Origin of the sequence: Neobacillus sp. PS3-12, assembly GCF_030915385.1 — a bacterium.
In the GTDB taxonomy this organism is placed as follows: Bacteria; Bacillota; Bacilli; order Bacillales; family Cytobacillaceae; genus JAEVLT01.
The window spans coordinates 3908770-4831515 of the sequence record NZ_CP133268.1; the positions used below are offsets into that span (position 1 = coordinate 3908770).

851 protein-coding genes, 3 tRNA genes, 49 pseudogenes, 1 riboswitch and 1 other annotated feature (1 of these 905 only partly in view) are annotated in these 922746 nt (G+C 37.6%); of the genes and pseudogenes, 732 read left to right on the forward strand and 171 right to left on the reverse strand.

The genetic code is table 11. The features are described from left to right. Positions 1-682 precede the first annotated feature (682 nt). The 5 genes from RCG17_RS19850 to RCG17_RS19870 all read left to right on the forward strand — a co-directional run bounded on the left by RCG17_RS19850 (position 683) and on the right by RCG17_RS19870 (position 3810). The gene (locus RCG17_RS19850) at positions 683-1015 is read left to right on the forward strand and encodes a hypothetical protein (protein ID WP_308171812.1); all 333 of its coding nucleotides are present in this window, start codon (positions 683-685) and stop codon (positions 1013-1015) included. Positions 1016-1102: 87 nt separating this feature from the next. Then, the gene (locus RCG17_RS19855) at positions 1103-1342 is read left to right on the forward strand and encodes a hypothetical protein (protein WP_308171813.1); all 240 of its coding nucleotides are present in this window, start codon (positions 1103-1105) and stop codon (positions 1340-1342) included. 204 nt (positions 1343-1546) lie between these two features. Next, entirely contained in the window at positions 1547-1915 is a 369-nt protein-coding gene (locus RCG17_RS19860; RefSeq protein ID WP_308171814.1) for a hypothetical protein, read from the forward strand. 495 nt (positions 1916-2410) lie between these two features. Continuing rightward, on the forward strand, positions 2411-2980 hold the full coding sequence (locus tag RCG17_RS19865; RefSeq protein ID WP_308171815.1) for a hypothetical protein: 570 nt from the start codon (positions 2411-2413) through the stop codon (positions 2978-2980). Positions 2981-3438: 458 nt separating this feature from the next. Next, positions 3439-3810, forward strand: a complete 372-nt coding sequence (locus RCG17_RS19870; RefSeq protein WP_308171816.1) for a VOC family protein — start codon at positions 3439-3441, stop codon at positions 3808-3810. A gap of 954 nt (positions 3811-4764) precedes the next feature. Here the strand turns inward: RCG17_RS19870 and RCG17_RS19875 are convergent. Next, on the reverse strand, positions 4765-5538 hold the full coding sequence (locus RCG17_RS19875; RefSeq protein ID WP_308171817.1) for a DUF2935 domain-containing protein: 774 nt from the start codon (positions 5536-5538) through the stop codon (positions 4765-4767). A gap of 575 nt (positions 5539-6113) precedes the next feature. Beyond that, complete coding sequence (locus RCG17_RS19880) at positions 6114-6875, reverse strand: SDR family NAD(P)-dependent oxidoreductase (RefSeq protein ID WP_308171818.1); 762 nt, start codon at positions 6873-6875, stop codon at positions 6114-6116. 794 nt (positions 6876-7669) lie between these two features. Here RCG17_RS19880 and RCG17_RS19885 point away from each other — a divergent pair. Beyond that, entirely contained in the window at positions 7670-8191 is a 522-nt protein-coding gene (locus tag RCG17_RS19885; RefSeq protein WP_308171819.1) for a reverse transcriptase domain-containing protein, read from the forward strand. Positions 8192-8253: 62 nt separating this feature from the next. Here RCG17_RS19885 and xerA read toward each other — a convergent pair whose 3' ends face one another. Both xerA and RCG17_RS19895 read right to left on the reverse strand, forming a co-directional pair. Further along, positions 8254-9216, reverse strand: coding sequence for a site-specific tyrosine recombinase/integron integrase (gene xerA / locus RCG17_RS19890; RefSeq protein WP_308171820.1), 963 nt, complete (start codon positions 9214-9216; stop codon positions 8254-8256). Beyond that, on the reverse strand, positions 9206-11131 hold the full coding sequence (locus RCG17_RS19895; protein ID WP_308171821.1) for a tyrosine-type recombinase/integrase: 1926 nt from the start codon (positions 11129-11131) through the stop codon (positions 9206-9208). The genes xerA and RCG17_RS19895 overlap by 11 nt, the downstream gene beginning before the upstream one ends. A 61-nt stretch (positions 11132-11192) precedes the next feature. Between RCG17_RS19895 and RCG17_RS19900 the strand changes: the two genes are divergently transcribed. The 11 genes from RCG17_RS19900 to RCG17_RS19950 all read left to right on the forward strand — a co-directional run bounded on the left by RCG17_RS19900 (position 11193) and on the right by RCG17_RS19950 (position 20560). Then, complete coding sequence (locus tag RCG17_RS19900; RefSeq protein ID WP_308171822.1) at positions 11193-11387, forward strand: hypothetical protein; 195 nt, start codon at positions 11193-11195, stop codon at positions 11385-11387. Between the two features lie 156 nt (positions 11388-11543). After that, positions 11544-12779: a tyrosine-type recombinase/integrase gene (locus RCG17_RS19905; RefSeq protein WP_308171229.1), complete on the forward strand. Its 1236-nt coding sequence runs from the start codon at positions 11544-11546 to the stop codon at positions 12777-12779. Continuing rightward, positions 12772-13758 carry a tyrosine-type recombinase/integrase gene (locus RCG17_RS19910; protein ID WP_308171228.1) on the forward strand — a complete coding sequence of 329 codons (987 nt, stop codon included), beginning with the start codon at positions 12772-12774 and terminating at the stop codon, positions 13756-13758. The genes RCG17_RS19905 and RCG17_RS19910 overlap by 8 nt, the downstream gene beginning before the upstream one ends. Beyond that, complete coding sequence (locus RCG17_RS19915; RefSeq protein ID WP_308171227.1) at positions 13745-14758, forward strand: site-specific integrase; 1014 nt, start codon at positions 13745-13747, stop codon at positions 14756-14758. The genes RCG17_RS19910 and RCG17_RS19915 overlap by 14 nt, the downstream gene beginning before the upstream one ends. A gap of 98 nt (positions 14759-14856) precedes the next feature. Beyond that, positions 14857-15543, forward strand: coding sequence for a reverse transcriptase domain-containing protein (locus tag RCG17_RS19920; RefSeq protein ID WP_308175893.1), 687 nt, complete (start codon positions 14857-14859; stop codon positions 15541-15543). A gap of 1190 nt (positions 15544-16733) precedes the next feature. After that, the gene (locus RCG17_RS19925) at positions 16734-16934 is read left to right on the forward strand and encodes a cold-shock protein (protein WP_028401851.1); all 201 of its coding nucleotides are present in this window, start codon (positions 16734-16736) and stop codon (positions 16932-16934) included. Positions 16935-17488: 554 nt separating this feature from the next. Beyond that, entirely contained in the window at positions 17489-17761 is a 273-nt protein-coding gene (locus RCG17_RS19930) for a stage V sporulation protein S (RefSeq protein WP_308171823.1), read from the forward strand. A gap of 204 nt (positions 17762-17965) precedes the next feature. Further along, positions 17966-19075 carry a lactonase family protein gene (locus RCG17_RS19935; RefSeq protein WP_308171824.1) on the forward strand — a complete coding sequence of 370 codons (1110 nt, stop codon included), beginning with the start codon at positions 17966-17968 and terminating at the stop codon, positions 19073-19075. A gap of 229 nt (positions 19076-19304) precedes the next feature. Continuing rightward, the gene (locus RCG17_RS19940) at positions 19305-19568 is read left to right on the forward strand and encodes a CPCC family cysteine-rich protein (RefSeq protein WP_308175894.1); all 264 of its coding nucleotides are present in this window, start codon (positions 19305-19307) and stop codon (positions 19566-19568) included. Between the two features lie 154 nt (positions 19569-19722). Further along, on the forward strand, positions 19723-20061 hold the full coding sequence (locus RCG17_RS19945; protein ID WP_308171825.1) for a YolD-like family protein: 339 nt from the start codon (positions 19723-19725) through the stop codon (positions 20059-20061). A gap of 205 nt (positions 20062-20266) precedes the next feature. Beyond that, positions 20267-20560 carry a hypothetical protein gene (locus tag RCG17_RS19950; RefSeq protein WP_308171826.1) on the forward strand — a complete coding sequence of 98 codons (294 nt, stop codon included), beginning with the start codon at positions 20267-20269 and terminating at the stop codon, positions 20558-20560. A gap of 197 nt (positions 20561-20757) precedes the next feature. Here the strand turns inward: RCG17_RS19950 and RCG17_RS19955 are convergent, their stop codons facing one another. From RCG17_RS19955 to RCG17_RS19965, 3 genes are all read right to left on the reverse strand, one after another. After that, on the reverse strand, positions 20758-20904 hold the full coding sequence (locus RCG17_RS19955) for a hypothetical protein (RefSeq protein WP_308171827.1): 147 nt from the start codon (positions 20902-20904) through the stop codon (positions 20758-20760). A 374-nt stretch (positions 20905-21278) separates the two neighbouring features. Then, the gene (locus RCG17_RS19960) at positions 21279-22283 is read right to left on the reverse strand and encodes a DUF3231 family protein (protein WP_308171828.1); all 1005 of its coding nucleotides are present in this window, start codon (positions 22281-22283) and stop codon (positions 21279-21281) included. Positions 22284-22556: 273 nt separating this feature from the next. Continuing rightward, positions 22557-23027: a hypothetical protein gene (locus tag RCG17_RS19965; protein WP_308171829.1), complete on the reverse strand. Its 471-nt coding sequence runs from the start codon at positions 23025-23027 to the stop codon at positions 22557-22559. Between the two features lie 580 nt (positions 23028-23607). On the opposite strand from RCG17_RS19965, the pseudogene RCG17_RS19970 reads away from it, so the two are divergent. From RCG17_RS19970 to RCG17_RS20010, 9 genes and pseudogenes are all read left to right on the forward strand, one after another. Then, positions 23608-23733, forward strand: a pseudogene (locus RCG17_RS19970) (DNA-binding response regulator); the annotation flags it as partial. 154 nt (positions 23734-23887) lie between these two features. After that, positions 23888-24160 carry an HU family DNA-binding protein gene (locus RCG17_RS19975; protein WP_308171830.1) on the forward strand — a complete coding sequence of 91 codons (273 nt, stop codon included), beginning with the start codon at positions 23888-23890 and terminating at the stop codon, positions 24158-24160. A gap of 320 nt (positions 24161-24480) precedes the next feature. After that, on the forward strand, positions 24481-25128 hold the full coding sequence (locus RCG17_RS19980; protein WP_308171831.1) for a hypothetical protein: 648 nt from the start codon (positions 24481-24483) through the stop codon (positions 25126-25128). Between the two features lie 362 nt (positions 25129-25490). Further along, a complete protein-coding gene (locus tag RCG17_RS19985) occupies positions 25491-26162 on the forward strand; it encodes a CPBP family intramembrane glutamic endopeptidase (RefSeq protein ID WP_308171832.1) in 672 nt (223 codons plus the stop codon). Between the two features lie 170 nt (positions 26163-26332). Next, on the forward strand, positions 26333-27109 hold the full coding sequence (locus tag RCG17_RS19990) for a GNAT family N-acetyltransferase (RefSeq protein ID WP_308171833.1): 777 nt from the start codon (positions 26333-26335) through the stop codon (positions 27107-27109). Between the two features lie 537 nt (positions 27110-27646). Continuing rightward, positions 27647-28948, forward strand: coding sequence for a DUF262 domain-containing protein (locus tag RCG17_RS19995; protein WP_308171834.1), 1302 nt, complete (start codon positions 27647-27649; stop codon positions 28946-28948). Between the two features lie 3 nt (positions 28949-28951). Then, entirely contained in the window at positions 28952-30739 is a 1788-nt protein-coding gene (locus RCG17_RS20000; protein ID WP_308171835.1) for a DUF262 domain-containing protein, read from the forward strand. A gap of 191 nt (positions 30740-30930) precedes the next feature. Continuing rightward, entirely contained in the window at positions 30931-31140 is a 210-nt protein-coding gene (locus tag RCG17_RS20005) for a hypothetical protein (RefSeq protein ID WP_308171836.1), read from the forward strand. A gap of 524 nt (positions 31141-31664) precedes the next feature. Further along, positions 31665-32202: pseudogene (locus tag RCG17_RS20010) on the forward strand (methyltransferase). 386 nt (positions 32203-32588) lie between these two features. Here the strand turns inward: RCG17_RS20010 and RCG17_RS20015 are convergent. Together RCG17_RS20015 and RCG17_RS20020 are read right to left on the reverse strand one after the other, a co-directional pair. Next, positions 32589-32984: a type II toxin-antitoxin system RnlB family antitoxin gene (locus RCG17_RS20015; RefSeq protein WP_308171837.1), complete on the reverse strand. Its 396-nt coding sequence runs from the start codon at positions 32982-32984 to the stop codon at positions 32589-32591. Positions 32985-33071: 87 nt separating this feature from the next. Then, positions 33072-34550, reverse strand: coding sequence for a ribonuclease H1 domain-containing protein (locus RCG17_RS20020; RefSeq protein ID WP_308171838.1), 1479 nt, complete (start codon positions 34548-34550; stop codon positions 33072-33074). A 1268-nt stretch (positions 34551-35818) separates the two neighbouring features. On the opposite strand from RCG17_RS20020, the gene RCG17_RS20025 reads away from it, so the two are divergent. Both RCG17_RS20025 and RCG17_RS20030 read left to right on the forward strand, forming a co-directional pair. Further along, positions 35819-36439, forward strand: coding sequence for a hypothetical protein (locus tag RCG17_RS20025; RefSeq protein WP_308171840.1), 621 nt, complete (start codon positions 35819-35821; stop codon positions 36437-36439). A gap of 2121 nt (positions 36440-38560) precedes the next feature. Next, positions 38561-38794: a hypothetical protein gene (locus RCG17_RS20030; protein ID WP_308171841.1), complete on the forward strand. Its 234-nt coding sequence runs from the start codon at positions 38561-38563 to the stop codon at positions 38792-38794. Between the two features lie 537 nt (positions 38795-39331). Here the strand turns inward: RCG17_RS20030 and RCG17_RS20035 are convergent. The 4 genes from RCG17_RS20035 to RCG17_RS20050 form a co-directional block, all read right to left on the reverse strand. Next, a complete protein-coding gene (locus RCG17_RS20035; protein WP_308171842.1) occupies positions 39332-44125 on the reverse strand; it encodes an NACHT domain-containing protein in 4794 nt (1597 codons plus the stop codon). 161 nt (positions 44126-44286) lie between these two features. Continuing rightward, entirely contained in the window at positions 44287-45033 is a 747-nt protein-coding gene (locus RCG17_RS20040; protein ID WP_308171843.1) for a hypothetical protein, read from the reverse strand. Next, on the reverse strand, positions 45026-45220 hold the full coding sequence (locus RCG17_RS20045) for a helix-turn-helix domain-containing protein (RefSeq protein WP_308171844.1): 195 nt from the start codon (positions 45218-45220) through the stop codon (positions 45026-45028). Before RCG17_RS20045 ends, RCG17_RS20040 begins: the two co-directional genes overlap by 8 nt. Continuing rightward, positions 45204-45968 (reverse strand): rolling circle replication-associated protein, encoded by a 765-nt coding sequence (locus RCG17_RS20050; protein ID WP_308171845.1) that lies wholly within the window; start codon positions 45966-45968, stop codon positions 45204-45206. The genes RCG17_RS20045 and RCG17_RS20050 overlap by 17 nt, the downstream gene beginning before the upstream one ends. Positions 45969-46859: 891 nt before the next feature. Here RCG17_RS20050 and RCG17_RS20055 point away from each other — a divergent pair. The 6 genes from RCG17_RS20055 (at position 46860) to RCG17_RS20080 (ending at position 59582) form a co-directional block, all read left to right on the forward strand. Further along, positions 46860-48818, forward strand: a complete 1959-nt coding sequence (locus tag RCG17_RS20055; RefSeq protein WP_308171846.1) for a type I restriction-modification system subunit M — start codon at positions 46860-46862, stop codon at positions 48816-48818. Beyond that, positions 48815-49927: a restriction endonuclease subunit S gene (locus RCG17_RS20060; RefSeq protein WP_308171847.1), complete on the forward strand. Its 1113-nt coding sequence runs from the start codon at positions 48815-48817 to the stop codon at positions 49925-49927. The genes RCG17_RS20055 and RCG17_RS20060 overlap by 4 nt, the downstream gene beginning before the upstream one ends. A 15-nt stretch (positions 49928-49942) precedes the next feature. Beyond that, positions 49943-53071, forward strand: a complete 3129-nt coding sequence (locus RCG17_RS20065; protein WP_308171848.1) for a type I restriction endonuclease subunit R — start codon at positions 49943-49945, stop codon at positions 53069-53071. A gap of 452 nt (positions 53072-53523) precedes the next feature. After that, a complete protein-coding gene (locus RCG17_RS20070; RefSeq protein WP_308171849.1) occupies positions 53524-54531 on the forward strand; it encodes an AAA family ATPase in 1008 nt (335 codons plus the stop codon). Between the two features lie 12 nt (positions 54532-54543). After that, a complete protein-coding gene (locus tag RCG17_RS20075) occupies positions 54544-57114 on the forward strand; it encodes a S8 family peptidase (protein WP_308171850.1) in 2571 nt (856 codons plus the stop codon). A gap of 1316 nt (positions 57115-58430) precedes the next feature. Then, a complete protein-coding gene (locus tag RCG17_RS20080) occupies positions 58431-59582 on the forward strand; it encodes an asparaginase (RefSeq protein WP_308171851.1) in 1152 nt (383 codons plus the stop codon). A gap of 303 nt (positions 59583-59885) precedes the next feature. Here the strand turns inward: RCG17_RS20080 and RCG17_RS20085 are convergent, their stop codons facing one another. Then, positions 59886-60380, reverse strand: coding sequence for a site-specific integrase (locus RCG17_RS20085; protein WP_308171852.1), 495 nt, complete (start codon positions 60378-60380; stop codon positions 59886-59888). A 9-nt stretch (positions 60381-60389) separates the two neighbouring features. Further along, positions 60390-60590 carry an Arm DNA-binding domain-containing protein gene (locus tag RCG17_RS20090; RefSeq protein ID WP_308171853.1) on the reverse strand — a complete coding sequence of 67 codons (201 nt, stop codon included), beginning with the start codon at positions 60588-60590 and terminating at the stop codon, positions 60390-60392. 538 nt (positions 60591-61128) lie between these two features. On the opposite strand from RCG17_RS20090, the pseudogene RCG17_RS20095 reads away from it, so the two are divergent. The 8 genes and pseudogenes from RCG17_RS20095 to RCG17_RS20125 all read left to right on the forward strand — a co-directional run bounded on the left by RCG17_RS20095 (position 61129) and on the right by RCG17_RS20125 (position 68043). Next, positions 61129-62723: pseudogene (locus RCG17_RS20095) on the forward strand (spore germination protein). Continuing rightward, positions 62720-63898 (forward strand): Ger(x)C family spore germination protein, encoded by a 1179-nt coding sequence (locus RCG17_RS20100; RefSeq protein WP_308171854.1) that lies wholly within the window; start codon positions 62720-62722, stop codon positions 63896-63898. Before RCG17_RS20095 ends, RCG17_RS20100 begins: the two are co-directional and overlap by 4 nt. 23 nt (positions 63899-63921) lie before the next feature. Next, positions 63922-64692, forward strand: a complete 771-nt coding sequence (locus RCG17_RS20105) for a GerAB/ArcD/ProY family transporter (protein WP_374120849.1) — start codon at positions 63922-63924, stop codon at positions 64690-64692. Positions 64693-64709: 17 nt separating this feature from the next. Continuing rightward, positions 64710-65030 carry a GerAB/ArcD/ProY family transporter gene (locus RCG17_RS28385; RefSeq protein ID WP_374120850.1) on the forward strand — a complete coding sequence of 107 codons (321 nt, stop codon included), beginning with the start codon at positions 64710-64712 and terminating at the stop codon, positions 65028-65030. 184 nt (positions 65031-65214) lie between these two features. Then, positions 65215-65697 carry an ROK family protein gene (locus RCG17_RS20110; RefSeq protein WP_308175895.1) on the forward strand — a complete coding sequence of 161 codons (483 nt, stop codon included), beginning with the start codon at positions 65215-65217 and terminating at the stop codon, positions 65695-65697. 291 nt (positions 65698-65988) lie between these two features. Continuing rightward, a complete protein-coding gene (locus RCG17_RS20115; protein WP_308171855.1) occupies positions 65989-66180 on the forward strand; it encodes a hypothetical protein in 192 nt (63 codons plus the stop codon). 61 nt (positions 66181-66241) lie between these two features. Then, positions 66242-67102, forward strand: coding sequence for a class II fructose-bisphosphate aldolase (locus RCG17_RS20120; RefSeq protein ID WP_308171856.1), 861 nt, complete (start codon positions 66242-66244; stop codon positions 67100-67102). A 116-nt stretch (positions 67103-67218) separates the two neighbouring features. Continuing rightward, entirely contained in the window at positions 67219-68043 is an 825-nt protein-coding gene (locus RCG17_RS20125; protein ID WP_308171857.1) for a Cof-type HAD-IIB family hydrolase, read from the forward strand. Between the two features lie 369 nt (positions 68044-68412). Here RCG17_RS20125 and RCG17_RS20130 read toward each other — a convergent pair whose 3' ends face one another. After that, the gene (locus RCG17_RS20130) at positions 68413-69303 is read right to left on the reverse strand and encodes a LysR family transcriptional regulator (protein WP_308171858.1); all 891 of its coding nucleotides are present in this window, start codon (positions 69301-69303) and stop codon (positions 68413-68415) included. A gap of 487 nt (positions 69304-69790) precedes the next feature. Between RCG17_RS20130 and RCG17_RS20135 the strand changes: the two genes are divergently transcribed. From RCG17_RS20135 to tcuB, 12 genes and pseudogenes are all read left to right on the forward strand, one after another. Beyond that, positions 69791-71170, forward strand: coding sequence for an MFS transporter (locus RCG17_RS20135; protein ID WP_308171859.1), 1380 nt, complete (start codon positions 69791-69793; stop codon positions 71168-71170). 218 nt (positions 71171-71388) lie between these two features. After that, on the forward strand, positions 71389-71550 hold the full coding sequence (locus RCG17_RS20140) for a hypothetical protein (RefSeq protein ID WP_308171860.1): 162 nt from the start codon (positions 71389-71391) through the stop codon (positions 71548-71550). A 341-nt stretch (positions 71551-71891) separates the two neighbouring features. Next, the gene (gene citC, locus RCG17_RS20145) at positions 71892-72959 is read left to right on the forward strand and encodes a [citrate (pro-3S)-lyase] ligase (RefSeq protein WP_308171861.1); all 1068 of its coding nucleotides are present in this window, start codon (positions 71892-71894) and stop codon (positions 72957-72959) included. Between the two features lie 16 nt (positions 72960-72975). Beyond that, complete coding sequence (gene citD, locus RCG17_RS20150) at positions 72976-73290, forward strand: citrate lyase acyl carrier protein (protein WP_308171862.1); 315 nt, start codon at positions 72976-72978, stop codon at positions 73288-73290. After that, positions 73291-74187 (forward strand): citrate (pro-3S)-lyase subunit beta, encoded by an 897-nt coding sequence (citE, locus tag RCG17_RS20155; RefSeq protein WP_308171863.1) that lies wholly within the window; start codon positions 73291-73293, stop codon positions 74185-74187. It abuts the gene before it with no gap. After that, positions 74187-75737 (forward strand): citrate lyase subunit alpha, encoded by a 1551-nt coding sequence (gene citF, locus RCG17_RS20160; protein ID WP_308171864.1) that lies wholly within the window; start codon positions 74187-74189, stop codon positions 75735-75737. Before citE ends, citF begins: the two co-directional genes overlap by 1 nt. Positions 75738-75739: 2 nt before the next feature. Next, the gene (citX, locus tag RCG17_RS20165) at positions 75740-76270 is read left to right on the forward strand and encodes a citrate lyase holo-[acyl-carrier protein] synthase (RefSeq protein WP_308171865.1); all 531 of its coding nucleotides are present in this window, start codon (positions 75740-75742) and stop codon (positions 76268-76270) included. A gap of 102 nt (positions 76271-76372) precedes the next feature. Next, on the forward strand, positions 76373-77281 hold the full coding sequence (gene citG / locus RCG17_RS20170; protein WP_308171867.1) for a triphosphoribosyl-dephospho-CoA synthase CitG: 909 nt from the start codon (positions 76373-76375) through the stop codon (positions 77279-77281). Between the two features lie 314 nt (positions 77282-77595). Then, a pseudogene (locus tag RCG17_RS20180) lies at positions 77596-78941 on the forward strand (MFS transporter). Between the two features lie 134 nt (positions 78942-79075). Further along, positions 79076-80257 (forward strand): 2-methylaconitate cis-trans isomerase PrpF family protein, encoded by a 1182-nt coding sequence (locus tag RCG17_RS20185; protein ID WP_308171870.1) that lies wholly within the window; start codon positions 79076-79078, stop codon positions 80255-80257. A gap of 158 nt (positions 80258-80415) precedes the next feature. Beyond that, entirely contained in the window at positions 80416-81807 is a 1392-nt protein-coding gene (gene tcuA, locus RCG17_RS20190; protein WP_308171871.1) for an FAD-dependent tricarballylate dehydrogenase TcuA, read from the forward strand. Further along, positions 81782-82939 carry a tricarballylate utilization 4Fe-4S protein TcuB gene (gene tcuB, locus RCG17_RS20195; RefSeq protein WP_308171872.1) on the forward strand — a complete coding sequence of 386 codons (1158 nt, stop codon included), beginning with the start codon at positions 81782-81784 and terminating at the stop codon, positions 82937-82939. The genes tcuA and tcuB overlap by 26 nt, the downstream gene beginning before the upstream one ends. 132 nt (positions 82940-83071) lie before the next feature. Here the strand turns inward: tcuB and RCG17_RS20200 are convergent. After that, positions 83072-83742: pseudogene (locus tag RCG17_RS20200) on the reverse strand (fructose-specific PTS transporter subunit EIIC); the annotation flags it as partial. Between the two features lie 803 nt (positions 83743-84545). Here RCG17_RS20200 and RCG17_RS20205 point away from each other — a divergent pair. The 12 genes and pseudogenes from RCG17_RS20205 (at position 84546) to RCG17_RS20260 (ending at position 100099) form a co-directional block, all read left to right on the forward strand. Next, positions 84546-86000, forward strand: coding sequence for an NADP-dependent glyceraldehyde-3-phosphate dehydrogenase (locus RCG17_RS20205; RefSeq protein ID WP_308171873.1), 1455 nt, complete (start codon positions 84546-84548; stop codon positions 85998-86000). A 549-nt stretch (positions 86001-86549) separates the two neighbouring features. Beyond that, positions 86550-89285, forward strand: a complete 2736-nt coding sequence (locus tag RCG17_RS20210; protein WP_308171874.1) for a response regulator — start codon at positions 86550-86552, stop codon at positions 89283-89285. A 13-nt stretch (positions 89286-89298) separates the two neighbouring features. Then, entirely contained in the window at positions 89299-90147 is an 849-nt protein-coding gene (locus tag RCG17_RS20215) for a CheR family methyltransferase (protein ID WP_308175896.1), read from the forward strand. Beyond that, positions 90101-92185 carry a PAS domain S-box protein gene (locus RCG17_RS20220; protein ID WP_308171875.1) on the forward strand — a complete coding sequence of 695 codons (2085 nt, stop codon included), beginning with the start codon at positions 90101-90103 and terminating at the stop codon, positions 92183-92185. Before RCG17_RS20215 ends, RCG17_RS20220 begins: the two co-directional genes overlap by 47 nt. Then, positions 92182-93129 carry a sugar ABC transporter substrate-binding protein gene (locus tag RCG17_RS20225; RefSeq protein ID WP_308171876.1) on the forward strand — a complete coding sequence of 316 codons (948 nt, stop codon included), beginning with the start codon at positions 92182-92184 and terminating at the stop codon, positions 93127-93129. The genes RCG17_RS20220 and RCG17_RS20225 overlap by 4 nt, the downstream gene beginning before the upstream one ends. 287 nt (positions 93130-93416) lie before the next feature. Further along, the gene (locus tag RCG17_RS20230; RefSeq protein ID WP_308171877.1) at positions 93417-94169 is read left to right on the forward strand and encodes a DeoR/GlpR family DNA-binding transcription regulator; all 753 of its coding nucleotides are present in this window, start codon (positions 93417-93419) and stop codon (positions 94167-94169) included. Positions 94170-94304: 135 nt separating this feature from the next. Beyond that, positions 94305-96195, forward strand: a pseudogene (locus RCG17_RS20235) (fructose-specific PTS transporter subunit EIIC). Positions 96196-96422: 227 nt separating this feature from the next. Next, positions 96423-96845: an NADH-quinone oxidoreductase subunit B family protein gene (locus tag RCG17_RS20240; RefSeq protein ID WP_308171878.1), complete on the forward strand. Its 423-nt coding sequence runs from the start codon at positions 96423-96425 to the stop codon at positions 96843-96845. A 14-nt stretch (positions 96846-96859) separates the two neighbouring features. Continuing rightward, positions 96860-97309: a hypothetical protein gene (locus RCG17_RS20245; protein WP_308171879.1), complete on the forward strand. Its 450-nt coding sequence runs from the start codon at positions 96860-96862 to the stop codon at positions 97307-97309. Between the two features lie 95 nt (positions 97310-97404). After that, positions 97405-99129 (forward strand): nickel-dependent hydrogenase large subunit, encoded by a 1725-nt coding sequence (locus RCG17_RS20250; RefSeq protein ID WP_308171880.1) that lies wholly within the window; start codon positions 97405-97407, stop codon positions 99127-99129. Between the two features lie 12 nt (positions 99130-99141). Next, on the forward strand, positions 99142-99615 hold the full coding sequence (locus tag RCG17_RS20255; RefSeq protein WP_308171881.1) for a HyaD/HybD family hydrogenase maturation endopeptidase: 474 nt from the start codon (positions 99142-99144) through the stop codon (positions 99613-99615). Between the two features lie 109 nt (positions 99616-99724). Beyond that, entirely contained in the window at positions 99725-100099 is a 375-nt protein-coding gene (locus RCG17_RS20260) for a hydrogenase maturation nickel metallochaperone HypA/HybF (protein ID WP_308171882.1), read from the forward strand. Positions 100100-100257: 158 nt separating this feature from the next. On the opposite strand, the gene RCG17_RS20265 is transcribed toward RCG17_RS20260, so the two are convergent. Beyond that, on the reverse strand, positions 100258-101373 hold the full coding sequence (locus RCG17_RS20265; RefSeq protein WP_374120851.1) for an RNA-guided endonuclease InsQ/TnpB family protein: 1116 nt from the start codon (positions 101371-101373) through the stop codon (positions 100258-100260). Positions 101374-101543: 170 nt separating this feature from the next. Between RCG17_RS20265 and hypB (RCG17_RS20270) the strand changes: the two genes are divergently transcribed. The 12 genes and pseudogenes from hypB (RCG17_RS20270) to RCG17_RS20320 form a co-directional block, all read left to right on the forward strand. Next, on the forward strand, positions 101544-102203 hold the full coding sequence (gene hypB / locus RCG17_RS20270; protein ID WP_308175897.1) for a hydrogenase nickel incorporation protein HypB: 660 nt from the start codon (positions 101544-101546) through the stop codon (positions 102201-102203). Then, positions 102188-104518 (forward strand): carbamoyltransferase HypF, encoded by a 2331-nt coding sequence (gene hypF, locus RCG17_RS20275; RefSeq protein ID WP_308171885.1) that lies wholly within the window; start codon positions 102188-102190, stop codon positions 104516-104518. The genes hypB (RCG17_RS20270) and hypF overlap by 16 nt, the downstream gene beginning before the upstream one ends. Beyond that, positions 104472-104705, forward strand: coding sequence for a HypC/HybG/HupF family hydrogenase formation chaperone (locus RCG17_RS20280; protein WP_308171886.1), 234 nt, complete (start codon positions 104472-104474; stop codon positions 104703-104705). The genes hypF and RCG17_RS20280 overlap by 47 nt, the downstream gene beginning before the upstream one ends. Then, on the forward strand, positions 104680-105792 hold the full coding sequence (gene hypD / locus RCG17_RS20285; RefSeq protein ID WP_308175898.1) for a hydrogenase formation protein HypD: 1113 nt from the start codon (positions 104680-104682) through the stop codon (positions 105790-105792). Before RCG17_RS20280 ends, hypD (RCG17_RS20285) begins: the two co-directional genes overlap by 26 nt. Continuing rightward, on the forward strand, positions 105792-106793 hold the full coding sequence (gene hypE, locus RCG17_RS20290) for a hydrogenase expression/formation protein HypE (protein WP_308171887.1): 1002 nt from the start codon (positions 105792-105794) through the stop codon (positions 106791-106793). Before hypD (RCG17_RS20285) ends, hypE (RCG17_RS20290) begins: the two co-directional genes overlap by 1 nt. Before the next feature lie 146 nt (positions 106794-106939). Continuing rightward, on the forward strand, positions 106940-107032 hold the full coding sequence (locus RCG17_RS28390; RefSeq protein WP_374120852.1) for a hypothetical protein: 93 nt from the start codon (positions 106940-106942) through the stop codon (positions 107030-107032). Positions 107033-107148: 116 nt separating this feature from the next. Further along, the gene (locus tag RCG17_RS20295) at positions 107149-107520 is read left to right on the forward strand and encodes a pyridoxamine 5'-phosphate oxidase family protein (protein ID WP_308171888.1); all 372 of its coding nucleotides are present in this window, start codon (positions 107149-107151) and stop codon (positions 107518-107520) included. Between the two features lie 753 nt (positions 107521-108273). Further along, the gene (locus RCG17_RS20300) at positions 108274-108678 is read left to right on the forward strand and encodes a CPBP family intramembrane glutamic endopeptidase (protein ID WP_308171889.1); all 405 of its coding nucleotides are present in this window, start codon (positions 108274-108276) and stop codon (positions 108676-108678) included. Between the two features lie 141 nt (positions 108679-108819). Next, positions 108820-109389: an acetylglutamate kinase gene (locus RCG17_RS20305; RefSeq protein ID WP_308171890.1), complete on the forward strand. Its 570-nt coding sequence runs from the start codon at positions 108820-108822 to the stop codon at positions 109387-109389. Positions 109390-109623: 234 nt separating this feature from the next. Next, positions 109624-110466 (forward strand): patatin-like phospholipase family protein, encoded by an 843-nt coding sequence (locus RCG17_RS20310; protein WP_308171891.1) that lies wholly within the window; start codon positions 109624-109626, stop codon positions 110464-110466. 61 nt (positions 110467-110527) lie between these two features. Then, a pseudogene (locus RCG17_RS20315) lies at positions 110528-110656 on the forward strand (hypothetical protein); the annotation flags it as partial. Continuing rightward, positions 110644-110778: pseudogene (locus tag RCG17_RS20320) on the forward strand (MFS transporter); the annotation flags it as partial. The pseudogenes RCG17_RS20315 and RCG17_RS20320, both read left to right, overlap by 13 nt. A 103-nt stretch (positions 110779-110881) precedes the next feature. On the opposite strand, the gene RCG17_RS20325 reads toward RCG17_RS20320, so the two are convergent. Then, the gene (locus RCG17_RS20325; RefSeq protein WP_308171893.1) at positions 110882-111556 is read right to left on the reverse strand and encodes an Ig-like domain-containing protein; all 675 of its coding nucleotides are present in this window, start codon (positions 111554-111556) and stop codon (positions 110882-110884) included. A gap of 207 nt (positions 111557-111763) precedes the next feature. Between RCG17_RS20325 and RCG17_RS20330 the strand changes: the two genes are divergently transcribed. Further along, entirely contained in the window at positions 111764-113059 is a 1296-nt protein-coding gene (locus RCG17_RS20330) for a uracil/xanthine transporter (protein WP_308171894.1), read from the forward strand. A gap of 59 nt (positions 113060-113118) precedes the next feature. Here the strand turns inward: RCG17_RS20330 and RCG17_RS20335 are convergent, their stop codons facing one another. The 8 genes and pseudogenes from RCG17_RS20335 to RCG17_RS20370 all read right to left on the reverse strand — a co-directional run bounded on the left by RCG17_RS20335 (position 113119) and on the right by RCG17_RS20370 (position 119287). Further along, positions 113119-114618 carry a sodium:solute symporter family protein gene (locus RCG17_RS20335; RefSeq protein WP_308171895.1) on the reverse strand — a complete coding sequence of 500 codons (1500 nt, stop codon included), beginning with the start codon at positions 114616-114618 and terminating at the stop codon, positions 113119-113121. Further along, positions 114615-114815, reverse strand: a complete 201-nt coding sequence (locus RCG17_RS20340) for a DUF3311 domain-containing protein (RefSeq protein WP_374120853.1) — start codon at positions 114813-114815, stop codon at positions 114615-114617. Before RCG17_RS20340 ends, RCG17_RS20335 begins: the two co-directional genes overlap by 4 nt. Before the next feature lie 107 nt (positions 114816-114922). After that, entirely contained in the window at positions 114923-115651 is a 729-nt protein-coding gene (locus tag RCG17_RS20345) for a LytR/AlgR family response regulator transcription factor (RefSeq protein WP_308171896.1), read from the reverse strand. Between the two features lie 30 nt (positions 115652-115681). Beyond that, positions 115682-117295, reverse strand: coding sequence for a LytS/YhcK type 5TM receptor domain-containing protein (locus RCG17_RS20350; RefSeq protein WP_308171897.1), 1614 nt, complete (start codon positions 117293-117295; stop codon positions 115682-115684). Between the two features lie 143 nt (positions 117296-117438). Then, positions 117439-117543 (reverse strand): annotated as a pseudogene (locus tag RCG17_RS20355) (enoyl-CoA hydratase); the annotation flags it as partial. Positions 117544-117608: 65 nt separating this feature from the next. Next, positions 117609-117950, reverse strand: a complete 342-nt coding sequence (locus tag RCG17_RS20360; protein WP_308171898.1) for a hypothetical protein — start codon at positions 117948-117950, stop codon at positions 117609-117611. A 67-nt stretch (positions 117951-118017) separates the two neighbouring features. Beyond that, positions 118018-118122, reverse strand: a riboswitch (guanidine-I (ykkC/yxkD leader). A gap of 49 nt (positions 118123-118171) precedes the next feature. Next, positions 118172-118723 carry a DUF3231 family protein gene (locus RCG17_RS20365; RefSeq protein ID WP_308171899.1) on the reverse strand — a complete coding sequence of 184 codons (552 nt, stop codon included), beginning with the start codon at positions 118721-118723 and terminating at the stop codon, positions 118172-118174. 9 nt (positions 118724-118732) lie between these two features. Further along, entirely contained in the window at positions 118733-119287 is a 555-nt protein-coding gene (locus RCG17_RS20370; protein ID WP_308171900.1) for a DUF3231 family protein, read from the reverse strand. A 191-nt stretch (positions 119288-119478) separates the two neighbouring features. On the opposite strand from RCG17_RS20370, the gene RCG17_RS20375 reads away from it, so the two are divergent. From RCG17_RS20375 to RCG17_RS20395, 5 genes and pseudogenes are all read left to right on the forward strand, one after another. Continuing rightward, positions 119479-120414, forward strand: a complete 936-nt coding sequence (locus RCG17_RS20375; protein WP_308171901.1) for an aldo/keto reductase — start codon at positions 119479-119481, stop codon at positions 120412-120414. A 258-nt stretch (positions 120415-120672) separates the two neighbouring features. Next, a complete protein-coding gene (locus tag RCG17_RS20380) occupies positions 120673-121674 on the forward strand; it encodes a LacI family DNA-binding transcriptional regulator (protein ID WP_308171902.1) in 1002 nt (333 codons plus the stop codon). A 156-nt stretch (positions 121675-121830) separates the two neighbouring features. Next, the gene (locus RCG17_RS20385; protein ID WP_308171903.1) at positions 121831-123021 is read left to right on the forward strand and encodes a galactokinase; all 1191 of its coding nucleotides are present in this window, start codon (positions 121831-121833) and stop codon (positions 123019-123021) included. Between the two features lie 85 nt (positions 123022-123106). Then, positions 123107-124630 (forward strand): annotated as a pseudogene (gene galT, locus RCG17_RS20390) (UDP-glucose--hexose-1-phosphate uridylyltransferase). 71 nt (positions 124631-124701) lie between these two features. Then, complete coding sequence (locus RCG17_RS20395; RefSeq protein WP_308171904.1) at positions 124702-125763, forward strand: aldose epimerase family protein; 1062 nt, start codon at positions 124702-124704, stop codon at positions 125761-125763. 38 nt (positions 125764-125801) lie between these two features. Here RCG17_RS20395 and RCG17_RS20400 read toward each other — a convergent pair whose 3' ends face one another. From RCG17_RS20400 to RCG17_RS20410, 3 genes are read right to left on the reverse strand one after another with little or no spacing between them, the layout of a single operon-like run. Further along, complete coding sequence (locus RCG17_RS20400) at positions 125802-126047, reverse strand: hypothetical protein (RefSeq protein WP_308171905.1); 246 nt, start codon at positions 126045-126047, stop codon at positions 125802-125804. A 27-nt stretch (positions 126048-126074) separates the two neighbouring features. Next, positions 126075-126509 (reverse strand): glycine/sarcosine/betaine reductase selenoprotein B family protein, encoded by a 435-nt coding sequence (locus RCG17_RS20405; protein ID WP_308171906.1) that lies wholly within the window; start codon positions 126507-126509, stop codon positions 126075-126077. Between the two features lie 38 nt (positions 126510-126547). Then, positions 126548-127120 (reverse strand): peroxiredoxin, encoded by a 573-nt coding sequence (locus RCG17_RS20410; RefSeq protein WP_308171907.1) that lies wholly within the window; start codon positions 127118-127120, stop codon positions 126548-126550. Between the two features lie 198 nt (positions 127121-127318). Here RCG17_RS20410 and aroD point away from each other — a divergent pair, with 198 nt between their 5' ends. From aroD to RCG17_RS20435, 5 genes and pseudogenes are all read left to right on the forward strand, one after another. Continuing rightward, complete coding sequence (gene aroD, locus RCG17_RS20415; RefSeq protein WP_308171908.1) at positions 127319-128080, forward strand: type I 3-dehydroquinate dehydratase; 762 nt, start codon at positions 127319-127321, stop codon at positions 128078-128080. A 181-nt stretch (positions 128081-128261) separates the two neighbouring features. Beyond that, positions 128262-129068, forward strand: coding sequence for a molybdate ABC transporter substrate-binding protein (modA, locus tag RCG17_RS20420; RefSeq protein WP_308171909.1), 807 nt, complete (start codon positions 128262-128264; stop codon positions 129066-129068). A 5-nt stretch (positions 129069-129073) separates the two neighbouring features. After that, positions 129074-129729 (forward strand): annotated as a pseudogene (modB, locus tag RCG17_RS20425) (molybdate ABC transporter permease subunit). Positions 129730-129896: 167 nt separating this feature from the next. Continuing rightward, positions 129897-130520 (forward strand): nucleotidyltransferase family protein, encoded by a 624-nt coding sequence (locus RCG17_RS20430; protein WP_308171910.1) that lies wholly within the window; start codon positions 129897-129899, stop codon positions 130518-130520. A gap of 193 nt (positions 130521-130713) precedes the next feature. Beyond that, entirely contained in the window at positions 130714-132285 is a 1572-nt protein-coding gene (locus RCG17_RS20435) for a hypothetical protein (RefSeq protein WP_308171911.1), read from the forward strand. Positions 132286-132374: 89 nt separating this feature from the next. Here RCG17_RS20435 and RCG17_RS20440 read toward each other — a convergent pair. Then, a pseudogene (locus tag RCG17_RS20440) lies at positions 132375-133719 on the reverse strand (aldehyde dehydrogenase family protein). A gap of 547 nt (positions 133720-134266) precedes the next feature. Here RCG17_RS20440 and RCG17_RS20445 point away from each other — a divergent pair. The 7 genes from RCG17_RS20445 to RCG17_RS20475 all read left to right on the forward strand — a co-directional run bounded on the left by RCG17_RS20445 (position 134267) and on the right by RCG17_RS20475 (position 141747). Beyond that, positions 134267-136045 carry a LytS/YhcK type 5TM receptor domain-containing protein gene (locus RCG17_RS20445; RefSeq protein ID WP_308171912.1) on the forward strand — a complete coding sequence of 593 codons (1779 nt, stop codon included), beginning with the start codon at positions 134267-134269 and terminating at the stop codon, positions 136043-136045. Then, entirely contained in the window at positions 136020-136760 is a 741-nt protein-coding gene (locus RCG17_RS20450; protein ID WP_308171913.1) for a LytR/AlgR family response regulator transcription factor, read from the forward strand. Before RCG17_RS20445 ends, RCG17_RS20450 begins: the two co-directional genes overlap by 26 nt. A gap of 177 nt (positions 136761-136937) precedes the next feature. Continuing rightward, positions 136938-138731, forward strand: coding sequence for a carbon starvation CstA family protein (locus RCG17_RS20455; protein WP_308171914.1), 1794 nt, complete (start codon positions 136938-136940; stop codon positions 138729-138731). A gap of 239 nt (positions 138732-138970) precedes the next feature. Next, on the forward strand, positions 138971-139141 hold the full coding sequence (locus RCG17_RS20460; RefSeq protein WP_308171915.1) for an iron-sulfur cluster biosynthesis family protein: 171 nt from the start codon (positions 138971-138973) through the stop codon (positions 139139-139141). Positions 139142-139368: 227 nt separating this feature from the next. Next, positions 139369-140571, forward strand: coding sequence for a C40 family peptidase (locus RCG17_RS20465; RefSeq protein WP_308171916.1), 1203 nt, complete (start codon positions 139369-139371; stop codon positions 140569-140571). Between the two features lie 135 nt (positions 140572-140706). Beyond that, positions 140707-141432 carry an NAD-dependent protein deacylase gene (locus tag RCG17_RS20470; RefSeq protein ID WP_308171917.1) on the forward strand — a complete coding sequence of 242 codons (726 nt, stop codon included), beginning with the start codon at positions 140707-140709 and terminating at the stop codon, positions 141430-141432. A gap of 114 nt (positions 141433-141546) precedes the next feature. Then, positions 141547-141747, forward strand: a complete 201-nt coding sequence (locus RCG17_RS20475) for a CDGSH iron-sulfur domain-containing protein (protein ID WP_308171918.1) — start codon at positions 141547-141549, stop codon at positions 141745-141747. Between the two features lie 88 nt (positions 141748-141835). On the opposite strand, the gene RCG17_RS20480 is transcribed toward RCG17_RS20475, so the two are convergent. After that, entirely contained in the window at positions 141836-142345 is a 510-nt protein-coding gene (locus tag RCG17_RS20480; protein WP_308171919.1) for a DUF1259 domain-containing protein, read from the reverse strand. A gap of 213 nt (positions 142346-142558) precedes the next feature. Between RCG17_RS20480 and RCG17_RS20485 the strand changes: the two genes are divergently transcribed. The 4 genes from RCG17_RS20485 to RCG17_RS20500 all read left to right on the forward strand — a co-directional run bounded on the left by RCG17_RS20485 (position 142559) and on the right by RCG17_RS20500 (position 147593). After that, positions 142559-144616: a BglG family transcription antiterminator gene (locus RCG17_RS20485; protein WP_308171920.1), complete on the forward strand. Its 2058-nt coding sequence runs from the start codon at positions 142559-142561 to the stop codon at positions 144614-144616. 85 nt (positions 144617-144701) lie between these two features. Next, positions 144702-144968: a phosphocarrier protein HPr gene (locus tag RCG17_RS20490; protein WP_308171921.1), complete on the forward strand. Its 267-nt coding sequence runs from the start codon at positions 144702-144704 to the stop codon at positions 144966-144968. Then, positions 144968-146698, forward strand: a complete 1731-nt coding sequence (ptsP, locus tag RCG17_RS20495; RefSeq protein ID WP_308171922.1) for a phosphoenolpyruvate--protein phosphotransferase — start codon at positions 144968-144970, stop codon at positions 146696-146698. Before RCG17_RS20490 ends, ptsP (RCG17_RS20495) begins: the two co-directional genes overlap by 1 nt. A 34-nt stretch (positions 146699-146732) precedes the next feature. Beyond that, positions 146733-147593: a class II fructose-bisphosphate aldolase gene (locus tag RCG17_RS20500; protein ID WP_308171923.1), complete on the forward strand. Its 861-nt coding sequence runs from the start codon at positions 146733-146735 to the stop codon at positions 147591-147593. A 98-nt stretch (positions 147594-147691) separates the two neighbouring features. Here RCG17_RS20500 and RCG17_RS20505 read toward each other — a convergent pair whose 3' ends face one another. Further along, positions 147692-148219: a helix-turn-helix domain-containing protein gene (locus RCG17_RS20505; RefSeq protein WP_308171924.1), complete on the reverse strand. Its 528-nt coding sequence runs from the start codon at positions 148217-148219 to the stop codon at positions 147692-147694. Between the two features lie 190 nt (positions 148220-148409). On the opposite strand from RCG17_RS20505, the gene RCG17_RS20510 reads away from it, so the two are divergent. From RCG17_RS20510 to RCG17_RS20535, 6 genes are all read left to right on the forward strand, one after another. Continuing rightward, complete coding sequence (locus RCG17_RS20510) at positions 148410-149057, forward strand: alpha/beta hydrolase (protein WP_308171925.1); 648 nt, start codon at positions 148410-148412, stop codon at positions 149055-149057. Between the two features lie 2 nt (positions 149058-149059). After that, positions 149060-149839, forward strand: coding sequence for a DODA-type extradiol aromatic ring-opening family dioxygenase (locus tag RCG17_RS20515; RefSeq protein ID WP_308171926.1), 780 nt, complete (start codon positions 149060-149062; stop codon positions 149837-149839). Between the two features lie 134 nt (positions 149840-149973). Beyond that, positions 149974-150321 carry a metal-sensitive transcriptional regulator gene (locus RCG17_RS20520; protein WP_308171927.1) on the forward strand — a complete coding sequence of 116 codons (348 nt, stop codon included), beginning with the start codon at positions 149974-149976 and terminating at the stop codon, positions 150319-150321. A 25-nt stretch (positions 150322-150346) separates the two neighbouring features. After that, positions 150347-150553, forward strand: coding sequence for a copper chaperone CopZ (gene copZ, locus RCG17_RS20525; RefSeq protein ID WP_308171928.1), 207 nt, complete (start codon positions 150347-150349; stop codon positions 150551-150553). 83 nt (positions 150554-150636) lie between these two features. Next, positions 150637-153048 (forward strand): heavy metal translocating P-type ATPase, encoded by a 2412-nt coding sequence (locus RCG17_RS20530; protein WP_308171929.1) that lies wholly within the window; start codon positions 150637-150639, stop codon positions 153046-153048. Positions 153049-153219: 171 nt separating this feature from the next. Further along, positions 153220-154113: an alpha/beta hydrolase gene (locus RCG17_RS20535; RefSeq protein WP_308171930.1), complete on the forward strand. Its 894-nt coding sequence runs from the start codon at positions 153220-153222 to the stop codon at positions 154111-154113. 102 nt (positions 154114-154215) lie between these two features. On the opposite strand, the gene RCG17_RS20540 is transcribed toward RCG17_RS20535, so the two are convergent. Next, positions 154216-154419, reverse strand: a complete 204-nt coding sequence (locus tag RCG17_RS20540; RefSeq protein WP_308171931.1) for a hypothetical protein — start codon at positions 154417-154419, stop codon at positions 154216-154218. 458 nt (positions 154420-154877) lie between these two features. Continuing rightward, positions 154878-155972 (reverse strand): 3-phosphoserine/phosphohydroxythreonine transaminase, encoded by a 1095-nt coding sequence (serC, locus tag RCG17_RS20545; protein WP_308171932.1) that lies wholly within the window; start codon positions 155970-155972, stop codon positions 154878-154880. Positions 155973-156274: 302 nt separating this feature from the next. On the opposite strand from serC, the gene RCG17_RS20550 reads away from it, so the two are divergent. From RCG17_RS20550 to purU, 7 genes are all read left to right on the forward strand, one after another. Then, on the forward strand, positions 156275-157087 hold the full coding sequence (locus RCG17_RS20550; RefSeq protein WP_308171933.1) for a LysR family transcriptional regulator: 813 nt from the start codon (positions 156275-156277) through the stop codon (positions 157085-157087). A 77-nt stretch (positions 157088-157164) separates the two neighbouring features. Next, positions 157165-157752, forward strand: coding sequence for an undecaprenyl phosphate transporter UptA (locus RCG17_RS20555; RefSeq protein WP_308171934.1), 588 nt, complete (start codon positions 157165-157167; stop codon positions 157750-157752). A 93-nt stretch (positions 157753-157845) separates the two neighbouring features. Further along, entirely contained in the window at positions 157846-158220 is a 375-nt protein-coding gene (locus RCG17_RS20560; RefSeq protein WP_308171935.1) for a hypothetical protein, read from the forward strand. Continuing rightward, on the forward strand, positions 158171-158734 hold the full coding sequence (locus tag RCG17_RS20565) for an alkaline phosphatase family protein (RefSeq protein ID WP_308171936.1): 564 nt from the start codon (positions 158171-158173) through the stop codon (positions 158732-158734). The genes RCG17_RS20560 and RCG17_RS20565 overlap by 50 nt, the downstream gene beginning before the upstream one ends. 336 nt (positions 158735-159070) lie before the next feature. Beyond that, positions 159071-160498, forward strand: a complete 1428-nt coding sequence (locus RCG17_RS20570) for a cadherin-like beta sandwich domain-containing protein (RefSeq protein ID WP_308171937.1) — start codon at positions 159071-159073, stop codon at positions 160496-160498. A gap of 176 nt (positions 160499-160674) precedes the next feature. Then, entirely contained in the window at positions 160675-163437 is a 2763-nt protein-coding gene (ppc, locus tag RCG17_RS20575) for a phosphoenolpyruvate carboxylase (RefSeq protein ID WP_308171938.1), read from the forward strand. Between the two features lie 89 nt (positions 163438-163526). After that, positions 163527-164426 carry a formyltetrahydrofolate deformylase gene (gene purU / locus RCG17_RS20580; RefSeq protein WP_308171939.1) on the forward strand — a complete coding sequence of 300 codons (900 nt, stop codon included), beginning with the start codon at positions 163527-163529 and terminating at the stop codon, positions 164424-164426. A 44-nt stretch (positions 164427-164470) separates the two neighbouring features. On the opposite strand, the gene RCG17_RS20585 is transcribed toward purU, so the two are convergent. Beyond that, positions 164471-165238, reverse strand: coding sequence for an IclR family transcriptional regulator (locus RCG17_RS20585; RefSeq protein ID WP_308175900.1), 768 nt, complete (start codon positions 165236-165238; stop codon positions 164471-164473). 223 nt (positions 165239-165461) lie between these two features. Between RCG17_RS20585 and RCG17_RS20590 the strand changes: the two genes are divergently transcribed. Next, positions 165462-166478 (forward strand): PfkB family carbohydrate kinase, encoded by a 1017-nt coding sequence (locus RCG17_RS20590; RefSeq protein WP_308171940.1) that lies wholly within the window; start codon positions 165462-165464, stop codon positions 166476-166478. A 284-nt stretch (positions 166479-166762) separates the two neighbouring features. Continuing rightward, on the forward strand, positions 166763-167935 hold the full coding sequence (locus RCG17_RS20595) for a C40 family peptidase (protein WP_308171941.1): 1173 nt from the start codon (positions 166763-166765) through the stop codon (positions 167933-167935). A 127-nt stretch (positions 167936-168062) separates the two neighbouring features. Here the strand turns inward: RCG17_RS20595 and RCG17_RS20600 are convergent, their stop codons facing one another. Both RCG17_RS20600 and RCG17_RS20605 read right to left on the reverse strand, forming a co-directional pair. After that, complete coding sequence (locus tag RCG17_RS20600; RefSeq protein ID WP_308171942.1) at positions 168063-168482, reverse strand: GtrA family protein; 420 nt, start codon at positions 168480-168482, stop codon at positions 168063-168065. 4 nt (positions 168483-168486) lie between these two features. Continuing rightward, positions 168487-169485, reverse strand: a complete 999-nt coding sequence (locus RCG17_RS20605) for a glycosyltransferase family 2 protein (RefSeq protein WP_308171943.1) — start codon at positions 169483-169485, stop codon at positions 168487-168489. A 248-nt stretch (positions 169486-169733) separates the two neighbouring features. On the opposite strand from RCG17_RS20605, the gene RCG17_RS20610 reads away from it, so the two are divergent. Genes RCG17_RS20610 through RCG17_RS20620 form a run of 3 tightly spaced genes read left to right on the forward strand, consistent with a single transcriptional unit; the run spans position 169734 to position 171697 of the window. Further along, positions 169734-170606, forward strand: coding sequence for an MGDG synthase family glycosyltransferase (locus RCG17_RS20610; RefSeq protein ID WP_308171944.1), 873 nt, complete (start codon positions 169734-169736; stop codon positions 170604-170606). After that, positions 170603-170959 carry a hypothetical protein gene (locus tag RCG17_RS20615; RefSeq protein ID WP_308171945.1) on the forward strand — a complete coding sequence of 119 codons (357 nt, stop codon included), beginning with the start codon at positions 170603-170605 and terminating at the stop codon, positions 170957-170959. The genes RCG17_RS20610 and RCG17_RS20615 overlap by 4 nt, the downstream gene beginning before the upstream one ends. Before the next feature lie 36 nt (positions 170960-170995). Continuing rightward, positions 170996-171697: a polysaccharide deacetylase family protein gene (locus RCG17_RS20620; protein WP_308171946.1), complete on the forward strand. Its 702-nt coding sequence runs from the start codon at positions 170996-170998 to the stop codon at positions 171695-171697. A gap of 54 nt (positions 171698-171751) precedes the next feature. Here the strand turns inward: RCG17_RS20620 and RCG17_RS20625 are convergent, their stop codons facing one another. Next, the gene (locus RCG17_RS20625; RefSeq protein ID WP_308171947.1) at positions 171752-173038 is read right to left on the reverse strand and encodes a VTT domain-containing protein; all 1287 of its coding nucleotides are present in this window, start codon (positions 173036-173038) and stop codon (positions 171752-171754) included. A 204-nt stretch (positions 173039-173242) separates the two neighbouring features. Here RCG17_RS20625 and RCG17_RS20630 point away from each other — a divergent pair, with 204 nt between their 5' ends. The 3 genes from RCG17_RS20630 (at position 173243) to RCG17_RS20640 (ending at position 175097) form a co-directional block, all read left to right on the forward strand. After that, the gene (locus RCG17_RS20630) at positions 173243-174511 is read left to right on the forward strand and encodes an ATP-binding protein (RefSeq protein ID WP_308175901.1); all 1269 of its coding nucleotides are present in this window, start codon (positions 173243-173245) and stop codon (positions 174509-174511) included. A gap of 313 nt (positions 174512-174824) precedes the next feature. Beyond that, the gene (locus tag RCG17_RS20635) at positions 174825-174929 is read left to right on the forward strand and encodes a YjcZ family sporulation protein (RefSeq protein ID WP_308171948.1); all 105 of its coding nucleotides are present in this window, start codon (positions 174825-174827) and stop codon (positions 174927-174929) included. Between the two features lie 27 nt (positions 174930-174956). Continuing rightward, positions 174957-175097 carry a YjcZ family sporulation protein gene (locus tag RCG17_RS20640; RefSeq protein ID WP_308171949.1) on the forward strand — a complete coding sequence of 47 codons (141 nt, stop codon included), beginning with the start codon at positions 174957-174959 and terminating at the stop codon, positions 175095-175097. A gap of 40 nt (positions 175098-175137) precedes the next feature. On the opposite strand, the gene RCG17_RS20645 is transcribed toward RCG17_RS20640, so the two are convergent. Then, positions 175138-176862, reverse strand: coding sequence for an AAA family ATPase (locus RCG17_RS20645; RefSeq protein WP_308171950.1), 1725 nt, complete (start codon positions 176860-176862; stop codon positions 175138-175140). A 322-nt stretch (positions 176863-177184) separates the two neighbouring features. Here RCG17_RS20645 and RCG17_RS20650 point away from each other — a divergent pair, with 322 nt between their 5' ends. From RCG17_RS20650 to RCG17_RS20665, 4 genes are all read left to right on the forward strand, one after another. Then, complete coding sequence (locus tag RCG17_RS20650; RefSeq protein WP_308171951.1) at positions 177185-178765, forward strand: peptide chain release factor 3; 1581 nt, start codon at positions 177185-177187, stop codon at positions 178763-178765. Positions 178766-178890: 125 nt separating this feature from the next. After that, complete coding sequence (locus RCG17_RS20655; RefSeq protein ID WP_308171952.1) at positions 178891-179355, forward strand: hypothetical protein; 465 nt, start codon at positions 178891-178893, stop codon at positions 179353-179355. A 297-nt stretch (positions 179356-179652) separates the two neighbouring features. Further along, the gene (gene sigI, locus RCG17_RS20660) at positions 179653-180408 is read left to right on the forward strand and encodes an RNA polymerase sigma factor SigI (RefSeq protein ID WP_308171953.1); all 756 of its coding nucleotides are present in this window, start codon (positions 179653-179655) and stop codon (positions 180406-180408) included. Beyond that, positions 180405-181385: an anti-sigma factor domain-containing protein gene (locus tag RCG17_RS20665; RefSeq protein ID WP_308171954.1), complete on the forward strand. Its 981-nt coding sequence runs from the start codon at positions 180405-180407 to the stop codon at positions 181383-181385. The genes sigI and RCG17_RS20665 overlap by 4 nt, the downstream gene beginning before the upstream one ends. Positions 181386-181418: 33 nt before the next feature. On the opposite strand, the gene RCG17_RS20670 is transcribed toward RCG17_RS20665, so the two are convergent. The 5 genes from RCG17_RS20670 to RCG17_RS20690 form a co-directional block, all read right to left on the reverse strand. Beyond that, the gene (locus RCG17_RS20670; protein WP_308171955.1) at positions 181419-181616 is read right to left on the reverse strand and encodes an alpha/beta-type small acid-soluble spore protein; all 198 of its coding nucleotides are present in this window, start codon (positions 181614-181616) and stop codon (positions 181419-181421) included. A gap of 165 nt (positions 181617-181781) precedes the next feature. Then, complete coding sequence (locus RCG17_RS20675; RefSeq protein WP_308171956.1) at positions 181782-183107, reverse strand: (Fe-S)-binding protein; 1326 nt, start codon at positions 183105-183107, stop codon at positions 181782-181784. Further along, the gene (glcD, locus tag RCG17_RS20680; protein WP_308171957.1) at positions 183104-184516 is read right to left on the reverse strand and encodes a glycolate oxidase subunit GlcD; all 1413 of its coding nucleotides are present in this window, start codon (positions 184514-184516) and stop codon (positions 183104-183106) included. Before glcD ends, RCG17_RS20675 begins: the two co-directional genes overlap by 4 nt. 97 nt (positions 184517-184613) lie before the next feature. Then, positions 184614-185768, reverse strand: a complete 1155-nt coding sequence (locus RCG17_RS20685; RefSeq protein ID WP_308171958.1) for a CdaR family transcriptional regulator — start codon at positions 185766-185768, stop codon at positions 184614-184616. Positions 185769-185952: 184 nt separating this feature from the next. Continuing rightward, positions 185953-186297, reverse strand: coding sequence for a DUF3905 domain-containing protein (locus RCG17_RS20690; RefSeq protein ID WP_308171959.1), 345 nt, complete (start codon positions 186295-186297; stop codon positions 185953-185955). A 136-nt stretch (positions 186298-186433) separates the two neighbouring features. On the opposite strand from RCG17_RS20690, the gene RCG17_RS20695 reads away from it, so the two are divergent. Then, on the forward strand, positions 186434-186595 hold the full coding sequence (locus RCG17_RS20695) for a hypothetical protein (protein ID WP_308171960.1): 162 nt from the start codon (positions 186434-186436) through the stop codon (positions 186593-186595). A 120-nt stretch (positions 186596-186715) separates the two neighbouring features. Here RCG17_RS20695 and RCG17_RS20700 read toward each other — a convergent pair whose 3' ends face one another. After that, complete coding sequence (locus tag RCG17_RS20700) at positions 186716-188497, reverse strand: B12-binding domain-containing radical SAM protein (protein ID WP_308171961.1); 1782 nt, start codon at positions 188495-188497, stop codon at positions 186716-186718. A 127-nt stretch (positions 188498-188624) separates the two neighbouring features. Then, positions 188625-190322, reverse strand: a complete 1698-nt coding sequence (locus RCG17_RS20705; RefSeq protein WP_308171962.1) for an L-lactate permease — start codon at positions 190320-190322, stop codon at positions 188625-188627. 323 nt (positions 190323-190645) lie between these two features. Between RCG17_RS20705 and RCG17_RS20710 the strand changes: the two genes are divergently transcribed. From RCG17_RS20710 to RCG17_RS20760, 11 genes and pseudogenes are all read left to right on the forward strand, one after another. After that, the gene (locus RCG17_RS20710) at positions 190646-191374 is read left to right on the forward strand and encodes a FadR/GntR family transcriptional regulator (RefSeq protein ID WP_308171963.1); all 729 of its coding nucleotides are present in this window, start codon (positions 190646-190648) and stop codon (positions 191372-191374) included. A gap of 226 nt (positions 191375-191600) precedes the next feature. Then, a complete protein-coding gene (locus tag RCG17_RS20715; protein ID WP_308171964.1) occupies positions 191601-192317 on the forward strand; it encodes a (Fe-S)-binding protein in 717 nt (238 codons plus the stop codon). A gap of 40 nt (positions 192318-192357) precedes the next feature. After that, positions 192358-193784: pseudogene (locus RCG17_RS20720) on the forward strand (LutB/LldF family L-lactate oxidation iron-sulfur protein). Beyond that, on the forward strand, positions 193784-194500 hold the full coding sequence (locus RCG17_RS20725; RefSeq protein WP_308171965.1) for a LutC/YkgG family protein: 717 nt from the start codon (positions 193784-193786) through the stop codon (positions 194498-194500). Before RCG17_RS20720 ends, RCG17_RS20725 begins: the two are co-directional and overlap by 1 nt. A gap of 1071 nt (positions 194501-195571) precedes the next feature. Next, positions 195572-196585, forward strand: a complete 1014-nt coding sequence (locus tag RCG17_RS20730; protein ID WP_308171966.1) for a 2-oxoacid:acceptor oxidoreductase family protein — start codon at positions 195572-195574, stop codon at positions 196583-196585. After that, positions 196585-198882 (forward strand): transketolase C-terminal domain-containing protein, encoded by a 2298-nt coding sequence (locus tag RCG17_RS20735; RefSeq protein WP_308171967.1) that lies wholly within the window; start codon positions 196585-196587, stop codon positions 198880-198882. The genes RCG17_RS20730 and RCG17_RS20735 overlap by 1 nt, the downstream gene beginning before the upstream one ends. Positions 198883-199216: 334 nt before the next feature. Then, entirely contained in the window at positions 199217-199471 is a 255-nt protein-coding gene (locus tag RCG17_RS20740) for a Spo0E family sporulation regulatory protein-aspartic acid phosphatase (RefSeq protein ID WP_308171968.1), read from the forward strand. A gap of 379 nt (positions 199472-199850) precedes the next feature. Then, positions 199851-200660: an electron transfer flavoprotein subunit beta/FixA family protein gene (locus RCG17_RS20745; protein ID WP_308171969.1), complete on the forward strand. Its 810-nt coding sequence runs from the start codon at positions 199851-199853 to the stop codon at positions 200658-200660. Between the two features lie 32 nt (positions 200661-200692). Continuing rightward, positions 200693-201730 carry an electron transfer flavoprotein subunit alpha/FixB family protein gene (locus tag RCG17_RS20750; protein ID WP_308171970.1) on the forward strand — a complete coding sequence of 346 codons (1038 nt, stop codon included), beginning with the start codon at positions 200693-200695 and terminating at the stop codon, positions 201728-201730. Beyond that, entirely contained in the window at positions 201723-203018 is a 1296-nt protein-coding gene (locus RCG17_RS20755; RefSeq protein WP_308171971.1) for an FAD-dependent oxidoreductase, read from the forward strand. The genes RCG17_RS20750 and RCG17_RS20755 overlap by 8 nt, the downstream gene beginning before the upstream one ends. Beyond that, the gene (locus RCG17_RS20760) at positions 203018-203302 is read left to right on the forward strand and encodes a ferredoxin family protein (RefSeq protein WP_308171972.1); all 285 of its coding nucleotides are present in this window, start codon (positions 203018-203020) and stop codon (positions 203300-203302) included. Before RCG17_RS20755 ends, RCG17_RS20760 begins: the two co-directional genes overlap by 1 nt. A gap of 178 nt (positions 203303-203480) precedes the next feature. Here the strand turns inward: RCG17_RS20760 and RCG17_RS20765 are convergent, their stop codons facing one another. Continuing rightward, positions 203481-203834: a hypothetical protein gene (locus RCG17_RS20765; protein WP_308171973.1), complete on the reverse strand. Its 354-nt coding sequence runs from the start codon at positions 203832-203834 to the stop codon at positions 203481-203483. Between the two features lie 216 nt (positions 203835-204050). Here RCG17_RS20765 and RCG17_RS20770 point away from each other — a divergent pair, with 216 nt between their 5' ends. Continuing rightward, a complete protein-coding gene (locus tag RCG17_RS20770; RefSeq protein ID WP_308171974.1) occupies positions 204051-204560 on the forward strand; it encodes a hemerythrin domain-containing protein in 510 nt (169 codons plus the stop codon). Positions 204561-204598: 38 nt separating this feature from the next. On the opposite strand, the gene RCG17_RS20775 is transcribed toward RCG17_RS20770, so the two are convergent. Further along, entirely contained in the window at positions 204599-205834 is a 1236-nt protein-coding gene (locus RCG17_RS20775; RefSeq protein WP_308171975.1) for an MFS transporter, read from the reverse strand. 244 nt (positions 205835-206078) lie between these two features. Between RCG17_RS20775 and RCG17_RS20780 the strand changes: the two genes are divergently transcribed. Both RCG17_RS20780 and RCG17_RS20785 read left to right on the forward strand, forming a co-directional pair. Further along, positions 206079-206519 carry a MarR family winged helix-turn-helix transcriptional regulator gene (locus RCG17_RS20780; protein ID WP_308171976.1) on the forward strand — a complete coding sequence of 147 codons (441 nt, stop codon included), beginning with the start codon at positions 206079-206081 and terminating at the stop codon, positions 206517-206519. Between the two features lie 95 nt (positions 206520-206614). Next, entirely contained in the window at positions 206615-208309 is a 1695-nt protein-coding gene (locus RCG17_RS20785; protein WP_308171977.1) for a M3 family oligoendopeptidase, read from the forward strand. Between the two features lie 37 nt (positions 208310-208346). Here the strand turns inward: RCG17_RS20785 and RCG17_RS20790 are convergent, their stop codons facing one another. Further along, positions 208347-210500: an ATP-dependent Clp protease ATP-binding subunit gene (locus RCG17_RS20790; protein WP_308171978.1), complete on the reverse strand. Its 2154-nt coding sequence runs from the start codon at positions 210498-210500 to the stop codon at positions 208347-208349. A 216-nt stretch (positions 210501-210716) separates the two neighbouring features. Between RCG17_RS20790 and RCG17_RS20795 the strand changes: the two genes are divergently transcribed. Further along, positions 210717-211766 carry a YkvI family membrane protein gene (locus RCG17_RS20795; protein ID WP_308175902.1) on the forward strand — a complete coding sequence of 350 codons (1050 nt, stop codon included), beginning with the start codon at positions 210717-210719 and terminating at the stop codon, positions 211764-211766. Positions 211767-211807: 41 nt separating this feature from the next. On the opposite strand, the pseudogene RCG17_RS20800 reads toward RCG17_RS20795, so the two are convergent. Continuing rightward, a pseudogene (locus RCG17_RS20800) lies at positions 211808-212420 on the reverse strand (lysostaphin resistance A-like protein). Positions 212421-212561: 141 nt separating this feature from the next. Between RCG17_RS20800 and RCG17_RS20805 the strand changes: the two are divergent. Further along, complete coding sequence (locus RCG17_RS20805) at positions 212562-212681, forward strand: DUF6254 family protein (protein WP_308171980.1); 120 nt, start codon at positions 212562-212564, stop codon at positions 212679-212681. 117 nt (positions 212682-212798) lie between these two features. On the opposite strand, the gene RCG17_RS20810 is transcribed toward RCG17_RS20805, so the two are convergent. Next, positions 212799-212987 (reverse strand): YkvS family protein, encoded by a 189-nt coding sequence (locus RCG17_RS20810; RefSeq protein ID WP_308171981.1) that lies wholly within the window; start codon positions 212985-212987, stop codon positions 212799-212801. A gap of 232 nt (positions 212988-213219) precedes the next feature. Between RCG17_RS20810 and RCG17_RS20815 the strand changes: the two genes are divergently transcribed. The 5 genes from RCG17_RS20815 to RCG17_RS20835 all read left to right on the forward strand — a co-directional run bounded on the left by RCG17_RS20815 (position 213220) and on the right by RCG17_RS20835 (position 217051). Further along, the gene (locus tag RCG17_RS20815; protein WP_308171982.1) at positions 213220-213414 is read left to right on the forward strand and encodes a hypothetical protein; all 195 of its coding nucleotides are present in this window, start codon (positions 213220-213222) and stop codon (positions 213412-213414) included. Positions 213415-213776: 362 nt separating this feature from the next. Then, positions 213777-214043 carry a phosphocarrier protein HPr gene (locus RCG17_RS20820; RefSeq protein ID WP_308171983.1) on the forward strand — a complete coding sequence of 89 codons (267 nt, stop codon included), beginning with the start codon at positions 213777-213779 and terminating at the stop codon, positions 214041-214043. Then, complete coding sequence (gene ptsP / locus RCG17_RS20825) at positions 214043-215755, forward strand: phosphoenolpyruvate--protein phosphotransferase (protein ID WP_308171984.1); 1713 nt, start codon at positions 214043-214045, stop codon at positions 215753-215755. The genes RCG17_RS20820 and ptsP (RCG17_RS20825) overlap by 1 nt, the downstream gene beginning before the upstream one ends. Before the next feature lie 152 nt (positions 215756-215907). Continuing rightward, a complete protein-coding gene (locus RCG17_RS20830; protein ID WP_308171985.1) occupies positions 215908-216786 on the forward strand; it encodes an NAD(P)-dependent oxidoreductase in 879 nt (292 codons plus the stop codon). An 82-nt stretch (positions 216787-216868) separates the two neighbouring features. Further along, on the forward strand, positions 216869-217051 hold the full coding sequence (locus RCG17_RS20835) for a hypothetical protein (RefSeq protein WP_308171986.1): 183 nt from the start codon (positions 216869-216871) through the stop codon (positions 217049-217051). 38 nt (positions 217052-217089) lie between these two features. On the opposite strand, the gene RCG17_RS20840 is transcribed toward RCG17_RS20835, so the two are convergent. The 3 genes from RCG17_RS20840 to RCG17_RS20850 all read right to left on the reverse strand — a co-directional run bounded on the left by RCG17_RS20840 (position 217090) and on the right by RCG17_RS20850 (position 219311). Continuing rightward, positions 217090-218244: an aminotransferase A gene (locus RCG17_RS20840; protein WP_308171987.1), complete on the reverse strand. Its 1155-nt coding sequence runs from the start codon at positions 218242-218244 to the stop codon at positions 217090-217092. 185 nt (positions 218245-218429) lie between these two features. After that, positions 218430-218630 (reverse strand): hypothetical protein, encoded by a 201-nt coding sequence (locus tag RCG17_RS20845; protein ID WP_308171988.1) that lies wholly within the window; start codon positions 218628-218630, stop codon positions 218430-218432. A 204-nt stretch (positions 218631-218834) separates the two neighbouring features. Continuing rightward, positions 218835-219311 carry a YkyB family protein gene (locus RCG17_RS20850; RefSeq protein WP_308171989.1) on the reverse strand — a complete coding sequence of 159 codons (477 nt, stop codon included), beginning with the start codon at positions 219309-219311 and terminating at the stop codon, positions 218835-218837. A 243-nt stretch (positions 219312-219554) separates the two neighbouring features. Here RCG17_RS20850 and RCG17_RS20855 point away from each other — a divergent pair, with 243 nt between their 5' ends. The 10 genes from RCG17_RS20855 to RCG17_RS20900 all read left to right on the forward strand — a co-directional run bounded on the left by RCG17_RS20855 (position 219555) and on the right by RCG17_RS20900 (position 227480). Further along, on the forward strand, positions 219555-220766 hold the full coding sequence (locus RCG17_RS20855) for an EAL domain-containing protein (protein WP_308171990.1): 1212 nt from the start codon (positions 219555-219557) through the stop codon (positions 220764-220766). 59 nt (positions 220767-220825) lie between these two features. Further along, positions 220826-221062, forward strand: coding sequence for a hypothetical protein (locus RCG17_RS20860; RefSeq protein WP_308171991.1), 237 nt, complete (start codon positions 220826-220828; stop codon positions 221060-221062). 262 nt (positions 221063-221324) lie between these two features. Continuing rightward, on the forward strand, positions 221325-221561 hold the full coding sequence (locus tag RCG17_RS20865; protein ID WP_308171992.1) for a YkuJ family protein: 237 nt from the start codon (positions 221325-221327) through the stop codon (positions 221559-221561). A 307-nt stretch (positions 221562-221868) separates the two neighbouring features. Further along, positions 221869-222321, forward strand: a complete 453-nt coding sequence (gene cbpB / locus RCG17_RS20870; RefSeq protein WP_308171993.1) for a cyclic-di-AMP-binding protein CbpB — start codon at positions 221869-221871, stop codon at positions 222319-222321. Between the two features lie 136 nt (positions 222322-222457). Continuing rightward, positions 222458-223339 carry a transcriptional regulator CcpC gene (locus RCG17_RS20875; protein WP_308171994.1) on the forward strand — a complete coding sequence of 294 codons (882 nt, stop codon included), beginning with the start codon at positions 222458-222460 and terminating at the stop codon, positions 223337-223339. Between the two features lie 76 nt (positions 223340-223415). Further along, complete coding sequence (dapD, locus tag RCG17_RS20880) at positions 223416-224117, forward strand: 2,3,4,5-tetrahydropyridine-2,6-dicarboxylate N-acetyltransferase (RefSeq protein ID WP_308171995.1); 702 nt, start codon at positions 223416-223418, stop codon at positions 224115-224117. 57 nt (positions 224118-224174) lie between these two features. Further along, positions 224175-225305 (forward strand): N-acetyldiaminopimelate deacetylase, encoded by a 1131-nt coding sequence (locus RCG17_RS20885; protein WP_308175903.1) that lies wholly within the window; start codon positions 224175-224177, stop codon positions 225303-225305. Between the two features lie 329 nt (positions 225306-225634). After that, positions 225635-226183 (forward strand): peroxiredoxin, encoded by a 549-nt coding sequence (locus tag RCG17_RS20890; RefSeq protein ID WP_308171996.1) that lies wholly within the window; start codon positions 225635-225637, stop codon positions 226181-226183. Between the two features lie 69 nt (positions 226184-226252). Then, positions 226253-226708 (forward strand): TlpA family protein disulfide reductase, encoded by a 456-nt coding sequence (locus tag RCG17_RS20895; protein WP_308171997.1) that lies wholly within the window; start codon positions 226253-226255, stop codon positions 226706-226708. Positions 226709-226802: 94 nt separating this feature from the next. Continuing rightward, positions 226803-227480 (forward strand): potassium channel family protein, encoded by a 678-nt coding sequence (locus RCG17_RS20900; RefSeq protein WP_308171998.1) that lies wholly within the window; start codon positions 226803-226805, stop codon positions 227478-227480. A 53-nt stretch (positions 227481-227533) separates the two neighbouring features. On the opposite strand, the gene rnjA is transcribed toward RCG17_RS20900, so the two are convergent. Next, positions 227534-229201, reverse strand: a complete 1668-nt coding sequence (gene rnjA, locus RCG17_RS20905; RefSeq protein WP_308171999.1) for a ribonuclease J1 — start codon at positions 229199-229201, stop codon at positions 227534-227536. Positions 229202-229207: 6 nt separating this feature from the next. Next, entirely contained in the window at positions 229208-229417 is a 210-nt protein-coding gene (locus RCG17_RS20910) for a DNA-dependent RNA polymerase subunit epsilon (RefSeq protein ID WP_308175904.1), read from the reverse strand. 510 nt (positions 229418-229927) lie between these two features. On the opposite strand from RCG17_RS20910, the gene RCG17_RS20915 reads away from it, so the two are divergent. After that, positions 229928-230698, forward strand: coding sequence for a Cof-type HAD-IIB family hydrolase (locus tag RCG17_RS20915; RefSeq protein WP_308172000.1), 771 nt, complete (start codon positions 229928-229930; stop codon positions 230696-230698). A 98-nt stretch (positions 230699-230796) separates the two neighbouring features. On the opposite strand, the gene def (RCG17_RS20920) is transcribed toward RCG17_RS20915, so the two are convergent. Beyond that, the gene (def, locus tag RCG17_RS20920; RefSeq protein ID WP_308172001.1) at positions 230797-231351 is read right to left on the reverse strand and encodes a peptide deformylase; all 555 of its coding nucleotides are present in this window, start codon (positions 231349-231351) and stop codon (positions 230797-230799) included. 271 nt (positions 231352-231622) lie between these two features. Here def (RCG17_RS20920) and RCG17_RS20925 point away from each other — a divergent pair, with 271 nt between their 5' ends. The 5 genes from RCG17_RS20925 to lpdA (RCG17_RS20945) all read left to right on the forward strand — a co-directional run bounded on the left by RCG17_RS20925 (position 231623) and on the right by lpdA (RCG17_RS20945) (position 237663). Next, positions 231623-232282, forward strand: coding sequence for a YkyA family protein (locus RCG17_RS20925; RefSeq protein WP_308172002.1), 660 nt, complete (start codon positions 231623-231625; stop codon positions 232280-232282). 500 nt (positions 232283-232782) lie between these two features. Then, positions 232783-233898, forward strand: a complete 1116-nt coding sequence (gene pdhA / locus RCG17_RS20930) for a pyruvate dehydrogenase (acetyl-transferring) E1 component subunit alpha (protein WP_308172003.1) — start codon at positions 232783-232785, stop codon at positions 233896-233898. 3 nt (positions 233899-233901) lie between these two features. Next, positions 233902-234879 (forward strand): alpha-ketoacid dehydrogenase subunit beta, encoded by a 978-nt coding sequence (locus tag RCG17_RS20935; protein ID WP_308172004.1) that lies wholly within the window; start codon positions 233902-233904, stop codon positions 234877-234879. A gap of 86 nt (positions 234880-234965) precedes the next feature. After that, complete coding sequence (locus RCG17_RS20940; protein WP_308172005.1) at positions 234966-236246, forward strand: dihydrolipoamide acetyltransferase family protein; 1281 nt, start codon at positions 234966-234968, stop codon at positions 236244-236246. 4 nt (positions 236247-236250) lie between these two features. After that, on the forward strand, positions 236251-237663 hold the full coding sequence (gene lpdA, locus RCG17_RS20945) for a dihydrolipoyl dehydrogenase (protein WP_308172006.1): 1413 nt from the start codon (positions 236251-236253) through the stop codon (positions 237661-237663). Between the two features lie 415 nt (positions 237664-238078). Here the strand turns inward: lpdA (RCG17_RS20945) and RCG17_RS20950 are convergent, their stop codons facing one another. Continuing rightward, positions 238079-238513: a DUF1885 family protein gene (locus RCG17_RS20950; RefSeq protein ID WP_308172007.1), complete on the reverse strand. Its 435-nt coding sequence runs from the start codon at positions 238511-238513 to the stop codon at positions 238079-238081. A 150-nt stretch (positions 238514-238663) separates the two neighbouring features. Between RCG17_RS20950 and RCG17_RS20955 the strand changes: the two genes are divergently transcribed. Then, positions 238664-238963 carry a DUF3055 domain-containing protein gene (locus RCG17_RS20955; RefSeq protein WP_308172008.1) on the forward strand — a complete coding sequence of 100 codons (300 nt, stop codon included), beginning with the start codon at positions 238664-238666 and terminating at the stop codon, positions 238961-238963. Between the two features lie 194 nt (positions 238964-239157). Then, positions 239158-239280 carry a GapA-binding peptide SR1P gene (locus tag RCG17_RS20960; protein WP_308175905.1) on the forward strand — a complete coding sequence of 41 codons (123 nt, stop codon included), beginning with the start codon at positions 239158-239160 and terminating at the stop codon, positions 239278-239280. A gap of 64 nt (positions 239281-239344) precedes the next feature. On the opposite strand, the gene RCG17_RS20965 is transcribed toward RCG17_RS20960, so the two are convergent. Beyond that, positions 239345-240817 (reverse strand): aminotransferase class I/II-fold pyridoxal phosphate-dependent enzyme, encoded by a 1473-nt coding sequence (locus RCG17_RS20965; RefSeq protein ID WP_308172009.1) that lies wholly within the window; start codon positions 240815-240817, stop codon positions 239345-239347. Between the two features lie 257 nt (positions 240818-241074). On the opposite strand from RCG17_RS20965, the gene RCG17_RS20970 reads away from it, so the two are divergent. Further along, positions 241075-241347, forward strand: a complete 273-nt coding sequence (locus RCG17_RS20970; RefSeq protein WP_308175906.1) for a UPF0223 family protein — start codon at positions 241075-241077, stop codon at positions 241345-241347. A 69-nt stretch (positions 241348-241416) separates the two neighbouring features. On the opposite strand, the gene RCG17_RS20975 is transcribed toward RCG17_RS20970, so the two are convergent. Further along, complete coding sequence (locus RCG17_RS20975) at positions 241417-242049, reverse strand: YktB family protein (protein WP_308172010.1); 633 nt, start codon at positions 242047-242049, stop codon at positions 241417-241419. A 215-nt stretch (positions 242050-242264) separates the two neighbouring features. Here RCG17_RS20975 and RCG17_RS20980 point away from each other — a divergent pair, with 215 nt between their 5' ends. Together RCG17_RS20980 and RCG17_RS20985 are read left to right on the forward strand one after the other, a co-directional pair. Beyond that, positions 242265-242459, forward strand: a complete 195-nt coding sequence (locus tag RCG17_RS20980; RefSeq protein WP_308172011.1) for a hypothetical protein — start codon at positions 242265-242267, stop codon at positions 242457-242459. 254 nt (positions 242460-242713) lie between these two features. Next, complete coding sequence (locus tag RCG17_RS20985; protein WP_308172012.1) at positions 242714-243511, forward strand: inositol monophosphatase family protein; 798 nt, start codon at positions 242714-242716, stop codon at positions 243509-243511. 152 nt (positions 243512-243663) lie between these two features. Here the strand turns inward: RCG17_RS20985 and RCG17_RS20990 are convergent, their stop codons facing one another. Further along, positions 243664-243849 (reverse strand): YlaF family protein, encoded by a 186-nt coding sequence (locus RCG17_RS20990; RefSeq protein WP_308172013.1) that lies wholly within the window; start codon positions 243847-243849, stop codon positions 243664-243666. Positions 243850-244065: 216 nt separating this feature from the next. Between RCG17_RS20990 and typA the strand changes: the two are divergent. The 3 genes and pseudogenes from typA (at position 244066) to RCG17_RS21005 (ending at position 246643) form a co-directional block, all read left to right on the forward strand. After that, positions 244066-245903 (forward strand): annotated as a pseudogene (typA, locus tag RCG17_RS20995) (translational GTPase TypA). A gap of 114 nt (positions 245904-246017) precedes the next feature. Beyond that, a complete protein-coding gene (locus tag RCG17_RS21000; RefSeq protein ID WP_308172014.1) occupies positions 246018-246332 on the forward strand; it encodes a YlaH-like family protein in 315 nt (104 codons plus the stop codon). A 23-nt stretch (positions 246333-246355) separates the two neighbouring features. Beyond that, positions 246356-246643, forward strand: coding sequence for a hypothetical protein (locus tag RCG17_RS21005; RefSeq protein WP_308172015.1), 288 nt, complete (start codon positions 246356-246358; stop codon positions 246641-246643). Positions 246644-246678: 35 nt separating this feature from the next. On the opposite strand, the gene RCG17_RS21010 is transcribed toward RCG17_RS21005, so the two are convergent. Then, on the reverse strand, positions 246679-246879 hold the full coding sequence (locus tag RCG17_RS21010) for a YlaI family protein (RefSeq protein ID WP_308172016.1): 201 nt from the start codon (positions 246877-246879) through the stop codon (positions 246679-246681). Positions 246880-247137: 258 nt separating this feature from the next. Between RCG17_RS21010 and RCG17_RS21015 the strand changes: the two genes are divergently transcribed. Beyond that, on the forward strand, positions 247138-247593 hold the full coding sequence (locus RCG17_RS21015; RefSeq protein WP_308172017.1) for a pyridoxamine 5'-phosphate oxidase family protein: 456 nt from the start codon (positions 247138-247140) through the stop codon (positions 247591-247593). Positions 247594-247607: 14 nt separating this feature from the next. On the opposite strand, the gene RCG17_RS21020 is transcribed toward RCG17_RS21015, so the two are convergent. Further along, complete coding sequence (locus RCG17_RS21020; RefSeq protein ID WP_308172018.1) at positions 247608-248201, reverse strand: YhcN/YlaJ family sporulation lipoprotein; 594 nt, start codon at positions 248199-248201, stop codon at positions 247608-247610. 163 nt (positions 248202-248364) lie between these two features. Here RCG17_RS21020 and RCG17_RS21025 point away from each other — a divergent pair, with 163 nt between their 5' ends. After that, the gene (locus RCG17_RS21025) at positions 248365-249693 is read left to right on the forward strand and encodes a PhoH family protein (protein WP_374120854.1); all 1329 of its coding nucleotides are present in this window, start codon (positions 248365-248367) and stop codon (positions 249691-249693) included. A 31-nt stretch (positions 249694-249724) separates the two neighbouring features. Here RCG17_RS21025 and RCG17_RS21030 read toward each other — a convergent pair whose 3' ends face one another. Further along, positions 249725-250222, reverse strand: coding sequence for a peptidyl-prolyl cis-trans isomerase (locus tag RCG17_RS21030; RefSeq protein ID WP_308172019.1), 498 nt, complete (start codon positions 250220-250222; stop codon positions 249725-249727). 173 nt (positions 250223-250395) lie between these two features. On the opposite strand from RCG17_RS21030, the gene RCG17_RS21035 reads away from it, so the two are divergent. The 3 genes from RCG17_RS21035 to pyc all read left to right on the forward strand — a co-directional run bounded on the left by RCG17_RS21035 (position 250396) and on the right by pyc (position 255562). Beyond that, positions 250396-250680 (forward strand): Fpa/YlaN family protein, encoded by a 285-nt coding sequence (locus RCG17_RS21035; protein ID WP_374120855.1) that lies wholly within the window; start codon positions 250396-250398, stop codon positions 250678-250680. 179 nt (positions 250681-250859) lie between these two features. Beyond that, the gene (locus RCG17_RS21040; RefSeq protein WP_308172020.1) at positions 250860-252065 is read left to right on the forward strand and encodes an FtsW/RodA/SpoVE family cell cycle protein; all 1206 of its coding nucleotides are present in this window, start codon (positions 250860-250862) and stop codon (positions 252063-252065) included. Between the two features lie 56 nt (positions 252066-252121). Beyond that, positions 252122-255562, forward strand: a complete 3441-nt coding sequence (gene pyc / locus RCG17_RS21045) for a pyruvate carboxylase (protein WP_308172021.1) — start codon at positions 252122-252124, stop codon at positions 255560-255562. 58 nt (positions 255563-255620) lie between these two features. On the opposite strand, the gene RCG17_RS21050 is transcribed toward pyc, so the two are convergent. Next, positions 255621-256526 carry a COX15/CtaA family protein gene (locus RCG17_RS21050; RefSeq protein ID WP_308172022.1) on the reverse strand — a complete coding sequence of 302 codons (906 nt, stop codon included), beginning with the start codon at positions 256524-256526 and terminating at the stop codon, positions 255621-255623. A 658-nt stretch (positions 256527-257184) separates the two neighbouring features. Between RCG17_RS21050 and cyoE the strand changes: the two genes are divergently transcribed. From cyoE to RCG17_RS21085, 7 genes are all read left to right on the forward strand, one after another. After that, entirely contained in the window at positions 257185-258123 is a 939-nt protein-coding gene (cyoE, locus tag RCG17_RS21055; protein WP_308172023.1) for a heme o synthase, read from the forward strand. 101 nt (positions 258124-258224) lie between these two features. After that, positions 258225-259286, forward strand: coding sequence for a cytochrome c oxidase subunit II (coxB, locus tag RCG17_RS21060; RefSeq protein ID WP_308172024.1), 1062 nt, complete (start codon positions 258225-258227; stop codon positions 259284-259286). Between the two features lie 33 nt (positions 259287-259319). Beyond that, complete coding sequence (gene ctaD, locus RCG17_RS21065) at positions 259320-261188, forward strand: cytochrome c oxidase subunit I (protein ID WP_308172025.1); 1869 nt, start codon at positions 259320-259322, stop codon at positions 261186-261188. Then, positions 261188-261817 (forward strand): cytochrome (ubi)quinol oxidase subunit III, encoded by a 630-nt coding sequence (locus tag RCG17_RS21070; RefSeq protein WP_308172026.1) that lies wholly within the window; start codon positions 261188-261190, stop codon positions 261815-261817. The genes ctaD and RCG17_RS21070 overlap by 1 nt, the downstream gene beginning before the upstream one ends. A 4-nt stretch (positions 261818-261821) precedes the next feature. Then, positions 261822-262157: a cytochrome c oxidase subunit IVB gene (ctaF, locus tag RCG17_RS21075; RefSeq protein WP_308172027.1), complete on the forward strand. Its 336-nt coding sequence runs from the start codon at positions 261822-261824 to the stop codon at positions 262155-262157. Between the two features lie 114 nt (positions 262158-262271). Then, on the forward strand, positions 262272-263177 hold the full coding sequence (gene ctaG, locus RCG17_RS21080) for a cytochrome c oxidase assembly factor CtaG (RefSeq protein WP_374120856.1): 906 nt from the start codon (positions 262272-262274) through the stop codon (positions 263175-263177). Between the two features lie 106 nt (positions 263178-263283). Beyond that, positions 263284-263751: a DUF420 domain-containing protein gene (locus RCG17_RS21085; RefSeq protein ID WP_308172029.1), complete on the forward strand. Its 468-nt coding sequence runs from the start codon at positions 263284-263286 to the stop codon at positions 263749-263751. A gap of 34 nt (positions 263752-263785) precedes the next feature. On the opposite strand, the gene RCG17_RS21090 is transcribed toward RCG17_RS21085, so the two are convergent. Next, positions 263786-264145 (reverse strand): YugN family protein, encoded by a 360-nt coding sequence (locus tag RCG17_RS21090; protein ID WP_308172030.1) that lies wholly within the window; start codon positions 264143-264145, stop codon positions 263786-263788. Positions 264146-264367: 222 nt separating this feature from the next. On the opposite strand from RCG17_RS21090, the gene RCG17_RS21095 reads away from it, so the two are divergent. From RCG17_RS21095 to coaD, 9 genes and pseudogenes are all read left to right on the forward strand, one after another. Then, positions 264368-264802, forward strand: coding sequence for a CBS domain-containing protein (locus RCG17_RS21095; RefSeq protein WP_308172031.1), 435 nt, complete (start codon positions 264368-264370; stop codon positions 264800-264802). A gap of 140 nt (positions 264803-264942) precedes the next feature. After that, the gene (locus RCG17_RS21100; protein ID WP_308172032.1) at positions 264943-266043 is read left to right on the forward strand and encodes a CAP domain-containing protein; all 1101 of its coding nucleotides are present in this window, start codon (positions 264943-264945) and stop codon (positions 266041-266043) included. Positions 266044-266179: 136 nt separating this feature from the next. Continuing rightward, positions 266180-266623 (forward strand): YlbD family protein, encoded by a 444-nt coding sequence (locus RCG17_RS21105; protein WP_308172033.1) that lies wholly within the window; start codon positions 266180-266182, stop codon positions 266621-266623. 17 nt (positions 266624-266640) lie between these two features. Then, positions 266641-266883 carry a YlbE-like family protein gene (locus tag RCG17_RS21110; RefSeq protein ID WP_308172034.1) on the forward strand — a complete coding sequence of 81 codons (243 nt, stop codon included), beginning with the start codon at positions 266641-266643 and terminating at the stop codon, positions 266881-266883. A 103-nt stretch (positions 266884-266986) separates the two neighbouring features. Beyond that, the gene (locus RCG17_RS21115; RefSeq protein ID WP_308172035.1) at positions 266987-267412 is read left to right on the forward strand and encodes a hypothetical protein; all 426 of its coding nucleotides are present in this window, start codon (positions 266987-266989) and stop codon (positions 267410-267412) included. Between the two features lie 54 nt (positions 267413-267466). After that, positions 267467-267898 carry a YlbF/YmcA family competence regulator gene (locus RCG17_RS21120; RefSeq protein ID WP_308172036.1) on the forward strand — a complete coding sequence of 144 codons (432 nt, stop codon included), beginning with the start codon at positions 267467-267469 and terminating at the stop codon, positions 267896-267898. Positions 267899-267984: 86 nt separating this feature from the next. Next, positions 267985-268261: pseudogene (locus RCG17_RS21125) on the forward strand (YlbG family protein). 388 nt (positions 268262-268649) lie between these two features. Then, positions 268650-269210: a 16S rRNA (guanine(966)-N(2))-methyltransferase RsmD gene (gene rsmD / locus RCG17_RS21130; protein ID WP_308172037.1), complete on the forward strand. Its 561-nt coding sequence runs from the start codon at positions 268650-268652 to the stop codon at positions 269208-269210. A 12-nt stretch (positions 269211-269222) separates the two neighbouring features. Next, positions 269223-269714, forward strand: a complete 492-nt coding sequence (gene coaD / locus RCG17_RS21135) for a pantetheine-phosphate adenylyltransferase (RefSeq protein ID WP_308172038.1) — start codon at positions 269223-269225, stop codon at positions 269712-269714. A gap of 65 nt (positions 269715-269779) precedes the next feature. Here coaD and ylbJ read toward each other — a convergent pair whose 3' ends face one another. Beyond that, positions 269780-270994 (reverse strand): sporulation integral membrane protein YlbJ, encoded by a 1215-nt coding sequence (ylbJ, locus tag RCG17_RS21140; RefSeq protein WP_308172039.1) that lies wholly within the window; start codon positions 270992-270994, stop codon positions 269780-269782. A gap of 252 nt (positions 270995-271246) precedes the next feature. Between ylbJ and RCG17_RS21145 the strand changes: the two genes are divergently transcribed. Beyond that, positions 271247-272026 (forward strand): patatin-like phospholipase family protein, encoded by a 780-nt coding sequence (locus RCG17_RS21145; protein ID WP_308172040.1) that lies wholly within the window; start codon positions 271247-271249, stop codon positions 272024-272026. A 10-nt stretch (positions 272027-272036) separates the two neighbouring features. Next, positions 272037-273056: a SepM family pheromone-processing serine protease gene (locus RCG17_RS21150; RefSeq protein WP_308172041.1), complete on the forward strand. Its 1020-nt coding sequence runs from the start codon at positions 272037-272039 to the stop codon at positions 273054-273056. A gap of 16 nt (positions 273057-273072) precedes the next feature. Here the strand turns inward: RCG17_RS21150 and RCG17_RS21155 are convergent, their stop codons facing one another. Beyond that, positions 273073-274284, reverse strand: coding sequence for a nucleotidyltransferase (locus tag RCG17_RS21155; protein WP_308172042.1), 1212 nt, complete (start codon positions 274282-274284; stop codon positions 273073-273075). Positions 274285-274343: 59 nt separating this feature from the next. Next, the gene (locus RCG17_RS21160) at positions 274344-274556 is read right to left on the reverse strand and encodes a hypothetical protein (protein WP_308172043.1); all 213 of its coding nucleotides are present in this window, start codon (positions 274554-274556) and stop codon (positions 274344-274346) included. Between the two features lie 302 nt (positions 274557-274858). Between RCG17_RS21160 and RCG17_RS21165 the strand changes: the two genes are divergently transcribed. The 4 genes from RCG17_RS21165 to RCG17_RS21180 all read left to right on the forward strand — a co-directional run bounded on the left by RCG17_RS21165 (position 274859) and on the right by RCG17_RS21180 (position 277234). Next, a complete protein-coding gene (locus RCG17_RS21165) occupies positions 274859-275386 on the forward strand; it encodes a YceD family protein (RefSeq protein ID WP_308172044.1) in 528 nt (175 codons plus the stop codon). 81 nt (positions 275387-275467) lie between these two features. Next, positions 275468-275644, forward strand: a complete 177-nt coding sequence (gene rpmF, locus RCG17_RS21170; RefSeq protein ID WP_308172045.1) for a 50S ribosomal protein L32 — start codon at positions 275468-275470, stop codon at positions 275642-275644. Between the two features lie 124 nt (positions 275645-275768). Further along, the gene (locus tag RCG17_RS21175; protein WP_308172046.1) at positions 275769-276530 is read left to right on the forward strand and encodes an enoyl-CoA hydratase/isomerase family protein; all 762 of its coding nucleotides are present in this window, start codon (positions 275769-275771) and stop codon (positions 276528-276530) included. An 86-nt stretch (positions 276531-276616) separates the two neighbouring features. Beyond that, positions 276617-277234, forward strand: coding sequence for an RsfA family transcriptional regulator (locus RCG17_RS21180; protein ID WP_308172047.1), 618 nt, complete (start codon positions 276617-276619; stop codon positions 277232-277234). 100 nt (positions 277235-277334) lie between these two features. Here RCG17_RS21180 and RCG17_RS21185 read toward each other — a convergent pair whose 3' ends face one another. Continuing rightward, positions 277335-277835, reverse strand: coding sequence for an N-acetyltransferase (locus RCG17_RS21185; protein WP_374120857.1), 501 nt, complete (start codon positions 277833-277835; stop codon positions 277335-277337). A gap of 278 nt (positions 277836-278113) precedes the next feature. On the opposite strand from RCG17_RS21185, the gene RCG17_RS21190 reads away from it, so the two are divergent. From RCG17_RS21190 to pyrE, 43 genes and pseudogenes are all read left to right on the forward strand, one after another. Further along, entirely contained in the window at positions 278114-279004 is an 891-nt protein-coding gene (locus RCG17_RS21190) for a 2-dehydropantoate 2-reductase (RefSeq protein WP_308172049.1), read from the forward strand. Positions 279005-279110: 106 nt separating this feature from the next. Further along, entirely contained in the window at positions 279111-280745 is a 1635-nt protein-coding gene (gene bshC, locus RCG17_RS21195) for a bacillithiol biosynthesis cysteine-adding enzyme BshC (RefSeq protein WP_308172050.1), read from the forward strand. Positions 280746-280879: 134 nt separating this feature from the next. After that, complete coding sequence (gene mraZ, locus RCG17_RS21200) at positions 280880-281311, forward strand: division/cell wall cluster transcriptional repressor MraZ (RefSeq protein WP_308172051.1); 432 nt, start codon at positions 280880-280882, stop codon at positions 281309-281311. Between the two features lie 53 nt (positions 281312-281364). Beyond that, a complete protein-coding gene (gene rsmH / locus RCG17_RS21205) occupies positions 281365-282297 on the forward strand; it encodes a 16S rRNA (cytosine(1402)-N(4))-methyltransferase RsmH (RefSeq protein WP_308172052.1) in 933 nt (310 codons plus the stop codon). 27 nt (positions 282298-282324) lie between these two features. Then, complete coding sequence (ftsL, locus tag RCG17_RS21210; RefSeq protein WP_308172053.1) at positions 282325-282687, forward strand: cell division protein FtsL; 363 nt, start codon at positions 282325-282327, stop codon at positions 282685-282687. Then, positions 282684-284885 carry a penicillin-binding protein gene (locus tag RCG17_RS21215; protein WP_308172054.1) on the forward strand — a complete coding sequence of 734 codons (2202 nt, stop codon included), beginning with the start codon at positions 282684-282686 and terminating at the stop codon, positions 284883-284885. Before ftsL ends, RCG17_RS21215 begins: the two co-directional genes overlap by 4 nt. A gap of 77 nt (positions 284886-284962) precedes the next feature. Next, positions 284963-286882, forward strand: a complete 1920-nt coding sequence (locus tag RCG17_RS21220; protein WP_308172055.1) for a stage V sporulation protein D — start codon at positions 284963-284965, stop codon at positions 286880-286882. A gap of 180 nt (positions 286883-287062) precedes the next feature. After that, a complete protein-coding gene (locus tag RCG17_RS21225; protein ID WP_308172056.1) occupies positions 287063-288526 on the forward strand; it encodes a UDP-N-acetylmuramoyl-L-alanyl-D-glutamate--2,6-diaminopimelate ligase in 1464 nt (487 codons plus the stop codon). 173 nt (positions 288527-288699) lie between these two features. After that, entirely contained in the window at positions 288700-289668 is a 969-nt protein-coding gene (gene mraY, locus RCG17_RS21230; protein ID WP_308172057.1) for a phospho-N-acetylmuramoyl-pentapeptide-transferase, read from the forward strand. Continuing rightward, on the forward strand, positions 289669-291021 hold the full coding sequence (gene murD / locus RCG17_RS21235) for a UDP-N-acetylmuramoyl-L-alanine--D-glutamate ligase (RefSeq protein WP_308172058.1): 1353 nt from the start codon (positions 289669-289671) through the stop codon (positions 291019-291021). A 77-nt stretch (positions 291022-291098) separates the two neighbouring features. Continuing rightward, positions 291099-292199: a stage V sporulation protein E gene (gene spoVE / locus RCG17_RS21240; protein WP_308172059.1), complete on the forward strand. Its 1101-nt coding sequence runs from the start codon at positions 291099-291101 to the stop codon at positions 292197-292199. Positions 292200-292393: 194 nt separating this feature from the next. Further along, complete coding sequence (gene murG, locus RCG17_RS21245) at positions 292394-293485, forward strand: undecaprenyldiphospho-muramoylpentapeptide beta-N-acetylglucosaminyltransferase (protein WP_308172060.1); 1092 nt, start codon at positions 292394-292396, stop codon at positions 293483-293485. A 326-nt stretch (positions 293486-293811) separates the two neighbouring features. Continuing rightward, positions 293812-294720: a UDP-N-acetylmuramate dehydrogenase gene (murB, locus tag RCG17_RS21250; RefSeq protein WP_308172061.1), complete on the forward strand. Its 909-nt coding sequence runs from the start codon at positions 293812-293814 to the stop codon at positions 294718-294720. Between the two features lie 193 nt (positions 294721-294913). After that, on the forward strand, positions 294914-295708 hold the full coding sequence (locus RCG17_RS21255) for a cell division protein FtsQ/DivIB (RefSeq protein ID WP_308172062.1): 795 nt from the start codon (positions 294914-294916) through the stop codon (positions 295706-295708). Beyond that, a complete protein-coding gene (locus RCG17_RS21260) occupies positions 295683-296393 on the forward strand; it encodes a DUF881 domain-containing protein (protein WP_374120858.1) in 711 nt (236 codons plus the stop codon). The genes RCG17_RS21255 and RCG17_RS21260 overlap by 26 nt, the downstream gene beginning before the upstream one ends. 54 nt (positions 296394-296447) lie before the next feature. Further along, the gene (locus RCG17_RS21265) at positions 296448-297185 is read left to right on the forward strand and encodes a DUF881 domain-containing protein (RefSeq protein ID WP_308172064.1); all 738 of its coding nucleotides are present in this window, start codon (positions 296448-296450) and stop codon (positions 297183-297185) included. Further along, on the forward strand, positions 297186-297548 hold the full coding sequence (locus RCG17_RS21270; RefSeq protein WP_308172065.1) for a small basic family protein: 363 nt from the start codon (positions 297186-297188) through the stop codon (positions 297546-297548). It begins immediately after the preceding gene. 122 nt (positions 297549-297670) lie between these two features. Further along, a complete protein-coding gene (ftsA, locus tag RCG17_RS21275) occupies positions 297671-298966 on the forward strand; it encodes a cell division protein FtsA (protein ID WP_308172066.1) in 1296 nt (431 codons plus the stop codon). A gap of 43 nt (positions 298967-299009) precedes the next feature. Next, complete coding sequence (ftsZ, locus tag RCG17_RS21280) at positions 299010-300149, forward strand: cell division protein FtsZ (RefSeq protein ID WP_308172067.1); 1140 nt, start codon at positions 299010-299012, stop codon at positions 300147-300149. Between the two features lie 415 nt (positions 300150-300564). Beyond that, positions 300565-301503 (forward strand): sigma-E processing peptidase SpoIIGA, encoded by a 939-nt coding sequence (gene spoIIGA / locus RCG17_RS21285; RefSeq protein WP_308172068.1) that lies wholly within the window; start codon positions 300565-300567, stop codon positions 301501-301503. A gap of 45 nt (positions 301504-301548) precedes the next feature. After that, complete coding sequence (sigE, locus tag RCG17_RS21290; protein WP_308172069.1) at positions 301549-302268, forward strand: RNA polymerase sporulation sigma factor SigE; 720 nt, start codon at positions 301549-301551, stop codon at positions 302266-302268. 159 nt (positions 302269-302427) lie between these two features. After that, entirely contained in the window at positions 302428-303207 is a 780-nt protein-coding gene (gene sigG / locus RCG17_RS21295) for an RNA polymerase sporulation sigma factor SigG (RefSeq protein WP_308172070.1), read from the forward strand. A 314-nt stretch (positions 303208-303521) separates the two neighbouring features. Beyond that, entirely contained in the window at positions 303522-303791 is a 270-nt protein-coding gene (locus RCG17_RS21300; RefSeq protein ID WP_308172071.1) for a YlmC/YmxH family sporulation protein, read from the forward strand. Between the two features lie 74 nt (positions 303792-303865). Beyond that, positions 303866-304693 (forward strand): peptidoglycan editing factor PgeF, encoded by an 828-nt coding sequence (gene pgeF, locus RCG17_RS21305; protein ID WP_308172072.1) that lies wholly within the window; start codon positions 303866-303868, stop codon positions 304691-304693. Next, the gene (locus RCG17_RS21310; protein ID WP_308172073.1) at positions 304693-305370 is read left to right on the forward strand and encodes a YggS family pyridoxal phosphate-dependent enzyme; all 678 of its coding nucleotides are present in this window, start codon (positions 304693-304695) and stop codon (positions 305368-305370) included. The genes pgeF and RCG17_RS21310 overlap by 1 nt, the downstream gene beginning before the upstream one ends. Positions 305371-305381: 11 nt before the next feature. Continuing rightward, positions 305382-305843, forward strand: coding sequence for a cell division protein SepF (locus RCG17_RS21315; RefSeq protein WP_308172074.1), 462 nt, complete (start codon positions 305382-305384; stop codon positions 305841-305843). 6 nt (positions 305844-305849) lie between these two features. Further along, on the forward strand, positions 305850-306113 hold the full coding sequence (locus RCG17_RS21320) for a YggT family protein (RefSeq protein WP_308172075.1): 264 nt from the start codon (positions 305850-305852) through the stop codon (positions 306111-306113). A 72-nt stretch (positions 306114-306185) separates the two neighbouring features. Next, entirely contained in the window at positions 306186-306959 is a 774-nt protein-coding gene (locus tag RCG17_RS21325) for a YlmH family RNA-binding protein (RefSeq protein ID WP_308172076.1), read from the forward strand. 88 nt (positions 306960-307047) lie between these two features. Then, a complete protein-coding gene (locus RCG17_RS21330) occupies positions 307048-307563 on the forward strand; it encodes a DivIVA domain-containing protein (protein ID WP_308172077.1) in 516 nt (171 codons plus the stop codon). Positions 307564-307612: 49 nt separating this feature from the next. Further along, positions 307613-307849 (forward strand) — a binding site (T-box leader). Positions 307850-307924: 75 nt separating this feature from the next. Then, complete coding sequence (gene ileS, locus RCG17_RS21335; RefSeq protein WP_308172078.1) at positions 307925-310696, forward strand: isoleucine--tRNA ligase; 2772 nt, start codon at positions 307925-307927, stop codon at positions 310694-310696. Between the two features lie 159 nt (positions 310697-310855). Next, positions 310856-311143 carry a hypothetical protein gene (locus tag RCG17_RS21340; protein ID WP_308172079.1) on the forward strand — a complete coding sequence of 96 codons (288 nt, stop codon included), beginning with the start codon at positions 310856-310858 and terminating at the stop codon, positions 311141-311143. Between the two features lie 75 nt (positions 311144-311218). Beyond that, entirely contained in the window at positions 311219-311710 is a 492-nt protein-coding gene (lspA, locus tag RCG17_RS21345) for a signal peptidase II (RefSeq protein WP_308172080.1), read from the forward strand. Continuing rightward, positions 311682-312588 (forward strand): annotated as a pseudogene (locus RCG17_RS21350) (RluA family pseudouridine synthase). Before lspA ends, RCG17_RS21350 begins: the two are co-directional and overlap by 29 nt. A gap of 189 nt (positions 312589-312777) precedes the next feature. After that, entirely contained in the window at positions 312778-313320 is a 543-nt protein-coding gene (gene pyrR, locus RCG17_RS21355; protein ID WP_308172081.1) for a bifunctional pyr operon transcriptional regulator/uracil phosphoribosyltransferase PyrR, read from the forward strand. A gap of 202 nt (positions 313321-313522) precedes the next feature. Then, positions 313523-314845 carry a solute carrier family 23 protein gene (locus RCG17_RS21360; protein ID WP_308172082.1) on the forward strand — a complete coding sequence of 441 codons (1323 nt, stop codon included), beginning with the start codon at positions 313523-313525 and terminating at the stop codon, positions 314843-314845. Between the two features lie 174 nt (positions 314846-315019). Continuing rightward, positions 315020-315960, forward strand: a pseudogene (locus RCG17_RS21365) (aspartate carbamoyltransferase catalytic subunit). Beyond that, positions 315923-317208, forward strand: a pseudogene (locus RCG17_RS21370) (dihydroorotase). The pseudogenes RCG17_RS21365 and RCG17_RS21370 overlap by 38 nt, the downstream one beginning before the upstream one ends. Next, positions 317205-318296: a carbamoyl phosphate synthase small subunit gene (locus RCG17_RS21375; protein WP_308172083.1), complete on the forward strand. Its 1092-nt coding sequence runs from the start codon at positions 317205-317207 to the stop codon at positions 318294-318296. Before RCG17_RS21370 ends, RCG17_RS21375 begins: the two are co-directional and overlap by 4 nt. Next, a pseudogene (gene carB / locus RCG17_RS21380) lies at positions 318289-321495 on the forward strand (carbamoyl-phosphate synthase large subunit). Before RCG17_RS21375 ends, carB begins: the two are co-directional and overlap by 8 nt. Further along, a complete protein-coding gene (locus RCG17_RS21385) occupies positions 321492-322271 on the forward strand; it encodes a dihydroorotate dehydrogenase electron transfer subunit (protein WP_308172084.1) in 780 nt (259 codons plus the stop codon). Before carB ends, RCG17_RS21385 begins: the two are co-directional and overlap by 4 nt. After that, positions 322268-323179 (forward strand): dihydroorotate dehydrogenase, encoded by a 912-nt coding sequence (locus RCG17_RS21390; protein WP_308172085.1) that lies wholly within the window; start codon positions 322268-322270, stop codon positions 323177-323179. The genes RCG17_RS21385 and RCG17_RS21390 overlap by 4 nt, the downstream gene beginning before the upstream one ends. Beyond that, the gene (gene pyrF, locus RCG17_RS21395) at positions 323179-323892 is read left to right on the forward strand and encodes an orotidine-5'-phosphate decarboxylase (RefSeq protein WP_308172086.1); all 714 of its coding nucleotides are present in this window, start codon (positions 323179-323181) and stop codon (positions 323890-323892) included. The genes RCG17_RS21390 and pyrF overlap by 1 nt, the downstream gene beginning before the upstream one ends. After that, a complete protein-coding gene (gene pyrE, locus RCG17_RS21400) occupies positions 323892-324539 on the forward strand; it encodes an orotate phosphoribosyltransferase (protein ID WP_308172087.1) in 648 nt (215 codons plus the stop codon). Before pyrF ends, pyrE begins: the two co-directional genes overlap by 1 nt. A 53-nt stretch (positions 324540-324592) precedes the next feature. Here pyrE and RCG17_RS21405 read toward each other — a convergent pair whose 3' ends face one another. Continuing rightward, the gene (locus tag RCG17_RS21405; protein ID WP_308172088.1) at positions 324593-326308 is read right to left on the reverse strand and encodes an Rqc2 family fibronectin-binding protein; all 1716 of its coding nucleotides are present in this window, start codon (positions 326306-326308) and stop codon (positions 324593-324595) included. 136 nt (positions 326309-326444) lie between these two features. Between RCG17_RS21405 and RCG17_RS21410 the strand changes: the two genes are divergently transcribed. From RCG17_RS21410 to spoVM, 17 genes are all read left to right on the forward strand, one after another. Further along, positions 326445-329123 carry a cation-translocating P-type ATPase gene (locus RCG17_RS21410; protein ID WP_308172089.1) on the forward strand — a complete coding sequence of 893 codons (2679 nt, stop codon included), beginning with the start codon at positions 326445-326447 and terminating at the stop codon, positions 329121-329123. Between the two features lie 85 nt (positions 329124-329208). After that, on the forward strand, positions 329209-330084 hold the full coding sequence (locus tag RCG17_RS21415) for a YicC/YloC family endoribonuclease (RefSeq protein ID WP_308172090.1): 876 nt from the start codon (positions 329209-329211) through the stop codon (positions 330082-330084). 58 nt (positions 330085-330142) lie between these two features. Next, complete coding sequence (gene remA / locus RCG17_RS21420) at positions 330143-330406, forward strand: extracellular matrix/biofilm regulator RemA (RefSeq protein WP_308172091.1); 264 nt, start codon at positions 330143-330145, stop codon at positions 330404-330406. A 9-nt stretch (positions 330407-330415) separates the two neighbouring features. Beyond that, positions 330416-331030 (forward strand): guanylate kinase, encoded by a 615-nt coding sequence (gene gmk / locus RCG17_RS21425; RefSeq protein WP_308172092.1) that lies wholly within the window; start codon positions 330416-330418, stop codon positions 331028-331030. 2 nt (positions 331031-331032) lie between these two features. Continuing rightward, positions 331033-331251 (forward strand): DNA-directed RNA polymerase subunit omega, encoded by a 219-nt coding sequence (gene rpoZ, locus RCG17_RS21430; protein WP_308172093.1) that lies wholly within the window; start codon positions 331033-331035, stop codon positions 331249-331251. 109 nt (positions 331252-331360) lie between these two features. Beyond that, complete coding sequence (gene coaBC / locus RCG17_RS21435) at positions 331361-332569, forward strand: bifunctional phosphopantothenoylcysteine decarboxylase/phosphopantothenate--cysteine ligase CoaBC (protein WP_308172094.1); 1209 nt, start codon at positions 331361-331363, stop codon at positions 332567-332569. Next, positions 332566-334974, forward strand: a complete 2409-nt coding sequence (gene priA, locus RCG17_RS21440; RefSeq protein WP_308172095.1) for a primosomal protein N' — start codon at positions 332566-332568, stop codon at positions 334972-334974. The genes coaBC and priA overlap by 4 nt, the downstream gene beginning before the upstream one ends. Before the next feature lie 101 nt (positions 334975-335075). After that, a complete protein-coding gene (gene def / locus RCG17_RS21445) occupies positions 335076-335558 on the forward strand; it encodes a peptide deformylase (RefSeq protein ID WP_308172096.1) in 483 nt (160 codons plus the stop codon). Beyond that, positions 335555-336499 carry a methionyl-tRNA formyltransferase gene (gene fmt / locus RCG17_RS21450; RefSeq protein WP_308172097.1) on the forward strand — a complete coding sequence of 315 codons (945 nt, stop codon included), beginning with the start codon at positions 335555-335557 and terminating at the stop codon, positions 336497-336499. Before def (RCG17_RS21445) ends, fmt begins: the two co-directional genes overlap by 4 nt. Positions 336500-336501: 2 nt before the next feature. Next, complete coding sequence (gene rsmB, locus RCG17_RS21455) at positions 336502-337851, forward strand: 16S rRNA (cytosine(967)-C(5))-methyltransferase RsmB (RefSeq protein WP_308172098.1); 1350 nt, start codon at positions 336502-336504, stop codon at positions 337849-337851. Positions 337852-337875: 24 nt separating this feature from the next. Continuing rightward, positions 337876-338946, forward strand: coding sequence for a dual-specificity RNA methyltransferase RlmN (gene rlmN, locus RCG17_RS21460; RefSeq protein ID WP_308175909.1), 1071 nt, complete (start codon positions 337876-337878; stop codon positions 338944-338946). Positions 338947-338950: 4 nt separating this feature from the next. Then, on the forward strand, positions 338951-339703 hold the full coding sequence (locus RCG17_RS21465) for a Stp1/IreP family PP2C-type Ser/Thr phosphatase (protein WP_308172099.1): 753 nt from the start codon (positions 338951-338953) through the stop codon (positions 339701-339703). Then, positions 339704-341671, forward strand: a complete 1968-nt coding sequence (gene pknB, locus RCG17_RS21470; protein ID WP_308172100.1) for a Stk1 family PASTA domain-containing Ser/Thr kinase — start codon at positions 339704-339706, stop codon at positions 341669-341671. A gap of 88 nt (positions 341672-341759) precedes the next feature. Continuing rightward, the gene (rsgA, locus tag RCG17_RS21475) at positions 341760-342641 is read left to right on the forward strand and encodes a ribosome small subunit-dependent GTPase A (protein ID WP_308172101.1); all 882 of its coding nucleotides are present in this window, start codon (positions 341760-341762) and stop codon (positions 342639-342641) included. A gap of 4 nt (positions 342642-342645) precedes the next feature. After that, on the forward strand, positions 342646-343290 hold the full coding sequence (rpe, locus tag RCG17_RS21480; RefSeq protein WP_308172102.1) for a ribulose-phosphate 3-epimerase: 645 nt from the start codon (positions 342646-342648) through the stop codon (positions 343288-343290). Positions 343291-343343: 53 nt separating this feature from the next. Further along, positions 343344-343991 (forward strand): thiamine diphosphokinase, encoded by a 648-nt coding sequence (locus tag RCG17_RS21485; RefSeq protein ID WP_308172103.1) that lies wholly within the window; start codon positions 343344-343346, stop codon positions 343989-343991. Positions 343992-344084: 93 nt separating this feature from the next. After that, entirely contained in the window at positions 344085-344168 is an 84-nt protein-coding gene (spoVM, locus tag RCG17_RS21490) for a stage V sporulation protein SpoVM (protein WP_256236150.1), read from the forward strand. 130 nt (positions 344169-344298) lie between these two features. On the opposite strand, the gene rpmB is transcribed toward spoVM, so the two are convergent. Next, positions 344299-344487: a 50S ribosomal protein L28 gene (rpmB, locus tag RCG17_RS21495; protein ID WP_256235977.1), complete on the reverse strand. Its 189-nt coding sequence runs from the start codon at positions 344485-344487 to the stop codon at positions 344299-344301. A gap of 436 nt (positions 344488-344923) precedes the next feature. Between rpmB and RCG17_RS21500 the strand changes: the two are divergent. The 125 genes and pseudogenes from RCG17_RS21500 to RCG17_RS22120 all read left to right on the forward strand — a co-directional run bounded on the left by RCG17_RS21500 (position 344924) and on the right by RCG17_RS22120 (position 475113). After that, a pseudogene (locus tag RCG17_RS21500) lies at positions 344924-346395 on the forward strand (succinate CoA transferase). 279 nt (positions 346396-346674) lie between these two features. Further along, positions 346675-347037: an Asp23/Gls24 family envelope stress response protein gene (locus RCG17_RS21505; protein WP_308172104.1), complete on the forward strand. Its 363-nt coding sequence runs from the start codon at positions 346675-346677 to the stop codon at positions 347035-347037. A 15-nt stretch (positions 347038-347052) separates the two neighbouring features. Continuing rightward, positions 347053-348735: a DAK2 domain-containing protein gene (locus tag RCG17_RS21510; protein WP_308172105.1), complete on the forward strand. Its 1683-nt coding sequence runs from the start codon at positions 347053-347055 to the stop codon at positions 348733-348735. A 129-nt stretch (positions 348736-348864) separates the two neighbouring features. Further along, entirely contained in the window at positions 348865-350913 is a 2049-nt protein-coding gene (gene recG, locus RCG17_RS21515; RefSeq protein WP_308172106.1) for an ATP-dependent DNA helicase RecG, read from the forward strand. A 105-nt stretch (positions 350914-351018) separates the two neighbouring features. Beyond that, positions 351019-351592, forward strand: a pseudogene (gene fapR, locus RCG17_RS21520) (transcription factor FapR). A gap of 5 nt (positions 351593-351597) precedes the next feature. Continuing rightward, complete coding sequence (plsX, locus tag RCG17_RS21525) at positions 351598-352590, forward strand: phosphate acyltransferase PlsX (protein ID WP_308172107.1); 993 nt, start codon at positions 351598-351600, stop codon at positions 352588-352590. Between the two features lie 15 nt (positions 352591-352605). Beyond that, positions 352606-353553: an ACP S-malonyltransferase gene (fabD, locus tag RCG17_RS21530; RefSeq protein ID WP_308172108.1), complete on the forward strand. Its 948-nt coding sequence runs from the start codon at positions 352606-352608 to the stop codon at positions 353551-353553. Further along, positions 353550-354293 carry a 3-oxoacyl-[acyl-carrier-protein] reductase gene (gene fabG / locus RCG17_RS21535; RefSeq protein WP_308172109.1) on the forward strand — a complete coding sequence of 248 codons (744 nt, stop codon included), beginning with the start codon at positions 353550-353552 and terminating at the stop codon, positions 354291-354293. Before fabD ends, fabG begins: the two co-directional genes overlap by 4 nt. A 247-nt stretch (positions 354294-354540) precedes the next feature. After that, positions 354541-354774 carry an acyl carrier protein gene (locus RCG17_RS21540; protein WP_308172110.1) on the forward strand — a complete coding sequence of 78 codons (234 nt, stop codon included), beginning with the start codon at positions 354541-354543 and terminating at the stop codon, positions 354772-354774. 205 nt (positions 354775-354979) lie between these two features. Further along, complete coding sequence (gene rnc, locus RCG17_RS21545) at positions 354980-355699, forward strand: ribonuclease III (RefSeq protein WP_374120975.1); 720 nt, start codon at positions 354980-354982, stop codon at positions 355697-355699. A gap of 21 nt (positions 355700-355720) precedes the next feature. Beyond that, the gene (smc, locus tag RCG17_RS21550) at positions 355721-359287 is read left to right on the forward strand and encodes a chromosome segregation protein SMC (protein WP_308172111.1); all 3567 of its coding nucleotides are present in this window, start codon (positions 355721-355723) and stop codon (positions 359285-359287) included. 120 nt (positions 359288-359407) lie between these two features. Next, positions 359408-360397, forward strand: a complete 990-nt coding sequence (ftsY, locus tag RCG17_RS21555; protein WP_308172112.1) for a signal recognition particle-docking protein FtsY — start codon at positions 359408-359410, stop codon at positions 360395-360397. 200 nt (positions 360398-360597) lie between these two features. Then, a complete protein-coding gene (locus RCG17_RS21560; RefSeq protein WP_308172113.1) occupies positions 360598-360930 on the forward strand; it encodes a putative DNA-binding protein in 333 nt (110 codons plus the stop codon). 12 nt (positions 360931-360942) lie between these two features. Further along, complete coding sequence (gene ffh, locus RCG17_RS21565) at positions 360943-362304, forward strand: signal recognition particle protein (protein WP_308172114.1); 1362 nt, start codon at positions 360943-360945, stop codon at positions 362302-362304. Between the two features lie 90 nt (positions 362305-362394). Continuing rightward, positions 362395-362667, forward strand: coding sequence for a 30S ribosomal protein S16 (gene rpsP / locus RCG17_RS21570; protein WP_308172115.1), 273 nt, complete (start codon positions 362395-362397; stop codon positions 362665-362667). 10 nt (positions 362668-362677) lie between these two features. Then, positions 362678-362908 carry a KH domain-containing protein gene (locus tag RCG17_RS21575; protein WP_308175911.1) on the forward strand — a complete coding sequence of 77 codons (231 nt, stop codon included), beginning with the start codon at positions 362678-362680 and terminating at the stop codon, positions 362906-362908. A 102-nt stretch (positions 362909-363010) separates the two neighbouring features. Beyond that, positions 363011-363397: a YlqD family protein gene (locus RCG17_RS21580; RefSeq protein ID WP_308172116.1), complete on the forward strand. Its 387-nt coding sequence runs from the start codon at positions 363011-363013 to the stop codon at positions 363395-363397. A gap of 13 nt (positions 363398-363410) precedes the next feature. After that, the gene (rimM, locus tag RCG17_RS21585; RefSeq protein WP_308172117.1) at positions 363411-363929 is read left to right on the forward strand and encodes a ribosome maturation factor RimM; all 519 of its coding nucleotides are present in this window, start codon (positions 363411-363413) and stop codon (positions 363927-363929) included. Then, on the forward strand, positions 363929-364669 hold the full coding sequence (gene trmD / locus RCG17_RS21590; RefSeq protein WP_308175912.1) for a tRNA (guanosine(37)-N1)-methyltransferase TrmD: 741 nt from the start codon (positions 363929-363931) through the stop codon (positions 364667-364669). Before rimM ends, trmD begins: the two co-directional genes overlap by 1 nt. A 133-nt stretch (positions 364670-364802) precedes the next feature. Beyond that, a complete protein-coding gene (gene rplS / locus RCG17_RS21595; protein WP_308172118.1) occupies positions 364803-365147 on the forward strand; it encodes a 50S ribosomal protein L19 in 345 nt (114 codons plus the stop codon). Positions 365148-365330: 183 nt separating this feature from the next. Continuing rightward, the gene (gene lepB / locus RCG17_RS21600; RefSeq protein WP_308172119.1) at positions 365331-365891 is read left to right on the forward strand and encodes a signal peptidase I; all 561 of its coding nucleotides are present in this window, start codon (positions 365331-365333) and stop codon (positions 365889-365891) included. A gap of 21 nt (positions 365892-365912) precedes the next feature. After that, a complete protein-coding gene (ylqF, locus tag RCG17_RS21605; RefSeq protein ID WP_308172120.1) occupies positions 365913-366794 on the forward strand; it encodes a ribosome biogenesis GTPase YlqF in 882 nt (293 codons plus the stop codon). 61 nt (positions 366795-366855) lie between these two features. Then, a complete protein-coding gene (locus RCG17_RS21610; protein WP_308172121.1) occupies positions 366856-367632 on the forward strand; it encodes a ribonuclease HII in 777 nt (258 codons plus the stop codon). A gap of 14 nt (positions 367633-367646) precedes the next feature. After that, entirely contained in the window at positions 367647-368375 is a 729-nt protein-coding gene (locus RCG17_RS21615) for a hypothetical protein (protein ID WP_308172122.1), read from the forward strand. Continuing rightward, on the forward strand, positions 368372-368653 hold the full coding sequence (locus RCG17_RS21620; protein WP_308172123.1) for an EscU/YscU/HrcU family type III secretion system export apparatus switch protein: 282 nt from the start codon (positions 368372-368374) through the stop codon (positions 368651-368653). Before RCG17_RS21615 ends, RCG17_RS21620 begins: the two co-directional genes overlap by 4 nt. Before the next feature lie 196 nt (positions 368654-368849). Beyond that, positions 368850-370010, forward strand: coding sequence for an ADP-forming succinate--CoA ligase subunit beta (gene sucC, locus RCG17_RS21625; RefSeq protein WP_308172124.1), 1161 nt, complete (start codon positions 368850-368852; stop codon positions 370008-370010). 19 nt (positions 370011-370029) lie between these two features. After that, complete coding sequence (sucD, locus tag RCG17_RS21630; protein WP_308172125.1) at positions 370030-370932, forward strand: succinate--CoA ligase subunit alpha; 903 nt, start codon at positions 370030-370032, stop codon at positions 370930-370932. Positions 370933-371011: 79 nt separating this feature from the next. Then, entirely contained in the window at positions 371012-371899 is an 888-nt protein-coding gene (gene dprA / locus RCG17_RS21635) for a DNA-processing protein DprA (protein WP_308172126.1), read from the forward strand. A gap of 412 nt (positions 371900-372311) precedes the next feature. Continuing rightward, complete coding sequence (gene topA, locus RCG17_RS21640; protein WP_308172127.1) at positions 372312-374387, forward strand: type I DNA topoisomerase; 2076 nt, start codon at positions 372312-372314, stop codon at positions 374385-374387. 305 nt (positions 374388-374692) lie between these two features. Beyond that, a complete protein-coding gene (gene trmFO, locus RCG17_RS21645) occupies positions 374693-376000 on the forward strand; it encodes an FADH(2)-oxidizing methylenetetrahydrofolate--tRNA-(uracil(54)-C(5))-methyltransferase TrmFO (protein WP_308172128.1) in 1308 nt (435 codons plus the stop codon). Between the two features lie 60 nt (positions 376001-376060). Beyond that, positions 376061-376960, forward strand: a complete 900-nt coding sequence (gene xerC, locus RCG17_RS21650) for a tyrosine recombinase XerC (RefSeq protein WP_374120859.1) — start codon at positions 376061-376063, stop codon at positions 376958-376960. Between the two features lie 115 nt (positions 376961-377075). Continuing rightward, positions 377076-377618 carry an ATP-dependent protease subunit HslV gene (gene hslV / locus RCG17_RS21655; protein ID WP_308172130.1) on the forward strand — a complete coding sequence of 181 codons (543 nt, stop codon included), beginning with the start codon at positions 377076-377078 and terminating at the stop codon, positions 377616-377618. 21 nt (positions 377619-377639) lie between these two features. Further along, on the forward strand, positions 377640-379046 hold the full coding sequence (gene hslU, locus RCG17_RS21660; protein WP_308172131.1) for an ATP-dependent protease ATPase subunit HslU: 1407 nt from the start codon (positions 377640-377642) through the stop codon (positions 379044-379046). Between the two features lie 112 nt (positions 379047-379158). After that, a complete protein-coding gene (gene codY / locus RCG17_RS21665) occupies positions 379159-379938 on the forward strand; it encodes a GTP-sensing pleiotropic transcriptional regulator CodY (protein WP_308172132.1) in 780 nt (259 codons plus the stop codon). Positions 379939-380282: 344 nt separating this feature from the next. Next, positions 380283-380687: a flagellar basal body rod protein FlgB gene (flgB, locus tag RCG17_RS21670; RefSeq protein ID WP_308172133.1), complete on the forward strand. Its 405-nt coding sequence runs from the start codon at positions 380283-380285 to the stop codon at positions 380685-380687. 2 nt (positions 380688-380689) lie between these two features. Then, the gene (gene flgC, locus RCG17_RS21675) at positions 380690-381154 is read left to right on the forward strand and encodes a flagellar basal body rod protein FlgC (protein WP_308172134.1); all 465 of its coding nucleotides are present in this window, start codon (positions 380690-380692) and stop codon (positions 381152-381154) included. Between the two features lie 13 nt (positions 381155-381167). Continuing rightward, positions 381168-381476: a flagellar hook-basal body complex protein FliE gene (fliE, locus tag RCG17_RS21680; RefSeq protein WP_308172135.1), complete on the forward strand. Its 309-nt coding sequence runs from the start codon at positions 381168-381170 to the stop codon at positions 381474-381476. A 64-nt stretch (positions 381477-381540) separates the two neighbouring features. Beyond that, on the forward strand, positions 381541-383136 hold the full coding sequence (gene fliF, locus RCG17_RS21685) for a flagellar basal-body MS-ring/collar protein FliF (RefSeq protein WP_308172136.1): 1596 nt from the start codon (positions 381541-381543) through the stop codon (positions 383134-383136). A gap of 18 nt (positions 383137-383154) precedes the next feature. After that, the gene (gene fliG / locus RCG17_RS21690) at positions 383155-384171 is read left to right on the forward strand and encodes a flagellar motor switch protein FliG (protein WP_308172137.1); all 1017 of its coding nucleotides are present in this window, start codon (positions 383155-383157) and stop codon (positions 384169-384171) included. Continuing rightward, positions 384155-384931, forward strand: a complete 777-nt coding sequence (fliH, locus tag RCG17_RS21695) for a flagellar assembly protein FliH (RefSeq protein WP_308172138.1) — start codon at positions 384155-384157, stop codon at positions 384929-384931. The genes fliG and fliH overlap by 17 nt, the downstream gene beginning before the upstream one ends. Further along, positions 384931-386247 carry a flagellar protein export ATPase FliI gene (fliI, locus tag RCG17_RS21700; protein WP_308172139.1) on the forward strand — a complete coding sequence of 439 codons (1317 nt, stop codon included), beginning with the start codon at positions 384931-384933 and terminating at the stop codon, positions 386245-386247. Before fliH ends, fliI begins: the two co-directional genes overlap by 1 nt. 3 nt (positions 386248-386250) lie before the next feature. After that, positions 386251-386694: a flagellar export protein FliJ gene (gene fliJ / locus RCG17_RS21705; RefSeq protein ID WP_308172140.1), complete on the forward strand. Its 444-nt coding sequence runs from the start codon at positions 386251-386253 to the stop codon at positions 386692-386694. A gap of 2 nt (positions 386695-386696) precedes the next feature. Further along, positions 386697-387323, forward strand: a complete 627-nt coding sequence (locus RCG17_RS21710; protein ID WP_308172141.1) for a MotE family protein — start codon at positions 386697-386699, stop codon at positions 387321-387323. A gap of 29 nt (positions 387324-387352) precedes the next feature. After that, a complete protein-coding gene (locus tag RCG17_RS21715; protein ID WP_308172142.1) occupies positions 387353-388666 on the forward strand; it encodes a flagellar hook-length control protein FliK in 1314 nt (437 codons plus the stop codon). Between the two features lie 9 nt (positions 388667-388675). Then, complete coding sequence (gene flgD, locus RCG17_RS21720; protein WP_308172143.1) at positions 388676-389101, forward strand: flagellar hook assembly protein FlgD; 426 nt, start codon at positions 388676-388678, stop codon at positions 389099-389101. An 18-nt stretch (positions 389102-389119) separates the two neighbouring features. Beyond that, positions 389120-389506 carry a TIGR02530 family flagellar biosynthesis protein gene (locus RCG17_RS21725; protein ID WP_308172144.1) on the forward strand — a complete coding sequence of 129 codons (387 nt, stop codon included), beginning with the start codon at positions 389120-389122 and terminating at the stop codon, positions 389504-389506. Between the two features lie 77 nt (positions 389507-389583). Further along, positions 389584-391182, forward strand: coding sequence for a flagellar basal-body rod protein FlgF (flgF, locus tag RCG17_RS21730; RefSeq protein WP_308172145.1), 1599 nt, complete (start codon positions 389584-389586; stop codon positions 391180-391182). Positions 391183-391234: 52 nt separating this feature from the next. Then, positions 391235-391453: a flagellar FlbD family protein gene (locus RCG17_RS21735; protein WP_308172146.1), complete on the forward strand. Its 219-nt coding sequence runs from the start codon at positions 391235-391237 to the stop codon at positions 391451-391453. Next, the gene (gene fliL, locus RCG17_RS21740) at positions 391446-391868 is read left to right on the forward strand and encodes a flagellar basal body-associated protein FliL (protein WP_308172147.1); all 423 of its coding nucleotides are present in this window, start codon (positions 391446-391448) and stop codon (positions 391866-391868) included. The genes RCG17_RS21735 and fliL overlap by 8 nt, the downstream gene beginning before the upstream one ends. Before the next feature lie 44 nt (positions 391869-391912). After that, positions 391913-392911, forward strand: coding sequence for a flagellar motor switch protein FliM (fliM, locus tag RCG17_RS21745; protein WP_308175913.1), 999 nt, complete (start codon positions 391913-391915; stop codon positions 392909-392911). Continuing rightward, on the forward strand, positions 392904-394157 hold the full coding sequence (gene fliY / locus RCG17_RS21750; RefSeq protein ID WP_308172148.1) for a flagellar motor switch phosphatase FliY: 1254 nt from the start codon (positions 392904-392906) through the stop codon (positions 394155-394157). The genes fliM and fliY overlap by 8 nt, the downstream gene beginning before the upstream one ends. 20 nt (positions 394158-394177) lie before the next feature. After that, the gene (locus RCG17_RS21755; protein WP_308172149.1) at positions 394178-394540 is read left to right on the forward strand and encodes a response regulator; all 363 of its coding nucleotides are present in this window, start codon (positions 394178-394180) and stop codon (positions 394538-394540) included. A gap of 30 nt (positions 394541-394570) precedes the next feature. Then, positions 394571-395230, forward strand: coding sequence for a flagellar biosynthetic protein FliO (locus tag RCG17_RS21760; protein WP_308172150.1), 660 nt, complete (start codon positions 394571-394573; stop codon positions 395228-395230). Then, positions 395227-395892: a flagellar type III secretion system pore protein FliP gene (gene fliP, locus RCG17_RS21765; RefSeq protein ID WP_308172151.1), complete on the forward strand. Its 666-nt coding sequence runs from the start codon at positions 395227-395229 to the stop codon at positions 395890-395892. Before RCG17_RS21760 ends, fliP begins: the two co-directional genes overlap by 4 nt. Before the next feature lie 29 nt (positions 395893-395921). Next, the gene (fliQ, locus tag RCG17_RS21770; protein WP_374120976.1) at positions 395922-396179 is read left to right on the forward strand and encodes a flagellar biosynthesis protein FliQ; all 258 of its coding nucleotides are present in this window, start codon (positions 395922-395924) and stop codon (positions 396177-396179) included. 4 nt (positions 396180-396183) lie between these two features. Then, complete coding sequence (fliR, locus tag RCG17_RS21775; RefSeq protein WP_308172153.1) at positions 396184-396963, forward strand: flagellar biosynthetic protein FliR; 780 nt, start codon at positions 396184-396186, stop codon at positions 396961-396963. Continuing rightward, entirely contained in the window at positions 396960-398042 is a 1083-nt protein-coding gene (gene flhB, locus RCG17_RS21780) for a flagellar biosynthesis protein FlhB (protein WP_308175914.1), read from the forward strand. The genes fliR and flhB overlap by 4 nt, the downstream gene beginning before the upstream one ends. Before the next feature lie 41 nt (positions 398043-398083). Beyond that, positions 398084-400120 carry a flagellar biosynthesis protein FlhA gene (gene flhA, locus RCG17_RS21785; protein WP_308172154.1) on the forward strand — a complete coding sequence of 679 codons (2037 nt, stop codon included), beginning with the start codon at positions 398084-398086 and terminating at the stop codon, positions 400118-400120. Further along, on the forward strand, positions 400117-401289 hold the full coding sequence (flhF, locus tag RCG17_RS21790) for a flagellar biosynthesis GTPase FlhF (RefSeq protein ID WP_308172155.1): 1173 nt from the start codon (positions 400117-400119) through the stop codon (positions 401287-401289). The genes flhA and flhF overlap by 4 nt, the downstream gene beginning before the upstream one ends. A gap of 1 nt (position 401290) precedes the next feature. Next, positions 401291-402151, forward strand: coding sequence for a MinD/ParA family protein (locus RCG17_RS21795; RefSeq protein ID WP_308172156.1), 861 nt, complete (start codon positions 401291-401293; stop codon positions 402149-402151). Positions 402152-402161: 10 nt separating this feature from the next. Beyond that, entirely contained in the window at positions 402162-403256 is a 1095-nt protein-coding gene (locus RCG17_RS21800) for a protein-glutamate methylesterase/protein-glutamine glutaminase (RefSeq protein ID WP_308172157.1), read from the forward strand. Between the two features lie 20 nt (positions 403257-403276). Beyond that, positions 403277-405343 carry a chemotaxis protein CheW gene (locus RCG17_RS21805; protein ID WP_308172158.1) on the forward strand — a complete coding sequence of 689 codons (2067 nt, stop codon included), beginning with the start codon at positions 403277-403279 and terminating at the stop codon, positions 405341-405343. A 42-nt stretch (positions 405344-405385) separates the two neighbouring features. Continuing rightward, entirely contained in the window at positions 405386-405841 is a 456-nt protein-coding gene (locus RCG17_RS21810; RefSeq protein ID WP_308172159.1) for a chemotaxis protein CheW, read from the forward strand. 11 nt (positions 405842-405852) lie between these two features. Continuing rightward, positions 405853-406485: a chemotaxis protein CheC gene (locus tag RCG17_RS21815; RefSeq protein ID WP_308172160.1), complete on the forward strand. Its 633-nt coding sequence runs from the start codon at positions 405853-405855 to the stop codon at positions 406483-406485. 2 nt (positions 406486-406487) lie between these two features. Then, positions 406488-406984, forward strand: a pseudogene (locus tag RCG17_RS21820) (chemotaxis protein CheD). A gap of 49 nt (positions 406985-407033) precedes the next feature. Beyond that, the gene (locus RCG17_RS21825; protein ID WP_308172161.1) at positions 407034-407801 is read left to right on the forward strand and encodes a FliA/WhiG family RNA polymerase sigma factor; all 768 of its coding nucleotides are present in this window, start codon (positions 407034-407036) and stop codon (positions 407799-407801) included. A gap of 15 nt (positions 407802-407816) precedes the next feature. Further along, the gene (locus RCG17_RS21830; protein ID WP_308172162.1) at positions 407817-408422 is read left to right on the forward strand and encodes a hypothetical protein; all 606 of its coding nucleotides are present in this window, start codon (positions 407817-407819) and stop codon (positions 408420-408422) included. A gap of 158 nt (positions 408423-408580) precedes the next feature. Next, positions 408581-409291 carry a 30S ribosomal protein S2 gene (gene rpsB / locus RCG17_RS21835; RefSeq protein ID WP_308172163.1) on the forward strand — a complete coding sequence of 237 codons (711 nt, stop codon included), beginning with the start codon at positions 408581-408583 and terminating at the stop codon, positions 409289-409291. Between the two features lie 204 nt (positions 409292-409495). Then, the gene (tsf, locus tag RCG17_RS21840) at positions 409496-410377 is read left to right on the forward strand and encodes a translation elongation factor Ts (RefSeq protein WP_308172164.1); all 882 of its coding nucleotides are present in this window, start codon (positions 409496-409498) and stop codon (positions 410375-410377) included. A gap of 78 nt (positions 410378-410455) precedes the next feature. Next, the gene (pyrH, locus tag RCG17_RS21845; protein WP_308172165.1) at positions 410456-411181 is read left to right on the forward strand and encodes a UMP kinase; all 726 of its coding nucleotides are present in this window, start codon (positions 410456-410458) and stop codon (positions 411179-411181) included. After that, positions 411181-411738 carry a ribosome recycling factor gene (frr, locus tag RCG17_RS21850; protein ID WP_308172166.1) on the forward strand — a complete coding sequence of 186 codons (558 nt, stop codon included), beginning with the start codon at positions 411181-411183 and terminating at the stop codon, positions 411736-411738. Before pyrH ends, frr begins: the two co-directional genes overlap by 1 nt. A 245-nt stretch (positions 411739-411983) precedes the next feature. Beyond that, a complete protein-coding gene (locus RCG17_RS21855; protein WP_308172167.1) occupies positions 411984-412766 on the forward strand; it encodes an undecaprenyl pyrophosphate synthase in 783 nt (260 codons plus the stop codon). Between the two features lie 97 nt (positions 412767-412863). Next, positions 412864-413652 carry a phosphatidate cytidylyltransferase gene (locus tag RCG17_RS21860; protein WP_308172168.1) on the forward strand — a complete coding sequence of 263 codons (789 nt, stop codon included), beginning with the start codon at positions 412864-412866 and terminating at the stop codon, positions 413650-413652. Between the two features lie 79 nt (positions 413653-413731). Further along, a complete protein-coding gene (gene dxr / locus RCG17_RS21865; protein WP_308172169.1) occupies positions 413732-414874 on the forward strand; it encodes a 1-deoxy-D-xylulose-5-phosphate reductoisomerase in 1143 nt (380 codons plus the stop codon). Positions 414875-414892: 18 nt separating this feature from the next. Then, positions 414893-416154, forward strand: a pseudogene (gene rseP / locus RCG17_RS21870) (RIP metalloprotease RseP). Positions 416155-416271: 117 nt separating this feature from the next. Then, on the forward strand, positions 416272-417972 hold the full coding sequence (locus RCG17_RS21875; RefSeq protein WP_308172170.1) for a proline--tRNA ligase: 1701 nt from the start codon (positions 416272-416274) through the stop codon (positions 417970-417972). Between the two features lie 148 nt (positions 417973-418120). Next, positions 418121-422446: pseudogene (locus tag RCG17_RS21880) on the forward strand (PolC-type DNA polymerase III). A gap of 247 nt (positions 422447-422693) precedes the next feature. Beyond that, entirely contained in the window at positions 422694-423164 is a 471-nt protein-coding gene (rimP, locus tag RCG17_RS21885) for a ribosome maturation factor RimP (RefSeq protein ID WP_308172171.1), read from the forward strand. A gap of 37 nt (positions 423165-423201) precedes the next feature. After that, positions 423202-424326, forward strand: a complete 1125-nt coding sequence (gene nusA / locus RCG17_RS21890) for a transcription termination factor NusA (protein ID WP_308172172.1) — start codon at positions 423202-423204, stop codon at positions 424324-424326. A 17-nt stretch (positions 424327-424343) separates the two neighbouring features. Further along, positions 424344-424616 carry an RNase P modulator RnpM gene (rnpM, locus tag RCG17_RS21895; RefSeq protein WP_308172173.1) on the forward strand — a complete coding sequence of 91 codons (273 nt, stop codon included), beginning with the start codon at positions 424344-424346 and terminating at the stop codon, positions 424614-424616. A gap of 6 nt (positions 424617-424622) precedes the next feature. Next, a complete protein-coding gene (locus RCG17_RS21900) occupies positions 424623-424925 on the forward strand; it encodes a YlxQ family RNA-binding protein (RefSeq protein WP_308172174.1) in 303 nt (100 codons plus the stop codon). Between the two features lie 19 nt (positions 424926-424944). Beyond that, on the forward strand, positions 424945-427218 hold the full coding sequence (gene infB / locus RCG17_RS21905; protein WP_308172175.1) for a translation initiation factor IF-2: 2274 nt from the start codon (positions 424945-424947) through the stop codon (positions 427216-427218). Beyond that, a complete protein-coding gene (locus RCG17_RS21910; RefSeq protein ID WP_308172176.1) occupies positions 427215-427496 on the forward strand; it encodes a DUF503 domain-containing protein in 282 nt (93 codons plus the stop codon). Before infB ends, RCG17_RS21910 begins: the two co-directional genes overlap by 4 nt. 18 nt (positions 427497-427514) lie before the next feature. After that, complete coding sequence (gene rbfA / locus RCG17_RS21915; RefSeq protein WP_308172177.1) at positions 427515-427889, forward strand: 30S ribosome-binding factor RbfA; 375 nt, start codon at positions 427515-427517, stop codon at positions 427887-427889. A 57-nt stretch (positions 427890-427946) separates the two neighbouring features. Next, the gene (gene truB / locus RCG17_RS21920; RefSeq protein WP_308172178.1) at positions 427947-428879 is read left to right on the forward strand and encodes a tRNA pseudouridine(55) synthase TruB; all 933 of its coding nucleotides are present in this window, start codon (positions 427947-427949) and stop codon (positions 428877-428879) included. Positions 428880-428898: 19 nt separating this feature from the next. Next, positions 428899-429882 carry a bifunctional riboflavin kinase/FAD synthetase gene (gene ribF, locus RCG17_RS21925; RefSeq protein ID WP_374120861.1) on the forward strand — a complete coding sequence of 328 codons (984 nt, stop codon included), beginning with the start codon at positions 428899-428901 and terminating at the stop codon, positions 429880-429882. Positions 429883-430046: 164 nt separating this feature from the next. Next, a complete protein-coding gene (rpsO, locus tag RCG17_RS21930; RefSeq protein WP_308172179.1) occupies positions 430047-430316 on the forward strand; it encodes a 30S ribosomal protein S15 in 270 nt (89 codons plus the stop codon). A 222-nt stretch (positions 430317-430538) separates the two neighbouring features. Continuing rightward, the gene (pnp, locus tag RCG17_RS21935) at positions 430539-432656 is read left to right on the forward strand and encodes a polyribonucleotide nucleotidyltransferase (RefSeq protein ID WP_308172180.1); all 2118 of its coding nucleotides are present in this window, start codon (positions 430539-430541) and stop codon (positions 432654-432656) included. 319 nt (positions 432657-432975) lie between these two features. Next, positions 432976-433971, forward strand: a pseudogene (locus tag RCG17_RS21940) (polysaccharide deacetylase family protein). A gap of 47 nt (positions 433972-434018) precedes the next feature. Further along, on the forward strand, positions 434019-435257 hold the full coding sequence (locus tag RCG17_RS21945; RefSeq protein ID WP_308172181.1) for a M16 family metallopeptidase: 1239 nt from the start codon (positions 434019-434021) through the stop codon (positions 435255-435257). Positions 435258-435354: 97 nt separating this feature from the next. Then, positions 435355-435594, forward strand: coding sequence for a YlmC/YmxH family sporulation protein (locus RCG17_RS21950; protein WP_308172182.1), 240 nt, complete (start codon positions 435355-435357; stop codon positions 435592-435594). Between the two features lie 187 nt (positions 435595-435781). After that, entirely contained in the window at positions 435782-436684 is a 903-nt protein-coding gene (gene dpaA / locus RCG17_RS21955) for a dipicolinic acid synthetase subunit A (protein ID WP_308172183.1), read from the forward strand. Next, positions 436681-437274: a dipicolinate synthase subunit B gene (gene dpaB, locus RCG17_RS21960; RefSeq protein WP_308172184.1), complete on the forward strand. Its 594-nt coding sequence runs from the start codon at positions 436681-436683 to the stop codon at positions 437272-437274. Before dpaA ends, dpaB begins: the two co-directional genes overlap by 4 nt. Before the next feature lie 216 nt (positions 437275-437490). Next, positions 437491-438549: an aspartate-semialdehyde dehydrogenase gene (asd, locus tag RCG17_RS21965; protein WP_308172185.1), complete on the forward strand. Its 1059-nt coding sequence runs from the start codon at positions 437491-437493 to the stop codon at positions 438547-438549. A gap of 24 nt (positions 438550-438573) precedes the next feature. After that, entirely contained in the window at positions 438574-439812 is a 1239-nt protein-coding gene (gene dapG, locus RCG17_RS21970) for an aspartate kinase (protein ID WP_308172186.1), read from the forward strand. 64 nt (positions 439813-439876) lie between these two features. Continuing rightward, positions 439877-440749: a 4-hydroxy-tetrahydrodipicolinate synthase gene (dapA, locus tag RCG17_RS21975; RefSeq protein ID WP_308172187.1), complete on the forward strand. Its 873-nt coding sequence runs from the start codon at positions 439877-439879 to the stop codon at positions 440747-440749. 157 nt (positions 440750-440906) lie between these two features. Beyond that, entirely contained in the window at positions 440907-442574 is a 1668-nt protein-coding gene (locus RCG17_RS21980; protein WP_308172188.1) for a ribonuclease J, read from the forward strand. A gap of 284 nt (positions 442575-442858) precedes the next feature. Beyond that, on the forward strand, positions 442859-443617 hold the full coding sequence (locus tag RCG17_RS21985; RefSeq protein ID WP_308172189.1) for a ClpP family protease: 759 nt from the start codon (positions 442859-442861) through the stop codon (positions 443615-443617). Further along, positions 443614-443850 carry a YlzJ-like family protein gene (locus RCG17_RS21990; RefSeq protein ID WP_308172190.1) on the forward strand — a complete coding sequence of 79 codons (237 nt, stop codon included), beginning with the start codon at positions 443614-443616 and terminating at the stop codon, positions 443848-443850. Before RCG17_RS21985 ends, RCG17_RS21990 begins: the two co-directional genes overlap by 4 nt. A 105-nt stretch (positions 443851-443955) precedes the next feature. After that, complete coding sequence (locus RCG17_RS21995) at positions 443956-446313, forward strand: DNA translocase FtsK (protein WP_308172191.1); 2358 nt, start codon at positions 443956-443958, stop codon at positions 446311-446313. A 211-nt stretch (positions 446314-446524) separates the two neighbouring features. After that, positions 446525-447250 (forward strand): GntR family transcriptional regulator, encoded by a 726-nt coding sequence (locus RCG17_RS22000; protein WP_308172192.1) that lies wholly within the window; start codon positions 446525-446527, stop codon positions 447248-447250. A gap of 94 nt (positions 447251-447344) precedes the next feature. Beyond that, a pseudogene (locus RCG17_RS22005) lies at positions 447345-448455 on the forward strand (BMP family protein). Positions 448456-448670: 215 nt separating this feature from the next. After that, positions 448671-450206 carry an ABC transporter ATP-binding protein gene (locus tag RCG17_RS22010; protein WP_308172193.1) on the forward strand — a complete coding sequence of 512 codons (1536 nt, stop codon included), beginning with the start codon at positions 448671-448673 and terminating at the stop codon, positions 450204-450206. Beyond that, a complete protein-coding gene (locus RCG17_RS22015; RefSeq protein ID WP_308172194.1) occupies positions 450199-451245 on the forward strand; it encodes an ABC transporter permease in 1047 nt (348 codons plus the stop codon). Before RCG17_RS22010 ends, RCG17_RS22015 begins: the two co-directional genes overlap by 8 nt. Continuing rightward, positions 451246-452205: an ABC transporter permease gene (locus RCG17_RS22020; RefSeq protein ID WP_308172195.1), complete on the forward strand. Its 960-nt coding sequence runs from the start codon at positions 451246-451248 to the stop codon at positions 452203-452205. A gap of 153 nt (positions 452206-452358) precedes the next feature. Next, positions 452359-453639 (forward strand): EF-P 5-aminopentanol modification-associated protein YfmF, encoded by a 1281-nt coding sequence (yfmF, locus tag RCG17_RS22025; RefSeq protein ID WP_308172196.1) that lies wholly within the window; start codon positions 452359-452361, stop codon positions 453637-453639. Then, positions 453639-454931, forward strand: coding sequence for an EF-P 5-aminopentanol modification-associated protein YfmH (gene yfmH, locus RCG17_RS22030; protein ID WP_308172197.1), 1293 nt, complete (start codon positions 453639-453641; stop codon positions 454929-454931). The genes yfmF and yfmH overlap by 1 nt, the downstream gene beginning before the upstream one ends. 53 nt (positions 454932-454984) lie before the next feature. Further along, positions 454985-455707, forward strand: coding sequence for an elongation factor P 5-aminopentanone reductase (gene ymfI, locus RCG17_RS22035; protein WP_308172198.1), 723 nt, complete (start codon positions 454985-454987; stop codon positions 455705-455707). A gap of 83 nt (positions 455708-455790) precedes the next feature. Continuing rightward, positions 455791-456054 carry a DUF3243 domain-containing protein gene (locus tag RCG17_RS22040; protein ID WP_308172199.1) on the forward strand — a complete coding sequence of 88 codons (264 nt, stop codon included), beginning with the start codon at positions 455791-455793 and terminating at the stop codon, positions 456052-456054. A gap of 201 nt (positions 456055-456255) precedes the next feature. Continuing rightward, complete coding sequence (locus RCG17_RS22045; RefSeq protein WP_308172200.1) at positions 456256-458706, forward strand: Lon protease family protein; 2451 nt, start codon at positions 456256-456258, stop codon at positions 458704-458706. 193 nt (positions 458707-458899) lie between these two features. Further along, positions 458900-459685, forward strand: a complete 786-nt coding sequence (locus RCG17_RS22050) for a DUF3388 domain-containing protein (protein WP_308172201.1) — start codon at positions 458900-458902, stop codon at positions 459683-459685. Between the two features lie 29 nt (positions 459686-459714). Beyond that, a complete protein-coding gene (locus tag RCG17_RS22055; RefSeq protein ID WP_308172202.1) occupies positions 459715-460617 on the forward strand; it encodes a helix-turn-helix domain-containing protein in 903 nt (300 codons plus the stop codon). Between the two features lie 56 nt (positions 460618-460673). After that, the gene (gene pgsA / locus RCG17_RS22060) at positions 460674-461252 is read left to right on the forward strand and encodes a CDP-diacylglycerol--glycerol-3-phosphate 3-phosphatidyltransferase (protein ID WP_308172203.1); all 579 of its coding nucleotides are present in this window, start codon (positions 460674-460676) and stop codon (positions 461250-461252) included. Between the two features lie 18 nt (positions 461253-461270). Then, a pseudogene (locus RCG17_RS22065) lies at positions 461271-462520 on the forward strand (competence/damage-inducible protein A). Positions 462521-462890: 370 nt separating this feature from the next. Next, positions 462891-463928 carry a recombinase RecA gene (gene recA, locus RCG17_RS22070; protein ID WP_308172204.1) on the forward strand — a complete coding sequence of 346 codons (1038 nt, stop codon included), beginning with the start codon at positions 462891-462893 and terminating at the stop codon, positions 463926-463928. A 298-nt stretch (positions 463929-464226) separates the two neighbouring features. Then, positions 464227-465786 (forward strand): ribonuclease Y, encoded by a 1560-nt coding sequence (rny, locus tag RCG17_RS22075; protein WP_308172205.1) that lies wholly within the window; start codon positions 464227-464229, stop codon positions 465784-465786. Between the two features lie 210 nt (positions 465787-465996). Beyond that, entirely contained in the window at positions 465997-466794 is a 798-nt protein-coding gene (locus RCG17_RS22080; RefSeq protein ID WP_308172206.1) for a TIGR00282 family metallophosphoesterase, read from the forward strand. 178 nt (positions 466795-466972) lie between these two features. Further along, a complete protein-coding gene (spoVS, locus tag RCG17_RS22085; protein ID WP_003181955.1) occupies positions 466973-467233 on the forward strand; it encodes a stage V sporulation protein SpoVS in 261 nt (86 codons plus the stop codon). 520 nt (positions 467234-467753) lie between these two features. Beyond that, a complete protein-coding gene (locus RCG17_RS22090; RefSeq protein WP_308172207.1) occupies positions 467754-469493 on the forward strand; it encodes a 2-oxoacid:acceptor oxidoreductase subunit alpha in 1740 nt (579 codons plus the stop codon). After that, complete coding sequence (locus RCG17_RS22095; protein ID WP_308172208.1) at positions 469494-470360, forward strand: 2-oxoacid:ferredoxin oxidoreductase subunit beta; 867 nt, start codon at positions 469494-469496, stop codon at positions 470358-470360. A gap of 216 nt (positions 470361-470576) precedes the next feature. Beyond that, entirely contained in the window at positions 470577-472121 is a 1545-nt protein-coding gene (gene miaB / locus RCG17_RS22100; RefSeq protein WP_308172209.1) for a tRNA (N6-isopentenyl adenosine(37)-C2)-methylthiotransferase MiaB, read from the forward strand. A gap of 1 nt (position 472122) precedes the next feature. Next, positions 472123-472575 carry a YlbF/YmcA family competence regulator gene (locus RCG17_RS22105; RefSeq protein ID WP_308172210.1) on the forward strand — a complete coding sequence of 151 codons (453 nt, stop codon included), beginning with the start codon at positions 472123-472125 and terminating at the stop codon, positions 472573-472575. A 246-nt stretch (positions 472576-472821) separates the two neighbouring features. Beyond that, positions 472822-473366: pseudogene (locus RCG17_RS22110) on the forward strand (outer spore coat protein CotE). Between the two features lie 213 nt (positions 473367-473579). Next, complete coding sequence (locus RCG17_RS22115) at positions 473580-474230, forward strand: serine/threonine protein kinase (protein ID WP_308172211.1); 651 nt, start codon at positions 473580-473582, stop codon at positions 474228-474230. Positions 474231-474360: 130 nt separating this feature from the next. Further along, entirely contained in the window at positions 474361-475113 is a 753-nt protein-coding gene (locus tag RCG17_RS22120; protein ID WP_308172212.1) for an IclR family transcriptional regulator, read from the forward strand. 47 nt (positions 475114-475160) lie between these two features. On the opposite strand, the gene RCG17_RS22125 is transcribed toward RCG17_RS22120, so the two are convergent. Continuing rightward, positions 475161-475246, reverse strand: a tRNA-OTHER gene (locus RCG17_RS22125). A 198-nt stretch (positions 475247-475444) separates the two neighbouring features. Between RCG17_RS22125 and RCG17_RS22130 the strand changes: the two genes are divergently transcribed. Beyond that, a complete protein-coding gene (locus tag RCG17_RS22130; protein WP_308172213.1) occupies positions 475445-476338 on the forward strand; it encodes an SCO family protein in 894 nt (297 codons plus the stop codon). A 156-nt stretch (positions 476339-476494) separates the two neighbouring features. Continuing rightward, the gene (locus RCG17_RS22135) at positions 476495-477286 is read left to right on the forward strand and encodes an ABC transporter ATP-binding protein (RefSeq protein ID WP_308172214.1); all 792 of its coding nucleotides are present in this window, start codon (positions 476495-476497) and stop codon (positions 477284-477286) included. A gap of 71 nt (positions 477287-477357) precedes the next feature. Here RCG17_RS22135 and RCG17_RS22140 read toward each other — a convergent pair whose 3' ends face one another. Next, the gene (locus RCG17_RS22140; protein WP_308172215.1) at positions 477358-477543 is read right to left on the reverse strand and encodes a DUF8096 family protein; all 186 of its coding nucleotides are present in this window, start codon (positions 477541-477543) and stop codon (positions 477358-477360) included. A 381-nt stretch (positions 477544-477924) separates the two neighbouring features. On the opposite strand from RCG17_RS22140, the gene RCG17_RS22145 reads away from it, so the two are divergent. Further along, positions 477925-479256, forward strand: coding sequence for a GH25 family lysozyme (locus tag RCG17_RS22145; protein ID WP_308172216.1), 1332 nt, complete (start codon positions 477925-477927; stop codon positions 479254-479256). 60 nt (positions 479257-479316) lie between these two features. Here RCG17_RS22145 and RCG17_RS22150 read toward each other — a convergent pair whose 3' ends face one another. The 4 genes from RCG17_RS22150 to RCG17_RS22165 all read right to left on the reverse strand — a co-directional run bounded on the left by RCG17_RS22150 (position 479317) and on the right by RCG17_RS22165 (position 482085). Beyond that, on the reverse strand, positions 479317-479994 hold the full coding sequence (locus RCG17_RS22150; RefSeq protein WP_308172217.1) for a FadR/GntR family transcriptional regulator: 678 nt from the start codon (positions 479992-479994) through the stop codon (positions 479317-479319). A gap of 56 nt (positions 479995-480050) precedes the next feature. Continuing rightward, positions 480051-480734 carry a FadR/GntR family transcriptional regulator gene (locus RCG17_RS22155; RefSeq protein WP_308172218.1) on the reverse strand — a complete coding sequence of 228 codons (684 nt, stop codon included), beginning with the start codon at positions 480732-480734 and terminating at the stop codon, positions 480051-480053. A gap of 159 nt (positions 480735-480893) precedes the next feature. Further along, on the reverse strand, positions 480894-481151 hold the full coding sequence (locus tag RCG17_RS22160) for a hypothetical protein (RefSeq protein ID WP_308172219.1): 258 nt from the start codon (positions 481149-481151) through the stop codon (positions 480894-480896). 25 nt (positions 481152-481176) lie between these two features. Then, complete coding sequence (locus tag RCG17_RS22165; protein ID WP_308172220.1) at positions 481177-482085, reverse strand: fumarylacetoacetate hydrolase family protein; 909 nt, start codon at positions 482083-482085, stop codon at positions 481177-481179. A gap of 491 nt (positions 482086-482576) precedes the next feature. Between RCG17_RS22165 and RCG17_RS22170 the strand changes: the two genes are divergently transcribed. The 3 genes from RCG17_RS22170 (at position 482577) to RCG17_RS22180 (ending at position 486431) form a co-directional block, all read left to right on the forward strand. Then, on the forward strand, positions 482577-483383 hold the full coding sequence (locus RCG17_RS22170) for an alpha/beta fold hydrolase (protein WP_308172221.1): 807 nt from the start codon (positions 482577-482579) through the stop codon (positions 483381-483383). A 107-nt stretch (positions 483384-483490) separates the two neighbouring features. After that, on the forward strand, positions 483491-484774 hold the full coding sequence (locus RCG17_RS22175; protein ID WP_308172222.1) for a metal-dependent hydrolase family protein: 1284 nt from the start codon (positions 483491-483493) through the stop codon (positions 484772-484774). A 295-nt stretch (positions 484775-485069) separates the two neighbouring features. Then, positions 485070-486431 (forward strand): arsenic transporter, encoded by a 1362-nt coding sequence (locus RCG17_RS22180; protein WP_308172223.1) that lies wholly within the window; start codon positions 485070-485072, stop codon positions 486429-486431. 186 nt (positions 486432-486617) lie between these two features. Here the strand turns inward: RCG17_RS22180 and RCG17_RS22185 are convergent, their stop codons facing one another. Continuing rightward, positions 486618-486788: an aspartyl-phosphate phosphatase Spo0E family protein gene (locus tag RCG17_RS22185; protein ID WP_308172224.1), complete on the reverse strand. Its 171-nt coding sequence runs from the start codon at positions 486786-486788 to the stop codon at positions 486618-486620. 601 nt (positions 486789-487389) lie between these two features. On the opposite strand from RCG17_RS22185, the gene RCG17_RS22190 reads away from it, so the two are divergent. Then, complete coding sequence (locus RCG17_RS22190; RefSeq protein ID WP_374120977.1) at positions 487390-488757, forward strand: L,D-transpeptidase family protein; 1368 nt, start codon at positions 487390-487392, stop codon at positions 488755-488757. Positions 488758-488870: 113 nt separating this feature from the next. Here RCG17_RS22190 and RCG17_RS22195 read toward each other — a convergent pair whose 3' ends face one another. Continuing rightward, positions 488871-489305 carry a DUF4395 domain-containing protein gene (locus tag RCG17_RS22195; protein ID WP_308172226.1) on the reverse strand — a complete coding sequence of 145 codons (435 nt, stop codon included), beginning with the start codon at positions 489303-489305 and terminating at the stop codon, positions 488871-488873. Positions 489306-489518: 213 nt separating this feature from the next. Here RCG17_RS22195 and RCG17_RS22200 point away from each other — a divergent pair, with 213 nt between their 5' ends. After that, the gene (locus tag RCG17_RS22200) at positions 489519-489761 is read left to right on the forward strand and encodes a hypothetical protein (protein ID WP_308172227.1); all 243 of its coding nucleotides are present in this window, start codon (positions 489519-489521) and stop codon (positions 489759-489761) included. Positions 489762-489854: 93 nt separating this feature from the next. Here RCG17_RS22200 and nspC read toward each other — a convergent pair whose 3' ends face one another. Both nspC and RCG17_RS22210 read right to left on the reverse strand, forming a co-directional pair. Beyond that, a complete protein-coding gene (nspC, locus tag RCG17_RS22205; protein ID WP_308175916.1) occupies positions 489855-490982 on the reverse strand; it encodes a carboxynorspermidine decarboxylase in 1128 nt (375 codons plus the stop codon). Positions 490983-491003: 21 nt separating this feature from the next. Continuing rightward, a pseudogene (locus RCG17_RS22210) lies at positions 491004-492221 on the reverse strand (saccharopine dehydrogenase family protein); the annotation flags it as partial. Positions 492222-493013: 792 nt separating this feature from the next. Here RCG17_RS22210 and RCG17_RS22215 point away from each other — a divergent pair. The 4 genes from RCG17_RS22215 to RCG17_RS22230 all read left to right on the forward strand — a co-directional run bounded on the left by RCG17_RS22215 (position 493014) and on the right by RCG17_RS22230 (position 497339). Next, positions 493014-493745: a YwaF family protein gene (locus tag RCG17_RS22215; RefSeq protein ID WP_308172228.1), complete on the forward strand. Its 732-nt coding sequence runs from the start codon at positions 493014-493016 to the stop codon at positions 493743-493745. A 189-nt stretch (positions 493746-493934) separates the two neighbouring features. Then, entirely contained in the window at positions 493935-495005 is a 1071-nt protein-coding gene (locus tag RCG17_RS22220) for a sugar phosphate nucleotidyltransferase (RefSeq protein ID WP_308175917.1), read from the forward strand. Then, positions 494998-495726 (forward strand): glycosyltransferase family 2 protein, encoded by a 729-nt coding sequence (locus RCG17_RS22225; RefSeq protein ID WP_308172229.1) that lies wholly within the window; start codon positions 494998-495000, stop codon positions 495724-495726. Before RCG17_RS22220 ends, RCG17_RS22225 begins: the two co-directional genes overlap by 8 nt. Before the next feature lie 296 nt (positions 495727-496022). Beyond that, positions 496023-497339, forward strand: coding sequence for a GntP family permease (locus tag RCG17_RS22230; protein WP_308172230.1), 1317 nt, complete (start codon positions 496023-496025; stop codon positions 497337-497339). Positions 497340-497397: 58 nt separating this feature from the next. On the opposite strand, the gene RCG17_RS22235 is transcribed toward RCG17_RS22230, so the two are convergent. Then, positions 497398-498192 (reverse strand): MurR/RpiR family transcriptional regulator, encoded by a 795-nt coding sequence (locus RCG17_RS22235; protein ID WP_308172231.1) that lies wholly within the window; start codon positions 498190-498192, stop codon positions 497398-497400. Between the two features lie 230 nt (positions 498193-498422). On the opposite strand from RCG17_RS22235, the gene gntK reads away from it, so the two are divergent. Further along, on the forward strand, positions 498423-499961 hold the full coding sequence (gntK, locus tag RCG17_RS22240) for a gluconokinase (protein ID WP_374120862.1): 1539 nt from the start codon (positions 498423-498425) through the stop codon (positions 499959-499961). Positions 499962-500017: 56 nt separating this feature from the next. Here gntK and RCG17_RS22245 read toward each other — a convergent pair whose 3' ends face one another. Further along, positions 500018-500785, reverse strand: coding sequence for a sulfite exporter TauE/SafE family protein (locus RCG17_RS22245; RefSeq protein ID WP_308172232.1), 768 nt, complete (start codon positions 500783-500785; stop codon positions 500018-500020). 162 nt (positions 500786-500947) lie between these two features. On the opposite strand from RCG17_RS22245, the gene RCG17_RS22250 reads away from it, so the two are divergent. The 3 genes from RCG17_RS22250 to RCG17_RS22260 all read left to right on the forward strand — a co-directional run bounded on the left by RCG17_RS22250 (position 500948) and on the right by RCG17_RS22260 (position 504044). Next, the gene (locus tag RCG17_RS22250) at positions 500948-501355 is read left to right on the forward strand and encodes a hypothetical protein (RefSeq protein WP_308172233.1); all 408 of its coding nucleotides are present in this window, start codon (positions 500948-500950) and stop codon (positions 501353-501355) included. A gap of 494 nt (positions 501356-501849) precedes the next feature. Further along, positions 501850-503343 carry a tagaturonate epimerase family protein gene (locus RCG17_RS22255; protein WP_308172234.1) on the forward strand — a complete coding sequence of 498 codons (1494 nt, stop codon included), beginning with the start codon at positions 501850-501852 and terminating at the stop codon, positions 503341-503343. Positions 503344-503486: 143 nt separating this feature from the next. After that, the gene (locus RCG17_RS22260; protein ID WP_308172235.1) at positions 503487-504044 is read left to right on the forward strand and encodes a YpiB family protein; all 558 of its coding nucleotides are present in this window, start codon (positions 503487-503489) and stop codon (positions 504042-504044) included. Positions 504045-504134: 90 nt separating this feature from the next. Here RCG17_RS22260 and RCG17_RS22265 read toward each other — a convergent pair whose 3' ends face one another. Further along, positions 504135-504998: a YitT family protein gene (locus tag RCG17_RS22265; RefSeq protein ID WP_308172236.1), complete on the reverse strand. Its 864-nt coding sequence runs from the start codon at positions 504996-504998 to the stop codon at positions 504135-504137. 194 nt (positions 504999-505192) lie between these two features. Further along, a complete protein-coding gene (locus RCG17_RS22270; protein ID WP_308172237.1) occupies positions 505193-506527 on the reverse strand; it encodes a citrate (Si)-synthase in 1335 nt (444 codons plus the stop codon). A gap of 392 nt (positions 506528-506919) precedes the next feature. On the opposite strand from RCG17_RS22270, the gene RCG17_RS22275 reads away from it, so the two are divergent. From RCG17_RS22275 to RCG17_RS22325, 11 genes are all read left to right on the forward strand, one after another. Then, complete coding sequence (locus tag RCG17_RS22275; protein ID WP_308172238.1) at positions 506920-507159, forward strand: hypothetical protein; 240 nt, start codon at positions 506920-506922, stop codon at positions 507157-507159. A 90-nt stretch (positions 507160-507249) separates the two neighbouring features. After that, the gene (locus RCG17_RS22280; RefSeq protein WP_308172239.1) at positions 507250-507384 is read left to right on the forward strand and encodes a hypothetical protein; all 135 of its coding nucleotides are present in this window, start codon (positions 507250-507252) and stop codon (positions 507382-507384) included. A 25-nt stretch (positions 507385-507409) separates the two neighbouring features. Further along, on the forward strand, positions 507410-507586 hold the full coding sequence (locus RCG17_RS22285; RefSeq protein WP_308172240.1) for a Fur-regulated basic protein FbpA: 177 nt from the start codon (positions 507410-507412) through the stop codon (positions 507584-507586). A 316-nt stretch (positions 507587-507902) separates the two neighbouring features. Continuing rightward, positions 507903-508289: a GNAT family N-acetyltransferase gene (locus RCG17_RS22290; RefSeq protein ID WP_308172241.1), complete on the forward strand. Its 387-nt coding sequence runs from the start codon at positions 507903-507905 to the stop codon at positions 508287-508289. Between the two features lie 416 nt (positions 508290-508705). Then, positions 508706-510139, forward strand: a complete 1434-nt coding sequence (locus RCG17_RS22295) for an MDR family MFS transporter (RefSeq protein ID WP_308172242.1) — start codon at positions 508706-508708, stop codon at positions 510137-510139. A 209-nt stretch (positions 510140-510348) separates the two neighbouring features. Beyond that, complete coding sequence (locus RCG17_RS22300; protein ID WP_308172243.1) at positions 510349-511098, forward strand: CPBP family glutamic-type intramembrane protease; 750 nt, start codon at positions 510349-510351, stop codon at positions 511096-511098. A gap of 311 nt (positions 511099-511409) precedes the next feature. After that, positions 511410-511652: a hypothetical protein gene (locus RCG17_RS22305; RefSeq protein ID WP_308172244.1), complete on the forward strand. Its 243-nt coding sequence runs from the start codon at positions 511410-511412 to the stop codon at positions 511650-511652. Between the two features lie 235 nt (positions 511653-511887). Next, positions 511888-513345, forward strand: a complete 1458-nt coding sequence (locus tag RCG17_RS22310) for an IS200/IS605 family accessory protein TnpB-related protein (RefSeq protein ID WP_308172245.1) — start codon at positions 511888-511890, stop codon at positions 513343-513345. A gap of 1036 nt (positions 513346-514381) precedes the next feature. Next, positions 514382-514858, forward strand: coding sequence for a hypothetical protein (locus tag RCG17_RS22315; RefSeq protein ID WP_308172246.1), 477 nt, complete (start codon positions 514382-514384; stop codon positions 514856-514858). A 137-nt stretch (positions 514859-514995) separates the two neighbouring features. Continuing rightward, a complete protein-coding gene (locus RCG17_RS22320; RefSeq protein WP_308172247.1) occupies positions 514996-515409 on the forward strand; it encodes a hypothetical protein in 414 nt (137 codons plus the stop codon). 159 nt (positions 515410-515568) lie between these two features. After that, positions 515569-515841 (forward strand): HU family DNA-binding protein, encoded by a 273-nt coding sequence (locus RCG17_RS22325; RefSeq protein WP_308172248.1) that lies wholly within the window; start codon positions 515569-515571, stop codon positions 515839-515841. A gap of 368 nt (positions 515842-516209) precedes the next feature. Here the strand turns inward: RCG17_RS22325 and RCG17_RS22330 are convergent. Next, positions 516210-516756: pseudogene (locus RCG17_RS22330) on the reverse strand (pyridoxamine 5'-phosphate oxidase family protein). A 110-nt stretch (positions 516757-516866) separates the two neighbouring features. On the opposite strand from RCG17_RS22330, the gene RCG17_RS22335 reads away from it, so the two are divergent. The 4 genes and pseudogenes from RCG17_RS22335 to RCG17_RS22350 all read left to right on the forward strand — a co-directional run bounded on the left by RCG17_RS22335 (position 516867) and on the right by RCG17_RS22350 (position 519613). Further along, positions 516867-518261 (forward strand): MocR-like pyridoxine biosynthesis transcription factor PdxR, encoded by a 1395-nt coding sequence (locus RCG17_RS22335; RefSeq protein WP_308172249.1) that lies wholly within the window; start codon positions 516867-516869, stop codon positions 518259-518261. A gap of 168 nt (positions 518262-518429) precedes the next feature. Beyond that, positions 518430-518690 (forward strand): annotated as a pseudogene (locus tag RCG17_RS22340) (CPCC family cysteine-rich protein). 151 nt (positions 518691-518841) lie between these two features. Continuing rightward, entirely contained in the window at positions 518842-519180 is a 339-nt protein-coding gene (locus RCG17_RS22345; RefSeq protein WP_308172250.1) for a YolD-like family protein, read from the forward strand. Between the two features lie 205 nt (positions 519181-519385). Then, a complete protein-coding gene (locus tag RCG17_RS22350) occupies positions 519386-519613 on the forward strand; it encodes a hypothetical protein (protein ID WP_308172251.1) in 228 nt (75 codons plus the stop codon). 262 nt (positions 519614-519875) lie between these two features. Here the strand turns inward: RCG17_RS22350 and RCG17_RS22355 are convergent, their stop codons facing one another. The 3 genes from RCG17_RS22355 to RCG17_RS22365 form a co-directional block, all read right to left on the reverse strand. Next, positions 519876-520022: a hypothetical protein gene (locus RCG17_RS22355; protein WP_308172252.1), complete on the reverse strand. Its 147-nt coding sequence runs from the start codon at positions 520020-520022 to the stop codon at positions 519876-519878. A 373-nt stretch (positions 520023-520395) separates the two neighbouring features. After that, a complete protein-coding gene (locus RCG17_RS22360) occupies positions 520396-521400 on the reverse strand; it encodes a DUF3231 family protein (RefSeq protein WP_308172253.1) in 1005 nt (334 codons plus the stop codon). 586 nt (positions 521401-521986) lie between these two features. Then, complete coding sequence (locus tag RCG17_RS22365) at positions 521987-522466, reverse strand: hypothetical protein (protein ID WP_308172254.1); 480 nt, start codon at positions 522464-522466, stop codon at positions 521987-521989. Between the two features lie 611 nt (positions 522467-523077). On the opposite strand from RCG17_RS22365, the pseudogene RCG17_RS22370 reads away from it, so the two are divergent. From RCG17_RS22370 to RCG17_RS22440, 15 genes and pseudogenes are all read left to right on the forward strand, one after another. Beyond that, positions 523078-523203, forward strand: a pseudogene (locus RCG17_RS22370) (DNA-binding response regulator); the annotation flags it as partial. Between the two features lie 257 nt (positions 523204-523460). After that, positions 523461-523886 (forward strand): MaoC family dehydratase, encoded by a 426-nt coding sequence (locus RCG17_RS22375; RefSeq protein ID WP_308172255.1) that lies wholly within the window; start codon positions 523461-523463, stop codon positions 523884-523886. Positions 523887-524492: 606 nt separating this feature from the next. Then, the gene (locus RCG17_RS22380) at positions 524493-525632 is read left to right on the forward strand and encodes a sensor histidine kinase (RefSeq protein ID WP_308172256.1); all 1140 of its coding nucleotides are present in this window, start codon (positions 524493-524495) and stop codon (positions 525630-525632) included. A 2-nt stretch (positions 525633-525634) separates the two neighbouring features. Further along, positions 525635-525970: a sensor histidine kinase gene (locus RCG17_RS22385; RefSeq protein ID WP_308172257.1), complete on the forward strand. Its 336-nt coding sequence runs from the start codon at positions 525635-525637 to the stop codon at positions 525968-525970. After that, positions 525954-526142, forward strand: a complete 189-nt coding sequence (locus RCG17_RS22390) for a response regulator (RefSeq protein WP_308172258.1) — start codon at positions 525954-525956, stop codon at positions 526140-526142. The genes RCG17_RS22385 and RCG17_RS22390 overlap by 17 nt, the downstream gene beginning before the upstream one ends. Before the next feature lie 7 nt (positions 526143-526149). Then, positions 526150-526608, forward strand: coding sequence for a LuxR C-terminal-related transcriptional regulator (locus RCG17_RS22395; RefSeq protein ID WP_308175919.1), 459 nt, complete (start codon positions 526150-526152; stop codon positions 526606-526608). A 187-nt stretch (positions 526609-526795) separates the two neighbouring features. Then, on the forward strand, positions 526796-527344 hold the full coding sequence (locus RCG17_RS22400; RefSeq protein WP_308172259.1) for a cupredoxin domain-containing protein: 549 nt from the start codon (positions 526796-526798) through the stop codon (positions 527342-527344). Further along, positions 527341-527700, forward strand: a complete 360-nt coding sequence (locus RCG17_RS22405; RefSeq protein WP_308172260.1) for a cupredoxin domain-containing protein — start codon at positions 527341-527343, stop codon at positions 527698-527700. Before RCG17_RS22400 ends, RCG17_RS22405 begins: the two co-directional genes overlap by 4 nt. Positions 527701-527898: 198 nt before the next feature. After that, positions 527899-528354 (forward strand): QcrA and Rieske domain-containing protein, encoded by a 456-nt coding sequence (locus tag RCG17_RS22410; RefSeq protein WP_308172261.1) that lies wholly within the window; start codon positions 527899-527901, stop codon positions 528352-528354. Further along, a complete protein-coding gene (locus tag RCG17_RS22415) occupies positions 528351-529685 on the forward strand; it encodes a cytochrome b (protein WP_308172262.1) in 1335 nt (444 codons plus the stop codon). Before RCG17_RS22410 ends, RCG17_RS22415 begins: the two co-directional genes overlap by 4 nt. 100 nt (positions 529686-529785) lie before the next feature. Further along, positions 529786-529860: pseudogene (locus RCG17_RS22420) on the forward strand (cold-shock protein); the annotation flags it as partial. Between the two features lie 602 nt (positions 529861-530462). Beyond that, a pseudogene (locus tag RCG17_RS22425) lies at positions 530463-530594 on the forward strand (sialate O-acetylesterase); the annotation flags it as partial. Between the two features lie 442 nt (positions 530595-531036). Continuing rightward, complete coding sequence (locus RCG17_RS22430) at positions 531037-531507, forward strand: hypothetical protein (RefSeq protein ID WP_308172263.1); 471 nt, start codon at positions 531037-531039, stop codon at positions 531505-531507. Positions 531508-531882: 375 nt separating this feature from the next. Next, on the forward strand, positions 531883-532416 hold the full coding sequence (locus tag RCG17_RS22435; protein WP_308172264.1) for a dihydrofolate reductase family protein: 534 nt from the start codon (positions 531883-531885) through the stop codon (positions 532414-532416). A gap of 362 nt (positions 532417-532778) precedes the next feature. Beyond that, positions 532779-533087, forward strand: a complete 309-nt coding sequence (locus tag RCG17_RS22440; RefSeq protein ID WP_308172265.1) for a hypothetical protein — start codon at positions 532779-532781, stop codon at positions 533085-533087. Between the two features lie 163 nt (positions 533088-533250). On the opposite strand, the gene RCG17_RS22445 is transcribed toward RCG17_RS22440, so the two are convergent. After that, positions 533251-533376 (reverse strand): hypothetical protein, encoded by a 126-nt coding sequence (locus RCG17_RS22445; RefSeq protein ID WP_308172266.1) that lies wholly within the window; start codon positions 533374-533376, stop codon positions 533251-533253. 348 nt (positions 533377-533724) lie between these two features. Between RCG17_RS22445 and RCG17_RS22450 the strand changes: the two genes are divergently transcribed. The 8 genes from RCG17_RS22450 (at position 533725) to RCG17_RS22485 (ending at position 541699) form a co-directional block, all read left to right on the forward strand. Further along, positions 533725-534744, forward strand: a complete 1020-nt coding sequence (locus RCG17_RS22450) for a LacI family DNA-binding transcriptional regulator (RefSeq protein WP_308172267.1) — start codon at positions 533725-533727, stop codon at positions 534742-534744. Positions 534745-534994: 250 nt separating this feature from the next. Then, positions 534995-535855 (forward strand): beta-keto acid cleavage family enzyme, encoded by an 861-nt coding sequence (locus tag RCG17_RS22455; protein ID WP_308172268.1) that lies wholly within the window; start codon positions 534995-534997, stop codon positions 535853-535855. 189 nt (positions 535856-536044) lie between these two features. Continuing rightward, positions 536045-537082, forward strand: a complete 1038-nt coding sequence (locus RCG17_RS22460) for a ketopantoate reductase family protein (protein WP_308172269.1) — start codon at positions 536045-536047, stop codon at positions 537080-537082. Between the two features lie 29 nt (positions 537083-537111). Then, on the forward strand, positions 537112-538110 hold the full coding sequence (locus RCG17_RS22465; RefSeq protein WP_308172270.1) for a 3-hydroxyacyl-CoA dehydrogenase family protein: 999 nt from the start codon (positions 537112-537114) through the stop codon (positions 538108-538110). Positions 538111-538279: 169 nt separating this feature from the next. Then, positions 538280-539008, forward strand: a complete 729-nt coding sequence (locus RCG17_RS22470) for a CoA transferase subunit A (RefSeq protein ID WP_308172271.1) — start codon at positions 538280-538282, stop codon at positions 539006-539008. Beyond that, a complete protein-coding gene (locus tag RCG17_RS22475; protein WP_308172272.1) occupies positions 538998-539651 on the forward strand; it encodes a 3-oxoacid CoA-transferase subunit B in 654 nt (217 codons plus the stop codon). The genes RCG17_RS22470 and RCG17_RS22475 overlap by 11 nt, the downstream gene beginning before the upstream one ends. A 161-nt stretch (positions 539652-539812) precedes the next feature. Further along, positions 539813-541135, forward strand: a complete 1323-nt coding sequence (locus RCG17_RS22480; RefSeq protein WP_308172273.1) for a gluconate:H+ symporter — start codon at positions 539813-539815, stop codon at positions 541133-541135. Positions 541136-541303: 168 nt separating this feature from the next. Beyond that, entirely contained in the window at positions 541304-541699 is a 396-nt protein-coding gene (locus RCG17_RS22485) for an acyl-CoA thioesterase (RefSeq protein WP_308172274.1), read from the forward strand. A gap of 139 nt (positions 541700-541838) precedes the next feature. On the opposite strand, the gene RCG17_RS22490 is transcribed toward RCG17_RS22485, so the two are convergent. Together RCG17_RS22490 and RCG17_RS22495 are read right to left on the reverse strand one after the other, a co-directional pair. Continuing rightward, positions 541839-542177 carry a transposase gene (locus tag RCG17_RS22490; RefSeq protein WP_308175920.1) on the reverse strand — a complete coding sequence of 113 codons (339 nt, stop codon included), beginning with the start codon at positions 542175-542177 and terminating at the stop codon, positions 541839-541841. A 195-nt stretch (positions 542178-542372) separates the two neighbouring features. Next, positions 542373-542582, reverse strand: a pseudogene (locus RCG17_RS22495) (carboxymuconolactone decarboxylase family protein); the annotation flags it as partial. Between the two features lie 34 nt (positions 542583-542616). Between RCG17_RS22495 and RCG17_RS22500 the strand changes: the two are divergent. After that, positions 542617-543243, forward strand: a complete 627-nt coding sequence (locus RCG17_RS22500) for an aminotransferase-like domain-containing protein (protein WP_308172275.1) — start codon at positions 542617-542619, stop codon at positions 543241-543243. A 244-nt stretch (positions 543244-543487) separates the two neighbouring features. Continuing rightward, entirely contained in the window at positions 543488-543871 is a 384-nt protein-coding gene (locus tag RCG17_RS22505; protein WP_308172276.1) for an avidin-fold protein, read from the forward strand. Positions 543872-544342: 471 nt separating this feature from the next. Here the strand turns inward: RCG17_RS22505 and RCG17_RS22510 are convergent, their stop codons facing one another. Continuing rightward, a complete protein-coding gene (locus tag RCG17_RS22510) occupies positions 544343-544540 on the reverse strand; it encodes a CDGSH iron-sulfur domain-containing protein (RefSeq protein WP_308172277.1) in 198 nt (65 codons plus the stop codon). Positions 544541-544866: 326 nt separating this feature from the next. On the opposite strand from RCG17_RS22510, the gene RCG17_RS22515 reads away from it, so the two are divergent. The 3 genes from RCG17_RS22515 to RCG17_RS22525 all read left to right on the forward strand — a co-directional run bounded on the left by RCG17_RS22515 (position 544867) and on the right by RCG17_RS22525 (position 547425). Continuing rightward, positions 544867-545400: a dihydrofolate reductase family protein gene (locus RCG17_RS22515; RefSeq protein ID WP_308172264.1), complete on the forward strand. Its 534-nt coding sequence runs from the start codon at positions 544867-544869 to the stop codon at positions 545398-545400. A gap of 481 nt (positions 545401-545881) precedes the next feature. Beyond that, positions 545882-546214, forward strand: a complete 333-nt coding sequence (locus tag RCG17_RS22520) for an ArsR/SmtB family transcription factor (RefSeq protein ID WP_308172278.1) — start codon at positions 545882-545884, stop codon at positions 546212-546214. A gap of 98 nt (positions 546215-546312) precedes the next feature. Continuing rightward, positions 546313-547425, forward strand: a complete 1113-nt coding sequence (locus RCG17_RS22525; protein ID WP_308172279.1) for an NADH:flavin oxidoreductase — start codon at positions 546313-546315, stop codon at positions 547423-547425. A 1157-nt stretch (positions 547426-548582) separates the two neighbouring features. Here the strand turns inward: RCG17_RS22525 and RCG17_RS22530 are convergent. The 4 genes from RCG17_RS22530 to RCG17_RS22545 all read right to left on the reverse strand — a co-directional run bounded on the left by RCG17_RS22530 (position 548583) and on the right by RCG17_RS22545 (position 553676). Next, positions 548583-549284, reverse strand: coding sequence for a lysophospholipid acyltransferase family protein (locus RCG17_RS22530; protein ID WP_308172280.1), 702 nt, complete (start codon positions 549282-549284; stop codon positions 548583-548585). A 1192-nt stretch (positions 549285-550476) separates the two neighbouring features. Next, positions 550477-550779 carry a hypothetical protein gene (locus RCG17_RS22535; protein WP_308172281.1) on the reverse strand — a complete coding sequence of 101 codons (303 nt, stop codon included), beginning with the start codon at positions 550777-550779 and terminating at the stop codon, positions 550477-550479. A gap of 198 nt (positions 550780-550977) precedes the next feature. Next, positions 550978-552213: an IS110 family RNA-guided transposase gene (locus tag RCG17_RS22540; protein ID WP_308172282.1), complete on the reverse strand. Its 1236-nt coding sequence runs from the start codon at positions 552211-552213 to the stop codon at positions 550978-550980. 455 nt (positions 552214-552668) lie between these two features. Then, positions 552669-553676, reverse strand: coding sequence for a DUF3231 family protein (locus RCG17_RS22545; protein WP_308172283.1), 1008 nt, complete (start codon positions 553674-553676; stop codon positions 552669-552671). Between the two features lie 344 nt (positions 553677-554020). On the opposite strand from RCG17_RS22545, the gene RCG17_RS22550 reads away from it, so the two are divergent. From RCG17_RS22550 to RCG17_RS22595, 10 genes are all read left to right on the forward strand, one after another. Next, a complete protein-coding gene (locus RCG17_RS22550) occupies positions 554021-555295 on the forward strand; it encodes an IS110 family RNA-guided transposase (protein WP_308172284.1) in 1275 nt (424 codons plus the stop codon). A gap of 682 nt (positions 555296-555977) precedes the next feature. Further along, the gene (locus RCG17_RS22555) at positions 555978-556127 is read left to right on the forward strand and encodes a hypothetical protein (RefSeq protein ID WP_173068464.1); all 150 of its coding nucleotides are present in this window, start codon (positions 555978-555980) and stop codon (positions 556125-556127) included. Positions 556128-557014: 887 nt separating this feature from the next. Beyond that, positions 557015-557755, forward strand: a complete 741-nt coding sequence (locus RCG17_RS22560) for an SDR family NAD(P)-dependent oxidoreductase (protein ID WP_308172285.1) — start codon at positions 557015-557017, stop codon at positions 557753-557755. 650 nt (positions 557756-558405) lie between these two features. Continuing rightward, on the forward strand, positions 558406-558627 hold the full coding sequence (locus RCG17_RS22565; RefSeq protein ID WP_308172286.1) for a hypothetical protein: 222 nt from the start codon (positions 558406-558408) through the stop codon (positions 558625-558627). Between the two features lie 140 nt (positions 558628-558767). Continuing rightward, positions 558768-559199, forward strand: coding sequence for a hypothetical protein (locus RCG17_RS22570; RefSeq protein ID WP_308172287.1), 432 nt, complete (start codon positions 558768-558770; stop codon positions 559197-559199). A 387-nt stretch (positions 559200-559586) separates the two neighbouring features. Then, positions 559587-561080, forward strand: coding sequence for a UDP-N-acetylmuramoyl-L-alanyl-D-glutamate--2,6-diaminopimelate ligase (locus RCG17_RS22575; RefSeq protein WP_374120863.1), 1494 nt, complete (start codon positions 559587-559589; stop codon positions 561078-561080). A 78-nt stretch (positions 561081-561158) separates the two neighbouring features. Next, positions 561159-562760: a putative polysaccharide biosynthesis protein gene (locus RCG17_RS22580; RefSeq protein WP_308172288.1), complete on the forward strand. Its 1602-nt coding sequence runs from the start codon at positions 561159-561161 to the stop codon at positions 562758-562760. 397 nt (positions 562761-563157) lie between these two features. Next, positions 563158-563238: a hypothetical protein gene (locus tag RCG17_RS22585; RefSeq protein WP_308175922.1), complete on the forward strand. Its 81-nt coding sequence runs from the start codon at positions 563158-563160 to the stop codon at positions 563236-563238. A gap of 73 nt (positions 563239-563311) precedes the next feature. Further along, entirely contained in the window at positions 563312-563689 is a 378-nt protein-coding gene (locus tag RCG17_RS22590; RefSeq protein ID WP_374120864.1) for a C39 family peptidase, read from the forward strand. Positions 563690-564221: 532 nt separating this feature from the next. Further along, positions 564222-564773: a GNAT family N-acetyltransferase gene (locus RCG17_RS22595; protein WP_308172289.1), complete on the forward strand. Its 552-nt coding sequence runs from the start codon at positions 564222-564224 to the stop codon at positions 564771-564773. A gap of 368 nt (positions 564774-565141) precedes the next feature. Here RCG17_RS22595 and RCG17_RS22600 read toward each other — a convergent pair. Together RCG17_RS22600 and RCG17_RS22605 are read right to left on the reverse strand one after the other, a co-directional pair. Further along, positions 565142-565215: transfer RNA gene (locus RCG17_RS22600), tRNA-Arg, on the reverse strand. Positions 565216-565482: 267 nt separating this feature from the next. Beyond that, positions 565483-566826, reverse strand: coding sequence for a glutamine synthetase family protein (locus RCG17_RS22605; RefSeq protein ID WP_308172290.1), 1344 nt, complete (start codon positions 566824-566826; stop codon positions 565483-565485). A gap of 255 nt (positions 566827-567081) precedes the next feature. Between RCG17_RS22605 and mutS the strand changes: the two genes are divergently transcribed. Continuing rightward, complete coding sequence (mutS, locus tag RCG17_RS22610) at positions 567082-569769, forward strand: DNA mismatch repair protein MutS (protein WP_308172291.1); 2688 nt, start codon at positions 567082-567084, stop codon at positions 569767-569769. A 12-nt stretch (positions 569770-569781) separates the two neighbouring features. Next, positions 569782-571707 (forward strand): DNA mismatch repair endonuclease MutL, encoded by a 1926-nt coding sequence (mutL, locus tag RCG17_RS22615; RefSeq protein ID WP_308172292.1) that lies wholly within the window; start codon positions 569782-569784, stop codon positions 571705-571707. A gap of 763 nt (positions 571708-572470) precedes the next feature. Here the strand turns inward: mutL and mreBH are convergent. Further along, positions 572471-573478: a rod-share determining protein MreBH gene (gene mreBH / locus RCG17_RS22620; RefSeq protein ID WP_308172293.1), complete on the reverse strand. Its 1008-nt coding sequence runs from the start codon at positions 573476-573478 to the stop codon at positions 572471-572473. Between the two features lie 231 nt (positions 573479-573709). Here mreBH and miaA point away from each other — a divergent pair, with 231 nt between their 5' ends. From miaA to spoVK, 3 genes are all read left to right on the forward strand, one after another. Further along, positions 573710-574666, forward strand: a complete 957-nt coding sequence (gene miaA, locus RCG17_RS22625; RefSeq protein WP_374120865.1) for a tRNA (adenosine(37)-N6)-dimethylallyltransferase MiaA — start codon at positions 573710-573712, stop codon at positions 574664-574666. A gap of 27 nt (positions 574667-574693) precedes the next feature. Then, on the forward strand, positions 574694-574924 hold the full coding sequence (gene hfq, locus RCG17_RS22630) for an RNA chaperone Hfq (RefSeq protein WP_256236370.1): 231 nt from the start codon (positions 574694-574696) through the stop codon (positions 574922-574924). A gap of 230 nt (positions 574925-575154) precedes the next feature. Then, positions 575155-576099, forward strand: coding sequence for a stage V sporulation protein K (gene spoVK, locus RCG17_RS22635; protein WP_308172295.1), 945 nt, complete (start codon positions 575155-575157; stop codon positions 576097-576099). Positions 576100-576127: 28 nt separating this feature from the next. On the opposite strand, the gene RCG17_RS22640 is transcribed toward spoVK, so the two are convergent. Beyond that, positions 576128-576754, reverse strand: coding sequence for a trimeric intracellular cation channel family protein (locus RCG17_RS22640; RefSeq protein WP_308172296.1), 627 nt, complete (start codon positions 576752-576754; stop codon positions 576128-576130). Positions 576755-576926: 172 nt separating this feature from the next. Between RCG17_RS22640 and hflX the strand changes: the two genes are divergently transcribed. From hflX to RCG17_RS22675, 7 genes are all read left to right on the forward strand, one after another. After that, a complete protein-coding gene (gene hflX / locus RCG17_RS22645) occupies positions 576927-578186 on the forward strand; it encodes a GTPase HflX (RefSeq protein WP_308172297.1) in 1260 nt (419 codons plus the stop codon). Positions 578187-578199: 13 nt separating this feature from the next. Then, a complete protein-coding gene (locus RCG17_RS22650; protein WP_308172298.1) occupies positions 578200-579471 on the forward strand; it encodes a methionine gamma-lyase family protein in 1272 nt (423 codons plus the stop codon). 177 nt (positions 579472-579648) lie between these two features. Beyond that, on the forward strand, positions 579649-580056 hold the full coding sequence (locus RCG17_RS22655) for a MerR family transcriptional regulator (protein WP_308172299.1): 408 nt from the start codon (positions 579649-579651) through the stop codon (positions 580054-580056). Positions 580057-580079: 23 nt separating this feature from the next. Next, the gene (glnA, locus tag RCG17_RS22660; protein WP_308172300.1) at positions 580080-581414 is read left to right on the forward strand and encodes a type I glutamate--ammonia ligase; all 1335 of its coding nucleotides are present in this window, start codon (positions 580080-580082) and stop codon (positions 581412-581414) included. Between the two features lie 225 nt (positions 581415-581639). Further along, on the forward strand, positions 581640-583406 hold the full coding sequence (locus tag RCG17_RS22665) for a thiamine pyrophosphate-binding protein (RefSeq protein WP_308172301.1): 1767 nt from the start codon (positions 581640-581642) through the stop codon (positions 583404-583406). Positions 583407-583660: 254 nt separating this feature from the next. Beyond that, positions 583661-584617, forward strand: a complete 957-nt coding sequence (locus RCG17_RS22670; RefSeq protein WP_308172302.1) for a hydroxymethylglutaryl-CoA lyase — start codon at positions 583661-583663, stop codon at positions 584615-584617. Positions 584618-584803: 186 nt separating this feature from the next. After that, positions 584804-586237, forward strand: a complete 1434-nt coding sequence (locus tag RCG17_RS22675) for an aldehyde dehydrogenase family protein (protein ID WP_308172303.1) — start codon at positions 584804-584806, stop codon at positions 586235-586237. A gap of 281 nt (positions 586238-586518) precedes the next feature. Here the strand turns inward: RCG17_RS22675 and RCG17_RS22680 are convergent, their stop codons facing one another. Further along, on the reverse strand, positions 586519-587253 hold the full coding sequence (locus RCG17_RS22680; RefSeq protein WP_308172304.1) for an IclR family transcriptional regulator: 735 nt from the start codon (positions 587251-587253) through the stop codon (positions 586519-586521). Positions 587254-587601: 348 nt separating this feature from the next. Here RCG17_RS22680 and RCG17_RS22685 point away from each other — a divergent pair, with 348 nt between their 5' ends. The 3 genes from RCG17_RS22685 to RCG17_RS22695 all read left to right on the forward strand — a co-directional run bounded on the left by RCG17_RS22685 (position 587602) and on the right by RCG17_RS22695 (position 591299). After that, positions 587602-588456, forward strand: a complete 855-nt coding sequence (locus RCG17_RS22685; RefSeq protein ID WP_308175924.1) for a sugar phosphate isomerase/epimerase family protein — start codon at positions 587602-587604, stop codon at positions 588454-588456. Between the two features lie 278 nt (positions 588457-588734). Next, the gene (locus RCG17_RS22690) at positions 588735-590078 is read left to right on the forward strand and encodes an RNA-guided endonuclease InsQ/TnpB family protein (protein WP_308172305.1); all 1344 of its coding nucleotides are present in this window, start codon (positions 588735-588737) and stop codon (positions 590076-590078) included. A gap of 345 nt (positions 590079-590423) precedes the next feature. Next, on the forward strand, positions 590424-591299 hold the full coding sequence (locus tag RCG17_RS22695; RefSeq protein ID WP_308172306.1) for a shikimate dehydrogenase: 876 nt from the start codon (positions 590424-590426) through the stop codon (positions 591297-591299). A gap of 474 nt (positions 591300-591773) precedes the next feature. Here RCG17_RS22695 and lexA read toward each other — a convergent pair whose 3' ends face one another. Further along, positions 591774-592397 (reverse strand): transcriptional repressor LexA, encoded by a 624-nt coding sequence (lexA, locus tag RCG17_RS22700; protein WP_308172307.1) that lies wholly within the window; start codon positions 592395-592397, stop codon positions 591774-591776. A 153-nt stretch (positions 592398-592550) separates the two neighbouring features. Here lexA and RCG17_RS22705 point away from each other — a divergent pair, with 153 nt between their 5' ends. From RCG17_RS22705 to RCG17_RS22760, 13 genes and pseudogenes are all read left to right on the forward strand, one after another. Continuing rightward, complete coding sequence (locus RCG17_RS22705; RefSeq protein ID WP_308172308.1) at positions 592551-592877, forward strand: cell division suppressor protein YneA; 327 nt, start codon at positions 592551-592553, stop codon at positions 592875-592877. 23 nt (positions 592878-592900) lie between these two features. Further along, positions 592901-593551: a YneB family resolvase-like protein gene (locus RCG17_RS22710; RefSeq protein ID WP_308172309.1), complete on the forward strand. Its 651-nt coding sequence runs from the start codon at positions 592901-592903 to the stop codon at positions 593549-593551. Positions 593552-593678: 127 nt separating this feature from the next. Then, a complete protein-coding gene (locus RCG17_RS22715) occupies positions 593679-593909 on the forward strand; it encodes a DUF896 domain-containing protein (RefSeq protein WP_308172310.1) in 231 nt (76 codons plus the stop codon). Between the two features lie 167 nt (positions 593910-594076). Beyond that, positions 594077-596083, forward strand: a complete 2007-nt coding sequence (gene tkt, locus RCG17_RS22720; protein WP_308172311.1) for a transketolase — start codon at positions 594077-594079, stop codon at positions 596081-596083. Positions 596084-596237: 154 nt separating this feature from the next. Next, positions 596238-596525, forward strand: a complete 288-nt coding sequence (locus RCG17_RS22725) for a putative quinol monooxygenase (protein WP_308172312.1) — start codon at positions 596238-596240, stop codon at positions 596523-596525. A gap of 135 nt (positions 596526-596660) precedes the next feature. Further along, positions 596661-597100: pseudogene (gene sirA / locus RCG17_RS22730) on the forward strand (sporulation inhibitor of replication protein SirA). Between the two features lie 73 nt (positions 597101-597173). Then, positions 597174-597389: a YneF family protein gene (locus tag RCG17_RS22735; RefSeq protein WP_308172313.1), complete on the forward strand. Its 216-nt coding sequence runs from the start codon at positions 597174-597176 to the stop codon at positions 597387-597389. A 377-nt stretch (positions 597390-597766) separates the two neighbouring features. After that, positions 597767-597895 (forward strand): hypothetical protein, encoded by a 129-nt coding sequence (locus RCG17_RS28395; RefSeq protein ID WP_374120978.1) that lies wholly within the window; start codon positions 597767-597769, stop codon positions 597893-597895. An 18-nt stretch (positions 597896-597913) separates the two neighbouring features. After that, a complete protein-coding gene (locus tag RCG17_RS22740; protein ID WP_308172314.1) occupies positions 597914-598087 on the forward strand; it encodes a hypothetical protein in 174 nt (57 codons plus the stop codon). Then, positions 598084-598215 (forward strand): chemotaxis protein CheB, encoded by a 132-nt coding sequence (locus RCG17_RS22745; RefSeq protein WP_308172315.1) that lies wholly within the window; start codon positions 598084-598086, stop codon positions 598213-598215. The genes RCG17_RS22740 and RCG17_RS22745 overlap by 4 nt, the downstream gene beginning before the upstream one ends. Positions 598216-598246: 31 nt before the next feature. Further along, positions 598247-600169 (forward strand): ATP-binding protein, encoded by a 1923-nt coding sequence (locus RCG17_RS22750; RefSeq protein WP_308172316.1) that lies wholly within the window; start codon positions 598247-598249, stop codon positions 600167-600169. Between the two features lie 77 nt (positions 600170-600246). Then, positions 600247-601998, forward strand: a complete 1752-nt coding sequence (locus tag RCG17_RS22755) for an ABC transporter ATP-binding protein (protein WP_308172317.1) — start codon at positions 600247-600249, stop codon at positions 601996-601998. Between the two features lie 43 nt (positions 601999-602041). After that, positions 602042-603775, forward strand: a complete 1734-nt coding sequence (locus tag RCG17_RS22760) for an ABC transporter ATP-binding protein (RefSeq protein ID WP_374120979.1) — start codon at positions 602042-602044, stop codon at positions 603773-603775. A 42-nt stretch (positions 603776-603817) separates the two neighbouring features. Here the strand turns inward: RCG17_RS22760 and RCG17_RS22765 are convergent, their stop codons facing one another. Beyond that, entirely contained in the window at positions 603818-604015 is a 198-nt protein-coding gene (locus RCG17_RS22765; protein WP_308172319.1) for an aspartyl-phosphate phosphatase Spo0E family protein, read from the reverse strand. Between the two features lie 255 nt (positions 604016-604270). Here RCG17_RS22765 and RCG17_RS22770 point away from each other — a divergent pair, with 255 nt between their 5' ends. From RCG17_RS22770 to RCG17_RS22785, 4 genes are all read left to right on the forward strand, one after another. Continuing rightward, a complete protein-coding gene (locus RCG17_RS22770; protein ID WP_308172320.1) occupies positions 604271-604978 on the forward strand; it encodes a cytochrome c biogenesis CcdA family protein in 708 nt (235 codons plus the stop codon). Positions 604979-605107: 129 nt separating this feature from the next. After that, complete coding sequence (locus tag RCG17_RS22775; protein ID WP_308172321.1) at positions 605108-605470, forward strand: response regulator; 363 nt, start codon at positions 605108-605110, stop codon at positions 605468-605470. Positions 605471-605611: 141 nt separating this feature from the next. After that, a complete protein-coding gene (locus tag RCG17_RS22780) occupies positions 605612-606091 on the forward strand; it encodes a CcdC family protein (protein WP_308172322.1) in 480 nt (159 codons plus the stop codon). Positions 606092-606256: 165 nt separating this feature from the next. Continuing rightward, positions 606257-606904 (forward strand): transglutaminase domain-containing protein, encoded by a 648-nt coding sequence (locus RCG17_RS22785; RefSeq protein WP_308172323.1) that lies wholly within the window; start codon positions 606257-606259, stop codon positions 606902-606904. 194 nt (positions 606905-607098) lie between these two features. Here RCG17_RS22785 and RCG17_RS22790 read toward each other — a convergent pair whose 3' ends face one another. Continuing rightward, positions 607099-607524: a DUF2621 domain-containing protein gene (locus RCG17_RS22790; RefSeq protein ID WP_308172324.1), complete on the reverse strand. Its 426-nt coding sequence runs from the start codon at positions 607522-607524 to the stop codon at positions 607099-607101. Between the two features lie 145 nt (positions 607525-607669). Here RCG17_RS22790 and RCG17_RS22795 point away from each other — a divergent pair. Continuing rightward, positions 607670-607766 (forward strand) — tRNA-Sec (locus RCG17_RS22795). A 108-nt stretch (positions 607767-607874) separates the two neighbouring features. On the opposite strand, the gene RCG17_RS22800 is transcribed toward RCG17_RS22795, so the two are convergent. The 5 genes from RCG17_RS22800 to RCG17_RS22820 all read right to left on the reverse strand — a co-directional run bounded on the left by RCG17_RS22800 (position 607875) and on the right by RCG17_RS22820 (position 610725). Then, entirely contained in the window at positions 607875-608336 is a 462-nt protein-coding gene (locus RCG17_RS22800) for a tyrosine-type recombinase/integrase (RefSeq protein WP_308172325.1), read from the reverse strand. Next, a complete protein-coding gene (locus RCG17_RS22805) occupies positions 608279-608998 on the reverse strand; it encodes a tyrosine-type recombinase/integrase (protein ID WP_308172326.1) in 720 nt (239 codons plus the stop codon). Before RCG17_RS22805 ends, RCG17_RS22800 begins: the two co-directional genes overlap by 58 nt. 177 nt (positions 608999-609175) lie before the next feature. Then, positions 609176-609400 (reverse strand): helix-turn-helix transcriptional regulator, encoded by a 225-nt coding sequence (locus RCG17_RS22810; RefSeq protein WP_308172327.1) that lies wholly within the window; start codon positions 609398-609400, stop codon positions 609176-609178. A 252-nt stretch (positions 609401-609652) separates the two neighbouring features. After that, a complete protein-coding gene (locus RCG17_RS22815; protein ID WP_308172328.1) occupies positions 609653-609778 on the reverse strand; it encodes a hypothetical protein in 126 nt (41 codons plus the stop codon). 89 nt (positions 609779-609867) lie between these two features. Then, entirely contained in the window at positions 609868-610725 is an 858-nt protein-coding gene (locus tag RCG17_RS22820; protein WP_308172329.1) for a hypothetical protein, read from the reverse strand. A 449-nt stretch (positions 610726-611174) separates the two neighbouring features. Between RCG17_RS22820 and RCG17_RS22825 the strand changes: the two genes are divergently transcribed. Genes RCG17_RS22825 through RCG17_RS22835 form a run of 3 tightly spaced genes read left to right on the forward strand, consistent with a single transcriptional unit; the run spans position 611175 to position 614566 of the window. Then, positions 611175-612494, forward strand: a complete 1320-nt coding sequence (locus RCG17_RS22825) for a tyrosine-type recombinase/integrase (protein WP_308172330.1) — start codon at positions 611175-611177, stop codon at positions 612492-612494. Positions 612495-612509: 15 nt separating this feature from the next. Then, on the forward strand, positions 612510-613586 hold the full coding sequence (locus tag RCG17_RS22830; protein WP_308172331.1) for a tyrosine-type recombinase/integrase: 1077 nt from the start codon (positions 612510-612512) through the stop codon (positions 613584-613586). Between the two features lie 11 nt (positions 613587-613597). After that, positions 613598-614566 (forward strand): tyrosine-type recombinase/integrase, encoded by a 969-nt coding sequence (locus RCG17_RS22835; RefSeq protein WP_308172332.1) that lies wholly within the window; start codon positions 613598-613600, stop codon positions 614564-614566. 751 nt (positions 614567-615317) lie between these two features. Here RCG17_RS22835 and RCG17_RS22840 read toward each other — a convergent pair. After that, the gene (locus tag RCG17_RS22840) at positions 615318-616340 is read right to left on the reverse strand and encodes a hypothetical protein (protein WP_308172333.1); all 1023 of its coding nucleotides are present in this window, start codon (positions 616338-616340) and stop codon (positions 615318-615320) included. Further along, positions 616325-617911, reverse strand: a complete 1587-nt coding sequence (locus RCG17_RS22845) for an ATP-dependent nuclease (protein ID WP_308172334.1) — start codon at positions 617909-617911, stop codon at positions 616325-616327. The genes RCG17_RS22840 and RCG17_RS22845 overlap by 16 nt, the downstream gene beginning before the upstream one ends. A 402-nt stretch (positions 617912-618313) precedes the next feature. On the opposite strand from RCG17_RS22845, the gene RCG17_RS22850 reads away from it, so the two are divergent. The 8 genes from RCG17_RS22850 (at position 618314) to RCG17_RS22885 (ending at position 630063) form a co-directional block, all read left to right on the forward strand. Further along, a complete protein-coding gene (locus RCG17_RS22850) occupies positions 618314-619357 on the forward strand; it encodes a hypothetical protein (protein WP_308172335.1) in 1044 nt (347 codons plus the stop codon). A gap of 856 nt (positions 619358-620213) precedes the next feature. Then, positions 620214-621104, forward strand: a complete 891-nt coding sequence (locus RCG17_RS22855) for a DUF2971 domain-containing protein (protein WP_308172336.1) — start codon at positions 620214-620216, stop codon at positions 621102-621104. An 83-nt stretch (positions 621105-621187) separates the two neighbouring features. Beyond that, positions 621188-621688 carry an SEC-C metal-binding domain-containing protein gene (locus tag RCG17_RS22860; RefSeq protein WP_308172337.1) on the forward strand — a complete coding sequence of 167 codons (501 nt, stop codon included), beginning with the start codon at positions 621188-621190 and terminating at the stop codon, positions 621686-621688. Between the two features lie 403 nt (positions 621689-622091). Further along, complete coding sequence (locus RCG17_RS22865; RefSeq protein ID WP_308172338.1) at positions 622092-622412, forward strand: hypothetical protein; 321 nt, start codon at positions 622092-622094, stop codon at positions 622410-622412. A gap of 947 nt (positions 622413-623359) precedes the next feature. Beyond that, positions 623360-625297, forward strand: coding sequence for an AIPR family protein (locus RCG17_RS22870; protein WP_308172339.1), 1938 nt, complete (start codon positions 623360-623362; stop codon positions 625295-625297). Positions 625298-625529: 232 nt separating this feature from the next. Further along, positions 625530-626309, forward strand: a complete 780-nt coding sequence (locus tag RCG17_RS22875; RefSeq protein ID WP_308172340.1) for a hypothetical protein — start codon at positions 625530-625532, stop codon at positions 626307-626309. Positions 626310-627383: 1074 nt separating this feature from the next. Next, positions 627384-628577: a beta-ketoacyl synthase N-terminal-like domain-containing protein gene (locus RCG17_RS22880; protein ID WP_308172341.1), complete on the forward strand. Its 1194-nt coding sequence runs from the start codon at positions 627384-627386 to the stop codon at positions 628575-628577. A 46-nt stretch (positions 628578-628623) separates the two neighbouring features. Beyond that, entirely contained in the window at positions 628624-630063 is a 1440-nt protein-coding gene (locus RCG17_RS22885; protein ID WP_308172342.1) for a sensor histidine kinase, read from the forward strand. A gap of 520 nt (positions 630064-630583) precedes the next feature. Here RCG17_RS22885 and RCG17_RS22890 read toward each other — a convergent pair. The 3 genes from RCG17_RS22890 to RCG17_RS22900 all read right to left on the reverse strand — a co-directional run bounded on the left by RCG17_RS22890 (position 630584) and on the right by RCG17_RS22900 (position 633919). Next, positions 630584-632050: a phytoene desaturase family protein gene (locus RCG17_RS22890; protein WP_308172343.1), complete on the reverse strand. Its 1467-nt coding sequence runs from the start codon at positions 632048-632050 to the stop codon at positions 630584-630586. Continuing rightward, entirely contained in the window at positions 632047-632697 is a 651-nt protein-coding gene (locus RCG17_RS22895) for a TetR/AcrR family transcriptional regulator (protein WP_308172344.1), read from the reverse strand. The genes RCG17_RS22890 and RCG17_RS22895 overlap by 4 nt, the downstream gene beginning before the upstream one ends. A 517-nt stretch (positions 632698-633214) precedes the next feature. Next, positions 633215-633919, reverse strand: coding sequence for a hypothetical protein (locus RCG17_RS22900; RefSeq protein ID WP_308172345.1), 705 nt, complete (start codon positions 633917-633919; stop codon positions 633215-633217). A 359-nt stretch (positions 633920-634278) separates the two neighbouring features. Here RCG17_RS22900 and RCG17_RS22905 point away from each other — a divergent pair, with 359 nt between their 5' ends. From RCG17_RS22905 to RCG17_RS23005, 21 genes are all read left to right on the forward strand, one after another. After that, positions 634279-635094 (forward strand): lipid II flippase Amj family protein, encoded by an 816-nt coding sequence (locus RCG17_RS22905; protein ID WP_308172346.1) that lies wholly within the window; start codon positions 634279-634281, stop codon positions 635092-635094. A gap of 211 nt (positions 635095-635305) precedes the next feature. Beyond that, positions 635306-635716 (forward strand): BlaI/MecI/CopY family transcriptional regulator, encoded by a 411-nt coding sequence (locus tag RCG17_RS22910; RefSeq protein WP_308172347.1) that lies wholly within the window; start codon positions 635306-635308, stop codon positions 635714-635716. Beyond that, positions 635709-637952, forward strand: coding sequence for a M56 family metallopeptidase (locus RCG17_RS22915; protein ID WP_308172348.1), 2244 nt, complete (start codon positions 635709-635711; stop codon positions 637950-637952). The genes RCG17_RS22910 and RCG17_RS22915 overlap by 8 nt, the downstream gene beginning before the upstream one ends. Positions 637953-638183: 231 nt before the next feature. Further along, entirely contained in the window at positions 638184-639110 is a 927-nt protein-coding gene (locus RCG17_RS22920) for a helix-turn-helix domain-containing protein (protein WP_308172349.1), read from the forward strand. Between the two features lie 265 nt (positions 639111-639375). Then, positions 639376-639711, forward strand: a complete 336-nt coding sequence (locus RCG17_RS22925) for a DUF4275 family protein (protein WP_308172350.1) — start codon at positions 639376-639378, stop codon at positions 639709-639711. Continuing rightward, entirely contained in the window at positions 639695-639787 is a 93-nt protein-coding gene (locus RCG17_RS22930; RefSeq protein WP_308172351.1) for a DUF4275 family protein, read from the forward strand. The genes RCG17_RS22925 and RCG17_RS22930 overlap by 17 nt, the downstream gene beginning before the upstream one ends. A gap of 523 nt (positions 639788-640310) precedes the next feature. Beyond that, on the forward strand, positions 640311-640649 hold the full coding sequence (locus RCG17_RS22935) for a hypothetical protein (RefSeq protein ID WP_308175925.1): 339 nt from the start codon (positions 640311-640313) through the stop codon (positions 640647-640649). A gap of 179 nt (positions 640650-640828) precedes the next feature. Further along, positions 640829-641053, forward strand: coding sequence for a hypothetical protein (locus RCG17_RS22940; protein ID WP_308172352.1), 225 nt, complete (start codon positions 640829-640831; stop codon positions 641051-641053). 107 nt (positions 641054-641160) lie between these two features. Next, complete coding sequence (locus RCG17_RS22945) at positions 641161-641526, forward strand: hypothetical protein (protein ID WP_308172353.1); 366 nt, start codon at positions 641161-641163, stop codon at positions 641524-641526. A gap of 556 nt (positions 641527-642082) precedes the next feature. Continuing rightward, the gene (gene arr / locus RCG17_RS22950) at positions 642083-642496 is read left to right on the forward strand and encodes an NAD(+)--rifampin ADP-ribosyltransferase (protein ID WP_308175926.1); all 414 of its coding nucleotides are present in this window, start codon (positions 642083-642085) and stop codon (positions 642494-642496) included. 321 nt (positions 642497-642817) lie between these two features. After that, positions 642818-643249, forward strand: a complete 432-nt coding sequence (locus tag RCG17_RS22955) for a hypothetical protein (RefSeq protein WP_308172354.1) — start codon at positions 642818-642820, stop codon at positions 643247-643249. Between the two features lie 210 nt (positions 643250-643459). Beyond that, complete coding sequence (locus tag RCG17_RS22960; RefSeq protein ID WP_308172355.1) at positions 643460-643813, forward strand: hypothetical protein; 354 nt, start codon at positions 643460-643462, stop codon at positions 643811-643813. 89 nt (positions 643814-643902) lie between these two features. Continuing rightward, entirely contained in the window at positions 643903-644145 is a 243-nt protein-coding gene (locus RCG17_RS22965) for a DUF7336 domain-containing protein (protein ID WP_308172356.1), read from the forward strand. Between the two features lie 128 nt (positions 644146-644273). Further along, a complete protein-coding gene (locus tag RCG17_RS22970) occupies positions 644274-644693 on the forward strand; it encodes a hypothetical protein (RefSeq protein WP_308172357.1) in 420 nt (139 codons plus the stop codon). Positions 644694-644924: 231 nt separating this feature from the next. Beyond that, complete coding sequence (locus tag RCG17_RS22975) at positions 644925-645659, forward strand: hypothetical protein (RefSeq protein ID WP_308172358.1); 735 nt, start codon at positions 644925-644927, stop codon at positions 645657-645659. A 286-nt stretch (positions 645660-645945) separates the two neighbouring features. Further along, on the forward strand, positions 645946-646686 hold the full coding sequence (locus tag RCG17_RS22980; RefSeq protein WP_308172359.1) for a hypothetical protein: 741 nt from the start codon (positions 645946-645948) through the stop codon (positions 646684-646686). Between the two features lie 293 nt (positions 646687-646979). Then, complete coding sequence (locus RCG17_RS22985; protein WP_308172360.1) at positions 646980-647663, forward strand: hypothetical protein; 684 nt, start codon at positions 646980-646982, stop codon at positions 647661-647663. Positions 647664-647885: 222 nt separating this feature from the next. Continuing rightward, positions 647886-648380, forward strand: a complete 495-nt coding sequence (locus RCG17_RS22990) for a hypothetical protein (RefSeq protein ID WP_308172361.1) — start codon at positions 647886-647888, stop codon at positions 648378-648380. Positions 648381-649051: 671 nt separating this feature from the next. After that, entirely contained in the window at positions 649052-650770 is a 1719-nt protein-coding gene (locus RCG17_RS22995; protein WP_308172362.1) for a hypothetical protein, read from the forward strand. Continuing rightward, positions 650745-651086: a 2-thiouracil desulfurase family protein gene (locus RCG17_RS23000; RefSeq protein ID WP_308175927.1), complete on the forward strand. Its 342-nt coding sequence runs from the start codon at positions 650745-650747 to the stop codon at positions 651084-651086. The genes RCG17_RS22995 and RCG17_RS23000 overlap by 26 nt, the downstream gene beginning before the upstream one ends. A 29-nt stretch (positions 651087-651115) precedes the next feature. After that, positions 651116-652279: a DUF6602 domain-containing protein gene (locus RCG17_RS23005; protein WP_308172363.1), complete on the forward strand. Its 1164-nt coding sequence runs from the start codon at positions 651116-651118 to the stop codon at positions 652277-652279. A gap of 629 nt (positions 652280-652908) precedes the next feature. Here RCG17_RS23005 and RCG17_RS23010 read toward each other — a convergent pair. After that, positions 652909-653049 carry a hypothetical protein gene (locus RCG17_RS23010; protein WP_308172364.1) on the reverse strand — a complete coding sequence of 47 codons (141 nt, stop codon included), beginning with the start codon at positions 653047-653049 and terminating at the stop codon, positions 652909-652911. A 402-nt stretch (positions 653050-653451) separates the two neighbouring features. Between RCG17_RS23010 and RCG17_RS23015 the strand changes: the two genes are divergently transcribed. Continuing rightward, positions 653452-654555, forward strand: a complete 1104-nt coding sequence (locus RCG17_RS23015) for an HD-GYP domain-containing protein (protein WP_308172365.1) — start codon at positions 653452-653454, stop codon at positions 654553-654555. A 389-nt stretch (positions 654556-654944) separates the two neighbouring features. On the opposite strand, the gene RCG17_RS23020 is transcribed toward RCG17_RS23015, so the two are convergent. Continuing rightward, positions 654945-656183 (reverse strand): IS110 family RNA-guided transposase, encoded by a 1239-nt coding sequence (locus RCG17_RS23020; protein ID WP_308172366.1) that lies wholly within the window; start codon positions 656181-656183, stop codon positions 654945-654947. A gap of 872 nt (positions 656184-657055) precedes the next feature. Continuing rightward, positions 657056-657880: a helix-turn-helix domain-containing protein gene (locus RCG17_RS23025; protein WP_308172367.1), complete on the reverse strand. Its 825-nt coding sequence runs from the start codon at positions 657878-657880 to the stop codon at positions 657056-657058. Positions 657881-657990: 110 nt separating this feature from the next. Here RCG17_RS23025 and RCG17_RS23030 point away from each other — a divergent pair, with 110 nt between their 5' ends. Both RCG17_RS23030 and RCG17_RS23035 read left to right on the forward strand, forming a co-directional pair. Beyond that, the gene (locus tag RCG17_RS23030) at positions 657991-659205 is read left to right on the forward strand and encodes an MFS transporter (protein WP_308172368.1); all 1215 of its coding nucleotides are present in this window, start codon (positions 657991-657993) and stop codon (positions 659203-659205) included. 84 nt (positions 659206-659289) lie between these two features. After that, positions 659290-660270 (forward strand): NAD(P)H-quinone oxidoreductase, encoded by a 981-nt coding sequence (locus tag RCG17_RS23035; protein ID WP_308172369.1) that lies wholly within the window; start codon positions 659290-659292, stop codon positions 660268-660270. A gap of 272 nt (positions 660271-660542) precedes the next feature. Here the strand turns inward: RCG17_RS23035 and RCG17_RS23040 are convergent. Next, positions 660543-660840, reverse strand: a pseudogene (locus RCG17_RS23040) (reverse transcriptase); the annotation flags it as partial. On the opposite strand from RCG17_RS23040, the pseudogene RCG17_RS23045 reads away from it, so the two are divergent. The 3 genes and pseudogenes from RCG17_RS23045 to RCG17_RS23055 all read left to right on the forward strand — a co-directional run. Continuing rightward, positions 660840-660995, forward strand: a pseudogene (locus RCG17_RS23045) (FAD-dependent oxidoreductase); the annotation flags it as partial. The pseudogenes RCG17_RS23040 and RCG17_RS23045 sit on opposite strands and share 1 nt — an antisense overlap. 488 nt (positions 660996-661483) lie before the next feature. After that, positions 661484-662494 (forward strand): DUF3231 family protein, encoded by a 1011-nt coding sequence (locus RCG17_RS23050; protein ID WP_308172370.1) that lies wholly within the window; start codon positions 661484-661486, stop codon positions 662492-662494. 968 nt (positions 662495-663462) lie between these two features. After that, a pseudogene (locus RCG17_RS23055) lies at positions 663463-664140 on the forward strand (reverse transcriptase domain-containing protein); the annotation flags it as partial. Between the two features lie 112 nt (positions 664141-664252). Here the strand turns inward: RCG17_RS23055 and RCG17_RS23060 are convergent. Genes RCG17_RS23060 through RCG17_RS23075 form a run of 4 tightly spaced genes read right to left on the reverse strand, consistent with a single transcriptional unit; the run spans position 664253 to position 667466 of the window. Then, entirely contained in the window at positions 664253-664876 is a 624-nt protein-coding gene (locus tag RCG17_RS23060) for a tyrosine-type recombinase/integrase (protein WP_308172371.1), read from the reverse strand. Between the two features lie 59 nt (positions 664877-664935). Further along, a complete protein-coding gene (locus tag RCG17_RS23065; RefSeq protein WP_308172372.1) occupies positions 664936-665265 on the reverse strand; it encodes a site-specific integrase in 330 nt (109 codons plus the stop codon). Then, the gene (locus RCG17_RS23070; protein ID WP_308171228.1) at positions 665252-666238 is read right to left on the reverse strand and encodes a tyrosine-type recombinase/integrase; all 987 of its coding nucleotides are present in this window, start codon (positions 666236-666238) and stop codon (positions 665252-665254) included. Before RCG17_RS23070 ends, RCG17_RS23065 begins: the two co-directional genes overlap by 14 nt. Beyond that, on the reverse strand, positions 666231-667466 hold the full coding sequence (locus RCG17_RS23075) for a tyrosine-type recombinase/integrase (protein WP_308171229.1): 1236 nt from the start codon (positions 667464-667466) through the stop codon (positions 666231-666233). The genes RCG17_RS23070 and RCG17_RS23075 overlap by 8 nt, the downstream gene beginning before the upstream one ends. Before the next feature lie 169 nt (positions 667467-667635). On the opposite strand from RCG17_RS23075, the gene RCG17_RS23080 reads away from it, so the two are divergent. The 13 genes from RCG17_RS23080 to RCG17_RS23140 all read left to right on the forward strand — a co-directional run bounded on the left by RCG17_RS23080 (position 667636) and on the right by RCG17_RS23140 (position 678732). After that, entirely contained in the window at positions 667636-667989 is a 354-nt protein-coding gene (locus tag RCG17_RS23080; protein ID WP_308175928.1) for a reverse transcriptase domain-containing protein, read from the forward strand. A gap of 1 nt (position 667990) precedes the next feature. Then, positions 667991-668752 carry an HNH endonuclease signature motif containing protein gene (locus RCG17_RS23085; RefSeq protein ID WP_308172373.1) on the forward strand — a complete coding sequence of 254 codons (762 nt, stop codon included), beginning with the start codon at positions 667991-667993 and terminating at the stop codon, positions 668750-668752. A gap of 292 nt (positions 668753-669044) precedes the next feature. Next, a complete protein-coding gene (locus tag RCG17_RS23090) occupies positions 669045-669623 on the forward strand; it encodes an SMI1/KNR4 family protein (RefSeq protein WP_308172374.1) in 579 nt (192 codons plus the stop codon). A gap of 108 nt (positions 669624-669731) precedes the next feature. Then, positions 669732-669953 carry a DUF2199 domain-containing protein gene (locus RCG17_RS28400; protein WP_374120980.1) on the forward strand — a complete coding sequence of 74 codons (222 nt, stop codon included), beginning with the start codon at positions 669732-669734 and terminating at the stop codon, positions 669951-669953. Continuing rightward, positions 669922-670212: a bacteriocin immunity family protein gene (locus RCG17_RS23100; protein WP_308172375.1), complete on the forward strand. Its 291-nt coding sequence runs from the start codon at positions 669922-669924 to the stop codon at positions 670210-670212. The genes RCG17_RS28400 and RCG17_RS23100 overlap by 32 nt, the downstream gene beginning before the upstream one ends. 115 nt (positions 670213-670327) lie before the next feature. After that, positions 670328-670843 (forward strand): hypothetical protein, encoded by a 516-nt coding sequence (locus tag RCG17_RS23105; protein WP_308172376.1) that lies wholly within the window; start codon positions 670328-670330, stop codon positions 670841-670843. A 166-nt stretch (positions 670844-671009) separates the two neighbouring features. Continuing rightward, positions 671010-671528, forward strand: coding sequence for an NUDIX hydrolase (locus tag RCG17_RS23110; RefSeq protein WP_308172377.1), 519 nt, complete (start codon positions 671010-671012; stop codon positions 671526-671528). 97 nt (positions 671529-671625) lie between these two features. Further along, the gene (locus RCG17_RS23115) at positions 671626-671910 is read left to right on the forward strand and encodes a hypothetical protein (RefSeq protein WP_308172378.1); all 285 of its coding nucleotides are present in this window, start codon (positions 671626-671628) and stop codon (positions 671908-671910) included. Between the two features lie 1314 nt (positions 671911-673224). After that, the gene (locus RCG17_RS23120; protein WP_308172379.1) at positions 673225-674466 is read left to right on the forward strand and encodes a DUF6161 domain-containing protein; all 1242 of its coding nucleotides are present in this window, start codon (positions 673225-673227) and stop codon (positions 674464-674466) included. Positions 674467-674985: 519 nt separating this feature from the next. After that, complete coding sequence (locus RCG17_RS23125; protein WP_308172380.1) at positions 674986-675480, forward strand: DUF5412 domain-containing protein; 495 nt, start codon at positions 674986-674988, stop codon at positions 675478-675480. A 139-nt stretch (positions 675481-675619) separates the two neighbouring features. Then, complete coding sequence (locus RCG17_RS23130) at positions 675620-676123, forward strand: GNAT family N-acetyltransferase (protein WP_308172381.1); 504 nt, start codon at positions 675620-675622, stop codon at positions 676121-676123. 236 nt (positions 676124-676359) lie between these two features. After that, a complete protein-coding gene (locus tag RCG17_RS23135; protein WP_308172284.1) occupies positions 676360-677634 on the forward strand; it encodes an IS110 family RNA-guided transposase in 1275 nt (424 codons plus the stop codon). A 498-nt stretch (positions 677635-678132) separates the two neighbouring features. Then, positions 678133-678732 carry a hypothetical protein gene (locus tag RCG17_RS23140; protein ID WP_308172382.1) on the forward strand — a complete coding sequence of 200 codons (600 nt, stop codon included), beginning with the start codon at positions 678133-678135 and terminating at the stop codon, positions 678730-678732. Between the two features lie 73 nt (positions 678733-678805). On the opposite strand, the pseudogene RCG17_RS23145 reads toward RCG17_RS23140, so the two are convergent. Continuing rightward, positions 678806-679644, reverse strand: a pseudogene (locus RCG17_RS23145) (tyrosine-type recombinase/integrase). Positions 679645-679787: 143 nt separating this feature from the next. Here RCG17_RS23145 and RCG17_RS23150 point away from each other — a divergent pair. From RCG17_RS23150 to RCG17_RS23165, 4 genes are all read left to right on the forward strand, one after another. After that, on the forward strand, positions 679788-680231 hold the full coding sequence (locus RCG17_RS23150; protein WP_308172383.1) for a hypothetical protein: 444 nt from the start codon (positions 679788-679790) through the stop codon (positions 680229-680231). Between the two features lie 54 nt (positions 680232-680285). Then, a complete protein-coding gene (locus tag RCG17_RS23155) occupies positions 680286-680753 on the forward strand; it encodes a UPF0158 family protein (protein ID WP_308172384.1) in 468 nt (155 codons plus the stop codon). 180 nt (positions 680754-680933) lie between these two features. After that, entirely contained in the window at positions 680934-681428 is a 495-nt protein-coding gene (locus tag RCG17_RS23160) for a GNAT family N-acetyltransferase (RefSeq protein WP_308172385.1), read from the forward strand. Positions 681429-681732: 304 nt separating this feature from the next. Further along, entirely contained in the window at positions 681733-682239 is a 507-nt protein-coding gene (locus tag RCG17_RS23165) for a VanZ family protein (protein WP_308172386.1), read from the forward strand. Between the two features lie 1113 nt (positions 682240-683352). On the opposite strand, the gene RCG17_RS23170 is transcribed toward RCG17_RS23165, so the two are convergent. Then, a complete protein-coding gene (locus RCG17_RS23170) occupies positions 683353-684345 on the reverse strand; it encodes a 3-oxoacyl-[acyl-carrier-protein] synthase III C-terminal domain-containing protein (protein ID WP_308172387.1) in 993 nt (330 codons plus the stop codon). A 129-nt stretch (positions 684346-684474) separates the two neighbouring features. Beyond that, positions 684475-684816, reverse strand: coding sequence for a hypothetical protein (locus RCG17_RS23175; protein WP_308172388.1), 342 nt, complete (start codon positions 684814-684816; stop codon positions 684475-684477). Between the two features lie 313 nt (positions 684817-685129). Between RCG17_RS23175 and RCG17_RS23180 the strand changes: the two genes are divergently transcribed. After that, positions 685130-685483, forward strand: coding sequence for a TetR/AcrR family transcriptional regulator C-terminal domain-containing protein (locus RCG17_RS23180; protein ID WP_308175929.1), 354 nt, complete (start codon positions 685130-685132; stop codon positions 685481-685483). Between the two features lie 194 nt (positions 685484-685677). Here RCG17_RS23180 and RCG17_RS23185 read toward each other — a convergent pair whose 3' ends face one another. The 3 genes from RCG17_RS23185 to RCG17_RS23195 form a co-directional block, all read right to left on the reverse strand. Next, positions 685678-686595, reverse strand: coding sequence for a class I SAM-dependent methyltransferase (locus tag RCG17_RS23185; RefSeq protein WP_308172389.1), 918 nt, complete (start codon positions 686593-686595; stop codon positions 685678-685680). Positions 686596-687509: 914 nt separating this feature from the next. Then, positions 687510-688706: an IS110 family RNA-guided transposase gene (locus RCG17_RS23190; RefSeq protein ID WP_308172390.1), complete on the reverse strand. Its 1197-nt coding sequence runs from the start codon at positions 688704-688706 to the stop codon at positions 687510-687512. A gap of 303 nt (positions 688707-689009) precedes the next feature. Continuing rightward, positions 689010-690373 (reverse strand): IS3 family transposase gene (locus RCG17_RS23195; RefSeq protein ID WP_308172391.1). Its coding sequence is split into 2 segments (ribosomal slippage): positions 689010-689914 and positions 689914-690373, totalling 1365 coding nucleotides; the frame shifts between segments, so codons are not numbered across the junction. A gap of 315 nt (positions 690374-690688) precedes the next feature. On the opposite strand from RCG17_RS23195, the gene RCG17_RS23200 reads away from it, so the two are divergent. From RCG17_RS23200 to RCG17_RS23300, 21 genes are all read left to right on the forward strand, one after another. Beyond that, positions 690689-691261 carry a MarR family winged helix-turn-helix transcriptional regulator gene (locus RCG17_RS23200; protein ID WP_308172392.1) on the forward strand — a complete coding sequence of 191 codons (573 nt, stop codon included), beginning with the start codon at positions 690689-690691 and terminating at the stop codon, positions 691259-691261. Between the two features lie 89 nt (positions 691262-691350). Continuing rightward, complete coding sequence (locus RCG17_RS23205; protein WP_308172393.1) at positions 691351-692238, forward strand: serine hydrolase domain-containing protein; 888 nt, start codon at positions 691351-691353, stop codon at positions 692236-692238. 317 nt (positions 692239-692555) lie between these two features. Further along, positions 692556-693083 carry a GNAT family N-acetyltransferase gene (locus RCG17_RS23210; protein ID WP_308172394.1) on the forward strand — a complete coding sequence of 176 codons (528 nt, stop codon included), beginning with the start codon at positions 692556-692558 and terminating at the stop codon, positions 693081-693083. 233 nt (positions 693084-693316) lie between these two features. After that, positions 693317-693832, forward strand: coding sequence for a DinB family protein (locus tag RCG17_RS23215; RefSeq protein WP_308172395.1), 516 nt, complete (start codon positions 693317-693319; stop codon positions 693830-693832). 224 nt (positions 693833-694056) lie between these two features. Next, positions 694057-694575, forward strand: a complete 519-nt coding sequence (locus tag RCG17_RS23220) for a GNAT family N-acetyltransferase (protein WP_308172396.1) — start codon at positions 694057-694059, stop codon at positions 694573-694575. Between the two features lie 452 nt (positions 694576-695027). Next, a complete protein-coding gene (locus RCG17_RS23225; protein ID WP_308172397.1) occupies positions 695028-695675 on the forward strand; it encodes a TetR/AcrR family transcriptional regulator in 648 nt (215 codons plus the stop codon). A gap of 17 nt (positions 695676-695692) precedes the next feature. Then, a complete protein-coding gene (locus tag RCG17_RS23230; protein WP_308172398.1) occupies positions 695693-696886 on the forward strand; it encodes an Acg family FMN-binding oxidoreductase in 1194 nt (397 codons plus the stop codon). Between the two features lie 395 nt (positions 696887-697281). Next, a complete protein-coding gene (locus tag RCG17_RS23235) occupies positions 697282-697485 on the forward strand; it encodes a hypothetical protein (RefSeq protein WP_308172399.1) in 204 nt (67 codons plus the stop codon). 13 nt (positions 697486-697498) lie between these two features. Next, positions 697499-698059 (forward strand): hypothetical protein, encoded by a 561-nt coding sequence (locus RCG17_RS23240; RefSeq protein ID WP_308172400.1) that lies wholly within the window; start codon positions 697499-697501, stop codon positions 698057-698059. Between the two features lie 233 nt (positions 698060-698292). Then, positions 698293-698685, forward strand: a complete 393-nt coding sequence (locus RCG17_RS23245) for a BlaI/MecI/CopY family transcriptional regulator (protein ID WP_308172401.1) — start codon at positions 698293-698295, stop codon at positions 698683-698685. 16 nt (positions 698686-698701) lie between these two features. Further along, the gene (locus RCG17_RS23250) at positions 698702-700480 is read left to right on the forward strand and encodes a M56 family metallopeptidase (RefSeq protein WP_308172402.1); all 1779 of its coding nucleotides are present in this window, start codon (positions 698702-698704) and stop codon (positions 700478-700480) included. 194 nt (positions 700481-700674) lie between these two features. Next, positions 700675-701394, forward strand: coding sequence for a hypothetical protein (locus RCG17_RS23255; RefSeq protein ID WP_308172403.1), 720 nt, complete (start codon positions 700675-700677; stop codon positions 701392-701394). Positions 701395-701788: 394 nt separating this feature from the next. Next, a complete protein-coding gene (locus tag RCG17_RS23260) occupies positions 701789-702232 on the forward strand; it encodes a hypothetical protein (protein WP_308172404.1) in 444 nt (147 codons plus the stop codon). A 365-nt stretch (positions 702233-702597) separates the two neighbouring features. Further along, complete coding sequence (locus RCG17_RS23265; RefSeq protein ID WP_308172405.1) at positions 702598-703389, forward strand: lipid II flippase Amj family protein; 792 nt, start codon at positions 702598-702600, stop codon at positions 703387-703389. Positions 703390-703620: 231 nt separating this feature from the next. Beyond that, positions 703621-704322, forward strand: a complete 702-nt coding sequence (locus RCG17_RS23270) for a YdbC family protein (protein WP_308172406.1) — start codon at positions 703621-703623, stop codon at positions 704320-704322. Between the two features lie 83 nt (positions 704323-704405). Next, positions 704406-704789, forward strand: coding sequence for a DUF4241 domain-containing protein (locus tag RCG17_RS23275; RefSeq protein ID WP_308172407.1), 384 nt, complete (start codon positions 704406-704408; stop codon positions 704787-704789). Continuing rightward, a complete protein-coding gene (locus tag RCG17_RS23280; RefSeq protein ID WP_308172408.1) occupies positions 704782-705051 on the forward strand; it encodes a DUF4241 domain-containing protein in 270 nt (89 codons plus the stop codon). Before RCG17_RS23275 ends, RCG17_RS23280 begins: the two co-directional genes overlap by 8 nt. A gap of 2599 nt (positions 705052-707650) precedes the next feature. Next, positions 707651-709918 (forward strand): TOTE conflict system archaeo-eukaryotic primase domain-containing protein, encoded by a 2268-nt coding sequence (locus RCG17_RS23285; RefSeq protein ID WP_308172409.1) that lies wholly within the window; start codon positions 707651-707653, stop codon positions 709916-709918. A 315-nt stretch (positions 709919-710233) separates the two neighbouring features. Next, positions 710234-710506, forward strand: a complete 273-nt coding sequence (locus RCG17_RS23290) for a hypothetical protein (RefSeq protein ID WP_308172410.1) — start codon at positions 710234-710236, stop codon at positions 710504-710506. Then, positions 710490-710840, forward strand: coding sequence for a type II toxin-antitoxin system RelE/ParE family toxin (locus RCG17_RS23295; RefSeq protein ID WP_308172411.1), 351 nt, complete (start codon positions 710490-710492; stop codon positions 710838-710840). Before RCG17_RS23290 ends, RCG17_RS23295 begins: the two co-directional genes overlap by 17 nt. Before the next feature lie 339 nt (positions 710841-711179). Beyond that, complete coding sequence (locus RCG17_RS23300; RefSeq protein WP_308172412.1) at positions 711180-711569, forward strand: replication protein; 390 nt, start codon at positions 711180-711182, stop codon at positions 711567-711569. Here RCG17_RS23300 and RCG17_RS23305 read toward each other — a convergent pair. After that, positions 711535-711876, reverse strand: coding sequence for a hypothetical protein (locus RCG17_RS23305; RefSeq protein WP_308172413.1), 342 nt, complete (start codon positions 711874-711876; stop codon positions 711535-711537). The genes RCG17_RS23300 and RCG17_RS23305 overlap by 35 nt on opposite strands. Positions 711877-711935: 59 nt before the next feature. Between RCG17_RS23305 and RCG17_RS23310 the strand changes: the two genes are divergently transcribed. From RCG17_RS23310 to RCG17_RS23320, 3 genes are all read left to right on the forward strand, one after another. Beyond that, positions 711936-712268, forward strand: a complete 333-nt coding sequence (locus RCG17_RS23310; RefSeq protein ID WP_308175930.1) for a DnaD domain-containing protein — start codon at positions 711936-711938, stop codon at positions 712266-712268. Beyond that, the gene (locus tag RCG17_RS23315; protein ID WP_308172414.1) at positions 712265-713527 is read left to right on the forward strand and encodes a DnaB-like helicase C-terminal domain-containing protein; all 1263 of its coding nucleotides are present in this window, start codon (positions 712265-712267) and stop codon (positions 713525-713527) included. Before RCG17_RS23310 ends, RCG17_RS23315 begins: the two co-directional genes overlap by 4 nt. Positions 713528-713594: 67 nt before the next feature. Then, on the forward strand, positions 713595-714017 hold the full coding sequence (locus tag RCG17_RS23320; protein ID WP_308172415.1) for a hypothetical protein: 423 nt from the start codon (positions 713595-713597) through the stop codon (positions 714015-714017). A 145-nt stretch (positions 714018-714162) separates the two neighbouring features. Here the strand turns inward: RCG17_RS23320 and RCG17_RS23325 are convergent, their stop codons facing one another. Next, positions 714163-714723, reverse strand: coding sequence for a hypothetical protein (locus tag RCG17_RS23325; RefSeq protein ID WP_308172416.1), 561 nt, complete (start codon positions 714721-714723; stop codon positions 714163-714165). Positions 714724-715191: 468 nt separating this feature from the next. On the opposite strand from RCG17_RS23325, the gene RCG17_RS23330 reads away from it, so the two are divergent. Together RCG17_RS23330 and RCG17_RS23335 are read left to right on the forward strand one after the other, a co-directional pair. Next, entirely contained in the window at positions 715192-715860 is a 669-nt protein-coding gene (locus tag RCG17_RS23330; RefSeq protein WP_308172417.1) for an RraA family protein, read from the forward strand. Between the two features lie 680 nt (positions 715861-716540). Then, positions 716541-717824, forward strand: a complete 1284-nt coding sequence (locus RCG17_RS23335) for an ATP-binding protein (RefSeq protein ID WP_308175931.1) — start codon at positions 716541-716543, stop codon at positions 717822-717824. 125 nt (positions 717825-717949) lie between these two features. On the opposite strand, the gene RCG17_RS23340 is transcribed toward RCG17_RS23335, so the two are convergent. After that, a complete protein-coding gene (locus RCG17_RS23340; protein WP_308172418.1) occupies positions 717950-718828 on the reverse strand; it encodes a LysR family transcriptional regulator in 879 nt (292 codons plus the stop codon). Between the two features lie 271 nt (positions 718829-719099). Here RCG17_RS23340 and RCG17_RS23345 point away from each other — a divergent pair, with 271 nt between their 5' ends. From RCG17_RS23345 to RCG17_RS23455, 24 genes and pseudogenes are all read left to right on the forward strand, one after another. Further along, entirely contained in the window at positions 719100-721181 is a 2082-nt protein-coding gene (locus RCG17_RS23345; RefSeq protein WP_308172419.1) for a (Fe-S)-binding protein, read from the forward strand. A gap of 16 nt (positions 721182-721197) precedes the next feature. After that, positions 721198-722964: a thiamine pyrophosphate-requiring protein gene (locus RCG17_RS23350; protein ID WP_308172420.1), complete on the forward strand. Its 1767-nt coding sequence runs from the start codon at positions 721198-721200 to the stop codon at positions 722962-722964. A gap of 149 nt (positions 722965-723113) precedes the next feature. Further along, positions 723114-723287: an aldehyde dehydrogenase family protein gene (locus RCG17_RS28405; RefSeq protein WP_374120981.1), complete on the forward strand. Its 174-nt coding sequence runs from the start codon at positions 723114-723116 to the stop codon at positions 723285-723287. Between the two features lie 318 nt (positions 723288-723605). Then, positions 723606-724853: pseudogene (locus RCG17_RS23355) on the forward strand (MFS transporter); the annotation flags it as partial. A 146-nt stretch (positions 724854-724999) separates the two neighbouring features. Beyond that, complete coding sequence (locus RCG17_RS23360) at positions 725000-726439, forward strand: aldehyde dehydrogenase family protein (protein WP_308172421.1); 1440 nt, start codon at positions 725000-725002, stop codon at positions 726437-726439. A 91-nt stretch (positions 726440-726530) separates the two neighbouring features. Next, positions 726531-727712: an MFS transporter gene (locus RCG17_RS23365; RefSeq protein WP_308172422.1), complete on the forward strand. Its 1182-nt coding sequence runs from the start codon at positions 726531-726533 to the stop codon at positions 727710-727712. A 161-nt stretch (positions 727713-727873) separates the two neighbouring features. After that, positions 727874-728641, forward strand: a complete 768-nt coding sequence (locus RCG17_RS23370; RefSeq protein WP_308172423.1) for an electron transfer flavoprotein subunit beta/FixA family protein — start codon at positions 727874-727876, stop codon at positions 728639-728641. Positions 728642-728680: 39 nt separating this feature from the next. Next, complete coding sequence (locus RCG17_RS23375; protein WP_308172424.1) at positions 728681-729652, forward strand: electron transfer flavoprotein subunit alpha/FixB family protein; 972 nt, start codon at positions 728681-728683, stop codon at positions 729650-729652. Positions 729653-729677: 25 nt separating this feature from the next. Beyond that, the gene (locus RCG17_RS23380; protein WP_308172425.1) at positions 729678-730904 is read left to right on the forward strand and encodes a CaiB/BaiF CoA transferase family protein; all 1227 of its coding nucleotides are present in this window, start codon (positions 729678-729680) and stop codon (positions 730902-730904) included. Beyond that, on the forward strand, positions 730882-731850 hold the full coding sequence (locus tag RCG17_RS23385) for a hydroxymethylglutaryl-CoA lyase (RefSeq protein WP_308172426.1): 969 nt from the start codon (positions 730882-730884) through the stop codon (positions 731848-731850). Before RCG17_RS23380 ends, RCG17_RS23385 begins: the two co-directional genes overlap by 23 nt. 42 nt (positions 731851-731892) lie before the next feature. Next, complete coding sequence (locus RCG17_RS23390; protein WP_308172427.1) at positions 731893-732384, forward strand: acyl-CoA dehydrogenase family protein; 492 nt, start codon at positions 731893-731895, stop codon at positions 732382-732384. Continuing rightward, positions 732357-733052 carry an acyl-CoA dehydrogenase family protein gene (locus RCG17_RS23395; RefSeq protein ID WP_308175932.1) on the forward strand — a complete coding sequence of 232 codons (696 nt, stop codon included), beginning with the start codon at positions 732357-732359 and terminating at the stop codon, positions 733050-733052. Before RCG17_RS23390 ends, RCG17_RS23395 begins: the two co-directional genes overlap by 28 nt. Before the next feature lie 29 nt (positions 733053-733081). Then, positions 733082-733888 (forward strand): enoyl-CoA hydratase/isomerase family protein, encoded by an 807-nt coding sequence (locus RCG17_RS23400; protein WP_308172428.1) that lies wholly within the window; start codon positions 733082-733084, stop codon positions 733886-733888. Beyond that, complete coding sequence (locus RCG17_RS23405; protein ID WP_308172429.1) at positions 733854-735314, forward strand: MmgE/PrpD family protein; 1461 nt, start codon at positions 733854-733856, stop codon at positions 735312-735314. The genes RCG17_RS23400 and RCG17_RS23405 overlap by 35 nt, the downstream gene beginning before the upstream one ends. A gap of 34 nt (positions 735315-735348) precedes the next feature. Next, complete coding sequence (locus tag RCG17_RS23410; protein WP_308172430.1) at positions 735349-736182, forward strand: fumarylacetoacetate hydrolase family protein; 834 nt, start codon at positions 735349-735351, stop codon at positions 736180-736182. A 64-nt stretch (positions 736183-736246) separates the two neighbouring features. Then, positions 736247-736465, forward strand: coding sequence for an aspartyl-phosphate phosphatase Spo0E family protein (locus RCG17_RS23415; RefSeq protein ID WP_308172431.1), 219 nt, complete (start codon positions 736247-736249; stop codon positions 736463-736465). 43 nt (positions 736466-736508) lie between these two features. Further along, the gene (locus RCG17_RS23420; RefSeq protein WP_308172432.1) at positions 736509-736859 is read left to right on the forward strand and encodes a cupin domain-containing protein; all 351 of its coding nucleotides are present in this window, start codon (positions 736509-736511) and stop codon (positions 736857-736859) included. Positions 736860-736879: 20 nt separating this feature from the next. Continuing rightward, positions 736880-737647 (forward strand): cupin domain-containing protein, encoded by a 768-nt coding sequence (locus RCG17_RS23425; protein ID WP_308172433.1) that lies wholly within the window; start codon positions 736880-736882, stop codon positions 737645-737647. 29 nt (positions 737648-737676) lie between these two features. After that, positions 737677-738861: an FAD-dependent monooxygenase gene (locus RCG17_RS23430; RefSeq protein ID WP_308172434.1), complete on the forward strand. Its 1185-nt coding sequence runs from the start codon at positions 737677-737679 to the stop codon at positions 738859-738861. 140 nt (positions 738862-739001) lie between these two features. Continuing rightward, positions 739002-740213, forward strand: a complete 1212-nt coding sequence (locus RCG17_RS23435) for a CaiB/BaiF CoA transferase family protein (protein WP_308172435.1) — start codon at positions 739002-739004, stop codon at positions 740211-740213. A gap of 14 nt (positions 740214-740227) precedes the next feature. Continuing rightward, the gene (locus tag RCG17_RS23440; RefSeq protein ID WP_308172436.1) at positions 740228-741169 is read left to right on the forward strand and encodes a hydroxymethylglutaryl-CoA lyase; all 942 of its coding nucleotides are present in this window, start codon (positions 740228-740230) and stop codon (positions 741167-741169) included. Positions 741170-741193: 24 nt separating this feature from the next. Further along, positions 741194-743833 (forward strand): aconitate hydratase AcnA, encoded by a 2640-nt coding sequence (gene acnA, locus RCG17_RS23445; protein ID WP_308172437.1) that lies wholly within the window; start codon positions 741194-741196, stop codon positions 743831-743833. A gap of 267 nt (positions 743834-744100) precedes the next feature. Beyond that, positions 744101-744259 carry a transposase gene (locus RCG17_RS23450; protein ID WP_374120982.1) on the forward strand — a complete coding sequence of 53 codons (159 nt, stop codon included), beginning with the start codon at positions 744101-744103 and terminating at the stop codon, positions 744257-744259. 20 nt (positions 744260-744279) lie between these two features. Then, complete coding sequence (locus RCG17_RS23455; RefSeq protein ID WP_308172438.1) at positions 744280-745992, forward strand: hypothetical protein; 1713 nt, start codon at positions 744280-744282, stop codon at positions 745990-745992. 234 nt (positions 745993-746226) lie between these two features. Here the strand turns inward: RCG17_RS23455 and RCG17_RS23460 are convergent, their stop codons facing one another. The 4 genes from RCG17_RS23460 to RCG17_RS23475 form a co-directional block, all read right to left on the reverse strand. Beyond that, the gene (locus tag RCG17_RS23460; protein ID WP_308175933.1) at positions 746227-747276 is read right to left on the reverse strand and encodes an AbrB family transcriptional regulator; all 1050 of its coding nucleotides are present in this window, start codon (positions 747274-747276) and stop codon (positions 746227-746229) included. Positions 747277-747469: 193 nt separating this feature from the next. Next, positions 747470-748432, reverse strand: a complete 963-nt coding sequence (locus RCG17_RS23465; protein ID WP_308172439.1) for a VOC family protein — start codon at positions 748430-748432, stop codon at positions 747470-747472. Positions 748433-748490: 58 nt separating this feature from the next. Further along, positions 748491-749660, reverse strand: coding sequence for an acyl-CoA dehydrogenase family protein (locus RCG17_RS23470; protein WP_308172440.1), 1170 nt, complete (start codon positions 749658-749660; stop codon positions 748491-748493). Positions 749661-749687: 27 nt separating this feature from the next. Next, entirely contained in the window at positions 749688-750581 is an 894-nt protein-coding gene (locus tag RCG17_RS23475) for an alpha/beta fold hydrolase (protein ID WP_308172441.1), read from the reverse strand. 169 nt (positions 750582-750750) lie between these two features. Here RCG17_RS23475 and RCG17_RS23480 point away from each other — a divergent pair, with 169 nt between their 5' ends. Beyond that, entirely contained in the window at positions 750751-752544 is a 1794-nt protein-coding gene (locus RCG17_RS23480) for a V4R domain-containing protein (RefSeq protein ID WP_308172442.1), read from the forward strand. Positions 752545-752603: 59 nt separating this feature from the next. On the opposite strand, the gene RCG17_RS23485 is transcribed toward RCG17_RS23480, so the two are convergent. Next, a complete protein-coding gene (locus RCG17_RS23485; RefSeq protein ID WP_308172443.1) occupies positions 752604-753878 on the reverse strand; it encodes an MFS transporter in 1275 nt (424 codons plus the stop codon). 318 nt (positions 753879-754196) lie between these two features. Between RCG17_RS23485 and RCG17_RS23490 the strand changes: the two genes are divergently transcribed. The 9 genes from RCG17_RS23490 to RCG17_RS23530 all read left to right on the forward strand — a co-directional run bounded on the left by RCG17_RS23490 (position 754197) and on the right by RCG17_RS23530 (position 762976). Next, positions 754197-754967, forward strand: coding sequence for an FAD synthetase family protein (locus RCG17_RS23490; protein WP_308172444.1), 771 nt, complete (start codon positions 754197-754199; stop codon positions 754965-754967). 93 nt (positions 754968-755060) lie between these two features. After that, complete coding sequence (locus RCG17_RS23495) at positions 755061-755528, forward strand: flavin reductase family protein (protein ID WP_308172445.1); 468 nt, start codon at positions 755061-755063, stop codon at positions 755526-755528. A 105-nt stretch (positions 755529-755633) separates the two neighbouring features. Beyond that, a complete protein-coding gene (locus tag RCG17_RS23500) occupies positions 755634-755810 on the forward strand; it encodes an aspartyl-phosphate phosphatase Spo0E family protein (protein ID WP_308172446.1) in 177 nt (58 codons plus the stop codon). Positions 755811-757258: 1448 nt separating this feature from the next. Beyond that, positions 757259-757756 carry a 2-oxo-4-hydroxy-4-carboxy-5-ureidoimidazoline decarboxylase gene (uraD, locus tag RCG17_RS23505; protein ID WP_308172447.1) on the forward strand — a complete coding sequence of 166 codons (498 nt, stop codon included), beginning with the start codon at positions 757259-757261 and terminating at the stop codon, positions 757754-757756. 14 nt (positions 757757-757770) lie between these two features. Further along, positions 757771-758724, forward strand: a complete 954-nt coding sequence (pucL, locus tag RCG17_RS23510) for a factor-independent urate hydroxylase (RefSeq protein ID WP_308172448.1) — start codon at positions 757771-757773, stop codon at positions 758722-758724. Continuing rightward, the gene (uraH, locus tag RCG17_RS23515; protein WP_308172449.1) at positions 758721-759080 is read left to right on the forward strand and encodes a hydroxyisourate hydrolase; all 360 of its coding nucleotides are present in this window, start codon (positions 758721-758723) and stop codon (positions 759078-759080) included. Before pucL ends, uraH begins: the two co-directional genes overlap by 4 nt. Positions 759081-759095: 15 nt before the next feature. Beyond that, entirely contained in the window at positions 759096-760454 is a 1359-nt protein-coding gene (gene allB / locus RCG17_RS23520) for an allantoinase AllB (protein WP_308172450.1), read from the forward strand. A 14-nt stretch (positions 760455-760468) separates the two neighbouring features. Then, complete coding sequence (locus tag RCG17_RS23525; RefSeq protein ID WP_308172451.1) at positions 760469-761698, forward strand: Zn-dependent hydrolase; 1230 nt, start codon at positions 760469-760471, stop codon at positions 761696-761698. A gap of 12 nt (positions 761699-761710) precedes the next feature. Further along, positions 761711-762976, forward strand: coding sequence for an ArgE/DapE family deacylase (locus RCG17_RS23530; RefSeq protein WP_308172452.1), 1266 nt, complete (start codon positions 761711-761713; stop codon positions 762974-762976). 107 nt (positions 762977-763083) lie between these two features. Here the strand turns inward: RCG17_RS23530 and RCG17_RS23535 are convergent, their stop codons facing one another. After that, positions 763084-763434, reverse strand: coding sequence for a hypothetical protein (locus RCG17_RS23535; protein WP_308172453.1), 351 nt, complete (start codon positions 763432-763434; stop codon positions 763084-763086). Positions 763435-764209: 775 nt separating this feature from the next. On the opposite strand from RCG17_RS23535, the gene RCG17_RS23540 reads away from it, so the two are divergent. The 20 genes and pseudogenes from RCG17_RS23540 (at position 764210) to RCG17_RS23635 (ending at position 781581) form a co-directional block, all read left to right on the forward strand. Further along, the gene (locus tag RCG17_RS23540; protein WP_308172454.1) at positions 764210-764710 is read left to right on the forward strand and encodes a DEAD/DEAH box helicase; all 501 of its coding nucleotides are present in this window, start codon (positions 764210-764212) and stop codon (positions 764708-764710) included. A 98-nt stretch (positions 764711-764808) separates the two neighbouring features. Beyond that, the gene (locus RCG17_RS23545; RefSeq protein ID WP_308172410.1) at positions 764809-765081 is read left to right on the forward strand and encodes a hypothetical protein; all 273 of its coding nucleotides are present in this window, start codon (positions 764809-764811) and stop codon (positions 765079-765081) included. Beyond that, on the forward strand, positions 765065-765415 hold the full coding sequence (locus tag RCG17_RS23550; protein WP_308172455.1) for a type II toxin-antitoxin system RelE/ParE family toxin: 351 nt from the start codon (positions 765065-765067) through the stop codon (positions 765413-765415). The genes RCG17_RS23545 and RCG17_RS23550 overlap by 17 nt, the downstream gene beginning before the upstream one ends. A 341-nt stretch (positions 765416-765756) precedes the next feature. Next, positions 765757-765983: pseudogene (locus RCG17_RS23555) on the forward strand (DNA replication protein DnaD); the annotation flags it as partial. A gap of 23 nt (positions 765984-766006) precedes the next feature. After that, positions 766007-766090: a DnaD domain protein gene (locus RCG17_RS23560; protein WP_308175934.1), complete on the forward strand. Its 84-nt coding sequence runs from the start codon at positions 766007-766009 to the stop codon at positions 766088-766090. A gap of 124 nt (positions 766091-766214) precedes the next feature. Next, complete coding sequence (locus RCG17_RS23565) at positions 766215-766934, forward strand: DnaB-like helicase N-terminal domain-containing protein (RefSeq protein ID WP_308172456.1); 720 nt, start codon at positions 766215-766217, stop codon at positions 766932-766934. Between the two features lie 227 nt (positions 766935-767161). Next, complete coding sequence (locus RCG17_RS23570) at positions 767162-767941, forward strand: SDR family NAD(P)-dependent oxidoreductase (RefSeq protein WP_308172457.1); 780 nt, start codon at positions 767162-767164, stop codon at positions 767939-767941. A 37-nt stretch (positions 767942-767978) separates the two neighbouring features. Then, a complete protein-coding gene (gene rpiA, locus RCG17_RS23575) occupies positions 767979-768662 on the forward strand; it encodes a ribose-5-phosphate isomerase RpiA (protein ID WP_308172458.1) in 684 nt (227 codons plus the stop codon). 361 nt (positions 768663-769023) lie between these two features. Continuing rightward, positions 769024-769254 carry a MerR family DNA-binding transcriptional regulator gene (locus tag RCG17_RS23580; RefSeq protein WP_308172459.1) on the forward strand — a complete coding sequence of 77 codons (231 nt, stop codon included), beginning with the start codon at positions 769024-769026 and terminating at the stop codon, positions 769252-769254. Then, entirely contained in the window at positions 769220-769789 is a 570-nt protein-coding gene (locus tag RCG17_RS23585) for an isochorismatase family protein (protein ID WP_308172460.1), read from the forward strand. Before RCG17_RS23580 ends, RCG17_RS23585 begins: the two co-directional genes overlap by 35 nt. Before the next feature lie 252 nt (positions 769790-770041). Then, positions 770042-771547, forward strand: coding sequence for a 4-hydroxyphenylacetate 3-hydroxylase N-terminal domain-containing protein (locus RCG17_RS23590; RefSeq protein ID WP_308172461.1), 1506 nt, complete (start codon positions 770042-770044; stop codon positions 771545-771547). Positions 771548-771597: 50 nt separating this feature from the next. After that, positions 771598-772392 (forward strand): maleate cis-trans isomerase family protein, encoded by a 795-nt coding sequence (locus tag RCG17_RS23595; RefSeq protein WP_308172462.1) that lies wholly within the window; start codon positions 771598-771600, stop codon positions 772390-772392. Beyond that, positions 772385-772873, forward strand: coding sequence for a flavin reductase family protein (locus RCG17_RS23600; RefSeq protein ID WP_308172463.1), 489 nt, complete (start codon positions 772385-772387; stop codon positions 772871-772873). Before RCG17_RS23595 ends, RCG17_RS23600 begins: the two co-directional genes overlap by 8 nt. 154 nt (positions 772874-773027) lie before the next feature. Then, positions 773028-773606: an isochorismatase family protein gene (locus RCG17_RS23605; RefSeq protein WP_308172464.1), complete on the forward strand. Its 579-nt coding sequence runs from the start codon at positions 773028-773030 to the stop codon at positions 773604-773606. Positions 773607-773815: 209 nt separating this feature from the next. Next, on the forward strand, positions 773816-774679 hold the full coding sequence (locus RCG17_RS23610) for an FAD synthetase family protein (protein WP_308175935.1): 864 nt from the start codon (positions 773816-773818) through the stop codon (positions 774677-774679). 425 nt (positions 774680-775104) lie between these two features. Continuing rightward, positions 775105-776616, forward strand: coding sequence for a 4-hydroxyphenylacetate 3-hydroxylase N-terminal domain-containing protein (locus RCG17_RS23615; RefSeq protein ID WP_308172465.1), 1512 nt, complete (start codon positions 775105-775107; stop codon positions 776614-776616). A 75-nt stretch (positions 776617-776691) separates the two neighbouring features. Beyond that, on the forward strand, positions 776692-777513 hold the full coding sequence (locus RCG17_RS23620) for an alpha/beta fold hydrolase (protein ID WP_308172466.1): 822 nt from the start codon (positions 776692-776694) through the stop codon (positions 777511-777513). A 15-nt stretch (positions 777514-777528) separates the two neighbouring features. After that, positions 777529-778569, forward strand: coding sequence for a 2,5-dihydroxypyridine 5,6-dioxygenase NicX family protein (locus RCG17_RS23625; RefSeq protein WP_308172467.1), 1041 nt, complete (start codon positions 777529-777531; stop codon positions 778567-778569). A 151-nt stretch (positions 778570-778720) separates the two neighbouring features. Next, positions 778721-780055: a purine-cytosine permease family protein gene (locus tag RCG17_RS23630; RefSeq protein WP_308172468.1), complete on the forward strand. Its 1335-nt coding sequence runs from the start codon at positions 778721-778723 to the stop codon at positions 780053-780055. Between the two features lie 497 nt (positions 780056-780552). Further along, positions 780553-781581 (forward strand): NADH:flavin oxidoreductase/NADH oxidase, encoded by a 1029-nt coding sequence (locus RCG17_RS23635; RefSeq protein WP_308172469.1) that lies wholly within the window; start codon positions 780553-780555, stop codon positions 781579-781581. 608 nt (positions 781582-782189) lie between these two features. Here RCG17_RS23635 and RCG17_RS23640 read toward each other — a convergent pair. The 6 genes from RCG17_RS23640 to RCG17_RS23665 form a co-directional block, all read right to left on the reverse strand. Next, the gene (locus tag RCG17_RS23640; RefSeq protein ID WP_308172470.1) at positions 782190-783293 is read right to left on the reverse strand and encodes an APC family permease; all 1104 of its coding nucleotides are present in this window, start codon (positions 783291-783293) and stop codon (positions 782190-782192) included. Continuing rightward, positions 783284-783736, reverse strand: a complete 453-nt coding sequence (locus tag RCG17_RS23645; RefSeq protein WP_308172471.1) for an APC family permease — start codon at positions 783734-783736, stop codon at positions 783284-783286. The genes RCG17_RS23640 and RCG17_RS23645 overlap by 10 nt, the downstream gene beginning before the upstream one ends. Positions 783737-784032: 296 nt before the next feature. Beyond that, a complete protein-coding gene (locus RCG17_RS23650) occupies positions 784033-785529 on the reverse strand; it encodes an aldehyde dehydrogenase family protein (RefSeq protein ID WP_308172472.1) in 1497 nt (498 codons plus the stop codon). 77 nt (positions 785530-785606) lie between these two features. Next, on the reverse strand, positions 785607-786572 hold the full coding sequence (locus tag RCG17_RS23655; RefSeq protein ID WP_308172473.1) for a PDR/VanB family oxidoreductase: 966 nt from the start codon (positions 786570-786572) through the stop codon (positions 785607-785609). Positions 786573-786623: 51 nt separating this feature from the next. Beyond that, positions 786624-787142, reverse strand: a complete 519-nt coding sequence (locus RCG17_RS23660; RefSeq protein WP_308172474.1) for a dimethylamine monooxygenase subunit DmmA family protein — start codon at positions 787140-787142, stop codon at positions 786624-786626. A 25-nt stretch (positions 787143-787167) separates the two neighbouring features. Then, the gene (locus tag RCG17_RS23665; RefSeq protein ID WP_308172475.1) at positions 787168-788154 is read right to left on the reverse strand and encodes a heme-dependent oxidative N-demethylase family protein; all 987 of its coding nucleotides are present in this window, start codon (positions 788152-788154) and stop codon (positions 787168-787170) included. A gap of 250 nt (positions 788155-788404) precedes the next feature. Here RCG17_RS23665 and RCG17_RS23670 point away from each other — a divergent pair, with 250 nt between their 5' ends. From RCG17_RS23670 to RCG17_RS23680, 3 genes are all read left to right on the forward strand, one after another. Beyond that, positions 788405-790255: a sigma-54 interaction domain-containing protein gene (locus RCG17_RS23670; protein WP_308172476.1), complete on the forward strand. Its 1851-nt coding sequence runs from the start codon at positions 788405-788407 to the stop codon at positions 790253-790255. A 218-nt stretch (positions 790256-790473) separates the two neighbouring features. Next, positions 790474-791460: a DnaD domain-containing protein gene (locus RCG17_RS23675; protein WP_308172477.1), complete on the forward strand. Its 987-nt coding sequence runs from the start codon at positions 790474-790476 to the stop codon at positions 791458-791460. 28 nt (positions 791461-791488) lie between these two features. Continuing rightward, on the forward strand, positions 791489-791683 hold the full coding sequence (locus RCG17_RS23680; protein WP_308172478.1) for a DnaB-like helicase N-terminal domain-containing protein: 195 nt from the start codon (positions 791489-791491) through the stop codon (positions 791681-791683). Positions 791684-791778: 95 nt separating this feature from the next. Here RCG17_RS23680 and RCG17_RS23685 read toward each other — a convergent pair whose 3' ends face one another. Then, positions 791779-792714 (reverse strand): helix-turn-helix transcriptional regulator, encoded by a 936-nt coding sequence (locus RCG17_RS23685; protein WP_308172479.1) that lies wholly within the window; start codon positions 792712-792714, stop codon positions 791779-791781. 86 nt (positions 792715-792800) lie between these two features. Here RCG17_RS23685 and RCG17_RS23690 point away from each other — a divergent pair, with 86 nt between their 5' ends. The 16 genes and pseudogenes from RCG17_RS23690 (at position 792801) to RCG17_RS23765 (ending at position 805317) form a co-directional block, all read left to right on the forward strand. Then, on the forward strand, positions 792801-793442 hold the full coding sequence (locus RCG17_RS23690; protein ID WP_308172480.1) for an FMN-dependent NADH-azoreductase: 642 nt from the start codon (positions 792801-792803) through the stop codon (positions 793440-793442). Positions 793443-793540: 98 nt separating this feature from the next. After that, the gene (locus tag RCG17_RS23695; RefSeq protein WP_308172481.1) at positions 793541-793804 is read left to right on the forward strand and encodes a DnaD domain protein; all 264 of its coding nucleotides are present in this window, start codon (positions 793541-793543) and stop codon (positions 793802-793804) included. Next, positions 793801-794082 carry a DnaB-like helicase N-terminal domain-containing protein gene (locus RCG17_RS23700; RefSeq protein ID WP_308172482.1) on the forward strand — a complete coding sequence of 94 codons (282 nt, stop codon included), beginning with the start codon at positions 793801-793803 and terminating at the stop codon, positions 794080-794082. The genes RCG17_RS23695 and RCG17_RS23700 overlap by 4 nt, the downstream gene beginning before the upstream one ends. A gap of 39 nt (positions 794083-794121) precedes the next feature. Beyond that, positions 794122-794295, forward strand: a pseudogene (locus RCG17_RS23705) (ATP-dependent DNA ligase); the annotation flags it as partial. 151 nt (positions 794296-794446) lie between these two features. Then, positions 794447-794650, forward strand: coding sequence for a cold-shock protein (locus tag RCG17_RS23710; RefSeq protein WP_308172483.1), 204 nt, complete (start codon positions 794447-794449; stop codon positions 794648-794650). 207 nt (positions 794651-794857) lie between these two features. Continuing rightward, a complete protein-coding gene (locus tag RCG17_RS23715; protein ID WP_308172484.1) occupies positions 794858-796309 on the forward strand; it encodes a degradosome RNA helicase CshA in 1452 nt (483 codons plus the stop codon). Between the two features lie 496 nt (positions 796310-796805). Further along, positions 796806-797060, forward strand: a complete 255-nt coding sequence (locus tag RCG17_RS23720) for a hypothetical protein (protein WP_308172485.1) — start codon at positions 796806-796808, stop codon at positions 797058-797060. 228 nt (positions 797061-797288) lie between these two features. Beyond that, entirely contained in the window at positions 797289-798461 is a 1173-nt protein-coding gene (locus tag RCG17_RS23725) for an ABC transporter substrate-binding protein (protein ID WP_308172486.1), read from the forward strand. Positions 798462-798519: 58 nt separating this feature from the next. Beyond that, positions 798520-798879, forward strand: a complete 360-nt coding sequence (locus RCG17_RS23730; RefSeq protein WP_308172487.1) for a branched-chain amino acid ABC transporter permease — start codon at positions 798520-798522, stop codon at positions 798877-798879. After that, complete coding sequence (locus RCG17_RS23735) at positions 798860-799396, forward strand: branched-chain amino acid ABC transporter permease (protein WP_308172488.1); 537 nt, start codon at positions 798860-798862, stop codon at positions 799394-799396. The genes RCG17_RS23730 and RCG17_RS23735 overlap by 20 nt, the downstream gene beginning before the upstream one ends. After that, the gene (locus RCG17_RS23740) at positions 799393-800397 is read left to right on the forward strand and encodes a branched-chain amino acid ABC transporter permease (RefSeq protein ID WP_308172489.1); all 1005 of its coding nucleotides are present in this window, start codon (positions 799393-799395) and stop codon (positions 800395-800397) included. The genes RCG17_RS23735 and RCG17_RS23740 overlap by 4 nt, the downstream gene beginning before the upstream one ends. After that, positions 800372-801154, forward strand: coding sequence for an ABC transporter ATP-binding protein (locus tag RCG17_RS23745; protein WP_308172490.1), 783 nt, complete (start codon positions 800372-800374; stop codon positions 801152-801154). The genes RCG17_RS23740 and RCG17_RS23745 overlap by 26 nt, the downstream gene beginning before the upstream one ends. Continuing rightward, on the forward strand, positions 801141-801845 hold the full coding sequence (locus RCG17_RS23750) for an ABC transporter ATP-binding protein (RefSeq protein ID WP_308172491.1): 705 nt from the start codon (positions 801141-801143) through the stop codon (positions 801843-801845). The genes RCG17_RS23745 and RCG17_RS23750 overlap by 14 nt, the downstream gene beginning before the upstream one ends. 40 nt (positions 801846-801885) lie before the next feature. Beyond that, entirely contained in the window at positions 801886-802737 is an 852-nt protein-coding gene (locus RCG17_RS23755) for a carbon-nitrogen hydrolase family protein (protein WP_308172492.1), read from the forward strand. A gap of 17 nt (positions 802738-802754) precedes the next feature. After that, positions 802755-803984 (forward strand): Zn-dependent hydrolase, encoded by a 1230-nt coding sequence (locus RCG17_RS23760; protein ID WP_308172493.1) that lies wholly within the window; start codon positions 802755-802757, stop codon positions 803982-803984. A gap of 43 nt (positions 803985-804027) precedes the next feature. Continuing rightward, positions 804028-805317, forward strand: a complete 1290-nt coding sequence (locus RCG17_RS23765; protein WP_308172494.1) for an ArgE/DapE family deacylase — start codon at positions 804028-804030, stop codon at positions 805315-805317. A 103-nt stretch (positions 805318-805420) separates the two neighbouring features. Here RCG17_RS23765 and RCG17_RS23770 read toward each other — a convergent pair whose 3' ends face one another. Beyond that, on the reverse strand, positions 805421-806851 hold the full coding sequence (locus RCG17_RS23770) for a sigma-54 interaction domain-containing protein (protein WP_308172495.1): 1431 nt from the start codon (positions 806849-806851) through the stop codon (positions 805421-805423). A 219-nt stretch (positions 806852-807070) separates the two neighbouring features. Between RCG17_RS23770 and RCG17_RS23775 the strand changes: the two genes are divergently transcribed. From RCG17_RS23775 to RCG17_RS23785, 3 genes are all read left to right on the forward strand, one after another. Then, positions 807071-807679, forward strand: a complete 609-nt coding sequence (locus tag RCG17_RS23775; RefSeq protein WP_308172496.1) for an FMN-binding negative transcriptional regulator — start codon at positions 807071-807073, stop codon at positions 807677-807679. A gap of 280 nt (positions 807680-807959) precedes the next feature. Beyond that, entirely contained in the window at positions 807960-808433 is a 474-nt protein-coding gene (locus tag RCG17_RS23780; protein ID WP_308172497.1) for a hypothetical protein, read from the forward strand. Then, positions 808430-808933, forward strand: a complete 504-nt coding sequence (locus tag RCG17_RS23785; RefSeq protein WP_308172498.1) for a hypothetical protein — start codon at positions 808430-808432, stop codon at positions 808931-808933. Before RCG17_RS23780 ends, RCG17_RS23785 begins: the two co-directional genes overlap by 4 nt. Before the next feature lie 269 nt (positions 808934-809202). On the opposite strand, the gene RCG17_RS23790 is transcribed toward RCG17_RS23785, so the two are convergent. Further along, entirely contained in the window at positions 809203-810741 is a 1539-nt protein-coding gene (locus RCG17_RS23790) for an APC family permease (protein WP_308172499.1), read from the reverse strand. 671 nt (positions 810742-811412) lie between these two features. Here RCG17_RS23790 and RCG17_RS23795 point away from each other — a divergent pair. From RCG17_RS23795 to RCG17_RS23850, 12 genes are all read left to right on the forward strand, one after another. Next, positions 811413-812765 (forward strand): APC family permease, encoded by a 1353-nt coding sequence (locus tag RCG17_RS23795; protein WP_308172500.1) that lies wholly within the window; start codon positions 811413-811415, stop codon positions 812763-812765. Between the two features lie 204 nt (positions 812766-812969). Continuing rightward, positions 812970-814259 carry a Glu/Leu/Phe/Val family dehydrogenase gene (locus tag RCG17_RS23800; protein ID WP_308172501.1) on the forward strand — a complete coding sequence of 430 codons (1290 nt, stop codon included), beginning with the start codon at positions 812970-812972 and terminating at the stop codon, positions 814257-814259. A gap of 21 nt (positions 814260-814280) precedes the next feature. Further along, positions 814281-814574, forward strand: coding sequence for an SAV0927 family protein (locus RCG17_RS23805; protein WP_308172502.1), 294 nt, complete (start codon positions 814281-814283; stop codon positions 814572-814574). 18 nt (positions 814575-814592) lie between these two features. Then, positions 814593-814841, forward strand: coding sequence for a biotin/lipoyl-containing protein (locus RCG17_RS23810; protein ID WP_308172503.1), 249 nt, complete (start codon positions 814593-814595; stop codon positions 814839-814841). Between the two features lie 143 nt (positions 814842-814984). Continuing rightward, positions 814985-817120, forward strand: a complete 2136-nt coding sequence (locus RCG17_RS23815) for a sigma 54-interacting transcriptional regulator (RefSeq protein ID WP_308172504.1) — start codon at positions 814985-814987, stop codon at positions 817118-817120. A 201-nt stretch (positions 817121-817321) separates the two neighbouring features. Further along, entirely contained in the window at positions 817322-818812 is a 1491-nt protein-coding gene (locus RCG17_RS23820; protein ID WP_308172505.1) for an aldehyde dehydrogenase family protein, read from the forward strand. Positions 818813-818842: 30 nt separating this feature from the next. Continuing rightward, positions 818843-820216, forward strand: a complete 1374-nt coding sequence (locus RCG17_RS23825) for a putrescine aminotransferase (RefSeq protein WP_308172506.1) — start codon at positions 818843-818845, stop codon at positions 820214-820216. Between the two features lie 541 nt (positions 820217-820757). Next, complete coding sequence (locus tag RCG17_RS23830) at positions 820758-821081, forward strand: hypothetical protein (RefSeq protein WP_308172507.1); 324 nt, start codon at positions 820758-820760, stop codon at positions 821079-821081. A gap of 451 nt (positions 821082-821532) precedes the next feature. Then, a complete protein-coding gene (locus RCG17_RS23835) occupies positions 821533-822441 on the forward strand; it encodes a hypothetical protein (protein WP_308172508.1) in 909 nt (302 codons plus the stop codon). Between the two features lie 94 nt (positions 822442-822535). Further along, positions 822536-823006: a hypothetical protein gene (locus tag RCG17_RS23840; RefSeq protein ID WP_308172509.1), complete on the forward strand. Its 471-nt coding sequence runs from the start codon at positions 822536-822538 to the stop codon at positions 823004-823006. Positions 823007-823061: 55 nt separating this feature from the next. Then, positions 823062-823421 carry a hypothetical protein gene (locus RCG17_RS23845; protein ID WP_308172510.1) on the forward strand — a complete coding sequence of 120 codons (360 nt, stop codon included), beginning with the start codon at positions 823062-823064 and terminating at the stop codon, positions 823419-823421. A 301-nt stretch (positions 823422-823722) separates the two neighbouring features. Beyond that, positions 823723-824823 (forward strand): endonuclease NucS domain-containing protein, encoded by a 1101-nt coding sequence (locus RCG17_RS23850; protein ID WP_308172511.1) that lies wholly within the window; start codon positions 823723-823725, stop codon positions 824821-824823. A gap of 279 nt (positions 824824-825102) precedes the next feature. On the opposite strand, the gene RCG17_RS23855 is transcribed toward RCG17_RS23850, so the two are convergent. After that, a complete protein-coding gene (locus RCG17_RS23855; protein WP_308172512.1) occupies positions 825103-825762 on the reverse strand; it encodes a hypothetical protein in 660 nt (219 codons plus the stop codon). 422 nt (positions 825763-826184) lie between these two features. Here RCG17_RS23855 and RCG17_RS23860 point away from each other — a divergent pair, with 422 nt between their 5' ends. The 6 genes from RCG17_RS23860 (at position 826185) to RCG17_RS23885 (ending at position 832117) form a co-directional block, all read left to right on the forward strand. Continuing rightward, positions 826185-826979 carry a hypothetical protein gene (locus tag RCG17_RS23860; RefSeq protein WP_308172513.1) on the forward strand — a complete coding sequence of 265 codons (795 nt, stop codon included), beginning with the start codon at positions 826185-826187 and terminating at the stop codon, positions 826977-826979. Between the two features lie 423 nt (positions 826980-827402). Then, positions 827403-827672 (forward strand): hypothetical protein, encoded by a 270-nt coding sequence (locus tag RCG17_RS23865; protein ID WP_308172514.1) that lies wholly within the window; start codon positions 827403-827405, stop codon positions 827670-827672. A gap of 2 nt (positions 827673-827674) precedes the next feature. After that, positions 827675-827968, forward strand: coding sequence for a type II toxin-antitoxin system RelE family toxin (locus RCG17_RS23870; protein WP_308172515.1), 294 nt, complete (start codon positions 827675-827677; stop codon positions 827966-827968). 341 nt (positions 827969-828309) lie between these two features. After that, positions 828310-828417 carry a hypothetical protein gene (locus tag RCG17_RS23875; protein ID WP_308175936.1) on the forward strand — a complete coding sequence of 36 codons (108 nt, stop codon included), beginning with the start codon at positions 828310-828312 and terminating at the stop codon, positions 828415-828417. 187 nt (positions 828418-828604) lie between these two features. Continuing rightward, complete coding sequence (locus RCG17_RS23880) at positions 828605-830536, forward strand: LTA synthase family protein (RefSeq protein ID WP_308172516.1); 1932 nt, start codon at positions 828605-828607, stop codon at positions 830534-830536. A gap of 276 nt (positions 830537-830812) precedes the next feature. Further along, positions 830813-832117, forward strand: coding sequence for a C40 family peptidase (locus tag RCG17_RS23885; RefSeq protein WP_308172517.1), 1305 nt, complete (start codon positions 830813-830815; stop codon positions 832115-832117). 221 nt (positions 832118-832338) lie between these two features. On the opposite strand, the gene RCG17_RS23890 is transcribed toward RCG17_RS23885, so the two are convergent. After that, positions 832339-834351, reverse strand: a complete 2013-nt coding sequence (locus tag RCG17_RS23890; protein ID WP_308172518.1) for a glycosyltransferase family 39 protein — start codon at positions 834349-834351, stop codon at positions 832339-832341. Between the two features lie 197 nt (positions 834352-834548). Then, positions 834549-835562, reverse strand: a complete 1014-nt coding sequence (locus RCG17_RS23895) for an N-acetylmuramoyl-L-alanine amidase family protein (RefSeq protein ID WP_308172519.1) — start codon at positions 835560-835562, stop codon at positions 834549-834551. Between the two features lie 227 nt (positions 835563-835789). On the opposite strand from RCG17_RS23895, the gene RCG17_RS23900 reads away from it, so the two are divergent. Next, positions 835790-837145 (forward strand): hypothetical protein, encoded by a 1356-nt coding sequence (locus tag RCG17_RS23900; protein WP_308172520.1) that lies wholly within the window; start codon positions 835790-835792, stop codon positions 837143-837145. 296 nt (positions 837146-837441) lie between these two features. On the opposite strand, the gene RCG17_RS23905 is transcribed toward RCG17_RS23900, so the two are convergent. Beyond that, entirely contained in the window at positions 837442-838107 is a 666-nt protein-coding gene (locus RCG17_RS23905; RefSeq protein ID WP_308172521.1) for a hypothetical protein, read from the reverse strand. Between the two features lie 634 nt (positions 838108-838741). On the opposite strand from RCG17_RS23905, the gene RCG17_RS23910 reads away from it, so the two are divergent. The 31 genes from RCG17_RS23910 (at position 838742) to RCG17_RS24060 (ending at position 863257) form a co-directional block, all read left to right on the forward strand. Beyond that, positions 838742-839863 carry a ferritin family protein gene (locus tag RCG17_RS23910; RefSeq protein ID WP_308172522.1) on the forward strand — a complete coding sequence of 374 codons (1122 nt, stop codon included), beginning with the start codon at positions 838742-838744 and terminating at the stop codon, positions 839861-839863. An 18-nt stretch (positions 839864-839881) separates the two neighbouring features. Further along, positions 839882-840178, forward strand: coding sequence for an MmoB/DmpM family protein (locus RCG17_RS23915; RefSeq protein ID WP_308172523.1), 297 nt, complete (start codon positions 839882-839884; stop codon positions 840176-840178). A 14-nt stretch (positions 840179-840192) separates the two neighbouring features. After that, entirely contained in the window at positions 840193-841698 is a 1506-nt protein-coding gene (locus tag RCG17_RS23920; protein ID WP_308172524.1) for a ferritin family protein, read from the forward strand. Between the two features lie 28 nt (positions 841699-841726). Continuing rightward, positions 841727-842008, forward strand: a complete 282-nt coding sequence (locus RCG17_RS23925) for a ubiquitin family protein (RefSeq protein WP_308172525.1) — start codon at positions 841727-841729, stop codon at positions 842006-842008. A 111-nt stretch (positions 842009-842119) separates the two neighbouring features. Beyond that, complete coding sequence (locus RCG17_RS23930; RefSeq protein ID WP_308172526.1) at positions 842120-843139, forward strand: NADH:ubiquinone reductase (Na(+)-transporting) subunit F; 1020 nt, start codon at positions 842120-842122, stop codon at positions 843137-843139. Positions 843140-843224: 85 nt separating this feature from the next. Further along, positions 843225-844139 carry a catechol 2,3-dioxygenase gene (locus tag RCG17_RS23935; RefSeq protein ID WP_308172527.1) on the forward strand — a complete coding sequence of 305 codons (915 nt, stop codon included), beginning with the start codon at positions 843225-843227 and terminating at the stop codon, positions 844137-844139. A gap of 44 nt (positions 844140-844183) precedes the next feature. Next, the gene (locus tag RCG17_RS23940) at positions 844184-844522 is read left to right on the forward strand and encodes a 2Fe-2S iron-sulfur cluster-binding protein (protein WP_308172528.1); all 339 of its coding nucleotides are present in this window, start codon (positions 844184-844186) and stop codon (positions 844520-844522) included. Positions 844523-844549: 27 nt separating this feature from the next. After that, positions 844550-844900 carry an alpha/beta fold hydrolase gene (locus tag RCG17_RS23945; protein WP_308172529.1) on the forward strand — a complete coding sequence of 117 codons (351 nt, stop codon included), beginning with the start codon at positions 844550-844552 and terminating at the stop codon, positions 844898-844900. Between the two features lie 44 nt (positions 844901-844944). Beyond that, on the forward strand, positions 844945-845367 hold the full coding sequence (locus tag RCG17_RS23950) for an alpha/beta fold hydrolase (RefSeq protein WP_308172530.1): 423 nt from the start codon (positions 844945-844947) through the stop codon (positions 845365-845367). A gap of 247 nt (positions 845368-845614) precedes the next feature. Beyond that, positions 845615-847468, forward strand: coding sequence for a XylR N-terminal domain-containing protein (locus tag RCG17_RS23955; RefSeq protein ID WP_308172531.1), 1854 nt, complete (start codon positions 845615-845617; stop codon positions 847466-847468). 323 nt (positions 847469-847791) lie between these two features. Beyond that, a complete protein-coding gene (locus tag RCG17_RS23960; protein ID WP_308172532.1) occupies positions 847792-848871 on the forward strand; it encodes a hydrogenase small subunit in 1080 nt (359 codons plus the stop codon). Then, the gene (locus tag RCG17_RS23965) at positions 848864-850588 is read left to right on the forward strand and encodes a nickel-dependent hydrogenase large subunit (RefSeq protein WP_308172533.1); all 1725 of its coding nucleotides are present in this window, start codon (positions 848864-848866) and stop codon (positions 850586-850588) included. Before RCG17_RS23960 ends, RCG17_RS23965 begins: the two co-directional genes overlap by 8 nt. 11 nt (positions 850589-850599) lie before the next feature. After that, positions 850600-851403 carry a Ni/Fe-hydrogenase, b-type cytochrome subunit gene (gene cybH, locus RCG17_RS23970; RefSeq protein WP_308172534.1) on the forward strand — a complete coding sequence of 268 codons (804 nt, stop codon included), beginning with the start codon at positions 850600-850602 and terminating at the stop codon, positions 851401-851403. After that, complete coding sequence (locus RCG17_RS23975; protein WP_308172535.1) at positions 851387-851893, forward strand: HyaD/HybD family hydrogenase maturation endopeptidase; 507 nt, start codon at positions 851387-851389, stop codon at positions 851891-851893. The genes cybH and RCG17_RS23975 overlap by 17 nt, the downstream gene beginning before the upstream one ends. Next, entirely contained in the window at positions 851872-852315 is a 444-nt protein-coding gene (locus tag RCG17_RS23980) for a hypothetical protein (RefSeq protein ID WP_308172536.1), read from the forward strand. Before RCG17_RS23975 ends, RCG17_RS23980 begins: the two co-directional genes overlap by 22 nt. After that, entirely contained in the window at positions 852308-852667 is a 360-nt protein-coding gene (locus RCG17_RS23985; RefSeq protein ID WP_308172537.1) for a hydrogenase maturation nickel metallochaperone HypA/HybF, read from the forward strand. Before RCG17_RS23980 ends, RCG17_RS23985 begins: the two co-directional genes overlap by 8 nt. Continuing rightward, the gene (gene hypB, locus RCG17_RS23990) at positions 852664-853323 is read left to right on the forward strand and encodes a hydrogenase nickel incorporation protein HypB (RefSeq protein ID WP_308172538.1); all 660 of its coding nucleotides are present in this window, start codon (positions 852664-852666) and stop codon (positions 853321-853323) included. Before RCG17_RS23985 ends, hypB (RCG17_RS23990) begins: the two co-directional genes overlap by 4 nt. Then, the gene (locus RCG17_RS23995) at positions 853308-853535 is read left to right on the forward strand and encodes an acylphosphatase (RefSeq protein WP_308172539.1); all 228 of its coding nucleotides are present in this window, start codon (positions 853308-853310) and stop codon (positions 853533-853535) included. The genes hypB (RCG17_RS23990) and RCG17_RS23995 overlap by 16 nt, the downstream gene beginning before the upstream one ends. Beyond that, complete coding sequence (locus tag RCG17_RS24000) at positions 853505-853738, forward strand: HypC/HybG/HupF family hydrogenase formation chaperone (protein WP_308172540.1); 234 nt, start codon at positions 853505-853507, stop codon at positions 853736-853738. The genes RCG17_RS23995 and RCG17_RS24000 overlap by 31 nt, the downstream gene beginning before the upstream one ends. Then, positions 853713-854825 carry a hydrogenase formation protein HypD gene (gene hypD, locus RCG17_RS24005; protein ID WP_308175937.1) on the forward strand — a complete coding sequence of 371 codons (1113 nt, stop codon included), beginning with the start codon at positions 853713-853715 and terminating at the stop codon, positions 854823-854825. Before RCG17_RS24000 ends, hypD (RCG17_RS24005) begins: the two co-directional genes overlap by 26 nt. Then, a complete protein-coding gene (gene hypE / locus RCG17_RS24010) occupies positions 854825-855826 on the forward strand; it encodes a hydrogenase expression/formation protein HypE (protein WP_308172541.1) in 1002 nt (333 codons plus the stop codon). The genes hypD (RCG17_RS24005) and hypE (RCG17_RS24010) overlap by 1 nt, the downstream gene beginning before the upstream one ends. 175 nt (positions 855827-856001) lie before the next feature. Beyond that, positions 856002-856208 carry a twin-arginine translocase TatA/TatE family subunit gene (gene tatA, locus RCG17_RS24015; protein ID WP_308172542.1) on the forward strand — a complete coding sequence of 69 codons (207 nt, stop codon included), beginning with the start codon at positions 856002-856004 and terminating at the stop codon, positions 856206-856208. A gap of 306 nt (positions 856209-856514) precedes the next feature. Next, a complete protein-coding gene (locus tag RCG17_RS24020) occupies positions 856515-857108 on the forward strand; it encodes a TetR/AcrR family transcriptional regulator (protein WP_308172543.1) in 594 nt (197 codons plus the stop codon). 347 nt (positions 857109-857455) lie between these two features. After that, complete coding sequence (locus RCG17_RS24025) at positions 857456-857965, forward strand: GNAT family N-acetyltransferase (protein WP_308172544.1); 510 nt, start codon at positions 857456-857458, stop codon at positions 857963-857965. A gap of 64 nt (positions 857966-858029) precedes the next feature. Then, on the forward strand, positions 858030-858692 hold the full coding sequence (locus tag RCG17_RS24030; protein ID WP_308172545.1) for a VC0807 family protein: 663 nt from the start codon (positions 858030-858032) through the stop codon (positions 858690-858692). 75 nt (positions 858693-858767) lie between these two features. Continuing rightward, a complete protein-coding gene (locus RCG17_RS24035; RefSeq protein WP_308172546.1) occupies positions 858768-859421 on the forward strand; it encodes a DUF2306 domain-containing protein in 654 nt (217 codons plus the stop codon). A 160-nt stretch (positions 859422-859581) separates the two neighbouring features. Next, positions 859582-859848: a hypothetical protein gene (locus tag RCG17_RS24040; RefSeq protein WP_308172547.1), complete on the forward strand. Its 267-nt coding sequence runs from the start codon at positions 859582-859584 to the stop codon at positions 859846-859848. Positions 859849-860556: 708 nt separating this feature from the next. Beyond that, a complete protein-coding gene (locus RCG17_RS24045; RefSeq protein ID WP_308172548.1) occupies positions 860557-860826 on the forward strand; it encodes a hypothetical protein in 270 nt (89 codons plus the stop codon). 145 nt (positions 860827-860971) lie between these two features. After that, positions 860972-861544: a hypothetical protein gene (locus tag RCG17_RS24050; RefSeq protein WP_308172549.1), complete on the forward strand. Its 573-nt coding sequence runs from the start codon at positions 860972-860974 to the stop codon at positions 861542-861544. Positions 861545-861762: 218 nt separating this feature from the next. Further along, on the forward strand, positions 861763-862239 hold the full coding sequence (locus RCG17_RS24055) for a hypothetical protein (protein WP_308172550.1): 477 nt from the start codon (positions 861763-861765) through the stop codon (positions 862237-862239). 163 nt (positions 862240-862402) lie between these two features. Beyond that, complete coding sequence (locus tag RCG17_RS24060; RefSeq protein WP_308172551.1) at positions 862403-863257, forward strand: CPBP family intramembrane glutamic endopeptidase; 855 nt, start codon at positions 862403-862405, stop codon at positions 863255-863257. 172 nt (positions 863258-863429) lie between these two features. Here RCG17_RS24060 and RCG17_RS24065 read toward each other — a convergent pair whose 3' ends face one another. Further along, positions 863430-864569, reverse strand: a complete 1140-nt coding sequence (locus tag RCG17_RS24065; protein ID WP_308172552.1) for a glycosyltransferase family 2 protein — start codon at positions 864567-864569, stop codon at positions 863430-863432. Between the two features lie 289 nt (positions 864570-864858). Here RCG17_RS24065 and RCG17_RS24070 point away from each other — a divergent pair, with 289 nt between their 5' ends. The 3 genes and pseudogenes from RCG17_RS24070 to RCG17_RS24080 all read left to right on the forward strand — a co-directional run bounded on the left by RCG17_RS24070 (position 864859) and on the right by RCG17_RS24080 (position 868140). Next, on the forward strand, positions 864859-866085 hold the full coding sequence (locus RCG17_RS24070; RefSeq protein WP_308172553.1) for a type I restriction endonuclease: 1227 nt from the start codon (positions 864859-864861) through the stop codon (positions 866083-866085). A 550-nt stretch (positions 866086-866635) separates the two neighbouring features. Then, positions 866636-867444, forward strand: a pseudogene (locus tag RCG17_RS24075) (chorismate-binding protein); the annotation flags it as partial. A gap of 63 nt (positions 867445-867507) precedes the next feature. Beyond that, the gene (locus tag RCG17_RS24080; protein WP_308175938.1) at positions 867508-868140 is read left to right on the forward strand and encodes an aminotransferase class IV; all 633 of its coding nucleotides are present in this window, start codon (positions 867508-867510) and stop codon (positions 868138-868140) included. Between the two features lie 120 nt (positions 868141-868260). Here RCG17_RS24080 and RCG17_RS24085 read toward each other — a convergent pair whose 3' ends face one another. Then, positions 868261-868959, reverse strand: coding sequence for an alpha/beta hydrolase (locus RCG17_RS24085; RefSeq protein WP_308172554.1), 699 nt, complete (start codon positions 868957-868959; stop codon positions 868261-868263). 275 nt (positions 868960-869234) lie between these two features. On the opposite strand from RCG17_RS24085, the gene RCG17_RS24090 reads away from it, so the two are divergent. The 3 genes from RCG17_RS24090 (at position 869235) to RCG17_RS24100 (ending at position 871838) form a co-directional block, all read left to right on the forward strand. Further along, positions 869235-870011: an alpha/beta fold hydrolase gene (locus RCG17_RS24090; protein WP_308172555.1), complete on the forward strand. Its 777-nt coding sequence runs from the start codon at positions 869235-869237 to the stop codon at positions 870009-870011. A 455-nt stretch (positions 870012-870466) separates the two neighbouring features. Continuing rightward, the gene (locus tag RCG17_RS24095; RefSeq protein ID WP_308175939.1) at positions 870467-870703 is read left to right on the forward strand and encodes a phosphatase PAP2 family protein; all 237 of its coding nucleotides are present in this window, start codon (positions 870467-870469) and stop codon (positions 870701-870703) included. 424 nt (positions 870704-871127) lie between these two features. Next, positions 871128-871838 carry a DUF421 domain-containing protein gene (locus RCG17_RS24100; RefSeq protein WP_308172556.1) on the forward strand — a complete coding sequence of 237 codons (711 nt, stop codon included), beginning with the start codon at positions 871128-871130 and terminating at the stop codon, positions 871836-871838. A gap of 247 nt (positions 871839-872085) precedes the next feature. Here RCG17_RS24100 and RCG17_RS24105 read toward each other — a convergent pair whose 3' ends face one another. Both RCG17_RS24105 and RCG17_RS24110 read right to left on the reverse strand, forming a co-directional pair. Then, complete coding sequence (locus RCG17_RS24105) at positions 872086-873126, reverse strand: zinc-dependent alcohol dehydrogenase family protein (protein ID WP_308175940.1); 1041 nt, start codon at positions 873124-873126, stop codon at positions 872086-872088. Positions 873127-874306: 1180 nt separating this feature from the next. Then, entirely contained in the window at positions 874307-875632 is a 1326-nt protein-coding gene (locus RCG17_RS24110; RefSeq protein ID WP_308172557.1) for a radical SAM/SPASM domain-containing protein, read from the reverse strand. A gap of 358 nt (positions 875633-875990) precedes the next feature. Between RCG17_RS24110 and RCG17_RS24115 the strand changes: the two genes are divergently transcribed. Beyond that, on the forward strand, positions 875991-876191 hold the full coding sequence (locus RCG17_RS24115) for a cold-shock protein (protein ID WP_057775982.1): 201 nt from the start codon (positions 875991-875993) through the stop codon (positions 876189-876191). A gap of 252 nt (positions 876192-876443) precedes the next feature. Here the strand turns inward: RCG17_RS24115 and RCG17_RS24120 are convergent, their stop codons facing one another. Continuing rightward, positions 876444-876656, reverse strand: coding sequence for a hypothetical protein (locus RCG17_RS24120; protein ID WP_308172558.1), 213 nt, complete (start codon positions 876654-876656; stop codon positions 876444-876446). Between the two features lie 360 nt (positions 876657-877016). Between RCG17_RS24120 and RCG17_RS24125 the strand changes: the two genes are divergently transcribed. Further along, positions 877017-877493 carry a CarD family transcriptional regulator gene (locus RCG17_RS24125; RefSeq protein ID WP_308172559.1) on the forward strand — a complete coding sequence of 159 codons (477 nt, stop codon included), beginning with the start codon at positions 877017-877019 and terminating at the stop codon, positions 877491-877493. A 64-nt stretch (positions 877494-877557) separates the two neighbouring features. Continuing rightward, positions 877558-878196 (forward strand): PAQR family membrane homeostasis protein TrhA, encoded by a 639-nt coding sequence (locus RCG17_RS24130; protein WP_308172560.1) that lies wholly within the window; start codon positions 877558-877560, stop codon positions 878194-878196. Between the two features lie 370 nt (positions 878197-878566). Here the strand turns inward: RCG17_RS24130 and dapB are convergent, their stop codons facing one another. Continuing rightward, positions 878567-879331, reverse strand: coding sequence for a 4-hydroxy-tetrahydrodipicolinate reductase (gene dapB / locus RCG17_RS24135; RefSeq protein ID WP_374120866.1), 765 nt, complete (start codon positions 879329-879331; stop codon positions 878567-878569). 422 nt (positions 879332-879753) lie between these two features. Between dapB and RCG17_RS24140 the strand changes: the two genes are divergently transcribed. Then, the gene (locus tag RCG17_RS24140; protein ID WP_308172562.1) at positions 879754-880443 is read left to right on the forward strand and encodes a M20 metallopeptidase family protein; all 690 of its coding nucleotides are present in this window, start codon (positions 879754-879756) and stop codon (positions 880441-880443) included. A gap of 44 nt (positions 880444-880487) precedes the next feature. Next, positions 880488-880865, forward strand: a complete 378-nt coding sequence (locus RCG17_RS24145) for a M20/M25/M40 family metallo-hydrolase (RefSeq protein ID WP_308172563.1) — start codon at positions 880488-880490, stop codon at positions 880863-880865. Between the two features lie 111 nt (positions 880866-880976). Here the strand turns inward: RCG17_RS24145 and RCG17_RS24150 are convergent, their stop codons facing one another. Continuing rightward, the gene (locus RCG17_RS24150) at positions 880977-881144 is read right to left on the reverse strand and encodes a hypothetical protein (RefSeq protein WP_308172564.1); all 168 of its coding nucleotides are present in this window, start codon (positions 881142-881144) and stop codon (positions 880977-880979) included. A 302-nt stretch (positions 881145-881446) separates the two neighbouring features. Between RCG17_RS24150 and RCG17_RS24155 the strand changes: the two genes are divergently transcribed. Further along, positions 881447-881896: a S1 domain-containing RNA-binding protein gene (locus tag RCG17_RS24155; protein ID WP_308172565.1), complete on the forward strand. Its 450-nt coding sequence runs from the start codon at positions 881447-881449 to the stop codon at positions 881894-881896. Positions 881897-882001: 105 nt separating this feature from the next. Here the strand turns inward: RCG17_RS24155 and RCG17_RS24160 are convergent, their stop codons facing one another. Next, a complete protein-coding gene (locus RCG17_RS24160) occupies positions 882002-882295 on the reverse strand; it encodes a hypothetical protein (RefSeq protein ID WP_308172566.1) in 294 nt (97 codons plus the stop codon). A 715-nt stretch (positions 882296-883010) separates the two neighbouring features. Here RCG17_RS24160 and RCG17_RS24165 point away from each other — a divergent pair. The 7 genes from RCG17_RS24165 to RCG17_RS24195 all read left to right on the forward strand — a co-directional run bounded on the left by RCG17_RS24165 (position 883011) and on the right by RCG17_RS24195 (position 887184). Then, entirely contained in the window at positions 883011-883280 is a 270-nt protein-coding gene (locus RCG17_RS24165; protein ID WP_308172567.1) for an HU family DNA-binding protein, read from the forward strand. Positions 883281-883631: 351 nt separating this feature from the next. After that, on the forward strand, positions 883632-884594 hold the full coding sequence (locus tag RCG17_RS24170; protein WP_308172568.1) for a tRNA dihydrouridine synthase: 963 nt from the start codon (positions 883632-883634) through the stop codon (positions 884592-884594). A 285-nt stretch (positions 884595-884879) separates the two neighbouring features. Beyond that, positions 884880-885005, forward strand: a complete 126-nt coding sequence (locus RCG17_RS24175) for a hypothetical protein (protein WP_308172569.1) — start codon at positions 884880-884882, stop codon at positions 885003-885005. A gap of 145 nt (positions 885006-885150) precedes the next feature. Then, complete coding sequence (locus RCG17_RS24180; protein ID WP_308172570.1) at positions 885151-885750, forward strand: LysR family transcriptional regulator; 600 nt, start codon at positions 885151-885153, stop codon at positions 885748-885750. 53 nt (positions 885751-885803) lie between these two features. Then, positions 885804-886031, forward strand: a complete 228-nt coding sequence (locus tag RCG17_RS24185; RefSeq protein ID WP_308175941.1) for a LysR substrate-binding domain-containing protein — start codon at positions 885804-885806, stop codon at positions 886029-886031. Between the two features lie 110 nt (positions 886032-886141). Further along, on the forward strand, positions 886142-886513 hold the full coding sequence (locus tag RCG17_RS24190; protein WP_308172571.1) for a CidA/LrgA family protein: 372 nt from the start codon (positions 886142-886144) through the stop codon (positions 886511-886513). Beyond that, complete coding sequence (locus RCG17_RS24195) at positions 886513-887184, forward strand: LrgB family protein (protein ID WP_308175942.1); 672 nt, start codon at positions 886513-886515, stop codon at positions 887182-887184. Before RCG17_RS24190 ends, RCG17_RS24195 begins: the two co-directional genes overlap by 1 nt. Before the next feature lie 81 nt (positions 887185-887265). Here RCG17_RS24195 and RCG17_RS24200 read toward each other — a convergent pair whose 3' ends face one another. Beyond that, positions 887266-888099 (reverse strand): NAD(P)-dependent oxidoreductase, encoded by an 834-nt coding sequence (locus tag RCG17_RS24200; protein ID WP_308172572.1) that lies wholly within the window; start codon positions 888097-888099, stop codon positions 887266-887268. Between the two features lie 307 nt (positions 888100-888406). On the opposite strand from RCG17_RS24200, the gene RCG17_RS24205 reads away from it, so the two are divergent. Continuing rightward, positions 888407-888811: a carboxymuconolactone decarboxylase family protein gene (locus RCG17_RS24205; RefSeq protein ID WP_308172573.1), complete on the forward strand. Its 405-nt coding sequence runs from the start codon at positions 888407-888409 to the stop codon at positions 888809-888811. Between the two features lie 124 nt (positions 888812-888935). Here RCG17_RS24205 and RCG17_RS24210 read toward each other — a convergent pair whose 3' ends face one another. Next, the gene (locus RCG17_RS24210; protein WP_308172574.1) at positions 888936-889820 is read right to left on the reverse strand and encodes a LysR family transcriptional regulator; all 885 of its coding nucleotides are present in this window, start codon (positions 889818-889820) and stop codon (positions 888936-888938) included. Positions 889821-889848: 28 nt separating this feature from the next. After that, positions 889849-890739, reverse strand: coding sequence for a LysR family transcriptional regulator (locus RCG17_RS24215; protein ID WP_308172575.1), 891 nt, complete (start codon positions 890737-890739; stop codon positions 889849-889851). Between the two features lie 176 nt (positions 890740-890915). On the opposite strand from RCG17_RS24215, the gene RCG17_RS24220 reads away from it, so the two are divergent. Then, on the forward strand, positions 890916-892124 hold the full coding sequence (locus RCG17_RS24220) for an MFS transporter (RefSeq protein WP_308172576.1): 1209 nt from the start codon (positions 890916-890918) through the stop codon (positions 892122-892124). A 405-nt stretch (positions 892125-892529) separates the two neighbouring features. Then, a pseudogene (locus tag RCG17_RS24225) lies at positions 892530-893719 on the forward strand (pyridoxal phosphate-dependent aminotransferase). Positions 893720-893820: 101 nt separating this feature from the next. On the opposite strand, the gene RCG17_RS24230 reads toward RCG17_RS24225, so the two are convergent. Beyond that, positions 893821-894804 (reverse strand): L-lactate dehydrogenase, encoded by a 984-nt coding sequence (locus RCG17_RS24230; protein ID WP_308172577.1) that lies wholly within the window; start codon positions 894802-894804, stop codon positions 893821-893823. 221 nt (positions 894805-895025) lie between these two features. Here RCG17_RS24230 and RCG17_RS24235 point away from each other — a divergent pair, with 221 nt between their 5' ends. Further along, positions 895026-896024: an ABC transporter substrate-binding protein gene (locus RCG17_RS24235; protein WP_308172578.1), complete on the forward strand. Its 999-nt coding sequence runs from the start codon at positions 895026-895028 to the stop codon at positions 896022-896024. 340 nt (positions 896025-896364) lie between these two features. Then, positions 896365-898695 (forward strand): diguanylate cyclase, encoded by a 2331-nt coding sequence (locus tag RCG17_RS24240; protein WP_308172579.1) that lies wholly within the window; start codon positions 896365-896367, stop codon positions 898693-898695. A 365-nt stretch (positions 898696-899060) separates the two neighbouring features. Here RCG17_RS24240 and RCG17_RS24245 read toward each other — a convergent pair whose 3' ends face one another. Next, entirely contained in the window at positions 899061-900614 is a 1554-nt protein-coding gene (locus tag RCG17_RS24245) for an ABC-F family ATP-binding cassette domain-containing protein (RefSeq protein WP_308172580.1), read from the reverse strand. A gap of 309 nt (positions 900615-900923) precedes the next feature. Here RCG17_RS24245 and RCG17_RS24250 point away from each other — a divergent pair. From RCG17_RS24250 to RCG17_RS24275, 6 genes and pseudogenes are all read left to right on the forward strand, one after another. Further along, positions 900924-901178 (forward strand): annotated as a pseudogene (locus tag RCG17_RS24250) (DUF2935 domain-containing protein); the annotation flags it as partial. A gap of 380 nt (positions 901179-901558) precedes the next feature. Beyond that, positions 901559-903064, forward strand: a complete 1506-nt coding sequence (locus tag RCG17_RS24255; RefSeq protein ID WP_308172581.1) for an FTR1 family iron permease — start codon at positions 901559-901561, stop codon at positions 903062-903064. Then, positions 903061-903435, forward strand: coding sequence for a hypothetical protein (locus tag RCG17_RS24260; RefSeq protein ID WP_308172582.1), 375 nt, complete (start codon positions 903061-903063; stop codon positions 903433-903435). The genes RCG17_RS24255 and RCG17_RS24260 overlap by 4 nt, the downstream gene beginning before the upstream one ends. A gap of 155 nt (positions 903436-903590) precedes the next feature. Then, positions 903591-903902 carry a winged helix-turn-helix transcriptional regulator gene (locus tag RCG17_RS24265; protein WP_308172583.1) on the forward strand — a complete coding sequence of 104 codons (312 nt, stop codon included), beginning with the start codon at positions 903591-903593 and terminating at the stop codon, positions 903900-903902. Positions 903903-904110: 208 nt separating this feature from the next. After that, on the forward strand, positions 904111-904521 hold the full coding sequence (locus RCG17_RS24270; RefSeq protein WP_308172584.1) for a DoxX family protein: 411 nt from the start codon (positions 904111-904113) through the stop codon (positions 904519-904521). 122 nt (positions 904522-904643) lie between these two features. After that, on the forward strand, positions 904644-905174 hold the full coding sequence (locus RCG17_RS24275; RefSeq protein WP_308172585.1) for a YceI family protein: 531 nt from the start codon (positions 904644-904646) through the stop codon (positions 905172-905174). A 67-nt stretch (positions 905175-905241) separates the two neighbouring features. Here RCG17_RS24275 and RCG17_RS24280 read toward each other — a convergent pair. Continuing rightward, a pseudogene (locus RCG17_RS24280) lies at positions 905242-905508 on the reverse strand (GTP cyclohydrolase I); the annotation flags it as partial. Between the two features lie 293 nt (positions 905509-905801). Here RCG17_RS24280 and RCG17_RS24285 point away from each other — a divergent pair. The 9 genes and pseudogenes from RCG17_RS24285 to RCG17_RS24325 all read left to right on the forward strand — a co-directional run bounded on the left by RCG17_RS24285 (position 905802) and on the right by RCG17_RS24325 (position 919542). Further along, complete coding sequence (locus RCG17_RS24285; protein ID WP_308172586.1) at positions 905802-906509, forward strand: hypothetical protein; 708 nt, start codon at positions 905802-905804, stop codon at positions 906507-906509. A gap of 359 nt (positions 906510-906868) precedes the next feature. Continuing rightward, positions 906869-909301 carry a transglycosylase domain-containing protein gene (locus tag RCG17_RS24290; RefSeq protein WP_308172587.1) on the forward strand — a complete coding sequence of 811 codons (2433 nt, stop codon included), beginning with the start codon at positions 906869-906871 and terminating at the stop codon, positions 909299-909301. A gap of 366 nt (positions 909302-909667) precedes the next feature. After that, positions 909668-910660: a thiamine pyrophosphate-dependent dehydrogenase E1 component subunit alpha gene (locus tag RCG17_RS24295; RefSeq protein ID WP_308172588.1), complete on the forward strand. Its 993-nt coding sequence runs from the start codon at positions 909668-909670 to the stop codon at positions 910658-910660. A gap of 107 nt (positions 910661-910767) precedes the next feature. Then, the gene (locus RCG17_RS24300; protein WP_308172589.1) at positions 910768-911796 is read left to right on the forward strand and encodes an alpha-ketoacid dehydrogenase subunit beta; all 1029 of its coding nucleotides are present in this window, start codon (positions 910768-910770) and stop codon (positions 911794-911796) included. A gap of 28 nt (positions 911797-911824) precedes the next feature. Next, positions 911825-913051 (forward strand): dihydrolipoamide acetyltransferase family protein, encoded by a 1227-nt coding sequence (locus tag RCG17_RS24305; protein WP_308172590.1) that lies wholly within the window; start codon positions 911825-911827, stop codon positions 913049-913051. Positions 913052-913066: 15 nt separating this feature from the next. Further along, positions 913067-914446: a dihydrolipoyl dehydrogenase gene (gene lpdA / locus RCG17_RS24310; RefSeq protein WP_308172591.1), complete on the forward strand. Its 1380-nt coding sequence runs from the start codon at positions 913067-913069 to the stop codon at positions 914444-914446. Positions 914447-914462: 16 nt separating this feature from the next. After that, entirely contained in the window at positions 914463-915521 is a 1059-nt protein-coding gene (locus tag RCG17_RS24315; protein WP_308172592.1) for a 2,3-butanediol dehydrogenase, read from the forward strand. A gap of 236 nt (positions 915522-915757) precedes the next feature. Continuing rightward, positions 915758-917634: pseudogene (locus RCG17_RS24320) on the forward strand (sigma-54-dependent Fis family transcriptional regulator). Between the two features lie 315 nt (positions 917635-917949). Further along, complete coding sequence (locus RCG17_RS24325; protein ID WP_308172593.1) at positions 917950-919542, forward strand: glutamate synthase-related protein; 1593 nt, start codon at positions 917950-917952, stop codon at positions 919540-919542. A 165-nt stretch (positions 919543-919707) separates the two neighbouring features. On the opposite strand, the gene RCG17_RS24330 is transcribed toward RCG17_RS24325, so the two are convergent. The 4 genes from RCG17_RS24330 to RCG17_RS24345 form a co-directional block, all read right to left on the reverse strand. Beyond that, positions 919708-920817 carry a GerAB/ArcD/ProY family transporter gene (locus RCG17_RS24330; RefSeq protein WP_308172594.1) on the reverse strand — a complete coding sequence of 370 codons (1110 nt, stop codon included), beginning with the start codon at positions 920815-920817 and terminating at the stop codon, positions 919708-919710. Between the two features lie 229 nt (positions 920818-921046). Continuing rightward, positions 921047-921442 (reverse strand): Ger(x)C family spore germination C-terminal domain-containing protein, encoded by a 396-nt coding sequence (locus RCG17_RS24335; protein WP_374120867.1) that lies wholly within the window; start codon positions 921440-921442, stop codon positions 921047-921049. Between the two features lie 35 nt (positions 921443-921477). Further along, a complete protein-coding gene (locus RCG17_RS24340) occupies positions 921478-922209 on the reverse strand; it encodes a Ger(x)C family spore germination protein (RefSeq protein WP_308172595.1) in 732 nt (243 codons plus the stop codon). Further along, on the reverse strand, positions 922206-922746 hold the 3' portion of the coding sequence (locus tag RCG17_RS24345) for a spore germination protein (protein WP_308172596.1). 1016 nt of this gene lie beyond the right edge of the window; 541 of the gene's 1557 nt are visible here — the last part of the coding sequence; its start codon lies off the right edge, out of view — the gene reads right to left on this strand; its stop codon occupies positions 922206-922208. Before RCG17_RS24345 ends, RCG17_RS24340 begins: the two co-directional genes overlap by 4 nt.

The following is a 922746-nucleotide window of genomic DNA, read 5'->3' on the forward strand; positions in this document are numbered from 1 at the left end:
ACAGGAAGCACCTAAGTTCATTCCATAATAGATATAATTCAACGTTGTAAGCTGATAACGTGGAGGACTTACTTCCTATGAATCGTTGGTAAGGAAAGCAATAGTGAGAATAGCTACTGTATAACTTATCTTTGTATCAGTGAAAGTGGTGGCACAGTACCAATGAAATGTTTAATCAACATGGAGGGATAGCCACTAGACTAATGAAGAATCATTTAATCATGCAAGGCAAATCTTTATCGGTTAATAAGGTTCTCGTAAGACTAAAAGAGGTTTACCTCCCACGGGAGGCACCGACTTATTGAAACGGAAGAATTGAGACACTTGATGATGTTACGATTTCAGAAGTGTTGATGATTAAATCGAATTGGATTAGTTGGAACGCCGTATGCGGTGAAAGTCGCACGTACTGGTGTGGACGGGGGGAAAAGGGAGCGATAACTTCAAACCCTTACCTATCTGTATGAATAACTTACTTTAATGGAAATTGGATATTTATATTTGAAATAAAGACAAGATTGTGAAGGTTGAACTTAAATTAACGGTTCAGTTGAACAAGGTTATTCAATAATTTGACAATTAAACATATAGGAAATATTCATAAGTGTAATAGAATGGGAATAAGGATCAGAAAAAAATAATAGAAGTTCTATCTCTGGAAAAATATCAAAGGGTGAGGGATATGAATAGGGACTTGAAAGACTTTTTGGAAGATGTAACTTGGTTTCTCAGAGACATTAATGATATAAGGGTAATAGATAAAAGGTCATTTACTTGTACAAAAAAATTTGAAGATAAGTTCCCCTTTTTGACATTATTACTTAAAAAAGCAAGGATTACTAAAGTTCAATATAAAAATCAAATCTATGAATTATTTGGTTGGACAAATAGGGTTTCACAGTCATTTGGCTGGCTTTGTTTAGAACCGAGAGAAGAAAATAACATCATAAATAAACCGCTTCATCCTGACCATATACTTTTACTTGAGAATTTTGGTGGAATAACTGAAAGATGAAACGAGCCAGAAGATATTTGGTTAAATAATTTGAACAACACTTTAACTTACAAAGATGCAGTACTTGGTTTTAATGGATGGGAGGATGTGTTTAAAAAGTTCTGCGAGGATGATGGAATTGAAGTAAAAATAAACCCTGATGATTTCATATCCTTTGCTTTTGAAGCGAATGGAAATTTAACAATGTACCATAAGGAATCCGGGAAGTTCTTATGTATGCTCACGACCATCTATTTGATTATGTCTCCACATTGGATAACTATCCAGAATATACCCTTTATAAAATTAACAATTGCCACACATTTCGGGATTGGGTTGAAACTGTAGCGATTCAATGCTTAAAACATATTGAATCATAAGGTAATCCAGTCTTTTTGAACACAGGAATACATAATTTTAAGAAAGATTAATCCATTCACTAATTCAATAAATTTATTAGATTGTCTTTGGTATATTCTGCCGTTTACCTAAAGATTGGAAATTATCAGGAATACGAAGGAGAATTACTAATTAGGATTAGGAAGTGAAAAGATGCTTATTTTAGCACAATTACCTCCCTTGGTAGCTGCATTAATTTGTTCTATAGTAGGTTCTGTAGTTCTTATTTATTCTACAAAATTACCATTCCCACATAAGTGGGGGGCTATTTTATTTGTTACTTGGATGTATGTATGTGCTATTGGAGAGGTTATGATTTATTATCATAATTCTTTTGGAAACAGTATGTTTCTATATGGGGCGATACTATTTTTTTCATTGTTTCCTATCTGTATATTTATTTCATATAGACATGGAGATGAAAGAAGGAAAAATATATGGAAAAAGGCGTTTAAAAGGATGGGAGCCATCTTTTTAGCGTATTTAATATTTGCTATATTTGTAATATTATTTATAAAGTAAAATTTATTCGCAATATTCTGGGAGAAAGATTAAGAAAAGAAGGTAAAATATGTCGGTTTTTAAGTTGCTACCCATTAATATAATAATAATAATTATATATTTATTAACTATTTACGTTCTATTTGAATTAATAAGACATAAAAACATCCTGCATAGAACGTCGTTACTTTCATGTTTTATCTTTTTATTCAGTCTTAGTATTGCTAGTTTTATTAATTTAAAATCATTAGGTACTACAATTATTAAGATTGGTGGGATAATTTCTATCTTAACATTAATAGTCGGTTTTGCTTTGGGATATTTAAAAGGTGACAATATTGACAAACAAAGGGTTCGAGATGTATTAATAGTGTTTTTAAGTTGTTTTCTGATCGCCTCAGTTATAATTGGATTAGCCCTAATTATTCAATGACTTATTGTTCTAGTTTTATTATTTAGAAGTTCCTTTCGGGTAAACAACTTTATTTCATTATGTGTTCCAAGGATTGTGATTGTATGTTTCAAGATGGATTTCCAAACTATATGAGAGATGATGTAACTAAAGCAGTTAGACTTATTCCTCATAAGACTTATAATAATGGGGTGTCGAAGGATAATATTCAATATTATCAAGATAATAACGTGATACGGTTTCCTTATCGTATCTACTACAATGATATTTCAGATGAAGTTATAGACAATTTAAGTGTACGACAAAAAATGATTTTGCATTGCATCTATTCAAGAAGTTGTGACGGGTTTGTTCGCCAAAAGCATTTGTATTCATTGCTTCTGATGGATTATGAAGATTGGGCTATCCCTTATATCGTAAAAATATGTGATGAATATGTCTTAGAAATATTAGAAATGACTTATGATATTTTAAAAGAACAGGATACAAAACGGATAAAGAGATTTTGTCTTGAAAATATTGTTCAGTTTTGTAAAAGCTATAATAGAATGATTAGCTATTGGAACGAATACTATAGATATAGATACAAAAATTTCCATCATTATGTTGGCAGGAAATTATTTAGAGAATGTTTTGGTTACTCTAGATCAATGGAACGGAGGAAAAAAGGGTAATAAATACTTATGGGCAGGTCGCTTATTTCTCATAATCATATTGAATCTCATTGATCCTTCAAAAAAATGTCGGAGAGTTTGTAAAACAACACACTTAAGCTAAAAGGGGCGATGCTTCAACAACGAAGGATCCCTTTTCGTCTATTGAACGGTCAGGATTGTGGAAGAAAAAACGAGAAAATTTTAGTAGTATTATTTATAGATAATCTATTTCGACTATTCCTTATAAGTATAGCTATAACTTTTCCATACGTATTCCACAATAGGGCGCAATTCTTTAATAAGAATTGTGCTCTTTCTTTTGGATGGGTCATTTTATAGAAGAAATAGTTTTTAGACGTTCATAAGATTAACTTATATTAATTTATAATTAATATGATATTTTCTTATTATTTGAATAGACGTAATATTGATAATTGTAAGGAATAACAATTGAAAAATAGAAAGGAAGGATAATAATGCCTTTTATTTTTAAAGCAATTGACCATATTCAACTAGCTGCTCCAATAGGTAGTGAAGAAACTGCAAGGGAATTTTTCAAGGGTATTTTGGGCTTTGATGAAATAGAAAAACCTAAAGATTTAAAGAAACGTGGAGGAGTTTGGTTTAAATTTGGAAATTATCAAATACATATTGGAATTGAAGAACCGTTTTCTCCAGCTAAAAAGGCACATCCTGCATTTGAAGTGGAAAATATAGAGGAATTAAAAACACATCTTATAACAAACGGTGTTAATGTTATTGAAGATGATAAACTCCCAGGAGCTAAAAGGTTCTATATTTCAGATCCTTTTGGGAACCGTATAGAAATATTAGAGTGGGTCAAATAATTAGGAATTTTATATCGTTTGAGAAATTCTAGTTCAATTTGTGTGGCACGATTTCAGCAAACTTTATAAAATTATCGTTCTTCCGCAAACTGGCCCTTATATATAGTATCAGTCCTAAAACGATTGATAGAAAGCACCTTTTATCAATGATTACATGTAACCATAGAAAAGCTTTTAAGGACTTGACTTGGAGCCTCTGTGGGCATGATTGGTCTTGAAAGGCTGAAGCCGTTGTTTCATCAGGCATACAAGCCTATCATACCCACCCCTCCAAATAAAGTCCTATGTTTGTTAACGTTAAAAACTATAATTTCTTACTATATATAATGCTTCTACAAAGATACAAATATGGCATTTTTCGTATCTTTACTTACGTTGAATACGGTGAAAAATCATACTACATATAAGGGCGCGATTGTGGAGCAACACCGGTATAAATGATCAAACTTTTTTATAAAATCTAAACTTAAAACTGCTAGATAAGCATCCATTTTGAACAATCTTTTTTTCAAAATGGATTTTTGTATTTAACGTAAAATATGGGTTTGTGAGGTGTTTTTGATCAAACTTTGTTTCAAAGCAACAACTGGCAGTTTTATGAAGCAACAAAAAAAGCTCAATTACTCAGCAAATGAGAGATTGGGCTTTTTATTTATGGAATTTCAGTAAGGTTGTAAATTTGTGTTTTCCTGACGCTACCCAAGGATGGATTAAAGTTAAAACTGCATCATTCGATAAACCCTATGTTTGCTCTATCCTTATCTTTCTTGCTACTAGCAGGTTGCAATAATGACAATTGAACTGCACCTCAATTGTTAGACACAAGTAACAATTGGAGGTGCAGTTCAATTTGTAGGTGGGGATTATTTGTCGCTTACTCCCCTTTAACACCTACGTTCCCCAAATGCAAATATACCCATCGATATGTTCGGAGAATTTAAACCCAGTTATATATTATGATATAACCCCATCTTCTAGGTTTCTCCATAGGTGATGGGCTTCCCTGGCAATATGTTCTAACAAATCTGGTGGTGAAGTTGTAATGGCGGCACAATGCTTGATTAGATCATCTAATTCTAATTTAAATACTTCTAGATCCTTAGCTTCTTTAATAACCATTTGCTTAAAGGTGTTTAAAACTGGTAACATTTCATTGCGCGGTTTTCGTATTATTGTTCGGAGTGCATTTGCTTGGAGAAATAACCGCTCAAACTTTTGCGTCATTTTTCTTACCCTATCATGAAGTTCATAATTTGATACATCTAAATAATGGTGTATGTAACCAAGATGATCTGCCATTTGCCTCAACCAAAATGTACTTTCATGTATGACTGCATCCGCTGCTAAAACATGACCACCACTTTGTATTAATTTAAAAACCTTCTGGGATTCTTCAGCTTCCCGTATCATGTGATCAAGGAGTGATATTGGCGTTGAAATAATGACTTCACAGTGCAAAGCCTTATCCATAGTATGGATAAGTGAACTTCGAAATTCACTTGTAGCATGTTCAGCTTCATTAATCAAACCACCGAGATCTCCCTGTTTCGACTCAGCCTTATTCCATATCCTTCCCAAGCGCTGAATCATATGCTGATTTGCACGGGCTAATTCCAATTCATGATGGCTTATTTCCCTATCAAAAAATCGACCATGGTCATAATTGTTTCGCAACCAAAAAGCTATTATCCCATAGACATCCCTTTCATAGTTATCTGTATAACTCATAATCCCACTCCTTTCCTGTTAGTAACTACTAATATGGTTCAATTTTTCCAAATAAATCAGAAGATTTCTTAGCTTCTTGGATCAGTTTTTATCATCAAAGCTGAATCCAAATTTTAAAATAATGGATTCTTCCATGTCTCTAGACGTATAACTGATTCCATCCAGTGAATGAAGGGAAAAAGCATTATCTCTGTATTCAGTCCTTATAAGGTTTCATCAATTGGATTATACTCACCTTCTACATCAATTATGTTAAGGGGATGGCAAAATTTTTAATGAGAATCCACGTTAAGAGATCTTTTGGGAAACAAAATAATGATTTGGATGGCGTTTGTAAAACAAGCAAATCCCGATTCTTCCAATAAGAGAATGATCTTCAACAATCGGGCGCAAGAGTTGAAAATGGGGTTGTAGTGGCAATCCCTTTTTAATTGCACTAAAGGTTAGTTTAATGGTTGAAACTGAAAAAATATAATCGTATGATAAAGATTTTTCGTTTTTCTAAATTAAAAAAGAACTGAAGTGTATTCAGTTCCTGATTATATATCTAACAGTCATTTTTTTATGAATCTAAACTAGTTCCTTTTTATTGCAGCATAAGGAAAAATAGGGTCTTTCAGTTCGAACTCGTATGTAATACCACTCACATATCCTAATACTTTTTCACTATCATAGAGTTCAAGCATAAATCCAGCCATTTCTTTTGCGGTATGATACTTTGGTACAACCCCCTCTAAACTAAATTCATCAAGACCTAAAGCGTGTTTTGCAAATTCTGTTTCAGTTGAAGCAGGCGCTAAAACTTTTACTTTCATTTTTGATCCAAGTCCTTTTAGTTCCTGAGCAAGCCCTTCTGTAAATGCACTTACATAAAACTTTGTAGCACAGTACGTAACGGAATCTTCAATAATCCGATATCCCCCTGCTGAAGAAACATTAATCAATTGCGCCCCTTCAATGTTTAAATAATCACGTACGTAAAGAGAGGAAAGGATGGTTAGTGCTTCGATATTTAAATGAAGCATGGTCTCTATCTTATTTAAATTTTGATCTCCAACAGCAGCAAAATTACCAAAGCCTGCATTATTAATCCACGTCTCAATTTTGTAATCTCGAAGACCCTTGTAAAGATCATAAACATTTTTAGTAACGGATAAGTCAGTGTTGGTAATGACTACATCTAAATTTGAGTTTATTTTTGCAATTTCTGATTTTAATCTCTCTAGCTCCTCTTTTCTACGTGCTACAAGGACTAAGTTTTTTCCACGAGTGGCAAAAGCTAATGCGGTTTCATAACCAATTCCTGAACTAGCACCAGTAATAACGGTATATTTCATGTTAATCCCTCCTAAAATTGTTAGAGAATTATCATTAATTTGGTAATTGATGTGATTCGAATTCATTATACTGGTTAGAGTAAACTCTAAGTCAAATCATTTTTATGTTTTATAAAAATTATTACCAATATAAATCTAGATATTCTGTATACAGTGAAATGCCCTACACCTTTTTAAGCTCTGACAGGGGTTTGAGTTAAACAATAAAGTTGCGGTTGCAATCCTCTTTTTTCTTGCACGAAACTAGCTAATAGAAGCTTAGTGATCTTCCACAATCGGGCGCTTGTGCGGCCAAGCTTAGGTCGTATCATATAACGGGTGGGATTCCCGTCGAGTAAGAACTAGCCATTCGCTCGTAGCAAGTCTTGGAGGACTAAAGGTAACTTTAGTCTTTAAGCGTAGACAGTTAGGTGGCGGGCCGAAAGCCAATTGGTTGAAGGGATTGAGCTCCATAATGATTGTAAATCGAGAGGGCTGATGCTTTAAGCGCTGCAGAAAGCTACATTTTATCTTTCGTTAAAGGCAAGAATGGTAAAACCTCTCTGGAGTCATAGACCTTGGCACGTTATACATTGATATGATACGGCAACTTGGGAGACCCTACCGGTCTTTTCTTTTTTTAGAAGAGTATGGTGTACAAGCGATAAAAAGCAAGGAAACCAAATGCCGATGTAGGGAGTCGGATAGCAGCGTAGTACCAATGAAGTTGGGTAACGCCGATGGAGGAAAGGCTAGCTACCAGTTATCACCCTTACTAGGGACACATTTACTACACACAGAGGTAGGAATAATAAATGGAAACAAAACTACTAAGGATAGCAGAAATAGCAAAATCGTATCCTAAAATGAAATTTACATCTCTGGCACATCTATTAAACAAGGAAGCATTGGTTCAATGTCATCATGAACTGCCCAATAAGAAGGCAACTGGAATTAACGGTACCACTAAAGAGCAATACGGTGAAAATCTGGAAGAAAACATAATGGATTTACTAGGTAGGCTTAAAAGCAAAAGTTATCGTCCTGTTCCAGTAAGGAGAATGTATATTCCAAAACTTAAATCAAACAAGAAAAGACCATTGGGAATACCGGAACATGAAGATAAGATTGTTCAAAAGGGCATTACGAAGATACTAAATACCATATATGAGAATGACTTTCTAGACTGTTCTTTTGGATTCCGCCCAAATCGTAATTGCCATGATGCGTTGAAAATACTGAACTATTATATTGAAAAGAAGTCAGTAAATTATGTAGTAGATGTAGATATTGAAAGATTTAGCGACATTAATTTAGGACGGAATAAAGTCGTTTAGATGTTTTAATAGCTAAAATTCTTCTATATACTAGCTTATTCGCAGTTTTACTCTTTATTTCGTTATGTTCCTGTTCGAGCACCGTAAGGTGTCTGAAAAGAACTGATTGAATTTCCCTTTAGCCCCATAAGTGTGCGCATTCTACGCATTGGATGTTGCTTTGAAAGTTCTTTTAAATCCGTAATTGTAATATGTAAATAAATTTGAGTGGTGGATAAACTTTTATGTCCAAGTAACTTCTGAATGGATACCAAATGAGCCCCCTCTTGAAGAAGGTGCGTAGCACAGGTATGCCTCAATTTATGCGGAGTTACGTTTTTCTGAATTTTAGCTGTTTCTGCATATTTTTTGACCATGTATTGGATTGCGCGTGGAGTGAGTGGCCCACCTTTTTTGCTTACAAAGAGTTCTGGTATTTCACTAGTTCTAGATACCAAGTACTCTTCAAGGGCTTCCTCAACGATGGAATCAAGTGGTACGTACCGTTCACGGCCTCCTTTTCCACAGATAAGAATTCGTTTTTCAGTGAAACTGATATCTATTAATCTTAAAGAACAGATTTCACTAACCCGTAAGCCGGCAGAATACATTAACGTAAGAATAACCCGATCACGCCGTCCAAGAATCGTAGTGGTATCTGGTTGTGAAAGAATGTCTTGCATTTCCTTGTTTTCAAGGACGTCCGGAAGGCGCTTTGGTGTATCCAGTAACTTCGGCCACTTTTTACGTTGATCTTGTTTTGATTCCAGTAGTTCCATCAAGATAAGAAAGTCAATAAAAGCAGAAAGAGTAGCCAACTTCCGGCCGATCGCAGCTGAGGCATTCTTTCGTTCAACGCGAAGATAACGAATGTAATCCACAACTAATCTAGATTTTGATGGATTATCCACATGTGGATAATGAACAGCGCAAAAAGTATTAAATACTTTTAGGTCAATGGCATAAGCTTCAGCTGTCTTTGGACGGCAACCTCGTACCATTTGTGAATATTCTAGAAATTCTTGAATCGAAGAATCATTCATCATCTTTATGAGCTCCTGACAAAGGTGGTATGTTTTTTCGTAACAAGCTAACTGCTTTTCTAAGATCTTCAAAATCTGCATGGGCATAGGGAGTTGTTTCCGCTAATGTCTTATGTCCCAAGGCTTTTGCGATTACCTCAATTCGCCCGCCTCGTTGAATAAGGTGAGTAGTAAAAGTGTGTCGAATTGTATGAGGGCTCACAGGTTTTCGAATATTGACGACTTCAGCATAGTGTCGAATACGTCTCGCAACGGTCCAAGGTTTTATTCGCGAACCCTGAAGATTTAATAAGAATGGACCGGATTTTTCTTTTCGGTATAATCCAAGATATTGTTTAAAATCATTCAAAGCAGCCTTTGGAATGGCAACTTGTCTGTCACGTCCTTTGCCTTCACGAACATGAACCCACCCCTTTTTTACGTCTACATCTTCGATGTTCAGATTACTTAGTTCCCCCACACGAAGACCAGTGGAATATAGAACAAGAAGTGTCATATAGTCAGTAAAGCCTTCTGGTGAAGAACGGTCTGGTGCGGATAGTAAAGACATCATTTCATTTTCGGTAAGATAAGCTTGTTCTTTTGTTTTTTTTGGAACTATTTTCAACACCTCCAGTGGATTGTCCGATCTCCAACCTCGATCCATGGCATAGGAAATAAAAGTACGAAGGTGGGACAAGTTTTTATCTATTGTACATTGAGAAATTCCAGCCTGTCTACGTGAGCTCAGCCAGCGAATTACGTCCACACCTCGCAATGCTTCTATGCCGTTTTCAAGACAGTTAGCACAACCAATAGCAAATCGTGTTAGGCTAAAGCGGAATTCCTTAATTGTTCCTTTTGTGTATTTATTCAACCCATTTGCCGTTCGAAGGAACTCCTCAATCTGTTCCTCAAGCTTTCCAAGGAGTGGTTCAACAATAGGCATCGTGACAGTGTATTTTCGTCGTAAGGTAGACATGAGTTTCTTTGAAGTTTTATTCGTTAATTGTAGCTTCGGTCGCTTTGGAACGGTCACTTCATTAATAGGATGAGATTCTAGTGTAGATGAGATCTCGGGATTTTCTATCCTTGCATAATGTAGTGTGGTGGTAATTTTCTTATGACCTAGCCAATCTTTTATCTGAAAAATGTTTCCCCCTTGTTGGAAGAGGTGTGTGGCACAAGTATGCCGTAACTGATGAGGGCGTAATGGTTTGGTCCACATCTTAGAATACGATTTAAAGGTAACTCCAATTAAATTACTGTTCATCGCTTCTTTTCTCCAAGTAAGAAACAGAGGTGCATCCATATCCAGGTTCTTTCGTGATGCCAGATATTCCTGAAGTAATTCCAGAACTTCACCAATAAGAGGAACTCGTCGATCTTTACGTCCCTTACCCGCTCGGATACAGAGTACCTGTTCATCCCAAAGAACATCACGAAGTAGAAGATTAGCAACTTCACCAGCTCTTATGCCGGTGGCATACATAAGAGCGAACAATGCCAAATTTCGTTTTCGTATAGGGTTAAACTGACGCCTACTTAAACAGGAATCGATTTGTCTTCTTAACTCTTTAAGGCAATCTTGGATTTCAGCTAAAGAAGCTATTTCCGGTAGTTCTTGATGAGCATCTAGATTAGTATATGACAAATGGGAACCAGGATTGTCCATGCGGTATTCCTGTTGTTCCAAGTAAGTAAAAAAGGAACGAACTTGACTTATTATAAGATTCCGGTATTGAAGAGATTTTTCTTCTGTCCGTTCTATACAGTAGTTTTCCAGATCTGCAAGAGTGGCAGATTCAATGTTAAGAGAACGATCTTCAAGATATTTAATTAGCTTTTTTAATTCCCTCCATGTACCTAAAACGACTTGAGGAGTATATCCCCGAATGATAGTCTGATATTCACGATATGTTTCAATAATAGAATCCATAATAATTTCTCCTCTAAAATAGATTACAAGATCTTACGATCTTATGGATAAATAATTTATTATGGTTCTATCTTATATCGCTAAAAAAGGATTCTTTGACAACGTTGACCACACATGGATGATGGAGTTCTTAAAACTGCGAATCGCTGACCCTAACCTATTAAGGATTATTGGTAGGTTTCTTAAAGGTGGATACATGGAAGAAGGTAAGAAATATAAAACAGATAATGGCACACCGCAAGGAGGCTTATGCTAAGCTTTGCATAAGCCTCCTTATGCAAAGAAAGTAATTATGCAAAGTAATTAATAAAAAAGCTAATTTATCAACTCTTTTATTCGATTTACTTTGCATAATATCCGAAAATGATATATGAGCCTATGCTCAAAAATTATCATTTTTGGGGGAATACTTATGCAAAACGTCCCACTAGCTCAACTAATTAATGATCTAGACCAGGAAATGATTCGACTAGGTTACACTATAGGCACCATGAATTTTTACAGAAGACGTTGGGAAAACCTTCTTCAATTTGCAAAGGAACGAGGCGAAACATTTTATTCAGAACAATTAGGAATTGATTATGTAGAAAAATACTTTCATATTCTTGAAAAAGATTTGAATGGAACTCTTTCACAATCTGAGACTCAAGAGCTTCGTGTCATTAGAATGATTGGTAATTTTCAACTGCACCGTACCATTTTACGTCGATACTATAAACATAAGGAGATCCTTACGGATCAATATTTTATTCAAATTAGGAACAGATTTAAGCAATACTGTTCAAATAAGGATTACTCCAAGGTCACAATAGACCATTATGTAAAACAATCATCTCGATTCATGGATTATCTCTCTTCTCAAAAAGTTACAGAATGTAAAGAAATCAACATCACGTTGATTAATAACTACATCAAAACCTTGGCCGGTTATACCTATAAAACTGTTGAACAAAATATTTGTTCTATACGTGCTTTTCTTAGATTTCTTTTGGAAACTGGTGAAATACAGACAGATTTAGCTGGAAAAACACCAATGGTTCAAGCAAGAAAACAGACCCGTATTCCATCCGTATGGACAGAAGATGAGTTAAAAAAACTAATCGCAGCTATTGACAGAGGGAGCCCGAAGGGCAAACGTGACTATGCAATTATTTTAATGGCCTGCTGCCTCGGTTTGCGATGTAAGGATATTAAAAATCTTAAAATAGAGCACTTCCATTGGGAAGAAAAGAGACTTGTTTTTACACAATCAAAAACTAGACAGCTCATATCTCTTCCATTGACACCGGAGGTGGGCTGGGCGGTAATTGATTATCTTAAATACGGTCGTCCTAAAGTAGGCTGTCCTTATATATTCGTAAAGCATATGGCACCATTTGGTCCGTTTTCAGAAGAGGACCATTTAAATCAGTTAATCAAAAGGTACATGGAATTTGCGCACATTCCAACACTAAAAAAAAGAAGAGGAATGCATTCTCTCAGGCATACAATAGCCAGTAAGCTTCTAGAAAAGGATACCCCACTTTCTACTATTTCAGATATTCTTGGGCATGTCGATACCAACTCAACATCAGTTTATCTAAAGGTTGATATCAATAAGCTTAGGGAATGTTCCATAGATTTTGAAGAGGGCTCTTATCATGAATGAAATTATTTATGAAGGTCCATTTAAGGACCATCTCAAAAATCATGTGGAACTTAAACAAGCCATCGGATACAAATACATTACTGATTCACATCACCTAAGACGTTTTGACAGATTTACATTAGAAAAATACCCTCATGCCACAGAGCTTACTAAGGAAATCGTTCTAGACTGGTGTAGAAAAAAGTCTTACGAGTCACAGGCAAACCAATGTTCACGCTGCTCAATTATTCGGCAATTTGGAAAATATCTTGATTCTATTGGAGTTAAAGCATATATCATTCCCAAGGGATATTTTCCAACTGAAGAACAATATATACCATATATTTATACAAGCGAGGAATTAACAAGGTTCTTTGCCGAGACGGAAAAATGCAAATATTGTTATGAATGTCCACACAGACATCTGATAATGCCTGTTTTCTTTAGAATGATTTATATGTGTGGGTTGAGGGTATCTGAAGCAAGACTTCTCAAAGTAGCTGACGTTGACATTGAAAACGGAATCCTCTCCATAAATAATTCTAAAAAGGATAATAGTAGGTTAGTACCCATGTCCATGTCCCTTACGGAACGTTGTGGGCTTTATGCAAAAATTGTACATCCATTTCCAAAAGGAGAAGAATATTTTTTTCCTGCACTGGATGGCAACCCGATGACGTTAGGAAATGTATATAAAAACTTCCGTCGGTTTTTATGGAGTGCAAGAATTTCACACGGGGGAAGAGGAATGGGCCCTCGTATTCATGATTTCCGCCATACTTTTGCAGTCCATTGTCTCAAAAAATGGGTGGAACAAGAAAAGGATTTAACGACATATCTTCCAATACTTAAAACGTATATGGGGCACGATTCTTTTGAGGAAACTGCTTATTATTTGCGTCTTACCGCAGATGTTTTCCCAAAAATTACATTAAAACTAGAAATACAATACCCAGATATTATCCCTCTATTAGGAGGTGTCACCGATGAAACCTTCTAATTTTGCGAGGCATCTAACAGAATTCCTTTCGGTATATCTCCCATCACAGAAAAATGTCAGTAAGAATACCGTCCAATCATACCGTGATACTTTTAAACTATTGATAAAGTACTGTCAGGAAGTAAAAAGTATCTCGGCCGAACGAATTACACTAGAATTGCTTTCATGCGAACTGCTTAATGGCTTTTTAGGATGGTTGGAAACAGCTAGGAATTGCAGTATTTCAACTAGAAACCAAAGACTTTCAGCGATACATTCCTTTTTTCGTTATGTACAGTCCGAGGAACCTTCCGGTTTATTCCATTTTCAAAAGGTAATCGCAATTCCTACTAAAAAGGCAAACAAAACTGTAGTAGAGCATCTAACCCCAGAAGCTATGAAATTACTTCTTGAACAGCCCGACAGGAGCTGTCCGAAAGGACGGCGAGATCTAACATTAATGAGTGTTCTATATGATACTGGAGCCAGAGTACAAGAATTAATTGATCTTAGAGTCAGTGATGTAATCCTGGAATCACCGGCAGTGGTTGTATTAACCGGAAAAGGAAACAAAACAAGACGTGTTCCTCTTATGAAGAATACCATATCATTATTGGAGCGCTATATTACTGAGAATAAACTGGATAAACCTTGGAAAAATCAATATCCCCTCTTCTCAAACAACCAAAATAACAAACTAACAAAGGAAGGGGTCGCCTATATTATTTCAAAATATGTTGAGCTATCAAGGAAAATATCAACCATTGTACCTCCAAAAGTAAAACCTCATATGTTTCGGCATTCGAAGGCCATGCATTTATTACAAGCAGGAGTAAATCTCATATACATTCGTGATTTCCTTGGACATGAAGATATAAAAACAACAGAAATATATGCCCGAACCGATACTGAAACGAAGAGAAAAGCAATTGAAAATGCTTATACCGATTTAATTGATGGTAATCTTCCTGACTGGAACCAGGATCAGGCTCTGCTTACTTGGCTGAACGAATTAAAATAGGTCAGAAATTATGCAAAGTAAATGGAAAATAAACTTCTATTTTTAGAGCTTTAGGAAGTTTACTTTGCATAATATTTTACTTCGCATAAGGTGGAGTAATATCTCCGATATTGGCCAATATATACCTTCATTATGTTCTCGACCTATGGTTTGAGAAAAGGGTTAGGAAACAGTGCAAAGGCCAAGCATACATAGTGAGATATGCAGATGATCTTGTTTGTTGTTTTCAATATAAAAGTGAAGCCGAGCAATTCTTTCATTCATTACAGTTGAGATTAAAGAAATTTAATTTAGAAATAGCTGAGGATAAAACCAAAATTATTCCCTTTGGACGGTTTGCGGAGCAAAATGCAAAACAACAGGGAAGGAGTAAGCCAGCAACTTTTGACTTCCTTGGGTTTACACACTATTGTGGGAAAAGTAAACAAGGGAAATTTCGGGTAAAACGGAAATCGAGTAGGAAGAAAGTCCAAGGTAAATTAAAAGATACGAAAGAATGGATGAAGAAGAATAGGAATAAAAATATTCATATAATCATGGACAGATTTAGACGCTCGCTTATTGGTTATTACAACTATTATTGCATCACTGATAATATCTTAAATGTTAGCAACTTCAAGTGCAAAATCGAGGACTTACTGTTTAAATGGCTCAACAGAAGAAGTCAAAGGAAATCATTTACATGGGATAAATTCAGATTGTTTCTTGATAAATATCCACTACCTTCACCAAGAATCAAAGTGAATATATATGATTTAAGAAAAGAGATTAGCTATATTCTGTAAATGATGACTAGGAGGAGCCGTGTGCATTGGAGCAGCCGTCAAGGCTGAAAATCTTATGGAGTGAAAGTCTCCTGTTGTCAATTGACCGATTCAGACAACTAGCATATCCGATGCGTGAGGAGGTAACAAATCACGTTCTGCTCGGACGTAAAAGCCGTAGCTGCCTATATTACTCAGAGAATATAAGGTAGGAACAGTCAGTACGGCAAGCAAACCTAGAGGCCAGAAGGATTTAACGAATACTGCAGTCTCGAAATGGCTCCCCCTTCAGAAGCTGTTGAAGGGAATGTTGCGACTCGCCGACCCAATGGTGCACTGGGGAAGGCCGAAGCCCTGTAGGAAGAAACGGTTACATGCACTATAGGGGATGCCGGGATATGGGCTCTAGCATCTAGGGAATGATTTTCAGAGATAACGACGGGAAGGTCCTACTTCCAGTTGGGGCGACAACAACCAGCAAAGACCCGTCATATAAGGTACCACCGAAATTGACAGGAGGATTTAGGACTGACGGATGAGGTCGTAGTAGCTAAGAGGAAAAGGTAATTCTTTTCTAAATATGTAGAAACATATTTCAACAATGGTAACACCAAAGTTGAGCAAAGGACCTCTGGGCACTTGGATGCCAAGGGATTGTTAGATAGGACACAGAGCCTTATTAATAAAAGTTATTCGTCCCGATTTGGCTAATAATGTAGTAAACCTTGTTATTGATGGGGGAATATGGGTGTCGCCATTTAATCCTAGGATAATAAGGGAAGGCTCATTTAGTAGAAATCCAAGGTCAGAACCGGAACTCGGGAAATCCGACCGTCCGGGATCGCAAGGGGGGCTTCAGGAAACATGGCTTTAATTAGTGCGCGCGCCTGAATTCTATCCAGACAATAGTGCAAGCACGGTTCTGGGAGGGGGGCGGAGTCCAATTTACCGCAAGGTAGAAAGGCTCCCTTCTACTCGACTACTTGAATAAGAACAACAAAAGAATGCAAAACCGGATATGTAAATTCATGAGTGGCAAAAATGATCGCTTGTATGTCTTCTTGCAAATACTTGTGAAAAATGTTAATCTACATAAGAATTATTTTTGTTCGGTGTAAAGGATAGTATTAGGAAAACTTTTCGTCTTGATGATCACTGAGAGCAAGGATAGTAACACAATGTGTGTTTTTACACACTAGGAGGCAACAAAAATGGAAAATGGTAAAGTAAAATGGTTTAACAGCGAAAAAGGCTTCGGATTCATCGAACGTGAAGGTGGAGAAGACGTATTCGTTCATTTCTCAGCTATTCAAGGCGAAGGTTTCAAATCTTTAGAAGAAGGTCAAGCTGTAACTTTCGATGTTGAGCAAGGTCAACGTGGAGCTCAAGCAGCTAACGTGCGTAAAGCTTAATAATAAAACCAAACTCAAGCAGGCTCTTTATAGAGTCTGTTTTTTATTTATCTTAAAAGCAAGGAACCCCACTCACGAATGAGTAGGGAACATGTAAACAGTAAATCAAATGGTAAACAAAGTGTATCACATAATCACGAATTCTCCCAATTACCTTTGAATAAAAATTTTAAAGTGCTTTTGTAGAGATTGCTGAAATTGTCACTCTTTTTTGGTGTAATTCAAACGTTTGCTTATCTTCAAGAAGGGATTGCAATCCCTTTCCTGTTGTGTTATCGAGGGGTCATAGAAACAGTATTGAAGGTTTTAATCTGTTTTCATCCTATGTGGTGCAGCGCAATTTTGCGCTGCATGGTGACTAACGGCGGCATTCCTTTAACCAGGGATACAAAAATTTTTTATTCGAGTAAAGGTGCAAGGATAACATAGAAAGTATCAAAGGAATAAGTCCAATCGTTCTGTTTGATTTGAATTTGAATATTATTAAAGATACGTTAATTACATTCTTTCCAGTGATCATATCAATCGATTAAATAACAGGGGGAAAAATTTATATGGATAATGTATTAAAAGTATCATCAAAATCAAATTCGAATTCAGTTGCAGGTGCAATCGCAGGCGTATTAAGTGAAAGAGGAAATACAGAAATTCAAGCGATTGGAGCTGGTGCTTTAAATCAAGCGATTAAAGCCATTGCGATTGCAAGAGGATTCGTAGCTCCTAGCGATGTTAATCTGGTTTTTGTTCCTGCATTTACAGATGTTTTAATCAATAATGAAAATAGAACAGCAATCAAATTAATTGTAGGTCCTAGAAAAAAACGATAGTACTGCGTTGAGACGATCAATAAAAGAATTATTTTAAAAACATTCACCTAATGCTATAGCTTGTTGTGCTAACGAAGTGCTTTACTTCAATAACGATATTCAGCAATCGGGCGCACTTCTTTAATAAGAAGGGTGCTTTTTTGAATTTTGGGAATTAAAATGTAAAAGCACCATATAAAACTATGAAAGGAGGAAAGTTTTAAAATGCAGATAATGAACAAATATATCCGTGCGAATGCGAGTATGGTTTATATTATGACCAATAATGAAGTAATGAATCAAATCATTGCCTTTTACAGGGATATAAATGGAATGCTCTCCTTTGCGGGCTCCTATCAAACTTATGGTAAAGGTACTGGTACAAAGGAAGTCTCCACTGCAACGGCAAACGATGGTGTCGATCCCCTTGCATCACAAGGAGCCCTAACTTTGTCACACGATCAACGTTTCCTCCTTGCCGTAAACGCAGGCAGCCATAGTATTAGCAGTTTCATCATTACTGAAAACGGTATCCCTGTTCTCGCGGATGTTAAGCCATCAGGAGGTGCCCAGCCCAATAGCGTAGATGTGTTTGGCAATCTTGTCTATGTTGCAAATGTAGGTAATGCTGCTAACAATTTTGCTTCGAATATCACAGGGCTTTTCATTGATAATAATGGTCGCCTTACTTCTATTCCTGGGTCGACTCATTCACTCAGTACCTTCAATGCGCAGCCTGCTCAGGTTCTCTTCACCCGAGATGGTAGTAAAATTCTGGTATCCGAGCTTACTTCAAACCATCTCAGCGTGTTCCATGTAAAACAAAATGGTACAGTTACAGAACCAATCGTTAATGATTCTTATGGGCAAGGACCATTGGGTGCTTATTTTCTATCCTCTGGAATCCTCTTAGTTACTGAAGCAAATTCAAATGCCCTGTCATCCTATTCAATGAGCAACGATGGGAGCCTTAATGTAATCAGTGGTTCTGTACCAAATGGATATAAAACCGCATGCTGGGTTGTAACAACAAGAGATGAACGTTTTGCATACATTACCAACACTTTAAGCGGCATCATCTCAACATATCGAATTGAATCTAATGGAGCACTGTCAGTGGTAAGGCATATTACCAGTACATCGCCAGGTACAGCACCAGGTCTGCCGATGGATGTTGGAGTAAGTAAAGATGGACGACACTTTTACACCCTAAACGGAAATCAGGGTACAGTCTCCGTATTTAGCATTCAAGATGATGGTAGTCTGGTTAGATTGCAGGTTGCAGCTTGGACCGCCATTCCTTATCTTGGTTCGCAAGGATTAGCTATTCTTTGATTTTTTTAAACCAATTATTTTTGGTGGAATATAGATTAAAACAAGGCTGCTGACATAAAATGCGGCTTTAGCTATGAAAAAACATAATAAGCATCGATATTGGAAAGGAATGAACTTAAACTACGGGGGTTTTTAGTAAAATAGACTAAGTTTTATTTTTAAAGCCTATTCTCATTTTTACCACTATTCAACAATCGGGCGCAATTCTTGAGTATAGGAGAGAGTAATGGTGAAATATACTTGTCCTTGCTGTGGGTATAAAACATTAGATGAAGAACCACCAGGCACATATGATATTTGCAGTATTTGCTTTTGGGAAGATGATGGTGTTCAATTTCGAGACCCTGATTACGAAGGAGGGGCAAATGATATTTCATTAAGACAAGCACAGCAGAATTTTATTAAATTTGGAGCTTGTGACGAAGGTAGCATTAGGTTCGTTAGAAAGCCAAATAAAGAAGATATTAAAGACCCAAATTGGAACCTTTTATGAGTATCCATTTGATAACTGAAATATATTTCTTGTTGTACTAAAAGGGGCATTAATTAAAGAAGAAATCTAAAGACCGCTGAATAGTAGGTCTTTAAATTTCTATACATACAGAACGTTAGTTCGTATATAATGGTATAAAGGGAGATGATTCACTATGACAATACATGACCGTGGTAAAATGAAATGGCAGTCTGCCTCTTTTATACCGCTAGTATTCGAAATGACCAGTGAAATGTTCAAAGATCAGGCTCGGACTCCTAAGCCGTTATTAGACGAAAATCAGACGGAAGAGTTCGACCTGCGGATAGCTTATGCCACAGAATATAATAAGGCAGTGAAACTAACCGTATGGGATGAAGGATTTAATCACGACATTACTGGTCGTGTTCATTACGTTGATCCGATAACTCATGAACTTCGGATTGAGGTGAAGCCTGGAGAAATCGAGCGGGTGCCATACGATAGTGTAGTCGGAGTGAAGGTTTTGAAATGATTATACTTGAGTCAACCTTTTCTATAGGTTGGCATTTTTTATTAAACTAAAGATACAGTTTGGTGGAAGAAAGGATAAATTTATTATTAGGCGCATTATTTATTGTTTCATAAATATAAAAAGGGCAAATTACCCCAAATTACAAAAAAAGAGTATTTATATAGAATTATCTTTTTAGAGTTACATTACAAGGAGGAATCTCAATATGTTGGAAGGATTAATTAGTTACGGGATTCTGGCATTAATTATTGGTGGTGCATTATTTTGCTTTTACAAAGCTGGAAAAAAACAGAAGAATAAAAAGCAGTTCTTTTTCTCTAATTCTTTGGGGATTAATTTGTTGGTGTTACCTCTTTCTTTTTTTATTGGTGGAATGGCAACCGACTCAGGCGATGAGTCTCTTTTCTGGAGTGGTTTTTTGTTTGTACAAGCGATTCCATTACTTATTCTGTTGGTTAGTATAGTCATTCTGTTGGTTGGTAGATTTAAAAAGCAGTAGGAGATAACGAACGGGCAGCTTAAACGGAACAGGGAGTTGCAGTGTTAGCAGCTCTTTCTTATTGAAGTAAAGGGTGCATTACTTGAATATCCTGCTGCCAATTTTGGCAGATTGAAAGCAATTCTCTTTAAGGGGAATTGCTTTATTTTGGTATAATCCTATCCAATATTCATTTCATTTTCTCTTCTATAGGATTCTCATCTCAACTCATCCCAATATAAAAAGACATACTCTGGTTCATGCTCTTTTTTCATCTCATCAATACTTGCGATTATATCTGAAGGTTTCTTTTTATTCGTACGTAAAGTATTACTAGCGTTCTGTTTTAAGTCCTTTTCATCCATGATATACACTCTCCTTTTAGCATAGTTTGTGCCCTGCCCCTCTTTTTATTCTTGTTGTTACAAGGAATGTAATCAGGTGAAATATCCAAAATAAAAGAAGAAAAATGAGAATAAATTATAAAAAGGCGATTACCAAGTTTACGCTAATATGTATGTCTTATGCTGCTTTGTTCATTTCACCCGTGCAAATAGAGGCGAAAGGAAAAGAACATAAAAACGATTCGTGTTTGTATAAGAGAAAATATTGTGAAACATTTCACTTAAAGTAACGGTGCAGATTAGCTTAAGAAGGAAATAACTACTTTATGTTGAAATTATCCCTTAAATTAAAAAGTTAATTAAAAGTATACCCCTCACTAATGAGGGGTATACTTTTAATTATCTTGTGCAAGTTCTTTTCTATTGGGAGCAAGTGGTGGCTGTTCTAACCATTTGTTTTCTACCATAATATCGAACCAATTTTTTGTCAATGTTAATGTTTTTAGAATTGTCTTTTCATAAACGACAGCTAGGTCTGTTCTCATGGCTCCTGCTAGACCTGTACCGTAATATACTTGTGCAGTTTGACCCAAGAACCCCATATGATACAACATTAATTTATCTGAAAAAGGAGAGTCCTGTGACGTTGTAACCTCTGATTCCCACGACATTGGAACGGGCAAATTATCCTTGTGTAAAATACTTGCAAGGGCTTGTATGTTTTCATCTGCCTTTTTTCCTATTTCCTCTAAAAATGTTCTTATTTCTTCCGATTCAGCGACTTGACTGAACCCGATTGAAAGAGTTTTTGCCATAATGCTTTTTTTAATATTAAGAGAAATACTGATTATTTCTGTAGCAGATAAAAGTCTCCCTTTTCCGAAGAATCCATCAGTAAAATCTTTGGTGGAAATATATTCAGGGTTCTCTTTAGGATAGAAATAGGGATCTCGTTGGAATTTTCCTTTTTTAAGCAATAACTCAATGGTTAAATCGTACATCCTTTTTGCATCATTATCACATGAATTGTAAAATTCACGTAGGTCCTTTCTAACAGAAACACTTAAAGCAGTGGTATGACCTAACAAACCATGTATCGTCATTATATGTAAATAATTTAAGCAGAATGTGTCAGAAAACAATCTCTTTGCACCCTTATTAAGATCGGACTCAGTAAATCCATTCGGAACTGGAAAACCATCTTTCTCCATGAAGGAAACAAGCTGCTTCTTTTGCTTTTCCCATGTCTCAATGGCAATTTCAAAAACATTTTTCACCTCTTCGTCTTCCAAAATATAAATCATATATTTATTTACTATCTCGATCATCGTTCCGTTTATATACTCCCCCCATAGTGTTCCAATTTCGGAAGACGTAAGTTTTAAATTATCATTTTCCATTTGTTCTCACCTCTTCCGTATTTTTTACTGACTCAGAAATAGTTATGCGTTTCCTTGGACTTAAACCTTTCAGTTGATAATTGAGCAGTTTCTTGTTGAACGAACGGGGGCGTTTCTACAATAAGCGGAAACGCATTTTTCTTATTGAAGTAACGCCCCCAGTTTAGTTCAATAAGAAAATGCAAGTTTCAAAAGAAAAAGCACCTTTCTAAGTTTGCTTTTTTCTTTCATTAAGAAGGGGGTTCAATTTGTAAGGGGAACTTGATTATCTTTTTAGACTTTTAAGATGTATTTCAAAAAACTAGATAGTAAAATACCGATTGCTAAACCAGGAATTACACAAATCATTGGAAGCCAAACAGGGCCGAATAATACTCCGAATATCTGAAAATTGGAGGAAAAAATACATCCAACAGTAACAAAATAAGCTGCAAATACAAACGGTAAAAAGGAGTATCGATCCTTTTCTCCTCCAGCATCTTTCCAAGCATCCCACATTGCAAAAAAATATAAACAAGGATAAAACATCAACCAATGAAAATCTGCTTGTTCAATTGATTTTTTAATGTTTCCTTGGAAACTTAAAAGGATGATCTTGTTAAAATTTGATTTTCCGTTAATAAAAAATTCTAATATTATAAACAGAATTCCTTTAATCAGTTTTCCATTCAGTATTTGACCAAATCCCGGAAATGCAATACTCCAAAGTAATTTTTCCACTTTATTTTGTTTTAAGATATTCATTTTACATTTCCTAAATTCCTTTGCTAATTCTTTTCTTTCTGCTGCAATCGGAGGATATCTATCCATCCATTTTGATTATATTGGCTCCAAAGTTGTGAAACTTCTGAGGATTTTAATTCTACTTTATGTACTTCTTGCATTTATCAATCGTCCAAAATAATTCTTCAGTGATATATTTTCCAAAAATATGGAAATTAGCAAAATGAATTTCAACAAATATCGACATATTCCATCATTGCCATACTGGAGGGTGGTGTAATTACCTAAAAATGTATATATCTGAATTCAACTTGGTAATTTATGAATTGGAAACGTTGTGGATCACTTATCAGGAAAAAACTTGTCTTCTCTGAATGCTGGAATACTTAATCGCGCCTATTTCATGCTTGGACCATTCTTGAATAAATAAAAGAAATAATAGAAAATAAAATACAAGCATTAAATTTTACCATGTTAGTTTAGATACTGCTGATAAAGTATACCCACCAAAAACATCAAATATTTTATGGTTGGCAGCTTTGTAAGCTTTGATGATAAATAAAAAATACACTGAATGTAACTTGATATAGGAGTGGAATAGATGAAACGTATATCGATTTTAATTGCTGATGATGAGGAGGAGATTGCTGATGCGATCCATCTAGAAAAAGAAGAATATAATGTCATTAAAGTACATGATGGGCAAGAAGCCATACAAGTTATCCAGATAAGGAGATTTACTTCAATAACGATATTCAGCAATCGGGCGCATTAATTGAATAAAAAAGATTTAACGCCATCTTAAAGTTAGTGGATAAAAAGGGCTTTTTTGCGCGTATGGAGAATAATTACAAGAACGCCAATTAAAGGGAGACTTGAATATGAATAAAACGGAATTAGTAAATGCTGTTGCAACACAAGCAGAACTAACAAAGAAAGATGCCACAGCAGCTGTGGATGCATTATTTGAAACGATCTCAAATACACTTGCAAAGGAAGAAAAAATCCAGTTAATTGGATTTGGAACATTTGAGGTACGTGAACGTGCAGCTCGAACCGGTCGTAACCCACAAACAGGAGAGGAAATTCAGATCCAAGCTTCTAAAATTCCAGCTTTTAAACCAGGCAAGGAATTAAAGGAAGCTGTTAAATAATAGTTCGCATATCTATAAAACGGCTCTAGAGAACATTCCTTAGGGCCTTTTATTATTGGGCTAAGTAGGAAGGCTATCAACAATATTCTGAACAAGTCTGTTTGAATAAATTTAAACATTGATTTTACTACATTTCTACTTGTTCTGGCAGAGTGTACTCTGATTGAACGTAAAGTCAATTATTTGAGACGGTTGGTAGATCAGAGTAGTACAAGTTAAGTATACTCGTGAAAAGGATGAAGGGTTGAGAAAAATATGGAATTATCCCAATTACTAGAATAAAATTATAAATAAGGTAGATTAAATATTGGGGTGAAATAATGGGAACACCTTTACAGGATACAAAAAATCTTTTTGATTCTATCTTTTCACATAAACAAAAACAGCAAGTTGTGGATATCTTAAAAGAGATAAATGAAAATATTAATGAATATAAGACTGATTTTTTGTGGGGGTTCGACAAAGAAATCGGAGGAATAGGTGGATATTGTTTGCCATGTGATCCTAAACTAAATCCTTATCCAGCAGGAGAGTATAGAAAGTTATTTAGACCTTTGCAATATGCTCGGTCAGAAATAGAGATTATAAATGTTCATTTTCATTCAAGATACACTGTTATATATTCTGGAATGCATCTTGAGGAAGTGGTACGAATTGTATTAAAAAGGAAAAAAATTTTAGGGATTCGGTATTTTAATTCAACCTTAGGAAAGGCAGCACATATTTTAAGCAAGGAACAGAGCATACCAAGGTTTTTAATTGATGGATTGTTTTACTTTGTGAAAAACTATAATCTATCAAAGCATGAGGTAAATATGGATGAAGAAAGAGAAAGACTTTTCATTGCTGATGATGCAATAATTTGTTATTTAGCAGCAAGAATTATTGGCCATGAATTACTAAAACTAATTGAGCATGATTCGACAAAATATATTTACTCGATAGATACAACTGAATTTGTATTTTAAATTTTTCAGATTGATATATTATGGGAAATTTCCTATGTAAAGGAGATTCCATAAAAGTAATACGTTCTTATTTGGTGAAGTATAATCCTTGAAAAAAAACTAAATTTTAACAAATTCTCGTACCTTAACAAAATTTAAGCATTAGCTCTTATTCCACAATAGGGCGCAATTCAGCAGCATGAATTGTGCTCTTTCTTTTTATTTGGGCCATATTGTTGAACAACATGTTTAATTAAAATTTGGTAATGCTGAAGAGAATGTAGGGGTTTTCACTTAAATAAAAATAGATTTAGTTGGACAAAAAATTGTGGTAAAATTAATTTACAATAATTTCAAAATATAATAAATATAGGGAGAGGAAAGTGGAAACAAAGTTAAGCGTTGAAAGTGAAGCCAAAATTTACAGGGTAAGAACTCTTATTTTGTATTTACTTGGTTTTTATTTTGTTTGGGCTTTAAAAGAATTGTGGATAATTAATTACTTTCAGTTATTTGGTGGGACAACCTATGCTTTATTGAATGCGTTGGCTAAGGTTTTGGTTTGGATCGTTCCAATTTGGATTTATGTAAAATATTATCTAAATATCAACCCCATGAATTACTTTAATATGAACATCAATGTAAAAAAAGGATTGATTTGGGGAGTCATTCTTTCTTTACTGGTTGGTTTGTATTATACCATTGTAGTTTACCTTGTTAATCATAGAACATTTCATTTTTTATTGCCGTTAGATGACTATCTTGATGAGTTCCTTGTTGTAGGAATTACCGAGGAGATGGTGTTCAGAGGGCTTATCCTAAAAGAAATAAGTAACAGAATGTCTTTTTGGAAAGCAAATGTTATGACATCCTTATTATTTTTATTAATACACTATCCGATTTGGATTCATCATGGTGAATTTTTTAACTTTTGGAACCATCCTTATATTTTTCTTATTGGCTTAATCTTTGGTTTTATTTATAAAAAAACAGGCTCATTATGGTCGGTCGTATTATTACACTCATTTTACGATTTATTTGTTAATATGATGTAACACATTGAGCTTTATTCAATTAAAGGGCACATTTCCAGAGTATGGATATGCGCCTTTTCGCATGAAAGGGCCATTTTCTGGAAAAAAGTGATTGAGCAAAGTATCGAAATTTGAAATAATTGTTATTAAGATGAAGATGCAATTCGCTTAGGTTGAAGGGTGTAGTTATTATGATAAAACTTAATGAAACTGATTTTGATAAAGTAATAAATGTAATAGAAGGTAAAGCGAAGACCGTTCCAACTTTCTCCTATTCAGTGTTGAATAATTTTATTAGGGGAATTGTTTATACGGATTCTAACACTCCTGAGACGGTACTAATTGGAACAGAATCCGGTATTTATTTTGTTGCTGGAAAAGAAGATAATCAAGAGTTTAATGATTTTCTTTTTGATTTGTATTGTCAAAGAAAAAGTAAGAAATTGCGATTCACTTTATTTTCTTCAACTGAATATTGGAATTGTTTAATTAATGAACAATTTAAAGATAATATAAAACAGATGAGCAGGTATTCTTTTGTATTTGATAATAAGAAACAATTTCATGATAAGAACATATTGGTTAGTGATTATTTTATTAGGAGAATAAACGAAGAATTAATAACAAATAGCCCGGAATTTAATGAGGATTACTATAAAGAATATTGGGGATCTGTTTCTAACTTTATTAAAAATGGTTTCGGTTACTGTATTCTTCATAAAGGAAAAGTGGTTAGTGAATGTACTTCAATTTTTTCTTCACTTCAATTCTCAGAAATTGATATTGCAACTCACGAAGATTATAGAGGACTAGGATTAGCATCTATTATTGCAAAAACCTTTATAGGTCACTGTCTCGAAAATGATATAATACCACGCTGGGATTGCGACATATTAAATAAGTCATCTATAAGATTAGCTGAAAAATTAGGATTTGGAAATCCTGTGAAGTATTCAATTTTTGTATAAAAATATTTATTCTTTTATTCCAGAAAAGGGCGCCTTTCTTGAATAAAAAGGCGCCTTCATTTATTGGGCCAGATTGCGGAGTAACTTTTATTACGCAGTAGACACATACTGTGCAGTAAAGGTCTTCATTTTAGAGGACTTTGTGAAGTGATGAAGTTAATGCAAACGATGGTAGTTTAGGATTGGAATGCAGAGCAGGGAAATGATTAAAGCTTTATTGCTTGTGTGGGTTTAATATGCACTAGTGATAAGGCTTTTAATTGACTAAAGGATTGATCAAAATTTAATAAAATCATAGGAATAGATATGTTTTATAGTATAATTATGGAAATATAAAGTTGCCAGGACATTACATATCATATAGAGGTGAAAGTTCGGATATTAGCGGCAGGGAGTTTTATTAGGGTTTTTTCGTATTATCGATGTTGACTGGTACTCTTTTAAAAACAGATAGATCCCTTTGGTAATTTAGTTTTTAAACTCAGACTTATTTATTCTGGCATAATGGTGTTAATAGAAAATACGAGGAGAAGTATAATGGCATTAGTTCAAGATGAATTGAAAATAACCAAATTAAAAGACTTGCTTACTATAAATTTGGCCTTGCCATCATATCAGCGACCATATAGTTGGAGCGTGAAGTCAACCAATACCCTATTTATTGATACATATGAGGCGTTTAAAGATGGAATCAATGAATATCGTCTTGGATCGGTAATCTTACACAAAGAAAGCTCTGAAAAATATAATATTGTTGATGGGCAACAAAGGCTTACTACATTATCAATTCTGCTTTATTGCTTAGGCGATTACAAACAAAAACTGTTGAAAGAAAAATACACCAAACTATCGAATGATGTTATTGTCACAAATTTTGGCGTTCTTTCTAAAAGGATTAACGAATTAACCGATGATGAATGTAAAAAATATAAAGATTATCTTTTGAATCAATGCACCACGGTTCAAATTGTCACAGATAGTGAGCAAGAAGCATTTCAGTTCTTCGATTCACAAAATTCTCGTGGAAAAGAGTTAGCACCACATGATTTGTTGAAATCATACCATTTGCGAGAAATGAATAGTGAAGATGAAAACCAGAAAGTTAGAATCATAAATAGCTGGGAAAACATGAATCAAGACGATTTAGACGATTTATTTAAAAACTATTTGTACCCACTGACTCAATGGTATAAAGGAAGAGAAGGTTTAGGTTATTCTTCAAGTAAAATTGATTCTTTCAAAGGAATTAAAGGAGCAAATATCTACAATTATGCAATTTACCATAAAGCTAGTAATCTGTTTGTAGAACAATTCAATGATAATGGTAGTAATGAATTGCTTTCCTCAAAATTTTTGAATCAATTCCAATTGACACAACCCTTGATAGCCGGAAAACGATTCTTTAATTACACGCTTCATTACGGAAATTTATTAGAAAAAATACAAAAAAAAATTAACCGCTTTCATGACCATGAGCAAGTTCCAAGCAAGCGTTCTGGCGATATTTACATTATGCAGTTGTATGAATGTTCGTTATTATTTTTTGCCGATAGGTTTGGCCTTGAGAGTTTAACCCAATCTGTGATGCAGCATCTTTATTCATGGAGTTATTCATTGCGATTGACAATGAATGCGGTGTATCCGCAGACCATCAATAAATATGCAAAAGGTCAGCATGAACGAGCAAACTATGGAATCGATATGTTTTCTGCAATCAGCGAAATGACTGATCCAGAAGGGTTGAATTTACTTGTGCTTACACAGCCAGACATTGATGATAATAATAAAGAGAAATATAAAGCAATATATGAATTGCTTTGTAAATGGAATGGGTGGTAGAAGTTGACTGACGATTTAAAAATAATACCGGTATCAGACGTTTTTGCCAACATCAATTACCTAGTGCCGATTTATCAACGTAATTATGCTTGGAGTGAAACGCAAATAGTACAATTGATTGAAGATATTGAGAGCTCTATTGACGATTCTAATAAAAACTACTTTTTAGGTAATTTGATTGTTAATCAAACGGATAACAATGTTTACGAAGTAATTGATGGTCAGCAGCGATTAACGACTTTATATCTTCTTGAGAAGTATTTAGGTGTTGTATTTGCGAAAGAAGCGTTGCGATTTGAGGCTCGTGAAAAATCAAATCGTACCCTTTCATATATTAGCGACAGCAGTAATCCGGAATTAATTGAAGAATTATCATCACCAGAAATCTTGAATGGTTTTCAAATCGTTGATGACTACTTCAAGAATAAAAATATCGACAAAAACAGCTTTATTCAAAAGTTGAAACGAGTTTTTCTTATTCGAGTTCAAGTCCCGCAGAACATAGATTTGAACCATTATTTTGAAATTATGAATACCCGTGGAGAACAATTGGAACTTCATGAAATTGCTAAAGCTAAGTTGTTAGAAGTACTTGAAAGTGATCAAGAAAAAAATATAGCAGCGATGATTTGGGAAAAATGTTCTGATATGAATTCGTATATTCAGATGAATTGTGATGTGAATGTGCGAAGAAGCATCTTTACTGAGAACTGGAGCAGTCTTTGTCAATCAATTAAGGATTTTGATTCGATAAAAATTAAAATATCGACAGGGAATGAATTAGCAGATAAAAAATCTTTGATTGATATCTTGAGAGATAATAGAATGCTTAATGTGTCAACCACACAATCCGAAAATGAGAATGAACGTTTTGAATCAACTATTTCATTTCCAAACTTTTTATTGCAAGTCAATGCTGTCATGAGAAAACTCGGAGAAGAAGATGTAAGTCTTGATGATAAACACTTCCTTAATAATCTATCTTGGGCATGGTCAACACCTGAAAAAGCAAAAGATTTCTTGTTTCATTTATTGAAGTGTCGAGTGCTATTTGACAAGTATGTGTTAAAACGTGAGTTTGCTAGAGATTACAAAGAAACGGGTAAATGGTCCCTACAACGTTTAGAAAAATATCGTGATAACAAGAAAAATAGCGATAAACCCAAATACGTTGGTACATTGGGGGATGAAGCTAATGATAATAAGAAGCTAAGAACACTTCAATCTTGTTTGCGTATTACTTATACATCACCAAAAACTATGCACTGGATTTCGGTTGTTTTATCTAATTTGTTAGAAAACGAGGCAGCTGACATTATTACTTTGTTAGAAAACTATTGTAAGAAGAAGGTTGTTGATTCAGATTATCAAAACAGGAATGGTTTTGGAGTCGAACGAATTGTATTTTCTTATCTTGATTATTTAATTTATCGAGACGGTTATTCATATGATGGAAAAGAAATCATATCACCATTTCAAGATGATTGGCAATTTCAGTTTAGAAGTTCCATCGAACATTTCCAGCCGCAACATCCAGTCGAAGGAGAAGGTTGGGAACAAGCTGACTTGAACGGCTTTGGTAATCTAGCTTTAATAACGGTTTCGGGGAACTCTAAGTTTTCTAACCTGCCTCCTGCTGGAAAAATCAATTCATATCCGAGTATCATCAATCAAAGTCTGAAATTAAAAATCATGGAAAAAATAACAAGACTCGGCGATGGGAAGTGGACAGAAGAAAAGGCAAGTAAACATCAAGATGAAATGTACAGCATTTTGAAAAATAAAGGCTAGAACACTACTCAAGGCATTGTAGTCCAAGGGCGCGTGGGCTCAAGAGTATTTAACTTGACACAAATCCTTGAGACAGAGCAGCTGACTAGAACACAGGGCTTGCTGAATGACTTAGGGCAAAGACATGGGGTTAATTAAGAGTTTATATATTCTTAAGAAACTTAATAGAAAAGAGACAGGAGGAAGAAAATATGTATCTTAACCCGAGAGATGAAGAAATAATTAATGCAATAATAACTGATCAGCGCGTGAGCATTCAAGCGGCAGTTTATGCAGCCTATGTGCAATTAACGCCAAGTAATAAAAAGCCTGTTTCACAAAGAGAATTTCATCAGATCTTCAAAGATAACTGGCAAGCATTCAATTCTTTGGAAATCGAAGACAATGAACAGGGTGTATAATTATTATTTATCGAGTTGTGAATGCTTTAGATCGTAATTATTTCAAAAACTTGTTTCCTAGTGAGGTTGCTATGCCACGAAAAGGTAGCAACTTCTTTTATAGCAATTAAAAACTATCATAAGATAAAGTTCATATTTCGGTAGAAGTAAATTCATTGTATTTTAATGCCCAAATATTTGATTGACTGTGCTTCTTTGTTTAACAACTATTGCACAGTACAACAATACTATTCAATAGAAACTGATATTCCACAATCGGGCGCCATTCTTGAGGATTGGCGCTCATTTTACAATATAAGGGCTATTTCGTTAAAGAGTGATATCTCCAATTTTTTACGAATACAGTGTTATAAATAAGTTTATCAAAAGTGGTGAGATAAATAGGAAAAAAATCCAATTTCTTTTTGGACAATGAGAAGGAAAAATGTATAATTAACAGGCTTCGGAGCGTGGGGTGTGTTTTCGCAGAAGATGAGACCCAGCTACTTATCTCAGAGGCACGAACTCCAGAGGATCACAAGAAAATGGTGGAAATGCGAGCCGAAGGTTTACCTCTTGAATATGTTGTTGGATACGCAGAGTTCTGTGAGTTGCGGATAGAAGTGGAACAAGGCGTTTTCGTGCCTCGCAAACGTACCGAGTTTCTTGTTCACCAGGCAGAAGCCCTGTCATGTTCTGGTGATATCGTAGTTGACCTATGTTGCGGTTCAGGTGCTGTGGGTGCAGCACTGGCGGCAGCTTTAGGACGAGCTGAATTGTATTCTGTTGACATTGACCCTGTCGCAGTCCGTTCCTACTGAGGCAATCAAGCTGCTCCCACACGAGTCTCGCCTATATGAACCGAAGGTGGCCCTTGACGGAGGAGAGGATGGACTTGACATTCAGCGAAGAATAGCAAAAGAAGCATTTCTCTGGCTAGCACCGGGAGGACATCTTTTGATAGAGACCAGCGAAATGCAGGCACCTCAGACCTTTAAAATCTTTTTAGGTGCGGGTCTTACCACAAAAGTGGCTAGAGACGAAGAACTGGACGCTACTGTCGTTATCGGATCAAACCCGTAAATATGTACTTAGTATTAATCACATATGAAATGATAATTTCTTAGCACTATACTAAAATTCTTATTCAATTATCTTCAGGTTACTTTAATAACGATATTCCGCAAAACGGGCGCTTTCCTGTAATAAGGAAAGTGCTTTTTCCATTTTAGGCCCAGATTGTTGAATAGCGTCAGGTTTATATAAAGTGAAAAGTTATAAACGGTGAAAATACAATTGAAATGGTTGTTAACGATACAATGGGAGTGATTCAATCATATTTAAAATAATTAAAATAAACCTTAATGTTAAAATTAAGGTAAAATAATTGACTTTTATTTAAAAAACAAAAAACATAACGTTTGGGAAACGTTATGTTTTTTGAAGGTTTAATTTTAAAAAAAATGGTTTTAAATTGATAAACCATGTAGTAAAAGTTTTTTTTGACTGCTGTTAAGGATAGAATTCGCGACAATTTCGGGATAATTTCTAAAAATCGAATTGCTTAAAATCCTAAGAGGATCTTTACGATCGAGTTTTAGTATTGTTCCTTTATAATCGTTAATAGCTCCGTCAATAACTTTATATATAACAAAACGGTCTTTAGAGTTACCAACATGAAGCATTCTATCAAGAACTACATTACCTGAAAAATCAACATCGAAGACTTTTTCAGTTTTTAACCAATGACTAGGAGCAGTGTGAGATTTTAAAACAAGTAAATATAAAAAATCTGACATTGATTCCAATGGAATTACATCAAAATGTTCTGTTGAAGAAACAGGTTTATCTTGAAGAGCCATCATGTTAATACCCCCTTCTTAGTTTATTATAAATTAAATGAATAGTAAATATTAAATATACACGAATTGATTTGAAAAGTAAAATATTAACTAAAAGATAATGTAGTATTCGTCCAGCAAAGTAAAACCATCTAATATGATATCTCTAGCTTCTTCAATTGAGCTTAAAACTCGAGTATCTTCAGGTTCCTCATCCCAATGGAAGAGTGTATGTCTATTTTTATGATAAAAATTGTAAAGTTTATTTACAAATGCGACTTTTCTCTCATCACCAAATTTTTCTGCATGTGCTGTTTGGAGCAAGTAATTATCATCAGAATCTGCAACGAAAAAGCCGAAGTTATTTTTCCCACTGGAAGTTACTGTAATAAGCCCGATTGATTTGAAAATCCCATGTAAATAGTAATCAATTGCTCTTAAAATGGGCATTGGTAAGTCGGAATAATCATATCTTACACCAGATATAGTTAAATTATACGCTGCTTGCTTTAAAGACATATCAAGTTTATTGGACGTATGTCTATAATTAGGAAGTACTTCATTAAATCTATCCTCTACGATTTGAGGATTAATTGTAACCATATTGAATGCATTTAAGGTTTCAACAACATCATCTTCATTTTCACATAATTGAAGTAATAATGTTAAGGTATATTGCATAAATGGTGAATCTTTCCCTTGAACTACAGTTCTTCCAGTGTCGTAACAGTTAATTACTACCCTATAATCATCAGATGTAAGCGTAAAATTGATACATCCCTGTCTTTCTGTATTGGTATACAATTTGAAATTAGGATTTTCAGATTGGATTAAATCAAAAATTAATTCTAATTCTTCTCGATCAATTCCGTAAATAGTTATACCACCATCTTTATTTGAACGAATTCCTTTTTTTAAGAGGGCGCCTTTAGCTAATTTATCTGCTATTTCATTAAAATTAATGCTAGAATGAGCTTTTACCTTATTAAAAGTTACAGTAATCCCCCTAGAAGCATTGTCAAATAAGGTTACATAATCTTTCGAAATATTTTTTTTGGCAGCCCAGTCTCTCTTAGCCCATTTTTCAATTCCTTCATAATCATAAGAAATAATAACATGTTCGTAACCTGATTCTTTAGCCCAGTTAATAGCATCAATACATGCAAACACTTCTCCCGGAACCTGACGTGATTCAATATATCTTTCATCGTTACCAGAAAATGATTTCTTCTTTAATACGTCGTTTTCTTTAACAGCAACCCAACCTGAACCATAAATTGGAGGGGTGTGTGAATACGATCCATCAACATAGATTTCTATACTATTATGCTGTTCTGTAATGGAAAATTCAGAAGTTTGGGTTGGGGATTTATGTATTTCTTCTTGCTCAACAACTGCCTGTATGTTGCCTGTATGTACTTCGTTTAAAACAGACTTACTGTTATTATCGAAGAATTTTTGAGCTTCTTTGTTAGTTTTAAACGATTTATAAATAGCTCCTGAGAACCCTTTAACTTGTTCTTCTGTTTCAGCCCAAGTCATATAAATACCCGGCCTTCGACCTACTTTAACTGCATAAAATTTACTCAACAATATCAACTCCCTTACTACTCATAATACCACTCAATTTCGACAAATATAAAGAAATCCTTCTAATAATAGTAAATAAAGATAAAAATGTAATTTTGGGTGTATATAAGGTATTTTTGTCTCCATTTGTATCGTCGCTAAATAATAAAATAAGTTATAAATAGAGGGGGTTAAAGAATATTATCAGATTTCTAAATCTATAAATATTCTATTGAGAAAAAGTAAACGATTATATTAGGAAAGGATGTTTCATAAACATGATTCTAGTGGGATTATCAAAAAAGATTTTTGAAACATATTCAAATTTAAACCTAAGTGGTATACAGAAGAGATATAAGCTTGAAATTTTTTTGAATTGTGAAGAATTGTACTTAAAGTAAAGGGTGCTTTTGTTCAATATCCCCCATTATGTAAAAGCCGAGAATATGCAAGTTTTTATTCATTTCTTGCTTATTCTCGGCTTTTTTACATTCAAAAATCATACTGCCAAAAACAACATCTTCAAATGCCAAATACATTCCGTATAGTAGAAAGAATCTTTTTGAAATCTTTATACTTTTACCAATAGTTATAACCTACTAAATGAACCAGTTTATAAGCTTCTAATTTACTTCCACCTTCCTTTAAAATCCTATAAGGGGTAAATTTTTTTTGGAAAAATTGCGGGAGGATGTAGGTTTGATAAAATTTGTTAATCTGAGCGTTTTATGCCCCACCCCCTTTATCAAAAAGGGTTTGACCATTAATTTTGTGCAGTGTTAATACGTATCGACCGAAACCAGTGCAACAGACAGTTTATGATGAACAAGATTTAATATTTATCTTTTGACTCCTACATTTGAAATATAAAGTAATTTAAATCCTACAAGGGTATTGCGACAGACTACCAAAAAAATTAGGGATATCCCCTTCGGGAAGCAGGTAGAAGCATTTTCTAATAGTTCATGTCATTAATAATTCAAAGTGGCTGGTTTATTATTTACTTTAATTTACGAATGAATAAGCATAATTAATACCATGATGAACAACTTGTTCAATGAAATGGCAATGAGCTATGAGCTATGAAATGGCAATGACCAATGACATACCAATGTAAAAGACTGAATTTTTTAAAAATACATTGTTAATAGTTATAAACGGTGGTAATATCCAAAAGGAAGTTAAGTAATATTAGTTTTAATTCATAAAAGAACTGATAAGGATATATAAAGTCGCCTAACGGCTCCAAGTTCTTTAGAATAAGAAAAATAAACATAGGAGGTATTACCATGAAATATCTTAAATGGGGATACAACAAGTTAACAGAAGAACAAGAGAATCAAATATGGAGTAGATTCCAAGATAGAAAATCGGTAAAAGATTTTATTGGGAATTTGGAACTCTTTTTTGATCAAATGCTTATTTTAAATGGTAAAGTCAGACCCAAGGGTCAAATGGAATTAGAGCTACTAATTATAGCCAGAACTGAAATGGAAACAATCATTAATAAAATTAGTGAAAATAACCAATTATCTTTGTTTACTGAAATTGAAATTCAAAAAATTAATAGGTTTCTAGAAATGAGTAATCTGGGGGCAAGAGGAAAATTATTAGCAGCTGGTATGTATCCCAAAGAAATTCCTTTTGGTAGAAGCATGCTAGGTTATGAAAACAAATCTCTAGAAGAAAAAAAGATACAAGAGCTTATAGAACATGGGCAAAGTCTTGGGATTAGTAGTATGGAAAGGTTTAAGAAGATATTGGAAAATAAAGACAGGCAAATAATACGTTACCAACAGGAAAGAGAAAAATTTTTTTATGAGATTGATTATTTGAGGGAAAGAGTACATATTTTAGAACAAATGCTAGCAGAAAAAGAAAATAACAACAATTCTCAGACTGAAAAATAATACTATCAAAATTTAAATACCCCTTATAAGGACGTTTTTAAGCCATCAAGGTCATTTGATTGTCGAGATGTATTAATGATGGTGCCTGACTTTATTTTAGTGTTAAAGGCTTACATTTTTGTCAAATACACCATAACTGAATCGATAATTTAAAAACGTCCTATTCTAATCTGAATTATCCAGAGTTATAAATCGAATATGGATAAACAAATTAATGAACCAGTGGAAAACGCAGCTTAGACGTCCTTGAAGCCTATTATACCCCAGTTAAAGCCAAGTGCTGCCACAAGCTCTCACACAAGGATACTGGCATTGTTGTAACACTTTAGAAGGAGCTGCAAGGGTAGTTTTGAGATGATTGGTGAGAATGAATTCACAACATCTTTGACAGTAAAGATTAATTGTCGACATTGAAGGTCCCAAAATTGCCGTCAAAAAAGTCTTTAGCAACAAAAGCATTGCTTCAACTTGAATAATTTACTTAAATAGTCAATTACCAGGTTTTATATTGGTTCATTAAACATGATTTCATATTCTTGTTTAATGTAATCATCATGGTTTTTAACATAAAACCGTTGTTAATACAAAACTAGATACAAAATTCACTTTAATCTTCTTCCAATGTTGCTGACCATGAACTATCTTTGTGGTTGTAAAATTTGAATGAATTTACGTGGACATTCGTTTCTTCTACCAACCATGAAAAAAGTCTATTGGTATAATTTGAACTAAAAAATACGAATGAATTAACAAAAGTACGAACGTATTGTGACAATTTCATGAACGTTTTTTTGAGTTGTACAAATACCCCAAGTTTTTCTGTTATTTATATATATAGAGGCACTTTTTGATACAAGGCCTTGAACCAACAAGAATCATAAGTAACATGGTAACTAATTCTAGAATTGGAAAAAGAGTATTAGCAAGATAACCTTGAAACAATAAGTCTCACATGAACCACAGGGAATCCTGTTACATGATCATACACATGTAACAGAATACATAGACATGAAAGATTCATGTGCCTAACGGGTCCATAGGGGAGAACTATGCCCAAAAAAGAGTCGTCCATGTAACCGAAGTGGACAAGAATCAAGATTCGGGATACAAGGCGTTGGTACCTTTATTTTAGAAGAACTAAAAGGCGCACGAGAATCAAGATTCAACATAACACAGTATCTATTTCTAAATAAAAAATCATGATACATATTCGTGATTTTTCTTAATGCGCGTTTTTACACATATTTGAATACTTGGTATATTATGGTATTAGAAATAAAGTGTTGATCTATATCCCTTTTTTGGATCTTATTGTCATCAATGAACAAAGTGGAAAAGGATTCATTCCGTCAAGATTTGTAACTCGCCAGTAGAAAGGTAAATGACACCTTTTTACATCTTGTTGAATAGAACAAACTGAGACACAATCAATATTATTATAATTCAATCGTTTAGCAATAAAACAGATTGTTTCTATGAAAAAAATATTTTGCAGATTGCCTTCAGCAAATATAAGTTTTATACTCTTAATATTTTCGATCTTCACCACATTTATTAGTTGTATAGAACTGCCTCGACTAAATTTCCCCTGACAAACTACGATACTTTAGCGTTTTGCCTCTTACAATTGGTATCCAACATACAATGAATTTTTGCGAATTTCCAAAATCATCAACGTAATTATGCCATCAGGCATTGATTAACATTTGTCAGTGTTTAATGGTACTTATTCACTTATCCTTTTCCTTGGTCAATTTTAGTTGTTGGTTTCGTTGTATTATAGCTACATTTTCATTATCCTTATTGAGATGTTCTATACTACTGAGTAATACACGAATTGGGCCCCGAGTGAATAAGGTAATGATCTATGGCATCATACAAGGTCCATTTTGGCTGATTGCGAAGTATGGAAGGGGTCCGTACCTTTTTATCCTTTAACTCTTGAATGATGCTTATATAACGTCTCAAATGATAATGGCTTCATTAGATAAATCTCTTTGTGAATGAGACAGATGAAGTAATCATGATATTCTAAAAATAAATTAAAGTAAATGTGTAGGATGAAGATGAATAGAGAATGTATTGTAGATATAGGATGATACATAAAAGGAGAGTGTTATATTGAATTTTATTTTTGAAGAGTGCCATGAAAATGAGGCTACACACGTTAAAGTTTTAGAAGATGAATCCAAACATTATAAATTTGTTAATGTAAGAGTTGGCAAAGTATATGAATTATTAAAGAACGATGATGAAGGCTTTGAAGGTGAAGAAATGATACGAGCTGATGACGGAAATTTTATTTGTAGTTTTTCATTATTTTTGAATGTAAAATGGTTGAAGATTAGCTCGTAATACAAGAGAAATTTGGAAATGTAGATATGAGAATTGAATTACAAGGAAAGACTTGTGGCATGTCTTCAATAAGATTTTATTCAAATAATAGTTTTTTATAACTTGGGGCAATTCAGCACCATTATTGAATATGAAGAAAAGCAAAGCGCGGAGAATAAAAGTAGCAAATTATAGCTTACATAGGATTCTAAATCCATGATATTAAAATTAAGTCCTGTGGGTAAAGGAGATATGAAACAAAAAGAGTCAAGAATTGCTCACTTTCCTTTGAGATTCTTGGCTCTTTTTTGTTATATTACTAGTGTTAAATTGGAATTAATCGATGTAATTTTATCGTGATAAAGAATATCTATTACTGGTGCGTTCACAGAGCTAAGAACTCAGTTTCTGGTTACTTAATAAGTGTATCCATATAGATAAGTTGGATAGATGTGGTATACCTCTGATTCAAGTATTCAATCTGCTGTTCGTTTTTTTTGCTGCTACTTTAAAAATGGTAAAGGTCTGCTCAATTAAGTTTCAACAAAACTTGTTAAATTACTCGATATCTACTTGTAAACGAATTAGGATTCTTTCAGCTACAGATGATTGAATTGGCTGGCTGGCCAACTTGCTAAGAAGAACGTAGCATTGTTCTCTTTCAGTTCTCGTCAATTCTACTCTTCCTGAAATTTGATGAATAACTTCAGCTGCATAATCTGCTACTTCTCTCCATGAATGATAATCGTGTTTTTGGGGATTTCTTGCATCTAACTCATCTGGGTTAGCAAGGATCCGAAGTATAAATAAATTAATTAATTCAACAGCATCAATTGAATGAATCATTTCAATCTTGTTTCTACTTATTCCAAAGATAACAGTAAAAACTTCTGGACGCTCGCCTTCAATTATTACTCTTTTCACCATTGAATAAATTGATTGCCACCATTTCAAGAGATCGGTGATTTTCATTTCTTTCTCGGGGTTAACTATCCAATGCATGGCAAAAAGTATTAAATCTTTTTCTCGATAACTTTCCTTCTGTTTGAGCTTTTCCCAAATACGAAGTAGCCAATCCCCATATTCATATGCAAGTTGATTATTGCTAACAGAAATACAAGCCACTTCTTTCAAGCCAAATACGATTCCAGTCAAGAAATCTACTTGATTCTTATCATCATCGAGTAATGGAAACTCTGAAGGTTTTGTTATAATGTCATCAACCAAGTTCCTTGCAAATAGTCGTTCATTTTTATGATTGGTCAACAAAGCCCGATAGCCGACAAGTTTTCCTAGTTTAGTTAAAAATTCATCAATAAACGGAATCGACTTTTTGCTCAATAATTTTCTTATCACCTGGTCTAATTGGGTATCAGTAAAACACTCTAAAAGCCGAATACCCCAGCTGAGGGCACTACCAGTTGTAGTATCTCCTAAAATGAGTTCTTCCAATAATTCGACTCTTTTCTTGTCAGTTCGAAACCAGTGCCACTCAGGAATCGCCAATACGCAAAGATATTGTTGATAAGGAAGAGTTTGGCTATAAACTTTTTTTATTTCAGTATAAACAATATCGAATATATCATCCCTATTACGAATAGTATCTTCTCTCATCACCTGTTCAAGTAAAAACAAGCTTTCTGTCCAAGAATCTGTGGGAATCATCATACTATGTCCCTGTGAAAAGTTTTCAGGTGTTTCTGGAAGGCTGCTGTGCTGCAGTAATGCCGTAGCAATTTGTGCAATCATGGTAGAGGTTTCAGCTGGAATAGGCAGTAATTCTGCACGATTAGCAGCAGTCTCAAGTTTCTCATGATAACTTTTTAGCAAATGCTGCAGCTCTCTAATTGGCCACGTATTAATTTTTAACTGATTCAGTGATGCGGCCAATCCTGGTAACACATGTTCAAGTAGAACGATAACATTATTAATTTTGTCCACTGAAGGTGAATTATTTGGATGCACAAGCTCATTCATCCGTTCATAAAACTTAATCATTAACTCTTTATCAATAGGATCGTCCCACTCTCCTACTGCACTTAAGATGTAGCGTTTATTATCACTTGAAGATACATTCTTCCAAACGGTACCATCAATTTCTTCTCTTGGGTCTCTAAGAATGGTGGAATACTCCTGTTCATGAAAATTCTTCAAGATAGATTTTAAATCTTCACTATCACTGATAGATATACTGGACAACAATATCCCTGCAACATACACACCATTTATGTAGTCAGAATGAGAAACATTGATCAAAATGCTATAAATCTGCATTATTTCTTCTTCTTTGACCGAATCCCACATTGTCTGAAACGTCCGAACCAACCAATAATGGCTTCCCCTTACATGATATATTCGTTCATCAAGAATCATTTCTTTTACTACTGAGAAGAGTTTTTCACCATTTTTCTCTTCTAAAAACAGCTGAATTAAAAAGATTCGAATACTAGCCAGAGGTGAATTTAAAATGAATGGAATAATCTGGTCTATGAAAAATTCAGGTTTTGTAGCCAGCCAATTTTTTAAACGCCGATGAACCCCTTTTAGAAGTTTAACCTCCATATCATTCTCATAGATACTATTCCAATAATAATAGCCAGATTGATCGTCAAGTAGCTTTTTGCCTGATTGTACCTCCACCTCTGAGCCTTGACGATAAGAAGCAATATAGTTTTCGTTTAAGTGTATGGCTAAAAGAAGATCAAGCGTAATGGGAAAAAAAGTGCATGGCAATTGGTCGATCAAAGGAGGAGCCTTGATACTATTGGTTCCTAATAATGACCAATCAATGACATAATACTCTAACATATTCTCAGAGGCTATTGTTTTATCCAAAGTAGGAAAATGCCCATCGTGAGATAGTCCTATTAATCTACAATATAATTCTCCCAACAGTTTGGAATAGCCTTTTTTTTCGGTTTGAACTCGATCCGCAAGTAATACTAAATATTCAAGAGCTGTGTGCCTTGTTCGCCCTGTGATTCTAAGAATTTCTTTTGATAGCCAGTCAATTACCAGTTCAAGATTTGCCCATCTGCATATAGTGGGAATGAGGTGCATCATCACCCATGAATCATTTTTTCTCAATTCGGTTTGAAATTTCCTTGCCTTTGTCCATTCTAAAATGGTATTTGCTATTAATTGGATATGGTTCCTTCCTTCATTGGCATGATTTTGTCGATAACCAGCTATAACTTCAAGATAATTAGCAAGCCGTTCTATTGTACCTTCTCCAATCCACGTTTGTTGTTCCACCCAAATTTTTGATGAGGACCAAGTTGAAAATACAGATACCCAGTCACTGTTCAAATGATATTGTGCTGAACGGATTAATGAATCGACGAAGTTGGGTTTAGGTTTTTTATTCCATTCTTTGATATTCATTGCCATATTCGGGAAAAGTCCTCCAAGGATACGAGCAATTTGTTCTTTTTCATGATCACTTGCATGGAAAACGTATTCTTCAATTGTGCACCCGTTTATATGGGACAATTCATTAACATCAGAAATAGCTTCTAATAATGCCCGTTGCGCACCAAACCGAATAATCACAGAAGACTGAACCGCATCTAATCTTGAAGCAATAATATCTGGATCTTCTTCACTTTCTTCTAGTATCCATTGTGCAATGGCAAAGTCTCGTAACAGAGAGTGGCGAAAATCGTAACGTGCCCGAGAGTTTACTCGTGTGATTAACCCCGACGATATTAATGATTCCAAAATTCCATCATCAATTTTCCCGGAGGGCACCCAATAATTTTTATTAGAAATTTGTTCGCAAGCTTCCTTAAGAACCTTCCAAATTTGAAGATGTTGTTCATTTAGAACAACATGTTCCCAATAAGCATTTAATAACCCGTGCCTTGTCTGAACATATTCCCCTGTTATAGAAGAGCCTGCAAATACACGGATAAAAATATCTAGATAAAGAGGGATTCTAATCAGAGTTTTGATACCTTTGCTAACATCTCGACTTATACCGTGCTGTTTTAATACAGACCTTACGACAGTTTCTGGCCATTCAGTCAAAAATAGTTTCTGCCATGTTTGCAAATTTTCCTTTAGCTTTCCTTGCTCGTTCCAATCTACTTTACGACATGTGACTACTCCCAAAAATCCCTCTCGCTGACTAACTGTGTGTAAAAGGGAAGATAGCATAGCTCGTTGTGGTTTCGCAATTTGATCTAATCCATCGACAAGTAGAATCAACCGTTTTTCGCATAATACTGCCAGATCTACTAATAAAAGAAGCGAACCTAAAAGAACAGATTTTTTCTCCTCTGATAGATAACTCACAACATCTTCGCTCATTAGCGAGAATATCTCAAATTTTGAAGAGGATGTATTTTTTAATTGTTTATTAAGCTCATATAAGGATCGTGATTTTCCATAACCAGCATCCGCTAAAAGAGCGATTGACTGTAGTTGTGTGTTCCAATCAATCTTAAAAATATTGTATTGTACTTCTTTTAATGATTTAGGTTGCAGACCTACTTCTTTCGTGAATTTGCCTTTCCAGTTGCTTAAGCAACCATGGTTATATTCATTCTTGAGTAACTGTGCAAGACGGAGGACATCGGAATCTTGTTCTAAAAATTTCTCTAATAATTTTATTTCACGAATCATTTGTGAAACAGTAAATAAATGAATTTTGTCAACCTCACTTGTAGCACAGTGGTTTACCCAGCCTTCAAGCTGATGCCGTAAAACGGAAGGTTCTGTTATAAATGTCAGCCTTTCAATCATCGATTCAACTTTCTGCTCCAATTCTTTACCGGAAACTAGAAAAAGCTTAAAACGAGCCAGTACAGATAAAGCAAATTCTTTGGAAACTTTACTTACTAATTTTCTTTCCCCAGAAGCTTTGGCTGAACAAATCCAATAAAGAGCCTCTTCAATCAATTGTTTTTCTTTTGCAACACGTTTAGGAGGTTCAAGAGGGACCGTCCATTTATTATAATCGTCAAAATTTGCTCGCTCGCTAAGCTGTGATAAAGCTTCAAATGCAGCAGGTAAATTATCTGAATTTATGACCAACCCTGGATATATGCTTTCTTTTTGTTCAACGTGAAAAATTTCTTCACGAATCCGCAGCCAAAAACTTACGCGGTCTTTTTGGCTAACAGCCCCGCTTTTCACCTCTAAAACAGTATGCTTTTCGTCTCCAATGACAAGAATGTCCCAATCTGTTGTCCCAGTAACTGGTGTGCGAGCTTCAACCCCAAATTGCTTTTCCTTATGTACCTTCCCTGCAATTTCATCTCTTTTTTGATTTGCAATATCCATAAAAACCTGGCGCAATAAATACAAATCTTGAAATCTAAACCCAAATCTTGATGTCTGTCCTGACATAATCCCACCTCTCAAATCATATTAGTTTCATTTTGAAGAAACGGTAGCGATAGATAAAGTTGATCAAAGGTCAATTAAATTTTAGCAAAAAAAGAAGCATTGGTTAACTCATGTTCCGAGTTTTTCCAAGCTTCTTTTATGTTATTTTCATGCCGATGTCATCAAGATAAAGAGTATCTATTAAGAATAGTAAATCCTGCTTGTGAATCAAAGAACTCTTCCGAATAATGGTACGGGTAATCTATCAGTTTGTTTTCACGAATGAATTCTTCGGCCTCATGATCCCATAAAATAGTAGGATCAGAAAGTGAACTATTAAACGATATCGGGCCAACATGTGAATTTAACGGATTCAATAGTGAATTCAAGTAGGCGGATGTCAATAATAGAATAAGTTCGCTCTGGGAAGGAAACAAGATTTCTAAATCATTTCTCCATATATCAGATAAATACAACAGATCATCAATTAATATAGGTACTTCTTCATTACTCCACTCATCATCGTTCTCATATAAATATTTTGGATCCAATATCTTTTTATTCAATTTGCACGTTAGCATGTAAATGGGAATATTTATAACCAGCTGAACATAACCGAATTTATGGTACTTATTAGGAAGTTCTAAAACTGCAAAATACACAGGCTTCTTTACACCACTGGATTTTTTCAAAGCATGCACAAATTGGTTAACCTTATGCTCAATACTATCAAAATCTGTAATTTTCATGGTGAATAGAGTATAATCGTCACCATTACCAAAGTTGGTTCTGAGGGTCCATTTTAAACCAAGCAATCCTTCTTCGGACACTTCACGTTCTAATCCTAATTGTTTAATAGGTTCGCAAGATTTATAGTCATATACATAAATATTATTGCCACAGTTAACAAGCTTAGTATATTCAGGCATGATTCAATTCTCCTTCAATCCAATTAAAAAGCACCTTTTTTGATATCTTGATACGTTTTCCAATCGTAATAACATGAAACTTTCCGGAATGAACTAACTCATAAGCTTGTTTTCGGCCAATTCCTAAAATTTGCTGCAAGTCAGATACATTTAACACATCTGGATAATTCTCATAGTCCTTGTACATAATCCATTATCTCCTTTACGTTCTCTACATAGTAATTGTGATACAGTATTTCACCGTACAGTTTGGAGTGGTATGAACCACTTTCAAGTTCTTTGATGTTGCATGAATTTATGTGTTCGTAAAAGTCTTCCAAATTGTTAATAATGATACTTAAAGGCTTTTTTAATCCATGTGATCTTAAATATTTCTTCTTGCCTGTTAATCTTTCATCCATGATACCTTTATTTAGGTAATAGATTATTTTTTTATTAGTGGTTGGATTAGATTTAATGACTTTTCGGTTAATCCATCCAAAGTCCCATAGCATTTCAAGATCATGCAACGGTATTTTTATTAGGTCGCATACAAAATGATAATGGACTGCACCAGAGCCTTGAAATTCAGTTACACCAATATATTTGAATGGTGGTAACTGTTTCTTTTCAAGATAATAATTAAGCCGCTTCTTAAAGTCGCAAAATTGTTTGTAACAAGCTTCTAAATCGGTAATGTCATGCTCCTTTGATGGCCTGAAGGTTAGTGTTAGAAATGCATATTGCTTGGGAAAATTGCATTCTAGTAGTCTCTTTATTTCAGCGCGAGCACGATTAATACTAATCTTTTTATTCGTATCATGAATCATTTTGTCAACTGATCCATAAGGTTTACGCCCACCTAATGATTTTCTTGATACAAGAGGTGGAGTTGATTGTTGCGAAACTTCCATTAATCTCCCACTTAATATTACCTTTGTATAAGATTTATTCATGTATCTTCCTCCTGTTACTTTCGTCAAATTAATCACTAAATATCATGTTATTTTTTTGCCACATGGCTCTTTTGTTACACCGGTGTTTATTGAAGTACTTCCTAGTAATATTATGTATTAGTTTTGGAAATTTCTTAAGTTTACTCTTGAAGCAATATGAATGGATTAGGATTAATATAGGTGTAAATAGTAGATGTATCTTTATATATTGAATTGATGCTATATTTATTAACGAATTGCTCGTATTAGCTATAAATCCTAAATACTAAGCCATTATGAACTAAAAAACCGACCAATCCGACTGAATAAGTGGACAAAGTATATTTAAAATATCGTGGAAGGAATATGCAAGGGATGATAAAGGGAGTTATTAAACCGTTATAAATATAGTGAAAATTGCTTTAACTACATAGACATTATTTTGAATCCTTTTTTAGATTCAATCGGCCGTAAACAGAATTTGTATAACTATTTTGGTTAATGCCTCCATTTACTCCCTCTCTTAATTTATCTTCCTAGCTGAAATACCTAAATTTCCCGTAAGTGGCAGAGGTAAAAGCAGGAAATAGTACCTAATATATCGAATGATAAAAGAAAAAAAGGTAAAGTGGTAAAATAATTTATTTTTAGAAACTATTTGTTTTAAGTATTTTTAATTTAGATGTTACATTACATAAATATTTTGTTAACATTAAAAGGGTAATTGTAAAAAACTTTGGAAATACACCTTTTCATGTTATTCAAATTGAACATAATGATAGAAATTTAATATGTTATTTTGTTGGTTTACGGAAAGGGATAGTGACTTTTGAATACTAGGGCAAAAGCGTCTATATAATCAATTGTGAAGTAAATATACAAAGTTTAAACGCATAAATGGGAGACTCTGTGATGATTAATATTAGAAAACTTGAGACCGAATTATGGGAATCAGCCGATTTGCTACGACAAGGTTCAAAACTAACTTCAAATGAATACTGTATGCCTGTTCTTGGATTAATTTTTCTTCGTTATGCATACAGCAGATTTAAGATGGTAGAAACAGAAATATTAAAAGATCGTCCTGTTCGCGGCGGTCGTGTGCTTCCAGTTGAACCAAAAGACTTTAAAACCAAAAATGCCTTATATTTACCGGAAGAAGCTAGATATAATTACTTGGTCACTCTCTCGGATGATGTAAACATAGGGAAAGCTGTCAATGATGCAATGGAGTTAATAGAGCAGCAAAGTCCTCAACTGGTCGGTATTCTTCCAAAAACATATACTTCTTTTAGAGATGAACTTTTGCGAGAACTATTACGCATCTTTAATAATAAAACGCTAGATGAAGTAGACGGCGATATTATTGGAAGGATTTATGAATATTTCCTCAGCAAATTCGCTCCAGCTGTCGCTTCAGATGATGGTGTGTTCTTTACTCCTAAATCATTGGTACAAATGATTGTAAACGTAATCGAACCAAAACGAGGCATTCTCCTTGATCCTGCTTGCGGAAGTGGCGGTATGTTTGTACAAACTGGTGATTTCGTAAATGCGAACGGAATTAGTGCTAACACTGCTATGACATTTTATGGTCAGGAAAAAGTTGAATACAATTCAAAGTTGTGTCTGATGAACATGGCAGTACATGGACTAAACGGAAACATCAAGTCCGGTGACGAAGCCAATACCTTTTATAGCGATGCGCATAATCTTGAAGGCAAATGTGATTATGTAATGGCAAATCCGCCTTTTAATGTAGACAAAGTTAAATCAGAAAGTGCATACAATGCTGGTAGATTGCCATTCGGTTTACCGAGTGTTAATGACAAGAAGGAAGTGTCCAATGCCAATTATCTTTGGATATCCTATTTTTATGCCTATCTTAATGAAACTGGCAGAGCTGGCTTTGTAATGCCGGCTTCAGCTACCGATAGTGGAGGAAAAGACAGGGAAATTCGCAAACAATTGCTTGAAAATGGCTCGGTAGATGTGATGCTTTCAGTAGGAAATAACTTTTTTTATACGAAATCTTTGCCGTGCACCTTATGGTTCCTTGATAAGGCTAAGAACGACGATATTATTGACAAAATGTTGTTTATCGATGCCAAAAATTATTACACCGTTGTTGATAGAACTTTGAATGAATGGAGTCCATGGCAGCTTAAAAACCTCAATGCAATTGTATGGCTGCATCGTGGAGAAACTGAGAAATATTTAAATTTACTCAAAGAGTATAAGCAAGAAATTTTGGGACGACTCACGGTACTCTTAGTAACTATGGAAAATGACCTTGCACTTTTGGAACGTTTCGCTGATCCTCTTAAAGAATTATATAAGGAAATCCAAACTGTATTAAAAGAAGCTTTCACATTGCAGAATTTATATACTTTGAATGACTTTCTTAAGAAATATATATCGGCCATGAATGAACAGTCAAAGGCTCTTTATTCTTATGGGGATGGTTTGGAAAAAGATGAGGTTAAAACGTATGTGCAAAAAATTAGTCAGGTCTTAACTACATGGACGCAATTTAAAAGGGGTACATCAGCTACTTTTGAATCAACAATTCAAGAAATTAAAACCTGTCGTAAAATAATCAAGGATGCTAAATGGCTTACTGAAAAATTTGGCGACGGGACTTATCAAGATGTGCTCGGTTTGTGTAAAAGTGCTTCACATTCTGAAATTGAAGAGAAAAATTATTCCTTTACTCCCGGTGTGTATGTGGGTGTTGCCCCTGTAGTTGAGACAGAAGATAATTTTGCGGAAAGAATGGTTGAGCTTCACAATGAACTTCTAACTCTTCAGACAGAAGAAAACGAGTTAATGGATAAAATTTTAGCTAACTTCGCGGGGTTGGGTTTATGATTTTTACTGATTTAATTGAGTTAAACCCGACAATTCCGTTTGAAAAGGGGAAGGAATACCCATTTATAGAAATGGCCAATGTAGATACTTACTCAAGAAGTCCAAAAGCTGTTGAAACTAAGAGATATTCTTCTGGGGTCAAGTTTCAAAAGGGAGACACAGTAATAGCAAGGATTGAACCTTGCCTTCAAAACGGAAAAGGATTTTTTGTAAACGAGTTGACATGTGGTTTCGGTTCAACTGAATTTCTCGTTTTTAGACCTAAATCCGAGGATGTGGATAATCGTTTTCTCTACTACTTTTTGCAGACTGACTATATACGAAAAAGTATGATCGCATCAATGACAGGTGCAACGGGTCGACAAAGAGTAAATAATAAAATTTTTGATTCCCTTGACATTACAATTCCAGACATTAGTACCCAGTGCCGTATTGCAGATATTCTCTCATCCTACGATGACTTAATTGAAAACAAGCAAAAACAAATTAAGTTGCTAGAGGAAGCTGCCATGGGGTTATATAAAGAATGGTTTGTAAAATTAAGATTTCCGGGATATGAGACCACCATTATTAAAGATGGAATACCGGATGGATGGAAAAAACTACCTTTGTCTGAAATATCGTCATTTAAATATGGAAAAATGCCTAAAAAAGAAAAAATTAGAGATAAGGGGTTTCCAGTATATTCAGGTTATAGAATCGTTGGATATTATGATGAGTTTATGTTTGAAAATGAAATGCTTATTGTTATCGCTAGAGGTGTAGGGGGAACAGGAGATGTAAAATTATCTCCAAAATACTGTTATTTAACTAATTTATCAATAGCATTTTTATTAAATGAGGAAACATATAAATACTACCTCTTTCAGTGTTTTAATCATAAAAATCTTAGAGAATTAGACACTGGGGCTGCACAATCGCAAATAACCATTGATAATTTGAGTAGATTCAAAGTGTTAATTCCTTCAGATGATTTATTAATAGAATTTAATGGTTTTATTTTCCCAATTCGAAGCAAAATTGACATTCTAGAGCAACAAATAAAAAAATTGACCGAGGCTCGCGACAAACTACTCCCTAGACTTATGAGCGGTGAAATAGAAGTGTAGAAAGAAGGTCTTATAATGAGCTGGGAATACTCCGAGAACATGTTAGTTCAAAATAGTTCTGGTAATCTACTACATGATACTTTGGGTTGGGATGTCGTCTATGCATACAATAAGGAGATATTGGGTGAAGGTGGAACAGTAGGCAGAAAAACATATAAAGAAATTGTCCTGGTGCGTTATCTCAAAAGAGCCCTTTTTGAGAACAACGACTGGCTTACGGACGAATTATGTGAAGAAGCCATTAAAAACCTGATGGCATATTCTTCTTCCAATTCTCTGATACAGATCAACCAAGAGAAATATGCTATGTTAAAAGATGGCATTCCTATTCAATTTAAAAAAACTAACAATGAATTTGAAATTCGGCGTGTTAAGGTATTTAACTTCAAAGAGCCGGAGAAAAATCATTTTCTAGCGGTAAAGGAAATGAAAATTCATGGTGATCTTTATCGTCGAAGAACAGATATTGTCGGGTTTGTTAATGGTATTCCACTTCTCTTTATTGAGCTTAAGAAGCAAAATGTAGATGTAAGAGATGCCTACGACTGTAACTATAGAGATTATCAAGATACAATTCCTCAATTATTTCATTTCAATGCCTTCCTGATGCTTTCAAATGGATTGGAAGCAAAGGTTGGTACGCTCGGAAGTAAGTATGACTTTTTTCACGAATGGAAACGTTTAAATGAGGAAGATGTCGGTTCTGTTGATTTAGAGACCATGCTTCTCGGTATTTGCCAAAAGAAAAATTTTATGGACTTATTTGAAAATTTCATACTCTTCGATAATTCAGGTGGTAGAACAGCAAAGATATTGGCGCGCAACCACCAGTTTCTTGGAGTAAACGATGCCATAGAGTCATATAAAGCACGCAAGATAAGAAAAGGAAAGTTGGGGGTATTTTGGCATACTCAAGGTAGTGGAAAAAGCTATTCTATGGTTTTTCTTTCACAAAAAATTCGCAGGAAATTCACAGGTTCTCCTACTTTCGTTATCTTGACTGACCGAGATGAACTTAATAAGCAGATTAGTGATACGTTTGAGGCTTGTGGATGTCTAGGTAATGTAGAAGCTAAGCAGTTTATTCCTTCAAGTGGTACAAGGTTAGTAGAAATGCTTAAAGGCAATCCAAGTTTTATTTTTACGCTCATTCACAAGTTTAATCAAACTGATGTTGAACCGATTATTCCAGATCATGACATCATTGTTTTGTCTGATGAGGCACACCGGACACAAAATGGTATTTTCGCTGATAATATGTGTGCATTACTCCCAACAGCATCAAGAATAGGATTTACCGGCACACCTCTTTTCGCATATGACAATATTACTGAACGTACTTTTGGAAGCTATATATCAATTTACGATTTCAAAAGAGCAGTCGAAGATGGCGCAACTGTACCACTTTATTACGAGAATCGAGCAGACATGCTAGATATTAAGAATCCTGAAATTAATGATGAGTTATTAAATGCCATTGAAGCAGCAGATTTGGATGTAAACCAGCAGGCAAAATTGGAACGTGAAATGGCCAAAGATATTCATATTCTTACTAGTAAGAAACGTCTAGATGAAATTGCACAAGATTTTGTTAATCACTATACCGAACTATGGACAACCGGCAAGGCAATGTTCGTTTGTGTTAATAAGATAACTGCTGTTCGAATGTACAACCTTGTTCAGGAATACTGGGATCGGAAAATTGCAGAAGTTGAAAAGGAACTTGAAGGGGCCACACAGCAAGAGCACATGGAAATCAGTCGTAAGCTACAATGGATGAAAGAGACAGAAATGGCTGTCATCATTAGCCAAGAACAGAATGAAATTGCCACATTTCAGAAATGGGGATTGGATATAAAACCACACCGCGAGAAGATGGAGAAACGAGAAATGGATAAAGATTTTAAAAATCCTGATCATCCATTCCGTATTGTGTTTGTCTGTGCAATGTGGCTAACTGGTTTTGATGTAAAATCATTATCTACTATCTATATGGACAAACCATTGAAGGCCCATACTCTGATGCAAACCATTGCCCGCGCTAATCGCGTCTACGAAGGCAAGAGTAATGGTTTAATCGTGGATTATGTTGGAGTTGTCAAAGCCCTTAGAAAGGCACTTGCTGATTATACTGCTAAAAAGGGAGGAGATACCTCTGACCCAACGCCTGACAAAGAAAAGTTACTGTTGCGAATTTTTGAATTACTAAAAGAGATTACGGATTACATGGCTGAGAAAGAGTTCAATTTGTCAAATCTTGTCCGTTCATCTGACTTTGTGAAGCTCGCGTTAGTAAGAGAAGGGGCCAATGTGATGTGTGTGTCTGCTGAAGTTAAGAAACGGTTTGAAATCATGGCAAGAGAACTATTCAAGCTATTTAAATATGTTGAGCGCAATGAAGTGTCTGATGACCATAGAGCGTATAAGAATGCAATAAGTGCAGTTTATGACCAGATGCAAGAGAAACGAAAACATTCCGACACTAGTGATCTGATGATTCAACTTCATAATATTGTCAGCGAATATATAATTGTTCTCGACGATTTTAAAGTATCTGAAGAAACTAAGAGGTTTGATATCAGTCGCATTGATTTTGAACGCTTGCAACAAGAATTTGCTAAAGCACGCAACAAGAATCTTTTGCTGAAAGACTTAAAAGACCTAGTTGAAGATCGTCTTGCAGAAATGATGAATCGAAATCCTGCTCGAATCAATTATTACGAACGTTACCAGAAAATCATTGAGGAATTTAATGCCGAACAGGATAAGGCAGTAATTGAAAAGACCTTTATTGATCTCACCAATTTTGTAAATGATCTCAATGATGAAGAAAAACGCTATGCTCGTGAAGGGTTCGATAGTGATGAGGAATTAGCAATTTATGATCTTCTCTTGAAAGATTCATTGACTACGAATGAAATTAAGAGAATAAAGCAGTTATCAAAAATATTACTGGAAAAAATTAAGGTAAAAATTGCTGAACTTGATCACTGGACAGATAAAGAAGAGACACAAGCTGCTGTAGATGTTCTAATAAGGGATACATTATGGAGTGAATTACCTGAAAGTTATGATGACTCGTCACTTACTTATTATCGACAAAAAGTATATGAATTTGTTTATACAGCATACCGAGCATCATGATGAAATAAGAGTGGAGGAGATTTATCTTCTCCTTTTTGTTTACACAAAAATTTTAAATCTAATTTATATTGTGGTTACCAGAAATGTAAAGTAGAACGATAATTAACATTGATGAATTGTATCAAAAATACTCATAATATTGTTACAGTTATAAATTAATGGTTTTTTTCAGCAAACAGGTCAATATCTTTTATCGAGCGTTATGTAATTTTGCTTTTAGTAAAAAATAATTTGGTTTTTAACATTAACAAAAATTTTTAATGCGAATGATATAATTAAAGTATTATTTTCAAGGAAACAGTTATTGCTATTCTTCAAAAATCAAATTCTTATAGGGCACTTTTAAAAACAAAAAAACAAATTTTCTAAAAGACTTTTGATTAATAATAATGGGAGGTTTTTAATGTATATTGAGTAATAAAAAATCCAAAAATTGAAAGGATTAATGGATTATGAATGCTGATTTGTATAAAAGACTTTTTAAAGCAATTTTCTCTGAGGATATAATTGCTTTAAAAAAAATAGCAGATGTCATTATTTCAAGTGAACGGCAGAACAACCATAATGTTTTAGCTAATTCTTTAGAAAAAATCAAGTACAATGAAAAACCCAAGGTGAAAAACGGATTTGCTAAATTCATAAATGAAAAAAACAGTAGTAGTAGTAGTAGTATGGGCGCTTTACCAACTAGTAAACGAAATAATATGCAGTTGGTTTCATATGTTCCACGTAATCAATTAAAGCATCATATGATTCTAAATAATGAAATTGAAAATAAACTTTTGTGTATTGAAAAGGAATATATGGCGAAAGAACGTCTTGCCAAGTTTAACCTAACACCAAAGAAAAAGGTTCTTTTGTATGGAGCACCTGGATGTGGGAAGACTCTTGCAGCGGAGAGATTGGCATGGAATTTAGGGCTACCTTTATTAAAGGTTAGGTTTGATTCATTATTGTCATCGTATTTTGGGGAATCAGCTTCAAATTTACGAGCTGTTTTTGATTTTTGTAAAAACGAACCTGTTGTTTTGTTACTTGATGAATGCGATTTTATTGCAAAGTCTAGAATAACTAGCCAAGATGTTGGAGAGGTGCCTCGAATTGTAAATATGCTGCTCATGCTATTGGATGAATATAATTCACCGGGTTTAGTAGTTGCTACTACAAATTTGAAAGTATCTCTTGATGAAGCACTATTTAGAAGATTTGATGTTGTCATTGAGATACCTAAACCATCTGTTGATGAAATAAAAAAATTACTTTATACTACATTTTCTGCAATGAATGTTAGCAAGGATATAGATTGGGATTCTCTTGCTAAACAACTTAATGGACATTCTGCAGCTAATATCGTTTCAATTGCACAAAATGCTGCTAAAAGTTGTATCTTGGAAGGCTCAAATATCGTGAAAAAAGAGCATATTTTAGGAGTAATTAAAGATATATCTATGAAATATTAGTGAGGTGGAACCATGCCAAATAGAGACGATTTTTCGCATCTTCCTTTACCATTAATTTTAACTGGCAAACCAAAAATAAGAGCCGTTGTACCACCAGATCCAAGAACTTTAGAAAACAGGGCAAATAGAAAAAATCATGGAGGGTATATTAAAGGGCAAACTTCACGGTTATCAAAATTTTGGAAGGAAAAACAAGAAGAGCGAATAAAAGAGCATTTACCAGAAATAAAAACTGGTATTCCTATTCTATTAGAAATTGATCCTAACAGTGATGTAAGTTTTCTAAAGGGCTTGGGTTTTGAAGTTATTTCTGAACTTGAAAATGGCTATGTAATTGTTTCAAATGGAGATACTGATTTTGCAGTTTTAAATCAAAAGACAGATGAGTTTATAAATGAAGTTTCGACAAGGTGTAATACACCTGCTCGTGTGTATGCTTTACACGAAGATGATTCTAGGTTAAAAAAAATCTTTGGAAAAAACTTAATGAAAATCTGGGAAACAATAAAAGATGACTATAAATATGACGTAGATGTCAGTATTAGTTGTTCAGGAAATATATTTAATTTGGAACAGCCACCACAAAAAGAAGAGGGAATGAATGAGCAAGAATATAAAGCTAGTGTAAGATATAGAAATTGGGAAAGAAAGTATTACCAGGCTTACGACGAGTGGGATCAATTAAAATTTGAACGTGAGCATCAATTCGAAAGTTTTATCCACCATTATAATGGTAAATTTATTGGATCTTATGTTGATAATGATCCCATTTTTTTAGAGCTATGTGATAGCTTCTCAGTAAGAGTAAATGTAAATGGAAAATGCTTAAAGGATTTAGTATATAACTTTTCACCCATATTTGAAATTGAATATGTTGGTGATTTATGCATTGGAAAATCAATGGAATCTCCTTTGGGTGAGGTAAATCCTAGTGTTACAATACTTCCTCCTGATGATGATGCTCCTATTGTTGCAGTTATTGATAGTGGAATCGAGGAAGCACATAAATACATAGAACCAGCAGTACTTGTTGCTGATTCAAAATGTTATGTTCAGGGAACAACATCTGTTTCAGATGAAGTGAAAGATGGAGGGCATGGTACAAGAGTAGCGGGGGCGATCCTGTATCCAGCTGGAATACCACAGGAAGGTACATATAAATTACCTTGTTACATTAGAAATGCCCGTGTTTTAAATGAAAACAACGAGCATTCGGTACAGTGCAGTATTTTTCCTCCACTTATTATAAAAAAGGTTGTAGATGAGTTTTCAAAAGTAGCTCAAAGAAAGACTAAGATTTTTAATCATTCTATCGCTGAAATTGGTTCATGCGAAATAAAACATATGTCACCATGGGCTGCAGAAATTGATGTGCAAAGTTATGAAAATGACATTCTATTTATTCAAGCCACTGGTAATATTTATGATAATACAATAAAAGATTTCTACAAAGATGGGTTTACGTATCCAAAGTATTTGTTTGAAGAACAATCTAGAATAGCAAATCCGGCACAGAGTATGCAGGCCTTAACAGTTGGATCTATTTCACATTCCAATTATGAAACAGAAGATGCAATAAGCATTGGATTTGAAAATGAACCTTCTGCATTTTCACGTACAGGTGCAGGGATTTGGAATTCTATTAAGCCTGATGTAGTAGAATATGGTGGAACATGGGTGAAAAACAAAGAAGGTGAAGAAATACAACTCACAACACCTCCAGAAGTTTGTCCTGAGCTGCTAAGAACTTCTCCTGAAGGTCCCGCATTTTCCAAAGATGCAATAGGTACATCTTTTGCTGCACCTAAAGTTGCATATATTGCTGCAGAAATTCAAAAATTATTTCCTACATCTTCAGCATTATTATATAGAGCCTTGATAGCACAATCTGCCAGATGGCCGATCAGTGTAAATAAAAAGTTTGAAAATGCACAGGACATTATTAGACATGTTGGATATGGTCTTCCCAATGTTATCAGAGCAACTCAAAATAATGAATATCGTATTACTTTGGTTACAGAGGAAACTTTATTTTTATCTGAAGGACAGGCTCATATTTTCAAAATACCTATACCAGAAGAATTGTCTGCTGTTGGTGAAGATTTTGATATTCTTATAGAAATTACATTATCTTATGCGGCGAAACCAAGAAATACAAGGAGAACGATAAGTAGATATTTATCTACTTGGCTCGACTGGAGATGTAGTAAAATAGGGGAAAGTATTGATTCTTTTGCAGAAAGAATTTTAATTACTGGTAGCTCAGTTGATGACGATGGAAACTTTAATTGGGTCATTGGTGAGCAAAGTAATCACGGTCAAGCAAAAGATTTTTCACGTTCTTATAGCTCACTCCAAAAAGATTGGACAATTATTAGGTCAAATCAGCTAACTGACGGTTTTTGTGTTGCAGTTCGTGGACATAAAGGTTGGGATGCGAATGAGCCAGCTAAATATTCTTTAGTAGTTAGTTTCGAAGCGATAAATCAAGATATAGAAATATACGAAAAAATACGTAATCTAATTGAAGTTGAAATTGATAACTTGGAACAAGAGATTGAAGTGGAAAATGTTGATAGGTAGGATAAAAAACGGTTGTTAAAATATGTTGAGCCAGGAATAGTCTTAAGAAGAGATTTAAAGTCGACTTCCAGACTCTTTAGGTTTACTTACAAAAAAATGTTAGGCTCATATAATTGAAAAAGATGAATAAATTTACTTTTTAATATGTTTTATGAGGTAAGTAAAACTACATCATTTATTAAAATTCTACTATTAGCAGTCAAAATCTATGAAGTGCGGTAACATTTGGGATGCTACAAAGCATCTGTGGCATCATTTTGGCAACAAACTAAAAATAACTATGGAATATTAACGATTGATTATTTATGAAAAAATGCCCAAGAATCCTTGATTATGAAGATTTTTGGGCATTATCGGTAACAAGAGGTAACAGTAAATAATTTACTACCCGACCTTGACAGGGTGGGGGTCACAGGTTCAAGCCCTGTACAGGTCATTGGGTGCCAAACCCGTAGAACCCTTCGGAACAAAGGGTTCTTTGATAAAAGACTGCTTCTTCGGGAGTGGTCTTTTTTATTGTTTTCTCCTGTATTTTTATACACTGCACAATGACTGCACAGAAATTGCACGAGACCGTCATCCTGTCTTACCGTGTCAATGCCTCCAAACATTCCATTTTGTATTTTTTTTGTCCATTACGTCCAGAATTGGTTATCGAAACAATCGGCTGTTTTCCGCTGCATTTCTTCATTGGGGTTTGGGAGTAAATATCAAGCGTAATCCCGACCCTTGAGTGCCCCAGGCATTGAGTAATTATATAAAAATCTTAATCTATCAATATTAACTTTTTATACTTTTGAAAAAAAACAACACTTTAAGAATATTCCCCCCTTAAGGTTCTATTTTTTGCTTAAGCAAAAGCAGTTTGAAAAAATTTTAGCCCTTCTCAATCGAGCGGGGATTTTTCCATTTCATTTACCAATTCAGTAATATCCAATCATTATTGTAATAACCTCCAAAATGTCCTCTACCTCGTTGAAAGGATTAAAGCAGAAAAAACTCTCTTCCAAATAATACGAGGGGAGATTTTATTTTGACTGCGGTATTGTGAAATATTTGCACTTTAAGCAGGTTTAAAATTAATTGGATTCCTTGAAATTTTTGAACCAAAGCTAACTGATATGAAAAACAGTTATTTTAAAATTTTCAAAATATTTTTTGTAACTTTTGTAGTTATTTGTTAGATTCTGTAGGATTTATTATAAATTAAATACATGTAAGCGCTAACTAAGATTTAACCTGCATTAATGGGCAGTAAGACTCAACTGATGGAAGTTTCACTTTAAATTAATCATACATATTTGGAGGAATGAATAATGAAGAAACTAACTACAAAGAAAAAAGTTGCTCTCACCGCACTAACATTACTGGCTCCAGGGATTATCATCATCTCTTCAAGTTACACCGATGCACCACATCATGTTGAGGCTAAACAGATTACAACATCTAATACAACCAATCCAGTTAAGAAAAAATTACCTAACATTAAAATTCTGGCAACGGGTGGTACCATTGCAGGAACGGGCTCTACTTCGGTTCAAACTACCGGCTATCAGGCAGGTGTCCTAACTCCAGATCAACTAATAGAAGCGGTTCCAGGGCTAAAAGATATTGCTAATATTTCAACTGAGCAGGTGGCACACATTGATTCTGGTATATCTAATACTGATGCTTTAATGGTCAAACTGGCGAAAGAGGTTCAAAAAGCATTGGACGATCCAGAGTGTGACGGAGTTGTTATCACCCACGGAACCGATACAATGGAGGAAACGGCTTACTTTCTCAACCAGACTGTTCATTCTGACAAACCGATCGTCTTGGTTGGCGCAATGCGTCCTTCTACGTCACTCTCTGCTGATGGTCCGTTGAACTTGTATAACGCTGTAACACTGGCTGGTTCCAAGGAAGCTCGCGACAAGGGAGTCTTGATTTCCATGAATGACAAGATCGGAAGCGCTCGAGACACATTTAAAACGAATACCACCGATGTTGATGCCTTCGAAAATCCGGATCTCGGCTCCCTCGGCTATATACAAGGCGGTAAACCTTACTTCTATAATGTGCCAATTAAAAAGCACACTACTGAGTCCGAGTTTGATATTCGCAAGATCGCCGAAGACAATCTGCCTCGTGTTGATATTGTTTATTCTCATGCCAATGATGATCGTGTGATGGTTGACGCTGCAGTTGCTGCTGGTGCGAAGGGAATTATCCATGCTGGTACAGGTAACGGTTCTATCAATGAAAAGACGCTTCCAGGTCTTCAGGATGCTGTGAAGAAGGGGGTTGTCGTCGTTCGTGACACCCGTGTACCAGAAGGAATGGTTACTCACGAACAAATCGACGCAGACAACCACTTCGTCAATTCTGGTAACACCAACCCCCAAAAGGCTCGTATCCTATTGATGTTGGCACTCACCAAAAACGAAGGTCCGAACAAGATCCAAGAGTACTTCAACGAATATTAAGATCGGGTTAGAATAGCCACTCATTTGAAGAGATGGTCAATATAATTTTTTGCAATCTGATTTTGACAGGGTGGGGGTCACAGGTTCAAGCCCTGTACAGGTCATTGGGTGCCAAACCCGCAGAACCCTTCGGAACAGAGGGTTCTTTGATAAAAGACTGCTTCTTCGGAAGTGGTCTTTTTTATTGTTTTTCCTCTGTATTTTTATACACTGCACAATGACTGCACAAAAATTGCACGAGACGGTCATCCTGTCTTACCTAGTCAATACTTCCATCCATTCGTTTTTGTATTTTTTTGTCCATTACGTCCAGAATTGGTTATCGAAGCGATCAGCTGTTTTTCGCTGCATTTCTTCATTGGTATGGGAGTAAATATCAAGGGTAATCCCAACTCTTGAATGCCCTAATCGTTCACTGACCACTTTTGGATTTTCACCCATCCGCATTAACATCCTTGCGTGTGTATGCCTCAAATTGTGAAATGGAATCTCCGGGACATTGGCTTTTTTCATTAATATTTTATATTTGCGCAGTAGATTGCGCGGTTCAAGATAACCACCCGTTTTCGATGGGATCACTAAACCCAGCTTATTTTCCTTTTGCTCTTGCTTGTATTTCTTTAAAACATATAGAGCACTGGGAGAGAGAAAGACATCACGGTTTGAATTAGCAGTTTTGCCATCCTTGATAAACAAACCTTTTGACTTTGTCCGGGTTAACGATTCCTCCACATGGATGACACCTTTTTCTAAGTCAACGTTTTTCCATCTTAGCGCAAGAATTTCTCCACGGCGCATTACTTTTGATTAATCCCCATTTAACTGCCTTCTGCAAAGATTTAGATATGACATCGTGAATTTTGCGAACAGTAGCAGGTGCCATTCCAGTTCTGCTTCTTTTTTCGTGAGAAAGCCGCCACGGTAAACTTGCTTACGTTTCCCTGTGACTGGGTTTTTTCCGATATCGGTACGAAAAGCCCAAGTTTTTCCGGTTTTGATGACTGACATGATGTGTTTTCCCCCTTAAGCTAATTGTTTGTTGGTTTGATTTTAATATTTTTGGAAATCCATTGAAGATATTTAAAGTTTCATATTTTTCCTGTATATACTGATCAATACTTACATTAACAGCTATATTAGTCCCTCGAACCTTCGCCTTTTCCCAATCGTCCTTTGACACTAAATATTCTTCAAAATCCTTTTGTAATCGACTACTATTAACCCAAATATCACCAGAACGGATATAGTTTTTGAGTCCTGTTAAGGCAGCTATTTCATAATATTGAAGGTTAATGTTACTTTCATCATCAAAAACATGTTTTTGCCAACTTTCAGGAACAAAATTTAAAGGTGAACCGTCAGGGATTGGCGTTTGGTAGCAGCCTTTGTGGATACCTGCCGGATTAATAAAAGAACATCCGCAGAAATAATTTCTACTTGTTACTTTTTAGATAACCAAATTTGGGAAACAATCGAATAATTTCCAAAGTAAGGGGGAAACTTTAACCAAATAATTTTATAAAAATTATTTGGTAAGGGGAATAGTATGATGAAAAAAGTTCGTAAGACGAGGCCTTTAAAAAGAGCCATCCAGGAATTAGAGAGTACCAGCATACTACCCCAGAATGCTCAAAATGAGGTACTCGTACCGGATATATCCGTAAATGAACAAGTCTTAAAACAAGTTTTTGAAAATTGTTCTGACATTATCTTTCGTCCGATTCTGATTCATAGGAAAACGAAAATTCTTTTGATTTACATAGATGGATTAGTGGATACAAAAATAATAGAACAGGTGTTTTTGAAACCGATGTTGTTTGAAGACATGGCTAATGGATTAGATAATTTTGGTTCAACAGGGGAAATCATCCAAGATCGGCTTATCGCTTTTGCTCAAGTAAAAGTGGTTTCAAATATGCGTGAGGTGATAAACGGGGTATTGAAAGCGAATATTGCCGTTCTAACAGATGGGAATGATCAGGGGCTAGTTGCTGATTTAAAAGGGTTTGAAAAACGCAGCATTGAAGAACCCAGTGCGGAAGTTTCTGTTCGGGGTCCCGGGAAGGATTTACGGAAACACTCAGGGTCAATACGAGTCTTGTGCGCCGCAGAATTCGGAGCCCGAGACTAAAAATGGAACCCTATACGATTGGGGAATTAACGCAGACGGATATAGCCATTACCTATATTGAGGGGATTGCTCCAAATTCAGTTTTGGAAGAAGTTCGCAAAAGGGTTCAGCGAATTCAAATTGATGGGGTTTTAGATTCAGCTTTCATTGAAGAGTTTATCGAGGATCTTCCTTTTTCTCCCTTTCCTCAAGTTCAGAATACCGAGCGTCCGGATGTTGTGTGTGCAAGCCTATTAGAGGGAAAAGTCGCCATATTAGTGGATAACACCCCTTTTGTTCTGATCGTTCCTATGACGTTCTGGGCAGGAGTACAAGCAGCAGAGGATTATTATGAACGATCCATCTACGCAACCTTTGTTCGATGGATACGTTTTGTATTAATAAATATCTCATTAGTTCTCCCATCTCTTTACGTTGCGATTACAACCTATCATCCGCAATTAATCCCGACAACGTTGCTCATCAGCATTGCGGCAGCACGGGAAGGAGTTCCTTTCCCTGCGCTCGTAGAAGCGTTAATGATGGAATTTTTGTTTGAAGGATTAAGGGAAGCGGGCATTCGTTTGCCAAAACCGATTGGATCTGCGGTCAGTATCGTAGGAGCGCTTGTCATTGGACAAGCTGCCGTGCAGGCCGGAATTATTTCGGCTCCTATGGTCATTATTGTCGCAACCACCGGAATTGCGTCGTTTTCTTTTCCGCGATACAACATGGGAACAGCCTATCGGATGCTGCGATTCCCGATGCTGCTATTGGCTGGCATTGTGGGGTTGTTTGGAATTGCATGTGGAATCCTTACTATGATCATACATCTCAGTAACATACGCTCCTTTGGTATTCCATATCTAAGTCCAGTTGCCCCTCAGATTCCTCGTGAACTGAAGGATGTATTGATTCGGGCACCTCGATGGAACATGACCCATCGTCCCTCGCTAATATCAGGGAAAGAGAAAATACGCACACCAGTCGGTCGACAACCCGGCCCGAAACGAGGGGAGCAGACAGAATGATCCGACACAAGTCGTTTTGTCTTATCCTGGTCTTTTCTTTATTTTTCTTAACAGGCTGCTGGGACCGCATGGAATTAAACGATCTTGCAATTGAATTGGGATGGGGACTTGATCAAGCGAAGAAAAACAAGGTCCAAATCAGTGCTCAATTTATCATCCCTTCGAAAATTGGATTAGGGCAGACCGGAAGAAGTGGATCAGGAAAGACTGTTTTTATAGAATCAGGAACTGGAAAGGATACTCTTTCAGCTGTAGAGAATATGCAGAAAAAATTATCAAGAGAAGTTTTTAGAGGGCATCGGCGTGTTATCGTAATTGGAGAAAAGTTGGCGAGGCGAGGTCTCGCTTCCATTTTAGATACGTATAGCCGCGATCCTGATATTCGATTACGAACAGATATGCTTATCGTAAAGGGGAGCACAGCGAAGGATTTTCTTGAAGCATCCTATCCTTTAGAAGATATCCCGGCGCTCGGGGCACTGAAAGAACACAACCAAGTGGGGGGGCTGGGAGATACATCTTTATTAAATTTTATTATTGCCTCCATGAGTGAAGGAATCACTCCAGTCTTGCCCGTTATTGAACTGATCCCTAGTTCTAAAAAACAAGAACGAAAGAGTATCAAAGGATTTCAAATGGCAGGTCTTGCGATTTTTAACAAAGACCTTAAATTGATTGGGACCTTAAATATAAATGAAAGTAAAAACTATCTTTGGCTGATCAATCGCTTAACCAAACAGTCCATTACGGTAGATGTGCCACAAGGCAATGGAATTGCCAGTTTATCATTATTAAAAATGAACAGCAAAATCAAACCCATTATTCAAGGTAAAACCGTCAAGTGTAACATTGTTCTTTCTGGTGTAGGATCTATCCGGGAGAACAATACAAATTTAGATCTTACACAATCGAAAAGCCTCACTCGTTTACAACATATATTGGAAAAAAAGGCCGAAAAACAAGCTCTTCAAACGATTGGAAAGGTTCAAAAACAATATGGAACCGATATCTTTGGCTTTGGAGAGGTCATTCATCAAAAATATCCATCCCAATGGAAGGGGCTAAAGAAAAACTGGGCCAGCCATTTCCGAAAGGCAGAGGTCTCGGTCCAAGCAAACCTGACCATTCGTCGGGTAGGTCTGACCGGACCATCGTTACAGCTCAAGAAAAATTAAACGAATAAGGAGATATGAGGATTGTGGCAAAATCAATGAAAATCTCTGGGTCACAAATTTTTTGGATGATGTATACATTTGAAGTGGGAAATTCTATTCTTCTTACCCTATCATCTACGATCCGTGCTGCCAAACAAGATGCATGGATCTCGATGATGGTTGCGGGGACGGTTGGAGTTGCCATTACTTTTTTGGCAACCACACTCAGTAAGCTGTACCCGAAACAAACCATGATTGAATTTAGTCAAACGATTCTCGGTAAATGGCTTGGAAAGCTGCTCATGATTCCTTTTCTCCTTTATTGGTACCCATCAATGGGGGTAATCGTTCGTGAATTTGGTGATTTCATTATTACTGCATTGTTTCATAAAACCCCTATATGGATCATTGTATTGATGACCATTTTACTGCTTATTTTTATCATCTACCAAGGCGGGATAGAAGGCATAGGGCGTTTAAGTGAAATCGTTGGTCCAATGGTGCTTTTGATGATCGTAGTCTTAATCAGTTTAAATTTGGGCAATATGAATTGGCATTATATGCTGCCTGTTTATCAAGATACCGGATGGCTGCCAATCCTTAAAGGTTCTTATACCCCCATGGCCTCCTTTTTTGGTGAATCTGTCATGATGACCATGTTTGTCTTTTTTATGGATAAACCGGAACAAGCATCATCACAGGCGATGTGGGGAATAGGGGTGGCCGTTTTCATGGTGACCATCGGAACATTGGCGGTAATTTTCACATTCGGCCGGTTCTGCCTTCAAGACTTTTGTTTCCGTTTTACGATATGAGCCGATTCATCTCCGTCATGGAATTCATTCAAAATGTGGATATTCTGATTGTCATTATTTGGTTTTTTAGTATCTTTATTAAGCTGTCGCTATATATGTTTCTTGCTTGTTATGGAACGGCTCAATGGTTTAACTTAAAGGATTGGCGCAAGGTTGTGTGGTTTCTTTCTCCTATTGTGTTTATTTTGGCAGTGTCGATTAAAAATATCCAAATATTCTCCCAGTATTATGACAAGTTTTTCTTGCTGCCATTTGTATTCCCCGTTAACATGATTGGGATTCCCTTGCTATTGTTGGTTGTTGGCGTGATTCGAAGAAAATATGCCTATACCCAATAAGGGTTCTACCATTCTTTCAAACATTCTGGCTATAGAATTGATGCCTCTTATAGTGTTTATGGAAAGGGTCCGTAACTATTTCAAGGATTGCAGATTGGAATACACTTTATGGAAATACGATGGATTTAAGCGGCACTTTTTTCCGTTCAAATACCAAAGCGCCTATGAAATTATCGGGCCTGTCATGGTTGGGCCATCTAGCTCTCATACCGCGGAGGCTGTCCGCATCGGTAATATTGCACACCAGTTGTTAAACGAAAAACCATTATATGTAAGGTTTTCGTTAATGGGGTCCTTCGCCGAAACCTATCAAGGCCATGGGACAGACCTGGCGCTAATAGCCGGTGTGATGGGGCTTTCGACCATGGATGATTGTTGCCGTAATCTTTTCTCCGATATCAGGGATAGACTGGATCTTAATGTTGTGGATAAATTTTATTTCTATTTGGGATTAGCTTGCGGGAATATTGCAAATATCTTAAACCCCAACACAATTGTTATTGGTGGAGGAGTATCAGCCGCTGGAGAAATGCTGATCAATGGAGTACAGGAATACTTTAATAAGTTTGCATTTCCTCAAGTAAGAACAAGTACGAAAATTAAACTGGTACAGTTAAGAAATGATGCCGGGGTAATTGGAGCGGCATCGTTAGATAAACACTCATGATAATGTATTTTAGATAAATAATAGAATAATAAATAAATTTAGAAATTTTAAAATTGTTATTGAGAAAAAGAATTAGCTTTGCTAGAATTAAAAAAGTATCGGAGAAGTTTTTTGCTCAAGTGGGACATAAAATGTCATATGTGGTCAAAAAAAGTCCATCGGTATGTAATTCGCAAAAGTATCGGATCGATGACAAAGGAAAAAGTGACAGTTTCAAACATTCAAGGGCAATAAAACAAATAGTAAATTACATAGCGAAAAAGATATTTTACTTTAAAAGAGGTGGTGTAATTGAAATCAAAAGAAGAAATCCTTGAGGATTTAAAAAAAGAATTGCTTAGAATTGGTTCAACGAACCAAGTTCAGTATGATTTGTTAAGAAGAAAAGGCCAAGTTTTAAGTACGACTATTTGCCGCAGGTTAAAACTAAGTTGGGTTGAAGCTGTTGAACGGACAGGTTTAAAGCGCAATAAAACAAGTTGATTTTAAGAATATCCACATTTTAATTACTTTATATAAATCAGAATTTAGGAGGATTCATGATATGACGTTAGTTTCAATGAAAGAGATGTTAGACAAAGCTTTAAAGGAAAGTTATGCGGTTGGGCAATTCAATATCAATAACCTTGAATGGACTCAAGCGATTCTAGCAGCTGCTGAGGAAGAAAAAGCACCTGTGATTCTTGGGGTTTCTGAAGGTGCAGCACGTCATATGGGCGGTTTTTCCGTAGTAACTGCAATGGTAAAAGCACTAATTGCAGAAATGAATATTATAGTTCCAGTAGCGATTCATTTGGACCATGGCTCCAGCGTTGAAAAATGTAAAGCAGCCATTGATGCTGGATTTACTTCAGTGATGATCGACGCTTCCCATCATACATTTGAAGAAAACGTGAAAGTAACACAGCAAGTAGTGGAATATGCACATGAACGCGGCATCTCTGTAGAAGCTGAATTGGGAACAGTTGGCGGACAAGAAGACGATGTGATTGCCGATGGTGTTATTTATGCAGACCCGAAAGAATGTAAGGAGCTTGTTAGACGTACAGGTATTGATTGCTTGGCACCAGCATTAGGCTCTGTTCATGGTCCATACAAAGGGGAGCCAAATTTAGGCTTTAAGGAAATGGAAGAGATTTGTAAAACCATTGAACTTCCGTTAGTTTTACATGGAGGTACCGGTATTCCTACTGATCAAATCAAAAAATCCATCTCATTAGGAACAGCAAAGATAAATGTAAATACAGAAAATCAAATCGCCTTTACAAATACTGTTCGAGAGGTATTAAATACAAATTCCGACGTATATGATCCAAGGAAATATATAGGTCCAGGACGTGAAGCGATTAAAGAAACTGTTATTGGGAAAATACGAGAGTTTGGTTCATCGGGTAAAGCGCTCTGAAAAACTGCTTCCTCCTCTTGAGGAAGCTTTTTGTATTCGCCCACTATTTTTTTATAAACTATCATCTTAAATATAGTAAATTAATAAGAAATATTATAGGAAGGAAACAAACTAGAATGACATATAAAATGATTGTCCTGGATTTAGATGATACCTTGCTGCGTGATGATTTGACAATCTCACTGCGGACAAAGCAATCTCTCATGGAAGCGCAGGAAGCGGGTGTAAAAGTAGTGCTGGCTTCTGGACGCCCAACAATCGCGATGCTGCCCATTGCCGAAGAACTGTGTTTAAAAGAATACGGCAGCTTCATTCTTTCATTTAACGGAGGAAAAATTATCAGTTGCCAAACAGGTGATGAATGGTTTAAGTCTACATTGCCAATTGAGACAGTTCATCAATTATACGAAATCAGCCGCCGTGAAAATGTGTGGATTCATACGTATGTCGGCGAGACAATTATTACGGAAGAATCAAATCAGTTTACAGATATTGAAGGAGTAATAACAAAGCTTGAAATAAAGGTGGTCGACAGTTTTATCGATACAGTGACAGTGCCTGTTGTCAAGGTATTAATGCTTCAAGAACCTTCGATTCTCGCAAAAGTGGAAAATAAACTACAAAAGGAATTTGCAGGAAGCCTAAGTATTATGCGATCAAAACCGTTCTTTTTGGAGTTTACTGAGGCGGGTGTAACAAAGGGAACAAGCTTAAACAGCCTCATTCAACGGCTTGGCATTAACCGAGATGAAGTCATTGCGATTGGTGACAGCAATAATGATCTGTCAATGATACAATTTGCAGGTCTTGGGGTTGCAATGGGTAATGCATCTGAAGAGATAAAAGCCCAGGCTGATTTTGTAACAGATACCAATATGAATGACGGCGTTGCTAAAGTAGTTGAGGATTTTATCCTAAAAAACGTGCTAGCAAAGACTTAAATGAATACAGACCACTTGCTCACCATCTTGTTAACACATTTGCTAACGTACTTATTTTTTTGAGCTATATTTATTTAACACAGTTTATTTTGCCACCCCATAAAGCCTAAATAAGTAAGCATTTATTTACTTATTTATTTAAGTTTAATTAGTTTGATTTTGATTCATAAGATTGACAGGGTGGGGGTCACAGGTTCAAGCCCTGTACAGGTCATCAAATAAAAAAAGCGTCAAACCTTTGGAATGAACAAGGGTTTGACGCTTTTTTATTTCGTTCCTTTTTTGGACTCATCCACCTAATCAGGTGAAATTGCACATTTTTTGTACAAATGCTGCACTTTTATTTTTGCATGATTGCGTATATTTTTTTTAGCTTGTTAGGGAGGTATCACCTATTTCATTGTCAAATTGTTTTAAAAAATCGACAAATGCGTTAACTGCAGCCAATGAAAGCGACCTTTCTCTATAAAGGATCCATGTGTTTCTTGTCAAAGGTTTATTATTCTTTTTGGGTAATTTTATTTTGTGAACGTCGTCGTCTTTTTTTAAACAAATTGATGGAAGAATGGCATAACCTAAACCCATGAGAACCATTTCTTTACAAGTATCAATTCTGTCTACCTCCATTCTCACGATAGGTGACTGGTCAAACGTTTCCTGCCACCAATTATCGATTAATGTCTTTTGGGTTTGGTCTGTTTCATAATTAATTCTTGGCAGACTTGGTAATTCCCTTATATTTTGTATTGGTTTTTTCGATACAATTAGCATAGGCTCTTGACGAAATAAATATTTTTCTTCTGGCCAGATATGATTTCCTCTGACTATACCAACGTGAACTTCTTCTTTATGAAGCAAGTGGTTAATTTCAGCGCTCCACCCAGTTTTGACATTAACTTCTACATTAGGATACTGACTTATGAATTCATTTAAAATAGCAGGAAGTTCGTATCTCGCAAAAATGCCGGAAACTCCGATTCTTAATGCTCCTCTAATTTCCTTGCCCATGTTTTGTACGAATTCTTTTGTATTCCGAAGCTGCAAGGTCATGCTTCTAGCATATTGGGCTATATATTCGCCTTGTGCTGTGAATTCTACTCCTCTTTTTCCTCTGGCAACAATCATTGTTCCGAATTCCTTTTCCAATTGCTGTAAACGATAGGTCAACGCAGGTTGAGAAATGTAAAGTTTTTCTGCGGCCTTCGTAATATTTCTCTCCTCAAAGATTGTTTGGAGAATGACCCAATCCTTCTCATCCATTGAACCAGTTCCCCCTTATTATAAGATGTATTTATCTCATTTTAGTAAATAGGCAAATTATTTCTATAATTCATACTATACTAAAATTATTTATTTTCCAATATAAAAATACAATTTATTTGGTCTTTGCTATAAAAAGGTAGTGGTTTATTTTGATGTTTTTCAGAAACAACAAAGTAAATTGTTTCTGAAAGCAAATTGTTAAGTAGTTTCTACTAATTAGAAATACGGAAATTTGTAAAAGGTTCTTTTCCAAAGTAATGAAAGTTCTGATAATCGTTATGCTGATATTGTTTTATCTTGCATATCCAATATAAGAACTTTTTATGTAAACATAAAAAGATTTTATGGAGATTAATAAATATTCAATATTTTTTCTATTCTTTATATTGTGATAACTTTTATATAGCGCTATTGAAAAGACTGCAGTTGACAAATCAGAAGGGGAGGAATGTAACTAGTATGAAAACAAAATGGAGGAATTATCATGAATAATTTGGGCCTTAATATAGCAAATCGTATGGATCGGCTGCCTATTTCTTCACTTCACAAGAAAATTATTTTTGCTTTAGCTGTTGCTTACTTCTTTGAATTCGCAGATTTGAATACGTTTTCATACGCTTCACCCGCCTTGGTGAAACAATGGCATTTACCATTAAATATTATCGCAGCCATTAACTCCAGTGCCTTTTTCGGAATGTTTTTAGGAGCCTCTGTAGGGGGATGGCTTGGTGATAAGGCCGGCAGAAAGAAATCAATCATTATTTCACTTATTCTATTATCTGTATTCTCCGCTTTGAATGCGCTTTCTTGGGATGTTTGGTCGCTAGCTATTTCCCGCTTTGTAACAGGGATGGCTACTTCTGCTTTATTAGTTAATGCGAATACGTATATTATCGAGTTCTTTCCAAAAGCTGTTCGCGGTAAGTATCAAGGCTTGGCTGTTGCGATCGGGATCACGGGTATTCCGATTACCGGTTATGTCTCCAGTTGGGTAATACCAATGGCAGACTATGGATGGCGCCTCGTGTTTGTATGGGGAGCATTCGGGGTCTTTGCATTATTCGGTATTGTTAAAATGTTTGAATTGCCGCGTTGGTATGAAATGAGAGGACAAGTAAATAAAGCAAAAGAAACTTTAGAACAAATTGAAAGAATAGTGGCAAGAGAAAAAGGGCCCCTAGCTAAACCGGAACCAGAAGTAATGGCTGCTCCGATAACAACAGGAAAGATGTCTGATATTTTCAAGGGAATTTACCTTAAACGCACGGTCATTCTTATTAGTGTCTGGATCCTTCAAACTATTGCTTTCTACGGCTTTGGATCCTGGGTTCCAACATTATTAGTAAAACAAGGGATTGGACTTTCCCACTCCTTGCTTTACAGTACATTAATTACTTTAGGTGCACCATTAGGGTCCTTAACCGGTGCAATGATTTCTGACCGTTTTGAGAGGAAAACAAATATTATTGCCTCCTGTTTCTTCATTGCCATTGCAGTATTTTTATTCGGAGCTTCGTTAAATCCTGTGATGATTGTTGTATTCGGCTTCCTTATTAACTATATCGAAAGAACCTTCTCTTCTAACCTTTATACGTATACATCAGAACTTTATGGAACAGAGGTACGTTCCTTTGGACAAGGGTTAACGTACGGGATCGGAAGAGCTTCCAATGTAATCGGGCCTTTTATTATTAGTTTTGTTTACACAGGCTACGGATATTTAAATGTATTTATTTTGATTTCACTTGTTTGGGCTGCAACAGCAGTCGCAATATTCTTTGGACCAAAAACTTCTAAGCGAAGCCTGGAAGAAATCAATGGAACCCAGTCTTCGAATTCCTACTCAGCATCATCTAATCTCTAATATTGATAGTTTACTATTATGGAACCTTTAAAAAGAAGCTAATTCAGTTATTAGCTTCTTTTTTTCTGGAAATTCAAATCAGAAGACACATCATTTATCATAAAAATTTTCAATGAACTTATATAAATTATTGATATTTTTTTTATTATAAAAATTATAATATGCTTATTTTAAAGGATCTTCATCATACAAGGACCAATTAAATGGAGGGGATATCAATGTGGATTATCACTGTTTATTCAAACGATAAAGGCATTACAATATATGAATTTGACACCGAAAAGGAAGCAAGAGAAGCCTTAAAGGATGTTAAGGGTTATAAAATTCTTTCAGAAATTATTTATTTAAATGAACCAACTCCAGCTTTGGTAGCTGTTTAATATTTTTGTGGATGGATAGAGCTTTCAACAAATGGTTTACGGACCAAGCTTTAGGGATCAACCTAAAGCTTTTTTGCGTCGTTTTTAAAGACCTTGTTATCATAAAATTTTTCAATGAACTTATATAAATTTCCAATATTTTTTTTATTGTAAAAACTATAATATGATCATTTTGTAACCAGCAAACGGGACAGCTGCTCTCGATGCCAGCATGCTAGGAGAAAACTGAGAATTCTAGAAGGAGGCACGCATATTGAATCTTAAAGAAAAGGTATTGCAGCTTTATAGGAGTTTAAATCAAAAGTAGTAACGAAAATCTAACAAACAATGGTGAACATGATATGTGGTCTTTCAACTTAACTGAAAAGATTGTAAACCTTCAATCGCATGTAGAAATGGATCAGCTGGAGGAATTTATCGAGAAACAGAATTTATCTCTGGATCGGGATGTTGAATATACAATTGCTATATTTGATGGTCAAAAGATAGTGGCTACAGGTTCCTTTGGTGGAAGAATTCTAAAATGCATTGCTGTCGATGAGGACTATAAGAACATGGGGTTGTCTGCAAAACTTGTCACCCATCTTGTCCACGAGGCCTATTCAAGAGGAAAATCACACCTCTTTATCTATACAATGCCGGAAAACAAGACAATATTCTCTCACTTGGGGTTTTATTCAGTCGCCGAAGTTCCTTCAAAGGTCGTTCTATTGGAAAACCGCCCTGCGGGGATTAAAAACTACTTGAAACAAATCATCCGAGAAAAAGAAGAAGTTATCCCTGATGCAGGGAGCAAGAATCGTGCAGGAGCTGTCATAGTAAATTGCAATCCGTTTACTTTAGGGCATCAGTACCTGATCGAGTATGCAGCGTCCAAATGCGAAACGCTCCATATTTTTATTCTTGACGAGGACAAGTCAAGTTTTCCTTCAGCAGTAAGATACAGGCTTGTAAAAGAAGGAGTTAAACACTTGGATAATGTTGTTCTTCATTCTGGAAAGGATTATATCATATCGGATGCAACTTTCCCATCCTACTTTATCAAAGAGTTCCATGATGTGGTCGAAACCCATGCGTGGCTGGACATAGACATATTTGGACGCTGTATTGCTCCGGCACTTGGAATTAAAAAAAGGTTTGTTGGTGAGGAACCTTACTGCAAGGTTACATCAAGGTATAACTCGATTATGCAAGAAATCCTCCCTGCCCATGATATTGAGGTTCAGGTTATTCCAAGGATGTTATATGAAAAGGAACCGATTAGCGCTTCAAGAGTAAGGGAACTGATCCATGCAGGGAAGCTTGACGAAGTGAAGAAGCTGGTTCCCGAAACAACGTATCAATTTCTTTTATCCCCTGACGCAGAGGAGATTATCAAGCGGATTATGAAAGGCCATAAACGACATTAATGGAGGTTGAAGAAAAATGTTGATGTTGCCAGAAAAAATAAAAGTTTTGGATGTAGGAATTGCAGGGACGCTTGAGTCAAGCGATATCACCATTCATATTGAAAAAAATGAAGGTAAAGGAATCGAACTTGAACTCAAAAGCACTGTCGCTAATCAGTTTGGTAAACAAATTAAAAAGGTGATTCTAGAGACATTATTAGAGTTAGGGGTAGAGAATGCATTAGTCCTGGCGAATGATAAAGGGGCTTTAGATTGCACCATCCGGGCTAGAGTTAGGACGGCAGTAAGCAGGGCCGCCCATCAAAATTGTTTCCCCTGGGGGGTGAAATAAGTGGGCCGACTGAGAAGGAGTATGTTGTATGTACCAGGAAACAATCCAGGGATGATTAGGGACGCTCATATCTATGGATCGGACGCCATCATGTTTGACTTGGAAGATTCAGTTTCCCTTAATGAAAAAGACGCAGCGAGACTTTTAGTCTATGAAGCGCTGAGAACTTGTGATTTTGGACGAACGGAAGTTGTGGTCCGCGTAAATGGTTTACATACACCTTATGGCAGAGCTGATTTTGAAGCTATGGTCAGAGCAATGCCAGATGTGATCCGACTGCCTAAAACCGAGACACCAGAAGATGTAGTGGAAGCTGATCAATTAATTACACAGATTGAAAAGGAAAATGGCATCGAACTGGGGACCATCAAACTTATTGCGGCTGTTGAAAGCGCTTTGGGAGTTATTAATGCTTATAAAATTGCAAAGGCGAGTTCGCGGCTTATTGGAATTGCAATAGGAGCTGAGGATTTTGTAACTGACCTAAAAACCACAAGGTCCCCAGATGGGATTGAATTACTCGCTGCAAGGAGTCAAATCCTCTTTGCGGCACGGGCTGCAGGAATAGATGCCTTGGATACTGTTTTTTCCGATGTGAATGATGAAGAAGGATTTATCCGCGAAGTTAGACTTATCAAACAACTGGGGTTTGATGGGAAATCCCTTATTAATCCACGCCAAATTAATATTTTGCATCATATCTATGCACCAACGGAAGAGGAAATTCAGAAATCCATTCGGGTTATCGAAGCAGCGAAGGAAGCGGAGAAAAGAGGATCGGGTGTTATTAGCATGGACGGTAAAATGGTTGACAAGCCCATCATCGAAAGAGCATATCGTGTCCTTGAACTGGCTGATGCTGTATATAGAGAAAGTATAGAGGAGGTGTGGCAATAATGTTTAATAGAGTTGGACGGAATAAACCGGTAGAGATTTTTGGACTCGGAGCATTGCCACTGTTTGATTCAAATGGATTGGTGAAAAATACACAGCGTTCTAAAGACCGCCTTAAGAATCCTGATCGAAATAAAATCCTTGATTCTATTGAAACAGCGATTCGTGAAACAGGCTTAAAAGATGGGATGACGATTTCCTTCCATCATCATTTTCGAAATGGTGATTATATCATTAATATGGTTCTGAATGCCATTTCACGTATGGGAATTAAGGATCTTGTTTTAGCACCAAGCTCTCTTTCGGGCATCCATGCACCATTGATTCATCATATCAAAAGAGGAGTGATTCGGAGGATTGAGACAAGCGGACTGCGAGGTGAATTGGCTGATGCTATTTCAAACGGCTTGATGGACATACCCATTGTGATCAATTCTCATGGCGGCAGAGCCAGGGCGATCACCTCAGGAGAATTGCCAATTGATGTTGCCTTTTTAGGTGTGCCATCCTGCGACCCTGCCGGCAATGCAAATGGATATGCAAGGGACAATTCAGCGGCAGCAGAGTGCGGTTCATTGGGATATGCCAAGGTGGATGCCCAACATGCTAAAAAAGTAGTTTTAATCACGGATCATTTGGTCGAATATCCTAATACACCTTTCGCTATACCTGAGTCTCAGGTTGATTATATCGTGGTTGTGGATTCAATCGGTGATCCAAAAGGAATTATGTCGGGAGCAACCCGTTTTACCAAGAATCCCAAAGATTTGCTAATCGCTCAGAATGTAGCCGAAGTTATAGCTGCTTCAGGCTATTTCATAGACGGATTTTCACTGCAAACAGGATCAGGCGGAGCTTCTCTGGCTGCAACAAGATTTTTAAGAGAAAAGATGATTGAGAGAAATATTAAAGCGAGCTTTGCGTTGGGCGGGATTACAGGTCAGATTGTTGCTCTCCATGAGGAAGGACTAATTAAAAGATTACTAGATGTACAAGGCTTTGACCTTAAAGCGGACGAATCGCTAAAAAATAATCGCTTCCACCAACAGATTGATGCTGAGTATTATGCAAGTCCTGATAATCCGGGAAGTGCAGTAAATCAATTAGACATAACAGTGTTAAGCGCATTAGAAGTCGATCTTGATTTTAATGTGAACGTCATCACTGGGTCTGACGGTGTCATTCGCGGTGCTTCAGGCGGACACTGTGATTCAGCTGCAGGTGCAGCCTGCTCAATTATTGTCGCTCCACTCATTAGGGGCAGGATGCCAACTATTCTCGATAGGGTGCATACGGTAGTCACCCCGGGCTGCTCTATTGATGTATTGGTTACCGACCAAGGGATTGCTGTGAATCCTCGAAGGCAGGATTTGTATCATAACCTAAAAAAAGCAAATCTGCCGGTTATATCCATTGAAGTACTCAAGGCAAAAGCCAATCAAATAGTCGGAATTCCAGAACCAATCAAGGTTGAAGATAAGATTGTCGGTGTGGTTAAGTATCGGGATGGCTCAGTGATTGATGTGATTCACCAGGTAAAGAAGGAGTATTGAAGATGACTGCAACCCATCAAATAACGCTTGAGCAATTATTAGAGGCTCGTGAGCTTAGGGCAGCCCATCAGAAGGAATTAATTGAGAAATACAGATTGCCATTGGTATCATTCACAGTGAATATGCCAGGTGCGAGCAAGAAAACGCCAGACAGCTCCATTATTTTTCGTGAGGGCTGCAATGCACTGGTGAAAAGACTCAAGGAGACCGACTGCGTATTGGAGTATTACGTTTCTAAAGATCCAGATACTGGATTTGAGGCGTTCTTTGTGGTGAAAACCGATGAACTGTCTTTAAAAGCACTTATGCTTGAGATTGAGAATGACCATTCACTTGGCCGGCTGTTTGATTTAGATGTCATTGGGATTGATGGAATGCCTATTTCCAGGGAAACCTTAGGTAATTTAAAACGTAAATGCCTGCTCTGTAAACAGGATGCCCATATTTGCGGGCGGAACGGAGGACATACAACAGAGGCACTCATTGAGAAGATCCATAGTATGGTTGATTCTTATATAAAAATTATCACTTAAATTAGATATGAAGGCCAAACTCCGATAATCCTCTAGGAAAATTATGGGGTTTGGTCATATTAATAGTATGTTTGCAAGCTTGAAAGGAGAAATAGATTAAACATGGATGAATCTTGGATGCAAACTATTTCGCAAAAAGCGCTGCGTGCTTTACTTTATGAGGTTTCAGCAAGCCCCAAACCCGGGCTTGTAGACAGATTCAACCAAGGGGCACATTCCGATATGGATTTCTTTACGTTTATAGATAGTAGTTCTACACTGAGTAACTATTTCACTTACTGTGTTGCGGAAGGCGTAAAGTACTCGGGGAAAAATCCTGAAGAACTGTTTCAAACCTTAAGAGGCCTTGGGATTAATGCTGAAAAAGAGATGTTTGAGGCAACGGATGGTGTAAATACTCATAAGGGCCTGATTTTTTCTTTAGGTGTCATTTGTGCCGCAGCTTCTTGCACCATCATTGAAAAAGAATCCGAAGGTGTGGAGATCGAGATGATCTGTGAAAAGGTTTCTCTAATGACGCAGGGGTTGTGTTTAAGGGAACTAACTTTTATGAACAAGTCCGAAGGCCTTTCTTACGGGGAAAAACTATTTCTGAAATATGGTCTGAGGGGTATACGTGGAGAAGTAGAAAGCGGTTTTGCTACCGTGCGCAATTACTCTCTTCCTGTACTAAGGAAATTAAAATCTTTAAAATCCTTTCATATCAACGATATTCTGGTGCAGATACTCCTTCATCTAATGGCGGTAAACGAGGATACCAATATCGTTGCAAGACATGATTTAAAAACGTTGGAATATGTTCAATGTTATGCCCAACAGGTACTGGATCTAGGAGGTATGTTAACACCAAAAGGTATGGAGATGGTGTTTGAAATGGACAAGGAATTTATTCGAAGAAACATCAGTCCGGGAGGATCAGCAGATCTTTTGGCAGTAACCGTTATGTTGGACCTTCTGTTACAGGGATTACCTTTTTCTGGTTCGAGTATCCAGCGAAATTGTGTGGTATAAATAAAAAAGTATGATGTTATTACCTACGTTAAATCATACGCATATTTATTAAAAATTTTCAATCTTCCAAATTTAATTTATTCTTTATTTTATTTTAAATTAGTAATTCAAGAATCCTTTTATCTAAACAGTATATAAATTTTTTTCTTTATCATAAAAGGTATTTATGATTGTTAATAAACAATCAATATTTTTTTTATTCTTTATATTATGATAACTTTTAATTATCAAATTTGATAAGAATTAACTGTTGAAGAACATAAAAAGGGGGGGTTTTCATGAATAAATCCAGCGGCCTTAATATAGCAAATCGGATGGATCGGTTGCCTTTTTCTTCGATTCACAAAAAGGTTCTTATTCCTTTATCTATTGCCTATTTTTTTGAGTACGCCGATTTAAATACGTTTTCATATGCATCTCCCGCTTTGGTAAAACAATGGCACTTGCCTTTAAGTGTTATAGCAACTATCAACTCCATTGCCTTCTTTGGAATGTTTTTAGGGGCCTCAGTTGGCGGTTGGCTTGGCGATAAGATAGGAAGAAAGAAAGCTATTATTATTTCTCTTCTATTGTTATCTTTTTTTCGGCGGTGAATGCGCTTTCGTGGGATGCCTGGTCACTGGCCATTTCCAGATTTATTACCGGAATGGCGACCTCGTCATTAATTGTTAATGCAAACACGTATATTATCGAATTCTTTCCGAAAGCAACTCGCGGTAAGTTTCAAGGGCTGGCAATCGCTATTGGTACAACGGGTATTCCAGTTACAGGCTGGGTTTCCAGATATTTGATCCCTCTTGGAGATTGGGGTTGGAGACTCGTATTTGTTTGGGGAGCATTAGGAATTTTCGCCATATTTAGTATAGCAAAATTGTTTGAGTTACCGCGATGGTATGAAATGAAAGGGCAGGCAAATAAGGCAAAAGAAGTAATGGAAAAACTTGAAAAAGTCGCCGCAAGTGAAAAGGGGCCTTTAGCTAAGCCTGCGCTTGAGGTATCCAATCATACCGTAACAAAAGGGAAAATGTCTGATGTTTTTAAGGGAATTTACCTTAAACGTACAATCATTCTTATTAGTGTATGGGTCTTTCAAACAATCGCATTTTACGGATTTGGTTCCTGGGTTCCAACATTGCTGGTAAAACAGGGGATAGGACTTACTGATTCCTTGGTTTACAGTACACTAATTACTCTGGGTGCTCCAATAGGATCGTTAGCCGGTGCACTTATTTCTGATCGCTTTGAGAGAAAAACAAATATCATTTTCACCTGTTTCTTCATTGCAATTGCGGTATTTTTATTCGGGGCAACACTAAGTCCTGTACTAATTGTTGTATTTGGTTTCTTCATAAATTTTATCGAAAGAACTTTCTCTTCCAATCTTTACACGTATACATCAGAACTTTATGGAACGGACGTACGTTCTTTTGGCCAGGGGATAACATACGGCATTGGTAGATTTTCTAATGTTTTGGGACCATTTGTTATTAGTTTTGTTTACACGGGTTTTGGATATTTACATGTATTTATTTTGATTTCACTTGTTTGGGTTGCATCAGGATTAGCCGTATTCTTTGGACCTCGAACCTCTAAAAGGAGCTTGGAGGAAATCAATGGAATGAAGTCAGATAATCCCTATTCGGCAGCACAAAATCTCTAATACTTACAAAACAGTAGACTTGCTGGTCAGATTCAGTTCTTCGTTTGAGTAGTTAGAGATGAATTAGTCGAACTTAAACATAATATTTTTTTAAAATTATAGTTTTTCAAAAGAAAGACAATGGAGGTTAAAGTATGTTTGATTATGGTCAATTACACAAGATTCCAACTGTTATTATGAGAGGGGGGACAAGTAAGGGACTCATCCTAAGAAGATCCGACCTCCCTGCAGATGAAGTATTAAGGGATGGGGTCATCTTAAGGATTTATGGCAGTCCTGACAACAGCCAAATTGATGGTTTGGGTGGCGGAACCTCAACAACTAGTAAATTAGCAATTGTTGGTCCATCCTCCCATCCTGATGCAAATATTGATTATACTTTTGGTCAGGTGAGCCTGGATCGCCAAGTGGTTGACTATAATGTTACCTGTGGAAATTTTGTGACTGCAGTAGGCTTGTATGCTATCGAAGAAGGTTATGTTCCATTAACTGAACCCATTACTTCCGTTAAAATATACAACACAAATACAAAAAAACTCATTGTTGCAGAAATACCTGTAAAAAATGGCCAAATTCAATATGAGGGGGGATTTTCTATTGCCGGCGTTCCTGGTTTATCGTCCAGAATCATGCTTAACTTTTTAGATGCGGGAGGAACCTTTACAGGAAAAACACTCCCTACCAATAGCCCAACAGATATCATCAAGTTAGACAATGGCAAGGAATATGAGGTAAGTATTGTTGATTGTGTTAATACACTTGTGTTCGTGCGGGCAGAAGATGTTGGACAAACAGGAGCCGAGCTTCCCAATGAAGTAAACGGAAATACTGAATTACTTAATACCCTAGAGCAAATTCGTGTTAAAGTCGGGATTAAGATCGGCCTCATTCAAGAAGGTGAAAATGTCACTCCTTCAACCCATGCATTGCCGAAAATCGCCATGGTTTCGAAGCCAAAAGAGTATACAACAGTCAATCAACAGCTTGTAAAACAAGAAGATGTCGATGTTCTTTCGCGCTATATTACGATGGGATCTCTTCATAGGGCACATGCTGTGAGCGGAGCGATGGCTCTTGCGGCAGCAGCCAAAATTAATGGAACGATCCCAAATCATATTGTTTCAAATACCCACGCTGGTATTAATGTGGGACATCCATCGGGAACGTTATATGCTGATGCAACCGTAGAGAAAATCGGAGAAGAGTGGTTGGTGGCACAGGCAGGAAATGGCCGGACTGCAAGGAGATTAATGGAAGGCTACGCATATGTACCTGCCTCCATTTTCGTTGGCAAAAAGGACACGATGATGGCTTGAGCAGTTTTCATATTTCTAGTTCTCGATTTATTGGATTTAAGAAAAGGAGTATTACTTCTTTTCTTTTTTTGACAAGTAAAATTCGTAATCTCTATTTCTCTTGTAATTGCTTAACCAATTAGTTAGCTAAAAGGTTAATTTGAAAGGAGTTTTAAAATATGGAGACTGATGTTTTAGTAGTCGGCGGAGGGAACGCTGCTCTCTCTGCTGCACTGTCAGCCCGCGACCAAGGGGCAAAGGTGCTGGTCATTGAACGGGCTCCTAAATTTTATCGAGGCGGAAATAGCCGACTAACCCGGGATTATAGGGTGATGAATACACGTGAGAACAAGTATATGACAGGCACGTATCCTGAGGAAGAATTCATGGAGGATTTAAGGCGTGTTGCAGGAGGGGAAATAAATGAATCCATTGCAAGATTAGTTGTGCGTAAATCCGAAGAACTTCCGGACTGGCTTAACAAGCAGGGGATTCAATGGCAGCCCGCACTGTCTGGAACCCTTCATTTAGGAAGAACGAATATCTTTCAACTTGGCGGCGGCAAGGCGGTGATGAATTCCTACTATCAAACGGCTAAGGAAAAAGGGGTAGAAGTCTGGTACGATTCAATGCTTGAAGATATAGAAATGAATGGTACTGAGTTCAAGGCTGCAAAAGTTCGCAGGAACAACAGAATCGAGACCATCAATGCAAAAGCTATCATATTTGCTTCAGGTGGTTTTGAAGCAAATATAGAATGGCACAAACGTTACTGGGGAGAGGCTGCTGAGAATTTTATCATTCGTGGTACCCCATATAATCAAGGGAATGTTCTTGAAATGCTTCTTAATAAAGGGGCTGCCCAGGTCGGAGAACCAGATGCGTTTCACGCAGTCGCAGTTGATGGCAGGGCTCCAAAGTTTGACGGAGGAATTGTTACCCGTCTTGACAGTGTTCCATTTGGGATTGTCGTAAATAAAAAGGGTGAGCGGTTCTATGACGAGGGAGAAGATTTCTGGCCAAAACGATATGCTATTTGGGGTGGACTCATTGCCCGGCAGCCCGATCAAGTTGCATACTCAATTATTGACAGTAAGGCACTTGGAAAATTCATGCCTTCGGTTTTCAAACCAATTTCTGCAGGGTCAATCGAGGAATTGGCTGAAAAACTTGGTCTTAATCCTAAAGTGGTGGCTAAGACCGTTAATGACTTTAACAAGGCCGTTCGCCCAGGAACATTTAATCCAGCTGAATTAGACAACTGTAAAACAGAAGGATTAGGACCTGTGAAAAGTCATTGGGCGGTACGGATTGATGAGCCTCCATTTTATGCATATCCACTGAGGACTGGCATTACATTTACCTACCTCGCAGTCGAAGTTAACGAACAGGCAAGGATCAAGTGGAAGGATGGACGCCTATGTGGCAATATGTTTGCAGCAGGAGAAATGGCAGCAGGTAATGTACTGCGCCGTGGATATTTGGCTGGTTTTGGTCTCACTATGGGTGCAGTTTTAGGAAGAATTGCAGGGGAGGAAGCAGCAAATGCAATCAAAAGAGTTACTAGATGATGGAAAACGTCAAATGAAATTGTGCAACGCCTGCCGTTACTGTGAAGGATACTGTGCCGTATGGCAATCGATTGAGTGGCGATTAGATTTTACTGATAATGACATGACTTATTTAGCCAATCTGTGCCATGATTGCAGGGACTGCTATTATGCATGTCCATTTACCACACCGCACGAGTTTGGCATTAATCCGCCAAAATTGTTTGCTCAATTGCGTGAAGAAACGTATCAAAAGTATGCAAGTCCGAGATTATTCGCTAAGGCACTTGGAGAAAAGCCTAGCGGCTTCTGGATCACATTTTTCTTTGGAATCATTTTAATGTTAGCGTTAATTTTGGGAACCACGGGAGCTTCTGGACTTTTGAAAGCACATGTAGGAACCGGGTCATTTTATGAGTCTCTTTCTGAGGTTGTAATGATTGTTGTTTTCTTGGCATTAGGAATTTGGATGGTGGGCGGCTGGATTGTCGGAATGAGCAGATTCTGGCAAGATATTAAGTCACCAAAATCAGAGAAGGTTATCGGTAAAGATTTTGTTACTGGTACAAAATATGCGTTAAGTCTGCGTTACCTTGGCGGAGAAGGATCCGGTTGCACTTATCCAACAGACGAGCCTTCTACTACTCGCCGTAAATTTCACCATTTTGTATCTTATGGATTCATGCTTGATTTAGCTTCAACAGCATTAGGAGCATTCTATGCACACGTATTACACATTCCAGCTCCATATCCTGTGTATCATCCAGTTGTAATTCTAGGGATCCTGGGCGGACTTGGAATCATAATTGGGGTTGTTGGACTTTTAGTTCTTAAAACAAAAAGTGACCCTGAAGTCCATGATGAAGGTGCCAAAAAGTCAGGAACTTCTTTTGCAGTTGTATTATTAACAGTTGCCGTGACAGGGATGATCTTATTACTAGCTCGTGAAACTGCGGCAATGGGTATTTTTTTGGCAATCCACCTAGGAAGTGTGGCGGCTCTATTCTTCACAGCTCCATATACCAAGTTTGCCCACTTCGTTTATCGTTATTTAGCTCTTATCCGTTATGCACAAGAAAAAAGAATAGCAATGGGGGCAATTGAAAAAGTGAAAACACAAAAACAACCTATTGAGCAAGTGCAACATTTATGAGAAGCAATGATAACAAGTTTAAGATATTAAGATGATGTATAAATAATAAAAAAGAACAACGACATTTTCGCTGTTCTTTTTTAAATAAATAGTTACAAATAAATTAAAGTATTTTGCTCTTTCCGTCTAACTCTATGCAGCTTTTTCATTTTCAATATCGTTTTCTTTTTTCATAGGTTTCAAGAATCCAACAATAAGTGCAGTGACAATGGAACCAATCAAAATTGCCAAAGCATAAAGGAATGGATTGCCGATGACGATTGGTATGACAAAGACTCCACCGTGCGAGGCAGGTAAGCCAATTTTAAATAACATGGTTTAGGCACCTGCGAATGGAATTGCACCCTCAGTTATAACCCCATGATATAGCTTGTTTTGCCTGCTTCCCGTTCTTGGACTGTAAATTTGTTACGGAATAATGTAGTCGAAAGGGCAAGACCTAATGGTGCAACCATCCCACCCGCCATTATTGCAGCATGGGGTGCAAATTTTCCTGCATTAATCATCGCTATCCCAAATGTGAGTGCAGCTTTATTAACAGGGCCACCCATATCAATTGACATCATCCCACCAAGAATTAATCCTAATAGCAATAGATTTGTTGTCCCTAATCCTTATCCTTTTAACCAACCTGTTAATCCATCATTAAGAGCCTTTACAGGATTAATAATGATATACATCATGATAAGGCTTGTCAGTAATACACCAAGTAAAGGGTATAATAAAACTGGCTTAATTCCATCTAAGGATTGCGGTAGGCGACTAAGTACTTTCTTTAAACTAACGACAAATTTACTCAACAAACCCTAGAAAAATGTCGAGTTTTATCGAAAAGAAATTCTTTACTGAATCCGTTTTCAATGTATAGAATCGGATTTACCTACTAAATATTATGAAAATTTATTCTTTTTAGGTAATTATTGAATTTCGGAAAGATTCAATTATTAGTAGGGAAAAAGTAAAAAAATGAGAAAACTTCCTTAAGACACACTAATGTAATTTTTGTGGAGGCAGTCAAAATGGTGAAATTATTTACCACTCAATAAAAATTACTTTTTAGTGAAAACAATTTATAAAACTAACTAACAGAAAGGGGAATCATACAAATGGATAATTGTATTTATTGTGGAAATGAATTATCAAAAATGGAGAGAAACAGAAGCGAATGTTGGGATTGCAGAGATAAGACAATCGAATCATATGAGGAAGACAATGTAACCGAATAGTTTAAACCAACTGTAATCCTAGTTGGCAACCTATTTATCGTAAAATATAATAAATACATTTAGTATTTCCAAAGATATGGAAAGGCACCAAGGTCAGTAAATAGATTTGGTTGTAATAAAGGGATGAAGATGGAAAAATTTTTTTATAAAACGATGGGACGTTTTTTGTCCTTTAAGGATAAAAAATGTCCCGATAAACGAGGATTCATTCTGTTTTTTCCATTCATACCCCAAAAGACTCCAATATGATGGTTATTACACCGAAAATTAAAGGGTAAAAAGGATCTCTTTTTACGCAATTGTTTTTTTGAATTGAACTGAAATAGTTAATTATTCAAATTTTTAAATAAATTTATTCCAAAATTCAAGGGGGATTTATTATGACGACAAACGTATTATCCTTAACAGCTTATCCTTTTTATATAAATGGGGAATGGAGAGTAAGTAAGTCTGGTGAAACAATTAAAATCACTTCGCCATATCTTTATGAAGTGATTGGAGAAGTACAAGCCATAACAACGGAAGAGGTTGATGAGGCAATTTATCATGCCCATAATGCACAAAAAAGTTGGGCAGAAGCTTCACTTCAGGAACGGGCGAAGTTTTTGTATCAATGGGCAGATGAATTAGAAAACATGCAGGATGAAATTGCTGAAATTATTATGAAAGAAGTAGGAAAAAGCTACAAGGATGCAAAGAGTGAAGTCGTTCGTACAGCAACTTTTATTCGATACACGGTAGAAGAAGCATTGCATATGAATGGTGAAAGTTTGAAAGGAGACAGCTTTCCAGGCGGTTCAAAGTCAAAGATTGCGATTGTTGATCGTGTTCCGCTAGGTGTAGTCCTGGCCATCCCTCCGTTTAACTATCCTGTTAATTTAGCTGCAGCTAAACTGGCACCGGCTCTTATTTCAGGAAATGCAGTCATCTTTAAACCTGCCACACAAGGAGCAATTAGTGGTATTAAAATGATTGAGGCTCTTCATAAGACAAATCTTCCAAAAGGACTGGTTAATATCGTAACAGGCCGTGGTTCCGTTATTGGTGATTACTTGGTTGAGCATGAAGGAATTAATATGATTTCCTTTACTGGCGGTACAAATACTGGAACTCGCTTAGCGAAAAAAGCAGCCATGATCCCACTGGTCCTGGAGCTTGGCGGGAAAGACCCCGGGATAGTACGTGAAGATGCTGACTTAAACGAAGCGGCCAAACATATTATCAGCGGTGCATTTTCCTATTCCGGTCAGCGCTGCACAGCGATTAAACGTGTATTAGTTCATAACAGCGTGGCAGACGAGCTTGCTTCTATTTTAAAAGAGGAAATTGATAAATTGGCGGTCGGCTCTCCGGAAGAGGGAAGCACGGTCGTTCCGTTAATTGATGAACAATCTGCTGACTTTGTACAAGGGTTAATTGAGGATGCCATCGATAAGGGGGCAACCCTTTTAACAGGAAATAAGCGTGAACGTAATTTAATTTATCCTACTCTTCTCGATCATGTGACAGAAGATATGCGCGTAGCCTGGGAAGAACCATTCGGGCCAGTTCTGCCAATTATCCGTGTATCATCTGATGAAGAAGCGATCAATATTGCGAATGAATCTGAATTTGGCTTACAGGCAAGCGTCTTTACGAAAGACATTAACAAAGCATTTGCGATTGCGAATAAAATGGAAACAGGCTCTGTTCAAATTAATGGCCGTACGGAACGCGGTCCTGATCATTTCCCATTTATTGGAGTAAAGGGATCCGGTATGGGAGCACAAGGAATCCGTAAGAGCATTGAATCAATGACACGTGAAAAAGTCACTGTATTAAATCTTGCTGAGTAATCTAAATTTGTAAAATTGTAACTTGAATTCCTAATAAGGGGGCCTTGTTGGCCCTTCTTTGTTTTTTCTTTTGAAGCTTTAAAAGATATTAGCATTGCATTGGGTGCCAGCAATTCTAGACGTCATTTCCGATAGTAGAACAATCATTATTTTTTTCGATAAAAGCAATAACGGTATATCTTCAGTTACAATTGATAATCTGAATGCCTAAGTATTTTTTATATATAAGAAGGAATATTTAGAAATTTGAAAAATGAATTTAGCTTTGCTAAAATAAAAAAGTATTGAAATGATTTTTTCTGCACAGGCGGGACATTATTTGTCACTTAAGGACAAATAATGTCCCTTGATAATTTTTGCGAAATGAACAGAATATCAATTCTCTTTATAAAAATTACTAGTCATCAATAGATTGAGAAGGAAGCATAGCTGGAAATAAAGATAAAACTTGATCATTTTATAGTTCAGACGACAGGATTTGAATACCAAACCAATAATGTCTTAATTGAAACTCATTAATTTTTCAGAAATCAGGAGAATGGAGGCTATATGAAATTTCGAACAAAGCTTTATGGCGGCTTAGGACTTATATTACTTTTTAACATTATCTTTCTAATAATTTTAATTAAAATGATCGATCAGCAGACAGTTAGTATGAATTCAGTAGTTTCAGATTTAGACCAGAGGAAGTTGATGGCCTCCACGGTTCAGTCTGAAATCAATAACATGGGAAGGGAGCTTAGTGATATTGCATCGACTCCACCTGCTCATGTACTTCCACAAGTGGTGAACGAATGGGAACAATCAAGATTAAATATCAAGGCCTCTCTTGAAACTCTTGAAAAGATGGATTCTCGAAAAGAAACACAGAACCTTATTTCCAAATTTGATACGATTTACAAAACATATGAAGACGTCGGTGAACAAATCATTATTTTGCAAAAAACGGATAAAAACTCTAATGATTACGAAAAGTTGATTTGGGGAGATGTAAAGCGAGATAGGGTAAGGCTGCAACAGATTACTGATTTGTTATATTCCTTACAGGAACAAGAAATGAAGGATCAGCTTTTAAGAACAAAACAAACTTATAATCTTGCGCTAGATATGATTTATATCGTCGTTGTCATTGGTTGTCTATTCGGTCTCGTTATTGCTATTTTGATCATTAGAAGCTTAACAAAAAATTTACAGCGGGTTACTTCTGTTATGAGTAATGTTGCGCTTTATCAGGGAACACAGTTTCCGCGGATTAAGGTGGCTACTAAAGATGAGATTGGAGCAATCTCTATTGCCTATAATCAAATGGCTCAAGCATTGGAAGAAAAAGTGGAACATGAAAAAACTTTAGTCGAAAAAGCAGAGGAGCATAGCTGGCTTAAATCAAAAGTGGCTCAGATTACTTCTATCTATACTTCTGTTGAAGACTTTAAGACATTATCCCGTCTATTTATCCAAAATATTACACCGATGGTAGAAGCACATTATGGGGTTTTTTATATAAACGAAAGAATGAACGGTGAAGAACTGCTGAAAAGTATGGCTTCTTATGCTTATAATCACGACCTGGTTCTATCAAGAAGTTTCCGTCTTGGTGAGGGACTTGTTGGTCAATGTGCTGCTGAAAAGAAGCCAATTATGATTTCAGATATTCCTGATAATTATGTAAAAATTAATTCTGGAATCGGTGAAGCAGCCCCAAGGAATATACTAATTCTCCCTGCAGAACTTGAAGGGGAGGTTTTGGCAGTTCTTGAGGTAGCTTCCTTTAAACCATTTAACGAAGTTCAACAAGCTCTACTCAATGAAGTAATGGCCCATATCGGCATTACCATTAACAGTATCGGAAACCGAATGCAGGTTAAAAAATTATTACAAGAATCACAGGCCTTAACAGAAGAGTTGCAAAGCCAATCGGAAGAGCTTCAACAGCAGCAAGAGGAATTAAGAGTGATTAACGAAGAGCTCGAAAAACAATATAAAAATTCTGAGATGAAGAAAGAGGAATTGGAGAAAATTAGTGCGGCCCTTGAAGAGAAAGCACAAGAACTAGCTCTTACTTCCCAATATAAATCCGAATTTCTTGCTAATATGTCACACGAGCTTCGTACTCCTCTGAACAGTTTATTAATACTTGCTCAAATGCTAATGGAAAAAAAGAATGAAAACTTAACAGAAAAACAGTTACAGTATATCCAAACTATTCATTCATCAGGAAATGATTTACTTCATTTGATTAATGAAATTTTGGACTTGGCAAAGGTTGAGGCTGGAAAAATTGAAATTATTCTTGGAGAAGTTCCACTGGAAAGAATCATTACATTTGTAGACCGGAATTTTTCTCCTTTAGCTCGTCAGAAAAATTTAGAGTTTACTATTTTTGCAGATGGGGATTTACCGGATTCCATTTACACTGATGAACACTATCTTAATCAAATTTTAAGTAATCTTATTTCTAATGCCTATAAATTCACTGAAAATGGATGTATCTCGTTCATTATTGGTCTGAACAAGTCATTTTCAGATAATAAACAGATAATTAGTTTTACGGTAGCGGATACAGGAATTGGCATTTCAAAAGATAAGCAGGAATTAATCTTTCATGCTTTTGTACAAGCTGATGGTACGACCAGCCGAAAATATGGAGGGACAGGTTTAGGATTATCAATTAGCCGCGAATTTGCTCACTTGCTGGGAGGCTTTATTGATTTAAATAGTGAAGAGGGTGCTGGTAGTTCCTTCACTCTTAATCTGCCGATCCATGAACTGAAAGAAAGTCGAAAGAACGATTCTGTATTATTAGAAACGGCCACTGCACTTTTTGAAGAGGAAGGGTCTTTAATCGGCTGGGAAGAGCTTCATTCAGAGCAAAACTTAAATGACGGAGAACTCGATCGCGAATACTCATTAATTAATGGGAAGAAAATTCTTATCGTGGATGACGATATGCGAAATATTTATGCCTTATCCTCTGCCCTGGAGGAATATGAAATAGAAGTTTTGTTCGCAGAAAGCGGTATAGAAGGTATAGAGGTTTTACAAGAAAATCCCGACATTGACCTCATTTTGATGGATATTATGATGCCAGAAATGGATGGATTTGAGGCAATGCGTAAAATTCGAAAAAAACCGCAGTTTCAAGGTTTACCGATTATTGCAATAACAGCCAAGGCGATGAAACATAATCGTGAAGAATGTATTGAGGCCGGCGCATCCGATTACATTAGCAAACCGATTGATTTAGATCAGCTATTCTCACTAATACAGGTTTGGCTGTATAGATAGGGAGGCGAAGATCATAACAAATCATATCGATAAGAAATATTACGATCATCAGCTGCAGAAAATTGAAATTGACTTATTACTTGAAGCCATTTATCGCCAGTATGGATATGATTTTCGCAACTATGCCGCTCCATTTATCCAAAGGAGAATTTTTAATCGGATGGCTGCGGAAAATGTAGAGACTGTATCGGGATTACAGGAACAAGTTTTACACGAACCTCGCGTGATGGAGAGATTATTTAATGATTTTTCTATAAATGTAACTGAGATGTTTCGGGACCCCGCCTTTTTTAGGATTTTGCGAAAAAAGGTAATCCCAGCTCTAAGAGAATATCCGGTGATCAGGATCTGGCATGTTGGCTGTGGTTCAGGAGAAGAAGTTTATTCGATGGCTATTTTGTTGCATGAAGAAGGATTATATGAAAAATCAAAAATTTATGCTACCGATATCAATCAAATCAATTTAGAGAAAGCGAAACAAGGTTCTTTTCCCTTGGAAAAAATGAAACTTTACACAACAAACTACATTCAATCTGGGGGAGAAAAAGCTTTTTCGGAGTATTATACGGTAAAAAACGAAGTAGCGGCGTTTCATTCCTTCCTAAAAAAGAATATTGTCTTTTTTCAACACAATTTGGTTACAGATCAATCATTTAACGAGTTTCATATTATTATTTGCCGAAATGTTATGATTTACTTTAATAAAAAATTGCAAAATTATGTTCATCATTTATTATACGAAAGCCTATTTCATTCAGGTTATATAGGGCTTGGAAATAGAGAGGAGGTACGTTTTACCGATTATGCAGAATACTATGAGGTACTCAATTCAGGAGAAAAACTTTACCGAAAAACCAAATAAAGCAGAATCAGAAATAATTAATATTTTAATGGTGGATGATCTCAAGGAAAATTTAGTAGCATTGGAAGCCGTACTCTCATCATCCGGCTATCGTTTGGTTACTGCGAGGTCCGGTGAAGAAGCGTTAAAATGTATTCTAAAACAAGATTTCGCTGTCATTTTGCTGGATGTTCAAATGCCTGGACTAAATGGCTTTGAAACGGCCAAGCTTATTAAAGCCAGAAAAAGGTCGAAAAATATCCCAATTATATTTATAACCGCCATCAGTCAAGATATGGAACATGTCCTCCATGGATATTCAGTCGGTGCAATTGATTATATTTTCAAACCGTTTAATCCTGAGACATTAAAAAGAAAAGTAGAACAATTTGTTGCAATTCATCAAAGTCACACGGTAAGTTTGAAGCAATTCGAATGGAAAAAGTCAATCGAGCTTGAAGAAATAAATTTAAAATTGAATCGTACAACCGTTGATTTATATAAAACGGAAACCTTATCAAAAGTGATTGGTGAAACATTGCTGGATACGATCGTTACCTTTGATGAATCTGGTGCCATTTTATCGGCAAATCCAATCGTTCGAAAAATGTTTGACTATTACGATGTGGAGTTAATAGGGAAACATTTAGCCACCATTCTTCCTGTGGTTAAGCAAGATGGTGAAAGGATGGGTCCCTTATCCATTCAATCAATTACCAAGTCTTCAATAGGAAAAATATTGGAGGGTGTAGCTTTACGGAAAGATAAAAACCGTTTTCCTGTAGATATTCAAATTGGAGAAGCAAGAATCGAAAATAGTCTTCTTTTTGTTTGTACCATTCGTGATGTTACGGAACGGAAAGAAATGGAGAAAATTAAAAACCAACAATTCAATCTCCTTAAAAAGGTAGTTGAAGAGCGAACCTTAGATTTGTTGTCTACAAATGAGAAGCTTAAAGAAGAAATTCAGGAGCGAAAAAAAGTAGCGGAGGATCTATTCGTTTCACATGAACGATTTAAAAGGATTTTTGAAGCAAGTCCTTGCTTAATGGCTATTCGTTCCATAAAGGATGGAAGATTTATCGATGTTAACAAGGCTTGGTTACATTTTACAGGTTACGAATTCGAAAAAGTAAAGAATCAAGTTTTTGACTGGCCTTTTTTTAAGTGTATGGATGGGAATAAAGTTGATTTAGCTGATCCCCTATTGAAAGAACCGTTAATCAATTTAAAGGTGACTTTCCAGTCAAAAAACGGGGAAGTATGTTGCGGATTGTTATCGACAGAAATTATTGAAGTTGAAAACAAGCCATGCGTTCTCATAGTGGTAAATGATATTACTGAAACAGAACGGTTGGAAAAAGAAGTGTTACGCTTAGATAGGTTAAATTTAATTGGCGAGATGGCTGCCGGGATTGCACACGAAATCCGAAATCCGATGACAACGGTCCATGGATTTTTACAATTAGGAAAAGTTGACAATTCACATCTAACTCCGAAATACATTGATCTTATGCTTGATGAATTAAACAGAGCCAATAGCATCATTAAAGAATTTTTAACTCTGGCCAAAAACAAAGCAAGTGATAAAACAAATCAGTCTTTAAATAGAATTATCGAAACCATTTTGCCTCTAATTAACGCTGAAGCTAATCTTGCAGGGAAAAGTGTTCAGCATCAATTGAAGCAATGTCCTGAACTGTCTTTAGATGAAAAAGAGATTCGGCAGCTTTTCTTAAATCTTGCATTAAATGGACTTGAAGCCATGAAACATGGCGGCACATTGACAGTAAGAACTTACAGTGAAGAAGAGAGAGTTGTTTTAGAGGTGAAGGATAGTGGAGAAGGAATAAAACCTAACATTCTCGACAAAATTGGAACACCTTTTTTTACGACAAAAGAGCATGGGACCGGATTGGGACTGGCAGTTTGTTATAGTATTGCTGATCGGCATAATGCAAAAATCAAAATTCGGACAGGGAATGAAGGAACCTGTTTTTCAATTTACTTTAATCGATATTCAGATGAAAAGCAGTGTTTGAATGGTGATAAACAGTGAAAAGAAGATGGTTGATCTTAATTATTTTTGGATTCTTAGTCTGTAGTGTTTTGGGCTTTTTTTACAAAGTTTATGCATCAGAAAAGCCGACAGTTGCTGTCGTTTTGAAAAATACAAAGTCAGAGTATTGGGCTATCATGGTCTCGGGGATTGAAAAGGGATTAGAAAACTTTGGTATGAAGGGGGAAATTTTTTCCTCTGACCACAACAATGAAAATCAGCTCTCTATTTTGGAAAAGGTACTAAAGGAAAAACCGAACGCACTCATTTTCTCTCCGGAAAATCCTTCAGCCTCTATTCCGATATTAAAGGAATTTCAAAAGGAACATATTCCAGTGCTGCTTGTTGATACTGGAGTCAATTGGTCCGGTCAAACTTCATTTATTGGAACCGATAACGTTTCATTAGGTGAAAAAGCAGGAGAATTATTGTCCTCAATGATGCAGCCCGATGACAAAGTAGCACTTATTGGCAAAATTTCAAGAAATACAGTATATACAGATCGGATTCACGGAGCGGAAACAGCTTTACGTGCAGTTGGAATTAACACGGTCGAAGGCAATATACTGGTTGATGATGCTAATGCCAAAGTTATTCCAGTCATCGCCATATTACTGAGGAATAATCCAGATATCAAAGGTGTTTTTGCACCTAGTGACGAGATGGCTCTAGAAGTATTAAAGTATTTACATCAAAATGGGGTAAACATCCCAGTTGTAGGGGCAGACGGAATTATCGATATGCTGAAATATATCGATAATGGGACGTTGAAAGGCACGGTCGCCCAGAACCCATATGATATGGGCTATATTTGTGTGGAAAATGCCTTAAAGGCTGTAAAAGGACAAAGAGTAGAAAAAAAGATTAACAGTGACGTCGACATTATTACAGGGGAAAATGCTAAAAGCAAAATAGACTTCTTAGAAGGAATATTAAAAAAATAAACTGTTAAGGTTGGATGACATATCATATTACTACCTAGGGATGGGAGTTCCCTTCGGAATTAACGCTATAGAGTGATGGAAGAAAACTGTTTCCTTAAATTAGAGAAAAAGTAGAGGCTAGGATCAAAATCCTGCCTCTTTTTAATCTATTCAAAAATGCTAGTTAGAAATTCTAAAAATCGTTCACAATCTTTCAAAATATGAATGTTTTTGAAAGAAAATGATTGATTTTTGTAAACGATTTCATTATAATCAAAACAAGATAGAAAATTCAAGGTGGTGATGAATTGTTAACGCCAGAACGTCATCAAATCATTCTTCAATTATTGAAAGACCAAAATACCGTTAAGATTCAAGAAATTATGGAATTAACGAACTCATCGGAATCAACAATTCGACGGGACCTATCTCTGTTAGAGGAGCAAAAATTTTTAAAACGGATTCACGGCGGTGCACAAAGATTACAGGGGAAGCTGCAAGAACCAAGCATGATTGAGAAATCTTCCAAAAACCTTCAGGAAAAACGTTTAATTGCTAAATATGCTGCAGGATTAGTGGAAGAAGGGGATTGCATTTACCTAGATGCAGGCTCAACGATTTTTGAAATGATTGAGTTTCTGACTGCAAAAGACATCGTGGTTGTAACGAACGGTCTAATGCATGCTGCACCATTATTAAATAAAGGGATTGCTACTTATTTAATTGGCGGATTTGTAAAAGCGAAAACGAATGCCTTTGTTGGGCGGGGTTCATTAACAAGTCTTGATCTATATCGCTTTGATAAATGCTTTTTAGGAGTGAATGGAATTCACCAAGAATTTGGCTTTACCACTCCTGACCAGGAAGAAGCAATGGTAAAGCAAAAGGCGATTTCCTTATCGAGAGAGAGTTATGTTTTGGCAGACAGTACCAAGTTTTCGGAAATCTCATTTGCGAAAATTGTGGATATCCATCAGGCAGCTATTATAACCAATGAATTAGATGATGATAGTGTGCAAATTTATAAAGATAGAACAAATATAATGGTAGTGACAATGTGATTAACACGGTAACTTTGAACCCTTCGGTCGATTAAATGAAGAAGCATTTTCAATTGGTCTATGTACAACAGAAATGGTAAATAAACTCCTTCTGCAGGTCCAAATAAACGAAATATAAATAAGGGAGAGAAATGAATGAAAATTACTGAATTGCTATCAAAAGACACGATTCTCCTTCATATGGATGGTAGTCAAAAAGAAGAAGCCATCAACCAGCTTGTTGATGTCCTTTACAAGGCTGAAAAAATATCTGATTGCGGTGCATTTAAAGCAGAAATTGTAAAGCGTGAACAACTTAGCACGACCGGCATTGGTGATGGAATTGCGATCCCGCATGCGAAAACAAAAGCGGTAAAGAAAGCTGCCATTGCTTTTGGTAAATCCGTATCTGGTATAAATTATGAAGCATTAGATAATAAACCTTCACATTTATTTTTCATGATCGCTGCGCCTGAAGGAGCAAATAATACTCATTTAGATGCATTGGCACGCCTTTCCAGGAATGCTGATGAAAGCAGAGGTTCGTTATCAGCTTTTAACAGCAACAACAGCTGAAGAAATCATAGAAATTATTAATCAATATGATAAAGAAGAAGTACAAGAAACAACATCTGTTGGCAAGAAAAATTTCATTGTTGCAGTAACAGGCTGTCCAACGGGAATTGCTCACACTTATATGGCAGCGGATTCATTAAAGGCTAAAGCTGCTGAAATGGGTGTAGATATTAAGGTAGAAACAAATGGTTCAGGAGGGGCTAAAAACGTCCTGACGAAAAATGAAATTGAAAACGCTGTAGCTGTTATTATTGCTGCTGACATAAATGTGGAAATGGAGCGCTTTAAAGGTAAACATGTCATTCAGGCAGCAGTTGCAGATGGTATCAGAAAGTCGGAACAATTAATTAACAGAGCAATAAAACAAGATGCCCCAATTTACAGCGGGAATGGCAGCAGCGGACAAACTAAAGAAAAAGACTCTAGAAGAGGCTTTTATAAGCACTTAATGAATGGTGTTTCCAATATGTTACCGTTTGTAGTCGGCGGAGGCATATTGATTGCCTTATGCTTTATGTTTGGGTACAAATCCTTTGATCCAAAAGATCCGTCGTATAACCCAATTGCTGCAACCTTGATGACCATTGGCGGTGGTACAGCATTTAAGCTGCTGGTTCCAGTTCTTGCTGGTTTCATCGCTCTCAGTATAGCAGACCGTCCAGGCTTTGCACCAGGTATGGTTGGCGGTATGATGGCTGCAAATGCCGGAGCAGGTTTCCTTGGTGGGCTGATTGCCGGTTTCCTTGCTGGGTATATTGTGGTAATGCTTAAAAAGTTATTTGCAAACATGCCGAAGTCTTTAGAGGGAATTAAAAGTATTTTAATTTATCCATTACTGGGAATTATGCTTACTGGCTTTATTATGAATTACGTTGTTGACAATCCAGTTGCTTGGCTAAATACGGAAATAAGCACTTTGTTAAAAGGTCTCGGATCTACAAACGCTATTTTTCTTGGTATTCTTTTAGGTTTAATGATGGCATTTGATATGGGAGGTCCAGTAAATAAAGCAGCCTATGTATTTGGTACAGGTTTGTTAGCCAGTGGTGTATACGGGCCAATGGCTGCCATCATGGCCGCAGGTATGGTACCGCCTTTAGCTCTTGCCATTGCAACAACGATCTTTAAAAATAAATTCAACCATGAAGATAGAGATGCTGGAAAAGCGTGTTATGTAATGGGGCTGTCATTTATTACCGAAGGTGCTATTCCATTTGCAGCAGCAGATCCTTTCCGGGTCATTCCGGCAAATATGATTGGTGCTGCTATTACCGGGGCACTAACAATGGCATTTGGAATTGGACTCCGAGCACCGCACGGCGGAATATTTGTTGTACCGCTAGTGCAAGGTGGTGCCCTTAAATATGCTTTAGCAATTTTAATCGGGTCTGTCATATCCGCATTGTTGATCGGATTCCTCAAAAAAACTGTAGAAGTAGAACAAAAACAGGGCACTGAACATGCAGCTTAACCATTCAAAATAAAATAAAGATAAAAGCTGGGGTCAATATTTGCACCTCAGCTTTTTTAATGTGGTTTTATGTTGTAGTTTCAAATGCATTTTTTTTCGGCCAACGATGGACTTAATATTTGAATTTTTTGTGGAAGTTCTGATTAAAGCCTTTAAACTATATCTCCATTAAAACTATAATATAAAATATTGTGAAATGTTGAGCAAATCTAAAAGGAGATCATGATATGTCGTCATACAATTGGTTGGATGCAATTAATGTAACAGAAGAAATGCTAAAACAAACTGACACCCGCTTGCCTGTGATCTGGATCAGCGCATTGGATTGTACAGGGTGCAAAGAAGCTTTTACCCGTTCATCTGAGCCATCATCCCTGGATACCATTCTTAATTTTATTTCTTTAGAGTACAGTGAACTTCTTTCAACTGCCAGCGGATACCAAGCGGAAGAGCATAAAGAAACCATCTTCGAAAAGTATAAGGGTCAATATGTTTTGGTGGTTGAGGGCGGAATCCCGGGAAGTGATGACTTTCTGATGATTGCAGGGAAATCTGTCAGAGAAGAAATTATTCATGCGGCAGCACACGCAAAGACCGTTATTGCTGTTGGAAGCTGCTCTGCCTGGGGGGAATTCCTGGGGCTGGGTTAAACCCAACCAATTCAGTGGACCTAAGAACCGTTGTTCCAGAGGGGATCCCTGTTGCCCTTGTACCAGGATGTCCGCCAATACCAGAAGTGATCATTGGGACATTGCTGCACGTTCACTTTCATGACGAATTGCCAGAACTGGATAAAAAGCTTCGCCCTAAAATGTTTTATCAAATGACTGTACATATGACCTGCCACAGAAAACCATTTTTTGATCAAAAACTGTATGCAGAGTCTTATGATGATGAAAATGCCAAAAAAGGCTACTGCTTGTTTAAATTGGGCTGCAAAGGTCCTACAGCCTTTAATTCCTGTGAAACATTGGGGATTGACCGCTGTATCGCTGCCGGATTTTGCTGTATTGCCTGTTCAGAAAAAGGCGTTTGGGATAAAGGATTTCTCCCTAAAAAGAAACCTGCAAGGGTTAAACCAGAACAGAAGCAGCCTGTGGTTGTAAGAAGATAAGCCATCTCATAGTGCTAGAGCAACTGCCAAAATCGCCGTTTGAGCAACTGGATAAGGAATACAAGAAATGAAAGACGATAAAAGAGGTGGAAATAATGAGTGAAAGGATTGTTGTCGATCCAATAACAAGGATCGAAGGACATCTTCGAGTAGAAGTAGATATTGATGAAAATGGAGTTATTAATGATGCATTTAGTTCCGGCACAGCCGTAAGAGGGCTGGAATTAATTGTTCGCGACCGTGACCCTCGTGAAGTTTGGGCATATGTGCAACGGATTTGCGGTGTGTGCACGACTGTCCATGCCCTTGCATCCATTCGCTCTGTTGAAGATGCGTTACAGATCAAAATTCCTAGAAATGCGCATTTAATCCGTGACATTATGAATGAAGCTTTATTTGTTCACGACCATGTTGTTCATTTCTATCATTTACATGCATTGGATTGGGTGGATGTAGTTAATTCCTTAAAAGCCGACCCAGCTGAAACATCGAGAATTGCCCAATCGATTTCAAACTGGCCTAAATCATCTGTCGGTTATTTCACTGACGTGCAAAACAAAATTAAAAAGCTCGTTGATTCCGGCCAGCTTGGAATTTTTGCAAATGGCTACTGGGGCCATAAAGCATATAAACTTCCTCCGGAAATCAATCTCCTTGCAGTTGCCCATTATCTGGAGGCATTAGATTGGCAAAAGGAAATAGTAAAAATTCATACGATCTTTGGCGGTAAAAACCCGCATCCCAATTATGTGGTGGGGGGAATGGCAACACCGCTGAATATTGATGGAGAAAACGGTGTGAATGCAGAGCGGTTATATCAGGTTTCTGATTTGATTGATCAAGCAAATGAGTTCGTTAACCAAGTATACATTCCGGATTTGCTGGCCATTGGTTCTTTTTATAAAGATTGGACATATGGCGGTGGCTTAAATAACTATTTGTGCTACGGCGATTTTTCAACAACCGATATTTATGATACGAAAAACTATCGGATGCCCCGCGGCATTATCTTAAATGGCAATCTAAATGAAATTCATGATATTGATTTAAAAGATCCCGAACAAATTCAGGAATTTATTGATCGCTCCTGGTACACATATGATGGTAAAAAGTTTGAGGGAGACGGAAAACATCCATTTTACGGTGAAACTGAATTCAATTATACTGGTCCGAAAGCTCCATATAAAACATTGGATACAGACAAGGAATACAGTTGGATCAAAGCACCACGCTGGCGGGAACAGCCGATGGAGACGGGGCCGTTAGCACGATTGATGGTTGGCTATGCTGCTGGAAAACAGGAAATTGTCGATATCGTGGATGACACGTTGAAAAGACTTGCCCTGCCGTTATCAGCACTGCAATCTGCAATCGGTCGGACAATTGCGCGCGGCCTTGAAACCGTGTTAATTACCGACTGGATGAGAAAGGACATGGATGAACTCTTCAAAAATATTAAGCTTGGTGATCAAGGAACGCTAAATCAGACGAATTGGGATCCTGAAAACTGGCCGAGTAAGGCTCAAGGTGTCGGCTGGATGGAAGCGCCGCGTGGGGCACTAGGTCATTGGATTGATATAGAAGACGGTAAAACGAAAAATTATCAAGCTGTCGTTCCTTCAACATGGAATGCTTCGCCAAGGGATTATCAAAAGAAATTGGGTGCGTATGAAGCAGCATTGAAAGGTACGAAGCTGTTAAATAAAGAACAGCCATTGGAAATCATGAGGATTATTCACTCCTTTGATCCATGTTTAGCTTGTGCCGTACACTTAACAGATTTAGAGACAAAAAATTCAACTGAAATCCGTTTGGGATAAGCTGGTGGAAAAATGAATAGGAAAATTACCATATTAGGAATTGGCAACACCCTCTTTACAGATGAGGGTGTTGGCATTCACCTTTTGCCAATTTTAGAGGAAAAATTCAAAAATGATGAGGATATCGAAATCATTGAAGGTTTAACAGATGGAATGAAGCTCTTGGGTCCGGTCGAGGATGCGGAAAATTTAATCATCATTGATGCTATCAATGCCGGAAAAGACCCAGGTACGATCATCTCGTTAAAGGGAGACGAAATTCCTGCTTACTTTGGAGTGAAAATGTCTATACATCAGATGGGATTTCAGGAAGTTTTGTTGGCAGCAAAGCTGCGGGAACGCTATCCAAAACGAATTGCAATGTTCGGCTTGCAGCCTTCTTCCCTTGAACTGGGCCTTGAACTTACAGAAACAATATCTGAAAAATTGTCGAAGCTTGCAGCAGCCGTTATCAATCAAGTCAAGGATTGGAGAAGTACAGACTGATTGAAAAACAATCTGGCAATTGTTTTTTTATTGTCACAACACTATAACGAACTGGGAAATGTTTTAAATTATAATGGTTTTTGAAGGAACAAAAAGCCAGGTGATATTTATGCATGAAATGTCCTTAATGGGAGATATCCTCCAGCTTGTCCAAGAGGATGCTGCCCAACACGGAATAGATAAAATTAAAAAAGTTGAACTCATTGTCGGTGAGATCTCTAACGCATTGCCTGATGCCCTCCAAATGGCATTTGCCATTTTTCGTGAGCAAAATTTGCATTTTTTTTCGGATGATGCACAATTAATCATTCATATCGAACAGGCAAAAGCGGAATGTGTGATTTGCGGGACAGAATACCACCCTACACAAAAAATTGCTTTATGCCCGAATTGCCAAATTCCTTCAGGAAGGATTTTGGCAGGGGAAACATTTCAGGTTTTATCCTATGAAGGGAGTAATCAACCGTCAACAACTCATGACTGAAGTCACGAGCTTGTCTCTGCCTACTTCGTAGGCAGTGCTTGCGCTTCACACCAGCCTTTTAGACTTATTCCGAACCAGTAGTACAAACGCACTTATTGGTGCTCCTACCTTAGTATGTTGGAATATAAGGACGGTTGACTTCGCCCCTACCACAAGAGTCATACTCCTATGGTAACTGTACCGATGTACTCAATTCCTTTGCGGTACAGATTCATTGCACCAATTCGGTCATCATTAGACCGATAGTGACAGTTCTGACATTCAAAGGTGTGCATCTTTTTGTTTCGGTTCACTTTTTCAATGTGTCCACACTTTGGACAGGTTTGAGAGGTGTATTTAGGGTCTACTATAATCACGCGCTGTCCATTTAGTCGAGCTTTATATTCTAATATCTGGCGAAATTGGTAAAAGGCCCAAGAAACGGAAATATAACGATGGCGAACACGAATTCTTTCTGTTGCTGAACGGATACCGCTTAAATCTTCTAAAACAAACACTGTGCCTTTCGGGTACTTGTCAACGAGTGCCTTTGTGACTTGATGGTTTATATCTGTCACATAACGGTTTTCTCTTGAGCCTATTTGTTTTAGCTTTTTGCGGGAAGAAGATGTTTGTTTCATTTGAAGTTGTTTGCGAAGAGCTTTGTATTGACCTCGTTTATGTTTTACGGTACGTCCTTTGTAAAAGAAAGTTTCATGTTGACTGTCGTATGCCGTGGCGAGAAAGTTAATTCCCAAGTCCACACCAACAATATTATTTACATGTACAAACTCTAATGCGGGAAATTCTTTTGTCATTGGAATGTGCAAGAACCATTTTTTGTGTTTGTGAACAAGTTTGGCTGTTCCGAATTTCCAAGTGCCATCAAAATATTGTTTCATTCCCTGTTTTTCAAAGCGAAGTTTTAATCTTCCATTTAGGGTATTAACGGAAAAACAATTATCTGTTAGTGAATAATCCCTATTCCAGACTAAATCATACTCTGGAAGTTTAAAGGTGATTAAACTCCATTCATGCCCATTAGACTTAGCAGACTTGTAGCGAGCGATAACAGTTTTCATTACAGACTGTGCCATTTGGGATTTTAGACCGAATTGTTCTCGCAAATTTCTATAATATAAGTCAATGAGTCTGCCTTGGTTTAAAATTTTGGTTTCATATACCCAAATTGATAGCCAATTACATGCTTGACGATAGGAGTGTGCTGTCACAATCAAGTTATCTTGCTCTGTATCTGAAACGTAAATTTGGATTTTTGCAGTAATAGTAGACACATGCATTCACCTCTTTTCACTAATTATAGTTTATTACATTATTAGTAAAATTGGAAATATACAAAAAAGGAGGGAGCATGGAGATAACGGCTTTCGAGCTGCCAATGGCAGCCCTCATGCCGAGCGCATTTCCTCACACGACTGAAGTCGCGTGTCTCCATGCGCAGTTGATGAAAGTAACGTTAAGAACAGATGTATTAACAAACAATAATATAGCAGCAGATTTTAACAGGAAGCTTTTCGAGAGTACAAAAACCCTTGTGATTAACCTGATGAGCTCACCAGGCGCAGGAAAAACAACGCTGCTCGAAGAAACGGTCAAGGAATTGTCCGGGAAATATCGGATTGCCGTGATTGAAGGGGACCTGGCGACGGAAAGAGATGCTGACAGAATTCGGGCGATGGGGGCAAAAGCTGTTCAAATTAACACCCATGGAGGCTGTCACTTAGATGCGCGAATGATCGCTGCTTGTTTGGGAGAATTTGACCTGGATGAAGTAGATTTGCTCTTCATCGAAAATGTAGGCAACCTAGTGTGTCCTTCTGGCTATGATTTAGGACAGCATCATAAAGTTGCTGTTCTGAGTGTACCGGAAGGGAATGATAAAATTCCAAAATATCCCCAAATGTTTATGCGCACGGAGTTGGTACTTTTAAATAAAATTGATTTGCTCCCATACCTTGATTTTAGTGTGGAAGAGGCGCAAAAGGATCTATCGGAAATCAACCCGCAGTCTAAAGTTATACCGCTTTCCGCTAGAACCTATGAGGGTCTCACGGAATGGTTTTCCTGGATCGAAGGGGCTTATCAACAATGTGTACAGCAGTAAATATCGCTTTAAAAGGGCGGGTTCAGGGTGTTGGCTTTAGGCCGTTTGTTTTTCAATTGGCACAGGAATACCAATTAAATGGGACCGTCCAAAACAATATGGATGGGGTAAAGATCCACATTGAAGGCAAGTCAGAAAGATTGCAGGAGTTTATCCATGATTTGCGTGAAAAAGCACCAAGTCTTTCTAAAATTGTTGAGATTGTGGTCGAAGAAACTGAATTACGAAACATGGAGCGATTTACGATCATTGAAAGTGAACGAACGGGAACATCAGAACTTGTCATTCCGATTGATTCGGCTGTTTGTGATGACTGCTTAAGGGAAATGAACGATCCAACAAATTTTCGCTATCAGTATCCTTTTATCAATTGCACCCAATGCGGACCGCGTTACACGATTATTGAAGAGCTTCCATATGACAGGCCGTATACAACGATGAAAGAGTTTAAGATGTGCCCTGATTGTGAGAAGGAATATCATGATCCCGCCAATCGCCGTCATCATGCGCAGCCAATCGCCTGCCCGAAATGCGGGCCAAAAGTGAGGCTGTTAAATGCTAATGGACAGGAAATGGCCGCAGAAAATCCAATTCAGGAGACGATTGCTCTTTTAAAAGCAGGCAAAGTTATCGCAGTCAAAGGGATTGGCGGCTACCATCTTTGCTGTGATGCTGGAAATGATCAAGCAGTTGCTAATTTAAGAGCAAGAAAAAACCGCCCGAATCGGCCGCTCGCCATTATGGCTGCTGACATTTCTAAGGTTGAAGAAATAGCGGAAGTATCGGAAACGGAACGGGATTTGTTAAAAAGTCCGGAAGCGCCAATCATGATTCTTCGAAAAAATGAATTTTATCATCTTTCAAAAGAAGTAGCGCCAGGTATGGAATCCATCGGTATCATGCTTCCATATTCACCGCTTCACCATCTTCTGCTGGCGGATCATGACCTGCCATTTCTCGTCATGACTAGTGCAAATCCATCGGGGCTGCCGATGCTGTTTCAGGATCGAGATGCTCTGCCCTATCTTAATGGGATCGCAGATTATTATTTAATTCATAATCGGGAGATTCTTCATCCGGTAGATGATTCAGTCATCCAAGTCACTGACGGGAAAATTGATTTTTTGAGACGTGCAAGGGGATTCGTACCTGATCCGTTTGTAACAAATCAAGATGTTTCAGGAATTGTTGCCTTTGGAGGGCAGCAGAAAACCACCTTTACAATAGGAAGGAATAAGCAAATTTTTGTTGGCCCTCATATTGGTGATCTGGGAAATATCGAGACAATCAACCATTATAAAAATGAATTGGAGCATCTATTAAAATGGATTCAAACTCCTAAGTCCATTGCTGTGACAGATGCTCATCCTGGTTATTATACTCATAATCTTGTAAACGAATATGAATTTGAAAAAGTGATAGAGGTTCAACACCATCATGCCCATATGGCTGCATGCCTGGACGAGCATGGTGTCAAAAGCAAGGCCTATGGGATTATCCTGGATGGAACCGGTTTTGGACTCGATGGGAATATTTGGGGATTTGAAATCTTCTATGGGGATACCGAGAATTTTCAGCGGATAGGTCATTTACGATATACACCTCTACCAGGAAATGAAAAGTGCATTCAGGAACCATGGAGAAATGCGGCAGCAATGCTAATGTCACTACTTGGTGATGAAGGACGTGATTCAGCTAAACGAATTTTCGAAGACAAAGTCATGGGAATTGATGTTTTAAAAAGAATGATAGAAAACAATGTGAATACCGTGCAGGCAGGAACTTGCGGAAGATTGTTTGATGCGGTTAGCGCAATCTGCGGAATTACCAGGATTTCCAGCTATGATGGTGAAGCGGCAATCAAGCTGGCTGAGCTTGCTGATGAAAAAAAATCCTTTGAGCCATATCCTTATAGGCTTTTCGATGACGGTGGATTGTTAGCATTTGATTTTTCCAAAATGCTCAAAGTAATTGCGTTGGATGTACTTTCCGGAGTAGAAGCTGCTTATATCAGCAGCAGGTTTCATGAGACGGTTGTTCAAGCTCTTGTTGATGGTATGTCGCAATTATTGAAGAAAGAACCGGAAACTGTAAAAACCGTTGTTTTATCAGGAGGAAGTATGCATAACCGTTTTTTTCGAACTAGACTAGGACAAGGATTATCAGAACTTGGCTTTAAAGTGCTTTTGCCAGAAAGAGTTCCCTGTAATGATGGCGGTTTATCGTACGGCCAGCTGGTTGTTGCGGCAGCAAAAAGGAGGAATAGTAATGTGTGTGGGAGTACCGGCAAAAGTAGTGGAAAAAATGGAATATAGCGCTGTTGTCGATGTGATGGGATCCCAAACAACTGTTGGAACAATTTTTGTGCCGGAAGTTGAGCTTGGGGATTATGTAATTGTTCATGCTGGACAAGCAATGAGTATAGTGGACGAAGATTATGCAAGGGAAAGTGTGGAAGAATGGAGGAAACTTATTGATGCTCGACATTCTGAAACAGTCTAACAACCCGAAAATTTGTAAGCTGCTTGTTGAATCCGTTATCGAGAAAGCCAAAGAGTTTCAGTTGAAATATGGCCGCAAACCCGCCTTCATGGAGGTTTGCGGTTCACACACGATGGCCTTAGCACGAACTGGTGTAAAGCAATCTCTGAGAGAGTATGTGGATTTGATTTCGGGGCCAGGCTGTCCTGTTTGTGTTACAGATCAAAGGTCCATTGATGCGATGATTGCCCTTGCAGAAGGAGAGCATCGAATTATTTGCACATTCGGCGATATGATGAGGGTTCCTGGTTCGAATAAAACACTAATGGATTCGAAAATTGCCGGGAAGGATATTCGTGTTTTGTATTCACCGGTTGATGCGGTGAAGGTGGCAGAGGAAAATCCCGATAAAGAAGTTATTTTTCTTGGTATTGGCTTTGAGACTACAATACCAATATTGGCTCTTATGGTTGGTGAGGCCCAAAAAAGAGCCGTGAAAAACTTCTCGATCTGGATGGCAACAAAGCTTGTTGAGCCTGTTCTCCGCTATTTGCTTGAGAGCGGTGATGTTCATTTAGATGGGTTCTTACTGCCTGGCCATGTTTCGATTGTACTTGGGGAGAAATCATACCATTATCTAGTGGATGAATATCAAATTTCTGGTGTCATAACCGGCTTTGAAACAGCTGAATTACTTTCGGGAATCTACAAATTGATTGATTTGGGATTAAAAGGCCGAGTTTCAATTGAGAATAATCATACTTCTGTTGTTAGCAAAACTGGTAACCTCGTTATTCAGGAGTGGATGAAGAAGTATTTAGTAGAATGCGATGAGGCCTGGCGTGGAATTGGTGTGATCCCTAATAGCGGATTGGATTTGAAGCCGGAATATGATCAATATAATGCCAAAAAAAGATTTACCGTTGAGGTTGGTGAACCGAGAAAAACAAAATGTCGCTGCGGGGAAGTCATTCGCGGACTTATATCCCCCGCTGAATGTCCGTTATTTGCCAAAGCATGCAAGCCAATGAATCCGATCGGACCATGCATGGTTTCAGCAGAGGGCAGCTGTGCGGCTTATTATCAATACTTGAGGGAGAGTTTTTAATGGAGAAGTTTATCAGCTTGGCACATGGTGATGGCGGTGAACTAAGTCACCAGCTTATTTGTGATGTGTTTATTAAAGCGTTTGGTGATAACGAGGCAGCCTTGTTTGATGCAGCAACATTAACAATTCCAACAGGTAAAATAGCTGTTACAACAGATTCGTTTGTGGTTAAACCCATTTTTTTTCCCGGAGGTTCGATTGGGAAATTAGCTGTTGCCGGTACAGTCAATGATCTGACTGTTAGTGGGGCAACGCCTGTTTACTTAACCTGTGGCTTTGTCATAGAAGAAGGGTTTCCTGTTTCTGATTTAGAAAAAATTGTGACCGATATGGCATCGGAAGTAAAGAGGACGGGAGTACGTATTGTCGCAGGGGACACTAAAGTGGTCGAACGTGGGTGTGCAGACGGTGTATTTATCAATACAACAGGAATTGGCGTTTATGATGGTGATCATGGGTGCAGCCTGGCATTTGAAGAAGGAGATGCGATTATTGTTTCCGGTTCAATTGGAGACCACGGGGTCGCAATTCTTACCGCAAGAAATGAATTAGGAATTCAAAGTCCTGTTAAGAGTGACTGTGCTTCATTAAATGGAATGCTGGGTAAAGTATTAAAGAATACAAGCAAGGTACGGATCATGAGAGATCCCACAAGAGGAGGTCTGGCCACAACTCTTGTTGAAATTGCTGAGGATTTTCACTTAACAATAAAAATTATAGAGTCAGATCTTCCAGTTAAAGAGGAAGTACGGGGTGTTTGTGATTTGCTAGGCTTTGATCCGCTTTATCTGGCAAACGAAGGAAAAGCAATTCTCATTGTTGCTTCCGAGGAAAAGAATAAAGTAATCGATATTTTGCGAGAATTTCCTGAGGGCAGGGATGCTGCTTTAATTGGTTCTATTATTGGTAAAGAAAAAGGTCAGCTTTTATTAGAAACTCCGCTTGGATCAAAACGATTGCTTACGAGACTATCTGGTACTATGTTGCCGCGTATATGTTAAGATGTTCAAGTTCAAAACATTAATCGTGGATTGTATTAAAAAAGCTAAAATAGTTTTCTAAATAGTAATACTGAAAAGTTACAAATAAATTAGGCAATAAGGCAGGCAGAAAGTGGGGTCTGTCTTTTCTGTAACTGCCCTTAAAGATGCTTGTGCACCACAGTCGTCGTGGTTTTTTTGCAAGTAACGAGGCCTTTTTGAGTGTTGTTGATTCAATGATCACCCACCACTTTGAGTAGATATTAATATATTGGTTCTAGAAGTTTTTTTCATATACGTGAAATTTATCACAAAAACCAGAATGCATTTTCTAATATAATTGATCTGTTAGTAAAGATTTTGGGAGGGATTTATTATGATACCTGAAAAACTTTTAGAGGTATTAAGGTATGAGGGAGTAGCATCCATTGTAACCCAAGGGGGTGGGGAACCTCATTTGGTTTGTACCTGGAATAGTTATATTCAAGTTTTAGATAACGGAAAATTACTATATCCTGCGGGAGGAATGAATTCAACAGAAGGAAATCTTGAAAAAAATAATAAAATCCAAATGGCAGTTGGAAGCAAAGAAGTAGATGGTTTCCATGGTCCAGGTACTGGGTTTCGAATTGAAGGAACTGCTACTTTTGTAAAATCAGGACCTGAATTCGAAGAAATCAAGCAGAAATTCCCTTGGTCAAGAGCTGCAGTTGAAATTACGGTTGATTCCATTACCCAAACTTTATAATTTTTTAAGAGTGGTTAATGTTTTTGATAAGGGCTCATTAAAAATAGTAAAAGAGATTGAAGGCTTTAATGAAGAATTAACTTAAAAGCGTCAGATCCTTTGGAGAAAAGGGTTTGACGCTTTTCCATATCTTTATTTTTCTCTAACGTCTCAGAAATAAGTAACCGTAAAACATTTAAAGAAAATCGGTAATAGCACGAGGACTTTGTGAGTTTTCAACAAAATGACGATTTAGGTTAATTCAATAAAGGTTCAAATTTTATTTTGGTAAAAACAGGTATTATTAAAGAAGAAAGGAGGAGGAGCTTGTTCCTAGTTTTGGAAACTAAACGATTTCTTATAGAGAATTAATAGAAATTGATCCTAAGGTGATTTTTTCTATATTATCTAATCCCCAAGTTTAAGACACCCCATCTAATAGAAACCACTGGCATCCCATGTACAGTTTTATCTTTTATTATATTTTCTACCTTGTGGGTAGCGAAAGGAATGATTCCTTGTATGAAAGGAAAATTCAAAATAGAAGTGGTACTGTCTACATTTTTTACATTTGCGATAGTTATTATTGCCCCAATGATCCTTGTTCACATTTCAAATGAAATAGTGAAAATGATTACACGACCTTTGGCATATGTTTGACTTTTGGGAATGCCGTTTATCTTATGTAAGGTAATGAAAAATCCTATTGGTACATTAGGATTTAAGAAGAAGAAATTAGCAAAACAGGTATTCATAGGTGTAGGAGTTTTCGTGATGCTTGATTTAGTTATAACTATTGCTGTTTTAGCATTAGGAGATAATAAAGGCATACTATTGCCTGCAAAAGAGAATAGAATTGGAATCATTATATATTCTGTAGTTTTTGATATGATTTGTGCAGGTATGGGAGAGGAAACGCTGTTTCGCGGTTATTTTATGGAACGGTATCGAACTCTAACTAATTCGGATATTGGGGCAGTCGTTATACCTGCTCTTATGTTTGGTATTTGGCATTTTCCAAATAGTCAAGACTTCTTACAAGTGATTCTTACAGCATTAATCGGACTAGTATTTGGATTAGTACGGCTAAAAATTAAAAACGCTTCAACATTATCGGTGGGCATTTCTCATGGCCTCCATGATGTTTATATATTGATATTAAGTTGTGCCTTGTTATAGAAATTGCCCGTAAAACCACATGGGCTTGCCCCGTGGAGTAAGTCAGAGATTAAAATGTTCAATTATGGTAGTTAATAAGTACATGCATCTTTTTAGATTGGGAATAAACTGAATATGATAAGGGAGCAGGGAGGTGAACCCATGAATAAACCATGGTTAAACCAATCTTTAAATAAGGAACAAGAAATTCGATTAAGTAATGCTATGCGTATGGTTTGGGAACAACACGTGTACTGGACAAGAATGACAATCAATAGCATTGCCTTTGATTTACCTGATATAGACGCAGTTACCGCACGGTTACTCCAAAACGCTACGGATATGGGCAATTTACTAAAGCCTTTCTATGGAAATAGAATAGCAGCAAAGTTTAGCAATTTAATCAGAGAACATCTATTAATTGCTGCGGATCTTGTAAAAGCCGCAAAAGCGGGAAATCAAAAAGCTATAGCGGATGCAGAGAGAAGATGGTACGCAAATGGAGAAGAAATTGCTGAATTCTTAAGCAGGATAAATCCGATTATATCCAGAGTTGAATTCCAAGAAATGTTTCTCGAGCATCTGGCACTTACTACAAAGGAAGCATTATTTATACTCCAAAATAAATTTCAATCAAGTATTGCTGTGTTTAATAAGATTGAAGAGGAAGCTTTACAAATGGCGGATACGATAACAAATGCAATTATAAAACAATTCCCCAGGATGTTTTAATGATGAGAGTTACTTATAGCACCATAAGATAATTAAAGGCACTAATATCAGTGCCTTTTTCATGTAGGTAGGTTTGTTATTAAAAAAAGACGGTGAACTAGATTTTAGTCCCATATTCCAATACCCAGGAATTTCTTTGAAAGTTAAAAAATTTACGTATCCAAAGTATCTCTGATAGAATGGGTAATATTTTAGAAAAGACCTTAAATTAAGATTGAATCGAGGGAGTAGACGATGATAAATGCGGGACTAGTGCTTGAAGGTGGCGGCATGCGCGGATTATATACGGCGGGAGTACTTGAATATTTTATGAGTCAAAATTTATATTTCCCCTACATAATTGGGGTATCTGCAGGAGCTTGTATGGGTGCTTCATATCTTTCAAGACAATCAGGACGAAACAAGAGGGTAAACCTTGGCTACATCGAGGATAAGCGTTATTTATCATTAGCGAATTTCATAAAAAAACGGGAACTGTTCGGAATGGACTTTATTTTTGATGAAATTCCAAATAAATTAGTACCCTTTGACATGGATACCTTTATCCAAAGTCCTGAGCAATTTGTAATTGTAGCAACAGATTGTGAAACAGGTGAGCCTGTTTATTTTGAAAAAGAGGATCACAGTGAACATATTGTCAAACTATTGAGAGCATCAAGCTCACTGCCATTTGTTGCCTCGAGTGTTGAATACAATAACCGATACCTTTTAGACGGCGGGATTTCGGACCCGATACCTGTAAAAAAGGCGGAGAATGATGGTTATGAAAAAAATGTGATTATCTTAACGAAACCAAAGGGCTATTTTAAACGGCCAAGTAAAATGTCTTCAATTTTCAAATATAAACGGCATCCTAAAATAAATGACCGGATAAAAGTGCGGTATAAGCACTATAATGAAACCCTGGAATATATTCATAGACAAGAAGAACTTGGAAACTTATTTGTTTTAAGACCAAGCATTGAGATGCCGGTTGGAAGGGTCGAACGGAACAAGGAACGACTAGAAAACCTTTACGAATTGGGTTGGAATGACGCAAAGGAACAGTTTGATGAGTTAAAAAGCTTTCTAGTTTAAGAACTGATAAAATATTTAAAACGTCACAATCATATCATTGTTTGAAAAAAGGATGCGAATCATGCCAATTAATTCTTTTGAAAACTACCCGATGAGCTGGAGGCCATCGATTGATAAAACGAAAAAGCCTATTTATCAAGCACTCGCAAGGCAGTTGGAACAGGATATACTAAACGGAGTTTTGCTGCCGGCGGAGCTTTGTCGGGAATGATTGTGGCAGGCTCAAGTTATTCAACATTATCAATTGTTGGAGGGATTTTGTCCTTATTACTGATTCTAGTGGTGATATGGTCTCACAGAGGTGAAAAATAAGCCGGATTTGTTTTACGAAAACGAGAAATAAAGAATAAAATGAAAGAGCCTAAAATATGCAAGTCTTTATACACTACTTGCGTATTTGGCTCTTTTAACTATTTTAATAGACTGTTACTTTACAGTTTGCCTTAAGGCTTTCATCACCTGGGATTGTAGCTGAGATAGTCGCATCCCCAATTCCTAACGCATTAATTTCACCTTCATCAGTTACAGAAGCAATTGATTGATCACTTGATGACCATGTTACTTCTTTAGTGAAATCTTTCAATTCAATGTTTCCCAGTTTTACGAATGCATTTGTTGACTGCCCTTTTGGAAGTGTTATTTCTGATGGTATGTTGAGGCTGATGGTACTTGAATCGGTATCGGAAAAATTATCATTATCACTGTTAATTTTTCCTTGTACACTTTTTAAAAATGCTCCCCCGCCAAATCCACTTATTAAAGCAACATATAGGAGTTCTAATGGATCATTACTTTTCAAAGGAAGGGCGCCAGCAAGACCAGCAATGGATCCTAGTAAAATATCAGATAGAAAACCTAGCGAAAACCAATTGTTTTGTTCATCGTTACCTTTCCGTGGATAAATGATCTTATTGTCATGAAAATACAAAGCATGTGCAAACCCACCTATGCTTCCTGCTAATAAAATTAAAGGTATTGTGTCGAGTGTAGCTTTATATTGGAATGATATATAGACAACTAACCCAATTAAAGTTATAGCTCCAATTAACCAAAACCAGATTAAATCCTTTTTGAAATTATTATAATTCATTAACACACTCCCCCAAGATTGTTTACATTATATATAGCGTCCAATTAGGGAAATATGTTTAAGCTGTTATGATTTTTTTAGTGAGTTGAGGGCATATAAACACAAGACTAATTACCTAAGTGTCTTTTTGCGGTGTCACTATTTAATAAGATTGGATAAACATTGTATAATTGAACGGCAAAGTGTTTCAAAAGGGGAGAATGCATCTTGTTTAAACTCAAGGGTTACATAACAACCATGATTGCTGGTTTCCAGTGGCTAAGTTTTTTATTTGTGAATACAGTTGTTATTCCGTTATCGGTAGGGGAAGCTTTCCATTTGTCATCTTTACAAATAAGCGGCAATATGGCCCGATCTTTTATTCTCACGGGAATTGCTTGCCTTATCCAAGCTTTAATCGGTCATCGTCTCCCGCTAATGGAGGGGCAAACAGGACAATGGTGGGGGATGATCCTAAGCATTGCTTCCATTGGAATATCTTCAGGTAAGTCAATTGGTGAGGTAGGAGGTAGTCTCTCTGTCGGAATTATGATTGGTGGGGCTGTTGTGATTCTATTCGGGGTATCGGGACTTCATAAAATTCTTAATCGATTATTTACACCAATTGTAATGGCAGTTCTATTACTCTTGTTAGCGTCACAATTAATTGATATTTTCTTTGCGGGAATGATGGGAATTACGAGCACCGGTAAAGTGCAAGGTCCAGTCGCACTGTTGTCTATTGTCCTTGTTATTGTGGTCTCTGTTTTAACGATTGCAGGAAGGGGAATGTTGAGTAACTTTTCGATTCTTATTGGAATTATTGTTGGCTGGATCTTGTATGCATTTTTATTTGGAACCTCAACACGAGTAGTGGTTCCGCATTTTCACGATATCGCTGAAATATTTGTTTGGGGTAAACCATCCTTTGATGTAGGCATTATTATCGCAGGTATATGCACAGCCGTGATCAACACATCCAACGCTATCGCAACATTTAGAGCAGCAGAACCCCTGTTAGGCATTTCAATGAAGGATGGGGCATATCGAAGATCATTTGTTTTGTCAGGAATTTATACGGTGTTATCAGGAATATTTTCGACTGTTCCTTATGCGCCCTATACATCATCCATTGGTTTTCTGCAGACAACAAGATTGTTTAATCGAGCACCCTTTATCATCGGTTCCGTTTTACTCATTGTACTTGGTTGTGTACCACAGCTGGCGAGTTTCTTTTCTACACTGCCAATAAGTGTCGGAGATGCAGTACTATTTGTAGCCTATTTACAGTTATTCGGATCGGCGTTGCGCAATATTGAGGGTATGCAATTTAATTTTAAGAGCATTTTTCGAATAGCCCTGCCAACACTTGTTGGACTAGCTATTCTTGCAACCCCGAGTAGCAGCTTTTCGAGCATTCACGGGTTTATGCACGCGATCCTTTCGAATGGACTGTTAGTAGGTATATTGTTAGCTATCATTCTTGAAAATGCAATTCCTTGGTCTCGACTGGAATCCCGATAGCAACAAAAAAAGCACACGAGATTATTTTAACTCGTGTGCTTTCCTTAATATCATAATTATTAACTGATTTTTTGTTGTGAACTTTGTTTAGACCCTTTTTTGCCAAACAATGTTTCGATAACTGGGTTTGTTCTTTCTTGTGCTTTTTTGGCAAACATAGGATTTAAAACAACAAGAACCGCAATGTTAACTAAAAGCCCCCAGAATCCTTCATATGCACCAAATGATTGATGGGTTGCATAAAGGAAAGCGATTACGGCCATCCCGGCAATAAAACCAGATAGGGCTGCTTCTTTTGAAAGTTTTCTCCAGAAAAGGCTGAAGACAACAGCCGGGAAGATTTGCACGATACCTGATACACCCATTAACTGTAATGAAATAAGTGCGTTAGGGAAAAGCAAACCAAACAATAGTGCAAGTCCGATAACCACAAATACCATATAACGTGTAACCATTGTCATTGTAGCTCCTGATGCTTTTGGATTAATGACATCACGAAAGATATTGTTTGCAAACAGACTTGACGCTCCGATTGCCATGATGGAACATGGTACCAATGATGCTAATGCAATGGTAGCATAAGCAAATCCTTGCGTTGTACCACCATATGACATATGGATTAATTCTAGGAAAGCAAAACGCGGGTCAGTTCCTTTTGGAATAACTAAGAATGCTGTAATTCCTAAGAAAGTAACAAGCATTAAAACAATGTTATAAAAAGGCAAGACAATCGCATTTTTTCTTAAAGAATTCCCGCTTTTTGAACTAAATACACCTGTAGCTGTATGCGGCCACATAAATAGTGCCATCGCAGAGATCAACGCAGCAGTTGAGAACCATAACATCCCTTTCGGACCAGAGGTTGGCAATGTAAGCATATGTGGTGCTTTTGCAACAGTTGTATGCATCATATTGCCCCAGCTGCCAAAGTGAATGATTGGAATGGAAACAACCATGTACAACATGATAATCCAAACTAAAATATCTTTAAAAATAGCAGTATAGGTTGGTGCTTTAATTCCAGCAAAGAATGTATAAAACGCAACAAGTAAGAATGATACAACAACAACAAATGTGATATTAATATAACCTGTTCCGGCTACTCGTAATGTATCCTGGATTCCGCTTAATTGTAAGTCAATATACGGAATCAACATCAGTACACCGTTTATCGCAATTAAGACAGAGAATAATTTACTGTCAAATCGGCCTTTAATATAATCGGCCAATGTTGTAAAATTATGTTCCTTACCGACCTTCCAAATCTTTGGTAAAAAGAAATATGCGAGCGGGTAAGCCAATACAACATATGGCGTTGCAAAAAAGGCAACACTTCCGCCTGTAAAAGCAGAACTGGTCAGGCCTAAAAATGTATAAGCAGTATATACGTCAGCCCCGATCAGAAACCAAACAAACAAGCTTCCTAGTCGCCTACCACCAACAGACCATTCTTCAACAGAACTGCGTGACTCTTTGCTTCGGCCTGCATAGAAACCAATTCCAATAACAATTAGCACAATGATTGAAGTAACAATGAGAGCGGTTAAATTTCCTTTCATTCTTCAATTTCCCCCCTGGACTTCTGAATTTTGTATACAGCCCATGTAAATATTGGTGTAAGGATCATCCAAATGAGCAACCAAAAGTGAAACAATGGAAATCCCAATATAAACGGATTTATTTTATTCACTAATGGCAACGCTACCAATTGTGCAAGAAAAGGAATAAGTACCAATATAAAAATTAATGGCTTCAAGTTAATACCCCCTATGAATGCGTTTTCACTTTACGAATTGATTATATCAAGTACTTTTTGAAATCGGGGTTTCTCATCCTATCATGTTGAAAACGTATACTAAGATGTCATAATTCAATCTTATTGCGTAAGTCTTTGACATAATTTCGACTCACTGGTACTTCAGATTGTTTTGTGTCCTCCATGATCAAATTATAAGAGCCGCTAAACCATGTTCGTAACTCTTTTATATGATCTAGATTGACTAAGTAGCTTTTATGCGTTCGGAAAAACGAAAACACTTCAAGTTTCTCAAAAAGGTCATTAAGGGTAAAGGTGGCCTTTATTTGTTCCGTTCTTGTGTGAATAATGACTTCACGCCCCTGTTTCTCGATAAAATAAATTTCTTTTGGTGATAAATAGGTTATCCCATTTTCGCTTTCAATTGCTAATTTATTTCTTGAGTGATCAGTTTTTAGTTGGTTTTCCTGTAACAAATTTCTAAATGCATCGAGTACCTCGACAAGGTCTTCCAAATCGTAAGGCTTTAATAGGTAATGAAAGGCACGAAGCTTAAATGCTTCAATTGCATATTGGTCATATGCGGTGAGGAAAACAATCTGAATCGAAAAATCAAATTCTTTTAAAAGCTCAGCAACCTGCAATCCAGATAAATCGGGGAGCCCAATATCAAGAAACAGAAGTTCCGGCTTTAGTTCTTTCGCTTTCTTTACAGCTTCCATCCCAGTGGCTACTTCACCAAGCAGCTCAATGCCATTTATTTCACCAAGCATATAGGCCAACTCCTCACGAGCAGGCTTTTCATCGTCAACAATCAATACTCGAATTGTCATCATTATCATCTCTTAACATATTTTTTGTAAAACCTAACGGAGAGCTTCGTCATTAGGACGAATAAATGCTACTAACGTTCCTTTTCCGATTTGGGACTCGATTGTAAAATGAGCTTTATCACCAAAATGATAAAAAAGGCGCTCCTGGATATTTTTTAATGCAAATCCCATATGTTCTTCGCTATCTTCCTTAACAATATTCGTTTCCATTCCTTTTCCATTGTCTAAAACAGAAATTTTGACCCCATTTGTGATGTTCAATACGCTGATTTTAATCGAACCATTACTGCTAAGTTCCTTAATTCCATGTACAATGGCATTTTCGACAAGAGGTTGGATGGTTAAGGAGGGAATTGTATAGTCAAGGCAGTTTTCATCTAACATCCATTCAACTTGTAAACGATCTCCCATTCTTGCCTTTACCAAACTTAAGTAGATCTTTACATGCTCTAATTCCTCTTTGATGGTAATAAGATCTTGATGTACACTCTGCATATTTTTTCGTAAATATTTGGCCAACTGGGTAATCATCTTTCTTGATTCTTCAGGTGAAGTCCTAATCAAGGATTTAATGGTGTTTAGCACATTAAATAAAAAATGAGGATCCATTTGCGCCTGCAGTGCTTTAATTTCCGCATTCGTCACCAAATGTGCCTGCCTCTCTGCTTCTGCCAAAGCATACTGCTGGCTGAACAATTGACCTAATCCATTTAAAATAGCTTTCATTTCAGCGGTTTGAAGATCTTGCTTCCTCTTGTAAAAAAGCTGGAAGGCGCCTATTTTGTATGAACGATACTCGATTGGCAACTGTGCTTTATATGAGGTCAGCTCACCTTGTTGAAAAAGAATGTTATCTTTTTGTTGAAAGATTATGCCAATTGCTCCAGTTTCACGAAGCAATGCCTGCCCAATTTCCGTTACAGCATTTTTAAGTGGCTTTCGCCAATACGATAGGGTGCTTTCAGCAATTTTTAGTGCTTTTTGAGCATAAAAGGCTCCTATTCTCTCCTCTTCAAACGTTACTTGGATGAGAATGACAAAAAAGGAAGCAACGCCTAAGCTATTTGCTAATATTTGTGGAATTCCAATTAGTTGAACAAGGGATAGTGCTCGATCAAAAGGGTGGGCCAGTAGTAAAATGACTGCCATTTGTACAGTTTCAGAGAGAAAGCCTACCAAAAAGGACATAAGTATGGAAGATTTTTGCCGATATCGCTTTTTAAGCGAATTTTTCATCAGTCCAGCTAAAATACCTTCAAGGATAGATGCAATTAAGCAGGGAAATGCAACAAATCCTCCTAAAGAATAACGATGTATTCCGGCAATCAATCCTGTACATATCCCAGCTCGGACCCCGCCGAACAAACCGGCAATGACAATACCAATTGTCCTAGCTGTAGCAATTGCTTCCCAGCCTGAAATTTTGTAAATCAAGGGAGTTTCCCGATACCCGATGCCCGTTACTGGTAAACCAGAATAGGTGCCTAAAATGGCAAAAAAACTAAACAATAATATAAAAAGCCAAATATTTTTATTTTCTTCCTGATAATGCATAAAATGGCGCAGCTTTTGCATCCTGGAAAATAAAAACGCCATCGCAATTAAAAAGCCAACACGCTCAAATTGTTCAACTAAAAGCAAGAGCATGATCCTATCCTCCTGTGAAAAATTAAAACTATGTCCAATTGCCGTTTTAATTTTACAGTTTTTTTTGAAACATAATAAGCAGAAAACATGCATGAAATGAATAAACACATGCATATTTTCTGCTTATTATTAATTGTTAATACTTAACATAATATCACATCTGCGAAGTTTCCTCTCAACACTTGTTTTTCATACTGATTTGTACATAAGAAGGATGCCATAGTGGCCGTTCGATTATTATCTTGCTTTCCTTAAAAGACGAGAGATGATTGCGCCTATTTTTGTTAAAGGGCCTTTTTGCTGAAGAAAAATGTTAAGAAAATTTATCTATATTTCCAGCGTTTTTCCTTTGAAAATTCTTTTGTGCCCATACGTCTAATTTTTTTACTTGTTTTTTACCAATTGTGGCTCCGTAAAGAATTAGCAGGATGATAACCAATGTAAATATATCTAATTCTCTTTTTATAATAAAATTTATGATACCCATTAGCACTTGAGGGATGACGCCGGTAATCGCAAATAAAACCATCCCAACTTTAAACCAAAATTTCGATTGAAGCCTGTATCTAGCATAAAATAAGAAGAATGTGGAAGTCCAAGCCAATACTTCCAAGCCAATTAAAATAAACCATTTATATTCCACTAAAAATGTCATAAGGTGAAACTCCTTATTAAAAGTTTTTATTAACAAAAAAAGCCTGAGAAAGACATCAATGTGATATCTCTCCCAGGCTTTTATCCCTCCGTGTGACACTGCGTTTTACCGTAGTGTGGTTTTCTCTCGGACCAGTCTGATCAATGATCACGGAACCCTAGAAAACATTAATATTATTTTATATCCATTATCTTTCTTGGTCAAATAGGGGGTGATATTCTTTAAGATTTTAACGGTGTTCCTGGAGCATAATAGTATGGAGGCACTTTTAACCATCCCCGTCTTTTCACCAGTTCTTTCATGGTTGCTCCAAATGTCATATATTCCTGTAAATATTCTAGCCAAATCAAGGTAACATCATTGCGATTGGATTGAATGATTGCATTTGCACAAAAGGAAATTAAAACAACTATTTTTATATTAAGGCTGTTTGCAAGTTCATCATCCGTCAGCTTGACACCCAATGGAACATCGCTTGGATTAGACTGTGGTTTGGACTCACTTACGGGTGGAATGGGAACTCCCTCTGATAACATAAAGGTAATCATTCGTTCTTTCTGGGATTTGAACATCTCTACGGCTTCATGAAATGCTTTACTTAATTCAGGCTCCGATGTACTATTAACCCCTGCTTCGGAATGAACTTGTTCATCTGCTAATTCAGAAAGATAGGTCCAGCAGGACATGACTTCACCCACATGTAAGGGTGGTTTGGGTTCATCATCAACAAATGATTGAATTACTTTATTAACAGCCTTTAACACATCCGGCATATGTACACCTCACTTTTCTGTTTGCTGCAAGCCCGGAGGATAATATGGTGGCGGCACTTTGAGCCAGCCCCGTTTTCGCATCAATGATTTAAATGTTGTTAAAAAAGTGATATGTTCTTGTAAAAACTCGGCCCAAATCAGACTAACATCACTGCGGATCGATTGACCTGACGTGTCCGAACATTTTGTAATTGCCATCGTTATTTTTTTCTTAAGGCTATTTGCAAGCTCGTTATCTGTCAGCTTAACACCTAATGGAACACTATTCGGGTCAGAGATTGGCTTCGATTCACTAAGAGGTGGCAATGGAATACCTTCTGAACGCATAAATGCTGAAATTCGCTCTTTTTCCGATTTGAGCATATTCACTGCTTCTTGCAGGGCTTTTCTCAATTCAGGGTCCGTTGTACTGTTAATTCCAACTTCCGTCTGTACTTGTGTCTCACCAACTAATGCTAAAAATATCCAGAATCCCATAGCCTCTCCAATGTGAAGAGGGGTTTCGTTCTCATCCTTAATAAAAGATTGAACCACACTTTTCAAGGCTTGTAAAAGATCAGGCAAAAATTCCACCTTCCTCTCTTTTTGTTAATTTTCCCTGAAGGATATTTTTTAATTCAACAGATGAAGGCAAAATATATTATAATAAAACAAAAATAAATAAATACATATTCAGAAGCAAGCGCACTTAGGATTGTTCTTTTATATTGAGATAGGTAATGAGTTTTAAAATTAAGCTGAAATGAGGATGAGTTATGGGCTATCAGGCAAGACAAAATCGTTATCAAGATATGCATTACAATCGTTGTGGGAATTCGGGATTGAAGCTTCCTGCGATTTCTTTAGGCTTATGGCATAATTTCGGAAGTGTTTATTCCTATGAAAATATGAAAAACCTCATCTTTCATTCTTTTGATTTCGGAATTACACACTTTGACTTAGCCAATAACTATGGCCCTGTCCCAGGTTCAGCCGAGGAGAATTTTGGTAAAATCCTTCAACAAGAAATGAAAAGTTACCGTGATGAAATGATTATTTCTACCAATGCTGGTTATAAAATGTGGGAGGGCCCCTATGGGGATTGGGGGTCAAAAAAATATTTGGTTAGCAGTTTAGATCAAAGCTTAAAACGAATGGGTTTGGACTATGTAGACATTTTTTATCATCATCGTCCAGACCCAGAAACTCCTTTGGAAGAAACAATGGCAGCTTTGGACTTGATTGTTCGGCAAGGGAAAGCGTTGTATGTAGGGATCTCTAATTATTCTGCAGAACAAACGGCGCAAGCGTTAGAAATTTTGAATAAGCTGGGTACGCCTCTTCTAATTCATCAACCTAGATACAGTATGTTTGAGCGATGGATTGAAGATGGATTGCAGGGTGTATTGGAAAAATCAGGCGTAGGTTCGATTGCTTTTTCACCACTGGCACAGGGAATGTTAACCGAACGCTATTTAGATGGAATTCCGACTGATTCTAGAGCAGGTAAGCCAAATACCTTTTTGCCAAAAGATCGGGTAACAGTTGATGTATTAAAAAAAGTGAAGGCATTGAATCGGATTGCAGTTGAACGAGGACAAACTCTTGCACAAATGGCTTTAGCCTGGGTACTACGTGAAGGGAAAGTGACCTCGGCACTGATTGGTGCAAGTCGTGTCAGTCAAATCGAAGAAAATGTAAATGCATTGTAAAACTGTGAATTTACAAAAGATGAATTAAATTTAATTGAAGAGATTCTGCATGGATAAGGTAGAGCTGAAATGATATGTTTTTTCGAAATGAGGGTGCAAAAATTGGCACCTTCATTTTTTTTGGAGGAAGGAACGAACGTCTTTGCTATCCCCATTTTAAATAAGGAATTAAGTAAAATTTTAGTAAAAAATTGACCGTACTTTCATGTTATATTAAGATGTTCTTAACAAGAACAGTTATTAGAATGGGGAATAAAAATGGCTACTATTAAGGACATTGCCGAACGTGCAGGTGTATCGATTGCCACTGTGTCGAGGGTGCTAAACTATGATTCCACCCTTTCGGTAAGTGACGAAACGAAAAAGAAAATTTTTCAGACAGCAGAAGAATTATCCTATCGAAAAAAATCTGAGCGTCGTACATCAACCTATCAAATTGCTTTAGTGAACTGGTATACGGAAGAAGAGGAATTGGATGACCTTTACTATATGTCAATTCGTTTGGGGGTTGAAAAACGATGTGAATTCCACAAGCTAAAAACAAGAAAAGTATCTCTTAATGAAATGGCAGCAATACGGGGAGAAGAGATGAATGGAGTTATTGCGATCGGGAAGTTTAGCCAAAAGCAGGCAGAGGAACTTCGAACTGTAACAGAAAATATTGTGTTTGTGGATTGCTCTCCAGATGAAGATTTTTACGATTCTGTCGTTAGTAATTTTGAAAGGGCAACCATCAATGTGATCGATTACTTTCTTAAACATGGGCACCACAAGATTGGGTTTATCGGAGGAAAGGAAACTTATAAAGATGACCATGTTGATATTGCCGACCCGAGACAGGTCACCTTTGAGAGTTATCTTAAACAAAAGCAGCTGTTAGATCCTTCCTACGTCTATATGGGATCATTCTCGGTAAATGATGGGTACAAATTAATGAAACAAGCGATAAAAGATCATGGAGATAATCTACCAACAGCTTTTTTCGTTGGGAATGATTCAATGGCCATCGGATGTTTACGTGCACTTCACGAGGAAAATATTCCAGTTCCTGAGAAGGTTAGCATTATTGGGGTTAACGATATTAGTGTCTCAAAATATGTTTTTCCTGCTTTAAGTACGGTTAAAGTTTATACAGAATTTATGGGGGAAACAGCAGTGGACCTGCTGCTTGAAAGAATGACCGATCGAAAAATCGCAAAAAAGGTCATTATTTCTACACAATTAGAAATTAGGAATAGCAGTAGGGAAAGAATGGAATAATGATCAATAGGGAGTAATTAACAGTGTGCTTTTTTTTTGTTTTTTTTACTTAAGTTTTTACTAAAATAATTGACTGGATTTTACTTGATCTTTAAAATAAAACTATAGTGGTTTGAAGTAATATTATCATTACTAAAAGAAAGTTGGAGAGGCCCTATGGAAACGAACTTACTGATAACAAAATTTGAAGAAATATTTCCAAGTAACGAAAGTCAAAAAATTCGTTTGTTTTTTTCTCCAGGAAGAATCAATTTAATTGGTGAGCATACCGACTACAACGGAGGCCATGTTTTCCCATGTGCAATCACATATGGAACGTATGGAGTTGTCAGAAAAAGAGAGGATCGAACCATTAGGATGTATTCTTTGAATTTTGAAGACAAGGGAGTCATTGAATTTCACCTTGATCATCTAGAATATGACCCAGTCCATAATTGGGCGAACTATCCGAAGGGGATGATTCGTTATATTCAAGAAAAAGAGGGGTTATTGCCGTACGGTATGGATGTCCTTATTTACGGAAATATTCCAAATGGAGCGGGACTTTCTTCTTCAGCCTCATTGGAAGTGCTTACAGGAGTGATGGTCAATGAACTTCTTGATCTCCGTATTGCGCGGTTGGATTTAGTGAAACTCGGGAAGAAAGTTGAAAATGAATTTATCGGTGTAAACAGTGGGATCATGGATCAATTTGCCGTTGGGATGGGAAAAGAAAACTGCGGGATTCTGCTTGACTGCAATACATTGAAATATGAATATGCACCTTTAAAATTAAGCGGATATAAAATCATAATAATGAACACGAACAAAAGAAGAGAGCTTGCGGATTCGAAATATAATGAAAGAAGAAGTGAGTGTGAAACAGCACTGGAACTGCTTCAACAGGTTAAAGAGATTTCCAGTTTGGGTGATTTAACCGAGGAAGAGTTTGAGTCAATCAAAGGTCACATTCATAATGATGTTTTAACAAAAAGAGCAAAGCATGCAGTCTATGAAAATCAAAGGACATTAAAAGCTTTAGCTGCCTTAAGAAATGGTGATTTGAACGAGTTTGGACTTTTAATGAATAGCTCCCATATTTCTTTGAGGGACGATTATGAAGTAACCGGGGCAGAACTGGATACCCTTGTTGAAGCTGCCTGGAATCAGGAAGGGACTATAGGTGCGCGGATGACAGGCGCTGGATTTGGCGGATGTGCGATTGCGATTGTCAAAGAAGAATCGGTAAATAAATTTATGGCAGAAGTAAGCAAAGAATATCTAACGAAGATTGGCTATGAGGCGTCTTTCTATGTTGCCAGCATTGGGGACGGAGCAAAGGAAATCGAATTGAATGCATGTCATTAAATAAACAAGCGATTAGGTTTTTCAGGATGCGTGGAATTTGCACCAATCAAATGAAGACGTATATTCGAAGCAGGGAGCGAAAACGATGAACGTATACATTGCATTAGAAAGGCTGGTTCAGCATCTTGCTACGTTAGAAATGATTCAAGCGGAAGATAGTATCTATGCAAGAAATCAGGTTATGTCCCTCTTAGGGCTTCTTGATTTTCCTAATAGTTTAGTAATGGAAGAAGGAATTGAGCAGGAAATTCCTGACCTATTAGAAGAATTAGTGCAGTTTGCTGTTGAAGAGGGCATAATCGAAGATTTGCTTGATGAGAAAGAAATTTTAAGCAGTAAAATCATGAATGTTTTTATGCCAAAGCCTTCTGATGTCAATCAGGCATTCTATGAAAAATGGAAAGAAAGCCCTGGTAAGGCGACAGAATATTTTTATAAACTTAGTAGGGATAGCAATTACATTCAGACGAAAAGAATTGGAAAAAACATCAACTATAAATCGGAAACCCCTTATGGAGAATTAGATATTACCATTAATTTGTCAAAGCCGAGAAAGACCCTAAAGAGATTGCCAGGGAAAAGGAAAGAAAAACGGTTTCTTCCGAATATCCGAAATGTTTGCTTTGCATAGAAAATGAGGGGTATGCCAGGCAGAATAGGCCATCCAGCGCGGTCAAATCACAGGATGATCAGGCTGGAGTTAACAGATGAGCCTTGGTTTTTTCAATATTCCCCATATGTATATTATAACGAGCATTGTATTGTATTATCCGCTAAACATCGGGACATGTTGATTGATCGAGGAACGTTTGAAAGATTATTAGAATTTGTCGGGAAATTCCCACATTATTTTGCAGGATCAAATGCAGATTTGCCAATTGTCGGCGGTTCCATTTTGACACATGACCATTATCAAGGCGGAAACTATGAGTTTACAATGGCAAAAGCGGTGGATGAAATCAATTTTAACCTAAATGGCTTTCCGAACCTGAAAGCATCTACTGTAAAATGGCCGATGTCGGTTATTCGTTTACGTGGTAATCATAAGGCTGAGTTAATCAATGCATGTGCGTATATTTTGGAGAAATGGAAGAACTATACTGATAAAAATGCAGAAATTTTAGCATATACAGGAGAAACCAGGCACAACACAATTACACCGATAGCACGAATGCGGAACGACGAATTTGAAGTTGATCTTGTTTTGCGAAATAATCGCACGAGTGATGAACACCCCTTGGGGATTTTCCATCCTCATGCTGATGTACATCATATTAAAAAAGAAAATATTGGCTTGATCGAAGTGATGGGACTTGCAGTTTTACCAGCACGCCTCAAAACAGAGCTCGAAGAGGTACAAAACTATTTATTAGAACAGCCAAATAGAATAGAATCTTACCACATTCCATGGGCAGATGAATTAAAAATAAAATATAACAATCAACTTTCAAGCTCTCATGTAAACGAAATTGTCCATAAAGAAGTAGGCATCAAATTTTTACGCGTACTTGAAGACGCAGGGGTATTTAAGCGGGATGAAAAAGGGCAAAAAGCATTCAAGAAGTTTATTACAGAGTCTCTAAATGCAGAGCTGGAAAGCATAGATTAAATAGGATCTTCCCAGACTTTTTCCCGAGTAGTAAGAAATGATGTATTTATCTGATGAAAGGCTGATTAATAATGAAAATAATCCAGAAAACATTTGGAGAAGTCAATAATCGATTGATAAACCAATATACAATGGTTAATGATAACGGTATTGAAGTGACTTGCATTAATTATGGATGTATTATTACCAAAATCATAACACCAGATAAAGAGGGAAACTTCGAAAATATTGTTCTTGGTTATGACGCGATAAATGATTATATAACTAATCATTATTATTTTGGAGCCATTGTTGGCAGAGTTGCAGGAAGAATTAAAGGGGCAGCTTTTGAGCTTGATGGAGAAACATACGAATTAGTTAAAAACGAAAATAACAATCATCTGCATGGCGGAATGACAGGGTTTGACAAAGTCATTTGGGATGCTGCTGTAATCGAAAATGACCAAGAAGTAGCTGTTAAATTCTCCTACCATAGTCCTGACGGTGAAGAAGGATACCCAGGCAATTTAGATATAAGTGTAATCTATTCTCTTAATCAACAAAATGAGCTATCAATCCAATATACTGGCCATACTGACAAAAAAACATTGTTGAACATGACAAGCCATTCCTATTTTAATTTAAGTGGAAATTTTAAAAGAGATATTTTAAATCACGCTTTAAAAATAAAAAGTGAAAAGTATTTGGAATTAAATGAAGAAAATATTCCAACGGGGGATTTGCTGGATGTGACGGGTACTCCTTTTGACTTTACTTCCGAAAGTATGATTAAAACAGGGGTTGAATCAGAACACCCACATAACATACTTGTTGGTAAAGGATATGATCATCCGTTTCTTTTACAAACAAACCATGATAATGAGATCATTTTAATGGAAAAAGAGAGTGGACGTACTTTAACAGTGGAGACGGATGAGGTTGGGGTTGTTGTTTATTCAGGTAACTTTATAGAAAATGGTGGATACATTCAAGGTGTTCCATCCCGTAAATACTTGGGGATTTGCCTGGAAACACAGGGACTTCCAGATGCGATTCACCATCCTCATTTCCCGTCATGGGTTTTAGAAAAAGGGGAGGAGTATTCATCTGTTACAAAGTATAAGTTTGGAATAATGAATACAAATACTAATTAAATCTAAAGGGAAGGGATGGCAATCTGCCATCCCTTTCTCTAGCTATTAATAAGTTGGAAAATCCACATCATGAATGTGCCCGGCTCCTGATGTTCATTGAGCTCGGCTAGTGCTGCCTTTAATACATTCATTTGTGTTGTTTTATCATGTGGCTTTCCTAATGAATGGCCAAAAACGAACCCTACTGGATGAATAGCCCGTGGAGGCCTCATCAAGCTGGATTGTTCAACGTCCAACGTAATTAAAGTTGTTGGAATTCCTTGTGATTCAATGCCGCGCTGCACTGTAACTACAGTGCGATGACAGAGCGGTCAGCCAGCAGTTAAAATGACTGCGTCCGCTTTGGAACGAACCACTTCTTTTACAAGTGCAGGAATCGTTTCATTATTAATTTTGTTCAATCTCATGGAATAGCCCATCATAGTTAGATGCTTCTCTGCTACTCCCCCGAGGTCTCCATCATCCACCATTTCTCTTAATCGGTCGATGGGGAACACACAGTTAATATCCTCTTTGGGTGCATCTGTATTATAATGCTCCTTTGGGGCTGCATGGGTGACCGTTAAATCTTTTGCATCCACTTCTCCTGGAATGATACGGAAGGTGGCATCACCTTGTGAGGGGTCCGTGTTAAAAGGCTCCTGATCCTTCAAGTGAACGCCAGAGGTAGAAACAATCATGATGGTCATTTCATGCAACGGCTTATTGCTAGGTGTATATGGGATAGCTTTTCTTGAGAGTTCCATACACATCCTCCTTATTTTCTACAACCTAAATTATCTGCTTAAAGTTTTCTCAATACGTCAAACAACTCTTCATTATCAGGTTGCTTACCAATTGGATGAACATCAATCCACTGAACGATTCCTTGTTTATCAATGATAAACAGGGCTCGCTCTGAAGCTCCATATGCCGCTTCCCCTTTGTTTTTGCGAAGGACGCCATATTTTTCCGATACTTCTCCATGCGGATAGAAATCAGAACAAAGCGGATAGGATATTCCTCCGATTGATTTTGCCCATGCATCATGACTTGGAACGCTGTCAACTGAGATACCCAAGACCTGGGTATCGAACTCTTCAAAACGAGAAAGATCATCCTCGTAAGAAGGCATTTGCGCGCCTCAAACTGGGGTCCAATCTAGGGGATAAAAACAAAGAAATACATTTTTTGTGCCGCGGTATTCGCTTAATGTAATTCTGCGATCGCCATGGGCTCCCAAGGTGAAATCAGGTGCCTGATCACCAACTTTTAAGGTGCTTGTTTCAGTAGCTCCTTGTGGCATGTAAAACTCTCCTTTCTTGTGTTTAATCAAACAACAATTTTTATTATTCCCTTGATCAATATGCTTAAACATAAAAAATGTTTGAGAAAAATTTTAATGGCAAGTTGAGAAACTCCTTCAATTGGATGTCTAATAATTAATAGAGTTGTGATAAAATCTAATAGAAAAATGAAAAAATTTTGAAATATAAATTTAGATGTTTAAGGATTTATATAATATTCAACCTTGCAAAAATTTTTTATTAAATGCTTTTGAAAATGGAGGATGTATATGAGTACTTTAAAAATTAAAAACCTGATAGTAGGGGAAGGAACGCCGAAAATTATCGTTCCACTTATCGGAAAAACAAAAGAACAAATTATAGATGAAGCTGAACTTGTAAAGGAGCTTCGGCCTGATGTAGTGGAATGGCGTGTTGATTTTTATGAAGAAGTAGAAAATTTAGCTGCTGTAAAAGAGTTACTCGTAGATTTACGAAATTTATTTGCAGATGAATTGCTTCTGTTTACGTTTCGCACTCATAAAGAAGGCGGAAATAAGGAAATTAGTAATGAAACATATGTTGAGTTGAATCAGACAGCTATTCTCACCAAAAATATCGACCTCGTGGATGTTGAGTTATTTACAGGGGATAATGAGGTTCAGGCAATCGTTTCAAAGGCCAAGGAAAACGGAGTCTTTGTGATCATGTCCAATCATGATTTCTTTAAAACACCGCCAAAAGAGGAAATTGTTTCTCGTCTGCGGAAAATGCAGGAGTATGGTGCTGATATTCCAAAAATCGCCGTAATGCCAACTAATGCTGAGGACGTTCTAACACTGCTCGATGCAACAAATACAATGAAGAAACAATATGCAGATCGTCCAATCATTACCATGTCAATGGGAGGCACAGGTGTGATTAGCCGTTTATCATGCGAGGTCTTTGGATCAGCGTTTACTTTTGGTGCAGGTAAAAGTGCATCCGCACCTGGTCAAATACCTGTTGCTGAATTAAGAAACGTTCTAGAAATATTACATAAAAGTATGTAATTCATATACAAATGGTACATGTTAGGAGAATTTACGATAAGCCTCAAAGAGATTACCTAATCTTTGAGGCTTTATTTGCAAATAAATAATACAGGATGTGGCCTCATTCACATAATTTTTCATTATAAATAAATATAATAAGTTATAATTGACAATATCTGAATTAAAGGGACGTTGGATAATGAATAAATTTACTCATGTATTGCTTTCAATGCTGCTTCTTCTACTAGTAGTATCAGGTTGCTCAGAGAATGTAAAAAATACTAACTCAGAAAAAAAACAAGGTGATCAGGTTAAAAGTGTAGAATTAACAATTTCTGCTGCAGCAAGTTTGCAGGATGCCTTAACTGACATAAAAACAACCTTTGAGAAGGAACATTCAAATGTAAAAATAACCTATAATTTCGGAGCCTCAGGTGCATTGCAGCAGCAAATCTCTCAGGGAGCACCAGTCGATATATTCTTTTCTGCTGCTGAGGATAAATTTCAGAAATTAGAACAAGGAGGATTGATCGAAAAGAAAAACGGAACAGATTTACTTGGAAATGATCTTGTCTTGATCGTTCCAAAAGATTCTAGTAAAGGGATCAAATCCTTTGAAAAACTAACGAAGGCAGACAAAATAGCACTTGGTTCTCCTGAGTCTGTACCAGCGGGACAATATGGGAAAGAAACATTGGGGAATTTAAATATTTTGTCTGCTGTTGAAGGGAAAGTCGTTTATGCAAAGGATGTACGACAAGTGCTTACATATGTTGAAACTGAGAATGTTGATGCAGGAATTGTTTATAAAACAGATGCTTTAACGTCATCAAAAGTAAAGATTGCGGCAACGGCTGCAGAAAATACACACACACCAATTATTTATCCGATTGGTGTAATAAAAAACAGTTCACATCCAAAAGAAGCAGCGCTTTTTTATGAGTACCTTCAAAATCAAAAATCGATGAAGATTTTTAAAAAATACGGATTTAAAGGTCTGAAATAATTCAAATGTCAGCAGATTTTTGGTCACCAGTTAAGTTATCGATAGAAATCGCACTTGTTTCGGGAATATTAGCATCCATTTTCGGCCTGTTTTTTGGCAAGTTAATGGCCAATAAAAAATTTAGCGGAAAAGCGATCATTGAAACCGGGTTTCTTCTGCCATTAGTATTACCTCCTACAGTAATAGGATTCTTGTTAATTATTATTTTTGGAAGGAATAGTCCAATCGGTCAATTGATAGAATGGCTCTTTAAGCAGCCTGTTATCTTTACTTGGTGGGCTGCTGTCATTGCTGCTACTGTCGTAGCTTTTCCTCTCATGTATCAATCTGCTATGACAGGATTTGAAGCAATTGATCCGGATATTGAGGGTGCAGCTCGGATAGATGGAGCGAGTGAATTCAAAGTATTTATTCTTATTTCCATTCCACTCGCACGAGGAGCAATTATGTCCGGGTCCATTTTGAGCTTTGCAAGAGCCCTGGGGGAGTTTGGAGCAACATTGATGTTTGCTGGTAACATACGGGGAAAACTCAAACCATACCAACGGCTATTTACATGGCACTTGATGCGGGCAATATGGAATTGGCTTGGTTATGGGTATTAAGCATTATTGGCATTTCACTCATTATGCTAATGTGTGTACGCAAAATCCAATCCTAATCTAATCGTTTATATGAACGTTCTTTTTAAACTGACGTAGAAAAAAGTAATTTTCTAGGGGCAAAAACAATATCTGTTTTTGCCCCTGTACTTTACTTCTTTGATCAAAGGAAAAGAAGTAAAATTAATGTAGGGGAGAATTCATTCACTCTAGAGGGATGTTCAAAATGAAAAATAAGAAAATTTCTTCTATTATATTGTCTGCTGGTTTTTCCTCAAGAATGGGGAGCTTTAAACCGCTTTTGAAATTCGGTGATTATACAGCAATTGAAACCATTATCAAAGCACATTTAAATTCAGGGATTGATGACATTGTTGTGGTTATTGGGCACCGAGGAGATGAAGTAAGAGAAGCTCTAGAAGACTACAAAGTCAAATTTGTGAAAAATGAAAACTATGCTCAGGGAATGTTTTCTTCAGTAGTAAGCGGTTTACAAGCAATTGAAAGGGAAGCTGGAGCATTTTTGGTGCAACCTGTTGATATCCCGCTAGTAAAAGAAAATACAATAAAGTCTTTAAAAAGTCAGTACATTCATTCTAATAAGGGTATTATCTATCCAACTTTCTGTGGTAGAAAGGGGCATCCTCCACTTATTGACTGTAAATATAAACAGGAAATACTAGACAGCAATGGTGACGGAGGACTAAAGAGAATACTAGAAAAATATAAAGATGATGCTGAATTTTACCCAACCTTTGATGAGGCAGTTTTAAAAGATATGGATACTCCAGAAGCTTATGAAATTTTATTAGCCTATTATTTTTCCGAGGAGCCAACCAGGAATGAATGAGAACGTATTCTAAGCATATATAATTTGTGGATCACATCATAATAATCCTCCTAATTCTGTCCAAAACTAAATAAATCTTAACAAAACGGTACGATAAGTAATGAATGTTACTGCGAAAGAGTAAATAATAGATTATAATTTTATAAAAAAGTAGATTTTGGGATTGATTATAAAAAACGTGGTGAGGAGATTCGTGTCACTTCAAACAGATACTCTATTGCAGGAGCAACAGCAAAAAATATTACATCAATTTTTAAGCATTGCATTAGGTGGAAATTCATTTTTGCATCCTTATATTGAGGATTATTATCGGAAGAATGAGTGGGAATTTCATGAAGCGTACCAAAAGAGTGGGTTGAAAGGAAATCCACTATTTTTAAGGTACTCTACAAATAGTGAAGACAAAATCAGGAAAGTAGCTGGGATGATAGCGTGGTGTAATCAAAACCAACAGTTTGCATTACTTGATCAACTAATTAAAAAAGGGTACAAATTTGCTTACCAATATTTACAGCAAAGTACCCAAATTGATTTTGACCATTTTATGCGCAGCTACGCACAAAGGCAAAAAAGCAAAATCGTTAAAGAAATAGAGTTGCTTTACCAAAATATTGTTCTCTGGTATCTATGCGTTCGCGAAGACAAACCATTTAATACAATGAATATTGCCTGGAAGTCTTTTCAAAATGTATTATACTCATCCATAAACGAAATTCAATTAGAAAAGGAATTTTTCTCAAAAAAGATGTTTAGAAAGCATCAGGAGGAAATTGTTGATCTATATCGGGAATACAACATTCCAAAAAATCCTCGTTTTGATTCGTTAGGCAGTTTTATTGAGTTTATAATCAGTGAAAACTTTAAACAAATCTCTCAAACAAACCTTTATGCTGACACGGAAAGTATTGAACAAAAGGTATTCCAGGAATCACCTTCAAAATATATTGGGGCTTTAGGCGGCTGGCTAAAAATTCTTAAGATTCATGAACTGGATGCAACCGAAAAAGTACCATTTACAAAAACGGATCTTGATACTGTTTTTTTAGAGATCTTGTATGTCCAAAAGTACAATTACATAAGCAAAGCGGACCAAGATTTGTTTTTTATAGCATGCTTGTATCTTAAATGCCTCAGTTCTCTTTATCGGGAATCGAAACAATTGTATTTGGACTCAACGAAGCAAGATTTTTATCTAGAAATGAAATCCAAAGAGACACAAATAAGGAAGCAGGAAGCGGATCTTTTAAGAAGGAAGCAGACATGGGAGTTTACCCATAAAAGACAGCAGAAAGAAATTGAAGGTTTAACAGAAGAACTTCGAGAGGCAAATACAAAAATGCGGCAACTTGAACAGCAAATCAGGAATATGGAGGATTATGCTGAAGAGGTGCATGCACTCAGAAATTATGCCTATAAAGAGGAACGGGATGATCGTAATATTGACAATGCTCCATCTATAAACACGATGGCAGAGTTTATCCAGTCGAAGCGGATTGTCATTTTTGGCGGATCTCCGAATTGGCGGCAAAAATTAAAGGAATGCTTGCCTGCTGTGGAATTTGTTGATGTTGAGGATAAGAATCGGGATATTTCAAAAATCCAAAGAGTCGATGCGGTGTTTATCAATACAACCGTATTTGCCCATGCTTTTTATAAGAAAATTATCAAGGAATTGAGCAATAGTAAAACTCCGCTTTACTATTTAAACGGGCAAAGTAATACCGAAAAGAATATTTCAGAAATCTATGAATGGTTAACTGAATAAGTAGAATCAGTACACTATATACATTACTAAATTAGTGAGGGACGGTACTCCCATTTCCTTAGTGGAAACTGGGTACCGTCCCATTGCTTTTACTGCATCGAAATCCAGACGCTCTTTACTTCAGTATAGTTATTTAGGGCATAGGAACCCATTTCACGTCCCATACCTGATTGTTTAAATCCGCCAAATGGGGAAGCTGCATCGAATGTATTGTAGCAGTTTACCCATACCGTTCCAGCACGAAGCTTACTTGAAATATAATGCGCTTTCGCTACATCACGTGTCCACACACCTGCTGCCAGTCCGTATTCACTATTGTTGGCACGATTAATTAATTCATCCAAATCGTCATATGGCATAGCAGAAATAACAGGCCCAAAGATTTCTTCCTTGGCAATTGTCATTTCATCCCGTACGTCTGCAAAAATAGTCGGAGAAACAAAGTAACCTTGTTCCTGAGGCTTATCGCCGCCTGCAACAAGCTCAGCACCCTCATTTATTCCTTTTTGAATATACCCAAGGACACGCTTTTGCTGCTCAATGGAAACAAGTGGCCCGATTTCCGTGTCTGCAAATATACCTGCTCCTTGTTTAATCTTCTTAGCATGGTCAACCATATCAGCGACAACGTTATCGAATTGCTTCTTTTGAATAAATGCGCAAACCGGCACAGCATACCTGTCCCTGGTTGAACATAACACCGTTCAATGCACCTGGAATCGCTTTTGTTAAATCAGCATCTGGAAGGATGATGTTCGGTGATTTTCCGCCAAGCTCAAGTGTTACGCGCTTCAATGTTTTAGAGGCTTTTGACATGATCATCTTTCCAACCTCAGTGGAACCAGTAAAGGCGATTTTATCAACTAAAGGATGGTCCACAAGGGGCTGACCAGCAGTTTCGCCAAAACCAGGAACAATGTTTACAACACCAGCAGGGAAGCCTGCTTCTTGAATTAACTCGGCTAAGTACAGCGCTGAAAGAGGCGTCTGCTCAGCTGGTTTTAAAACGACAGTACAACCAGTTGCCAGGGCAGCTCCCAGCTTCCACATGGCCATAAGAAGAGGGAAGTTCCAAGGGATAATTTGTCCTACTACTCCTACAGCTTCATGACGAGTATAGTTGAAAAATGGCCCGTTAACAGGAATGGTTTGTCCAACAATCTTCGTAGACCACCCTGCATAATACTGCATATGATCAATTGCTAAAGGAATGTCAGCACTAGTTGTCTCACGAATTGGCTTACCATTATCCAATGTCTCTAACTGTGCTAATTCTTCCTTATTTTTTTCCATTAGGTCAGCAAGTTTGTACATAAGTCGGCTTCGTTCAGAAGCACTCATTTTTGACCATGGCCCTTCATCGAATGCCTTACGAGCCGCTTTAACAGCCAGATCAATATCTTCTTTACCAGCTTCATAGACATGTGCCAACACTTCACCTGTGGCAGGATTGTATGTTTCAAAAGTTTTTTGAGATTTGCTTTCTACAAATTCTCCATTAATAAATAGCTTTTTCTTTCCACTCAAAAACATTTCTACCTTTTCTTTTAAAACGACTGTTAGTTGACTCATACAATTCCTCCTCTATTTTAAGTTGGCTATGTAAGTCCAGGTGTGTTGATAGTCTTGCTGAAAAAAAACTATTAAAACTTACATAGAAAATGTTAACACTTTGAAAAATATAATTTCAATATAAAAATAACTAAATATTCCGATAATAAACTACAAAAAACCTTTCACTTTTACTTTATTCTACTAGTTGCAACAAAACTAAATAAAAATAAACAGAACTTAACATAAATCAACAATATTATAAGTTGGTAACGTGAGAATTAGAAAATTTGTTAGAAAATGTACATTCTAATCCGCAGATTTTTATTATAGTGAAAAGAGGTATGATATCAATCTATTGAATAACCGAAACCTTTCTATCAATCAAGTTCAGGTTGGATAAACTAAAAAACCGAAAGAAGGGAAAATAATGCTTGCTTTATTACCTCTAATGCTTGAACGAGTGGGGCTTCTGATCATTGTGGCATTTCTTCTATCACGGATGAGGTCATTTCGTCTGGTGATTCATAATGAACATGGATTAACAGCGAAAGTGACGATGATCGTCATTTTTGGCCTTTTCGGCATTATAAGCAACTATACGGGTGTGGCAATTGGCCATGGTGTGATTACATCTCAAAACTGGGTAACAGATATTTATCGGACGAATGCGATTGCGAATACGAGGATTATGGGTGTTGCGATTGGCGGGCTTCTTGGCGGTCCAATCGTAGGAATCGGAGTTGGCTTAATTGCCGGTCTTCACCGATTATATTTAGGTGGATTTACCGCAACTGCGTGTGCTTTTTCTACCATTTTGGCCGGAATTGTGACTGGATTTTTAGGAAGAAAGTTTAAAATCCAAGAGGAAAATGCCCATTGGAAAGCCGTTATGATTGGAATTCTGATGGAATGTGCCCAGATGGGGATTATCTTAGTAGTAGCCAAACCATATCAGGAAGCGCTTCACCTTGTTGAACTCATTGCTGTGCCAATGATTGTGATTAACGCATTTGGTACATTAATATTTTTAATGATTATCCAGGGGATTTTTTTAGAAGAAGAGCGGACTCGAGCACTACAAACCCACAAGGCGCTTTATATTGCCCAACAGACGTTGCCGTTTTTTCGTCAAGGTCTAAAGGTAGACTCCTGCACGAAAGCAGCAGAAATCATTTTGAAATGGACGAATGCCGATGCCATTTCGATCACGGACAAGCATAAAGTGCTTGCCCATGTTGGTGCAGGCTCAGACCATCATGTACCGCTGGGAAATATGGCGACTCAATTAACAAAAAATGTTTTGGAACAAGGTAGAGTTGTGATCGCAAAAAATGCTGAAGAAATTAAATGCTGGAAAGATCATTGCCCGCTCCATGCAGCCATTGTTCTGCCGTTAAAGGTACATTCACAAACCGTAGGGGTGTTAAAACTTTATTTTAGGAATGAAAGTAGACTTAATCAGGTGGAGCAGGAGTTGGCAGAAGGACTTGGAAAGCTTTTTTCAGACCAATTGGAAGTGGCAGAAGCTGAGGCTCAAAGGAGATTATTAAAGGATGCTGAAATCAAAGCATTACAAGCTCAAGTCCATCCGCATTTCTTATTTAACGCTATTAATACGATATCAAGTTTGATTCGAACAGATGCCGATAGTGCACGGAAGCTGTTAATCAAATTAAGTACTTTTTTTCGAAGCAATTTGCAGGGAGCCCGTCAGATGCTGATTCCACTGGAAAAAGAATTGGAGCATGTTGAAGCCTATTTGTCGTTAGAACAAGCGCGCTTTCCTGATCGCTATAATGTGGAAATAAACATTTTGCCGCCACTGGAAAAGGTTTTAATACCGCCATTCACCTTGCAGCCGCTCGTCGAAAATGCGATCCGTTATGCTTTTCCAAAAAATAAAAAAGGCACTGTTAAAATCAGTGCATTTGAAAAGGACGGCAAAATGATTCTATTAACGGAGGATAATGGAAATGGAATTCCTCTTGAGCGGCTCGAGATATTAGGAAATCAAACGGTTGAATCGTCTGAAGGGACAGGCACTGCTTTGTGGAATATCAAAACAAGAATCGAAGAAATTTATGGACAAGAGGCTATTTTTCAAATCATTAGCAATCCGAAAAACGGAACCAAAGTATTGATAGAAATGCCATTAAGAGACAGCTATTGGGGGGAAGAGGATGTTAAGAGCGTTTATTGTGGATGATGAACCATTAGCAAGAGATGAATTAGCCTATCTATTAAGACGAAGTAAGCAGGTGGATATTGTTGGTCAGGCAGAGAGTATTGAAACAGCGTTGTATACCTTACAAAGTGTTGATATCGATGCTGTCTTTTTAGATATACAGCTTGGGGACGAATGTGGAATGGAAATTGCTAATAAGCTTAATGGGCTTGAATATCCTCCTCTTATTGTGTTTGCAACTGCTTATGATGAATACGCTTTAAAGGCTTTTGAGTTGAATGCAGCTGATTATTTATTAAAGCCTTTTGAGGAAAGCAGGGTCCAGCATACAGTTGAAAAATTAACAAAATTATGTCATTCACATGAACCAACGATCTCATTAGGTTCAAAAAAATATCTTTCTGACCGTACCGAAAAGCTTGCGATTACAGTTGATGAAAAAATTGTTCTTGTAAAGGTAAATGATATTCTTTATATTGAAGCAAACGAGGGAAAGACGACGATTGCTGCCAAAAAACAAAAGTATGTGGTAACCGAATCATTAGTAGCTTTTGAACGGAAATTACAGGGGTCTTCGATCATTCGGGTCCATCGTTCTTTTTTAGTGAATATGAATGCGATCGAAGAATTGGAGCCATGGTTTAATTCTACTTATAATCTTATAATGCCCAATGGAGAAAAGGTCCCGTTAAGTCGGACCTATATAAAAGAACTCAAACAGCTGCTTGGACTTTAAGTAGCTGTTTTTTATTTACGAATAAAAGCCCTGAGCTGTTTATTAACCTTGAATTTCATTTATACTTTTTTGCATTTCAATTCCCTGTTCTTGCATTTTAGCGTGAAAACCCTATGTTGCCGCTTTCATCTTGTATCATGAAACCATACCAAACATTGATGAGGAGGTTTATCGATCATGAATGCAATGACAATTGTAATAGGAACAATATGTATTTTAATTATTGCGTACCGTCTTTACGGAACATTTATGGCTACAAAGGTCATGAAATTGGATGACTCCAAGATTACGCCGGCACACGAATTAAACGACGGTAAAGATTATATTCCAACAAATAAATGGGTGACCTTTGGGCATCACTTCGCAGCAATTGCTGCAGCTGGTCCACTGGTTGGACCGATTCTGGCAGCACAATTTGGGTATTTACCAGGATTATTATGGCTCTTGATTGGTGCAGTAATTGGAGGAGCTGTTCATGATGCAGTTGTCCTTTATGCTTCGATGCTGAGAAAAGGAAAGTCACTCTCTGAAGTTGCTAAAGAGGAACTAGGCCCGATTGCAGGTTTTTGTACAGGACTAGCCATGCTCTTTATCATCACGATTACGATGGCTGGACTTTGTATCGTTGTAGTCAATGCACTCTCAAATAATCCATGGGGAACATTTGCAGTTGGAATGACAATTCCGATTGCCATGGGAGTAGGAATTGCTTATAAGAAAACAGGTAATTTAAAACTAACATCGACAATCGGTTTTATCCTGATTATGGTTTGCGTTTTTGTCGGACCATTTATTAAAGATTCTGCACTTGGGCATTTGCTGACGCTTGATCCAAAGACATTATCGATTATTTTACCAGCTTACGCTTTTATCGCAGCAGCATTGCCGGTTTGGCTGTTATTAGCTCCACGAGATTATTTAAGTACTTTTATGAAAGTCGGAGTATTTGCTGTATTAATCGTTGGAGTGCTAATCGTAAATCCGCATATTAATATGCCGACGGTTACAAAATTTGTTCATGGCGGCGGCCCAGTTATTGCCGGTCCAGTTTGGCCGTTTATTTCGATTACGATTGCTTGTGGTGCGATCTCTGGTTTCCATGCTTTCATTGGATCTGGAACCACACCAAAAATGCTTGACCGCTGGACAGATATCAAAGCTGTCGGCTTTGGTTCGATGCTAATGGAATGTGTAGTTGGTGTCATGGCACTAATTGCTGCAACCGCACTTCAGCCTGCTGACTATTTTGCGATTAATTCAAATCCTGAGGTGTTTAAAACATTAGGAATGCATATGGATCAATTACCGGCCCTTTCCAAACAAATTGGCCTCAACCTTGCAGGAAGAACAGACGGTGCTGTTACACTTGCAGTAGGTATGACCTATGTATTTAGACATATTGGCTGGTTTGCAAAATTAGCACCATATTTCTTCCAGTTCGTGATTATGTTTGAAGCTGTGTTTATCTTAACAGCAATTGATGCAGGAACTCGTACAGCACGTTATTTAATTCAAGACTTCTTCGGCGATCTTTATAAGCCATTAAAAGATGTAAACTGGATGCCAGGTTCACTATTTGCAGCAGCTCTTTCTAGTGTTATGTGGGGATACCTCTTGTTTACCGGAAATATCAGCTCTGTGTGGGCCCTTTTCGGGGTATCCAACCAGCTTATGGCATCAATTGGTTTGATTATCGGAGCGACTGTTATTCTTCGTGTAGCTGATAAACGTCGCTATATGTTAACTTGCTTAGTTCCACTTTCCTATCTCTATGTGACTGTCAACATGGCAGGATATTGGATGGTTAAAAATGTGTATCTTAACCCACTTTCAAAAGGTTACAATCTATTAAACGGTTCAGTATCGATTATCATGCTTGTACTTGGTGTGGTGATCATGGTTACAGCAATAAGAACTTGGATTAAAATGTGGAACTCCCCAAGGGTTCAACTAGATTCAAAAGCAGCATAATATAGTCTTCGAAAAAAAGTCTTGGTAACATTTGTTATCAAGGCTTTTCCATGTATATAGGGCTTTTTCATTTTCTTAATAGTAAAAACCAAGTAAGATAAAAAGTGAACGATAGGAAGGGAGTAAGGAAAATGAATATCACCGATCAGGCACGTGATGTATTAAAACAATTGTTCCAAGAACAAGCTGCAAAAAACATTCGCGTTTATTTTGCAGGCTATGGCTGAGGCGGTCCAAATATGGGACTGGCTCTGGATGAGCCAGATAAAAATGATGTAGTAGTAACTATCAATGAAATACAGGTTGCAATCGACCCTGATGTAGAACCATACACTGAAGGCCTTACGCTTGATTATGATCAAGAAAACAATGGGCTTATGTTAGTGGGTAACGAAAGCAACTGTTGTTAAGCTATTGAAAAAGGTAGTTAGTCAACTGGACTAACTACCTTTTTCAGTATATATTACGTTTTCGACAGAAAACCGGAGTAGTACTTTTTTCATTCGACTATTTGTTTAATTCTTCTACATAATATTACAAATATATTACATTGGTGCTAGTCGCATTGTATTTAGTAGACTTGGAATTTAAACTAGATAATAGTGATTAATTAAAGGTATGAAAAGGTGATTTTGTAATGAATGGAAAAAAATTCAAATATTCAGTATCGGTTGCAGTATTATCCACTATGATTCTAGCAACCCCTACTTTTGCAAGCCCAGAAAATTCTAAAGTGACACAAACACAAATTAATCAGACACAAGGACAAATCAATGACTTTGAAACAAAGATGCAACAATTAGACAATCAAATATCAGTTGGAATGGATAAAAGTCAAAAACTTAACGATGATATCAAAATACAACAATGGAAAATTGAAGCAGCAAAAGCAGAAATCGAAAAGGCCAAAAAGGATTTAGATGCCCATAAAAAGATTTATTCCGAAAGATTAAGAGGTTATCAATCTCAAGGACAACAGCCGTTTATCACCTACGCCGAAATTTTGCTCTCATCTGATAACATATCTGAGTTTTTAACTCGGTCTACTGCTATTTCACAATTTCTTCAAAGCGATTCTGACCTACTAAACGGGTTAATTAAAAAACAACAAGATTTAGAAAATGCCCAAGCACAACTACATAATGAGTTAGAAAAATTAAAATCGGTTCAGGATGAATTAGCTGCAGAGCAAAAGAAGATTGAAGAAGATAAACAAACAGTTCAAAAAGAACTAGCAGATTCGAAAAACAATTTACACCTACAACAGGATCAATTGGCACAACAACAAGCAGAAGAACTGGCACAACAAAAGGCACTGCAGCAAGCAGCGGAATTAGCACGACAACAAGCAGCACAACAAGCAGCACAACAAGCAGCACAACAAGCTGCACAAAAAGCAGCAACACAGCAACAAGCTCAACAGGCTTCATCTGGCACCAACACTTCAGCACCAACTACATCGACTGACAATAGTAATCTGACAAATTCTGATAAAGCAAGTAAAGTGATTGCCTATGCTGAACAATTTTTGGGTGTTCCATACGTTTGGGGCGGATCCTCACCAAGCGGATTTGATTGTTCAGGATTAATGCAATATGTGTTCCATTCTGTTGGCGTGAGCCTTCCAAGGATTGCCTCAGCTCAGCAAAATGCCGGTGCGAGAATTTCAACTAGTGCAGTACAACCAGGAGACCTAGTATTTCAGGGTGATCCTGCTTACCATGTAGGTATGTACATCGGAGGCGGAAAATGGATACAAGCTCCTGAAACTGGTGATGTTGTCAAAATTTCAATTTACAATCCATCAAAATTCTCAAGTGCTGCCAGGGTATTGAGGTAATAGTTTAAAGCAGTTTTCGATAAAAACGATAGAATTAGATATTCGTAGTTTAATACCTTCCTTCATTCGTCAACAGGTCCTAAATTTTTTCGTGTTATTGGCTTGTTGTATAATAGGCAAAAAGGAGGAAGAAAAGTGGAAACAAATCGAGCCTTAGCGGAAATGATTCAGGCATCCCAAAAACTTGTGTTTTTAACCAGGGCCGGAATCAGTACGGAATCGGGCATTCCTGATTTTCGTTCATCTGGCGGCATTTATGCAAATGGTAATGTTGAACACTATATCTCGCGCTATTTTTATAATAAAAGTCCCAAGGATTTTTGGAAGCATTTCAAAGAAATTTTCCAGTTGAAAATGTTGGGCAATTATGAACCAAATAACGGACACCTATTTATCAAAGAGTTGGAGGATATGGGGAAAGAGGTGACGGTCCTGACACAAAACATTGACGGACTCCACCAAAAAGCAGGAAGTAAACATGTCCTTGAACTCCATGGAACACTTAGGACAGCACATTGTCCTAAGTGCAAACGGGTGTATAATTTGGAATATACGTTAAGAAATGATGTTCCCCGCTGTGAACAAGATGATTTTATTCTGGATACTGATGTTGTCCTATTCGGTGATGCAATCAAACATTTCGAAGAAGCCATAGATGCTATTGAAACTTGTGATTTATTGATTGTGATGGGGTCCTCACTGAATGTAACGCCAGTAAACAGTTTTCCGGAATATGCAAAGCAATCCTGGAATACAAAACTTGCGATTATTAACAAAGAAGAAACAATCAAAGACTGCTATTTTGATGTCGTGATTCATGACAAGATAGGAGATGCGGTCATAAACCTATCCAAGTGGTGAACATTATTCAACCAACCCTCCACAAATTTATTCTTACGATTAATATTAGTCCTTCTGTAAATGGATAAGGGCAAATATAGTGTACAGAGGTAAAAAATGAAATGGAGGGGAAACATGGGTAATCAAATTAAGATTATTAATAATGGCCCGCTTGTAGTTAGTGGAGATTTTCAATTAAGTGATTCTCAAGGTAATGAATTTAGCAAACGAGAAAAGATCTTCCTTTGTCGTTGTGGTCACTCCAATAACAAACCATTTTGCGATGGCTCTCATAAAAAAGCTGGCTTTGAGAGCAGCCCCAAATTTTCAAGTTAATACAGTGTTCTTCTGACGATGGAAGAGAATAAATCTATCAAAAAAATGCACTTCTATTCATATAGAGGTGCATTTCTTTGTGCATGCTTTAAAATAACCCGGCTTCTAGTGCTGCAGCATAACTGTCTTGAGCGAATTTGGTCGGGCTGCTGACTTGTTCCCAGTGCATATACATTAAACGGGGATTGTCAAACAACCAGTGATTGTGGATGGCAGTAACCGTAATTCCTCTTTTTCGAAGTGCAGTCAAAAAACGATTGATTTCACTTTGAAGGATAACCGTTTCTCCAAGATTTAGTGTTCGGCCGTTAATATTATTTTCGAAGGATAAAGCAAATGGAAGTGCTAAAGGAGAACGTGTTTTGCGGCCTAGGATCGTAGCATTAATATCACGCAGACGTTGAACGACACAAACAGGCGATGAGGTGATTACCTCGCCGCCTATGATTTTGGCAAGCTGCTGGCAACTAGTCATTACAGGTCGTCTCGAGCTGGATGTTGTGGGCTTGTACCTGCTAGAACTAGAACATCTGGATCTAGAACTGGAGCTGGAACTGGAACTGGAACTTCTGGAGCTGGAACTTCTGTAGTAAGACATTTAAGATCCCTCCCTTCTATTAACATGTCATAGTATATTCAGAAGGTCGAGGGCTTGTATAGGTATGTATAATAAGTTACTTTTTAAAAGAACAATATTTGTCCAAATTGGAGTTCAGCCCAATTTTGTAACCTAACTTGTACATGATTTGCTCCCAATTACTAATCCTAATGAAACCGGTTTAATATATGATATTTACAGGAGGACTAGCAAATGATGATTGAAAAGCGTCCTGCGCTTTTATTGGATTCCCTTCTTAAAGTAAAAAATGTCACCATGAATCAGCTCATTGATATCATGCAATTAACTAAACGGCAAATATCGTATGATCTGGATAAAGTAAATCAATGGTTGAAGGAAAAAAATCTTCCAGCCATACAATACAAGGGTATTCCGTATATTATAGTCCCGCAAGAAGTTGAAGCATATCTTCGTGACCAGCAAACAAATCAGCAAGAACGAGATTTTGTTTTAACCGAAGGGGAACGCTTGGCAGTTATCTATCTTTATTTGTTTATTCGAAGTGAATCGATTTCCTCCTATCATTTAACACAGCTTTTACAAGTCAGTAAGAACACCGTTATTTCCGATTTGAAAAAAGCAAATGAAGTCAATAGCTCATTCTTGGTAGAGATTCGATATTCCAGGCAGAAGGGCTACCATCTCGAGGGAACTGAGCTGGACAAAAGAGTGCTGGTGATGGACTACCTATCCCGGCTGATTCATGTTCCTTATTTTGAAAAATTAATTGAATATCTATTAAGGGAAAAAAAGGGGGGCATTTACTATAAAGATACCCTTCGTGCGCTTAAAGAAATTGAAAGACAGTTTGCTCTTTATTTTGTAGAGGAACGTTTACATCAATTTGCCTTTTTTCTGATTTTCTATTATTACCGGGAACAAGAAAAAAAGTTTGTCCAATTTCACTCGGATGAAGCGGCATTATTAAGAGAAGACCCCATGAATGAGGCTGCTATAAAGTTACGCCAATTACTTCAGCTTGAGGATGAGGTATCTGAGACATGCTACATAACGATACAATTACTTGGCTTGTCTTTTGGGAAAAGTGTTATTCAAAACAATGACCAGGACCTTCTGTTTAAACTATGTGAACAACTTGTCTTTGATTTCGAGGCTAAGGCTTGCATTGTCTTTGAAAAAAAAGATGAGGTAATCCAACGATTGTACCAGCATTTGAACCCTGCTTATTTTCGGATGAAATATCGGATTCCGATTATCAATCCGCTCCTGCAACAAATTAAGAGTGAGCATAAGGAGCTTTATATGATTGTTAAGGAGTTGCTTCATCCAATCGGCTCATTGTTAAGAATAACGATTCCAGAAGAGGAAATCGGTTTTATCACGATGCATTTTGGGGCCTTGCTAGAAAAACCAAAACAAGTGATGCCTGAAAAGAAGAAAGCCATTGTGGTTTGTCCCAGCGGCATAAGCTCATCCTTAATGGTAAAGCACCAATTGGAATCCCTTTTCTCTGAAATAACTGTCGATCAAACATTGTCGTTACGAGAATTTCAAGAGGGAGAATACGATCACTATGATTTAGTATTTTCGACAGTAAGGCTAAAAACCAGTCTTCCCTGTTTTTATGTAAAGCCAATTATGACGCCAAATGAAAAGCATAATCTTGTGAATGAAGTTTACCCATTTCTTTTTGGTATTCAATATCATGATGTATCTTTAAAAGAATTAGTTCAAACCATTAGCAAGTTTGCAAGCATCCATGATGAAGAAGGGTTAAAGAAGACATTAAGTCAATTTACGTTTCTTCAAAATATAAACGTTCAGAGTGAAAAACATATCGTGTTAAAAGATTTATTAAAAGAAGAGACAATCCAAGTCATGGATGGGTTTAATGATTGGAAGGAAGCTATAAAAATAGCAGCCGAACCTCTTCTAATGAAAGAAATTATTGAACCTTCCTATATTGATGCCATGATTGAAAATGTCGAAACATTAGGTCCGTATGTAGTAATTGGTCCTGAAGTGGCGATTCCCCATGCTCGCCCTGAAAAGGGAGCAAAAAAGGTGGGGATAAGCTTTTTAAAACTGAGGCAGCCTGTGAATTTTTTGAATAATGAAATGTATCCTGTCCGATTGCTGTTTTGCATTGCAGCAATTGATAATACAACCCATCTTAAGGCCCTTTCACAGCTAACTACATTACTGAATGAAAAGCTTGAGTTTTTGAAAGAGATGGAATCAATTGAAGAAATTATGAGGTTATTTAGTCAATATTCCAATGTTGAATAAGTGTATTTATTACTGCGAAAAACCGTTTGTAAGCGGAATTATATATGAACATACTATTTAAGTAAAAATTAGGAGTTGGATTATAATGGTTGAAAAACAATTTAAAGTAATCGAAGAAACAGGAATTCATGCCCGCCCGGCAACAGTAATCGTACAAAAGGCTGGTAAATTTAATTCAGATATTCAAATCGAATATAAAGGAAAAAAAGTCAATTTAAAATCAATCATGGGCGTTATGTCCCTTGGAATCAGCTTTGGGTCAGATATTAAAATTATTGCCGAAGGCAGTGATGAGCAAGAAGCATTGCAAGGAATTGAAGAAACTTTAACGAAGGAAGGTTTAGCAGAGTAATGAGTTTTTTAAGCGGTATTGCAGCATCAAGTGGAATTGCTATTGCAAAAGCCTATCGTTTAGTAGAACCAGATCTTTCATTTAGTAAGACAAATGTTGATAATGCAGATAAAGAAATAGGCCGTTTTCAAACAGCCCTTTCACGGGCAAAACAAGAGCTTGAGGAAATTCGTGATCGGGCAAAAAGTGAATTAGGTGCTGATAAGGCTGCTATTTTTGAGGCACATCTGCTTGTTTTAAGTGACCCTGAATTAGTAAGCCCGATAGAAGATCAAATTAAAACAGAAAAAGTGAATGCAGAATTCGCCCTAAACAATACAGCAGATATGTTTATCACTATGTTTGAACAAATGGATAATGAATATATGAAGGAACGTGCTGCGGATATTCGCGATGTAACGAAACGTGTTCTTTCTCATTTACTTGGTGTCCAGATTGTTAATCTTAGTATGATTTCTGAAGAAACAATCATTGTGGCTGAGGATTTAACTCCATCTGATACAGCCCAATTAAACCGTAAATATGTTAAAGCTTTCACAACTAATATTGGCGGTCGTACTTCACACTCAGCTATAATGGCACGTTCAATGGAGATTCCTGCTGTCGTTGGAACAAAGACAGCTACAGCCGAAATTAAAAATGGTGATGTCATCATTGTTGACGGCTTAAAAGGGGAAGTTCACATCAATCCTTCCCAAGAGGTGATTGAACAGTACTTGCAGGAACAAAAACGTTACGAACAACAAAAAGCTGAATGGGCAAAACTTGTAAATGAAAGGACCGTCTCAGTTGATGGTCTTCATGTTGAACTAGCCGCCAATATTGGAACTCCTAAAGATTTAGAGGGAGTTATCAATAATGGAGGAGAAGCAGTAGGTTTGTATCGAACTGAATTCCTCTACATGGGAAGAAATGAACTTCCTTCAGAAGAAGAACAATTTGAATCCTACAAAGCAGTTCTTGAAGGCATGAATGGAAAACCTGTTGTCGTTAGAACGCTGGATATCGGCGGAGATAAAGAACTTCCTTACTTAGACTTACCGAAGGAAATGAATCCATTTCTTGGATTCCGTGCGATCCGTCTTTGCCTTGAAGAACAGGGGATCTTTAGAACCCAGCTCCGTGCATTATTGCGTGCGAGTTCTTTTGGAAATCTAAAAATTATGTTCCCGATGATTGCTACATTGGATGAATTCCGTGCCGCAAAATCTTTGTTAGAAGAAGAAAAGCAAAAGTTAATGGGTGAAGGAATTGCAGTTTCAGATAAAATTGAACTGGGAATCATGGTTGAAATTCCTTCAACAGCTGTTTTAGCTGACCAATTTGCAAAAGAAGTTGACTTCTTTAGCATTGGAACAAACGATTTAATCCAATACACAATGGCCGCAGATCGTATGAACCAACGTGTGTCCTATTTGTATCAACCATATAGCCCATCTATTTTGAGGTTGGTTAAGATGGTGATTGATGCAGCACATAAAGAGGGGAAATGGGCTGGAATGTGCGGCGAAATGGCCGGAGATGAAACAGCCATTCCATTGCTATTGGGACTAGGTTTAGATGAATTCTCAATGAGTGCGACATCCATCTTAAAAGCACGCTCTCAAATACTAAGACTTTCTAAAAAGGAAATGGAAGACTTAGCTGAAAAAGCATTGCAGATGAGTACAACATCACAAGTCGTCGAGCTAGTTAAGGCAGCTACAGAAAAAAATCTTTTAACGGTGTAAAAAGAATTTCTTATTTTTTAGAGGAGGTAATATCATGGCATTAGTATCAATGAAAGAAATGTTAAATAAGGGATTAAAAGAAGGGTATGCAGTTGGGCAGTTTAACATCAATAACCTTGAATGGACACAAGCAATTTTAGCAGCTGCAGAGGAGGAAAAATCTCCAGTAATCCTTGGAGTTTCTGAAGGGGCAGCACGTCATATGGGTGGCTTTTCCGTGATTACAGCAATGGTAAAAGCGCTGATGGGCGAAATGAATATCACTGTTCCGGTAGCGATTCACTTGGATCATGGTTCAAGTTTCGAAAAATGTAAAGCAGCTATCGATGCTGGATTTACCTCTGTTATGATTGATGCTTCTCATCATCCGTTTGAAGAAAACGTAGATATTACAAAACAAGTAGTTGAATACGCTCATGAACGTGGTATCTCAGTTGAAGCTGAATTAGGAACAGTAGGCGGACAAGAAGACGATGTAATCGCTGATGGTGTCATCTATGCTGATCCAAATGAATGTAAGGAACTAGTTACACGTACAGGTATTGACTGTCTTGCTCCAGCATTAGGCTCAGTTCATGGTCCATACAAAGGAGAGCCAAACTTAGGCTTCAAGGAAATGGAAGAGATTTGCCAAACTATTGAAATGCCATTAGTATTACATGGCGGTACTGGTATCCCAACCGATCAAATCAAAAAATCCATTTCACTGGGAACTGCAAAAATTAATGTAAATACTGAAAACCAAATCGAGTTTACGAAAACGGTACGTGAAGTCTTAAATGCTAATCCGGACGTTTATGATCCACGCAAGTACATGGGTCCAGGCAGAGAAGCTATTAAACAAACGGTAATCGGAAAAATTCGTGAATTTGGTTCTGCTGGTAAAGCAATTTAATAGGGGAAAAGAAATTATTTCACCCGAATCGTAATTATAAAAATGCCCTTGATAATATTGCTTATCAAGGGTTTTTTGTTGTAACGGGAAACGTAACGTTACATTTCTGTATAAACAGCAATCAAAACAACTGCGGTTTCATCCCCGATATTTTTCACAAAATGGGGGACGCTTGCACACCAGCTAAAGGTATCGCCTTCTTCGAGTATAATGGAATCTTCTCCTTGCTCTGCTAAGATTTTTCCTTTCAGTACTAAATGACATTCCTCGCCTTCATGAGCCTTTTTTTCTCCTGTAGAGGCACCCGGCGGGAAATCAACCGTTCTCAAGCTTAATCCTGCTCGGGATGCTAAATGCTCTACTTTTAAATCGGATCCTGTTGAGATTGTATATTCCCTCTCATTTTTTCGAATAACACTCATTTGTTGATCTTTTTCTAATAGTAAATATGGTAAAGGAACTTTTAAAAAATTGGCGATCGTTTGTAATGTACTAATGGAAGGGGAAGTATTGTTGTTTTCAACATTACTGATAAATCCTTTGGAAAGGCCAGTCCCTTCACACATTTGCGCAATGGTTATTTGTTTTCTATTTCTAATTGCACGAATTTTAGAGCCGATATCCATGCTCTTCACCTCAAATGTTTTCTTATATAGAACATATTTACATATTAGCAAAAAAACGATTGACGCGCCAACCCTTTTAGAGATATCATATAAGAAACAAATATTCATATCAAAAAACACATGGTTTGTTTCTAAATATAAAAAAATAATTAGCTAAAAATATAAATTGAATGTTAAGGAGGATTACGATATGGAGACTTCAATGATCTATGAGCTTCGACGTCCGAAGAATATCATACCTGATAAGAAATATCCTGCATTGTTTGTGATGCATGGTATAGGAAGCAATGAGGAAAATATGCTTTCGTTGGTAGAGGGGCTGGAAGAATCTTTTTACATCTTTAGTATCAGGGGACACCTCTCACAAGGACCAGGATTTGCATTTTTTACAATTGAGGGTTATGGCAAACCTCATCGGGAAGTATTCGATGATGGAATTCAACGCTTATCAAACTTTATTGATTATGCATGTGAAAATTATTCGCTGGATTTAAGTAAATTATACTTATTAGGATTTAGTCAGGGTGCGATTCTTTCAATGACATTAGCACTAACGCTTGGGAAAATTAAGGGGATTGTGGCTTTAAGCGGCTATATACCACAGTTTGTAAAAGAAGAATACGAGATAAACCCTGGGGGCGACTTAGCTGTATTTATCTCTCATGGTGAGTTTGATCAAGTTCTCCCATTTGAATGGGGCAAGGAAAATGCAGAGTATTTTACCAAATTAGGTATTCCAGTTACATTTAAAACATATCCAGAAGGTCATACAGTGTCTCTCGATAACTTTCAAGACTTCCGAACTTGGATTTTAAATGATTTAAAAAGGGGGATTTAACAATGCTTCCATCTTTATTTATTGCCCATGGCTCACCGATGCTTGCCATAGAGAATAATGAGTATACACAATTTTTAAATCAGCTCGGCCAAACATTGCCTCGTCCTAAAGCAATTGTCTTATTCACAGCTCATTGGGAGTCGCATACTCAAAAGGTAAGTGAAGTCGATCAATATAGTATGATTTATGATTTTGGTGGATTTGATCAAGCGCTTAACAGCATTCAATATCCAGCCAAGGGCAATCTAGAAATTGCCAGCGAAATAGAGGCTTTATTTTCAAAAAGCGGAATCCCATTTCAAGTGGAAACACGGCGCGGGTTAGACCACGGTGCATGGGTAGTCCTTCGGCTCTTGTATCCAAATGCCGATATTCCGGTCATCGCTATGTCGGTGAATCAGGACCTTCCGCCAGAAGAACATTATAAAATTGGGAAAGCTTTATCAGCATTAAGGGCTAATGATGTACTGGTCATTGGCAGTGGAGGAACCGTTCATAATCTTAGGGTATTGAATTGGCGTGATAATGGGGCCACCGATCAATGGGCACTCGAATTTGATGACTGGTTAGCCCATCATGTGCAAAACTGGGATTTACCATCATTATTTAAATATGAAACACTTGCACCAAATGCTGTCAATGCAGTTCCGCCATATGGGAAAGAACACTTTATTCCACTTTTTTATGCCATGGGTGCAGCGGATGACAACCAAACAGCAACATTACTTCACCGCAGTTTCCGATATGGAAGCCTAAGTCATAGTGTTTGGCAGTTTGGGTGATAATTTAATAATGGGGTCTTCATTTAAAACAACGGCATACCCGTTGTTTTTTTTATACATTTTGTGAACTTTAAGAAATGGGCTTTACATAGGGTAGGGGGGTATGGTTAAATAGAGTTGAAGGAGGGAGATTGATGGAGAATCACGAATCGTCAAATCCTAATCCTCCATGTGAGAATCATTGCGATTCGATCACGTCGGAGCGAAAAAGCCACCATTCGGAAAATACAAAAAAGAATCTTATTACAAGATTAAATCGTGTTGAAGGGCAAATTCGTGGCATAAAAGGTCTGATTGAAAAAGATACGTATTGCGATGATGTCATCACACAAATTGCAGCAACCCAGGCAGCATTAAACAGCGTGGCCAAAATCCTTTTAGAAGGGCATTTGAAAAGCTGTGTGGTTGAACGAATTCAAGAGGGAGACCATGAAGTTGTCGATGAGCTGCTTACTACCATTCAAAGGCTTATGAAAAAATAAGCTACAAATAGGAGGGAATTTTAAGATGGAAAAAGTAACATTAAACGTTCAAGGAATGTCTTGCGGTCACTGTGTTAAAGCTGTTGAAGGCAGTGTTGGTGCTCTTAGTGGTGTTAGCTTAGTAAAAGTTGATTTAAAAGCAGCTAAAGTAGATGTTGAGTTTAATCCGCAAGAAGTTTCATTAGATAAAATTAAAGACACAATCGATGACCAAGGTTACGACGTTCAATAATAGAGACTACAAACGTGCTAGCTCCTAGCACGTTCTTTTCAAAAACAATATATACCTATATAGGGTATAAGGAGACGGTTTTAATGAGTCACACCTTGAAAGAAACCAATTTGCAAATATCCGGGATGACTTGTGCAGCTTGTGCCACCCGTATTGAAAAAGGTCTTAATAAATTAGAAGGTGTCGAGACAGCAAATGTCAACCTGGCCTTAGAAAAATCCGCAATCAAGTTTGATCCTGCAAAGATCAACATCGTTGATATTCAAAAAAAGATACAGGATTTAGGATATGATGTTGTAACAGAAAAATTAGAGCTTGATATTACGGGGATGACCTGTGCAGCTTGTTCGGCGCGAATTGAAAAAGGCTTGAATAAGCTTGATGGGATTATGAAGGCAAATGTCAATTTAGCACTTGAAAAAGCAACAGTTGAATATATCGGAGCAGTGGTCATTCAAAGCGACATTATTAAAAAAGTTGAGAACCTTGGCTATGGTGCAGCTGTAAAAGAAGATGCAAAAGAAGCGGTGGACCATCGCCAAAAAGAAATTGAAAAACAAACGCAGAAATTTATTTTTTCCGGAATTCTTTCCTTGCCATTACTTTGGGCAATGGTTGGCCATTTTTCATTTACTTCTTTTATTTGGGTTCCGAAAATGTTTATGAATCCATGGGTGCAATTTGCTCTGGCAACACCCGTTCAGTTTTTTATAGGCAAGCAATTTTATGTCGGCGCCTATAAAGCCTTAAAAAATAAAAGCGCCAATATGGATGTGCTTGTTGCTTTAGGTACATCTGCAGCCTATTTTTATAGTGTTTATCTTTCATTCATGTCTTTAGCCAGCAATGCAACAGTCGAGCTATATTATGAAACAAGTTCGATCCTCATTACGTTAATTATTCTAGGAAAGCTTTTTGAAGCAAAAGCAAAAGGACGTTCATCCGAAGCAATCAAAAAATTGATGGGACTTCAAGCCAAGACTGCCACAGTTGAAAGGGCAGGGGCCGAACAAGAGATTCCGATCGAAGAAGTGGTGGTTGGGGATATTCTTTCTATCAAACCAGGCGAAAAGATCCCCGTAGATGGAAAAATTATAGAAGGATATTCAGCCATTGATGAGTCAATGCTTACAGGCGAAAGTGTTCCCGTTGATAAAGGGATCGGTGCTGAAGTCATTGGGGCCACTATCAATAAAAATGGGTTTATCAAAATAGAAGCAACTAAGGTTGGCCGCGATACCGCTCTTGCTCAAATTATCAAGGTAGTTGAAGAAGCGCAGGGCTCAAAAGCACCCATTCAACGGCTCGCCGATCAGATTTCTGGTGTATTCGTACCAATTGTTGTTACCCTTGCAGTAATTGCCTTTATTGTTTGGTATTTTTGGGCAGTCCCTGGTGATTTTTCAAGTGCTCTAGGGAAGATGATCGCTGTCCTTGTTATCGCCTGTCCATGTGCGCTGGGTTTGGCAACACCTACTTCAATTATGGCTGGTTCTGGCCGTGCCGCCGAATTTGGAATTTTGTTTAAGGGCGGAGAACATTTGGAAATGACTCATAAGATTTCCGCTGTCGTCTTAGATAAGACTGGAACTGTAACAAATGGGACACCTGTTTTAACAGATATTTTTACTGTAGAAGGAATGAAAGAGAACGAGCTTTTAACCTTAATCGGTTCAGCGGAAAACAGGTCCGAACACCCACTGGCACAAGCCATTGTTCAAGGTGTCAAAGATAAGGGAATTTCATTGGTTGAAGTAACTGAATTTGAAGCCATTCCTGGTTATGGAATTAAAGCCACTGTTTATGAGAAAGAAATTTTGGTGGGTACAAGAAAATTAATGAATCAGTATAACATTGCTGTTTCTGATGCTATTGTACGGATGGAAGAGCTCGAAAAGATGGGGAAAACAGCAATGCTTGCTTCGATAAATGGCGAATTCGCCGGGATTGTGGCTGTTGCCGATACAATGAAAGAAACCTCGAAGAACGCGATTAGCCGTCTAAAAAATATGGGACTTGAGGTTATTATGATTACGGGTGATAACAGGCAAACTGCTGAGGCGATTGCTGCCCAGGCAGGTATAGATCAGGTCATTGCCGAGGTTCTTCCTGAAGGGAAAGCCGATGAAATAAAGAAACTGCAGGAGCAGGGGAAAAAAGTAGCAATGGTCGGAGATGGGATCAATGATGCACCAGCCTTGGCAATTGCTGATATTGGTATGGCAATTGGAACTGGTACAGATGTAGCGATGGAAGCAGCTGATATCACCCTTATTCGCGGGGATTTAAACAGTATTGCCGATGCCATTTTCATGAGTAAAAAAACCATAAGCAATATCAAGCAAAATTTATTCTGGGCCCTTGCTTATAATACGATCGGCATTCCAATTGCAGCCCTTGGATTCCTTGCACCATGGCTTGCAGGGACAGCAATGGCATTTAGTTCTGTATCCGTTGTTCTTAACGCCTTACGACTCCAAAAAGTAAAATTGTAGGATTAAAGGAACATTAATAGTTGTAAAAATAGACATAAAAAAGGCGTGCGCCACAAAATGGTTAGCACGCTTTATTATTCAATTGTAAGCCGTTAATTAAATGTTAAGGAACATATGATATGTTGGAAGAAAAAGTATAATAGCTTAAAATATATTCGGGAGGAAGGGTGTATGGGAGAAATAAAGTCAAAAAAAAGAGTATACATAACGGTATCTTTGATTATTTTTCTGCTTATTGTAGGCGGATTCTATTTCTATCATTCTATTTCAAATCAAGCATTCAAACCTTTTAACCTCAAGCAAAGCGGGAGCGAACAGTTAAATATCAAATATGGCAAGAGTAAAAATCAAGCATTAGACCTATATACACCTAAGCTTCAGAATGGGAAAAAGATGCCGGTTATCATTTATGTACATGGTGGTGGATGGTCCGGTGGGACAAAGAGTAATGTAGATGATAAGCCTGCTTTTTTTGTGAATAAAGGCTATGTGTTTGTTTCTGTTGAACATCGTTTTTCACCACATGTTAAATATCAACAGATGGCAGATGATATTTCATCAGCGGTTAAATGGGTTTATAGCCATGCTGCTGATTATCAAATTGACACTAATAGAATCAATTTGATGGGCCACTCTTCAGGAGGTCACTTGGTTATGTTAATCGCTACCAATCCAAAGTACTTGAATGCAGTAGGGCTTTCACCAAGTTCGATCAGTTCAGTTGTCAGCCTAGAGGGACCTATTAATCTGACGGATTTTCTTCAGAGAATGGGAACCTATAAAAAAGTATTTGGGAATAATAAAAAAGTGTGGGAAGAGGCATCTCCAGAAACATATGCTGAAAATAAAAATTTACCGCCGATGCTGTTGGTAACCCGCAGGAAAAGCTCCATTACTGCTTTTATGGAAAAAGCGAAAAAGGATGGCAATAAAGTTAGTTACTTTGAATGCGGTTCACTCTCACATAGTGATGTAACCAATTTGCTAGGCTCCAATAAGGGCTCGGCTGAAGCAAAAAATATGACTATGGCTATTGAAAAATTTTTAACAAAATATAACTTTTAAAATAAAATCCCCCTTGTTAAGATGTGTTCTCAAAACAAGGGGGATTAGTAATTATGAACTTGGTGTAGAATCATTTCATCAACCTGCCATTAACTAATTTTTTTAAACCAGGACTTCATCTCTTTTTACGTTTAGTATTTCTTTTTCGGGAATCTCTTCCCAGCGATTACCGCGTGAGGTTAGTTGATAGGTAAGTAAATCACTAGAAAGACCGTTTAAATGTGACATGATTAAATCCTCAAATACACTTTCCATCTCCCACTCATTGCAGATCATATAAATATCTTCAAAATCAGCAAGTGACATGACCGTCACCTCCCCTCAGAGGAAGCTTTTAACTACTTCCCTTTGCTTTAATTATATGTCCTTATCCAAAAATTAAAGGTCTTGTTTTTGACAGATTTTTGAATATTTCAACAAAAGGAAGGACAAGGATGGTTTATGTGACCGAACAGGAGCAAAAGCGGAGAGCAAGGTAACATTGAGGATCTATGTGACCGAACAGGAGCAAAAGCAGAGAGCAAGGTAACACAGAGCGGTTCTATGTGACCGAACAGGAGCAAAAGCAGAGAGCAAGGTAACATAGAGCGGTTCTATGTGACCGAACGGAAGAAAAAGCAGAGAGCAAAGTAACATAGAGGATCTATGTGACCGAACGTTAGCAAAAGTAGAGAGCAAAGTAACATAGAGTGTAGATGGAGGGGGTTCTGCCAAAAAAGGTAAGACCGCCAATCACTGATTGGCGGTCTTACTTATTTCTACTATTAGCCATTTACCTTTTGGAATTGAAGCATAAATTCACTGAATGCTTTACAAGCTTCGTATGGAACTGCATTGTAGACCGATGCACGGCAGCCCCCTACAGAACGATGTCCATTCACACCGATGAAGCCTTCTTGTTTAGCTTCTGCAAGGAATTTCTTCTCTAATTCTTCGCCTTTTACGCGGAAAGTGATATTCATAAGGGAACGGCTATCCGTTTCAGCATGTCCAATATAGAAGCCATTGCTTTCATCAATTGCATCATAAATTAATTTAGCTTTTTCTTCGTTCCGTTTTGCAATTTCAGTAACTCCGCCGATGCCTTTTACCCAATTTAATACTTCACCAAGCATATAAATACCAAAGGTTGGCGGTGTATTATATAAGGAATTATTTTTCGCAAAAGTGCTGTATTTTAACATGGTTGGAACATTTTGATTTTCTTTTTCGATTAGATCCTTACGAATAATGACAACCGTCACTCCAGAAGGTCCAAGGTTTTTCTGAGCACCGGCATAGATCAAGTCAAACTTGCTGACATCAACTGGTTTTGAAAGAATATCACTAGACATATCCGCAAATAATGGTACATCAACAGTAGGGAACTCTTTCCATCCTGTTCCAAAAATAGTATTGTTGGAAGTTAAATGTAAATAAGCATCATCTGCATTGTGCTGGATTTCATTAAGCTTTGGAATTCTGCTGTAATTGCTGTCCTTTGTGCTTACCAATTGATAAGGATTTCCGAATAACTTAGCCTCTTTAAAGGCCTTTTCTGACCAAGAACCGGTCATGATATATCCAGCCTTTTGCTCAGGCTGTAAGAAATTCATTGGAATCATCGAAAACTGTAAACTTGCTCCCCCTTGAACAAATAAAACTTCATAATCATCAGGAACAGAAAGCAATTCTTTTAAATTGGCAATTGCTTGATTGTGTACTACTTCATAATCTTTGCTGCGGTGGCTTAATTCCATAACAGACATTCCGGTACCGCGAAAATCTACTAGCTCTTGTTGTGCCTTTTCCAATACTTCTAATGGAAGGGCGGATGGTCCAGCATTAAAATTGTAAGCACGTTTAACTTGTAAATTCATTTCATTCACTCCTATATTTACGCTTTACTCTATTTACATCATATTACATTATAGAGAAAAAGCACATTTTAAATATTTAAAATTTTACTATTTAATAAATATATTCTGAATACAAAGTGTTTACAGGGTTTTCTATTGATAGGTACTCAGAAAAAATATTAATAGGGATTTTTCAGCAATAATATTAATCAGAAAATTTATATTTTTGGGATGTCTCTATTTTTACATGAATTAACGTATAATTCAAATATAACTATTGTTATGTAATCATAACAAATTCATTATATATAGAGGGGAACACTATGAATACAAAGCATTTAGCCTTATTTGAGCAGGTCGTAAAAACAGGGAACATTACACAAGTAGCGAAAAATTTGCATGTTAGTCAGCCTGCCATTTCGATGCAGCTTAAACGTTTGGAACAAGAGGTAGGGGTTCGGTTGTTTACTATTGTTGGCAGAAATATTTCCGTCACAGATGCCGGGCATACCTTTTTAGAATACGTGGAATCCATTCTATCTCTAGAAGGGCAAATCTTTCGATCGATGGAAGAATTTCGTCTTGGAAATCGTGGCAGAATTGTGGTCGGAGCCTCGCCAGTTGCCGGGACTTATTTACTTCCTAAACTATTACTTTCCTTTACGAAGGCTTACCCAGATATTACAGTGGAGATTGAAACAAGCACGGATGTGGAAATTGAAAGATCCGTTCGAATGGGGAGTATTGATGTAGGACTGACTCTAAAAGAACCTGATGATCAACTGGCTTTCCGAGTTACAGGATATTCCCAAGAAAGGCTCATCGGTATCCAGCCATCACCTTCATTTAATAGCAGGACAATCCTCTTGTCGGGTGATGTGTTGATCCCCTTAAATGATGATCTGGATTTGGATATTATGAGACTTGATTCGACCGAGGCTGTGAAACAATTTGTAATGGAAGGTATCGGTTATGGAGTTGTATTGGAATCAGCTGCCAAATTGGAAGTCTCTAATGGAAAGCTTTTTTATTGGAGAGACTATTCCCCATATCCAGTTGTAGCAAATGTAATTACAAGACCTGCGGAACGTTTATCAAAAAGTGTATGGTTTTTCCTAAACCATTTAGGAAAGTAATGAATATAGTCATGAACTTTTCTGTATTGTTATTGGTCTATTCCTAGGTAAGAAAAAATGGGTTAGGAAGGTAGTCTATGTCGCATTTCATTCAATCTGTTTTTACATTATTATCACATCTTGGTTATATGGGAATTGCTTTAGGATTAATGGTAGAGGTAATTCCAAGTGAAATTGTTTTAGCTTATGGAGGTTTTTTAATTTCCAAGGGGGAAATCGCTTGGGTAGGCGCCGTAATTGCTGGAACAATCGGGGGGATCATTGCCCAATGGTTTTTATATTGGCTGGGAAGATATGGGGGCAGGCCGATTTTAGATAAGTATGGAAAATACATTCTTATTCAGCCGCATCATATTGATGTTGCCCAACAATGGTTTAGTCGATATGGTGCAGGTGTTATATTTACAGCAAGGTTTATACCTGTCGTGAGACATGCCATTTCCATCCCTGCAGGTATTGCTAAAATGTCATTTTCTAAATTCACCTTATATACGATTTGTGCCATTATTCCTTGGTCAATTTTATTTCTTTATTTAGGATATACCTTAGGGTCAAATTATGAGATGATCAATCAGGCGGCACAGCCATATGTACGTCCAGCAATTGTTGTTGCTGTCATCTTAACAATCGTTTACCTCCTTTTTAAATGGAAAAAGAAAAAATAACTTATGTAAGATAAGAAGCGCCCATGTTGGTGCTTTTTTCTTTTTTCCTGATAATGGTATTATTTTGTAAAGGTTTAAAGAGGAGGAAGTAGCGTGAAAAAAGTTAAATGGTTATTTTTACTTATCGGAATGATGATCATTTTAGGCTCATGTACACAAACCGAGCCTAAAAAGCAGACTTCTCCCGTTAAAACAGTAACAAGGCAAATAGAAAAGGTAAGTCTTCCGAAAATTGACCATATTATCATTGTTGTTGAAGAGAATCACTCTCAAAGTCAAATTACCAATCATCCTTCTGCTCCATATATGAATTTACTTATGAAAGAAGGAGCAAATTTTACCAATTTTCATGCGATTGAACATCCAAGCCAGCCCAATTATTTAGATTTATTTTCTGGGTCCAATCAGGGTGTAACAAATGACCGCCTGCCACTATCAAAATTTTCTTCAGCTAATTTCAGCCGGTGAATTAATCGAAAAAAATTATTCGTTTACGGGATATTCAGAAGGGCTGCCATCAGTAGATTTTAATGGAGAATCAGCAGGAAAAAGTGGTTATGCACGTAAACATAATCCATGGGTCAATTTTACGAATATACCAAAAGAGGCTAATCAGCCACTAACCAATTTCCCGAAGGATTTTGAGAAACTGCCGACTGTTTCTTTTGTCATTCCTACATTGCAAAATGATATGCATGATGGGACCATTCAGGAAGCAGACCAATGGTTAAAAGCTCATTTAAACCCATATGTCCAATGGGCAAACACACATAATAGTTTGTTAATTGTTACATGGGATGAAGATGAGGGCTCACAAAATAATACCATTCCAACTCTTTTTGTAGGACCAATGGTAAAATCGGGGCAATATAGTGATAACCTAAATCATTTTAACTTATTAAGAACCATTGAAGATATTTACGGATTGTCACATGCAGGTGCAGCTGGGAACAGCTCACCGATCGTTGGGATTTGGAGATAGTTCTGGGAGCAGATGTTTTGACGTTGTTCGGACTCAAATCATGGCCAAAGATCCAACATTTTTGAATTTAAAGCCAGAGTAATGAATGAGTCCAAACAACTTTTAACCCAGCAGCATTTTGCTGATGGAAGGAAAACAACTCTCCAGCGGATTAAAAGGGGAGTGTTTTAACACGATTAACAGTTTAACCTTTTTTAGTAAAAAAACAACGACAAAATTATTAAAAATTTATTAAAAAAATTTCAAATGTTAGATGGTACAAATTTTAAGAAAAAGTTAAGCAAGTTTTGTTATCCTATAACCAATTTCGATTGATATGAAATGGGGTAGGTTGTGATGCTAAAAAAAGTTTCAATTGGCAAGGGCGTCAGCATAGTTTTAGTTATTTCAATGTTTGGAATGGGAGCGCCCTCCTTACCTTCTGTGTATGCCTCTGATAATACCGCTCAAGTGTCAGACCAAAATGAACAGATGGCACCCGTGAATGTGTTATCAAATCTGGAAATAGAGGGAACCACATTAGACCAGACATTTTTGCCAAACCTTTATAACTATACAGCTACAGTTGAAAATAATGTTCAAAGTATAACATTGCTTGCTAGTAGTGTGGATGAAAATGCTAAAATCACAATCACTAATGGACAAACAGTCGAAGATCCTTCGAAACCGATTCCATTGCAAACTGGGGATAATCAAATTGCCATTAAGGTAGATGATTCGGTAAATACAGCTAATACTTATAAAATAACAATAACGAGAAAGAAAAGCAGTAACAACCTTCTCCAAGACCTTCAGTTGTCTAATGGGGAGCTTTCACCTAAATTTGATGCAGCTGTGCCATCGTATTCTGTCCAAGTTGCCAATAATGTGAATGAAATTACAGTATCACCAGTTGCTGCTGAAAATACGGCTAGTATTCTTGTAAATGATACCCCTGCAACGGATAAAGGAGTTTCTGTCCAGCTTTCCGCTGATAAAACAGAAATTACGATTGTTGTAACTGCTGAAAATGGTGATAAGAAAACCTATTCAATGGTGGTTACGAAAGCAAGTGCTGTTTCTGCTGGATCAAGTTCGTCAAACTCATCAACAGGATCTGCTGGTAATAATCGTCCATCTAATTTGAGCACTGCTGGTTTATCTCAAAGTTCTAATCGAACTGCTGGTTTTTCACAAAGTTCTAATCGAAGTGCTGGTTCTTTCAGTTTAAGGAATACCAGCAGTTCACAAATGCAAGGCTCACAGCAGGGAGGAACTGCTGCTCAACAACCTAGTAAGGCAACATTATCAACTCTGTCAGTTACTAAAGGCACATGGAATAAAACATTTTCGAAGGATACCTATACGTACCATATCGCAGTAGATAATGAAACGGATTCAGTCACAATCAGTCCAGCAGCTACCTATAGCGGGGCTACGGTAACCATTCAAGGTGGTTCAACAAATACGATTTCATTAGGAAATCAAAAGAAAACCATTGTTCCTATCGTTGTGACAAATGGTAGTGAGCACAAGACATACATTCTTGTTTTTGATAAGGATGTACCGGATGCTATTGCAACATCGGCGGCTAGTCCAGCAGTTAGCAGCACTGACAATACTGCAACAGATACATCTATTAAAAACACTTCTGTCACTTCAGGTACAAATAATTGGACTAGTAGAAACAATAACAACAATAACAACAATAATAATAATAATGGCTCTACCTCGTTTTGGAGTAGTTTGATCGATAGTATCCGCTCATTTTTTAGTAAGTTGTAATTTAATATTATAGTAAGGAAGCAACCTGCTATTCGCAGGTTTTTTCTATATGACCAGTTTATCTGAGAAGAAATATTGTAATATAATAATTTTTCAGCATTTTCTTTTTAAATTTTATGAATTATGTGTTATATTAATAAGAAATTTTATTATTATTTAGAAGGGAAGGTGTAACAGTGGCAGTAGAGGCAAAAATAAATGACAGCAGTCTTCCTTTGCGCCGAGATGTCAAATTGCTTGGCGAGATTCTTGGTGAAATTCTTATCAACCAAGGTGGAATCGACCTTTTTAACAAAGTAGAAAAGATTCGACTCATGTGTATATCGCTTCGAAATCAGTATACAGATGAAACTTACAAGACTTTAAAAGAAGAAATAGCAAGTATGAGTTCACCAATGAGAAAACAGGTTATTCGTGCATTTTCTACCTACTTTCATCTCATTAATGTGGCAGAGTTAAATCATCGGATCCGCCGCAGACGAGAGTATCAGCTTCAAGAAAACAATTCTCGTCAACCGGGATCTATTGAAAGTGCCGTTCTTTCATTAAAAGAAAACCATGTAACGGAGGACGTAATCCAAAAAGTTTTAAATGCACTTTCACTTGAGCTTATTATTACTGCGCATCCTACAGAAGCAACGAAACGCTCTGTCCTGGAAATTCAAAAACGGATTGCTAACATTTTGAAGGTTCTTGATAATCCAATATTAACGAAAGTAGAACGAAAAAATCTTCAGGAAGATTTATATAACGAAATCACCATTCTATGGCAGACGGATGAATTGCGGCACAATAAACCGACTGTCCTTGATGAAGTTCGAAATGGTTTGTATTACTTTGATCAAACACTTTTTGAGGTTTTGCCAGAAATCCATCAGGAAGTTGTGGATTGTCTTGATTATTATTATCCTGACACTCAATGGAATGTACCAAACTTCCTACGTTTCGGATCATGGATTGGCGGTGACCGGGATGGAAATCCAAATGTGACGCCAGAGGTGACATGGGAAACTCTTGATAAACAACGCAGACTGGTATTGAAAAAATATCGGAATGTTTTAGTTGAATTGATGAGACGCTACAGCCATGCAACGACAAGGGTGGATGTTAGTGAGGAGCTTCTTCAATCATTAGAGCAGGAAGAGTCCAAGTTTTTACCTGAAGACAAAAGATGGCCAGTTGTAACCGAGGTTTATCGTCGTAAATTTGCGATTATCAATGAACGTTTAAAACAAGTTGGAAAATCTGATGTTGGGTACAAAAGTGCTGAAGAATTATTAGAAGATTTATTGATGGTTAACAGAAGTTTAAGTAAACATCATCGAACAGCCCATGAACTAAAAGCGATCAAAAAATTAATCCGCCAAGTTCAGCTTTTTGGCTTCCACTTAGCAACATTAGACATTAGAAACCACAGTGGAGAGCATGAGACGGCGATTGCTGAAATTTTAAGGAAGGTTCGGATTGCTGACAATTATGCACAACTTGCTGAAGACGAGAAAGTGGCAATCTTACAGGAGATTTTACAGGATCCTCGTCCAGTACTTTTATTAAATGAGGATTATTCTGCTGAAACCCAAAAAATCATTAACGTATTTCATATGATTAAAAAAGCACATGATGAGTTCGGCAAACGCTCCATTTCGGTTTATCTAATCAGTATGACGAAATCAGTCAGTGACCTCTTGGAAGTACTAGTTTTAGCAAAAGAAGCAGGGATTAACCGACTTCATGCCGATGGAACAATCGAAAGTAATATCAATATTGCCCCATTACTGGAAACAATTGATGATTTAACTGCAGGCCCAAAAATTATGGAGATTTTGTTTAAAATGCCTGTTTATCGGAACCATTTAAAAAATATGGGCGATCAGCAGGAAATTATGCTTGGTTATTCCGATGGAAGCAAGGATGGCGGTACCCTTACAGCCAACTGGAAGCTTTATAAGGCGCAGCTTGAGATTCATGATATGGCTAAAAAATATCAAATTCGCCTCAAATTTTTCCATGGCCGCGGTGGATCTCTAGGCCGCGGGGGTGGGACACTGCGGCAAAGTATTTTATCCCAACCAGCTGAAACAGTTGGTGATGGTGTAAAAATCACTGAGCAGGGTGAAGTGTTATCTTCCCGTTATTTACTTGAGGATATTGCTTATCGCAGCTTAGAGCAGGCTACTTATACATTGTTAAAAACTTCTACAAAGGTTTCAACAGAATTGGAGCAAGGCAGTTTACTAGATGAATCATGGGAAAAGGCATTGGATGAAATTTCGAATGCCGCATTGAAAAAATATCAGTCACTTGTTTTCGAAGATCCAGACTTTTTGACTTATTTTAATGAAGCCACACCATTAAAAGAACTTGGCGATCTTAACATTGGTTCAAGACCAATGAGCCGGAAAAAACGTGGAAGATTTGAAGATTTAAGGGCCATTCCATGGGTTTTCGCTTGGACACAAAGCCGTCAGCTTATCCCTGCCTGGTATGCTGCGGGAACAGGTCTCTCAAGCTTTGCTGAAAAAGGAGAGCAACAGTTAAAAATCCTGCAGGAAATGTATGCAAAATGGCCGTTCTTCCGTTCAACCGTTGATAACCTGCAGATGGCGTTATTGAAAGCAGATATACCAACTGCTAAAGAATATACATCCCTTGTTGAAGATGAAAAAATAGCTCAGCGGATTTTTGCTAATATTTCCGAGGAGTACCAAAAAACGAAAGAGGTTCTTTTAGTCATATCTGGTGATCAAGAACTCCTCGATCACAAACCAAATATAAAGGAATCTGTATTCCGCAGAAACCCATATGTGGACCCATTAAATTTTCTTCAGGTTGAACTAATGAAAGAACTTAGGGAACTTGAAGAACCAAATGAAGATTTACTGACAGAGGTTTTGTTAACAATAAGCGGTATTGCAGCAGGGCTTAGAAATACAGGTTGATCATGATCTTTTAAGCTAGCTACTCACAGATAGCTAGCTTTTTTTACAAACAGGATGTACCAAAAGAATATAAATAGAGGAGAAATACTATGATCGGTTTTATGGAGGAACAGCTGGAAAAGTTTCAGGAACATTATCAAAATAGGGGCCGGCTGTTGATTAATTGTCCTGATGCACCTGGAATTGTTGCCGCCGTTTCTAAATTTTTATTCGAACAAGGGGCCAATATCATTGAATCAAGTCAATATTCTACCAATCCTCAGGGCGGGAATTTCTTTATTCGTATTGAGTTTGAGTGCCCTAATTTAAAGGCTAAAGCAGTAGAAATGGAGAATAGCTTTTTCGAAATTGCTCACACTTTTTCGATGGAATGGAGATTTACATATGTCTCTAAGATAAAGAAAACTGCTATTTTTGTTTCAAAAGAGCTTCATTGTTTAAGAGAACTATTATGGGCATGGCAAAGTGGTGATTTGCTGACGGATATTGGTCTTATTATTAGTAACCATGAGGATGCAAGGGCAGAAGCCAAAATTTTTAATATTCCTTTTTACCATATTGCAGCTAGCAAAGATAACAGGGCAAGTGCGGAGCAAAAACATTATGCTCTGTTGGAGGAATTTGATATTGATGTAATTGTTTTGGCACGATATATGCAAATTTTAACACCAGATTTTGTAAAAAGGTATCCGAATCGAATTATTAATATTCACCATTCATTCCTTCCAGCGTTTGTGGGGGCAAAACCTTATGAACGCGCCTATCATCGGGGAGTTAAACTGATTGGAGCCACTTCGCATTATGTAACGAATGATCTTGATGAAGGACCGATTATTGAACAAGACATCCATCGGGTCGATCATCGCGACAATGTTGAGGACTTAAAGAAAATTGGCCGTACTGTTGAACGGAATGTTCTGGGCCGTGCAGTTAAATGGCATTTAGAGGACCGTATCATCGTCCATGGCAATAAAACGATTGTATTTTAATAGACAAAAAAAACTATTCGGCAGAAGATACCGAATAGTTTTTTTCATAGATAGAGCAGTTCAGCTAAAATGGCTGCTTTACATTTTTGAACAGCTTTGATGGTGTTGTCTTTCGTTATATCGGTAAGCCTGTATTTTGGGGTGCTGACACTAATAGCACCAAAGTTTTTCCCGTCACTCGTTAAGGAAGCACCAACGCAGAAAACTTCTTCCTCATGTTCTCCATCATCAAACGCATATCCCAGGTTACGAACTTTATTGATTTCTTCCATGAATGCACTTTTAGTGGTAATGGTTTTAGTCGTTTTTTTTATAAGAAGATTTTTAGTCAAATAGTTTTTAATTTCATCATCTGAAGAATCTGCCAAAATCGCTTTACCCATTGCTGAACAATACAGAGGAATCCTTTTTCCTATTTGCGAATAGAGCATAATTGGGTTCGAACTATCAATTTTTGTAACATATACCACACTATCATTATCTAGAATGCCAAGATGAACAGTCTCACCCGTAATTTTTTGCAGTTCTTCCAAATGTGGCTGTGCAATTATTTTTATATCTAATTGGTTTAGTGCACTATTAGCAAATTTAATGAGCCCTGATCCTAATCTGAACTTTTTCGTTTCAAGGTCTTTTTGAACATAGCCAATCATAAGGAGGGTTTCCAATATTTTTAAGGCAGTAGGATTGGTAAGATTAGTAGCTTGTGCAATTTGATTTAATGCTTGTGGATGATTGCAGGAAGCAAGATAATCTAAAATTCGGTCCGCTTTTAATAGGACGGTTCCATATGGCTGCTTTTCCTTCTCCATCAATTAATTACCTCCAAGAATGACGTTTAAACATCTTAATGAATGAGAAAAATTTTATAACAAAGAATAGATAGATAGAAAAAATTTTGGCTATTGTATTCTAATTCCTATCTATATATAATGGAAATATAACTTTCTATATAATAAATATAATTTCTAAATAGGAAATAATCAACTGGAAATTAGAGTGGAATAAACAGAAATTATAGATAGAGGAGCCCAAATGATGAGGAAAATTATTACTTTTGGAGAAATTATGCTGCGATTTTCAACCCATGTTGGTCAAAGACTTTCACAAGCAAGCCTTATAAACATGCATTACGGCGGAGCAGAAGCTAATGTTGGCGTTGCACTTTCTCACTTTGGACATGAAGTGTTTTATGTCAGCAAGGTACCTGAAAACCAACTGGGAACCGCTGTTGAAAGTCATTTGAAATCACATGGTGTTCATACAAATTATCTTTTAAAAGGCGGAGAGCGATTAGGCACCTATTATGTAGAATCTGGTGCTGGACCAAGAAGTTCACAGGTTGTATATGATCGGGCGCATTCTAGCTTTTCACAGGCAGCAATCAAGGATTTCAATTTTGATGAAATTTTTTCTAATGCGAGTTTATTCCATGTATCAGGGATTACCGCTGCACTATCTCCAGCATTAAAAGAGCTGACATTGATTGCTTTAAAAAAGGCAAAAGAATACGGTGTGTTAACAAGCTTTGACTTTAATTATCGTGCAAAGCTATGGAGCCAAAAAGAAGCATCAGAGGCGATAAAGACACTCCTTCCTTACGCTGATATTTGCTCTTGCGGAGAATTAGATGCCATTTATTTACTAGGTATTGATAAGGCGGATGATTACCTAAGTAGAGCAGAAAAGCTTAAATATTATTATGCTAAAATACAAGAAATGTATCCAAATATTCAATATATGAGTTCTACTTTTAGAGAAGTCATTTCAACTTCAAATAATACACTGCAAGGCAATTTTTATACAGATGGTGAGCTTTATCAATCCAGTGTCTATCAAATTGACTCTATCATTGATCGTGTAGGCGGCGGGGATGCATTTGCATCAGGCGTTTTACACGGAATTATGGAAAAAATGCCGCCGCAAGAGCTAATTTCATTTGCAACTGCAGCATCTGTGTTAAAGCATACGGTTGAAGGGGATGCCAATATTTTTTCTGCAGACGAGATTGAAACATTTATGAAAAATGAACCTGGTAAAATTGTCCGATAATGTAAAATATGGAAAAAGACTAAATCAATTGATTTAGTCTTTTTTTATTTCTTTCAGAAAAAATTGAACAAAATGTTAAAAAAACAGGAAATTTGTACGTTGTAATGCAAATGTAATATTCCTATTACTTAAATGACAAATTACGATGTTATACTTCAGAAAACAGAGGAAAATGTCGTAAAATCTAGCTGTTTACCGCTGAGATTACATAAAAATGTCAAAATACGTCGAAAGCGAAACGCATAAGATGTACCAGTTTGGCAACGAGAAGGCAGGGAAATTTTGTGAAGAAAACACTAGCTGTATTAAGCACAACTGTGATGCTTGGATTAGGTAACGTTGTTGCAATCCCAGCAGTTAAAGCGGATACATTACAACAAAATATAGCAAAAGCAAATACAAATATTTCACAAGCAAAAGACGGGTTAGCCGCGGCTATTGAACAAATGAATCGTGTTAACACTGCTATTGCTGATAATAATAATAAAGTCGTAGATACACAGAATAAAATTTCTGAAAAAAATAATGAAATTAATCAGCTTCAAGGACAAATTACAGATCTTAAAGATAAAATGGAGAAACGAAACGAAATCTTAAAAAAGCGGGCTCAATCATTCCAAGAAGCTGGAACAACTGTAAATTATATTGATGTTGTGATGGGTGCTTCCAGTTTTAGAGATTTAGTTGATCGGGTTGGTGCAGTAGCACAATTGGTTGAAGCCGATAACAGCCTATTAACTCAACAACAAGCAGACAAGCAATCATTGGAAGAAAAACAAGCAACTGTACAGAAAACGCTTGATGATTTAAATGCGATGAAAACTGATTTAGACGGAATGCAGGCAGAACTTGCGGACCAAAAAGCCCAGCAAGCAGCGCAACAGGCGGCGTTCCAACAACAACAGCAAGATGGCAATAACCAACTAGCTGCTTTAATGGCACAGCAAGAACAAGCGGCTGCTGCACAAATCAATGCTGGAGTTAGTGAAGTAAAGCAAAATGCAGGATCAAGTAATAAGACTTCAAGTGTCAGTGCTCTTTCCGTCGCTCCGACCACCACAGCAGCAAGCGGCAGTTTAAGTACGGTGATCCAAGCAGGTTATAAATATATTGGTCATTCAGTTTACGTATTTGGCGGCGGCCGAACAGCATCTGATATTGCTAGAGGCTACTTTGATTGTTCTGGATTTGTTCATTGGGCATTTGCACAAGCTGGCATCGGCGTAGGTTCAAGTACCGACTCATTGTTAGGTGCCGGTTCACGAGTCTCTGCAAGTAACATACAGCCTGGTGATCTTGTATTCTTTAATACTTATAAAACCAATGGGCATGTTGGAATTTACATTGGCGGCGGTAACTTCATCGGTTCACAAAGTTCAACAGGAGTAGCAGTTGCTAATATGTCAGGCGGATATTGGGCACAACATTTTGCGGGTGTTGTTGTTCGGGTAAGATAAATATTTAATAGATTCATTAAGAGGGACCGACTAACTTGATCGGTCTCTTTATTTTTTTCCAAACATACATTAAATTAGCTGCACACAAAAGGGGAGCACCGATTATACGAATGCTCCCTTTTGGTACTTAATTTTGTTCTATTGCCTGTCTTTGTTTGAAAACAAATAGTCGTTGTCCTAAATAGTTCGTAATGGTGTAAATGCCTGTTCCAAACAATACTGCTGCATCAGCCGCATACTTTGTCCCCAAAAACGAAATCTTTGCAAATAAAAACAGAGCAATCTTTTCCCCAAGATAGTAGGAAATAAAATAACAAATTAAGATGACAATGGCAAATCGCAGCATGCTCGTACCTACTGCTGCATTACTTTTAAACGTAAAGCTTCTATTAAGAATATAGCTGACGCAAGCACCAATTACATTCCCGAGAAAGGTTGAAACCCAATATGAAAAGGAAAACCCATGAAGAAAAAGATACATGGATGATAATCCAACAATTGTGTTAACAACCCCTACTAATAGAAAGCGTACAAAGGAGTGATTCATTAATTTAACTTCTCCCTATATAATATGGTGTTTTCTTCGTATTGTTTTTTGGAGCTGAGTATAAATCAGTTTCGATTGAATAACGCGGGCGGCTTTTTGTCTCCTCATAGATTTTTCCTATATACTCACCAATTAGGCCGACACTTATTAACAATAATCCTCCAATAAACCAAATCGATATCATAATGGAGGTCCAGCCTGATTCAGTATGACCAAAAAGTTTAACCACTAAGGCATAGACTCCTGCAAAGCTGCTAAGGAAAAATGAAAGAATTCCTATCACTGTAATAAACCTAATTGGTACAACACTAAACGAGGTGATCCCATCAAAAGCAAAGGAAAGCATTTTTTTGAGTGGATATTTTGAAACTCCTGCAAATCTTTCTTTCCGATTATAATAAACCTTTGTTGTCTTTAGGCCTATTAATGGAACGATTCCACGTAAAAATAAGTTCCGCTCTTTGAAACGGCTCAATTCCTCTAAAGCACGCTTGCTTAATAAACGATAATCTGCGTGATTATAAACGGTATTGACACCCATTTTATCCATAAGGCGGTAAAATCCTTGTGCTGTTACACGTTTAAACAAGGTATCTGTATCCCTGCTATTTCTTACCCCATAAACAATATCAAAGCCTTCATTGTATTTTATCATAAAGTCGCGAATGACTGAAATATCATCCTGTAAATCAGCATCAATGGAGATGACACAATCCGATAGTTTTCCTGCGGTTTCCATTCCGGCAAGCAGGGCTTTTTGATGGCCGAAATTTCGGGAAAGCTTTAGGCCCGTAACAAACTTGTTTTTCTCAGTAAGTTCCTCAATCAGGGTCCATGTTTGGTCCTTGCTGCCATCATCGACAAAAAGAATTTTGCTTTCAGGTGAAGCCAGCTTTTCGCCGATTAGCGATGATAGTACATTGGTTAATTGTTGTGTTGTTTCAACAAGTACTTCTTCCTCATTGTAGGACGGTACAACGATTGTGAGTACTGGTAGTTTCATCTTTTTATTCCTCCTGTCAATGTCTTTTAAACATTATAAACCAGTTGGCTTAATTTTTATTTAACTTAAGAAAAGACAGTTAATGTGTGGAAATAGTTCGGTTCTTTTCTTTGGAAAAAGTGGTAATCGATATTTTGATGAACTTTTTCTTTGTTTTTACGTCTATTTACTTGAAGGCATGAGTATGAGTAAGAGGAATATGATTCCTTGATTTTTACAATGAATCGCTCATTGTGAGGGGATTAGAGATGGTAATGAATCGAAGAGAAAAAATTCTCATTTTAACAGGCAGTTTTGGGGAAGGTCATCAGCAGGCCGCAAAAGCCATTCAAGAGGCTGCTAAAATAAAATATCAGAATGTCGAAACCTCAGTAGTGGACTTTATGGCATGGGCATATCCCAATCTGTTTCCTATTAGTCATTTTGTTTATATCCAAGGGGTAAAAGCATTCCCTCAATTGTATGGCTTTTTCTATCAAAAAACCTATCAGCCAACTTATTTTTCAAAGAAGTTAAATAGAATGTTCTCGGTAGGAATCAAAAAGATGCTTAAACTTCTGCAGACCGAAAAGCCAACTGTTGTGGTGAGTACCTACCCGTTTTCATCAAGTATTTTTTCAAAGCTGAAAGAGTCTGGGCTTACGAATGTTCCATTAGTAACTGTGATTACAGATCATACCCATCATAGTTATTGGCTGCATCCTTGTACCGACCAATACATTGTCGGCTCTCTAGAAACGAAGCAAGAACTTATTCGACTTGGGATTCCAGCCGAAAGAATTGCTTCTACCGGAATTCCAATCCGAACTAAATTCTTAAGAAAATCGAACCGCACTGAGCTGATTCATCAATATCAATTGGAATCAAATCTTCCAACCGTATTGATCATGGGAGGTGGAGAAGGTCTAATTGGGAAGGAATTTTTAACAACTAAAGCACTTGAGAAAATTCCCTGTCGCCTCCAATTGATCATCTTATGTGGGAACAATCATAGATTACGCCGCCATTTGGAGAAAAACTTAATTCATTCAAAACATCATATTGTCATAAAGGGTTATACAGACAACGTTGAAGAGTTAATGGCGGTTTCTGACGTGATTGTAACTAAACCGGGGGTGTGACGACATCTGAAGCCATTGCAATGGAATTACCAATGTTGCTGATTAGGGCACTGCCTGGCCAGGAAGAAGATAATGCCAGATATTTAATCGAAGAAGGCATCGCTATTGAAGCTAGTCATCCTTCTGAATTGGCGGAGAAGTTAGTGGAAATGCTAGAAAATCAAGAAATGCTAAAGCAAATGAAAATACGTGCCGAAAACTTACAAACGAAAAGAGCAGCTTTTTCTGTTTTAGATATAATCCAGAGCAGGCTTTTGAAGAATCTTATCTTTATTGAGGATCAGGATACGATCCAAAAATTTAAAAAGTTAAGGTATATTGCTTACACGATTCTTTTTAGTTTATTCCAATAGCTTGATTTCCTAACTGTTGATTGGGGCGAAAAACTTGTGTATTTATTAATGTTTATTATTTTCATCGCAGTGATTTATACGATTATTCCCTTTATTTTATCACGATGGGTAGGATTGGGAGTATTAAAGAAGGCGGGAAAAGCGGCCGCTGGTCAAAACAATGTTGCCTTTACATTTGACGATGGACCAAGTCCCAAATATACCAATGAATTGCTTGATTTATTACAGCAGTATGAAGTAAAAGCAAGTTTTTTTGTAGTAGGGTCGGAGGCGGAAAAGTACCCGGGAATTATTCTCCGTATGCATAGGGAAGGCCATTTGATCGGTATTCATAATTATGTACATCGATCGAATTGGCTGATGACACCTTGGAGGGTACAACAAGATCTAGAAAAATCAGCAAACATTATTAAAGGGGTTACAGGAACGAAGCCAAAATTCTACCGGCCGCCATGGGGAATGTTAAATTTGTTTGATTTTTTTACACATAAGGATTATAAAATTATTCTTTGGTCTTTGATGGTAGGGGACTGGCGCAGCAAAGGAGGCAGTAAAAAAAGAGAGGAGGGCATCCTCAATGGTATAAAGCCCGGTGACATAATCCTTTTACATGACTCTGGAGAAACATGGGGGGCAAACAAGGATGCACCCCAATATACGATTGCGGCATTAAAAACGGTTTTTAGAGAACTATCCAAACGAGGATACATCTACAAACGCATTGATGAATTTTATTGAAAAAAAGGTCTGCTCCCTATCAATGATAGAGAATAGACCTTTTTTTAATGCTCTTTATTTCCTAAGGGATAATTTAATTAAATTTAACAATCTCGAAACTTCAACAATTAAGATAATAAAACTTACCCAGGCCCCTCCAAAAACATACCCTGCTACTACATCACTAGGAGATTGCAAATGAAGATAAACCCTTGCTGCAGCAACGGAAACTAGTAAGAGAATCGTTAAAGTGACGACAATCATGTTGATCCATGCCTTTTTGCAATGACGTACAATTGCATACATGAAAAAAACAAAAATCACAATGGAAATGAACGTTTGCTGGCTCGGAAATGTGTTTCCTAATTTATTACCTGTTATTTGACCAAATAATAAATTAAGTCCCTTTCCAAATAGCAGCGCCCCAATTATTCCAATTAAGTAGTATTGAACCTCTAAGAGTTTATTTTTTCCCATCGTGAAGATCCAGATTAATGTTATACATCCTGTGACAATTAATGATTTCCAAACGGTTAAATAATTTAGCTTGCCCATCAAGATCTTCCATGTATCATCAAACAAATAAAAAATAATCATGGATGTAATCGTATTAAATTGGTTGAATTCATTAGCAATAAAATCTTGAATAAGACCAATCATGAGACTAAATAACCCTATAAAAATAACACCAATGAAAAAGATTAAAATTTTTATCTTGAGAAAGCTATGGAATCTTTTAAATGTGTGTTCAAATAAAAGCAATAAATTATCAACAATTTTCTCCCTGTATGTCTTAATCAGAAAGTAAATCAAATAGACAATCGCGATCAGAATACATGCTATTAGGATGAAATTTTTTGACTCCGTGTGAAATTGCTCCCATTTGGGACCAAATATTTTTCCTAACGTAATGAATGTTCCTACCCATAGATAAACTCCAATGTATGCAAAGAATGCGTATCCTTTAAATGATACTCTTGTGATTCCGGAGAATAAACTTGTTAGGTGACGAACCCCAGGAATGAAGTAGGAAAATAGCAAAAGTCTTTTACCATACTTTTTATTCCATCTTGAAATTTTATCAATTTTGTCAGGTCCCATATGAAATTTGCTGCCATGTTTATAAAAAAATGGCGTTCCTAATTTATAACCAATCCAATACGATATCGTTACTCCAATGATTCCACCTAATCCCCCAAAAATAATAGTAGCGTATAAATTTAATTTTCCTTGAAAAACGAGATACCCAACATAACTCATCAATATTTCGTTGGGGATTGGAATAATGATTAGCTCAAGCATCAAGGAAAAGAATAGAACAATGTATCCATATTGGTCCAACAAATGGATCAAATAGTTCAAAACTCTCCATTCCCTTCTTAATCGATTTACTTTAAAAGACCTTACATAATTTAAAAATGTTCAAATAGTTTATTTATGATAAATAGGTCTATCGGATTAAACTTTTTTTGAAAAATTTGACGAAAATGTGACATTTTTAATAGAAGGTTCTATTGTTTAGATGTAAACTTTAAATATATTTAGAAAGGAGGAGTTGCATTGTTAATGATTCCCCCGTATATTGGTTTATGGTTATTGCAAATATTTTGTATTTTATTTCCAATGGTTATATACCAATCCTTTTTCCAAAAGAAAATAATGAAGAAAGTCCACCAAAAGGTCATTTTAAGTATTTTATGTGGAATTTCGATTATCATTTGCATGACCTTTCCGGTATCCATTAATAGCAATTATATTTTAGACTTTCGCTTTATTCCTTTAATTATCGCATTTATATTTGGAGGATATCGGGTCGGGGTTTTTCTCTCCCTAGTATTGATCACCTATCGCTTTTTCATTGGCGGCACCGGTTTTTATTTGGGAGGTTTATCGATGACAACCTTTTTTGTTGTCGCCTTTGGCTATATTTTACCGCGTTCAGAAAAATGGAATCTAATTTGGAAGAAATTTTATCCATATGTTTTGTTAACTTGTACGCTAATATTCTTTGCCTTAGGAACCCAATTTTTAGACGATTATTCATTTACTCGACAAGAAATCATTCTTTGGGCTTGGTTTTCGATCTTTAACTATATCACCTTTTGGATGATTATGTATCTTCAAAATACATTGAAAGAAATAGAAGATGTTTCGCAAAAAATGATTCAATTTGAGAAAAGCCATACGTTAAACCATTTACTTGTTTTTATCTCTCAACAATTATCTTCTCCATTAAGTAATGCGAAAGAAATGATCAGTCTTGTAAAAGAGGAACCATTAACATCACATCAAATGTTTTCTTTAAGAAAAATCGAATCCGAATTAAACCAAGCTGAACAGGGGTTAGAACAATATTTGTCTATTCTGGATGATAGTAAAGAAAAACAAATTGTATGGAGTTTTGTTGATGAATTAGAAAACATTGTTGAGTTAATGAAGTTGTATGCGAATGTACATCAGGTTGAACTTAAGTATAGTTCAACGTTAGAGGAAGATGTTTCGTTTAAAGGTGATCGGATCATGGTTCGTTTTGCCCTCATAAACCTTATAAAAAATGCTATCGAGGCATGTGATTCTAAAGGTCGGGTAAATATTTGTTTGCACGAGATGCTAAAAGAAATCTACATCGTTATTGAGGATAATGGAGTCGGGCTCCCGAATAGTGTACTGCCTCAGCTGGGAAAGCCACTTCCAACAGCGAAAGAAAATGGAACAGGTTTAGGACTTGTTTCAACCTATAAAATTGCTGAATCAATGGGTGGCAGGGTAGAAGTTGAGTCATCACCAAACGAGGGAACAACCTTTAGCCTGTATTTTCCCAAATGGGCTATTTAATGCAATCTGACGAATTAAAACGTTAACTTTATATTTTATGACTTTATTCAAAACCTGCAAAAAATGTGGGTTTTTTCTTTTTGGACAAAAAAGATGTGGAAGTTTTACATGTGAAAATCTAAGGAGGACTGCAATTTGGACGAGGACACTTTTAAGATGGGTATAGGCATCATAACTAAATTCAAGGTGTTTTTTTAGGATCTTTAATTAGATTTGTCCACACCAAAAAAACAGGAAATAAGATAAATGCCTATTGCACATTTGTACCTAACTGAATAGGATATAGAGAATTCAAGAAAGGGAGGTATTAAATATGTCGGGTGCAGCAGTTGGATACGGCGGCGGATTCGCCCTACTAGTTGTTTTATTTATTTTGTTAATTATCATTGGAGCTTCCTGGTGCGGAGGCTTCTATTAAAAAAATTATTTTAAGGAGGAAAATTGAATGTACGGATATGGTGCTGGAGGATTTGGCGGCGGATGCTGTGGATATGGTTATGGTGGAGTTGGCTGGGGTGGCGGCTTCGCTTTAATCGTCGTATTATTCATCCTGTTAATCATTGTAGGAGCAGCTTGCTTCTATTAATTAAAGGAAAAAAGCGGGGAATTTCCCCGCTTTTTTAATGTCATCCTGTTATGAAAGACGATCCATTGACAATTTGCTCTACTTCAGAGCCTTCAAGCGTTTCTTTGGCTAATAATGCATCAACTAAACGCGTATACTGTGCCTGGTTTGTCTTAATTAGTCTTTCGGCTTTTTCAAGTCCTTTTTGGAATAATTCCTGCATTTTTCTCTCTTTATCTTGTTTATTAAAGGTTAAAGTGAAGCCACTTTCAACCATTCCTGTGTCCACCATCTGTTCAATAATGGTCTTCGCTTGCTGGACATCGCCGCTAACGCCGATGCTGTGCTCGCCAAGGAACAGCCTTTCAGCCACACCCCCGGCAAGTACCATGGCAATTCGATCTAAAAGATCGCTTGTTGTTGAAAGATGAAGCTCCTTCGGTATTGGAGCCACATATCCCAAGGCCTCACCGCGAGGAATAATCGTTGCTTTTCTTACAGAACCTGGTTTGGTAACTGCGGATACAATTGCGTGTCCTGCTTCATGAATTGCAACACGTTGTTTTGTCTCGTTATCTTGAAGTGCCCTTGATGTACTTCCAAGAATCGTTCGATCAAGTGCATAATCAAGATCATGTTTTTTGATTTCATCTTGTCCGTGCCGAATTGCGTATCTGCTCGCTGTTTCAAACAATGATTGAAGATCCGCTCCAGAAAATCCCGATGTACTTTCCGCTAATAGGTCTAAGGAAGAGCGAACATCGGCAGCAAGAACCTTGTCTTTTGTATGAATTTCAATTATTTCTCTTCTCCCTTTAGTATCTGGCAAGGGAACATTAAAGGAAAAGTCAATTCTTCCTGGGCGAAGAAAGGCTTCATCAAGCATATCTTTTCTGTTTGTTGCGGCAATGAACAGGATTCCGTCATTTGCATGCCCGCCATCAAGCTGGACAAGTAGCTCTGTTAACGTTTTTTCTGCTTCCTCACCGCCATGTGCTTTTCTTCTTCCAGCAAGGGCATCAACCTCATCAATAAAAATTACGGCAGGGCTCATTTTTCTTGCACTTTGGAATAACGAGCGGACACGGCTTGCACCTATACCCACAAATAATTCATTAAAAGCAGACCCGCTTGTTGAAAAGAAGGATGCATTGAGCTCACGTGCAATCGCTTGGGCAAGCAAGGTTTTTCCTGTGCCTGGAGGTCCATATAAAAGAATGCCCTTTGGCGGTTTAATGCCAAGTTTAAGTGAACGCTCAGGTTCCTTTAGGATCGAAAGAGTTTGCAAAATCTCTTCTTTCATTTCTTCACCAAGTCCGCCAACATCATCTAAACGTATAGAAGGAAGGGGGCGTGGCTTTGAAACACTGTTTTTCATTGAATTTGAAACGCCAAAGCCTCCTTTTGCTTTCTGGAGTGCAAAGGCTGCTGCAGCTATAACGATGATTACTCCACCCATAATCCATTTTCCATATGGGCTGCTGGTTGAATATGTGTAATCAATGTTGTACTTTTCAACAAGAGTATTAATCATTTGGCTATTAGGCGGAATATGGGAAACATATTTGCCATGATCGGTTACTAAATGAAGACTTCCGTCAACTTCTTCGGTCAAGGAAACCGTTTTACCGTTTTGTGCCTGAATAGTCTTTTCCATTTCCGAAAAAGGAAGGGCTGTTTCTTTGTTCGTTGTTTGAATGACCCAAACAATGGCGGCAATAACTAAAATAAACGCTGTAATAAGCGGGATAAACTTTGAAACTACTTTTTTGCTACTTTTATTCAAATAAATTCATCTCCTTAACAGAGTATACTTTTATTATAAAAGGTATTTTGCTAATTGGATTGTGGGAACGGATGGAAATTAACTGGAATTCTTTACTGCATCATTGAAAAGAAAATAGATTTACCTTATAATCAAGGATTGCAAAGTTGTGAAGAGACATATATGATTGAAGTTATGGGCAAAAAATTTTTCATTAATAAATGAAGTAAATGCAGGAAGAATTAATAAACTAAACAATAATCATTCACGATTAAATTCAACTAACAGTAAATGAAAACAGTACTGTTTGAAGTTTCATTATAGAAAAAGAGAGGATAAAGAAATGAGTAACGATTTTAAAGAAGAAGTTTTGTCACGCCGTACTTTTGCAATCATTTCTCACCCGGATGCAGGTAAAACAACGTTAACAGAAAAATTATTATTATTTGGTGGAGCAATTCGGGATGCCGGGACAGTTAAAGCAAAAAAGACAGGGAAATTTGCCACAAGCGACTGGATGGAGATTGAAAAGCAGCGGGGAATCTCCGTTACATCCAGTGTGATGCAATTCGATTATGACGGGTATCGGGTAAATATCTTGGATACCCCAGGACACCAAGACTTTAGTGAAGATACTTATCGAACATTAATGGCAGTTGATAGTGCTGTCATGATTATCGATTCCGCAAAAGGGATCGAGGAACAGACGTTAAAACTTTTCAAAGTATGTCGTATGCGTGGAATTCCAATTTTTACATTTATAAATAAGCTTGATCGTCAAGGGAAAACACCATTGGAATTATTAGCAGAACTCGAAGAGGTTTTGGGTATTGAATCTTATCCAATGAATTGGCCAATCGGGATGGGTAAAGAATTTTTGGGAATTTATGACCGTTTCTACAACCGAATTGAGCAATTTAGAGTAGACGAGGATCAACGATTTATCCCATTAAATGAAGATGGAGAGATTGAAGGAGACCATCCATTAAAAACTTCAGGACTTTATGATCAAACATTGGAGGAAGTTTTGCTTTTAAATGAAGCAGGAAATACATTTTCTCGAGAAAGGGTTGTAGAAGGTACATTAATACCTGTCTTTTTTGGAAGTGCGTTAACGAATTTTGGGGTTCAAACCTTCTTAGAGACGTATCTGCAATTTGCACCATCTCCAAAGCCGCGTCATTCGTCAATTGGAGAAATTAATCCACTTTCTGAGAACTTTTCTGGTTTTGTGTTTAAAATTCAAGCAAATATGAATCCTGCACATCGTGACCGAATTGCTTTTGTACGTGTCTGTTCTGGAAAATTTGAACGTGGAATGACAGTCAATCTTCCTCGTTTAGGGAAACAGCTTAAGCTTTCACAGTCTACATCATTTATGGCTGAAGAGCGTAATACAGTAGAAGAAGCAGTCAGCGGAGATATCATTGGCCTTTACGACACAGGAACGTACCAAATTGGTGACACTATAACAACTGGCAAGGATGATTTTCATTTTGAAAGACTTCCACAATTTACGCCTGAACTTTTTGTCCGTGTTTCTGCTAAAAACGTAATGAAGCAAAAGTCTTTTTATAAAGGAATTCAGCAGCTTGTTCAAGAAGGTGCCATTCAGTTATATAAAACAGTTAGATCAGATGAGTATCTTTTAGGCGCTGTTGGTCAATTACAATTTGAAGTTTTTGAACATCGGATGAAAAATGAATATAATGCAGAAGTATTAATGGAACGTCTTGGTTCCAAAATGGCCAGATGGATTGAAAATGATGTGGTTGATGAAAACTTATCAAGTTCAAGAAGCCTGCTTGTGAAAGATCGGTTTGACCATTATGTCTTTTTATTTGAAAACGATTTTGCACTACGTTGGTTCCAGGAAAAAAATCCAACTGTTAAACTATATAACCCGATGGATCGACAAGATTAAGAAACGGTATTTCCCACCGTTTCTTTTTTTATACCTAAAGAAAAATATACTTAAATTACGTTACTTTTGTCCTGTACTGGGCAATCTATCTTTATAAAATATATCGAATGAGCGAGAACAAAATAATGAAAAAAATGGGTAGATTGGAAGCAGTTCTTTGGAATATTGCTTTTCCAGGCTTCAGCCAATTATTAAGCGGACAATATATTAAAGGGGTCTTATTTGTTTTTTTGGAGTTTCTAATTAATTCGAAGAGTCAATTTAATCTTGCCATTATGTATAGTTTTATTGGCGAGATGGAGAGGGCATATTCTGTACTGAATTTTCAGTGGATCATGTTTTATCCATGCGTTTATATGTTTGCGATTTGGGATGCTTATCGCTTTGCTATGCCTGAAGACGAAAAATTATCATTTTTGCCATTTGTTTTCAGCGCCTATTTTGTCACTGTAGGCATTATGTATTCAACTAAAATGACTATTTTCAAAATGAACCTTGGGCCTATTTTTCTGCCAATCCTTTTTTTACTACCTGGTTTAATTTGCGGATTTTTAATGAAATATTTACTTTTATACAAAAGTAAAAAATGATGTATAAATGAAATGATTGTCACTGTTTTGTCTTATTAAAAAAATATTTATGATAATCACCCCCATAACGTTGTTCGTAATAACGTAAATCTATAATGAAATTGCAGTCACTATTATAAATGAAGAGTTTGTAACAGAATGGGTCACGAAAAACTTTCGTTAACGTGAAAAGGATTTTAGGCTGTTTTAAACAATAAACAGGAAAAGAACGCCTTTATTGGTGCTTTCTTTTTTCGCTTCATATCTCTCCCTAAAATTTTTAGGTTGCCTCCATATGATATAATTGTGATTCGAGAGGTGAGAATGATGCTAAGTTTATTGTTTATGACTAAAAAGAAAAAAAGGACATTAGAGGAAGCGGTTATCTTAATCCAGCAAGGTGATCAAGCTCTATTAAACGAAACGATTACTTCCTACAAGCCATTTATTGCTAAAACCGTATCTTCTGTATGCAAGCGGTATATACATGAATCTGACGATGAATTTAGCATTGGTCTTATCGCTTTTAATGAAGCAATCGAAAAGTACATGCCTGAACGCGGCAGGTCATTGTTAAGTTTTGCAGAGGTATTAATAAAGCGAAGAGTCATTGACTATATTCGGAAGCAAACGAAAAGTCAACATATTAGCTACGATTTTGATGGTACCGTTAATGACGAAGAATCACCGGGAACAGCAATTGTGAATGAGCTTTCATTTGAAGAATATAAGAAAAAGAAAGAAGAAGATATTCGGAAAGATGAAATTGTTCATTTTAGTGAGCTCTTGAGGACTTTTGAATTAAGCTTTAGTGATTTAGTTGAAAATTCGCCAAAGCATGCAGATGCGAGAAAAAATGCAATTTTAATAGCAAGGATCCTTGTCGAACACACGGATCTTCGAAACCTCTTGCTTGAAAAAAAAAGGCTTCCGATTAAACAGCTTGAAGAAATGGTCGATGTCAGCAGAAAGACTATCGAACGAAATCGAAAGTATATTATTGCGATTTCCCTTATTCTATTAGGCGATTATATGTATTTAAAGGATTATATTAAGGGGGTGCTTGAAACATGAAAAAAGGAATTATAATGGAAATAAATGATACATGTTTAACATTACTAACCCCTGACGGTCAATTTTTACAAGCACGAAAGCCAGAGCATCCATATATACTTGGGGAAGAGATTTTATTTAAACCCATTTCTCCAAAAAGGCTGGCACATCATTTTTTTGGATATAAACAGCTTTCAATAGCTGCAGCCGCAATGTTCGTTATTATTGGAAGCTTGATTCCCGTTTATGAAAATGATAAGGCATATGCATATATGTCGATCGATGTTAATCCTAGTATTGAATTAGGGATCAATAAAAATATGCAAGTGGTTAAGTTAAAGGCTTTTAATTCAGATGGTCAGAAAGTCATCTCTCACATTGGAGAGTGGGAAAAAAAGAGTGTTACGGAATTTACCCAAGATGTCCTTAAAGAAATGAAAAATGAGGGATATTTAAACGACCATCATTCCATGGTGATTTCAACCGTTCGCACGGAAAATCCTGAGGAACAAACTGACAAACAGTTACATAAAAAAATAGATCAAATTAAAGAAATAGCCAAAGAAAACAGTCTAAAGGTAACAGAAATAGACGGAACAGAAAAAGAAATGGAAAAAGCTCATCAATTAGGTCTTACAACGGGAAAATATAAGGAAGCACAAATTCAATCTGTTAAGAAAAAACAGAAACAGCCTCCACAAAGCAAAGTAAGCGGGAATAGTGAGAACGCTGTTCAAAATGGCAGCCCTAATCAAGCTGTTAATCAAGATGAAACGCATGGAGTTAATCCTCCTATTTCTAACCAAAATAGCAGGAGTATTGACCAGAACAAAGCAAATGAGAATAAAATTCCGCCTGGACAATTAAAGAAGACAGAGGAAGCTCCGAAATCGAACCAACCTGTAATAGAACGAGCAAGCAATAATAAAAAGAATCCACCGATCAATAAAGGTCAAGAAAAAAAGCAGCTTCAGGAAAACCAAAATAAAAAGGATTAAAAGTTGGCAGTCAGCCGGACTTTTTTCCATAGATTATTCATTTCTGCCCGATAATTGGGCTTGTGCCTGCTGAACAAGACGCTTCGTGATTTCTCCGCCAACAGAACCGTTTGCACGAGAAACCGTGTCAGAACCTAAATTTACACCAAATTCTTGGGCGATTTCGTATTTTACCTGATCTAAATATTGTTCGATACCAGGTACTAACAATTTATTGCTGCTTCTGGCCATTTTTATTCACTCCTTTTTTTCATCCAGAGGTTTATTTACTCTGTATATGTATTGTTTTTATTTCTTGCAGCTTTTATTAATGGTAATAATTTTCGTATTTGGCTATCCTTATTAGGTGAAAATAAAAAAGAGCCGAAAGCTCGGCTCTTGATTATTTTACTTGTACTATTTTTTTACTGCTTCCAGCAAGAGGTCAACAATATGGATTCCTCTCATTTTTCCTGAAAGACCTTCTCTTTCAATTCCAAGCTTCATTTGCAGCAAGCAGCCAGGATTAGCTGTAACAACGGTTGTCGCATGGGTGTTTTTAGCCTGAATCATTTTGTAATCAAGCATCTTCATGGACATTTCCGATTCAATAATATTATAAATACCAGCAGAACCACAGCAGCGGCCAGCATCTTTCATTTCTTCGTATTGAATGCCCGTAATCGCTTTAAGCAATGTCCTTGGAGCAGATGCTGTTTTCATGACATTTTTTAAGTGACATGAATCTTGATAAGTAATAATCTGCGATGGCAGCTCAAGCTTGACTTTTTCATTAAATTTAACAGCAACAAGGATTTCTGAGATGTCTTTGATTTTCTTCGTAAACTCTTTGGCTCGATCTTTAAAATCTGGATCATCCTTTAATAAATGATCATAGTCAATTAAGAAGGCGCCACAGCCGCCGGCATTGGTAATGATAAAGTCAACATTTAGATCTTCGAAAGCTTTAATATTTCTTCTGGCAAGATCTTTTGACCCAGCTTTTTCACCACTGTGACCATGAAGAGCGCCGCAGCATGTTTGGTCCTTAGGAATAACAATTTCGCAGCCAGCCAGCTGTAGCAGCTTGATGGTAGCATCATTTGTTTTGAGGAACATTGTGTCCATTAAGCATCCTGTAAAGAACGCAACTCGATGTGTTTGTTTTCCGATTGGAGCCACATGTTCAGGCCGATTCTTCATTTCTTTCATCGTTGGCATTTTTGGAAGAACTTTTTCCATCGTTGATAAAGTATCAGGCAGGAGACTCATAAAGCCTATTCCTCTAGCAATTGTTTGCAATCCTGATCTTTGATAAAAACCAATTAAGTTTGTTAGTCCGCGCATCCGATTTGGATGTGGGAATAATCCATCAAAAACTGTTTTTCTGATTGCTCTTACAGGCAAAGAGAACTTTTTATTCTGGTTGATAATATCTCTTGCATCTTCAAGTAAATGTCCATACTTGACGCCGGAAGGACAAACGGTTTCACAGGCTCTGCAGCCTAGGCAAAGCTCAAGGGAACGTTCAAATTCTTCGTCAGGTTCGATTAACCCATCGACAACGGCTTTCATTAAAGCAATACGGCCCCTTGGTGCATGTGATTCTTTGTAACCCGATTCGATATATGTTGGACATGTCGGTAAACAAAATCCGCAGCGCATGCAGTTTAATAATTCATCTTCATTCAAGCGTTCTTTCAATTTCTCTTGGATGATTTTCTTTTCTTGTGTTGTTGTCATCTTGATAGCACCACCCGTTTCCTGCTATCCTTAGCAAAAACTTTACCTGGGTTCATGATGTTATTTGGATCTAAGCCTTGTTTGATGGCTTTCATTGCATCGATGCCTTCTTTTCCAAGTTTCCATTCAAGGTATGGGGCTTTCATCACACCAACGCCATGCTCTCCTGTGATGGTTCCGCCTAATTCAATCGCTCTATCAAAAATTTCCGCAAAAGCTAGTTCGACTCGTTCCATTTCATCATGGTTTCTGGCATCAGTTGGACAGGTTGGATGCAAATTTCCGTCACCGGCATGTCCAAATGTACAAATGTGAAGATTGTACTTTTTAGCGATTTCATTAATTGCTTTTACCATGTTAGCAACTTCTGAACGAGGTACAGTTGCATCCTCAAGGATGGTTGTCGGTTTTAAGCGTGCTAAAGCAGATAATGCTGTACGTCTTGCCATGCTTAGTGCTTCTGCTTCTTCCGGCGTTGCAGCAATTTGTACAGAAACTGCGTTTTCATGTTTGCAAACCTCTTCAATCTTTTTCAAGTCCCGATTAACTACCTCAGCAGGACCATCTTGTTCAATTAACAGAACCGCTTGCACATCGGTTGGCAGACCAATCTTCACATAATCTTCTACAACCCTTAATGTTGGCTGATCAAGAAACTCAAGTGTTGTAGGGATAATTTTATTTGCAATAATTTTTGAAACGGATCTTGCTGCCGCTTCTAGATCTTGATATAGGGCAAGCATTGTTTTCTTTGTATCTGGTATAGGTAAAAGCTTTAATGTAGCTTCGGTAATAACGCCAAGTGTTCCTTCAGAGCCAACAAAAAGGCGGGTAAGGTCATATCCTGCAACATCTTTTGCTAGCTTTCCGCCGGTGCGGATAATATCACCGTTGGCAAGTACAATTTCAAGGGCAATAACATAATCTCTGGTTACACCGTATTTTAATCCACGTAAACCTCCAGAGTTTTCATTAATATTGCCTCCAATCATCGAAATGGACATTGATCCTGGATCTGGCGGATAAAAGAGTCCTTTTGCTTCAACAGCTTTTGCTAACTCAACTGTTACCACTCCAGGCTGGACAGTTGCAGTTAAGTTTTCTTCATCTATTTCAAGAATTTGGTTCATATGTTTAAAAAGGAGAACAATTCCTCCCTCTGTTGGGCATGTGCCGCCGCAAAGGTTTGTTCCTGAACCTCGTGGAACAAGCGGGATTTTGAAGTCATTACAAACTTTTACGACTTCAGAAATTTCTTTTGTGTTTCTAGGACTTACTACTGCATCTGGCATGGATTGCATATTTGGAGTGGAGTCATAAGAATAAGAAAGTAGTTCAGTTTTGGAATCGAAAAAGTTTTCTTTTGTGACAATAGATATGATTTTCTCTTTTACTTGATTAGAAAGCATAGGATGACCTCCATGTCTGGATGCGCTTTCATTTCAAGCACATCACATTTCATATGTTGAACTTATACTTTCATTATAGAGAAATAAAAACGATCTTCTATGGATGAACATACGAATGTGTTCGTGATAAATGGTTGTTTTTTGTGTTTTCATCTAATAGCAGTACAGCAATATACATATTTAATAAATCATGGATATTTTTAGTATCCAAATTCGTGTATTCTTCTATCTTTTTTAATCGGTAGTGAAGGGTATTAATATGGACATGAAGGGCATTTGCCGTGTTTTTTAAAGAATTATTTTGCTGAAAAAAGACTTTAATTGTCTCGAGCAATTCTTTTTCTGAAAGCAATGGAGCGATTGTCCGCTTTATAAACTCCGTTTTAGTCATATGATTTAGCTCATCAAGGATCATTTCCAGGGTTAATTCTTCATCAAAAATAATCATTTTGTGTTTTTGTTTAGCAATTTTCAATGCTCTTTCAGCTTGACGAAAAGAATTTTTTAATTCAGTTGCTGGAACAACTTGCCCAATACCACAATGAGCAGGGATACCTATTTTACTGTTTAAGAACGAAAGGAACTTTGAAATTCTTTTATGGATCTGCTCTCGGCTAAGTCGAAGGGAGCTGTCAAACAAAATGACGATTCTCTCATTTCCCCAGCGGATCACAATATCATTTTGATTGTTCACAAACCAATTAATAATGGACGACCATATATCCCTTGAAATAATGTAATCTTGACCTGAAACCTCAACAACTGCGGCCATTCGGTCAACAGCTACATTAACCGCTAAAATTTTGGCGCGATTAAGAAAATTACGGTTCCACTCTGATAATTGAACCCAATCCATTATAAATGTTTCCATTGCACGGGATTGCTGATCAAACTGTTCCGCGTAATAGTTCTCACTAATAAGCAGCTCAGTCATTTTGCGGATAATCTCACCAAATGGTGTAACCTTTTCGGGGATACCGGTAATCCCGATTACACCGATCACATCATATTGAAAGAAAATCGGAAAGTTAATTCCGGCTTTTACACCCTGCAGACGTTTTTGATCTTCTTCTGTGATAATCAACTTTCTTTTTTCTTGTGAGGCAATTTTGGCGCCCTCATGAAAGGTACCAACTCGTTTTTTATCTGTGCTGGCAATAATAATGCCTTCTGTGTTTACAACGATAATGTCTTCTCCTATGAGCTTTCTTACTTCTTTAACAATATTTTCAGCTAGCTTAGGTGATAGCATAGGAGTCCCTCCGACTGTAAAAACTGTGATAAAAGCTTATTTGCCTCATTATATAAAAGGTTCCATTTTTCAGCTATGAACTTTATCAACATATAGAAGAATGGATATGTTAAAAACAGTAGTAAAAAATGAAAAAAACCAACCCAGTTATTCTGGATTGGTTTTTTAGGAGTTTTAGGTCCTATCAATCGGCACTTTTTGAAACATCTTTTGTAGGATGCATGAATGGAGAGCCTTGAGGTTTTCTTTTGCTTTCTAAAAGTTCGCGGTTTTCATCTGTGTTCCAGCCAATGTCGTTGGTTGGGTGTACCCACTCATCCCCGGCCATAATCTCGGGATTTGTTTCTTTAGACCAATTTTCTAAAGGAGAATTTTTCGAAGCGTATAAGCTGTCTCCAATTTTCACTCCATACTGATTCACAAAGGGAGGTTCCATTTTAATCCCTGTTCCTTTAAAGCTTGGTGCGCTGATCTGATGTGGTAAGGTTTCATTAATGCTTAAGTTATTCTCTGTTTTATTATGCTCCATAAACGTCCTCACTCCTATTTTTTCTTAGTTTTTATCATCAGCCGTTTTTTATGAAAGCAATATTAGGAAAGAATCATTTAAGACTATATGTTAAAAACTAATTACTGCATCACTTTCTAATACGGGAGGAATCAATATGGCAAAGCGAAAAGCAGAATTTAATGCAGTTGAAAAATACTCAAAAACGCCCCGTAAAAATCGACAAGAAGGAGAATTTTCAGCTGAATTTGCGCATGGTGAGGAAGCAATTAAGGGGGCAAATCGAAATTCAAAACTAGGTAGAAAAGGTCGATCCTAATGAAAGAACAAAAAACCAGATCCACTACAAGCGAAGAATTCAGTGTGGAATTTGGGGATATCAATGGGACTAAAGTTTTTGATTTTCCCCTCGCTTCCAAAAAAAAACATAAAAACAAACCTAGTGAAAATAAAAACAAAGCCGTATTAAACCGGCTTTTCTAACATCAAATGAAAAGATTAAGGTCTCATTACCGCTTGGAGCAAAATATGCCAACAAACAAAAAGTGCCTTTTTCAATTGTACCTGTTTGTAAATACTGAGATAAATTAAATGACAATTCTTCGATCATCGTGTGCTTAAATAGTTCCTTTTCATCCAAATTCAGATTTGTAAACTCTTCCCCTAATAAGAGAGGCTTTTCAAGGATCTGCTGATAAAGCTCATTTCGAGTTTTCTTTTCGAAGCTTGCTTCCCACCAAGGCTTTCGTGGCTTAAATTTATGCTTTACTAAATAATCATACTTCATCATGCCATTTATGATATCTAAATCCTTTACTTGGGAATCTTCTAAGAAATGATGAAGCCTTCTGAACAAATCTTCAAGCTGATGCCCTATCCTCGACCAGCCCTCTTGGTCCCAAAAGGTTCCAAAGTCTTGGAAAAAATCAAATGGGGAAGAGAAGGTATTGGTTACAATGTATTCAATCGTCGTATCCATCCGATGGTCGTTCCAATATTTTTCTAATACATCTTCCACCTGCTTGATTTTAATGATATCGGAAAACGGCAATACATTATTTCCTAATATTTCGTATGGAGAATAATCCATAAAGGTATAACCGTATTCTTTAGCTTGAAGCCGAAGTCCTGTTCCGCGCAGCATTTTTAGAAAGCCTAATTGAAGTTCTTCTGGTCTCAGTTCAAAGACATCATTAAAGGTTTTACGGAAAGAATTGTAATCTTCTTCAGGTAATCCAGCAATTAAATCAAGATGCTGATTGATTTTTGCGCCATTTTTAACCATTGTGACTGTTCTGGTTAATTTAACATAATTTTGTTTCCGTTTAACAAGTTCATTCGTATATTCATTCGTCGATTGAACTCCAATTTCAAAACGGAACAGTCCTTTTGGAGCTTCATTGTTAAGGAATTCAATTACTTCTGGCCTCATGATATCAGCAGTGATTTCAAACTGAAAAACAGTACCTGGGATATGCTCGTCAATTAAAAAGCGAAACATTTCCATTGCGTAGCTTCTGCTAATATTAAAGGTTCGATCGACAAACTTGATCGTTTTTGCGCCATTTGCCATTAAAAAGCGGATATCATCTTTAATTTTTTCCCGATCAAAATAACGGACCCCAACTTCTATCGAAGATAAGCAAAATTGGCAGCTAAATGGACAGCCACGGCTTGTTTCAACATAAGTGATTCGCTTGCCTAAATGGGGTACATCCTCAGGAAAACGGTAGGGGGATGGAATATCCTTTAAATCAAGTTTGTTGGTTTGTGGGGTAATGATCACTTGTCCCTCTTGGCGAAGAGCAATTCCAGAGACTTGTGAAACGTCTCCATTTTGTTCGATGGCTGTAAGGAGATCTTTAAACGTTTTCTCTCCTTCTCCCATTACAATAAAATCAACCTCAGGAATCCTTTTCATCCATTCTGCGGTATCATATGTAACCTCTGGGCCGCCCAATACAATAGTGAGAGAAGGGTCGATCTTTTTCAAAAAGCTAATGACTTTTATCGTTTCTTCAATATTCCAAATGTAACAACTAAAGCCGATTACGGAAGGATGCTGCTGATATAAGTCAGATACAATATTCAAGATCGGATCTTTAATTGTATATTCTTTAATTTGGATTGAGAACTCCGGAGAGGCATATGCCTTTAAATATCTGATTGCCAAATTGGTATGTATATACTTTGCATTCAAGGTAGAACAAATAACGTTCATATTCAAATCTCCCTTTTTAAAAAAATTCCACAATAGTTTATTATATCTTATTGTAGGCAAAAAAAGCAGGGTACAAACGAAGAAAAAACCATATCTCGTAATGAGATATGGTCTTTTAACATGTTTATTAAGGCATTGGAATCATAAACGATAATACTGTGTTTTGTAAGAAGGTTATAATACCGAATGCGATTACAAAGAGTATGCTATGTTTAAGGGTGAATCGCAGTAAATCTGATTCTTTTCCAGTAAGTCCTACTGCAGCACATGCTACTGCAATGGATTGTGGGGAAATCATCTTTCCAACCCCGCCACCAGATGCGTTCGCTGCCAAGGCCAATAATGGATTCATATGAATAGAAGTTGCCGTTACCTTTTGCAGATTTCCAAACAATAGGTTCGCTGATGTATCAGAACCGGTAATGAATACGCCAAGCCAGCCAAGGAATGGTGAGAAGAACGGGAATAAAATGGCTCCTGTTTTTGCTAATGTCATTCCCATTGCTGTAACCATACCTGAAGAGTTTGCCACATAAGCAAATGCAACAACAGAAGCAATGGTTAAGATTGGATATGCCAATTCTTTAAGCGTTTCACCAAATGTAACTCCCCAGTTTTTCCATGAAATACCGATAACAAATTTGGAAATAATAGCTGAAATTAAAATCGCTGTTCCAGCAGCACCAAGTATTTGGAGATTGTAGGTTGCAGCAATTGGCTGATGTGCACCATTAAGAATTTTCCCATTAATTAATGGAACGCCAGGAGCAAAAGTTAATGCGTGTCCAAGAGCATTTAATGCTTTTAACATCGGATTTGTTCCAGCATAGGCTCCAACTAAAGCAGTTTTAATTGCGGGTACTCCCCATATAGAAATCATTGCAGTTAAGATAATAAACGGCGACCAAGCTCTAAAAATCTGAGCGCCAGTATAGTGTTCTTCTTGTACAGCAGCTTTAGGTGCGGTCGCAGTTACTGCAGCTTGTGCTTCAGTAGAGAATTTGAAAATGTTTTTTGGCTTCCAAAATTTCAAGAAGACGGCAAGTGCAATTAATGAAACAAGTGATGCAAAAATATCTGGTAGCTCAGGTCCTAAATAATAAGCAGCTACATATTGGGTTATGGCAAAAGAAAGACCAGATACCAAAATCGCTGGTAGAACTTCCATCATTTTTTTGAAGCCTGCCATAATAAAAATTACGTAAAACGGAACGAATACCGCTAAGACCGGAAGTTGACGTGCAATGGCTTTTGAAATCTCACCTGCAGGTAGAGCAGTTGGACCTGACATTCCGATAACCGGGATCCCAATGGCACCAAAAGCAACTGGTGCGGTATTAGCTACAAGGGCAAGGCCGGCAGCCATTAATGGATTAAAGCCCAATCCTACTAACAAAGCAGCGGCAATAGCAACCGGTGCTCCAAATCCAGCAGCACCTTCAAGAAAAGCTCCGAAAGAGAACGCTACCAAAAGTACTTGCAAGCGACGATCCTCTGTGATGGAAAGAACAGAATAACGAATGATATCAAATTGACCTGTTTTAACAGTGAGTTTATATAAAAACACTGATGTGATAATAATCCAGCCAATTGGTAAAACCCCATAAATGGCTCCTTGTGTTGCGGACATTACTGCCATTCCTGCTGGCATCTTGTAGGCAACAACCGCAACGATTAATGCGACAAGAAGTGTAGTTAGGCCGGCGATATGACCTTTCATTCTCTTAATTGCCAGGGCCCAGAAGAAGTAAAGAATTGGAATAAGTGCAACTAGTGCAGTGAGACCTAGGCTACCGCCAACTGCTGTAAAGTTTTGTGTGAACAATGCTGATTCCCCCTTTTAAAATATTTCCTTCTATTTTTTCAAATCCATGTTTATGTATCACCTAATAGTAATCGCTTTCATTAGATGATAGAGTCATCTGATGACTTGATGATATGGTGATAAATTGAATTATAGGTAGCTGAAAAGAAAAATACAAGATTTTTTTTAATTTAATGAATTTTACCTATTAAAATTGTAATTATCTTATTTATCTTTGTTTTTGAAAATATTATTCAAATTTCCAAATGTTATTTTACGAAGATCGAAAAAATATATGTATAATAGTAGTAGTTAATCTTAATTTAGTAATAGTAGGTGCAAATATGGACTATAGAAAAATAAAGCCCAAAAAAATCTATGAAGAGGTAACAGAAGCCATTCAAGAAATGATTCGCAGTGGGCAGCTAAAACCGGGAGAAAGGCTGGATTCAGTCCAGCAATTGGCTGAAAATTTCCAGGTTGGTCGATCCGCAATAAGGGAAGCACTTACCTCATTAAGAGCAATGGGACTTGTAGAAATGCGGCAAGGGGAAGGCACATTTATCAACGAATTTGAAACGGGTCAAATTACTTTGCCACTTTCAACTGCGATTTTAATGAATAAGAAAGATATAGCTAATCTTTTAGAGGTTCGGAAAATACTCGAGCTTGGCACTGCTGCGGCAGCCGCAAAAAGAAGATCAAAAGATCATCTGGTGGCAATGGAGAAGGCCCTTGAAGAAATGGAAGCATCCAACGGGGATGAAGAACTTGGCGAAGTGGCTGATTTACAATTTCATCTTGCTATTTCTGAAGCTTCTCAGAATCCCCTCTTGCTGAGCCTGATGAATCATGTATCCGGCTTAATGGGGGAAACAATGAAAGAAACCCGCAAGGTTTGGTTATATTCAAAGCAAACGACAATGGAAAAATTAGCGTATGAACATTATTCCATTTATAAGGCAATTCAAAAACAAGATGAAGAGGAAGCAAGACATTTTATGAAAATCCATCTGGAAAATATAGAAGCGGTCATCCGAAAATATCATGAAGAAACAAATTATGCAAAATAGCAATGTAGTGCGGTTTCAGAATATTTTTACGGAACCGCATGATTTAAAAAATTAAAAAAATTTTTTGAAACCCCTTTCTAAATTAAATATTTATAGTATTATTAAAAATGCACACTATAAACAACATAAATATATTACTTTTTTTTACACAAGTCATCTGATGACCTGTTAATCATCTTATCGAATGAATAGCTGATGAGTGGTAGTAATTGGAGGAGTGAAGAATATGAAGGTAACTCTTTTTGCAACATGTTTAGTAGACATGTTTCAAAGCAACGTTGGAAAAGCAACGGTTGAATTGTTGGAACGCCTTGGCTGTGAAATTGATTTTCCAGAAAATCAAATCTGCTGTGGTCAGCCATCTTATAATAGTGGTTATGTGAAAGATACAAAAGAAGCAATGAAACGGACAATCGATACTTTTATAGATGCTGAATATGTTGTATGTCCTTCAGGTTCCTGTGCATATATGCTTACAGAATATCCACATATATTCGCCGGTGATCTGGTTTGGGAACCAAAAGCAAAGAAATTAGCTGAAAAAGTATATGAATTAACGCAATTTATTGTTGATGTTCTTAAAGTCGATGATGTTGGCGCAAACTTTAATGCAAAAGTAACCTATCATACATCATGCCACATGACAAGATTACTTGGTGTGGTTGAAGCACCAATGAGATTACTCAAAAATGTAAAAGGTCTTGAGTTTACGGAGCTGCCTGGAAAAGAGCAGTGCTGCGGCTTTGGCGGAACTTTCTCCGTTAAAATGGGGCAAATTTCAGAGCAAATGGTTGATGAAAAGGTTCAACATGTTGAAGAAACAGGGGCAGAATACTTAATCGGTGCAGATGCAGGCTGTTTAATGAATATTGGCGGCCGTATGGAAAGACTCGGCAAGAAAATTAAAGTATTACATATAGCAGAGGTATTAAATAGCCGTTGATTATAACAAAGGAAATCACCACTGAACGGAGGGACAAGATATGGCAATAAAAATTAGCTCCGAAAACCTAAAAGAGCGTCTCGACCATGAACTTCAAAATGATTTTATGCGTGGTGCTGTTGCGGGTGCACAAGATGGAATGGGAGTAAAAAGAAGAAAACAAGTAGATGCACTTGGAAATTGGGAAGAGTGGCGGAAACATGGTGAAGAAATTCGCCAGCATGTTCTCGAGAACCTGGATTATTATTTAGAACAATTAAGTGAGAATGTTGCAAAACGCGGTGGTCATGTCTTTTTTGCAAAAACAGCCGAAGAAGCAAGAGACTATATCGCAGGTGTTGTTAAAAAGAAAAATGCCAAAAAAATAGTAAAATCAAAGTCCATGGTCACAGAGGAAATCAGCTTAAACAAGGCTTTGGAGCAAGAAGGCTGTGATGTTGTCGAAACAGACCTTGGCGAGTATATTCTGCAAATTGATGACCATGATCCACCATCACACATTGTCGTACCTGCATTACATAAAAACAAGGAACAAATTCGCGATGTTTTTGAGAGGAAATTAGGTTATAAAGGAACCTCAAAACCTGAAGAATTGGCAGCATGTGCTCGTGAAGTATTACGGCAAGAATACTTAACGGCAGATGTTGGAATTACCGGCTGTAACTTTGCTGTTGCTGAAGCCGGTTCCTTTAGTCTTGTAACCAACGAAGGAAACGCAGACCTTGTTACAGCACTGCCGAAAACCCAAATTACCGTTATGGGAATGGAAAGGATTGTTCCTTCTTTTGAAGAAATGGAAGTCCTTGTAAGTATGTTGACAAGAAGTGCGGTTGGACAAAAATTAACAAGCTATATCACCGTTCTAACAGGTCCAAGAGAAGAACTTGATGTGGATGGACCTGAGGAGTTTCATCTTGTCATTGTCGATAATGGAAGATCCGATATTTTAGGCGGCGATTTCCAATCCATCCTGCAATGTATTCGCTGCGGAGCATGTATTAATGTCTGTCCGGTGTATCGTCACGTTGGCGGTCATTCATACAATTCGATTTATCCAGGACCAATAGGAGCTGTTCTTACTCCACTACTAGGCGGATATGATGATTTCAAGGAACTCCCATACATGTCAACTCTTTGTGGCGCATGTACAGAGGTTTGTCCGGTAAAAATCCCGCTGCATGAGCTTCTTCTAAAGCATCGCCAAGTCATTGTTGAACAGGAAGGAAAAGCTCCAATTTCAGAAAAATTATTGATGAAGGCATTTGGATTAGGTGCAGCATCGCCTGCATTATATAAGATGGCATCAAAAATGGCACCAGCGGCTATGAGCCCATTCACGGCAGGGGAAAAAATCTCTAAGGGACCTGGACCAATGAAAGCTTGGACAGAAATTCGCAAGTTTCTGGCCCAACTAAAGAAAGATTTAGGGATTGGTTTAAAAACCGTAAAAAAGGAGGGGACAAATAATGGAGGGAACTATTCAAAATCGTGATCAGTTTTTAAATACAATTTCAAAAAGGTTAGGCCGACCACGCCTTACTGCCGTTGAACCTCCGAAGTGGAAATTTCAACCTCAATACGAGGTATTTAAAGATACAACACAAGATGAATTAGTCGATATTTTAGAGGATATGTGTGATGTAATTCATACAAAATTCTATAAAACAGACAAAAATAGTTTACCTGAAATTTTAAATCAAGTAGTAACAGAGTATGGCGGCGGCCCAATCCTGACATGGAAAGACAAGCGCTTTGAAGAGTGGGGGCTTGGTGACCTATTTAATAACGAGTGGCCGAGCAAAAAAATGGATGTCTATGAGTGGGACTACAAAAAAGGTGAAGAAAATGTCAAAATTGCCGAAAAGGCCAATGTTGGTATTACCATAAGTGAAATTACACTTGCTGAATCAGGTACTGTCGTTCTATATAGTAATGAAAATAGAGGTAGATCAATAAACTTTTTACCAGCTACGTATATTGCCTTAATTCCAAAGAGCACCATTGTTCCCCGAATGACGCAAGCAGCTAAGAAAATGAGAGAAATTGAACAAAAGGGCGGAAAGGTCCCATCCTGCATTAACTTTATTACAGGGCCAAGTAACTCAGCCGACATCGAACTAAATCTGGTTGTCGGTGTTCATGGACCAATTAAAGCTTCTTATATTTTAATCAATGATTTATAAAAAAAATCCTGCCGAGCTTCGGCAGGACAGGCTGTCGAACTCGGCAGCCTATCATTTTATTCAATTACTTTAATAATTCACTGCGTTAATATAATACAATTGTATTGCGAATAGGCTGTTGAACAGGTCTGTTGATTGGCGCTCCAGGCACTTCGCTTTCCGCGGGCGTGCCGGGGAGCCTCCTCGGCGCGAAAAGCGCCTGTCGAGTCTCCCCAGCCCCGTACTCCCGCAGGAGTCTTCGTGCCTTCCGCACCAATCAACGAGTGTTTTCAATAAAGTCTTTCAGCTCAACTAATAAATCAAAAAAGTGGTGAAACCTATCTAATGAGTACAATTTGTAAGGAGATATCGGACCGAAATATCTTCAGAGTAATTGCTCATAGACTATATCACTCTACTACTGGTTTATTTCCAAAAAGTAGCCTGACAAAACATAAAGAAGATTTCAACACTTTTAGCAAGGTTTGAAAAAAGGGGTGTGTGAAATACAATTGGTTGATTTGCTCCCTGTTAATTGGAGCGGAGGGCACTCGACTCCTGCGGGATCAAGAGGTCACTGGAGACCCCACAGGCGCCAAAGCGCCGAGGAGGCTCCAGGACCTCCCCGCGGAAAGCGAGTGCCCGAAGCGGAAATTAACAGGCTCATTTTCAGGAACCATCAAAATAATCTAGTATTTAAATTCTGGTAAAATAAAATTGTCGAGAAAATACCCCTTTCTCGACAAGCTGATCCTGCCGAGCTTCGGCAGGATATTTTTTTATCTCTTTGAGGTTTCTGAATGGATCAAAATCTAAATAGGAACTTTTGGTGATTCTACAAAATAATATAAAAGTCTCCAAAAAGTGCTAATTTTCATTCTGTTATAATACAATTGTTTTTCTGTTATATAACTTTGAAAACGCATTAAGTGTTGGTAATACAATGTTTTTTTGAAACTTTTTAAAGTGTTATAGAAAATTTTTTTAAGATGTTTGACTTTTGTCACAGCTAAAATGAAAAAGAAGTCTTAGAATAATTTGTGAGGAAGATAAACATAGAAAAAAGCTTGTTGAAATACAGGGAGGGAGAACATGTCAATCTTACCGCAAAAAAATGACCTTGGATTTTTTGAAATCCGTTTAGAATCAATAGGGGGCCTTGGAGCAAACTTAGCAGGGAAAATGTTAGCTGAAGCTGCAGTCTTAGGACTTGGCTTAAATGGTTCTAACTTTTCTTCTTATGGCTCTGAAAAGAAAGGATCTCCTGTAAAAAGTTTTATTCGTTTTTGCGAACCAGGAACACCGATCCGTGATCACAGTCCAATTGAACAACCACATATTGTAGGTGTTTTCCACGAAGCATTATATAAAACAATTGATGTTGTAGCTGGCTTAAATGCAGATGGAATCGTTCTTGTAAATACAACAAGGGATTTCGATGAAGTAAAAAAAGATTTAAAACTTGAATACGGAACACTTGCTATTGTTGATGCACTAGCGATTGCCGTTGAAGAAAAAACAAAAGTAAACACAGCTATGCTTGGTGCATTATACCGAATTTGTGATTTCTTAAATCCTGATAACATGAGAGCAGTTATTCGGAAAACATTTGAGAAAAAATATCCACATCTTGTTGAACCAAACCTTCGCACATTTAACCGCGGATATAGTGAGGTTCAATTTAAAGAATATAAAGTACCAGAAGGTGCAGAAGGAAAAAGCTTTTCACGCCCGCAGACTCGACTTGGCTACTTAACTCAAGAACTTGGCGGAGTCGTTACTGCTATGGCTAACAGTATTGAAAAAGACTTGAGCGGTTCAAGACAAGGATTCTTGCCTGAATTTAAACAAGAAGCATGTATTAACTGTGCAGCATGCGATAACGTTTGTCCAGATATGTGTTTTGTTTGGGAAGAGGGCGAAGACAAACGCGGCAGAAAACAAATGTTCTTAAAAGGAATTGATTATCAATATTGTAAGGGTTGCTTAAAATGCGTAGAAGCATGTCCAACCGAAGCACTTAGCGATCTTCGTGAAATGATCGGTTATGCAGATGAACACCGCGTGAAGCAAAACTTTCCGTATATGGCAGGAGGGATTTCTTAATGTCTGTAATTGAAGAAAAAATACCAACTAATCAAAAAGCAGAACAAATTTCTGTATTTGAATCAGGAAACGAAATGGCAGCAATGGCTGCAGCTCAAATAAACTATCATATTATGGGATACTTCCCAATCACACCTTCTACTGAAGTTGCACAATACCTGGACATGATGAAAACTCGCGGCGAGCATGATATTAAACTAATCGCTGCAGATGGTGAACATGGATCAGCTGGTATTTGCTACGGTGCTGCTGTTACAGGAGCACGGGTATTTAATGCAACCAGTGCAAATGGTTTCCTTTATATGATTGAACAGCTTCCTGTACAATCAGGAACTCGTTTCCCAATGGTTTTAAACTTAGTTACACGCGCAGTAAGCGGTCCGCTTGATATCCGCGGTGACCATTCTGATTTATATTATGGTTTGAACACTGGCTGGGTTATTTTAACAGCAAGAACACCTCAAGCTGTATATGATATGAATATTATGGCGTTAAAAGTTGCTGAACACTCTAAAGTGCGCCTTCCAGTTATTGTTGCATACGATGGTTTCTGGACTTCACACCAAAAACGCCGTGTAGAATACTTTAAAGATCGTACTGTTGTTCAACAATTTGTTGGAGAGCAAAATACATGGGATTATAACTTTGTCAGAGACCCTAAAAAGCCTGTTACTGTTGGGGCTCATATGGACGGAGATAGTCTTCTCAATAATCACTTCCAACAATCTGAAGCAATGTATGCCGCAGGAGAAGTGTTCCAGGAAATCGCTGCTGAATATGCGAAAATTTCAGGAAGAGAATACCCTGTTCTAGACTTATATGGAATGGAAGATGCAGAAGTTGCTGTCTTCTTGCTAAACTCTGCAGCAGAGCAAGCAAAAGACGTTGTCGATAAACTTCGTGCCCAAGGAATTAAAGCTGGTGTCATCAGCCCTAATATTATTCGTCCATTCCCAGCAAAACAAATCGCTGAAGCGCTTAAAAACGTCAAAGCATTATTAGTTGGCGAACGCGCTGATTCCTTTGGTGCAAATGGTGCAAACTTAACTCATGAAGTAAAAGCTGCCCTTCAAGATGATAAAGACAATCAAACAATTGTATTAAGCAGGGTATTCGGTCTTGGCGGAAAAGACTTCTATCCACAAGATGCTGAAGCCTTCTTCCAAATGGCAATTGATGCAAAAGAAAAAGGTTATGCAGAAAAGCCATTTGATTATTTTGGCATTGTTCCAGGAAACCCAGAAAAAGCTCTTAAACCAGTTATTGAGCCGCAACATGGTGATGTATACAAAACAGGTTTAATTGATGTTCAAATGGATCCTGAAACAAACAAGTTGAAAGTAAAAATTCCACCGCTTCGTGCGTTGACAAATAAACCAAAAAGATTAGCTTCCGGTCATGGTGCATGCCCAGGCTGCGGAATCTTCTCTGGTCTTGAATTATTCTTTAAAGGAATTGAGGGCGATATTGTAACCTTATTCCAAACAGGCTGTGCATATGTTACTACAACTTCATATCCACATAGTTCACACCGACAAACAATGATGCACAACTTATTCCAAAACGGTGCCGCTACCTTATCGGGTACATTAGAGGCATTCTTAGAACTAAAACGCCGTGGTGAAATTCAAGTTTCTGATGATGCAACATTCGTTATGATCACTGGTGATGGCGGTATGGATATTGGTATGGGTTCTGCAATCGGAACTGCACTTCGCGGCCATAAACTAATTATGCTTGAATATGATAACGAAGGTTATATGAATACAGGTTCCCAAATGTCTTACTCTACACCATTTGGTCATATGACAAGTACAACTGGTGTTGGTAAAACGCAACAAGGTAAAGCATTCCACCATAAGGATACTGCACAAATCATGGCATCAACGAATATTCCTTATGTATTTACAGGCTCTGAAGCATTCCCTCAGGATTTGGTTAAAAAGGGTGCTAAAGCGCAATGGTACGCTCAAAATGTCGGTACTGTTTACGGAAAAATTCTTATCACATGTCCATTAAACTGGAAATCAGAAGACCGTTATGGTTCTGTTATTATGGAAAATGCCGTTAACTCTTGCTTCTTCCCACTTTATGAAATTGAGCAAGGTGTGACAACCATTACCTACAACCCAGAAGAGAAAAACAAACGTGTACCACTTTCTGACTGGTTAAAATACATGGGTAAAACAAAACACCTTCTAAAAGAAGACAACAAACCAATGCTTGAAGAATTTGAAGCAGAAGTTGAAAAGAGATGGCTACGTCTAAAAGCAAAACATGAAAGTCCACTATTATAATGAATAAACAGAAAGCAAAGCGGTTTTCCGCTTTGCTTTCTTCTTTAATTTATCCTGCAAAAAACCTGCATCAAGTATAATACCTCAAGTGTTTTTTTTTATCTTTATTTGTAAAAATTCATCTAACAAAGTATCGAGAAAAAGAGGGAAAAATGTCGAAAAAAAGCAAAAAAAATATCAAAAAAATGTCTATTTATGAAAGAAATAGATTGTTTTGACTAATTTTGCGAATGTATTTACTTTTCTTTAAATTATTGCAATAATGCTTCAAGTAGACTATTTATTTTAATTAATGATTTCCTATATATGGGTAATGATTAGGGGGATTATTAGGTTGGAATCCTATAGTATTAGTCGTGCCGAAGAAATGTTGGAAGAGATCAAAGCCAAAAGAGAGAGAATGATAGAATTTGCTGATAAGCATGGTTTTACAGGTGAAGAAACCATTAAAGCGAGTCAGGAGCTTGATGAACTGATTAATGAATATCAACGGACCTTTCACCCTTTATCAAAGCCGAAAGACGACTTTGGAAATGCTTTTATTCGAATATTCATGATTTGGGTGAAATCATTTTTTGTGGAAATTTAACTTGCTTACTTCAATCGGTTGAGATATAGGACCCCTAACATTAGGGGTCCATTTTTTTATTTGTGAAAATGTTAACAATTAGTGTTTTGTTGTGATTTTTATCATTGTTCATTTCTAAATATTTATTATAGTTAAACTATAAGCATTTTTACTCCTCTCAGATCTACTTCGAAGTTAAAAAATGCTTCTTATTTTTTACTGCTATTATCATCCTTGCTTCAAGTAAATCAAGTCAAATTCAAAAAAGAAAGAAAAATGCTTTGTTGGTACTATGCTATTGTTGCGATTTCTTAACGCAAAAATGGCATTTTTAAGAAAAAACAGGAGGCAAACGCTTTCAATACTAATCTTTGACATTACGGAGGAGGGTAAGACCTACATGCACATTGTCGTATGTGTTAAGCAAGTTCCAGACACAAAAATTATCAAGATCAATCCGAAAACAAACACACTTGATCGACGTGGTGTGCCAGCGATCCTTAATCCTTACGATGCCCACGCTGTTCAAGAGGCCGTAAAGATTACCAAATTAGTTGGAGGAACAGTATCAGTAGTTTCGATGGGACCACCGCAGGCCACAGAAGTAATCAAGAAAAGTGTGGAAATAGGAGCTGACAGAGGTTACCTAATCACTGACCGCGCCTTTGCAGGAGCAGATACTCTTGCAACAAGCTATGCGCTTGCATTAGCATTGGAAAAAATCAATAGTGAGCTTCCTATTGATATGATTATTTGTGGAAAACATGCCATTGATGGAGATACAGGACAAGTTGGTCCTGGTATTGCCAGAAGAATGGATATTCCACCTGTAACAAGTGTACTTGAAGTTGTAAAAGTAGATCCACAAGATAAAACAGTTCAAATTAAGAGAAAGTTATCGAATGGATATGAAATAATTAAATCACAGCTGCCTTGCTTATTGACTGTAGAAAAAGAGATTAATGAAATTGAGTATTCTCCGCTGCCAAATATGATTAAAGCATCACGTTATGAATCAGTAATCTGGACAGTCAATGATTTTGCCGATGTGGATCGTTCCTGCCTCGGATTAAAGGGTTCCCCAACTGTAGTTGGAAAAATGTTCAGTCCGCCGCATCCAGAAGGCGGGAAAAAACTTGAGGGCTCATCGAGCGAACAAGTGAATCAGTTAATGGATGTTTTGATGGATATGAAAGAACTCTTTGTATAATATAGGAAAACTTTTCTCGAGGAGGGGCGTAAATGCAAATAGAGGACTACCAAGGTGTCTGGATATTTATTGAACAAAATGACGGAAAAATTGAGGGCGTTTCCCTTGAACTGCTTGGTGCAGGAAGAAAACTTGCCGACAAATTACAAGTGCCGCTGGGAGGATTTTTGCTCGGTGAAGGCGTTAAAGGTCTTGCAGATGAAGTGATTGCCCATGGCGCTGATGAGGTTTACATGATTGACCATCCTGTTTTAAAGGATTATCGGACAGAATCATATATGAAAGGTGTTCACTTGCTTGTAAACAAATATAAGCCGGAAATTATTCTTTATGGGGCAACACCAAATGGCAAAGATTTAGCAAGTGCTGTAGCAACTGACTTAAATACAGGTTTAACTGCTGATACAACCATGCTGGATATTGATTTAGAAAATCGTCTCCTTGAAGCAAGTCGTCCGGCATTTGGTGGAAATATAATGGCTACCATTCTATGTAAAAAACACCGTCCGCAAATGGCAACTGTTCGCGCTAAGGTTATGAAGGCGCTGGAAGCAGATCCGAGCAGAACTGGAAAAGTTATCGAAGAAACCATCGATCTTCGTGAAGAAGAAATGCGTACCAAAGTGATTGAAATTGTGAATGACGTAACAAAAAAGTCTAATCTTGCAGATGCTCACGTCATTATTTGTGGCGGTAAGGGAATGGGAGATGAGCAAAACTTCCAGCTTCTTTATCAACTTGCAGAAGCAATGGGTGGCAATGCAGCTGTTGGCGGAACACGTGACGTAGTTGAAGCAGGATGGTTGCCACATTATTTGCAAATTGGACAAACTGGTGAAACCGTTACACCTAAACTTTATATTGCCGTTGCCCTATCAGGTGCGATTCAGCACACTGAAGGAATGAAGAACTCTGAAACAATTATTGCGATTAATAAAGACCCAAATGCACCGATTTTTAATATCGCAACATATGGGATAGTAGGGGACGCAATGGAGGTTCTCCCTAAACTAATTGAACAATTTAAACAAGTCAAGAGCGAAAAAGGCGGTGTTTTAACGTATGCCTGAAAAATTTGATGTGATTGTCGTTGGGGCAGGCCCAGCGGGTTCAGCATGTGCACTTGTTGCTGCAAGAAATGGTTTGAATGTTTTGCTCATTGAACGAGGAGAATATCCAGGCAGCAAGAACGTTATGGGCGGAGTTTTATTCAGTAAACAATTAAGGGATTTAGTTCCTGAATTTTGGAAAGAAGCCCCGCTTGAGCGGCCTGTAGTCGATCACCGCTATATGGTGCTTGGTGAAAAATCTGCCGTTCAAATCGGTTATAAGGGAATGGAATGGGGAGAAGAACCATATAACAGTTTTACCGTTCAACGTGCCCAATTCGACCAATGGTTTGCGAAAAAAGCTGTGGAAGCAGGAGCGTTGCTTATTAATGAAACGGTTGTCAAAGAATGTATTGTTGAAAATGGCAAGGTCGTTGGCGTTCGTACAGACCGTCCAGATGGAGACGTTTACGCTGATGTTGTTGTGTTAGCCGATGGTGTAAACTCCTTGTTAGCTAAACAATTGGGCTTTCGGAAAGAACATGCACCAGATCATGTTGCTCTGTGTGTTATGGAGGTTATTAACTTACCAAAAGATAAAATTAATGACCGCTTTAACGTAAAAGAAAATCAAGGTGTAGCGATTGAAATTTTTGGTGAATCAACAAAAGGAAACTTTGGTGCCGCTTTCCTTTATACCAATAAAGATAGCATCAATATCGGGGTTGGTACTACAGTTGCTGCTATGGTTAAAGATAAATTAAAACCATATGATTTATTGGATCAATTAAAATCACACCCAAACATTGCACCTTTAATTGAAGGGGGAACATCCGCAGAGTACCTTGCTCACCTTATTCCTGAAGGGGGGTACCGCTCGGTACAAAAAGTTGTTGGAAATGGCGTCGTTGTTATTGGGGACGCTGCATCGATGGTCAATGCCATCCATGGTGAAGGTTCAAACCTTGCTATGCATTCCGGCCAGCTTGCTGCAGAGGCCATTGTTCAAGCGAAAAAACGAGGAGACTTTAGCGAATCGAGCTTAAACGCATATCGCGATGCTCTTAATAGCAGTTTCATCATGAAGGATTTGGAGAAATACAAAGATGCGCCACATACACTTGAGGCAAATCCGCAATATTTCAAAGAATACGTTCCAATGGTAACAAAAGCGGTGGGTAAATTCTTCACAGTAGATGGAACACCAAAACGCGATAAGCAAAAACAAATTATGAAAATTTTTACAGGCGAAAAAGGTACGTTCAAGGTTCTTACAGATATTTATCGTGTTTGGAAGGCGGTGAAATAATGTCTACTACTACATTAGAGGAAAAACAATTTTTAATTCGGTTTCGTTGTGATACAAAATCACATTTAACTATACTCGATCAAGATATTTGTGCAACAAAATGCCCTGATAAACTCTGCACATTATTCTGCCCAGGAGAAGTATATAAATGGGAAGGATCTCGGATGCAAGTAGGTTATGAAGGTTGTCATGAATGCGGCAGCTGCCGGATCGGCTGTCCATATCAGAATATTAAGTGGGAATATCCTAAAGGCGGACACGGTGTCGTCTTCCGCCTCGCATAAAAAAACAGGTGCTGTTCAATTGAACAGCATCTGTTTTTTGGGTTGTGTAAAAAATCATTCTTGATTTTTTACCCCTGTTGAATGGAACGGAAGGATTTTTTTGGTTTGTACTATATGTATGTTTTTTCACAATGAATTTTAAAAAAAGGAAAAGCAAAGGTGGATATTAGAAGAGGATTTAGCTGATTTTCTCTAGAAGGTATGTGGAGAGGACTTCATCGTTTTTACTGCAATTTTCAAATTTCCGAGCCAGTTCAATTGCTTCATCCATGGATTGAACATATGGAGAAGTATAGAAAGCTTGATCCCACTCAAAAGACCCATTTATATTTGAAGGATAAATCGATACTTTCCAATGATAATACTTATTCTGTTTAGGAATTACTTCCCCTTCCAAAGAAATCAGCCAATGGGTTACAGTTTCAGGAAGTGCGATTGAACATAATTTTAACTTAGGCAACAGGGACTGATCATTACGACCAATAGGTATTAATGCTTTAGGATAGAAATCTTCGTATATTGGGCAGGACAATAAGACCCCTCCTTAAATGATACTACTTATATTATATGAAATTATGAAAGTGATATTGTGTTGAAATATGTCTATTACATGAAATAATAAATATTTTCTAAATAAATGGGAAAACTTAGATGGATTGAAAGAAAATCATATTAGTGATAAAACTCACAACATTCATGGTATAGCACTTATATACTAAAGATATGTAATGACGAGAGGTGAATGAAAATGAATGGATTTCCAGGAATGCAGTCCGGTGAAATATCCCCAGGACTTGCCCAATTAAAGAGGGAACATGTTTCATTAAGAGATAAGCTTGCCGATTTATATACTTTGATAGAAAAGATTGAAAATGACATTGATGTTGAACAAACATTTGCTGTTTTAAAAAAGGGAGTTGTTACCTTTAAAGCGGAGCTCGATCCTCATTCAGAACGTGAGGAAAGTGTGTTATTTCCTATGCTGGGCGAATACATTGGAACTACCTCTGGTCCCATTGCCGTGATGGAATATGAACATGAACAAGCCAAATCGTTTATTAAAGCTTTCCTTAAAGGTGCAGAAACAGAGACTATTTCATCTGAAAAAATAAAAAATTTAGCGGAATTGGTGAAAAATGCTCATAATATTTTAACAGAGCATTTTACTAAAGAAGAAAATGTGCTTTTTACAATGGCAGAGCGAATGTTATCTGATGAAGAAAAAGAGGAACTGTTCCGAAGAATACAAGAGATATAAGCTAAAAGAGGATGGATTAGTTTCCATCCTCTTTTAGCTTATTCTTCATTCCACTCACTAATTGTTTTATCTGAAGGAAGCAGGAAGGCTGTTAAACCAATCAGCGGCAAGACTCCAATCGCCGAGATCATTGTTGGCAATCCGATTAGATCGGCAATCGTTCCCAATCCAACTGAACCCACGGCACCCATTCCAAAAGCAAGACCAACCGTTAAACCTGACATTAAGCCTATTTTTCCCGGAACAAGCTCCTGTGCATAAACAACTGTTACTGAAAAACTGGTCATTAAGATAAATCCTGTCAAGAGTAAAAAAATAAAGGCAACTACACTCGGCATAAATGGAAGAAGTAACGAAAATGGAAGGACAGCAAGCATTGAAAAGGAAATAATTCTTTTTTTCCCAAATCTGTCTGAAAGCGGGCCGCCAAAAAAGGTTCCAACAGCACCTGCAACAAGGAAGGCAAACAGGAAAAGCTGCGACTCTTTGATTGTCATTCCATATTGATGAATAGCATAAAAAGCATAGAAATTAGTCATTCCAGAGATATACCAGGATCGGGCAAAAATCAACAAGAGGATCAATATTAATGCAGTCTTAACCCGTTTTCCAATCCCCTTATTATTTGTTTGCCTGGCGGATTTAGCCTTTACTGAATGTGAAGATAATCTTAGTTTTTGATTATACCAATTGGCAATATAGACTAGAAGAATAACCGCCAAGGCAGCGACAATTGAAAACCACGAAGCCCCTTTTTGCCCAAGTGGTACAAGAATTAAGGCTGTGATGAGAGGAGCTAAAGCCTGGCCAGTATTTCCACCTACTTGGTAGATGGATTGGGCCAGTCCTCTCCGCGTTCCAGACGCCATATGGGCCACACGAGAGCCTTCGGGATGAAACACAGCAGAACCAATTCCAATAAAGACAACCGAAAAGACAACCCATGCAAAGCTGGGAGCAAAGGCAATTCCCAGGACTCCAATTAATGTCGCAGTGAGACCAATCGGCAGAGCGAATGGTTTTGGCTTGCGGTCAGTAAAGACTCCGATCAGTGGCTGCATGACGGAAGAAACCATGTTTAAAGAAAACGCAATAACGCCTAACTGGGTATAAGATAGTCCCATTGATTTTTCTAAAATTGGAAACATAGCAGGAACTACTGCTTGAAGTGCATCATTTAATAAATGGCATATGCCGATAATAAAAAGAATTTTGTATATAGTGGCCCCAGATGTACCTGCTTTCTTAGCAGAGATGATCGCCTGTTGACTCATAGCATTCTCCCTTTCTTGTTAACTATAAATATCTTACATAATTTTCATCAAAATGAGAATTAAAAATGTTTCTGATTACGAAATAATTTTAATTGCATTAGAATGTGAAAATGTGATTTATTATGCTATTCACTTAAGGTTCATTGACAGTTGGACAGAAATTTTTTATAATAATTTTGAAATCGAGATATTAAAGAATGAAATATGAGTATAAGAATAGATACTTTCTAAAAGGATGATTAGCATGGAAAATGACTCTGTTTCTCAATCATTAAAATTATTCATTGTCCTTTCAAGAGCATATAAAGCTATCAATGAGCATGTAAATAAAATGATTCAAGCAAATGGATTAAATCCAACTGAGTTTGCCGTTTTAGAGCTTTTGTATCATAAAGGTGACGTTCCGTTGCAGCAAATTGGCGGAAAAATTTTGATTGCCAGCGGAAGTATAACCTATGTTGTTGATAAGTTAGAACAAAAGGGACTTTTAAAAAGAGTCGCTTGTCCAAATGATCGAAGGGTTACGTACGCCCAAATATCTGATGCAGGAAGACAATTTATTGAGGGAATTTTTCCTGATCATGCCAAAAGGATTAATGATTTAATGTCCAGCTTAGATGAAAGTGAAAAAGAAGAAGCAATCAGGTTGTTAAAAAAATTGGGATTACCTGCAGGGAAATTTTAATACGGCGTAAGCCGTATTTTTTTGCTAATAAGAAAGTATATAGTATAGAAGAGAACCGTATATAAACCAATTTAGCATAAAGGAGGAGATATACGATGAGATTTGAGGATTATACATATACAAGACCAAACTTAGATGAAGTAAAGAGACAATTTGAAGCGATGCTTGAGAAATTTAATGGAGCACATTCCATTGAAGAACAAAGTCAGGCGATGAACGAAATTAACAGGATTAAAAACGACCTTGGAACAATGTTTAATCTTTGTTCAATCCGTCATTCCATTAATACCGAAGACGAATTTTATAAAACAGAACAGGATTATATGGATGAGTTAGATCCGGAAATAGAGGGTCTGACAACAAAATATTATCAAGCACTGGTACAATCTAGATTTCGCCAGGAACTGGAGGAAAAATGGGGAACGCAGCTTTTTGACCTGGCGGAAAGTCAATTGAAAACATTCAAACCTGAGGTTATTCCATTACTGCAAAAGGAAAATCGATTATCTACCGAATATACGAAACTGATTGCCTCAGCCAAAATTGCCTTTGAAGGGGAGGAAAGGACACTTGCGCAATTAGAACCTTTTACTCAAGCAAATGATCGAGGAATGCGAAAGCGGGCAAGCGTTGCAAAATTCAACTTTTTAGCCGAACACCAAGGAGAGCTTGATCGAATTTATGATGAGTTAGTTAAAGTTCGAACAGAAATTGCTCAGAAACTTGGGTTTAAAAATTTCGTTGAACTTGGTTATCATCGAATGATGAGGACAGATTATAATGCTGAAATGGTGGCCAAGTACAGAAAACAAATAAAGGACTTTATCGTTCCAATTGCCACAAAACTAAAAGAACGCCAAAAAGTGAGAATTGGTGTTGCACAGTTAAAATATTATGATGAAGGTTTTAATTTTTCAACAGGAAATCCTGCTCCAAAGGGAAGTCCAGAGTGGATTATTGAAAATGGGCAAAGAATGTATGAAGAACTTTCACAAGAAACGGGTGAGTTTTTTCGCTACATGCAGGATCACCATTTAATGGATCTGATTGCTAAAAAAGGAAAAGCTGGCGGCGGGTATTGTACCTATATAGAAAATTATAAATCTCCATTTATCTTTTCAAACTTTAATGGGACATCAGGGGATATTGATGTATTGACCCATGAAGCTGGCCATGCCTTTCAGGTCTATTCCAGTCGTTCTTTTGAAATTCCTGAATATTTATGGCCGACCTATGAGGCGTGTGAAATCCACTCGATGAGTATGGAGTTTTTTACATGGCCCTGGATGGAGTTATTTTATAAGGAAGAGGCAGATAAATACAGGTTTGCCCATTTAAGTGATGCGTTATTATTTTTACCATACGGGGTTTCAGTGGATGAATTCCAGCACTGGGTCTATGAAAATCCGAGCGCAACACCTAAGGAGCGGAATCTTAAGTGGCGGGAAATCGAGAAAAAGTATTTGCCACATCGTGATTATGATGGAAATGAATATTTGGAGAATGGGTGTTTTTGGCAAAAACAAGGTCATATTTTTAACGATCCGTTTTATTATATCGATTATACCCTGGCACAAATATGTGCTTTTCAATTTTGGAAGCGGTCTAGAGAAAACCACCGCGAAGCCTGGAAAGATTACATGGATTTATGTAAGTTAGGCGGCAGTATGTCATTTTTAAAGCTGGTCGAGGCGGCCCATTTGCTTTCTCCCTTTGAAGATGGCTGTGTGGAATCAGTTGTTGGTGAAATTGAAACTTGGTTAAATTCAGTAGAGGATAAGAGCTTATAAAAAAGAAAAGCGAAGCCGAGTGGCTTCGCTTTTCTTATCAAACTGTTATAGTTTCTGTTATTACCTTCAATTCACCATCAGCAACGACAGCTGAAATTTGCTTTACGCCAGGTTCATCAAGAATAAAATCAGCAATTTTATCTTCTAATTGTTCTTGAATCACTCTGCGAAGCGGTCGTGCTCCAAACATTGGATTGTAGCCAAGTGCGGCCAATTGTTCTTTTGCCTCCTGGGTAATTGTTAATTCGATGTTCTGCTCTGTTATTGTTTCTTGCAATTCAGCAATCATCAAATCAACAATTTTTAGGATATGCAATTTCTCAAGAGATTTAAATTCAATGATACTATCAAAACGATTTAAAAATTCAGGCTTAAAGAAACTTCCAAGTGAATCAAGAATGCTTGCTTCAGCAGTATTTTCACTTTGTCCAAAACCGACATGAATTGCTTTTTGTACCACACCGGCATTACTTGTCATGATAATCACGGTGTCTTTAAAGCTTACAGTCCTGCCCTGAGAGTCTGTTAGGCGGCCATCCTCCATTATCTGTAAGAACATATGCTGTACATCTGGATGGGCTTTTTCAATTTCATCCAATAGGATAATGCTATATGGATTGTGACGTACCTTTTCAGTCAATTGGCCTGCTTCCTCGTGACCAACATAGCCAGGAGGTGAACCAATTAATTTAGAGACACTGTGTTTTTCCATATATTCACTCATATCTAAGCGAATCATTGTATCCTTAGAGCCAAATAACTCTTCTGCAAGTGTTTTCGTTAACTCCGTTTTACCTACCCCTGTAGGTCCTACAAATAAGAAGGTACCAATTGGACGATGCTTTGATTTTAACCCTGCGCGACTCCTTCTAATGGCTTTAGCCACTTTTTTAACAGCATCTTCTTGGCCTATAACTTTTTGATTCATGTTTTCTTCTAAATGCTTCATTTTATTTTGCTCTTCATCTTGAAGCTTACCAACGGGTATCCCAGTTTTTTGTTCGATGATTTCTTGAATATGGGAAACTTCTACAACTGGTCTTTCTGATTTAGAGGTTTTATTGAGAGCTTTTTCAAGTTTAGCCTCTTCATCGCGAAGCACTGCTGCTTTTTCATAGTCTTCATTTTTTAAAGCGGCATCTTTATCGTTCTGAATTTCTTTGAGTCGTGCTTCGATTTGGTCTGAATTTTTATATTCGGATGAAAGGTTAAGCTTTGATCCTGCTTCATCAAGTAAATCGATCGCTTTATCAGGTAAGAAACGGTCTTGAATATAGCGGTGTGATAATTGCACACAAGCTTTAACTGCTTCATCAGAATATTTTACTTCATGGAATTCTTCGTACTTTGGTCTAATTCCTTTTAGAATTTCGATCGCAGCTTCTGGTGTCGGTTCTAGCACATGTACAGGCTGGAAGCGGCGTTCCAATGCTGCGTCTTTTTCAATATGACGATATTCTTTTAAAGTTGTAGCACCAATTAACTGTAATTCTCCTCTAGCCAATGCCGGTTTGAGAATGTTACCAGCATCCATTGAGCCTTCAGCAGAACCTGCACCTACAAGTAAGTGAATTTCGTCAATGAATAGAATGATGTTTTTACGCTTTTGTAATTCTGCAATTAACTGTTTCATTCTTTCTTCAAATTGACCTCGTATTCCTGTGTTGGCTACAAGCGATGCAACATCAAGTAAATACACTTCTTTATTTCGTAGTTTTCCAGGAACCTCTCCATTTATAATACGGAGAGCAAGCCCTTCGGCAATCGCTGTTTTACCAACACCAGGTTCTCCGATTAAGACAGGATTGTTTTTATTTCTGCGATTTAAGATTTCGATTATCTGTTTAACTTCTTTTTCTCGGCCGATTACAGGATCAATTAGACCTGTTTTGGCTAAATTAGTTAAATTTCTTCCAAAGTGATCGAGGAATCCGCCGCTATTATTTTTCCCTTGAGTCACTTGGCTTTGTTGAGCAAATCCATCGTGACTGATCGGATCTTGTTTAGCTGCGAATAAATCCTCAAATGGGAATTTTGAAAAGGAACTCATTACTGGTCCAAAACCAGCACCAATTGCTTTCTTTTGTTTTTCATAACATTCATGACAAAGAACTAATTCTTGTTGATTTCCATTTATATTCATTCTAAGGTGAAGATTTGCATGGTTTTGTTTACACATTTGACAGAGCATAAAGAAAACCTCCTCTATTTAAGTAACATAAAATTTAAGGTTAGTTTGACTTTGACTAACTTTGACCTTATGCCATTAGTATACTCTGACCTTTTTTGACTTTCAAGGGTTTTACAAACGAAATTTTTTCCAGATACCAAAATATTAGACATGTTTTTAAATGCTCGTCATTGTTTGTCCTTTGTCTCATATATTGGTAAGGAGGAGGGAAAAATGGTGGACAAGAATTGGGCTGCAGCTTTTCAAATTGCGGCGGTCTACGTTGGTACAGTAGTTGGAGCTGGATTTGCTACTGGAAAAGAGATCGTCGAGTTTTTTTCAAGATTTGGCCTTTTAGGCTTTTTCAGCATCTTAATGAGCGGCTACCTCCTTGTATATATGGGTTCTAAATTAATGAGAATGGCAGCAAGAATAAAGGCAAGATCCTATCAAGAATTTAATGAATATTTATTTGGTAAATGGGCAGGTAAAGGGATCAACATTTTAATGCTTATCATGCTGATAGGAGTGAGCGCCGTTATGCTGGCAGGTGCAGGTGCAGTATTTAAAGAACAACTAGGATTATCGAAAAATATGGGAGTGTTTTTAACCATATTTTTATCTATATTTGTGATGCTTGTCGGAATGAAGGGGCTTTTTGCAGTTAATACATTTGTTGTCCCATTAATGATTTCCTTTAGTCTCATGCTAATGGGGCTTTCCGTTACATCTCCGCATTTTATCGATCAATTATTCATCATTCCTGAAGTTAATCATAGCTGGAAAATGGTATTGTCGCCTTTTTCATATACAGCCTTTAATCTTGCTCTTGCACAGGCAGTCCTCGTTCCTGTGGCAACGGAAATTAACGATGATTGGACAATCAAATGGGGAGGAATTCTTGGGGGTGCGGCCTTAACGGTTATCTTAATTTCAAGCCATTTTACTTTAATCATGCTTCCCGAATTAGAAAAATATGAGATCCCGATGGCTTTTATTATGAAAAATTTGGCCCCTGGGTTTCATTGGCTTTATGTCATGGTGATTTATGGGGAGATTTTTACATCCGTAATTGGAAATGTCTTTGGAATTGAACGGCAGTTAAAACAAATGCTAAACATTCCTACAGCAGCATCGATAACTGCAATTTTTGTTCTTTCCTATTTATTAAGCCTTTTTGATTATGGAAGACTCCTTTCCTATTTATATCCGTTGTTCGGCAATGTTAGTTTATTGTTTATTGTGCTACTTTGGATCAAACCACTCTCAGAAAATAAAAGAAGGTAAGTATACAAAAAAGTACCTGTTCGTTTGAACAGATACTTTTTTTACTTTAATGGAAGAATAATAAATAGCATGATATCAAAAACGATGTGAGAAACAATCACTAACGGCATGCTTTTCTTCCAATAATAAAGGCTTCCCCAAACAATACCGGAAAGGAAGGCTCCTAAAATTAACATAAAACTTTCCGGAATAAACGTGTACAGAGGCATAAAGAATAGCACCGTATATAATTGCAACCTTTGGTTTAAAAAAGCTCAACAAACGTTTTTGAACAAACCCACGCCAAAAAATTTCTTCTCCCGGACCAGCTACTAAAATAAGGGCAAAGAACTCCCAATATAATGAAGGACCATACCACCAATAAAGCTTGTGAATATCGCGCTGAAATCCTAGTTGAAGGAAACCGACACCGTGATATCCAATCCAAAAAAGACCATATAAAAGCAAACCAGATAGGACTCCCCATCCGAGATAAGAAAACAATCCTTTCTGATCATCTACATCTACTTGAAGGATTGCATAAGTGATTAAAAGTAATAAGGAACCCGTGTATATATACCAGAAGATACCCTCATCTGAAAAACTAAAGAAGAGCAGCAGATGAGAAAAAATTATGGCAAGCAACAGTCGAAGATCGACAGTGCGCAACTTCATTTCTTTCGCTCCTTTCAAAGTAAAACCAAAAATAATTTTAACAAAAATATAACAGCTTGGGAAATGTAATTTATCACTTGTAATTAATAAGACTGCTATTAATTGAAAATGCTAATGAAAGAAATGAAAGGAGGAAAGAAAATGAGCAAATCCAAAAGCCAGCAAGAGAGGGAATGGACAGTACGAAAGCAGGATCAAAACCCACATGGCAAAATTAAATCACTTAAAGAGATATCAAAAGAAATGGGAAACGAAAAATAATTACTGCTTAATAAAAACTGTGCCCCCCATCATTCAAGGTGTGGGGCATAATGATACAAAAGAAAAAATTAAACAAATAAAAAGCAGCCATATGGCCGCTAGACAAATTCTCTCTATTTAAAAAGCGCTTTCTTTTACAACCGTATAATTTTTATGATTGATGACAGTACGTTGGTCTAATTCTAGGTCTCGGTAATTATCCATATAAGTCAGGTCCACAATCACAGAATTTTCATTCACTTTTTCAACGATCCCTTGCAATCCCTCACGGAACTCAATGACATTTCCCACTTCTGCCTTTTTCAAATGTTCCCTCTCCTTTACCTTCCAACTAATACCATTATAAAATCTATTTAAATAACAGTTTGCACTAATTTTTCGAATTCGTAAAGACTTAATTTTTAAATTCATAAAATGTTGAAAATAGTACGGGAAAACTTTACTATCATACATTTGTAAGATAACCTTTTAATGGGTTTAAAGAATTATTTCCAGGGGAATTTCGACAAGAATCTGAACTTAAAAGGAGAGTTCTTGCATGCAAAAAGAGTTGATTCAAGAAATATTAGAAAAATTAAAGGATGGATCTTTATCCGAATATTATGTTGAAAAAGAAAATTTTTTAGACTTTCGTGTAGAACTAGTAAAAAGGAACGATTTTAAGCATTTTAGAGGGATTGGTCAAAGAGGCGGTGATGTTATTTATCAATATCTCAATACACCAAGAAGCTAAAGTCTTGAAGAATATATATTATTTTTTAGCAATGAAAGGTGTAGCAAAAAAAGATAGCGCTGCCATTTTCGAGAAAATAGAGAAAATTACATTTTATCATAAATGAATGTTTAAAAGTTGTCTGACGTTGTCAAATCGTGTTATTCTTCGTACTGTGTTATCATGATCCAGTTAAAAACGGATAAAAATTAGTTGTATGCTTTGTACATGATAAAACTTTTTGGGAGAAAAATAAGTATGTTAACAAATGTGTTTTCCTTACGTTTGGTTAATTGCCTTTATTTTAGGCCCAATCATTCATAAATTGGCAACAGCTAATTGGTTTTATTTCAAATTTTTTAAGATGAAGGAGACTGATTTTTATGGCAGAGAAACAATTTAAGGTAATTTCGGATACAGGAATTCATGCAAGACCTGCAACATTACTTGTGCAAACAGCAAGTAGATTTAATTCTGACATAAATCTAGAATATAAAGGTAAGAAAGTAAACTTAAAGTCAATTATGGGTGTGATGTCCTTGGGTATTGGTCAAGGCGCTGAGATTAAAATTAGTGCAGAGGGAAGCGATGCAGATGACGCAATAGCGAGCCTTACAGAAACATTATCTAAAGAAGGTTTAGCTGAATAATGACATCATTAAAAGGCATTGCTGCCTCAAATGGAATTGCAATTGCTAAAGCATATCGCCTAGTTGAGCCTGACCTGTCATTTGATAAGAAAACAATTGATAATCCTGCTGCAGAAATTGAACGTTTTCGTTTAAGTATGGAAAAGTCAAAGTCTGAGCTTGAATTGATTCGGAAAAATGCAGAAGAAAATCTGGGTGCTGACAAAGCAGCAATTTTTGAAGCACATCTGCTCGTTTTAAGCGATCCTGAATTAATTGCACCAATTGAAGAGCAAATTACCAATGAAAAGGTAAATGTGGAGGCTGCCCTAAAAGAAACAGCCGATATGTTTGTGAAGATGTTTGAACAAATGGAAAATGAATATATGAAAGAACGGGCAGCAGACATCCGTGATGTGACAAAACGTGTTCTTTCTCATTTATTAGGTGTTCAAATTGTTAATCCAAGCATGATTTCTGAAGAAGTCATTGTGATTGCTGAAGATCTAACCCCATCTGATACAGCACAGTTGAACAAGCAATTTGTGAAAGGGTTCACGACAGATATAGGCGGTCGGACTTCACACTCTGCGATCATGGCTCGTTCATTAGAAATTCCTGCGGTTGTCGGAACCAAAACAGCAACTGCTGAAATTAAAAATGGGGACTTAGTTATTGTTGATGGCCTGAAAGGTGAAGTACATATTAATCCGACACCTGAGACTGTTCAACAGTATCAACAAGTTCATCTGCAATATGAGGCACAAAAGGCTGAATGGGCTAAGCTTGTTAACGAAAAGTCAGTATCGGCCGATGGGTTTCATGTTGAACTAGCTGCCAATATTGGGACACCAAAGGATTTAAAAGGTGTTAAACTAAATGGCGGTGAAGCTATTGGTCTTTATCGAACTGAATTCCTTTACATGGGAAGAGATCAATTACCAACAGAGGAAGAACAGTTTGAAGCCTACAAAGCAGTTTTAGAAGGAATGGAAGGAAAACCTGTTGTCGTTCGTACTTTGGATATTGGCGGTGACAAAGAGCTTCCATATATGAACCTCCCTAAGGAAATGAATCCATTTCTAGGGTTTAGGGCAATTCGTCTCTGTTTGGAGGAACAGGATATTTTCAGGACACAGCTGCGGGCGCTCCTTCGTGCTAGCCTTTTCGGCAATTTGAAGATTATGTTTCCGATGATTGCTACGCTGGATGAATTCAGGTCAGCCAAGAAAATTCTCGAAGAAGAAAAGCAAAAACTTATTGGCCAAGGGCAAAAAGTATCTGAAAAAATTGAGCTGGGAATCATGGTGGAAATTCCATCTACCGCTGTGTTAGCTGATCAATTTGCCAAAGAAGTTGACTTTTTCAGTATTGGTACAAATGATCTTATTCAATATACAATGGCTGCGGACCGAATGAACCAGCGTGTTTCTTACTTATATCAGCCCTATAGTCCTTCCATTTTACGGTTGGTTAAGATGGTTATTGATGCTGCACACTCCCAGGGAAAATGGGCTGGCATGTGCGGGGAAATGGCTGGAGATGAAATAGCGATTCCGCTGTTACTCGGATTAGGTTTAGATGAATTCTCCATGAGTGCAACATCAATCCTTAAAGCTCGCTCGCAAATTCGTAACTTGAGTAAAGCTGACATGGAAAAACTGACTGGAGAAGTGTTAAATTTGCAAACAACTTCCCAGGTAATCGAAGCGGTAAAAAATGCAACTAAATAATTGATCTGTAAAGGAAAAACCGACTGTCTCTACTTAAAGAGCAGTCGGTTTTCTATTTCATGGATAGTACTTCACTACAAAACTGTCTTTATTTTTGTATAATATATATTGACTAAATTCTGTCATTAAAAAAGCTTGAAAGGAAGATGGATGTGTTAACTCCGGAAAATACAGTTATCGGGTTTATTGGGATCGGTGTTATGGGAAAAAGTATGGCTGGCCACTTACAAAAGGCGGGTTTTCCGTTAGTGGTTTATACTCGAACAAAAGAAAAGGCAGCAGATTTACTTGAGTCTGGAGCAGAGTGGGCAAACTCTCCAAAAGAAGTAGCACAAAAAGCAAATGTCGTTTTTACGATTGTTGGCTATCCTTATGATGTGGAAGAAACCTATTTAGGGGAGAATGGCTTAATCGCTTACGGAAAACAAGGTAGTTATTTTATTGATATGACTACATCATCACCATCCCTTGCAGTTAAAATTTCTACTGAAGCAAAGAAACATCAGATTCACACAATTGATGCACCTGTTTCCGGCGGAGATATCGGGGCAAGAGACGCAAAACTTTCCATTATGGTTGGCGGTGAAGAGGAAGCTTTTACTGATGTTCTCCCGCTCCTTCAAAAACTAGGCACCAATATTGTCTATCAAGGAAAAGCAGGTTCTGGACAACATACAAAAATGGCCAACCAAATTGCCATTGCTTCTAACATGATTGGGGTAACCGAAGCCATCATCTACGCTGAAAAGGCGGGGCTTAATCCTGACACTGTACTAAAAAGTATTACTAGTGGCGCAGCGGGTAGCTGGTCATTAAGTAACCTTGTCCCAAGAATGCTAAAAGGTGATTTTGATCCTGGATTTTACATAAAACATTTTATCAAAGACATGAAGATAGCCTTAGATGAAGCAGAACAAATGGGGATGGAAGCCCCAGGACTCGCTCTCTCCAAATCCATTTACGATCAGATGGCTGAAAAAGGGGAAGAGAATAACGGAACACAAGCAATTTATAAATATTGGAAAGATTAACATCTATAACAGAAAATGGCTGTGATAGTTCCTCCAATATGCAAGAAACTATATATGATCATACTTTTTAGGAGGAGTGTTCATGGCAAAAAGAACAAAAAAGAATGATCCACAGCAAAAAAATAAAAAAGGCTTTGATTCTGCTGTCTTAAATGCTGAGTTTGCGCATGAGATGGGATCGGCTCAAGCGAACAGAATTCATAAAGAGAAAGCTAAAAAAGAAAAAGCCTCAAAAAATCAAGGTCCATGGAAAGGCATGCATTAAAGCTAAAAAACCTCTGCTAAATAGCAGAGGTTTTTTACTTAAATCAGCTTTCGTAAATACTTCTCAATTCGATCTAAGCCTTCTTTTAATGTTTCCATGGAGGCTGCATAGGACAAACGGAAATAGCCTTCGCCATATTCTGAAAATGCACTGCCGGGTACAACGGCAACTTTTGTTTCGCGGACAAGTTCGAGACAAAAGTCAAAGCTGTTTTTTGAAATGGATTCTGGGATCTTCACAAAAAAGTAAAAAGCACCATCTGGTTTGACAACATTTAGCCCCATATTCTGTAAACGTTGATGAACATATTCACGTCTCATTAAGTATTCCTTTTTCATGAATAGAGCATCATCTATACCTGCTGTTAATGCTTCATAGGCAGCCTTCTGGGCAATAGAATTGGCACATGAAACATTATATTGATGCACTTTTAAAATATGTTTTGTTAAATATTCAGATGCAAACAACAAGCCAATTCTCCAGCCGGTCATCGAATGGCTTTTTGACAAACCATTAATGACAATTGTTTTTTCTTTTAAAAATGATGCTATTGATGTATGGGCCCTGTCATAAACAAGTTCACTGTAGATCTCATCTGCCAGAACAAATATTTCGTATTCTGAAAGCAATGAGGCGATATCAGCAAGTTCCGACTCAGATAAACTTACACCGGTAGGATTTGATGGGTATGGCAAAACAATGCATCGCGTTTTTTCAGTAATATAGGGTTTGATTTTGTCTGCTGTTAGACGGAATTGATTGTCCCTGACATCCACGTAAACTGGAACTGCACCGCAAGTTCGAATAAGCGGTTCATATCCGGGGTATACAGGACCAGGTAAGATAACTTCAGAACCCTCTGATAAAATGGTTCTAAAGCTGATATCGATTGCTTCGCTCCCACCGATTGTGACGATGACTTCGTTCTCGGGATTATAGCTGATGCCATATTTTTTCTCAATAAATTGACACGCTGCTTCTCGCAATTCTAAGTATCCTGCGTTATGGGTATAGCTTGTATAATTATCCTGAATTGCTTTGATCCCTGCTTGCTTAACATGTTCCGGCGTTGGAAAGTCAGGCTGTCCAATTGTTAAAGATATCATCCCCTCCGTATTTGCCACCATGTTAAAAAATTTTCTGATTCCTGAAATTTCAAGGTCCTTTACCTTCTGATTGATTAAATGTTCCACTGTATGTTCTTCCTTCCAATCAACTAATATGTAGACAAACGTTGTATCTATTCTACCATTTTTAACTATACTTTTCTAAAATGGTGTACGAATCAAATAGATGGATAAAACATATACAAGAAAAAACGACCAAGGATGTCCAAGGTCGTTTAAAAGGGAAAGAGAGTGTATGGTTAATGGCAGGATTAATAGCCATAATCCCAGTCAATTTCATTTTCATGCCAAAATACTGGAGAAACAAAACCAAAGTCAATGACCTTGTTTTCAAGTTTACAATTGCAATGAGTGCAGCCACATTGCTGTTTCATTTCATCGAAAATTGTTTGATCAATATTTTCAATAAATCGAACCTTCTGATCTTGAAAAAGAATGGCCGTCCCTTTCATAATTAGCACCTCTTAAAAAATTATTGGTGACTGAACATCTGCAAGATCATCTTTTGATTGTAGTTTAATCCATATTGTTTTCTCCGTCTATATTATTGTGAGGAAGTTCACAAAAAATCAATAAATTTACAAAAAGTAAAAAGTCGGGTTTCCCCAACTTTTTTGCCAAAAATAATAAATCAATATCTCAGAATATTAATTTATTTAGTAGCGTTCACCTAATTTTTTAAAAACTGGCTTTTCATAGATACGATGATTGTGTTTGGGTTTTGTTGACGTTTCAGAGAATTCTTTTATTCCAGTATAGGATTGTAGGATTTCTTTAGCAAATTTAAGTGACAGGCAAGCCTTCGGGTTATGGACATTGCTATCTAATTTTCCTAAATGGGGGAGTTCGGTAAAATCCTGTTTTGTCGGAGGAATATGAAATGTATATCGGCCGCACTCAACAAGAACATCTGATTGCTGCCTGCTATTTTTAGGATGTTCAGAAAAGTGAAGACCAACTTTTTTTGCCTTTCCCTCTGCAATTAGTTTCTTTAACGATTCGTGCTTAAGCTTATATAAAAATCCGGGATTAATGGCTGTCTTTGCATGCCGATTAACAATAAAGATGGCCTGAGAGAGGTTTTCTATTGTTATATTAGATTGCATCGAGGGGATATTTTGATCACTGTTCAAAATTGATACTCCTTTCTACCTATTCAAAAATAATATCAACAAGCCTGCTTTTATCTTTATTATACAACCTTTTTCCCGAAAATAGAAATTATGATAGGATAAAAAAATATACAATTTTTCCTAAAAACTATTTGAATTAAATGTAATGGTGGTTTATGTATTATTGGAAATACGTTTGGTGTGAAACGTATTCTAACATTTGATGTGGTATAATAGGGGGAAATCGTTTATGGAGGTACATAAATGGATGCATTGGATATCCTAACGGATCTTGAAAATGTCATTCCTTTTTTTCAACCGATTTTTAGTGCTGATGAACATCGTGTTATTGGGTACGAAGTTTTAGGAAGATATCTTTCAAATAACCAGCCCATTAGCTTAGGTCCTTTTTTTCAAGATGATCAAATACCAGAAGAATACAAATTTGAAGTTGATCAAGTACTGCTGGTCAAAACACTTGAAAAAGCGCTGGACCTTGAGGAAGATGTTAGCCTATTTTTTAATCGAACAGCAGATTTATTAATGTATGGTCATGGTGAACCATTTTTAAATGAACTCCTTGCTTTTGAAAAAAAGGGATTATTTATGGGGCGTATTGTCCTTGAGATATCGGAAAAAAGCTACAAGGGTGATTTGGACCAATTAGATCACTTGCTTCAATATTATCGAACATATGGCATAAAAATTGCGATTACAAAAATCGATAGCGATAGTAACTACTTTGATCGTATTGGCGAGCTTGAACCGAACATTATCAAAATCAACTTACAGGCTTTAAAATCAACTTCAATTGGAACGACGTTTAACGATGTTTTATTTTCTTTATCGATGCTTGCCAGAAAAATTGGTGCCACTCTTCTATTTGAAAATATCGAAATGGAACATCAGTTGCAATTTGCTTGGCGAAATGGAGGAAGATACTATCAAGGCTTTTACCTAAAAAAGCCTGCTGAAGATTTTATCCATGCAGACATGCTTAAAGACCGTTTAAAGGTTAAATTCCATGATTTTATCATGCTTGAAAAACGAAAGCTTGAGTCTATATATACCACAGCAGAAGTTTTTCAATCTAAAGTTCAAGAAATTGTGTTGAAAAGTAAAAAGTCTAATTATGAAGACTTATTCCAATTGCTCGTTAAAGAAATGGATCAAACTGCATTTCGAATGTATGTTTGTGACGAAGACGGCTTTCAGCAATCTCCTAATATTTTCAAAGGAAAATCTGGGTGGAGTATTCAGAAAGAATATATCCATAAAAATTGGAGCTGGCGTCCATACTTTTTAGAAAATATTATCAAGATGCGCAACGAAAGAAAAGGGATATTATCGGATCTTTATTCAGATATTGAAACAGGGGAGACCATTCGTACTTTTTCTTTCCCGATTAATACAAATGAATTTTTGTTTATTGATCTTTCGTATCATTATTTATTTGAACATGCGGACTTACTATAAGAATAATATGATCCTTGGGTGGGAAATTAACAAAAACGATACTCAAGGAGAATTTGCTCATGAATACGTTGATCAATGTTCTCTCCATCCTTATTTTTGGAATCCTGGCTTTTTCACTTGTAGCTACGTGGATGCTTGCTAGAAAGCAAAAGGTAGTTGATGGGGATATTGATACCAAAATGGCAAAACCAATTCAAGAACATGTTTATTTAAAAAACCCAATCTTTTTTTCTTATGGATTATTTTTTGTTTTAGTCCTTTTTATTATTTTATTTGTTGCCATCAACTTTCGATAGGCCTCCTATAAAGAGGTCTATTTTTTTGTGCTGCTGTAAAAAAGGTTGTTTTTTAGCGAATCCCATACTTTTTTGGAGAATTTTTTTAAAAATATTACTGAAATGCTTGGACAAATAGTGGGTCGTGCCTTATTCTGTTAATATTGGCATGTAATTCTTTTTCCGTTAGGAAAATTTTAAATTTAATCAATAAGGATAGAAACATGTCAAAGGTGAAACATAACAGTATAGTTTTGTTTCTGTTTGAAAGGAGAGGGAGCAGTTGTCACAGCTTCAAGGAATAATAACACGGTTAAAAAACCTTCAAGAGCAGGCCAGCGGAGGTGAACCGACACAACGCTTTTTTGAGGTAAATGGTGAAAAAAAATGTCAAGTAACGTTTCATCCAAAAACGGAAACGTTTGAATTAGAGATTTATAACGAAAAAGAAAAACCAAAGCGTTATCAGTTTGACAACATTGATATGATCACAATTGAAATTTTTGATTTGATTCAGTAAGGAACCTTTAAATGGGTTCCTTTCTTTTTTAAGTCATGTTTACCTCACCTATTTCAAACGTACAATATATATTGAGGTGAAAGAACATGATGCCAATTGTTAAATGCCCAAAATGCCAATATGAGTCGGAAATGACTCATGTTCTAACTGCACAATCGAATCAAAATGTTATTTTCCATTGCCCTCGCTGTCACTACACGGTAAGAAACATTGAGACAAGTAAAGGGTAAGTGCTTTCAAAACGGACATTTTTTAAAGGGCTGTGTTAGAATATAGATTAGAAAAAAACATAGGGAGTTTTTCGACGATGATTAGTCTTCATAGTGGGGAATTTTTAGAAAATAACATTCGGGATTTAATGATACCGTCCGAGCGTGTTGCCCATGTACAAATCGGAAATAATCTTGAACATGCTTTGTTAGTTTTAACAAAAAGTGGTTATACCGTGATTCCGGTTTTAGATCCTCATTATATACTCCATGGATTGATTAGTATGCCAATCATCATGGATTCCATTCTTGGACTTGAACGAATTGAATTTGAAAAACTTGAGGAAAAAAAGGTCGAAGAAGTAATGAATCAATCGGTTCCGCGTCTTAAGACAAGCGACTCCATGAATACGGCTCTAGAACTGCTAATCAATCACCCATTTATTTGTATTGAATCAGAGGATGGGGTATTTGAAGGAATTTTACCAAGAAGCACTGTTTTAAATCAATTAAGTAAACATATTAAAACATTAAATAAAAAAATGGATTAGTCTCCCTTTTATCATGGGGGGCTTTTCTTTCATTGCTTTGGTCAAAAACTCCCAATCATCGAAGCTTCATCATATTAAATGACATCATATATAAATCCACTTTATAATATAAGAAAACTTGCAAAGAGGGATGAAATTGTCCTCCTTATCCGAATTTCAATTATTATCTGTTTTGGCTCAAGAAATGAATATGCGAAAGGCCGCTGAAAGGCTGTTTGTTTCACAGCCAGCCCTTTCACAACGATTGCAAACAATTGAAAAAGAATGGGGAACTCGGTTATTTATCCGTTCACAAAAGGGGCTTGCCTTAACTCCTGCCGGGGAACATGTTATTCAATTTGTCGATGAAGTTCTCTCCAAACAGGAGAAAGTAAAAGAAACAATCCAATCACTTCAGGGAGATGTATCGGGAACACTTAAAATAGCGGTAGCTTCCATTGTTGGCCAAAATTGGCTTCCCAAGGTATTAAAAAGGTTTATTGAAAGATACCCGCACGTGAAAATATCTCTTATTACGGGCTGGAGTAGTGAAATTTTAAAATGTTTATACGATGATCAAGTTCATATTGGAATCATTAGGGGAGAACCTGATTGGAAGGGATTAAAAATTCATCTATTCAGTGACCCACTATATTTAGTTGATCGGGACATTACCAAACCAGAACAAGTACTGGAAACTAATCGTCCATTTATTCAATTTAAAAGTGACTCGAATTATTATCAGGAAATCAAGGATTGGTGGATGCGGCATTTTAAAACATCTCCAAAAAAGACGGTTATTGTTGACCAAATTGAAACCTGTAAACAAATGACCTTTAATGGGATTGGCTATTCCATTTTGCCCTTAATCACCTTAGGTTCAGCAGACAAAGACATCTTAAAAGTTCCGCTTTACGATGAAAATGAGCAGCCACTAAAACGTGATACATGGCTTTTGGGATATGACTCTGCCTTTCAATTAAAACAGGTCCAAGCATTTGTAGATTTAGTTAAGGAATACATCACTGAAAATCACTAACGGCTTTTTTCTTGTTTTCACTGCTTTTGTTTGCTAAAGTAATCTCTAGCAATACTATTGAGGAGGATTTATCGAAATGGATGCAAATGAAATTATTTCTTTTATTGCAAATAGTAAAAAGGCAACACCGGTTAAAGTTTATTTAAAAGGTGAACTAAATGATATTGATTTTGGAAAGGATTCAAAGGTATTTATTAATGGCTCAACCGGAGTAGTATTCGGTGATTGGGCTGATATCAATACTGCAATTGAGTCCAATCAAGCAAAAATTGAAGATTACGTCGTTGAAAATGATCGTCGCAATTCTGCTATTCCATTATTAAATACGAAAAACATTAAAGCACGGATTGAGCCAGGTGCCTTTATCCGCGACCAAGTTGAAATCGGTGATAATGCTGTTATCATGATGGGGGCTGTTATCAATATCGGTGCTGTCATTGGCGAAGGTACGATGATTGATATGGGCGCCATCCTTGGCGGAAGAGCAACAGTCGGGAAAAATTGCCACATTGGCGCTGGTACTGTTTTAGCAGGAGTAATTGAGCCGCCTTCTGCAAAACCAGTCGTTGTTGAGGATGATGTTCTCATTGGCGCAAACGCAGTTGTTCTTGAAGGGATTACAATCGGTAAAGGAGCCATTGTTGCTGCCGGAGCTGTTGTCATTGACGATGTTCCGCCTTATACAGTAGTAGGTGGTACACCAGCAAGAAAATTAAAGGAAATTGATGAGAAAACCAAGTCAAAAACAGAAATTAAACAAGAGCTAAGACAATTGTAAGTTTATTATATTATGAACAGCAAAAGCGTGGAGCGATCCACGCTTTTCTTAAAGGAGATAGCTTTTATGAATCCGTTTGTGAAAATCCGCAGAGATCTTCACCAAATTCCAGAACTCGGCTTTCAGGAATTTAAAACACAGGCATATTTATTAAATTATTTAGAAACACTTTCTCAAGAACGGTTAACGATAAGAAAATGGAAAACCGGGCTTTTTGTAAAGATTGCTGGAACAAATCCAAAAAAGACGATTGGCTATCGGACGGATATTGATGGCTTGCCAATTGAAGAAGAAACCCAGTTTTCTTTTTCTTCAACGCATCCTGATAAAATGCATGCCTGTGGACATGATTTACATATGAGTATTGCGCTTGGTGTTCTTACCTATTTTGTGGAAAATCAAATCAATGATAATCTCTTATTTATTTTTCAGCCAGCGGAAGAAGGCCCTGGCGGAGCACAGCCAATGCTGGAATCAGAGATCATGCAAGAGTGGCGCCCTGATATGTTTATCGCCCTACATATTGCTCCAGAGTATCCTGTTGGATCTATTGCCGTTCGCGAGGGTCTTTTATTTGCCAATACCTCTGAATTATTTATTGACCTTAAGGGAAAAGGCGGCCATGCTGCATATCCGCACAATACAAATGATATGGTGATTGCTGCCTGTTCCCTAGTCACTCAATTGCAGACAATTGTTTCCCGAAATGTTGACCCGCTGGACAGTGCTGTTATTACCATTGGAAAAATAACAGGAGGAACGGTTCAAAATATAATTGCTGAAAAAGCCCGTTTGGAGGGAACTATTCGCACTTTATCTCCGAAGTCAATGGAGAAAGTAAAGCATCGTATTAAAAAACTGATCTCGGGTATTGAAACAGGCTTTGAATGTGAAGCATCGATTGATTTTGGCGCAAATTACTATGAAGTCTTTAATCACCCAGAGCTAACGAGAGAGTTTATGGAATATGCAGGCCATGAAACAAATGCAAATGTGATTGAATGTAGAGAAGCTATGACAGGTGAAGACTTTGGATATATGCTAAAAGAAATTCCAGGGTTCATGTTTTGGTTAGGCGTAAATTCACCATTCGGTCTACATCATGCAAAATTAAATCCAAATGAAGGTGCGATCGAATTTGCGATTGAGACCATTACAAAATATATATCATTTAAAGGAAATCAGTAAATTTGTCCCAAAGTTTTCAAGTCCTATATATGATAAAATATTGAATTAATAACTTATCTTGGAAAACATCTTCGGTTAATTCAAGCCAAAATGGGGTAATCTTATTAAGGGAAAAATATTGATTATATTTAAAATAAATATTTATTTATATTAATTATAATTTAATATTGACTCTAAATAAGCTGTCGCTTATAATAAAAAATGTTAAGACGATAGCAAATGAGATTTGCTATAAAAGTTATCTCATTTTTAATAATAGGCTGTGTTAAAGGATATCAACAGACAAATTTAACACAGCCTAATAACAAAGATTATGGAGGGAATTAAACATGGCAGAACGCATGGTAGGTAAACAAGCTCCACGTTTTGAAATGGAAGCTGTATTGCCAAACAAAGAATTTGGAAAAGTAAGTCTTGAAGAGAATATGAAAAACGGAAAATGGACTGTATTATTCTTCTATCCAATGGACTTTACATTTGTATGTCCAACTGAAATTACAGCAATCTCTGATCGCCATGATGAATTCGATGATCTTGATGCAGTCGTGATCGGTGCTTCAACAGATACAATCCATACTCACTTAGCTTGGATTAAAACAGACCGTAAAGAAAATGGCCTTGGTGATTTAAACTATGCATTAGCTGCAGATACCAACCACACAGTAACTCGTGACTATGGTGTTTTAATTGAAGATAACGGAATCGCACTTCGTGGTTTATTTATCATTAACCCAGAAGGTGAATTAATGTACCAAGTGGTTCACCATAACAATATCGGCCGTGATGTAGATGAAGTTCTACGTGTTCTTCAAGCACTGCAAACTGGCGGTCTTTGCCCAGCTAACTGGAAGCCTGGACAAGCTACTCTAAATGTTTAATCACTAAATAAAACACGAAGACCTAACGAGTGTTAGGTCTTTTTTAATCAAGCTAGAGGAGGTCTAATAATGAAACTTCGTGAACCAATGCCGAAACTTACTGGGGCAGTTGAGTGGTTAAATGGTGAGGTATCAAGGGATGAATTAGTAGGTGAAAAACCAACATTAATTCATTTTTGGTCGATTAGCTGCCATTTATGTAAGGAAGCAATGCCGCAGGTTAATCAGTTCCGCGATCAATATAAAGATAAATTAAATGTTGTGGCTGTCCATATGCCAAGATCCGAAAACGACTTGAATATAGAAGAAATCAAGCAGGTTGCTGCCGAACATGGAATTACACAGCCGATCTTTGTAGATAGTGAACATAAGTTAGTCGATAAATTCGAAAATCAATTTGTTCCAGCCTATTACGTCTTTGACCGTGAAGGTAAACTTCGCCACTTCCAAGCAGGCGGAAGCGGCATGAAGATGCTTGAAAAACGTGTAAACAGAGTATTAGATGAAATGGAAAAAACAGAATAAGGAAATTTAAGGGACTGTTCTGATTAGCGAATAGTCCTCTTTCTTTTTTTCATGTGCTAGAATAAAAAGTACAAAAATGAAAAGATGGGGGGATATGATGCGAAGAGACCCTGTTAAAAAGGACTTTGCGGTGATTGGATTAGGCCGCTTTGGTGGAAGTATTTGCAGAACGCTATCTGAACAAGGGAAAGAAGTTCTCGCCATTGATAAAAGTGAAGAAAGAGTCAATGAATTTTCGATGATTGCCTCTCATGCGATTGTCGGCGATGCAACCGATGAAACCGTGTTAAAAGGTATCGGAATACGAAATTTTGACCATGTAGTTGTGGCAATTGGCGAGGATATCCAATCTAGTATTTTGGCAACGCTTATTTTGAAAGAGCTGGGTGTAAGACATTTAACAGTAAAAGCACAAAATGATTATCATGAGAAAGTTCTTAGAAAAATTGGGGCAGATGAAGTGGTACATCCTGAAAGGGATATGGGAATTCGAATCGCTAATAAAATGACATCAAATAATGTCCTGGACTACCTAGAGCTATCGGATCAATATAGCATTATTGAATTTATTGCTAATGAAAACATGGGTAAGCATACGCTTCTAGAATTGGATATCCGCAGAAAATATGGGATTACCATTGTAGCAATCAAAAGGGACAAAGAAATCATAGTTTCTCCACAGGCAAAAGAAAACATCCATAAAGGAGACGTTCTTATAGCCATTGGAGATGTAGACAATCTAGAAAAATTTAAGAGGAAAGTTGTTGAATAAAATAAAAAAGGAAGAAATGCTATCCAGCATTTCTTCCTTTTTATTTTTGATGATTAAACTTCCATAATGATTGGTAAAATCATTGGTCTGCGTTTTGTTTTTTCATAAAGGAACGGAGCAAGCGTATCGGTGATCTCATTTTTGATTTCGGACCATTGGCTTGTTTTTCTTTCCATCACTTTTTGTAGATGCTTTGTAATTAAACTTTGGGCATCGTTAATTAAGTCGCCAGATTCACGCATGTAAACAAAGCCGCGTGAGATAATATCCGGTCCTGCTGCAACCTTAAATTCTTTCATGTTTATACTCACAACAACGACGACTAAACCTTCTTCAGAAAGAATTCTGCGGTCACGAAGAACGATATTACCAATATCTCCGATACCGCTTCCATCTATGTAGACAGAGCCGGAAGTAACTTTACCAGCCACTTGAGCAGAATCACTCGAGAGTGCCAAGACTTCCCCGTTATCCATGAGGAAACAGTTTTCTTCTTTTACACCGCAATCAACGGCAAGTTTCGCATGCATTCTTTGCATCCGATATTCACCATGAATTGGCATAAAAAACTTAGGCTTGATTAAGCGAAGCATCAATTTTTGCTCTTCTTGACCGCCATGCCCAGAGGTATGAATATTATTTAACTTACCATGGATGACTTCAGCTCCGGCACGGAAAAGCATATTAATAGTTCTGCTGACACTGATTGTATTTCCTGGAATAGGTGAAGAGGAAAATACCACTGTATCGCCAGGAATTATTTGAATTTGTCGGTGTGTGCCATTAGCTATTCTCGAAAGGGCAGCCATTGGTTCACCCTGGCTTCCTGTACAGAGAATCGTTACTTTATTTGCTGGCAGCCGATTGATTTGATTGGCCTCAATAAAGGTATCTTTTGGGGCTGTAACATAGCCTAAATCAAGACCAATATTGATCGCAGCTTCCATGCTCCTTCCAAAAACAGCAACTTTTCGGCCGTTAACAACTGCTGCTTCTACCACTTGCTGAAGTCTATGGATATTGGAAGCAAAAGTAGCAAAGATCACACGTCCTTCAACTTTACGGAAAATATCATCAATACTTTCTCCAACCCGACGTTCTGACATGGTAAACTCAGGGACCTCGCTATTGGTGCTATCAGAAAGCAAACATAGTACGCCTTCTTTTCCGATCTCTGCTATTTTTGTCAGGTTTGCAGGTTCACCAACGGGAGTAAAATCGAATTTAAAATCACCTGTATGGACAATTTGACCTGGAGGCGTTTTAACAACAATACCATATGAATCAGGGATACTATGGGTTGTCCGAAAGAAGGTAACGGATGTTTTGCGGAATTTGATGACATCGTCTTCTTTAATTTCAATCAACTTTGCATTTCGAAGAAGGCCATGTTCTTCTAGTTTGTTCTTAATTAATCCAAGTGCAAGTTTTCCTCCATAAATAGGTACATTTACTTGCTTTAAAAGATAGGGAATACCACCAATATGGTCTTCGTGACCATGAGTGACAAATAACCCTTTGATTTTCTCTGCATTTTTAACGATATAGGTATAATCCGGAATGACATAATCTATGCCTAAAAGCTCGTCCTCAGGAAATTTTATACCGGCATCAATTAAAATTATCTCATCCTGGAATTGTACTGCATATGTGTTTTTGCCAATTTCGCCTAATCCCCCCAGGGCAAAAACAGCAGTTTGATCATTCTTAACAAATTTCATAAATTATCAAATCTCCAATACTTTAAAGTGTTCATTTTGTTTTTCATATTCTAAGTATGCTCCTGTAACAGGTTTGACATATTCGATGTTATACGCACGATCTGCTATTTTTTTTCGAACATCTCTTTCAGATTCTCCATTAATAAATAATGTTTTTGTATTTTCTCTGACCGGTACCTGATGCAAACTTTCTTGATAAAATACTTTGAATAACATTTTCATCGCTCCTAACTCCGCAATAACTTTTTCTATTATATAAAAAATTTACATCTTTTTCATATTATTTCATAACAAATCCATCGTTGGACCCGAATGTTTGTGAAAAAAGAGTAAAAAAGATCGCTATTAGACAAATGTACAATAAGGAAGGAGCCCTTCGCAACTTTGAAGGGCTCAAAATTTTTAGGCAATAGATTTTTTTCGTAATAAATCTTTCCACTGTTTTAAAAGCTTGCTTCTTAGCTTCTTCAACATAGTGGATCATCTCCTTATATCTTATTTTATACGATCCTTGTCCAATGTAAAGAAGCCAGGTCCATTTCGTAGATTTTTTTGTGAAAAAACGGCTTCTTTTTGTTATTATTATATGATTAGTTTGCGGATTTTTTCATGGATAAAGATGGAATTGCCGATCTTTAACCAAATTGACAAATTTTAAACAAAAGTTTACTCTTTAATTTTAGAAATTTATTTAATTATTACTGCTTTAGAAAAGGAGTTTAATAAATGAAAAAAATTGTTTTTTTTGATATAGACGGCACTTTACTGGATCATGATAAAAACTTACCTTTAAGTACGATGCGAGCATTAAAGGAGTTGAAAAATAATGGGGTGTTTGTGGCAATTGCGACTGGCAGGGCTCCCTTTATGTTTGAAAGCCTGCGTGAGGAATTAGAGATCGATTCGTTTGTAAGCTTTAACGGGCAGTACGTCGTATTTGAAAATCAGGTCATTTATCAAAATCCACTTGATACAAATGAGCTTAGTATGTTTTTAAAAGAAACTAGAAAAAATAATCACCCGCTTGTTTTTCTGACAGAAAAAACGATGAAAGCTAGTGTCGACTATCATCCGTTTATTGAAGAAAGCCTAGGTACCCTTAAATTTCCACATCCTGAAGAGGATGTGCACTTTTATGAAAGCCGAAACATCTATCAATCATTGGTATTTTGTGAAGAGCAAAAGGAACAATACTACCGAAGTGAATATCCAGGTTTTAGCTTTGTTCGTTGGCACCCCTATTCAGTCGACGTGCTGCCATCCGGGGGTTCAAAAGCAGAGGGAATAAAGAAAATGATCGAACGCTTGGATTTTAAACTTGAAGATGTCTATGCATTTGGTGACGGTTTAAATGATATTGAAATGTTAAAAGCGGTTGGAACAGGTGTTGCCATGGGGAATGGTACCGATGAGGCGAAAAGGCACGCTAATGTCATTACTACTGATGTCGATAATAATGGAATTTGGAATGGTCTTAAAGAGTTAAAGTTAATATAAAAAGCCGGGCCACTTGGTCCGGCTTTTTCTTTGGCTAATAGGAAAGTATAAGTCTTCGCCCTTTAGGGCTCGCCAATCGGCGATTTTTCTTTAGAATCTTACCTCTCAATGGCAATTGCATCAGGAATTGGCTTATGCGGATCTTCCTTATCAATATGATCGTAAAACATGATTCCATTTAAATGATCAATTTCATGCTGGAATACAATAGCAGGCATTCCCTTAAGACGAAGTTTTACTTCATTCCCATCGACATCGTACCCCTTAACGGTTACTCTGGCATGCCGAGGAACATAACCAGGAATCGACTCGTCTACTGAAAGGCACCCCTCACCAGATAGAAGGTACGATTTTTCAACAGAATGGCTTATGATTTTCGGATTAAACAACCCATAACTATACAATTTCCCTTTGTCATCATGGACATGTACAGCAATCATCCGTTTAGAAACATTAATTTGAGGGGCAGCCAGCCCGATTCCACCACGGAGTCCATATTGTGCTGCAATTTCTTCAATTTGGCTGTTGATCACATATTCTAAAAGCTCATTAAGGACTCTTTTATCTTCATCTGATGGCGGCATAGGAACCTCAGCCGCAACTTGCCTTAAGGTAGGATGGCCATCACGAATAATATCCTCCATCGTCAACATGACAATTTCACTCCAGTACTAGCAACATTTTTGCAGTTTTCTTTTTATTTTGGCTGTGTTAAAGGCCTTAATTTAATACTTTAAACGGGCGCTCCCGCTTCTCCTTTTAAGTCTATCAAATAATTCATGAAAAGTTAACAAATGAATAGATAATGAGTAGGTTATTAATTGATTAGACAAAGAAAGTCCATCCCAAATCATCGAAAAATCCTATTGTCACGTAATTAAAGTATGGATATAGTTGAAATAATAATCATGATCGGAGGGAAATATGATTAGTCGGGGGATAATAATTCTGCCTTTTATCATAATTGTATTTAGCACTAGTCTAGCGGGATGCTTTCAACAAGAAAAATCTGCTGAAAAAATGTACTCAGTTCTTGAAAAAGTTGCCGTAAATGAAAAGGACTTTGAACAAGCACAGGACCCGCTTGTACAAAAAGAGAAAAAAGAAAAAACGCTTTATGATAAGATCATTGAACTAAATACGAATCAATATGATGACAAAGTCAAACTTTCTAATGAAGCTTTAACAATGGTAAACGATCGAAAAAAATATATGGAAACAGAAACAAAAAGTTTACAGCAATCAGAAAAAGAATTTAAAAAAGTGGTCACTTTAAAAAATAAAATGGATGATAAAAAATTAAATTACGAAGCAAATCAGCTTTATGATCTAATGATGGACCGCTATAAAGCCCATCAAGTTTTATCCAAAGAATATCTCGCAGGGGTATCAGAGGATCAAAAATTATATCAGATGTTTAAGAACCAGAATGTTACAGTCGAAAACTTGGAAGGGCAAATTAAAGAATTGAATTCCATTTACAAAAAAATATACGCAGCGAATAATCAATTTAATCGACTAACCCAGCAATATAACGAAAAGAAACTTCAATTTTACAAAAATGCAGGCATTATAAAAAAATAACCAAAAAAAGAATCAGCATATGCTCGGTTCTTTTTTTGGTGTTTGTGTCAAGATGACTTTTGACCATTCAGTGAACTTTTCTATAACAATTTGTGAAAACGGAATGTGTTTGTAATACAGATTGAAAAAATTTATTAATACAGGTCGAAATTTGTCTTTTCTTCATAAAGAAGTTTTTTATAGTGTAAACTTGTGTTTATCGGTTGACGTGCAAAAAATGTTGATGTAAACTCAGTAATGAACGAGGGGATTGTATCAATTTATTTGAAAAAATAACTAATACAGAATAAAAGATAATCGATCAGAAAGTCCCTTTTGGAAACTGTTTTATAAAACCTTTATTGTCCTACTGTATCAACAGAATGCACAAATCTCTTTTTAAGAAATGCGAAAAATCGATATCATGCTCGTTTTTAAAAAGAATTTGGGCAATCTATACCAGTAATCATTATTTTTATTAAATATCAAATATCTTTTTGAGAAAGGAAGAGGTGGCAAATATGGCTTCTAATACAAAGAACGCCCAGCTTAATGCCAAAAAAACGCTTGACCTAGTTGCAGAACAATTTCAAACCCTCCAAATTTTAAATGAAGAAGGGCAAGTAGTTAATGAAAGTGCAATGCCTGAAATAAGCGATGAGCAGCTTCAAGAATTAATGCGTCGTATGGTTTATACTCGTATCCTTGACCAACGTTCAATCTCCCTTAACCGTCAAGGAAGATTAGGCTTCTATGCTCCTACAGCAGGTCAAGAAGCATCCCAATTAGCTTCCCAATTCGCACTTGAAAAAGAAGATTTCATCCTGCCAGGATATCGTGATGTTCCACAAATCGTTTGGCATGGCCTTCCATTGTGGCAAGCGTTTTTATGGTCAAGAGGACATTTTCAAGGCGGACAGATTCCAGAAGGAGTCAACGTTGCCATTCCACAAATTATTATCGGTGCTCAGTATGTTCAAACTGCTGGTGTTGCACTTGGTTTGAAAAAACGCGGTGTGAAAGCAGTTGCGATTACGTACACAGGTGACGGCGGAACTTCACAAGGGGATTTCTATGAAGGAATGAACTTTGCCGGTGCACTTAAGGCTCCAGCCATCTTTATTGCACAAAATAACCAATTTGCTATTTCCACACCTCGTGAAAAGCAAACTGCAGCAAAAACATTAGCTCAAAAAGCAATTGCAGCTGGAATTCCAGGAATCCAAGTTGATGGAATGGATCCACTTGCTGTTTATGCTGCTGTAAAAGAAGCGCGTGAACGTGCAATAAACGGTGAAGGCCCTACATTTATTGAAACATTAACATATCGTTATGGTCCACATACAATGGCGGGGGATGACCCAACCAGATATCGTACTGCTGATCTTGATAATGAGTGGGAAAAGAAAGACCCATTAGTTCGTTTCCGTAAGTTCTTAGAGAGCAAAGGATTATGGAATGAAGAAAAAGAAAATCAAGTGATTGAACAGGCAAAAGAAGATATCAAAGAAGCCATTAAAAAGGCTGATGCGGCTCCTAAACAAAAAGTAACTGACTTAATGTCAATTATGTATGAAGAAATGCCGCAAAACCTAAAAGAACAATATGAAATTTATCAAGCAAAGGAGTCGAAGTAAATCATGGCTCAGATGACAATGATACAAGCAATCACTGATGCATTGCGTACAGAATTACGCAATGATCCTAATGTGTTAATCTTTGGGGAAGACGTTGGTCTTAATGGCGGCGTGTTCCGTGCAACTGAAGGTTTACAAAAAGAATTTGGTGAAGATCGGGTATTTGATACACCACTAGCAGAATCAGGAATCGGTGGATTGGCTTCAGGACTAGTTCTACAAGGTTTCCGCCCAGTTCCAGAAATCCAATTCTTCGGTTTTATCTTTGAAGTATTTGACCAAATTGCTGGTCAGATGGCTCGTTTACGTTATCGTACAGGCGGTAAATTTAATGCACCAGTTACCATTCGTGCTCCATTTGGCGGCGGGGTACATACCCCTGATATGCATGCTGACAGTTTAGAAGGATTAATGGCTCAATCACCAGGATTGAAAGTTGTTATTCCGTCTACTCCTTACGATGCAAAGGGATTACTAATTTCATCTATTCGTGACAATGATCCAGTTGTTTTCTTAGAGCACATGAAATTGTACCGTTCTTTCCGTCAAGATGTGCCAGAAGAAGAGTATGCTATTCCATTGGGAAAAGCAGATATTAAGCGTGAAGGAAAAGACATAACAATCGTTGCGTATGGTGCAATGGTACACGAAGCGTTAAAAGCTGCTGAAGAGTTAGAAAAAGAAGGCTATTCTGCAGAAGTAATCGATTTGCGTACGATCAGTCCGTTTGATACTGAAACAATTATTGGTTCAGTTGAAAAAACTGGCCGAGCAATTGTTGTTCAAGAAGCACAAAAACAAGCAGGTATTGCAGCACATATTGTTGCAGAAATTAATGACCGTGCAATTTTAAGTTTAGAGGCTCCAGTATTACGCGTTGCAGCTCCTGACACTGTATTTGCATTCCCGCAGGCTGAAGCTATTTGGCTTCCAAATTATAAAGATGTTTTGGAAACTGCCAAAAAAGTATTATCATTCTAATTATAAGGAGGGGGACTGCATAGTTTGTTTCCCTCTTACGCATGAATAAAATGGTAGAAGAAAGAAATTTTAGGAGGTTGACCCTAGTGGCGTTTCAATTTAAGTTGCCAGACATTGGTGAGGGTATACATGAAGGTGAAATCGTTAAGTGGTTTGTTAAACCAGGCGATAAAGTACAAGAAGATGATGTATTATGCGAAGTACAAAACGATAAAGCAGTTGTAGAGATTCCTTCTCCAGTTGAAGGTACGGTTTTAGAGGTAATGGTAGAAGAAGGAACTGTTGCAACTGTTGGACAAGTTCTTGTTTCATTTGATGCACCTGGATATGAGGATTTAAAATTTAAAGGCGATGAAGAAGAGACTGAAGCTGCTCCAGCACAGGAAGCAGCACCACAAGCTGTAGCAGAAGCGCAAGCTCCGGCAGCTCAGGCTGAAGTAGATCCAAACCGCCGTGTTATTGCTATGCCTTCTGTACGTAAATATGCCCGTGAAAAAGGTGTAGACATTCGTTTAGTTGCTGGTACTGGTGATAACGGACGCGTTCTAAAATCTGATATTGATTCGTTCCTTGGTGGAGCAGCTCCACAGCCAGCAGCTCAAGCAGCAGTGGAAGCACCAGCTGAGGCAGCCGCACCAGCACCAACGCCAATTCCACAAGGTGAATACCCTGAAACACGTGAAAAAATGAGCGGAATTCGTAAAGCTATTGCAAAAGCAATGGTTAACTCGAAGCATACTGCTCCACACGTTACTTTAATGGATGAAGTGGATGTAACAAAATTAGTGAAACACCGTAAAAAATTCAAGGAAGTTGCTGCAGCAAAAGGTATTAAGCTTACTTTCTTACCATACGTTGTAAAAGCATTAACAAGTGCATTACGCGAATTCCCTGTATTAAATACATCTTTGGATGATGCAACAAGTGAAATCGTCCATAAGCATTACTATAACATCGGTATTGCTGCTGATACTGAAAAAGGTCTTTTAGTTCCAGTTGTTAAAGATGCAGACCGTAAATCAGTTTTCAATATTTCTAATGAAATTAATGAGCTTGCAACAAAAGCTCGTGATGGTAAATTGGCTCCAAATGAAATGAAGGGTGCATCATGTACCATTTCAAACATTGGTTCTGCTGGCGGTCAATGGTTCACTCCGGTTATTAACCATCCAGAGGTTGCTATCCTTGGAGTTGGCCGTATCGCTGAGAAACCAATTGTTCGTGATGGAGAAATTGTGGCAGCACCTGTCCTTGCCCTATCATTAAGCTTCGACCACCGAATGATCGATGGAGCTACAGCACAGAATGCAATGAACCACATCAAACGATTATTAAACGACCCAGAACTATTGTTAATGGAGGCGTAAGGAAATGGTAGTTGGAGATTTCCCAATTGAAACAGATACTATAGTGATCGGTGCAGGACCTGGCGGATATGTTGCCGCCATCCGTGCTGCCCAATTAGGACAAAAAGTAACGATTGTTGAAAAAGAATACATGGGCGGCGTTTGTTTAAATGTCGGCTGTATCCCTTCAAAAGCACTTATTGCCGCTGGTCACCGTTATGAGACAGCAAAACATTCTGATGCTTATGGCATTACTGCAGAAAATGTAAAAGTTGATTTTACAAAAGTTCAAGAATGGAAAGCCAGTGTCGTGAATAAATTAACTGGCGGTGTTGAAGGATTACTTAAAGGAAATAAAGTGGAAATTGTTCGCGGTGAAGCTTTCTTTGTTGATAGTAATTCACTTCGTGTCATGGGCGAAAAAAATGCGCAAACTTACAATTTCAAAAATGCCATTATCGCAACAGGTTCACGTCCAATTGAATTACCAACATTTAAATTTTCAAAACGTGTCCTAAGTTCTACTGGTGCATTGAGCCTAAACGAAATTCCTGAAAAACTTGTTGTTATTGGCGGCGGTGTTATTGGAATCGAACTTGGTGGAACATATGCAAACTTTGGTACCCAAGTAACCATTTTAGAGGGTGCTGACGAAATTTTAGGCGTTGGCTTTGAGAAACAAATGTCTGCTATTGTTAAGAAGAGCATGAAGAAAAAAGGCGTGGAATTCTATACTAAAGCAATGGCAAAAGGTGTCGAAGAAACAGAAAATGGTGTTACTGTTACATTTGAAGTAAAAGGCGAAGAGAAGAAAATTGACGCCGATTACGTGTTTGTAATGGTTGGCCGCCGTCCGAATACAGACGAAATGGGTCTGGAACAAGCTGGCGTAAAAATGTCAGACCGTGGCATTATTGAAATTGATAAACAATGCCGTACGAACGTTCCTAACATTTATGCGATCGGTGATGTTGTTCCAGGTCCACAATTAGCGCATAAGGCATCTTATGAAGCAAAAATTGCTGCAGAGGCCATTGCTGGAGAGCCTTCTGAAATTGATTATATTGGGATTCCTGCGGTTGTTTTCTCGGATCCTGAGCTGGCAACAGTCGGTTATACAGAACAGCAGGCAAAGGATGAAGGCATTGAAGTTAAGACAGCGAAGTTCCCTTACGCTGCTAACGGCCGTGCCCTTTCACTTGACAGCACTGACGGATTTGTAAAACTTGTAACTCGCAAAGAAGATGGACTTGTAATCGGTGCCCAAGTTGCAGGTGCCAATGCTTCAGACATTATTTCTGAGTTAGGATTGGCTGTTGAAGCAGGAATGACTGCAGAAGACATTGCCATGACAATCCATGCGCATCCAACCCTTGGAGAAATGACCATGGAAGCAGCAGAAGCTGCCCTTGGAAACCCAATTCATATGCTTAAATAATGATAAAAGCGATTTTCCTGAATAAGGAAAGTCGCTTTTATGCTTTAAATATAGATTTTAGAAAATAACTGATTAAATCGGAACATATATATTTTGTAAGAAGGAAATTCATGGTGGTGGAGGTATGAGAGTCTATGTTGTGATGATCTTGCAATTTATGATCTGGAGTGGATTTACATTTGTTGAGTGGCTATCAGTACACGATCAACTTGTTTATAAGGTTATTATGTTTTTTATTTTTTATTATCTAGCTTTTTCACTAGGCCGTTTGGTAACAAAATCTGGGCCTAAAGCATTTTTCATAACTTGCTTAAGTTTAAGTATATATAGTTCCCTCCATTTTACTCTTGGTTATTACCTTCCTCATTAGCGCCACAAGTAACGAATAAAAAAAGCTCCCAAAAGGGAGCGTCTATTACTTTCTAGGATAATAATACATTACTCGTCCATTAAACAGGTGAAGTTCTCCCTGTAATTTTTTTGCAAGGAATTTACCAAATTCATTTGCCTTATTTTTGTCACCGTAAACAGATTGATCGGGTAACGTGATTTGTATGTATGTTTGTTCTTTTTCCTCACCATTTTCTTCGCTAACAACTTCTTGGTCAACGCCAATTAAAATAACATTATAACGCTCGTGAGAACTGGAAAGATAGAACCATTTCCCTTTTCCCTCTGCTGTTTCTTTTATATCGTAAGGAAATGCAGTATCCTCGTAATCCCATTCTACTTGTTCGCCGGTTTTTTCAGTGATTTGCTGATAGTATAAGAAAAGGTCCTTTACTTCGTCTGTTGTAATTGTTTGTTTTAAGGATGAAGGCACCAGCTTTATATAGGCATTTATCGCCATCCAATATTCCTCCTTGACTCCATTATGTATACGATATATTTTAGCACTGATTAAAATATAATGACAACACTTACAAAAAAATGTCTTGTTTTTGTTAGAAAATCAAGTTATAATAAAATTCTAAATATTCAAAAATAAGGGAGGAACGATATGGAATTATTCTCAAAACTCTATGATGAGCAAGAAAATGTTAAAGTAAGATTCGTTGGATTTACCACGGAACATACCCGCTATGATTTTGGAATCGTGTACACGAATATGTTTTTTGGGAAGCCTCTAGTTGTATGTATGCAAACGGGCCGCTCTACACTCCTCGATCCAAGAGATCTCGAAGATTTAGACCACTTGCAGACGGTATTTAGAATCCCTGATAGACAGCAGGCAGCAGACCTTGCTGACTTTTTCGCTGAAACCCTTCCTCCTATTCCATTTACAACACAATATGAATGATTTGGTGATAATCAGTAATATAGCAGGCTTTATTTGAGCCTGCTATTATTATGTACTTTTTATCATGTAAAAGAAAATAAAATACTAGAAAAAAGTTTAATGTGATATACAAATTAGGCTTGAAATCTTAAATGTGTTATATTATTATAAGTATATGGAAGTTAAAACGTTTTCATGAGAAGGGGATTGAAATGATGGGTACAATTGTATGCCAGGATTGCGAGTCAACTATTACTCATTTTGAAGATGAAAAAGTAACTGTTCTATATGGCAAATGCGATTGCTGCTGTGACGGTCAGCATAAAGAGCAGGAATAAAATTATACTAATGTAAAGTTTTTTATAAACGTAAACAGGGCTCCCAAGTGGAACCCTGTTTTTTTCATTGAATTGCTTTATATTCTTTTATAACACGGATTGTTTTAATCTCATCATCTTCAGGTCCTTGAACGGGCAGACCAACTTCAAGATTTTTATGAATATAATGCAGGTTTTCTTTTGTAATAATTTCGCCTGGAATAAAAATAGGGATTCCAGGTGGGTATACCATAACAAATTCGGCAATGATTCTACCCTCAGATTCCTCAAAAAGAATGGTTTCCGTTTCGGCGTAAAAAGCGTCTCTTGGTGTCAATGCAAGAAGCGGGATATCAGGTAAAAGAACTTGCAATGGTTCTCTTTTTTCAGCTCTGTGTTCACACTCATCTGCGAGTTCCTTCAATGCATTGACGAGAATCATTGCTTCTTTTTTTGTATCCCCAGGTGTCACTATGCAAAGGATGTTATAAAGGTCGGACAATTCAACTTCAATATTATGTCTTTCTCTAAGCCATTTCTCTACCTCAAAACCTGTAATTCCTAAATCTTTCACAGAAATAATCAATTTTGTTGGGTCGTAGTCAAAAGTAGCCTTTGAACCTAAAATTTCCTCCCCGACACAATACAAATGCTCAACTTCATTTATTTGCTTGCGCATCATCTGGGCCAGGTTAATCGTTTGTTCAATTAGTTCCTTACCTTCTGTTGCTAAGCGTTTACGGGCAACATCCAATGAAGCGAGTAACAAATAAGAAGTAGACGTGGTAGTTAGCATGCTTATAATGGATTGGACCCGTTTAGCAGAAACACGGCCTTCCTTAACGTTAAGAATGGAACTCTGGGTCATGGAACCACCCAGCTTATGAACGCTAGTGGCCGCCATATCAGCGCCTGCCTGCATGGCAGATAGGGGGAGCCCGTCATGGAAATGAATATGTGCCCCATGTGCTTCATCAACTAATACAGGAACATTGTGGGAATGAGCGATTTCTACAATCTTCTTCAAATCTGCTGAAATACCAAAATAGGTTGGATTAATAACAAGAACACCTTTGGCATCAGGGTGCTGCTGCAGTGCTTTTTCAACAGCATCGTTTGTAATGCCATGGGAAATTCCAAGTTTCTCATCTATTTCTGGATGAATAAACACAGGCACTGCTCCTGAAAAAACAATGGCTGACATGACTGATTTATGAACATTTCGGGGGACGATAATTTTATCGTCAGGGCCGCAAACTGCCATAACCATCGTCATGATTGCTCCGCTCGTACCTTGTACAGAAAAGAATGTATGGTCAGCACCGAATGCCTCCGCAGCGAGGTCTTGTGCTTGTTTGATAATTCCTTTTGGACTATGAAGATCATCAAGAGGACCAATATTGATTAAATCAATCGATAAAGCATTATCGCCGATAAAACTTCTAAATTCAGGATCGATTCCAGTTCCTTTTTTATGACCTGGAATATGGAATTGTACTGGGTTCTTCTTTGCGTGCGCTAATAAACCGCTAAATAACGGTGTTTCATATTGGGACAATTTATCTATACACCTCTATTTCAAAAGATACTCGTTGAAAACATTTCAAAACAAATGAATTATAGCATTTTAGACTGTCGTTGCATAGAAAAAATCATTGGTTATTATCACTTCATCCTAAGTTTATCTTAGTTTTTCAATTAAAAAGGAAATTAACCTTTGAGAACGAACTAAAAACAAATCACAAGGAGTTAAACTTTCAACTTCACCGCAAATAGGGTAAATTAAATATGATAAAAGCTAAAGCAGGTGACATAATGGAATATCAGTATCCCATCGATTATCATTGGACAACAGATGAAACCATCACTGTTATTCATTTTTTTGAAGCAATTGAAAAAGCATACGAAAAAGGAATTGAACGAGAAGAATTGATGGCTGCCTATCGTCGTTTTAAAGAAATTGTTCCAAGCATTGCCGAAGAAAAAAAGCTCTGTGGCGAATTCGAAGAAATGAGTGGATATTCTTCCTATCGAACAATCAAAAAAGCCAAAGAGGCAGGTTCAGGAGACAAAATCATGATGAAATAAAAGAGGGGGAACCTGCTCTCTTTTCAATTTGGTAGGAAAAAAATAAACGTCTAGGCTGCGCCTAAACGTTTATTTTTGTAAAAGTGAAATTTTGTAAAGTGGCATCAGCGTCTTAAATGTATCTTTGACGACAGATAGAAACTTATCACCGTCGGTTAGGATTGGATCGTTAGCTTGAATTTGCTGACCTACAAGAAATTCTGCTTTCTTTACGTCCCGAAATCTTTTAAGGGCCGCAAGCAAACCTTGTTTACCCATACTATCCATTGCTTTGGCTTCCTTTTTCATATGATCAAGGGAAATATAGAAATCATTTGGGATCGTTTTTGACACGTTTTCAAATTCCTCAAGAAAGTTTTTCGCTATTTCCGTCTTATTCGGTAATTCGTAAATGAAAGCCAGCCAAATAAAAACATGGTCGTCAAATAAGCCAACTTGAAAATGCGGGTGCTGTTTATATCCCCGTTTATTCGCTGCAATTGCTAGCCATGTATCCTGTGGCGGATTAACGGTGCGCCGAGCGTGTTTTGCAATGTGAAGAAACATTTCAGTTTCCGCAGCTTCAGTGAGTTCAGTAGTCAATTCCAGCCCAATGGTTTGAAACTTTGGACGGATGCGCTCTTGAATTGCCCCCATCCGTCTGTCTAGACCCTCTATTTTAAATGTGTCAAAATCTGATTGATCGAAACCTTCGAAGTGCATTTCCAAAATCTCCTTATCCATTTTCTAACAAGAAAACTTTATCCTAAGATTCTTTTTCTAAGTATTTTAACATAGTTATGGATTACCTGAAATTTTTCTGCTTTATAACACAACTAGGTGTTAGCACATATTTGTTGCAACCATTCATTTATCCTCATATTATAATAATAAAAATAATCAGAAAAATCAGTTTATGACTAAGGAGGTTATGATCGATGAGACAAGTGATGAATACTTCCCGTAAAAAAACTGGAGATAAAGAAAGATCTGCTGTATTAAGATTGGAAATGGATTATGAACTAGCCACACTATTTGAGGCAATGACAGAAAAAAATGAAGAAAAAATGAAAATTTGCAAGCAAAAGCTGGAAAGAATCCGCCAAGAATTATTACGTTTAAAAGCTCTGTAAGATTGCAACTAAGGGGAAACATTGAAAAATGGAACTGCTTTTTTCTGTGAATTAGAGCGAACTCCTATGGCTATGAAAATAGGAGTTCGTTTATTTTTTACACTTTGTTGTTTATAAAAAATTAATGAAAGGCACAGTCTTATAGTTGAAGGTGTGAACCTTTTTTAATAAGCTTATACTATTAATGTCGTGTCGCCGTTAACATACATATTAACTATAATGATGGAAAGAAACATCGGATTAGGGGGGTACAAATGAATTGGGAAAGTATTGCAGCAATTGCTAAACAATGGATAATGGAAGCTGGTCAAACAATTCGAACTTCATTTGAAATGAAATTAGATATTCAAACCAAATCAAACGCTAATGATTTGGTAACGAATATGGATCGAGAAGTTGAACAGTTTTTTATTAAAAAGGTTAGGGAGACCTTTCCTGATCATAAAATTTTAGGAGAAGAGGGCTTTGGAGATAACCTCGAAAATTTAGATGGGGTAGTATGGCTGCTTGACCCTATCGACGGTACAATGAATTTTGTTCACCAACAGCGCGATTTTGCCATATCAGTAGGTATTTTTGAGGATGGGGTTGGGAAAGTTGGTATGATTTATGATGTAGTTCGTGACGAACTTTATCATGCTGTTAAGGGCAATGGGGCCTATCTGAATGAGAAGAAATTATCTGAATTACCACAAGTAGATATTCAAAAAGCAATTATTGGCATCAATCCAACATGGCTAATGGAAAATCGTCGAATTGACCATAATTTGCTCATTCCACTTGCAAGGGATGCCAGAGGATTACGTTCATATGGCTCTGCTGCTCTGGAAATGGCTTTTGTGGCAGCAGGGAGAATTGATGCCTACGTCGCATTAAGACTTGCTCCATGGGATTTTGGCGGGGGTTCTATCCTAGTTGAAGAGGCTGGTGGAAGTGTAACCAATTTAAAAGGGGAAAAATTAGACTTTCTGACCAAAGATACGCTGCTCGTAGCAAAGCCAGGACTTCATGAAAAAATCTTAAAAAAATATTTAAATGATGGAAATTGGTAACCATAAAAAAAAGCCCGAAAAAATTTTTTGGGCTTTTTTTTAGCTAATGGGAAAGGATAAATTTTTATCAAAATTTATCCTTTCCCATGTCGCATAAGTGCAACTACGCTTCTGTCTTCGCCCTTTCGGGCTTGCCAATCGGCGAGTTTTCTTTATAGCTCGCCATTTCGGCGCATTTGGGCCTTTCTTTTAAATCCTAGACCCATAATAAGTGTGAGTGCAATCAAGCAGGAAATAGTGCCAATAATGCTTTGCTCCGCAACAGCTACACCAATTCCGATAATACTTGCGGCAGAAAGAATTGCATAGATGAGAAAAACCCATTTGATCTGTTTCATTCAAAAATCCCCTTTTTGTGTTACTCGTTTTGTAATATTTTGTTGATAAATCAACTTGAATCCTGTTAATATACATTGTACAATAAAATGCTTTTAGGTTTCTACAATAAAATGCTTTTAGGTTTCTACAATAAAATGTGGTATAATATTTTAGTTGTGAATGGGAGACTAAGATTAGTTCTATTTTTATATAAATTTAATTAGGAGTGAAATTTTTTGAAATTAAGAGAAGATATACGTAATATTGCCATCATTGCCCACGTTGACCATGGTAAAACCACCTTGGTGGATCAGTTGTTAAAACAATCTGGAACATTCCGTTCAAACGAGCATGTGGAAGAGCGTGCCATGGATTCAAATGATTTGGAAAGAGAACGTGGAATCACGATTTTAGCGAAAAATACCGCAATACAATATAAAAACACCAGGATCAACATTCTCGATACACCAGGACACGCTGATTTTGGCGGTGAAGTAGAACGGATCATGAAAATGGTTGATGGTGTATTATTGATTGTTGATGCTTACGAGGGATGTATGCCACAAACTCGATTTGTGCTTAAAAAAGCATTAGAGCAAGAATTAACACCAATTGTTGTTGTTAATAAAATTGACCGGGATTTTGCTCGTCCTGCAGAAGTGGTTGATGAAGTAATCGATTTATTTATTGAACTTGGAGCAAATGAAGATCAGCTTGAATTTCCAGTTTTCTATGCTTCAGCTATTAATGGAACAGCAAGCACAGACCCTGAAAAACAGGATGAAAATATGAAGTCCTTGTATGAAGGGATTATTGAACATATTCCTGCACCAGTTGATAATCGGGATGAACCGCTGCAATTCCAGGTTGCCCTTTTAGATTATAATGATTATCTTGGCAGAATTGGAATTGGCCGTGTGTTCCGGGAACAATGAAGGTTGGCCAGCAAGTAGCCTTAATGAAATTAGACGGATCTGTTAAACAATTCCGTGTAACAAAACTATTCGGTTTCTTTGGTTTAAAACGTCAGGAAATCGAAGAGGCTTATGCCGGTGATCTTATTGCTGTTTCAGGAATGGAAGACATTAACGTAGGAGAAACTGTTTGTCCAATTGAACATCAGGAAGCATTACCAATTTTAAGAATTGATGAGCCAACATTGCAAATGACCTTCTTAGTAAATAACAGCCCGTTTGCTGGAAAAGAAGGAAAATATTTAACTTCACGCAAAATTGAAGAGAGATTACGTGCACAATTGCATACAGATGTCAGCTTAAGAGTTGACAATACTGATTCTCCTGATGCTTGGATCGTATCTGGCCGTGGCGAGCTTCATTTATCAATTTTAATTGAAAATATGCGCCGAGAAGGATATGAACTTCAGGTTTCTAAACCAGAAGTTATTGTTAGAGAAATTGATGGAGTACGTTGTGAGCCGATTGAAAGGGTTCAAATTGATGTTCCTGAAGAAAATACAGGAGCGATCATGGAATCAATGGGAGCACGTAAAGGTGAACTACTTGATATGATTAATAATGGAAATGGTCAAGTTCGTTTAATCTTTAATGTACCTGCACGTGGACTGATCGGTTATACAACTGAATTCATGACTCTAACACGTGGTTACGGGATTCTTAACCATACATTTGACAGCTATCAACCAATGATTGCTGGGCAAGTTGGCGGCAGACATCAAGGTGTACTTGTGTCAATGGAAACAGGCAAGGCGACAACATATGGAATTATGCAAGTGGAAGACAGGGGAACGATTTTTATTGAACCGGGAACAGAGATTTACGAGGGTATGATTGTTGGCGAAAACACTCGTGAAAGTGATATCACGGTTAATATTACAAAAATGAAACAACAAACAAACGTTCGTTCCGCTACAAAAGATCAAACAAACGTAATTAAAAGACCACGGGTTATGACTTTAGAAGAGTCTTTAGAATACTTAAATGATGATGAGTATTGTGAAGTAACTCCTGAGTCAGTACGTCTTCGTAAAAAGATTCTTGATAAAAATGAACGTGAAAAAATGGCTAAAAAGAAAAAATTTGCAGAGATGAGCTAAATAGCTCATCTCTGGGCTTTAGAGAACCCGTCAGTGATGGATTGTCTGCTATGAGGTCACAAGCCCAACACGAAAAAAGCTGATGGAACTATCAGGAGGAGGCTTTTTGGAGACATGAATATTACGGAACGACTTTCATTCTTCGCTGCTCTTTATAAAGTGAATGAGCAGCCAAAGGTTGGCATGTGGCTTTTGTATCTAACGATTGTTGTTTTATCGATCATTGTCTATAAACTGGGATTTGCAAAGAAACTCCCGTTTTATCAATCGATCATTATTTATATCTTTTTAATTCTGGGCTGCACGATATTAACGTTTTTTGGGATATTTTTACCGGTTGCTGAAGGTCTGGTCGTTGCGGCGCTTATTTTAATTATTTACAAAATCCGCCTCCATCAATCGAAAAAACAACAGGCAGATATGAAATAAGGGGGATGGGGAGTTTGTTCTCATTGCAGGATACACTATATAATTGGCTGACAATCAAGGTAGTATGCGATGATCGCCCTGATGATACAGCAGCAAAAGAAACAATGGATCTGTTTGAAAAGAGCTTATTGGAAGAGCATAAAGTAACCGATATAGAGGTTCAAAAAGAAGAACCATTCTATTTTGTTTCCTATACGGTTAATGAAGAGCGAAAGAAACAGCGCTACCCAATTGAATTAATAGATATCATGCTTAACCAAATAAATGAAAGTCCAGATCGATATGAAAACTTTCCAATTGAAGAAGACTAAAAAGCGGAAGCACTAAAATGTGCCTCCGCTTTTTTTTACCAATTATCATTATTTGGACGAGATCGATACAGACGGAAATTTCCTGAACTGATTCGTTCTTTTGTTTTTTCGCTAATTCTGTTATTACATGCATCACACATATATGTATGAATCGGACGGTTTCTCAACCGTTTTGCCAACAATGATTCATCGTTGATTGACTCGATTTTATCGCAAATTACACACTTAACTCTCATAAAACACCTCGAATCTTTCTTTTTACGAGAACAACTTTATTATAGTATATCATGACCATTACTTTATTTCGAAAGTTTCGTAAAACGTTATGATATAATACTCCCTTTCCTGATCCAACTGTTTTATTTGAACGATTTAGACTATAGTAGTAATATAATGATAGTAATTATCAGTTATGCTCTGTTAGAGGAGTGGGAATCAACAGCTAAATTTAACAGAGTTATCAGTTAATATAAAATGATGGAAGGGGTAAAAGTATGGCAAATCAAGTAGAAGAAAAACTAATTCAGCCGTTATTCGATAAATTGCAAAAGGAGAGATTTGTGACCATTGCAACCGTTGATTTTGAGTCGGGTGGACCTAATGTCAGCGCCATTTCATGGGTGTTGGCAAAAGACGAACACACAATTTATTTTGCAGTTGATAATCGTTCCAGGATTATTCAAAATATTCAAAAGAATAACATGGTTGTTCTTAATTTAATTGCCAATGAATCTACATACTCCATTCAAGGAGCTGCAATGGTAAAACAAGAAAAATTGGCTGAAGTTCCATTAAAGCTTGCATTGGTTGAAATTAAGATCAAAGAAGTACGGGATGTTATGTTTTATGGTTCGAAAATCGTAACAGAACCAACATACGATAAAACCTATGACAAAAATGCAGCCGCTCGTCTGGACAAACAAGTAATGGACGCAATAAAAAAAGCCTAGGAACTGGGCTTTTTTTATTGCTTTGATTTCTGGTGGTTCGATTGTTCTTCTTGCTTTTGGTTTAAATTCTTTCTTTCATTTTCCGTAAGTTTACTCTTTTGATCTTCTGTTCCTGTTTTAGGTGTAGGATTTAATAAATTCCCTGGAATCTCAGGCATAAGCCTTCCGGCAACCTCTGCGAGTTGATTCATGATTCCTTGAATAGGTTTTCCTCTTTGAATTTCGGTAGAAATATCTTTTAACCGTTGGTATGTATCAGGATCTGCTATTACAACTGCATTTGCACCATTGGGATCTTTTCTTAAAGCTTCAGCCACTGAATACTTTATACTTCCGACCTGGGAACGATCAATCTTGGCATTTACATCAATCCCAACAAGTGCATATCTCCCTAAAACCACGGCTGATGCATCATGCACATTAGGAATACTTGTAGCAAGCGTTACTAAATGCTTGGAAATCTCCTGCCCAGTTTTTCGATCTACGTTTTGGATATTACTGTTTTTTACGTTAACCGATTGTTGATTTACGTTATTATGAATATTTTTATTTGTATTGCAGCCGCTTAAAATCAGAAAAACGACCACAGTCAGCAAGATTTTTTTCATTATTTCAGACACCTCCGCAATGAAGCACAACTAATTGACTTTATTGTGTGGATTTTCGTCTATCTTTATTCCAATAAACATATATTTTACCAAAGTCCTATCTAGCAAAAGGATTTGTTCTTCCACTGTAGGATCTATATTAAGAGAAGCGGGAGGCATCGGATTGAGTAAAATTTATGTTTTAGATACAAACGTCTTGTTACAAGACCCGTATTCCATTTTCTCTTTTGAAGACAATGAGGTTGTGATTCCGGCAGTTGTCCTAGAAGAAGTGGACTCCAAAAAAAGATATATGGATGAGATTGGAAGAAATGCAAGGCATGTATCCAGATTAATTGATAATTTAAGGGAAACAGGAAAATTACATGAAAAAATCCCGCTGGAAAATGGTGGTTCTTTAAGAATTGAATTAAACCACCGATCATTTCATGAACTGCAGGACATATTCATCGAAAAAACGAACGATAATCGAATTCTTGCAGTTGCAAAGAATTTATACTTAGAGGAACAGACGAAGGAAGAAGGGAAAAAAGTTATTCTTGTTAGTAAAGATGCTCTCGTTCGGGTAAAAGCTGATGCAATAGGTCTGTATGCGGAGGACTTTTTAAGCGACCGTGTCGTCGAGGTCGATCATATTTATACTGGTTTTATAGAGGTATATCTGCAAGTGGATCTTTTGAACCGTTTTTATGAAAAAGGAGAGCTCTCCCTTTCAGAAATTGCCAATCACCCGTTTTATCCATATCAATATTTAATAATGAAAGATGCGTTGGGGGGATCTGCTTCAGCACTCGGTATGGTGGATAAATCCAGTAAAAAGGTTAAGAAATTATCAATCAATCAAGAGCATGTTTGGGGGATCAATTCAAGAAATGTCCAGCAAACGATGGCAATTGAATTATTATTACGCAGAGATATCCCGCTTGTCACTTTAATTGGAAAAGCTGGTACGGGAAAAACCTTGTTAGCACTTGCTTCGGGGTTATTGCAAACGGAGGATTTTAGGGTATATAAGAAGTTGCTTGTTGCAAGGCCAATCGTTCCGGTAGGGAAGGATTTGGGCTATTTGCCAGGAGAAAAACAAGAAAAGCTGCGACCGTGGATGCAGCCAATCTATGATAATCTCGAGTTTCTATTTAATACAAAAAAACCGGGTGAACTAGATGCTATTTTAGCTGGAATGAGTTCAATCGAGGTTGAAGCTTTAACCTATATCCGCGGCAGAAGCCTCCCTGAGCAGTTTATTATTATTGATGAGGCACAAAACCTAACCAAACATGAAGTAAAAACGATTTTAACACGGGTTGGGGAGGGAAGTAAGATTGTATTAATGGGTGATCCGGAACAAATTGACCATCCTTATTTAGATGCCTATAATAATGGACTAACTTATGTTGTTGAAAAATTTAAGGACCAAACCGTTTCAGGTCACGTAAAGCTGTTAAAAGGGGAAAGATCTGGTTTAGCAAGATTGGCTGCTGATTTATTGTAAAAAACAACGGGTGCAAATTGCACCCGTCTGGTTATTTAACGATTAAAGCTGTTACATTTTTAATTGGATTATTTCGATTCGAGCCATCTTTATATAAAATGTGGATAGGTCCATCCTCTTTCAATGGCTTTCCGTTATCTGAAAACTGGAAGATAAGGTCATAAGCGACCGAAAGCGGTACTTCAATTTCACCATCTATTGTTTGGATGATGAGTAGTTTTGCATCTTCACTAGGTTCCGCATTTTTTAGAAAAGGTTTAAAGGCAATTCCAAAAGTTCCGGTTAATACTTTTTCCTTTTCAAACTTTTTTTCAGCTTTCAATGTTGGAGGATATGTTGCGCCTTCAGTAATCTCTCGATCCCAATGCTTAGAGACTGCTTTCGTATATTCCTCCAATTCATCTATTTCTTGTTGCTCTTCATGAAAATAGGTATTTAAATCAATTCGGCGATCATCGAAAATCCATACTCCTGCGTCCACAGTAATGGGATACTTTACGTTTCCTGTTAATAAAAAAATTTCTGCCATTTCTAATTCCCCCGTTCTTAACACTATTAAAGTATAGCTTTTTTTCTGTTAATTGTCATTTCGCTGTTATTCTTCACCAAATAGGGAATGTACTTTAAATGTTCTTGCAATTTTTATTATTTAAGGGTAAAATTTATAGATAGTTTAACAATCGCTCTCGAATGGGGGGATCAATGTTGGCGTCTGGTACGATTGTGGATCATCAAGAAAAAGCTTTTGCTCTATTACAGGCTGACGCTGAAAAAATTTTAAGGCTTATCAAAGTTCAAATGGATAACCTCACGATGCCTCAATGTCCTCTGTATGAAGAGGTATTGGATACGCAAATGTTCGGATTATCTAGGGAAATTGATTTTGCTGCGCGGCTTGGACTAATTAATATGCTATCCGGGAAAGAAATTTTAGATAAATTAGAAAGAGAGCTTTCTGCTCTTCATGAAGCCTCGATAAAAAAATAATGAAAAAAAACTCAAACAGGTTATTGTTTGAGTTTTTTATTAAACCTTATTTTCATAATCTAATAAAAATTATAAATATGTTTATATTAATAGAAAAGTTCCTTTTCCTCAGGAATTCTAGGCAATAATCTTTTATAATAAAAACTAATGAATAAATCCTAAAAATGAGGAAGAGATTGATGATAAAGAAAATACTAAAATCCTATGATTATTCTTTGATAATCTCTATAATTCTGTTGTCTATTTTTGGTCTGGTAATGGTTTATAGCGCAAGTATGGCTTCAGCTGTCCAAAGATATGGTGTTAGTAGTGATTATTTTTATCAAAAACAAAAGCTATTTTTATTGGGCGCAGCATTTTTCTTTGTACTTTTTTCCGCTTTTCCTTATAAAGCAATGAAAAGTAATAAAATATTAGGACCAATGGTGTTTCTATCATTGATTGGTTTAGTATTTCTTTTTATTTTTGGACATGTTGCCGGTAATGCTCAAAGTTGGTTTAGAATCGGATCATTTAGTCTTCAGCCCTCCGAATTTGTAAAACTTTGTGTCATTATCTACCTAGCTGCCGTTTATGCTAAAAAGCAATCATATATTAATCAGTTCAATAATGGAGTCGTACCTCCATTAGCTTATTTACTCTTAGTCTGTGCTTTAATTGCGATACAGCCGGACTTCGGTACTGCTGGGATTATTGCACTAATAGCAGCAGCTATGATATTATCTTCAGGAATGAATTTTAAAAATTTTGCGAAACTTGTTATTATTGGTATGATAGTGTTATTACCTGTACTTTTGGTTCTTCAGGGACAGATTTTTTCAACGAAACGTGTCGATCGTATCTCTGTTTTAAAGGATCCCTTTGCTGTTGAGCAAACTTCCGGATATCATCTGGCTAATTCATATATTGCGATCGGTTCTGGTGGAGTAAATGGACTGGGATTAGGGCGAGGTATCGAAAAATTGGGTTATTTGCCGGAATCTCATACGGATTTTATTATGGCTGTAATAGCTGAAGAGCTTGGAGTATGGGGTGTCGGTTTTATCATTATAGTATTGGGCTACATAGTGCTAAGAGGAATTTATATTTCCTTGCAATGTAAGGACCCGTTTGGAAGTCTGCTGGCTATTGGTATATCGAGTATGATCGGCATCCAATCATTTGTTAACCTTGCAGGAGTATCAGGTGTGATCCCGCTGACGGGAGTACCACTTCCATTTATAAGCTATGGTGGCTCCTCTTTGATCCAATTGGCAATTGCTACTGGCATTCTAGTTAATGTTTCCATGTTTGTTAATTATGAAAAAAAATATAAAAATAATACACAGGAACAGAAGAAACATTCAAGTAAACACTCAGGGAATGTATTTCAGATTCGTACTTAGCGCGCAGTTACTTTTTCTGTGCGTTTAATAAATGAGGGAGATTGAGGTGCTAAAAATTGACAAGAAAAATTAATAAAGTGCTCGTTGCCAACAGAGGAGAAATTGCAATCCGTGTTTTTCGGGCATGTAGTGAATTGAACATCCGCACTGTGGCAATTTATTCTCGGGAAGATTCTGCTTCATATCATCGATATAAAGCCGACGAGGCTTACCTGGTTGGAGAAGGAAAAAAACCGATTGATGCTTATTTGGATATCGAGAACATTATCGAAATCGCAAAGGAAAGATCAGTTGATGCCATTCATCCAGGATATGGATTCCTCTCTGAAAACATTCACTTTGCAAGACGATGTGAAGAGGAAGGCATTATTTTTATTGGACCTAAAACAGAGCATCTGGATATGTTTGGAGATAAAGTAAAAGCAAGAACGCAAGCTGAACTTGCCCAAATTCCTGTTATTCCAGGAAGTGATGGTCCAGTCAAGAGTTGGCAAGAAGCAAAAGCGTTTGGAGAACATGTTGGGTTTCCAATTATGATTAAAGCAGCACTTGGCGGGGGCGGCCGTGGAATGAGAGCTGTTAAAGAGCCGGAGGAAGTTCAGGAAGCATTTGAACGGGCCAGCTCAGAAGCTAAAGCTGCGTTTGGAAATGATGAAGTATACATTGAAAAACTTATTGAAAATCCAAAGCATATTGAAGTTCAGATTATTGGTGATCAGCATGGGCACATTGTTCATTTATATGAACGGGATTGTTCAGTTCAACGCCGTCATCAAAAAGTGGTTGAGGTTGCTCCATGTGTGTCGATATCGAGTGATTTACGTGCAGAAATTTGTGATGCAGCCGTTAAATTAATGAAAAATGTTAACTATATCAATGCTGGGACAGTAGAATTCCTGGTTTCTGGTGAAGAGTTCTACTTTATCGAGGTAAACCCTCGTGTTCAAGTTGAACATACCATTACCGAAATGATTACAGGTATTGACATTGTCCAAACACAAATTTTAGTTGCTGAAGGTTATGATTTGCATAGTAAAACGGTTGGAGTTCCAGTTCAGGAACAGATTCAATCTACTGGCTTTGCGATTCAGTGCCGAGTAACAACAGAAGATCCGTTAAATAACTTTATGCCGGATACTGGGAAAATAATGGCTTACCGCTCTGGCGGCGGCTTTGGTGTCCGACTCGATGCGGGAAATGCCTTTACTGGAAGTGTCATTACACCTTATTACGATTCCTTACTTGTGAAATTATCTACATTCGCCTTGAATTTTGAGCAAGCTGCTGCCAAGATGATGCGTAATTTACGCGAGTTTAGAATCAGGGGAATTAAAACGAATATTCCGTTTCTTGAGAATGTGGTGAAACATCCAAAGTTTATTAAAGGTGAGTATGATACATCATTTATTGATTCAACACCTGAACTTTTCATGTTTCCAGTTAAAAAAGACCGCGGAACAAAAATGCTTAATTATATTGGAAATGTCACTGTAAATGGATTTCCTGGGGTTGAGAAGAAAAAACGCCCTGTTTTTTCAAAACCAAGAGTACCAAGATTAAAATATGACATTGACTACAAGGATGGTACAAAACAGATCTTGACTGAAAAAGGTGCCGATGGACTTTTAAACTGGATAAAAGATCAGAAGCAAGTTTTATTAACTGATACCACATTCAGGGATGCACATCAGTCACTCTTGGCGACACGAGTACGTACAAAGGACTTTGAACATATTGCGGAGCCTACTGCAAAACTCTTGCCAGATTTATTTTCAGTAGAAATGTGGGGCGGAGCTACTTTCGATGTTGCTTATCGCTTCTTAAAAGAAGATCCATGGGACCGCCTGTTAAGTCTTCGAGAAAAAATGCCGAACGTTTTGTTCCAAATGCTGTTTAGAGGGGCAAATGCAGTAGGTTATAAAAACTATCCAGACAACGTAATTAGAGATTTTATTGAGAAATCTGCTTATAGCGGTATTGACGTGTTTCGTATTTTTGATAGCTTAAACTGGGTAAAAGGAATGGAAACAGCAATTGATGCAGTCCGCGGGACGGGGAAAATTGCTGAGGCTGCCATTTGTTATACCGGGGATATATTGGATCCAACAAGAGTAAAGTATAATTTGAATTATTACAAAACCCTGGCAAGAGAACTGGAGTCCCAGGGTGCTCATATTTTAGCCATTAAAGATATGGCAGGACTTCTAAAACCTGAGGCAGCTTACCAGCTTGTTTCCGAGTTAAAAGATTCCATTGATATCCCAATCCATCTGCATACACATGATACGAGCGGAAATGGTGTCTTCACCTATGCAAGAGCCATTGAGGCGGGAGTAGACATAGTTGATGTTGCGGTAAGTTCGATGGCAGGATTAACCTCGCAGCCAAGCGCAAACTCACTCTATTATGCGCTTGTAGGAAATAAACGCAGACCTGATGTCAGAATTGATGCACTTGAACAACTTTCTCATTATTGGGAGGATGTTCGTGAGTACTACCGTGATTTTGAAAGTGGTATGAAAGCACCACATACAGAAGTTTATCAACATGAAATGCCTGGAGGACAGTATAGCAATCTTCAGCAGCAGGCAAAAGCTGTTGGCCTTGGAGAACGCTGGGATGAAGTGAAAACAATGTACGCTCGGGTTAACCAAATGTTTGGTGATATTGTAAAAGTTACTCCATCCTCAAAAGTTGTCGGAGACATGGCTCTCTTTATGGTGCAAAATGAGTTAACAGAGGAAGAAGTTTTACAACGAGGAAATTCACTCGATTTTCCTGACTCTGTGGTTGAACTATTTCAGGGTTATCTAGGTCAGCCTCATGGAGGATTCCCAGAAGAACTTCAAAAGGTCATTTTAAAAGATCGTAAGCCTTTGGAAGTAAGACCTGGAGAGTTACTTGAGCCAGTTGATTTTAAATCTTTACGAGATGAGCTATTTAATGAATTGGGAAGACCTGTTACCAGTTTCGAGGTAATTGCATATGCGCTATATCCTAAGGTATTTATGGAGTATAGTAAAACAGTTGAGCTGTATGGAAATTTATCAGTACTCGATACACCAACATTTTTATATGGTTTGCGGTTAGGTGAAGAGATTGAAATTGAAATCGAAACAGGGAAAACACTTATGGTTAAGCTGGTTTCTGTTGGACATCCGCAGCCTGATGGTACAAGAGTCGTTTACTTTGAGCTAAATGGACAACCGCGTGAAGTGGTAATCAAAGATGAAAACATAAAATCAACCGTGCAAACAAGAATTAAGGCAGATCCAAAAAATCCACATCATATTGCAGCATCAATGCCGGGAACAGTCCTAAAAGTTCTTGTCGAAAAAGGAGAAAAAGTGGAGCGCGGCGACCATTTAATGATTACTGAGGCTATGAAGATGGAAACAACCGTTCAAGCTACTTTTTCTGGTGTTGTTAAGGATTTATATGTGGCAAATGGTGATGCTATTCAAACAGGAGACTTATTAATAGAACTTTCTGAGTAATAATAGTAAATAGGAATGGAATAAATATAAAATAGCTGCCGAAATTCGGCAGCTATTTTTACGATGATTTTTTTGACCTGGAATAAAGCAGAAGAAAATAGCTCAAAACACCAAATAAGCAGGTGATAAAGAAAGCATGTAAAAGAGCAATATAGAGATTTAACTTAGTAAAGATAATCAGTGCTCCTGCGACAACTTGGAGGCTTACTAGACAAAGAGCAATGATCCATCCCCAGTAGAGAACTTTTTGATGTCGATAATGCTTAATCGTCATACCCGTGATATAGGCAATCCAAATAAAAATTAGCCCTGCAGCTGCACGGTGCCCCATCTGTACCCATTCATAAATATTTTCTGGTAAGACAGGAGAATTGTTAATACACAATGGCCAATCACGGCATACAAGACTTGCCTTCGTATGTCGAACAAGTGCACCTGTATAAATGACGATATAACTATAGATAGAAACGAAAACAATATGACGGCCCATTCTTTTATCGATCACTAACTGATCAGCTTCAAATTTTCTATCGACTTCAAAGATGAGAAGTGTCAATAAGAAGAGAGAGGCAAAAGATATAAGGGAAATTCCAAAATGAAGTGCCAGGACAAAACCTGATTGTCCCCACAAAACAGCTGCAGCTCCAATCAATCCTTGTAATATAAGAAAGAAAAATGATAGAAATGATAGAAACTTGGTCTCCCTAATATAACCAATTTCCTTCCAAGTCCAAATGGATAGAATTAGTACCATTACCCCTTCTGTTCCCGAAACAATTCTGTGTGCAAGTTCAATGATTAACTCTGGAGTAATATGTTGCGGCAGTACTTGGCCATGGCAAAGTGGCCAAGACCTTCCGCATCCCATTCCCGAACCTGTTTTTGATACAAGTGCACCACCAATCAAAACAAAAAACATGCCAATAGTAGTTGCAACTGCAAACCATTTTAAAGAACGCCGCAAAAAATATCACCTTCTTTGTAAATATCAACCATTTTATCTCTTTAAACTAAGATTAGTCAAAGTGCCACAGTAATCTGTTTGATAAACGGCCGTTTCGTATTCCTTTTTTAGTTCAAAAATTTGTCATTGGATAAACTTGTCAGTATAATGAAGTACATCCATATCATATCGAATTATTTTAAAAATGAACAGAATTTTAGAATGATTGCGAAAAAACAATTTCTGTGAATTTTTAACTATTGTTATAGTGAAAAACTTGATAAAGAAATTTCTATTAATTTGGATATAATATTTAAAATGGAATTATTTGTTGATTTATAACGATATAATGAATGAAAAGGTGAGAGTATTAATGTCACATATAATTCACAATTAATAGTTCTAATTTGGAGAAAATAATGGAAGATATCCCAATTTGTCGCAATTTGGAGTATCTTTATTCAAAAAAAATTCACAAAAACATTAAAAAATGTGATTTAATATACAGAGAAAGTGTTTTTGGGCAATATACATTTGGTAGCCTTTTTTTACTAAAAATCATAAGACTATTAATTTTCAATGAACACGAAAAAGACTGTTTACATAGTTAAAAAACTTTTAATTTTCAACTTTTAAATTCTTTAAAAAATATTGTCTTATTGACTCTGGAGGGAAGCAAATGTCTAATTCAAAGATTTATCCCGGCACACAGCTAAATAGTGATACAGCCAGCATACAGGTTGATATAGAAAAAACATCTTTTATTAAAGACTTTTTGGCTTTAATTAAAATTGGAATTGTTAACTCAAATCTGATCACAACATTTACGGGGTTGTGGCTGGCTCTTCATTTTACTGGTCAAAGTTTTCTAAAGAATCTTGATATTGTCTTTTTTACTGTTGCAGGCTCCTCACTAATCATTGCTGGTTCATGCAGTATTAATAATTTTATCGACCGTGATATTGACCCGCTCATGGAAAGAACAAAAGGGCGCCCGACGGTTACTGGTAAATTCCTTCCTACTAAAGTTCTTTTTTTAGGTATTCTCTTAATAGGATTAGGGACATTATTTTTAATGTTTACCAATATAACAGCGGCGATCATTGGAATGATTGGCGTATTTAGCTATATATTTCTATATACAATGTGGTCCAAAAGACAACTTGTTTCTAATACTATTATTGGGAGTATCTCAGGTGCTGTCCCTCCATTAATTGGCTGGGCAGCTGTTGATCCACACCTTGGTTCTGTTGCATGGTCATTGTTTTTGGTCATGTTTATTTGGCAGCCGCCGCATTTTTATGCTCTTGCAATGAGAAGAGCAGAGGAGTACCGTGCAGCTGGTATTCCTATGCTTCCTGTTGTAAAAGGTTTTAAAACGACGAAAAAACATATTCTTGTTTGGGTAGCGGCCTTGCTTCCGCTTCCGTTTTTGCTTACCTCATTAGGAATCCCATTTCTAATTCTTGCTACTGTTTTAAACATAGGCTGGCTTGCGTTAGGAATTTTAGGATATAAGATTAAAGATGATATTAAATGGGCAAAACTGATGTTTGTCTATTCACTGCAATATTTAACTATTATATTTGTTGCTATGGTGATAGTTACTTTAGTTTAATTTGCCGTGGGTTTTATAGAATATTAGCTATAAAATCCTTAATACATTTTTGATCTACAATGGGAAAGAAATTTTTTTGCGAAAGAGGGGTATGTTTAAGCATGAAAAGGCTTGCAAACTGGTGCTTAATTTCGCTAATAGCGATGTTAACGTTTATTCTCTCCGGATGTGGCGGTGAACCGTATTTGTCTGCCCTGAAACCTGCCGGTGAAGTTGCCAAAATGGAATTTGATTTAATGACATTAAGCACATTAATCATGGTAGGCGTTATTGCAGTTGTTTCTATTATTTTTATCATTGTCTTGATTCGGTTTAGACGAAAAGATGACACGATCCCTAAACAAGTGGAAGGAAGCCACAAATTAGAAATAATATGGACTGTCATTCCAATTCTTTTGCTTCTTATTCTAGCAGTGCCAACTATCACCACCACATTTAAGCTTGCTGATGTGTCTGCAATGAATAATAAAAACTCCAAAGCTCTCGTTGTCAATGTGCGCTCACACTTGTATTGGTGGGACTTTGAATATCCTAGTCAGAAAATTGTGACAAGTAATGAATTAGTTGTCCCAACAAATGAAAAGGTTTACTTCTCTTTAAAATCGATGGATGTAAAGCACTCATTCTGGATTCCTGCAGTTGGAGGAAAGATGGACACCAATCCAGAAAACATCAATAAATTCTGGCTGGAGTTTGATAATAAAAAAGCAAATGAGGCTGGGAATTTATTTTATGGAAAGTGTGCAGAACTCTGCGGCCCTTCCCATGCTTTAATGGACTTTAAAGTTAAAGCGATTTCTCGTAGTAAATTTAATAGCTGGGTTGCTTCGATGCAGAATGTTAAAAAGGCAGAACCTGCCACATCTAGCTTAGCCCAGGAAGGTCAAAAAATCTTTAATCAAAGTTGTATTGCCTGTCATGCTGTAACTCCGGCGAATACAACACCTGAAAATGCAAGGCTGGCTCCAAATCTAACAAACTTCGGCGACCGCTCACGTGTTGCTGGTATTTTGCCACATACAAAAGAAGATGTGAAAAAGTGGATTCAAAATCCAGAATCATATAAACCAGGTAATAAAATGACAGGAAAATACCCACAAATGTCTGATGCACAGCTTGATGCGTTAGCAGAATATTTGATGGGATTAAAAGTTCAGCAATAAAAAGGGACTCTTTAAAAAGGGAGGTTAAAATTTGTGAGTACCAATGCTCAAAAGAAGGGGTTTGGCAGAACATTATGGGATTTTTTAACAACCGTTGACCATAAAAAAATTGCCATTTTGTATTTGATTGCAGGAGGATTTTTCTTCCTAATCGGCGGAATTGAAGCAATGATGATTCGGATCCAGCTTGCTGTCCCGAATAATGATTTTGTAAGTGCCGGACTATACAATGAAATAATGACAATGCATGGAACTACGATGATCTTTCTTGCCGCGATGCCACTTGTTTTTGGTTTTATGAATGCCGTTATGCCGTTACAGATTGGGGCTCGCGATGTATCTTTTCCATTCGTAAATTCTTTAGGATTTTGGCTTTTCTTTTTTGGCGGAATATTCTTGAATCTTTCGTGGTTTTTGGGCGGTGCACCTGATGCAGGCTGGACCTCTTATGCTTCGTTAACAATGGCGTCCAAAGGGCATGGCGTTGATTTTTATATTCTGGGATTATCGATTTCAGGGATTGGTACCTTGATTGGTGGAATCAACTTCCTGGCGACGATCATTAACATGCGTGCACCCGGGATGACTTATATGAGAATGCCATTGTTTACTTGGACCACTTTTGTCACATCTGCACTTATCTTATTTGCCTTTCCGCCTTTAACTGTTGGACTGGTTCTAATGATGTTTGACCGTTTGTTTGGGGCCCATTTCTTTGATGTGGCCTTTGGTGGAAACACAATTATTTGGGAACATTTTTTCTGGATTTTTGGGCATCCGGAGGTATATATTTTAATTCTTCCTGCTTTTGGTATTTTTTCGGAAATCTTTCCGATTTTCTCTAGGAAACGGTTATTTGGGTATTCTTCAATGGTATTTGCTACTGTATTAATCGGTTTCTTAGGATTCATGGTTTGGGCACACCACATGTTTACAGATGGATTAGGTCCAGTTGCAAACGCCATTTTCGCTGTTGCCACAATGGCAATAGGAATACCAACTGGGATTAAGATTTTTAACTGGCTTTTAACCATGTGGGGCGGGAGTGTTAAATTTACAACACCGATGCATTATGCTGTTGCTTTTATTCCCTCGTTCGTGGCAGGTGGAGTTACAGGGGTAATGCTTGCATCGGCAGCCGCTGACTATCAATATCATGACACCTATTTCGTAGTAGCCCATTTCCATTATGTTATTGTTGGCGGAGTTGTGTTCGCCGTTTTAGCTGGGACACATTTATATTGGCCAAAAATGTTTGGTACAATGCTTAATGAAGTATTAGGGAAGATTACATTTTGGCTATTCCTAATTGGCTTTCATCTGACTTTCTTTGTTCAGCACTTTTTAGGTTTAATGGGGATGCCTCGACGCGTCTTTACATACCTGCCTGGACAGGGATTTGAAACAGCCAATATGGTAAGTTCAATTGGCGCATTCTTTATGGCAGCTGGTGTGATCATTCTTCTAATAAATGTGGTTATCACATCAGTTAAAAATCAAAAGGTTGGAAATGATCCATGGGGGGATGGACGTACACTTGAATGGTCGATTTCCTCTCCACCTCCATATTACAATTTCAAGCAACTTCCGCTTGTTCGTGGGTTGGATGCCTTTTGGTTGGAAAAAATGGAAGGCAAAAAAGGGATGACGCCGGCAGAACCGCTGGGGGATATTCATATGCCTAACTCATCCTTTATACCGTTTATGATTGCACTCGGACTTTTTATTGCAGCGTTCGGCGCCATGTATCATGCTGACCATAAGCCTTGGGCACTGCCAGTTCTGATCATTGGCCTTGCTGTTACTTTACTATCAATGCTTACCCGCTCTGTTAAAGATGATCATGGGTACCATATTCATAAGGAAGAACTCATGGAGGAAGAAAAGGGGGTTAAGGCATAATGCATGTTGAAGAAAAATTCACATATGAAACTTGGCCTGCTGCACCCGAAAAAGCAACCCTTGAGGCTAAAAATAAATTTTTGGGTTTTTGGTTATTCTTAGGGGGAGAGTCGGTTCTCTTTGCCTCCCTGTTTGCAACATACCTTGCTTTAAAGGATAAAGTGCCAAATGCAAGTATGGCACATGCTAAAGACCTTTTTGAAATGCCGACGACATTTGTCTCAACAATGCTTTTGCTAACAAGTTCTTTAACCAGTGTTTATGCAATTTATCAGATGAAAAACTTTGCCTTCAAGAAAATGATGCTTTGGTTTGTCATAACTGCTTTATTAGGCGCAGGCTTCCTGGGATTGGAAATTTATGAATTTAACAACTATGTTCATGAATTCCATCATACTTTTACTAGTAGCGCATTTGGTTCTGCTTTTTACACATTGGTGGGTTTTCATGGGGGACATGTCGCTTTCGGTCTTTTGTGGATTCTTTCATTGATGTTTAGAAATGCCAAACGAGGGTTAAATCTTTATAATGCTCCTAAATTTTATGTTTTTAGCCTTTATTGGCACTTTATTGACGTCGTGTGGGTATTTATCTTTACGGTTGTGTATTTAATGGGAATGGTGGGATAGGCTGATGGAAAATCAACAAGTAAACTCAGGCAACCCAAGGGTGGACATTGAATATAGACGGAAAAAAAGTACAGAGGAAATGAGATACCATATAATCTCCTTTTCCATGATGATTTTCTTAACTTTTATAGCATTTGCTGCTGTAGGGTTTAAAGGAGTAACAAAATCATTTACGCCTCCGTTTATTCTCCTATTGGCTATTGTTCAAGTAATATTTCAACTGTACTATTTTATGCACATGAAACATAAAGGTCATGAAGCTCCAAGCATGTTTATATTTTCGGGGGCTTTGGTAGGGTTTATTATAATTTTAACTTTTACAACTATTATCTGGTGGTAAGAAAAAAAGTCTTTAGTTTTTCTAAAGCCAACAAAAGAAAATCGGCTTTAGGCCGATTTTCTTTATTCATTCATTGACAGAAAAAATGTTTTTTATAGTATGGAGGTGATGAAAGTGCTTTCGCTCGAAATTTTTGGCTTCGAAGCACTATGGAGTCCGTATTTTTTAGCAGCATTGCTGGCAGTATTAATCGCCTATTTTCTTTTGTTGGTAAAATATCGCACTCATTTTAAGAACAGTGAACCTCTGACACCAAAGCAAGGAATTTTTTTCGTACTCTCTGTATTCCTGTTATATGTCATAAAGGGGTCGCCGCTTGATTTGATGGCTCATCTTTTGTTTTATATTCATATGATTCAAATGGCAGTCTTAACTTTAATCATTCCACCTTTATTTATTTTCAGTATTCCGTCATGGGTGTGGAGAAATTCTTTAAACTGGAAACCTTTTAGACTGATGTTTTTATTGTTCACACAGCCGCTTTTTGCACTGCTAGTGTTTAGTGGAGTTTTTTCGTTCTACCATATTCCATTAATTTTTGATCATGTAATGGAGAATATATGGCTGCATGCAGGCTATTCTATTTTGTTATTTATTGTTTCAACTTTTATGTGGTGGCCGTTGGTGAATGAATTGTCAGAATATCAAACACTAAATGGAATAAAAAAGGTTGGCTATATTTTTGCTGGCGGTATTTTGTTAACTCCGGCTTGTGCATTAATCATTTTTGCCAGTTCACCAATGTATGAAACCTATTCTGATCCCAAAGCATGGGGACAAATGATGAGCCTGTGCGTAGGCTCAACTACCTTTAATAGTTTAAATATTAGTGGACCGGAATTGTTTAGTTCAATGTCCGCACTTCACGATCAACAGCTTGGCGGAGTACTAATGAAGGTTATACAAGAAATAATTTATGGAACTATGTTAGGTCGTGTCTTTTTTGAATGGTACCGGAAGGACCAAGAAGAATCAGAAAGAGAACAAAAATCTAGTTTATATCCAACTCTCAATGAATAACCTCCCGAGCTTGGGAGATTTTTTTTGGCAATGAAGGGTTGTTGGTTGAAAAAGGATGTAGTCTACCTTAAAATTATTGTAGAAATAATCAGGAAAAGAGTGGATTATGATGAATTCCTTACCTGTTTTACCGACAATTAGTACGACATTTATTGTCTTGAGCGCTATTACCGTTGGAATTGGCTGGGTACAAATTAAACAGCGGAAAATAGAGGCTCACAAAAAGACAATGATTACAGCCGCAATCTTTGCCCTTATTTTCTTCATCATTTATGCAACAAGAACGATTTTTCTAGGGAACACTTCGTTTGGCGGTCCTAATAATGTAAAAGTTTATTACACTATTTTTCTTATCTTTCATATCACTTTGGCAACAGTGGGAGCTGTTTTGGGAATTGTCAATTTAGTTACCGGGTTTAAGAAAAAATTCTCTATTCACCGTAAATTGGGACCGATTACGAGTGTAGTATGGTTCTGTACTGGTATTACAGGGGTAGCAGTGTACTTGTTGCTTTATGTGTTTTATAAGGGTGGAGAAACAACATCTGTCATAAAAGCTATTTTAGGTTTTTAAAAAAGAAGCCGCATCCATTGATGCGGCTTCTTTTCTATATCGAGAACTTTTCAATTTCAGTTTTCAATGTATCAAGGATTGTTTGGCATTGGTTGACAAGGGTTTGCGGGTAAAATTCATCGTCTCCATATTCTACACCATGTGGATAGTAGTATTTACCAAGAATTGGTGTCATCAATTGAATAACCGCTTTATGTGCACCCACATCCCCTTCGATCGCATAACCGCGAACACGAAGGTAATAGACGCCTTCCTTCAATTCAAATTTTTTATCATATGTAACTCTCTCATAATCCCATTGCCCTTCACGTATTAAACCCTTTGCTTGCATAACATCATCTAAGCGGTTTAGATCTGCTTTTAGTTGTTCATAGCCTATATTTTCAAACTTCACGATAATCCCTCCTAAAACCATGCATTTAAAGAAACTCAAATACGCTAACAATACATCTTATCATTTTAATAATAGTTGAAATCAGATTAAACTGCAATGATTTATCCAACAACCTTTTTCGAATAATTCTGTTTCTAAAGGAAATATTATTACAAACAGAAGCACTCCCAATTCAGCTGTGCATAAATGAAAAAAATAATATAAAAGGTCTGGTGAAAAAACATGGAAAAGATTCGTGATATTATGACTGATGATATTGAATGTTGTTCACTATTGGATAATGTTTATGAAGTGGCAGTAAAAATGAAAGAACTTAATGTGGGTGCGATCCCAATTGTTGATCAAGGAAAAATAGTAGGAATGATTACTGATAGAGATATCGTGCTAAGGTGTATTGCTGAGAAACATCCAGCATCTTCGAAAGTGGGAGATATTATGAGCAGTGATCTGATTACAATTTCTGCGGATGCAGACAGTAAAGAAGCCGTACAGCTAATGGCGAAGCACCAAATACGCCGTTTGCCTGTCGTAGAAGGCGGGAAGTTAATAGGAATTGTCTCGCTTGGGGATTTTGCAGTTCGTGAATTAACGGACGACCAAGCAAAAACAGCACTAAGTGATATCTCTGAAACAAGTCAAAGTCAAATGAATCATTAAGAGTTACATGAATTTTTTCTAAAAAACAGGTACAATCTTGTATTGCACCTGTCTTTTTATGTTAAATTGAAGTTAACGAACATTTTGAGATGTCAGATATGTTAAAGAGATTTTGGATAAATAGATATGACGAATACATAATGTTTGAAATTGTAAGCACAAGGAGGCCGAATCCTCTGCGAACACTTTTTAGAATCTTAATTATTTCAACGATTTTCTTGATCATCGGGTTTTATTTAAATGTTATGGGGCAGGATGGCAAGGAAGTACTCATTAAGAAAAGCCTGCCTAAACAGTCAAATGAAGCTATAACCAAAAACCAGCAGGGCCAAGGCAGACCTTCCACTGAAAGACCAAAGGAAGGGTTATCAAAACTAATTGGGGAAGATGTAGAAAGTTTAGAGGGGGAATTTGGTAAACCGCAAAGAATTGATCAAACCATTTATGGGTATCAATGGTATATTTATAATCTTCATTCTAACGAGTATTTTCAAGCCGGAGTCGAAGATGGCCATGTGGTCACCGTTTATGCCATTGGTGATCAATTAGATATAGAGCCCTTTGAAATCGGGCAGCCTGTTGAGGAAGTATTTAATACACAATATATCGATACAAATGTTGATATTAACTTAGGCGGAAATACCTACCGATTTGAACTAAATGATACTGATATTAATCTCAGACCACTTATTCAGTTGGGGGATATTTATGTCCAGCTTTATTTTGATAAATTTACCGGTGAGCTTTCAAGTGTTCGTTATTTAAACGCTGAGACACTTATAAAAGAGAGGTCATATGAACTTGTCTATCATGGTGAATTAATTGAACCTCCTGCACCTGATGAATCCCTTTGGGAAATGGTGCAAAATGGAACGGCAAAAGAAATTTTTGATATTACCAATGTATTGCGTTTGAGGAATGGGCAAAAGAAGTTGAGATGGGATGAAAGCGTAGCGAATGTGGCATTCGAACATAGTAAGGACATGTTCGAAACAAATGAATATACCCATACCTCTGCTAAGTATGGGAATCTGTCAAATCGGTTAAAAGCGGCTCAGGTTGAATATCAATCGGCAGGAGAAAATATTGCGGCAAATTATACAGATGGACCTGCTGTAGTAGAGGGATGGCTAAATAGCCAAAGTCATCGCCAAGCGATGCTTAGTAAAAACTTCACACACATCGGTGTAGGTGTTTACCAGAAATATTATACTCAGGATTATGTCCAAAAAATAAAATAACCAAAAAATAAAATAACAGACTTGAAGTCTCGAAGTTCGTGAAGTGATATAACATATAATAGTATTAAATTTTCACCAAACGATTAAATTTTCATATTGTATTATAGGCGAATTCAAATCGTTAGAGGTGAAAAAAGTGAAACAAAAGAGTTTACACCCATCAGTGATCAAATTTAAAGAATTTGTGAAAAACAATCCAAAAATTATTCAAGAGGTCCGACAGGGCAGAGCAACCTGGCAGGAACTTTATGAAGACTGGTATTTATTGGGCGAAGATGATGAACGATGGGAAACGATTGGAATAAGTAAAAAGTCCGAATCGGGATTGGCGCTTACGAATAAGGAAGCCGGGGAATCCAATGATGGAAAGAAGCTGGATTGGATGTCCTCAATTACAGGAATGATGAAAAAGATGGATGCCAATCAATTACAGTCCCATGTAAATAATTTAAGCCAGGCTATTGGGGCCATTCAGGGGTTATTAGCTCAATTCCAAGGAGGTCAAGGGGTGACAAACCAGCCAAATCAACAAAGAGAAATCGAAGGACCAAAGCATCCATTTACATTTAGAAAAGATTAAGAAAGGACTATCAAAACATGCGAAAAGAGGTAATGGATTATCTAGAAGGGCAGCGGGAGTTAAAGCAATTCATAAGGGAGCAACCGCAATGGTATCGAAAGCTATCAAGGAATCCTTTTGACCTGGAAGCACTTGAAATTGCATCATTACATTTTTATAAACGAACGATACCGCATCAAGTAGAAAAGTTTTCAAATGGAGTTCAAATGGCCTCAATGATGTTCCATATGTTTCAGTCAATGAATAATCAAAAAGAATGAACAGGTCCACGTAGAAAAAGATATGTGGATCTTTTTTATTTGGTCCGTAAAGAGTAAAAAAGTTAAAGAAGGTGAACAATACATGCATAAAGGAGTGATTAGATTGAAGATGAATGTATTTTCACCTATTCTGGTGATTGTTATTATAAATTTATTAGCAGGTTGTCAACAGGACCAACTATTTTTTGAACATAAAAATATTTTCTCGGCAAATGCAGCAATGGCAGGCAGCCGAATAAATGATGGAATCCCAGCTCTATTTGTGCAATATGAATCAAAAGGTAATAATGTTTTTGTAGAATGTATTGTTACCGGGGTAACATTTAGAGAAAAGGATCAATCGAATAAGCAAGTAGGAAAAATGATTGTTTGGGTAGATGGGAAGAAAAGTAAAGAGGTTTCTACTGCAGCATTTATTATTAAGGATTTGGCATCGGGCAATCATAAGTTAAAGCTGGAGGTTGTGGATTTGCATAATAAACCATATGGATTATCTAAGGAATTCATGGTAAATATCCCTAAAAACTAGAAAACTTCGCTTTCAACTATTGTTCATGGTAAAATATTTGGTGGAGGTGAGCAAATGCTTGCTACAACTGAAAGAATTCAATTATTGGAGCATGCTGACATATTAGCAGAGATGGTTTTACAATCCGATGTTGCTGAACAATATCGAATTTGTTTATATAAATTAAAGAATAGTGAAACATCACAAGGGAAAATTAATCATTTTGTTAAAATAAAGGACTTATATGAGGAAGTACAAAGATTTGGTAAATATCATCCTGATTACAAAAGAGTAATGAAAGAAGTAAGAGAAAGTAAACGGGAAATGGATATGGACCCCTTTGTTGCAGAGTTTAGAGTTGCCGAAAATGACCTGCAAAGCTTATTAGATGAAATAAGCACCCTTTTAGGGGGGGCAGTTTCGAAGCAAGTTAAAGTTCCAACAGGAAATCCTTTCTTCGATACTGGTTCAAGCTGCGGCGGCAGTTGCGGCGGCTGTTCTGCCTAATTCTAAGTAGCTTATTTTTTATTTGTCTTAAAGTATTTTTATGTGATAGACTTAAACTTAATAATGTTGTTTTGAAGGGGAACGGTATGTTAACTCAAAGACAGGGATTGGTTGTTTGGCTCTATTCATTGAAACAGGCAAAAATGCTAAGACGTTTTGGAAATGTCCATTATATTTCTAAAAAATTAAAGTATGTTGTTATGTATTGTAATCAAGAGGACTTATCCTGGGGTTATGGAAAAGCTGAATTCATATTCCTTTGTGAAAAAAGTAGAACCATCCTATAAACCTTTTTTAAAAATAGAATATGAAAATTCAATCCCTGATAAAGCCAAAGAATATGATTATAAGATGGGAATTTAAGTGAGAAGCAACGGTGCTCTCACTTTTTTTATATCTGTTAATTTTTTTAAAGTAAAATAAAAAACCCTGCAGAAAAATCTGCAGGGTCCTTCTACATCCTTGACTAAGGATAGAAGGCAAAGGGAGAGGAGAAACCTAGGAAGAACTTATGGGGAAACGTAAGTCTTCTCCGCGGTTGGCAACAACATCCTCGAATTGATGTTGTTAATTACATTATTTCCATAAAAAAAGTGCTTATACACATTTTTAAATAAATTTTCTAAATAGGACATTTATCATGATAACCAAAGTTTAAATAAAGATTAATATGTTAAAATTTGTCGCAAAGAATAGGATTATGATAGGATAGGGAGGAAAAAGGAATTTGTTAATATTGTGGTGATGAAAAATGAGAGTTGTTTCAGGTACTTGTAAAGGAAGAGCCCTTAAGGCAGTTCCAGGCAATACAACTAGGCCTACGACAGATAAGGTAAAAGAAGCAATTTTTAATATGATTGGTCCATATTTTGATGGAGGAGTTGCTCTTGACCTTTTTGCTGGAAGTGGCGGGTTAGGCATTGAAGCATTAAGCAGAGGCTTGGAGAAGGCAATTTTTATCGATCGGGACAGTAAAGCTATCCAAATCATCCGTGAAAACATAAATGTTTGTCAGTTTGAGGGGAAATCGGAAGTATACAGAAACGATGCTGACCGTGCATTAAAGGCCCTGATAAAGAGAGAAATATCTTTTGATTATATATTTCTAGATCCGCCGTATAAACTTCAGCAGCTCGTAAGTTTAATGGAAAAAATGGATGAACATGGGCTGGTACATAATGGGAGCATGATTGTATGTGAACATAGCCATGAAGTAGAACTGCCTGCTTCGATCGGGGGATTAACACAAGTGAGACACGAAAGGTACGGAATTATTGCTATCACCATTTTCTTAAAGGAACAAAAAGGGTAGGGGGAGTCTCTTTTGGTTAAGATAGCCGTTTGTCCAGGAAGCTTTGACCCAATAACATATGGTCATTTAGACATCATTAAAAGGGGAGCTAAAGTCTTTGATGAGGTTTATGTAGTAGTTTTAAACAATTCCAGTAAGCATCCACTATTTACAGTTGATGAAAGAATGGAATTAATAAGAAAAGTGACAGAAGATATTCCTAGTGTCAAGGTAGATCAATTTAGGGGTTTGCTTGTAGATTATGCCCGAAGCGTAAATGCAAGTGCGATCATTCGCGGTCTTAGAGCGGTTTCAGATTTTGAGTACGAAATGCAGATTACCTCGATGAACAGAGTGCTGGATGATGATTTAGAGACCTTTTTTATTATGACAAATAATCAATATTCTTTTTTGAGCTCTAGTATTGTAAAAGAGGTAGCTCAATATGACGATGGGAAAATTTCTGAGCTGGTTCCGCCAGTGGTCGAGAAAGCGCTTCACGAAAAATTTGAACAGAAAAAATAGAACCGGGATATCCTATACCCGGTTTTTTCTTTTAGGCATAAATGAACTCCGTATGTGTGTTGCCTCTATCTTTTTAATCTTACGGATAAGATAAGCACATAAAAAATAAGCGTAAAAATCGTTATTAATGGACCCGTGTGAAGCATGCTGGTATATAGTCCATCAAGCCATGAATGATCTCCGAATTGAATGACTGGAATCGTTGGATTGTTGTCAAGATTGGCTGATTTCATTTTTGCGGATAAAGGCTCATAGAGCAAAAAAGCAAACATGCCTGCGAGTGTGCCATGGACGATCCTCGCGAAGAAAAAGGGTTTAAAGCGGATATCAGTCTGGGATAGAATACTCGCGACCTGTGCTTGGACACTAAAGCCACTAAATCCAAGAATAAAACTAGTAATGATTACTTGCTGCATTAGTGTTGCCGCTTCGACCTTACTCGTTAATTGACTTCCAAGTGTGATTTCGAATAATCCAGAAATAAATGGGATACTTAACGAAGTGGGAAAGGATAATAAAGTAAGCAGGAATTGAACTGCTTTGGCCAGGAATGCCGTTATATGTAAAAGATAGAGCATTCGGTTTAAAACAGAAAAAATAATGATAAAACCGCCTATCATTAATAAGGTTTGAATCGATGATGTAACAGCATCTCCTAAAAGCTGGCCAATCGGTCGATTATCCTTTAATCTTGTTTGATGCAAGATTGAAAAGGCACTTTTTAAGTGAAATTTTTTTCCCTTGTCTTTAACTTTTTCATTAATTCCCCTACCATAAAATCTCATCATGATACCAACACAAATATTACCAAGATAATGTGATAAGGCTAAAATCATTCCCAATTTAGGGTTATGAAAAAAACCAACAGAAACCGCACCAAAAATAAAGATTGGATTCGAGGAATTTGTAAAAGATACAAGTCTTTCTGCTTCAATTCTTGTTATTTGTCCCTCTTGACGAAGTCTGGCGGTCAGCTTTGCACCTGCAGGAAATCCCGAAGCCATCCCCATTGCCATAACGAACCCCCCTACACCTGGAACCTTAAATAAAGGACGCATGAGTGGTTCCAAGAGGACACCAATAAACCGAACAACACCGAACCCAATTAACATTTCCGATACAATAAAAAAAGGCAAAAGAGAAGGGAAAACAATTTTCCACCACATATCTAAGCCGCGAATGGAAGCCTGAAATGACTCCTGCGGAAATGTGATCAGCGATGCTGCCATGACGGTAACCGAAAACGACAAGAAGATGGTTTTTAGTTTAGATTGAAGCAAATGAAAATACCTCCTTCCCATCACTAACATAAATAGATACAATCAAAAGTAAACATATGGTTTTGCATGTATACCAAGTGTTAATACCCTTGTCCCATATAACACAATATACTCATAGAAAAAGAAAATAGACCATAGGATTGGAGAGATTTCCTTTAGGAAAAAACAAGTGCAGTTAATGTAAAATACTGCATTTATAAAAGTTTAAACATAGATAAAATAGATACGGTGATTTTGAGGGAGTGGTAAAACGTGAGTCATCCAAAAATCGGATTGGCACTTGGGTCAGGTGGTGCAAGGGGGTTTGCACATTTAGGTGTAATTAAGGTACTGGTTGAAGAAGGTATTCCCATTGATCTGATTGCGGGGAGCAGTATGGGATCTCTTGTTGCTTGTTTTTATGGAGTAGGGATTGAATTAGAACATCTTTATAAATTATCTGGAGCATTTAAGCGTAAGTTTTATCTCGATTTTACGGTACCAAAAATGGGTTTTATAGCGGGGAAAAGATTAAAAGAGTTTATTAAAGTTTTTACACATGGAAAAAATATTGAGGACCTGTTAATACCGATTGGTGTGGTGGCTACAGATTTATTAACAGGGGAGAAAGTTGTCTTTAGAAATGGTCCAATCGCAGAGGCTGTTAGGGCAAGTATTTCTATCCCTGGTATTTTTGTGCCTGAAAAGTATAATGGCCGCCTTTTAGTAGACGGAGGCGTTGCTGATCGTGTTCCTGTTTCAGTTGCTAAGGAAATGGGCGCAGATATTGTCATCGCAGTTGATGTATCACGAGTCAAGCGCAATGCTGAAATTTCCAATATTTATGATGTGATCATGCAAAGTATTGATATTATGCAAACCGAGATTGTAATCAATCGTGAAATTGCCTCTGATTTTATGATCCGTCCACCAGTAGAAAATTTTAGTTCACGTGCCTTTACAAATATCGAGGACATCATTCAAGTTGGTGAAGCAGAAACCAGAAAATACATTAAAGAAATTAAATCTGTTATTACTAATTGGAAGGGGTAGTTTTCTTACGATGCGGAAAAAGCTTTTTATCGGTTCAACCATCGTTGCAGCCATTGTTCTTATTGGCGCAATGTTCTATTCGCTGCCATTTTACATTACGAAGCCTGGGATGGCAAAAGCGCTTAAGCCGATTATTACTGTTAAAAACGGAAAGAAAGATAAAGGAAATTTTATGTTAACAACAGTAAGAATGGGTCAGGCAAATATTTACTCTTATGCTGAAGCAAAAATGAGCAAATTTGAAGAAATATACCCGGAAAGTGAAATCTTAAACCCGACGGAAACAGAAGAAGAATACAATGTCAGGCAGCTTTATCTGATGAAAGATGCCAAACTAAACGCTACAGATGTTGCATACCGTAAAGCAGGTTTACCTGTTAAGTTTAAATATAATGGTATTTATGTTCTTAGTGTATTGCCGAATATGCCTGCCTATGGAAAACTAAAGGCTGGAGATCGTATTTTTAAAGTGGATGGAAATACTTTTTCTTCATCTAACGAGTTTATGGATTATGTCCGCACGAAGAAGGCAGGAGAAGAACTAACCTTCACTTATTTACGAAAAAAGCAAACGAAGGATGTTAAAATTCAAGTAAAGCCTTTTAAACAGGAACCAAAACGTGTGGGAATTGGGATTTCTTTAGTGGATGACAAAGAGGTCATTGTAAGTCCTCCTGTCAAAATTGTTACCGATGAAATTGGCGGACCATCTGCCGGTTTGATGTTTTCACTGGAAATTTATAATCAGTTAACGAAAGATGACCTTACAAAAGGACACCAAATTGCGGGAACTGGAACGATAGATGTTGATGGTACCGTTGGTCCAATTGGCGGAATTGAGCAAAAGATTGTTGCCGCTGACAAAGCAGGAGCAGAAATTTTTTTAGCGCCAAACGAGCATGGGGCTAAAAAATCAAATTATCGGGATGCTTTAAAAGCAGCCCATGAAATTGGCACGAAAATGAAAATTGTCCCTGTCGATACATTTGATGAGGCTGTTACATATTTAAAAAAATCACCTCAAAAGTAAAAAAAGCAGCCCCTGATTATTTTAAATAAATAGGTGGCTGCTTAAATTCTTCTTCAAAGCTTTTCACTTTTAAATGATTTGGCAATACACATGCGTATATCCTGGATGCCTTAATATCTGGCAGAATATCTTCGTTTTTATACGAAGATAGCTTTGAAATAAGCGGCAATCCCAAATGTGCTTTCATTTTGTTTAAATATTCTTTTCCATTTTCAGTCATTCCTAATAATCTTAAATAGGAAGCCTGCTCTAAAGAAGTCATTTGGATTTTCTTAGTGTTGGTCAAAATATGAAGACAAATTCTCTGGAGTCTTGTCCATGTATAACGTTTTGTTTTCACTTTTTCCATAAATTCTCGAAAACTATTGGATTCCATGGCTGTTTTTATCAGCCTGTTTTCGATCCCCTCTTCAACCTCATAAATCTCCCTTAATTCATTTGGATTGGCCTGAAGGAGAAGAAATTGTAAAAATGGATAATAATTTTCCCATTGATGAAAAATTCCAAACTGGCGGTAATAATCGGTCAGTAAAGCGTTTGTTGTCTGCGGAATAAATTGATCAATCCCTATTTCCTGTTCATTTGTTGAAAACAAGGCTTTTCGAATACTTGTTGCACTTGCAATCCGTTCAGATGCAAAATGTTCATCGTGATAATCCGCATTTTTTCGTTTTACTGTTAAAGGTGCCATAGAGCTTTTTAGGCTGTTGATGGCCTTTAGATAATGGTAACCAAGAATATTGTTAGGTTTTGATAAATCTACAAGTCCTTGTGGAGATTTGAGTTCCTCAAAGGACAATGCCTGCGCTTTTGGATAGCTAACCCCTGTTTTAATATGTTTTTTAATATTTTCCTGGTAGGTTTCGTTCCGTTCTTCCATGAATTCCAATGTGTTATAAAAATCATGAATATCTCCATTCTCACTTCCAAAACATAAAAAATCACAACCTGCAGCATCCAAAATGGAAACAGCACCGTTTGCAAAGTTTTCTGCCTTTTGAGTGGCGAATATGTACGGAAGTTCAAAAACAAGGTCAACCCCAGCCTGCAAGGCCATATTTGCCCGATACCATTTAGAAACCAGGGCAGGCTCCCCTCTTTGCAGAAAGTTTCCACTCATTACCGCTATGACGATATCGGCGTTTGATAATTCTTTGGCAGAGTTTAAATGATGGGCATGTCCATTATGGAAGGGGTTATATTCAACGATTAAGCCAACAGCTTTCATTGCGTTACTCCTTTTAACAAAATAGAATTATATACCATTATAACAATGTTTCTAATTTTTTAATCATATAAAAAGCCAGCCCAGTTAAATGGGCCAGCCCCTTTATTTTCATTAATAATGTTGCCCGTACCAGCCATGATGATGGTGGTGGTATGGATAGTAGAGACTTTGATATGGTTGGTGATAGTAAGGGTATCCATGATGATGATGCCAATCATGATGATATCCTCCTCCATAAAAACCACCATGATGATATGGCATACCTGCGCCAAACTGTCCTCCCATCCCGTAACCAGGGATAACATGCGGTTGTGAATAGGACATTTCGTTCACCTCTTTTTTTTCTATTTTCCTTAATAAGCTATGTTAACAAAGATAGGAAAGAGCTTATCTTTTTTATAAATGGGCTATTGATTTAAAATGAAGGTGTTGGCTTTTACAGATATGGATATGCTAGTAAGGGAAATAAACTCTTTGTGCTGTAAAATATACATTCTTTATGGTGTAAAGAAAATACATTGACAAAAATATTATAGGAGGCTATAATTACCTTTGTTGCCTTGAGGTGATTCAATTGAAATGGACATTAAACCAATTACAAAAATATCGAAACAAGGATTTTCCGATTGATGAGACCCTTCGGGTAGATGAGATCAAACAAGATGATCCAACTATTCGTGATGTATCGCCAATTCATATAACGGGACGGGCAGATATTGGTTCAACAAAAGTGACGTTCCATTTAAAAATAGAAGGTCATTTAATCCTTCCTTGTTCTCGTACTTTAGTGGATGTTAAACTTCCAATTAATGTCGAAACAACTGAAACTTTTCTCTTGCAAGCATCAGGCGTTGAACCTGATGAAGAGGCTTATCAAGTTAAGGGTGATGTGATTGATCTAATGCCTGTCATTAGAGAAATACTTTTACTTGAGGTGCCAATGCAAGTGTTTTGTGAGGATGACAACAGCGAAGATGCTGCGCCACAATCTGGAAAAGATTGGGAAGTTGTTCGTGAAGAGGACAAATCAAATAAGATTGATCCTAGGCTTGCGGGCCTTGCAAAATTTTTTGATGAAAATAATTCTTCTTCCGATTCATAGTCGGTAGTAACAAAAGAAGTATGTGAAGAACCAGAATACTTGGTCTTCATCTTTCTTAATACTCTTAAGGAGGTGTTTGACATGGCTGTACCTTTTAGAAGAACTTCTAAAACTGCGAAAAGAAAGCGTCGCACTCATTTCAAATTAAATGTTCCTGGTATGGTAGCATGCCCAAATTGTGGTGAAATGAAACTTGCTCACCGCGTATGTAAAGCTTGTGGAACATACAAAGGTAAAGAAGTAGTAGTGAACGACTAATATTACAGCAGATGATTAAAGCACAAGAGGCGGGAAAGCCCTTGTGCTTTTGTCGTTTATTGGGACATTGTTAACAATTTCTATAATCAAAAATTTGAAAACTTAGTAAACAGGAGTGGCAGATTTGAAAGCGTATACGATTGAAAAGAAGGACAAAGGGTATTTACTTTTTACCATTACAAGAAATGAAAGAAGAAATGCAATTGATTATGAGGTCATGCAAGGATTGCTGGAAGTTATTGAGCAAGCCAAAGAACCAGATATCAAAGCATTGGTCATTACTGGGGAGGGAACACGAGCATTTTGTTCTGGCGGGGATTTAGCCGTTTTCCATGCTTTAAATACACATGAGGAAGCCTACAAAATGTTATCGAAGATGTCTGCTATTCTTTATTCGTTGTTAACTTTACCAAAACCAACGCTGGGATTGATCAATGGACATGCAGTTGGCGGCGGCTGTGAAATTTTAGCTGCCTGTGATTTTCGGGTTGCTCGCGGCGGCGTTAAAGCCGGTTTTGTTCAAGGAAAACAAGCGATTACAACAGGCTGGGGCGGTGGCACCATTTTGACTGAGAAACTTTCAACACCTAAAGCAATGAAACTTCTTATGGATGCAGACTTGAAACCGATAGAGGTATTAAAGGAAGAAGGATTCATAGACGAAATTTATAGTGAGGAGCCTCTTACAGCTTGTGAGAATTTTCTTGATAAAATGTTGTCCATTGAATCCAGTGTTCTGGAGTCTTACAAGAAAATCTTAATCAGAAAATGGGAAGAAGCTAAACTCCATGAGAGAATGGAAGCTGAAGTTCGAAACTGTTCATTTTTGTGGGAAAGTGATGCACACCATGTATATGTTAAAAACTTTCTTAATAAAAAAGAATGAAAGTTAAAAACTTGGTAGTATAATATCAGTCTATCTTTTCTAGTAGATGCATATGTATGAATAAAAACACTAGGAGGGATTTACTGATGTCACCAACACGCCAAGACGCATGGTCCCAAGATGAAGATTTGTTACTCGCAGAGGTAGTTCTCCGTTATATAAGGGAAGGCGGAACCCAGCTCCAAGCATTTGAGGAAGTTGGCAAACGTCTTTCCCGGACAGCGGCGGCTTGCGGGTTTCGGTGGAATTCTTATGTACGAAAACAATATAAATCTGGAATTGAACTCGCAAAGAAGCAGAGGAAAGAATTAAAAAACCAAGCAGCCATTCCAAGTGGTCAGCTACCGCAGCCAGTTTTAAATTCCACAACACATCTGCAAGAAGAGGAAAATGATGAACTAAACTTTCAAGCTGTGATCCACTTTTTGCAACGTCTTTACAAAAAGGCTGAAATCTCCGAGAGTATTCAAGAGGATAAGGAAAAGTCTTATGGGAAAATCAAGGAGTTGGAAAAACAAACGTATTATCTTGCTGCAGAAAATGAAAGACTTGAAAAAAACTTGAAAGCGATTGAAGAGGATTATCGTTCATTAATGGAAATCATGGAAAGGGCAAGAAAAATGGTTGTCCTTCAGGATGGAGATCGGGAACCGCGAGCGAAATATCAGATGGATAAAAACGGAAACCTAGAAAGAGTAGAATGAAAATGGAGAAGCAATTCAAATGGGCCTGTTTTCAAATAAGCTATGTTTTCCTCCAAAATAAAAAGCGGGCAAACTTGCCCGCTTTTTAAGCTGAAATTAATTAATATTCTTGGGCCTTAACCCCTTCTGGATACCATACAAGAGGGTTTTCGCCCCTGTCTCTTTCCATATCATAATCAACGCTGAGAAAGCCCATCTTTTCCCAAAATTCCTTCGATTTAACCCTCGGATTGGTCTTGATTGGAAGTCCCAAACTTTTAGCAAACTCAACTAAGGCACTTCCATACCCTTTTCCTTGATATTCAGGGATAACCTCAAGTTTCCACAACTCCAAATAATTTTGCGGTGGATAAAAATAGCGATCATATTTTTCATTAATTTCATATAAGCTCATGCGGGCAATTAACTTATCCCCAAAATAGATTCCATAAAAAGGAGATTTGCTATTGTCCTCAATAATATTTGCTTCTAAATCCTCATGCATTGATAATTCTTGTATTCCATATTCTTTAAACTTTTTAAATTCTTCAAGTGTCTTGAAGTTAACTCTTAGGTTTTCTACTGATATTGTCAAAGAAATACCTCCTTTAGAAGTTACCATGAAATATTGAATGTAAAACGAATTACCAATAAAAATTTTCTAATATAACAAAATAGCTAAAAAAGCTGATACACATTAGTAAGCGCTTCCTTTAAATGTGAAAGATCTTCTAAAAATATTATACCAATGGTTTATCAGGAAATGAAAGAAAAAAGTTCAAAAGATTCTAAATATCAATATTGCCTGTCTTTAGAAAGCGCTGTTTACAAGCAATTTTATAGGAAAAAAACAAATACATTTGGTAAGATATTGCTATAGTTAAGGAAGAAGGAATAGTCATGAAGATTGGGATAATTGGTGCCGGTTCCATTGGATTGCTTTTTGCGGCATATTTGAGTAAAACTAATCATGTTGTCATCTATACAAAAACATTGGAACAAGCTGAGGATATAAATAAACATGGAATTGTCCTGGTAAAAAAAGATGGTAAAAGTAACTATAACATAAAAGCATGCCCATTTGACCTATGGGAGGGTCGTGAGGATTTGACGATTGTGGCAGTTAAACAATATCAAGTAAAAGACGTCATTGAAAGGGCCGCAAAAATCAACACTAAGCCAAACGATATCTTGTTTTTACAAAATGGTATGAGTCATTTGAAATTGCTTTCGAAACTAGAGGGGAACAATCTATTTGTCGGAACGATTGAGCATGGAGCATATAAAGAAAATCCCTTTACAGTTAGACATAATGGGGAAGGGGTAACAAATCTTGCACTTTTCAGTGGTGATCGTACTAGTTTAACTTCATTTTCTTCCTTGGTACCTGATGGTTTTCCAGTTTCTCTTCATAATAATTATTATGAAATGCTAATTAGTAAATTAATTATTAACGCAGTAGTCAACCCATTAACAGCGATTCTTCAGGTACAAAATGGGATGTTAATAAAAAACGATTATTATTATGAAGTCTTAAAGGATTTATTTTCAGAAATTGTCTTTATATTAAATTTAGCAGATTCAAAAGTTTACTTTCGTAGTGTGATCAAAGTCTGCCAAAATACTGCTTTAAATCGTTCATCGATGTTAAAAGACATTGAAGCGGGTAGAAAAACTGAAATTGATGCGATACTAGGTTTTTTACTTGAGGAAGCGCAAAAACAAGAAAAACAGGCACCTATTATCAAAAATCTGTACCTTTTAGTAAAGGGAAAAGAAAATAATATGTAACAGAATTAGTAAAAAACACTCAAGCCTAAGCAAAGTTTTTTTTATATTTCACTTGTAAATGCTATACTCGTTAAGAATACTCATGTTTAGAAAGGAAGTACAATGAATGGAGATTGTTAATCTCTCTTTACCTGCAACAAACCGATTTGCCTCAAATTATTTGAAACAAACGGAAGAAATACAACCTTTTTTTCATTATCGTTTTGACCAATCTTCCGATGATTTGGAGAGATTAGCGGAATTAAAAAATAGATCTTTTCCACGAAAAGAATTGGCACAGCATATCGAAAACTTTATGGAGCATTTTCCATCCTCTCCTTCTATTAAGGATTCCATTGAAAAACTTAAACAAGACAATAGTGTTGTTGTCATTGGCGGTCAACAAGCGGGAATTCTTACTGGCCCTCTTTATACCTTACATAAAGTGATTTCAATTATTAAATTGGCAGAGGAAAAAGAAAGACTATTAAATGTGCCAGTAGTACCAGTATTTTGGATTGCAGGAGAAGACCATGATTATCAAGAAGTAAATCATGTATATATCCCCGTTGAGAAAAAGGCAGATAAGTGGATTTTTCCTCAAAAAGTTTTACAAAAGAAGATGGTTTCAGATATTCGTGTAAATAAAGAAATCGCTCAAACTTGGATTCGGCACTTCATCGAAACTTTTGGAGAAACAGAACACACAAACAAGCTTTTAAGCTTTCTTGAAAAACAACTTGAACAGTCAACAACGTTTGTAGACTTTTTTGCAAATATTATAATGGAATTATTTAAAGATTCCGGCCTCCTGATCGTTGATTCTGGAGATGAAAATCTAAGGCAATTGGAGAAGGATATTTTCACTAATCAAATAGTGCATCATGATTCCATCACATCTTTGTTACTTGAGCAGCAAAAACAAATTCGTGATCAAGGTTTTCCAAATGCAATTGAAGCGAATGACAGATTAGCAAATCTTTTTTATTATGATCAAAGGCTAAATGAACGTATTTTACTTGAATTCGACCGCCAAAAAGACCTTTTTGTGGGGAAGAATGGTTCGATTGCTTTATCAAAAGCTGAGTTAGTGGAGATAGCGTCGGGTGAACCTTCCAAATTAAGTAATAATGTCGTTACAAGACCATTAGCGCAAGAATGGCTTTTCCCAACGATTGCCTTTATTGCCGGCCCTGGAGAAATAGCTTATTGGGCTGAGTTAAAACTGGTTTTTGAACATTTCGGACTAAAAATGCCTCCTATTGTACCGAGATTAAATATTACATTTTTGGATGGGTCGGTTGAAACCGACATGACAGAATTAAATTTGGATTTACAGAATGTCCTGATTCGGGGGACCGACGAAGAACGAACACAATTTCTTCAATCTATAAGGGATCAAGAGGTAGCTGAATTATTTACAGAGATTAAGCAAGAACTGCAAACCCACTATCGAAAGGTCGAACAAAAAACAGCACAGCTTGATCGTGGGCTTCTTCCGCTTGTTTCAAAAAATGAAAACAATTTGCTTCAGCAAATTGCCTTTATGGAAGGGAAGCTTGAAGAATCCGTTAAATTTAGGCACCAAATAATTTTAAATAAATATGCCCGCATTGATTTGGCATTAAGGCCTGATGGTTCTCCGCAAGAAAGGGTTTGGAATATTTTTTACTATTTAAATCAGTATGGATTAAGTTTTGTGAATGACTTAATGGAGTTGAATTTCGCCTTTGATGGAAACCACAAGGTCATAAAGATATAGAAAACTTCACCCTTTGGTGAAGTTTTTCTTTTTTAAAAGGAATTTCCAGGTGTTAGAAAGAATTAATATAAAAAATAGGTGGAGGAAAGTGGGGGATTGTGGTACATTTTATTTAGAAAGTGGGGGTAGTGGGTATGTTCATGGGTGAATACCATCATAGCATCGATAATAAAGGCCGATTGATCATCCCCTCCAAATTTCGTGAAGACCTTGGAGAAATGTTTATTATTACTCGCGGTCTTGATCAATGTTTATTTGGTTACCCATTATCAGAGTGGAAAATACTTGAAGATAAACTCAAGGGGTTACCACTAACAAAAAAAGATGCCCGCGCTTTTACTCGGTTTTTCTTTTCAGGTGCAACGGAGAGTGAACTGGATAAACAAGGGAGAGTGAATCTTCCTGGACCCTTGCTTCAATATGCAAAATTAGAAAAAGATTGTGTGATTTTAGGAGTTTCCAATCGAATTGAAATTTGGAGCAAACAGATTTGGGAAGACTACTTTATACAGTCGGAAGAGTCATTTGCCGAAATTGCTGAAAATATGATTGGTTTTGATATATAATGGGAAAGTTGTTTTTATCGAAACCAAGTGCGTTCGATTGGAAGGGTGAAAAAATGTTTGAACATAAGACAGTACTATTAGAAGAAACAGTGAACGGATTAAATATTAAACCTAATGGAACATATGTGGATTGTACATTAGGCGGTGCAGGACACAGTTCCCTCATCCTCTCAAAGCTTGGGCAGGATGGCAGATTAATCGCCTTTGATCAGGATGAGATAGCCATTGCCAATGCAAAGGAAAGGTTAGCAGCTTACAGTCAGCAGCTAACTGTCGTAAAAAGTAATTTCTTATATTTAACAGAAGAACTTAATAAGCTGGGAATTGAGCGTGTTGATGGAATTTTGTACGACCTCGGTGTGTCTTCACCACAGTTAGATACACCTGAAAGAGGCTTCAGTTACCATCATGACGCACCACTCGATATGAGAATGGACTCTGATGCAGCATTGTCTGCTTATGATGTAGTAAATGATTGGCCATATGGAGATTTAGTTCGTATCTTTTTTCGTTATGGGGAAGAGAAGTTTTCAAAACAAATTGCCCGAAAAATTGAAGCTGCAAGAGCTGTAAAGCCAATTAAATCAACCGGAGAACTGGTGGAATTGATAAAAGACGCTATTCCAGCTCCAGCGAGAAGAAAAGGCGGGCATCCGGCAAAACGTATTTTTCAAGCGATCCGTATTGCGGTAAATGATGAATTATCCGTATTTGAACAATCCTTACAAGAGGCTATCGAGCTTTTAAACCCAGGTGGGAGGATCAGTGTCATTACGTTCCATTCTTTAGAGGACAGAATCTGCAAGGCAACCTTTAAAAAGGCAAGTGAAACTCCAGATTTGCCCCCAGGCCTTCCGATAATTCCTGAAGAATATAAACCCGTATTAAAACTTATTACGAGAAAACCAATAGGTCCATCTGATGAAGAATTAGAGATCAACAACCGAGCTAGGTCGGCAAAGCTTCGGATTGCCGAAAAACGATAGAAAATTGACATTTCAGGAGGGGAAAGAATGAGTAATCTTGCCAGAGAGCTAGAGCAACAGCAAAAAGAACAACAAATGCAGGACATTCAAAAACAAAAAAGGGCAGTAAAGAAATCTTGGTTAACCCCTGGAGAGAAATTTCTCAGTTTAGCATTTGCTGGGTTAGTTTGTCTTGGTGCGGTTCAGATGATCTCTAATCAAGCTAAGATTTATAAAGTTAATGAAGATATTCAGAAGGTCCAATCTTCCATCAATGATCAACAAAAGGTAAATGGCGATTTGAAGGTCCAGGTAAGCAAATTAAGCAACTATAACCGCATAGCGGATAAAGCTAAGAAAATGGGACTTGAATTAAATGAAAATAACGTTAAGGTAGTGCAGAGTAAATGATAAAGAAGCAAAAAAATATGAATGTCGGAGCAGCGATATTATTTTTAATATTCAGCCTGCTCTTTTTTATATTAATCTACCGTTATTTTTCGATTCAAATCTCAGGAGAAGTGGGCGGTGAGCCCTTAGCGGCAAAAGCCAAACAAAAATACAGCAGGGTGGGGGTTGTCGAAGCCCAAAGAGGAACAATTTTTGATCGAGTGGGTGAGGCTGTGGCTGAGGATAGCTCTGCCTATACCCTTATTGCAATTTTAGATAAAAAAATGACAACCAATCCTAAAAAACCTCAGAATGTTGTAAACCCGCAAGAAACGGCATTGGAGCTGTCCAAATATATTCCGATAAGTGAATCGAAAATATACAGCATTTTAACTCAAAAAAACAGATTTCAGGTGGAATTCGGAAAAGCCGGACGGGATATTGATTTTGAAACCAAACAGAAAATAGAGAAGCTACACTTACCGGGAATTACGTTTACACGCAGTTCAAAGCGTTTTTACCCAAATGGGATTTTCGCTTCACACCTAGTTGGTTATGCAGAGCAGGTTGAGCAAAAAGATGGATCGTCTAAGACAGTAGGAAAAATGGGGATTGAAAAACAATATAATAAAGCTTTAACAGGTACAGATGGGAAGATTGATTATGAAAGTGATATTTGGGGATATATTCTGCCGAACAATAAACCCAAAGTGACAGCTGCGAAAGATGGTAATGATGTTTATTTAACGATCGATAAAAAAATTCAAACTTTCGTTGAAGATGCAATGAATACGGTCGATAAGGAATACAAACCGAAAATGATGGTTGCAATTGTCGCAGATCCAAAAACAGGAAATGTTTTAGCTATGGAGCAGAGACCGACATTCGACTCAAATACTAGAGATGGAATTGATAAAGCTTGGCAAAATGAAGCCATTACTCCTTTTGAACCGGGATCCACAATGAAGATTTATACGCTGTCGGCTGCGGTCCAAGAAAATGTTTTTAACCCGAATGAAACGTATCAATCAGGTTCTTACCAAGTAACCCCTAAAAGTCCAGCCGTTCATGACTGGAACATTTCGGGTTGGGGTGCTATAACGTACTTGGAAGGGGTCCAAAGATCTTCAAACGTTGCCTTTGCTAAATTAGCTAATGAAAAATTAGGATTTGATAAATTCAGGGAGTACTTGACTAAATTTGGTTTAGATAAGCCAACGGGAATTGAACTTCCGAATGAAGCAGGTGGACAGATTCCATTTCAATATCCAATTCAAAAAGCGACAACCGCCTTTGGACAAGGAGCAGCGATTACACCAATGGAACAAATCCAAGCAGCAACAGCGGTTGCAAATGATGGTAAAATGATGAAGCCGAATATAGTGGAAAAAATTGTTGATCATGATACAGGTAAAGTAATAAAAAAGACCAAACCTGAAGTGGCTGGTACACCAATTTCTGCCGAAACGGCGAAAACAGTACGTGACATTCTCGAAACAGTCGTAACCTCACCAAAAGGGACAGGAAGCCGCTATAAAATAGATGGCTATAGTGTTGCTGGTAAAACAGGAACTGCGCAAATTCCTGGGCCAGGTGGAAAATATTTAACCGGACCAAGCAATTATGTATTTTCATTTATGGGTATGGCTCCAAAGGATGACCCAAAGCTTTTGGTCTATGTTGCCGTACAACAGCCAAAAATTGATGATTATTCAAAAGGATCGATTCCGGTTTCAATGATTTTTGACCCTGTTATGAAAAATAGTTTACAGTATTTAAATATTCAGCCATCAAGTGCGGGGAAAGCTACAACCAATAAGCTGACTGATTTAACAGGAGAATCAGTTGATGCTGCAGCCAAAGACCTGCAAGGTAAAGGGTTCGAAACGGTAGTTGTTGGTAAGGGAACGAAGGTGGAAAGTCAATTACCTCTAGAAGGGACAACGATTCTTGAAGGCGAGAAGGTTATCCTTCGCACAGATGGGGACCCCATTGCCCCTGATATGACAGGATGGTCTTTAAGGGATGTCATGAAAGTGGCGAAAATTTCTGATTTAAAGTTAGAAACTGACGGCAGCGGCTATGCTGTAAGCCAAACGATTGCACCAGGAGCAGTCCTTCATCAAGGAGATCAGTTAAAGGTTGCCTTTGCGCTTCCAGATCAGCAAAAAAATGATTCATCAACTAACTCAGATAAAGCAAAACAATCAGGACAATGATTGTTAAATTGTTAAGCTGTTCTAAACAATAAGGGTACAAGCATATACATGAACGTGAAAAGGAGGCTCGTTCATGTATGCGTGTATCTAATGTAACCGTTAGGAAACGGTTAATGATTGCATTATTCATAGGTATTTTGGCCTTTTTTGTGATTGACGTAAGACTAGGCTATGTTCAATTTGTCCTTGGAGATATGTTAACGGGCATGGCAAAAGGTTCGTGGAGCAGAAATATTCCTTTTGAACCAAAACGTGGTGAAATTGTTGATCGTAATGGAGTTCCATTGGCAACTAACGTAAGTGCACCAACAGTATATGTTGTTCCAAGACAAGTAAAAGACCCTGCTGTAACAGCAGAAAAACTAGCATCTGTTTTAAACATGTCGAAGGAAAAAGCGTATCGGGATATCACCAAGAAATCATCAATGGTTACGATTAAAGAAGGAAAGAAAATTTCTAATGCCAAAGCGAAGGAAGTTAATGCTCTTGGGCTTCCTGGTGTCTATATAGGGGAAGATTCTAAACGTCATTATCCATTTGGGACATATTTATCACATGTTCTCGGTTTTGCCGGTGTAGATAACCAAGGGTTAATGGGGCTTGAGCTTTATTATGATAAAGAGCTAAGCGGCAAAAAAGGCGCTGTTAAATTTTACGCTAATGCCAAAGGTGAACGGATGAAAAATATGGCGGATGATTATGAACCGCCAGTAAATGGTCTCAATTTAAAGCTGACGATCGATACAAAGATTCAAACCATCATGGAAAGAGAGATGGAAATTGCTCAGGCAAAATATAATCCTGATGGTATCGTTGCAATTGCGATGAATCCAAATAATGGTGAAATATTGGGGATGTCAAGCAGACCAAGCTTTGACCCTGCTAATTTCCGAAATGTGCCGCAAGAGGTTTATAACCGAAATCTACCAGTCTGGTCAACGTATGAGCCTGGTTCAACATTCAAAATCATCACGCTTGCTGCTGCTTTAAATGAAGGGAAGGTGGACTTAGATAAGGAACATTTCCATGACCCTGGTTTTGTTGAGGTCGGCGGAGCAAGACTGAAGTGCTGGAAAAGAGGAGGACATGGAGATGAAACCTTCCTACAAGTCGTACAAAACTCCTGTAACCCTGGGTTTGTTAATTTAGGTGAAAGATTAGGAAAAGATACTTTATTTAAGTACATTAAAGATTTTGGATTTGGCCAAAAGACAGGGATAGACCTGCAAGGGGAAGGAACGGGGATTTTGTTTCCTTTGAATCGAGTTGGTCCGGTTGAATTGGCAACGACTGCTTTTGGTCAAGGGGTATCGGTAACACCGATTCAACAGGTAACCGCTGTGGCAGCTGCGATAAATGGCGGTATTCTTTACAAGCCCTATATCGCTAAAGAACTGATTGACCCTGTCACAAAAGAAGTTGTAATGAGAAACTCGCCAGTAGAAAAAAGAAGGGTTATTTCCGAGGAAACTTCGAAAAAGGTTCGTTATGCCCTAGAAAGTGTTGTCGCTCAAGGTTCAGGGGGAAAGGCCTTTATTGATGGTTACCGAGTAGGAGGTAAGACAGGTACTGCTCAAAAGGCAGCAAACGGAAGATACTTGGAAAACAACTATGTACTTTCCTTTATTGGTTTTGCTCCAGCAGATGACCCGCAGCTTGTTGTTTATGTTGCCGTTGATAATCCGAAAGGTACTATCCAATTCGGTAGCCAGGTTTCTGCACCAATAGTCGGAAATATTATGAAGGATGCACTGCCAGCACTCGGGGTGAAGCCTAGAACGAATCAAATGGAAAAGAAAATGACGGTATTAGATACTCCAATGGTCCAGGTTCCAGATTTAGTGGGTATGACCAAAGTAGACATAATGGACCAAATGGTGAATTTAAGAATCGATGCCAGCGGTTCCGGTGACGTTGTTGTGCGCCAATCTCCTGAAGCAGGAGCAAAGGTGAAGGCAGGGTCAACGATTCGTTTGTACTTTGATAAAAAAGAGTAAATTCGAAAGTAAACAAAAAGGCGGTCGGAAAAATTTCCGCCGCCTTTTTAACTTTTTAATACCTTTATTTCCAATTTTTAAAGAGGTTAGCGTAAAAAGTAATTTTCATGTAAAATAAGGGAGGACTTCATAGGTTATGGGTAAAAAACCCATATATTGTGACGAGAGGATTTGAGAAAAATGAGGTTACAAGAGCTGCTCAAAAGCTTGCATTCATTAAGCCCTTTAACAGAGGCAAACCCGGAGATTACTTCAATTGAAAATGATAACCGGAAGGTGCAACAAGGGAGCTTGTTTATTTGTATAAAAGGTTATACAGTGGATGGTCATGATTTTGCCCAATTAGCAGTTGAAAACGGCGCTTCAGCAATCTTGGCAGAAAGACCATTAAAACTAGATGTTCCAGTGTTAGTTGTGAATGATACCAAGAGGGCGATGGCTGTTTTAGCTGATACGTTTTATGAGCATCCGACCAAACAGCTTCATCTAATTGGAATTACTGGTACAAACGGGAAAACAACCACAAGCCATTTAATTGAAAAGATTTTTTCAGATGCTGGTAAAAAAACTGGTTTAATTGGAACGATGTATACAAAGATTGGCGATGAGATTCTTGAAACGAAAAATACAACACCTGAAAGCCTGACACTTCAAAAAACGTTTAAAAGTATGGTAGACGCAAGTGTTGAAGCTGCGGTTATGGAAGTATCATCCCACGCACTCGACCTGGGAAGAGTCCATGGTTGTGATTATAATGTGGCAGTATTTACTAATCTGACCCAAGACCATCTTGATTATCACCATACAATGGAAGAATATAAACGAGCTAAAAGCTTATTGTTTTCGCAGCTTGGGAATACCTATGATGTAAAGCATCCTAAGTTTGCTGTTTTAAATGCAGATGACCCTGCATCCGAGACATATAAAAAATCAACTGCAGCCCATGTTGTTACATATGGAATTGATCAAAATGCAGATATAAAAGCAATTGATATTGAAATGACCTCCAGTGGAACAAGGTTTATCCTTCAAACATTCGGTAAGCATCTTCCAATGGAGATCCAGCTTATTGGGAAATTTAGTATCTATAATGTTCTGGCAAGTGTGGCTGCTGGTCTTGTTTCGGGGATACCGATTGAAAGAATTATCGGTTCAATCGAAAATGTTAAAGGCGTTGCCGGCAGAGTCGAATTAGTGAATGCAGGTCAAAACTTTACTGTCATCGTTGATTATGCGCATACCCCAGATAGTTTGGAAAATGTTTTAAAGACCGTTCAACAATTTGCGAAAAGAAAAGTTTTTGTTGTCGTTGGCTGTGGAGGGGATCGGGATCGAACAAAACGTCCATTAATGGCAAAAATTGCTTGTCAGTTTGCTACAGATCCGATTTTCACCTCAGATAACCCTAGAAGTGAAGATCCTCTGGCAATCCTAAAGGATATGGAAGAAGGTGTTCACGGAGAAAATTATTTGGTCATTCCTGATCGAAAACAGGCTATCGACACTGCTATTCAAAATGCCGCTAACGGAGATGTTATTTTGATAGCCGGAAAAGGTCACGAAACCTACCAAATAATCGGCAAGCAAGTACATGATTTTGATGATCGTCTCGTAGCTAAAGAAGCCATAATGGGGAAAAAGTGAAATATTACTTATTAAAAAAAGAAAAATAGATATAAATAAGATGGAGAATAAAGTTAAAATGGAAAATACAAACTTATTGTTTAGAAAAATTCTTAATCAATTGAAGGGTACATATGATAGAGCGGTAATGCCTAACAAAGTATCAAATTCAAGCAATGGAAGGAGGGGGTAAAATGCTAGCACAAGTTATCTTTTTCACAATAATATTAGCATTTTTAATCACCGTTTTACTTTCTCCGGTTTTTATTCCCTTCCTAAGAAGGTTGAAATTTGGACAAAGCATTCGTGAAGAAGGACCGAAGTCGCACCAGAAAAAGTCTGGTACTCCAACAATGGGCGGTGTCATGATTTTATTATCAATTGTGATTTCGACACTCGTTATGACTGGAAAGTTTTCTGAACCAACAGTTAAAACCTTTCTGCTAATTTTTGTTACATTAGGTTTTGGGTTATTGGGATTTTTAGATGATTTTATTAAAGTTGTGCTAAAAAGGAATTTAGGTTTGACTTCCAGACAAAAACTCCTGGGTCAAATCATCATCTCAGCAATCTTTTATTTGATTTATAAACATAATAACTTTTCTACTGATGTTCGCTTTGGGGATTATTCGATTGATTTAGGCTGGCTCTTTGTGTTCTTTATTATTTTCTGGCTTGTAGGATTTTCAAACGCAGTTAATTTAACGGATGGTCTGGATGGCTTGGTCTCTGGAACGGCAGCCATTGCATTTGGGGCATATGCGGTGTTAGCATGGAATCAATCGCAATATGAAGTGGCTATTTTCTCCGTTGCCGTTGTCGGAGCAGTGTTAGGATTTCTCGTTTTTAATGCCCATCCGGCAAAGGTTTTCATGGGAGATACTGGGTCACTGGCTCTTGGCGGAGCAATTGCCACGATTGCCATTTTAACAAAATTAGAAATTTTATTGATCATCATTGGAGGAGTATTTGTCATTGAGACACTCTCTGTTATTTTGCAGGTTGCCTCCTTCAAAACAACAGGAAAGCGAATTTTCCGCATGAGCCCATTGCATCATCATTATGAGTTAAGCGGCTGGTCTGAATGGAGAGTAGTCGTAACCTTCTGGAGTGTTGGATTGTTATTTGCCATTATAGGAATCTATATCGAGGTGTGGTTGTAAGTGAAGCAGATTAAAACGTATCATCATAAAAAAATTCTTGTTCTTGGTTTAGCCAAAAGTGGTGTTGAAGCTGCTGCCCTTTTGCATCAGCTTGGAGCGTTTGTAACGGTCAATGATAAAAAACCTCTATCAGAAAATCCTGAGGCTCAGAGCCTCTTGGAGCAGGGAATCAAAGTGATTTGTGGAGACCATCCCATTGAACTTCTCGAGGAAGGGTTTGAACTAATCGTGAAAAACCCTGGTATTCCTTATACGAATCCAATGATTCAAGGCGCACTTGAAAAAGAGATCCCTGTTATTACCGAAGTGGAGCTGGCCTATCAAATTTCTGAGGCTCCTTTTATCGGTATAACGGGTACAAATGGAAAAACGACAACAACCACTTTAGTCTATGAAATGCTAAATACAGGTAATAAACAGCCATTGATTGCTGGAAACATCGGAAAAGTTGCATCAGGTGTTGCCCAGAAAGCAACAAAAGAGAATACAATTGTGATTGAATTGTCGTCATTCCAACTTATGGGAATTCACACGTTTAATCCACATATTGCGATTATTACCAACCTTTACAGTGCTCATTTAGACTATCATGGTACAAGAGCGGAATACATAGCAGCAAAGGCAAATATCACTAAAAACCAAACTGCTGCTGATTACCTAATTGTGAATGCAGAACAGCCGGATGTTATGAATATTGCAAAGTCATCAAAGGCCAAGATTGTCCCTTTTTCTGCTAAAAATGAATTGGCTGAAGGTGCATATGTTAGCGATGGTTGGCTTTGTTTTAATGGAGAAAAGGTTATGCAAATTGAAGATATAGCGCTTCCGGGTGCACACAATCTTGAAAATATTTTATGTGCGATGGCAGCTGCGAAGCTTTCTGGCGTTGCTAATGAAGCAATTAACGAAGTGCTGCGAACATTTACTGGGGTAAAGCACCGATTGCAATATGTTGCTGAGGTTTCCGACAGAAAGTTTTACAACGATTCAAAAGCTACTAATATACTAGCAACTGTTAATGCCTTAGCAGCTTTTAAACAGCCTATCATTCTTCTTGCTGGGGGCTTAGACCGCGGAAATGAGTTTGACGAGCTTATTCCCTATTTAAAAAATGTGAAAGCTCTTATTACTTTTGGGCAAACTGCACCAAAAATAGAGCGTGTGGGGAAAGAGGCAGGAATAAAACAAATCATCCATGTCGATAATGTTGACAAAGCTGTGCCTGTTGCATACCAGCAATCCGCTGCGGGGGATGTAATTTTATTATCACCTGCTTGTGCAAGCTGGGATCAATATAAAACTTTCGAAGTCAGGGGAGACATTTTTATCGAAGCTGTGCATAAGCTTAAGTAAGGGCTTGTCTTTAACAGATTCTATTGGGTGTAACTGACTTTAAGGCCCTAATATTGCGTCTTCGAGGTGTGGTATCGGTGCCGACAAAGAGAACAACTCCTGATTATATTTTATTAATTGTAACACTTACACTCCTGACAGTGGGACTAATCATGGTATACAGCGCGAGCGCAGTGTGGGCAGAGTATAAGTTTCATGATTCATTCTTCTTTGCGAAAAGACAAATGCTGTTTGCAGGAGTAGGAATTGCGGCAATGTTTCTTATCATGAATGTCAATTACTGGACATGGCGGACACATGCCAAGACAATCTTAATTGTGTGCTTTGTTTTACTGATTCTTGTCCTAATCCCAGGTGTGGGAAATGTCCGAAATGGATCAAGGAGCTGGATTGGTGTTGGAGCTTTCTCGATTCAGCCTTCTGAATTCATGAAATTGGCGATGATCGCATTCTTGGCCAAATACTTATCAGAGCGGCAAAAGCTCATTACCTCCTTTACAAAAGGACTTATTCCATCATTAGGATTAGCTTTTGCCGCCTTTGCAATGATTATGCTTCAACCCGACCTTGGAACGGGTACGGTAATGATGGGAACCTGTGTTGTCATGATATTTATTGCAGGTGCAAGAATTAGTCATTTTGCTGCATTAGGTTTAATGGGGGTTGCTGGGTTTGTTGGATTAATTATTTCAGCTCCATATCGGATGAAAAGAATAACGTCTTTCTTAGATCCTTGGTCAGACCCATTAGGAAGCGGCTTCCAAATCATACAATCATTATATGCAATTGGACCTGGCGGGCTGTTTGGGCTTGGTTTAGGGGAAAGCCGCCAAAAGTTTTTTTACCTGCCAGAGCCACAAACCGATTTTATTTTTGCCATTCTATCTGAAGAGCTGGGTTTTATTGGCGGTTCCTTTGTTTTACTGTTATTTTCCCTCTTGTTATGGAGAGGCATAAGAATTGCTCTTGGAGCTCCTGATTTGTACGGCAGTTTCCTAGCCGTAGGGATCATTGCTATGGTTGCCATCCAGGTCATGATTAATATTGGTGTTGTCACCGGATTAATGCCCGTAACGGGAATTACTTTACCATTCTTAAGCTATGGCGGATCATCGCTAACCCTTATGCTCATGGCTATCGGTGTTCTGCTAAATATTAGCAGATACGCAAGGTATTAATTTTTATAAATTATTCAATACCCTGTTCTAAACAGGGTTCTTTTTGTTTAAAGCTGAAATAAGATGTTCTATAATGGATTACGCATTGTTACATTTCTCTAACATTCTTTTTTCAGACCCGTTTTTTTCTTCTATTTTATAGTAGAATGGGTTGGGTCAAAAAAGTTCTGTAATTTTTTATTGGAGTGGTTGGTATGAAAATAGTGATTAGCGGCGGCGGAACAGGAGGCCATATCTATCCTGCCCTTGCCCTTATCAGAGAAATTCAAAAAGAAACAAAGGATGCTGAATTTTTATATATAGGAACGACAAATGGGCTGGAAAGTAAACTTGTCCCGAGAGAAAATATTCCTTTTAAATCCATACATATAACAGGCTTTAAGCGTAAACTTTCATTTGAAAATGTAAAAACAGTTTACCGATTTTTTAAAGGGGTAAGTGACAGCAAAAAAATATTGAAGGAATTTAAAGCAGACGTTGTCATTGGTACTGGAGGCTATGTCTGCGGGCCTGTTGTTTATGCGGCAGCTAAGCTGAAGATTCCAACAATCGTTCATGAACAAAATAGTGTTCCTGGTTTAACTAATAAATTCTTAAGCCGATATGTAAATAAAATTGCGATTTGTTTTGAAGAAGCAAAGGACTATTTTCCTGCGGATAAAGTGATATTTACAGGTAATCCACGGGCAACAGAGGTGATTGGACAGGATGGTATTCGCGGCCGACTCTCTGTTGGACTGAGCACAACGTTGCCGTCTGTGTTAATTTTTGGAGGAAGCCGCGGGGCAAGGCCGATCAATGAAGCGGTTGTTAAATCTTTATCAGATTTCAGCAAAAAACCATATCAGGTTCTTTATATCACTGGAGATGTCCATTATGAAGCTGTAAAAAAGGAAGTAGAGCTTGTCGGGAGTCCTGAAAATGTGATTATTAAACCATTTGTCCATAATATGCCGGAAGTTCTCGCTGGAATTGACTTAGTTGTATCAAGAGCAGGGGCAACAACACTAGCAGAATTAACTTCACTGGGGATTCCGAGTATATTGGTTCCAAGCCCATATGTAACAAATAATCACCAGGAAAAAAATGCTCGTTCACTTTCTGACCATGGTGCCGCTGAACTTTTGCTGGAAAAAGATTTAAACGCAAAGACCCTTATTAAGCAAATCGACTCGATTTTATTAGATAAAGATAAGTTAAATGCAATGAAAACAAAAGCCAAAAAGATGGGTGTCCCCGATTCAGCTCAAAGACTGTTTCATGTGATCAAACAGTTAAAAAAGTAGGATGTGTTCAAGTCATTGGTGATTTTTTAACCTGTTGATTGGAGCGGAGGGCACTTGACTCCTCGAAAATGCTATCGCATTTCCTTCGTGCGTGGGCGGATTCGAGGATGCTATTCAATGTCCTGCGGGAGTACGGGGCAGGGGAGACCCCACAGGCGCTTATGGCGCCGAGGAGGATCCACTTATACCCAGGCGGAAAGCAAGTGCCTGGAGCGGAAATCAACAGCCAAAGTTACATATCCAATAAATGAAAAACAAAAGTAGCCCAATTGAATCCCGGGCATAAACTAAATTAACCAACAAAAGAAAGAAAGGGAGGTTAATACATGGACGAAATAATCAAAGAACTGCAAGCATTAAACATCGGCATTGTTAAACAAAATGAACCACTATCCCAATATACAACAATGAAAATTGGCGGGCCTGCTGATTTGTTTATTGAACCTTCCTCCGTCGAAAGCTTACAAAAGGTTATGGGAATTATAAAAGCACACAATATAAATTGGAGAGCAATCGGCAGAGGATCCAATCTGCTTGTTTCAGATAAAGGGATTGAAGGAGTCGTTATTCGTTTAGGTGCAGACCTGGCAGAGGTTGAAATAAACGGAGACAAAGTTAAAGTTGGAGGCGGCTACTCACTTGTAAGCCTTGCAACAATGATTAGTAAAAAAGGTTTATCAGGTTTGGAATTTGCCAGCGGAATTCCAGGTTCTGTAGGCGGTGCAGTTTATATGAATGCAGGAGCACATGGATCGGATATCAGTAAAATTTTAACCAAAGCACATATTTTGTTTGAAGATGGAATGATGGAATGGCTATCAAATGAGGAAATGGAATTTTCATACCGAACTTCTATTTTACAAAAAAAACGTCCAGGTATTGTGGTAGAAGCTGTTTTTAAGCTCGCTCATGGAGACCGCACTGAAATTGTAAAGACCATGCAAAAAAACAAAGATTATCGTAAAGAAACACAGCCATGGAATTTTCCGTGTGCAGGAAGTATCTTTCGCAATCCCCTGCCGAGTTTTGCAGGAAGGCTGATTGAGGAAGCCGGGTTAAAGGGCTTCTCAATTGGCGGTGCAAAAATATCGGAAATGCATGGGAATTTTATCGTCAATGCAGGGAACGCTACCGCACAAGATGTACTGGATGTGATTCAACATGTAAAGGATACGATCTTTGATTTGTATCAAATCAAAATGGAGACAGAAGTGGAAATAATCGGCAGAAAATAACAGGAAATAAATCTCACTAATTACCAATAATGTGGTATAATTACTCATTATCAATGGCTAAAAATGCGTAAAAAGTTGAATGACGGCATGAAATATCGTGCCGTTGTTTTCGCATTAAGAAGGGATCCTTCGAATTTGAATAAAATGGTTGGACAAGCTTCCACGGCAAATATGGTGTGCAGGGAGGGGAAATATGGAAAAAGAAAATGTTGTCTCCCTTGAGGAACGAATCCCAAAGTTAAAGCAGCAGAGACGCAGAAAAGCAAATAGAAGGTTGATTTTTCTTTTAGTCTTATTTTTTGCTCTTATCGTTATTGTTGCCTATATTCAATCACCATTAAGTCGGGTTAAGGCTATCACTGTTAAAGGAAATGAATTTTATTCAAGCCAAGAAATTATCCAGAAAACAGGGATATCAAAAAGCACAAATATCTGGACGGTAAAGAAAAGTGAAATTGCCGCGAATCTTGAGCATCTTCCAGAAATCAAAACAGCAGATGTAAAAATGAACTGGCTTAATTCAATTGAGATTAAGATAACTGAACATAAAAAGCTAGCCTACTTGAAAAAGGATTCTTTTTATTACCCTGTTTTAGAAAACGGTGCTATTTTGGAAAATAGAAAAACTGGCAGGGTTCCCATTAATGCTCCTATTTTAATAGGCTTTAAAGAAGGAACGGCTCTTAAAGAAATGTTAAAAGAGATGGGGAAATTACCTAAAGTTGTTCTTAATTCTGTTTCGGAAATTCACTATGAACCTAGTAAAACGGATCTGTTCCATATTACATTATTCATGAATGATGGTTTTGAAGTGAGTGCCTCAATTAAAAGCTTTTCTGGAAAAATGGCTCATTATCCTTCCATTATAAGCCAACTGGACCCTAGTAAAAAAGGCATCATTGATTTAGAAGTGGGCTCCTATTTTAAGGCTTATGCACCAGCAGCAAAAGGGGAGGATCCTGTTGAAAAAGATAAGAGTACAAAATAGGTATTTAGTTTTATCGTTTGTATGTCTTGTCCTTGGATATTTGCTGGCTTATTCCTATCAATTAACCCAAAAGGAAAATGAATCCAAAACAAATAAACTTTCCGACAAACAATGGGAAAAAACAATTGCACTGAGGAATCAACTTAACGATCAAGAAGAAATGAATCGAAAGCTCGAAAAAGAATTAAGTCAGAAACAAGCAAAAGTGTTGAAAAATGAACAGGAGCTATCAAAGGAAACGCAAGGTAACTATAATTTTGCCGAGGATGCAGAAAAATATCGGATGTTTCTAGGTCAAGTTAAGGTTCAAGGTAAAGGTGTAAAAGTTACCTTAGCAGATGGGGCATATAATCCTAAGGACCCAAATGTAAACAATTATCTTGTTCATGAAATGCATGTTTTTAAAGTGGTTAACGAGCTTTATATTTCTGGTGCATCTGCAGTAGCCATAAACGGACAAAGATTGACAAGCCGCTCCTATATAGTTTGTAATGGTCCAGTCATTACGGTGGATGGAAACCAATACCCTGCTCCATTTGTCATTACAGCCATTGGCGACCCCGATATATTATCAGCAGCATTAAACCTTACAGGCGGGGTAAGAGATCAGCTAGTACAGGATAATATTATCTTTAAAATGGAGAAGCAAGATGATATTGTGCTGGACCCAATCCTAGGAGGTTAGTTTAAATGCCTTAAGTGTCCACGTAAGGAAAATAAATGGTGTGGGGAGAAATAAGTGGACAAATCAAAAAAAAAATTTAGTTTTGTTATCATTACATTTATTATCGGTTTTATGATTGCGGTCCAATTTCAAACGGTTCAAAAGCCAATTGAGCGAGATACAAGGGATATATGGCAATTGCGAGAAGCACTTTTAAAAGAAAAAGAATTGGAAACCAATTTATTAAAGGAAATCCGATCGAATGATGAAAAAATAGATTCATATGAGTCGCAAAAAAAGCAAAGTAAAGAACAAACTTTGAAAAATACTTTACAGGAACTAAAGGCTGAAGCCGGGATGACTGAAGTTAATGGTCCGGGAATTATTCTAAAAATAGAACCGGTCATGGAAAATATCAGACTTGGTGAACCAGTAACAAAAGTGATTTCCCCTGACTTATTAAAGAGACTTTTAAATGAATTGAATATGTATGAGGCCAAGTATGTATCCATTGATGATCAAAGGGTAATTAATACCACCGTTATTCGTGATATCAATTCAGATACAAAAATTGATGGTCATACGATCAAAAGCCTTCCGATAGAGGTAAAGGTTATTGCTGAATCAAAGCAAAAAGCAGAAAAACTATATAATCGGATGCAAGGTTCAAAATCAACAGAGGAATTTTTTATCGATAACTTAAAGTTGACCATTTCACCGCCAAGTGAGAATATTACGATTCCTGCCTATGATAATCCTATACATATCCGTTACATGGAACCTGTGAAAGACACTAAAGGAGGCAAATCATAAATGTGGCTGCCAATTTTGGGGTTAATCGTTGGGATTATTCTTGGGCTGATCACCGATATTAGAATACCCGAAGAATATTCCAATTACTTATCGATTGCCGTACTTGCTGCTTTTGATACATTATTTGGGGGAATAAGGGCTTATTTGCAAAATATTTACGATGATAAAGTCTTTGTTTCAGGTTTCTTTTTTAATATTGGACTTGCTGCAAGTTTAGCTTTTCTAGGTGTTCATCTTGGTGTAGACTTGTATCTGGCGGCTGTTTTTGCTTTTGGCGTTAGGTTATTTCAAAATATAGCCGTGATCAGACGAATATTATTGACAAAATGGTCAACAAACCATGAAAAAATAGAAAAAAAGTAATTTTTTTTAAAGGGAATAGTTTAGTTGTGACGAATATTTTTATAAGATAAGCGTAGATACGAAAAATTAAACTTAGAGGATTTGTTGTTCTTTTTAAGGAAGGATAAAGGAGGTGCCAAAGAATGAACAGCAATGAAATTTATGTTAGTCTTGACATCGGTACGTCCAGTGTAAAGGTCATCATTGGAGAAATGGTCAATGATACTCTCAATATTATTGGCGTTGGTAATGTCAAGTCACAGGGATTAAGAAAAGGATCTATTGTTGATATAGATGAAACCGTTCATTCAATAAAAAAAGCAATTGAACAGGCTGAAAGAATGATTGGTATGGAAATCAGGCAGGTTATTGTTGGAATACCTGGTATTCATGTTTCCCTTCAGCCTTGTCATGGTGTGGTAGCTGTTTCAAGCCAAAATCGGGAAATAACGAATGAGGATGTTGTCCGTGTAATCGATGCAGCACAAGTAGTCTCGATCCCGCCAGAACGAGAAATTATTGGGGTTGTGGCAAAACAATATATTGTTGATGGACTTGATGAAATCAATGATCCTCGTGGAATGATCGGTGTCCGCCTGGAAATGGAAGGCACCATTGTAACCAGTTCTAAAACCATATTGCATAATACACTCCGTTGTGTTGAACGTGCTGGCTTGGAGATTTTGGATATTGCTCTTCAACCGCTTGCAGTGGGTTCTTTTGCGTTATCAAAGGATGAGCAGAATTTAGGTGTAACACTACTTGACTTAGGCGGCGGTTCCACAACAATCGCTTATTTTGAGCAGGGCCAGCTTAAGGCTGCAAGCGTTATTCCAGTAGGTGGAGACCACATTACAAAGGATATTTCAATTGGTCTTAGGACCTCTACAGAGGATGCTGAAAAAATTAAAATAAAGCATGGACATGCTTTTTATGATGATGCATCAGAAGAAGAAATATTCAGTGTTCCAATTATTGGAAGTGATCAACATCAACAATTTAACCAGCTTGAGATTTCTGATGTTATTGAAGCAAGAATGGAAGAAATTTTTGAACTAGTTTTTCAAGAAATGAAACGAATAGGTATACGGGATTTACCAGGGGGATATGTTTTAACTGGTGGGGTGGCCAATATGCAAGGGGTGCTTGAACTTGCAGAAGAGATCCTGCAGGCTAGAGTGCGTATAGCGGCTCCCGATTATATTGGTGTTCGAGAACCACAATATACAACGGCAGTTGGATTGATTAAATATGCCTATAAGAATGCTAGATTACCAGGAGGGCACTCCTTGGAACCATCACCTGTTACTGTTGCGGAAACGGTAGAAAAGCGGATTCCTAAACAACAGCAGCAACAACCTAAAGTAAAGCCAGAAAAACATCCGGAAGAAAAAATGTCATCGAAAGTGAAAAAATTCCTTAGTACCTTTTTCGAATAATCAAAAAGTGTAAAGGGCTATCGATGAATTAGGAGGATTTGTCATGTTAGAGTTTGATACAAATTTAGATTCTCTTGCTACCATAAAAGTCATCGGGGTTGGCGGTGGTGGAAATAATGCGGTGAACCGAATGATCGAGCACGGCGTTCAAGGTGTTGAGTTTATCGCTGTCAATACAGATGCTCAAGCATTAAACCTATCTAAAGCAGAAGTAAAGATGCAAATAGGTGCCAAATTGACCAGAGGTCTTGGAGCTGGAGCAAATCCTGAGGTTGGGAAAAAAGCAGCAGAAGAGAGTAAAGAACAAATTGAAGCTGCCTTAAGCGGTGCTGATATGGTATTTGTTACTGCAGGAATGGGAGGCGGAACAGGAACAGGAGCAGCCCCTGTTATCGCTCAAATTGCCCGAGATCTTGGGGCATTAACCGTTGGAGTTGTTACAAGACCATTTACTTTTGAAGGAAAAAAACGTGCTAATCAAGCTTCTGGCGGAATTGGAGCCATGAAAGAAGCAGTTGATACTTTAATTGTCATTCCAAATGACCGACTGTTAGAAATTGTGGATAAAAGTACACCAATGCTTGAAGCTTTCCGTGAAGCGGATAATGTTCTTCGTCAAGGGGTTCAGGGTATTTCTGACTTAATTGCTACCCCTGGTCTTATTAACCTTGACTTTGCTGACGTAAAAACGATTATGTCAAGCAAGGGTTCTGCATTAATGGGTATAGGAGTGGCCGCAGGTGAGAATCGTGCAGTAGAAGCAGCTAAAAAAGCTGTCAGCTCACCATTATTGGAAACTTCAATCGATGGTGCTCAAGGGATCTTAATGAATATTACAGGCGGAATGAATTTAAGCCTATATGAAGTTCAGGAAGCTGCTGATATTGTGGCTTCGGCTTCAGACCAAGAAGTAAATATGATTTTTGGTTCAGTTATCAATGAAAACCTTAAGGACGAAATTATTGTAACTGTTATTGCTACTGGTTTTAGAGAGGATGTAGCACAACCTAAAATCACAAGGCCTTCATTCGGACAACCTAAATCCAATATTGGTGTAGTAAAAAGAGAACCGAAACGAGAAGAACCGCAGCAAGAACCACAACCACAGCGGACATCTTCTTCATCACAGGAAGATGCATTGGATATTCCAACCTTCCTGCGCAATCGTAACCGCAGAAGATAAATATGATCGTAAAAAAGGCATAGCCCATCAGGAGCTATGCCTTTTTATTTGTTAGCTGTGTTAAAGGAAATTGGTGATTTTTTAAACCTGTTGATTGGAACGGAAGGCACTTGACTCCTGCGGGAGTACGGGGCAGGGGAGACCCCACAGGCGCTTTAAGCGCCGAGGAGTCTCCCGGGCACGCCCGCGGGAAGCATGTGCCTGGAGTGGAAATCAACAGCCAAATTTAACACAGCCAATTGTTTATAGAACAAAATATATCAGACAAAATCCGCATAAATTTCTGATTTTTTGTTAACAGAAACTGACAGTATTAGCATGAAAGATACGATATACTTTTCCCTAAACAGAAAATAAAAATGATAGAAAGGTCGATGACAAAAAGCAATTTGGGGGTTACTGCGGGGGATTAAACATGACTGTTTATTTGGATGTTATTTGGTTGTTAAACTTTTTATTTGATAGCCTGCTCCTTTATTTAACAGCCTTATTTCTAAAGCGTAAGATTCGCATTTGGAGGCTGGCAGCCGGTGGTTTCATCGGATCTATGATCATCATCCTTGCGTTCACACCAATCAGCAGTATGACGAACCATCCAATCAGCAAATTCATTTGTTCAATCCTCATGATTCTTACAGTATTCGGCTACAAAAGATGGAGTTACTTCTTCAAAGGATTGATGACACTGTATTTAGCTACTTTTTTACTTGGAGGTGCACTAATTGGAGCACACTATTTTATTCAATATGATTCCAGATTAACAACAAGTGTAATCCTTTCAAGTGCTCAAGGTTTTGGTGATCCAATCAGCTGGCTTTTTGTGTTACTTGGCTTTCCGATTGCATGGCATTTCTCTAAAACCAATATAGAGAGTTTGGAAATGGTAAAAATCCAATATGATCAAATTGTTGACGTTAGCGTTTCAATTAATGGAGATGTTCTAATTTTTAAAGGGTTAGTTGATAGTGGTAATCAGCTTTATGATCCATTGTCGAAAATGCCTGTGATGTTTGTTTCGATAAAACAGCAATTTGAACAGGTCTCTGAGCCGATAAAGATGCTAGCAAATGATGGAGAGGCAGTGATTATGGGCAGCTTAGAAATCCCGACAGAATGGCAAAACAGGCTAAGAGTCGTTCCGTATAGTGTGGTTGGACAAGAGAGACAGCTGATTGCAGCGATTAAACCTGATCAGATCGTAATCAGCAAGGACAATGACCAATACATGTGTGAAAAAGGACTCGTGTCATTTACGATGCAGCAGCTTTCCGCTGACAACGCTTTTGAATGTATTGTACATCCTAAAATGCTGACGGGGTCACGGGGCAGCAAGGATTCAGAGAAGGTAAGCTAATATTACTATACTCAGGAAATACGCAATTTAGAAGGAGGAACATTCATGAAAAAGTGGCGGCTTCACCTATCATATCTTTGGTACAAAATTCTTATTAAGCTTGGAATTAAAACCGATGAAGTCTATTATATTGGCGGAAGTGAAGCATTGCCGCCTCCTTTAAGTAAAGATGAGGAGGAACTATTATTAAAAAAATTGCCTAGCGGAGATAAGGCTGCTCGCTCAATCTTAATTGAAAGAAATTTAAGATTAGTCGTTTATATTGCGAGAAAGTTTGAAAATACAGGGATAAACATTGAAGATTTAATCAGTATTGGAACCATCGGTCTTATCAAAGCGGTAAATACCTTTAACCCTGAAAAGAAAATTAAGCTTGCTACATATGCATCAAGATGTATTGAAAATGAAATTCTAATGTATTTGCGCAGGAATAATAAGATAAGATCAGAAGTATCTTTTGACGAACCATTAAACATTGATTGGGATGGGAATGAACTTTTACTATCCGATGTTCTTGGAACAGATGAGGATATTATAACGAAGGATCTTGAGGCAAATGTTGATCGAAAGCTGCTGACAAAAGCATTACATCAACTCTCTGACCGTGAAAAACAAATAATGGAATTGCGTTTTGGCCTCGCAAATGGCGAAGAAAAGACACAGAAGGATGTTGCCGACATGCTTGGTATCTCGCAATCATATATTTCGAGACTGGAAAAAAGAATCATAAAAAGACTCCGTAAAGAATTTAATAAAATGGTTTAATCAAAAAATATTTTTAAAAGTAAAATGGCATAAACTAGGGAATTTTACTATATTTCTATAATTTTTAGCTGTCTTAGGGCTTAGGACAAGTGCATATTTTTCCTTCTCAAGGAGATACTGTTTTTTGTACAGCAACTCCTGTGAGGAGGGAAAAAGGGTTTGACTCGAAATAAAGTTGAAATTTGCGGTGTCGATACATCAAAACTTCCTGTTTTAAAGAACGAAGAAATGAGATTACTCTTCAAGCAAATGCAAGCGGGCGAGATTAGTGCCCGTGAAAAACTGGTCAACGGAAACCTGAGACTTGTTTTAAGTGTCATCCAACGATTTAATAATCGGGGCGAGTTTGTTGATGACCTGTTCCAGGTTGGCTGTATTGGACTTATGAAATCCATTGATAATTTTGATCTAGGTCAGAATGTAAAGTTTTCTACCTACGCAGTACCAATGATTATTGGGGAGATTAGACGCTACTTGAGGGATAATAATCCGATCCGTGTTTCCCGTTCACTCCGCGATATTGCCTATAAGGCATTACAGGTTAGGGAACGGTTAATGAGTGAAACCTCCCGCGAGCCAACGGCTGAAGAAATTGCTAAGGTTTTGGATGTCCCGCATGAGGAAATCGTTTTTGCCCTTGACGCTATTCAAGATCCTGTTTCTTTATTTGAGCCTATCTATAACGATGGGGGAGACCCGATCTATGTGATGGATCAATTAAGTGATGAAAGAAATAAAGACACACATTGGATTGAAGAATTAGCGTTAAAAGAGGGAATGAGAAGGTTAAATGACCGAGAAAAGCTAATCCTCAGGAAACGTTTCTTTCAAGGAAAGACACAAATGGAAGTCGCTGATGAAATTGGAATCTCGCAAGCACAAGTTTCAAGGCTTGAAAAAGCAGCTATTAGACAAATGAATAAGAATATACAAAGTTAATGACTAAAGCTGTCCAAAAGGGCAGCTTTTTCAGATTGTCGAGAAAGGGCATTTCCCTCGGCAATTTTTTATTTTGTTATCGATTTAAAATACCAAATTGATTGATGGTTCCTGCAAATGGGCCTATTGATTTCCGCTTCGGGCACTCGCTTTCCGCAGGGAGGCACGCCTGCGGAAAGCGAAGTGCCTGGAGCGCCAATCAACAGACATGTTCAATGCGGTGATTTATTGGAAGCTTTATTTTTTTCTAAAGGTTTTATTAAAGCTGAAGAATCATATATTTTCTATAGTACACTTTTCGGGGAGGTCACTTAATGGTTAGAATATCTGAATTTCAAATAAAAGATGTTGTGAATATTTCCGATGGAAAAAAACTAGGTAATATTGGAGATATTGATATTAACTTAACAACTGGAAAAATTGAGGCAATTGTTATTGGAAAAAGCGGAAGGATGCTAGGGCTTTTTAGCAAGGATGAAGATATCGTTATACCGTGGCGCAATATCTTAAAAATTGGAGAAGATGTTATTTTGGTAAGATATTCAACAGCTGATAATACAACTTCAGACCTTGTGAATGATTAACGTATTGTTGGTGACAATAACCATTTCTTTAGCGAATTATGGTAGACTATAGAAAAACATAGAGAGGTACTTTCATGGAACCATTTGTTTTACAGCAAGAATCCCTTTTTCTTATCAAAAATTGGACGGACCAATATAAGAATTTAGTCGCAGGAATGACGACTAAAAATGAAGGCTACAGTAAAGAAGCCTTTAATAGTTTGAATCTTGGTTTTCACGTTGGGGATGTGCTCATAGATGTTTGTACAAACCGTCAAAAAGTGGCAGAAGACGTTGGTTTTCCGTTGGAGCATTGGGTGGGTGCCGAACAAATCCATGAAAAGCAAATTCAGAAAGTAACCAGGGCTGACAGGGGAAGAGGTTCTAATCTTTATGACACCTCTTTTAAGGGAACAGACGGTTTTTACACGGATGAAAAAGGGATATTATTAACATTATGCTATGCTGATTGTGTTCCGCTCTTTTTTATAGCCCCTGAATGGGGAATGATCGGTGCTGCACATGCGGGCTGGAAAGGCACTGTTAAGCAAATTGCAGCAGAAATGGTCGAGCTTTGGGGGATGGAGGGAATTCGTCCCCAACAAATATTTGTCACAATAGGCCCATCAATATGTAAAAAATGTTATATTGTAGATAAACGTGTTATCGATTTAGTTCAAAATATACTAGTAGATGTCGAAGAAAAACCATATAATTTAGTAAAAGAAAATGAATATTGTTTAGATTTACGTGAAGTGAATCGGCTTGTGCTGCAAAAAGCGGGAGTGCCCAATGAAAACATCTCCTCAACTGGATACTGTACCAGCTGCGACCAAGATAAATTTTTCTCACATCGCCGCGACCATGGCCGAACAGGAAGAATGTTAAGTTTCATTGGTTGGAAGGAGGATTCTTGTTTTTGATGAAAGTTGCTGTAAAACTTGAAGTGATAAAACAACAAATAAATGAAGCCTGTCAAAAGGCAAACAGAAATCCAGAGGAAGTAAGACTCATTGCTGTCACTAAATATGTAAGTGTTGAAAGAGCTATGGAAGCCCTTGAAGCAGGTGTTACAAACCTTGGAGAGAATCGTGATGAAGGACTCTTAGCAAAATGGGAAATCTTACAGGACAAGCCTGTGTGGCATTTTATCGGCTCATTGCAAACCAGAAAGGTTAAAAATATTATTAACATAGTAGATTATATCCATTCTCTGGACCGTTTGTCCCTTGCTGAAGAGATTAGTAAACGGGCTGGTAAACCGATAAAATGTTTGATTCAAGTAAATGTTTCTGGTGAAGAGTCCAAGCATGGAATGGAAGCGGATGAAGTGCTTACTTTTGTTAAACAGCTAAGCGGGTTAGAAAATATTCAAATCGAAGGCTTAATGACAATGGCTCCGTTAACAAGTGATGAAGGTGTTCTTCGCAGATGTTTTCGGCAGCTAAAAGAGTTAAGAGATGAAGTGCAGGCGCTTCATTTAGCTTATGCACCATGTAAAGAACTTTCAATGGGAATGTCGAATGATTTTTCGATTGCAGTTGAAGAGGGGGCAACGATGATTAGAATTGGTACAGCCCTTGTCGGTGATGAGAATTAGGAGGTGTCAAAATGGGGATTAAATCAAAATTTAAATCATTTTTCTTTTTAGAAGATGAATATGATGAACCAGAAGAAGAATATCAAGAGGAACTGGAACCTATGATCAAACATCAAAAACAACAACAACCTGTTAAACAGGCTGTAAAACCGCAAGCCCAAAATGTAGTCAGCTTGCAGAGTGTCCAAAAAGCATCGAAGGTTATTTTAGTAGAACCGCGTGTGTATTCCGAAGCGCAGGAAATTTCAGACCATTTAAAGAATCGCCGAGCTGTGATTGTGAACTTGCAGCGCATTGAGCATGATCAAGCAAAACGAATTGTTGATTTTTTAAGCGGGACGGTTTATGCCATTGGGGGAGATATCCAAAAAATAGGCCCAAGTATTTTCCTCTGCACACCTGATAATGTTGAAATTTCTGGGAATATTTCGGACTTAATTCAGGAGCATGATCTTCAAGATACGAGGTGGTAAATTAGAATGAATATCGTTTTTAACTTGTTAGTAGATGTCATTAATGTGTATTACTATGCATTAATTATTTATATCTTAATGTCATGGTTCCCTAATGCGAGAACTTCAAAAGTTGGTCAATTTTTTGCGAGAATTTGCGAACCATACCTTGAACCATTTCGAAAAATCATTCCTCCTCTGGGGATGATCGATATTTCCCCAATTGTGGCAATTTTCGTGTTGAAATTTGCTGTAAGCGGACTTGCACAACTTTTTAATTGGATTGCATAACTTTTTAAAATGAATACAGAGATGAGATTTTATCTCTGTGTTCTGCTATTTTTACGGGGAGTTTTTTAGGTCATGAATATATACCAACACTTCCGTCCCGAAGAAAAGGAATACATCGACCAGGTGTTAAATTGGCAGGACATGGTCGAAAGAACCTTCACACCTAAACTTACGGATTTCCTTGATCCAAGAGAACAGCACATTATGAAAATGTTGATTGGCGAACACTCTGATGTGAAATGTGAATTTTTTGGAGGAGACAAGAACGCAGAAAGAAAAAGAGCCATTATTATGCCTGATTATGAAAACGTAACAAAAGATGATTTTCAAATCAGTTTATTTGAAATTGACTATCCTTCAAAATTTATCACAATTGAGCATCCTCAAGTGTTGGGTACATTAATGTCAGTCGGTTTAAAACGCGGAAAGTTCGGTGATATCCTTCTGAAAGACAAAAGAATCCAATTTTTTGTCTGCGAGGATGTGGGTAGTTATATTGTTGGACAAGTACAGTCCATTGGGAGAGCATCTGTCTCCTTAGTGGAGCTGGATCTTGAAAGTGCAATAGATTCCGGAGAACTATGGGAAGAAGATACAATTACCATCTCGTCGCTGAGATTGGATACGGCTTTATCGGGTATTCATCATTTGTCCCGCCAAAAATCCCAAGTATTGATTGGATCAGGCCTTGTGAAAGTAAACTGGATAATAACGGAAAGTCCTTCATTTGAGTGTCAAATGGGTGATCTTATCTCTGCCAGGGGATTTGGCCGTGTGAAAATCTTGTTAATAGATGGGAAAACAAAAAAGGATAAATGGCGGATCACGATTGGAAAACAAAAATAAATTTTTTGCAGTTGAAGGAAAAAAATGAAATTTGTCGAATGAATGTATATACATAAATTTTTAGACAAAGGATTATGGAGGTGGCATCATGCCATTAACGCCGTTAGATATACACAATAAAGAATTTAATAAGGGCTTTAGAGGATACGATGAAGATGAAGTAAATGAGTTTCTTGACCAAGTAATTAAGGACTATGAATTAGTTCTGCGCGAGAAAAAGGAACTTGAAGAACAACTCTCAGATATGAAAGACCGTTTAGGTCATTTTTCAAGTATAGAAGAAACATTAAATAAATCAATTATTATTGCGCAAGAAGCCGGAGAAGAAGTAAAGCGAAATGCACAAAAAGAAGCAAAACTTATTATTAAAGAAGCCGAAAAAAATTCAGACCGAATTGTAAATGAATCTCTTTCTAAAGCAAGAAAAATTGCGCTGGAAATTGAGGAATTGAAAAAACAGTCAAAAGTATTTAGAACTCGTTTCAAAATGTTGGTTGAGGCTCAGCTTGATCTGTTAAATAATGATGATTGGGATCATTTGCTGGAATATGAATTGGATTCCACTGAATTAAAAGCATCTGAAGCAGAAGATTCATTAGCTTGACGTTTTTGTTTGTTTCGCATATAATTTTTTAAACAGTAAAATAGAATGGGCATTGACGTTGAAGGGGACAGTACAATTTTTCAAATAACTTTTTAACAGCGAATCGGGAATGGTGGGAGCCCGAAAAAAGGTGAAAAATTGGAAAATCACCCTGGAGTTCCAAACTGAAATCAATTGAGAGTAAGTTGCGGCGAGTTATTCACGTTACGAATGGTCATAAGAGGATGGCAGAAAGACTGCCGTCTATCAGGGTGGTACCGCGGGAATAAACCTTCTCGTCCCTATATTGGGATGAGAAGGTTTTTTTATTTGATTTTTAGTCTATTCTGTTGACAAGAGTGAAATACAGGAGGAAGAATAAATGGAGTATAAAGATACGTTATTAATGCCGAAAACCGATTTTCCGATGCGTGGTAATCTTCCACAAAGAGAACCGGAAATTCAAACGAAATGGGAAGAAATGAATATCTATCAAAAAGTACAGGAGCGGACAAAGGGACGTCCAATGTTTGTTTTACATGATGGACCTCCGTATGCGAATGGCGATATTCATATGGGTCATGCTTTAAATAAAATTTTAAAGGACTTTATCGTTCGCTTTAAATCAATGAGCGGCTTTCATGCTCCATATGTACCGGGCTGGGATACACATGGTCTTCCAATTGAGCAAGCCTTAACAAATAAAGGGGTAAAACGCAAAGAAATGACTGTTGCTGAATTCCGAAAGCTTTGTGAGGAATATGCACTGGTGCAAGTTGATAATCAACGTACACAATTTAAGCGTCTTGGTGTCCGAGGTGACTGGGAAAATCCATATATTACTCTTAAACCAGCTTATGAGGCTCAACAAATTAAGGTTTTTGGAGAGATGGCGAAAAAAGGCTATATCTATAAAGGGAAAAAGCCTGTTTATTGGTCACCATCCAGTGAGTCAGCACTTGCTGAAGCAGAAATTGAATATCAAGATAAACGTTCTGCATCTATTTATGTTGGCTTTAAAGTAAAAGATGGCAAGGGTGTTCTTGATACTGATACTGAAATCGTAATTTGGACGACAACTCCATGGACGATTCCGGCAAACCTTGGAATCTCCGTTCATCCGGATTTAACCTATGTCGTTGTGAAGGTAAATGATCAAAAGTATTTAGTGGCTGAAGCTCTATTAGAATCTACAGCGAACGAAATTGGCTGGGAAAATCCAGAAGTCGTTCAAAAAGTAAAAGGATCAAGCCTTGATAGGATCATTGCATTACATCCATTATATGGACGTGATTCACTTGTTATGCTTGGCGAGCATGTAACAACAGATGCCGGAACAGGCTGTGTTCATACTGCTCCAGGACATGGAGAAGACGACTTTTACGTTGGTCAAAAATATGGTTTGGAAGTTCTATGTCCTGTTGATGATAAAGGCTGCATGACAGAAGAAGCGCCTGGTTTTGAAGGCTTATTTTATGATAAGGCCAATAAACCAATTACCGAGGCATTAGAAAAAGCGGGTGCGTTATTAAAGCTTTCGTTTTTTACTCACTCCTACCCACATGACTGGAGAACGAAAAAACCTGTTATCTTTAGAGCAACTGCACAGTGGTTTGCTTCGATTAAAGACTTCCGTGAGCAACTTCTTGATGCTGTTAAAGAAACAAAATGGGTACCTGCATGGGGTGAAACCCGATTATTTAATATGGTTCGTGATCGGGGAGATTGGTGTATCTCCCGTCAGCGTGCATGGGGTGTGCCTATTCCAGTTTTTTATGCTGAAAATGGTGAAGCCATTATTAACGATGAAACCATTAATCATGTTTCATCATTGTTCCGTGAACACGGTTCAAATGTTTGGTTTGAACGTGAGGCAAAGGATCTTCTTCCTGAAGGCTTTACGCATCCTGGAAGTCCAAATGGAATCTTTACAAAAGAAACAGATATCATGGATGTTTGGTTTGATTCAGGTTCTTCGCATCAAGCTGTTTTGGAAGAAAGAGAAGATCTGCAGCGTCCAGCAGACCTTTATCTGGAAGGCTCAGACCAATACCGCGGCTGGTTTAACTCTTCCTTATCAACGGCTGTTGCTGTTACTGGGAATGCACCATATAAAGGTGTGCTAAGCCATGGCTTTGCTCTTGACGGTGAAGGCCGTAAGATGAGTAAATCACTGGGGAACACGGTAGTTCCTGCGAAAGTAATGAACCAGCTTGGTGCCGATATTCTGCGACTCTGGGTTGCATCAGTGGATTATCAGGCAGATGTGCGCGTTTCTGACGCTATTCTTAAACAGGTTGCAGAAGTCTATCGGAAGATTCGTAACACGTTCCGCTTTTTGCTGGGGAACTTAGCAGACTTTTCACCTGAAAAAGATGCAATTGAATATGATCGCTTACGAGAAGTTGATCAGTTTATGCTTGTAAAATTAAATAAATTAATCAAAAATGTTCGGAATGCCTATGAAAATTATGAGTATGCAGTCATCTATCATGAAGTAAATAATTTCTGTACCCTTGACCTGAGTGCCTTTTATTTAGACTTTGCCAAAGATGTTCTCTATATTGAGGCAAAAGATAACCATGAGCGCCGTTCCATTCAAACGGTTCTATATGAGTCACTATTGGCTCTAACTAAATTAACAGCACCAATTCTTGCTCATACGGCAGATGAGGTTTGGAAATTTATCCCTGCTGTTGAAGAAGACAGTGTTCAATTAACCGATATGCCAGAAGTTCAGGCACTAAAAAATGCGGAACAGCTTGAGGAGAAATGGAATGCATTTTTACGACTTCGTGATGATGTCTTAAAGGCACTTGAAGAAGCTCGGAACGAAAAAGTTATTGGTAAATCGTTAAATGCAAAAGTAACGTTATATGTAAGTGAAAAAACAGGAAAACTTCTTGATAGGATTCAAGAAAGTGTAAGACAGCTGTTTATAGTTTCTGATTTTGAAGTGGCCGGAACTTATGAAGATGCACCGGAAAATGCCTTGAAACTTGAAACTGCAGCAATTGTTATTTCAAAAGCAGAAGGCGAAACTTGTGAAAGATGCTGGACCATTACACCTGAAGTTGGTAAGGAGCCAGAACATCCAACACTTTGCCATCGCTGTGCCGAGGTCGTAAAACAGAACTATTCAAATCTTGCTTAATTCCAAAAAGCTTCCATGGGATTTATCCCAATGGGAGCTTTTTTTTGAAAAAAAATCCTTCCTGACTAATTGTTGCAGTCATTGTCAAATGTTTAAACGTGTCTGTTAAGGCTGAACGGAAATAATAAAATAACAATACATCTTGCGGAGGTAGACAACATGGATGCACTGCACGAAATGCTGTACGATGAACTCCGTCAAACTGAACAAGAAGTTTTACAATCACTGCAAAATAAAGATGCGAATCATCGATTAAAATCAATTTTGGAAGAAGAACTCGAAGATATTCAGTCAGCCATTAGAAAAGTAAAAAATGGAAATTATGGATTGTGTGAATTCTCTGGAGATTTAATTCCCGAGGAACTTTTAAAATCTGTCCCTACATTAAAGTCTGTTCATGATTTGGGGAATTTTAAGAGCTTTTATCGAAAACCGCTTTATTTTTAATGTACCATTTTCGTTATGGCCTTGAGTATGCTAAAATGCTAAGGAAGTATCCGAGAAGATGTGGAGGTTTTCTTAGTGTTTTATTACCTAATTGCAATATTGATTATTCTATTGGATCAGTTTACAAAATGGCTTATTGTCAGCAAAATGACCTTTGGTGACAGTATTCCAATCATCAATAATGTTCTTTACATTACCTCGCACCGTAACAGAGGAGCCGCATGGGGGATATTGCAGGGGCAAATGTGGCTTTTTTATGCGATAACACTAGTTGTCATTATTGCAATCATCTATTATATTCAAAAAGCAGCAAAAGGCAAGTGGCTCTTAGGAATCTCACTTGGTCTAATGCTGGGAGGAGCAATCGGTAATTTCCTCGACCGCGTTATCAGAAAAGAAGTTGTTGATTTTATTCACACTTATATTCTTGGCTATAATTTTCCGGTATTTAATATTGCGGATTCATCTCTTTGTATCGGTGTAGTGCTATTAATGATTGTGATGCTTCGGGACGAGAGAGAAACAAAGGAGAAATCTTATGGAGAAAATGGAACACATCATTCTTGAGGAACAAAAAGGAGACAGAATTGATAAAGCTGTTTCCATGCTTGATTCAGAATGGTCAAGAACACAGGTTCAGCAATGGATTAAAGAGGGGCATGTTCTCGTTAATGGAAGCCCCGTTAAGAGTAATTATAAATGTTCAATCAATGATAAGATTGAAATCTTCATACCTAGACCTGGAAGTGCTGGATGTTCTTCCAGAGGAAATGGACTTGGATATTTATTATGAGGACAAAGATGTCCTGGTTGTAAATAAACCGCGCGGGATGGTGGTTCATCCTGCACCAGGTCATTTAACAGGTACACTTGTAAATGGTTTAATGGCCCATTGCAAAGATTTATCAGGTATTAATGGTGTCTTAAGACCTGGAATTGTTCATCGAATTGATAAAGACACCTCTGGACTGTTAATGGTGGCAAAAAATGATATGGCGCATGAAAGCCTTGTGAATCAGCTTGTTGAAAAAACGGTCACAAGAAAATATAAAGCGATTGTTCATGGTGTGATTCCACACGATTTTGGAACAATCGATGCTCCGCTGGGAAGAGACCCAAAGGACCGCCAGAGTATGACGGTAGTAGATGATGGGAAGCATGCTGTCACCCATTTCCACGTCTTGGAACGATTTAATGCTTTTACGTTAGTTGAATGTCAATTGGAAACAGGACGCACACACCAAATACGTGTTCATATGAAGTACATTGGCTACCCGCTTGCAGGAGACCCAAAATATGGTCCGAAAAAAACGCTTGAAATTGACGGACAGGCATTGCATGCGGGAGTACTTGGGTTTACCCATCCAAGAAGCGGGGAGTATTTAGAATTTGAAGCACCACTGCCTGAAGATTTTAAACAGCTTCTCGATCAACTTCGAAAATAATGATTGACACAATAAACAATGTAAAGTAAGATAACAATAGTTAAATAAGCCTTTAAAATCAGTCCCGTGAGGCTGAGAAGGAAACGGATTATAATAGAGCGAGCTATGCTTCTATTTTGCTTTAATCATGTACCTCTCACCGCTCGGAATGGTGAGGGGTTTTTTTATGAAAAGGAGCAGGTGTAGACCATGACAGCTAAAGCACTTGTATTAGATGAGCAGGCGATTCGCAGGGCATTAACGAGGATATCCCACCAAATCATCGAAAAAAATAAAGGGATTGAAAATTGTGTTCTTGTGGGAATTCGCACACGAGGAATTTACTTAGCTAGACGTTTAGCTGAAAGGATAATGGAGATTGAAGGAAACCCAATTGCTGTTGGCGAACTTGATATCACTCTTTATCGTGATGATTTAACAAAGAAAACAGTGGATCAAGAGCCTTTAGTAAAAGGATCAGATATTCCTGTAGGGATAACCGATAAGATTATTATCCTTGTGGACGATGTTCTATATACAGGCAGAACGGTTAGAGCGGGAATGGATGCTCTTATGGATATTGGACGCCCTTCATCGATACAGCTTGCCGTGCTAGTTGATCGCGGACATCGCGAACTGCCAATTCGAGCGGATTATGTTGGAAAAAACATTCCAACTTCAGGCTCAGAAAAAATTGTTGTTGAGTTAGTTGAACTTGATAAAATTGATCAAGTAAGTATACATGACAGATAAATAACCCTTTTAATTGCAGTCCTGTGAGGCTGTCAAAGGGGAATGTTCCCAAAGCTTTTTCTTGGCGGATTCTACCTCTTTGTACATCAGCACACAAAGGGGTTTTTTATTGAAAAAAGGTTATTCTAAAAAGAACAAGCTTAAAAAAGCCCACAATGTAATCAAAATAGAGCTCGTGGGAACGTTATAGGAGGAGAACAAAATGAGTACCAAACCAATTCTTGAGGTTAATGAAATACCAAAACCTGGACAATGGATAACATTGAGCTTACAGCACTTATTTGCCATGTTCGGTTCAACTATACTTGTACCATATCTGGTAGGATTAAGCCCAGCACTGGCCTTAATTTCAAGCGGAATAGGAACGTTAGCATTTATTATCCTGACAAAATGGAAAGTTCCTGCCTATCTTGGCTCTTCCTTTGCATATATTGCACCAATTATTGCCTTAAAAGCACAAGGCGGTGCAGGAAAAGCAATGATTGCGACATTTGTTGTGGGTGTAGTTTACTGGCTGGTTTCGCTTATTATTAAAAAAGCAGGATATGAGTGGTTAATGAGATTGCTTCCACCTGTCGTTGTTGGTCCAGTTATTATTGTAATCGGTTTGGCATTATCGGGTACAGCAGTAGGTATGGCAATGGATAACCCTGCTGGTAAATATAGTCTTCTCTACTTTTCAGCAGCACTTGTAACCTTGGTTGCAACAATTATTTTCTCGGTTTGTTTCAAAGGAATGCTAAGTATCATTCCGATTCTTGCCGGAATTATTATCGGGTATATTTATTCAGTATTTATTGGAATCGTCAATTTTAAACCTGTAATCGAAGCTCATTGGTTTGAAATGCCAAAATTTCTCTTCCCGTTTGTGAGCTATAAAGTGAATTTTTCATGGGATATCGTCCTGATGATTGTCCCTGTTGCAGTGGTTACCTTATCAGAGCACATCGGTCACCAGCTTGTTCTTAGTAAAGTAGTTGGCCAAAACTATATAAAAGATCCGGGCCTTCATCGTTCCATTTGCGGTGATGGAACAGCAAGTATTATCTCAGCTTTAATCGGCGGTCCGCCAAAAACTACTTATGGTGAAAATATTGGTGTCATTGCTATCACTCGTGTATATAGCGTGTACGTCATTGCCGGTGCAGCAGTTGCCGCAATTATCTTTGGATTTATCGGTAAAATTACAGCATTGATTCATTCAATTCCAACACCTGTAATGGGAGGGGTATCCATCCTGTTATTCGGAATTATCGCATCATCAGGATTAAGAATGCTTGTCGACAGTAAAATTGATTTTGGAAATAACCGAAACCTTGCGATTTCATCTGTCATCTTAGTCATTGGTATTGGTGGGGCCTTTATTAAAATATCTGATCAATTTCAAATTCAAGGGATGGCACTAGCAGCCATTATCGGAATCATTTTAAATCTTGTCCTGCCTGGGAAACCGGATGTATCAGCAGATGATATGTTTGAAACTGAAACAGAAACTGAAAAAAAAACGATTAAAAAATTAGCATAGAACGAACCTTTTAAATACGTCCATGAGAGACATATAAGGGTGCAAAATGATATTTAGTTATAATTGTGTAAGGAGTGTTAAAGAACAACACCGGGACACAAAAACTACCGCACCCTAATCACTTGATTTAGGGTGCTTTTTTTAAACATTACGAAACATATGGGGGGATTTGGGATGAAACATTTACTAACTACAACGGATTTAAGAGTTGAAGAGGTGTTAGAAATTCTTTTAGAAGCGCAAGGCTTCGCAAATGGAATGGAATGGAATCCAAGCCGTCCTATGTTTGCTGCAAATTTATTTTTTGAACCAAGTACAAGAACAAAAAGCAGCTTTGAGATGGCGGAAAGAAGGCTTGGTCTAAATGTTATTCCGTTTGAAGTGAAAACATCCAGTGTTCAAAAAGGTGAGACTCTTTACGATACCGTTAGAACACTAGAGTCAATAGGGGTAAATACAGTAGTTATTCGTCACGAGCAAGACCGATACTTTGAAGAATTGAATGGTAAAGTTGGAATTCCAATCATTAATGCAGGGGATGGCTGCGGTCACCACCCGACCCAATCACTTCTTGATCTATTAACAATCAGACAGGAATTTGGCCGATTTGCGGGTTTAAAGGTAGCAATCATTGGAGATATCCGTCATAGCCGTGTTGCCCGTTCGGATGCGAATATTTTAAGAAGACTTGGGGCAGAGGTTGTTTTTTGGGCCCGGATCAGTGGTTTGATAAGGATATTATCGGCGATTGTAAGTACGAAACTGTGGATACAGCTATTGCAAGTTCAGATGTTGTCATGCTTCTACGCATTCAGCATGAACGTCACCATGAAAAAGAAAATATGTCAATAAATGATTATCACCAGCAATATGGTTTAACAGTAGAGCGAGAAAAAAAGATGCAACCAAGAAGTATTATCATGCATCCAGCTCCAGTTAATCGCAATGTTGAGATTGCAGACAGTCTCGTTGAGTGCGAGCGTTCCAGAATCTTTAAACAAATGCAAAATGGTGTTTTTGTGAGAATGGCAGCATTAAAAAGATCGCTTGAAAGCATACAACATGGGGGTATAAAAAATGAAACTACTTATTCAAAATACGCGCTACATAGCTAAAGAAGGAAACATACAACAAGGGGATATTTTTGTTGAGGATGGTGTCATTAAGCAAATTGGTCCTAACTTAGAACAGGATGCAGAACGAAAGATTGATGGTCAGGGACTCTTAGTATCACCAGGATTTATTGATTTGCACATACACCTCCGTGAACCGGGCGGTGAAAAGAAAGAAACAATTGCTACTGGAACGATGGCTGCTGCTCATGGGGGCTTTACAACGGTGGCGGCAATGCCAAACACAAGACCTGTTCCAGATTCAAAAGAACAAATGGAATCAATGCAAGCTCGAATTAAGGAAAATGCTAACGTTCGGGTTTTACCATACGGATCCATTACAATCAGGGAATTAGGCCAAGAGATAACAGATTTTGCAGGATTAAAAGCAGCTGGTGCTTTTGCCTTATCTGATGATGGTGTAGGAGTACAATCGGCTGGAATGATGCTTGAAGCGATGAAAAAGGCAGCAGAAAATGACCTTGCGATTGTTGCCCATTGTGAAGAAAATTCCCTGATAAACAAAGGTTCAGTCCATGAAGGTGCTTTTTCAAAGCAACAAGGTCTAAATGGAATTCCATCTGTTTGTGAATCAGTTCAAATTGCAAGGGATGTTTTACTTGCGGAAGCAGCAGGCTGTCATTATCATGTCTGCCACATCAGTACAAAAGAATCAGTTCGGGCTGTACGAGATGCGAAACGTGCTGGCATCCAGGTAACAGCGGAGGTTACACCGCACCATCTATTATTATGTGATGAAGATATTCCTGGGCTGGATGCAAATTACAAAATGAACCCGCCGCTACGGGGTGCCGAAGATCGTGCTGCATTAATCGAGGGCCTAATGGATGGAACAATTGACTTTATTGCAACCGACCATGCTCCGCACACAATGGAAGAAAAAAGTGAAGGAATGCAATTAGCACCATTTGGAATTGTCGGACTTGAAACTGCATTTCCACTGCTTTATACAAACTTTGTGCTTGAAAATAAAATGACGCTTGAGCAATTAATTGCTTATTTAACAAAAAGCCGGCTGATGCATTTGGCTTACAGTTAGGAACGATTGAAATAAATGCACCTGCTGATCTTGTTCTTTTAGATTTAAATGAAGAAAAATCCATTGATCCAAAGGAATTTTTATCAAAAGGAAAAAACACACCGTTCAATGGCTGGAATTGTAAAGGCTGGCCTGTTATGACGATTGCAGAAGGAAAAATTGCTTGGGAAAAAGGACGTGTCACAGTATGAAGAAACAATTAATTTTAGCGGACGGAACAATATTTATCGGAGAAGGCTTTGGCAGTGATGCAGATACAGTTGGAGAAGTCGTTTTTAATACAGGAATGACAGGATACCAGGAAATTCTTTCTGACCCATCATATTGCGGACAAATTGTTACTTTAACCTACCCTCTTATCGGAAATTATGGAATCAATCGAGATGATTTTGAATCGATTAATCCGGCAGTTCGTGGCTTTATTGTGAAGGAAGCTGCAGATTTTCCTTCAAACTGGCGTAATGAATTCACCATTGACGAATATTTCCGCATGAAAAAGATACCTGGGATTGCAGGAATTGATACACGAAAATTAACAAGAATTATCCGTCAATATGGAACATTGAAAGGGGCAATTTGCAGCATTGAAGAGGATGCCGAAAAGGTGTTGGAAGAACTGCGCAACAAAAGTCTGCCGACGGATCAAGTTCATCAGGTTTCAACGAAGAATCCATATCCTAGCCCTGGTCGCGGAAAAAGAGTTGTGCTTGTGGATTTTGGCATGAAGCATGGGATTCTTAGAGAATTAAATCAACGTGATTGTGATGTCATTGTTGTCCCTTATAATACAACAGCCGAAGAAATTCTGATGCTTCGTCCCGACGGAATTATGTTATCGAACGGACCTGGTGATCCAAAAGATGTTCCAGAAGCAATTGAGATGCTAAAAGGTGTTTTAGGGAAGATACCACTTTTTGGAATTTGTTTAGGACATCAATTATTTGCGCTTGCAAGTGGTGCTGATACAACAAAAATGAAGTTCGGTCATCGCGGCTCAAACCATCCAGTTAAGGATTTAGCGACTGGAAAAGTTGCAATCACATCACAGAACCATGGATATACAGTCGATCTTGACTCGATTGCAGGAACTCGATTAGAAGTTACACACATTGCTTTAAATGATGGAACGGTTGAAGGACTTAAACATCTTGATTATCCTGCCTTTACGGTTCAATACCATCCGGAAGCATCCCCGGGACCAGAAGATGCGAACTACTTATTTGACAAGTTTATGGAAATGATCGAATCAGCAAAACAGGAGGTTGGACAGCATGCCTAAACGTACAGATATTAAAACTATTCTCGTAATTGGTTCAGGACCGATTGTAATCGGGCAGGCCGCAGAATTTGACTATGCAGGAACACAGGCATGTATTGCTTTAAGAGAAGAAGGATACCGTGTTATTCTTATTAACTCAAATCCAGCAACAATCATGACCGATACAGAAATTGCTGATACAGTCTATATTGAGCCATTAACACTTGAGTTTGTCAGCAGGATCATCCGCAAAGAGCGACCTGATGCCTTGCTGGGGACACTTGGCGGGCAGAGCGGATTAAATCTCACGGTAGAATTAGCAAAGTCTGGTGTTCTCGAAGAATGCAGCGTAGAGATTCTTGGCACCAAGCTTACAGCTATTGAAAAAGCAGAAGACCGTGAGCTATTCCGCAACCTAATGAATGAATTAAATGAGCCAGTCCCAGATAGTGATATTATTCATGACCTTGAAGCAGCGAAGAAATTTGTTGAACGAATTGGTTTTCCAGTCATTGTCCGTTAGGCTTATACCCTTGGAGGCACAGGCGGAGGAATTTGCAAAAACCATGAAGAACTTGAGGAAATTGTTACCAGCGGATTGAAGAATAGTCCTGTTCACCAATGTTTACTTGAGAAAAGTATTGCTGGATACAAAGAAATAGAATATGAAGTTATGCGTGATTCCAATGACAATGCGATTGTTGTTTGTAACATGGAAAACATTGATCCAGTGGGAGTTCATACAGGGGATTCAATCGTTGTTGCCCCAAGTCAAACCTTGAGTGACCGAGAATATCAATTATTAAGAAATGTATCTTTGAAAATCATTCGTGCTCTTGGAATCGAAGGCGGCTGTAACGTTCAGCTAGCACTTGATCCATATAGTTTTAAATACTATATCATTGAGGTAAATCCAAGGGTAAGTCGTTCATCAGCGCTTGCTTCAAAAGCAACAGGGTACCCAATTGCGAAGCTTGCCGCGAAAATAGCAGTAGGACTAACGCTAGATGAAATGTTAAACCCTGTGACGGGGAAAACCTATGCAAGCTTTGAGCCAGCTCTTGATTATGTGGTGACAAAAATTCCACGCTGGCCATTTGACAAATTTGAATTAGGTAATCGTTCTCTCGGAACGCAAATGAAAGCAACGGGAGAAGTAATGGCGATCGGCCGCAACTTTGAAGAATCCCTGTTAAAAGCAATTCGTTCGCTTGAATCAGGTGTATTCCATTTTGAATTAAATGGGGCTTCAGATATTGAAAATGAGCTGTTGGAGAAACGGATCAAGAAAGCAGGAGATGAACGATTATTCTACATTGCTGAAGCGCTAAAACGTGGTGTGACCATCGATACGATTCATCAGTGGAGCCAAATCGATTTATTCTTCCTTCATAAAATGGAACGGATCATTAAGCTTGAAGCAGTGTTGGCTGAAAATCCTTTTAATAAAGACATCCTGCATGAAGCAAAGAAAAAAGGCTTCTCAGATAAAACGATTGCCAAGCTGTGGGGCGTAACCGAGCAGGCAATTTACGAATATCGTAAAGAAAATGGTATCATCCCTGTTTATAAAATGGTTGACACATGTGCATCTGAATTTGAATCAGAAACACCATATTATTATGGAACCTACGAAGAAGAAAATGAATCAGTTGTTACTGACAGAAAAAGTGTGATTGTCCTTGGATCTGGGCCAATTCGCATTGGTCAAGGGATCGAATTCGACTATGCAACGGTACACTCAGTAAAAGCCATTAAAGAAGCAGGCTATGAAGCAATTATTATCAATAGTAATCCAGAAACAGTATCGACCGATTTTAGTATTTCAGATAAGCTTTATTTTGAACCGTTAACGATTGAAGATGTCATGCATATCATCGATCTTGAACAGCCAATGGGAGTTGTTGTCCAATTTGGCGGACAGACTGCCATCAATCTTGCTTCCAGATTAGAGGCCAATGGTGTAAAAATTCTTGGAACAGGCCTTGAGGATTTAGACCGTGCCGAGGATCGTGATAAATTTGAACATGCCTTAAGGGAACTGGGCATTCCAATGCCGCTGGGAAGAACAGCCCTTTCCGTTGAAGAAGCACTTGTCATCGGGAAAGAAATTGGTTATCCGGTACTTGTTCGTCCTTCCTACGTACTTGGAGGCCGTGCGATGGAGATTGTTTATCGCGAGGAAGAACTCTTGCATTATATGGAAAATGCGGTAAAAGTAAATCCAGAGCATCCAGTCCTGATTGACCGTTATTTAACTGGTAAAGAAATTGAAGTAGATGCGATCTGCGATGGCAAAGATGTTTTAATTCCTGGAATCATGGAGCATATCGAGCGTGCCGGCGTTCACTCTGGTGACTCGATTGCGGTTTATCCGCCGCAAACACTTTCTGACCAAGTGAAACAGACGCTGGTTGATTATACACAAAGAATGGCAAAAGGCTTAAACATTATTGGACTTCTAAATATTCAATATGTACTCTCGGGCGGGCAGGTCTATGTGCTCGAAGTAAACCCTCGTTCAAGTCGTACAGTGCCATTTTTAAGTAAAATTACAAACGTGCCAATGGCAAAACTTGCAACGAAAGTAATCTTAGGCTTCTCCTTGGAGGACCAAGGTTATCATTCCGGACTTTACCCTGAGAAAGAAGGAGTGTTTGTTAAGGTTCCTGTCTTCTCGTTTGCCAAGCTAAGAAGTGTGGATATCACTCTCGGACCAGAAATGAAGTCAACTGGAGAAGTAATGGGTAAGGACTTTACGCTTGAGAAAGCTCTATATAAAGGGTTAGTTGCCTCAGGAATAAGCATCCAAAAATTTGGAACAGTGTTATTTACGGTTGCTGACAAGGATAAGCAAGAAGCATTAGGCTTAGCAAAACGATTTGTTGCCAATGGCTATCGACTTATGGCCACAAATGGAACGGCGGCCTTCTTAAAAGCCAACGGTCTGCCAGTTGAGGTAGTTGGAAAAATTGGTGCAGAAGGGACAACATTAATTGATGTCATCCATCAAGGCAAAGTCCAATTTATCATCAACACATTGACAAAAGGAAAGCAGCCAGAAAGAGATGGATTTGGAATCCGTCGTGAAGCAGTCGAGAATGGCATTCCATGTTTAACCTCTTTAGATACAGCAGATGCAATCTTAAGAGTAGTTGAGTCAATGAATTTTTCAGCAGAAGCCATGACTCCTGCAGAGAAGGTGGCTGTATTAGCATGAAACGGAAAGAAATATGTGAAGTGATCAGCCAGAAAGAAATCGCTGAAGATATTTATGAGTTGACTGTAAAAGGGGACTTTATTCAAGATATTGAGTCCCCGGGACAGTTTGTTCACATTAAAGTGGCAAACAGTCATGATCCATTATTAAGAAGACCGATCAGTATATCATCTTATAATAAAAATAATAAACAACTTACAATGATTTATCGCAAGGACGGTCGGGGAACGTCCTTGCTTGCTGAGCATGTTGCAGGGATGGACATTGATATATTAGGTCCATTAGGTAACGGTTTTCCAGTTGATGAGACTAAAATGGGCCAAACAGCCTTACTTGTCGGCGGTGGGATTGGTGTACCGCCTCTTTATGAACTTTCGAATCAGTTGAAAGCAAATGATGTGAAAGTAATCCACGTCCTTGGTTTTCAAACAGATTCTGTTGTCTTTTACGAACAGGAATTTGCCGCAAATGGACAAACCTTTATTGCCACGGTTGATGGTTCTCATGGAACAAAAGGTTTTGTTACCGATGTTATTGACCAGCAAGGTATTGAATTTGATGTTTTATATTCATGTGGACCGCTACCGATGTTAAGAGCGCTTGAACAGAAGTTCCCGAATAAAAAAGTATTTTTGTCATTGGAAGAACGAATGGGCTGCGGGGTTGGTGCCTGTTTTGCCTGCGTTTGTAAAACAAAGGACGACCCAGAGGGCACATCCTATAAAAAAGTGTGCAGTGATGGACCGGTATTTCGGGCAGGGGAGGTAGTACTGTGAGTCGTTTAAATATGGAATTACCAGGGTTAAAGTTAAAAAACCCGATTATGCCCGCATCAGGATGTTTTGGCTTTGGCAAAGAATATAGCCAATTTTACGATTTGAGCGTCCTTGGAGCCATTATGATCAAAGCAACAACGGTCGAACCAAGGTTTGGAAATCCGACTCCCCGAGTTGCCGAAACTTCAGCGGGAATGTTAAATGCTATTGGTTTGCAAAACCCAGGCCTGGATAAGGTAATGTCTGAAGAATTACCGCGGCTTGAAAACTATGATGTTCCGATTATCGCCAATGTTGCAGGGACAACGGAAGAAGATTATATTGAAGTTGCCCATAGAATTTCCAAGGCACCGAATGTCCATGCACTTGAATTAAATATTTCCTGTCCTAACGTAAAAAAAGGCGGGATTACCTTTGGAACAGTTCCAGAGATCGCCAAACAACTGACCTATAAGGTAAAACAAGTTTCTGAAGTTCCTGTGTATGTAAAACTGTCTCCAAATGTAACCGATATTGTCGAAATGGCAAAGGCAGTAGAAGCAGGGGGCGCAGATGGTTTAACCATGATTAATACCCTTGTTGGTATGAGACTTGATTTAAAGACTGGGCGGCCTATTTTAGCAAATCGAACGGGAGGACTGTCAGGTCCAGCAATTAAACCTGTGGCGATCCGAATGATTTATGAAGTCAGCCAGGTTGTTAATATTCCAATCATCGGCATGGGCGGTATTGAATCGGCTCAGGATGTGGTGGAATTCTTCTATGCAGGTGCAAGTGCAGTAGCCGTTGGAACAGCAAATTTTGTGGATCCTTTTGTTTGTCCAACGATTATTGATGAATTGCCCAAACTCCTTGAAAAATTGGGTTATGAACACATTTCGGAGTGTCAGGGAAGGAGCTGGAAGTAATGGATAAAGAGCTAATCGTTGCGCTGGATTTTGCAAATGCAGAAGAGGTTGTGCAATTTTTAAAGCCGTTTGAAAACCAAAAGCTTTTTTTAAAGGTTGGGATGGAGCTGTTTTATCAAGAAGGTCCATCCATTGTCCATTCATTGAAAGAAGCGGGCCATCAGATCTTTTTAGATTTAAAGCTTCATGATATTCCTAATACTGTAAAAAGTGCGATGAGGGGGCTTGCAGGCTTAGGGGTTGACCTAGTTAACGTTCATGCTGCAGGGGGCACAGAAATGATGGAAGCAGCAATTGAAGGACTTGAAGCAGGCACTGCGGCTGGTCAAAATCGCCCTGCATGCATTGCCGTGACACAGCTGACTAGCACCTCAGAAGAACAAATGAACAAAGAGCAGTTGATTCCTGTTGCGCTTAAGGAATCTGTTCTCCATTATGCATCATTAGCGATGGGTGCCGGTTTGGATGGCGTCGTCTGTTCAGCACTGGAGGCTGTATCGATTCGAAAACGATTAGGCAGTTCTTTTTACACAGTGACACCTGGAATTCGCATGAAATCAGATCAGGTTCAAGACCAAAAGCGGGTCGCAACTCCGGAATTTGCCAGGGATGCAGGGGTGTCTGCGATTGTGGTGGGACGTTCGATTACAAGAGCAGATGACCCGTTGAAAAGCTATCAACAATGGATTCAAGCATGGAAAGGGGAAGAATAATGAAACACTTTATTGCAGAACAACTACTAGAAATTAATGCGGTTGCCTTAAAACCAACCGATCCTTTTACATGGACATCCGGGATGCGCTCTCCGATTTATTGTGACAATCGCTTAACATTGTCATATCCTGCAGTGAGAAGAGAAATTGCTGCTGGCTTGAAAAAGCTCATTCTTGAGCAATTCCCAGAAGCAGAAGTAATTGCTGGCACTGCCACTGCCGGAATACCACATGCGGCGTGGGTCAGTGAGTTAATGGGCCTGCCAATGTGCTATGTTCGTTCAAAAGCTAAAGAACACGGTAAAGGAAACCAAATTGAAGGTAAAGCGGAAAAAGGACAAAAAGTAGTCGTTGTTGAGGATTTAATTTCGACGGGCGGAAGTGTGATTACTGCTGTTCAAGCATTAAGGGAAGCCGGCTGCGAAGTATTGGGAGCAGTGTCGATTTTTACATATGGACTGGAAAAAGGAAAAGAGCTGCTGCAGCAGGCTAATATCCAAACAGAATCTCTAACAAATTTTGCTGTACTTGTAGAAGCTGCCATAAATAAAGGCTACATCAGCCAGGATGACCAAGAAAGTCTCTTGGCATGGAGCAAAGATCCATCTGCATGGAGTAAAGCACATGGGGAAGTACAAAAAGCATAGGTAGTTTATCAAGTGAACCCCGTTCAAAGGAGAACGGGGTTCACTCGTTTATTTTATATGCTTTTTTTTAATGTCAATACTACTTCCACATCTGGTGTTACATAAACAGTTTGCTGGTTTTCATAGATGACAAATCCAGGTTTAGCGCCGCTTGGCTTTTTGACATAACGGACCTTTGTAAAATCAACTGGGACAGAGCTTGATTGACGCGCTTTACTAAAATAGGCCGCCAGGATTGCTGCTTCACGGATCGTAGCATCAGCCGGCTCTTTACTGCGGATGACCACATGCGACCCAGGGATATCCTTTGTATGCAGCCATATTTCATCTCGGGCAGCAAGTTTATTCGTTAAATAATCATTCTGTTTATTATTTTTCCCAACAATAATTTCAGTTCCGTCACTGGCAAGATAATGATCGAGTATTGGTTTAGCGTTATTGGCCTTTTTCCCATGGCGCTTTTGACGTTCACGAATATATCTACCTTCCACAAGCTCTTCACGAATTTCCTCGATATCCTTTGGAGAAGCGCTTTGAACCTGCTGGAGCAGCGAATCAAAGTACTCGACTTCTCCTTTCGCTTTATCAATTTGCTCGACAACAACCGAGATTGCGTTTTTGGCTTTCTGATATTTTGAAAAGTATTTTTGCGCATTTTCAGATGGCGTTTTCCGTGGGTCAAGAGGGATTATGACTGTTGCCCCGTTTTCATCATAATAATTGATGACTTCGATTTCTTTCATCCCTTTTTTTGCTGCATAAAGATTGGCCGTTAACAATTCCCCGTAGCGCTGAAGTTGATCAGACTGTTCTGCTTCTTTTAGAGTTTCTTCGAGTTTAATAATTTTCTTTTCATTTTTTTCTTTTTCATTAACGATAAACCGTTCTAAATCATGGGAAAATTGTTTAACCCTGTCCTGTTCTGCCTTTCCGAAATAAAAACGGTCGAGCATTTCGCTAAGACTGGAAAAAATCCTTGATTGTCCCTTTAAATGCTCAAGCGGGAAAAGGTAAAAAGATTCTTTGTTCCCTGTCTCAGTAATCGCAGGAGAAAGTTCCCCACGTTTGAGCAAATCGATCATCCCGATAAATGTTTTTGGCAAGGTCGTTCGATTGGCAATTCCGCTTTTAAACAGCGCCTCTTTTGCAAATAGAGGAGAAACACCTGAGAAATACTCAACCAGCTGTTTATCGAGTTTACCGCTATTAAAGTCGAGACTCTTTAAAACATCCTCCTCGGTTGCTGAAAAAGGATCCTGTTTGTGCTGCTCCGGAGGGGCAATATATGGCTGTCCTGGCAAGATGGCACGAACACTATTAACGGCAAATGAAACATGTTTCACGCTGTCTAAAATAAGCTGGCGAGGTTTATCCACTAAAATAATGTTGCTATGTCTGCCCATGATCTCGACAATCAGCTGCTTATGGCTGATATCACCAATTTCATTGCGGCCACGAATTTCAAAGATGATGATACGGTCAGAATCAACCTGATAGACATCCTCTAAAATATAACCTTCTAAATATTTTCTTAACAGCATACAAAACATTGGCGGCTCACTAGGGTTGTCATATGTTTCATGTGTAAGTTGAACCCTGGCATAGCTTGGATGTGCAGATAGCAGGAGTTTATGATTGACCCCGCCGGCACGAATGATTAGGATGACTTCGTTTTTATATGGCTGATGGATCTTATTAATCCTCCCGCCCTTCAACGAGCTAGTGAGCTCAGAAACCATTGCTTTTGTAAATAAACCATCAAATGACATCGGTATACATCCTCTTCTAAGTTCTATTGAACATTTCAACTACGTATATAATAATAGCATTTTTTGGGACGAGGCTGAATAAGCTTTGTTGAGAGATAAACTCTGGATGATTTTTTAAGGGGATGTGGTTGAAGAGATGAAGTTCCATGAAATGGATATTAACGAAGTGGAAAAAGCATTAGATGCTGATTTTTCGTCCGGATTATCGATGGAACAAGCAACAAAACGAATCAAACAGCTGGGCTACAATGAACTGGAAGAAGGGGAAAAGCAATCGGCTTTGCTCTTATTTTTTAGCCAATTCAAAGATTTTATGGTGCTTGTTCTGCTGGCGGCAACATTAATTTCTGGTCTGCTTGGTGAATACATTGATGCGATTGCCATCATTGCAATTGTCATTACAAATGGCTTTTTAGGATTTTTCCAAGAACGAAGGGCAGAGAAATCCCTTCAGGCATTAAAAGAATTATCTGCTCCGCAAGTTCATGTATTAAGGGACGGGGAGTGGGTTCGAATTCCTTCGAAAGAAGTAACAGTCGGTGATATTTTACGTTTTACCAGTGGAGACCGTATTGGGGCTGATGTTAGGATTATCGAGTCAAAAAGTCTGGAAATTGAAGAATCTGCCTTAACGGGTGAATCATTACCAGTGGCCAAACATAATGATCCTCTTCATGCTGATAATCCAGGGATTGGAGATATGGAAAATATCGCTTTCATGGGGACGATGGTGACCAGGGGCAGCGGTACGGGTGTCGTCATTGCCACCGGTATGAAAACGGCAATGGGGCAAATTGCTAATTTATTGCAGACCGCCGAGGCATCTGACACCCCATTACAGCGGCGCTTAGAACAATTAGGGAAAATCTTAATTGTGGCTGCCCTATTTTTAACCGTTCTTGTGGTGGTAATCGGTGTCATTCAAGGGAATGATTTATATACGATGTTTTTAGCAGGAGTATCACTGGCGGTTGCCGCCATACCTGAAGGGCTGCCGGCGATTGTAACAGTGGCTTTGTCACTTGGCGTGCAAAAAATGATTAAGAAAAACGCCATTGTCAGAAAGCTCCCAGCTGTTGAAACTCTTGGCTGTGCCTCGGTGATTTGCTCTGATAAAACAGGAACTTTAACACAAAACAAAATGACCGTTACCCATCTGTGGAGCGGCGGGAAAAATTGGACTGTTGATGGTGTAGGCTATGAACCATCAGGGCAATTTTATCATGGGGAAAATCCCATTCAGGTTCAAGAAGAGAAGTCATTGCAGCAGATGCTTTTGTTTGGAATGCTTTGTAATCACTCAAGATTAATAAATAATGAGGATGATATTGCCCTTGACGGCGATCCAACAGAAGGTGCATTGTTGGTCAGTGCGATGAAGGCAGGATTCGACCGAGACAAGCTCTTGAATGAATTCACGATTATTAATGAATTTCCATTTGATTCAGCAAGGAAAATGATGAGTATTCACGTAAGAGATTCGGGGGGCCGCCATTTTATCATTACAAAAGGAGCACCAGATGTTCTTATTGGTGTGAGTGAATCCATCCTTTGGGAAGGGCGGCTGCAGCATTTTGGAACGGATATGGCTGGCAAGGTTCAGGATGCAATCAACACCCTCGCTTCTAAAGCATTAAGAACGATTGCCATTGCCTTTAAATCTGTCCCAGCAGATACGGTTATTTTAAGTGAGCTCGAAGCTGAAAAAAACTTAACCTTTATTGGTGTTCAGGGAATGATTGATCCGCCAAGACCAGAAGTGAAACAAGCCGTTAAGGAGTGTAAAGAAGCTGGTATTAAAACAATCATGATTACAGGTGACCATGTTATTACGGCAAAAGCAATTGCCGAACAGCTTGGAATCTATACAAATAAAAGTAAAGTACTAGATGGTAAGGCATTAGCGAATATGTCAGTCGATGATCTTGAAGATGAGGTCGAAAATGTTTCCGTGTTTGCCAGGGTTTCTCCCGAACATAAACTTAAAATCGTTAAAGCTCTGCAAAACCGTGGTCATGTGGTTGCGATGACAGGTGACGGGGTAAATGATGCACCTGCCATTAAGGCAGCGGATATTGGAGTTGCGATGGGAATCACCGGGACCGATGTTGCTAAGGAGGCTTCTGCACTTGTATTATTGGATGACAACTTTGCAACCATCAAAGCGGCAATTAAAGAAGGAAGAAACATTTATGAAAATATCCGTAAATTCATTCGCTATTTGCTTGCTTCAAATGTGGGTGAAATTTTAGTGATGTTATTCGCAATGATCCTTGGTCTGCCGCTTCCATTGGTACCCATCCAAATCCTTTGGGTTAATCTCGTAACTGATGGCCTGCCTGCAATGGCACTTGGAGTTGACCTTCCTGAAGAAAACGTAATGAAACGTAAACCACGCAGCCCTAAAGAAGGAGTATTTTCCAGAGGTCTTGGCTGGAAAGTCGTTTCCCGCGGATTTTTAATTGGAGCAATGACTTTGCTTGCTTTTATGATTGTTTATCATAATGATTCATCCAAACTGTCATATGCTCAGACTGTTGCATTTGCAACCCTTGTCATGGCTCAATTAATTCATGTATTTGATTGCCGCAGTGAAAAATCAGTATTGTCAAGAAATCCATTTGGCAATATGTTCTTAGTATGGTCGGTCATTTCGTCGCTTGCTTTGGTCCTTGTTGTCATTTATTATCCGCCTTTGCAGCCAATTTTCCATACGCTACCAATCGCAGGAAAGGATTGGCTTCTCATCATTGGATTATCCTCAATACCAACTTTTTTACTTGCTGGTTCATTTTTGGCAAGAAAAACAAAATAAATTATGATATAATCCAAAAGGTAGTAGAGATGATCTATTACCTTTTATTTACTTTTGGCTTCATAGTAGATTGGATGTGCTGAAGATGGTTATCAGTATGACAGGCTTTGGTAGAAGCAGAGCAGAATCCGGAGCATTTTCGATAACAGTTGAAATAAAAACGGTCAATCACCGCTTTTGTGAATTTAATATCCGCATGCCCCGTCAGCTCTTAAAAATAGAAGAAAAAATTAAAAAAAAGTTAAATCAATATATACGCCGTGGAAGAGTTGAAGTATATGTGACCCTCGAAGGTGAAGGGAATGTGACCCGAACGGTACATGTTGACTGGAAACTGATCGAGGAATATCATCAGTTCATTAGTGAAGCAAAGGAAAAATATAAAATTGAAGGAAACCTAACGTTACAAGACCTCTTGAATCGAGAAGAACTTGTACATATAGAAGAAAGTGAAGGCGGAAACGAAGAACTTGAAAATTTAGTACTGACCGCCATCGAAGAGGCAGCACAGTTACTGAAAAAAATGCGAATTTTAGAAGGCGAAGAATTAAAGAAGGACATTACCGCCAATTTGCATCAAATCGAAAAAGTTGTTCGTGATCTTAGAAACGATGCGCCGTTGGTTGTAAAAGCATATCAAGAACGATTGACCAAAAGAATGCAGGAGTTCTTAAATGGGCAGTTTGATGAATCAAGAATTTTGACAGAAGTAGCCGTGTTTGCTGATAAGGCGGATATTAATGAAGAGTTAACAAGGCTCATTAGTCATGTTCAGCAATTTTACCAGACGCTCGAAGATCAGGAGCCTATCGGCCGCAAACTGGATTTTCTTGTACAGGAAATGAATCGGGAAGCTAACACAATTGGTTCGAAGGCAAATGACTCCAATATTGCAAAAAAAGTAGTGAATATGAAAAGTTTGCTTGAGAAATTAAAAGAACAGATTCAAAATATAGAATAGGTATGGTTTAGAAAATGTTAGACACGTCCAAAATATATGGATAGATTGGGGAATCATCATGTCAATAAAATTGATTAATATTGGATATGGAAATATTGTATCCGCTAATCGGATTATTTCCATTGTCAGCCCTGAATCCGCTCCAATAAAAAGGATCATCCAGGATGCCCGCGATCAGGGATCATTAATCGATGCTACATATGGAAGGCGCACACGCGCTGTTATTATTATGGATAGCGACCATGTGATCCTGTCAGCTGTTCAGCCGGAAACGGTAGCAAATCGGCTTGCGGGCCCAGATGAAATTACTGATGAAGGGTAGGACGAAATAATGCAAGAAAAAGGATTACTTATTGTCCTTTCTGGTCCCTCAGGGGTTGGGAAAGGAACGGTGAGAAAACAAATATTTTCCCAGCCAAATAATGATTTTGTCTATTCAATTTCCATGACGACAAGACTTCCCCGCAAAGGTGAAATAAATGGGGTTGACTATTTTTTTAAAACAAGAGAAGAATTTGAATCGCTCATTGAGCAAGGAAAACTATTAGAATATGCCGAGTTTGTTGGTAATTATTATGGGACTCCTGTTGATTATGTAAGAGAGACTCTTGACTCCGGAAAGGATGTCTTTTTAGAAATTGAAGTAAAAGGGGCTCGCCAAGTTCGGGAAAAGTTTCCTGAGGGCTTATTTATCTTTTTAATGCCGCCAAGTTTATCTGAACTTAAAAATCGGATTGTCACAAGAGGAACAGAAACAGAGGACCTAATCAATAACCGCATGCTTTCTGCCCGCGAAGAAATCGAAATGATGAGTTTATATGATTATGTGATTGAGAATGATTATGTCGAACATGCCTGCGAAAAGGTGAAAGCAATTATTATTGCCGAGCATTGCCGCAGGCAAAGAGTGGAACATCGCTATATAAAAGTACTGGAGGCTGAATAATTATGTTATATCCGTCAATTGACCGATTGTTAGAAAAAATTGATTCAAAATACTCGCTTGTTTCTGTAGCCGCAAAGCGTGCTCGTGTTATGTCGCAAAAAAGGGATGAAAGATTAACAAAGTATGTATCCCATAAATGTGTAGGAAAAGCGTTAGAGGAAATTTACGCAGGCGAACTAACCTACCGAATTGCCAAAAAACCAGAAGTTCAAGGAGAATAGTTTTTAGCGACAACCTAGGCTCGCCAACTGGCGAGTTTTCTTTATTTTAAACATTGCTTATTATCAATCATAATGGAAAAATAGAGATAAATGAGAATAGGGGGATATAATGGTGAAGGACAAAAAAATATTATTGTGTGTAACTGGAGGTATAGCTGTATATAAAGCTGTCGCATTGACAAGTAAGCTTGTTCAAGCAGGGGCGCAGGTTAAGGTGCTGATGAGTGATTCTGCCGCAAAATTTGTCACACCATTATCCTTTCAAGCCCTATCCCGAAACGAAGTATATACCGACACGTTTGACGAGAAAAACCCTCAAAAAATTGCTCACATTGACCTTTCTGATTGGGCCGACCTTGTCATCGTCGCTCCGGCAACCGCAAACACGATTGGTAAAATGGCCAGTGGAATCGCAGATAACATGATTACAACAACTTTATTAGCAACAACAGCTCCAGTATGGATTGCCCCTGCCATGAATGTACATATGTACGAACACCCCGCTGTCAAAAAGAACCTTGCTATTTTAGCAGAAATGGGCTGCCAATTTATCGAGCCTAGTGAAGGTTTTCTTGCCTGCGGGTACATAGGGAAAGGTCGTCTGGAGGAACCGGAGAAAATCGTTGCTTTGATCGAAAAGTTTTTTCATAAGGAACCATTAAGTTTAGAAGGCAAAAAGGTGGTTGTTACCGCTGGCCCAACAAGGGAAAAGATCGATCCTGTCCGCTTTATTTCCAATCATTCTACTGGGAAAATGGGCTATGCCCTTGCAGAAGCTGCAAAAAAAGCTGGTGCAAAAGTCGTCTTAATTTTAGGTCCTGTGTCAATTTCTGCCCCTACTGGTGTGGAAGTCATTAAGGTTGAAAGTGCCCAAGAAATGTATGATGCCTGTGTCAATGTTTTTGATGATGCTGATGTTGTGATTAAAACAGCTGCCGTAGCAGATTATCGGCCAAAAACAAGTTATGACCATAAAATTAAAAAGCAGCCAGGAGATGCGGTCATTGAGCTTGAAAGAACAAAGGATATTCTTAAAGAGCTTGGACTAAGAAAAACAAACCAAATTCTTGTCGGGTTCGCTGCAGAAACAAATCATATCGAAGAGTACGCAATAAAGAAGTTAAGAGAAAAAAATGCAGATATGATCGTGGCTAATAATGTTAAAGAAGCTGGGGCAGGCTTTGGCACTGATACCAACATTGTGACCCTTTTCAAAAAGGATGGAACAGTCGCAAACTTGCCCTTAATGGCAAAACAAGCAGTCGCAGATAAAATTATCGCTGAAATTTTTCAGCTGATAAAGGATCGGGAGCAATGAATGTTGCCAGTGTTATTGTAGATGTCCCGGCAAAACAAACTGATAAAGCGTTTGATTATCTTATTCCAGATAAATGGATGGACATTATTCAGCCTGGGATTAGGGTAATTGTTCCGTTTGGACCCAGAAAAATTCAAGGATTTGTTATTGGTTTAAAATTGCACTCGGACTTTGATAAATTAAAGGAGATTATTGAACCGATCGATTTGGTACCTGTCTTAAATAAGGATTTATTAGAGCTTGGACATTGGTTAACGGAAAGCACATTAAGCTTTAAAATTATCACCTACCAAGCGATGCTTCCCGCTGCGTTAAAAGCAAAGTATGAGAAAAAAGTAAGCTTGGCTCCGGGAATTAATCGTGAAGAACTTCCAGAGGAACTACAACCTCTGTTTCAAAATAATCGGGAATTGGCGTGGGATCTTGTATTGAATTCCAGCCTTGAACGGAAATTGCATAAAGAAGCAGCTGCAGGAAAGTTAGAAGTGATTTATGAAGTAAAAGAACGGCTTCATAAGAAAAAATTAAAATATGTTCTTCCCCTCATGTCAGCAGAAGAATTAACAATGGAACTCGAGCAAATACCGGCACGAGCAGGGAAGCAAAGAGAGCTAGTAAGTTATTTTATTTTAAATTCCGCCCCGATTGAATATAGAAAGCTTCATGATTTAGGATTGTCTGCTTCTGCAGTGAAGCCTTTGGCTGCAAAAGGCTTAATAGCAGAAAAGGATATGGAGGTTTATCGTGACCCATATGAAAATCGGGAATTTAAAAGGACGAGTCCTCTTTCCTTAACAGCAGCACAAAAGGAAGCAATTGAACCAATTCTAGATAGTATTCAAAATAATCTCCATAAAGTATTTTTACTTTATGGGGTAACAGGAAGCGGTAAAACAGAAATTTATTTGCAATCGATTCAAGATGTTATTAACAGAGGGAAAGAGGCCATTGTACTTGTTCCGGAAATTAGTTTAACACCGCAAATGGTTAATCGCTTTAAAGGGCGATTTGGTGATCTTGTTGCTGTTATGCACAGCGGCTTGTCCGCAGGTGAAAAATATGATGAATGGCGAAAGATTCAACGTAAGGAAGTTAAGGTCGTTGTAGGGGCAAGGTCAGCGATTTTCGCACCATTTGAAAATCTAGGCATTATGATCATTGATGAAGAGCATGAAACAAGCTATAAACAGGAAGAAATGCCTCGCTATCACGCAAGAGATGTCGCCATTGAAAGAGCTGTTAGATCGAACTGCCCTGTTGTCTTAGGAAGTGCAACACCAGCTTTAGAATCCTTTGCCAGAGCGAAAAAAGGCGTTTATGAACTCTTAACCCTTCCTAGCCGAATGAATGAACAGGCACTGCCTGCGGTAGAAATCATTGATATGCGTGAGGAACTAAGAGGCGGCAATCGTTCGATGTTTTCAAGAACCTTATTTGAAAAATTGCAGGAGCGCCTTGAAAAAAAACAACAAACGGTCCTGTTTTTAAATAAACGTGGATTTTCATCATTTGTCATGTGCAGGGATTGCGGTTATGTCGTCAATTGCCCAAATTGCGATATTTCCTTAACCTATCATCGCGTAACAGAACAAATGAAATGCCACTATTGCGGTTATGAGGGCAGGGTGCCAGCCGCATGCCCTGAATGCGGCAGTGAGCATATTCGCTATTTTGGAACAGGGACACAGAAAGTTGAGGAAGAGCTGGGGAAAATCCTTCCTGAGGCAAGAGTGATCCGTATGGATGTAGATACAACGAGTCGAAAAGGATCACACGAGCGTCTGTTAACAGACTTTCAAGAAGGAAAAGCTGATATTTTATTAGGTACCCAAATGATTGCTAAGGGTCTTGATTTTCCGAATATCACTCTTGTGGGTGTTCTCTCTGCGGATACGATGTTGCATTTGCCAGATTTTCGCTCGTCCGAAAAGACATTTCAACTGTTAACACAAGTCAGCGGTCGGGCAGGACGCCATGAACTTCCCGGTGAAGTGGTGATTCAAACCTATACGCCGGAGCATTATAGTATTGAATTATCCGGAAAACAAGACTATGACCTTTTTTATAACCAGGAAATGATGGTAAGGAAAATTCATAAATATCCGCCCTTTTATTATCTTTCAATGATCAATATCAGCCACGAGCAATTAATGAAAGCCGTATCGGTAACGGAAAAGATTGTCCAGTATGTTCGGTCCCGTCTTTCAAATGAAACGGTTGTCCTGGGACCAGTGGCTTCGCCAATCCCGCGAATTAACAATCGCTATCGCTATCAGTGTTTGATTAAATACAAGCGGGAACCAAACTTGACCGTAACTCTAAAGAACATCCTTAATCAATATCAGAAGGAAGCTGCAGCAGGCCTCCAAGTTTCAGTAGATACCAATCCATATATATTGATGTAGCGAAAATCAACAGCCAAATTTAACACAGCCAATTTTTAAATAAAGATTTTTTGGGCGAAAATGAATAATAGCAAATTAACGGTTTATTGGAGGAGCTTTTTTTGACGGTAAAAAAAATAGTCATGCACCCAGCAGAAATATTAGAGCAGGAATGCAAGGAAGTAACAAAGTTTGATAAAAAACTTGGCAAGCTGCTGGATGACATGTATCATACAATGATTGAATATGACGGTGTGGGCTTAGCCGCCCCACAAATTGGATTAGACCAACAAATTGCGGTAGTTGATGTTGAGGACGATCACGGGACAATTGAAATGATCAACCCACGGATACTAGAAACTTCTGGTGAGCAAACAGGCCCCGAGGGCTGCTTAAGCTTTCCAGGAATTTATGGGGAAGTAACAAGACCAAATTACGTAAAGATCGAAGCACTTAATCGAAAAGGAAAAAAGTATACTTTGGAAGCGGAAGGATTTTTAGCACGGGCAATCCAACATGAAATCGACCATTTACATGGTGTTTTATTTACTTCGCTCGTTACCAGGTATTTAACGGATGAGGAGCTAGGAGGACAAGAGGAATGACAAAAATTATTTTTATGGGAACCCCGGACTTCGCCGTTCCTGTATTAAGGCAAGTCATTAATGATGGATTTGAGGTGATTGCAGTCGTAACCCAGCCGGACCGTCCTGTCGGAAGAAAGAAAGTAATGACACCACCGCCGGTAAAGGTTGAGGCTGAAAAACAAGGAATTCCTATTTATCAGCCTGAAAAAATTCGTGAAAAGAATGAACTTGAAAAAGTTTTAGCATTGAAACCTGACCTAATCATTACAGCAGCGTTTGGACAAATTTTACCTAACGAGCTTCTAGAAGCACCAGCCCATGGCTGTATTAATGTTCATGCATCCCTTTTACCAGAGCTTCGAGGCGGTGCACCGATTCATTATGCAATCCTACAAGGCAAGAAAAAAACAGGAATTACAATTATGTATATGGCTGAAAAGCTTGATGCGGGTGATATTATCACACAAGTGGAAGTACCAATTACGGAAGAAGACAATGTGGGTACATTACACGACAAACTAAGCATAGCAGGTGCAAAATTATTATCGGAAACATTGCCCCTGTTGCTTGAAGGAAACCTGACTGCTACACCGCAAGATGAGACGTTAGCAACATTTGCTCCTAATATCAAACGCGAACAGGAAAAAATGGATTGGACAAAATCAGGGGAGGAAATCTATAACCATATCCGCGGATTAAATCCATGGCCGGTTGCTTTCACGATCCTGGATGGAAAGATATTAAAAATCTGGAATGCCGAAAAAATTCCAGGTAAAGCTAGTGGTACCTCGGGAACCATTGTCCAAGTTGGACAAGAGGGAATCACGGTAATAACAGGTGATGATACCCTGATAAGGATTAAAGAGCTTCAGCCTTCTGGTAAAACGAAAATGTCTGTAGAGGATTTTTTAAGGGGAGCAGGGTCCAAACTAACGACAGGGGTTAAGCTAGGAGAGTAATAATGAATTCGAAGAAAAAGAATGTTCGTGAAACAGTGCTTGAATTGTTAGAGACAATCGAAAAAAATCAATCGTACAGCAATTTGCTTCTGCATCATGCGATTGAAAAAAATTATTTGCCAACAAAGGATATCGGGTTATTAACGGAACTAACGTACGGTACTTTGCAAAGAAAAATGACGCTGGATTTCTTTTTAAAGCCTTTTTTAAAAAAAGCGAATAAAATAGAAAGCTGGGTCAAAAATTTGCTGCGGCTTACCCTTTATCAGATGGTCTATCTTGATAAAATACCTGATCGGGCAGCGATTTTTGAAGCTGTAGAAATTGCTAAAAAACGCGGTCATAAAGGAATCGCAAGCATGGTAAATGGTGTTTTGAGAAGCATTCAACGCGAGGGTCTTCCTTCCCTTACATCGATTGAAGATGCCGCAGAACGGCTTGCGATCGAGACAAGCCATCCCCAATGGCTGATCAAAAGATGGATTGAGCAATTTGGCTATGAAAGAACAAAGGCAATGGGCGAGATCAATCTTACGGCGCCGCTGCAAACGGCAAGGGTCAACACCACCAGGATTACCAGAGAAGAATGCTCCAAGCGTCTTCTTGAAGAAGGATTTCAATTAGAACTAAGTCCGATCATACCTGAAGCAATTCGAGCATTAAAAGGAAATCTTGCATCATCCGCTGCGTTTAAGGAAGGCTTGCTGACGATTCAGGACGAAAGCTCCATGCTCGTTGCTTATGCGCTTGGTGCAGCAAAAGATGAAATGGTGTTAGATGCATGTGCAGCTCCGGGAGGCAAGAGTACCCATATTGCCGAAAAAATGAAAAATAGGGGACAAGTGATCTCACTTGATCTTCATGAACACAAAGTAAAATTAATCAACGATAATGCAAGAAGACTTGAGCTGCACAATATCCAAACAAGAACAATGGACTCTCGCCAAGCAGCTGAAAATTTTCCTCCAGAGTCCTTTGATCGAGTTCTTCTCGATGCCCCATGCTCAGGGCTTGGTGTGATGAGAAGAAAGCCCGATATGAAATATACAAAAAAAGAACAGGATATATTTCAATTAAGCAATATCCAGCGAGACTTGCTGGAATCTGTCTCATCCCTTGTAAAAAAAGGCGGGGTACTTGTTTATAGTACGTGTACGGTAGACCGTGAAGAAAACGAAAATACGGTTGCGGACTTTTTGAAACACCATCTTGATTTTGAAGGGGACACTAACTTTAAAGATAGGATGCCCGAAGCCGTACGTCCGCTTATTATTGGTTTTGACCTCCAGGTCTTACCGCAAGACTTTGGCTCAGACGGATTTTATATTGCTTGCTTAAGAAAGAAGGTGTAACGGTTGGAACAAATTAATACAACCATGACAAACGAAGCAACAGAAACAATCAAACCCTCCATTTATTCACTACAACTGCCGGCATTAAAAGGGTGGTTAGCTGAAAATGGTGAAAAACCATTCCGTGCAGAACAAGTTTTTGATTGGCTCTATAAAAAAAGAATTTCTTCCTTTGAGGAAATGAGCAATGTATCAAAAGGGTTAAGAGATAAGCTGGAGAGCGCTTTTGTGATTACGACGTTAAAAACAATCATTAAACAAACATCTTCTGATGGGACAATCAAGTTTTTATTTGAGCTTCATGATGGTTATTCCATTGAAACGGTGTTAATGCGCCATGATTACGGAAATTCGGTTTGTGTTACAACCCAAGTGGGTTGCCGCATTGGCTGTACCTTCTGCGCTTCTACTTTAGGAGGACTAAAGCGCCACCTTGAGGCAGGAGAAATTGTTTCTCAGGTAGTTACTGTTCAGCAGGCCTTGGATGAAACCGATGAACGAGTCAGTTCAGTCGTCATTATGGGAATCGGTGAACCATTTGATAATTATGACAATATGTTGTCTTTTCTAAAAATTATCAATCACGAAAAAGGGCTAAATATTGGTGCTCGTCATATTACGGTTTCAACAAGCGGCATTATTCCAAAAATTTATCAGTTTGCCGATGAAAATATGCAAATCAATTTTGCCATCTCCCTACACGCTCCAAATACCGAATTGCGGTCAAAATTAATGCCGATCAATAAAGCTTATAAACTTGATGACTTAATGGATGCAGTGCGGTATTATATCGATAAGACAGGAAGGCGGATTAGTTTTGAATATGGCCTGTTTGGCGGTGTAAACGATTCGGTTGCACATGCCGAAGAATTATCTCTTCTTTTAAAAGGGCTAAAATGTCATGTTAATCTAATACCTGTTAACTATGTTCCAGAGCGGAATTATGTTAGAACGCCAAAAGATCAAATCTTTGCTTTTGAAAAAACATTAAAGAAAAATGGGATTAATGTAACCATCCGCCGAGAGCACGGTCATGATATCGACGCAGCATGTGGACAACTTCGTGCAAAGGAGCGGAAAGAGGAGACGAGGTGATCGAATGAAAGCTGTATTTATGACACACCAAGGTAAAGTTCGCCAGCATAATGAAGATTCTGGCGGGGTTATTTTAAATCCTGAAGGTCATCGCCTAGCCATTGTTGCCGATGGAATGGGCGGTCACCTTGCTGGTGAGGTAGCGAGCGGGATGACATTAACAGAATTAAAAAAACAGTGGGAAATCGCAAAAGGAATTAATACGGCTGACATAGCAGAAAAGTGGTTAAAAGAGCATATTTCAAATGTAAATGAAATTTTGTTTAACCATGCCCGCAATCATTCTGAATGTGATGGAATGGGGACAACCATTGTTGCCGCCATTAGCACAGAGCATTTCGCTACCGTTGCCAATATCGGTGACAGCCGATGCTATTTGCTAAATGAATCAGGGTTTAAACAGGTTACGGAAGACCATTCTCTCGTAAACGAACTTGTTCGATTTGGGCAAATTTCTAAGGAGGATGCAGAGCACCATCCGCGGAAAAATGTATTGCTGCGCGCCTTAGGCACAGAGGAAAAAGTAGAAATGGATATTAAAACGATTATTTTTGAAGCAGGCGACGTTCTATTATTATGCTCTGATGGGTTGTCCAATAAAGTAAGTGAAGAAGAAATGAAAGAAATACTCGCAAACGATGATGAACTGGAGCAAAAAGCAGCAAAGCTTATTTCTCTTGCAAACGACTATGGCGGTGAAGATAATATTTCCCTGGCGATTGTTGAGTTTTCTGAACCTAGTGAGGGTGTTAAATAGATGATGATTGGGAAAAGAATAAGCGGCCGTTATAAAATTTTGGATATGATCGGCGGCGGGGGAATGGCCAATGTTTATCTCGCGCATGATATGATCCTTGATCGAAATGTAGCCGTAAAAATGCTCCGACTTGATCTAACAAATGATGAAGAATTTATTCGCAGGTTTCACAGGGAGGCGCAGTCAGCAACAAGTCTAACGCATCCCAATATTGTGAATATCTTTGATGTTGGTGAAGAAGATGATATTTATTATATCGTCATGGAGCATGTTGACGGTCAAACATTAAAACAATACATACAGCAATATTCTCCCATAAGTGTGGAAGAGGCAATTGGAATTATGCGCCAGTTAACCTCAGCCATTGCACATGCCCATCAAAATAATATTGTCCACCGCGATATTAAGCCGCATAATATTTTGGTAGATCGGGATGGGAAAGTAAAAATAACCGATTTTGGAATTGCGATGGCCTTGAGTGCAACAAGTATTACGCAGACCAATTCTGTTCTGGGTTCTGTTCATTATTTATCGCCTGAACAAGCCCGCGGAGGAATGGCAAATAAAAAATCGGATATCTATTCCCTTGGAATTGTCTTTTTTGAACTTTTAACAGGCAGACTGCCTTTTTCAGGTGAATCAGCAGTCTCGATTGCCCTTAAGCATTTACAATCCGAGACACCATCAGTAAGAAGATGGAATCCGGATATACCGCAAAGTGTAGAGAATATCGTTTTAAAAGCAACGGCAAAGGACCCTTTTCATCGCTACAATAGTGTCGAGGAGATGGAGGAGGACCTTAGAACAGCACTCGACCCTGAGCGTTTAAATGAACCGAAGTTTTATATTCCGATCGATGAAGAAGCAACTAAAGCAATTCCGATCATCACCAGTGATCACCCTATACAAAGTTTGGACGAAACCCTCGTTCATAATACAGATAAACATATAATTAAATCGCCAGATGACACAAAAAAGGGGAATAATAAGAAAAAACGTAAAAAGTGGCCGATTATTTTAATTTCCAGTTTAGCCGCACTAGCCATTATTGTGATTTTAGTTATTTTTACATTACCGAGCTTTTTTCCAAAGGATGTTACGATTCCTGATGTCAGCGGTTTAAACTATGATGATGCGGTTTCTTCACTTAGTACCAAAGGCTTCGTGATTGGTAAAACAAGTACGATGACGGATGATAAGATCGAAAAAGGCAAGGTTATTAAAACGGACCCCGAGGCAGGCACTACAGCTAAAGAGGGGACGAAAATTAATTTATATACATCATCTGGCAAAAAGAAATATGAACTTAGTGATTATACTGGACGCCAATACGATGATGTGGCCAGCCTCTTAAAAGGCCAAGACTTTAAACATATTACCAAAACCGAGGCCTATAGTGATAGTGATCCAGCCGGAACCATCATTGGACAAGATCCTCCTGCTGGGAAAAAGGTTTCACCTGATAGTGCAGTTATAACCTTTAAAGTAAGTAAAGGGCTGAAAAAAATTACGCTAAAAGATCTTACACAATACAGCTCAAAAGCAGCTCAGGATTATGCCCAATCGGAAGGCTTAACATTTGACGGTAGCCAGCAACAATACAGTGACACTGTACCTGCAGGAATGGTAATCTCTCAATCGCCGACTGCTGGAACAGAAATGCAAAAGGGAGATAAGGTTTCGGTTATTATTTCAAAGGGTGTAGAAGAAAAACCGCCAAAAGCGTATAAACAAGAAGTTTCAATCCCATATCAGCCTACAGAACCAGGGAAAACACAAAGTATCCAAATATATATTGATGATATGAACCATACTCTTACAGTCCCGGCTGATACCTTCAATATTTCAGAAGATAGTAAAAGAGAGATTGATTTAAATATCGCAGATGGGAAAACAGCTGAATATAAAGTAGTGCGTGATGGCACCGTAATTACTGATGAATTTGTTAATTATGATAATGTACAGTAAAACAAGTTCTAAAAGCTTGCTGTGAAAAAAGTAACCCAAATTAGTTGAAGTTTACGAAAGAAATGGCAATCTGCCAAGGAGTGTTGCTATGCCTGAAGGAAAGATCATCAAAGCTTTAAGTGGATTTTATTATGTCCTTCAAAATGATGAGATCATTCAATGTCGGGGGAGAGGGGTGTTTCGAAAAAATAAAATTACTCCTCTCGTCGGAGACGAAGTTGTTTTTCAAGCTGAAAATGTACAAGAAGGATATATCCTTGAAGTTAAAGAAAGAAAAAATGAATTGGTTCGGCCTCCGATTGCCAATGTGGACCAGGCCATTCTTGTTTTTTCTGCAGTTGAGCCAGATTTCAGTCCTATTTTATTAGACCGTTTTCTGGTCTTGATTGAATTTAATCATATACAACCGCTAATTTGTATAACCAAATTAGATTTAGCGACACCCGAACAACATTTGAAAATTGAACAATACGTTGAAAGCTATCGGCGTGCAGGTTATGTCGTCATTTTAACTTCGAGTGAAACCGAAGTAGGCATTGAACAGCTTTTCCCGCAGTTAGAAAATAAAATTTCTGTATTTGCGGGACAATCGGGTGTTGGTAAATCGTCTTTATTGAATGCTTTAAAACCCGAACTTGATCTAAAGACAAATGATATTTCTTCGCATCTTGGACGGGGAAAGCATACAACCAGGCATGTAGAATTAATTCATGTTGGTCATGGTCTCGTTGCGGACACCCCTGGATTTAGTTCACTGGAATTTACAAACATTGATGCCGAAGATCTAACCTTTTGTTTTCCTGAACTGCAAAAGGAGAGTGAATATTGTAAGTTCAGAGGCTGCCTCCATTTAAAGGAACCAAAATGTGGTGTGAAGGCAGCTGTTGAATCTGGAGAAATTCCAGCATTTCGCTATGAGCATTACTTAGATTTTTTACAAGAGATAAAAGATAGAAAGCCGAGGTATTAAAGAGATGGTAAAAATTGCACCGTCCATATTATCTGCAGACTTTGCAAAATTGGGGGCAGAGGTTTTAGATGTTGAACAAGGTGGTGCAGATCTCATCCATGTTGATGTAATGGATGGACATTTTGTACCTAATATTACGATTGGGCCCTTGATTGTAGAGGCAATTAGGCCTGTTACAAAGCTTCCGCTTGATGTTCACTTAATGATTGAGGATCCTGACCAATATATTGAGGCATTTGCAAAAGCGGGAGCAGATTATATAACCGTTCATGTGGAGGCCACAAGACATCTTCACCGTACCCTTCACTTGATTAAATCTTTAGGAGTGAAGGCAGGAGTTGTGCTTAATCCAGCAACACCAGTCGAAACGATTCAGCATATTATTGCTGATATTGATATGGTACTGCTAATGTCGGTTAACCCAGGTTTTGGCGGTCAAAAGTTTATTCCCGAGGTATTGCCTAAAATCAAGAAAGTAAAAGAATTAGCTGCCGAAAAAGGAGCTGCCATTGAAATTGAAATTGATGGCGGTGTCAATCCTGAAACAGCCAAGCTTTGCATCGAAGCTGGAGCAACCGTTCTTGTTGCCGGCTTTGCTGTTTACAATCAAGAAGACCGAAAAAAAGCCATTGAATTAATAAGAGGTTAATGGAAAAAGCTAGCGTAGTTGCTGGCTTTTTTCTTTGAAGGGAGTTATAACAGATGATCATCAATATTTTAGGAGGAGGACCTGCAGACCTGCTCCCTGAATTAAATAATTACTATGAAGCGGATAGCATCTGGGTTGGCGTAGATAGAGGAGTGTATACCCTAATAAGCAGTGGTATTCAACCCGACATTGCCTTTGGTGACTTTGACTCCGTATCCACTGAAGAATTAACTGAAATTGAAAAAAAAGTAAAACACCTAGAAAAATTCAAACCTGAAAAAAATGAAACCGATATGGAACTGGCCTTAAATTGGGCAATAAAACAGAAACCAGACCAGATACGAGTTTTTGGTGCAAGCGGCGGAAGGCTTGACCATTTTTTCGCTAACGTTCAACTATTAATCAAACCTGTCTTAGCAGGGACAGAAACTGAAATTTTTCTGATTGACCGCAAAAATATCATTTTTGTGAAAGCAGCAGGAAAATATGAAATAAAAAAAATGTATGAAAAAAAATATATTTCTTTTATCCCCGTTACCTTAAATATTCAGGATCTCACGCTTGAAGGCTTTAAGTACCCTTTAAAAGATTGTCATATTTCAATTGGTTCGACATTATGTATTAGTAATGAGCTTATTAGGGATTGTGGTACTTTTTCTTTTTCAGAAGGCATATTAATAGTGGTAAGAAGCAATGATTAAAAAGCTTATTAAAAGTAAGTACTTATTTCTTTCCTTTGAATAATATGATATGGTGTTACGCTCAAGCAGTGTAAGATTGTGAGGAGGGACAATATGAAATTTTATACAATTAAACTGCCGAGATTCTTAGGCGGACTTGTCCGAGCGATGATTGGGGCTTTTAAGAAAAACGACTAAAATAAATGTATTTTCTAAAAACCTATCAAAAACTGTGCACCCTATTTTAGGGTGCCTTTTACATTAGAGCGCAAAACACAGCCTAAAAATAAAAAGACACCCATAAAGGATGTCTAATTGATGTTGCGTTTTATACGCGCTCTACTTTACCGGATCTTAACGCTCTTGTAGAAACCCAAACACGTTTTGGTTTTCCATCAACAAGAATACGAACTTTTTGAAGGTTTGCACCCCATGTGCGCTTATTAGCGTTCATTGCGTGAGAACGTGCGTTACCAGTAGTTGTTTTTTTACCAGTTATAACACATTTACGTGGCATATTTTTCCCCTCCTTAATAACCAAAAGCAATAATGCTTTAAAAAGACTAATTTAGATGTTTCCATCGGTTAGATAAAGAAAATGGTATAACCATATTTCCTGCCTAAAGATACTTTAATAATTTATCATACAACGTATTAGATTGCAATAGTATAACGCGTAGCTTTCAAGAAAAATACCTTGACATTGAGAAAATAGATGGGGGATAGCGATCTATTTATTGTTATAATACAGAAACAAAAATAATCAAGTTTCTGATTGATTTTAGCAATTTAAACCATAAAAATAAAGCTTTTATCCTAAAATAATATAATTTTATCTCTATTGTTATAATACAGGGTTTTGATTAGTTAAAATAGATTGAAAAAGGGAGAAAAGGAGAAAAAAAGTGGACTATCAAAATCGAATTAAAAATCCTCATTTGCTTGATCGCATAATGAGCGCAGAAGAAGCAATCAATTATATTAAAAACGGTATGAGTATTGGTTTCAGCGGATTTACCTCTTCAGGTGATCCTAAAGTGATTCCTGTAACACTTGCTGAACAGGCTAAAAAAGAGGGGCAGCCATTTAAAATAAATGTCTATACGGGAGCTTCTGTTGGACCTGAAATTGATACCGTTTTAGCTGAAGCTGGCATTGTAGGGCTACGACTGCCTTTTCAGTCTGATAAACATACACGAAATGAAATCAATAAAGGAAATATCGATTATTTAGATCCCCATCTATCAGATACAGCTGATATGATTCGTGATCAGGTCATTTCTATTGATGTGGCTGTTGTGGAAGCGGTTGCCATTACGGAAGAAGGTTATATTGTACCGACTACTTCCGGTGGAATAACTGCATTTTCATCGAAAATGCGAAAGAAGTACTTGTGGAGTTAAACCTTGCACAGGTTCCAGAATTGGAAGGGTTTCATGATGTGTACAACCTTGGGCCGCACGAAGGGCGGCAGCCTATTCCTTTGACTGCCGTCGATCAACGTATTGGAACGCCTTATATTAAAGTGGATCCTGAGAAAATTAAAGGAATTGTTATTACCGATCAGATTGACACACCAAAGTCGCTTGTGGAACCGGATGAAGATACCAAAAAGATTGCAAATCATTTAATCAACTTCCTGCGTGAACAAATAAAGGCTGGAAAACTACCAGAGCCCTTGCCGCCTCTTCAATCGGGTGTAGGTTCTGTTGCCAATGCAGTTTTCTATGGATTCCTGGATTCGGAATTTAAAGATTTGACGTTATACTCTGAAGTGTTGCAAGATGCTGTCATCGACTGTATTGATGCAGATAAAATCAGATTTGCATCCGGCGGTGCATTTACCCTATCAAAAGAAAAAATGGACCATGTATTTGGTAACTTGGAAAACTATCGAGATAAAATTGTCCTGCGCCCACAAGAAATTTCCAATAATCCAGAAGTTGCACGTCGTCTTGGATTAATTACAATGAATACTGCACTTGAATTTGATATTTATGGAAATGTAAATTCAACCCATGTTATTGGTACGAAAATGATGAACGGGATCGGCGGCTCTGGAGACTTTACCCGCAGTGCCCGTATTGCAATATTCGTAACAAAATCTGTTGCAAAAGATGGAAAAATTTCAAGTGTTGTTCCTTTCGTTTCGCACGTTGACCATATTGAGCATGATGTAGATGTATTAATTACAGAGCAAGGTGTCGCTGACTTAAGGGGACTGACTCCAAGGCAGAGGGCACTCGTGATCATTGAAAATTGTGCGCATCCTTCATATCGTCCTCAATTATATGATTATTACTATGAGGCTCTAACACGAGGCGGACACACACCACATGTAATGGAAAAAGCTTTGTCGTGGTATGTGAATTTTGAGAAAAATGGTAGCATGCTTGCAGAAGAAGCTATGAAAGTAAAATTATAATTCTTGCTTTTTGTTTGTGAATGAATAAGGAGCGATCCTTTTCGCAGAAAGGTTGTTTTACATAAAATGTAAAGCAGCCTTTTTGTTTATGCTAATAAGAAAGTATAAATTTTTACCAAAATTTATACTTTCTTATTAGCATAAGTGCAACTACGCCTCTGTCTTCGCCCTTAGGGGCTCGCCAATCGGCGAGTTTTCTTTACTTCTTTGTCTTTTAAAATTGTATATACTATAGTAAAATGACTGTAGCCAGCGTGCATTGTAAAGGGGGAACGATTCATGTCCATTGAATTAAAAACGAAGCTAGGACAAATTGATATATCAAATGAAGTAATCGCCACCATTGCAGGAGGAGCAGCAATCGATTGCTATGGCATCGTCGGAATGGCCTCAAAAAGCCAAATAAAAGATGGCCTAACGGACATATTGCGTAGAGAAAATTTCACCAAAGGTGTTCTTGTACGTCAACAAAATGAAGAAGTACATATTGATATGTACATTATCGTTAGCTATGGAACAAAAATTTCAGAGGTTGCCCATAATGTGCAATCAAAAGTTAAATACACTCTTGATAAGACGGTTGGCCTCTCCGTTGATTCAGTAAATATTTTTGTTCAGGGAGTACGTGTTACCAATCCCTGATGAGGAGGAAGCTTTGTGTCAATTACAGCATTAGATGGAAGGCGCTTTGCCGAGATGGTGATTCAGGGTGCGAATCATCTATCAGCCAATGCCAAAATGGTAGACGCCTTAAACGTTTTTCCCGTTCCAGATGGGGATACGGGAACAAACATGAATTTATCAATAACCTCCGGAGCGAAAGAAGTTAAAACTAATATTCAAGAACATATAGGAAATGTGGGTATATCACTTTCAAAAGGTTTATTAATGGGTGCTCGCGGTAATTCAGGTGTTATTCTTTCTCAATTATTCCGAGGGTTTGCTAAATCCATTGAAGGTAAAGAGTCAATATCAGGCCGTGAATTTGCTCAAGCTCTTGAAGCCGGTGTTCAAACGGCCTATAAAGCTGTAATGAAACCAGTAGAAGGCACGATTTTGACTGTTGCCAAAGATGCAGCGAATAAAGCAATTGAGGCAGCCCAAAAAACGGACGATCTTGTAAAAATCATGGAAGAAGTCTTAGTAGAAGCAAAAGCTTCTCTTAAAAGAACCCCAGACTTGTTACCTGTCTTAAAAGAGGTAGGGGTTGTTGACAGCGGCGGTCAAGGACTTGTTTTGGTGTATGAGGGATTTTTGGCTGAATTAAAAGGAGAGAAACTCCCAACCTCACCTGAAAGTACTCCCTCGATGAATGAATTAGTAAATGCCCAACACCACAAAAGTGTGCAAAGCCATATCAATACAGAAGATATCGTTTTTGGTTATTGTACTGAATTTATGGTCAAGTTTGAACAAGATAAACTCACAAAGAATCCTTTTAAAGAAGAAAGATTTCGGAATGACTTAAGTGCTTTGGGGGATTCCTTGCTTGTTATTGCTGATGATGAGCTTGTTAAAGTGCATGTTCACTCTGAACAGCCAGGAACTGTTTTAAGTTATGGTCAGCGTTACGGAAGCCTCATTAATATTAAGATCGAAAATATGCGTCAGCAGCATACCAATATTGTTGGTGAATCGCATACACCGCTGGTTTCTGACAAACCGCAAACACAAAGCCAAATGCAGGAATATGGAATTGTTACCGTATCAATGGGCTCAGGAGTTGCAGATCTTTTCCGCAGTATTGGGGCACATGTAGTTATTGAAGGCGGCCAAACAATGAATCCAAGTACAGAGGATATTGTTAAAGCTATTAAAGCAGTGAATGCGAAAAAAGTCTTTATTCTGCCAAATAATAAAAATATTATCATGGCTGCAGAGCAGGCAAAGGATGTCAGTGAGGAGGAGGTATACGTCATTCCTTCTAAAACAGTCCCTCAAGGTCTGTCTGCACTCCTTGCTTTTAATCCTGATTCCGATGTAACAGCAAACGAAAAAGCTATGACTCAAGCTATGAGTCATGTAAAATCGGGCCAAATTACCTTCGCTGTCCGTGATACACATATCGATGGTTTAGACATCGAAAAGAATGACTTTATGGGCATTGCTGAAGGGAAAATTGTCGTTAAAGATAAAGAGAAACTTAAAGCAGCCGAAGGCCTGCTTGAGGAAATGCTTGATGACGATTCTGAAATCTTAACGATCATTTATGGAGAAGACGTAAGCGAAGAAGAGGTACAAACTTTAACAGACTATGTAGAAGAACATTACGGAGATGTTGAAGTAGAAGTACACGATGGCAAACAGCCATTATATTCATTTATCTTTTCAATTGAATAAATAAAAAGTTAAAATAGAAGGGGAGAAATTTATTCCCTTCTTTTTTACATGTTTACTAAAAAAAATTTATAGGGAGGGTTGGCGGCAGCACCGATTTAGAAAATCGAATCGGTGGACCGGTCAAATATCGTGAATGATAATCTAACACAAGCGGTTACGATATTAAAAGGGATCGGCGAAGAAACAGCCGAATCCCTTGCAGAAATGAAAATTCACACAGTAAATGATCTTTTAGAATATTTTCCTTATCGTTATGAAGACTACCGGCTTCGCGATTTAGCCGAGGTAAACCATGATGAAAGAGTGACGGTTGAAGGGAAGGTTCATAGTGAGCCTTCTCTTGTCTATTATGCGAAAAAAAAATCTAGATTAACAATTCGTCTCTTAGTTGGGCGCTATTTAATCCAAGTTGTTTTTTTTAATCAACCATATCTAAAACCGAAGTTAGCAATAAACGAAACAGTTACGGTAACGGGAAAATGGGATCAGCATCGGCAAACGATTACAGGCAACGAGCTAAATACAGGTCCGTGTAAAAAGGTAAAAGACTTCGAACCCGTGTACGCTCTAAAAGGTAAGATCACAATGAAAGGAATTCGCAAGTTTATTAATCTTGCATTCCACCAGTATGGACATCTCATTGAAGAAACGCTTCCTGAAGCCTTTGTGAAAAAATACCGTTTATTACATCGTAGAGATGCCTATCGGGCCATGCATTTTCCAATGGATCAAGAAGATGTGAAGCAGGCAAGACGAAGACTTGTTTATGAAGAGTTTCTCTTTTTTCAGTTAAAAATACAAGCGTTAAGAAAATTTGAGAGAGAACATTCTTTAGGCCTTGAGCAACATTATCAGCTGCCACAATTGAAGGGATTTATTGATTCCTTGCCATTTCCGCTTACAAATGCGCAAAAAAGAGTGGTGAATGAAATTTTAAAAGATTTAAAATCACCATATCGAATGAATCGCTTGCTCCAAGGTGATGTCGGCTCGGGGAAAACGGCTGTAGCGGCAATTGCCCTGTATGCCAGTGTAACAGCCGGGTTTCAAGGCGCATTGATGGTACCGACTGAAATATTAGCTGAACAGCATGCTGAGTCATTAAAGGAAATGTTAGATCCTTTTGGGGTAAGATGTGCTCTCTTGACCAGTTCGATAAAAGGAAAACACCGAAAAGAGTTATTATTACAGCTTGCCCAAGGTGAAATAGATGTTTTAATTGGAACGCATGCTTTGATTCAGGATGAGGTAACATTCGATAAACTTGGCTTAGTGATAACGGATGAACAACATCGGTTTGGAGTCGAACAACGCAGGGTTCTCCGTGAAAAGGGGGAAAATCCCGATGTGTTGTTTATGACGGCAACCCCAATCCCAAGGACACTGGCCATCACTGTTTTTGGGGAAATGGATGTATCGATTATTGATGAAATGCCTCAGGGCAGGAAAACCGTTGAAACGTATTGGGCCAAGCAGGATATGCTGGACCGAGTGCTTGGATTTGTAGAAAAAGAATTACGAAAAGGCCGCCAAGGTTATGTCATTTGTCCCTTGATTGAGGAGTCTGAAAAATTAGATGTCCAAAATGCGATTGATGTCCACAACACCTTAACACACTATTTTCAAAATCGCTACAAAGTAGGTCTCATGCATGGGCGCTTAAATGCTGGTGAAAAAGAAGCTGTTATGAATGAATTTAAAGCAAACGATCTGCAGGTGCTTGTGTCAACTACCGTTATTGAAGTTGGCGTAAACGTCCCGAATGCAACGATCATGGTGATTTATGATGCCGAGCGTTTTGGTCTTTCTCAGCTCCATCAGCTACGGGGAAGAGTTGGCCGTGGTGGTGAACAGTCTTACTGTATCCTCTTAGCTGATCCAAAATCAGATGTTGGGAAGGAAAGAATGAAAATAATGACCGAGACGGCGGATGGTTTTGTTCTAAGTGAAAAAGATTTAGAACTTCGCGGCCCTGGGGATTTTTTTGGAAGAAAACAAAGTGGTGTTCCTGAATTTAAAGTAGCTGACATGGTCCATGATTATAGGGCTCTGGAAACAGCAAGAAATGATGCTTCCTATCTAATAGAGTCAGAGGAGTTTTGGAAAGGGGAAGAATATATGCAACTTAGAAGGGAACTTGAAAAATCTGGAGTTTTGGCAGGAGAAAAGCTGGACTAAGAAAAGGGAAGCCCCCTTTTCTTAGAAACTAATAGTTGCAATCCGGCACCTCAAATTTTATACTACTATTAGTACCTAGTCATAAGATCTCGGACGGTGTTGGAAATGAGGATAAATAAGCGGGAACGGCAAAAATTATTAACTGCAACGATTAAAGAAAATCCATTTATTACAGATGAAGAATTAGCCGAAAAGTTCTCGGTTAGTGTGCAGACCATACGTCTTGACCGACTTGAATTGTCCATTCCAGGAATTGCGAGAACGTATTAAAAACGTGGCTGAAAAACGCTTTGAAGATGAAGTTCGTTCGCTTCCTCTTGAGGAAGTCATTGGGGAAATTATTGATATTAATTTAGATTATAATGCCATTTCAATTTTTGATGTCAAACAGGAACATGTTTTTAAAAGAAATTTGATTGCAAGGGGACACCACTTATTTGCTCAGGCAAATTCTTTGGCTGTTGCTGTCATAAACGATGAATTGGCTTTAACAGCGAAAGCGCATATCCAGTTTAAACGTTCTGTTAAAATAAACGAGCGAGTTGTTGCCAAAGCAAAGGTGCTAAAAATCGACCATGAAAGCGGTAGGACCTTTGTTGAAGTAAATAGCTTCGTAAATAATGAACCAGTTTTTACAGGTGAGTTTGAAATGTATCGCCAAAACATTGTAAAAGGATGAGGAACATGAAATTGGCAATCGATGCTATGGGCGGTGACAATGCACCAAAGGAAATAGTCCTTGGGGCAATGAAAGCCGTTGAAGCATTTTCAGATATACATATTACCCTCTACGGGGACAATCGGAAAATTGAGGAAACGTTAAAAGGTCATGAGCGGATTACGGTTGTCCATACTGACGAGGTGATTCTTGGAACAGACGAACCTGTACGTGCCGTTCGCCGTAAAAAAAATGCTTCTATGGTTCTTGCTGCTCAAGCTGTAGCAGACGGGCTAGCAGATGCGTGTATTTCCGCTGGCAATACAGGTGCACTAATGGCAGCAGGACTTTTTGTTATTGGTCGGATTGAAGGAATTGAACGTCCTGCTTTAACCCCCACCCTTCCAACAATAGGTGGAGAAGGATTTTTATTGTTGGATGTTGGAGCAAATGCTGATGCTAGACCTGAGCATTTACAGCAGTACGCCATTATGGGCTCCATCTACGCAGAAAAGGTAAGGGGGATTCGCAACCCGAGGGTTGGACTTTTAAATATTGGTACCGAAGAGAAAAAGGGAAATGATTTAACAAAGCAAGCCTTCTCATTGTTGAAAACGACTAATCTGAATTTTATCGGGAATGTTGAAGCAAGAGATTTGCTTGATGGGGTTGCGGATGTCGTTGTTACTGACGGGTTTACAGGAAACATGGTATTAAAAACGATTGAAGGCACTGCGCTGTCCGTTTTTAAAATGGTTAAGACAGCACTGACCAGCAGTTTAAAAAATAAACTGGCAGCCGCCGTTCTAAAACCTGAATTGACTGGGTTGAAAAATAAGATGGATTACTCCGAATATGGAGGTGCTGGCCTTTTTGGTATAAAAGCTCCTGTTATTAAAGCACATGGTTCATCCGATGCCAAGGCAATTTTTAGTGCTATTCGCCAAGCCAGAGTTATGGTTGAAAGTAATGTAACTGAACTAGTTAAAAGCTCAATTGAAGAGATAAAACAATCATGATAAAGAGGTGTTGAAATGGGTAAAATTGCATTTGTTTTTCCGGGACAGGGCTCCCAAGTAGTTGGAATGGGACAAAGTCTAGCTGAGAAACATCCGAATGTAAAAGCGATCTTCGAAAATGCTGATAAAAAGTTAAATGTAGACTTAAGCAAGCTTATTTTTGCGGGGCCTCAAGAAGAACTAACCTTAACATACAATGCACAACCAGCATTGCTAACCACAAGTATCGCCGTTTTAGAATATTTCCGTGAGTTTGGGATCCAGGCTGATTATGTCGCAGGACACAGTCTCGGCGAGTATACCGCACTTGTAGCAGCGGGTGCTCTTACCTTTGAAGAAGGTGTCTATCTTGTTCGTAAGCGCGGGGAGTTTATGGAAAGCGCCGTTCCAAATGGCGAGGGTACGATGGCTGCTGTCCTTGGGCTTGACAGGGACCGTCTGGCTGAGGTAACAAATTCAGTAACTGAAGAAGGTTTTCCTGTTCAGCTTGCCAACCTAAATTGTCCTGGACAAATTGTCATCTCCGGAACAACAAAGGGTGTTGAATTGGCTGGAGCTAAAGCAAAAGAAGCAGGTGCTAAAAGAGTGCTGCCACTAGTTGTCAGCGGACCATTTCATTCTTCGTTAATGAAGCCCGCTGCAGGCCAGCTAAAAGAAGAACTCGATCAAATGGATATGAAAGACGCAAATATTCCTGTCATTGCTAATGTTACGGCTGAACCGATTTCCGCAGCCAGTGAAATCAAAGAAAAGCTTATTGAGCAGCTTTATTCCCCTGTTTTATGGGAGGATTCCGTTGCCAAAATGCTTGAGCTAGGTGTGGATACGTTTATTGAAATTGGTCCAGGCAAGGTTCTATCCGGATTAGTGAAAAAGATTAGCAAGAATACCAAAACGTATTCTGTTTCCGATGAAGAAAGTGCTTTAGCCGTAATTGAAGCATTAAAGGAGGAGAACCAATGAATTTAGAAGGTAAAGCAGCCCTTGTTACGGGAGCATCTAGAGGGATCGGCAGAGAAATTGCGCTTGAGCTTGCTCGAAATGGGGCAAACGTTGCGGTGAATTTTTCCGGCAGTGAAGCAAAAGCAAATGAAGTAGTCGATGAAATAAAAAAATTAGGTAAAGATGCCTTTGCGATTAAGTGTGATGTTTCAAATTCTGAAGAAGTTGCCACAATGGTAAAAGAAACAATTGACCGCTTTGGTAAGCTTGATATTCTTGTCAATAATGCTGGAATTACCAGAGATAATTTATTAATGAGAATGAAGGAAGACGAGTGGGATGATGTGATCAATATCAACCTTAAAGGAGTTTTCCTCTGTACAAAAGCTGTCTCAAGACAAATGATGAAACAGCGTAATGGACGCATCATCAATATTGCTTCGATTGTAGGCGCCATGGGTAATGCGGGCCAGGCTAATTATGTTGCCGCCAAAGCTGGCATCATCGGCTTAACCAAAACAACAGCTAAAGAGCTTGCATCAAGAAATATTACGGTTAATGCAATTGCACCAGGCTTCATTTCAACCGACATGACCGACAAATTATCAGAAGATGTAAAAGTTGAAATGTTAAAGCAGATTCCATTAGCTCGTTTGGGTGAGCCGAAGGATATTGCCAAAATGACTGTGTTTCTTGCTTCAGATGATAGTTCATATGTCACTGGGCAAACGCTTCATATCAATGGCGGCATGTATATGTAAAGTCTATGTGTTTTTTTAACCCTGTTGATTGGAGCGGAGGGCACTCGACTCCTGCGGGATCAAGAGGCCACTGGAGACCCCACAGGCGCTAAAGCGCCGAGGAGGCTCCAGGACCTCCCTGCGGAAAGCGAGTGCCCGGAGCGGAAATCAACAGAATTTGTAAAAGGGAAATTTATAACTTTTTCACACTAACCATTTTATTTTTTCGTGATATACTCTATAATAGCTTGAGGGGAGGTGAACAAGCATGACAGATGTATTAGAACGTGTAACAAAGATCATTATTGACCGTTTAGGTGTAGAGGAATCAAAGATAACTCTTGAAGCTTCCTTTAAGGATGATCTTGGTGCGGATTCCCTTGATGTTGTTGAACTAGTAATGGAATTGGAAGATGAGTTCGATATGGAAATTTCTGACGATGATGCTGAAAAGATCGCTACAGTGGGTGACGCTGTTAATTACATAAATAGCAAGAAGTAATCGTTGGGTTTCTTGAGTCAAAGCTCCGTTTTCAAACGGGGCTTTCTTCTATATTTGGCGCATTTTAGGATTAAAACCTAAAATTGCACCATTTTTTTAAAACTACCTTTGCGTTTTAAAGGCAGTTTTTTTAAACTAATAATGGTGCGTAAATTAGTTGCTTAATGCGCAAAAACGGAAAGGAAAACGATATAACGATATGAATATGAACCGCGCAAAAGAAAATCCATTTAAAGAAATGCAAAAAAACATTGGCTTCTTTTTCGCTGATGAGAAATTATTAAAACAAGCTTTTACTCATTCATCCTATGTGAATGAGCATCGCAGAAAGCCTTATGAGGATAATGAGAGGCTCGAATTTTTAGGGGATGCTGTACTGGAACTGACTGTTTCAAAATTTCTTTTTAAAAAATACCCTCATATGAGCGAGGGAGAACTAACCAAATTAAGGGCAGCGATCGTTTGTGAACCGTCCCTTGTAGAGTTTGCCAATGAACTAGACTTTGGTAAATTAATCCTATTGGGAAAAGGAGAAGAATTAACAGGCGGCAGGGAACGTCCTGCACTCCTCGCCGATGTCTTTGAAGCCTTCGTTGGAGCTCTTTACTTAGACAAAGGAATTGATACAGTCATTGAATTTCTTGAAAAAGTAGTATTTCCAAAAATAAATGCTGGTGCTTTTTCTCATGTGATGGATTTTAAAAGTCAATTACAGGAGTTAGTACAAAGGGATGGGACAGGCGTGATTGAATATCGGGTTCTTCATGAAAAAGGCCCTGCCCATAACCGTGAATTTGTTTCCCGGGTCTCCCTTAAAGGAGAAGAATTGGGAATTGGAACTGGCAAGTCAAAAAAAGAAGCAGAGCAGCATGCTGCGCAGGAAGCATTAGCAAAGTTAAAGGAAAAAAACCGACCTGTAACGTGACCAGCTTAGGGAGGAACTAGAATGTATTTAAAACGGTTAGATGTTATAGGGTTTAAATCCTTTGCCGAGCGGATTGGAGTCGATTTTGTCCGCGGTGTAACAGCTGTCGTTGGCCCAAATGGAAGTGGAAAAAGTAATATTACGGATGCGATTCGCTGGGTCCTGGGAGAGCAGTCGGCCAAGTCTTTAAGAGGTACAAAGATGGAAGATATTATCTTTGCCGGCAGTGATTCGAGAAAGCCTCTTAATTTCGCAGAAGTTACGCTTACGCTTGATAATGAGGAACAAGGATTAGCGATTGATTATAATGAGGTAAGTGTCACCAGAAGAGTATTCCGATCCGGTGAAAGTGAGTTTTTCATCAATAAACAAGCATGCAGGCTTAAAGATATTATTGAATTATTTATGGATTCAGGCCTTGGCAGGGAAGCATTTTCGATCATTAGCCAAGGAAAAGTGGAAGAAATCTTAAACAGCAAAGCAGAAGACCGCAGAACGATTTTTGAAGAGGCTGCAGGTGTTTTAAAATATAAAAATCGTAAGAAAAAGGCTGAAGTAAAGCTATTTGAAACACAGGAAAATCTAAATCGTGTTTATGACATTTTGCACGAATTAGAAAGTCAGGTAGAACCACTAAAGATTCAGGCATCGATTGCGAAAGACTTTTTAGAGAAAAAAGAAGAACTCGAAAAGATTGAAGTTGCGTTAACTGTTTATGAAATTGAAGATCTTCATCAAAAGTGGGACCAGCTTTCAAAACAATTGGATGAACACAAAACAGATGAAATAAAGCTTTCAGCAGAACTTCAAAAACGTGAAGCAAAAATTGAAGAAGCAAGGGACCATCTTAGTGCCTTGGATGAGTCGATCAATGATTTGCAGAATGTTCTCCTTCATGCGAGTGAAGAGCTTGAAAAACTCGAGGGACGGAAGGAAGTATTAAAAGAGCGCAAGAAAAACGCTTCCCAAAATATAGGCCAGCTTCAAAAAAATATTCAGGAATTAACAGACAAGGTCGCCTTGCTCAGTGAACAGCGGGTGGCCCAAACTGATACAGTAAAAACGTTAAGTGAACAAGCGCATGACCTTCAATCCCGTTTAAAGGAAAAACAAGGAAAACTGCATTTATTCACCGAAAACATTGAGGAAAAAATCGAAGCTTTAAAAAGTGAATATATTGAGCTATTAAATGATCAGGCTGGTGCTAAGAATGAGCGTAAATACATCGATCAGCAGCTGGAGCAACAGGAACGAAGAAATGAAAGATTAGATGAAGAAAATAGTAAATTTATTACTAGCAGACAAACAGCTGAGTCGAAAAAAAGTTCAATTCAATCATCATTAGAACAAGTTCAGCAAAGCTTACAGGATCAAGTTGTTATGTTCCGTGAGATGGAGCATAAACTTGAAAAGTTAAAAAATAATTATCAAAAGCAAGAAAAGACTTTGTACCAGGCCTATCAATTTCTCCAACAATCAAAGTCACGAAAAGAAATGCTTGAGGAAATGGAGGAAGACTACTCTGGATTCTTTCAGGGTGTTAAGGAAATCTTAAAGGCCCGCGACAACAAACTTCAGGGAATTGAGGGAGCGGTTGCTGAGTTAGTACAAGTTCCAAAGGAGTTTGAAACAGCGATTGAGACTGCATTAGGGGCTTCATTGCAGCACATTGTCGTCGATACTGAACAAAACGCCCGCAGTGCAATCCAATATTTAAAACAACATTCTTTCGGGCGAGCAACATTCCTGCCATTAACAGTCATTAAAGGAAGAACACTATCCACATCGCAATTACTTTCTATTCAAGATCATCCTGCGTATGTCGGAACCGCTGTGGGCCTGGTGAAGTTTGACCAAAGATATCAAGAGGTGATGAATAATCTCCTCGGAAACGTTGTCATTACCAAGGACTTAAAAGGCGCAAACGAATTAGCAAAAATTCTTCAATACCGCAGCCGTATCGTGACACTTGATGGTGATGTGGTGAATCCTGGAGGATCGATGACCGGTGGGGCCGTTAAACAAAAATCATCGTCTCTGTTGACAAGGAAAGGCGAGCTTGATGATTTAAAAGCAAAAATTGCTGATATGGAAATAAAAACGGCAAAACAAGAATCATTAGTTAAGGAATTAAAAGCAGATATTCAGACTCAGGAACAACAGCTTGAATCCCTTAGAAAAGGCGGCGAAGAGCTGCGAATTCAGGAACAAGCATTAAAAGGTGATCATAGGGAAGCAGAGCTTGAAGAGAAAAATGTAAATGAACGCCTTGCCATGTACGATCTTGAAAAACAGCAGTTTACTGAAGAACACCAACGATTAACAGAAAGAAAAGCTGAATTGGAAAAAGAACTTGCCAATTTCCAGGTGCAAATTGCCGAACTTGACCGTTTGATTGCCGAAATGACGCAGCAAAAAACAAATGACTTAACGTCGAAAGAAACATTGACAACTGAAATCAATGATTTGAAAGTAGAGTTTGCTGCCAAAAATGAGCAGTTTATGAATACAAAAGAACGGTTATCGAGTTTGGAAGACGATCTTGAGGATAGCAGTCAAAGACTTGCTGTTTTTAAAGAGGACCTTGAACTTCTTACTTCAGAAATGACAAACAGTTCCTCGGGAGAAGAACAGCTTGAAACGGCGGCAAAGCAAAAACAGCAGGATAAGGAAGAAACAATTAAACTGATTTCACAAAGAAGGCAAGAGCGTCTAGAGCTGCAGACGTCACTTGAAGATCTTGAGCTTGAGGCGAAGGAATTAAAACGCCGTCATAAAGGAATGGTCGAGGTCTTAAAGGATGAAGAAGTGAAGATCAATCGCTTAGATGTCGAGCTTGAAAATCGGCTTGCCCACCTAAGAGAGGAATATTTATTAACCTTTGATGGTGCAAAGGAGCAATATCCACTCACGATTCCAGTTGAAGAAGCACGCAAAAAAGTAAAGCTAATAAAATTAGCGATCGAAGAACTTGGGAACGTGAACCTCGGCGCTATTGAGGAATATGAACGTGTCTCGGAAAGATATGAGTTTCTGCATGAACAAAAGGATGACCTCCAGGAAGCAAAGGATACCCTCTTTAAGGTAATCGATGAAATGGATACGGAAATGAAAAAACGCTTTGAGAGTTCCTTCTCCGAAATTCGTTCCCATTTTGAACCGGTTTTCCGTGCCCTTTTTGGCGGCGGCCGTGCAGATTTAAAATTAACGCAGCCAGATGATCTTCTAAACACTGGGGTTGAAATTGTCGCACAGCCTCCTGGGAAAAAACTGCAAAACTTAGGTCTGTTATCAGGCGGTGAGCGTGCTTTAACTGCAATTGCCCTGTTATTTTCAATCTTGAAGGTCCGTCCAGTGCCGTTCTGTATATTAGATGAAGTTGAAGCAGCCCTCGATGAAGCTAATGTATTCCGTTTTAGTCAATATTTGAAGCGGTATAGTGAGGAAACCCAGTTTATCGTTATTACCCATCGTAAAGGTACAATGGAAGAAGCCGACGTCTTATACGGGGTGACAATGCAGGAATCAGGTGTCTCCAAACTCGTATCCGTTCGATTAGAAAATATGAAAGAGTACGTTGAGTCGTAAAAATTTGGCTGTGTTAAAGGTCATTATTGTTTTATTAACATGTTGATTGGAGCGAAGCACCTGGAGCGCAAATCAATCCAAGTTAACACAGTCGCACATATATAAAAAGGATGTGACCGTATGAGCTTTTTTAAAAAATTAAAAGAGAAAATTACCAAACAGACTGATACTGTAACTGAAAAATTTAAAGAAGGCTTAGCAAAAACACGAAATAGTTTTTCAGGAAAAATGAATGACCTTGTAGCTAGATATCGGAAAGTAGATGAGGAATTTTTCGAAGAACTGGAAGAAATCTTAATTTCTGCTGACGTCGGCTTTGAAACCGTAATGAAGCTAATTGATGAACTGAAGCTGGAAGTAAAACGCCAAAATATCCAGGATCCAAAAGAAGTCCAAAGTGTCATATCTGAAAAGCTCGTCGATATTTACAATGGAGCCGAAGAACAATCAGCAGAGATAAATATCCAAGAAAATGGCATGACGGTTATCCTATTTGTTGGAGTTAATGGCGTTGGAAAAACAACAACAATCGGAAAACTTGCTCACAAATATAAGTCTGAAGGTAAATCTGTCCTATTAGCAGCAGGAGATACCTTCCGCGCAGGTGCTATCGAACAGCTTGAGGTTTGGGGCGAACGTGTTGGAGTGGGGGTCATTAAGCAAGGAGAAGGATCTGACCCGGCTGCCGTCATGTATGACGCCATTCAAGCTGCAAAATCAAGAGGGGTAGATATCCTTATCTGTGATACAGCAGGCCGCCTTCAAAACAAGGTTAATTTAATGAAAGAGCTTGAAAAAGTTAAGCGGGTAATTGAAAGGGAAGTTTCTGGCGCTCCTCATGAGGTGCTCCTTGTCCTTGATGCAACCACTGGACAAAATGCCTTAATCCAGGCGAAGACCTTTAAGGAAGCTACAAATGTCACTGGAATTGTCCTCTCCAAACTTGACGGAACAGCAAAAGGCGGGATCGTGCTAGCGATTCGGAATGAACTTAACATTCCCGTAAAATTCGTCGGTCTTGGTGAAAAAATGGATGACCTGCAAGAATTCGATGCGGAAAAATACGTATATGGATTATTTGCTGATCAAGTTGAAAAAGCAGTAGAGTAATCTTGTGTAATGAAGGACAAAACTTCGGATGAAAACGAGGAAACTGTCCTTCATCGTTTTCATAAAGCGTACTTTTATCTCTATTACACTATCAATCTAAAAGGGTCAGATATTCCAAGAATACCCTATCTTGACAGATATACGCCTACTGTGTAGACTTACACTTGTAAAGGTTTTTCACTTAACAAGGAGGGATAGGCATGCTAGAAAAAACAACGAGAATGAACTATCTTTACGATTTTTACAATTCGTTGTTAACCCCAAAGCAGCAAAGCTATATGTCTCTCTATTATTTAGACGATTACTCACTCGGTGAAATTGCAGATGAGTATGATATTAGTCGTCAAGCTGTATATGACAATATCAAGCGGACTGAAGCAATGCTCGAGGAGTATGAGGAAAAACTGGGTTTGCTTCAAAAATTTCAAGAACGTTGTAAGCTTTTTAGACAATTAAAAGAGTTGCTCAATGAAAATTCCCCTTCAAAGCAGGCGATTTTAGAAACTGTTGCCGAGCTTGAGAAATTAGATTAGGAGGCGGCATAGATGGCATTTGAAGGTTTAGCCGACCGTCTGCAAAATACAATCAATAAGATTCGCGGAAAAGGGAAGGTCAACGAAGCGGATGTAAAAGAGATGATGAGGGAAGTCCGCCTTGCTCTTTTAGAAGCCGACGTTAACTTTAAGGTTGTCAAAGACTTCGTTAAAAAGGTAAGTGAACGTGCTGTAGGGCAAGAGGTATTAAAAAGTCTTACCCCCGGTCAGCAGGTCATCAAGGTTGTTCAAGAAGAATTAACCGCATTGATGGGTGGAGAACAAAGCAAAATTGCTGTTTCCAACAGACCTCCAACCGTTATAATGATGGTTGGCTTACAGGGTGCCGGTAAAACAACAACAACTGGTAAGCTTGCCAACCTGCTAAGGAAAAAGTATAATCGGAATCCTATGCTTGTAGCAGCGGATATTTACCGTCCCGCAGCGATTAAACAGCTTGAAACGCTTGGAAAGCAGCTTAGTATGCCAGTATTCTCGTTGGGCGACCAAGTCAGCCCAGTTGAGATTGCCAAGCAAGCTATTGAAAAAGCAAAGGAAGAACATCATGATTATGTCCTTATTGATACAGCAGGACGACTTCATATTGATGAAGCTTTAATGAATGAGCTTAAGGAAATCAAAGAGCTGACAAAGCCTGATGAAATCTTCCTTGTGGTTGATGCCATGACGGGACAAGATGCAGTCAATGTGGCTCAAAGCTTCAACGAATTGCTTGGCTTAACGGGTGTTATTCTTACAAAGCTTGATGGTGATACTCGTGGTGGTGCTGCGCTTTCTGTTCGGGCTGTCACAAATACACCAATCAAATTTGTCGGGCTTGGGGAAAAAATGGATGCGATTGAGCCATTCCACCCTGAGAGGATGGCCTCCAGGATCCTTGGCATGGGTGACGTGCTTACACTGATTGAAAAAGCACAAGCCAATGTCGATGAGGAAAAGGCCAAAGAGCTTGAACAAAAAATGCGGACAATGAGCTTTACATTGGATGATTTTTTGGAACAACTTGGTCAGGTTCGTAAACTTGGACCGCTTGATGAACTTTTAAAAATGATGCCTGGTGCAAATAAAATTAAGGGCTTAAACAATATTCAAGTGGATGAAAAGCAAATCGGACATGTTGAAGCCATTATTCGCTCAATGACAATGGCGGAGAAGGAACATCCTGAAATCATTAATGCAAACCGTAAAAAAAGGATTGCCAAGGGGAGCGGACGTACTGTTCCCGAGGTGAACCGTTTATTAAAACAATTTGAAGATATGAAACGAATGATGAAGCAATTCTCAGGCATGCAGCAAAAGGGCAAGAAAAAAGGCGGCCTTGGCGGGATGAAATTCCCTTTTAAACCGTTCTAAATTTCGATGTAAAGAAAAAACACTTTACAAACATGATACTTTTCTGGTATCATTCTATCTTGTGAGACTATTCGGAGGTGCTTATTTAAAATGGCAGTTAAAATTCGTTTAAAACGTATGGGAGCTAAAAAGACTCCTTTCTATCGTATTGTAGTAGCAGATTCTCGTTCACCACGTGATGGACGTTTCATTGAGACAGTTGGAACATACAATCCAGTTGCACAACCTGCATTATTGGATATCAATGAAGAATTGGCACTTAAATGGTTACAAGATGGTGCAAAACCATCTGATACTGTTCGTAACTTATTCTCTAGCCAAGGCATCATGGAAAAATTCCATAACGCTAAATTAAGCAAGTAAGTTAACGATGATGAAAGAATTAATTGAGACAATTGTAAAGCCGCTTGTCGATTTTCCAGAAGACGTTCATGTCGCTGAGGTCGAAGATGACCAACGTGTAACCTATCGGCTTTCTGTTAACAGAGCTGATATGGGAAAAGTGATTGGCAAGCAAGGGCGCGTTGCAAAGGCGATCAGAACGGTTGTTTATGCAGCAGGATCATCTCAACAGAGGAAGATTTTTTTAGAAATTAGTGAATAACTTTTGCAACTAAGACAAAAGGGAGGGGTTAAACCCTCTCTTTTTGTTATAGTAATAACAAAGTGACGAAGTTCAAAAAAATCGAAATCAGGAGGTATTACAGTGAAAATACTCCAAACAGTTGTGGTGAAGCAAATATTAACAGAAAATAGCAAGCAAAAATTACTATATAAATACATGGAAAGAAAGCTTCAACTCCAAAAAGAAAGTGATCAGCTCCATTTTGAATTGAAGCGTCTGGAAAAAACGAAAAAGTTTCAAATGCATGGCTTGAAAACTCACTTCGAAAAGGAAATCCAAAAACGGGAAGAAAAGCAAAAGCTCCTTGAGTTTCAAATTGAGCAATTACATATGCTACCCTTAGGCAGCGAATTAAAAGAAAAAGAAGTTCAAGCCTTGATTGACATAAATGTGGGTGACAACTGGGAAGAAAGGCTGGGACAGCCAGCCATTATCATAAAGGATGGAATTATAACGGAGATACGCTAGAGGTGATATAGTTATGGAAAAATGGTTCAATGTAGGGAAAATAGTCAATACCCAAGGAATCAAAGGTGAGGTACGAGTCATATCGACTACTGATTTTCCAGAAGAAAGATATAAAAAAGGAAATGTTCTATTTCTCTTTTTGCCAAACAATGAAACACCCGTCCAACTTACGATCAAAAGTCACCGTAAGCATAAGAATTTTGATTTACTCTTGTTTGAAGGGTACGAAAATATTAACGAAGTTGAAAAGTTTCGTGATGGAATTATTAAGGTGCCAGAATCCCAACTTGGAGAGCTTGACGAAGGCGAGTTTTATTTTCATGAAATCATCGGCTGTCTTGTTTTTACCAAACTCGGAGAAGAAGTTGGAAAGGTTACGGAAATCTTAACACCTGGTGCGAACGATGTCTGGGTTGTAAAAGGGAAAAAAGGCAAAGAGGTTTTAATCCCATATATTGATGATGTCGTTAAAAAAGTAGATTTAAAAGAAAAAATTATTTTGATTGATCCAATGGAAGGGTTACTTTCATGATGAGAGTTGACATTCTTACCCTTTTCCCAGAAATGTTTTCGGGTGTATTAGGACATTCGATTTTACAAAGGGCGGAAGAAAAAAAGGCAGTAAGTTACCGTGTTACCAATTTTCGTGAATTTGCCGATAATAAGCACAAAACAGTCGATGACTACCCATATGGGGGCGGGGCTGGAATGGTTTTGAAGCCACAGCCTATTTTTGATGCTGTAGCGAGCCTAACCGAGCAGACAAACGAGGCTAACCCCCGAATCATTTTACTTTGTCCGCAAGGGGAGCGATATACGCAAAAAAAAGCAGAAGAATTGGCCGAAGAAAAGCACCTGATCTTTATTTGCGGCCATTATGAAGGCTACGATGAAAGAATTCGGACCCATCTTGTAACCGATGAAATCTCGATTGGAGACTATGTCCTAACCGGTGGAGAACTGGGGGCAATGGTGGTCATTGACAGCGTTGTCAGACTTCTTCCTGAGGTTTTAGGTAAAGAAGAATCCCACCAGCAGGATTCGTTCAGTACAGGGCTCCTAGAGCATCCACATTATACAAGACCGGCTGATTTTCGAGGAATGAAGGTTCCAGATACACTGATGTCGGGAAACCATAAATTAATCGAAGAATGGCGGACAAAAGAATCATTAAGACGAACACTAGAACGCAGACCGGATTTACTCGAAAGTGTTGAACTAACCAAAGAACAAATGAAATGGCTTGAAGAAATAAAAAAAGAAATAAAGTAATATTGCAGGAAAACAATATTTATGTTATGATACATCTTGTGACTTAAGCCGAAAGCTTATGTTTGATAACGATGTTCCGCTGCACAGGGAATGAATAATCTGCAAGAGCATCTGTTGGAAGGAGTTGAAAACGATGCATAAAATTATCGAAGAAATCACAAAAGAACAACTTCGCACTGATCTTCCTGCTTTCCGTCCTGGAGATACTGTACGTGTACACGTAAAAGTTATCGAGGGAACTCGCGAGCGTATTCAGTTGTTTGAAGGTGTTGTGATTAAGCGTCGTGGTGGTGGTATTAGCGAAACTTTTACAGTTCGTAAAGTTTCCTATGGAGTAGGCGTTGAGCGTACTTTCCCTGTAAACACACCAAAAATTGCGAAGCTTGAAGTTATTCGCCGCGGTAAAGTCCGCCGTGCTAAACTTTACTATCTACGTAATCTACGTGGTAAGAAAGCTCGTATTAAAGAAATCCGATAATCATAAAAGAAAAGAGCTTGCTCTGCAAGCTCTTTTTTCATACATATCTATTTATTTGTAACGTTTTTTTAAACATTTAATTAAAGTTTGATTAAAAAATTAGCCCCATCGTGTTTAATAGGACAATGTTTATGTAAAATAAGGTGATGAATACATTTTTATTTGGGATTGGTGGGAACGTGAATGGCAAAAAAGAAAAATGAACTTTGGGAATGGATAAAGGCGTTATTAATTGCTGTAATTCTCGCAGCAGTAATTCGTTACTTTTTATTTGCACCGATTGTTGTCGATGGGCTGTCAATGATGCCTACGTTGCACGATCAAGATCGAATGATTGTCAATAAACTAAGTTATGAAATTGGTTCACCCCACCGATTTGATATTATTGTTTTCCATGCACCTGAAGGTAAAGATTATATTAAAAGGGTAATTGGACTTCCAGGAGATCGGATTGAGTATAAAAACGATACATTGTATGTTAATGGGAAAGCCTATAAAGAACCATATCTGGATGAATACAAAAAACAGCTGGTGGATGGTCCATTAACAGATCCGTTTACTCTTAAAGAGAAAATTAGCCGAAGCACCGTTCCAAAAGGCGAATTGTTTGTAATGGGTGATAATCGCCGTTTCAGTAAAGACAGCCGTCATATTGGAACCATTCCATTAAGTAAAGTCGTTGGAAAAACAAGCATTGTATATTGGCCATTAAAAGATGCACATATTGTAAAAGAAAGATTTTAAAGGCAGTAAAGAGGTGGTAGTTTGACGATCCAATGGTTTCCGGGCCATATGGCAAAGGCGCGGAGAGAAGTCACGGAAAAGTTAAAACTTATTGATATTATTTTTGAATTGGTGGACGCAAGAATTCCGTATTCTTCCAGAAACCCAATGATTGATGAAATTATTCAGCATAAACCAAGACTGGTGTTATTAAATAAAGCGGATATGGCTGATAAAGAGCGCACGAAAGAATGGATCAAGTATTTTTCGGAAAAGGACGTAAAAGCACTGGCTATTAACGCCCAAGCTGGCGAAGGACTGCGTGAAATCGTCCAAGCCTCACATCAAATCCTTAAAGAGAAGTTTGACAGATTAAAAGCAAAAGGTGTGAAGAATCCAAGAGCCATACGTGCCATGATTGTCGGTATTCCAAACGTCGGGAAGTCAACACTAATCAACAGGCTGGCAAAGAGAAATATTGCCAGAACTGGCAATACACCTGGGGTGACAAAAGCACAGCAATGGATTAAAGTAGGAAAAGAGCTAGAGCTGCTGGATACACCAGGAATTCTTTGGCCAAAATTTGAAGATCAGGATGTCGGTATGAAACTGGCTGTGACTGGGGCGATCAAAGATACCCTTTTGAATCTGCAAGATCTTGCCGTCTTCTCATTACGATTCTTGGAAGAAGCATACCCGCAGCGTTTAAAAGAACGTTTTCAGCTTGAGGAAGTTCCCGATGACCTGGTTGAGCTTTTTGACCATATCGGCAAACTAAGGGGCTGTATCATGAGCGGCGGGCTGATTGATTACGATAAAACGGCGGAATTAATCGTAAGGGAAATTCGCTCTGAAAAATTTGGACCGATTACATTTGATATTCCTGAACACGTATCTTCTATAAGTGAAGCAGAACAACAATAAATAGCTCTCCGAATGGAGAGCTTTATTTTTTTTAGCTAATAGGAAAATAAGGTGATGTATTTTGGGAAAAGAGACTATTGGACAAATTGAAGAACGATTATCTTTCATTAAGGATGAGACAGACCCATATTTAGTGGAGCTTGAAAATGACGAGAGAAAAGGTGTACGTATCCTCATTGATAAGTGGAAAAGACAGACGCAGGCTAAACGGCTTTTAAAAGAAAAGTTTGCTGAAATGTGTACATATGAGAAGAAATACAGAGCCCAAGGCTTTCAATTGATTGCAGGGGTGGATGAAGTAGGCCGCGGACCCTTGGCAGGACCTGTTGTCACAGCAGCAGTCATCCTTCCTGAGGACTTTTACTTAGAAGGAATTGATGATTCCAAAAAGCTTACGGAAAAAAGGCGCGAGGAATACAATGAAATTATTAAAAAAGAAGCACTCTCGATTGGAATATCGATGATTTCCGCAACAATTATTGATGAGATTAATATTTATGAAGCAACCAAAAAGGCAATGAAAGAAGCCATTTCTAAATTAACGCCAAAGCCGGATTTTATTTTAATTGATGCTATGAAATTGGAGCTCCCCTTTGCATCTGATTCAATTATAAAAGGTGATGCCAAAAGTATCTCCATTGCGGCGGCATCGATTGTCGCAAAAGTAGCCAGAGATCATTTGATGAAGGATCTAGCCAAAACTTATCCTCAATATGGCTTTGAGCAAAATATGGGGTATGGGACGAAAGAACATATTAATGCTATCCATACATATGGCATTACCCCATATCACCGAAAAAGCTTTGCACCTATTAAGGATATGCTGACGACGGTTTAAATAGGGGGCCTCACATGGATCCGTTAAGCTTTTTGAAATCGATTATAAAAACTGAACAATCTTCTCAACTTGAGCCATTGAAATTACGGGAGGGTCAAATCATTAATGGAAAAGTGATCCGCTTTCTTCCTAATGACATGTCTGTGGTTCAAATTGGCTCACAAAAATTAATCGCAAAATTAGAAGCATCGCTCGAAGCCAACCAGCAATATTGGTTTGAAGTTCAAACAGACCTAGGGAAGGTCCATTTAAAACTTTTAAAGGGAAACACTAAACAGATACCAAAAGAAGCTGTAGAGGACCCGAGAAGTCTTAATAAAGCTCAGGATGGGGGAATCGAGCAGTTCTATTCCCAGATTCCCATCCAGTTAGAACAAGAGAAAACGGAAATTTCGATTCAATGGAATGGTAGAAAAAAAGAAAATGGAAAAATTGATCCTGACAATTGTCGAATTCTTTTTTTTGTTGAATTAAAGAATATGGGTGAAATATTTGTCGATATACGATTTCAAAATCGGAATGTCAAAATATCTATGCTCAATAAAAAACAAGGATTGGAGCAGATTGCCCAACCACTCATTTTATTATTGCAGGATAATTTAAATAGGCTAAATTTTAACCTGACTTCTTTTTCTGTAGACCTACCCCCATCCGAAAAATCAATGAAATCCTTCTTGAAAAAACCTCCTACGAATGGGGTTTTCGAACATTATCAAGGGACGGGAGTAGATGTACGGATATGAATGGAATAAATGGTAATTCAAGGAAAAAGGCGGTTGCATTATCCTATGATTCTGATGCATCTGATGCCCCTGTTGTTACAGCCAAGGGGATGGGTGAAACAGCTGATAAGATTATTGAAGCAGCAAATAAACATCACATTCCGATTCAGGAAGACTCGACGCTTGTAAATTTATTAGGAAAATTAGACGTTAATGAAAAAATTCCTCAAGAATTGTATCAAGCTGTTGCAGAGGTATTTTCGTTTATTTATAAGTTGGATATAAAAGTAGAAAAATAGGGAAAAATCGCAGTAAAATCACCGTTTTCAGCAGGGGTTTTTTGTTGGAATTTGACGAGAAAAAAGTATGTTAATCTACTATTCTTGATATTTGAATTCATATAAAATTTTGCATATTGGTAGACAAGCTATTGTCATATTATATACAATGAAAGCGCAGTCTATAAATGAATGAGCTTTTTTAGGAGGGTGAGTAATGAATATCCATGAATATCAAGGAAAAGAAATCCTTAGACAATATGGAGTTGTAGTACCAAATGGGAAGGTAGCATTTACTGTCGAAGAAGCGGTAGAAGCTGCAAAAGAGTTAGGAACACAGGTTTGTGTCGTAAAAGCGCAAATTCACGCAGGTGGACGTGGAAAAGCTGGTGGCGTAAAGGTAGCTAAAAATCTGGATGAGGTGCGTACATACGCAAGTGAAATTCTTGGTAAGACATTGGTTACACATCAAACAGGTCCAGAAGGAAAAGAAGTAAAACGGTTATTAATTGAAGAAGGCTGCGACATTAAAAAAGAATATTATGTCGGGTTAGTATTGGACCGCTCAACTTCACGTGTTGTTCTTATGGCTTCTGAAGAAGGCGGAACAGAAATTGAAGAAGTTGCCGCAAATACACCAGAGAAAATTTTCAAAGAGGAAATTGATCCGGTATTAGGTTTAATGCCTTATCAGGCTCGCCGAATTGCGTTTGCAATCAATATTCCTAAAGAATTAATCAATAAAGCAGTCGCATTCATGATGGGTCTTTATCAGGCATACATCGAAAAAGATTGCTCCATCGCTGAAATTAACCCATTAGTGGTGACTGGTGATGGAAATGTAATGGCCTTGGATGCCAAATTAAACTTTGACTCAAATGCACTTTATCGTCAAAAAGACGTTGTGGCATATCGTGATCTTGAAGAAGAGGATCCAAAAGAATTTGAAGCATCTAAATATGATTTAAGCTATATTGCTCTAGATGGAAACATCGGCTGTATGGTAAATGGTGCCGGCCTTGCTATGGCAACGATGGATATCGTTAAGCATTACGGCGGCGATCCCGCTAACTTCCTTGATGTTGGGGGCGGTGCTACTGCTGAAAAGGTTACAGAAGCATTCAAAATTATCCTTTCTGATCCAAACGTAAAAGGTATTTTCGTTAATATCTTCGGTGGAATCATGAAGTGTGATGTTATTGCTGACGGTGTAGTTGAAGCAGCTAAACAAGTTGGACTTTCTATTCCGCTGGTTGTTCGTTTAGAAGGAACGAATGTTGACTTAGGAAAGAAAATTCTTCGTGAATCAGGACTTGATATTACTGCTGCTGAATCCATGGCAGACGGAGCACAAAAAATCGTTTCATTAGTGAAATAGGATAGAAAGGGGAATTAACGTGAGCGTTTTTGTTAATAAAGAAACAAAAGTCATTGTCCAAGGGATTACTGGCGGAACTGCCCGCTTCCATACTAAGCAAATGCTTGAATATGGTACGCAAATTGTTGGGGGAACATCTCCTGGTAAAGCCGGTCAAGAGGTTGAAGGAGTACCTGTGTTCAATACTGTGAAAGAAGCTGTTGATGCGACAGGTGCAAATGCTTCAGTTATCTATGTTCCAGCACCATTTGCAGCAGATTCCATTATTGAAGCTGTCGATGCAGAATTAGATCTTGTCATCTGTATTACAGAACATATTCCAGTATTGGATATGGTAAAGGTTAAGCGTTATATGGAAGGCAAGAAAACTCGCCTTGTCGGACCAAACTGTCCTGGTGTTATCACAGCTGATGAGTGCAAAATAGGTATTATGCCTGGCTATATTCATACAAAAGGCCATGTGGGCGTTGTTTCCCGCTCTGGTACATTAACATACGAAGCAGTACACCAATTAACACAAGCTGGAATTGGCCAAACTACTGCAGTTGGTATCGGTGGAGACCCTGTTAACGGAACAAACTTCATCGATGTTCTAAAAGCATTCAATGAGGATCCAGAAACATACGCAGTGATCATGATTGGTGAAATCGGCGGAACAGCTGAAGAAGAAGCTGCCGAGTGGGTTAAAGCCAACATGACAAAACCTGTTGTCGGCTTCATTGGCGGACGTACAGCACCTCCAGGGAAACGTATGGGACATGCTGGTGCGATTATTTCTGGCGGTAAAGGTACTGCTGATGAAAAAATCCGTGTCATGAATGAATGCGGCATTAAAGTAGCAGATACTCCATCTGTTATGGGTGAAACATTAATCGAAGTATTAAAAGAAAAAGGTCTATACGACCAATGTAAAACTCATTAATTATATACCAGAATAGTCCCTCCCATCACGAGGGGCTATTTCTTCTGCTTAAATAAATTTTTCAAATGGAGGCTTTGGTATGGATGAACTGAAAGAAAGGCTAATTCATTTACTTCATTATCCGAATATTTCGTGGACTGCTGTGTATCAACAATTAAAAAAAGATCCCCACCTATCATCACTCTACCAACAAACTGCAAACGATCTTCAACAATACTTCTCTTCCAAACACAAAAGCTCATTTGAAACCTCGCCGCAATTCATCGAATCCATCCAGTATCAAATTCATCAATACAAGTCAAACGATATTCAAGTAATCTCTATCTTCGATAAGGAATATCCAGAAAGCTTAAAACAAATCTACCAGCCACCATGGGCAATATTTGCCAAGGGAAATCTCTCACTTTTAGGCCGAGAGCCAAAGCTAGCAGTTGTAGGGTCACGTCAAGGATCACAGTATGGAAAAAGTGCTATTCGCTTTATATTCCCCCGCCTAATTGAAAAAGAAGTAGTAATTGTGAGCGGGCTGGCAAAAGGGATAGATACGTTTGCACATGAATCCGCCATCAACCTAAATGGAAGCACGATCGCTGTCATTGCTGGAGGCTTGTATCATATTTATCCTAAAGAGAATACTGATTTGGCATTAGAAATGACGAAAACTCAACTTGTTCTTTCTGAGTATCCGCCAGATACAAAACCTGAAAAATGGCACTTTCCCGCTCGTAATCGAATCATTAGCGGCCTCTCTTTTGGTACATTATTAATAGAAGCCAATATAAAAAGTGGGTCATTAATTACAGCAAACTATGCTGTTAACGAAGGTCGCGAAGTATTTGCTTTACCTGGGAGCATTTTTAATCCTCTTTCTAGCGGTACAAATCATATTATTCAGCAGGGAGCAAAACTTATTACCTCCGCTGAGGGGATATTGGAGGATATGCAGCATTTAATTTCCAAAATTTAGTCTGTTTTCCGATGTTTTTTATGAATTTTTATGGCTTTTAGAAAAAAAGGTTGAAATTCTTGGAGTTATGGTATAAATTTTGCAACAGAAGTTGGAAAAAATGTCCCTTTTCTAATCTTGAAAATTTTGGAAGTGAAAGCGGTTTTATAGCTAATGATTGACAAGCCAGATGAATTATTGAATAATAGTGGATATTTTATTCTTTAAAAAAGTATAATTTTGTTAATTAATGATTTAACGAATTGAAAATAAATTTGAATAAATTGGGGAATAGACATTTGTGCAAAGTATTTTCTTCGGTACAAATTACTAGAATAAGTATTAAAGAAAACTTCTCAAAGGGTATGTCTTCGATTAGTTTATGACTACCCTGCTTGCAAATTTCTTCTATCCCTCTAAGGAGGATGATTGGATGTCAGATTTTCTTGTAATCGTTGAATCTCCGGCAAAAGCAAAAACGATTGAACGATATCTTGGGAACAAATATAAAGTAAAAGCATCCATGGGACACGTACGGGATTTGCCCAGAAGTCAAATGGGCGTAGATGTAGAGAATAATTATGATCCTAAATATATTACAATTCGCGGCAAGGGTCCTGTATTAAAAGAATTGAAAACAGCTGCGAAAAAAGCGAAAAAAATTTATCTCGCAGCTGACCCGGATCGTGAAGGGGAAGCTATTGCTTGGCATTTGGCTCACAGCCTTTCAGTGGATATCCATTCAGATTGCCGTGTTGTTTTTAATGAAATCACCAAGGATGCCATTAAAGAATCGTTTAAACACCCGCGGCCGATCAATATGGACTTAGTTGATGCCCAGCAGGCACGGCGAATTCTTGACCGTCTCGTTGGTTATAACGTCAGTCCGCTTTTATGGAAAAAAATAAAAAAGGGATTAAGCTTTGGCCGTGTGCAAACGGTAGCCGTCCGCCTGATCATTGATAGGGAAAAAGAGATTAAGGATTTTGTTCCAGAAGAATATTGGACAATTGAAGGTGAATTTTTAAAAGGAAAATCGCGATTTAGTGCCTATTTTTACGGGCTTAATCAAGAGAAAAAAGAATTAGGGACAGAAGAAGAGGTAAATAATGTACTAAAGCAGCTAAACGGAAACAAGTTCAAGGTTGTTTCTGTGACAAAAAGGGAACGAAAACGAAATCCAGCACCGCCTTTTACCACTTCATCCTTACAACAGGAAGCAGCAAGAAAGCTTAATTTCCGTGCAAAGAAAACGATGATGCTTGCACAGCACCTTTATGAAGGAATTGAGCTGGGAAAAGAAGGCACAGTCGGTTTAATTACATACATGAGAACTGACTCAACGCGAATTTCTGAAGTAGCACAAACGGAAGCTGCCAATTATATTAAGGAAGAATATGGCGAAAATTATTTAAAAGACGAACAGCGTAAAGAAAAAAAGCAAGCAAATGCACAGGATGCTCACGAAGCGATACGTCCTTCAAGTACGTATCGTGATCCAAACACGATCAAAGATTTTCTTTCAAGAGATCAATTCCGCTTGTATAAATTAATCTGGGACCGCTTCTTGGCGAGTCAAATGGCACCAGCTGTAATGGATACAATGAGTGTAGATTTACAGAATGGAAATGTATTGTTCAGGGCTACAGGATCAAAGGTAAAATTTCCGGGCTTTATGAAGCTTTATGTGGAAGGAACAGATGATCAGGTAGAAGAGAAGGAAAATATGCTTCCAGAATTAAAGGAAGGCGATGAAGTAATCCAAAAAGATTTGGATCAGAAACAGCATTTCACCCAGCCGCCGCCAAGGTATACAGAAGCAAGGCTTGTCAAAACGCTTGAGGAGCTGGGGATAGGCCGCCCGTCTACCTATGCGCCAACATTGGACACGATACAAAAAAGAGGTTATGTATCACTTGATAATAAGCGGTTTATTCCAACAGAGCTTGGTGAAATTATGTTAGAATTAGCGCTTGAATTTTTCCCGGAAGTTCTCGATGTGGAGTTTACTGCGAAGATGGAGCAGGAATTGGACGATGTTGAGGAAGGCAAAGTCCGCTGGGAAAAAATCATCGATGCGTTTTATCAGGAATTTGAAAAGCGCCTGAAAATCGCAGAAGAAGAAATGCAGTCGGTTGAAATTAAGGATGAACCTGCAGGGGAAGATTGCGAACAGTGTGGAAACCCGATGGTGTTTAAAATGGGGCGCTATGGAAAGTTTATGGCCTGCAGTAATTTTCCGGATTGTCGGAACACAAAACCAATTGTGAAAGAAATCGGCGTGACCTGTCCGAAATGTAAGGAAGGTCAAATCATCGAAAGAAGAAGTAAGAAAAAAAGACTCTTTTTCGGATGCAATCGATTTCCAGAGTGTGATTTTCTATCCTGGGATAAACCTTTACCAAGAAGCTGTCCTAAATGTGAAGGCATGCTTGTTGAGAAGAAACTAAAAAAAGGTGTCCAAGTGCAATGTGTGGAATGTGATTACAAAGAAGAACCACAAAGTTAAGGAGTGAGCAGTGCTCACTCCTTTTATTTGGCTAATAAGAAAGCATAAATTTTTTTCCAAAATTTATACTTTCTTATGTCGCACGACGGACAGGATGTCCTAGTCAGGCGAGTGCCACAGGACGTGGCACTCTACGAGCCTGGCAAGTGCAACTACGCCTCTGTCTTCGCCCTTAGGGGCTCGCCAATCGGCGAGTTTTCTTTAAAACTTTGGATCATTTCAATCGTATATAAAATGATCGATGATGGACATGAATAAATTATTAGCGTAAAATAAAGCGGCAATACGATTTACGGAGGTCTGACATGAAAGACGTGACAATAAATGTAATAGGTGCCGGTTTAGCAGGCAGTGAAGCTGCCTGGCAGATCGCCAAAAGAGGGATAAAGGTACGGCTGTATGAGATGCGGCCGATTAAGCAGACTCCCGCGCACCATACCGATAAATTCGCAGAATTAGTTTGCAGCAATTCATTAAGAGCGGATACCTTAACGAATGCTGTTGGTGTATTAAAGGAAGAAATGCGGAAGCTCGACTCCGTCATCATTGCCTCAGCAGACGCTTGTGCTGTTCCAGCTGGTGGGGCTTTAGCTGTTGATCGTCACGAATTTGCTGCCAAGGTAACAGATTCGGTGAAGAATCATGAGAATGTTACCGTGATTAATGAAGAAGTTACTGAAATCCCGGAAGGTCCAACTGTTATAGCATCTGGCCCGTTAACAAGTGAAAGTTTATCCAAAAGCCTAAAAGAGCTTACAGGTGAAGATTATTTATATTTTTATGATGCAGCCGCACCTATTTTAGAAAAAGAAAGCATAAATATGGAAAAGGTGTATCTAAAATCTCGTTATGATAAAGGTGAGGCAGCCTATTTAAATTGCCCAATGACAGAAGAAGAATTTAATCGTTTTTATGACGCACTAATATCAGCGGAAACAGCTGAATTGAAAGAATTTGAAAAAGAAGTTTATTTTGAAGGCTGTATGCCGATTGAGGTAATGGCAAAGCGTGGGATTAAAACAATGCTTTTTGGTCCGATGAAACCAGTTGGTCTTGAAGATCCGCGCACTGGAAAAAGACCATTCGCTGTTGTCCAGCTCAGGCAAGACGATGCTGCAGGTACTCTTTTCAATATTGTTGGTTTTCAAACCCATTTAAAATGGGGTGCCCAAAAAGAGGTAATTCGTTTAATCCCTGGTCTTGAAAATGTTGAAATCGTCCGCTATGGTGTCATGCATCGAAATACGTTTATTAATTCTCCAAAAGTTTTAGAGCCTACCTATCAATTCAAAGGCCATAAGGATTTATTTTTTGCCGGGCAAATGACTGGGGTAGAGGGTTATGTTGAATCGGCTGCCAGCGGTCTGATTGCCGGCATTAATGCTGCAAGGTATGCCATGGGGGAAGAGCCGTTAGAATTTCCAGCGGAAACAGCCATGGGCAGTATGGCAAAATATATTACGACAGCAAATCCTGACCATTTTCAGCCAATGAATGCTAACTTTGGATTATTTCCTGAACTGCCAGTTAAAATAAAAGGCAAGCAGGAAAGAAATCTTGAGCATGCAAACCGAGCATTAGGGACAATTCAGAACTTTGTGAAGGTTTTGTAAATTTTATTGCAAGGGCTTTTGAAGTGTGTTACTATTTAGTAGCCCTTGCAAAGAAAAAGGTTGGCAAATATGGACGTTTTATTAAAGTTATTTATTGAATATTTACAAATGGAGCGGAATTATTCAAAATATACAATTGAACATTATGAACAAATGATAAAGGAATTTTTTTTGTTCATGTCTGAGCAAGCAATAAAAGAGGTAAATGATGTTCAATATTCAGACGCAAGGCTATATTTAACCAAGCTGTATGAAAAAAAACTCGCTAAGAAAACAATGGCTAAAAAGATTTCCTGTTTACGGAGCTTTTATAAATTTTTACTTCGTGAAAAAATTGTTGATGCGAACCCATTCACACTTTTGACCATTCCAAAGGCCGAAAAAAGATTGCCACAGTTTTTTTATGAAAGTGAGATGCAGTTGTTATTTCAGTCTTGCGAAACAGAAACTTCTCTGGGACAGCGCAATAAAGCCTTACTAGAACTTCTTTATGCAACAGGCATTCGTGTCAGTGAATGTTGTCAAATTCGGATTTCTGAAGTGGATTTCTTTCTGTCAACTGTTTTAATCCATGGAAAAGGTCAAAAGGATCGGTATTTGCCATTCGGCAGTATTGCGAGACAATCATTAGAACTTTACATAAACAGTGGAAGAAAAAAGCTGATGTCTGAAAAGAGCGAACATGATGTTTTATTTGTAAATCATCGTGGCGGTCCCTTGACAGCAAGGGGAGTCCGAAATATCCTTAGCAGCATGATTGAAGAATCGTCGTTAAATGGACATATTCATCCCCATATGCTACGCCATTCATTTGCTACTCATTTGTTAAACAATGGTGCGGATTTACGCTCGGTCCAAGAATTATTGGGGCATGCTTTTTTGTCTTCTACACAGGTTTATACCCATGTAACAAAGGAACGATTACGAAAAACGTATATGGAGCACCATCCTAGGGCATAAATGAAAAAAGTTTAAAACATAGACACATATACATTTTTTCTTTATTGTAAATAAGTTTTTCACGTTTTTTATTAGGTATAACTCCGATAAGCCAGATGATAAAGGAGGAAATTCAATGTCTGAATTTCATGCAACAACTATATTTGCCATTCACCATAATGGACAATGTTCAATGGCCGGGGACGGACAGGTAACACTTGGAAATTCAGTTGTGATGAAACACACTGCAAGAAAAGTGAGAAAGATTTTTAATGGAAAGGTATTAGCTGGGTTCGCAGGCTCTGTTGCCGATGCTTTTACGCTTTTTGAAATGTTTGAAGGAAAATTACAAGAATATAATGGAAATTTGCAAAGGGCCTCAGTTGAACTTGCACAGCAGTGGAGAAGTGATAAAGTATTACGAAAGCTTGAAGCCATGCTGATTGTAATGAACAGGGAAGATATATTGTTAGTTTCAGGAACTGGTGAAGTGATCGAGCCTGATGATGGAATCTTAGCCATTGGTTCTGGAGGGAACTATGCACTAGCTGCAGGACGCGCATTAAAACAGTTTTCTGGTGATCAACTTACTGCAAAAGAAATTGCTAAAGCTTCATTGGAAATAGCAGCAGATATTTGCGTATTTACCAATCATAATATCATTGTGGAAGAGCTATAAACGGGAAGGAGTAGATTATTCATGGCAAAAATAACGAATTTAACCCCCCGCCAAATTGTTGAAAGATTGGATCAATATATCATTGGCCAAAAAGATGCAAAAAAGGCGGTAGCTGTTGCACTTAGGAATCGATATCGCAGAGAATTGCTTAATGAGAAGCTTCGAGACGAAGTAATTCCAAAAAATATATTAATGATTGGACCAACCGGTGTTGGAAAAACTGAAATTGCTAGAAGGATGGCCAAAATTGTTGGTGCACCGTTTGTGAAAGTGGAAGCCACCAAGTTTACTGAGGTTGGCTATGTTGGCCGTGATGTTGAATCCATGGTAAGGGACCTGGTTGAGACTTCAATCCGACTAGTAAAAGAGGACAGAATGCTGAGCGTCAAGGAACGAGCTGAGGAAAGTGCGAATCGCCGCTTAGTGGACTTATTAGTACCTGCAGCGAAAAAACAAAATAATTATAAAAATCCGCTTGAAATGTTGTTCGGTGGCGGGAATTCCCAATCAGAACCAGATCAGGATTCTTCCGATGACTACTCCATTAATGAAAAAAGAAAGGTCATCAAAGGGAAACTTGAATTAGGGCAGCTTGAAGATGAAATCGTTACCGTTGAGGTTGAAGAGCAAGCACCTTCCATGTTTGACATGCTTCAGGGTTCTGGTATGGAACAAATGGGCATGAATATGCAGGATATGCTCGGCGGGCTAATGCCGAAAAAACATAAAAAGCGGAAATTAACGGTTCGTGAAGCTCGAAAAGTGTTAACAAATGAGGAAGCCCAAAAATTAATCGATATGGACGAAGTCACGCAAGAGGCGGTATTCAGAGCAGAACAAACTGGAATCATCTTTATTGATGAAATTGATAAGATCGCAAGTAAAAACCAAGGCGGTTCATCTGCAGATGTTTCAAGGGAAGGTGTGCAAAGGGATATTCTACCAGTTGTTGAAGGCTCAACAGTGGTCACGAAATATGGTTCCGTTAAAACTGATCATATTTTATTCATTGCAGCTGGAGCATTTCATATGGCAAAGCCGTCTGATTTAATCCCAGAACTGCAAGGACGTTTCCCGATCCGTGTAGAGCTGACAAAACTTAATGTAGATGATTTCTTTAGAATCTTAATTGAACCTGATAACGCTTTAATTAAACAATATCAGGCTTTATTGGAAACTGAAGGTATAGAAATTGAATTTTCTGACGATGCTATTCGTAGGATTGCAGAAGTAGCATTTGACGTAAATCAAAATACTGACAATATTGGGGCCAGACGACTTCATACGATTTTGGAAAAATTGTTAGAGGACCTTTCCTTTGAAGCACCTGATATCTCAATGGAGAAGGTTACAATTACTCCTCAATATGTTGATGAAAAACTGGGAGCAATCTCTAAAAATAAAGACCTTAGTCAGTTTATCCTTTAGGCGGTGAAAGCCTGTTCTAAAAACTAAATTAATATACCAAGAAATAGTTATATTACTCATATAGAAAAAACATCAAAGTAATTGTTGCAGTTACTGTAGGAGGAAGAAGTAAATGGATTTATTAACAAAAACAAGAAAGATTAATGCATTATTACAAAAAGCAGCTGGTAAGCCGGTTAACTTCAAAGAAATGTCAGAGACATTAAGTGAAATCATTGAAGCAAATATTTTTGTTGTCAGCCGCCGCGGCAAACTTTTAGGTGTTGCTATTCATCAGCATATTGAAAATGAGCGCCTTAAAAAATACTTTGAAGATCGTCAATTCCCAGAAGACTATACAAAAGGTTTGTTTAATATCCAAGAAACATCATCTAACTTAACGGTGGAAAGTGAATATACTGCATTCCCAGTTGAAAATAAAGATTTGTTTGTTGAAGGCTTAACGACAATTGTGCCGATTATCGGCGGCGGGGAACGTCTAGGAACATTGATTCTTGCAAGGGTACAAAATAAATTTGATGATGATGATCTAATTCTTGCTGAATACGGCGCTACCGTTGTAGGTATGGAAATCCTTCGTGAAAAAGCTGAGGAAATTGAGGAAGAAGCAAGAAGCAAAGCAGTTGTCCAAATGGCAATTAGCTCCCTTTCTTATAGTGAGTTAGAAGCGATTGAACATATTTTTGAAGAATTAAACGGTCACGAAGGCCTTTTGGTTGCATCAAAAATTGCTGACCGAGTTGGTATTACGCGTTCCGTTATTGTTAATGCATTAAGAAAACTTGAAAGTGCCGGTGTAATCGAATCCCGATCACTTGGTATGAAGGGAACCTACATTAAAGTATTGAACGATAAATTCCTTGTTGAACTTGATAAGCTAAGAGCAAATTAATAATGAACTTAAAAATCCCTAATTGGAAAATGAAATTTCCGATTAGGGATTTTTCTTTTTTTGTAAAAAAATATAGGTATATGTACCCAATAATATTTTACTGAAATATAATACTATAAGAACAGTGGCATCTAACGAGATCAAGTTTCGACATATTTCTAACTTAATAATACTAAAAAACAAAAAACGGAACTTTTGGTATAGGTAAAATAGGCACAAAAAATTACTTTTACCTACATAGACAGATTATTGCAGATTCTTTACAATAAAATAATAAGATTGTCATATTTCGCGCGAATATTTTCTAACAAAATCCTCCATTTTTCTCAATTTTGTCGAAAGAGGTGTATTTCTTGAAGTTATTTTCGAATACCTTTACTTCATTAGAGCAAGCACTAAACTATTCATCCTTAAAACAGAAGGTTATTTCACAAAATATAGCAAACGCAGACACGCCGAATTACAAGGCACAGGATGTAAGCTTTAAAGCAGTCCTTCAAAATGAATTGGGGCTGAACTTCACGACAAACCGGACGGATGCTCGTCATATTGATTTTTCTGATAGTTCAGCTGCAAATCCTGCAATCATTACCCGTCCAAATGTACAGTATAACAATAACGGAAACAGTGTGGATCTTGACCAAGAAATGTCGGATTTAGCAAAAAATCAAATTTATTATGATGCCCTCGTCGAGCAGGAGAATAACAAGTTTGCTGCACTAAAGAATGTTATTAGTGGAGGTAAATAAGGATGTCAATTTTTCAAAGTATGAATACAACGGCCTCTGCATTAACAGCCCAGCGGCTTAGAATGGATGTTATTTCCTCTAATATGGCTAACGCAGATACAACACATGGAAAGCTTGTCAACGGAAAATGGGTGCCATATACACGGAAAGCAGTCGTTTTGCAACCGAAAGAAAATTCTTTCTCGTCATACTTACAAACGGCGATTAATCAAGATGACGGGACAAATTCAGCTGGAAATGGTGTAATGGTCTCGCAAATAAAGGATGATACGAGTACACCATATAAAACAGTTTATGATCCTGAAAACCCTGATGCTAATCAGGATGGTTATGTTGAGCTTCCGAATGTAGACCCACTAAGGGAGATGACTGACTTAATCAGTGCAACGCGGTCTTATGAAGCCAATGTTACGGTTTTAAATGCTTCTAAAGGAATGATGATGAAGGCACTTGAAATCGGAAAATAAGGAGGATAAGTGGATGGCAAACGTATCATTACCATCTGTACAACAGATTTTTACGACTAATAATACCAATACAACGAAACCTACTACACCATTCGAAACACAAAACAGTTTTGCGTCCGTACTTAAGGATTCCATTGCCCAGCTTAATCAATCACAGGTTGATGCGGATAATATGACCAATAAGTTAATAAATGGTGATAATGTGGACCTTTCCCAAGTGATGATTGCTCAGCAAAAAGCAAATGTTACTTTGCAGGCTGCGGTAGAGGTTCGGAACAAAGTCATTGATGCCTATCAAGAAATGATGAGAATGCAAGTTTAATAGAGTTTACATAAGAATGGGGTTATAGCTGTCAAGAAATCAGACAGACTAACCGGGGAATAACATGAACGAAATCATAAAGAAATATGCAAATCAGATTAAAAATTTTTGGCTAAGCAGGACAAAGAAGCAAAAAGGAATCTATATAGGTTCTTTGCTGCTTCTTATTGCTGTCATTGCGATTTCGTCCTTTTTTATTTTAAAGACGACCTATGTGCCACTATACAGCAATCTTTCTGCCTCGGAAGCGGGGACGATTAAACAAAGCCTTGATACAAAAGGAGTTAAATCAGAACTTGCCGATGGCGGCACTACAATCAAAGTACCTGATAATGTTGTTGATTCTTTGAAGGTTCAGCTTGCTTCTGAAGGTCTTCCGAAAACAGGCAGTATTGATTATTCTTTTTTCAGCCAAAATGCCGGACTCGGAACAACCGACAACGAATTTAACATGATTAAACTTGATGCGATGCAAACAGAACTAGCCAATTTAATTAAAGGAATTGAGGGTGTTCAGGACGCAAAAGTGATGATTAACCTTCCGGAAAAAGGTATTTTTGTAACTGATAAAGGCGAATCAGCTTCTGCCTCAATCGTATTAACGGTGAAGCCGGGGTATCAATTCAGTGAAGCGCAGATTAAAGGACTTTATCAGCTTGTTTCAAAAAGTGTCCCTAACCTTCCTACTGATAATATCGTCATTATGAACCAATACTTTGAGTACTTTGACTTAAATAATAAAAATAATTCCATTGCTTCAACTTATTCAACAGATAATGATGTGAAAAAACAAATAGAAAGAGATATTCAGCAGCAAGTTCAAACAATGCTCGGTACATTGATGGGGCCAGGTAAGGCAGTAGTTTCAGTATCTGCAGATATTGATTTTACTCAGGAAAAACAGCAGCAAGACTTAGTTCAACCAGTTGATAAGGATAATATGAAGGGCATTGCCGTCAGCGCAGAAAATATTAAAGAAGCATTTACCGGAAATGGCAGCCAAGCTGGAGGTACCCCTCAGGCAGAGACAACAACAGATTCCAGCGGATCCAATTACCTCTCTGGAACCGGATCAAATGGAGATTACGAAAAAACGGATGACAAAGTAAATTATGAAGTCAATCGTATTCATAAACAAATTTCTGAAAGTCCATATAAGATCCGTGATTTAGGTATCCAAGTGTTAGTAGAACCGCCAAACCCAAAAAAGACGAGCTCACTTTCAAAATCCACGATTAATGATATCACAAGCATCTTAGGAACGATTGTCAGAACAAGTATTGATAAAAGCAGTATTCCAAAACCATTAACAAATCAAGATATAAAAAATAAAATTGTTGTTTCTGTGCAGCCATTTAATGGAAAAACAGATACCACAATAGCAACAAAAGGATCACTGCCATGGTGGGCCTTTGTGGTCGGAGGAGTTCTTCTTGCGGCAGTATTGGTATTATTATTTTTATTTTTACGATCTAAAAAGGCTGCTAGAATGGTTGAGGGTATCGAGGATGTTCCCCAAGAGGAAACTGTTCATATTCCAGATGTGAATGAGGAACATGAAAATGAGAATACATTACGCAGAAAGCAGTTAGAAAAAATGGCAAAAGATCATCCAGAAGACTTTGCCAAGCTATTAAGGACATGGATTGCAGAAGAATGATCAAGAGGAGGAACGAATATGGCAAAAAGGGAACAAAAAGGGCTATCCGGCAAACAAAAAGCAGCCGTCCTCCTCATCTCGCTTGGACCCGATATTTCAGCTAATGTGTATAAACACTTAAATGAAGAAGAAATTGAAAAATTAACACTAGAGATTTCCGGGGTAAAAAAGGTAGATTCGTTGACGAAAGAAGAGATTTTGGAAGAATTTCATAGCATTGCGCTTGCTCAAGATTACATTACCCAAGGAGGAATCGGATATGCAAAAACGATCCTTGAAAAAGCACTGGGCCATGAACAAGCGACGACAATTATTAATCGTTTAACCTCCTCACTGCAAGTACGTCCATTTGATTTTGCACGAAAAGCGGATCCTGCTCAAATTTTAAATTTTATTCAAAATGAACATCCGCAAACGATTGCTTTAATTTTATCTTATTTGGATGCAGCACAAGCAGGGCAAATCTTGTCAGAATTGCCGCAGGAAATTCAGGCAGATATTGCCAGAAGAATTGCCGTTATGGATAGTACTTCTCCAGAGATTATAAATGAAGTAGAACAAATTCTCGAAAGAAAGCTTTCTGCTACAGTCACACAGGATTACACCAATACAGGCGGCATTGAGACCGTGGTGGAAGTTTTAAATGGAGTAGACCGTTCTACGGAAAGAACAATTTTGGATGCTCTTGAAATTCAAGATCCAGAACTAGCAGAAGAAATTAAAAAGCGCATGTTCGTGTTTGAAGATATCGTTACACTTGATAGCCGTGCAATTCAGCGGGTGATAAGGGATTGTGAGAACGAGGATTTACTGCTTGCCCTTAAGGTATCCAGTGAAGAAGTCAAAGAAATTATCTTTAAGAATATGTCACAGCGGATGGTCGAAACATTTAAAGATGAGATTGAATATATGGGTCCTGTAAGATTACGAGACGTGGAGGAGGCCCAATCGAGGATCGTTGCCGCCATCCGCCGTTTAGAGGAAGCCGGTGAGATCGTGGTAGCCCGTGGTGGAGGGGATGATATTATTGTCTAAAATAATTAAATCGCAATGGGCGCAAGCCATTTATGATGATCAAAAGATCATTTCCATAAAAGTACTGGAATCTGTGAATGAAAGTGATTCATTAGCTGATATGAATTTCCAAGCTGCGGCTAAGCAAAAAGAACTGTTAAACCAGGCCTATTCCCAGGCGGAAGTGATTGTCAACGAAGCTGAATTTCAGGCAAAGTCTATCCGCAATCAAATACTGCAAGAAAAAAGTGCTTGGGAGCAAGAAAAAGCAAGGCTAATAGAAGAGGCCAAGCATGAGGGATTTTCAAAAGGTTTTGATAATGGAAAGATGCAAGGACGTAAGGAATATCACGAAAAGATTCTTTTCGCCCAAGAGGTTATTAAAACAGCGAAAAAGGATTATGAATCGCAGGTTGCTCTAGCAGAAAAGACGATTCTAAAAATTGGAATAAGTGCTGCAGAAAAAATACTTGGGGAGAAGCTGGATGAAAGTGAAGATTGTTTCGGTGCAATTGTGAAAAGAGCCTTAAAAGAAGCACGTGAATCCCGTGAAGTTCAGCTTCATGTTCATCCTTGCCACTACGATTTTCTTCTTTCAAGAAAAGACGAATTGGCCGTTATTTTCCCAATGGAAACTAGTATCTATATATTTCCAAATGATGAATTAACAGAAAACAGCTGTTATGTTGAATCTGCAAACGGTCGAATAGATGCCAGTATTGATAGTCAGCTAGAGGAGCTTAAACGAAAGCTTCTTGAACTGTTGGAGAGTGAATCTTAATGAGCATAGCGAATTTGCTAGAGCGGCTTCCTGAAATTGATACTTTTAAACGATTTGGCCGCGTAAAGCGAGTTGTGGGTTTGATGATCGAATCACAGGGGCCTGAAAGCTCAATTGGCGACGTTTGCTTTATCCACGTGGGGACAACAAAAAAACGCAAAATACAAGCTGAAGTTGTTGGTTTTAAGAATGAGGACGTAATCTTAATGCCCTATACATCAATACAGGATATTTCCCCTGGAAGTTTAGTAGAGGCAACAATGAAGCCTCTTGAAATCAAGGTAGGATCTGGTTTGATCGGTAATGTCGTTGATTCACTTGGTCAGCCCTTAGATGGCACGCTATTACCGAAGGGATTAACAAGTGTTCCAACAGACCAAACTCCGCCCAATCCGATGCAGCGTCCGCCAATAAGAGAATCTATTGAAGTCGGTGTTCGCGTTATTGATAGCATGCTTACAGTTGGGAACGGTCAGCGGGTAGGTATTTTTGCAGGAAGTGGCGTTGGAAAAAGTACACTGCTTGGGATGATTGCCCGAAATACCACGGCAGATTTAAACGTGATTGCCTTAATTGGCGAACGGGGCCGAGAAGTACGCGAGTTTATTGACCGCGATCTTGGCGAAGAGGGGTTAAAACGATCGATTGTTGTTGTCGCTACATCCGATCAGCCGGCGTTAATGAGGATAAAAGGTGCATTTACGGCAACAGCGATAGCCGAATATTTTCGGGATAAAGGGCTAAACGTCATGATGATGATGGATTCCGTTACACGTGTTGCGATGGCACAGCGTGAGGTTGGGCTTGCTGTCGGTGAACCGCCAACAACCAAAGGATATACTCCATCTGTTTTTGCGATTCTGCCAAAATTGCTTGAGCGAACTGGAACAAATAAGCATGGTTCGATTACCGCTTTTTATACGGTTTTGGTGGATGGTGATGATATGAATGAACCGATTGCAGATACAGTTAGGGGCATACTTGACGGCCATTTTATCTTATCTCGCGAACTGGCAAATAAAGGACAATATCCGGCGATCGACGTCTTAAACAGCATTAGTCGGGTCATGAATAATATTGTTACAAAGGATCATGTCAGGTCCGCTGAAAGATTGAGAGATTTGCTTAGCACCTATATAACTTCAGAGGATCTGATTAACATTGGTGCCTATAAAAAAGGTTCTTCCAAGGAAATTGATGAAGCGATTCAAATGTACCCGCAAATTATTTCGTTTTTAAAGCAAGGTACAGAGGAAAAGGTTTCAATGGAGGAAGGGGTCAATCGTTTATTTCAGTTAATAGGAAAAGGTGTGTAGACTGTGGCTTATCAATATAAATTTGACAAGATCCTTCATGTTAAAGAAAAAGAAAAAGGCGATTGCTTAGCAGCATATCAAACTTCAGTTCAAAAGTTTGAAGAGGCTGCAGAGACGCTGTACGAATTTTTAAAGAAAAAAGAGGATTTAGAATCCTACCAATCCTCTAAGCTCTCAAGCGGCTTAGCTGTACAGGAAATCCGTCATCATCAACAATTTATCTCAAATTTACAAAACAGTATTGAATATTATCAAAAAATGGTGATAAATGCTCGGAATCGGATGAATCATTATCAGGAAAAGCTGATTGAAAGCAACGTCGAAGTGCAGAAATACGTAAAAATGAAGGAAAAAGATTTTTTACACTATTTAAACGGAATAAAGTTTCAAGAGGCTAAACAAATGGATGATGTCTCGATTCAAGTATTTATGAATCGGGGGATTTGATTGTGGCGAAGAAAATAGAAAAAGAGATAGAAATCATGGAAGAAACGAAAGTTAAACCCTTTCAGAAATTTTTATTGCTAGTGCTAATTCCACTCTTAATCGTTATAACCCTAGGATTAATCATTGCTACAGCAACAGGTGTAAATGTTTTTGAAAAAGCAAAATCATATACTGCGAAAATTCCAATTGTAGGCAGTTTAGCTCAAAAGGAAAATGCAGCCGGCATTAAAAATATTGAGAAGAATGTAAATGACCTTCAAAATCAGCTTAACGATCGGAATGCGGAAATTACCCAGCTTCAAGAAAAGCTTGATAGCAAAGACACTGAATTGCAAAAGGCAAAATTGGATAACAGTCAGCTTCAGCAGGACATGAAAGACCTCAATGCTGCCCAAAAAGAAAGCAAACGGGCCTTAAAGGATATCGTAAGTACATATGAAACGATGTCTCCTAAAAAATCCGCACCCATTATTGCAAAAATGACAGATACAGAAGCGTTAAAAATATTGTCAAGCGTTAAACCAGAGGCGCTTGCCGCAATTATGGAAAATATGGATTCAACCCAAGCTGCAAGATTTACAGAGTTAATGACAAATACAGATGCCAGCAGCCAACCTAGTAAACCTTAAAATCTTTTTCCTTGAAAGGAGGTGAACGGATGGAGATACAGGGACTAGGAAACAACTATTTTTCACTATCCCAAGAAAAAACAGTCCAAAGTAATGAACTTGGCTTCCAACAAATTCTAAACAAAGTGGTCAATAAAAATGATACAAAACAAACCAGCTATTCAAACGAAGACAACAAGGACATTAAAGATGCCAAAGCAGTTCTTTCATTTTTGAAAAAGTCTGACATCAAAGAAATAACGGATGGACAGCAAGAGGTTGATAATCAATTAGCAAATTCACCAGCTGACCGATTAAATATTGTCAAAAAACTTCTTGGAATCAGCGATCAAAAATGGTCAGAAATCGTGGCAGAATTAGAGGAAAAGACAAAACAAAATTTTAAGGGCGATGATCCAACAGAGATCATGATCGAAGGTTTAACGTTTTTAACGATGAATCCTCCAACCGAAGATTTAAAAATTTTAAAGATGAATCCTACAATCGAAGGCCTTACAGATAACACAATTCTGTTTTTAAAAGCTGCAAAAGTTTATAGTTTGCTCTCAAATCAAGATGGTTCAGTAAAGCAACTTTTAACAGGTTTACTAGAATCTGTACAAAACCAAATCAAGGGTGCAGTTCAAAATGATCAAACACAATCAAGAAATGCCTATCTTCAAAATGATCAAACACAATCAAGAAATGCCTATCTTCAAAATGATCAAACACAATCAAGAAATGCCTATCTTCAAAATACATTTTCGCAGCTAGTTAGCGAGATAAACGAGCAAACAACAGAAACTAGCCAGTCAGATCGACTAAAATCAGCAAATCGATTAACAGATTGGAATGCAAACAATCCATTCTTGCAGCAAATGTCTAAGCCAGAGCAGCTGACGATGATGGTGGACGGAACGGCTAAATCAGTATCAGTAAATGACTTAATACAGCAATTTGAATCCATACTGTCCAAAAGCCAATTTTCAAAAATGGGCGGCATGCAAAAACTGTTTATTAAATTGAATCCAGAGCATTTAGGTTCGATCAGCATTGAATTAATTCAAAAAGGTCAAGGAATCACTGCAAGGATTCTTACCACGACAGAAGCAGCAAAAGAAGCACTCGAATCACATTTACATAACTTAAAACATGCATTTGAAGCCCAAAGCATTAAGGTGGAAAACGTTGAAATCGGACAGCAGTCGTCACAAGGGCAAACGGATGACTTCTTAAACCGAGGTCAAAGTGACCAACATCAGGATGTTCCACAAGATAAGGAATCAGAGACGGATGATCAAGAGGATTCTTCAAGCAGTTTTATTCTCTCTTTAGAGGAAGCGATACTTAACCAGGAAGTATAGGTGTGAAAGATGACAAACTCAATTGATTCTACTTATTTACTAAGTAATTATCAAAACCAGACCAAATCGTCAGGAAGCAGTTCACTTGGTAAGGACGACTTCTTAAAGATTTTAATGACCCAATTGCAAAACCAGGATCCGCTGAATCCGATGCAGGATCAAGATTTTATATCTCAAATGGCAACCTTTTCTTCATTGGAACAAATGACAAATTTAAACAGTTCAATGGATAACTTTGTCAAATCTGCGGAACAGAATCAGTTTATGCAAGCATCTTCAATGATCGGTAAAACCGTAACATATTTGGATGATCAGGATAACCAAATGACAGCGGTTGTTAAATCGGTTTTGTTTAAAGATGGCAGTACAAATTTTCAGCTAAACGATGACAATCAAACAAGCGTTACATCTGGGCAAATAACAAAAATTGAATAATGATGTGGAAGTGATGGAATGGATTATAGCCAATTTCGTCCAGTCGGTACAGGATTTGTCCCATCCGATCCTTACAAACAGCAGAAAGGAAACCAGATTCATAAGGAATCTTTTTCTGTACAATTACAAGCGGCAATCCAATCAACATCAAAATTAGTGGTATCTAAGCACGCACAAGTGCGATTAAAGCAAAGAAATATCCAAATTTCAAATGAAGATTGGAAAAAAATCGAAGAAAAGGTTTCTGAAGCAGGGAAGCTTGGAGTAACAAACTCTTTGGTTCTTTTACCTGATGCTGCATTGATTATTAGTGCGAAAAATAAAACTGTCATTACGGCTTTAAACAGGGAGGAAGCAACTTCCCAAATATTCACCAATATTAATGGAACGATTGTTTTAGAATAGACCAGTGGCTGGACCAAGTTATGGAGGCCATTAGCTGCGGAGTGACGGAAGCAGCTAAATAGAAGGGAGAAAATTACATGCTTCGTTCGATGTATTCGGGTATAAGCGGTATGAAAAATTTCCAAACCAAATTAGATGTGATCGGAAACAATATTGCGAATGTCAATACCTTTGGTTATAAAAAGGGCCGCGTTACGTTTAAAGATACAATGAGCCAGATGATTGCTGGTCCAAGTGCGGCCCAAAATGGCCGCGGGGGAAAAAATGGATTGCAGGTTGGTTTAGGTTCTGCGCTTAGCTCGATTGATACGATTGATACTCAGGCAAGTCTGGAAACGACCGGACGTGCGTTAGATCTCGCTGTATCAGGTGATGGATATTTTATCGTAAAGCAAGGGGATCAGCAGTATTATACCCGTGCCGGGAATTTCTATTTAGATAATAATGGAACATTGGTGAATTCCGACGGTTTAAAAGTCCAAGCCTATCCCATTGAAAATGGAAATATATCCAATAGTTACCGTGATATCAATATTAATGTCAATGGTGTCTTACCGCCAGTTATCACTGGAAAGATTCAGTTTACGGGTAATTTAGCAGCAGATGCAAATGACGGCACAGTCTATTCGCAACAAATAAAAACAATTGATGAAAATGGAGATCCTCAAAATTCTACTATTTATTTTAAAAAACTTAGTTCGAATAATTGGGGAGTCTTTATCAATAACCCGCCGCAAACATCAAAGGTTGTAACGACTAGGGATCCAAGCACAAACATTTCGGATGATGTTTCCGTTACCAACCCGAATAAATACACTGGAACATCGAATCAGAATTGGACAATTATGTATGATGGCACGCAGTCCAGTCCAAACTCTCAATTTAAAATTGATACCACTGGCAGCGGCGTTTTTCAACCCATTCCAAATGCAAATATCGTTGATAACAAATTTACTCAGGATGGTTTAGAGATAAAATTACCAGATACATCTATTTTTTCCACAGCTACTGCATCTTCACCAGTAGGTACATGGACGATTAATGTAACTGCACCGAATGCGGAAGATTATGATGTCAACTTTGATGTAAATGGGAAAGTCCTTTCCGCTTATGCAAATATTACATCTGCAGGCTCAACGGTTCCAACAGCATTGAATGGGGTCATTGCCGACCAGCGGGTTTCCATTCCATCTGGTAAGGTCAATGACACTACTACAGCAAATTTAGATGAAAGCAAGCTGCTAGCTAACTTGGATTTTTCTAAACTGACCCAATTGAGTGATCCATCAACAGCACAGGTGATCCCAGATGGATTTGTAGAAGGTAATCTTGAAAGCTTTAGTGTTGGATCAAATGGAGAAATTAACGGGGTTTACTCAAATGGGTTGATTAAAGAACTGGGACAATTGGCATTAGCTAAATTCAGCAATCCATCCGGACTCAATCGAACAGGAGGAAACCTATTCCAGGAGACCATTAACTCTGGCACCCCTGACATTAATGTTGCTGGTAATGGCCGTGGTACGATTGCAGCTGGGTCACTTGAAATGTCCAATGTAGATTTGTCAGAGGAATTTACGGATATGATAACGGCACAACGTGGCTTCCAAGCTAATACAAAAATTATTACTACCTCCGACGAGATTTTACAGGAATTACTCAACTTAAAAAGATAGCTAAGGGAGGAGACAGGGTCAACAGCCTAAGGAGTTGACCCTGGTATAAAACGTGATAAAACTGACGCGACTTAATGGGAAATCTTTTATCCTAAATGCCATTTATATTGAAACGATTGAATCCTTTCCGGATACGACGATCATGTTAACAAACGGCCGAAAATATGTTGTTAAGGAAACAGAAGCTGAAACGATAAAAATGGTAAATGAGTTTTATAAATTGGTTAATTTGATTGGGACGCAGCCGCTGGAGGAGGAAGACGATGAATAATAAGCAGGTTAGAATACTGTTGATTCTTTTTGTAGTCATCCTGCTTGCGGGGGCAGGCGCCTTCTTTTATCTGCAGCAAAATAAGGCTTCTGGGAGTAATGGACCAAGTATTGATGAAGTAATTAATAACTCTGTCGATATTACCGACTTGACTACCAATCTGGCAACAAACAACTATGTCAAGATGTCATTTAAAATTCAGACTGATAGTAAAGAAGCAAAAAATGAACTGACCAAACGGGATTTCCAGGTTAAGAATATAATGATCGAGGAGCTTTCAGATACGAAAGCGGACGATTTACAAGGAAAAGCAGGAAAAGTCAAACTTGAAGGAACACTCAAAGAAAGACTTAATAAAATTATGCAGGATGGAAAAGTTGTACAGGTTTATATAACCGCTTCTCTCCTTCAGTAATAACGTAAATGAATAAATTTTGATTGATGATGGAGGTGGGGATGTTGGCTGGAGAAGTATTATCACAAAGTGAAATTGATGCCCTGCTGTCTGCCCTATCAACAGGTGAGATGGATGCGGATGAGTTAAAAAAGGAACATAACGAAAAAAAAGTAAGAGTTTATGATTTTAAAAGGGCACTTCGCTTTTCAAAAGATCAGATTAGAAGTCTAACAAGAATTCATGAGAATTTTGCGAGGATGTTAACTACCTTTTTTTCAGCTCAGCTTCGAACATATGTACAAATTACGGTTGCATCTGCGGATCAAATTCCATATGAAGAATTTATTCGTTCAATCCCTAACATGACGATTCTAAATGTATTTGAAGTACCTCCCTTGGATGGAAGAATCATCATGGAGGTCAACCCAAACATTGCCTATACGATGTTAGACCGCCTGCTTGGGGGCAGGGGAAATAGCGTAAATAAAATTCAAAATTTAACTGAAATTGAAACAAAGATCATGTCCAATACGTTTGAAAAGGCAATAGAAAACTTACGTGAGGCGTGGCTAGACTTGGAAGAAATTGACCCAATACTGTCAGCGTTTGAAGTAAATCCACAGTTTTTGCAAATGGTTTCTCCAAATGAAACGGTAGTTGTTATCTCTTTAAATACAATCATTGGGGACACAAGTGGAATGATTAATATTTGCATTCCACATGTAGTTCTTGAACCAATCATGCCAAAGCTTTCTATCCACTATTGGATCCAATCTGAACAAAAGGAAAGACAGCCCAAAGAGATGGCAGTTATTGAAAAAAATATCCAAAAAGCGGACCTTCCAGTATCGGTTGAATTAGGTATTTCTGACATTTCGATTCAGGAATTTTTGACACTTGATATAGGTGATGTGATTGAGCTAAATCAAGCTATTCAACAACCACTAATCATGAAAGTTAGCGGCATTCCAAAGTTTCTTGGCCAGCCAGGAAAGGTCAACAAAAAACTAGCCATCCAGGTATTAAATACTTTGAAGGAGGGAGAAGAAGAAGATGAGTGATGAGATGCTCTCTCAAGATGAAATAGATGCCTTATTAAGGGGAACAGAAGATGACACGAATCTACAAATGGACCCAAATGAAGAAGAAGATTATTTATCACCAATCGAAAAAGATGCGTTAGGTGAAATTGGTAATATTTCCTTCGGAAGTGCGTCAACGGCATTGTCCACCTTACTAAATCAAAAGGTAGAAATTACAACACCTACTGTAACAGTCATTAGAAAAGAGAAAGTAAGTGATGAATTTCCAATACCTTATATAGGAATTCAAGTGGGATATACACAAGGTTTTACAGGCAGCAATCTATTGATTATGCAGCAGCAGGATGCAGCCATTATCGTTGATTTAATGTTAGGGGGGGATGGCTCAAATCCATCAGAATTGATGGATGAGATTCATTTAAGTGCTGTTCAGGAAGCAATGAATCAGATGATGGGCTCCGCTGCTACATCCATGTCAACGATTTTTAATAAGAGAGTTGATATTTCACCTCCTTCTATTGAAATCATTGACATTCAACATGGTCAAGGAATGGAAAAAATTCCAAATGAAGAATTGCTCGTAAAAATTTCTTTCCGATTAAAGGTGGGCAACTTAATCGATTCTTCGATCATGCAGCTGCTCCCGCTTGATTTTTCAATAAAGCTTGTAGAAGAACTGTTAAATCCCGGACAAGGTACCCATGCTCAAACCCCCTCATCAAGGAATGAGCAGACAATTTCAGAATCAACCTATACTACGCATGAAAGAGGTTACAGCCCAATCGACTATCAAGGAGCAAGTGCTTTCAATCAAAATACAGCTGCCACAGCAACTGTTCAATCCTATGCTGCTCAAGCACAGGCAGCATTTGAGCAGCCTGCAGTTCCGTTGCAGAATCAAAGAGCTCAGCATGTGGGTACAAGATTACAAGGATCGGAACAGCCGAATATTCAGCCTGCAATATTTTCAAATTTTGAACAACAGCAGCCACATGTTACAGAAACAAAAAATTTAGATATGCTTCTGGATATTCCGTTACAGGTTACCGTTGAACTGGGAAGCACCAAAAAATCTGTTAAAGAAATTTTAGAACTTTCATCAGGCTCGATTATTGAATTAGATAAACTTGCAGGAGAGCCTGTCGATATCCTTGTTAACAATCGTTTAGTCGCTCAAGGAGAAGTAGTTGTAATTGATGAGAATTTTGGTGTTAGGCTAACAGATATTATTAGTCAATCTGATAGACTTAAAAAATTAAGGTAAAAAATGGGGGCAAGCAATCAATGGCACATCGGATTTTAATCGTAGATGACGCAGCTTTTATGAGAATGATGATTAAGGACATTTTGACTAAAAATGGTTATCAAGTGGTAGGGGAAGCTGCTGATGGAGCTCAAGCAGTTGAAAAGTATAGAGAGACAGCGCCAGATCTTGTAACGATGGATATTACCATGCCTGAAATGGACGGAATCACAGCCTTAAAAGAAATCAAAAAGATCAATCCAAATGTAAAAGTTATCATGTGTTCAGCAATGGGCCAGCAGGCTATGGTCATTGACGCTATTCAAGCAGGTGCAAAAGATTTTATTGTAAAACCTTTCCAAGCTGACCGTGTTCTTGAAGCGATATCAAAAACATTAGGATAAGGAAACGAAAGATAGAGGTGCAGCGCCTTGGTGAATTTTCAAAAATGGTTAATGGCAGCACTTATTGTTTTATTTGCACTTACTAGTACAGAGCAAATGGTATATGCGCAAAGTTTAAATAATAGTGTGAAAGATTGCATTCAGCATCCCGAAAAATGTCAGGATCAAAAACCTGCAGTAAAACATAGTGACAAACAAACGCCTGAGTCCAGTCAAGTGGGGGTTACGATTTGGGATTTTGTCAGGATGATTTTTGCGACTGCTTTTGTTGTGGCACTTCTTTACTTTTTGTTGAAGTTTATTAATAAAAAAAGTAGAAGCTTTAAGTCAACCCAGCTTGTAGAGAATCTTGGGGGAACGGTGCTCGGTGCAAATCGATCCGTGCAAATCGTAAAAATAGCAGACCTTCTTTTGATCGTTGGTGTCGGAGATAATGTTCAATTATTGAAGGAAATTGATGACCCAAATGAACGCATGCAGATTCTTACAGATTATAATAATAAGCTTGAGCAGCAAATAATTCCTAGTGATCTTGTAACAAAAGTAATCGAAAAGACGAAAAAGTGGCAGCCTTCCAACAAGGAAGGATCCACTTTTACATCACTATTTAAAGCCCAGCTGGATGAGCTTTCAAAGGGAAGAAAAAAGATATTTGAAGAGATGGAGCAGAAAGGGTCAGACAAAAAATGAATCAGGTAATGGATTTTTTCAACAGCAATTCACCGGAAAATGTGTCAACATCTGTTAAATTGCTATTACTTCTAACTGTTCTTTCGTTAGCTCCAAGCATTTTAATTTTAATGACGTGCTTTACAAGAATTGTTGTCGTTCTTTCCTTTGTCAGAACGGCGCTTGCAACCCAGCAAATGCCGCCTAACCAGGTGATCGTTGGATTATCGTTATTTTTAACGTTTTTTATCATGGCGCCAACATTTCAACAAGTAAACAAAGACGCACTTACTCCTTTGTTTAACGAAAAGATTACACTTGAACAGGCATATGACAAGGCATCCGTTCCATTTAAAGAGTTTATGAGTGCACATACTAGACAAAAGGATCTTCAATTGTTTCTTGATTATGCTAAGGTGGACAAGCCAAAAACAGTTCAAGATATCCCATTAACTGCACTCGTTCCGGCATATGCCATTAGTGAATTAAAAACAGCGTTTCAAATCGGTTTTATGATTTTTATCCCATTCCTTGTCATTGATATGGTGGTGGCTAGTGTTCTTATGTCAATGGGAATGATGATGCTGCCACCGGTAATGATCTCCCTGCCTTTTAAAATTCTCTTATTTGTCATGGTTGATGGCTGGTATTTAGTTGTAAAATCGCTTTTAGAAAGTTTTTAAGAGAGAGGTGTAGTTCCTTGAGTTCAGAAATGATCATTAGAATTGCAGAGCAAGGAATATATACCGTTTTAATGGTAAGCGGTCCGCTAATTCTGCTTGCGTTAGTAGTTGGTCTTATTATTAGTATTTTTCAAGCAACCACGCAAATTCAAGAACAAACCCTTGCCTTTGTGCCAAAAATTGTTGCCGTTTTAGTTGGCCTTATTATTTTTGGTCCATGGATGCTTAGTCATATGCTTTCCTATGCAAATGAAATATTTTCGAATTTAACTAGATTTGTAGGCTAAAGAAATGAATGATTTACTGCCAAAATTCCCAGCTTTCTTATTAATTTTAGTAAGGGTAACCTCATTTTTTGTGATGATGCCATTGTTTTCATATCGAACAGTACCGACTGCTCATAAAGTTGGTTTAGGATTTTTCCTTTCCTGGTTGATTTTTTATGCAATTCAGCCTCCAGTACTCGAAATAAACGGTCTCTATTTTTTGCTTATTATCAAAGAGGCTTTGGTTGGCTTACTGATTGGATTTACTGCCTATATGATTTTATCGGCCATTCAAATAGCGGGCGGTTTAATTGACTTTCAGATGGGCTTTGCAATCGCGAACGTCATTGATCCGCAGACGGGGGCACAAAGCCCCTTGATGGGACAATATTTATATACATTCGGACTCTTATTCTTACTTTCTTTTAATGGTCATCATTTATTAATTGACGGGATCTATAACAGTTATCGGTTTATCCCAATCGACCAGGCTTGGCTTCCGCTTGGAAGAAGTAATGTCGCACTTTATTTTGTAAGATCATTTAGCTCCATGTTTGTGGTGGCCTTCCAAATGTCTGCTCCCGTTGTCGGCAGTCTCTTTCTTGTCGATGTCGCCTTGGGAATTGTTGCTAGAACTGTTCCACAACTAAATATCTTTGTCGTAGGATTACCAGTTAAACTGATTGTCAGCTTTCTTGTCATTGTGGCGGTTATGGGTGTAATGCTGACACTTGTCTCCCATCTAACGGAGACAATGCTTGTAACGATGCGGGATATGATGCAGCTGCTTGGAGGTTCTAAATAATGCTTTTGTCACTAGATTTGCAAATGTTTGCAGGTGAAAAAACAGAAAGGGCAACGCCCAAGAAAAGACAGGATGTAAGAAAAAAGGGTCAGACTGCCAAGAGTCAGGATATTAATACAGCTGTTGTGTTACTTGCTGTTTTTCTATTCATGATGATATTCGGTAATTATTTAGGAACAGGGATATTAGCTTTATTTAAGAATTCATTTCAAGAATATATGCTGATGGATGTAACACCAGGAAACCTTCGCATTATTCTGTTAGCGATTTTAAAGGAACTTGCGCTTTATCTTGGGCCGATTTTACTGGTTTCGCTTATTGCAGGATTGGTATCAAATCTGGCCCAGGTCGGTTTCATGTTTACAAGTGAGGCGATCATGCCAAAGCTTGAAAAAATCAACCCCATCAGCGGTTTTAAAAGAATTTTCTCGATAAGAGCGGTTGTTGAGCTGGTAAAATCACTACTTAAAATTGGTTTTATTGGGATTGTTACATTTACTGTTTTATGGAAAAGAATGCCGGAAATATTGGTTCTTTCACAAAAGTCAATCGGCACGGCACTTGTTACACTAGGAAGTTTAACCGTCCAAATGGGATTGTATGCTTCAGGGGCATTACTTTTGTTAGCTCTGCTAGATTATCTTTACCAAAAATATGATTTTGAAAAAAGCATTCGGATGTCCAAGCAGGACATTAAGGATGAATATAAAAACACAGAAGGAGATCCACTCATAAAATCGCGGATTAAACAAAGACAGCGGGAAATGGCGATGCAAAGAATGATGCAGGAAGTGCCAAAGGCCGATGTGGTCATCACAAATCCAACGCATTATGCGGTTGCAATCGTGTATGATGAAGCAAAACGTGATGCCCCCTTTGTTGTTGCCAAGGGAGTGGACTTTACCGCACAAAAAATAAAAGCAATCGCAAAAGAGAATGATGTGATGACGGTGGAAAACCGCCCGTTAGCACGGGCATTGTATAGCCAAACAGAAATTGGCGATTCCATCCCAGAAGAATTCTTCAAAGCAATTGCCGAAATTCTTGCGTTTGTTTATCGGGCAAAAAAGAAGATTTAAGGAAATGAATTTCGGAAGCCTGTATTAAGGGAGAGAGACGAATGTCAGCAAGAGATTTATCTGTTTTAATAAGTGTCATATTAATTGTTTCCATGTTAATCATTCCATTTCCTACTTGGCTTCTAAGTATATTAATTATTTTAAATATTACTCTAGCATTATTGGTCTTACTTGTTTCAATGAATATGACAGAGCCTCTCCAATTTTCCGTTTTTCCTTCCCTCTTATTATTACTTACGTTATACCGACTCGGATTAAATGTATCAACGACACGGGCAATCCTCTCGCACGGTGATGCAGGTGGTGTTGTTGAAACATTTGGTACATTTGTTGTCGGAGGAAATATCGTTGTCGGACTTATTTTATTTTTAATTTTGATCATCATTCAATTTATTGTTATTACAAAAGGGGCAGAGCGTGTTTCCGAGGTAGCTGCCCGCTTTACCCTAGATGCGATGCCAGGGAAACAAATGAGCATTGATGCTGATTTAAATGCGGGTATGATTTCTGAACAAGAGGCAAGAGAACGAAGAAAAAAGGTTAGCAGAGAAGCAGATTTTTATGGAGCCATGGATGGTGCCAGCAAGTTTGTAAAAGGTGATGCCATTGCAAGCATTATTATTGTCCTTATTAACTTAATAGCCGGGATCATTATCGGAATGCTGCAGCAAGGTATGGGACTAGCCGATGCAGCTAAGCACTTTTCCTTATTATCCGTTGGTGATGGAATTGTAAGTCAAATCCCTGCTCTCCTTATTTCAACAGCTACTGGTATTGTTGTAACAAGAGCAGCCTCCGAAGGAAACTTGGGACAAGAAATCACTTCACAGCTCTTAGCCTACCCAAAACTGCTGTATGTTGCTGGAGGAACTATTTTTCTCCTTGGATTATTTACTCCGATAAATGATACATTAACGATTCCCATTGCGGGCATGCTTGCGGTTGGGGGATACATGTTTTCTAAAGTACCGGAGCCAAATAAGCTGGACTTAGAACAGATGGAAGAAGCAAGCGGGGCTGATGAAATGAAAAGTCCTGAGAGTGTTATTAGTCTATTAAACGTAGACCCGATTGAGTTTGAATTTGGCTATGGCCTCATTCCTTTGGCCGACACAAACCAGGGAGGAGATCTGCTGGATCGGATTGTTATGATTCGAAGGCAACTCGCAATCGAGCTTGGTTTGGTCATTCCTGTTGTGAGAATTCGCGATAATATTCAACTGCAGCCAAATGAATATCGGATGAAAATCAAAGGGAATGAAATGGCGAGAGGGGAACTTCTCCTTGATCATTATTTAGCGATGAGTCCAGGGATTGAGGATGATTCCATTGAAGGAATTGATACCATTGAGCCTTCCTTTGGACTTGCGGCTAAATGGATTACGGAAGGAATGAAGGAGCGGGCAGAAATATTTGGCTATACCGTTGTTGATCCTCCGTCCGTTGTCTCGACGCATATAACAGAAGTGATAAAAGCAAATGCACATGAATTATTAGGACGTCAAGAAACGAAACAACTTATTGATCATGTGAAGGAAAGCTATCCGATTCTCATAGAAGAAGTAACACCAAATCCACTTTCAGTTGGTGATGTACAAAAGGTGTTATCAAAGCTATTAAAAGAAAATGTTTCAATCAGGAACCTGCCTGTTATTTTTGAAACTTTAGCAGACTTTGGGAAAGTAACGACGGATACAGATATTTTAGCAGAATACGTAAGGCAGGCATTAGCAAGGCAAATTACGAATCAATATGTAGGACAAGGGGAAACATTGAAGGTTGCAACGTTATCAGGAAAGACAGAAAAATCAGTTGCCGATGCCATTCAACAAACGGAGCACGGAAACTATTTAGCATTAGATCCTTCTATTTCCCAGAGAATATTAGAATCGATTGCGGCAAATATCGAGCAATTTTCAATGATGGAACAAACACCAATTGTTCTTTGCTCCCCTGCAGTTCGCATGTACGTAAGGCAGCTGACCGAACGTTATTTTCCGAAGGTACCGATTCTCTCTTATAATGAGCTCGAAGCAAATGTAGAAGTACAAAGTGTTGGGGTGGTGAATGTCGATTGAAAGTAAAAAAATTTACAGCAAAGTCGATGCCGGATGCAATGAAAAGCATCAGAAATGAATTAGGAAATGAAGCAGTCATTTTGAACTCTCGCATTGTTTATACTGGCGGGTTTCTAGGATTTTTTCGTAGGAAGAATTTCGAAATCATTGCGGCAGTCGATACTATGGCTAAACACGAACCAAAACCAATACGCAAAGGCTTGCAAAAAGGATTGGAACCAAAACCAACTATTCAAGTACAGGAACGAACAGATCATAAAAGGTCGGAAAAAAGCGTTTCACAGAATTCAAAACAAACAGAAGATATTTTAAAAGAAATCACTGATTTGAAAAAATTAATTCGATCCCAGTCCATTCAGTCTGGAAAATTACAAGGTATATACCCTGAACCAATTCAAAAATTAATTCAGCTCATGTCCGACCAAGATTTCACTCCTGCTTTGATGGAAAAATTCACTGCTGTCCTTTTGGAAAAATGGTTTGCTGACGGTGTAAATCGAACATTCACTGAATTACAGGGATTTTTAAAACAGGAAATCATCAAGGTTTTAATTGATAAACCCTTTGGCGGGATTTCATTAACAAAAAAATTTATCAATGTGATTGGACCAACAGGTGTTGGGAAAACAACAACACTTGCGAAAATTGCTGCAGATTGTATGTTAAATCATCATAAAAAAGTAGCTTTTATTACAACAGATACGTACCGAATTGCTGCTATCGAACAATTAAAAACATATGCCCAAATATTAAATGTTCCAATTGAAGTATGTTATACGCTTGAGGATTTTCAAACTGCTGTTAAAAAGTTTTCATCTTATGATGTTGTTCTCATTGATACAGCAGGGCGAAATTTTCGAAATAAGCAATATGTAGAAGACCTTGGCAAGGTAATTGATTTTTCTATTGATATAGAAAACTATCTTGTGTTGTCACTTACATCAAAGCAGAAGGATATGGAATCTATTTATCAGCAATTTTCCTCTATCAAAATTGATAAATTCATTTTTACAAAAGCGGATGAAACAGATGTTTATGGCACGATGATGAACATAATTGAAAAGTTTGAAATAGGTGCTGCCTATATTACTACTGGACAAGAGGTTCCAGATGATGTCATGATTGCAAGTCCTGAAGCAATGGCAAATTTAATCATAGGGGCCAAATAACATGAAAGATCAGGCGGAAATTTTACGAAAGAAACTTAGAAGAAGACATGGATTAAAGCCTAAGACAAAGGCAGTTGCTGTTGTAAGTGGCAAAGGCGGGGTTGGCAAATCCAATTTCTCGTTGAATTTTTCCATTTCTCTTTCCAAACGTGGATATAGTGTACTTTTGTTTGATATGGATGTCGGGATGGGCAATTTAGATATATTAATGGGCAGGTCTTCTGAAAAAACGATTGTGGATTATTTAACAGGGGATTCTAAACTAGCTGATATTATTTTGGAGGGTCCGGAAGGGGTTAAGTATATAGGCGGAGGCACTGGTTTAAATCAGCTAGTGAATCTGGAGCGCCTTGGAACACTTACAAATGAACTCGATGCATTTCTGGAAGAATATGATTATCTCATTTTTGATATGGGGGCAGGAATAAATGAATCCTCATTAAAATTTCTTTTATCGGTTCATGAAATTTTTGTGATTACTACACCGGAACCTACTGCGTTGATGGATGCCTATGCGATCATAAAGTATTTACATGTTTTAGATGAAAAACTTCCATTTCAAATTGTCGCAAATCGTACACAATCCCATCAAGATGGTACAGCAACGTTAAAAAGACTGACTGATGTTGTTAAAAAATTCTTAGATTTTGACCCGGTATCTCTAGGAATCCTGCCAGATGATCGCTCCGTTCAACAGGCTGTCTCAAGGCAAATTCCGTTTACTATGTTTAATCCAAAGTCAAAGGCATCGCTTGCGTTGGACGAACTTGTGAACCGTTATCTTGAAGGGGCAAAGCAAATTCCAGTCCAGCAATCCTCTTCTTTTGTATCGCGGTTAAAGAAATTTCTGTTTGAAAGGTAAGGAGATCCTAATGGAGAAAATAAGAGTACTTGTTGCGGATGATTCGGCATTTATGCGCAAGCTGATCCAGGAAATTCTATTAACTTCAGGCAGAATTGAAATTGCTGGGACAGCCAGGAATGGGAAAGATGCCATTGAGAAAACCAAGAGGTTAAAACCAGATGTTGTGACCATGGATATCGAAATGCCAGTTATAAATGGGATTGATGCCTTAAAAAAGATCATGAAGGAATCGCCTGTTCCGATTGTCATGCTTTCAAGTACAACGACTGAAGGGGCAGAAAACACATTTTTAGCGATTCAAAATGGTGCTGTCGATTTTATTGCCAAGCCGTCAGGCACCATTTCATTAGATCTTGAAAAAATCAGTGATGAAATCATTGCGAAAGTCTTGGCTGCAAGTAAAGCAAATCTTTCAAGTCTGACAAGAATTCAACAAGGGAAGAATCTTTTTCCCACTAATAACCAAAAAAGTAGTAAAATAGAACTATATATACCAAGCATAAAACATCAGGATACATTATGGGAAAAATCAGCGAAGAAAATCGTTTGTATTGGAACTTCAACTGGAGGGCCAAGAGCCTTACAAGCTGTTTTAAGCAAGCTTCCAGCCTTAATGCCAGCACCGATTTTAATTGTCCAGCATATGCCTGCTGGTTTTACAAAGTCGCTTGCAAGCAGGCTAAACTCTCTATCAAAGCTTACGGTGAAAGAAGCAGAGGATGGAGAAGTACTTGTAAACGGAACTGCCTATATTGCCCCAGGTGGATACCATCTAAAGGTAAAAAGAATGGGGGACCATTTGGCGGTTAATCTTGACCAGTCAGGAATGAGAAATGGGCTGAGGCCATCTGTGGACCTAATGTTTGAATCTGTCAGCCAAATCCCCGAGTATGCAAAAATTGCCGTGATTATGACGGGAATGGGAACTGATGGAATGGAGGGACTGAACTTTCTGCATCAGTCAGGTAAACTCAAAGCGATTGCAGAGTCTGAGGAAACATCGATTGTCTTTGGAATGCCAAAAGCAGCCATTTCAACACATTTAATTGACGAAGTGCAGAATGTTGAGACAATCGCAGAAACGATTCTCAAATATGTTTAATGTCGAGGGGTGATTGGCGCATGGATATGAGTCAATATTTAGAAGTCTTCATTGAAGAAAGTAAAGAGCATTTGCAGGCTTGTAATGAGCATTTGTTAGAATTGGAAAAAAAACCAGAAGATTTGACGATAGTTAATGAAATTTTCCGTTCAGCCCATACGTTAAAAGGGATGTCTGCCACGATGGGATATGAGGATTTAGCCAGCCTGACACACCAAATGGAAAATATCCTTGATGCTATTCGTCAAAAAAAGCTATCGGTAAAGCCTGAATTATTGGATATTGTTTTTTTGGCAACTGAACACTTAGAGGAAATGATTGTCTCCATTTCAGAAGGTGGAGATGGGAAATGTGATGTTTCTGAAGTGATTCAAAAGTTAAAGCTCATTGAAAAAGGCGAGAGTCCGATTTCTATTGCTGAGAAGAAAGAGGCTGCCTCTGTTGAAACAGTAACTCAACCTGGAGCAGCAAATTTATATGATGAATACGAATACACCATCTTGCTGCAATCAAGCGAACAGGGCTTTCATACATACGAAATTACTGTGACGTTAAGAGAAGATTGTTTATTAAAAGGTGCCAGGGTCTACATGATTTTTGAAGTGCTGGAGTCTCTTGGTGAAGTGATTAAAAGTAACCCGACTGTCGAACAGCTTGAGGAAGAAAAATTTGATCAACAATTTATGGTCACTATAGTTTCAATGGAAGAAGAAGCAAAAGTGGTTCAGAAAATCATGAATGTATCTGAAGTTGAAAAGGTAGAAGCGAAGTTACTTTTACCTGAGGATATTGAGCGGGCTATTCCCAAAAAGGATGAAAAAGTGCCCAAAGAATTAAATGTCGAGCAGCAAGAGACGAATGATGAGCATCTTGAGGAGCATCTGCAGCCTGTTGAAAATTCGGCAGACAAGAAACCTGCTGCCACAAAAGCAAGTGTCGGTAATAAAACGATACGGGTCAATATTGAAAGACTTGATATTTTAATGAATTTATTTGAAGAGCTGGTCATTGACCGTGGAAGGCTCGAGCAAATTTCACAAGATTTAAACAATCAGGAACTGCAGGAAACTGTTGAAAGAATGTCAAGGATCTCTGGAGATTTACAGAATATCATTCTAAACATGAGAATGGTTCCAGTAGAAACAGTGTTTAATCGTTTTCCTCGAATGGTGCGGCAATTGGCAAGGGATCTGAATAAAAAAATTAATCTTGAAATTGTTGGTGCTGAAACTGAATTAGACCGAACTGTTATCGATGAAATTGGTGATCCGCTCGTTCATTTAATCCGCAATGCGCTTGACCATGGAGTCGAAACACCTGATGTTCGCACATCTTGTGGAAAACCAGAAGAGGGGAATGTTCTTCTTAAGGCATATCACAGCGGGAACCATGTCTTTATTGAAATTGAAGATGATGGCGCAGGAATTAACCGTGAAAAAGTTCTTGAAAAAGCGATTAAGAATAAAATCATTTCTGCTCAAGCAGCCGCCGAACTTACGAACAAACAGGTTTATGAATTAATTTTTGCCTCAGGATTTTCAACCGCTGAAAAAATATCAGATATATCTGGCCGTGGTGTCGGACTTGATGTCGTTAAAAATACGATTGAATCCCTTGGGGGGACAGTCACAGTAGATTCTGTATTGGGAAAAGGTTCGATTTTTTCGATACAACTGCCATTAACATTGTCAATTATTTCGGCGATGCTTGTTGGTATCCAGGAGGAAAAATTTGCAATCCCACTTTCTTCTATAATAGAAACAGCGATCGTTAAAAAGGCAGATATTTTGAGTGCCCATAGTCAAAAGGTGATTGACTTCCGTGGAAAAGTGGTTCCGCTTCTTTTCTTAAAGGATATTTTTCAAGTTCCTGTCACTGATGACACTGCAAGTTTTTACTCCGTAGTGATGGTTAGAAAAGGTGACCGTCTCGCAGGGCTTGTTGTTGATTCTTTCATCGGTCAGCAGGAAATTGTGCTTAAATCACTCGGCAACTACTTAACTAATGTATATGCCATTTCTGGAGCAACGATTCTGGGAGACGGCCAAGTTGCGCTAATCATAGACTGCAATGCACTCATAAAATAGCAAAAATATTAGAGGAAAAGTTGTAATCGAGGAGTGAACGGTATGGGGGAACGCTTGAATTCTGAACTTAAAATCATTGTCTTCCAATTAAACGAAAAAGAATATGCAATTCCTGTGGAACAGGTCCGCTCAATTGAAAAAATTCAGCATATTACAAGGGTACCGAGAACTGCACCCTTTATAAAAGGTGTCATTAATCTCCGCGGTGTGGTAACACCAATTGTTGACCTTAGAATTCGCTTTGGCTTGGACCAAATCGACTATCATGACCATACAAGAATCATTATTGCCGTACTAGAGGATATTGAAGTAGGATTAATTGTCGATGCAGCTAACGACGTTATGGATATTAAGGAGGATTCAATTGACCCCCCTCCTGAAATCGTTAGCGGAACGGAGGCAGAATATATAAAAGGTGTAGTTAAAATAGGAAAGCGATTATTGATTTTACTAGATCTGGAAAAAGTGCTTAATGAAATAAAACTGGAAGGATATTAGGGTAAAAGGCGATGGCATTTGAAGATCAAATTTCCTCCTTACATCTTGATTTTTTAAAGGAGATTGGAAATATTGGGGCAGGTCACGCTGCGACCGCTCTTTCCCAGCTGTTAAATAAAAAAATCCAAATGAATGTTCCGAAAGTTGAAATTGTCAGTTTCGATGAAATGGTCGAATTGGCGGGCGGTTCGGAACAGATCGTAGCCAGCGTTTTTTTACGCATTGAAGGTGATATTCCAGGGAGCATGTTTTTCATCCTTCCCCTTGATGATGCGGCACATTTTATTGGGAAAATGATTGGTGACCCTCAGTATTCTTTATCAGAACCACCTTATAATGAGTTGGGCCTTTCAGCCCTGCAAGAGTTAGGAAATATTTTATGTGGTTCTTACTTAACAGCACTCGCAGATTTCACAAACCTTTCGTTACATCCGTCCGTGCCGGCACTCGGAATTGATATGGTTGGGGCCATTATCAGTTTCGGCTTAATTGAACAATCCCAAGTCAGTGATCATGTTATTGTCATCGATACAGCGATAAATGATGAGGATGCATTCACGACAAAAAGCGTTCGGGGTCACTTCTTTTTATTACCGGATCCTGATTCGTTTCAAACCCTATTTACAATATTAGGAGTAAGCTAAAAATGTCGGATGAAATATATGTTGAAAAAGTTGGCATTGCCGATATGCGGTTTGTAAAAGCTCCCGATCGGATTCGGACCTCCGGTTAGGATCCTGTGTTGGTCTTGTTATTTATGATTTTGATAAAAAAATTGCTGGCCTTGCCCATGTGATGCTGCCAGAATCCTCGTTATCAAAAGTAACTGAATTTAATCCTGCAAAATACGCTGATACCGCAGTAGAAGTGCTTGTTTCCAAGTTGCTTACATTTGGAGCAAGAAGATTTACCCTAAAAGCCAAAATGGCCGGGGGAGCACAAATGTTTCAATTTGCGACAAATAATGAAATGATGCGGATCGGGCCAAGAAATGTGGATGCCATAAAAAGAGAATTAGAACGTCTCAAGATTCCATTAATAAGTGAAGACATCGGCGGAAATAGCGGCAGGACCATTGAATTTGATCCAAGCCAGGGGTTATTATTCATAAAAACAATCCATCAAGGAACAAAACAAATATAGGTTTCGGCTTTTACCAGGATGACTTTGATATGCAGGGAGGTAAACTACTATGGCAGTGGCAGCTACATCGGAAGAACAATTAAACTGGCAAAAATGGATGAATTCCCGAGATTCTGATTCAGGAAATTATCTAATGAAAAAATATTTGCCGCTTGTATCCTACCATGTACAACGAATTTCAGTCAGTTTACCAAAAAGTGTTTCCAGAGAAGAATTGCGCAGCTCTGGCATGTTAGGACTATATGATGCACTCGAGAAATTTGACCAATCAAGAGATTTGAAATTCGATACATATGCATCTTTCCGAATAAGAGGGGCAATTTTAGATGGTTTAAGAAAAGAAGATTGGCTGCCTAGGAATACGAGAGATAAAGCGAAAAAAGTTGATGCAGCAATTGAAAAACTCGAACAGCAAAAGATGGGGCAGGTCAGTATTTCAGAAATTGCAGGGGAATTAAACATGACCGAAGATGAAGTATATACAACCATGAATGAACAGTTTTTTGCCAATATCTTATCAATGGATGAACAGCCATTAGAAACGGACGAAAAAGAGAACCATATCTTTACTTTAAGAGATAAAAAGGCAGAAATACCAGAAGAAGCAGTTGTTAAACAAGAGTTGATGAATGAACTTGCTGCTACCATCGAAGACCTATCAGAAAAAGAGCAATTAATTATCAGTCTCTTTTACCAAGAGGAGTTAACATTAACCGAAATTGGAAAAGTGTTAAATCTATCAACTTCAAGAATTTCACAAATTCATTCAAAAGCCCTTTTTAAGCTTCGGCATTCATTAGAAAAAATCATTCATTAAGAAAAGAAGGAAAACATGACCACATTCTTATTAACCATCAGCCTCCTTTTAAATGGAATTTCTATCTATTTTATTTTTATTTTATATTCAAGACAAAACCGCTTACTAGAGGTTGAGAAATCACAAGAAAGCCTTAAAAAAGAAATTGAAAATGAGATATCAGCTTTTCTTTTTGAAATGAAAGAAGAAAACGAAGAATTTATTAAACGATTTCAACAATTACAAAAGACACCGCTTCAGAGTGAAAATCCAACAGGCCATATATTACATTCAGAACAAAAAAAAGATTTACCTGACAGTCCCGTTTCTGCTCCCACTGATGAATTAAATACAAAGGATTGGGAAGTAGCAGCGGCCAGAAGTTTTAAAAAGCAAGCAGTTAAGGTCTATCAAAAGACCATTGCCGACCAAGAAGAGAGTCCGGCAACAGGAAAAGAAACTGCAAAACAGGCGGAAAATCAAACTGAGCAGCATTCTGACATCGATAATGAGGAAATATACAGAAATTTATTAATCAATCAGGTTAAGATCCTCTTGAACCAAGGTTTTACGATTGATGATATTGCCAAAAAGTTAAACAAGGGAAAAACTGAGATCGAGCTATTACTGAAATTTGGTTAGAATGATAAATATTCACTTGAATGTTAATGTTCAATATGCTATATTATTTGATGGTGTTAAAAACACACGCTCATGGATTTGAACAGTAGGTGCTGTTGGTAAACAGTTTCTGTCAAAAGTGAGATGAGCGGAGGAAAACAAACCTAGGAGGAAACAAAATGTCAGTTATTTCTATGAAGCAATTGCTTGAAGCTGGTGTACACTTTGGACACCAAACACGCCGCTGGAACCCTAAGATGAAGAAATATATCTTCACTGAGCGTAACGGCATCTACATCATCGACCTTCAAAAAACTGTTAAAAAGGTTGAAGAAGCATACAATTGGGTAAAAGAACTTTCTGCTAACGGTGGTACAATGCTTTTCGTTGGTACAAAGAAGCAAGCTCAAGACTCAGTTAAAGAAGAAGCTATTCGTTCTGGTATGTACTATGTAAACCACCGCTGGTTAGGTGGAACTTTAACAAACTTTGAAACCATTCAAAAGCGTATCGGCCGTCTTAAAGATATCGAAAGAATGGCTGAAGATGGAACTTTTGAAGTACTTCCTAAAAAAGAAGTTGTTCAATTAAGGAAAGAACAAGAACGTCTTGAGAAATTCCTAGGCGGAATTAAAGATATGAAAAAGCTTCCAGATGCTCTTTTCATTGTTGACCCTCGCAAAGAGCGCATCGCTGTTGCTGAAGCTCATAAATTGAACATTCCAATCGTAGGTATTGTTGATACAAACTGCGATCCAGATGAAATCGATGTTGTTATTCCTGCAAACGACGATGCAATTCGTGCTGTTAAATTATTAACAGGTAAAATGGCAGATGCTATTTTAGAAGCGAAACAAGGCGAAGAAGTTGCAGAAGTAGCTGCTCAATAAGGGATATTCTGCTAGAAACACATAAAAAGGTGATAAGAGGGAACACCCTTTATCACCTTTTTTTAAAGATTGTTTAGATTAGCTTATTTTGGCAAAGATATGGTGTAGAATACATAGGAACTTGGAAAAGTGGAAGCCTGGTTAGCGAAGTCCACTAGTCGCTGGGCCGCTTGCGCTGGACAATTAAAAGGAGGATGTGTAATTATGGCAATTACTGCCCAAATGGTAAAAGAACTACGTGAAAAAACTGGTGCTGGAATGATGGATTGTAAAAAGGCCTTGCAAGAAACTGATGGTGATATGGACAAAGCGATTGATTTCCTTCGTGAAAAAGGTATTGCAAAAGCTGCGAAAAAATCAGACCGTATTGCTGCAGAAGGAATCACTAACATTCAAACAGAAGGTAATGACGCTGTTATTCTTGAAGTAAACTCTGAGACAGACTTCGTTGCTAAAAATGAAGGCTTCCAAACACTTGTTAAAGAATTGGCACAGCATCTATTGAAAAACAAACCAACTGACGTTGATGCAGCATTGGCTCAAACAATGGAAAATGGCACAACTGTTGCAGATCATATCAACGCTGCAATTGCAAAAATCGGTGAGAAACTTTCCCTTCGCCGTTTCACTGTACTATCAAAAACTGATAATGATGCATTTGGTGCATACTTACACATGGGCGGCCGCATCTCTGTCTTAACTGTTCTCGAAGGTACAATAGATGCCGATGCTGCAAAAGATGTATCTATGCATATCGCTGCATTAAATCCTAAATACGTTTCACGTGATCAAGTTTCACAAGAAGAAGTTGAACATGAGCGTCAAGTATTGACTCAACAAGCTCTTAATGAAGGTAAACCTGAAAAGATTGTTGCTAAAATGGTTGAAGGTCGTTTAGGAAAATATTTCGAAGATGTATGTGTGCTTGACCAGGCATTCGTTAAAAACCCTGACCAAAAGGTTCGTCAATTCGTTGAATCTAAAGGTGCTAAGATTCGTGAGTTCGTTCGCTATGAAGTTGGCGAAGGATTAGAAAAGCGTGAAGAAAACTTTGCGGAAGAAGTTATGAATCAAATCAAAAAATAATAAATTGCATTGTAATAAGCAAACATGGGGAACACATCGTGTTCCCTATTTTTAAAGAAATTACATATGGAGGTTCTTATGAGCAGCCCTAAATACAAACGCGTTGTATTAAAATTAAGTGGAGAAGCACTTGCAGGAGAATCAAGCTTTGGGATTAATCCTGCAGTAATTAAATCCATAGCAGGTCAAGTTAAAGAAATAGCCGAGCTAGGTGTAGAAGTTGCTGTTGTTGTTGGAGGCGGAAATATCTGGCGTGGGAAAACTGGCAGCGAAATGGGGATGGACAGAGCCACTGCGGATTATATGGGTATGCTTGCAACTGTAATGAATTCATTAGCCATGCAGGACAGTCTTGAGCAATTAGGGATTGAAACTCGTGTTCAAACCTCTATTGAGATGCGTCAGGTTGCGGAGCCATATATTAGACGAAGAGCGATCCGCCATCTAGAGAAAAAACGTGTTATTATTTTTGCTGCAGGTACCGGAAATCCTTATTTCTCAACGGATACAACTGCTGCATTAAGAGCGGCTGAAATTGAAGCGGACGTTATTTTAATGGCAAAAAATAATGTTGACGGTGTATACTCTGCTGACCCTCGCCTTGACAGTAATGCAACCAAATATGATCAACTTTCATATCTTGATGTTATCAAAGAAGGATTGGCGGTTATGGATTCAACTGCTTCATCACTTTGTATGGATAATGATATTCCGCTTATTGTATTCTCTATTATGGAGCAAGGCAATATTAAGCGGGCCGTTCTTGGTGAAAAAATTGGAACAATTGTAAGGGGGAAAAAGTAATGCCAAAGCAAGTGATTGCCAATACAAAAGAAAAAATGAAAAAAGCGATCCAAGCCTTTACTCGTGAGCTCGCAACGATTCGAGCAGGTAAAGCAAGTGCCTCATTGCTAGACAGAGTTACGCTTGATTATTATGGTGCCCCTACTCCGGTAAACCAACTAGCAGGGATTAGTACTCCGGAAGCTCGCCTGCTCGTGATTCAGCCATACGATAAATCGATTCTTGGTGATATTGAAAAGGCGATTCTAAAATCTGATCTTGGGTTGAATCCATCAAATGATGGTTCCATTATTCGGATTTCGATTCCTCAATTAACAGAGGAACGCCGTAAGGAACTTGTTAAAGTTATCAAAAAAGAATCAGAAGAAGCAAAGGTAGCCATTCGTAACATTCGTCGTGACGGGAATGACGATCTTAAAAAACTCGAAAAAAACGGTGAAATTACAGAGGATGCTTTAAGAGGCTATTCTGATGACATCCAAAAAGTAACAGACGAACATATAGCTAAAATTGATCAAATAACAAAAGATAAAGAAAAAGAACTAATGGAAGTTTAATGCAGACCCTCTTTTTAGGGGGTTTTTTCTCTTTTTACAATTTCCGTCATGAACTTTCCCTGAGGGATTGTCAAACGGCGAGTTTACTAATTCTTTTCTTAATTTGTCATACATAAGTTAATTAATAGAGATATCTTTTTTCTTTTTTGGTATGATAGTCTCATGTGAAAATTATTTACATTCTATAATCGGGCAAGTAATCTTTTTTCGGAGGAAGAAATGAACATTACTGGAGGAGCACTGTTATGTTAAATAGAATAAAGCTTTGGAAGAAACCAAATCCCTCTTCCCCACTCCGAGACAGAATAGAACAAATCAAAAAAGCTGCCATTCCAGAACATGTAGCCATTATTATGGATGGAAATGGCAGATGGGCAAAAAAGAGAGCGTTACCCCGAATTGCCGGGCATCACGAGGGAATGAAAGTAGTCCGCAATACAACAAAGCTGGCAAACCAACTTGGGATTAAAGTTCTGACATTATATGCTTTTTCTACAGAAAACTGGAAAAGGCCAAAAATGGAAGTAGATTATCTCATGAAGCTGCCAGAGGAATTTTTAGGGACCTTTCTTCCAGAATTAGTTGAGGAAAATGTACAAGTCAAAATGATCGGATATAAAGATCAGCTACCTTTACATACACTTCATGCCATTGAAAAAGCGATAGAGGACACGAAAGGCAATGACGGCCTCATTTTAAATTTTGCCCTTAATTATGGAAGTAGAGCGGAGATTATTGACGCAGTCAAGCACGTCTTAAAAGATTGTAAAAGTGGTATAATGAATGAGAGTGAATTAGACGAGAGTCTTTTTTCTTCGTATTTAATGACTTCGAAATTGGCTGACCCAGACCTATTAATCCGCACAAGTGGAGAGATTCGGTTAAGCAACTTTATGTTATGGCAGTTGGCTTATACTGAATTTTGGTTTACAGAAGTATTATGGCCTGATTTTAGTGATGAACACTTAATTGAAGCAGTCGAAGCATTCCAAAAACGACAGAGGCGTTTTGGCGGTGTGAAAGGCTAAACTAAAATCTTGTTTGGTGCTGTGTATTGGGTTCCTTTTGCGATACCACATTTAGGGGTTTTTAGCAAAAGAACGTTTAAAAAGGTGTTGAATAATAGTGAAGACAAGAATTACAACAGCAATCGTAGCAGCAGCTCTATTCTTGCCAATCGTTTTTTATGGAGGCTTTCCAGTCGTTTTACTATCGTATCTGCTTGCAACCATTGGTTTATATGAATTATTAAAAATGCGCAAGTTGAACAATTTTTCAATCTCTGGATTGCTTTCATTTTTATTGCTTTGGGTTATTCTATTACCAAGTCAATATGAAAATATTTTAGCTGAAATTCATTATTCGAAAATGGAAATAAGTATTGCGATTATCTTGTTGCTTTTAACTTATACAGTTATTACGAAAAATCGCTATACATTTGATGATGCTGCGTTTTCCGTATTGGCGGTTGTTTATGTAGGAATAGGTTTTTATTTCTTTGTGGAAACCCGCCAAGCAGGCCTTGTCTATATTTTTTATTCGTTGTTTATGATATGGGCTACTGATTCGGGTGCGTATTTTATTGGAAAATCAATGGGCAAGACAAAACTCTGGCCGGACATTAGTCCAAATAAAACTGTCGAAGGTTCAATTGGCGGGATTATCTGTGCAATGATCATTGCTGCGTTGTTTGTTTTTTTTACAAATATTCATGTAACCCTGTGGTGGCTGCTCGGAACTACCATTATTCTTTCGGCATTTGGTCAACTGGGTGATTTGGTTGAATCAGCATTTAAACGCCATTTTAATGTGAAGGATTCAGGTAAGATATTACCGGGACACGGCGGGATTCTTGACCGTTTTGACAGCTTATTATTTGTTTGGCCTTTATTGCATTTTTTTCATATTATTTAAACAAAACTTTTTCAGTGTCTAGCGGTTAGTGTACTTCGCTAAAAGTGAGCTTACGCTTTTCTTATGGAGATGAAATAGATTGAAATATATTAGTTTATTGGGTGCCACAGGCTCCATTGGCACGCAAACTTTAGATATCATCAAAGAACATTCTGCCGAGTTTAAATTAGTGGCAATGTCAGTTGGAAAAAACATAGAATTAACACGAAAAATTGTTAAAGACTTTCAGCCAGAGCTAGTTTCTGTTCAAGAAAAGAGCATATCTGATACACTAAAAGCAGAATTTCCTGGAACAAGGTTTACTTATGGAGAACAGGGATTGATAGAGGTAGCTGTATACAAGTCAGCAAATGTTCTTGTTAATGCTGTCCTTGGAAGTGTTGGGCTGAACCCAACATTACAAGCAATTGAGGAAGGCAAAACGATTGCGATCGCCAATAAAGAAACGTTGGTAACAGCAGGACATCTTGTGATCGATGCCGCTAAAAGAAATAACGTTCCACTTCTCCCTGTTGATAGCGAGCATTCAGCCATTTTTCAGGCCTTGCAGGGCGAGAAAATGAAAAATATTGAGCGCCTTATTATTACAGCATCGGGAGGAAGTTTTCGGGACCGTACACGTGACCAGCTTGAAAATGTGACGGTTGAGGAAGCATTAAATCATCCGAATTGGTCAATGGGTGCAAAAATAACAATTGATTCGGCGACAATGATGAACAAGGGATTGGAAGTAATCGAAGCACATTGGCTTTTTAATCTACCATATGAAAAAATCGATGTCCTGCTGCATAAAGAAAGTATTATTCATTCAATGGTGGAGTTTCACGATAGCAGTATTATTGCTCAATTAGGATCTCCGGATATGAGGGTGCCAATCCAATTTGCCCTTACCTTTCCCGATCGCTTGCCATTAGCTTCAGCTAAACGGCTGAACTTGGCTGAAGTTGGAATGCTACACTTTAAGGAAATGGATTTTGAAAGGTTTCGCTGTCTAAAACTTGCCTATGAAGCAGGCAGAATAGGCGGAACAATGCCAACTGTTTTAAATGCTGCTAATGAAATAGCATCAGCTGCTTTTTTGCAGGGCAAAATTCGCTTCCTGCAAATTGAAGATCTTGTTGAAAAGGCACTCGAGAAGCATCAAACCATAGAAAATCCCGGCCTTGCTCTCATCCAAGAGGTTGATAAAGAAACGAGACAGTTTGTTTATTCACTTCTATAAAAAAGGTGGTTATATATTTTGAGTACAGTTATTGCCTTTATTGTAATCTTTGGAGCACTCGTTTTCTTTCATGAATGGGGTCATTTCTTTTTTGCAAAAAGAGCGGGCATTCTTTGCCGCGAGTTCGCAATAGGATTTGGACCTAAAGTGTTTTCTCATAAAAAAGGAGAAACCACCTACAATATTCGGTTATTGCCTATTGGCGGTTATGTCCGAATGGCAGGAGAAGACCCGGAAGTTGTTGAGATTAAGCCAGGGTATCGGATTGGACTTTTATTTGACAATGAAGACAAGGTAACCAAAATTATCCTAAATAATAAAGAAAAATATCCCAATTGCCGAATAGTCGAAGTAGAACAGGCCGATATTGAAAAGGATTTGTTCATAAAAGGTTTTCCAGAAGATGATTCGGACGAAATAAAAACCTTTGTCGTTCAGCCGACAGCAGTTATTGTTGAAAATGGAGCTGAAACACAAATAGCGCCGATCGACCGTCAATTTGGTCACAAGACATTGGCACAAAGAACAATGACTATTTTTGCTGGTCCAATGATGAATTTTGTATTAGCCCTTGTTTTATTTATCATCATTGCCCTTTTGCAAGGGGTACCAACCAACGATCCAAAGCTTGGAGAGATTACGCCAGACGGAGCTGCAAAAGCAGCCGGTCTAATGCAAGGTGATATTGTACAAAGTATTAATGGCTCAGAAATTTCTAGCTGGTCAGATGTTGTTGAAGTTATTCGGAAAAACCCAAATAAGAAACTTGATTTTACCATCAGCCGAAATGGCAAGGATATGGACATTGCCGTTACACCAGTCGAGAAAAAAGTTGAGGGTGAAACAATCGGACTAATTGGTGTCTACAGCCCGGTAGCAAAATCGCCTGTTCAGGCTGTAAAAACTGGTTTTCAAGAGACCTATTTTTGGACAGCACAAATTTTTATTTCACTAGAAAAATTAGTCACAGGTAAATTCTCGATTAATATGCTTTCGGTCCGGTTGGAATATATGCTTCTACTGACACAGTAGCAAAATCGGGTATTTATTACCTAATGAAATGGGCTGGGGTTCTAAGTATTAACCTTGGAATTATGAATCTCTTACCAATACCTGCATTGGATGGCGGCAGATTGATGTTTTTCGCCATCGAAGGATTAAGAGGAAAACCAATTGACAAACAAAAGGAAGGCATGGTCCATTTTATTGGTTTCGCTCTTCTCATGCTGTTAATGCTTGTTGTTACATGGAACGACATTCAGAGATATTTCCTAAGATAAAGCACATTGTTGATCGGAGCGTAAATCAACAAACAAATAAAGCCCCTGTTGCGAAAACGGGGGTTTTCCATTATAAATATAAATATAGAAGTATATCCAAATGAGGTGCAATAACGAATGAAACAGTCAATGACGCTGATTCCCACACTAAGGGAAATACCTGCAGATGCCGATACAAGAAGCCATCAGCTTCTTCTTAAAGCAGGGTTTATCCGCCAAAATGCCAGTGGTGTTTATAGCTACATGCCGCTTGGCAAAAGAGTTTTGCAAAAAGTAGAAAACATTGTCCGTGAAGAAATGGACCTTACTGGAGCAGTTGAATTATTAATGCCAGCACTTCAAGCTGCAGAATTATGGCAGGAGTCAGGCCGTTGGTATACATATGGACCAGAGTTAATGCGATTAAAGGACCGACATGATCGCGAGTTTGCACTAGGTGCAACACATGAGGAAGTCATTACCAGCCTTGTTCGTGATGAAGTAAAATCTTATAAAAGATTACCTTTAAGCTTATACCAAATCCAAACCAAATTTAGAGATGAAAAGCGTCCTCGCTTTGGGCTTTTACGTGGCCGTGAATTTGTGATGAAGGATGGTTACTCGTTCCACTCTAGTCAAGAAAGTCTGGATAAAGTTTATCAAGATTTATATGAAGCCTATTCAAATGTCTTTAGAAGATGCGGATTGAACTTCCGTGCGGTTATCGCCGATTCGGGTGCAATGGGCGGTAAGGATACACATGAATTTATGGTCTTATCCGAGATTGGTGAAGATACAATTGCCTATTCGGATACGTCTAATTATGCAGCCAATATTGAGATGGCACCGGTCAATGTAGAATATCAAAAAGCTGACAAGCAAGCATTGAAGCTTGAGAAGGTACTAACGGAAAATCAAAAAACAATTGGAGAAGTTTCATCTTTCCTTCAACTGAACGCAGATCAAATAATTAAATCCTTGCTATTTAAAGTTGATGATAAGTATGTGCTAGTATTAGTTCGCGGTGACCACGAAGTAAATGATATCAAACTTAAAAACTTGTTTGAAGCAGGGGTTGTTGAATTAGCATCTCCAACAGAAACAGCAGAGATCTTGGGCTGCACGATTGGCTCACTTGGTCCAATAGGTGTAAAGAATGTGGACATCGTTGCTGACAATGCTGTGAAAGTAATTGTAAATGGGGTTTGCGGGGCAAATGAAGAGCACTACCATTTTCTAAATGTTAATCCTGAGCGGGACTTTCATGTCAGTCAGTATGCTGACTTGCGTTTTATCCAGGAAGGTGATCAATCACCAGATGGTGAAGGGAAGATCTTGTTTGCTAAAGGGATTGAAGTGGGCCATATCTTTAAACTGGGAACTCGTTATAGTGAAGCGATGAATGCGACCTACCTTGATGAGAATGGGAAAGCCAAGCCAATGATTATGGGCTGCTATGGAATTGGTGTTTCTCGGACAGTAGCTGCCATTGCAGAGCAATTTAATGACGACAAAGGACTTGTCTGGCCAGTAAATATTGCGCCATATCAATTGCATCTAATTGCAGTTAATATGAAGGATGGTGCTCAAGCCGAGTTGGCTGAATCTCTTTATAAAGAATTAACCGGTAAATATGAAGTATTGTTCGATGATCGCCAAGAAAGACCTGGAGTAAAATTTGCTGATTCCGACTTAATCGGATTGCCAATCCGCATCACTGTCGGTAAAAAAGCAGCAGAAGGCATCGTAGAAGTAAAGGTTCGTAAAAACGGTGAAATGTTTGAAGTTAGGAAAGAAGAACTTTTTGAAAAAGTAAATGAATTATTAGCAGTGCTTTAAAACGAATGGAGGATGATCAAAAAGATCATCCTCTATTTACTTAAAATGGAACTGTCGAAAATCCTCGAATAGGTCCTTTCATATGTTATAATTATTTTTTGATGATACTAGAGAAAAAGAATTGTTTAGATAGATGGGAGAGAGAGCGATGAGCGAAAACACCTTTAGCGATAAAGAGCGATTATTCAAGGTTTTGCTCCAGCAAATCCAAATGACGGATGATACTGAAGTCGTTCATTTTCAAAATGCACAAATTGAAAAATTGACAGTTGAAAAGAAAGCACGAAAGTGGCACTTTCAATTTTTATTTGAAAAGATTTTACCCTTCCGTGTATACAATCGCTTTACTTCCTTATTAGAAAGAGCATTTTCAAATATTGCAGTGATATCTTATCAAATCCAAGTTTCGGACCAAAAAATTTCACCGCAAATTTTTATTGATTATTGGAATGCTTCGATCCGACAACTTGATGGAATTGCTCCGCCCTTGCTTAAGCTCCTTAATGAACAGATTCCCGCTATTCATGGGAATAAAGTAACCATTTCTGTTCGGAATGAGACAGAAGGGCTGACAATCAAGCGAAAGTATGCAGGAATGATTGCCGAGATATACCAAGCCTTTGGATTTCCGCTTATTAGCTTTGAGACAGAGGTCAATGTAGAAGAGAATAATGACGAATTAAATCAATTCCTGATGGCTAAGGAAAAAGAAGACCAGGAACGGGCAAGGGCTGCAATGATCGAGATGCAGAAGAAGGAAACCGAAAAAGAACAAGCTCCTGGTGAAAGTGAAGGTCCGCTTACAATTGGACTCACGATCAAAGATGATTCTGACTTCCGCAATTTAATTGATATTGTTGATGAAGAAGAAGAATTGCCATTGAAGGCTATATCTTTGATGCAGAAACAAAAGAGCTAAGAAGCGGTCGGACGTTATTAACCTTTAAGGTAACCGACTATACGAGCTCCATCATGGTCAAAATGTTTTCCCGTGATAAAGAGGATGCCTCACAATTCCAACGAGTTAAAAAAGGTATGTGGGTAAAGGTTAGAGGAAGTATTCAAAATGATACTTTTGTCCGCGACTTAATTATGATTGGTAATGATATTAATGAAATAAAAGCACCTGGTCGTAAAGATACAGCACCTGAAGATGAAAAACGGGTTGAGCTACATCTTCACACGCCAATGAGCCAAATGGATGCTGTTACACCGATGGCTTCACTTGTAGCCCAGGCAGCAAAATGGGGGCATAAAGCGATTGCGGTGACAGACCATGCAGGTGCCCAATCATTCCCTGAAGCATTCAGCGCCGGAAAAGAATAATATCAAGATTCTATATGGAATTGAAGCTAATTTGGTTGATGATGGTGTACCGATTGCCTACAATGAAGACCATCGCCTGTTAACAGAAGAAACATATGTTGTTTTTGACGTAGAGACAACCGGGCTTTCTGCTCACTATGATGTCATTATCGAACTTGCTGCTGTTAAGGTGCGTGGAGGAGAAATAATTGATCGCTTTGAATCATTTGCCAATCCGCATCGCCGCTTGTCCGCAACCATTATCAATTTAACCAGCATCACGGATGATATGCTAAAAGATGCACCAGAAATTGAAGATGTGTTAAAACGGTATTCCGAATGGGTTGGCGATTGTACCTTGGTTGCCCACAATGCATCGTTTGATATGGGCTTCTTAAATGCAGGTTATAAAAAAATGGGTTATGAAAAAGCCAAAAATCCTGTCATTGATACATTGGAATTAGGCCGTTTTCTTTATCCTGAAATGAAAAACCATCGTTTAAATACTTTAGCAAAAAAATTCGATATCGATTTAACTCAGCATCACAGGGCTATTTACGATACAGAAGCAACAGGTTATTTATTGATAAAAATGTTAAAGGATGCCCTTGAAGAAAAAGGAATCCAATACCATGATGAATTAAATAATTATATGGGACAGGGTAATGCCTACCAGCGTGCACGTCCATACCATTGTACGCTGCTTGCCCAAAACGATGTTGGTCTTAAGAATATGTTTAAGCTTGTGTCAATTGCTCATTTAGAATATTTTTATCGGGTTCCCAGAATCCCTAGGTCTGTCCTTCAAAGATACCGTGAAGGAATCCTAGTTGGGTCAGCGTGTGACAAAGGGGAAGTTTTTGAAGGAATGATGCAAAAATCCCCTGAAGAAGTAGAACACGTGGCTGAATTCTATGATTATCTTGAGGTCATGCCAAAGCCTGTTTACGCACCGCTCATTGAGATGGAACTTGTTAAGAGTGAACACGACTTGGAAGAAATTATTGGCAATATTGTAAAGCTGGGTGAGAAGTTTGGGAAACCAGTTGTAGCAACAGGAAATGTTCATTATTTAAATGAAAATGATAAAATTTACCGTAAGATTTTAATAAATTCGCAAGGCGGCGCCAATCCGCTAAATCGTCATAAGCTGCCAGATGTTCATTTCCGGACAACAGATGAAATGCTGAAGGAATTTTCATTTTTAGGCTTTGATAAAGCAAAAGAAATTGTCATCACCAATACAAATAAAATTGCGGATATGGTTGATTCAATCAAACCGGTAAGAGACGATTTGTATACCCCAAAAATCGAAGGCGCAGAGGAAGAGATGCGGGAGCTTAGCTACACGAGGGCCCGAAAAATTTATGGGGAACAGATTCCGGAAATTGTTGAAGCACGACTTGAAAAAGAATTAAACAGTATTATCAGCAATGGATTCTCAGTTATTTACTTAATTGCTCATAAACTGGTAAAAAAATCTCTGGATGATGGTTATCTGGTTGGATCACGTGGTTCCGTCGGATCTTCTTTAGTTGCGACCATGTCAGATATTACGGAAGTTAATCCATTACCGCCGCATTATGTTTGTCCAAATTGTAAGCATTCCGAATTTATTGCCGATGGTTCGGTTGGTTCCGGTTTTGACTTGCCCGATAAAGATTGCCCAAACTGTGGGGCAAAATATAAAAAAGACGGTCATGATATCCCATTTGAAACCTTCCTTGGTTTTAAAGGAGACAAGGTTCCAGATATCGACTTAAACTTCTCTGGTGAGTATCAGCCGCGAGCCCATGATTATACCAAGGTTCTTTTCGGCGGTGATAATGTATTTCGAGCCGGTACAATCGGTACAGTCGCTGATAAAACGGCCTATGGTTATGTGAAAGCCTATCAGCAGGATAACAATCTTCATTACCGCAATGCCGAAATTGACCGATTAGCTTCTGGCTGTACAGGGGTTAAAAGAACAACTGGACAGCACCCGGGAGGAATTATTGTTATCCCGGATTATATGGATATTTATGATTTCTCGCCGATCCAGTTTCCAGCGGATGACCGCACAAGTGAATGGCGAACAACACATTTTGATTTCCACTCGATTCATGATAATGTGTTAAAGCTAGATATACTCGGACACGATGATCCGACCGTGATCAGGATGCTTCAGGACCTTAGTGGAATTGATCCAAAAACGATTCCGACCGATGATCCGGAGGTTATGAAAATTTTCAGCGGTCCGGAATCATTAGGTGTAACCGAAGAACAAATCATGTGTAAAACAGGAACATTAGGGATTCCGGAATTTGGTACCAGATTCGTACGGCAAATGTTAGAAGATACAAAACCAACAACATTTTCCGAATTAGTTCAGATTTCTGGGCTTTCACATGGGACAGATGTATGGCTCGGTAACGCTCAGGAATTAATCCAGCAAAAAATCTGCAACCTCAGTGAAGTAATTGGCTGCCGTGACGATATCATGGTCTACCTTATTTACCAGGGACTTGACCCATCGTTTGCGTTTAAAATTATGGAATCTGTCCGTAAGGGTAAAGGCCTGACCGAGGAAATGGAAGCGGAAATGAGGAGGAATGAAGTACCAGAATGGTATATTGATTCCTGCAAAAAAATCAAGTACATGTTCCCGAAAGCTCACGCCGCTGCCTATGTATTAATGGCGGTTCGGATCGCTTACTTTAAAGTACATCATCCTCTCCTTTATTACACCGCATATTTTACGGTTCGTGCGGAGGATTTCGATGTTGAAGCAATGGCGAATGGCTCAGAAGCAATCCGCGCTAAAATTGTTGAGATCAACGCAAAAGGTCTTGATGCTTCAAACAAAGAGAAAAACTTGTTAACCGTTCTTGAGCTTGCACTTGAAATGACGGAAAGGGGTTATTCTTTCCAAAAAATTAATTTATACAAATCAGCTGCGACTGAATTTATTATTGAAGGAAATACGTTAATTCCACCGTTTAATGCGATTCCAGGTTTAGGAATGAACGTAGCTGTCAATATTGTTAAAGCAAGAGAACAAGGAGAATTTTTATCGAAAGAAGATTTGCAGCAGCGCGGTAAAGTTTCCAAAACGCTGATCGAATACTTGGATAACCAAGGGGCCCTTGCAGATTTGCCAGACCAAAACCAGTTATCACTATTTTAGGTTGATTAACTCCTTGTCAAGGCTTATAGGACATGATTTATTTGCAACTATTATTCGGTTATGGTATAGTTTTATTGGAAATACTAAGAAATACTCTCGTGTGATCAAGAGTGGGGCAACCCGCTCTTTTGTCTTGTTATAAGATACAGTTAAAAATATTTTGCTCAAAAAGCCTCATGGCAAATTGAAAAACCTTCCCGTTACATACGTAAACAAGGGTGAAAAATCTCGTAAAAGGAGGTTAAGCATGAGTAAAGTAATAGAAATAGTAGAAGAACTGGCAGAGCCAATCGTAAGCGGGCTTGGATTAGAACTGGTTGAAGTTGAATATGTAAAAGAAGGAAAAAGTTGGTTTCTTCGTGTTTATATCGATAAAGACACTGGTGTGGATATTGAAGAATGCGGACTTGTAAGTGAACAACTCAGCGAAAAACTGGATGAACTTGATCCGATACCCCATAACTATTTTCTAGAAGTATCCTCTCCTGGGGCCGAAAGACCATTAAAGAGGGAAAAGGACTTTGAAAAAGCGATTGGAAAGAATGTTTTTGTGAAAACATACGAGCCAATCGATGGCGAAAAAACCTTTGAAGGAATTTTAACTGCTTTTGATGGTAATACAGTTTCAATTGAAGTGAAAATTAAAACACGAAAGAAAATGGTAGAAGTCCCATATGAGAAAGTGGCTAGCGCACGTTTGGCGGTTATTTTTTCATAAGTATGACTTGAATAGATGTTAAGGGGGATTTGATTCTATGAGCAGCGAACTCTTAGATGCTCTAAATGTACTGGAAAAAGAAAAAGGAATTTCCAGAGATGTATTAATGGATGCAATTGAAGCAGCACTTATATCAGCTTATCGACGTAATTTTAATCAAGCGCAAAACGTTCGAATAGATTTAAATCTTGAAAAAGGATCGATGAGGGTTTTTGCTCGTAAGGAAGTGGTTGATCAAGTTTTTGACCCTCGCCTTGAAATTTCAATAGAAGATGCAAAACAAATCAATCCAAACTACCAAGTTGAAGATGTTGTTGAGATGGAAGTAACTCCTAAGAATTTCGGACGGATTGCTGCACAAACGGCTAAACAAGTAGTTACTCAGCGTGTACGTGAAGCGGAACGCGGAATTATTTATTCTGAGTTTATTGACCGTGAAGAAGATATTATGACAGGTATTGTTCAACGGCTTGATTCTAAATTTATTTATGTCAGCCTTGGAAAAATCGAGGCCTTGCTACCTGTTAATGAACAAATGCCAAATGAACGCTATAAACCGCATGATCGGATTAAAGTATTTATTACCAAGGTTGAGAAAACTACAAAAGGCCCGCAAATTTTTGTATCAAGAACACATCCTGGCCTTTTAAAACGCTTATTCGAAATCGAAGTTCCTGAGATTTACGATGGCACTGTTGAAATTAAATCAGTATCTCGTGAAGCAGGTGACCGTTCAAAAATCTCCGTTCATTCTGATAATCCTGAGGTAGATCCTGTTGGGGCTTGTGTTGGACCAAAAGGATCTAGGGTACAGGCAGTCGTGAACGAATTAAAGGGCGAAAAAATTGATATTGTCAAGTGGTCGGATGACCCAGTGGTTTTTGTGGCAAATTCTCTAAGTCCATCAAAAGTATTAGATGTTAATGTCAATGAAAATGATAAAGCAACCACTGTCGTTGTCCCAGATTATCAGTTATCATTAGCGATTGGAAAAAGAGGTCAAAATGCGCGATTAGCTGCCAAATTAACTGGCTGGAAGATTGATATTAAATCGGAAACGGATGCCCGTGAATTAGGGATTTTTCCGCGTGAAGAAACCATTAAACTTTTTGAAGATGATGTAGTGTTTGATCATGAGTTAGAGGAAGAAGAAATCGATTAACAAATGGGGTGAATGTTGTGAACAAACCTAAAAAGGTTCCTATGCGCAAATGTGTGGCTACCGGTGTAATGAAGCCGAAAAAAGAACTCGTTCGCATCGTTCGCAGCAAGGAAGGTGACGTATCGATTGATTTAACTGGTAAGAAGTCAGGAAGAGGTGCGTACCTATCCAAAGACAGAGAAGCTGTTCTTTTAGCCAAGAAAAAAAACACCTTATCTAACCATTTAGAAGTAACAATCGATGAAAAGATTTACGATGAGCTCCTAGAGCTTATAGAGAAGGAGAATTGACGGTCCATGAACTCTTCGAAATGGATGTCATTACTTGGCCTGGCCAATCGAGCACGGAAAATTATATCAGGTGAGGAGCTTTCCGTGAAGGAAATTCGGAGCGGAAAAGCAAAACTTATATTATTATCGGCAGACGCATCTGCAAATACAACAAAAAAAATTACGGATAAATGTCATTCGTACCAAGTTCCATTAAAAATTGTGGAAGATCGTTTTTTACTTGGAAAAGCCATTGGGAAAGAAGCCCGCGTTGTTGTAGCTGTATTGGATAATGGGTTTGCGAAGAAGCTGGTTACGTTGCTCGATTAAATCTAGCGGGGGTGAAAGAATGAGTAAAACACGTGTATATGAATATGCCAAAAAATACAACATCTCAAGTAAAGATGTTATTACAAAACTAAAAGAAATGAATGTTGAGGTTTCTAACCATATGGCGACAATTGAAGAAGCAGAGATTGCCAAGCTTGACGCGATCTATAATAAAAAAGAGAGCAAAGAGACGCAAAAGCAGGCAAAGCCTGGAGAACAACGCCAAAACGGGAAACCAACGAATGCAAGTCAGCCACAAAAACAACAAATCCAGCCAAAAGCTACAGCAAAAGCATTTGAAGATGATGACGACGTTAAAGTAGCTGTACCTGCAAAAGCGAAAGTGGCTCCTCCTAAAGTCAAAGAAGGAAAAAAACACGATCAAGAATTTCAATCAAAAGAAAATAAAGCATTCAATAAAGGAAAAGCTAATAATAGACCTGGACAGCAAAACCGCAATCGTAATAATAATAAAAAGCCGCATGCCCAGGTACAGCAGCAGCAACAGCAACAGCCACAAAAGAAAAAAGAGAGGGAACTTCCTTCAAAAATCACCTTTAGTGAATCTTTAACAGTTGCTGAGCTTGGAAAAAAATTACATCGTGAGCCATCAGAAATCATTAAGAAGTTATTCTTACTTGGTGTCATGGCAACGATCAATCAAGATTTAGATAAAGATGCCATTGAATTAATTGCTGGTGAGTATGGAGTTGCGGTTGAGGAAGAAATTAAAATCGATGCAACCGACCTAGAGGTTTATTTTACAGAAGACGCACCAGAAGAACTTGTTGAAAGACCATCTGTTGTGACAATTATGGGTCACGTTGACCATGGTAAAACCACATTGCTCGATTCCATTCGAAATACAAAAGTGACAGAAGGCGAAGCCGGCGGAATCACTCAGCATATCGGGGCCTATCAGGTCGTAGAAAATGGTAAGAAAATTACCTTCTTGGATACTCCTGGACACGCAGCCTTTACGACAATGCGTGCCCGTGGTGCCAAAATCACTGATATCACGATTCTTGTTGTCGCTGCAGATGACGGTGTTATGCCGCAAACAATTGAAGCAATCAATCATGCTAAAGCTGCAGAAGTTCCAATTATCGTAGCCGTTAATAAAATGGATAAAGAAGCAGCAAATGCAGACCGTGTTATGCAGGAGCTAACTGAACATGGATTAGTTGCCGAAGCATGGGGCGGGGATACTATTTTCGTTCCACTTTCCGCAAAAACTGGAGAAGGCATTGATAACCTTCTTGAAATGATTTTACTTGTCGGTGAAGTAGAAGAATGGAAAGCAAATCCAAAGCGAAACGCTATGGGTACTGTCATTGAAGCTCGTTTGGATAAAGGACGTGGGCCAGTAGCCACGTTGCTCATTCAAAACGGAACACTTCGCATTGGAGATCCAATTGTTGTTGGTCATACCCATGGCCGTGTCCGTGCAATGGTCAATGATCTAGGCCGCAGGGTGAAAGAAGCAGGTCCGTCTACACCTGTTGAAATCACAGGTTTAAATGATGTCCCACAAGCAGGCGACCGTTTTGTTGTTTTTGACGATGAAAAGTCGGCTCGCAATGTGGGAGAAGCAAGAGCACAGCAGGCCTTGGTTGCCCATCGCGGCGGACAATCCCGCGTAAGTTTAGAGACATTATTTGAACAAATGAAGCAAGGTGAAATGAAAGACCTTAATGTTATTATTAAAGCCGACGTGCAAGGTTCTGCAGAGGCTGTTGCCGCTTCATTACAAAAAATCGAGGTCGAAGGTGTCAATATCAAAATTATTCACAGTGCTGCAGGAGCGATCAATGAGTCAGATATCACGTTAGCAGCTGCTTCAAATGCAATTGTTATTGGTTTCAACGTTCGCCCTGACGCCAATGCTAAACGGGCTGCAGAGGCTGAAAAGGTTGATGTCCGCCTTCACAGAATTATTTACAAAGTTATTGAAGAAATTGAATCAGCGATGAAAGGTATGCTTGATCCAGAGTTTGAAGAAAAAATTATCGGTCAAGCAGAAGTTCGTCAAACCTTTAAAGTATCGAAAGTTGGAACCATTGCTGGTTCTTATGTAATCGATGGTAAGATTACTCGTGACAGCGGAGTCCGTGTCATTCGTGACGGTGTCGTAATCTACGAAGGGGAAATTGATGATCTAAAACGTTTCAAAGATGATGCAAAAGAAGTAGCCCAAGGTTATGAATGTGGGATTACCATTAAAAACTTCAATGATGTTAAAGAGGGAGATATCATTGAAGCTTATGTAATGCAAGAAATTGAACGTAAATGATCGTTGGTCTAGCTGCTTGTGAATGCATCATTTATGATGCCCATTCTTTGAAAGAGAAACGAGCGGTCCTGCAGCGGATTATCACCCGACTAAAACAAAGGTATAATGTGTCGGTTTCAGAGGTTGATTATCAGGATGTATGGCAGCGAACGAAAATTGCCATTGTGACTGTCGCCTCTGCCCGAGTTTCCGCTGAAGTAGAATTACAGCATGCCCTGCAGCTAATTGACTCGTTTCCGGAAATAGAAAGAACGATCACCGACATTGAATGGCTTTAGAATAAGAGGTGAATGCATATGACCAACCACAGAGCAAACCGGGTTGGGGAGCAAATGAAGAAAGAGTTAAGTGATATCATCGGACGTAAAATAAAGGATCCAAGAATCGGATTCGTTACCGTAACGGACGTACAAGTAACCGGTGACCTTCAACAGGCAAAGGTTTATATCTCTGTTTTAGGCGATGAGGAGCAAAGAGAGAATACTCTTAAAGGGCTTGCGAAAGCGAAAGGATTTATCCGAACTGAAATCGGCCATCGAATCCGTCTTCGCAAAACACCTGAAATTATTTTTGAATTTGATGAATCAATCGATTATGGCAATCGTATTGAAAATCTTCTCCATCAATTGCATACAGAGGACAACGACCAACAGCCTGAAAGAGAAGAGTAAATGGATAGACATTGTCTATCCATTTTTTTTGAAAGAATCTGAGGAGGAGGGATCCATTTGGAAGGAATCTTGCCATTGTTTAAGCCTGCCGGGCTTACATCACATGATTGCATTTTTAAATTGCGAAAAATATTAAAAACTAAAAAAGTCGGCCATACCGGCACACTTGACCCGGATGTTACTGGAGTACTTCCCGTTTGTATCGGCAGAGCAACAAAAGTGGCAGAGTATGTAACAGATGCCGGTAAAGCCTATGAAGGTGAAGTCACGATTGGGTTCTCAACCACAACTGAAGATGCTTCTGGTGATGTTGTAGAAAAGAAAACGATAGACCGAGGTTTCACAAGAGACGAGCTCCAATCAGTTTTAACTTCATTAACAGGTGAAATTGAACAAACTCCGCCCATGTATTCTGCGGTAAAAGTGAACGGTACACGTCTGTATGAATACGCAAGAAAAGGAATTGAAGTGGAGCGACCAACAAGAAAAGTGAAGATCCATTCCATCGAATTACTGGATGATCGCCAGGAGTTCTCAGGTGAAACGGTATCTTTTCGCTTTCAAGTGGACTGCAGTAAAGGCACCTATATTCGTACTTTAGCCGTCATGATTGGTGAAAAGCTTGGGTACCCTGCACATATGTCAAAGCTCGAGCGTACCCGAGCAGCATCGTTTGCACTAGATGATTGCCTGACATTCTCCGAGGTTGAGGAAAAAATGGAGCAGGGGACGATTGAAAATTTCTTATACCCACTCGAAGAGGCTCTTTCTCATTTGCCCAAATATGTTATAAATGATAAAGTAGCAGAGAAAGTGAAAAATGGAGCCGTCTTACCCCTGCCGGAAAATAACGGTAACTGGGATGGCCCAATTGTGGTTGAAAATGAAGCAAAAGTAGCGCTGGCTATTTACGCTAAACACCCGAACAAACCAGGTTTGATGAAACCTGTAAAGGTTTTACGCAACAACCAATTGGAAAAAGAGTTATAGAGAAAAGGTGAGTTTGATTGTGGAAATAAAAATGCTTGATTTTCCCCTTCATCTAAATAATGAGGAGATTCCCCCACTGGCAATGGCGCTTGGCTATTTTGATGGAGTGCATCGAGGTCACAGACAGGTGATCCTAGAGGCAAAAAGAAATGCCAAAAAACTTGGGTTAAAAAGTGCTGTTATGACGTTGGATCCGCATCCGTCTGTCGTTCTTAAAAAAAGTGGCCGCAATATGCAATCTATTACTCCGTTAAGTGAGAAAATTGAGATAATCGCTGACCTGGGTATCGATTATTTGTTTATTGTTCATTTTACAGCAGATTTTGCCAATCTTCTTCCACAGGAATTTGTGGATCAGTTTCTCATTGGCTTAAATGTTAAACATGTTGTGGCTGGCTTTGATTATACATATGGCCGCATGGGTAAAGGAACAATGGAAACATTGACATTTCATTCCAGAGAGCAGTTTACATTTACGACTGTCCCTAAATTTACTTGCGGAGACGAAAAAGTAAGCTCAACTTGGATTAGAAAGCTTCTTAATGAAGGGGAAACAGAACAGCTTTCCCAGTTGCTTGGCCGATATTATACCACCTCAGGCATTGTTGTTCATGGAGATAAACGAGGACGAACAATTGGTTTTCCAACAGCAAATGTAGAGCTAAATGAGGAATATATTGTTCCACCTGTTGGGGTATATGCAGCACGGTTTAAGGTTAAAGGAAAATGGTACAATGGAGTATGTAATCTTGGTTACAAACCTACTTTTAAAAATGAAGCTGCGGCAAAACCATCAATAGAGGTTCACCTCTTTGATTTTAATCGGGATATTTACGGTGAAAAGGTTCAAGTTGAATGGCATCGTTACCTAAGAAAAGAACAAAAGTTTTCAGGGATTGATGAGCTTGTAGCGCAAATAGAAAAAGACAAGCAAAATGCCATAGATTACTTTCAAGAGAACAATTTGCCAAAATCGAGTTTATTTTTAAGAAATGATGGATAATCTTTAACATACTTGATTTTTAGCGTGAAAAAGTGTATTCTTATATTCGTACGAAAATGAACCTTTGCTTGGCAAGTCGAGTCACCGACGCTTGCTCAGTAACAGGCGATTGAAATTAAGCAACCAGCATGGCTGATTGTTGCTATACTAGGAGGTGAATCAGGATGGCAATCACTCAAGAACGTAAGAATGAACTTATTAATGAGTATAAAACTCATGAAAACGACACAGGATCTGCAGAAGTACAAATCGCTGTCCTTACTGAATCGATTAACAATTTGAATGATCATTTACGCACTCACAAAAAAGATCATCATTCACGTCGCGGCCTTTTAAAAATGGTCGGTAAACGCCGTAATTTGTTAACTTACTTACGTAACAAAGATGTTCAACGTTACCGCGTGTTAATCAACAAACTTGGTCTACGTCGATAATCAGCAGAAGCGGGATTTTTCCCGCTTTTTTATTAGCTTAAAAAAGGGTAAGAATCTTCATACATATTTTAAGACTAGACAAAAATGTGCATACTAAATTATATATTATTTTTTTTTTATATTTACCTGTAATGGTTTGATTATAAAGCAAGATGATAATAGCGAAAGCTCTTTTTCGCATCATCCTCTAAAGCAATGTAGATAGAGAGGGGTAATAATTATATGGATCAAAATAAACATTCCTATTCCATAGATTGGGCAGGCCGCCAGTTGACAGTTGAAATTGGCCAATTAGCAAAACAAGCTAATGGTGCGGTTTTAGTCCGCTATGGAGATTCTGCTGTATTAAGTACAGCGACAGCTTCGAAAGAACCAAAGAAACTGGATTTTTTCCCGTTGACGGTCAACTATGAAGAACGATTATATGCAGTTGGTAAAATTCCTGGTGGTTTTATTAAGCGTGAAGGTCGTCCAAGTGAAAAGGCAATTTTAGCAAGCCGCCTGATCGACCGTCCAATCCGTCCATTGTTTGCAGATGGTTTTCGGAATGATGTCCAAGTTGTAAGTATTGTAATGAGTGTGGACCAGGATTGTTCGACAGAAATGGCAGCGATGTTTGGGTCGTCTCTTGCTCTGAGCACTTCTGATATTCCGTTTGAAGGTCCGATTGCTGGTGTGATTGTCGGCCGCGTAGATGGGAATTTTGTGATTAACCCAACCGTAGAACAGGCTGAAAAAAGCGATATCCATTTAACAGTTGCCGGAACAAAAGATGCAATTAACATGGTTGAAGCAGGTGCTAACGAGGTACCGGAAGAAACCATGCTTGAAGCGATCATGTTCGGCCATGAAGAAATCAAGCGGTTAATCGAATTCCAAGAAAAGATTGTTTCAGAAGTTGGTAAAGAAAAAAGAGAAATTACTTTATATGAAATTGATAAAGAGCTTGAAGCTTCTGTAAGAGAAATATGTGAAGCCGACATGTTAAAAGCGATACAAGTTCAAGAAAAGCATGCCAGAGAAGACGCCATTAATGAAGTGAAAAAACAGGTCATTGCCAAATACGAGGAACAAGAAGCAACCGAAGATGACTTAAAACAAGTGAAGCAAATTTTGGACAAGATTGTTAAAGGCGAGGTGCGCCGTTTAATTACCGAGGAAAAGGTCCGTCCGGATGGCCGGAAAATTGATGAAATTCGTCCATTGTCATCACAAGTGGGAATTTTGCCTCGAACACATGGTTCTGGTTTATTCACACGGGGACAAACGCAAGCATTGAGCATTTGTACGTTAGGTGCAATGGGTGATGTTCAAATTCTTGATGGCCTGGGAATTGAGGAAGAAAAACGGTTTATGCATCACTATAATTTCCCGCCATTTAGTGTTGGGGAAACAGGGCCAATGCGCGGACCAGGACGTCGTGAAATCGGTCATGGTGCACTAGGTGAACGTGCATTAGAGCCAATTATCCCGTCTGAAAAGGATTTTCCATATACGATCCGCCTGGTTTCTGAAGTTTTAGAGTCAAACGGTTCTACATCACAAGCAAGCATTTGCGGTAGTACACTTGCCATGATGGATGCAGGGGTGCCAATTAAAGCCCCAGTGGCCGGAATTGCAATGGGACTTGTGAAGTCTGGTGAGCATTATTCTGTATTAACGGACATTCAAGGAATGGAAGACCATCTTGGTGATATGGACTTTAAAGTAGCTGGTACCGCAAAAGGTGTAACCGCATTGCAAATGGATATTAAAATTGCAGGACTTTCCCGTGAGATTTTAGAGGAAGCTTTAACACAAGCTAAAAAAGGCCGTATGCAAATATTAGAGTCTATGCTAAGCACTATATCAGAACCAAGAACAAATCTTTCTGCCTATGCTCCGAAAATCCTGACGATGGCAATTAATCCTGATAAGATTCGTGATGTCATCGGACCAAGCGGAAAGCAAATTAATAAGATTATCGAAGAAACAGGTGTCAAAATTGACATTGAACAAGACGGCACCATTTTCATTGCTTCCACCAATCAAGAAATGAACCAAAAAGCCAAAAAAATCATCGAAGACCTTGTTCGTGAAGTTGAAGTTGGACAGCTTTATCTTGGAAAGGTAAAGCGAATTGAAAAATTCGGTGCATTCGTAGAAATTTTTGCTGGGAAAGACGGTTTAGTCCATATTTCCGAGCTTGCAGAAGAGCGAGTCGGCAAAGTAGAAGACGTTGTTTCTATTGGTGATGAAATCTTAGTCAAGGTTACCGAAATCGATAAACAAGGTCGCGTTAACCTCTCACGTAAGGCAGTCTTAAAAGAACAACGTGAAAAAGAAGAACAAAAACAATAAGTTTTAATAAAAAGTCAGGGGGAACCCTGACTTTTTTAGTGTCGTCCTTTGGTTCTAAGGCTAGCTCCGACGCACAGGATGTGCTAGTGCCGACGTTGCCGCCAGGACGGCGGCGCTTTTAGTCGGCCAGCACCCAGCGACTAGTGTACTTCGCCCACCTCCCTACGATAAGTCAACATCGAATCGCTAACGCTCTTCGTGTTTCCTTTATCTCAGTCGGTGAGCTCCAGTCCGTACGTCGCTAAACGGGTGCTTCCGCTTTTGGTTCTATCTTGTCCTTTCGATACATAATTTGTATTTGAAGGGGGAAGGTTGAAATATGAAGATCATCGCAATAGTTGTTTTTTTCTTATTAGGTTTATTAATTACTTTCAATGAATCAGCCGTAAGTACATATGTGCATTTGATAAAAAATCACTATTCACTCCCAGCCGCCAAACAAACTGATTCTCTGTATCAGAAAATAAGTAAAGAAGCATCAAAATATGAAATAAAGCCACAGGATGCTACAATAGATAGAGTATGGAAAAAGATTCCGGGATATAACGGCCTGAAGGTTGATATTTCTGCCTCCTATAAAAAAATGAAAAAGGCAGGAAAGTTTGATGAAAAGAAATTAGTCTTTAAGCAAATTGAGCCTAGTGTACATCTAAAGGACTTACCCCCATCACCAATCTACAAAGGTAATCCCGATAAACCTATGGTTAGCTTTATCATTAATGTTGCCTGGGGAAATGAATATTTACCTGAAATGCTCAAAACGCTTAAAAGACACCACATTTCTGCCAGCTTTTTTCTAGAGGGAAATTGGGTGAAAAAAAATCCAGACTTGGCCAAGATGATCGTTGATGCTGGACATGAGGTTGGAAACCATTCCTACACACATCCTGACATGAAGCGATTATCAGCGGACCGGGCAAGATCAGAAATGATCAAAACCAATGAGGTTATTGAAGCAACTACCGGTAAAAAGAGTGTTTGGTTTGCTCCGCCCAGCGGCAGTTATCGCGATGAAACCGTTAAAGTCGCTGATGATTTAAAGATGGAAACAGTGATGTGGACCGTCGATACGGTCGATTGGCAAAAACCAACTCCCGATGTTTTAATTAATCGAGTCATAAGTAAAGTTGGAAACGGTTCATTAATTCTTATGCATCCTACTGAATCAACTGCTAAAGCCTTGGATTGATTAATCACGTTAATAGAGAAAAAGAATTTAACCATCGGGACAGTTACTGAATTAATGGATGAAAAAAGAATCATGATAGAAAATGAGAAACTTTTGCAACATAAAGGAAACACTAACACTAACTAACAAACAGAATTGATTGTAACTTGTTGTTGATGAACAGGAGGAATTCGATGATAAAAAAATATACCTGCCAAAATGGAGTTAGAATTGTACTTGAACAGATCCCAACCGTTCGATCTGTCGCAATCGGCGTATGGATCGGAACAGGATCGAGGGACGAAAATCCACAAAATAACGGGATATCTCACTTTTTGGAGCATATGTTTTTCAAAGGTACAAAGACGAGATCAGCAAGGGAAATAGCGGAGTCATTCGATAGTATTGGCGGGCAGGTTAATGCATTTACCTCAAAAGAGTATACATGCTACTACGCTAAAGTGCTGGATACACATGCCGATTATGCTTTAGAGGTTTTAGCTGATATGTTTTTTAATTCTACCTTTGATGATGAAGAACTAAAAAAAGAACGTAATGTTATTGTAGAAGAAATCAAAATGTATGAAGACACCCCAGATGATATTGTTCACGACCTGCTAAGCAAGGCCGTTTATGAAAATCATCCATTAGGATATCCGATCCTAGGGACAGAAGAGACGTTAAATACGTTTAATTCTGAAACCTTAAAAAGTTATATAAAGGAAAGATATACGCCTGAAAATGTTGTTATTTCAATTGCTGGCAATATCCCAGAAACCTTTATTGGCGAAGTCGAAAAATATTTTGGAAAATATGAAGGCGGGAAAAGAACAGAGACGGAGATGAAGTCTTCATTTCACTCCAATCGAATCTCGCGTAAGAAAGATACAGAACAGGCTCATTTGTGTATTGGATATAATGGTCTAAAAGTAGGACATGAGGATATTTACACATTGATCATTCTTAATAATGTTTTGGGTGGAAGTATGAGCAGCCGACTATTTCAGGAAGTTCGTGAACAGCGCGGTTTAGCATATTCGGTGTTTTCTTATCATTCTGCTTATCAAGATAGCGGTATTGTGACCATTTATGGAGGTACAGGAGCTAAGCAGCTTGATGTGTTATATGAAACCATTCAAGAAACCTTAGATAAATTAAAGGCTGAAGGTATAACCGACAAAGAGCTTAAAAATAGTAAGGAACAATTAAAGGGCAGTTTGATGCTAGGCTTGGAGAGCACAAATAGCCGAATGAGCCGTAATGGAAAAAATGAATTGCTATTAAAACGTCACCGTTCTTTAGATGAAATAATCGAGCAAATTGACGGTGTAACAATGCAGGGTGTTAACAGTATGGCTAATTCAATCTTTACCGATAAATACTCACTTTCATTAATAAGCCCTGAAGGAGAATTTCCGAAGGGACTCATTTAAAAAAACAGTTCGGCGTTTAATGCCGAGCTGTTTTTTACTTCTAATTTTAGAGGCAAGCTTATACACTAGTACAAATAGTTGAAAGGAGCATACCTAAATGAGATTGAGTGAGTTAAGTGGCAAGGAAATTGTGGATGTAAAAAAGGCAGAACGTTTAGGAGTATTAGGACAAACCGATCTTGAAATAAATGAAGCAACAGGACAAATTCAAGCATTGTTAATTCCATCTACAAAGTGGTTTGGCCTGCGAAAACAAGGGCAAGAAATTCGCGTCCCATGGCAGCATATCAAAAAAATTGGCACTGATATGATCATTATTGATATCCCCGAGGAGTAATTTTCATTTCATGATACGACCTATGAAAATAAAGATATCTAAAAACCCAAGCAAACCTATCTTGCTTGGGCTTTTTTATTTTATCCAGATTGAATTACTCACCGATTAGCGGGCATCTACATAAGATGGTGAAGTGAAAAGAAGAAAAAATTCATGGTGATTTTAATAAAAGAAGGTGAATGTTTTCATGCTGACAGGGATGCAGATAGCCGTGATTGGTGGAGATGCCAGACAGCTGGAAATTATCCGAAAGCTGACCGAATTAGACGCCAAATTATCTTTAATTGGATTCGAACAGCTCGATCATGCCTTTACAGGTGCGGTCAAGGAGAAAATCGACGAGGTCGATTATACAAATATGGATGCCTTTATTTTACCTGTAGCTGGAACCAATTTGGAAGGATACGTGGAAACCATTTTCTCCAATGAAAAAGTCTTGTTAACAGAAGAAATCCTTTCAAAAACTCCAGAGCATTGCACCGTTTATTCAGGTATCAGTAATGCCTATTTAAATGGGATTACTGAAAAGGCAAATAGAAACTTAGTAAAGCTTTTTGAGCGGGACGATGTGGCAATCTATAATTCGATTCCAACCGTAGAAGGAACGATCATGATGGCCATTCAGCATACGGACTTTACCATTCATGGCTCAAACGTTGTTGTTCTTGGTTTAGGGAGATGTGGAATGAGTGTTGCAAGGACGTTCCATGTTCTTGGAGCAAAGGTAAAGGTTGGAGCAAGAAAGAACGAACATCTCGCTAGAATAACAGAAATGGCATTAACCCCATTTCATTTAAATGACCTAAAAAATAAAGTACACGATACAGATATTTTAATTAACACCATTCCATATCCGATTGTCAGTGCAGCCGTTATTTCAAAAATGCCCGCCCATACACTCATTATAGATATTGCCTCAAAACCAGGGGGTACAGACTTTCGCTACGCCGAAAAACGAGGAATTAAAGCATTACTTGCCCCAAGTCTACCAGGGATTGTTGCACCGAAAACTGCAGGGCAAATCTTAGCTGATATTCTCGCACAACTTTTTCAGGAAGACCTAGCATTACGAAAGGAGAATTCGAAATGAGTTTAAAAGGGAAGAGAATTGGCTTTGGTTTAACAGGTTCCCATTGTACCTATGATGCAGTATTTCCGGAAATTGAAAAATTGGTTCAATCTGGAGCAGAAGTGATGCCAGTTGTAACCTTTACCGTTAAAAGTACAGAAACCAGATTTGGTAAAGGGGAAGATTGGATAACCAGAATAGAAGAATTAACTGGAAATAAGGTTATTGATTCGATTGTAGCAGCCGAACCACTTGGACCAAAACTTCCACTAGATTGCATGGTAATTGCTCCGTTAACCGGCAATTCGATGAGTAAATTTGCCAATGCGATGACAGACAGCCCTGTTCTAATGGCGGCTAAAGCTACACTAAGAAATGGGAAACCAGTGGTCTTAGGGATCTCAACAAACGATGCCTTGGGATTAAATGGAGTAAATTTAATGAGATTGATGGCCACAAAGAATATTTATTTTATTCCATTTGGTCAGGATGACCCCGTTAAAAAACCAAACTCAATGGTCGCAAGAATGACAATGCTGTATGACACAATTGAAAGTGCAATCAATGGAAACCAGCTTCAGCCTGTTCTAGTAGAAAGGTATCGTGACTAATTTTTCCTTCACTCAAACACAGCAAAAAGGTTATTTCTTTTTGGGAATATGGTAAAATGAATTATCACATAATCATCCGCGAGCGGCTCGGCTTGTTTCGCGGATGTGGTGAAGTAACCGACAGATTTTTGTCATCGATTAAGTGAAAATTCCATTTCCTTATTTAGAGAGATGGCCGAAATCGAGAAATGTAGAGAGTGGAAGGGGCACTAGAAAATGAGTCAACAAAATGGACTTCATGTTGCAGTTGTTGGAGCAACAGGAGCAGTAGGACAACAAATGATTGATACCTTAATCAAACGCGACTTTCCTTTCGCGAAATTAACCTTATTGTCATCTGCACGATCTGCAGGCAAAAAAGTAATGGTTAAAGGTCAAGAATATACTGTTGAGGAGGCAAAGCCGGAGAGCTTTGAAGGTGTAGACATTGCATTATTCTCAGCAGGCGGAAGTGTATCAAAACAGTTTGCACCTGAAGCTGTTAAACGCGGTGCAGTGGTTGTTGATAATACCAGTGCATTTCGGATGGATCCAGATATCCCGTTGGTTGTTCCTGAAGTGAATGAGGACGACCTTCATAAACATAATGGCATTATTGCCAATCCAAATTGTTCTACGATTCAAATGGTCGTTGCACTAGAACCAGTTCGCCAAAAATATGGTTTAAAGAAAGTCCTTGTTTCAACCTATCAGGCTGTGTCTGGTGCAGGAGCAGTAGCGATTCAAGAATTAAATGACCAAACAAAAGCAATTATTAACGGGGAAAACTACGAACCTAAAGTTTTACCAGTAAAGAGTGCCGAAAAGCATTATCAAATTGCTTTTAATGCAATCCCACAAATAGATGTGTTCCAGGATAATGGTTTTACTTATGAAGAAATGAAAATGATTAATGAAACGAAAAAAATTATGCATTTACCAGACCTTTCTGTAGCTGCAACGTGTGTTCGCTTACCAGTTGCTGTTGGACACTCTGAATCTGTTTATTTTGAAGTGGAACAAGAAGGTGTACAGCCAAGCGAAATTAAATCATTGTTAAGTGATGCACCAGGTATTGTTCTTCAGGACGACCCAGAAAATCAAATCTATCCAATGCCAGCAAACTGTGTAGGCAGCAATGATGTTTTTGTTGGAAGAATTCGTAAAGACCTAGATGAGGACCTCGGCTTCCATATGTGGGTTGTTTCCGATAACCTTCTTAAAGGTGCTGCTTGGAATTCCGTTCAAATTGCTGAAAGTTTAATCAGATTAGGTCTGGTAAAAGCGAACCAATAGTCATAAAGGCAGGTTTTTAGCTCCATGAAAATTATTGTTCAAAAGTTCGGCGGAACATCTGTAAAGGATGAGGAAAGTAGGAAACATGCACAGCGTCATATAGAAAAAGCTCTTGCTGAGGGCTACAAAGTTGTCGTTGTTGTTTCCGCAATGGGCAGAAAAGGTGATCCATATGCAACAGATACCCTTCTTTCGCTTATTGGTGGAAACTTAAGTAACATTTCCAAGCGGGAACAGGACTTATTATTATCCTGCGGAGAAATCATTTCTAGTATTGTTTTTACCAATATGTTATTAGAGAACGGTATTCATGCCACGTCCTTAACTGGAGCACAGGCAGGGTTCCGAACGAACAATGATCACACCAATGCTAAAATTACTGAGATGAAATGTGAAAGACTTCTTCGTGAATTGGAGCAATCAGATGTAGTCGTTGTTGCTGGTTTTCAGGGTATGGCAAAAAATGGGGACGTTACAACCATTGGACGTGGCGGCAGTGATACATCTGCTGCTGCACTTGGAGCTGCACTTAATGCGGAAATCATTGATATTTTTACCGATGTTGAAGGGATTATGACTGCTGACCCGCGTATCGCTGAAAATGCTCGACCGCTTTCAGTTGTTACGTATACAGAAGTGTGCAATATGGCCTATCAAGGAGCAAAAGTTATTCACCCAAGAGCAGTAGAAATAGCGATGCAGGCGAAAGTGCCAATCAGAATTCGTTCAACGTATTCTGATAAGCTTGGAACACTCGTAACATCTTCTTCAAAGGAAAATCGCGGCAGCGATATAAACGAACGCTTGGTTACCGGAATTGCGCATGTTTCCAATGTGACGCAAATTAAGGTTTTTGCGAAAAAAGAACAGTATAATTTGCAGTCTGAAGTATTTAAAGCAATGGCTAATGAAAATATAAGCGTTGATTTTATCAATATTTCGCCAAATGGTGTTGTCTATACAGTTACAGATGAAATGACAGATCGTGCAATCAAAGTTTTAGCAGAACTTGGTCATGAACCTGCAGTGGAACGCAATTGTGCAAAGGTTTCCGTAGTAGGTGCAGGAATTGCTGGTGTTCCCGGCGTAACATCCAAAATTGTTACGGCCCTGTCTGATCAGGGAATCAGAATATTACAATCAGCCGATAGTCATACAACAATCTGGGTACTCGTTAAGCAAGAAGATTTAATCAAATCGGTAAATGCACTTCATGATGCCTTTCAATTAGAAGAAGAGACATTTGAATATGATCAAGAGTAGGATAATAAATCATATTTAAAAAAAATGATTGGTTTTTTCGTATCAGGAAGGAAGGGGCATTTATATGGTTCATTTTGGGCGTGTAGCAACGGCTATGGTAACACCTTTTGATAATAAAGGGCACGTTGATTTTATTAAAACGACCAAACTTGTAAATTACTTAATTGACAATGGAACAGATTCACTAGTTGTTGCAGGAACAACTGGTGAATCACCAACTTTATCAAAGGAAGAGAAGCTGGCATTATTCGAACATGTCGTAAAAGTAGTGGATAATAGAATTCCGGTGATTGCCGGAACTGGAAGTAATAACACTTATGCATCTGTAGAGCTTACAAAGAAAGCCGAAGAAATTGGTGTAAATGGGATCATGGCTGTTGGTCCTTATTATAATAAGCCAAACCAAGAGGGCCTCTATCAGCATTTTAAAGCGATTGCGGAAAGTACAAAGCTTCCAGTCATGGTTTATAACATTCCTGGAAGATCCGCTGTAAACATCCATCCTGATACAATCATTAGGCTTGCAGCCATACCTAATATCGTTGCTGTAAAAGAGGCAAGCGGTGATTTAAACGCAATGACAAAGATTATCGCCAATACTCCAGAAGATTTTGTTTTGTATAGTGGTGATGATAGCATAGCCTTGCCGGTCCTTGCGATTGGCGGAGCTGGAGTTATATCGGTCGCTTCTCATGTCATTGGAAAAGAAATTCAAAACATGGTTCAGTCTTTTCAAAATGGAAATACTGAAAGAGCAGCTAAAATCCATCAAACGTATTTACCAATTATGCAAGGGTTGTTTGCAGCGCCAAGTCCCGTACCAGTAAAAACAGCTCTCCAGCTAAAAGGGCTGGATGTAGGAACGGTAAGGCTCCCACTTGTTCCACTTACCGAACAAGAACGAATTACGTTAGCGAAACTTTTAGACATTCAATGATCAGAAATGAGCCCAATCGAATGAAATTCGATTGGGCTTTTTTGGCTATTTACCAATGAACGGTTTGAATTTGGTTGTAATAAATTTCAAATATCAAGTATAATAAGCGTAACTGATCTAAGGTCGGCCTAACATCGAAACAGGAGGTTCAACACAATTGATACAGAAACAAAATACATCCATCAAGCTAATTGCTCTAGGTGGCGTGGGGGAAATTGGAAAAAATATGTATCTTGTCGAAGTGGACAAAGATATTTTCATTATTGATGCCGGTTTAATGTTCCCCGAGGATGAAATGCTGGGCATTGATATGGTTATTCCAGATATTTCCTACCTGGTAGAAAATAAGGAAAGGGTAAAAGCAGTTTTCCTGACACATGGTCATGAGGACCACATTGGCGCACTTTCCTATATCTTACGAAAAATCAATGTTCCTGTTTATGGAACACGATTAACATTGGCGCTTGCAAACGCTAAACTTAAGGAACAGGATTATTACGGTCCAGTCAATTTAGTAGAGGTTAATTCCGATACAGTCCTTGATATGGATTCGGTAGACGTAAGTTTTTTCCGAACAAATCATAGTATTCCTGATTCCGTTGGTGTGTGTATTCATACATCTGAAGGGGCAATTGTTTATACTGGTGACTTTAAATTTGATCAATCAGCTACAGATTTGTATAAGCCGGAGATAGGGAAGATGGCTAAAATTGGGGAACAAGGTGTACTTTGCTTACTTTCTGATAGTACTGAAGCAGAAAAACCTGGCTATACAACCTCTGAAGCAATTGTTGCCAGGGAAATGTCCAATTCCTTTTACAATGCATCAGGTAGAATTATTGCTGCTTGTTTTGCATCGGATATTAATCGGATTCAGCATATTTTTGATGCGGCTATAGAAACAGGCCGAAAAGTTGCAGTTGTGGGAAAAAGCTTAGAAAAGATCTTTCATATTGCGCTTGATTTGGGATACCTTCAGGTAGAGGACGAGAGCATTATTCCTATTTCTGAAATAAAAAACTTTGAAGATAATGAAATCGTTATCTTAATGACGGGCAGTCAAGGTGAACCAATTGAAGGTTTACAGAAGATGGCGAAGCAAACCCATAAACAGGTTAATATTCAGCCTGGAGATACTGTCTTGATTGCAGGGTCTCCGTATAGAGGCAGTGAACTTCTTATCACGAAAGCAGTGGACATGTTATTTCGAGCAGGGGCTAATGTTGTTTCTGGCAGACGTACCGTTCATGTTTCCAGCCATGGAAGTCAGGAAGAACTTAAGTTTATGATTAACCTAATGAATCCAAAATTTTTCATACCAGTCCATGGTGAATATCGGATGCTTATTGCACATCGAAAAATTGCGAAAGAATGCGGACTAAAAGATGACCAAATTTATATTCTTGACCGCGGAGAAGTTCTTGAGATAAAAGAAGGCAAAATGGTTCCAAGCGGGAAAGTAACTTCAGGAAACGTCTTGATTGATGGAATTGGCGTCGGTGACGTAGGTAACATTGTTTTGCGTGATCGTAAGCTATTATCACAGGATGGCATTTTAATTGTTGTCGTTACGTTAACGAGGCATGAAAAGAAAATTATTTCCGGACCCGAGATTATCTCGAGGGGATTTGTTTATGTCCGTGAATCAGAGAAATTAATGGATGAATCAACAAAGTTAGTTCATGAAATAGTTGAACGAAACACATTAAAAGACAACTTTGACTGGTCATCATTAAAACAAGACATCCGTGATGATCTAAACCGCTATTTATACGAAAAAACCAAAAGACGCCCGATGATTTTACCAATCATCATGGAAGTATAAAAAAGCATTAATTGTACCTGCAACTGGTCCTGTTGATTTCCGCTCCGAGCACTCGCTTTCCGCGGGGAGCTCCTTGAGCCTCCTCGGCGCCAGGGTGCCTGTGGGGTCTCAAGTGACCTCTCTATCCCGCAGGAGTCGAGTGCCTGCGCCAATCAACAGACTAGTTTAACAACCTTACTGCTACCTGAGCATTGGAGTTTCAATGCTTTTTTCTTTTGCCTTTGGGATGAAATGATTGAATCTGTCAATACTATTGAATATCATGCCTGAAGGGAGAACAAAGGATGGATAAGGACTTAAAACAATATAGTATGGAAAGTGAAGAACAGGAGCCGCAAAAAGATGATAAACCTGCTGCGTCATCATTAGTTGAAAAAATTCAGCAGCTGGGTACTACAAACGTTCCACAGCTTTCAGCTGATTCTAAAATCCATTGTTTAACAATTGTTGGGCAAATTGAAGGACATTTGGCCCTTCCTCCACAAAATAAAACAACAAAATATGAACACCTGATCCCACAATTGGTTGCTATAGAGCAAAATCCAAAAATTGAAGGAGTACTGGTCATACTCAATACAGTTGGAGGAGATGTTGAGGCTGGACTTGCTATTTCAGAAATGCTGGGTACTCTCTCAAAACCTACTGTATCCATTGTACTTGGAGGAGGACACTCGATAGGAGTGCCAATTGCTGTCTCTTGCGATTATTCATTCATTGCCGAAACAGCCACGATGACGATCCATCCGATTCGATTAACAGGACTTGTCATTGGTGTCCCACAAACGTTTGAATACCTTGACAAAATGCAGGAGCGGGTCACCAATTTTGTTACAAAGCATTCCCATATTACTGAGGAAAAATTTAAAGACTTAATGTTTGCTAAAGGGAATTTAACCAGAGATATCGGAACAAATGTGATCGGTGTTGAAGCAGTTGACATGGGGCTTATTGATGCAGTAGGTGGTCTGGGTAAAGCGATGAAAAAGCTAAATGAACTGATTGATTTACAAAAAGCAAATAGTAGCGAGGGGCTGGTTCAATGATACTCTATACAACAGTTCCAATCGAATTAGTTTTTCCATATGAAAATGATACCTACGAAAAACAAAAAACAATTAATTTGAACGGAATCCCGTTATTAGTGGAATATACGGATCCACAAACGATTCAGATTGTAAGAGTATTAAGCAGTGACCCGCAGCACTTTATGGACGACCGTTATTCACCAGGAACAAAAATTTCTATGTTTAATCCGGCAGCTTTGTCCTCCTCTTAATTGGCTTATGGTATAATATACTATATAAAGAAAAAGTTAAGAGCAGCCAAAGTAGGCTGCTTTTTCTTCCTTCGTATCAATATCAATGAATATATAGGTGATTAAATGGCAAAAAAAAAGCGGCGACAGGCAACAAGAAAAAGAGATAATAGTTTAAAAAGTACACTCCAATATGAGGTGACAGCTTTAGTCTTGCTATCATTATCCATGCTTTCAATGGCCAATTTAGGCAAGCTTGGATATTGGACAGATCTATTTTTTAAATTTTTCTTTGGACAGTGGTATATGATCGGACTTGTTGGCCTCGCAATGTTTAGTATTTATCTAATGTGGAAACGATCGATTCCATATTTCTTTCATACTAAATTAGTTGGTATCTATTGTTTGATCTGTTCTCTCCTCTTATATGACCATATTTATTTGTTTCAATTGCGGATAAAGCGAGATTATTTTAGCTCCAAAAGTGTGATTATCGAGACCTTTAATATTTATAAGGATGCGTTATTTCATACGACATCGACGATTGATTTAGGTGGGGGGATGATTGGAGCAGTTTTATATGCTGTTTTCTACTTTTTATTTTCAGAAACTGGCTCCAAAATCATCGCTTTTGTATTTATTATTATTGGATTTATCTTAATTACGGGTAAGTCATTTGGAGACTTTGTCGGAAAAGCTGTAGTTGGAGTTTTAGATTTTTCAAAAAATCAATGGGAAGCTTTTAAAGCAGATATTGTTGAATGGAAACAAAAACAGCAGGAAAGACAAGAAAAAAGACGGAACCAGCAGCAGCAGGATCGTCAAACTAGACGTAGCAGAAGCCAAGCCTCGGAACAACTTTCTCAAGAGCAGCAGGTGCCTGAAGAAGTGGTCATTACCGAACCGATTATTTCAAACTTTGCGGATAGAGCCTATCAGGATGATATCAATGAAGTTCCTCGAGCGCCTCAAGAAGCGCAGATTGAAGCAGTACAACATCATGAGGATGAGGAAGATTTAAATGCACAAATGACCTTTACTGAGGTTGAAAATGATGCATATGAATTACCGCCATTGCGCTTGTTAAAACAACCAAAGAAAACAGACCAAAGCGGAGAGTATGAATTAATTCATGCAAATGCTGCAAAACTGGAACGTACATTCCAAAGCTTTGGTGTAAAAGCACGGGTTACTCAGGTGCATCTAGGCCCGGCTGTAACGAAATATGAAGTTCATCCAGATGTTGGGGTAAAAGTGAGTAAGATTGTCAGCTTGAGTGATGATTTAGCATTGGCCTTGGCTGCAAAAGATATTCGAATGGAAGCTCCAATCCCTGGAAAATCGGCGATTGGAATTGAAGTACCTAATTCCGAAGTCGCAATGGTTTCGCTTCGGGAGGTCCTTGAAGCAACTCAAAATGAGAAGCCAGAATCTAAACTTTTGATCGGCTTAGGAAGGGATATTACCGGGGAAGCCGTACTGGCTGAATTAAATAAGATGCCGCATTTGCTTGTTGCCGGGGCTACCGGAAGCGGTAAAAGTGTTTGTATCAATGGAATTATCACAAGCATATTAATGAGAGCCAAACCACATGAAGTAAAATTAATGATGATTGATCCAAAAATGGTTGAACTAAATGGTTATAATGGGATTCCGCATCTCTTGGCACCGGTTGTAACGAATCCTAAGAAAGCATCCCAGGCCTTGCAAAAAGTGGTTAGTGAGATGGAACGCCGTTATGAACTATTTTCTCACACAGGTACACGGAATATTGAAGGATATAATGAACATGTTAAACGGCATAATTTAGAGGAAAATGATAAGCAGCCATATTTGCCGTTTATTGTCGTCATTGTCGACGAGCTGGCAGATTTGATGATGGTAGCCTCCTCAGATGTTGAGGATTCGATTACAAGACTGGCACAAATGGCGCGGGCAGCGGGTATTCATTTGATTATTGCTACACAGCGTCCGTCAGTGGATGTTATCACAGGGGTCATTAAAGCAAACATTCCTTCAAGGATTGCCTTTGCGGTCTCAAGTTCAACTGATTCAAGAACCATTCTTGATATGGGTGGTGCTGAAAAGCTATTGGGAAGAGGGGACATGCTCTTCCTGCCTGTGGGAGCTTCGAAGCCAATAAGGGTGCAGGGAGCCTTTTTATCAGATGAAGAGGTTGAGGAAACGGTTAATTTTGTTATTGGCCAGCAAAAAGCCCAGTATCAAGAGAATATGATTCCTGACGATGTTCAGGAAATAAAAGGGGCTGTGGATGACGACCTGTATCAGGAAGCAGTTGATTTAATTGTTGATATGCAAACAGCTTCGGTATCGATGCTGCAGCGTCGTTTTAGGATTGGTTATACAAGAGCAGCCCGTTTAATCGATGAAATGGAAGCACGTGGTATTGTAGGACCTTACGAGGGGAGTAAGCCCCGCACAGTCCTTGTGACAAAACCAAAGGATGACGTAAGTTCCTTGTAAGATAAATGAAAAACACACCAAGTACTTGTGCTTTGGTGTGTTTTATGTGCATCATTGAAAACGTTTACAGCTATCAAATAGACATTTTCCGACAATATGGCCTATGTCTATTTATTTATAGAAAGAAAAATGTTATAGTATTTTGGATTAGTAGGAATGATCATACATCTGAGGTCTGATGTTTGAGGAAAAAATGCTGGAGGAAACCTATATGTCGATACGATCAGATAATAGGCATTTGTATTTACAAGTAATCGACCGCTTAAAACAAGATATTGAAGAGGGCATCTATCAAGAAAAAGAAAAGCTGCCATCTGAATTTGACCTTTCCAAAAAACTTGGGGTAAGCCGGGCAACACTCAGGGAGGCGTTACGGATTCTTGAAGAAGAAAATGTCATTATCCGCCGCCATGGTGTTGGAACATTTGTAAACTCAAAGCCATTATTTACATCTGGGATTGAACAACTAAATAGCACAACAAAAATGATTGAACAGGCTGGGATGAAACCAGGAACGATTTTTCTAAGCTCATCAACAAATACTCCAACCGAAGAGGATATTCGTCGCTTTTCATGCACGGCAGAAGAAGATATTGTCATGATCGAAAGGGTTAGAACGGCAAATGGGGAACCTGTCGTATATTGTATTGACAAAGTTCCAGAAAAAATTTTGCCTGAAATTTTTCCTCATCGGGAAGAATCACTCTTAACCATCTTAGAAGAGGAAGCAAACCGAAAAATTACATACGCTGTCGCACAAATTGAACCAATTGGTTATCATGACAAAATCTCTCCCATTCTGGAATGCGAACCCGAGACATCTCTCTTGGTCTTAAAACAATTGCATTATGATGAAACGGATGAACCGATCCTATACTCGGTAAACTATTTTAAAGCGGACAAATTTAGCTTTCGAGTGCTAAGAAAAAGAATATAAATGTTTCTTTTATTGCATAATGAAAACAAACCGTCTTGCTATTTTTTTAGAATTTCCTACTTAATCAAACCAATATATATAGGGGGAATAAACATTGAAAAAGCGTAAACTTGGTGTAGCTTTATCACTAATTCTTGCTGCTGGAACACTTTTAGGTGCTTGTGGAAAAACGAGCGACAATAACAATGCAGGCGGCGGAAAAGATAAAGCAAAGGCATTTTCTGTTGGAATGGTAACAGATGTTGGCGGTATTGATGACAAATCTTTTAACCAATCTGCATGGAAAGGTCTGCAGGATTTCGGTAAAAAGTTCGATATGAAAAAAGGCGTAGGCGGATTTGATTACCTTGCTTCAAAATCAGATGCGGATTATGCAACTAATTTAAATACACTTACACATCAAGGTTTTAACTTAATTTATGGAATTGGTTTTATGATGCAAAACGATGTTGATAAAATTGCAAAACAACAGCCAAAAACGAATTATGCCATTGTTGATGCAGAAGTAAAAGAAAAGAACGTAGCAAGTATTCTTTTTAAAGAAAACGAAGCATCCTTCTTAGCTGGTGTTGTAGCTGGAATGACAACAAAATCAAATAAAATTGGCTTTATCGGCGGACAAACAAGTGCTGTTATTGAACGTTTTGAAGCAGGATTTGTAACAGGCGTAAAAGCTGCTAATCCAAATGCAACAGTTGATATTCAATATGCAGAAAGCTTTACAGACGCCTCTAAAGGTCAAGCGATTGCATCAAGAATGTACTCTTCAGGTGATGATGTAATCTTTGCTGCTGCTGGTGCGACAGGTAACGGAATGTTTAAAGAAGCACATGACCGTTTGGCTAAGAATCCAAGCCAAGCTATTTGGACAATTGGCGTAGATTCAGACCAAAACTTGACTGGTATCGGTGATGTAACAATTAACGGTAAAAAACAAAGCACCATTATTACATCTGCGATGAAACGCGTAGAGCAATTCTGTTGTTGATATTTCAACGAAAGCTAAAAATGGCGATTTCCCTGGCGGAAAAACAACTGTTTATGGTTTAGCTGAAAATGGCGTGGGCTTAGCACCACTTAATCCAGATGTTCCTAACAAAGATGCAATTGAAAAAGCAGTGAATGATTGGACTGCTAAGATTAAATCAGGTGACGTGAAAGTACCTGCAACGAAAGCAGAAGAAGCAGGCTTTAGTGCAAAATAATAAACATAAAGAGGATGCGGGCTTTATTTTGGCTCGCTTCCTTCTTGATAAAGAAAATTGAACATTAAAATCCTAATTGAAGAGCTGAATAAAAATTCTGCTTTTCACTTAAGATTTTAATTGGAACATACATATTTTTTTAAGATCAGTCCTCAGACTTCTTACCACTTAAAATCTATTAAATTCCTTTATCTGATCATAAGGAGTGAATACAGTTGGAATATGTCATTGAAATGCTTAATATTCGTAAGGAATTCTCTGGATTTGTTGCGAATGATAACATTACACTGCAGGTTAAAAAAGGGGAAATTCATGCTCTTCTTGGCGAAAATGGAGCAGGTAAATCAACTCTAATGAATGTCCTCTTTGGTTTATATCAGCCCGAGCAAGGGGAAATCCGAGTAAAAGGCAAACCAGTGAAAATCACAAATCCAAATATTGCAAATGATTTGGGGATTGGAATGGTTCATCAGCACTTTATGCTTGTTGATGTTTTTACCGTTACGGAAAATATTATTCTAGGAAAAGAAACAACAAAAGGCGGCAGGATTGATCTAAAGCGGGCTGAAAAAGAGGTTCGTGATATTTCAGAGCGATACGGTCTCTCTGTTGATCCTAAAGCTAAAATAGCGGATATCTCTGTAGGGATGCAGCAAAGGGTTGAAATTTTAAAAACACTTTATCGCGGAGCTGAAATCCTCATCTTTGATGAACCTACAGCGGTACTTACTCCTCAAGAAATAAAAGAACTGATTCAAATTATGCGAACACTCATTAAAGAAGGAAAATCAATTATTCTGATCACACATAAGCTGAAAGAAATTTTGGAGGTTTGCGATCGCTGTACCGTTATTCGTAAAGGAAAAGGAATCGGAACCGTGAATGTTAGTGAAACAAACCAAAACGAATTAGCGAGTTTAATGGTTGGTCGTGAAGTGGTTTTCAAGACAGAAAAAAAACAGGCGGAACCGAAACAGGAAGTATTAAATATAAATGATTTGGTTGTTAAAGACTCTCGCGGCGTTATGGCGGTCAATGGTCTCGATTTACAAGTACGGGCAGGAGAAATCGTCGGAATTGCTGGGATTGACGGAAATGGACAATCTGAATTAATTGAAGCCATTACAGGATTACGCAAATCGGAAAGCGGCAGTGTAATGGTTAATGGTAAAGAACTTCATAACCTGGCGCCCCGAAAGATTGCAGAATCAGGAGTAGGCCATATCCCGCAGGATCGTCATAAGCATGGTTTAGTTTTAAATTATCCGATTGGAGAAAATATGGTGCTGCAAACATACTACAAACCGCCTTTTTCCAAACGGGGAATCCTTAATTTTACTGAGATTTATAATAAAGCCCGAAAATTAATAACTGAATTTGATGTACGGACTCCAAGTGAATATACCTTAGCACGTGCCCTATCCGGAGGAAATCAGCAAAAAGCAATTATTGGCCGCGAAGTGGATCGTGATCCAGATTTATTAATTGCTGCCCAGCCAACACGGGGGCTTGATGTCGGAGCGATTGAGTTTATTCATAAGCGCTTGATTGAGCAGCGTGATCATGGGAAAGCAGTACTCCTAGTTTCTTTTGAATTAGATGAAATCATGAATGTCAGTGATCGGATTGCGGTTATTTATGAGGGGAAAATTGTTGCAGTTGTTGATCCTAAACAAACAACTGAACAAGAGCTTGGATTATTAATGGCTGGTTCAAGCAGAAAAGAAGCGGGGGAAGGAACAGATGTCTAAACGCTTAACCAATATTTTAACACCTCTAATTGCCTTATTATTGGGGATCATAGTAGGGACAATCATTATGATTTTCTGTGGTTATAATCCTGCTGCTGCTTATGCAGCTTTATGGAATGGAGCCTTTGGAAATCCTTATTATTTTGGAGAAGTGATCAGACAGGTCACTCCCTATATATTAGCTGGTTTGGCAGTCGCTTTTGCGTTTCGGGTAGGCTTATTTAATATCGGTGTCGAGGGTCAGTTTTTGGTAGGATGGTTAGCTTCTGTCTGGGTTGGACTAGCTTTTCACCTTCCTAAATTCATCCATTTGCCGCTGGCGATCCTTGCTTCGATCGTGGCAGGGGCATTATGGGCGTATATTCCTGGATTGTTAAAGGCCCGCTTTCGTGTTCATGAAGTAATCGTGACCATCATGATGAATTACATAGCTCTTTATACAGTCAACTTTTTTATCCAATCTGTTATCACAAATAACAAGGACAGAACACCGACGATCCCTGGTTCAGCATCATTGGCTTCCCCATGGCTTCAGAGCATCACTCAATATTCGCGGATTCATTGGGGGATCCTTTTAGCAATTATTTGCTGTTTTATCATGTGGTTTTTATTAGAAAAAACAACACGAGGATTTGAGCTTCGTGCGGTTGGCTTTAATCAGCATGCTGCCCATTATGCTGGGATGAATGTTAATAAGAATATTATTTTGTCAATGGTTATTTCCGGAGCATTTGCTGGCCTTGCAGGTGCAATGGAAGGGTTGGGAACCTTCGGTTATATCGCCATTAAGAGTTCCTTTACGGGAGTAGGTTTTAACGGAATTGCCGTCGCCTTACTAGGCGGAAATACTGCTTTTGGTGTTTTCTTTGCTGCGTTGTTATTTGGCGCTTTAACCGTTGGAGCATTGAATATGCCATTGACTGCCGGCGTTCCAAATGAGCTTGTAGATATTATTATTGCATTGATTGTTTTCTTTGTTGCATCTAGTTATATTATTCGTTGGTTTCTCGAGCGTATCAGTAAAAAGGAGGCGAAGTAAATGAGCTTTATGCAAGTATTAATGATCATTATTCCGTCTACATTACTTTGGGCCGCTCCGCTTGTCTTTACTGCATTGGGAGGAGTATTTTCAGAACGCTCTGGTGTAGTCAATATCGGGCTTGAAGGTTTAATGTGGGTTGGTGCGTTTACTTCCATCGTTTTCAATTTAACGTTTGTTCACAGCTTAGGTGAGTGGACTCCTTGGGTAGCGTTGCTTGTGGCAATGATTGCAGGGACCTTGTTCTCCCTTCTCCATGCTGTGGCTTCGATTACGTTTCGGGCCGACCATACCGTGTCAGGGGTTGCGATCAATTTATTAGCATCAGGTTTAACTTTGTTTTTAGTAAAATTAATTTACAATAAAGGGGAAACCGATACGATTCAACAAGGGTTTGATAAAATTGATATTCCAATTCTGAAAGACATTCCACTCTTGGGAAAATTATTTTTCCAAAATACATATTGGACATCCTTTTTAGCGATTGTTGTTGCCATTATTGCCTGGTATGTGATATACAAAACGCCCTTTGGCTTACGCCTTCGCTCTGTAGGGGAACATCCAATGGCAGCCGATACAATGGGAATAAATGTAACCAAAATGCGGTACCTGGGAGTCATGATTTCCGGGGCACTAGGTGGCATTGGCGGCGGGATCTATGCAGAATCGATTTCGTCCAATTTTAGTCATGCTACGATTAGTGGACAAGGCTTTATGGCATTAGCTGCGATGATTTTCGGTAAATGGCATCCGCTTGGAGCAATGGGTGCAGCCCTTTTCTTTGGTTTTGCGCAAAGTTTAAGTATTATTGGCTCGAGCCTGCCATTCCTAAAAACAATTCCAAGTGTCTATTTATTAATTGCTCCATATGTACTGACGATTCTGGCATTAACTGGATTCATCGGCCGTGCAGAAGCACCAAAAGCAGACGGCGTACACTACATTAAGGGGAGCAGGTAATTCAATGTATATTACCCTGGCAGTTGTTGCTGGGGTTTTTGCTGTACCAGTGGAACCGTCGAATAGAGACAAATAAGATTGGAAAAGATAGAAAGAAAAGTGGAATTGATACATATTTTATAGATAGGCTTTTATTTTGAAGGAGGATTGCACATGGATTTGCTGACAGAAAAAATCACAGAAATGCAAGGCTTTAAGCTACATGTCATTAAAACGGAAAAATATAAAACAAATACATTTGTTTGGAAAATGAAAGCCCCTTTAAATAAGGAAAATGTGACATTGCGGGCACTTTTGCCGCAAGTTCTGCAAAGCAGCACCAAAAAATATTCCTCGACAACCTTGCTGCGTTCCTATTTAGATGATTTATATGGTGCCACTTTTTTTGTGGATTTAGGTAAAAAAGGTGAGAACCATGTAATGAGTTTCTCGATTGAAATTGCCAACGAAAAATTTTTAAATGATCCTAGTCCTTTGTTACAAAAAGGGTTTGAATTTTTAGCAGAGGTTTTAATGAATCCAAATACAAACGGAAATTCATTTGACTCTCAAACGGTGGATAAGGAAAAGCGCACGTTAAAACAACGGATTCAGTCTGTTTATGATGACAAGATGCGCTATTCAAATTTTCGACTCATCCAAGAAATGTGTAAAGATGAACCCTATTCACTTGACGTAAATGGGGAAAAGAATGACGTTGACGCCATTACAGCTGAGAGCTTATATACGTACTATCAAAAAGTATTTAAAGAAGATGAAATGGATTTATATGTCATTGGCGATGTGAACGAGGAAGAGGTTCAAAAACTGGCAAATCAGCTTCTGAAATTTGAAAATCATCAGCCCCAAAGAGTTAAGCAAGAAGTTGGCAAAAAGGTCGAAAAAGTGAATGAAGTAAAAGAGCAGCAGGATATTAAACAAGGAAAGCTAAATATTGGGTACCGAACAAATATCATCTATGGGGACTCAGAATATTATGCGCTGCAAGTGTTTAACGGAATCTTTGGCGGATTCTCCCATTCGAAACTATTTATCAATGTTCGGGAAAAAGCAAGTCTTGCTTATTATGCTGCCAGCCGAATTGAGAGCCATAAAGGGTTAATGATGGTTATGTCAGGAATTGATTTAAAAAATTACGACCAAGCTGTGGGCATCATCCATGAGCAGATGGATGCCATGAAAAAGGGAGACTTCACTGATCAAGAATTAGAGCAAACAAAAGCCGTTATCAACAATCAAATGCTGGAAACGATTGATACCGCACGTGGTTTGGTTGAAGTCCTTTACCATAATGTCGTGGCAAATGTTGATATACCACTTGAACATTATTTGGATCAGGTCCAAAAAACGACGAAAGAAGAAATTCTCGAAGTCGCTGGCAAGATCGAACTTGATACGATTTATTTTTTAACGGGAATGGAGGCAGGTAAATAATGGAGAAAATTACATTTGACCAGCTTCAAGAAGCGCTTTTTTATGAAAAAATGCCAAATGGTTTAAATGTTTATATCCTGCCGAAAGCAGGTTTTAATAAAACTTTTGCCACATTTACAACGAAATATGGGTCAGTTGATAATCACTTTGTTCCGCTGGGCAAGCAAGAGTTTAAACAAGTTCCAGATGGAATTGCCCACTTTTTAGAGCATAAGCTGTTTGAAAAAGAAGATGGTGATGTTTTTCAGCAATTTAGCCGCCAGGGTGCCTCTGCCAATGCGTTTACTTCCTTTACACGGACTGCCTATCTCTTTTCAAGCACATCCGATGTGGAAAAAAATCTTGAAACGCTGGTTGACTTTGTCCAAGACCCTTATTTTTCTGATAAAACGGTTGAAAAGGAAAAAGGAATTATTGGACAGGAAATAACGATGTACGATGACAACCCTGATTGGCGACTGTATTTTGGGCTGATTAGTAACTTATATAAAAACCATCCTGTTAGAATCGACATTGCCGGAACAGTTGAATCGATTTCCCATATTACAAAGGAATTACTTTACGAATGCTATCATACCTTCTATCACCCGAGTAATATGCTTTTGTTTATCGTTGGGCCAATTGACCCGAAAGCGATTATGGACCAAGTAAGAGAAAATCAAGCCAATAAAGAGTATAAAGAACAACCAGAAATTCAAAGGAAGTTCGAAGCGGAACCAGGGGAAGTAGCCGAAAAGAAACAGGTTCTTGAAATGAATGTCCAAACATCCAAGTGCCTCGTTGGGATTAAAGCTCTACATGCTGATTTATCAGGTGCGGAAATGTTGAAAAATGAACTTACAATGAATGTCTTACTTGATTTATTGTTTGGGAAAAGTTCGGAAAATTATGACCAGCTTTATAATAAGGGTCTTATTGATGAGACTTTCTCATATGATTACACCTTGGAACAGGGATTTGGTTTTGCGATGCTCGGCGGAGATACTCCTGATCCAGACCAACTCGCAGAAACGCTAAAAAACATGCTTTTCGAGGCGGAAAATGGAAAAGCCTTTAGTGAAGAAAGATTAAAAAGGGCAATAAAGAAAAAAATTGGTGCATTCTTGAGAGCGATTAATTCTCCTGAATATATTGCCAATCAATTTACCCGTTACGCTTTTAATGATATGAATTTATTTGACGTCGTTCCAACACTGGAAAAAATCACTTTGAATGATGTGGCTTCATTAGCCTCTGAAATCATTGCAGAGGAACGGTTCTCCGTTTGTCAGGTCATACCAAAAAAGAAATAGACTAAAGAAGGCGTCGGGAAACGGCGCTTTCTTTTTAGGAAGAGGGAAAATCAATGAGGAAATACGTACTGATTACAGGGGCGAGCGGGGGGATCGGACAAGCGGTTGCTGTAAAGCTGGCATCAATTGGCTATAACTTATATTTACATTACAATCAAAATGCCGATTTTATTAACAGGTTAATCGATAAACTGAACAAATTTAATGGTGAATACATTCCGATCCATGCTGATTTGTCAACGTCAGATGGCTACAAAAGGATTGCCTCGGAAATTTTTTCACTGGATGGAATTGTTCACTGCGGCGGGAACAGCCAATACGGGATGTTTGTTGATCTGGAGTTAAAAGAAGTAGAGGATTTAATGCGCATTCATGTGATCAATCCTATCATGTTAACGAAAGAACTTCTTCCGAAAATGACAAGCAAACGCCAAGGATCGATTATTGTCATTACCTCCATTTGGGGACAAACAGGCGGTTCTTGTGAAGTAGCTTATTCTGCGGCAAAAGGGGCCCAAATTTCGTTTGTTAAGGCGTTAAGTAAAGAAGTGGCTTTAAGCGGCATCCGCGTAAATGCCATTGCTCCTGGTGCTGTTAATACAGGGATGATGGCCAGGTTTACGAACGAGGAAACTGATGAAATAAGTGCTGAAATTCCAATGGGAAGAATGGGGCGGCCCGAAGAAATTGCTGATGGGGTATCCTATTTATTATCAGGAGAATCTTCCTATATCACTGGACAGGTTCTGGCAATAAACGGCGGCTGGTATACCTAAAAGCTTTTAAAAAAACAGTGCATATTTTTGGCCTCCTTTCGCAAAATAAAGCTGTACCATTTTATTAAGGAGGTTAAAATAATATGTCTATGTTAGATAACTGGAGTCAATGGGAAGACTTTTTAGCTGACCGTCTTCATCATGCACAAAGTGCGGGAATGGATGAAGACCGCGTTTCAGAACTTGCTTATCACATTGGCGGATACCTGCAAGACCATGTGGATCCAAAAAATGAGCAGCAAAGAGTGCTTGCTGACCTCTGGTCTGTTGCTGATGATAACGAGCAGCGTGCAATTGCCAACATGATGGTTAAGTTGATTCAAAATAACGGATCACAGCAACAATAGTAACGGCAGCTTACAGCTTGTAACATAAAATGTATAGGCAAGAAAGGATGATCATGTCGGTCATCCTTTTTTGTTCGTCTTTTATTAACTTTTTTTGAACATTTAGTCATTTTAAAGGTAGATGTGATGCAGGCAGCAAATTTAATACAGTGTAAAGGAATTAAGTCGTTGGTAATAATGAAGAGAAGTGGAGGGATATCGATGAATACCGAGGAGTTTGAAAATGTTCGCTCTATCCATAAAGTACCATTGTCAAAGCTCCGTCCTGAGTTAGATTCAAACATATTCTCCTTTGAAACGACAGAAGACCTTGAAAGAATGCCTAATGAAATTATTGGGCAGCACCGGGCTGTACGAGCAATGGAATTTGGCCTGTCTGTCGAGCAATCAGGTTATAACTTATTTGTTGTTGGCCCTACTGGTACCGGAAGAATGACCTATACACAAGATAGTATCAATAAAGAAGCCCATAAAAAGGAAACCCCTAATGATTGGTGCTATGTTTATAATTTTGACAATCCTGATCGACCGTTGATTATTTCGCTGCCTGCTGGAGAGGGTGTGATTTTTCAACATAAAATGGAAATATTGCTAATTGAAATTGAAAGGGAAATTCTCACTACTTTTTCTAGTGAAGAATATGAAAAAAATAATAGTTTGATCCTTGAAGATTATCGAGCAAAAGTGGAGGATCTATGGGAAAAGACTGAGAGGTTTGCCTTGGAACATTACTACATGATTGAACGAACACAAGCGGGGATTAACACGATTCCATTGGTGGATGGAAGGCCGATGGAACGACAGGTATATGAACATCTTTCAGATGAACAAAAAGAGAGTATAAAGGAAAAGGAAAAGCAGGTAGATGAAAAAATCCGTGAAACCCTTTACCTGATGCGAAGTCTCGACCAACAGCTTAGAAAAAATCTTGATCAATTTATGAAGCGGACAGCTGCCAATGCCATTGAAGTTCTCTTTCAACCACTTCAAGAAACCTATAAAAAATATCCGAGAGTCCTAGCTTATTTAGAAGCTTATTTACATGATGTTGTCGAGCATTTCAGCCTCTTTTTGGCAAATAATGAAGAGCAAAATGATATTATGAAAACTCTTACTAGCTCTAATGAACAGAAACTTCATCGTTATATGGTGAATTTATTTGTAAACAATAAAATGCTAAAAGGTGCGCCGGTTATTTACGAAACGAACCCAACCTATCATAATTTATTCGGCAAAGTAGAGTATCAAGGTTCGTTTGGCAGTTGGTTCACAGATTTCACGTTTGTGAAACCAGGGGCGCTCCATTTAGCAAATGGTGGTTATTTAATCCTGTCGGCCACTGAATTGCTTCAGCAGCCCTTTGTTTGGCCATTGTTAAAGAGGGCGCTGCAAAATGGAAATATTCAAATCGAAAATCCATATGAAGAGCGAGGTATTTTTCCAACAGGCGGGCTTAAGCCGGAACCGATTCCATTACATTTAAAAATCATTATTATTGGTTCCTATTATTTATATGATTTGCTTTCAAATGTCGATGAGGATTTTCATAAACTATTCAAAGTTAAAGTTGAATTTGATACGGTAATGGAAAAGGATGAAGAAAATAGCTTGAAAATGGTCCGCTTTGTTAAAAATTTTTCCGATCAGGAAGGATTGCTTCCATTCCACCGCAGAGCCATTGCCCATGTAATTGATTACAGTTCGCGCTTGGTGGAAGAACAATCAAAGCTTTCTACCCGTTTTCAGGACATTACCAAGGTTCTTGTCGAATCAAGCTATTGGGCCATAAAGGACAATGCCCTTTATGTGGATGATAAGCATATCCATCAAGCATTATCAGAACAATTTAAACGCTCCAATCATGTTGCGGCACAATATCGGGAAATGATCAGTAAAGGGACAATCATGGTTGATACAGAAGGATTTCGTGTTGGGCAAATTAACGGATTAGCAGTGATGGGGACAAGGGATTCAGTCTTCGGCATCCCAACGAAAATCACTGCCCAAACCTTTGTTGGCAAAAGTGGAATCATGAATATTGAACGTGAAACTGCTTTGAGCGGACAGCTTCATAATAAAGGGCTACTGATTTTGACTGGATTTCTCTCAGGAGAATTTGCAAAAAATTATCCGATCCCCCTATCTGCAAGTATTACCTTTGAGCAAACCTACTCAAATGTTGATGGGGATAGTGCCTCAAGCACCGAGCTTTATGTGCTTTTGTCGTCGCTGGCGGATGTGCCAATAGACCAAGGGATTGCTGTAACAGGCTCGGTTAATCAATGGGGAGAAGTGCAGCCAATTGGCGGGGTAAACGAAAAAATTGAAGGTTTCTATCAGATCTGCCAGGAAAAAGGGTTAACAGGAAAACAGGGAGTTATTATTCCAAAACAAAATGTCAATCATTTAATGCTTGCCGAAGAGGTCATTGAGGCTGTGAAAAACGGGATGTTCCACATTTGGGCGGTTAGTCATATTGCCGAAGGGATCGAAATTTTAACAGGAATCACTGCAGGGAATATCCGTGATGAAGACGGCAAGTACCCTAAAGGCTCAATCTTTGCACTGGTAGAAGAACGGTTTAGTAAAATGTATACCGCTGCCAGAAATTTGAATAATAAACCTTCTGAACAGGTAAAAGTACCACTATGATCTTTTCGAAGGATGGAATAAAAAAGATGGTCGAACCTTTTGACCATCTTTTTTTGCTGGTTTTTAGATAAATCATCTTTCTCTTTGTTTTTCCTTCCATCTTCTTGCAAAATCATTTAATATAAGGGATAGAAAAAAGAACTTAAGAATTTTGTCGTTTCTTGTTGAACACAAAACCGATGGGGGTTTTTTTATGGAAAAGAAAGAATGGTATTTCGAATATGAGATTCAAAAAAACCGTCCTGGTTTATTAGGGGATATCGCTTCACTAATGGGGATGCTTTCTATTAATATCGTAACCATAAATGGAGTGGACGAAGGAAGACGTGGTTTGTTAATTTTAGCAAAAAATGACGATCAAATAAAAAGATTAGAGTCAATTCTGCGTACGATGGATACAATAAAAGTAACCAAGCTTCGGGAGCCAAAACTTTTAGACAGGCTTGCGGTTAGACATGGACGATATATTCACAGGGATGCAGACGATAAGAAAACCTTCCGCTTTGTTCGGAACGAGCTTGGACTTCTGGTTGACTTTATGGCAGAATTGTTTAAGCAGGAAGGACATAAATTAATAGGTATTCGAGGAATGCCTAGGGTTGGGAAAACAGAATCGATTGTTGCAGCAAGTGTTTGTGCAAGTAAACGCTGGTTGTTTCTTTCTTCAACTCTTTTAAAACAAACACTAAGGAATCAATTAATTGAGGACGAGTACAATGCTGATAACTTATTTATTCTAGATGGCATTGTATCAACAAGAAGGACAAATGAACGTCATTTACAATTAGTAAGAGAAATCATGTGTCTTCCGGCAACGAAAATCATTGAACATCCTGACATTTTCGTCCAAAATACAGAATACACGCTTGATGATTTTGATTATATTATTGAACTGCGCAATGATGAAAACGAGGAAATTACATACGAAATGGTTCAAGATAACCATTTGTTTTTCCGGATCGGATTTTGGAGATTTTGATTTTTGAGGATATTGGAAGGTGTTAAAGAGTGACGGAATTAGGTAATCGACTAAAAGAAGCCCGATTAGCCAAAGGAATAAGTTTAGATGACTTACAATCCATCACAAAAATACAAAAGCGGTATTTAGTGGGGATTGAAGAAGGAGATTTTTCTATCATGCCCGGAAATTTCTATGTACGGGCATTTATTAAACAATATGCTGAAGCAGTAGAGCTCGATCCTGAGGAAATCTTTCAAACCTATAAAGATGAAATTCCATCTACACTAAACGAGGATTTACCAGAACAGCTTTCACGCGTGAAAACGAGGAAATTGTTATCGGACCGAAGTCCAAAAGTTTTCGATCTTCTCCCTAAATTATTAATTGGCATCGTTGTGGTTGGTGTTGCTGCTTTGGTTTATTACTTTTTGCAGCATAATGCTGGAAAAAGTGCAAATGAAACGCAAAATAATCAAAATGCGCCTGTCCAATATGCGAAGTCAAAAAACCTTGAACAAGGTAAAGCAAACGAGAATCAAACAAAGACAAAAAGTACCAAAGATAAAAAGGATAATCAGACGAAGCCTGAAACTCAAACTCCTGCTCAAGTCCAGCCGCCACAGCAGGCAATTGCTGTTACCCAAAGTGCTGGAAAGCAAACTACTTATCAAGTAACAAATGCACAAAAATTTGTTGTGAAAGTTGCCTCAAGGGGCAATACGTGGATCAATATAAAAAATAGTAAAGGTGTTTCCCAGTTCCAGGGAATCCTTAAAGCTGGCGAAAGTAAGGAAGTTGATTTATCAACAGATACTCAGGTCGTTGTTACTGCAGGTAATTCAATCGATACGGATATTTTCGTCAATGATCAAAAGATTGATTATGCTGTTGCACCGACACAGCAAGTTCGTCAGGACATTACGATTCAATATGTTCCGAAGTCGCAATAGTCATCTGTCGATGACTATTTTTCGGCGTGGATTAATTTTTGGAGGAAGAAAGAAAAATGAATTTACCTAATAAAATAACATTATCCCGAATCTTTTTGATTCCGTTATTTATGATTGTCATGCTTGTTCCCTTGCATTGGGGTCAAATCCATTTGCTTTGGACCGTTCTCCCAGTCACCCATCTTGTAGGGGCACTTATTTTTATTTTAGCATCTACTACTGATTGGATTGATGGCCATATTGCTCGTAAATATAATCTTGTTACGAATATGGGGAAATTTCTTGACCCTCTTGCAGACAAGCTCCTTGTATCTGCTGCGTTCATTGTTTTAGTTGATCTGAAATATGCTGCTTCATGGATTGTCATTGTCATTATCAGCCGAGAGTTTGCGGTTACAGGACTGCGTTTGCTCTTGGCAGGAGAGGGCGAGGTTGTTGCTGCAAATATGCTTGGTAAAATCAAGACATGGACTCAAATTATTGCGATATCTGCGTTGCTTTTACATAATATTATTTTTGAGGCCATCCATTTTCAATTTGATCAATTAGCACTTTGGGTGGCAATGATCTTTACAATTTGGTCCGGTTGGGATTATTTTGCCAAAAACATGCATGTTTTTAAAAATTCGAAGTAAAGCAAGGATGGGATGGACATGAATGCTGAAATTATTGCGGTAGGATCAGAATTGCTTCTAGGGCAAATTGTAAACACCAATGCCCGCTTTATTTCACAGAACTTGGCGGAAATGGGAATAAACGTTTTTTACCATACTGTTGTAGGGGATAACCCTGATCGTCTAAAATCAGCGATTGAAATTGCCGAAAAACGTTCCAATCTGATTATTTTTACAGGAGGCCTTGGACCGACAAAAGACGACTTAACAAAAGAAACGATTGCCAAGCACTTAGGGAAAAAGCTTGTATTCGATCAGGATGCATTGGATTCGATTACCGTATATTTTGAACGAACCAATCGAACGATGACGGAAAATAATCGGAAGCAAGCACTTGTTTTAGAGGGCTCACATGTTCTCCCCAATGACCACGGAATGGCACCAGGGATGATGCTTGCCGCTAGTGATCATGTATATATGCTTTTACCTGGACCTCCAAAGGAAATGGAACCGATGTTTTATGTTTATGGCCGTGCTGCACTTGCCAGCCAAATGAAAACATCTGAAAAAATTGTTTCTAGAGTTTTGCGCTTTTTTGGCATTGGAGAGGCATTATTAGAGACTGAAATTGAGGATTTAATAGACAATCAGAGTAACCCAACAATAGCACCTCTTGCTGCTGATGGGGAGGTTACCTTAAGGCTCACAGCAAAGCACAAGGATGCTGCTGTAGCTGAGAACATGCTGGATGATACAGAAAAACAGATTAGACAGCGTGTCGGTGAATTTTTGTATGGGTACGGTAATACCTCACTTGTTGCTGAACTGGTCAAGCTGCTGGAAGAGCGAAACTTGACTATTTCTGCTGCAGAAAGCTTGACCGGCGGCCTGTTTCAGGAGGAAATCACGTCCATTCCGGGTACAAGCGACGTAATAAAAGGCGGAGTTGTTTGTTATACTCCTGAGATTAAACACAAGGTTTTACATGTGAAACAGGAAACGATCGATACTTATGGTGTCGTGAGTGAACAATGTGCCAAAGAACTGGCTGAAAATGTGGCAAAGCTTATCAATACGGATATCGGGATTAGTTTTACCGGCGTTGCCAGCAGGCTGAATCTGAAGGGAAGCCCGTCGGGACCGTATTTGTTGGAATGGCTTTAAATGGAGGACCGGCGGTTGTTGAGAAGCTTAATCTTAGTGGAACACGGGAAGCAATTCGGATCAGGACAATCAAAAACGGCTGTTACTTCCTTTTAAAAAAATTGCAGGAATCACAGAATGCTTAAATAGGTTCTGTGATTTTTTTTGTGGTTAGAATAATGATCTGAGGCATATGAGCATGGAAAAAGAGCGATGAAGGTAATCAGAATAGCAATCTGAAGTTCTTGATTGGACAAACGAAAAAATCCTTAAAGTCTATTTATTTTCTGAAATCAAGCTATTATTGATTAATTACTGGAAATTAAGTCGCAAAAAAGAAGAATTCCCTATAGAATCCGCCTTTTTCAGCACAATTTCTGTCTGAAAACAGTCGAATAGATGTTCGATTTTTTGCTCGACAAATCGTTGAAAAGCAGTTATATTATATATAGGATTTTAATTTGATAGATTATCGCAAACATCTTGTGGTTTTTATAAATGAAGGAGGAAAAATACGTGAGTGATCGTCAAGCGGCCTTAGAAATGGCGCTAAAACAAATCGAAAAACAATTTGGTAAAGGCTCAATTATGAAGATGGGAGAGAAAACCGAAACAAGGATCTCCACTGTCCCAAGCGGATCATTAGCCCTTGATGCAGCACTTGGTGTAGGTGGATATCCTAGGGGTAGGATCATTGAAATATACGGTTCGGAAAGCTCTGGTAAAACAACCGTCGCTTTGCACGCAATCGCTGAAGTCCAAGCAAAAGGCGGTCAAGCAGCGTTTATCGATGCCGAACATGCGCTTGATCCAAAGTATGCCCATCAACTTGGTGTTAATATTGATGAATTATTATTATCACAGCCTGACACCGGAGAACAAGCCCTTGAAATTGCTGAAGCCCTTGTTCGAAGCGGTGCAGTAGACATTATAGTTATTGACTCTGTTGCTGCATTGGTTCCAAAGGCTGAGATTGAAGGAGAAATGGGAGATGCCCATGTAGGTTTACAAGCACGTCTAATGTCACAAGCGCTTCGTAAACTATCAGGTGCCATCAATAAATCGAAAACAATTGCTGTTTTCATTAACCAAATTCGTGAAAAGGTGGGTGTCATGTTCGGGAACCCCGAGACGACACCGGGTGGACGTGCACTCAAGTTCTACTCAACAATACGTCTTGAAGTACGTCGTGCCGAAACATTAAAGCAAGGCAATGACATGGTTGGAAACAAAACCAAAATTAAAGTTGTTAAAAACAAGGTTGCACCGCCATTTCGGGTTGCAGAAGTGGATATTATGTACGGTGAAGGAATATCCAAAGAAGGCGAAATTATTGACCTTGGTTCAGAACTAGACATCGTTCAAAAGAGCGGTTCATGGTATTCCTATAATGATGAACGATTAGGACAAGGAAGAGAAAATGCCAAATTGTTCTTAAAAGAAAATCCTGAAATCCGTTTGGAAATTCAAAAGAAAATCCGTGAGCACTACGGTTTAGATGCTGAAAAAACAGTTACTGAATCTGAAGACGATCAAATTGAGTTACTTGACTAATCAAAAGAGTAAAGCCCAATTGGGTTTTACTCTTTTAGTACATAGTTTTACCCATTTGACAATCTTCACACGTAAGTCGCAAAAAAATACATAAACATCATCTGAATAGTCGAAAGCCTTGCAATGACTAACCCTTGACAATAAATAGGTACACCTTTACAATTAATATGTATATTTTACATTTTTGGTAATATTACAACGCTTAAAAGCCTTAGTGCTTGCTGTATGTTGAATTAAACAATGTACATGCCGACACTTAAAAACGTAACAAAAGTTCATAGCAAGAGGAGGTGTAACGATGGAACCAATTACAATCATCTCCATTTTGCTTGGCCTTATCGTCGGTGCGGTTGTTGGATATTTTATACGGAAATCAATTGCAGAAGCAAAAATAGCGGGAGCTAGAGGTGCTGCTGATCAAATTCTTGACGATGCAAAACGTGAAGCAGAATCTTTGAAAAAAGAAGCACTGCTTGAAGCAAAAGATGATATTCATAAACTTCGGACAGATGCCGAACGTGAAGTTCGTGATCGAAGAAATGAACTGCAAAAACAAGAAAACCGTTTACTGCAAAGAGAAGAGAATTTAGATCGAAAAGATGAATCGCTTAATAAACGTGAGATTCTTTTAGAAAAGAAGGATGATTCTCTTAACCAAAGACAACAACATATTGAAGAGATGGAAAGCAAAGTGGACGAGTTGGTACAATTACAACAAGCTGAACTTGAACGAATTTCAAGCTTGAACCGCGAAGAAGCTAAGTCGATCATTCTAGAACGTACAGAAAAAGAATTAGCGTACGATCTTGCGGTGATGATCAAAGAAAATGAAACTCGTATTAAAGAGGAATCTGATAAAAAGGCGAAAGAAATTTTGTCGCTAGCAATCCAGCGTTGCGCTGCTGACCATGTAGCCGAAACAACAGTTTCTGTGGTAAACCTTCCAAATGATGAGATGAAGGGCCGGATAATCGGCCGTGAAGGACGTAATATTCGTACCCTTGAAACATTAACAGGGATTGATTTAATCATCGATGATACACCTGAAGCAGTCATTCTCTCAGGCTTTGATCCTATTCGCCGTGAAACGGCTCGCTTGGCCTTGGAGAAACTTGTCCAAGATGGACGGATCCATCCTGCACGAATTGAAGAAATGGTTGAAAAATCGCGCCGCGAGGTTGATGATCATATTCGTGAAGTAGGAGAACAAACTACATTTGAAGTTGGAGTACATGGACTTCACCCAGATCTTATCAAGATTCTTGGACGATTAAAGTACCGTACAAGTTACGGACAAAACGTATTAAAGCACTCAATAGAGGTTGCACAGCTTTCTGGCTTACTTGCAGCAGAGTTGGGTGAAGATGAAACATTGGCACGTCGTTCAGGCTTACTTCATGACATTGGTAAAGCGATTGACCATGAAGTGGAAGGAAGCCATGTAGAAATTGGTGTTGAACTTGCTACTAAATACAAAGAGCACCCTGTTGTTATAAACAGTATTGCCTCACACCATGGGGACACAGAGCCTACATCGATTATTGCAGTTCTTGTTGCTGCTGCCGATGCCTTATCAGCCGCTAGACCGGGAGCACGAAGTGAAACGCTTGAAAACTATATTCGACGATTAGAAAAGCTTGAAGAAATTTCTGAATCGCACGAAGGCGTAGAAAAGTCATTTGCCATTCAGGCTGGACGTGAAGTACGGATTATTGTAAAACCAGAAACAATTGATGATCTGGCTGCACATCGCCTTGCAAGGGATATTCGTAAACAGATCGAAGAAGAACTGGATTATCCTGGTCATATAAAGGTTACAGTTATACGTGAAACACGAGCTGTAGAATATGCAAAATAAAGCGGTGCACATGCACCGCTTTATTTTTTTCTTAACAGGATCGGAACTGAGGATGGAGGACCTCGTGACCATGAGCCGCCAAAACCAGGCCCGATGGTAACAAGATTGGAGATTTCGTGCTGATCCCCAAAATATCCATCATTTAGTGAAAATACAAATATATGCTACAATTTACATTAAAATAAAGTTTACTTTAGAAAGGGCTTTTACATGAATTTATTATTTATTGGCGATGTTGTCGGTTCTCCAGGAAGAGACATGATCAAAGAATATGTACCGAAATTAAAGGAAAAATATCGGCCGCAAATTACCATCATCAATGGTGAAAACTCTGCCTCGGGCAGAGGAATCACAGAAAAGATCTATCGGCAGTTTTTAGAGGTGGGTGCACAAGCAGTAACCCTTGGGAACCACGCTTGGGACAACCGAGAAATCTTTGAATTTATTAATGATGCGAAATACTTAGTACGACCTGCCAATTTTCCAGAAGGAACTCCTGGGAAAGGAATTGTTTATTTAAAACTCAATGATTTGGAAATTGCGATTATCAACTTGCAAGGGCGCACATTTATGAACCCGCTCGATTGCCCTTTTAAAAAAGCAGATGAATTAGTTACCCAAGCCCGTGCACGGACACCATTTATTTTTGTGGACTTTCATGCTGAGGTAACAAGTGAAAAACAAGCAATGGGTTGGTATTTAGATGGAAGAGTCAGTGCAGTCGTTGGGACGCATACACATGTTCAAACTGCGGACAAAAGAATATTACCAGGAGGAACAGGCTATTTAACAGATGTAGGCATGACAGGCCCATATGACGATATTCTGGGAATGGAAAAAGAAGCAGTACTTAAGAGGTTCCTAACAAGCCTTCCTACACGTTTTGAGGTACCTAAAACAGGGAGAACACAGCTTAGCGCTGTTTTCATTGAACTCGATCGGAAGACAGGATTTACAAAGAAAATGGAAACCATATTAATCAATGATGATCATCCTTTTTATTCATAAAAGAGTTTAAGCTTTTCGCTTTGAAATTGAAAAAATTCTTTTCTAGATGTGCTCTTTTTTGTCCAAGCCGGAATAAGTTTTTTCCCGCTCGAATATAGTAGCAGTGGAATATTATATATTCCTGATTAGTTCATGAAACTGCTCATGCGGGATCGGGATATACAAGGAGGAGCTAGGAATGGAAATATTAAAAGTTTCAGCAAAATCTAATCCTAATTCTGTAGCTGGTGCACTTGCCGGAGTGCTGCGAGAAAGAGGTGCCGCAGAAATTCAGGCAATAGGTGCGGGTGCATTAAATCAAGCCGTAAAGGCCGTAGCAATTGCTCGAGGTTTTGTAGCACCTAGCGGAGTTGATTTGATTTGCATCCCGGCGTTTACGGATATCCAGATTGATGGGGAAGAACGCACAGCTATAAAATTAATCGTGGAACCACGGTAAAAAACTGAACATAATGGAACTGCCTGCTTGAGCATACACAAGCAGGCTTTTTTATGCAGAATTTATGTAGAACATCACTTTGATGATGTTTTTGCCAAGATATGTAATTTGCTTATTGTAATAAAATATTGTCGAAAGGTAAAATTTATTATTATATTAAAATATTTAATTTATATTATTGAAATAATAATAGAAATAAATTATATAGCATAAATTGGGATGAAACCCAGTAATAACTAGGCTAAATGCTACTGATTATTATATAAAGTTAATTAAATCACTAGTAATTTTTCAATAATAAAAAAATATTCATATTTTAGACAAAAATTGCGCCTAAAGGGTTGCATTTTTTGATACTTAGGTCTAGAATTGTAAGCGTTTAGTACATATCCATTAATCTATTTTTTACGATAAAAGAACATGTTGAAGCGCTTAATTCTCGTGATCTACATGGATGATACTAACAATTATTGACGCAAATGTTTTAATTATTCTTTACATATCTAAAGGGGTGTAAGTCATGATCAATCAACTTTCATGGAAAGTTGGAGGACAGCAAGGAGAAGGTATTGAGAGTACTGGAGAAATTTTTGCAATTGCGCTTAACCGCTTAGGCTATTATCTTTACGGTTATCGCCATTTCTCATCACGCATCAAGGGTGGACATACAAACAACAAAATTCGGGTAAGCACTACCCAAGTTAGAACTATTTCAGACGATCTAGATATACTTGTAGCGTTTGACCAAGAAACAATCGATTTAAACTACAAAGAGCTGCACCGCGGCGGTGTTATTTTGGCGGATTCAAAATTTGATCCTAAAAAGCCAGAAGACACAGAAGCTAACCTTTATTCAGTTCCATTTACTGAAATGGCAACTGAATTAGGAACTTCTCTAATGAAAAACATGGTTGCCATTGGTGCAACATCTGCAGTATTAGATTTGGATATCAGTGTATTTCAAGAAGTCGTACAAGAGATTTTTGGTAAAAAAGGTGCACAAGTTGTTGCGAAGAACATGGACGCGATCAAAGCTGGCTTTGATTATACAAAAGAAAAGCTTGGCAGTGTTCAAACCATGCAGCTTGAAAAAGCAGATGGTACAAAGCGGATGTTCATGATTGGAAACGATGCCATTGCGATGGGTGCGCTAGCTGGAGGCTGCCGTTTCATGGCTGCATACCCAATCACGCCAGCATCTGATATTATGGAATATCTAATTAAAAAACTTCCAGCTCTTGGTGGAGCTGTTATTCAAACAGAAGATGAAATCGCTGCTTGTGCAATGACGATTGGTGCCAATTATGGTGGCGTTCGTGCCCTAACAGCATCTTCTGGTCCTGGATTATCATTAAAAATGGAGGCTATTGGTTTAGCAGGTATGACTGAGACTCCAATCGTTATTGTCGATACTCAACGTGGCGGTCCTTCTACTGGATTACCAACAAAACAAGAGCAATCAGACTTAATGGCTATGATTTATGGAACACACGGGGAAATTCCAAAAATCGTTATGGCTCCAAGTACAGTACAAGAAGCATTCTATGATACTGCAGAGGCATTCAACCTTGCGGAAGAATATCAATGTCCTGTAATCGTATTATCCGACCTTCAATTATCATTAGGAAAACAAACAGTTGAACCACTTGATTACAGTAAAGTTGAAATCAGACGCGGTAAGTTAGTTGACCATGAGATTGAGAAAGATGAAAATCATCAAGGCGGATACTATAAGCGTTACCTAGTAACAGAAGACGGGATCTCACCTCGTGTTATTCCGGGAATGAAGAACGGTATTCACCATGTTACAGGCGTAGAGCACGCTGAAACAGGTAAGCCATCTGAAGGAACTACAAACCGTATTGCGCAAATGGATAAACGTATGCGTAAAGTTGAAAATATTCGCTTTAATACACCAGTTTATAAGTATACACCACATGAAGACGCTGACGTGTTAATTGTTGGTTTTAATGGAACTCGCGGTGCGATTGAAGAAGCAATTGGTCGTCTTGAAAAAGATGGAGCAAAAGTGAACCATGCGCATATTCGTTTAATCCATCCGTTCCCAACAGATGAGGTATTGTCTCTAGTACAATCTGCTAAAAAAGTATTAGTTGTTGAAAACAACGCTACAGGCCAATTGGCTAATATCATGAAAATGAATGTTGGAAATGCAGAAAAAATCGTTAAGTACGTAAAATATGATGGAAATCCGTTCTTACCACATGAAGTATATTCAAAATGTAAGGAGTTGTTCTAAATGGCCACATTTAAAGACTTTCGTAATGATGTAAAACCGAACTGGTGCCCTGGCTGTGGTGACTTCTCTGTACAAGCAGCAATACAACGTGCAGCAGCAAATGTAGGTCTTGAGCCAGAAAATTTAGCAGTTATCTCTGGTATTGGCTGTTCTGGTCGTATTTCTGGTTATATCAATTCATATGGTGTGCATGGTATTCATGGTCGTGCTCTTCCAATCGCTCAAGGTGTAAAAATGGCTAATCGTGATTTAACCGTTATTGCATCCGGTGGTGACGGAGACGGATTTGCAATCGGTATGGGACATACAGTACACGCAATTCGCCGTAACATTAACATCACTTATATCGTTATGGACAACCAAATTTATGGATTAACAAAAGGACAAACATCACCACGTTCTGCTATGGGCTTTAAAACTAAGTCTACGCCAGAAGGTTCAATTGAAGAATCCATTTCTCCAATGAAATTGGCTTTATCAGTTGGAGCAACATTTGTTGCACAAAGCTTTTCAACTGACTTAAAAGAACTTACAGCTTTAATTGAAGCTGGTATTAAGCATGATGGTTTCTCTTTTATCAATGTATTCAGCCCATGTGTAACCTACAATAAGGTAAACACTTATGATTGGTTTAAAGAAAACCTTACAAAATTAAGTGATGTTGAAGGCTATGATTCTTCAAGCAAGGATATCGCTATGCAAACCTTGTTAAATCATAATGGTCTTGTAACAGGTCTTATTTATCAAAATACTGACCGTCCATCCTATCAAGATTTGGCTCCTAACTTTGCAAAAACACCATTAACAGAAGCTGATTTAAATCTTGACCAGGCACATTTCGATAAATTAGTGAATGAATTCATGTAAGGAAATTAAAATCCCGCGAACAGACTCGCGGGATTTTTTTCCTTCTTCAGTGATGTGCAAAACTATACTGCAGTTTCCTCTTTATCTTGTTTTCACCCATTTTTCCCTGTATACTGTAATAATGTGCAGATATTTGGGCACATTTATTTTTCTCTATTGAAAATAGTTCAAATCAATAATAAAAGCTCGTTTTTTGTAAGAAGGGAGACACTTTTAATGAATGAATCACAACGTTTAGAAAGTCAGCAAGCAAATCCTGCCAATCCTTCGGACAAAAAATCCGCCAAGGATTACAGCAAATATTTTGAAACCGTCATAACGGCTCCATCTCTTAAAGATGCAAAAAAACGCGGGAAAGAGGAAGTAAAGTACCACAATGATTTTGCCATTTCCGAAGAATTTCGCGGTATGGGTGAGGGACGGAAGTTTTACATTCGTACCTATGGCTGTCAGATGAATGAGCATGATACGGAAGTAATGGCAGGGATTTTCATGGCCTTAGGATATGAACCAACGGAAGATGTCCAAGATGCCAATGTCATTCTTTTAAACACTTGTGCCATTCGTGAAAATGCTGAAAACAAAGTATTTGGTGAGATTGGCCATCTAAAAGCCCTTAAGACGGAAAAACCTGACCTTTTATTAGGTGTTTGCGGCTGTATGTCACAGGAAGAGTCTGTCGTTAATAAAATTTTAAAATCGTATCAACATGTTGATATGATTTTTGGTACCCATAACATCCACCGTTTACCAAACATCCTCCATGATGCCTATATGTCAAAGGAAATGGTGATTGAGGTTTGGTCCAAAGAGGGAGATGTTATTGAAAACCTGCCTAAGGTCCGCCGCGGCAATATCAAAGGGTGGGTTAATATTATGTACGGCTGTGATAAATTCTGTACGTACTGTATTGTTCCGTATACCCGCGGTAAAGAGCGTAGCCGCAGACCTGAAGAAGTGATTCAAGAGGTTCGTCATTTAGCAGCGCAAGGGTATCAGGAAATTACGCTCTTAGGTCAAAATGTGAACGCCTATGGAAAAGACTTTGAGGATATTAAATATGGGCTTGGTGATTTGATGGATGAAATTCGCAAAATTGACATCCCAAGAATCAGATTCACAACGAGTCACCCAAGAGATTTTGATGACCATCTTATTGAAATTCTTGCAAAAGGCGGCAACCTGATGCCGCATATCCATCTGCCTGTTCAATCAGGATCAACTGAAGTCTTAAAAATTATGGCCCGCAAATATACAAGAGAGCAATATTTGGAACTGGTTAGAAAAATAAAAGCGGCGATTCCTAATGTTACTTTAACAACGGATATTATTGTTGGATACCCAAATGAAACAGAAGAGCAATTTGAAGAAACGATGTCCCTTTATCGTGAAGTGGGCTATGAAGCTGCATATACTTTCGTTTATTCTCCACGTGAAGGCACACCTGCAGCACAAATGCAGGATAATGTTCCATTAGAAGTAAAGAAAGAACGTCTGCAACGCCTTAATAATCTGGTAAATGAATTATCTGCCGACGCCATGAAACAATATCAAGATCAAATTGTCGAAGTATTGGTCGAAGGTGAAAGTAAAAATAATCCAGATGTATTAGCAGGATACACTAGTAAGAGTAAACTAGTAAACTTTTCTGGTCCTAAAACAGCAATTGGTAAAATTGTGAAGGTAAAAATCACGGATGCGAAAACATGGTCCTTAAACGGAGAAATGATTGAGGAAGTAAAACGTGTAGAGGTGAAGTAAAGTGGCGAAGTATACAAAGGATGAAATTGTCTCCAGGGCCAAGGACTTGGCACGAATGGTTGCCGAGACGGATGAAGTCGATTTTTTTAAACGGGCAGAAGCACAAATCCATGAAAATAAAAAGGTAAGCACAATCATTTCAGATATCAAATCATTACAGAAACAAGCAGTAAACCTCCAGCATTACGGAAAACCTGAAGCACAAAAAAAGGTGGAGGAAAAAATCGATTCTCTTCAGCAGGAATTGGATGATATTCCGGTTGTTCAGGAATTCAAACAATCACAGCTTGAAGTAAACGAATTACTTCAAATTATTGCTTCTGCGATCTCGAATACAGTAACAGACGAAATCATTACTGCAACAGGCGGAAATCTTTTGACGGGCGAAACTGGAGCAAGCATTGCAAATGATGAGGGCTGCGGCTGTGGACTTGATCATGATCACGAACATTAACTAATTAACCAGGCTTATTTTCGGCCTGGTTTTTTTTCGCCCTTTAACGCAAGTACCTTTCGTTCCAATCAACAGCCAAATTTAACACAGCCTAAAGAAAAAAAACCTCAATGGAACATACCACATTCACCCACATAATATGAAGTATGACTAAACTTTTATCCACTATTCACAAAAATAAATCGCACACTAGTCTAAAAATCCGCATAGGATGAAATGAAAATGAAAGAGGAGGGTTCGCTCGAAATGGGAGATTACAGAGAGATTATTACAAAAGCGGTCGTAGCGAAAGGACGAAAATTTACTCAGTCCAATCATACGATTTGCCCAGCGCATAATCCGACAAGTATTTTAGGCTGTTGGATCATCAACCATAAATACGAAGCGAAAAAGCCGGCAAAACAGTAGAGATACACGGCCACTATGACATTAACGTTTGGTACTCTTACAGCAATAATACCAAAACAGAGGTAGTGACTGAACGGGTTTCATACACGGATGTCATAAAGTTAAAGTATCGTGATCAGGAAGTCCTAGAGGATAATGAAATTATCGCTAAGGTGCTTCAACAACCAAATTGTGTTGAAGCGATCATTTCCCCAAATGGCAATAAAATTATTGTTCACGTCGAAAGAGAATTCATTGTTGAATTAATCGGCGAAACCAAAATTTGCGTTGCCATCAACCCAGAAGGATGCTCTTGTGATGATGATGAATGGGGAGTGGATGTAGACGATGAAGAATTTGAAGATCTAGATCCTGATTTCTTAGTCGGCTCAGAAGAAGAATAAAAATACTAGGGAGGACCTTACTTCCCTAGTTTTTCTTTTCATTAAAGGGATGACACCTCAAAAGATCCTGAAGCATTCAGAGATTATTTTGGTCAATAAGAACTTTCCTAAGCCAGAAATATCCTTTTCTGGCTTTTCCATGTATACTAGCACATATAGAAGAAATAATGATAAATAAATAAGCTGGTCAAGCTGTTTTAGAAGGTGCTACATATGGAAATCAATCAATATTTGGGATTAATAGATCAAGAGTTATTAACGAACATTAGTCTGGAATCAATTAGCCCATTTGACCCGATAATCGTAAAAAATAGTTCAAAAACATGGGAAACAGTTGGAAGCGGTAATTATGCAGCTGTTTTTTTTCATAAAGCCCAACCTGAATGGGTGGTAAAGGTTTATGGAAGAAATCCAGAAGGGTTAAAAAAAGAACTGGATGTATATAAAAAGCTTGGAAATCACAAAGCCTTTTCAACTTTATACGGATATGGTGACCAGTTTTTAATATTAAAAAGGCTTGAGGGTATTACGTTATTTAATGCATTAGTGCAGGGGATTTATATTCCGGAAACGGTCATTCAGGATATTGACAATGGTTTAAACTATGCAAAATCAGTTTGTTTAAATCCATATGATATCCATGGGAAAAATGTAGTCATGAATAATGGGCGGGGCTATATTGTCGATATATCAGATTTCTACAAAGATGGTTATTGCGGAAAATGGGATGATTTGAAAAAAGCCTACTATAAAATTTATAAGCCCTTTGTAGGAAAATATCACCCGCCTATTCCTTTTATGGTTGTCGATGGGATTCGTAAAGGATATCGGGTTTATAAAAAACTTAAAAGGAAGATCAATTAAGCGATCCTGTACTTGATGTCCAACAGTTGTGTGCAAACTTTTTTAGCGGGCAATGATATAATTATACATAAGTAAAATCATTAAAATCATTAATAAAGACTACTTGGAAACACGGATAGAGGGGTTGAACATGGTCCAATCGGTTGATAGGGCATTAACAATTATTAAAATTGTAAGTTCTCGCAAGGAAGGAATAGGGGTAACAGAGCTTGCCAATAAACTAGGATTAAATAAAAGCTCCATTTTTCGATTATTGGAAACACTAGCAGCACACGGGTTTATCGAACAAAATAAGGAAAATAAAAAATATAAGTTAGGATATCAGTTTCTTGAATTAAGTACGAAACTATTGGAATCCATTGATATTCGCCAGGAGGCCATTCCATACCTCAGACAATTAGAGGAAATCTCCAATGAAGTGATTCATTTAGTCATTTATTCACAGAAAGAAGCAGTGTATATTGAAAAACTTGAGGGAAGTGAGACCTTAAGAATGCACTCCCAGGTTGGAAGACGAGCCCCAATCCATTGCACTAGTGCCGGAAAGGTCATCTTAGCACAGTTATCAGTAACTGAAGTAAAGGAAATTGTTCAGCAACGTGGCTTACCGAGGCATACTGAAAAGACTTTAACCACTGAAAAAGAATTACTCGAAAACTTGTCAATGATTCGAACACAAGGATATGGTATTGAACGGGAAGAAAATGAGCCAGGAATAACTTGTATTGCGGCCCCAATCTTTAATCATCTTGGTGAAGTGGCAGGTGCAATAAGTATTTCGGGAACGTCATTGCGGATGAACGATGAAAAAATTGCTTCTATTAAAGATACATTGATTGAGGTTGGCAAAAAGGTTTCTGAGCGTCTAGGTTACAGAGGATAAGAGTAGATTTCGTTTTTTGATCTTTTCTGACCTAAGTGGGGTCATATAGGACTTGGTGGGAATCGAACCCACGAAATGCACGGCAGTTACCTATGTAACTACAGGCCGCTCTGACCACCTGAGCTACAAGTCCTAATTAAATTATGCTCAGTTATTTTTTTATTATGCAAAAAAATAATATAAACGTGCAGGATGCGATACGCATCCTATTTTTTTGTTTAAAAATTTCTCTTCGGATTCATTTTTACAGAAGTGAGCTTTGTCACTCTGGTCCTTATTTTTCGATAATATAATGGATAGTATAGGTAAGGATAGGTTGGGAGGAGTATTTTTGATAAAAAGGCTTACCATTTTCGCAGTTATATGCTTAATAACATTTCTTGCAGGCTGCAGGTCGGATCAATTGCAGATTAAGCTTTACGCACCAAAGACGTTTACTCCAGGGCAGCCTTTTGCGATCCAATTTAAAGTTTTGGATAGTCAAGGAAATCCGTTAAAAGGTGCAAAAGTTTCGGCTGATCTTAATATGAAAGATATGGATCATGGAACGGTAAGCATTCCAACCCAAGAAATTGGTCATGGGTTGTATGTTGGACAAGCAAACCTGCAGATGAATGGTGATTGGATTGCGACCGTCAAGGTGGAACATAATGGAGAAAGCTTTGAGGAAGACAAATCATTTACGATTGATGTTCAAACAAAGCTTACTGCACACAAAGTTACGAAGCAGGTGGAATTGCCAAATTTTAAACTCATTGATCAAAATGGGCAGCCAGTGACCAAAAAAGATCTTTTAGGAAAAACGGTAGCAATGACCTTCACATATGTAAACTGTGCTGATCCAACTGCCTGTCCAGTTTTGTTGGGGAATTTCAATAAACTCCAGCAGGACATAAAAGCATCAGGGATCGCTACCGATAAGATTTTACTTTTATCAATCTCAATTGACCCGCAAAACGATACACCGATTGTTTTAAAAAAACATGCACAAGAGATGAATTTTGACACTTCCTATTTAAAGCTGCTAACAGGGGATTTGCCAGAAATTGAAAAATTAACAAATCTTCTTGGTGAACACTTTGAGAAAAAAGGGACAGAAGTCATCCATGATAACAAAACCTTTATATTTGATCAAACTGGAAAATTAACTCATGAATTTACAGGAAGTTACATTGATCGAGAAGAATTGTTCCAAGTTGTCACAAGCCAAGTGGCACCCCAATAATTTAGTGGAAAAGAAGCCATTTCAATAAGAAACTGGCTTCTTTTTATTTGTAGCTTACATTGAAGGTAATATAGCGTCTTCCGTTCAAACATATGGTATGATAGAGATATTATATTCGGAAAAATTAAAATATTGATAAAAGAGGAGAGTATCGGGATGGTTTTACAGCTAGAAGAGGTATCTTTAAGAAGAGATGGAAAATGGATTTTGCAGAATGTGAATTGGAAGATTGAAAAAGGGGATCATTGGGTATTATTTGGCTTAAACGGAGCAGGGAAAACAGCTATTTTAAATTTACTTAATGCCGAATATTTTCCAACAAAAGGAAAAGTAAATGTTCTTGGGAAAGAGTTCGGTAAAACCTACCTGGGTGAGAAGCTTCGCAGACTAATTGGATTTGTTTCTTCTTCCATTCAACAGAAATTTTATCAGGTTGATAATGCCTTTGAAATCGTGTTAAGCGGCGGGTTTGCCTCAATTGGCCTTTATGAAACACCAACAGATGAAATGAGAGAAAAGGCGATTTCCTTACTGAAGGAGATGGGGTGCATTGATTACGCAAATCGAAATTACGGAACATTATCTCAAGGAGAAAAACAGCGGGTCTTGATTGCTCGGGCATTAATGGCAGATCCTGCTTTACTGATTCTCGATGAACCAACCAATGGTCTGGACTTCATTGCTCGCGAGCACTTGTTGGAATCAATTGAAAAAATCGCAAATAAACCCGATGCACCAACGATTATTTACGTGACACATCATGTTGAAGAAATATTACCAGTCTTTAATAAAACCATATTGTTAAAAGCAGGACAAGTTTTCCGGGCGGGTAATACTGATGAAATGATTTCAAGCGAAATCCTTTCACAATTTTTTGACCTTCCAGTGGATGTTAACTGGAAAAATAGTCGGCCATCACTGTCAAAATTGCAGATGGTAGAGAAGTAAAATGTTAATAGTAAGAAAAAGCCATTCCGACTAAAAAATGTCGGAGTGGCTTTTTTCTTTAAAAGGTAATTTTAAATACTTTTTTTCATTCCACATTTTTTACATTCTCGCAGAAAAACACCATGTGAAACGGAAGATTTAAACTCCGTACTCCCGCAGTTATCGCAACGGCCGCTGACCTTGTCGGGGTACTCTTTAAAATCATAAACAATATTTGTATCATAGCCATTTGTTTTAGTATCTTGATTTTGTTCCATACGATCACCTCAAAGATTTTCACCATATTATCATAGCAGATTTTTTCTATCCTTACACTCCCCATCAAAATACCCTAAGGAAAATTTACTTAGTAAATAGTATATTGGTTAGATTTTCGAAATAACTTAGCACCAATTGTTGTCGAATGTCATACGCTATTTTACAAAATCGTCTGTTTCCAAAAACAAAACACTGGTTCACATAGAGAAAATAACAGGGAATGTAAAAAAGGATTAACGATTGGTTCCAGTTGTTTTTTTCTTTGTTAACCATGTACTAATTTAGGCAAAGGTTTAATGAGAAAAAGATTCAAGAATAACTTGGACATGGTTTCCTAGAAATTAGCAACTTACAAATTTCTAAAAAAGGGAGGGAATACAATGAACAGTCTATTGAAAGCAGCGAGTATCCTGTTCCTCTCAATGATATTGACATTCGCTTTTGGATTTACGGCATTTGCCCAGCAGCCTGCCGCAGACTTTATTGATGTTTCACATCATAACAATGAATATGGACTGCCACTTGGATTCTATCAAACAATTAAAAACAGCGGGGTTAATGGGGTTGTCGTAAAAGTAAGTGAGGGTGACTACTTCTTAGACCCGGCAGCATCTGTTAACATTGCCAATGCAAAACAAGCCGGAATGGTTGTTAGTGTGTATCATTTTGCAAGGTACCCTAGTAATGCAACTGCGATCAAGGAGGCACAGTGGTTTGATAAGAAATTGCAGTTCGTTGGTTTTAATAAAAATACAGATGGGTATGTAGTAATCGATATTGAAGCAGCAAATCTATCAAGTAGTCCTGCAAAACTCACAGACTATACAAATACCTTTATTAATGAAATGAAAAGACTAGGGTACAAAAAGGTGGATATCTATAGTGGCTCCTATTATTACAATACTGATCTATACCCACAATCGTTAATTATTGATAAACCATGGCTAGCCTCCTATCCAGCTAGCCCCGTCCAAGGTCAACCATCTGCAAAATTCTCTACTGGTCTTGGTGCTTGGCAATGGACTTCAAGCTACCAATTTGCAGGGTTGGCGCAATATGGGCGATTCGATGCAAGTGAAGATTATGCCGGTAAATATACAAATCAAGTAAAATCCTCATCGCCAGTTGTTAAACAGATTGGATCGCTATCTTTGATAGATTTCATGAAAGCAAATGGCATGGACTCATCCTTCGCAAACCGTTCCATACTTGCACAACAATATGGAATCATTGGATATTCAGGCACCGCTGCACAAAATCTGGCGCTTCTTTCCAAACTTCAGAGTGGGGTTAAACCAGCCACTAATGTCAATACTTCAAAATTAACGACAGTTGGTGATACAGGAACAGTTTTACAACCGAGTACGCCTGCTCCAACTACTACAGGCACAACTCCTTCAACTTATAAAGTTCAAACGGGCGATACCCTATCCTATATCGCATTCAAATACCATACAAGCGTAAGAACTTTAGCTTCGTTGAATAATATAAAAAATGTTAACTTCATTAGAGCTGGTCAGGTTTTGAAACTAAAAGGAACAGTAAAAGGAACAGCAGTTAGCTCTAAAGGAGTCTACCATTTGGTTCGTCGTGGGGATACAGTTTCAGAATTAGCTCAGCAGTTTGGTTCAACTAAGGCTCAAATTAAAGCATGGAACAAATTAGATAGCAGATATACCATTTATGTCGGGAAAACAATCAGAGTGAGATAGAAAAAGTGTATAAACTCAACTTATCAAGGAAACCCATTGGTTCGTCAAAGGGTTTCCTTCCTATTCTTCTAACATATTGGCTCTCACTGTTTTCAAATGCAGGGTAGTCATTTCTGTTGCTTTATGGATATCTCGGTCCTTAATAGCTTCGTAGATGGCTACGTGTTGTAGGTAGTAGTTTTCCATTCTTTCAACATTTAAACTGCGAACCTTTAATGTACCCCACAGTTTTTCCATGCGCACTTTGTTAATGACCTCAACAAAACTTTCGAGTAAAGAGGACTTTGCAGAAGTTGCAAGCAAATGGTGAAACTCTGCATCTAATTTTTCAAACTCTTTAATATTTCCGATCGCCAGCTTTGCTTTTTGTAAGCAATTTTCGAAGAGGTGCAAATCTTCTCGTGTTGCATTTCGGGTAGCCAGCTTGGCAAGATAGGGTTCTATTGCGAGTCTGGCTTCGAATACTTCTGATGGACTTGTTTGATTGGCAATTTCATATAATGGGTCGCCATCAGAAAAATCGATTGATTTGATAAACGTTCCTTGACCGACCCTGCTCTCAATTATATCTGCCAATTCAAGGGCACGTAATGCTTCTCTGATGGTAGCCCGACTTGTTTGGAATTCTTCTGCCAATGCCCGTTCAGAAGGCAGCCTCATGCCTAATTGGTACTTTCCTTCGATCATATTTCTTTTGATCTTTTCTGTAATTTCTACAAAAGCCTTTTTTTGTGTCATTATCAACCCACCAATCGCGGTTAAAGCATTTTCATACTATCATGTGAAAACCATCACTATTCATCTAACATAAAGGCTTTGACCGTCTTAAGATGTTGGATGGTACTTTCACTTGCTTTACTGCTATCCCTTTCTTTAATGGCTTTATACATAGCCAGGTGTTGCTGGTGATATACAGGCATCACATCTTTACGGAAACTATGGGCCCGTAAATTTCCCCAAAATTCCTCACTATGAATATTTTCAATTATATCAAAGAAGCTTAACAGCAAAGTGTTTTTCGCAGCCGTTGCAATCCGATTATGAAATTGACTATTCAATCTCTCAAACTCTGGAATATTGTCAAAAGATTGCTCCATTTTTTGCAAACATGCTTCCAGAAACAAGAGATCTTCTTGAGTCGCATTTCTTGTTGCCAGTTGGGACAAGTATGGCTCAATCGCGAACCTGGCTTTAAAAACTTCTGCAGGACTGGAGTGAATCGAAAAATCTGGAAACCGATCTTGTTCGGAAAAGGTGGAAGTTTTAACAAATGTTCCTTGCCCAACTCTACTTTCTATTACCCCAATACTCTCAAGAGCACGAAATGCCTCTCTAACCGTTGCTCTGCTCGTTTGCCGTTCTTCCGCAAGTGTCCGTTCTGCGGGAAGCTTCGTTCCAACCGGATAATTCCCATTCAAGATATTATTTTTAATCATATCAACTATTTCCATAAAGGCCTTTTTGGGGGCACTTGTCATAATGTTTCCTCCTAAAGCAAACCGTTCAATATCTTATTCGCTATTATATCAAACTTTTACGGGGAAATTCATCGCTTAGGCATAAACCATCCAAACTAAAACTTGAATGGAAAAGACAGCATCCATCCTGAATGCTGTCTTGTTGAGGTAAATTATTGTTTACGAATGAAAAAAGTTTTCCAATCCATTTTCTGATCGATGTCCCGGCAGAATTTCTTCCCATTCACAATGAGCGATGTTGGAACATTTGACACGTAAAACCATCATCTTATGCTCTTCACTGAAAAAGGAATGTAAGATTCGATAATCGGTAAGAGTTGGCAGACATTCAGGGCAAAAGCCAACCGCAATGGCCTTTTTTTGTTCTTCATTGTATTCCTTTGTCGCAACGACTTTTAAAAGAGAGGAATCGATCATAGGTTTCACTCCTTACCTCGTATTATTAGATGACATGATTTTTTAAAACACCAATACCTTCAATCTCTATTTCAACAATATCCCCAGGCTTCAAAAATTTAGGCGGTTCAAATCCCATCCCTACACCTTTAGGGGTGCCAGTAGCGATAATATCACCAGGCTTTAACGTGATCCCTTTAGAAAGCGTTTCAATAATGGTAGGAATATCAAAAATTAAAAGTTCTGTGTTTGAATTCTGGCGGATTTCCCCATTTACCTTTGTTTGAAGACTTAAATTTTGCGGATCTTGAAGCTGATCTTTGGTGACGATATAGGGACCCATTGGACCAAAAGAATCAAGTCCTTTTCCCAGCAACCATTGTTTATGCTTCCTTTGCAGATCACGGGCCGTTACATCGTTAATGATGGTGTACCCAAAAATATAATCAAAGGCATCTTCCTTAGGAATATAAGTGCCTTCTTTTCCAATAATAATCGCAAATTCTCCCTCGTAATCTAGTTCACTAGTTACTTGACTATGCGAGAGAATCGGCTGATTTGGTCCAATTACGGTTGTAGGCAACTTTGAAAAAACAATCGGATCCTTCGGAATCGCTTTGGAGGCGTCGGTTGTTTTTTCAAATTCATAGGCATGCTCGCGGTAGTTAATACCTAAACAAAAGATATTTCGATTTGGATTTATAATAGGTGCTAGTAATTCAATATCTTTAATTGGAGTGTCATCAAGATTTTCATTTTCAACTACCTTTTGATAGACTTCACGAAGGCGATCCTGCGAAGTTGGATTTGAAATGGCCTCATTAAGACTATTTGGTAATAATGGATTCGAAAATAGCTCTCGCTCTGCTGAAACAAGATCAATTACTTTTTGTTGATTGGCGGTTAATACCCCATATTTTTCCGTTTGATTTTGTAGATAGCTGCAAAGATACATATTTGATGACTCCTTTCGGCTGATAGTAGGTAAATGCTTTCCCAATCAAAAGTGCACGGCTAACTCTATTATACTAACGGTTTTGCTTCTATTACCTTCCTTATTTCCCAATAATGTAGTTTTACTATTTCTGTCACAAAGAATACTAAAAATGGTAGACCGTTATCTTTTAATTGGTTAACCAATTTTTATTATAGGCGATGATAGAAAAAGGTCAAGGAATTTTATTTAAAAAATCAGAAAATTTAAACAAATAGATTCCAACAAAAAATAATGTCGTCAAAACATAGCAGTAATACTCACAAATTGCCGTTTTTAAGCGTTATTAAGCATATTTTTAGGAATGATAATTCCTGTTAAAAAATTTGGAAATTTCAGAAAAATATACTTGCAAATTATTTATTTGCGTATTATTATTTACCTCAGGATTGGCCAATCCAATTTATACTAGTGTAAACCGAAATTTGCGCTAATCGTTTGGAGGTAATGTGGTGATTAAACAGGTAAATGGTATAAATGTAAATTACGAGATTCATGGAAACAGTGAAGAAACGATTGTATTTGTACATGGGCTGGGAGGGTCTTTAAATATTTGGTATAGCCAGCAAATCGCTTGTTCTTGCCATTATCGAACTCTAGCTTACGATTTGCGTGGGTCTGGGCGTTCTGAAGCGTCAGATTGTGATTATTCAATTGAACTTTGGGTAGAAGACCTGAAAGCATTACTAGAAAGTGAAAACATAAAGAAAGTCCATTTAGTAGGATGGTCCTTAGGAACATTAATTGTCCAGCATTTTGTTTCTTCGTATCCAGATATGGTTGCAAGCCAAACATTAGTAGGGCCTTTATGGGAAATGCCTGAAATGGGCAAGAAAAATACCTTTAATCGGGCTAATATTGTTGAAGAACAGGGGATGGATGCTGTTGCTGATACGATCATTGAAGGCGGGGTTTCTGCTTATTCCAGATCAGGTAAACCTGCATTAGTGGGATTAGTCCGTGAACTCCTGCTGCGAAATCATCCGCAAAGCTATGCTGCGTCATGCAGGGCATTAGCGAATGGCAAGGCAATCTCCCATGAACAAGTTGAGGTTCCAACTCTATTAATCGTTGGAGATGAAGATAAAGTGACGCCGCTTGCAATGGCAACCAAACTATATCAGCATTTTCCAAATGCAAGATTAGAAGTGATTGCCAATTCTGGACATTGGGCCACAGTGGAAAAACCATCCGAACTAAATCAAACTATACTTACGTTTTTAAAGACAATCAAGCAATCGAATTCCGTTAAAGCTTAAAAGTTGGGCAGAATTTTTTCTGCCTTGTTCTCAGCATAAGAAGAAAAAAGCTTACACGCAATCCTTAAAAGATGAAGGTGATTACAAATCTTAGGAGGTAAGTAAAAATGGGAGCAAAATTATTAAGAAATGGCTTTTTAATTGACGGCACAGGGAAAGAACCATTAAGAGGAATTGACGTTTTGATTGAAGGAAACAAAATCACTCAAATAGGAGTCAATCTGGAGATTCCAAGCAGACTCAATCCATATGATGTAGAAGTGATTGATTTAGACGGAAAAGTGATTATGCCAGGGATGACTGAAGCCCATACCCACCTCACATGGGATAATGCCTTATATATTCAGGATATTGATTTTAAACCAATTGAAGAAACAATGGTTGCGGCGATCCGAAATGCGGAAACGTTAGTAAAAAGCGGCTTTACTTCAAGCGTTAGTGCGGCTGCACGAGGACGAGTTGATATTGCCATTCGGGATGCGATCAATAGAGGGGAGCTGATCGGACCAAGGTTGCTTGCTAATGGAGCAGAGGTGTCTGCCTCAGGAAGCTTTGTCGATTTGCATCCTAATCATGTCCGTGTCCATGGACTGGCGATTCTCTCAGATGGTGAGGATGCCGTTCGAAAAACGGTGAGAAGCCTTTTTAAAGAAGGGGCGGATTTAGTTAAAATCAATGTCAGCGGTGAGAGTCTTACACCACATGCTCGCGGCGAGATGACGTTATATACCGATAAAGAGGTTCGAGCAGCGGTTGAAGAGGCACATGCCCGCGGGAAACGGGTCTATACCCATGCCCGCTCGTCTGATTCTGTAAAATATTGTATCCAGGCTGGCGTCGATATTATTGGACATGCTGATTTCATTAATGATGAAGTGTTCGAAATGCTTGTTGAAAATAAAGAACGTCATTTTGTCGTACCTGGCTTAAACTGGCTAGTATCTACGCTGGAAGATGGAGCAAAGTATTTTGGACAAGAAGCCATCGACGCAACGGGCTATAAGGAAGGGCTAGAAATTGCTCTTTTCAACATGAACCGTTTGCACAAGGCAGGAGTTCGGGTCCTTCCAGGTGGAGATTATGGATTTAAATGGTGTCCGCATGGTGGCTATGCCCGCGACCTGGAGCATTTTGTTAAGCTAGTCGGGATGACTCCAATGGAAGCGATTGTTTCTGCCACAAAATATGGCGGTCAAATTATGGAAATGGAAGACAGAATTGGAACGATTGAGGTCGGCAAATTAGCTGACATTCTGGTAGTTGATGGTGACCCGCTAAAAGACATTTCAATTTTGCAGGACCATAGTAAGCTAAAAGTCATTCTAAAAGACGGAGAGTATATTGTAAACACACTGGCTGTAAAAAGAAGCGCAGAAAGCCCTGTTGCCTAAAAATAAATAATGAAGGGGAAATGGTGATGAATACCATTTCCCTTATTTAGTTTCTCAAGATGTTTGGATCGTTGATTGGTCTTTGTGGTGGTAAAGAATGATGAAGACATTCGTTGATAGATAGGAGTGGAATTGTGAAAAAAAGGGTATTAACCTAGGGCATGTCTAATTCAAGATACATATAGATACAGTACAACAACACTAGCGGGATAGATGGAAGGAGGGGATATGAGCGGATAAATAAATTACATTTAAAGCTTTTTTATGGAAAACGTTCGTTTGAAAGGAGAAAAATATGGTTCAGCCAATGGTTTGGATAACCATTTTATCTTTTTTGGGTACCATTGTATTTATTCTTTGGCGCCCCCGAGGTTTAAATGAAGCGATACCGGCTGCGATCGGAGCGGTTATTGTCTTACTAAGCGGGAGTGTCTCGATATCAGACTTAGGTATCATCACAAATACAATCAGTGGTGCCGCAATCACCATCATTGCAACCATCGCCATGGCCATTGTTTTAGAAAGTTTTGGATTTTTTCATTGGATGGCAGAGAAGTTAGCCGCTAAAGCAAAAGGGTCAGGAATCCGATTATTCTGGTATGTTAATCTTTTATGTTTTTTAATGACACTCTTTTTCAATAATGATGGCAGTATCTTAATTACTACTCCTATCTTAGTCATGTTGTTGAACAATATGGGCTTAAAAAACCATCAAAAAATTCCCTATTTGCTTTCTGGAGGTTTAATTGCGACAGCTTCAAGTGCTCCCATCGGTGTTAGTAATATCGTTAATTTAATCGCACTAAAAATTGTGCATATGACATTGTATATGCATACAGCCATGATGTTCGTCCCTGCAACACTAGGTTTATTACTCTTAGTTGGACTCCTATTTTTACGTTTTCGCAGAATCCTGCCAAAAAAAGTTCCTAATCTTGTTAGTGGTTTAACATTACCGTCCTACCACCCACTAAAAAAAGAACCTCAATATACATCAGAGAAAGAACGTTCAAAATTTATGCTGTTTATCCTCCTATTCGTATTCGCTGTTCGCGTTAGCCTCTTTGTAGCTTCGTTTTTTTCTATTCCGATCTCCATTATGGCTGTTATTGGATCATTGATTCTTTTAGGATGGCGCTGGGCATATTTAAAAATACCCCCAGGAGATATGCTGAAAAAAACCCCGTGGTATATAATCGTGTTTGCCTTTTGTATGTATGTCATTATATATGGGCTCAATAACATCGGCTTAACGGATTTGTTGGTTGGAATCATGCATCCACTAGTTTCTGGGAGTTTGCTTCGAGCGAGTGTTCTGATGGGGGGGCTACTGACGATCCTTTCCAATATCTTTAATAATCACCCAGCACTAATGGTTGGCACACTTACATTAACCCACATGAATCTCGATTTGCTTTCTTTAAAAATCGCTTACCTGGCTAATGTAATTGGCAGTGATATGGGATCATTGCTTCTTCCAATGGGAACACTGGCAACACTCATGTGGATGCACATTGTGAAGAAGGGGAAAATTAGAATTACGTGGTGGGAGTATATTAAAATTACAATTGTCGTGATTCCACCTGTTGTGCTATTTACGTTAGTAGTTTTATATTATTGGGTTTCCTGGCTATTTGGAGGAGTCCTGCAAAACTAAGAGGGGAAAGAAACTAAACTGGCGAAATAATGGTAGGTGACGTCCACTTGTTTAGAGCTGTTAACAAAAATCCATCCTGTTATTACAGACGAGGATGGATTTTTTGCAGAGAAATTCTTGGATGTACATAAAAAGGAACCTTTATAGGGGAGAGGAAAGGTTCCGAGACGTCTGGGTCTATATCAATTATTGAAGCATTTTTTGGTATATTGCTATATACGTGTCAAGTTTTTGACTGATTTGAATGGTTCTTGTACTAGTTAGTCCTTCTTGGATGCCAATGCGGATCATTTCATTTCGAAGTGATTCAATTTTATTTCCCAGAGATATTTCATCAGTTTTTAGTAATGAAATCACAATTTTGGCTCCTTTTTACATAAATACATGATTAAAATTTAACATTAATTTGTAAATGATTATGTGATTTACAACACTAAAATGCAAAAAAAATATCCGGCTTTTGCGCTAGACTAAAAATTAAGGGGGTTTATGAAAAAGAGCTTTTCCGTTTCATATAATGATCATAACGAATAGAAATGAACAAAGTATGAACAACACATTAAGTTTTTTTTAATGATGAAAGATACCTTCAAGATGAAAAATTTCAGTTCAAATTTATTTACATTTCCGATTTTTTAGAATAAATTCAAAGGTAACGAATTTATTTCAAAAAGGCAATTGGATGAAATATTTTAGGAAAAAAATTGAATAAAGCATTAACCAATATGGGCGAATATAGTATATTATTATAATTAACTCCTTTTAATTTTATTCGTTATATTGGATGTTTCATAAATGAGTTTTAATAAATTTAATCGTAGGTGGCACACATTATGACATAGTCGGCAATTTCATGTTTTTGAAAGTTATCAGTTATTTTAATAGATTACTAGTTTTGGAGAATATACTTTAAATCTTTAAACCATTTTTGAGGTGAAAAGTCTTGCGCAAAAGTCATATCATAATCATCAGCAGTATAATCGGAATCCTTGCAATCGGATTGGCCAGTCTTTACTATTATCAATCAACCCGATTCAATTCACATATTACGATTAATAATACAAATGTTGGGGGACTAACAGCTGATCAAGCGATTAAAAAATTAAAATCATCGGTATTAACAAACAAAGTCTATGTTGACAAAGATCAAATTATTGATGGAAAAGACACGAAAATGGGCTTTACAGATCAAGACCTGCCAGAAGTTGAGAAACTTCTAAAAAAACAGATGACGTTTATTCCTAGTTCCAAAGCTAAAAATTATCCGTTGACACCAGGCAGTGAGGATCAATATCGAAGTAAAACATTGAAAAAGCAGGTAGAAGAAAAGCTTACAGAAATGAATAAAAGCTTACAGGCACCTCAAGATGCCGAAGCTCATTTGGTAAATGGAAGTATTACAATCACTAAAAGTGTTGATGGGAAACAATACGATGTGGCAAGTCTTATGAAGGCCTATCAAAATCAGGAATATAGCAGTGAAATCCATCTGAATCCTGTTTTCATACAGCCAGTTAAAGCGAACAGTCCTATAATCAAAAAAGAAGAAAAAACGCTGCAGGAACTCCAACAGCGAACGGTTGATTATAAGGTACAAAACCAAGTTTATTCCCTAAAGGCAAGTGATTTAATTAAAAATGCCTCCGTGTCAAAGGATATGCAGATTACAGTTGATGCCGGGGATATTAAGAATAAGATAACTGAAATTAATAATTCGCAATCCACCCTCAATAAGGATTTCCAATTTAAGACTCATACAGGAGCGGTCATCACAGTAAAAGGAAAATCCTACGGTTGGGCAATAAACGTCGTTGAAGAAACGAAGCGAATTCAAGAAGCCTTTGAAAAAGGGGAAAAGAGGCTAGATGCCGATCATATTTACGGAACTGGCTGGAGAACCTACGGTACTGGTTATAATACAACAACAAACAATGGCATTGGTGATACCTATGCGGAAGTATCCATTCAGGAACAACATGCCTACTTCTATAAAAATGGGCAATTAGTAGTGGATGCCAATGTGGTAACCGGCCGCCATAACACCAATGAAGATACAAACCCGGGAGTATGGTATATCGAATATAAAGAATCACCTTCGGTTCTTAAAGGCAGCGAGGTAGGTAATGCCAATTACTCTGTTAAAGTAAATTACTGGGCACCTTTTACCTTGGGAGGTCAAGGGTTCCACGATGCCGGCTGGCGGAAAAACTGGGCAATTGATGCCTACCTTACTGCAGGTTCAGGCGGCTGCGTAAATACTCCGCCAAGTGTAATGAAAACTGTCTATGACACTCTTAGCCAAAACGAACCAGTTATCGTTTACTAAAAAAGAAAGCAGGAACTTCTCAAAGTTCCTGCTTTCTTTCTTATTTTGATAAGTGCAACTACGCCTCTGTCTTCGCCCTTAGGGACTCGCCAATCGGCGAGTTTTCTTTAGGATTAATGATGGTGTGAAAGGTTTCTTCGATATTGATATTGTTTCCACTGATAACGAATGAAGCAGCCTACACAGAATCCAAGGATGGCAACAAAGGCTGCAAGTCCTACCATTACGGTAAAGACATATCCCAGAACTGTCCAATGGAATAGATAGCTTATTAAACCTCCTGCTAGACAAATAACGGAAATGACCTGATTAAATTGCTGTTGGTCCTTATCTTCTGGAATATATTCTGAAGGATTTTTCTTTAGAAATATCTTTGCAAACCGCATGATTGGATTAAAATCTATGATTAAGCCCATTAAACCTGCTGCTAAAGGTATCGCTAAGATCCATTCTTGTTTCGTGAACCATGTTACCAAGACAGACAAAACAATGAACCATTGATTTGTACGAACAAGGGGACGAGGAATTGATTGAATTTGATTGCTCAATTTAAACCGACCTTTCTTATAGGAATAATATATATTAGATAATACGCCTTTTTATCTGTTTTGTGAAGCATAAGTTACATTTAAAAAAAATAAATATAAAAAATAAGAAACGCCACAGATCCAAAGACGTGGCAAGAAAACTGATAAAAATATATTCTAACTGAAAAAAATGTGATAGTATCAAAATAAAAATAAGTATAAAAGGTGGATATAATGCAAAAAGGTCAAATAATTCAAGGCAATCATTTAATTGATTTCCTCAATGAAATAAAAGGCTATACATTTTGGACTGGAAATAAGGAAATAGAAGACTTATCGGTGATTGATTCTTCTAAACGGTATTATATTTCCCGTTGGGGATCCGAATTGTCTATTGTAGAAATGGAACTTATGGAGTCATCTGAACAACTGAAAGAACACTTATTGATGAATTTTAAAAGACCTGATTCGAAATAAAAAGATCGACCCTCACAAGGAGTCGATTTTTTTTTGAGTATTACAAAACAAAGAACCAGATTCCTATTGTTAGAATCTGGTTCTTTTAAACTATTAAGCTAGTCTCATTTTAAAATCTTGATAGCCAAATTGATGTACGATTTCACAATCTCCATCTTTCTTTTGGACAGCGATAGCAGGTAATGGCATACCATTAAAAGTAGTATTTTTTACCATCGTGTAGATTGCCATATCACCAAAAACCAATCGATCTCCAAGCTTTAATGGCTGATCAAACGAATAATCACCGATGACATCGCCTGTAAGGCAAGTTTGGCCGCCAAGACGGTATAAAAACGGCTTTTCTCCCACTTCCCCTGATCCAAACAAAGGAGGGCGATAAGGCATTTCCAACACATCAGGCATATGGCAGGAAGCAGAAGTATCAAGAATAGCAATATCGATACCGTTTTGAAGAGTATCAAGAACGGTAGTCACAAGATATCCTGCATTAAGAGCAATCGCTTCTCCCGGCTCAAGATATACTTCTAGACCATATTTTTCTTGCATTCTCTTAATGCAATCTTCCAATAATGGAATGTCATAATCTTCTCTGGTAATGTGGTGGCCGCCGCCAAAGTTAATCCATTCCATTTGGGAGAGCCAAGGTCCAAACTTTTCTTCAACCGCATTCAGTGTAGTAGCTAAATCATCAGAGTTTTGCTGACAGTGTGTATGGAAATGCAGCCCAGAAACACCCTCTAATAAATCTGGACGAAAATTCTCTCTTGTTACACCAAACCTGGAACCAGGTGAGCATGGATCATAGATCGCATGCCCAACCTGTGTGGAACATTCAGGGTTGATACGCAGGCCCACTTTTTTACCAGCTTGAAGTACTTTATCTTTAAATCTTTCCAACTGCGAGTTGGAATTAAAAATGATGTGATCACAGATTGAAATAATTTCATCCATTTCATCATCACGATAGGCAGCGGAAAAGACATGATTTTCTTTTCCCATTTCCTCGTAACCAAGCTTTGCCTCATATAGGCCGCTTGCAGTTGTACCACTAATATATTCTCCGATTAGAGGATACATGGAGTACATTGAAAAAGCTTTTTGTGCCAAAACAATCTTACATCCTGTGCGTTTCATGACTCCATTCAGGATTTTGAGATTTTTTTCCAGTAGAGCTTCATCTACTACATAACATGGTGTTGGTAATTCTTCAAACTTCATTTTACTTAGCGAGCTCCGGCTTTTTTCTTTCACTGGCTCGGAGTCAACAAGCACTGGATTAAAGTCTTCTACCCATGGAAGTCCCCATTTGTTTAGTTCTTCCATGAATGGATCTGGATCAAATTCTTCAATATTATATACGCCTGGTTTATTCCATTTACCTGTCATTACCATTGCAGCACCAATCATGGCAGGAACTCCTGTAGTATAAGAAATGGCTTGGGAGCCTACTTCTTTGTAGCATTCCTGGTGATCACAAACATTGTATAGGTAATATGTTTTCTCTTTTCCATCCTTTTTCCCCCTGAAGATACAGCCGATGTTTGTTTTTCCAACTGTACGAGGTCCTAGAGATGCTGGATCTGGAAGAACAGCCTTCAAGAATTGAAGCGGAATGATTTGTTTTCCTTCGAATTCAATTGGTTCGATAGAAGTCATTCCAACATTCTCAAGAGCCTTTAAGTGTGTAAGGTAGCTTTGGCCAAATGTCATGAAGAAACGGATACGCTTAAGCCCTGTAATGTTTTGTGCAAGAGACTCAAGTTCTTCGTGATAAAGCAAATACATATCTTTTTCGCCAACTTCTTTGAAGTTGTAGACACGTTTAATTTCCATTGGCTTTGTTTCAATCCATTCACCGTTTTCCCAATATCTTCCGTTAGCAGAAACTTCGCGGATATTGATTTCAGGGTTAAAGTTTGTTGCAAATGGATAGCCATGGTCTCCGCCATTACAGTCAAGGATGTCGATATATTCAATTTCATCAAATTGATGTTTAAGTGCATATGCAGAGAATACACCAGTTACACCTGGGTCAAAGCCGCTGCCTAAAAGAGCAGTAATGCCAGCTTTTTCGAAGCGCTCACGGTATTCCCACTGCCATTTGTATTCAAATTTTGCAGTATCTTCTGGCTCATAGTTTGCTGTATCCATGTAGTGTGTCTTTGTTGCAAGACATGCATCCATGATCGTTAAATCTTGATACGGCAATGCCAAGTTCATCACGATGTCAGGCTTTACTTCATTAATTAAAGCAATTAACTCTTCTACATTATTTGCATCAACTTGTGCAGTTGTAATTTTCGTTTTACCGCCATCAAGTTTTGCTTTTAATTCATCACATTTTGATTTTGTACGACTTGCGATACAAATTTCTTCAAATACTTCGCTATTTTGAACACATTTATGGATGGCTACAGCTGCAACTCCACCACAACCAATAATAAGTGCTTTTCCCATTCTCCTATCTCCTAACTAAATAGATTTTTACAAGCATAGAGGAATTCCATAACAACCTTACGAGCGCTCAATAGGTTATCTCTTCGATTGTCTGTAGGAAAAAGATTATTGTTATAACCCCTCAAAAAGTTTTTAAACATACAAAAAAAGCAAGTGAAAAAACGCTTTGCCGCGCACAACACTTGCTTTTGATATAATCATCATTATTAAAAAGCATAAAGATATCCATGGCAATGCCATGTGCATACCTTCCCATAAAAGTCAAAAAGACGTTATGGAATAAAGCTCTTTAATATTCAAAATATATCATAATATGATCAGAGTCTATATAGCAAATAAATACTTTTACCACTCTTATTGACCGTTTCACAAGTTGTGTGCATGCGCACTGGTTGTAAAGTAACCAACTTATAAAATTTGAGCTTTTAACTCAATCAATAAGGCAACTAAAGTCGCCAATCGGCTTTTGACCCGGCTGTCCGTATGGCCTTAACTTCTTTTAGGAAGTGGTCAAAATTATCTGCTTGGAAAGACTCTAAATTTTGAATATTAGCCTTCCAATTAACGCTCCTCTTATATTATCAGCATAAAATATAAATAGCAATAGAAAAAATAAAGTTATTTTTTTACACCTCTAAAAGCTGGCAAATTCATCATATGCACTTCTAATTCATTTGGTGATTACAATCTTAATATAGTGTCATCACACCAATATAAGTGTACGAATAGTTTTGAGAGAGTACACCCCATACTATGGAGTCCAAAAATCGTGCAGACACTGGGGTTTTTATAATGAAAAAATTCTTTGAATATCATTCGAAACTTGATTTATTTCGTCCTTTTTCAATTGAGCATATCCTTACAATAGCCATTATCGTTACTATAAGTCTGCTTCTTTTTATTTATCGAAATAAATTGGAAGGAAGGCGGAAGTTCGTTCGCTATACCCTGGCATTTATCATCCTAATAGCCAACGTTTGCTATCATCTTTGGCTTGTAAGTGAGCATGCTTGGTCAATGAAAAGGGCATTGCCGCTTCAGCTTAGTGATCTTTCTGCACTTCTTGCGGTCGTGATGCTCTGGTCGAGAAGTGATCGAATTTTTCAATTTATGTATTTTGCAGGGTTAGGAAGTGCGATCCAAGCGATTGTTACACCTGATCTTTATCATTTTTCATTTCCTCATTTTTTATATTTCCAATCGTTTGTTTCACATGGAGGAGTGGTACTGGCATGTTTGTTTATGGTCGTTGCCTTCAGTTGCCGTCCATCCATACGTTCTTTGTGGGTGAGCGTTCTTATCGTCAACCTTTATGCTCTTGTTGTTTTTTTCATTAATAAACGATTGGATTCCAATTACATGTACATGATGAAAAAAGCGGGGATGAATACGATTTTAAATCTTCTCGGGCCCTGGCCGTGGTATTACCTCTCAGTTGAAATGGTGATGATCGTAAGTTTTTTTATTCTATATAGTCCGTTTTGGATAAAAAGAAAATTTGAGAAAAGGAAAACTGCTTTTTAAATTCTTATGGATGTGTGCTTGGCGCATATCTTTTTTTATTATAACTCTCGCTGTCTTCTTTTACCTTGTACCTATTTTTCGTATTCCTTTGTCATTATGGGCTAGTAACACTCACTCTCCTTTTAAGGTCACATAAGATATTGCAGACATGAAAAACTTGATAAAAGGTAGTGATACATTCTGCATCTTATCTTATTATCCGGCGGATCAGGAAAGAGGCTTTGGCCTTTATCCGATGATTCACGCTCAAAACAATTTTTAAAACTATTGCCTTCGGACCAAAAGCCGAATCAGCACATTTCAATGCTTCAGCGTATTTGGCAGCAGCTTCAAAGAGTAAATCTTGCAGAAAGTACAGTTGTATCTACAAGCAAATCACAAATTGATATGATTCATAGCCAAATAGGCACCAGCGTTCCTTTAGTCCTTGAGCCTAGCAGACGAGATACTTTTCCGGCTATTGCATTATCATCCATCTATTTATATTCAATGAAGGATGTAAAGCAGGAAGAGATTGTAGTAGTGATGCCCGTAGATTCATTTGTAAAAGATGACTTCTTTCATTACGTTAAGGCCTTGGAAAAAGTTGTACAAGATTCCAATGCTGATCTCTCATTAATTGGAATTAAGCCGACATTTCCTTCAGAAAAATATGGGTACATTGTTCCTTCTGCTATTAATGAGGCGAAGCATGAAAAAATTTTTCAACCTGTACGATATTTCAAAGAAAAGCCAACAGTTGAACAGGCAAAACAATTAATGTTTGAAGGCGGGCTATGGAATAGTGGAGTATTTGCATTTAAATTATCTTTCATCATAAATAGTTTGAAAGAGCGAGGGCTCCCCTTAAATTATTTCGATTTGGTAAAAGCATATGCGGGGTTACCAGCAAGGAGCTTTGATTATGAAGTAGTAGAAAAAACAAAGAATATCGTTGTCAGTGCCTATCATGGTGAATGGAAGGATCTTGGTACATGGAATACGCTTACAGAAGAAATGGATGCAGCCTTAATTGGTAAGGGAACGATGAGTTCTGATTGTAAAAATGTTCATATCATAAATGAATTAGATATCCCTGTATTTGTAATTGGGCTATCAGACTTAATTGTAGCCGTAAGCCCGAATGGTATTCTTGTTTCTGATAAGAAAGAAAGCTCGAGAGTCAAAGAGATAGCGAATCAATTTGAGAATAGAGCGGAGGATATGGAAGCCCATTGTAATCATTCAACTGAAAGAAAAGAAGGGAATGAAAATGATTAAATCAACAGAATATGTTACAATTGCCATTCTTGCTAAAGATAAAGCACATCACTTGCCATTATATTTGGATTTAATTGAAAACCAAACATATCCTGCTTCTAAAATCAAGCTATATATACGTACCAATAACAATAAAGATCATACTGCAGAAGTACTCGAAAATTGGATTGAAAAAGTAAAAGATAAGTATTCAGAAATTTATTATGATGCAAGCGATGTTGAAGAACCTGTCCATGAATACGGCCCGCATGAGTGGAATTCAATAAGATTCAAGGTACTGGGGCGTTTGCGTCAGGAATCTGCAGATTGGGCACGCAAAAAAGGAACCCACTATTTTGTTGTTGATTGTGACAACTTTATAGCACCTGAAACCCTTGAAAGGCTGCTCCATACTGGATTACCTGTTGTTGGGCCGCTCTTGAGAAACGGTGATGACCCAAATAGTTATTATTCCAACTATCATTATCTTACAGATGAAAATGGATATTATAAAGATTCAAATTACTATTATGAAATTTTATATGGGAAAATTAAAGGATTAATTGAAGTAGAAGTCATCCACTGCACTTATTTGGTTCGGAATATAGTATTGGACAAAGTCTGCTATGACGATGGAAGCGGAAGATATGAATATGCAATCTTTAGCGATGTGTTACGAAAATCAGGTATTCCACAGTATATCGACAATCGGCATGAATATGGAAAACTCACTTTTTCGTGAGATTTAAACAAGAACCTTTGAAGAATGATCAAGGGTTCTTTGAAGTGTTTGATGGGATTTGAACAAGGGGATCACTCTATTAAAAAACTCAAAAAAACAGAAAAAATATTTTATTTCATAAACTATTGATAAAAGAAATTTTTTTTCATATAATCAAAGTACAGTACTGAAAGGGCTTTCAACAAAAATGTTCAGTCCAATCAGTAAAATAAAGTATTTGGTGGAAAGATATATTCTATACATCTTAATCAATTGAGAAATTGATAAGCTTTACAACAAAGGGGGAAGGTTAAAAGATGTATCATTTAATTATTACTTTATTAGCCATTATTGTTGTTATTTTAGGCGTTTCGTGGTTTAAATGGCATGCATTTATTAGTTTGACAGTTGCCACCATATTTCTAGCTTTATTTTCTGGTTTATCAATGGATAAAATCGTTAGCGGGTATGAAACAGGCGTTGGCGGAACGTTAGGCCATTTAGTTGGAATTTTAGCATTGGGAACGATCTTAGGAAAAATGATGGCAGAGTCAGGCGCTGGAATCCAAATCGCTGATTTCTTTATCAAGAAATTTGGTGTCAAAAAACTTCCTTGGGCCATGATGTTAGCTGGTTTTATTATTGGGATACCTGTATTCTTTGAAGTAGGAATATTAATTATCCTTCCATTGGTCATTTCGATTCATAAATCTTCAAAACAAAATATTCTATTGATCGCACTTCCTGCAATCGCTGGATTATCGATTGTTCATGGTCTTGTACCACCGCATCCAGGAGCAGTTGCGGCGATTTCGATTTATAATGCAAATCTTGGAAAAGTCCTTTTATATTCACTTATCATTGCAATCCCATCCGTAATCCTAGGTGGTCCGATTTTTGCAAAGTGGGTTCATAAACGCGTCATTCCAGAAGGCGAACCTGAACTAATTAGAATCAAGGTTCCTAAAAAATTACCAGGCACAGGGATTTCATTCTTAATCATTTTATTACCAGTTATCTTGATTATTTTCTCATCCTTTGCACCTTATTTTGGATTCTCTGCAGGTGTAACAAAGTTTTTAAGCTTTATCGGCAGTCCGTTAATTGCATTATTACTTTCTTGTTTTGCGGCGTTTTATTTCCTTGGCATTCGTCAAGGTTTTAATAAAAATGAAATTAAGAAATTTACAGAAGAGTGCCTGCTTCCAGTTGGTTCAATACTCGCCATTATTGGTGCTGGCGGCGGCTTCAAACAAATCCTGATTGATAGCGGCGTGGCTACCACAATTGCAGACATGTCACACCATATGAACCTTTCACCACTTGTATTAGCATTTATTATCGCAGGCCTAATTCGAATAGCGACTGGATCAGCAACCGTTGCTTTAACTACTGCTGCAGGAATAGTAGCACCAATTGTTAAAAATATGACTGGCGTAAACTTGGAACTGCTAGTAATCGTAACGGGTGCAGGTTCATTAATGTTTTCACACGTTAATGATGCCGGTTTCTGGATGGTGAAAGAATACCTGGGATTAAGTGTTAAAGAGACATTTAAGACTTGGACCGTTTTGGAAACGATCTTATCCTTTGTCGCCTTTGGGTTTGCTTTAATCGTCAATATGTTTGTTTAAAAAATAAACTCCCTCAATGATTATTGAGGGAGTTTCATTATGGTGTATCGCAGGATATTTAATCTGTTTTTTTTGAATGAAGAAGCATAAAACATATAGCATCTATCAGGCATATTTGGGCAATCTGAGAGGAAAAGGGTGCAGTGAAGTATTCTGTTTGTTCGGAATCAGTATATAGTGACACATCAACGTTTAAACTAATAGTTGATTTAGGATTACTAGTTATTCCGATTGTTTTGGCACCGGTTTCATTTACAATTTTTAAAATTTTAAGTGCGTCTTTATTGGAGCCAGAATGAGAAATAAAAATGGCAAGGTCATCTTCGGTTAATTGTGATGCAGACATTGATTGCAGTTTGGTGTCCAAAAAAGCACAGGCTCTAATGCCAGTGTTGACAAACTTTTGCAAAGCATCCATGACGACAATAGAAGAAGTTCCTGTACCGTACAATTCAACTCGTTTTGCTTGCAAAATTAAATCAATGGCATTTTTGATTAAGTCATTATCCAGCATTTGAATCGTGTTTTGTAACGCTCTTATATTGGACGTAAAGATTTTTTCTGTCAGTGCCTTCTCACGATCTTTTTTATCAGTTTCTTCAGTCACTATTCGAATAGGTGTTGAAATTTCTGAAGCAAGAGCAATTTTCATTGCTTGAAAGCCCTTAAAACCAATGTGTTTGGAGAATCTAAACACTGTGGCATCAGCAAGATTTAAATCGTCAGCTACTTCGTTGATGGTACGATGGATAACAAGTTCGGGCTTTTCTAAAATATAATCAGCAATTTTTTTTTCTTTTTCGCTAAATTTATGATAGGAGGAACGTATGGCCCCTAAGCAATTAAGTGACATGAGAAACTTCCCTTTCCTAATAATACTAAATTTAGTATAGCATAAATGAAATTTAAAAAAATTTTCTCGCAAACGTTTCCATATAAAAAAATATTTCGTATAATAGTAGGAGGGGGATGAAAATTTTTTTCATAGAATTCTTGGATTTAAAAAGTATATAGAAGATGGTCTATTAAGATTAATATTTTCATTATAAACATCATTGGGTTAAACGAGGAGGAAGAAAAATAATGAAAACAAAATATGTGATCGGAGTCGATATTGGTACAACGAGCGCAAAGTCAGTCCTTTACGCAAAAGATGGAACGGTTATTGCGAATCATGGGATCGAATATCCATTGTATTCTCCAACGCCGGAGACAGCCGAACAAAATCCAGCCGAAATTTTTTCAGCAGTGCTCAATACAGTCAAACGAACGATGCAAGTAAGCAATGTGGACCCTAATGATATCCTTTGTGTTTCTTTTAGTTCAGCGATGCACAGTGTGATTGCGGTTGATGAAGAAGGAAATCCTTTAACCGAATGCATTACATGGGCAGACAACAGGAGTTCGGATTGGGCTGAAAAAATAAAAACCGAAATGAACGGGCATGAAATTTACTTACGTACTGGGACACCCATTCACCCGATGGCCCCGCTGGCAAAATTAGTGTGGCTTAGAAACGAATACTCTGAACTATTCTCTAAAACCTATAAATTTATTTCGATAAAAGAATATATTTTTTATAAGCTTTTTGGAAAATACGTCATTGATTACTCAATTGCTTCATCCAACGGTTTATTTAATATCTATACCCTATCATGGGATGAAGAAGCTCTCAAAGTGGCAGGAGTGACACCAGATCAACTATCCGAACCAGTTCCAACGACCTATCAATTGACTGGGCTTGACGAAAACTATGCGAAGGAAATGAACTTACTGCCATCAACACCTTTTGTAGTGGGTGCAGGAGATGGCGTGTTATCCAATTTGGGTGTAGATGCCATTGAACCCGGTGTCGTTGCTGTTACGATTGGGACAAGCGGTGCGATCCGTGCGGTGTCCGATAAGCCGATTACAGATCCGAAAGGAAGAATTTTTTGTTATGCGTTAACGGAAAATCATTGGGTGATCGGGGGGCCCGTAAATAATGGTGGAATGATTTTCCGCTGGGCGAGAGATCAGTTGGGGGAAGTAGAAGCTGCAGCAGCGAAACGTCTGGGGAAAGATCCATATGATGTTCTCACCGAAATTGCAGATCGGGTCACACCGGGTGCAGACGGATTGTTGTTTCATCCTTATTTAGCAGGGGAGAGGGCACCATTATGGGATTCCAACGCAAGAGGTTCTTTTTTTGGACTGGGGATGCATCATAAAAAAGAACATATGATTCGCGCAGTTCTTGAGGGTGTTATTTTTAATTTATATACAGTCCTTTTAGCTTTGGAGGAATTAATCGGAGAGCCTAAGAAAATTCATGCGACTGGCGGTTTTGCGAGGTCAGAGCTTTGGAGACAAATGATGGCAGACATTTTTAACCAGGATGTTTACATTCCTGAAAGTTTTGAAAGTTCTTGTTTGGGTGCTGCTATTTTAGGATTATATAGTCTTGGTGAAGTTGAATCCTTAAATGTTGTATCTGACATGGTAGGGGCAACCTTCCACCACACACCAAATAGTGAGCACGTCGCTATTTATGAAGATTTAACACCTATATATATTAGTGTCTCCAGACAACTTCAACAAGAATATGAAAGTATTGCAGCTTTTCAGAAAAAATGGGTATAAAAAGACCAAAAAGCGATCGGATACAACGATCGCTTTTTCTGCGTATTTGCCTGCTTTTATCCAATTAATTTAATTCCGCTAATAATAATGATAACAGCAATGGCAGAGCGTAATGGTTTTGTTGGAACTTTTGCAGATAACGTACTTCCAAGAAGAACGCCGGGAATGGAGCCAATTAGTAGATTTCCAACCAGAACGTAATCTACAGTGCCAGCACTGGCATGAAGAAGACCCGCAACAGTTACAAGCAGAAAAGCATGGGCAATATCTGTACCAACTAATTCCGATGCTGTCATTCTAAAAAGATATAACATGGCCAGCGCAAATAAAGATCCCGAGCCAATAGAGGTTAGACCGACAATGAAACCAAAGAATGCACCGATAAAGATAATGAGCCCGCGCTTTTCTTTAATCGGCTTTAACTGCCAGCGGTTTGGCCTTAATTTTTTATCAAAGAAGGTTTTAATCAAGATGGATATTGCCACTAGAATGAGAATAAATCCAAGAGAATGCTTGATAATCTGATCCTGATTATGAAAGGCGGAATTGAAATACTGCAGAATAAAGATTGCGGCAGCGGCACTTGGAACACTGCCCATTGCCAGATATTTTGCCAATTTAAAATTAATCGTTTTTTGTTTCCAATGTTGAATGACGCCAAATAATTTCGTAATAGAGTTATAAAATAAATCTGTACCGACCGCAATGGACGGGTTAATTCCAACCATTATAAGGACAGGAGTTAAAAGGGCAGCACCCCCAACACCCGTGAGTCCGACTAAAAATCCAACTAACAAACCCATTAACGCAATACCAATGCTCATAGACTCATTCTCCCTTATATCCAAGTAAATATATATGAATTATAGAATTAAGTGGATAAATTGTAAATAAGTTTTTGAAAAATTGCATGAACTTTTAATGGCTAGGAGCTATTTTACAAATAAAAAAAATCTTGTAAATATGTTAATAAAGGATAAAATAATGTGAAAAAGAAATGGGGCGGGTCATCAATGGAAGAAATCAGCTTAGAAGAATTTATCAGCAGTCTTGATGAATCCTATCGAAAGGTATTCGAGCTTTTGGAAGATAAAACATACATCCATTTTGCAAAAGATCTTGTGCCAATGATGAAAGAGAAAGGATTAACAGCCGAAACCATTCTTTTTGATGAAGAAATTAAAGCGAAGGTTGACCCATTCATTGATGGAAACGAAGACAAACTTCTTGCCATTGAAACATTACTTAAAGGATTTGAACATCTGGAAAATTACTTAGGATCATATGATAGTGAGAAAATAAATATTGGGTTTGAAGATACAGCATCTAAAATGGTGACCTATTACATGATTCAATATATCCTAACAAAAAAGGCAAAGAAAAATGTTCAATAATGTGGATATATGAAAAGCCCGTGCAGGCAATTAGTACCTGTACGGTTTTTCATGCTGTTGAGAAATGGAGCATCTTTGGACAGTGGAAGGCAAATTTGCGTTAGCGGTGTCCGAAGTAAAGGCTTCTTTGGACAAAGGGTCCCGAAATTCGCCTTGTGTTGTCCGAAGTTAGGTCATCTTCGGACAAAGAACCCCAAAATTACAGCAGCGGTGTCCGAAGTCAGAGCAGCTTTTCTTAAAAATAAGTTTCTCGGCACTCTGAAAAACCGTGCAGGCTATTAGTACCTGTACGTTTTTTTTCTATAACTCACTGATTTTAGAGACAGTTAAAAAAAATTGACCATAATCAAGGTTGGGGATCCCTTACCGCAGTATTCTTAATTTGTACTTGAAAAACAACTTTTAATGAGAATGATTATCAAACGTTTCGAGCAGTAAAAAAATTAATTTAATGATCATTAAGTACTGAAGTTTAAAAAATAGGGGGCTATCATATGGAACATTTATTACCAGCATTTGAACTATTAGAACAAGGTAAATTTGAAACAGAACTTTCTAATATAAAGGTATATAAACGGTCATTTACAAAATTTGAAACCGCTTCACTTGTCATGGTGAGAGACCAATCATCACAATGGCTGCTTGCTTTGGGGCACGGCAAAATAATGGATGAGTTAGAAGGGACCCTCATTCAAGAAGGTAAAAAAGTTTGTCCTTTATCCCACAAAAATCGTTTAGTGCTAAACCGTTACTTTGATTACACAGTTCCACAAGCATTCGGGACGAACGTTGCGACAATGGGTTTAGGTGATCGTTTAGGTTTAGCTTCACCTGGGCACATCGAGGCTATTCGTAATAAGCCGATTAAACCAATTCTTGCTCAACAAAGCATTCGCGAATTGACGCTCACAGGAAGAACGATGGATGATGTAATTGATGCAGCAAGTTTTGCTGTTTTTCAAGAAGGGTATAAAGGTGGATTTGGTGCCGATGGTGACCATTTAAAGAAAGAATCGGATATACAAAGTGCATTGGAACACGGAATGACCATGTTAACATTAGATTGTACAGACCAGATTCATCTAGAAATTGAAGGCGCTTCATTAGAAAAAATTGAAACTGAGTATAATCAATTACCCGAGAAAACCCAAGATTATTACAAACAGCATTATTTAAATAAAACCTTTGAATTAAATGGGTTTTCACTCACTTTCGATAAAGGTTCTCTAATGAAAAATGTAATGCTGTACCATGAAGCCGTTTCTTATATGATTCATGTTTATCACAATTATATAAAAAAAGCGGGTCATAAAGTTGATTTTGAGGTATCGATTGATGAAACGACAACAACAACAACGCCGCTTACGCATTTCTTTGTTGCTAACGAATTGGCGCTTGCCGGTGTCAGAGTAGCAAGCCTTGCACCTAGATTCTGCGGGGAATTTCAAAAAGGAATTGATTACATTGGAGATCTCGAGCAATTTGAACATGATCTGAAAGAACATATTGTTATTGCCAAGCACTTTGGGTATAAATTAAGCATTCATTCAGGCAGTGATAAATTTAGCGTATTTCCTCTTATTGGAAAGCATACGGATGGAATCTTCCATTTAAAAACAGCTGGAACAAACTGGCTTGAGGCTGTAAGAGTAATTGCGGAAATGAAGCCAGAGTTATATCGAAAAATGCATCGATATGCATTTGAACATTTTGAAGAGGCACTAAAGTATTATCATGTTACTCCAGATTTAACAAATATCAAGGAGCTTGATAGTGTTTCGGATGAACAATTATCTGGCTATATGGATGATATTCATGCAAGACAAGTATTCCATGTTACCTACGGTATTCTATTATCTGCAAAAGATGACAACGAGAATTACCTATTTAAGGATGAATTCTTTGCTGCTCTTGTTGAACATGAAAATGACTACCGTAATGCGCTGGTACACCATATTGGCAGACATCTAGAATACTTAGGTTTTTAAGGAAGATTAATCATACTAAGGCTGAATCCGACTGGATTCAGTCTATTTTTTATGGACGGTTTTCGTTCGATCTTTCATACATCAATACCTATATTACCCATAACATGATAAAATAGTAGAAACAGTAAATAGTAGGTGGTTCTATGAGTAAATGGGTGTCACCAATTGAAAAACGCAATTTTCTTAAATGGTTTATCCAGCACCAACAGCTGAAACGTTTAGAAGCACGTAAGGTAATTGAATACATATTGAGTAATTTTCATATCCTTGAAAAAGTTTCTTTTACTGAGAAGATCATTTTAAAAGGAAGAACCATTGTGATCTCTAGCATGAATTCGGATGAACCTGGATTTTTGTTTTACGTTAACCAACAAAAAACGGAAGAAGTATCAAAGGCACTTGGGGACCTCATGATGAATCCCTATGAAAATGTATATATCGTGTTTCATTTTAGCGGGAAAATGCTCAATCATCGGTACTTAAGCCTTGTAGAAAACCCAGTATTTGAAAATATTAAACAGTATGAACGATTCCAGAAGTATGAAAAAGAAGCAGATGTTTTAATTGAAAAAATTATGCTTGAAAAAGAGATAGAAATGATAAAAAAACAGATTGATGATGCACTGGATCAGATGGATTCAGAATTATTTGGCAGATTAACTGCAAGGCTGAATGAGCTAAATAAACAACAGAACGGTTAGATGAAAATTTATCAATAATGGAAAAAGCCTTGTTTAAGCAAGGCTTTTTTGGACTCCCCTGATATAAAATAGAACTATAGCCTGTTCCTTTTATTCCTTTTTGAAACCTTCTCCGAGCACCTCTGCAGCATCCATGACAACGACAAATGCGGATGGATCGATATTCTTTACTAGTTGTTTTAATTTCGTGAACTCCGTTTGATCAACGACACACATGAGGACAGGGCGTTCATGGTCTGTAAATCCACCATATGCTGATAGTTTTGTTACTCCACGGTCAATTTGATTAAAAATCCCTTCACGAACTTCATCTGGTTTGCTGCTGATAATCATGGCCGTTTTTGAACGCCCAAAACCAACCTGGACAAGGTCGATTGTTTTACTTGTTACATATAAACTAATTAGGGCGTAGAGTGCTTTTTCAATATCAAAAACAAATGCTGCTGTGACCACAATCATTCCGTCAATCAAGACAACACAAGTTCCAAGTGTCAGGCCTGTATATTTATGGATGATTTGTGCAGCAAGGTCTGTTCCACCCGTTGATGCCTTTCCGCGAAAAACAATCCCAAGTCCAAGCCCGACACCAGCCCCGCCAAATAGGGCACCAAGTAAGGGGTTATGGGTCCACGGGTCAATATTCTTTGTTAAAATGACGATAAACGGCAAAAAGATTGTCCCGACCAATGTCTTAACTCCAAATTGTTTTCCTAAGAAAATAACTCCTGCGATAAATAAGGGGATATTGAAGGCCCACTGAACATAGGCGGGCTCCCATCCTGCTACACTATGTAAGATTGTACTAATACCGCTTACCCCGCCCGAAGCAATTTGGTTTGGAAGTAAAAAAACATTAAACGCAAATCCGATAATGGCTGAGCCGATCAAAATATAGATGTATTCAGCAGTAACACCACTTATCGTGCTGTTGCTGTGATTTTGTCTTCGTTTCATGCAATTATTTCTCCTCTATATTTCTATTCATTTAGTCTCAATACTAGTTGGAGCATGATCTGGACTTATACATAAAAAAAGATTATAGCATGATAGTAATATAATGTAAAAAAATCTTTTAAAAAAAAGAGCCGAAGCTCTTTTTTTAAAACTGACCATCTGCTCAGTTATCGGCAGTAATAGGTTTGGCTCGGTCAAACGGATACTAAAGTGGTGGTTCCAAAGCTTTGGCTAACCATCTCTTCAAGCATTCCAGTTGTAACCGATTTTGGCCGTTCAATTGGATAACCAAGTGCACGATCCCAGGTAATGTTGGCAAGTACCCCTAAAGATCTACCAATTCCAAATAATACAGTATAAAAATCATATTCTTTTAGCCCATAATACCACTGAATAACTCCACTCTGAGCGTCTACATTTGGAAAAGGATTTTTCGCCTTTCCTGCTTCTCTTAATATATCTGGTACTACAGCGTAAAGTTTACTTACCAACTGAAATAGTTCATCATTAGGTAAATATTTTAAGCAATATTCCCTTTGGGCAGTATATCTTGGGTCGGTTTTACGAAGCACCGCATGCCCATATCCAGGAATAACCTGACCCGAATTTAACGTATCCCAAACGGCATCTTTTAATTTTTCCTCTGTAGGAACTTTCCCTCCAAGCTGTTTCATGAAATTCTGAATCCAGCCTAATACTTCTTGGTTTGCTAATCCATGCAAGGGACCGGCTAATCCATTAATTCCAGCAGACAAGGATAAATAGGCATCAGAAAGTGCTGAAGCAACTAAGTGTGTTGTGTGTGCTGAGACATTCCCGCTTTCATGGTCTGAATGCAGGATAAAATACATTCTGGCTACTTCGTCATAGGGGTCACCAATTCCCATCATGTGTGCAAAGTTTCCGCCAAAATCCAGATTTTTATCAGGTTTAATAATATCGCCATTTTTATATTTCAGTCGATAAATATAAGCGGCTACTTCTGGAAGTCTAGAGATTAAGTTTAATACATCTTCATACATATACTCCCAAGAATTAAACTTATTGATTAATCCCATTTTATAAGCGTTTGCGAAAACGCTTTCATTTTGCATAGCAAGAATCGCAGTTGAGAACATTGTCATCGGATGTGTTTCTTTTGGCATTGTATTTAATAAATCAAATACATAACTTGGAACATACGAACGTTTCTTAAATTCTTCTACGACTTCTAAAGCTTGTTCTTTCGTTGGGATTTCACCAGTTAATAATAAATACATGAAGCCTTCAACAAATGGATAGCCCTTACCATCAGGCTTTGGAAGCTTTTCCATTACTTCATTAATGGTATAGCCTCTAAATCTAATTCCTTCATAAGGATCCAAATAGGAAATATCTGTAACTAATCCTTTTACCCCACGCATACCCCCGATTGCCTGAGATACAGTTACTTCCCCAATTTTTCGATCCCCGTAGTTCTTTAACAGATTTGTCATTCTTGGACGATGTTCTTCAACTTTTGTTCGTAAAACTTCTTTTAAGCTTGACATAGAATCCCCACCCCTATTGACATATTACATATACTAAATTATCACTTAATTCGAAATATTTCAGTGACCTTTCACACAAAAGCCTATTAATAACTTAACGAAAAAACTATTGGATAGGTTTATTGAGCGACTAAAGTAACTTAGAAGAATAATGTTTCAATAATAGCATGATTAATGATAGGCCAGTACCAGTTTGGATTAACTTCAAGGTGGTACTGGTCCTTTTTGCAATAAAAGAATAATTACAAATTTTTCTTTTGTTATAGAATTTTAACAATTTAGTTAAGAGTTAAAAATTCCAAATGAATCGACAACCTTTTAAAAATGGCTTGTCTATAATGACAACTACTAATGGAAATACAGCTAGATAAAAAAATGAAGGAGGATGACAAATGGTATTTAAAACACTATTAAAATTATCACTTCTTTTACTTTGTTTAATGCTTATTTCGGCTTGTGGCTATATGAAAGACATTAAAGAAAAAATGCCAGTTAAAACTCGAACTGAAGAACCTGCTAGTACGACAATCGATGGGAAAGTAAATTCAGTCGATGAATCTACAGAAAAGGATGTAAACTCAGATCAATTTTCTAATACACAAGTTCCTCCTAAAGGTTCAACTAATCAATAATACAGTACAATGCTAGCTAAGTAACTAAAACAAATCTGGGTTTCTAATAAAAAGATTATACCCACTTTAAGGAAGGGAAGGTGAATTTCCATGAAGAGTTCCCGCAGAAAACAAAAAATGAAACGTAATTTTTTAGAGAATTATTTGAAAAATAAATTTACAAAGTATTTTGGAATCCGCGGTCTTGTGAACAAGCTAATGATTGCCGTCCTTACTTACTGGTAACCATGAGATAGAGAGGTGTTTGAAAATGAAAAGTTTACTTCGACAGGCAATTCAAATACAAAAGCAAAATTTAATAAATAGGCTAATACAATCAGGAATTTATAAAAAGAATGATACACATCTTTACGAATTGACTTTGAGTGAACTTGAAAATGAATTTAAGTATATAAAAAAAGATAGTTTGGAAACAAAGAGAGGTTAGAAAGGCAAAAAGACGGGCTAATATAGACTTCTTCGAAATAGGGTATAATTCCTTAGTAATATAGGAATTTTGAAAACAATAAAATAAGCCATTAATGGATCAGTTTGGTCAATGGCTTATCTAACTTTTTAAATTTCGTTAACTTTATTTAAAAATTACACTTCTTTCAAAATGTTAAGGAAATTTAACAATTTTTTTAATTATAGTAATTTCTTTATAAATCGACAACTTTTTAAAAACGGCTTGTCTATAATGACAGTAGCTAATGCAAATCAGTTATATACATCAGTTTATTACTAATGAATGAGGTACTAATATGTTGACTCGATACAAAAAGTTGTTTGATAAAATAGCTATGGGCTTGTTGTCTTTTATGCCGAACCAAAAAGACCTGAAAAATCTTCAGATGACTATGAATCAGTATAAAACAGATCAAGAACACCAACTCTATTTGTGGAAAGAGGAGGAAGGAATCATTGGACTAATTGGTGTTTTATTTGTAGACCAGCACCTAATCCAGATAAAACATATTTCAGTAAGTCCTTCCCATCGCGGTAATGGTATCGGTAAAAAAATGATTAGAGCCTTAAAAGAATTCCACCAGGATTTTCGTTTCATTCCCGATGAAAATACAGTAGCGTTTTTCAATAAATGCGATGAAAATCAATATGTGCCAGCCGATTTGTCGGAAGCACTTGTATGAGAATAAGGTATAATAATCCAATAAATTACATAGAGATATATTCTTGGCATGTCATCAAAGGATGGCGTGCTTTTTATTTTATAGTGGTCAATGGCAATAATTTTGTCCCGATTAAATGATTTTTTTCCTAAAATTGTTTACTGATGAATAAATCATGTTATTTTCTAATTGCATATACAACTTGTTTATACTTATAATTAAAAAATATGTTTGCTAAATCATCAATGTTTGAATGTGTATTTAAATATTGATGATATTGCAATAAAGAAACTGGGAGGTTTAAAGATAATCACGGCAATACCGATCTTGTCCTGAGTGGAAGAATAATGTGATTTGAACAAACCACTTTTTTCAAAAATGAGATTGTGGGAGCAAAAGATATATATATTATAGAAGGAAGTGGGGAAAGAAATAAAATGAAACAATACAATACACGTGCTATTATGGCTTCATTACTTATCTGCGGCTTCGTTGGTATGTTCAGTGAGACAGCTCTTAATATTGCGATTAGTAATTTAATGGATGTATTCCAAATATCAGCAGCCACAGCACAGTGGCTGACGACGAGTTTTCTGCTAACGCTCGGCATTTTGATGCCAATGACAGGACTCTTGCTGCAATGGTTTTCAACAAGGCAATTGTTTACCATTTCTCTTACAAGCTCGATTGTTGGTACATTGATTGCAGCACTCGCATTCAAGTTTGAAATTCTTATTGCTGCTCGTATTCTGCAGGCGGTTGGTATGGGATTGTTGATCCCGCTCATGTTCAATACGATTCTCGTTGTTTATCCACCAGAGAAGCGCGGGGCTGCGATGGGCTTCGTCGGGCTTGTGATTATGTTTGCTCCAGCGATCGGACCGACTGTAGCTGGTCTCTTAATCCAATATTTAACATGGCATTATATATTTTGGCTATCACTGCCGTTTTTGATCATTGGGTTGTTAGTAGGGTTGAAGTATTTGGAAAACGTCACAGAAGTCACGAAACCCCGTATCGATCTATTTTCAGGGGTATTATCTACGCTCGGCTTCGGAGGAATAGTCTTCGGTTTCAGCAAGGCAGGTGAGGGTACGGTAGGATGGACCAACCCGGTTGTGGTTATTTCAATCATCATCGGGCTAGTAGCGCTCGTGCTGTTCACGTTGCGGCAGAAGGTTATGCGCGAACCAATGATGGATCTTCGCGTCTTCAAGTATCCGATGTACAACGTGGGGCTTCTATTGGTATTGACATGTATGATGATTATCTTGTCTACGATGATTATTCTCCCAATGTATCTTCAGAACGGTATGAGACTATCTGCGTTCACAGCAGGACTTATGTTATTGCCGGGCAGTGCGCTAAACGGCATCCTGTCGCCGCGAATGGGGCGTTTGTTTGACAAGTATGGGCCGAAGTGGCTAGTAATTCCCGGCCTCATTGTCGTGGCGATTACGGTATGGTTTCTCTCCAGCATATCGGTTGCGTCTTCAGTCGCCTTTATCGTCACCTTGCATATTGGATTAATGATCGGCATTTCAATGGTCTGGATGCCAGCGCAGACGAACGGCCTGAACCAACTGCCACCGGAGCTATACCCACATGGTACGGCAGTGATGAACACTCTCCAGCAGGTTGCAGGTGCGATTGGCACAGCAGTTGCAATTATTATCCTTTCAAGCGGGATGGAGAAGTATTTACACAATTCCTCCATGCCGACTAAACCTAGCGAGTTGGCTAACGCAATGACGTTGGGCTCGCAGAACGTGTTTCTGTTTGCGCTCACAGTGACGTTAATCGGTCTGGTTATGGCGTTCTTTATCCGCCGTGTTATCGTCAACCATCCGAATGCCGATTCGATGCATTAATATTTCAAGGGGCCTGTTGGCTCCTTTTTTTCTGTCTCGAAACATAGAAACATAGGGACGGACGGTTCTCTTGTTTTATTATTGAAACATCAGAACCCCGTCCCGATGTTTCTGATGTTTCTCAATCAAAACCTCCCCTGGTAGGGTGAAAGGATTCTGTCATGAAAATTAATTGATCAGAATAAATTCACAAAAAAGGGGGTGTCATCTTGTCTTTTATTCGTTCTTTAATACGACCATCTTTGTTTATGGTGTTTTTCCTTTTTATTTCTATATCGCTAATGGTCATTGATAACATTTTGAAACTTGGTCTTTCGAGTGAAGAGGGCATAAACATTTTTATAGTTCCTTTTAGTTTGTGCTGGTCATGGGTTATTGTACATACCGCATTAAGGAAGGATTTTCTTAAACGGTTTCTTTTAAGTAAAAAGAATATTCATTTAGCAATTTGTATTCCTATTTTAGTGGCAATAGTGATGGAGTTTGTATTAAATTTAGTACAATTTATTCCATTTTTGCTTGGTTATGATGTTATTAAGCCGGGAATAAATCAAGTAACAACTATAAAGGATTTTACTGAAATAGGATTAATATTCTCAGTTTCAGTAATAAGTCCCTTTAGTGAGGAATTTGTTTTTCGTTATTTACTATATGGGGGACTATCTTTAGCCATTGTTAAATTGGCAAAAGAGAATAAGTTGATAAAAAAGATTTACAATGAGTTGTTTATAAATAAAAATCAAATATATATATGGTCATGGATAATACTTACCAATATAGGCTTTGCAATGGCGCATGGCCCTAATTTACTAAGCTTTCCACTGTACTTTGTTCCTGGGATTGTTTTTTCAATAATGTTCTTAAGACTTGGATTCCTTGCAGCTTGGATATCTCACGGATCTTCAAATTTATTTTCATGGGTAGCTCATGAAATTATAGTTAACACACTATTCAAATAAATGCGCAGCCAATTTGGTTGCTTTTTTTTCGTTTCCATGACTTTTGTTTTTCAGTAAATGCTGTTAGGACGATTAGCACAGCTTTTTTGCATTGCCTTAGGAATCCAAAATAGGCACATCAATCAGTGTCAGCCACCTAATATGAATCATAATTTGTTGAAGAGAGTATATGATGAATCTGTTGTTCCGTTACACAAAACTGATAATTACTTCGTTCTACTCTCACATTGGCTGATGGGGTTATTTAGCTAAAATATTATAAAGGTGAGGTAAGTATGCAAAACTTTCAAAATGATTTACAGATGTTGGGCATGGATCACTACCAAGTTGGCAAAGCAATTCCAACCGATCCTCTTAGTCAACAATTTCTAGTAGATCCTCGGCGGTGTGGAGGTTGTGGTGGTGGCTTTCACTGCGGCGGTCATCACTGTGGAGGATTCCACTGTGGTGGATTTCATCGCTGCGGAGGATACAGATGCGGCGGTTGTGGCGGCTGTTATAGTTGCTATAGCTGTTATAGTTGTTACGGATCCACTGGAGTCATTGTTATATAGTAAAAGCCCCTACGTTGCCAATTCGTAGGGGTTATTAGCAGTTTCTAAAAATATAGTAAATAATAGACAAATATGTATTTTTATTCTATAATTATCATAGCGTAGAACATACATTCTTATTTTAGAATCGGAATTATTAAATACTATTTTGAAAATACCTTTTTATACTTACACCTACACCTATTTAAAATATAGTTTAAAACCAAAAACAAATTTGATTGGGGTGTGATAAAAGATGTTTCAAACGTACCAAACGAAACTCTGCAACATCCAACTGAATCGTGGATCTACATCTGATCAGTACCTCATAGAGTATGGAAAGTTTTTTGGAAAACTAGAACGCAAACTATTTGTTCAATCTCATATCAAGGGAATTCCCCCTTCCAATCTTAAAAAGACCTTTCTAAAGCAGTATGGCATTACGTCTCGTCAGTTTAACTCCATACGAATGCAGTTGGATGGAAAGGTCTCTTCTTTTTTGGAAAAAAGGGATTTGGATCTTCAAGATTTAGAAGCTAAAACCGTTCACCTGCAAAAAATCATTCATCAGAAAACAAATCAAACAGCAAAACTTCACCAAAAGAAACGAAGATTGAGAAACCTGCAACAAAAGCTTGAAAAGCTAAAGGTCGACCGTGACACAAAGAGAATCCGTATCTGCTTTGGTTCAAAGAAACTCTTTCATAAGCAATTCCATTTAATTGAAAATGAATACAAAGATCATCAACAGTGGAAGAACGATTGGGTCGAGGCAAGAAGCTCCCAATTTCTTGTGATCGGTTCTAAAGATGAAACCTTCGGAAACCAGTCTGCCACGTATAATGTAGAGAATACGCTCAGGTTACGAGTTGCCGATTGCTTCATTGGGAAATACGGGAAGTACATCGAGTTTCCATCCGTCATGTTCCCTTACGGACAAGAATGGTTGGATAAGGCGAAAATTCCCTATATGGGTTTTACTCGCAATGGGAAACCACAAAAATATTTTACTTCCATCACTTACCGTTTTATCAAGAAGGAAAAAGGCTGGTATGTATACGCAACAGTCGAAAGAGAAACTTCCCCAATCGGGACTTCCAATCGAAATGGATTAATCGGAATGGACCTCAATGCAGGATTCTTGGCGGTCTGTGAGGTGGACCGTTATGGAAATCCAATTCATCGATACACGATCAAAGTTCCGATGTACGGCAGAAGGAAAGAACAGGTCAAAGCCTCTTTAAGTGATGCAATAAAAGAAGTATTGAACGATGCGGTTCTGGTTCAAAAAGATATCGTGATTGAGAAGTTGAATTTTACCAGAAAGAAAACACAATTAAAGGAGATGGGTGCTAGCTATGCCCGCATGCTTTCGGGTTTTGCCTATTCATCCTTTCAAGCATTAATCGAAGCAAAAGCGAAAAAGGCAGGGGTGAAGATAAGGAGAATCAATCCCGCTTACACAAGCCAAATTGGACATATGAAATTTATGGCACGTTATGGATTAAGTTCTCACGAAGCAGCAGCATGTGTGATTGCCAGAAGAGGGTATTTTTTTAAACCAGAAAAAATAAAATATGATACCGTTCTCACTTTCCCCAAAGGACTTGATAGGAAACAATCAAATTTCAGTAAGTGGCGAACTCTTACAAACTATTACAAAAAAGAGTATGCATTCCAAGATAAAATTGAACTATTAAAAGCTGATCGATAAATAGCTTCAACTATAAAATTGGAGCAACGCTTCCTTTTTACCTGCAAGGAAGAAAAGGACCACGTACTCCAATTTGATTCCATGTACTTCATAACCAGTGCGGCTAACAGCCGATCCAGAGTGTCAAGAGATATCCTATGTCGTGAAGGAGTTAGAAGGAACAAATTCACTGAACTGCGATGGAGACGATTAAGTCAATTTTGGTTGGAAAACTCGATTTGTACAGATGTTTCCATTCTGGAATTAGGGCGTGATTCCCAAACGCAATTCGCAAAAAGCTCTGTTCGTTTTGCGTGCTAGTAAAGAATTAATTCTTTATAGAACATATGGACATATTTGTATATAAATGTCTATATTTTTAGGAACGGTTCATTATTATTCTCGCAATTTAACTACAATCATAAAAAACATGACCTAAAGCTAAAAGAAAACGCTATATCATGTGATTGTCCCGTAATAACAATGAAGATGACACTGATTATTCCGTGATCTTCAGCAATCGGGCCATTTTCTGGAATAATGAGTTCATAGAAAATCGTTATGGAAAGAAGAGATTGTGAGGATATTTAATTAAACGAACGGTTCAGTTTAGTCGAAACATTATAAAAAGACTCGTGATAAGTACCACCACAAGTCTTTATGTATGAAAATTTTAAAGAGTTTTAGTTTATACCTAACATCATTAAAATACAATTTGCTAATTCTTGTCCATGCATACCACACATAGTAATACATTGAGCTAAAGCTTGACCTATCATTATCGCACCTCCTATAAATTATATTTTAATTGTAATCTAAGGTTATGCAGAATTTATGGAGAAACCCAAGTAAGTTAAGTTAATTCACCATTTTTTCATAGTTGTGAAATAATATTTTAAAAACTATGGTTATTCCATGGAAGGGCGCGAAAACGCAACAACCTGGACTGTTTTTGAGCAGTCCATTTTTCTTGGTATTTAATTAGTAATAGGCAGGTTTGTGTAAGAAGGATTATTTATAAGGTTCAACGAAAATACCTTTTTATGGGGGGGATAAAGTGGAAACAAATGTTTTATTTTATAAAATTCAAAAGGGAACAATTACAACTGAAGATTATGTAAATTGGTCTTATAGTCAATTAGAGAAATATGTATCATCACCATCCTTAAATATTCTCTCTTCATTTTCGTTCGATGATAATCTATTTGAAGTGGAAATGTATTTTAAAAGAGCAATAGATGAGTTGGCAATAAACGAACCAACCTTTGATATATGTGCAAGGGCATATATAGGCTTTTTAGCAAATAAAATTAAAAAAGCTTATGAGCATACAGTAATATTCGATTTAGCTGATATGATTTTTCAAATTGCTGCTACGGAATTAGATAATGCAGATGACTTGTTTGCTTGGTTTGAAATTAGTGAAATGATTGATAGGCTTAATTATGATGATCAATCTTTTGTGTTGAATGAAGACGATTTAATTTCAAGGATAAAGAATGAGGCTGAAATCCTACAAAGGTATATTCATTAAATATTCCTTAATGAACGAAAGTGGCAATTGTTCAGTTAGGTCAGCTGCTTCTTAAGCTAACGGGTCAGGTTAGTGTAACAAGAACTCCGTCAAAATGGTGGTGTATATGGTAAAATTTAGCTGAGGAGGGGGTTGGAATGAATAAAGAAATTGAAGAAATCATTGTTAAATCTTTCTTTAACAAAAGGATTCAACAAAGGGTATTATTTGAATTATCTTCACCGAAAAAAAGATGGGACGCATTAAGAGGATTACGTCACAAATACTATGACACCCTTCGCAATGAGTTTATGATTGAAATTCCCGAACCTAATTCAAACTTTGAAAAGATAGCTGAAATGTTGAAAAATCACGGTGCTGGAGAGTTTTGTTACTCATTATCGGACTGTGAAGAAATTGATGGTAAAGAACTGCCCTTATTAACCGCACTAGAAAAGGCTGTTGGATACGGAATGCCGTCAATCATTTCTTGTATTTCAGGAAAGCTTGCTTATTTTGAATCTGAACAGAGTTACGGACCTCCACCAAGATTTATTTTAAAAAGACCTTAATAACAAAATGTGATGCATATTTTCACCAATAATTCTTATTCAGCTAACGGACACGATTGTAGGAAGATCATTGCTTTAATACAACTTTATTGTTACTTTATAAGAATATATGCTATATTTTAGATTCTACATAGTTTTATAAAATTGAGGTGTATTAAAATGAATAAAACAGAATTAGTGAAAGCTGTATCAACCCAAGCTGAACTGAAACAGCAAGATGCTGCAAATGCTGTGGATGCGATATTTGAAACGATTTCTAAAACACTTGCTAAAGAAGAAAAAATCCAATTAATTGGATTTGGTACCTTTGAAGTACGTGAGCGTTCAGCTCGAAAAGGGCGTAATCCACAAACAGGTGAAGAAATAGATATTGCTGCTTCTAAAGTTCCAGCCTTTAAACCAGGAAAAGAATTAAAAGAAGCAGTTAAATAAAAATATTAATAATGTAAAATACTCTGGGATGAGGTTAAATCCAGAGTATTTTTTATTTAAAGTTATTAAATATAGCCTATTCGGAAAAGCACACTTTTACGATCGGGTGCTATCCATGAACAAGGATAAGCACCCGTTTTCCATTTTAGGGCCAGATTATGGAAGAAAGGATTGTAATTATATGCAATATTTTTTGCAAGTTTAAAATCAAGTATGGTGAACCTAATCTTAAGTAAATAAGGTGTTTGATGAAAAAAAAGGGAGACAATGCTTTGAGTGATATGCTCCCTTTAGTCTTATCGGCTTCATTGCCACTAGAATTTGTAAGGCGTTTCTTTTTGGAAATCACACCTAGATTAAGGAAAATTTTAGATATCTATCTCAATTTTCCTTCCTGGGTAGAAAGACAATTGCGGATCCAATTGATTTTCTTTTGCAGTTCGTACGCTGGGAGTAAGTCTAAAAACAACTGTATGACTCCCTAGAGAGGAGCGATATTTCTCAACATGGGACTGTGAAAGGCTTTCATCGTAGTCAGCCGGGCACGTACTTGTCCAGTATGGCTTGCATTGCCGCGGTAGCTTCTTTTAAATCAGTTACCGTTTCTAGTACTCCAAACAGCATCACACTCATGTAAGCAGTATCTGTCTTGGCGGGTATAGGACTTACCATGGTTCCGTAATCTTCTGATACTGTGAAACAGCAGTTGGAATTGGCATGAATCAAATCTATTTTTCTCCCTTGCGCAGCTCCATGAAAATACAAAGCTTCATTCATCCATATAAAATTCAAAGGAACAACATAAGGAATCTCCCCATCCGTTAATCCAAGGTAACCCGTCCGTGAGTGGTTTAAAAACTGTTCAATACGATTATCATCTGTACATATTAATTTTTCTTGGCGGATCTTATGCATTTTTCCATCCCATCTTTCTTTATAAATGATAAAATCATTTTAGAAAATTTCTGCACATGATAAAAGTGACAGAATTTAAAAAATCAATAGGGACAGATGGAGGATTAACAGTGGAACTTACCCCGTTTTTACACAAGGAGTTGCCAGAACCTTTATACAGTCAGTTATATCATTGGATTAAGAAGGAAATTGAAGAAGGCAGGCTCTTGCCAGGAAAGAAGATGCCATCAATTCGCCAGCTTACGACTCATTTAAAGGTCAGCCGGAATACGGTTGAGGCAGCATATCAGCAGCTACAATCAGAGGGATACCTCGAAAGTGTCCCCAAAAGTGGAATATGGGTAGCCGAGATTGAGAAGCCTCCACTACATCGGATTGTGGTGGAACATCCTATTATGTTGGAATGTAAGCCATCAAGCGAGGTCCTTGTGGATTTTGAATATGGGAATGTCGATCTTGACAAATTCCCCCTAAAGCAGTGGAAGAAATGTCTGTCAGATGCAGTTGATCAAGAGAACAGCTGGTTGTTTCAGTATAGTGAGAAACAGGGTGAATTTGCGCTGAGACGAGAGATATCAAACTATTTACTGCAATCCAGAGGTGTACGCTCTGCACCAGAACAGATTCTTATAACGGCTGGAACTCAGGCCTCCATGGCGTTGATCTGCCATCTTTTAGCACTCCGGGAAAAAACCGTGGCCATGGAAGAGCCGGGTTACAGTGGAGTTCGATCGGTCTTAGAAGACCAGGGATGCCATATTGATCCCGTGCCTCTTGAGAAGGAAGGATTGTCAGTAGAGCATATTCAAACGAGCAGGGCAAAAGCCGTATACTTAACTCCTTCTCACCAATTTCCATTTGGTATGGTTCTGTCCATTTCGAAAAGAATGCGATTACTAAAATGGGCTTATCAAACTGGTGGATACATTATTGAGGATGATTATGACGGTGAGTTTCGATATCGGGGACAGCCAATTCCTTCGCTGAAATCTCTAGATGAACAGGAAAGGGTTATTTATTTAGGTACATTTTCTAAATCATTTCTTCCTTCAGCCCGGTTAAGTTTTATTGTATTTCCACCTTCTCTAATGGTTCAATATTCACGAAAGTTTGCGGCTTATAACCAATCTGTCTCTCCTATTATTCAGAGGGCTATGGCCCTGTTCATGCAATCCGGGGAATTCGAAAGGCATATTCGAAGAATGCGTAAGATGTATCAAAGAAAACATCAGGCTCTGTTAAGGAGTATTGAACAATATATGGGCAATCAGGTAAAAATTGTTGGGGAAAAGTCAGGCTTACATATCTTATTGAAACTTAAAGGCGTAACAGCCTTCAAGTTAATCGAAAATGGACTCCAGAAGGGTGTTAAAGTTTATTCCCCGTCAAGGTTTTGGCTTAATCCAAACCCCGAAGTTAATTCCTATATCATGTTAGGATTTGGTGGATTATCAATTGAAGAAATTGAAAAAGGAGTCAGATTACTCGCTAGCTGCTTCCCATGAATGGAAAATAGGAGAGTTGCAAACATATTGGTTGAATCAATAAATCCAAATGAGATGATAATAGAAAAACCTCATTTAGATACGATTAAGGTGACCATTTCACAAATTTAGTATATACCTGGTTGTTCAACAATCGGGCGCAATTCTTGAGTATAGGAGAGAGTAATGGTGAAATATACTTGTCCTTGCTGTGGGTATAAAACATTAGATGAAGAACCACCAGCACATATGATATTTGCAGTATTTGCTTTTGGGAAGATGATGGTGTTCAATTTCGAGACCCTGATTACGAAGGAGGGGCAAATGATATTTCATTAAGATAAGCACAGCAGAATTTTATTAAGTTTGGCTTGTGACGAAGGTAGCATTAAGTTCGTTAGAAAGCCAAATAAAGAAGATATTAAAGACCCAAATTGGAACCTTTTATGAGCCATTTGATAACTTCAATATATTTCTTGTTGTACTAAAAGGGGCATTAATTAAAGAAGAAATCTAAAGACCGCTGAATAGTAGGTCTTTAAATTTCTATACATACAGAACGTTAGTTCGTATATAATGGTATAAAGGGAGATGATTCACTATGACAATACATGACCGTGGTAAAATGAAATGGCAGTCTGCCTCTTTTATACCGCTAGTATTCGAAATGACCAGTGAAATGTTCAAGGATCAGGCTTGGACTCCTAAGCCGTTATTAGACGAAAATCAGACGGAAGAGTTCGACCTGCGGATAGCTTATGCCACAGAATATAATAAGGCAGTGAAACTAACCGTATGGGATGAAGGCTTTAATCACGACATTACTGGTCGTGTTCATTACATTGATCCGATAACTCATGAACTTCGGATTGAGGTGAAGCCTGGAGAATTCGAGCGGGTGGCATACGATAGTGTAGTCGGAGTGAAGGTTTTGAAATGATTATACTTGAGTCAACCTTTTCTATAGGTTGGCATTTTTTATTAAACTAAAGATACAGTTTGGTGGAAGAAAGGATAAATTTATTATTAGGCGCATTATTTATTGTTTCATAAATATAAATAGGGCAAATTACCCCAAATTACCAAAAAAGAGTATTTATATAGAATTATCTTTTTAGAGTTACATTACAAGGAGGAATCTCAATATGTTGGAAGGATTAATTAGTTACGGGATACTGGCATTAATTATTGGTAGTGCATTATTTTGCTTTTACAAAGCTGGAAAAAAACAGAAGAATAAAAAGCAGTTCTTTTCTCTAATTCTTTGGGGATTAATTTGTTGGTGTTACCTCTTTCTTTTTTTATTGGTGGAATGGCAACCGACTCAGGCGATGAGTCTCTTTTCTGGAGTGGTTTTTTGTTTGTACAAGTGATTCCATTACTTATTCTGTTGGTTAGTATAGTCATTCTGTTGGTTGGTAGATTTAAAAAGCAGTAGGAGATAACGAACGGGCAGCTTAAACGGAACAGGGAGTTGCAGTGTTAGCAGCTCTTTCTTATTGAAGTAAAGGGTGCATTACTTGAATATCCTGCTGCCAATTTTGGCAGATTGAAAGCAATTCTCTTTAAGGGGAATTGTTTTATTTTGGTATAATCCTATCCAATATTCATTTCATTTTCTCTTCTATAGGATTCTTATCTCAACTCATCCCAATATAAAAAGACATACTCTGGTTCATGCTCTTTTTTCATCTCATCAATACTTGCGATTATATCTGAAGGTTTCATTTTATTCGTACGTAAAGTATTACTAGCGTTCTGTTTTAAGTCCTTTTCATCCATGATATACACTCTCCTTTTAGCATAGTTTGTGCCCTGCCCCTCTTTTTATTCTTGTTGTTACAAGGAATGTAATCAGGTGAAATATCCAAAATAAAAGAAGAAAAATGAGAATAAATTATAAAAAGGCGATTACCAAGTTTACGCTAATATGTATGTCTTATGCTGCTTTGTTCATTTCACCCGTGCAAATAGAGGCGAAAGGAAAAGAACATAAAAACGATTCGTGTTTGTATAAGAGAAAATATTGTGAAACATTTCGCTTAAAGTAACGGTGCAGATTAGCTTAAGAAGGAAATAACTACTTTATGTTGAAATTATCCCTTAAATTAAAAAGTTAATTAAAAGTATACCCCTCACTAATGAGGGGTATATCTTATTTATCTTGTGCAAGTTCTTTTCTATTGGGAGCAAGTGGTGGCTGTTCTAACCATTTGTTTTCTACCATAATATCGAACCAATTTTTTGTCAATTTTAATGTTTTTAGAATTGTCTTTTCATAAACGACAGCTAGGTCTGTTCTCATGGCTCCTGCTAGACCTGTACCGTAATATACTTGTGCAGTTTGACCCAAGAAACCCATATGATACAACATTAATTTATCTGAAAAAGGAGAGTCCTGTGACGTTGTAACCTCTGATTCCCACGACATTGGAACGGGCAAATTATCCTTGTGTAAAATACTTGCAAGGGCTTGTATGTTTTCATCTGCCTTTTTTCCTATTTCCTCAAAAAATGTTCTTATTTCTTCCGATTCAGCGACTTGACTGAACCCGATTGAAAGAGTTTTTGCCATAATGCTTTTTTTAATATTAAGAGAAATACTGATTATTTCTGTAGCAGATAAAAGTCTCCCTTTTCCGAAGAATCCATCAGTAAAATCTTTGGTGGAAATATATTCAGGGTTCTCTTTAGGATAGAAATAGGGATCTCGTTGGAACTTTCCATTTTTAAGCAATAACTCAATGGTTAAATCGTACATCTTTTTTGCATCATTATCACATGAATTGTAAAATTCACGTAGGTCCTTTCTAACAGAAACACTTAAAGCAGTGGTATGACCTAACAAACCATGTATCGTCATTATATGTAAATAATTTAAGCAGAATGTGTCAGAAAACAATCTCTTTGCACCCTTATTAAGATCGGACTCAGTAAATCCATTCGGAACTGGAAAACCATCTTTCTCCATGAAGGAAACAAGCTGCTTCTTTTGCTTTTCCCATGTCTCAATGGCAATTTCAAAAACATTTTTCACCTCTTCGTCTTCCAAAATAGAAATCATATATTTATTTACTATCTCGATCATCGTTCCGTTTATATACTCTCCCCATAGTGTTCCAATTTCGGAAGACGTAAGTTTTAAATTCTCATTTTCCATTTGTTCTCACCTCTTCCGTATTTTTTACTGACTCAGAAATAGTTATGCGTTTCCTTGGACTTAAACCTTTCAGTTGATAATTGAGCAGTTTCTTGTTGAACGAACGGGGGCGTTTCTACAATAAGCGGAAACGCATTTTTCTTATTGAAGTAACGCCCCCAGATATATAGAGTATGATTTTTGACCGTAATCATCGTAAATAACGAAACAAAAACAGCTCTTTTCTATCTTTGTTTACTTGTTATCTTCAGTAAGTAATTATAGTTTTCAACGTAAACAACGATAGGACTTTACTTGGAGAGGTGGGTATGATAGGCTCTTTTGCCTGATGAAACAACTGCTTCAGCCTTTCAAGACAAATCGTACCCACAGAGGCTCCAAGTCAAGTCCTTAAACACTCATTCTACGTTTACATATAAATGATGATAAAAGGTGCATCATATCAATATTTTGTTGCTGATACTGTATATATGGTGATCAGTTTAGTTCAATAAGAAAATGCAAGTTCCAAAAGAAAAAGCAACCTTTCTATGTACTGCTTTTTTCTTTCATTAAGAAGGGGGTTCAATTTGTAAGGGGAACTTGATTATCTTTTTAGACTTTTAAGATGTATTTCAAAAAAACTAGATAGTAAAATACCGATTGCTAAACCAGGAATTACACAAATCATTGGAAGCCAAACAGGGCCGAATAATACTCCGAATATCTGAAAATTGGAGGAAAAAATACATCCAACAGTAACAAAATAAGCTGCAAATACAAACGGTAAAAAGGAGTATCGATCCTTTTCTCCTCCAGCATCTTTCCATGCATCCCACATTGCAAAAAAATATAAACAAGGATAAAACATCAACCATTGATAATCTGCTTGTTCAATTGATTTTTTAATGTTTCCTTGGAAACTTAAAAGGATGATCTTGTTAAAATTTGATTTTCCGTTAATAAAAAATTCTAATATTATAAACAGAATTCCTTTAATCAGTTTTCCATTCAGTATTTGACCAAATCCCGGAAATGCAATACTCCAAAGTAATTTTTCCACTTTATTTTGTTTTAAGATATCCATTTTACATTTCCTAAATTCCTTTGCTAATTCTTTTCTTTCTACTGCAATCGGAGGATATCTATCCATCCATTTTGATTATATTGGCTCCAAAGTTGTGAAACTTCTGAGGATTTTAATTCTACTTTATGTACTTCTTGCATTTATCAATCGTCCAAAATAATTCTTCAGTAATATATTTTCCAAAAATATGGAAATTATCAAAAAAAATTTCAACAAATATCGACATATTCCGTCATTGCCATACTGGAGGGTGGTATAATTACCCAAAAATATATATATCTGAATTCAACTTGGTAATTTATGAATTGGAAACGTTGTGGATCACTTATCAGGAAAAAACTTGTCTTCTCTGAATGCTGGAATACTTAATTGCTAAAAAGGCGCGATTATCAAAAGATAATCGCACCTATTTCATGCTTGGACCATTCTTGAATAAATAAAAGAAATAATAGAAAATAAAATACAAGCATTAAATTTTACCATGTTAGTTTAGATTCTGCTGATAAAGTATACCCACCAAAAACATCAAATATTTTATGGTTGGCAGCTTTGTAAGCTTTGATGATAAATAAAAAATACACTGAATGTAACTTGATATAGAAGTGGAATAGATGAAATGTATATCGATTTTAATTGCTGATGATGAGGAGGAGATTGCTGATGCGATCCATCTAGAAAAAGAAGGATATAATGTCATTAAAGTACATGATGGGCAAGAAGCCATACAAGTTATCCAGATAAGGAGATGTACTTCAATAACGATATTTAGCAATCGGGCGCTATCCATGAACAAGGATAAGCACCCGTTTTCCATTTTAGGGGCATATTCTTGAATAACACCTTTAAAGAAAATCGGTAAAGAAAGAAGATTGTATGGTTTTCGCTTTAACTAAAGGATCGTTAGCAAAAGAAGATTGTGACGATTTTTTTTTAATTATTGAGTACATGGTGCTAAAATAATCAAGTACAACAACGACGACTTAGAGGTGTAAGAATGAAGTTAGATAAGTTTACAATTGGACAAGTGTTCCAAACTAAATCATTAAAATTAACAAAAGAGAATATTATGAGGTTTGCAGGTGAATTTGACCCTCAATATATGCATTTGGATGAGGAAAGAGCAAACAAGGGAAGATTTAATGGAATTATTGCTTCTGGTATACATACGCTAGCTATCTCTTTTAAGGTTTGGGTTGAAGAAGGTTATTATGGTGATGATGTCATTGCTGGAACACGTATGAATAATATTAAATTTATAAGGCCTGTGTATCCTGAAGATGAATTGCATCTCATTGTTGAAGTTATTGATAAGAAAGCAACTAAACATGAAACAGGTATTCTTACTGTATTATTATGTACATTTAATGATAAAGAGGAAAAGGTTTTTGAGGGTGAATTGTCCGTATTGATAAAGCGATGAAAGGGTAATACTCTTGATTAATATATCCTTAATTTGAGATAAATCAAACATATATCAATATAGTATGTCAATACTTTAAGATAAATTCAGTTTGTCAGAATAAAGAAGCGAACCTCTCCGAGTTCGAAAAGCTTTTTTATACTGAACTTGGTTAGTATGGTGTTAAACTTGAGGAATATGTTGATCTGATTAAAGATGCTGATAAAGGAGAAAAGGATATTCATGAGGGGGAAACTTTTGAATCCATTTTTTTACAAAGAGCGGAAATAATATTGAAATTGAAATTGTTTGGAAAGCCATTGTTGAACTCGCTGTACGAGGTCTACAATGGCTTTCATGCTTTCTTTATTAGTTTGGGTTTGCAATCAAATTCATGTAATAAAAGAAAGGTACTTCGGTTAAGGATTCAATTCATAAATGATACGTTCCTCGATATGAATTACCTCTTCGTATTAGGATCCCGATATTAGATTATCATATTTTATGCAGGTTTGAGGTATCGCTAAACATGTGAACTTTTACCGAATTTTACTGTGTTTATGGTGATAAGGCATAAGTGTCTTGGTAAACTTTAATTAAATCGTGATTCAGACAGGATGATGCAAAATGGCGATACTTTTCCAATTTTTTAACACTAATCAAATAGTACTCTCGTTTATCTATCCATTGATCTTTTTTCTTATGGGAATTGGTATTTTTTTAAAAAATCACGTTCATAGCCGATTCTATATGGCAAAAAGTTTGCGATATCTAGCCCTTTTTGGAGTTTTACACGGAATTGCGGATTGGGGAGATATTTTTATCCCCTTGCAAAAAATATATTTGAATAATTCAGCAATTTTTATATTGCAATCTTTCCAAAAAACCATAACTGCACTATCCTTTTTTTTTCTATTCTTTTTTGGAACGCATTTATTACAGCAAAATCGAAACTTTTCAAAAAAAATTTTATTTCTTCCTTTCTTATTTTTCTTTATTTGGTTAGGAAGTTTTCTGTTTCTTAATCCCGTATTAGTACATGACCCTAATCAGAAATGGTGGTTTGCGCTTAGCGATACTTATGCAGGTTTTCTGCTAGAATTTCCGGGTGGGCTCCTTTCTGGATATGCTATGTTCATCCAACGGAAACAGTTTAAAGAATTTAATGTGCCTGCAATGACCCGGGCACTTGTTTTGGCATCGGTATTCACCGTAATTTATACCTTTGCCGACGGATTTATTGTTTCACAAGTCCCTGCACATTCCGATTTTTTACTTGGCTCTACCTACTTTTTTAGAACTACCGGTATTCCCATTGATTTTTTCAGGGCACTCAGCGGCGTTTTTATGGCTTTTTTTATTATGAAAATATTAAAGGTATTTGATATCGAATATCAGATTTTTTTTAGCCAGGTAGAAAAAAGTAAGGCGGTTACAGAAGAAAGGGATAGAATTGCCAGGGATCTCCATGATGGAATGATTCAATCAATCTATGCTATTGGGCTCCACTTGGAAGGAGTACGGCATATGCTGTTGGTGGAAAGGGAGAATAGTATACCGAATACGTCCAATGCCCTTCAGGAAGTGACCAAAAAATTGAATGGTTTAATTGGTGAAATTCGAATGTACATCAAGGAATTAAAAATGCCGGTAAAAAAGGAGCCTAGTTTTAAAGAAGAAATTGAACGATTGGTTAGGGAAATGAACTTCGGAAAAGAAACGGAAATTCAATTGCAATATGACTATTCCGGGAGGAACCACCATTAACAGTGACCATCCAGATTTTTTATATCATCAAGGAGGCATTAAGCAATGCTTTACGGCACGCGAAAGCAAATAAGATATTTGTATCCATTACGGGAAACGAAAATTTGTTAACTGCGGAAATTAAGGACAATGGAATTGGAATGGAAGAAAAAAGTGCATTTTTTAGAAAAAAAGATTTTATTCCATTTAAACATGGACTTCGAAATATGGAAATTCGTTCCCAAATCATTGGTGGGAGTTTGAAAATAAGATCAGAAAAAAACAAGGGAAGCAACGTGATTCTACAAGTAAGATCTACAAAAAATATAAGGGGTGCTGAGAATGACAGGGCAAATTAAGCTCATGCTTGTGGATGATCATGAAGTCGTTCGATTAGGACTGCGTGCGCTGTTATCCATGTATCCGGTTTTTGAAATCGTGGGGGAGGCAACTAACGCTGATCAAGCTATTTCAATGGCTTTACAGAAACAACCGAATATTATCCTAATGGATATCCGGATGCCTGGGTAAGAGCGGAATTGATGCTTGCAGAGAGATCAAAAATTTTCTTTCTTCCACCAATTTAATCATGTTAACTTCTTTTGATGATGAAGATGAAGTTTACGAGTCGATTCTGGCGGGGGCAAGTGGATATGTGTTAAAAGAAATCGATTCACAACATTTAATTCAAACAATTGAGACTGTTGCAGCTGGAAAAAGTGCACTAGATCCTTCTATAACGGATAAAGTTCTGAAAAATATTAGGAAAAATGCTGCGGAGAAAGAAGGATTATCCCAACTTACCTCTCAGGAAAAACAAATCCTTTCCTTAATTGCAAAAGGAAGGACAAATCGTGAAATTGCTGTAACGATGATTTTAAGTGAAAAGACAATTCGTAACTATGTTAGTCTCATACTTGAAAAATTGAATTTGCATAACCGTACAGAGGCTGCTGCATATGCCTTACAACATCATCCTGAAAGATTGAAACATTAAGCTGCCGAGAAAAACTCGACAGTTTTTTGTTTTTTCTGCTTTAAAAGGACAAATACACCATTTTTTAGGGACATTTGTCCTTTTAAATAGAGTATTTACTTCTCTATCTGCGCTAATTAAAAGATGAAATAATAAAGGCGCGAAAAGGATTTATGAATAAACAACATTAATTAATTTGGAGGCTTTAATGATGAAAAAAAGACTAGCTTTAATCGGACCTGTTGTTCTGTTAGCAACGTTTGGACTAACCGCTTGTGGCTCAACAACTCCTACGGCAACTACCAAAGTGGCTGCACCCAAAACAACTCAAACTTCAAAAGTAGCCGCTCAAGCTCAAGCTGAGCAAACTATGACCATTATACCTGGCCTGAAAAAAGGTTCCGATGGAAAAATGCATGATTCGTATTCACCATCTGATCTTACTGTAGTTAAGGGAGTACCAACTAAAGTAACTGTTTACAACTATGATGATGGTTCTCATGATTTTGTTGCCAAAGATCTTAATCTCAACGTAAAAGTTCCAGGGTCCAAAAAGAAAGGAGATCCATCTGTAACTACATTTACTGTTACTGCTGACAAAACAGGTGATTTTCATTGGCTCTGCGATGTAACTTGTGATGGCGCTGGCGATACGAGTGCAAACTCCGCCAAAGGCTGGGCAATGGCTAACGATGGCTACATGGCCGGAAAATTCATGTACTGGACCAACAGCCAGCTAAAGATAACTTTTCTATGACGATTAAAGATGGATTAAAATTAGGAACTGATGGAAAAATCCATGACAGCTTCTCACCAGCCGATATTAACGTTAAAAAAGGTGTTCCAATGGAAGTCACAGTCTATAATTATGACAGCGGTGCTCATGATTTGGTGTCCCAAGATCTTAACTTAAACGTCCAATTCCCAGGAGCCAAAGAAGATGGAGTTCCTTCAGTAACTACCTTTACGATTAATGCCGACAAAGCCGGTGATTTTCATTGGCTCTGTAATGTTCCTTGCGATGGAGCTGGCGATCAAAGTAAACCAGACTCCGCCAAAGGTTGGGCAATGGCTAACGATGGCTACATGGCTGGAATGATCCACATTAAATAATTTTAATTAGTTGTATGTCAACTTGCTTCGGATGGAGTTATATACTCCATCCCTCATTTTATTGATTATTTAGAATGTTAGAGCCATTTTCAAAAAATATGAATATGAAGCATCCTTTTTGCTTGTTCTGAATTGAACGAATGTAGAAGGATTGATATGGTCTTAAGAACGAACTAGAATGACGAGAGGTTGAAATCAATGGATGAGAAAACAGAATCAGGAATGTCGCGCCGACGTTTTTTAACCCTTGGTGTAGGTGCAGCAGGAACTGCGATTGCACTGGGTTATATTGGTACAGCTGCTAAGTTTATGGAACCGCCAGCAGCCAATGCTGAGGCGCTGAAAGAAGTGGGGAAAGTGTCTGATTTTGAGGAAGGCGTCCCTAAATTAGTTACTTATCAAGGAAATTCCGAAGAAGGAGTCTACGTAATCAACATGGGCCAGGAAGGCTGGCTGGCTTTGGATTTTCACTGTACACACCTGCAGTGTGCGGTAAATTACGTAGATGCAGCGAAAAAATTCATGTGTCCATGTCACGGAGGAACATATGATCTTAAAGGGAATGTACTCTCCGGTCCACCTCCAAAACCTTTACACCGCCGAGTGATTAAAGTTCAAGGGGATTCTGTAAGAGTAGGAGGAATGCTGGTTTGAAAAAGTGGCTTGATGAACGATTAAAAGTTCAAGAACTCCTAAACTCTATGTTTAAGCACCCTGTTCCTAAACGAAGTAATTTTTTAGATTATTTAGGCTTTGCCACTTTACTTGCTTTTATCAACCAAGCGATAACGGGAATTTTATTGGCAACTGTTTACAAACCTTCGGCTGCTGAAGCCTACAGCAGTGTCAAGCTAATACAATCATCGGTTGCTGAGCATTATGTTCGTTCCTTGCATTCATGGGGAGCAAATTTCATGATTGTGTTAGTTGTTTTACACTTGCTACGCGTTTTCTATGAAGGCGCTTATAAACGCCCTCGTGAGTTAACCTGGGTTTTAGGAGTCATCCTGCTTCTGGGAACTGTCGGACTAGCCTTTACTGGTTATCTTTTACCTTGGGATCAAGAGGGATATTGGGCAACGACGGTTGGAACAGCAATGGCAAGTTATGTGCCAGGAATTGGGGATTTTCTTGTACGGCTGTTGCGGGATGGCGTACAAGTAACGGGAGCGACACTGACTCGGTTCTACTCCATACATATGCTTGTTCTCCCGGTGATGATCTTATTAAGCTTTATGCCCCATTTCTTTTTTGTTCTTCGTCAAGGTATGGCTTCTACAGATGAACTTGCAAAAGCTAAGCAGAGGGGAGAAGATATCACCCAGAAGTCACTCCCTTTTTGGCCAAATGTAGCTTTTCGGATGTCTTTTTTTATCTTGATTATCGCAGTTGCCCTTTTCGTCCTTTCAGGTTATTTTCCAAAGGACTTGGGCGATCCAGCCGACCCATTAAACAAAGCCCATTATACACCTGAGCCAGCCTGGTATTTCTTCGGTGTGTATCAACTTCTGAAGTACTTCCCTGGCAAATTGGATGTCTTAGCGATGGTCGGGCTGCCTTTAGTAGGGATTCTTGTCCTATTATTCTTGCCGTGGATTGACCGCAATCCAAGTCGAAATCCTAAGAAAAGGCCCATTGCACTTGGTATGGCAGCAGTAATAGTCATTGGGTTAGGCATACTAACCTATCAAGGAATGAGTTCAGTACCTAAGGCTTTAGCCTCGACTGGCGTAATTGCCCATCCAAGTTATCAAAAAGACATTCTGCCTGTTGTTCAGAATTCTTGCAGCCAATGTCACTCTCAATTCACTAGCTATTCCGGAATTTCAAAGGAAGTAACTCCTGGAAATCCTGATAAGAGTCTACTATACGAGCATCTTACTGGTAAAGTTCAACCGCAGATGCCGTTTGGACAAAAGCCTTTGAATAAGGATCTGATACAAACCTTTAAAAACTGGATTCAGGATGGGGCAAAGAATAATTAAAGGCAAGGAAATTCATGAAAGCTATAGTAATTTTAAAGAATTTGTTGGGAACAATTCGGAAAGTACGTTGCTAACGACGGAATATTACGGTTTTTCACAAGAAGGTCAAGCTGTGACTTTCGATGTTGAGCAAGGTCAACGTGGAGCTCAAGCAGCTAACGTGCGTAAAGCTTAATAATAAAACCAAACTCATGCAGGCTCTTTATAGGGTCTGTTTTTTATTTATCTTATAAACAAGGAACCCCACTCATAAATGAGTAGGGCACATGTAAACAGTAAATTAAATGGTAAACAAAGTGTATCACATAATCACGATTTCTCCTAATTACATTTGAATAAACAATTTAAAGTCCTTTTGTAGAGAGTGGCTAAAATTGTCACTTTTAGATTTCTCTTACCTTTTAGGTTTATTTTTTATAACAACTATTTGGATATTTAAATTAACTTACGGTAGCTTTATAAAGTACTTAACATTAAATGCTGAACTAGAATATCTTCTCGCATTTCCTATCGCAAAATTTTCGCTAAAGTTGGAGTATTCGAATTCAAGAAAATGCGACCAAAACAATTTTACATATTGTCAGTTGTAACAGTAATCGTTATTTATATTTATCATTTATTAGTGGAACGAACTATTTTAAAAGAGGTAAAAAAAGTAATGGGCCATTTAGTTGAATAAAGACAATATCGACTTGACGAAAAAAGGCTAATGAAGCTATACTCTTGATTCTATTTAGTCTAATTAGACCATGGCAAACAAAGAAAGAAGGTTTTTCTATGAAATCTATATTATTAATCGGACAATCAAATATGGCAGGCAGAGGATTTATTGAGGATGTACCGCCGATTTATAATGAGCACATAAAAATGTTGCGAAACGGTAGATGGCAAATGATGGCAGAGGAAGTTTGCCTTAGGGCAATTGAGTTTTGAGGAGTTTTCTATTAATGTCTCAAATATTAATGAAAGTAAGTAAAGTAAAATTAATCTCATTTTATGAGGAGAAATCAATTGATTCCACGTATTTCTGAAGTGAGGAAATCAGAATCGATAGTAGGGAAAACAAAAATAAGGATTTTTTGTAATTGAGGATTGAGAAGAAAATTGTTATACAATCGGGCGCTATCCTTGAACAAGGATGCGCTTTTATTCATTTTAGGGCGCCTTTTTTGAACATAAAGGCGTCTACTTTATTGGAAGCAAGAGTTGAAGTTTTGGAGGGCATTGGCAGCCAGTTGTTTATTCAACTATAGTTCAGTTTTGCTTAGGAATGCTACACATATAGATGTGATTTATTGGATATTTTAACAAGACAGGGGAAATAGGGCTTTGAGAAAAGGAAGATGAAGCTATGACAATAAGAATTCAAAGATTAGTTAATGTTGCTATGGTCTTAATAACATGGTTGACGATACCCTTATTAGGGTCACGTAACATAAAAAGATTTCTTCCCGCATCAATACTAATTGTAGTTATTGATGGTATCAGCATTCAAATTGGAAAAAAACTAAAATGGTGGGTTTTCTATAATAAACCGAAATCATACTTATTTGGGGAATTTCCTTTTAGTATTGGACCGTTTTTTGTAAGCTCCTTGTGGACTCTAAAGTGGGCATACGGAAATTTCAAGAAATTCATTCTACTCAATGCAATAATAAATGTTATCTTTGCATTTCCAGTTGCAAATTTTGCAAGAAAATTCAGGTATTATACATTGGTTCGATTAACTAACTTCCAATTTTTCCTTAACTTCATTTCAAAGGCTTTTTTATTGTATGGGATTCAATATCTTCTTGAATCAAAAAATAAAAGAAAGTTTTAAACTCTTTCACTTATAAAAACGGGGTCGCCTTTTATTAATTAGACTAACTAAGTAGATTGTGAAGAAATGTACTGAAAGTAATGGGGACATTAGTTGAACAAAATTTAAGTGATGTAAGGACAAAAGCTACAATTTGTTATTCCATAATCGGGCGCTATCATGCAGCAAGGATGAGCGCTTATTTTCATTTTAGGTCCATTTAGTTGAGTAACTCACTATTAAGAAAAATGGATAGATTGTGTTAAATTATATAGTGGAGATTGTAAAGATTTGTAACTTAAAGTAACGACTATAGATGGTTCAATGAAAGTACATCTTTACTAAAATACTAGAGAACGTATATTCTTATAAAGAGTTTAAATTAGGGGGCGTATTATGAAGAACCAACGGAAGATCGTATTGTTTATTGCTCAAAGCTTGGATGGTTATATCGCAACAAAAGAAGACTCTTTAGATTGGTTATTTAAAGTTGAGGGTGAAGGGGATAATGGCTATTCGGAATTTTTTGAAACGATAGACACAATTTTAATTGGTAAAAGAACATATGATTGGATTATGAGATATGAAAAAGGTCAATTCCCATATCAAGATAAAGATTGTTACGTTTTTTCTAGGTCACTTTTAGAAGATACAAACGATGTTAAATTTGTAAATCAAGACGTTGTTAACTTTACTAAAAACTTAAAAAAAGAAGAAGGAAAAAATATTTGGATAGTTGGTGGTGGAGACTTACTGCATACGTTTTTTAAAGAAAAATTAGTCGATGAACTGATTTTGACAATTGCACCAACTATCATCGGAGAGGGAATTCCTTTATTTAAAGTTGGTGATTATCAGCTGGACCTTTCTCTAAAAGGTACAAGAACCTTTAATCAATTTGTTGAATTACATTACATAGTAAAAACATGAACACAAATATTCTTTAACTAAAATACCTGCGGAGCCATTTTTGGGATCTTTCGCATTTCCCAATATTCAGCAATCGGGCGCAATTCTGTAGTAAGAATTGCGCTCTTTCTTTATGTTATGGGCCATTTAATTGAATAACTTACTTTAAAGAAGACTGGATATTTATGTTAAAATGCAGGTGAGATTGTGAAAGGGCGAACTTAAACTAACGGTTCAGTTCAGTGGAAGAAGGGATAAATTTATTATTAGGCGAATTATTTATTGTTTCATAAATATAAAAAGGGCAAATTCCCCAAATTACAAAAAAAGAGTATTTATATAGAATTATCTTTTAGAGTTACATTACATGGAGGAATCTCAATATGCGGGAAGGATTAATTAATTATGGGATACTGGCATTAATTATTGGTGTTGCACTATTTTGCTTTTACAAAGCTGGAAAAGAACAGAAGAATAGAAAGAAGTTCTTTTTCTTTATTTCTTTGGGAATTAATTTGTTGGTGTTACCTCTTTCTTTGTTTATTGGTATAATGGCAACCGACTCAGGCGATAGTTCTCTTTTCTGGGATGGTTTTTTGTTTGTACAAGCGATTCCATTACTTATTATGCTGGTTGGTATAGTCATTCTGTTGGTTGGTATAATAGTCGATTTAAAAAGCAGTAGGAGATAACGAACGGGCAGCTTAAACGGAACAGGGAGTTGCAGTGTTAGTAGCTCTTTCTTATTGAAGTAAAGGGTGCAATTCCGGAAGGGATCGTGTCCTTTTTAGTTAACATTTTTGATTGACTCATTTCATGTAATAAAAAATCCAATCAAGAAAATCTTGAAAGGATTTATTGGTTTTCAAGTTTTGATTTTATGGTGTTATTTTGAGAAATGATAACAAAGCTAAAAACTGTTGTTGCTATAAAGCCTAAAATGGAGAAGAAAAAAAGTACACCAAAGTTATTATTACCCATAAGAATACCTCCATATAATTGGTAATTATAGTCTTTCTTTCAAATTAGAATATTATTCTTAAGTTCGCATTACGAGGATTTTCTTGTAGTAAATATTTAACTTAGATCCATTTTTCGAGGATAATATGCAGAAGCTTATTCCAGAATTGGGCGAATTTCCGAAACAGTGAAAGCGTCTTTATTATGTTTCCCGATGTTTCCTAGTTTTAAAATTATCAATTAAGTTCAAAGTGAAAGAATTTAGAAAAAGATTTAATTTTTTTAATAGACAAAAAATATTGAATTCCAACTGGTCTAAATATAGTATAGATTACATAGATCGAAACGTTTTGCTAGGAGGGTTTTTAAATGGCGACAATGAAAGATATTTCCAAAAGGGCTAAAGTTTCACTTTCTACAGTGTCAGCTGTAATTAATCAATCTGCATATGTAAGCCCTGAACTTACCAAAAGAGTGATGCAGGTAATTGAGGAACTAAATTACAGACCGAATGCTGTAGCTCGGAGTTTGAAAAAGAAGAGCACGAATACCATTGGTGTCATCGTGACAGATATTTTAAATCCCTTCTATCCTCCAATGATCAAAGGGATTGAAGATGTTGCGTTTAACAATGGCTTCAATGTCATCCTCTGCAATATATCAAATGAACATAAAAGGATTTTGACATATTTGGAACTAATGCTGGAAAAACAGGTTGACGGTCTTCTTTTAGCTAACATTGCTACAACGGAGGATTTCAACGAAATTGAAAAAACAGGATTAAAATATGTTTTAATCAATCGAAAACCCCCATTCTATGGCAAAAATTTTGTTGGAGTTAATAATGAACTGAGTTCTGAATTAGCTGTAAATCATTTAGTGGCACTGGGATACAAAAGAATTGCGTATTTTGGAGGTAATTTGGAAATAAACACTGCGAGAGAAAGAAAAGCTGGATTTATAAGCTGCATGACTCATCATGGTTTAGAAGTTGACCCTAAGCTTGTATTCGAAGGGGAATACACCCTGGAATCGGGATATACCAATGTAAAAAAGATGCTCGAGCTAGTGGACAATTTACCAGAAGTTATTTGTGCTGTAAGCGATGTAGTAGCTTTCGGAGTGATCAAGGGGCTTAGAGATTCCGAAATTCGTGTTCCAGAGGATATTGCCGTCATTGGAAATGATAATAGCACTTTTTCCGAAAATTTTCTTGTTCCGTTATCCAGTGTGGATCATTCTACTTATGATATGGGCAAATTATCCATGGATTTGCTTTTGGAGCTGATCAAGGAAAAAAATGAAATCGCAGCAAGACAAATAATACTTACTCCATCTTTAGTTATTCGCGAAAGTTGTGGATACAGAAGCAATAAAGAAAATATTTGATCATCAATAATATGGGATCAGTGTGCTTCTCGTTCTAAAAATAATGTCGAAATTCCAATAAAAATATTATTGATAATATTCTGAAAAAGTATTGATTTTGAAAGTAATTCTTTCTATACTATAATCAAATAACGAAACGTTTCGATAAATAAGAAACGAAAATACAAGTTTCATTCCTGGGAGTAATTATATTAGTACTCTATTATTTTTTAGCTTTTATCGAAACGTTTCGCTAAAAGGAGGAATTACTTTGGAAAAATTAATAATTACTGTTGCCCCCACTGGAGCCCAGACAACTCGCGAGCATACCCCATATGTACCGCTTACACCAAAGGAAATCGCGGATTCCGTTTATGAAGCTTGGCAAGCGGGAGCGTCAATAGCCCATATTCACGTGAGGGATGAAAACGGTAACAATACCCTTAACTTAGATACTTATAGGGACGTAGTAAATCGTATACAGGATAAATGCGATATCATTATCAACTTAACGACCGCTGGCGGAGTGGCCATGAACGATGAAGACCGGCTTCGAGTATGTGAATTGAGCCCGGAGATGGCAACATTTGATGCCGGTTCAATGAATTTTGGCTCCGGTGTATTTCTTAATTCACCCAATTTTTTAGAGAGATTGGCTATAAAACTGAAAGAACATCAGATAAAACCTGAAATTGAAGTATTCGATGTTGGAATGATCGAAAATACCATGCGAATTATTAAAAAGGGCCTTATCGATCCACCATTTCATTTCCAATTTGTTTTGGGCGTACAGGGTGGAATGCCGGCTACACCAAAAAATTTATTGTTTATGGCGGAAAATATCCCCGCAGGATCAACATGGTCAGCAATTGGGGCGAGTAAAGATCAATTAGCCATCAACACCATGAGTATTCTATTGGGTGGACATGTCCGCGTAGGAATGGAGGACAGCGTCTATTATCGAAAAGGTGAATTAGCTAAAACGAATGCTCAATTTGTTGAAAGAATTGTAGATTTATCGAAGACTTTAGGAAGAGAAATTGCTACACCAAACGAAGCTAGAAAAATTTTAGGTCTCGTTCAATTAAGAAATAGTAAAGCAGTGAAGAGCACGAGTGGTGCAGTTAAGTAATCTGAAAGTGTTGGCATATGATAACTTTTGCTTTCCTGATATCCTAACTTCTTGTAAACAAATAGGAGTTTAATAATCTGAATAATCGGGATACTGTAAGCGGTTGCGGTTCGATGTCTATTGTCAACATATAAAGTGGTGAATCCAGATTCATTTAACCCGTATATCACATTCCAAGGAGGAGCACATATGAGAATTGCAATAATGGGTGCAGGTTCTTTAGGTACTATAATAGGGGCCTTGATTACTGCAGGAGGACAAGAAATAGATTTAATTGATATCAATAAGGAACACGTGGAGGCACTCAATCATTCCGGTGCAAAAATTACTGGTTTTATGGATCTTTGTGTACCAGTAAAAGCATTGCTGCCCAATGAAATGACTGGTAAGTATGATTTGGTTTTTTTGCTGACGAAGCAGGTGTACAACCAAACTACTTTAGACCAATTGCTTCCGCATCTTCATTCCAATAGTACCGTTTGTGCGCTGCAAAATGGGTTGCCGGAAGATTTTGTTGCTTCGTATATAGGACGCGAAAGAACCATTGGGGGTGCAGTGGGATTTGGAGCCACATGGTTGGGACCGGGTGTTTCTGAATTGGTAACAGAAGTACATACTGTAAAAAATTATGCATTTGACATTGGTGAACTGGATGGAGCGCTGACTCCGCGTCTTGAGGAAGTAAAAAGGATACTTGATTTAATAGGTCATTGTCATATCTCAGATAACATTATGGGGATTAAATGGGCAAAGCTTTTAATGAATGCAACTTTTAGTGGTATGTCAGCGGCATTAGGCTGCCGATTTGGCGAAGTTTTATCAAATGAAACGGCCATGTTTAGTTTAGCCCATATTGCAGATGAAACGATAAAGGTTGCACATGCACACGGAATTAAATTAGAAGAGATGCAAGGAAAAGATATGGAATTTCTTGAACTGCAGGACGAAAATGATGTAGCAAATAAGATGGATTTTTATCAAGAGGTATGGGGGCCGCATAGCAATACAAAAGCGAGCATGCTGCAAGACATGGAGAAAAATAGAAAGTCAGAAATTGATTTTATCAACGGTTTCGTTTGTAAAAAGGGTAGGGAAGTAGGAGTAAAAACTCCTTACAATGATCTTGTTGTTAAATTAGTGAAAGAATCGGAGGAGGAAGGTTGTCTTCCAGAGTTCTCTGTAAATATCAAACATTTTCATCCAAGTTTTTTAAGTACGGGATTATGATTTTTTCAAGTGGCAGAAAGTAGAGGTGGATGATGATTAAAAAAATTGCTGTTTTAGGAGCAGGTACAATGGGGCATGGCATTGCGGAAGCTTTTGCTATGTATGGATATGACGTTAATCTGTACGATACGGACGAAAATAAATTAAAGGTTGCTTTAAAGGAAATTGAAGAAGAACAGGAAACGTTAGTAGAAGCAAACTTTATCGAGTCACAGTCAGTAGGGTTAACTCTCAAGAGGATCACCTTATGTACGGATTTAAACCAAGCAGTAATAGATCGTGACTATGTAATTGAAGCTGTTCCTGAAATTTTAGAGCTAAAGCAAAACCTTTTTAAGAAATTGGATGAATATTGTCCTTCCCACACGATAATTGCAAGTAATACCTCGAGTCTGAATTTAGCCAGTATGATGGAACATATCAGTGATAAACGGAAAGAGCAAATGATCGTTAACCATTGGTATAATCCAGGCCACTTGATGCCACTTGTAGAACTATCTTATTTTGGAAATATGTCTGAACTTCTTTTTAAGGAAGTTGAACAATTATATCAGTCCATCAAAAAGCAAACGGTTAAAGTTCTAAAGGACATACCAGGACTTATAGCAAACAGAATTCAACAAGGAATTGCGCGGGAAGTTTTCTCTCTTATTGAAATGGGAGTCGCAACCCCGGATGATATTGATAAAGCATTAAAGTTTGGCCCGGCATTCAGATATGCTACAACAGGACAGTTAGAGATTGCCGATTTGGGTGGCCTGGATATTTGGTGTACAGTTGGTGATAACTTGTTAAAGGTTATGGATCATTCTCAACATGCAAATGTGATGTTGAAACAAAAAGTAGCTTCAGGGAAATTGGGCATTAAATCAGGAGAAGGATTTTATGACTATAAACAAGATGAAATAGCTGCGATTAAGAAACGGTTTGCTGAAAACTTGATCCATCAACTTAAAGCCTCCCAATTTTATATCGATAGGTCGTCAATCAAAGACGAAGAACCATCAAATAAACTAAATGAGCGTTAAAAAACAGGAAATATGCAAACGAGTATATCTGAAAATTGGAATATATCAGTTTACTTTTTTACTAAAATCCTAATTTCAAATCAAAAGTCAAGCGGATTTTAAGCTAACTTTCAATAAATAAAGCTTATGATGCTGCAATGATACCTTAATACTTAGGGAAGTGGTTTCTATGAAAAATACTAAATTAATTAATTCATTTAAAGAAGCAGTTAAAGATATTAAAGACGGTTCAACATTAATCGTCGGAGGGTTTGGCTTAAGTGGAATTCCTGAATTTACTATTCAGGCACTTATGGAGCAGGGAACTAAAAATTTAACAGTGGTCAGTAACAACTGCGGAGTTGATGAATGGGGACTGGGACTCTTGCTGGCCAATAAACAGATTAAGAAAATGGTAGCTTCCTATGTTGGTGAAAACAAGATTTTTGAACGGCAGTTTTTAAACGGTGAGTTGGAAGTAGAATTAGTTCCACAAGGAACCCTTGCAGAGCGAATACGGGCTGGTGGTGCAGGTATACCTGGATTTTATACAGCCACGGGAGTTGGTACACCCATTGCTGAAGGAAGGGAAATGAAAGAGTTTAACGGAAAAACCTATTTACTTGAAGAAGGTATAGTGGGTGATTTTGCTCTAGTAAAAGCGTGGAAAGCCGATCCGTTCGGAAATCTTGTTTACAGAAAAACAGCTCGCAACTTTAACCCATTGGCGGCGATGGCAGGAAAAATCACGATTGCAGAAGTGGAAGAGATTGTTGAACCGGGTGAACTGGATCCGGATGAAATCCATACACCGGGTATTTATGTACAGCATATTCTTGTGGGTACAGATTATCAAAAACGAATCAAGCGCCGGACAGTAGTGGCCCACGATAAAGGGGAAAATCAAGATGAAAGATAAACGAATGACAATTATTAAACGTGCAGTAAAAGAAATTGAGGATGGTATGAATGTGAATCTTGGGATTGGCATGCCGACGCTGATCGCAAATGAGATTCCAGCTGATTTTAACGTCTTTTTGCAGTCTGAAAATGGATTGCTTGGGATTGGACCTTATCCTGTAGAAGGAAAGGAAGATCCGGATCTGATTAATGCAGGAAAAGAAACAGTAACTAGCGTACCGGGTGCTTCATTCTTTGATAGCGCCGAGTCATTTGCCATGATTCGCGGAGGCCATATTGATCTGGCTATTTTAGGTGGTATGGAAGTAGCGGAAAATGGTGATTTGGCTAACTGGATGATCCCTGGAAAGATGGTAAAAGGTATGGGAGGTGCGATGGATCTTGTCAATGGAGCAAAACGTGTCATCGTTGTGATGGAACATGTAAATAAGCATGGTGAATCAAAAATTAAGCGTGAATGTACCTTACCTTTAACGGGTAAAGGAGTCGTACATCGATTAATTACAGATCTGGCGGTTTTTGATTTTACAGAAGAAGGTATGATCCTTATTGAAACACTGAATGGTGTTTCAATAGATGAAGTAAAAGAAAAAACAGAAGCGCAATTTAAGGTTGCTTCTGAACTGGTTGGAGTAAAGTAAACAAGATTCTTGAAGGTTTACTTCAATGATTAGATACATTATCAAAAGTCAAATACACTAATTGTTTTCAACTTTGCCCCATTTATCAAGGTTTATTGACTTAATTCGAAGAATGGAAGTTGATGAAAAGACACTAATTAATCAAGGAATGGAGTGCTTTTATGCCACTTATAGGATTGGCTTTGGGTATCGTAATATTATTTATTTTAATCATAGCTTTTAAGCTTAACGCATTTTTATCTCTAATTATATCAGCAACATTCGTAGGACTTTTCCTAGGGATGGAACCGTTGGCAATTGTCACATCCATTGAAACTGGACTTGGAGGTACTCTGGGACATATGGCCATCATAATTGGCTTGGGTGCCGTTTTTGGGAAAATAATATCTGAAGGTGGGGGAGCCCACAGAATCGCAAGCACTCTTATCAAAATTTTTGGCGAAAAAAGAGTGGATTGGGCAATTTGTCTAACCTCATTTCTTTTGGGAATAATATTATACTATGAAGTTAGTTACATTCTAATAATCCCTATCGTATATACAGTTGCAGTTGAAGCAAAAGTGAAACTGATGAAAGTGGGTATCCCGTTTCTGGCAGCCATATCTATTGCACACGTCTTTTTACCTCCGCATCCAGGACCAACTGCAATCGCAACTGCTTTAGGGGCAAATTTGGGCCTTGTTCTGCTGTATGGCTTTATTCTGGCGATTCCAGCTGCCATTATTTTCGGACCGTTATTTTCTAAGTTATATAAAAATTGGGATATTAAAATTCCAAACCATTTAGTATCAAAGCAAGAATTCAACATGGATGAAGTCCCATCATTTGCAACTTCACTTTTTACAACTTTGTTACCAGTTATTTTGATTTTGATTGGGGTAATTACACAATTTTCACTTCCGAAAACCTCAATCATTTATAAAATATTAACTTTTATTGGTAATGCTGATATGGCGTTGCTTATATCTCTTCTCATTGCAGTATATGTATTTGGTTTACATAAAAATAAAAAGACGATGCCTCAAGTAATGAAAACTGTAGAACAAGCACTGATCTCTATGGGGGGAATAATATTCATTCTTGGTGGAGGTGGAGCATTTAAACAAGTTATTCTTGATAGTGGAATGGCAAAATACATTGCTCATTTTACAAGTGGATGGAATATCTCACCATTTATATTAGCATGGATTATTGCGGTTATCATACGTATGGCAGTGGGGTCTGCAACAGTAACCGTCTTAACTACTGCAGGAATTATGTTGCCAATTTTGAATGCTACTGGTGTAAGTCCTGAATTGATGGTACTGGCAATTGGAAGTGCTTCCATAGCATGGGCTCCGCCAAGTGATGTATCTTTCTGGATGACAAAAGAATATTTTAACTTGTCAATTGGACAAACTATTAGGTCTGTGTGTTTCATGTATACCCTCGTTGCTATTTATGGACTACTTGGAGTATTAGTACTGAACATGGTAGTAGGGTAATTTCTTGATATCTAGGAACAATTAGATGTTATAAGTATTTTTTATTAATTTATATACCCGGCAAAGTAATGGCATTTTTAATGGAATTTAGTGAAAAAGCAGCTTTTTGCCGGGTGTATAAAAAGTAAACAAATTAAAATTGCCACAAATAAAAGGAGAGAAGTATGGGTGTATACAACGATCATTACTCCTCGCGTATCTGAAACAAATGGTGCCGGTCACATTAGTAATACTGTTGTTCCTATTTGGTTTGAAGCAGGGCGAACAGAAATTTATAAAATTATGACTCCGAATTTATCGTTTGGAAATTGGAAACTTATTTTAGTTAATATGAATGTAGATTACATAAAACAAATTTTCCTCAATGCTGATGTAGAAGTAAAAACATGGATTGAAAGAATTGGAAATAAAAGTTTTACGGTTTATGAAGAAATGTTTCAAAATGGCCAAATTTGTGCTAAAGGAACAGCCACATATGTTTACTTTAATTACGAAATTCAACAATCAGAAGTTATACTACAAGAAGTAAGAACAGAACTGGCGAAACATTTATATAAAAAGTGAAATATGTAAAAAAGAAGAAACTCAGTTGCTTTATATGGTGGCCTACATTACATATCGGGAACTCCTCCTGTAGTTTTGATTCCCGATACCCCTTCCATTCGTCGGGATTAGAAACTATGTCAACAATATAAGAAATCTCTTAAATCTCTTCATTTATCTGCTCTGGGTTTATCACAGGGGAAACATAGGGACGGTTCGAGACCACTGAAAAAGTCCATTTTTTTGGTCGGTATCTGTCCGAAATCTTCCCAGAAAACATATCAAGAAAATACATATAAGCAAGATTCAACGAGGCATCTTCAATGACTTGCACATCTGATAAATTATATAGATATTGAAGGTCTAACAATTTCACCATTAGTTCGGGTTCTTTTGCAGGTCTCCCATAATACTTACAATAAGAGTCCTCTAGAAGTTTATTAATAAAACTAAAATCAACGGCACCTTTAATAAGCCTAAGCGTATGCTTCTCGGGAATTTTATCGTATCATAATGAATAGATGCTTTTTCGAGTCTGCAAAGCTTCACTCAATTTTTTCTTCCCTAAATTTATAAAGCTTTTCCCTGATTTAGATAATCGATTTAATCTTACTTTTTTCTTGTAAATATTTCTAAAAGAACTTCTAACAACTTTTACCCTACTTCATTGTGGAAGAAGCGAACCTATCCCACTTTATTTTGCAGAATTCCCCATAGAAATAGAAATTCTATTCCATGAGTTGATTTGATTAATACACAACACTAAATTAACATATTCTTCATCAGTAAAATATTTACTTACTTCTTCATAAACAGAAGTTGGAACGTGTTTTTCTGATATTAATGTAATGTGTTCAGCTAGTAATAATGCTGCTTTTTCAGTATCAGAGTAAAATTCACAATCCCGAATCGTCACACCTATATCAAAACGTTTAGAATTGTTAAAATGGGCTACTGAGAAAAATGTTTATATTATTGAAGATGATTATGATAGTGAATTTAGATATAATTCCGCTCCTATTCCTTCAATACAAGCTATTGACACGAATGATTGTGTGATCTATTTAGGTACATTTTCAAAACCATTTTCAGCAAATGTGAGAATGAGCTATATTGTTTTACCCGAAATACTTCTCCATCGTTATCATGAAAGATTCAAATATCACACGTCCAGGGTTTCTATCCTTCAACAACAAGTAATGCAAAAATTTATTGAAAGTGGCGAATATGAACGCAATATTCGCAAACTAAATACTGTCTATCAAAAAAAGCATGATTTGTTTATAAAAACGGTTAATGAGGTCTTTTTTGATAAAGTTACGATAATTGGGAAAAATGCCGGTCTATTTTTCTTATTAGAAGTCGATTTACCATATTCATCAGGTAAATTGGTTTCATTGGCTAGGGAATTCGGTGTCGGTGTCTACGACACAGATGAGTTTTGGATGGAGAATACTAATCCTGGGAAAATAAATAATACCGTGTTTGTCAGCTATACTTCTCTGTCGGATGAAGATATCGTAAAAGGAATCCACCTACTTTACAAGGCCTGGTTTTATAATTAGGAATTCAATTAAAAGTACCAATTAATTGTCTCCTTCTTTTTGGAAAGAAACATAAATATGTTTGATGAAAGATCCTGTGTGGTTAAGCAGGATTTTTTTCAGCAATCGGGCGCAAGAACTGAAAAAGCGACTGTTTCGCAGTCCTTTTTTTATTGGTCTTGAATCGGTTAAAGGAAAGTTATTTGAACAAGGGGGAAAATCATGTTAATTTATTCGAATATTAGAACTATTGGAGGGCGAAATTTTGATCAATTATAATGGACGGAAATTTGTTTCTGTTGAAAATACAGCTAACGGAGAAGTTTCTTCAAAGACGTTTTTTGAATACAAACAGGAAGGGAATATCCTCTCAGCAACATATAGCGGAGGAGAAATTGTTAAAGGGACACTTATTGGAATAGTAAAGGAAAATGGTAGCTTACAGTTTAGATATAACCATGTTAACGAAAGAAACGAAATAAGAGGCGGTCAATGTTTCTCTACCCCAGAAACTCTACCAGATGGAAGAATTAGATTACATGAAAAGTGGAAATGGACTGTACTGGGTCATGAGAAGAGTGAGACCACAAAAATATATGCGCATCTAAGTGGAAAGTTGAGGCACGATTTTTATAGTAAATATTTTTGAAAGCTGCTTAAAATGATTTTAATCGAATTTGACATGCGTTTTTATTAATGCATGTCTTTTAGCAATTGGGCCATATTGCTTAGGATGTAGTTTAGCATTAATAGTAGGGAAACGTATCACAAGTGACAGATTCTTATTTTTCATGGAAAATGATTATGTGACCTCGTTGTATAAGGGATTTTGGAAGAAGAATGGAATAATAAATAGGTAAACTTTCTTCAGCAAAAGGGGGCTAATCTTGTGGATAACGGGTTCTCTTAAGGGGTGCAAAATAGTAAATCACAATGAAAATAGAATGCAAAATTGCAATGATTTTAGCATCGATATATTCGTAAATTATTAATAAGATGTTCAAGGGATTTAAATAATATAATTAAAGTGGGATTAAATATAAGTCCAAAGAGGAGCATGGTAATGGTACCTAGCTCCTCTTCAATAACTTAGATAATCATTAAAAAAAGTATTTTGAATTTAGTTCTTGTCTTGCGCCCTAACCGCACTTTCAAATTTGCCTTTATGAGCACCGTTACAAAATGGTTTATTGCTGGATAGACCACAACGGCAGAGATAAGTTTGCTCTTTTGTTTCAATTTTATTTCCCTCACTGTCTAACAAGGTGATTCCAGTAGCGATTAAAGGACCGTTATCTAATATTTTTACATCAGCCATTTTTATCCCTCCATATAGTTTTATTGTAACTTAACCATTCTAAATTTTACTCGTTTCATATCCTGATGTCTGTGATAATATTGTGAATTTATTTAAATATATTATTATTCTAATAATTTATCTCGTTCTGATAAATATAAAATTTGATAACGTGAATAACAACTTACAATCGTTAAACGGATCTCTCTACGTTAAAATTATATAGTGGAGATTGTAAAGATTTGTAACTTAAAGTAACGACTATGGATGGTTCAAGAAAAGTACATCTTTACTAAAATATTAGGGAACGTATATTCTTATATAGAGTTTAAATTAGGAGACGTATTATGAAGAACCAACGGAAGATCGTATTGTTTATTGCTCAAAGCTTGGATGGTTATATCGCAACAAAAGAAGACTCTTTAGATTGGTTATTTAAAGTTGAGGGTGAAGGGGATAATGGCTATTCGGAATTTTTTGAAACGATAGACACAATTTTAATTGGTAAAAGAACATATGATTGGATTATGAGATATGAAAAAGGTCAATTCCCATATCAAGATAAAGATTGTTACGTTTTTTCTAGGTCACTTTTAGAAGATACAAACGATGTTAAATTTGTAAATCAAGACGTTGTTAACTTTACTAAAAACTTAAAAAAAGAAGAAGGAAAAAATATTTGGATAGTTGGTGGTGGAGACTTACTGCATACGTTTTTTAAAGAAAAATTAGTCGATGAACTGATTTTGACAATTGCACCAACTATCATCGGAGAGGGAATTCCTTTATTTAAAGTTGGTGATTATCAGCTGGACCTTTCTCTAAAAGGTACAAGAACCTTTAATCAATTTGTTGAATTACATTACATAGTAAAAACATGAACACAAATATTCTTTAACTAAAATACCTGCGGAGCCATTTTTGGGATCTTTCGCATTTCCCAATATTCAGCAATCGGGCGCGTTAGTTAAACAACGATTTCTTTATCTACCCTTCAGCAATCGGGCGCTTTTCAGTAAGAAGAAAAAGCGCTCATTTTTCATTTTAGGGCCAGATTGTGGAGTAACTCATGTATTACGTAGTAGACCTATACTGCGCAGCAACAATTCCCGATTGTGGAAAATATGAACAAGAATTTGTTAAGTTTTGTTCATATTTTAATATCAAAGTTTGTGATATTGTGAAGCTTTTCACTTAAAATAAAGGGCAGCTATCTATAGTATGAAAATCCACCGTATTCAACGTAAGTAATGATAACAAAAGTGATAGATTTCTATCTTTGTGGAAGCAATATCTAGGACCTGTGCCCAAAAACCATCTGTGGTATACTGAGTTAAACAAAGTAGAAATGGGTGTCAATACATGAAGAACGAAGAGATACTTGCTGTGCTGAAATCTCTGTCCAATGAGACGCGACTCAATATTCTTTGTTGGCTGAAGGAACCAGGAGAAATGAACGCAAACCTGCCCACGGCCATCAAAGAAGAATTTCCAGGCGGTGTATGTGTAGGAAGCATTCAAGAGAAGTCCGGCCTCGCACAGTCTGTTATTTCCTCTTATCTGTCTTCCATGCAGAAGATTGGCTTGCTTGAGTCACGCCGCTTCGGCCAGTGGACATATTACAGGCGCAATGAAGAAGCAATTGCTGAGTTTTTGGAACAATTCGCAGCTGGATTGCACGCAAAAGTGGATTAACTTAATAATGTACGGCTTTATTATTTGCATATTAATCTATATATCTGTATATTCATTTTTATAGATTTAAAAAAACAGCGATATGAGGAGAGAGTACGATGAACTTATCCAAAGTAGCAGCACCTTTATTTGAGGCTTTTGAAGGCGGCAATCTGAAGCTAGAAAACCGCATTGTCATGGCTCCCATGACACGCTGCTTTTCCCCAAATGGCGTTCCAGGTCCAGATGTGGCTGGATATTATCGCCGCAGAGCAGAAAATGGTGTCGGTCTTATTATTACAGAAGGAACGGTTATCAACCATCGGGCAGCACCGGCCGACCATAATGTGCCCCACTTCTATGGTGAAGAAGCACTTGAAGGATGGGCACACGTTGTTCGGGAAGTACATGAAGCAGGCGGCAAAATTGCTCCACAAATCTGGCATACTGGCACGGCTCGCGAAAGAAAGAAATTTCCTGATTCAAATGCCGATCCAATCGGCCCATCCGGCTTGAGTCTGACTGGAAAACAAGTATCTGATCCGCTGACAGCCGAGGAAATCCGCGGTCTTGTTCAAAGCTATGCACAAGCGGCTGCAGATGCAAAGCGCATCGGTTTTGATGCGGTGGAGATTCACGGTGCACACGGTTATCTCATCGATCAGTTTTTCTGGGAAGTGACCAACAAGCGAACAGATGAGTATGGCGGCGATATGATTGGCCGTACCCGATTTGCGGTAGAGGTTATCGAAGCGGTGAGAGCTGCAGTCGGTCCTGACTTCCCAATTATCTTCCGTTTCTCCCAATGGAAGCCGGTTGATTACACAGCAAAGCTGGCTGCAACTCCTGAAGAACTGGAACGTTTCCTTAAACCATTGTCTGAAGCAGGCGCCAATATTTTCCACGCTTCCACACGCCGTTTTTGGGAACCAGAATTTGAAGGCTCTGACCTTAACTTGGCAGGCTGGACACGCAAGCTAACTGGCAAACCAGCCATCACAGTTGGATCAGTTGGCCTTGATTCCGAATTCACTAGCTTGTTTGAATCAGGAAAAGGTGGACAAATTACCGGTATCGATAGCCTGATTGAACGCATTGAACGCGGAGAATTCGACCTAGTTGCGGTAGGCCGTGCCCTCTTGAACGACCCGGCATGGGCAGCCAAAATTCGCGATGGCCGCAATGATGAACTTCAAGCATTTACCCGTGAGGCACTTGGTACGCTGAGCTAATCTGTGTTTTAGGGACAGGTTCCTATACTCATTTTTAAGGATTTATCTTATTTACCGAAAATTTAAAGGATGGGTTCCTCGTAAATGGGACATTAGATTCTATTACTCATTTAAAAGGCCCCACAGAGATAATTTTACTCTGCGGAGCCTTTATTTTGGATATTAATGCTCGTGAATCCGAGTCGCAAAGTGCCTGTCCCTGCGACCCGCCTAGTTTACTCGATTTCTTTGCTTAGTTGAACACAGTTTGGAAAGACTCAACTGGTGCTACAAGATTCAAATGCGATGTCTTAGAGGATTAGAACATGGATTCTCAATAGAATACTGGGATATAGAAGTTGATAGTACTACCGAAAACATTTTATCAGTATGTCAATGCAGTAAATGTGAGAATGAAATATTGTGTACAAGATATTAATGCACAGTACAAGGATACTATTCAATAGACTAATGTGATATGCAACAATCGGGCGCTTTAACACAATAAGCATGTACTCTTCAATAAGGCTTTATATACAAGACTTTATAGATAACTTGAATATAAAGCCTTATTATCCATACAAAAAACATACTACCATAAACGATATTTTTTGATTGCCAAATACACATATCATACTAACTCAACTTTCGCACCTTGAAATTAGACCTTCTTTTAGGTCTATCAAAGCTTTAAGAACGATTAATTTCGTTTCTTGACAAGTACTTTTATACAGAAAAAGCACCTCATTCTTTGGTATAGTGGAATTGACTAGAAACCATTACCAAAAAGAAGAGGTGCCTTCTCTATAATAAAGAAAAAACACTCAAATGAGCAACTACCAAATGAACTTTCTGCTGTATTATCTGAATTACCGAACAAGAAATCGTCCGATTGGGCTGTCGCATTACAGCAATTAATCGAGCCTCTTCAAGATGTCTTGAAGAAAACAAATAAACAAATACAACAATTACTTAAAAACCAACTAACACAATGGATTGCAGGTTTACCAAGCTATATCAGTGCTTACCTGCCTAATTTGGTATGCGAAAGTTGAGAACTTAAGATATCTCTAAAAATTTTTTGAAAACTTCTAATTGCTCTTCCCGTCTTCATCATTCCTTGAATGTTTGATTTAGATGTTAAACTAGCAATGGTTTCTAATCCTTCAATAGTTTTATTACAAATGTTTTTTAATTTGTGTTAGTACTTCTGCGGCTAGTTCGTTTGTATCTTTAAAGTTTTTTGAATTGATGGCTTCAGAATAATGTACAGAAACTTTAGCGGGTGTATTTTTCCCTTTTTTCTCGATCAATTTGTAAGAATCCTTGATGGAAACAGGAATGACTTTAACTCCCGATTTAATAGCAATTCTTAAACTACCTGCTTTAAAATCTCCAACTTGTGAACTTTTACTTCTAGTTCCTTCTGGGAAAACAGCCATAGAATGACCTAACTTTAAATTTTGGATGGCTTCGTTTATAGCTTTTAAGGACCTACGAGCATTATCCCTGTCGATAAACACGCAGCCTCGCTCTTTCATCCAATAACCCAATAAAGGAATCTTCTCCATTTCCTTCTTAGCGACAAACGCCATCGTTTGAGGAGCTGTTGAATATAAAAGTGGAATATCCATATTCCCTTGATGGTTGCCAACATATAATACAGGTTCATCCGAAGGAACATTTTCTGTTCCTGTTACGGTTACATCGGCACCTGAAATTTTAACTAACTTTTTAGTGCATTTTAAAATAAACCGATCAATTAGTTCCACCTTTTCTTTGTTCTTTCCTGCTTTATTTAATCTATTTATGGTAAAGGTTTTATTCGCTTTACTTAAAATATAACCCCACATATATCCTTGAAATAATAGAGTGCGCATATTTTCCTCTTTTCACTTTAATAATTTTTTAAAATTCGAGTTGAATAAACCTACCTATTTGTAAGGTTAACAATAATATAAGCAGGTACGGATTACTTGTAACTTCTATTAAAGAATCGATGATTAAATGCAACTCCTTTATCCATCCATTATACGAAAATGATTAACATTATAAATTGATTAAGATCACGGTTTATTACTTTTACTTATGCTAAATGAAGTTTTATATATCCTTGTAGATTTTTGGAAGTAATTTAAAAAGGGGAATCAAGGTAGAAAGCTTTCCAAAGTCTTTATATAGACGATAGAAAACAAACTGAAAAATAAGAAATAAGCAAAGCCACATCAATGAAGATCAAAGAATGAAATAGTATCCATTTTATGATTATGTTACGAACTTCAGCTTCTCGCAAAATAGATTACCTACTGGAAATAAATCATTTATAGAGATATTTTTTAATTTTAGACTCTGTTAGTCGATAGTGTTGATAAATCTAATATTTAACAGAGCCTTATATTAAGATCTTCAGCAATCGGGCGCTATCCTTGAACAAGGATAAGTGCTCATTTTCCATTTTAGTGCCATTTAACGGAAGAAGACTCTCAAGCAAATTTGAATAATTATGTTAACAGCATTATGAACATTGTGAAGGATTTCACTCAAACTGAACGGGCAGTTTACTTCAATAAGCAAAATATTGAAACGTGGTTTATCCCGACAGACCAAAATCCAAGATTATCCGCATGAATGTCACCATTAGGTAATTCTAAAGGAGGACAACGGCGGACCTTTTGAATCTGCTCTGAATCAACTTTTACTTTCGGGAACTACACCACTTTCCATTTATTTCTTCAAATCTTTTTTTGTGTGCATATTTTGGTTTCTAGAATTCCCACCTGTTTTTTCTCAATGGTTTTTACGTCCCCTAAATAACTTGAAATACTATAAATTCGATTTACCAGTTTTTTGATAATCATTCATAGAATCTCCTTAAGAATTTTTCGACTTGATCCTAACCGTTTAAAATTTGTTCATCGATGGACAGCCTTTTTTTGTACTTACTCTATCCGTCTATTCATATACTCTTTCTTTTGAAAGGGGTGATACTCATGAGTTTTAATGGTAGCAATGACTATGAATATTGTAAAAAATGCTATAAGTAAAAACCATTTTGCACATGTCAAGAAGAGGCTAATCCTTGCGACCAGACATTTTGTGAGCATAATCCATCGTCCCAATCAATAGGGGAACAGGAGCAGGAGCAACAACAACAACAGGGGGGACTTGAACAAGAGCAAGGACCTCAAATTCAAGACCAAAATCAAGAAGGTCAAAGGCAAGGCCCTCAAATACAAGAACAAGAGCAGGGACCACAAACGCAAGGAAACCAACAACAAGGTCCTCAAATTCAAGACCAAACAGAAGTTCAGAACCAAACGGGGGGAGCTCAAGAGCAAGCACAAACCGAAAATCAAAACCAAGCCCAAGGTGCACAGACCCAAACCCAAAGACATGGGGATCAAAACCAACAAAATAACCAGTCTATTTCAACCCCAAAGTAAACCAGCTAATAGATTGTCAATAAAAATCTTTTAATTTAAAAATCACTTCATGCTATACTAAAATTGCACAACTCAAATAACCCTCCGAATCCAATTTGGAAGGTTTTTGTTTTATTTGAAAATATTGTTACTAAATAGTTTCTTGGAATGATGTTTTTGTTTTTAACATCGCATAAATCCAGTGTAAAAGCTTATTAGCGCAAGCAATAATAGCTACTCTGTATGGTTTACCTTCTTCTCGTTTCAAGTCGTAGAAGGCTCTTAATCTCTTATTTCGTGCTATAGTTTCGTCAGTTGTTTTCTTTTTACGGCTATCACGTATAGAGCAGCGAACGGCTGTATAAAGCATACGGCGGAGCCTAGCTGAGCCACGTTTGGTAATATGATTTTTTGTACCTTTAAAGCGTCCTGATTCAAACACACTTGGATCAAGTCCTGCAAAGGCAACTAACTTTTTGGGATGACTAAACCGATCAATTTCACCGATTTCAGAAATAATCGTTGCAGCGATTTTTTCACCTACGCCGGGAATTGTTTGTAGTAGTTCATATTCTTCAAGTTGTACCGCTAACTGATCAATTTCACGCTCCAACGTAGAAAGCTGTTGGTGGTACGCTTGAAGTAAATCTATATACATATTTAAACTAACAAGAAGGCTATGATAAAGGGTTGATTGAAATGGGTTGCGTTCTGCAGCTACGATTAATTCCTCTGCTTTTTCATACGCCCATTCAAACGAACGCGCTTTACAATGCATATTAATAAACTGTGAAATTTCTTCCACACCAGCTTTTAAGACAGACTCGGAGGTAGGGAAGGTTTGTAAAGTTTTTAATGAAATTTCGGCATATAAATTCCCGAAAACTCCTTTGTATTCAGGGAATACTTGATCTAATACTGCTTGGAATTGGAGCTTGGTTTGAACCATAATTCCTGTCATGTTTTCATGCTGCCTTGTCAGATGCCGAAGGTTTAATAACTGAATCCCACGTTTCTTCTGAGGCTCTAAATCCTCTTTGTAATACATTTCACCTAAGTGATAAGCATCGATAGCATCTGTTTTGGTTTTCCGTAAGCTAGAACTTTTCACTCGGTAAGATACCAACGGATTAACGATAATCACAATATACTCTCTTGCTTCTAAAAACTGAACAACTGGGGTATGATAGTGACCTGTTGATTCCAAGACCACAGGTGGTTTCATCCCAGATTGACGCTCTAAATCTAGTAAATAAGAGTGAAACTCTTCTAATCCTTCTACCGTATGTTCAACCTTCACACTGTTTTTATAGGGCTTTTTTTTATCCAAGAACATTTGAACCTGACTTTCACCTTTTGCGACATCCAGACCAACAACTGGATTCATTTATATCTCCTCCTTTTGTAGTGGATTGACCGGTAACCTCTATCTATCTTGTTATTCATATCTTCGCTTGTTATACGGGATCACCATGTCCCAACCAGCCTAATCATGTGTTAACAAGTAGAGGGCGAACAGTTTAATGGTCGGGATCAAGTCCCACGGGCGCGAACGTTCTACCCTGGCTACTATCAATCTATAAATTGAATAAAAAATAGTCAACCAGATTTCTCTGGCTGACCTTATAATACGAAAGGGCGCAATTCTTCTTCAAGAAATGCGCTCTTTTTAATGAATTGGGCCAGATTATTTAATAACACTTTGTTGCAAATTTGGATATTTTAAAAAAGAGATCGTGATGGAATGTACTGATATTAAATTCATTAAAATCAATAACGATCGAAGAACATTAAAAAATCCCTTTCAAAAGGTTTTTTTTTAAAACCTTAACATTATTATTTTCAACTCAGCGTTAGTCTTTTTCGGTTGGGCGATAACGGTGGTTCTTCCAACCATCCGTTATTAATTAATACAGTTGCACAATCATTTCCATATGCCCCCACTTCAAACATTGTTCGGGTATACATTGTTATTAAATCAATCCTTTGACTCTGTGCTAATGCAAGTCCATAAGTACCAAGTCCATATGAATTTAAATAAGTAACATGAACCATCATTAGTCGATCCGAAAAAGGCGACTCCGTACTATCCAATACTTCACCATCAAATGTAGGAGGTATCGCGATGTCTCCGTCAACCAAGACATCAGAAAACTTTTTATAATATTTTTTAGACATTTTTAGACCTTTTAAAAAATTCTCTCTAACATCTTTTGATTGTGCTACTTGACTAAACCCCATCAAAAGAGCTTTCCCAAGTGAGTTAGACTGAGCATTATAGAATAATCGAGAAATTTCTAAAACACTCAATGGTCTATCGGTGCTCGTGAAACCAGTAAAAGGATTCTTTTGTTTAACAAAATGCACTTCTTTAGGTGATGGAATATGAGGGGGGCGAGCATAAAGACCCTTCGAAAGCATCAATTTTGTTACCATTTGACCTATCTCTTCAAGCATATGGTCATTTTCTAAAAATAGTTTTCTAATATCTAGGCGAGAACTTTCTGTATAAGCCATGGTATAATTCATTTGAGCAAATTTTGCCATATTTTTTATATAGTTAATATAAAAAATATCTGAAAATAATCGTGGAGCTTTTAAGTTAATGTCTTCTTCTTTAATTCCTCTTGGAATTGAAATTTTTTCTTTATTAAAAACAGCAATAAAGTCGGTAATAATTTTCTTTGATACTTTATGACAATGTTCTACATGGGATTTTATCTCTTTGTCATCTACGTGCTGTAAAAAATGTGAGAAAATATGATGCACTAATGTTTCTGCCATATAACCATTCCAAAGATGTGCAATCTCAACAGCAGTTAATCTTATGTTGTCATATGTAGTTTTCATGCTACCTCCAGATTTTCAGTTCTTTCTTTATATTATGTGTAATAGGACAGGATTATATTGTGAATTAGTTCAACAAGTCTTGATCTTCAACAATCGGGCGCGATTCTTCAACAGAATTGTGCTCTTTCTTTATGTATAGGGCCAATTAATGAAGTAAGCCTCTCCAGAAAAATGGGAATTTGTATCATCATTAGCACAGAGTTTGTGAAAGTTTTTACTTGAACTAACTGGCAGGTTAGCATTCCTGTAGATCGTTATTTTTCGACTTTGAAAAAAATAGGGCTCCTCAGTAAGATATGAGTATAGACACCACTCTAACTCACAACTTTAGGAGGAACCCTACTATGAAGTTTAAAATGCAAAACAAACAAAATCAACTGATAGAAAGAATTTCCGTTAAACATCTTGTTGTTGGCGTGGATATAGCCCAACAATTTCACGTGGCCAGAGCCGTAAATTTCCGTGGAATTGTAGTCGGAGATCCACTTACATTCAAAAATAATGAAGAAGGATTTACTAGTTTACTAAAATGGATTAAAAGTCTTCAAAGATTAAACAACCTAGATGAAGCTATTGTTGGGATGGAACCAACTGGACACTACTGGATCAATCTTTCAAAATGGCTTTCTAATCAAGATATTGAAGTAGTAACGGTAAACCCACATTTAGTAAAAAAGAATAAAGAAAATCGTGATAATACTCAATCAAAAAGTGATAAAAAAGATGCTTTAGTTATCGCTGATATGGTAAAGAACGGTTACTATTCTGAAGTTAGGTACACATCGGAATCATTCGAAAAACTTAGGGTTCTTATGTCTAACCGTGATGTAATTGTTAAACGCCTGGTCAGTTCCATTAATCAATTAAATCGATGGGTAGATATCGTTTTCCCAGAACTACGACAGGTTTTCAAAGATATTAAAGGCAAAGGTGCGATCGCAACCCTTCGATTATTCCCAACCCCAATGGAATTAGAAACTATGCAGCCTCATGATGTAATCACAGGTTGGAAATCAATAATGAAGAGGCAGCCTGGATTAAAAAAGGCCCTATTACTCATTCAATTAGCTAAGAAATCTGTCGGTACTAGACAAGCACTTGATGCTTATAAATTTCATTTAGAACAGTTATTAGAGGAATATGATTTAGCTGTAACACAACTCGAAAGAGTTGAACAACAAGTTACCGAAGCATTAAACAAAATTTCTTTCGCTAAGAAACTGCTTACCATCAAAGGAATTAGTGAAATATCTTTGGCTGGCATATTAGGTGAGGCAGGAGATTTAAGTGGTTTCTCCCACGGGAATTCTCTACTAAGGCATGCAGGATTGCATCTAGCTGAGGCAAGTTCAGGAAAGTGGAAAGGCCAAATTGTCATTTCTAAACGCGGAAGATCGAGACTGCGACGATTCCTTTACTTAGCAACGATGAGCCTTGTGGTGAATAACCCAGAATTTCAAGCATTACATTCTCATAATGTTAAGGTAAAAAAGATGAAGAAAATGAAATCGATTATGAAGTTAATTGGCAAGTTGGCTAGGATTTTTGTAGGTATATCAAGACGAAATGAATCCTATTGTCCTGATAAGGTCAAAGCATTTTCACCGTTGGCAGCCTAATACAGAATTGAAGATTATTCGTCCTCTTGAAATAAATAATATAGGACACTATATTGACCGAATGTTGGCTTATTCGTAGGATTTCAAATATGTACGGAGTACCAGATTTGTTCAACAAAAGGGCACCGACCCATCAGGTTAGCATAACTGGCCTCCACCCCTTGGATAGGTATGACGAAGGAATGATAGGGCAAATGACCCGTTGAGACATGGGAGGGAAAGCCTCCAGGGGCGGCGTGGAGCATGTACATTATATGGTAAATTGTGGAGTTGCACTATCTCCTCTATTTAACTATGCCTTCACGGAGCCTTATTAATCTGAACTCATTTCATTTAATTGTTAACCCTATATGAAGGGGTATGAAATCCTGCGAATAAGCGAGCATTCGAGAGAAAATCTTATTTAACTGAGGGAGTTGAATAAGGTAATATTTGGATTAAGATAGATATAAGTAGAAAAGTTAATAACAAGGGGTGATTTTTTGGAGAAAAATATTGGGGATGTAGATTTTTTTAAACAAGTAGTAAAAAGACTTTGCAAAAAAAAACAATATTTCCCCTCAGAACCTAAATTTGAAATCATCGAAAACGTAATGGTTATTATCATTTACTTCAGTAAAATAAGGTATATTATATGTGTTGAATAGATTCTCTCTAAAGACAGGAAAAGTAGGTGAACAAAGTGGGAAAATATCAATTGGATTCCAAAGGTCAGGTAGCTGTGACAAAGTTTCATGAAAAACAGACGCCTGCCAAATTTGATAAAAAGCAGCAACTTGAAAAAATGCGTGCGGAGTATTTGAAAAAGAAGCAAAAACAAACAGATAAATAATATGAATGAAAACATAGGAAGACTAAAATCTCCCTATGTTTTTCTTATTCGACGTTCTTTTTTTCAATTGATGATAGAGTTTATTATTCCCAATTTTTCTTATTCTTCTTTTACAAAGCATTTCTTTTGTATGGTTTCCAATCCTTTTTTGAAAAGAAAAAGAAATAACTAATGCTTATTAAAGTAAACTGCCCATATATACAGTATCAGCAAAAAAACATTGATATGATGCACCTTTTATCATTGTTTATATGTAACCGTAGAATGGCGTTTAAGGACTTGACTTGGAGCCTCTATGGGTACGATTTGTCTTGAAAGGCTGAAGCAGTTGTTTCATCAGGCAAAAGAGCCTATCATACCCACCTCTCCAAGTAAAGTCCTATCGTTGTTTACGTTGAAAACTATAATTACTTACTGAAGATAACAAGTAAACAAAGATAGAAAAGGGCTTTTTTTGTTTCGTTATTTACGATGATTACGGTCAAAAATCATACTGTATATATGGGTAGCTTTAGTTCAACAAGAACTGTCATTTTTAACTGAGTCTTTTGCTGCGCAGTACAACGATACTATGAATGAAAGAAAATATAAGATGACTGTTAAATGGTTTATATGTACGTTGTAGTTGGCTTCTTTGTTTAGTATTAACTTTGGCAACGGTCTCTGAGCGGTAGTCTTTTGAGCGGTTTGGTATTTCGGATTAGCAGAGAAAAGTTGTTATACCCTACTCGAAATATGGAGCTTGACTTCAACTATGGTTTAAGTCCTATAATGAACCTGACGCATCGTATCAGAGGATTTGAGGCGTTATAGAGAATGCTGATGATTCTGTCGTAGTTATTACGTGTTTGTATCCAATTAAAACAACGAAAAGGAGCTCACTAACTATGAAAGCACTTGTCACTGGCGCAAATAAAGGAATCGGTTTCGAAATCGCTCGAAGTCTTGGAAAGCGTGGCTATGACATTCTCGTTGGGGCGCGTGATGAAGCCCGCGGGCAGGCAGCAGTCGAAAAACTTTCCGCAGAAGACATATCAGCAACGTTCATCAAGATTGATTTGAATGATTTAGACAGCTTGCACGAAGCGGCTAAAATGGTTACCTCGCTCGATATTTTGGTCAATAATGCTGGAATTCCTGATAGTGTCAAGCCTGGGCGTGCGGCGCTCGACCTTGCAAAGCATACCATTGACTATACAACTGAGGATCTACGCACGACGATGGAAACGAATTTTCTCGGCACCCATGAACTCATGAAAAATCTGCTGTCATCTCTGACAGACAATGCGAAAATCGTCAACATCACCGTCCCGATTTCGCCGACCGACTTTTGGCACCCGCTCGCTTACATTACGAGCAAAGCAGCACTCAATGTGATGACACTGACCTACGCTTACGAGTTCGAAAAAATGGGCAGCCATCGCCAGATTTTCGGCATCATGCCTGGCGCTGTCGCAACCGACTTGAACGGCATGGAAGCTGGTGCGCACGGCGGATTCGTCAAGTCTCCCGAAGCCGCCGGGCAGATGAGTACCGACATTATCCTGTCTGATAAGAATCAAAATGGCCAAATTATTCAGTACGATGGTAAGATTGTTACAGATTATGAGATTCAGCTGAGAGGCTAGAAACATCAAATCTCTGTCATTGATACGAATTTGACCGTTCACTTAGGGTACCCTTCCTCGGGTGCCCTAAAAATTTCGCCTCATAGCCTTTATGGTGAACCGTACCATAAGTAAATTAGGTTTTTTAAGTACAGCACCTACTTATGTATAGTGGGAGAGGTACTGTTTCTTGTGTTACAGGTTAGATGTTAGGCGCTCACGAGAGAGCAGGTTTGATGTCGGAATGAAACTGGCATTTTTATAGGTTTTACCGAAATTAACAAAACAGTAAATCATTATTGGCCTTGCAATTAAACTTCCATTTGCAAAGCGAAAACGTAATCGAAATGTGGATAAAAGCGGTGAACAGTCTGAAATTGTCCTGATGGTTAATTGCCACAATTACCAAATGGATAAAGTAAAAAAATTCTGTGGGATAATGATGCATTGGGAATGACTACTTTTGAAAAGTAAAACTGCATTTCGATTATAAGTTTGACATTTAGTTTCGCTAATTCAAAAACATAAGGTTTGTGAAAAATTACACTTATGCTAACGGGGGCATTACTGGAATAACGGTAATGCTTTTTCTTCTTCAAGTAAAGGGCAGAATAGTGAATAAGGTGTTGGATACTATACTGTAGACCAGTCCATTTGTAGGGGTGAGGAAATTGCGTAAAATTCTCAAAGTTATAGGGATAATAGTTGGTGGTTTGATTCTCTTCTATATTTTATTGTTTGTCCTTGGAGCTATTTTTGGTACCATTACTAAACTTTTTGGAGTATTAACTTACAATGGTGGTAAATTTACATTCAATATTGTTGGACTTATTTCGTTAATAGTAACGGTCCTTTTAGTAAGATATGTATTGAAAAAATTTAGCAGAAAATAAGAACCGCATGAACAAACGGGTAGCTTATGTTAAAGATGGGGTTGTTGCGGCGATCCCATTTCTTATTGCTCTAACGGTAGCAGTTTAATGGAAGAATTGGTAATATTATATTCCATTTAATAGTTGTAGGAAGTGATAAATTGCTCGTTTATTATTTAATGCTTATACTTGGAGCTGTATTTGTAATAGGTGCAATATTTGTCTTAATTGTTATGTATGGTACTAAAGACTTTCGATTATTAAATATAGGTAAATGCCTTGGAGTCTTACTTTTGGGTGTTTTATTCTTAGTGATTACTCTCCCTAGCCTAAAATATGTTGTACTAAAGGAATATGATGTCGTCAGTGGAAAATGTGTGATCGAAATAGATTCATCAGGTCGTTCTCCTGAAGCGGACTTTAAAATGCTCAATTCAGATGAAATGTTTACCTTCAGAAATATTCCTAAGCTGAATGCTTATGGAAAGTCAATTCCTTATTATTGTAAGGTGACGGTTACAAAAGACCATCAGGTTGAAATTAGTTATAAAATATATGATGTGAAAACACGAAAGTTTATAACAAGTAAATAACTTATATTTACAATTATAAATAATAAAAGATGTTCTTACTTCTTTTTACCCTTGATAGATACTTCAGTTTATAAATAAAGTTTCCTAAACTAAGGGTGCCTATATTCAATGACGGGAAGCTGCGGTGATCCCGTTTTTCTTATTGAACTAACGGAACAGAATATTTAAACAATAACATTTTACATAGTTCATAGTTAATATGCTTTTAATCATCGAGGAAAGGTTGTTACGACAACCTTTGCAGCCCGGCTGAGACGAAGCCAATGCTGCTTGGCGTCCCTTAACAAGGTGCTAAATAATGGACACAGATTCCCAATTCTTATCCTGTATACCTAAAAAATCAAAGGGAATACTATTTTATTATGAAGCACTAAGGTAGGTGTTACCGTGCAGATTGGTAAATTGGTGGATAAGCTTTTGATTAAAAATGTAGTGGGAAATTCCAATCTTGAAATTCAAGGTATAGAAGTTGATTCCCGGAAAGTAAAACCAGGTGATCTTTTTATTTGTTTACCGGGCATTACTGTTGATGGTCATCGTTTTGCAAATGATGCAGTGGTAAATGGTGCAGTTGCTGTGTTAATAGAAAAAGACATTGATCTTCCGTCACATATTACAAAAATCCGAGTCTCAGATACACGACTGGCAATGGCAATATTATCTGCCGAATTTTACGGACACCCTACTAGTAAGCTAAACCTCATTGGGGTAACTGGAACGAATGGCAAAACCACAACTACGTATTTAATTGAAAAAATTCTTAACGAAAATAACAAAAAAACAGGTTTGATTGGTACCATTCAAATGCGAATCGGAGAATATACAGAAAAAACATTTAATACGACACCTGAGGCAATCGAACTCCAACGCTTTTTTAAAAAGATTCTTGATCACGGCGGAGAGTATGCTGTTTTAGAAGTCTCCTCCCACGCATTGGATATGGGAAGGGTCCGAGGTTGTAATTTTAAAAGTTCAATTTTCACCAATCTAACACATGATCATTTGGACTATCACGATACAATGGAGAAGTATCGTGAAACAAAGTCATTACTTTTTTCACAGCTGGGAAATACATATGATAATCTACCTAAGGCGGCTATTATTAACTTAGACGATGAAGTATCTAATTATATTGCAAGAAAAACTAGTGCGCAAATCATTACCTATGGAATTCATAACAAAGCTGATGTTCAAGCAAGAGATATTGAGATCACTTCGAAGGGAACTTCTTTTGTTGTAGATACATTTAATGGAAGTATTCCTTTAAAGTTACAGTTAACCGGAAAATTCAATGTGTATAACTCCCTTGCAGCTCTCACTGCTTGTCTTGTGGAAGATGTCCCACTTGAACGAATTAAATCAAGCTTGGAGACATTCGAAGGAGTAAGAGGCCGCTTTGAGCGTGTAGAAGCCGGTCAAGATTTTACTGTAATCGTCGATTACGCCCACAATCCGGATGGTTTACAAAATGTATTAAGAACTGCTAAACAGATTACGAAAGGAAAACTCTTGTGCATTGTGGGATGTGAAGGGGATCGTGATCGGAAAAAGCGCCCGGTAATGGCTAATATTGCAGTCGATTATTCGGACTATGCAATCCTAACATCGGATAATACACGATCGGAAGAACCTGAAGATATTTTAATGGAAATGAGCAGTGAACTGATCTCTAAAAATTTACATTCTGGACGGTACAATGTCATCACCGATCGTCGAGAGGCTATTTATCATGCAATCGAAATGGCTAGGCAAAATGACTGCATTATTATTACTGGTAAAGGTCATGAAACGAACCAAATTATCAAGAACAATCAATTTATTCCATTTGATGACCGCGAAATCGCATTTGAATGTATAAAAAATAAAAGAATTTTATTTTAATCATGCTGGCTCGCTTTTTAAAAAATTTCCCAGATTCTATTTGACCATTGGTAATTATGGAGGTGGGCAGGTACTGTAATGTCATCATCAAAAAAAGACTTAATTTCAGGGGCATTCTCTCTAGCAACAGCAGGAATTATTTCAAAAATACTTGGTATTCTCTATATCGTGCCGCTGCAGAACATGGCCAAAGATTATGTAATGGGTTTATATCAAATAGCTTACTCCATTTATTTAGTGATGATAATGGTTTCTACAGCCGGAATCCCACTAGCAATGTCTAAACTGATATCAGAACGAATTACTTTGGGTGATTCCTCAGGAGTGGATCAAATGTATCGTGTGGGAGCCCGTTATTTGACAGTAACAGGGGTTGTTTTCTTTGCTATTATGTATTTCTCTGCTGGTTGGTTAGCTGTTTTAATGGGTGATTCGGGTAGCTCAAATGCAATTCGTGCTCTTTCCTTTGCACTGCTAATTGTGCCACTTTTAGCTGCTATGCGTGGGTATGTACAGGGACATCAACTCATGGATGTCTCAGGCAATGCTCAAATCATTGAGCAACTGGTAAGAGTAGCTACCATTTTATTGGGTGTGTTTTTTAGTGTGAAATTGAGAGTTTCATCAGAGGTGACAGCGGCGGTTGCAACATTTGGCGCGGTCCTTGGTGCGCTTGTAAGCCTTCTCTTTATCAATCGCCAAGTAAAACAAATTCATCGGAGAGACAGGAAAAAATTTTGGTCGCACTCAGCTAAAACAAATCAACAAGTATTTTATGAAATTCTTAAAGTATCAATTCCAATAACACTTACTTCACTTGTTCTGCCTCTCTCCCAAATTGTGGACAGTTTTACGATTATAAACTTATTAATGTATGGATTTCATTGGAGTAAAGATATTGCTACGTCTGAATACGGAATATTTACTGCACGGGCACTAAGGCTAATTGCATTGCCTCTTTCCATTGCAGTTGCTGTCGGTACTTCAATCATGCCTTCCATTTCTGAAGCAATTGCATCTAATAATATCAAGAGGAGAGATGAACGTATTGTTGATTCGTTTCGATTGACCAGTTTTTTTTCCTTTCCTGCAGCTATCGGAATATACTTGTTAGCAGGTCCCATAGATATTGCACTGTTTCAAGACTTGAATGGGGCTAATACAATTGCTATGGTATCGTTTATGTCGATTTTTGCTTCTTTTGAAGTAATTTCCGGTTATATACTGCAGTCGATCGGTCATATGTACAAACCTGTTGGTTACATGTTTGCAGGGCTGGGGCTAAAACTGATACTTAATTTAATTCTCGTTCCTCGTTTTGGAATTATGGGGGCTGCAGGCGCGAGCGTACTAGGGTATGTTCTGTCAGCAGTGCTTGGAATCTATACCATACATAAAGTAACCTTAATTCCTTTCGGGTTTAAAAGGATATACGGAAAGGCTTTGTTCGCGTCCCTTATCATGGGAGGGGGGGTTTGGATTTGGACCTGGGTTCCTATAAGTTCTTTTCTCCCTTGGCCAAGAATTGCGAATCTGGCAATAATCTTTGGTGGTACTTTGATCGGATCGCTTGTATTTCTTTGGATGATGATATGGCAAAACGGAATCTCCAAACACGAGCTAACCCGATTACCGATCATTAGGCGATTTGTTGGATCGCGTTTTTCTTTTTCGAAATAATCTTCATTGCTTTAATTTTTGGCTATACTTGTTTTTATTTTTAAATGAATACAATTTAAGCAATTTGTGTGGGAAGGAAGAAGAAATTCTCCTTTGCATACGAAAAAGGAATATTAGGATTAGTGTAATAAAAGAGGAAGGTGAATGATATTAAACGGGCTCTAACATTGTTTGTTATATCGTCTATTCTTGTGGGCTGCTCGCCGAACAATCCCCTACTGAAGAAATAGATTCTAGTGCTGCCCACAAACATGAAGAAATACAAAAAAATATAAACCAAAAGTTCCAAAAAGAAACTTCGGAATCTCCCCAGCCTGCAGTTCCTCCTGCAAAAGGAAAAGCCATATTAGACGTGCCACTAATATCGCAAAACCCTGAGCTGAAGTATGGCTGCGAAGTGACGAGCCTAGCGATGGTTTTGCAACATGCTGGGATAAAAGTTAATAAAATAGAACTGGCTAATAATATAAAAAGATAATGATCGGCTGATCATTGGAAAAGGAGGAGATGTCATACATTGGGGAAATCCTAAAGATGGGTTTGTTGGTGATATGACAGGAAAAACTCAGGGCTATGCCGTTTACGTTCAACCGCTTCAAGAGCTGATGGAACGCTATCTTCCGGGGCGTACAGTTAATTTAACGGGAAAATCCTTTGATGATGTACTGTCTCAAATTAAAAGGGGAAAGCCTGTGGTTGTTTGGACAACAGGAGATTACACTGCCCCCAAGAGATGGGACTCATGGAACCATGGGAGTGAACAAATTAAGGCTACCAGGGATTTGCATGCTGTTGTACTCACAGGTTTTGAGCCTGGGTACGTTTATCTCAATGATCCTTTAACAGTAAAAAAAGGGAATAAGGTAAATCTACAAACATTTATGCAGTCATGGAATGCATTAGGTGAGCAGGCTTTATCCTACCGATGAAGTAGAAAGATAAAAATTGTAAAACAAATTATATAAAAAATTCTAAATGAATTTTGATGGTGAATTAATGTTTCTTCTTCACGAAAGGGATTGCTGTGGTGATCCCTATTTTTATATACTAACAGTCATTTTACTTGAACTGTTCAATGGTAAGGGAACCCCAATATTTTCAGTTAAGCAATGGGGGTGCATCCATTAAAAACTCAAATACAAGGAACATAATTAAGAATCATTGCACTACAATGAAGATTTTATAAGGTAAGGCTGGTAAAACATCCTTTTTCTTATTTGAAGTAGGTTTGTGAAAAAATGTACTTACACTAAAGGGCGCCATTCTTGAGGAATGGCGCCTATTTTGCAATTTTAGGCCAGATTGTTGCAAACATATTTGAAGAAGAAAATTGTTATGGCATACAACAAGATTAAAAGGATTCTCACTTGAACTAAGGCACCTTAGTGGATGAAGAAATATCATAATTTCATTAAGAATAAGTGTGTTAAAATACAAAATGAACCGATCGGAGGGGTTAGAATGTTTATACATAAAATAAACGATGAATTATCGTTAAAATTAATAGAATTAAGAGATAGCGAAAGGGTTTTTGAATTAACAAATAAATCAAGAGACTATTTAAGAAAATGGCTACCTTGGTTGGATATTACAACAAGACTTGAAGATACCATAGAGTTTATCAAAGGATGTTTAAAAGGTTTTGCTGAAAATAAAAGCTTAAATACAGTTATTATATTTAATGGAGAAATTGTTGGAGTTGCAAGCTACAATAACATTAATTGGTCAAATAAAACGGCGTATATTGGTTATTGGCTCGGTGATGAATTCCAAGGAAAAGGAATAATGACCGAGGTGGCTAAAACATTAACCGATTATGCTTTTAATGAGTTGAACCTTAATAAAGTTGAGATTAGAGCTGCTGTTGGCAATAAAAAAAGTAGGAGTATCCCAAAAAGATTGAATTTTGTAGATGAAGGATGTATTAGGCAAGCAGAATGGCTATATGACCATTATGTGGACCACGTTGTATATGGAATTTTGAAAGAAGAATGGGATTTAAAAAATAGGTAAGCCTTCTTCAGCAATCGGGCGCTATTATTGAAGATCATAAGCTTAATTCTTCGCTAAAAATAAGAAGGAATTAGGCTTTTTCTTTATTTGAAATCCCAAAAGTTATAAAATCCATAATTTATTAGCTTTACCCCCATAGGTAACAAATTTGGAAACTGGCGGTAAATAAAGTAGCAATCTCTGGTAAAAAGCATGGCAGAGTGGTACATTCTTTTGGAATCGGTATACAAGGTTTAAAATGTTTTTGATTATGGAAGATTGAGATCCGAATTGGATTCCTCCATTAAAGAGGCATTTTCATTTTCGGCAAACACTAAATGACTGTTTTTAAACAAAATAAAAAACCTTGATTTCTCAAGGTTTAAGAGCGTCCCAGAGAGGATTCGAACCTCCGACCTACAGTTTAGGAAACTGTTGCTCTATCCTGCTGAGCTACTGGGACATATAAAATTTTTCCCTAAATAAAATAATCGGTTAAACTCCCACCCATGCCTCAGTAAGCATATTCAAGAAGCAATTCGGCATGTGTGCTGTAGCAAAGCTTCGAAGCGTATTCGATCGTGCTGAGCTACTGGGACATATTAAATTAATTCATTTTGAGGAACGCTTATTATTATATATATTTAAAAGCAAAAGGTCAATAAAATATTTTTATAATGAAGGTTTTAAAAAGTTGCCCCGAAAATTCGGGACAACTTTTTGATTTATATTAGAATTTTGCTTGGTAGTTTTCCACTTCCCAAGAAGAAATAGAAGTACGGTAGCTATCCCACTCAGCTTTCTTCAAGGCAACATACTCACCGAATACGTGCTCACCAAGAACTTCACGGCCGATAGTTCCTTCTTCTAAAGCTTCAACCGCTAATTCAAGGCTTCCAGGAAGGTTATCGATTCCGCGCTCTGCACGCTCTTCGTTAGACATGTGGAAGATGTCCTCGTTTACAGAAGCAACTGGAGTTAATCCTCTGTTCACACCATCAAGACCAGCAGCTGCAATCACTGCAAAAGTTAAGTATGGGTTTGCAGATGGATCTGGACAACGAAGTTCTACACGAGTAGCCAATCCGCGTTTTGCTGGGATACGGATTAGAGCAGAACGGTTAGATGCAGACCAAGCTACATAGCAAGGAGCCTCATAACCAGGAACTAAACGCTTGTAAGAGTTTACTAATGGATTTGTTACAGCAGCAAAGTTCTTCACATTCTCTAACAATCCAGCAATGAATTGAGTAGCTGTTTCAGATAATTGAAGTGGAGCAGTTTCATCAAAGAAAGCATTTTGGCCATCTTTGAAGAATGACATGTTTACGTGCATTCCTGATCCGTTGATACCAAATACTGGTTTTGGCATGAAAGAAGCATGTAAACCAAATTGTTTTGCAATGGTTTTTACAACCCATTTATAAGTAGTTGAATTGTCAGCAGCAGTTAAAGCATCAGCGTATTTGAAGTTGATTTCGTGCTGTCCTTCAGCAACTTCGTGGTGAGATGCTTCGATTGTGAAGCCCATTGCTTTTAAGGCACGGTAAATTTGTAAACGAACTTTCTCGCCAAGGTCATGTGGAGATGGCTCGAAGTAACCAGCAACATCATGAGTTTTTAATAATGGACGTCCATCTTCATCTGTTTGGAATAAGAAAAATTCTAATTCTGGGCCGACTGAAATGGTGTAGCCTTGTTCAGCGGCTTTTGCAACTGTGTTTTTTAAAACGTTACGAGTATCTCCTTCGAAAAGAGTTCCATCTGGATTCTTAACACTGCAAAGGAAACGAGCTTCAGAATAACCATCTTCAACGGACCAAGGAAGTACAGCAAATGTATTTAGGTCTGGTTGTAGGTAAAGGTCAGATTTGTTAATTGGTGAGAAACCAGTTATCGAAGAACCGTCAAACATGATTTTTCCTTCTACAGCATCTTCAAGTTGCTCAGCTGTAATGGTTACATTTTTTAAAGTACCTTCAAGATCAACGAACTGCATATGAAGAAGTTCAACATTTTTAGTTTCAATAATCTCTTTAATTTCTTGTAATTTCGTTTCATTTAAAACTGACATGTAATTTTTCCTCCCGTCGTTGCGTTAGGTTTCCTAACATCACTATAAACTCATTATATTAATCTTTGAGAAGATGTCAACAATTTTTGAAAAATTTATTAATTTGTAAACTTCATTGATTTAAAGTTTTTCAGGTTTGATTTTTAAGAAAGACAGACAGCTGGTTGTTTTTTCTTCTTAAAAAAGAAGCCGAAATCTATGATATAATGTTTGTCGAAGATACACGAAATGAAGAATGTAATGTTGGAGGAAACTATGGCTGGATATACGCCGATGATACAACAATATTTAACGGTAAAGGCAGAATATCAGGATGCCTTTTTATTTTTTCGACTTGGAGATTTTTATGAAATGTTTTTCGAGGATGCGCTAAAAGCGTCCCAAGAACTTGAAATAACATTAACAAGCCGCGATGGCGGCGGTGACGAACGAATTCCAATGTGTGGTGTCCCATATCATGCAGTACAAGGATATATTGAACAATTAATCGAAAAAGGCTATAAAGTGGCCATCTGTGAACAAGTGGAAGATCCGAAGCTGACAAAGGGAATGGTGAAACGGGAAGTCGTTCAATTAATCACTCCCGGAACCGTCATGGAAGGCAGAGGTTTGTCTGAAAAAGAAAATAACTATATCGCCTCTGTAACGAAGTTTGCTGACCAAACCTATGGTGTTGCCTACAGCGATCTTTCTACGGGAGAGAGCCGTGTCACTTTATTATCGAATCAATTTGAAGAGGTTTTAAATGAATTAGCCGTTTTGGGGGCAAAGGAAGTAGTGGTAGCCGCCGACTTTGATGGCGAGCTGCAAAAAAAGATGCGCGAGCGTGGTGTGCTTGCCATTTCATTTGAAGACAACGACACCGTTGGTGAAAATTTTTCCCATTTGCTTCAAGAGTTAACCCAAAATAAATTACAGCAAACAGCAGCAAGATTGTTTAACTATTTGTATCGGACCCAGAAACGGAGTCTTGATCATCTCCAGACTGTTTCGACCTATCAAATCCATCAATATATGAAAATTGATTACTATTCGAAGCGAAATCTTGAATTAACCGAAACGATTCGCTCAAAAGGTAAAAAAGGCTCATTACTATGGCTTTTAGATGAAACGATGACTGCGATGGGCGGAAGGATGCTGAAGCAATGGATCGACCGTCCGTTAATTGAGTGTGAAGCGATTGAACGCCGTCAAAATATGGTCAGAATTTTGCTTGAGCATTATTTTGAACGCCAGGACCTTCGCAAAAAATTAAAAGAAGTTTACGATTTGGAACGGCTGGCTGGAAGGGTTGCTTTTGGGAATGTCAATGCCCGCGATTTAGTGCAATTAAAAAGATCTTTGCAGCAAATTCCGTTGTTAAAAGAGCTGATGATTGGGCTAGGGGACGAGGCAGCAGTTGAAACGGCGCAAGAGCTTGACCCCTGCGAAGAAGTGACGGATTTACTGGAGCAGGCGATTGTCGACAACCCGCCGCTTTCTTTAAAAGAAGGAAATATCATTCGTGATGGCTACAATGATCAGCTTGATCAATACCGTGATGCCAGCCGTAACGGAAAGACATGGATTGCCCAGCTTGAACGGGAAGAAAAAGAGAAGACCGGAGTTAAATCGCTTAAAATCGGCTTTAACCGTGTTTTTGGGTATTACATCGAAGTTACCCGTGCTAACCTGCATTTATTAGAGGAAGGCCGCTATGAGCGGAAGCAAACTTTAGCAAATGCCGAGCGCTTTATCACGCCAGAGCTGAAAGAAAAAGAATCCTTAATCTTAGAGGCGGAAGAAAAAATCGGTGAGCTGGAATATGAATTATTTGCAATAATTCGCGAGACCGTAAAAGAATATATTCCTAGACTGCAAGCATTGGCAAAATTGGTCAGTGCCCTTGATGTCCTGCAATGTTTTGCCCAAGTGAGTGAGGACCGTCATTATGTAAAACCGCAATTTTCCGAAGAGCGTCGGGTAGTAGTGAAGGACGGCAGACACCCGGTTGTGGAAAAAGTGCTGAATTCACAGGAATATGTTCCAAATGATTGTATGATGGACAATGATCGGGAAGTCTTGTTAATTACTGGCCCAAATATGTCAGGGAAAAGTACTTATATGCGCCAAATTGCCTTAACCGCCATCTTAGCGCAAATCGGCTGTTATGTTCCGGCTGCTGAAGCCGTACTGCCGATTTTTGACCAGGTCTTTACGCGCATTGGTGCGGCGGATGATCTCATTTCTGGTCAGAGTACGTTTATGGTTGAAATGCTGGAAGCGAAAAATGCGATTACTTTGGCAACGCAAAATAGTTTAATTTTATTTGATGAAATCGGCCGTGGAACGTCTACTTATGATGGTATGGCCTTGGCGCAAGCAATTATTGAATATATTCATAATCGAATTGGGGCAAAGACTCTTTTTTCAACGCACTATCACGAATTAACGGTGCTGGATCAGGAACTGTCTAAATTGAAGAATGTCCATGTCAGTGCAGTTGAGCACAACGGAAGGGTGGTGTTCCTTCATAAAATTAAGGAAGGACCTGCCGATAAAAGTTATGGTATCCATGTTGCTCAATTAGCTGAGCTTCCAAAAGAGCTCATTAACAGGGCGGCGGAAATTTTAAAAGAGCTTGAGGAACAACCTAAGACTGAGCTAGTCCCTAGGGTGGAAAATTTACTTGAGGAACAGCCTAAAGCTGAGCCAGTTCCTAATGAGGAAAATATCATTGAGGAACAGCCAAAGTCTCAGGCGGTACCTAAAAAGGAAAGTCTAATAGAAGAAACAGCACAGTTATCTTTCTTTGGAGAAGAACCAAAAGAAACGAAGAAACATGAAGGTTCACCAAAAGAGAAGAAGGTTCTCGAAAACATTAAAGCTCTAAATATTTTAGATATGACACCACTACAGGCGATGAACACATTGTACGAGCTGCAAAAAAAGTTAAAAAGCTAGGGGGTGTAAACGATGGGAAAAATCATCCAGCTTGATGATGCATTGTCCAACAAAATCGCAGCAGGTGAAGTGGTCGAGCGTCCTGCATCGGTTGTAAAAGAACTGGTCGAAAATGCGATTGATGCTGGCAGTACCGTCATTGAAATTGAGGTAGAAGAAGCGGGGCTTTCAAAAATCCGCATCACCGATAACGGAGCCGGTATTGAGGAAGAGGACGTCTTAAGGGCTTTTCAGCGGCATGCGACAAGCAAGATTAAGGATGAGACCGATTTGTTCCGAATTCGGACATTGGGTTTCCGCGGTGAAGCTTTGCCGAGTATTGCCTCGGTTTCGCGCTTGGAAATGAAAACCTCGACAGGTGAAGGGGCGGGGAACAGAGTCCTCATCGAGGGCGGGAAAGTCGTTGAATTTGAAAAAGCTTCAAGCAGAAGAGGGACCGATATTACCGTTACTGATTTATTTTTCAACACGCCTGCACGGTTAAAATATATGAAAACGATCCATACGGAGCTTGGAAATATCACAGATGTTGTTAACCGATTGGCACTTTCCCATCCTGAGGTGGCGTTTCGCTTAATTCATAATGAGCGGAAGCTACTGCAAACAAATGGAAATGGCGATGTCCGTCAGGTGCTGGCGTCGATTTATGGATTAGCCACTGCCAAGCAACTGGTTCCGATTTCTGCCGAGTCGCTTGATTACAAAATAAGCGGATATGCTTCGATGCCCGAAGTAACCCGGGCATCAAGGAACTATATTTCTACTATGATTAACGGCAGATTTATTAAAAATTACCAGCTAGTTCGGGCTATACAGGAAGGCTATCATACCTTGCTCCCGATTGGTCGATTTCCGCTTGTATTGCTGAGAATTGTGATGGACCCGATTCTCGTAGATGTCAATGTTCATCCATCCAAAATGGAAGTACGGATCAGTAAAGAAGCCGAACTAGATCAGCTGGTAGCAGCTGCGATAAAAAATGCTTTTAAAACCAAGCAACTCATTCCTACTGGATTTACACCAGTGAAAAAGGAACAGCCTAAATCGGAACAAACGGAACTTATTTTGGATAATGACCCATCATCCTTTGTACCACCAATTCCAGTGATTCCGAAAAAAGATGCGGTATGGGAGGCTCCAGTTTTTCCAGAAAGCAATCAGGACTGGGAGGCACCGATTTTTCCAGAAAGCAGACAGGACTGGGAGCCGCCAAGCTTTCCGAAAAACATTCAGGAGTGGCAGCCACCATTGGAAACAAAGGCCGAAACCACTTCGGAACCGTGGGTTTTTGAGGACTTTGAACAAGAATCAGTGTCAGAGGATGTAGATAAAAGTGCAGCCGCCCAGACGGAAAGCAGGGTACCGCCACTCTATCCCATCGGGCAAATGCACGGAACCTATATTTTTGCGCAGAATGAAAAAGGTTTGTATATTATTGACCAGCATGCTGCACAGGAACGGTTAAAATATGAGTATTTTCGTGAAAAGGTTGGGCGGGTTGAAAGTGAGCTTCAAGAATTATTAATGCCATTAACATTGGAGTATTCAACCGACGAATATTTGAAAATCATCGAATATAAGGACGAGCTTGAAAAAGTGGGTGTCTTTTTAGAGGAATTTGGCCATAACAGCTTTATCGTTCGCGCTCATCCGCAATGGCTTCCAAAAGGGGAAGAAAAGGAAACGATTGAGGAAATGATTGAACAGCTGTTGTCGATGAAGAAGGTTGATATTAAAAAGTTGCGTGAAGAAGCAGCAATCATGATGAGCTGCAAAGGCTCGATCAAGGCCAATCGCCATTTACGCAACGACGAAATCCAAACCTTGCTCAACGATTTGCGAAAGGCATCCGATCCATTTACATGTCCACATGGAAGGCCGATTATCATTCATTATTCCACCTATGATATGGAGAAAATGTTCAAGCGGGTAATGTAATCTTGCAAACAAATGTATAGAAGAGAATAAAAAATGACCATCAATTGTGCATATCAATTTGATGGTCATTTTTTTCGTATTTGCGGGCCAAGTTGTACGAGCTGAAATTGGGGAGCGTATTAAACGGTTTGCCGAAACAGGGGGGGGAAATGGATTGGATCAGCCAATTTGATTAAAATAATAATGTGATAAAACGAACTGGAGGGGATAACCATGAAAATCACGGACGAAGCTCGTGAAGAAATTAAGTCCATGTTCAAAGAGAATAATGCCGACAGCATTCGTATCTTTTTTGATGGCTTTGGCTGAGGACAGCCAAGAATTGGACTGGCTCTGGATGAGCCGCAAGCAGACGATATTATCGTCAATATCAATGATATAAATGTAGCGATTGACCCTAGGATTAAACCAAACACACAAGACCTGATTCTTGATCGAAGTGGAAATGGAAAAGGGATTTCATTGATAGGGGACACGGGAAACTGCTGCTAGCGCATGAAAAAAGGTCTGACTGTTTTGTCAGACCTTTTTTCAAAATGTCGATAAACCATGACCATAGGCTTCGGACACAACGACGGTAATTTTGCTTCTCTGAGTCCGAAGATGCCTTGACTTCGGACATGACTGAGACAATTTTACTTTCCTCTGTCCAAAGATGCCCTAGCATCGGACACAACAGCGGTAATTTTGCCTTCTTGTGTCCGAAGATGAGATCACAAACTTATAGCAGCCAAAGAGCTGCAAAATTGCAGCTCGAAAAAACTTATTTTATCGCAGCAGGAATCTTATGGATAAATTGGAGTGCTTGGCCCGTACCGATAGCAACTGCTTCCAAGGGACTTGGAGCTAGATGCACAGGAACAATAATTTCTGAACTCAACCATTCCTCCATCCCGTTGAGTAAGGAGCCGCCGCCAGTTAAAATAACGCCGCGGTCCACGATGTCTCCACTTAATTCGGCAGGACAATCTTCAAGAGTAGCCCGAATCGCTTCAAGAACTTGGGCAAGACACTCTTTCATCGCTTTATTCACTTCACGGGAAGATAGACTAATCGTTTTTGGAAGGCCAGTAACGAGGTCACGGCCGCGAATATCCATCATAACCTCTTCATGATTTTCAACAGCATTCCCAATTTCCATTTTGATATTTTCCGCTGTACGTTCTCCGATTAACACATTATATTCTTTACGGACATGTTGAATGATTTCTTCATCGAGCTTGTCCCCGCCAACACGAATCGAATGACAAGCAACAATTCCGCCAAAGGAAATAATGGCCACTTCCGTCGTACCGCCGCCAATGTCCACAACCACATTTGCCACTGGTTCATCAACTGGCAGCCCTGCACCAATTGCAGCAGCAACAGGCTCTTCAATTATGGTTACTTTTTTGGCCCCTGCATTTCGAACTGCGTCTTGGATCGCTCTTCGTTCCACACTTGTGGAGCCGGATGGTGCACAAACAACGACACTTGGCTTGCGAAGCGAAAACCCTACTATTTTAGCAGCCTTGTTCATAACATGTTTTAACATTTCCGTTGTCACACTAAAATCAGCAATAACACCGTCTTTTAATGGACGAATCGCCACAATTTTACCTGGAGTTTTTCCAATCATTTCTTTTGCTTCATGTCCGACGGCTAAGACGTTTTTTGTTACAGTATCAATCGCCACAACGGACGGTTCATTTAATGCGATTCCTTTTGTTTTGCTATATACAAGAATATTTGCAGTTCCTAAGTCTATTCCAATCTCTGATGTAGATAACATGCTTTTCACCTTTTTCTATAGTTTCATACAGTATAAGTTTAGTAGAAGACGAACGATAATTGGGGGTTAAGCGGGAATGTAAAGGAAACGTCAATTTTGTAACCTTTACTTAAAAAATGTCGTTTAAGTGCATAGAATGTATTTTTTTTGATTATACTTATTTGATGTTCTACTGCTTGGTTGTATGTTACGATAGGGCAGAGCCCAAAAAGAAAAGGCAGTGTGAAAAAATTGGATTCTAAACAAAAGGTTTTGGTTATACTTGGACCGACTGCAGTAGGAAAAACCAAGCTAAGTATCGAACTGGCAAAACGATTAAATGGTGAAATTATTAGCGGGGATTCGATGCAGATTTATCGGGGAATGGACATTGGAACCGCCAAAATAACCGAGCAAGAAATGGAAGGGATTCCTCACTATTTGATTGATATTAAGGATCCCGATGAAAGCTTTTCAGTTGCTGAATTTCAAGAGCTTGTCCGTGCCAAAATAGCGGAGATATCCCAGCGTGGAAAGCTTCCCATGATCGTCGGAGGCACCGGACTGTATATTCAGTCTGTGATATATGATTATCAATTTTCAGAAGCTCCTGCGGACGAAATATTAAGGACACAGCTGGAGGAAAGAGCGAAGGAAATTGGATATGAAGCGCTTCACCATGAATTAACTCAAATTGATCCAAAAAGTGCAGCTCAAATCCATCCGAATAATGTCAGAAGGGTCATCAGGGCCTTAGAAATTTATTATCGGACTGGTAAAACCATGAGCCAAACACAAGAGGTTCAGCAGCCAGAGCCACTATACGAAACAGCACTTGTTGGCTTAACAATGGATCGCGAAAAACTATATGAACGGATTAATCTCCGTGTGGATCTCATGGTTGAACAAGGGTTAATGAAGGAAGTACAAGAGATTTACGATCAAGGGTTGCGTGATTGTCAATCCATTCAGGCAATTGGCTATAAGGAAATGTATGATTACCTCGATGGTCATATCAGCTTAGAGGAAGCCATTGAAAACCTGAAAAAAAATTCTCGCCATTATGCAAAAAGGCAACTTACTTGGTTTCGAAACAAAATGGATGTACAATGGTTTGATATGACGGATACTCTTGATTTGGAGAAAAAAATAATCGGAATTTCTCGTTATGTGGAAGGAAAGCTTCAATTAAAATCGAATACATATTAGTAGAGATTAAAGAGGAGGATTTACACAATGAAAACTGCTATTAACATTCAAGATCAATTTTTAAACCAATTGCGCAAGGATGGCACAAACGTTACCGTATTTTTACTAAACGGATTTCAAATAAGAGGTCAAATTAAAGGATTTGATAACTTTACGGTGCTTTTTGAATCAGAAGGAAAACAGCAGCTTGTTTTTAAACATGCGATTTCTACATTCGCTCCGCAAAAAAATGTTCATCTGGATCTTGACCCGCAATAATTGAAATACCAGCGCTGAGCCCATTCCCACGGGCTCTTTTTCATTTCCCCAATTTTAATACTAATACTATTGATTTCCACTGAATACACATAGTATGAAGGAAACTCCCTTGGTAAGTGTACAATCCTATCCGTGCGATAAGGATGATATCCTTTTTTTAGAAAAGATAAATCTGATATAAAAAAAGCTCACAAGCGTAGATTGTTTGCGAAAAATGCGAGGTGAAGGCTTTGGATCAACCGATTCGAATGAAAAGTAATGGTCAAATCAGTATATCCCTCAACTCTCAACGAAGAGTGCTGCCAAAAGAGTTGCCGGATTTCCAAGTTGTTCCAAAGGATATTCCCCCAGAGCATTCAGCCTTAAAGGAAATTGAAGAAGAGCTCGGGGCATTGGTTGGCATGCATGAAATGAAACGGATGATTAAGGAAATTTATGCATGGATTTATGTTAATAAAAAACGGGAAGAAATAGGATTAAAAGCCGGAAAGCAAGCGTTGCATATGATGTTTAAAGGCAATCCCGGCACTGGGAAAACGACAGTGGCACGTTTAATTGGTAGGCTTTTTCAAAAAATGAATGTTCTCTCAAAGGGGCATTTGATTGAGGCAGAACGCGCTGACCTTGTTGGGGAATATATCGGTCATACTGCGCAAAAAACAAGGGATTTGGTTAAAAGGGCACAGGGCGGCATTTTGTTTATTGATGAGGCCTATTCATTGGGGAGGGGCGGAGAAAAGGATTTCGGTAAGGAAGCGATTGATACCCTCGTTAAACATATGGAAGATAAACAGCATGAGTTTATTTTAATCCTTGCCGGTTATTCACGCGAAATGGATTATTTTCTAACCTTAAATCCTGGATTACATTCGCGTTTTCCGCTTGTTATTGATTTTCCTGATTATGATATTGATCAATTAATGGAAATCTCAGATAGGATGCTGAAGGAACGGGAATATACCCTTAGTCATGAAGCAGAGAAAAAACTGAGAGATCATTTAATCTGGGTCAAAGCGATCCTCAATCCAAATAGTTTTTCAAATGGACGATATGTCCGTAATGTAATCGAAAAATCGATTCGTGCCCAAGCGATGCGAATTTTGATGCAAAATCATTTTGACAAACATGAACTAATGACACTGAGAAGCAATGATTTAGTTTTTGAGGAAGACTAAAAAAAGAGCCGATTCGGCTCTTTTTTGGCTAATAACCATTTCCCTGCGTATAATTACCTTTTAGTCGTATGATCGGAAGTTTCCAGTCATACGTATAGGAAAGGACACGCATAATGGTGATCACGATAAATAATATATATAGTTCCAACGGTGATGTCGCGATCTTTAAACCGATAATCAGACCGGATAAAATGGTCCAGACGGCATAAATTTCCGACCGAAGAACACCCGGTTTTCTGCCTGCTAATAAATCGCGTATAATGCCTCCGCCAATACCGGTTAATACGGCGGCAACAATAACAGCACTTAATGGATGACCCATTTTGACCGCATATAAGGCTCCTTGGATGGCAAAAGCAGAAAGCCCAATCGCATCACACAAGTTGCCCCATTTATCCCAATGTTTCAGGAGATTTTTTGGAAAAAGAAGAGCAGCAGTCATGGCGATTAAAGCAATTTCAAAAAATAATCCTTGATTCCAGAGTGTGGACACCGGTACCCCAATCAAAAGGTTTCTAATTGCTCCGCCGCCAAATGCTGTGACGATTCCTAAAAAATAAACGCCTAAAATATCATATTCTTCTTCCATGGCCACAATTGCACCACTTACGGCAAAGGCAATCGTGCCAATCATACTCAATACTTCCCAGGTCATTCCATCGTTCCCCCAAGTAAATAAGCCTATGTTATAAGGACAACTTATTTTATCATGTTTATCACATAATGTTCACAACTTTTTGTAATTATTTATCGAATTGGGGAAAATTAGAGTATCTTTGATTTTTTTGATATGATGTACATGAAAAAAATAGAAAGAAGGTTCTGGTTTGGAACAAAAGAAGGAATTAGAAAAAGCGATCCTTGTCGGGTGTCAAACTATCCAATTAGATGATACGCGTTTTCAATATTCAATGGAAGAGCTGGCGTCATTAACGAAAACAGCTCAAGGCGAAGTGCTGCTGACCGTTTCACAAAAGCGTGACCGAATCCACAATGCTACCTACATTGGCAGCGGGAAGGTGGAAGAAGTCAGAGTCCTTATTGAAGAGCTGGAAGCCGACTTGGTTATTTTTAATGATGAGCTATCACCAAGTCAAAAACGAAATCTGGCCAGGGACCTAAACGCGAGAATTATTGATCGGACTCAGTTGATATTGGATATTTTTGCTCAAAGAGCCCGTTCAAAAGAAGGAAAGCTGCAGGTTGAACTGGCGCAGCTTCAATACATACTGCCTCGTCTTGCAGGACAAGGTACTGCATTATCAAGGCTCGGAGCGGGAATTGGAACAAGAGGCCCTGGGGAAACAAAGCTGGAATCAGACCGCCGCCATATCCGCCGTCGGATCGATGACATCAAAAAGCAGCTGGAAGTCATCGTTCAGCACCGTGAACGCTATCGGGAAAGACGAAAGAAAAACAAGGCAGTACAATTGGCTATTGTCGGCTATACCAATGCTGGAAAATCCACGTTATTTAATCGTTTGTCAGAGGCGGAGTCCTATGAAGAAAACCAGCTATTTGCGACTCTCGATCCAATGACCCGGAAGCTGATTTTGCCAAGCGGGTTTGTGACCCTGATTACCGATACCGTTGGGTTTATTCAAGATCTTCCAACTGCATTGATTGCCGCATTTCGCTCTACTTTAGAGGAGGTTAGAGAGGCCGATCTTTTGCTGCATGTGGTCGATATGTCAAACCCCGATTATTTTCAGCATGAAAAAACGGTTATTAAACTGTTGGAAGATTTAGAGGTAAAGGAAATTCCGCAATTAACAGTATATAATAAGAGAGATTTAAAGCATCCTGATTTTGTGCCGACTGCTGACACACCAACCATTTTTATTACCGCCTTTGAAAAAGAAGACCGACAGCTGCTTAAGAAAAAAATGGAGGATGTCTTGATTAACCTGATGGTTCCTTATCAGGTTCATATTCCGTCCACAGAAGGAAAACTCTTGTCACAATTAAAAAATGAGACGATTTTGAGAGAACTCAGCTTTGATGAAGAAGACCAATTTTATCATTGCAAAGGATACTCACTCCAAGATCATCAAATAACAGGACAATTGCTGAAGTATAAAGTCTAGATAGGAGCAAAACATGTTTCAACAGTTAAAAAACGGGGAAAAGCTTCGGCCGATCGTCGAACAAGTCGAAAATCAGATTGCCGAAACTCATAAAGAAATTGATACCAAGATAGAAATGAATCAATTCCGCGTCTTGGAAAGTTTTCAAAAGCATCGAGTTAGTGATTCACACTTTATTCCAACGACAGGTTATGGCTACGATGATATCGGCCGCGATACACTCGAAAAAGTGTATGCTGATGTGTTTGGCGGTGAAGCAGGTTTAGTCAGACCGCAAATTATCTCGGGCACACATGCGATTTCCATTGCCTTGTTTGGCGTGCTGCGTCCCGGGGATGAACTGCTGTACATAACAGGAAAGCCATATGATACCCTTGAAGAAATCGTTGGAATCCGCGGGAACGGTGTTGGGTCCTTAAAGGAATTTGGCATCTCCTATGATAGTATCGCCCTTAAGGCTGATGGAAAAATCGATTATCAAGAGGTTGCCGAGAAAATAAAACCGAACACGAAAATGATTGGCATCCAGCGCTCAAAAGGCTACGCTTCACGGCCGTCGTTTACCATTTCAGACATTCAAGAAATGATATCTTTTGTAAAAGAAATCAAACATGATGTCGTCGTGTTTGTGGATAACTGCTATGGAGAATTTGTTGAGGATTTGGAGCCATGCCATGTTGGCGCAGACTTAATGGCAGGTTCCTTAATTAAAAATCCAGGTGGCGGGATTGCCAAAACGGGCGGTTATATCGTCGGCAAACAAAAATGGGTCGAAGCTTGTTCATACCGCATGACCTCCCCGGGAATCGGAGCCGAGGCAGGTGCATCGCTATATAGCCTTCAGGAGATGTACCAAGGGTTCTTCCTTGCTCCACATGTGGTTGGCCAAGCACTGAAAGGTGCGATTTTTACAGCGGCTATGCTTGAAAAACTTGGGATGAATTCAAGTCCAAGGTGGGATGCTAAACGTACCGATTTAATCCAATCCGTCCAATTTGATGATCGTGAGAAAATGATTGCCTTCTGCCAGGCAATCCAATTTGCCTCACCGATTAATTCATATGTAACACCGCACCCAAGCTATATGCCGGGCTATGAAGATGACGTCATCATGGCGGCAGGAACCTTTATTCAAGGGGCAAGCATTGAGCTGACAGCAGATGGTCCAATCAGACCGCCGTATGTTGCCTATGTTCAAGGTGGATTAACCTATGCCCATGTAAAAATCGCAGTTTGCATTGCGTTAGACAGACTCGTTGACAAAGGATTAATAGAGTTTAATTAAGAAAAAGAAAATTATTTGAACAATTCTATTTTTCTTTTAAAAAACCATGTTAGCTTACCTCACGCAGGTTTGACAAGAAAATCTAACATCGATATAATTTAATAAAAGCGATTCCAAACATTGTTAAAAATGGGTCGTTAAGATTACTCTTTTTAAAGGCAGAAGGGAGGAGAAATCTTGAGTGGAAGTGAAATTCGCCGTTCGATGCCACTGTTTCCAATAGGAATTGTCATGCAGTTAACTGAATTAACGGCTAGACAAATTCGCTATTATGAAGAGCACGAATTAATTTCTCCAGCAAGAACAGATGGGAACAGAAGAATGTTCAGCCTAATTGATATTGATAGGCTTCTAGAAATTAAGGATTTGATCGATCAAGGTATTAACATGGCTGGTATTAAAAGGATTTTTCAGGATAAAGAACAAAAGCTTCCTCAAGATCCCGAGCCGCCATTGGAAAAACCGAAGCGTAACCTATCGGATGACGAATTACGCACACTGCTCCGTAATGAACTCATACAGGCAGGAAGATTCAATAAGGCCTCTTTACGCCAAGGTGATATGTCACGTTTTTTCACTAATTAATATAAATATTTGGAGGTAGTAAAATGGCAAAGTATACAAGAGAAGATATCCAGCGTTTGGCACAAGAAGAAAACGTTAAATTTATCCGTCTTCAATTTACGGATATCCTTGGAACGATCAAAAACGTCGAGATTCCAGTTAGCCAGTTGGAAAAAGCTCTCGATAATAAAATGATGTTTGACGGCTCCTCAATCGAAGGTTTCGTTCGTATTGAAGAATCTGATATGTACCTATATCCAGATTTAAGTACATGGGTTGTCTTCCCTTGGACTGCGGAAAAAGGAAAAGTTGCCCGTTTAATCTGCGATATCTATACTCCAGAAGGAAAACCATTCGATGGGGATCCGCGTAACAACCTTCGCCGTGTATTAAAAGAAATGACAGACCTTGGCTTCACTAACTTCAACCTTGGACCTGAGCCAGAATTTTTCTTATTCAAATTAGATGAAAAAGGCGAACCAACTCTTGAATTAAATGATAATGGCGGATACTTCGACCTTGCTCCAACAGACCTTGGCGAAAACTGCCGTCGTGATATCGTACTTGAGCTTGAAGAAATGGGCTTTGAAATCGAAGCTTCTCACCATGAAGTAGCTCCAGGACAACACGAAATTGACTTTAAATATGCGGATGCCTTGACTGCATGTGACCAAATTCAAACATTCAAGCTTGTTGTAAAAACAATTGCTCGTAAACACGGATTACACGCAACATTTATGCCAAAACCATTATTCGGTGTAAATGGATCTGGAATGCACTGCAACCTTTCTTTGTTCAAAGATGGACAAAATGCATTCTATGAGCCAAGCGGAGATCTTGAATTAAGCGACACTGCTCGCCAATTCATCGCTGGTATTATTAAGCACGCACCAAACTTTACAGCAATCACAAATCCAACTGTCAACTCATATAAGCGTCTTGTACCTGGATATGAAGCACCTTGCTATGTTGCATGGTCTGCAAGTAACCGTTCACCGCTTGTTCGTATTCCTGCATCACGCGGATTGAGCACACGTATTGAAGTGCGCAGTGTTGACCCTGCAGCTAACCCATACTTAGCAATGGCTGTTCTTTTAAAAGCAGGCCTTGATGGAGTGAAAAACAAATTAACTCCTCCAGCACCAGTTGACCGCAACATCTATGTTATGAGCAGAGAAGAAAGATTAGCGGAAGGCATCATCGATCTTCCTGCAACATTGGCAATCGCTATTGATCAATTGCAAGCTGATGAAGTGTTGACAAGTGGTCTTGGAGAACATATTTTAGAACATTTCATTGAAGCAAAAGAGATTGAATGGGATATGTTTAGAACTGCCGTTCACCCTTGGGAACGCGAACAATATATTAAAATGTATTAATCCATACATGCAAAAAGCTCTGATACCAAATTGGTGTCAGGGCTTTTTTATTTGTCTGTAAGTTGAGAAATTCAGACTTAATTTAAATTTTAAAAAAATATTACTTATGGATTGAAAACGGATTCAGTCTGATGTAGAATAACAGTATAAATTTCATTTGATAAAAATGATTTTCACTCAGTGAAAATTTTTAGATTACTAGACTATTAAGAAGGAGCAAAACGAATGAAAGAACTTATATCACATCAATTGGTCAAGTACCTTGAAGACAGAGGAATTGAACACATCTTTGGACTTTGCGGTCATACAAACATCGCAGTTTTGTCAGAGCTAGAAAAGAGTTCCATTAAGTTTGTCAATGTTCGTCATGAACAAATTTCTGCCCATATGGCTGACGGTTATGCCCGAGTGAAAAAACAAGCAGCGGTCCTCCTCAGCCACTTAGGACCAGGATTGACCAATGCAGCGACAGGGGTTGCCAATGCTGCTCTTGATTCGGTCCCAATGGTTGTCATTGCCGGAGATATCCCGACCCATTATTACGGAAAACATCCGCACCAAGAAGTAAACTTGCATGCAGATGCCACACAATATGAAATTTATCGTCCATTTGTAAAACGAGCATGGCGTGTGGATTCACCGCATTTATTCCCTGAGATTTTGGAAAAAGCCTTTCAATTGGCGGTAAGCGGAAATCCTGGTCCAGTGTTAGTGTCTGTTCCAATGGATATTTTCTCGATGGAACTAGAAACCACTTGGTTTGAAAAAGTAAAACACAATACAAAAGCATTACATAAACCTTCAATCGATGAAAAAACGGCAAGGAAAATTATTCAAACTTTAATAGAAGCAAAAAATCCGTTATTTTACGTTGGCGGCGGGATCATGCTTGCAGATGCTGCCGAGGAATTAAGAGAGCTAGTGGATTATTTAAATATTCCAGTGGCCCATTCCTTGATGGGAAAAGGCGCCGTATCGGATGATCATCCATTAACACTCGGAATGACAGGATTCTGGGGAACAAAATTTATCAACGATAAATGCTTAAATGCCGATTACATTTTTGCATTAGGAACTCGTTTTGGGGAAGCTGACTCCAGCTCATGGGAACCAGAATTTACATTCAACTTCCCTCCAACAAAGCTGATTCAAATTGACATCGATCCTAGCGAGATCGGCCGTAACTATCCGGTAGAAATCGGTGTTGTTGCTGACTTGAAACAAGCGTTGACTGTCTTAAATCGTGTCGCAAAAGAGATGTTACCTGAAGGCTATCATCCTGACTATTTAGCTTCTTTAAAAGCAGAAATTGCTGCCTTTCGCAAAGAATTTAAAGCAAGCAATCAAAAATATATCCAAGATAACTGCTTCCCAATGATGCCGCAGCGGATTTTAGAAGAAGTGCGTGAAGTGCTTCCGAAGGATGCGATCATCACAACAGATGTGGGCTGGAACAAAAACGGTGTTGGCCAGCAGTTCCCAATCTATGAAGCTGGATCGATCCTGACTCCTGGCGGCTACTGCACAATGGGATTTGGAGCACCAGCAGCTTTAGGTGCTAAGATTGCTGCTCCGGATCGTGTAGTAGTTTCCCTAGTTGGCGATGGTGGCTTCGGCCAAAACCCAGCATTGTTAGCAACAGCATTTGAAGAAGATATTCCAGTTGTTTGGGTCATCATGAACAACTTTGCATTCGGTACGATTGCCGGGCTACAAAAAGCCCACTTTGGAACAACTTTAGGTACATTGTTTACAAAAGATGAGCAGCCATATTCACCAGATTTCGCTACAATTGCACAGGCATATGGGGTTGAAGGCATTAAAATTCAAGCGGCCGAAGAATTTAAGCCTGCACTAGAAAAAGCCATCAAGGCCAACAAGCCAGTTGTCATTGATGTAGCAATGCTCAATAACCCAGTACCAACAGATGGGCATTGGAATATCATGGATATTTATTCACCAGGTAAGAAGGTACACCACGTATCTGTTTGATAGATTCATATTTTGATTAGCGTTATATAAAAACGAATCTTAGAACTCCCGTGAGAAGGCCAGGCGGCCAGGCCGATTACGGACAAAAAGACTCGGGAACCAAAGAAAATGTCCGTAACAAGGCTGATTACGGACAAAAACGGCCCTGGAACAAAAGAAAGTGTCTATGAAGAAGTTCAAGGATTCGAGGGAAATTCCCTTTAATTAAATAATAGATTCATAGTTAAAGTCCAAAACAAAAAAGGAGTGGTTCGATGAGTTTTTCAACCGACATCAAGCTGCCATCCAAGGTGGTCATTTGCGAAGTAGCACCACGAGATGGCTTTCAAGCTGAAAAAGAATGGATCCCAACAGAAACGAAATTAGAGATCATTAAAAAATTAGCGACCACTGGGATCCAATCAATGGAAATTACTTCTTTTGTTCATCCAAGAGCCATTCCGCAACTGAAGGATGCAGAAGAAGTAGTAAGGCAATCACAGGAACTGACAGGGATTAAATTCCGCGCCCTTGTTCCAAATGCAAAAGGGGCACAGCGTGCGATCGATGCGGGCATTAAGAAATTAAAACTGATGCTATCCGCATCAGACTCTCATAGTCTCTCAAACGCAAATTGTCTCACAAAAGAAGCAATGGATGGCTTTGCACCCATTATCGAGTTAGCTGATCAGCGTGGGGTAAAAGTTGGCGGCTCCATTTCCGTAGCATTTGGCTGTCCCTATGAGGGAATTGTTCCAATTGAACGGCTCAACATGATTGTGGAACGTTACATTGCCTATGGAATTGAAGAAATCTCACTGGCCGATTCAACTGGGATGGCTAATCCAAGGCAGGTTTACAACTCTGTAGGACAACTAAGAAATAATTTTCCAGATATGACATTCACGATGCACTTGCATAACACAAGAGGAATGGCCATATCTAATGCGTTTGCAGCGATGCAGCAAGGAATTATCTATTTTGACAGCTCGATAACGGGATTGGGCGGCTGTCCATATGCACCTGGCGCAACAGGAAATGTGGCAACAGAGGACCTTGTTCATACCTTATCTGAAATGGGAATTGAAACGGGCATCAATCTAGACACGCTAATCAATGTTGCCAAGGATGTTAGACAGTTGATCGGGCATGATGGCGGAAGTTATATGCTGCAGGCTGGACCATGTTCACAATTACATGTGGCACCAAAAGAGCAGCTAAAGCTTGGATAAAACAGCAAGGATATAGAATCCCGTTGATAATATGTTGAATCAATTAGTAAAGATGTAGAATCCGACTGAATTGATGTAGAAACATTCAGCAAAGATGTAGAATCGGAAATCTTAGATCGATCCAACTCCAATCACTATTTTAGTACTTAATAAATATATATTTTCAAATTTTAGGAGGTAATAATTTTGTCATCAACAACCGTTAATAAACCAAAAGAATTAACACCAGAACAAAAAGCTGTACTAGATGAAACATTTGAAAAAGCGCAAAAAGCGTTTGAAGTAATTAAAGACTACAGCCAAGAACAAGTAGACCGCTTAATCCAAGCAGTTGCCTGGGCTGTTGCCAATAAAAAGACGTTTGAAAAGATTGCCGTTATGGGTGTGGAAGAAAGCGGCTTAGGTGATCCCGTTAACCGTGTCGGCAAACGGATGAAAATTCGTGGTGTTCTTAGAGATGCATTACGCCAAAAGAGTGTTGGTTTGATCGAAGAAATCCCTGAAAAAGGCATCAAAAAATATGGCAAACCAGCCGGGATTATTGCCTCTTTAATTCCAACAACGAACCCAGAACTAACACCAGCAGTTACTGCTATTTATGCGATTAAAGCTCGGGACGTGGTGATCTTCAGTCCACATCCACGTTCAAAAGGGACTTCTAACGAAGTCGTTCGTTTAATGAGAGAAGCGCTTGAAAGAGAAGGCGCACCAGCTGATATTCTGCAATGCCTGCCAATGGTAAGCAAAACATTAACAACTGAATTAATGGCTCGTGCTGATTTAGTGATGGCAACAGGCGGCCAAGATATGGTTCGTGCTGCATATAGTTCTGGTACTCCTGCCTACGGCGTAGGAAAAGGGAACGCAACTGTGATCATTGATGAAACAGCTGATGTAAAAGATGCAGCTCATAATACAATGTTAAGTAAAACAAAAGACTTTGGTTCTGGCTGTTCTGCAGATGGTAACCTAATCATCCATGAATCCCATTATGATCAAATGATCGAACAGCTTATTTTAGAAGGCGCATATTTAGCAAGCACCGAAGAAAGAGAGAAACTTCGCGTCGTTATTTGGGATGAGGAAGGACATCGCCTGCCAGATACTGTGGCGATTTCTCCACAAAAACTTGCGCAAGCAGCTAGCTTCAGCATCCCTGAAGATCGCAAATTCATCATGGTCATTGGTGATGGAGTCGGCAAAGGGAAAGTATTTGCCGATGAAAAATTAACAACTTTAGTTACTCTTCATAAATATGAAGGCGACTTTGAAAATGCCCTGAAAGTGGCTGAAGGTGTATTTGAAAATGGCGGAATTGGTCACTCTTGCGGAATCTATTCATTCAGTGAAGAACATATCAATCGTTTAGGTGAGTGGGGTCCATTTAGCCGCATCATGGTTCGCCAGCCAAACTCCATCGGTAATGCTGGTTCCTTTACAAACGGCATGCCGCAAACTTCTTCCATGGGCTGCGGTACTTGGGGCGGAAACGCTACATCTGAAAACGTTTCGCTTAAACATTATATGAATACAACTTGGGTATCCACACCGATCCCTGAAGACAAACCATCTGATGAAGAATTATTTGGAGAGTTCTACGACCCTGAATTAGAAAAGTAATTTTAAACTCAAAAAAGACACAAAAGTTTAGACTGCCTTTTGTGTCTTTTTATCTCGATTTAGCTTTCATAGGAATAAGGAATGAGAAACAACACCAAAGCGCCTGTTATGATGCCTGATCTCAGGAAAAAACTAAGAGAAACGGCACCAAAGCGCCTGTATGATGCCCGATCTCATGAAAAAGGAAAGAGAAGCGGCACCAAAGCGTCATTCTGATGCCCAATCACATGAAAAAACCAAGAGAAGCAGCATCATACCATCTCAGGATTTTGCTCCATTCATTATAAGTAGCCCATTTTTGAAGAAATAAGAGCCGCTGATTCTTTCACGAGCTTTTGGTATCTTTCGCGGTTTTCCTGGTTAAACCTGCTTGTTGGTCCTGCGATCGAAAGGGAAGCCTCCACATTGCCATTGATAGTAAAGATAGGTGAGGAGACAGCAGAGGAGCCAACAACCTCCTCGTCAATGCTATAGCAAGAATGGTTGATTCTAATCTCACTTAATTCGTTTAATAAATTAGGTGTTGGATGTGAAGCTGTTGCGATAACAGAGTGAATAAAGGGTTCATCCTGGAAGGCAAGAATCGCTTTGCCGCCGGCACCCGCCCATAAGGGATAATTTTCGCCAATGTTAACGGTATGGCTGATATTATTTAAGCCGCCTAACTGATCAATACAGATTCTATGGACGTCCCTTAAAATATATAGATTAATGGTTTCTTTCGTTTCGTTTCGTAATTCTTCCATAATCGGTTTGGCGATTGTTCGTAAGTCAATCGATTCACCAGCTAGATGACCCAAGTAAAAGATTTTTTTTCCAAGTTTGTACCTAAGGGTTGACGCATCTTTTTCTAAGTAGTCATTTAGCTCAAGGGTAGCTAAAAACCTGGAGGTAGTGGATGCAGGGAGGCCAACTTTTTGTGAGATTTCAGTAAGATTTAAATAGGGTTTTTCTTTCGTAAAACAATCGATAATATCTAATGCCCTTTGAACGGTTCTAATTCCTTCTTGTTCCATTGATTTTTAATCTTCCTTCTTAAAATATTTTACGGTAATTGAATGGTTTTCCACTGGATGAAAAAACTTACTAGTATCCTACCGCAATTACCATACACAATCAACCTTTTTTATACATGTTTTTTGAACAATGAAAACAATTTTTATTTACCGAAAACATTAAAACCGTATACATTATATAATAAAATAGCATTATATTCCATTGAATGAAAACAATTTTTATTTGGCGGAAATTACTTGTCCGTTTTTACAGAAATATTGATCCGGTATTTTTTCTATTAATCTTTAAAAAAGTCACCATTTAGTATTTGTACAGGACAAAGAATGAAAAAATAAGGAGGAGTAATGATGAAGAAACAATATTCACTAGCTTATTTAACAATCCTTGGCTGTCCACCACCAGAGATGATCAACATCGCAGCTAGAACAGGTTATGATTTTGTCAGCTTGCGCCCAATTTATATGGGGTTGCCAGGGGAGCCTAATTTTTCATTATCCGATAATAAAGAATTGATGAAGCAAACGAAAGCAGCACTTTCCGAGACAGGAGTTAAACTTCTTGATATAGAACTTGCAAAAATCTTTGATGGTGTTGATCCAAAAAATTATCTGCCTGCTATGGAGTCAGCAGCAGAGCTTGGTGGAAAACATGTGCTCAGCAGTATCTGGACGGATGACCGTAATTTTGCGATCGAGCGCTTTGCCGAACTTTGTGAGTTAGCCAAACCATTTGGCCTTACAGTGGAGTTAGAGTATGTACCAATTGCCAGCGTTAAAAATCTTTCAGGTACACTGGATGTACTTCAAATGGCAAAGCAGGATAATGCCGGTTTAATGGTTGATATCCATCATTTCCATCGTGCAGGGGACAAAGTAGAAGATTTGGATGCTGTACCACGTGAATGGTTACGCTTCTTACATCTATGTGATGCAATTAAGGACATTCCTGCTTCAATGGATGAAATGACCCGCATCCTCCGTGAGGAACGTTCTTATGTTGGTGAGGGCGGAATTGATGTTGCAAGTATTGTGAATCGGATTCCAGAAATCCCATGTTCGATTGAATTACCAAACCTAAAGCGTGTTCAGGAGTATGGTTTTGAGGAGCATGCTCGCCGCTGCTTACAAACAGCGAAGGAGTATTTTGATCAACATCCCAGAGAAGAGAATAAAATGGAAACTAAAAAATTAGCATTAGTTTAAAAAAATTAGATCGATCTTACTACCAAAAGACACAAAAGAATTGTATACTATCTTTTGTGTCTTTTTATTTATCCTTTCCGGCAAGAAGACTCCCTCTGATTTGTGTTACGGGCGAAGCCCAACAATTCAGGTGGAGATGAATTGCCGTAAGCTGATAGGCTGAACTCTTTTTAATTCAAAAAACTTCTTTTTTAAGAGCAAATGTTCGCTTTTTCCTTCCTGTCTAACATATAATTAGGTATAGAGCATAGGATTCAGCCAGAAAGGTGGTGAACACAATGACCAGAAAAAAAGCGGTTATGGTATTACGTAAACAAAAGAAAACTGAAAACATTCAACGGTTCACTCAGAAACAGAATATTGGACGAGCGAGCCTTACGGCTAAAGAATATCGTCTACTTCAACGTATGTCACATAGTTCAAAGGCACTTCGAAATGTGGGATTGTACACCATCAAACAAAGCTATTTGAACACTAAAAAGATTGCCACTATAAAAGAAGTGGACGCTGCTATGCAAGCGGATATAAATTATTGGGGCATTCAATCCAACTCTGCACAAGCTATTCGCAGAACATTGTTTTCTGATGTGAAGAGTTTTTTTAAAGCATTGGAACTGTGGAAGAAAAGTCCCGAAAAATTTACTGGTCGACCCAAGTTTCCGAAGTATTCTGGCTCTACTGAAAAACGGATCATCGAAATCTATCAAGTTCCGAAAGTTGATCATGATGGGTACTGGACGATTCCTATGAACGTTGAATTCAGAAAACGGTTTGGCTCGATCAAAATTCGTATGCCTAAAAATTTGTTATGCAAAAAAATCTCCTACATTGAAATTGTACCCAAGCAAAAAGGTCGGTTCTTTGAGGTGCATTACACATATGAAATGCAAATCCCTCAAATGAGGAAGCAACCAACGACCACTATTAACGCTTTAAGTTGCGATTTAGGTGTAGATAGATTATTAAGTTGTGCAACAAACAAAGGGGATACGTTCTTGATTGATGGTAAAAAGTTAAAGTCAATCAACCAATACTTCAATAAAACGATCAGTAATCTGCAACAGAAAAATAGTAACAACGGGATTTCAAAACGGATCGCAACTAACTCTACAGCTAAACTTTGGAAAAAGCGTGAAAGCCAAATCAACGGTTATATCTCGCAAACTATAGGTTTATTGTTCAAAAAGGTAAACGAATTAAACATTGATACAATTGTTGTCGGCTACAACGCTGGATGGAAACAAGAGTCCAATATGGGAAAAAGAAACAATCAGAAATTTGTTCAAATTCCATTTAATAAGCTAAGTTTAGCAATCGAAAACAAATGTTTGAAAGAGGGGATTCGTTTTGTGAAGCAGGAAGAAAGCTATACATCAAAAGCGAGTTTTCTTGACAGAGATGCGATTCCTATTTGGTCGAAGGACGATAAAACAAACTATCATTTTAGTGGAAAACGGATAACTCGAGGTCTTTATCAAAGTAAAGCAGGACAATGTATCCACGCTGACATTAATGGTGCGTTGAATACATTGCGAAAATCAGGAGTTGTAGAATTGGACGAAAAACTCCATGTTAAAACTCCATTCCTTTTAGAAGTGCAAAAACGTAAGGCTACTGCTTAGTGCATAGCTTAGTGGGTGCGTCAACCATCCATGTGTACTCGACTTGTCGGGGCTTGTAGCACACGCCAGAACAATCTGAGTGGTGGCTTCTTCAGCACGGAAGAACTGCTCTTTTTCCAAAGGGTGGTGCAAGTGGGAAAACGATCGTTCGTCGTTAGTACCAACCAAAAAAAGTGTTTGGGGAGTGCTTAATAGTGCTTGCGACTCAGAGCGTCACTCGTTTTAATAGAAAGCGAAAAGACCTGAGTGGCAAACCTAAGCCCCCACTGAAACAGGAACCGTAAGGTTCTCAGTGGAGGTACGTTGACAAATAGAAGTATTTAAAGCAACTAGGAGGTCTTTTGCTTGTCAGACCAAGGACGAATAGATGGCAAAACACAATTAATAGGCTTAATCGCAACACCGATTGGACACTCGTTATCGCCAGCGATGCACAATATGTCCTTTCGTAAATTAGGTCTCAACTACGTATACCTTGCCTTTGAGGTGGGGAATCAACAATTGGCAGATGTTATAACAGGATTTCGCGGGCTCAAACTTAGAGGTTTTAACGTTTCCATGCCAAACAAAACAAAAATATTACCTTATTTAGATGAAGTAACACCAGCGGCAAGGTTCATTGGTGCGGTTAACACGGTTGTCAACGAGGATGGTAAATTTGTTGGCTATAACACGGATGGAGTCGGTTATGTGCGTGGTTTAAAGGAAAATGGTGTTGATATAGAAGGAAAGAAAATGACATTAATCGGTGCTGGCGGTGCAGCATCAGCGATCGCAATTCAATCTGCGCTCGACGGTGCTTCAGAAATACACATTTTCAACCGTAATGATGAATCATATGCTCATGCTGTGAAAAATGCCGATCTGATCAATCATGAAATAGCAGGCAAATGCAAAGCAACTGTTCATCCTATAGAGAACGAAGAGCTTCTGAGAGCCTCGATTGAGGATAGTGATATTTTAACGAATGCAACGGGAGTGGGGATGAAACCACTGGAGGGCCGTAGTATCATTCCAGATGCATCATGGCTTCATCCAGATTTAGTGGTATCTGATGTCGTATACATCCCAAGAAAAACAAAATTACTTGAAATGGCTGAATCAGTCGGCTGCAAAGCGATCAATGGCCTGGGAATGATGCTTTGGCAAGGCGCAAAAGCATTCGAAATGTGGACAGGCCACGAAATGCCTGTTGAATATGTGAAAGAACAAATGTTTTAATGTGGTATACATGAAAAGTGTTAAATATTCCACTTCTCGAGGAAACTAAGAGAGAAGTGGAAAGAAGAAGGGTCAAATATTCCACTTCTCCAGGATAACGAGGGAGAAGTGGAAAGAATAAGAGCTAAACATTCCACTTCTCAAAGAAACCAAGCGAAAAGTGGAAATAACCCCTCATGGTCACCGAATTTATTTAAAATGCATCAGACTTTGCTTTTAAGGATCATCGATTTATGGGAAAAATGTAAGTATGACAGTTAACAGAACGAATCGAGCTACCCAAGCCATTCTCTCCATTATAAAGGTCCCCCTTTAAAAAAATTCCTGTCTACGATAAGAATAAGCTCAAAGTATTAAAACTGGATGAAACAATTGTTAAGTTTTGCTAAAATTTTTAAACGCCAAAAAAGCACTCAAACGAGTGCTTTTTCCATGAATCTATTAAAATGCAAAAACACAAAATGGACAATGGTGTTAATGGATATGACGATAGACACCGATTACTTTTCCAAGGATGGATACATTCCGCAAAATGATGGGATCCATGGTGGAGTTTTCAGGCTGAAGACGAAAATAATCTTTTTCTTTGAAGAACCGTTTGCAGGTTGCTTCATCTTCCTCCGTCATCGCAACAACGATATCCCCGTTGTTTGCCGTCGCTTGTTGTTTGACAATGACATAATCTCCATCAAGAATACCCGCTTCAATCATACTTTCTCCCATGATTTCAAGCATAAAGACATGCTCATCTGCAGGAGCCAATCGTTCAGGAAGAGGGAAGTACTCCTCAATATTCTCGATCGCAGTGATCGGAAGGCCGGCCGTTACTTTACCAACAACAGGTACGTTGATCACATTGTTCCTTGGAATTTGTGCATTCTCATCAACTTCCAAAATTTCGATTGCCCGAGGCTTTGTTGGATCACGTCTGATAAGTCCCTTGCTTTCTAATCTTGATAAATGCCCATGAACAGTGGAACTGGAGGCTAGTCCAACGGCTTCACCAATTTCGCGAACGGACGGTGGATAACCCTTTTTCTTTACTTCACTTTTTATGAAATCAAGGATATCCTGTTGTCTTTTCGATAATTTTGTCATAAGGATGCACCTCGTTTGGTTTTTATTAACTTTAGTATAGCATGTCACCCATTTTTATACAAACATTAGTTCGAAGAAATAGTTGACACAAAACAAACGTTCGGACTATAATGAAATCAAATAACGAACATACATTCTAAATGAGGTGCTGACATGAAAAAATTGTGGAATCACTATTCATATGCTATTATTTTGATCCTTATAAGTTTATTAACTTCATTGGTTTTTTCGATTCGATTCGATACGTTTCACCAAAAACAATATGTAACTGTAACTGTTTCCCAGGGAGATACTCTCTGGAAAATTGCAGACAATTATTTAGAAAACCAATCCCTTTCAAAGGTTGAATTTGTTGATTGGGTTAAAACACATAATCAAATAGATGAGGACCGGATTTTTCCAGGGGAAAAAATTATGATTCCGATCAGCAGCAATTCACAGCCGACAAATGATGAATTTGCAAGTGCTGTCGAAAAATAATCACTACGAAAGGTAGTCTGAAAATGAAAGCAGTGATCTACTGTCGGGTAAGTACAACAAAAGAAACACAGGAAACATCTTTGGAGCGGCAGGAACTTGAGTTGGTTCAACTTGCGAAGCAAAATCAATTAGAAATCGCAAAAGTAATTAAAGAACAAGCAAGTGGATATGAACTGGACCGTGATGGCATTCTTGAATTATTAGACATGGTAAAAGATCATACCGTTCAAGCGGTGTTAATTACTGATGATACAAGACTTGGAAGAGGAAATGCCAAAATCGCCTTGCTGCATTGTATATTAAGAGAAAATGCAAAACTATATACCATAACAGATAACGGAGAGCTTCAGCTTTCAGAATCTGATTCGATGGTTTTAAAAATTGTTGGGATTGTCGAAGAATACCAGCGAAAGCTACATAACATTAAAATTAAACGTGGAATGAAACGTGCGGTTAGTAAGGGATATAAACCAGAGCGGAATCTGAAAAATTTAGGAGAAAGCTCAGGTAGAGACAAGATTGAAGTACCGATTGAAGAAATTGTCCGCCTAAGAAGAAATGACTTAACTTTTGCGGAAATAGCTGCCACCTTACGAGGATTTGGGTATCAAGTATCTAAAGCCACAGTACATAGAAGATTTCAAGAGTATCAGGATTCAATCGAGGAAGACTGACTTACACAACGGGGCAAGCCCTCTTGGTTTTACGAGCAAATTCGATAACTTGTCAGATGTACACTTTTCTAGTAAAATCAGATGTCATATTGAGCATTTGATTTGTACTTGAAGGGGGGTATACAAAATGCTTTCTAAGGAAAAACTCGCTCGAATAAATGAGCTTGCCAAAAAGGCGAAGCAATCAGGATTATCGGAAGCCGAAGCAAAAGAACAATCAAAATTACGAAGTGAGTATCTTGCCACATTCCGTTCATCCATGGAAAATACACTTACGAATGTAAAGGTAATTGACCCATTAGGAAATGATGTTACACCAGAAAAAATAAAAAAGATCAAAAAGAATAGACTCCACTAGGGATACAACATAATTTGTATTCCTTTTACATATGTTCTGTTTTCATTGTATAAAATAAAAAGAACGTGTTTTTTGTCTAATTTTATACGTATTTGTTGTATAAATTGCAGTTGAATTATAATATTAAGTTTGAAGTTAATAACCAGGGTTGAGAAAGGATGTAAATCATGTTTAATAATATTGATGCATTATCCGTTACATCAATTCGCACGCTTGCAATCGATGCGGTTGAAAAAGCAAATTCCGGTCATCCAGGTATGCCAATGGGAGCAGCCCCAATGACTTATACACTATGGACTCGTTTTATGAACCAAAATCCAAAAAATCCAAAGTGGTTTAACCGTGACCGTTTTGTATTATCTGCTGGACATGGTTCCGCATTGTTATATTCAATGCTCCATTTATCCGGATTTAATCTTTCCATTGAAGATTTAAAACAATTCCGTCAGTGGGGAAGTAAAACTCCTGGGCATCCGGAATACAAACATACAGAAGGCGTGGAGGCAACAACTGGACCACTTGGCCAAGGAATTGCAATGGCTGTTGGGATGGCAATGGCTGAACGTCATTTAGCAAGTGTTTATAACAAAGAGAATTTTGATGTTATTAATCATAATACATATGCTATTTGTGGTGATGGTGACCTAATGGAAGGTGTATCTGCCGAAGCTGCTTCACTAGCAGGACACTTAAAACTAGGCCGATTGGTTCTTTTATATGATTCAAATGACATTTCTTTAGATGGTAATTTGGCGCAATCCTTCTCTGAAAGTGTGAAGGAACGCTTTTTATCCTACGGCTGGCAATACCTTCGTGTAGAAGATGGAAACAATCTTGAGGAAATTGCCAAAGCTATTGAAGAAGCAAAAGCTGATTTGGATCGTCCTACAATGATTGAAGTAAGAACGGTTATTGGATATGGCTCACCAAATAGAGCTGGAACGTCAGGTGTACATGGTGCTCCACTTGGTGCTGAAGAATTAAAGCTTACAAAAGAGGCTTATAAATGGTCGGAAGAACCATTCCAAGTCCCTCAAGAAGTTTATGATAACTTCCATAAACTAATCGTTGAAGCGGGCGAGAAGAAAGAAAAGGAATGGAATGACCTATTCTCTCAATATAAACAACAATACGCTGATTTAGCGAACCAGCTTGAAGCTGCAATCAAGGGTGAGCTTCCAGAAGGCTGGGATAAAGATATTCCAGTTTACAGCGAAGGGAAGAGCCTTGCATCACGTGCATCATCTGGTGAAGTACTTAATGCAATTGCGAAAAACTTGCCATTCTTCCTTGGTGGATCTGCCGACCTTGCCGGATCTAACAAAACGAACATTAAGGGTGCTGGGGACTTTATGCCTGGTGGATCCTTTAATGGAAGAAATATTTGGTTTGGCGTACGTGAATTTGCGATGGGTGCAGCTATGAACGGCTGGGCACTTCATGGTGGAGTGAAAATTTTTGGCGGAACATTCTTTGTTTTCTCTGATTATTTACGCCCAGCTATTCGCCTTGCTGCCTTGATGGGACTTCCTGTCACATATGTATTTACACATGATAGTATTGCTGTCGGCGAAGACGGTCCAACACACGAGCCTGTTGAACAGTTGGCTGCTTTAAGAGCAATGCCAAATGTATCGGTGATCCGTCCAGCAGATGGAAATGAAACAGCGGCCGCTTGGAAGCTGGCTGTCCAATCAACCGATAAACCAACAGCACTTGTTCTAACTCGTCAGAACTTGCCAACGTTAAAGGATACAGATAAAAATGCTTACGATGGCGTATCCAAAGGGGCATATGTGGTTTCTCCTGCTGGAAAAGACACAGCAGATGCCCTATTGCTTGCAGTTGGTTCAGAGGTAAGCCTGGCAGTAGAAGCACAAGCAGAGTTGGCAAAAGAAAATATTCAAGTTTCCGTTGTCAGTATGCCATCATGGGATCGCTTTGATGCTCAACCAAAAGAGTACAAAGAGACAATTTTACCAAAAAATGTGAAAAAACGTCTTGGGATTGAAATGGGTTCATCATTTGGCTGGCATAAATATGTTGGTGATGAAGGTGAAGTCCTTGGCATCGACACATTTGGGGCATCTGCACCAATGGAGAAAGTCTTGCCAGAGTATGGTTTCAGCGTAAGCAACGTAGTAGCTCGGTTAAAAGCGTTATTAAGTAAATAAGCTGTTCTTAAAAAATGACTATCAAAGCAATAGATTTGATAGTCATTTTTGTATACCAAAGGCTGTGTAAAAGGTCATTGATGATTTTTTAACCCTGGAGTGGAAATCAACAGGCAAATTTAACACAGCCATGCCAAAAAGAGGAGGCTATAAAATGATTAAAGTCGTTTCAAAAGCAAAACTGAAACAAGGCGTAAATATCGAAGAATATTTAACAATAGCTAAAAAGGTAATCGAAGAAACAAGAAAAGAACAAGGATGTATTTCTTATGTTCTATTCCAAGATCTTCAAGATCCATCCATTTTAACAATGCTGGAAGAATGGAAGGATGAAGCTGCGATCAACCAACATGATCAGAGCGACCATGTATTGACATTGGTACCGGAGTTAAGAAAAATGAGAGAGAGTACGGAAACTCATCGATATCGGGAATTGTATTAAATCCAATTTCAAATATTCAAATATATTGTAAGTGATTCGACAATAATAGTTATAGTTTTCGCCACGATAAGACAGACGTTTCAAGATTGCTTTTTTATAATAAATAAAAGAGAGTCTTCGGAAAGGGAGATTGTGGTGAGAAACTATCAGCTATACTTAATAGAAGATGAATTTGCCGCCCATTACTTCGGAAAAGAGCGAATGTTTTTTCAGCTTTTTCAGGAACATGAACAATCAACCGGGAGCTTAAAGATATTACACAAAAGCAAATAAACTATATATCAAAACCATTGCAGGTTTTAAAGATACATCAATTGCTCCAAAAACAGCTTGGAAAGGTACGTGGTTTTAAGGAAGATCATGGCATATATATAATGGAACTAAGTGGAAAACTTAGTACAGCCTATCTTAAAGTACTAGAAAATAAGCTATTAGTAAAAGCGAGCGGCACATTTGAAGCCGAAACGGTTTTCTTCGAAGTCTTGCGAAAAAGTGAAGCATCCTTTTTAGCGATCGACATAGAACATTTTAGGTTTGGATGGTTGAAACCATATAAAGAAAGAAAATTAATCTAATTTAAAGCAGATATTGTATTGTGGCGCGGATTTTAGTACACTGTATGTTAGACATATGTAAGGAGGAAGTCTGATGGTTGTTACTATTACCGTGGGTATTATAGCATTAGCTGCTGGTATAGCTCTTGGATTTTTCATCGCTAGAAAGTATATGATGGACTATCTAAAGAAAAATCCGCCAATTAATGAACAAATGTTAAAAATGATGATGACGCAAATGGGAATGAAGCCGTCTCAGAAGAAAATTAACCAAATGATGAGCGCCATGAATAAACAAGGCGGCAAATAATACATTTTGCCACATGGTGTAACTGATTGAATATGAGATTTTTTATGATGGACAACCTTTTATAAGTTGAAACGATCATCAAAGCTAAAATGCTTAATCCATTTTCATATCACAAACCCATCTTATCTGTTGGAAACGACAGATAAGATGGGTTTTTTTGATGCTTTTGATCTTCTTTTTCAAAACATATTTGTGAATATTTTGTTAACTAATTAGAAATCAATTTTTAGTTCTATAGCATTTGTTTACAGACAATATTTCGAAGATTATAATTATTTTAAGTGCACTCATATGATTTTATACCTATGACAAAAGTCGCATTCGAATAATGAAAATGTTTTATCAATATATCATATAAACTGCCCTGCCGAGCCATCATCACCTTTACTGAGGACTGTGAAATGGAGAATTTGAGGGCTTTAAGTGTTGTCAATAATCTTAAAGACTTAGCTGAAGACTTCCATTACATACGTTACAAAAGAGACATAATCTTTCATAAATGTTAAAATGAGGAAGTTAGGTTAATGGTTACAATCACGGAACAAGAATTTTTTCTCATAGCTATATTTATAGAGGCCAATTACGGGATTCATCTAAAAAAAGAAAAAAGGACACTTGTCACAGGAAGATTTCAACAAGTTCTCCAGCAAGGTGGATTTACTAGTTTTACAGAATACTTTAGGCGACAAGGGGCATGACCTTTGGACAGGACGAGCAATCGTCTGTCGTCTATGGGATGCCAAAAGTGGCATTTAATACTAGTGCTGTTGAAAAACAAACATCCTTGCAGCGGATCCCGCAAGTATTATTAAGCATGCTGAAGTAAGGATGAATACTTACGAAAATAAGGTGGAAACATGTTTGATTCACAGAAAATAAACGAGCAGGATAATTTTACCTTACTATTCCAATCAAGTCCGATCGGGATGATTCTCTTAAATGAAGATGTCAAGATATCGGAAATTAATCATGCAGCTTTGAGACTCATCGATAAAAGCTATGAGGATGCAGTCGGAAAAGCTTTTGGGGATGCATTTGATTGCATCGGGAGTTTTGAGGATGAACGAGGCTGCGGATTTGGGGCAAATTGTTCCATTTGTATCTTCAGAAAAGCGGTCACATCAGCGATAAAGGATGGGATCAAGTCAGAGGGACTGGAATTTGACAAGACATTGGTGCAAGGGGACAAAAAGGTAGAAGTATGGTTTCGTTCAAGCATTACCCCGATTACGATCCAAGATCGTCGCCAGGTTTCCGTTGCATTGGTGGATATAACAGATAGTAAGCAAAAAGAATTTTCCTTGATTAAAGCAAAACAAGCGGCCGAGGCGGCAAATCGGGTGAAAAGCGAATTTTTAGCGAATATGAGCCATGAAATTCGGACTCCTTTAAATGGGATGATTGGGATGATTGACTTAACCCTTTTATCGGGTCTCAATACCGAACAAAAAGAAAATTTGCTGACAGCCAAATCATGCGCTAATTCACTGTTACATATGATTAATGATGTATTAGACTTTTCCAAGTTAGAAGCCGAAAAGCTCGTCATCGAGACAGTAGATTTCAATCTTAAAACTTTAATAGAAGAAACGATAAAAACACACTCGCTACTTGCAACCAATAAAGGCCTGGAGCTTACCTATTCATTTGCAGCAAATATTCCCCTTTATCTGAACGGTGACCCGACAAGGTTAAAACAGGTGTTAAACAATTTAATCAGCAATGCGATCAAGTTTACCGAAAGAGGATCGGTTACTGTGACTGTAAAACATCGGGGAGATGCAAATAATGGTGCAGGCATACAATTTGATGTTGCTGACACTGGCATTGGTATTTCCAAAGAGGATATGGGAAAACTTTTTCAAACCTTCAGTCAGGTCGATGGTTCGATCACAAGAAAGTTTGGCGGAACAGGACTTGGTCTCGCCATTTCAAAGCAGCTCGTTGAATTAATGGGGGGGACCATTTGGGCTGAAAGTCAAAAAGGAAAAGGCAGCCATTTTACCTTTGCCTTGGATTTCAAATCAGCCTCACAGCAGCAAAAATCAGGATCACAAACAATCAATAGCAGTCATTCAGCCTGTCCGATGAATATTCTGCTTGTCGAAGATAATAACATTGCCCAGAAAATATTAACGCGGATGCTGAAAGAAAAAGGCCATATTGTTGAGATTGCTAACAATGGACTGGAAGCCCTGAAGCTCCATGGTGCGAAAAAATATGATGCGATTTTAATGGACATTTATATGCCGGAAATGGACGGGATTGAAGCAACAAGAAGAATAAGAGAAAGAGAAGGGTTTGCCGAGCATACCCCAATCATTGCCGTGACGGCGGATGCCCTTCACAAGGAAAAAGAACACTTTTTAACACTGGGGATGGATGAATACCTGGCAAAGCCGATTGATATGGATGAACTTTTTGCGATGTTAGACTATGTTCAAGGTGAAAAGGGCCCCGTTCAGCCTACCAGAAGTGAGAGCATTCAACATCGGGAGCTGAGACAGTTTTCTAGCGACCAAAATTTGCGAATTATCAATTATGTGGAAGGGCAGATTAACACCCTAAAAGATGCGATCATCGAAAAGAACTTTTCTGTTGTGGAAATCTCAGCGCATAAGATTAAAGAGATTGCCAATCGAATATCAGCGGAAGAACTAAAAAGTACAGCCTTCAAGATTGAGCTTTCTGCAAAACGAGGAGCATTGCTGGAAGCCGCAGAATATATCCAGCAGATCGAATATGAATTTGAAACCTTAAGGAAATCAGTGAATTCCTAAAGAAGACCATAGCACCATTAACGGTGCTTTTTCTTTCGTTCATTTTTGCCTTTAGGTCATGGAAAGGAGGGGGCCAAATGAAGATCTTCCTACAGTTAGGCTGGTTTTTTAAACGAGAGAAAAAAGCCTACATCACGGGTGTCCTGCTCTTAATGCTTGTGGCTGTATTGCAGTTAATTCCACCAAAAATGATCGGGCTTCTGGCGGACCAAATGAAGAACAGAACCTTGACAAAGACGCAGTTAGGAAAATGGATCCTCGTTCTGATTGTAATCGCGCTACTGATATATGTTCTAAGATATTATTGGCGATTGATGATTTTTGGCTCTTCGGTAAAATTAAGCCGCATCTTGAGAAACCAATTGTACACTCATTTTACCAATCTCTCCCCATCCTTCTACCAGAAACGGCGGATTGGTGATTTGATGGCCCATGCGACCAATGATATTCAAGCGATTCAGCAGACGGCCGGCACGGGTGTGCTCACCTTAGTGGATTCCCTTACAACCGGAAGCTTTGTCGTGTTAACGATGGCTTTTACCGTAAGCTGGAAGTTAACCTTGATTTGTTTGATTCCAATGCCCTTGATGGCCCTGTTAACAAGCTATTATGGAAAACTGCTCCACCGCAGCTTTCAAAAAGCCCAAGAAGCATTTTCAAGCTTAAACGATAAGACCCAGGAAAGCATAATGGGAATCAAGGTACTTAAAACCTTTGGCCAAGAACAAGAAGACATCGAAGATTTTCGGAAACAATCGGAAGATGTCGTCGAAAAAAATATCGTGGTGGCTAAAATAGATTCCCTCTATGATCCTACGATTAATGCCATTGTTGGGGTTTCCTTTTTCTTGTCGATTGTGTTTGGGGCAAAATATGTGCTCGCTGGTGAACTGACGATTGGCGGTTTAATTTCATTTACCACTTACCTCGGCCTGTTAGTCTGGCCAATGCTGGCTTTTGGCTTTCTGTTTAATGTCCTGGAGCGGGGCCGTGCCAGTTATGACCGTGTCCGGCTTCTTTTAGAAGAAAAAACAGACATCAAGGATCTTCCACATGCAGTGGACAAAATACCAACGGGCGATCTTCAATTTCATATAAAAGAATTTACGTTTCCCGAAGAAACCAAGCCAGTGCTTCAGGATCTTTCTTTTTCTCTTAAGAAGGGAGAAACACTGGGGATTGTTGGAAAAACAGGGGCTGGGAAAACGACATTATTAAAGCTGCTCATCCGTGAGTATGATATCGACAAAGGCGAGATTACCATTGGCGGTAAGAGGCTGCAGGAATACAAACTGGAAAAATTGCGCGAAGCGATTGGATATGTCCCTCAGGATCACTTCTTGTTTTCCTCAACGGTTGCCGAAAACATTTGCTTTGGTGACCCCGAGGCATCGATGGAGGAAATCATCGAAGCTGCAAAAATCGCTGCCATTCATGAAGACATTCTCACATTTCCCCATGGTTATGAAACCGTTGTTGGGGAACGTGGTGTTTCCTTATCCGGCGGCCAGAGACAGCGCATTTCGATTGCACGGGCATTGCTCAACAGTCCAGAAATCATCATTCTTGATGATGCCCTCTCCGCGGTCGATGCCAAAACAGAAGCAGCGATCCTCCAGGCATTCAAACAAAACCGTCATGGAAAAATGAACCTTATCACAGCTCACCGACTAAGTGCGATCCAACATGCAGACCTGATTATTGTTCTTGACGACAAAAAAATAGTGGAGCAGGGAACACATGTGGAATTAATGGAAGGCGGAGGGTGGTATGCGCAAATGTATCGCCAGCAGCAGCTAGAGGAATTGGTCGAGAAAGGGGGGATGTAAGGTGGAAAAAACGTTGACCGAAAAGGAGCAGCAGAAAGTTCTCATGAGGCTCCTATCCTATACGAAACAGCACAAGAAATCATTAATTTTCGCCTTCAGCCTCTTGCTGTTTACGACCGTTGCAGATGTTGTCGGCCCCATTTTTGTGAAAGTTTTTATAGATGATTACTTAACTCCCAAGAAAATGATCGTGAAGAGCTTAGTTCTTCTCGGTTCTTCTTATATTGGCCTTCAAGTACTGAAAGAGATTTTGCTTTATTTTCAGTTGGTTAAATTCCAGGAAGTTGCTTTAAAGATCATTCAGCGCCTGCGGATTGATGTGTTCTCCAGGGTAGAAACACTTGGCTTAAAGTATTTTGATAAGACACCATCAGGCAGTATTGTCTCCAGGGTGACAAACGATACGGAAGCGATCAAAGATATGTTTGTTTCCGTTTTGGCGACCTTTATCCAAAGCGGTGTTTTTCTAATTGGAATTTTGATTGCGATGTTTACGTTGAACGTCACCTTAGCACTGTTTTGTGCGGTGCTGATTCCACTCGTTTTGGTGGTGATTGTGTTGTACCGGAAGTATAGCTCGAAGTTTTATCAAGATATGAGGGAGCGGCTCGGCCAATTAAATGTCAAACTGAGTGAGTCCTTGCAGGGGATGGCTATTGTTCAGGTTTTTCGCCAAGAAAAACGGATGCGGCGGGAGTTTGCCGAAATCAATGACAAACACTTTCAGGCGTGCATGAAAAATATTAAAATTGACAGTTTGCTGCTAAGGCCGGCAATTGACCTTGTTTATACCTTAGGCTTGATCATGGTGCTTGGTTACTTTGGCTTCACCTCCTTCACCCATTCGATTGAAGTCGGGGTGCTTTATGCGTTTGTGAATTACCTGGATCGTTTTTTTGAACCCGTTAATCAAGCGATGCAGCGGCTGTCCTTGTACCAGCAAGCGATTGTGGCGGGGTCAAGGGTGTTCAAACTATTAGATGAACAGGAGCTAGCACCGAAACAGGATGAGAAGTCGAAGAAGGAGATTCTTGAGGGAAAGATCGAATTTAAGGGAGTAAGTTTTTCCTATGATGGCATGCAGGATGTACTAAAAGGTATTTCATTTACGGTGAATCCCGGTGAAACGGTGGCTTTTGTTGGCCACACCGGCAGCGGCAAAAGCACGATTATCAATTTGTTGCTGCGCTTTTATGAATTTGACCGTGGGGAGATACTCATCGATGGTGAATCGATTCGGAACTATTCCACCCCTGAGCTAAGAGCAAACCTTGGTTTAGTGCTGCAGGATCCGTTTTTGTTTTATGGAACGGTAAAGGACAATATTCGATTGCATAACAGTACGTTAACAGATGAAGAGCTAAAGGAGGCGGCTGGGTTTGTTCAAGCCCATTCATTTATTGAAAAACTGGATAAGGGTTACGAGCACAAGGTAGTGGAACGAGGGGCTGCTTTTTCAAGCGGTCAGCGGCAATTGCTTGCTTTTGCACGAACGATCGCAACCAACCCAAAGATTCTTGTTCTGGATGAAGCGACAGCCAATATTGATACAGAAACGGAAGAGAAGATTCAATCCGCTTTATCGAGAATGCGCAAAGGGAGAACAACGATTGTGATTGCCCATCGCTTATCAACGATCCAGGATGCAAATTTAATTTTGGTTCTTCATCAGGGAAGGATTGTGGAACAAGGTACGCATCAAGAGCTGTTAGCACTCAGGGGACTTTATCATAAAATGTATTTGCTCCAGAAGAGAGAACAGGGGATAGGTTTCTAAGTAATTAAAAAACCCGCCTGGTCTTTGACTCCAGGTGGGTTTTCAATTGATTTGTTTCTTTATATATTTTCGTTCATATTCATTTAAAAGGTTGTCAAGCTCTTGGCTAAATTTGACGGCTTGGGATGAACAAAAACCATTCATGGACGCGGCTTGATACAATTCCGCCCGTTTCTGCTCAATTCGATCTAGTAAATTCTCTTTAGGCAAAGTGGATGGTCCTTTCTGGATGTTCTCCATGATATTCTCCCTATTCCATGTATACTAGCATGAAACGATTTTTGGGACTGCATTTTACTAGTATAACCGATTATGGGAATATATACAAAAGATTTTTGTCAGCAATTTACCATAAGAAATTAAAGGAAAATCGCAAAAAAGGTGGAATCTCTAAAGTTAGTAGATGGAGACACAAAATGTTCATAACGAACTATTATCAATTAAGGCTAACATTTGTTAGAATTGAAACGATAGAACTACAGTGGGAGTGTTTATATGACAGATATTAATCTATTTTTAGCTTTTGGTGCAGGTTTTCTAAGTTTTATTTCGCCCTGCTGTTTGCCACTTTATCCAGCTTTTTTATCTTATATAACAGGTGTGTCTGTTGGTGAACTGAAAAGTGAAAATGCGATGCTCCAAAAGAGAAGTCTCATTCATACACTGTTCTTCTTACTAGGATTTTCCGTCATATTTATCGCAATCGGCTTTGGAACCAGCATGGTAGGCTCTTTTTTTCGTGAATATAAAGACCTTATTCGTCAGCTTGGCGGTATTTTAATTGTCTTGTTTGGATTCGTGATTGTCGGGGTGTTTAACCCTAAATTCATGATGCGAGATAAAAGGTATGAATTTAAAAGCAGACCTTCTGGATTTTTTGGCTCGGCCTTAATCGGAATGGCCTTTGCTGCAGGCTGGACGCCCTGTACAGGTCCGATTTTATCCTCTGTGATTCTATTAGCTGCCTCAAAACCTGGGTCAGCTGTTATCTATATGATTGCCTATACCCTTGGTTTTGCGATTCCGTTCTTCATTCTTTCCTTCTTTGTCGGAAAACTAAAATGGATTCGTAAACATAGCGCTACGATTGTGAAAGTTGGCGGCTATTTGATGATCGTGATGGGAATTGTTCTCTTCTTTGACTGGATGACGAAGATTATTACGATTTTTTCAAGCGTATTTGGCGGTTTTACAGGATTCTAAAATTCGTCTAACAAGTGATTGGAATCATTGTTTTTCACTTTGAAATTAGCTATATTAATAAAGTATTTTAATCCAAAAGTTTTGAAGGGTATTACTGCATAGGCTGGGGCAGTAGGAGGTATAAACACGGTGGCAAGAATTTTAATTGTCGATGATGCTAAATTTATGAGATTAACGTTAAACAATATATTAAAAAAAGCAGAGCATGAGGTTGTCGCTGAAGCAGACAATGGCCTTAAGGCCGTCAATCTATACCGTGAACTGCAGCCGGATCTCGTGACAATGGACATCACGATGCCGGAAATGGATGGTATTGAAGCCGTCAAAAAGATTAAAAGTGAGTTCCCAGATGCAAAAATCATTATGTGCTCGGCAATGGGTCAGCAAAAGATGGTGGTTGAAGCGATCGAGGCGGGTGCAAAAGATTTTCTCGTTAAACCTTTTGACGAACACAGAGTCATTGATGCCATCAATAGAGTGTTAAAATTATAGCCATTTTCCCCGTGCAAAATGGTGTTTCTTTTCTGAAAAAATATTTACCGTATTGAACATGTAAATGATTTTTAACTTTTGACCAGCTTGTTATATAATGATGGATGAATACTAATTTTTGACAAGGAATGGATGTATCGTATGAATTACGTTGTTTTATCTACGATTGGTGCAGCAGCCATGGCGATTGGGGTTTTATTCATTCGCTTGAAAGCATCAAAAAAGCCTGCATCAGTTAAAAAGATTATTTTGCCTCCTATTTTTATGTCAAGCGGAGCATGCATGTACTTTATTCCTCAATTTCGGCTTACCCCGATGGAAGTTTTAGAGGCAGTAGTCGTCGGAATGTTTTTCTCTATTTTCTTGGTCAAAACATCAAAATTTGAGATTCAAGGTAATGATATCTACCTTAAGCGTTCAAAAGCATTTGTGTTTATTTTAATCGGTCTCTTAATTATTCGGATTGTGATGAAATCCGTTTTAAGTTCTACGATCGATCTTGGGCAGTTAAGCGGAATGTTCTTCCTCTTGGCCTACAGCATGATCGTTCCATGGCGGATTGCCATGTATGCGAACTATAAGAGACTATATCGTGAATTACACAATATTAAAGTCATTTAAGTGGCTTAAGCAAAGCATTGGTCTTCGGATCAGTGTTTTTTTTGTTGCAAAATGTAAAAATGTTTTGGAGTTTAAAAATTCAAAATATTTTGCTGAAAGTTGGTTCTGGTATTAAAATTAGATTTAAATAAAATTTAATAGTTTGGGCGGGGATTAAACGTAAAGATGAAGCATGTTTTAACCTCATTATTGTTGATTGTCGTCGTATTAGGATTCCTTTCTCCTAAATACGGATTCTATCAGCATGCGATCGCCGATGAAATTGCGAATCATGCAGGTTCCATCCGAGGTGAAAATCCTCTTACAAATGTCGCCGTGAAAGTCATCCAGGTTACAAACAGAAGCCCTAATTTACTCCCAAGTCAGGTCGTACAAAGCACAGACCCACAAATCGTCCAATTGGCAAAAGAAATTACAAATGGTAAAACAACGAACAAGGAAAAGTCTCGTGCCATCTACGATTGGATGACCCATCATATCACTTATGATGTGGAAGAATACAAATGGTGGAAATCGGACAAAAATTACGTCTATGCGAGCGCACTCGAAACCTTGAAAAAGGGAAAAGGATTATGTATGGGCTATGCACGTTTAAACGCAGCCCTCCACCGAGCGACTGGCATCGAAGCCAAAATTGTGTACGGCCAGGAGCACGCTTGGAATCAAATAAAACTCAACGGAAAATGGCAGAACCAGGACACGACCTTTGGTGCAGGCTACCTTGACATGAAAAAAAATCAATTTGTTCCATCCTACAATCCAGCCTACTTTGCTTATACCGATAAGCGCCAGGAAGGCGAATTTGAATGGTAGAATAGGCGAAACTTTCATGTATGATTTCCATGAACACACTTCGAATATCTTCTTTATTGAATTTTGTATATTAGCTGCCTCATGAATTTGCAACCTAATCTCATTGAAAAAATGCACTGTTAGTTTTCGGAATATTTTTAATATACAAACAAAAAGGCGAAACCGAATTTTAATGGTTTAGCCTTTTTGAATGCTTAAAATAAATGCTCATATGGAGCCTCGTCAATTCGCTTTTCCCGTAATCGTTTCCGTAAAAATTTATGATCTCTTTTAGGGGTGGCTTGAATGTAGCCTTTGATCACTAAATCCTGCGTAATTTTTGGAACCTTTTCTTTTAATGCCAATTCACCAATCTTACCAGCTATTTTATGCTTGGCCACATCGCGAAACAACTCAGGCACCGGGCTGACCAATTCATTCAGCAAAGCCTTTTCCTCGTCATGCCAAAGCGGGAGGGATTCATTCACATAATACTCTTCCCAATCCATCACCGACTTGCCATCCTGCTTCGGAAGCTTCTTCAAAAACTTTCGGAACATAAAATAACCGCCAATTCCAAAAGACCCCGCCAAGAAACAGATCCAAAGCAAAATGAACCACAAAAACCATCCATGCAGCATCCTCTTCACCTACACGTATCTAATTATTTCCTTTATTATAGACGGAATCTCAAGAAGATGACAAGCAAACATTAGTTAGTTTACAATAGTGTGAACGATGTTGCATTTCATTGTGTTTTTAGTATAATAAGTTTGTGTCTTTCATGGGGCTGAATGGGGTACTGGTGTCCTCCACGGTCTTCAAAACCGCTTGTGACCAGCGTGCCTGGTCAGGTGGGTTCGATTCCCACGCAGTCCCGCCATCCCTTACATATCAAGGGATTGAAGCTTTTCACTTTTTAAGCAGTAAGCCTCGATTAAATCCCTTTCCTCACTCCGGGTGCCATCTGGGTGCCAAATGGGTACTATGACTATTCGTTATCATCATCGTCATCAAATACTTCAACAGCCTGTTCCTGAAGAGAAGGAATCGCATGACTATAGATATCCAACGTAATTCCAATTTTAGAATGACCTAAACGCTCACTAACAATTTTGGGATGCACATTTTTTTGAAGCAAAATGGAAGCGTGTGAATGTCTTGTGTCGTGAAAACGGGAATCCTTTAATCCTGCTCGTTTAACTGCTTTTTTATAAACTCGGTGTAATTCACGTTGGTTAATATAGTAGCCAAAAGAATTGAAGAACACGAGATCATTGGGATTAAAGCTATCTCCTAAACGGTTCTTTAACTCTTGATAACGATCGTAGTGGCTCTTTAACAAATCCATAAGCTTTTTTCCAATCACAATCGTTCGATCTTTTCCACCCTTTGTCAGATCCCTGATTTGTACTTTGCTTGCTTCCAGATAAGAGGATTTGGTAATAGACATCCGTCGATTATCAAAATCGATATCTTTCCACTGTAAAGCACGTAACTCACCAAAACGCGCCCGGTATGGCCTGCAGTGTAAATCATTGGGTAATAGACAGTACTGGATTTTGCTGCCTCCATTAGACGATCTAATTCCTCTTTAGAATAGAAAGTCGGTCTAAATTTTTGTGGCTTTGGCGGCTTGGCTTTCTGAACGACATTTTTGTTTACAAACTCCCAATCAACCGCATCATTTAATGCTTTCGATAACAATCGGTGATGATGTTTGACTGTTTGAGCAGATAAATCTTCGAGTTTTTCCACATAATAATTCTGTAATTGTAAAGGTTTTAACTCATTTAACTTGATAAGTCCTAGTCCGGGTTTCAAATGGACACGGATGATTTGCTCATACCCTCTGTAGGTATTGGGAGCAGTATTTGATTTGGCATACGATTTTAGCCAATAATCCAGAAAATCACCTAAGGATAGATCTTCTCTAGACTCGCCTTTGTCCAATTCGGTTTGAAGTTCTGCTTGAGCAAGATCTAGAGCTACTTTTGCATCTCTTTTCGTTTTGAAATTCTTTAGAACCTTTCGTCTTCGATTTCCTTTCGTACCAACTTCAATGGTTATATAATAAGTACCTGTTCTTTTGTCTTTCGTTATCCGACCAGTCATTAGTCAACTGCCTCCTTAAAATGACTGGGCACCTAAACTCAATTCACCATTATCAGTATGAGTTACTGTTTAATGTTATAAACCTTGGTAGAGTTTAAGAGCCATATAATCTTTATTTTTCTCCCTCTAACCATTTTTGGATAGATTTTTTAGGGATGAGTATCCTAGTACCGACTTTCACTGTATAAAACTCCCCGAATGAACCAACTCATAAGCTTTAGCTCTACTGATTCCTAAAAATTCTGTGATATCTTTTACGGTTAGCACATCCTTTAAGTCCTCATATCGCATATCTTTTCCTCCTAATAAAATTGATTCTGAGGTCAAAAGCAATGTATTGTTTCTAATGGAGGAAAGAGCCACCCTCAACAAAATGAAGAGGAAGCTTTTTTGCCGAATCATTTACCTTCTTCCTTCTTTTCACTGCTTTCATAATTTTCTTTAAAAAATCTTCCCTTCATTTTTTAAGGGTTTATAATTAATACGTAGGTTAAATTCAATATCAAATTAAACTTTAAATAAGATGTCAACTAGATTTTTTACATAATTTCCGGTAGACAATCCTCATTTCCTTATCCATTTAAAAAATTCATCTCGAAGAACTTTTTTACAACGACCAATTTTCTTCTTCATCTTTAATGCTCATTGGCCAACTCACATTTCCTTCGTGTTTTTATTTTCAATGTTGAGATTTTGCAACCAATTTTTAAGTATGATTAAGGCCTGCTTTCTTTTCTCGTCATCTGGAATTTGATTCTTACCATTCAATCGTTTGTCCATAAAAAAACCTCCTTTTACTAAAGGAGGTTACACATAATAGAACTTAAAAATAATGTAAGACTTAAATAAGTCTATTAAAAAGTTGATTTTTAAAAACTCTTCAAATAGGTAGGGAGTTTAAAATTCTTTGACCGACTTTTACAAATAATAACTGGATTAATACGCTCTTTTATGACTGTTTCAAAATATCCTGTTTGTATGGGTTCAAATGGTGCTAAAAATTCTTTTAGAATTGTAAAATCATACATTTCATTAGTTTGCTTGAAGACTTCAATAATAAAACCGGCATCCTCATAAACAGCAACTCGAATGTAAATGGTATGGGAATTATTAACTTTAAGAATAAACCCATTTATATCATAAAACCAGAAATCAGTCGGTATTCTATGTTGGTTCGGTTTCCAACTTTTAATGGCATTTTGCTCTGCTGTGATTAAATAATCTTTAAATTCCTCAAAGGATAATGATGCATCTGGAAGATGTTTAAAATGCTCAACGGACCAGATAGGCTCTGGTACTTTTTCTTGGATCCATGAAACAGGAACTCTCATAAAAACTGCTAGGGTAGCGTATAGTTCATTTGATATGCTTTGACTGCCAATAATTTGTCTTATCTTTGCTTTAGGATTCTTTCGACTAGGATGGTACTGTCCTTTAAAAGTTCTTAATTTATCTTTAGCGATTCCGTAGTTTTCTTTTAGTCCATTTCCTGACATGCCTAAAAGCTGACACGTTAATAGAATTTTGAAACGTCCTTCTACTGATAATTTTAACAAATATGTTCGAAATAGATCCATGTCTTCTTTAACTAGATATAACTCTGGCCAATAAAAAGGAACATCTCCAATAGGTCCATGTTCTTCTTTTTCCGAGAAATATTTTTCCTCTGAAATTTCACCCTTAATGAATTGATAAAAATATTTGATAGATTCACTTGGTATATCCATATCGATCACCAAGAATAATTTTCATTCATTTAAAGAGTTATCTCAATAACAGACTTATATAAGTCTCTTCTTTTGATTTTTTTTTGAAATGGATACGATACGAGTAAATACAGTATTGGATTGAGTTGTTAATTGGTTTTCGTTTGATTTGAAACAAAAATAAGTAACAAAATTAAAAAAATTTAACATCATTCATTCCAACACTCCTTTCAAAAAAATTTCGCACCATTCAGAAAAAAATTATTGCGCACCCTAAAATTCTTTATTATGAAAAAGAAAGCGATTCGTAGAAATGGGATTCCACGAATACATATGGAAATGTCTGGTAATAATAATACCAGGCGTTTTTTTTGCCTAAAAATTGTTAGTAACTAATTCCCCTAAATACTTATTACATCCATTTTATCAGACATTGGAGAATACCGGGGAATATTTTGGAGGTGAATGTGTTGACTTTAGCAAAAGATTACAGGAAACAAGAGATCCCACCCAGTACAAATATTGAGAACAGTTTAGTTCATGAATTTATCCTTCAATTTCCAGTATTAAGTTCAAATATTAAAACCTATTATGTGAATATTTTAGTTGACTTTTTTTTATTTTCTGGAAAGGAATGGACTGATTTATCAGTTGAGCAATCTCAGGGATATTTGGAGTATTTAGAAAGAGTAAATACGTATAAAGAAAATTCCAAATCAAAACTTAATAAAAAGGTAAAAATTATCTTTCAATTTCTAAGCTTTTTACACAAAGAAAATGTCGTCGACTTAGAATTTGTGGCTCCATTTAAAGAGTATTTAGACGATCAAATTTCATCCAATAGTAAAAGTAAGCCAAGAATGAGAAAAGAAGAAACATCCAGGGAGATAAATCTTTCAGAGATCATAAGTGAATTTCTTGTGTTTCTGGAAAATAGCAGATATTCCTGTGTCGGATTATATAAAAAACGAATAGTATTATTTCAACAATTTATAGAAAGCAATGGTGAAAATATAAACGTTTTTTTGGAAGAGAATAAGGAGAAGTTATTATATGAACAAATTGGTAAATATGAGAACATGCTCTCTTCTAGGGTCTCAAGAGAAGAAATTACATTAGCCACAGCAACTATCTATCTTAGAACAGTTCAATTATTTGTTAAATATTTATCGAGTAAAAGCTTAGTTAGCAAGAAATACACTATTCCCATTCACTTACGTGGAAGAGCAAAACGGGCAAATGAGTATGTTCCAAAAGAGAGGATCATTGAATTGATGAATGCGATATATGATTATTCCAATCATGTTATACGTGATTTATCGATTTTCTTAATCATTGTAGATACAGGGTGTAGACCCAAAGAGGTTTGCAATTTAACTCTTCAGGATGTCGACAAAATTGAAAGAACTCTATCTTTCGAGTGTAGGAAGACAGAAAGAAGAAAAGTAAAGATTAGCAGTGAAGTAATGGAAGTAATAAAGGATTACCAGAAAATAAGAAGTAAATATGATCCAAAAACGGAACATTTATTTATCAATTGTAGCGGAGACACTATTACGTCAAGCTATATTAACATAATCTTTTATCAAGCAAATCAAAAAGCATTTGGAGAATCTCTATATACAGCAAAAGCATTTCGGCATACTTATATTACAAATGCACTAGAAGAGCATAGTTTTGAAAGGGTTTCCAATGCTATTGGTCATAAAGATTGGAAATCTACCTACTATTATTACAATCGATCTAACAAGCGGTTATTAGCTAACACTTTAAATAAAAGTCCATTATAAGAAAAGAGGAACGATATGCCCATAAAAGTACAAACAAACATTGATTATGAGGCTCTATGCAAAGAATTAGGTGTTACAATTGATGAACTTATTCACCTTGTAAAAAATAAAGACCAACATTTATCTGGATCTATAGAAAAAGTATCTCTAATTCAAGTTATTGGAGAATATATTGAGAATCTTAAAAAGCTGGAAACAAAAAGCCGTAGGAGTAATAACACGTTAGTCACGTACTTAAATTTTTTGGAAAGGGTAAAATCCTTTGTGAATAAAAAAAGTCCAGATATAACAATATCTGAAATAAATGAAGATATGATATTTGAAATATTAGAGAAATGTCGTCCAAGAAAAAATACCAAATTGTCAACAAATACTGTAAATAAATATATGGCAATTATTCGAAGTATGTTAGGTTATGCGTTTGAACATGGATATACCGAAAAAGACTTAAGATATAAATTTTCTCTAAAGTCGATCTCGACATTACCACGATATTTAAACGATGAGCAAATAGAAAAAGTGCTTAAAGGAGCTCTTCAGAAAACATATGGTTACCGTAAAAGAGCGATGATTTTATTTTTATTAGGAACGGGCTGCCGAGTTAGTGAGCTCACCAATATAAGGGTAAGTGATTTTATTGTAGATGAAAATCTCATTTTTATCCGAAATGGGAAAGGAAATAAAGAGCGATACATTCCTATGTTTAAGAAAGTAAAAAAAGGTATTTTACATTATTTAAAACTGAGTGGAGTAACAGAATGGAGATCCGATATAAAAGGGTATCTTTTTTGCCAAGATGATGGACTAATAAGAGAGAAAAAGGTGTTAGATCGCAGTGTCCAACTTTTAGTCCGAGACTTATTTGACTCCATTGGCTTAGGAAATGATTTTACTGTTCACTCTTTTCGGCACACTTTTGCTGTTAAATGTTTGAAATCAGGGATTAAAGAGCAATACTTGATGCAAATGCTTGGTCATGAAGACCCTAAAACAACATCTATTTACACGAAACTTCTTCCACAAGATTTGAAAGATGAAGTAATGAAATTTTATCCATTCCCTTTTGAGGAGCTTTTAGATGAATTGATTTAACGGAGGTTTGTATGAAAAATCTTATAGAAGAAATTAATCTTTATCATAAGCATTCTTCTTATTCCAGTAACTATAAGAACAAGTGCAAAAAAAGGCTAGATGATTTTTTATGTTATTTAGCCAAGGAAACAAGTGCATCTCCTGAAGAGGTGCACTTGGAGAAAATTTACGAAAAGGTAAACAATGGGAAGACATATTTTTTTTATAGCCTAGATGTATCATTAATTGATCAGTATTTTCTAGACCATCTTCATAAAAGTTATAATTGGTTAGATGATTCTAAGCGTGCTCTTCAAAGCTTCTTTTTATATCTATATAGGAAATATGATTTCCCCATTCTTACAGATGAGATGAATTTTAATATAGAAGATCATAAACAAAAACCTCAAAAAAAGGAAAAGTATGTTCCAACAAGGCATGATTTACTTAAATTTTTACAGAGCCTAATCAAAAAAAGTTCTTATTTAGAAAGAGATTTATTATTTTTCTTATTATTAATGACAACAGGAAGTCGTTCTTCAGAAATATTAAACACAAAGGTAAATGAAATTGATTTTGTTAATGAAACAATTTACAGAAAGCAAACAAAAAATAAGACAAGTAAATTCATTGTTTTAAGAGCTGGTTTCGGCAAAGTACTTCAAAAATATGTTGCAGTGTTTAATTTAAAAGATGACGACTATTTAATTAATCATAAGGGTAAGAAAATGAATATTAATGAGTTTCAGGAAGCGTTTGAATTTTTTTTACAGGATGCCAATTTACCTTTTTCTACCCTTCACAAATTAAGGCATTCATTTGCAACAATGATGGCTGAAAGTGGAGCCGGAATTTTTGTAATCCAACAATTATTAGGACATAAAAAAATACATTCTACTAAAACTTATATAGGCCCTAATTATATAAGGAATAATGGAATGGAATTACAAGTGAACAAAGAGGTTTATAAACATATAAAGTTACGGTCTAGTAAAAATTAAATAAGGTATTTCAGAAGATGTTATTTTATAACTTAATGTAAGGTTCATCAAATTATATTTTGTTTTATATTATTAAGTTCCTCACTCTTCAGATTTTGATTAAAACACTGAAGAAGGAGGAAAGATGGGATAGGTAATACTTTAGATAAGAAATAGGAGTAACTTACATTTTGTTATGAAAGAAAAAGTTAAAAAAGGTTCAAACAAACTGGTGTTTGTACCTTTTTACATTTAATATCACTTTTTCTGAATTCGTTGTTCCTGTTTAAAAAGGGTACACCACATTTAAAACTACATTCGGATTGTTCCATTAAAGGGCCATTTAATGGAATAACTTACTTTAAAGAAAACTGGATATTTATGTTGAAATACAGACAAATTGTGAAATATTGAACTTAAACTAACGTGATATTTAGCTTTGTAGTTAATGCGGCCTTCTCTTGTGTTTTAGTCTGATAGAACGAAGATAGAGAAGTACGATATGGGATTGATTCAATGGCAATAGTGGAAGAAAAATTATAAAGTAATCAAACCTTTTTTATAAAAGTAGTCATTATATAGATACGAGTATGTTTTGATGATTCTTTTCAAAACATACTCTTTAAATTTGTTCTTAATTATATTTAATCATACCTAAGCTAAATAAAAGTTATTCAGAATCGAACTATCATAGAAATTTTCAGTATCAGCTTGGATATAGTTAATAATGATTGTGAAGAAAATTTGCCAATTTAATTATCAATTACTGATTCTAATTCAATATTTTGTAATTAGATGGAATATCTTTTTCTTTTATAAACCATAAATCTCCGCTAGTTCTAGTACAAGCAACGTAAAATTTACAAAGAGTTTGAGGGGCTAATTCGCTTAATTCATTCTTTTCGTATTTTTTATATGTAGTATCATTCAATACTATACAAACATGTTTAAAGGTCATTCCTTTAGAATTTCCCCAATTATCACCATTCAAATAAAATTTTTTTGAGTTCTGATAGAAAAGTTTTTTTATTTCATTATTCTCAAGAATGCGCTTAATATCCTCAGTGTTTGTTATTATACCAATCTCAGAGGAATTACTATTAGCTGATTCTATATCTATACCTATTTTTTCTTTAATAAAATTACAAACGGTTAAAGTACATCTATAACTATTAATTAAAGTTGTTGTATCAAAAATATATCCTTCTCCTTCAATTACTTCTTTATAAACTGAAAAGTCTTTATATAAGTTTTTTAAATGATTCCCTCGTCTACTTGAGGCAAAGGTAGATTGAAAAAAATCTCCGACTAATGTAACTGGAATTTTTAAATCTGACAAGGATAACATCCATTTAAAATCATCAGAAGCTAAATCCTGCATTTCATCAATAAAAACTTCATCAAAGTATCTGTCCATCCTTTGTTTAAAGTCAGATAAGTTCTCCAGGATATATTTAGCCATTCTGTTAGCATAAATTTTACTTTTATCATTAGTAAATGCACTAGGATTTCTGAAATTTGGAATTTCATAACATATATTTCTTATAGCAAACGGACATAGAGGTTTTATAATAAATTTTAATAAAAACTCAAAATATCCATATATAAATATATTGGGTGGTAGATATCCAAATTTATTAATTACCTTTTGTTTTAGATTTTCTTGATTTGCCGTAGTATATGTAATAATTAAACTTCTATTAGTATCAATTGATAATTGATCAATTATATAACTTGTTTTACCAGAGCCGGCCACTGCATTTAGAACTCTTTTATTAATTAATTCGATATCCATTGAATAGCTTCCTCAATATAAGTAGGTATTATAAATTTGTCTAAATTCGTTTCTGGATTTTTATTGGTAAACAAGCATAATAATCGGAAAGCTGATTCAGCCTTATTGCTTAACATGTAATTTTGTACACCATTGTTCATATGATCATTTGCTAAATAAGTATCTATAAATGATTGGTTATTTTCATATAAACAAACTTCGAATGTATATTTTAAGTCATCATTATCTGCGTAAATCTTAATATAATCTGATATATATCCAGCATAGTTCTTAGTTATATTATTTTCATATTCATGGTCATTATCTGTAATAACTGCAACTTTTTTATTTAAAATTTTGGCAATTTCTAAATATCGTTTAAATGTCTTACCTCCACAGGAGACAATTGTTACATCATCATTATAGGGTTCTTTTTCTTTAAGATATTTATAAAATTCATGTAACAAAATGTATTCAGCATCTCCTTCTACTAAAATAGCCCTTTTTGAAAGAATAAAATTCAAAACATTGTTATCTGGAGCCTTTTCAAAAAATTTCGCCGTTTCTAATTCAAGTTCTTCTAATTTTGTTACGCTATTTTCAGAAAAAAATACAGCGTTCTGCAAATCTAATCTAGAAACAATCATATTGCTATGTGTTGCGATAAATGTTTGTTTTTCATCACCTGTAGCAATAATTTTATCAATCAGTTTATGCATATTTAGGTAACTTAAATGATTTTCTGGTTCTTCAATTAATATAACTTTTGAATCTTCAGAGGAATTAGTAAGCAAAAATTCGGTATTAATAAAAGTTTTTTCCCCTTGCCCTAAGTTTTGGATAAGAATACCTCCTTTTTCTACAGTAATATTTTCTTGAAAGCTATTTTCGCTATGGGTGTTTAGTTTAATTTTTATATCATCTGTCATTTCTATAGCGAAATCGGTATATAGACTGTCTGAAAACTGTTGTGTTGTTTCTCTAAATCTATTATTAATTCTATGTCTCAAAGATTGATCTGTTTTACTTTCATATATACGATTAATATAATCTTTCATCGCATAGTTTGAATTAACTTGTGAACTATCTAGATATGAATGCTTTATGTAATTCGGATACTTCCTATAACTACTATATGCCCGGTCAGAAAAAGTATTAAATTCAACACTGTAATATTCAAATGGAAAAACGCTTGTTTTTTCGAGAGACTCTTTTATTAATTCTGAAAAATCATCATTCGGGCATATCCGCATCATTAAACCGTTCTTTTCAGTATTTGAAGAATTTTTCTTTCCATTTATTTCATGATTACTTACTTCGTCACTTATAAACACTTCAACTTCAACTATGGGTAAATCTTTATATCTTTTCGCCCCATTCATAAATTCATTTATGGCTTGAATATTAAAAAGAGTATGTAGACCTAATTTTTCAATAAAAGAATAGCTGCCACTTAAAACACAGGATATGGCTAATAATACAGATGATTTCCCTACACCATTTTCTCCAATTAAGATATTTCTACCCTTGTTAACATGTATTGATGTTTCTTTAAATTTTTTAAAATTATGCAGTCGTATTTTTTCTATCAATCGTATCACTCCTATTTTTTTAGCATAATAATAATCCTCGACTTTATATTAATTTAAAACAATTACGAAATAAACAAATTTTATGGTAAAATTTTCACAGACCACCAATTTTTATAGTACTTACAGAATATAATCCCACAGTGTAATAATAAGTGTTATTTATCAATGTAAACCCTGCTATCCATTAATTTAAAACATAGGGTCAAGTTGAATTCAGTTCACACTAACACTAAAATGATGTAAATGTTGGATGCTATTCTAATATATATGTGGTAATTAATGGTACACTAATCTAGTGTATATGAGATGGTGGTTAAGAGAATGGTGATAGGTGCAATTTCAGATATACAATAAAATTGTTTTTTATTCATTCATTCATTTTTAACAGTAAAGGGAGTTATTATGAAGAAAATAATATTTGACACTAATATGCTCTATAATTATCTGGAAATTAGAGGTAATACCGTTGGTCGAGGCCATTTAATAAATATTATAAATAAGTATGATACATATGTAACTTCGGTTAGCCTTGTCGAATCAATAGTTAGCTTTAAACATGACTTTATTACAATAAAAAAAATCATTGAAACTATTGGGGAAGATTTCACTTTTATTAATATTGGGCTTATGCCTGTTGAAGATGAAACTATCTATTTAATAAAAAATAGTAAATCACTTACACAAATATCGAATTTGATTAGAGAAATTGAAGAAATGAAAATAAAAAAAGAAGCAGAGTTTTCAAGACTGTTTTTTTACTCTGTTTTAACGGTATTATCTTGGTGTATTATTGAAATTAACAAAGAAGAATTAGAAGCTTCAGGTAAAATAGGTGGTGTTATTCAACATTTTAACGCGGCACTACACGGAAATCTTAATTATATTCTTGAACAATATAGAGGTTATTTAGAAAAGGGCTATGTTGAAAAAGCACCTCAAAAAAGAATGAAAAAAGTATATGAGATTGACATTAAACTGTTTATGCGGCTTTGTATAGCCTTGTATTATAACGTTATTAATGATTTTAGTATAATAGATATGTCCAAAAATAATCAAAAACAACTTGACTCTATTTTCGATGCTTTGGATACAGATAAATTATTAAAAAAAATCAATATAAAAGGAATTTCAAATACCTTTAATGGACCAAAATTGAAATCAATTATTGATAATACTTTGAATGATTTAAAAGAGATATATAGTGATGATACAATGTTTAGCGGTATGGAAATGGTAGTAGATTATTTTATTAGGAAGGTAAGAAAAATAATATTGAATGGTGCAAAATTTAAAACTAATGACATTTCTGATATGTTAATTTTATCTTCAATATATGCTTTTAAAGAAGATGAGGTAATATTATTAACACATGATAAAGACATAAAATCATTTTTAAAGGATACTAAAAACGATAGTTTAGAATTTATGAATAGCTATAATGTTTAATGGTGCTTAATTTACATTTTATAATTTTTTTAGGTGCTTTAAGGGGAATCGAAAGGGCGCATTTCTTGAATAAGAAGGCGTCTTTTTGTATTGTACTGAATTCTGGAACAACACTTAATAGGGATTGGAGTTATATTAAGGTGTAAAAGAGATTGTGAAGGATTACACTTAAACAAACGGATGCATTACTTAAAGATTGGAGGTGCCTTTTTATGAATAAAAAAATTTTTATTTGATATGTAGGGGATTCTCGGATTCACGCCAGTAAAATAAATCATGAAAAATGGGATGGTATTCAATTAGATTTTTTATTAATAACTCCTGAAGGAGAAACAATCTTTACCAGCTTTTATAATGTAAAGTCAATAAAATCAAATAACCAAATTGGTATGAAAATTTATGCATTGAGTGAAATGGAGGATATAGATCCATATAGGAAGTTTATTTTTGCTAATTGGGACGAAGATGATGATACAATTCTAGAATGAGTGCTTTAGTGAAAAAAGAATTAATTGATTTTAAAGATTGAGACCATGTTTTAGTTATTCCATTATAAGGCGCAATAAGATATAAAATTAAATTGCTTAAAATATACAAGTTTTTATACATTATTTGCGTATTTTACCTTTTTTCATTCAAAAAGGATACTGCTATTAACAGTATTTTATAATTGCAAAATACAAAGTTATTTACTCAAATCATCATTTGAATAATTGAATGGTATCTTACATAAATACTACATTCGCCAAGTTGTGAAATCCCTTTTGATTTTTTGATGAACCCAGCCGCCTTATTATTGTTTGCTATAATAGAAATAGTTAATAGAAAATGAATAATAAGTGGGGATCTTAAGAGTATGAGTGATATCGAATATGAACTTGAAGCAAAAATGGAACAAGCAATATCACATTTTGATAAAAAATTTAAAACTAATGAATACGATAAATTCCTTTATCACTACACCACAATTCCAACAGCACTAGAGTATATATTATTTACACATAAACTGCGCTTTAATTCCATTCTACATACAAATGATCCAAGAGAAACAAAAGATTGGAATTTTACAATCGAATTACCAAAAGGAATTAATCATGATTATATTGAACAGAATTATGATCTTTTCAATAATACACAAATACGTGCTAATGAGCTTGTAAAACACGGCATTAAGTTAGCTTGTTTTTCTTTGGATAATCAAGAGATTTGTGAAGAAACAAACGCTTATGATTTTGGTAGAGGTTATGCAAAATCAAGAATGTGGGCTCAATATGCGGGCAACCATACTGGACTATGTTTAGTATTTGATAAAAGGCAACTTGTGAAAGATATTAACAATTGCTTCCACAGAAAGGGTAGTATTTATTCCGGGTTGGTTTTATATCGTAATCTTGTTTCTCGCGATTCACTCTGTTTAAATTTGAATGATATTTTAAAAGAAGGATTAGAAAATGCTATTACTGGTCATCTGGAAAAAAATATCGATGCATTGTATTTTATAAAAGGTGTTGATTGGCGTGACGAAGATGAATTTCGAATCGTAATTAATACATTATCTAAAGAAGGCTTTGAATATATAGATATTAGCAATTCTCTGAAAGGAATTGTATTGGGAGAGGCATTTCCAGAGGTGTACAAACCTGCATTAAAATATGTTTTAGATAGAAATTTTAAAGACGTTTTTGTTTCTAAAATAAAATGGTCGAATGGACACCCTTTAGCTTTTCCCGATTTTTTGGATTATTAGTTATAATGTACAAAGACAATATAAATCATAAAGGAGCTTAATACTTGCTCTTTATGGATTTAGTATGTTTGAGGTGAGGAATATTGGTAAATGAGGAATTATGCCCATGCGGTAGTAAAATTAACTTTGAGCAATGTTGCTATTATCCGAAAGAAGGTAATACCCCAGAGGATGTTAAAAAAAGAATTACTAGGATAGTGATATCTACCTTTGACAAGGTTGGAGATACAAGAGGAGAGACATGTTTATATGTTGCCAGATTAGTAAAAGACTTATTAAATGAATTTGGTATAAAAAGTTATATAGCTGCTGGATCATCTAAGTGGAATAGAGTAACAACATTTTATGATTGGAAACCACCAAGAGAGTTCCATGCTTGGGCAGTAACAGAATTTGGAGAAACTGTTGATTTAGCATGTGATGCACTAAATGAAAGGTCTGATTGGCATCACCACCTATCTAACAATGTTCCGATAAGATGCTGGAAAAAGAAAATTCACGATTACGGGGCTAAAACATTGGAATTCGATGAAGAAAGTTACCGTATTTTATTATCGATTGCATTAAATAAACTAAAGAAATGAAAATAGTTACTGGGATAAGAAGTTTAATTACTATCATACTACTTTTTTAAGCTAAGTACTGCTTTACTTTAAGTTTTATTTTTAAAGTCTATTTTTATTTACCACTATTCAACAATCGGGCGCTTTCCTGTAATAAGGAAAGTGCTTTTTTCAATTTTAGGGCCAGATTGTGGAATAACTCAATTAATGAAAAATTGATAAGGTAGTAGATGCTGTGAGTATTTTTTTTAAAACTAACGGATAATGAAAAGAAGACGGAAGGATGTTCTAAAAAGTAAATAAATCTAAAAACAGAGATAAGACAAATTAATGACTTTTATATTGAAAGACGTGAATCTTATGTAGGAAGTTTTAAAATATAAATAGACTTCTAAGATGATACGTGAAATAAAATATGTAGGAGTTGAAATTATGTGGTCTAGAAATCAATATACTGGACCTGGGTGGTGGGCTATACACAGGACCAGGCGGTGGCCTATATACTGGACCAGGCGGTGGAGCATACACAGGACCAGGTGGTGGATTATACACAGGACCAGATGGTGGATTGTATACCGGGCCAGGTGGTGGATTATACACAGGACCAGATGGTGGATTGTATACCGGGCCAGGCGGTGGATTATACACGGGCAGGGTGGTGGATTGTACACCGGGCCAGGTGGTGGATTGTACACCGGGCAGGGTGGTGGGGCCTATTCTGGAGCTGATACTGAACCTTATATGAGCAATATACCACCATGGCATATTTTTGTTCAGGAATTAGAAAAACGTAGATATTACAAACAAGCTGAGTTAATTAGAAGGTACCATAATATTAATAACTGATTAAAAATAATTGTTGAACTTTTTAGACTTGATTTTTAATGATCAAGTCTTTTATGTATTTATATTAAGTTGAGCTGGTAACTATTCAAATCCTATATCTTTTAAGCTAAAGGTTCAGGTTTGTTTATGAGGTACGAATGTCATTGTTTTGCTAACAAATTAATCACATAAATTAAATGTGCTGTATTTTCAAACCATGCTGACTTACAGGGTGTTCTTAGATTTATGTTAGGTGCTAATGATGATAATGAGGAACACTTATTATAGCCAAGATGTTTTTGAAAAGAATGTTAATTACGAACTGTTTATGTATAATGTATTTCAAAATGAATATCAACAGTAAAATTTCTTCAACTAGTTGCTTTAGTTCACTAAGCTAAAGTGGCAATCAAAATAATTATCTTGATATCACGCAATCGGGCGCAATTCAGGAATTAGAATTGCACTATTTCTGTATTTAAGGGCCTTATATGGAATAAGGGATTGTTAAATTTATGAAAATTTGAAATAATTATTATAAAAAGATATATCTTTAGATGGGATGAAATTAATGATATTAGTTAGCTCCTGTTTAACTGGATGTAACGGAAATGTACATAAAAGGGCCTATACAACATTAGATTTAGCTCAAAAAACAAATGCTACAAACTGTTGTTTTAAAGGAGAATTGCTCGTCTTGCGGTAATTCAATGATTTTCAACGGTGAATTTATTGGTAAAAAATAGCTGGGATTGGTGTTACTTCCGCACTGTTAAAAAGAAACGGTTTCCAATTAATTTCCGAAAAAAATTTACTAAACGATATTTAAAACTTAATTACGAAAATATATTTAAGGAGGATTGAACTATGGATGACATAATAAATGAGTATTACGAACTGTTTAAGGGCCTACCAAATTATGGTCCTATCGTTAGAAACAATATTAAAGAAGATGCTTTTACTGTTGCGGTTCTGGAAATTATGTATAATAAAATACTCAATCTAGATTTCATTGATAAAAATGTAGATAGTATTGCAAAATATATTGTAGCCCCACCTGACAGTGGTATTGATATTTTCATAGAACATGAAGATGGTGATGAATATTACTATGACATCATTCAAGTGAAATATACAAAATTAGGTCAACAAGATATTAAGCAATGTCTTGCAATGATGCAGCGTACTATAAAAGACTTCTTGAAAGATCCTCAATCTGTGCATAAAAATCTAAGAAAAGTAATTAGCAAAACAAATTTTGATGCTACATATAAAAACAACTGTACTTATTACGTGGTTCACACTGGTGACATTGCTTACGCAACTGGGCTAAAAAAATTCGAAAAAGTTGTTACTTTAAGTGAATTGAAAATTCTAAAGGAAAGCCTTGGGGCAGACTGTGTTCCAAAAGAAATATTAAAATCGGATGGTTTCAACAATTTCATTTCTTATAATCACGACAGTGATGAAAACACAGAGCAAGCATATCTATGTAATTTAAATGGCTATGATTTAGCTAAGTTAAACAATAAATATACAAGTACAGAAGTGGGAAAAAATATATTATTTGGTCAAAACCTCCGTGATTCATTAGAAAATAAATCTAAGACTTTTGAATCTATGAAACAAACCATTGATAATGAGCCCGAAAAATTTTGGTTTTATAATAATGGAATAACAATTATAGCAGAAGGTTTTACTGCAGATGCTGTGAATACAGAAGATGATGAACAAAATACTAAAAAAATTGATTCTGTAACTCTTGAAAATTTTTCTATAATTAATGGAGCACAGACTACAAGTTCGTTAGGGATTTATTTGAAAGAAGCAGAAATGAATGGGGATAAAGAAAAGATAAATAACTTGAAAAATGTTTACGTTTTAACACGTATACTGGTCATAAACAAACCTGAACTAAAAGATAATATATCTATATATAATAACATGCAAAATCCTATTACAAGCCGAGATATGGTATCGAATCGTCCAGAACAAAAAAAGCTGTATGAGTGGTTAATTAGTGGGGATAACCCTAATATTTTTATAGAGATAAGACGTGGTTCTCGCCCACCTTCACATATAAAATTACTAAAGCACCAAATAACTACTAATGAAACATTGGCACAGTTAGCATTTGCGTCATTTTTTAGAGAGCCGTACACAGCTAAAGATAAAAAGCGAACGTTATTTAATAATGATTATTCAAAAGAAGAATTCACTATTAATGAAGACTATCATAAAATCTTTAACTTTGATGATGAAAATGACAAATGCGGGATTCTTTTTAAAAAGACTAAATCAGAGATTGATGAGCTATTGTTTGTAGCTTATCTTTATAAAGAAAGCAAAAAATATCTGAAGAAAGAATATCAACAACGATTAGATAAGCAAAATACGATGTTGAAAAATGCTGATGAAGATGAAAGACAAAACATTAATGAATTTATTAATAATTTTAAAACTCAAATCGCCATAAATAATATTTGTTTCTTTTACTGTATTGCCCTGTACTATGAATTTAAAGTACAATTCGATGATGATAATAATAAAACATTCAACTATTCTGCATTCTATGGTAAAGATACTCAATTTAAACAAAATTTGATTGAAAGTTTCTCGCAAATTTTTCTGTCAAAAACTATTGAAATTATAAAAACTGAATCTGCCGGAACAGCCAACGTTAGCAACTGGATTAGGATTAAAAAAAGTCAAGACATTTTCATGAAGAAATTGCGTAATGAACTGTCTGTAAACTTAACTTTTGCAAGAGAATATAAAAACTTTATCAATGAATTCAAGCACTAATAAAAAGGATCGTCGAAAGATGATCTTTTTCTTTGGCCCAGCAGATATTCAGCAATTAGCCAGGGAGAAAACTGAGATTGTGAAGTTTTGTACTTAAACTAAAGGAGCATGTTAGGCCAATAAGAAAAATTGTTTTTAAGATGAAACATTTTATGGTGTGTTTCGTAATTTAAGAAAGTTTATAATTCAGATAAAAAATGAAAAGCATTTTTATTAAAGAGGGGTACTTAATATGGATATAATGACGTTACAAAAGTGCAGATTATGTGGTGAGGAAAAAAAACTTATTAAGTCCCATATAGTTCCCGAAGGATTTTATAAGAAGATTTATGATGGTAAAAGAAGATTGTTTTTAAAATCTCAGTCGAGAAACGCTATTATTCCTATGCAGAAAGGACAGAGAGAAGAACTATTATGTAAAGAATGTGATAGTAATCTAATTGGTAATAAATATGACAAATATGGAATTGAAGTTATTAGGGATGGTTTGCATATTCAAACACTTACCGATTATGAAAAGGAAATTTGGGTAGGATTAGATTACAATAAGTTCAAAATTTTTCTATTATCTGTCTTATGGAGAGCACATATTGCTCAAAACTTTCACACGGGTATTACTTTAGAGAAAAGTATAGAAACCCTGATTGTTGAATCAATTAAAAGTGGACAAGCACCGAAAGAAAATGTTATTCCGATTGTTGGCCTTTCTTTGGTAGACCCACAAGACAGTGATTTCAAATGTGATGAGATAATTACTAATGGAAACACGTATAAAAGAGAGGGACAATTTAATAGTAAGACTTACATAATTATATTTGGAGGTTATGCTTGGACATTTATTGTACCAAGTGCAGAAAAAAATGATCCTCAAGAAAATTTTTTTCTAAAAGATAATGGTCTTATGGTTTTTCCAAAACAAAATATATATGAATTCACTCCTTTAACACAACTTATGAAAAGCATTTATCTCACAAATGACAACTTTAATCGGATTAATCGCAGTAATAAGTAAAGTCATTGTTTTGCAACAACATTTTTCATATGTAAATCCATATTAATCCTAATGCAATTTGCTCCTTGCCGTAAGATTCCTTACAGCTTATGATTTTCCTTATAGAAAAATTTACAAAAAAGTTCTGCAAGCCTTTCTCAAGTGAGAAGGGCTCTTTATTTTCCAATTCGTTATGCATCGGGATGTTTACTTGAAAAAAGTTCTTTACTGATGTCCTCTATCGAATAGGGAGCATTTTTTATTTTGTACAATTTTCCTTATGTTATCCAGCACTGTAACCGCCAAGTAGAAATGAACACTTTCTTACCCAAAAATGCTGAATAAGACTGAACACTTTTTTCCAGTAAAGACGTGCACTTTATTTGGAGAGGCGGGCATGATAGCCTACATTGGCTGAGCCAGATTCTTTGTTACATCTGGCTTCATGGCTCATAATCTTGCCCGTAGAGGCTCCAAGTCAAGTGACAAAATACCTCAACTAACTTCCAGTAAAGTGTTCATTCCTATTTAGCAAAAAGTGTTCAAAGTTATCAGGCGGTTACAAGCACTCGGTTAGCTTGTGAGTAAAAATTGGATTGTAAAGTTTTTCACTTAAACTATTGGGGGCTTTACTTCAATAACGATCTTCAGCAATCGGGCGCGATTGTGGAATAACACAGATGGAAAATGATCGATCTTTTTTATAAAAAACTAGTATATATCCTCTAGCAGAAGAAGTCATTTTGATCAAACTTTATTTCAAAATGACTTCTTTTTGTTTATCTTAGAATACGGACTTAAGAAGTTTTTAATCAAACTTTATTCTAAAACTACATTTTATTCTCACTTTTAGCTCTTTTAGAGTCTCCCTCTTCTGAAGATATTTTGAGAGCCAGTGAAGAAACAATTATGGGCAAGATATTTGGGCATAGTTAAAAAGGAGGGGATTGTTCCTCGATTTTCCAGTTAAATCAGGTCTATTGTATGATTAATTTCACGAAATCATTTCAATTCTAGTAAAGTTCTAGTAAATTAGTATTATAAACTGATAAGGTGACGTTTTCATAAATACTCTTCGAGGTGATTTTTCTCAACATGAATATTGTATGTACCGGCTATGGGGTTATTGCTCCCCACACAATGAACATGAAACAATTTTTGTTCAATTTGCAAAATGGAATATGTTGTCTTGATATTGTTGAGCAAGCGGGACCCAACAATGAAACCAATATTGTGGGTGTCATTCAGGAAGGACTAGAGAATTTTGAAAACGATAAGAAGATGAAACGACTGCCGAGGCTCTCGAAATTAGGGATCATAGCAGCAAAAGAAGCGATTCATTCCGCTCAGATAGATGTTAGTAAGGAAGGGAAAAGAGTAGGACTTTTCTTTGGTATCTCTCTAGGAGCATGTGGGGAAAAGGTCTTTCAGGATTCAGTTTTATATGCAAAGGAAGATCAATACAGAAAAATTCCTGTGACCTTTGCTCATTATGCCAATTACCATAGCATAACCGCTTCTATAGGTCATGCCATTGGAACAAATGGAATCACAAAAACCATCACCACGGGATGTACATCTAGCTTGGAAGCTATACAAGAGGCTATTGTGTATTTAAAAAGTGGGCTGATTGATGTGGCAATTGTTGGTGGAACCGACAGTCCCTTGGGGAAAGCAACTACTTACGCATTTGCCAAAACAAGAGTACTGCCGCTCGATCAAAATTTGGAAACCGGAGCTGTTCCATTCCAAGAAGGCAGTAATGGATTTGCTATGTCTGAGGCGGCGGGTGTCTTGATTTTAGAAAGAAAAGAGGATGCGGTGGAAAGAGGAGCCGACCTTAAAGGAGAAATTGTTGATATTGTTTCAAATAATGATGGAATTTATATTTTTTCATTAGATGAAACGGGAAATCAAATTCTTCATGCGTTAGAAGAAGTAACCCGTGGTCGCAAACCAGACTATATTAATAGCCAAGCTCTTGGAATTCAGCTCAATGATCAAATTGAAAAGAGATGTTCAAAGGAATTATTCAATCATCAAATCCCCTATACATCTATTAAAAGTATGTATGGAAATCCTTTCGGAGTCACTGGAATCCTACAAGTTCTATCATCTTTATTGAGCATCCAATATAACTTCATTCCACCTACTATTCGTACTTCCAAAAAAGGCTATGAAAATATGAAGATTGTAACAAAAACTCAATATCAACAGGTGAACGAAGTTGCGGTTACTAATCATGGGTATGGTGGAAATAATGCTTGTGCTTATATTAAAAAGTGCTGAAAATCTAGTTACTCAATTATAGAGTAACAAGAAAAGGGGTGACTATGTGGTAATTGGACTGTTAATTAGTGTAATCGGGTTTATTCCCATTGCACTAGCTCTTAGTATTCATAAAATGTATAACAAATCCAAACTGTCTTTAGCTTTGTTTGTCTACATGCTTTTAATTACAGTTTGGCAACTAGATGTTGGAGTTTTGTATTTAAGTGATCAGTGGAATGAAAGTGCCAGTTTGTTTCTTTTTCGGTTATTACGGTTAGGTCCTACATATGCGATTCCGGTTGTCTTTAATATCGCTTATATCATCATTAAGCATCATTCAACGGTATTATATGATGCAGGAAAATTGGAAACTAAAATCTGTAAATTTCTATTTAAGAAGATAACCTTTTACATATTAATTGCATTAAGTTCTTTTGTTTATCTTATCAACTTTACGAATTTAGGCATTTCGGGATTACAAGTAGCGTATCTTGGACATTCAAATATTAGCTATTATTATGTTAAATATGGCCCATTGTCATGGATCTACGTCCTATATATGAGTACTTTTATCCTATTTATGTTTTTAATCTTTCATTTCTCCAAACAAATTCAAAGTTTAAATATAAGGCATTTTTTGAAGGCTTTTTCCATATATTCGTTTTTGCTATTTGTTACAGGGTTTCTCAATTTTTCTCATGACAGTTCCTATATTGCCAGCAGTATAGGAACTGTCATTTTCTCCACACTTATCATGTTAGAATTTCTTGAACTAAATACTCATATCAAGATGAATTATTCCCGGTTGGTTGAGAGGCAGAAGAAGTTAGACTATACAGGAAGTTTAGCCGGGAGCTTGATCCATGAAGTGAAGAATACGAATCAAATTATCAAAGGGTTTTCTAAAATTTCAAATAAAAGTGAAACGATGACAGAAAATGAAAAAAGCTCTTTAGACATGATTATTAAAGCAACGGACTATTTTAGCGAATTGACGAACAGTTATCGGGAATATATGGAAACTTCACAAATGACATTTAAAAGAGAAAACTTAGATGACATCATTCACAATGCAATTGAATTATCCAAAGAATCCTTGAAGGAACATCATGTCGAGATTGAAATAATCAATCCTTATAATTCGCTGGAGGGGTTTGTCAATCGAACGTATTTTAGACAAATCTTTATCAATCTAATCAAAAATAGCATAGAGGCTTTTTCCGAGGAGCAAAAAGGAAAGAAGATTACCATTGAAATACAGCTGGTTGAAAGCAATATTGTCATTCATTTTATAGATACCGGAAAAGGGATTCCTGCTGCCAATTGGAAAAGTGTCTTTGATCCTTTTATCTCTTTTAAGAAAAGCGGTATGGGGCTTGGACTTCCCTTTGTCAAAAAGGTGATTTTGGAACATTTAGGGGATATTCAAATTGTAGAAAGCACCCCGAAAGGAACTCATTTTCAAATTGAACTTCCTCAAAATGGGGTAATTAACATGGATTAAGAACCCAAAACTCCTTAACTAGTGTTGAAAACAAACAGTTAAAAAGAAGGACTGCACTTTATGTGTGGTCTTTTAATTTCATTACTGGTTCGATTATATCTGACATAAAGAAGAACTAGAATAAATGGAATCTATACAAATGATGTTTTTTATTTAAAAACATTTCAAACAAAAAATAAAATGCTGGAAAGTTGTTAGGGGTCAAGGGAAAGGTTTCCTAAAGCTCCTTGGATGGTGTTGCTTTAGAATAAAGTTCGATAATTTTAAAATAATATTGATGATTTGTAAAAAAGTTTGATAAAAAAATCCTGTTTAGTACAGGATTTTTTCTAATTCAGCAATCGGGCCAGATTGTTGCATAACATATTTAAAGAAAATTACTAGGGGTGAAGAAAATGTGTGGATTTTGAGTAAAACAAAGGGATCATTAAATACAATAATGGGTTGATTCGGTTAACCAGACCAAAAAAAATTGGCGCGCATTATGTTTAAAATGTGCTCCCAAAAGGTTTTTAAATAACTATTTGTTTTCTTTTTTACAAATTATTTGAATAACATCTCTACCTGACAATGCTGCTGTAGGAACCCCTCCTCCAGGTTCTACCCATTGCCCAATCATAAAGAAGTTTTCCAAACCTGGTAGAGTTTTGTTCATAGACATTCCAAGAGTCTTGGTTGTAATTAACCAACCCTCAAATGAACCTTGCCAATTATCAGTATAACGTTTGTAGGTAAGTGGAGTTGCTACATCAATAACTTCGATGTCCTCTTTAAGACCCGGATATATTTTATTGATCTCATTAATATATGTATCAGCAATTTTCTTTTTTTCAGCTTCATAAGCTTCTCTATCCTCTTTAAATTTTTCCCAATAAGCATAATCAGACTGAAAATTGGTGATTACGACTGATTTTCCAGCAGGAGCTAATGATGAATCAAAACAGTAATGTCTAACAGTCATACTATTTAATTCTTTTCCGGCAATGGATATAGGCTGATTAAGCCAATGTCTAATATTATGTGGTATATCTGATAAATCACGGTGAATACCCAGCGATACTTGAATTAAAGGTTCAAAGATTGGTAAATGATCATAATAATCTTTAATCTGTTTATTAATGTAATTTCCTTCAAGCATTTTAAAAATGGTTGCATAACCGTCAGCAGCTGAGATTACAATATCTGCCATATACTCAGTTCCATCTATCAGCCTAATTCCTTCAGCTTTACCGTTTTTAATAAGTATTTTGTCTACCCTGGACTTATATTGTACAGTACCTCCGAGTTCAATGTAATGACGTTCCAATGTCTTTGCAAACGCAAGAGAACCTCCCTTTGGAAAGCCAGAACTTTTATTGTTTAACCCTGCTAAGGTGAATAATAAGGCCAGCATAGGAAATTCAGGTGTGAAAATCCTTGAAAATGCATCCTTTAGAAAGTCATTTTGAAATTGTTTTACAAAATCAATTACTTTAACATTCCGATATTTACTAAAAATTTTTGCATGTGGTAAAATCTTCAGAAGTAGGGAAGCTTCATCAAGGAGGTTATACAGTTCTTTTGCTTTTTTTAAAGGCTGCTTGAAAAGACAAAGTTCACGGACAGCATCTGCTAATTCACAAATGACAGACTCATCTTCAGGAGCTAATTCTTTTAAATGACTTTCAAATTTATCGATATTTGTATAGACGATCATTGTTTTATTTTCTGGACCTTCTATACGGGTGAATTCACTATAGTCAATCACCTCCATTTGGGTTGCACCTAATTCCTGCCATATCTTATAAAACGGAGATGCTTCCCCAGAACCAACTAACCAGTGAAGGCAGCCGTCAAAAGTATAACCCTTACGTTTCCAGGATGTGCACAGACCGCCTGGAAGATTATGCATTTCGAAAATTTTTGTTTTAAATCCATTCATCTGGCCATAACAGCCGGCGGATAGTCCTGCGATGCCTGATCCAATTATAATAATTGATTTTTTCATCTTAAATTACCTTCCTTCTCTATATCCACTTGTAAGGCCCATAAGAGGTACGAACGAAATGTGGATACTTGTTCAGATGAACAAATAGTAGCAGGGCCTAAAACCATTGCACCTAACGAAATACCATTAATAAGGGTCATTAGTGTGTCTGTAATTACTTCTATTGAAATGATAGGTTTAAATTCTCCTATTTCAACACCTTTTTTAAAAAGCATTTGAAACGTTTCAGATACCATTGTGTAACGATTTACCTCATAGTCATGCTTTGTTTTTTCCCACCATCCAGAAATATAAAATTCTAAAGTAGCCGGGAAAATGCTTTCTGCAATAGAATCCAAACCTTGCACAAGCTGTTTAAGAAAAATTTCGATTGTCTCCCATACGCTACTGCCTGAATCGTTTTGGGGTTTTAAAAGCCATTTAATAATTGCTTGATCAAATTCCTTTATTAATTCTTTTAACATTTCTTCAGTGCTAGAAAAGTATATATACAATCCTCCACGACTAATGTTAGCTTCCTCTATTACATCTTGCATTGTTGTTGCGGTGTATCCCTTTTTTACAAAAACCTTTGAAGCAGCATTCAAAATATGGCGAACTTTCTTTTTCCGATATTCTTCATTAACTTTTGGAGAAATAATAAACACCACCTAAGAAATAAAAATGACATTAGTGTCATTTTTATTTTACAATATAACAAGATTTATTAGCAATACCTTGAATTGAATATGCCAAGGTATTAAATTTGATATTATATGAACTGAATTTATCTTAGACAAAACCGAATTTCAGGAAGATAGTATCTTGAGTAGTTCCGAATAAAATTATGGCATTTCAATTGTGATTCTTTCAGCCTAGTTTAGCTAATGGGATCAATGATCAATTCCTGTGTGTGTAATGTTCTACCGAGGGGCAGTTGTTATCTTAAGACCATACAGAAAAAGGTCAACCAGGATTTTGGTTTACCTTATTACAAATGAGTTCTTTGGTGAATAAAGATTAAGTAATGCTATTCCACAAACGGGCGCTTTTTTATAATAAGGATGAGCGCTTATTTTCCATTTTAAGGCCATTTAAATGTCCGGATGCAGCAAAAGTTTATTTATTGCCCTAACGTAGAAGATAGTTAAAATCTCACAATCTTGTTACCGTCGGCTAAATTATTTATTTATTTTGATGTTCGGATTTGTCACCGACACCCATTATTTTTGATGTGAAACGGCTGATCATCTCAGCAGCAAATCTTTCGTTTGCTCCTGCAAGGAATGCGGCAGCAAAAGTGAATATTTTTGCCGTATCTCCAGTTGCGTTTATTCCGTTCAGAATAACCGTAGTTACCAGTCCAATAAATGAACCCATTACTACACCAACAATGGGACGGATAAGGTACCAGGAGGTAAAGGTAGGGTCCATACTACGATGGATCATATGAGTATATATTCCGTGTAAAGTAAAGGAAATTGCTCCTATGGATCCCGCAATAGCACACAAGTAAATGGTTTGCATCCACGTCCATTTTTCTACCTGCATCGATGTGTTAAGTCCGCTTAAATGGATAGCTCCTAACCAAATCCAAAAACCAAGAAAAGCTAACTCATACAATATGATAATGTAAGGTTTATATGAACATGAAAATTCAAACCTTATCGGAGCGTTGTGGAGAGTTGTTCTTACCTGGTTTAATGATTCGTTCAATCCAATGTTATCACCAGGCTTTTTTGTTTCTAATTTGGCTTTCATGTTATCCAGAATAATGGACGCTTCCTTCACGTCGTAACCCTTGTCTGCAAAATCAGCGGTAGTTCCTTCGAGGAAAGATAATTGTTCTAACTCATCAGGCTGTTTTTCCTTTAGTTCTTCGCAACTCATTATGGTTTCCCCTCTATCGAATATAAATTAGCATAAATTAATTTTATACCTTATCTATTAGTTTGAATATAGTATGTTTAGTACATAATGTTGAAAAAGACCAATCTTCAACAATCGGGCGCCATTCTTGAGGATTGGCGCTCATTTTGCAATTTTAGGGCCATATTGCGGAACATCACTTTTAAAGAAAAATTGGTAAGAAGGAAGATATTGTGAAGAGTTTCACTCAAACTAACGGACAGGTTAATTTAATACGAAATGATTAAAATAATTATAGCTGTGCTATATTCTAAATAATTCCAAAACAATAGATTTAGTTTATAATACAGCTATAATAAATTTTTTAAAGGAGATTTTTTATGGAGCTAATTACAGGTAAGGTCATAATAATATCTCTATTTTTATTTATAATCACAATGATTGAGACATTAGCTTATTCAACAAGGATTTCAGGAGTAAGGGTAAAATTAATTGCAACTGCATTATCTTTGTTTGGTACATTAGTAATTGTTTCAAGGTTTTCCACTATGATACAACAACCTCTAACAGCAAAACTTATTGCAGAGGTACCCGAAAAATCTAACCCATTAAACTACATAGAGGGACAGTATAGAATTTTGATTTGGGTAACAACTTTTGGAGTATTGTTTGGAATACTTCTTTTTCCGACATTCATAAATATCTTTTCACGAGCCATTATTCAATTATCAAATCAACGTGGCTCAGTCATTGCACTATTTATTAAGCATTGTAACCGAATAAGCTTTAAAAAGTTTTTTATGTGCTTCAGACTACCAAGATTAACATATCTGAAGGGTATTACCTTTAATACAATTCCAAAAAGGCTCTTTGTAATTAATGTTATCATTTCTGCTGTATTTACTATTGGGGTTCTTTCTTCTATATACGCATCAATGCTAGTTCCAAAGTATTCACAAGCAGCATTAATGTCATCTGGGATAATAAATGGTATAGCAACAATTTTATTGACATTGTTTATTGACCCTAAGGCTTCCGTGTTAGCTGATAGAGTAATGAAAAATCAAACAGATTATATTTACTTGAAAAGTTACTCTTTGACTATGATTAGTTCTAAATTATTAGGGACAATTGCGGCTCAACTACTGTTTATCCCTGCGGCATATTATGTTGCTTGGTTTGCTAAGTGGATTTAATGGGTTTTGTTCAACTAACGGGTGCGATTCTGCATGAATTGTGCTCTTTCTTTATGTTTAGGGTCATTTAATGGGATAAGAGTTTAAAATGCAGTTTTTATTGAATTAAAAAATTTTGTATTTATGATACCAAAATATGGTTGACAAACTGAGATTACATTTGTAATATTGTCTATAAGATTACAAATGTAATATTGGAGGATTTCCTTAAATGACAAATGATTTACCTAAAATATCTGAAGCAGAATTGGAAATTATGAAAGTTCTTTGGGAAAAGGCACCTCAAACAGCCAATGAAATCATTGAAAAGCTGGAGTCAAAAATGGATTGGAAACCAAAAACTATTCGAACGCTTATTAACAGATTAGTTCAGAAAGAAGCTGTGTCTTTTCATCAAGGTAAAGGACGTTTATACGAGTATTATCCTGTGGTTTCGCAAGAGCATTTTTTACAAGTAGAGACTAAATCTTTTCTTAAGCGTTTTTATGGTGCATCCCTAAAACCGTTACTTGTGAATTTTTTGAAGGAAGAGAAGCTGTCATCAGAAGATATTAAAGAACTCAAACTAATTCTGGATGAAAAGAGTGATGAAAAACAGAGGAAGGATAACAAAAATGAGTGAAATTTTTGGATACTATCTACCTCGCTTTTTTAACTGGGTAATAAATACAACCATTATGGCAAGTATCCTGGTGGTGCTCATCCTAGCTGTTAAAATCCTTTTGAGAAACAGGCTAACCCCAAGGTGGCATTACCTTCTTTGGATGATTTTAATTGTAAGACTGCTGCTTCCCTGGGCACCAGGAAGTTCTTATAGTATTTATTCAATCCTTTCAAATGGGCACGTAAACACTATTTCTGTTCAATATAAACCTGATAACTCTATTAATAACAAACTTAATCAGGAACCGACAAATATACCCGACAATTTGGCCTCTAAGCAAGATCAAAAAGAAATATCCAACATACCTCATACAATTAAGGAGACTAACCCAAATACAATCAATTCAGAAGTGGTGCGGAATAAGAAACAACCGAATCAACAGAACAAACATAACAAACCAATTTCTTTAAATACTATTGCTTTATACATTTGGTTAACGGGAATTTTGGTTATCAGTTTCATTTCATACCGTGAAAACAGGAGGTTATACAGCCTAATAAAAAAACAACCAATGATTACAGATAAAAGAATTGTAGAGATGTTTGAGAACTGTAAAAAAGCTATGTCTATTCGAAAGATGATCACAATTCTCTCATTTGATAAATTATCAAGCCCAACAGTACTTGGATTTTTACGACCAAGGGTTTTACTCTCTAAGCAGTTAATAAATCAGCTTACGGATTCCCAACTGCGACATATATTTTACCATGAATTAGCCCATGTCAAACGAAAAGATGTAGCATTTAATTGGCTAATGTATTGTTTGTTAATCCTAAATTGGTTTAACCCCATTCTTTGGTTAGCTTACTTTTGCATGAGGGAGGACCAGGAACTTGCATGTGATGCGTACGCTCTTTCTTACTTGGATGATGAGGAAAAAATCCCTTATGGACTAACGATTATCAACCTCTTAGAACATTACTCAAATTTTTATCAGGTACCAAGTTTGGCCAATTTGAGCAGAAATAAAGGCACATTAAAGAGGAGGATCTTTATGATTAAAACTTTCCAGAAAAAATCGTATCGTTGGTCTGCTCTCGGTTTCATTACGGTTCTTGCCGTTTCATCTTTGACCCTGCTAAATGCACATGCAGATGGGTCCAATGGTAAGCAAATAAAACAAACAACAGAAAAAGTTTCAAAGAATGAAAACAAAAAAGAGCAAACTGTGTATATCCCCCCAATACAAAAAGAAAGTTTTAAAGTTATGACAAAAGAAGAAGTTCTTACGAAAATGCTTAATACTGTCGATTATTTTAAAACTGCCAAAGGGGAATTTAAAATACATTATGGAAATATTGATGGTCCAATTAGCTATTCGATCATTGATTACGAACTTAGTTTGAAAAATAATTATAATGCAGGCGGTTATAGTAAAACAACCGGGGTTGTAAATGGAAAGGAAACATTGAGATATAATTATTATAGGGATGGCGAGATGTGGGATTTAAATCCGGAGACTGCAACGTATACTGAAGCAGGATATTTAACGGGTGAAAAGCAAGGGACCTTAAAAATTCAAGATGCATTTCCACAGACCGATGTAACAAACTATCGTGAACGCCCTCCTATTGGCCAGGCAATGAGTTCTTTATTCCCTTATGAAATTGCGTCAAATTATACAAGGAATTTAGATACCTGGGAAATAGAAAAACAAAACGAAGAATTGTTAGGTCATAACATGCTGGTTATTAAAGGGAAAATAAACAAAATAGTCAACAAGTCCTTCAGGTTCTGGGTAGATAAAGATACGGGAATACTCGTCAAATACGAAACCTACGATGCGTCTGGCAAGGTCAATGATTATTTATACCCAACAAAACTTGAGATAAATGTGCCTATTGATCGTAATGATTTTGTTCCAAAATCATTAGATGCTTATAAGAAATTCGACAAGTCTTTAATCAAAAAAGGACCGATTTTAGAGACTGGTAACATTGATAATGAAATACCAAAGGAATTGAAAACTCAATGGGACGAAGCGAAGAAAAAACCAAATGAAACCACCATCTTAAATCAAAATGACATATGGTATATCTCCGTAAAAAGGGGTTACCTGGCAGATTATATTGAGGTAAATGGTAAGGAAGGTACATTATTTTTGGCAAAAACCTCACGGCAAAAATCACAATTTATTTTCCATGCTCTTGCTAAAGGATATAAAGTGGACACACTTAAAATTAAATATGAATAAATCACATGGAAGCGATACTAGGATTGAGTATCGCTTTCTTTATGTTGTCGTAATTTTATAAGTTATGACACAGACCAAACCTAAACAATCGGGCGCTATCCTTGAACTGAACAAGGGTAAGCGCTCATTTTCCACTTTAAGGGGTTAGTTGAATAAAGCGAAAGTATTTTTAGAAATTATTTGACTTTCCCCCAAGAGTATAAATTACTGTATGAATAGGAGGTGGAAATAATGAAAATTAGTGATGCAATGAAAGAAACAGGGCTTACTAGAAAGGCGATTTATTATTATGAAGAGTTGGGGTTGATTAGTCCAACTCAAGAGGGTGAGAATTCATATCGCAACTATTCAGAGTCGGACATCCAAAGGTTGAAACAAATTAAAGCTCTTAGGCTACTTGATATTTCACTGGATCAAATTAAAGGTATCTTTGATAATCCGTTAGCATTTAATGATATTATGGAGGACCAATTAGAAAAAATTAAGGAAAAAATAGATGTCCTAAACAATACAGAAAATATTATTAAATCAATGTTAACCCAAAATGGAAGTAACAATGTTTCACTATCGAAAAACCTTGATAAGTTAAATCACTATTTAGTCTTGAATGCAAAAGCATCTAAAAACTTTATGAAGAAGGAACTTGAAAGAATTTTCCCGTCAGGATTTGGTAAATTAATGGCGATAATGTATGGAACATTCTTAGATGAACCAATTGATTCAAAGGAAAAGGAAATGGCTTGGTTACAACTTGTAAACACTCTTGACTCAACTGAAATTGTGGAATTTCCAGATGAAATTAATTCCATTTTAAATAAGTTTTATGAACAAATTTCAAAAGAAGGAATCGATAATTTTGATGCCCAGATTCAACGAATATCCAATAACATTTCATCCTTCTCAGATAATATTTCAGAAGAAGAAAAAGAAGTTATTAAGGGGAAAATGGATAAAGCACAAAATCAAGAAGGATATAACGAACTATTGGAAATGAGTAAGAAATTATTTCAATACATCCAAGACAACCCTAATATTATCCCAGCGGATTTTTCAAAATATCTTAAAATCTTAAGTAAAAAATACAATGAAGTTATTAATAACTTTTCAAAAGCTTTTAAATCAGAATACACCATAGGAAAAACTTTTGGTACAAATTGATATCTTATAAAGGGTGGTGTTTTTTAAGAAAGCGTCACCCACTTTCTTCTTTAACTATTGGTGGCTTTAATGAATTACTTAGGAAGGTTTTACAGCTCTTTGGTATTTTTCAATATTCAGCAATCGGGCGCTTTACTTCAATATGGAGTAAAGCTTTTTCTTTATTCAAGTAAAGGGTCAGGTTACTTCAATAAACCTTTAGCAGGGAATTTATAAAATGATGTGGAATAGTGTTTTATCGTGGTAATTTATAGGGGGAAATTGGGTGGGTTTAATTACACTATTAGAAGATAATGGAATTGTTGTTACACAACATAACAAAGGTACAGAATTGCGTTTAAAATGGATTAATAAGTTTGTTGGCAAAATGAGTACATTTGAAGAGAAATCTATATTTATTGACCAATTTTTATGGCACGTATTTAGTTATGAGAAGATAAAATGCTTAGAGAATAAAGAAGCAAATGATGCATTTAATAAGCAGAAAAAGAAGGTTTGTTATGTTTTTTATCAACAAAGTAACAATGCTTACAAACTAAATAATGCTGATAAATTAAAGGCTGATTATTTACAGAACGAAATTGATGTATATAGTTGTTGATGGGGATTTTAATTGGACGTATGTAAAAACACACGAAGGTGATTGCGGACCTTATTTTTATAAATCAATTAATTAATTCTTCTTTAGTAACATTGTGGATATTTTCACTTAAACTAACAGGGGCGTTAGCAGTAGAACAAATTAATCGATTTTAGGGCTGGGGCAACATCTTAGGTATTCCAGAAAAGGGCGCGTTACTGGGAGATCCGGCTCATTGCCGGATTTTTTATTATTCAATTAAAGCACTCGATATTTGAAGAAGGATTTTTAATTTAAACAGACGAAATTATTAGGAATTCAAGAAAATTTATAGTGGAAAAGGCTAATAAGGGGAAGCAAAAATGAAAAAAATTCCGACATCTATTAGAAACTATTGTGTTCGGTGTAGTGAAATAACAGACTTTATTTTTCTTAAAACAGAGAGAATAAAAGGATTAGGTGAACTAGTCATATTCGAATGCAATAAATGTGGTGAACCACAGAACATTTTCCGAAACGATCTTAAAGATGTCATTAATAATTTTAGTGAATGGGAAAAGGGTAAGAAACTGGAGATAGCAGAAGATGAAAAAATTGAGCAGTTAGTTCGGAAGGATATTATGAACTTAGATGAATTGAAAAAAAACAAACCAACAAACCAATGGGTAGAGAATGGTGAGGATGATGAATTTTTTACTAAAAAAAATATAAATGAAATAAATGAAGTTCTTAACGCCTACATTGACAACTTAGTGAAACTAGGGGCTAATTCTTCCGAAGAAGAAATAATGAAAGCAGTTAAGGAAGTGGTCATTCGAATAAATGACTTAAATGAAAAATACGATTATTTTATCGAAACGATGGAGAGAGAAGACTTGTATCAGTTTATTGATACTGCTGCAAAGATAGCTGGGTTGGAATCCGAGGACGACATTACTGAAGAGTGGAGAGAATGGTAAATTAAGTTTCTCTATTTAAATGAATGGGGGCAAGAGTTAGAGTTCGATTACCTGCAATGATCGCTTCGACGGTCATTTTTCTTGTTGAAGTAAACGTGTCAGTTTAGTGTAATAAGGCTCCTTCCTAAAAAGGATATTTTTATTAATCAAGAGAATTAAAATAGAATGGATTTAAATTAGTGAAGGAGCTAAATATGAAAAACAAAACAATCATTGATATTAGGTATTATGGAACTGAACAATATAAATTTGACCGTTCACTAAATGCAATTGGTGAAAGATACGCTAGAAAACTACGTGAGTTGGATTTTAAAACAGGTGAATATGACCATATATACATCAATTTAATCGAATCCTTAAATGAGGGGTGTGTGGAAATTTTAACTCAAGAAGACGTAATTTAAATCAAGATGAAAAACACTTATTTATTATTGAATTGACTAAGGATGTTTTACGTGTCCTTTGTGAGAGAGATGGACTTGACTTTTCTGTTGTAAAGGAAGTCGAGGAAATGATATTACGTTATAAAACAGAATTAGAAATTTTACATAAGGTAAAGGAAACAACAAAATATAAAGTGGTTATTATTAGCTATCAGATTAGACCCTTAAACAATGCTTCTACTTCAAATATTGAATACACAGATAAAACCAAAGGTGTTAGCAAGAAAAAAATACTTACTACTCTTAAAATGTATGAAGATATTTTTTACTTAGTTTCATCTATTAACGTTACAAAGGAATTTGTAACATTAAAACCAAGAGTATCATCAATAGCAGAAATGCATCTACGTTCGTATAGAACACCTATCCAAATCCCTGTTGAAGATTTGTTAAACAAAAATGATAAAATTTCTCCAAAAGTTATCTTAAGGTAACGGGTGGCTTTAGTAAAAAAATCAGAGTGCATTTTTGCAGTTCTACCACATTTCCCACTATTCCGCAATCGGGCGCTTTCGGGGAATAACGTATTTATTTCTTGGGCCAGTTAGCGGAATAAATTTATTTTTTTAGAATATCACAGGAAAAGCATGGGCTTTTAAATAATGAAGAAATGTAGTTCAAAATGTGATTTCATTAATTTGGAGGTAAGATTAGATGAATATAAAATTTGATCAAAACAACGTCGTTATTAAACTCTGTATGAGTGGGATGAACATGGAAGATGGCGGAAACGTTGAAGGTGCAACCACGATGTTTCATCAAGCTTGGCACGAAGCAAAAGACGACTATGAAAGGTTTATTGCAGCTTATCATTTGGCTCGTCAACAAAAGAGTATTACAGACAAATTGAAATGGATGGAAACATCTTTACAGTGTGCACTAAATATAAATGATAAAAATGTTAAGAGTGCATACTCAACATTATATTTAAACATTGCCAAATGCTATGAGGAGTTGTGTGATTCTGATAATGCAAAAAGAAATTATGAATTGTCAAATTCATATGAGGGTGCACCTTCTGATGAAGGACCATTTTATCATGGGACAAAGGCAGATTTGCAGGTTGGTGATTTACTGACAGCGGGTGGAGATTCAAATTACAAACCTGAGCTTAAAATGAACCATATTTATTTCACTGCTAATGCTAATGGCGCAGGACTTGCAGCAGCATTAGCAAAAGGAGAAGGAAGAGAACGCGTTTATATAATAGAACCAACAGGTGAATTTGAAAACGACCCAAATGTTACTGACAAAAAGTTTCCGGGTAACTTAACACGATCTTATCGCTCAAAAGAACCTTTAAGAATTATTGGTGAAGAAACAGAGTGGGCGAAACTGACAACTACGGAGCGACGTGAATGGCGCGAAAATTTAGCCAAAAACAAGGGCGAAATTATTAACTGAACATATTTAAAAGGAGTAAAATAGTTACTTTTCAAGTTTATCTGAGGGCTAACACATAAAATAAAGCAAGGCATCCTACGTGATATATCGTAGAGTGCCCAATTTGGCTGATGATCCAAGACCACTCAGCTTTTATACCTAATAAAGGGTAAACATTAATTTTTATTTTACCGATACTCCGCAATCGGGCGCGAAAACGCAACAACCTGGACTGTTTTTGAGCAGTCCATTTTTCTTGGTCTTTAATTAGTAATAGGCAGGTTTGTGTAAGAAGGATTATTTATAAGGTTCAACGAAAATACCTTTTTATGGGGGGATAAAGTGGAAATAAATGTTTTATTTTATAAAATTCAAAAGGGAACAATTACAACTGAGGATTATGTAAATTGGTCTTATAGTCAATTAGAGAAAAATGTATCATCACCATCCTTAAATATTATCTCTTCATTTTCGTTCGATGATAATCTATTTGAAGTGGAAATGTATTTTAAAAGAGCAATAGATGAGTTGGCAATAAACGAACCAACCTTTGATATATGTGCAAGGGTATATATAGGCTTTTTAGCAAATAAAATTAAAAAAGCTTATGAGCATACAGTAATATTCGATTTAGCTGATATGATTTTTCAAATTGCTGCTACGGAATTAGATAATGCAGATGACTTGTTTGCTTGGTTTGAAATTAGTGAAATGATTGATAGGCTAAATTATGATGATCAATCTTTTATGTTGAATGAAGACGATTTAATTTAAAGGATAAAGAATGAGGCTGAAATCCTACAAAGGTATATTAATTAAATATTCCTTATTGAACGAACGTGGCGTTTGTTCAGTTAGGTCAGCTGCTTCTTAAGCTAACGATACAGATTAGTGCAAGAAGGAGAAATAAGAAAAAACAGCGAAATCATACACCTATTGAACGAAGCTGGAGAGATAACGATTTGAATACAAGGAGAGCTGATAATGTTCGAGACCATTGGTTGGCGGTTTTACATAAACGCAAAAACTAAAGATAATGCTCAAAATGTATTAACAAGAATTGAAAAGGTTACTGGTAACCTAAAAATTAGTTCATTAGAACAATATTGGAAAGACAATTCACTCTTTGAAGTTTATTGTGATTCTTCGTTTCAGGTAGAGGAACCAGAAAAGGCAATATTCGAAGTTCTTCTTTTGGTTAATCAATTAGGACACGATATAGATATTGTCGGTCCTCTGTTATATGAAAATGAACAAGTGGAATTCTCGGGTAATTGTTCGAGACCATCTATCGTTGGGTTAAAGTGGCTTCATTTTTATTTAGATAATTTCAGATAAATGTCGTTCATAATAGGCTACTCCATATTCAATTAACGGAGTGCTTTTGTTTCACAATTAATATTCGAATAAATAGGGGAAGTGTTTCTGTGCGGTATGTATATGTTTTAGAACACAGTTACGAGTATGAATATGAAGGCGAAATGTTTGATGAGATAAAAATGATTGGTGTCTTTTCAACAAAAGAAAAGGCGGAAGAAGTGATTGAAAAATATATGACACTACCTGGGTTTGAAGACCATCCCAAGGAATGCTTTCATATAGGTAAATACGAGATTGATAAAATTAGTGGATGGGAAGAAGGCTTTATTAAATGGACGGATGCTTATTAAGCTAACGGGTAGCAAGAGTTGAATAACAGGGTTGTCGTTGCAGCAACTTTTCCTTATTGTGCTAACTGGCAGTTAAAGATGCAGTCGAGGTATAATTATCGTTAATAATACTTTTAAAGGTGATTGTTATGACCGTTAAAAATGAATTGGTTGTGTGGAACCCAAAGAGTGAGATACCACTAAAGTTGCTTGAATTAGAAAAATATGAGTGGAATGAAACTGGGTTCAGTATTACCCTATGTGCTGACGAAAGATTAATAAGATTTAGTTTCAATTTTGTTATGTCATTTCAAAGCACTAATGAACAGATGATGCTAAGATTTAGGGATTCATATGGGGAGTTAAGAGATAAAAAGTTTTCAAACTATGTGTGGTCATTATTCAAAGTAAAGAACTCAGATTACATAAAATGGTTTAATGAACAACACCTCAATCGGTACGAAACCATAGCAAGTAATGTGGAACATTATTTATTTGTCACTGAAGATGAGATATTAGAAGTGATAAACGACCACCCTCCAACCATTCATATTGAAAAGAAAAGATGATATTTAACTAACAGGTGCATTACTGGAACAACGGTAATGCTATTTTCTTATTGAAGTAACCGTTAATTAAAAAAGGAGAATAATTGTGTGTTGTTGAATTAATACCTATTTGCTGCAGTTTTTAATGTTTCCCGTCCCTTCAGATGTTTTTAATGCTTATTTGCAGTTAATAGCGGGTGGACAACCGAAAGGAGAAAGAATATTATTTCTTTAAATAAAGGATGGTTTGATATGACGGCAGTTTTATGTTATACCACTGATTACTTATCTTTGATTATTTCTAATAAAAGAGTATCTTACGGTAAATACGCTGAAGCAGGATACACCGATGAGTATGAAAAATTGGTTAATCTCCCCGAAATGGGTTGGGCAGCTGGTGCCGGAGCAGCTGGTTATTTAGATCAACTTAAAGAATCACTGGCAAATACAGTGATTTCAAGTGTTCAGGACATTATGGATGTTTATAATAAAGTATCTACTTCTTTTTCTTTAAATCCCTTTTATTCGGAGGAGGATTTAAATAGTAGTGCTGTAGTGGCTTCTTGGATAGGTTTTGATGAAGAAATCAACTCTATAAAGTTTCGCATCGGTGTTCTTTCTTCGGAGCATATAGGACAAGAAGGAATGGGAAGTTTAAGAGATAATCAGATATTTACCCTTTATCCAATTGATTACATAGAAGATGAGGATAAAATAAGAGATTTGTGGAATAGACATGGATGGGAATATCAGTTTAATGGTGATATAAATGCACTTTTTGAAAAGATGTTCACCATTCTTAATGAAATCTCCAGTCATTCAAAATATGTAAGTTCAACCTGTGATATAGGATTACAAATCTTACTAGGTGATGGGATATATAAAGTTAAATTCTCAGGAGAAATAGACGAACTTATAAACGAAGTAAAAGCAAATTGCATTCATGAACGATATCAACTGATAAGTAGGATCGGCAGCAATGATTAAGGAGAATGACTCTAAATAACACGGGTGCTTGAGTTCACAATGTATGTTCCGATTGGAAACAACATAATGATGGCTGTGGCGGTCATTATTTCTTGTTTAAATAACGTTCCAGTTTACTGATTGAAAGTCCTTAAGCAACATATCAGCCCTAAAGACTCGGATTTCACATTTTGGGATGCTTTTCTTTTTAGCTCGATGGATATGTCATGATCCCTGTATTTGCTTTTATTTGTATCACTTTTAATTGATATATCATTTGTTGCAACATGGGAAAAGGAGAGGAAAAATGAATTACATATTTACGGATATTTCTACCCATCTGGATTTTGGTCTTGGCGTAACGGCTGGGAAATTCAGAGAGGCTGCAAATTTTTTAGATCAAGCTGAAGATTATAAGTCAGGAATACAATCGGATGAACTTCCTACCCTTTATCTATACCGTCATTCCATTGAACTGTATTTGAAATCGCTAATCATCATTTTACATAAAAAGCTACAACTTCCTTACAAAAATGGAGAGGTACCGTTTGATACCACTACCCCTTATGTCTACAATAAGAAAAAAAAACAATGGACCGAACTAACGAAAACCCATGATATTTATACATTGTATTCCTATTTTATAAGTCTGGTTACACAGCACAAACCATTGCTAGAACAAAAAGCACCTAAAGGTGGTTGGAATATAGAGAAGCCAGAAAATGAGAAATATGTGAATCTGATTCGGAATTATGATTTTGACAGCACCTATTTCCGTTATCCCGTTACCAAAAATACAAATATGGATAAGCATAAATATGGAGTAGAACGGGTGATGGATGAACAATCATTAATGAAAAAAATACAAGCAAATAAACCAGAAAAGGAATTTACTCTTCTTATTTTAGATGAAAATGACAACTTCGTAGAAGCTCATCGAAAAACCCATAGCCGTTTACAAGGTGTTGCAGAAGCTTTGAAAGAACTATCGTATTTTTTAGAGGGAATTCATATCATGACAAGAATGGCGTTATGTGATGGATGGTAAACAACAAACAACTCGACGAATCTCGTTGGGTTGTCTTATTTTCCGCTACAGATTCAAATGATTCGGGTGCCTACTGGTATATTTCTAAATAAGCGGAGATGCATTTTTCTTATTAAGCTAAGGCACCGTTTGTTCAATAAGAAATCACAAAAGGAATGAGCATTTACTGTAAAATGAGATTAGACGTATTAATGTTCTAATAAAAAAGTTATGCAAAAAATCAAGGTGATGCACATTAGAAAAAAATGCGAAGAATAATACACAGACAAATAGTAATTTGTTGAGGAGACGTTATGACTAAATTATCGAATGAAAATTGGGAAAATAAAATTATTTGTATAAATAATGAGTTCTCCTATGATTACTACAAAGAATTAGTTAACAAATATATGAAAAATGATTGTAGGGAGATTAACTTTCAGAATCGTGTTGTTGTTCCATTTTTAGAAAGATTATTTATTAACACTGAAGGTATATCGATTGTTGATGTTTCGATGCAATATAAGAACAGAAATAGTGAAATACATGATACTTTTAATTACTCATCACAAGAAAAAGCTGCTGCACCGCCAGATTTGTTAATAGCAGATAATTGGAACTATGCTAATAAAAATAATAAGGAAATTAATTATCTTGCGGCCATTGAAATTAAATCCCCTGTTTTAGACCCTATTTATGATAAAAAAATTGAAGAATACAAGAAGCATACCAGAAATGAGGTGAGCTTTCATTTAGAGGCAAATCGTAAAGTAATACTAACTGATTGTATCAGATGGCAATTTTTTGAAAGTGGATGTGAATTAGATCCAATACAAACCATTGACTTATTCGATGAAAATAAAAAATGGAAAACAAAAATTGTAAAAAACGATGAGTTTTTGATAGAACAATTACAATTAGATTCTACAAGAGAAGATGATCCTGATAAATGGAAGCTGTTGTGTGGGTATATACCTAAATTTTTAACTGAAAATTAACATTATTAAATGACATTTTATGGATCGATAATATAATAAATTCAAATCTTTCAGCGAGATTGCAATAAAGAGACAAATTCCAATTTATTCGACTGAATAAAATGAGAATAATGTATGATTAATTTAATGCACATTTTTCTTATATTATGATATAGTATCTCATTTAGCTTCAAAAACGAGTTTGTGAAACAATGGACTTAAACTATAGGGGGCAATAAGAACATGACGACTTTAATGAAGAAAATAAAAAAGAAGATTCCAGTAAAAATTCAAAGTGCATCTATCAGTTATCTAGGAATGTCACTTGAATTGGGATTAAAGAAAAAAATTTCACATGAACATCTTAGAGAACTCTATGTAATCCGAAATACTTTGTCCTATTTTTATTTTCTTTATCAACATAAATATGAACTTATCGAGAATCCTTTTGACGACGAACAAAATAATCTTATTGACTTAGCGAAGGAAGTATTTAGCACTTATAAAAAGCTTGCGGATGTATTATTAGGTAGTGAATATTTTAGCCTAATAGAATTTAACATAAGAGATAGAATCTTGCAGTCCTTCGATTATGTTAATATACAAGATGCATATCTAGATGCCCATCCTGATAACGATCTTAGTGAAGAAAAAATTATTCCGATGGTAGAGGGACTTTTAACTATGTTTGAAGAAATAACGGAGGCAATTCAAGAGCAGGAAAAAAGCTTAAACTAATTAACTCCAATACATTATTAATGTTCATTTAAAATAAAGTTCGATTAATTGGTTTTGTTCATTTGCAGGTATTTCCATGTAAATCTATAATTTACATTCAATTTTATTGGCTTAATACACTTTTCAACAATCGGGCGCTTTTGATGAAGATAACAATAACAGTATTTAGAAGTGGTTAAATCGAAAATGATATGGCCATATAAATAACCCGGATTCTTCAGCATTTTTCAGCAGTAGATCAACAATAAAAACTGCCACAAACAGTTGCGACAAAAGCAAACTTTTTGTAGCTTTGGACAATTGGACAGTATGAATATAGAGGAATATGTATGGTAGTAACTCATCATCATAAGATCATATTCCAATGGGTAAAATATTCAGCTTTTTGTGTCACTCGATTTTATAAAAGAGGGAGGAAGAGTTTTAAATATAACTGTAATTCACGTAAAATATAAAATTAAACATGGTTAACGATGAACTTAAAACGCTTGAACCTCTTGATATTAGTGGGTTTAAGTGTTTTTTTGTATTTCAACGAAACGAACAGAAATTCCGTTAACGCAAATTTGCATATTACTGTATATTTTGTATTTTCATGCTAGACTTATATTAGAATTTGCGAAGGATTGCATTCAAACTAATACATAGGATTATTTAGATGGAGGATTTTCATGCTATTAGGGCGACCATATTATGAAACGTCATATCGTTTGTTTGGAAATATTGTATTACGTTGGTTAATAGACCAGACTCTTGCTTGTAATAAAAAACAAGATCCTGTTTCTTCAGGGCTTATTAGTAGTAAAACTGATTCTTTGTGCCTTGAATATGATAATGGATTTCTTTGGAATGGTATTCGGTTCTGGTCAGAGTGGTTTATGATGAAAGACGACGTAATAACACCTTGGGGTCATAGTTGGCGTAAATACGTGAGTTGTATTCCGAAAGTTGGTCTAGGAGATTGGGATGAATGGGACGCTCATTTTTCAGTATTTATTCGTAATCTGTACTTCGATTATTGGAGTGCTCAATTTCCTAGCGACTTGTCTCCGGATGTCATGGACAGGTTTTGGACTAAACTTTGGATTACCTATGCACGAATATTGAACATTGACAACGTACAGGCTACCTTGGATTCAAATCAGTCAATTATATCAAGGGAAGTTAAAACAGGATCATACAACTTATCCTTTCTAAATAAAATTGAATCAGTGCTTCGTGAGATGTGCTTGGTCAATAACATTCAGTGGGAAGGTGTGGAACAACCCGGTTGGATCAAGTTTTCATTATTAAAAAATCCCATGTGGGGAGACAATGAAATTCTTATTGATTGGGATACTCCTTTGGTCATTCTATCCTCTGTCGTGGGTCATAAGGTGGAACAACAGACAATTGTGGTATTTCTTGAGAGCATGAAGGAGGAAATACGTCAACGGCTTGCTTCCATAATTAAAGTTGTACGTAATGAGCCAACGGAATTATATGAATTTTGGTTTCCTTTGGAAAATCATCAATTAGAGGCAGGTTCCGAGGAATCAATGGGGCAGTATTCAAAAATAGTTGGTATCTCTAAAGAAATAGCCGAAAAGTTAACTAACTCTGGGGGAATTGGACCGCGTCCATCTGCACATGTGGGTGACGCCTACGTAGTTGTATCAAGATATGGAAAAACGTTGCACCGTGCGTGTGAAGAAGCATTAAGGGAGCTGGGAGATACTCAAACAATGTTACGTGTCGCAGACACAGGTTTTAGGTGGGAAACAAGTTATTTTTACTATTGGTCCCTTCTAAAATCATCTCGTCTACCCTTGCAGTCTGGTAGTTTTTTTATTGCCGAGCGTAGAGATAGTCAGCAACTATATGGCCTATTGACAACAGAATGGTTGTCTCAATCTCGAGATTTGTTTTCTGGTCTTGCAGAGAAATCCGGTAAACTTGCTGATGCATTGTTGGTTGCAATGAAATGGCTAGGTATGGCTAGAACCCAGGATGGTGCTGAGAGTGAATTTTTGTGTCTATGGATCGCCCTTGAAAGACTCGGAAACGGTAGTCATGAATATAGAAATGTTATCCCGAAAGTCGTTGGAACTCTATGGCATTTATCAATGTGGTCAAACCTGGCCATCGATAAACAAATCGACGCTGTAGAAGAAAACCGAGAAATGATGGTCAGTTTACTCCATGATCTAGGTAATCTTCGTAATCAAGAAGTGGCACATCGCGGTCAATTTAGGAAAAAAAAAGATGTTCGTTATGCTACTTGGATGCTACATCATCTCGTGAATGACCTGACACGCTGGTTAATTCATTTGTTGACAAATCGTGATGATATTCAGACATTTGATGATCTTATTACCTATATTGATGAGGAAATTCACCCGAAAAAATAAGTTGTCCATCCAACCTCGTAGAGACGTAACAGTACTGTATATAAAAGGGGCTTATGTTACTTTAGGAAAAGCTCAAGAGGCTAACGCAACTGTGGTTATTCTTAAGGAGTATAGCCCTTCCTGTGGAAGTTCAATGATTTATAATGGTGAATTTAAAGGTAAGAAAATTGTTGGAAATGGAGTTACAACTGCTCTACTTAAAAGAAACGGAATTCAAGTAGTTTCAGAAGAAATTTTAATTCTTCTGAAGCTAAACATTCATGAAAGGCATTTGGGAATCGCAAGGGGGTTCTCCTTTTTTCTGAAAAAAATATAGACATAAAATAAAATATAAGGTGAGAAAAAATGAACGTAAAATTACTTTACAGATTAGCATCTAAAAAATTAATCTCTGATTTTAATATATCCTCTCAGTTAAAACATCAGGGTTCAACCGGTGTATATAGAGAAGACGCAATTAAAAGGTTTTTATTAGAAGGACGATTACCAGAAAAATACGGGGTTGGATCTGGTGAAATCATTGGTCCTAATAGTGATACGTCTCGTCAATCAGATTTAGTTATTTATGATAAGCTTAATTGTCCAGTATTATTATTTGAAGAGTCAGTTCAAATATTTCCTTCTGATGCTGTTTACGGCATAATAGAAGTTAAATCGCGCCTTTCCAAGCAAAAGCTAATAGAAGGTTTAGAAAATATTGCTGCATTTAAAAGTTTGGTTCCAATAGAACAGGCTGTTCAACATAATGCTTTTATTCAAATGACATATAGCAAGCCACGACCATTTGGAATTATTTTTGCTTATAGTTTAGGGGATAACTCCCTTGATTCATTAACAAAAAATTTACGTGACTTTGAATTAAACAAAGACCCTGATTTATGGCCAAATATGATAGTAGTTTTGGATGAAGGAATAATCTGGCATAATGATAGTTCTTTAAAAACTGTATTACACTCTGAGGGATTTTATAATAATGTTTTTCCTGTACCTTTCAGTTTTGGGAATGATACGTTATTTGAGTTTTATTTTAACTTATTTGACATATTATCGAATATAAAACTTGGTGATATAAATTTAAAAAGATATAAAGAGTTACCAAAACGTGTAGGGGACTTTTTTGTATCAGGACATGACAGGTTCGGAAAAGAAGGTAGTAACAAGGCGTATAGATTAAATGAGCAATTTATCAAACGTATTTTTGATTATTGTAAAAAGGTTGGTAAGAAAAAACATAAAGATGTTTTATTATTAGAATTTGGGGAAATACCTCAAGGAATAGATGAACGAAGCTTAAATGAAGAAATTTATTATTTTGATCCTGATGAACTTCCGAGTTTGCAAGAAGTTACATTTGTAAATGATGAACGTGGAAGGGTAACCACTAATAAAAGGTCGAGAATTCCTAGCTGTACTATCCATATTAATGGAGAGACATATAAAATTCCGGCAGCTTACATAACCGAAGACGATCTGACAGAAGTTTCAGATATGATAACTGAGGATTTATAGCAATTATTATTATAGTAATTATTAATGAATTCAACTCTTTAAAAACAATAACATTAGTGGATACCTTCTTCATGTTGCTCCAACGAATAAACAATTGCATTTTACAAGAAATATGGTATGAAGCAGATAAAAACAGAGATGGATGGGAAAATTCTTAGAATGTCAGGAAATATTTAAGACTAAACCCACTTTGGAAAATTTTGATTAAAATATTGTGAAGCACTGGTACTTACACTAAATGGGGAATTTTCTTCAATAATGCTCAGCAATGATCTTCAACAATCGGGCGCGTTTACGGAAGATCAAAAGCCTAATTCCTCAATGATCTGACCCAATAAAGTAAAATTTGGATTGTCGTGACAGATTGTTCCGGAAAACATGAGTGAAAAGAAGGTAGCCTATTGACTGCCTTCTTGATTTGGGTGCCGGAACCAGAGCGGAGAAGTCCCGAACCCAATTCGATTTTTATTAGTAGATCGTTTCCAGAGGTTTCAGAGTCGAAAAATCGTCCAGATGATTTGTTTTTATTTCACTGCATGAAGGACAAATTTTATAAACAAAAATTTCTGCGTTCCTCATGGTAGGTGGATTCTGAAGAATAAAAATCATCCCACATTTTTGCCAATTCTTCATTGCGGTACCGGCTTAACGATTTTTGCTGTTCCCAGTGAAATGCACTTTTCCTTTATCTCCAGCGCCAGTTGCTGTCCAATTCTCTTTGGCAGCAGGTATGTCCAATATTCCGAACCTCCCCAAATCCATTCATCCATTTTTATCCACCCCCTTTTTTCTATTCTTACATTTCACATTTAGTTATCCAATTCAATCAATATAGAAAATATTTCATAGGAGGTTGTTGATGTGGAGTGAAGCATTGATGGGACAGTCCTCCGATTGAAAAACGTCGGAACAGTCCTGGTGTTTCTTAGAAACAGAAACAAAAAGTAGGTTTAAAAGACTATATTTAGGTATAAAGCATTATTTTAAATGCCTATTAAGAAAATATAATGTTATATAAGGACGTTTTTTCAGATGCTATGACTACACCTATTTTTGCCAAAAAAACCAGATAAAAGCTTGTTTGAGTAGGTGCTGGTGACTTTTAAAAAAAGGACATGTTTCTCTCTCGATCATAATGATCAGCTGTATTTGCAAGAAAGAAGGAACTGACAGTGCGTTTAATATCAACCCTTGATTGTCATGAAGGATTAAAAGTAGCAAAGCCCATTTATGATGGTAGAAATAAAATTTTATTAAATTCTGGAGTTAGATTAACAGATAAGATTATCACACAATTAAAAAGCAAAGAGGTCGGCTTTATCTATGTAGAGTCCCCTATTACGGAGGGTGTCATCCTGCAAGATGAAATCTCGGTTCCTTTACGAATGGAAACAGCTCAGCATATAGGTAAAGTGTTTAAAGCGCTGACAGATGGTGATAATTCAAGGATAAAGAAAATTTCAAGAGGGAAAGCCATCCGAGAACTAAAAAGTGTATATGAACGTTTATTAAAAGATATAAAGGCGAAACCTTCGCTTATTAATCTGCTAAGTAATTTACAGATGGAAAATAACAAAATTCTTCAGCACTCGCTTAATGTCAGCATGTATGCCGTTACGATTGGGCGGCATCTTAGTATCTTTGATAAGGATTTGTATCTTTTAGGTTTAGGCGCCATGTTTCATGACATTGGAAGAAGCAAGCTGCGACCGGAATTACTGATTAAGACAGAATTAACAGAAGAAGATAAAAAGGAATATCGTAACCATACAATAGAAGGATTTGAAATGCTTCGAAAAGACCGGGAACTGCATCTTCTTATTCCTCATTGTGCCTATCAACATCATGAAAATGTAGATGGTACTGGGTTTCCAAGAGGACTAAAAGGAAAAGATATTCATCAATTTGCTAAAATTATCGCAGTAGCTGATCTCTTTGATAAATTAACAAATCCAAAATCGGGGAAACGAGCGATGTTGCCGCATGAAGCTATGGAGGTTGTTCAAGGTTTATGTTATACGCGATTTGATCCAAACATTATCGACGCATTTCGGAAATCGGTTGCGATTTATCCGATTGGTGTAACTGTTTCCCTTAATACAGGGGAAAAAGGGGTAGTTGTTGACTATAATCACCATTTACCTCAGCGCCCTAAAATCCGCGTTTTCACAGATCGAGAAGGGAACAAGCTGGATAATTACTATGAATTAGATTTATTAAAAGAATTAAGTTGTATGATTGTAAAATGTGATGCCATACTGGATGAAGGAAAATAAACAATATTGGCGTCAGGCACGATGTATGGACAAATTGTAAAATTTGCCGGTTTGCCAAATTGGTGCCACTGTCCCGCCTCGGAATCTGTCGAAGGATGATAGGTTTCAAGAGATTTATATTGAGCTTAGGTGATTACTGACAATAAAATATACCATACTTGACATAGTTTTTACTACTTCATAAATTTGAAATATTCAAAACTGTCTAGGTGTTATACAAGGTTAATTGATTTCCATAAGAGTAGTCTTCCACAAAACCAGCTAATAGTTGTCAACATTTTTCAATAAAAAAATTAAAATATAGATGATATACTAAAAACGAGTATGCCAAATAACCTTCCTCATCTACAAAATTGGAAGGTTTTGTTTTGTAATGTTAAATATAGTTTTTAAGCTAATTCCTGGAAAGTGGTTTTGTTCTTTAAAAGCGCATAAATCAAGTGTAAAAGCTTATTAACACAAGCGATAATTGCTACTCTATAGGGTTTACCCTCATCGCATTTTTTATCGTAAAACTCTCTTAATTTTTTATTTCGAGGAATAACGGCATCACTCGTCTTCTGTTTTCGGGCATCTCGAATTCCACAGTATACAGCCATATATAATGCCTGCCTTAACCTTCTAGATCCTCTCTTTGTTATACGATTTTTGGTTGCTGTAAATCTTCCGGAAGAGTAAACGCTAGGATCTATTCCCGCAAAGGCAACTAACTTTTTAGGGTGATTAAACCGATCTATTTCTCCTATTTCGGAAATGATTGTTGCCGCAATCTTTTCTCCGATACCAGGAATAGACTGGATAATCTTATATTCTTCAATTTCTTTAGCGAGGGCATCTATTTCTGATTCTAGTTTTGATAGATGCTCTTGATATTGAAGAACGATGGTAATTAACATCTTTAGGTTAAAAATATGACTTTCATACAAGTTATTTTGAAATGGATTTCGTAATGCTGCTTCAATAAGCTTTTGTGCTTTTTCTTTTGCCCACTTTTCAGAACGTCTAGTACATAACGATACAATCTTGTCGGTTAATACAGATTCGGTAGTATTTAGTACATGTTCAGAAGTAGGAAATAAGGAAAGAGTCTGTAAAGATACTTTTGAATATAAATCACCAAATACACCTCTAAATTCAGGAAATACCTGATCTAGCACTGTTAGAAGTTGTACCTTGGTTTGTGTAGAGATCCCCGTAATTATCTCTTGTTGTCTTGTAAGATTACGAAGGTTTAAAAGTTGAAGCCCTCTTTTCTTATACGGCTCAACTTCTTCTTTATAGAATAGTTCGCATAGATGATAGGCGTCGACAGCGTCTGTTTTTACCTTTCTTAAACTTGTGCTCCGTGCTCGATGAGAGATAAGGGGGTTCACAATAATATAAACATATTGCTGTTCCTCCAAAAATTGAATAACAGGAGAGTGGTAGTGTCCTGTTGATTCTAAGATAACCGAAGGTTGCTTACCATCAGTTACTCTTTCAATCTCTTTTAAGAATCCTAATAAATACTCAAAACCCTCAACAGTATGCTTTACACTAAAACTTTTACGAAAAGGTTGACTCTTATCCAAGAATGCTTGTACCTGACTTTCTCCTTTAGAAACATCCAGACCTACTACTGGATTCATGATCATCTCCTCCTTAGAAATTAAGATTAGTCGGTTGTCCCTAGAACTGCTTGTACTATCATAGGTTCGCTTGTTAAACGGGATCTTTGTCCCAACCAGCCTGAAACATGCTTATACAAGTAGGGAGTGAACAGTTTTGCGGACGGGATCAAGTCCCACGGGCGCTACGTTCTACTCCGACTACCGCAATAATAAAACCAATTAAAAAAAGTTCAACCAGTAAAAACTGGTTAAACTTATATTACGAACCAGCTAATAGAAGCTTTTGTAATCTTCCACAAACAGGCGCTATCCATGAACAAGGATAGCGTCTTTTTCATATTAGGGCCATTTTCTTGAATAAGAGAAGGAGGCACTAATTTAGCTCCATTACGGAAAATTTTGGTCTACGCAATAGACATGAGGTATACTTTAATCTCCCTCTCTGCAAAAAGAGTATATCATCATTATTATAGTCAACTACGACATACTTTCCTTTTTAAAGGAATGCTCTCTTTTCTTGAATAAAGCCATAGCTAAGCATAAGGTTATTTTAAGAAAAAAATTTTTTCTTCAGTAAATCCATTATCTTCAATCTATTCAAACATTTCATCTTCAGAATTAAAGATACAATTCGTTAATTCTTGCAATGGATTTAAAAAGCTTATGACTCTTATCTCTTCCTTCTTTTATTTCTTCTTCGCTTTTTACTTTGCTAAATTCAGCCTGTAAATATTAAACCTAAATATATCCCATACCTATTAATTTTCAATAATATTAGTATTTCATTTTAATATTGTTTACTGATTAGAAATTAATAGATGATAAAGCACCACGATATTTTCCATTTTCATCAGCAGCTCGAAACGAAAACTTATCAGATTAACATAACTTTACTCAAAAAGCTTTTCTAGTTTCTTCTTTGAATCTACGTCACTTGCTAGGTGAACGGTAATAGTTGCGTTTGGGTGTTCTTCATTCTGGAAAGAAAGATAATCGATACGGATATCTCCAACAATAGGATGGTGAAGTAATTTCTTTCCTTCGGGTGTACCCATAATAAATTGTTCATTCCACCATGAATCAAAAATACTGCTTTGTTTACGTAATTTAGTAATTAATTCTAAACGTTCTTGATTAGCAGGTGATTGACTATGGACCATTCTTAATTGACTGACACGCAATTTGGCATGCCCCTCCCAATTATCTAATAATTCTTTCATGTAAGGATCCGTGAATGCACGCCATATGGAATTACGTTGTAAGGGCGTCATTAAAGGATAATTTCCGAATACAAGAGTGGCAGCTTTATTCCATCCAACAATATTCCACTGGGTATCCGTAATATAGGCTGGATAGGGGTTCTGAGAATCTAAAAATTTTTGCATTCTTTGGCTTACAATAATATTATCTTGCGCTTCATCCGGTAACCGTTGTTCAGCCAAATTAAATAAATAATCTCGTTCGTTTCTATTTAATTGCAGTGCATTGCTTAAGGCCGACAATACTTCTACTGAGGGTTGAACTGGTCTCCCCTGCTCCAGACGGATATACCAATCTATGCTTAGATTAGCTAATTCAGCAACTTCCTCTCTGCGTAATCCTATAACCTTACGTTTTTTTCCTATTGTTAGACCCACATGTTCAGGTGTTAAAGATGCACGCTTTTTCTTCAAAAATTGTCCTAATTCAAAATGCTTGTCGATTTCCACGGCCATAAAAGGTCTCCTTCCGTAGGTTTAACAATCCTAGGATAATACGTATCTTCTTGTATCATGTGTTTTATTATACACTGTTCCCTGTAAAAAGAAGAAAGGGTGATTTTTTTATGGAACATGCATTGAAAAGCAAGAAGTTTTCTTTCACATTACAATGGCTACTTTCAGTTGTTTGTGCCATAGCGGTAGCAAATTTATATTACGACCAAGTTTTACTCTCCGACATTATGAAAGATTTCAACATCCAGCCAAATCAATCAGGGCTCATTTTAACAGTAACTCAAGCGGGCTATACACTTGGATTGTTGTTTATCGTTCCACTAGGTGATCGGTTTAATAGGCGGAACCTGATTCTATTAAGTTTATTACTGTCTGCCTTTTGGCTGGTTATGATGACACTTGCTTCTTCATTTTTTCTGTTATTAGTCTTTGGTTTTTGCCTTGGCTTTAGTACAGTTTCTGCTCAATTGATTATCCCGTTTGTTTCTTCAAATTTACAATCTGAGAAAAAGGGAAAAATAATCGGAAGGCTATTAACTGGAATTTTTTTGGGGGTACTTTTGGGTCGTGTTTTTGGCGGATGGATTGGGCAATTGTTTAACTGGGAGACAGTTCACTGGGTTGCTGCATGTATTTTATTGATTTTCGCTTGCTACCTTTTTGTAAAACTACCTGATGATCAGACACAGAAACAACCTTCGTACAAAAAAATTATACAATCTTTGATTCCTCTTCTTAAAGAGGAGCCCGTTTTAAAGGAAGCAATTGTTTTTGGGGTGGCCGCATTTGCTGCTTTTAATATTTTTTGGATACCACTTACCTTTATTTTAAATGGTGCGCCCTATCATTTTGAGAGTGGAATAATAGGAATGTTTGGTATTATTGGGATTGCTGGAGCTATAACAGCAGGATTTACAGGACAGTTATCCGATAGTTTACATGCTCAAATGTGGAATATAGTGGCTTTGCTACTAATGATATTCTCCTTTGTCGTTTTAGGTATTGGTTGGAATCATTTATATCTACTAATTGCTGTTACTTTTTTGCTAGATGTTGGCTCTCGAATGAATATGTCTATAAATCAAGGAAGAATTTATCAATTGGCACCAGAAAACCATAGCCGGTTAAATTCACTATATATGGTTGGATATTATTTTGGAGGTTCGATTGGCTCAGGTATAGGAAGTTTATCATTTCACTTAGGACAAGTTCTAGGAGTGGTCATAAGTGGTTGTTTGTTTTTGGGTTTTGCTATTTTTTATTTTTGGTTAAGTAAAAAAAATTCAAATTTTTCAAAGAAAAAAATTGGATATTACTATAGGTGATGCATGAAGTTAAATGGTCATTTATTATATTACAATTACAGATTTAATAAAAAACTAACTATAATGAAATTGGGAGTGTTTTGATTGAAAGGTGTAATAGTAAAAATACCAGGCGGTCCAAACCAACTTGATCTTGTTGAGGTACCCATTCCTAAACCTAATGAGGGAGAGCTACTTATTCGTGTTCATGCAGCGGCTGTAAACCGCACCGATATTTTAACGCGTGAAGGGAAAATAGGATATTTAAGAAACCCCATTCTTGGCATTGAAATATCCGGTACTGTGGTTGAAGTAAATGGTGAAAGTTCTTTTTCTATAGGTGACAGGGTTATGGGACTTGTTAATGGCGGTGGCTATGCCGAGTATGCCATCATGCCAGCCGACCGGGCAATGAAAATTCCGGACTCTCTTTCGTTTGAACAAGCTGCTGCCATTCCTGAAGTATTTCTAACAGCTTATCAAACATTATTCTGGATCGGTAATCTTCAAAAACATGAAACCGTCTTAATTCATGCTGGTGCAAGCGGAGTTGGTACTGCAGCGATTCAATTGGCAAAACAACTTTGCGATGCGAAAATCATTGTAACAGCTGGTTCACAAAAAAAGCTTGATATTTGTAAAGAACTTGGGGCTGATGTCCTTATCAATTATAAAGAGCAGCCATTCGAAGAAGAAGTACTAAAATTCACAAACGGTAAAGGCGTAGATTTGATTTTAGATTTCATAGGTGCGGATTATTGGGAGAAAAATCTAGCTAGTGCCAAAGTCGGAGGACGATGGGTCCTTATTGGGATACTAGGTGGCAGTGAAGTCAAAAAAATAGACTTACTGACCTTAATGTCAAAATGTATCCAATTAACAGGAACTTTGCTTACTCCAAGAAGTGATGAATACAAATCTCAACTTACCAATGATTTTGTTAAAAACGTAACGTCTTTTTTAGAACAAGGAAAAGTAAGACCTATTATAGACACTACTTTTTCTATTGAAATGGCATCAAAATCTCATTTATACATGGAGGAAAACAGGAACATAGGAAAAATTATACTGGAAATCAAAGAGTAATTTTCAATTATATCTATCCTTTTATATTGGCGCAGTTTAAATTGTCTGTAGATTATCCGCTTAAGAAGCTCGCTTTCCGCGGGCAGTCCACAAGCCTCCTCGGAGCTGACCCTAATCTACTAAGAATAATTGGTAGGTTTCTTAAAGGTGGGTACATGGAGGAAGGTAAGAAATACAAGACAGACAACGGCACCCCGCAAGAAGGGTTATGCAAAGCTTATAATCCACCTTGTGGGGTGCCTTATGTTGAGTTGACGATTATCCCATTTTTCCAATCGTATTGGTGACTTTAATATCTTTCGTAGTATAACAAGTAGCTGTTTGTCTTGTATCCCTAGCGTCCATAATTGACGTTTCAGTTTCACATGTATACCTCAACGAAGAAGCCTTGAATGGCCACATTAACCACATATATTAGATTTGTTTGGTTTATCTTGAAGTTTCAAATGCGATAGTGTGTTCTACACTTCTGTTCGGTCTAAAACCGTAGCTTCTAGTGTTAAATTTAGCTTCACAGATTGGTTCCAAGACTTGCAAAATACATTGTTGGATGTGTCTATCCCAAAGTGATAATGGCTGCCGGGAGTATGATTGGAAAATCAAACTTCAAAATCTTTCTACGTAATTTAATGTTGCGCATTCCCGCCATTATGGTTGTATAATTTAAGCTGACTTCGAAAATGATAGCGAAAGCTGCTAATGGGATAGAGTTGAAAGATTATTGATATGGATTGTTATAAAGAAGCCATAGCCCAGCATTAATTTTTTGGTTGGAGTGTTACTATCAACAAGTTACACGAACAAAAAGGGCTGTCTATTATTCAGTAACTATTAAAACCCGAACAATTTTCTGCTTCGCCAGCTAAGCGTTAAAAGCCCCTTAAACCTTTAAAAATATTTTTAATCTTCCGCAATAGGGCGCAATTCTTCAATAAGAAATGTGCTCTTTCCTCATGAAAAGGGCCAGATTGTAGAGGAATGTTTTTAATGATATTGGAGATTTATTTTAAAAATATCATGGGAATTGTGAATGTTTTCACTTAAATTAACGTGGCAGTAATGTTCAATAAAGAATCAGTAAATTTTATAGATAGACTACATGATGTAATCCATCATAAAGGTTTTCTTTTCCAAAGTAAAATCATGAAATTGTACGATTTTTTTAAAACTTTTTGGAAAAAATATACTATATATTAAGAAAGGAGATGCCTCTATGACTGACCACGCAAAAATAAATTTGACTTCATCAGAAATAGCTTATTTATGGAAATTATACATGTTTGAAACCCTAAATCGTTGTATTTTGCATTATTTTTTAGCGACAGTAGAAGATACAGATATTCAAATGCTTATTCAAACTAAATTGGAGGCAAAAGAAAAACGTATACAAAAAATAATTTCTTTTTATAAACAAGAAGGAATTCCCACGCCATTGGGATACACCGATAGGGATGTCAATATTAAAGCTCCTAGACTTTTTACGGATGTGTTAATGGCTCAATACATTTACTTCATGGCGAAGGCAGGAATAGAACAATATGAACTTGGAATGTTCTCTTCTCCTCGTTCTGATATTCGTCAATACTTTTATGAGAGCCTGACCTATTTCGCTGAAATTCAAAACAAAATTATGGATGTTCTCCTAGAAAAGGGAATATTTACTCGTGCGCCATATATTCCCTATCCTCAACAAGTTGATTTTGTAAAAGAACAGAGTTATTTAACAGGATGGTTTGGAGAACGACGACCTCTTCACGCCATACAAATCACACACTTATTCCTAAACATGAAAAGTAATGCTGTGGGAAAAGAGTTACTTATTGGATTTAGCCAAACAGTGAAGTCAGAAGATATACGTAAATATATGTTACATGGAAAAAATATTACTTCGAAGTTAATGGAAGAATTCAGTTCGATTCTGAAAGATGATGAAATTTCAGTACCTACATTTGAAGGGTTAGGTGTTACAGAGTCAAAAGAAGCACCATTCTCAGATAAATTAATGCTAAGTTTAATAATCTTCCTGAATTCCTATGCTGTATCTGTTTATGGGTTATCGTTAGCAGAAAGCACAAGAAGGGATTTATTTGCCCATTACACAAAAATAATAGCTGAAATTGGAATATATGCTGAAGATGGAATCAATCTGATGATTAAATATGGATATATGGAAGAGCCTCCAAAAGCACCAGACAGAGAAGAATTAGCAAGTAGAAAAGAATAGTATCAAGTTAAACTATATTTACTATCGGGTGCGATGCTATAAAAGGCATCGCGTTTTTTGATTTGATTGCGAAGAATTACACTTAAAGTACGGTGGCGTTACTTGAAGAAAAATAAGCTAAGTTGTATCTATATCTCTATTTTGTTATTCCATTATAGGGCGCTTTCCTTGAACAAGGATAAGCGCCTATTTCCATTTTAGGGCCAGATTGTGGTGCGAAATGTTTCTAATTTAAATTGAGGATGGACACATCTCTCAGGTAAAGGTTAGACAGTTCCTTTCGGAACTGAAGGATTATATCGAAGAGTCAAATGATGGGGTAACGCCCTGAAGGGCTCTCTCTTAGTCGAATAGCACTGAATTTAGTAAGAATGATAGTGTTATAAGCTCGGCGAAAAGGCGTGAGAATTTACCGTAACAGGTTAAGCTGACGAAATCCTACCCGCGGGGGTGGTGTAAATCATGATGCTTGAGTTGAATGAATATGGTGAGAATGCAAATGAACCTAAAATAAAAAGGTTAAGCTGACGAACTTCTGAATGTACGGGTCTAAACTGGCAATACATAGAAATGTGTATATCACTTTATGTGAGGTTAGCTGTGGATGAGTAAGATTCGCAATTATAAAAATCCATGATATGTTACAGGCATATGGACGGCTAACAGGCTCACAGGAAGCACCTAAGTTCATTCCAAAATAGATATAATTCAACGTTGTAAGCTGATAACGTGGAGGACTTACTTCCTATGAAGCGGTGTTAAGGAAAGCATTAGTGAGAATAGCTACTGCATAACTTATCTTTGTATCAGTGAAAGTGGTGGCACAGTACCAATGAAATGTCTAATCAACATGGAGGGATAGCCACTAGACTAGTGAAGAATCATTCAACCATGTTAGGCAGTTCTTTATCGATTAATAAGGTTCTTGTGAGACTAAAAGAGGTTCAACTCCTAAGGGAGTCACCGACTTGTTGAAACGGAAGAAACTGAGACACAATGAGTATTATGTTATGCAACATTGTTTTGACAATTTGTACGATCAAAGTGTCAATGGTCAAAATTTCTATGACTTAATGAAATTGATTAGTTCTGATGAAAATATACGTCTTGCTTATCGAAATATCAAAAGAAATACAGGGAGTAAAACAGCTGGTACTGATAAATTAACCATTGAAGATGTCAAATGGTTATCTGTAGAAGAAGTCATCCAGAAGGTTCAAAATATGCTTCAATCGTATGTTCCACAAACAGTTAGGCGTGTGTTCATACCAAAACCGAATGGCAAAGTAAGACCGTTAGGTATCCCAACGATATGGGATAGAATGCTCCAACAGTGTATATTACAAGTGTTAGAACCGATTTGCGAAGCAAAGTTTCATAAACATAGTTACGGTTTTAGACCGAACAGAAGCACTCATCATGCGAAAGCCAGGTTTGAGGCACTTATAAACTTGGCAGGCCTCTATCATTGCATAGATGTAGATATTCGTGGTTTCTTTGACAATGTACATCACAGTAAATTACTGAAACAAATGTGGTCACTAGGTATAAGAGACAAATCGCTACTTTTCATCATTTCAAAACTGATGAAAGCAGAAATTGAAGGCGAAGGGATACCGACCAGAGGTGTTCCGCAAGGAGGCTTATGCAAAGCTTAGCATAATCCACCTTATGCGAAGTAAAATATTATGCAAAGTAAACTTCCTAAAGCTCTAAAAATAGAAGTTTATTTTCCATTTACTTTGCATAATTTCTGACCTATTTTAATTCGTTCAGCCAAGTAAGCAGAGCCTGATCCTGGTTCCAGTCAGGAAGATTACCATCAATTAAATCGGTATAAGCATTTTCAATTGCTTTTCTCTTCGTTTCAGTATCGGTTCGGGCATATATTTCTGTTGTTTTTATATCTTCATGTCCAAGGAAATCACGAATGTATATGAGATTTACTCCTGCTTGTAATAAATGCATGGCCTTCGAATGCCGAAACATATGAGGTTTTACTTTTGGAGGTACAATGGTTGATATTTTCCTTGATAGCTCAACATATTTTGAAATAATATAGGCGACCCCTTCCTTTGTTAGTTTGTTATTTTGGTTGTTTGAGAAGAGGGGATATTGATTTTTCCAAGGTTTATCCAGTTTATTCTCAGTAATATAGCGCTCCAATAATGATATGGTATTCTTCATAAGAGGAACACGTCTTGTTTTGTTTCCTTTTCCGGTTAATACAACCACTGCCGGTGATTCCAGGATTACATCACTGACTCTAAGATCAATTAATTCTTGTACTCTGGCTCCAGTATCATATAGAACACTCATTAATGTTAGATCTCGCCGTCCTTTCGGACAGCTCCTGTCGGGCTGTTCAAGAAGTAATTTCATAGCTTCTGGGGTTAGATGCTCTACTACAGTTTTGTTTGCCTTTTTAGTAGGAATTGCGATTACCTTTTGAAAATGGAATAAACGGAAGGTTCCTCGGACTGTACATAACGAAAAAAGGAATGTATCGCTGAAAGTCTTTGGTTTCTAGTTGAAATACTGCAATTCCTAGCTGTTTCCAACCATCCTAAAAAGCCATTAAGCAGTTCGCATGAAAGCAATTCTAGTGTAATTCGTTCGGCCGAGATACTTTTTACTTCCTGACAGTACTTTATCAATAGTTTAAAAGTATCACGGTATGATTGGACGGTATTCTTACTGACATTTTTCTGTGATGGGAGATATACCGAAAGGAATTCTGTTAGATGCCTCGCAAAATTAGAAGGTTTCATCGGTGACACCTCCTAATAGAGGGATAATATCTGGGTATTGTATTTCTAGTTTTAATGTAATTTTTGGGAAAACATCTGCGGTAAGACGCAAATAATAAGCAGTTTCCTCAAAAGAATCGTGCCCCATATACGTTTTAAGTATTGGAAGATATGTCGTTAAATCCTTTTCTTGTTCCACCCATTTTTTGAGACAATGGACTGCAAAAGTATGGCGGAAATCATGAATACGAGGGCCCATTCCTCTTCCCCCGTGTGAAATTCTTGCACTCCATAAAAACCGACGGAAGTTTTTATATACATTTCCTAACGTCATCGGGTTGCCATCCAGTGCAGGAAAAAAATATTCTTCTCCTTTTGGAAATGGATGTACAATTTTTGCATAAAGCCCACAACGTTCCGTAAGGGACATGGACATGGGTACTAACCTACTATTATCCTTTTTAGAATTATTTATGGAGAGGATTCCGTTTTCAATGTCAACGTCAGCTACTTTGAGAAGTCTTGCTTCAGATACCCTCAACCCACACATATAAATCATTCTAAAGAAAACAGGCATTATCAGATGTCTGTGTGGACATTCATAACAATATTTGCATTTTTCCGTCTCGGCAAAGAACCTTGTTAATTCCTCGCTTGTATAAATATATGGTATATATTGTTCTTCAGTTGGAAAATATCCCTTGGGAATGATATATGCTTTAACTCCAATAGAATCAAGATATTTTCCAAATTGCCGAATAATTGAGCAGCGTGAACATTGGTTTGCCTGTGACTCGTAAGACTTTTTTCTACACCAGTCTAGAACGATTTCCTTAGTAAGCTCTGTGGCATGAGGGTATTTTTCTAATGTAAATCTGTCAAAACGTCTTAGGTGATGTGAATCAGTAATGTATTTGTATCCGATGGCTTGTTTAAGTTCCACATGATTTTTGAGATGGTCCTTAAATGGACCTTCATAAATAATTTCATTCATGATAAGAGCCCTCTTCAAAATCTATGGAACATTCCCTAAGCTTATTGATATCAACCTTTAGATAAACTGATGTTGAGTTGGTATCGACATGCCCAAGAATATCTGAAATAGTAGAAAGTGGGGTATCCTTTTCTAGAAGCTTACTGGCTATTGTATGCCTGAGAGAATGCATTCCTCTTCTTTTTTTTAGTGTTGGAATGTGCGCAAATTCCATGTACCTTTTGATTAACTGATTTAAATGGTCCTCTTCTGAAAACGGACCAAATGGTGCCATATGCTTTACGAATATATAAGGACAGCCTACTTTAGGACGACCGTATTTAAGATAATCAATTACCGCCCAGCCCACCTCCGGTGTCAATGGAAGAGATATGAGCTGTCTAGTTTTTGATTGTGTAAAAACAAGTCTCTTTTCTTCCCAATGGAAGTGCTCTATTTTAAGATTTTTAATATCCTTACATCGCAAACCGAGGCAGCAGGCCATTAAAATAATTGCATAGTCACGTTTGCCCTTCGGGCTCCCTCTGTCAATAGCTGCGATTAGTTTTTTTAACTCATCTTCTGTCCATACGGATGGAATACGGGTCTGTTTTCTTGCTTGAACCATTGGTGTTTTTCCAGCTAAATCTGTCTGTATTTCACCAGTTTCCAAAAGAAATCTAAGAAAAGCACGTATAGAACAAATATTTTGTTCAACAGTTTTATAGGTATAACCGGCCAAGGTTTTGATGTAGTTATTAATCAACGTGATGTTGATTTCTTTACATTCTGTAACTTTTTGAGAAGAGAGATAATCCATGAATCGAGATGATTGTTTTACATAATGGTCTATTGTGACCTTGGAGTAATCCTTATTTGAACAGTATTGCTTAAATCTGTTCCTAATTTGAATAAAATATTGATCCGTAAGGATCTCCTTATGTTTATAGTATCGACGTAAAATGGTACGGTGCAGTTGAAAATTACCAATCATTCTAATGACACGAAGCTCTTGAGTCTCAGATTGTGAAAGAGTTCCATTCAAATCTTTTTCAAGAATATGAAAGTATTTTTCTACATAATCAATTCCTAATTGTTCTGAATAAAATGTTTCGCCTCGTTCCTTTGCAAATTGAAGAAGGTTTTCCCAACGTCTTCTGTAAAAATTCATGGTGCCTATAGTGTAACCTAGTCGAATCATTTCCTGGTCTAGATCATTAATTAGTTGAGCTAGTGGGACGTTTTGCATAAGTATTCCCCCAAAAATGATAATTTTTGAGCATAGGCTCATATATCATTTTCGGATATTATGCAAAGTAAATCGAATAAAAGAGTTGATAAATTAGCTTTTTTATTAATTACTTTGCATAATTACTTTCTTTGCATAAGGTGGCATCTTATCACCGTTATTATCGAATATTGTTTTAAATGAACTCGATTGGTGGGTAAGTGACCAATGGGAAACATTCAAAAGCAACCATCCATACAAGAACAATGGAAGTAAAGTACAAGCACTCAAGAAATCTAATCTAAAAGAATGTTACATCGTAAGGTACGCTGATGACCTCAAAGTCTTATGTCGTACACGCTCGCAAGCGATCAAAATGAATTACGCTATTAAGGACTTTCTTTATACAAGATTACACCTTGTGACAAGCGATGAAAAATCAAAGGTTATTAATCTGAAGAAAAATTCGTCAGAATTTCTTGGGTTTACTTTTAAAGTAAAAAGGAAAGGTAAGACAAAGATGAGGCTATGTAGTCCAGTCTAATATGACGAAAAAAGCGAAGTCCAATGCATTTATAAAAATCAAGGAATCGATTAAAGCTATTCAGAAAAAACCTTGTATAGAAACCGTTTGGCATTTTAATACGGTCGTAATGGGTATTCAAAATTACTACGCAGCTGCCACTCAAATTACAAATAATTTAATTGAGTTGAACTCTTACCTTCAGAAGACGCTATATAATCGACTAAAGAACGTCAGAAAAGAAGCAAAATTTACTGACATGACTAGCACGTTGCAAAAACGCTACAAAGGGTACAAACCACAATATTATAAGATACAGGACATGGTATTTGTCCCGATTTATGCCCAGCGACATAAAACAAATCTATGTTTCTCGCAAGATACGTGTAACTATACTGCTAAAGGTAGAGAAAAAATACACCAAAGCCTAAAGGCGATTAACAAAAACGTATTAAGCTATGTCATGAAAAACTTTATTCCAAATAAAACGATTGAATACAACGACAACCGCATAAGTAAGTTCATTTCTCAATACGGAAAATGTGCAGTTACTGGAACAGAGCTTGGCATATCTGATTGGCACTGTCACCATAAAAATCCATACCATCTCTCAAAAGATGATAGGTTTTCCAACTTGATAGTGCTTCATAAAGACGTTCACCGACTTGTACATCTAAAAGATAATGGGAAGATTAGAGATTTACTTAATTCATTAAAGCTAAACAAAAAGCAAAAAGAAAAGGTTAATGAACTTCGAAAACAATGCAAAAATACCGTAATCTGATATGGAATAATAAATTTGCTTCATTAAATACATAGAATTGAATGAATTGGATTAGTTGAGGCGCCGTATGCGATGAAAGTTGCACCTACGGTGCTAACAGGGGGAAAAGGGGGCGATAACTTCAAATCCTTACCTATCTGTATGAACATCACTTTTAAAGAAAAATTGGTAAGAAGGAAGATATTGTGAAGATTTTCATTCAAACTAACGATACAGTTTAGTTCAATAAGGAACGCTGATATAATCAAGATAATTAACCTATTTTTATACAAGGTATTGGCGAGGAAACAAAATGACAATTAACTTTAAAGAAATAATAAAACCACTATTTCAATGGAAACAGGGAGGAGAACGACTTCTAGAAAACGGTACAAATTTAATATGTAGGGTGCCACATATTGCACCTGAAGCGTGGTTCCACATTATTTATCCTAAAATTGAAATTACATCATTAAATGAAATAGAAAAGGAGCTCTCTATTCTTTTACCAGATGATTTCAGAGAATTTTTGTTAACTACAAATGGAATAAATATATTTTCAGACAGTTTAAGAATTTATGGCAAAAGGTATTCTTATGTGAGAGAAGGAGACAATGCAATTCAGCCTTATGACTTATCAATGCACCATAGTGAGGTAAAGCGGTATTTTCCTGACAAATACTTGGTAATAGGCAGTTATAATTGGGACGGTTCACACATCGTTTATGATTTAGAGACCAATCAAATTCATCGCTGTAAGAGATATTCTAGTAATGAATTAAATAGTTGGGCTAATCTTAAAACATTTCTTATTGATGAAATAAAAAGGTTAACCCCATTGTTTGATGAAAACGGTATTGAGTATGATGAAGATTTGCCGACTACACCGTAAAAATTTCCTTCTCAGCTAACAGGTCTTAAGTTATAGATGGAATGGCTGCTGCAGTCCTGCTTTTTGTTGTGCTAACGGAGCAGTTTAGTGGAAGAAGATTGAGGAAAAATATGGGAAGTATGGGTTTCTTTAAGTAAAACAAACTCCGAAAAAACAATTGAGTATTGGGAAATAGAAGGAAGAGAAAATGAGCTGGAGCCAATGTTCGGTTGGTTATCTACCTCACTTCCTTCAAATATTGTATGTTGGACTATCATCAAGTTGTTTTGGATTTTAGATGCAAGGAGGAGGAAGGCAAATGTCAGAAGAAAACAAGCTGAAAATAGATGAGCAAAAGGTTTTGAATGACATCTATGATTTGGTGTTAGATCCGAACACATTGGAACAGGAGAGAAATGTTTTGTTGTCCTGTAAAAATACTATTGAAAAAGGAGGCAATATATTTATTTGCATTATACAATTACAAAATGATTTGCGTCCATTCGCAATAAAACAAGAACTCTCTACAAAAGTTTCGAAATATTATGTGGAAATTTCAAACTATAAGACTTTTGATAGGCGATTTGGTAGAGGATTATCTTTTTGGTAGATGAGTCCTTCAATGTATCATCCAAGATATTCTTTCGAATCAGCTGTATGTGAAAAAGTACACTTAAGCTAACGGGTAGCATTCCTTAAATAATAATCCAAACAGGGAGACGTGTATGAAAGAAGTAATTATTTCTGAATTAGGCAAATTAGTGGGATTAAAATTACAGGATGCAGGAAGAGCATCTAACCTATTTTGGCTGGGTTTTGGGGATATAATTCAAATCATTAGGAAAGGAAAAACTCAGGAATCAGCAGAATACGCACTACATATTCAATGTTCGTGGAGAATAACTTTAAATAACAAAATTGTCGTAGCTTCAAGGGATTTCTATTCTCCAAGCTCGGAATGGGATGGAGACATTGAGAAATTCGATTGGGATATACAAGGTAACAATAGATTCGATGAACGAATTAAAACTTTTACCAAGGACAAAGAACGATTAAAGGTAAAGAAAATTGAATCTGATGATGTTGGTGGATTGAAGGTCTTTTTATCAGATGGTTACAAACTAGAAGCATTTCCTGACAGTTCAGAAGACGATGAACAAAGTGAACATTGGAGGTTCTTTAACCGAAAAGATAATAGTCCTCATTTTGTTGCTACTGGATTGGGAATTGAAAAGGTTTGAACTTCAACTTTGTGAAGTAATGTACTTACACTAACGGGTGCTTTAGCAAAAATAGGTTATCGCTGCGGCGGTCTCTTTTTCTTATTGAAGTAACGATACAGTTTAGTTTAACAAGGAGTACCGTCAGTTTTTTCTTGTTACAAAAATATATATAAGGAGTTTAGCAATGGAAAAGTGGGATTTATATGATAAGCATCGTAATAAAATAGAGAAACAAATAACTCGTGGAGATGAAATGACATCAGACGAGTTTCATTTAGTAGTACACGTATGTATATTTAATTCAAAAGGAGAGATGCTCATTCAGCAGCGTCAGCCCTTTAAACAAGGATGGTCGAACCTTTGGGATATCACTTGTGGTGGTAGTGCTGTTGCAGGCGATACAAGTCAGCAGGCTGCTTCAAGAGAGTTATTCGAGGAGTTGGGGATTCATTATAACTTTGAAAAGATACGTCCACAATTTACTATTAACTTTGAACGTGGCTTTGATGATTTTTATTTAATTGATAATGACTTTGATTTGAATGAATTGAAGTTACAGACAGAAGAGGTCCAAGCAGCCAAATGGGCTTCTAAAGAGGAAATCTTAAAGCTAATCGAACTAAAAAAATTTATACCTTATTATGAGAGTATCATTTCGTTTCTTTTTGAGTGTCGACATCATTATGGTTCTATTCGTCTTTAAGATAGTGTAATTCTGCATTGATAACGCATTTAATATTGTACTTAAAGTAATGAGGGCGATACTAAGTTGTAACGCTTATAAAGGAGTTGAAACTCAAATGATTATAAAAATTGATTTTGGTAACGACTTCATTCAATACTTATCTTGTTCATCAAAAGTGGGTAGGAAAATGAACTGTATTCAGGGAAACTTTCTACAGTGGATATTTAATGAGGAAAAGAATACAAAATATTGGGCTTTAGACAATGGAGAAAGAATTCCTAATTACGATGCAATTGCAATTGTTGAATGGTTAAACAATGTAGGATTTAAGAAAGGAATTGTGAAAGCTAAAATAATCACAAATCCTCAATTAAAAGTTAAAAAGAATTTATATTATTAGATTGATTCCTATATGTTAAATGTTTGTCCCAGCAAGATTGTGAAAAAATTTACTTAAACAAACAGGTGCTTGAGTTTAACAATGGGGTAGCTGCGGTTAACTCCTTTTCTTATTGAACAAATGGGTCAGATTAGTTCTAGAAGAATGTTAAATTTTTCGTTCGTAGATACATATAGTGTGGTCTAAATTAAATGCAAAAAAAAACCCCTGTTTTTTTAGGTAGTATGGGTCCTTATGTCGGGGTTTTATATTATGGGTGTGAACAAAGTTTATCAAAACGAATGGAATTATTGAACTTTTTAATGCGAGTATTCACAAAATAAACATATTTGTATTCGTTAATAAGGATCATCACGATGACATTATATATTATGTTTGATTAGAAAAAAGAGAGGAATTGAAATGAACACAGATATTAAATACAAAATATGTTAAGTGAATATTTTGGAACAACTATAAATCCAGTGATAACATTAAGAGCTGGAATCTTTAAGCCTCTGGCAGGTGCATTGGCTACAGCTTATTTTACTTCTGAAGATTCATATAGATGTTACAACAAGTTATATGTGATAACGAGGATATGACAAAGATAATCAGGGAAATAGATAGAAAATAGCTAGCTAATGGCCCTCCTATTCTTTGTGGTTATAGTCAATGATTATACCCACATCATATTTTTACTTTGATTAAATTATGCTAGGGGGGTATTATTTGTTTTTTTTAGCTCTGATAAAGAAGCTAATTCGTAGTGGTATTTATTGTGTTTTTCTTTTAATTCACAATAACCGTTGGAGTATATATAAACAATGATGTATTCTTTTCCATTAAACCAAACGTGGTCTCCTACCATTGACTTCACCTCACATTTTCATCTGTACTCACATATTTTACAATTTTCCGACTAATGAATACGGTTACATTTATCACAAATTCAAAAAATAAGCAGTTATTGTCGAAAGTTTGGGATATTCCTTTAATGACTTAAGATAAATCATACTTGGACGGGGTCGAGCCCCACGATCAGTTACGTTCTACCCTGGCTACTGATATAATAAGACCAAAATATATAAGGTCAACCAGAAATATTTAGCATTCTGGCTGACCTTATAATACGAAAGATACAGTTTAGTTGAAACGATAGAGGATGTTTTTATGGCAATTGAAAATACTCCCATCGAATGTACAAAAATCATATAATTTTTTAGGCTATCAAGTAAGATAGTCTTTTTTATTATATAAAGAAAATTAAAGACTGTTAAAGTATAATAAAATCAATTAGTGTCTCATTTTCTACTTTCGGGGTGATTAAACTTGGTGGAAACAGCAGAAGGAAAAGTCTCTATGTTCCATAAAGATTTAGAGGATTATTTTGAAAGTAAAGGTTTTGGAATTTACTTGTTTCCTCTAAATATTCAAAGAAAATTTACTTCCTTACAAGAACTTTATGATTTTGTTTTAGAACAACAAGATTATTGGAAATCCTTTACTCAGGGAAAACTTTCCGAAATTACAAATCATATTAATCAATTAGAAAGAAGTTTAACAAATGCCAATAATTTGGCTCAAAACAATCAAATAGGAAACGTAAAAAATGCTTTAGATTCTGCTCTTAGTTTATTTTCAAGAAATAGTTTCCCTATGGTATTTATGTCACCTGAAGCCGATTTTCTCCAAAATTTATATATGGTTCATCCCGAACAGGCTAATGCTGCTTGTGAATTTTTATTTTCACCAAACAATTTACAATTTCAAACAAATAATAAATATCACTTGTCTGGTATAATTCAAGCCTTCCTTTGGAAGAATCCTAATTTACAGGATAACAATTTTAAAAACATTGATGATTCTCTAAAAACAATAACAGAACGTTCAATCAATTCCTTAAATGTTGCTGATGAAAAACACAGCGATAGAATAAAGGAGTTTATAAAAGAAAATGATCAATTAAAAGCATCAACAGAAGCTTGGAAAAATGAGTTAGTAACATCTACTGATAATTGGAAACAAAATTTAGAAACTGATACTCAAGACTTTGTTGATAACAAAAAAGCTGAAATCGAAGAATTAACCAATCTCTACCAGGAAAAATTAAAACTTGAAGCTCCAGCTAAATATTGGGAAGAAGCAGCAATTGATTATGCTAAAAAGGGTAAGATGTGGATTTGGATAACTGTCGGATTCTTGGCAGTCTTTATTTCCTTATTGGTTTATTTACTCTTTGAATTACCAGACAGTAAAACATCGTTAAATTTTACTTCTATAAAAATGTCTATTATATTAACTGTTATTATTTCCGCAGGATTATTCATAATCAATCTATTTATTAAATTAGCATTAAGTGCCTACCATTTATCACGGGATGCACAAGAAAGACACAAACTTGCTTATGTATATTTGGCTCTTCTTAAAGAAAAAGCCGTTGAAGAAGTAGATAGGACAGTGGTACTTCAATCATTGTTTAGTCGTTCTGACACAGGATTACTTAAAGGTGATTCAAGCCCAACTATTCCAGACGGAATGATCAGTCAAGCGATTAAAGCTTTTACACAGAAATGAAAACTTTTTTGACTATCTATTTAAGATAGTCTTTTTTTATTTTGTTCTAAAAATCAAGCATTCAGCCTAATTTAGTGGGAATTTTTAGCGTTTACCTTATTGAAGTAACGGTACAGGATAGTTCAATAACTTACGAAAAAAACATCCACAATTTTGTATAAAATGTTAAAATAAGGAATTAGATAGGAACAACAATTGTAAATAGGGAGATGGGAAACAGACTGAGGATATAGGGGGAGATTGTGATGCTATTTTTTAGTATGTTAGTAAATACAATATTTACTTTTTTTCAAAATGGAGTATGGGTTTTAGGTTTTTTTTACTTATTAAATAAACTTTTTGAGAATGAAAGACTAAAACATTTTTCTAAATATGTTACCCTAATTGTTTTGGCTTTGTTACTTCTTCATTCAGTTATTAAAGTAATAGGAATGATTTTTCACTAACGGGGGCAAGAGTGAAAGATTAAAGCTGTCATTACCGGCAGCTTTTTCTTGTTGTGTTAACGGAGCAGGTTACTTGAAGAAGGATTTTTCTTTTATAAGGAGAACTTTTACTATATTTGAGAAGTTTGGTAATGCACTTAATTATTTCTTTAGGCAATTAATCGAAAAAACAAATGAGGTAAGCCAAGTGAATAAGAAAAAATTGATTATAGTAGGACTTGTTTTGATATTTATTCCTCTGGTAATTTGGATTTCTTATCATATTTATATGACTTTCTTTGCAGGTCCTACTTTAAATTATTTACCTAAAGGGGAACTAATCAAATCAGTGGACTCTCCAAATAAACAATACACTTTAAAGGCTTATGTATCTAGTGGTGGTGCAACCACTGATTTTGCCATTCGAGGCGAATTGAATTTTAACAAGGACGATAAAAATCCTAAAAATATATATTGGAACTACCACGAAGAAACTGCCAAAATCAAATGGGTAGATAATGACACTGTTGTTATAAATGGACATAAATTAGACGTTCCTGATAAAACTTTTGATTTTCGCCAAAATTAGCATTTTAACTGGATTTCATACTAATTTATGGGAGGCATTACTGAAACAACGGTAATGCCTTTTCTTCTTGAAGTAACGAAGCAGTTTAGTTCAATAACCTGTATGCTGCAAATGAGATGAAAGAAAAGAGGAGAAGCCCATGAATATTCGTGTTTTAAATGAGTCTGATGCTAAGTTGTACCAAGAATTACGATTGAGAGCATTAAAAATCACCCCAGAAGCATTTGGCTCAACGTATGAGAGAGAAGTGAAATTTACACTTGAGACTGTAGTGGACCGATTAAAGCCAATTGAGGATAAATTTGTTCTAGGGGCTTTTGATGATAGTAATTTATTAGTTGGAATTGTGGCTTTTGTACGTGAAAGTGGCCTTAAAACTGCTCACAAAGGGAATGTTTATGGGATGTTTGTAGCACCAGAAATGCAAGGGAAAAGCTTAGGAAAATCACTCTTGATTGAATTAATAAGAAAGGCAAAAAATTGTAATGGTTTGGAACAAATAAATTTAACAGTTGTATCCGAAAATGAAACAGCAAAAAAGTTATACAAGTCTTTAGGATTCAAGGTCTATGGAGTAGAACGGAATGCTCTAAAATTTAAAGGACAGTATTTTGACGAGGACTTAATGGTTTTAAACATCTAATTTTTATTAAGATAACGGAGTGCTTATCTAATAAAATGTAAGGATTGATCTTCCATAATCGGGCGCAAGAGTTGAATAACGGAGCTGTCATTACGGCAGCTTTTTTCTTTTTGTATTAACGGTCAGGTTAGCATTCCTGTAGATCGTTATTTTTCGACTTTGAAAAAAATAGGGCTCCTCAGTAAGATATGAGTATAGACACCACTCTAACTCACAACTTTAGGAGGAACCCTACTATGAAGTTTAAAATGCAAAACAAACAAAATCAACTGATAGAAAGAATTTCCGTTAAACATCTTGTTGTTGGCGTGGATATAGCCCAACAATTTCACGTGGCCAGAGCCGTAAATTTCCGTGGAATTGTAGTCGGAGATCCACTTACATTCAAAAATAATGAAGAAGGATTTACTAGTTTACTAAAATGGATTAAAAGTCTTCAAAGATTAAACAACCTAGATGAAGCTATTGTTGGGATGGAACCAACTGGACACTACTGGATCAATCTTTCAAAATGGCTTTCTAATCAAGATATTGAAGTAGTAACGGTAAACCCACATTTAGTAAAAAAGAATAAAGAAAATCGTGATAATACTCAATCAAAAAGTGATAAAAAAGATGCTTTAGTTATCGCTGATATGGTAAAGAACGGTTACTATTCTGAAGTTAGGTACACATCGGAATCATTCGAAAAACTTAGGGTTCTTATGTCTAACCGTGATGTAATTGTTAAACGCCTGGTCAGTTCCATTAATCAATTAAATCGATGGGTAGATATCGTTTTCCCAGAACTACGACAGGTTTTCAAAGATATTAAAGGCAAAGGTGCGATCGCAACCCTTCGATTATTCCCAACCCCAATGGAATTAGAAACTATGCAGCCTCATGATGTAATCACAGGTTGGAAATCAATAATGAAGAGGCAGCCTGGATTAAAAAAGGCCCTATTACTCATTCAATTAGCTAAGAAATCTGTCGGTACTAGACAAGCACTTGATGCTTATAAATTTCATTTAGAACAGTTATTAGAGGAATATGATTTAGCTGTAACACAACTCGAAAGAGTTGAACAACAAGTTACCGAAGCATTAAACAAAATTTCTTTCGCTAAGAAACTGCTTACCATCAAAGGAATTAGTGAAATATCTTTGGCTGGCATATTAGGTGAGGCAGGAGATTTAAGTGGTTTCTCCCACGGGAATTCTCTACTAAGGCATGCAGGATTGCATCTAGCTGAGGCAAGTTCAGGAAAGTGGAAAGGCCAAATTGTCATTTCTAAACGCGGAAGATCGAGACTGCGACGATTCCTTTACTTAGCAACGATGAGCCTTGTGGTGAATAACCCAGAATTTCAAGCATTACATTCTCATAATGTTAAGGTAAAAAAGATGAAGAAAATGAAATCGATTATGAAGTTAATTGGCAAGTTGGCTAGGATTTTTGTAGGTATATCAAGACGAAATGAATCCTATTGTCCTGATAAGGTCAAAGCATTTTCACCGTTGGCAGCCTAATACAGAATTGAAGATTATTCGTCCTCTTGAAATAAATAATATAGGACACTATATTGACCGAATGTTGGCTTATTCGTAGGATTTCAAATATGTACGGAGTACCAGATTTGTTCAACAAAAGGGCACCGACCCATCAGGTTAGCATAACTGGCCTCCACCCCTTGGATAGGTATGACGAAGGAATGATAGGGCAAATGACCCGTTGAGACATGGGAGGGAAAGCCTCCAGGGGCGGCGTGGAGCATGTACATTATATGGTAAATTGTGGAGTTGCACTATCTCCTCTATTTAACTATGCCTTCACGGAGCCTTATTAATCTGAACTCATTTCATTTAATTGTTAACCCTATATGAAGGGGTATGAAATCCTGCGAATAAGCGAGCATTCGAGAGAAAATCTTATTTAACTGAGGGAGTTGAAGAAGGATTCCGCCAATAATCCCTTGAATATATTATTTAAATAGACTTAACAGTTCTAATCTGGTGGTGAAAGATTTTATGTTATCTAATATTTTAAAGGCTTTAAGCGAAGGTGAATTTTCAAGTGATGTACTTCTAAGCTTAGATGGAATCCAGATAAATGATGATGAACTATCACTAACTATTCAAGCAACATATGAAGATGATGATGAAAAATTACAAGTATGGAAAGTTACCTGCACAGATTTTAGAGACCATAAATTAAATGTAAACTACTTTGAAGAATTTGAAGTATTAGATAATCACGTTTTTCTATGGGAGTACAACAATAATTCAGCGGATTTGTTTTTTAAGGGACATTGTAATGATATTAACAAAGTTATGGGAGAATTGTTTTTAACTCATTCAAACATTGTGAACGGGCAATTACCTCTTGAAAAGTATATAAATATCAATTATCACACCAAAGATTTAAGGCATTTATTAAAACAAGGAGAAGGGTTACTAACTAAAGGACCAATTAATTTAATCAAGGCGTATGAAAAGGTATTGTTAGGAAATGGCTATAAAACATCAATAATTGAATTTCCTACCAAAGAAAGTTCCCAATATAAAATCTTTATTTTTGGAGACTCTTATGTTGTTGCTAAAGATTTTCAGGCTTTTCAAGTTTTATAAATATCTTATTATTCGACTATCGGGGTGCAATAGTGAAAGGCAGCGGAGAATCCGTTGCCTTTTGCCAATCCTTTTAAAAATACTTTCTATAAAATTCTCTTCTAAGGCTTCCGCTTAACTGAGCATAAATCCTAGTGGTCTCGCTTTTTTCGTGCCCAAGTAAACTTTGAATTACATCAATGGGAGCTCCGTTATTCAATAGGTGTGTGGCATAGCTGTGGCGTAGTTGGTGTGGATGAATTTCTTTGTTAATACCTGCTCTGCTTGATATTCGTTTTATGATGTACCTCATCTGCCCAATACTCATTCTATGTGGGTGCCGTTCAGTTGCAAAAAAGCCGGATCATTATCCTCGCGAAGATCTAAGTATCGCTTCAGCCAGATTTCAGCCCGTATATTAAAATAGACCTCCCTTTCTTTATCACCCTTTCCAAGAACAATTGCAGAACGATTAGACCAATTAATACAATTTTTATCCAAGGAGGCAATTTCACCTATTCTACAACCTGTTGAAAACATAAATTCAAAAAGTGCCTTCTCCATTGGAGTAAAACAGGCTTCCCTCAGATGTTCAATTTCTCTTTCCGTTAGAAACTTTGGAATACGTTTACCCTGTTTAGGTTCTTTGATTTTAGCAGCCGGATTTTTGGGAATATGACCTTCCTCGTGTGACCAACGAAAAAATGATTTAATAAATCGAATTCGATGAGCCCAACTTGATGGCTTTAGTCGTTCGCTTGATTTTGCTAAGTATCCTTTTAGTTGATCAGTCGTTAATGACTCAATATCCACATTATTAAAGTGTTGAATCAGCAGCTTTGATTGGAGCTTATATGCATTTAATGTCTGAGGAGAGAATCCTTCAATCCTTTTGTCCGATTGATATAATTCCCAGGCTTTTGATAATAACAAAACATTTTCCTCCTTTTCGGTTATATTAGAGGAATTATTGACCTGATTATAGAATTGGAAACGTGGTATCGAAGTAACGATGCAGGTTACTTAAATAAACTCAGATGATATATTTATGTAATAACGGTAAAAGTGAGGGAATTATGGAAATAGGACAAGAGAAAATATATAACGAAGCATTTGCTGAAAAAGGTTTGAATAATGTAATTCTTTGGGATGTACAAAACATAAAGGATGGGCAACTAATAAGAGTAAAATTTATTAGCAAAAGTTCGCAACATAGACAAGGATTATGGTTGCGTACAGACGAGGGAATTGTAATCCCAGAATTAAGTGTTGAAATATTTCCAAGTGTTACGCTTTGGGAAGATACAGCACCAAAAGAAGTAATTTGTAAATGCTTTAGTAAAAACGGTAATTTAAGTGTTTATAATATTTGGGATAAGGGCAATGGAAGCCAGTCACAAGGGTATACATCGGGTATGATAATTGATGAACGGGACGATGGTATTTTAATTTATAAGTGCAACGATTATGGTTTTGAAACTGACTTTACTGATTTAGTATTTTCTATTGAGAAATTATAACGTGCTTCTTCAACTAACAGGGGCATTAGTAAAAAAATCAAAAGGTGATTAATTATGAGAGTACAAGTCAAACTGAAAAATATTATCGAGGAAATGGAAATACAGTTTGAAGAATCACGTTCACTACTAAATATTAAAACGGGTGAAATAGTGTTAGTGACATCGGAAGACTTGAGAGCTGCTGAAGACGAAAAACCATTTGAACATTTACCTGAATGGGAACGTGAAAATAGAATGGTTGCAATCGATGTGGTTGAAAACTTTGAAAATTATATAGAATTACCTACTAAATATGATGTGAATGAATATGAGATAATGGAAAACTTTTGCCTAACTTTAAGTGAACAACGAAAGCAAGAATCCTTATTAAGGGCAATTAGGGGAAAGGGAGCCTTTAGAAGATTTAAGGGAAAAATTACAGATTTAGGAATAGAAGAACAATGGTATTCATACCGAGACGAGTGTTTTAAACAAATTGCGATTGAATGGTGTCAGGAAAATAAAATAGACTTTATTGAATAGAAACGACAAGGGTGATTACTAAAAATAAAAGGCAATCACCTTTTGTTATTGAACTAAAGGACAGTTTAGTGCAATAAAGAAAAATATGCTTTAATAAAACTAATGAAGTACAGGGAGTGAAAATAATGTTTTTCTTTACTGTTGATGAGGATATTACACTAAAATTATTAACCAAGCAAAATGCTACTGAACTATTTTGTAGATAAGAATCGTGTTTTTTTAAGAGAATGGATTCCGTGGGTTGACAGTAAAAAGACTGTTGAAGACTTTCAAAGTTCAATTGAAAAATGGGGAAATAAATACATATCCAATACTGCAATTAATAATGGAATCTTCTTTAAAGGAGAACTTGTAGGAATGGTGGCTTTTCCAGAAATAGATTGGAAGGGAAAGAAGACAAGCTTTGGATATTGGTTATCACCTGATTTTGAAGGGAAAGGCATAGTAGTAAGATGTGTAAAAAAGTTAACAAATTATGCCTTTAAAACCTTAAATCTAAACCGGATTGAAATAAGCTGTGCAGAAGATAATTTAAGAAGTAGGGCATTACCTGAAAAACTTGGCTTCATTAAGGAAGGCATTTTACGTGATAATTACTACTTAAATGGGAATTTACATAATTTAATTGTTTACAGTTTATTAAAAAATGACTGGGAAAAAGCTACGGACAATTAGTATGTTAACAATTGTACTTAAACAAACGGGCCGTTAGTTGAAGAACAATTAACCAATTTTAAGGCTATGGCTAATATCTTAGTTATTCCATAATCGGTCGCATTATCGAAAGATGATCGCGCCTATTTTATGTTTGGGACAGATTATTGGATAACAGGTTTATATAATTTGGTAAGGTGAAGAGATTGTGATAGTTATCGCTTAAGCTGACACCCATTAGTTTAATAAGTAAGTGGGTTTTTATGGTAAAATCTTAAGTGGAATTATAAACGGTTCATTAAAACGTTTGGATTGGAGTTCATTGATGAGGTTTATGAGATTTTTTGTAAAAGCAGGATTATTTATTTTAATGCTTTGCTACTTATTTGTTCTTTCAAGATTAGTTCTTTTCAAATTTCTTGGAATACAAGATATTATTAGCCATTTTACTTTTAGTTACGAGGGTAGTTACTGGACACCTAATTTTATCCCTTTTAAAACCATAATTTATTATTTGTTCTTAGCAGATATAAATTTCAATATTCGAGTTGAAAACTTAGGTGGGAACATTGTTGGCTTTTCACCATTTGGCTTTATATTGCCTTTATTATCAAAAAGATTTCAAAGCTTTAAAAGAGTAGTAATAGCAACTTTTTGTTTAAGTTTAACATTTGAAATCATCCAACTTGTGTTTAAATTCGGCAGTTTTGATGTTGATGATTTAATTTTAAATACCCTTGGTGGAATGTTAGGGATATTGCCTGTTTATCTAGTTAGCTTATATATAAATTACAAAAAAAGACAACCAAACATTACTTCAAAAAACTATTAATGAAGTTTAAAATAATCTTCTTCTTCAACTAAAGATACAGCTTTAGTAAAAAAACTAAGTTTTATTTTTGAAGTCAATTTTCATTTACCACTATTCAGCAAAAGGGCGCTTTTCCGGAGCAAGAAAAGCGCCCTTTTTTATGAATTGGGCCATTTAATTGAATAACATATCATGAAGAAAATCGTTATGGTGAAGGGTTTGTGAGGATTTTCACTTAAACTACCATGGAAGAACGGATAAATTTATTATTAGGCGAATTATTTATCGTTTCATAAATATAAAAAGGGCAAATTCCCCCAAATTATAAAAAAAGAGTATTTTTATAGAATTATCTTTTTAGAGTTACATTACAAGGAGGAATCTCAATATGCTGGAAGGATTAATTAATTATGGGATACTGGCAATAATTTTCGGTGTTGTATTTTTTTTGCTTTTTACAAAGCTGGAAAAAAACAGAATAAAAAGCAGTCCTTTTTCTCTATTTCTTTGGGGATTAATTTGTTGGTGTTACCTCTTTCTTTGTTTATAGGTGTAATGGCAACCGACTCAGGCGATGAGTCTCTTTTCTGGAATGGTTTTTTGTTTATACAAGCGATTCCATTACTTATTCTGTTGGTTAGTATAGTCATTAAAAAGCAGTAGAAGATAACGAATGGGCAGCTTAAACGGAACAGGGAGTTGCAGTGTTAGCAGCTCTTTCTTATTGAAAGGGTGCGTTAGTTCAAGAACAATTAATCAATTTTAAGGCTAAGGCTAAATCTTAGTTACTCCACGAACGGGCGCGATTCCAGAGAATGGATCTACGCTTTTTTTGCATGAAAGGGCCATTTAATGGAATAAGAATCTTAAGCAAAATTGAATATTTTTGATAACATCGGTATGAAATTTGTAAAGGATTGCACTTTAATTATAGGGGGCAGTACTTGAAAAATGGTGACGTTTATCCTTTATTCAAGTAACGAGGATCCAAAAAGAAAAAAACGAGTGAGACAAATAGATCCCCACTCGTTTATCATTAAATTTCATCAAAAAAAATGTGAATGGATATGCAAAAAGATTATAATCCATTTACAAAAAAAGTGGGTAAAAGATAATTCAAAGTGCCTTAAACAATTAAAACTTAAACAGCATAGTGCAAATTTGCCATCCTGTCCCAACTGACCAGAAAAAGAGGTGATCTCCACGTTTGATTTTTCCTTGTTCTATCCCTCGATAAAGAGCAAGGAAAGGACTACTTGTTCCTGTATAACCAAATTCATCGCCTACATAAATCATTTTATTCATATCTTCTTGTAATTCTTCTTGAATTAATTGGATGTTTTTATAAGAGAATTGAGAGAGACAATAGGCAACAATATCTTTTTTAGTAAGGTTATGTTTTTTTATCATTTCTTCCATAGACTCTACTGCCGGTTTAACAACGCAAGTTCCATCAAAAGGAATCCATTTAATATGGACATCAGTATTTTTAATATCCTTGTTATAAAGATTGGATAATCCTACAGCAGGGAAAAGAACATTTTTTGCTTCTCTGGAATCTGAATAATACTGAGAATCAATAAACCCAACCTTATCTTCCACTTTTTCCAATATTACGGCAGAAGAAGCGTCTCCATAATTGGAAAAAGTGATTTCATCATCCGGGTTACAATTAATAGAATTGTAATCTGATCCGATAACTAAAGCATATTTGATCTGAGGATTTCCCAACATATAACGGCAGGTTTGTTCTACAGCTACAACCATTCCTGCACAATTAGAATTAGAATCCATACAGATTGTTTGGTTCTTTCCCCGAAGAGCTTGATGAATTAGCATGGCATTTGTCGGAAAAGTATATTCAGGTGTTTGAGTGGAAAATACAATCATATCTATATCATTGCTAGTTAAACCAGATTTTTTTAACACTCTTTTACTCGCTTCTAATCCCATCGTAAAACTGTTTTCTTTTGGATCATCAATAATATAACGTTTGTCCCTACCCATTATTTCTAAAAAATGGGTAATCTCCTTCTTTTGTTTCCGAAAGTGATCGATATAAAATTGATTTTCTACCACTTTATTTGGATGGTGAATTTCTACTTCCATAATTTTAATATTTGTCATTAGTTTCTTCTCCTGATCAAAGTCTTTTATTTTGAGAATCGATTCATGTTAGTCAAAAATTAATAATCTCTCGATAAAAAGAAACAAGACCTCTCAAGTGAAAAGTCTTGTTTACATATTTTTTATTGGTCATACTTCTACAATTTCAAAATTTTTAAGTTGTGTATTACGAGCAATACGACTTAATTGCATTTTTAGAATAGGATTTTTTTTAATTTTAAAAGAAACCTTGCTGAAACCGCTCTCTCGATACATCTTATAGCATTGTTCCAACATTGGAACTACATCTGGGTTTGTAACATTTAGTTCAGTGCAGTCCAAATCAATTATGTATTCTGTTGGTTTAATAGTAGCAGTCCTTGTTTTGTATTGATTAATAAAATTTAATGCATCTGTTTCATTGAATGAACCCGCAACTGTTACATCAAATACTTTTTTTGATTGGTTAATCCTAAAATTAAAATTTCCCATTACTTATCCTCTTTTCCTAAAATGTAAAATTTTATCACTATTATATAAAAATAATATATAACTATAGTAGTGTTTTAATGAGCATTTCAACCTATTTATTTCCCAAAATCTACCATTTCTATCTTAAATTTTCTTTTACTGATTAAATTTCCTGTTTTTTATTTAAAAAGGAACTCCGCTATGTAATCAGAACAGATTTCTAAAACAATCTCTTTCCCTGATTCATCTAAAGATTGGTATGAGCAGCTCATAGAACTTGGGAATGAATATCGACAAGAATTGCTGTCTATTCGGGATTCAGTTGAAATAATGACTGAAACAGTGCCAAACTCCTGATAGACTTCAATTAATTGAGAATATATACCGAATTCTTATTAATGCTGGTTTTGGGTCAGAGGATGTTCCAGCTAGTGCCAGTTTATTTAATAATGATATTCTTTCATTTGTAAGAGATGAAATGATACAGGTTCATATAGCTAATATCCAAGGATTAGAGGTTAATGAAGCTTTTGAACAGGCAAGAAAAATGTTTAAGTCTTTGTCTGTGAATAAATATCCATCATTAGTTAAACTTGCTGATTATTCAGTATCCGTAAAAAGTGATAAACAATTTGAATTTGGTCTTCATGTTTTATTAGATGGACTTAATAAACGATTAAAGCAATAACTTATTAAAGCACTTCTGTTATTCCAGAATCGGGCGCAATTCTGCAGCAAGAATTACGCTCTTTCTTTAGGTTAAGGACCAGATTATGGAATAACATATAGTAATGAAAATTAAAATATATTCATTTTAGATAAAAATGAGTAACCTCCCAATCATAGGGAAGATTGGGAGGTAAGTCTGTTTTTGCCGAAATATTATTTTTTTACAGCATGGATGTAATGAATAGTTTCGAATGCAGACAAATAGTCTGTACGATTGCGAAAGAATTGATTATTAATAGTAACAGGTGATAAATGTTCATAAATGAGTAAACCTGAGTTTTCTAACATTTTCTCCATTTCATCATAAGTAAAACATGATTTCATTGGCTCACCACTAGCTGAGGCCATTTGAACCATATTTTGAACTCGATTAGACATTCCTTTTTCTTCAAAAAGTTTGTCGTCTGCATAATCAAAAACTATAGAACTTCCTGATGGAACTTTAGTAAATAATTTATTAATCAAGTTAGCATTTTCCTCTTTTGTTAAATAATAAGAAACACCTAAAAGACTAAAGAAAGTTTTTTTGTTAGGCATAAAACCTTCTTCAACAAGATTTTGAATAGTCAATTCTTTGGTGAAATCCATTGAAACAAAATGAAGATTATCCGAAATATGATAATTACCATTTGCTAACCTTATCTTTTTAAAGTCTTGTGTGGCAGGGTAATCAACTTCGAATATTTCTAAAACGTCTTTTAATTCTGGGTGCCGAAAACAAAAAGTATCTAATCCAGCTCCTAGAATGACATACTGTTTAACACCTAGCAACATTTCATGAAATAATACATTTTCGCAATAGGCAGCACGTGCTAAAGGAGTTGGAGAAAGTTGGACTTGTGTAATCCATTTTAAAATTTCATCTGGCTGATCGTGAAACCTCTTTTCAATTTCATGATTAAAGAATTGAATTCCATTAATCATGTTCTCACGAATATCTGCAAATTCTTTTTTGGTAATTAAATCTTTTGCAATAATATCATCAAAAATTTTGGGTGTGTCATATTTGCTGTGGTATGCTCGACCAAAGGCTGATATTAAGGAAGTTAAACTTGATTCATTTTTCTTCATACATTATTCCTCCCATATAACAAAAATAAGATTCCCCTGGCCAGGAGAACCTTATTATACACACAAAAGTTTTAGCTGTAAATTATAGCATAAATAAACTTTCTTGTCAACAAAAAACGTTTTGTTTTATATTAAGTAATAAATTCCTTTGCAGTAAATTAAGATATTTTTATATATTATGGTAGAAATTCTATTTTAAGTAATAAAGAATATTGCTCAGCAATCGGGCGCACTTATTTAATAGAGGGTGCCCTTTTTGAATCTGGCTATTTTTACTGAATAACAAAGACTTTCACTTAACGGTTCAGGATTGTTAAATAAAGATATTAAAATATTGTGGGAATATAAGGTAATTCAACGTATAATAATATAAAATCCTTTTGTAAAGGACGATGAATTTTTTGAAGATATTTACCAGTTTTCTTCAATTCATTTTTCCAATTTTAGCAATCCTTTGTTTAACAACAGGCTTCTTTGGCTCCTACACCTTCCAGTTCTCACTTGGTTTTTTATTAATTGGTTTCTTCCTTTCAACTTTCTTAATAATTTCAAAGAAAATAATTTTATGGGGAATGATTAATATCTTTCTAACCATTTTTATTATTATAGGTGGAGTAATTATCTTCTTCAGAATGATTTCATCGGGTGTTTAAATGTGAAGGTTACTTTTACTTATTCAAAAATAAAGACTATCGAATCTTTCATCTAGACTAACGGGGTGTTGGTAGAAAATTAATTGATCGATTTTAAGGTTGAGGCCATATAATAGTTATTCAATTATACCAGCTAATATAAGTCAACACTTTTGGCTTAATATTGATTTCTAAGTAATGTTACAATAAAAAGGGCATGACAAAGAGACTCCAAAACAGCGATTTGAAGTTTTTGTAATTGATGTAATTATTAGGTAATTACTATGCTGTGAAACTCTCTTTATGCTTGAGAATGGCATAAATCCAATGTAATAGCTTGTTGGCGCAGGCTATTATCGCTACTTTGTGAGGTTTTCCCTCACTTCTTTTTTTGTCGTAAAACTCTCTAATTTTCGTGTTTCGATTATTCGTTAGTCCACACTGAACGGCTGTATATAAAGCTTGTCGTAGCTTGGAAGATCCTCTTTTCGTGATGCGGTTTATGGCAGCTGTAAACTTACCTGATTGATAAATCCTGGGATCAATTCCTGCATAAGCGACTAGCTTTTTAGGGTGACTAAACTGCCTGATTTCTCCGATTTCGGAGATGAGTGTAGCCGCAATCTTACATCCTACTCCCGGTATGGAACGGAGAAGCTCGTACTCTTCAAACTGCATGGCCAATTCATCAATCTCTTGTTCTAGGATGGATAGAAACTCTTTTTGTTGAAGAAGCATTGGAATGTACATCTTTAAGGTCACTAAATGGCTCTGATATAGGATTTTCTTAAATGGGTTTCGTTCAGCTGCTTCTTTAAGCTTATTTGCTTTATCCCAAAACCATGTATACGAACGTTTTCCTCCTAGACTATGCATCACACTTGCTATTTCATCTGTTGTTGCCTTTAAAACGATGTCGGAAGTAGGATATAAAAGCAAGGTCTTTAAAGATACCTGTGAATATAAATTCCCAAACACGCCTTTATATTCAGGAAAAACTTGATCTAGGATTGTTTGAAACTGTAGCTTTAACTGTACGTAATTACGAGTTAATGAATCATGTTGTCTAGATAAATTACGTAAGTTCATGGTTTGAACATTTTTTCGGTGGAATGTTTCTAGATCTTCTTTGTAGTAGAGTTCGCATAAATGTCGAGCATCAGCTGGGTCTGACTTAACCTTTCGAAGGCTACTTTTTTTAGTTTCGTAAGAAACCACTGGATTCACTAAATAGTAGGTTATCCTCCTTTCCTCAAGATACTGAAGTACAGGTTCATGATAGTGCCCAGTAGATTCAAAAATGACCACAGGATCTGCTTCAGCGTTCAATTTGACCTCCTTGTAAAATACATAAAAATCACGTAAACCATTGATATCATGCTTAAACTTAAAGGTTTTTCCAAAAGGGTGCTTTCTTGCCAAGAAAGCTTGGACTTGGCTTTCTCCTTTTGCGACATCCAGACCAATGACTGGATCCATACTTTATCACATCTCCTTTTACTGTATTTGCCGGCAGCCCCTCACTATCTTGTAGTTTCATAGCTTCGCTTGTTATTCGGGGTCAAAGCCCCAACCAGCCTCAAACATGTTTCTACAAGTAGGGGGTGGACAGTATAATGGACGGGATCCTTGTCCCAAGGGCGCTAACGTCCTACCCCGGCTACCTAAAGAATAACCTATTAAAAATAGGCCAACCAGAAATACATTCTGGATGACCTTATAATACGAAAGGGCGCTATCCTTGAACTGAAGTGACCCCAAAAAGTTAGACACTATATTAAGTTAAGCAGTTATGGAGGATTGAATTCGGTATTGTACCGGACTCAATCCTTTTAGTTTCCCTTTAATACGTTTGTGATTGTAGTATTCGATATACAGTTCAAGCTCACGCTTGAAGTGACCCATACTCTCAAATTCTTGTAGATATAATAGCTCAGATTTTAATAGACCAAAAAAGTTTTCAATTACTGCATTATCTAAACAGTTACCTTTACGAGACATACTTTGGGTAATACCATGTTGTTTTAAAGCATAAGAGTATTGTTTCATTTGATAATGCCAACCTTGATCCGAATGTAATACTGGGGCATCTCCTTCAGATAGGCAGGTGACAGCTTTGTCTAACATTTTTGATACAAGTTCATACGTAGGACGACTTTGAATATTATAGGCAATAATCTCACTATTATATAAATCTAGTACAGGGGAAAGATATAACTTCTCACCAAATAAATGAAATTCTGTTACGTCCGTTACCCACTTTTCATTTGGTTTTTCCGCAACAAAATCACGTTGAAGAATGTTTGGTGCAATTTTGCCTACATTTCCTTTATAAGAACGGTATTTTTTCATGCGAACAAGAGATTTTAAACCCAATTCCTTCATAAGTCTTTGAACGGTTTTATGATTGATCAGGAAGCCTTGATTACGTAATTCTAAAGTTATACGACGATAACCATATCTTCCTTTATGGTTGTGGTAAATAGTAGAAATCATCGATTTCATTTCGGCATGTTTATCAGGTCGGTCAAAGCGACTTATCCAGTAATAATAAGTGCTACGCTTGATTCCGGCTAGCTTTATTAACTCTTTTACACTAAATTGATTCCTTAGTTCAAAGACTACTTGCGCTTTGTCTTTCGTTTTAATATTTCCTTTTCTTGAACTAAGGCATTCAACTTTTTTAAATAAGCATTCTCCATACGTAAACGTTCATTCTCTGCTTGTAATTTCTCTAAAGAGCCTTCTTTAAAGAGCTGATTCTTGGTTTCTTTCTGGTTGTCTTTCTTCAATATCGGACGCCCCTTTTTCTTAAAAATTAGGGAGTCTACACTATCATTTTTAAGACTAATTTGCCATTTTCTAATTGTACCTGGAGAAGGTAAATTAAACTCTGCTGCAGTCTCTAAAGAAGACAACCCGTTCTCGTTCATAAATTTAAGTATGTTTAGTTTATCTTCAAAAGTGTAACGTGTATAGCTCTTTTTAAAAGCTTCTAGTCCATGAATTTGATACTTTTTTATCCAGAAATTAATGGTTTCATTATTAGTTAAATTGAGAGATTTAGCAATAGAATTAAGGCTTTCTCCACCATTTTCGTAACGAAAAATGGCATCTAATTTTTGTTCAAGAGTAATTCTTGCCATAAAAAAGGCACCTCCAAAATGTTAGATTCGTGTCTAACATTTGGGGTGCAGTTCAAACAAGGATAAGCGCTCATTTTCCTTATTAGGGCTATATTCTTAAATAACACATTTAAAGAAAATCTTTGTGGGTAAAGATGTTGTGAGGATTTTCACTTAAAGGGTGCTTTACTTAAAAAGGCTGCCAATAACGGCAGTCTTTTTCTTATTGAGCTCAAGGACCATTTATTTCAAGATAAAAAAGACAGTATATTGACTAATTTGCAGAATATGATACTATAAGTTTAGACAGTATAATGTCTAAACTGGAGGTTAAATATGGATATATACAGAGAACTTTTTTTAATGCAGCAAACTTACGCTACTTTATTTTCTCTTGCAAATAAAATTCAGGTAAAAGGTGACAAATCCCTTGAGCTCTTAACATCAAGACAGTATATGGCAATGGTGGCAATTGCTCATTTACCTGAAGATGATACAACATTGAACAATATTGCAAGAAAATTAGGAACTACAAAACAGAGCGTAAAACAGTTAATTACAATTATAGAAAATAAGGGTTACGTTAACATAGTACCCAGTAAGAAAGATAAACGTGCGATTAACGTAAAAATTACCGACATTGGAAAAAAGGTATTGCTTGTTGTTTCAGAACAAGGAATCTTCTTTTTGGAGGAACTTTTTAAAAAGTTATCAACAAAAGAATTGGAAATAATGTGGGGCCTTTTAAAGAAACTTTATAGTTTTGACGGTGAAGAACACGACGGGTTTGAAGAAGATGGTAACTTAAAAATGGATGAAGATAACAATGAATTACAATTGAGAGTAATGAAGGAGTTTGAGAGACGAAGAATTCAAGCAATTAATGGTGAAATAAAATATGAAAAATAAATGGGATAGGCTAATTTATCCTGAAAAATATATATCAATCCTTTGAAACTTTTTTAAAATGAAGGATATCCAAAGGGAGAGCAATCATTATGTTTGAAATCAGTGATGAAATATTACGATTAATTAAAAAGACCTGTAGAGGAAAAAAACATTTAAAATTAACTGTTGGCTATTTAACAAACAATAATTCTGTAATAAAAATTTATAATGAAAACGGTGAACTTGATTCATCAAAAAAATATCATTATGAAATTGGATCTATTACAAAGACTTTTACTGTATCTTTGCTATCAAAATATGTATTTGAAAACAAGTTGTCAATAAACGATTCAATACAAAAATATATAGAAGAACTTAAGGAAGACGAGTATTATCCCACATTGCTCCGCCTTGCTACTCACTCTTCTGGATATTCAGCAAGACTGCCATTAAATAAACGGGAACATTTTAACCTAATTTTAGGTTTGATTATTGGTGGTGGTGATATGAATAAGAATAATCCGTTAAATATGGATTTTAACAAAATGAAAATGCTAATTGAAAAAAATAAATTGAAAGAAGCAGATTATTCATGGAAATATTCAAATTTCGGTATGTCACTTGTTGGGTATGGATTGGGGATTGTATCGGGCAGGGGATATTGGGACACGATGAATGACTTTCTTCATAATGAACTTGGACTAAGCGATACATATTTAGGCACATCAAATAATATTTTACATGGTTATGACAGAAAAAATAATGATTGTGGCAACTGGAAATGGAACAAAGAAAATCTTATAGCACCTGCGGGTGCAATAAGTTCGACTGCTGATGATTTACTTAAATATGCAAAAATAAATATTTACGAAGATAAACCATATTTGTCTCTTTGCCATAAAAAACATGGAAATGGAACAAAGAAGTATGATATGGGTCTTGGTTGGTTACTCTTAAAGAAAAACAACAATGTTATTTTGCATGGCGGTGGAACATGATGCTTTAGTTCATTTTTAGGGATTGATAAAGAAAAGAAAGTTGCCTCCATAGTTCTGGCCAATTACAGATTAGGTATTAATGATGATGAAAATATAGGAATTTCCTTATTAGAAAGTCTACAGAAATCAAAAGATATATAAGAATTGCCAACAAAAAAATGGTGAGATTTAATCTATCATGTATCACCTTATTCCTTTAATTTGTAAAAAGAAACTTATATATGTTCTTAATAATGTGTAAAGCGAAAAAGAATTGTGAAGCAATCACTTAGAGGGCAATTTTCCTAAATTAGGAACTAAATAAAGGGAGAGATTAAATGTTTCCTACATTAGAGACAGACAGATTAGTCTTACGAGAATTAACAAATGAAGATGCAGAGGGCATTTTTGCTTGTTTTTCTAACGACGATGTAACACGTTTTTACGGATTAGAAACATTAAAAAGTATAGAAGAAGCAGAAAAATTCGTAGATTTCTTTTCAAAAAACTATAGTGAAAAAAGAGGCATTCGATGGGGCATTGAGCGAAAAGGAACCAAAGGTATAATTGGAACTATTGGCTTCAATGCTTGGTCTCCAAAGCATAAACGTGCTGAAATTGGTTACGAAATTCATCCAGAACAGTGGAGAAAAGGTTACACTTCAGATGCAGTATCTAAAGTTCTTTCATTTGGCTATGATGTTATGGGCTTAACCCGTATAGGTGCCGTTGTATTTATTGAAAATGAAGCATCGAATAAATTATTAGAAAAGGTTGGTTTTCAAAAAGAGGGAATTTTAAGAGACTATATGTACCAAGATGGAAAAGCATATGACACATATGTTTATTCCCTCCTTAGGAAGTAATCTTCCATATACAAGGGGGCCTAGCCTATATCTTACTTACAAAATAATCTTCCGGAATAGGGCACATTTCTGTAACAAGGATCAGTGCTCAATTGTTTTGTAATAATAAAGTTTTAAAAAGCGTGTCATGATGTGAAAGCACTATGGAACGCTAATTTTTTTGAAGGTGTTTGAGAAAACAATGGGGAATAATCTATAGAGGTTACAAATTTCGGAATAGGGAGGAAATTCAAATGAAGCCTCATGCATTACAATTGTATGATTATCATGTATGGGCAAATCAAAGAGTTTTTGAGCACTTAAAAGAACTGCCACAGGACATTTACCATAAGGAGATTCAAAGTGTTTTTTCTTCCATATCAGAAGTGTTAGCCCATATTTACGCTACCGATACTATATGGTTATCGGTCATGTCCGGTGATAGCTTTGATGAAATTGCAAAATCAAGGACACAACTGAGGGAGTCCACAAAAGGAAAAAGTATGGATGAAATACAGAGGCTGTTCTTTAACTTATCCGAGCGATATAAAGCATTTTTCGATCGTCAAGAGAACCTTGATCAATCAATTTCCCCAGAGCATCCTGCTTTTGGTCGGCTGGAAACCAATTTTTTTGAATTGGTACAGCATGTTGTTAATCATGGAACGTATCATCGTGGGAATATAACAGCTATGTTGCGACAGTTAGGGTATCCTGGGGTAATGACTGATTATGTTGTTTATTTGTATGCGATGAATACAAAAAAATAGCATTTTTTCTAACTGCCTATAATCCTTACTTATGTTAAATATATAGAAATAGAGAAATATGTTTCTTATTCCGTAACCGGGCGCAATTCTGTAGCAAGAATTGTGCTCTTTCTTTAGGTTAAGGGGCATTATATGGAATAACACTTATTGAGCAAACTGGGGTTGAAGAAAGAATGTTATAATAAATTTCATTATTTTACTGTTTTGCATTGGAGGGACTTAACTTGGAAATTAGAATAGCAAGTAAAGAAGATTATAAGGGCGTATCAAGAGTTTATGTTAATAGTTGGAGGACTACTTATCGTGGTTTAGTACCTGACGATTATCTGGACGAATTATCGTACGAAGATGCAGAAAAAAGATGGACTAATTTTTTAAATAACGAAAATGAACCTTTTATTTATGTTGCAATTAATGATACAGGGAAAATTATAGGCTTTGCATCAGGTAAAAGTATTGATGAGAATAATTTTGATGGAGAACTATATTCGCTTTATCTCTTACAGGAATGTAGAGGATTAGGTGTTGGTAGGCAGCTTGTTTCAGCTATTGCTAAGCATTTTAAAGAAAAAGGTATTTATTCTATGATGGTTTGGGTAATGAAACAGAATAAATCTGGACTTGGTTTTTATGAACGTATGGGAGGAAAAGAATATATTCATAGGACTAGTACGTTTGGAGGATCCGTAGTAGAGGATGTTGCGTATGGCTGGAAGAATATTTCAGAATTATGTATTGAGTAAGAGTAACAAAGATTTACATATGCGGCTTTAGTAAAGTGATCTTTTCAAATTTCATACTTTCGTTATTCAAGAATAGGGCGCTTTTCTGAAATAAGGAAAGCGTCTTTCTTCATGAAAAGGGCCAAATTGTTGAGGAACTAGCGAAAACAAATGGAAATTTATGATGATCGTAGATTGTGGAGTTTTGTACTTAAATTAACATCTCAGGAAAGTTAAATAAAGGTTATATATTTTCTTTAAGTAAAAAGCTATGTTAAACAATATTGTTGATTAGGGCTCATTCGTGTAAAATCCCGTAATTAGCCCTAATAAACAGAGTTAAAGAACATAGTCTACTAAAAAATGGATTAGAAAATGTGCAATTTTGGTGATAAGTATTGTTATATACACCAGAATGATATAAAGTAAACTAATAGTATACTTTATATCATTATGGTGAAAGGGTTGTGTAAATGGGAGTATCTGAACGAAAACAAAAGGAAAAGGAAATTCGAAGGAACGATATTATTGAAGCGGCTGAACGAGTGTTTTTTACAAAGGGATATTCTACATCGACCATGGACGATGTAGCGAAAGAAGCAGAGTTTAGCAAACGAACGGTGTACGTTTATTTTAAAAGCAAAGAGCAACTCTATTTTGAAATTATGATTAGAGGATGGAAATTATTAAATACCATGTTAGAAGAAGAACTCAACACATTACTGGATGGGAATTCATTGCAACGATTAAGACAAATCGGAACAACTCTTTTTACATTTAGCCAGTTACAACCAAACTATTTTGAGGCAATTGTGGAATATGAAACGGGTGAACGAGATTTTGAAAAAGGGATCACCGATCAATCGAGAGAAGAATGCTATGCCGAAGGAGAGAAAATTTTCAGGTTTTTGATGACGACATTACAACAGGGAGTGGAGGAAGGTTCCATACGTAAAGACTTGGATCTTTTAAATACGGCAGTGATTTTATGGTCATCTACAATTGGAGTCTTTAATGTAGCGAAGAAGAAAGCTAATTATATCAAACATTATCACCATAGAAATTCCGAAGAGCTAATACCTGAAGCGTTTGAATTACTACTTACATCTATTAAAAATTAAGGATGTGATTGAGAAAAATGAAAAAGAAAGGGTTAAAGATGATTACTATGTTTTTCTTAACTTTTGCCATGATCATCGTAGGTGTTTTCTCTGCTTTAATGATAAAAAGTGGCATTTTTTCGACTACACATTATTTAGATCCATGGAAGACTACCTATTCACAACAATTTAAGGATATAAGAGTACGCCTTGCTGCCCATGGTTTACTAGCTGCGAATGGACATAATATGCAGCCATGGATTGTACGTCTGGATCATAAAGATGCGAATGTCTTTTACCTGTATGCCGATTCAAATCGGTTAGCTCCACAAGTGGATCCTTATGCTCGTCAAACGATGGTGACACAAGGGGCTTTTTTAGAATATGTGAAAGAGACAGGTGATCAATTAGGCTATCACACAGACATCGTTCTTTTTCCAAACGGCAATTATGATGAAGCGATCCTAAAAGAAAGCATGGATGCAAAACCAGTTGCAAAAATTTCTCTGACAAAAGTGGAACCAATAAATAATGAACTTTATCCATACATATTTCTTCCAGATACAAACAGAGGAGCCTATGAGACAACTCCATTAACGATAGCCCAAGTAAATAAGCTACAAGATATCTCTGATGCAAAAGGTGTGACATTAAAAATTTTTCAAGATCAAGAGAATTTAGATAGACTTGGTCAATACGCTATGGAAGGGGCTAAAATTGAGTCTGCTGTACATCGTATTAATGAAGAATCTGCAAATATTTTTCGGGCGAATGAGTATGAAAAGAACAAGTATAGGTATGGATTTTCATTGGAAGGGGAAGGAATTACAGGATTGAAGAAAAATGTGATGCAAGGAATGATCACCATGTTTCCTTCCATCAACAATGAGAAAGCATCAGCTGATTTGTTTGTGAAGTCCACACAGATTGCCGTGGAACATACACCAACCTATGCGATGATTATTACGAAAGATAATAGCCGTAGTAATCAGGTAAAAGCAGGTATGCTCTACAGTCGTCTCATATTGGAAGCACATAATATGGGCTTTGTGATGCAGCCGCCAAGTCAAGTGTTGGAAGAGTACCCAGAAATGAAGGACCCTTATACGAAAATCCATAAGGAATATGCATCAAATGGAAAAGTCATTCAAATGCTAGTTCGTATGGGGAAACCAACCGAAGTGGCTCAGCAAACCATGAGACGAGATGTCATGGATCTTATCAAGAACTAAGGGAGTATTGATAGCGAACATTGTTAGGTACTGTTCGCCATCTCAAGGAAATACGGTAACTGTTACAAGCAATTAATTTTGTGTAAATATAATAATTTCATCATCTTGTCAAAACAGATACTGATTAAGGCATGTGAGACCTCGGTCTCACACGCCTTTCTCTGGTTTTAAAGGATATCAAAAAACTGTTTAATTGGTACGAATGTTCTTGAAACAAAGGTAATTGATCAAATGATTGTCGGAAATAATAAAAAATTCCGCGTAACAACACGGAATTATCGGCGAAACAATTCTTAATAGCCACAGAATCTGATACCTTGGTTTAAAAAGGCTAATGCAGGAGAATAACAAAGGTTTTACATCCTAGACTAAGTGGTGAATATTTAGAGTAAGAAATGAATTCTTTTATTCCACAAACAGGCGCCATTCTTGAGGATGACGCTTTTTTTGCAATTTTAGGGCCGTATTGGAGCAACATATTTAAAGAAAATTGTTATTGGCGAAGAGATTGTGAGGATTTTCACCTAAACTATAGGGGCAGTTTACTTGAAGAAGGAATTGGGCGATTGTTAATCGAATTAAAGAAACAGTTTGCTTAAAGTGGGTGAAATTTTGTCAGATAGGAAATATGAATTATTAAATGCATTCCCAACAAATTTAGAAGATGATGTAATGGTGGTTTTACGTCAGATTAAACAAACAACCACGTTGGATTTTTCGTATTGTTTCGAGGTTAACATTTGTGAAAATTTGCTTATTATTCCTGAACGGATTTACTATAACGAACTTTCCTCAACACAATTAAATTCCTTTACGGTACAGCAACAAGTAATTTTGGCTTGTTTATTTACAAGGCATCACAATGGTTTTGTTAGAGAAGAAAATTTAAGAAAGATCATTCACCTAAGCAATCACTATATTTGGATTATTCCTTATTTAATTCGTTTAACGGGGGAATATGTAATCGAAATTTTACAGGTGATAAAATCCAATTTGGATAAAGTTAATAAAGTGAAAATAAAAGAATTCATTGTTGATAATCCAAAGTTTTTTAATACAATCGAAAGTCGAGTGTTGAGTTATTGGGATTGCTACTATCGGAATCTGTATCCTAATAAAGAGGATTATATCGGTTATGAAATCATTCAATATTTCCGTTCCTTATTCAAGTAGCGGGTGCATTAGTTGAGGAAGAAAATATGCTGAATAGAAAAAATAAAGCTGGGTTATAAAAAAACCGAGCTTTTTTTGATCATTAAAATCAAAATTCATTTAATTAACACCTGGTTGAAAAATTTTTTAATAATGTTCTATTTGTAAATTTATTATAGACAATTCAAAAATTTTTGATTACACTTGTAATATGAATACATGATTACAAGTGTAATCTAGGGAGGGGTAAGAATATGCAAGAATTGCCTAAAATTACTGAAGCAGAATTGGAGGTAATGAAAATTTTGTGGTACAAGTCCCCTTTGATAGCGAATGAAGTTATTCAAGAGCTAGAAAAACAGACAGATTGGAAACCGAAAACAATTCGAACATTACTTAATAGACTGGCTCAAAAGGATGCAATAGGAATTCAACAAGAAGAAGGAAAAGTGTATGCTTACTTTCCCCTTGTTTCACAGAAAGATTACCTACAAATAGAGACAAAATCTTTTATGAAACGTTTGTACGGAGGAGCATTTAAACCTTTATTAGTGAATTTTTTACAACAGGAAAAACTTTCTCGTGAAGAAATTAATGAACTAAAACGAATTCTTGACGAACAAAATCCAAATCCGGATAAGGACTAATGAAAGGAAAAATGCTATGAGTAACCTACAATATTATGTTGAGCCATTTTTTAATTGGGTGATAAAGACTTCCCTTTTTTGTAGTGTTTTGGTAGGAATTATTTTACTTGTTAAATTAACCCTTCGTGACAGGCTTCCTGTTAGATGGCATTACATCCTATGGCTTACCCTTATTTTTAGGCTGTTGTTACCACCTTTACCAGACGGTGTAAAGGTAGTGGATAATATCTTACCAACAAATAATCTCACCACTAATGTAACTCCTTCTATAATTGCCCAACAAGAATACATAACTGTTCAAAAACCACTTCCTTTTGTAGATCATAAGAATATCCAAGGTAACAATTACAAAAAACAACCTCTATCATTTGAACAAATTGCTTTTAGTGTTTGGCTTCTAGGAGTAATTTGTATCGGTGTTCTTACTGTGTTTATAAATGTGAGGCTTTATCTTTACGTTAAACGCAAATCTTTTATTACAGATTCAGAGGTATGCAATCTTTTTAATTGTTGCAAGGAAACCATGTCAATTAAAAAGAGAATCCCTCTAGTTTACTCTGGGAGAGTTTCAAGCCCGACCGTTTTAGGGTTTATCCGACCAAAATTTTTGTTGTCCCAAGATCATTTAAACATTTTAAATAAAACTGAATTAGAATTTGTTTTTTATCACGAACTAGCTCATATAAAGCGAAATGATGTGTTTGCAAATTGTCTTATGAATGTGCTTTTGATCCTACACTGGTTTAATCCCATTCTATGGTATGCCTATTTCCATATGCGTCAAGATCAGGAAATCGGGTGTGATGCACTTGCACTTACTTATATAAAACCAGAAAAGAAAATTGAATATGGCTATACTTTAATTAAATTAGTAGATGAGATATCAATTAGGTATCCAATTTCGTCTCTCGCAAATATGGCAATGGGAAAAGGAGTATTAAAAAGGAGGATCATAATGATTAAACAGTTCGAAAAAAAATCGTATCGATGGTCCCTATTAGGTGTATTTACTTTAGCCATTCTTTTAGCGTTCTCTTTGATTTTTGTTAACAAATCTTCATTAGTATCAGTTTATAAACCAGGTAAACAAAAAGAAAACTATCAAGTGATGATGAAAGACGATATTTTTAAAAAGATGCAAACTTCGTTCAATTATTTTAAAACTGCAAAAGGAAAAATGATATTACACTCCATTAACAATGGGATTGTAAGCACTAATGAAATTGATTATGAGGCTGTAAATAACTCAACACCAAGCGGGTACAATAAAGTGTTAACGACAAATACAAAAACAGGAGAAAAGTTAACAAACCTCACTTATTATAATCAAAATACTTATTGGGATATCAATAAAAGTAATTCAACATATAAGGAATCTGGTTATATACAGAAAGAAACTTTAGGGCGTACGGAAAGATTAACGGCAAATAAAGATAAATATAGTATTAATGTATATTCCGTAAGAGAATATCCGTTATTGGATGAGGCGAATTTTTATTTATTCCCATATGAAATAGCTAATACCTATCTTGACAATTCAGTAAAATGGAAAATTGAAAAACAGAATGAAGAGATATTAGGACACAATACACTCGTAATAAAGGGTGAATTAGATCAAAATCTTTCTACATCTTTTCGTTTTTGGGTTGATAAGGATACAGGGATCTTGGTTAAGTATGAGACATACAACAAAGATGGCAAAGTATTAAGTTACCTTGACCCAAAAGAACTAACTATTAATGGGTCGATTGATACTAATGAACTTAAACCAAACTTAAAAGGTTTAAAAAGGTAATGATTGAATAACAGGAAAGATTGTAAGTAAATGCACAAAAAACAAACGGATGTGTCTCTACAATAATTAGAAACGCTTTTTGCATTACCGTTTCAGAATAGCAAATATAACGGATGTGAAGAAGATAAATGTTATAATTCCGAAATTAAATTAAGATAAAAGAGATAATGCCCTAATTAGAAAGGTGCGATTAAATGGCTTTAACAATGATAATTTTACTTATCATATTAGTCGGCATAATAGAGAGCTGGATTTATGGTAAGGAAGGTGTAATAAAGATAATCGTACCTATAATGATTTTATCGTTAGCGAACTTCTTGCTTGTATATGGAAAAATATTGGTGGGTGACAATTTTTCAACTATTATATTTTGCTTATCCTCGATTCCTCTAATCATCGTTTCAGGTATATGGTTGCTTGTTGTTTGGATGAGGAGTCCTAAAGAAAAAGGCAACAATAGAAAAAAGATAGCAATTGTTTTTAGTTTATTAATTACATTTGTGATCTTATTTATTCCACCACTTAATCATGAAGATAAATTCAATATGTATAAAGAAGATTACTTCGCAGTTTCTGATGCAATCTTTCAAGCATATGATCAGGAGAAGCTTCCAATGGGAAAACAGATCAATACATCTGAATTAAATAGATTTGAAGATATTTTCCCAAAAACTATTATAAATAAAATGAAAAAATTGAATGACTCTGCTGGTGTATATGCATATATAGTAGCGGATAAAGATGTAATTTATTTCAGTTTTGGTGCTACATTTCAATCTATAGACGGAATTGCTATTTGTCGTAATAATAAAGACCCTTCTAGAGATACAGCACTGAAAGCAAGATTCTTTGATCGTAATACTGAATTCACCTATATAACAGATAATGTTTATCAATTTTTTGACGGATTGTAATTAAATTACCAAGAAAATTTTTCATCATCAACTATAAAGGAGACTTAATTGAGGAACGAACCATAGATATTAAAGTGGAAACTTCCTAATAGCTATAAAAAAAGGACAAAATACTATTTAATAAAAGGAATTACTTTCGAAAAAGATATTGCCATCCAAGAACAAGATGGACGGTATAGAAAAGCGATTAGAGACGGTAAATATGGAGGAAAATTATTCAGTTCTTATTAAGCTAAACCAGCTAATAGAAATTCCTTATTATTCCATTAAGGAGTGCTTTCCTGAAAGGATGAGCGCTTATTTTTATTTTAGAGCTATATTTCTAAATGAATGATTGTGGAACTATTAGGAACTTGGGATAATTGTTATTAGGTTAGAGGGGAGTTATTTCCAAATGAAGTATTTCATAAAATTAAATGTGTTCAGTATTTTATATGCTCTTATGATATTTTTTCCTATCCAACTTATGGGTAATGTTTATAGGGTAAGCAGATTAACTGGTTGGAATATTGGTACTGTAAATACTTTAAGTGGTGTAACTATTGTTGGTGGATTTATATTTGGGACAATCCTGATCATTTACCTTACAAAAAAGTGGATGAAAGGTCGTAAATCCAATTTCTTGACAACTATCCTTTGGATTCCTTACTTTGTTCTTTTTATATATATAATCGCATCTCTATTCCCAATAACATATGGAGGGGATGCTCCTAATCCTGTTACAGGCTTTTTTGTGATAGTAGGTTTAATAGTTTTTCCCTTTTATATTTTAATTATCAATATCATTAGTTTACCATGTAATGACGATAGGAATAAAAGTATAGCCAACATACAATAAAACGATATTCAGCAATAGGGCGCAAACCTGAAAAAGAATTGTGCTCTTTCTTTATGTTAATTGCTACGTTGTTGGGTAAGAAGGAATTTGATAAAAGTTGTTGAATTAATAATAATCTTGTCAAAATATTGGTTTTGGCTTGTAAAAAAATAACTTTGAATAGTGATCAATCTAATCTTTATAGATAAATTTGATCTTTTGATCATTATTTTTTTCTGATACAGGAACAACAGGAACTCGAGATTTATTTGGTTATACAAAATTAAATTACATGGAATCATGTTAACAATGGTAATACTTTTTTCTTTTTCGAGTAACGGTTGCAAGTTGGATAAATAAATATGGTCAAATAAGGGGTAAGGTAGTTGAGTGTACAAATAATAATTGTTTTAATATTAAACTTTATAATATCTTTTATAGGAACATTAGCATATTCAGTAAGAATGGTTGGTGTTAGAACAGGTAAAATAGCCGTTTCATTTGCAGTTTTTAATATATTAATGTTGATATCAAGAACGGCAGTAACTTTTCAAGTTCCAATATTAACAAAATTTATTGAAGATCGCTCTGGAGCAAGTAATTTAATAAACATTTTCAATTTAATTATTGTAGTATCAGGTATTGCCACAGTTATAGCTGCTTTTTTAATTCCAACCTTTCAGAGAATATTCTTTAGAGGAGTATTACATTTTTCCGTTGACAGGTCTATTCCTAAACTTGTCATTCATAGTTTTTCAAAAGCAGGTGTAAATTACATCAAGGATTGCGTTGCAATCCCGGTAAAAGAAAATATAACAGAACTCAATTTGAGAAAATTACCTATCAAGATAATTATATATAATCTAATCACAGTGGCTTTATTAACTGTAGGAGCTTTAGCACCAATATATGCAGGAAGTATTGCACCAGATTTAAGAGCAACATGCATTACTTTGTCATCAATCATAAATGGTATTGCGACAATTTTAATGTCAATATTTATAGATCCACAATTATCAATTATGACTGATGATGTTATAGAAGGTAAGTGTACAGAAAAAGATTTTCGTACAGTTATTGTTGCAATGGTTGGAAGTAAAACCTTGGGCACTTTTGCTTCGCTTTTATTAATTATTCCTTCATCATATTTAATAGTATTTGTTGCAAAGATAATATAGATATTAATTATATTCTTACTGTGTGTAAGAAAGATTTTTTTGTTCAAGCAATGGGTACTTACTCTGTATATTATTAAAGCAATGTTCTTCAGCAATCGGGCGCCATTCTTGAGGATTGGCGCTCATTTTGCAATTTTAGGGCCATTGGATATTTATGTTAAAATATAAACGTTGACTAACGTAATCAGTTTGGTTTTTAAACAAATGGCTTTATGTTTAGGGGTGGAGTTAATGATTATAAAAAGAATTTCTTGCAAAGTAAAAGAGGGCCAAAAGGAAATATTTTATGAGTACCAAAAACAATGGGAACCACTTAGTAAGGTTAAAGGTTTTTTAGGACAACTGGGTGGTTGGAGCGAAAAGCAACCATTGACTGCTTGTGTTTATTCTTTTTGGGAAAGTCAAGCAGACTATCAGTATTTTATGAAGGAGGTACATGACCGAATCTATGTCAATTCTGGGCAAGAAAGTTCCTTTACTTCAATAGATGTCAATATGTTTCAAGAAGAACTAAGAATTTCTGGATTAGAGGAAAGTTTTGCTAATGTCTTGAGAAATGGTAATTTTATTCGAGTTTCCTTGTCACAAGTTAAAGAGCAAAAAACTGAGCATTTCGTTGAGATGCAGAAAAAAGTTTGGAACTTTGGATTGCGAAAAGCTGAAGAGATGCTTGGTGGAACATTCTCATTCTCTCAAAAAGAAAGTAACTACTTTCTTGTATTATCGGTTTGGAAGAGTGAAAAGTTTCATCAAAAATATATGGAACTAAATTTTCCAGAATTAATAGAGACCGCAAAACCTAAGAATGATGTACTGGAACTTGTAGGTGAAAAATTTAAAGTTGAAGAAGCATGGCGTGTGTCCCCAACGGTGCCATTAATTAACAGGAACTTTGTAAGCAACGATATTAAGCAATCGGGTGCGTTTCTATAATAAACAAATACGCTTTTTTTATTAAAGGAGCAAACTGTTTAAAAAATATAGCAAATACGAAAAACTTTTGAGAGGAGAGCTAAATGGTGTATAAAGTTAACCCTGAATTTTTGTTGTTTAATGATGGAGAAAAAAGGAGAATGCCAGAAGAAAGCGAAATTTTTTGTGAAAAAATTGGGGAAATAGAACTATCAAGTGGACAAATAGTAGCTTGTGACCCTTTTATCGGAATGGAAGAAGAACCTTTTACCAAAAAAGTTACATCTGGAAAATATCCAGTTCTTTTGAACATTATTCGATATAAAAATGAAGATGAACGTATTGCTTTTGCAATAATTAAATTCAACGAAAATAAAGTTATTACTTGGGAGATGGCATTGCAACAAGGACAGGGGATAGATGAGCTGGAAGATGACGAATTTTTTGGTTATGGAGTTGACTCCTGGAACTGGCAGTTTTATGGATAAGGAAACACTGAATACCCTTCTTGCTTATGAAGAAGAACGACAAAATGAGAATTCAGATTATTATATTTACTTCGAATTTGAAGACGAGTTTGATAAGACATACAAAGATACAAGAAGTTGGTTAGTTACCACAATAAAAGAAAAAGCAAGCATTTCAATGTTCTCTAGTGGCTGGGGAGATGGTAGTTACCCAAGTTTTTGGGGTCTGGATGAAAATGGAGATGTAATTTGTTTAGTAACTGACTTTCTTATAACTGATTAATTCACAAGTGATGTAAGTTCCACTATTTAGTGGAGTCTACTTAAAAAAGATTGTGAAGGAATGTACTTACGAACGGGTGCGTGTGCGGCCGAGCTTAGGTCGTATCATATAGCGGGTGGGATTCCCGTCGAGTAAGAACTAGCCATTCGCTCGTAGCGAGTCTTGGAGGGCTAATGGTAACTTTAGTCTTTAAGCGTAGACAGTTAGGTGGAGCAGCCGTCAAGGCTGAGAATCTTATGGAGTGAAAGTCTCCTGTCATCAATTGGCCGAATTCGGATGACTAGCATATCCAATGCGTGGGGAGGTAACAAACCACGTTCTGCTTGGAAGTAAAAGTCACGGCGGCCTATTCTACACTGAGAGAATAAGGTCGGAACAGTCTGTGTGGCGAGCAAACCTAGAGGCCAGAAGGATTTAACGAATACTGCAGTCCCGAAATCTACGCCCCTTTGAGAAACTGTTTAGAGGGATATATGCTTAGCGTCGACCTTTATCTAACGGGGGAAGACCGATGTCTTACGGGAAGAAACGGCCAAAAGCACCGTAAGGGCAGCCGGATACGGGTTCTAGCATCTAGGGAAAGATTCTCAGAGATAACGACGGGAAGGTCCTACTTCAAATTGGAAAGGTACTAACCAATAAAGGCCTAACATATAAGAGGCTAATAGAAAATGTTAGGATGATTTAGGACTGGCGCATGAGGTCGTAGTAGCAATGAGGGAAGGGTAATGCCTTCTTAAGTGTAAGGTAATTACACTTCTATCAAGGTAACTCCTATGATGGAGCGAAGGACCTCTGGGCACTTGGACAGTCAGAACTTCAAAGACACAGAGCTTTGTTTATTTGTTCATAGACTAGCATACAAGTAAACCAATAGTTGATGGGGGAATATGTGTACCAACATTTAATCCTGAGGTTATTTGGGAAGGCGAGTATGTCATGCAGTCCAAGGTCAGAACCGGACTCGGGAAATCCGACCGTCCGGGATCGTAGGGGGGCTACAAGAAACGTGAATCAATAAATATTGATTGTGCGCGCTTGTTTTCTACCCGACGGCGGGCCGAAAGCCAAATGGTTGAAGGGATTGAGCTCCATAATGTTAGTAAATCGAGAGGGCTGATGCCTTACGCGCAGCAGAAAGCAACATTTTATCTTTCGTCAAAGGCAAGAAAGATAAAACCTCTCTGGAGTCAGAGACCTTGGCACGTTACACATTGATATGATACGGCAACTCGGGAGATCCTATTGGTCTTTTCTTAATGGAAGAGTATGGTGTACAAGCGATAACAAGCAAGGAAGCCAAATGCCGAATAGGGAGTCGGATAGCAGCATAGTACCAATGAAGTTGGGTAATGCCGATGGAGGAAAGGCTAGCTACCAGTTATCGACCTTAATAGGGACACATTTACTACACTCAGAGGTAGAGATAATGATGGTAACAAAACTATTAAGGATAGCAGTAATGTGAATGGTAACTAGGAGGAGCCGTGTGCGTTAATAGCGCAAGCACGGTTCTGTGAGGGGGGTGGAGTCCAATCTACCGTGAGGTAGAAAGGCTCTCTTCTACTCGACTAGTTCAAGAACAATTAATCAATTTTAAGGCTAAGGCTAGATCTTAGTTACTCCACAAAACGGGATCTTTGTCCCAACCAGCCTGAAACATGCTTATACAAGTAGGGAGTGAACAGTTTTGCGGACGGGATCAAGTCCCACGGGCGCTACGTTCTACTCCGACTACCGCAATAATAAAACCAATTAAAAAAAGTTCAACCAGTAAAAACTGGTTAAACTTATATTACGAACGGGCGCGATTGTGGAAAAGAAAGTTCTCTCCTTATGCAATATCAGGTAAACACTGCTACATTTTATGTATCTGCGATCAACACTCAAGCCATGTGGAGTGGGGAAACAACTATTTGTTATTCACCTAATTCTTATTTGACATATTTTAATTTAAGAGGACTCAAACTTCATCATATTGATTTGAGCAAAATTCGGTGCCGAGTTGGGTGCCCATTTATAAAAATTTAGTGATACTGTAAAACACTCTAAATCACAGAAACCTTATTCTATAGCTCTTTTTGGCACCTCGTGATACTAGAAATAACATACTGGATAGAACTTCAAAACCGCTTGTGACCTGCGTGCCAGGTCAGGTGGGTTCGATTCCCACGCAGTCCCGCCAAACTTAAATGAATGCACCTACTAGATCGATGTTAAATGATATCCTATATAGAGAAAAATTTAAGTTGCTGAAATTTTTAAGCAGCTTTTTTAATTTATCTAAATGATTTATTCTTTATTTATAAAAGTCCAAATAGTTCCCAAATGTTTAATTAAACCTAAGAAATTGTGGGAAATGTAAATAGTCTCCAAAATGTTTCCGCGTACGACACACGTTGAGTGCGTCTCTCTATTAATGTTGAAATAGTATTTGGATTAGTAACCAGGCAAAATGATAAAAAATAATAGCGATTCAGAGTCCGATATCGATTAAAGAATTGGGCTCTTTTAGTATCATCTTGCACATTCTTTGGGTAATCTCTCAAACTAATTGGATATAATGGTATTATAAATAATCTTATTTTGAGGGATCGGTATGAATGAATATGAAAAACTGCAAAAAGAAAATCATTACCTGAAGCAATTATTGGTGAAGATGATGCATAATCATACCATGATTGACACTTGTAAACTAGTAACGAAGCAATCTCCTTTAGAAGAGAAAATAAAGTTGCTAAAAGGTTTATTTAAGGGCAGGACAGATGTTTATGCATTGCGTTGGGAATCAGAAAGTGGTGATAAAGGATATAAACCTGCACGTGAACTGGAGTGGGAAAAACCAATCTGCCAAAAGCCTGATATTAAAAGTAAACAAAGCCAACATCGTAAGCTGATTCCTCTAACTGATCAAGTATTGATTGACCATTTGAATGGTAAAAAGACTATAGGGATATATCCTTTGTTACAAGATGGAACTTGCTCGTTTTTGGCTGTTGATTTTGACAAAAGACAATGGGAACAAGATGTAATTGCTTTCTCTAAAACTTGTAAGTGGATGAAGATCCCTTTTCACATTGAAAGGTCTAGATCCGGCAATGGATCCCATGTATGGATTTTCTTTTCTTCAATGGTTTCCGCAGTAATTGCAAGGAAACTGGGAATAGTTCTTTTAAAGAAAACAAAAGAAGAAAATGATGGATTTCTCCTGGAATCCTTTGATAGGATGTTCCCTAACCAGGACAATTTGCCAAAAGGAGGTTTCGGAAATCTTATCGCCCTTCCACTTCAGAAGGTACCTGCGAGAAATGGAAATAGTTTATTTGTTGATGAGCATTTTATTCCTTTTCCCGATCAATGGTTGTACTTATCGACAGTTCGTAAAATGACAGAAGAGGATATTTATTGTGCCATAAGAAAAGATGTGGATGTCCCGGTATTGCCGCCTGCGACAATTCAAATTGAATTGAAAGACGGTATCCATATTAAAAAGGCTGGAATTCCTGTAGCCTTATTATCGGAAATGGCCGATATCGCATCATTTAATAACCCAGAGTTTTACAAAGCGCGTGCCAAAAGGTTTTCTACCCATGGAATACCAAGCAGGATTCAATGCGCAAATGATGAACAAGATTCATTGATTTTGCCGCGAGGATGTTTGAGAGAGTTAATAGATTTTCTTGCAGGGCAATCAATCAACGTTGATATTGTGGATTACCAATATGAGGGTGAGAGCGTTGATGTTAATTTTCACGGGACATTATCATCTCAACAAACAGAGGTCGTAAATACAGTGTTAGCAGATAATCTGGGCACTCTGTCTGCCACTACTGGTTTTGGTAAAACGGTTGTTGCCACAGCGATTATTGCTGAGAGAAAAGTGAATACACTCATCATAGTGCATCGCAATCAATTAATGAAGCAATGGGTAGAGCGGCTTTCGGAATTTTTGAATATACCACAAGGTGAAATTGGACAAATTGGTGGAGGGAAAAATAAGATAACTGGAAGGATAGATGTTGCAACTATACAAAGTTTGAATTACGGAGGGCAGCTAAAATCATTGATTACCCAATATGGACAAATCATTGTGGATGAATGCCATATCATTTCAGCGATAACGTTTGAAAATGTATTGAAAAAAATCAGGCCAAAGTATGTATTGGGACTAACGGCAACACCGAAACGGAAGGATGGAATGCACCCAATTATTATGATGCAATGTGGACCTATTCGTTATAAAATTGATGCTAAAAACCAAGCTAAAGTTCGTCCGTTTGGCCATGTGTTAATGACGAAAGAGACTAAGTTTAATACGAAAAAAACCGAATTTCATGAGATTTACGAGGAACTCGCATTAGATTCAAGCAGGAACCTTCAAATACTTGACGATGTCTTACAGTCACTGGAAAAGGGTCGCTCCCCCATTATATTAACGGAACGTCTTGAACATTTGGAAATATTGAAAAATCAATTCAAAGGATTTGCTAAAAACATTATTGTGTTAGCAGGAAACATGAAGAAGAAAGATCAGAAAAGGGAGCTTGAACGTCTATCAGCAATTCCAAAGGACGAGGAGAGGTTAGTGATTGCAACCGGAAAATTTATTGGGGAAGGCTTTGATGATCCACGATTGGATACCTTATTCCTAACAATGCCAATATCTTGGAAAGGAACCCTGCAACAATATGTTGGCCGCCTTCATCGTCATTATCAAGGAAAACAAGTGGTTCAAGTCTATGACTATGTAGACGTAAAGGTTCCGGTACTAATAACGATGTTTGAAAAACGGTTAACAGGTTATAAATCGATGGGGTATGTAAAAGGCGGTGCTGAAAACGTGTCGGAGCAGATGAGGTTATTCTAATTGGACTGTACTAGGTACCGAATTTATGGTGATTTTATCATGAGCTGGTGGACTGACGCTAGTTTATGTGCATAGACTGGATATTGCTTGATTTTTTCCAAACAGGAAGAGTGAAGGATTGTCCTTGCTGCACCGGCACTTTCACTTCTGAAATCTGGGACAAGGTCAACCATGCTTTGATAAATTTGTTAGGTTTATTCCTCCAATGAACGAATGATTTCATTGAAATACAAATACCAATTTTCTTCGTTAGGGGATAGATCTCTTGTTATTTCACACCAAAGTTTTGATATAATTTTATTGAGGTGATGTTCAGTGAATTCTTTAAGTGAGCATGCAAAAAAAGAACTAGTTGATGCTCTTCAAGGTAAAGAATCAGGAGTCTTTGTAATAAATGGGAAGTTGTTTTCCATTGAAGTGGAAAATGATAACGAGGAAATAATTGAAGATTTAAGTGGTAATTTAGCTAAAGAAATTGAAGAATATCCTGAACTTAAAGCTTCTTTGTCACGATATAAAGACAACCCAGATATGAAAAGGTATTCTGGAAGTGAGTTGAAATCTAAACGTAATGAAAAAAGAAAATAGGAATCAATATATAGTACTTTTTACTGAAGAATTTGAATTATGTTTAGATAATATTCAACAGTTTTTTTCTGAACAAGGGGAAGACACTCTAGAATGGTGGTTTTCAAAGGAAGATGAAATAATTGATTATATTGAATCAAACCTCTCTCAAAGCCCTTATATGGGTCTAGCTGTTGAGGCTGGGAGCTTTAGAGGACTCAGGAGAATAACTTACGGAAAAAGCAGGCATATAATGCTAAATTATATAATATATTATGCAGTTCATGAAAATGACGGTTACATTGATGTCATTAACATCTTACCTTCGAGATCTAAGCGAATGAGAATCAAATAATAAGTATATCCCACCAGCCCCATGTGTTGCCACATACACTCAACACAGTTGGAGTATAGGAACAAAAGTGAATATTTTTTAAAATAAAAAAACACTCACGAATGTTGACATGTCATCATTTGTGAGTGTTTTTTTGTATAGGAAAATAAATTTAAAAATATTTTTCACAATCTAACAGAAGGATTTCCGTAGCTTACCAAGCAGATTAATCGTTCATCACAGAATTATTTTTGTCACTAAACATTCACATTTCTATAAAAAACAACCTGTCCTTTTGTCTCCTTAAATTCTATATAGAAGGTGAGAAGAGGTTTAGTTAAAAAGAAAGGAAAGTGGTGGATGATGGCAAAATTTCGAATGGTGCGTACTGAATTTTGGACGAATCCGATTGCTGTTGAGGAAATGAGTCCGGAGGATAAATATTTTTACCTGTATCTACAGACGAATCCGCAAACGACTCAAATTGGGATCTATAAAATTACGAAAAAACAAATGGCTTTTGATTTGGGTTATTCGTTAGAAAGTGTTCATGCGTTAATGGATCGATTCATCGAGCATCACAAGTTGATTCGTTACAATCCGGAAACAAGAGAACTTGCGTTGAAAAATTGGGGAAAAGAGAACTTTGATAAGGGCGGAAAACCGCTCATGGATTGTATTCTTTCTGAATTAAATGAGGTCGAGGATCGTTCGCTTATCTTTTATGTTTCGGAATTGATTCAAAAATAGGACATTCGCAGCCTCTACGAATCTTTTTATAAACAAGAAGAGATTTCTTTCGGTAAGGAAGATGGAGATTCAGATGAAAATGATACATGGATAACCGAATCTGAAGAATTAGACGATACGTCCACGAATCGTGGTACGATACGTGGACAAAAAGAAGAAAAAGAAAAAGAAAAACAACAACAACAACAACAACAACAACAACAACAACAACAACAACAACAACAACAACAACAACAACAACAACAACAACAACAACAACAACAACAACAACAACAACAACAACAACAACAACAAGATTTTTATCCAAATATAGAAAATAATCCAGACTTAGAAATTCCGGTACTAAGTAATCCAGATGCGCAAGAAATTCTTGAGTTTTGGGATACGAATGGATTTGGTTTTTCAAACGTAAATGCGAAACAGCAGCTGTTAGCTTGGTTAGATGATTCTAGCTTTTTACAGCCAAAAGAAATGATAGTAAAGGCCATGAATATTGCATGTGCGAATAACAAACGAAAGCTAAATTATATTGTTGGGATTCTCAAAAACTGGGAAAATGAATCTTTACTAACCGTAGAAGAAATTGATTCGGATGATGAGAACCACAAGGCTGTTAGACAGATAAAGGGATCTGTTCCTGCTGGAAGATCGATTCCAAGTGCATTTAAACTCGATTTGACGGCAGGTGAAGAGGAATGAGCTTTGCTGAAAAAACGTTCTTAGGGAGCTTGATGAAAGCGGAGTACTTACTCAAGGATACGGTGGTTCAACCTGAACAGCTTGAAAGTACACGGCATCAGGAATTAATGCGAAGAATGGTGGAGTTAAAGCGTGCTGGAAAGAATATTGATGTGATTACAATGACAACCTTACCAGACCTCGAATCATTTGGTGGAATTTCCTACCTTATGGGACTGTTATCGTGTGCAGATGTTGAGAAATTTGATGGAACGGAGAAGCTCATTCTTGACCTGTGGAAGGAGCGGGAAAAGAGAAACATCTTGAGCGTTGCAGCGATGAATGATTGGGAGATTGCAAAGGTCATTGCTGAATTGGATAAAATTAACCAAATGAAGATGGAAGATCACACGTCCTTGCACCAGGCCCTGGCAGATATTTATGAGGCCCCCTGGGAAGATCAAGCAACTATGAAAAATGCGACAACAGGTATTAATAAGCTAGACGAAGTGACGGGAGGCTTTCAGGGTGGGGAAGTAACAATTTTGGCGGCAAGACCCTCGATGGGAAAGACCGATGTGATGCTTCATTTTGCAAAAATGACGGGATGGGGAGGGTTTCTGCCACTTGTATTTTCCTTGGAAATGCCCGAAAAGCTGATTACATCCCGATTAATCGCATCAACAGGTGGATTCAATCGCAGAAAACTGCGAGACCCGAAAGGATTGCTTACTCAAAATCAAAAGGATAAATGGTCAGATGTAATTGGTGATCTCTCAGATACCAATATTCAAATATTTGATGGAGCTGGACAAACAATTGCCGAAATGAGAGCGAAAACGAGAAAAATGATGCACCAATTTCCAAACAAGAAACCGATCCTTTTCATTGATTACCTAACACTGATTCATTCCAATCAATTTTACAGTGGCAATTCTCACTTACAAGTAACGGAAATATCCAAATCCTTGAAAACGATGGCAAAGGATTTTGATTGTCCCGTCATCTGTTTGGCGCAACTTAATCGATCGGTTGAATCAAGGGCAAATAAACGGCCGATGATGTCTGATATTCGGGAATCGGGTAGTGTGGAACAAGATGCCGATGTCATATTGTTCTTATATCGTGAAGCGTATTATGAAAAGGATTCAACGGATCGTTCACTTGAAATCATCGTCTCAAAAAACCGAAATGGTCCAGTTGGAACTGTTAGGGTGAATTACAACGAGCATACTGGAAGGCTAGAGAACCAAAATGAACAGAGTCTTAACGTTGTATAACCATGTTTAGCCTTTTCAGATGGAAGCCCACGGTCAAAAAAGAATCTAAAAAAAGGGGTGTTCATACATGCTTGTGAAAGATATTTACGAGAATTGTCTCATTACTCTAGAATCCACATTGGCCCATTTCATCTACCATTTACTAGAGGAGAAGAAAATTTCATTAAATGACGAATTTTCCATAACAGACTTATCCAAAGCAGATGAGCAGAAAGTAGCGGAACTGATTAAAAACAATGTATTAGGAATTCATAAGGTTCGGATCTACTCCCTGAAGATGGATCAGAAGGCTTTTATCTTCATCTATGCCCTGAGTCAGAAAGAGGCCATCGATTTCTATACCAAATCCTTTCTTAAAACCCCATTGAATTGCCACGAATACCCACTAGACTTCCAGCTTAGTAGAGGAAATGATGTCATCTCGTTTCGTGACATGAAGAAGGAATTTGAGAGTTTTCCGGCTATTGCGGGGTGTTTTATGAGGGGGTGAAAGGGAGAGTATGTGGCTAGTGAAGACTTCAAAAAAGCTGATACTCGAATAGTAACGGCTTTATTCCAGGTGGAAGAAATGCAACTCTTTAAAAAGAATCCATCCTTTTTCTTAAAGATAGGGATGGATTCTTTTTTAAATAAAATCAACGATTAATCTTTTCAAGATCCTTTGGCAACTCAAGCTCTACTTTTATCATTTTTTGAGATTCCATTTCATCCGAGTCTGATAAATAGATAAGTTTTGTATCAATTTCTAAAATGGAATTGGCAAGGTACATAAAACGCATCTGTGGCTCTCTAAGCACATCTTTTTCCTTCTTTACCTCTACGAAGAAAAAAGTCTCCAAATTGTATACGAACATATCTAGGTTCTCAATGGAAAAGTCGGTTTCTTCTAATAGTCGAACAGCATCTTTAAACTCTTGGAGCTTTTGACGATTGGCCATAAGAGAAATTATGTCATTGTATCGCTTAAATTTAGAGGTTTTGGATAACAGGTTAAATTCGTTAGTGATTGTATAGAATCCTTTATCACGAAAGTATCGGTCTGTCATCCATTCTCCAAAACCATAACCGTTACTAATACTGGGACCCTTCCATGCAAGCATGAAAGATGGGACAATGGATGGATCTCTTTTTTTCCACTTTAGAAGTAGTTCCTTATCATAAGGTATGGTAATTTGTTTAATTTCTAAAACTTGCATTCAATTTTCCCCTTATGCAGCAATCTTTCATTTGCAGGACAAATGGTGGGTCACTCAGTAGCAGCAAACCTATATATATCATACTTCATATTGTCTAATTTACTTGTCCATCTCAATCCCGAAATTTCAGGTAGTAGATCTCTATGGGCTCCCCAATTCAAAATATGAACGTCCTGCAGCTCAGAATCAGGTATTGATGTGAGACTTTTTGAGTTATAGGCAGGTTTATGGACATTGATTAAAAGTTTTTCTGCAAGCTCAATTTCTTTTGACCAAATCTCCTCATCGGGTATGCTCTCCCCGCTAGCCGCCCCACATAGATATTTTGGCAGAAACAGCTGAAGGAAAAGTGGTTACAAAAGGATCCGCAAGTATCAAATATTATTAAATAAAATATAGATTTAATCTTCGATATTTTATAATGTTATTTTCCCCTGTGGAGCAATTAGAAGGAAGGAGGGATTACAAATGTCTGAAGATAAATTAGTAAAACGGTTAAGCGATCTGGATTCATGTGCTATTTCAGATGCACTTGATGTTTTAAATATAAATGGAGTTGCTATAGGATTGAGACAAATAACTGTGCAAAAGAAAATAGCTGGCCGAGTTGTAACAGTAAAACTTGTACCGAAGACTCAAGAACAAACCTCAAACCTACATCTGGGTACAGCAGCAATTGAAGCTGCTTCCAATGGAGATGTCATTGTAGTGGAGCATTTTTCAGACAAAGTTGCCGGGTGGGGAGGTAATTTAGCAATTGCAGCATCGTTAAAAGGAATAAGCGGTGTTATTATTGATGGAGCCTGCCGAGATGTTGATGAGATGAAGTTGATTGATTTTCCTGTTTACGCTCGTTCCTCAGTTCCAACGACAGCTCGAGGTAGACTTATAGAACAGTCATTCAATGAAAAGATTAATATAGAGGGCATTGACGTTTTTCCCAATGATCTAGTTTTAGCTGATGCAAGCGGAATCGTATTTCTTCCATGTTCCAAAGCAGAAATGATAATTGAAGAAGCGAAAAAAATCATGGAAAAAGAAGAACGGATGGCAACTGCAATTAGAAGTGGACTTCCAGTTAGTTCTGTAATGGGGCAAAATTATGAAACGATGCTTCAAAAAAAGCTTGACAACTGATTTATTTCCTACTTGACCAGGGGCTTTTAGAATAGAGACAAAAAGGTCTATGTCTCGCAGGACAGGGCGGGCCGAAATCTTCTCTCTTTTGGGGGATTTAGTAAAGGTAGAGTGCGACAAAGCAGCCATCATTAATGGAACGGCTCCCTATATGTTGGATTGCCAGCATCTCACTGCCTACAGGCAGCAATCTTAGCTTAACAGGGATTTACAGGGAATCGTGATATTTTTGGAAAACGTAGTGGGTTGCTAAACATCGCGGGTAATTAATGGAGGCTTCTCTTGAGTTCCAGAAAACTCTTGAGAGGTTTTTTTAAATTGGGAATGGTTGTAGTCTATTATTTTGATGATGGCAAAAGAGAGTTGTAATAATTATTTCCAGGTTTCAAGTACCATGTATGAAGTGGCATTAATAATAAAATAAAAGGAAATATTTGAAAATGAAGTATGATTTTAGTGTAAACTCCCTTCTGAAAATGGCAAATTTTATATAAAAGAGATCGTTATTCAAATAAAAAATAACGTATTAGTATGATAAACGAGGTACATCAGACATGAACTAATTGCTCCAATACCAACGAACACCGCATATTACTATTGCTGAAAACAGTTGGAGAAACAATACTTTTTTGATATTATTTAACTATCTGAAAATTAGATAAAAGGAGGTGATAGAGGTGATGGATCTTTATACAAAAAACTTAGTAATCAGTTTTTTATCTGTTTTGTTTCCTTTATTCTTATGGCAATTATTTTATCTTTTACATTATATTTATCAATTTAAATGGGTCAAAAAGTCGATGTTTGCTGTTTTCCCAATGATCTCAATTATTCTATGTATGACCTTTCCAATTGCTTTCATTCAACCCCTGCTTTTGGATTTTCGCAGGATCCCATTGATATTAGGTACATTATATGGGGGATATAAAGTTGGTTTTTTATTATTATCTGTTGCTATGATAGGCAGGTATGTAATCGATGGGGAATTTTATCTTTCCTATAATTTCATTTTGTTAATAACGACTATTTGTGCAGCAATATTATCTAAATATTATTTGCAGAAACCATTAAAGGTGAAAATAGTAGTAAATAGTGTATTAATCTTTTTTTCATTAATAACGCTAACCATTTTTCCTGATCACTTGCCTGTTGGGAATAGGTTAATGAATATTCGTGTAGAACACTGGTTCTTAAATGTAATTGGAATGCTTATTACGACACTTCTAACAGAGGTGATTTTGATCAATTTTGATTTGTTACACAAGTCAATAAAGGCAAAGAAACTAGAAGTCGCAAGTCATCTTGCAGCAAGTATTTCTCATGAAATTGGGAATCCTCTTACAGCTACTAAAGGGTTTATTCAGCTTCTTTCGGATGAAAAGATTCCTATTGATACAAGGAATAATTACTTGAAAATCGCAGCAAAAGAGCTAGATCAGGCGATAGATATTATTGATGACTATTTGGTTTTTGCAAAATCAGCCCTTATAAATAAAGAAAAAATTTCTGTTTATGAAGTATTACAGTGTGTGGTAACTATACTTGCTCCTTTGGCAAACGTTAATAAAGTTAAAATAAATACATCATTAGGGGGAGGACAGGACTGTTTTGTCCTTGGAGAGAGAAAAAAATTTGAGCAATGTCTGATCAATATAGTAAAAAATAGTATTGAATCTATGACAAGCGGAGGAGATATACAAATAACTACAGAGTCCGTAATGCCCTCCAATATTAGAATCAACATTCAGGATAAAGGAATTGGTATGAATCAAGGGCAATTAGACAGATTGGGTGAACCTTATTTTTCTACAAAGGAAAATGGCACAGGGTTGGGGATGATGGTTTCATTCAGCGTTATAAAGGGAATGGGTGGAGATATAAAGGTGAAGAGTGAAAATGGAAAAGGCACTTTTTTCTCTATACAACTACCAACATATAATCAGAAATTCAATTCAGAAGTGTAAAAAGTAAATAATTTCTTTATTATTTTTTCCTATTTTGGGAGCAGTCCAGGCGCGTAAAGTATAAAACAAATAAAAAACCCCAGAACCATTGATTTAACATGGTTTCTAGGGGTTTTTTAGTTCAATCAAAACATCTCCATAAACCGCTGGGCACCTTTTGATAGAGGGCGATTTTGGTCCCAAATGAGAGATATTTTATTTTGCAGAGGACAATCCTCTATTTCAACAAGTTTAATATCATCTGAAGGGTGAATGGAAAATGTTGATTTTGGCATAACAGCAGCGCCCATCCCGGTTGCGACAAAGGAACAGATAATGGCAGCGTCATGAGATTCGCATATGATGTTCGGTTTGACTCCTTGTTTTATACAGGCATCTTCGAAGGCGGTATATGTTCCATGTTTGTTTTCTCGAACGAACATGATAAGCGGAATGTCTTCGAGATCCTTCATACGGATAAATGTTCTAGATGCATCCCACTCCCATTTACTTGGAGTAAATAATACATATGGCTCTTCGAGTAAAGTCTTTGATTCATAACCTAGATGCATGTCTGAAACGAAGCGAACGACAGCTAATTCTACTAATCTATCCTCTAAAAACTTAACAACTTCATGGGGGTGGCCGTCCTCTATACGAAACGTAACGAGTGGATATTGTTCGTGGAACGCTTGAATTCTTTCCGGTAAATAGGCAACGGCACATGTTTTTGCAGTACCGATTGAGAGCTGTCCCCGCAAACCGTCTCCAGTTTCTTTCACTTCCATTACAGTGTCATCGATTTGAGTTAGAATACTAACTGCACGTTGGTAGAGCAGCATTCCAGCCTCCGTTAATTCGACGCTTCGGCTGTTTCGGATAAACAAAGCGGTTCCTAGCTCTTCTTCGATTAGCTTTAACTGTTGGCTTAAGGGCGGCTGAGCCATATTCAATCTTTTGGCAGCTCGTGTAATTTGTCCTTCATCTGACACTGTCACGAAGTAACGTAATTGACGTATATCCATCTGATAATCACCTATCCATATTTTAATCGTATCGCAAATCTATTAAATAGATATTTGAAATATTAGTATACCAAATGCTACTATGAAAATAAATAATATTCAGAAAAATTTAAAATTTAGACAACGATTGCTGGAGATGGTCTAGCAAGAGACCGTGCGCATGGTTTCAAGAATGAAGAGTTAAGGGAGCAAAGCTCATTTAATCTGAAGTAAAAAGCAAATGGTTGATGGAGGCTTAAGATATAAATTAATTAGGAAAGGGAGTGTATTGATGCTTATATATTTAAATCTAGCAGCTGTTCTAGCTGTGACAGGATATGCATTGTATTTATTTTTTCAAATCGTATACAGTCGGTATTTGTTTGTAAAACTCGGCAAGAAACCTGATTTTGAGCTGAATCTTAAAGAACGAATAAATAGCGTGTTAGTCAATGGATTTGGTCAAAGGAAATTGTTTAAAGACAAGAAAAGCGGTCTCATGCATTTTATATTGTTCTATGGTTTTTTCATCATTCAAATAGGGCTAATCGAAATTATCATCAAGGGATTTATCAAAGGATTTGAGTTCCCTTTCGGTGCCGTGCACAAATATTTCAGTTTCATGCAGGAGTGGACAACCTTCCTCATGCTGTGTGCTATGTTATATGCTTTTTACCGTCGTTATATTGAGAAACTAAAGCGTTTGCAGTTGAAAAGAGATGTCAAAGCGGCTGTAGTCATCATTGCATTGATCACGCTGACTGTGTCCATCCTGCTGACGCTGGGGTTTGAAACTGTGATGCTGGGACGTGAACCTAATTTTGTATTTAGACCGTTCTCTAGTATGGTTGCAGTAGTGTTCTCCGGTATTGGTACAACCGCAGCAACAGTATTATTTTATGTATTTTGGTGGGTGCACCTACTGACAGTGCTGTCCTTCATGGTATTCGTCCCACAGTCGAAGCAAGCGCACGAATTGTTCGCATTGTTCAACTTGTTTTTCAAGAAAGTTGGACCTGTCGGAAAGTTAAGGAAGATTGACTTCGAGGATGAAGAGGTTGAAGAATTCGGTGTTGGAAAAATTGAAAATTTTACCCAGCAACAGCTAATTGATCTGTACGCCTGTGCAGAATGCGGACGATGTACAAATATGTGTCCTGCCTCCGGGACAGGCAAGTCTCTTTCACCAATGGAACTGATCATAAAAATGCGAAACCACCTGACAGACAAGGGAGCAGCGATCACATCACGTTCGCCATGGATGCCAGTCTTTGCCTTTAAGAATGCAAGAGCGAATCAATTGGCACTGCAGGGGGGAATGGATGCCTATTCAGAGGTGGCAGCAACCGTAGAAATGCCAAACTTAATCGGGGATGTCATCACGGAAAATGAATTATGGGCTTGTACAACATGTAGAAATTGTGAAGATCAATGTCCGGTCATGAATGAACATGTGGACAAAATTATCGATATGCGCAGGTTTTTGGTCATGACGCAAGGGGAGATGCCTGCTGAAGCTTCACGCTACTTCAATAATATCGAGAGACAAGGAAACCCTTGGGGCACAAACCGCAATGAACGAATCAAATGGCGTGAAGGCATGGAGGATATCATCAAGACTGTTGATGAGGCCCCTGAATTCGATTTGTTATTCTGGGTCGGTTCAATGGGATCGTACGATATTCGCAGCCAGAGAATTGCTCGATCCTTTGCCCGTTTAATGCACAAGGCTGGGGTTAAATTTGCGATTCTAGGTAATGAAGAGATGAACTCCGGTGACACGTCACGCAGGATGGGGAATGAGTACTTATTCCAGGAATTATGTACTCAAAACATTGAGACGTTCCAAAAGTACGGTGTGCGCAAAATTGTGACGACCGATCCCCACGCATTTAACACCTTTAAAAATGAGTACCCAGAATTTGGGCTGGAAGCGGAAGTTGTCCACCATACTCAACTTCTGGCTGACCTGTTAAAGGAAGGAAGGCTCAAGCCAACTAAGAGGGTTGAAGAGAAAGTTGCCTATCATGATTCATGTTATATTGGACGCTACAATGATATCTATGAATCACCAAGGGAAATCCTTCGTGCCATTCCGGGAATTGAACTGCTCGAAATGGAACGAAATCGTCAAAATGCACTCTGCTGCGGTGCCGGCGGAGGAAGGATGTGGATGGAAGAACGCGAAGGGACGCGGGTGAATATAGCACGGACAGAAATGGCGCTTCAGGTAAATCCAACTGTTATCGGCAGCAATTGCCCATATTGTTTAACGATGCTTACCGATGGAACAAAGGCTAAGGAAGTTGAGGAGCAGGTGCAGACACTGGATATTGCCGAGATTATTGAAAAGTCCGTGAATTTTAATAAATAACAAAGGGGTTAGACTCATGAACGATGTACAAAAGTTAGACAGGTTTACGGCAACAGACAATTTGTCAGACAGGTATATGGGGGCAGAAGCATTGATGGAAGCCCTGCAGGAAGTCGGTATCTCCTACCTGTTTTGCAATCTAGGCAGCGATCATCCTTCGATGATCGAGGCCCTGGCTAAGGCCAAAGTGGAAGGAAAGGAACTTCCAAAGGCCATCATTTGCCCGCATGAGAGTGTCGCTTTAGCTGCAGCTCAAGGCTATGCGATGCTGTCAGGGCAAGCGCAAGGTGTGATTATTCATACGGATGTGGGGACGCAAAATTTAGGTGGGGCAATTCATAATGCATTCCGGGCTCGTGTTCCGGTATTCATTTTCGCCGGAGAAACACCGTTCACTATGGACGGAGAGCTTTCTGGCACCCGTAATTCTTATGTCAACTTCCTGCAAAATGTATACGATCAGCGAGGAATCCTGCGGTCCTATGTCAAATGGGAGTATGATATCCGAACGGGAAAGAACGTGAAACAGCTCATTTACCGTGCGATGCAGATGGCTCAAAGCGACCCGGCTGGACCTGTTTATTTGACCGGAGCGAGAGAGGTTCTAGAGGAGAATGTGGAAAAACTTCCGAATACATGGGGGAAATGGGCGTCAATTGAACAGGCATCCATATCAAAATGGGGGATTGAAGAAATTGTAAGTGCATTATTGGAAGCTGAAAATCCATTGTTGATTACTACTTATTTAGGGCGGAAAACGAAAGCAGTTCTAGAATTAACTGAATTTTCCGAAAAAATGGCAATACCTGTAGTAGAGCAAATTCCAACCTACGTCAACTTTCCGAGGGAGCACCCTTTACATCTGGGGTACGATCCAAATCCATTGATTCCCGAAGCGGATGTCATAATCGCCATTGATACGGATGTCCCTTGGGTTTCTACACAAGTCCAACCAAAGGATGATTGTAAAGTTTTCTTTATCGATTTGGATCCAATTAAGGAAGAAATCCCATTGTGGCACATTCCAGCCATGAAGAATTATCGTGCAGATGCCTATGCGTCCCTAATTCAATTAAACGAAGAACTTGCCCAGAGAAATATTGATGAGGATCAAGTTCGGGAACGTTATCAGCGTTTAGCCGAAAAACATGAGGAGCAGCGTGGGGCCTGGATGCAGGACGAACAGGTGAAAGGAAATACCATTACCCCGGAATGGCTGACAGCTTGTTTGCGAAACGTGGTGGACGAAGAGACCATCATATTAGATGAAACAATCACGAATACCATGACCGTTGCCAAGCATTTGCCGCGCTCCAAAGAAGGAACCATGTTTGGCAGCGGGGGTACCTCCTTAGGATGGAATGGTGGCGCAGCCGTTGGTATCATGCTTGCTGATCCATCGAAAACGGTTGTTACCTTAACTGGTGATGGTTCCTACTTATTCAGCGTTCCATCAGCCGTTCATTGGATGTCGCGCAGATATCAAGCTCCATTCCTTACCGTTATTTACAATAATGAAGGCTGGAATGCTACAAAGATGAATGTATTAAAGCGCTATCCGGATGGTTTGGCCAAACAAACGGATAGTTACTGGGTGAATTTTGATCAATCTGCTGATCTGGCAAAAATTGCTGAAGCGGCAGGTGGGGCATACGCCAGGATGGTGACTGATCCAATGGAATTACCTGAAGTATTACAGGAGGCCATGAACGAAGTGAAAAAAGGGAAATCAGCTGTAGTGGATGTCCGCCTTGCTGCTATTTCGAATCAGAAAGATTATTAATCCATGTCTATAAAAATTATATTCTTGTAAGGAGGTGGTTACCGGCGATACGAAGGCATTTATTAGACTTTGAATATATTTTGAAACTTATATGGTAGCGGGGGCGATTTTACAAAGAGAGAAACTGGCTTAATGAATGAAATGGACATATCCAGAGAACGGGGCAATTCTGCTTTGCGATTAAGCGGGTTTACATCCCTTCTGATATGGATGATGAGTTTTATGAAATGGCTTGCAAAATGCCGGATTCCTATAAAATTGGGCATCAATTGAATGAAGAGGCCACAATGGTTCCTACTAACAACCAACTTCTATATGAATAAACCATACTCTTACCCGCAACAAGCGTTTATTGAGTGGTTAAATGCTAATGGACAAGGGAGAGCAGAGGAAATTGCATACACATTACAGTGCAATTGGGGAATTGTCCTCTCCTCATTTGAAGGAATTTCAAAACATCGGTAGTTAGCTTTAAAATGATTCAAACAAAACGATATATCTTACTTTAATTTTGTTATATTTATCAGCTCAACGAGCATGAGGAGGAATAATATGGGAACTATTGATGTATCTGGAGTTATTAATGGAAGCAAGTTTTCCCGCTTCATGGATTATTACTTTTTTGGTGTGCCGTACTAGTCTTTTTTGACGGAATTGAGATTGGTATAATTGGTCCCATTGCGACTCCATTAATTAAGGAATGGACATTAAGTTCAGTTCAAGTTGGGGAGTTATCCAGTATTACAGCTATTGGAATGATTATTGGGGGACTACTAATAGGGCCTTTTGGTGATCGAAGCAGTCGTAAGAATATTATTATCGTATGTACATTTATCTATAGCTTTTTTACACTGATGGGTGCGTTCTCTCATGGACTTGTTGATTTTAGTGTTTATCGTTTTATGGCAGGTATAGGAATTGGGGGAATTGTTCCTAATGCTTTAGGATTAATATCCGATTTTTCACCCAATAAGAATCGTTCATTCTCACTTACAATTGCAACTTCCTCAATAGCTGTAGGAGCTATGGTTGCACGATTTATTGCGATTTTCTTAATCCCGGCATTCGGATGGAGATCATTATTTATTGTGGGTGCATTCCCACTTCTATTATTGCCTTTCCTTTTTAAAGTGCTGCCAGAATCACCTACTATTCTTTTTAAGAAACAAAGGTTTGCACAATTGTCCAGTATATTAAACCGCGTTGTAAATGAAGTGACTTACACTGCAAATGATAAATATCATATCGTAAATAAGGTCCAATCAAAGGTTCCTTTTAAGGCTTTATTTCAAAATAAGTTAGGGATTAGTACATCACTTATTTGGCTGTGTTACATGTGCTCGGCTTTAGTATCCAACGGCTTATCTGCATGGCTGCCAAATTTAATGGTAAGAGCTGGTTATCCATTAACAGCAAGTTTGTTATTTTCAGTTGTACTTGGGCTGGGGGCATTGGTTGGAAGTTTGACTGGTGGTCAAATCGCAGTACGAATTGGCTTGAGGAAAGTAACAGCCTTCTCCTTTTTGTTAGGCGGCGTATCTTTAGTTCTACTCAGTATCAACTATGGCAGTGCCGCTATTTTATTCGCAATCTGTTTTATAACTGGTTGGGGAACAACAGGCTCACAAAACTTATTACTAGCTTATTGTTCACAGTTTTATCCTGCAGAAATTCGTTCAACAGGATCTGCATCTGCCATATCATTTGGAAAAATAGGTACATTTTTGGGACCACTTGTTATAGGCGTCATCCTGACATTCAGTTCTTCTCCAATAGCGAGCTATGGGACCTTTGCCATTATTTCTTTTATTGCTGCTTTATCGCTTTTCGGGGTCAGAGCTGCGAATGAAAATTCAGTTGTTAATACAATTGATGAGATTGCAAAATAAATGCGGGCTAAATTTTGGACCATTTCCGTTATTAAATACTCATTTAATTCGTGATGCCAATAGAAAAAATTTAAGAAAATAAAAAAAGTCAATACTGAACTTCTCATTAATAAATGAATGAAATGGACATACCGAGGTGAATGCACATGAAAGTGAATTTGTTTATAAACAATGAAGACGTGGCAACAGAGAATTATGATGAAGTGAGGGACCCAGGCAGATTAAGTGAAGTAGTAGGCTATATCGCCAAAGGGGATGCAAGCCATATTGATCAAGCTGTACAGGCTGCACAGCGAGCCTTCCGCTCCTGGAGTCAAACTTCACTGGAAGAGAGAATGTCAACTCTATTGAAATCTGCAGAAGAAATTGAGAGAAATGCGACTTTCATCGCCAGTGTGACAGCTAAAGAAAATGGTATTCTGTTTAGCAGAACCGTTGACGAAGTCAAGTTGGGCTTGATGGATATGAGAAATATGATAGAATTGGCACCCTCTGCCTTTCAACAACAGACCATAGAGGATGAAAGCGGTTGGGTCAGAGTGGTGAAGAGGTCGATGGGTGTGATTGCTTGTATCGTTCCTTGGAATGCTCCAATCATTCTGACTTTACAAAAAATAACGCCAATTCTTCTTGCGGGCAATACAATTGTTGTAAAGCCTTCTCCAACTGCTTCAATGGGTGTGGCAACGATTTTAAGAACTATGGCGGAATTTTTCCATCCAGGAGTGATTAATGTTGTTCTTGGTGGCGGTGATGTAGGAAGTGCTTTAACCTCACATCCGTTAGTCCGTAAAATTTCCTTTACCGGCGGCGGGAATACGGCCGTGTCGATCATGAAGTCTGCTGCTGAAACACTCAAAGGGGTTCACTTTGAATTAGGAGGTAACGATCCCGCTATTGTATTAGACGATTCCGATCTGGATGAAGTCGTTCCAAAGATCGTTGAAGGGGCATTCCGAAGAACGGGGCAATTCTGCTTTGCGATTAAACGCGTTTACATCCCCGCCGATTTGTATGATGAATTCTATGAAAGGGCTTACAAACTGGTGGATTGCTATAAAATTGGGCATCAAATGAATGAAGAGGCCACAATGGGTCCTATTAACAACGAACTTCAATATCAAAGAATCAGTGAACTAATCGACAGACTTGAGCAAAGTGGCGCTAACTTTGTCAGGTTAGGGAAGGTACTGGAGCCTGAAAATTGGGATAATGGATACTATCTGCAGCCAGTAGTTGTAAGGGATATTGATCCAAACGCCGAGATTGTTACATGCGAGCAATTTGGTCCAGTGCTTCCGCTGATTCCATATCATACGGAAGAAGAGGTTATTCAAATGGCCAACGATTCAGAATTGGGTCTGGGTTCTTCCATATGGTCTTCGGATTTTGATCGTGCATTGGGCGTTTCGAACCAAATTGAAGCGGGTATGACTTTCATTAATGGTCATGGACAAACACCATTAGGTTCAAAACACATCCCCTTTGGTGGAGTTAAGCAAAGTGGAATCGGAAGAGAAAAGTCCATCGAGGTTTTCAATGAATTTATTGAATATCACGGGATTAATTACCATAAGAAAAAATAATGATTAATTGTATAAAAAGCTCTCCAAATTTTGGAGAGTCCTTTTTTATTTATTATTAGTTTAATTTACTCTATCTCGGAGGTGAATCCCATTGAATTTTTACATTATTATCCTGATGAATACAATCCTTATCACTACAATTACGGGGATTAAGCCCATTGTTTCTTTATACGCCTATTCCTTAGGGATAACCCCCCAAGAAATCAGCATGATTGTTGCTAGTTCTGCCATCTGTCCGGCTCTTTTGGCTTTACAAATTGGCAAATGGGTTGATCATATAGGAACACGTCCCATGGTGATCATCGGGAATGTTCTGTATTTGCTTTCCTTATTAATAAGTGTCATGTTCACATCCTTTTTCATTTTTTTAATACAGCTAGCTTTGGCGGGTATTGCTACTACCTGCATAATGCTTGGCTTGCAGAAGAGAATTGGCAGCTTAGGGGGCGACATCAATCGGACAGTGGCCAACTATAGTCTGTTTGGCTCAGTAGGCTCAATGATTGGCCCCACTATTAGCTCTTTTCTATATGATTATTACGGGTACCATATCTTTATCTTTTTTAATATGCTGCTCATTGTCATCGCATTGTGCAGCGAGATGGGGATAAGGAATTTAGATAGAAAGAACACGCAAATAACGGTTAAGAACCAACAAGCAAATTTGCAGGGAAGTGAGTCGATTTGGGTCCTTATACGAAACCGTGATATAAGGAATGCCATTATTATTGGAGGATTAATCTTTTCTTATCGAGAGCTGTTTACCGTCTACTTTCCTTTGCTTGCCCACAATATGGGCATCAGTCCCATGATAACAGGGATTCTCCTCTCATTTTGCGGTCTGGCCATGCTTGTTATTCGATTCACCCAGACGTCTCTCGTTCGCTCTTTTGGCCGCATGAGAATCCTTACATGGTCTCTTTTCACTACTGGTATCATTTATCTTGTTACACCTTTTTCCCCTTGGATCGTATTGCTTTTCGTTTTGGTTGGAGTTTTAGGAGCTGGTCTAGGTCTTGCGCAGCCGCTAAGCACCGCAGCTCTACTGGAAGGAACCATACCCGAACATCGTGGAGAAGTATTAGGCGTTCAGATGATGATGAATCGAGTATCTCAATTTGCCATTCCGGCCATCTTTGGCGGACTAGGCGGCTTGATAGGTGTCTCTGCTATTTTTTGGGGCAGCGGGTTTGTTCTTACAGCCGTTGGGTATATAACACGTCCATTGCCTGTGCATGTTGATAGGTGTAAGAATCAGAGGCATCATTTATAGTTTTATTATCGAAGGAAATCCAAAAAACCATATTTAAATCATATAGTAGCGCTATTTTATAGATATTAGTAATATGTGTAATCCTATGGTAAATTCTTAATATACAGATAATTCAATTATTTACTATGAAAAATTAATCATTTTACATTCAGGAGGTCCACATGAAAATTTTGGCGCTGCTAAAGCAAACATTTGACACAGAAGAGAAAATTGTACTCTCCAATGGAAAGGTAAGTGAAGACGGGGTTAAATACGTCATTAATCCTTATGATGAATATGCTGTCGAAGAGGCAGTGGCGATTAAGGAAAAACATGGTGGAGAAGTGACGGTTGTGACGATTGGCCCCTCACGCGCCGAGGCTGCATTGCGTACGGCATTGGCAATGGGAGCTGATAAAGCAATCATCGTGGATGATGAATCTGTTTTCGGTGATGAATATATGATTTCTAAAGTATTAGCGACTGTAGCAAAAAGAGATACCTATGATTTGATATTAGGCGGATATATGGCGGTTGACGATGGTGCTGCACAGGTTGGACCACGTTTAGCCGAAGAGCTGGGAATCGCGCATATCTCTACCATTACGAATATGGAAGTGGATGGAAGCAAAGTAAAAGTGGAAAAAGACGTGGAAGGCGATATTGAAGTCATAGAAGCGAGCATGCCTGTACTAGTTACAGCACAGCAAGGATTAAATGAACCGCGTTACCCTTCACTTCCGGGAATTATGAAGGCAAAGAAAAAACCAATCGAACGGCTTACTGCCGCTGACCTAGGTATAAATATTGAGGAGATTCTTTCGAAGACAGAAGTACTTGAACAATATTTACCACAGCAAAAAACGGCCGGGAAAATTCTTCAAGGTGAACTGCCTGAACAGGTCTTTGAGCTCGCAAAAGCGCTTCGCTTTGAAGCGAAAGTCGTGTAATCCTATCTGGAAAATAAACATTTAAGGGGGAAGACATCAATGAGTAAAGATGTGTTAGTTGTTGCTGAAAAACGAAATGGTAGTTTGAGAAATGTTTCATTTGAAGCACTTGCTGCTACCAAAACAATAGCTGCAGGCGGGAAAGTGACGGCGGTATTATTTGGCCAGGGGGATAACAGTGATGCTGTTCAGCTGGCGCAATATGGAGCAGATCAAGTCTACTTAGTTACCAACGAGGAATTGAATGTGTATTCAACGGATGCATTCTCGCAAGCATTCACTGAAGTATTCCACAATGTAAACCCGGATGCCGTACTGCTTGGTCATACAGCTATGGGGCGTGATTTGGCACCAAGGGTGGCTGCTCGTCTCGGCCTTGGCTTAGTATCTGATTGTACCGACGTTGAAGTGAATGGTGATGAAGTAATCTTTGTTCGCCCGATTTACGCAGGGAAAGCGTTCCAAAAGAAAAGAATAACCGACGGGATCATTTTTGCAACGATTCGCTCGAACAATATTGCCAAAGGCGAACTGGATGCTGGGCGTACAGGAGAAACGATTGAATATAAAGCGACCATTAAGGATATCCGCACAGTCATTAAAGATGTCGTAAGAAAGACAGCAGGCACGATTGATTTAACAGAAGCTAAAATTATTGTTTCAGGTGGCCGGGGAGTGAAAAGTGCGGAAGGCTTCAACCCGATTAAAGAATTAGCAGATGTACTGGGAGCGGCAGTTGGTGCATCCCGTGCGGCTTGTGATGCAGGCTATTGTGACTATTCCATGCAGGTTGGCCAAACCGGAAAAGTAGTAACACCAGATTTATATATTGCATGCGGCATATCCGGTGCAGTTCAGCATTTGGCTGGAATGTCTAACTCCAAGATTATCGTAGCAATTAATAAGGATCCAGAAGCACCAATTTTCAAAGTGGCTGATTATGGAATTGTCGGAGACTTATTTGAAGTGGTGCCAATGTTGGCTGAAGAGTTCAAAAAGGTACCGGTATAAGCAAAAATAGAGAGGAGAAAACAACATGGCAAATATTCTATCAGGTCTTACAGTTATTGATTTGACACAAAACGTGGCAGGTCCGTTTTGTTCACAAATGTTAGGGGATTTAGGAGCGACGGTCATCAAGATTGAACGTCCGGGACATGGAGATGACACGAGGCATTGGCACCCGCCTTTATGGGGGGAGGAATCCTCTACCTTCTTAGCATTAAATCGTAATAAGAAAAGCATATGCGTGGATCTTAATCATTCGGAGGGGCAAAACATTGTCCGTGAATTATGCAAAAAGGCAGACATCTTTATCCATAGCTTGAAGCCTGGAAGCGAAGAATCCCGCGGACTCGGCTATGAGACATTATCGGAAATAAATCCTTCTTTAATTTACGCGGCGATTAGTGCATTTGGTGATAAAGGGAAAATGAAAAACAAGCCAGGCTACGACCCGCTTATTCAGGCATACAGCGGCATCATGAGTTTGACAGGAAATGAGGGAGACGACCCGGCTCGTGTCGGCGTATCGATTGTTGATATGGCAACAGGAATGTGGTCTCTGATTGGTATACTGACTGCCCTTCACCAACGCAACGAAACCGGCAAAGGCTGCAAAGTAGCAAACAGTCTGTTAGAAACGGGAGTAGCATGGGTTACATTACAGCTTTCAACGTTTATGGCTTCCGGAAGACTTCCTAGGAAAATGGGAACAGGAATGGCGACTACAGCACCTTATGAAGCTTTTAAAACAAAAGGGGACCAATGGGCGATTATTGCAGCAGGTAACAATCGACTGTTCAAAAATTTATGTGAAGCGCTTCAAATGCCGGAGCTAGTCGAGGATCCGCGATTTGAATCCAATTCATCAAGAGTCCAAAACCGTAAAGAGCTTCACAGATTGATAGAAGAATGCACCTTACGCTATGAGGTGGATGACCTCGTCAGCTTAATGGCGGAATACAATGTACCAAGCAGTCCAATCAATACATTAGATCGGGTACTCCGAGATGAACAAGTGAATGCACTTTCTTTAATAAAACCAGTAGAAGGTTTTCGGGTTTCTGATTTCCGAATGGTCGATTTACCATTCCGAATTAATGAAGAACGCGGTAATCTTCAATCACTGCCACCATTGCTAGGGGAGCATACGGTTGAAATTCTTAGATCATTAAATTACTCAGAAGAAGCATTGGAGCAGCTCAAGAGCAAGAGCATTATTGGTTGGGAGGCAGACGATGAACTTACCCCAACACGTTGAATTGTATGAGGTAGGACCAAGGGAAGGCTTTCAATCGGAAGCAAGCAAAATTCCTACCGAAGATAAGATTCGTTTTATTAATTCATTGAGCCAAACTGGACTCAAAAACATTGAGGCTACTTCCTTTGTTAGTCCGAAATGGGTGCCTCAGATGGCAGATGCAGAAATGGTATTAGCAAAGATTGATAGAGTGCCAGTGGTTGCCTATCGAGCGGCATATCTGAATTTGAAAGGACTTGAGCGGGCCCTTACCAATAACGTGACATTGGATGGAAGTCTTGTCCTATCTGCAAGTAATGTCTTTTCAAAACGGAATATGAATAAAACAACGAATGAAATGCTCGAAACATTGCCAGAATGGATCGAGGCCTATAAGAATGCAGGCATTCCGGTGAAACAGATGGGATTTATGGCTTCCTTTGGCTGTAACTTTGAAGGCTACATTAACTTAGATCATTTGCTGGAACTCATGGGTAAGGTTATTTCTTTAGCAGAAAGCTATGGAGAACGGATACAGAAGGTCAAGTTAGCCGATACGATGGGCTGGGCGAACCCAGAACAGATCAAACGAACCGTCCGTGCCATTCAGGATAAATGGCCGGAGCTTAACATCCATTTGCATTTGCATGATACACGCGGACTTGGTCTCGCAAACGTTTATGCAGCACTTCAGGAAGGGCTGTGGGAATTTGATACGGCGGTTGCAGGCCTTGGAGGCTGTCCATTTGCCGCTGTGAAAGGGGCGCCAGGAAATATTTCTACAGAGGACGTCGCATTTCTATGCGAGGAAATGGGCATAGATACAGGACTTAACCTGGAAGCATTAGTTGAATGCTCCAAGATGGCTGAAAGGATTGTAGGGCGAGAGCTCCCTGGGCATTTGTCCAAGGGCGGGGTTCTTCCCGGAATCAGACCACAATCCTGGATGCAGGTACAAGGATCTTAATTTAATAGAAAAATATATTCATAAAACATGGAGGAATGAAAAATGAATTTTGAATTTACTGACCTACAGAATGATATTCGCGCTGGAGTGAGAGAGGTTTGCTCACGGTTTGATCTAGATTATTGGAGAAGATCCCATGAGGATCATACCTATCCGACAGAATTTGTAAAAGCCATGAGTGATGCAGGCTGGCTAGGCGCACTAATTCCGGAGGAGTACGGCGGCTCAGGGTTAGGTTTTACAGAGGGAGCTATTATCCTGGAAGAAGTCAATCGTTCCGGTGGAAACTCTAACCAGGTTCATGCCCAGATGTATACGATGGGTGCACTTCTCAGACATGGAAGTGAAGAACAAAAGAATAAATATTTACCACAAATTGCGGATGGTTCCTTAAGACTGCAAACGTTCGCTGTTACAGAGCCTGACGCAGGTACGGACACAACTAAAATTAAAACATTCGCTGAGAAAAAGGAGACCGTTACATTATTAACGGACAAAAAATCTTTATCTCCCGTTTCAACAACACAGATTTGATGCTGCTCCTTGCTCGTACAACACCGCTTGACAAAGTAGAAAAGAGAACACATGGCATCAGCTTGTTTCTAATTGATACCCGTGAAGTTGGAAAAGGGATTGAATCAACGACAATTTCAACTATGCTAGGCGGAGACACCAATCAATTGTTCTTCAATGACCTTGAAGTACCTGAGGAATGTTTGATTGGTGAAGAAGGAAGAGGGCTTTACTGCGTAATGGACGGAATGGTTGCAGAAAGGATTCTTGTATCCGGTTCAGCGCTTGGTAATGGAAAGTGGTTTATTGACCAGGCAGTAAAATATGCGAACGAGCGTGTTGTCTTTAACCGTCCAATCGGTCAAAACCAAGGGATCCAGTTCCCGATTGCACAAGCCTATATGGAGCTTCAAGCTGCGGAGGCCTTAATGTATAAAGCAGCTTCTAAATTCGATAACAATCTACAGGCTGGGGCAGACGCAAATATGGCGAAGTACCTGTGTTCTGAAGCTGCTTATCATGCAGCTGAAGCGTGTATGCAAACGCATGGCGGATATGCTGCAGCAAACGAGTACCACATCAACCGCAAGTGGATGCAAGCAAGAATGATGAAGATTGCTCCAATCTCTTCAAACTTAATCTTAAGCCATGTAGGTCAGCACGTATTGAAAATGCCAAGATCATATTAAGAGAGATTCAAGAAAGGAGGGCGATTTGTGTGTGTACAGTGAAAGAATCCTATGAAATGTTAAAGGTTGAATATAAGGGTGATCATAATGAAATCCTGGTTGTCACGTTAAATAGACCTGAAGTAATGAATGCGATGAATACGAAAATGCTCGAGGAAAGGCTAAGGCTTTTCCGCGAGGAGGCTTACAACGAAGATTTAAGGTGTGTGGTCATCACCGGTGCAGGAGAGAGAGCGTTCAGCACCGGAGGCGATTTAAAGGAACGCAATGGAATGAGCGACGGTACGTGGAAACGACAACATCATATCATTGAGGACTTGGTTCTGTTAACGCTGGATTTCCCGGTACCTGTTATCGCTGCCGTGGAAGGCTATGCCCTTGCTGGCGGATGTGAAATGGCGCTGTCAGCTGACTTTATCATTGCTTCAGAAACAGCTGTTTTCGGCTTATCGGAAGCATTAAGAGGAATTTTACCTGGCGGCGGAGGGCTGCAAAATCTGGCCCGGGCAATCGGTGTACGTCGAGCCAAAGAGCTCATCTATACTGGCCGAAAAATTGACGCTGCACTTGCATACGAATGGGGTATGGTCAACCGAGTCGTTTCCAAAGGAAAAGCACTGGAAACCGCATTGGAATTGGCAGCCAAGATTGCAGACACCGCCCCAATGGCAGTAAGAATGGCAAAAGTCTCCATTAATCAAGGATCTGAAACAGATTACCATACTGCCTACGCTCTGGATATTGCAGCATATAACCAGTTAGTAACATCACAAGACCGGTTAGAGGGAGTGGCAGCTTTTAATGAAAAGCGTAAACCAAGATGGAAAAATCAATAACTTGATGTCAAAGCTTACTGCCTTTATTACCGAAACAACCTATCGAAAGCTTCCAGAGGAAATGGTGGAATTAGCCAAGCAGGCAATCATCGATACAGTTGGGGTGGCATTAGCCGGGTGGAATGAAACTGCCGTAGAAAAGGCTAAAAAGGTATATGGTTTACATGAGAACGGGCAGGGTATTTCCTCCCTTTGGGGAGAGCCGGTGAAGATCGATTGCGATAAAGCAGCCATCATTAATGGAACGGCCTCACATGTGTTGGATTATGACGATGCCTCGGTTGGTGTCGTCATCCATCCCAGCGCACCAATTCTGTCTGCGATTACGCCACTTGCCGAGAAGCTTTACAGCTCAGGTAAAGAGGTTATAACAGCCTATGCTATTGGCACGGAGGTCATGATCCGCATTGGACAAGTCATGGGGATAAGGCATTACAACCTCGGCTGGCATGCAACCGATACATTGGGCACGATTGGAGCTGCTGCGGCTTCTTCCTATCTGCTCCATCTCAATGAAGAGCAATGCTCCCATGCCATCGCCATTGCTGCCTCAATGACCGGAGGGTTACAGAAGAATTTCGGCTCCATGACCAAGTCGCTCCACGTAGGATTGTCGGCATCGCATGGTATTCAGGCAGCACTCTTAGCTGAACAGGGCTTTACCGGGAATTGTGATATTTTTGGAAAACGCGGCTTTTTCATGGCATATAGCGGCGGGGCCAACGAGGAAGAGCTGCAGAAGGCGATGGACTCCATTACATTTGGAGAGCCTTACGATATGTTGGAAGGACTATCCGTTAAGAAATTCCCTTGCTGCTTTGGTACGCACCGCTTTATCCAAGGAGCGCTTGAACTTAAAGACGAGCATCAGTTGAGCTTAGAGGATGTGGAAGAAATTGTTCTTCAAGCACAGCCGAGAAGCCTCCTGCCTTTGGTTCATTCTCGGCCAATAACAGGATTACAAGGAAAGTTCAGTGCTGAGTATACTGTACTGGCATCGCTAGCCGATGGATATGTAAGGCTGAACAGCTTTGAGGACGATCAAGTGCTCCGTGCAGAAATTCAGAAACTGTTTTCTGTGGTCAAGGTGTTGCAATTGCTGGAATCTGATGAAGACAAGCGACTTAATCGAAGATTAGCGGTAGAAATTTGTATAAAAACAAAGAATGCACAAGTATATAAAAAAACGGTTCAACACGCACCAGGCTCCAAAGAAAAACCGCTTAGTGAAGCAGAGCAACGTGAGAAGTGGGTCAGCTGCTTAAGCAAATATGCTCGGTCTTCACATGAACATGGCAGCATGGCTTCAATCGCTCAGGAACTGTATGATCAAGGTTTGCGAATCGACACATACACATGCTTTAGCGATTGGATTAACGAGATAAACAATAGATTGAATGATTATAAGCCAAAACAGATGATTTGATTCAATAAGGGAATCAAGTGGAAGGAGTATCATAATGAAAATTGCATTGTTCAACGAATATCGCGTAGGTGTTGTCGATGGCGGCAGTGTGATCGATATTACCGATTTAACATCTTGGAACAACGAGGTACCGCAAGCCTCTTTAGTCAAGCTTATGGGGGAATTTGAAGCTTTGAAACCAAAGATTCAGGCAGGTCTAAGCTCTTGTCCTGAATATCCTGTATCGGACGTTGTGCTCCGTGCCCCTGTTCCAAATCCGAGTAAAATCGTAGCAGCTCCTATTAACTATATCCTGCACAAACAAGAGATGAATACCGCTTTAACAGTAGATGGTCTCGGCTTTTTCCTAAAATCCCCATCTTCCATTATCGGGCCTAATCAAACAGTATTGCTGCCGTTCAGAGACAGAAGAGTGGATCATGAAGCGGAAATTGCCTTCGTAGTTGGTAAGGAAGCAAAGGATGTCAAGGCAGAGGATGCATCTAAGTATATCTTCGGCTATCTTGCTTTAATGGACATTACGGTCCGCGGTAAGGAAGATCGCCCATGGCGCAAATCCTTCGATACCTTTACTCCAATCGGTCCGTGGATTGTAACGGGGGACGAAGTGGAGAACCCAAATCAATTGCAAATGAATCTATGGGTTAATGATGAAATCAGACAATCGGCAAACACAAGTGATCTCATTTACGACTGCTATAAGTTCTTTGAGGCGGCTTCCAGTGTCATGACGCTGCTTCCGGGAGATCTTATCACGACTGGAACACCTGAAGGCGTAGCTCCGATTGCAAAAGGCGATACCGTGCGCATTCACATCGAAAGAATTGGTGAATTTTCCGTACAGGTTGACTACAAGCCGGGCATTTAATTGAAAAAAATGAAATCATTATTCATTTTATAGTTTGACAGTTAACAAGAATGGAAAGGTGACTATGAGAATTCATGAGACTTTTACAGAAAAAGATAGATTAGAACATAGGATCAACCATTTGAGAAATGAAATGATCCGTTCTGCTGCAGCTACTGGTTTGAATAGTCACAGGACCATTTACTATAGTCAGAAATTAGATAAACTCATCACCATCTATCAAAGGCATTTTTATCATTTGGACAAGAAGGCAAGAATGTTTCACAACGATAAAGTTATTTGAAGACTGCGACACTAATACGTTATATCGAAAGAGGGGGAAGTAAATGTCGGAACATAAAGCGAAGCAGCAATGGACACCGGAATTGCTGGATTTCCACCAGGAACTGAAGGATAAGAATATGGGCCCTTTATGGGCTTCCGTTTTCAGCGCACCTCAGCCAAAGCCGCGAGCCATACCCTATCTGTGGAAAAAGAAGCTGATTCTAGAGGCGCTTGACAAAGCCAAGGAGCTGCTTGCGGTAGGTACAGGTTCGATTGACCGTCGAGCCATCTATTTAGTGAATCCCGGGATGAAGCATTTGGAGCCTCATGGATGGGGAGGGGCAACGCAAACGTTATACGCTGCTGTGCAAGCGCTTAATCCGGGGAAATCGCCCCATCTCATAGGCATATGACATCAGCACTGAGGTTTATCATGGAAGGTCATGGGGCATCCGGCATTGTAAATGGTGTGAAATACCATTTCGAACCAGGGGATTACGTGATTACACCGGAATGGTGCTGGCATGATCATGTGAATGAAGGAAACGAAACGGTGCTATGGATGGACTGCTTAGATATCCCCTTCACTTCCGCACTGACAAGCTCCTTCTTCGAGTTGTATCCACAGGAGCAGCAACCGGTTGAATTTCCTGTAGATTATGGTACAAAGCGTTATGCAGGTGGTATGGTACGACCAATTTCCGATCGCAAGCCTTCAGCTGCACCGCTCGGACGATATACATGGGATTTGACGAAGCAAGCACTGGATGGACAGAGTGAATTGAATACGGATCCATGCGACGGGTTCGCTGTAGAATATATCAATCCTTCTACGGGCAAAGATGCAAATGGAAGAGTCGGTGCCAGAATGCAGAAGCTGCCAGTTCGATATAAGGGAAAAGCACATCGCCATGTGCATAGCACAGTCTTTCATGTGTACAAAGGAAGCGGGTATACGGTTATGAACGGTGTTCGTTTTGACTGGGAAGAAGGCGACTTCTTCGCATTGCCGGCCTGGACATGGCATGAACACGTGAATACTTCTGAAACAGAAGAGGCATTTTTGTTCTCTACAAATGATCTGCCAATTTTAGAGCCATTTGGCTTTGAACGAGAAGAAGCATATACAGAAAATGGCGGTTATCAGGAGATCAAATCAGTTTTTGAGCCTGATCTATCAGATGTAATAGCAATAGATTAGTAGAATTAAAAAATAGAAGGGTGATTGGAATGGGAGAAGTGAAAGAGGTCATCGTTGTAGGTGGCGGTATTGGCGGTTTAGCGGCTGCTCTAGGAATCGCAAAATTGGGAAAAAAAGTAACGATACTAGAGCAGGCCCCACAGTTTGGTGAGGTGGGAGCCGGATTACAGGTAGCTCCAAATGGCTTGAGGGCGCTTGATGCTTTAGGAGTACTGGATGAAGTCTATAAGCAAGCGGTATTTCCTCGCCGTCATGTGTTCATGGACGCACTGAGCGGTAATGAGCTATCTGCCGTACAATTTGGCGATAAATTCCGTGAGAGCTTCGGGTATCCATACATCGTTATTCATCGTTCGGATCTGCATAGTGTTTTACTGAAGGCTTGTCAATCGTTAGATAATATTTCTTTCTTGACTAATCATCGCTTGGAGTCCATTAAGGAATTCGATGATTATGTAGAATTACAGTGTCAAAATGGAGCTGTACTAAAAGGAGAAGCGGTAATCGGTGCGGATGGAATTCGTTCGAAGACACGTACACTAGTCAGTCAAGCCGATCCAGTTACCTCTAAGTATGTGGCTTATCGCTTTACTGTTCCAAGTTCAGAAATGACGATTGATATCGATTGGGATGAGAAATTCACGTGGATTGGGCCTGGTATCCATTTGGTTCAATATCCGGTGCGTCATAAGAATGTCATTAACCAAGTAGCAGTATTCAAAAGCTACAAATATAGTGAGAACTCTGATGATTGGGGAACGGAGGAGGAACTCCATCAAATGTTTGCAAATAGCTGCCCCACTATTAAGGAATCTCTCAAGTTTGCAGACCGCGGACTAATCACAAAGCTATATGATATCGAACCGCTGGAAAAATGGTCAACGAATCGCGTGACGCTTTTGGGTGATAGTGCTCATGCAATGCTGCAATATTTAGCTCAAGGCGCTTGTCAGGCTCTTGAAGATGCCGTTTGTTTAACGGAAAAATTACGGGAAAACGGTTCAAATATAGCTAAAGCATTAGACGAATACCAACAAGAACGCATTCCAAGAACGGCACAGGTTCAACGTGGAGCAAGGACCTGGGGAGAAATCAAGCATGCTGAAGATTCGGTTACACGGCTTCTTCGCAATACCATTATGCTGAATCGTTCCGCAGATGATTACGAATATTTGGAGTGGTTATATAAAGAGAGAAAGTTCTCCACTGTGTAAAACTTTGGGGATAACTTTTCACTCAAGTATTTAAAAGGCTATATTCCTTTATACATCCTAGGATATAGCCTTTAAATATACTTCTTTTTATTAGATTAGAATGATTTGATTTTTATATAAAAGCAAGGGCGTGATCATACATGAAAGTCAATAAGACAAGAGGTCCCTTAGAGGGGATTCGCATTCTCGATCTATCAACCGTTGTTGCTGCCCCTTATGGCGCTGCACTTCTTGGTGATTTTGGGGCAGAAGTCATTAAAGTTGAAATGCCTGAAGTCGGCGATCCATTGCGAAATCTAGGTCCCTATTATAATGGGGAAGGACTAAGATGGCCGGGCATGTCTCGGAACAAGAAGTCAATTACGTTGGATTTGCGTCAGGAAGAGGGCAAGGAAATACTAAGGAAACTGGCTAGCAAATCGGATATGGTCATTGAAAACTTCCGGACGGGTACACTGGAAAAATGGGGAATCGGCTATGAGGATCTAAAGCAATACAATCCCGATTTAGTTATGATCAGAGTAACAGGGTATGGACAGACCGAACCATATTCACACAAAGCAGGTTTCGGTACACCTGCTACAGCTTTTAGCGGTTTTACCTATTTACATGGATACCCCGATCGCCCGCCAATTAGCCCTTCTTTTTCCTTAACTGATTATGTGACAGGAATTTATGTGGCTTTTGCAGCGGTTACAGCTTTGTATCACAGGGATTGTCAGGATAAAGGGACAGGTCAATACGTAGATGTCAGCTTATATGAATCGATGTTCAGAATGATGGAATTCTTGATAACAGACTATGATCAGACTGGTAACATCAAGGAGAGATCACCAGGATTGAGTGGCCACTCAGCACCTGCCGGGAATTTCCTGACCAAGGATGGACATTGGATTATTTTGGTTACAAGCTCTGACAAAACCTTTGAGCGTTTGGCAAAAGTCATGAACCGGGAAGATATGCTGACGGATGAGCGCTATCATACCAACTCAATTCGTTTGACGCGATTTGATGAAGTAAACGGGATTGTCTCCGATTGGGTGAAGACCAAAACAAAAGATGAACTCCAGCAGCTTCTCGACGAAAGCGGTGTTCCGATGAGCAGCATTTATAGCATCAAGGATATCTTTGAAGATCCCCAGTATAAGGCAAGAGAAAATATTGTGGAAGTTGATCATCCACGACTGGGTAAAGTCAAGATCCCAGGCATTGTTCCAAAATTTTCTGAAACACCGGGTTCTATCAGGCAAATTGCACCGGAATTAGGCGAACATAATGAAGAAATTCTAAAGAATCTATTGGAGCTGGATGAAGGAACCATTGCTAGTTTAAAAGAGAAAAAAGTGATATAAAGGAGTGTTTGAACTTGGCTAGTAATAAAGAGGTTACGATTACCGAGGTTTGTCCAAGGGACGGGTTTCAAAGCGTCAGTGAGTGGATTCCAACGGAAGAAAAAGTCAGAATCATCAATCAATTAATTGATTGTGGCTACAAACAGATTGAGGTTACCTCATTTGTGCATCCTAAAGCGATTCCGCAATTGAAGGATGCGGATGAAGTATTGAAAAGGATCAAACGTTCAGAACATGTGAAACTACGAGCACTTGTTCCGAATACACGAGGATTGGAGAGAGCCATTGCAGCTGGCGTGGATAAGGTAAAACTGATGCTGTCCGCTTCTGATTCCCATAGTATAAGTAATGCAAACTGCAAGACGTTGGAGGCTTTTGAGAGGTTTGAGCCGCTAGTTGAACTCGCAGAAAAAAGCGGCATGAAGGTAGGTGGATCTATTTCTGTTGCCTTTGGATGCCCTTATGAAGGTGAAACTCCAATTGAACGTCTTGTGCTGATCTGTGAGCGATATCGCTCCTTGGGAATTAAAGAGGTTTCACTAGCAGATACAACGGGTATGGCAAATCCAATACAGATTAGAAACAATGTTCGTGAATTAATGAAGAGATTTCCAGACTTTACTTTCTCCCTGCATCTTCATAATACAAGAGGCATGGCATTTGCCAATGCCGTCGCTGGATGGGAGGAAGGCATTGTTCATTTTGACAGCTCCGCAGGCGGATTGGGAGGCTGTCCGTATGCACCAGGTGCAAGTGGAAATATCGCTTCAGAGGATTTGATTCATGGATTTGAGGAAATGGGGATTTATACCGGAGTCTCCTTAGATAAAGTGTTAGTGGCAGCCAAGGATGTCCAGCAGAGTCTACCCAAGTATGTAGACAGCTTCCTACTGAAAGCAGGCAAATGCTCAGATTTATCCGCCAGCCCAAAGGCACAGCAAAAAGTCCAGTTATAGTTTGGGAAGAATGGAGGATTACGATTGTATCAGCAAACTTTAAGTACTGCTTATGGATCGGTTTGCATTCACAGCTTGCAGTCGTTGAAACAAAGAGGCATGGTGAATGTAGATGATTTACCCTATACGTTGAAGATTCTTCTTGAATCGCTCATGCGAAATCAAAGCAGCCTTGGGATTTCAGAACAGGATTTAATTCGGGTTGCTTCAAGAACACGATCCAATGAAGCGGTTGAAATCTCGTTTTTGCCAACAAGAGTCATTATGCAGGATGCATCGGGTGTTCCAGCTTTAGTCGACTTTGCGTCGCTTCGTCAGCGATTGCTGGAAGAAGGAATTGATCCTCATCAAGTGAATCCTGTCATTCCCGTTGATTTGGTTATCGATCATTCGGTTCAATTAGATGATTTTGGATCGGCCACGGCTTTTTCAAATAATCTCCATATGGAATATGAACGTAACCAAGAAAGATACGAGTTTTTAAAATGGGCACAGCAATCATTTACAGGCTTTCGCGTTGTTCCGCCTGCTAATGGTATCATCCATCAAGTGAATTTGGAATGCTTGACCAAAGTTGTACAAATTGCAAATCAGGATCATGAGAAAGTGGCATTTCCTGAAATCGTAATTGGCACGGATTCTCATACTACAATGGTGAATGCGTTAGGTGTGCTTGGCTGGGGGGTTGGAGGAATCGAAGCAGAAGCGGCCATGCTCGGGACCCCTGTTAGTATGTCAGTGCCTGAAGTGGTGGGTGTCGAAATTATTGGCAAGCTGAATGAAGGAGTTACAGCAACGGATGTTGCCTTAACCATAACCCAGCTCCTAAGAAAGTATAATGTCGTGGGCAAATTCGTCGAATTCTTTGGACCCGGCCTGAAGCATCTTTCCCTCCCCGATCGGGCGACCATCTCCAATATGGCTCCTGAATATGGGGCAACCTGCGGCTTCTTCCCGGTTGATGAAGAGACGTTAAAATTTTTGCGTATGACTGGCAAGCGAGATGAGGAAGTTGAGCTTGTGGAGCGATATTGCAAAGAACAAGGATTGTTTCATCAATCTGATTCAAATAGGAGAGTTTATTCTTACCTTTTAAGGCTTGATTTGCAGTCCGTGGAGGCAAGTGTTTCGGGTCCTAAGCGACCGCAGGACAGAATGCCGATTACTAAGGTGAGACAGTCTTTTCCTAAGCCCCTTTTCGCTAACAAACCAAACGGTTTAAGTAATCATGGAACAGAATTAAAGGATGGATCCATTGTTATAGCAGCCATAACAAGCTGTACGAATACATCAAACCCCTTTAATATGTTAGGTGCAGGGCTTTTGGCAAAGAAGGCGGTAGAGTACGGTTTAACCGTACCTAAAACCATTCAGACTTCGTTGGCTCCTGGGTCTAAGGCGGTTACAGCTTACTTGCAAAAAGCAGGGTTACTTCCATATTTGGAAAAGCTGGGTTTTTATCATGCCGGTTACGGATGTACGGTATGTGTAGGCAACAGCGGAAAGCTGGATGAAGAAGTTGAAAAGGCAATTCAGGAGCGTGATTTGACGGTTGCTGCGGTATTAAGCGGAAACCGTAATTTTGAAGGACGGATTCATTCCTTAGTCAAAGCAAACTATTTGGTCTCTCCTCCATTAGTCATCGCCTTTGCTATCGCAGGCACCATGGATATTGATATGGAATGCGAACCGCTTGGGCGATCGGCTGCTGGAAAAGATATCTATTTGAAGGATATTTGGCCGAGTTCCAATGAAATTGCCAGTCTGGTGGATTCTACCATTTCATCCGATCTATATCGAGAAGCCTATCAAAATGTGTTTGAAGGCGACGATAGATGGCAGGGTCTAAAATATGATGATGCTCCGATTTTTAGATGGAATCATCGGTCCACCTACTTTAAAATGTCCCCTTTCTTCAAAGCGGAGCTAAATATGAACCAACCAGAAGATATTCACCAAGCCAGAGTCTTGTTAATACTAGGTGATTCCATAACGACGGACCATATTTCGCCAGTCGGGCACATCGCGTATGACAGTGCAGCCGGACAATATCTTGTCAAGCAGGATATCGAATCAGCTAATTTCAATTCTTACGGTTCTCGCAGAGGAAATCATGAGGTACTGGTTAGAGGGACATTTGCCCATCCCAGGTTAAAAAATAAATTAATAGATAAGACAGGCGGTTTCACTCTCCATGTACCGAGCGGGGAAGAAATGGATGTCTATTCTGCATCCATCAAGTACCAACAGGAAAATACGCCGCTCATCATCTTAGCCGGTAAGGACTACGGAATGGGGAGTGCAAGGGATTGGGCAGCTAAGGGCACCTATCTTCTCGGCGTCAAGGCGGTCATCGCGGAAAGTTTTGAACGAATTCACCGCAGTAACTTGGCCATGATGGGGATCGTACCTCTTCAATTTATGCCTGGAGAAAGCTATGAATCGTTGAATTTAAACGGTCAGGAGACTTATTCTATTATGGGATTAAACGAGCCGCTTAGTCCGCTTCAAAAAGTAAGGGTTGAGGTTACTAAACCAAATGGCTCAAGGCTCTCTTTCCAGACTGTGCTTCGTTTGGATACTCGAATGGAAGTTGAGCTTTATGTAAAGAAGGGTATTTTTCAGAGTATCCTAGGTCAATGGGAACAGAGTTTGACTAGTTGATAGATTCAAAACGCACTATATGAAAAAAGGAGAACTTTTTAAGGTTCTCCTTTAGTTATAGAATTTGCCCGTAAAACCACGTGGGCTTGCCCCGTGGATGTAAGGGCATCGCTCAAGGGTGGTCTTTTGACCGCCCTATTTGAGCGATTTTAAGAGCTATTCTTTGCGAACAAACATTCCTATATGATATGATAGATTCATAAAATAAGGTTGAAAATAAAGAAACTTAGGTGGTAAAAATGAGTGAATACAACACTTTAAAAAAGTATTTCCGCTAGTATGCTGTTTAAGAAATTCCCAAATTTAAAGAAGTTTTATTCTCGTTGTGGAGTTTTATGGAGAAAGGGATATTTTGTGAGTACAGTTGGCAGGGTAAGTGAAGCAACGGTGAAAAGATATATACAGGAGCAAAAGACCAAAACTTGATCGAAAGGAGTATGTGTTAGATGAATACAACAAAAGAAAATAAGAAAACAAGAAAAAAGAATCCGCCTTCTGAATTCACAAAAACATTAAACGTCATTCGTAAATCACATACTCCTCTTCATACAGTAGAAGTCGAACTTAAAGTTTCGCCTTTTCAACATTACAGGATGAAACGAATCGGTGAGCACTTACGAGTGATTAGAAACACCGTGTTGGGTGAATTATACAAAAACTATCTTCAAATGATACGAACAAAAAAATATAAGGCGTTGTTAAAACAATACCGTTCGGTATCGGATGAAATGTTAAAAGCGACCGATGATGGTGAAATAATAGAAAAAGAACTTAATCGTCTAAAAGAACAGCTATCAGAATTGCGAGATTCCTATCATGTCACGTTTGATTTTGCCAGAAATTATGGTGCAGGATTACGAGAGAAAAAATTTCATTTGCCAGACGCCGTGACTGTTTGGTCTGTGTGTGAAATGGCATGGAATTCGATAGAAAATATTCTTTTTAGTGAGGGTGAAAAACCTTATTTCTATCAAAAAGAAGATTTAATTACCTTTCAAGGTAAACAAGCGGAACGGTGTGTCATCTTAAAATTTGAAAAGAAAACAGGACGTTGGACCGCTAGCCATAATGGCATGAATTTTCCTTTAATCATCAAGAAGAATGATTTATATGTTTCGGAGACTCTCTCTCATATTCAAAATTACATGGAGAATGGTGCAGAAATCGACCGAATAAATGTAGATCGACACTTAACAGGTAAACCTATCCTTCCTACGTATCGGATTCGAAATAATCGAATTGTAAGAAAAGAAATCAGAGGAAAAATCAGATATTTCCTTCAAATCGTAGTAGAGGGTACTCCGCTACCCAAGCGTAACAAAAACGGTTCTTTCCGCCATACCCTCGGTACAGGGCGAATCGGCGGGGACATTGGTACTCAGTCTATCGGAATTGTTTCCAAAGACCAGGTACTATTAAAAAATTTAGCTGAACGTTCTTTGAAAACATTTTATACCGAACGAAAAATTCTCAACATTCAACGGTATTTAGACCGTTCCCGTAGGGCAATGAATCCTAAAAACTTCAACGAGAACGGAACGATAAAAAAAGGAAGGAAAGTATGGAACTTTTCAACGAGATACAAGAAAGCTCAAATGGCAGTAAGAAATCTCCAAAGAAAAGCAGCTGAAAGCAGAAAATACGCACATAATGAGGATATCAATCGATTGCGTTTTATTGGAGATGAATTGATTATAGAGAAAATGGACATAAAAGCTCTTCAAAAGAAAGCAAAAACAACTGAAAAAAGCGAAAAAACAGGAAAATGGAAACGAAGAAAACGATTTGGTAAAAGCATTTTAAAACGGAGTCCTGGCTATTTTATTCAACAAGCCAAATATCGATTTGGTTTAACCGATGGAAAAGTGAGAGAAGTCAACACATGGACATTTAAAGCCTCTCAATATGACCATGTGTTGGACAAGGGAAATAAAAAACAATTATCAAAACGATGGCACGCCCTACCTGATGGAACGAAAATTCAACGTGATTTGTATTCAAGCTTTTTACTCTATTGTGCAGACGATGAAGGGCAAAAGTCTGACCGAGAAGTATGTTTAGTAGAATTTGAAAACTTTCTAGTATTGCATGATGAATGTATTCAGCAAATTAAAAACAACCGTAAGGTTGTCTTAAATAGTGGCATTAAAATTTCTTAATTAACAAAACTGGGGGTATGACTTAGCCTCCATTTTCGAAAGAAAAGAAAACGAACGCTAATGTGGTCAGAGGACTGCTTGTTTGTTGGTTTTCACCCCTATAGCTAGTGCGTAACGCCGATGGGAGTTTGACTTCATGTACGCTTGCGAGAAACTATATGTGAGAACCCACGTGGGCTTGCCCCGTGGAGTAAGTCAGTGAGAAAAGATTACATTCTTACTGTTTCAAGTACATTAACTCTTTGTGATCATGTCTTGGTCAAATTTTAACGCTCGTCTTTTTGCCACAAATACATAGTAAAATCTTAAGGCCGGCATAACAAATAAAAAGATAAATAAGAGCCTGAATATTTGGAAGACAGAAACAACCGAGATATCTGCATGAATCTCATTTGCCAGTAATACCATTTGATCAATTCCGCCAGGTGCTGTACTTAAAAAGCTTGATGCAAAAGAAAAGCCTAATGTATAGGAAACGATAAAGCTAGTGCCGTAGGTTATGACGATTAAGCCAACGGAACTTAAGATACCTGCTGCTAAATAGCGGAAAGGCAGCTTAACCATAGGCGGCTTTAACATGAGACCAATCTGAGCGCCAATTAACAGTTGTGCACCATTCATGACAAGAGGTGGGACAGGTGCTAAGTCGAAGGGAGCAAATTGCAAACCGATGACCAGAAGAATAGGTGCTAAGAAATAAGCAATTGGCATTTTAAAGTGTTTAGCAACATAGGCAAAGCCCCATGACAGTAGAAATAATAGGACTAGACTATATGACATAGGGATATTTACTGCTGACTTGCTTACGATATGGCCTGACACAACAAATGGAATGACCACAACCACTAAAAGCAGCCGTACTACCTGGAAATAGGTAATCGCCGCTAAATCGACATCCTTTTCTTCCTCTGCAAATAGAAGAATTTGACTTAGTCCGCCTGGAATGGTCCCTAGAATCATCGATTTTAAAGATAGTTGTGACCATTTACTTAATACAAACGCCAGCACAATGGAACTGGCAATAAGGATAATATTTAAAAGAAACATATAGACTAATAGAATACCAGTGCTTCTAAAAAGAGCTAAGTTGAATTGTTCACCAATAGCAATTCCTACAATGACAATTCCCATTTCCTGCAGTCTTGACGACCATGACAATGCTCCTTTATAGAAAAATTGTGCAGTGATAATGGAAAAAATAGGACCAAGCATCCAAGGAATGGGGATGTGCAACAAGCTAAATACATACCCGCCAATAACAGCTAAGAGGAATACTTTTAACATGCCTTTCAAGAATGACACCCCCTAATAAAATATTGGTTCAATTATCTTGCCAAGAAGAGAATGAATTCCCCTATGAAAGTGAAGGAAGACTTCCGCTGATGGAAGTCTTCTTTATCCTTTCCTTCAAAAAACGATCAGCATTCCATTTTGATAGAGGATAATCATAAGGAATGCTGATTGTGTGAAAGCTGTGCTACGCTTTTACTGCTTGTATATTTACGTCGTCGCGTCGACGATCACCCCAATAGGTAGAGCCGTTTTTCTGGTATTCCTTGTAGGACCATCTAATAGGTTCCCAATCTGGCTCAAAGATGAGGTAGCTGTTTGTGAAAATCTCAACTCGCAGGCCGCTGCCCGGATCTTTTACATAAATAAACATTGCTTGAGAAATTCCATGTTTACCTGGACCGACAAAGCTCACTTCTTGTTCACTTAAAATGTCAGCAGTACGCAAAATGTCTTGAGCATTATCCTGCCAGAAAGCGATATGGTGCATTTCATTTGGTCCAACAGAAGGTTTTGACATCATGGCTACATCATGTACTAAATTGGTGACACTCATCCAGCCTACTACTTGTTTATCGTCAGCATTTACTAAATATTCGCGTAATTTAAAGCCTAATGTTTCTTGTAAATAGGTTACAATTAGGTGATTATCCAACGACGTTTGCAAATTGACATGGTCGATTCGACGTGGTGAAACACCTTTTGCCCATGCTTTATAGACTTGGTTTTTCAAGACTGATTTACGTCCATCTTCTGCTGCTGGTTTTTCCATATCAAAATAAATTTCGAAGCGGTGCCCACTTGGTAATTCAAAACGGATGGCTTCGCCTTGACCTGCCTCTTCACCAGCTGCGATCCAGCATACCTCTGTTCCTGCATCCTCTAATAGACGGGCAAAATTTGCCACATCTTCCCGGCGTTTTGCTTTCCAGCCAATATGATCGATATAAGACGTTTCTCCGGCTGTGATCGAAAGGGTATGGTGCTCAAAGTCACCCCATGCACGTAAATAATGTGTACCATTAACCTCGCGTGTTTCCTCTAACCCGATGACTTCTTTAAAGAACCATAATGATTTTTCTAAGTTCTCTGTTACTAATGCAACATGCCCTAATTTAGCGATTTCTGGAGCGTATATAAATTTTTCCATTCCCTACACCTCTAAATGTTATAGATTTTCAACTGACTAGATTGAATTTTACAAGCTATTATCCTTGAATATTTGTTTGGATCCCAAATAAATGTCTTCCGTAACCGTGGATTCCATCTTCGTATAATGATGTGATATGTGTTCCAACCGCAAGTAAATCGCGTGTAAACAATTCTACTGGATGACCTTTTAATAGGGCATGCCCGCCAAGGGTCAACAAGCTTTTCACCCCAATATGGACACACTTATCAATCATAGAAGCCCGAATCGCTTTATATTTAGCCCCTTCATATGGACCGCCTTTATCTTCTTCCATCATCTCAATGTAACGGTTTAAAAGTAATCTTGCCTGTTCCATTTCTAAGCTTAATTCTGCAAGTACACGTTGACTCGTCGGAGAATCTTTTTCCGCGACACCTGAGAAGCGAACGCGGCCAGCAGTATGCTTTTCAAACTCAGCCAAGACACGTTCAGCGCCGCCAACAGCCATTGCCGCAAAGCCTACATAGAAGCCAGGATAGAAAGGAGTGTTGTAGTATAGATAATCTTGATCGAAATCTTTTTCTGGTGGCTGAGGGCATTCGATCATTTTACTAAAACGAAGAATTGCTTCAGGTTTTACAAAAACCTTGTCAACAATCAATGTATTACTGCCTGAACCGCGTAATCCAAGAGAGTCCCAGTTTTTCACAATTTCTAAGTCTGATACTTTTAAGAGAATGCCAACACGTTCCGTTTTATCAGAGTCATCAAATTTCATAAAAGCCCCAACGCCAACCCAGTCACAATAATTGATTCCGCTTACAAAGTGGTACGTTCCAGAAACATAGTAACCGCCCTCAGTCTTTTCTACCTTCCCTACAGGTGCGAAAACATCGGCGACAAACCCGCCTTGGTTCACGACTTCATCTCGTAACGGCTTTGGCAGGTAGGATACCCACGCATTGTGTAAGGAGAAGAAGGTTGTGAGCCACCCAGCGGATAGATTGTGATAGCTGACAGTTTTGATCATATCAACATAGGAATGCCAGTCAAGCTGTGGATAACCATACTCTTTCGGAAGAATTAAACGATTAATTTGTTCTTCGCGAATGATGTTGGCAATATTTTCTGAAATCGTGGCATCTTTATCAGCCTGTGCGGCTTCAAGCTCTGCAGCCTGACCAATTCTTTTTGCCTTTTCGATAATTTCATCATAAAGAATTTTATTATCAACAAGAAGTTCCATACAATTATTCCTCCCAAATTGGATGTATTATTTTACTGTTGCAGCTTCCTCAATTTTAAGTCCAAAAAAGTCAATAACGAGTTTATTAACGATTTCGGGTTGATCTGTTTGACATTGATGGCCGCAATTGTCAATGTAATGAAACTCGATGTTTGGCAGTGATTTTTCCAGTTTATAGGCGGTTTCAATAGGTGCAACCCCATCATTTTTGCCCCAAATGAATATTCCAGGAATTTTTAGCTTTGGCAAGGAATCTTTAATACAGTAGCGGTCCCATAACTTTGGATCATTATTCATTTTTTCTAAATAATCATCAAATGCTTTGTTTGCTTCCCGTACACCTGGTCGGTTTGCAGCTTGATGGCGTATTTGGATTAATTCTTCTGGAACTTCTACGCCATTCGAATTTCGAGTCATAAACTTACGAAGTGCTTCTTCTGTATAATCGTAGCCGATAACTTCTAAAAATGATCGTAATTTTCTTAATGGTACTTCCTGCATGGCTTGATAAATGGTGTTACTGCCAATATAAACAACCTTTTTTACTTTTTCCGGATGATCAATGGCATACTTAGCTGCGATATAAGCACCTTGTGAATTGCCAACTAAGTACACTTCATCTAAACATAATGCTTCAATAAAATCGTGTACATGATCTACTAGGCTTTGGTGTCCATTAACAGGCCATGCATGTGGTCGTGTGTCTGTATAGCCCATTGATAATTGGTCTGGTGCAAATGCACGATAGCCTCTTGCAGCTAAAGCGGGTAACATTAAACGCCAGCCGGCTGCACCGCAAGCGCCCGGGCCTGCCCCGTGTAAAAGAATAACAGCTGGTCCTTTTGTACCTGCCCATGAATAATGTGTGCGAACTCCATTTGCTAGCACCCAGCTATTATGAATACCCTCGAAAATTGTCATGAGTTTTACCTCCGTTGTTTATTTGTTTTTGAGTATGATTAAAGTATACATACTGAATTTTCGGAATATAATATTAATTTTTATTGAAAAATGCTTATTATTCTTTAAAATTTATTGAAATTCAATATTTTCTGAATTATATTTAAAATAAAAAGGGGAAAATGTGCTTGTGAGTGATCTCTTAATTGATTCAATGGGAACGAAGGACATTTTAATGTCGGCCAATGCCTTCCTTACGTTAAAAAATAATTTAATTAAAAATATTGGGTCGTATAAAACAAAGGGTTTCTTGTTTCGCTTTGGGAAAGAATTCGGCATAGAATCTGCTAAAAAAGTTTTGCATAATGGAACGAGGAAGAAGACAGTTGGTAAAATGCATGCAAGACTTGGGCACGTAAAAGATGTTACATTTACAGGGGAAATTTTGAGGCATCCAGACGGTAGAATTGAATGTGTTAACACAAGAGGGGAATGGGTAGAGTCGTTCGAGGCAGAGCTGCATGTGAAAAATTACGGCTATGCCACGGAATGTATTTGTCACACATTATGTGGTTTTGCCAGTGGGGCCTTAACCTATGAATTTGGGGAATCGATTATTGCAATTGAAACAAAGTGTGTCGCGAAGGGGGACCCTTGCTGTGAATATGAAATTCGTTTGGAACAGGATTGGTTGCCAGAGCAGGTGGAGTTAATCAACCTGTATCAAAATGATAATATTTTGTCGGAATTAGAAATGACCTATGATGCACTCTTGCATCATAAGCAAATGCTTGAAAAAATTTCAACGTTCCATAGCCAACTCACAAAAAAGGTGACAGATAAACATTCGATGGATGAGATTATTCGAACAGCTCACCATTTATTGAACATTCCAATTTTGATTGAAGACATCCATGGAAATGAGTTAAGCCAAGTCGGACTGACTGAGGAGCAATTACAAACTATTCGAAATAACCAATCGAACCTAAAATATTTGGGAGATAAACAATCTGCATCCTATTATGCAAGTGCTTCTTATGAAAAATTAGTTTCGCCTGTATTAATAAATAATAAAAATTACGCAAGATGCTCATTTTTTTACTTTTCTCCACAGGTAATGGACGATAATGATTATTTATTTTTAGAAAGAATATCGACTGTTATTGCCTTATGCATTTTATATGAGGAGGCACAATTTGAGGAACAGCGGCGTATGAAAAGCACCATATTAGAACGATTAATTCATAATCAAAACATTCAGGACATTGAATCCTATTTTAAGTTTTTGCCATTTAAATTTCAGCCGCCATTCTCCATTGCAGTAGTTTATATTGATAGAATAAAGCCGAATAAAGAGATCATTGACTTGCATGAACAACTAATCCAACTGTCAGCACTTATAAAAAAGTGGGAACTGCCTAGCATTTTTGCTGTGGTTGCAGAAGAAATTACGTTATTAAACTCACAAATTATCGATAAACAAGCTTTCATCAAAAAACTTAATAAAATCTTTCAGCAAATGGAAAAACAAAATAATAATTATAAATATACAATAGGCATCAGCAGTGCTTTTACAGATCTAAATCAATTTGATCGAACGTTGAAAGAAGCACGAATTGCCCTAAGATTCCCCAATAAACAACTCACTACAGACTATGAGGATTTGGGTATATTAGGTGATATCGCTACAAATATGAGCGTAGAGCAGCTGCACGAAATGGCAAAGAAAACATTAAAGGATTTGTATCATTTCGATGACCTGCGCAAAAAGGAGCTGCTTCATACGCTTTATGTCTATTTATTAAATGGGCAGCGGTTAAAAGAAACAATGGAAGAACTGGCATTATCGATTGGCGGGATTCAGTATCGTATAAAGCAAATTGAAGAACTGCTGCAGGTGACGGTCAAAAATGCTTCAACCGCCGCCTATATTTTATTAGTTATTCAAGCGCTTATTTTGTCAGGAGAATTACAATTTGATTGAGACAAGTAAAAAAACTCATTGAAAATGGATACTGCCATCTTCAATGAGTTTTTTTTAGATTATTTCACTGCATCTACCAGAACAGATGTAACAGTATTCTCATTTTTCGTGTAAGTCATCTTGCGTTTGCGTGTCAATAATAAGATTACAGCACTACTAATATATAAAGCTACAATAATTAATACGCCTGAGTTAAAACCAGAACGAGTATCGCCTCCTGCTAATGTAATTAAATAACCTGTTATATAAGGACCGATAATCCCTGCCAGACTCGAGATTGATAATGAAATTCCTGAAATACTGCCGATTAAGTTCTTCGGTACGATTAATGTTTTAATGGTTGTACCGAGCGGCAGCAGACACGTATTAATGATTAGGCCAATCGCAAGGAAAATAACCGATACAATTGGTGTTTCAACAACTGTTGTTACGCCGTATGCAACAGCCCCTGTAATCAATACCAAAGTTAACACTCTATCGTATGATTTGATAAGGCTTTTATTTTTGCGGAATAACACGTCTGTATATTTCCCGGCAAAATCGCAAAAATGGTCCCTGCAACTCCCATGCCTGGCAAATACGTCACTCATTACTTGTGCGTTAAGGCCAACAATTTTCGTTAAATATGTCGGCGCCCACGTAAGAACCCAGGTGTTGATCCACATCGATACAAACCCTACGACCATTACGGAAAGGACATAAGGGTTCAATATGATTTTAATAATGTCTTTGAATTGGGCATTCTGTGTAGAGGGTAGAGTTGAATGCGTTTCTTGAATCGGTTCTTTTGGCTGACTTCTAAAGAAATAAAAGACAACTGCCCAAACTAGACTCACTAGGCCTAATACAGCAAATGTATGCTGCCAACCAACTGAGCCTAGTAATAATACTAGAATAGGGGCCGCTAAATATGTACCGAAGGTTGTCCCAGATGTCATAATGGCGTAGGCAGATCCACGTGTTTCATTCGAAAACCATTTCGCAATGTGCGCGACACACAATCCATACGTACCACCTTCGAAGAAGCCTAAGATAACACGGATTATGATTAATCCTATGAAATTTTTAACAAAATAGGCTCCTAATAAAGAAACCGTCCAACCTGTTGCAATCATTATCAGCAAATTTTTAGTATTAAAGCGATACGTTGAAGTACCTAGTATAATACTGCCTATCGCATAAGCGGCAAAGAAACTGCTGCCTGCCAAACCAAATTGATCATAATTCAAATGCAGTTGACTCATAATCGTTTCTGCAGCTAAGCCAAGAACTGACTTATCTGCGTAATTCAATACAGACAGTGCAAAAATCATGGCTAGTACTAACCAACGCATCTTCACAACTCCTCAAATGTTATTCAAATTCCTTAAAATATTTTTTCAGAATATTCAGGTGAGTTTATTTTATGTGATTATTACTATATTTACAATGAAAAGTTGTTATCTATATCCAAAACTTTTATTATTTAAGAAATAATTATTCATGTTTAAATTTGATTAATTTTAAGTATGCATTGTTAGTGATTTTTATTGTTTTTCTCTATAATTTCAATAAAAAACATGATTATAATTTTTTTATGATTTTTTTATGATAGTAACAACTAATAAGTTACAGGTTAATGAGCTGGAGCTTAAACAAAGGAGGATTGGCAAATGAAAGTGATATATGTGAATGCTGCCAATTTACATGATTTGCAGGCAGAAGCACCAGATGTTGCCATGGCTCTTGGAAACTTTGATGGTGTACATCTGGGACATCAAAAGGTTGTGGAAAGCGCAAGGCAGCAAGCTATGAAACATCAGCTTTCATTGGCGGTCCTTTCCTTTTCACCACATCCTAAAAGTGTTTTAATTCCAGGCTTTGAAGTCGCCTACTTAGAGCCGCTTAATCAAAAAATAGAAAAGCTTGAGCGGTTAGGTGTCGATATCTTTTATGTGGTTGAATTTACAAAGGAATTGGCAAAGCTTAAAGCGGCCGATTTTATGCATCAATATGTTGTTGGTTTGGGTGCAAAGGAGATCGTTTGTGGTTTTGACTATACATATGGCGCAAAAGCGATTGGTAAGGCCGAAACGATTCAACAACAGGTACCACCACATATTGGAGTTACGGTAGTGGAGGAATTAAAGTGGCAAGGGCAAAAAATCAGTTCAACACTTATTCGAAATTATTTACGTGAATGTCGATTACAAGAAATTCGAAGTTTGCTAGGAGACTACTATAAAACAAGGTATTGCTGTAAAAATGGTATTTTACCAAATTATTCACTGCCGAATATAGGTAAATATAAAATTTTGATCGAAAGAGATGGCACTATTTCAGAGGCAATCGCAATGGTGAAGTCAAAAACGAAAATTCTTTTGGAGTATGACAATCCGACTTTCGATAGTGTCTTGACTATTAAATGGCTGGAGAAAATATAAATAGAAAAATATATTAGCATTGCAGTTTTAATTCTCTTACAAGAATGAGAGACTCAATGATCAATAAAAGGTTAATCAAAGGGGAGAGAAGAAATGGAAGATCATCAGTTTAGAAATGCAATGGGGAATTTCGCCACGGGAATAACTGTTATTACAACTGTGGTTGAAAACGAAGTATATGGAATGACAGCTAACGCGTTTACGTCGGTAAGTCTAGATCCTAAGCTCGTTCTTATTTCAATAGCGAATAAGGCCAAGATGTTGACTCATATCCAACAATCTAAAAAGTTTGCAGTCAACTTTTTGGCATCTGATCAACGAGCTGTCTCTATGCAATTTGCTGGACAAATAAAAGATGCTAAACCATACGAGTTTGATTGGTTTAATTCTCATCCGGTAATTAAAGATGCCTTAGCTAATATTACCTGCAGTGTGAAAAGTGAATACGTTGCGGGTGACCATACGCTTTTAATTGGGGAAGTAACAAATCTTCAACTTAAAGATGGGGAACCTTTATTATTTTACCAAGGAAAATATCATGAACTTAAACACGTTGAGTAACGTTTTTAAGTTTAGTTGTACAAGAAAAGTACAAATCTCTTGAGGCCTCAAGATAAGATGAGAAGAGATTTTCGTAAGAATATTGTTATTGAAAGGATTAGAAATATGTTATTATCTAAATCTGTAATTATAGGGAAACAAATTGGAAGCTACCGCAAAAAGCTATATTCAGCAGTAAAGAGAAAAGGTGTTATAAATGATCCTGAAATTATAGAAATTAGCCAGGAACTAGATAAATTAATCTTATCACTACAAAAAATTGTTCTAAGTGAAAAGATATAGTAAAGAAACTTGGGTGCCACTGTCTCTACCCGAATACTGTCGAAGGGATTTCGATAAATTTGGGGCGTTGAAAGGCACTTTTTAATTTGTTTTTTGAAAATGGGATGGAGTAAAAATTGCAAGAACTGATAAAAAATCCATATATCGATTAAGATGAGAAATCATTCTTTGTTCCGCAAGTTCAGCATTTTTATGTTCAATCGCTTCATAAATATTAACACCATTAATGATGTTATAAATAATCAGAACTGATTATAATGTATTAGCTTGGGGATTGCCAAAAGATATTTACATTAGTTTAGCCCTTTATTACAGAGAAATATTTGAAATACAAAAAATTGTTAAACATTCAGGGCTACCTATTTTTGTTCCACAGGCTAATAATAGACCATACTTATCGAAATAAGAAACTCCTTTTCATCCGAATAAAAAACGTTTAACTGGTTTAGTTAAGGTCGAAATAAATAATTTAAATGAAATAATCCCAATTTAGAAAAACTCTTTATAGGAGGTCATTTGATGTTTCGGAAAAGCACAAGAAAACATCAAATGAGATTTTTACACCAAAGGAGAAAGATGTTAATAAGAAGGTGCATATCTCAAGGGAAAATTTAGAGAACAATTAAAAAGTGAGATTGATGATTTTTATCATATAATTATAAAAGGTGAAAGCAGCATGATGTAATTATGCGATCGAACCTTTGGGATGGCTAGATTTTGGAGTAAGATAAGAGTGGTTTTGCTAAACATCAAGGTTAATTAATGTAAATTTTTGATGCTTCTTTTTTATAGGAAATAGATGCAGTCTATTTTTCTATTGATACCAAAAGAGAGCTAAAACAATTATTTCCAAGTTTTAGTTCCATGGGTGCTGTTTACTGAATGATAAAAGACATAGTACGATTTACAATCTTATTTAATTCAGTTGAATTTTATCAAAATGTCCCCTTCAATGTTTTTAACTTTAAAAAAACAGAATATTTATTAGACAAAATTAGGTGCCGAGTTGGGTGCCCATTTATAAAATTTTAATGATACTACATAACACTCTAAATCACAGAAACCTTATTCTATAGCACTTTTTGGAACCTCGTGATACTAGAAATAACATTCTGGATAGAACTTCAAAACCGCTTGTGACCAGCGTTCCAGGTCTGGTGGATTCGATTCCCACGCAGTCCCGCCAACAAATGTGTTTCCTACATAATATATTCAATCGTTAAAGAACTAATATAATGTATGATCCAGAACCTTCTACTAATAAAATGTAGAAGGTTTTTGTGCTTTAAAACAATGCCGTGGAACAAGAAAATTCAGGTGATACCTATCACTGAAATTATGTTCTTGTAACGATTGAACCAACATATTCTAATAATATTTCAAAACTCAAGCTGTTCAGAGAGCACAGGCAAGCTTTGAAGTTATAACGTAAAGGAGTAGAGGAGGACTTGGGGGTATCCATACAGGAAATTAACGATATGGACGTATCGGAGTTTACTAAAACTTTAGGCTGGGTGTTTGAGGGCTCTCCGTGGGTTGCTGAGAATGCTTGGAAAAGCGGCCCTTTCCGTTCACGGGACCATTTATTAGAAGCGATGGTTACTACTGTAAAGGACGCCGGTGAATCCTTACAGATTTCAATATTACGTGCACATCCAGATCTTGGTGCAAAAATAAAAATGTCGGATTTATCTAAAGAAGAGCAAGCTGGTGCAGGGCTAGATAGGCTTTCTAAAGAAGAATTCGAAGAATTTCGTTTGCATAATCAGATTTATGTGGAGAAATTCGGGTTTCCTTTTATCATGGCGGTCAGGAGCAAGGGAAAGGAAACAATTCTCTCAGAAATGAAAGAAAGAGTTTGCAACGCTTATGAAGATGAATGGGATAAGGCCTTTAAAGAGGTATTTAAGATCGCCTCCATCCGATTAACCGATATGATTTTATGAAAGGGGATATTCAGATGGAAAGAACGATGTGTTACGGAAAGGAAGATGTGTGGGTGTACCGCACTTACTCCAAGCCGCTTGAAGGAATTCAAACTATTCCGGAGTCGACGTTCACAGGCCGTAGGAATATCCTTTTTGGAATGAATGTGAAGGTTGCTGCAGAAGGTGTGGAATTTTTGACCAGCTTTACAGAAGGGGATAATACCAAGATAGTTGCGACTGATTCCATGAAGAACTTTATTTTAAGGCATGCAGGTCAATATGAGGGAGCGACTTTAGAAGGGTTTCTTGAATTTACAGGCCGCAGTTTTTTAAAAAAATATCAACAGATGACCGGAATCAGGGTTTCTGCAAAACAGATTCCCTTTGATGAACTTCCCGTTTGTACAGGATCCTCCTTTGAACCGAGTCATTTGGTATTTCGCTATTCACTAAACGAACAAGCATGCGCCTCGGTAGAAGTGAAGCGATCAGCACACAAGATTGTTACAACCAGTCAAACGAGCGGCTTAACAGGATTAAAGCTAATTAAAGTAAAGGGAAGTTCGTTCTATGGGTACGTAAAAGATGAATATACTACCCTTCCGGAATCGTTCGACCGCCCATTGTTTATTTATTTGAATATTAACTGGTGTTATGACGATCACGAGGACGCAAAAGGAGAGGATCCGAAAAAGTATGTAGCGGCAGAACAAGTGAGGGATATAGCCTATACGATTTTTCATGAAGAAAATTCTCCTTCAATTCAAAACTTGATTTATCGTATCGGCTTAAGAATACTGGAGCGATTCCCACAGTTAGCCGAAGTTCGATTTGAATCCAATAATCGGACATGGGAAACCGTGTTAGATGAAATTCCTGGCTCAATAGAGGGGAAAGTTTTTACTGAGCCGCGTCCGCCGTTTGGATTTCAATGCTTTTCGATGACCCGTGCTGATCTTCCAGAAAAAAGGCTGCCTTCAAAATGACAGGAATGTTAACTACCCATGTATTAGATTTGAGTAACAGCAAACCTGCACAAGGTATTTTAGTAGAATTGTGGCGCCGTGGTCCAGATAACACTTTCGAATTTCTGCAGCGCGATTATACCAATAAGGATGGAAGATTAAATCAGCCTCTCCTTAAAGGGATGGACATGCAAATAGGATACTATGAATTACGGTTTCATGTTGGAGATTATTATCGAAAACAAGGAGTAAATAATGGCGACCCGGTATTTCTTGATTGTGTTCCGATCTGGTTTGGCATTGCCGAACCTGCTTCACACTATCATGTTCCATTGTTAATTTCACCTGGAGGATACAGTACTTATAGAGGGTGTTAAAGGAGGAACATAAATATGCGGACAGAGCTATGGGTGAAAAATGGTCTTGTTTATACAGATAAGGGATTTCAACAGATGGATATAAAAGTGACCGATCAAAAAATAGATCTTATTAGAGAAAACAATGCAGAACCACTAGCCCAAAAGCAGTCCGTTACTATCATCGATGCAAGCGGATGTCTAGTTGTCCCTGGTTTTATAGATGCACATGTTCATTTTAATGACCCTGGCCGCACTGCTTGGGAGGGAATGGAGACGGGCAGCAGAGCGGCAGCAATCGGTGGGACAACGACCCTTTTTGATATGCCCCTGAATTGTAAACCATCGGTGACAAGTTTACAAAGTTTAGTCGATAAAAAAAGGTATTTATCCTCTCTCTCCTATGTGGATTATGCCCTTTGGGGTGGTATGACGGGTGATACCATTCAGTCACAGGAATTTACCCGAATGGAGGAAGGGATTATCGCCTGGAAGGCTTTTATGTGTGAGAGCGGAATAGAAGATTTTAAAATGGTTTCTTATGAAGAATTAAAACAAGCAATGAAAATAGCCAAAGAACAAAATAAAATCCTTGCCCTTCATGCTGAATGGGAGGATGAAATGAATAAGCTGACATCGTTTTATAAACAAACCAGGATCAATGACCGAATTGCCTATCTAAATAGCCGCCCCATTTATGCGGAGGAAAAGGCTGTCAGCAATGCTTTGGAATTGGCGGCAGCATATGGAACTTCCGTTCATTTTGTTCACATTAGTAGTTCAAGAGTGATTGAAATGATCCAACAGGCAAAAAAAAGTGGTGTCAATGTAACGGTCGAAACGTGCCCGCATTATCTCGTTTTCGATGATCAAGATTTTATTAGGCAGGGTCCCATTCTAAAATGTGCCCCGCCATTACGGTCTCGGGAAGAAGTAGAAAAACTGTGGGATTGCATCAATAGAGGCTGGGTCGATACGATTGCCTCTGATCATTCACCATGCTTGTACTCTATGAAATTAACCAATTCTATTTGGGATGCATGGGGAGGTATACAAGGAGTCCAGTATACGTGGCTAGCTTTACTTGATCAGGCACTGAAAAGGAAAATAAGTCTTTCACGAATAATACCATTAGGTACAGTTAATGTGGCAGATCGATTTGGCGTTGCCGACAGAAAAGGGAGAATTCTCTCTGGAATGGATGCGGATCTTGTCCTAATAGCATTAGATGAACAAACACATGTCGATCAAAAATCAATGGCCTTTCGGAATCCTTTTTCTCCATATGAAGACTTTACTTTTCAACTCAAAATAAAAAAGACGATTCTCCGTGGAAAAGTGATCTATGATGATCAAATCGGGGTAACGGAAAAACATGGAATATGCCTTTTATGATTGGAGGTCTTGAGTTGAAGAAGATTCCTAATCACCTGGCTGAAGCCATTCATTGGTTAAGCGAATTTGGGAAAGAAGTAGGCGGAGGAGTTACGAGGCCTCTTTATTCCCGACCTTGGAAGGAAGCTCAGGAAGCACTTAAGTTTTGGATGGAGCAACTAGGGTTTCATCCATATTATGATCCTATCGGCAATTTATTTGGAAGATTATCCTCTCTCGAGAAGGATGCCCCGGTAATCCTTGTTGGATCGCATGTGGATACAGTCAAATCAGGAGGGAAATATGACGGAGCATATGGGATCATAGCCGGAATCCTTGCATTAAAATATTTAAAACAGAAGTATGGTACACCTAAAAGGCATATCGAGGTTGTCTCCTTATGCGAGGAGGAAGGAAGCCGTTTTCCGCTTACCTGCTCGGGATCAGGGATGATCACAGGGGCATATACCATTGAAAGTTTTTCGGGTTTAAAGGGATTTGATGGAGTAACCTTTGAGGATGCAATGATGGAGGCAGGATTGGGTCCTTTCAATCAACCTTACACGGTACGTGGAGACATTCACACATTTATTGAATTACATATTGAACAGGGTCCCGTGCTGGAAAAGTTGCAAAAATCAATAGGTATTGTCGAAACCATTGTGGGTCAAAAACGCTTTCGGGTTACGGTAGAAGGTGAATCCAATCATGCCGGCACAACATTGATGAAATGGAGAAAGGACGCTGTTCGCGGAGCCGTATCCATGATTGATCTTTTATATTCTTTTGTAAAAAAATATGATGAGCATCTTGTGACGACAGTTGGTCAGCTATTCGTTGAACCCAATGTACCCAATGTCATCGCTGGCAGGGTAGTGTTTTCGGTCGATGCAAGACATCCATCAGAATCAATATTACATTCTTTTTGCCAGCAATTTTTGGACGGATTTAATCAAATAGCTAAAAAAATGGGATTAACGGTTTATTCAGAGCAGTGCCACGAAGTACATCCAGTACACATGGATTCCGAACTTCAAAGCATTGTCAAAGAAATCTGTACTAGAAATCATATCCCGTTTTATAGGATGAATAGCGGTGCCGGTCATGACGCCCAATTATTTGCTCCATTTTGTCCAACGGTACTGTTTTTTGTCCCAAGCCGCGACGGGATCAGTCATTCACCACTTGAAAATACCTCCGATCAAGACCTTGAAATCGGCTTCCATGTATTGACACAAGTATTGCACTATTTAGCATACGAGTAAGGTGGGGAGAAAATGATAAGGGACCACGACAAAAAGAATCTTGTACGTTGGATTCAAGGACAACGAGAGGAAATGGTTTATTTTTTAAAAAAGCTGGTGCAATTCCCTTCTGATAATCCAACTGGCGATTGTTTTCCCATTGCGGAATATTTGAAAAAAGATCTTACTAAATTGGGGTTCAAAAACACTTTATTACTCGACGTTGACGATGAGGCTGTGAAAAAAGCAGGGATGGTCAGCTTAGCGAATGTTGTGTGTTCCACCGTTTTTGGTAAGGGCGAGGGGCTAAACATTGCTTTAAATGCTCATGGAGATGTTGTTCCTCCAGGATTAGGCTGGAGTGTTAGCCCGTATGGAGGGGAAATTATTGATGGAAAAATGTATGGAAGGGGGGCAGCAGTTTCTAAGTCAGATATTGCTGCATACACCTTTGCTGTTCTTGCCTTAAAACATGCGATTGCCGATCAAACGCTCAATGGAAAGGTTGATCTTGCTTTTACATTTGATGAAGAAACAGGAGGGGAACTTGGTCCGAAATGGCTTCTTGATCACGGCTTTATTAAACCGGACCTCGCAATTGCGGCTGGGTTTACGTATTCGGCCGTTAATGCTCATAATGGCTGCTTACACTTGGAAATTAAAGCAACAGGGAAATCGGCCCATGCCGCCCTGCCTCATACCGGTATCGATGCAATTAGGGCAATAACCAAGATCTTAACAGCTTTATATGAATATCGTAAAACGCTTGCTGCTAAAAAATCATCAATACCTGGAATTGACTGCCCAACCATTGTTGTGGGAATGATTTCAGGCGGAATTAACACAAATGTTGTGCCTGACGAATGCGTGATTCGGGTTGACCGCCGGATGATACCCGAAGAAGATTCTGAACAAGCTTTGAAAGAAATAAAGGATATCGTAGAGCAAGCTGTAAAAAATTGTGAAGGTCTAAAAATTGAAATCAAAAAAATCCTTCATGCCGAGAGTTTTGGACCCGTTCCCGAAAATTCGGAGCTCATTCAAACGCTTGCTGAGAACTGGCGCTATATCATGCATGGGAAAGGTGAGTTATCGATAAATGGTGTCCCATTGTATACAGATGCCCGTCACTTTTTTTCAAAAGAGATCCCTACAGTTATGTTTGGAGCAGGACCGAGAGTACTTGAAGAAGCAAATGGTCATCGAGCGGATGAAAATATTAATCTTGAGGATTTGTTAAATGCAACCAAAATTATCGCTTGTACGTTGTATGATTTATTACTAGATTCTGATACTTAATGGTCAGGAATTTAGACTAGAAAATGAAAAGATTCGTCTATTAAAAAAACTCCAACAGTTGTTGAAGTCAGATTGTCGGGAAAGGAGTATTTTTTCTCGGCAATTTTTTATTTACGCCGAGTCCTGGAATCAAAATGATACCCTCGTTGGGCTAATGCATTTGGATCTTTTTTATCCAAATCAATTAATTCCATATAATAGTCGATATCCCCTCGAATTGGATCCAAAGGAAGAAGGTCTAATTCAAAACCAAAATGATTCAGCCATTTCATCTTTAGAATCGCAATTTCTTGTTCCTTTGCCGGTCGAAAATGTTCGATGGCTTTTGTCATATCGGTCATATATTCTTTTAATCGAACACGCGGGTCTTTTGCCATTTGTTTGGCAATATACTCCTCGATCCATGCGAAATCTTCTTCAGGATCGACGTTATCATCCTTTTTCTTTTTCCACCACATTAATAGCCCCCCTCCTTTAAAAAAAGTGTATTTTAGCTTATTAATTATCTATAAAAAAGATTCTGTGTCCATGAACAAATAATTGGAGTTTGAAAACAGTTTTATAATAATTAAAATCGGGAAAGAGGGAAAGTGCATCATGGTATTCAGGCACTTAGGCTATACTAGGCACCGGATAACAACCATTTTTGCAAATTATGTCTTTCTATAGTGGCACTATTTTTCGGAAGAAGCTAGGAGAAATTTTTTCACAATTAGGTTATGGGATTTATCAACGTTGTTACAGGCAATAACAAAAAAATATGCTCGACTCCCTGACACTTTACAGACTGAATTACTTTTAAAACGTGCTTGGGCTCTTGTGGTTGAAGGGGACTAATTAATCTCTAAAATTGGTATTAAAGGTGAACAAAGCTACATCTATCAATATTCTACATTCATCACACCAGACATGTTGAGTGCGTCTTTCTATTAATGTTGAAATAGTATTTGATTTATAACCGAGCAAAGTGGTAAAAAATAAAAGCGATTTAGAGTCCGATTTTGATTAAAGAATGGGGCTCTTTTAGTATCATCTTGCACATTCTGTGGATGATCTCTCAAACTAATTGGATATAATGTTATTATAAATAATCTTATTTTGAGGGATCGGTATGAATGAATATGAAAAACTGCAAAAAGAAAATTATTACCTGAAGCAATTATTGATGAAGATGATGCATAATCATACCATGATTGACACTTGTAAACTAGTAGTCCGTTTGGCCATGTGTTAATGATGAAAGAGACTAAGTTTAATACGAAGAAAACCGAATTTCATGAGATTTACGAGGAACTCGTATTAGACTCAAGCAGGAACCTTCAAATACTTGACGATGTCTTACAGTCACTGGAAAAGGGCCGCTCCCCCATTATATTAACGGAACGTCTTGAACATTTGGAAATATTGAAAAATCAATTCCAAGGATTTGCTAAAAACATTATTGTGTTAGCGGGAAACATGAAGAAGAAAGATCAGAAAAGAGAGCTTGAACGTCTATCAGCAATTCCAAAGGATGAGGAGAGGTTAGTGATTGCAACCGGAAAATTTATCGGGGAAGGCTTTGATGACCCACGATTGGATACCTTATTCCTAACAATGCCAATATCTTGGAAAGGAACCCTGCAACAATATGTTGGCCGCCTTCATCGTCATTATCAAGGAAAACAAGTGGGACAAGGTCAACCATGTTGCTTTGATAAATTTGTTAGGTTTATTCCTCCAATGAACGAATGATTCCATTGAAATACAAATACCGATTTTCTTCGTTAGGGGCCAGATCTCATGTTATTTCACACCAAAGTTTTGATATAATTTTATTGAGGTGATGTTCAGTGAATTCTTTAAGTGAGCATGCAAAAAAAGAACTAGTTGATGCTCTTCAAGGTAAAGAATCAGGAGTCTTTGTAATAAATGGGAAGTTGTTTTCCATTGAAGTGGAAAATGATAACGAGGAAATAATTGAAGATTTAAGTGGTAATTTAGCTAAAGAAATTGAAGAATATCCTGAACTTAAAGCTTCTTTGTCACGATATAAAGACAACCCAGATATGAAAAGGTATTCTGGAAGTGAGTTGAAATCTAAACGTAATGAAAAAAGAAAATAGGAATCAATATAAAGTACTTTTTACAGAAGAATTTGAATTATGTTTAGATAATATTCAACAGTTTTTTTCTGAACAAGGGGTAGACACTCTAGAATGGTGGTTTTCAAAGGAAGATGAAATAATTGATTATATTGAATCAAACCTCTCTCAAAGCCCTTATATGGGTCTAGCTGTTGAGGGTGGGAGCTTTAGAGGACTCAGGAGAATAACATACGGAAAAAGCAGGCATATAATGCTAAATTATATAATATATTATGCAGTTCATGAAAATGACGGTTACATTGATGTCATTAACATCTTACCTTCGAGATCTAAGCGAAAGAGAATCAAATAATAAGTATATCCCACCAGCACCCCATGTGTTGCACATACACTCGACACAGTTGGAGTATAGGAACAAAAGTGAATATTTTTTAAAATAAAAAAACACTCACGAATGTTGACATATCATCATTTGTGAGTGTTTTTTTGTATAGGAAAATAAATTTAAAAATATTTTTCACAATCTAACAGAAGGATTTCCGTAGCTTACCAAGAGATTAATCGTCATCACAGAATTATTTTTGTCACTTAACATTCACATTTCTATAAAAAACAACCTGTCCTTTTGTCTCCTTAAATTCTATATAGAAGGTGAGAAGAGGTTTTGTTAAAAAGAAAGGAATGTGGTTGATGATGGCAAAATTTCGAATGGTGCGAACTGAATTTTGGACGAATCCGATTGCTGTTGAGGAAATGAGTCCGGAGGATAAATATTTTTACCTTTATCTACAGACGAATCCGCAAACGACTCAAATCGGGATCAATAAAATTACGAAAAAACAAATGGCTTTTTATTTGGGTTATATTCGTTAGAAAGTGTTCATGCGTTAATGGATCGATTCATCGAGCATCACAAGTTGAAAAAGAAATGATATTAAAGGCCATGAATATTGCATGTGCGAATAACAAACGAAAACTAAACTATATCGTTGGGATTCTCAAAAACTGGAAAATGAATCTTTACTAACCGTAGAAGAAATTGATTCGGATGATGAGAACCACAAGGCTATTAGACAGATATAGGGATCTGTTCCTGCTGGAAGGTCGATTCCAAGTGCATTTAAACTCGATCTGACGGCAGGTGAAGAGGAATGAGCTTTGCTGAAAAAGCGTTCTTAGGGAGCTTGATGAAAGCGGAGTACTTACTCAAGGATACGGTGGTTCAACCTGAACAGCTTGAAAGTACACGGCACCAAGAATTAATGCGAAGAATGGTGGAGTTAAAGCGTGCTGGAAAAAATATTGATGTGATTACAATGACAACCTTACCCGATCTCGAATCATTTGGTGGAATTTCCTACCTTATGGGACTGTTATCGTGTGCAGATGTTGAGAAATTTGATGGAACGGAGAAGCTCATTATTGACCTGTGGAAGGAGCGGGAAAAGAGAAACATCTTGAGTGTTGCAGCGATGAATGATTGGGAGATTGCAAAGGTCATTGCTGAATTGGATAAAATTAACCAAATGAAGATGGAAGATCACACGTCCTTACACCAGGCCCTGTCAGATATTTATGAGGCCCCCTGGGAAGATCAAACAACTATGAAAAATGCGACAACAGGTATTCATAAGCTAGACGAAGTGACGGGAGGCTTTCAGGGGGGGGAAGTAACAATTTTGGCGGCAAGACCCTCGATGGAGATAAAACCATTTACCACGAATAAGAGACCCTTTAGTGAGATAACAGTAAGTCGCCTTTTGGGCCAAAGACATCCTAACATTATTCATGGAAACCCAATTAATAATGTTATTTGGAGGATACGCTTAGTACGCCTTTTCCTCCAAATGTATAGTAAAATTCGGGGTTAGTCACTTCAGACATAAACAAGGGGACGGTTTCACATGTTTCGAAATCAGGTTAGATTGAAACGCAAGAACCGTCCCTATGTTCTTCCTAACTAGCACATGATTTCAGAAAAATTTAATAATAAATCTATTGAAATAGGTGGAAATTAATAAAGTTAATGAAAGGGCACAGATCTTAAACAATACATCTGTGCCTAAAAATCCGTGCTTTTTAGGAGGAAATAAACTTCATGAGTGAAAAAAAATTACAGAATATACATATACTCGTAACAGGTGCCTCAAGCGGGCTTGGTCTTTCTATGGCGGAAGCGCTTCTGCGATCGGGAGCAACTGTTGCGTTGGCTTCCAGACCTGGAAGTAGGCTGGATGAAGCAGTTGCCCGTTTGACGCAAGCAGGGTATTCAGCTGTTGGAATTCCATTGGATGTCCGGTCAGAACAATCTGTCGATGAGGCGGTCCAATGGGTGAGAAGAGAATGGGGAAAGCTGGATGTTCTTGTCAACAATGCAGGAATTGGAATGAAAACAGTCAACCCGCGTTTTTTGGTGGATCCACAACCATTTTTTAAGGTTTCGCCAGAGGGATTTCGGAATTTAATCGATACCAATTTAACAGGCTATTTCCTTGTTGCCAGGGGGGTTACCCCTCTCATGATCGAACAAGGGAAAGGACGGATCATTAATATTTCCATGAACCATGAAACCATGAAAAGAAAGGGATTTGTTCCTTATGGGCCATCAAGAGCCGCAACGGAATCTCTTTCACATATCATGGCAGAAGATTTGAAGGAGTATGGGATTACAGTAAATATGCTGTTACCAGGCGGGGCTACTATCACGGGGATGATTCCCGATGAACTCCGTAACGAGATCGAATCCAAATTTCAGTTATTGGATCCAAAGGTTATGGACGAACCAATTGTATTTTTAGCATCGCCCCGTGCTGAGGGAATAACGGGGGAACGAATCGTTGCTGCTGATTTTAAGAAGTGGCTTCAAGAGAGGGTTTAAAAGATGTGTTGATGTTTAATGAAAGGAGCGAGAGACCTTGAATGAGAAGAAAAAAGTTGGAGAAATAGCTGTCAATTATGTGGATGACGGAATGGTTGTTGGATTGGGAACGGGCTCCACTGTATATTTTAGCATTTGTAAAATTGGAGAATTAGTTAAACAAGGACTTTCTATAACAGGGATCCCTACTTCTAAACAAACGGAAAATTTGGCAAAAGAACTAGGGATTCCTCTGGTCTCATTTGCTGAAATTGATCAAATTGATGTGGCCATCGATGGGGCTGATGAAGTTAATTCGGAATTAGTCCTTATAAAAGGAGGGGGCGGCGCCCTTTTACGGGAGAAAATCATTGCCAAGGCAGCTGAAACGTTTATAGTGGTAGCTGATTCTCATAAAATGGTGGAAAAACTTGGACTCGTCCCGCTTCCAGTAGAAGTAGTGCCATTTGGATTCGAAATGACTAGGAAATATATTGAAGAGCTAGGGTGCAGTCCAAAGTTGCGGCAAAATAATGGAACACCTTTTCTTACGGAAAACGGCAACTATATTTTTGACTGCAGCTTTCCAGAGATAACAAATCCTGGTTCACTAGAAACGAAACTCAATATGATACCAGGCGTAGTCGATAATGGCTTATTTAATGAAATGGCTGATATCGTCATTACCTTGAATAGTAATAAGGAAATTGAAATTAATAAGCGGGAAGTGGAAAAATCATGATGGGCCTCAAAAAAAGAATCTGAAACAACTAGTGCCTTTCTATAATTAGGAGAGGCCCTTATATTTTGTTCGTGTTTGACAGTAACATCACATAAAGTGGGAATGATTTTGGCACCAAATAGAAGTAACAAGAGTATTCTACTGTTAGCAATGGACTTACTAAGTATCTGGAGGATTTGACTGTGCGCCCTGTTACGATATAAGTTTACGGCATTATATGATATTGTTATTTTTGGAAAATTTAAACACTCAAGTACCTTGACAAGAAATGTTATGATATAATAAATGGTAAGTTTGGAATGTTTGAAAAGTTTGAAGTTCTAAGGATGAAAATCAGAATACGATGAAAGGAGGACTTAATATGTATGGAGATCTTTTAAATATATCTGAAGCTGCAAAGTTAGTTGGAGTTTCACCAAGTACCTTACGGCGTTTAGAGAAAGATGGTTATATAGAAGAATATGGTTTAAGGGTTATATATACACCTGGAGGACAAAGAAGATATGTTTTGGATGAGTTGAAGCAACTATACTCCACCCAAGGATTTTCAGGGCAGATTGGATTCGGCCAAAAACCTGCTCTTAATTCGTGATTTAACAATCGCATTTACTGAATCACATTCTCAATTAGCTATCAAACTGGAAAATCAAATTTCTGCAACACAAAGACTTATTGAAGAATCTCTTTTACTTAAAATACCGATTATCTTTAGTACTACTATTTATGATTCAGACCATAAGGTATCTAGATTATGGTGTGAAAAATTTCCTTCACTTCAGATTTTAGATCGTGAAAGTAAGTGGGTAAACATCCATCCAGCTTTAAGTGACTATCCTTTTGATATGATTACTCCTACAGTATATATTACTAGTATTTATGATAGTCCTGTAGATGAATTTTTACAGAAATGTCAAGTTGATACAATCATATTGGCAGGTGCAACCACAAGTGGAAGTATAAGAGCAAATGCGGTAGATGCTCTTCAAAGAGGATACAGAGTTATTATCCCTAGTGAGGCTGTTGGAGATCGTAATCAATCCTTACATAACTCTACTTTAATAGACCTAAATGCTAGATATGCAGATGTAATGAATCTGGAGAAGGTTCTAAAAGGTATGAAGCGATAATTAGCAAGGTAGAATTAAGTAAAAAAACCGTGAATTTATCTTCGTGATAATTCACGGTTTTTTTGTTAGAATTTTCTTTTAATTTAAATAAATTTGAATATTGACATAATTGAAAGCGTGTAATAAAATAAAGTCATGGAAGGTTTGGTAAGTTTGGTAGATTGAGGTAAATTTAAAAGACATTATACAACTTTGGAAACTTCAATCTATAGGTTTTGAATAAATTTTATACTATTTTAAGGAGGAATAAAAATGGAAAAGACTCAGGTAGCATCAAAGTTTTTGAAAACAGGTGAGGAGTTTAAGGAAAGTCTTCGTGATGATCGCACAGTTTATTATAAGGGTGAACGAATTGAAGATGTGACTGCTCACCCGGCTACTAGCGGCGGTATCAATATTATGGCTAAAATTTATGATGCTCAGCATAATACGGAAACTCAAGACAAACTTACTTATATCAGCCCAGAGTCAGGTGAACGCGTCAGTAAGGCCTGGATGATTCCAAGAACGAAGGAAGAGCTTAAAGGCCGTCGGGAATTGACTGACTTCGTAGCTCAAGAAACTTTCGGAGTGTTTGGCAGACCATTCGATTTAGCTCCACTTGTTCCTGTAGGTATGGCGGCGCATCTTTCCAAATTTCGCAAGAAAAGACCAGAATATGCAGAAAATGTTCTTCACTATATCGACTATGCACAGAAAAATAACCTGATGGGACCAGAAGTGTTAGTGGATCCTCAAAATGACCGTTCGAAAGCAGCAGCTGCAGGTGCCCGCCTATTCGATAACGAATTAGGAAGCAAAATAAAAGGAGGAGACTCCACACCTGCGTTGCTTCGGGTAGTGAAAGAGACGGAGGAGGGAATCTACATTAGCGGAGCAAAAGCAGTAGGTTCTGTTTCTTCTCAAGGTAACGAAATGATTCTTTCTAACCTGATGCGCCCAGGTTTGTTACCGGAAGAATCACTTTGGTTAGCAGTTCCTATTAATTCACCAGGCATTCATATTGTCTGCCGTGAAACAGTCTCTACCGACTCTCTTAGTTCTTATGATCACCCGGTGAAATCACGAGGAGAAGAAATGGATTCCTTCCTCATTTTTGATAACGTTTTTGTAGAGAAATGGAGAATTTTCAACTATGGTGTGCCGGAACTTAATGAATTGTATGGAGATGTTGTATTAGGAGTACACTGGCACGTATTGTCCCGCTTAGCAACTAAAGCAGAATTGTATGCCGGGGCTGCACAACTTATCGTTGATGCACTTGGAACAGGAAAAATTCCAGGCGTACGTTCAATCGTATCCGAAGTCATTCAATATGCTCAAACGTTAAGAGCCTATGTTTTAGCTTCTGAGGAATTAGCCAAATTGACTGATGATGGCGTTATGTGGCCTGATGTCAATATGCTTACAGCGGGACGTCTATATGGAATCACACAGTATCCGCAAATTATTCATCACCTTCAAGAGCTATGTGGACAGGGATTGGTTATGAGATTCTCTGAAAAAGACTATAATCATCCGTTTATTGGTGGAAAATTAGAGGAATTGCTCTTTGGACGCGATTTAACCTCCAAGCAGAAGAATTTGTTGATGAACTTCATTTGGGATATTACAACTGATTCTCACGCTGGCCGCGTAGCTCTGTTTGAAAACGTGAATGCATTGCCAGCACCACTATTGCGTGAGCGTCTGTATCATGAATATGACCGTACACCTTTCATGAACCATATTCGTAAATCGATCGGACTTCCTTTGTAAGTGTAAAAGAATAATAGCTTAATAGGTTCTATCATTTGGAGGTGTACAAATTGAAAAAAAACTATCGAATAGGACTGGTTGTTCCCAGTTCAAATACAACAATGGAAACAGAAATTCCTGCAATGCTTAGATGGAGAGAACAGGTCGATCCGGAATTATCATTTACTTTTCATTCAAGCAGAATGCGAATGAAACATGTAACAAAAGAGGAATTGAAAGCAATGGATATTGAAAGTGATCGCTGTGCCGTTGAACTTTCAGATGCCAGATGCGATGCTCTTGCCTATGCGTGTCTTGTTGCCATCATGTGCCAAGGGCCGGGATACCATATGGAATCCGAAGAACGTCTGTTTAAAGTAACAGAACAAAATGGAGCTGCTACGCCGGTTATTAGCAGTGCTGGAGCCTTAGTGGAGGGTATTAAAGCCTTAGGAGCAAAAAAAGTTGCTATTATTACTCCTTATATGAAGCCATTAACAAACCAGGTTATTGACTATATAGAGTCTAGTGGAATACAAGTGACAGATTCGATTAGCTTGGAAATCCCGGATAATCTGGAAGTAGGACGACAAGATCCGATGAGGTTAGTTGATATTGTGAAACATTTGGATATTAGCCAAGCTGATGCCGTTGTCTTATCTGCTTGCGTACAGATGCCTTCACTGGATGCGATTCAGATCGTTGAAAATCAAATAGGAAAACCTGTGCTATCAGCAGCTGTTTCAACAGTGTATAAAATTCTTAAAACCCTTAACTTAAACCCTTATGTACCTAATGCCGGTAAATTGTTGTCAGGGGGAATTTTGTCAAATGTTTCATCTCAGGAGGGAAAATTTCGTGGATAATGTAAAAGATCGATTCCTTGAATCAATGGGTAGACTGGCTGCCGGGGTAACAGTGGTTTTGACTGAAATGGATGGCCGCCCGTGGGGTTTAACTGTAAGTGCGTGTTGTTCAATCTCTATGGAGCCGCCGCTGATTTTAGTAAGCCTGGCAACGAAAGCTGCGAGTACCCAAGCAATTATTGATCATGATCGTTTTAGTGTAAGTTTATTGGCTGAAGACCAAATCGAAATCGCAAAATCAGGAGCTAAATCAGGAGCACCAAAGTTTTTTGAGGACTTTGCAGAAAGCAAAGGAAACTACAATTATAATGTTAAAAATGCATTAGCGAATATTCATTGTAAAGTAGACCAAGTTGTCCCAGCTGGAGATCATACTATTTTTATCGGTTTAGTTGAAGATGTACAGCTTGGTGAAGCAAAATCTCCACTGGTTTACTTTAATAGGCAATTTGGTGAATTTACTACTGGTGTAAAGAGTTAATTAACAATTGGGGTCCCTCTAAGTTTGTTTCTTTCCAATCTTAGAGGGTTCAGGAGGCGAGTATTGTGGTGCAGCATAAAGATGATGAGAAATTCTTTAAAGAAAGAGGGTTTGGAAAATTATTGGGCTTTGGTAAAAACTGGGCTTGGTAGTAGTGGATTTGATTACAGGATTTACAGATCCCGGTATGCCAATGGGCTCTGATTTAACTCCACAAATTGAAAAAGTGAATAAGCTATTGCATACGATGCACACAATGGATCTACCAGTGTTCTTTACGACGATTTCTTATGATGATAATTTATTTGCTGATTCTGGAATATGGTATCAAAAAATGGAGGGCTTAAAAACATTAAAAGCTGGTACTGACGCCGTAAAAGTAGACCCTCGTTTAGATTTTCAAACAGGTGACGGCTTAATTGTTAAGAAATACGCTTCTGCCTTTTTTGGGACGGATCTTATTGCACGCCTGAATGCAAACAATGTTGATACGGTTATTATCGTTGGTTGTACTACATGTGGCTGCGTACGTGCCACAGCTGTAGATGCGCTGCAATACGGATACAGACCGATTGTGGTTGAGGATGCTGTAGGTGATCGTTCGGTAGCATCACATGAACAAAGTCTATTTGATTTACGGCAAAAATATGCGGATGTATTAAAAACCGATGAAATCGTAACAACTATTTCCTCCAAATATATTTCCGAATCTATAGAAGCTTTTCTAAGTTAGCATATTTAATCATTTAGAGCCCTTGAAGCACAGGCTGGACTGACATAAAAAGAAAGTACTGCTTTATACTCATGTTATCTATCGGCCAAGGGCTCTGATTTTTTCTATAAAATATATTAGGTTTCATTCTATTGCGGAAAAACTTTTGATAGGATGCTAGGAAAAAGCCGTAAGACTTCCACGATTGAACGGTTGGAATAAGTGAGGTGATGATGGTGAAATATTATAAAGATCTATTTAACCCGAAAGTAGCTGAAATTCAACAAGGTTCTTATATAACGATTGGCACATTTGATGGCGTTCATAAGGGCCACCAACAGTTAATATCAGATGTTGTAAGGGAAGCTAAAAAAAATTCCAGTCCCTCTATAGTCATTACGTTTGACCCTCTACCGAAAACATTTTTCGGTAACGCGGATACACAGTCCATCCGTTTAACTTGTCCCACGACGAGAGCAGAACGTATTGCTGCACTGGGAGTAGATATTCTCCTTGAATATACCTTTGATCACAGCTTTTCAAAAATAAGTGCTAATGATTTTATTAAGAAGATTCTTTTGGGTCTAAACCCTAAAAGACTTTTTATTGGGGAAGATTTTAGGTTTGGCTATAAAGGATCGGGTAATCCTGATGTTTTAAAACGGGAAGGTCTTAGATATGGATTTGAGACACAAATAGTAAAATTTATGGATTTATATAATGAGCGAATCTCTAGTACAAGTGTGCGTCATGCTATAAAAAATGGTGATCTTAAGTTTGTTACTGAACTTCTGGGAAAAAAACATGAAATGAGTGGCAGGATTGCTAGGACGTTAGATGATTACGAAGTATTATTCTTGCCGGATTATGACATAATTCTACCCCCTGCGGGAGAATATATGGTGAGCATTGAAAATTCAAGTAAAAAGTATTTTACTAAAGCGACGATTTTAGCTCAGAATAAATCTACCCTAATAATTTTAGAAATCCCCATGATCAATAGTCTTTCAAAGGATAACGTCATTCTCAAATTTATTCAGTCTAATGCAATAAAAACTACTGAGGAAATGAAGAGCCTCTCTCTATTAAGCTAGCGAACACCAGGAATAGCATTTAATATTATTATTTTCCAATAAAATCCAAATTCTAATATGGAAAGAAAATCTTTCAACTAACCATTTAAATAAGTCAGAGAATAGAATAGATTACAATCTTCAAAAATCAGCACTGTTTATAAAAAATCCAGCCTATCTCTTCCTCTGGAAACAGGCAGGATTCTACTTGTTTGCCTCTCTGAATCAGTGATACAAAAATCAGAATAATTCAATACTAGCATTCGTTTTATAAAATTCTTTATATTCGAATAATACTTAACATTTACACTATTTTAGAGGTGGGATAGAATGGAGGTGATGGAAATTTTGGTAAGATTGATAGTTTGAGATAATGATTATAGAAATTAACTTTGATGACTTTTATCTTTGAGTGTTAAAGGATCTTCTTTAAAGGGGGAGAAAGAATGGAAAAGACTCAAGTAATATCAAAGTATTTAAAAACAGGGGAAATGTATAAGGAAAGTCTCCGTGATAACCGTACAGTTTATTATAAAGGTGAACGAATTCCGGATGTCACTACTCACTCGGCTACTAGCGGTGGTATTGATATTATGGCCAAAATCTTTAATGCTCAGCATAATTCTGAAACGAAAGATACGCTTACTTATATTAGGTCTGATTTAGGGGAACGAGTCACCAAAGCGTGGATGATTCCAAGAACGAAGGAAGATCTTAAGAGCCGTCGTGAATTAACGGACTATATCGCTCAGGAAACCTTCGGAGTGTTTGGCCGACCGTTTGATTTGGCTCCACTCGTACCAGTAGGTATGGCAGCTTATCTTTCCCAATTCCGAAGCAAAAGGCCTGAATATGCGGATAATGTTCTTCACTATATCGACTATGCGCAAAAAAATAACCTAATGGGACCCGAAGTGTTAGTGGATCCTCAAAACGACCGTTCCAAAGCTGCAGCAGCTGGTGCCCGCCTATTCGATAACGAATTAGGAAGCCAATTAAAAGGAGGCGATTCCACACCTGCTTTGCTTCGGGTTGTGAAAGAGACGGAAGAAGGAATCTATATCAGTGGAGCGAAGGCTGTGGGTTCTGTTTCGTCCCAAGGAAATGAAATGATCCTCTCCAACCTGATGCGCCCAGGTTTGTTACCTGAGGAATCTCTATGGCTTTCAGTACCAATTAATGCGCCAGGCATCCATATTATCTGCCGGGAAACAGTTTCAACGGATTCTGTTAGTTCATATGATCACCCAGTTAAGTCACGTGGAGAAGAAATGGATTCTTTCTTGATTTTTGATAATGTTTTCATAGAGAAATGGAGGATTTTTAACTATGGAGTTCCAGAACTTAATGAGTTGTACGGGGCCGTTGTATTAGGAGCGCACTGGCATATTCTCTCACGTTTGGCTACTAAGGCTGAAATGTACGCCGGGGCTGCCCAACTCATAGTTGATGCATTAGGAACAGGGAATATTCCAGGGGTACGTTCGATCGTATCTGAGGTCATTCAGTATGCTCAAACGTTAAGGGCTTATGTATTAGCGTCAGAGGAATTAGCTAAACCGACACAAGATGAAGTGATGTGGCCGGATGTAAATATGCTTACAGCGGGACGTCTATATGGAATAACAAACTATCCGAAGATCATCCATCATCTTCAGGAATTATGCGGACAGGGATTGGTCATGAGATTTTCGGAGAAAGACTATGAACATCCGTTTATTGGCGCAAAATTAGAAGAACTTCTCTTTGGACGCAATTTAACCTCAAAACAGAAAAATTTATTGATGAACTTCATTTGGGATATAACCACCGATTCCCACGCTGGCCGCGTCGGACTATTTGAAAACGTTAATGCACTGCCTGCACCATTGCTTCGCGAGCGTCTGTACCATGAATATGATCGAACACCTTTTATGAACAAAATTCGTAAATCGATTGGACTTCCTTTAGAGGTGTAATGAACCTTCGTATCTAAACGCAACATGTAAGTTGCTTGAAATTCAATAGAGTTAAAGTTTAGAGGAGATATTAATATGAAGCAAAATGATTCTTTTGATGACTTATATGTTAAGGGGCTTAATGCGAAAATACACATGATTTCGAAAGGGGAAAAAGCAGATACTCCCGTCATTTTTTTGCCGGGAATTACAAGTTACAGCTATTCATTTAGAAAAATCTTAAATTTGATGCCTAAAAAATACCATTGCTTATCAATGGACCCAAGAGGCAGAGGACAGTCCGATCGGCCTAAGCAAGGGTATCTTTTAAAAGATTATTGCGAAGATTTACTGAATGTTGTCAACGCATTAATCGATCATCCTGTTTCTCCAATCTTGGTTGGCCACTCCATGGGAGCACGAATCGCTGCTGCATTTGGGAGTCAATACCCATCTCTCATTTCAGGAATGGTATTAATTGATCCTCCTATAAATGGCCCAGGCCAGAGAGATGTATATCCGAATCCTCTGTCCATGTTTTTAAAACAAAAGGAGGCTGTTGATCAAGGAGAAATGGAATTATTCCGCAGTTTCTTCCCTTCCTTTTCCGATGAACAAATAGCCGAAAGAGCAGAAGAGTATCGAAATAACAGTTTGCAAGCGATTATTGAATCTTACCAATCTCTGTTACTGGAGCCTTTTCAAGTATATATCAAAATGCTTACAGTTCCTGCATTACTGTTAGCTGCAGAACACGGAGACACTATTCGTGAAAACGAACTGCAGGTTTTGAAAACAATCAACCCTTCTCTGCAAGTTGAAAGGGTTAAAGGTGTAGGACACATGGTGTATAAAGATGCACCTGAACAAACAGTTGATTATATCGTTTCATTTATTGAAGGACTTACAAAAAAATGAAAGAGGTGTCTATAAATGACTGTTGAATTTAATGAAATGGTTTCCCTATTTAAAAGAGAGCTTGAATTGTGTAAATTAAAGCCATCTGAAACGATGGCGGTATTAACCTCAGGCGAAATTAGAACAGATTATGCGAAAGCGTTCCTTACTGCAGCGTCAGAGCTTGGGACGAATGCCTTTGAATTAAAACTGCCGCCTGCGAAACAAGGCCCAGAAGGTTCATTCGGAATTACACCTTTGACAGATAACCGCGTTGCGGTTGAATGTTTAAAAAAGGCTGATCTTGTCATAGACTTAGTGCTCCTCCTTTTTTCTAAGGAACAGCTTGAACTGCAGGAAGCAGGAGTAAGGATTTTGATGGTTATCGAACCGTTCGATGTCATAAAAAGGATGTTTCCAAAAGAAAGTGACAAAGAGAGAGTACTTTATGCAACCAATTTATTAAGAAATGCAAAAGAATTAAGATTTACCAGTAAGGCCGGCACCGATGTGACGTATCAGTTGGGTCAATATCCAATCTTGACGGAATATGGTTTTGCCGATGAACCAGGAAGATGGGACCACTTGCCAAGTTGTTTCGCTGCAGCGACATCGAATGATAGCGGGGTTGATGGGGTAGTAGTTTTGGATAAAGGTGACATATTTTTCCCATTTAACCGATATTTTCAAGATCAAGTGAAGCTAACCATAAAAGGTGGATATGTTGTCAACATAGAAGGCGGTTTTGACGCCATGCTGATGAGGGAATATATGGAGAGCTTTAATGACCCACGGGCTTACGCGATATCCCACATAGGCTGGGGACTTAACGAAAGGGCACAATGGCATAGTTTGGCCCTCGATGATCAAGTGTTTGGCATGGATGGCCGTGCTTTTTATGGGAATGTCTTATTTTCCTTAGGTCCAAACTCTGAATTAGGGGGGAACAACGATACCCCATGCCATCTTGATTTACCAATGAAAAATTGTACCTTATATTTGGACGGAAAGTTAATTGTTAAAGAAGGAGATATTGTGATTGATGAAATGAACCCTGTAAAGCAGCAACTAGTTTGATAAAAAATCCTTATTTTTCTGGCACTGAGTAAAAGATTTTGAATCTATGAATCTTAATATTGAAAGAACAACTCTACTGCGATTTAATACAACTTCTTTGCGAGAGATGGTACCTTTATAATATTTTGACCATTAAACGGAGGTATGTATATTGAGCAACCAAACGGTTAACGTGAAAGAGCATTCTTCAATTGAAATACGTGGTGTCGATATGATTCCGGAGAATGAACGGAATTCGAAGGCATCAAATGTATTCTACGTTCTATGTGGTTCGCAATTTGCTTTCGGGATTATGGCGATCGGTTCATTACCGATTGTTTTTGGACTTGGATGGTGGGCAGCTTTCTGGGCTATGACTCTGGGGCTTGCGATTGGTTCGATCGTTATTGGACCATTAGCTATTTTGTCGCAAAGGACAGGAACCAATGGAGCGCTTGCCAGCGGAGCACACTTTGGAGTAAAAGGCCGTGTCATTGGATCAGTTCTTAATATCGTTATAGCAGTAGGATTTTATGCTCTAATGGTTTGGACTGGAGCTCAAGCCTTTGTTGCAGGAGGTCACCGATTGTTCGGTTGGTCTGAAGGGATCGGTACGCTGCTGATAGGATGCGTTATTATCAGTTTAATAACAGCCACCGTTGCGATTATGGGCCATAAGGTAGTCGTCTTGTTTGAAAAAATAGGAACTTGGTTTGTAGGCAGTATTGTCATTTTGTCTTTGTTTACTTTTGCTTCACAGTTTGACGTTAGTTATAAAGGCGGTCAGTATTTGTTAGGCGGTTTTTGGCCAACATGGGTTCTCGCTATGCTCGTAGTGGCATCAGTGCCGATTTCTTATGCGCCATTCGTTGGAGATTATAGCAGATATATTCCAAATCGCCATAGTTCAAAAAAATTAACTGGGGCAACATCCCTAGGAATGTTTGTCGGCTGTTGGTTAGCGATGGTGCCTGCCTCATATATGATGTCCACAGTGAAGGATTTATCCACGCCGTTTGTTACAGGAATTATTGGCGGATCTCCTTCCTGGTGGGTTTTACCTATTACGCTTGCTGGAATATTTGGCAGTCTGCCGAACGGTGGTTTGTGTTTATACAGTGCCGGACTTTCTTTAGAGACTCTTGGATGGAAGCTTAAACGTGTTACTACCACTATAATAATGACTGTTGTCGGGTTTCTGCTAGTATTTATAGGTGTACTTGATGTTTCCGATATGATGCAACTGATTGACGCGTTTGTCATTATCATTATTGTGGGTGTATCACCTTGGCTAGCGATCAATCTTGTCGGGCACTACTTAGTGAAGGGCCGATATAAGCCCTTGGATTTACACAATAGCTCACCTTCAAGCAGCTATTGGTACTCGAATGGGTTTAATATTCCGGCGGTTATTTCCTGGACTATTGGCCTTATTGTGGGATTATTGTTCACAAGCTCCAGCATTTACACGGCCCGCTCGTACATGATGTTGGCGGAATCGACCTAAGTTTTACTTCATCAGCCATTGTTGGAGCAGTATTATACTATATTTTAATGAAGTTATTTCCGTATACTTCAACCATCGTCAACAGCGAGCACGCTGAGAATTTTAGTACGATAGATTAATGAATAAGAGAAACTGACAGAAAAAAGGAGACCCTGTAAAAGGTCTCCTTTCGTATTGGAGTGATTTTGTCCCCTGTTAGTTCGTGTGACGAGAAGGTTCTTAAGAAAAATAGACGGGTTATTTTTCATAAGATATTTTTTCGGTTCCTCCTAATGGGCCAGCTACACCAGTGATAGCAACCCCAATTTCTGAGCTTGACATTTGCCCTGGATGCGGGTATGAATTTACTTCAGATCGAGAGGCAGAACCTATTGCGATCCGGTTGAATGGTATGAGTTTTCTTGCATTATCAGGATTTAGAATACGCACACAGTATAAAAACAAACATAAGGCTTAGAATACTTGTGTAAATGACAAAATAAATTGAGGTGTTTCAAATGGAAAATCATCTATTTTCCCCTTATACAATAAAGAGTTTGCAATTAAAAAACCGTGTTGTTATGGCTCCTATGTGCCAGTATTCCGTTACTGCTATGGATGGTAGTCCCAATGATTGGCATTATATCCATTATGTAAGCCGGGCCATTGGCGGGGCAGGACTAATCATCATGGAAATGACCGATGTAGACCCAGATGGACGTATTACTAATTATGATCTCGGCTTATGGTCGGATGAACAGATCCCAGATTTTGCTCGTGTGATCAAAAGTGTTCACCAGCACGATGCCAAAATTGGCATCCAGCTTGCCCATGCTGGACGAAAAGCGGAAGATGCTGAGACTCCTGTTGCACCATCAGCCATCCGCTATCCGAGCGACCGCTATAAAGAACCTAAGGAATTAACGGCAGATGAAGTTCATGAAATGGTGCAGAAGTTTGGAGCGGCGGCTCGCCGTGCGGTTGAGGCTGGGGTAGATGTGATTGAACTGCATGGTGCACATGGGTACCTTATTCAGCAATTTCAATCCCCATTAACCAATCACCGCACTGATGCGTACGGAACAAGTCTGGAAAAATTTGGCGTAGAGGTAATCCAATCTGTAAAGAAGGAAATGCCGGACGATATGCCGCTCATTCTTCGGATTTCTGCGGTAGAATACGCAGATGGGGGTTACGACTTGGATCATGCAATCAAGCTTTGCCACGTTTATAAACAAGCTGGTGTTGATGTTTTTCACGTGAGCTCAGGCGGTGAAGGACACCCGGGAGTGAGAAAGCCAGGCAATTATCCAGGCTATCAAGTCCCATTTGCCCGTGCCATTAGTAATGAATTAGATGCTCCTGTTATTGCAGTCGGAATGTTGGAAGATCCTGCATTGGCACAGTCAGTTGTGGCAAATGAGGATGCTGATCTTATTGCTATTGCCCGGGGCTTTTTGCGTGATCCATACTGGCCTATCCATGCTGCACGTGAATTAGGAATGAAAGATTTAGATGTACCAAAACAGTATATTCGTGCTTATTAGTCCATATCTTAATGAAATTATTTGAATCTGTTTATAATGGTAAATTTATTAATAAACTGGGTAAGTTTGTGGTCAATATATAACGAAATCGGCTAAATAGTATTAGCCGATTGAAGCTGTTCTTTGTATGTATATCGTCACCACTTTAAACTGTGATTTAAGAGTGAAAAGTCACCAGTATTTTTTCTGAAAATTGCATAGTTCTAGTGTGTCAAATCCACCAAATGCTGAATAAAAGGTGGATTTTTTTATGTGCCCATTAAGGAAAAATAAGCGAAAAGTTTCAAGAGGTAAACAAGATATTGACGGTTTAAAGAACCTGAACAAAGATGACCTTGTTTGAAATGTTTGAAAGATTTATTGCCTATAAGCAAACAGAGAATTAGAAAAAAAAACGATCCCAAGCTGTTACGAACATTTTCAATCCTCAATAAATAATTACTTGGGGGGAGATAAAATAGGAGTACATGTTCCTATTAACCTGTATGGAAGAATAGGAACACGTACTCCAATTTGAAAAGAATGGTTTTTAAAAATAGAATACTAACATTCGGTTGAAAGTATCAAAAAATATCCTTAGAATTGAAAGAATAAATTTACTTCATTCATTATATTGTAATGTCGTCGTTGTGATTGGTTAGTTTGTTAAGATGAGAGCTGTTTTTTTGTGGAATGGCATCATTATACGGCATTTTGCTGTGTCCGTAGCTGCGATGAATCATCATATATAGTAAACCAGCACCCACTACTACGACTCCCGAAACAAGCACGATATAGTTATCATACCAAGGCACGTCTGGCGTTCTTGGCCAACACATGTCAATCATTGCGATGATTCCGTAAGCAAGAGCACCAATATTGACAGGAAGTCCCCACTTGCCCAATTGGTACTTACCGCTTGGCTTCCAGCCTTTTAGTCTGGCCCGAAGTGCAGCAAGGACAACCATTTGGAATCCAACATAAATGCCTAACGATGCAAAACTGACGATCTTCGTGAGTGCATCTGTTGACACTGTTGAACCAAGAACAATGATGGCCGGAATAATGGCTGACAGCAGCAACGAATATGGCGGGATGTGGCGAGCCGCCGAAAACTTCTTTAACAAACGGCTTCCGATGATCATGTCATCACGTCCATACGAATAGGCAAGTCGGCTGGCGGCTGCCTGTAAGCTTATTGTACATGAAAGGAAAGAAATCAGTACAATACCCAGTACGATTTTCGCGCCAACAGGACCAAATGCCGAGTTTAATAATGTATCAACAGGCGATACATCCTTACCAGAAATTACTGCAGGGATATCCGCAACGGAAAGTACTAAGGCAAGGCAAACAAACATAGCTGCAGCACCGCCAATGTAAATCGTCCTTCGCATTGCTTTAGGGATCAGAACACCTGGATTGGGTACTTCTTCGGCAACATCACCGCAAGCTTCGAACCCAAAATATAGAAAAGTTCCAATTAATCCAGCTGCAGCAAAGGCATATAAGTAGCTATGGCTACCTTGTGCACCGAAAGAATTAAAGAGCACACTAAGATTGTGATGTCTATGCGTAAGAAGCAGCCAAGAGCCAACTGCTAGCGCGCCGATGATCTCAGCAGTAAAGCCAATGAGTGCTGCCGCAGAGAGAGCCTTTGTGCCAAGGAAGTTGATGATCGTCGCCAACACCAGAATGAGTATGGCACAAATAATCGTCGAGCTTACAGACACTTGAAAACCCAAAATCTGTGCCAGAAAAGGACCGGCTCATATACCACACTGGCAATCGTTACAAACAAAGCAATTAGATAAACCCAGCCAGTCATCCACGCATACTTCCGTCCCCATAATCTTCGTGCCCAAGGATAAATTCCTCCTGCAACTGGGAATTGTGCAACAATCTCACTAAAGACAAGTGCGACCAGTAATTGTCCAAGGCCAGTGATAAGAAGGCTCCAAATCATTGGAGGGCCTCCTTGTGCAAGTGCGAAGGCAAATACTGTGTACACACCCACAACAGGAGAAAGGTAAGTAAACCCAAGCGAAAAGTTTGCCCAGGGACTCATGTCACGGCGAAATTCAGATTCATATCCAAGTGATGCCAGATGTGCTGCATCACTATCATGATGTTCCGATACAGAACTTTCCATTTTTTCGTTCAGATTTTCTTGCATGTTTTTAATCCTCCTTAAAATAGTAGTTCCATTCTTATATGAAAATATCATTTGTTATAAAAATATTGATAATATTCAGTCAATTTGATATATATAGTAATCTATTTCATATCAAGATTCAACTTTGATCATTTGTATCTAACTATGAATAAATATTCAGATAGGAATGAGATTGCCTTTATTTTTTCAGAAAAGTGGATCAGGAACCAACCAATGCTGGAATGATAGAAATATTCTTAAAAAGAGGGTGGTTTAAAGACATACAGTGTCATTTAAATCACCCTTATTTAGGTTACTTATTTTTCGTCTGAAAACCATCCTGTTGGCCCTACGGCAAGATTAATGTTAATTTGTTTCACTTCCTGGAATTCATCCAATCCAAATGTTCCGAGACTTGAACCAATACCACTTTGTTTATAACCGTGCCAAGGAGCTTCGTTATACGTTGGTCCATACGTGTTAATCCACGTAATACCAGCACGTACCTCTTTAATCACTCGCATTGCCTTTGCACCATCAGAAGTAAATACACCTCCTGCAAGGCCGTATATTGTATCATTTGCCAGTTCAATTGCTTCTTCTTCATTTTTGAACTTTTGAATAACGGCAACAGGTCCAAAAATCTCTTCTCTTACAATACGCATTTCTGGAGTTGCATCAATGAATACGGTCGGTTCAATAAAGAATCCTTGATCCAAACCATTTTCAGTTATTCGATTGCCGCCGCAAGCTAGTGTGGCACCTTCTTTTTTGCCGATTTCAATATACTCCAAAATAGTATTGAGTTGAGCCTCACTTACAATTGCCCCCATTTCGGAGCCTTCATTCAAACCTGGTCCCACCTTGATATTCTTTGCGCGTCTTACAAACTCTTCAACGAATTGATCATAAATGCTTTCTTCGACAATAATGCGGCTTCCGGCGGAACATACTTGGCCGGAGCCATAGAAGATACCTACTAACGCATTATCGATGGCAGCTTCAAAATTAGCATCGGCAAAGATAATATTTGGTGACTTGCCGCCAAGTTCAAGAGAGATTTTTTTCAGATTTCCGGCAGCATTCCGCATAATGGCTCTGCCTACCTCGGTGCTCCCCGTAAACGAAACCATATCGACATCATGGCTTGCAGCGATCACTTCGCCGATGACAGAACCTTTTCCTAGCACCAGGTTCACTGTTCCTTTAGGGACGCCAACCTCATCGATCAACTCTACCAGTTTTGTTGCTGTTATAGGAGTAACTTCAGCAGGCTTATACACGATTGTATTCCCGGCTGCTAATGCCGGAGCAAATTTCCAAACACTCATTAGGAATGGAAAATTCCAAGGAACAATCAACCCTGTAACCCCTACCGGCTCACGTACGACCATTGCTTGCATTGGGTCTGCCACATGATATGTTTGTCCATCCGGGGTTCTGATCAGGCCAGCATAATAGCGGAAACAAGAAGCGGCATCATAAATATCAATATCAGCCTCAGCCTTAATTTTTCCATTATCCTTTACTTCAAGTTCTACTAGTTCATCATGTTTTTCATCTATTTTATTAGCAATTTTCAAAAGGTAATCTGCACGTTCCTGTGCACTTAGCTTAGACCAGACACCGCTTTTAAAGGCTTCTTTTGCAGCGCTAATCGCTTCTTTTGTTTCTTCAATGGTCGCTCTTGGAGCAATGGCAATTAGTTCACCATTGGCCGGGTTTATCACCTTATTGGTATCATGATTACTGGAAAGTCTCCACTCGCCATTAATATACATTTTTAATTCCATTACCTGTGTGTTAATTGCCATCAAATATCCCTCCATAAATGATTAATCTATTAAAACATCTAGCAAAACTTAACAAAATCTGGCCTTTACTAGGTACTCTAAAGCTCCAAAATAAGCTCTTCTTTTGCTCTGGAGCAGCAAGTTAAAATGACTTGCTTCTTATGCCTTTCTTCATCTTTGTAGAAATGATCGCGGTGATCAACTTCTCCTTTCACTACCTGTACTTCGCAGGTTCCGCATCCTCCTACTTTACAGGAATAGGGAGCATCAACCCCAGCCTTTAACAAGGCCTCCAATAATGTCTCTTCCTCAGAAACCTCTACCATCTTATTGCTTTCAGCTAACTTTACGACAAATGGATCTTTTGGTCCTTCATCCTCAGCGGCAAATAATTCAAAATGGATCGAATGGTTCGGGTAACCGAGCCTTTCCGCCGCTTCTCTAAATTCTTTTACTATTGAAACAGGGCCGCAGAAATATACATGTGTGCCAATCCGATGCTCGGCCATTGATGCAGGTGTCATTTTATTGGGAGTGTCGATTCTTGAAAAATAGAAACGGCATTTCCCAGGATATTTTGCATTCAAATGATGATAAAAGGCACAATCTTCTTTCGTTTTGGCTGCATAGTGCAATTCAAATGATTTACCTTCAGCTGTTAAATCTTCCATCATTGTCAAAAATGGGGTAATCCCGATCCCAGCAGCATAAAACACATGATGCTTTGCTGCTTTATAAGCCAGCGGGAAATGATTTTTAGGCCAGCTGATTTCTAATTGATCTCCCACTTTGATTTCATCATGCCAATAAACAGAACCGCCACTTGAATGGTCATCTTTTCGAATGGCAATAGCATATTGAGTGCGGTCAGTTGGATGACTAACAAGTGAATAATTTCTTTCCAAAACCCTATCGCCGTTTTTTACATATGTTGCAATATGTGACCCGCCGGTAAATGCGGGCAGTAATTTGCGATCAACGGGATACAGGATGAAACGCTTTATAAATTTTGTTTCCTGTACAATTCTTCCGACGTAAACGGTCATATTTCCGAAATTCGCCACGATCCATTCCTCCCATCGTTATATTTTCAATCTCACCGAATATTTGTCACTTTAATTTGATGTTACGAAAGCAGGATTGTAAGGATAGCCAATATATCCTTTACGCTCCCTTGAGAAGAAAGGACCAATTTCCAAGCTGATTTGACAATGATGGCAAATCGTATCTGTTTCCTCTGCTGCTGCTTCCTGCAGGTGATAGCATTTAATACAGTACACATAACGTTTTTTCTCACCCGAAATGTGTACTTGAATTTCATCCTCTGAAAAGCCGGCATCAATAGCCTCATTAAAAATCGTTACGGCGTCATCCCATCTTGCTGAAATATAAAGCTGGGTACCCATTACTTGACGGTCTAAAATCTCACTGATCGTTTTTACCTGTAATTCATCATCAAGAACTAAACATTCATATTCTTTTTGTCCCTTGATTTCATCAATGAATTGCTTGATTTTGTCTGCTTCCTTTGGTTCTGCAGATACGATCAATAATTTTCTTCTATTCTGTCTGACAGTGAACTTTTCTACTATTGTTTCTGATTTATCGAATAATACTGGGTTGTTGTATACCACCACAAATACCTCCAATCATTCCCATTTAGTTCGTTTGTATTTTTACTTTTTCGACTAGGTTTTTCAAATATTCTACTGTGGGTTCAATAAATGGGGTAAATCCTTTATAATCAGCCATTGGTTTCGGAATATCAGATAAAATGGAGTACGTTTGCTCAAGCCACTCTGGTCTTAAGATTAAATCTTCCATTGGCAGGAATTGCGTATTTAATACGAACAAAATGGCATTGCTCCTTGGCATCCGATAGAAAAATTGTTCTTCGACACGAAGTCTTACTAGATTGCCTGCATTTTCAGGAGTGACTAGAGAGCGTGTTGGTCCCCATGTATCAAAGGTTTCATAATTAACGTCCCAACGGTTTGCCATTAAGTTCCAATTAATTCTCGTCCATGGTTCACCTGGTAAAACATTACGAATTAAGAAATTACGTACTCTTTCGGTAAGCGATACACCTGTACGTGAAACAAATGGTACTGGTCCATGAATTTCATCGAATGACATCCCTTTATTCCAGTGAGGCGAGAATAAGGCTGCATAAGATTCTTGGGCAACTTCCAAATAAAGATTGTCATCCCGAAGAACCATTAATACAAAGTCAGTAACGAAATGACGGCCGATCAAGTCAAGCGGCTCAAGTGTGATACTTGACGCATCACCAAAGATGAAAGTTTCCGTTTCATTTAATAGGAAATTACGAAAAGTCCAGTGATTGCCGTTCTTTTCTACTTGGAAGTGCTCTGGGTAGCGTTCGACCGCCAGATCAATAAGCATTTCCGCGACTTCCCATTGCATTTCCATGGTATGTGGATAGGATTGGAATCTTACCTCAGGTTGTTCTATTAATAATTCCCTTTTTCTTTTGATTTGTTTTTCATATTCTGGTGTTATGACGACGCAATTCTGTTTATCTTTTTCAAGTTTTCTTAAGTCATTGGAATAACGATAATTGGTGCCTTCTTTAACGGTATGAAAAGGATAGGGGAACAGGTCCAGATTAGTAGATTTGTACACGATAAATCCTCCTTCGATTTCGAATGATCAAAATAATTTTCTTTCGGGAATGAATAGTTGAAAAATTATTCTGTTAATAGATGTTAATGCAATAATTGTGCCAAACTTTAAAAGCAGTATTTTTGCGGTTCTTTTACTGATTTTAGATTTTCATCCATATTCAGAATATTCATAATTGAAATTTTTATTTTAATATGAAATAATCTTTAAATAATCCAATTAGTTAAACTGTATATAAGGAAGTGTTATATTGGGTGAATCCATAATTTTATCAGATGAGCAACTGCTTGAAGCTTACCAGTCTAGTATTCTGTCTATTTACGATGAAATTATTGTCACTAATGTAAGAGGAACGATTTTATTTCGAAACGGGGAGCTAAAAAATTTTTGGTCAGCAAACTCCGCCTCATTCAAAGGGAAAACGATAACTGAACTGGAGGAAATTTCATTCTTTGGTGACCCCTTTTTAAAACTATTGAACAGAGAGGTACACTCTCTTCAATTAAAGGCCTGGAATGGAAGTACGATTCTGATAACTGTGTTCATAACAAATGGTAATAGGGAAGGATTAATGACATGGGGATTAAAGAGTGTTTCCACTCGTTTAACTGATTCAGTCGTATCTAAGGGTATGGACTTAAATGAGAATCCTTCCATAGTGGTCCATAGTCAGGCTATGAAAGATGTACTTGGTATAGTAGAAATGGTTTCAAAAGTTTCAACAACCGTTCTCTTATTAGGGGAATCCGGTGTTGGGAAAGAAATGATTGCCAGGACCGTTCATCAATTGGGAAAAAGAAGGTCTAAACCATTTATTGCCGTTAACTGTGGTGCGATCCCGGAAAATTTATTAGAAAGCGAATTATTCGGTTATGTGGGCGGAGCGTTTAGCGGTGCAAACAAAAATGGCGCACCGGGTAAATTTGAGCAGGCAAATGAAGGGATTATTTTCCTTGACGAAATTGCAGAAATGCCGCTTAACCTTCAAGTAAAGTTACTACGAATTTTACAAGAAAAAGAAGTCACCCCTTTAGGAGCGTCAAAACCGATTGATATCGACGTCCAAATCATAGCCGCAACGAATCAATCCTTAGAAAAATTGGTCAGAGAAGGACGATTCAGAGAAGACTTATATTATCGTTTAAATGTTGTGCCGATTCACATTCCTTCATTAAAAGAAAGAATAGAAGAGATCCCATACCTTATCTATCATTTTTTAGCCAAGTATAATACCTTATATCAAAGAAATATCAATATTTCGCCAGATGCCATTGATTTATTTTGTCTATATGATTGGCCCGGGAATGTTCGGCAATTAGAGAACACGATTGAACGAATAGTTGTCACAAGCAGGGAGTTGGACGTGGATGCCAGCTTAGCTAACCGCTATATTCCACGTGAAAAGGTTGCATTAAAGGAGCCTCCGATTATTCAGCATATTATGCCGCTGCAAGAAGCCGTCGATGTGGTTGAAGAACAGCTGATTAAAATGGCAATGGATCAATATAAATCAGTTAAACTTGCAGCAAGAGTCCTGGATATAAGTCAACCAACAATGAGCAGGAAATATAAAAAAATCCGCGAGAAAATTCAACAAGAAGCTCTGTCTCCTTCCAATAAAAGAAGAATATTGGAGCAGCACTTAAATAAGCAATTACGATCAATGGCTATTGTTACATCTGCTGTTATTCATCCGGAAGAGATCACTGAATTAATCAATCATAGGGCCGCATCTTCGACTCAGACCTTTAAAAGTCTTCAAAAAAAATTAACTAAAATACGGGAACAAGAAGGAATTATTGAGTGGGTTTACATTTTTAAAGCGGTAGACAATAATAAATTGCTGACGATTGTAGCCGATGAAGATTTTGTGATTCCACCTGGAGTTTTATATGATGGCCCGCCTGAAATGATGGAAGTAGCATTTGAGGCAATGAATGGGATAGCAGGGGTAACCCCTTTATATAAGGATATTTATGGTGAATGGAAAACCAGCTTTGCTCCGATAAAGGATCATGACGGAAATGTATTGGCCATTATCGGGTTTGACCATAATAGATCTTACATCGAAAACGAGTTCAAGAAAATAGAGAGTATGTAACGGTAAAAAATTCATTTTCTATACAGATTTTCGGGCCCAACATAAAAGTACCCCAATTTTCTATAAAACACTCACATATGGTGACAAGTCATCATTTGTGGGTGTTTTTTTGTCGCAAAACATTCACATTCTCATAAAAACTAACCTGTCTTTTTACTTCATTAAAATTTATATAAAGGGTGAGAAGAGGTTTAGTTAAAAAGAAAGGAAAGTGGTGGATGATGGCAAAATTTCGAATGGTGCGTACTGAATTTTGGACGAATCCGATTTGCGTTGAGGAAATGAGTCCGGAGGATAGATATTTTTACCTTTATCTACAGACGAATCCGCAAACGACTCAAATTGGGATCTATAAAATTACGAAAAAACAAATGGCTTTTGATTTGGGTTATTCGTTAGAAAGTGTTCATGCGTTAATGGATCGATTTATCGAGCATCACAAGTTGATTCGTTACAATCCGAAAACAAGAGAACTTGCGTTGAAAAATTGGGGAAAAGAGAACTTTGATAAAGGCGGAAAACCGCTCATGGATTGTATTCTTTCTGAATTAAATGAGGTCGAGGATCGTTCGCTTATCATTTATGTTTCGGAATTGATTCAAAAACAGGAGATTCGCAGCATCTACGAATCTTTTTATAAACAAGAAGAGATTTCTTTAGGTAAGAAAGATAGAGATTCAGATGAAAATGATACATGGATAACCGAATGTGAAGAATTGGACGATACGTCCACGAATCGTGGTACGATACGTGGACAAAAAGAAGAAGAAAAAGAAAAAGAAAAACAACAACAACAAAAAGACTTCTATCCAAATATAGAAAATAATCCAGACCTAGAAATTCCGGTACTAAGTAATCCAGATGCGGAAGAAATTATTGAGTTTTGGGATACGAATGGATTTGGTTTTTCAAACGTAAATGCGAAACAGCAGCTGTTAGCTTGGTTAGATGATTCTAGCTTTTTACAGCCAAAAGAAATGATAGTAAAGGCCATGAATATTGCATCTGCGAATAACAAACGAAAGCTAAACTATATCGTTGGGATTCTCAAAAACTGGGAAAATGAATCGTTACTAACCGTAGAAGAAGTTGATTCGTCTGATGAGAACCACAAGTCTGTTAGACAGATAAAGGGATCTGTTCCTGCTGGAAGGTCGATTCCAAGTGCATTTAAACTTGATTTGACGGCAGGTGAAGAGGAATGAGCTTTGCTGAAAAACGTTCTTAGGGAGCTTGATGAAAGCGGAGTACTTACTCAAGGATACGGTAGTTCAACCTGAACAGCTTGAAAGTACACGTCATCAAGAATTAATGCGAAGAATGGTGGAGTTAAAGCGTGCTGGAAAGAATATTGATCTAATCACATTGACAACCTTACCAGACCTCGAATCATTTGGTGGAATGTATTACCTTTCGGAGCTGTTATAGTATGCAGATATTGAGAAATTTGATGGTACGAGAAAAACACGGGGACGGATCTACTGTATCATAAAGAGATCCGTCCCTGTGTTTATTGAAAATTATCACAGATATTGTGACTTTATTTCTTCAAGTTGTTGGAGATAACTTTCCTTGAGCTGTTCTGGAAATTCAATCTTTACATGTTTTCCATATGAACAAAGATAATGCGTCATATAGTCGAGTTCAGTTTCATTATAGCCACCAGTAAGATAACAGATACCATCTTTCTCTTCTAGCACCATATTTGGATAATGATGCTTTAAAAATAGCTCTTTTCCAAACGAAGTTAATTGAGCACAAAAAGGGATATTGTGGTAATTCTTTTCGTGATCCTCTTGAAAATTCTTCAGTTCTTTAAGTGAGTAGGTATGTTCAATTTTTTCAAGAATTTCGCACTCAGACATATAATCACAGCGATATGTTCCCCACATTCCTTGATTTACCTCATAAGCACTACAAAACCAAATGCCATTGCGATAAAACAATTCATAGACCTGAAGATCAATTTTGATTGTTTCATATTGAGAATATATCATTCGAACAATTTTTTCTTCCATAATAGCAGTTAAGATAAGTGCAAGATATTCTGGCGGATTAATTGGAGCAACACCATAATACCGAACCACCTCAAGCATCCTATCAAGATATTCTTGCTGATTCTTAGGTAAAGTAGCAAATAATTTTTGTCGGATATGTGTATATGATTTTTCAAAAGGTGTGCTTGAGAGAATATTTAGGGCGTTCAATGCGAAAAAAATAGCTCGAATTTCATCATTGTTGAAATAAACTGGAGGTAGCAAGGTTTGGTTAATCAATTTATAACCTCCATATCTGCCACTTTTTGTATAAAAAGGCAAACCCATCGCAGCCAATTCTTCAATATCTCTTAGTGCCGTTCTTTTAGAAATCTGAAACTCTTCCATCAAGTCTTTTAATTGAAATTCGTGTTTATTGCTCAAAAAAATAAGTTCTTGATTGAGTCGTTCTGCTTTTTTCATTTTTTCCTCCGCCTTTGTTTAATGGTGCCTTATATTGTCACCTTTTAACAGTATACTTAGTTTATCAAAAACAAAGGAGATTTTATATGAAAACCTTACTTATTAACGCACACCCTGATTTTACAAACCACAATCACTTTTCTGTTCAATTGCAAGATAAATTTATTGAAAAGTATAAGAATGAATTCCCAGACAATAAACTGACAATCATTAATCTTTATGATTTGGATATTCCAAGAATTGAAACAGATGGATTACTTGCTATTTGGGACAAACAAAAGTCTGACATAGCACTAAATTCAACTGAAGCAGTGATTGCCAAACAATCTGCTGCATTATTGACACAATTCAAGGACTATCATCGTATCGTAATTTCAACGCCGCTGCATAATTTTAATATTACATCTCGACTAAAAGACTACATGGATAATATCATCATCGCTCGTGAAACGTTTAAATACACAGAATCTGGCTCTGTGGGACTGATGACTGATGACTATCGATTGCTTCTACTGCAAGCTTCAGGTGGTGTCTATACTAATAACGACCGTTATACCGCATTAGATTTTGCCCCAAATTATCTAAAAGAGATGTTTACTAATATCATGGGTTTTAGCCAGTTTGATTTGGTTCGCACTCAAGGAACTAATACCTTGTCTGCTGATAAGGTGTGGGAGAGTGCAAATATAAATCTTGAAAAAGCTTTTAGACTTTTTTACGAAAAATAATTGTATATTCTCAGAATAAAAAAACTGATAAATAAATTGCTTTTTCCATCAAATTGATAGGTAATATTCATTTAAGAGCTGTTTTGGATTTATCAGTAGTGAAAACACGGGGACGGATCTACTGTATCATAATAATGAAACAAGAGATCCGTCCCTGTGTTTACCCGAATAACAAACGAAAACTAAACTATATCGTTGGGATTCTCAAAAACTGGGAAAATGAATCTTTACTTACCGTAGAAGAAGTTGATTCGTCTGATGAGAACCACAAGTCTGTTATACAGATAAAGGGATCTGTTCCTGCTGGAAGGTCGATTCCAAGTGCATTTAAACTCGATTTGACGGCAGGTGAAGAGGAATGAGCATTGCTGAAAAAACGTTCTTAGGGAGCTTGATGAAAGCGGAGTACTTACTCAAGGATACGGTGGTTCAACCTGAACAGCTTGAAAGTTCACGTCATCAAGAATTAATGCGAAGAATGGTGGAGTTAAAGCGTGCTGGAAAGAATATTGATGTGATTACAATGACAACCTTACCAGACCTCGAATCATTTGGTGGAATTACCTATTTGAAAGGGAAATATGCTGCTCTTTCCGGCACTAGCATAGCAAGTCCTCACGTTTCGGGAACCCTGGTCTAAGTGTTTTTTGCACCAATGCTTTTATAAAAAACAAACGAACTGTTTGATGATGATCATATATTACGGAATTAAAGCTAGATGGTATAAGGCTGATACTTTCAAAGTTTGATAATAAGGTAAGGCTTTATACTCGTCATATCGGAGGTTTCGGCTAAGTTTCCGGAATTATTAACAATAGATATTCCGAATGGTACGGTATTAGATGAGTCCATTTGCAATATTTACAAAATATGCTATCATAAAGAAGTGTTATTTTTGTTCGGTGTAAAAGGATAGTTATAAGTTTTAACGCTTCGTCTTGATGTTCACTGAGGGCAAGAATAGTAATACAATGTGTGTTTTAACACACTAGGAGGCAACAAAAATGGAAAAAGGTACAGTAAAATGGTTTAACGGCGAAAAAGGCTTCGGATTCATCGAACGTGAAGGTGGAGACGATGTATTCGTTCATTTCTCAGCGATTCAAGGCGAAGGTTACAAAACTTTAGAAGAAGGTCAAGCAGTGACTTTTGACGTTGAGAAAGGTCAACGTGGACTTCAAGCTTCAAACGTACGTAAAGCTGCTTAATTTTACAAAACAGGGAAGGCAGGCTCTTATTTTGGAGTCTGCTTTTTATTTTTTATAAACAGGAACCCCACTTATAAATAAGTAGGGAACATGGAAAACAGTAAATCAAATGGCAATTAGCTTGTAAAAATCGCATACAGATCGTGCATTTATTAAGGAATTTAGTCCAATATAAAAAATAGTAAACAGATAGAAGGAGTTTTGAGTATGACAACATTTCAGGAAATGGGCATTAGTGAACCCATTATAAGAGCGATTACGGATATGGGATTTGAAGAAGCATCTCCTATTCAAGAGAAAGCCATTCCCATAGTCTTAATGGGGAAGGACATTATTGGTCAAGCACAAACAGGGACAGGAAAGACGGCTGCCTTCGCCATACCGATCTTGGAGAAAGTGGATACGAGCAAAAAATATGTTCAGGCGATTGCAATTGCACCGACAAGAGAATTGGCTATTCAGGTTTCAGAAGAGATCAATCGACTGTCAAAATACATGGGCATAACCTCTCTCCCTATTTATGGAGGGCAGTCTATAGATCGCCAAATCAAGGCATTAAAAAAGGGACCTCATATTATTACGGGAACACCCGGAAGACTTTTGGACCACATTCAACGTAAAACGTTGAAGTTAGACCGGATCTCAATGGTGGTTTTGGATGAAGCTGATGAAATGTTAGATATGGGCTTTCTGGAGGATATCGAACGAATCCTAAAAGAGACCCCTGAAGAAAAACAAACCTTGCTCTTCTCTGCAACCATGCCAAAGCCGATTCAAAATCTTGCGGAAAGGTTTATGAACGATCCACAGTTAGTAAAGATGAAAGCGAAAGAAGTTACCGCTCCAACTGTAAAGCAAATTTATTATGAGGTTAATGAACGGGATAAATTTGAAGTGCTTTGCCGTCTGCTAGACGTAGATAACCCAGAATTAGCCGTGATTTTTGGAAGAACAAAAAGACGCGTGGATGAATTAAGTGATGCCTTGAATAAAAGAGGGTATCTTGCTGATGGGTTGCACGGAGATTTAAATCAACGACAGCGAGATGTTGTGATGAATAAATTTCGTGAGGGGAACATTGACATTTTAGTTGCGACCGATGTGGCTGCGAGGGGAATTGATGTTTCAGGGGTTACCCACGTCTACAATTTTGACATTCCTCAAGACCCAGAAAGTTATGTTCACCGAATCGGCAGAACGGGTCGAGCAGGTAAAACGGGGTTAGCTATTACATTTGCTACACCGAGGGAAGTAGGACAGATTCACAGTATTGAAAAAGCCTCGAAAGGGCATATCCAGCGTAAATCAATACCGACGGTAGCAGAGGCAAGGGAGTCTATACAAAGAGTCGCAGTAGAAAAGATGATTCAAATGGTTGAAGAGGAGCAGTACACACACTTTAAATATGCAGCAGGGGAATTGCTCGATCAGTACGATTCGATCGCGTTAGTTTCAGTAGCCTTGAAATTGTTGACCAATGAACAGATGGATGTTCCTGTTAAGTTAACTTCCGAGACACCCCGATATGCCAATAAGAAAATTAAGGTACAAGAGAAATCAAAGAGAAACTATAAAGGGAATAGGGAATTAGGGGGAAAGGGAGTCAATAGCAACCGTAAAAAGACTTCCGTGACCTCTCGAAAAAAGAAAGAATTATGATATAAACAAGGATGCATTCATTGATATGCTCGAAAAAAAACACATATTGCCTAAATCTGTTTAATAAGCGACCTCAGGGTTACTTATTTTAATGTCATAAAAAAGCACCTCCTTAAATGATAGATTTATCATACCAGGAGGTGCTGTTCTATTTATATGCGTTGTTTGAATACGGGCTTACAAATGGTAAACCAAGTGTAGGTTTCCAGACCAGGAAACCATTTTTAATTTCATTTACATGCGTGCCAGGTCAGGTGGGTTCGATTCCCACGCAGTCCCGCCAAATATTGATACTATTGCATATTTAAACGCACAGTTATTTTTTCATTCGTGCGGTTTTATTGGTGTTTTTTCGGTAGACTTATGGAGACCGATGTTCGCTCTCTTTTAGTCGTCGTAGATTCTCATCAAATATATTCTCTGTAGTCTACTTGACCTTAAACCTCCCTTATTGATGTAAAGCACGTATTTCCTGACTTTCTTTGAGTGTGGGGTGTTGAGAAAGTATCTTGCTGAAAAGATCGAGACTTATCTTTTTATTCAGCTACCTAAGCCAAGTGAGTATCCAAATGTTTTAAAAATTTCTGCTGGAGATTACTGGTGTATCCAAAACAACGGCTGGTCTACTGATTCTGCTACTGAAATTTTTAGTGAGGAATGGATATCTGATGACGAGTTTTTTGTCACCGAATCTGAAACTATTTTTCATTTTTTTCTAATGAACATTCACCTTCCAAAATCCTTTTTTTAAAAAATTGTTTATTAACGAACCTAAAACACTTCACTAATCAGATATTAGGTAAAAATAAGTGAAATAATCGAATCGAAAGCAAATAAATGTGAATCGGTTTCAATTCGGTGATTTCGAAATGTTCAATTAAATACGCAATGTATTACCTGAAAATTTAGAAAATAGCGAAAAATTCCAAACTTATTTGGCACGATTTTTGCAATATGTTAGGTAAAGGGAGGAGATAAAATGTTGAGAAACAAGAAAATTAAGTTTAGTTTAGCACTACTTTTCACTTTTGTATTGTGTGTAATGACAGCTTGTCAAAGTAGCAGCACAACAAGCGGTAAAAGCGAAAAAGGCGGACCTATTAAAATTGGTGCTGCTTTCCCATTAACTGGGGGATCAGCCTATCAAGGAAAAAGTTTCAAGCAAGCCATAGACTTAGCCACAAAGGAAATTAATGATAAGGGGGGCGTTCTTAATCGTAAAATTGAAGTTCAATTTGAAGACGATAAGGGTGTACCTGCCGAGGGTGTTAACGTTGTACAAAAACTTATTACACAAGATCGAGTTTCAGCTATTTTAGGAGATTTTAACTCTTCAGTTACACTTGCTGTCCGTGGGATTACTCAACAAAATAAAGTGGTACAAATAACACCTGGCTCTACAGCAGATGATATCACAAGCCCTGGCCATCCATATATGTTTAGAAATTTGATGCCAAATAATGCACAGGGACCTGCAATAGCAAAATATGCAACAGAAAAGCTAGGCATTAAGAAGGTAGCCATTTTGGCTGAAAATACAGATTATGGGCATTCCGGAGTTGATAATTATAAGAAAACTGCAGAAAAGCTTGGAGCAAAAGTAATAGATATCGAATATTACAATCTCGGTGATAAAGATTTTACTGCCCAGCTAACAAAAATTAAGAATCTTCATCCAGATGGAATATTTATTCCCGGTTTAATTACTGAAGGTGCTCAAATTCTTAAAGAGGCAGCTAATTTAGGCATTAAAACGCAATGGTTAGGCCTGGGAGGCTTTACAAATGATACATTTTATAAGCTGTCAGAAGGTGCTGCAGAGGGAATGGTTCACGTAAGTTATTTTGAACCGGGTGCATACAATTATTTCCCAGATTCAAAAAGCTTTGTGGAAAATTACAAAAAAGCATATGGCGTGAATCCTGATATGTACGCAGCAAGCGGGTATGAAGCGATGTATATTCTTGCTGATGCAATTAAAAAAGCAGGTTCCGATGACAGAGAAGCAATTAAGAAGGCAATGGCTAAATTAAAAGATTTACCAGGTGTTACAGGTCCAACGACGTTCGATCAGAATGGACAAGCCAAAAAGAAAATGCTATTTGTAAAAGTTCATAACGGTACACGTGTTCCGATCGGGGAATCGAAGTAACTTTATTTAGGTGGGATTCATAATGGGTCTCACCTTAATTAAAAAAAGGAGGCAAATCATGATAGAGCTTTTGCAGCAAACAATAAATGGACTTGTACTGGGAAGCAGTTATGTATTAATCGCTTTAGGATTGACCATGATCTTTGGGATGTTGAATATCCTAAATTTTGCTCATGGTGAACTGTTAATGGTAGGTGCATTTGTCACTCTTGGAATTGCTACGGGATTAAACATACCTTACTTGGCTGCCATCTTTATTGCCATGGTTGTTGTTGGGGTTCTTGGATTAGTTCTGGAACGCGTAGCATTTCGGCCGTTGCGAAAATCCGATGGTATTAATTTGCTTGTAACATCCCTCGCTGTTTCTATTCTTTTACAAAATTTAATGCAAATTATTGTTGGTCCAGGACCCTCATAATATCGTCTCTCCCTTTTCAAAAATTAATTTTAATTTAGGCGGAGTTACTATTAACGGTCACCGACTATTTATCTTCATTTTTTCTTTTATCATAATCTCTATCCTCTATTTTGTTATTCAGCGGACGAAAATTGGTATCGCAATGAGGGCTTGTGCATTTGATATGGAAACTGCACAGTTAATGGGCATTAAAGCAACCACTGTTATCGTTACCACCTTTGCAATAGGTTCAGCTTTGGCAGCATCCGCAGGTGCACTCCTTGCTCCGATCTTTAGCGTGTATCCCACAATGGGAGTAATGAGTACAATGAAGGCGTTTGTAGTTGTACTGCTTGGAGGCGTTGGGAATATTCCAGGAGCCATTGTAGGCGGGTTAATCATTGGATTGGTAGAAACCTATGCGGCAGGTTATATCTCTTCGGAGTATAAAGATGTATTCGCCTTTGTCATCATGATCCTTATTTTATTATTTAAGCCAGAAGGACTATTTGGAAAAAATGTACAGGAGAAGGTATGATGAAAACTAAACTAATTTCCTATCTATGCGGTCTAATAGTATTGTTCTTTGTTCCGGTTTTATTTCCAAATGATTATTTTATCCATATCCTTGTTGTCGGTGGGATTAATATTTTACTTGTACTTAGCTTAAATATCATTGCCGGCTTTACTGGCCAAATTTCCCTTGGGCACGCAGCCTTCTACGGGATCGGAGCTTATGCATCAGCCATTTTATCCATGAAAGGAACTCCTGTTTATCTCTCAATTTTGTGCGGGGCCTTAATCGCCGGATTGATCGGATTTTTGATTGGTTACCCATTCTTAAGGCTGCGCGGTCACTTCTTTGGGATCGGTACTTTGGGATTTGGTGTCATTGTCTATCTGGTATTAAATAACTGGACAGAGCTTACCAATGGGCCAATGGGATTAAGCGGCATACCTGCACCGGAGGCAATTGGAGCGATCGATTTTACTTCAAAAGCACATTACTATTACTTAGGCTTGATCTTGATTTTACTCATTGTTTATATCTCCAATCGAATGAAATCGACAAAGATGGGCCGTGCCTTATTAGCCATTCGTACAGATGAAATTACCGCAAGTGCCATGGGAATTAATGTGGCCTATTACAAAGTATTGGCGTTTATATGGAGTGCAGCCATCGCCGGGTTAGCAGGGGCACTGTATGGTTGTTTCATCCAGTTTTTAAGCCCTGAAACCTTTAATTTATCGATGTCCATTAACATACTTTTAATGTTACTGATTGGTGGTATAGGCAGCGTATTAGGCTCTGTCCTTGGTGGATTATTTATAACCCTGTTAACGGAATACTTACGGCCCTTCGCTGAATATCAGATGCTCATCTATTCGATTTTAATTATTATTATTGTTACATTTGCCCCTAAAGGCTTAAATGGCCTGATTGTAAAAACAAAAGGTATTTTCACCTCTAAATTAAAAGGAGTAGCAGTAGAAGTAGAAGGAGGCAATGCCAATGAGCCAGTACATCCTACAAACTGACCAGTTATCAATCAAATTTGGTGGAATTGTTGCAGTTAACCAAGTTAGTCTTTCTGTTAAGCCTGGAATTATATTTGGATTAATCGGCCCAAATGGTGCAGGTAAAACAACCATGTTTAATTTACTGACCGGAATTTATAAACCAACTGAGGGTAAGATCTTCTTTAAAGGTGAAGACATTACAGCATTAGGCCCTCATAAGGTTTCTGCCCTTGGCATTTCTCGAACGTTTCAAAATATACGATTATTAAAGGATCATACCGTGTTTGAAAATATTATGTTGGCCTCACATACCAGCCTTTCATATAAATTTATCGACGCACTTTTCTATTCCAAAAAATATAAATCAGAAGAATACGAAAAAAAGAAATTTGTTAACGAGCTTCTTGAAAAATATGAAATGACACATCTTAAAGAACTGAATGCAAATGATCTGCCACAAGGAATTCAGCGGAAAATTGAAATTGTTCGGGCGATCGCAACCGGTGCCGAGCTTATTTTCCTTGATGAACCTGCAGCTGGTTTGAATCCTGTGGAAACAGATGAGTTGATGGATTTAGTCAAAAAATTGAAAGAAGAAGGCAAAACCATTTTCTTAATTGAACATGATATGAAATTAGTAAAAGGAATTTGTGATGAAATTACAGTTTTAAACTTTGGTAAAAAGATAGATCAGGGAACATATGAAAAAGTAATATCCAATTCGGAAGTTGTTGAGGCGTACTTGGGAAGGAGGAAACAACATGCTCACGGTTAAAAACCTTCAAGTAAATTACGGAAGTGTCCAAGCATTAAAGGATATTTCGATTGAAGTCAAACAAGGAGAAATTGTAACACTGATTGGTTCAAATGGAGCAGGTAAATCAACCTTACTCAAAACAATTTCTGGCCTTATTCGTCCAAAGCAAGGAAGCATTACATTTGAAGGAAAAGACCTTACTAGCATTCCTCCTGAAAAAATTGTCAGTATTGGAATTTCTCATGTCCCGGAAGGGAGAAAAATTTTTAGCGGAATGACCGTTATGGAGAATTTAAGAATTGGTGCTTATCAAAGAAAAGATAAAAAAGGGATCGAAAAGGATCTGGAGGAGGTCTTCTCGCTCTTCCCAATATTAAAAGACCGAAAGAATCAAGATGCGGGAACATTATCTGGCGGGGAGCAGCAAATGCTGGCAATTAGCCGCGCTCTGCTTGCAAAACCTAAGCTAATCATTCTCGATGAACCTTCATTAGGGTTAGCTCCCGTTATTATTGACAAGGTTTTTGAATTTATTGAAAAAATTAGAGATACAGGGATTACGATTTTGTTAGTTGAACAAAATGCTAATCTTGCCTTAGAAGTTTCTGAGCGTGCCTATGTACTCGAAACAGGAGAAATTAAACTTACAGGCAAATCTTCGGAACTATTGAAGGACGAGCAAATTATGAAAGCATACTTAGGCTCATAAAATGAATCTTTTACAAAAGTTTTCGAAAGGGTGAAAAGAGATGGGAATTGTAAAAGTGGCAGTGGTTCAGATGGATCCCAAGCTGAGAGAAAATCAAGAGAACCTTCAGAAAACAGTTTCGTTTGTAAACGAGGCTGGCAACAATGGTGTTAATCTCATTGTTTTTCCAGAATGTTCCTTAACGGGATATTGCTTTGAAAGCAGAGAAGATGCCCAAAATCATGCCCTTACTGTTGGAGCTGAATGGAACGTACAATTAATTGCTGAAGTAAAAAAATTCAATTGTACCATTGTTGTTGGCCTAGTTGAAGGTGATGGTGAACATCTTTATAATTCCGCACTTGTGATTGGTCCAAATGGTAATCTTGGTATTTATAGAAAATCCCATCTTTCGGAATTGGGTGTTGATAATTTTATCGAAACAGACGATCAACCATATTCCTTAATCGAAACTGAATTTGGAAAACTCGGGGTTTTAATTTGTTACGATCTGCGCTTTCCCGAGTTTGCAAGGATTTTGTCCCTGCAAGGTGCAGATGTTTTAGTACACATCACCAATTTACCATTGACCGGGTCATCACAGGTAGACATTTTACTGCCTGCAAGGGCAGCTGAAAACCATGTTTATGTTCTTTCTTCCGATCGTGTGGGTGCGGAGCAGGGATATCAATTTTTGGGTCGTAGTACGATTTATGATGTAGATGGAAAAGTATTGGAAGAAGCAAATGATCAGGACGAAATGATCATCTATGCGGATTTGGATTTCAATAAACCAAAAGAGAAAGATGTCTTTTATCCGCCTGAACCTGGAAAACCGGGAAATCACACGAATAAATTATTTAAATCAAGAAGACCTGAACTATATTCCTCATTAACAAATAAATATGAATAACAGAAGGTGAGCACTTGTTGACTTTAACGGTAGATCATAAACGACTTTTGCAATCTATTAAAGCAAGTTCAATCATTGGAGCAACCCAAAACGGTGGGTTAAACAGATTGGCCTTATCTGATGAGGACAAGGTAATGCGAGATTTTTTCAAACAGTGGATGGAAAAAGAGGGACTACAAATAAGATTTGATGACTTTGGAAATATGTATGGCCGAAGAGAAGGTATAAACAGCGATCATTCGGCAGTTTTAATTGGTTCTCATTTAGATACTCAACCGAACGGCGGGAAATTTGATGGTGTATTAGGCGTTTTAGCAGCACTTGAGGTAATCCGCGTATTAAATGAGAACGACATAAAAACAAAACGTCCCATTGAGATTGTTAACTTCACAAATGAGGAAGGTGCCCGCTTTGAGCCCCCTATGCTCGGATCAGGCGGAATTGCTAATATTTTTTCAAGGGACTTTATTTATTCTGTTCAAGATAAGGATGGAAAATCTTTTGGTGCGGAATTAGAAAAGACAGGATATTTAGGGACAGAAACAAATCGGGCAAACGATATCTACCGTTATGTAGAATTACACATTGAGCAAGGTCCTGTACTTGAAAATCATCGGACAAATATTGGCGCTGTAACGGGTATTCAAGGAATGACTTGGCTTGAGGTGAGAATATCCGGTCACTCAGCCCATGCCGGAACTACACCATTATTAATGAGAAAAGATGCTTTATTGTTCTCCAGTAAAATGATTTCATTAATTCATGAGATCACTGCCCAAATTGATCCACATTGTCTTGTTACAATTGGCAGGATCTCAGCATCCCCAGGAGCAGTTAATTGTGTGGCCGGTGAAGTAGTCTTTTCGGTTGATGTGCGCCATGAGGAAGACTCCATTCGGGATAGAGCGGTGGAAGTGATCCGTGAAACCCTTAGTACACTTGCTGCAAGCGAAGACTTCGGAATTACCATAAGTGAATTGTGGGAAATCAAAACAAGCCATTTCTCTGAAGATATCATTAGCCTCATTGAAGACGCTGCAAAAGAACGTCATTATTCATGTGAGCGAATTATCAGCGGCGCAGCGCATGATGCGAAGTATATGAATCATATTGTTCCTTCTGGAATGATTTTTGTTCCAAGCGTTGATGGAAAAAGCCACTGTGAAGACGAACTGACACTTGATGAGGATCTAATAAATGGTGCAAACATTCTGCTTGATGTTACTTTGTCTTTGACACAAAAGTAATTGGTATATTGTGAGATATTCTACTTACTAAGGAGGGGAAATATTGTCACAAACAAAAGAAAAACAGATACTGAAATCGGTTTTTGATAAGGTTGATGATCTGTGGGAGGATGAAGTTTCATTTTTAAGTAATCTAGGAAAATACCAGAGTACTCTGGGAAATGAGGCTCTCATTCAACAATATATTGGAAATTTCTTAAAAAATGAAATGGGTATGGACGTAGATATTTTTACCCCTGATTTAGAGAAAATTTCTAAGCATAAAGGGTATTCGACACCTGAATGGCCGTATGATGATAGACCAAATGTAGTAGGTAAACTAGCAACAGAAGGAGCGAAGATCGGGAAAAGCCTAATCATTCAAGGTCATATTGATGTTGTAAGTCCGGAACCCGTAGAGTTATGGGATTATGATCCTTGGGGCTCAGTAATTGAGGGGAATAGGATGTATGGCCGTGGGATACAGGATATGAAATCTGGTGTAGCTGCCATGATCTTTGCGTTAAAAGCGATAAAGGATACCGGGATCAAGCTTGGTTCAGATGTCCTCGTTGAAACGGTTATTGAAGAAGAATGTACAGGTAATGGTGCACTAGCGACATTAGTGGAGGGCTATAAAGCAGATGGTGCCCTTATTCCGGAGCCATTTGGACAAACGGCTTTAGATGCTCAAGTCGGTGTCTTTTGGATGAGAGTCAAAGTAAAAGGGTTAGGTGCGCACACGGAGCGAGCAGATCGGGCTGTAAATGCTATCGAAAAAGCGATGATCCTAGTTAACGCAATTCAAGAATATCGATCCTATCTAAACCAATTAGAAAAACATGATAAATATAAGAATAATCCTCATCCATTAAACGTTAATATCGGTACAATTCATTCCGGGGACTGGCCATCAAGTGTACCAGCTGAATGCACCTTCGAAGTAAGAGTTGGGTTTTACCCTGGTGTGGACCCGCAAAAAGCCAAGGAAGAAGTAAAGGAATGGATCCTAAAAGCCGCGATGCAGGACGAATGGTTAAAAAAAGTGGGGCCGGAAATTAGCTTTTACGGATTTCATGCGGAAGGGGTATCTCTAGATCGAGATTTAGAGATCTTTAAAACTCTGGAATGTGCTCACAAACTAGTAACGGGGAAGGAATTAGAATATGCCGCAATTACCTGTACAACTGATATAAAATACTATAATTTATATTATGATATCCCTTGTACCTGTTATGGACCAAAAGGTGGAAACATGCATGGAGCAAATGAGTGGGTTGATTTAAATAGTGTAAAAGAAGTTACAAAAGCTTATGCTGCCTTCATCATTGACTGGTGTAAAACAAGAATTTAATGTAACCCCAAAAAGGCAAATTCATGCTATCTTGGAAAGTGAATTTGCCTGTTATTGATAATAATAACGTCCCAATTATGAATTATAGGAAAACATTCCTTAACTAGTCTTCCATTTTTGTTTCATTTTCTTCAGCAATCCTTATATTATATTTCTTTACTCTTCTCATCAGTAATGATTGGGTAACACCCAAAAATTTTGCAGCTTTTCTTGTCGATTTATATTTTTCTAATGCATCCACAATCAAATTTTGTTCTGTTTCCTCAAGCAGATTAGTCATTGACGAAAAATTTTTTGCATGGAATACACTAATGCCACTGTTTTGTTGGACCAAATGCTGATTAAGATCCTCTTCTGTGATCTGTTCATCTGATAAGATGACGAGACGTTCAATTAGGTTTTCTAATTCTCTGACATTTCCCGGCCAGGAGTGTTTGTAAAAAGCATTCAACACTTCCTTGGAAAATGTCTTTTTTACATCATACTTTTGATTGAAGATATGTAAAAAATGCTGAGCCAATTCTTCAATGTCTTCTAAACTTTCACGGAGTGGAGGTAATTTGACAGTTAAAACGTTAAGCCTATGCAGTAAGTCTGATCGGAACGTTCCCTTAGCCACCATATCATCTAAATTTTGATTTGTAGCTGTAATAATTCGAACATCCGCTTGTTGGTATTTTCTTGCTCCTATTGGTAAATACTGTTTCGTTTGTACGAAATATAATAATTTTGCTTGTAAATACGATGGAAGTTCACCAATTTCATCAAGGAAGAGTGTCCCTCTTTCAGCAGCTTGAATTAATCCACTTTTTCCTTGGGAAGCAGCTCCAGTAAATGAACCTTTTTCATAACCAAATAATTCTGATTCCAAGAGAGATTCTGGCAATGAAGCGCAGTTGATCTGTACAAAAGGGCCGCTTTTTCTCTTGCTTAACAGATGGATCTTTTCTGCTGTCATACTTTTTCCTGTGCCTGTTTCACCAATTATCATTACAGTCGTATCGACATTTGCAATTTTTGGCATTAATTTTTCTGCATTTTCATAGCTTTTACTTTTTCTTTTCCAGTATGAACTTTTTTGCTTAATAGCGATTGTACTCTGTTTTCTAATTTCTTCGCTGTATTTTTTTAGCAGTCCTTCTGTTTCATGCAATTTAGTTGTGTTTTTCACAGCTTCTGTAATATCACGGGAATGAGCAACAGTCACAATCACTTTTCCTTCTTCGTCCTTTACTAAGTGACCAGTTGCGATATATTTTCTTCCCTCGTTTACAATCTGTACTGTACTTACATTTTTGTTTAGCTCAAGAGCCATTCTTGTAACTGACGGGGAATAAATACCCTGTTTTTCAAGATCTTTTACATTTTTTCCGATTATTTTATCTTTCGGCAATCGGCACATTCTTTCGCTTGCTTTATTTAACCATAATGTATTTCCATTAGAGTCCGAAATATAGATTGCATCTTTAATAGAATCCAGGATATCCACAAAAAGTTTTGGATTTTCATATAGGAATGTTATTAATTCTCTCAACTTTATGCTCCCTCTTTACAAAATGAAATTCTTTCGATTCGTTTATATACTTTTTATCTATAATAATAGTTTCTATGCGGCGAATTCGATTCAAGTGAGTTGGTTCAATTAAAATCATACAGAATATTATGAATATAATCAAAAATCCCCTTAGTTTTATTGCAAATATACCTAAAAATCGCTGGAAAATTTAAAAAATGACTAGAAAGGTTGATGAATATGTACATCCCTGAATACTTTAAAATTAATGATAAAGAAATGATCTATGCAGTTATTGAAAAAAATAGTTTTGCAACATTATTTTCCCAACATAATGGGGAGCCTTATGCCACGCATCTGCCTTTAACGTTGAACCGGGAGAATGATTTTCTATATGGACATTTTGCATTGCAAAACGAGCAATGGAAAGATATAGAGAACCAGAAAATTCTTGTGACTTTTCAAGGACCGCATTGCTATATATCTCCTTCGTGGTACGAGACCAATAAAGCAGTCCCCACTTGGAATTATGTAGCTATCCATGTTTATGGGCATTTAAAGATTTTAGAAAATAAGCAAGAAGTCTTCCATTCATTACAAGATATGGTAAGTAAATACGAGGACCCTAACAGCTCCTATAATTTAAATGATATTGATCCAACCTACATTGAAGGTATGAGTAGGGGAATTGTAGGCTTTAAGATAGAAATTACGAAAATGGAGGGGAAAATGAAATTAAGTCAGAATCATCCAATTGAACGTAAAAAATTAATTATTAAAAGCTTAGAAGATTCTACAGACCAAAATAATAAGGAAATCGCTGATCTTATGGAGAAAAACCTAATGTAACAGCATAATCGCTGATCTTATGGAGAAAAACCTAATATAACAGCATAATCGTTAATTAAATCATTGCCTGATACCGTAAAAAGACATTTTTTCACATTTGTCTTTCATTGGTGTCAGGCACTATTTTTTAGGATTCGTTTTTCAGTGGTCTCGAACCGTCCCTATGTTCTACCTTATTAATCCCCTTCCAAACATTTGTTTATAGTTTCACTTCTTACTTAATTGGAATTTTATTTTTAAAAAAACCAATAATAAAAACAAAAAAATAAGGAGGGTTTAAATGGGATTTTCGATTTTTTTCTTTCTTACTTGGCTTATTATTGGAATATTTTTTATGATACGTAAGGAATTGAGCATTGTGGAAAATACTTGGATCTTCTTAATTTCATTTATTGTCATTATAAATGTTTCTTGGATTAACACAGAAGAGATGAAGATGATTAATCTAACCAAAGGTGGGATCGATTACACGGCATATATATTAAACAGAAGTATAATATTGCCGCTATTGTTATTATTGCAATTGAATATTCTTTTGAAAAGTAAAACTTTGACCAAGAAAGTTTTAATCATCTTTACAAGTTTAATCATTATGCTTGGTTTGAGCGTTCTTTCCACCTATTTTAATATCACTAACTACATAAAGTGGAATTTGTTCTACGATGGAATTTTTTATTTAATTCTTCAACTAATTGCTTATTATTCCTATAGATTATTTAAAAAAGTAAATAAAAATAAGGTGGGATATTCATGATACTCTGGGAACATTACGATAAAAATGAAATCTATATCATATTGATGTTAATAATCTCTTATTCCGCTTTAATTTCTCTGCCAAAAAAGCTCCCCCTTAATATTACACTCTTATTTCTAGTATGGGGATTTGCCAGCTCAACTTTATTTGATTTTACAATTGGTGGAGGTTTGCTTGATTTTTATAAAGTAAATGATTCAAATCGGTATGAATTAACAGATGTCCTAACATATTTTTTATTTGCCACGTTTGGTTATTATTTTGTTTATTTTTATGAAAGGTTTAACATTAACAAAAAAAGCTTTGTTTTTTATGTTTTTGGGTGGATGATAGTCGGACTTTTTATGGAAAAAGTATCTACATGGATGGGAGTAACACAATACCAAAACGGGTACAAACTCCCCTATTCTGTTGCGGTATTCTTAGTGGTTCAAACAACAACGGGTCTTTACTATGAATGGATAAAAAAGAGGGAGAGGACCCGAATCCAACCTACCTAATGAAAAACTTATCAACAAAGGGAGCTTTAATTTTTATCTCTAAGATTGTGAAAAATTACACTTAAACAAACGGGTGCGTTAGTAAAACAACCTTAAATCTCACTGAAGCCAAAGTAAGCATTATTTTATTCACTCAAATGCATATTTTGGCTTCTTATTATCCTGTTGAACTTTTAATCCATTGGTAAATATATTGGCGATGTGTGGTAAATCCCTTGGCGTACCTTGGTAAAAAAGATGGCAAGGGTGGTAAAATCTTGTGGCCGTAATCAATCACGAGTATTCAAAGCATGCACACTTTGATGAGAGTCATGTTTTTTCGGGATCGCATCATTGTACGGCATATTGCTATGTCCGTAGCTGCGATGAATCATCATATATAGTAATCCAACCGCAACCACAACAGCTCCTGAAACGAGCACGATATAGTTATCATACCAAGCGGCATTCGGCGTTCTTGGCCAACACATGTCAATCATTGCGATGATTCCGTAAACAAGAGCACCAATATTGACTGGAAGTCCCCACTTGCCCAATTGGTATTTACCGCTTGGTCTCCAGCCTTTCAGTCTGGCCCGAAGTGCTGCAAGGACCACCATTTGGAATCCAACATAGATTCCAAGCGACGCAAAACTGACGATCTTTGTGAGCGCATCTGTAGACACTTTTGAACCAAGAACAATGATGGCTGGAACAATGGCTGAAAGTAGCAACGAATGTGGAGGGATGTGGCGGGCAGCCGAAAACTTCTTTAGCAATCGGCTTCCGATTATCATATCATCACGCCCATACGAATAGGAAAGTCTGCTGGCTGCCGCCTGTAAACTTATCGTACATGAAAGGAAAGAAATCAATACAATACCCAGTACGATTTTTGCACCAACAGGACCAAAAGCTGCGTTTAACAATGTATCAACTGGTGTTACGTCCTTCCCGGAAATCACTGCAGGGATATCAGCAACGGAAAGTACTAAGGCAAGGCAAACAAACATTGCTGCAGCACCGCCAATGTAAATCGTTCGGCGCATTGCTTTAGGGATTAGAGCACCTGGATTCGGTACTTCTTCCGCAACATCACCACAAGCTTCGAACCCAAAATATAGAAAAGTTCCAATTAAACCGGCTGCAGCAAATGCATATAAGTAGCTATGACTGCCTTGCGCACCAAAAGAATGAAAGAGGACACCAAGATTGTGATGCCTTTGGGTGAGAAGAAGCCAAGAACCAACGGCAAGCGCCCCGATAATCTCGGCAGTAAAACCAATAACGGCTGCAGCGGCGAGAACTTTTGTGCCAAGAAAGTTGATGATGGTCGCCAGTACCAAAATGAGTATTGCACAAATAATCGTCGAGTCCACTGATGCTTGAAAACCCAAAATTTGTGCCAGAAAAGGTCCGGCTCCATATACAACACTGGCGATTGTTACAAACAAAGCAATTAAATAAACCCAGCCAGTCATCCACGCATACTTCCGCCCCCATAATCTTCGCGCCCAAGGATAAATTCCTCCTGCAACAGGGTATTGTGCAACAATTTCACTAAAGACGAGTGCGACCAGTAATTGTCCGAGTCCAGTGATGAGAAGGCTCCAAATCATCGGAGGACCTCCTTGTGCAAGTGCGTAGGCAAATACTGTGTACACACCAACCACTGGAGAAAGATAGGTAAACCCAAGGGAAAAGTTTGCCCACGGACTCATGTCGCGGCGAAATTCGGATTTGTATCCAAGTGTTGCAAGATGTGCAGCATCACTATCATGATGCTGGGATCCAGTTCTGCTCGTTTTTTTGTTCGGATTTTCTTGCATTTGTTTAACCTCCTTAAATAAAAGTTATTATCTTACTTGCAATTATCATGCCGTTTTAAAAATGGTGAATATTCAGTAAAATAAACTAATATAACACCTGTATTTATTCAAGTTTGCATGTCTGTCACTCGTGCCTGGCACTTTTTGCTGAAAAGAAATATCCATTATCCCCGAATGTAAAGCCTGATTTTTGTACGACAGGAGCATTTTGGCGGCAGTCTTCTTCCGGAAGGGATGTGTAAAAGCCATAAATTAGATTTATGCCTCTTATTCAGAATTGATTAGCTTATGCAAGATGGTATAAAGATTTGATTTTATAATCATTTAAAATACCTTTTTTTTACGATTTTGGAAGATCAACCGCTCCAGGCATTTGCTTTCACGGGCGTGACGTGAAGCATCCTTGGGATTTAGATTCCCATACCCCGTACTCCCGCAGTAGTCAAGTGCCCTCTACATTCATCAGCAGGAGGCAAAAATCAACAATCTGCTTAAACACCGCATTTTACAAAACAACTTCATTTAAAATATTGGCACGAAAATTGCAAATATTCAAAATATAAAAAATTAGTTAAAATGAAAGGAGGACAAGAGCGACTTAAATGATTACTTGGAAACGCTTCCAAGTAATTTGTCAATAAAAAGTTTCTATATATAAGGAGAGTTGATACATGGAGAATACTTCTCTTAAGCGCTCACTAGGCCTGTGGGCGATTGTCGGGTTGGGATTAGGTTATATGACGCCTACGATTGTGTTCGATACGTTTGGAATTGTATCAAATGAAACAAACGGGGTTGTCCCGCTTGCCTATGTTACTGCTTTAATTGTTATGCTGTTTACTGCGATTAGCTATGGAAAAATGGTATCAGTTTTTCCAAGTGCCGGGTCAGCTTATACCTACACCAGGGAGACCATGAATCCCTATCTTGGATTCCTGGTTGGATGGTCAGCGTTACTAGATTATATCCTGTTGCCGATGGTAAATGCATTAATCATTCGAATTTATATGGTATCAATATTTCCGCAAGTCCCTGCGTGGGTCTGGGTTGTCAGTTATGTTGCGGTCGTCACGGGCTTAAATGTTTGGAGTATGGGCAAAACCTCTAATTTAAATTCCTTACTTGTCATTTTTGAATTTGTGTTAATAGCCGCCTTTATTGTTCTCGCCTTTGTTCAGTTTTCGCATGGTATGGGGAGGGGAACCCTTCTAACCGCGGCACCAATTTTTCATTCTAACATCCATTTTGGTGCTATTTTGACAGGAGCAACCGTCGTTTGCTTTTCATTTATTGGTTTTGATGCTGTTACGATGTATGCGGAGGAAGCAATTGATAAAAAAATAATGACAAAAGCGATTATGCTTACTGTTTTTATTGGTGGAGCGATATTTTTTGTTGCGGGTTATTTCGCTCAAGCATTATTTCCAGACGTTTCTCATTTTAAAAACACGGATGATACCCTGCCTGAGATCGGCTTGTATGTAGGCGGAGCCATCTTTAAACTGATTTTCATTTCTGGTGCCTTAGCGGCAACCATTGCTTCCGGGCTCGCATCTCATTCAAGCGTATCACGGCTTTTGTATGTTATGGGGCGAAACGGTGTCCTTCCAAAAAAGCTGTTCGGCTATGTCCATCCAAAATTCCAGACACCTGCTTTCAATGTTATTCTTGTTGGGGTTATCTCACTTCTGGCCATTACACCAAGCCTCGAGCTAGTTTCGTCCTTTATTAACTTTGGAGCGCTGATTGCTTTCACATTCGTAAATTTATCTGTTATTGCTCATTTTGTATTTCGTCATAAACGATTTAAAACGGCAAAAGATATTTTCTCCTACCTGATTATGCCGTTACTAGGGGCAGGATCAACAGGAATTCTCTGGTCCAACCTGCAAAAAGATGCCCTTATAGGAGGAATCATTTGGGCGGTTATTGGACTGGCATATCTGCTAGTCCAAATCAAATTCTTTAAAATCAAAACTGCGGATATTGATTTTGACGATAAAGAACAACCATCTGCATTATAAAGGGAGTAGGAAGGGCCTTTTAAGGGGGGCACTTCCTTTTTTCTTTTGTGGAGAGCCTATTATGCAAAATAGCATAATAGAGTCATTTTTTCATAAGATGGATCTTTTTTAAAACGAGAAACCAATTAGAATCAGCTGTTTTTTAGTTGGCACGGAACTTGCAATTTGTATTCATAACATTAGAAAAATGAGGTGTTTTGTAAAATGTCCATTCATTCAATCAATCAGAAAAAGGATGAGGTGCAGCTGGAAAAGGATAATTCCTTGGCTGAGTTTCAGGAAACATTGAAGGAAGCCGTTGAGATTATGAACTATCCTTCACAGGTGTATGAATTTTTAAAGAAACCAATGCGTTTTTTGGAAGTGAGTATTCCAGTAAAAATGGATAATGGACAAGTGGAAATTTTCGAAGGCTACCGTGCTCAGCATAATGATGCAGCAGGTCCGACGAAAGGAGGCATCCGTTTCCACCCTGATGTCACGCCGGAAGAAGTAAAAGCGTTGGCGGGCTGGATGAGCCTCAAGTGTGGCATCACCGAACTGCCCTATGGGGGAGCAAAAGGCGGGATTATCTGCGATCCAAGAAAAATGAGTTTTGATGAATTGGAACGATTAAGCCGCGGATATGTCAGAGCGGTCAGCCAAATTGTCGGCCCAACAAAGGATATACCGGCACCGGATATGTACACGAATTCGCAAATTATGGCGTGGATGCTTGATGAATATGATCATATCCGCGAATTTGACTCTCCAAGTTTTATCACAGGTAAACCGGTTGCTCTTGGAGGTTCAAAGGGCAGGGAAACAGCAACATCCAAAGGCGTATTATATACGCTGCAAATGGTGTGTGAACAGCGAAAATTGCCGCTAAAAGATACACGAGTCATTATTCAGGGATTCGGGAATGTCGGCAGCTACCTGGCGCAGTATCTGTATGAGCTGGGAGCGAAGGTTATTGGAATTAGCGATGTGCTTGGCGGCCTCTATGATGAAAATGGCCTGGACGTCCCCTATCTTATGGAAAGCAGGGATTCATTCGGAATCATCTCAAACCGTTTCCAAAATGCCATTTCCAACAGCGAATTATTGGAAAAAGAATGCGACATTTTAATTCCGGCAGCGATTTCTGGTGTGATCAATAAACATAATGCGGCGAAAATCAACTGTCAGATCGTGATTGAAGCAGCCAATGGACCGACGACTAAAGAGGCTATCAACTTATTGGCTGAACGTAAAATCCTCCTTGTCCCCGACATCCTTGCCAATGCCGGAGGCGTAGTGGTCTCTTATTTTGAATGGTGCCAAAACAATCAAGGATATTATTGGACAGAAGAGGAGGTTGATGCCCGCTTAAAAGAAAAAATGGCTTCAAGCTTCTCCAATGTATATACAACCGCAAAAAAATATGGAGTAAATATGAAAATAGCTGCTTATATTATGGGAATTCAAAAACTGGCAGAAACTTCAAGATTGCGAGGCTGGTTGAAATATTAATGATGATGAGGAGGAATTTAAATGAAGCTTGATATTTTATCTGAACAAAAAGAACAGCAGCTGTTGCATTATTTTTGTCTTATTTCTGATCATCACCGTTACGATTTTACCATTGGGTATTCAGAGTATTTTTTCGGAAAAGCAATGGTCACTTCGCTGCAGTCAGGACAAATGGTGCTGCTTTGCCAGGATGATATCGATTTGGAAATTCATTGGGCTGACAAATTGGGAATCGAAACCGAAGATATTTCGGAATTACAAGAGTTCTTCCGTCTTGTACTGCAAACGCGGCCGTTTCATGAAGAATATGAATAATCTGGAGGAGTGTTGCTCATGTTTTTTGGTGTAATTCTAAGCCCGTGCTTCGGAAAGATAGAAAAAATTGCCGTCAATAATGCCGATCGGATTTATGAGTGGGAAGAACTACTTACGATCAAATCGGATGCGGGGGCGGTTGAAATCGTCCAAACCGATGTCAGCGGGAAAATAGAATCCTTAGAAGTGCAGGAAGGGGATAACGTCATTCCCGGCATGGTTTTGGCCTATGTTAAGGAAGATTTGTTTAACACGGGAAGCGATTAATGGGAAATGTATCGCAATGAATAAGGGAAATGAAGAAAAGAAGATGATCTGCCTCAAGCAGCATCTTCTTTTTTAAGTGAATTATATTTAAAAAATTCAGAATAAAGTGGTAGTATAAAATTGATACGAAAAGGGGGATAGTTATGTTTTCCGTAACTAAAGAAAAAGTTAAGCCGATCATTTCCGTCACGATCGAGGCAGAAGAAGCTTTAAGGCCAATATTGAACAATTTCAAGGAACCCATTCTATTCCTTAAAAAGGAAGATCAATTATTTGCCTATGTACAAATAAATAACTCCTTAATCGAAAAACTGGAACAGAATGACTATTCTAGGGATTTTTTAATTCAGCATGCCCATTCAATCGAGAGCATCTGTTTTTTAACCGAGCATATCTCTCTGCCGATTCTATTCCAGATTATTGGCGGACCATTCGCCATCATCACTGGGGAGGATGGCAGGCCTTCTGGATATCTTCTTAGGGAAGATGTCCTCGCAGAACTTTTTATACAGGGAAATAAAAGTGTTGATTTACTTCGGATTCTTCTCTCCTCGATACCGATGGGGATATTTGTTATTGATAAAGAAAAAAAGATTATCAATTGCAATGAAGCAGGACTAAAAATGATTAAATCCAGCACGGATAAAGTGCTGAATTTCCCTGGCGAAAGTATATTTAGCGGCGAGCATATTCAAAACGTATTTGCGAATGGCAAGACCATTCTCAATCATTTGGAATTTAAGAATGGGATGGGGGTGCTTGTGGATTATAGTCCTATCCGTAGTCTTGATGATCAAGTGGAAGGAATTATTATTGTTGTCCAGGACTTGCCAATGGTAGAAGAAATGGCCTTGGAAATTGAATATATTAAAGACCTAAATAACGACTTGAATGCGATATTGTCCAGCATCTATGATGAAATTCTCGTGGTCAGTGCCAAGGGAGAATTGCTTCGTTTTAGTGAAAACATTATTCAGGATTTTTGGCAGATTGATTTAAAAGAACTGATTGGCAAAAATATTTTGGAGCTTGAGGACCAAGGCTTGTTTACGCCGTCTGTTACAAGGCAGGTGATTGAAAAAAAGAAAAAGGTGTCTGTTGTCCAGGAAACAAGAACGGGAAGAAAGATCCTGGCTGTCGGTAATCCCATCTTTAATGAAGAAAACCAACTGGAACGGATTATTATCGCCTCGCGTGACATAACCGAGACAACACGTTTGAAGACAGAGTTGCAGGAAGCAAGGAAAATATCGGAGCAATATAAGAAAGAATTGGATGACTTTAGAAGTAAGGACGCTTTTATAAAAAAATTGATTTACTGCAGCCCGAAGATGGAAAAGATTATGAATCAGGTCCAGAAAATTGCCGATTTTTCATCCACCGTCTTACTTAACGGAGAGTCCGGGGTAGGGAAGGAAGTGATTGCTCAGGCCATTCATCAATTAGGAAAACGCTCACAACAGCCATTCTTGAAATTAAATTGCGGTGCCATCCCTGAAAGTTTGCTGGAAAGTGAATTGTTTGGCTACGCGAAGGGTTCGTTTACCGGTGCCGATAAAAATGGCAAAGATGGTTATTTCAAACAAGCGGATGGCGGGATTTTATTCCTGGATGAAATTGGTGAGATGCCGATGCATTTGCAGGTAAAGCTTTTAAGAGTTCTCCAGGAGCAGGAGGTTATTCCTGTCGGCAGCACAACTCCTATTAAAGTGAATGTGCAAATTATCGCCGCCACAAATAAAAATTTGGCCAAGATGGTTGGGGAAGGATCGTTCCGTGAGGATTTATTTTATCGCTTAAATGTGATTCCGATTCGCATTCCGCCACTACGGGAACGGATAGAAGACATTTCACTATTGGCATTTCACTTCCTGCAGCAGCTGAATGAAAAATATGAACGCAATTATCATCTAACCCCCGATGCTGTAAATGTCCTTGAATTTTATTCATGGCCGGGTAATGTTAGAGAACTGCAAAATATCATTGAGAGATTGGTAGTGTCTTCCGATCACTCGGCGATTGACGCCGAATTTGTCAGCCAATTTTTATCCATGGGATATGAACTTAAAAAGATGCGGCCGGTTGTGACCCGTGTGATGCCGTTGCAGGATGCCATCGATTATGTGGAAGAACAGCTGATCGTTATGGCCATGAACCAATATAAAACGACAACAAAGGCGGCTAAGGCCTTAGGAATCAGCCAATCCTCCGTCAGCAGGAAATATCAAAAAATCCAAAACGAGAAAAACCTGAAAGTCGAAAACTTATCCTCCTATTAATAAAAAGCTGTTCCAGATGAACTGTTATCTGGAACAGCTTTTTTGTATTGGAGCAGCCCTATGCATGCAGAGATAGGTTTATGCAAGATGGCATAGCTTTTTCGGAAAAACAAATGGAAACATCGTAGTTTACAAGGATATATTTTTGGCACGCTTCTTGCATCATTACTAAATGAGGTATTTCAAAGGAGGGAATGGATAATGGTAGTCAAACAAAAAGTAACTGACCTTAAAATGTATATTGATGGAGAGTGGCGCGATGCGGAAGATCAGGCAACACGCCCCGTTGTGAATCCAGCAAATGGGGAAGTGATTGCTTATGCCCCGGAAGGTACAGTAGCAGATGCCCGGGCAGCAATCTATGCAGCACGCAAAGCATTTGAAGGTGGTGTATGGTCCGGTCTTTCCGCACAAGAACGAGCCTCCTATTTATTGAAAATTGCCGACAAAATTGATAAATATGCGGATGAATTAACAGAGCTTGAAACAATGGACAACGGAAAGTCACTCAGGGAAGCAGGCTTTGATGTAGCCGATGCGGCTGCGTGTTTCCGCTATTATGCAGGATTGATTACCAAGCCGGATGGTCAAACCTATCATGTAGCCGACCCGATGCAGGCCATGGTCGTCCGGGAACCGGTGGGTGTCTGCGGCCTGATTGTGCCTTGGAACTTCCCTCTGTTAATGAGCGTCTGGAAGCTGGCGCCTGCACTCGCCGCTGGGAACACAGTCGTCTTCAAGCCATCCGAGGTAACGCCTGTTACTCCGAAGAAACTGTTTGAAATTTTTGAAGAAGTGGGCTTGCCAAAAGGCGCTGCCAATATGGTCATGGGAGCAGGTCCAGTTGTTGGTAACGAAATTGCCTCACATCCGGAAGTGGATATGGTGTCATTTACAGGCGGAACGAAAACAGGCAAGCACATTATGAAAACTGCGGCTGATACTATGAAAAAGGTATCGCTGGAATTGGGCGGCAAATCACCGAATATTATTTTTGCTGATGCCGATTTTGAAACCGCTGTTGATTATGCCTTGTTTGGCATCTACGCCGGTTCCGGCCAGGTTTGTTCCGCTGGTTCAAGAATTCTTGTAGAAGAAGGCATGTATGATCAATTTGTCACCCGCTTCGTTGAAAGAGCCAAGCAAATCAAAGTAGGACCGGGCAATGACCCGGCCACCGAAATGGGGCCGCTTGTAAGCCAGCAGCATTTGGAAAAAGTTCTTTATTATATTGATCTCGGGAAGCAGGAGGGGGCTACTATTGCCTGCGGCGGTAGCCGCATTGTCAAGGATGGTCTGGATAAAGGATACTTTGTTGAACCAACTGTGTTTGTCGATGTGAAGCAGGATATGAGAATCGTCCAGGAAGAAATTTTTGGCCCTGTTGTCTGCATCCAGAAGTTTAAGGATGAAGAAGAAGCTGTGAAACTTGCCAATGGTACACTTTACGGGCTGGCCGGCGGCGTATTCACAAAGGATGGTGCCAAAGGTTTGCGTTTTATTAAAAAGCTTCGCGCCGGGATTACCTGGGTGAACTCGTATCATCCAACCTATAATGAAGCACCGTGGGGCGGTTATAAGCAAAGTGGTATTGGCCGCAGCCTTGGAACATTTGGCTTGGAGGAATTCCAGGAAATTAAACAGATTAATATCAATTTACAGGTAGAGCCAACTGGCTGGTTTTCAAATTAAAAAATAGTAAATAAAAAGGAGACAATCAAAATGAGTATTGATTTAACACAAAATAAAAAGAATGAGCAAAAGAAGAGTGTGACCGAATACATTAACAAGGTTTTAAGCTTAATAGAAAAAGAGGAAATTACGGCAGAGGATGCTGCCTGGATTACCAAGGAAACGGTTGACGGCTTCCGTGAGAACGTAAATCCGGGATTCTTATCCTATCGCAAAACTGTTACAAAGGATGGTCAATTTGCAGCGGTTGAATGGTCCGATAGTGGCACCTGCTTTAAAGATGTAAACGGCAAAGAATATATTGATTGTTTAGGAGGCTTCGGGATTTATAACGTCGGCCACCGCCATCCAAAGGTAGTAAAGGCTGTAACTGATCAGTTAAAGCACCAGGCTCTTCACAGCCAGGATTTGCTTGACCCATTAAGGGCGATGCTTGCAAAGATTTTAGCTGACATCACGCCTGGAGATTTGAAATATGCTTTTTTCACGAACAGCGGTACGGAAAGTGTGGAAGCAGCCTTGAAGCTTGCAAAAATGTACAGTGAGCGGACAACATTTATTTCGACTACCCGTGCGTTCCACGGAAAAAGCCTTGGCTCGTTGTCGGGAACGGCGAAGGGAATGTTCCGCAAACCATTCCTGCCACTCATTCCGGGCTTCCGCCATGTGCCATTTGGCGATATTGAGATGATGCGCAAAACGTTTGAAACCTGTGCCCTTGTGGGTGAAGATGTTGCTGCTGTTATTCTTGAGCCAATTCAAGGAGAGGGAGGAATTATCCTTCCGCCGAACAATTATTTAAAAGAAGTGCGTGATCTTTGTGATCAATTCGGCGCCTTGCTGATTTTTGATGAAGTGCAAACTGGGATGGGCCGTACTGGAAAAATGTTTGCAGCTGAATTGTATGATGTCGTTCCGGATATCCTCTGCCTCGCAAAAGCATTTGGCGGCGGTGTGATGCCGGCAGGTGCTGTTGTAGCGAAGGAAGAAGTATTTAAGAGTTGGTTTCCGAATCCGTTTATGCATACGACCACTTTCGGCGGCAATCCGCTGGCCTGCGCTGCAGCGATCGCCACAATCGGTATCTTAATAGAAGAAAATCTACCGGAACGGGCCGCTGTAGTTGGTGAATATTTCCTTAATGAGTTGAAAGAGGCTGCAAAGGAACACGAAGATAAAGTTCAGGAAATCCGCGGCAAAGGCTTAATGATTGGCATTGAATTCCATGAGGATGAACTTGGCTATGAGGTGTCAAAAGGGATGTTCGACCGCGGCATTCTTGTAGCAGGGACACTGATTAATTCAAAAACAATCCGCATTGAGCCTGCGCTGAACATCAGTTATGAAGAGGTTGATAAAGTAGTTAGCACTTTTAAAGAAGTATTGGAACATGTGAAAGCTTAAGGTCATCTTTCGATATTGCTTTTTACTATTAAATGGAATTTGAAATAAAATTAAAGAGCCTAAAATATGCAAGTTTTTTAAATGCTTGCGTATTTTGGCTCTTTTACATTTATGAAAGAAACTACCGATTTATTTAGGATTTTATATTGCCAAATACAATTACGAGATTTTACACCTTCCACTTTTACGAGAAGGTGTCTTTTGGTTTTTAAAACAATTCATAGTTTTTCTTTTCGATATTTTTCAGCAGGAGTAATCTGAACGTTTACATTCTTCAGGGGGAGTTTTACCCAAATAGCAGTTAAAATCGCAGAACATTTAGTATTTATTGACAGCCTACTTTTGCTGACATAAAGCTATTTGTAATGGGATTTTGCTAAAAATTGTATAATTTTTAGCAATAAAATAATCATTATACAATGTTTATTTTCAAGCAATGTTGCGATTTAGGATGTTATTTTTATGTCGTTTTTTGTAAAATATTTGTATTATTTTGGAATATGAGGTGCTATAATTTTCTTGTCTAAGGGGGACGATGAAAATGAAGAAACTAGTTGTATTATTAAGCTCTTTTTTGATACTTACATTAGTATTAGCTGGCTGTGGAACTGTTAAACCAGACTACACAACTAAACAGTTTGAAACCGCTCTGAATAAAGGAGATAACATGGAGGGAAAGACTGTATCAGTTGAAGTAAGCAAGATTGTACCTAATAGTGCTTTTGGCTACAATATTGAAGCTGGTAAACATTTGAATTTCGTATCAACTGATAATCCTAATGTTAAAAAAGGGGATAAAGTAATACTGAAGGTCAAGCAAGTGAAAAGCGTACTTGGCTCATTTATCATTACATACGAAAAGTAATAATTTGAACAAAGAAATGTTTAAAAAACAAAATGCATTTCGTTCATCTTTTTACGAAAAGGTCTACTACGTGATACGGATACAATATGGTCAAAAAGACACAGATATTTCTGTGTCTTCTCTTTACTATTTAAAACTATAAAATGTTTGTTGAAACGAGTGCTATTTTCTTTCTTTTTTTTAAATCTCCCCATCAAAAGAACCCGTTATAGTTCCTTTTTAAAATGAATGTACTTGAATATAGTATTATCTTAAAAATTTTATATTAAAACCCTGAAAATTGAAAACTATTTAATACTTGGGTAGCGATGCTTTTTTCGTGTTATGGGACTCAGTCTCCCACTCAAGTAAAGCGATAATGGGGCGGGGGACTGACCCCCATAGCCCCACAGCCCGTATCAGAATTCAATTAATTCATTCAATCATATTAAATTGCATTGGTGGTCTTATCATGACAATTGCAGAAGTTCATGGAAAGCTTTCTTCTTATGAGCACATGGAAGATTTGCTGACCTCAGATGTATTTTCTACTTTCAAGTACCTTGATGTAGGCAACGGACTCATTCCATTTTTGAAAAAGGCAACAAGATTTATGGACAATGCACCGCCTGATTTTCTTGAAGATATTGTGGAAGCGGATTATGTTTTTTGGCCAAGAACGACCTATCTAAACAGAGAACCTGATGTCCTAATCATCCTAACAAAAAAAGATAAATCCACAATATCTATAGTAATTGAAGCAAAATACCATTCTGGAAAAAGTAATGCATTTCGAGGAGAAGGTTCTATTGATAAAGAAAATAAACCATTGGATCATTTAGATGGGGACCAACTCGCCGAATTATTTAAGGAAATTCAGGATGGAAAAATTTTTATCGGTGATCCCTTGTTAAGAAGTAAATACATTCAGTCGGAAGGGAACAGATATCTGTTTTTCTTAACGGCCCATTATGCTTCCCCAAGACACGACATCGAGGAAACTTTTAAAGTATTAGAGAAAAAACAGTACTTTAATCAAAATTCTCATCATTTCTATTGGATTAATTGGATGAGCATCATTGTTGTAATAGACGAAGTAAATTCAAGAGAAACCTGGCAAAATGCTCCCACAATGAGATATTTGCTAACAGATTTGAAGGCATTGATGGAAAGGAAGGGCTTGGTACCATTTTATGGATTCACCAAACCAGAAAGAAAAATTTTAGCACAGAAATATTATTTCTGGGAAGAACCTGTAAAGCGAGAAGAACTCCTTTTTTGCGGATTGAAGCAAGTAAGCTTAAAAATCTCGAAAACTATTTTTGGATGGAGGAATAATGGATGGCAATCGGAAAAGATATTAAAGAAATATATGACATGATGAAAACTATCTGCCAAGAAACCAGCAAATTAATGATTGTGATTAATGACATGATGGGGAACAAGAGTTTAAAGCGGTTAGCGGTGGTAGCGTTATGTGGGATCGTTCAGCACATTTTCGCTATCAGGATTATTGGCTACCATACTTTTTACAGAGAGTGTTTGCTAAGGGTCAAAATCAGAATAAGGGGATAGGGATCAATATTTTATTTGATGGAAGTATGAATGGTTTAGAGAATACTATTCCATTTTTAACATGTGGGCTTTTGGAATCCAAGAACCATAAATTGGGTAAAAGTAATGATCTATATAATTCAGGATGGACAGATGACAAAGAAGATGAAAAAACGATAGATGGAAAGATTTGTAGAACTGTTTTTGCAGACACTGGAGTTTCCACAATAACTTACTTCCTCCCAATTGATATTTTAAACAACCAAGAAAAAGTCAATCAATACATAATCAAACCTCTCATGTGTCTCTATAACGGGATGCTTGATGAAGCTCAAAATATGATTACGGATGTGGCGATTGGGTTGGAGGAAATTGTAGGGCAAGGTGTTTAGTGGATTTTTAAAATCTTCAGCGAATCAGTTTTATGAAAGGGTTTAGGTGACATTTATGAAGAAACAAATTACACAAAAACAATTTATAAATTCATATCGCTCTGCTGGACTTTGGTTTGTTGCCCTTTTTATGGAATCTTTCTTATTAAGAATTGATGAACTGTGCGATCCCAATAAAAAAACAAAATTAATTGAGGAACTTTATAATAACGGTCAAGCTTTTGATAAAGATGAAGGAGGTACAAGAACTAGGGTCAATTGTCTGTTCCGAATCATCGAATCTGGTAGAATAGTAGAAGCATTGGAGACAGCTGCCGTTTCTGAAAGACTAAGAAGGGATTTTCCAGATGCTGCAAATAAAGCGGAAAATTTGCTAAAGAGAATCAAATCAGGTGAATTCAACATACCAGAATAACAAGTTTATGAGGTCTTTTCCCCACTTGAGTAAAGCTTTAATCCGTCGGGGCTTGACCCCAATAGCAACAATATTATATGCTCCCAATAAAGTAAGCAGATATATTAAGAATCCATCTGTATACTTTATTAGGAGCATTCTAAGAACACTGTCCTTCCTATAATAACAAATCAAATAATTTGTCTTTTTGCGGTGACTGACGCCAAACAAAATACGAATGATTGAAAAATACTTTCAAATCATGTTAATGAATGCTTAATAATATAAACTAAATAAAAATTGAAAAGCAGGGGGGACTATCTTGCCTATAGAAGTTGGAATTTGGAAAGTAAATGATGAAATAAAAAAGGTATCATTTTCTTCTATTGAATCAGAAAAAAAGTTAGAAGATATCTTGGTGAAAGATATATCTATTATTTCAGAAGACCTTTTACTAATTGGAAGACAAATCCAAACTGATTACGGAAAGTATATTGACATGTTAGCGATGGATGAGGATGGGAATCTTTCTATAATTGAACTAAAGAAAAATCGAACTCCTAGAGATGTGGTAGCTCAGGCATTGGACTATGCCTCATGGGTACAGAATTTGTCATATGATCAAATATTAAAAATATATGAAGAGAAAAATAATGTCCCTTTAGAGAAAGCATTTGCTGACAAATTTGAAAATGCTCTACCAGAGAAACTAAATGATTCACACCAAATTATGATTGTATCTTCACAACTAGATGGTGAAACAGAAAGATTAATCAATTATCTATCAATTAATTTTGATGTACCAATAAATGCTGTGTTTTTTCGCTATTTTAAAGAAGGTGACCATCAATTTATCACTAGAAGTTGGTTAATTGACCCAAATATTGTTGAAGAGAAGTCTAGTAATACAAAGGTTGTAAGTAAGAAAGAAAAGTGGAACAATCAAGATTTTGTTGTTAATTTTGAAGAAAACCAAAATAGAAATTGGCAAGATGCTATCGAATATGGGTTTGTTTCTGCAGGGAATGGCCGCTGGTACAGCAAAACTTTAGAACAATTATTTGTAGGTGCGAGGGTTTTCTGTATGATTCCTAAGAGTGGCTATGTGGCAATTGGAACAGTAGTTGAAACTGCAAAACCAATTAAAGATGTTATGTTTACTATTGAAGGTGAAGAAAAAAATATAGCAGAATTACAGATGGTAGCACCTAATATGCTTCATGATTTAGATGATCTTGAAAAATGTGAGCATGTTGTAAAAGTTGAGTGGATTAAATACGTTCCAAAAGAGCAAGCATACTGGGAAAAAGGTTTAAAAGCAAATCAAAATAGTGCATATAAATTGAGAAGTCAATATACAATTGACAAGGTTTCTAAGTTTTTTGGAATTGAACAAGACAATAATAGAGACAATTCTAAATAAGGTTTGAGAAGCATGAATCTAGCACTTAACGAATGTATAATCATGAAAAATTAAAGTAGGCAATTTTCAACTGGGATGTGAGGGAGGATCTATTTTAAGGGAACATCGGGGTCCCCCACTCCTTACATTCGGGTTAGTGAGCTTTAAGCATCTTAACAACTTTTTAATTGTTCATCAGTTCTTGAAAAGTGAATAAAAAAGCGCCAGGATTCCTTTAAGGATTGTTCCTGGCGCTCTTTTATAGAGTACAGCATTAAAAACTATTAAATCTGATTTATTTTAAACTCCCTGTCCGTTGCAGGTACTTTGGCCGTTTCCTTGTCCAGAGCCTTGTCCGCTACCCATACCGTTTGCTTGGCCTTGGCCGTTGGTTCTCGGTGCTTGAACCCGAATGCTTTTAATTGTTTTTTTATCAGTATCGTAATAAATCATCATCGTGCTGCCAACCGCTACTTGATCCAATGTCGTATTCATTGTGGCCATTCCGTCTTGTCCATATGTCATCATTTGTATCGTAACATTATTAGGAACAGTGATGGTTTGCGTCTGACCGGTATATTGTCTTTGTCTCATCATACCGCCCCCTCTAGGAGCACCATTCCCAGTGCCATTTTGTGCAGTTTGTCCATTTTGAGAGTTTTGACCGCTTTGTCCACTTTGGCCATTTTGTCTATTTATTCCATATTGACCTTTTTGCCCATTCCGTCGACCCATATTTTGCGGAACTTTCATCAGCTTTAAGGTAACAGTATTTTCATTAACTGTGGAAACCTCCCCAAATACGTCAGGCTTTTGAAAAGCATTTCCATTACCATTTCCATTGCTGCTATTTCCGCCGGATGCAGAAGCTTGATTTGAATTTCCTGAATTTGAGCAACCTGCGATAACGAAAATCATTAAAGCTGAGATAAAAACTGCAAGTAATTGTTTCTTTTTCATATTCTATCTCCTCATTATTTTTGCTTTAACCTTTCATTACTGAAACTATTATTGGGGATAATTTTTAATTTTACCTTAAGAATTTAATAGAAATAATTAAAAAATCTAGAATTAAAGTTATCACCAAGTGCGTGCATTGCTTGATAACTTTGGAAAAAAATGTTGATAGGACGGGGACTGTAAAACGATGTAACTCTCAAAAAGTTAGAGGGAAAATGAATCACACTAACTCATATGTACTTATTTTAGAAGTAGGATAGGTAATTCAAAGTTTCTATATATATTTAATCAGGTCAATTATAGTATATGGTGAAAAGTATGATATCGATTATTCGAATGATCCAAATTGGGATCATAGTGGAGAAACATACGCCACTGGAGAGAGATTTAATCCAGATGATTATGATAAATTAGGTTATTTATTGGATGAATACAATGGAGAAAAAGAACCATCTTTTATGAGCGGATGTGGATTTTTCCATAACTGCTACAAAAAAGAGTTTGAAGAGATAACAAGAGAGTTCATATGGTCTGTTGTTGGAGAAGTAGTAAAATCGGTGTATTTAGACGATCATAGGTTCCGAGAGTGCTCCCACATCATCGCAAGAAGTGACATAGGGTGTTTGGGTGAGGATGAAGAAGTCATTGACGATATGGTTAGATATTTATCACAAATTCGGGAGTTAGATGATTATATAGTTTGGGAAGTTGAATATGAATTACAGGACCTTGTAAGAGATATGCCTGTTAAGAAACTTTATGAAGAAGGATCAGAATGGTTTTTAGATGAAAGTGACAAGGAATATTTAGAAATGGAAAAGAAATGTACTCAATTACTAGATAAGATCAAATCGATGGATGGGATAAAGATTATAACTGTAGTCACGGACTCCTTTCCGCAAGTATTTGAATTAGAAGACGATGAATTAACATCACCTTTTATCGTAAACGGTCGAGGCCATTACTCACAGTTAAGAAATTTAATAAAAACGGGTATGAAAACTGGTGGAGGAATGACAATCAGACAAATAACTCCATTGAAAATAGCAGATGAGGGTGAACTTTTCCATATCAGCAAAATTTTCGGAGTTAGATTGATGCATAACTCATGGGAAGGAATTAGTTCAGTAGAAATGGAAGAAGCACATTGTACAGATGCTGAAACTGGAAAACGCCTTCCTAAAGAAAAATATGTTTCCTTTACTTCTTTTCAATAAAATTTAGACCCGTAGTATCGATTTAAAGCCAGGGGGTCAGTCCCCCACTCAAGTAAAGTGTTAATGGGGCGGGGGACTGCCCCCATAGTTTCAGGGATATCGGCCCCTGACACCATAAAAGGAGGACATTTCTACATATTTGTCTTTATGTGGTGTCAGGTACTTAGGTCAATTGCTGGGTTCGTTTCCCAGGCGGTCCCGCCAAATTACGAAATAATGATATCAAGTTGCTAAGGTTATTAGCAGCTTTTTTGTTGTAAATTGGAATTACATGTTAATTATAATCTGCAGTAAAATACCGAGATTCTTTTTTTGTGCAAATAACATGTGAAGAGTGTTTGTATGGTTTAGTAGGCCCATTAAAGATAAATTGCATTAGTCAATGGTATGATATAATGAAGTGAGAAAACAGACCACAAGGCGGTGAAAGGTTTGAGTGTAGATCGCGAAGAATTAAAGCGAATGATTGATCAAATTCCTGAACAAGATGCTCTTGAGGTGTATGATTTTATCGAATACTTAAATATAAAACGGGAAAAAGAAGAACTTAATAAGATGGAAGTTGAACATCTTGCAAAAGATGAAGCACTTATACGTCAGGTTCAAAAAAGTCGTGAGGACCGCAGGAATGGACGGATATACTCCAAAGAACAAGGGCTTGAGTATCTTCGAAAAAGTTTCGAGGAGTCTTAAGTATGGAGAAGGAATATAATGTTTTTTGGTCACAAACTGCACTAAACGAATTGAGTAACATCCTTGCATACCCGGCAGATGTAAAGGAAAGAATTTATTTGGATTCGTATAATCGGTTATCTTTTGCGCCTACTCTTACAGCAAAAAAAATTCCTAATGGTATGTTGGAAGGTTACTGGGTCAGGCTTGGGCTTTTTATGGTTATGCTCGTATTTGAAGTTGATCAAGAAGCAGCTGTAGTTTGGATTGATGGCATAAAACATAAGCGGGAAAATGTTTATTGGAAAAATAAATAATATATACTCGGTTAAATAATACAAACGACATTTTTATATCTAGCATGGACATGTAGATGTCAGTGCCTGACACCGTAAAAGCATCGAATAGATAAGACAAGATTCCATAAATATCTTGGCAGTATCTCTTCAGATGATTTTTTTTCAGTATTTAAGAAAATTACAGAAATAAATACTTAAACAATTAAAAAGTCATCTTCATAATGACTTTTTTCTATGCACCATGATTCTACCAGATAAGAGATGGGAAGGTCAACGAAGCTATCATGAAGTATCGTGAATAACAGCCATTAATGAAAGCGCTTTTTGCGGAACCACACCCAGGTCCGTTAAAAGAAGCCATGAAATTTTTGGGCCTACCTGTAGGGCATGTACGTGCCCCATTAATTGCTGAATCTTTAAATATGAATCCAACCTTTTTTACTTCCAGTAAAGATTGTTGCATATAGGGTACTAGATTATCAAGATCAACATCCTTCCATTGTAATACGAAGAAGATGTTGCTTTCTCCGCAAAAAAGGTTTTTACTTGCTCATTGTTCCAAGTTGGCATTTCGGCTTTTTAGTTTATTTCGTCTGTTCATTTTTTTTTCATATCTTTCTGTTATAGTAATGATTTGTATGAAAGGAGAAAAAAATGAAGAAAATTGCCCGTCATCATTTAGTTTTTTTTGTTATTTCTGTCGTGTTGTTCTGGATAAAAACATACATTGCATATCGTTTGAATTTTAAAATTACTGAAGACAACAATATGCAAAAATTTCTTTTTTTTATCAATCCTTTGAGTTCTGCTCTTTTCTTTTTGGGATTTGCCTTTCTTTCCAAAAAGTATTTTAGGGTTGTATTAATTGGAATCGGGTTCATCCTATCCTTTTGGTTGTATGCGAATATCGTTTATTATCGATTCTTCAACGATTTTATTACGGTTCCAGTTTTGCTCCAGTTAGGTTCCAATGGCGGACAATTGGGGACGAGTATCACAAGTTTAATGCATATTTACGATATTCTTTATTTTTCTGACACGATCATCATGATCGTCCTTGCTTTTACTCTGTACCGCCAGGTGATATTAAAATCGCATAGAATGTTTCAATTTTCGTTTGTTTTAGCGATCCTTGTCTTTTTGATAAATTTAGGACTTGCAGAGAATGATCGACCAAACCTATTGAGTCTCAATTTTGACCGGGGTTATTTGGTGAAATATTTGGGTGAATACAATTTTACCATCTATGATATCATTCAGAATATCGATATATCAGCTCAACATGCGTTTGCCTCCGGCGGCAATTTGACAACCGTTGAAAACTACCAAAATGCCAACTACACTCCTGCTAATCCAGCATACTTCGGGAAAGCCAAAGGTATGAACGTTATCTATGTTTCAATGGAGTCATTTTCAAATTTCATGATTGATTTGAAAATGCCTGACGGACAGCTTGTCACACCATTTTTGGATTCGTTGGCACATGATGGAAATACATTTTATTTCGATAATTTCTACCATCAAACCGGTCAAGGAAAAACTTCTGATGCCGAGTTCTTAATGGAAAACTCGCTTTACCCAATGCCGCAAGGCTCAGTGTTTATCAGTAAAGCGCAAAACACCTATCAAGCGACACCTGCAATTTTAGATCAACAAGGTTATCATTCAGCTGTTTTCCATGGGAACTACATGACGTTCTGGAATCGGAATGTGATGTATAAGGCATTGGGATATGAGCAGTTTTTTGATGCATCTTATTATGATTTGGTTGCACCGAACATCAAGAATTTCGGGATGAAAGATAAACCATTTTTCACAGAAAGCATGCCAATGCTGGAAAGCTTGAAACAGCCGTTTTATGCTAAATTTATTAGCTTGTCCAACCATTTTCCATTTGAAATGGACTCGGGAGATACCAATTTCCCGAAAGATAACACTGGTGACTGGGCGGTAGACCAATACATGCAATCTGCTCATTATATGGACGAAGGATTGCAACAATTCTTTACAGCTCTTAAAAAAGATGGGTTGTACGATAAGTCAGTGATTATTCTTTACGGAGACCATAATGGACTTTCTCAACAAAATGACCCTGCTTTGGCAAAAGTATTAGGCGTTCCCAAGATCACGCCCGTAATGGACGAGAAATTATTCCAGCAGGTGCCATTATTTATTCATGTCCCTGGTGTAAAAGGTGGCGTTCAGCACCAATTGGGCGGCGAAGTTGACGTTCGACCAACACTCTTACACCTACTTGGAGCCGATACAAAAAAATATATCGAATTTGGATCTGATTTATTATCTCCACAACATCGTGATTGGGTTGCCTTCCGAAACGGCGACTTTGTTTCATCCAATTTAATGCAAATTGGAGACAAATGCTATAATCCAACTACAGGTTCACTAGTTGCAGATCAAAGTGCATGCAATACGATCCACCAAAAGGTAAAAACAGAATTGCAAATGTCGGATTCGGTTGTCAACCAGGATCTGCTTCGGTTCTATACTCCGTCTGGTTTTAAGCCGGTCAATCCAAATGATTATCAATATTTAGGAGCGAAACAGAAAAAGTCGTCATCTTCTTAAACCAGAAAAGAACATTGGATTTCCAATGTTCTTTTTCAAACCACAGTCCTTGATACTGTGGCTTTTTTCATAAGTGAAGATGAATATTCTAAAGAGAAGTCCATTATATCCCTTTTTTTTACAAAAATAGATATAGAGTTAGGCTTTTTATATGAATCTTCTACATAAATGTTAAGAATATATTAAAATATGCGCAGTTTCGTCGTTTTTCACCAATTATGTATTAAAATAGATTAGTCCAAACAAATTTTACGTGAAAAAAGGTGACAACTGTTCATGAAAGGTAAAACATTAAAATATTCGGTAGCGGCTGCTTTTTTAACCTCTGCGATTCAAGCAACCCCTACATTTGCAAGTTCAATAGACTCACAAGTGGCACAGACAAAAGGGCAAATTTCCCAAACCCAAGGACAGATTTCTCAGACACAGGGGCAAATTTCGCAGACGCAATCCCAGTTGGATGACCTTCAAACCAAGATTATGAAAATGGACAACCAAATCAGCATAGAAATCGGCCAGAGCCAAAAAATCAGCAATCAAATTCAAAACCAACAAACACAAATCGAAAAAACGAAGGCGGATATTGCCAAGGATAAAAAAGATCTTGATGCTCGTAAACAGGTCTATGTCAATAGGCTACGAAGCTATCAATCTCAAGGTCAGCAACCTATTATCACCTATGCTGAGGTCTTGCTTTCATCTAAAAACCTGTCCGAGTTTTTAACTCGCTCGACTGCCGTATCGGAAATCTTACAAAGCGATTCGGACATCATGAATGAGTTGAATCAAAAAGAACAAACCTTGCAAAATGCAGAAAGCCAATTAAGCAGTGAATTGGACAGTTTGAACAAAAGTCAGGCTGATTTGGCTTCGGAACAGAAGCAGATTGAAGCGAATAAGCAAGAAGTGGAACAAGCTGCAGCACAAAACCAAAGCCTTTTACAGCAACAACAAAGCGCATTATCTCAACAACAAGGGCAACTTTCAAAACAACAGTCTCAATTGTCACAGCAACAGACACAGCAACAAGCTGAGCAATTGGCAGCACAACAGGCACAACAGCAGGCTTTATTAGCACAACAAAGAGCGCAACAACAAGCCCAAGCGCAACAACAGGCAATAGCGCAACAACAAGCTCAAGCCCAACAAAAGACGCAAGCGTCTTCGGGAAGTAGCCCAACATCCAGTTCGCCATCTTCATCAATTAGCGCTGGTTCATCAAGTACATCTGCTAGTGCAAATCAAGTCATTGCGTATGCAGAACAATTCTTGGGTGTTCCTTATGTTTGGGGTGGTACAAGCCCTAGCGGTTTTGACTGTTCAGGATTGATGCAATATGTATTTCTCCATAGTGCGGGTATCCATCTTCCAAGAGTAGCATCAGACCAACAAAATTACGGTAAAAGAGTTTCACCTTATGATGTTCAAGCAGGAGATTTAGTCTTTATGGGTGACCCCGCCTATCATGTAGGAATGTACATTGGTGGAGGGCAATGGATAGAAGCACCTGAAACGGGAGAAAACGTTAAAATTGCCAATTATAATCCAGCCCATTTCTCAAGTGCAGCAAGAATATTATGATATGATGGAGACCAAGTTGCATTAACTTCGGTCTTTTTTCATGTTTTGAGTTCATCACAAAAAGGATTACTCGTCAGGAGAAAGGGATACATTAACAGGCTCATTTGCTTTTTAGAATGGTTTCTTCCTTAGTACCAAACCAATTGTGGTGTTGTTTGTAATTTTTTTTAGAAATGTCAAAATCCTCACCGATATTTAGGTGAGGATGACTTTGCACTAAGCTATTTTACATATTCATAAAGCGTTGTTGAACCGTTCCTAAATCCCATTCGGCCTAGTCCCTGGTTCGAATTTGTTTGGGAGCCCTGCCACTTGGATGCAGGTACGATGATACAATTATTTTTGATCCAATTCGCCACATCTGATTGCTGATTGCCAAATGATCTTCCTTGCAGAAGGAAATAACGGATCTGCCCTTCATTTACCAGGTTTTGCAATTTTTCAACCGAAATGGCCGAATCACTACCCATAAATCCTCCCATTGCCATGACAGGAAGACCTGTATCAAGAATAATCGGCGCTGCTGACGTAGCGTTTAACGTTGCTACCAGGTATGTTCCTTTTTGATAATTTGCCATTAAATAGTTTTCCAGGTTTGGGTTGGATGTTGTCCCGTCTCGTCCATGCTGTTTCTGCAGCTCTGGACCGGCAAACGGTTTGGTCACTGACCCGCCAAATTCAATCGGCGTCATCGCCCATGCAGTTGGAGCCACAAGTAAAGAAAGAACACAAGTCAGCAATACAAGGACGGAAATCCCCCGATTACCCGTAGCATTTATTTTTTTGACATACACCAAACAAATCAACGTAATCAATCCAAGAACTCCAATTGTAAACGAAAGCGGATCACGCAATGTCGGGTATTTCCATACGACCGAAAGTTGAAAGACAACGGTGCACACCAAGGCAAGCGGTAAAAACAATCTTCCTTTATTTTCTTTTGCACACCATTGCTGCCACATCTGTTTAAAACCTGCTCCCGAAAGCGCTGCAATGCCTGGAGCCAGCATTACCATGTAGTAACTGCTGAAGCGCTTGGCAATACTGAAAAAGACAAACATGGTCAACACCCAGACAGTCCAGAAAACAATCGTTTGGCGCTTGCGGTCAAGAGGTGCCCGAAAACGTGTACCCCACAAGAGGGCAATGATACTGATGAAAGCTCCCGGCAAAAGCCAGCTCAGTTGGCCATCTAATTCAGTCGTTGTAAACAACCTGAAAATGCCCGGATTCCCTGTTTGTCCAAATCCTGCAAAAAAGTTCCCTGCGTTCCAAGAATTGTTTCTCATAAATGGAGGGGTGCTGTTGTTTATCGGTTTTCCCGTTGTGAAAGAGCCACTGCTCTCTCTATAGCGCTGTGTTCCACTTATTCCGTTGCTGTTACCAGATCGTTGGCCTTGCTGCGCCCCCATGTGGAAATCACCTTGCTGTCCGCGCTGCTGGCCAACAAGCCGATTGATCCCGTTGTACCCAATAGCCAGCGTCACCTCCGAATTATTTTGCGTACTCCCGACAAACGGACGCTCGTTTGCAGGCACCGAATCAACGATCACCGACCAAGATAACGAAACAACCATCAGAACGATAGATGCGATTAGTAAATGAACCAGTTTTTTCGTCCAAGGTATATGTGGGGTAAGCAAATAAAAGAGATAAAAGGCCGGCAGTACAAGGAACGCCTCCATCATCTTAATGTTAAACCCAATCCCGACGATAAAGAACGCAAGCACCAACCATCTTAAATGATGCTGCCCGACAGCTTTGCTTAGGGACCAGGTAGCAATTAAGGTAACGAACATGAGCATACTATCAACTTCATTCGTTCGGTCAGCTGCTACAACAATTGGAGTAAGGGCCAAAAACAAAGCAGCCAGGAGGCCGGCACCACGTCCAAACACTCGGGACACAAGATGGTACAGTAGTGCGACCGCTAATACACCTGCCAACGCCTGAGGAAAAAATAAACTCCACCCCTTAAATCCAAAAATATACGCACTTAACGTTTGAAACCAAAAACCCATCGGCGGTTTATCGATGGTGATAAAACCTTTCGGATCAAAAGAATTGAAGAAAAAGTTGTGCCAACTCTCGAGCATGCTTTTCACAGCTGCAGAATAATAAGTATTACCGATTCCCTCCTGTCCCAGCTTATAAAAATTAAGAATGACAGATAAGAATAGAATGGCTGCTAACACAAGATAATGCCACTTGAATTTTGATTTTACAGCGATCATGTAATCTCTGAACCCCTTTGTTTAAAAATCGTCAATAATTTAAACATACGCAAGGTATATTAATGGACTATGAACTAAATATGAACGAAATGTGAATTTTAGGTTCAATTTTCAGGTTGTTTTTAACACATTGATGGTCTTGTTCCGATTATTAAAGGATTTACATGGATTTATACTGTTCCTGATACAAAATGTTATTATGATAACCTATCTTGTTTTTGGGATGAAAAATAATCGAGCAATCCAAGGTAAACTCCTTGAGCCACTTGGTCACGGTAAGCAGAGGTTTCTACAATCGAATCATCTTGTTTATTTGAAAGGTAGCCGAGTTCAATCAGTGTACATGGTCGTGAATTGTTTCGTAAAACGTCCAGGTCATCGAATTTTGTTCCATCATTGTTTAATCCCGTTGTTTTAACAATCTTATTTAAAAGATCAGTGGCTAAAGCGGAATCCTTTGAATTTTGATAATAAAAATCAGTTACCCCATTTATGGATGGGGCATTAAAACAATTGTAATGAAAACTTATGAAAGCATCAGCATGATTTTTATTTGAGAGTCCTGCCCGTTGTTCTAAGGGAATAAAAGTATCGTTAGTCCGAGTCATAATCACATTGGCTCCTGCTTTTTCAAGCTTTTGTTCAACAACTTGAGCTGTAGCAAGGGTCAATGTTTTTTCATATGTTCCAACAATGCTTGTTGTCCCAACATCATTCCCTCCATGACCAGGGTCCAGCACGATGGTTTTCCCTTTAAGAGACTCTAGATTATTTTGAATAGACTCATTTGATGTTGTGGATCCGCTGACAGGTTGTGTTTTATGGTTGGTTGCAGTTTCTATAGAGATATAATTTGTGTTAATCCACCCCATCTCACCAGAAGAAGTTTCAACTTTCGCCCAACCAGATTGTTCCTCATTGATCGTTATTTTTGTTCCAGCATTTAATATTCCTATTACTGAGCTAGATAAACTGGGTTGTTTCCGAACATTTAAACCATTAACTTCTACCATTGCTTTTATTGTGTTAGTTGCAGTCATTCGTTTGGGAGTTTTAATTTGAGATTTAATCTTAGCTTGTTTTGCGTCAACATTGATCCTCCATCCAGTTTGACTGTTTATTACTTTAATTTGATATTTTTGAGAAATAATGATGAGGAATGGTAATACAAAAACAATCACAAGTATCTTAATTAGTTTTCCATATTTCATTTGTATGCATTGTAACCTCCATATTTTTTAACTGTAGAACTAATATGGACAAATCCTTATCAGAATATAATCACTATTGAAACCTTGGTATGAAACCTTGGGACGGTTCTAATGTTTCAAGGTAAAAATGAAACAAGAGAACCGTCCCCTTTTTTGGGAATTAGACAAGTACTGCCAACCATATGATATAGTGATCGGTTCCATCACTTTATGGAAGGGGGAAGTCTATGTTAACCGCATCTCATTGGATTTTCTTAATTGTGGTGATTTTGGTCATTATAGGGATGGCAATGCGGCGAGGTGTCATACCGCTTTGTATTTTGGGGACCTTTCTTATGGGTTGGGTGTTCACTAAGGATGTCGTCAAAGGAATTCAGGTTGTGTATAACGCCAACCTACAAAGTGCGTCAGAATTGTTAGGGATTATCATTATTATAGGACTTATGATTGCATTACTGAGATTACTTGAACAAATTGGAGCCGATCAGCTCGTGTTAAAACCATTCCGAAATTTATTTAAAGGTCCAGGTAGTGCCTTTTGGGGAACGGGTTTGATAAAAGGGATCATCTCTGCTTTTGTCTGGCCAACACCAGCCACAATGATGGTTGGCCCCATGATGATTCCCATTGCTCTACGTGCTGGATTGCCGATTATTGGTGTCGCCATGGCAATGAACCTTTTCGGACACGGAATCGCGTTATCAGGAGATTTCATCATTCAAGGTGCTCCGAAGCTCACAAGCTCCGCAGCCGGAGTGGGGATTATGGATCTGATTAAAGCAAGTATCCCGTTGGTAATCGTTACTGGATTAGTTAGTCTTATTCTTTCTTATTGGTTTTTACGGCGGGATATGAAAAAGGGATTGATTGTAAATGATCAATTAGTGGAAGAAAAAAGTCAGACCGAGTTTAGTTTTGCCTCTAAGTTTGCGGCTATTGTCGTTCCTCTTGCTTTCCTTATTTCTATTATTCTAACCATCACCTTATCCCTTAGGGGAGGAGATGCAAGTGCTCTTATTGGTGGTGTAAGCTTACTCCTCTTCACTATTATTGCTCTCATTGAACATGGTAGAAGAGCCTATGAAGTCGTAATGAAGAATCTCCAGGAAGGTTTCATTTTCTCTATCAAAATTTTCGCTCCTGTTATTCCAATAGCTGGATTCTTCTTTATGGGATCACCCGATGTTTCACCGCTGATTCTAGGGAAAGGTGCACCAGGTTATTTGTTTGATCTTGGAAATGCCCTAGCCCATCATGTTCCTTTATCAGCTATCCCTGTTGCCATTATTGTTGTTCTAGTAGGAATTATTGCTGGCCTTGATGGATCTGGATTCTCTGGTCTCGTACTGGTAGGTACATTAGCTCAAGCACTCGGCCATCCTATCGGTGCGAATATTGCCGTACTGGCTGCATTGGGTCAAATGGGCTCTGTTTGGAGCGGTGGTGGAACTTTGGTTCCGTGGGGAGTTCTTGATATTGCCGGTGTCACGGGAGTGGATCCAGAGGCACTGACGAGGCGGAATTTCCTTCCTGTTATCGTCGGTTTAGCTGCTGCAACGATCGTGGCCGTTATTATGATGTAAGGATGAAACGAGGATAACCCAAAAGGTGGATACAAAAGTGAGTCCCCAATGGTGAAGTGGCTCTACAATTTATCATCCATTTAGGGGGTATCGATTGGTAAAAAGCTACAGATGTTCGTGCATCTGTAGCTCTTTCTTTTTATATTTTTTCTGACTAGTGAGTCAGTCCCCCACTCAAGTAAAGCGTTAATGGGGCGGGGGACTGACCCCATAGTTATTTAAAAAAGTGCCAGGATTTTGTTCCTGGCACGCTTTAATAGAATACAGCTTTTAAAAAATAGTAAATCTGACTTATTTTAAACTCCCTGTCCGTTACCGGTACTTTGGCCGTTTCCTTGTCCAGAGCCTTGTCCGCTGCCCATACCGTTTCCTTGGCCTTGGCCATTGGTTCTCGGTGCTTGAACCCGAATGCTTTTAATTGTTTTCTTATCAGTATTGTAATAAATCATCATCGTGCTGCCAACCGCTACTTGATCCAATGTCGTATTCATTGTGGACATTCCGTCTTGTCCATATGTCATCAATTGTATCGTAACATTATTAGGAACAGTAATGGTTTGCGTCTGACCGGTATATTGTTTTTGTCTCATCATTCCGCCCCCTCTAGGAGTACCGTTCCCTGTGCCATTTTGAGCAGTTTGACCATTTTGAGTGTTTTGACCGCTTTGCCCACCTTGGCCGTTTTGTCTATTTCTTCCATATTGACCGTTTTGCCCATTCCGTCGACCCATATTTTGCGGAACTTTCATCAGCTTTAAGGTAACGGTATTTCCATTAACTGTGGAAACCTCCCCGAATACGTCCGGCTTTTGAAAAGCATTTCCATTACCATTACCATTGCTGCTATTTCCATTACCGCCGGATGCAGAAGCTTGATTTGAATTTCCTGAATTTGAGCAACCTGCGATAACGAAAATCATTAAGGCTGAGATAAAAACTGCAAGTAATTGTTTCTTTTTCATATTCTATCTCCTCGTTATTTTTGCTTTAACCTTTGATTACTGAAACTATTATTGGGGATAATTCTTAATTTTACCTTAAGAATTTAAAGAAATAGATTAAAAAATCTAGGCAAATTAAAGTTATTACCATTTAAATATCCATGCTTTTTTAACATACACTCCGCACATGTAGAGTGTTACGCGAAGTAGTTTTAAATGAGGCAGGAACCTGTTAAGGTTTCTGCTTCTTTTTGTTACTGGTGCTGAAGTAGTATGGCTTTTATCGTTTCAAGTTACTATTTATGAATGATCGGTTATCAGAAGCAAACTAATTCGAACAGGATTAAATCGCTTTTTTCACTGTTTTAACAGTGAAAATAATATTTTTTGGTACGATTCATCCAAAAACATCATAAAAGTTCAGTAGAATCGACTGTATACTAAATATTCAGAAAATTATAGAATGTGTATACGCTTACAACCTGGATAAAGAGGAATATTTCATAAAAAAGAATGCCGAAAATTCTTTTCCAAAGAGAGGCTGTTTACTGTTTGAATTGCCAAGGATTGTTCACTTTGGAATACCCGTGGAATCGAAGCAGTTGCAGATAGTCTGTCTATTTATTTTTTTGAATTGTTAAGAGGAGGAAAAAGAATGTCAACAAATTCTGAGTTCAAAAAAACGCTACGTGATCAGCCGTGGGATTATAAAACAAAAAATGAATATGAAGATGTAACCGTAAGGCAACAGCCATATGTGCATTTTCATTACCGCCACAAATTTGATGAACGTGACTATGAAATTTTTGATCCGCGTTATACACGATTAAAATGTTCTGATTGGGAAGCCTTCCGTGACCCAAAAAAGTTCTGGTATACAACTTATGTAAATAATAGAAAGAAAATGGCTGAAGAAGTGGAAAATGGTTTTACATATGCACAAGAACTTGGTGTGATCCAAAATCTATCACCGCAATGGGCCGATGCTCTAAGAGACCTGTATACGCCAATTCGTCATTTAGAATACGGTGAAAATGTTCAAATGCAGCATGTTCTCCGTTATGCCTTAGGTACCGCAATTGAGCAGTGTGCTACTTTTCAGGCTTACGATAAAACAGGACGAGCACAGTGGATCACACAATGGGCACTAAATATGCAGGAGCATCATGATGACTTTCTTGCTCATGGAAAAGATGTACTCTTAAATGAACCAGCCTTCCAGCCATTGCGCCACTATGTTGAAGAGGTGCTTGTAACAGGCGACTGGGCAGAAGTTCTTGTTGCGGAAAATTTAACATTAGATCTTCTATTAGGAAATTTGATGTACCGCGAATTTAACCAGGAAGCACTTAAACATGGTGATACACATTTATCCATAATGAATCTGGTGATTGCGAAGCAATTAGATTGGCATCGTGACTGGGCATTTTCTCTTTTCAAAATGTTGGCAGAAGATAAAGCAGAAAGCCGCTGGGATTATTTAAAGTCCTTAGGCTATGAAGATTGGGAAGGAGACTATCGTTGGGGCAGAATCCTAAGCGACCCGAGAGAGACTCCAGAAGAGACCTTATCTAACATTGAAATTATTCAAGAATGGATCGATAAATGGTATCCGAAGGCATTCGAAGCTGTTCTTGCATTAGCACCTTTATTCGAAAAACATGGAATATCGATTAATCTTCCAGAGACACTGAAAAAGATAGAGGAAGAAGCCATTATTCCAATCTATAAGAAATACAAACTACCATTTAAGCAATACGAAATTGCACTTAACTAAGAGAGGGGAACGAGTACGATGACAGTAAAACAAGCCTATGTTGGAATCGATTTAGATACAAGTGGCGGCAGTGTTGCAACAGCGATCATCGCAGCGATTGAAGAAGATAACGAAGGGGTTATCGTCGAAGACTTTTCCGTTTATAAAAAAGTAAAAGTGCCTGGGAAGCTAGTGTTAAATCGAGAAACAGTAGAAGAAAACCTTGGCGCAGACTTTGAAATGGATCAATTACACCTTGTCATGAGTTCATATTTTGGCTTTATTACAGACTGGGACGAAGAGCATTTAACAATTGAGTGGGAAAACGCAGAATAAGGAGGGGTATACTCGTGGCGAAACTAGGAGTTAAGGAAAAATATCATGCAATGACGAGAGATTTAATGTGGGAACCAAAAGATTTTGATATGAACAAGGTTTATCCGCTTATTGAAAAAGAAGGTATTATCCTGAAAGATCCGAGCAGATGGGAAGATCCTTTTCGTATGGCATACAACCAATACGTGAAGATTCAATCAGAGAAAGATGGAATCTACCATGCTGTACGAAATGCCTTTGAAGCAAATGATGGTCACGCGAAGGTCGTTGATTCACGTTGGTATGAAGGGGTAAAAGTATTCGCGACAGCCGTGCAGCCTGCTGAATATTCTGCGCACCGCTTAATGGCGTATGTTGGACGAAACATTCCAATTGAAGCGGTTCGTTTTGCGACATTCAATCAGGCGATCGACGAATTGCGTCATGCACAAATTGAAATCAAGCACTATTCTCATATGAGCAAAGAAATTGACGGACTTCACAATTTTTCAAATACTATACAAAACTTATGGTTTAATACTGTACCAAGATCATTCTTTGATGATGCGATGACAGCTGGTCCATTTGAAGCGTTAATAGCCATTTCCTTCTCATTCGAATATGTGTTTACAAACATTCTGTTCTTACCATTTGCTTCTTCTGCTGGTGCAGTTGGCGACGATAATTTTGCAGCTGTTGGAAAAAGCGTACAATCGGATGAATCCCGCCACATGGCATTAGGCATGTCTGCCTTAAAGATGTTATTAGAGGAAGACGATCGTAACGTTCCGATCATTCAAGGCTGGCTTGACAAATGGTATTGGAGAGCTTATCGTCTGTTCTCGGTCATTGCGACACTTGTTGATTATTATCCACGTATACGTCCAATTTCTTGGAAAAAAGCATTTGAAATCTATGTAGAAGAACAAGTGTTTAATGGGTTATTTAAAGATCTACGAAAATATGGCATTCGTCTACCAAAGCATGCAGAAGACAGCATGAAAGAAAAAAATCACTATTCTCATGCAGTAATGCGAATCCTTGATCATTATAAACATGCTAATTTGTTCAGAGGATTCCGTCTGCAGCCTGATGATTATGAATGGCTATCAAAGGAATATCCTGAAACGTTTGAACACTACTATTCTCCTTATTTCCGTCGTATGGATGATCATGTGCTAGCTGGGTCAAGCCCTGGCATTCCATCTGTCTGCAGTGTTTGTCAAATTCCTGCAGAGTTCCCGGATCCCGATAATCCGTCAAAAATGTGGACGCAATATAGTGAATTTAACAATAAAACGTATATTACTTGTTCTCCTGGCTGTAAGCATATTTTTGAGAGTGATCCATTTAAATACATGCAAATGTGGTGGCCGGCAGAAGCTTATTTAAGTGGAGAATTTGGTGATGATCCAATAGCTGGAATCTTCAAATATACGGGTTTATCTCCAGAAGATGCAGGAGAGCATTATTCTTCAAGGGAACATGCTCATTGGCTGGAGTATCGCAAACATTTAGGACTGGATAAAAAGTTTTTCTAAAGCTACGTGAAACAGGGGGTGAAAGGGAATGGCAAACTATTTGAAGCATGAAAACCAATTGATTGTCTGGCCGGTGCTAAAAGAAGCGGCTGAAAATATGTTTCATGGAAGTATCGGATTAAATGTTCGTTACGATATGACAAATAAAGAATTGTTTGAAGCTTGTTTAGAGGCTTGGAAGGTGAATAACGACAAGAACTATCGTTTATTCTTGATTCGCGGTGATGGAAAAACAGAAGTTTCTTTAGATGGAAATATAAGAGAAGCCGGCTTTCGTAATGGGGATTATTTAGAAATTGCAGAGGCGTAAGTTCTATAAAAATTCTATTCTTCTTCATGTGGGACCGTTTTTCACATGAAGAAGATTTAAGGTTCCTACTTTACAAAAAAAGGAATCGAATTTCATGAGAGGAGAGAGGGAATGACGAAAACAGCGGTTGAAACGTATGAAATTACATTAGAACCCAGTGGGAAAGTGATTACAGTCAAGGAAGGTCAAACAATATTAGATGCAGCTATTCGTAATGGAGTTCAAGTTGCCTATGGATGCCGTCATGGCAGTTGTGCTGCTTGTAAATGTCAAGTTCTTGAAGGTGACTATGAAGTCATGGACCGGGTATCTGAATACTCTCTTATGAGTTTTGAAAGAGAAGAAGGATTTACCTTAATGTGCAGTACATTGGTAGAAAGTGATTTAGTCATTGAAGTAGAAGAGGAAGAATCTGATCTGCCGTTTTTCGCTGTATCTGATTTTGAAGCAGAGGTTGTGGAAAATGTAGCATGTACACACGATATTCACATGATTAAGCTGAAATTACAGGAACCGCAAAATATTGAATATGCATCAGGACAGTTTTTCGAATTTGAAATTCCTAGTTTAGATGATACACGTGCCTATTCATTAGCAAATAAATATGAAGAGGGAAGTATGATAGAGTTTCATGTAAAGCGGGTGCCGGAAGGAAAAGGATCAAATTATATGTGTGACTTACAAGTAGGCGATACCGTAACAGGCTCTGGCCCTTATGGTAGCATGCAGCTGCGAAGCAAAGATAAGGATTTAATCTTTATTGCTGGTGGCTCTGGGATGGCGCCAATTAAGTCACTTTTAGAAGAGTTATTTTCACAATCTTTCGAAAAAGAGGCGTGGTTCTTCTACGGAGCGCGTTCGAAAAAGGATTTGTATTTAACAGAAGAGTGGGAAGAACTAGTCCGTCAGCATCCAAACTTCCACTTTGTTCCGGCTTTATCACAGCCAGCCCCATCTGATGTATGGGATGGGGAAACAGGTTTTATTGCTGATGTCATATCCCGCACACTGGATGATACATCCAATATGGATGCTTATCTTTGCGGACCGCCGATTATGATTGAAACAGCCTGTGATGCATTAAGTAAAAGCGGCATGAAAGGCACGAATATTGCTTATGATGAGTTTTAAAGAAAACAAGTGAAGAATATGAATTGGAAGCTAAGTTTACGAAAATTTTTCATTAATCTAAATTAAATTGCAAGGGGGATAAACAATGGCAAGAGTTATGCGTATGGGCAGAGTTGAACTAAAAGTATTAGATTTAGAAAGTTCGGTAGATTACTATACAAATGTGATTGGTTTGGAAGAAACAGGCCGCATGGGGGATAGCGTCTACCTAAAAGCTTGGGATGAGTACGATCATCATAGTGTTATTTTAACCAAATCAAAAACGGCAGGAGTAGCTCATATCGCTTTTAAAGTAGAAACGATTGACGATTTAGCTTACTTTGAAAAGAAGATAGAGGAATTTGGCTGTCAAACAACAAGAATATCAAACCGTTTAAGATTAGGAGAGGGTGAAGCTGTTCATTTTGTCCTACCAACAGGCCACCATTGTGAACTGTACTATGAAATTGATCTATTAGGGACAGCTGTCGGAACCAGAAATCCGAATCCATGGCCATTAGGTGCAAAAGGTATTGCCCCACATCGCCTTGACCATTGCTTATTAACGGGAGATGACTTGAAAACGGTAACAAGATTCTTCGTCGAAGTACTGAACTTTAGACAAAGTGAAAAAGTAGTCGTTGAGGATAATGAAGAACTAGTGGGAAGCTTCTTATTTTCAGGCAATAAGGCACATGATATCGCATTTGTAAAAGGACCTGACGCAAAGCTTCATCATGCGGCATTTTCTGTTGAGTCACTTCATGATGTCTTTAAAGCAGCCGATATTCTTTCCATGTATGAAGTGCCGTTTGATGTAACACCTACTCGTCATGGAATCACAAGAGGACAAACCATTTATTTCTTTGATCCATCTGGAAACCGCAATGAAGCATTTGCTGGCGGATATATGGCCTATGCTGATATGCCGACCATTACATGGGATGCATCTAAAATTGGAACAGGTATTTTTTATCACCGTAGAGAACTCCATGAATCCTTTATGAAAGCGTTAACCTAATCTTGAATATTGGAATAGCAACTTGATGAATAAGGAGGAAAATTATGTATAAAGTGACGCTTAGTGCTAGAGGGCAGCAGTTTGAATATGACTGTGCAGAAAATGTAACACCATTAAGAGCAGCTCGTGACCAGTTTATTCCAATACCGACAGGATGTGTACGAGGCGGATGCGGTATGTGTAAGGTGAAAGTGCTGAATGGTGAATATGATCAAGAAATCATTCGATCACATGATGCGCTATCTGATGAAGAATTAGTGAGTGGGTACGCTTTAGCCTGTTGCATGACAGCAAAAAGTGATCTGGAAATTATGACAGCAGAAGATTATGAAAAATTAAGAGAGAATGAGAAAAATCAAGTGAAAATTGGTGAAGGTAAATAGTAAGTCAAAGTAAAAATGAGGATGTTGATGATGGATAACGCTAAATATATCGATGTAAATGGAATTTCAACACATTATCATGAGAGCGGGAAAGGCGAGGCTGTACTATTGATACATGGATCAGGTCCAGGAGTTACAGCATGGGCAAATTGGAGACTCATTATACCGAGGCTTTCAGAAAACTTCCATGTATATGCACCTGATATTGTGGGATTTGGGTATACAGAAAGACCAGAAAGTATCGAATATGGTGTTGAAACGTGGACCAATCATTTAATTAGTTTTATCGAAACGATCGGTGAAAGACGAGTGCATATGATTGGTAACTCGCTTGGGGGCGCATTAGCCTTACAAATTGCCAATAAAAGACGGATTTAGTCGGAAAAATCGTTTTAATGGGCGCGGCAGCTCTACCATTTAACATGACTTATGGTTTAGATAAAGTATGGGGCTATGAACCAAGTATGGAAAATATGAAACGACTTTTAGAGATTTTTAACTACGATCAGGAATTTGCCACAGATGAATTAGCACAGCTGCGCTATGAAGCAAGTATTCAACCATGGTTGAAAGAGGCTTTCTCCAAAATGTTTGCAGAGCCTCGTCAAGAAAAGCTGAATAGCTTAGCGTTGCCAGAAGAACAAATTAAGAAGATTGATCATCCTGTATTAATGGTTCATGGAAGAGATGATCTTGTGATCCCTTATAAGGAAACGAGCTTAAGGCTTTTGGAGCTGCTGCCAAATTCAGAGTTACATCTATTTTCAAAATGTGGCCACTGGACTCAAATTGAAAAAAAAGATGAATTTGCTCAGCTTTGTGAGAATTTCTTTCTTCGTAACTAACCTTCGAACGATATAGTGCAAACATTGTTATATTGATATTGATGATTCAAATATTTGAAGTTACCAAGTGAAATGAATGTATAAAGGTTTTACTATTTTATATTAAAATAGTAAAATGGTAAGTATGTAATATTGTGAATATTTAGTATAATAATAAAAGGATCATTCAAGTAATATGATCCTTTTATTATTTACGTCCGCCCCTTCATAATTCTTTTAATCATTTCATTCTTTGGAAGGTGACACATTGAAATACGAAGAGTTAATACTACAAAATCAAGATATACATTTTCAACCTAAGCTTACAATCCCGAGTTCTGCATTTGGTGCCCTTCGCAGGGAATTAATTGATACATTAGGAATTAAGCGCTCAAAAGGGTTCCTTCTTCGCTATGGTTGGAATTGTGGAGTAGCTGATTTTAAGCCATTGGTAGAAATGAATTGGGAGAATCCTAAAGACCTTTTACTGCTTGGGCCTAAAATGCATACTGATAGTGGTCATGTAACAGTAGAACCTAAAATATGTGAGGTTGATTTTGAGAATGGTACCTTACACTTTGAAGGAGATTGGATCAATTCTACTGAAGCTATAGAACATATCAAGCTTTTTGGTTATAGTGACGAACCTGTTTGTCATTCATTAGTCGGCTATGCAAGCGGCGCTTTATCGAATATTATGGGGAAACAAGTGATTGCCAGGGAAACACGGTGTATGGCAATGGGTGATGATCACTGTCATTGGGTTTGCAAGACGGTTGAGGGCTGGAATGGAGACCTTTATGTTGAACAAGAACGTCAATATTATAAAGCAGATCACATTAGTGATGAACTGGAAGAAACATATGAGAAGTTAAGATTGGAAAGAGATGGTTTAAGTAAAACATATAATATTCATTTAAAACTATTTAAAGAAGTCATTTATGAAACCGGTTTACAATCGTTATCACAAGTATTGTATGAAACGATGACCATGCCAGTAATCATTGAAGACTTGCATGGTGAGCCTCGGGCTTTTGGCGGGATGTCTGAGCAGGAAGCAACAAAATACTCAGATGAATGGAAAGAATGGTTGTCCCTGCAACAAAACAAAAAGGGCAGGAAGAATGAGATCAGTCAAACTTTATTTATTGAAATTTCTCCTGATCATAAGCGCTTGATTACCCCGATTTATTTTCGTCAAAAAATTCATGGTTATTGCTCACTACTTGCGGAAAAGGATGCGATTACCGAGGCAGATAAAATGATTTTAGGACAGGCTGCATTAGCTTGTTCATTGCATTTCTTAAATGAGAAAACACGGTTTAATACAGAACAACGGATCAGAGGCAGTTTTTTAAATGACATTCTAAACAAAGCAATTTCAATGTCGGAAATTGTTCTTCGTGCGCATTATATTGATTTTGAGTTAAAACCTCCTTATTTTATGGTATCGCTCCAACAAAGCACCACAGAATCATCCCTGAAAGAAAAAATTGAATATACTGATCAATTAATGAATGACCTTTTTAAATATTTGGAAACGAAACAAGTCAAAGGAATTATAGGGAAAAAGTCTGACGATGTGATCATTTTATTTTCAGAGCCCTCTCTAGCAACTAGTCATTCCGATAAGGAAAGTTTTTGTAAAAGTCTATTTGACTATTGTACAAAGATTTATCATCCATCCATATTTAATATGGGAGTAAGTTCAAGTAAGTCTTTGATTGAGGATGCTTCTAAATTATACAAAGAAAGTATCGCCTCTTTAAAAATCGCGAAGGGAAACCAAAATCCTGTTTTTTTCGATGCCTTAGGAATCATAGGAATGTTGCTTCAAACAAAGGATTTAGAAGCTGTTAAAGATTTTTCCTATAAAATACTTGGAAATCTAGAAGAGGAAGATAGAAGTAAAAACATGGAATTAACCAAAACACTCTATTATTATTTAGAGAATGGGTCCAATGCCTATAAAACAGCCCGTGCAATGAATTTTTCAATCAATGGGTTACGTTATCGACTAAAAAGGATCAATGAGATCTTAGAACTGGACATTAATAGCGCTTACAATAGACATGAAATATATTTAGCACTTCAATGTTTAATTGTTTTAAAAGAATTATAGAAACAGCTTTCAAAAAAAGGAATTGTATTGCCAATTAGAAAATAAGACGAATGAAAAAGAAACACAGAAAAAAGCTTATTTTCAATATAGATATGAGTGCCTGACACCCTAAAAGGACATTATTTTAAATTTGTCTTTCTATGGTGTCAGGCACTATTTTTTTCACAGAACAGTTTTCATTAATCATCCAATTTTTAATAAAAGCAAAGTGTAAATACAATTAAGAAAGTTTTGTGTATATTTCAGACGTTCCATGTCGAGGGTTTTGTTTATATGTTATTTTTTAACAGTGTCAATTTTAATAAATGGGGTGCGGAATTCGGATGGAAAAAAAGAAAACAGTATTTGAAGCCGTTATCGAGCATGGGTTTACTCGCCGGGACTTCTTGAAAATGTGCACGGCGTTAGCGGCCACTCTTGGATTGGATTACACTAAATCCGATAAAGTTGTAAAAGCAATGGAAATGGGTTCCAGAGTACCTGTTGTATGGCTTAGTTTTCAGGATTGCACAGGGTGTTCGGAATCATTTATCCGTTCATCACAACCAAAAACTGAAAGCGTTTTACTGGATATGATTTCACTTGAATATTCAGAGGTATTATCTACAGCGTCTGGTTATCAAGTAGAGAAATCGATGGAAGATGTTTTGAAAAATTATAAAGGTGAATACATATTAGCGGTTGAAGGCAGTCTTCCAGAGAATGAAGCATTTTTAAGTATAGCTGGAAAATCTGCGAAAGAAACATTTTTGCAAATGGCAGCCGGCGCAAAAGCAATTGTTGCCTATGGGTCATGTTCTTCTTGGGGTGGAATTGCCGCAGCACATCCGAATCCGACAGGTGCAAAATCAATTAAAAGCTATGTAAGTAATACCCCTGTGATTCTAATACCTGGCTGTCCGCCGATTGCGGAAGTCATGACAGGTGTCATTGCCTATATCATTACCTTTGGTAAATTGCCGGAATTAGATGGCTTTGGCCGACCGACATCATTCTATCGTCACCGTATTCATGATAAATGTAATCGACGGGCATATTTTGATGCAGGGCTGTTTGTGGAGAATTTTGATGATGAAGGTGCCAAGCAAGGGTATTGTTTATATAAAGTTGGCTGCAAGGGACCTACAACCTATAATTCCTGCGCGGAAATGCGTTGGAATGGTGGTGTAAGCTATCCAATTCAATCGGGAAATCCTTGTATTGGCTGTGCTGAAGCGGGATTTTGGGATAATGGACCGTTCTACACAAGAAGGGCAGAAATTCCAGGTACACAAACGACAATCAACCCGGATAAAGTTGGATTGTCTGCTATTGGTGTGGCGGCCGCCGGAATCGCCGTTCATGCAACAGGAACAGTTGTCAAAAAAAGAGAGACGATAAACGGAGTGGAGAAGAATGAGTGAACGAATAGTTGTTGACCCAATTACTAGAATCGAAGGTCATCTTCGAGTAGAGGTTGATATTGATCAAAATGGGGTAATTAACGATGCCTTTAGTTCCGGTACATCTGTTAGAGGGTTGGAACTAATTGTCCGTGATCGGGACCCTCGTGATGTTTGGGCATATATCCAGCGGATTTGTGGTGTTTGTACAACCGTCCATGCACTTACATCGATTCGCTCTGTAGAAGATGCATTAGGAATTAAGATTCCTAGAAATGCCCATCTAATACGAGATATTATGAATGAAGTATTATATATTCACGACCACGTTGTCCATTTCTACCATTTGCATGCGCTGGACTGGGTAGATGTTGTTAGCGCTCTAAAAGCGGATCCGGCACAAACATCGCAAATCGCACAATCAATTTCCAGCTGGCCAAATTCATCAACTGGATATTTTGCCGATGTGCAAAACAAGGTGAAAAAGCTTGTAGATAGTGGACAGCTTGGTATTTTCGCCAACGGATATTGGGGTCACCCGGCATATAAACTTCCTCCTGAGGTAAATTTGTTGGCTGTTGCCCATTATCTGGAAGCGTTGGATTTTCAAAAGGAAATCGTCAAGATTCATACCATTTTTGGCGGGAAAAACCCACATCCTCATTATGTTGTCGGGGGAATGGCCACACCGCTAGATATTGATAGCGATAATGCTGTAAATGCAGAGAGATTAATGCATGTGTCCCAATTAATTGACCAGGCAAAAGACTTTGTAAATCAAGTGTATATTCCTGATCTACTTGCTATTGGCTCCTATTATAAAGATTGGACATATGGCGGAGGATTAAATAACTATTTATGTTACGGTGATTTTTCTACAACGAATATTTATGATGTGAAAAACTATCGAATGCCTCGTGGTATCATTTTGAATGGAAATTTAAGCCAAATTTATGATATAGACTTAAAAGATACGAAACAAATACAAGAGTTTATTGATCATTCTTGGTATACATATGATGGGAAAAAAGGAAATGGAGTCGGTAAACATCCTTTTAATGGTCAGACAGAATTAAATTATACCTGTCCAAAAGCACCCTTCACGACATTAGATACAACTAAACAATATAGCTGGCTGAAAGCTCCTCGCTGGAAGGAACAACCAATGGAGACAGGTCCATTAGCCCGGATTATGGTCGGATATGCAGCTGGAAAAGATGAATTTGTCAATATTGTTGACAGTACATTGCAAAAGCTTAATCTGCCGATCACTGCCTTACAATCTGCTATAGGACGGACAGTTGCCCGTGGTCTTGAAACAGTTTTAATTGCCAATTGGTTAAGAAACGACATGGATGAGCTTCTTAAAAACATTAAGAACGGTAATCAAATTACGTTTGACCGAACGAAATGGGATCCAAGTACATGGCCAAGCAGTGCTCAAGGTGTTGGCTGGGCGGAAGCACCCCGCGGTGCCCTGGGGCACTGGATTGATATAGAAAACGGTAAAACGAAAAATTATCAGGCGGTAGTCCCATCTACCTGGAATGCTTCGCCAAGGGATAATAATAATACACTTGGTGCTTATGAAGCAGCTCTTAGGGGAGCACAGCTGTTAAACAAAGAGCAGCCGTTAGAAATCATGCGGATTATTCATTCCTTTGACCCATGTTTAGCTTGTGCTGTTCACTTGACCGATTTAGAAACGAAACAAACGACTAAAATTCGTTTGGGTTAGGAGGGAGGCAAATGGATGGCCTCAATCGTAAGGTTTCAGATGCTGAGATAGTTGTATTGCCTTTACATGAAAATGAAAATAGTGAAAATTCATTTCACCCTGAAAGACCGATCAAATATAAAAAAGTCAATGCTTCCGTAAAAGTGTATGTATGGGAATTGCCTGTGCGGATTTTCCATTGGGTCAACATGTTAGCCATTATTTTATTAATGATAACAGGAATTTACATTGGGAAACCATTTGTAAGTGCTTCTGTTCCTGAAGAGGCTTATTACTCCAATTTCATGGGCTGGGCAAGATATATTCACTTTTTCTCAGCATTCATTTTCACGGCAAACATTCTATATCGTTATTATTGGGTTTTTAAAGGGAATAAGTATGCATCGTCAAATCCGTTAAGGGTTCTTTTTTGGAAAGAAGTATTTGAAACGGTGAAATTCTATTTATTCCTAAAAAATAAAAAGCCACACTATGCTGGACATAACCCGTTGGCACAGCTTAGCTATTGGATTTTTCAAGGATTTGGTTCGTTAATTATTATTTTCACAGGATTCTATATGTATTTTGAACCACAGCTGCAATCCATTTGGGCGAAACTTTTTGCTTGGGTGCCGTATATTTTCGGTAATAGCTATAGTATCCGGTCTTGGCATCATCTGACGGCATGGGCTTTTATGCTGTTTATTCTCATTCATGTATATATGGTTTTACGTGATGATTACCTAGAGCGCAATGGAGAAGTTTCATCGATGTTTACCGGGTACAAGACAGAGCCAAAAAAAGTAGTTGGTGGGAAAAATGCTAAAAAGAAATGAAGATAAAAAAATAACAGTTTTAGGTATTGGCAACACCCTCTTCTCGGATGAGGGTGTTGGCATTCATCTTTTGCCGATTTTAGTGGAAGAGTTTAAAGATGACGAAAATATTGAGATTATTGAAGGTTTGACAGACGGGATGAGATTATTGGGTCCTGTTGAGGATGCAGAAAACTTGATTATCATCGATGCCATTAATGCCGGGAGGGAGCCTGGTACGATTATTTCCTTAAAAGGTGACGAAATTCCTGCTTATTTTGGTATAAAGATGTCCATTCATCAACTAGGATTCCAGGAAGTATTGCTGGCAGCCAAAATGCGTGAACGGTATCCAAAACAAATTGCCATGATTGGGATGCAGCCTGCATCTTTAAAACTGGGGATAGAATTAACGGATACAAATCGCACAAAATTGCCTGACCTTGCAAAAGCGGTCATTGATCAAGTCAACGCCTGGAGGTTTGCAGAATGTACCGAAAAGAATTTTTAAAAGAAATGGGTACAAGTTTATTTCAAACAATGAAAAACGTCTACGAACCTTTCATTCATGATGACTTACAAAAAGTTGAAGAAGTGATGGACCAGACATTAGGCATTAAATGGGTTCCGCTTATGAGTTCAGATGATTCCAGCTCAAAGCTGGAAATGAAATTTATTAACGGAAGTCCAATAATGGTTATTCGTGACGGAGCGAACATACATGTCTTGAGTGGTATTTGTCATGAATGTTCGAATATTATAACCGTTACAACACTATATTCAACTGGGAAATGTTTCAATTGCGAGAAAGAATATAATTTTAAAACAAAACAAGGAGATCTATCTTTAAAGACAATACCCGTAAAAAAGAAGGACCATGTGATTTACATTGGATTTGATAAGGAAAAGAAACTAGGTGGTTTCAGTGCATGAAATGGCCCTAATGGGGGATATCCTTCAGCTCGTTCAGGAAGATTCAGCCAAGCATGAGATTCACAAAGTCGAGAAAGTGGAATTAATTGTCGGTGAGATCTCAAATACATTGCCGGATGCACTGCAAATGGCCTTTGATATTTTCCGCGATCAGAACTTGCATTTGTTTTCACCTAATGCGCAATTAATCATTCATATTGAGTCGGCCAAAGCAGTATGTGTGATTTGCGGGGAGGAATATCATCCTACTCAAAAAATCGCTTTATGCCCGAATTGTAAAATTCCTTCTGGAAAAGTATTGGAGGGAGAAACATTTCAGATTTTATCATACGAAGGGAGTAACGAACAATGAAGGTTATGGTAAGAGCAGATGTATTAACGAATAACAATATAGCAGCAGACTTTAACCGAGAACTTTTTCAGAAAACAAAAACGCTCGTCATCAATTTAATGAGCTCACCTGGCGCAGGAAAAACTACATTGCTTGAGGAAACGGTCAGAGCACTATCAGGTAAGTACCGCATTGCGGTAATTGAAGGGGACTTGGCTACGGAAAGAGATGCTGACAGAATCCGGGCAATGGGAGCCAAGGCAGTACAAATTAATACACACGGCGGCTGTCATCTTGATGCGCGAATGGTAGCAGCTTGCGTAGGGGAATTTGATCTGGAAGAAATTGATTTGCTCTTTATCGAAAATGTGGGCAACTTGGTTTGTCCATCAGGTTATGATTTGGGACAGAATCATAAAGTAGCAGTTCTTAGCGTACCGGAAGGAAATGATAAAATTCCAAAGTATCCGCAAATGTTCATGCGAACTGAGCTGGTGCTTTTAAATAAAACTGATTTGCTCCCATATCTTGACTTTAACGTTGATGAAGCTGTAAGAGACCTGTCGGAAATCAATCCGCAGTCGAAATTAATTCCGCTTTCAGCCAAAACAAATGAGGGCTTACAAGATTGGTTTTCCTGGATTAAAGAGGCATACCGACAATGCGTACAGCAGTAAAAATTACCATTAGAGGCCGAGTTCAAGGTGTTGGGTTTCGTCCGTTTGTTTTTAGATTAGCACAAGATTCCCATTTAAATGGAACTGTACAAAATAATATGGATGGAGTAAAGATTCAGCTTGAAGGGGAAACGAACCGAGTCAAGAACTTTATAGCGGACATAAGAAAGAAGGAATATCGATGTGTGTTGGGGTACCAGCAAAAGTCGTAAAGAAAATGGAATATAGTGCCACTGTTGATGTGCTGGGTTCACAAACAACAGTGGGGATAATTTTTGTATCGGAAGTAGAGATTGGAGATTATGTGATCGTTCATGCAGGCCAGGCCATGAGCATTGTGGACGAGGATTATGCAAGAGAAAGTGTGGAAGAATGGAGGAAACTCGTTGATGCTCGAAATTCTGAAACAATCTAACAATCCGGAAATCTGCAAGCCACTAGTCGAAAAGGTTATTGAGAAAGCGAAAGAATTTCAATTGAGATTTGGGCGCAATCCTGCCTTCATGGAGGTTTGCGGCTCCCATACAATGGCGCTTGCCCGTACAGGAATAAAGCAGGCTTTAAAAGAGTACGTGAATTTGATTTCAGGACCAGGTTGTCCGGTATGCGTTACGGATCAAAGATCGATTGATGCGATGATCGCCTTGGCAGAAGGGGAGAATCGAATTATTTGCACTTTTGGAGATATGATGAGGGTTCCCGGTTCCGAAAAGACACTGCTCGATTCGAAAATAGCCGGGAAGGATATTCGTGTTTTATATTCTCCGGTTGAGGCGGTAAAGGTTGCAGAGGAAAATCCGAATAAAGAGGTGATTTTCCTTGGAATTGGCTTTGAAACGACCATTCCAATCATGGCCCTTATGGTTGGAGAAGCAGAAAAACGGGCTGTCAAAAACTTTTCGATTTGGATGGCGACAAAGCTGGTTGAACCAGTGCTTCGCTATTTATTAGACAGCGGGGATGTCCAGTTGGACGGTTTTTTACTTCCCGGCCATGTTTCCATTGTACTTGGGGAGGATTCCTACCGTTATTTAGTAGATGAATATCAAATTTCCGGAGTAATTACAGGCTTTGAGACAGCTGAATTACTTTCAGGCATATACAAGCTAAGTGATCTGGCTATGCAAGGTCATGTTTCCATTGAAAACAACCATCCTTCTGTTGTCAGTAAAACCGGCAATCAGGTGAGTCAGGAGTGGATGGCAAAATATTTAATCGAGTGTGATGAGGTATGGCGGGGAATCGGCGTAATTCCTAAAAGTGGACTTGATTTGAAGCCGGAATATGATCAGTATAATGCGAAAAAAATTTTTACCGTCACAGTTGGAGTGCCGAAAAAAACGAAATGCCGCTGCGGTGAAGTCATTCGCGGACTTATTTCCCCTAATGAGTGCCCGCTGTTTGGCAAAGCGTGTCATCCGATGAACCCAATTGGACCATGTATGGTTTCTTCAGAAGGCAGCTGCTCTGCTTATTATCACTACATGAGGGAGAGTATTTAATGGAGAAACTTATTAGCTTAGCACACGGTGATGGGGGAGAATTAAGTCATCGGCTCATTTGTGATGTGTTTATAGACGCATTTGGCGATAACAATACTCCGTTATTCGATGCAGCAGCATTAACAATTCCCACCGGGAAAATTGCTGTAACGACGGATTCGTTTGTGATTAAACCAATTTTTTTCCCTGGAGGTTCCATTGGGAAATTGGCTGTTGCCGGAACAGTCAATGACCTTGCCGTAAGCGGGGCAAGGCCTGTCTACTTAACATGCGGCTTTATAATTGAAGAAGGCTTTCCAATTGCCGAGTTGAGAAAAGTCGTTGCAGATATGGTAAACGAAGCGAAGAAAACAGGCGTTAAGATTGTAGCCGGAGATACCAAAGTGGTGGAATGCGGCAGTGCAGACGGTGTGTATATTAATACAACTGGGATCGGTATATATGATAAGAATGCTGGATGTAGCCTTGCTTTTACAGAGGGAGATGCAATTATTGTTTCCGGTTCGATTGGTGACCATGGTGTTGCAGTACTTACGGCTCGAGGAGAATTAGGAATACATAGCCCCATTGAAAGCGATTGTGCATCGTTAAATCACATGCTTGGAAAGGTTTTAGCGTCAACTGATGGCGTACGGATCATGAGGGATCCCACTAGAGGAGGTCTTGCGACCACTCTTGTGGAAATTGCCGAGGATTTTCATTTAACAATGAAAATCAATGAATCAGACCTTCCTGTTAAAGCGGAAGTCCATGGAGTTTGTGACTTATTAGGTTTTGACCCGTTATATCTTGCCAATGAGGGAAAAGCTATTTTGATCGTTGCGGCAGAGGAAAAAGATAAAGTGATAGACATTTTGCGAGAGTTCCCTGAAGGCAAAGATGCAGTTGTTATCGGCACTATTATCGCCAAAAACAAAGGCCAGCTCCTATTAGAAACACCACTCGGCTCAAAACGGCTCCTCACAAGATTATCGGGCACCATGTTTCCCCGAATATGTTAGCATTGGGGACGGTGTATGGTAACAATAATGCCATTTAAATCGATTGGCATTGGTTCTTAAATAGGTTTGAGGGGGATTTTCTTTCCCCCAGGATTTCCAAAAAAGTACAATGGCAATGGACTACTCCAAAAAATATTTAGGAGTGTTTGTAAAATAAATAGAGGAGTGATTATGTATGTTATCGAATATTGGAATTCCTGGTTTAATAATGATTATCATTTTAGCCCTGATTATCTTTGGCCCGAAAAAATTGCCAGAACTTGGGCGTGCTGCAGGGCAAACGCTGAGGGAATTTAAAAATTCCACTGCCGGCCTGATTGAAGAAGTAAAAGAAAATCCTTCCGAAACAAATAAATCAGAAAAAGAAACAAAATCTATTTAATTAAGAAAAAATTGAATTGCAGCGGTCAGTGACTTAGGATACCGAGGTCAGTCCCCAACTCAAGTAACGCGTAATGAGGCGGGGGACTGACCCCATAGTTTTTTCTTTTTTGTGTATAGAATAGTGGACAATTATATGATCGTGGTGATTTCTTCAGCTGAAAATAGTGCTTTGTTGAATAGGATGAATTCAAAGAAAATATATAACCAAAATAAACTTAGGGTTGACAATTGATTCTATTCGTTTTTAATATAAGTTATACCGACTGTCGGTCTGATTCATGATTATAATTAGGGGAGGTCCATAATGTCAAATAATTTGCATAAAAACGCAAGCTTCCAACATATTTTGGATACAACAGAACAATTAATAAAGGAAAAAGGCTGCAGACATACCACTTTACAGGATATTATTGAAAGAACGGGTTTGTCCAAAGGAGCAATTTATCACTACGTTTCCGGAAAGGATGAACTATTTGGCTTGGTGCTTAAAGCGAAAATGGAGCAAATGGATACCAATTTTCATGGGGTGGTTGAAAGAACATCACCAAAGGATGCTGTCCTTCCGACACAATTTATTGCAGGAGGAATGGCAGCACAAACAGAAGGTCACGATGTCACAAGTAAAATCTTCACTTACTTACTGGGGCAAATTGACAATCCAAAAGTAGAGTCGCTCCTTAATGAGATTTACGGCTTTTCTTTGAACACGGCCAAGAGTTGGATTCAAACTGGACAAAAAGCTGGGGCTATTCCTGAAGAAATCAATGCCGAAAAAATGGCTGCCCTTTTTATGGTGTTTACTTATGGACTAAGGGTGCAAAATATTATATCGAAAAATGCAGGACCGCAAATACAGATAGATGACATTTTAAAGGTTTTGTTGCGCTCACTTCAATGAAATTTATTTTTAATAAAAATTTCCAATTTTTCTATTGACGAACCGACTGACGGTATGTATGATTAAAACATAAACAGACCGACGGTTGGTTTGTGAATAAAACTGTTACTATAAGATGATATACTAACCTATTCAAAGAATTGATCTAATTTATTTTGAAAAGGTATTTTTTTGAACTATAATAAACCGACGGTCGGTTTTGCAGATAGCTGCTGTTTTTTGATGACAAATCTTTTGAAGAATTAGGGAGGGGTTTAGTGCCGCATCACATTCCATTTGGGTTTCATGGCATGTTTACGGAAGAGCTGTTTATTAAAGCAACTTACCAAAGACCGGAGTGAAAAAATATGAACATTGAAGTGGCCACAACCAATCAACTTAAACTGATAAAATCGTTGTATTCTGCTGTTACCAGCCATCTGAGGGAAAATGGCGTCGACCAGTGGGATCGGTTTTACCCAAACCGATGGGTCATTGGGAAAAACTTGAAAGAGGGTCATATCCATGCCATTTTTAATGAAGGAATTTGCATAGGTGTCGTGGTCGTGAACCAAGACCAAAGTTCCAAATATTCTGGTCTTCCATGGCGTGATCTAAAAGGAAGACCTGCGGTAATCCATCGTTTAGCAGTTCATCCTGAATCGCAGGGAAAAGGAATTGGAAAGAGGTTGCTTCAACACGCAGAGGCATTAGCAAGATCCAATGGATACACAAGTATTCGGTTGGATGCTTATTCTGCTAACACGAATGCGATTAGGATGTATGAAAGGGCTGGATATTCTCCTGTTGGGCAAATCCAATTCCCATTACGTAAGCATCCATTTCAGTGTTTCGAAAAAAATTTTATAGACGAATAGTCTTCGAATATCATAAAATCGTTTTAGAAAATAATTCCAAATAAACCAAGAGGTGGGGTTAAGGATGAACCAAGCAAGTTCAATCTCGAAAAAAGAAATTATTAGAGGGATTATTATTACACTTTTGATAAATGGTGCGCTTCCATTCATTGTATACGAACTCCTAAGGTCACATATGTCAAGTATAGCGGCACTGTCGATTGCGACGATGATCCCTTTGATTGATAATCTACTCAGTCTGTTGAAAAAAAGAAGTCTGGATGTATTTGCCGTATTTATGCTCATTAGCTTCCTCCTTGGGATCATAACGGTAAGTATCGGAGGAAGTGAACGTCTACTCTTAATTCGGGAATCGTTTGTAACTGGCATCTTGGGCATCATTTTCCTTGTTTCACTGCTATTTCCTAGACCATTAATTTTCTACTTTGCTATTCGTTTCACGGTTGGAGATGATCCGAAGCAAGCAACTTCCTTTGCTGCTAATTGGCAATACGCTTACTTTCGGTTTGTCTTACGGTTAATCACCATCGTTTGGGGTTTAGCATTAATTGGTGAAGCAGCAGTGCGAACCATTCTTGTCTTTAAATTATCGGTGGGCCAATTTTTAGCGATCTCCAATTTCGTCATGTACGGATTTATTGGAATTGCTATCCTCTTTACCGTTGTTTATCGAAAACATTCGCAAAAGCGATTCAAGGAAATCATCTCAAACGGAAAACTAGCTTAAAAAATCTAAATTTTCTAAATTTACAAGTTGCTAATGAAGCGTATCAATAGTTTTTGTTCATAGAGGAGGAAAATTATGCTCAAAAAGAAAGTAATTTTGCCGGTTATTTATGTATTTGCGTATTTATTTACTTTTTATATTGTAATTCAATACATCGTCTTTAAGCCTTCACAGGCGGGGGTTGTTTCTTCTAAGCTGCAGGATCCTAATTTTCCGTATGCCATTTGGAAGCTGTTCTTCTTTCCGCATATTCTGCTAGGTGTCATAGCATTATTAATTGGAGCTTATCAATTAACGAACAAGAGCCGCCAAAATCGAAAGGTGCATCGTTTTCTGGGCCGTATTTATGGCCTTTCGATTCTTATAAATGTCCTCGTTGTCCCATATATTTCGCTGTTTGCGACAGGCGGGGTCCCGTCAACAATTGCCTTCCTTGTCACTGATGTTTGTTGGCTTCTGACAACAGCTACAGCCATCGTCTATATCAGGCGTAACAACGTAGCGAAGCATCGAGAATGGATGCTTCGGAGCTATGCAATCACCTTTGTCTTTGTCACCTTCCGAATTTTTCTTTTGATCATACAGGTTCTGATGCATGCTCCCCTAAGTGTCTCGTTCTCGCTCTCGGTGTACCTCTCCATTTTGATCAATTTATTTATCACCCAAGTCTATCTCAATAAACGAACTCGGAGTGGATCAGTAGAAAAGACGATAGGAAAAATCTATTAATGAAAAATATCAGTGCCTGAAACCGTAGGAAGACACTATTTCCATGATTGTCTTCCTGTGGGATCAGGCACTATTTTTCCTGAAACGGTCTACCTCAGTGGGGGGAGTTGACGATATGTGGTAATATGTGAATAAATATACCTTAATCGGGGGTGATAAAATGAGTAAGGTTTTGTCTTCAGAGGAACTCATGAGGTACATTAATAATATGGATCGTGAAAATTCTGTTGTTCAATTTTCTATCCCTGGTAAAGGGAGGTTTACTCTAGTTCTTCAAGAGGAAGACGATCATTCAATAGAAGCTGATGTAAAGAAACAACCTCAACTTGAAATAATGTTTAAAGAAAGTGCAGAACAATACAAGAATGGACATGGAATTACCACATCAGATCCTTTAAAGTCGCTTTCGGTAAAGGATTTCAGGTAATGGAAACCCGTAATGAAATTTGAACTCCCGCTGTGAGAGAGAAACTTATTGGATTTAGAAGTTCAAGATTTACACCAGAAGAAACTTTTGATTTTATTTCTCAACTTGTATAAGAAATAGAGGAGATATTAAAGAATCCACTTGTTGGAAAAGTCTATACTGAGGAATTTGGAAAATACAAAGGAATCTCAAGAATTGTTATTAAGAAGTTCCAAATTTATTTTAAACAAGATGATAATAACATTGTTATTATTGCGTTATTGCGTTTTTATTTCCAGGTGAGAATAAACAGCCACAATTTTAAATAAAGATTATAATTAAAGCACAATCCAATTCTGTATTATAGCATTTGTACTGTTTTGCATTGAACATTATATTAGAAAGCTTCAGCACCCCCATGTAATGCCAAAAAGACTCTACCCAGTTGGAGTATAGGAATAAAAGAGTATCTTTTTTAAAATATTAATACACTCACGAATGTTTATAAATCAGCATTTGTGAGTGTTTTTTTGTAGAGGAAAATACTGGAATGAAGCGATTCATCATATTAAAAATGGAATTTAAAAAGCTATTTAGTAGAAAGATATTGTTAATAAAAAATATATGAGTTTTGAGGAAAAATAATTAGCATCTTTCGATTAAATTCTTATCAATTGTTTTAGCCAGATAGTTATAAATATAGCTCACGGTAAAAAAGGGGGCCTATGTGTGTATAATGTGAAAAATAAAAAGGCTTTAAGACTTGATGCCGTTACATTTTCAGACTTAGGAATGCAGGAAAGCGACATAGAGGAAATTTTAAGAAGTAGTATTGATATGCTCTGTGAAGATGAAGAATCCATGCTCATCGTTGGCAGACAAGTAAGGAATGAAAAGAACGGTAGAAGTGACCTTACAGCTGTGGATAACAATGGTAATATTGTTCTAATTGAAATCAAACGGGATCGAAAAGATATCGAAAACCGCAAAGAGGCTTGAATTTCAGGCAATACGCTATGCGGCAAGTTATGCCACTATTAATAGCGTGGATCTCGTGAAAAGGGTTTATGCTCCCTACATAGAAAAGTACCAATCGGAATTTGAACTTGGAGAGTTGACATCTTATGAACTTGGACCCCGAAAGTTGAATAAGTTTTTACGGACCAACAATGGTGAAAAAGATTTCAACAAAAAGCAGAAGATTATTCTTGTTGCATCAGATTATGATGAACAAACTCTCTCTGCAGTGGCTTGGTTAAATAGTAACAAGGTAGACATCTGTTGCTTTAAATTAACACCATATAAAATTGGCGGCGAGATTTACTTAAATACTGAAAAATTACTACCCCCTACAAATTACGATAATTTTTATGTAAATTTAATGGACAAAACTTCTTCAGTTTTAAAAACAACGAATAGCACAAATACACGCAGAGTGCTGCCCAAAATAGATGCTTTGCTGGACTGGGGTGTTGTAAAAGAAGGGGATATTATTGTTCCGAAAGACCGATATGGTGAAGGAATATTATTGAGTAATGGAAATATCTCAGTTGGTGGGAAAGAAACTTCCTTGCAAATTTGGCTTAAAGAGATTTATGGATGGTCAAGTATTCAGACATACGCCTTTGCAGTACATAAAGAAAGCGGAAAAACTCTTTCACAGCTTCGTGAGGAATATATGAATGATCTGGCTACTGAAGTTGTCTCTGAAACCTGAAAAGGAATATCAAATAATAGCATATAAGTTACACATTAAGGCACTTCCACTGGTCAGCATCCGTTCTTTTTCTGAGTGAATATTTATGGGAATTGATGTATAATAAAGGAAATAAGAATTCTAGAAAAAAGAGTAGCATCCCAGACTATCATCGTTATGGGATACTACTCTTTTTTGTTCTATTTTGAAAAACTTTACTAAATTAGGAGGGAATTGGTATGTTAGGTCATTTCGGATTTTCATATGTAGGTCTAATCTATTTATTGATGTTATGGATTCCAAATGCCATATGGAGTAAGAATAAACCAATAGACTACAACACTACTAATGAAAATAAATTATTATTATTGTTCGAGCGTGTTGGTCAAGTATGCTGTACAGTAAGTATACTGATTTTTAGCGATTTCAATATTGCGGTATTTTCAACATGGAGTTTGTGGCTAATAGCTTCATGTTTTTTGATGATTTTATATGAAATTAGTTGGATTAGATATTTTAAAAATGAGCACACCGAAAGAAACTTTTATCGCAGTTTATGCGGCATTTCGGTACCTGGCGCGAGTTTACCTGTAATCGCTTTTCTCCTATTGGGTATTTATGGTAAAGTTATTTGGCTGATTGCTTCTGCAGTCATAATTGGAATAGGACACATAGGTATACACATTCAGCATTTAAAAACGATACACGGAATTTAGTAGCTTGTGAAAAAATATTAGTAGGGGGTGCGATGGAGTTGTTAGCCAGAGAGTCAGTTAATCAAAATGCTGATGCGGTAATGGTGAAGACAGGGATTTTTTAGAGGCAGGATAGAAAAGCTGGCATTATAATGAGAGATTTTGTTAAACGAGGTGTGTTTTTATGAATGATAAGAAAATCCACGACCGTCTGGAAATCTTTAATGTAAAACAGACATCAATTGGCTTAATAATTGGTATCATATTTGTTCATATCATTTTTACGACCGTCATGAATCTCATCATGTTTAAAAATGGATATTTTGGGCCAATTATCAAAATGTTGAATGGGTGGGTAAATGCCACTTTAGCCGCAAATTTCATTGGAATTTTATTCGAAGTAGTGATAATTTTGATAATCATTGGCCGCTTGTCCCCAAGGGATTTGGGAATTAAAAGGGAGAAGTTGTTATCAGGGTTTTTGGGCACTCTGCTATTCTGGCTCATCATCAATATTTTCCTATTTCTTATCGCTATGCTTACTAACATAAAATTAAAGTTTAATAATGAAATTGTATCAAATCCAAATATGGTTTTCGGTACTTTATTTGGTCAGCTTTTTGGAAATGCATTGTTAGAAGAAATAGTATTTCGGGGCTTTTTGTTCGTTCAAATCTATTTATTATTAACGAAAATAAAGAAAGAAAAAGTTCGTATTCTGGGGTCGGTTCTCCTTTCACAATTTATTTTTGCAATCATCCACATACCAAACCGCATCTATAGTGGACTTGTTGGAGTGGAATACTTTTTTGATTTCATTCAACTAGTCATTATTGGCATTATTTTATCCTATATTTATTTTGCAACAAGAAATATATTTTTCGTCATTGGAATCCATTCATTGATTAATTATCAGCCGATGCTATGGAATAGTAACTTTTCCAAAATTTTGATATTAATTTGTTTTTTAATACTGCCCTTCATTTTAATTTTGATGAAAAGAAAAAAGGAATTAAGCCAATCAACAACACATATTTGATTTCTAAAGAGAATGTTAGTGATTATTAAAAAATAAAAACTATTTAAAGAGATTAAAAAAAGTAAAAAATAAAGCCCTTGATGAAGAGAGGTCTTCCAGGGCTTTCAACAAATTATGGGGGTTTTGATAATGCTGTATTAATACATGAATCTTAATAAACTCTTCATTTTACCTATTCTTTTTCTTTTAGTTCCCTTAATTTATAAGTTGTGCCTCTCCAAACGATGCCTCCGCGTTTAAAGGTAAGAAGGCTTGCACGTAGAATCGAAAAAATAAAAAGGAAGGCTGTTAGCGGCAGAACGAAAAAATAGGCAGGAGAAAAAAGGGACATTCTCCTAATAATTAGTATATAGAGAATGCCATTGCCTACTATATTTCCAAAACTCAAAAGAGCCAAGCTCTTGTTTGTAGAGAAAATGGTGATAAAGGGAAGAATATGGCCAACAAAGATCCCAAAGAGCGAAAAAAACACCATGCTGATTCGATAATTCAGTCCGGCAAATGTATTTTTTTCCAGACCAACAAAGGCTTCTTTTAAACTTCCGTACCACTCGACCTCCATTAGCGTAAGAGCGGTAACAATCCTTTGTTTGTAGCCTTCCTTTTTCATTTTCATTCCCAGCTGAAGGTCATCATCCGGCCGCATTCGAACTCTTTCATGTGTTCCAAACCAATCATAAGCTTCCTTTTTTACAAGAATAAAGGCACCAATTCCCGTTCCAATCTTCGATTTTGGATCATTGGCCATCCAAGGCCGTTTGAAATAGGAAAAACCCATCAGAAAAAAGGCAATAAAGGATTTCAACCAAAAACCGTGTGCGTTTAAATTGGGTGCAGCCGTTAAAAAATCAAGCTGATGCCTCTCAAAATAATGGAGTGCCTTTGCGAACGCCTCCGGTTCATATTTAATATCTGCATCAGTAAACAACAACCGCTCTCCCATTGCCATCTTCGAACCTGTGTACAAGGCGTGATTTTTCCCAAGCCATCCTTCAGGTAAATCATGTATATGGACAACCTTAATTCTTGGATCTTCCTTTTGTAACTCATCCATCATTTGGCCAGTAAGATCGGTAGAGCGGTCGTTGACGAGGATCCACTCCACCTGCTGGTAGGTTTGTTTCAGTTGGCTGAGGATGCTGACTTTAATTTGTTTTTCCTCATCACGGGCTGCTACAATGACAGATAAGACGGGACCCTTCGAAAGATTAGGTTCCTCCTCAAGAGAATCCAATTTGTGCAAACCGCGTGCTGCATCAAGAATAAAAATAGCCCAAACAACCAGACCCAATAAAAATAAAACCGTCAGCATAACCTACACTTCCTTTTATGGAACTGGACCATCTTGTAGATTATAACCATAAATTTTATTTACTGTCACGCTAAAAAAATAAGCAGGTGATTGACCGAATAAATGTCCAATATTTCTTTTGGAATTCCAACAGTAAAGAAGAAGTACACAATAAAATTAACAAAAAATTTTGTATTTTCCCCTTTGTTTGCATGGTATGATTTTCCTATAAGGTAGTTTTTTGAAGGAAAACTTAAAGTAGAAAACATACGCAACAAATACAAAAATAGATGGAAAGGGGAGAGAAAGATTGAATTTAAAGGAAACACTCGTACTATTAAATAAAGTTGTGAATGAGAATAAGGAACTAATTAAAAATGAGGAATCAACAAAACAATTTTTAATATTACCTCTTCTAAGTGGACTTGGCTATGATGTATACAACCCCAAAGAAGTAACCCCAGAATTCACTGCGGATTTTTATAAAAATAAAGAAAAAGTAGATTATGCAATTTACATAAATGGTACACCTAAAATCTTTGTTGAAGCCAAATCTATTACCACCAAAATTAATAAAAATGCTCCTCAATTAAGTAGATACTTTAGCACATTCCCAAGTGTACGTTTGGGTGTTTTAACCAATGGGTTAGAATATCATTTTTTCACTGATTTAAGTAATGCCAATATTATGGATTCTAAGCCATTTTTTATATTTAATATAGAAACCTATAATGATGAGGACTTTAATAACCTAATCAAATTTACTAAAAACCTATATGATTATGAAAGTATAAAGATTTTAGCTGAATCTCTTATTTACCATCAATCTTTTAAGACTGTAATCAAAGAGATTTTTGAAAGCCCTAATGATGATTTTATTAAATTCGTGATTAAAGAACGGTTTAATTTTAAAGTTACACAGCAATTTATCAATAATGCTCGTCCCTTGATTCAAAAATGCATACAGGAAGCAATCGCTGAGATGATAAGTGAAAAATTAGATAATTACATACCGGAACAAGGCATTCTGGAAGCAGCAGCAAACGATGTACTGACTGAAGAAGATAAAAAGATTTACTATACTCAACAGGAATTAGATTCGTTAGGCACTTTTGAAGAGTTTGAAGGAGTTAAAGTAGTACTTCCAAACACGGAAACTTATAAAAAGTTATTAAAATTGTCACCGGAAGAGTATTCTGTTGAAAAAGGAAATCCTTTGAGTGATTTTTTTGTATCCTCCGTACTTTTACAAGGAAGTACAATTGTAGGCTATTTAATTGGCCAATACTATAATCACCAAAATGACACTACCTTATATACGGTCAAGTCCAATAAAATTTCTAATTTTTTAGAAAAAAATTCGGTAGTAAAACAAACGGGTTTTATTAATGCGAGGCTGGGTCTAAGAACCAACAAACTAACTAATGAAAAAACATACTATTTAAAGAGTTGTTTAACCAATCTTTCATTTAGGGATATTCCAAATCTAATCAGTAAGATTGAGAATATTAATGAATTTTTTCATACCATTCAATAAGTTTATTTTATACGCCGACCGTTTTAGATCTCTAAAACTGAAGAGTTATATCGAGGGGTAGAATGAAGAAGTAACGATGCTAATATGCTCAAAGGAAGCACCTAAGTTTGTTCGATAATCGAAAATCAGTGCCTGACACAGTAAAAAGACATTTTTTTAAATTTGTCTTTCTTTGGTGTCAGGCACTTTTTTTACTTTTTTTAAAAAAATAATTTATAATACTTGATTCGTACTATTAGAAAAATAATTCAATCAAATACTATAATAGTGATTATGATTTCATCAATTGGATAGGAAGGATTACACGGTGCACAATCAAGCGAAGCAATATCAGTTATTGTTTGAATTTGCCGATCGGCAAGGGCGAAAGAGTCCGCTTTTATTTGAAGATCCTGTTGAAATAATTGAGGCGTATTCTATTGAAGAAGTAAAACCGAGGCTGGAGAAAATTCAGGCATCCGTTCAATCGGGGTATTATGCCGCCGGATATATCTCATATGAAGCGGCTCCCGCATTTGATCAAGCTTATGCCGTACACTCGGGAACCAAAATGCCGCTTTTATGGTTTGGGCTATTTAAGCACCCATTAAGAGTGCAGGAAACAAAAGAAGAGAAACGGTTTACGGTGGGGGAATGGCTGCCGGATACGACTTTTAAACAATATCGATCCGATATTTTGTCCATAAAAGATGCCATCGAAAGGGGAGACACTTATCAGGTAAACTATACCATTCGGCTTCATTCCCGTTTCACAGGAGAGGATTTGGGCTTTTACCGACAGCTTTCCAAAGCTCAGGCAGCAAACTACAGTGCTTACCTGAATATAGGAAAATACCGCATCCTTTCCGCATCGCCGGAGTTATTTTTCCATTGGAAGGATGGAGAAATCACTACTCGTCCGATGAAAGGGACATGCAAGCGGGGAAAATTTCTCGAAGAGGATGAAAAGAGAGCGGATTGGCTGTTTCATTCGGAAAAAAGCGGGCGGAAAATGTTATGATTGTAGATTTATTGCGGAACGATCTTGGCAGTGTGGCAGTTACCGGAACCGTTAAGGTTGACAGTCTGTATGAGATCGAAAAGTATCCGACGGTTTTGCAAATGACTTCTACTGTTACAGCAAAAACCAACCCGGGTACGACGCTGCTGGATGTGTTTACCGCCCTTTTTCCTTGTGGGTCGATCACCGGAGCTCCCAAAATTAGTACCATGAAAATCATTCATTCTTTGGAAGCTTCACCGCGAGAGGTTTATTGCGGTGCAATCGGCTACATCACCCCGGAAAATGAAGCGATGTTTAATGTACCAATTCGTACCGTTGTCATTGATTCGGAAAACGGGGAAGCGGAATATGGTGTGGGCGGCGGCATTACCTGGGATTCCGAAATCGGGGATGAATATGAGGAAGCTCAAACGAAAGCAATGCTGCTGACATCCTCCTTCCCTGATTTTGAGCTGCTGGAGAGCCTGCGGCTGGAAAACGGCGGATATGATCTGTTGGACAGGCATTTGCAGCGGCTGCAAAAATCTGCCGCTTACTTCGGCATTCCCATTTCGGAACCAGACATTCGGAAAAAGCTGACACGATATGCGCAAAACCACCCTAACAGACTTGAAAAGGTCAGGCTTGTCGTGAATAAAGAAGGTCAAGTGTTAATCGAAGGTGGTCCTGTTACCCCCGTTAAAGATGTCCAGCCGATTTGTCTAGCGAAGACTCCCATTTCGAAAGAAAATCGTTTTCTCTATCATAAAACAACGTATCGGGAGGTCTATGAGCATCATCGACCGCAGGATTGCGATTTTTTTGATGTTTTACTCTGGAATGAAGCAGGTGAACTGACGGAGTTTACCATCGGCAATCTTGTCGTTGAGATCGACGGCAAGCTGTTTACACCACCGGTTGCCTGTGGATTATTGGCAGGAACAATGCGAGAAGAACTTTTAGCGAAGGGGAAAATAAGCGAACGTAATCTGAGAAAGGAAGATCTCAATCAAGCTTCCGGACTTTGGCTGATCAATAGTGTCCGCGGCTGGGTGCCGGTTTATTTAAAATAATAGTTAATAAAGAGAACCGAGTTTCGTATGCCTGTGAGTATATGCTCGGTTTTTTATTTGTCTGCTTTTTTAAGGATAAACTCCAGTTTATGAGTTGAAATTTTTTTAGGGTGCAGCAATTTAATGATATTTTTTTATAAATTTAATGACTGTTTGAACGACAGAGTCAACTTCACAATCCCGGCAAATGTGGTGCCTTGAAAGGGGGAGATAATGTAACTCTTTATCCTTTGATGAAGAAACAGAATAAATCAATTCTGAACTTCTTGGATCTACGGTCTCATCCTTTTGTCCATGAATGATACAAATCGGGAGAGAAATATGCTGGAAAATCCTTTTTGCCTGACGAACGATCTTATGAAATTGGAAAATATTATAAATAGGGGTAGAACGGATTATTAACGGACTTTTGTGAACCGTTTGACCAGACATTGAACGAACCTTTCTAGCTTGTTGTAAAAATTTTTCTAGCTTCATCCTTAATAAGTAGGGTGAAAGTACGTATACTGCAGGCGAAAGTAATACCAGTGTGGTTATTTGATAACGATACGCCATAATAGCAGCAATCATCGCTCCCATAGAAAACCCAATCATATGAACCACCTTGTTTTCTTCAATTGCATGAATAACAATTTTTTCGACCATTTGTATCCATTCCAACGCAGTAACTTTTTCCATTCTCTCATTGGAAATACTGTGTCCTGGTAGTAAAGGGGTTATTACTTCGTAACCTATTCGTTCTAAGGCATTTGCCAATGGATCTACTTCCCAGGGATTTCCTGTGAACCCATGAATAATGATACATAATTCTTGATTCATATAAAATGTCTCCTCTACCGTTGGTTGAATGTCGTATTTAGGGAATGATAGAAAAGCTGAAACATACAACTCAATCTTATATATCAAACCAAACTGTTTGTTTTACTCGATTGAATTCTCGTTAAGATTGATCAATTACTTTGCAAATCTGATTGTAGTTATAGTCTGCCGATGTAATCGGTGTATAATACTCAGTTATTCAACTGGAATCTTTTCATGGAATGCAGCATTTTTAATGTAACCTTTGAAAATCTTTAAGACTGAGGTGATTGGATATGTCTTTTATTATGGTAAACGATTGCAAACTTTATTTTACCGTTCAAGGGCAAGGGATACCCATCGTCTTTATCCATCCCCCGGTACTTACTCATCTTAATTTTGAGTACCAAATGAAGGAATTATCAATGTATTTCCGGGTTGTTACCTTTGATATTCGAGGGCATGGAAGAAGTTCATTTTCGAAAAAGCCTTTAACTTATCCTTTGATTGCGGAAGATATAGAACAATTATTGGATCATTTAAAAATTCAAAAAGCATTTATTTGCGGCTATTCTACTGGAGGAACTATTGCTCTTGAATTTTTAATGTCTAAAGCGGATCGAGCATGGGGTGGGATTGTAATAAGTGGTATGTCTGAAGTTAGTGATTGGTTTTTAAAAAATAAAATTGGATTAGCCATTACCCTTTCAAAATTAAAAGCTATTTCTGCTTTAGCTTTATCTACATCATGTACGAACACGAATACCAAATCTTCATTTTGGAAATTGTTTAAGGAAGAACGAACGGGTTCCGCCCAAAATATTGAACAATATTATAGGTACAGCTTGTCCTATAATTGTACAGATAAATTGGGAAAAATAAAAAGTCCCATTTTATTAATCTATGGACAAAAAGATCAAGTTTTTTATCGTTATGCAAAATTGTTGCATGACAAATTGCCCCTGAGTGAATTGAAATGGATCAATCAAGTCAAGCATCAACTACCGACGAAGGCTGCCTTTGAAATAAATGGTTTAATTAAGCAATTTATCAATACGTATAAGAAACAGTAAGTAATTAAAGAAACATGTACCTTTGAAAATTCCTCATATAGATATGGATTTAAAGCATAGTTTTAATTGGAAATTCTCATTTTGACGTCACATCACAGAATATATGAAGTCGAGATACATGAATAATCAGAAAGGAGAAATACCCATGGACGAAAAAGCATTTAATATCATCAATCAACTTTCTAACTTTCTGGACGTTGTTCTCCAATTGATTGGTTGATGATCTTTTTATCTAAAAAGATTCGTTATGTATTTATTTTTGTTATGATTTTTATGTGGTTTAGAAATGATTTTTATAAAAAAGTGTCTTGTAAAGTGATAACGTCTTCGATGTTTACTTTGTTTATTCATGCCTTGATTAAGTTGTTTTACTTTAAACCACGTCCGTTTACGAAACGACGGGTCGGCATACTCATTCCCTCAAAAAGGGATTCTCATTTCCAAGTAAACATACTCTGCTTGCATTTGCTGTATCTACTTCTATCTTTCTTTATGACCGTGTCCTTGGTTCAATTATGTGGGGAATATCAGCGCTAACCGGTTTCTCTCGTATTTGGGTAGGGCACCATTATCCATCTGATATTATCGGAAGTGCCTTTATTGCCTCCTTGACCAGCATAATTTTAGATAAAACTGCTGGGAAATACTCAATTATCACGCAGAGGGGTCTGAATGACATTCATGCTGAGTGACACTTTATGGTCTCCTAACTAGAAGCCAAAATAGGAGATATTCTATTTATATTTTTCAAGGCGTAAATAAAATAAATATGTTATTACGGAAAATAGCAGAATAGTCAAATAAGACTTGCTTCTATATTGGCATCAGACAGGTTTGGAAAAACTGTTACTACCATCGATTTAATGAAAAAGTATATGAACTGTTCAAAGAGATCAAAGATTAAGAGGGGAATGTCGGTTGAGTCGCATTCTGGAGGTATTAAAGGTTTCAACAAAAAAGTTGATTCCCTACGTTCGGGAAATCGACTTTTTTGGGCTGAAATTTGCTTCGCGAAACATATGAAACTTCGCATCTCCACTCATGTTTGATTAATATTAATTACCAGTTTAGCCCATAATGTAAAAAGAACTATTTAAAAATGAAGGATGAATTAATTTGGAAGATATTATTAGTTCGATTTTACGGACTGTTGTTTCCTATTTTGTCTTAATGACAGTGATGTTATGGATCGGCAAACAGGTAAACTCCCATACGAATTACTATAATTTTGCTTTGTCTGTAACGCTAGGTTCCTTTATTGCTAACATGGGGTTTGATACCAATCTACACTTCACCCCGATGTTAGCTTCCTTCCTTGCACTTATATTGATGTATTTTTTCTTTTCGCTTATCTCTGCAAAAAGTCGTCCTTTTCGAAGATGGTTATCAGGACAATCGACTGTCATTATTGATAAGGGAAAAATTTTAGAGGTAAATATGAAGAAAGTGAGGTTTACATTAGATGATTTAAACCAGCTGCTTAGGGAGCAAGGAATATTTGATATTTTTGAGGTGGAATATGCCATCTTAGAGGTTAGCGGCAATTTATCGATTATGAAGAAAACACAGTATCAAAATATAAGCAAAAAAGATTTTAACCCTAACAATTACAATCAAGAAATCATGCTTCCAATAGAACTCATTATGAATGGCTCGCTGGTTGAGAAGAATTTTAACAAAAATTATTCAAGGCAGTGGCTTTACCAGGAATTAAAAACAAGAAATTTGCAAATAAAAGATATTCAATATGCCCTTATTTCTTCAAATGGCAGTTTATTTATTGACCTATACGATGATCATTTACACTCACCTTTAGATGTGGAATAAAAATGGCTGTCAAAAATGACAGCTATTTTTTTAACCATTATTTTGAATATTTACAAGGGAACCCGTTACTAAAATGGCTGAAACATTAGTTGTATCCCAATAAACATGAATAGGATAGGCAATCAGGCCTAAACTGGATGATTAAATCTTTTTTTTTCAATAGAGTACTTTACTTAAAAAAAATAACAAAAAATGCTGAGCGGGAATGATATGGCTCAGCATTTTTATATAATTTGGCAATGGTCAATTATTCATTCGTCATAATGACTTTTATCGCACGTTCTTTGGCTGCATTGCCGAAAACTTCATAGGCTTTTTCGATGTCATTAAGAGAGAAATGATGGGTAATCAATTTCTCAGGATCAATTTTTTTAGCTTCCACAGATTTAAGGAGCATTGGCGTTGAATTTGTGCTGACAAGACCTGTTGTCAACGTAATATTGTGAATCCACAATTTTTCGATGTGAAGTTCAACGCTCTTCCCATGAACACCTACGTTTGCAATATGGCCGCCTGGTTTAATGATTGATTGGCAGATATCGAAGGTTGCCGGGATCCCAACAGCTTCAATAGCAACGTCCACACCTTTTCCACCTGTTAGTTCAAGCACACTTTGAATGGCATTGCCATCTCCGCTGTTGACTGTTTTTGTTGCTCCAAAGCTTTTTGCCAATTCCAGGCGATTATCATCAAGGTCAACCATGATAATTTCCGATGGTGAATAAAATTGCGATGTCAGCAATGCAGATAAGCCTACAGGGCCTGCACCAACAATCGCAATTGTATCACCAGGCTTGACTTGTCCATTTAGGACACCTATTTCAAATCCTGTTGGCAGGATATCACTTAACATAACAAGCGCATCGTCATCAATTCCTACAGGGGCATTGTATAAGCTGTTATCCGCATGTGGGATTCGGACATATTCGGCCTGCGTTCCGTCAATGAGATGGCCAAGAATCCAGCCTCCATCCTCACAATGGGCGTACAGACCTTTTTTGCAGTTTTCGCACTTGCCGCATGAGGTAATGCATGAGATCAATACTTTATCGCCGACTTTAAAGTTTTGCACTCCCGGCCCGACTTCTTCGACGATGCCGACACCTTCGTGTCCCAAGACTCTTCCATCAGTAACAGCAGGAACATCACCCTTCAGGATATGTAAATCAGAGCCGCAAATTGTTGTCTTTACAATTTTAACTACAGCGTCGGTAGGCTTCTGCACAGTTGGTTTAGGAATGTCTGTCCATTCTTTGCGGCCAGGCCCCCTGTATACAAGCGCTTTCATTTTTGTTTGTACTTTGCTTTCTTTTTCAAGTACTTCCATCGTAAATCCCTCCATTAGCTTTAGTGAAATAATAACTGAAAAGTACATTAAAAGCTGTCTAACGCTATAAATAACGGAACGTACGTTCAAAAAAGAGTAACACTATTCGGGTAATCCTTGCATTACAATGGTTCGTAAGGTCCTTACAACTCAATTATAAAACTAGTAAACATGATGTCAATAGTGTTTATCTTAAAAACTTCGAAAAAAATTCACAATTTATTTTTACCAAATAATTCTTTGCTTTATTAACGTTACTTAACTAAATAAGCTAATAGGTTAATTGATTTTCCGATATAAGGCATTTAAGGATATATTAAACAAATTCAAGTCGGATACAAGACAGGATTATATGTTTGAAATACAGAACTCGGATCAGAAATTTCTTGGCGGACTTCGCCCTATGGTTGAAAAAACTAACGGTTCTAAACGATATTACGATGCATTATTCTTGAATAATATAGTCTATAAAATGTACACAATCGGTATGTGGAAACAAGGAATGAAATACCCAATATACATCGAGGATAAACTAGTAATGCAATAGATGAAACCAACTTGGAAATTGGATGTATTTTAAGTCTATACATAGATCTTATGTATTACAGGAAAAACAATGAAATAGGTTACGGAAGTACAGAAGTGGACTATAAAAGTTTAAATAAAGGACTATTACCATTGTATGATCCGGATTTTGTTAAAAGAGTAACAGAAAAGTAGCTTAAGATGATTTTGTGGAAATGACTATAAAAGGAGCTCTCAGACTCTTTAAATTTTGTATTAATATTAATACTACCCCTAACATATTTACTTTAATACTAGCAACATTCTTGCGAAAACAGCCTATTCAATAAACCAGGTTCTTATTGAACTAACAGGTAGCTTTAATTAAACACGGGGTTGCGGTTACTGTAGTGGTCACCAGTTTTTAAGTATCAATCTTTAAAAGGGTTGAAAAAAAGGAGGGGTTACAACCATAGCTAGGCAACCTACCCAAAATGGGAGAGTTGCCTTCTGCTATTTCATTCTTATTTTAGATTACCTGGAACTGATTTCATGATCTTACTAGAGTTTTGGTTGTTAACTGGAGTTGTAGCTGGGCGTAATACACGCATGTCATTCACCACCTTTCAATATTGAATTATGATTGGATACTATTTTTCCAGATTAAGTTTAAGACCTTTTTAATATTTCGTTTTTCATAAGGACAAGGTCTTTCTCCGATTCTTCTTCTGAATAATGGACAGTGATTCCCTTGACATGCCGGTCTATAGAAGCACGATTGGCAAACTTCATCTGTTTCCTCCCCTGATGTTACCCAACTGGCGATTTTATCATAGTCGAGCTCCAGATTGCCATCCTCATGTATTTTTCCAACCTTATTAAACTCTTCATTCAGTGAGAGGGTGCATTTGTACAATTGTCCATCAGAACCGACTACTAAGGAGTGTGGTTTTGCTGCATAGCAAACCGATGCGGATGGCATCAATGTATCGGTGATCATGGAACTCATACTAAATCCCTCAGTTATCGCTTCATCCGTTAGTTCCCAAATCTTCTTGTTCGCCATAGTGCGGCTGCAAACAGGGAGGTCATCATCGTTTTTTCCGCCCCATTTCCCAACAGGTCGAAATAGAATTCCAAAGCGTCGGTCATCGGCAAAATGATTCTTTAAGAACTGAGTTAACTTGGATGCCTCTGGTAAAGTGTCTTCATCAAAGTTTGTTCGAATCGTGATGTCAAATGAACCTTGGACTTCTTTTATGGCTAGCAGATTATTGATGACTGTATCAAATGTTTTCCCGCCGCCTGTTAAATGTCTTCGGTGGTCGTGAACCTCGCCAACTCCATCGACCGTGATCATAAATTGATTAATATTCCAGGAGAGCAATTGTTGGAAAACGTCTTTCGTTAACAAATAACCATTTGTCACAAGGTCACAAGAGTAATCGATATTGTTTTCTTTTGTGATCGATAAAAAAGACTCGGAAAGTTCCTTGATGACATCAAATGCGATTAATGGTTCACCGCCAAACCAGCTAATATGTAAGGAGGATAAAGTAGCTGCCTTTTCTTGAACAAATGTTTTTAACCCATTTATGATTTTTTGATTCATTTTTCCGCGCTCAAACGTTTCGTAACAATATGTACAGCGGAAGTTACAAGCTTCGGTAGGCATTAGGACAAGATGCATCATATCTGTGCGATGCTGTGACTGATGTAGAAATTGTGCCCGTTTTTTTTCATCAACAGTACTTGAAACTAAGAATCCATTATTATATAAAGCTTCTTGGATTTCGTTTTCTAATATATCTGTGCCCGCTCTTTTTAAAGAAGGTAAGACTTCTTGCTTTTCTTCTTCTGAAAAATAGGTAATGGCACCAGTATAACTATTATAGAGTACCACTCCATTATCATCTGTTTGTGATAGAGCATTAAATCGAGATGGAACATATTTATTTTTCATTTTTTCACGAACCTTTATTGTTTGTTTGCCAAAGGTCATTATAAGGTTATTGATAAAAATGGTCAGTGAGAACAGTCACAGGGGTAAACAGGGGGACGGTTCCTGCGTTTCTTAATGGAAACAGACGAAATGTCTCTATGTTTTCGAAACTGACGAACCGTCCCTATGTTTCACCTATGTTTCAAAATTCTATTTAACAAATATAATCCTTGCAAATGTTTCAATAAAATGTTATGATAAGTTTCTAATTATTTTTGTTCGGTGTAAAGGATATAAGTTTCAACTTTTCGTCTTGATGATCACTGAGAGCAAGGATAGTAATACATTGTGTGTATTTACACACTAGGAGGCAACAAAAATGGAAAAAGGTAAAGTAAAATGGTTTAACGGCGAAAAAGGTTTCGGATTCATCGAACGTGAAGGTGGAGAAGACGTATTCGTCCATTTTTCAGCGATTCAAGGCGAAGGGTACAAAACATTAGAAGAAGGTCAAGAAGTGACTTTTGATGTTGAGCAAGGTCAACGTGGAGCACAAGCAGCTAACGTTCACAAAGCTTAATTATAGAATCCTTTAAACAGGCTCTTATATCAGAGTCTGTTTTTTATTTTCTTAAAAAATAAAAAACCCCCACTCGCGAATGAGTAGGGGACATGAAAACAGTAAATCAAATGGTAAACAAAGTGTAGCATACACTTATGGAATAGCCTAATTCTTTTATTTTTGCTTAAAATGAGGTTGGTCACAATACTCAGGTGGTATACCTCTTAAAGTCTTACAGGAGCCTTATTTACCGAATAAAAAGGTAACTGATTATTCATCTGCATACTTAATTATGCCATGTAAATAAACTGAGTATTCTCGCTGTACACATTCTCTTAACTTGATTTTCCCTTCACTTTCTAATTCTCTAACCAATTCCTCAATGTTTTTTTCATCTTCTTTTGTAGCTTTTGGAACCTCTGTTGAAAAAAAATTACCTTGACTGACGTTGCGAAGATTTTTTAATAAATCAACTTTATTCATTGGGTCATCCCCTTTATCTCTATACTTTCGACATAAAGGAGGTATTTTCCTTTAAATTCCTCTTATTTTCCCAAGTAATTCAAGGTAAGAAAATCTTTATTATAGAAGAACCGATACCAGGAAAACGAGCGGTGCAAGAGTCGAAGATCCAGCTGCCATCTTGGTAGCTTTTTCTTATACTGATACCTTGAAAAATTCGAGACGATTGTGATTTAGAGTTATAATATGGAATCTAAAAAAAACTAATTTTCAATAATAAAAATATTGATATTGACTGGTGAATAATGTTATAATAATTGTTTTGTTAAAAAATAAAATGTGTGTTATACTTAAAAAGGATTCAAATTTGGAGGTGTTCTGATGTTTCATGTTGGTGATACCATTGTTTATCCAATGCAAGGTGTCGGAGTTATTGAAGCAATAGAAGAAAAGGAAATTCTAGGTGAGAAACATAAGTATTACATGATAAAAATGTCAATCAAAGGAATGCAAGTAATGATTCCTATTGATAAAGTGCAAAAATCACGCATTCGCTTAGTTGAAGATGTACTTACACTTGAACACGTTTTGGACATTTTTCAAAATGGTCAAACCGATATAACTCTTTCAATGAAAGAAAGATACAAAGTTAATACGGAAAAGTTGAGATCAGGCAATATTCAAGAGGGCGCAGAAGTTGTGCGTGATTTAATGCGCTTAAACAAAAAGAAATCTCTCAATTCAAGCGAAAAACAAATGCTAAACAGCGCACGGAAGATTTTTATTGGTGAACTGGGGATAATTAGAGGGATCACCGAAAATCAGGCAAATGATTTGTTAAACAAAAAGGTTGGATAAGTGCTTTTTTTACATGTGACCTAAAGATGCTTCTGACTTTAAAAAACTAGGAGGAATAAGTTTTTTGGCAAACACTCATATATTCTCCAGGGGAGAAGAGATTGCGAATGCGATTAGCCACGGGATAGCTGCACTTTTAAGTATTGCAGCATTGGTTATATTAATTACTTTATCCACTTTTCATGGAAATGCATGGCAAATTGTTAGTTTTACGGTTTTTGGAACAACCATGTTACTTCTATATATTTGTTCTACACTCGTACATGCACTTCCGCCTGGTAAAGCAAAAGATATTTTTGAAATTCTTGATCATTCCGCTATTTACTTTTTTATAGCAGGGTCTTATACGCCGTATTTGTTTCTAGTGATAAAAGGATGGGAATGTTGGACTTTATTTGGAGTGGTATGGGGATTGGCGATTATTGGTACAGTCCTTAAGTGCTTCTTTGTTAAAAGATTTTTAGTAACATCAACCATTCTATATGTTATTATGGGCTGGCTCATTGTAATTGTTTGGGAGCCCATTACACAGGCAATCCAGCCAGAAGGAATAATCCTTTTAGTTTCAGGGGGTATTTTCTATACGGTAGGATCCGTATTTTATGTTTGGAGAGGTTTTAGGTATCATCATGCTGTATGGCACATTTTCGTGATTGCCGGTTCGGCAGCTCACTTCTTTGCAGTATTATGGTATTTAATTTAGTTGATTTTTAGGACAGTCCTTGATGTAGATTAGCTTAAACAACTATTTCACTATGCATCCCAATAAATGGATGCTTTTTTAATGAGGTAAAACATAAACTCCTTTTAACGATCAGCCAAATGTTTATTGTGCTATTGTTCCAATGTGAAACCAGCGCCTGAAACCAGCGCCTGACACCGTAAAAAGACATTTTTTCAATCTTGTCTTTTTGTGGTGTCAGGCACTTTTTTTCATAGCATTTTTTATTGATAGATACAATTTTCCTTTGGAAATACGAGATTTGACACCTTCCGCTTTAAAGGGAGGGTGTTTTTAGTTTTTAAAACAAGTAATGTCAGATTTGAAAATCAATCCGGCCAAAGCCTTAGAATTATATCAAATTCTTCATACTATACAATCCTGCTTCTTTTCCTTTTAAGAAAATGGCTGCGTTAACCGCCCCAACAGCAAATACTTCTTTGGAAGCTGCATGATGGGAAAGAGTGATGACTTCATCCCGCCCAGCAAAAATAATATCATGGTCTCCAACGATCGTGCCCCCGCGAATAGCATGAAGGCCGATTTCTTTCTTTGTTCTTTTTTCACGAACGCTGTGCCGGTCGTATGTATAAGAATATTGATGATCTAATTCTTCGTTTATTGCATCAGCAAGCATAAGTGCGGTGCCTGAAGGGGCATCGATCTTTTGGTTATGGTGTTTTTCAACAATTTCAATATCAAACTGATCACCTAAAACAGAAACCGCTTTTTTAGCTAGCTCGGCAATCAAATTTACCCCAATAGACATATTTGCAGTGAAGAAGAGAGGGATGTCTTTTGCAGCTTTATGAATTTTTTTAACTTCTTCTTGGTTATATCCAGTGGTCGCAATAACGATTGCTACTCTGTTGGTGAGACAATAATCAAGTAATTCATCCAAAACCGATGGGTGAGAAAAATCAATAATCACATCCGGTTCAATGGAAAGAGAAGAGAGATGGTTAGGAGTTGCCACCACTGGAAAGTTATTGGAACCTTCTGTGTTCTTGTCAATTCCCGCGACAACTTTACAATCATCTCTAGTAGAAATGATATTATTAATTACCTGTCCCATTTTACCTGAGCTGCCACAAATTACGATATTAGTCAAAATCATTCATTCCTTTCATTAGTAAATAGGTGGTTATTTTTATTTTACCAAATTTTCTTTTGCCAACACTAATTATACAACCATATTAAAATAAAAATAGTTTTGGTTCATGTGACTAAAAGGAAAACGTTTTTTAGTGTGGTGGTAGGTACTATTTTTTCTTCTAGTGTCAATTCAAGATTAGCTTTTTGGTGGAAAATCATATTTTTTCTGTATGGATTTTACTATAATTGTAGTAAATACATAAGTGATGGGGATCATTGTGATTTTAAGTGTTAAAGATCTGCGAAGTATTTCGAAAATGCCAACTGAAGATCATCACTATAACTGATTTTTATGGAAGTAAACTAAGAAAGTACAACTGGCGTAAAAAGACATGTAACTCAAAAGTAAGGTAACGGAATAAATTGGAAAGTGTGATTATATAAATGAAGACTCAAAATTATGACTTGGTAAAAAAACTGCGACACGAATTGCATCAGCATCCTGAACTTTCCAATGAAGAGGTTTGGACAAAACAACATTTGATGGAATTTTTGAAGGCGAATACGAAACTAGAAATTATTGATAAAGGAAATTGGTTTTATGCAATCTATCGAGCGGGAAGCAATAAGCCAAATATCGCTTTCCGTGCAGATTTTGACGGGCTGCCAATGGATGAATTCATCGAACTGCCTTGGGGTTCTCAGTTCCCAGGAAAAGCACATAAATGCGGTCATGACGGCCATTCAGCCACACTGGCAGGATTTGCGCTTGAAATTGATCAGGCGGGTGCGGATAAAAATATCTTTTTCCTCTTCCAGCCGGCTGAAGAAACAGGGGATGGCGCGATTCGATGTGTTGATTTTATTAAAGAACACCATATTGATGAAATTTACGGCTACCATAATATGAGCGGAATTCCATACAAGGTGGTAGGAATTTTGGATGGAACGATGATGTGTGCATCGAAAGGGATGACGATCCATCTGGAGGGGGCTCCTACCCATGCCAGTCAGCCGGAAAATGGGATCAATCCATCCTTCGCCGTTGGTCATATTCTTGGAGCCATTCCTGAACTCACTTCCCGGAAAAAAATAAAGGTCTTGTCCTGTGCACGGTTGTTCAAATTGATGTAGGGGAAAAAGCTTTTGGTATTGCGGCATCAAAAGGGGACCTTCGTATGACCATACGTGCTCTTTACGAGGAGGAGCTGGATCGCCTGCAGGAAAACCTTGAAAGCTTTGCAAAAGCCCAGGCAGAAGAATACGGTTTAAAAGTAAGTTTTCAATATAATGACGAATTCCCGGAAACGTTCAATCATAAAGAAAGTGCCGATAAAATTCGTCTCGCCGCAAAAGCCAAAGGAATGGAATTCGTTGAATTGAAAGAAGCATTTCGTGCTTCCGAAGATTTTGGCCACTATACAAAGCTTACAAAAGGCGCCTATTGTTTCATTGGAAACGGTGAAGATTACCCTCATCTTCACACAAATGAGTACGACTTTCGGGATGAACTTATTGAAATAGGGGTTGAGCTTTTTATGGGGTTAGTTAGATAAAGTGCCACTGTCACTACTCGATATCCTGTAGAAGAGATTTCAACCATTTTCGAGTGGTGACAGGAACATTATTTTTTTAATTCCTGAATGAAATTCAACAAATAATATACATTATTCTTCAGTTAATTCTTCTTCAAAGAAAAAAGTATTTGGATATTCATTAACAATGTATGAGTACCTTTTCATGTTTTTAACATACTGAGCTTTATGGATTGTTACTGTTTCGCCAGACGCTTTAATTTTTACTTCTTCTCCAATAGTAAAAAGACTTTCCCTCATTCTCTATCACCTTCTCTAGTAATTTGATAATAAAATTATGCTTTTCGATTATGAAGACTTAATTTAAGTTTGACATAATTTCTTTATATTATCCACTCTTAATGTTCAATGAGTGTGGAATAGAAAACGATAAATCAAATCGTACAACAGAATAGCCTATCATTTAGGAATCTCCAAATGAGCAGATGAAAAGCATATTCTGCCTCTTTAAGTGAACCAAAAGAAAATTTTAATTGATTTCATTTCCTTTTATTTGTTATAATAAGGTGGTTTTAACATTTTTGAGGGGGAACATCATTTTTATGTCAGTAGAAATAGGTAGCAAAGTACAAGGTAAAGTAACAGGTATTACTAATTTCGGAGCTTTTATGGAATTACCGGATGGATCAACAGGTCTTGTGCATATTAGTGAAGTAGCAGATAGCTATGTAAAAGATGTTAATGACCATCTTAAACTAGGCGACCTGATTGAAGTAAAAGTGATTGGTGTGAAGGACGGAAAAACAGCCTTGTCCATCAAAAAAACGGTAGATAAGCCCGAAGTACAAAGGTCTTCTTATTCACAACGAGCACCACGTCCAGCGAGAGGGGATAATCGTTCCAAGGACTCTCGCACAAAAGGTAATTTTAAACCAAAGGAAAGTTTTGAAGATAAAATGGCTAAGTTTTTAAAGACCAGTGAAGAAAATTTATCTACCCTAAAACGTAACAGTGTAGCAAAACAGGGTGGTCGAGGTGGAAGGCGCGGATAAATTGTTCCGTTTTTAAACATTTCATCATATAAAAGAAGGCAAGCGCACAAGGCTTGCCTTCTTTACATAAAAACCATATCAGAACGACCCTTGCATAGTTACCAGTTAGAGCTTCCAAGTAGGAAAGTCACTGTCACTTTGTTTCTCATAATTTTTCATTCTGGAGTATGCGTTAGCTAGTTTAGACACGATAAACCCTTGAGGGCTGGGCGTTTCTATACAATCGTTTAACTCCTGAATTCTAATATTTGCAAACATGTTTGCTACCCCCGCTAAACTTTCAATCGTATCCATTAATTCGGGGTTGTCATTGTAATTACTTTTAGCAATGGAGTAAATATAATCTAGTTTATTTCTAATTAATTTAAGCGTTTCAATATCAAACTGATTCTTTTGCATAAGTTTTCACTCCTCATACATAAAGCATATGGGGAAAAAGAAAATTAAGTACTGACAATGTTTGAATAAAGGAAATCCTGGTTTTTTTTATCCTAATAAACTTTCGGAAAATGAATGAATATTATCGTACGAAAAGTATTGACACAAAAAGACAATTAATGATATTATATTCTATTTGATAAATAAGACAGAGTGTGGTATCCTAAAAAAGTGGAAAATTTGTTTGATTAGTTTCTTAAGTTTTTAATTCCATCGTTTATCCAATTCCTTCAACTCATATTTTTAATGCACCTCTTTATTTCCTCATAATTCGATTGTTCTAATTTTCACCGCATAAAATCGATATATTTTACCGAATGAGTTAATAATAGTAATTTTTGGGTTTACAAACCTGATTCACACTGGCACGGTCAAGGAGCCGTAAGGATGAAAGAGAGGCTGGGCTTTCATTGTTTTAGGGATATAAAGGTTCTATTCCGGAAAATGGCAAGTAATTCGTTTTACTGCTTTTGGAACAACCATGCAACTTCTATAATTTGTTCTGCATTGTTTCTCGTACTCCCACCGGGTCATGCAAAAACACTTTGAGATTCTTGATTGTTCGCCCTACACTTTTTATGGCAGGATAAAATACACCAAATTTGCTCATTGTCATAAAAAGATGTAAAGGATGAACTTTATTTAGGATATTTTTGATAAATTGGAGGTATAACTTTTGAACAAAACTAAATTAATAAATGCAGTATCGGCAAGGTCAGAGCTATCTAAAAAAAAGGCGGAATCAGCGGTAGATGCTGTATTCGATGTAATCACACGATCGCTAGTTAGCGGAGATTCTTTTGCACTTTTAGGGTTTGGTAAATTTGAAGTTTGTCAACGTGAAGCCCGTATGCGTATCGATCCTAAAACAGGGGAAGAATTACAAATCCAAGCAGGCAAAGTCCCCGTTTTTCGGGCAAGTAAATCATTGATACAGAAAATGTAAGTATAATCCTAATAAAAATGATTAAAAAGCATACCCTATCTGAGCAAGATGGCGGTATGCTTTTTGTATATTCGGGGACAGGGGATACAAGTGCCTGACACCATAAAAAGACAATTTTTCATTTTTGTCTTTCTGTGGTGTCAGGCACTATTTTTTAAGACCGATTTTCGTTAAAATAAAAATTGCTGATTTTCACAATAGTTTTTCACAAATTACAAATGTCCAAATGTATTTGTGTTTGATAATAAGTTATTAAGCATGATATAAGTGTAAAAGAAGTGGAACGTTTGCTTTCTATTTTTTTAACGAGAGATTGAAGTTGTATCCATAGTGAGAGGAATTGAGTTTGAAATGATCGATAATTTTTGGCGTGATTTACCACGACCATTTTTTGTACTTGCACCAATGGAAGATGTGACAGATGTTGTTTTTCGTCACGTCGTAAGTGAAGCCGGTCGACCTGATGTATTTTTCACAGAGTTTACAAACTCGGATAGCTATTGTCATCCAGAGGGAATTAAAAGTGTGCGTGGCCGATTGATGTTTACAGAAGATGAGCAGCCAATGGTGGCACATATTTGGGGGGATAATCCCGAATATTTCCGTCAAATGAGTATTGGCATGGCAGAGCTAGGATTTAAAGGCATCGATATTAATATGGGCTGCCCTGTACCGAATGTAGCATCGAGAGGGAAGGGGAGTGGCCTTATTCTACGTCCAGACGTTGCGGCAGAACTCATTCAAGCAGCAAAAGCGGGCGGACTACCTGTCAGCGTGAAAACACGACTTGGCTATAAGGAGGTTCAGGAGTGGGAGGAGTGGCTAACGCATATTTTAAAACAGGATATTGCGAACCTTTCTATTCATTTGCGTACAAGAAAGGAAATGAGCGAAGTCGATGCACATTGGGAGCTCATTCCGGAAATCAAAAAATTACGCGACCGTATCGCACCAAATACGCTACTAACAATCAATGGAGACATTCCAGACCGTCAAACGGGGCTGCAGCTTGCTGAACAATATGGTATTGATGGCGTTATGATCGGGCGAGGTATTTTTAAAAATCCTTTTGCTTTTGAAAAAGAGCCAAAAGAGCATAGCAGTGAAGAATACCTTGATCTTTTAAGACTGCAGCTTGATCTTCAAGATCAATATGCGGAAGCACTGCCTCGTTCAATCACAGGGCTTCATCGCTTTTTCAAAATTTATGTCAAAGGATTTCGTGGAGCTGGCGAATTAAGAAATCAATTGATGAATACGAAATCAACAGATGAAGTGCGTGCCTTGCTTGATAACTTTGGAAATAGTTTTTAACTGAAACCAGTGCCTGACACCATAAAAAGACATTTTTTCGAATTTGTCTTTCTGTGGTGTCAGGCACTATTTATTTCATTGGGAAATTCAACCCAAGAAACTGAAAAAACCTTACAATCTTGTCATACGCATATTAAAATGAAAATCTTCAACCAACCGAGTCCCTTTTTAAGGAAATACTAGGTGCCGCTGTCTGTACAAAAATTTTAACACGCTGGTATGTGAAATATTTAAATGGACAAAATTGGAATAGCCTCATTTTAGACATCACAGGAGGAAGCAAAAATGGAAACAATGATCGATCTTTTCGTTGAATTTTTAATTGAAAAAGGTAATTTGATTCAAGAGTTGGAAAAGGGTTACGGATTAACCTTTGAAGAAGCTTGTAAGGTTGTTGATGGTGAGGATTGATAGAAGTGCCTGTCACTACCCGAATCCTGTCAAAGAGTTTTTGACAATTTTCGGGTGGTGCCAGGCACTTTTATTATTCTCTATGCTAAGATAAGAGGGGAAAAAGCAGTGCTTACATAATCAAGTGACATAGGAGTTGTCCGTTTTGGAGTTAAGGCAATTTTTGTATTTTGTAGAAGTAGCCAAGTATAAAAGCATTACGAAGGCGGCAGAGCAAATGCATATTTCCCAGCCAGCCCTAAGCAAGTCGATTATATCTTTAGAGGACGAGTTGGGAACAACTTTAATCATTCGTACCAATAAAGCCATCGCATTAACTGATGCTGGTGAAGTGGTATTAAATTATGTCCAGAAAATGACAAGTCTTTTGGATGAGATGAAATTGACGTTGAGTGATTTGACCAATCTCTCCATGGGACAGATTAATATTGGACTGCCGCCATTTATTGGAAGCCTATTTTTTCCAAAAGTTATGAAGAAATTTCACCAAGCATATCCCAATATCAAATTGGATATTACCGAATATGGCGGTGCCAGGGTAGTGAAAAGTGTGGAAGAGGGAGAAATTGAACTCGGTGTTGCTGTGCTGCCGTTAGATGAGCAGGTCTTTAATGTCTATCCGATTGTGAAGGAGGAAATGAAGCTAGTTGTTCACAAGGACCATCCACTTGCATACCGTAAGGAAGTGAATATTAATGATTTAAAGGATGAAGAATTTATCTTTATCATGAGGAATTTGCTTTAAATCAAATTATACGCAATCACTTTTTTATTACGGCAGGCTTCGAGCCCAAAATCCTGTTTAAAAGTACCCAGTGGGACTTGATGTCTGAGATGGTTGCCGCAAACCTGGGTTTGACAATTTTGCCGCAGTCAATCTGTAACCGGCTGTTTGCCAAAGATATTGAATTCATCAGCCTTCAACCAACTATTTTGTGGAGATTGGCGGTTATAACCAAAAAAGGACGATATATTTCTAATGCTGGCAGAATGTTTATTGATTTTATTTTGAAGGATCAGCTATAACTTTAAGTTATGAAACGAATTATAAATATGTATTTTACGAATAATAAAAAACGAAGTAAGATAACTCTTAGTTAATTCAAAGATACTTATTTATAAAGGAAGTCTTATTGATGATGAAACTAGGAATCATTATTTTACAAGTATGTTTTTTGTATGTCTTTTTCTTTTTAGGAACGGCACTGAAACAAATGATCCCTCTGCCAATCCCTGCTTCCATGTTTGGCTTATTTCTATTATTTCTGGCTCTTTGTTGCAAAGTGATTAAACTGAAATGGGTAGAGCAGGGTGCTAAATGGCTATTGGCCGAGCTGCTGCTGTTTTTTGTTCCTTCAGCGGTAGGAATTGTTAATTATCAGCAAATCATTAGTATCCAGGGAGTGGAAATTGTCCTGTTGATTGCATTCAGTACGATGATTGTCATGGGGATGACCGCCCTAACTGCAGAAAAAATATCTGTCCGGAAAAGAAGTGAACAGCATTGATGATGGTAATGTTCACATTCATAACGTATGTAATCTATTTATTTTCAAAAAAGATTTATACAAAAATATCTGCTCCTTTTTTACATCCATTATTGGTCGCTCCCATTTTATTAATTGTGCTGATTTCCATTACACATGTGTCTGCTAATCAATATTTACAGGATTCAAAATGGCTGTCGGATTTGCTTGGACCTGCTACAGTTGCTTTTGCTGTACCCATTTATAAAAATCTGTCAACTATAAAAAAATATCTTGGGACCATCTTGATCAGTATTACGACTGGAACACTTGTGGCGATTTTTTCAACATTTTTGTTATCAGAATTATTTCATTTGAAACATGACTTCGTTGTTTCTATTCTTCCAAGGTCGATTACCACCCCTATTGCTATAGAGGTTTCAAAGGAAATCGGTGGTCTGCCGACATTGACGACTGTTTTTGTGATTATAACAGGTGTGATGGGAGGAATTGTTGGCCCAAGTGTCATAAAATGGCTGTCCATTAAAACACCGATTGCCAAAGGTCTGGCCTTAGGAATGGGGGCACACGGTGTCGGTACCAATAAAGCAATGGAATACGGAAAACTAGAAGGGGTATTTTCCTCATTAGCGATGATTTTTGCTGCTTTAATCACTTTGGTTTGGGGTGCATTGTTAATTCCGTTTATATAGCTTTAAGAAGAACCACTGGCACTACCCGAATCCTGTCGAAGGTTTTTGACAATTTTCGGGTGGTGCCAGGCACTTTTATTTTCAGGCTTCTGGTTTCTCTTTTCCCATAGAATTAAATAATTGTGTGGCTGATAAGGCATTGAATGGTAAGGATACATTATGGTTAAGCCCTTGGATGTAAGCCGCTTTTAAGTCTTTAAGTAGAACGGCCAAAGCAGTGTCTGCTGTCCATTCAGAAACATCCTTCCAATTTCTAACTACCCAACTATCACCTGTACTAACTTTTAATAGGTTTAATATCTCTTCTTGAGGTAAGTTGTAGTGTTTTCCTAATTTAAGTCCTTCAGCTAAAGCATTCATGTTAATACCTAAAATCATATTATTTACTAATTTTGCTACTTGGCTGTTTCCTGGTTCTGCACCATAGTAGAATATATTAGATCCCATCGCATCAAAGTATGGTTGGAAAGATTTTACGATTGTCTGTGAACCGGCTGTCATAATCGATAATGTTCCAGCTTGAGCACCTGAAGCACCACCGCTTACTGCAGCACTAATTAATTTCAAATTACTTTCATCTTCGACTTTTTTGCCTAATTTATTCATTGTTTCAGGGTCAAGTGTACTCATAACAATAATTGTTTTATTTTTAGGTTGGGCAGATAATAGACCGTTCTCACCAAAAATAATGTCAACATTTTGGGCATAGTCACGAACCATTGAGATCATCGCTTCGTCCGCTTGTTCCGCCACTTCTTTTAAAGTTTCTACCATTGTTATTCCAGCCGCTTTTGCCTTCTCATAAACCCCTTTAAAGGCATCATAACCGATTACCTCAAAACCAGCTTTCTTTAAATTAACGGCCATCGGGAATCCCATTGTTCCTAATCCTACAAATCCAATTTTTTTACTCATGATTAATTCCTCCTATAATAAAATGAACTCGCATCTATCATTCAATTTTCGTTCACATTTTGTTCACACTCAGTATATATCGCATATTCCTATGAGTAAAATGAATGTTTGGAATAAAACATTTTCGTTTTTTTCATAGATCATTTATTTATGAATGTTAAAAGGGTAAAAAATTCCAGAATAACTTCCTGCTAATCATGAATTAAGGGAATACATTATATGATTTATATGTATTTTACGAATAACAAAAACAGCGATATAGTTATTTCTGTTTCAAAAACAAAGGAAATTTTGGGGGGAAAAGAACATGGAAACAAATCGTTACCAAAGAGGTTTAGATATTATTAAGGAATATACTTTAACAGATAACGAAGAAATTGGAACGCACATGGATATTGTTGCGGCATTTAAAGATCTTGCACCTGATTTAGAAAGTTATATTGTTGAATTTGCTTTTGGAGATATATATTCACGAGAAGGCTTGACTAATAAGCAACGGACGATTGCTACAATCGCTTCTCTTGTCACTCTAGGTACGGAGCCGCAATTGGAATTGCATATCAACACAGGAATAACAATTGGATTAACTCCAAAAGAAATTGTTGGAACGATCGTGCACTTGATTCCCTATACAGGCTTTCCACGTGTTTTGAATGCTCTAAAGTTGGTGAAAAAAGTTTTTGCTCAAAGAAATGTAAAAATGAATGATTAAGAGAGCTACGCTAGGAATCGATGAAAAGTAAGCAAACTAAAAGCAGCCCCAAAAACACAAGTTTTTTCGTGTTTTTGGGGCTGTTTGATTTTACCGCTTTGTGACCAAAAAGTTTTTACAAGATTCAGGAAGGTAATTTAGTTGAAATGAACTGGATAAATTCACGAACAGCAGGTGAAGCGTACTTCTTTTTTTTAGAAATAAATCCCAAATTCCAAGGAAGGCTTGGATTGAAGATGGGAATCGCCTTGATTAAATCTTGATCGACTTTTTTGGCAATAGGTTTTGGGAATATCGAAATCCCTAAGTTTTCACCAATCATTCCACTAATAAAATCCCACTCGGAACTTTCGTAAGCAATTTCTGGATGAAAACCTGCTCGTCCGCATTCTTGAATAATGAGTTCATGAATAGCAAATTCTTCCTTAAATAGAATGAAGGTTTCATTTTGTAACTCCTTCATTTCAACTTTTTCTTTTTGCGCTAATGGATGGGAATGATGGACGAAGAGTGACAGTTCATCATAAACAAAGGGAACAACATCAAACTCCTTTTCATCAGCCGGCAGCATAACCACACCAAGATCTAATATTCCGTCTCTGACTTCTTGTTTAACTTTTTTGGAATCATCTTCAGTGAGTTTTATTTTGATATCGGGGTAAAGATTATTGAATCCTTTAATGATTTTGGGGAAAAATAAAAAGCCAATTATTGGGGGTATGCCAATTTTTATCTTTCCTTTTTTTAAGTTCATTAAATCATATAGGTGGGTAGATAGATCATTTAGCGATTCCATGATCATTTTCCCTTCCGCTAAAACGATTTCGCCTGCTTCCGTTAATTCAATGTTCTTTGCGGAACGGTCAATCAGTTCTACATTTAATTCTTCTTCCAAACTTTTGACTACTTTACTTAGTGTAGATTGTGACAAATGGAGGGAGTTCGAAGCTTTAGTAAAGCTTTTGTATTTTGCTACTTCAATAAAGTAAGTGAGATGACGTACGTCCATGAATGTACTCTCCAATCCTTGTTTTTGTTCATACCATTCTCATACCTATAGCCCTTTTCTCCACAAACTCCCTAAAATTTGCTACGGCAGGAGATATATATCCATTTATTCTCCATACCATTTGGATTACTCGAAAGCACTTTGGTGACTGTACGCGGAGCATTGAAATTTTATTTTTATCCAGATTAGGGAGGTAAGGTACAATGGCAACACCCAAATTGGCTCCAACTAGGTCAGAGACTGTCCTCTCCTCATATCCTTCAAAAATCTTCCTTGGGAGGAAGCCTGCTTCATTACAGAGATTATGTATTAAATCATGAAGGGCTGTTTGAGGCTTGAAAAAGATAAATGGATCATCCGCTACTTCACTTAAATTTACCATCTCTTTTCCCGCCAGCCTGTGGGCAGCAGGAACAATTAGGAATAATTCTTCGGACAAAACTGGAATCGAACACAGACCTTCATGCGGTTCTAGAGGTGAACAGAAGCCAATGTCAATGTTCGCAGCATGTATTTCTTTTAAGATTTTACTTGAAATATTTTGCGATAATTGAAATTGAATGTTTGGAAATTCCTTTTGAAACTCACTAATTAAATCAGGTACAAAACTAGAGCCAAGTGTTTGGATAAATGCAAGTGAAATAGTCCCATGGAGGGGGTCAATCATATCGTGGATTGTTTGTTTTGTTTCCTTTATATTGGATAATACCTGGTTTGCAGTCTCTAGAAAAACCTTCCCATATTGGTTTAAAACGACTCCGCGGCTTTTTCTTTCGAGTAAAGGGACACCAACTTCTTCTTCAAGCCGCAGAATAGAACGACTTAATGCTGGTTGTGAAAGGTTTAATTCTTCAGAAGCTTTTGTAAAGCTCTTATGTTTTGCAACTATTTGGAAATTCAACAGCTGATCAAAATCCATTCGATATTCTCCTTTATCCATTTGTGATATTACTATTATGCATAGATCCTATAAAAAATACAATTATGTATGCATATCAAATGTATGTATAATAAATATATTGCTTTCATTTCGAGAAAACAATCATGAATAGATGTGCCAACTAATAAAAGAGAAAAATTAAGGGGGAACATAATATGGACAAACCAAAACTATGGACTAAAGATTTTATAAATATTACTACAATCAGCTTTTTTATCTTTTTAGCATTTTATATCTTATTAACAGCACTTCCCATTCAATTAACGAAAAAATTTGGCGGGGGTGCGGGTCAGGCTGGCTTATTAGTAACCTTATTTTTACTTGCGGCCATTGTTATTCGGCCATTTGCTGGTAAGTGGGTAGGCGTAGGATCACAAAAGAAATTGCTTATTTATTCTGCTGCAGCGTTTTTTATTGCTACACTTTTTTATCCATTTGTAACAAATATTTGGGAATTATTCATCCTAAGGATTATTCATGGCATCACTTTTGGAGTTATTACTACAGTAAAAGGTACCATCAGTGCAGAAATCATACCGAGTTCAAGACGTGGTGAGGGACTAAGTTGGTTCTCATTAGCAATGGGATTGGCAATGGTAGTTGGGCAGGTAATAGGTCTTAATTTAGCTAATGTTGGAGCATATAACACAGCATACATTCTTTGTATTGCCATTTCAGTAGTAAATATCTTTCTATCAATGGTTATTCATGTTCCAGAACAAGAAAAGAAAGGTAAAGTCTCTAAAACTAGTAAAAGATTTGATCTTAATGATTTAATTGATAAAAAAGCCGCACCATTTGCCCTTGTCGTATTTATTTTAGCTTGTGCCTATTCAGGCATTGCTTCATTCTTGGCATTGTATGCGCAAGAAATTAACCTTGTAAAAGCCGCTAGTACTTTCTTTATTCTTTATGCGGGCTTAATGTTTGTATTTCGTCCATTCACAGGTGTATGGGCTGACCGTTACGGAGCAAACAAAATTGTTTATCCTTGCATTTTGTTATTTGCCATTGGAATGGCTATGCTCTCATTGCCTCAAACAGCCATCATTATGATTTTGGCAGGTGCAGTTATTGGGATAGGTTATGGCTCTGTAACACCAATCCTTCAAACACAGGTTATTAGTTCTGTTGAAAAACATCGTGTAGGAATCGCCAATTCGTTGTTCTTCAATTCAATGGATTTAGGAATGGCTGTAGGTGCGTTTGTGCTGGGAATGGCAGCAAATTCATTCGGATATAGCAGTGTTTTTATCTGTGGAATCGTCCTTATTGTCGCAGGTGGTTTTGCTTACTTTGCTTTTGCGGGCAGGAAGAAAAATGAGGATCACCATGCAGTTCAGGCAGTCGAAGACTATAATTAATGTAGATTATATTTTCCCTTAAAGGAGAAGGCTGGAGATACAAGATATTATCCATAATTTATCAAAATCAATATTTAAAAATGAAACAGTCCAGGAACAATAGACGAAATATTCACCAGCAGCCCATGTGTTGTCGCATACAATCGGCACAAGTGGAGAATAGGAACAAAAGAGTATTTTTTTAAATGATAAAGCACTCACGGATGTTGACATATCAGTATTTGTGAGTGCTTTTTTTGTGGAGGAAATTAGGATTTTGAACTTATTTTACGCAACTAACATTTGTAATCGCCACAGGTACTTTTATTTACATCAATTTTTTGAAAAATAAAATAGACCTTTCCATGAGAATGGCTGTGCACCGATGATATTGTATAATAGTAGGAAAGGTAAGGAGGAGACACAATGATCGCACAACAATACAAGAAAATGTTAACAGGTAAATCTGTAATCAGGGAATTGGCTGAGTTTGCCTCAGTACGGGGGAAAGAGATCGGATACGAAAATGTATTTGATTATAGTCTAGGTAATCCGTCTGTTCCTGTTCCAAAAGAATTTACTCAGGTAATGATGGATCTGCTTTCCGATAAAAGCCCTACAGAACTACACGGATACAGCCCAAGTTTGGGAATTCCTTCAGTTAGGGAAAAAATCGCCCTATCTTTAAATAGACGATTTGCTATGAATTATACGGAAAACCATATTTTTATGACGTCAGGAGCTGCCGGTGCGATTGCACATGCGATCCGATGCGTAACGAACCGGGGGATGAGGTGCTGACATTTGCTCCATATTTCCCTGAATACCATCCATATATTGATCTAACTGGTGCTGTACTGAAAGTGGTTCCGCCGAATACGGAAGATTTTCAAATTAACTTCACTTTGTTTGAAGAAATGCTAACAGAGAAGGCCGCTGCGGTATTGGTGAACAGTCCGAACAATCCGTCAGGAGTTGTTTATTCTGCGGATACAATCAAGAAACTGGCAGATCTTCTTCGCAAAAAAGAAAAAGAATACGGTCACGAAATTTTTATTGTTTCGGACGAGCCCTACAGAGAGATTGTATTTGAGGGCGAAGAAGCACCATATGTATCAAAATACTATGACAATTCAATATCCTGTTACTCCTATTCTAAATCTCTATCAGTACCTGGAGAACGGATAGGCTATGTTGCCGTGAATCCGAAATGTGTGGATTCAGGCTCTATTGTCAGTATGTGTGGACAGATTTCCAGAGGCATCGGACACAATTGCCCGCCTTCCATTATTCAACTCGCTGTTGCAGAAGTAGTGGATTTGACAGCTGATATGTCTGTTTATGAAACCAATATGAACCTGATTTATGAAAAATTAATCGAGCTGGGATTCACCTGCGTAAAACCGGGTGGAACCTTCTACATCTTTCCAAAAGCACTAGAGGAAGACGCGAAAGTATTCTGCCAGAAGGCATTAAAATATGATTTGATCCTGGTCCCAGGCGATAGTTTCGGATGTCCGGGATATTTTCGAATGGCATATTGCATCGATACGGAAAAAGTGATGCGCTCATTACCTGCATTGGAAAAGTTCGTAAAGACTGAATATGGAAAGTAAGTTGTAAAATCAGTAGCCTAATTGGTTACTGATTTTTTAATAGAGTAAAAATGAAAAGACGAACAGCGAAATAGACTGTTCGTCAACTAGTAGTTGCCTACTTAATTATAAATTTTTGCTTTACCCGTCCCTGCCACTTTCATCGCTTCTTGAATATATTGTGCTGATTGATGCAACCATTCAAGTTCCTGTTCATCGAGAGCAATTTCTAATTGTTTTTCTACGCCATTCTTCCCGATGATGCATGGCATGCTTAAGGCAACATCTCCATCGTACCCATATTGTCCGTGCAATGTGGTGGACACAGGATAAACACTGCGTTCATCCAACAGAATTGCTTTTGCCAGGGTAACGGCAGCCTGGGCAACACCGGCATTCGTCCAGCCTTTTCCATTTAATACGTCAAAGGCCGCTTGTACAACTTGTTGTTTAATATCTTCCCTGCTTAATGGTCTTTTTCCTTGGAAAACTTGATCTAATTCTTTTTCACCAAAACCTTGGACATTTAGACGGCTTAATACCGGGAAAGCTGTGTGCCCGTGCTCACCCATCATATAACCTATCACACTTTTTGGATCGATATCAAAATTAGTGGCAATGATTTTGCGAAGACGCGCAGAGTCAAGCATCGTTCCGGTTCCAAACACGCGTCCTTTAGGATAGCCAAATTCATTTTCTGCTATGTACACCATCGTATCTAAAGGATTGGTTATCAAAATAACGATTGCATCTTTCGTATATTTTGTAATTCCAGTCATGACTTCACGAATTATTTCTGAATTAACAGAGGCTAATTTTGCTCGATCTGGCATAGCATCTTCCTCGCTTTTAAGCATGCTCGGACCGGCAGCACAGATTATCACATCGGCATCCGCACATTCGGAATAATCTCCGGCACGGACCGTTGTATTAGACATATAGGTTAGAGCGGTAGCGTGTTCTTGGTCGAGAGCTTCACCAAAAGCAACATCCTTATCGATGTCAATGACAGCTATTTCAGCAAAAAGTCCCAATTTCATGGCATCTGCCAGAACATATGAACCAACATGGCCCACTCCAACAATCACTAACTTATTTCTTTTCATGTTCTTACCTCCTTGTTTGGTTATATTTTATCACAATATTGAATTTTTGGAATTTTGACGTCAGTCCATATAGGTTAGACGCTTAAATTATGGCACTTGTTCTAAGAATTGTACAATAGTTGGAAAATGTTTGAAAAATAATATTGCCAGAGAATAATCTCATGTGGTAAAATCTGAATATTAAAATTTTTGTAAAGTTATGAAGAATATAAGGGGGAAATATGAAAAAGAGTTTAGCACTAATATTATGCGGATTAATTATGCTCCTTACAGCATGCGGTGGTGGGAGTAAGCAAACGACTGGCGGAGAGCAAAAAGAAAAAGTAGTTAAAATTGGGATTTCACAGCTTGTCGAGCATCCATCTCTTGATGCAGCGCGTGAAGGATTTATCGCAGCACTGAAGGATGCCGGCTATGTAGAAGGCAAGAATTTGAAGATTGATTATCAAAATGCACAGGGAGACGTAAACACGAATATGTCGATCGCCCAAAAATTGGTTGGAGAAAAGAATGACCTTATTTTGGCCATTGCTACTTCCAGCGCCCAGGCCGTGGCCAAGTCGACAAAAGATATTCCAGTTTTATTTACTGCCATTACGGATCCAGTGGGGGCTGGGCTTGTAAAAAGTTTGGACAAGCCTGGCGCAAATGTAACAGGAACATCTGATACACATCCGGAAGCGATAAAGAAAACGATCGCAGCCATTAAAACCTTTGTTCCAGGTGCTAAGAAGGTTGGAATTATCTATAACAGCGGAGAGCCAAACGCTGTTGTTAATGTGAAAAATGCTAAGATTGCTTTAAAGGCAGATGGTCTTGAGCCAGTTGAAACTTCTATTTCTACTAGTTCTGAGGTAAAACAGGCTGCACAGTCGATGGTGGGCCGTGTGGATGCCTTATATATTCCTAAGGATAACACTGTCGTTTCTGCATTAGAATCGGTTATAGAGGTTGCTAATAGCCAAAAAATCCCGACTTTTGTAGGTGAAGGTGATTCTGTAAAACGTGGAACCTTTGCCTCCTATGGATTTGACTATCACGATCTTGGCTATACAACCGGTAAGATGGCAGTGGAAATCCTAAAAGGGAAAAAAGCAAGCGATATTCCTGTTGGCTTCCCTGGAAATCTTCAACTTTATATCAACAAAAAAGCAGCTCAGCAAGAAGGAATTACTTTGAAAGACGATTTACTAAAGGGCGTTAAGATTGTAGGAGAGTAAAATTAGCCCGAAATTGCTTTTAAATTAGTGCTTGTCAATACCTTATTCTCGATTCTTCTCGAGTAAAAGGTATTGACAGGCACTTTTATTTTATATCAAGGGAATCTCAAGTGTGACATACACTTATTTAATTCAATACAGCAAAAAAAATGTTAACGAAATTGTCGAAAATTTATTACTATTTGTACCATACAAATAAAGAAAGAGTTTTAAAATATTGGAAGGAGTAATAATGTTTTTTTCATCCAAATTATTGCGGGGGATGGATGTACTCACCGAAAAAAGTATATAAATTGGGAACTAAAGGTTTTTGCGCAGTTTAAAGAGGAAGTGAGCAGTCATGGCAAACGTAGAGAAATTAAAATATCAAAAATGGAAGGACCTGTCTCCTCTTGAAAAAATTACGGTTATGGAGAAACGGGTTATTATTGTTAGATGGTTAGGAATTATTGTTGGGATCACAACCGTCCCTTTTTTGGAACTTCGTGATAGCTTTCCAATGTATTTATTGATTGGCTATGCCTTGCTGCATAATACGATTTTTCAATTTTTCATTATTCCCTACAAGAATCAATGGCTGCTTAAGTCAGCTATATTAACGATTAGTGATAATATAATGACATCATTAGCTGTTTACCTAACAGGTGGATTGGATTCGGATTTTTATCTTATCTATTTCTTATTGGCAGTGTTGTCAGCAATCCGTTTTGGACGAAGAGAAGCGATGCTTTCGACATTAATATCGACTGTATTGTATGTTTTATTAGTCGTTTATAAAGCAACGGAACCTTTATCATCAATGAATATAGCAGTTATTATTTTACGGATGGGATTTGTGGTGATAACAGGAATATTTGCTGGATACCTGGGAGATAGAACCAGACAAATCGAAATAGATTTGGAAAAGGAATTAGATAAGGCTTATGTACAGTTGAATAAAAGTATAACTGTGCTTAATCAAAATCCTGAGCTTAAAGATGTTTTAAATAATGGAACAGAACAGGCGCGTCGTTTGATCAATGCGGAGTTTTGCATGACTTTAATGGATGAAGCAAACACTCAATTTTTAGAGCATGATTTTAAGGATATTCTTTTAAAACCATATATTGCAATTAACAGTATGAGGACAGATATTTCTGAAAAGAATGATCAAAACTTTTTTGAGCTAGTACCTGAATTGATACAGATTCCTAATGCAAAGCTAAATACTATGTATAAAAACAAAAAAGTAAAGATTTATGATTGTAAAGTAAATAAATACATATCGGAAGTATTTTCGGTTGAAGAAGGAAATGAATACTTTCTTATTTCAATTCCGCTGTTAAACGGAGACAAAAAAATTGGGGTCATGTATTTGGTAAAGCTTAATAAAGCAATTAATATCCTCAAAGAAATACAAGTGGACATTGTGTTCCTTTTTGCACAAAGTATCGCATCAGCCATTGCCAATTCGATTGTTTCACAATCGAAACGGCTAGCGATTACGGACCCTGTAACAGGTCTTTATAATCACCGTTATTATCAAGAGACTATTAAAATTGAATTAGGTCAATGTCTGGCAGACCAAAAGCTTTTATCACTCATCGTCTTAGATATTGATTCTTTTAAACAATTTAATGATACTTATGGTCATTCCGTTGGTGATATTGCACTAAAATCCGTCGCCAAATTAATACAGGATTCAATAAATGGAATAGGCTGGGCTGCCCGATATGGCGGTGACGAATTTGTTATTGTTCTTCCGTCAATGTCAAATCAACAAGCATGTGAAGTTGCCGAATTGATTCGGACGAAGAAATCTAAGAGTTTCGGTATTATTTCCAACGAAGCTTTAGCGACCTTAAATTTAAGTTTCGGAGTTGCAACGGCACCTCTATCCGGAAAAACACCTGAGGACCTTTTTAACACAGCAGATTCAGCATTGTACATAGCAAAATATTCAGGTAAGAATTTAGTACAATCAGCTTTTAAAATGCCAAAATTTAAAACAATTAACGAAATACCGATTATTCCTAAGTATACAGATAATAAAAAAATCATTTCATTGCAGAAGGCATTTTCAAAAAACAGTGTCCAAGATATTGAGCTGATTGAAGCGTTTATTGCCGCTGTAGATGCCAGAGATCATTATACATATGACCATTCTGAACATGTATCTAACTACTCGGAGAAACTTGCACGAAAAATGAATCTGTCTAATGAAGAAGTAGAAAGGATTCGGTTAGGTGCACTCTTACATGATATAGGAAAGATCGGAATACCTGACAATATCTTAAATAAGATTGGCAAATTAACAAATGAAGAGTACGAAGTAATAAAGCAACACCCAATCATTGGCACGAAAATTATCGAACCAATTAAAGCGATGGGGGTGTATGGCCCAATCATTTTGCACCACCACGAGTGGTTTGACGGAACAGGCTATCCATATGGACTTAAAGAAAGTGAGATTCCATTAGAGGCCAGAATTGTATCCATTTGTGATGTATTCGATGCAATGACAACTGATCGTCCATATCGGAGTGCAATTCCAAAAGAAAAAGCATTACAAATTATCAATGTAATGGTTGGTTCCCAATTTGACCCAGAGGTGTGGCAACACTTTAATGAAATGATTACAAACGATACTAGACCAATAAGTGGTAAAAACACTAATGGAATACCAAGTTAGAAATTTTAAGTCTAACTTTTACACAGAACTAAGGATATTTCCGTTAAGGTCAGTTCACTTCTTGTAAGAAAAAGAAAATTGAAATAGATTCTAACTTTAGATTGGAGGAGCTTTTATAAGAAATCTAAAGCATATTTTTATTAAAAATTTTGGATAGTTTATAAAAAAGGGGTACCCAAGTGAAATTTCATTGGGTACCCCTTAATCTTTATCCCGCATTAACGGGCAGTAAGACCCCCACTTCAAGGCTTAGCGGATGCAGGAAGCATAAGTGGGGGGATCAACTGCCCGTAAAAGCCCGATTGGTTCAACTAACAATCAGTGGGGGATGAAAAAAACCCCCACTGATTGAAGTTTCACTTTATTTAAAACACTTTCGTAGTCCAATCCTCACAATTCCAAATATCAGTCGCAATTTCACGATAGAAATCAGGTTCGTGGGATACCATCAAAATACTTCCGCGATATGCTTTTAAAGCACGCTTCAATTCTTCTTTTGCGTCCACATCCAAGTGATTGGTAGGTTCGTCTAGAATTAATAAATTCGTTTCTGTGTTTAATATTTTACACAATCGAACTTTGGCTTTTTCTCCACCAGAAAGGACTTCGACTTTACTTTCAATATGTTTCGTTGTTAATCCACATTTTGCAAGAGCAGCACGGACTTCAGCCTGATTCATACTTGGGAATGTGCTCCAAATCTCTTCAATACAAGTGTTATAGTTGGCCTGTTTAACTTCCTGCTCGAAGTAACCGATGTATTGATACTCACCACGTTCCACTTTACCCGAAATTGGATTAATCAACCCAAGAATACTCTTTAAAAGAGTAGACTTACCAATACCGTTTGCACCCACGAATGCAATTTTTTGTCCACGTTCCATTTTCAAATTCAGAGGGCGAGAAAGTGGTTCATTGTAACCAATTACAAGATCTTCAGTCGTGAAAATCCAACGACTAGCTGCACGTGCTTCTTTGAAATTAAACTCTGGTTTCGGCTTCTCTTTCCCCAATTCAATAACTTCCATTTTGTCGAGCTTCTTCTGCCGAGACATTGCCATATTACGAGTCGCAACACTTGCCTTGTTACGAGCAACGAAATCTTTCAAATCAGCTATTTCTTGTTGTTGACGCTTGTAAGCGGACTCTAGCTGTTGCTTCTTCATTTCATATATTTTTAAGAAGTTATCATAGTCACCAACATAGCGATTCAACTCTTGGTTTTCCATGTGATAGATCAAGTTAACAACATTGTTCAAGAATGGAATATCATGTGAAATCAAGATAAATGCATTTTCATATTCCTGTAAAAAGCGCTTCAACCATTCGATATGCTGTTCATCCAAATAGTTCGTTGGCTCGTCTAGTAATAGGATTTCAGGCTTTTCTAGCAAAAGCTTAGCTAGCAAAACTTTCGTACGTTGCCCACCGCTAAGGTCATCTACATCTCGATCGAGTCCAACATCGTCTAATCCTAATCCACGTGCAACTTCCTCAACTTTTGAATTAATTCGATAGAAATCATTACTATCTAAAGTTTCTTGTAGCTCCCCAACTTCTGCAAGTAATGCATCGATATCAGCACCTTCATCACCCATTTTTGCATAAAGTTCATTGATCTCTGCTTCAGCATCAAAAAGATATTGAAAAGCAGTACTCAAAGCGTCACGCATGGTCGTACCTTTTTGAAGTACAGCATGTTGATCTAAATAACCTACACGAACTTTTCGTGACCACTCAACTTTCCCGTCGTCGGGTTGCAACTTCCCCGTAACAATATTCATGAAAGTAGATTTACCCTCACCATTTGCCCCAACTAGTCCAATGTGCTCTCCTTTTAAAAGTCGAAAAGACACATTATTAAAAATCGCACGATCACCGAAACCGTGGCTTAAATTTTGTACGTTTAATACACTCATTTTTTTAACCCCTTATCTAATGTCACATGTGGATAATCATACTAGATTTTGGCCGCTTTTTCTATCTTGAATTTATTTTTTGTGAAAAATGTAATTCTGAAGCAAGGGGACGGTTCTTGAAGGGATTTTTGGAAAGCAGAATCGTAAATAAAACAAGAAGTAAGAAAACCGACCAAAAATGTATGGTCGGTTTTTTTTATATACGATTACCGCATATAGAAAAAATCATAATTTGTCCAAACATAATCTTTTTGTTGATTCAATATTATTAGTAATAAATCCTTCTATAAGGGGGAGTTACTATGTACTATGCAAAATCAGCCGCAAATACCCGGTCATGTGAGTATGGATCAGTTTAATCAGATGTTAATTTCTCCAGAGTCTTTTGCTGCAAAGCCAGAGTCTCTTACAGAACAGTTATTTATTGAGCGTTCATTAACGGAAAACAGGTTTTGGCTCCGAATTATGAAAGAGCATGCTTTATTCTTAGGTGAAGGATTTAACCGTAAAGACACACAACTTATCCAGCAAACGGACAGATTACATGCCTACTTTGAAAACAAGTTTCATGCAAAAAAAGGTGAAATCGTTATCGTATAGATACAATTTTTATTAACACTTAAAATAGCTGCCAATTTGACACTATTTTTTCATAGTGAGAAAACAATATTATCCAAATTGACGTTACATTCAAAACCCCACAGAACTGTGGGGCTTTTTGCTGTCCATAAATCCATCTACAGAAATTGAATTAACCTGAATATTTGTTCCAGTTGTGCTTCTCCAATTTTAACTAACACTTGTAGTGCTTATTCCTTTTGTTTGATTAGGTTAAAATGTTCACTAATTTGTCATTGACAATCATTCTCATTAAAAATAAAATTAATGTAAATGATATTCATTATCAATTACTCAATTAATAGATTTGCATGCAGGGGGAGCATATGACTAAAAATCTACTACTTAAAACTTTTATTCTACTATTATTAATAGGATTGGTCGTACATAATCCTGTTTTAGCTGCTGGAAGTTCCAACACAGATTTGAAAAATGCGGAAGTATCAGTTGATCAGGCAATCGATTATGCTTCAAAAGGGGATCTCGCGTCAGCACAGAAGGCTTATGATCAATTTAATAAGATGTGGCGGGAAATTGAACAAGGGATTAAAGCTGATTCCGCAACCGCCTATAGAGACATTGAATCGAATATGGGACAGGTTGTTTATGCTATTACCTTAAAAAAGCAGGACCAGGTTCTTCAGTCATTACAGGGGCTTAAGGCTGTAAATGAAAAGTTTGTTAATGGCGGCTATCCAAAAGAGGTAGGATTTAAGAATAAAGACATTACCTTAGATGATTTTATTCTTATACTTCAACAGACGAAAAAGGCAGCCGACCAACAAAATCAAACGCAAGCTTTGAAAAGTATAAAAGAGGCCAGTGACAGCTGGCTAAGCGTTGAAGGAATAGTCGTTGCACAATCAGCTTCTGTTTATAGCGACTCTGAAAGGGACTTAGTCTCAATTCAAGCTATGCTAAGTGCTAACCCGCCAAATTTCAAACAAGCAAATAAAACAACAGATAGCATGATCAAATATCTTACTCCACTGGCTGAAAAATCTAGTTATACGTTTTGGGATGCAGCGATGATTCTTGTTCGTGAAGGATTGGAAGCATTGCTGGTTGTTATCGCCCTGATGTCATTCGTGAAAAAGTCAGGACAAGGAAAGGGTAAAGGTTGGATTTGGAGCGGAGTTTTGACGGGTCTCGGAGTCAGTGTCATCCTTGCCATTATTGTAAAATTTGTTATTTCCTCTGGAGCCTTTGGAAATAACAATGCGCTAATTGCCGGGTGGACAGGAGTTTTTGCTGCAGTCATGTTGTTGTATATGAGCTATTGGCTTCATAGTCAATCCAATATTGCTGACTGGAATCGGTATATAAGGGAGAAAAGTCAAACTGCTTTATCAACTGGAAAACTGGTTTCATTAGGAGTACTTGCCTTCCTTGCGGTATTTCGTGAGGGGACAGAAACTGTTTTATTTTATATAGGTATGGCAAGTCAAATCAAGCTTCAGTCGTTATTACTTGGATTTCTTATCGGAGCGGCAATTCTGGGAGTTTTAGCTTACTTGATGGTATTTGTTGGCTTGAAATTGCCATTACGCCCATTTTTTATGGTATCAAGCATTATCGTATTTTATTTGTGCATTAAGTTTACTGGAATGGGTATTCACAGTCTGCAGTTAGCTGGATTAATCCCAACAACGAACGCTGCTACTATTCCTAGTGTAGAATTTTTCGCACTGTACCCATCATGGGAAAGTTCCATTCCACAGATTATCCTGGTTCTTGCAGCGTGTTTCATTATTTTGTACAAAAATATTAAATACAAAAAACACATAATACCTAATAATCTTATTACAAAGAAAGTAGGAAATGAAAAATGAAAAAGTTGACATCACTGGTTTTAACCATAGGTCTGGGAGGTTATTTACTTTTAGCAGGCTGCAGTTCCACTAACAGCAAAGTTTCAGACGGAGTAAATAAAATGTTGGATACCACTGAACAACTATCCAAAGCAATTGACAGCGGTGACCAAGCTAAAGTTAAAGAGATTGGACCAAAATTGGAAGATCAGTGGTCATCATTTGAAGATGATGTAAAGAAGGACAATAAAGATTCATACGCAAAAGTGGAAAAATATCTTGATCCAACGATAGCCGGATCTGAAGCAACTACATTAAATAAAAGTGCTCTCAAAACATTAAATAATCAGCTTTCGGATGCATTGAAAGAATTAGCAAAAAAAACAAAATAACAAAGTGGAGAATAGCAATTCAAGTCGAATTGCTATTTTTTTTGGTCAAAATGACACCTCATGAGAAAATAGGTTAAATAAGGTACGATTTGAAATATTTTCACTTACATTTTTAAAGTAACTATGATAAATATATAGTAAGGAGATGAACTGGAATGGATAATTTTCATTTATGCCCAAAGTTCGAAACCGCTTTTGAATTGTTAGGTAAACGGTGGACCGGTTTAATTATTCGTAGCTTACAAGATGGAGCAAAACGTTATAAAGATATATCTCAGATCATTCCAGGCATGAGTGATCGAATGATAACTGAGCGCTTCAAAGAACTCGAAGAAGCTGGAATTGTAAAACGAAATGTGTATCCTGAGAAACCGGTTCGAATCGAGTATGAATTAACAGAAAAGGGTAAAGCGCTAAGTCCTGTAATGGATGAAGTTCAAAGTTGGGCTAACACATGGGTCAAATAATAACCACGTAATAGGAAAGGAAGCTGACAAAATAAAGGTCAGCTTCTTTTATTTTTACCATCATAATAAATACGAATATGAGGTAGAGTCTTAATACACTTTTAATAAATTAGTTACAATAAATTAATTTACATATTTAATAAAGTGTGTTACTTTAGAAAAGTAAGTTATATGAATTAAATTCAAATACAGAAAGGTTGATAAATGAGTGGCACTATATTCAAAGTTTTCTCCATTAGCATTAAGGTTGGTCTTTGGAATATTATTTCTTATTCATGGGATTTCGAAATTTCAACAAATGGCTGGAATGGAACAATTTTTTGGTAAACTGGGGCTACCACATATTGCTGTTCCCTTGATCGCATTGGTTGAAATCATTGGAGGTATTTCATTAATTGTTGGTATTGGTAGTCGAATCTTTGCAGCCATTCTTGCCTTAGACATGATTGTTGCCATTTTTATGGTGAAATTAGGTATGGGTTTTGTAGGTGGATATGAATTTGAACTTGCTTTACTAGCGGGCTTGGTATCCCTTGTATTCAGTGGTCCCGGAGCGTTCGCTTTAAATTTGAAAAGTTCCAGCTCTTCAACCCAAAAATTAGGAGTAACAGCGAAGTAAATCAGTTTTGAACTTGAACAATAATAAAGTTAAAAAACTTTAAACAGACTTGCTGAATAAAAACGTATCAAAATGGCAATTCTGTTTCCTGTGATTAAACAATATATTAGGAGTGATATTTTATGACAATAAACAAATGGAATCTAGACTCTGCTCATAGCAGTATTGATTTTTCAATTAGACACATGATGATCTCTAAAGTAAAAGGTACTTTTCAAACTTTTGAAGCATCAATTGAAGCAGATCTTGAAGACTTGACAACAGCAAACATTGAATTCTCCGTAGATGTGAACAGTGTCGATACACGAAACGAAGACCGTGATAATCATTTACGTTCAGCTGATTTTTTTGATGTTGAACATTTTCCTAAAATGACGTTTAAATCAACTAAAATTGTGAAGAAGAGTCCTGGGGAATATGAAGTTACCGGAGACTTAACATTACGTGGAACGACTAAACCTGAGACATTTACTGTTAGTTATGAAGGAAGCGGCAAAGATCCATGGGGAAATGAGAAAGTTGGTTTTGAAGCCCATGGCTCAATTAGCAGAAGTGAGTACGGCTTAACATGGAATGCAGCTTTGGAAACAGGCGGAGTATTAGTAGCAGATCAAGTACAAATTTCATTAGATATACAAGCATCAAAAGCATAATGATTATCAATACAAAAAAGACATGTGGGATGATCCCCATGTCTTTTTTGTATTGAGAGTTGCTTATTTATTGTTTAATAAAGGTTAAAAATTCCGTTCGAGCACCAGGGTGATCTGCATAAACTCCACGTACTGCTGATGTAACTGTTGATGCATTTGATTTTTTGATCCCTCTCCCACACATACACATATGTTTCGCCTCTATAACTACCATTGTTCCTTGGGGTTGCAGTATTTCCTCCATAGCTTCAACGATTTGAGTGGTGAGTCGTTCCTGCACTTGAAATCTTTTTGCATAACCCTCCACCATCCGAGCAATTTTTGAAAGCCCAGTGAATAATATTTTATATAATAAGCTGCTATACGATAATTGTAATCTAGATTTTCTCGAGGAATAACACTGCAAAAAGCACTGACTACGCTCTTCAATCAAGATTTATGCATAACTTTGCTAAGTATTGTGTCCCCATGTGTTAATTTATTCGACTCTATCATAAATAGATTGATTTATCGCAACCATTTAAATATTGTCACATTAAATTGTAAGTATTATAAAAAAACATGATACAATTTTCCTGAATAAAGAGAGGTTTGATACATAAAACTTTCCAAATGGGTGGGGTTTGGATGGAAATAGTATTCAATGACTTTGATAAAACTTATGATCTTTTAAAAGACAAATTATCATGGGACTATATTGATCCGCTTAAATTCAAAGTGAAAACTCTTGAACAGTATTTTGGAGGAATTTATCTGGATGTCACAGGCAAGCAAAAATGTGATTATGTTGAAGATAAACTTAAACCACCATCTTTTGTTTGCTATTTTTATTATTTTATATTTTTGTTTAAAAGAGTTTCCACACAACAAGAATATATTGGCTTTTATTATTCAGTAAACTCTTTTTGGATTTTCAAAAATGTCGGTAGTAAATACGATGAGGCTTTTAAAGGAAGGCTAGATAGATTTTATCCCTCCATGTTAAGAGATATTCATTTTTACCATTTACTTAAAGAGAGTCAATTGTTTCAGATGGTTTTATTTGTTTTGGAATATGACCTTAATTCAAAAATAGATGTTTTTGTTAAAAGAGAGGAACAATGGTACGGTATACAACTAAGGACAAAGACGTATAGATCTCAAAAATACTATAATAAGAAACCAAATAGAAATATGGTTAAATTAAACGCAAGATTAATTGATATTCCAATCAATTTAAGATCAGCCAACTCTATACCAACAAGAGGTGATAAATTTAAAATATATAGTAAAGTACATATTGATAGGATTATTAATGAAATAACCTATTTTGAAAGGAATGGAGACATTAGTTAAATTGTTTTAAATATTATTTTATCGTTCGAAAATGTTGTGCAAGAAAATATAGGGGACTGTTCATTCAAGGCCCCCTTAAGATAGGTTAGGCGGATTTTACCAACGAGGCTTTCATAAAGGCCAAGCAGTGCTTGGTCTTTTTTTTGCCCTTTTTTAGTTCTTTGTCCACCACCTTGTGGAAAATTCACACAGTTTTCTAGAATACCATATTGTTAGCCAATAGACTTCCAAAGTGATAAGATAAAATGCAAATGATTTTAATCAGAGCTATAACAAAGAAGTTTAACCATTTCTAGTACGTTAAATCTGAAACATCTATAGCATGACATGGTTATTAAGAAACTTGGGAGAGGAAAAAAATGTCTGAAACATACAATTCTCGACAGGAACGAAAACAAGCAGAACAAATAAAACAGCAAAAAACTAGTAAAAAACCATTAAAAAAAGGTTCGCTTTTTAAAAAGATTTTGATTGCTTTTCTATGTCTTTTAGTCGTTTCGGTAGGAGTTGGAGCCGTGACTTTTGCTGAAATGGTAAAGGGCATACCCAAAATAGATCCTTCGAAACTGGCAAACCCGCTTCCAACAAAGTTTTATGACAAAAACGGAAACCTGCTCTATGAATACGGAGAACAAATGCGGGCGGATATTAAGTATTCTCAACTTCCTAAAATGTTGGAAAATGCTTATCTCGCAACGGAAGATGCCAATTTTTATCAACATGGCGCAATTGACATAAGACATACAATTCAAGCCATTTTTGCAAACCTAACAGGGGGCTTTGGTTCAGTGGGCGGAAGTACAATTACGCAGCAACTTGTTAAGAACTCACTACTGACTCCCCAAAAAACAGTACAAAGGAAGGTAGAGGAATGGTACCTTTCCTATAAGATGGAGCAAATGTATTCCAAACAGCAAATTTTAACGATGTATTTGAACAAAATCTATCTTGGTGACGGTTCTTACGGTGTGGCAGCTGCAGCCAAAAATTACTACGGGGTCGATGCGGATCATTTAAATCAATTGACGTTGCCTGAGGTAGCGATGCTTGCCGGACTTCCGCAAGGCCCGAGTAGCTACGACCCAACAAAGCAACAAAACCAAACAGCAGCCACTGAACGCCGAAATACTGTTTTGGAACGTATGAATAAACAGGGCTACATTACTCAGCAACAAATGCAGGATGCCAAGCAAGTTCCTGTTACGGAGGGACTTGTACCGCAAACAACACAACATATGCCATATAAAGGATTTTTAGACGCTGCTGCAAAAGAAGTGCAAGCCAAGCTTCCTGATGTTGACATTGGTACAGCTGGATTATCCGTTTATACGACATTGGATCCAAAGGCGCAGGATTATGCAGACAAGATGATGGACAGTAATGAAATTATTTCCTATCCTAACTCCAGGTTCCAGGGAGCCTTTGTGTTCTTAGATACAAAGACTGGGGAAGTTCGAGCGATTGGAAGCGGACGTAATGATTACACAGCAAACTTTAAAGGAAGCAATTTTGCCATTGATTTACAACGTCAGCCGGGTTCTTCGTTTAAACCGATTTTTGATTATGGCCCTGCAATTGAAGATTTAAAGTGGTCTACATCGCACCAAATTAATGACCAGGCTACAAAATATTCTAATGGCCAGTCTATTCAAAACTGGGACCATCGCTATCATGGGATGCTTTCGATTCGAACAGCTTTGCAGGAGTCCTATAATATCCCTGCCCTTCTCACCCTAAAATCTGTGGGATTGGGGAATGCACAGAGCTTTGCCGAGAAACTTGGAATCACCTTCCCACAAAATAAGGTTTATGAATCCTATGCAATTGGCAGTAATACAGTGAATCCATTGGCAATGGCAGGGGCATACAGTGCCTTCGGAAATGGAGGAGTATACAATCAGCCGACTTTTGTCCAAAAAGTTGTATTACAAGATGGCACAGCTGTTAGCTTTGAGTCAAAACCAGCACAAGTCATGCATGATTACACAGCGTATATGATTACTGATATGATGCGCTCGGTCGTCGATTCAGGTACAGGGATAACGGCAAATGTCCCAGGGCTGGACGTTGCGGGTAAAACGGGAACTACCAATTTTGATGACAAGACGAGTGCTCAATATGGATACCCTTCAAACGCAACCAATGATAGCTGGTTTGTCGGTTATACCCCGCAATATACGATGGCAGTTTGGACCGGCTATGTGAAAAATGGTCGGGGAAACTACTTGAGTCCAAATGAGACCAAAATCTCGCAGCTGATGTTTAAAAAGATGATGCAAAATTTTGGAACAGATAAATCAAAGTTCCATCAGCCAAGTGACGTTAATCAATCGGGGAACGAGCTGTCCATTAAAGGCGTCAAAGGCGCCGAAGGGATTGTGAAGGGAAATAGTAATACAAATCTAAATCCAAGTGTGAATACTGGAACAGGGACTACAAGTCCGACTCCAAGTGCGAATACTGGATCTGGGGATACAAATCCGAATCCAGGTGCGAATACTGGAACAGGGACTACAAGTCCGACTACAAGTGGGAATACTGGATCTGGGGATACAAATTCGAATCCAGGTGTGAATACTGGAACAGGGACTACAAGTCCGACTCCAGGTGCAAATACTGGAACAGGGACTACAAGTCCGAATCCAGGTGCGAATACTGGAGCAGGGACTACAAGTCCGACTCCAGGTGCAAATACTGGAACAGGGACTACAAGTCCGACTACAAGTGGGAATACTGGAACAGGGACTACCAGTACAACTCCAAGTGGGAATACTGGATCTGGAAATGGGTAATGATACTGCACAGCAAACGTGATTAACGGTAATTGGAAGGAGATTTCCATGCACCATTATTTCATAGCAGCAATAAAGAATTAGTAGACACTGATATAGTAATCAAAAAGAGACAAAACGAGACAGTTGTATCGTTTTGTCTCTTTTTTTGGCTAATAAGAAAGTATAAATTTTCTCCAAAATTTATACTTTCTTATGTCGCATAAGTGCAACTACGCCTCTGTCTTCGCCCTTAGGGGCTCGCCAATCGGCGAGTTTTCTTTATACCTGAATTTTCTTTAAAGCGTTGAGAATATCACTTTCGCTTCTTGGCATAGTTCTTGCAACAATAAAGTTGTAAAGAATTTTTCCAGGGAGGCTGAAAAAATGAGAACGATGGATAGCAAAGATGTAGCTTTAACAAAGGAAAAAGCACAATGGATGTATCAAAAAATGCTGGAAATCCGTAATTTTGAGGACAGAGTCCATGAGTTATTTGGACAGGGAATCCTGCCGGGCTTTGTTCACTTATACGCTGGGGAAGAAGCAGTTGCGGTTGGTGTCTGTGCCCATTTAACTGATAAAGATAGTATTACAAGTACCCATCGCGGACATGGTCATTGTATTGCCAAAGGCTGCGATTTAAATGGAATGATGGCTGAAATTTACGGAAAAGTCACTGGATTATGTAAAGGGAAAGGCGGATCCATGCACATTGCTGACCTTAATAAAGGTATGCTTGGTGCAAATGGAATTGTCGGCGGGGGCTTTCCACTTGCATGCGGTTCGGCCTTAACAGCGAAGTATAAAAAGACTGGGGATGTAAGCGTTTGCTTCTTTGGCGATGGTGCTCAAAACCATGGGACTTTCCATGAAGGGGTCAATCTTGCTGCGATTTGGAATCTTCCTGTCGTTTTTGTTGCCGAAAATAATGGCTATGCAGAAGCAACTCCATTTACCTATGCGTCCAGCTGTAAATCTATTGTCGACCGGGCAATTGGCTATAATATCCCAGGTATTAAGGTGGATGGAAAAGACATACTGGCAGTCTACCAGGCTGCAGAAGAAGCTGTCGCAAGGGCACGCCGCGGTGAAGGTCCAACCCTTATTGAATGTGTAACGTATCGAAATTATGGCCATTTCGAAGGGGATGCACAAAAATATAAAACAGAGCTGGAGAGGGTCGAGCATAAAACGGAAAAAGACGCGATTCTTCTATTTAGAAATCACTTACTAAGCCAGGGGTTATTAGTTGAAAACGAATTAACCAATTTAGAAAAATCAGTTGAAGAAGCTGTTATCCAAGCAGTGAAGTTTAGTGAAGAGAGTCCGTACCCAAGTCCTTCTGAATTGTTAACTGATGTTTACGTGTCATATTAAAATGGAGAACTCGAATAATGGAAGGTCCAAAAGGTCGGCTTAGAGGAGCTGCCTGGATCTATAAGCATAGAGTTAGGATTGTCTAATTAAAAGGAGGAATTCGAATTATGACAAGAAAATTGAGTATGTCAGCTGCGATCAATGAAGCTATGAAACTTGCAATGCGTAAAGACGAGAATGTCATTCTATTAGGTGAAGACGTAGCTGGCGGGGCTGAAGTTGATCACTTACAGGATGAAGACGCATGGGGCGGAGTTCTCGGGGTCACGAAAGGACTTGTCCAGGAGTTTGGACGGGAGAGAATTTTAGATACTCCAATTACAGAAGCAGGTTACATGGGTGCTGCGATGGCGGCTGCATCAACTGGTCTTAGACCAATCGCTGAATTAATGTTTAACGATTTTATTGGAAGCTGTTTAGATGAAGTATTAAACCAAGGGGCAAAGTTCCGCTACATGTTTGGAGGCAAGGCCCAGGTTCCGGTTACGATTCGAACCATGCATGGTGCAGGATTTAGAGCTGCTGCCCAGCATTCCCAAAGTTTATATGCACTGTTTACGGCAATCCCAGGTGTGAAAGTAGTAGTTCCATCCACACCATATGAAGCAAAGGGACTTTTGCTTGCTGCGATTGAAGATAACGATCCCGTCATCTTTTTCGAGGATAAAACACTGTATAACATGACAGGTGACGTTCCAGAAGGGTACTATACGATTCCAATTGGTAAAGCAGATATCAAGCGGGAAGGCTCTGATGTAACAATTGTAGCGGTCGGCAAGATGGTGCATACCGCAATGGAAGCGGCTGAACAACTTTCAGCAAAAGGAATTGAAGTAGAAATCGTTGACCCGCGCAGCTTGTCACCGCTGGATGAAGAAACCATCCTTTCATCTGTAGCAAAAACCAACCACCTCATCGTAATTGACGAAGCCAATCCTAGATGCAGTATTGCTACTGATATCGCAGCACTTGTTGCCGATAAAGGATTTGATACGCTAGATGCCCCAATTAAACGGATTACCGCACCGCACACACCTGTACCGTTCTCACCGGCACTCGAGGATATTTATCTGCCTAAAGCAGAAACCGTGATTAAAGTGGCAGCAGAACTATTAGGTGCACCTCTGGAAGTGTAAATCAAATGAGCAGGAAGGAGAGATCTACATGGCAGTTGAAGTCGTAATGCCGAAATTGGGAATGGCCATGAAAGAGGGCAGTGTGTCGATTTGGAATAAAGGAGTTGGAGACCCTGTCCAAAAGGGTGAACCGATTGCAAGTGTCAGTTCAGAGAAGATCGAAATTGATGTGGAATCTCCTGCAGAGGGTACAGTATTGAAAATTACTGTTCCCGAAGGAGAAGGGGTTCCCCCGGGAACAGTGATTTGCTATATCGGAATTCCTGGTGAAGAAGTGGCTGCAGGGCTGGCAGTCGAAGAAGCCCAGAAACCTGAAACAGAAAATATTGCTCCTGCGAACGAAAAAACGGAGCCTGTTTCTAATATGAAAACGGCTCGTGTGAAAATTTCCCCTGTCGCAAGGAAAATGGCAGAAGCTGCCAACCTTGATGTTGAGAATATCAAGGGTACAGGGCCTGGAGGAAGAATTACGAAGGAAGATGTGCAGGAAGCCATAATGAATTCGTCCACTCCACAGGCTGAACCGAAAAAGGAAAAAAGCGAAACTCCGGTGACACCAATAGAGGAGACCCAGCAAGTCCCAGTCAGCGGCATCCGAAAAGTGATTGCCGGCCGCATGTTTGAAAGCCTGCAAAAAACTGCACAGTTAACGATTAATATGAAGGTGGATGTGACCGATTTACTCGCGCTACAAAAGCAAATCGCTCAAACCGTTCAAAATCGTTATGATCATAAATTAACGGTAACAGACTTTATTGCAAGAGCCGTTGTACTTTCACTGCAGAAGCACGGGCAGATGAATAGTTTGTTTATGGACGATAAAATTCATTTATTTAAAAACGTTCATCTTGGCATGGCTGTTGCGCTTGAAAAAGGGTTAGTGGTTCCGGTTATCCACAATGCCCAAAGTTGTTCCATTATTGATTTGTCGCAAACCATTAAAACCCTTGCACAAAAAGCAAGACAAGGAGAGCTTACTCATGAGGAAATGCAGGGTTCCACGTTTACGATTAGTAATCTCGGAGCCTACGGTGTTGAGCACTTTACACCAGTCTTAAACCCGCCTGAAACGGGAATTCTTGGTGTCGGTGCGGTCTATGATACCCCCACCTATATTGGTGAAAAAGTAGAAAGAAGAAGCATACTTCCGCTTAGTCTAACATTTGACCACCGTGTACTTGATGGAGCACCAGCTGCAGCATTTTTACAAACGGTCAAACAGTATTTGGAAGAGCCGATTACCATGCTTTTATAGAAAGAAGGGAATATTTTGGCATCGATCGCAATTATAGGTGGTGGTCCTGCTGGATATGTGGCTGCAATTACTGCAGCCCAGCAGGGTCATGTAGTTACAGTAATAGATCAGGGACCGCTTGGAGGCACATGTTTAAATGAAGGGTGTATGCCAACTAAGGCCCTCTTAGAAACTGCTGGGGTGTACACTAAACTTCAAAACGCGAGTGAGTTTGGGATTCAGGTCCCATCCGCCAGCATTAAAATCGATTGGAATGCCGTCCAGGGGCGGAAAAACAAGATTGTTACGACACTGGTTCAAGGAATCCAATATTTAATGAGGAAAAATAAAGTGAAAGTAGTAAATGGATCGGCTTCTTTTCTCACGAGCAGGGTTTTACGGGTTGAGAATAGTGGAAAACAGGAAGAGATAACGGCCGATAAAATCATTGTTGCGGCAGGTTCTGAACCTGTCGAACTGCCATTCGCTCCATTTGACGGTGATTGGATCATTCATAGTGGCCAAGCGATGTCGCTGCAGTCAATCCCTTCCTCTTTGCTGATTATCGGCGGAGGTGTAATCGGCTGTGAGTTTGCTAGTATTTTTAGCCGATTAGGAACAAAAGTCACCATTGTTGAGATGGCGGATCAGCTGTTGCCGGGAGAAGATCAAGATGTAGCTGCTGTCTTACATAAGGAGCTGGAGAACGACCGTGTAACGATTTATCCTTCGACTAGATTAAAAGATTTAAACAAGGAGCAAAAGAAGGCGATTTTTGAAAACGATCAAGGGCTCCATGAAGTGAAGGCCGAATTGGTTCTCGTTTCGATTGGGCGTAAGCCAAGGGTGTATAACTTAGGTCTTGAGAACATTGGAATTGATTTTTCAAGACAAGGTATTCATGTAAACGAACAAATGCAAACGAACATTTCGAATATCTATGCCTGTGGAGACGTCATTGGGGGGATTCAGTTGGCCCATGTAGCTTTCCATGAAGGAACAGTGGCCGCTTTAAACGCTTGCGGACTGGATGAGCAGGTCAATTATCGGGCGGTGCCCCGCTGCATTTATACCTCACCTGAGATTGCAAGCGTTGGTTTAACGGAAAAGCAGGCCATCGATCAATATGGAGATATAAAAGTGGGAGAGTTTCCTTTTTCCGCAAACGGGAAGGCGTTCATTGTGAATGAACGGGCTGGAAAGGTAAAAGTGCTGATTGAACCAGAGTACGGGGAGATCGTCGGGGTTTCGATTGTGGGGCCTCATGCCACTGAACTGATTGGGCAAGGAACGGTCATGCTCCATGCCGAATTAACGACAGACAGCATGGAACAATTCATTGCAGCCCATCCAAGTCTTTCTGAGGCAATCCATGAAGCAATACTAAGTGCAGTAGGACATGCTGTACATATTTAAAAAAGGGGAGATGCAGATGAAAGCTGCGCTATGGTATAACCAAAAAGATATTAGAGTCGAAAATATTCCAGAACCTTCGGTTGAAAAAGATCAGGTGAAAATAAAAGTAGCCTATTGCGGGATTTGCGGTTCAGATTTACACGAATATTTGGCGGGTCCTATTTTTGTTCCAGTAAAAGAACCCCACCCAATTTCTAAGGACAAGGCTCCAATTGTTATGGGTCATGAATATGCCGGAGAAGTGGTGGCAATTGGGGAAGCGGTCACAGGAATACAAGTAGGTGATCGTGTATGTGTAGAACCGATTTATAGCTGTGGGAAATGTTCTTCCTGCAAGAAAGGTCACTACAATGTTTGTGAACAATTAGGGTTTATTGGCCTGTCAGGCGGTTTGGGAGGTTTTTCAGAATACAGTGTGGTGCCATCAAAGATGATTCACAAAATCCCGGATTATATGTCATGGGAACAAGCTGCACTTGTTGAACCAACAGCTGTTGCCGTTCATGCAGTACGCCAAAGTGAGATGAAGATTGGTGATTCCATCGCCGTGATAGGTACAGGACCAATCGGTTTATTGGTGATTCAAGCTGCTAAAGCAGCGGGAGCAAGCCAAATTATTGCGGTAGAAGTTTCAGCGGAACGACGTGAGATTGCTAAACAAGCTGGAGCCCATATCGTCATTGACCCGATCGAAGTAAATCCCGTTGAAGCAATAAAAGAATATACCAACGGCCTTGGGGTGGACGTTGCCTTTGAGGTAGCTGGAATCGAACCTACGATTCATACAGCGATTGAATCAACAAAATCAGAAGGGAATGTGGTGAATATCAGCATATGGGAAAAGCCAGCCAGCATCCCGGTAAATCATTTCATTTTAACTGAGAGAAAAATGACTAGTATCATCGCTTATCGCAATATTTTTCCGCAGGTTATTCAACTGATCGCCAATGGGCAAATTCAAGCAGCTGAATTGGTGACGAAAAAAATCTCCATTGATCAAATTGTTTCTGAAGGATTTAAGGCTTTAACAAAAAATAAGAACCAAATTAAGATACTAGTAGATCCTTCGCTATAATTCTTCGATAAAATGATCCAGCTACGCGTAGATTGCGCGTAGTTTTTTGAATTTTCTTAATTGTGACCTTTGTTGGATTGAAGGCGCATTCACTATCGTGTATAATTTAAACTGTACTTTTAACCTCGTTTGGACAGAATTCTTCTCATACTCCTTTTTTTCTTCCTAAGATTTGTAAACAAGTAATCAATCTCAAACCACTTTCGAAAATTTTTCTGGGTTAAGGGGAGGGTTTCATGAATACTACTTTTTATTTTGATGTTTGGAAGCGTTTTGTGAAAGAAGGAATTCTTGATTCAGCTCGGTTGAACAAACGAATTTTGGAATCCTGGCACCGCTGTAAAACAGAAAAGGTAAACCCTTATTTAAATAAAGGCCTAGATTTATTATCAAAAGAAGACCTTAATGCAAAAAAAGAGAAGCATTCTATGCTGATCGAAATAGCCTCCCCCATATAAAAAAGATGGACCAGGCGATTAAAGATTCTGGAATGATGGCACTTCTGGTCGATCCGGATGGATATGTCCTATCTTTAACCGGAAATGAAAAAGCATTATCGGATGCCAGAAAAATTAATTTTGTTGAAGGGGCGCGCTGGACCGAGACTGAGGTCGGAACCAATGCCATTGGGACTGCGTTACAAACAAAAGAAGCGGTTACGATTAATGGTGCTGAACATTACTCTGTCGCCTCCCATCAATGGAGCTGTTCCGCGACACCAATTTTTCACGATAATGGAAACCTGATGGGGGTTATTGATGTTTCATGCCCGGTAAACCATTCCCACCCTTTTATGCTTGGCATGGTTACATCCATCTCATATGCTATTGAAAAAGAAGTAAGCAAGCGTTCCTATCAAGAAGAAATTTCACTTTTCCAGCAAGCAGCCCATCTAGCCGAGACCTATTCAAACCAGCTCTTCTTGGTATGTAATCAAAAACAAATGATCATATCTGCGAGTAAACCTGTACGCAAAAGGTTCCCCCAGTCGATCGGAATGAACTTGTATGAACTATTACATAACGGATACCAAATTGATGCTGGAATGCCTTTTTATTCAAAGGAAAATAACAAGATCATCGGAAGCTCTTATTTCCTTTCAGAGGTGTTAACTCATCGTAATAACGTATCTTTTCAATCGCAAAGTTTTTCAAAACCATTTATCTTTAAAGGCGAGTGTGGAACGAGTGAGATTTTTCAAAATACATTAAACAAAGTAAAGCTCGTCGCCCCAACAGATGCCACCGTGTTTATTTCAGGTGAAACCGGTACGGGAAAAGAAGTGATTGCCCGGGCAATTCATGACAACAGCCCTCGAAAAGAGGGACCGTTTATTTCGTTAAATTGCGGTGCCATTCCGAAAGACCTTATGGAAAGTGAGCTTTTTGGCTATGTCGAAGGGGCTTTTACCTGGGCAAGACGGCAAGGCTATAAAGGGAAATTTGAGCAGGCACAAAAGGGCACGATCTTTCTTGATGAAATAGGTGAAATCCCGCATACCATGCAGGTGGCCTTATTACGTGTACTCCAAGACAGGAAAGTTTCTCCGATTGGGAGCACAAAAGAAATCCCATTGGATGTGCGGATTATTACGGCAACACACCGTGATATAACAAAGCTAGTAAAAGAGGGGGATTTTCGCGAAGACCTTTATTATCGTTTAAACGTATATCCAATTGATGTCCCTCCGCTTAGAAAAAGAAAGGAAGATATTCCGTATCTTGTCAGGCATTTCTGTAAGGGAAATGGATGGACCATTCCAAATATGGAGGATCTAACTTCTTGGTTGAAAGACTATGATTGGCCAGGAAATATTAGAGAATTAATTAACGTATTGGAGCGACTGCACATTTTGTCTCTCGATGAAAAGTCGAGTCAGGATATGTTCAAGAATAGCTTCGAATCTTTAACCATTAGACATCCATCCAGTTCTTTATCCATAGAGCAGGAAAATATAGAGGTTGAAAAGAAGTTAAAGGCCCGAGAAAAAATCCAAAAGGACTTAATGCTGGATGCATTGAAAAAGACAAAAGGAAACGTAACGGCAGCCGCAAAGTTATTAGAAATCCCAAGAAGTACTTTTTATAAAAGACTCCAAAAGTTTGGAATGTAAGGATGGTATTGTTGATTGAAAATTCAATGGACGGTGTAAGGATAGCACACGATTTTAGTGTGCTATTTCTTATCAAGGAGCTAATTGAAATCCTTGTCTATAACCTCATTTATATAAAAACGGATGCCTGCGGACATCCGTTTTTACATTACATTATGATTTCTTGTAAAGTTGAGATAATACAATTCGAGATAAATAGTAGGCAAGATAAAGGAAAGTTTTAAATAATGTATTAATAGCAAAAAAATGAACGACCAGCATTGCAACCGCAGATCTTGTTTCCACATGTTAGTATGAAATGGAGGGATTGGTTTAATGGTATGGACTATTTTTATCTTTTTATTGATTGTGTTTATTGGAGGTCCGATTTCCTTGCTTTTGTGGTTATATATTTTAGCAAAGAAACCACAGCATTCAATTATCAGAGCACACCCTTATTTGGGATGGATGCGCTACTTATTAGAAAAGATTGGTCCAGAATTCAGACAATATTGGTTTGATGATGATAACAGCGGCAAACCATTTTCACGAACCGATTTTTTAGGGATTGTTTTTTCTGCCAAATATCGAAGTGATCTTTTAAGTTTTGGGTCCAAACGTGACTTTGATCAGCCTGGTTATTATATTGCCAATGGGTTGTTTCCCTTATTGAATGAAGAATTAAAGGTAGACAATCAAGAAAAAGTCCATGCAATGAAATATAAAATTGATCATGAAGGATTATTTACTCGGCATGAAAAGCTTGAAAAGGACCAAACAACACGTTGGCTGTATCATGAGGAAGATACTATAATCGTTGGCGGTGATCGGGAATTTCCTTGGAGACTTCAGGGGCCATTTGGCGCCTCTGCCACATCTTACGGAGCAGTCGGCGAAAACTATATACTTTCAACAGGCCATGGCAGTCGAATGGCAAGCGGTTCATGGATTAATACGGGAGAAGGCGGAGTTGCACCGGAGCATTTAGATAGTGATGCAGATGTGGTCGCCCAAATTGGCCCTGGTTTATTTGGTTTTCGCAATGATGAGGGCAATTTTTCCAAAGATGAATTTAAGCTTAAAGCCCAGGAACCGAATATTAAAGCATTTGAGCTTAAATTCGGTCAAGGAGCAAAAATCCGTGGCGGACATTTGGAGGGGTCGAAGGTTACTGCAAAGGTAGCGAATATTCGTAAGGTTCCTGTTGGGAAAACCATTAATTCTCCCAATCGCTTTCCATTTTTGCATAATTCAATTGAAACGCTGCAGTTTATCAAAATGCTGCAAGAGGAAGGCGGCAAACCTGTTGGAATCAAAATTGTCGTTGGAAATCCATCCAACTTGGATGAATTTTTCGAGAGGATGAATGATCTTAGGATTTATCCGGACTTTATTACGGTTGATGGCGGAGAAGGTGGAACAGGCGCCACTTTCAAATCAATGGCAGATACAATGGGGCTACCTTTATTTCCTGCTTTAATTGCGGTTGTCGATAAGGCCTATCAGTTTGGTATACGTAATAAGTTGAAAATTTTTGCTTCAGGAAAGTTAATTTCAGCAGATAAAATTGCTATTGCCCTTGCTATCGGTGCAGATGCCGTGAACTCAGCAAGAGGCTTTATGATTGCTAATGGCTGTATCATGGCTCTTCAATGCCATACTGGTAAATGCCCTACAGGCGTAACGACGACCGATCCCAAATATCAAGAAGCACTTGTGCCAGAGGAAAAGAAATGGCGAGTCATGAACTACATCATTAATGTACGTCAAGGTTTGTTTGCCTTAGCCGCAGCTTGCGGCCTTGATAGCCCGCGCAAATTCAATCGAGATCACATTGTCTTTAAAGACGTTGATGGAAAAATAAAAAGGTTATCAGAGATGTTTCCAATTCCTGATTCTTCGGCTGATTTAATGAAAAAAACTTTATAGAACTGAAAATGGATATGAAAGGAGTTGCTGGTTTTATGAAATCAACAGATAAATTCACAGATAAAGCTGAGGTATATGTAATGGTTTATCAGCTTTACATATCATTACATGATTAACTTCATAACTTCAAAAAAGTTGTATTAATAATCGCCGATGTTGTATCAATTAAGGTTTTTTATGACTAACTTTTTTTTGAAAATAATTTTTAATTTTATCGATAAAAAAATACAAAAGCGGAATGATCTCTACAAAATAAGCAAAGGTGGTCCAAGAGTTTTTGAAAAAATCATTAAGTTCGGCTGTATTTTCTGACATTTGAAGTGACATTGTGATCATTACAAGTGTTAAAGAAAATACAAGGGGCCGATAGTCTTTTAAATTGAATAATTGTGATAATATTAGGGTCGACACATACAATAATATTCCCACCTTTAGGAAAACCGTAGTGGACCAGATCGCAACCAGTAATGGATCTAAATTTTCAATAAAATCGGCAATCCGAACAAATCGTATTATTTCTAACACTGGATAGGTTAAGTGACTAGCTAAGTTGGGGCCAAAAAGAAAAAGTAAAGATACAGTAGTGCATATGAGTACTATGGTTGAAAAAAGGGTTGCCCACATAATGGATTTTAAAGTTTTTTCTTTTTCAGCAATGAATGGAAAGAAAAAAATCAAAAGAATAATTTCTCCAAACCACGGTGTTATCGTATAACTTCCTTTTAACATTCCTTTGATCTGATGATTCGTGACAAATGCCATCCAACGATTCCATTCGAAATCATTCATAACTAAAAAGTATTGAAGTATTACCACGGTAATAATAAGAAAAAACAATCCCTGAGCTGTTCTAAATAGGGTCTCAATCCCTGTTCTTACCGTAATAGCAATAACCATTGCGAACATCATTCCCACTGCAGCACTTGGTGTAGATGGCAGATAATTTTGAACCATGAAGTCTTCATATTCTCGGATAATAATAGAACCCAGATGAAGAAAAAAAAAGAACAGTATACCCATCATTGGGATATGAATCCACACGGGAAGGATTTTCCTTCCAAAATGAACAAAGAATTCATTTGCGTTCCGATTAGCCAGTTTTATCGTAAAATAAGCAAGAATCACTCCCCCTAAACCTCCAAAACAAAGGGACAACCAAGTATCATATTGTGATAGCGACACAAGTGGTCCAAAGGCAAATCCCAATTGAGTGGAAAAATAATAAAGTACAAAAAACATTAAAATTTGGTTTTGGGTTATCCGTTCCAATTTCATAATGGGCTCCTCTCCTAACCTACAATTTTTTGGGGCAATGGATGAAATAGAACTCGAATCAGGTCATTAGGGCTAGGGAAATGTTCAAAAACAACAGTGGTTAAGCAATAAAGAAAGCATACCCCCATTATCATAAAGACAATCCAATAGGTTCTCTTCTTACGATTTTTTATTTTTAAGTATTTCCATTCTATAAAAAAAACTAATATAAATGAGATGAGCACCCATGTCATGTTTTCTTTTCCTTTATCCAAAATGGATTTTGTTCACTACCGGGACGTTTTATAGATAAATCAACATGTATATTTACTTTTACTTTATCCTTATAAATCATCGACCATTCATTTTTACATAATTCCCATACTTTCGGTTTATACCATGATAGGTATGAACCCAGTTGAAAAACATCTGATTTTTTTTCTTGAGACTCTCTAAATACTTCATAAATTCTATTTTTAACCTCTCTTCCTGCCTTTTCTTCAATAAGATGGACCTTTTTTGGATCAGTTAAATCAATATTAGAATGAGATTCGAGTATATCGTCTTCAGCTTTTACCAAAATATCAAATGTATAAATATCGTTTTTTGAAGGACGAATTTTTGTATTGGTATTTAAAACCAGCAAGCTAATGTTTTTCTGATCAGTAGGAGAGGGTAAATTTACCCCGAATTCTCCATTCTATTCTTTATCCATAATGCCCCTCGGCCTACTCTCTGATTGATTTTTCCTACCATTTTATAATTTTTAAATAATGCCATTCCATTTGTGCCCACCCACATTACCTTGTTTCCTTTTTCACTAATCATATTTTTTTCACCCTTTGTTAATAAACCAACAATCATATCACCGTTTTCTGTTTCTAAAAAATCCTTTATAGTCGTATTTAAGGTATTTTTCTTTTGAGTGAATTCTCTTAGCACTTCATTAGGAAACCTTTCAAACGCAGGGACAAGGTTCGCAAGTTCCTTTGCTTTACCTGGAGTAACTAAAAGGGTATTGCCTATGCTAAATGCTGGGTTTCGAATAACAAACTCTAGAATGGGCGAAATCCCATCCCTTGCCATTTTCTCACCCACCACAATGATCCTTGTGTGGCCCCAGTTAATTCTTCTGGGTAGATCCACCTGAATTTTCCTATAAGCTTCTGATAAGCTTTTTCCGCTCTTTGAAATGGCTGTATAAGGGTTGCCAGTTGGGCTGACACCTCCAATACTGGGTGAGGTCAACCGATTTGTAAGCGGGAAAGATAAAGTTAAATCCATATTTCCATTTTCGCCTTTATCCACAAAAACTCCAGTTACAAAGGCACGGTCATTAATTTCTACCCTTGACCAACATCCAGTTAAGAGAAATGCGCTAGTTAAGATCAACAATTTTAATCGAGTTCTCAATCTCCTTCATCCTCACCATTGGAAATTTTTTTGGTATTTGCCCTTTTAGGATTCATTGGTGATAAATGGGTAGGGCGTCGATTCATCATCCACCATGGAGCCCGAATAAACACATCTTTAAGATCGCCTAGCCGCAATGGTGCAGTCGGCGCTAGATATGGCATTCCAAAGGAACGCAGACTTACCAAATGGATGTATATAACTAAAGCCCCCATTGTTAATCCAAATAATCCAAAGGTCCCAGCTAATATCATAATCGGAAAGCGTAGAAAACGAAGCGAAAAGGCTAAATCGTAATGTGGAATAATAAAGGAAGAAATTCCAGTTAGTGAAACAACAATAACCATTGGAGCAGAAACAATCCCAGCTTGAACTGCAGCTTGTCCAATGACTAAAGCACCTAGTATACTTATCGCTTGTCCCACTGCCTTTGGTGTTCGAATCCCAGCTTCACGCAAACCCTCAAAAGCCAATTCCATTAACAAAGCTTCTACTAATGCTGGAAAGGGGACATTGTCACGGGCACCAGCAACACTT

Excerpts from the sequence above, each read along its gene's own strand:
- RCG17_RS22400 (WP_308172259.1), top strand. The coding sequence starts at position 526,796 with ATGATGAAAAAAAGACTAGCTTTAATCGGACCTGTTGTTCTGTTAGCA.
- RCG17_RS22365 (WP_308172254.1), bottom strand. The coding sequence starts at position 522,466 with ATGGATATCTTAAAACAAAATAAAGTGGAAAAATTACTTTGGAGTATT.
- RCG17_RS23775 (WP_308172496.1), top strand. The coding sequence starts at position 807,071 with ATGTACATCCCTGAATACTTTAAAATTAATGATAAAGAAATGATCTAT.
- RCG17_RS20250 (WP_308171880.1), top strand. The coding sequence starts at position 97,405 with ATGAGTGAAAGGATTGTTGTCGATCCAATAACAAGGATCGAAGGACAT.
- dpaB (WP_308172184.1), top strand. The coding sequence starts at position 436,681 with ATGAGTTTAAAAGGGAAGAGAATTGGCTTTGGTTTAACAGGTTCCCAT.
- copZ (WP_308171928.1), top strand. The coding sequence starts at position 150,347 with ATGGAAAAAGTAACATTAAACGTTCAAGGAATGTCTTGCGGTCACTGT.
- RCG17_RS21030 (WP_308172019.1), bottom strand. The coding sequence starts at position 250,222 with ATGGCAGAAATTTTTTTATTAACAGGAAACGTAAAGTATCCCATTACT.
- RCG17_RS22540 (WP_308172282.1), bottom strand. The coding sequence starts at position 552,213 with ATGAATCCAGTTGTTGGTCTGGATGTCGCAAAAGGTGAAAGTCAGGTT.
- RCG17_RS21715 (WP_308172142.1), top strand. The coding sequence starts at position 387,353 with ATGGAGATACAGGGACTAGGAAACAACTATTTTTCACTATCCCAAGAA.
- fabD (WP_308172108.1), top strand. The coding sequence starts at position 352,606 with ATGGGTAAAATTGCATTTGTTTTTCCGGGACAGGGCTCCCAAGTAGTT.
- RCG17_RS19990 (WP_308171833.1), top strand. The coding sequence starts at position 26,333 with ATGATAAAACTTAATGAAACTGATTTTGATAAAGTAATAAATGTAATA.
- RCG17_RS21150 (WP_308172041.1), top strand. The coding sequence starts at position 272,037 with ATGCGGAAAAAGCTTTTTATCGGTTCAACCATCGTTGCAGCCATTGTT.
- RCG17_RS22915 (WP_308172348.1), top strand. The coding sequence starts at position 635,709 with ATGAGTGAAATTTTTGGATACTATCTACCTCGCTTTTTTAACTGGGTA.
- RCG17_RS20990 (WP_308172013.1), bottom strand. The coding sequence starts at position 243,849 with ATGAAACAGATCAAATGGGTTTTTCTCATCTATGCAATTCTTTCTGCC.
- RCG17_RS23005 (WP_308172363.1), top strand. The coding sequence starts at position 651,116 with ATGAACGTAAAATTACTTTACAGATTAGCATCTAAAAAATTAATCTCT.
- RCG17_RS23645 (WP_308172471.1), bottom strand. The coding sequence starts at position 783,736 with ATGCAAGAAAATCTGAACGAAAAAATGGAAAGTTCTGTATCGGAACAT.
- RCG17_RS19975 (WP_308171830.1), top strand. The coding sequence starts at position 23,888 with ATGAATAAAACGGAATTAGTAAATGCTGTTGCAACACAAGCAGAACTA.
- RCG17_RS22480 (WP_308172273.1), top strand. The coding sequence starts at position 539,813 with ATGCCACTTATAGGATTGGCTTTGGGTATCGTAATATTATTTATTTTA.
- RCG17_RS22460 (WP_308172269.1), top strand. The coding sequence starts at position 536,045 with ATGAGAATTGCAATAATGGGTGCAGGTTCTTTAGGTACTATAATAGGG.
- RCG17_RS22245 (WP_308172232.1), bottom strand. The coding sequence starts at position 500,785 with ATGAGCATTGGTATTGCGTTAATGGGTTTGTTAGTTGGATTTTTAGTC.
- rpsO (WP_308172179.1), top strand. The coding sequence starts at position 430,047 with ATGGCAATCACTCAAGAACGTAAGAATGAACTTATTAATGAGTATAAA.
- RCG17_RS19930 (WP_308171823.1), top strand. The coding sequence starts at position 17,489 with ATGGATAATGTATTAAAAGTATCATCAAAATCAAATTCGAATTCAGTT.
- RCG17_RS23485 (WP_308172443.1), bottom strand. The coding sequence starts at position 753,878 with ATGCGTTGGTTAGTACTAGCCATGATTTTTGCACTGTCTGTATTGAAT.
- RCG17_RS20565 (WP_308171936.1), top strand. The coding sequence starts at position 158,171 with ATGACCGCCTGCCACTATCAAAATTTTCTTCAGCTAATTTCAGCCGGT.
- ftsY (WP_308172112.1), top strand. The coding sequence starts at position 359,408 with ATGAGCTTTTTTAAAAAATTAAAAGAGAAAATTACCAAACAGACTGAT.
- RCG17_RS22175 (WP_308172222.1), top strand. The coding sequence starts at position 483,491 with ATGGGAGCAAAATTATTAAGAAATGGCTTTTTAATTGACGGCACAGGG.
- RCG17_RS22735 (WP_308172313.1), top strand. The coding sequence starts at position 597,174 with ATGGTTGTTACTATTACCGTGGGTATTATAGCATTAGCTGCTGGTATA.
- mutL (WP_308172292.1), top strand. The coding sequence starts at position 569,782 with ATGGGAAAAATCATCCAGCTTGATGATGCATTGTCCAACAAAATCGCA.
- RCG17_RS23425 (WP_308172433.1), top strand. The coding sequence starts at position 736,880 with ATGGAAGGTCATGGGGCATCCGGCATTGTAAATGGTGTGAAATACCAT.
- RCG17_RS20085 (WP_308171852.1), bottom strand. The coding sequence starts at position 60,380 with ATGCGCCGTGGAGAAATTCTTGCGCTAAGATGGAAAAACGTTGACTTA.
- yfmF (WP_308172196.1), top strand. The coding sequence starts at position 452,359 with ATGGATTTGCTGACAGAAAAAATCACAGAAATGCAAGGCTTTAAGCTA.
- RCG17_RS23340 (WP_308172418.1), bottom strand. The coding sequence starts at position 718,828 with ATGGATATACGTCAATTACGTTACTTCGTGACAGTGTCAGATGAAGGA.
- RCG17_RS24035 (WP_308172546.1), top strand. The coding sequence starts at position 858,768 with ATGCTCAAAAAGAAAGTAATTTTGCCGGTTATTTATGTATTTGCGTAT.
- RCG17_RS23115 (WP_308172378.1), top strand. The coding sequence starts at position 671,626 with ATGATTATAAAAATTGATTTTGGTAACGACTTCATTCAATACTTATCT.
- rsmD (WP_308172037.1), top strand. The coding sequence starts at position 268,650 with ATGAGAGTTGTTTCAGGTACTTGTAAAGGAAGAGCCCTTAAGGCAGTT.
- tcuB (WP_308171872.1), top strand. The coding sequence starts at position 81,782 with ATGCAATCAAAAGAGTTACTAGATGATGGAAAACGTCAAATGAAATTG.
- RCG17_RS23755 (WP_308172492.1), top strand. The coding sequence starts at position 801,886 with ATGGGAATTGTAAAAGTGGCAGTGGTTCAGATGGATCCCAAGCTGAGA.
- dapB (WP_374120866.1), bottom strand. The coding sequence starts at position 879,331 with ATGATTTTGACTAATATCGTAATTTGTGGCAGCTCAGGTAAAATGGGA.
- flhA (WP_308172154.1), top strand. The coding sequence starts at position 398,084 with ATGTCAGCAAGAGATTTATCTGTTTTAATAAGTGTCATATTAATTGTT.
- RCG17_RS21120 (WP_308172036.1), top strand. The coding sequence starts at position 267,467 with ATGCTTGCTACAACTGAAAGAATTCAATTATTGGAGCATGCTGACATA.
- RCG17_RS24330 (WP_308172594.1), bottom strand. The coding sequence starts at position 920,817 with ATGAAATTGGAACGGATAACCCAAAACCAAATTTTAATGTTTTTTGTA.
- RCG17_RS20540 (WP_308171931.1), bottom strand. The coding sequence starts at position 154,419 with ATGTCACTTGCTGATTTTGAAGATATTTATATGATCTGCAATGAGTGG.
- RCG17_RS20120 (WP_308171856.1), top strand. The coding sequence starts at position 66,242 with ATGACGTTAGTTTCAATGAAAGAGATGTTAGACAAAGCTTTAAAGGAA.
- RCG17_RS20465 (WP_308171916.1), top strand. The coding sequence starts at position 139,369 with ATGAATGGAAAAAAATTCAAATATTCAGTATCGGTTGCAGTATTATCC.
- fliY (WP_308172148.1), top strand. The coding sequence starts at position 392,904 with ATGAGTGATGAGATGCTCTCTCAAGATGAAATAGATGCCTTATTAAGG.
- RCG17_RS23370 (WP_308172423.1), top strand. The coding sequence starts at position 727,874 with ATGAAAATTTTGGCGCTGCTAAAGCAAACATTTGACACAGAAGAGAAA.
- RCG17_RS21875 (WP_308172170.1), top strand. The coding sequence starts at position 416,272 with ATGAAACAGTCAATGACGCTGATTCCCACACTAAGGGAAATACCTGCA.
- cbpB (WP_308171993.1), top strand. The coding sequence starts at position 221,869 with ATGATTAGTCTTCATAGTGGGGAATTTTTAGAAAATAACATTCGGGAT.
- RCG17_RS22970 (WP_308172357.1), top strand. The coding sequence starts at position 644,274 with ATGACCGTTAAAAATGAATTGGTTGTGTGGAACCCAAAGAGTGAGATA.
- RCG17_RS22785 (WP_308172323.1), top strand. The coding sequence starts at position 606,257 with ATGAAGCATGTTTTAACCTCATTATTGTTGATTGTCGTCGTATTAGGA.
- rsmB (WP_308172098.1), top strand. The coding sequence starts at position 336,502 with ATGAATTCGAAGAAAAAGAATGTTCGTGAAACAGTGCTTGAATTGTTA.
- RCG17_RS22580 (WP_308172288.1), top strand. The coding sequence starts at position 561,159 with ATGTCATCATCAAAAAAAGACTTAATTTCAGGGGCATTCTCTCTAGCA.
- bshC (WP_308172050.1), top strand. The coding sequence starts at position 279,111 with ATGGAGATTGTTAATCTCTCTTTACCTGCAACAAACCGATTTGCCTCA.
- RCG17_RS20745 (WP_308171969.1), top strand. The coding sequence starts at position 199,851 with ATGCACATTGTCGTATGTGTTAAGCAAGTTCCAGACACAAAAATTATC.
- RCG17_RS23185 (WP_308172389.1), bottom strand. The coding sequence starts at position 686,595 with ATGAAGAAAAATGAATCAAGTTTAACTTCCTTAATATCAGCCTTTGGT.
- RCG17_RS24220 (WP_308172576.1), top strand. The coding sequence starts at position 890,916 with ATGGACAAACCAAAACTATGGACTAAAGATTTTATAAATATTACTACA.
- RCG17_RS20045 (WP_308171844.1), bottom strand. The coding sequence starts at position 45,220 with ATGTACAAGGACTATGAGAATTATCCAGATGTGTTAAATGTATCTGAC.
- RCG17_RS20360 (WP_308171898.1), bottom strand. The coding sequence starts at position 117,950 with ATGACATTTTTAGTGGAATATAAATGGTTTATTTTAATTGGCTTGGAA.
- RCG17_RS23060 (WP_308172371.1), bottom strand. The coding sequence starts at position 664,876 with ATGAAATTACTTCTTGAACAGCCCGACAGGAGCTGTCCGAAAGGACGG.
- RCG17_RS24205 (WP_308172573.1), top strand. The coding sequence starts at position 888,407 with ATGGAAACAAATCGTTACCAAAGAGGTTTAGATATTATTAAGGAATAT.
- RCG17_RS22470 (WP_308172271.1), top strand. The coding sequence starts at position 538,280 with ATGAAAAATACTAAATTAATTAATTCATTTAAAGAAGCAGTTAAAGAT.
- RCG17_RS19935 (WP_308171824.1), top strand. The coding sequence starts at position 17,966 with ATGCAGATAATGAACAAATATATCCGTGCGAATGCGAGTATGGTTTAT.
- RCG17_RS19895 (WP_308171821.1), bottom strand. The coding sequence starts at position 11,131 with ATGGATTCTATTATTGAAACATATCGTGAATATCAGACTATCATTCGG.
- RCG17_RS21485 (WP_308172103.1), top strand. The coding sequence starts at position 343,344 with ATGATCATCAATATTTTAGGAGGAGGACCTGCAGACCTGCTCCCTGAA.
- RCG17_RS22650 (WP_308172298.1), top strand. The coding sequence starts at position 578,200 with ATGTTTCAACAGTTAAAAAACGGGGAAAAGCTTCGGCCGATCGTCGAA.
- RCG17_RS22530 (WP_308172280.1), bottom strand. The coding sequence starts at position 549,284 with ATGCGCACTCTATTATTTCAAGGATATATGTGGGGTTATATTTTAAGT.
- ctaF (WP_308172027.1), top strand. The coding sequence starts at position 261,822 with ATGGAAAATCAACAAGTAAACTCAGGCAACCCAAGGGTGGACATTGAA.
- RCG17_RS23200 (WP_308172392.1), top strand. The coding sequence starts at position 690,689 with ATGGATATATACAGAGAACTTTTTTTAATGCAGCAAACTTACGCTACT.
- rlmN (WP_308175909.1), top strand. The coding sequence starts at position 337,876 with ATGACAAACGAAGCAACAGAAACAATCAAACCCTCCATTTATTCACTA.
- purU (WP_308171939.1), top strand. The coding sequence starts at position 163,527 with ATGATCGGTTTTATGGAGGAACAGCTGGAAAAGTTTCAGGAACATTAT.
- RCG17_RS22805 (WP_308172326.1), bottom strand. The coding sequence starts at position 608,998 with ATGACTGGTCGGATAACGAAAGACAAAAGAACAGGTACTTATTATATA.
- codY (WP_308172132.1), top strand. The coding sequence starts at position 379,159 with ATGGATTTATTAACAAAAACAAGAAAGATTAATGCATTATTACAAAAA.
- RCG17_RS23325 (WP_308172416.1), bottom strand. The coding sequence starts at position 714,723 with ATGCAAGTTTTAGAAATTAAACAAATTACCATACCTTATGATAAGGAA.
- fliQ (WP_374120976.1), top strand. The coding sequence starts at position 395,922 with ATGATCATTAGAATTGCAGAGCAAGGAATATATACCGTTTTAATGGTA.
- RCG17_RS22870 (WP_308172339.1), top strand. The coding sequence starts at position 623,360 with ATGGATGACATAATAAATGAGTATTACGAACTGTTTAAGGGCCTACCA.
- rnjA (WP_308171999.1), bottom strand. The coding sequence starts at position 229,201 with ATGAAATTTGTTAAGAATGATCAAACTGCTGTTTTTGCCCTGGGGGGA.
- RCG17_RS22230 (WP_308172230.1), top strand. The coding sequence starts at position 496,023 with ATGTATCATTTAATTATTACTTTATTAGCCATTATTGTTGTTATTTTA.
- RCG17_RS19965 (WP_308171829.1), bottom strand. The coding sequence starts at position 23,027 with ATGAATATCTTAAAACAAAATAAAGTGGAAAAATTACTTTGGAGTATT.
- RCG17_RS22810 (WP_308172327.1), bottom strand. The coding sequence starts at position 609,400 with ATGATTCGGCAAAAAAGCTTCCTCTTCATTTTGTTGAGGGTGGCTCTT.
- RCG17_RS20925 (WP_308172002.1), top strand. The coding sequence starts at position 231,623 with ATGATTAGTCGGGGGATAATAATTCTGCCTTTTATCATAATTGTATTT.
- RCG17_RS20555 (WP_308171934.1), top strand. The coding sequence starts at position 157,165 with ATGTCGCATTTCATTCAATCTGTTTTTACATTATTATCACATCTTGGT.
- RCG17_RS21000 (WP_308172014.1), top strand. The coding sequence starts at position 246,018 with ATGAATATTACGGAACGACTTTCATTCTTCGCTGCTCTTTATAAAGTG.
- RCG17_RS20040 (WP_308171843.1), bottom strand. The coding sequence starts at position 45,033 with ATGCCTGAATATACTAAGCTTGTTAACTGTGGCAATAATATTTATGTA.
- rpe (WP_308172102.1), top strand. The coding sequence starts at position 342,646 with ATGGTAAAAATTGCACCGTCCATATTATCTGCAGACTTTGCAAAATTG.
- RCG17_RS22670 (WP_308172302.1), top strand. The coding sequence starts at position 583,661 with ATGAGTTTTTCAACCGACATCAAGCTGCCATCCAAGGTGGTCATTTGC.
- rimP (WP_308172171.1), top strand. The coding sequence starts at position 422,694 with ATGAGTAAAGTAATAGAAATAGTAGAAGAACTGGCAGAGCCAATCGTA.
- RCG17_RS20015 (WP_308171837.1), bottom strand. The coding sequence starts at position 32,984 with ATGATGGCTCTTCAAGATAAACCTGTTTCTTCAACAGAACATTTTGAT.
- RCG17_RS20255 (WP_308171881.1), top strand. The coding sequence starts at position 99,142 with ATGAATAGGAAAATTACCATATTAGGAATTGGCAACACCCTCTTTACA.
- rsgA (WP_308172101.1), top strand. The coding sequence starts at position 341,760 with ATGCCTGAAGGAAAGATCATCAAAGCTTTAAGTGGATTTTATTATGTC.
- RCG17_RS22160 (WP_308172219.1), bottom strand. The coding sequence starts at position 481,151 with ATGATCGATTCCTCTCTTTTAAAAGTCGTTGCGACAAAGGAATACAAT.
- nusA (WP_308172172.1), top strand. The coding sequence starts at position 423,202 with ATGAGCAGCGAACTCTTAGATGCTCTAAATGTACTGGAAAAAGAAAAA.
- RCG17_RS22520 (WP_308172278.1), top strand. The coding sequence starts at position 545,882 with ATGAAGAACGAAGAGATACTTGCTGTGCTGAAATCTCTGTCCAATGAG.
- RCG17_RS24200 (WP_308172572.1), bottom strand. The coding sequence starts at position 888,099 with ATGAGTAAAAAAATTGGATTTGTAGGATTAGGAACAATGGGATTCCCG.
- RCG17_RS23935 (WP_308172527.1), top strand. The coding sequence starts at position 843,225 with ATGGCAAGAGTTATGCGTATGGGCAGAGTTGAACTAAAAGTATTAGAT.
- lpdA (WP_308172006.1), top strand. The coding sequence starts at position 236,251 with ATGGTAGTTGGAGATTTCCCAATTGAAACAGATACTATAGTGATCGGT.
- RCG17_RS20240 (WP_308171878.1), top strand. The coding sequence starts at position 96,423 with ATGTCGTCATACAATTGGTTGGATGCAATTAATGTAACAGAAGAAATG.
- RCG17_RS23280 (WP_308172408.1), top strand. The coding sequence starts at position 704,782 with ATGGATAAGGAAACACTGAATACCCTTCTTGCTTATGAAGAAGAACGA.
- citX (WP_308171865.1), top strand. The coding sequence starts at position 75,740 with ATGACTGCAACCCATCAAATAACGCTTGAGCAATTATTAGAGGCTCGT.
- RCG17_RS22080 (WP_308172206.1), top strand. The coding sequence starts at position 465,997 with ATGAATTTATTATTTATTGGCGATGTTGTCGGTTCTCCAGGAAGAGAC.
- RCG17_RS24150 (WP_308172564.1), bottom strand. The coding sequence starts at position 881,144 with ATGAGGGAAAGTCTTTTTACTATTGGAGAAGAAGTAAAAATTAAAGCG.
- RCG17_RS23385 (WP_308172426.1), top strand. The coding sequence starts at position 730,882 with ATGAACTTACCCCAACACGTTGAATTGTATGAGGTAGGACCAAGGGAA.
- RCG17_RS22155 (WP_308172218.1), bottom strand. The coding sequence starts at position 480,734 with ATGACAAGTGCCCCCAAAAAGGCCTTTATGGAAATAGTTGATATGATT.
- RCG17_RS22225 (WP_308172229.1), top strand. The coding sequence starts at position 494,998 with ATGATTAAATCAACAGAATATGTTACAATTGCCATTCTTGCTAAAGAT.
- RCG17_RS19915 (WP_308171227.1), top strand. The coding sequence starts at position 13,745 with ATGAAACCTTCTAATTTTGCGAGGCATCTAACAGAATTCCTTTCGGTA.
- spoVS (WP_003181955.1), top strand. The coding sequence starts at position 466,973 with ATGGAAATATTAAAAGTTTCAGCAAAATCTAATCCTAATTCTGTAGCT.
- flgF (WP_308172145.1), top strand. The coding sequence starts at position 389,584 with ATGCTTCGTTCGATGTATTCGGGTATAAGCGGTATGAAAAATTTCCAA.
- RCG17_RS23025 (WP_308172367.1), bottom strand. The coding sequence starts at position 657,880 with ATGGCCGTGGAAATCGACAAGCATTTTGAATTAGGACAATTTTTGAAG.
- RCG17_RS23380 (WP_308172425.1), top strand. The coding sequence starts at position 729,678 with ATGGCAAATATTCTATCAGGTCTTACAGTTATTGATTTGACACAAAAC.
- RCG17_RS24020 (WP_308172543.1), top strand. The coding sequence starts at position 856,515 with ATGTCAAATAATTTGCATAAAAACGCAAGCTTCCAACATATTTTGGAT.
- RCG17_RS22310 (WP_308172245.1), top strand. The coding sequence starts at position 511,888 with ATGTTTCAAACGTACCAAACGAAACTCTGCAACATCCAACTGAATCGT.
- RCG17_RS23375 (WP_308172424.1), top strand. The coding sequence starts at position 728,681 with ATGAGTAAAGATGTGTTAGTTGTTGCTGAAAAACGAAATGGTAGTTTG.
- RCG17_RS20090 (WP_308171853.1), bottom strand. The coding sequence starts at position 60,590 with ATGTCAGTCATCAAAACCGGAAAAACTTGGGCTTTTCGTACCGATATC.
- RCG17_RS20430 (WP_308171910.1), top strand. The coding sequence starts at position 129,897 with ATGAAAAATAAGAAAATTTCTTCTATTATATTGTCTGCTGGTTTTTCC.
- RCG17_RS20655 (WP_308171952.1), top strand. The coding sequence starts at position 178,891 with ATGAAAAAAATGGGTAGATTGGAAGCAGTTCTTTGGAATATTGCTTTT.
- RCG17_RS24065 (WP_308172552.1), bottom strand. The coding sequence starts at position 864,569 with ATGCTGACGGTTTTATTTTTATTGGGTCTGGTTGTTTGGGCTATTTTT.
- serC (WP_308171932.1), bottom strand. The coding sequence starts at position 155,972 with ATGAATTTACAAGTTAAACGTGCTTACAATTTTAATGCTGGACCATCC.
- lexA (WP_308172307.1), bottom strand. The coding sequence starts at position 592,397 with ATGACAAAATTATCGAAAAGACAACAGGATATCCTTGATTTCATAAAA.
- RCG17_RS23915 (WP_308172523.1), top strand. The coding sequence starts at position 839,882 with ATGACAGTAAAACAAGCCTATGTTGGAATCGATTTAGATACAAGTGGC.
- RCG17_RS24285 (WP_308172586.1), top strand. The coding sequence starts at position 905,802 with ATGGAAATAGTATTCAATGACTTTGATAAAACTTATGATCTTTTAAAA.
- fliF (WP_308172136.1), top strand. The coding sequence starts at position 381,541 with ATGAACGAAATCATAAAGAAATATGCAAATCAGATTAAAAATTTTTGG.
- citF (WP_308171864.1), top strand. The coding sequence starts at position 74,187 with ATGTTTAATAGAGTTGGACGGAATAAACCGGTAGAGATTTTTGGACTC.
- RCG17_RS23740 (WP_308172489.1), top strand. The coding sequence starts at position 799,393 with ATGATGAAAACTAAACTAATTTCCTATCTATGCGGTCTAATAGTATTG.
- RCG17_RS23900 (WP_308172520.1), top strand. The coding sequence starts at position 835,790 with ATGTTAACCGCATCTCATTGGATTTTCTTAATTGTGGTGATTTTGGTC.
- RCG17_RS21020 (WP_308172018.1), bottom strand. The coding sequence starts at position 248,201 with ATGAAAAAAATCTTGCTGACTGTGGTCGTTTTTCTGATTTTAAGCGGC.
- spoIIGA (WP_308172068.1), top strand. The coding sequence starts at position 300,565 with ATGACTGTTTATTTGGATGTTATTTGGTTGTTAAACTTTTTATTTGAT.
- ymfI (WP_308172198.1), top strand. The coding sequence starts at position 454,985 with ATGAGGAAATACGTACTGATTACAGGGGCGAGCGGGGGGATCGGACAA.
- murG (WP_308172060.1), top strand. The coding sequence starts at position 292,394 with ATGAAAATAGTGATTAGCGGCGGCGGAACAGGAGGCCATATCTATCCT.
- RCG17_RS21100 (WP_308172032.1), top strand. The coding sequence starts at position 264,943 with ATGTTTGAAATTGTAAGCACAAGGAGGCCGAATCCTCTGCGAACACTT.
- ffh (WP_308172114.1), top strand. The coding sequence starts at position 360,943 with ATGGCATTTGAAGGTTTAGCCGACCGTCTGCAAAATACAATCAATAAG.
- RCG17_RS22545 (WP_308172283.1), bottom strand. The coding sequence starts at position 553,676 with ATGAAAACTACATATGACAACATAAGATTAACTGCTGTTGAGATTGCA.
- RCG17_RS20775 (WP_308171975.1), bottom strand. The coding sequence starts at position 205,834 with ATGAGTCAACAGGCGATCATCTCTGCTAAGAAAGCAGGTACATCTGGG.
- rpoZ (WP_308172093.1), top strand. The coding sequence starts at position 331,033 with ATGTTATATCCGTCAATTGACCGATTGTTAGAAAAAATTGATTCAAAA.
- murB (WP_308172061.1), top strand. The coding sequence starts at position 293,812 with ATGGACGAAATAATCAAAGAACTGCAAGCATTAAACATCGGCATTGTT.
- RCG17_RS24040 (WP_308172547.1), top strand. The coding sequence starts at position 859,582 with ATGAGTAAGGTTTTGTCTTCAGAGGAACTCATGAGGTACATTAATAAT.
- RCG17_RS22445 (WP_308172266.1), bottom strand. The coding sequence starts at position 533,376 with ATGGGTAATAATAACTTTGGTGTACTTTTTTTCTTCTCCATTTTAGGC.
- RCG17_RS20980 (WP_308172011.1), top strand. The coding sequence starts at position 242,265 with ATGAGACAAGTGATGAATACTTCCCGTAAAAAAACTGGAGATAAAGAA.
- RCG17_RS20690 (WP_308171959.1), bottom strand. The coding sequence starts at position 186,297 with ATGGAGCATAATAAAACAGAGAATAACTTAAGCATTAATGAAACCTTA.
- RCG17_RS23715 (WP_308172484.1), top strand. The coding sequence starts at position 794,858 with ATGACAACATTTCAGGAAATGGGCATTAGTGAACCCATTATAAGAGCG.
- RCG17_RS21995 (WP_308172191.1), top strand. The coding sequence starts at position 443,956 with ATGGCAAAAAAAAAGCGGCGACAGGCAACAAGAAAAAGAGATAATAGT.
- RCG17_RS23890 (WP_308172518.1), bottom strand. The coding sequence starts at position 834,351 with ATGATCGCTGTAAAATCAAAATTCAAGTGGCATTATCTTGTGTTAGCA.
- gmk (WP_308172092.1), top strand. The coding sequence starts at position 330,416 with ATGCAAGAAAAAGGATTACTTATTGTCCTTTCTGGTCCCTCAGGGGTT.
- RCG17_RS23335 (WP_308175931.1), top strand. The coding sequence starts at position 716,541 with ATGGATCTTTATACAAAAAACTTAGTAATCAGTTTTTTATCTGTTTTG.
- RCG17_RS21405 (WP_308172088.1), bottom strand. The coding sequence starts at position 326,308 with ATGTCATTTGATGGTTTATTTACAAAAGCAATGGTTTCTGAGCTCACT.
- RCG17_RS23420 (WP_308172432.1), top strand. The coding sequence starts at position 736,509 with ATGTCGGAACATAAAGCGAAGCAGCAATGGACACCGGAATTGCTGGAT.
- rbfA (WP_308172177.1), top strand. The coding sequence starts at position 427,515 with ATGACCAACCACAGAGCAAACCGGGTTGGGGAGCAAATGAAGAAAGAG.
- RCG17_RS19910 (WP_308171228.1), top strand. The coding sequence starts at position 12,772 with ATGAATGAAATTATTTATGAAGGTCCATTTAAGGACCATCTCAAAAAT.
- RCG17_RS23275 (WP_308172407.1), top strand. The coding sequence starts at position 704,406 with ATGGTGTATAAAGTTAACCCTGAATTTTTGTTGTTTAATGATGGAGAA.
- RCG17_RS23405 (WP_308172429.1), top strand. The coding sequence starts at position 733,854 with ATGAAAAGCGTAAACCAAGATGGAAAAATCAATAACTTGATGTCAAAG.
- RCG17_RS23830 (WP_308172507.1), top strand. The coding sequence starts at position 820,758 with ATGAAGAAACTAGTTGTATTATTAAGCTCTTTTTTGATACTTACATTA.
- fmt (WP_308172097.1), top strand. The coding sequence starts at position 335,555 with ATGACAAAAATTATTTTTATGGGAACCCCGGACTTCGCCGTTCCTGTA.
- RCG17_RS23470 (WP_308172440.1), bottom strand. The coding sequence starts at position 749,660 with ATGGAACTTCTTGTTGATAATAAAATTCTTTATGATGAAATTATCGAA.
- RCG17_RS22305 (WP_308172244.1), top strand. The coding sequence starts at position 511,410 with ATGGATCACTACCAAGTTGGCAAAGCAATTCCAACCGATCCTCTTAGT.
- RCG17_RS23845 (WP_308172510.1), top strand. The coding sequence starts at position 823,062 with ATGAAGAAACAAATTACACAAAAACAATTTATAAATTCATATCGCTCT.
- RCG17_RS23995 (WP_308172539.1), top strand. The coding sequence starts at position 853,308 with ATGCGTACAGCAGTAAAAATTACCATTAGAGGCCGAGTTCAAGGTGTT.
- RCG17_RS20075 (WP_308171850.1), top strand. The coding sequence starts at position 54,544 with ATGCCAAATAGAGACGATTTTTCGCATCTTCCTTTACCATTAATTTTA.
- RCG17_RS22705 (WP_308172308.1), top strand. The coding sequence starts at position 592,551 with ATGAAAAAATTGTGGAATCACTATTCATATGCTATTATTTTGATCCTT.
- RCG17_RS22960 (WP_308172355.1), top strand. The coding sequence starts at position 643,460 with ATGTTCGAGACCATTGGTTGGCGGTTTTACATAAACGCAAAAACTAAA.
- sigE (WP_308172069.1), top strand. The coding sequence starts at position 301,549 with ATGAAAAAGTGGCGGCTTCACCTATCATATCTTTGGTACAAAATTCTT.
- RCG17_RS22465 (WP_308172270.1), top strand. The coding sequence starts at position 537,112 with ATGATGATTAAAAAAATTGCTGTTTTAGGAGCAGGTACAATGGGGCAT.
- RCG17_RS21815 (WP_308172160.1), top strand. The coding sequence starts at position 405,853 with ATGGCATTTGAAGATCAAATTTCCTCCTTACATCTTGATTTTTTAAAG.
- RCG17_RS24260 (WP_308172582.1), top strand. The coding sequence starts at position 903,061 with ATGAAAAAGTTGACATCACTGGTTTTAACCATAGGTCTGGGAGGTTAT.
- RCG17_RS23965 (WP_308172533.1), top strand. The coding sequence starts at position 848,864 with ATGAGTGAACGAATAGTTGTTGACCCAATTACTAGAATCGAAGGTCAT.
- RCG17_RS24290 (WP_308172587.1), top strand. The coding sequence starts at position 906,869 with ATGTCTGAAACATACAATTCTCGACAGGAACGAAAACAAGCAGAACAA.
- RCG17_RS23050 (WP_308172370.1), top strand. The coding sequence starts at position 661,484 with ATGACTGACCACGCAAAAATAAATTTGACTTCATCAGAAATAGCTTAT.
- ptsP (WP_308171984.1), top strand. The coding sequence starts at position 214,043 with ATGACATCATTAAAAGGCATTGCTGCCTCAAATGGAATTGCAATTGCT.
- RCG17_RS19880 (WP_308171818.1), bottom strand. The coding sequence starts at position 6,875 with ATGAAATATACCGTTATTACTGGTGCTAGTTCAGGAATTGGTTATGAA.
- RCG17_RS22930 (WP_308172351.1), top strand. The coding sequence starts at position 639,695 with ATGTATATAGTTGTTGATGGGGATTTTAATTGGACGTATGTAAAAACA.
- RCG17_RS22045 (WP_308172200.1), top strand. The coding sequence starts at position 456,256 with ATGAATACCGAGGAGTTTGAAAATGTTCGCTCTATCCATAAAGTACCA.
- RCG17_RS21085 (WP_308172029.1), top strand. The coding sequence starts at position 263,284 with ATGATGAATTCCTTACCTGTTTTACCGACAATTAGTACGACATTTATT.
- RCG17_RS20960 (WP_308175905.1), top strand. The coding sequence starts at position 239,158 with ATGGGTACAATTGTATGCCAGGATTGCGAGTCAACTATTACTCATTTT.
- RCG17_RS20405 (WP_308171906.1), bottom strand. The coding sequence starts at position 126,509 with ATGGAACTCTCAAGAAAAGCTATCCCATATACACCTAGCAATAAGCCG.
- RCG17_RS22435 (WP_308172264.1), top strand. The coding sequence starts at position 531,883 with ATGAAGAACCAACGGAAGATCGTATTGTTTATTGCTCAAAGCTTGGAT.
- RCG17_RS20035 (WP_308171842.1), bottom strand. The coding sequence starts at position 44,125 with ATGTCAGGACAGACATCAAGATTTGGGTTTAGATTTCAAGATTTGTAT.
- RCG17_RS22405 (WP_308172260.1), top strand. The coding sequence starts at position 527,341 with ATGACGATTAAAGATGGATTAAAATTAGGAACTGATGGAAAAATCCAT.
- RCG17_RS23620 (WP_308172466.1), top strand. The coding sequence starts at position 776,692 with ATGAAGCAAAATGATTCTTTTGATGACTTATATGTTAAGGGGCTTAAT.
- RCG17_RS20280 (WP_308171886.1), top strand. The coding sequence starts at position 104,472 with ATGTGTGTGGGAGTACCGGCAAAAGTAGTGGAAAAAATGGAATATAGC.
- RCG17_RS20380 (WP_308171902.1), top strand. The coding sequence starts at position 120,673 with ATGGCTACTATTAAGGACATTGCCGAACGTGCAGGTGTATCGATTGCC.
- frr (WP_308172166.1), top strand. The coding sequence starts at position 411,181 with ATGCCAAAGCAAGTGATTGCCAATACAAAAGAAAAAATGAAAAAAGCG.
- RCG17_RS23160 (WP_308172385.1), top strand. The coding sequence starts at position 680,934 with ATGCTACTGAACTATTTTGTAGATAAGAATCGTGTTTTTTTAAGAGAA.
- RCG17_RS21540 (WP_308172110.1), top strand. The coding sequence starts at position 354,541 with ATGACAGATGTATTAGAACGTGTAACAAAGATCATTATTGACCGTTTA.
- RCG17_RS22440 (WP_308172265.1), top strand. The coding sequence starts at position 532,779 with ATGCGGGAAGGATTAATTAATTATGGGATACTGGCATTAATTATTGGT.
- RCG17_RS20585 (WP_308175900.1), bottom strand. The coding sequence starts at position 165,238 with ATGGAGAAGGAAAAGCAGCCATATGGAACCGTCCTATTAAAAGCGGAC.
- RCG17_RS22900 (WP_308172345.1), bottom strand. The coding sequence starts at position 633,919 with ATGAGTTGCGAAGAACTAAAGGAAAAACAGCCTGATGAGTTAGAACAA.
- fliR (WP_308172153.1), top strand. The coding sequence starts at position 396,184 with ATGAATGATTTACTGCCAAAATTCCCAGCTTTCTTATTAATTTTAGTA.
- RCG17_RS20385 (WP_308171903.1), top strand. The coding sequence starts at position 121,831 with ATGGAAACGAACTTACTGATAACAAAATTTGAAGAAATATTTCCAAGT.
- RCG17_RS23140 (WP_308172382.1), top strand. The coding sequence starts at position 678,133 with ATGTTATCTAATATTTTAAAGGCTTTAAGCGAAGGTGAATTTTCAAGT.
- RCG17_RS20460 (WP_308171915.1), top strand. The coding sequence starts at position 138,971 with ATGGGACTGGCTCTGGATGAGCCAGATAAAAATGATGTAGTAGTAACT.
- RCG17_RS23700 (WP_308172482.1), top strand. The coding sequence starts at position 793,801 with ATGAGCATTGCTGAAAAAACGTTCTTAGGGAGCTTGATGAAAGCGGAG.
- RCG17_RS22920 (WP_308172349.1), top strand. The coding sequence starts at position 638,184 with ATGAAAATTAGTGATGCAATGAAAGAAACAGGGCTTACTAGAAAGGCG.
- RCG17_RS20310 (WP_308171891.1), top strand. The coding sequence starts at position 109,624 with ATGATAAATGCGGGACTAGTGCTTGAAGGTGGCGGCATGCGCGGATTA.
- RCG17_RS21410 (WP_308172089.1), top strand. The coding sequence starts at position 326,445 with ATGAAGTTCCATGAAATGGATATTAACGAAGTGGAAAAAGCATTAGAT.
- RCG17_RS22360 (WP_308172253.1), bottom strand. The coding sequence starts at position 521,400 with ATGGAAAATGAGAATTTAAAACTTACGTCTTCCGAAATTGGAACACTA.
- RCG17_RS23495 (WP_308172445.1), top strand. The coding sequence starts at position 755,061 with ATGGAAGATCATCAGTTTAGAAATGCAATGGGGAATTTCGCCACGGGA.
- RCG17_RS23940 (WP_308172528.1), top strand. The coding sequence starts at position 844,184 with ATGTATAAAGTGACGCTTAGTGCTAGAGGGCAGCAGTTTGAATATGAC.
- spoVM (WP_256236150.1), top strand. The coding sequence starts at position 344,085 with ATGAAATTTTATACAATTAAACTGCCGAGATTCTTAGGCGGACTTGTC.
- RCG17_RS22875 (WP_308172340.1), top strand. The coding sequence starts at position 625,530 with ATGGATATAATGACGTTACAAAAGTGCAGATTATGTGGTGAGGAAAAA.
- RCG17_RS20700 (WP_308171961.1), bottom strand. The coding sequence starts at position 188,497 with ATGAACGTTATTTGTTCTACCTTGAATGCAAAGTATATACATACCAAT.
- RCG17_RS24060 (WP_308172551.1), top strand. The coding sequence starts at position 862,403 with ATGAATGATAAGAAAATCCACGACCGTCTGGAAATCTTTAATGTAAAA.
- gntK (WP_374120862.1), top strand. The coding sequence starts at position 498,423 with ATGAAAACAAAATATGTGATCGGAGTCGATATTGGTACAACGAGCGCA.
- RCG17_RS23540 (WP_308172454.1), top strand. The coding sequence starts at position 764,210 with ATGATGAAAGAGACTAAGTTTAATACGAAGAAAACCGAATTTCATGAG.
- RCG17_RS22755 (WP_308172317.1), top strand. The coding sequence starts at position 600,247 with ATGAAGATCTTCCTACAGTTAGGCTGGTTTTTTAAACGAGAGAAAAAA.
- RCG17_RS22935 (WP_308175925.1), top strand. The coding sequence starts at position 640,311 with ATGAACTTAGATGAATTGAAAAAAAACAAACCAACAAACCAATGGGTA.
- RCG17_RS20695 (WP_308171960.1), top strand. The coding sequence starts at position 186,434 with ATGGCAAAGCGAAAAGCAGAATTTAATGCAGTTGAAAAATACTCAAAA.
- RCG17_RS20260 (WP_308171882.1), top strand. The coding sequence starts at position 99,725 with ATGCATGAAATGTCCTTAATGGGAGATATCCTCCAGCTTGTCCAAGAG.
- RCG17_RS23815 (WP_308172504.1), top strand. The coding sequence starts at position 814,985 with ATGTTTTCCGTAACTAAAGAAAAAGTTAAGCCGATCATTTCCGTCACG.
- RCG17_RS21040 (WP_308172020.1), top strand. The coding sequence starts at position 250,860 with ATGATAAAGAAAATACTAAAATCCTATGATTATTCTTTGATAATCTCT.
- RCG17_RS23610 (WP_308175935.1), top strand. The coding sequence starts at position 773,816 with ATGATGGTGAAATATTATAAAGATCTATTTAACCCGAAAGTAGCTGAA.
- RCG17_RS22050 (WP_308172201.1), top strand. The coding sequence starts at position 458,900 with ATGGAAAAGAAAGAATGGTATTTCGAATATGAGATTCAAAAAAACCGT.
- RCG17_RS22750 (WP_308172316.1), top strand. The coding sequence starts at position 598,247 with ATGTTTGATTCACAGAAAATAAACGAGCAGGATAATTTTACCTTACTA.
- RCG17_RS23210 (WP_308172394.1), top strand. The coding sequence starts at position 692,556 with ATGTTTCCTACATTAGAGACAGACAGATTAGTCTTACGAGAATTAACA.
- RCG17_RS20685 (WP_308171958.1), bottom strand. The coding sequence starts at position 185,768 with ATGCTATCACCTAAGCTAGCTGAAAATATTGTTAAAGAAGTAAGAAAG.
- fabG (WP_308172109.1), top strand. The coding sequence starts at position 353,550 with ATGAATTTAGAAGGTAAAGCAGCCCTTGTTACGGGAGCATCTAGAGGG.
- dpaA (WP_308172183.1), top strand. The coding sequence starts at position 435,782 with ATGCTGACAGGGATGCAGATAGCCGTGATTGGTGGAGATGCCAGACAG.
- RCG17_RS28385 (WP_374120850.1), top strand. The coding sequence starts at position 64,710 with ATGGAATTCATTCAAAATGTGGATATTCTGATTGTCATTATTTGGTTT.
- RCG17_RS24080 (WP_308175938.1), top strand. The coding sequence starts at position 867,508 with ATGCTGCTGACATCCTCCTTCCCTGATTTTGAGCTGCTGGAGAGCCTG.
- RCG17_RS23925 (WP_308172525.1), top strand. The coding sequence starts at position 841,727 with ATGGCAAACTATTTGAAGCATGAAAACCAATTGATTGTCTGGCCGGTG.
- RCG17_RS23690 (WP_308172480.1), top strand. The coding sequence starts at position 792,801 with ATGAAAACCTTACTTATTAACGCACACCCTGATTTTACAAACCACAAT.
- RCG17_RS23070 (WP_308171228.1), bottom strand. The coding sequence starts at position 666,238 with ATGAATGAAATTATTTATGAAGGTCCATTTAAGGACCATCTCAAAAAT.
- RCG17_RS24120 (WP_308172558.1), bottom strand. The coding sequence starts at position 876,656 with ATGAATAAAGTTGATTTATTAAAAAATCTTCGCAACGTCAGTCAAGGT.
- RCG17_RS20760 (WP_308171972.1), top strand. The coding sequence starts at position 203,018 with ATGTCTACTACTACATTAGAGGAAAAACAATTTTTAATTCGGTTTCGT.
- RCG17_RS20300 (WP_308171889.1), top strand. The coding sequence starts at position 108,274 with ATGCTTGATTTAGTTATAACTATTGCTGTTTTAGCATTAGGAGATAAT.
- rsmH (WP_308172052.1), top strand. The coding sequence starts at position 281,365 with ATGTTTGAACATAAGACAGTACTATTAGAAGAAACAGTGAACGGATTA.
- RCG17_RS20570 (WP_308171937.1), top strand. The coding sequence starts at position 159,071 with ATGCTAAAAAAAGTTTCAATTGGCAAGGGCGTCAGCATAGTTTTAGTT.
- RCG17_RS20375 (WP_308171901.1), top strand. The coding sequence starts at position 119,479 with ATGGGCTATCAGGCAAGACAAAATCGTTATCAAGATATGCATTACAAT.
- RCG17_RS24125 (WP_308172559.1), top strand. The coding sequence starts at position 877,017 with ATGTTTCATGTTGGTGATACCATTGTTTATCCAATGCAAGGTGTCGGA.
- RCG17_RS22095 (WP_308172208.1), top strand. The coding sequence starts at position 469,494 with ATGGCCACATTTAAAGACTTTCGTAATGATGTAAAACCGAACTGGTGC.
- RCG17_RS21990 (WP_308172190.1), top strand. The coding sequence starts at position 443,614 with ATGATACTCTATACAACAGTTCCAATCGAATTAGTTTTTCCATATGAA.
- RCG17_RS23295 (WP_308172411.1), top strand. The coding sequence starts at position 710,490 with ATGAAAAAAGAAAATAGGAATCAATATATAGTACTTTTTACTGAAGAA.
- RCG17_RS19850 (WP_308171812.1), top strand. The coding sequence starts at position 683 with ATGAATAGGGACTTGAAAGACTTTTTGGAAGATGTAACTTGGTTTCTC.
- mraY (WP_308172057.1), top strand. The coding sequence starts at position 288,700 with ATGCTAGCACAAGTTATCTTTTTCACAATAATATTAGCATTTTTAATC.
- RCG17_RS22140 (WP_308172215.1), bottom strand. The coding sequence starts at position 477,543 with ATGGAACAAAATCAAGATACTAAAACAAATGGCTATGATACAAATATT.
- RCG17_RS20450 (WP_308171913.1), top strand. The coding sequence starts at position 136,020 with ATGTTAAGAGCGTTTATTGTGGATGATGAACCATTAGCAAGAGATGAA.
- RCG17_RS22800 (WP_308172325.1), bottom strand. The coding sequence starts at position 608,336 with ATGTCTATTACCAAATCCTCTTATCTGGAAGCAAGCAAAGTACAAATC.
- rny (WP_308172205.1), top strand. The coding sequence starts at position 464,227 with ATGGAACCAATTACAATCATCTCCATTTTGCTTGGCCTTATCGTCGGT.
- RCG17_RS20985 (WP_308172012.1), top strand. The coding sequence starts at position 242,714 with ATGAATTGGGAAAGTATTGCAGCAATTGCTAAACAATGGATAATGGAA.
- RCG17_RS23235 (WP_308172399.1), top strand. The coding sequence starts at position 697,282 with ATGAATTCTTTTATTCCACAAACAGGCGCCATTCTTGAGGATGACGCT.
- RCG17_RS22815 (WP_308172328.1), bottom strand. The coding sequence starts at position 609,778 with ATGGACAAACGATTGAATGGTAAGAATCAAATTCCAGATGACGAGAAA.
- RCG17_RS20735 (WP_308171967.1), top strand. The coding sequence starts at position 196,585 with ATGTCTGTAATTGAAGAAAAAATACCAACTAATCAAAAAGCAGAACAA.
- RCG17_RS22350 (WP_308172251.1), top strand. The coding sequence starts at position 519,386 with ATGTTGGAAGGATTAATTAGTTACGGGATACTGGCATTAATTATTGGT.
- fliE (WP_308172135.1), top strand. The coding sequence starts at position 381,168 with ATGGCAAACGTATCATTACCATCTGTACAACAGATTTTTACGACTAAT.
- RCG17_RS23490 (WP_308172444.1), top strand. The coding sequence starts at position 754,197 with ATGAAAGTGATATATGTGAATGCTGCCAATTTACATGATTTGCAGGCA.
- RCG17_RS21805 (WP_308172158.1), top strand. The coding sequence starts at position 403,277 with ATGGATATGAGTCAATATTTAGAAGTCTTCATTGAAGAAAGTAAAGAG.
- RCG17_RS23910 (WP_308172522.1), top strand. The coding sequence starts at position 838,742 with ATGTCAACAAATTCTGAGTTCAAAAAAACGCTACGTGATCAGCCGTGG.
- RCG17_RS23150 (WP_308172383.1), top strand. The coding sequence starts at position 679,788 with ATGGAAATAGGACAAGAGAAAATATATAACGAAGCATTTGCTGAAAAA.
- RCG17_RS22020 (WP_308172195.1), top strand. The coding sequence starts at position 451,246 with ATGAGCTTTATGCAAGTATTAATGATCATTATTCCGTCTACATTACTT.
- RCG17_RS20900 (WP_308171998.1), top strand. The coding sequence starts at position 226,803 with ATGATGCGAAGAGACCCTGTTAAAAAGGACTTTGCGGTGATTGGATTA.
- RCG17_RS20500 (WP_308171923.1), top strand. The coding sequence starts at position 146,733 with ATGGCATTAGTATCAATGAAAGAAATGTTAAATAAGGGATTAAAAGAA.
- dapD (WP_308171995.1), top strand. The coding sequence starts at position 223,416 with ATGGATGCAAATGAAATTATTTCTTTTATTGCAAATAGTAAAAAGGCA.
- trmD (WP_308175912.1), top strand. The coding sequence starts at position 363,929 with ATGAGAGTTGACATTCTTACCCTTTTCCCAGAAATGTTTTCGGGTGTA.
- RCG17_RS20845 (WP_308171988.1), bottom strand. The coding sequence starts at position 218,630 with ATGAAAGGGACGGCCATTCTTTTTCAAGATCAGAAGGTTCGATTTATT.
- asd (WP_308172185.1), top strand. The coding sequence starts at position 437,491 with ATGAGTCAACAAAATGGACTTCATGTTGCAGTTGTTGGAGCAACAGGA.
- RCG17_RS23205 (WP_308172393.1), top strand. The coding sequence starts at position 691,351 with ATGTTTGAAATCAGTGATGAAATATTACGATTAATTAAAAAGACCTGT.
- RCG17_RS21225 (WP_308172056.1), top strand. The coding sequence starts at position 287,063 with ATGAGGTTACAAGAGCTGCTCAAAAGCTTGCATTCATTAAGCCCTTTA.
- RCG17_RS21185 (WP_374120857.1), bottom strand. The coding sequence starts at position 277,835 with ATGGTAACTTCTAAAGGAGGTATTTCTTTGACAATATCAGTAGAAAAC.
- RCG17_RS23565 (WP_308172456.1), top strand. The coding sequence starts at position 766,215 with ATGAGCTTTGCTGAAAAAGCGTTCTTAGGGAGCTTGATGAAAGCGGAG.
- RCG17_RS23950 (WP_308172530.1), top strand. The coding sequence starts at position 844,945 with ATGACTTATGGTTTAGATAAAGTATGGGGCTATGAACCAAGTATGGAA.
- RCG17_RS22855 (WP_308172336.1), top strand. The coding sequence starts at position 620,214 with ATGAGTGATATCGAATATGAACTTGAAGCAAAAATGGAACAAGCAATA.
- RCG17_RS22765 (WP_308172319.1), bottom strand. The coding sequence starts at position 604,015 with ATGGAGAACATCCAGAAAGGACCATCCACTTTGCCTAAAGAGAATTTA.
- RCG17_RS20910 (WP_308175904.1), bottom strand. The coding sequence starts at position 229,417 with ATGTTATTCAAAGTATTTTATCAAGAAAGTTTGCATCAGGTACCGGTC.
- dapG (WP_308172186.1), top strand. The coding sequence starts at position 438,574 with ATGAAAATTATTGTTCAAAAGTTCGGCGGAACATCTGTAAAGGATGAG.
- RCG17_RS22285 (WP_308172240.1), top strand. The coding sequence starts at position 507,410 with ATGAAAAGTTTACTTCGACAGGCAATTCAAATACAAAAGCAAAATTTA.
- RCG17_RS22135 (WP_308172214.1), top strand. The coding sequence starts at position 476,495 with ATGGTTTTACAGCTAGAAGAGGTATCTTTAAGAAGAGATGGAAAATGG.
- RCG17_RS20485 (WP_308171920.1), top strand. The coding sequence starts at position 142,559 with ATGATGATTGAAAAGCGTCCTGCGCTTTTATTGGATTCCCTTCTTAAA.
- mraZ (WP_308172051.1), top strand. The coding sequence starts at position 280,880 with ATGTTCATGGGTGAATACCATCATAGCATCGATAATAAAGGCCGATTG.
- RCG17_RS21855 (WP_308172167.1), top strand. The coding sequence starts at position 411,984 with ATGTTAAATAGAATAAAGCTTTGGAAGAAACCAAATCCCTCTTCCCCA.
- RCG17_RS21615 (WP_308172122.1), top strand. The coding sequence starts at position 367,647 with ATGGATCCGTTAAGCTTTTTGAAATCGATTATAAAAACTGAACAATCT.
- RCG17_RS20915 (WP_308172000.1), top strand. The coding sequence starts at position 229,928 with ATGAAAAAAATTGTTTTTTTTGATATAGACGGCACTTTACTGGATCAT.
- mutS (WP_308172291.1), top strand. The coding sequence starts at position 567,082 with ATGGCTGGATATACGCCGATGATACAACAATATTTAACGGTAAAGGCA.
- RCG17_RS22995 (WP_308172362.1), top strand. The coding sequence starts at position 649,052 with ATGCTATTAGGGCGACCATATTATGAAACGTCATATCGTTTGTTTGGA.
- RCG17_RS20475 (WP_308171918.1), top strand. The coding sequence starts at position 141,547 with ATGGGTAATCAAATTAAGATTATTAATAATGGCCCGCTTGTAGTTAGT.
- hypE (WP_308172541.1), top strand. The coding sequence starts at position 854,825 with ATGGAGAAACTTATTAGCTTAGCACACGGTGATGGGGGAGAATTAAGT.
- RCG17_RS22820 (WP_308172329.1), bottom strand. The coding sequence starts at position 610,725 with ATGGATATACCAAGTGAATCTATCAAATATTTTTATCAATTCATTAAG.
- hypB (WP_308172538.1), top strand. The coding sequence starts at position 852,664 with ATGAAGGTTATGGTAAGAGCAGATGTATTAACGAATAACAATATAGCA.
- RCG17_RS20185 (WP_308171870.1), top strand. The coding sequence starts at position 79,076 with ATGTTTGATTATGGTCAATTACACAAGATTCCAACTGTTATTATGAGA.
- RCG17_RS21180 (WP_308172047.1), top strand. The coding sequence starts at position 276,617 with ATGTCACCAACACGCCAAGACGCATGGTCCCAAGATGAAGATTTGTTA.
- RCG17_RS23130 (WP_308172381.1), top strand. The coding sequence starts at position 675,620 with ATGAATATTCGTGTTTTAAATGAGTCTGATGCTAAGTTGTACCAAGAA.
- pgsA (WP_308172203.1), top strand. The coding sequence starts at position 460,674 with ATGAATTTACCTAATAAAATAACATTATCCCGAATCTTTTTGATTCCG.
- RCG17_RS22280 (WP_308172239.1), top strand. The coding sequence starts at position 507,250 with ATGAAGAGTTCCCGCAGAAAACAAAAAATGAAACGTAATTTTTTAGAG.
- fliL (WP_308172147.1), top strand. The coding sequence starts at position 391,446 with ATGAATAATAAGCAGGTTAGAATACTGTTGATTCTTTTTGTAGTCATC.
- RCG17_RS21825 (WP_308172161.1), top strand. The coding sequence starts at position 407,034 with ATGGCAGTGGCAGCTACATCGGAAGAACAATTAAACTGGCAAAAATGG.
- RCG17_RS23230 (WP_308172398.1), top strand. The coding sequence starts at position 695,693 with ATGAAAAAGAAAGGGTTAAAGATGATTACTATGTTTTTCTTAACTTTT.
- RCG17_RS20820 (WP_308171983.1), top strand. The coding sequence starts at position 213,777 with ATGGCAGAGAAACAATTTAAGGTAATTTCGGATACAGGAATTCATGCA.
- RCG17_RS19885 (WP_308171819.1), top strand. The coding sequence starts at position 7,670 with ATGGAAACAAAACTACTAAGGATAGCAGAAATAGCAAAATCGTATCCT.
- RCG17_RS23780 (WP_308172497.1), top strand. The coding sequence starts at position 807,960 with ATGGGATTTTCGATTTTTTTCTTTCTTACTTGGCTTATTATTGGAATA.
- RCG17_RS21035 (WP_374120855.1), top strand. The coding sequence starts at position 250,396 with ATGTTGGCGTCTGGTACGATTGTGGATCATCAAGAAAAAGCTTTTGCT.
- RCG17_RS24275 (WP_308172585.1), top strand. The coding sequence starts at position 904,644 with ATGACAATAAACAAATGGAATCTAGACTCTGCTCATAGCAGTATTGAT.
- RCG17_RS23020 (WP_308172366.1), bottom strand. The coding sequence starts at position 656,183 with ATGAATCCAGTAGTAGGTCTGGATGTTTCTAAAGGAGAAAGTCAGGTA.
- fliP (WP_308172151.1), top strand. The coding sequence starts at position 395,227 with ATGAATCAGGTAATGGATTTTTTCAACAGCAATTCACCGGAAAATGTG.
- RCG17_RS21155 (WP_308172042.1), bottom strand. The coding sequence starts at position 274,284 with ATGAAAGCTGTTGGCTTAATCGTTGAATATAACCCCTTCCATAATGGA.
- fliG (WP_308172137.1), top strand. The coding sequence starts at position 383,155 with ATGGCAAAAAGGGAACAAAAAGGGCTATCCGGCAAACAAAAAGCAGCC.
- RCG17_RS22595 (WP_308172289.1), top strand. The coding sequence starts at position 564,222 with ATGTTTATACATAAAATAAACGATGAATTATCGTTAAAATTAATAGAA.
- RCG17_RS21215 (WP_308172054.1), top strand. The coding sequence starts at position 282,684 with ATGATAAAGAAGCAAAAAAATATGAATGTCGGAGCAGCGATATTATTT.
- RCG17_RS21255 (WP_308172062.1), top strand. The coding sequence starts at position 294,914 with ATGGAAAAAGAAAATGTTGTCTCCCTTGAGGAACGAATCCCAAAGTTA.
- RCG17_RS20675 (WP_308171956.1), bottom strand. The coding sequence starts at position 183,107 with ATGACAACAACACAAGAAAAGAAAATCATCCAAGAGAAATTGAAAGAA.
- RCG17_RS20665 (WP_308171954.1), top strand. The coding sequence starts at position 180,405 with ATGAAAAAAGGAATTATAATGGAAATAAATGATACATGTTTAACATTA.
- RCG17_RS21950 (WP_308172182.1), top strand. The coding sequence starts at position 435,355 with ATGAGATTGAGTGAGTTAAGTGGCAAGGAAATTGTGGATGTAAAAAAG.
- RCG17_RS22560 (WP_308172285.1), top strand. The coding sequence starts at position 557,015 with ATGAAAGCACTTGTCACTGGCGCAAATAAAGGAATCGGTTTCGAAATC.
- RCG17_RS22390 (WP_308172258.1), top strand. The coding sequence starts at position 525,954 with ATGACAGGGCAAATTAAGCTCATGCTTGTGGATGATCATGAAGTCGTT.
- RCG17_RS21340 (WP_308172079.1), top strand. The coding sequence starts at position 310,856 with ATGGATGCACTGCACGAAATGCTGTACGATGAACTCCGTCAAACTGAA.
- RCG17_RS20220 (WP_308171875.1), top strand. The coding sequence starts at position 90,101 with ATGAGGTACTCAATTCAGGAGAAAAACTTTACCGAAAAACCAAATAAA.
- sucC (WP_308172124.1), top strand. The coding sequence starts at position 368,850 with ATGAATATCCATGAATATCAAGGAAAAGAAATCCTTAGACAATATGGA.
- hslV (WP_308172130.1), top strand. The coding sequence starts at position 377,076 with ATGTCTGAATTTCATGCAACAACTATATTTGCCATTCACCATAATGGA.
- RCG17_RS20205 (WP_308171873.1), top strand. The coding sequence starts at position 84,546 with ATGACGACAAACGTATTATCCTTAACAGCTTATCCTTTTTATATAAAT.
- RCG17_RS23710 (WP_308172483.1), top strand. The coding sequence starts at position 794,447 with ATGGAAAAAGGTACAGTAAAATGGTTTAACGGCGAAAAAGGCTTCGGA.
- RCG17_RS20780 (WP_308171976.1), top strand. The coding sequence starts at position 206,079 with ATGGAAAATGACTCTGTTTCTCAATCATTAAAATTATTCATTGTCCTT.
- RCG17_RS20635 (WP_308171948.1), top strand. The coding sequence starts at position 174,825 with ATGTCGGGTGCAGCAGTTGGATACGGCGGCGGATTCGCCCTACTAGTT.
- RCG17_RS21310 (WP_308172073.1), top strand. The coding sequence starts at position 304,693 with ATGAAAGTTGCTGTAAAACTTGAAGTGATAAAACAACAAATAAATGAA.
- RCG17_RS22685 (WP_308175924.1), top strand. The coding sequence starts at position 587,602 with ATGAAGAAACAATATTCACTAGCTTATTTAACAATCCTTGGCTGTCCA.
- cyoE (WP_308172023.1), top strand. The coding sequence starts at position 257,185 with ATGTCTAATTCAAAGATTTATCCCGGCACACAGCTAAATAGTGATACA.
- RCG17_RS23820 (WP_308172505.1), top strand. The coding sequence starts at position 817,322 with ATGGTAGTCAAACAAAAAGTAACTGACCTTAAAATGTATATTGATGGA.
- RCG17_RS20610 (WP_308171944.1), top strand. The coding sequence starts at position 169,734 with ATGGTAATGAATCGAAGAGAAAAAATTCTCATTTTAACAGGCAGTTTT.
- RCG17_RS20755 (WP_308171971.1), top strand. The coding sequence starts at position 201,723 with ATGCCTGAAAAATTTGATGTGATTGTCGTTGGGGCAGGCCCAGCGGGT.
- RCG17_RS20480 (WP_308171919.1), bottom strand. The coding sequence starts at position 142,345 with ATGTCTTACTACAGAAGTTCCAGCTCCAGAAGTTCCAGTTCCAGTTCC.
- RCG17_RS23245 (WP_308172401.1), top strand. The coding sequence starts at position 698,293 with ATGCAAGAATTGCCTAAAATTACTGAAGCAGAATTGGAGGTAATGAAA.
- RCG17_RS20590 (WP_308171940.1), top strand. The coding sequence starts at position 165,462 with ATGATGAGGAAAATTATTACTTTTGGAGAAATTATGCTGCGATTTTCA.
- RCG17_RS22835 (WP_308172332.1), top strand. The coding sequence starts at position 613,598 with ATGAAAAATCTTATAGAAGAAATTAATCTTTATCATAAGCATTCTTCT.
- RCG17_RS24305 (WP_308172590.1), top strand. The coding sequence starts at position 911,825 with ATGGCAGTTGAAGTCGTAATGCCGAAATTGGGAATGGCCATGAAAGAG.
- RCG17_RS23810 (WP_308172503.1), top strand. The coding sequence starts at position 814,593 with ATGTTTTTTGGTGTAATTCTAAGCCCGTGCTTCGGAAAGATAGAAAAA.
- RCG17_RS20650 (WP_308171951.1), top strand. The coding sequence starts at position 177,185 with ATGAGTAACGATTTTAAAGAAGAAGTTTTGTCACGCCGTACTTTTGCA.
- RCG17_RS24175 (WP_308172569.1), top strand. The coding sequence starts at position 884,880 with ATGGAAACAATGATCGATCTTTTCGTTGAATTTTTAATTGAAAAAGGT.
- RCG17_RS22165 (WP_308172220.1), bottom strand. The coding sequence starts at position 482,085 with ATGTATCTTTGCAGCTATCTACAAAATCAAACGGAAAAATATGGGGTA.
- tkt (WP_308172311.1), top strand. The coding sequence starts at position 594,077 with ATGTTTAATAATATTGATGCATTATCCGTTACATCAATTCGCACGCTT.
- pyrH (WP_308172165.1), top strand. The coding sequence starts at position 410,456 with ATGAGCAGCCCTAAATACAAACGCGTTGTATTAAAATTAAGTGGAGAA.
- rpsP (WP_308172115.1), top strand. The coding sequence starts at position 362,395 with ATGGCAGTTAAAATTCGTTTAAAACGTATGGGAGCTAAAAAGACTCCT.
- citD (WP_308171862.1), top strand. The coding sequence starts at position 72,976 with ATGTTGATGTTGCCAGAAAAAATAAAAGTTTTGGATGTAGGAATTGCA.
- RCG17_RS23175 (WP_308172388.1), bottom strand. The coding sequence starts at position 684,816 with ATGGGAAATTTTAATTTTAGGATTAACCAATCAAAAAAAGTATTTGAT.
- RCG17_RS24210 (WP_308172574.1), bottom strand. The coding sequence starts at position 889,820 with ATGGACGTACGTCATCTCACTTACTTTATTGAAGTAGCAAAATACAAA.
- cybH (WP_308172534.1), top strand. The coding sequence starts at position 850,600 with ATGGATGGCCTCAATCGTAAGGTTTCAGATGCTGAGATAGTTGTATTG.
- RCG17_RS24110 (WP_308172557.1), bottom strand. The coding sequence starts at position 875,632 with ATGAAAAATAAATATGTTCCATCTCGATTTAATGCTCTATCACAAACA.
- RCG17_RS20710 (WP_308171963.1), top strand. The coding sequence starts at position 190,646 with ATGGACTATAGAAAAATAAAGCCCAAAAAAATCTATGAAGAGGTAACA.
- RCG17_RS20550 (WP_308171933.1), top strand. The coding sequence starts at position 156,275 with ATGAATACAAAGCATTTAGCCTTATTTGAGCAGGTCGTAAAAACAGGG.
- RCG17_RS23345 (WP_308172419.1), top strand. The coding sequence starts at position 719,100 with ATGCTTATATATTTAAATCTAGCAGCTGTTCTAGCTGTGACAGGATAT.
- RCG17_RS20955 (WP_308172008.1), top strand. The coding sequence starts at position 238,664 with ATGGAATTATTCTCAAAACTCTATGATGAGCAAGAAAATGTTAAAGTA.
- RCG17_RS22475 (WP_308172272.1), top strand. The coding sequence starts at position 538,998 with ATGAAAGATAAACGAATGACAATTATTAAACGTGCAGTAAAAGAAATT.
- RCG17_RS20510 (WP_308171925.1), top strand. The coding sequence starts at position 148,410 with ATGGAGACTTCAATGATCTATGAGCTTCGACGTCCGAAGAATATCATA.
- RCG17_RS22905 (WP_308172346.1), top strand. The coding sequence starts at position 634,279 with ATGGAGCTAATTACAGGTAAGGTCATAATAATATCTCTATTTTTATTT.
- RCG17_RS22380 (WP_308172256.1), top strand. The coding sequence starts at position 524,493 with ATGGCGATACTTTTCCAATTTTTTAACACTAATCAAATAGTACTCTCG.
- RCG17_RS22690 (WP_308172305.1), top strand. The coding sequence starts at position 588,735 with ATGACCAGAAAAAAAGCGGTTATGGTATTACGTAAACAAAAGAAAACT.
- RCG17_RS20345 (WP_308171896.1), bottom strand. The coding sequence starts at position 115,651 with ATGATGACAATTCGAGTATTGATTGTTGACGATGAAAAGCCTGCTCGT.
- RCG17_RS20515 (WP_308171926.1), top strand. The coding sequence starts at position 149,060 with ATGCTTCCATCTTTATTTATTGCCCATGGCTCACCGATGCTTGCCATA.
- RCG17_RS23980 (WP_308172536.1), top strand. The coding sequence starts at position 851,872 with ATGTACCGAAAAGAATTTTTAAAAGAAATGGGTACAAGTTTATTTCAA.
- RCG17_RS23030 (WP_308172368.1), top strand. The coding sequence starts at position 657,991 with ATGGAACATGCATTGAAAAGCAAGAAGTTTTCTTTCACATTACAATGG.
- RCG17_RS22375 (WP_308172255.1), top strand. The coding sequence starts at position 523,461 with ATGAAGTTAGATAAGTTTACAATTGGACAAGTGTTCCAAACTAAATCA.
- RCG17_RS24240 (WP_308172579.1), top strand. The coding sequence starts at position 896,365 with ATGGCAAACGTAGAGAAATTAAAATATCAAAAATGGAAGGACCTGTCT.
- RCG17_RS24105 (WP_308175940.1), bottom strand. The coding sequence starts at position 873,126 with ATGAAAGCGCTTGTATACAGGGGGCCTGGCCGCAAAGAATGGACAGAC.
- dapA (WP_308172187.1), top strand. The coding sequence starts at position 439,877 with ATGGTTCATTTTGGGCGTGTAGCAACGGCTATGGTAACACCTTTTGAT.
- tsf (WP_308172164.1), top strand. The coding sequence starts at position 409,496 with ATGGCAATTACTGCCCAAATGGTAAAAGAACTACGTGAAAAAACTGGT.
- RCG17_RS20110 (WP_308175895.1), top strand. The coding sequence starts at position 65,215 with ATGGTTGGGCCATCTAGCTCTCATACCGCGGAGGCTGTCCGCATCGGT.
- RCG17_RS20730 (WP_308171966.1), top strand. The coding sequence starts at position 195,572 with ATGTCAATCTTACCGCAAAAAAATGACCTTGGATTTTTTGAAATCCGT.
- RCG17_RS22180 (WP_308172223.1), top strand. The coding sequence starts at position 485,070 with ATGGTTCAGCCAATGGTTTGGATAACCATTTTATCTTTTTTGGGTACC.
- RCG17_RS20935 (WP_308172004.1), top strand. The coding sequence starts at position 233,902 with ATGGCTCAGATGACAATGATACAAGCAATCACTGATGCATTGCGTACA.
- RCG17_RS20715 (WP_308171964.1), top strand. The coding sequence starts at position 191,601 with ATGAAGGTAACTCTTTTTGCAACATGTTTAGTAGACATGTTTCAAAGC.
- RCG17_RS19925 (WP_028401851.1), top strand. The coding sequence starts at position 16,734 with ATGGAAAATGGTAAAGTAAAATGGTTTAACAGCGAAAAAGGCTTCGGA.
- RCG17_RS20295 (WP_308171888.1), top strand. The coding sequence starts at position 107,149 with ATGATACCTGAAAAACTTTTAGAGGTATTAAGGTATGAGGGAGTAGCA.
- RCG17_RS21385 (WP_308172084.1), top strand. The coding sequence starts at position 321,492 with ATGAAACGGAAAGAAATATGTGAAGTGATCAGCCAGAAAGAAATCGCT.
- RCG17_RS23330 (WP_308172417.1), top strand. The coding sequence starts at position 715,192 with ATGTCTGAAGATAAATTAGTAAAACGGTTAAGCGATCTGGATTCATGT.
- RCG17_RS23165 (WP_308172386.1), top strand. The coding sequence starts at position 681,733 with ATGAGGTTTATGAGATTTTTTGTAAAAGCAGGATTATTTATTTTAATG.
- RCG17_RS22275 (WP_308172238.1), top strand. The coding sequence starts at position 506,920 with ATGGTATTTAAAACACTATTAAAATTATCACTTCTTTTACTTTGTTTA.
- RCG17_RS24195 (WP_308175942.1), top strand. The coding sequence starts at position 886,513 with ATGATGGTAATGTTCACATTCATAACGTATGTAATCTATTTATTTTCA.
- RCG17_RS19945 (WP_308171825.1), top strand. The coding sequence starts at position 19,723 with ATGACAATACATGACCGTGGTAAAATGAAATGGCAGTCTGCCTCTTTT.
- RCG17_RS23650 (WP_308172472.1), bottom strand. The coding sequence starts at position 785,529 with ATGGCAATTAACACACAGGTAATGGAATTAAAAATGTATATTAATGGC.
- pucL (WP_308172448.1), top strand. The coding sequence starts at position 757,771 with ATGGAAAGAACGATGTGTTACGGAAAGGAAGATGTGTGGGTGTACCGC.
- flgD (WP_308172143.1), top strand. The coding sequence starts at position 388,676 with ATGACAAACTCAATTGATTCTACTTATTTACTAAGTAATTATCAAAAC.
- RCG17_RS23750 (WP_308172491.1), top strand. The coding sequence starts at position 801,141 with ATGCTCACGGTTAAAAACCTTCAAGTAAATTACGGAAGTGTCCAAGCA.
- RCG17_RS19905 (WP_308171229.1), top strand. The coding sequence starts at position 11,544 with ATGCAAAACGTCCCACTAGCTCAACTAATTAATGATCTAGACCAGGAA.
- ftsA (WP_308172066.1), top strand. The coding sequence starts at position 297,671 with ATGAACAGCAATGAAATTTATGTTAGTCTTGACATCGGTACGTCCAGT.
- RCG17_RS23155 (WP_308172384.1), top strand. The coding sequence starts at position 680,286 with ATGAGAGTACAAGTCAAACTGAAAAATATTATCGAGGAAATGGAAATA.
- RCG17_RS22000 (WP_308172192.1), top strand. The coding sequence starts at position 446,525 with ATGTCGATACGATCAGATAATAGGCATTTGTATTTACAAGTAATCGAC.
- RCG17_RS22790 (WP_308172324.1), bottom strand. The coding sequence starts at position 607,524 with ATGCTGCATGGATGGTTTTTGTGGTTCATTTTGCTTTGGATCTGTTTC.
- RCG17_RS21315 (WP_308172074.1), top strand. The coding sequence starts at position 305,382 with ATGGGGATTAAATCAAAATTTAAATCATTTTTCTTTTTAGAAGATGAA.
- flgC (WP_308172134.1), top strand. The coding sequence starts at position 380,690 with ATGTCAATTTTTCAAAGTATGAATACAACGGCCTCTGCATTAACAGCC.
- RCG17_RS23635 (WP_308172469.1), top strand. The coding sequence starts at position 780,553 with ATGGAAAATCATCTATTTTCCCCTTATACAATAAAGAGTTTGCAATTA.
- RCG17_RS22880 (WP_308172341.1), top strand. The coding sequence starts at position 627,384 with ATGAATATTGTATGTACCGGCTATGGGGTTATTGCTCCCCACACAATG.
- RCG17_RS23430 (WP_308172434.1), top strand. The coding sequence starts at position 737,677 with ATGGGAGAAGTGAAAGAGGTCATCGTTGTAGGTGGCGGTATTGGCGGT.
- RCG17_RS23730 (WP_308172487.1), top strand. The coding sequence starts at position 798,520 with ATGATAGAGCTTTTGCAGCAAACAATAAATGGACTTGTACTGGGAAGC.
- RCG17_RS24245 (WP_308172580.1), bottom strand. The coding sequence starts at position 900,614 with ATGAGTGTATTAAACGTACAAAATTTAAGCCACGGTTTCGGTGATCGT.
- citC (WP_308171861.1), top strand. The coding sequence starts at position 71,892 with ATGTGGTCTTTCAACTTAACTGAAAAGATTGTAAACCTTCAATCGCAT.
- pyrE (WP_308172087.1), top strand. The coding sequence starts at position 323,892 with ATGAAACACTTTATTGCAGAACAACTACTAGAAATTAATGCGGTTGCC.
- RCG17_RS23930 (WP_308172526.1), top strand. The coding sequence starts at position 842,120 with ATGACGAAAACAGCGGTTGAAACGTATGAAATTACATTAGAACCCAGT.
- modA (WP_308171909.1), top strand. The coding sequence starts at position 128,262 with ATGAATAAATTTACTCATGTATTGCTTTCAATGCTGCTTCTTCTACTA.
- RCG17_RS23500 (WP_308172446.1), top strand. The coding sequence starts at position 755,634 with ATGTTATTATCTAAATCTGTAATTATAGGGAAACAAATTGGAAGCTAC.
- RCG17_RS20080 (WP_308171851.1), top strand. The coding sequence starts at position 58,431 with ATGAAGAAACTAACTACAAAGAAAAAAGTTGCTCTCACCGCACTAACA.
- RCG17_RS19900 (WP_308171822.1), top strand. The coding sequence starts at position 11,193 with ATGGTTCTATCTTATATCGCTAAAAAAGGATTCTTTGACAACGTTGAC.
- mreBH (WP_308172293.1), bottom strand. The coding sequence starts at position 573,478 with ATGTTATCTACATCAGAGATTGGAATAGACTTAGGAACTGCAAATATT.
- RCG17_RS23075 (WP_308171229.1), bottom strand. The coding sequence starts at position 667,466 with ATGCAAAACGTCCCACTAGCTCAACTAATTAATGATCTAGACCAGGAA.
- RCG17_RS20805 (WP_308171980.1), top strand. The coding sequence starts at position 212,562 with ATGAGCAAATCCAAAAGCCAGCAAGAGAGGGAATGGACAGTACGAAAG.
- RCG17_RS19865 (WP_308171815.1), top strand. The coding sequence starts at position 2,411 with ATGTTTCAAGATGGATTTCCAAACTATATGAGAGATGATGTAACTAAA.
- yfmH (WP_308172197.1), top strand. The coding sequence starts at position 453,639 with ATGGAGAAAATTACATTTGACCAGCTTCAAGAAGCGCTTTTTTATGAA.
- RCG17_RS20600 (WP_308171942.1), bottom strand. The coding sequence starts at position 168,482 with ATGAATCACTCCTTTGTACGCTTTCTATTAGTAGGGGTTGTTAACACA.
- RCG17_RS20210 (WP_308171874.1), top strand. The coding sequence starts at position 86,550 with ATGAAATTTCGAACAAAGCTTTATGGCGGCTTAGGACTTATATTACTT.
- RCG17_RS20005 (WP_308171836.1), top strand. The coding sequence starts at position 30,931 with ATGTATCTTAACCCGAGAGATGAAGAAATAATTAATGCAATAATAACT.
- RCG17_RS23300 (WP_308172412.1), top strand. The coding sequence starts at position 711,180 with ATGATGGCAAAATTTCGAATGGTGCGTACTGAATTTTGGACGAATCCG.
- RCG17_RS23285 (WP_308172409.1), top strand. The coding sequence starts at position 707,651 with ATGAATGAATATGAAAAACTGCAAAAAGAAAATCATTACCTGAAGCAA.
- RCG17_RS20520 (WP_308171927.1), top strand. The coding sequence starts at position 149,974 with ATGGAGAATCACGAATCGTCAAATCCTAATCCTCCATGTGAGAATCAT.
- RCG17_RS21620 (WP_308172123.1), top strand. The coding sequence starts at position 368,372 with ATGAATGGAATAAATGGTAATTCAAGGAAAAAGGCGGTTGCATTATCC.
- citG (WP_308171867.1), top strand. The coding sequence starts at position 76,373 with ATGGATGAATCTTGGATGCAAACTATTTCGCAAAAAGCGCTGCGTGCT.
- RCG17_RS22200 (WP_308172227.1), top strand. The coding sequence starts at position 489,519 with ATGCAAAAAGGTCAAATAATTCAAGGCAATCATTTAATTGATTTCCTC.
- RCG17_RS21325 (WP_308172076.1), top strand. The coding sequence starts at position 306,186 with ATGAATATATACCAACACTTCCGTCCCGAAGAAAAGGAATACATCGAC.
- ptsP (WP_308171922.1), top strand. The coding sequence starts at position 144,968 with ATGAGTTTTTTAAGCGGTATTGCAGCATCAAGTGGAATTGCTATTGCA.
- RCG17_RS22355 (WP_308172252.1), bottom strand. The coding sequence starts at position 520,022 with ATGGATGAAAAGGACTTAAAACAGAACGCTAGTAATACTTTACGTACG.
- RCG17_RS22430 (WP_308172263.1), top strand. The coding sequence starts at position 531,037 with ATGACAATAAGAATTCAAAGATTAGTTAATGTTGCTATGGTCTTAATA.
- RCG17_RS22510 (WP_308172277.1), bottom strand. The coding sequence starts at position 544,540 with ATGGCTGATGTAAAAATATTAGATAACGGTCCTTTAATCGCTACTGGA.
- RCG17_RS22270 (WP_308172237.1), bottom strand. The coding sequence starts at position 506,527 with ATGTCAAGCTTAAAAGAAGTTTTACGAACAAAAGTTGAAGAACATCGT.
- RCG17_RS22150 (WP_308172217.1), bottom strand. The coding sequence starts at position 479,994 with ATGACACAAAAAAAGGCTTTTGTAGAAATTACAGAAAAGATCAAAAGA.
- ftsZ (WP_308172067.1), top strand. The coding sequence starts at position 299,010 with ATGTTAGAGTTTGATACAAATTTAGATTCTCTTGCTACCATAAAAGTC.
- RCG17_RS23010 (WP_308172364.1), bottom strand. The coding sequence starts at position 653,049 with ATGGATGAATGGATTTGGGGAGGTTCGGAATATTGGACATACCTGCTG.
- RCG17_RS20100 (WP_308171854.1), top strand. The coding sequence starts at position 62,720 with ATGATCCGACACAAGTCGTTTTGTCTTATCCTGGTCTTTTCTTTATTT.
- RCG17_RS23960 (WP_308172532.1), top strand. The coding sequence starts at position 847,792 with ATGGAAAAAAAGAAAACAGTATTTGAAGCCGTTATCGAGCATGGGTTT.
- RCG17_RS23580 (WP_308172459.1), top strand. The coding sequence starts at position 769,024 with ATGTATGGAGATCTTTTAAATATATCTGAAGCTGCAAAGTTAGTTGGA.
- RCG17_RS20130 (WP_308171858.1), bottom strand. The coding sequence starts at position 69,303 with ATGGATGAGAAGGATTGGGTCATTCTCCAAACAATCTTTGAGGAGAGA.
- RCG17_RS20530 (WP_308171929.1), top strand. The coding sequence starts at position 150,637 with ATGAGTCACACCTTGAAAGAAACCAATTTGCAAATATCCGGGATGACT.
- RCG17_RS23590 (WP_308172461.1), top strand. The coding sequence starts at position 770,042 with ATGGAAAAGACTCAGGTAGCATCAAAGTTTTTGAAAACAGGTGAGGAG.
- hypE (WP_308171887.1), top strand. The coding sequence starts at position 105,792 with ATGGAGAAGTTTATCAGCTTGGCACATGGTGATGGCGGTGAACTAAGT.
- RCG17_RS19870 (WP_308171816.1), top strand. The coding sequence starts at position 3,439 with ATGCCTTTTATTTTTAAAGCAATTGACCATATTCAACTAGCTGCTCCA.
- RCG17_RS24085 (WP_308172554.1), bottom strand. The coding sequence starts at position 868,959 with ATGAATCAAGAATTATGTATCATTATTCATGGGTTCACAGGAAATCCC.
- RCG17_RS20535 (WP_308171930.1), top strand. The coding sequence starts at position 153,220 with ATGGGAGAAATAAAGTCAAAAAAAAGAGTATACATAACGGTATCTTTG.
- RCG17_RS23215 (WP_308172395.1), top strand. The coding sequence starts at position 693,317 with ATGAAGCCTCATGCATTACAATTGTATGATTATCATGTATGGGCAAAT.
- RCG17_RS20025 (WP_308171840.1), top strand. The coding sequence starts at position 35,819 with ATGAAATATCTTAAATGGGGATACAACAAGTTAACAGAAGAACAAGAG.
- RCG17_RS19950 (WP_308171826.1), top strand. The coding sequence starts at position 20,267 with ATGTTGGAAGGATTAATTAGTTACGGGATTCTGGCATTAATTATTGGT.
- RCG17_RS23270 (WP_308172406.1), top strand. The coding sequence starts at position 703,621 with ATGATTATAAAAAGAATTTCTTGCAAAGTAAAAGAGGGCCAAAAGGAA.
- RCG17_RS24145 (WP_308172563.1), top strand. The coding sequence starts at position 880,488 with ATGACCATACGTGCTCTTTACGAGGAGGAGCTGGATCGCCTGCAGGAA.
- topA (WP_308172127.1), top strand. The coding sequence starts at position 372,312 with ATGTCAGATTTTCTTGTAATCGTTGAATCTCCGGCAAAAGCAAAAACG.
- RCG17_RS23975 (WP_308172535.1), top strand. The coding sequence starts at position 851,387 with ATGCTAAAAAGAAATGAAGATAAAAAAATAACAGTTTTAGGTATTGGC.
- RCG17_RS19875 (WP_308171817.1), bottom strand. The coding sequence starts at position 5,538 with ATGAGTTATACAGATAACTATGAAAGGGATGTCTATGGGATAATAGCT.
- RCG17_RS21375 (WP_308172083.1), top strand. The coding sequence starts at position 317,205 with ATGAAGAAACAATTAATTTTAGCGGACGGAACAATATTTATCGGAGAA.
- RCG17_RS22665 (WP_308172301.1), top strand. The coding sequence starts at position 581,640 with ATGAAAGAACTTATATCACATCAATTGGTCAAGTACCTTGAAGACAGA.
- RCG17_RS21560 (WP_308172113.1), top strand. The coding sequence starts at position 360,598 with ATGCTAGAAAAAACAACGAGAATGAACTATCTTTACGATTTTTACAAT.
- RCG17_RS22145 (WP_308172216.1), top strand. The coding sequence starts at position 477,925 with ATGAACAGTCTATTGAAAGCAGCGAGTATCCTGTTCCTCTCAATGATA.
- RCG17_RS19960 (WP_308171828.1), bottom strand. The coding sequence starts at position 22,283 with ATGGAAAATGATAATTTAAAACTTACGTCTTCCGAAATTGGAACACTA.
- pyrF (WP_308172086.1), top strand. The coding sequence starts at position 323,179 with ATGGATAAAGAGCTAATCGTTGCGCTGGATTTTGCAAATGCAGAAGAG.
- RCG17_RS23885 (WP_308172517.1), top strand. The coding sequence starts at position 830,813 with ATGAAAGGTAAAACATTAAAATATTCGGTAGCGGCTGCTTTTTTAACC.
- RCG17_RS22015 (WP_308172194.1), top strand. The coding sequence starts at position 450,199 with ATGTCTAAACGCTTAACCAATATTTTAACACCTCTAATTGCCTTATTA.
- RCG17_RS20630 (WP_308175901.1), top strand. The coding sequence starts at position 173,243 with ATGATTCCCCCGTATATTGGTTTATGGTTATTGCAAATATTTTGTATT.
- RCG17_RS23535 (WP_308172453.1), bottom strand. The coding sequence starts at position 763,434 with ATGTGGTGGAAAAAGAAAAAGGATGATAACGTCGATCCTGAAGAAGAT.
- RCG17_RS23835 (WP_308172508.1), top strand. The coding sequence starts at position 821,533 with ATGACAATTGCAGAAGTTCATGGAAAGCTTTCTTCTTATGAGCACATG.
- RCG17_RS23320 (WP_308172415.1), top strand. The coding sequence starts at position 713,595 with ATGCTTGTGAAAGATATTTACGAGAATTGTCTCATTACTCTAGAATCC.
- RCG17_RS20335 (WP_308171895.1), bottom strand. The coding sequence starts at position 114,618 with ATGAAAGGAAATTTAACCGCTCTCATTGTTACTTCAATCATTGTGCTA.
- RCG17_RS20770 (WP_308171974.1), top strand. The coding sequence starts at position 204,051 with ATGAATGGATTTCCAGGAATGCAGTCCGGTGAAATATCCCCAGGACTT.
- RCG17_RS23785 (WP_308172498.1), top strand. The coding sequence starts at position 808,430 with ATGATACTCTGGGAACATTACGATAAAAATGAAATCTATATCATATTG.
- RCG17_RS23825 (WP_308172506.1), top strand. The coding sequence starts at position 818,843 with ATGAGTATTGATTTAACACAAAATAAAAAGAATGAGCAAAAGAAGAGT.
- RCG17_RS23625 (WP_308172467.1), top strand. The coding sequence starts at position 777,529 with ATGACTGTTGAATTTAATGAAATGGTTTCCCTATTTAAAAGAGAGCTT.
- trmFO (WP_308172128.1), top strand. The coding sequence starts at position 374,693 with ATGAAAGACGTGACAATAAATGTAATAGGTGCCGGTTTAGCAGGCAGT.
- RCG17_RS20305 (WP_308171890.1), top strand. The coding sequence starts at position 108,820 with ATGAATAAACCATGGTTAAACCAATCTTTAAATAAGGAACAAGAAATT.
- RCG17_RS20490 (WP_308171921.1), top strand. The coding sequence starts at position 144,702 with ATGGTTGAAAAACAATTTAAAGTAATCGAAGAAACAGGAATTCATGCC.
- RCG17_RS21900 (WP_308172174.1), top strand. The coding sequence starts at position 424,623 with ATGAACTCTTCGAAATGGATGTCATTACTTGGCCTGGCCAATCGAGCA.
- RCG17_RS20060 (WP_308171847.1), top strand. The coding sequence starts at position 48,815 with ATGATTTTTACTGATTTAATTGAGTTAAACCCGACAATTCCGTTTGAA.
- RCG17_RS21095 (WP_308172031.1), top strand. The coding sequence starts at position 264,368 with ATGGAAAAGATTCGTGATATTATGACTGATGATATTGAATGTTGTTCA.
- RCG17_RS23110 (WP_308172377.1), top strand. The coding sequence starts at position 671,010 with ATGGAAAAGTGGGATTTATATGATAAGCATCGTAATAAAATAGAGAAA.
- pyrR (WP_308172081.1), top strand. The coding sequence starts at position 312,778 with ATGACAGCTAAAGCACTTGTATTAGATGAGCAGGCGATTCGCAGGGCA.
- RCG17_RS22715 (WP_308172310.1), top strand. The coding sequence starts at position 593,679 with ATGCTTTCTAAGGAAAAACTCGCTCGAATAAATGAGCTTGCCAAAAAG.
- tcuA (WP_308171871.1), top strand. The coding sequence starts at position 80,416 with ATGGAGACTGATGTTTTAGTAGTCGGCGGAGGGAACGCTGCTCTCTCT.
- RCG17_RS23250 (WP_308172402.1), top strand. The coding sequence starts at position 698,702 with ATGAGTAACCTACAATATTATGTTGAGCCATTTTTTAATTGGGTGATA.
- RCG17_RS22325 (WP_308172248.1), top strand. The coding sequence starts at position 515,569 with ATGAATAAAACAGAATTAGTGAAAGCTGTATCAACCCAAGCTGAACTG.
- RCG17_RS21465 (WP_308172099.1), top strand. The coding sequence starts at position 338,951 with ATGAAAGCTGTATTTATGACACACCAAGGTAAAGTTCGCCAGCATAAT.
- RCG17_RS23725 (WP_308172486.1), top strand. The coding sequence starts at position 797,289 with ATGTTGAGAAACAAGAAAATTAAGTTTAGTTTAGCACTACTTTTCACT.
- RCG17_RS21575 (WP_308175911.1), top strand. The coding sequence starts at position 362,678 with ATGAAAGAATTAATTGAGACAATTGTAAAGCCGCTTGTCGATTTTCCA.
- RCG17_RS22450 (WP_308172267.1), top strand. The coding sequence starts at position 533,725 with ATGGCGACAATGAAAGATATTTCCAAAAGGGCTAAAGTTTCACTTTCT.
- RCG17_RS22745 (WP_308172315.1), top strand. The coding sequence starts at position 598,084 with ATGACCTTTGGACAGGACGAGCAATCGTCTGTCGTCTATGGGATGCCA.
- RCG17_RS20890 (WP_308171996.1), top strand. The coding sequence starts at position 225,635 with ATGGCAGAACGCATGGTAGGTAAACAAGCTCCACGTTTTGAAATGGAA.
- RCG17_RS23795 (WP_308172500.1), top strand. The coding sequence starts at position 811,413 with ATGGAGAATACTTCTCTTAAGCGCTCACTAGGCCTGTGGGCGATTGTC.
- fliH (WP_308172138.1), top strand. The coding sequence starts at position 384,155 with ATGATATTATTGTCTAAAATAATTAAATCGCAATGGGCGCAAGCCATT.
- RCG17_RS20785 (WP_308171977.1), top strand. The coding sequence starts at position 206,615 with ATGAGATTTGAGGATTATACATATACAAGACCAAACTTAGATGAAGTA.
- RCG17_RS24255 (WP_308172581.1), top strand. The coding sequence starts at position 901,559 with ATGACTAAAAATCTACTACTTAAAACTTTTATTCTACTATTATTAATA.
- RCG17_RS20670 (WP_308171955.1), bottom strand. The coding sequence starts at position 181,616 with ATGGCCAGAAGCAGCAATAAATTGTTAGTACCTGGTATCGAACAATAT.
- RCG17_RS20855 (WP_308171990.1), top strand. The coding sequence starts at position 219,555 with ATGGATGCATTGGATATCCTAACGGATCTTGAAAATGTCATTCCTTTT.
- RCG17_RS22640 (WP_308172296.1), bottom strand. The coding sequence starts at position 576,754 with ATGACCTGGGAAGTATTGAGTATGATTGGCACGATTGCCTTTGCCGTA.
- RCG17_RS23360 (WP_308172421.1), top strand. The coding sequence starts at position 725,000 with ATGAAAGTGAATTTGTTTATAAACAATGAAGACGTGGCAACAGAGAAT.
- pnp (WP_308172180.1), top strand. The coding sequence starts at position 430,539 with ATGGATCAAAATAAACATTCCTATTCCATAGATTGGGCAGGCCGCCAG.
- def (WP_308172001.1), bottom strand. The coding sequence starts at position 231,351 with ATGTTGACGATGGAGGATATTATTCGTGATGGCCATCCTACCTTAAGG.
- RCG17_RS23615 (WP_308172465.1), top strand. The coding sequence starts at position 775,105 with ATGGAAAAGACTCAAGTAATATCAAAGTATTTAAAAACAGGGGAAATG.
- RCG17_RS22295 (WP_308172242.1), top strand. The coding sequence starts at position 508,706 with ATGAAACAATACAATACACGTGCTATTATGGCTTCATTACTTATCTGC.
- RCG17_RS22040 (WP_308172199.1), top strand. The coding sequence starts at position 455,791 with ATGTCTATGTTAGATAACTGGAGTCAATGGGAAGACTTTTTAGCTGAC.
- RCG17_RS22975 (WP_308172358.1), top strand. The coding sequence starts at position 644,925 with ATGACGGCAGTTTTATGTTATACCACTGATTACTTATCTTTGATTATT.
- RCG17_RS24315 (WP_308172592.1), top strand. The coding sequence starts at position 914,463 with ATGAAAGCTGCGCTATGGTATAACCAAAAAGATATTAGAGTCGAAAAT.
- RCG17_RS20860 (WP_308171991.1), top strand. The coding sequence starts at position 220,826 with ATGAATACGTTGATCAATGTTCTCTCCATCCTTATTTTTGGAATCCTG.
- RCG17_RS20070 (WP_308171849.1), top strand. The coding sequence starts at position 53,524 with ATGAATGCTGATTTGTATAAAAGACTTTTTAAAGCAATTTTCTCTGAG.
- allB (WP_308172450.1), top strand. The coding sequence starts at position 759,096 with ATGCGGACAGAGCTATGGGTGAAAAATGGTCTTGTTTATACAGATAAG.
- hypD (WP_308175937.1), top strand. The coding sequence starts at position 853,713 with ATGCTCGAAATTCTGAAACAATCTAACAATCCGGAAATCTGCAAGCCA.
- RCG17_RS22255 (WP_308172234.1), top strand. The coding sequence starts at position 501,850 with ATGGAACATTTATTACCAGCATTTGAACTATTAGAACAAGGTAAATTT.
- rpsB (WP_308172163.1), top strand. The coding sequence starts at position 408,581 with ATGTCAGTTATTTCTATGAAGCAATTGCTTGAAGCTGGTGTACACTTT.
- RCG17_RS22990 (WP_308172361.1), top strand. The coding sequence starts at position 647,886 with ATGACGACTTTAATGAAGAAAATAAAAAAGAAGATTCCAGTAAAAATT.
- RCG17_RS22260 (WP_308172235.1), top strand. The coding sequence starts at position 503,487 with ATGAGTAAATGGGTGTCACCAATTGAAAAACGCAATTTTCTTAAATGG.
- RCG17_RS22980 (WP_308172359.1), top strand. The coding sequence starts at position 645,946 with ATGAATTACATATTTACGGATATTTCTACCCATCTGGATTTTGGTCTT.
- RCG17_RS21220 (WP_308172055.1), top strand. The coding sequence starts at position 284,963 with ATGCGTGTATCTAATGTAACCGTTAGGAAACGGTTAATGATTGCATTA.
- RCG17_RS20350 (WP_308171897.1), bottom strand. The coding sequence starts at position 117,295 with ATGCTCTTGCTTTTAGTTGAACAATTTGAGCGTGTTGGCTTTTTAATT.
- RCG17_RS21320 (WP_308172075.1), top strand. The coding sequence starts at position 305,850 with ATGAATATCGTTTTTAACTTGTTAGTAGATGTCATTAATGTGTATTAC.
- fliI (WP_308172139.1), top strand. The coding sequence starts at position 384,931 with ATGAGCATAGCGAATTTGCTAGAGCGGCTTCCTGAAATTGATACTTTT.
- RCG17_RS21070 (WP_308172026.1), top strand. The coding sequence starts at position 261,188 with ATGCATGTTGAAGAAAAATTCACATATGAAACTTGGCCTGCTGCACCC.
- hypB (WP_308175897.1), top strand. The coding sequence starts at position 101,544 with ATGAAAGTAACGTTAAGAACAGATGTATTAACAAACAATAATATAGCA.
- RCG17_RS20815 (WP_308171982.1), top strand. The coding sequence starts at position 213,220 with ATGCAAAAAGAGTTGATTCAAGAAATATTAGAAAAATTAAAGGATGGA.
- pdhA (WP_308172003.1), top strand. The coding sequence starts at position 232,783 with ATGGCTTCTAATACAAAGAACGCCCAGCTTAATGCCAAAAAAACGCTT.
- rimM (WP_308172117.1), top strand. The coding sequence starts at position 363,411 with ATGGAAAAATGGTTCAATGTAGGGAAAATAGTCAATACCCAAGGAATC.
- smc (WP_308172111.1), top strand. The coding sequence starts at position 355,721 with ATGTATTTAAAACGGTTAGATGTTATAGGGTTTAAATCCTTTGCCGAG.
- RCG17_RS23090 (WP_308172374.1), top strand. The coding sequence starts at position 669,045 with ATGACAATTAACTTTAAAGAAATAATAAAACCACTATTTCAATGGAAA.
- RCG17_RS20505 (WP_308171924.1), bottom strand. The coding sequence starts at position 148,219 with ATGGATATCGGCTCTAAAATTCGTGCAATTAGAAATAGAAAACAAATA.
- RCG17_RS22725 (WP_308172312.1), top strand. The coding sequence starts at position 596,238 with ATGATTAAAGTCGTTTCAAAAGCAAAACTGAAACAAGGCGTAAATATC.
- RCG17_RS22890 (WP_308172343.1), bottom strand. The coding sequence starts at position 632,050 with ATGAAAAAATCAATTATTATAATTGGATCAGGCATCGCAGGACTATCC.
- RCG17_RS24265 (WP_308172583.1), top strand. The coding sequence starts at position 903,591 with ATGGATAATTTTCATTTATGCCCAAAGTTCGAAACCGCTTTTGAATTG.
- RCG17_RS23000 (WP_308175927.1), top strand. The coding sequence starts at position 650,745 with ATGAGGAAATTCACCCGAAAAAATAAGTTGTCCATCCAACCTCGTAGA.
- RCG17_RS22525 (WP_308172279.1), top strand. The coding sequence starts at position 546,313 with ATGAACTTATCCAAAGTAGCAGCACCTTTATTTGAGGCTTTTGAAGGC.
- plsX (WP_308172107.1), top strand. The coding sequence starts at position 351,598 with ATGAAATTGGCAATCGATGCTATGGGCGGTGACAATGCACCAAAGGAA.
- RCG17_RS22410 (WP_308172261.1), top strand. The coding sequence starts at position 527,899 with ATGGATGAGAAAACAGAATCAGGAATGTCGCGCCGACGTTTTTTAACC.
- RCG17_RS22090 (WP_308172207.1), top strand. The coding sequence starts at position 467,754 with ATGATCAATCAACTTTCATGGAAAGTTGGAGGACAGCAAGGAGAAGGT.
- RCG17_RS21945 (WP_308172181.1), top strand. The coding sequence starts at position 434,019 with ATGATAAAAAAATATACCTGCCAAAATGGAGTTAGAATTGTACTTGAA.
- RCG17_RS20140 (WP_308171860.1), top strand. The coding sequence starts at position 71,389 with ATGTGGATTATCACTGTTTATTCAAACGATAAAGGCATTACAATATAT.
- remA (WP_308172091.1), top strand. The coding sequence starts at position 330,143 with ATGTCAATAAAATTGATTAATATTGGATATGGAAATATTGTATCCGCT.
- RCG17_RS23100 (WP_308172375.1), top strand. The coding sequence starts at position 669,922 with ATGTCAGAAGAAAACAAGCTGAAAATAGATGAGCAAAAGGTTTTGAAT.
- RCG17_RS24160 (WP_308172566.1), bottom strand. The coding sequence starts at position 882,295 with ATGCAAAAGAATCAGTTTGATATTGAAACGCTTAAATTAATTAGAAAT.
- RCG17_RS23460 (WP_308175933.1), bottom strand. The coding sequence starts at position 747,276 with ATGTTAAAAGTATTCCTCTTAGCTGTTATTGGCGGGTATGTATTTAGC.
- glnA (WP_308172300.1), top strand. The coding sequence starts at position 580,080 with ATGGCAAAGTATACAAGAGAAGATATCCAGCGTTTGGCACAAGAAGAA.
- RCG17_RS23745 (WP_308172490.1), top strand. The coding sequence starts at position 800,372 with ATGAGCCAGTACATCCTACAAACTGACCAGTTATCAATCAAATTTGGT.
- coxB (WP_308172024.1), top strand. The coding sequence starts at position 258,225 with ATGAAAAGGCTTGCAAACTGGTGCTTAATTTCGCTAATAGCGATGTTA.
- RCG17_RS23855 (WP_308172512.1), bottom strand. The coding sequence starts at position 825,762 with ATGAAAAAGAAACAATTACTTGCAGTTTTTATCTCAGCTTTAATGATT.
- RCG17_RS24190 (WP_308172571.1), top strand. The coding sequence starts at position 886,142 with ATGATGAAACTAGGAATCATTATTTTACAAGTATGTTTTTTGTATGTC.
- RCG17_RS22290 (WP_308172241.1), top strand. The coding sequence starts at position 507,903 with ATGTTGACTCGATACAAAAAGTTGTTTGATAAAATAGCTATGGGCTTG.
- RCG17_RS23905 (WP_308172521.1), bottom strand. The coding sequence starts at position 838,107 with ATGAAAAAGAAACAATTACTTGCAGTTTTTATCTCAGCCTTAATGATT.
- RCG17_RS22605 (WP_308172290.1), bottom strand. The coding sequence starts at position 566,826 with ATGTCAGTTTTAAATGAAACGAAATTACAAGAAATTAAAGAGATTATT.
- RCG17_RS23530 (WP_308172452.1), top strand. The coding sequence starts at position 761,711 with ATGATAAGGGACCACGACAAAAAGAATCTTGTACGTTGGATTCAAGGA.
- coaBC (WP_308172094.1), top strand. The coding sequence starts at position 331,361 with ATGGTGAAGGACAAAAAAATATTATTGTGTGTAACTGGAGGTATAGCT.
- RCG17_RS22840 (WP_308172333.1), bottom strand. The coding sequence starts at position 616,340 with ATGGATATCGAATTAATTAATAAAAGAGTTCTAAATGCAGTGGCCGGC.
- RCG17_RS21360 (WP_308172082.1), top strand. The coding sequence starts at position 313,523 with ATGAGTACCAAACCAATTCTTGAGGTTAATGAAATACCAAAACCTGGA.
- hslU (WP_308172131.1), top strand. The coding sequence starts at position 377,640 with ATGGCAAAAATAACGAATTTAACCCCCCGCCAAATTGTTGAAAGATTG.
- rpmF (WP_308172045.1), top strand. The coding sequence starts at position 275,468 with ATGGCTGTACCTTTTAGAAGAACTTCTAAAACTGCGAAAAGAAAGCGT.
- RCG17_RS23840 (WP_308172509.1), top strand. The coding sequence starts at position 822,536 with ATGTGGGATCGTTCAGCACATTTTCGCTATCAGGATTATTGGCTACCA.
- aroD (WP_308171908.1), top strand. The coding sequence starts at position 127,319 with ATGAGTACTTTAAAAATTAAAAACCTGATAGTAGGGGAAGGAACGCCG.
- RCG17_RS24325 (WP_308172593.1), top strand. The coding sequence starts at position 917,950 with ATGGTATGGACTATTTTTATCTTTTTATTGATTGTGTTTATTGGAGGT.
- RCG17_RS22345 (WP_308172250.1), top strand. The coding sequence starts at position 518,842 with ATGACAATACATGACCGTGGTAAAATGAAATGGCAGTCTGCCTCTTTT.
- RCG17_RS20895 (WP_308171997.1), top strand. The coding sequence starts at position 226,253 with ATGAAACTTCGTGAACCAATGCCGAAACTTACTGGGGCAGTTGAGTGG.
- RCG17_RS24115 (WP_057775982.1), top strand. The coding sequence starts at position 875,991 with ATGGAAAAAGGTAAAGTAAAATGGTTTAACGGCGAAAAAGGTTTCGGA.
- RCG17_RS22680 (WP_308172304.1), bottom strand. The coding sequence starts at position 587,253 with ATGGAACAAGAAGGAATTAGAACCGTTCAAAGGGCATTAGATATTATC.
- RCG17_RS21830 (WP_308172162.1), top strand. The coding sequence starts at position 407,817 with ATGACCACATTCTTATTAACCATCAGCCTCCTTTTAAATGGAATTTCT.
- RCG17_RS20970 (WP_308175906.1), top strand. The coding sequence starts at position 241,075 with ATGGAATATCAGTATCCCATCGATTATCATTGGACAACAGATGAAACC.
- RCG17_RS23390 (WP_308172427.1), top strand. The coding sequence starts at position 731,893 with ATGAATTTTGAATTTACTGACCTACAGAATGATATTCGCGCTGGAGTG.
- xerA (WP_308171820.1), bottom strand. The coding sequence starts at position 9,216 with ATGATGAATGATTCTTCGATTCAAGAATTTCTAGAATATTCACAAATG.
- RCG17_RS23560 (WP_308175934.1), top strand. The coding sequence starts at position 766,007 with ATGAATATTGCATGTGCGAATAACAAACGAAAACTAAACTATATCGTT.
- RCG17_RS22770 (WP_308172320.1), top strand. The coding sequence starts at position 604,271 with ATGACAGATATTAATCTATTTTTAGCTTTTGGTGCAGGTTTTCTAAGT.
- RCG17_RS20365 (WP_308171899.1), bottom strand. The coding sequence starts at position 118,723 with ATGCCGGATGTGTTAAAGGCTGTTAATAAAGTAATTCAATCATTTGTT.
- lepB (WP_308172119.1), top strand. The coding sequence starts at position 365,331 with ATGGCAAAAAAGAAAAATGAACTTTGGGAATGGATAAAGGCGTTATTA.
- RCG17_RS24295 (WP_308172588.1), top strand. The coding sequence starts at position 909,668 with ATGAGAACGATGGATAGCAAAGATGTAGCTTTAACAAAGGAAAAAGCA.
- RCG17_RS22780 (WP_308172322.1), top strand. The coding sequence starts at position 605,612 with ATGAATTACGTTGTTTTATCTACGATTGGTGCAGCAGCCATGGCGATT.
- RCG17_RS21300 (WP_308172071.1), top strand. The coding sequence starts at position 303,522 with ATGGTTAGAATATCTGAATTTCAAATAAAAGATGTTGTGAATATTTCC.
- RCG17_RS21015 (WP_308172017.1), top strand. The coding sequence starts at position 247,138 with ATGGCAAATCAAGTAGAAGAAAAACTAATTCAGCCGTTATTCGATAAA.
- RCG17_RS22760 (WP_374120979.1), top strand. The coding sequence starts at position 602,042 with ATGAGGCTCCTATCCTATACGAAACAGCACAAGAAATCATTAATTTTC.
- hfq (WP_256236370.1), top strand. The coding sequence starts at position 574,694 with ATGAAAACTGCTATTAACATTCAAGATCAATTTTTAAACCAATTGCGC.
- hypD (WP_308175898.1), top strand. The coding sequence starts at position 104,680 with ATGCTCGACATTCTGAAACAGTCTAACAACCCGAAAATTTGTAAGCTG.
- RCG17_RS19980 (WP_308171831.1), top strand. The coding sequence starts at position 24,481 with ATGGGAACACCTTTACAGGATACAAAAAATCTTTTTGATTCTATCTTT.
- RCG17_RS23065 (WP_308172372.1), bottom strand. The coding sequence starts at position 665,265 with ATGAAACCTTCTAATTTTGCGAGGCATCTAACAGAATTCCTTTCGGTA.
- RCG17_RS23675 (WP_308172477.1), top strand. The coding sequence starts at position 790,474 with ATGATGGCAAAATTTCGAATGGTGCGTACTGAATTTTGGACGAATCCG.
- RCG17_RS24000 (WP_308172540.1), top strand. The coding sequence starts at position 853,505 with ATGTGTGTTGGGGTACCAGCAAAAGTCGTAAAGAAAATGGAATATAGT.
- RCG17_RS21985 (WP_308172189.1), top strand. The coding sequence starts at position 442,859 with ATGGATAAGGACTTAAAACAATATAGTATGGAAAGTGAAGAACAGGAG.
- RCG17_RS23225 (WP_308172397.1), top strand. The coding sequence starts at position 695,028 with ATGGGAGTATCTGAACGAAAACAAAAGGAAAAGGAAATTCGAAGGAAC.
- RCG17_RS21415 (WP_308172090.1), top strand. The coding sequence starts at position 329,209 with ATGGTTATCAGTATGACAGGCTTTGGTAGAAGCAGAGCAGAATCCGGA.
- RCG17_RS24030 (WP_308172545.1), top strand. The coding sequence starts at position 858,030 with ATGAACCAAGCAAGTTCAATCTCGAAAAAAGAAATTATTAGAGGGATT.
- RCG17_RS23550 (WP_308172455.1), top strand. The coding sequence starts at position 765,065 with ATGAAAAAAGAAAATAGGAATCAATATAAAGTACTTTTTACAGAAGAA.
- RCG17_RS24215 (WP_308172575.1), bottom strand. The coding sequence starts at position 890,739 with ATGGATTTTGATCAGCTGTTGAATTTCCAAATAGTTGCAAAACATAAG.
- tatA (WP_308172542.1), top strand. The coding sequence starts at position 856,002 with ATGTTATCGAATATTGGAATTCCTGGTTTAATAATGATTATCATTTTA.
- ileS (WP_308172078.1), top strand. The coding sequence starts at position 307,925 with ATGGAGTATAAAGATACGTTATTAATGCCGAAAACCGATTTTCCGATG.
- RCG17_RS23435 (WP_308172435.1), top strand. The coding sequence starts at position 739,002 with ATGAAAGTCAATAAGACAAGAGGTCCCTTAGAGGGGATTCGCATTCTC.
- RCG17_RS23455 (WP_308172438.1), top strand. The coding sequence starts at position 744,280 with ATGAATACAACAAAAGAAAATAAGAAAACAAGAAAAAAGAATCCGCCT.
- RCG17_RS22215 (WP_308172228.1), top strand. The coding sequence starts at position 493,014 with ATGAAAAAATTCTTTGAATATCATTCGAAACTTGATTTATTTCGTCCT.
- RCG17_RS21505 (WP_308172104.1), top strand. The coding sequence starts at position 346,675 with ATGTCCATTGAATTAAAAACGAAGCTAGGACAAATTGATATATCAAAT.
- RCG17_RS24300 (WP_308172589.1), top strand. The coding sequence starts at position 910,768 with ATGACAAGAAAATTGAGTATGTCAGCTGCGATCAATGAAGCTATGAAA.
- RCG17_RS19860 (WP_308171814.1), top strand. The coding sequence starts at position 1,547 with ATGCTTATTTTAGCACAATTACCTCCCTTGGTAGCTGCATTAATTTGT.
- RCG17_RS21910 (WP_308172176.1), top strand. The coding sequence starts at position 427,215 with ATGATCGTTGGTCTAGCTGCTTGTGAATGCATCATTTATGATGCCCAT.
- RCG17_RS23945 (WP_308172529.1), top strand. The coding sequence starts at position 844,550 with ATGATGGATAACGCTAAATATATCGATGTAAATGGAATTTCAACACAT.
- RCG17_RS22550 (WP_308172284.1), top strand. The coding sequence starts at position 554,021 with ATGAAGTTTAAAATGCAAAACAAACAAAATCAACTGATAGAAAGAATT.
- RCG17_RS23800 (WP_308172501.1), top strand. The coding sequence starts at position 812,970 with ATGTCCATTCATTCAATCAATCAGAAAAAGGATGAGGTGCAGCTGGAA.
- hypF (WP_308171885.1), top strand. The coding sequence starts at position 102,188 with ATGTGTACAGCAGTAAATATCGCTTTAAAAGGGCGGGTTCAGGGTGTT.
- RCG17_RS23085 (WP_308172373.1), top strand. The coding sequence starts at position 667,991 with ATGACGAAAAAAGCGAAGTCCAATGCATTTATAAAAATCAAGGAATCG.
- RCG17_RS20950 (WP_308172007.1), bottom strand. The coding sequence starts at position 238,513 with ATGGCGATAAATGCCTATATAAAGCTGGTGCCTTCATCCTTAAAACAA.
- RCG17_RS24230 (WP_308172577.1), bottom strand. The coding sequence starts at position 894,804 with ATGAAAAGAAATAAGTTAGTGATTGTTGGAGTGGGCCATGTTGGTTCA.
- RCG17_RS23870 (WP_308172515.1), top strand. The coding sequence starts at position 827,675 with ATGGAGAAGGAATATAATGTTTTTTGGTCACAAACTGCACTAAACGAA.
- RCG17_RS22320 (WP_308172247.1), top strand. The coding sequence starts at position 514,996 with ATGAATAAAGAAATTGAAGAAATCATTGTTAAATCTTTCTTTAACAAA.
- RCG17_RS23570 (WP_308172457.1), top strand. The coding sequence starts at position 767,162 with ATGAGTGAAAAAAAATTACAGAATATACATATACTCGTAACAGGTGCC.
- RCG17_RS23790 (WP_308172499.1), bottom strand. The coding sequence starts at position 810,741 with ATGCAAGAAAATCCGAACAAAAAAACGAGCAGAACTGGATCCCAGCAT.
- RCG17_RS24235 (WP_308172578.1), top strand. The coding sequence starts at position 895,026 with ATGAAAAAGAGTTTAGCACTAATATTATGCGGATTAATTATGCTCCTT.
- RCG17_RS21270 (WP_308172065.1), top strand. The coding sequence starts at position 297,186 with ATGTGGCTGCCAATTTTGGGGTTAATCGTTGGGATTATTCTTGGGCTG.
- RCG17_RS23880 (WP_308172516.1), top strand. The coding sequence starts at position 828,605 with ATGAAGAAAATTGCCCGTCATCATTTAGTTTTTTTTGTTATTTCTGTC.
- RCG17_RS23255 (WP_308172403.1), top strand. The coding sequence starts at position 700,675 with ATGGCTTTAACAATGATAATTTTACTTATCATATTAGTCGGCATAATA.
- RCG17_RS22710 (WP_308172309.1), top strand. The coding sequence starts at position 592,901 with ATGAAAGCAGTGATCTACTGTCGGGTAAGTACAACAAAAGAAACACAG.
- RCG17_RS20605 (WP_308171943.1), bottom strand. The coding sequence starts at position 169,485 with ATGAAACTACCAGTACTCACAATCGTTGTACCGTCCTACAATGAGGAA.
- RCG17_RS23170 (WP_308172387.1), bottom strand. The coding sequence starts at position 684,345 with ATGACAAATATTAAAATTATGGAAGTAGAAATTCACCATCCAAATAAA.
- RCG17_RS23875 (WP_308175936.1), top strand. The coding sequence starts at position 828,310 with ATGAAATTTTTGGGCCTACCTGTAGGGCATGTACGTGCCCCATTAATT.
- RCG17_RS22265 (WP_308172236.1), bottom strand. The coding sequence starts at position 504,998 with ATGAAACGAAGACAAAATCACAGCAACAGCACGATAAGTGGTGTTACT.
- RCG17_RS21190 (WP_308172049.1), top strand. The coding sequence starts at position 278,114 with ATGAAGATTGGGATAATTGGTGCCGGTTCCATTGGATTGCTTTTTGCG.
- RCG17_RS20455 (WP_308171914.1), top strand. The coding sequence starts at position 136,938 with ATGAATGCAATGACAATTGTAATAGGAACAATATGTATTTTAATTATT.
- glcD (WP_308171957.1), bottom strand. The coding sequence starts at position 184,516 with ATGCTTTCTAATCAAGTAAAAGAGAAAATCATATCTATTGTCACAAAA.
- RCG17_RS19995 (WP_308171834.1), top strand. The coding sequence starts at position 27,647 with ATGGCATTAGTTCAAGATGAATTGAAAATAACCAAATTAAAAGACTTG.
- RCG17_RS22910 (WP_308172347.1), top strand. The coding sequence starts at position 635,306 with ATGACAAATGATTTACCTAAAATATCTGAAGCAGAATTGGAAATTATG.
- RCG17_RS20325 (WP_308171893.1), bottom strand. The coding sequence starts at position 111,556 with ATGAATTATAATAATTTCAAAAAGGATTTAATCTGGTTTTGGTTAATT.
- RCG17_RS21725 (WP_308172144.1), top strand. The coding sequence starts at position 389,120 with ATGGATTATAGCCAATTTCGTCCAGTCGGTACAGGATTTGTCCCATCC.
- RCG17_RS21010 (WP_308172016.1), bottom strand. The coding sequence starts at position 246,879 with ATGAGAGTTAAGTGTGTAATTTGCGATAAAATCGAGTCAATCAACGAT.
- RCG17_RS20050 (WP_308171845.1), bottom strand. The coding sequence starts at position 45,968 with ATGAATAAATCTTATACAAAGGTAATATTAAGTGGGAGATTAATGGAA.
- rpmB (WP_256235977.1), bottom strand. The coding sequence starts at position 344,487 with ATGCCACGTAAATGTGTTATAACTGGTAAAAAAACAACTACTGGTAAC.
- RCG17_RS20975 (WP_308172010.1), bottom strand. The coding sequence starts at position 242,049 with ATGCACTTCGAAGGTTTCGATCAATCAGATTTTGACACATTTAAAATA.
- RCG17_RS21755 (WP_308172149.1), top strand. The coding sequence starts at position 394,178 with ATGGCACATCGGATTTTAATCGTAGATGACGCAGCTTTTATGAGAATG.
- RCG17_RS23350 (WP_308172420.1), top strand. The coding sequence starts at position 721,198 with ATGAACGATGTACAAAAGTTAGACAGGTTTACGGCAACAGACAATTTG.
- RCG17_RS22985 (WP_308172360.1), top strand. The coding sequence starts at position 646,980 with ATGACTAAATTATCGAATGAAAATTGGGAAAATAAAATTATTTGTATA.
- RCG17_RS24090 (WP_308172555.1), top strand. The coding sequence starts at position 869,235 with ATGTCTTTTATTATGGTAAACGATTGCAAACTTTATTTTACCGTTCAA.
- nspC (WP_308175916.1), bottom strand. The coding sequence starts at position 490,982 with ATGAAGTTTGAAGAATTACCAACACCATGTTATGTAGTAGATGAAGCT.
- RCG17_RS20125 (WP_308171857.1), top strand. The coding sequence starts at position 67,219 with ATGACATATAAAATGATTGTCCTGGATTTAGATGATACCTTGCTGCGT.
- RCG17_RS20790 (WP_308171978.1), bottom strand. The coding sequence starts at position 210,500 with ATGCTCTGTCAAATGTGTAAACAAAACCATGCAAATCTTCACCTTAGA.
- RCG17_RS22120 (WP_308172212.1), top strand. The coding sequence starts at position 474,361 with ATGGTCCAATCGGTTGATAGGGCATTAACAATTATTAAAATTGTAAGT.
- pknB (WP_308172100.1), top strand. The coding sequence starts at position 339,704 with ATGATGATTGGGAAAAGAATAAGCGGCCGTTATAAAATTTTGGATATG.
- RCG17_RS28390 (WP_374120852.1), top strand. The coding sequence starts at position 106,940 with ATGCTTGTGCACCACAGTCGTCGTGGTTTTTTTGCAAGTAACGAGGCC.
- RCG17_RS22235 (WP_308172231.1), bottom strand. The coding sequence starts at position 498,192 with ATGTCACTTAATTGCTTAGGGGCCATACGTTCCTCCTATCATAAATTT.
- dprA (WP_308172126.1), top strand. The coding sequence starts at position 371,012 with ATGGATGAACTGAAAGAAAGGCTAATTCATTTACTTCATTATCCGAAT.
- RCG17_RS21330 (WP_308172077.1), top strand. The coding sequence starts at position 307,048 with ATGCCATTAACGCCGTTAGATATACACAATAAAGAATTTAATAAGGGC.
- RCG17_RS22115 (WP_308172211.1), top strand. The coding sequence starts at position 473,580 with ATGGAAATCAATCAATATTTGGGATTAATAGATCAAGAGTTATTAACG.
- RCG17_RS23465 (WP_308172439.1), bottom strand. The coding sequence starts at position 748,432 with ATGGAAAAATTTATATACGCTCCAGAAATCGCTAAATTAGGGCATGTT.
- infB (WP_308172175.1), top strand. The coding sequence starts at position 424,945 with ATGAGTAAAACACGTGTATATGAATATGCCAAAAAATACAACATCTCA.
- RCG17_RS21800 (WP_308172157.1), top strand. The coding sequence starts at position 402,162 with ATGGAGAAAATAAGAGTACTTGTTGCGGATGATTCGGCATTTATGCGC.
- RCG17_RS21795 (WP_308172156.1), top strand. The coding sequence starts at position 401,291 with ATGAAAGATCAGGCGGAAATTTTACGAAAGAAACTTAGAAGAAGACAT.
- RCG17_RS23410 (WP_308172430.1), top strand. The coding sequence starts at position 735,349 with ATGAAAATTGCATTGTTCAACGAATATCGCGTAGGTGTTGTCGATGGC.
- rnc (WP_374120975.1), top strand. The coding sequence starts at position 354,980 with ATGAACCGCGCAAAAGAAAATCCATTTAAAGAAATGCAAAAAAACATT.
- RCG17_RS22945 (WP_308172353.1), top strand. The coding sequence starts at position 641,161 with ATGATATTACGTTATAAAACAGAATTAGAAATTTTACATAAGGTAAAG.
- RCG17_RS21810 (WP_308172159.1), top strand. The coding sequence starts at position 405,386 with ATGGGGGAACGCTTGAATTCTGAACTTAAAATCATTGTCTTCCAATTA.
- RCG17_RS20055 (WP_308171846.1), top strand. The coding sequence starts at position 46,860 with ATGATTAATATTAGAAAACTTGAGACCGAATTATGGGAATCAGCCGAT.
- RCG17_RS22830 (WP_308172331.1), top strand. The coding sequence starts at position 612,510 with ATGCCCATAAAAGTACAAACAAACATTGATTATGAGGCTCTATGCAAA.
- RCG17_RS22850 (WP_308172335.1), top strand. The coding sequence starts at position 618,314 with ATGAAGAAAATAATATTTGACACTAATATGCTCTATAATTATCTGGAA.
- miaB (WP_308172209.1), top strand. The coding sequence starts at position 470,577 with ATGAATGAATCACAACGTTTAGAAAGTCAGCAAGCAAATCCTGCCAAT.
- ftsL (WP_308172053.1), top strand. The coding sequence starts at position 282,325 with ATGAGTAATCTTGCCAGAGAGCTAGAGCAACAGCAAAAAGAACAACAA.
- RCG17_RS24055 (WP_308172550.1), top strand. The coding sequence starts at position 861,763 with ATGTTAGGTCATTTCGGATTTTCATATGTAGGTCTAATCTATTTATTG.
- rplS (WP_308172118.1), top strand. The coding sequence starts at position 364,803 with ATGCATAAAATTATCGAAGAAATCACAAAAGAACAACTTCGCACTGAT.
- RCG17_RS22590 (WP_374120864.1), top strand. The coding sequence starts at position 563,312 with ATGACAGGAAAAACTCAGGGCTATGCCGTTTACGTTCAACCGCTTCAA.
- RCG17_RS20065 (WP_308171848.1), top strand. The coding sequence starts at position 49,943 with ATGAGCTGGGAATACTCCGAGAACATGTTAGTTCAAAATAGTTCTGGT.
- RCG17_RS22740 (WP_308172314.1), top strand. The coding sequence starts at position 597,914 with ATGGTTACAATCACGGAACAAGAATTTTTTCTCATAGCTATATTTATA.
- RCG17_RS20445 (WP_308171912.1), top strand. The coding sequence starts at position 134,267 with ATGCTTGCTTTATTACCTCTAATGCTTGAACGAGTGGGGCTTCTGATC.
- uraH (WP_308172449.1), top strand. The coding sequence starts at position 758,721 with ATGACAGGAATGTTAACTACCCATGTATTAGATTTGAGTAACAGCAAA.
- RCG17_RS23190 (WP_308172390.1), bottom strand. The coding sequence starts at position 688,706 with ATGGATCCAGTCATTGGTCTGGATGTCGCAAAAGGAGAAAGCCAAGTC.
- RCG17_RS24025 (WP_308172544.1), top strand. The coding sequence starts at position 857,456 with ATGAACATTGAAGTGGCCACAACCAATCAACTTAAACTGATAAAATCG.
- RCG17_RS24155 (WP_308172565.1), top strand. The coding sequence starts at position 881,447 with ATGTCAGTAGAAATAGGTAGCAAAGTACAAGGTAAAGTAACAGGTATT.
- RCG17_RS22515 (WP_308172264.1), top strand. The coding sequence starts at position 544,867 with ATGAAGAACCAACGGAAGATCGTATTGTTTATTGCTCAAAGCTTGGAT.
- RCG17_RS23415 (WP_308172431.1), top strand. The coding sequence starts at position 736,247 with ATGAGAATTCATGAGACTTTTACAGAAAAAGATAGATTAGAACATAGG.
- RCG17_RS23315 (WP_308172414.1), top strand. The coding sequence starts at position 712,265 with ATGAGCTTTGCTGAAAAAACGTTCTTAGGGAGCTTGATGAAAGCGGAG.
- priA (WP_308172095.1), top strand. The coding sequence starts at position 332,566 with ATGAATGTTGCCAGTGTTATTGTAGATGTCCCGGCAAAACAAACTGAT.
- RCG17_RS21110 (WP_308172034.1), top strand. The coding sequence starts at position 266,641 with ATGCGAAAAGAGGTAATGGATTATCTAGAAGGGCAGCGGGAGTTAAAG.
- RCG17_RS23895 (WP_308172519.1), bottom strand. The coding sequence starts at position 835,562 with ATGAAATATGGAAAACTAATTAAGATACTTGTGATTGTTTTTGTATTA.
- pgeF (WP_308172072.1), top strand. The coding sequence starts at position 303,866 with ATGGAACCATTTGTTTTACAGCAAGAATCCCTTTTTCTTATCAAAAAT.
- RCG17_RS20640 (WP_308171949.1), top strand. The coding sequence starts at position 174,957 with ATGTACGGATATGGTGCTGGAGGATTTGGCGGCGGATGCTGTGGATAT.
- RCG17_RS23260 (WP_308172404.1), top strand. The coding sequence starts at position 701,789 with ATGAAGTATTTCATAAAATTAAATGTGTTCAGTATTTTATATGCTCTT.
- RCG17_RS20835 (WP_308171986.1), top strand. The coding sequence starts at position 216,869 with ATGGCAAAAAGAACAAAAAAGAATGATCCACAGCAAAAAAATAAAAAA.
- RCG17_RS19955 (WP_308171827.1), bottom strand. The coding sequence starts at position 20,904 with ATGGATGAAAAGGACTTAAAACAGAACGCTAGTAATACTTTACGTACG.
- RCG17_RS20135 (WP_308171859.1), top strand. The coding sequence starts at position 69,791 with ATGAATAATTTGGGCCTTAATATAGCAAATCGTATGGATCGGCTGCCT.
- RCG17_RS23105 (WP_308172376.1), top strand. The coding sequence starts at position 670,328 with ATGAAAGAAGTAATTATTTCTGAATTAGGCAAATTAGTGGGATTAAAA.
- RCG17_RS23135 (WP_308172284.1), top strand. The coding sequence starts at position 676,360 with ATGAAGTTTAAAATGCAAAACAAACAAAATCAACTGATAGAAAGAATT.
- RCG17_RS20750 (WP_308171970.1), top strand. The coding sequence starts at position 200,693 with ATGCAAATAGAGGACTACCAAGGTGTCTGGATATTTATTGAACAAAAT.
- RCG17_RS23475 (WP_308172441.1), bottom strand. The coding sequence starts at position 750,581 with ATGACAATTTTCGAGGGTATTCATAATAGCTGGGTGCTAGCAAATGGA.
- RCG17_RS23685 (WP_308172479.1), bottom strand. The coding sequence starts at position 792,714 with ATGAAAAAAGCAGAACGACTCAATCAAGAACTTATTTTTTTGAGCAAT.
- RCG17_RS20725 (WP_308171965.1), top strand. The coding sequence starts at position 193,784 with ATGGAGGGAACTATTCAAAATCGTGATCAGTTTTTAAATACAATTTCA.
- RCG17_RS23805 (WP_308172502.1), top strand. The coding sequence starts at position 814,281 with ATGAAGCTTGATATTTTATCTGAACAAAAAGAACAGCAGCTGTTGCAT.
- RCG17_RS24170 (WP_308172568.1), top strand. The coding sequence starts at position 883,632 with ATGATCGATAATTTTTGGCGTGATTTACCACGACCATTTTTTGTACTT.
- RCG17_RS20395 (WP_308171904.1), top strand. The coding sequence starts at position 124,702 with ATGAAAATAATCCAGAAAACATTTGGAGAAGTCAATAATCGATTGATA.
- RCG17_RS24140 (WP_308172562.1), top strand. The coding sequence starts at position 879,754 with ATGAAGACTCAAAATTATGACTTGGTAAAAAAACTGCGACACGAATTG.